This window comes from Kitasatospora gansuensis (genome assembly GCF_014203705.1).
Lineage (GTDB): Bacteria > Actinomycetota > Actinomycetes > Streptomycetales > Streptomycetaceae > Kitasatospora > Kitasatospora gansuensis.
In genome coordinates, this window is the sequence record NZ_JACHJR010000001.1 from 7,413,149 (window position 1) to 8,212,083 (window position 798,935).

Consider the following 798,935-nt stretch of genomic DNA (forward strand, 5'->3'; position numbering starts at 1 on the left):
TCGGCGAGGACGACGGCGGCGGAGTCGTACGGGTGGTCGAGGGCGGCGACCAGATAGCCGTGGCTGGCCAACTCCTCGGCCCAGGCGGTGTTCTGGGTACGTACGCCACCCGACCCGGGAGAGAACAGCACGACCGGGAACCGTTCGCCCCCACCGGCCACCGGGGCGTCGAAGACCGACCGGCTGCGGGCGTGCGGGACACCGTCGACCAGGAAACCCGGCAGGCCGACCGCGCGGGCGAGGGCCGTGGAAACGGTCCGCGCCTCCTGCTCCGTGCGCCCGAGGTACTGGGCCCGCGGCGCGCCGGCGGGGCTCTGCTGCGCGGGGTACCAGAGCTGGACCACCACCGTGCGCCGGTCGTTCGGATCGGCGGTGAAGCTCTCCGGGCGGAGCGGGTCGGTCCACTGCATCACTCGGGTGCCGACCGCGAACTCGCCTGTGGGCCGGGGGAATTCGGGCACCGGAAAGGCCCAGGCGACCACCGGGCCGGTGGCGATCGAGCCGACGCAGACCAGTGTTCCCGGCAGTGCCAGCCACCAGCGGGCCCGCCACGCCGTCCGGCCGGTGAAGCGGCGCAGCACGGGGGAGAGGGCGAACGGCGTCGCGAGGGCGGCGCCCGCCAGTACCGGCAGCAGCTGCCAGCGGATCCCCGCCACGCTCAGCGCGATCGCGGACGGCACGAGGACCGCCATCGCCGCGATCGTGACGCGTGGTCGGAGGACGGGAGGAAGCCAGCGGGCCGGCACCAGCGTGACGGCACTCAGCAGGACAAGGATTTCCAGGGGGGACATGTACAGCCCCGTGATGATCTCGGTCACCCGGCCATCCTCGGCGTCGGGTACGCGCTGCCGCATCGATCCCGGGTCGCGGTTCGAGACAGGTGCCGATCCGACCGGGGTGGCAGGTGAGCAGGCCGGATCAGCGGCCGCCTTGCGACCACGGTAGGTACGGAGTCTCCTCCTCCGGTCGTACCCCGGTACGGTTCCCTCGGCCGGTGGGCTCATGTGCTCCGCGCGCCGACCGCCTAGCGTGACAGGGCCGCGGTACGTGCCGGGTGCACCATGATGCCGATCGACAGGAACGTGTGATGACCGAGGCGGCCCCCGGACGAGTGGCGCGACTGCTGGGGTTCGTCCGGCGTTGGGGGCTCCGACTGCCGCCCGTGGTGCGGGACTTGCTGTTGCCGGCGCTGCTCCTGCTCCACATCCTGACCACCGGCGCGCCGCCGCGGGAGCTCCTGGTGGGTGTGGCCCTCACCGCCGGCCTCGCGCTGCCGCTGCTGTGGCGGCGCCGGGCCCCGCGGGCGGTCTTCGGAGCCGTGGCGGCCGCGGCCTTCGTCCAGTGGCTGATGGACGTTCAACTACCGGCAGACGTAGCCTTGTTGGTCGCTCTCTACACAGTGGCCGCGAGCTCGGGCCGGCGCGCCACGCTGGTCGCCGGTGCCGTCGCGGAGGGCGGCGCGTTGCTGGCCTGCCTGCGCTGGACGACCGAGGGCGCCTTCCTGGCCCCCTTCGTCGCGGTGACCGCCACGGTCGTCGCCGCCGCCGTGCTGGGTGTGAACGTGCGGACCACGCGCGCCTACCTGGCGGCCCTGGAGGAACGGGCCGCGCGTCTGGAGCAACAGCAGGACCAGCAGGCACGGTTGGCCGTCACCGAGGAGCGGACGCGGATCACCCGGGAGATGCACGACATCGTCACCCACAACCTGTCCGTCATGGTCGCGCTCACCGACGCCGCCGTCTACGCGCAGCACCGGTCACCCGACAAGGCCACCACCGCGATGCTCCGGATCTCCGAGACGGGCCGCCAGGCCCTGACCGACATGCGGCGCTCGTTGGGCATCCTGCGGACCGACGAACCGGACGGGGAACGCCACCCGTTGCCCGGCATCGCCCAACTGGCGGCCCTCGCGGGCCAGATGTGCGCTGCCGGACTGCCGACCCGGGTCGAGGTCGAGGGCGGCCACACCCACCTGCCCGCCACCGCACAACTGACCGTCTACCGCCTGGTCCAGGAGGCTCTGACCAACACCCTCAAGCACACACCCGCCGGCACCCGGGCGAGGGTCCGGATCCGGTGCTCGACCGAGACCGTCACCGTGGACGTCACCGACACCGGCCCCTGCCCGCCACGTCCCGGTGCCGCACCGTCGGGCCACGGCATCCCCGGCATGCGCGAGCGCTCCGCCGCCTACGGCGGGACGTTGCGGTCCGGGCCGCTTCCGGGCGGTGGCTGGGGAGTTCACACCCGCCTCTTCCTCGACAGCGGCGGAACGGCGTCCGCGTGACGATCCGCGTCCTGATCGCCGACGACGAAGCGCTGCTCCGGATGGCGTTCGGCATGGTCCTGGAGGCCCAGCCCGACATGGCGCCGGTCGGCGAAGCCGCGGACGGTGCCCAAGCCGTCGACCTCGCCCGGGAGTTGCGCCCCGACGTGGTCCTGATGGACGTCCGGATGCCCGGGACCGACGGGATCGAGGCGACCCGGCAGGTCGTCCGGGCCTCCCCGCGAAGCAGGGTGCTGATCCTCACCACCTTCGACCTGGACGAGTACGCCTTCGCCGGACTCAGCGCCGGGGCTTCGGGCTTCCTCCTGAAGAACACCAGGCCCGAGGAGCTGCTCACCGCGATCCGCAACGTGGCCGCGGGCGACGCGGTGGTCTCGCCCCGGATCACCCGCCGCCTGCTGGAGTCCTTCCGCCCGCACATCCCCGACGGCGGCAGCGCCGCCCGCGACCGTGCCGAGCGGCTGAACCGGCTCAGCACCCGTGAGCGCGAAGTGCTGGTCCAGGTGGGCTGCGGCCTGTCCAACACCGAGATCGCGGCCACCCTCCACCTCGCGGAGGCGACCGTGAAGTCCCACCTGGGGCGAATCCTGCACAAGCTCGACCTCCGCGACCGGGTACAGGCCGTGATCTTCGCCTACGAGAGCCGCCTCATCCACCCGGCCTGACGATAATCGGTTGCCCACGCATGGCGCTGTGGCGCAGAGTTGGCGCATCAGCCCGCACCGCCCGAAGAGAGGAACGCAGTCGTGAGCAGCAGCCGGTCGTATCAGCGTTCCTCGAGCTCACAGCAGAGCCAGGGACATCCCACCGGACGGTAGAACGGCTGAAACGCCGGGCCGCCCACGGGACTTCCCGTCCGGGCGGCCTTTCTCGTGCCGCCCCGCAGTGCCGGATGGTGCAACTGGCAGCACGCCTGATTCTGGATCAGGAGACTCGGGGTTCGAATCCTCGTCCGGCAGCCAAGGGCGAGCTGGGCATTGGAGAGCCCAAGGGTCTGTAACACCCCCGCTTCTGCTGTGCCGGTTCGACTCCGGCCTCGCCCACATAGACCGACGGCACGTCAGGCGACCCGACCCCTGCGCCGGTTCCGGCGCAGGAGCGCCGCCCGTTCGTCCTCGGTGAGCCCGCCCCACACGCCGTACGGCTCGCGGACCGTCAGCGCGTGGGCGAGGCACGCGGAACGGACCGGGCAGCGGACGCAGACCCGCTTCGCCGCGGTGTCCCGGTCGTCGTGGGCCTGGCCGCGCTCTCCCGCCGGGTGGAAGAACAGGGCGGCGTCCTGGCCGCGGCAGGCGGCGCGCTGCTGCCAGTCCCAGTGCTGGTCGAGGGCGCCGGGCAGGCGCGAGATGTCGGTCATCGGTTCCCTCCTCCGAGTGGAAGTCCGGTGGAGTCCAGTCGTCCCTGCCTCCACCGGGTCGGCGGCGCGGCCGAGCGCCGCACGCACGTTCCGGTCCTCCGTCTCACCCCGTTCCGCCCGGCCAAACCCCCGGGCTCCGCGACCACCACCGGAGCGGGTGGCATGAAGTCCTGGGGCGGGGGCAGCCGGAGGTGCAGGACGCGCCCGGCGGGAAGGGCCCGCAACGGCGCACGAGGAGAGGAAGCCCGCATGAGCGGCGTCGAGATCTGGAAGTTCCGCTCCACCTCCGGCCACGTCTCCGGTCACGATCTGATCGGCTATCACGTCGAGGCCACCGACGGCCGGATCGGCAAGGTCGACAAGCACTCGGACGAGACGGACTCCGCCTACCTCGTGGTCGACACCGGCCCCTGGATCTTCGGCAAGCACGTCCTGCTCCCGGCCGGCACCGTCCTGCGCGTCGACCAGGCCGAACAGGTGGTCCACGTCGACCGCAGCAAGGACGAGATCAAGAACGGCCCCGCGTTCAACCCGTACGAGCACGAGATCGACCGGGGCTACCGGGAGGCGTACGGCGCCTACTACGGCCCGTTCTACCGCGGCCCGTTCGCCTGACCGGAGGTCAGGTCCCGGTGGCCGGGGCCGGGGCTGGTGCGCCGGGTGGGTGCCGCGATCGCGGGCTACCACCCGGCGGGCCGCCAGCCTAAGGTCGTGACGGGAAGCACCGCTCCGCCACAGCTGTCGTGCACCGAACGGACCCGGAAGGCCTGACCGCATTGAGTACCGACAGAACCGGCCCGCAGGCCGCTGCCCTCACCGTGACGTCCCGGACCGAACCGGACGGTTCGATCGTCTGCCGGCTCTGCGGCGAGCTGGATCTCGATTCGCTGTCCGCCGCCAAGGTGGTCTTCGCACAGCACCTCGAGGCCCGGCCCGCACGGCTGCTGGTGGACCTGGAGGAGCTGACCTTCTGTGACTCCTCCGGCCTGAACCTGCTGATCAAGACCCGGCAGGCGGCCCAGGAGGTGGGCGTCGACCTGCGGCTCGGAACGCTCTCCGCCCAGGTCGAACGGCTGCTGGCGATCACCGGAGCGGGCGAGGTCTTCACCGCCCACCCCGCCGACGCCGCGGCCCGGCCCACCACCCCCGATGAGACCTTGGACTGACCCGATGACCACTGACGGGGCACCGCCGCCCATCAGCACGCCCATCCGGCCCCAGCTGCCGGCCGCGGGCCAGCGCAGACGCCTGGTGCTCAAGGGCATGCGCCGACAGGTGGCGGCCGGACGCGACTTCGGGCGGCAGGCACTCCTCGACTGGTACGCCGTCACCGGCGGCGACGAGCTGGAGGACACTCCGGCGGACGACGTGCTGCTGCTGGTCAGCGAGCTGCTGGCCAACGCGGTGATGCACGCGGGCGGCGCGCACCACCTCCTGCTGCACGGCACGGCCGACACCCTGCGGGTGGAGGTGGCCGACGGCGACCCGACCATGCCCCGCCCCCGCGCGTACCAGCCGGGCACCCCCGGCGGGCACGGGCTGCACATCGTCGGGCGGCTCGCGGACCGGTGGGGCGTGGACCTGCTGGCGGACGGGAAGGTGGTCTGGCTCGAGGTCCGGGCCGAGTGGCTGACCTCGGGTCAGCGGGCGACCTGACCGACCCGGGCGGAGTGCTCGGAACGCCGTGTCTCCCCGGCCGTACCGGCCGGGGAGACGCGGACCGCAGGTGCCGGGTGGTGTCAGTCCTCGTGGGTGAGCTCCGCACGCAGCCCGGCGAGGGTGCGGCTGAGCAGGCGCGAGACCTGCATCTGCGAGACGCCGAGCCGCTCACCGATCTCGGACTGCGTCAGCTCGCCGACGAAGCGCAGCGAGAGCACCAGCCGGTCGCGCTCCGGCAGGGCGGCGATCAGCGGCTTGAGCGACTCGAGGTCGTCGACCCGGCTGATCCGGTTGTCCTCGTAGCCCAGTCGCGCGGCGAGCCTGCTGTCCGGCGAGTCGTCCGCCAGGCGCATCTCCAGCGAGCCGGCGGTGTGGGCGTTGGTGGCGGTCATGCTCTCCACCACGTCCTCCGGGCTCACCTCCATCCGCTCGGCCAGCTCGGCCACCGTCGCCGCGCGGTCCAGCCGCTGCTCCAGCTCGTCCTGGGCCTTCACCAGCGACAGCCGTAGCTCCTGCATCCGCCGGGGCACGTGCACCGCCCAGGTGGTGTCCCGGAAGTGACGCTTGATCTCCCCGATGATCGTCGGCAGCGCGAAGGTCGAGAACTCCAGGCCCCGGTCCGGGTCGAACCGGTCGATGGCCTTGATCAGGCCCACCGTCCCGACCTGCAAGATGTCGTCCATCGGCTCCGACCCGCTGCGGAACCGCCCCGCGGCGTACCGCACCAGCGACAGGTTCAGCTCGACCAGCGTCCCGCGCACGTAGGAGTACGCCGTCGTGCCCTCCTCGAGGTCCGCCAGCCGGACCAGCAACGTCCGGGCCAGTTCCTTGGCATCGCGCGGCGCGACGGCCGAGGGGTCCTCGATCACCGGAAGACCGGCGAGCCCGGGCGGACGGGTCGTGCCTGCCGACACCGTATGCGCGGGAGTCGGCAAAACCTCACTGGACACTGCCATGACACACCTTCCGTCGTCCGGACATCCTGTTCTCCGCCGCCTACCCCCGCCCGTCGGGAGCATGCCGCACTCCCGGAAGTCGGCACCCTATGTCGGTATTTGTCCCTTTTCTCTCAGTGCTGACCCTCGGTCAGCCGGGCCAGCACCTCATCCCAGGAGATCCGCCGCCACTCCGATCCCAGCGGCACCGCCCGGTACGTCGCGGACAGGAAGGCGCGGATGTCCTCGGTCCGGAGCAGCAGCACGGCGCAGGCACCGTCCACCCAGAACTCGATCACCGTCTGCTCCGGGTCGTACGGCCGGACCCGGACGTCCCCCAACCCCGCCGAGGTCGTGACACCGTCGACCAGCAGCTTCCGGGCGAAGACCCAGGCGACCGAACTGCCCCCGAGGGCGCACCCCGCGCCGAAGGCCATGCTCACCGCGTAGGGGTCGTCGACCCGGTACTCCAGACAGGCTTCGACCTCGGGCGCTCCGAGGGCGACCAGTGCGGCCGGCACTCCGTGAGCGATTACCTCGTGCATCGTCGGACTCCTCCGTTGGCGCGAGCAGGTGTGGCACGCGTCTACCCGGAGCCCTCCAACCCATGCCGGTGAACTTCGGTCAGCTGAATGCACTCAATGGGGTGGATACGCGATTGTACGTTTCGACCTGCGCGCCCCGTCGGGTTAGATGGACGTATGAGCTTATCCGCCGTTGCCATCGTCATGGCCTGTGTCATTTCGTCGGTCTTCATCCTGGTCGTCATGGTGCGGTACATTCCGCAGCGCTGGCGCGAAGGGTCCGTTCTAAAGGACGGTATCGAACATTTCTCGACCCTCAACAGGACACTGTTCGCTTTCATCCTGGCCCTCTCGATCGTCTCCGCCGGAGCGAGCCTGAACAGAGCCACCGACGAGGTCAGCAATGAAGGTGCGAGTCTCGTCAATCTGTACTGGGCGACGCGACCCCTCCCGGTCGCCGCACGCACGGAGATCCGTGAAGCGACCCGCCGGTACACGACCACGGTGATCGAGGAGGAGTGGCCGGCGATGGCCGCGGGCGGCTCCAGCGCCCGAGCCCAGCAGCTGTACGACGACCTCCGACGGGTCCTCCAGGACACGACGGGCGAGTCCAAGCAGGAGCAGACCTTCGCGCGGGATTCCCTCGTGGCGCTCCGGGAGGTGGGGGATGCCCGGCGGGCCCGGATGCTCGCGGTGTCCCAGGAGGTGCCGAATTACCTCTGGATCGGATTGATCCTGTCCGCAATCCTGCTGGTGGCCACCTCCGCGCTCCAGATCCAATCCCTGACCTGGCCGGGAATCGTCGGTATCGGCGGATTGGCGCTCCTGGTGTCGGGTGTGCTCACCATGCTGTCCGCGATGAACCATCCGTTCGGGGGTGGGATTCACGTGGAACCCGATGCGCTGAAATTCGCGCTGTCCCGGTTCTCCGTCATCTGACACGGATATTCCTGACCGGAATACGGTGCCCGAGTCCCCGCGATTCCCGGCCGTCCTCCGCCGGGCGACGGTCCGTCAGACGGCGGTGTTCGGGACGAGGGTGTTCTCGTTGCGGCGGCCGGCCTCGAAGTCCTCGATGTTGCGGACGGTGGCGTCGATGACCTGGCCGACCGCGGTGTGGGTGAAGTACGCCTGATGGGATGTCACCAGGACCTGGGGGAAGCTGATCAGCCGGGCCAGTACGTCGTCGCCGATGCCCGGTCCAGGCGTGCTCGGCCGCGGCGTAGGGGGAGTAGTAGGAGACCCGGGCAACGGTGAGGCCGAGGTCGGCGGCGCGGTGTCGGCGTTCAGAAAGACAGCCAGGGTGCGCAGTTGGTGGCTGGTCTCGAAGGCGGCGCGCAGCAGCGGCTGTTCGTCGGCCTGGACTCCGTAGGCGATGATCTCCATCGGGCCTGCGCTCCTCCTGGTCGCGGCATCGAACCTCTCGTACGCCAGCCGCCCGGCGGCTCACGGTCCGTCAGCAACGCGTGGCCTGGGTGCGGGTGTCCTTTCCACGTTCTCACGCGTGCGGACCGAGTTGGTGCAGCCGCCCGCTTGGTCGGGATGACCTTCATCGAATTGCAGCTCCTGACCAGTGAATGGACATATTTTGATGATTCGTTATGCACGGTCTCTTCACGCGGTGACATTGCACCGGCCAGGCTTCGTGATGTTTCGCCGGGACACGCGACCGCGCGCCCGGTTCCATCCGGGGAGGAACACCACACCGTGGCCAACAGGCAACGACGACGGCTGCTCGCCTGCGCCGTCACTCTCACCGCACTCGGACTGACCACCACTCAGGCCATCGCGGCCCCCGCACCCGCACCGCAGCCCTGGCAGGCCCGCCACCTCAAGGACGTCGGCCGCCGGCACGCCCAGAAGCTCGCCGCCGGCAGCAAGGTCAACCCGCTCTTCGCCGCGACGGCGGCCGACGGCGGTGAGGAGGACGAGGCCGAGAACTCCGCCGAAGCCACCGAGCAGTTCACCGAGGCCCGCACCGCCCCCGGCGTCGTCGCGCCCGGTGCGTACGGCGCCGCCTGGGCGCAGCTTCAGTCGATGCCGCACACCTCCGGCTCCTGGGACCACGTCACCAACAAGCCCTACAACTCCGACGACCCGCGCTACCGCGATATCGACTCCAACTCGAGCGGCGGCTCGGGCTACGTCACCGGCCGGATCACGGGCATAGCCGCCGACGACGACGGCTACGTCTATGCGGGCGGCGCCAACGGCGGCGTGTTCCGGTCCCGCACCGGCGGCGGTCACTGGCAGTCCATATCCGACAAGCTGCCCTCGCTGTCCACCGGCGCGCTCGGCCTCGACGGAGGCGGTCGTCTCTGGTACGCCACCGGCGAGTCCAACACCGGCGCCACCAGCTACGTCGGCACCGGCGTGTACGTCCTCGCCGACCCGAAGCGCGGCGAGTTCCAGCCCGGCGGCCGGGTCGGCGGTGCGGAACTCGAGTCCACCACCATCCACGCCCTGCGCTTCGCCGACGACAGGGTGTGGGCGGCCACCAGCCGAGGCGTGTGGAGCCACTCCACTACGACGCTGTCCGGCCCGTGGACGCTGGAGTTCGCGCCGAACCCCAGCCACCTGCCCGGCGGAGCCGACGCGAAGGCACCGAACGCCCCGTACAAGAACATCGCCAACGACATCGCCATCGACCCCAAGGACCCATCGAAGGTGGTCCTCGCCGTCGGGTGGCGCGGCGGCGACACCTACAACGGCTTCTACGCCAAGGCCGCGGACGGCACCTGGCAGCGGGTCACCTCGCTCGGTGACCTGCCGACCGGCGCCGGGGATGTCGGCAACGTGACCTTCGCCCGCTCGAAGGACGGCTCCCGCTACTACGCGATCGACCAGTCTCCGACCAGGACGGCCACCGACCCGGACAGCGGACTGCAGGGCATCTACGTCTCCAAGTCCGGTGACCCGCTGGGCCCGTGGACGCTCATCGCGGACAAGGACAAGCTGAAGAACTCCGGCTCCGCCCTGCAGGACGCGGGCTACCAGCCGGGCATCCAGTCCTGGTACAACCAGTTCCTCCAAGTCGACCCGAACAACGCCGACCACCTCTATGCCGGGCTGGAGGAGGTGCTCGAGACCAAGAACGGCGGCACCGGCTGGACCGTCCCCGGTCCGTACTGGAACTTCGGCTTCCCGTGCTGGTCCATCGACCCCGCCAAGCAGACCGGCGACTGCGCGTCGACCACTCACTCCGACCAGCACGCCGTCGCCATCGGCAGCTACCACGGCCAGAGCTTCGTGTTCGCAGGCAACGACGGCGGCATTTACCGCCGCCCGGTCAACGGCACGGCCGACGCCTCCGGCCACGCCACCGACTGGACCTCCCTCAACGACGGCACCATCGACACCCTCCAGTACTACTCGGTGGGCATCGGCAAGGACCCGGCCGACCGCTCCGGCCGCGGCGTCATCGTCACCGGCGGCCTCCAGGACAACGGCCAGTCCATCCTGCGCGCCCACGACAAGGTGATGGGCTCCAACTTCGGCGGCGACGGCGCGGACACCATCGTCGACCCCGGCAACGGCTGCAACATCGCCGAGGAGTACGTCTACCTCGCCATCCAGATCACCCAGAACTGCGCCGTCAACAACGGGGACTGGACCACCGACCCGGCCAAGGCCACCTCCTACTCCGTCGCCCCGGTGGACAACGAGACCGGCGAGGCCCGGTTCATCGCCCCGATCACCGCCGACACCAAGGACATCAACACCTGGATCGCCGGCGGCCGCCACGTCTGGGTCCAGAACAAGGGCTTCGCGATCCGCAGCGGCGAGGAGTGGACCGCCGCGTACGACCTCGGCGCCGGCCACGTCGCCACCGCCGTCGCCTCCTCCGGTGGCACGGTCTACGCCGGTTGGTGCGGGCCCTGCAACAACCAGGGCTTCACCCGTGGCATCGCCACCGGCAAGGCCGACGGCACCGGCTGGCACCAGCTGAACCTGCCCGTCGACGGCACCCTGCCCAACCGGTACATCTCCTCCTTCGCGGTCGACCCGGCCGACGGCCAGCACGTCTACGTCTCCTTCAGCGGCTTCTCCCGCACGTGGACGGAGGGCCCGGGCGCGGGCGTCGGCCACGTCTTTGAGAGCCGTGACGGCGGCGCGAGCTGGACGGACCTCTCCGGTAACCTGCCCGACGTCCCGGCCGACTCGATCCGCGCCCTGCCGAACGGCGCACTCGCCCTCGGCACCGACCTGGCCGCCTTCCACCGCGCGCCCGGCGCCAAGGACTGGAAGGTCCTCGGCACCGGCCTGCCCACCACCACGGTGATGCAGCTCAGGACCGGCCCCGACGGCAACCTTTACGCCGCCACGCATGGCCGCGGCATCTGGTCCTTCGACCTGAGCCGCCTCGGCCACGGCCACCGCGACGACGAGGACTGACCAAGCCCCGACGCCAGACCGTCGGTGTCCGGTCCGCTCGGACGAGCGGACCGGACACCGACGGCGGGCGATATCCCGGCCCGCCGCCCACCTGGATCCGGGAGCGCCGACCCGGGTGCAACGGCCTGCCACTCGACCCGTACTCCACAGCCCGGCCCTCCTGCCCCACCGGCGACCCCCTGTCGACCTGCAGCACCGCTCCACCACCCCGCCGCTTCACCCGGCCGGCTAGCAGAGATGGTCCGCTGACCGGCCGCTGGCGGCCCGGTCCGTGACGACCGGGAGGGTGAGTGCCGGCTGCTCGCATAGCTGGAACGGGCACGGGCCCTGGTGTCCGGGCGCGGACGGAGGCACGCTGGTAGGGCGGGCCTGTCAGCGGGCCGGAGTCGATCCAGTGGACAGTGCCCGCGGGTGCGGGCCGTGCGAAGGGAGTCACGGTGATCGCGGTAGGGGACATCCGTGAGTGGCGCACCCACGACGTCGTGGACGCAGGCGGTCACAAGATCGGCACGCTGGAAGCGATCTACGTGGACACCAGCGCGGACGAACCGGCGATGGCGACCGTCCAGATCGGCCTGCCCACCCGCCACCGCCTGGTCTTCGTCCCCCTCGACGGCGCGACCGTCGGACCCGGTTACGTCAAGGTCGTCTACGACAAGCCGCTCACTGACGACCTCCTGCCCGCAGAGGACGAGGAAGCGATCCTCCGCCACTACGGCCTGACCTACCAGCCGGGCACCGCCGGGGAGCGCCAACTCGCCCGCGGCTGAACACACCCCGCCCCGTGAAGGAGGCGCGCGATGGTCCTCTTCCTCCTGATCGTCATCGTCGCAATCGTGCTCGGCATCGTCGGTGTCGTAGTCCACGGAATGCTCTACCTGCTCGCCATCGGCGTCCTGCTGGTCATCGCAGACGTGGTCTACCTCATGGTTCGCTCGGCCAGGAACCGGCGCCCCCTGCGCTGACCCGTCCCTGTCAGCTGGCGAACCGACCCCTCAAGGCGAGTTTTCGGCCTGCACGGTCGGATTGGCGGCCGCCGAAGCGAACCCGGACTGGTGCGACCTGGGTCGGCGCAGCCCTGTTCGCCCTGATCTGCTGCTGCTCCTGATCTTCATCCTGGAGAACACCCAGCAGCCGCGACCTGGAGTGACGTGCGCGGCGAAGCCGGGAACGCCGGCATCCGCCGCCGAGATCCGGGCAGCAGCCCCCTGTCCTCCCCGCGCGGCGTCTGTCATGGACATACCGGCTGGTCGGCGCGACAGTGGAGGGGAGTCTTCAATGGAGGTCGTCGTGATCGTCCTCGGAGTCATCCTCCTCGTCATCGGTTTCCTCGCCGGCATATCCATCCTGTGGACCATCGGCATAGCCCTCGTCGTCATCGGACTCGTCCTGTGGGTCCTGGGCGCGGTAGGCCACCAGGTCGGAGGGCGCAAGCACTACTGGTGACAGCCCACTCCTGCGGTGCTGTCGGACATGGCTCTGCCTGTTCTCGGATCCCGGGCGGGCGCCGGGGGTCTCCAAATCTCCGTGACGCCTGCGGCGTAAGACATCCAGGCACCTCAGCCGGGTCCCTACCCGTTGCGGCAGACCCTCTCGGGGTAATGGGCGTGCGGGAGTGGCACCACCGACCGCTTGGGACCTTGTAGGGGTCTGCCGCTGCCGGATCGACCCCTGAGCTCCGAACGGCGCTGGCAAGCTGCGGCCGTCAAGGCGCCGACTCACCGCCCCGGACCTCTGTGTAAGCGGGGACCGGGGCGGCCTTTTCCCGGAGCCATTACTCTCGCGCGCTGGGGACCTTGAGCGGATCGCGCGGGGCTTCGCCCCTGGCCGCTTGCATCTGCTCGCCGAGTTCGGTGAGGCGGTTGCGGCCCATGGCCTTGTGGACCTCGGGGAACCAGTCCTTCTCCTCCTCCTCGACGTGGTGGCGGACGTTCTCCATCAGCACCGTCATCTTGGCGTCGAACCGCTCGTCCCTCGGGTCGAGCCCGGCGAGTTCGGACAGCATCCACAGCACCACGTGGTGCTCCTCGACGCTCTCCAGCACGTGGTCCTTGGTGTCGGGGGCGGCCTCGCGTGCGGCCGGGTAGAAGACCTTCTCTTCGATCCAGGTGTGCACGGTGAGTTCCTCGATCACCTTGTCGGCGATGTCCCGCTTGTGCTTGTGCGCGCCTGCGCCGGCCTTCTCGAACTCCTTGAACAGCTTCTCGACGGTCTTGTGGTCGTCCTTCAGCAGCACGATGGCATCCATCGGGGCCCTTCCGGTTGTGGTGAGAGGGGGACAGGCGGGGTCAGGTGGCGGGGATGGGCCAGGGGCGGCCGGTGAGCGCGGACGCGAGGTGGTGCAGGTTCGCGGCCATCGTGCGGCCGGTCCTGTGGGCCCACTCGTGGCCGCGCTTCTCGTCCAGGTAGTCCGGGCCCGGGCCGGGGCCCAGGTGCCAGTACGTCCAAGCCTGCGCGGGGATGGTGTAGCCGATGTCGACCAGGCCGCCGCAGACTTCACTGATGACGTGGTGGGCGCCGTCCTCGTTGCCCGTGACCACCACCCCGGCCACCCGGCCGTACGCCACGGGCCGGCCGCCGTCGTCGGTCTCGGAGATCATCGCGTCCATCCGTTCCAGCACCCGTTGTGTCACCGAGGACGGGCGGCCCACCCAGGTCGGGGTGGCGACGATCAGGATGTCGGCGGTCAGTAGCTTCTCGTGGAGTCCGGGCCACTCGTCCCCTTCGCCTTGGTCGGTCTTCACACCGGGCAGCAGATTGAGGTCGACCGCGCGCACGGTGGCGACCTCGACCCCGCGCGCGGTCAGCTCCGCACCCACCACGGACGCCAGCGCCTCTGTGTTGGACGGCTCGGGGGACGGCTTCAGAGTGCAGTTGATGATGAGAGCTCGCATACGGGTCCGGCTACCCCGTGAGCCGAGGAATCCACACAGAGACGCGGAACCTTGTCCCAACGGCCCCGCCGTTCCTCCCGGTAGGCCCGGTGGCGGGAGGGTCCGGCCGCACTGGCGTGGCCGGACCTGTCGTCGTGGAAGGCGAGGACGACGGGGGATGGGCATCTCGGCGGGCTGGACATGCGGACAACCTGCCCGGCCTGGGCGGCGTCGCCGGCTCCGACGAACCACCGGCTACTCCGATTGGCCCCGCTCAAGCGGGGCAGGCGCCCGGTGCGGGAGCGGAGAGTGCGCTCCCGGAGCGTCCCGAGGAGGATCAGTGAGCAAGGTCAAGGAATCGATCGACGTCGACGTCCCGCTGCACACCGCCTACAACCAGTGGACGCAGTTCGAGGAGTTCCCGAAGTTCATGGAAGGCGTCGAGGAGGTCCGCCAGATCGACGACCGCCACACCCGCTGGCGCACCAGCATCGCCGGCGCGGAGCGCGAGTTCGACGCCGAGATCGTGGACCAACTGGCGGACGAGCGGGTGTCCTGGCGGACGGTGGGCGGCGAGGTCCAGCAGATGGGCACCGTCACCTTCCATCCCATCGACGCCGACCGCACCAGGGTCAGCCTCGCCATGGACTTCCAGCCGCACGGCATGGCGGAGAAGGTCGGCGACATGCTCGGCATCCTCGACCGCCGCGTCAAGGGCGACCTCAAGCGCTTCAAGGGCTTCATCGAGGAACGCGGCCAGGAGAGCGGCGGCTGGCGGGGCCGGATTCACCCCGCCTGACCGAGCACGCGACCAGCGGTCGAGGCCGGACGGCACCGACCAGGCGGAGGGGGAGCGCCATGCACAGCAGGTCATCGACCACCTGTACGAGGGGGAGCAGTTGCTCAACCAGTCGCTGAACCGGCGCGAGGCAGCGGCGCTCGGCGTGGACGCGATTACCCCAACAACGACTGACGCGGCAGCCCGGCCTCGCTGGCGGTGCGGTCCGAACGGCTCAGTCCGGCGCGCCCATCCCCGCGGGCCAGCCGGTCGGCGCCCGCGCCCACCTGGCCGCCGGGTTCGCTGTCTTCAACACCGGCCTGTGGAACCCCGACCCGCTCCACCCGAGCAGGCCGCTGCGCATCCGACTGCTGGACGGCACCACCGCCGACACCGGCCGGGCCAAGATCGGCGTCGTCTCAGAGACATCGTTCCGATTCGTGTGTCAGGTCGATTTGATCACCTGAAGGGGCTGACGCCCACCAGGGCGCAGCCGTCACGGTGTGGCGGGGCTTCCCAGGGTGAGGCGGAGGATGTGGGTGACCTCGTTCTTGAGTCCGCCCTCCAGGCCGAGCGAGACCGTGCCGTCTTCCTCGAGCGCGAACTGAAGCTCGACCGTGCTGTCCTTCAGCACGAACGGGTCGTCGCCGGTGCCCGCGGCGGTGATCAGGCGGCGCAGTGTCTCGATCGCGTCGACCAGGGCGGTCTCCACCGCGCCGTCTCGGATCTCGTGGCCACTGGCCGCGAGGTCTTCGGGGACGAGCGTCAACTCCAGTGCGTGGGTGTCTCGGTGGGTGACGGTGCCGCTGAACTTCAGCTTCATGCCGATGAAAGGTATGCGGAAGTCGATCCCGCCGCCGGTCTTGGTGGTGGCCACGGTCTGGAGCTTCAGGTAGACCGAGGTGACCCGCAGGTCGCGGTCGGTGTCGGTGTCGGAGATGTCGGCTTCCTTGATGGCCCGCTTGATGGTGGTGACGAGATCGTCGATGGGCAGACCGGTGGTCATGTTCTGACTCCTTGGGGGTTGGTCGGTGGTTCGAGGGTGGCGGTCGGGTTGCCGTACGCGCTGTAGGCCAGCCAGGTGGGGTCGTCGTCGGCGGAGGCCTCGCGGCGGGCGGTGAGAACGGCTTGGCCGAAGGGATTGCCTTCGGCGAGGGAGGTGTAGAAGGAGGTGGCGAAGGAGGTCGCCTTGTCGCCGCGCACTGCCCAGAGGGTGCCGATGAACGCGCCGGCGCCGGCGGCGAGGAACTGCTGCGCCCAGCCCGTCATCTTGGTGAAGTCCGGGACCGCGCCGAGGGTGCGGCAGGCGTTCAGGAATATCAGCGGGTTGTTGCGGGCCAGGCTGCGGCTGACGGCGGCGCTGTTGAGCAGTGCGGGGACCAGTGGGCCGCCGACCAGGTCGATGCTCGATCCGGCGTCCGGGTCGAAGTCGTTGTGGCAGGCGAAGTGGGCCAGTCCCAGGTCGCCCGAGGCGACGGCTGTCAGGACGTCGCTGAGTTGGTCGGTGATGCGGCCGGGGCCGATGATTCGCTCGATGGCGGCGAACTCATCGCGCGCGGTCTTCGGCTGCCGGGTGGAGACGACGAAGGTCTGCTCGCCCCGCCGGAGCGAGCGGGTGAGGCCCTGGCCGCGGGTGCGGCGCAGTACCGGAAAATCTTCGATCAAGAAGCTGTCGCCCCGGCCGTCGCCGGTCAGCGGGTAGAGAAGCTCCCAGGGGATGTCGTCGTCGGTGGCGATGTTGAAGGTGGTGATCTGGTCCCGCAGCCTCCAGAACTCGTGCTTGATCGCCTCGGGCAGCATCTGGTGCCACAGGCCGACGCCGATCTCCTTCATCAGGAGCCGTGCCGTGGCCGGTCCGTACGGGCTCTTGCCGGCCGCCAGTTGCCGCAGCGTCGCCTTGGCCCGCTCGACCGCGGCGTTCGGGCCCGGTGCCGGGACGTCGAGCTGAACGAAGTCGCCCAGGAAGCTCTTGGAGAGAAGCTGGAAGGTGGGTCGGCCGTCAACTGTGCTGATCTGCAGAGTCACCTCGCCTTCCTCGGCGTGGAGCGGTCCGACCTCGGCGGAAAGGGTTATCGCGGGTGCCGCTCCCCGATGCGCGGAGGCGCGGACAGACACCTCGGCGGTGATTTCGCCGAGGAAGGTGCCGCCGACCCAGGCGGTGAGGGACAGTCGGTGGAGGCCGCCGCCGCGGGCACGGAAGGGGAAGCGGACCGGCGCGGTGGAGCGGGCCTGCGGGGTGACGAGCAGGGTGCGCTCCATCCCGTCGAGCGGCACCAGGTCGGCCTGCGGGTGTACGACCACGGTGACGCTGGTGCCGTTGTCCGCGACGGCGAGGGTGACCGGGGTGGTCAGCGTCCCGCTGCCGGGCGACGGTTGTGTGGTGACGATCCGTACGATCACACTGAACTCGTCGTTCACGCGGACGGCACCGGGCACCTCGGCTTCGAGTACCCGGCGCTCCGGTTTCGGCGTGGGCCCCGTCTGTAGCGGTCGGTTCGGGGATGCCGGCCACCGCTTGGGAGGACGCGCAGTGACCCTGTCCTCCCGGCGAGGCGTCCTGGGAGTTCCTTGCAGCCCAAGTGGTGCCCCGTATGACACCGGGGCTGCCTCGTATGGATCCGGGGCAGCCATGGACTCCAGGCGACGTTCTGACCCGGCGCGAGCGGCGGAAAGGTCGTCGAAATTCCGGTGGGCCCGCACCACCGCCCGCACCAGGGTGGAGTCAAATTCTTCCAGGGTGCCGGGGCGGTCCGCCTCACCATCCCTGACGAGCTGGTTGCGCCACTGACGCACCAACCGATCGCCGGGGGCGAGCGTGCTGGGCATCTGCTCGTTGTCCCGAGACTGCTGGTCGCTCTGGCTCCAGGGTTCGATGATGCTCAGGGTGCCGGGATTCCGGCGGACCAACTGTTGCACGGCTTCGGCTCGTTGAGCGTCGAGGAGGGCCCAGCGGTCGACCAGCAGGACGCTCGGCCCGGGGAGCCGGCCGGAGCTTGCGAGCGCCGCGGCAGCCTCCTCGAACTCATGCACAGTGGGCTCGAAACCCAGGCTGCGGGTCAGGTCAGCGGCTCTGTCGGCCAGGGGCTGACTGGGCTGCGGCCGGAAGGGCTGCCAGTCGGTGCGCCGCGCACCGTACCAGGAAGGGTCGCGCGTTGGGGGCAGCTCATCTTGGCGGTAGGAGTAGACGTAGATTCGTAGCTGCTCACGCGGTGCCCTTGGGCCGAAGGCGCTCGGCTGGGCCTGGAAGTCCAGCGGCCGCCCCGGCGGGATCACCGTGCTGGCCGCCACGTCCACGATCCGCTCGGCCAGCCGGTGCACGGCCAGCTCGTACGCCCGGCGGAAGTAGCCGAGCCGCATCAGCGCGTACAGGCCCTCGGCCTCGTAGTCGGGGCCGAAACCCCGGTGGTTGAACTGGAGTTGACGGGCCACCTCGGGCAGCTGATGGTCACTCATCGGGATCCACAGCACCGGCACGATGCCGGTCGGGCGCTCGGTGCTCTGCCGCTCCGGGAAGACCGGGCGCTGGACGAACGAGTGCCACTCCTGGCCGCAGGCCACGCTGGTGAAGTAGCGCGGCGAGTAGAGCGGCACGAAGACCCGGCAGCTGGCCAGCTCCTGGGAGAGCCGCTCGGCCCACAACTGGCCCTGGTGCATGGACTGGTCCATGAAACCGACCGGCGCTCCGCCGCGCAGGTCGGTCAGGTGCAGCACCTCGTCACGGAGATCGTTGAAGAGGCGGTTGACCCACTGGTTGGGATCACCGGCCCCACCGGTGCGGGATCTCGGTACGTGCGCGTAACTGAGAAAGAAGTACGGACGCTCCGCGCTCTCGTCCCACCCGCCAGGGTCGTCGTCGCCGTACACACGCGCCTCCCCCGAGACAGTTCCGACGCGGAAGAGCCTAGTGCGTGGGCGAGGCCAACTGCCAGCACGGGGCCCGGAGTAGTTGGCGGGGTCAACGAGGACGGTACCGACAGGCCGCACCGGTAGTGAGAGACGGATACGGCTGCCGCGTTGAGCTGCTGCTGCGCCCATTGCTGATCTCACGCCGAGGGCGCCGCCCGGCGACTCGCACATGGCTGCGGGGGTGCCGCTGCTCAGGCCCCGAAGTGCTGCTGGCTCTCGGCTGCTTGGTCAAGCCCGACGGGCCCAGGGCCCAACCCCGACGGGGGCGCCGACCGGTCTGGGCGCTGGCCTCGGCGCGGGTATGGAGCAGGGCGAGTGCGGCGTCGGCGTCGAATCGGCCAGGGCTGTACAGGGTCGGATCGGTCGCCGGCTCATCTTGGCCTGGGCGACTACCGGCGCGCCAGGCCCGGGAGACGTGCCGGCTGCGGCCCGGCGGCATGTCGAGGAGCTCGCCGACGGGTAGTTGCCCGGTTCAGGCAGGCCGAGCGGTGCACGGAAGCTGATGGGGTCTCAGTCGGTGGCTTTCGGGACGAGGGTGTTCTCGTTGTGGCGGCCGGCCTCGAAGTCCTCGATGTTGCGGACGGTCGCGTCGATGATCTGGCCGACCGCGGTGTGGGTGAAGTACGCCTGATGGGACGTCACCAGGACCTGCGGGAAGGTGACCAGGCGGGCCAAGGTGTCGTCGTTGATGCCTTCGAGGGAGCGGTCGTAGAAGAAGATGCCGGTCTCCTCCTCGTAGACGTCCAGGCCGACGCCGGAGAGCCTGCCGTGCCGCAGGGTCTCGACCAGGGCGGCGGTGTCGACCAGGCCGCCGCGGCTGGAGTTGATCAGGATGGCGTCGTCCTTCATGAGCGCGAGCGCGGCGCCGTCGATCACGTGGTGGGTGTCGGGGAGGAGAGGGACGTGCAGGCTGATCAGGTCGCTGCGGGCGAGCAGTTCGGCGCGCTCGACGTACGTCATGCCGAGGTCGAGGCAGGCCGGGTTCTCGGCGATGTCCCAGCCGAGCAGGCGGGTGCCGAAGCCGTGCGCGATCCGGGCGAAGCACTCGCCGATCTTGCCGGTGCCGATCACGCCGACCGTCATGCCGTGGATGTCGCGGCCGAGCAGACCGTCGAGCCGGAAGTCGAACTCCCGGGAGCGGGTGGCGGCCCGGGTGAGCCGCCGGTTCACGGCGAGCGCCAGGGCCCAGGCGTGTTCGGCGACCGCGTACGGGCTGTAGTGCGAGACCCGGGCGACGGTGAGGCCGAGTTCGGCGGCGGCCGCCAGGTCGATGTTGTTGAAGCCGGTGGAGCGCTGGGCGATCAGCTCGGTGCCGCCGGCCGCGAGCAGGGCGAGCACCTCGGCGTCGAGTTCGCAGTTGACGCTGGTGCTGACGGCCGGGTAGGCGGCGGCCAGGGGTGCGGTGTCCTGGTTGAGGAAGACGGAGAGCGAGCGCAGCTGGTGGCCGGCGTCGAACGCGGCGTGCAGCAGCGGCTTCTCGTCGGACTGGACCCCGTAGGCGAGGATCTTCATCGGGCTGTCCCTCCTGGCGGTCGCACCGGCACTGTGCACGCTATCCGCCCCGGCGGTGACGGTGGCTCAGCGGCGCGCGGGGTACTGCGTACCGGCCGAGGGCGCGCCCCGCTACGTATCGACGAATAGCCGGACGTGCCGGGTCCGGTTCCGGGAAAGGGGCCGCCGCCCGAGTAGCTTGCATACACACAGTGCATATGCAGTCACTCGGCGGAGGGTTCCCCGTATGAACGACAGTCAGCATCCCGGCACGTCGTCCGACCGTTCGGGGCCGATCCCGCGGCGGTCGGTGCTCAAGACCGCGGGGGTCGGCGGGGCGGTGATGGCGCTCGGTCTCGGGGTGGCGGAGTCGGCCGGGGCCAGGGCCGTGCCGAAGCGTTCGGTTGCTGCCGATGGCCGGGTGGGGGGCAATTCGGTGGATCTGTTCTGCCGGGTGAAGATGGGGGAGTTCGACGACGCGGGCAACGGCACCATGACGGTGACCTGCGGGAACTACGGGCCGGACGACGCCACGGGGCCGGTGTCGCTGAAGTTCATCACGCCGTACTTCATCAACGTGGCCACGCTGCCGAACGTCCCGGGCGGAACGACCAGTTGGCTGTACGAGAACACGGCCCCGGACGTGCCGTCGATGTTCAAGGTCGCCTTCGACGGGATCACGGTGGGTACCACCGTCGATGTCGTGGTGCAGCTGACCCTGCATCCGGAGGCGCCGAACATCCCCGCCTCCGGGCGGGTGATCTTCACGACCGACGAGGGGAACACCGAGGACACGGACGGCGACCTCAGCCACAACGAGTTCCCGGTGATCAGCGTGCGCAAGAGCAAGCAGCACCCGGTCAAGGGCAACAGCAACCTGTACTTCACCACTGAGGGGGCGCCGCTGGTCATCGGCGGCCCCGCGAAGCCGATCGCCTTCCAGTTCTACAACGGGGCCGGACTGCTCCATCCGACGGAGAGCGTTTCGCACTTCACCTTCTCCACCCCGTTCTACGCGCGCGTCCCGGCCGGCGGCCGGCCGCCGGGGCTGACCATGCTGTACGAGAACGACGACCCGGCCGTCCCGTCGATCTACCAGCTGGCGATCCCGCCCGGGATCGGCCTGTTCGGGCCCGTCCCGACGGTGGTGCACATCCCGTTCCAGGCCCAGCCGGGCGGGCCGTTCGGTCACATCGGCGGTCCGGGGATCGTCGTCCCGACCGGGTCGGACTCCCAGGGGGACTACTCCGACAGTCATCACTGGTTCGGCTTCGTGATGGTCAAGGAAGGCGCGGTCTGACGACAGCAGGGGTGGTCCTCCGGCTCGGAGGACCACCCCTGCTGCGGTGCGGGAGCGTCAGATGACGGTCTCGGCCTCGACGTAGCGCTCGGCCGGGACGGTCTTCAGGTCGGCCACCGCGTCGGCGAGCGGGACCAGCTTGATCTCGGTGCCCTGGAGGGCGGTGATGTGGCCGAAGGCGCCCTTGTGGGCGGCCTCGACGGCGTGCCAGCCGAAGCGGGTGGCGAGCACGCGGTCGTACGCGGTGGGGGTGCCGCCGCGCTGGGTGTGGCCGAGGATGACCGGCTTGGCCTCCTTGCCGAGGCGGTGCTCGAGCTCGCGGGAGAGCTGGTTGGCGATGCCGGTGAACCGCTCGTGGCCGTAGATGTCCTTCACACCCTCCTCCCAGTGCATGGAGCCGGGCTCGGGCTTGGCGCCCTCGGCGCAGACCACGATGGCGAACTTCTTGTTCCGGTCGAAGCGCTCGCGGACCACCGCGGTCAGCTTGTCGATGTGGAACGGCCGCTCGGGCACCACGATCGCGTGCGCACCGGCCGCCATGCCGGCGTTCAGGGCGATCCAGCCGGTGTGACGCCCCATCACCTCGACCACCATGACCCGCTGGTGCGACTCGGCGGTGGTCTTCAGCCGGTCGAGCGCGTCGGTGGCGACCGAGACGGCGGTGTCGAAGCCGAAGGTCACGTCGGTGCAGGCGATGTCGTTGTCGATGGTCTTCGGGACGCCGATCACCGGCAGCCCGCCGTCGCTCATCAGCTTGGCGGCCTTCAGGGTGCCCTCGCCGCCGATCGGGATCACCGCGTCGATGCCGAGGTCCGCGCAGTACTGCTTGGCCCGCTCGACGCCGTCCCGCAGGTGGCTCGGCTGCACCCGGGAGGAGCCGAGGATGGTGCCGCCCTGGGCGAGGATGCCGCTCACCGAGTCGAGGGTGAGCGGGCGGTGGACGCCCTCCAGGAGACCGCGCCAGCCGTCCTGGAACCCGATGATCTCGTCGCCGTGGTCGACCACCCCCCGGTGGACCACGGAACGGATCACGGCGTTCAGGCCGGGGCAGTCACCGCCGCTGGTGAGCACTCCAATACGCATTGCTTTGCAACTCCCAAGGGGGCCCCTCCCAGCCGAAGGCTGGGGGAAGTGAGGTCAGCCGGACTTCCACCATACGGCGCCCGGGTCCGACCGGGCAGGCGCCGATGTGGGCCGCGTCACCTTTGACCCGGCCCGCGCGGTACTGCGCCGAACGCCTTAGGAGGGTGTGCGTTCGGCTCTTCTATTGTCGTACGAAACCCGGGGGTTGTTGACCCCCGGCTCAACCCGTGGACAGCTCAGGCGGGCTGACGGGTCGCCGAGATCCGCTCGGCGCGCAGCGCGTCGTACCAGGTGGTGTCGGCCGGCGGCAGCGCGTTCACGTCCAGCGCCAGCTTGATCAGCATGTCGGCGACGGCGGGGTTACGGGCCATCACCGGGCCGTGCAGGTAGGTGCCGAAGATGGTGTCCCGCCAGGCGCCCTCGGTGCCGTCGCCGGTGCCGTTGCCCCGGCCGACCTGGACCTGGGCCAGCGGCTTGACGCCCTGGCCGAGGTGGGTGACGCCCTGGTGGTTCTCGAAGCCGGTGAGCTGAGGGAGGTTCAGCTGAGGGTCCGTCTCCGCCAGCACGTCGCCGACGCAGCGGGCGCCCTCGCCCCGGCCGGTCCAGACGTCCAGCAGGCCCAGGCCCGGCTGGCGCTCGCCCCGGTCGTTCAGGAACTCGTGGCCGAGGATCTGGTACCCGGCGCAGACCGAGAAGATGATCGCGCCGTTCTCGGCCGCCCGGACCAGACCCTGGTCCGCCGCCAGCCGCTCGGCCGCCAGCCGCTGCGGACGGTCCTCACCGCCGCCGATCAGGTAGATGTCACCACTGGTCGGCACCGCCTGGTCCGAACGGACGTCTATCCGCTGGACGTTCAGGCCGCGCTGGCGGGCCCGGCGCTCGACGACCAGGGCATTGCCGCGGTCGCCGTACGTGCTCAGCAGGTCCGGGTAGACCCAGACCAGGCGCAGGCTGCTCTCGCTCATCCTCTGGGACCTTCCGGACTGCGGCCGCACCTGGGGCGGCTCGGTGGGGTACGCGGGCTGCTGCGGCGCGCCGGGGTGGACGGGCTGCTGGTACGGGTTCTCCTGGAACGGGGGAGTCGCCATCAGTTCGCCACCGCCTTGCGCAGCTGCTGGAACGCCGTGTAGTTGGCGATCGCCTCGATCCGCCCGGGCGGGGCCGCCCGGACCGCCTGCTCCAGGGTGTCCACCACCTGGAACTGCAGGCCCGCCACCTCCAGCCGGACCGCCAGGTCCAGCTTGCGCTGGCCCATCACGAAGATCGGGTGGCCGGAGAGCCGCTCGTAGTCCACGTCCCACAGCCAGGAGGTGTCGGTGCCGTCCGCGTCCAGCGCGTTGACCGAGAGGATCACCGGGGCCGGCGGCTGGTCGATCAGCGAGAAGGTCTCCAGCCAGCCGGCCGGGTTCTTCGCCAGCAGCAGCCGGACGTCGCGGCCCAGGTACTGCACCACGTCGTAGCGGCCCGCGACCGCCGTGACGGCCTGCATCCGCTGCAGCGCGACCTGCGGGGCGACGCCGAAGACGGCGGCCACCGCGGCCGAGCTGGTCGCGTTGGCCAGGTTGGCCCGGCCCGGCAGCTGGAGCTGGATCGGCCAGGCGCCGCGCTGCGGGTCGATCACGTGGGTGCCCTGGAGCGCCCAGTGCGGCTGCGGACGGCGGAAGCCGCAGTCCTGGCAGAACCAGTCGTCGCCCGGACGCTGCATCACGCCACCGCAGGACGGGCAGGACCAGGCGTCCTCCTTCCACGCCTGACCGGCGGCCACCCAGACCACCTTGCGGCAGGACGAGGCGGCCCAGGTCACCAGCGGGTCGTCCGCGTTCGCGATGATCACCGCGTCGGTGTCCTGCAGGCCCTCGCGCCACTTCTCGGCCATCATCCGGGTCTCGGCGGCGCGGTCCAGCTGGTCGCGGGAGAGGTTGAGCAGCGCTATGGCCTTCGGCCGGGTGTCGCGGGCGACGCCGGCCAGGTACTTCTCGTCCACCTCGATCACGCCGAAGCGGGCCTCGCTGCCACCCGCGAGGGCGGCGGTGATCCCGGCGGGCATGTTGGCGCCGAGGGCGTTCGAGACCACCGGGCCGGCAGCGCGCAGCGCCTCGGCGATCAGGCGGGTGGTGGTGGTCTTGCCGTTGGTCGCGCTCACCAGCACCACGTCGAGGTGGTCGGAGAGGGTCGCCAGCAGGTCGGGGTCCAGCTTGAGGGCGATCTTGCCACCGATCACCGAGCCACTGCCCCGGCCGGCCTTCTGCGACAGGGCGGCGGCCACACGGCCCGCCGTCACGGCGATCTTGGCACGGGCGGGCAGCGAGGCGTCGCGTACGGCTGCGGCTTCCGAATCGGGGCCTGGCATGCTCTGTGGTCCTCCTTGCTGCGGCGCCGCTTGCGCGGCAGAACGGGGCCAGCCTACCCACTCCGTCCCGCGACACCGCGCAGGGGCACTTCTGACGCTCGCTCAGCCGTGCACTACCAGGGACTCGGGGAACTGCGACGCCGGCCTCAGGAGCGTCAACGTACGTAAAGGGTCAGGCACTTTCGCAGTGATACCCGCCAGCCACGAACCGTCGCCGTTCCCCGAGCCCCTGACCGTAGACGTCCGACCGGCTGCCTATCGGCTGGGCCACGGGGTCGGGAGCTGTTCCGTGGCTTCGGAGAGGTGGGCGGTGATGACCAGGGTGCCGTCCTCGACCTGGTAGTCCAGCGGGGCGGAGAGGCGGCGCATGGTGGAGATCAGGCCGGTGTTGGAGGCGTGGGTGACCGCGTAGATGGTGGGGACGCCGGCTTCCAGGGCCAGGGCGGCCATCCGGCGGAGGAGGTCGACGCCGAGGCCGCGGCGCTGCCAGGCGTCCTCGACCAGGAGGGCGATCTCGGCGCTGTCGTCGTCCCACATCAGGTGGGCGAGTGCGACGATGCGGCCGTCGGAGGTCTCCACCGCGAGGGTCTGGCCGTGGCGGGGGTCGAGCAGGTGGTCGAGGTAGCGGTCGGCGTCCTTGACGGGGCCGTGGTAGCGCTTGCGGAGGGCGTCGGAGGAGCAGCGGCCGTGCATGGCGAGGGCGGCGGCCTTGTCCTCGGGGTCGGCGCGACGGACCGTCAGGTCGGTCCCGGCGGGGAGGGTGAGCCGGGCCTCGACCTTGGGGACGCGGGGGCCGAGCAGCGAGTCCAGCTCGACCAGGGCCTGGGCCCGGGCGAACTCGGTCGGGGTGAAGGGCAGGTGCGGGCGGCTGAGCTCGATCAGGTCGCCGGACGGGACCGGCAGGCGCATCACGTGGCCGTCGGCGCCGGCCACGGCTGCCGCGCCGCCGTTCGGGAACTGCCGGATCGTGCACCGGCCGAACAGCCGGCGCAGCGCGACCGGCAGCTCGGCGGCGTCCAGCGCCGTCCGGGTGGCAAGTGCGAGGACATGGGTCGGCTCGTCCACCAGGTCGTGGGCGTCGGCCTGCTCGGTCCAGATGTCCTGGCCGCCGCCGGAGGCGACGGCCCGGGCCAGGTCGGCCCGGCTGAGCGCCAGCGGGGCGCGGACCAGGAACTCGTCCACCGCGCCGACCGGCAGCGGGTGGGTCTGCATCGAGACGATGCTGACCTGCTGCCCGGCCAGGGCGGTGCAGATCCGGGCCAGGCTGCCGGGGGAGTCGGAGACGGTGGCGCGCAGCCGCCAGAGGGCGGTCTGCTCGAAGTCGCGCAGCGGTCCGGTCACCTCGGCCGCCTCCGCTCCCGGGGGTGCGGCCGGGTCGGGGCCGGGCGGCCCGTGCGGGTGCCGGTGTGCCCACCAGGCGTGGAACACGGCCGTGGCGACCAGTGCGAGCGCCGAGGCGACCAGCAGGACCGGGCCGTCGTGGCCGTGCACCACCGTGTTGGCGACCAGGTCGGCGGCCGCCACCGCGACGAAGACCGCGGCGAGCTCGGTGGTGTCGCGGCGCCAGCGGTGGTTGCGGGCGCTGCGGCGCTGGGCGCGGGAAGGCTGTGAAGTCGTGTCCATGGAAGCATCGTGCTCTTCCGGTGTTTCGCGATCACGAATCCCCCGTGACCTGTTGGTAAATGTCTGCGGATGGCATCCGAACTGCCTCCCCTCAGATCAAGAACCGGTCGGACGCTCCGTCAGTTCCCGTCCTGCGCTGCGGACTTCGGACAACAGCAGGTCCAGGTCGGCTTCGGTGGTGGCGGCGTTCAGCAGACACGCCCGGAGCATTTCGCGGCCCTGGAGGAGCGCGCCCGTAACAAAGGCCCGCCCGCGCAGTTGGACGGCGACCGGCAGTTCGCGGTTCACGGCGTCGGCGAGCGCCGGGTCGGCGGGCAGGTAGCGGAAGGCCACGATCGAGGTGCGGACCGGCGCGAGCAGTTCCAGCTCCGGGTCGGCCTCGACCAGCGCGCCCAGCCGGCGGGCCAGTTCGGTGCAGCGGGCGATGTCGGCGGCCAGCCCGGCGCGGCCGCGGTGGGCGATGGTGGCCCAGACCTTGAGCGAGCGGAACGGGCGGGTCTGCTCCATCCCGTACTCGGAGAACCAGCCGAGCGCCCCGGCCGCCTCGTCGCGCAGGTAGGAGGGGACCAGGCTGAACGTGCCGCGCAGCTCCTCGGTGTCGCGGACCAGGGCGCAGCCGCAGTCCACCGGGACGCCGAGCCACTTGTGCGGGTCGAGGGCGAGCGAGTCGGCCCGGTCCATCCCGGCGTACTGGTCGGCGATGGCCGGGTCCAGGACGCCGAAGGCGCCGTACGCGCCGTCCACGTGCAGCCACAGGCCCTCGGCGGCGCAGACGTCGGCGATCGGGTCGAAGGCGTCCACCACGCCGGTGCCGACCGTGCCGGCGGAGGCGACCGCGAGGAAGGGGAGCAGCCCGGCGGCCCGGTCGGCGGCCACCGCCTCGGCGAGTGCGGCCGGGTCGAGCCGGCCCTCGGCGTCGGTGGCCACGGTGCGCAGGTGCCGGCTGCCCAGGCCGAGCAGTTCGACCGCCTTGCGGACGCAGGAGTGGGTCTCGGCGGTGGCGTACGCGACCAGCGGGGGCAGCCCGGCCAGGCCGTCGGCGCGCAGGTCGTGCCCGGCCCGGCGGGCGGCCCGGTTCCGGGCGGCGGCCAGGCAGAGGATGGTGGCCATCGAGGTGCCGGAGGTGAGGATGCCGCCGCCGGCCGGGTGCGGGAAGCCGACCAGTTCGGCGATCCAGCGGACCACGGCCCGCTCCAGGTGGACGTCGGCGTGGTCGCCGCCGGCCGAGCTGGGGTTCATCGCGGCGGCGGCCAGGGTGGCCAGCACCCCGGCGGGGGCGGGCGCGGAGTTCACCCAGCCGAAGAAGCGCGGGTGGCCGTTGCCCATCGGAGCGGTCATCAGCTGACTGCCGATCACCTCCAGCAGGCCCTCCAGCGGCACGCCGTCGGCGGGCAGCGGCAGGTCGAGCAGGGCCAGTCGGTCGGCCGGGTCCATCGGCTGCCAGACCGTGCGCCCGGGCACCGCGTCGAGGTAGTCGGAGACCAGCTCGGCGGCGGCCCGGGCGGCGGTGCGGAAGTCGTCGGCAGTGTCGCTCATGCTGCTGCTCCATCAGGGGGCATGGAGGCACGGCTTCCTCGGCGTACCCGGTTCACGGATGACCTTAGTCGAGGGTGGTGGCGAGGCCGCCCGCCGTGCGGCAGTAGCCCGCGATCTCCTTGTTGGTGATCTTCGAGCAGAGCCGGGAGCCCGCGCCCGCCTCGGTGTAGTTGACGGTGTAGTAGCTCATCAGGCCCTGGGTGCAGGCCTTGCGCTGCCAGGAGTCGGCGGCGGTGGCGCACTGGTTGGCGGCCCAGTCCTCGCGGTCCAGGTTGTACTTCATGGTCCGGGAGCCGACGCCCCGGCTGCAGTCGTTGGCGCCGCCGCTGGCCTGGCCGTTGAGGCACCACTTGAGTGCGTCGGCGTAGACGTTCTCGTGGTTGGCGTAGTCGTGCGAGCTCAGGTAGAAGGTCGGCGCGTAGAAGAAGCAGGCGGACTGGAACAGCGAGGGCTGGTCCTTGCAGGGGTAGAGCGGGTCCTTGGCCAGCGCGGCGGGGTCGAGGTTGGCCTTGGCCTTCTCGTCCTCCTCGTCGGGGCCGAAGAGCTGCATGAAGAGGCCCTCGGAGCAGGTGATCTTCCGGCTGTCGGTGGGGAACTTGTTGCACAGCGCGCGGGCCTTGGCCACGTCCTGCTTGGCGACGAACATCGTCCCGTGGCCCACGCCGTGGATGCACTTGCCCTGGTTGGCCGGGGCGCAGAGCTTGAGCAGGTCCTCCTCCGGGTTGGCGGAGGCGTTCAGCATCTCCTCGACCGCGCCGTGCAGGTAGCCCGCCGCGCAGGTCTCGTGCGGGAAGGAGATCACCTTCTGGAAGTCCGCGTGGTACCGCTTGACCGCCGTGTGCCCGAGCTCGTGCGCGATCGGGTGGCAGAACCGGACGGTGTAGGGGAGCTTCTTGCTGATCGCGTCCAGCTCGGCCAGCGCGACGCCGGGGTCGGTGGCCTCCATCTTGGCCATCAGCTTGTTGCGCAGGGTGGAGCGGGTCCACACCGCCGGGTCGCCGGTCGGGCTGGGGGAGGCGGCGGGGCCGCTGCTCTGTGCCGCCGGGGCACCCGAGACGCCCGGGGCAGCCGGGGCGCCGGCCTGCACGGCCGCCTGCGGGGTCCACTGGGTGACCGCCACCGCGCCCAGCCCGAGCACGCCGAGCAGGAAGGCGGTGATGATCGCGAAGAGTCGCGGTTGCATGAGCTGTGGTCCCCCGGCGGTTCGCTTCGGACGGTTGCGTCTCCCATCCTGGCGTCAGCCGCGCGAAACGGAACGTTTCTGACGGCCATTCGGGAAGTGTCGGGCCGGCCGTTCCCCGAGCGGCCGACAGGTCAACGAGGAGAGCGCCCCCCGGTCACCAATCCCACACACTCTCACAGGACGACTACGGACCGTCCGCCGGGGGCCGTTCCGAGCCGGATCGGAGCCGAAAGCGGGAACCCCTGCCCGATTTCGGGCAGGATTCTTGGAGTACGCCCGTTCGACGCCTAGGCTCCCCTCTCGTGCCTGTCTCACCACACCCTCACGAAGACCTGCTCGCACACCTGACCCGGACCACCCCACTGGGGCCCGGCGAGGCGGCGCGAGTGGTCGCGGAGGTGCTGGCGTACTTCTCCGAGAGCACCGAGGAGTACGTCCGCCGCCGCCACGGTGAGCTGCAGGCGCGGGGCCTGACCAACGAGAAGATCTTCGACCGGCTGACCGGTGAGCTCACCGCCCGCAGGGTCGCGGCGCCCGAGCTGTCCACCCGTCAGCTGCGCCGGATCGTCTACGGCTGAGCCCGCCCCGCCCGTACCACCCGACGACGTGACAGAGGAGTACCACCATGTGCGGCATCGTGGCCTACATCGGTCCCAAGGACGCCACCGCGTTCCTGCTCGAAGGACTCCAGCGGCTGGAGTACCGGGGCTACGACTCGGCCGGGGTGGCCGTCATCGGGAAGCCCGGCACGCTCAAGGTCTGCAAGACCAAGGGCCGGGTCGCCGACCTCGCCGCCGCCGTACCCGCGCGGTTCAAGGGCACCACCGGCATCGGCCACACCCGCTGGGCCACCCACGGCGTGCCGAGTGACGCCAACGCGCACCCGCACCTGGACAACGCCGAGCGGATCGCGGTCGTCCACAACGGCATCATCGAGAACGCGGACGAGCTGCGCGCCAAGCTGACCGCCGAGGGTGCGGTGTTCCGCTCCGAGACCGACACCGAGGTGCTGGCCCACCTGGTCGCCGCGCACGTCGGCGAGGGCGTCGAGCTGGAGGACGCGGTGCGCGCCGCGCTCGGCCACGTGGTCGGCACCTACGGCATCGCCGTGGTCGACGCCGACCAGCCGGACCGGATCGTGGTGGCCCGCAACGGCAGCCCGATCGTGCTCGGTCTCGGCGAGAAGGAGATGTTCGTCGCCTCGGACGTCGCCGCCCTGGTCCGGTACACCCGCCAGGTGGTGCACCTGGAGGACGGCGAGCTGGCCACCGTGCGCGCCGACGGCTTCCGCACCCTCACCGAGGACGCCCGCACGGTGACCCGTCAGCCGTCCACCGTGGACTGGGAGATCGACTCCTACGACACGGCCGGCTACGAGCACTTCCTGCTCAAGGAGATCCACGAGCAGCCCGCCTCGGTCGAGCGCACCCTGAGCGGCCGGCTCGACGAGCGGTTCGCCACCGCGCACCTGGGCGGCCTCAACCTGGACGCCCGCGAGCTGCGCGAGATCCGCCGGGTGAAGATCCTCGGCTGTGGCTCCGCCTACTACGCCGGCGAGATGGGCGCCCAGCTCATCGAGGAGCTGGCCCGGATCCCCGCGCACAGCGAGCCCGCCTCGGAGTTCCGCTACCGCAACCCGGTGATCGAGGCCGACACCCTCTACGTGGCGGTCAGTCAGTCCGGCGAGACCTACGACACGCTGGCCGCCGTCCAGGAGATCAAGCGCAAGGGCGGCCGGGTGCTGGGTGTGGTGAACACCGTCGGCAGCGCGATCGCCCGCGAGTGCGACGGCGGCATCTACCTGCACGCGGGTCCGGAGATCTCGGTCGCCTCGACCAAGGCCTTCACCTCGACCGTGATCGCCTTCGCGCTGCTGGCGCTGCACTTCGGCCGGATCCACGACCTCTCCCCGGCCGACGGCCGCCGGATCGTCGCGGGCCTGAAGGCGCTGCCGGACCAGATCCGGGAGATCCTGGCCGGCGAGGACAAGATCGCCGAGCTGGCCGCGGAGTACGCCAAGAGCGAGGGCATGATGTTCATCGGCCGGGTCCGGGGCTTCCCGGTCGCCCGTGAGGGTGCGCAGAAGCTGAAGGAGATCAGCTACGTGCACGCCGAGGCGTACCCCGCCAGCGAGCTCAAGCACGGCCCGCTCGCGCTGATCAACCCGGACCTGCCCACGGTGGCGCTGGTCCCGGACGACGAGCTGCTGGACAAGAACCTCACCACCCTCGGCGAGATCAAGGCCCGGGCCGGCCGGGTGCTGGCGATCGCCCACCGCGCCCCCGACGCCAAGCTGGCCGACCACGCCATCCTGGTCCCGCGCAGCGAGCCGGAGCTCGACCCGCTGCTGCTCAACATCCCGCTCCAGCTGCTCGCCTACCACGCGGCGGTGGCCCTCAAGCGGGACGTCGACAAGCCGCGCAACCTGGCCAAGAGCGTGACCGTGGAGTAGTCCGCCCCCGTCGGAGCGCCCGTCCGGGAAGGGCGGGCGCTCCGAGGTGTGGACCCTCCCGGCGGCCTGACCGCGGCTCAGTTAGGGTGTCCGCACAGTCGGTTGAGCACGGGGAGTCACACCATGCGGGTCGGGATCATCGGGACGGGCAACGTCGGGCGGACGCTCGCGGGCAAGCTGGTGTCGCTCGGGCACGAAGTGACCCTCGGCTCGCGCAGCAAGGAGAACGCGGCCGCGCTGGCCTGGGCCGAGCAGGCGGGACCGTACGGGCACAGCGGGACCTTCGCCGAGGCCGCCGCCTTCGGCGAGCTGGTGATCAACGCGACCTCCGGCGTGGTGGCGGTGCAGGCACTCCGGCTCGCCGGGGCCGAGCCGCTGGCGGGCAAGGTGCTGATCGACGTCTCCAACCCGCTGGTCTTCTCGCCGCTGGGCGAGGTGAGCCTGGAGCCGGTGAACACCGACAGCGTCGGCGAGCAGATCCAGCGCGAGTTCCCCGAGGCCCGGGTGGTGAAGGCGCTCAACACCGTCAACTCCGAGGTGATGGTGGACCCGGGCCGGGTGCCGGGCGAGCACAACCTGTTCGTGGCGGGCAACGACCCCGAGGCGAAGGCGGACGTGGTGGCCCTGCTGGCCGAGTTCGGCTGGCCGCAGGGCTCGGTGCTGGACCTGGGGGACATCACGGCGGCCCGGTCGCTGGAGATGCTGATGCCGTTCTGGCTCAAGCTGATGGGGCACTTCGGGCACGCCGACTTCAACTACTCGATCCGCAGCGCGGGCTGACGATCCCTCGGGCTCACCGGCTCCGGCTCCGGCGCTTGCTCCGGAGCCGGAGCCGGTAGCCGATCAGCCCGGCCAGCAGCACGCCGAGCGCCGGCAGCACCAGCACCTGGTAGCGCATCACCTGTTCGTACAGCGGGCCGATGTTGTCGCCGGCCAGGTACCCGGCGCTGCCCCAGACGCCGACCCAGAGCACCGCGCCGAGCACGTTGGCGGGCAGGAACCGCTGCCAGCTCATCCCGGTGGTCCCGGCCACGATGCCGTTGGTCTGCCGCAGCACGTCGACGAACCTGGCCACCGTGACCACCTTGACCCCCTGCCGGGCGAAGAACTCCTCGGCGTGCGCCATCCGGGCCGGGGTGAGCAGCACGTACCGGCCCCAGCGCTCGACCAGCCGGTGGCCGCCGGTGCGGCCGAGCAGGTAGCCGAGACTGTCCCCGGCCACGGCGGCGACCAGCGCGATCGCGAGCACCGCGGCGATGCTGAGCCGGCCGGTGCCCGCGTAGACCGCGGCCAGCACCAGCACGGTCTGGCCGGGGACCGGGATCGCGCAGTTGTCCAGGAACACGAGAACCCCCACTGCCAGGTAGCCGTAGCTGTCCAGCAGTGGGGTGAGGTGTTCGAACGGGCCGGGGAGTGGGGCGGGGGTGTCCACGGGGCTCCGGGGGAGATGGGTTCAGTGGGCGGGCTGCTGACGTTCGATCACGGTGTCGGGGCCGGGGTAGACCAGTCCTTCGTGGCCGTCCTCGAAGCGCACCAGGTACGGGGGCTCACCTTCGGGGCCCCGGACCTCGATGATCTCGCCCTGCCGGTCCGCCATCCCGACCGACCTGCTGTGGGTGTGGAGGTGATCGCCTACCGTCGCTTGCATGGTCTGCTCCTTGTCGGGTGCGGTTGCCGTCCCGATCTCCACTGTGCGGCGGGAACGGGGCGGTCGCAACGCCCGGGCGGTCCGTGCGCTCAGCCACCGGGATCGGTGAGGTAGCGGCGGAGCAGGCGCTTGCACTCGGCGATCAGCGCGGGGTCGCCGGCCGGGTCGGTGCGGAAGGCCAGCTTCAGGACGGCGTCGGCGCTCTCCATCGCCACCCGCAGCGCCAGCGGGTGGCCGGGCCCGTCGAACAGGCCGCCGCTCAGGGCGCGCAGCCGGCGGGCCACCGCGGCGTTGTTGTCCAGCTCCCGGTCGAGCAGGTGCTGGTCGTCGGCGACCCCGGCCGGGAGCTGCTCGACCAGGCCGAAGTCGAGCCGGCCAAAGCCCGGGACGACGCGCTTCATCGCGACGAACTCCTCCACCGCCAGGTCGACGAAGCCCGCCACGTCGGGCGGGGTCTCGGCGTCGAAGCGGCGGGCCAGCCGGTCCAGGTAGCGGTCGAGGTTCCGCTCGGCCAGGGCGGCGAGCAGGTCCTCCTTGCCGGCGAAGAACTGGTACAGGGTGCCGATCGGGACCTCGGCCCGGTGCGCGGTCTCCTTGGTGGTCAGCGCGCTCGCGCCGACCTCGTCCAGCAGGCCCGCGCAGGCGTCGAGCAGGCGCTCATACCGCTCCTGGCTGCGCTGCTGCACGGGGCGGCGCCGGGTGGGGACGGCGGTGCCGAGGTCCGACTTCATGCGCCAACTGTGCCGCATCGGGCGGACGGGGCGCTAATCACTGCCCCGGTTCAGCGCTCATCCCGTGCGCTGCAAGGGAGTTGGGGTCCGGCGTGTTCTTCGGAGCGAGGAGGAGTACGGCGGCCGTGCCGAGGGCGAGCGTGCCGGCCGTGATGATCTGCACCCGGTAGTCGAGGCCGGCCACCATCCCCGTGCCCACCAGCAGGGCGAGTCCGGTGGGCGCGTACAGCAGGGTGCTGGCGGTGGCCGCGACCCGGCCGAGCAGTTCGCCGGGAGTCTCCCGCTGAACGGCGGTGAGGGCGGCGATGAGCGGGTACGGCAGGCCCAGGCCGATCGCCAGGCTGCCGGCCAGCACCAGGGGCAGCGAGGGGGTCGACCGGGCGAGCACGCCGAGGGCGAAGAGCGCGATCCCGGCCGCCGCGAAGGTGCGCTCGGGCATCCGGCGCAGCAGCGCACCGGCCGCCAGGCCGCTGACGACGGAGCCGAGACCCTGGAGCGTGGTGAGCACCGCCGCGAAGGCCGGGGACCGGTGCAGGCCGACATCGAGCATCGCGTACGTGGCCGCGCTGCTCAGGCTGGAGGCCACCATGGCCACCCCGCCGGCGAGGACCAGCGGGCGGAGCACCGGGTGGTGCCACAGGTAGCGGGCGCCTTCCGCGGTCTCGGTGGTCCAGGACCGTTCGGAGCGGGGGGCGGGCCGGGGTTCGCGGACCCGGATCAGGCGGAAGGCGGCTGCGGCCAGTACGAAGGTCACCGCATCCAGCAGGGCCACGGCCGGTCCGCCGAAAGCGGTGAACAGACCGGCTCCGGCCAGTGGGGCGACCAGCTTCATGCTCTCGATCGAGGTGCGGACCAAGCCGTTGAAGTCGCCGCGCAGTTCGCCCGGTACGGCGGCGGCGATCAGTGCGGTCTCGGCCGCGTCCACGAGCACCGTCCCCACGCCCACCAGGGTGAGCACGACGAAGAGCAGCCACACGTCCTCGCGTGAACGCAGGGCCAACGGCGCGGTCAGCACGGCGGCGAGGACGAGATTGGTGCCGACCAGCAGCGGGCGGCGGCGTACCCGGTCGGCCAGGGTGCCGATCGCGGGGCCGACGAAGGCCGGCAGCCACATGCAGAAGCCCACCAGCGCGGCGAGGCTGTCGGAGCCGGTCAGTGTCTTGACCCAGATCCCGGCGGCCAGCGCCATGGCGGAGTCGCCGAACCCGGAGAGGATCACCCCGCCCAGATACAGACCCGCATTGCGGTCCCGCAGGACCCGGACAATTCCCCAGCGCATGCGCCGCCCCCTCGCAGTCTCGATCGCGGCACACCCTACCCCCAATCATTTCATTGGCGGTAGGGGTGGCAGGTGGCCCGATGCGCTTTACTGGCTTGCGTGACCGAGACCGATCCCGTGCTGCGCGCGCTTGCCCACCCCCTGCGGCTCCGGATGCTGAGCCTGATGTGGCCCGGCCCGATGTCGGCCGCGGAGCTCGCCCGCGAACTGGACGTCTCCCATGCGCTGGCCAGCCAGCACCTGCGCCGCCTGGACGCGGTCGGGCTGGTGGAGCTGGCGGAGGAACGCACCCGCCGCGGCGGCCGGGAGCGCCGCTACCGGACGGTCCAGGGGTCGCCGCTGTCGGACCAGCGTCAGGCGACACCGCTGCTGGCCGAGACCCTGGCGCACAGCCTGCGGGAGCGGGCCGCCCGCCGGGTGGAGGGGAGCGAGGGGGTGACGGTCGACGGCGAGCTGTGGGTGGACCCGGAGACCTGGCGGAGCGTCAGCCGGCGGCTCGCCGATCTGGCGGTCGAGCTGCACGACGCCGCGCGGCCGCCGCACACGCCGGGGACCACGCCCGTCGGGATCACCGTGATGGCCTTCCCGCTGCAGGACGCGCAGGGGACCGGCGGCGCCGGGACCGCCTGAAGTCCGGTGCTCCGACCGGCAGTTCGGCGGCAGTTTCACGGCTCGGGCACCGGATCGACGCGGTCCGCACGGCATGCTTCTGCTCACGTCGCTCGCTACCGGTGCCCGGGCTTCCGGGCGCCAGATCAGGAGGTACCCCGTGTCGTCCACCCTGCTCGCCGCCGAGGCCCCGGCCGAGATCACCCTCTCCCTCTCGGCCGCGGACGGCCTCGACCGGATGGCCGCGCCGGTCAAGACCGCCGTCAACCAGGACAACTGCCCGAGCTGCCACTCCGGCTTCGACTGGTCCTTCGGCCGCTCGGCCGAGTTCACCCTGGGCAGCTCCGGCCGGGCCCGCTGACGCGGCGGCCGGGCGGCGCGGGGAGGTCGGTGCGATGCGGCGTCTCGGGGTCGGGCTCACGTATGTCCGGGGCCTGGAGCGGCTGTTGGAGGAGTGCGGCGACCGGCTCGACGTGGTCGAGATCGAACCGCAGACCTTCTGGCGGTCCCGCCCGGACGGCACCGTCGCGACCGACGACGAGGCCCTGCGCCGCCTGGCCGACCTGCCGGGTGCCCGGCTGCTGCACAGCATCGGCAACCCGGTCGGCGGCTCGGTGCTGCCGGACGCCGAACACACCCGTCTGCTGGGGGAGTTGGCCGAGCAGCTGGCCGTGCCCTGGGTGAGCGAGCACCTGGCGTTCAACCGGGTCGGCGGAGCCGAGGGCTTCCGGACCGGCTTCATGCTGCCGCCCCGGCAGACCCCGGCCGGGGTGCGGCGCAGCGTACGGTCGGTCCGGGCGATGGCCGAGGCCCTGCCCGTCCCGTTCGCGGTGGAGCTCGGCACCAACTACCTCCGGCCCCGGGCCGACGAGCTCGGTGACGGCGCCTTCGCCGCCCGGGTGGCCGAACAGGCCGACTGCGGGCTGCTGTTGGACCTGCACAACGTGCTGGCCAACGAGCGCAACGGCCGCTGCACCGTCGACGAGCTGCTCGCCGAGCTCCCGCTGGATCGGGTCTGGGAGGTCCACCTGGCCGGCGGCTTCGAGCACCGCGGCTACTGGCTGGACGCTCACAGCGGCCTGCCCGACGAGGACCTGATCCGGCTCGCCGAGCGCGTCCTGCCCCGGCTGCCCGCGCTCCGGGCCGTGCTCTTCGAGGTGACGGCCTCGGCCGCGCCGGGCCTGGAGGCCGGTGCCGTACGGGAGTTGACGGACCGGCTGCGGGAGCTGTGGCCGGTGGTCACGGCCGCCGCGCCCGTACCGCTCCGTCCGCCGGACCCGGTGGCGGGCGGGGCCGCGCCGGAGGAGTGGGAGGCCGCCCTCGGCGGGCTGGCCGTGGGGCGGGAGCCTCGGACGGCGCTGGAACGGGAGTTGGCGGCCGATCCGGCGATCGACCTGCTGCGCGAACTGATCCTGGAGTTCCGCGCGGGCGCCCTGGCCGGGACGCTCGTGCACACCGTCCGGCTGCTCCTGCTGACCCTGGGCGAGGCCGGGGTACGCGAGCTGATCGCCGGGTACGCCCGGCAGCGGACCCCCGAACTCTTCGCCACCGACGAGGCGTTCGCCTTCGCCGAGCACCTCAGGCGGACCTGCCCCGTGGTGCCGCTGTTGCCGGACGTGCTCGAGCTGGACCTCGGCCTGATGCTGGTCCGGCTGGACGGCGAGCCGCGCACGGTGACCGTCGGCACCGACCCGACCGTCCTGCTGACCGAACTCGGCGCCGGGCGGCTGCCGGTGGCCCCGCCGCGCGGCAGCTACCGGCTGCGGCTGGTGGACGACCGGGTTGTTGCCTGAGCGCTGGGCTGCGCCCACCCGACGAGGACATCCCGCCGCTGGTCGACTTCGTACTCTCGCCGGCCGCCCGACCGCTGGTCACCCACCTGGGGTACGCGGTGAAGGGTTAGGGCGTGGGGCACCGGGGTGATCCGACGGATCCGTGTCGGATCTCTTCCGGCAGACACGGCCTTCATACGCTGCTCGCCCAGGCTCGGCCCTCCACCGTTGCCTCATGACGGACGCGCCGACCCGTACAAGGCTGAGAGCGGCCATGCTGCCCGTTGGCATCACCGCGGGCCTGGGTGCCGCGGCAGCGCTCGGCACCGGTCTCATCCGCCTTGGCGCCGGGGAGTCCCCGCAGGGGCGCGCTTTCACGGGGCTGATGGAGTTCTCGCTGTGGAGTGCGCTGGTCGGCGCGTCGTTCGCCATGTGGGTGGTGGTGGCGGCGATCAGCGGACGGTTGCTGCGGGTGCGCTGGCGCAATGGGTCGGGACGGCCGACAAAGTCGGCACTTACGGGCATGGTCCTGGGGGCACTGGTCCTCCTCGTGGGTGTCTATTTCGCCCTGCTGGTCGTCCTCATGCGGCCCCCTCCAATCCACCGCCGCTGGACGGAAGGTGGCGGCTGCAGGTGCTCCTGGTGGTCGGTATGTTCGCCGCGGTGCCCGGGATCGTCGGACTGTGGGATGTCCAGATCCAGCTGTTCCGGCTCGACCGGAGCCTCCCGGAAAAGCTGCTGGGCACCCTGGACCAGGAGTGGCGGGCAGCCCAGACCTTCCTGACCTCGGGAAGCCTCATCATCTCGTCCGCCATCGTCAACACGGGCGCGTACCGCAACGCGCTCCTCGCCTACGCGCGAAAGACCCCCACCTTCGAAGTCGACTTCCCGCCCTCGTACTTGCTGATGTACGGCGCGTTCTTCAGCGCGGTCTTCGCGTTCGTCTTCATGCCGGTGGCCATGCAGTGGCGCTCGGTCGCGACGCAACTGGTCAACTCGGTCGCGCCGGTCCCCGAGGCGGCGGACCTGGACGACGAGTGGCTGGCCAGGCGCTCGCGTCTCACCACCTTCCTGCGCCTCGACCTCTCCCTCCCCAAGCTGCTCTCCCCGGCTCTGGGCATCCTCGCGCCGCTGGCGACGAGTGCTCTGAGTCTCGTGCTCCCGGGCAGCTAGTGATCTGCCCGTACAGGCCCGGCACCCGGCTCAGGTTCCGGGGAGGACACGGCGCGTTTCGTAGGCCCACATCGCGATCTCGACCCGGTTGCGGGCGCCGAGTTTGGCCATCAGGCTGGCCAGATGCGTCTTCACCGTGCTGAGGCTGATGTGCAGTGCATCGGCGATCTCGGTGTTGGTCAGCCCGCGGGCGACGGCGAGGAGCACCTGCTCCTCGCGGGCGGTGACGGGGGAGACCGGCTGGGCCGCGGGCCGGCCGGCGGGCAGGTCCGCGAATGCCTGGAGCAGACGGACGGTGACGCTGGGCGCGATGAGCGCCTCCCCGCCGGACGCCGACCGTACGGCCTGGGCCAGCAGGTCGGGTCCGGTGTCCTTGAGGAGGAATCCGCGGGCGCCGGCCCGCAGCGCGCCGTAGACGTACTCGTCGAGGTCGAACGTGGTGATGACGACCACGGCCAGCGGGTCGGCGACGCCCGGGCCGGCGAGCAGCCGGGTGGCCTCGAGCCCGTCGAGTACGGGCATGCGGATGTCGAACAGGCAGACGTCGGGGCGCAGTTCGCGGGCCAGCCGTACCGCTTCCCGTCCGTCGGCGGCCTCGCCGACCACCTCGATGCCGGGCTGGGCGTTCAGCATGATCCGCAGCCCGGTGCGGATGATCGTCTGGTCGTCAGCGACGAGGACGCGTATGGACACCGCTCTCGTTCCTCGCTCTCGGCAGCTCGGCTTCGACGTGCCAGCCCCGGTCGGTGCCCGGGCCGGCTCGTAGTGTGCCGCCGATCAGGGTCGCGCGCTCGCGCAGTCCGGTAAGTCCGTATCCGTCGCGACCCCGGCCGGTGCGTCGGCCGTTGTCCCGCACGCTCACCCGTACCGTGTGCCGTTCCGCGGCCACCCGGACGACGACCTCGGTCGCGTCGACCGCGTGGCGCACGGCGTTGGTCACCGACTCCTGCACGATCCGGTAGACGGCGGCGTCCACGGCCGGGGGCAGCGTCTCCAGCTCGCCGTCGAGCCCCAGGTCGACCCTGAGGCGGCCGCCGGGGGTGCGCACCAGGCGCTCCAGATCCGCGACACCGGCAGGCGGCGCCAGCTCGGCGCCGACCCCGCGGTCGCGCAGCGCGGCGACCATGGCGCGCATCTCCTCCAGCGTGCGCGCCCCTTCCTCCTCGATCCCCTCCAGCGCCTCGACCGCGGCGGACGGGTCGGTGCCCGCGACCACCCGGCCCGCCTGGGCGATGATCACCATGGCCGACACGTGGTGGGCCACCGTGTCGTGCAGTTCCCGGGCGAGTTGCTCGCGCTCGCGGGAGCGCACCTGCTCCACCTGCCGCTCGCGAGCGGTCACCCAGAGCCGCACCGCGGCCCCGAGCACGCCGGGCAGCAACCCGAAGACGAAGCCCACGACCTTCTCGACGACCGGGGTCCCGTCCGCGACGACACACAGCGCGAAGGTCGCGACGGTCATCGCGCCGCCCAGCACAATCTCCCGTCCCGATCCCCACCGGGGCAGCGCGTACACCAGCACGAGCACGACCGCGCCGGTGTACAGGCCGACGGGCTCGCGCAGTGCGGCGACCAGCGAGGCCACCTGAAGCAGGATCACCGCGCCGAACGCCAGCATGGCCACCGTCAGCGGGCGGGTCCGGCGCCACAGCGGCAGCAGGCACAGCCATCCGGCGAACACCACCGCCACCGGCCGCCACACGACGTTCTCGCGCAGCGTGGCCTCCAGCACCACACCGCCCAGGCCCGCGGCGAGCAGTGCCCAGTCCCGCCAAACCCGGGCGGGCACGTCGGGCGGCCGGGGTTCGGTCCACAGGGTTCGCAGGTCGTCTCGGAGCACGGTTCTCAGCCTAGGGAATGCTGCGTGCCGCGCATCGGCCGAAAGGACGGGTCGTCACTCCGCCCCGGGGCCGACGGATCCGCGGCCCGCGGGCCGATGCCGGGGAGCGCCGTGGCGACGAGCCTCGGTATCGGCGGCCGTACAAGGACGGCCGACGAGGTGGTTGGAGGACCCGATGCTCTCGAAAGCCCTGCTGCGCCTGGGCGCAAGCTCCGCTCGCCATCCCTGGCGGGTGATCGCGGCATGGCTGGTCGTCGCCACGCTCGCCGTCCTCGCCGCCGTCGCCTTCGGCGGGCGACCCGCGGATTCGATGACCGCCCCGGGACTGGACTCCCAGCGGGCCGCGCAACTGATCGAGCGGGCCGGCACCGGCCAGGAGGGGATGACCGCCCAAGTGGTCGTCACCCCGCTCGACGGCGCTGCGACGTTCTTCGACCACGGCAGTGCGCGCACCGCTCTCACGCGGCTGCAGACCGAGGTGCAGCGGCTGCCGCACGTGGTCGGCACGAGCGACCCGGCGGGGGCACTCGACGCGGGCGGGGACACCGCCGTGCGCGGCGGCCTCGTCTCGGCCGACGGGCGGATCGCGGTCGTCCGGGTGCAGTACCCAGAGCAGAGCCGGCTGTCGGCCGAGGACCTCGACGCCCTCGTCGGTCTCGGCGACCGGCTGCGCGCCGAACTGCCCCTGCGTATCGAGATGGGCGGGAGCCTCTTCTACGCCTTCTCCGACCCCGACGGCGGCGCGAGCGAGTTGATCGGCCTCCTCGCCGCGGCCGCGATCCTGTTCCTGGCGTTCGGTTCGCTGGTCGCCGCCGCGCTGCCGATCGGCATGGCGGTCTTCGGGCTGACCGTCGGGGTCGCCACGATGACCGTACTGGCGGGGGCGACGGACGTCCCGACCTTCGCACCGGTCCTGGGCAGCATGGTCGGGCTCGGAGTGGGCATCGACTACGCGCTGTTCGTGCTCGCCAGGCACCGGGAGTACCTCGCGCGCGGGCTCGAGCCCCGCGAGGCGGCGGGGCGAGCGGTGGCTACGGCGGGGAGGCCCGTGGTCTTCGCCGGCGGCACCGTCGTCGTGTCGATCCTCGGCCTGGCGGTCGCGAACGTACCGTTCATGACGATGGGCGGGCTCGCCGTCTCGATCGTCGTTCTGATCATGGTGGCCGCGTCGGTGACGCTGCTGCCGGCTTTCCTCGGCGCCGCCGGCCCACGCCTGGCCCGGGCCGGCCGGATCGGCCGGGCTCTGCAGACCAGGAAGCGGTGTGACCCGGTGCCGGACGCCGCCCGCGCCGCCGGGTGGCGTCGCTGGATCGGGCACGTCAGCCGGCACCCGGTGCCGTACGCGGTCGGCGCGGCGGGGCTGCTGCTGACCGCGACGCTTCCCGTGCTCGGCCTGCGTGTCGGTCTGCCTGACGATGGCTCACTTCCCCACAGCCGTACCGAGCGCCGGGCCTACGACCTCGTCGCCGAGGGGTTCGGCCCGGGCACCAACGGTCCCCTCGTCATCGCCGCGGACCCCGCCGGTGATCCGGGCGTGCTGGACCGACTCGTCGCAACGGTCGCGGCGGATCCGGGCATCGCGTCCGTCGCGCCGACGCACATCGACCGGGCCACCGGCATCGCGACCCTCGTGGTGTTCCCGACCACCAGCCCTCAGGACAAGGCCACGGCCGACACCATCGCCCGGCTGCGCACCGAGGTGCTGCCCACGGCGATCGGGCCCGGCCCGGCCAGGGCCCACGTCGGTGGCGCCGCCGCGAGCCTGTCCGACGTGGGCCGACGGACCAGCGAACGCCTGCCGTTGCTCGTCGCCGCCGTGCTGGCGATGTCGTTCCTGCTGCTGATGCTGGTGTTCCGCTCGGTACTCGTACCGCTCAAGGCGGTACTGCTGAATCTGCTGAGCATCGGCGCGGCCTACGGCATCATGGTCGCGGTCTTCCAGTGGGGCTGGGGAGGCGCACTCATCGGGCTGGAGGCGACGGTCCCGATCGTGTCGTTCATCCCGATGTTCCTCTTCGCCATCCTGTTCGGTCTGTCGATGGACTACGAGGTGTTCCTCCTCTCCCGGGTACGCGAGGAGTACCTGCGCACCGGCGACAACGGGACGGCGATCGTCGAGGGCGTCTCGGGCACCGCCCGGATCATCACCTCGGCCGCCCTCATCATGGTGGCGGTCTTCCTGTCCTTCGCCGTCGCCGACGACCCCTCCACCAAAATGTTCGGGCTCGGCCTGGCCACCGCGATCTTCATCGACGCCACGGTCGTACGCATGGTGCTGGTACCGGCGACCATGACACTCCTCGGCCGGGCCAACTGGTGGCTGCTGAAGTGGCTGGACCGGATGCTTCCCGGCGGCCCGGTCGGCACCGACGCGGTATCCACAGGTGAGGCCGCGGGTCCGCGGCTGGTCGACCGCTGACTGCCCTTGGCGTCCGGCACCTCGACGCGTCCTCTGCGGTTCGGCGCCCGCGCGCTCCCCTTACCGAGGTGCCGGCTCCGGTTGCGGGGTCGGTAGGCCGGCGACGGGCGACGGGGTGACGCCTCGTGACGGGCGGAGGAGGAGCGCGACGAGGAGCGCTGCGGCGGCCAGGGCGGTGCCCCCGCAGCGCAGTGCCTGGTGCAGGGCGTCGACGAAGGCGGCGTTCGTGGTGCCACCGAGGGTGGCGGTCAGCCGGCTGCTGAGGACGGCCCCCAGGACGGCGACGCCGATGACACCGCCGAGTTCGCGCAGGGTGTTGAGGGTCGCGGAGGCCATGCCGGCCCGTGCCGGGTCGACGCGCTGCATGACCGTGATGGAGACGGGGGCGAACGTCATCCCCATGCCGAGGCCCATGGTGAGCAGCACCCAGACGTACTGCGGATAGCGGGCGTCCGCGCCGTAGAGCGAGAGGGCGCCGAGCCCGGTGGCGCACAGGGCCAGGCCGGTGACCAGGGGGAGGCGGGGGCCGCGGCGTGCGGCGAGCGCGCTCGACAGCGGGGCGGCGACGACGATCATCGCGGTCATCGGCAGGCCCGCCAGGCCCGCGTCCGACGGGGACCAGCCGAGTACGTCCTGCATGAGCAGGGGCAGGAAGAACGCGGCTCCGAACATGCCGAAGCTGATCATGAAGCCGCTCACCGCAGCGCCGGTGAGCACCCGGTCCCGGAAGAAGCGCAGGTCGAGCATGGGGTCGGCGCTGCGGGCCTCGACCGCGACGAAGGCGGGCAGGGCCAGTGCCGCCACGGCGGCGAGGGCGAGCACCCGGGTGTCGGTCCAGCCGCGGGCGGGTCCCTCGATGAGCGCGTACACCAGCGCGCCGAATCCCAGCGCGGAGAGCGCCTGTCCCGGCAGGTCCAGCCGCTTCGTACGGGCCGCGAACTCGGGCAGCACCCGGGCTGCGAGCAGCAGTCCCGCCACCCCGATCGGGACGTTGATCCAGAAGACGGAGGCCCAGCCGAAGGCGTCCACCATCGGCCCGCCCAGGACCGGGCCGACGGCCAGGCCCAGCGCCGATACACCGGACCAGAGGCCGACGGCCCTGGCCCGCTCCTTCTCGTCCGTGAAGACGTGGCGCAGGATGGACAGGCTGCCCGGCGTGAGCAGCGCCGCGCCGAGGCCCTGGAACATCCGGGCGGCGATCAGCGTGCCGGTCGAGCCGGACAGCGCCGCGGCCGCCGAGCCCGCCGTGAAGACGGCCAGGCCGGCGAGGAAGATCCGCCGGCGGCCGTACCGGTCGCCGAGGGTGCCGCCGGTGAGCAACAGGGCCGCGTAGACCAGGCTGTAGCCCTCCACCACCCACTGAAGTCCGCTGACGCCGGAGTGCAGTTGCTGCCCGATGCGGGGCAGCGCGTTGTTGACGATGACGTTGTCGAGCATCGCCATGAACATCGTGGCGCACAGGGTGGCGAGCACGAGCCTCTTGTGTCGGGCGGGCGGCTTCATCGGCACATTCCCTAACAGTGTTAGTCGGTTGTTTCGGTGCGGCTAGACTGCCCCTAACAGTGTTAGATGGCAAGCGGGATTTCCGGTGGAACCCATGGACGGAGGTGGCCGATGGCCGTGGAGGGCAGTACTGATGACGGACCGTCACAGCCCGGACTGACCCGGCAGGCGCTCGCCCAGGCGGCCCTGCGGGTGCTGGAGCGCGAGGGCGTCAACGGCCTGTCGATGCGCAAGGTCGCCGCCGAACTGGGGGTGAAGGCGGCCTCGTTGTACTGGCACGTGCGCAACAAGGAGGAGCTGCTCGACCTGCTCACCGACGAACTCATGGCCGACGCCGAGGCGCCGCCCCGGGAGGGCGACTGGCGCGGGCAGCTGCGCGAGTACTGCCTGCGCTACCGCCGGCACCTGCTCGGCAAGCGCGACGCCGCCAAGGTCGTCGCGGGCCGGCTCGCCCCCGGTCCACACCTGCTGCGCCTGATGGAGGATCAGCTCGGCCGCCTGCGGGAGGCCGGTTTCTCCGACGCCGACGCCGCCATGATCAGCTACCTGCTCGGCGCCTTCGTCCAGGGCTTCGTGCTCCAGGAGCAGGGCCCCATCTCCGCGTCCGAGGCCATGGGCGCCAGCCGCCGCGAGGCCGCCACGACGGTGGGGGAGCAGCTCAGCGGGCTGCCGCAGGACACCTTCCCCAACCTGGTCGCGCTCGCCGGCGACCTGACCGACCCGTCCATGGAGGCCCGCTTCTCGTTCGGCCTCGAACGCCTCCTGGACGGACTGGCCGCCCTGCTGGACCCCGATGTACGCAGTGAAGGGACACCGCCCCATGAGTGAGCGCACCTACCGAGTCATCGTCCGCGGCGTGTTCGCCGACCTCGACGACGCCCAGCGCGCCGGACTGCTGGCCGTCGCCGACCAACACGACATCCTCAAGGCCGCGTTCACGGATGACGGCACCCTGATCTACGACCGGGAGCTGCGCACCTTCACCTTCCGCTGCGTGGTCCGGCAGCCGGCCGACCTCGACGGCGAGACGGCGGGCGGTGCGGCCTGCGACCGCGCGGCCGGGGCCCTCGCCGAACGCGGCATCGGGCACGGCGCGTTGCGTGCCCAGGTCACCAGCGTGGACGACATGAAGGTCCGGCGGCCGCGGCGGGGTTGAGTGCGTGGCGTTGCCGCCGTGAGCACCGCATTCCACCGGAGAACCCACGTGGCCAGCGAGAATGGGCGGATGGACGAACTGGGTGGGGCGCTGGAGCGGGCAGCTGCGGACGGCGATGTGGTGGAGGGTTGGCTCAGCGGGCTGGCGGGCAATCAGGTGTTGCCGGTGGAGGTGCTGGCCCGGCTGTTGGAGTTCGACGAGCTGCCGATGCCGAGCTACTGGCTCAAATACAGGACCTTGGATGCCGCAGCGACGGAGCTGCTGGTGGCGTCGCCGCAGATCCAGCGCCGGTTGGACGTTGTGGAGAACGCGACGGCGGACGTCGACGTACTGGCCCGGCTCGCGCAGGATCCGGAACCCCGGGTCCGGTTGATGTACGCGGTGATGCTCTTCGAGTACAAGCGCCGTGTCCCTGCCGGGGTGCTGGAGCTCCTGGCGGAGGACCCGGAGCCGAAGATCCGGCGGATCGTCAGCGACCGTACGGAGCTGCCGGTCGCGGTGCGGGAGTCGCCGCCGGTGCTGACGGTCCAGCAGCGGGTGGCGCACCCGGATCCGGCGGTCCGGCGGGAGGCGGCCGCTGATCCCGAGGTGCCGACCGCGCTGGCTCTGCGACTGGCGGAGGATCCCGAGAACGACGTCCGGCTCGCAGTGTCGATGCGGGAGGAGCTGACGGAGGATCAGCGCACCGTGATCCCTTGCACGGTGTGGCAGCACTTCTGGTCGCCGCCGTCCTGGATCGCACGGCAGGCGACCGATCCGGAGGCGGCCCGCCGGATCGCGGGGTCGGCGCACGTCGGGCTGCGGCGAGTGCTCGCGGCTCAGCCGCACCTGGCGCCGGACGTGGTGGCCCTGCTGGCGGCGGACGAGGACGAGTGGGTGCGGCGCACGCTGGCCGAGCGGTGCGAGGACGCGCCGCACGAGCTGTTGGTGGAGCTGTACGCCACGGTCCAGGACCGGAACTGGTCGGTGTACCGCTACCACCGCAACTTCGCCCGGCCCGGGCTGGCCCGGTTCGCCGACGACCCCAACCCGCGACTGCGGCACGCCGCGTTGGACGACCCGGAGGCCGGTCCTGAGCTGGTGCTGCGGCTCGCCGACGACCCCGAGGTGGGCGGCTGGGCGGTACGCGATCCCAGGCTGCCGGCCGACGAGCTGCTCCGGCGGCTGACCCTGCCCGCCCAGGCCTCGGCTGCCGCAGGCAATCCTGCACTGCCGGTGGCGGTCATGCACCGGCTGCTGGACCTCGCCCGAGCGCGCTGACCTGCCGGGCGGCGCCCCTATTGATCTGCGGCCGCTTCCTCGACGAACTCCAGGACGCGGTGATCCGCGGCGTCCAGGTGCGACTCGGCTACGTCGACGGCAAGGGCACCGGAACCGAGAGAAGACCAGATGCTGTGCAAGGGGTTCTGCACGGCGTCCGGCTCGGCGGCAACCGGTGCCGAGCCGGACGCCGTCTCTTGTCCGACCGTCTGTCGGAAGAGCTCCCAGCGGCTGTCCCGCGACCGCTGCCGAGCCTGTGGCCAGGTGTTACGTCCGAGATACCAGGGCTCGCCACGATGAAGCCAGGGGTGCCGAGACCGGCGGTCATGCCGTGAGCGGCTGCGACCCCTCAGTTCGTCTGGTGTGTAACGGGAATGGAGCAGGACAGATCATGAGGAAGTTCTTCAAGCGCATCGCCATGAGCGCAGCGGTCACCGCGATGGCGGCGGGCGGTGTCGCGGTCATGCCGAGCGTGGCCGAGGCAGCCAGTTACAACGGCGCATGCGGCAGCGGTTACTCCGTCATCGACACGCTGCCGTTGGCGGAGGGGACCGTATTCCTCACCTACAACAGCTCCAACGGCTACAACTGCGTGGTGACCGTCCGCACCAACCCGAGCTCGTACCTGAAGTCGATGGACGCGGGCATCCGGCTCTCCGGCGGCAGCTGGACAGAGGACGGCGGCTTCTTCACCACCTACGCCGGCCCGGTGCGCCTCTACGCGGCGCACTCGTGCATCGACTGGCGGGGCACCATCAACGGCGAGGTCAACTACCAGTACAACTCGCACTGCGGCTGACCACGCTCGTGACCGCTTGCGGTGGCGGTCCAGGATGTCCTGAGGAGAGGCGGGTCCGGGGATCCGGTTGGTTGGGTGCGGGAAGGGTTCTGTGGGTTCGTCTTGCTGCAGGGGCCGGCTCGCGGCTCCGCCGTCGAGGGGGAGCACCGGGCCGGTATTCAGCGCTGAAGGCCGTAGGTCGGATCGTCGGTGATCCGCACCTGCTGCGGGGCGTTGCGGGGGAACGTCCAGATCTGGCCGGCAGTGCTGGTGGCGGTCACCGAGGTCGCGTCCAGCGTGACCTTGCTGAACGGGTTCGAGGAGCAGGACACCGCCACCCATTCCAGGGTGCTGTCGTCGTCGTCCCGGGTCAGGGCGACCCATCCCATACTTCCGTGGTTCGCGGACTCGCCGCTCAGGGCGCGGCTGCCGAGGTAGGTGCACGAGTCGTGGGTCGAGTCGATGTCCATCCAGTCGTCGGGGGTCCATGCGGTGGCCCGTAGGAGCTCGCGCCACAGGTAGCTGTCCGGACCGTTGTGCGAGGAGAACCTCACCAGCTCCATCACGGTCAGCGACCCGTCGGCGAACATGACGAAATCGCCGCTGGGGGCCTCGCGGGCGCGCCAACGCGCCTGTACCTGACTGGTGTTCGGTATCCCGTCGATGGAAGTCATGCCCGTCATGATGGCAGGGCGCGGTTGGCGAAGATCCGCTTGGACGCCAGCCTCCCGGGCATGGCTTCATCCCCCCACCCTCTGCGGTTCGTCACGCGGCTCGTCGACGGACACATCTGTGCCTACGACCTGACTGCCGATGCCTGGGGCGTGCTGTCGCCCGTCGTGTCCTTTCAGCCGTCTCCCGATGACAGCGTCGTTGACCACGCCGTTTCCTCCGACTTCCAGCACGCCTACTACGCGACCCTCAACGCGGTCGTCTGCGTGTCGGCGGACGGGGCCGAGGTCTGGCGGTCGCCGCTCGACCCGGCGTCGGACCAGCCGTTCGGGCACCGGCCCAACTGCCTGCTGTCGGTGGACGAACGCGTGGTGTGGGTCTACCGCCCTGACGCCATGGCCGAGCGTGACCGACCCGACCAGTGGGCCGCCCTGGACGCCGGGACCGGAACGGTCCTCGCACAGGCGGACCTCCAGACGGTCGGGCACGGCGGTGAGCAGCTACCGCACCCGACGAGCGGTCAGGTCCTTCTCAACGTGGGTGAGGGGCAGGACGGTTCGGTCATCTACCGTGCCTCGCTGACCGGAGCCCGGATCGATCTCACCGAGTACCCCTGGGTCGACCGGTGCCTCATCGCCCTGTCGCCCGACGGGCACCAGTTCATGACCGTCGACCACGGGCAGGCCGACATCGCCCTCCACAGCTACCCCGATGGCGAGGTGGCCTTCTCCCTCACCGTCGACGCCTTCGGACACGACCCGGACGAGGTCTACCTGGAGTGGAGCGGCGGCTACCTGACCCGGGACACCGTCGTCGTCACCCTCCTCGGCGAAACCGAGGACGAGCAGGAGTGGTTCCGCCACTACCGCGTCGATGTGCCCTCGGGCCAGGTCCTCGGCGAGTTCGACGCCCACTCGGAGAACCCGTACGACATCCACCCCCTCGGAGACGGATCCTGGCTCACCGCAGACCCGTCCGGGCACCCGATGCGCTGGACCGACGCACAGGAACCCGAAGGCTCTTGACCCTGACGTGGCGTCAGCTGGAGCGACCAAGCCTGAGACTGCGGTCGTGTTCACCGAAGGCTGTTCAGCCGACGGAGGACGGCCTGCCGGCTCCTGCTCGATCACCTGCCGGAGGAGGTCCATGTCGCGGCGGGCCTCGATCTCCTCACGCACAATCTCGGCCAGGACGTCGGGCAGCAGCGCCTCGGCCTGGGTGGTCGTGCCTGGTGCCCGGCCATGTTCCGCTTCTCCTGATCACACCACCCACGTGCACGCCACGGATACGACCAAGCCTCCCTTCGCTGACCGAGGTCAGTGAAGGGAGGCTTGGTCGTCTGCCGGTACCGACCGTCAGGTCAGATGCTCAGCACCTGGCCGGGCAGGATCAGGTCGATGTCGCCACCGATGACGGCGGCGTTGCTGGTGTAGAGGGTGTTGACGTTCACGCCGTGGTCGGCGGCGATGGCGTTCAGGGTGTCACCGCTCTTGACGGTGTAGCTGCCACCGGTGCTGTTCTGCACGGGAGCGGCCGGAGCGGTCTTCTCGACGGGCTTGCGCTCGGTGCTGCGCGAGGCCGCCGGGGTGTCGTTCTTCGGCGCGGCCTTGGTGGTCTGGTCCGCCGTCTTGGTGGACTTCGCCGGGGCGGCGGCAGCGGAGGTGTCGACCTGGGCCGCGGAGCCGCCCTTGGTCAGGCCGGCCTTGACGGAGCAGACCGGCCAGGCGCCGGGGCCCTGGGAGGCGAGCACCTTCTCGGCGACGGCGATCTGCTGGCCCTTGCTCGCCTGGTCGGCGGAGGCGGCGTACTGGGTGCCGCCGAACGCGGCCCAGGTGCTCGGGGTGAACTGCAGGCCGCCGGAGAACCCGTTGCCCGTGTTGATGTTCCAGTTGCCGGTGCTCTCGCACTGGGCGACGGAGTCCCAGGTCGAGCTGGACGCGGCAGAGGCCGACGTGGCCGTGACGAGGCCCGCCACCGGGAGAGCGGCCACAGCGCCGCCCATCAGGACCATCCGCAGGCGGTTGCGCTTGGCGGAGGTGGTGGCAGCGGTGGTCTCGTTACGGAAGGTCATGCAGATCCTCTCGGAAGCCCCGGACGGACAGCACGAAGCAGCCCCGCACGGGGGTGTACTCCGAGATGTCGCACGTAGCGGGCGGCTGCTCACGTGTCCGACGTGGACTGCCGCCCCGGTCACCTTCACCGCGAGTGCCCGGCCGCCTGGTGGGCGGGGGCCGCGGGTGGTGAACCCGGGTGGTGCGCTGTGCACTGGTTACGAAGCTACGAGCCATCGGGGGCGTCGGGCAAGCATGTCGGTGAAATCGCAGCTCAGGGCGGGGTTACCGAAGGTACGGCCGGGACTGGACCCCCGATTTCAAGGGCCGGCCGGGTCCTCCGGAAGATCGTTCCGGGCCCCACTGTGCCCGCCGTCACCCCACGCGGGTGGTGACGCCGGGCACCTCGTCGACCCAGCGCGAGGACGCGGGCACGGATGGTCGGATTCGGCGGCGCCCGCAGTGGCCGCCCTCACAACCGTCTCCCCGGAGCCCGGCCGGCCCGTCGGCCGGCCATCGCGGGCACGGCAGGAACGCATCGACACCGCACCTCCGGGTACGGCCCACCGACACGGGTGGGGCAGGGCCGACGGCCCTCCCCCACCCGGCCCCGGGAGTGCTGGTATCGGTCCAGGGCGCGTAGTCGGCCAGCGGGCGGTGAGCGTGGACATCGCGGTGCCGGGCTGCCGGTCCGGTTCTCGGGCCGGGTGAGGAGGCCGCGGCCGTAGTCGAGGCGGGCCGCGCCGGCGGCGCAGCGGGGCGAGGGTGCGGTAGGCGGTCGTCCGGGAGGCCTGCTTCGCGCTGGCCGTCTCCCCTGACGAGTTCGACCTCTGCCGGCCCCGGCCGAGCGGTGAGCGGGGGCGGTACCGGAGCACTCCGGTTCCGCCCCCGGTGCCGTTCCCTTGTTGGATGGCTGACGGGCCGTCACCATGGGCTGATGGAAGCCGAGTCGGTCCGATTCGTCGACCGTGCGCCGGTGCGTGGCGCGGCCGCGCTCGTTCTGCTGTTCGCCCTGCCCGCAGCACTGGTCGGCCTCGACCGGGCCGTCGTCGCACTGCACGGTCGCGGTATCGACCCGCTGACGGGCGGAGCGATGATGCTCGCCGTGATCCTGCTGATGGGGCTGATCGGCGGGCTGGTCGCGGTCTGTGTCCCGTTCGGACGCGCAGCCGTGGTCCTGCTGGTCCTGGGATCGCTGCTGCTGTTCGTCGGCATCGGATTCCGGTGGTTCGCCGTCACCGCGGATGCCGACCGGCAGGCCCTGCACGACCGGGGTGTGGTGGCGGCCGCCGTGGTCCGCAGCCACTACCAGGTGGACAGGAGCGGCGGGGGGCTGGATGCGCAGGTGGTCTTCTACAGCGACGTCCAGCTGGCCGACGGCTCGGTGCTCTCCGTCGAGTCGGCCCGCTCCGCCCGTCCGGCCGTGGGCGGGGAGGTCATGGTCACCTACGACCCCCAGGACCGGGCCCCGGCCCGCTTCGGCTCGCGCCCCGGCCCGCCCGACGGCACCGCCGTCACTGTCAACCAGGCGGTGGCCATCGCGGCCGCCCTCGCCCTGGCCGCCGCCCTGCTCGCCCCGCGCGGCACATCCCCCGGCCGCGTCAGACGGTCAGCGCGGTGAGGGTGGCCGAGGCCAGTGCGTACGCGCGGAGCGCGAGGCCGGTGAACGGCCGGGGCGCCGACGGCCCGGTCAGGTAGTCGGCGGCAGCGGCCCCGAGCCAGGCCAGGATCGCGCCGTACAGGACCGTGTCCCATCGGAGGCCGGCGGCCAGCAGAGGGCGGAGACCGCCGACGAGCGCTGCGAGGCGTGTTGGCCGTGCCCGGGGAAGGCCGCGGCCCGCCTGACCAGTACCCGCCCTCGAAGGTGAACCCGGTGCCTGAGCAACCGCAGTCGCCGGAGTGCCGCTCCGGCTGCCGGCCACCCGGGCAGTCGGCGGGCTCCTGGTGGACCGGCACGTAGAGCCCTTCGCCCTGGTCGTCCCAGGTCATGGTCTCCATGACCATCCCGGTGCTGCCGCACCCGCCCGTGCAGAAGGGGTCGTGCGGCTCGTCCGGGTACGGCGCCCCGTCCTCGCCCTGGTCGTAGTGGACTTCGCCGAGGATGTCGGCGGCCCGCTGCAGCAGAGACTCGTCAAACTTCGATGAGACGGGTCACCGGCGCCCGGGTGGGATGTCCAAGCCCTGTCTCAGGCCGGGCGCGGAACGCTCCCACCAGGGGAAAAAGGATGGGACTGTCCTAATCCGTAGTGAAGGCGGTTCCAGATCGCCCTGGTTTGGGGTGCGATCCGGACTGACTTCGGGTGGCGGACACCTTGGACTGTCATGGTCCGCGAGGCCTATCGCTAGAGCGGTGCCGTCACGGCGGTGGGTTTCGCGGTGGTCGCGTGGGTACCGGGCTGATGCCTATGACATCCCCGACCTGCGAGGTCTCAGGAGAGAGGGGTGCTGTCCGGCGCCTTTGGGCCGCCGCGAAACCTGCCGGCGATCGTGTTGTCGTGGTCGTGGTGCGAGCCCGCTCCAGGGATGACCTCTTCTTGATTCCGCGAGCCTTCGAGCTCTGGTGCAGACGGGGGCCCCTGGGGCGCGCTGGTGTCATGAACGGCTACTGAGATGGCGGACCGAAGAGTCCTGGGATTAGGGTGCCGCGTGACCCACATGTGCTCGTGACCTGCGAAAACAGGCAACGTTGGGAGAGTCGGTTGAAGATCTTCTGCGGTATCGACTGGGCCGAATCGCACCACGACGTCGCCCTGGTCGACGACACCGGCGCACTGGTGGCCAAGCGCCGGATCACCGACGACGCGGCCGGCTACCGACTGCTGCTGGACCTGCTCGCCGAGCACGGCGACAGCCCAGAGAGGCCCATTCCGGTGGCGATCGAGACCAGCCACGGCCTGCTCGTCGCCGTCCTGCACACCGGCACCCGGCAGGTCTTCGCGATCAACCCGCTCGCCGCCGCCCGCTACCGCGACCGCCACGGCGTGAGCCGCAAGAAGTCCGACCCGGGCGACGCCCTGGTCCTGGCGAACATCTTGCGCACCGACCTGCCGATGCACCGGCCGCTGCCAGCCGACTCCGACCAGGGCCGGGCCGTCACCGTGCTGGCCCGCGCCCAGCAGGATGCCGTCTGGAACCGCCAGCAGCTCGGTAACCAGATCCGTTCACTCCTGCGCGAGTACTACCCGGCCGCCCTCGAAGCCTTCCAGAGCAAGGCCGGCGGCCTCGCCCGGCCGGACGCCCGGGCCGTGCTCGCCGCCGCGCCGACCCCGGCCCGGGCCGCGAAGCTCTCTCTGACCCAGCTGCGGGCCACGCTCAAGCGCGCCGGCCGCCAACGCGGCATCGACGCCGAGGCCGAACGGCTCCGTGACGTCTTCCGGGCCGAGCACGCCCGCCACCCCGACGCGGTCGAGGACGCCTTCGGCCACCAGTTGGCCGCCCTGCTGAAGCAGTTCGACGCGGCCTGCCAAGCCGGAGACGACCTCGCCGAGGCGGTCGAGGCCGCCTTCCGCGAGCACCCGGACGCGGACATATACCTCAGCTTCCCCGGCCTCGGCGTCCAGCTCGGCGCTCGCCTCCTCGCCGAGATCGGCGATGACCGCACCCGCTTCGCCGACGCCCGCGGCCTCAAGGCCTACGCCGGATCCGCACCCATCACCCGAGCCTCCGGCAAGAAGAGCTACGTCGGCAGACGCATGGTCAAGAACAACCGGCTCATGCACGCCGGATTCCTCTGGGCCTTCTCCTCGCTCCGAGCCTCGCCCGGCGCCGACGCCCACTACCGCCGCCGACGCGAGCACGGAGACTGGCACGCCGGCGCCCAACGCAACCTCCTGAACCGACTGCTCGGCCAGCTCTTCCACTGCCTCCAAAGCCGCCAGCTGTTCGACGAGAACCACGCCTTCACCTCCTCCATTACTTCGTCGATCACGGCCGCTGCTTGATGATGAGGGCGCGGAAAATGGCTCCGCCCGAAGTTCCGTGAAGCCCTGATCATCTACGGTGAACGTTCGACAGGGGACTTGTCGGCGAGGACGTGCAGAATGCGATCATGAGTTACGACCTGGCTGTATGGGAAGGCGAGCGTCCTGACGGCGACGCTGCGGCGCGCGTGGTGTTCACGGACCTCCATGGTGAGTTCATGGGTGGTCGGGGCGTCGAGCCAACAGCGCGTATCAGGACTTTTGTCGAGGCGCTCGTTGCCCGGTGGCCTGACTTGAGCCCGGACGACGAGGACGAGGACGCAAGCCCCTGGTCGGATGGGCCGCTCATCCGGAATGCGAGCGGACCGCTGTTCTACTTCGGGATGGTGTTCAGCAGGTATCAGGAGGCCGCCTCGTATGCCGTCGATGTCGCGCGGTCCTCGGGGCTCATCTGCTTCGATCCGCAGGACGGACGCCTGCTGACCTGAGCCACGTCCGCCAGAGCCAGCAGGCGGAGCCACTTATAACGACCCTCGTCCCCTTGACGACTTAGCTCCCTGAGATGTCTAGCGAAACGGTCGAAACGGGACATGCTGAGACAGGGGTGGGAAAGGTCTGTCCCAGCACGTCGGCCGCTCTGCAGAACGCCATCGATCACGCCGCCGGGGGCGGTCACCCCCGGCGCCAACGGGCGCCACATCTGCTGCATGTGCGCATCGGCCGGGTAGGCGACGGCCTCGATGCCCTCGGGGATGCACAGCATCAGGGGCTTGCCGGGCGGCAGGACGGTGAAGCCGCGCTTCTCGTAGTAGTCGGTGAGGTCGCCCTGCGGCATCATGCCCGCCGCCGCCCGGTGCGGGGCGGGCAGTGCCAGGGGTCCGGTCAGGCGTTGGCGAGGCTGATCTGGTCGTTGAAGACCGCCCAGTGCTGGCCCTGGTCCTTGGGGTCGCAGGGCTTGGTCGAGATGTTCGGCGTGCCCCAGGTGTTGGCCAGGCAGTACGCGGGGGCGAAGGTGAGGGAGATCTGCTGGCCCGTGACCGTCCAGTACTGGCCCTGGTCCTTGGGGTCGCAGGGCTTGGTGGAGACGTCCTGCTTGCCCCAGGTGTTGGCCAGGCAGTAGGCCCGCGCGTTGGTGAGGGAGATCTGCTGGCCCGAGAGGGTCCAGTGCTGGCCCTGGTCCTTGGCGTCGCAGGGCTTCGTGGAGGTGTTCGGAGTGCTCCAGGTGTTGGCCAGGCAGTACAGGCCCGGCGTGCGCAGGGACGGGGCACCGGCGTCCGCGGCCCCCGCCCCGGCGGCCGGCAGGAAGGAGGCGGTCAGAGCCAGTGCGGCAACGGCCAGCGTCTTACGGAATGCGACTGCCATGGAACCCGTCCTTGCGGTAGACGTGCGGCTGCGCGCACGACCAGGAAGCACCCTCCCGGCACGGAAGGGCGCGCAAGGCCATTGGTAGCAGCGAAAGTTGGTTGACGAACAGATCTGCCGGGCCCGTTCACCCCAACGGGCCAGCCAAACAGGATGATCCGACCGGCGCCAGCACCTGCTCCGGGCACAGGCAACCAGGCCGGGGCCGCTCACCGGCCCGAAATTTGGTCTGGCTGGACACGATTCGAGCACCCGACCAGCAGCCGACCGTCGCCTCCGGCGCCGCACTTGACGCCTTGGCTCGCTGAGATGTCTCTCTGCCGTCGACAGTGCGATGAACAGCAACACCCTGCTGCTCACAGCGGATTGCGACGTACTCGTCACGGCCGGGAACAGTCAGGACGTCGTGCATGCCTTCCTGTGCGATGCCCTGTTCGAGCGACTGATGCGTGCCGCCGACGTGCGTCGCAACTGGTACAACCTGACGGACGAGTACGGCAGCGAGCCTTTCAAGCGTCCGCTCCTGCGCGAGGGCTTCCGCGCCACGGTCAGCCCGCCCGATCACGCCGGCTTCCTGGCGCGGCTGCGTTGGATGCTCTGCGAGGCGCACAGCCCCTACGGCCGCCACTACCCGGCGGCGGACGCCGAGCGGCTGGTGTGCGACTTCGCCCGGGAACTCCTCGGCGCGGACGGCCCGGCGTGGTCCTTCGCCGCTGTCAGCCCCGATTTCCTGCGCTCCACCGGCTACCACAGTGGCGAGGAGCCGCTGCGGCCGGTGTACTTCGATGGCTGCGACTCCGACACCGCCACGTTCGTCCACCGGGGCCGCACCTTCCATCTGCCGCTGACGAACGGCTCGCCTTGAGGCGACACCTGAGCTGGTGTCCGGTTCGGGACTGTGACCAGGTGAGTTCGCTGGCGGGCGGCAGCAGGTCCAGCGCACAAAGCCCACGACGGCCTCGACCCCTGGCGCCAACGCCCGCATCGGCAACTGCCCGCATATCAGCGCCCGGGGACAGAAGAGACGTCAACGCCATGGCCGATGTGGCCCGGCGACCAACCATGCGGTCACCAGCTGACGCAGCAACAGAAAGAGCCGGCACCTGGTTTCCCAAGTACCGGCTCTCACAACCGACTTCACAGTCGGGACAATAGGATTTGAACCTGCGACCCCTTGGTCCCCAGATGGTCTGACGAGCCTTCAGCAGGGGATGTCGAGGATTATCCACATCCACCCGAATGCGCTCATCAGCGCTCATGGCGTCTTGTCCCAAGTGTGGTCCCCAGGGTCACTGGCCGCCCGCAGCCACCACCAGCAGACCATGACCTGATGGCGCCTTCAAAAGATCACGCTCACAAGCTTGTTGACCTCTCCGGCCGGTGGCGTCGACCGCGGCTGCCGTCACCCGGGCCTGCCGGCGGGGTGGGTCAGACCTGCGGAGACGGGCCGATCAGGTCGAGGCGGAACGCATTGGCCCCGGCCTGGAACCGGCTTTCGGCGTTGAGTGCGAGGAGGATCGCGGCGATGTGCCGTCGACAGGTACGCAGTGAGACGCCGGTACGGCGGGCGATCGACTCGTCCTTGGCGCCGGCCGCCAACAGTTGCAGGATCTGTAACTTCAGCGGGTCGTCGGCCAGGTTGTCCGGGTCCGTCGAGGAGTCGTCGACGGATTCCTCGGTCCCGAGGGCCTGCGCGGGCGGCGTGGACCGCTCGGCGGGCAGCGCGGTGGACCAGGCGGCCTCGAAGAGGAGTCGGGCGAGCCGGACGGCGGTCGGTTCGCGGAGGATCGCGACTGCCGGTTCGCCTCCCGGCACGGGCTGTGGCACCAAGGCGATCCGATCGTCGACCAGCAGGATCTCCTGCGGGAGGCCGGGGCTGCTCCGCACCTCGGACTCCCCGGTCCACGGGTGGGCCGCCAGCAGCTGGCCAGCGCGGGCGGCGTCGGGTACCGAGTCCAGCAGGGCCCGCACCCGCACCCCGCCGGACAGCTCGGCCAGCCCTCGGCCGAGCAGCGGCGCGAGCACGGACGGCCGTCGGCCGCCGGACCGCAGCCAGCCCACCTCGGACCGGCAGTCGGTGGCCAGGGAGTGGAGCAGCGCCGAGAGCGGTTCGGTGCCGACGGTGCGTTCGGTGGCCGGTCCGTCGAAGGCGGCGGAGACCTGCTTCTGCATCGTCAGCAGGGAGTCCAGCCGGCCCCCCGCCAGGTCGAGCACCGACCGCCAGTAGTTGCTCTCGCTGGCGAGCAAGGCGTGGAGTCCCGACGCAGCCGCTTCGGCCGGGGCCGGCCACCGGGCGGCTGCCCGAACGGCGGCGGGGGTGACGGCGGGTGCCGCGCCGGCCGACCGGCTCCGATCGGGCGCGGATCCAAGCGGGGCGCATCCGAGAGCTGCGTGGCCAAGAGGTGCGGGGCCGTGGGGGGTTGGGCACTGGCAGGTGCTGGGAGTGAACGCAGGTGGTGCCATGTCCGCCGCTGCCGCGCGGATGTGCGTCAAGACTGCTCCTGGATGAGGGGGATGAACGAGGTCCGCAGTCGCCGTTCCTGTGGTGGTGGGGCGGTGACGTCGCCGAATCTAGGGGCGAGGAGATTCGCCGGGCATCCGCAGAACTACCTAACTCATATACGTAGTGATGATCAGTCACCTAAGGTGAGCCATGGTCGGGCACGGTCCCGACGGCTGGGGAGCTCTGCTGGACCGGCGCTGGTGCGAGGTGGGGCGGGGCCTGTGGACTTACCGGACGCTGGTTCGGAGCGGTCGGCCGGGCTGGTCGGCCGGTCTGTCGAACTCGGACAGCTGGCACGCGCGGTCGACCAACTGCTGGGCGGTTCCGGTGGAATCCTGGAGATCGCCGGTGAGCCGGGCGTCGGCAAGACCCGCCTGCTCCTGGAGCTGTCGGCCGACGCCCGCTCGCGCGGCGTCCAGGTCCTGGAGGGCCGGGCGACCGAAGCCGAGAACGCGTTGGGGTTCGGGATCTACCAGGACGCGCTGGGCGACCGGTTCCGTGCCGAGGCCGCCGGACCGCTGCTGCCGACCGGCTTGACCGATCCACTCCAGCCGCTGCTCGGCGACGGCCCGGCAAGCGAGTTCTCTGCCGACCGGCCCGTATCCACCGGCGCCGAGCGGGTGCGGATCCACCAGCGGGTGCGCTCGCTGCTCGGCCGGTGGGCCGAGCAGGCGCCGACCCTGCTGATCCTGGACGATGCCCACTGGGCCGACCCGGGATCGGTCGAGCTCACCGAGCATCTGATCCGCCATCGGGTGCCCGGGCCGCTGCTGCTGGCCATCACCCACCGCCCCCGGCAGACGGCGCTGCGGCTGCTCGACGTGCTCGGCCGGGCCGACCAGAGCGGCCCGGCCGAGCGGGTCGAGGTCGGACCGCTGTCCGCCGCCGAGTCCGCCGCCCTCGCCCGCCTGGCCGGCGGCAGCGGGCAGCCGACCGGGCAGGCCGACGGCCGACCGCAGCACTGGGACGAGATCCACCGGGAGAGCGGCGGCAACCCGCTTCTGCTGCTCGCTCTCGCCGACCTGGCAGGGAGCGGCGAAGCGGGTGACGCCCGCCCGGCCGGGACCGGCGGCCGGACACTCGGCCAACCGGCGGCGGTGCTGCTGGGCGAGCTCGCCCTGGTGCCCGACGACGGTCGGCTGCTCACCGCCGCCGCCGCGGTGCTCGGCGAGCGCTTCCTGGTCGAGGCGATGGCGGAGGTGGCCGAACTCGGTACGGAGCGGGCCCACCGCGCGGCCACCGCCCTGATCCGGCGCGACATCCTGCGCCCGGTCCCGGGCACACCCCAGCTGACGTTTCGTCACCCGGTCCTGCGCCGGCTGGTCTACCAGCACGCCGACCCGGTCTGGCGGGTCGGTGCACACCGTCGCGCGCTCGCCCGGCTGACCCGCGCCGACGCCCCTGCGGTGGAGCGGGCCCGGCACGCCGAACGATGCCTGGTGGACGCCGACCCGCAGGTCGTCCGGATCCTGGAGGAGGCGGCCGAGGCGGCGCTCCGCACCGCCCCGGGCGATGCCGCACGCTGGCTCGGCGTCGCACTGCAGGCCATCCCCGGCACCCCCGCCGAACAGGACCGCCGGCTCCGGCTCGAGATCGCGCGCACCCTCGCGCTGGCCGCCTCGGGGCGGCTCTCGGAGAGCCGCGACCTGTTGCACGAGGTGCTGGCACGGGTGCCGACCGACCCACTGGACCGGCGGCTGGAGACCGCGACGTTGTGCGCCCGTACGGAGCGCATGCTCGGCCACTACTCCGAGGCCGAGGCCCTGCTGCGCGGCGAGCTGCCCAGGATCGAGGGCTGGTCCTCGCCCCAGGCGGTCGGCCTGATGACCGAGTACGGCACGGTGGCCCTGCTCACCGGAGGCTTCGCGGAGGCCGACCCGTTCGTTGGACGGGCGGTCCTGATGGCCCGTGAGCTCGGCGACCCGCCGGCCGAGGCGATGGCCCTCGCCGTCCGCGGACTCGGCAGCATCTGCCTCGGCCGGGTCGACCAGGCCCGCCGGGAGCTGGCGGCCGGGGCCGCGCTGGCCGACCGCCTCTCGGACGCCGACCTCGCCCGGGAGCCGGAGGCACTCGGTCAGCTGGGCTGGGGCGAGCTGTTCGCCGAGCAGTACACCGACGCGGCCCGCCACCACGACCGGGGCCTGCGGCTGACCCGCAGGAACGGCCAGGACCACGTGGTGCCGCACCTGCTGATCGGCATCGGTTTCCGACAGCTCTGGACGGGCGAGCTGGACCGGGCCGTGCGGACCGCCGAGGAGGCCGAGGAGGTCTCCAGGGAACTCGGCAGCCGCGAGCTGATGGCGTTGTCGATGGCGCTCCGCGCGGCGGCGATGGACTCGACCACCCGGCCCGCCGTCGACGGACCGGTGCTGGTGCTCGCCGAGCGGGCCGTCCGGCTGGCCCCGAGCGAGGGCTGGTGGAGCCGGAGCACGGCGGCCGTCCACGCACAGGCCCTGCTGGCGGCCGGTCAGGCCGAACGCTGCGCCCGGGTGCTGCTGGACGCCGGGGGCGGCCCCGAGCTGCCGCGCACCCAGGTGATCCTCCGACCGCTCTGGTACGCCCTGCTGTCGGCTGCCGCGCTGGCCACCGGGGACGTCGCGGAGGCCGACGCCTGGGCCGCGCTCGCGGACACCGTGGCCAACCGCCTCGGACTCCGCGGCCCGCAGGGCTTCGCCCGCCGGGCCGGAGGTCTGGTCGCCGCCGCCCGCGGCGAGCCCTCCCGGGCCGTGGAGTACCTCGCGGCGGCGGCAGGGTGGTTCCAGGAAGCCGGATTCGCCGTCCAGCGCGCGCTGACCCTGGTCATCGGCGCCCCGATCGCGGCCGCCGTCGGGGACCGCCGCCAGGCCGACGCGTGGCTGGACGAGGCCGACCGGCTGGCCGCCGAGACGGGCGCGGGTTCGATCGCCGCGCAGGCCGCCGCCGTCCGCCGCGGCCTGCTCGAACGGTCCGGGACGGCCGGGCAGGCCCCGCCGGACCCCGGACCCGGGCTGGCGCTGCTCACCAAGCGGGAGCGGCAGATCGCCGCGCTCGCGGTCGAGGGCACCCGTACCCGGGAGATCGCCGACCGGCTCTTCCTCAGTCCTCGTACGGTCGACACCCATCTCGCGAAGATCTACCGCAAGCTCGGCGTGACCTCCCGGACGGCACTGGGTGCGCTGCTGGCCGCCGAGGGCGGTCGGCAGGCGCTCGGCGTGGACGGCCCGTAGGGCCCGGTCACGGGCGCAGGTCGAGCATGGGCTCGGCGTACCGGGTCGCGCCGCAGGCCGTCAGGAACACCGGGGACTCCGCCTCGGGCAGGCGCAGCAGGTCGGCGAGCCGGTGCTCGTCGAAGGAGCGCGCGGGGCGGGCGAACAGGCCGTGCGCCGCCGCGCCGAGGGTCAGCCCGTGCGAGACCCAGCCGCACCAGACCTGGAGCAGACCCCAGGCGGCCGGCCCGAGATCCTCGATCAACGCCCGCAGGTCGGTGGAGAAGACCCAGACCGCGGTGGCGTGCCGGACCCCGCAGTCGTTGGCCGGGGTGAGCGGGTAGCCGAAGAGCGCCTCCAGTCGGCGCGGCAGCTCCGGGTCGGCCTCGGCCGGCCGCAGGACGCCGTCGGTGAACCCGTACCGGCCGGTGGGCAGACCGGCCAGCCGCTGCGACACCACGGTGACCCTGACCCGGGCGGCCACCTCGCGCAGCGCGGCCGGTGCCGGGGCCGCCGCCCAGGCCAGCAGGTCCCGCAGGCAGTCCTCGCCACGGGTGACCGGCCGGGCGGAGAACCCGCTCAGCGGGTGCGGCACCCGGCCCGCCGACCTGTTCCACCAGACCCGGGCCCAGTCCTGGTCCGCCTTCTCGGCGCCGGGCCGAGGAAGGTCGGGGAGCGCGCGGCCGGGGCCGGCGGCGGTCGCGGGCGCGGTCAGCCGGGGGGCCACGGCGGCGGCGGTCTCGGCGAGGCTGGGATGGCCGGTCTCCATGTCGAGCAGGGCGTCCAGCTCCGCGTCGAGCGCCCCGCCGCCGACCGGTTCCAGCGGGCCGGCCGGCGGCAGCGGGCCCACCTCGTGCAGCGTGACCAGCACCGGCGCCGACCAGCTCCCCGGGCCGGTCGCGGCCACCAGCGCGGCGGCCTGGGCCACCTCGGGCCCGGACACCTGTACCGACGCCCGCAGCCCGAACAGCTCGGCCGTCGTCAGCAGGCTGCGCAGGTTGATGCCGACCTCCAGGTCCGCCAAGGCGCAGCGCAGTACGCCGTAGGGCGTCGGCAGATCGGTGTGGCGGCCGGCCAGCACCACGGTCAGGTCGTCGGGGGCGGGGCGCGGAGCGGGGGCCCCGGCCGGGTCGAGGTCGACCACGGCGTGCCGGTACGGGTCGAGGTACCCGGCCGGACCCTCGGCCGACACCGTGAAGACGTGCACCGGGAACTTGCTGCGGACGGAGGCCGTCACCCGGTGGTCGTTCGCCGGATTGGACGGCTCACGGCGCAGCGGACCGAAGGCCGCCGCCAGGACGGCGCCGACCCGTTGCCACCCGGTGGCCCCGGCCGGCCCGACCCGGCCGGCCGGGTACGGGGTGGCGGCCAGCAGGTCGTGCGCGTGGACGGGCAGTGGGCGGCCCCGGTCGCCACGGGCCGACCGCGGCGGCAGGCAGGCGGTGGTCGGCACCCGCTCGTCCACGGTGATCGGATCGTGCAGCAGGCCGCGCAGCGGCCCCTGACGCAGCGCGAAGCGGAGCACGTCGGCCGGGTCGGTCACGGTTCCTCCGGGGCTCGGGTGGGAGCGGTGGGCGGGTCGGCCAGCCAGATCAGGCCGCAGGGGAGCGGTACGGGGCCGAGCACCGGGTCGGTGGTGAGCAGGCGGGCGTGGACCGTACGGCCGCGCAGGACCTCCGGGGAGCGGAGCGCGGCGTCGAGGGCGGTGAGTTCGGTCGGGTCGGCCCACTCCAGGGCCCTGGTGCCGACGGTGGCGGCCGCGAGCGGTGCCCGGTCCTGCTGGAGCCCGGCCAGGGCACGGGCCAGGGCGGCCTGGGCGGCGGCTTGGGCGGACGGGCCCCACTGGCGGGCGAGGCGTTCACCGGTGTCCGCGTCGGTGGCCGTGACCAGGGTCCAGTCGGTGCCCGGGAGAGTGCGGCGGCCGAGCAGGACGGGGCGGTCGAAGTACTGCGTGAGGGCCCGGACGAGCGACCGGGCCAGCGGCGTGGCCAGGTCGGACCCGGGCAGCGCCGGGCCGTCGTCGGCTGCCTCGGTGGCCAGGATCCGGAGCAGTCCGTCGAGCAGCCAGCGCCGGGACGACGTCCCGGCGGCGGCCGTGCCCGGCTGGGCGGGATCCTGCCTCGAGTCCTCGGCCGTCGCCCGGAGCAGCCGGAGCAGGGCGTCTCGCCGGGCGTCCTCGGGCTCCGTTCCCCAGCCGACCAGGACGGGCCGCCCCGGCAGCACGATCGCTTCCAACGCCGCCAGGCGGAAAGGGAGTTGGGGAAGATCGAGATCGTCCCGCCACTGTCCGGTGCCGGACCACCGGGAGGTGAGTCGTTCCTCCGGGGTGCGGTCCGCGGAGGAGAGCGGGGGGTCGGCCTCCTCCGGTGCCGGACAGGTGACGGGGGACCAGAGCGGGCCGGCCGGGGGGACGGAGAACGGGTGGGAGGTGGTCCGCAGGGTGCGGCCGTGGACGACGTGCAGGTCGGGGGTGTCGAGGGCGGTCGCGCCGAGCAGGTCGAGAACGCCGCGGGCGGCGAGCGAGCCCGCGAGGGTGGCGGCGTGCAGCGTGGGGGCGCGCCCGGCGGGGTGGCCGTGGGACCAGGCCGCGGCACGCTCGGCGGCGGCCCGGAACGCGTCGGCCTGCGGCACGCCGCGCAGCACCGGGCCGACGATCTGGTGGCCGTCCCCGGCGGGGAGTGGGATGTACGGGGTGTCGGCCGGGAGGCGGGCGGCGAGCTCGGACAGCTCCACGGGCGCCGCGGCGGCCAGGACGGCGGCCGTGGTGCGCGGTGTCGGCCGGTCGGTGACCGTGCCGACGCCCAGGTTCCGCAGTCCACGGGCGGCGCTCCGGGCGGCGGGGCCGTCGCCGAGGACGGCCACCTCGGCCGCGCGCAGGGTGGCGAAGGCGGCGTACGGCTCGGCGCAGTGCTCCTCGTAGTGCGCCAAGGCGTCCCCGTACCGTTCGGCGGTCTCGGGGTCGGGAACCGGCCCGCCGGCCCGGTCGAGGTCGAACAGCAGGCCCTGGTCGAGGAGTGCCGCCAGGACCTGCCGCAGGGCGACCCGCTCGGCCGGCTCGTCGACCGAGCCGAGCAGGTCCGCCGCGTCGGCGCCGTCGGTGAGTTCGCCGAGCCGGTCGTCGAGCAGCCGCTGCAGGGGCGGTGGGGCGGCCAGCACGAAGGTGCGGTCCGCCCGCGCGCAGTAGAGTCCGCGCGCCACCGGCACGAAGTGCGCGCCGGGCCGCAGCTTCACCCGCACGGCCCGGCCCCGTCGTGGAAGCGCCCGCCGGGCGCGCGGTCGTACTCGAGGATCCACTCCAGGGCGTGGGCGCCGTCCTGCACGCCGACCGGGACCTCCTCCAGGTGGCCGCCGGCCGGGAGTTCGCGGACGGTCTCGGCCAGCAGCGCGCTGCCGAGGTCGACGTACCGGGTGCGGTCGGGTGCCGTCGCCGACCGGCCGAGGACGCCGGGGCCGGCCGGGCGTGGCGCGACCAGCAGCAGTTCCTCGGGGACGTCGTGGGCGGCCCGCCAGTCGGCGAGCGCGCAGAGCAGCCCGGGCCCGGTGGCGGTGGGCAGGTCCTCGCCCGGGTACCAGCGGCGGCCCTGGAGGACCACCCGGCCCGCCGTCAGCCTGGGCAGCACGAGTGTTCCGGTGGTGCGGCGCAGGTCGGCAGCGGCGTCGCCGAGCGGGTCGATCCCGAGGCGGCCGGTGCCGTGCAGCCAGAGGGCGATCCGCATCGGCGGCGCGAGCCGGTCGGGCCTGGCCAGGGCAGGGGAGTGCACGACGACCGGCGCACCGTCCCGGTCGAGCAGTTCCAGGGTGTCGGTGCCGGGATCGTGGGCCAGGGTGAGGCCGAGCCAGCCGAGCGGATCGATCCGGTCCTCGAGCAGCGGCGGGCGGTGGTTGCCGTCCAGCCCGTGCAGCCCGCGGTCCTCCAGCAGGACGGCCGGACCCGCGGCGCGGCTCAGCCGATCGGCGAGCCTGGCGTGGGCCCGGCCGCCGAGCATCCGGTCGGTGCCGGTGTACCGCAGCGCGGAACTCCCGCCGCCGGGGTGGTACCCGCGGACCGCGAGCCGGTCGCCGACCGGCCGCACCAGCACCCCGTACGAGGTGTGGGTGCGACGGAACCGCCCGGGAAGTCCGTCGGCGAGGGCGGCCAGTTCCGCCGGGTCGATCCCGACCTCGGCGGGTCCGGACGCGATCCGCTCGCCGAGCGACGTCCGGGCCGCGGCGCGCAGCCGCAGCAGCTCGGTGAGGGAGCCGTCGGCGGGGCCGAAGTCCGCGGCGGTGCCGGGGGTCAGCAGCTGGGACCTGCGGCCGACCACGGCGACCAGGTCGGCGGCGCAGTCGGCCAGCCTGATCCGGGCCCCGGTGCCGAACCGCTCGGTGAAGGCGGCGACCAGCAGCGCTCGGGCCTCGTGCACCGGGTCGGACAGGGCGGCGTACTCCAGCACCAGGGCGAGGTCGTCCAGGGCCGCCCGGTGCGGCGTCGCGGTGATCCCGACCGGCGGCAGCACGTGTTCCTCGGTGACCCGGAGCACGACCGGGTGCGGGAGCAGGGCGTTGAGGCCCTGCTGGTCCCCGGCCAGCCCGGCCAGGGCGTCGGCCGACTGCTGTCCACGGCTCGTGGCAGCGCTGTCCAGTCGCTCCTGCACGTCGGTGAGCAGCCTGGCGGCGCCGGGGTGACGGGTGGTCAGGAAGTCGGCGGCGGCAGCGGCCGGGCGCTCGTCCTGGCCTTCGAACTCCGATCCGCCGACCAGGAGTTGCAGGCGGACCGCCTGGGCGACGAGATCGGCGGCGGCCTCGGGTGTCAGGACGAGCCCGGCAGCCAGCTCCCGGAGCAGCACCTCGGCGGGCAGCGGACCGAGCTCGACCAGGCCGAGCAGCGCCCGGACCTTCCCGGTGACCGCGGTGCTCACCAGCCGGAGCTGCTCGCCGTCACGACGGTAGAAGTGGGCCCGGGCGTTCCGCAGTTGCAGGGTCCAGTTGGCGCGCAGCAGCGGCGGGAGCGGGCCGCCGGCCGCCGGGTCGGGCCCGGCCGACAGTGCGTCGACCGCCATCGCCAGCTGCGGACGGTCCAGCGCCAGAACGGGCCGACCCCGGGCCGGGTCGAGGCCGGGGCGGTCCAACGAGCCGCCGTCCGCGCTCCAGTGGCCCAGGGCGACGGCGGTGTGCGCCGTGGGCGGCCCGATCCGGACCATCGCCCGGGTGAACTGCTCCAGGACGGCGGACTCCAGGGCCGCGGCCTCCTGCTCGGTGGCCTGCTGCTCGCCGGCGGCGAGGTAGCGGCCCACCGGGTCGCCGGGGCGTCCGACGGCGAGCGCCGGGCGGAAGGCGTCCCCGAGCAGGGCCGAGCGGAGCGCGGCGCGTTCCGCTGCCACGGCCGGTCCGTGGGCGGTCGCCACCTGACGTTCGGCCGCCGCCCGGTCCGGGGCGGTGGCCAGCGCGGCCAGGGCGGCCCGCAGGGCGGGCGCGGCGAGGCGGCGGCCGGGGACCCGGCCGAGCAGCGCGACCGGGGTGTCGGCCAGGCCGGTGCCGGCGGGGGCAGGGGCAGGGGCAGGGGCGGGCGCGGTGGTCGCGGGGGCGGTCATGCGGTGGCTCCGGCGGGTTCGGCGGGGGTGGTTCCGGCGGTGAACTGGGGGCGGACCTGCTCGGCGAAGAGCTCCATCGAGCGCATGGCGTCGGTCCCGCCGAAGCCGCCGAAGTCCACCTGCCAGAGGATCCCGTCCGCGCCGACCCGGTCCTGGAAGTGGCCGATCTGGTCGGCGACGTGCTCGGGCGAGCCGACGAAGGCCGTCCCGGTGGCCCGCAGGTCCTTCGCGGTCATGGTGCGGACGACGCTGCCCAGGCCGGTGTACTGCGCGTAGTCGGTGGAGACGGTCTCGTCCCAGGTGTCCAGGGCGGAGGCCCAGACCTTCAGGTACTCGTTCAGGTGCGGGTCGGCGAGCTCGCGGGCCTTCTGGTCGGTCTCGGCGACCACCAGCGGCATGCTCGCCATGACCCGCGGGGTGCCGTCCGGGTGGTGCGCGGCGAACGCCTCGCGGTAGCGGGCGGTCAGCGAGGTGTCGAACTCGCGGCCGGTCGGGGTGATCAGCAGACCGTGGCCGAACCGGCCGATCCGCTCGAAGCTCTCCGGAGTCTGCACCGCGGCGACCCAGAACGGCGGCCGCGGGCTCTGGGTCGGCCGGGGGAGCACGGTGGCGTCCTTGAACGAGAAGTACGGGGTGTCCTCGGTGACCTGCTCCTCGGTCAGCAGCCGGTGCACCGCGTCGATCGTCGCCTCGAAGCGCTGCCGGCTGCCGTCCATCGGCACCTGGAAGGTCTGGAACTCGTGCGGCAGGTAGGCCCGGGCGAAGCCGACCTCCAGGCGTCCGTTGCTGATCGCGTCGACCATGGCGATGTAGGAGGCGAGTTTCACCGGGTGGTGGAAGACCGGCAGGGTGCAGCCGGTGATCAGCCGGATCTGCCGGGTCTGCGCGGCCACCGCGGCCAGGAAGGTCAGCGGGCTCGGGCAGTAGCCGCCGTAGGCGTGCAGGTAGTGCTCGGTCATCTTGACGTAGTCCAGTCCGGACTCGTCCGCCAGCCGGCAGAGGTCGAAGACCTCCCGGTAGTAGTCGACCGGGGACTTGGTCTCGGGTGAGGAGTCGGGGAGGAAGGAGACGCCGAAGCGCATGGTGTTGCTCCTAACGGGGCGTCAGTCGGTGTCGGGATCGGCGGGTGGGCCGAGCAGCACTGCGGTGTACGCGTCGGGACGCAGGTGGTCGGCGGCGGCCGCGCGGACCTCGTCGTCGGGTACGGCGCGCAGCCGGGCCGCGAGGTGGTCGGTCCAGTCGGCGGGGAGGCCGGCCAGCACCGGTCCGTACAGGCTGTCGGCCAGACCCTTCTGGGTGGAGAGAGCGAGTGCCTGGAGTCCGAGTGCGTGGCCCCGGGCCGATGCGATCTCCTCGGTGGTCGGCGGGAGTTCGCCGGAGATCGCGGCGAGTTCGGCGAGGGCTCCGTCGAGGGCCGCTGCGGCGTGCCGCGGCGCGCTGGCGAACTGGACGGTGCCGAGTGCCGAGCCGGTCCGCTGCTCGATCGCGGACTGCCCGGTGTAGATCCGGCCCTCCCGCTCGCGCAGCCGTTGCACCAGGCGCGACGAGAAGTAGCCGCCGAAGACCCGGTCCGCGAGCACCAGCGCGGGGTAACCCGGGTCGGTACGGACCAGCGAGGGCGCGGCCAGCCGGGCCTCGCACTGCCTGGCCCCGGTGACCGGGACGGCCTGCGGCGGTTCTCCCGGATGGGCCGGGGCGGGCAGCGGCGCCATCCGCACCGCCTGGGGCCCGGCCGCCCAGCCGCCCAGTGCGACCGCCAACTCCTCGACGACACGGGCGGGGTGGATGTCTCCGACCAGGACCAGCGCCGAGCCGCGCGGCACCAGTTGGGTCCGGTGCAGTTCGGCGACCTCGTTCCGGTCGACGGCTGCCACCTGGTCCTCGGTGGGGGTCTCCCTGGTGGCCGGATGGTCGCCGAAGCAGCGGCGGAGCAACGCCGCCCTGGCGGCCCTGGCCGGCATCGACCCGGTGAGCCGGATCCGGTGCAGCAGCCGCTCGCGCTCGGCCTCCAGGGTCGTCCCGTCGTACCCGGCGCCGGTGAGGCAGCCCGCGAGCAGGGCCAGCAGCCGGGGCAGTCCCTCGGTGAGCACCTGGCCGGTGATCCGGAGGTCCTCGGGGCCGACCACGGCCCGCAGGCTGCCTCCCACGGCGGCGAGTTCGTCGTCGACGGCGGTACGGCCGGCCCCGCCGCCCCCGGTCAGCAGGGTGCAGGCGAGCAGCTCGGCGGCGGCCGTGTGCCGGGCGGTGGAGCCGCCGAAGGGGACGCCCAGGCGGAGCTGGACCACCGGGACGGTGGCCCGGCGGGCCGCCACCACGCGCAGCCCGGTCGGCAGCGCGGTGTCCACCATCTCCAGCGGCGGTGCGGGCCGCGGTGGGGCGAGCGGGGGCAGTGCGGCCCCGGTGCTGCCGGGGTTCATCGGTCGGCCTTCCGTTCGGGGAGCAGCTGGAGCACGGCCGGGTGACGTCCGGTCAGGTCGGCCGTCACCCGGCGCACGTCCTCGGTGGTGACGGTGGCGAAGCGGCGTGGCGCGTCGAGGACCAGTTCGCCGTCGCCGTGGAGCAGTTCGTAGCCGGCCAGCCGGCGGGCGCGGATCCCGACCGGGTCGGTGTCGGCGAACCAGGCGGTCTGCAACCTCCGTACCGATCGGAGGAGTTCGTCCTCGTCGGGACCCTCGGCGGCCAGTGCGGCGAGCACCTCGTCGACGGCCTCCGCGGTGTGCGGGGCGGAGACTCCGGGCGGGCAGACGGCGTTCACCAGGAAGGCGTCCGGGTCCCGGGAGTCGAAGGGGCCGGAGAGGCCGGCCATCGCCATCACCTGGGTGGCCAGCCGGCGTTCGCGGACCAGCGAGCGGCGCAGCCGGCTCGACTCCCCGTCGCCGAGGACGGCCGCGGCGACCACGGTCGCCAGGTAGTCGGGCGAGTCCGGCGGCGGCATCCGTCGGCCCACGGCGACCGCCGGGAGGGGGGCCAGCGGGTCGGTGCGCCGAACCGTGCGGGGCCCGGCGAGCGGTGGCTCGGCGAGCTCGGGCGGCGGAACGGCCGTACGGGGCGGGATCGCCCAGAAGTGCCGTTCGGCCAACTTGACCACCTCGGCGGGGTCGACGCCGCCGCAGACGGCGAGCACCGCGTTCGCCGGGGCGTAGTGGCGGTCGAAGAAGTCCACGCACTCCTCGACCGTGGCGGCGCCGAGCGACGCGTGATCGCCGTACCCGTCATGGGCGTTGGCGAAGGAGTCGAAGAGCACCTGCGGCAGCTGGAAGGTGGGGAAGCCGCCGTACGGCCGGTTGGTGACCGTGCGGCGGATCTCCTCGGCGACCACCGAGGCCTGGGTGGCGATCGCCTCCGGGGTGATCCGGGGCGCCCGCATCCGGTCGGCCTCCAGGAAGAGGCCGAGCTCCAGGGCCTCGGCCGGCATCGCCTGGAAGTAGCAGGTGTGGTCGCGGTGGGTGGTGCCGTTGAAGAGGCCGCCGTTGGCCTGGATGTGCCGGGCGTGCTCCTGTGCCGCGAGATTGGCGCTGCCCTGGAACATCAGGTGCTCGAAGAGGTGCGCGAAGCCGGACCGGGACTCGGAGCGGTAGCCGACCCCGTAGGCGACGGCCAGGCCGACGGCCGGGCTGCCCGGGTCCGGGATCACCACCAGCCGCAGACCGTTGGCCAACCGGTGCCGGTGCACCTCGGCGACGGCGGGCGGGGCCGCCGCGGTGGGCGCCGTCACGAGCCGCTGCGGATCGCGCGGGAGGCGAACCAGGTGGTGAGTACCGCCAGGCCGGCTGCGACGGCTACCCCGACCAGGGTGTCGCTGCCACCGAACTCGCCTGCGAACAGGGCGCGTTCGGCCGTCACGATATGCGACAGCGGGTTGGCCTCGGCCAGTCCGGAGAGCCAGCCGGGTGCCAGGGCCAGCGGCAGCAGCACCCCGGAGAGCAGCATGATCGGCAGCATCAGGGTGTTGAGCACCTGGCCGTACGCCTCCTCGTTCTTCAGCACCAGCGCGAGCCCGTACGCGAAGCCCGACATCGCCAGGCCGACCACAGTGACCAGGGCGAACGCCGCCAGCACCCCGCCGGCCGGCGCCCGCAGCCCGGCGACCAGCGCGCCCAGGGTGAGCAGCCCGGCCTGCACGGTGAGCACCACGGCGTCCCGGAGCATCCGGCCCAGTAGCAGGCCGAGCTCGCCCGCCGAGGAGATCTTCATCCGGTCCAGCGCGCCGGACCGGACCTCCGAAATGATGCCGAAACCGACGAACACGGCGGAGAAGACGCCCTGTTGGACCAGCAGGCCGGGGACGAAGACCCGCCAGGTGTTGCCCCCGTCGAAGCCGGGCGCCTGGCCGATCCGGTTCAGCAGCGGGCCGAACAGGGCCAGGTAGAGCAGCGGTTGCATCAGGCCGAAGATCACCCAGGAGGGCTTGCGGAGGGTGAAGCGCATCGAGCGCCGGAAGATGATCCAGCTGGTGGCGGCGGTGGTCACGTGGTCACCTCGGTGTTCAGCGGCTCGGTGGCCGACGGGGTCCGGTCCCCGTCGGAGGGTGCGGTCCTGGCCGGCAGGCCCTCTTCGCGCAGGGAACGGCCGGTCAGTCGCAGGAAGACGTCGTCCAGGGTGGGGCGCTTGACGGAGACCGACTCCAGGGCGACGCCGGCGTGGTCGAGTGCCCGCAGCAGCTCGGGCAGCAGCCGCTGGGCGTGCGCGACGTGGAACTGCACGCCGTCCGGAGTGGTGTCCAGGTCACAGCCGGGGACCACCCTGGCGACCACGGTCGCGGCGTCGCTGATCCGGCTGGTCTCCAGGGTGACCACGTCACCGCCGATCCGGCCCTTCAGCGCCTCGGCGGTGTCGGAGGCGATCACCCGGCCACCGTCGATCACGATGATCCGGTCACAGAGCAGGTCGGCCTCGTCCAGGTAGTGCGTGGTGAGGAAGACCGTGGTGCCGTGTTCGGTGCGAAGTCTGCGCAGGTGGTCCCAGAGGTTGGCCCGACTCTGCGGATCCAGGCCGGTGCTCGGCTCGTCCAGGAACAGCACGGCGGGGCGGTGCACCAGCCCCAGCGCGACGTCCACCCGGCGGCGCTGGCCGCCGGAGAGCTTGGCGACCGGCCGTCCACTGAAGCCGCCGAGCTCGAACTGTTCGACCAACTCGGCGGTGCGGGCCGCGGCCTGAGCGGCCGTCATGCCCTGGAGCCGGCCCTGGGTGTGCAGCTCGTCCGCGACCCGGTGCTCGGAGCCGCCGGAGGACTGCCCGACGTAGCCGATCGTCCGTCGGACCGCGGCCCGTTCGCGGACCACGTCGTGGCCGGCCACCGAGGCGGTGCCACCGGTCGGCGTCTGGAGCGTGGTGAGCATGCGCACCGTGGTGGTCTTGCCGGCGCCGTTGGGGCCGAGAAAGGCCACCATCTCACCTGCGGCCACCTCCAGGTCGACCCCCTGGACGGCGTCCACGGTCCCGTTCCGGACGGCTTCGACCGTTCCGAAGCGGGTCCGGTACGAGTAGCTGAGGCCTTGCGCGCTGATCACAGAGTTCCTCCGGTCCTGAATCAAACAGGGCGCCGCGGGGCTGGATTGACGGATGGCGGTCAAGAATTTGCCGCTCATTCGACATCGGGCCGGCGGCGGCCGGGCACTGCGACACTCTCGCCAGTTCCGTGCCGCCGAGTCCAGCTCCGGACCAGGTCGGAGATGCCGTCTGACAGCAACGTGCCAGGGGCGGTGAGGGGGGATCTGCCGGATTGTCCGAACTTGGCGGCAGATTGGCACGCCAGGCTTTTCATGTCCCCGACAAGTGCTTTCGGCAGCGGCATATTGCTGCCGCCGGATTCCCCTTGCCGAGATCTCCCGAAAGGTAGTTGGCTCATGCCCAGTCACCGGCAGACCGCCGGTCGATCCGAAAGGGGAACCGCAATGAGCACCGCTGTGGATTTCGCCGCGTTCGACGTCAACGAGCTGGCCGTCCTGGACGCCAACGACGCCGTCGCACTGCCCGACATGGGCGCCTCGATCGTCTTCGTGTGGAGCTTCACCGAGGACGGCGAGGAGATCCTGACCGAGGACGCGCTCAACAGCACCCCGAGCGCTTCGGCCAGCACCTCTTCCTCCTGCTGCTGACTTTCCGTCAAACCAACCTGAAGGGAACCACCATGAGCACTGCTGTGGATTTCGCCGCGTTCGACGTCAACGAGCTGGCCGTCCTGGACGCCAACGACGCCGTCGCACTGCCCGACATGGGCGCCTCGATCGTCTTCGTGTGGCTGTACACCGAGGACGGCGAGGAGATCCTGACCGAGGACGCGCTCAACACCACCCCGAGCGCCTCGGCCAGCACCTCCTCCTCCTGCTGCTGATTTCCGGCAGCTGACCATTCCCGACTTCTCGTAGTCGGGTGCCGGCAGAGCCGGTGACACCGTGCCGAACGGCCGTCAGCGATCGTGCCGCCGGTTTCACGCCGACCGACCGATTCGTGTATTTCCTGGAGTCGTCATGCGAACTATCGATCCGGGCCTGGCCATACGGGTTTTCGACTACTCGGACAATCCGCGGGAGCTGCTGCGAGAAATCAGCGAGCCTCTGCTGCGCCTGAAAAGCTCGCAGCAGCTTCCCGTGGTCCACGTGCGCCGAGGCTGGCTGCACGGCTCACACCTCCTCCTGACCCTCCGCCCCTACGGCGAACGGTCCGTCGACGCGAGCGAGTTCGTCGCCACCGCGACCGGACTCGCCACCGCCCGCGGCGCGAGCGCCCCGGACCAGGAGACCTACCTGCGCCGCGCGCAGGAGCTCGCCCGCTGGGAGAACGTTCAGGACGAGCTGCTGCCCTGTCACCCGCAGGGCCGGGTGACCACCGAACCGCACCGGCCGCGTGCCGACTCCCCGGCGCTCTCGCAGGCCGTCGACCAGATCATGGGCCGTTTCCTCGAACCGGTGCTCGGCTCACTCGCCGTCCCCGAGGCCGAGCTGCTGCCGCACCTGGCCCAGGTCCTCGCACTGCTCGCCCGCACCCACCCGCGCGGCATCAGCGCCGGCGCGCTGCCGTACCGCTCGCACGCGGAGGGCGTCGCCTCGGCGACCGGCAGGCACACCGACCTCAGGTCCGCTTTCGCGGCGCGCTACGGGAGCGACCGCGAGGTCTTCCTCGACGCCCTCCGGGCACCCGTGCTGACCGACACCCTGCGCGCCTGGGAACGGGCCATGCAGTACGCCTGGGGCGTGGCCGAGGCCCACACCGCCGGCCAGGCCGTCGACGAGCACGTCCTGCAGGACGCGGCCGGCGGCGGGGAGTGGGAGCACCCGCTCGGCGCCCCGGTCCGCAGCGACTTCATCGGCGAGCTCCTGGACGGCGGCATGCTGCGCAAGCCCTCCTACCGCCACATCGCGCACCGGATCGTGCTGAACGTCCTCTACACCAGCCTGACCTGCTTCGGCATCACCCCGATGCAGCGGTACTACCTCTGCTACGGGCTCGGCGAGGGGACCGACGAGTTGACCGGTGAGTCGTCCATCGAGCGGGTACGAGCCTTCAGCAGGGAGCTGGCGTGACCGAGTCCTGGATCCTGGCCGACACACCCATGTACCGGGTGAATCCCACGCCGGGTCTGCGCCTCGGCGGCGAGCGCCTCGGCACCGTCCTGCGGGCCCTGTTCACCGCGCACCGGGAGTGCCGGGCACTGGCCGACGAGGTCTGCGAGGAGCTCTACCGACTCGCCGGCGCCACCACCGGCCGCGAACGCCACCGTCTGCTGCGGCTCAAGCGCGCCGCCTTCAACGACCGCGTCCCGGACGCCGCGGACCTGCGGGACACCTGGCAGACGCCGCTCCCGCCGGCCGTCACCGCCTGGCTGGCCGCCTGCGAACGCAGCCAACTCGCCCGCACCGCACTGGAGGCGGGCCTGCCGGCCTTCCTGGGCGAGGAGCGCGAACGGCTCGCCCAGGCGGTCGGATCCGAGCCCTTCCAGCTCTCACTGGCTCTCAACTCTCCCCAGGTCCTCGACGCGGCCCAGCGCTACCGCACCTCACCGGGGCAGCCGACCGCCCGTCAGCGCAAGTCCGAGCGCGGGCTCGTCCAGCACCTCGCCCGTGCGCTGCTGCGCGTCAGCCCGCTGTCCCGGCTCACCGCCGTCGGATTCGCCGACTGGTCCGAGGACGGCCGCCGCTTCGACGAGGCCGCCTTCGACCGGCGCCGCGCCCACTCCGTGCTCACCCCGGACCGGGCGCTCTTCTCCAGCCTGGTCAACGGCATCGTGGCCCCGCCCCGCCTCGGCGAACTCCCCGTTGTCGTGCAGCGCAACGCCATGCTCAAGCGGGAGGGCACCCACATCCGCTTCCAGCATGTCGTGAACGGCCGACGGCGCACCCTGTCGGCCGAGCTGAACGAACAGCTGACCGGCCTGCTGAAGCTCACCGCTCTCGGCCCGCTGCCGGTCGAGCTGCTGATCGCCGAACTCGCCCGGCGCTTCGCGGTGTCCGAGCCGGACGCCAGGCGACTGGTCACCGCCGCCGTCGACGCGCAGATCCTGGTGACTGCCCCGGTCCTCGACGAGCAGGCGCGCGACCCGCTGCCGGCTGCCGAGAAGCTGCTCGCCGAGCACCACCCCGAGGCAGCCGCCACGGTCGCCGCGATCGCGGCCGACCTCGATCTGATGGCCCGTGACTCCGTCGGTGGCCGCCGGGCCGCCCTCACCAGGATCCGCGCCGCCGAGACCGCGCTCAACGAACTGAGCAGCTGCCCCGCGAAGCTCCAGGTCAACGAGGACTACCTGCTGGAACCCGGCACCGTCTCGCCCGAGGGCTACCGCGCCGCACTGGCCGACCTCGGCCGGGTCACCGCCTTCCAGAGCCTCTTCGACCGGCACCACGAGATCCGCGCCCTGCTCACCCGCGCCTTCACCGACCGGTTCGGCGTCGGTGCGCGGGTCGACCTGCTCGACCACGCCGAGGAACTGGTCACCCTGGTCCGCAGCCGGGAACTCGCGCTCACCCGGGCCGACGCCGAGCAGTGGGGGCCCGCCGACGGTTCGCTGGCCGAGCTGCTCCGCCGTCGCGCGATCGCCACCGCCACCCTCGCCGCCCGGCTCCGCGAGGCCGGCGACGCCGCCGAGGTCTCCGTGGACCCGGGCCTGCTCGGCTCGCTCGCCGACGGCCTGCCCGACCGGTTCAAGCTCACCGCCGCCTCGTACGGACTGCTCGTCCAGCCCGTCGACGGCCGACTGGTGCTGAACGCCTGCTACACCGGGCACGGTCAGCTGGCCACCCGCTTCCTCGGCAGCCAGGCCGAGTTCGGCAGTGACGTCGCCGCCCGGATCGCCCGCCGGATCCAGCACCGGTTCGGCGCCGACGGCGTCCGGCTGGTCGAGGACCACGGGCTGCACCGGGCCAACATCAACCACCGGATCCGGCTGCTGGACGAGACCGTCACCCCGCAGGACTGGGTCGGCGTCACACTGGCCCACGACCCGGCCGGCGACCGGCTCGACCTCCTCGACCGGGACGGACGCCCGATCCGGGTGATGTCCCTGGGCATGAAGTGGATCGAACTCCAGCCCGCGCCGCTCAATCTGGCCGTCTGGCTCTACGACACCGGCCGGGTCGCCTTCGACCCGATCGGCCGGCTGCACTCCCAGCGCACCGACCTCGACGGGACCACCGTCCGCTACCCCCGGCTGGTCGCCGGAGACGTGGTCCTGCAGCGCCGCCGCTGGTACCCCGGGGACGACCTGCCGTCCGTGCCCGGCGGCGAGCCGGCGGACGAGGCCGCCCACCTGATCGCGATGACGCGCTGGCGGGCCACCCACGACATACCCGAGGAGATCGTGATGAAGACCCCGCTCGGCATGCCGGCCGGCGAGGTGATGTCCGGCGACGGCGCTGCCGCGGCGCTCACGCGCTACCTCAGGGCACGCAGCCGGGAGAAGCCCCAGTACCTGGACCTGGGCAGCGCGCTGATGGTGCGGGTGCTGCCGAAGTTCCTGGAGCGCCGGGGGCCCGGCTTCTTCGAGGAGGCACTTCCCGGGGTGCGCAGCGGGGTGACGGCCGGCGAGTGGCTGCTGGAGTACGACCTGACGCACGAGCCGGTGTCCGGCCAGGCGCAGGCCGAGTCCGCCGGGGAGGGCGCGTGAGGGTCAAACTGCGTCCTGGTACGCACTTCGCGCCCGCCCGGCAGGGCGTGTACGTCGCCCGGGGCGGCGAGTCCTTCGTCCTCACCGGACCGACGGCGCTGTACACCGTCCTCGACAGCCGGCTGGAGGAACTCACCCACGGTACGGACGTCGACGCCCTCGTCGCGGCCTTCGGGAACGAGTCCGCCCGCCCGGTCCTCGACCGGATCCTGCGCACCCTCCTGGAGCGGGACGTCCTGCTCGACCTGGACGCGCTGACCACTCCGGCACCCGACCCGGCCACCGCGGAACGCTACGCCGAGACGCTCGCCTACCTGGAAGCCCGCAGTTCGGACCCCTACGGGGACTTCGCGCGGCTACGGGGCGCGCGGGTGCGAGTGGTGGGGGACGGACCCGCCGCGGAGACGGCGGCGCGGTCGCTGCGGCGCCACGGGGTGGGGGACGCGGTGGCCGTCGCGCCCGGCGGGCGGGACCCGGCCGACGCCGAGGCCGCCGAACCGGTGGGGCCGGGCTGGGCGGTGCTGATCGACGATCACGAGTATCCGGCCGCCCGGCGCACCGCGCTGCCGTCCGGTACCCGGGTGGTCGCCGTGCATGCCGGGGAGCACGTGGCCCTGGTGGCCGAGCTGGACGACGTCACCGGCACGGCCGCCTTCGAGGCTGCCGCCCACCGCGCCGCCGCCTGGGCGGCCGGAGACCCCGAGGCCTGTGCGCCGCGTCCACTCAGCGCGGTCCTGGCCGGAGCGTTGGCGGCCCGCGCGGTCCTCGCCGGCCTCACCGACCTCGACCGGTCCCCCCACTCGGCCACCGTGATCCACGGCCGCCACCTCAAGACCGCTCGCGTTCCCCTCCCCGAAGCCGACGGCTCGTCCGGGGGCGACGAGGGGCTCGGTGTCCTGGTGTTGCCCACGGAGGACGTCGATCCCTCGGGGGCCGAGGAGCTGCTGGCGGCCTGGGCTCCGCTGACTACTCGTTGGGTCGGGCCGTTGCGGCGTGGGCGTGACCTGGACGTGGACCAGTTGCCGTTCTCGTTGGAGACCGTCGAGCTGCTCGCCGGGCCTTCCGGGTCCCGGGTCAGCGGGTGGGGGCCGGATCGTGCGGCCGCCGGGGTCAGCGCGCTCCTGGCCGGGGCGCGCCGGATGGCCGGGGTCGACGGCGCCGCCGGGACGACCGAGGGCCGCTGGCTGCTCGACGGTGTGCTTCGGCAGCTCGGCGCCGAGCGGCTGCCCGGTTACCCGGGAGACCGGCTCGGGTGGGACGAACTCGGCACCGAGGGCCGGACGTTGTTCGGCCTCCTGGAGTCCTGGTTCGGCTGCACGGTCGGTCTGACACACCATCGGTTCCCTGCTCTCGGCTGGTCGTTGGTGACGGTCACGGAGCAGGAGGGGAAGGTGGCCGCGGTCGAATGGGGCGAGACCGCGGCCACCGCAAGCCGGGCGGCCCTCGCCGCCGCGGTCGCCCACGCGCAGGCCGACCCCGAGGTGCGCGCGTTGCTCGCCGAACAGCCGGTCGGCACCAGCGTGTTGGAGACCTGTTCGGTCACCGCGGTGCGCCTGGCCCTGAGCCGCGTCGGCACCGAACCGGCCGTCCGGGGCCGTACCGTCCTCGCACGGCGGCTCACCCACGACCCGGTCACCGGGCAACTCCCGCTGCACTGCGGGCCGGTGCGGCTCTCATGACCGAGGACACCACTGTGACAGCCGCCCCCGAACAGCCGTCGGCAGCCGGGCACCGGATCGGCCCGGGCGCGCCGAGCTCCTGGGACTGGCAGACCTGGGCCGAGGACCTGGACGGCTGCCTGCTGACCGCCCATGGCGAGCTGGACCTGGACTGGGAACGCCGTGCGATGGCCGCCGCCCGTGCGGCGGGCCGGGATCTGCTGTCCGTCCGGATCGGCGCCGCCGAGATACAGATCGGACCACGCTGGACCCCGGACGGGCGGCAGGCCTGCCCCGGCTGTGCCGCCGCCGCCGACACCTACCGCCGCTGGGACCCCGAGCACCGTCCCGAACGCGACCGCCGCGAACGCGAGCGGCCGGCCGCCCACGGGAACGAACCGGAGGAGGCGGGCCGCTCGGAAGGACCCGGTCAAGTGACGGCCGTGTCACCGTGGTTGGAGGCGGTGGTCGGTGCGGTGCTCACGGCGGGGGCGGCTCCCCGGCCCGGTGAGCTGGTCGTCGTCTCGCGGACCGGTGTGGTCACCCGGCACCGGGTGATGCGTACCTTCCGGTGCCGCCTGTGCGGTGGTGGCCCGCCGCTGCTGGCCTCGGCCGCCGACGGGCCGCCGCCCCTGCCACGGCCGGAGCCGCGTCCGACTACGGCCGAGGTGCCGACCCGGCAGAGTTCGGCGCCGTTCGGCATGGACCCGGACCGGATGCGGGCCGCGTTCGCGGATCCCCGCTTCGGCCCGGTGGTGCGGATCGCCCGCTTCTCGTCGGGCAGCTTCCCGATGAGCGAGGTCGACGTACTGGCCGGGACGCCGTCCGGTCTCGGCCGGGGGATGCGGTTCCGCGAGGCCGAGGCGGTCGGCATGTACGAGGCGCTGGAGCGCCAGGCCGGCTACCCGCACGCGGCTACCGTCGTCCCCGACGTGACCCACCGGGAGCTCGGCGCTCTCGCCCTCGACCCGGCGACCCTCGGCGGCTACACCGACCGCCAACTCGCCTCCCCGTCGAGCAAGGTGCGGCGGTACACCGAGGACACCCCGCTGGACTGGGTGTGGGCGCGGCCGCTGACCGGCGGCGAACCCCGCCTGGTCCCGGCCGAGATCGGCTTCTACCGCTACGGCTACCGGATCAGGGCGGCGGCGGAGGAGAACCGGCGCGGTTCCTTCCTGGAATCCTCCAGCGGCTGCGCCCTCGGCGGCGGTTTCGAGGAGGCGGCTCTGCACTCGCTGCTCGAACTCGCCGAGCGGGACGCCTTCCTGCAGGCCTGGCACCTCGCCCGCCCGCTGCCCGCCGTCGATCCGGCCACCGTCCGCGACCGCCAGTCGCGACTGCTGCTCAGGCTGGTCGAGAGCCACGGCTACGACGTCCACCTGCTGGTCGCCACCGCCGACATCCCGGTGCCCGCGGTCTGGGCGCTCGCGGTCCGGCGCGACGGTGGTCTGCCGGCCAGCTTCAGTACGGCCGGCTGCCATCCCGACCCCGAGCAGGCGGTGCGCTCGGCGCTGTGGGAGCTGACCCAGCTCGTGACGGCCGGGCTCAACTGGGACCCCGAGCCGCTGGAGCCGCTGATCGACGACCCTTGGCAGGTGGAGGAGTTGGCGCACCACTGGCGCCGCTACACCTTCCCCGAACTGCTGCCCCGGGTCGAACGCGTGCTCGGCGGACCGGTGCGGTCGCTGGCGGACGCGTTCGGCGACTGGCCGCAGCCGTTGATCCGGGCGGCGGGCGGTGACGTGACCGGCGCGCTGGAGTACGTGCTCGACCTCTACCGGGCGGCCGGGCTCGGCACCGTGCTGGCCGTCGACCAGTCCACCCCCGACCACTCCGCGCTCGGCATGTCGGTGGTCAAGTGCGTGGTGCCCGGCATCCTGCCGATGTGCTTCGGCCAGGCACACCAACGCCTGTCCGGCCTCGACCGGTTGCTCTCGCGGCTCGACGTGGATCCGACCGACCTGCCCCTCGACCCCCACCCCTTCCCATGAACGCACCCGCAGCCACCCGTCCCGGTGCCCTGACCCCGGCCGACGTCCGCCGCTTCGCCTTCCGGCAGGGTCCCGGCAAGGCCCACCTCGGCGAGCAGCACCTGGTGGACGACAGCGCCCCGACCACCAGTGCTCTGCCGCCCGGATGGGCCCGCTCGGCCACCGGCGTGCCGCTGTCGCTCGGCACCCACGAGCTGCTGGCCGCCACCCCGTACCCCGGACCCTGCGGGCCCGGGACCGTCGCGGCGCTGGAGCCTCGCGACCTGCTCGGGCATCTCCTGACCACGGCCTTCGGCCTGCAGCGCCGCGAGCCCTCGCACCGCTACGCCGACCACCGTTCGGTCGCCTCGGGGCGGGCGAAGTTCCCGGTGCACGCCTTCCTCGCCCAGGGATCGGCGGTCCGCTATCTCGACGTGTACCGGCACGCGCTGGTGGACGTGACGCCGCCCGGGGGAGTGGCCGCGGTGACGGGTGACGGGACGTCGGTGCTGCTGGCCGCCCGCTACAGCGACCTGCCCGCCGCCTACGGCCGGATGCGGTACGCCGTCACCGAGGTCGAACTCGGGGTCAACCTACGGTCGTTGTGCGTGGCGGCGGACCTGCTCGGGGTGGAGGCCCGGCTCGCCCTGGACGGCGGGAGCACCGCCGAGGCCGAGGCCGTGGTCCGGTCGGCCGGTCCCGGCACCTGGTCCGCCCCGCTGGCCGTCCGGCTCGGCGGCCTCGCCCAGGTCGGCCCGAGCACGCCACTCCCCGGTCCGGACGGGAGCGGGCCGGACAGCCGCGACCCCCTGCTGGAGAGTGACGATCCGTCAATCCGGGACATGGCCGCCGTCAGCGCCCAGCGCCACGGCCTGCCGACTGGCCCGCAGCCACCGGCCCGTGGATTGCCCGAGGGCGGCCCGACCGGCCGGACCGACTGGGCGCAGGTGCTCTGGAACCGCACCGCGGGCCGGATGCCCGACCAGCTGTACGGCTTCGCCCTGCGGCCCGCCGAGGTCTCCGCCGACGCGCTGGCCGACCTGCTGGCCTGGGCCGACCGGCCCCCGCCGGACCGCCTGCTGGCCGAGGTCGCCGGCCGGGTCCGGCTGAGCGTGGCCTTGCAACGGGTCGGCGGTCTGCCGACCGGCGTCCACCGGGTCGAGGGCAGGGAGCTGACGCCCGGTCCGGTCCGGCCCATGATCATGGCCGCGCTCCAGCCCGGATTCGCCCAGCAGCCCTCGCCGAACACCGACTCCGGGATGCGCCACGCGGCGATGGTCTGGGTCCACTCCGTCGACATCGACGCCCTGCTCGACGACTTCGGCCCGTCGGCCCTCGGCCTGCTCCAGCTCGGCCTGGGCTGGAGCGTGCACGGCCTCTGCCTGGCGGCGGCCGCGCACGGACTGGTCGCCCGCCCGGCGCGCTCCTTCGTCGAGTACCACGTGCAGCCCCTGTTCGGCCTACGCCGCGAGGAGACCCCGGTGTTCATGACCGTCTGCGGGACATCCCGCTTCACCGAACCGATGCTGGACCTGCGCACATGAGTACACCCAACCCCGTTGGCCGCTGGCGTAGTTGGCACCTGCACACGGACACGCTGCGACCCGCCGCACTGGAGAGCCTGCTGCTCCGAGCCGTGGCCCCGGTGGTCGGGGAGCACACGGCCGGCCAGGGAGAGGGCGCTCCGCCCCGGCCCTGGTTCTTCGTCCGCTACTGGCAGGGCGGTCCGCACCTGCGACTGCGGATCGCCGACCTGGACGATCCGGCGGCCACCCGGATCACCGCAGAGCTGGTCGCCCGCACGGACGCCGTCAACGCCGAACTGCCGCCCGAGGACCGGCTCACCCCCGCCTCGTACCGGCAGGCCGCCCAGCCGCTCGCCGACCTCGGCGAGGGCGGCCACGCACTCGACCTCGGCGAGCTGCTGCCGCCGGGCGTCCACCCGGCGGTGTACGAGCCGGAGCTCCGGCGCTACGGCGGGCCCGGACAGATGGCGCTCAGCGAGGAGCTGTTCCACGCCTCCAGCGTGGTGGCACTGCGCGCCTGCCGGGCACGTCCGGGACACGGCCGCAACGTCGCCGACGGGTTGGAGGCGATGGCCGCGACCCTGTCGGCCTGGCCCGGCGACCGGCTGGTGCTGCTGAGCGCGGTGCGGGACGGCTGGACGGAGTGGTCCGGCGGATCCGCCGAGGGCTTCGCCCGTACGGCCGCCGACCAGGCCGACCGGCTGCGCGCGAGCGCGGGGGCCTTGGTCGCCCTGGCCGACGGCGCCCCGTCCCGATGGAGTGCCTGGACGACCAGGCTCCGGCCGGCCGCCGAACTGTGGACCGAATCCCACGGCATCCCCGGTGCCGGCCGGATCCTCGGCTCCCAGCTCCACATGACCCAGAACCGGCTGGGCGTCGGCGCGGGCCGCGAGGGCATGATGGCCGCGATCCTGCTGGACCTCTTCCAGCAGCACAGCGGTGTGTCTTGACGCAACGTCAGCCCACCGGGCCTGCGGTGATCGAACTCGTCGGCGTACGCAAGCAGTTCGGCGAGGTCACGGCGGTCAACGGCCTGAACCTGCGGGTCGAGGCCGGTGAGGTGGTCGCCTTCCTGGGACCGAACGGTGCGGGCAAGTCGACCACCATCGACCTGCTGCTGGGCCTGGCCAGGCCCGACTCGGGCACCGTCCGGGTCTGCGGCCGCCCACCCGCGGACGCCGTCCGGCACGGCCTGGTGGCCGCCGTCCTGCAGAGCGGCGGCCTGCTGCGCGACTTCACGGTCGCCGAGACCGTCCGGTACGTCGCCTCCGTGTACCCGACGGCCAGACCGGTCGACCAGGTGATGGAGGTGGCCGGGCTGACGCCGATCGCCGGCCGACGGGTCGGCAAGTGCTCCGGCGGCGAACAGCAGCGGCTCCGCTTCGCCCTGGCCCTGCTGCCGGAGCCGCAGCTGCTGGTCCTCGACGAGCCGACCGCCGGCATGGACGTCGAGGCACGTCAGGACTTCTGGACGGCGGTCCGCCGCGATGCGGAGCGCGGCCGGGCCGTACTGTTCGCCACCCACTACCTCGACGAGGCCGACGCGCACGCCGACCGGATCGTCGTCGTACGGGAAGGCGTCGTGGTGGCCGACGGCCCGGCGGCGAAGATCAAGAACCTGGCGACCGGTCGCCGGATCCGAGTGCTCTGGCCCGAAGCCGAGTTGGCGGCCGTCCGCGCCCTGCCCGGCGTCGACTCGGCGGAGGCGTACGGCGATTCGGTCCTGCTGCACACCCGCGACTCCGACCGGATCGCCCGCCACCTGCTCAACCACACCCTCGCCCGCGACCTGGAGATCACCGCCACCCTGGAGTCGGCCTTCATGGCACTGACCGGTCGCGACTCCGCCCGGCCGCCCGAGCCCGACCCCGAGGAACGCGGATGACCATGGCGCCCGCCCGCCCGCCGTACGGCGGATTCAACACCGTGGCCCTGCGGTTGGAGGTGCGACGGGTGCTGCGCAACCGGCGCACCCTGGTCTTCGCCCTGGTGATGCCCGCGCTGTTCTTCCTCTCCTTCGGCCTGCCGCAGGCCGGCCAGGCCGCCGCCGGGGTGCGCCGACTCACCATGGTCAACATGGCGGTCTACGGTTCGATGCTCGCCGCCACCTCCTGCGGCGCCGCCGTCGCGGTCGAGCGCAGCCTCGGCTGGACCAGGCAGTTGCGCATCACGCCGCTGCTCCCGCTCGCCCACCTCGCGATCAAGGTGCTGACCGCCATGCTGCTCGGGCTGCTGTCGGTGGTGGTGGAGTTCACCCTTGGCGCGGCCTCCGGGGTACGGGCTCCGCTGCGGGTCTGGCTGCTCTCCGGTCTGATCGCCTGGCTCGGCTCTGCGGTCTTCGCTTCCCTCGGTCTGTTCGCAGGATTCGTGCTGCCCTCGGAGAACGTCATGCAGTTCGTCGGCCCCGCACTGGCGCTGCTGGCCCTGTGCGGCGGCCTGTTCGTCCCGCTGCCCTTCCTGCCGGAGCCGGTCCGCTCCTTCGCCGAGTTCACCCCCGGCTACGGAGTCGGCCAACTCGCCCGCCACCCCCTCACCGGCGGCCCGGTAGGCGGGGCACTGGCCAACCTCACGATCTGGGCGACGGTCTTCCTCGCAGGAGCCGCCTGGCTGTACCGCCGCGACCCGGCCCGCTAGCCGGCCGGCCTGGTGGAGCGGCTCTCCGGCCCCCGAGGCGTGTCGGCACGAGTCGGTGATCGTTGTCCCTCGCGAGCGTCCTGACAATCGGCAGGCATTGGGGGCAGCACATGACCACACGAAGGGCCTTCCTCGGCTCCGCCACCGCGGCCGGCGCCGTGAAGCTTCTCGGCACCGCCCCGCCCTCGGCCGACCGGGCGGGCCGACGCGATTCGCCCGTGGACGGGGAGCAGGCGCGGGCCGCGCTCGTCCAGGTCGACACGGACACGCAGAAGTACTACGACGCGCTGCGGGTCGGGGTGGCGGCGCACCTGTCGCCGGTCATCGTGGTCTACAACGACTACGCGGGCGGTCTCTTCACGCTCGTGCACGACGGGGAGCGGATCTCCGAGCACCCGGTCTCGGAAGTGTTCGAGCTGGCGAAGTCGGTCGCGCACGCGCCGCTGGGGATCTATTCGATCCTGGCTCCCTATCTGGACAACCGGGTCCCGAATCTGCCCAACCACGATCACCTGGACGCGCACGACCTGCGGACGGTCGCGTTCAAGGGGCCGCGGTCGACCGAGTGGATCACGCCGCTCAGGGCGTTCGGGGACACGCTCTCGGCTGCTTGCCGCGAGGTCGGGTCCGCGGATCTCGCCCCGGATCTGGAGGCGTCGTGCAGGGTGATCCTCGATGCGGCGCTCCGGTTCATCGACCGGAGCACGGCGGCGGGTTCGTTCGACATGAAGTCGTTCGAGGACTTCTCGGGCAGCGTGTACGAGGACATCGGCACCACCATGGACTGGGCGGCGAAGGTCCAGATCGAAGGCGTCAAGGACGTCATGACGCGGTGGCGGGCCAGGGTCGGGGAGAAGGACTGGGCGGACCTCTACATCGTCGTCATGTCGATCTGGACGACCGCCGCGCTCAACCAGAACAGCATCATCCTCAGGCAGTACCTGAACGCGGCCAAGGTGGACAGCCACCTGATCGACCTGATGATGGCTCAGTTCCCGGCCGACCCGGTGGCCGTGGCCCTGGACAACCTGGCGCGGATCGTGCAGGACAACGTCGCGGCCGAGATGGTCTTTCCGCTGGACCGGAAGCTCGCGGACGCGCTGAAGGGCCAGGAGGACCTGCTGGCTCCCGCGATTCAGAAACAGCTCGCCTGCCCCTTCCAGAGCAAGCAGAAAGCCGCGAAGGCGGCTGCGCGTACGAAGGCGTAGCCCCGCGTTCGCCGACCTGGACGACGCGTGACGCGATCCTGCTGAGCGTTGCCTGCGTCCGCTACGCCGCGGATGCCACCGACGCCGCGAAGGCGAGCGTCGCGGGGATGTGGTGCCCGCCGCCGCCCTCGTGCCCGTTGTAGGTGTAGACGCTGATCTCCTTCGGGCCGAGGTAGTGGTTGTAGGAGGCGAAGACGGTCTCCGGCGGGCAGACCTCGTCCATCAGCGCGACCGAGTACAGCGCCGGGGCCGTGGCGCGGGCGGCGAAGTTGAGGCCGTCGAAGTACGACAGGGTGCCGAAGACGGTTTCCACCTTGTCGCGGTGGACCTTGCAGAAGTCGGCGATCTCCTTGTAGGGGAAGTCGTCGGTGATCTCGGTGGCGCGGCGGATGTGTTGCAGGAACGGGACGTCCGCGATGACGCCGGCCAGGTCCGGTAGCAGGCCCGCGACGGCCAGGGCCAGGCCGCCGCCCTGGCTGCCACCGGCCACCACGACGCGGGCCGGGTCGATGCCGGGATGCGTGCGCACGGCGTCGACCGCGCGCACCGCGTCGGTGTAGAGCCTCCGGTAGTAGTACGAGGCCGGGTCGAGGACGCCGCGGGTCATCGACCCGGGATGGGCCGGACCCGAGCCGGGCGCCTCGTCGGAGGTGTCGCCGACGGACCACCCGCCGCCCTGCCCGCGGGTGTCCATGACCAGGTGCGCGTAGCCCGCGCTGGCCCACAGGAGATGGTCGTGGGGCAGCCCCCGCCCGCCGCCGTACCCGACGTAGGTGACGATCGCCGGCAGCGGGCCCTCGGCGCCGCGCGGGCGTACCAGCCAGCCCCTGATCGCCTGCCCCGCGAAGCCGGGAAAGCTGACGTCCTCAACTGTCACGGTGGTGAGACCGGTGTGGACCGGGAGCGCGTCGAGGCGGGCCGGGACGGCTCTGGCCTCGGCCAGCGTGTCCGCCCAGAAGGCGGCGAAGTCGTCGGGCTCGGTCCGTTCGGGTCGGTACTTCCGCAGATCCGACAGGTCCATGGAGAGGAAGGCCATGGCGGAACAGTAGGGCACGGCACCGCTGCTGCCAATGGGCTTAAGTGCTTAAGTCAGAGAGCCCGGCATCGAGCACGGCAGGTAACGAACTGATCTCGATGCGTACGCGGTTGGTTGACTGAATCCCAGGCCGGCTCCTACGGTTCCCCCGAAACCAGACCAGGTAGTTCCTTTGCGTCCTGCACTTAAACGTATAAGGCCGAGCGAACCCGGGAGTCGGTACATGAAGAAGCGATCGGTGGCCTTGGCGGCCGCGGTGCTGATGTCGATGGCGGCACTCTCGGCCTGCTCCGGCGGAGGCAGCGGAGGCGGCGGCACCGGCGGCACGGCCGTGGCCCCGTCGGACCCGACCAGGGTGAGCGGGGACATCACCGTGCTCACCCACAAGACCGACCATGCCGCCGACGGCACCCTGGCCAGATACGCGGCCGAGTTCAACAAGACCTACCCGAACGTGCACGTCAAGTTCGAAGCGATCGTCAACTACGAGGGCGACGTCAAGATCAGACTGAACAGCAGCAACTACGGCGACGTGCTGATGATCCCGGCCGCCGTCCCGGTCCCCGACTACCCGAAGTTCTTCGCCCCGCTCGGCACCCCGGCCGACCTCGACCAGAAGTACCGCTTCATCGACGGGGGCACCTACAACGGGCAGGTCTACGGCATCGCCATCAACGGCAACGCGACCGGCATGGTCTACAACAAGGCCGTCTGGCAGCAGGCCGGGATCAGCAAATGGCCCACCACGCCGGACGAGTTCCGGGCTGACCTGCAGGCGATCAAGGCCAAGACGCAGGCCACGCCGCTCTACACGATCTACCACGAGGGCTGGCCGATCACGGCCTGGCAGAGCTACCTGGGCCAGGCCGGCTGCGACCCGAAGGCCAACGACAGCCTGGCCGCCGACACCGCGCCGTGGGCCGCCGGCAAGGAGCTCAACGGGATCGACACGCTGCTGTACGACGTGGTGCACGACCAGTTGACGGAGAAGGACCCGACCACCACGACCTGGGACGCGGCCAAGAGCCAGCTCGGCACCGGGAAGATCGGCACGCTGCCGCTTGCCTCCTGGGCGATCTCACAGATGAAGGCGGCCGCCAGGACGGGGGGCGCGGACCCGGCGAACATCGGCTTCATGCCCTTTCCGGCGCAGACGAACGGGCACTTCTGCTCGGTGATCTCCCCGGACTACCGGCAGGCCGTGAGCATCCACTCCGAGCACAAGGAGGCGGCGCGCGCCTGGGTCGACTGGTTCGTCGACAAGAGCACCTACGCCCAGGAGCAGGCGCTGCTGCCGACGTTGAAGGCCGGGGCGATGCCGGATGAGTTCAAGGCGTACCAGGACGCGGGGGTCCAGTTCATCCAGCTGAGCCAGACCAGGAACGCCGACGTCTCGAAGATCGACAACCAGTCCGAGATCGGGCTCAACAAGCCGGACTACCGGCAGCACATCGTCGACCTGGCACGGGGCGCTGGCGGCGGCAGCCTGGACGGCTACTTCGCCGAGCTGAACAAGAAGTGGGCCAACGCGATCAAGACGGTCGGCTGAGGCGCCATGTCCGACCGACAACGCACCGGACGGAGCCTGCTCGCGCGGTCGACGCCGTGGCTGTTCCTCGTGGTGCCGCTGGCCTTCCTGGTGACCTTCACCTACACGCCGGTGCTCAACATGCTGTTCTACAGCCTGACCAGCTGGGACGGGTTCGGCCCGGACATGGAGTTCGTCGGCCAGGCCAACTACACCGAGCTGTTCACCCGGCCGGATCTGTTCCAGGTCTTCTACGTCAGCCTGTTCTACCTGGCGTCCGGCGTGGTGCAGATGGTGCTGGCCCTGTACTTCGCCACGGTGCTGAGCTTCAACGTCCGGTTCCGGAACTTCTTCAAGGGCGTCCTGTTCTTCCCCTACCTCGTCAACGGCGTCGCCATCGGCTTCGTCTTCCTCTACTTCTTCCAGCCCGGCGGCACCCTCGACTCGGTCCTCGGCCTGTTCGGCGCGCGGGACGAGCACCTGTGGCTGGGCGATCCCGACCTCGTCAACTGGTCGCTCGCCTCGGTGTCCCTGTGGCGCTACCTGGGCCTGAACTTCGTGCTGTTCCTCGGCGCGATCCAGTCGATCCCGGGGGAGATCTACGAAGCGGCGGAACTCGACGGCGCCAACCGCTGGCACCAGGTCAGGCACCTCATCCTGCCCGGCATCCGACCGGTCGTCAGCCTGAGTGCGATCCTCGTCGTGTCCGGTTCGCTGTCCGCGTTCGAGATCCCGTACATCATGACCGGCGGTGCCAACGGCAGCACCACGTTCGTCATCCAGACCGTCAAGCTGGCCTTCCAGTTCAACAAGGTCGGCCTGGCCTCGGCCGCCGCTGTGGTGCTGCTCGCCATCGTCCTGCTGGCGACCTGGATCCAGCGGCTTCTCGTGCCCGACGAAGGGGTTGACCTGGTATGACGCGACAAGTACGCGGAGTCGGAGCCCGCTCGGCGGTCGCCGGCAAGTACCTCTCGCTCGTGGTCGCGTCGGTGCTGACGCTGCTTCCCTTGGCGGTCGTCCTGATGGCGGCGCTGAAGACCGAGTCGGAGTCCGCGAACAACGGCCCGCTGAGCGTGCCACACAACTGGTTCAACCTGGAGAACTTCCAGATCGCGTTCACGCAGGGGCACATGCTCCGCGCGTTCGGCAACACGGCCTTCATCCTGGTCTTCTCGGTCACCGGCACGGTCCTCATCGGCTCGATGACCGCGTACGCGATCGACCGGTTCAGGTTCCCGTTCCGCCGTCTGACGATCTCGCTGTTCCTGCTCGCGTCGCTGGTCCCCGGCGTCACCACCCAGGTGGCGACCTTTCAGATCATCAACTCCTTCGGGATGTTCAACAACCGGTGGTCCGCGATCGCGCTGTACACGGGCACCGACATCGTGTCGATCATCATCTTCCTGCAGTTCATGCGGGCCATCCCGATCTCGCTCGACGAGGCGGCCCGGATCGACGGAGCCTCGCCGCTGCGCATCTACCGCACGGTGATCCTCCCGCTGCTCCGGCCGGCGATCGCGACCGTCGTCATCGTCAAGGGAGTGGTCGTCTACAACGACTTCTACATCCCGTTCCTGTACATGCCCTCGCCCGAACTCGGCGTCGTCTCCACGTCGTTGTTCTATTTCAAGGGCCCGTACGGCGCGCACTGGGAGATCATCTGCGCCGGTGCGGTCCTCGTGATCATTCCGACCCTGGTGGTGTTCTTGTTCCTGCAGCGCTTCATCTACAACGGTTTCACCCGGGGGGCGACCAAATGACGGCGACCGGCGTTCACGAGGGCTGGACCGTCCACGCCGTGGGCGGCGAGGTGCCGGCCCACCTGGCCGGGGTCCGGGTGCCGGCGACCGTTCCGGGGTGCGTGCACCTCGATCTGCTGGCCGCCGGGCTCATCCCGGATCCCCACCTCGACGAGAACGAGGGCGAGCTGGCCTGGATCGGCCGGGTGGACTGGCGCTACGAGACCACGATCGACTGGGACGGTCCGGACGCGGACGGTACCGAGGTGGACCTCGTCGCGCTCGGTCTGGACACGGTCGCCACGGTCGAGTTGAACGGAACCGTCCTCGCCCGCACCCGCAACATGCACCGCAGCTACCGGCTTCCCGCCGCGCATCTGCTGCGCTCCGGGAGCAACGTGCTCGCCGTGACGTTCACCGGCGCGCTCACCGCGGCCGAGCAGGCCGATGGCGACCTCGGGGCGCGGCCGCACGTGAACCGGCATCCGTACAACACCGTGCGCAAGATGGCCTGCGACTACGGCTGGGACTGGGGCCCGGAGACGACCACGGTCGGCATCTGGCGGCCGATCCGCCTGGAGACCTGGCGTGGGGCGGGCATCGAGAGCGTCCGGCCGTTGGTGGAAATGGACGGCGACACCGGCGTGGTGCGCCTGCACGTGGAGCTCCGGCAGGCGCGGCAGCCGGCGGGGCCGCTGCGGCTGGACGTGTCGGTCGGCGACCTCCGGACGCGGGCCGAGGTGCCCGCCGGCCAGAGCTCGACCGTGGTGGAGGTACGCGTACCGCACGCCCGGCTGTGGTGGCCGCACGGATACGGCGAGCAGCCCCGGTACGACGTCGGAGTTCAGCTGACGGGCCATCAGAACCACGACGAGGAAGTCAAGTTGGACGACTGGCACGGCCGGATCGGCTTCCGCACCGTCGCGTTGGACACCGCGCCGGACGAGGACGGCACGCCGTTCACACTCCTGGTCAACGGAGAGCGGGTGTTCGCGCGCGGGGTCAACTGGGTCCCGGGCGACAGCTTTCCCGCCCGGGTCGGCCGCGAACTGTACGCCGCGCGGCTGAACCAGGCCCGTGACGCCAACGTGAACCTGGTGCGGGTCTGGGGCGGCGGCATCTACGAGAGCGAGGACTTCTACGAGCTCTGCGACGAGCTGGGCCTGCTGGTGTGGCAGGACTTCCTGTTCGCCTGCGCCTCCTACGCCGAGGAGGAACCGTTGCGCGGCGAGGTCGTCGAGGAAGCCCGGGAGGCGGTGACGCGGCTCAGCCCCCACCCCAGCCTGGTGCTGTGGAACGGCGGCAACGAGAACATCTGGGGGTACCACGACTGGGACTGGCAGGGCGAGTTGGGCGGGCGCAGCTGGGGCTGGCGGTACTACACCGAGATCCTCCCGGCGATCGTGGCGGATCTGGATCCGACCCGGCCCTACCTCCCCGGCTCCCCGTACTCCTTCGACCCGGCCCGGCACCCCAACCTGCCGGACCACGGCACGATGCACATCTGGGACGTGTGGAACCAGCTGGACTACACGGAGTACCGGCGCCATCTGCCCCGCTTCGTGGCCGAGTTCGGATTCCAGGGCCCGCCCACGTGGGCCACGCTGACCCGCGCGGTCCACGACGAACCGATGCGGCCCGAATCGCCCGGCATCCTGGTGCACCAGAAGGCCGAGGACGGCAACGGCAAACTGGCCCGCGGGCTGGCCGGCCACCTGCCGCCGCCCGGGACGTTCGCCGACTGGCACTGGGCCACCTCGCTCAACCAGGCCCGCGCGGTGGCGTTCGGCATCGAACACTTCCGCTCGCTGATGCCGCTGTGCATGGGCGCCGTGGTGTGGCAGCTCAACGACGTGTGGCCGGTCATCTCCTGGTCCGCCGTGGACGGCGACGGACGGTGCAAGCCGCTGTGGTACGCGCTGCGCCGGAGCTTCCGGGACCGGCTGCTGACGATCCAGCCGCGCGAGGACGGACTGTCCGTGGTCGCCGTCAACGACAGCGGCCTGCCCTGGCAGGAAGAGGTCCCCGTCCGCCGGGTCGACTTCGACGGCACCGTGCTGGCTGCCGCGACGATGCGGGTGGACGTGACCGCCCGAAGTGTGGCGACCTGGACGCTGCCGCGGTCGCTGGCGGTGCCGGACGACCCGGCGCGCGAGATCGTCGTGGTCGGGACCGGCGCCGACCGGGCGCTGTGGCAGTTCCGGGAGGACGTCGACGCGAAGCTGCCCGAGCCGCGGATGTCCGCCCGGAGCGAGGTGATCGCGACCGGGTACCGTGTGACGGTGACTGCTCACGCGTACGTCCGCGACCTGGCGCTGCTCGCCGACCGGGTGGCCGGCGACGCGCACGTCGACACGGCGCTCGTGACGCTCCTGCCGGGCGAGAGCGCGACCTTCGACATCCGCACCGGGGCGACGGTCGAGCCGGGGGAGTTCCTCGACCCGCTGGTGCTGCGCAGCGCGAACCAGTTGGTCACCGGTCCTGGGCGGGCCGGAGTCCTGGAAGCCGGAGGGGCGAATTGGTGAAGCGGGTGACGATCGCGGAGATCGCGGAGCGGGCCGGCGTCTCGATCGGCGCCGTGTCGTACGCGCTCAACGGGCGGCCGGGGGTGTCCGAGGAGACCCGAAAACGCATCATGGACATCGCCGACGAGATCGGCTGGCGGCCGAGCCTGGCGGCCAAGTCGCTGTCCGGCTCGCGGTCGCACAGCGTCGGTCTGATCATCGCCCGCCCCGCGGACACGCTCGGCGTCGAGCCGTTCTTCATGCGGTTCATCTCCGGGCTGGAACGCGAGCTGTCGGGACACCGGATCGCGCTCCTGCTCCAGGTCGTCGAGGACCACCGCGCCGCCATCGAGGCCATGCGGCTGTGCTGGGCCGAGCGGCGGATCGACGGCATCGTGGTCACCGACCTGTACGCGGAGGACACCCGGATCCCGGTGATCGAGGAGCTGCGGATCCCGGCCGTGCTGGCCGGCCGGCCCCGAACGGACGCCCGACTGGGCGCGGTCTGGACCGATGACACGGCGGCGGTGGACGCGTCGGTCGACTACCTGGTGGCGCTCGGCCACCGCCGCATCGCCCGCGTCGCCGGCCTGCCCGCCCTCGATCACACCCAGGTGCGCATCGCGGCCTTCCGCGAAGCCATGGCCCGACACGGCCTCAGCGAACCGCAGGTGGTCGAGACCGACTACACCGCGGAGGAAGGCGCGCAGGCGACCCGGGCACTGCTGTCCCGGCGCGACCGGCCGACCGCGATCCTGTTCGACAACGACGTGATGGCCCTCGCCGCGATCAATGTCGCCCAGGAGATGGGCATCGCGGTTCCCGGCGAGCTTTCGATCGTGGCGGGCGACGACTCGCAGCTGTGCGTCCTGGTGCGGCCTGCCCTGACGGCACTGTCCTGGGACATACAGGCGTACGGCCTGCACACCGCGCAGGTGCTGCTGGACATGATCGACGGCCGCCCCCCGCGCACGCACCAGGAGAACACCGCCCGCCTGGTCATCCGGGGGAGTACGGCTGCACCGCCGCCCGCCTGACCGTCGTCGGCCACCGTGTAGTTAAGTGCTTAAGTTGAAGATCGACATTTCTCGCGCGGCAGGTAACGGAAGTATCTCGATGGGTGCGCGATCGGTTGACTAGGTCACAGGCCAGGCTCTAGGTTCCCCGAGACCAGGCCAAGATGCCTCTCTGTGCGCGTCGCACTTAAACGTATAAGGCAAACGCTGGCGCCTTTCCCGACGGAGGTACATCCGTCGGAGTCGACTCGTCATCAGGAGCTTCCTATGCGTCTCGCGTTCCCCAACTTCCGGTCACCACGCACCCGCGCCTCGGCCGGCGCGGCGGCGATGGCACTGGCGGCGGCTTCCCTGGCGGTGCTGCCCGAGGCCGCGCAGGCAGCCGAGACCCGGTGCCAGGCGACGTACTCGGTGCAGAACGACTGGGGCAGCGGATTCCAGAGCAGCGTCACCATCACCAACCTCGGTGCGGCGTGGACCAGTTGGACGCTCGGCTACTCCTATGCCGGCAACCAGGCCCTGTCCTCCGGCTGGAACGGCGCCTGGACCCAGTCCGGCAAGAACGTGACGGTCACCAGCCTGTCCTGGAACGCCGACGTCCCGTCCGGCGGCACCGTCACACCTGCTGCCACCTTCAGCTACAGCGGTACCAACACCGCTCCGACGGTCTTCACGGTCAACGGCGTCGTCTGCGGCGGCTCCAGCCCGACCACCCCGCCGCCCACGACCCCGCCGCCCACGACGCCGCCGCCCGCCAAGGCCGCGCCGGCGCTCCACGTCGACGGCAACCGCCTGGTCACCGCCACCGGTGCCACGTACCGTCTGCTGGGCGTCAACCGGGCCGCCGGCGAGTTCGCGTGCGTCCAGGGCAAGGGGGTGTGGGACGGGCCCGCGGACCAGGCCACGATCGACGGGATGAAGACCTGGAACGTCCACGCCGTGCGCCTCCCGCTGAACGAGCAGTGCTGGCTGGGCACGAGTGACGTTCCCGCGGGCGGGGTCACCGGTGCCGCGTACCAGCAGGCGGTCAAGGACTACGCGAACCTGCTGGTGGCGAACGGCATCAACGTGATCCTGGACCTGCACTGGTCCTACGGCCAGTACACCGGGTCCGGCGCGGGCTGTTCGGACACCACGGCGACCTGCCAGAAGCCCATGCCCGATCTGCAGTACAGCCCGACGTTCTGGACCCAGGTGGCCAACGCGTTCAAGGGCAACAACGCGGTCCTGTTCGACCTGTTCAACGAGCCCTACCCGGACGCCGCCAACGGCTGGACGAACGCCACCGCAGCGTGGACCTGTCTGCGCGACGGCGGCACCTGCACCGGTATCGGCTACCCGGTCGCGGGCATGCAGACGCTGGTCAACGCGGTACGTGCGACCGGCGCCACCAACGTGATCATGACCGGCGGCCTGACCTGGAGCAACGACCTGAGTCAGTGGTCGGCCTACAAGCCGAGCGACTCCACCGGCAACCTGATGGCTTCCTGGCACTCGTACAACTTCAACGGCTGTGTGACCACGGCCTGTTGGAACAGCACGATCGGAGCGGTCGCGGCGCAGGTGCCGGTCCAGGCCGGCGAGATCGGCCAGAACTCGTGCGCCCACGACTACATCGACCAGGTGATGGCCTGGGCCGACGCGAACGGCGTCGGCTACACGGCCTGGACGTGGAACCCGTGGGGCGTGTGCAACAGCAACGGCAACGTCCTGGTCACCGACTGGACCGGCACCCCGACGGCCACCTTCGGCGAGGGATACCGAGCGCACCTGCTGACCCAGCACCCGTAGTCATGGTGCACCGACGTGCCCCCGGAGGGCACGTCGGTACGCCAGCTCGCTCGAGCCGATCGACACCCCGCCGCCGCAACGGCCCGGCTGCACTCGCCGCCACCAAGCCGCTGACCAGGGCACGTGGAGAACTCTCACGGAGTGCTAGGGACGGCGGCCCCTGTGTTGCCGGGGACGTTGATGAGGCTGTGGGCCGGGGCGAGGAGCGGGCTTGCGGAGCGAGGCGCTCGTACGGCCTGCCGGTGGCTTGGAGGTGGCTGGGGCGGGGGAGCGGTCGTGGTCGTCGGGTTCGGCACATGCACGGAGTGCCCGGTGGAGCTCTTCCCAGTCCGCCCTGGAGGCAGGGTCGGCGGGGGCTGGGCCGAGAGGGTTCACGGTGCCGTCGTCGGTGAGGTGGTGGAGCGCCCGCCAGGTGTCGGCGAGAGCTGCCACCTTCTGCCAGCGGGCGTGCCGTTCGGGTCCGTCGGCCGGGCCCGGTGGGGTGCCGAGGTGGCGGGTCCAGGCGGGAGGAGATGCCGCGAGCGCGCTGCCGCGTGCCGTGAGGAGGCGGCTCATCTCGGCGCGACGGTGCAGCAGTTGGTCCCGCCAGGAATCAGGGGTGAACAGGTCGGAGATCGCTTCGGGCGGGCACAACCAAGCCGGTGGAAAGTCCATGTCAGCAGCAGGAGTGTGCCGAGTGCGGCCGACACGCAGCGCCACCGCCAGACGGTGAAGTTCCAAGGCGGACTGACGCTTTTCTTCGCCGGCCGCGTACAACGCACGACGTAGTTGACGGGACGACGGCGCGATATAGAGCCGCTGGACGGCGTTGCGCTGTGCGTCTTCCTGCAGCCGGTCTCGCCGGTCCATGAAGGTGCGCAGTTGCCGCTCGAGCTCAAGGGCGTTGCCGAGCCTCTTGGCAGCTGTCTTGTTGGCAAGTGAGGAGGAACTGTCGGCACGCCTTCCTTGCTGGACGGCGGTGCGGTGGAGCTCGGCAGCCGGGAGACGGCCGTGCGGACGGTGCACCCACGCCGGGTGGGTACGGCCGAGGACGGTGACAGGCACCGGAACGGGGAAGTTGCCGGCCAGCTCCAGGGCGGCTCGGGCCTCGATCTCCCGCGTGCGGGTCAGCGCCTTGAGGACCGCGGCCTGTTCGTCGTTCCACGGTGGTGCAGGGCGCGCCGTGCGGGCGGTGGCGGTCAGCTCGTCGATGCACCGGGCGACTGCGGACGCGTCAGCAGATGGATCTGCGTGGCAGGCGAGCGCGAGGACCTGCCACGGCGGGACGCCTTCCTGATCGGCACGCGCCATTGCGCGGGCCACCACGGGTGGCAAGTCCACGTCGGCTGTCCCTCGGACGAACCGCAGCACAGCGCGGTGGCGCGGGTCCTCGGAACGTCGGGCGACATCGGCGTACTCGGCGGCCAGCCGGAGGATATCCCGGGACCGGCGCTGCTCCGCCTTGAGCGTCTCCAGGGCACTGGGCACCTGGTCGCTGTTGGTCGCGATCCGCAGCAGGGCCAGATCGAGGGACTGGCCCTCGGCACGGGTGACGTAGAGGTGGTTGGTGTCACGCCCGCGTGTGGCGCCGACGTACGCGGCCTCGCGGCCGGTGAACGGAGCGAGCACGGTGTGGGTGGTGTCCACGGTCATGCCCTGGGTGCGGTGGATCGTTGCCGCGTAACCGAGTTCGGTGTGGCGTGCGAGGTAGGCGGAGGGAAGGGTGAGCGTCCCTCGGTGCCGCGTGTGCCGAACGCGGGCCGCGCCCGTGGAGGTGTACCCGAGCACCGTCCAGGTGTCGCCGTTCTTCACGAAGTCGCGCCCGGACAGACAGGTGAGCCGGCGCTGGTTGAGCCGGGTGACGATGGTGTCCCCGACATGGGCACGGGTGCCGTCGTGCAGCCGGGCGTCCCGGGGGCCGACGCTGAGCCGACCGGTGGCCAGGACGGCTTGCTGGGCACGGAGATTGAGAGCTTTGACGAGAGTGCGTGTGGGAGCCGCCAGTATCGTGGAGCGCCCGGCGCCCCGGTCCTGCCACCACGCGGTGAACGCCGCGTCCAGGACGGAGTCCTCGTCGCCGGAGTGGATCCGGCCGTGCTCGCGGTACCACCTGAACGCCTCCTGGGGCGCTCCGTCGCGCAGCAGGAGAGAGGCGTCGGCCTCGCCCGCAGTGGCGAAGCGGTGAACCTGCGTCAGGTGGACCGCGTGCCCTTCGGCTTGGAGCAGACGCAGGATTCCGCCGGCCTCGACGGCTGCGAGCTGCGCGGGGTCACCCACCAGGCGGACATGCGCACCTGCGTCCCTGGCCCGCTTGACGACAGCGGCGAGGTCAAGGGTGGAGGCCATGCCGGCCTCGTCGACGATGATCACATCACCCCGCTGCAATGGCGCGTTGGTGAGGCGGACCCAGCGCTGAATGGTGTCCGCACTCTGCCCGAGCGCCTCGCCGAGGACAGCGGCGGCGCGCGCGGACGGTGCGAGTGCGATCACCCGTCGGCCTTCGGCTCGCACCGCTTTCGCGGCGAGCAGGAGCGCGGACGTCTTGCCGGCACCTGCTGGACCGATGGCCGCGATCAGCTGCCGGGTACCACTGGCGAAGGCCCGGGCGAGGGCCGCCTGGCTGTCGTCGAGCTTCCCCTTGTGGCGGAGACGGTGCTTCTCGAAGTGCTTGACCGGGCACGGTGGAGCCACCGTGGTCCGGGCTGCCTTCAGGATCTGCTTCTCCGCCGCGAGGACGGCGGGGGTGGAGTAGAGCCGCGTCTCCTGGTCGCGGTAGATGCTTGATCCGTCCGGCCGTTGCAAGGGCGCGAACGGTGGACTCGACGCAGGGGCACTGAGTTCCACGCACAGCCTCTCGAGGGCGAAGCGTGTGATGTGCTCGGCCCAGCGCGCCGGATCAGCCCTGCCGTGCGACGTGCGGGTGATCTGCCGGTACACCTCGGCCCGGATGTGCCGCGGCCCGAAGACCGCCCGGTGGGTGCCCACGGCCTTCACCACCGCCGAGGCCACGGCGGGTACCTCCAGCCGTGCTCCCAGACCACCGCGGGCAGCGAGCCGCTGGGTGGCGGCCGACACTTCTGCGAGCAGGCCGTTCACCAGAACACGGCCGAACGCTGCCACCACGCCGGCCCGCCACCGCGCGCGAAGCACCGGCAACGGCCGGGCCGCCTTCTTCGCGGGGCGCGTCTCCAGGGTCGCCTGGCGCCGAAGACGCGTCCGGACCACGGACGACGGCTCACGACCGTGTCGCGCCCGGAACACCTCCAGCAGCCTGACCAACCGCTGACCGATCGCCACCGATCTCCGGGCCGTGAACTCCAGGAGCCGTTCATCGACTCCGTCGATCTCCATGACGGGACGCAGCCCGTCCGCCCGGGGCCGCTCCACCGTCACGGCGTCCAGGCCGACGCAGACCCGGTGCAGGACCTGTGCGTTGTACAACTCCGAAGCGGTCACCATCTGGGCGAGCAGGTGCCGCGCGTCGATCGCCCGCCACTTGCCGTCCGCCCGGAGCACACGGTTGGCGATGAGCACGTGATCGTGCAGACCGGGGTCCCCGGCGCGGGAGTCGAAGTGACGGAATCTCACACCCACCAGACCGGCCGTCACTTGTTCCTGAACGATGCCGTTGCGTCCGCTGCGGGTGGCCAACGCGCTGTCCTCCACCCACGCCAGCGTGTCCGAGACCGCGGCGTCGTGAGCCGCCTCGACGATCGCCCGCACCTTCTCGGAGCCCAACGCCCACAGCAGCGTCACGCTCGGCGGGGGCTGCAGCACGGCATGGAACCCGGCCACCGGCTGCCTCTTCGGCACGGACTCGCTTCGGATGAAGCGCTCCAGCGCACGGCTGTCGGTCGGCCCCCGACCGAACCGCGCACGGAACGCCTCCTCCCCGACCTCCAGCCGGATCCGGTTCCGCTCCACCTCGTCCAGTGCCCTGCCCGACCGAGCCTGCTGCTCTGCCACACGCTCTTCCAGCGAGGCCACGAGGGGAGTGGGCGTGGCGCCGAACCGGTAGAACGCCGTTCCCAACTGCGCTGCTGCCACGGCAGCGTCCGCACTACTTCCGGTGCGGATCTCCTCCGCCGTGATCTCCTCCGCCCGAGGGTGCAGTCCCTCCCCGAACAAGGCACGCAGCTGGGCCTCGGTCACCTCTCCCGCGACCCCCAGGAGCGCGGCGGCACGGCCCACCCAGACACCGGCAGGCAAGCCTGCGCCGAGCTGATACTCACTCAGCGTGCAGCCGGCCGACCGCTTCTGATCTCCCGAAACCGTCTGCGACTCGAAGTACCGGTATCCATCACCTGGGGTCATCGTCTGGACCTGCAGCACCATGCCCACCTCCGTCCTCACCCGAGGATGGAAGAGGTGTTGCCACAACTCACGTCGGAGAGCGGGTACTTCCCGCCCTGCGGGATACGGCCCCGCAGAATCGCCACTCTTTCCGCTGGACGGGAATCCCCCTGAGCCGTGCTCGCCCGTGACCGGTCCTCGGCGGCGTACTGGGTGACGTACGAAGCCTGGCCGCCAACCTGCGGCCGGACCCCTCGAAGGGCATCAGGAAGGTGAACACCATGGCAGCAGCGACTCCACGGCGGGCGGTCAAGATGATCGACGCTCGCAAGCGGGCCCGCGAGCTCAGTGCCGGCATAGCCGAACGCCATCAGCGGCTGCTCGACAGGGCAGAGAGGTTCCTCCTGGCACAGGAGAAGACCGACCAGCAGGTGCGGGCCATCAACGCGCGCATCAAGGACCTGCACGCAGAGGTGGAGGAGGTCCGGCTGGCAGGTCAAGCCGACCTGGCTCGGGTCGCCGCCGAGATGGCTGAACTGGGTTGCTCCCGAAAGGAAATCGCCGAGCGTCTGGGCGTCGATCCGGCCGAGGTTCGACGCCTGCTGGCGGCGGTGAGGAGGAACGACCCGGTGCGGACCTCGGCCGGCCGGGTGTCGAGGTTGCAGTCGGTGGAGCCCGAGGAGGCGAGCACTGAACGACCTCAGCCGGTCACCCTCTTCGACACCACCGGGGACTGATCGACACCGCAGAGCGGGCGTCGTGAGTTGGCCGGGCCGACGAGCGCTCTCCGAGTTGCACGGCGTCGTTACTGTTCAACTCCAGTGGTGAAGGCGGGTACGGCGGTGCGCGCGCTGTCGGCTGTGCACTTCACCACCCGGACCGCCTGGTTGTGGGTGAGGGTGACGGCGTGGCCGCGTCCTGCGGCTGGTACTCCAGCAGAGTTTCGCTGTCTGAGCAGGCTGGGTAGCGAAACGCTGCCGGAGCATCGGGCTGGGGGCCGTTCGGGGCCCTGCGCACCCTGACCGCCGGCACCTACACCGAGCTGCGCCGCACCCAGGAAAGCGTCCGGATAGCCGAGGCGTTCAACCGGGCCGCCCGCCCCTGAACCGCGAGACAGGGTAACGGCCAGCCGCGCCACCTCGTGCGCTGGGCCGGTGGACCGAGACCAGGAATTCCCATAATCTGAAGGCGAGTTGGCACACACCAAGCCGCCTAACGACCTCGTGCATGGTTAGCCGTGGCCTGTGAGCGAGTTGCTCGTTGGACCAGACGTGGTGGGGACTGCGGCACGTGCGTTGATCGTCTCGGAGCGTCGGATCACCGGCCTGTCGCAGGTGGTGATCGCTGACCTGGTGGCCGAGTTGGGGCCGGTGTGGCAGGCCCGGCGTGACGCCGAGTTGTGCGACCGGCCGCGGCGTCGGGCCGTCGGCGCCGGAGCGAAGTACAAGCTGGTCTTCGTCGACCGGCTCCTGGCCACGCTCGTCCACCTGCGACACGGTGTCACCCACGACGTTCTGGCCTGCTGGTTCGGCGTGGACCGCTCCACGATCACCCGCGCGATCGGCGAGATCCGGCCCCTGCTCGCCGGCCGCGGCTGCCGCATCGCACCGGGCCTGCGGCTGCGCACCCTCGCGGACGTGATTGCCCACCTCGGCGCCACCGGGCGGACCGGGATCATCGACGCCACCGAGATCCGGGTCCGCCGACCGGCTGCCCACCGACGCGGCCGCAACCGCTTCGTCTCGGGCAAGAGCCGCACGAACGCGATGAAGGCGCTGGTGGTCACCGATGATCGCGGCAGGCTGCTGTTCTGCGGCGAGGTCCGGGCCGGCTCGGTTGCCGACATCACCCAGGCCCGCGACGCCGGCCTGGTCGACCTGCTCGCCGACACGGTTCACCTGGAGATCCTCGCGGACGCCGGCTACCAGGGACTGGCCGCCCAGACCTGCGGCCAGGTCGTCACCCCGCCCCGAAAACGCCGTGGCAAGAACCTCGAGCAGGTCCAGTGGCTGATGGCCCATCACGAACAGGCCCGCTTCGAACACTCCTCACGCCGCATCCCGGTCGAGCACGGAATCGCCCACCTGAAGAACTGGCGCGCCCTCGCCCGCCATCACGGCCACCGCCACCACCTGCCGGACACCATCCGAGCAGTAGCCGGACTCCTATCAGACCAACAAGCCACCCACAAAAGGCAGTTGGCAGCCCTACCGACAGGCCAAAGCAGGTGATCAGTGACGTCAGACCTCACCCAAACACAGGCCACGGCTAACCATGCACGAGGTCGTTAGTGCTGCAAGGCGGCGGCTAGTCCTTGATCAGTTCCTGGAAATCCGGGCGAGTTCGGGTGGCGGCAGCTCGCCGGACGCCTCCAGGTCCCGCACTTCTACGGCCGCACCCCGGCCGACGAGGCCCACGACGTCCTCGCCTACGAGGACGTGTTCGCCTCCGGCCGCTCCGGACACCTGCTGGGCGACCTGATCGCCCTCGCCGACGAAGACCCGGCCGCCGTCGACGCGGTCGCCGCCCTGATCGACGCGGTCTGCGACGACCTGATCGCCACCGTGGCCGGCAGCGGGCGCACCGCCGCCCTCGCCGAGTGCGTGCCCGGCCTCTACGCTGACCGCATCCGCCCCGCAGGCCGCATCGACACCTGGTGGCTCGACCCCACCCTCACCCTCAGCACCGGCACCGACGCCCTCCCGGCCGTGCGCGACCTCACCCACTGGACCATCACCGCCAACGGCACCCGCCTGCCACTGGACGTACCCGCCGCGATCCGCACCACCCGCACCGCCCTCGACCCGGCCAGCCGCTGGACCACCGCCCTCACCCAAGGCGACCCCACCGAACCCAACATCACCAACACCTCCTCCGGGCCCGGCGCGGTCTGGCTCGACTTCGAATACGCCGGCCGCAACACCATCGCCGGAGAAGCCGCCAACCTCCTCTGGTACCTCCTCGCCCTCGGCGGCTGGCTCGTCCCCCTCCACCAACGCGACACCTACATCCGCACCCTGCGCCTCCACCTGCCCCCGGCCGCGCACCCCACCGTCGAGCACGCCGAACTCTCCACCCGGCACCGCCACCTCGACCTCCGGTACACATGGCCCACCGGCCCCGGACGCCAAGCCGCCCTCCACCGACTCCTCGCCCGACTGCGCACCGACCTCGGCACCGCCGCCGACCTCCCACTCGGCCGCGAACTGGAATCCCTGCGACCGTTCCTGACCGCCCGAATCCTCGGCGTGATCGACCCCCGCCGGCTCGGCGACACCGAACGGCTGCTCCTCCTGGCCAAGATTGCCGAACTCCAAGCGTTCGACGCCCAGTTCGCCCGAACCGACCCGTTGCCTGCCCTCGCCACCGTGGAGCGACCGTGACCATCACCCTCCCCGAACTGCCGCTCGCGGTACGCCCCCTCCAGGGCCGCACCGCCCTGGTGACCGGCGCGGCCACCGGCATCGGCGCTGCCACCGCGAAGGCCCTCGCCGCGGCCGGTGCCGCCGTAGCCGTCGCCCACCACGCCCAGATCGGCCAGGCCCGCACCGTCCTGGAGGCCGTCCGCCGAGCGGGCACCGATGGCATCGAGATCAGCGCCGACCTCACCGACACGGATACCGTCGCCAGGATGGCCGACCAGATCCGCTCGGAGCTCGGCCCGGTGGACATCCTCGTCAACAACGCCGGCGCCTACCCCCGGCTCGCCTGGGCCGACACCGACGAAGCCGCCTGGGCAGCCGCACTGGAGATCAACCTCACCGCCCACTACCGAACCTGCCACGCCTTCACCCCCGGGATGATCGAGCGCGGCTGGGGCCGGATCATCAACGTCTCCTCCGTCAACGCCCGAATCGGCCGGGTCGGCCTGACCGCCTACAGCGCCGCCAAGGCCGGACTCCTCGGCCTAACACCCGCCCTGGCCAGGGAACTTGGCCCGCACGGCATCACGGTGAACACTGTCGTACCGGGAGCGATCCAGGTCGACGCCGAGAACGCCCTCCCGGCGCACCACCGCGCCCGCCCGCAGGAGCAGGTCGCCCGGCAGTGCGTCCCCCGCAGGGGCCAGCCGGAGGACGTCGCCGCCGCCGTCGCCTTCTTCGCCAGCCCGGCCGCATCCTTCATCAGCGGCCAGTCGTTGCACATCGACGGCGGCTGGCTGCCCAACTGACCGCCCGGAACAGCACCATGGAGACCAGCATGAAGCAGCGCGTGCGCGCCATCCTCATCACCCCGAACGGCACCACCCTCCTGATCAAGCGCATCCGGCCCGGCATCGACCCCTACGTCGTCCTCGTCGGCGGCGGCGTCGAAGACACCGACCCCACCCTCGAAGACGCCCTCCTCCGCGAGATCCGGGAGGAGATCGCAGGCGAGGGCCAGATCGAGCGCCCCTTCGCCGAACTCACCAACGACAAGGGCGAGACCGAGCACTTCTTCCTCGTCAGCATCAAGACGTGGAACTTCGCCGACCGCACCGGGCCGGAGTTCTCCCGTGACGACCGCGGCGAGTACCTCCTCGAGGAAGTCCCCCTCACCGCCGAAGCCGTCACGACCCTGAACCTGCTGCCGCACGAGATCAAGACCCGGCTGGCCGACGCCATCAAGGCTGGCGACCTGCTGGCCACCGCGTAGTCGGCCACGGCGTGGAGGGGCGGCAGGACGTGCACGAGGACGAGCCGCTGGAGCGGTGGGCCGCAAGGTGGGCGGCCAAACGCCGTCCGGTCGGGGAGCTGAAGGTGGTCAGGCTGGACGGCAGCGAAGGCGGCGCACACCTTCGCCCGGACGAGCCCCGCCTGATCCTCGGCTGGGACGGCTACCAGTGGCTGCCCGAAGCGGTAGCCCCCGACTACCCGACCACGCAGCGCATCCTCAACAGAATCGAGGGTGACGGCGTGGTGCGAGGCACCGCCCTTCCACCGCCGAAGAAGCCCGGCCAGCACCGCCGCCCCACCTGACCCCCAGCCCCAGCAGGAAGAGCTACGGCCAGGGCCAGGGCGCGCGGCCCGGCCTTGCGCCAGAGCCCCCGCTCACCGCGGCGGCCCCGGGCTCGATCGGGTTCGCATGCTGCTGCGCCTCCAGGCCGCGCCGAATCGCGGCCGTCCCGTACACCAGCAGAGGATGAACGGCGCTGACCGTCCGCGCACCCGCCCACACTCCGTTGGTCGGGACGGAGAACGGCCTGAGCTCGATCCCGCCCTGGCTGAACAGGTCCGGCTCGACGTACCGGGCCCCGCCCGTTCCGCACAGGTACGAGGTGGCGCCCACGGCCCGGCATAGGTCCACGAGCCGGCGAGTACGCCCGTGCCCGGCGCTGAGGCTGCTGCTGCGCAGCACGCGGCCCTTCCAGCCGAGCAGGTCGAGCAGCATCAGCGTCGACGCCTCGGTGATCGCCGCTGTCCGGTCGGTCGTCTCGACCAACTCCAGCACCGGCCGCAGCCGCTCCGCGAGCACCGGCCAGCCCGCACTGGACCGGTACTGCTCCCGCAGGATTCCGCCGATCCGGCGGCGGGCGAGCGCGCCGTCCACCACCCGGGCGTCCCGGATGAGCGTGGCCCTGCCCTGCGGCAGGTGAGTGGGGAGCGTCAGCCACCGCGCCTGGCCGTCACCAGCGAGGCTGCCGATCCGGGCGCGGTGCTGGTAGTCGCGGCGGGCGAACTGGACGTCGTTGAGGACCACCCACACGTCCGCCGCGAGGATCTTGGCCACGGTCGAGAGCCGCGGCAGCAGGTTGGGCTGGTGGATCGCGCACACCAGCCCACGAGCGGCCGGCGGACGCTCAGGTGAGAAGACGGCTGGTGAAGCCGTCGGCATGGAGACGCTCGTAGGCATCGGCTACTCCCTTGGGGACCTCTTGCTCCACGGCGAACCCCAACTCCGGGTACTTCATGACGCGCTGGAGGTCGCCCATCAGGTTGTCGATCACGTGCTTCTCGCCGCCGACCGTCTTCGAGTACTCGTCCAGCGACATCGGCGCCGACGCGCACACCACCTCGACCTCCGGCCACACCTTGCGGCACGTTGCGAACGCCCGGCGCTCCATGTACGGCATGGAGATCAGCATCACCGACCGCACCTCCACCCCGGCCCGCGCCAGCACCTCCCGCGAGAACGCGATGTTCTGGCCCGTGTTCCGAGCCCGGGGCTCCTGGAGCACCGCGCTCCCAGGCACCCCGAGCGCCACCGCGTGCTCGGTGAAGTGCACCGCCTCACCCCGCGGGAACGCCTCCGGCCGGGACGGGTTCGGCCCGCCGCTGAAAACGACCGTGCCGAACAGCCCCCGGTGGAACAGCTCAGCGGTGTACGCCGGCACCCCGAGGTCGTGCGAGCCGAGACCGATCGCCACGTCGCACGGCCGCAGCTCGTGGCCCATCTGGTGGTAGTCCCAGATCAGCGTGGCGTCCGCCCACTGCCGGTCGGTGATCGCCTGGGACTGAGTGCCTTTCACATGTGCTCCTGGTCAGATGCGCTGGAGGGATCTGGCGGGCTGCTCGAAGCCCCGCCGGATGCCCTCGATGCTGCGGAGTTGGTGGCTCATACCGTAGTGCGCCGCCGTGTCCGCAGCCCGGCCCAGCACGGCCAGCCCCTCGTCCGCCGTCCCCGGGTCCGACAGCAGGATGTGCCCTTCGGCCGTGGCCAGCCGAACCTGCTGCATGGGGGACGCCGTCGTGCCGGTACGCCGAGCCACCTCGATCAGCTCGCACGCCTTGGCCAGGTCGCCCGCCCCGCGGTGGGCCAGCGCGAGCTTCTGGTGAGCCACCGACCAGTCCTCCGGCTCGCCCAGCGAGTCGAACAGCCGGACCGCGCCGCTCATGAACCCGGCGGCGGCGGTGTGGTTGCCGGTCTTGTCCAGGGCCGTGCCCACCCAGAGCTGGGCGCGTGCACGGTCCCGGCCGCTGAGCCGAGGATCGGCGGCCAGCTGCTGGTAGCGGTCGGCCGCCTCGGTGTGCCTGCCGGACATCTCGCTGACCACCGCCAGCGACAGGTCGAGCTGGGCGATACGGCGCGGCACGGCCAACTGCTCGAACACCGACCGGGCCTCCAGGTAGGAGCGGGCGGCGGACAGCGGACCCAGCACGGACCCCTGGTCGCGCTGGAGGTCTCCCACCAGCGTCGTCGTCCGGGCGTAGAGGTACAGGCCCTTGTCGTCCAAGTCCCGCGCCGGCCACCGCGACCACCACCGCCCGAGCAAGTCGGAGGCGAACGCGAAGTCCTGGCGGCTGATCGCGGCCACCGCCCGCTCCAGATCGTCCACCCAGGTCTCGTACTCCCACAGGCGCGGGCCCGAGGTGGGCACTCGGGCTGGCCCAGGCCGGCTGGCCGTCTCGGACAGCAGGGTCTCGAAGAGCAGCACGGTGGCGGGGTCGCACCGGGCGAGAGCGGTGTCGAGGATGGCCTGGGTGTCCGGCCGGGGCCGATACGAGGCACCCTTCGCCTCCCAGTTCGAGACGGTCCGCACTGCCACGCCCAGCTCCTGGGCGAAGTCCCTCACACTCCTGCGCCGGGCCGCCCGTAACGCGCGCGCCTCGGCGCCGGTCCACTCGATCACTGCCACCACCGCCACCTCCCAGGCCGGGCTGCCATCGAAGCACCCCGGCAGGCCCCGGTGCGGCGGAACTGCCACGGAAGTGCAACAGCACAGCATTTCGGATTGGCCCAAGACCCGGGAGGCTGAGAGCAGCCGAGCCACCTCGCCGGCCAGACCGAAGGAGCGCAGTGGAGCTCACCGAGCAACGGCCCATCCCGCCGCCGACCGTCATCGGCCTTCTGCGCCTGTCCGCGCTGTCCCCGGGCCGTCGAGCAGCCCTGATTTCGGTACTCGAGGATTTCTGCGTCCGCCGGGAGCTGGATCTCGCCGAGATAGCCACCAACAACGCCATCGACAAGATCACCAGCAGATCGGGGATCTACGGAGTCGTCCTTCCGTCCCTGGCGCACCTGGGGGGCGTTGCTGAACGCGGCGCTCGACGGCGGCAACTGTCCACCGCCGGGCTGCAACTCCTGGTCGTCCGTGGCCCGAAGACTCCCCGTGGGGCCAAGATCGCCTCGCCGCTCAACCTCGGTGGGTCGAGAGCCCGGAACAGGCGTGCCCCGCCTAGATGTCACCCAGGGCGTCGCCCACTCCAGCACGGTGCTTCGGCCGCCAGCCCGAACGGCGGGCAGGTACGAACGGTGCTCGGACCGCGGCGGATGTTCCAGGCCGAAGTGTCAGCGGAGGTAGGTGCGTTGCCATTCGGCGATGGACATGGTCTGCGCGGCGTCAGCCAGTTGGATCGCGGAGGGCAGCTTGAGCTTCGCCCGGGTACTGTCGACCCATTCCTGCGCCTGCGGGTAGCCCTGCTGAAGGTACTCCAGCCCCTGGATCATGCACTCCAACTTGTCGGCGTCGTGGGCGACCTGGACCTCCAGCGAGTCACCGTTCTCGTAGTCGTGGACGATGGCGCTGATCCCCTCGGCGACGGCAGGGTGGGCCTCAGCGACCTGGTCCGCGGTGACCGCCTCGTTGGATGCCGTCGTGATGTATCGGCGACCCACCCAGGGGATGTCACCGACCCGGGTCTCCTGGGTGTCGTGGAAGGTGCACAGGAGCGCAACCCGCGCAGGGTCCGCGCCTTCCATCATCGCGAGAACGGCACCGACCACGGCCGTTCGCCAGCTGTGCTCGGCGATCGTCTCGGGGTCCTTCACACCCGCGATCCACCAGCCGCTGCGCTTCCCGCGCTTCAACGCTCCGGCCTCGAACAGGTAGCTCATCGTGCCCTCGGAGTGCTGCCGGTCGTTCAATGTGGTCGTCCTTCGTGAGTTCAGGTGGTCAGCTTCAGACCGTAGTGCAGGGAGATCAGCTCCTCGCGCGCTTGCGTCGAGATTCCGTCGGCATCGAGCAGCACAGCGACACGAGCCTGGAGAGTCCGACCAAGATCAGGCGCGGGCGCGAGAAGGCCCTTTCGGAGGGCCAGCAACGCCCAGACCGAATGAATGTTCAGGTCGATCGCGGCAATGCCGGGCTTCAACCGATCGGCGAGCCCCCGCAAGAGGGCAAGAGCGTCCCACGACTCGGCGGGTGCAGCAACCATGAACTGATCGTCGGCCTTGGGCAGCGAGTCGATTCCCAGCCAGTACGCCCAGTAGTTCAAGTTGGCGGCCTCACCGACTTCGTCGCCCATGCCGGTGGCCATGAAGGCCGCGAGCGCGTCGTGATCGCCGTGCCGAGTGAGGGACGTCGCCACGGAGCGGTCGTCGGCCCAGTCCGGGGACCAACCTTTCGGCTGGGCTCGTGCCGGCCGACGGCGTATCTCAGCAAGCCAGGCGGCGGTATCGGATGACGTGTCGTATGAGCACAGGTAGAGGGCTTGCCGACGCAGCAGCGCGCCGTCATCGCCGGACCACTGGGCGAGTTCGGCAGCTCGGCGCATCTGGCCGAAGAACGTCCTCAGCACGTCGGGCGGAAGCTGAGGCGAGGCCGGGGTAGGACCGCGGCGAGCGGGCTTCTCGACGGCGGGGAGGGACGCCGGCGCGATGCCGGTCAGGGCCCACGCCAGCATATGGGTGGTGTCCCGGGTGAGTACCCAGCTTGCGAGGGGGTGGTCAGCTGCCCGTTCGATCGTCGGGTCGTCCACCGCGAAGTTGATGATGCTGTCAGCGTCGAGTGCCTGGTCAAGGAGGACAAGGAGCGTGGGGTCCCCGCCGAGGCGGAGAAGGTTCCGCTTGAGTGCACGCAGTGATCCGGCCCGCGAGGAGTTCAGCGATCGGCGACCGGATTCCCAGCCCTGGAGAGTGCTTTTGTCGACCCCGAGCGCCTGCGCAAGCCGCTCTTGGGAGGTTCCCGTTCGCTCCCGGATCTCCTTGAAGAGGTGACCCGAGACCGTTGCGAAGCCCTGGCCGGCGCGAGGGCTGCTGCCAGTCAGCTTTTCCAGGGCGCGATCCCCGCCGTGAGGTGCCACGTCGCTCCCACCCTTGCACGAGAGATACCGAGTTACTCGTACTCGGGGTCAGTCCTTCTGATCCCGTGCGAAGCGTAGCGTTTCCGCCGTGAGACGCACAGTGATCACGCTTGTGGTGGCTCGTCACCGCCCTACGCGTAGTTCCTGCACGAAGACCGACTCCTCGCCCTGCCTCAGACGCCCACCAGGCGGTGCGCCGGACGGCTGGTGGGGTGACGAACTCGGCGCCCAACCCGGCGCCATCGGATTCACCCCCAGCCGCACCTTCCCGCACGGCCCGGAGGATTCGCCATGCCCGTCATCACGTTCAGAGCACCCGTCCAGCACGCCTCCGTCGGCCAGCTCCGCAGGCGCATCCCCAACGAACTCGCCACTCTCGAAGTCGAGCTGACGGACGATGAGCGGTTCGCGGTCTGCATCTGTCTGACGGAGCTGGTCACCAACGCGATCACCCACGGCTACCGAGGGGAGGGCGGCAACGAGTCCGCCGAGCTGACGGTCTCGGTGACTGTCGACCGCGACAGCGGCAGGCTCCGGCTTGCAGCGTTCGACCCCGGACGGGATTTGCCGGTCGAGCGCGACGGCGGCCTGTACGAGTTGAACGGCCGGGGCCTGGCATTGATCCGCGCCTACGCGTCCGCCCTGGGCTGGGAGTCGGTGTTCGGCCCGGTCGGGGAGAGGGTCGGGCAGCAGGTCTGGTGCGAGCTGGAGATCGAGTCGCTCACCGGCCGGGCCACCGCGACCCAAGCGCAGGCGCAGCCGGAACAGCGGCTCGACGTCGGGCTTCAGATCGCGGTGATGGACGCGGTGTCGGCCGTCCGTGCCGCCCGGCCTCGAATCGGGGTCGGCAGTCTTCGTGATCGGCCCCGGGCCCTGGCCGGAACCGACACCGCGGCCTGACCGCCACCCCGTTTACGGGCTTCGGCCAGCCGCTGAAGCCCGCCACCCACCAGTGACCGAAGGAGGTACGCCCATGCTCGCCGCACCCTCGCTCCCGAACTTCCAGCGGGCCTATGGCCAGGCTCTGGAGCACCTGATCACGACGCCGCAGTTCACCAACCGCCCTCGGGGCAACCACAGCCAGGAGTCCCTGGGGCTGAGCTTTACGCTGACCGACCCCCGGGCCAGGAGCTTGTTCCTGGAGTCCCGGCCGGTGAACCCGATCTACCACTTCGCCGAGGCGCTGTGGTACCTCGGCGGCCGGGACGACCTCGCCATGATCGGCTACTACGCCCGGCGCCGGCGGCTGGACTCCAGCGACGGGGTGACCATCGTCGGGTCGGCGTACGGGAAGCGCCTGTTCCCCGCTCCCTTCGACCAGGCCCTCGCGCTGCTGCGATCCGAGCGCGACTCCAAGCGGGCATTCCTGCCGGTGTTCTGGCCGGGCGCCCTCGACGACCCGGCCAGCCCGGATGTGCCGTGCTTGATTGGCCTTCAACTGCTTGCCCGTGAAGGCCGGTTGCACATGGTGGCCTACATGCGGGCGAACGACGCCAACCGCGGGCTGATCGCCGACGTGTTCTCCTTCACCTTCATCCAGGAGTTCGCCGCGCGCCTGCTCGGGCTGGAGCTGGGCACCTACACCCACCACGTCGGCTCGATGCACGTCGCGGTCGCCGAACTCCTACACCTGGCCGACGTGGCTGCCGAGGCGGGACACAGCGTTGGGCAGCCCGCCCGTTTCGCCCCCGAGTCGATGCCGGCGGGGTCCGGCTGGGAGCAGGTCCGGCAACTCCTTGTTCACGAGGAGGTGTTGCGTACCAACCAGATGCAGTACGCACCCGCCGACATCGCGGCCTTGGATCTGTCCCCGTACTGGCAGGAGATCGTCCGTCTCTTCGAGGTGCAGCGCCAGCTGATCCACTGTGCCGCCGACCCGGTCGACGCCGATCTGTTGACCGCCCTCACGCCGGCCCACCGCTGGCAGGTCACCCGCCGCTGGGCCAAGCGGATGCCCGCCGAGGTGACCGCGTGAACGCCCGCCCCACGGCGGCCGGAGCCGTGGTCGACGGAGTCGACTGGGACCGGTTCAGCGTGGTGCTGCTCAAGCCCGACTGTGTCCGGCGGGAGCTGACCGACATCGTCCTCGCCGCCCTGGCGGAGCGCGGTGGCGTCGAGGTGGTCTTCTGGATGCCGGTGACCGTCGCCGCTTGGCAGATCCACGTCCACTACTGGGACATGCTGGTCGACGCCGACTGGTGGCTGCCGTTGAACATCCCGCTCTGCCTGGACCAGGCCTACGTCGGCCAGAGCGTCGTGGTGGCGCTGGTGCGCGGCGCCGGAGGAACCCCGGCACGGCTTCGCGGCCTGCTCGGGCACTTCGACCCCGCCGAGGCCGGACCCGGCACCATCCGAGGCGACTTCGGCACCGACAGCCTCGCCACCGCCCGCCAGGCCGGACGCCTGGTGGAGAACCTGATCCACACCAGCGACGACGAGGCCGCCGTGGCACGGGACTTCGGGACGTGGTTCGGCGCCGACCGCCGCCACCTGCTCCCCCCGACCCATCGCGAGCCCGCGCCTGCCTGACCTTCCCCGTTCCGCCTCCAGCACCAACTGCCGCAAGGAGGAACCACCTTGACCACCATCACGCCCCGCACCCGCCGGCCGCTGCCGCTGCTCACCGCCGACCAGATCGGCTCCCTGAAGCCGGAGCTCGCGGACCCGATCGAGTACCGCAAGTCGGGCCTGTCGCTGAACCACGTCGTCGGCTGCCCCCTCGACTGCGGCTACTGCGTGCGGCACCTGTTCGACAACTTCGAGCTCAAGACGCCGCGCGCGCTGATGAGCGACGAGGACGCCGTCGAACTCCTCACCAGCCACCCGTACTTCCGGCCGCACGTGACGCCCATCCAGCTGTTCAACCGCGCGACCGACCCGATGCTGCCCGTCGTCAAACCCCACACCTTCAAGGTGCTGCGTCTCCTGGACGGCATGGGCCTGCGCAACCACGTGCTGGTGATCACCCGCTGGCGGGTCGACCCGGAGGACTGCGCCGTCCTCAACTCCTTCAAGAACATCAAGCTGACCGTGCTCGTCACCCACTCCGGGATCGACCACCCCGGCATCGAGCCCGTGGACTCCGCGATTGCCGCCGCGAGCCTCAAGACCCTGTACGAGCACGCCGAGAACTACCGCACCATCCTCTACTGGCGGCCGATCGTGCCCGGCCTCAACGACAGCGACGAGGACATCCAACGCGCCTACGAGCTGTCCAAGTTCGCGCACGCCACCGTCTTCACCGGCCTGTTCTTCCGCGACCAGATCGCCGCGTACTACCAGGTCCACGGCCTGCCCGAGCCTTACGAGGACACCGCCCGCCGCAAGATCATGCCTGAGGAGTCCGAGCAGCGGATCCTCGAGGCGTTCCACCGGCCCGAGAACTCCGACGCCCCCTGGGGGCCGCTGTTCCGCAAGACGAGCTGCGCCGTCGCCTACGCCCACGGGGAGGCTGACTACAACGGCCACTACGGCATCCGCGAGCTGTGCGACATCTGCCCTTTGGCGCAGCTCCAGGTCTGCCACCAGGCATGGAACGCCCCGGAGTTGTCCGTGGCCCAGGCCGCCGCGCGGGACCTCGGCGCGGTGGGCGAGGTGGAGGTCACCAAGCGGGCCATCATCGTGGAGGGCCTGGACGAGCTGCCGCGGTACTTCCTCCAGCATGGCTTCGGCTACCAGGTCCACGACCGGAACAAGCCGCACCACCCGCGCCGGCACGGGCGAGCCGACATCGGCTGGCCCGCCCCGGCCTCCTAGGAGACAACCGTGAGCACCAGCCCCACCTGGCCCCGTCTGCTCGTCGTCGACGTCGAAGGCAACGGCCAGCAGCCGCCGGACCTGGTCGAGATCGCCCTCATCCCCGTCGAGGGCGGCCTCGTCCGGCCGGAGGAGGCCAGGAGCACCCTGGTGCGGCCCCCGCAGCCGATCACCCGCTTCGCCACCGGCGTCCACGGCCTCACCAACCAGGACGTGGAAGCCGCCCCGCCCTGGGAGACGATCGCCGACCGGGTGCTGGCCGACCTCCACGGGGCATGGATCGTCGCCCACAACGCCTCGACCGAGTACAACGTCCTCACCCGGCACCTGCCGACCTGGCAGCCCGCCGGTGTCCTCGACACCCTCCGCCTGGCCCGCGCCGTCCACCCGGCCGCCCCCGGGCACGGCCTGGACAAGATCATCCCGCACCTGGGGATCGACCTGTCCGCCGTGCCCGGACAGCGGCACCGCGCAGCCTTCGACGCCCACGCCACCGCCCTGCTGCTGCTCACTCTCGCCGACCGCATGACCTTCGCCGAGCTGATGGCCGCGGCGGTGCCCCCGAACATGCCCGGCGCCCCGGCGGCGCCCGACCCCGACCATGAGGAGCAAACCCTGTGGTGACCACTCCTGTGACGATCGGCCTTGCCGGTACCCACCGCACCGGCAAGACCACCATCGCCCGCCGCATCGAGATGGAACTGCGCGCGCTCGGCCTCACCGTCACCCGCACCTCCGGCCTCGCCCGCCGCGCCGCCGAACTCGGCTTCCCGAAGATGCTCCAGCACACCGCGACCTCCACCGAGTGGATCATCGCCGCCGGTGCGGCTGACGCCCTCGCCGCCGGGCTCAACGCCGACGTGGTCCTCGTGGACCGAACCCCGCACGACGCCCTCGCCTACCTCCTCGCCGCCCTGGAGCGACGCGGCGAGGAGATCGGCGACGACGAAGCGGCGATGCTCAGCGCCCTCGCCGACCTCCACACCCGCCACCACACCCTGCTGATCGCCACCGTCCTCGACCCGGACCTCCCGCTCGGCGAACACCCCCGCAAGGACCCCGCCTACCTCGACCGGGACTTCCGCGCCGGCGTCGACCGGCACCTGCACGACCTCCTCGCCGGAGGGATGCTGGGCGAGCGCCTGTTCACCGCCCCCAACGGTGCCGCCGACGCCGCCGTTCAGGCCGCCGTCGCCGCCGTCAACGACCGTATGGCGGTGCACCGGTGAGCCGCCCCGGCGGCACCCTCAACCTCGCCGGCGTCGAGGTCGCCCGCCTCGGGCTCGGCACGATGCGCCTGACCGGCCCCGGCACCTGGGGCGACCCGGCCGACCCGACCACGGCCGTCCGGCTCGTACGCCACGCCGTCAACGCCGGGATCAACCACATCGACACCGCCGACGCCTATGGCCCCCACACCGTCGAGGACCTGATCCGCTGGGCCCTCCACCCCTACACCGATGACGTGCTGGTGGCCACCAAGGTCGGCATGATCCGCCCCGCCCCCAATGTCTGGAAGCCGCTCGGCCGCCCCGACTACCTGCGCGCCGCCGTCGAAGCCTCGCATCGCCGCCTGGCCGTCGACCGGATCGGTCTGTGCTACCTCCACCGCATCGACCCCACCGTGCCGCTGGCCGAACAGGTCGGCGTCATGGTCGAACTCCAGGTCGAGGGCAAGATCCGGGGCATCGGCCTGTCGAAGGTCACCGTCGACCAGATCGACCAGGCCCGCGCCATCGCCCCGATCGCCGCGGTGCAGAACGTCCTCAATCTGGACGAGCTCCATGACCCCGTCGTTCAGCACTGCGCCGACCTCGGCATCCCCTACGTGCCCTACCGGCCGCTGAACGCCGGACGGCACACCGGGCCCGACGGCACCGGGAAGGCGCTGCGCCACCTCCTCGACCTCGGCCCGCACATCGCCCCGATCCCCGGCACCAGCAACCCCGACCACCTCGACGAGCTGATCGCCGCCGTCACCGAGGGGGCCTGATGCGCCTCGGCTACAGCCACTGGGGATTCCTCGGTGACGGCGTTACCGACACCCCCGACGGAGGCCGGTCCTGGCGGAGCACCATGCTCACCACCCTCGCCGCCGACCACCGCCTCATCCTGCTCCAGCCCAACCGCGACCAGCTCGAAGCCGGCCACGACGTTCCCGGCCCCTACAGCTGGGACAGCGGCCTGCCCGACCTGGACGCCCTGTTCGTGGAGTGGCGCTGGCCGCTGCCCGGCCGAAACGACACCCCCTGCGGCAGCCCCGGCCACACTTGCGACCTCCACCGTCAGCAGGAACTCCTCAACCACTACACCCTGCGCCTCGGAGTCCCCACCCTGCTCTGGGACCTCGACAAGACCCTCGCCGACGACGACCCGCTGCGCACCCACCCGGCCGTCCGGGTCCTCGACCCGGCCACCCACCCGGCACCGGGGGCGCTCACGATGCGCGTCCCGGTCTTCGACGAAGTCCTCGACGGAGCCGACCCGGAGCACCTGGTGGGCGGGTCCCGAATCTGGTCGCTGTGCTACGTCGGCAACCAGTACGGCCGCGACGAGCACTTCGACCGCTTCTTCGCGCCGCCCGCCCGCCGCCATCCCCACCAGGTCATCGGGAAGTGGACCGATACCGCCCGCTGGCCCCACGTCCACTTCGCCGGCCGTCAGGGCTTTGCCGCCTCCCAGCGCCTCCACGCCCGCTCCGTCACCACCGTGTTGCTCGCCCCGCCCCGCTACGCGGCCACCGGCTCGATGTCCCAGCGTCTACCCGAAGCCGTCCTTGCCGGGTGCCTGCCGCTCGGCCCCGCCGACATCGCCGGCATCCGGGACTTCCTCCCGCCCGAGCTGGTCGTCCGCGACGGCAAGGCCGCCGACCTGGTCATCAGCAACCTCGACGCGTTCGGGCAGAACAACCGGGCGGAAGTGCTCGCCCAGTGCCTCGACCGGCTCGGGCCCTTCCGGGCGTCCCGTCAACGCGCCGTCGTGCAAGCCGCGTTCGCCGATATCGCGGGCGGCCGGGCAGCGGATGCCCGGACCGACATCAACGCCATGCACCGCAGCGTCCTGCGCACCCTGTCCGACCTGGCGAGCGACCCGGCCGGCACCGACGCCTCACCGCGGTAGCCGCCCCCTTTCCATCCCACTTTTGCCGCCACTCCACCGATGACTCGAACGGACACCTGACGATGCCCACCCGCCCCCGTGCTCAGACACCCAGCAGTGGGCCGTCCTGGGGCACGGCCTTGCCCATACCCACGCCCACCGGCCCGCACTGCGACCCGGGCAGCGCGCCCGTTCCCGCCCGGACGCGGTCCTATCGGGTCGTGCCCCTCGCGGCGCTCACCAGCGTCGAGCCACCGCAGGGCGACCGCCCAAGCGACCGACCGCACCCGGTGACGGCGCGCCGCGCACCGCTCTACGCCCCGGCCACACCTGTGACGGACACGATCGCGGTCGGCAGCGGCCGCACCGACTGGTTCGCCGGGGCCCGCCTGGCCGGGTACGTGCAGGCTGCCCAGCAGCCGCAGACCCGGCGGGGCCGGCGGAGTCTGGCAGGTCCGGGGGCCCGCAGCGATGATGACGACCCAGGATCTCCCATCGCTGGCAATCCCCGGTCTCGCGGCTTTCGCCCGGGGCGGCTGGCCGGAGACAGCGGAACCCGATGACGGCAACCCGTGGGCGGACGGGGAGTGCTGGCTCTACTGCGGTCGGTGGACCCGAGTGCTGTGGATCGGGCCGGTGACGGTGGCCGCAGCAGTGACCGCTCCCATGCCCGCCTGCGCGGACTGCATGCAGCGCCTGAGCTCGCGGGTGTGGGAGCACGTCCTGCACAAGGACACACAACCCAGTGTGGGCCTGTACCGCGCGTTGCCGACGGCCACGCCCCCAGCCCTGGGCCCGGACCAGGGGACGGACCCGCACCGGATGCTGCCCGGCTCCGAGCCCGGCAGCCGTCGCCGGGCACGTCACCGACGTTCGACGCTGGAGCGACTGAGGCACGGGTGGCGCCGCCGCGTCGTCGAGCGGAGCGCCTGGTGACCGCCGTCCGTGCCGCCGCTCCACCCGAGGAGAGCACCGGTGGTGACTGGCGAACGCTGGCCGGCCTCCCCGAGTCCGTGCCGGTCGCCAGAGCGGTGACCCGCGAAGCCTGCGAGAAGTGGGGGAGGCCCGAACTCGCCGATGCCGCCGCGCTGGTGGTCTCCGAACTCGTCACCAACGCGGTCACACACACCGGGTGCCGCTCGATCGGACTGTCACTCGGCATGGACGCCACCGGCGTCATGATCGAAGTCCGGGACTCGTCCTACGGCATGCCGTGCAGGCTCACCACCGACCCGACCTCGGCGGCAGGACGCGGCCTCATCGTCGTTGCGGCGTGCTCGAAGTCCTGGGGCGCAAGACCCGAGTGGCGAGGCAAGGTCGTCTGGGCACTCCTCCCGCACCCGCCCACCGGCCAGCCCCCGCCCAGCGCCGAGCCGCTCACCGCGCCACGCCGCAGGCCAGTTGTACAGCAAGCAGCCTGATCGCCCCGGCCACTGCGGGCCACCTCCGAGCTCCGTGTGACAGCACTGCCGCAGCTCGCCCTCACCGGCCGCCTGCCCTTGGCCGACCCTGTGGCGGTGCCGGTCCCCCCGTCCCTGCCCGGCTCGCCGGGCCCCACCAAGAAGGAGCCACCCTGTGGCGAACACCCCACAGATTATCGGCCTCGACCAGTAAGAACACCCTCATCAACCAGATTGACGGCCAACTGCGCGCGCAGGGCCTCGCCGTGGCCCGTATCCCCGACCTGAGCCGCCGCCGGACGGCGGCCGGATTCACCGCAGGGGAGCGAACGGTCGCCTCGACCGAGTGGACCATCACCGCCCTGGCCGGGGACACCCTCGCCGCTTCCGCCAGGGCCGACGTCGTCCTCGTGGGCCACACTCCACACGACGCCCTCGCCGACCTCCACACTCGCCACTACTCCCTGCTCCTCGCCATGATCGCGGACCCAGGCATCCCCTACATCCCCGGACCGGGCCTCGATCCCGCGTACGCGGACTCCGCCTTCCGTGCCGGCCTCGACCGACACCTGCACGAGCTGCTGGCCGACGGGCTCTTCGGCGACCTGCGTGTGCAGGTGCCCGCAAACGCCCACGCCGCCGCCGTCCAGCGTGCCGTCGAGTCCGCCACCCACACGCTCGCGGTGCTCGGATGAGCGCCCGGGTGCTCACCGCCGTGGCCTCCGGGATCTACATCCCGCACCCCGACGGCCGGGTTCTGCTCGTGCACCACGCCCGATCCAAGACCTGGGTCCTGCCCGGTGGCAAGGGCGAGCACGAGTCCCCCCGCCAGTGCGCCGCCCGCGAGGGTACCGAGGAGCTGCGCGTACCTGTCGAGATCGGCCCGCTGCTGTCTGTCCATCACCTCACCGGAGCGAAGCCGCTGTTCCCCGGCGCGGAGAACATCCCCGGCGCTTACCCGTGCAACCTGTTCACCTCCACCGCCCACCTCGCCCCCGCTGACTGGGACCGGATCACCCTGCCGGCGGATGAACTCCTCGGCTGGGACCTGTTCGACGTCGACCAGGCGGTCACCACACCCGGGCTGATGGAGCAGGCGAACGCCGCGAACCTGCTGGCCTGCCAGAGCGCCTACCGCACCGGCATCACCGCCTACCTGGAAGACGGCACCGTCACCTGACCCCAACAGCCGCAAGGGCAGACGGCGGTGTCCACCAACTCGCCGACCGGGACACGCTTTTGCTCACATCGAGTGAGCCGGTCCGAGACACGCCCGGCGGGCGGACCGGCCGCTGCCAGGATCAGCGGCGCACCGCGACCCCAGCCCTTCCGGACAGCCCCTCAGGCGCCAGTCCACTACCCCAGCACGCCACGCGCCGGGCCGCAGCACGGCCGCCCGGCGGGGCTGTCCGGGCTGCCCGCGTGCAGCACCACCGTGTCCAACTATCCAGGGAGTATGCGTGGTTGAGCAGCAGCAACAGCAGAACCTGAAGTCCTCCGGAGAGCAGCAGGGCGACGAGGTGGAGGAGGCCCGCTGGTCGTACCGCACCGACCGGATCGTGGAGGCCACCGCCAACCTGTCGGCGTGGGCGATGATGCGGCGCCTGCCGCAGCTGGTGCGCCGCACCCTCAAGCTGACGTGGCGGGTGGACCGGCGGGCCACCGTGATCCTGCTGGCCGGGCAGCTGGTCTCCGGTGTACTGGCGGCCGTGGCCCTGTGGGCGACCACCGGCGCGATCGGCGCCGTGATCTCCCCGCAGGCAGATGGCGCGACGGTCGCCGACCGGCTCCGCGAAGGTGCGGTGCCGGTGACGATCCTGGCGGTGGCCGCGGCGGGCCGGGCGCTGCTCGGCACCGTCAGTGTCGCGATCTCCGAGCGGCTCTCGCCGAGGATCGCCCGGGAAGCAGAGCTGGAGCTGCTGGCCGTGTCGGTGGCGGCCGAGCTGGAGGCGTACGACCAGGTCGGCTACGCCGAGCGGTGGGACGCCGCCGACCGGGGCGCCGACTCCTCGCAGGAACTCCTCGGCGTGGCGCAAGAGATCATCGCCTCTGTCGTCACCCTCGTCGCCGCCGCCGGCGTGCTCGCCGCTCTGCACCCTGCCCTGGTGCCGTTCCTGATCCTGGCGTCGATCCCGCAGGGCGTGGTCGCGGCCCGCTCCGCCCGCATCCGCTACCTGATGGCGATCGAGAGCATGGACGACCGCCGCCTGCTCGGGATGCTGCGGTACTGCCTGTGCCACGACGACAACGCCGACCAGATCCGCTCCGACACCATGGCCGGCTTCCTCACCGCCAAGTACCGCAAGGCCGGCGAACGCCTGGACACCGCCACCGACCGAGCCGCCCACCGAGCCGCCCGCATCTCCTTCCTCGGCTCCCTGGCCACCGGAGCGGCATCCGTCCTGGTCTGGGGCACCCTCATCACCCTGCTGGCCACCGGACACGTCGGCGTCGCCGCCGCCGGAACCGCCGTCTTCGCGCTGCGCACCGCCGCCTCCGGACTGCAGGGCATCGTCGGTGGCGGCACCCGGCTCTACCGGCTCGGCCTGTACCTGCGGGACTTCGACGACTTCGTGGTGGAGGCCGGCGGGCACGCGATGCGTCGCGGGACCGCAGTGCCCGATGCCCCGGCCCAGGTCGCGGCCCGCCAGGTCTCGTACACCTATCCCGGCGCCGACCGGCCCACCCTGGATGGCCTGGACCTGACGATCCGCCAGGGCGAGATCGTCGCGCTGATCGGCGAGAACGGCTCGGGCAAGAGCACCCTGCTGCGGCTGCTCTCCGGCCTGACCCTGCCGAGCGACGGGGTGGTCTGTTGGGACGAGGTGCCAACCCAGGAGATGGACCCGCACGCGCTGTGGAAGCGGGTCGCACTCGTTCCCCAGCAGTTCTCCCGCTGGCCGCTCACCCTGGGCGAGAACATCCACCTGGGTCACGACGGCGGCGGCCAGGACTTGGTGGAGCGCGCCGCCGTGCTGGCGGGCGCCGACGAGATCGCTGTCACCCTCCGCTCTCGCTACAACACCCTGCTGGCCCGCGCATTCTGGGGCGGCGAGTGGCTGTCCGGTGGCCAGTTCCAGCGCGTCGCCGTCGCGCGTGCCTTCTACCGCTCCCTGCGGGCACCGGGCCTGTTGGTGCTGGACGAGCCCACGAGTGACCTCGACCCCCGGGCCGAGCATCGGATCTTCCACAACCTGCGCACCCTGGCGGCCGGACGCGCCACCATCCTCGTCACCCACAACCTCGACAACGCCGTCCTCGCGGACCGCATCGTCGTCATGCGCGGCGGAAGGATCGCCGAAGAGGGCACCTTCGCCGAACTCGCCGACGGCAACGGCCTGTTCCGCGAACTCCTCGACCTGAAACACGACCGCGACCGCAAGCTGCCCGGCCAGCGCGCCCAGTAGCAGGCCCCGCAATCCTTCCGGCCCGGACCGAACAACCGGGACCGGAAACGGCAGGGGCGTCGGCCCGGCTGTGGGGCCCCGGGCCGACGCCCCGTCACACCCAACTCGAGCTACCGAAACAGGAGTTCGGTGAACACCGCACAGCTGCCCGTAGCCCAGGCACACTCGCTGCCGGACCTGGACCCGGAGGGCCGACGCCAGTGAACGGCAACGGGACGGCGAACTCGGTCACCTGCAGCCAGATCGGTATGGCGGTGCAGGCCGGAAGCGTCGGTGCGATCCACGTCCACCAGACGGAGCACTCCGCCGCCGCCACCGCGCCAGTTCCCGTGCGTCAGCGGCCGGTTCACCGACCGCACCGGCGACATCGCCCGGCTGGAGCAGCTGCTCGCCCTCAGCCACCCGGGCTCCTGGTCCCACGAAGAAAGAGCGAGCGCTGGTGGCGCACCACCACGGGACCAGCGGCCGGGCGCGCCCTGCTCCTCCGTCGGTTGGCCCATCTGAGGAGGCCGGTAGGCACGGCGCTCCTGCCGCCAGACAGACAGAGCGTGACCTCACCTCTTGGCTATCGCACGGACCACGAGCAGCGACTGATGACAGTCGAAGCTGGCCGCTGGATCAGCAACAGTCAGTCGCGTGCATGCGAAAGGCGGTCAGGTCACGTCCGGTGATGCTCTTATGGATGTCAAGCAGCGGTGGTGAGCTGCTTGGCGGTGATGTGTGTGGTGCTGGGTGCGGTCAGGACTTGGTAGATCTCGCGGGCGATGAACCGCTTGAGGCAGCGGATGATCTCCTTCTTCGAGAGTCCTTCCGTGGTCCTGCGCTGCATGTACTGCTTGGTGCGTTCGTCCCAGCGCAGGCGGCAGAGGACGACGCGGTAGAGAGCGGCGTTGGCGTCCCGGTCGCCGCCGCGGTTGAGACGGTGGCGGTGGGTGCGGCCGGACGACGCGGGTAGTGGCGCGACGCCGCAGAGCATGGCGAACGCTGCCTCGGAGCGCAGGCGCTCGGGGTTCTCTCCGGCGGTGACCAGCAGTTGTCCGGCGACGTCCGCGCCGACGCCGTTCAGGGCGAGCAGGGCTGGGGCGATCCCGGCGACCAGCGGGGTGATGAGCTCCTCCAGTTCGGCGATCTCCTCACCCAGTCGCTGGTGGCGGCGGGCGAGGGTCCGTAGAGCGAGCCTGGCGGCGACGGCCGGCTCGCCGGCTCTCTTCGCATCCGGACGCGAGGTGGCGCACGCGACGATCAGCTGCCGGTCGCCCAGGTCCCGCAGAACGGTCCGCAGCTCTTCCGGTGCGGTGATGATCAGCATCTTCATCTGCCGTGCCACATCGGCGCGTTGACGCACCGCGCTGCGGCGGGCAACCCGCAGGCTCCGCAGGGCCTCTACTTGGCCGTCGCGCTGCTTGGGTATCCCGGTGCGGCGGGCCGACAGTGCCGCGCGGGCGGCGGCCTCGGCGTCGACCGGGTCGGACTTGCCCTGCCATCGGCGGGCCTTGCGATCCGGGCGGTCGATCTCCACCACGGTCACGGCCCGCTCGTGCAGGTAGCGGGCCAGGCCGGCGCCGTAGGCGCCGGTGCCCTCCACCCCGACCAGCACCAGGTTGCCGAACGAGCGGAGCCAGGCCAGGAGTTCGCGGTAGCCGGCCGCGGTGGCCTCGAACTGCTCGGCGCCCAGCGGCCGTCCGGCCGAGTCGACGGCCGCCGCGGTGTGGGTGTCCTTGTGGGTGTCGACGCCGCCGGTGATCTCGCGGGTCCGCTGTGCGATGGTGGACATCGCCGTCCTCTCCATTGAACCGGTCAGGGCGGCAGCCACCGGTCCGGCGGGCGGACAGGACAGTGATGGGGCCTCTGGCCAGGCTCTTATGAAGTCACGCAGGCCGGGCCGGTGGATGCGCACGAACGCCTCCCGGGCGGGGCCGACAGATCACGTGAAGGACCCGTGGTCAGTCAGGCGGTGGGTCAGACCCCGCCGGGAGACGCTCATGAACATCATCACTGTCAGGCGGGCAAGGGGATCGAACACCTCTGGCATCTTTCGCGCGGCCTTGTGCTCTGAGGGTATGGGGCTGCCAACCGCCGGGTCGTGATCAGGCGTTGGCCATTCGATGTCTGGGTCCCATCAGAACGCGGAAGACCGGACGTCAATGGCCGGTATCGACTGGTGGCCGGTGCCCGAAGAAGTTGCCGACCGGTCAATCGAATCGGGACGAACTACGGCTGTACGCGAGGGATTCTCTTGGCGCCGCCTGCCGGGATCCAGCGCGAGGAACCCCATCGGGTGCAGGTGACCGAACTGCCGGCGAGGTGAACCGGGCTGGGGTGGGGCGACGGCACACCGGGGGCTCTGCAGCACCTGTACTGAGGGCTCGGGCGGTGCGATAGGCGCCGCAGCTGGAGCAGACGCGGGCGGCGCGGTTTTTTGGCCGACCCGCCCGAGCCTCGCCGACCCTGACGGTGATGTGGCTGGCGCTGGTGACCGTCTTCCTGTTCCAGTTCGTCGGCATCTGGAACAACTACCTGCTGCCCTCCCTCATACTCAACTCCGCCTCGCGACTGCCGGTGACGGTCGGTCTGGTGCAGTGGCGGTCGGAGTTCGCCAACGGCGTGCCACCGCTGCTGCCGATCACCGGTGCCTTCCTGTCGCTGATCCCCCTGCTCATCGCCTTCATCAGCCTCCAGCGCTACTGGCGCAAGGGCCTGACCGCCGACGCCGTCAAGTAGCGCGTTCGTGGCCGCCCCCGGCCAGGATGCTGCTGATCGAAGCGGTCCTCGGCTGCCGGGCGCGACTTCCGCGCGAGGAGGAGCAGCGTGCCGGGGACCGCACCCAGTCGGCCGTCTCCCACCAGACCGCCTGGGCCATGCTGCACACCCGCTTTCGTCGTTGGGCCGGTGACGGCACGTTCGAGCGGATGCTGCGGGCCGCACAGACCAGGGCGAACGTGGTCGGCGCCATCGACCGGTTCGTCTCGGTCCGACTCTGTGGTGGCCGATGCCTGGTGCCTTCACTACTGGCGGGCGGACGGGCCGGTTTCCTGAGCGATGCGGAGGTCTGTCTCGTGCTCGTCGGGGCATGGGTGCCCGTCTACCGGGCAGTTGGTGCCCAGCTCGGCCAGGAAGCCGGGACGCATGGCCTCGGCTTGCTCGATGCACATCGTGCAGACGGTTGTGACCGCGAGGTTGATGGTGTCCGAGTCGATGCCGCAGAACGCGGTGCGCCAGGACGGGTCACGACAGCAGACGAGGTGGCCGATGTCGTCAGGGTCGGCGTTCAGGCGCAGGTGCGTGGCGACGATCGGCTCGGTGCTGACGATCTGCTGGCCATGGCTTGGGGTGGGCATTCGGCACAGTTTACCTTCATCCAGTCGTGTCCGAACTGAACGGCGGCCGGGGGTTCGTTGTGATGTCGCCGGACCTCCGGTAAGAGCAAACTCTCTCGAGAAGCGTCCGCGACCGTGACAGCATGAGCCCATGACCGCAAACCGAAAGGCCCATGCCGCGTAGACGGCCGACGCGCATCCGCGTCGATCTCTGCCCCTCCCGGACTCGGGGTTCATGGCCCATGATCGACGGCGTCTCCTCGCGGACACGCTCCGAGATCGCTCACCTCGAGCGCACCCGGAACTACCTGCAGCCAGGGGAAGTCACAGCTGCTGTGCGCCTCTGGAAGGACCACGTTCACCAGACGGAGCGGCAGCTGTGGCGCGACTATGACCGGGGTGGCGTGCACTGGTATTGCTGCGGCAGTCCTTTGGAAGCCCGTGCCCTCATCGCCACAGTGATGCATGCGATGTCACCCCGGGCCGCTCGCGAACTCCGGAAGATCATCCACAAGTTCGACGCTGCGTACAGTCCTCCCCTGCCGTCCCGCGAAGGGGGCGGCAGATAGGGCGCGAGATTGGTCCGGTCGACGCTCGGTGGCCCGCTACGGGGCCAGTTTCGGCATCAACAGCTGAAGATAACGTTTGGAGATTCTCCCGGCTGCTGTGTTCCCATGTCTGTTCCGAACCCCTCGGACGGTGGGGGGAATCAGTGACTGGATATTTCCGAGCATGTACCCCGATCCCCTGACCAATCCGCAGCCGCAGCCCCAGCCCTGGCAGGCCCCGCCGATGGCGTGGTCCGCGCCCTACCGGTCGCCGCGCGCCCTGGGGATCACGGCCTCGGTCCTGCTCGGGGTGGTGGCCCTGTTCGACGTTCTGGACGCCGCTGCCGCACTGGCGGCCCGGGGCCAGTACCAGGAGCTCGTCGGCGAACCGGCGCTGTCGGGTGACGTGGTGGTGAATGCCGAGCTGGTGTCGGTGGTGACGGGGATGCTGGGGATGGCGGCCATGCTGGCCACCGGAGTGGTCTTCATCTGCTGGTTCCTGCGGGTCCGCAAGAACGCCGAGCTGCTGGCGCCGCAGCTGCGGCAGCGCCGGAGCCCGGGGTGGGCGGGCTGGGGCTGGTTCGTCCCGGTGGTCTCGATCTGGTTCCCGTTCCAGATCGCTCAGGACAGCTGGCGGGCCGCTGCTCCGGAGGGCACCCCGAAGGCCTCGGAGAAGCTGCTCGGCTTCTGGTGGGCGGCCTGGCTGCTCTCGCTGACGGTCGGCCGGGTCGACGGGCAGCTCTACGTCAAGGCGGAGACCGCGGAGGCGTACGTCACCAGCTTCGGTGTGACGGCGGTGTCCGACGGGCTGGAGCTGGTCGCGGCGGTGCTGGCAATCCTGGTGGTGCGCCGACTGACGGCGAGGCAGGACGCGGCGGCGGCCCGGCTCGCGGCGGCGCCGTACTGGCCGCAGGTCTGATGGTCAGTCAGCGGGGGCCGGGGATTGCTCCCCGGCCCCCGCTGTCGTGTCAACAGACGACTGTGGTGAACGCCGCCTCGTCCGGACGCGCCGTCCCATCGTTCCGCCCGCGCGGAGTTCGGTTGTCCGCAGCGCGCCGCACCTCGGGCTGGGGCAGGTGCGGATCTCCCAGACTCCGTCCTGGGTCAGCTCACCGGGCGGGAATTCCTGAGATCTTGTCCCACGGTTGCCACTGCCCGGTTGTGTCACGGAACTTGGCCCACGTCCGACCATCGGCTCCCTTCACAAGTACTGCAGTACCGGTTTCGAAGTCCTGGACAACGACGTTGCTCTTGGCGATTCCGCTCAGAGACTGCCAGCCGGTCCACGTCCCACCGATGGTCCAGCGCGTCCACACCGCCTGATCCATACCGACCAGGAACTGTTCCTTCTGGCCGGCCGGGAGCGCGTGGTTCGTCACGCCGTACTCGCAGACGTACAGGGCGCCGCCCCCCGTCTTGCACTGAGCGGCCATCGCCGGAGCGGCGGACACCGCAAGACCCGCCAGCACGGCAGCCGCGACAATCGCGGCTTTCATCTTCTTCACGCCTACACATCCCCATCAGTGAAGCGCCAGCAGCTCGTGATCCGGCAGCCCCCGTACGCACTGGCTACTGTCCGGTAACCAGTCGTGCCGCACCATCGTGGAACACCACGATCTTGACCCGACTCGGCAGACCAAGGCCCCGGACAAGCACACCCCCTGCGCCTTTGCCGCGCTCGTCAGCGCAACCGAAGCGGTTCCGCCGCACTCGACCAGCCCGGTCACGGGCTCAGTGACACGGCGCTATGGTCTGTCCATGGCCAACGAGATCCGCTCTTCCGTGTCGCAGTCGGCCCTGGGGTGGTTGCCGCCCGAGGAGTTCGTCCCGACGTTGTCGCACGGGATCGGCTACGCCGCCCTCCTCTTCCACGACACCGGCGGCCGGCTGCTCGGCCTGCGCTCCGCTCTCGATCCGCCCGTCATGCAGGTTCCCGGCGGTCTGCTTGATGCGGGTGAAGACCTTCTGGGGTGTGCCCGCCGGGAGACGGTCGAGGAGATCGGCTTCCTGCCGGCCTGTGCCGGGCCGGACGCGCCCGAGCCGCAGCTGCTGGTGCTCACCTTCACCGCCCCGAGGCCGCCGTGGCCGTGGAAGGTCGGCGCGTTCTTCGACGGCGGCATCCTCACCGACGAAGAGATCGGCCGCATCACCCTGGATCCGGCCGAGCACACCGCTCACTGCTTCAAATCCGTCGCCGAGTGGGTCGCCATCGCCGACCCGCGCCGCGCCGCGATCCTGGGAGCCGCCACCGAGGCCCGCCGCTCCGGCCGGACCACCTACCTCGCTCCCGACGGTTCCTGACCGGATGTCAGGCAGCGGCCTGGGCCGAGCGCTGCGCCCCCCGAGCAGCGCGACCCGGCGCTTCCCCGTACGAGTTGCCTGTTGGAATGAACCCACGTCCACCAGGTCGGCGACCCGCATCGCGCCTGGCGGCTGAAGCGCTACGCGAAGTGGGTGCCCGCGGTGCCGGGCAGCGGGTCCTCGACTTCGGTCAGGAGCTGGGGGCCGTCGGAGCGCACGTTGTTGACGGTGGTGACCACCGGGCGGACCGTCAGATCGGCGGCCGGGGCGTGGATCAGGTCGCGCAGGTGGCCGGGGTCGGTGGTCTCCGGGTCGAGCCAGGTGTCCAAGGCGTCGGGGTGGAGTGTCACCGGCATCCGGTCGTGGATCCGGCCGGCGGCGTCGACCGCCTCGGTGGTCAGGATGGTGAAGGTAGTCAGCCAGCCGGCCGACCGGCTGCACCTGGTCCTGCTGGAACTGTTGCGGTCGGCAGGGCAGTTGGACTGGTCGCGGGCGGTGATCGACTCCAGCCATGCGCGGGCCGCTCGGCGGGGCCCAAAAGCGGTCCCAGCCCGGTCGACCGCGCACGGCGGGGCAGCAAGCACCACGCAGCTGGCCGGCACCGGAGCCACGGTCGTTCTCGGCAGCCGGGACACGGCGAAAGCCGAGGCCGCGATCGCTTCCATCGGCTCGCGTATCCCCGGCGCCAAGGTGAAGCACCTGCCCCTGGACCTGGCCGACCTCGCTTCGCTCAAGGCATTTGTGGAGGCACTTGGGCTGGACCGCCTCGACGCGGTCGTCCACAACGCCGGTGTGGCGCTCGACCATCCGCCGCGCCGCGAGACCACCGACGGTCACGAGCTGATGTTCGCGACCAACCACCTGGGGCACTTCGCGCTGACGCACCAGCTGGCCCCGCTGCTCATGGCGACGCCGGGGAGCCGGGTCGTCACCACCGGCAGCTTCGCCGCCAAGTCCGAGCGCCTGGACGTCGACGATCTCCAGAGCACCACGACTTCGAGCCCAAGCGCGCCTATGAGCGCTCCAAGCTGGCCCAGATGCTCTTCGCCCTTGAACTCGACCGCCGCCTGCGTGCCGTCGGCAGCACAACGCTGAGCGTGCTCGTCCATCCCGGCGGCGCGCTCGACTCCCTCACCCCTTCGCGCCCGCCGATCCACGTCCGGACCACCGGCGAGCGGCTGAGCCACCTGCCGCTCGGTCTTGTCGTCCAAGGCAAGGACGCTGCCGCATGGCCCGCGGTCCGAGCCGTACTCGACCCGAGCGTCCGCGGCGGCCAGATGCTGAGCCCCGAGCGTTCGGACTGCGCGGTACGCCCAGGATCGAACCCCTCTGGCGTCACCTGGCCGACACCTCGACCGCGGCACGTCTCTGGGCGGCGAGCTGCGAACTGACCGGAAGCGACCCGACGTTCAGCGCACCGGCAGGGTCCGGCGAGACCGATGGCCCGGCGGCCGGGCGCGGCGAATCAGCCTCGACCGGATGAGATCGGTTGTGACCTGCTCCCGAGCCGGACCGAGGGGATCCCGGATGCCGCGCTCGCCCTCCTCGGCGTCGTTCCGGGCAGATCGGGAGTGGTGGGCCAGCGCGACCTGTTCCTGGAGGTGGCCCTGGACGGCAAGGCGATCATGGACGCGCTCGGGCCCGCTGATCGGTGCGGCCACCCGGCACCTTAAGGGGCTGCACCTTCAACTCGGCCCGCTGTCACGGGAGGAGGCCGTGGCCCGGCTGTGGGCTTGGGCCGTGGAGCAGGGTGCGGGTGCTGAGGTCCGGCGGGGCGGTCGGACGGTCCGTCAGCCCGGTGTGGTCAGCCGGTGTGGAGGACGCGGAAGCCGTCGGGGGCGGCCGGATCGCGTTCGGCGACCTGGACCGGCGGCCAGGCCCACTGGTGGACGCCGATTCCCGGCACGCGGGAGAAGCGGATCGTGCCCCGGGTGCCTTCGACCTTGAGCTGCGGCCAGGCCGCGGCGAGGCGGTCGCGGTCCGTGCCGTGGGTGCGGAGTGCCTCGGCCAGGACGGTGACGGTGTCGTGGCCCTCGAAGGCCACGAAAGAGGGGGCGGAGGCCAGTCGATCGCGCAGCTGCGCCTCGACGAGGGCCTGCCGCGGGGTGGGCCGCTTCGGCAGGTAGCGCAGGAACGGGACCGCGTCGCCGTCCGCTCCCAGCAGCTCCGCCCACTCGGCGAACTCGGGCTGCCCGGCCGGGGCACCGATCAACAGCCCCGCGAGGCGGGCGTCGTGACGGAGCGTGCGGACGAGCCCCACCGCCCGGTCGGGGAAGCCGGTCAGGAGCAGGAGCGCGGTCGCACCGCTGTCGGCGAGGGCGGCGGGGTCGAGCTCGGCGGCGGCCCACGCGGTGACGGTGCCGCCGTGGGGCGCGAGGTGGGAGCGGAGGACGGCGATGCCCGAGCTCCAGTAGACGCTGGGGTCGACCGCCACGGCGAGGTGCCGGTGGCCGGCGGCGAGGAGGAAGTCCGCGTAGACGCGCCAACTGTGCGACTGGGCGGGCGCGATGCGGGCGACCAGGTCGGTGGGGTGCTCGGTGAGCGAGTCCAACACGGCCGAGGAGCAGAGGAACGGCACGCCGAGCGCGTCGGCCCGGGCAGTGGCGGCGCGGGCCACGACGCTGTGGTACTCCCCGACCACGGCGGCCACCCCGAGGGCGGCCAACTCCTCGATCGCGGCCTCCGCCCGCTGCGGATCGGCGGCCGTGTCACGGACCGTCAGTTCCAGGGGACGACCGTGGATGCCGCCGGCCGCGTTCACCTCATGGACCGCCAGTTCGATCCCGGTGAGCAGGTGCCGCCCGGCCTCGACCCAGCCGGGGCGGGAGAGCGGGGCGAGGACGCCGATCCCGATGGCTGCGGGCGTGTTCACTTGGGTCTCCTTGGGTGGTTCCGTGGGGGAGGGCGCGGCGCAGGGCGGCGGTGAGGACCCCCGGGGCCTCGACCAGGGAGGGACCGTACCAGGTGAGGTGACGGCCGCTCACCAGAGCGGCGGGCACGCCGGGGAAGGCCTCCGGCCGTCGGTGGCCGTGAAGCGGTAGGGCTCGTTGGGGAGGATCGCCAAGTCGGGGTGATCGGCGCGGAGTTGCTCGCTCGGGAGGGGCGGGGTAGCGCTCGGGGTGGGTGGCGTGGACCGGTTCGACTCTGAGCCGCCGCAGCTCCAGATCGGCCGTCCGTAGTCGGCCAGATCGGTCACGCGGGCCCGTACCCCGGCTGCGCGAAGTGCCGCGAGGTCGACCCGGCGGAGGAGCGCTAGCGCATCTCTTGGTGCTCTCGCCAGGTTCCTGACTCGAGGTCAAGCCGTAGGACCTGAATCTCCCTGGGCGGTGGGTTCCTACGCCGTCTCGCCGAAGTCACAGTCCGTACGACTGCGGCGATCGCTGCCGAAAGCACGATCACAGGGACGGCCACGTAGATGACGAACAGGAGCACCAGTGCAGTCCACCCTGGTCCTTCGTCACTGCCTGCGATCTCCATGAAAGCCATGCACCTCAGGACGCGCGGTGAGAGCCTCCAGTTCCTGACGGATGATCAAACCGATGAGCGGAGGGTGGCGGACGCAGGGTGGCTGAGGAACTGCACCAGGCGCGTCTCCGAACGGCTGATGCGCTCCCGCTCCGTGGGCGGCAGTCCGGCAAGCGCGTCGGCGAGGACCTGCGTTCGCGGGACGCACACCATGGTGGCGGCGTAGGTCCGGCAGGAAGCGCACCAGGTGAGTCCGATGCAGCGCTCGAACAGGGAGGACTCGGGTGGGTGGAAGCGGTACCGGTATGAGCCGACGGGTGTTCGGCAGGCGCTGCAGAGGGGTTCGGGGCCGATGGTGACGGTGGTCAGGGTCGCGGTCTTCGTCCAGTACGGCCGGCCGTCTGCTCTTCAAGTCGTCATGTCGGCATTTTGCCAGCAGTCGGCGGGGGGTGAGGTGCCGTCTTCGGGGCGGCTGAGGTAGCCGTGGCCGTCCCGCGGCGGCCTGACCACTGGCGACACCGAGGTGATCCGCACCCGGCTCCTCGACGAGTACATCCACTGGTCGCCCCGCCTGCGCCAGTTGATCACCGACAACGAAGGCGCCTACATCGACCGTCCGATCCTCGCCCTCCCCGTCCCGCACACCTGGGAACACAACCCGCGATGCTCGACGCCGCCGACCTGGCCCTTGCCCTTGTCGGCTGCACCACCGTCGACGAAGCTGTCCGCAGCTACGAGAAGACCCGCGCTGACGGACGAACGCGACCGACCCGCCCGAGCCCCGCCGACCCAGACGCCGATGTGGCCGGCAAGGCGTCCTGGGTCGCTCGCGTCCTGCGCCCCCGCGATCGGGAGGCGTGGGCCGGGACCGTCTGGAATCCTGGCTGTGAAGCGCCTGCCAGACCCACAGCGAGGAGCCGACATGTCCGGACTGTTCGAGGCCAGCGTCGAGGTCGACCGCCCGGTGGAGGAGGTCTTCGCGTACCTCGCCGACGGTCGCCACGACCCCGAGTTCAGCCCCCGGGTCCTGGAGATCACGAAGACTCCGGACGACGCCCCGACCGCAGTCGGCACGGTCTTCCGCAGCACCGTGAAGGACGCCGGGATGAAGACCTCCCGTGAGTTCCGCATCACCGGTGTGGAGGCGCCGCGCACCATCCGTTGGAGCGAGCAGAGCAAGAACCTCATCACCGCCGAAGGCGGCTACGACCTCGAACCGCTGCCGGACAGCCGTACCCGGGTCCGGATCTTCAACGTGCTCGAAGGCCACGGCCTCGGCAAGGTGCTGCTCGGCCCGGCCGTGCACGCGGCCCGCAAGGACGCTCCCGACTTCGGCCGCCGGATCAAGGCAGCCATCGAGCGGTCCTGACCGCCGCAGACACGGGCAGCCGGCGCCCCGCCGCGTTCGGGAGTGTCAGCCCGAGTTTCGGACCTGCCGGTGCCTAGGCGAGCCGTTTTGACAGTTCGGTGAGCAGCTCGCTGGTGGCTTGTTCGGCGGCGGGGGAGAGTCCGAAGAGGTTGAGGAAGGCGTGGATCACGCCGTCGTAGTTGCGGTAGAACACGTCAACCCCGGCCTGCTGCAGGGCTTCGGCGTAGGCGTGGCCTTCGTCGCGCAGCGGGTCGTACTGTGCGGTTGCGATGATTGCCGGGGCCAGGCCGCTGTGATCGGCCAGCAGCGGGGACACCTGCCAGTTGCGGCGCGTCTGGGGGTCATCGCCCGCGTATCCGGTCCGGAACTCGTGCAGCAGGTCCTTGGTGAGGAAGTACCCCTCGGCGTTCTCGGTGATGGAGGGGTAGTCGCGGGTGAAGTCGGTCGGCGGGTAGGCCAGTAGTTGGGCGGCCAGTGGTCGGCCTTCGTCGCGGAAGGTCAGCGCGACGACGGCGGCTTCGTGGGCGCCCGCGCTGTCCCCGGCCAGGGCCAGGCGTTCGGGCATGGCGCCGTAGTCGTCGATGTGGTCGGCGACGTGGCGGGCCACGGCCAGGCAGTCCTGCATGGCGGCGGGGAAGTGGTCTTCGGGGACACGGCGGTAGTGCACGGCCACGACGACGGCCCGCACGTCGCGGCAGATCCTGCGGCAGACGTCGTCGTGGGTGTCCAGGTCCCCGGTCACCCAGCCACCGCCGTGGAAGAACACCACGGTAGGCGTCGGGCCCGCGTTCGAGGGACGGTAGACCCGGACCGGAACCGCACCGGCCGGGCCAGCCACCGTGGCATCCTGCACCGAGCCGACCTCGATCGGGGACGGCAGTGGGTTGGCCGCCACCATCTGGCGGTTCACCTCACGCATCTCCACGGCGTTGCCGCCGGTGAAGTGCAGGGGACCGCCGACGTTGACCTGTTCCCGGCGGCGATCGGTGGGTCGAGCGGCATGGCAAACCTCCGGAGCCGGCAGTTCGATCTGCCTCGACGCCAGATCCAGCCGGGCCAGGCCGCCCCATGACTGAGCCGTCCGGACGATGAGGGCAACGCGGTGAGCAACCCCTGCCGTACGGCGCCGGTTGCGGTGTTCTGCGGCGCGGTTCGGGGGTAGCCGCATCCTGGGCGATGCGATGACCAGTCGCCGGAACACTGTTGTGGAGGAGCAGATGGACCAGGACGAGTTGCGCAACCGAACCAAGGCCACCGCACTGCAAGCGACAGGACGGCGACTGCACCTGCGATTTGACGCCGCTACGGGCCCCGGTGCCGTCGAGGGAGCGTTGACCGAGGCTCGGTCCCATTTCGACGGCAGCAGGGTGCGGACCTTCATCCCGATCCTGGTCGAGCGCCGAGCCGCCGACACCCTCGAACGCATCGGCGCTGCCCGAGCGGACAGGAAAGGCCGGGGGCCGGGGTAGGCCGGCGGCGGGGGCTGAGCCGGGCTGGGGCTGTCGGCAGCGCACCGCCGCCGAGCTCAGCGATGGCTGGCCCGCCGGTCAGTCGATGCCTTCGATGATGCGGAAGTCGCGCTCGACGCCGTCGGGGAGGGCCACCAGCGCCTTCCGGTACGCCTCGCTCTCGTATGCCGCGACGGCCTGTTCAAAGCTGTCGAACTCGACCAGAACGACGCGTTGCGTGATTCCGGCCTCGTGGGCGACGACTCGACCGCCACGGGACAAGGTGCGCCCACCCGCAGCCCGGACAGCCGGACCGGCCAGCGTGTTGTAGGCAGTCAGCCCGTCAGGGTCGGAAATGGCGGGGTAGACACTGACCCAGTAGCCCTTGGCCATGGAAACCTCCTGTGTTCGGCCGGACACGTCCGACTTCTGATCGACACTCAGATCGATTCCGGCATGCGCAGGCTAGGGCTTGATGTGCGCCTGAGGGAAAGACCGGTTCGGACTAGACTCAGAACGGATCGTTATCAATCGGCCGGGAGGGCACGTGGCGCCGGACACGGTGAGCCTGCGCTACTTCCTGGTGCTCGCACAGGAGTTGAACTTCACCCGCGCGGCCGCACGGATCGGCATCGCACAGCCCGCACTCAGCGCCCGGATCCGCCGACTGGAGGCGGAACTCGGTACGGCCCTGCTGCTCCGCAACACCCGCAGCGTCGAATTGACCACGGCCGGTGCGGCTTTGGCGGAGTCCGCACCACCCGCACTGGCAGCACTGGACCGGGCGTGGGACACCGCCCGGAGCGCGGCAACCGGTGAACTGGGCACGCTGCGCATCGGATACAGCCTCAGCACCGGGGCCGAGACGACACCGGCCCTGGTGGACAGGCTGATTCGCGACAACAACGGACTCGAGGTCAGCGCGGTCCCGATGGCGACACCGGAGATCTCCCCCGCGGTCGCCGACGGCCGCATCGACGCCGGGATCACCCGCGGTGAACAACCGGGCCGTGGCGTACGCCGGTTCCTGCTGCGGCGTACGCGCATCGGGGTCCAACTGGCGCAGCACCATCCGCTCGCCGAACACCCGGAGATCGAGATCGCCGACGCGGCCGCGTATCCGCTGCGACTCCCGGACCGTGCGGCCAACCCCGTGATCCACGATCAGCTGTCCGCGCTGTTCCGAGACGCCCGACCACATCCCCGATTCCACACGCTCGCAGTCTCTTTCGACATGTCTCAGCGCGACCTGCGCGACGGGGTCACCCTCGCCCCGGCCGGAGAAACCGCGGCCACGGCACAACCGGCCGGTCTCACCTGGCGACCGCTGCGAGGCGCGCCCAGCCTGACGTTCCACCTGGTCCTCCCACGCGAGCAGTCGCCACTGCACCGCCGCATCCGCGCCGTCGCCAAAACCCTGGCGCACGAGCTGCACTGGCTGCCGAACTGACACGCAAGAGGTCAAGCGAGACGGACGCCTGCGGTGGCGAGGCCGAAGACCCTGCGCCCGGCGGACTTCGCGGTGATTCGGCACACAGGCCGCCAGGTCCGTCGCCGAGATAGAGGAACCCTGCCCCTCGGTAGGCGCGCAGGGTCTCAGCGGCCATCGGGTCGCGGTGCGGCGGCCAGAGCAGCGCCAGCACCCGGTCCGGGTGCGCGGCGGCGTCCTCCGCGGCCCGGCCCTGGCACACCTCCGTGTACCGGAACCGGTTGGTCCAGCCGTTGTGCTCCGTCGACGCCTCAGCGCCGAGTACCAGAGCAACGGCACCATCTGCGGGTTGTGCACGGCGAACTCGACGTCCTGCGCCGCGTTCGCCCCCGACCCCGGGGAGTCGCCGCCGACGACCGCATGATCCCGCCGGCCGCCCAGCGGCAGATGGCGCAGCGGGCGGGCGCGACCTTCAGCGAGGTCAACGCCAGCCACTCCGGCTACGTCTCCCAGGCGCAGGCCACCGCCGACCTCATCAAGCGGGCCGCCGCGAACGGCCGCTGACCCCCACTCGCTGAATGTCGCAAGCATCCTGCCGCACCGCGAGCCACTGGAGATCAGCGCGCGGGCGGTGAGCTGGCGTTCGCCGGTGAGCACATGCTCACCACTTCGACCTGGGGGGCCGATGGAACTGTCAGCGGCGTCATCACCGCGGGCCGGAGACGAGTGCCGTCACTCTCTCCTCCTGCGCCAGTTGTCCCTTCCTGGTCCACGGGAGGCGTCCGGGCGCCAGATCACGGAGCGCGGAGGTCAGCCAGGCATCGTCGCCGAGCAGCTCGGCGCCGGGGCCGCTGTACGGCAGGACGTTCGAATCGACCGCGCGCTCGGCCCTGCGGCGCGGTGCCGGTGTCAGGAGCCCCAGCGGGAGGCCCGCGCCGCGAGTTCGAGGGCGGTGACGGCGCCGGGCTCGCCGCGCTCGCGGAGGAACTCGCCCGGGAGGGTGTAGCGGGCACCGGCCTGTGGGGAGCGGGCGGCCTGGCGGACGATGTCGTCGACCAGCACGGTGGTCATGTCCAGCCTCGGGTATCGACCGTGGAGTGCCTCGCCCTGGGCGTCGGTGAGGAATTCGGTGCCGAAGCCGAAGTCCATGCCGATGCCCCGGCGGGTGAGGTAGGCCAGTACGCCCCGGCGTTCGGCGATGCCGTCCGAGGTGTGCAGGGCGATCGCCTCCCAGACCGGGTCGGTCCGGTCGGCACCGTAGCCGTGCTCGGTGAGGAAGCGGGCGGCCATGTCGGCGCCTTCGACCTCGAAGCGTGCCCGGCCCGGCGCCGACGGCGAGGCACCGAGATCGTGCAGGACGCAGGAGTGGAAGAGGAGTTCGGCGTCGAAGTCGGTGCCGGCCGCCAGCCCCTCGTGTTCGGCCAGCAGCGTGGCGAACACGTAACTGCGGATGCTGTGGTTGGCGACGGGTTCGCTCTCGCTCGACCGGACGAGCTCGACGGCGGCACGGGCGACGGGAGTTTGCGGGAGCATCGGCAGGATGCGGTCTTCGGTGTCCATGAGGCGACCGTAGGCGCGTATCGGGCCCATCGGGCAGTGGCACCCATGCCATGGAGCGATAGCATCGTGCCATGACGGATCGGGCTGCGGGCGAGGCACACCACGTGGTCGTGGTCGCCCTCGAGAACGTCCTCGCCCTGGACCTCGGGATCCCCTGGCAGATCTTCGGGAGCTGGCCGGACGGCCCGTACACGCTCTCGGTCTGCGCCGAACGGCCCGGCCCCGTCCAGGTGCACGGCGGCCCCGCACTGTCCGTCGCGCATGGTCTGGACCGCCTGACGTCCGCCGACACCGTGATCGTCCCCGGCTACCTGGAGCCGGCCGCGCCCAGCGCCGAGGTGACCGACGCACTGGCGGAGGCAGCGGCCCGCGGCACCCGCATCGCGTCCATCTGCACCGGTGCGTTCGCCCTCGCCGGCGCCGGCCTGCTCGACGGCCGCCGGGCCACCACGCACTGGCTGTACGCACGGGAGCTGGCCAGGCGGTACCCCCGGGTGACGGTCGTGCCCGAGGATCTGTACATCGACGAGGGCCAGGTCCTCACCTCGGGCGGCGTGTCCTCCGGCCTGGACCTGTGCCTCCACCTCATCCGCCGCGACCACGGCCCGCGCCTGGCGAACCGGCAGGCCCGCATGCTGGTGGCCGCCCCGCACCGTACCGGCGGCCAGGCCCAGTTCATCGACCTGCCGGTGCGCCCCGAGCCGTCCGCCATCCCCACCCTGTACGACTGGGCCCTGCGCAACCTCCACCAACCGCTCACCGTCGACCAGTTGGCGCGCCGGGCCGGCCTGTCCCGCCGGACCCTGATCCGCCGCTTCCACACCGACACCGGCCAACCGCCCATGCGCTGGCTGCTCGACGCCCGGCTCGCCCGCGCCCGCGAACTCCTCGCATCCGGCGACCTCACGGTCGAAGCCGTCGCACGCCGCTGCGGACTGGGCACCCCGGCCAACTTCCGGGCCCTGTTCAAGGCGCACGTCGGGGTACCGCCGCGCACGTACCGCGAGACCTTCAACTCCAACGCCGTGAAAGGCCGTTGACCCATCGATCCGGGCGGGCGGCCGCCGGTCGCGAACACACCTCTCCATACCGCGCACTCCCGCGGGGTGGTGCCTGCCACCTGCGGAATGCTGTAGTCGTTGCCAGATCACCGACGATGCCCGCCTGATCCGCCTCGCCGACGGCAGCACCGTGCTGCGCCTGGAGAACCTCGCCACCTCCGAGGGCCCGGATGTCCGCGTCTACCTCTCCACCCGCCCGGCCGCCGAGTCGAAGCTCGACAGCCTCGGCCCCGACGCCGTCGAACTCGGAAGCCTGAAGGGCAACTTGGGCAACCAGAACTACGCCGTTCCGGCCGGCTCGCACTCACCGGCCTCGGATACCCCTGCCGTGCTGGTGTCGGTACTGCCGCCCGCGACTTCGGGGGAGCGGTGGACAGCTGAGCGGTCGCCGCCGGACTGCTGCTCGACTGCGGTGAGGAAGTCGTGGAAGGCGCGGTCGGTGCGGGCGGTGTCTGCGGTGGCATCGAGGTCCATGAGGAGACCGCGGATGACGGCCAGCACGAGGGTCGCCAGCTCCGGTCGGCCGATGCTGCGCAGGCCGTCCTCGAGCGGCCCGAGCCAGTCGGTCGTGGCGGTGCGTCGGAAACCGGGCCACAGTCGTTGGTCCGTACTCTCGCGCAGCTGGCCGAACATCCGCAGGTACGGCCGCCCTTCCAAGCCGGTGATCGAGGTCCAGGCGCGACCCAGGGTGACGGTGTAGGGCTCGTCGGGCCGCACCCGGAGGAGGTCGCCGAACGTGTCGAGCTGGCGTTGCCGCGCGCGTTGGAGGACGGCCCGCAACAGCGCGTCCCGGGTGCCGAAGTGATAGATCAGCATGCGGGCCGAAGTGCCGGTGGCCGTCGCCAGTGGCTCGAGCCGGTCGGGGAGGCCGTGCGCGAGGGCGTAGTCGGTGCAGGCGTCGAGCAGTCTGTCCTTGATGTCCGGTTGCGGTCGTCTGCCCATGGCACCAGCTTTTCGCGTAACGGCGGCTACGTCTACCGTTGGGAACGAGCCGGTCGGGGCGGACGTGGAGGCAGCGATGAGGGTCGTGTTCGTGCACGGGGCGTGCGTTCGGGACGGGTCGTGGTGGTGGCACCGCACCGCCGAACTGCTGCGGGAGCGAGGGGTGCCGAGCGTGACTCCGGCGCTGCCGAGCTGCGGTGAGACGGGACTGCCGGGCGGTGTCGGCGGTCCAGGGCTGACCGAGGATGTCGCCGCAGTGCGGCAGGTGCTGCAGGCCGGCGACGAGCCGACCGTCGTCGTCGCCCACAGCTACGGCGGGATCGTCACGGCTGAAGCCGCCGCGGGAATCGGGGCGGTGCGCCACCTGCTGCTGGTCTCCAGCTACCTGCCCGAGGTCGGGCAGAGCCTGTCCGACTTCGGGGACGGCAGCCCCGCCCCGTTCCTCGACGTCGACCCCGTCGCCGGCACGTTCGGGGTCCGCCCCGAGCTGCTCGTGGACACGTTCCTGCACGACTGCGACCCCGAGGTCCAGGCGCAGGCGGCGGACCACCTCGCCCGGCAGAGCGTGCAGGTGACCGGGCAGCCGGTCGCGGCGGCCGCCTGGCACCAGGTGCCCTCGACGTACCTCGTCTGCGCCCAGGACCGGGGGACCCCGCCGCGCCTGCAGCGCGAGTTCGCCCGCCGGGCCGGCAACGTCGTCGAGCTCGGCGCGGGCCACCACCCGTTCCTCTCCCAGCCGGCCGCGGTCCGGGATCTGCTGCTGAGCCTGTGACGGCAGCGACTCTCGGCGTGCGCCGCACGCGCTTGAGGGACCAGGACGGCCGGGCCGAGTGAACTGGCCGGACTGCACCGCGGGTTCGAGTGGGAAGTGCCGGGAGGAGTCCTGCTGTCAGCGGTGTTCGACGCCGGCTTGCGCGGTCTCGATGTTCTCGTGCAGGTCACCGGTCGCCTCGGCCGTCGCTGCCGCGGATATCAGCAGGCCCACGAGCAGGAGTGTTCCGACGCGCCTGGCCACAGGGCCCGCGACTACGGGCGGGGCGAGCAGGGAAGCCATCCGGCGCGGGACCGGTCCGGCGGTGGCCGCGAACGCCACCGACGGGCGGGTGGCCGTCGGAGCGCTGGACGCAGCCAGCGCGGCCCTGCCCACGGCCCGCGCCACCAGGGACCGGTCTCCCACGGTGGTCGCCGCGACCTCGTCCGCCCACCGCTCCGATTGGTAGGCGAGCGGCTCCCGGAGAGAGCGCAGCGCCGGATGCAGGCAGGCCGCGAGATCTGAGGCGAGCGCCAGAAGGTGGTGGCGGCAGGCGAGATGGGCGCGTTCGTGGGCCAGCAGGACCGTCCGCTCGTCGTGGTCCAGGTTGCCGAGCATGCCCGAGGTGACCACTACCAGCCCCGGCGTGCCAGGCCGGCCCGGCAGGGCGTAGGCGTCCGCACCGTCGTCGGCCAGCACCACCACGTCCCCCGCCCGGGAGTGCGCGGCGGCGAGCAGTTCGCCGTGGAGGTTCCGGGTGCGGTGGCGGCGAGTTACGCGCGCGGCTGCCCACATGATCACGAGGCATGCGGGGACGGCGGCACAGCCGAGCGTGAGCGCGAGGGTGCCGGACGGCAGCAGGGTGGGGGACAGATGACCGAAGGCAGCGACGAACGGCAGGTGGAGCAGTGCGCCGGCGGTGAGCAGTGCCAGCGCGGCACCCGTCAGTGCGGCCGTCACCGCCGAGGTGAGTGCGAGGAGAAGCGCGGCTTGGCGGGGCGGCATGAGCTGGGCCAGGCGCCGGGCGACCGGCGCGACGATCCAGGGGGCGAGCAGGGGCGCCCAGATCGCCCAGGTCACCGCTGCTCCTTCGGCTCGGCGGACGACGCGAGCAGGGCGCGGACGAGGTCCTCGTCGTCGGAACTCAGCCGGGAGATGAACCGTGCGAGGGTGCCGGAGCGGTCGTCGCCGCGGTCCAGTTCGGTGTGCATCCGTTGGGCGGAGAGGGCGGCCGGGTCCTCGACCACCGGGCTGTAGGCGAAGGCCCGCCCCTGTCGGGTGCGCCGGACGGTGCCCTTGTCGTGCAGGCGGGCGAGGATGGTCGCGACGGTGGTCCGGGCGAGGCCGGCGGGCAGGGCCCGCTGCAACTCGGGTGCGGTTAGCGGGCGTTGGGAGGCCCAGAGTGCTGCCAGCACCGCACCTTCCAGTTCGCCCGCCTGGCGCCGTGTCGGGTCGTTCACCGGGTCCTCACTTCCCCCTGCCATGTCCACATGGGTGTAGTTCGAGTTCGGAGTCTACGTCCGCTTCACCCGAGCCTGTTCACGCCGCCGACCGTGCTGTGCCGTGTGGTTTCCGGCTTGGCCTGGAATGGCAGCCTGCCCAGCAACGGGACTGCCAGGGCCAGCCAGATCGCGGCCAGGGCCCAGGCGCCGGTGATGTCGAGCAGCCAGTGCACGCCGAGGTAGACGCGGCTCAGTCCGACGGCGACGGCAGCCGCGCCCAGTGCCACAACGGCCGGCCCGCGCCACGAGTGGCGGCTGCCTCGCAGGAGCGCCCAGATGAGCAGCCCGGCGGCGACAGCGGAGGTGAAGGCGTGACCGGACGGGTAGGAGTAGCCGCTCGGCGAGGCCGCGACCCAGTCCGCCACCGGCGGGCGGGGGCGCGCGAAGGCCTTCATCAACAGGTTGCGCACCAGCTGGCCGACGGCGAGCACCGTCGGCGGGGCGCAGGCCAGGGCGATCCAGGTGCCTCGCTGCCTGGGACGCGGGCACTTGCTCGCCAGCAGCAGTCCGGCGGTACCGGCCGCGAGGTAGGGCGGGATCCCGATCCCCAGGTCGGTGACGACGCCGACAAGAGTGACCGCCCACCGGGGACGGTGGGTCAGCGCCCAGTCGTGCAGCGCCGACTCCACGGGCAGGGGAGTCCAGCCGTGGACGGCGAGCACGACGGTGAGGGCGGCGAACAGCAGGAGCGGCAGCCCGATGGCGAGGGCCGCGGGACGTGCGTTCGGGTGCTGCGGGGTCATGTTCCCACCAGGTTTCGTAGTCGGCCGCTCCGGAGGGCTGTGACAGCGGGACCGGCCTGGTGCGCCGCCCGGGCCAGCAGCAGACCGAGGGCGAGACCCACCACCGCCCCCGCGACGACGTCGTGAGGGTAGTGCACGCCGACGAACACCCGGGAGAGCCCCATCGCCGCGGCGGCCACGGCGGCCACCGCGCCGAGGCGCCGGTCGCACCGCCACAGGACTGCGGTGGCGGCGAAGGCGATCACCGTGTGGTTGCTCGGCAGCGACCAGTCCCCGGCCGCCGGACAGGCTTCAAGGGTGGCTCCGGCCGGGAGGACCTGACAGGGCCTCGGTTCGCGCAACACCGACTTCAAGACGGAGTCGGCAGCGAAGGCCGTCACCACGATGAGCGGCGCCGTGAGCGCGACAGCCATCGTCGGCGCGGGGCCCCGACGAGCTCGCCACCAGGCGGCGAGCATCAGCGCGGCGAACACCACAAGGCCGTACGCCGACCAGGCGGCCACCGCATCGTCGACGGCGGCCGGGGCCCGGTGGGCGAGATCCGTGACGTCCAGGTACAGGGACCCGTCGAGACGGGAGCCGTCCAAGGCGAGCACCGTGCCGGTCATCGGTTCCGGTCCTTCGCGGACTTGCGGGAACGCAGAAGCTCCAGCGCGAGCGGCGTCAGCGAGACGGCCACGATGACGGCGACCATCGGCAGCAGGTAGCGGTCGATGCTGGGGACGGAGGAGCCCAGTGCGTAGCCGGCCAGCACCAGCCCGACCGTCCACAGCAGGCCACCGGCTGTCTGCCAGATCGCGAAGGTGCGGGTGGGAACACCGAGGGCTCCGGCCAGCGGGTTCAGGACAGTGCGCACGATGGGGATGAACCTGGCGAGCACGATGGCCTTGGCGTGGCCGTAGCGGTCCAGCAGCTCCTCGGCGCGCTGCGCGCCCTCGTGCAGCCGCTTGTTGTCGGATCGGGCGAGCAGCGCCCGGCCTCCGCGCCTGCCGATGACGAAGCCGGTCTGCGCGCCCACGAGGGCGCCCGTCACGGCCGCGAGCAGGACCTGGGGGAGTGACAGGTGCACCGCCCCGGTGGCGCCGGGCACGCACAGGAGTCCGGCGGTGAACAGCAGCGAGTCGCCGGGCAGGAAGAAGCCGATGAGCAGACCGGTCTCGGCGAACAGCACGACCGCGATGCCGAGGGCGCCGAAGGCCCCGAGGAGGGAGCCGGCGTCCAGGACGTTCACGGCCATGACTTGTGCTGGGTGGGGCATGGGCAGGCGCCTCTCGTCGGGACGTCTCGGCGCCCACGCTCGTCTACATCAATGTAGACACAACGATGCCGACAGCGCCAGTAACTGCCGGAATCCACGCTCCGCCCACACGCGATGCCCGCTGGTCGCGCTCTCTGTCAGGGTGCGGGTTCGTCGTGCCGAGGGCTGCGGAGCACCGCGGGGGCCGTCCAGCCACGCAGCATGGCGTGGATCGCCGATCGGAATGCGGCCTCTGCCGTGGAAGCGTCGAGGGCCCCGGCGAGTTCGAGCGTCACCAGCCCGTGCAGGGTCACCCAGAGCGAGACGGCGATCGCGGTCGCCTCGCCGTCGAGGACGGACTCTGTCACGGCGCGGTCGATCGCCGTGATGAGCGGACGGACGGGGTCATCGGTACCGACCACCCCCGACGGCTTGAAGGATTGCACTCCACCGAACAGAACCGAGTACAGGTGACTGTGTCCGTGTCCCCATCGTCGGTACGCGGCGGCCAGTGTGTAGATGTCGGCGAGGGGATCCTCGGAGTTCGGCGCCGCCGCAAGGGCCCGGAACAGTCCGGCGACGGCCCTGTCGCGTACCGCTCCGATCAGCCCTTCCTTGTCGCCGAACAGGGAGTACACCGCCGCCGTCGACGACTCGGCGGCCGTGGCCACGGCGCGGACTGTGACCGACTCCTGCGGACGGGTGGCGAGCAGCTCGGTCGCGCACTCCACGAGCCGCGCTCTGACGGTTGCGTCGTTCGTTCTCGGTCTCCCCATGACGAACAGCCTATCCTCTTTGGTAACGTTGTTTTGAAACAGTGTTTTGAAACTTCGGAGGCCCGCCGTGCCCACGTTCGCCTTACGCCTTGCCCGCTTCACCCGACGCCTGCTGCCGGCCCTGGCCGCCGTCGCGGCCCTGGTCGTCGTCTTTCTTGTCACGACCGTCCTCACGGACGGGGCAGGCTCGGGATTCGGCGCATGGCTGACGACCCTGGGAGCCGGGACCGCCGCCGCATCGTGGGGAGGTCGTCGTCGCACCCGCGCCGCGCGGCTCGCGCTGTTCATGCCGGTGGTTGCCGCGGCAGTGTTGACGGCGACGGTCTGCATCCCGACCGTGCCCACGGCCCGGCGGTACCCCACCGCCCTGCCCTTCGTGGCCACGCAGCACTGGAGCCTGGCCACCGGCAGCCGGGTCGCGGTGTATCACTACCCGCCCGCCGGTGCCGGCACCCGACGCCCCATTCCGTTGGTGTACCTCAACGGCGGACCGGTTCGCGGCCTCTCGGTTCTCGACCACCGGTTCCTGCAGCTCTTGGCGCGCCAGGGCTACGACGTCTACGCCTACGAACAGGCCGGCGGCGGACGAAGCGACCTGCTCCCCATGGACCAGTACACGATCTCCAGGTCCGTCCGTGACCTCGACGCTTTCGTCGACCGCCTGGACAGGGGCACGGTCGACATCCTCGGATTCTCCTCAGGCGCGGTCGTACTCACCCGAGCCCTGGCCGACCCGGGCATCGCCGCCCGCCTGCACCGGACGATCATCGCCGAGCCCGGCCCGATGGACGGCCCCACCGCGCAGATCGCCGGACACAAGGGCCAACCATCCGCGCGCGGCCTCGCGCCGGCCATGGCCGGACCGCGGTCGACACACATCCCCCGGTACGCCACCGCATTCGGCCTCATGCGACTCGGACTCCTCACCCCCGACACCGGGCTGATCGGGCAGGCCGAAGGCGACAACGCGTTCACCGCCGCCGATCTCGGCAGCGACACCGCGTCCGGCTACTGCGCGCGCGACGCCCACCGCATCCCGGCTGAGGACACGGCACAGAACTTTTCCTTCAGCCCCGCCGCCAGCCTCCGCGTCCAGCAGACGATCAAGGACTCGCCCTCCGTCGCCCCGCAACTGAGGGACTCACAGACCCCCACGATGCTGATGATCGCCGAGTGCTCCTCCCAGCTCCGTCAATGGGCGACCGGCGTCCTCGCCGACGATCCCGCCATCCAGCGCACGCAGCTCCTGCCCGGGGTCGGACACCACATGTGGAACGGCCTCGACGACAACAACGAACGAGCAGCCGCCGCCATCACCGCATTCCTCCAGGACGAGCCCGCACCCCTGCCGAACTACCCGACCCGCGACGAGATCCCCGCCTTCCTGCGCGACCACAAGTGAAGACCCCGCAACTCGTCTCCGGCCTCGGCGGGCGGGCACAGGTCCTGGTGATCATGGATCATACGACGCTCTGTGATCACCGGGGGACCTGTGCCCGCACGTCCGTGATGGCCAACTGAACCGCCTTGAGGTCGACTCGGCGCTGGGCTCCCGACCGGTCGGCCTGACCTGATTGGCGGTCAGCCCACGCCGGCATCCGTCCTCCACGTGGAGCGGAGCCGTGCGCCGGATCCCAAGCTGCCAGGCCGCTCGGCGCCGAGCCGCAAGCGCGCATCGAGGGGGGAACGGGGCCGATGATCACCACACCCGGTTGGTCCTGATCAGGATCGGTCGCTCCGTGATCGTGACGCCCTCACCGGAGTGGACGGAGCTGGTCGAACCGTCCAGGGTCTCCACTGCGATCGCGTCCCGTGGGACCGTCATTCGAGCCGTGCCCTCATGAGTCCACTGGATCATGAAGACCTTGCCGCCGTCGCCGGTGAACTGGCACTGCCACACGTTGGGTGGAAGGCCAGCTGAAGTGCCCGTCCCGCATCCGGTGATGTTGGCCCCGTGGAGCCAGCGCTGCAGCTCTTCGACGTACAGGGCCGCCTTGGTCGGTGCGTCGCCGGCCGGCTGGAGGACGATCGGGATCTTGCTGCCGCCCCAGTTGTAGAAGTACATCCGCCGAACCTGGGCGTACAGCCCGACCAGGTAGAACCTGACCGCGAAGTCGGCGGCCTTCTCCGCCTCGAGCCGCTCCGCGAGGGGGATGTCGTACGTCGTGCCCGTGCTCCACAGTCGCGGATGCGCACCGGCCCGGTGGAACGCCCGGTCGATCTCGGCGGCCAGCTGCACCATCGTCTCGGGCGGATCGCTCGCCTGCTTCTGGTAGAGCTTCACTCCGCCGGCGTCACAGTGCTGGTATCCGCCCTGCGCGGCGAACTCTCCCAGGAAGGCCTGGCCCTCGGGCTTCCACAGCTCGCCCATCGAGGGGCAGACGACGGTGGCCGCCGGATCCGCAGCCTTGATGATCCGGTTGGCTCGCCGGGTCATCTCCACCAGCGTCGCGACACTGCCGCTGTAGAACCGGCGGTCGTTCGCCAGCACCCAGAGTTCGTAGGCCTCGATGCGGCCGCGGTAGCGCCCGGCCACCTGCCGGACGAAGTCGTCCCAGTCGGCCAGGTCGTCCGGTGCAGCGGAGCGCGAGTCGTCGTCGTACGGCGTCTTGGGGCCGGCCGGGCTCGCCCACCCCGGTGTGCCGCCCATGGTGAACGTCACCGGAAGGCCCTGCTTCCCAGCGCCCGCCACCAGCCGGTCGAGAATCTCCCAGTCGTATTCTCCGCGCCGCGCCTGGATATTGGACCAGCGTGTCCTGCTGTCCCACAAGCGCACCGCGCCGACTCGGAATGTCGGCATCTCCCCGGTGGAGCTGTTTGTGGTCACGCCGAAGAACGACGCAGGAACGGCAACGGGCGCCTGCGACCAGTGGCTCGCGGTAACCGATGGGGAACCGATAGGGGAAGCCTGCGGTCTCGTCACGAGGAACGTCGCGATCAGCGCGGAAGCGCTGATCGCAGCTAGGGGAATCAGCCGGCGCAATTTCCTTCTTGCCACCGGCGTGGGCTCTTCCATAGGGGGCTGCTTTTCGCCCGCGTTGGACCACAGTTGATAAAGTTTATCGACCTCCTCGCGGGTGCCACCGCATACCCGTGCGATGCGTTCGACGATTCCGAATTCCGTCGGCAGGGTCCCGCCGTTGCAGTAACGGTGAACGCTCGACCGGCTGAGGTTCGCCTTCTTTCCGACTCGGTCGTAGCTGAGCCCGCTTCGCACCTTCAGCGTGCTCAGAAGCTCGAAGAACTCCTGTCGTTCCCCTGGTCTGGTCAACCCCGAACTCCCCATCCCGCTGTCAACCGAGCGCGGCAAGTGTGGCACACCATCCCAGCCCTCCCCATCACCGCAGCTCAACGCCTCTTTTTCGTCCCAGTGTCCCATCTTTCTCCCTATCCCTTGCCGGGCAGGGCCAGCACCTGTCAATCTCGCCTCGCGGGGGTCGCTCAGCACTCTGATCAAGCCCCCACGAAACCTTTGCCCGACCCTCCTCCGCCCGAAGCTGATCTCGCCCACGGGCCACCAATATGGGGACTCAATGAAAGCAATAAAACGGTGGCTGACCCTCGCCCTGGCGATGGCCGCCGCGATGATGTCACTGACGATCACCGCCGCTCCTCCCGCTTCCGCAGGAGGATGCCTGCCCGGCCCGCCACCCACGTTCGTCCTGTGTGGCCGGGTTTCCAACCACAGTTCCCGCGACGTAGTGGTAGACCTTGACTGGCGCTCCGGCCACAATCTCACGGTGGCGCCAGGTCAAAACACCAGCGGTCATGGTGACGTGGATGCATTTCAGGTTCCTGTGGACGCCTGCATGGGCGGTAAAGTCGACACGTTGAACTTCATCCTCCTCACCTGGGAACGGGTTTCCTTTGAGGTGTGCGGAAACCAGTCGGGCGAGACATCTCTCTTTCCCTTCGAAGGCGTCTATCCCGCAGAACAGGGCGCCTGGGTGAAGTTCGGCACCCACCAGCGGGTTTACATCGGCTGGATCGGCGGGCCTGGCCAACGTGTGGACATCTGCCACAAATACCCCGAGGAGTGCAAGCCGTACCCGCCGTACCCGCCGGTCCCCAGCCCGCCGCCGGCCACGGATCCCGGGCTCCCGCCGGATACCCAGCCTTCGACGCCGGCGGTGCCGGTTGGCTGGAAGCCCGCATTCTTCAACAACCAGTTGTCGGGCACTCAGGAAGTGGCGGCCGTCGGGACGGACGGCGTGATGTACCACTCCTATATGACCGCGACCGGTGACTGGACCGGGTGGCTGGCCTTCAACAGCAACGTGTGGTTTGTGGGCGCACCGGCAGTGGCGTTCAACCCGCGAGCCAACACGGAAGAGATCGTGGCGCTCGGCATTGACGGGATCGTGTACCACGAGTGGTACACCGTCGCGGGCGGCTGGAGCGGCTGGGCCGCCTACGACAGCAGCGTGCGGTTCAAGGGCAGCCCGGCCTTCACCTTCAACCCGCTGTCGGGGACGCAGGAGGTGGTCGCGGTCGGGACGGACGGCGTGATGTACCACTCTTGGATGACTGCGACCGGTGACTGGAGCGGCTGGCTCGCGTACAACCGCAACGTGACCTTCGCCGGTTCGCCATCGGTGGCGTTCAACACGGTTGCCAACACGTTCGAGATCGTGGCGGTCGGCACCGACGGGATCATGTACCACGCCTGGTACACCGTCGCGGGCGGCTGGAGCGACTGGGTGGCCTTCAACAGCAACGTCAGGTTCACCGGAACTCCAGCGTTCACCTACAACTCGCTGGCCGGCACCCAAGAGGTGACCGCGATCGGGACCGACGGGATCATGTACCACGCCTGGTTCACCACGACGGACGGCTGGAGCGGCTGGGTCAGCCTGGGCAGCAGCTTCAAGTTCGCGGGCAGCCCGGCGATGGCGATCAACTCGCTGGCCAACACGGCCGAAGTGGTGGCGGTCAGCACGGACGGGAACATGTACCACGCGTGGTACACCCCGTCAGGCGGCTGGAGCGGCTGGGTCCCCTTCGACAGCAGCGTCAAGTTCGCGGGCAGTCCCGCCTTCACCCACAACACCCGGGGCAACACCGAGGAGATCATGGCGACCGGGACCAACGGCGTGATGTACCACGCGTGGTACACACCCTCGGGTGGCTGGAGCGGCTGGGTCCCCCTCAGCGCCAACGTCACCCTCGCCACCAGATGACCGGCCAGTAGGCACCCTGGGGGATGTACACCACCAGCGGTGTACATCCCGCAGGCGACAGGCGAGTCCGGCCACATAACCGGCAGGCCCGCATGCTGGTGGCCGCCCCGCACCGTACCGGCGGCCAGGCCCAGTTCATCGACCTGCCGGTGCGCCCCGAGCCGTCCGTCGCCCCCACCCTGTACGACTGGGCCCAAGTGGCAACTATGCTCAGGTGCCGGTGATCTGACGGTGCGCCACCTCTCCTGCGGGGGGCTCAGGCGGCGACGGCTGGGGCCGTGCGCAGTGGTGCGAGCGCGGTGCTCCAGGCGATGATCTGGTCGAGCAGCGTGTTCAGGGCGGGCAGGTTGTAGTCGCCGGGTTTGAAGACGCTGTAGTTCTCGAATTCGGTGATCAGCGACAGTGCGACCTGTTGGCGTACGTCGGCCATCTGGAGCTCGGCGGCGACCGCGCGCAGGTGCTCGACGGCCCGTACTCCGCCGACTCCGCCGTAGGACACGAAGCCGACCGCCTTGTTGTTCCACTCGGTGTAGAGGAAGTCGAGGGCGTTCTTGAGTACGCCGGGGATGCCGTGGTTGTACTCGGGTGTCACGATGACGAACCCGTCGAACGAGGCGATCGTGGCCGCCCACAGCTTGGTGTGCTGGTGCTGGTACCGGCCCAGCGACGGGGGCAGTGGCTCGTCGAGGAGCGGCAGCGGGTGGTCGCGGAGGTCGATGAGCTCGAACGTGGCGTCGTCGCGGCGCGAGGCGATGTCGAGCACCCACTTCGCGACCTGGTCGCCGTTGCGGTTGGGGCGGGTGCTGCCGAGGATGATGCCGATCTTGAGCATGGCGTGTGCCTTCTCATCTGCGGCGCTTCGTGGCGGAAGTGCGTTGTTGGGCAGATCGTACGCTGCGCAGATGATCTGTCCAACAATGAGTGGGTGGGTACCATTCCTGGTATGAGCACCGAGAGCCCGACCGTGCCGGTCGCCGAAGGTGTCGACTCCGCTGGTGACTTCGGCCTCTCCCTCCTCGTCCTGATCCGCGCCTACCGGACTGTCGTCGAGGCGGTCCTCGACGACCTCCCGCAAGGCGCCCGCGGCTATCAGACGCTCGCCGTCGTCGCCCGGGGCGACCAGCACAACCAGCTCGCCCTGGCCACGTACCTGGGGATCGACCGGACGGTGATGACCTACCTGATCGACGACCTCGTCGCGGCCGGCTTGGTGGAGCGCCGCCTCACTCCCGCCGACCGCCGCCAGCGCAGGATCGTGGCCACCGCCCGGGGCGTCGACACCCTCCGCGACCGGCAGCGGTTGGTGCGGGAAGCCGAGGATCGGCTCCTGGAGACGCTCGACGCGAACGAGCGCCAGGTGTTCCGGACCCTGCTCGGCCGGATCGCCTGCGACGTCCGGGACATGGACCTGACCGCTGCCCCCTGCGACGCCACCGGCTGAGCAGTCAGGGTGCTGTGTTCGACCCGATCGCCGCCGGTGTCGAGGAGATCGCCCACGACTGCGGCACGTCGGTAGATCCGACGGCTGGTCGGTCAGGCGGGGGCCCGCTGAGGGAGCAGGGAACCCGATGGCTGGGCGCGGTCACCTTTCGCTGTCGCCGCGTCAGCTCAGTCGCTTGCCGCAGCCGCGGGAGTGAAGTGGACGGGAGCCTCGAAGTTGGCGCGGCGGGCCGCGCGGCGGAAGACGGTGAGGACGGCCGGGCCGACGATCAGTACGCACAGGCCGGTGGTGACGGCGCGTCCGGTGTCCCAGCCGAGCGAGGTGGTGAGGTCGAAGAGCAGGTAGCGGTGCCACTGTTCGGTGAACGGCAGGCCCGGGAGGTAGGCGATCGAGCTGTTCGGGTCGAGGCTGAACGGCCAGAAGGAGAGGTTCAGCAGGAAGCCGAACAGGTAGCCGGAGGCCGCGCCGTAGCCGGCCAGCATCAGCATCTCGGCCTTGCCGCAGAGTTTCGGCAGTAGCCCGGCGAGCAGGCCGACGAAGGCGCAGCCGAACATCTGGTACGGCATCCAGGGCCCGACGCCGCCGGTGAGCAGGGCGGAGGCGAACAGGGAGGTGCAGCCGAGGGTGAAGCCGAAGCCGGGGCCGAACGCCCGGCCTGCGAGGACCAGGATGAAGAAGACGGTCTCCACGCCGGCGGTGCCGGCGCCGAGCGGGCGCAGGCCGGCGTTGACGGCGGACAGGACGCCGAGCATGGCGAGCGCCTTGGCGTCGATGCCGCCTGCCGAGATCTCGGCGATGACGACGGCGAGGACCAGGATCAGCAGCGCGCCGAAGATCAGCGGCGGTGCGTAGGCGGAGCCGAACTTCCCCGGGGCGACGACGAAGGGCCACAGGAAGGCGACCAGGCCGATGAACGCGGCCGGCGCCACGGCGAGGCGGGCCCGGCCGGGGATCCTGACGGCGGTCGTGCGAGCGGCGGTCATCGGGCAGCCTCCGTCGCGGCCAGCGCCGACGCCACCTGAGCGGTGGTCAGGTAGGCGAGCGGAGCGAGGATCTTGGCGGTCTGGGGTGCGAAGGTCGGTGAGGCGACGATCACCTCGGCGGTCGGGCCGTCGGCGACGATCTCCCCTTCGGCCAGCACCACCACCCGGTCGGCGGATGCGGCGACGAACTCGACGTCGTGGGTCGAGACGACCACGGCGCGCCCGTCGGCGGCGAGTTGGTCGACGATGGCGGTCAGCGCCGTCTTGGCCTGGTAGTCCAGCCCTCGGGTGGGCTCGTCCAGCAGCACCACGGCGGGCGCGGCGGCGAGCTGGATCGCCAGCACCAGCGCCAGCTTCTGCCCTTCGGAGAGGTCGCGTGGGTGGCTGTCGTCGGGGATGCCCGGGGCGAGGCGGTCCAGGATCTGACGGGCCGTGAGCCCGGAGTCCTGTGCCGCGTCCCGGTCGGCCTGGGCCAGCTCCTGGGCCACCGATTCCAGGTAGAGCAGGTCGGTCGGGGTCTGCGGGACCAGGCCGACCAGGCGGCGGGCCTCGGCGGCGGAGACCCGCTTGGGGTCGACCGTCTTCTCCCCGGCCGCCCGGGTCACCTTCACGGTGCCGCCCTGGCGCGGGCCGGAGCCCTGCAGGGCCCAGAGCAGCGAGGACTTGCCCGAGCCGTTGCGGCCCATCAGCGCGGTGACCTGACCGGACGTCAGGTCAAGGCCGACCTCCCGGACGGCGACGACGTGGCCGTGCCGGACCAGCACACGATCGGCGGCCAGCACCGGCGCGCCCCCGGTGGCTTCACCGCGGGCGGGCGGGACGGGACGGTCGGCCAGCCGTTCGCGCAGCGGGGCGGCGGCCCGGCGGGCGTCGCGGACGGAGAGTGGCAGCGGCCGCCAGCCGGCCAGGCGTCCGAGCTCCACCACGGGCGGGGCGATGGCGGTGTCGGCGAACACCTCGGACGGCGAGCCGTGCCGTACGGTGCCGTCGCCGGGAAGGTAGACGACCCGGTCGGCGTACTGGACGACGCGCTCCAGCCGGTGTTCGGCGAGCAGGACGGTGACCCCGAGGTCGTGCACCAGCCGGGTGACCGCGGCCAGCACCTCCTCGGCGGCGGTGGGGTCGAGCGCGGAGGTGGGTTCGTCCAGGACCAGCACCCGGGGATGGGCGGTGAGGACCGCGCCGATCGCGACCCGCTGCTGCTGGCCGCCGGAGAGTTCGTGCAGGCCCCGGTGCCGCAGGTCGGCGAGGCCGAGCAGGTCGAGGGTCTCCTCGACGCGCTTGCGCATCACCTCCGGCGCGATGGCCAACTGCTCCATCGCGTAGGCGAGTTCCTCCTCGACGGTGTCGGTGACGAACCCGGCCGGCGGGTCCTGTCCCACCACTCCCACCACGTCGGCCAGTTCGCGCGGCGGGTGGTGGGCGGTGTCCCGTCCGTCGACGGTCACCCGGCCGCTGAGGGTGCCGCCGGTGAAGTGCGGCACCAGTCCGTTCACCGCGCCGAGCAGCGTGGACTTGCCGCTGCCGGTGCGGCCGACCACCAGGCAGAGTTCACCCTCGGGGATGGTGAGGTCGACTCCGTGCAGCACGGGGCGGTCGGCGCCGTCGTAACGGACACCGACCTGGTCGAAGCGGATCACTTGGTCACCTCGGTGGGTGTGCGGTCGGCACGGGGCGCGGCGTCCCGCTGACCGGGGAGGACGACGGGCGCGGGCGGGCGGCCCGGCGGCGGGGCGAGGAAGCCGGCGAGGCCCGCCAGCAGGAGGGCCGCCACCGGGACGGCGGGCAGGCCCGGCCAAGTCAGCGGATAGAGCGACGGGTTGAGGTCGGTGGCGTCGTACCCCACGCTGACGCAGAGCAGGACGGCGGCAGCCACGCCGCAGCCCGCGACGCCCCACTCGGCGGCCCGCCAGGGGTCCGGCCGGTAGGCGGTGCGCCGAACCCGGCGCCCGCCGAGGGCGAGGCCGCCGACACACAGCGCCGAGCCGACTGCCAGCGCGGGCAGGCCGAGCACAGCGGGCGCGGTGCCGTCGAGCAGTCCGTACATCCCGGCGCACAGGCCGGCCATGCCGAGCAGCATCAGTGCACCGGTCGCCCGACGGGAGCCGCGAGTGGCGGTGCCGGAGCGGCCGTAGCCCCGGGAGTCCATCGCGGCGGCCAGGTGCAGGGAGCGTTCCAGCGCGTCCTCCAGCACGGGCACCACGATGCTGCGAAGCGCACGGATGCCCTTGCTCCGGCCGGCCCGCAACCGCCGTGCCCGGACGACGCGTTGGACGCTCTGGACGAGCTGAGGTGCGACGCTGAGCGAGACCGTGACGGCGACGCCGAGCTCGTACAGCGCGCCGGGCAGAACGCGCAGGGCGCGCTTGGGATTGGCGAGGGTGTTGGCCGCGCCGATGCAGCACAGCAGGCAGGCCAGGCGCAGTCCGTCGGTGGCGGCGGAGAGGGTGGCCTCCAGCGAGACGGGGCCGCCGATCTGGATGCCGGCGTACCAGTCGGGGGTGGGGATGTGCGGGAGCGAGAAGAGCAGGTGGTCGTGCGGGGTGATGCCGGTGGCGAAGATGCACCGGAAGGTGACCCGGATGGCCACCACGGTCAGGGCCAGCCAGAGGTAGTACTTGAAGCCACGGGCCCACGGGGCGTCGGTGCGACGGGCGGTGACGACGTAGCCGAGCACGGCGAGCACCAGGAACAGCAGCAGCGGGTTGGTGGTCCGGCTGGCGGCGGTGCCAAGGGCGAGCGCCCAGATCCACCAGGCGACCGGGTGGAGGTCACGCGGGACCCGGCGGCCGGACCCCGGCCCGGGGAACTCGCTTGCAGGTGTGCGGAGTTGTGACACCCGGATCACTCGGCCTGTCGTCGTCGGCGCAGCGCCGTGACCACCGTGGCGACGCCGAGCGCCACCACGATGCCGATGCCGATGACGGCCGGGGCGATCGAGCCCGCCGAGTGCGGGGCGTCGGCGACCGGGGCCGCGTCCACGGGGGTGGTCCCGGGGGACGGTGTCGCTGGGCTCGCCGTGTCGGACGGTGCGGGTGTCGTGGGCGTCGGGTCGGTGGTGGCACTGGGCGAAGGCGCACCGTCGGACGAGGTGGCACCCGGTGGGACGGCGGGGCTCGGAGCGTCGCCGCCGGGCTGCGAAGCACCGGCTCCTCCCGACGTGGTCCCTCCGGAGGTGGACTTGGTGGCGGTGCCGCCGCCGGAAGTCCCGCCCCCCGAACCGCCCGTGGTCCCGCCATCGGCGGGGGGCGTGGGGGCGGGGCTCGGGGCGGTTCCGCCGGGTGTGGTGTTGTGGGCGCGGACGGTGTCGGGCGAGAAGGCCGGCCTGCCTTCGGTGCCTTCGATATTGGTCCCGCCGAAGATCCACAGGTCGACGCTGCCGGGTTTCGGCTTGTAGCTCATGGCACCCAACTGGCTGTAGGACCAGGTGTCCTGGCCCGGATCGGCGTGCCAGTACGACCAGTACGCCGAGGCGGGCGGGGTGAGGACGCACTTGTCCTGGTCGGGGGTCGGGTACTGCTTGCCGCCCTGGTGGCCGCTGTAGCCGATCCGGCAGATGAAGGCCGGGCCGTCGTGGCCGGTGCCGGTGGTCTTCCAACCGCCTTGGCTCAGCAGGGCGTAGCCGGTGGTGGGGATGCTGCCGCAGGAGCGCAGCAGCGGGCCGCCCCAGTGGCCGAAGTCCACCGCGAGCACCACCCCGGAGGTGGTGGTGCACTGGTCGATCGGCAGTGGCGCGGCGGCGGCCGGGGTCGCCCCGGCGCCGAGCCCACCGAGGGCCAGGGCCAGGGTGGCGCCGGCGGCTCCGAGCAGTCGGCTCAGTCGGCGGATCACCGGTGCCGCCCGTTCACGGCCGACCGGCGGCGGGTGGCGACCAGGACTGCGCCGCCCGCAGCTGTCAGCAGCAGGGCGGGGCCGACCAGCCCGAGCACGTCGGTTCCGGTCCAGGCGAGGTCGGGATCCGACGGTCCGGCCGTACCGTCCACGGGGCTGGTGCCGGGCGGCAGTTGGGTGGCGCTGCTGGTGACCGGGACGGAGGCGCTGGTGGATGCCGGGGAGGACGAGGAGAGGGAGGGGGAAGTGGACCCGGACGGGGAGGGCGACGGTGACTGCGAGGCCGACGGGGAGGGCGACGGTGACTGCGAGGCCGACGGGGAGGGCGACGGTGACTGCGAGGGGGAGGGCGACGGTGACTGCGAGGGGGAGGGCGACGGGTTCGGCGGGGTGGTGCCGAGGTCCCGCTTCAGCGTGCCGAAGGAGATCCCGGTGACACCGCCGAGCGCCTGGGTGGAGGCGCGGACGTCCGAGCCCTGCTGGCCGCTGGAGGCGACGTCGAAGCCCCCGTCGGCGTTCTGCCGGTCGGCGAGGAACTCGACGGCCTTGGCGATCTGTGCGGCGTAGGTGGGCTGACGGAGGGTCATTCCCTGGACGGCCAGCGCGGCGGAGTTGGTGGAGTCCCCGGCGGCGCCGGGGAAGCCGCCGTCGGTCTCCTGCTGGCCGGCCAGCCAGGCGAGGCCCTGGTCGACGGCCTGGGCGGCCTCCTCGCCGGGGACCAGGGAGAGCGCCATCACGGCCATCGCGGTGCTGTCCACGTCGGCGTCGCCGGTGGCCGGGATCAGGCTCGGCCAGGAGCCGTTCGACGCCTGGAGGCCGCGCAGGTAGGCGATCGGTGCGGCGGCGTTCGCGGTGTCGCCCGCGCGCAACTGGGCCATCACGCCCAGGGCTTGGGAGAACACCGAGGTGGCCCACGTGTAGTTGCCGGCCGCGTCGCAGCCGAGCGCGTCGTCACGGCGGGCGCAGACGGCCGCGTCGAGGGCGGCGATCAAGTCGTGGCCGCCGAAGTTGCGCGGGTCGCGGCCGACGATCTCGGCGAGCAGCGCCTCCTTGCCGAGGGCGCCGCCGCCCGCGTACTCGGTGCCGATGCCGGTCCAGTCGTTGACGGTGCGGTCGTTGCCGTCCTTGCCCTGCTGGTCGAGGAAGTCGACGATCCTGCGCAGCGCCGCGTCGTCGGTCCCGGTGGCGGCCAGCGCGTACGCGCCGTCCACGGTGAGCCCGAAGTCGGCGAACCCGGAGTCGGGGAAGGCTTCGTAGTAGTGGCCGCCGAGCAGGTGGGCCGGGTCGGTCAGGTAGCTGCTGCCCTTGGTGAGGTCCGGCGACCTGGCGGGCTTCGAGGTGGGCGGGGTGGTGCCGCCGGGATGGTGGGACACGGTCGAGAGGTCGGTGCCGGTGAGGGCCAGGATGGCCTGCTCAGTGCTGGGGACGTCGGAATCCGGGGCCCCCTCGTCGGGGGCGAAGCCGCCGTCCTTGTTCTGACGGGTGCTCAGCCACGCCTTGGCAGTGGCCTGCTTGGCGTCCTGGCCGGTGGCCCTGAGGGCCTGGGCCGCGGCCGCGGTGCTGCCGGTGTCACCGGAGGCACCGACGTAGGGGACGTACGAGCCGTCGGCCTGCTGGCTCGTGCCGAGCTGCTCGGCGGCCCGCTGGACGAACTCGCCGTGTCCGCCGGCCTTGCGCAGGGCGAGCACGGTGAGGGAGGTGCTGGAGGGGTCCGACTCGCAGAAGCCACCCGCGACGATCATGGAACCGGCGATCCCGCCGTCGGCGCACTGGAGCACGTCGAACCGGCTCAGCGCGGCGGCGGGCGGGGTGACGCCGCCGCGCGCCAGGGCGATCACACCGTACGCCTGCACCCACGGCGAGGCCGCGCCGTGGAAGTCGCCCGCCGCCGTGCACTTGCCGTTCTCGCCCTGGGCGGTGCACACGTGGTCGTTCAGGTCGGCCAGCAGATCACGCCCGCCGAACGACCGGGGGTTGCCGCCGGTGCTCTCGGCGACCAGGGCCAGCAGGGCCGCCGCCCGGGAGTCCGGCTCGGTGCCGGGGCCGTCGGGGAAGACGAACCGGTCGGTGTGCGCCTGCAGGAAGGTGACGACCTTGCGCAGCGCCGGGTCCTGGGTCCCCGCGGCGGCGAGCGCCAGGGCGGTGAAGGAGGTCCGGGGGAGATCGGGGCCCTCGAACGCCCCGTTCTCCATGTGGTCACCGCCGACGAGTTGACCGGCCAGCCAGGCCGCCGCTGCGGCCGGGTCCCCGGTGGCCGGGGCCGTGGGGCTCGCGGAGGCAGAGGCGGAAGGACTGGCGGAGGACGAGGGGGAGGGGCCGGCGGTGTTCTTCGCGCGGACGGAGTCCGGGGTGAAGGAGGGTGCGCCGCTGGTGCCGCCGATGTCGGTGCCGCCGTACACCCATGCCTCGACCTCGCCGGGCTTCGGCTGCTGGCTGCCCGCACCGAACTGGCTGTAGGACCAGGTCTGTTGGCCGGGTTCGGCGATCCAGAACGACCAGTAGGCCGTTGCCTGCGGGGTGTTGACGCAGGGCTCCTCGGCCGGCGTCGGGTACTGGACGCCGTTGCCGAAGGTGCTGCTGCCGAGGCGGCAGATGAAGGCGAGGCCGTCGTGCTCGGTTCCGGCGGTGGTGAACCCGGCGTTGTGGAGCAGGTTCAGGCCGGTGGTGGGGTGGGCGTCGCAGCCCCGGACCACGCCGCCGCCCCAGTGGCCGAAGTCGACGGCGACGACGGCTCCGGTGGTGGCGGTGCAGTCCTCGACCGGGTCGGCGGCGGCGCTGCCGGGGTGGCCGAACATCACGGTGGCGCCTGCGCTGACTGCGATGGCGGAGGTGAGCAGCAGGGAGGCCAGGCTCCGGCCTCTGTGCGTGCGACTGTTGCGAATGCTGCTGACCCTCACCGGCGACTCCCTGGTCGGTCGACGCTGGGGGTGACGGCGCAGCCGACAGGTCCCGGCACGAGGGGACTCCTGTGTGGACCGCGTCGTAGTCCGCGACGACGCACGTATTGCTGACAAGCCCCTCGGCGCAGGCATTCCGGCTCACTCGCCTTGGGCGGGTTCACGGTTGCGGGTCAGCGCCGGATTCGAACCGGCTTCCCCTGCTGCTGAGGATGAAAAGCGGTTCATCAGACCATGGGGTCGTTCGGGTCGTCAACGAGGCGTCATATCGCCTTCGACACACCGTGACTGGAGCCGACGTGCGGATTCCTCGGCCACGAGTCTCAGTCCGTGGGCGACCGCCTGGTCCGGATCGAGCCACAGTCCGCTGTCGGAGAACGAGTCAGGAGTGACGTTGAGAACGCCCACGACGCCGCGGCGGCCCCCAGTCCTCCATCCCCGGTAGCAGGAACTTCCGCGAATTCGAGTGGGCAATGCGACGCGCGTCGGCCCCGGAGCTTCCCATCCGCTGATCTCATCTCTCCCGTGCGACTTTCCGCCAGTTCGTATGGACAAGGCTGCCGAATGCCGATGGTAGCCCGATAATCTTTCCATGGCTCTAGGCATCCCCAGCACGAGGGCAGATCGGGCACTGTCCATCCGCGAACTCCTGGCGACAGGGGCCCGCTCGTACTCCTTCGAGTTCATGCCGCCCCGCAGCGCGCAGGCGGAGGTGAGTCTGTGGAATGCGATCCGCAGACTGGAGGTCTTGTCGCCGACCTTCGTCTCGGTGACCTACGGTGCGGGAGGTTCGACCCGCGGCCGCACGGTCAACATGACCGGACGGATCGCCCAGGACACCACCCTCACCCCGGTCGCCCACCTGACGGCGGTGGGCCACAGCATCGCCGAACTGCGCAACATCCTCGGCCACTACGCAGACCAGGGCGTTCGCAACGTCCTTGCGCTGCGCGGCGATCCGCCCGGTGATCCGCTGGGCGACTGGGTGCGTCACCCGCAGGGCGTGCGGTACGCCGCCGAGCTGGTGCGGCTGATCAAGGAGTCAGGGGACTTCTGCGTGGGCGTCGCAGCCTTCCCCGAAATGCACCCCCGTTCGGCCGACTGGGACAGCGACATCCGGCACTTCGTGGAGAAGTGCCGGGCCGGTGCCGACTACGCGATCACCCAGATGTTCTTCGACGTGGACGACTACCTACGTTTCCGCGATCGCGTGGAAAAGGCAGGGTGTGCCGTCCCGATCATTCCCGAGATCATGCCGGTCACCACGATCCGGTCCCTTGAGCGCATTCCGACGCTCAGTACAGCGGTGATTCCGGCAGAGTTCACCGAGCGGATGACCGCTGCCCAGGACCGCCCGGGAGACGTGCGGTCGATCGGTATCGAGCATGCCACCCAAATGTGCCGCCGGCTGATCGCGGAGGACGTTCCCGGGCTCCATTTCATGACCATGAACTTCTCCCCGGTCACGATGGAGATCTATCAGAACCTCGGTCTGCAGAACCGGCCCTGACCCTGGTGCACGGTCGGGGCGGACGCGCGTACCGCGGCCCATCCGCCCCGACCCGCCCGGCTCAGCCGGCCAGCTCCGCGCGGACGAGCTTGGCGGCCTCGACCAGGCTGTCGATCGAGGCCCGGGTCTCGGGCCAGCCGCGGGTCTTCAGGCCGCAGTCCGGGTTGACCCAGAGCCGCTCGGCCGGGATCGCGGCCAGACCCGCGCGGAGCAGAGCGGCCGCCTCCGTGCTGCTCGGTACGCGCGGGGAGTGGATGTCCCAGACCCCGGGTCCGACCTCGCGGGGGTAGCCGGCGCCGGCCAGCTCGTGGGCGACCTCCATGTGCGAGCGGGCCGCCTCCAAGGAGATGACGTCGGCGTCGAGTTCGTCGATCGCGGTCATGATCGCGCCGAACTCGGCGTAGCACATGTGGGTGTGGATCTGGGTGTCGGCGCGGACACCGGAGGTGGAGAGCCGGAACGCCTCGGTGGCCCAGTCCAGGTACGCAGGGCGGTCGGCGGAGCGCAGCGGCAGGGTCTCGCGCAGCGCGGGCTCGTCCACCTGGATCACGGCGGCGCCGGCCGCCTCCAGGTCGGTGACCTCGTCCCGCAGGGCCAGGGCGACCTGGCGGGCGGTGTCGCCGAGCGGTTGGTCGTCTCGGACGAAGGACCAGGCGAGCATGGTGACGGGCCCGGTGAGCAGGCCCTTGACCGGACGGTCGGTGAGGTCCTGGGCGTAGCGGAACCAGTCGACGGTCATCGGCGTGGGCCGCGAGATGTCGCCCGCCAGCACGGGCGGGCGGACGTAGCGGGTGCCGTACGACTGCACCCAGCCGTGCTGGGTGGCGAGGTAGCCGGTGAGCTGTTCGGCGAAGTACTGCACCATGTCGTTGCGTTCGGGCTCGCCGTGCACCAGGACGTCCAGGCCCGCCTTCTCCTGATAGGTGATCACCTCCCGGACCTCGGTCTCCATCCGCTCCCGGTACCCGGCCTGGTCGAGCCGGCCGGCCCGCAAGTCGGCCCTGGCGGTGCGCAGTTCGGTGGTCTGCGGGAACGAGCCGATGGTGGTGGTCGGCAGCAACGGCAGGCCGAGCCGGGCCCGCTGGGCCGCGGCCCGCGCGGGGTAGGCCTGGTCGCGGCGGGCGTCGGCGGCGGTGGTGGCCGTGACCCGGGCCCGGACGGCCGGGTCGCGGGTGATCGCGGAGCCGGCGCGGGAGGCCAGGTCGGCGCGGTTGGCGGCGAGGTCGGCCGCGATGGTGTCGGTGCCCTCGCGCAGCCCCCGGGCGAGCACGGTGATCTCTTCGGTCTTCTGCCGGGCGAAGGCCAGCCAGCGGGAGATCTGCGGGTCCAGATCGCGTTCCCGGTCGGCGTCCAGGGGTACGTGCAGCAGCGAGCAGGACGCGGCGACGTCGACCCGCTCGGCCAGGCCCAGCAGGGTGGCCAGGGTGCCGAGGGACTGCTCGAGGTTGTTGATCCAGATGTTGCGGCCGTCCACCACGCCGGCGATCAGGCGCTTGCCGGGCAGTCCGCCGACGGCGGCGAGGTCGTCCAGGTTGGCGGCGGCGGGGCCGGTGAAGTCCAGTCCGACGCCTTCGACCGGGGCCTTCGCCAGCACCTTCAGTGCCTCGCCCGCCCGGTCGAAGTACGTGGCGACCAGGATGCTGGGCCGGTCGGTGAGAGCACCGAGTTCGCGGAAGATCCTGGTGGCGGAGTTGAGTTCGGCCGGGGTGCGGTCCTGCACGAGCGCGGGTTCGTCCAGCTGGACCCACTCCGCGCCCGCTGCCTTGAGTTCGGCGAGGAGCTGGGCGTAGACCGGCAGCAGGCGGTCGAGCAGGGTGATCGGCTGGAAGTCGGCGGCCACGCCCGGGGCGGGCTTGGCGAGCAGCAGGTAGGTGAGCGGGCCGAGCAGCACGGGGCGGGCCCGGTGGCCGAGTGCGCGCGCCTCGCGCAGCTCGCCGACCGCCTTGGCGGGGTTGGCGGTGAAGACCGTGTCCGGGCCCAACTCGGGGACGAGGTAGTGGTAGTTGGTGTCGAACCACTTGGTCATCTCCAGCGGCGCGACGTCCTGGGTGCCGCGTGCCATGGCGAAGTACCCGGCCAGCGGATCGGCGTCCACGGCGGCCCGGTGGCGCGGCGGGATGGCGCCGACGGCGACGGTGGTGTCCAGCACGTGATCGTAGAACGAGAAGTCCCCGGTGGGGACTTCGGTGATGCCCGCCCCGGCGAGCCGGCGCCAGTTGGTGCACCGCAGTTCGGCGGCGGTGGCGTGCAGGGCGGCGGCACTGACGGTGCCCTTCCAGTAGCCCTCGATCGCCTTCTTCAGTTCCCGGTTCGGTCCCTGCCTCGGGTAGCCGTACACGGTGGCCTGGGCGGTGGTGGAACTTGTGGTCACGGAACTCTCCTTCGCGAGTCGCGCTGCGATCCCGGAGAGAGCACGAGGACGCGAAGGAACGGCAGTGGGGGCGCGGCACCATGATGTGCCCGCCCGCTCCGCCGACCCGCCCTCGAGGTCACCGAGATCACCGTGTGCAGGGTGCACACGGGCAGTGGCAGGTCTTCGGACTCGCGGGCGCATCCGTCCTCGAAAGGCGGACACCTACTGGCCGTCGCTTCCCGGGCCCCTGTTCGGGACCCAGTGCATGTGACGGCGGTCGTTCCCACTCACCGCTGCGGGGCAGTCCCGGATTCACACCGGGTTCCCTCTTACGACGCACCTGTCTGGCTGGCAGGGCGAACCGACTGCGAGGCACAGCCTAGGCCCAACGAGGTGGCTTCGTCGCCGATTGACCGGATGGGGTAGGGGATGAAGGTGCTGGTGTGCTCGTTGACGTCCAGGGGGTGGCCGATGACGGGGGCGGCGCGTTGGGGGCAGGAGGGGCAAGGAGGTCTGCGGTCCGGATGGCCGAGGCCGGCCACGCCACCGCCCAGGACATCGCGCAGTCCATGTACGACGAGTACAAGGAGCCGCTGTACGCGCCACCGCCGCTGCTCGCCCGGATGGTGGAGGCGGGCCTGCTCGGCCGCAAGAGTGGGCGGGGTTTCCATTCGCACAGGGGTGCCTGACCCGGCCTCAACTCGCCGGTGCCCCGGCCTCCTTCGCGAAGGGCCGGGGCACCGGCGTCTGAGCAGGTGTCAGGGAGCGGTGATGCCCGGCTGCGTGCCGGCGCCGAAGGACCAGCCCTCGACGTCGCCGGGGGCCGGGTTGTACGAGGCCGCGCCGAGGTTGCTGTAGGTCCACGGGGTGCCGTGCTGGGCGTGCCAGTACGACCAGTAGGCGGAGCCGGTCGGGTTGGTGCAGGTGGCGGGCAGTGCGTTGATCTTGCAGACGAAGCCGGGGAACCGCGGGTGGAACGCGTACGAGAAGCCCGCTCCGGTCAGCGCCGCCAGGCCGGTGGCGGTGTCGCCCGGCGCGCAGCCGGTCTGGATGCCGCCGCCGACGGCGGTGAAGTCGACCACCACCGTGACGCCGGTGGTCCCGGTGCAGGCGGCCGCCTGGGCGGGGACGGCGGTGACGACGGAGGCGGCCAGCAGGCCGGCGGCCAGTGCGGTGGCGCCGAACGTTCTTCTGGTGAGCATGAGTTGGTACTCCTTCGATCAGCGGCAGGCGAGCGTGGGCGCGTCCGGACGGGCGCCGGCGGCGGAGAGGGCGGTCAGCGGGGTGCCGGCCAGGCCGAGGACGGCCTGCGCGGTGGCCCGGGTGGCGGTGGCGGGGTTGAAGCCGGAGGCGTCGTAGGCCACCGCGCCCCGGTTGGCCGGGGTGGCCGAACAGCCCTGCTGGAGCTTGACCAGGCTGCTCCAGCCCTTCAGGCCGGCGACCAGGCGGCCGCCGGAGAGCAGGGCCTCGGTGGCCAGGCCGGTGCTGTTGGCGTTGGAGACGGTGGCTCCGGCGGCGGTGAAGCCACCGTCGGTGTTCTGATGGGCGGTCAGCCAGCCGAGGCCCGCGTTGGCCTTGGCGGTACGTCCGGTGGCGGCGAGCGCCTGGACGGCCAGGGCGGTGGCGTCCGGGTCGCCGGCGCAGGCGGGCCGGCCGGACGAGACCGGGAAGCCGCCGTCGGCGCACTGGGTGCCGGCCAGGAAGTCGACCGCGGCGGCCGGGGCGCCACCGGGGGTGCGCTTGAGCGCGATCACGGCGAGGGACTGGCCGAAGTTGTTGCTGAAGTCGCCCCACTGGGAGCGGTCCGAGAACCGGCCCGAGGGCGCCTGGAGGCCCCGGAGCCGGGCGGGGAGGTCGACGCCGCCGAAGGCACCCGGGTTCTCGCCGCGGACCTCGGCCGCCAGCAGCAGCTTGGCGGTGGCACCGGCGTACGCCTCGGTCGTGCCGTCCCCGATGTAGCCGGTGAGGATCTCGGGCTTGGCCAGCCAGGCGGTGGCGCGGGCGGCGGCCAGGTCGGAGCTGCGGGAGGCGGCGAAGGCCAGCACGGCGTCGATGGTCAGGCCCTGGTCGGGGTAGGCGGTGCCGTCGAAGACGGATTCGAAGTGGTCGCCGTTCACCAACTGGCGGGCGAGCCAGCCCGCTCCGGCGGCATCGGGGCGGACGGTCGCGGCGGACGCGGGGGTGGCCTGGGCGGCGGTGGCCGTCGGCAGGACGGCGGTGAGGGCGAGCGCTGATATCGCGAGCAGACCCAGCGGGCGGCGGAGAGTGGGCATGGACGGCCTTTCCGGGCCTGGACGCAGGGGCCCGGAGGGCACCCGGAGCGAGACCCGGACAACCCACGAGGCTCCGGCCCGCAGACCACGACGGGAGGAGGGAACACACCTCCGCAGCCGGGTGATCGGGCTCGCCGCCGACTCGGGGGTCGACGGCCTACCGTTGCGGGTCAGCGCCGGATTCGGACCGGCTTCCCCCAACTGCGGAGTCACGATATGACGGCCCATCATGGCGACGGCCGAAAGCCGGGGTCAAGGCCGCGTGCGTCACACTCCGGCCCGGCGGAGCGGATTCCGCCTCGTCCGCATCGGCTATTGGGCCGTCGGCCTGCCCGCCTCCTGGCTCCTCGCCCACCCCCTCGACGGCTAGACCCGCGGCCTGCGGATCGGCCTGCTCATCGGCCTCGCCACCACCGCTGTCCTTCTGCTGCGTCGGTACAGCCAGACCCTCGCCGTCCGTGCCGACATCGCTCCGGTCGCCGTACCCGCGACATGAGCCGTCAGGCGGCCACCAGGCCGGCCTCGTACGCCAGGATCACCAGCCGGACCCGGTCGCGGGCGTCCAGCTTGGCGAGCAGGCGGCCGATGTAGGTCTTGGTGGTGGCGGGGCTGATCACCAGCTGTTCGGAGATCTCCGTGTTGGACAGTCCCCGGCCGACCAGGGTGAGCACCTCCCGCTCCCGTTCGGTGATGCCGGCCAGCTCCCGCCGCGGCCCGGTGGTGTTCGGGCGTTCGGTGAACTCGGTGATCAGGCGGCGGGTGACGCTCGGGGCGAGCAGTGCCTCGCCGCCCGCCACCACCCGGACGGCGGCCAGGATCTCGTCCAGGGCCATGTCCTTGACCAGGAAGCCGGAGGCGCCGGCCCGCAGGGCGCCGTGCACGTTCTCGTCCTCGTCGAAGGTGGTCAGCACGACCACGTGCGGGCCGGCCGGGCCCGAGGTGATCTGCCGGGTTGCCTCGATGCCGTCCAGCACCGGCATCCGAAGGTCCATCACCACCACGTCGGGGCGCAGCTCCCGGGCCAGCGCGACGGCTTCGGCGCCGTTGCCGGCCTCGCCGGCCAGCTCCAGGTCGGGGGCGTCGGTGATCACCATCCGCAGGGCGGCGCGGACCAGCGGCTGGTCATCGGCGAGCAGGACACGGATGGTCATCGGACTCCTGACAATGGGGAAGCGGTGAGTGGAAGGCGGGCGGTGACCCGGAAGCCGCCGCCGGGCAGCGGGCCGGCGTCGAACTCGCCGTGCAGCAGCGCGACCCGCTCGCGCATGCCGGCCAGCCCGAAGCCGGCGGGGGCGCCTCGGCCCGGCCCGGCGCCGTGGTCGGTGACCTCGAGGAGCAGGGCGTCGGTGAGCTGGTCGACCGTCACCAGGCAGTGGTCGGTGCGGGCGTGCTTGATCACGTTGGTCAGCGACTCCTGCACGATCCGGTAGGCGGAGACGTCGATCTCCGGCGGCAGCGGTCCGGTGCCGCCGGTGCGCCGCAGCTCCACCCGGAGCCCGGCGGTGGTGGTGGTCTCGGCCAGCCGGAAGAGGTCGGCCACCCCCAGGTCGGGGGTGAGGCCGTCCTCGGTGCGCAGGGCGACCAGCATCCGGCGAAGCCCGGCCAGGGCCTCCCGCCCGGTGGTCTCGATGGTGCCCAGCGCCTCCTTGGCGGCCTCGGGCTGACGGTCGATCACCCGCTTGGCGGCGCCGGCCTGGAGGGCGATCACGCCCATGCTGTGGGCGACCATGTCGTGCAGCTCGCGGGCGATCCGCAGCCGCTCGGCGGTGACGGCCTGCTCGGTGGCCTGCGCGCGGGACTCCTCGTGGTGCGTCCGGGCCTGCCCGGCGGAGGAGCCGAGCAGCCAGGCGATCACCACCACCAGGGCGACCGGCAGTTCGGTGGAGATGCCGACCGGCCAGCCGCAGAGCATCCGGAGTCCCAGGTACCCGGCGAGGACGGCGAGTGCCGCGCCGAGCGCCCGCCGGGAGCGGGGGCGGGGGAGTGCCAGGGCGAGGAAGTACACCGCGACGTCCACCGCCAGGTACTGCTGGAGCGGAACCTCCATCACAGCGAGCGGGAGGCAGGCGATCACCGCCCCGGTCAGCACCCAGGCCAGCCCGGCCGCCGGACGCGCCGTCAGTTTCCTGGCGCCCAGCACGGTGCAGAGCCCGGCCAGGGCCAGCATGGTGAGGCCGTCCCAGCGCAGGAAGACCACTCCGGGCAGGAGCGCCGGGTCGTTCTCGCCCGGCAGCCTCACCCGGAACAGCGCGGTGAGCACGGTGCCCGCGCACCAGGCGAGCACCGTCCAGGTGGCCGGGGTCAGCCGTTTGAGCGTGGGTATCCGCATGGGGCCGATGTTAGCGATCATGAACGGTCCGGTCATCGGCCCGTGGTCGTACGCCCGTGGAGGACTGCCGTCGCCCCCAGGTGCCACCCCCGGGCCGACGCCCGCCCCCGGGCCCGACCGGCAGGCTGTGGACCATGATCGAGATCAACGAACTGACGAAGCGTTACGGCGGCACCACCGCCGTCCACGGGCTCACCTTCACCGTCCGCCCCGGGCGGGTGACGGGCTTCCTGGGGCCGAACGGCTCGGGCAAGAGCACCACCCTGCGGATGGTCCTGGGCCTGCACGCCCCGAGCAGCGGCTCGGTGCTGATCGACGGCCGCCCGTTCCGGGACCGGCCGCGCGGCCTGCGGCAGGTCGGCGCCCTGCTGGACGCCGGCGAGGTGCACGGCGGCCGCAGCGGCCGGGCCCACCTGACCGCGCTGGCCCGCAGCAACCGCATTCCGCGCTCCCGGGTGGACGAGGTACTGGCCGAGGTCGGCCTGGCGGACGCGGCCAAGCGCCGGATCGGCGGGTACTCGCTGGGCATGCGCCAGCGCCTCGGCATCGCCGGTGCACTGCTCGGCGACCCGCCGGTGCTGCTCTTCGACGAGCCGCTGAACGGTCTCGACCCGGAGGGCGTGCGCTGGGTGCGCGGGCTGTTCCGGCGGCTGGCCGCCGAGGGCCGCACCGTCTTCGTCTCCAGCCACCTGATGACCGAGATGGAGCACACCGCCGACGAGTTGGTGGTGATCGGCCGGGGCGAACTGATCGCGGCCGAGAGCCTGACCGCCTTCGCCGCCCGGGGCGGTGCCACCGTCACCGTCCGCACCCCGGGCCACGCCGCGCTGGCCGCGCTGCTGGCCGAGCGGGGCGCGCAGGTGCGGACCGACGGCGAGGTGCTCACGGTCACCGGGGTGCCCGCCGCCGAGATCGGCGAGCTGGCGCTCCGTCACCAGCTGCCACTGCACGAGCTCAGCCCCCGGACGGCCTCCCTGGAGCAGGCCTTCATGGAACTCACCGCCGCCCACGCTGCCCACCGAAGCACCAACGACCTTGCCCGGAGCGCCCGATGACCACCGCGACCCTTGCCCTTGAACCCCGCGCCCGCCTGACCGATCTGTTCGCCGCCGAGTGGATCAAGCTCTGGTCGCTGCGCTCCACCGCCTGGACCCTGCCGCTGATCGCGCTCGCCGTGCTCGGGCTGAACCTCGGCACCGCCTGGGACCAGGTCCGCTACTGGGACCAGAGGAGCCCGGCCGACCAGGCCGGGTTCATCGCCGACGGCCTGGCCATGATGACGGCCTACACCTCCAACGGGGCCTCGGTGCTGCTGCTCGCGGTCGGCGCCTGGGGTGCGGTCACCGTCACCGGCGAGTACGGCACCGGCCTGATCCGCACCACCTTCGTCGCGGTGCCCGCCCGCAGTTCGGTGATGGTGGCCAAGGCCCTGGTGGTGGCCGCCGTGGCCACCGCCTTCGGCGCCCTGCTCGCGGCGGCCTCGTTCTGGGTGACCCAGGCCCAGTACGCCGAGCACCACGCCGGGGTGACGATCGGTCACCCCGGTGCGCTGCGCCTGGTGGTGGCCTCGGCCCTGCTCGCCCCGGTCGCCGCACTGGCCGGGATGGCCGTGGGCGCGCTGCTGCGCCACGGTGCCTTCTCCGTGGTGGCCGCCACGGTGCTGCTGCTGATCGTGCCGGCCTTCCTGAGCACCCGTCGGCACGGGACGGCCGTCCTCGCCCACGCGATGCCCTTCCGGGCCTGGGAGACGCTGGCCGAGCGTTCCGACCTGGCCGCCCTGGAGCCCTACCCGGCGACCCCCGGCGGCGCCTGGCTGGTGCTCGCCTGCTGGGCGGCCGGTTCGGTCCTGGTCACCGCGCTGGCCGTCCGCCGCCGGGACCAGTGACGGACCGTCAGAACCCCGCTGGGTCCGGGCTGGTGGTCGGGGTCGGGCCACGGGTAGGTTCCCGGTGGTGACTTCGACGGAGACGCAGGGCCTCGTATCGATGACCGACGGAGCGCGGTTGCGTTGGCAGGCGTCGGGGGACACCACTCGGCGGCCGGCCGTGGTCCTGCTCCACGGCGGTCCCGGTCTGCCGGACTACCTGGGTGACCTCGCCCCCATGGTTGCGGATCTTGCGCCCGTGTACCGGTACGACCAGCGTGGTACGGGTCGATCCCCGTGGCAGGGCCGGCATACCTTCGCCCGGCATGTCGAGGATCTCGCCGAGCTCCTCGACGTGTGGGAGGTGCGCGAGGCGGTGCTGATCGGGCACTCCTACGGCACCGATCTGGCGAGTCGGTTCTGTTTGCGGCACTCCGATCGGGTGGCCGCCGTGCTGCTGATGTGCGGGCCGTTCGTCGGTGACTGGCGTACCGGGGACCGGGCGGAACGCGGCCGCCGCACGTCCGTCGCCCAGCAGGAACGGCTCCGCGCGCTGGAGGAGTTGCCGGACCGTACGGAGGAGCAGGAGGTCGAGCTGCTCACGTTGGCCTGGTTCACCGACCACTCCGATCCGGAACGAGGGTGGCGGTGGGCGGCCCGGGCCGCCCGACGGCGTCGGCCGGTCAACTGGTCCATGAACGCCGAACTCGGCAGGGAAGGACGCGCCGATCCGCTCGATGAGCACCTTGCCGAGCTGCGGGCACACCTGCCCGTGCGGACGGAGCTCCTCGGCGGGATCGACGATCCCCGTCCCGTGTCGGCACTTGAATCGCTCTCGCTCCGTCTCGCCCTTCCGCTGACCCGGATCGAGGGCGCAGGACATGAGCCGTGGCTCGAGCAGTCCGACGTCGTGCGTGCGCACCTTCGCCGATTCGTGCAGGACGCCATGGGCACATAGGCCCGCGCAGGATGAGACCGGCTTCGCGCCGTCGCCGCAGTCCCGCCCCGTACCCCCGGGCCCGTCGGCGCCGACCATGTGCGGCTCGGGCAGGTGCGGTCGCCTCAGGCCGACCGGTATCCGGGGTGGGAGATGGAGGACCGGCCCGGTGCCCCCGGGCCGGTCGTCGGGCCCGGGTCAGCCGCAGGAGTGCCAGGAGGTGGTGTAGTCGATGACCGTGTTGCCGTTCGGGTCGTGCATGACGATGCGCTCCCTGATGCACTCGTTCACGGCGTGCACCCAGACCGGGCCCGCGTAGCTGGCGAACATCCCGCTGTTGGTGCTGCCGCCACCGTTGCCGTCGGGGTCCGTGATGAACAGGTACGTCCAGGTCTTGGTGCCCGCGTACGCCGACTTCACGAAGACCGAGCAGTTCGCGTACCCGTCCCAGTAGGTGCGCAGCTCTCCGCCGGTGCCACCGGTGACGGTCGGGATGGACTTGGTGTAGACCAGGTTCGCCGCCACCCCGTCCCGGGTGCAGCCGTAGGCGCCGGCCTGCGCGGCCGGTGCGGTGGCGAGCATGGTGGCCCCGAAACTGGCGGCGAGGGCCAGTGCGGTGACGGTGTTGCGTATGCGCATAAGAGTGTTGCCGTTTCCTCGAACTGATGGACTGTCGCAACCTAGCAGCCGGTCCGCCGCCCTGCCGAGCCGCTGCCGGACGGGCGGCTGCCACAAGCTTTACAAGCGCGGATGCCCTCCTGGGGCATCGTTCCGGCCCCGCGGCGGACCGGCCGACCGAGCCGACGATCGCCCGGCCTGGCACACCGTCAACACCCGTTCACTCGACCGAGTGGACGCATGCTGGTGCCGCGTCGTCTTGATCATCCCGCCCTAGGGTTCTGTTCCGGCGGCCCGTCCGGTACTGCCCGCAGGAGCGCCTGTGGTGTGAGCAGAAGCTCTCGGCTCGATGGCTGCTCGGCACTGCTGTTATCGAGCTGTCGGGCTACTACCGCGGCAGCGCGCAGTACGAAGGCCGCTTCGACGGTGTGACGGACAACAACTCCGCGGGCCCGGGCCAGGACCTGATGAGCTGGGGTACGCCGGGGCGCTTCGACACGATCGTGCTGCCCATCACCGCGATCGTCGGCGACCAGGGCGAGCTGAAGGAGGTGATCAAGCGGTCGGCTGCGGACCTCGGTCGCCGGGCTGACGAGGTGACCCCCGTCGATGCGTGGGGCGCCGTCTCCTCCTACCGCAACGTGGGCTTCGACAGCTGGGCCGGCACCGACGACTCCAAGGAGCTCTTCACCCAGGCCCGGGCCCAGGGCCTGCTCGGTGGCGTACGCAAGCTCATCACCGAGCGCGACCCGGCCCTCAAGGTCGCGCTCGCCGTCGGCGCGTGGAAGACCAGCGAGGCGTTCCACGAGCTGGCCAAGTCCCCGGCCCGGCGCGCGACGTTCATCGACAGCCTCGCCGACATCGTCAAGCGCTTCCCGATGATCACCGCCGTGGTCCTGGACTGGGAGTACCCCGGCAGGCCGGGCAGAGGCAACCCGCACGGCCCGCAGGACGCCGCGAACTACGCACTGCTGATCCGCGAGCTCAAGCAGAAGCTGCCCGCCGTACGGATCAGCGTCACCCTGGGCGCCTCCGTCGAGACCCTGGAGGCCGCGAACGTCCCGGCCCTGGTCGCCGCCGGCGCCGACCAGCTGCACTTGATGGCCTACGACTACTTCGGCACCCCGTGGTCCAAGGCCCTGGGGCACACCGCCAACCTCCGCGTCACCGAGTCCGCGGAGAACTCGGTGGACGCGGCCGTCTCCTTCCCCCTGGATCAGGGAGTCGCCTCCCGCACGATCCACCGGGCGTCAGCACGATCAGCAACAACGCCCGCAACGCACAGATCACCAGCTGGTCCCCGCTGCTCGGCACCTACACCCCGGGCGACGGCACGACGGTCGGCACCTTCGAGTCGGGGCGGACCGAGTGGTTCGACATCCTCACCAACCACCTCGGTCTCGAATACCAGGGCGGCCGCAACGGTTTCGTCCTCTTCACCGACCTGCGGGCCGACGCCGACTACCTCTACAACCCCCAGAGCCAGGTCTTCATCTCCCTGGACACACCCCGCACGGTGCGGGCCAAGGCCCAGTACGCGGCCGAGCGCCAACTCGGCGGCCTGTTCATCGACGCGGCGGACGCCGACAACGGCCTCCTCTCGAACGCCGCCCGCGAAGGCCTCGGCGCCAAGGAGACCGATCAGGTCATCGACATGGCGCCCTACTACTTCACCGGCGAAACCACCGCCCCCTGACCTCTCCCCGTGGGGGGGCCGACGGGATTCCGCCGCTCAGACGCTGTGGCCCCGCCGCTGGCGGGGCCACAGGTGCTCAGGTGTGGGTACCGAAGCGCAAACGCATGAAGTGTCTTCGGCGGATGGCTCGTTGAGGCTGAAGAGCTGAGGGTGGGCGGCCGGGCGGACGCCCCGTCAGGTGGGCTCGGGTGCCGTCTCGGCCACGGTGTTGTCGCGCTGGCCGGGTGTAAGGCCCGTGCTTCGATGGGCACTGGGTCCTGTGGGAACGCACGATTCCGCGCCTGATGGGCACTGATTCTGGCAATGCTGCGTGGGCAATCGGCGCGCTCCAACGATCGGAGCATTCGTCGGAACGGGTGTGGCCGAGTAGGGCGGTAGGTCAGGCTGGGGGCTCGGATGCTCCACGGCGTTTGGATCGCCGGTGGAGGACGGCGGCAGCGGCAAGGGTTGCGGCGATGGCCGCGGCGATCGCGGCTATGACCAGAGCAGCCCCCTGGGAGTGGGCGGTTGGCTCACGTTGGGCGTCGGTTGTGGTGGGGGCGGACGCTTGCGGTGAAGGAGTTGGCGAGGTGATGCCGGCGGAGGCGGTGCTTGCGACGGCGGAGGCGTCTGTTCCCGGCGGGGTGATGCCGGCGGAGGGTGAGGCCGGGGCGGTGGTCGGGCGTGGCGAGGATGGGGCCGCGCCGGACGGAGGGGCGGTGGGGGATGGGGTGGCGGATGGTTTCGCGGGGGTGACTTCGAAGGGTGCGACGGTGTTGTCCTGGCCTGCGTTCAAGGTGCAGGGGACATCGACCTGGCCGGGTGTTGCCAGGTTGCCGTCGGCGTCCTTGGGCACGAGGTGGAGGGTGAAGTTCCCGACGGTCACGCGCCCGGTGCCGGGGTGGGTGAAGGAGAGCCGGGGCGCGTTACCGGTAGCGGGGATCTCGAAGGCACCTGAGGCTGGGACGGCGGTGCGGGTGATGGTGAGGTGGACGGGGACGGCTGTGGCGCCCTGCGGGGCGAGGACGCGGGTCTCGGCGTCGATCGAGCCTTCGATGGTGCGCACACCGAGGACGTAGCGCAGGCCGAGGGTGAAGGAGGCTTCGACGGTGGCGGCCGCCTGGATGGCGAAGGCCGGGCTGGACTCGCCGGCCGGCAGGGTGGCCGGGATGTCCGCGGAGATCCTGGCGGTGATGGCCTGTCCGCCGATGGTCGGGAAGACGCAGGTGTAGTGCAGGGTTAGGGCGGCGGGTCGGGCGGCTGCGGGAGTGGTGGCGAGGGTGCCGACGAGGGCGGTGGCGGTGGCGGCAACGGCCGCACGGCAGGTGCGCCTGCTCGGGCGGCGCGTACGGGATTCGGCGCTCATCGTGCCCCTTCCGTCGAGTGGTCGCGCAGGCGCTGTTCGCTGCCGTGGCGCTGCTGGTGGCTACGGCTCAGGTGGCTCTGGATCCAGGCGTGGCGGAACTGGTAGACCGCCCCGACCTGGCGGAGCACGCCGCGATGGTGGGCGTCCTCCAGGAAAGTGATCAGCGCCCAGGGCAGTTGCCCCGTGAGCGGTAGCCAGATGCGGGCCAGCGCCACCCACTGGCCCCAGGCGGTCAGGCTCAGTCCGTAGCTGAGCCCGGCGCCGAACGCGGCCTCGAGACCGAACACGAGGCCGACCTCGAAGCCGCGCACCGGCCCGTACACGATGCCGTTGAGCAGGCCGACACAGAGGCCGATGACGAGCGCCCAGGTGAGCAGGTGGAAGACGACGTTGCGGCGCTCGATGTGCAGCAGGTCGGCTGGACTGACAACGGATTCGGTGCGGACCGGTGCCTCGAACAGGGCGATCAGGGCGAAGACCAGCCCGGTCGCTAGGGCGATCGGCGGCACGAACAGCAACCCGGCCGTGAGGCCGGCGCCTTGGCCATCGGCGAGGCCGAGCGGGGTGACCAGCCCTTCGTCGACCAGGATCAGCAGCGCCATGCCGGCTGCTCCACAGCCCAGGCCGATCAGGAACCGGGTGAGTGCGTTGCGGCGGGTGCGCAGGGTGCCGGCACTGAGCCTCAGCCGGACGGGGGAGGGTCTGAGGGTGGCGCGGGCGCAGGCGTACCAGTACACAAGGCCGAAAAGCGCCCCGGCGACGGAGCCGTGCAGGAGGCCGACCACGAGGCCGCGGACGACGGCGAACCGGGGGCCGTGCGTGGTGGCGACCAGGTCGACCGGTACGTTGCCGACGGCGGTGGTGACGCCGAAGGCGAGGCCGGCAAGGAAGGCGATGATCAGGGCGCGCGGGGTGCGGCCCATGCTGGTGCCGATCTCCCACCAGGTGAGGTCCTGCTGTTCGCGGCCGACCTGGGTCAGGTGGTCGGCGAGGTGGCCGAGCCAGCGCTCGGCGCGTTCCGCGTCCCACGATCCGGGGCGGCGGTGGGCGGTGTCGAGCCGTTCGGTGGGACGGGGGCGGTAGACGGCGGGGACGAACCCGGCCAGAAGGTGCTCCTCGATCGCGTCGGGGTCGGGGAAGCGGTCGGTGTCCAGGAGCTCGCCTGGTCGCCGTTCGGGGTGGTCGCTGTACATGGTGCGGGCGAGGGCGATCATCAGCGGGGTGCGCAGCGCGGCGGCGAGGTTGGCGCGGCCGGCGCTCTCCGCAGTCCGGGCGGGGTCGAGGACGGCCTCCCAAGTCGCGCCCCGCACGTCGGTGTCGGCGGGCCCGGGGAAGGCCGGGTCGGTCCGGGGCAGGTAGCCGCGCAGGTCGTCGAGGTCGAGGTCGCGCAGTTCCAGGACGACGGCGGCGGCCAGCGGGGCGTGGGCGGTCCGGACGGCGGCGGTGAACTCGGCGTGGCGGCTGGTGAGGACGAGCGGCAGTCGGGAGAGGTTGATTGTTTCGAGGGCAGCGGCGCGCAGGCCTTCGGCGAGTTCGTCGAATCCGTCGAGGACGGGGAGGACGAGGTCGTCGTCGAGCAAGTCCGCGGCCAGTGTCTTGCCGCTGGGGACCCGGCGGGCCAGGTGTGGATAGTCGCGCAGCAGTCGGGCGATCAGCCAGTCGCGCAGGGCCACGGCGGTCGGGTCCCAGGAGCCGAGGCTGAAGATCACTGGCACCCGTTCGTTGCGGGTGCGGGCGTCCAGCAGGTCGAGGGCAAAGCGCACGGCCAGGATCGACTTGCCTGATCCGGCGCTGCCGAGGACCACCAGCCGGCCGGACGGTATGCGCTGGTAGATCTCGGCGACCCGCCGCAAGTCGCCGCTGAGGTCCGGTTCGGAGCGGGCCTCACCAGGGGCCAGCAGGAGGGCGTTCGCCGACTGGTCGGCCGTCCCCGCCGGCACCTGTTGCCAGCGCACCGGCAGTGCGAACGGGTGGTGCACCCGGTGGCGGGCCTCCTCGCGACGCCAGCGCTGCCGGCTCTCGCGGGCCAACTCCTCGGCAGCGTCCGTGAGGGGGCCATGGTCCCGGGGCGGTGGGAGCCGTTCCGGTGGGGGCGCCGGCGCTTCCGGCGCCTCCGGGCCAGTGCCGCCGCCGAGGGCGCTCAACCGTCGGCGGTCCTCGGGGCTGGCGTCGACCGCGTCCGCGATGCGGTTGATCGTGCCGAGCCGGTGGTCGAACGATCGGTCGGTCTCAATCCGGCGGACGGTGCTCTCGCCGAGCCCTGCCCGCTCAGCGAGCTGGAACTGCGTCAGACCGGCCCGCTTCCGTAACTGGCGAACCAGTGCTCCGAGCGTCTCCGCCACGCCCCACCCTTCCCCCGGGAACTCGAAAACAGAGGTGAGCCTACCTCTGACGACCGGTCATATATGACCGGCGCTGTGACCTGTGCACTTGCCTGACGCGACGCCAGCATCGGCGGTGCGGACAGCCGGTTCCGCGGCCCCGTGGCGCACTCCGTTGCGCGGCCCGGGCCGCCCCGTCCGCGACACCAGTTGCGTGAACTTGAGGGAGGCGGTGTTTGCGATGGCGGAGGCGAGGGGCGTCCTGCTGCCGGCATACGTGGTGGCCGACGAGTCGGGCTCGATGGCGCCGTACCAGCGTGAGCTGGGGGACGGGGTGGCGTCGCTGTGCGAGGGGCTGCGGGCGGAGCCGATGGTCGCGGCCAAGCTCCGGCTGGCCGTACTGGGTTTCTCTGACGACGTCCAGGTCCGGCTCGCGGTGGCGGACATGCGCACCGAGACCACGGTGCCCCGGCTGGTGATCCGCGGAGTGACCAACTACCGGGCCGTCTTCGAGGACCTGCTGCGCCGGATCCCCAGCGACGTGAAGTGGCTGCGCGGCGAGGGCTACCGGGTGCACCGCCCGGTGGTCTTCCTGCTCAGCGACGGCCAACCCACCGACGGCACGTCCTGGCACGCGCCGCACGCCGAGCTGACCGACCGAAACCGCACACCGACCGCGCCCAACATCATCGCCTGCGGTCTCGGCGACGCCCGGGCGCAGACCATGGTCGATGTGGCGACCCGCCCCGAGTTCGCCTTCCTCGCCAAGTCCGGCACCGACGTCGGCCAAGCGATCTCGGAGTTCTTCCACTCGCTCACCATGAGCCTGGTGGCCTCCGGGCACGCCCTGAACTCGGCAAACCCGCAGCTGGTGGTGAACCGGCCCGACCAGTTCACCATGGCCATCGACGAGGTCGGCCGGTGACACCCGCACACCGGGACGACCCGGACCCAGCGCCGCCGACGGTGCCTGCGCGGCCCGCCGGGCCACCCGCGACGGGACGGCCGGACCCGGCACCATGGCAGCGGATCACCGTGGACGTGCCGGGCCTGGAGTTCGAGGCCCGGCCGCCCAGCCAGTACGCCTTCGACTTCCCCGACAGCGAATGCGAGGGCTGGTCCACCGACCGGCTCACCCTGAGGTTCGCCTCCGTCCGCGGCGCCAAGCACCGCTACTACCGTCAGCCGCGCCAGGACGCGGCGCGCGCCGCCGTGCACGAGGCCACCGGCAGCATCGTCTTCGCGGTCGCCGACGGCGTGTCCAGCGCCGCCGAGTCCCACCAAGGCGCCGTCGAGGCGTGCCGGGCCGCCATCGAACGCATCCTGCACCTGCTCGACCAGGGCCAGGGGCGGCTCGACGGCTCGGACGTCGCGGCCCACGCCGCGCAGCGGCTGCGGGAACTGGCACGGTGGCGGCTCGGCGTCCCCGCACCGCAGCTGGCCGAGGTGACCCGCCTGTACGCGACCACCCTGGTGGCGGGGGCGGTCCGCGCCACGGGCGATGCCCTGGAGGCCGAACTCTTCCGGATCGGCGACTCCGGGGCGTGGCTCCTCGACCGGGCCGGCGGCAGCTACCACCCGTTGTTCGGTGGCAAGGCCGCACCGGGCGCGCCGCTGGTCAGCAACGAGGTCTCCCCGCTTCCCCTGGTCCCCGAACACCTGGAGACTGCCGTCAGACGTTTGGCCGAGCCATGGACGCTGATCATCGGCACGGACGGCTTCGGCGACCCGCTCGGCGAGGGTGACGGCCGGGTCGGGGAGCTGTTCGCCCGCCAACTCGCTTCGCCGCCACCGCCGTTGTGGCTCGGCCATGTGCTGGACTTCAGCCGGGAGACCTTCGACGACGACCGCACCCTGCTGGCGATCTGGCCCCGCGCCGAGGGGCCGAGGTGAGCGCCGGACCGGCCACTCCGGTGGAGTTCGCCGCGCTGACCCTGGGAGCGGAACTCGGCCGCGGCGGCCAGGGATCGGTCCATCAGGTGCGCAACAAGCGCATCAACGAGTCGGCAGCCGACGGCGGTTGGGAGGTCGTCTACAAGGAGTACGCCCCCGCGGTGCTGCCGCAGGTGGACTCGGCCGCGCTGGCCGCCGCGGCCGCGCTGCCCGGGCGGCTGACCGGCGAACAGGGGCGCTGGCTGTGCGAGAAGACCGCCTGGCCGGCCACAGTGGTCCGGCGCGGCGGGCAGACCTGCGGCTTCCTGATGCGCGCCGTCCCCGACCGCTTCCACTTCACCCTCCGGACCCTGGCGGCCGGCAACCAGGGCTCGCCCAGGCTCGCCACCCTGGAGTACCTCCTCAACGAGGACGCCTACGTCGCCGGGATCGGACTGACCGTCGCCGACCGGGACCGCCTCCTGCTGCTCGCCGACCTCGCGACCACACTCGACCGGCTGCACCGCTTCGGCGTCACCGTCGGCGACCTCTCGCCGAAGAACCTGCTCTTCACCCTCACAACAAAGCCCGAATGCTTCCTCATCGACTGCGACTCGGCCCGCACCGACGGTGCAACCGTGCTGCCGCAGGCCGAGACCCCGGACTGGCACGTCCCCACGGGCGAGGAACGGGCGACCCGGCACAGCGACACGTACAAGCTCGCCCTGCTCGCCGTCCGCCTCTTCGCCCGCGACCAGAACACGACCGACCCGGCCGCGTTGGCGGCGATCGACCCGGCCCTCGGGGCCCTGGCCCGTGCCTCACTCGGGACGGACCCGGCCGCCCGGCCGACGCCCGCCGCCTGGGCGGAGCACCTGGCCTCGGCGTCCGGCAGCCTGAGGCCCGGCAACAGGCCCAGGGCCAGTGGCGGAGCGACGCGAAACCCGTCCGGCGGACCGGCCACCCCGCGACCTTCCGTCGGCAACGGAGGCGCATCGGCTGGGCCGGCAGCCACCGGTGGCACGGGGACGGGCGGTGCTGCGGCGGCCGGGGTCGGCAAGGTACTCGCCGCAGTAGCCGTCGCCGTGGCCTTGCTGCTGTTCGTGGCCCACCGCGACGACTCCGACCGGGCCGACGCCCGCTCGCCCGCAGCCAGTCACCTGCCGACGGCCAGTCAGCCGCCGTACCCGCTCGGCAGTTCCGTCCGGACCGCGCAGCCCGATCCGACGCTCAGCAGCGCCCGCCCGACAACCCCGCCCACCCCGAGTCCGACCGATCCGATCGCCACCGCTGGCGTCGGCGACTGCTTCTTCGACACCGGGACCAGCGGCCAGGCCGATCTCAACCCGACCACCTGCACCAGCGGGGCGTTCAAGGTCGTCCGGATCAACGAGGGCAGCACCGACCTGGGCGGTTGCACCAACGTGCCCGGAAACGACGAGAGCGTCAGCTCCAAGCGCTACTCGCGGGTCTTGTGCCTCAGCTACCAGAGCCCCGGCGGAGACTCCTACCACGCCCAGCAGGGCGACTGCGTCTTCGGGCCGTCCGGCGCCGACCCATGGTCGGTGCTGTCCTGCCGGATCGCCGCCTTCAAGGTCCTCACCGTCTACAGCGGCACCAGCGACCACTCCAAGTGCGACAACTGGCCCCACTACAACCACTGGCGGACCGTCCCCGGCCCCAAGGGTGCCGACCGCGACGTCCTGCAGTGCCTGTCCATGGTCTTCCCCGACGATGCGGGCTACGCCACCGTCCGCCAATGCCTGTCCAAGTCGGGCTCCACCTTCACCAACGTCGGCAGCTGCGAGCGCTCCAACGTCTACGTCACCGGACGCACCGACACGCCCAACAACCCCGCGTTCTGTGGCCAGGACGCCTCCACCTACTGGCGCTCCAACGAGTTCCCCGACCTCGGCTACACCGTCTGCTGGCGCTGGCGCTGACCCCTCGGCCGGCCCACGGCGGCCATCCCGTCACCCCACCAACGAAGTCCGAGGACCTGACATGGCATTCCGCTACCGGTGCGGCGAGTGCGGCTTCAAGACCTCCTGGGGCACCGAGTCCCAGGGCGAGCGGGAACAGATCGCGCACTACGCCGACCGCCACCCCGGCCTGTTCCCTGGCGGAACGGTCGAGGCCAACACCAAGAACCCGGAGGGTGGCAGCGGCTGCCTCGGGGTCCTCGCCGTGCTCTTCCTGCTGTTCGTCCTCGCCGCCTCGTGCCACCGATGAACAGCGCCGACCCGAACACCGACCAGAGGAGGACGTCATGACGGAGCATTACTGGAACCAGGATCCGGCCGCACCGGCACCGCCGACCTGGCAGCAGACGCCACGCGCGGTGCCGCCGCGACTCGGTCACAGCGGCGGTGCCGCGGCATCGGCTCCTGCCGGGGCGCCGGCCGCCCAGCCGGTGCAAGCGCCAGGCCCGGGCACACCGCCGCCCACGTCGGCGGCGGCGCAGCCGCCGCTCGGGTCCGCGCCGCCGCCCGGGGTGCGGGGAACGCGCCGGGGAGCCGGAGTGCTGCGACACTGGCGGCTGCTGGCGGCCGCTGTCCTGCCCAGCCTCGTACTGGCCGGCATCGGGTGGTGGGTGTGGCCGCAGCAGCCTGCGGCGGGTGTGCCGCACATAGCCGCGGGGACGGTCCAGGCGGAACTCCTCAGTGCTGACAGTGTCAGCCGGCTGGCCGGGACGACGGTGGTCGCCGGACCCCGCTCGAACCGACCCCACGCCGCGCTCACCGTGACGCCGGCCGAGTGCGCCGTCGTGGCGGGACCGACCACGCAGGCGGTGTACGGGCAGTCGTGGAAGGCATTCCTGTCGGCGACCTACCAGGACGCGGATGGCACTGGCGCTCACACCGTGAACCAGGTGATCGGAGTGTTCCCGGACGGCGAGAGGGCGAGTGCCGCGTTCCGGACGCTCACCGACGGACTCTCCAAGTGCCCGACCTCGACCGTCACCGACCAGGCCGGTCGTAGCGCGAAGTGGGCCTACGCGACCCACGCTCCCTTCGCGGCCGTCGTGACGTGGCAGGCTGCGCAGGAGGGCGCCGCGAACTGGGCCTGCCACCACCAGGCGCGGGTGACCGGAACCAGCCTGGTACAGGTGACCGTCTGTCAGGGCGGCGACGGTGCGCTCACCACCTCCAAGATCGCCGACGAGCTCGCCGGGCAGGTGGCCGGATGACCGCGTCCCCCGTCAGGACGGCCGCGCACCGCCGACGGACATGGCCGCGCGTCGTCCTCCTGGTACTGATGGCACTGCTGGTGCCGGTCGTCGGTGCGGGGGTGCAGACGATCACTGCCACCAACGCCGTGGCCGTCACGGCACCCTCGGGCACGGCGGTCCCCGTCCGCCTCGCCCTGCCCGGGGGGTTCGAGGCCGCCTTGGCGACCCTCCTGCAAGAGGTCGAGGAGGAGAACAAGCGCGTGGCGGAGCTCGCGCAGCAGGAGAAGGAAGTGGTTGCGGAGGCGGAGCGGATCACCAAGGCGGCTGCCGCTCTCGACAACGACATCCAGGCGAACAACGCGAAGACCACTGCCGCGAACCAGAAGACCAGCAGCCTCAACACGCGCACCCAGGCACTGAACGCCAAGATCGACGCCCACAACGCGAAGCCGAACAAGTTCCAGCTGCCCGCTCAGGCCGCCGCCGCCAATGCGTACCAAGCCGAGGTGAACGAGCTGAGGAGCGAGCAGTCGCAGCTTCAGGCCGAGGCGAGCGGCCTCCAGAGCGAGCGAGCCCAGGTCGAGCAGGAACGGGCCGGGCTCACCTCCAGGAAGTCCGAGCTCACCAGCGCCTCCCGGGCGAATGACTCGAAGGCCTCCACCCTCCGGAACGAGGCGCAGCAACTCCAGAACCAGAACCAGCAGTTGCTCCAACAGATGGCGCAGGCGGTCCAGAGCCTCGTCGAGACTCCGCCGAGCCCGGCGGCGACGATGGACCGGGGCGGTGACGCGCCGGCCCCGCCGCAGCGCAGCGAGCCGTCGCAGGGCCAGGACACGGACACTGCCGACAGCCCGTACCGGCAGCCGCAGATCTCCGCCCTGAAGGCGTACGAGAAGGAGAGCGGCACCAGCGTCGACATGCGTCCGGGCACGGCGTACCTGACGCCCGAGGCCGTCAGCAAGCTTCCTGCTGCACAGGCGGCCGTGCTCGGCAGCCCCTCCATCACCTACGACGGCCTGGCCCGCAAGCCCAACGGGCGCTACACGGCGCTGCGGGTGCGGACGCCGGAGGCTGCCGCGCTTCCGGCGCTGGCGCCGGAGGTCCTCGGCACCGCCGGGCTCGTGGTGCACCAAGCCGGCCGGAAGCGCGTCGTCGACGAGGTCAAGGAGCTCCAGGAGGCTCCGAGCTCCTCGCAGCCGGCCCCGGGGAGCACGCCGACTCCCGAGCCGACTCGCGAGCCGAAGGACTGCCGAAGCGGCTTCGGCGGTGGATGGCGTACGTACCTACCGATCGATCAGTCCGGTCGAGCCCAAGGTGCGGAGGCGTGCCTCGATGAGGCATGGCTCAATACGCACGAGGGCTCGACAACCACGCGCGACATACGACCGCTCGGGTACGAGTGGGCCGGACGATACGGCGCATGGCTCGGAAGCCGTCCACCCAATCTCTGGATCAACAACTGCCACCTGCTTGCCGCCAGCCTGTCCGGAAGCGGCACCGACCTCGCCAATCTCGCCACCTGTTCCCGTGCGGCGAACGCCAGCAAGCAAGCCGTTGACGATCCAGGAATGAATCCCAACATGGCGTCCATCGAGGCCCAGGTAAAGAAGGCCATCGTGGCGGATCATCAAATCGTTCATTACACGGTTGTGGCGCGCTACGAGGGGACGCGTACGGTTCCCTATGAGTTTGACATCACGGCAGTCGGAACCCATGTTGACGGAAGTCCGGGGATCGACGTTCATTCCGCCATCCAGAACAGGATCTTCGGAGTCAATTCCGGCGGATGGTTCAACCTGGGCAGGGCCGACGAGAATAGTGCGCCGGTTCCGACGGGTGCGATGAAATGACCGACTTCGAGGGAGATGCCATGGCTTCCACGTCCGTTGACGGTCTTCGAAGGGTCCTCCGAATCGTTGCCGGAAGTCCGGAAGGTGCCGCTGCCGATGCCGCAGGTCTCGCCGACGTCGAATCCGGCTTGGGCACGGCCCTTCCCCGGGACTACGTCGACTTCATCTCCACCTACGGAGCAGGGAACATCAGCGACTTTGCCTGGATCGCATGTCCTGCCACTCCTGCCCGAAGCAAGGGGGCTCCTCCGAGTGTCAAGAGCGCGACCGATGCTTTCCGAAACTCAGCCGCCGGTGACGACTTCTGGCCCGCGGGCCGCCTTCCCGTGAAGGATTTGATCCAGTGGGGTGGTGACGATGGTGCCAACAACTACCTCTGGCATTCCAACGGGGCGGATCCTGACAAGTGGCCCGTCGTCATTGCACTGCACGGTCTGACCCCGGTGGTGTGCGACTTCGGAATGATCGAATACCTGCGGAGGGCGTGTGAGGACCTCCTGGCAGGCCCGATCCGGGGCCTTCGAATGGGCCCCGACGCCCGTTTCCTCCATTGGCAAGAATACAACCGCCTGTTCGACTTGGGCGTCGACCCCTGGACCGGTGAAAGGCACGAGTACTCATAGATGATGACCCAGCAGCGCGCACGGCCGCGCGTCGCGTTCTGCTGACACCGCGGGCGAGGAGCTGATCGGCACGATGGCCCGCTCGGGCCGCAGCAGCGAGACACGCACCCGGGTCTCGGCCACGCCTGACCTCGCCCCTCGAGAGCGGGCAGCACCTGCCGGGCCGCGTTCCCGATCCGCGTCGCTAACACCTCAGCCGGGCCCCGCGGTTGCGGGCCGGGAGCGCGGCGGGCTCAGGGTCCGGGGGCGGGAATCGGCAGGTGTGTCTGCCGGAAGTGGGGGTAGCCGACCCACCGTCAGATCGAGTTCGTCCGTTGAGGAGGCAGTTGTGAGCAGCGGACTGTGGGGTTACGAGAGCGCCCAGGACTACGCGGCGGGTACCGACCTGACCGGGTACCGGGTGGAGGCCACGGACGGTCACATCGGCAAGGTCGACAAGCACACCGAGGACGTGGACACGGCGCACATCGTGGTCGACACCGGCCCGTGGATCTTCGGTCGTGAGGTCCTGCTGCCGGCCGGCACCATCAGCCGGGTGGACGCGGTGGAGAAGACCGTGTGGGTGAACCGCACCAAGGACGAGATCAAGAACTCGCCCGAGTTCGACAGGGACCAGCACACCGACAACCGCGACTACCGCGACCGGGTCGACGGCTACTACACCGGCGGCACCGCCCTCTGACACCGGAGTGCGACAGCGGCGGGGCCCCGTACCGGCGAGCGGTGCGGGGCCCCGGCGGGGTGCACGAGGTCGGCGACGGCCGTTCCTACCGCCCCCGGGGCGACTGGGCGAAGCAGTTGTAGCGGTGAACCCGCGAACATGGTGCCGGGCAGTAGAAGCAACGGACTTGCGGCGTACCGCGGGCTCTGAACGCGCTCTGGTCCGCGAGTTGGACGCGGAACGGCCATGCCGAGGAACATAGTTACTGCCCGGAGTCATTGCCCGCGGACCCCTGGAATTGCCCACTCAATTGTCCATTCTGTGCAGGCACTGCCCATTTCACCGTGGAACCTACACCGGGCACCTCGGCGGCGAACTGGCCGGCCTGGAGCAGATAGGCGGCCCGGTATCCGCCGTCGGGGTCGGCCATGAGCTCGGAGTGCGTGCCGCTTTCGGACAGGCGGCCCTCGTGCAGGACGTGGATGAGATCGGCGTCGGCCGTCGCTCCGAGGCGGTGGGTGATCAGGATGACGGTGAGGCCCTGGTCGGCGAGTTCGCGGATGCGGGCGAACGCGGCGATCTCGCTCTGGGCATCGAGGGCGGAGGTCGGCTCGTCGGCGATGACCAGGTGGGTGGGGCGTCCGCCGGGTCCGTTGGTGAGGGCCCGGACGTGGGTTCGGGCGGCGCCGACGCGCTGCCACTGGCCGCCGGACAGCTGTACGCCGCCCTGGAAGCCGCGGGCGGCGAGGGTGTCCCAGCCCCTGTCCTGGGCCTCGACGACCGGGTGCAGGTCGGCGTAGTCGGCGGCGCCCTTGAGCAGGGCCGGGTCGTCGCCGTGCTCGGGGCGGCCCACCAGCACGTTGGCGCGCAGGGTGAACGGCCAGCGCTGGAAGTCCTGTTCGAGGACGGCGACGGAGGAGAACAGCTGGTCGCGGTCGGCGCCGGCGGTGTCGGTGCCGTCCCACAGGATGCGGCCGTTGTCCGGGAGGTAGAGGCCGCAGAGGACCTTGACCAGCGTGGACTTGCCGGAGCCGTTGTCGCCGACCAGGGCCACCACTTTTCCGCGCGGGATCTCCAGGGTGATGTCGGTCAGCGCCGGGGTGGTGCGGCCGGGGTAGGTGAAGCCCACGCCCTCCAGGGTGATGGTGTCGGGGCGGTGCGGGAGATCGGTGCCACCGGTGGGGATGGCGCGCCGCCCGGCCTCGCGCTGGAGGCGCTCCAGATCGGCGACGAACAGGGCCTCCTCGTAGAGGCCGTTGGCGGTGCGTACCAGGGAGGTGATGTCGGCGGCTCCGGTGCGGATGCCGACCACGGCGGTGCCGGCGACGGCAAGGGCCATCTGTCCGTCGTGGACGAACCAGCCCAGGACGGCGAAGGTTGCGGCGGCGGCCAGACCGGAGAGGGCGGAGGCGAGCACGGAGGTGGTGGCGGCGGCGCGGGCGAGGCGGTTCTGTTCCTGCTCGGACGCCTCGGCCATCGCGGTGTAGTGGCCGAGGATGAACGGGCCGATGGCGTGGACGCGGACTTCGGGCGCGGAGTGCGGTTGGGTGATCAGCTGGGCGAGGAGGGCGGAGGCCCGGTGGTGCTGGAGCCAGGCCATCATCGAGCCGTACCGGCGGCGGGCCGAACGCACCGCGCCCCAGCCCTTCGGAGCCGCGATCAGAATCAGCATGGGCATCAGCACCGGGTCGAGGGTGAGCAGGACCCCTCCGGCAGCGGCCAGGCCGAGCAGGGCGGTGAGGACGGCGATGCTCTGGCTGATGAGGCGTCGCACCGCCGCGGTGCCGAACCGGGCGGACTCCAGCAACCGGCTGAAGTCCGGGTCCTCCAGGGAGGCCAGCTCCACACGGGCCGCACCTTGCAGGAAGGCAACCGTGGCCGCCCGTTCGGTCTTGGGCTCCAGCCGGCCGCCCGCCCAAGAGGAGGCGATGCCCAGGAGCGCGGAGAGGGCGGAGGCGCCGCCGACGGCGAGCGCGGCGGGCAGGGCCGCGCGCAGCAGCTGGTCGGCGCCGCCGGAGGCGAACAGGGAGGCGAGGGCCCGGCTGGTGGCGAGCAGCCCGAACGCGGCGGCCAGGGCGCGGCCGATCTCGGCGACGGCGATGACCACCAGAGCGGTCCGGTCGGCCTGCCAGGCCAGGCGCAGGGCGGTGCGGAGCAGTCCGGGGATCTGGCGGGCGACCGTGAGAAAGTCGATCTTGAGCATGGTCTGCTCGTGGGAGGTGAAGCCGTAGTCGTAGCGGAGCCGGCCGCCGAACAGGAACTGTTCGCTGTCGGAGACGCTTTCGTCGGTCAGGGGCTCGGTCGGGCGGGTCTTCAAGAGCGCTCCTCAACTGTGCGGACGCTACGGGAGAGGGTCGTCATCGGTCTGCCGGTCGTGACGGCGAGGGCGGTCACCGGATCCACCCGCCGGGGCCGGGGCGCAGGGCCATGAAGCCGTCCAGGGGTTCGAAGCCGAGGGTGCGGTACAGGCTCGCGCCGGCGGCGGTGGCCCGCAGTTCGATGGAGCTGCAGCCGCGGTCCTTGAGCGCCTCGACGAGCGCGGCCGTGACGGCCCGGCCGTGCCCCTGCCGCCGGTGGGCGGGGTCCGTGACCACGGTGTGGATACGGCCCCAGAGACCGGTGGGGAAGGCGGGGCCGAGGTAGCCGCGGTAGACGATGCCGATCGCGCACGCGGCGAGGCCGCCGTCGGTGGGCACCACGAAGGCCAGCAGGTTGGGGTCGGTGCCCAGGCGCTCGCGCATGTCGTCGCGGAAGACGGCGCGCCACTGTTCGGTGAGCGGGCCGCCGTCCAGGACGGCGACGCGTAGGCGCAGCAGCTCGTCGGCGTCCTCGGGGACGGCGGGCCTGGCAGCGGTGGTGGTCATCGGCTGCTCCTCTCCAGGGCGGGGTGAGTGGTCATCAGGCCCCGACCAGGCCGCGCGGGTCCGCGGCCCTGTCCCAGCCGTGGGTGGAGAAGCCCCGGCCGCCGCCGAGATAGGCGGCCAACGCGGCGTGCGAGGTGGCGAACATCGGGGTCGGCAGTCCGGCGGAGTCGATCCACACCACGTCGAGGTGCTTGTCGGGCTCGGTGTTCGTCAGCTCGCCCTGCCAGGCTGAGAGTGGCCACAGATCCTCCGGACACAGGTCGGTACGCGGGCACCCAAAACGCCGGGCCGGCACGTACGGAATCATCAAGTCCATTACACACAAGCCGAGTTGGCGAAATTGCTACGGGTTGGAAGTGTCCGATGATGGTGCTGTTCGACGGCCCTGTTCAAGTGGATTGCCTCCGGGCGAGCCCGGGTCGAACGGGGACGTTTCGAGCACCTTCCCGGCGCGCTCCAGAGCACCGCCAAGGGCGCTTGGAGGGCGGCGAGAACGGCGCCGGAGTCCAGCGCGCAGGCGGCGAGCGCCCGTTCGAGCGCGGTCGCCGTACCGCTGTCGAGGCGACTCCGGATGCCGGGGTGGGCGAGAAGATCACGAGCCGCGTAGCCGTCACCGGATTCACCCGTTCGGCGGGTCAGCTGCTCCATGAGGTTTCGGAGAGACCCGGGTCGCGCTCGGTGCAGTATTCGATTGCACGCACCAAACTTCACGACCTGGCCGCCGCCGGTGGCCCGGCCCCGACCTGGGCCCAGTGCGCCCGCGACACCTGGAGGACCACCGCGTGACCGTCGAGCTCCGCCACCACCGCGATCTGACTCCCGAAGTTCGGCAGGACCTGCTGGAGGCGTACGCGGACGTGCGGGCCCCGCTGCTGCACCTGGCGAACTACCGCGTCGAGGCGTTCGTCGAACGCCTCGACCGGCACGCCACCGAGCCTGGCTTCGAACTCGTCCTCGGCTACGACGGCCAGGTGCCGGTCGGGTACGCCTACGGCAACACCGTCGACGCCGGCGACCGGTACTGGAGGCGCATGTCCGAGCCCCTGCCCGTTGGCTTCACCGACACCCCGGTGCTGGCCATCAAGGAGATCGGCGTCCGCACGCCCTGGCGCGGCACCGGAACCGCCCGCCGCATCCACGACGGCCTGCTGACCCACCGAGGCGAGGACCGCGTCGCCCTGATGGTCAACCCGCTCGCTGGAGACGGCAAGGTCCTGCGGCTCTACGAGGCCTGGGGCTACCAGGCGTTCAACGTCCAGCAGTCGTCAGCGGACTCACCCAGGCTGATCGCGATGGTCCGCCCGCAGCCGCTGTGACGCGGTGTCGCCGCGGTCCCGGTCGGACGACGAACCGTGAGACCGGTATGCCAACACTGCGGAAAGGGACGGGCCGACACTGACCATCCACGGCAGCGGGGTCTACGGGACCGATTGGACCACTGCAAGACGGTCTCCTGGCGATCACGAGCGGGGCACAGGTACTCGCCCCTGGTCAGGCGCTCGGCGGTGCGGCCGGCCTGGCCAGTACCCGGTCCAGGACGTCGGCGAGGAATCGCGCCGGATCCGGGACCGGCGCCGGGGCCCGCATCGCGACGATCGCGTCCGGTCGTACGAGCAGGGCGCCGTCGTCGGACAGCCAAGGTGCGGAGACCCGGTGTGCCGGTAGGCCGACGAGCGTTGCGCCGGCGAGCCAGCGGTCGCCCGCTGCACCCACCAGCAGGGTCCACCGGGACGCGACCAGGTCGAGGGTGGAGACCCCGTCGACCCACGCATGGGGCACCCGTGAACCAGGTGACCCGTCCAGAGCGGCCAACAGGTCGACCGTGGACGGGAGTTCCGGCCGCGGATCGACGACGGCGGCCGAGTCGTACCGCTGGCCGAGGTGCACGACCGGCGCCGCCCACACCCCCGCCGCAGCCCTGGTGGCGTCGGCCTCGGGTCCACGCCCCCAGTGCAGCGCCGGGTCGGCGTACCTGCGCATCGCCTGGTCCAGCGTCGCCGCAGCGACTGGCTCGCGCTCCCGCGCGTAGGTGTCGAGGAGGCCGGCGCCCGCCTCGCCGTGGTGGACGGCGGCCAGCTTCCACGCCAGGTTGTGAGCGTCGGCGACGCCGGTGTTGAGGCCGAACGCACCCAGGGGCGCCACCGTGTGGGCAGCGTCGCCGGCCAGGAACACGCGGCCGACGGCGAAGCGGTCGGCCAGGGCACTCCGGGGCCGCCACGGCAGCACGCTGCGTACCTCGACCTCGAGGTCGGGATCGCCGACCGCCGCGCGGACGACCGCGACGCAGCGCTCGTCCGTGAAGTCCTCGGGGCGCTCGCCGCTGTCCATGTCGCAGGTGACGTGGAAGACCCAGGTGGTCGTTCCGTCCACGGTCACCAGCAGGCCGGGTGCCTCCGGTGTGGTGATCGTGCAGGTGCCGAACGACATCCCCCGCAGGTGGGGTCGGAGGTCGGCGCGGAACAAGATGTTGATCTTCGACTTGCCCAGGTCGCCCGCCCCGGAGGTGCCCACGCCGAGCGCAGTCCGCACGGGGCTGTGGGTACCGTCCGCAGCCACCACACGCCCGGAGCGCAGCGAGTAGTGACCGTCGGGCCCTTCCAGTTCGACGTCGACGCCGTCGGCGTCCTGTGTGATGCCGACCAGACGGGTCGACCAGCGCACATCCGTGCCGCGGTGCGCCAGGTCGGCCGCCACCACGGCGTCGAGGCGGTCCTGTGCACAGACGCCACGCAGCCGAAACGGCGTCGGGTCCAGCTCGGTGGCGGACGGGATCGGCATGGGCACGGTCACGACATCGCCCGCGCCCATCTCGACGACGGTCCGTGCCACCGCCTTGGCCGTGGCACCCCGCAGGTCGACGGCGGCGGTGTCGACGGCGGTGTCCAGTCCGAGTTCACGCAGGATCTCGACCGTGCGGGGCCCGATGCCGGTGGCGCGGGGGTGGGCCGACGGCCCCGAGCGGCGTTCGATGAGCACCGCGGGGACGCCGTGACGGGCGAGCAGTGCGGCGGTGAGCAGCCCGACGCTGCCGCCCCCGACCACGAGGACCGGCACATCCGGATACGCTGTTTCTGTCATGGATACACCGTAGCCAGAAGCTAGAATGCCGGTCAACGAGAAGGGGAAGCACCCGATGACCGAACCCGCTCCCTGGTCGGTGTGGACCAGGCCCCGCCCCGAACCGGCCCGCCGCGCCCCGGGAGTGGACCAGTACGTGGCCGCCGCGCTGGCCGTCGCCGACGCGGAGGGCCTGGCCGCGGTCTCGATGCGCCGCGTCGCCGGCGATCTCGGCTCCGGCACGGCCACCCTCTACCGCTACATCACCAACCGCGACGAGTTGGTGGACCTGATGGTCGACGCGGCCCAGGGCGAAGATCCGCTCCCCGAGCCCACCCCGGACTGGCGCACCGATCTGGCCGCGGTCGCACACGCCCAGCGCGCGACCCTGCTGCGCCACCCGTGGCTGGCGGCCGAACTCGCGGGCAGGCCCTCGCTCGGCCCCAACACGTTGCGGCGGGCCGAATCCGCCCTGCGCGCTGCCGTCGCACTCACACCCGACATCACGCTGGCGTCGCAGGCGCTCAGCGCCGTGCACGCGTACGTGCTGGGCTCGGTGGCCGGCCAGCAGGCCGCCCGGCGTGCCGAGCAACGCACCGGCCTGAGCGAGGAGCAGTGGCAGCGCAGCCTCGGCCCCTACATCAGCGCCGTCCTCGCGGCGGGCGAGCACCCGATGCTCGCCCGCCGCGTCCACGAGGCCGAAGAATCCGACCCCGACGCGGAGTTCGCGTTCGGCCTGGACTGCGTGCTCGACGGCCTCGCAACCCGATTGGGTCGCTGACCGTTCGGTACGGCTGCTTCGGCGGTCGCCGGGCGCAGTGGAGCCCGGCAGGCCGATCGGCGAGGTGGCCGCGCTCAGCGAGTACGGCGGCAACGATCTGACGTCCTCGGTGACAGATGCGCTGGGGCCGGAAGGCCGGCCCGGGGGCCTGGCCCGACGCGCTGGTCAGCCGGACGGCGATCAGGCCGATCCGAGGCTGTCGGGGCACCGGGGCCAGCCGGAGCAGGCCCACGTACCGGCCGGCCTGCACGGCCACCGCGAACTTCGACGGGTCCGGCACGGTGACCCCGTCCGAGAGCGGGATGACCTCGGCCGGCATCGTCTGCCGGCTGACGCCGGCCCCGACCTCCGCGCGGATCACGCGGTCCAGTGCGCGCAGCGGCTCTTCCGCCGCCTGGCCGGCGGGCAGGACGGTCAGGCCCGACGGCGGCCGCAGGGCGTCCAGCCCCGTGCTGTTCGGATCGGTGGGCACGGCGTAGACCTGAAGGACCGTCAGGGGGTGCCCGGTCGGGCCGGGGGTGGGCTGCGTGGTGTTCATGGGTGTCTGCCTCTCGGAGTGCTCTGCTTTCGGGCACTCCGGGCGACGCCCCGCCCAACCCCTTTTCTCAGGCGGGGACCGGTTCGGTCCTGGGATACGGACTGAGCATGGTGTCGAAGTAGCCCTCCGGGGCTCCCTCCAGGAAGGTCGGCAGGTTTTCCAGGAAGGCACGCAGCGGGGGTGTCGCGTTGTGCCGGTCCAGGTCTTCCTGGGAGCGCCAGACCTCGTACAGGAAGAAGCGGCCGTCCTCGTGTTCGTGGAGGTGGTACTGCAGGTTTCCGGGCTCTTGCCGGGTGGGTTCCACGAAGGAGGAGAGGATGCGCCGGACCTCGTCCGCGCGCTCCGGCCTGGGGCGGAGGAAACCGTAGAGGGCGATGGGGTGATCCGTGTTCGTCATGGACCTCACGCTAAGATCTCACATCAATGTGAGATTCAAGAGCTTGTGAGGGGCGTCACATGAAGATCGGCGAGCTCGCCGCCACGACGGACACCTCGGTCCGGCTCCTGCGCTACTACGAGGAGCAGGGCCTCCTGCCGTCCTGCCGTCTCGACAGCGGCCACCGCCGCTATGACGACAGCGCCCCCGCCGCGGTCCGTCGCATTCGCGCACTGCTGGACGCCGGCCTCCCGACCCGGGTCATCCGCGATCTCCTGCCGTGTATTCGCCAGGACGGCACGGTCGCCGAATGCAAGCTGGAGACCCTCCAGGAGCACCTCCAGGGCCTGGACGACCGAATCTCCGCACTGTCGGAAACCCGCACCTCACTGGCGGGGCTCATCTCTGCCACCCGGGCCCACGCGTAGTCCAGGCACTGACTGGTCACGTGGTCGCCAGGCAGGTCCGTCCCAGCTGCCTCTGGTGTTTCGGCGACGGCCGACTAACATGAGGTGTCCTCATGTTTGATGCTCTGTAAGCAGGGAGTCAGGCCGTGCCGAACCGACTCGACCTTCCGGCGGGCTTCCGCTGGGGAGCCTCCACCGCCGCCTACCAGATCGAGGGTGCCGTCGGGGAGGGCGGGCGCGGCCCGTCCGTCTGGGACGTCTTCGCCGCCCGGCCCGGGGCGGTCCGGGACGGGCACACCGGGGCGGTGGCCTGCGACCACTACCACCGGTATCCCGAGGACGTCGCGCTGATGCGCGGCCTCGGCCTGGACGGCTACCGGTTCTCGATCGCCTGGCCCCGCATCCAGCCGACCGGCGCGGGACCGGCCAACCCCGAGGGGCTCGCGTTCTACGACCGACTGGTGGACGAGCTGCTGACGGCCGGGATCACCCCGCTGCCGACCCTCTTCCACTGGGACCTCCCGCAGTCTCTCGAAGAGACCGGCGGCTGGCTGAACCGCGACACCGCGTACCGGTTCGCCGAGTACACGACGGCGGTCGCGGACCGCCTCAGCGACCGCGTACCCGCCTGGATCACGCTCAACGAGCCCTTCGTGCACATGGTGTACGGCTACGCCCTCGGCATCCACGCCCCCGGCCGCGCCCTGATGCTCGACGCCCTGCCCGCCGCCCACCACCAACTGCTGGGCCACGGGCTGGCGGCCGCGGTGCTGCGCGAGCACGGCAAGGAGGTGATGATCGCGAACAACCTCACCCCGGTCCGCGCGGCCACCGCCGACCCCGCCGACCTGGCGGCCGCCGACGCCTACGACGCCCTGCACAACCGGCTGTTCACCGACCCGCTGCTGCTCGGGCAGTACCCCGACCTGTCGGCGTTCGGCGTCACGGAGGACCTCGGCGGCGCCGTCCGCCCCGGCGACCTGAAGCTCATCGCCGGCCCCGGCCTCGACGGACTGGGCGTCAACTACTACAACCCCACCCGCATCGCCGCCCCCACCGACCCCGGCCTCCCCTTCACCGAAGCCCCGATCGACGGCGTCCCCCGCACCGCCTTCGGCTGGCCGGTCGTCCCCGACGGCCTGCGCGAACTCCTGGTCGGCCTCCGCGACCGCTACGGCGCGGCCCTGCCGCCCATCACGATCACCGAGAACGGCTGCTCCTACGGCGAGGAGCTGGACGACCAGGAACGGATCAGCTACCTGGACGGCCACCTGCGCGCGGTGGAGGCGGCCGTCGCGGAGGGGGTCGACGTGCGCGGCTACTTCACCTGGTCGCTGCTGGACAACTTCGAGTGGGCCGAGGGCTACCACCAGCGCTTCGGCCTGGTCCACGTCGACTTCGAGACGCAGAAGCGCACCCCCAAGGCTTCCTACACCTGGTACCGCGACCTGATCGATACTCACCGAACCTGGCATTCACACGGTAGTTGAGCTCCGGTTCGGATGTGGCGCCCGTCAGGCTCGATGCAGCTTCGGCAGTGCGTTGCGAAGCAAGTTCATCGTCACCGTGGTGGGCCTCGCTGCCTGACGCCTCGTCGGCCTCCGCCCTCTCCGGTGGGGCTGACGAGGTGTCAGGCGCATGGCGACCCGTACGGTGGGTAACACGTTCACATGTTCGGGAACTGGCGAGTGCAGCGGGGTGTGCTGCTGATCTGCGCGGCGCTCGGCCTGACCGTGGCCCTGTGCCTCTGGTTCGCGCGCGGCTTACAGGACTTCGGCGAGAGCCTGGCCCTCAACCTCGCCCCCGAGCTCCTCACCACCGTCACCACCCTGCTGGTCATCCAGCCGGTCGTGGCCAGGCTGGAGGAGGACCGAGTCCGCGAACACCTCCGGCTGGACTACGTCTCCTTCTGCGACAAGGTCGCCCAGACCGGCGACATCGTCTGCATCCTCGACACCACCTCGACCATGATCTCGGGCGATACCGCCCAGCGATTCGCCGACGCCGCCGGCGCCGCGATCGGCCGGGGTGCGATCCTGCAGATCATGTTGCTCGATCCGGATTCCCTCGCCGCCCAGCAGCGTTCCCACGAGCTCAGCGCCGACGTACGGCACGAAATCCTCCGCACCATCCGCGACCTGCGCCGGATCGAGACCCGGCTCGCACCCGAGCGCCGCGCCCAACTCCAGGTCCGCGTCTACGACGCCGCGCCCTCCATTCAGCTCTACCGCTGCGGCCAGCGGATGATGGTGAGCTTTTTCCCGGTCGACCGCCGCTCCGGCGACGCCCAGCAGTTGGAGGTCCGCGCCACCACTCCGCTCGGCTCCTTCGTCTCCGAGCGCTTCGCCGAGCTGTGGAACAGCGGACGGCCCATCAACGACCTGCTCAAGAAGCAGGTCGAGCTCCTGGACGACTCCGACGCCGCAGGCGAACCCATCTGGCTGGAGTACGTCCAGAGCAACGGTGACATCTACGTCAGCGACCACCGCCTCCTCGTTGAGCTTGCCCGACGGGGCGGCCGTCCCGTTCGCGCCCTCCTCGACGGCAGTGCCACCCCCGTCTTCCACCTCACCCTCGTCGAGGACAGCGAAGCCCCCCTGTACCGAGCCCTCGCCTCCGCCCACGCCGACAAGTACGGTGCCGACGCCGACGTCTTCATGTGCTTCCGCCCTGCCCCGGCCGCACCGGATTGACTGGTCGTCATGGACATGGCTAACTCATTCGGGGCACCCGACTTGCGGTGGGGGTCGAGTTGTGCGCACCGGACCCCGGCGAGACGATGGATGAAGTCCCCCAATCGGCCCGACAGCCACCATGTCCGTCCTCAACCGCCGGTCACGAACCGGTGGTTGGCAGATCGGAGGCCCCCGTCATGGTGGACACCCAGGCGCCCGCGAGCGGCACCCCGCTGTACTGCACCCTCCAGCCCGCCACTAAGCCCGAGCTTCGCCCCGGACTCGGGCCGAACCGGGTGCGCGCGATACTTCAGATCCGAACCAAGTGGGTCAACGGCACCGTCCTGCACTACCACTTCCTGAACCGGACCGGCGGCGGCCAGGGCCCGGAGCAGCTGGACGAGGTCCGGGCCGCCTTCCACGACTGGAAGGGCCTGGGCATCGGCCTGGACTTCAAGGAGGTGGACGACGCTTCCGAGGCCGAGGTCCGGATCGCCTTCGCCGACGACGGCTCCTGGTCGTATGTCGGCCGGGACGTGCTGACCATCGGCGTCCACGAACCCACCATGAACTTCGGCTGGGACCTCACCACCCCGTGGGGCCGCGCCACCGCCCGGCACGAGACCGGCCACACCCTGGGCCTGCCGCACGAGCACCAGAACCCGTACGCGGGCATCGTCTGGGACGAGGAGGCGGTCTACACCTCGCTCGGCAAGCCGCCGAACAGCTGGACCCGCGAGGAGACCTTCAACAACATCCTGCGCAAGCTCTCCAAGCAGGAGGTCACCGGCTCCACCTGGGACCCGGAGTCGATCATGGAGTACCCCTTCGAGCCCGGCCTGATCAAGGAACCCGAGAAGTACGCCCGGGAGGGGATCGAGGGCCCGCTGTCCCTGTCCGCGATCGACAAGGACCAGGTGCTGCACTGGTACCCGCCGGTCTCGGTCGGCCCGGTGCGGCTGGAGCCCGGCCGGTCCGTCCCGCTGAAGCTGTCCACCGGCGAGCAGGCGGACTTCGAGATCACCCCGGCCGAGACCCGCAAGTACGAAGTCGGCACCTTCGGCCAGAGCGACGTCCTGCTGGTGCTCTTCGAGGACGTGCACGGCGAGCTGCGGTACGTGACCGGCGAGGACGACAGCGGTGCCGACGTGAACGGCCGACTGTCCGTCAGGCTGTTCAAGGGCCGCCGCTACGTGCTGCGGGCCCGGCTCTACTCCAACTACGGTTCCGGCGAGACCACGATCATGTACTGGTGACCCGGTGCCGGTGCGCTCAGAACGGCCGCAGGTCGGGCGGGATCGTGACCACCACCGTCGCCCGCTTCTCGGCAGCGGTGGCACCGGTCCGGACGGCCCACGGCTGTTCCGAGCGCATCCAGTCCGGCAGCCCGAGCGGAAAGTCGGCCGCCGGGACGGGCGTCAGGTCGCCCGCGGTCAGCTCGGGGCCGTAGGGCACCAACTGCCGCGCGTGGTCAGGGTGGGAGACGGCCGGGTGGAGAGCCTCCAGGCCCTCGTTCCAACTGGCCGTCAGCCGGGCCATCGCCGCGGCGTGGTCGCCGGAGCTCTCCGGGAAGGTCGGGTGGATGATCTTGTGGAAGGTGCCGTCGAAGGCCGCTCCGATCGGGCCGGACTCCCGCCACATCCCGAAGGCGGTGCCGGCCAGGCTGCCGAGTGCGATCACCGCCTCCACCTCGTTGTCCGTGACCAGCGCGTCCAGCCAGGAGTTCCGGTACTTCGCGATCTCCGGGTCCTCGGCGTGCGCCTGGCCGCCCTGCTGCCCGAAGACGCTGTAGAGGAAGGTGTTGACCATGACGTAGCTGCGGTCGATGCCCAGCCGGGCCAGGAAGCCCTGGACCCGGCGGTCGGCCGTGCCGACCAGGATCCGCCGGACGATCGCCTCGTGCTGCGCCGGGTCCTGACCGATCACCAGGACCCGAGCCGTCCCGTCCAGCCGCCCGCGGTGGAACACCGGCCCCCACTCGGTGCGGAAGTCGTCGGTCGGATAGACGTCCTCGCCCGGGAAGTCCCGCGCCAGGGACAGGTACGGCTCCCGGACCACGCCCGGATCGAACTCGTGCATCGCCAGCTCCCGCAACCCTCCGAAAGGAGGACGTGCCATGACATCCCGGTACGCCCTGCAGGGCCGCATCGTCACCATGGACCCGCACGACACCGTGATCGAGGACGGCGTCCTCTACGTCGGCGATGGTGTCATCGAAGACGTCCGCCCGGCCGCCGACCCGCCGCCACCGGGCCACGAACTCACCCCCCGTACCGCCAGCGGCGGGAGCGTCTACCCCGGGCTGATCGAACTGCACAACCATCTGGCGTACGACGTGCTGCAGCTCTGGCAGGTCCCCAGGGTCTACACCAACCGGGACCAGTGGGGTGGCACCGGTACGTACCGGCAACTGGTCACCGGACCGATGACGGTGCTCGGTCGCGACGCGGCGCTGATGCCCGCCGTGGCCCGCTACGTCGAGGCCAAGGCACTGATCAACGGCACCACCACCAGCCAGGGCATCGCCCTGTTCAGCAACGCGGGCGCCCGTCGGATGTACCGCGGCGTCCTGCGCAACGTCGAGCAGCCCGAGGACCCGGCGCTGCCCGCCGCCACCTCCCGGATCGCCGACATCGACGCGGCCGACGCCCGGCGCTTCCTCGACCGGCTCAGCCGCTCCCAACGACTGCTGCTCCACCTGGCCGAAGGCACCGACGAGCGCGCCCGGGAGCACTTCCGGGCCCTGGAGTTCGAGCCCGGCAAGTGGGCCGTCACCGAGAACCTGGTCGGGATCCACTGCGCCGCCCTCACCCGGGCCGACTTCGACGTACTCGCCGAGCACGGCGGCGCCATGGTCTGGTCCCCGCTCTCCAACCTGCTGCTCTACGGCCGCACCGCCGATGTAGCCGCCGCGCGGGCCGCGGGCGTGGCCGTCGCCCTGGGCTCGGACTGGTCGATCTCCGGCAGCAAGGGCCTGCTGGGCGAACTCAAGACCGCCCGGCTGGCCGCCGCCGGCACCTTCACCGACCGCGAGCTGGTGGCCATGGCGACCAGGGACGCGGCCCGGATCCTGCGCTGGGACGCCGCCCTCGGCGCCCTGCGGCCCGGCCTGCGGGCCGACCTGCTGGCCGTCGCCACCACCGACCCCGACCCGTACCGGGGGCTGCTGCTCGCCGCCGACACCGACATCCGGCTGGTGGCCGTGAACGGCGTGCCGCGGTACGGCACCACCCGGCTGATGCGCAAGCTCGCCGGTGACGCCGCACCCTCCGACCCCGGACCTGGCGCCCCGGACGGACGGCTCGTCAACCTGCTGGACGCCAACGCCGATCCGCTGGTCGCCGGCCTGACCCTGCCCCAGGCCACCGAGCGGCTCACCGCCGCCCTGGCCACCCTGCCCGCCCGTGCCGAACGCGGCCTCGCCCCGCTCGCCACAGCCCGCCCCGACGAACCGCCCCGCTGGTACCTGGCCCTCGACGAGCTCCAGCCCACCGGCGCAGAGCTCCGCCCCCGCCTCCCGGCCCACTCCGCCGCCACCGGTCCCTCGCTGGCCGCCCCGGCCCCCGCCCCCGCCGACCTCGTCCCCCTCACCCTCGATGCCCTCACCGCCACCCACGACAAGCCCTACCGCACCACCCTCGCCGCCGAGGCCAACCTCCCCCCGACCCTGCGGGCCGCCCTCACCGAGCTCCTGAACCCCGCCTGAACTCAGTCGGTTGGGTGGCCGGGGAGGGCTTCGCTGACGGTCTTTCGGGTGGCGTCCAGTTTCTTGAGGACGTGGGCGACGTGCCGTTCGACGGTGCGGGGGGAGAGGAACAGCGCCTCGGCGATGTCCTGGTTGGTGGCGCCCTGGGCCAGGAGTTCGGCGACCTGGTGTTCGCGGGGCGAGAGCCGGTCGCCGTAGCCGCGGCGTCCGCGGGTGGGCGGTCGGACCAGGCCGAGTCGGTCGAGGGTGTGTCGGCAGCGGGCGGCGTCGGCCGTGGCGCCGAGGCGGGTGAAGGTGTCGAGGGCCTCGGTCAGGTGTGCGGTCGAGGCGTCGGGCCGGGACGCGGCGAGGGCCCGGCCGGAGCATTCGGCGGCGCGGGCGGCCTCGTACGGGCGGCCGATCTCCTGCCACAGGTGCTCGGCCTGCAGGAAGTGCTCGGCGGCCGCGGCGGGTTCGGCGGCGGAGTGGAGCAGGCCCCGGGCGAAGCGGAGCTCGGCGTCGGCGGCGGGTGCGTCGGCGTCGCGCAGTCCCTGTTCGGCGTCGTCGGCGAGTTGTTCGGCGAAGCGGTGATCGCCGCAGGCGAGTGCCGCCTCGATCGCGACCGGGACCACGCCGGTCGCCCGCGCCCAGGCGGCGGCTCTGCGCAGCATGGCCGCGGCGGGGTCGGTGACGGCGCGGGCGTCCTCGGGTGCTCCCTGGGCGAGCCGGACGGCGGCGAGTCCGGAAGCGGCCCGGAGGGCGGCGGTGACCTGCGACTCGTGCTTCCCGTAGTCGGCGGCGAGGGTGAACTGCTCGATGGCGCGGGACCGTTGACCCTTCGCAGTGGCCAACTGGCCGAGTATCAGCGCCTGTTCCGTGCCGGTCATGGCGATGTCGGGGTGGGCGGTGTCGAGGGCGGCGAAATCCTCCTCCAGGCCGTCCCAGTGGCCGGCCAGACCGTTGAGGCGCAGCAGGGCGATCCGGCTGTAGCACTCCAGGTGGGAGGTGCCCGACCGGCGGGCGAGGTCGCGGCTCTCGGTGAGCAGGGTGCGGGCGCGGCGGTCGTGTCCGAGTTCGATGGCGATGTCGCCGACGTTGTAGAGGGCGCGGGCGGTCTGCCGCAGTACCTCGGGTCCGGCGGCGGCGCGGGGCAGTCGATCGAGCTGTGGCCAGACGGCGGGGTCCCCCTGCCGGGCCAGCAGAGTGAGACGGGTGGCGTGTACGGCGGCTTGGATGGCGTCGTCGGCGGAGCCGCGTACGGTCTGCTCGGCCCGGTCCATCCAGTCCCGGGCCTGGTCGGAGGCGCCGTCACGTTCGTACATCGCCATGGCGATCATCGCCCGGGCGGCCCGGTCCGGGCGGGTGGCCAGCTCCTCGACGGAGCGGCGGACCTCCCGGAAACCGGCGCGGTTGCCGCCGTGGTTGACCATGAGCAGGCCGAGGGCCAGCCGGATGTCGCCGCGGGTCGACTCAGACTGCTGCGGGTCGGCGATGAGTCGCCGCAGCAGGGCGATGGTGGCGACGTGGTCGATGCCGTCGACCGCGATCCGGGCGAGTGCCAGGGCGGCGCGGGAGCGGAGGTCGTCCCCGAGGTGCGGTTGTTCGAGGATCCGGCGCAGCAGAGCGGCGGCGGTGCCGGTGTCGCCGAGGGCGACGGCCTGGTCGGCGGCGGCTTCGGCGCGGCGGAACCAGGCTTCCCGGTCGCCGAGGGCGAGCGTGTGGTGGGCGATCTGGACCAAGGGCTGCGGGGAGTGCCGCTCCAGTTCCTCGACGGCCCGCTGGTGGAGGCGGGTGCGCTGGGGCCCGGGCACGTTCCGGTAGGCGACCTGCTGGGCGAGGACGTGCCGGAAGCCGTACCGGCCGTCCTCGTCCTCACGGAGCACGGAGAGCCGCAGGGCCTCGGTGAGGCCCAGTGCGCCCTGCTCGGGATCCAGTCCGGCGACGGCGGTGAGCAGCGGTTCGTCGGCGGGGACGGCGAGGACGGCGGCGGCGTCGACGACCGCCGCGCCGGGCGGGGACAGCCCGGCCAGGCGCTCGGTCACCGCCTCGCGCAGTCCTCGGGGGACCTGGGCCCGTTCGAGGACCGCGACGGCGTCTGCGGTGCCGCCGCGCCGCCCCTGGTCGTCGAGACTGATCAGGTCCTCCTCGGCGACCAGGGGCAGGCCCTCGCTGCGGCCGTACAGGGCGCGGGCGAGGACGGGTGTGGCCCGGGAGCCGAGGGCGCCGGTGGCGAGCTCCGCGACGTCGGCCTCGGTGAGCGGGGCGAGGGTGATCGTCGTTCCGCTGGTGCCGGGCGGGTGGCGGTACGCGGAGCCGAGGACGGGAGTGCGGGGCGGAAGGTCCTCGGCACGGTAGGTGAGCACCAGGCTGAGCTGGTCCGGCAGGTCACGGGCGATCAGCAGGAGGAGTTCGCGGGTGGCGTCGTCGACCCAGTGCATGTCCTCGACGACGAGTACCGCCGGGCCGAGCACGCCCAGCAGCGAGCGCACGGCCCGGACGAGCTGGTGGCGTTCGGCCTGCGGACCGTCGGGCGGCGGCATCGGAGGGGAGGGGAGCCGGTCGGCCAGGTCGGGCAGCAGCGGTGCGAGGGCGCCGGCCGTCGGAGGGACACCGGTGCCGGGCAGCCACGGGCCGGCCTTGGCGAGGGCGTCGAAGACCGGACCGTAAGGAAACGGTTCGCGCAGCGGCTGGCAGTAGCCGGTCAGCACACAGTGGCGCTCGGGGGCCAGGGTGGCGGTGGCTTCGCGCACCAGGCGGGACTTGCCGATTCCGGCCTCGCCCTCGATCAGCACGACGGCGGGCGGGTGCCGGACGGCGGCCAGCAGCAGGCCGAGCTCCCGCCGACGGCCGACGAACGTGAAGCGCCCGCCCGCGGGTACCGGATCCTGGCTGCTCGGCCGTGCCACGCGATCACCTTCCCTGCGTGGCCACGCTAGATCCGGTGCCGGGCTGCGGCAAGCGGCCGACGGGAGCGGTGGGAGTGGCTCAGTACACGTGATCCGGGGTCGGCGTGGCCGATACCTGGGCGAGGGACAGTCCCACCTCCACCCGGGTGCCGGCGACCGTACGCCACAGGGCGCAGCTGTCGGCGTACTCCTCGACCAGTCGCAGGCCCCGGCCGCCGCAGGCCGGATCGTCGACGAGGTCGCGCAGGGCCGGTCGGGGCCGCCAACGGCCGTTGTCCATGACGTGCACGGTGAGTGTGCCGGTGTCGACGGTGAGCAGCAGGGTCACGTCCGGGCCCCCGCTGTGCCGGACCGCGTTGGTGACCAGCTCGGTGACGACGAGCGCCAGCGCCTCGACGGTGTCCACGGCGACATCCCAGTGCCGCGCCGATGTCCGTGCGAAATGCCGCAGGGCGGGCACCGAGGTGGGGACCGCGGGCATCGTGCAGGCGGACGTTCTCCTGCGGCCGACGGCGGCGGTGGGGGCGGTGGTGGTGGCGAGCATCTCAGGCTCCAAGGGTGGGGGTGAGCCTTCCTGCCTCCCAGGCTCACCGCCAGGGCCGCCGGGAACAATGCGGGGCCCTATAGATGCGGGTACGCACAACCGAGTGCCGCTGGGTGCTAGGCCGGACGGCGTCCCCAGGCCGAGATCAGCGGCGCGAGGGTCAGGTCGAGTCCGCCCGCCTGGACGGCGGCCAGGTGCGCGTCGATCTCGGAGTCGTCGGCGAGGCCGGCCGCAAGCAGCTCGCCGCGCACGTGCCGGATGGTCGCCGCCTCCAGCCGGTCGCAGGCGAGCCCGCCGACCGGGAACGTGCCCGCCGCGGCGACGTCCACCAAGCCGGCCTCACGTAGTGCCCGCGGCAGTGTCCGGCCGTAGCGCAGGTCCGCGCCGCGGCGGGTCAGCAGCTCCCGGACCGCAGCACGCAGCCGGTTGGCCCGCTGCTGCGCGGGGCCGCTGTCGTCCAGGCACGCCAGTGGCTGCAGAGCGGTATCGGCGTCCTCGATCAGCAGCCAGCCACCGGGGCGTAGCGCTGCCGCCATCGTGGCCAACGCCCGGGCCCGGTCGGGTACATGGACTAGCACGAGCCGGGCGTGCACCAGATCGAACGTCCCCGGCTCCGGGGGCGGATCAGCGGCGACGTCGTGCCGGCGCACCTCGTACCCGTCGCCTGTCCTCAGCCACGACGGGTCGATGTCCGTGGCCAGCACGTACCCGGTCGGACCGACGGCCGCCGCGAGCGCCTCCGGGATACCGGGGCCACCCGCCCCCACTTCCCAGCAGCGCGAGCCGGCCCCGACCCCCAGTCGATCGAAGTGCCCGCGTGTCACACCGTCGAACAGCTCGGCCAGCCAGACGAATCGCTCACCCGCCTCGGCGCGCGCGTTGTCCAGCAGGTACCCGCGGCCGGGCGCGGTGGTCCCGTCCATCGGATTCGGTCGGCCACCAATGTCGGCCCGGCGGGGCGAAGAGGTCATTCCCACATGGTCAGCCTCCCCAGGGCACCAGCGCCACGACGACGGGAGAGGGGTATCTCACACAGCCGGCCGACCCCCTTCGTGCGGAGGTCATCCGAGCTTCCACTGCTGGTTGCTCTGCCCGTTGCAGGCCCACAACTGGACCGGGGCGCCGTTCGCCGTCGACGCTCCGCTGACGTCCAGACAGAGTCCGGACTGGACGCCGGTGATGGTGCCGTCGGCGTGCCGGGTCCACTGCTGGTTGGGCTGTCCGTTGCAGGACCAGATGATCGCCTTCGTGCCGTTGGCGGTGCCCTTGCCGCTGGCGTCCAGGCACAGCTGGCTGCTGCCGGAGTACACCGTCAGCTGGCCCGCGGACGTGGCGGTCCACGTCTGGTTCGCGGCTCCGGAGCAGGAGTAGATCTGGGTCGTGGTGCCGTTGGTGGTACCGGAGTTGGGAACGTCCAGGCACTTCGCGGCGCCGACGGCGTGCAGCGGGCCGGTGCTGGAGCCGCCGCCGGGGCCGGCGCTGTAGCCGGCTGCCGCGATGTTGGCCTGGACGGCGTTGTCGGTGGCGTCGGACGGGTAGCCGCTGACGACGGCACCTTCGTAGAACGTGCCGAGGCTCTGGTTGGTGTTGCCGGCGCAGCAGTCGCCGCCGCTGCCCAGGATGATGGCGCCCTGCTGCTTCATCGGGCTGTAGCCGGGTGGGAGCGCGCCGTTCCAGAGCGTCGTGAGCCCGCCTGACTGGGCGTCACCGCCCTTGAGCGCGAACTGGGAGGTGCCGTTGTTCTTCAGCATCGCGGTGACGTAGCGGCTGGCGAAGGCCCGCTGGTTCGGGTTCCACGACGAGCTGCCGCCGGAGTACAGGCCGTACTCGAGGTCGGCCTGCACCCACGGACCGGTCCCCGAACAGCCGCCGAACCAGCAACTGGTCCCGAAGTAGATGGCGTTCATGGCGCCCGCACCGTCTGCCTTGCGGTCCGTCTCGCTGTTCCCGTAGTCGAAGCAGCAGCCGCTGTTGACGTGAGTGCCGCTGGTCACCATGTACGCGCCCTGGGGGGCACTGCCGCGCGGCATCCCGGAGGAGGACCCGTCGTGCCAGTAGCTGTTCCCGGGGTTGATGTAGAGCGAGTACGCCTTGGCGCCGCCGAGCGTGAGGGCCTCGCTGGTCGCGCTGGCCGGGGTGTCGCTTCCTCCGGCGCCCCCGGGGCCCTGGTAGGCGAGGTCGTTGCCGTGCCCGGACTGGTCGAAGATCACTGTGACCACACACGAGGTTCCCGCGCAGAAGGCGTCCTGGGTGGCCGCGTTGGCGACGCCCCCGGCACTGACGACGCCGACGTTCTGCGTCCTGCCGTCCGAGCTCCGCCGGACTTGGTAGAGCGCTCCGCCGTACGCCGAGTAGAGCGCACGGGTCGTGGAGTGCGCGGCCACGCAGGAGGTCCCGCCTGCCGCGTAGATGTCACACGGGCCGGCGGTGGCGGCCCGCGCACTGCCGGCGAAGGATCCCGCACCGGCGAGACCGCCGACGACCAACAGGATCGTGGCGGCCACGCGGGTCAGCGTGCCGAGCCGGTGGTGAAGCGAAGCCGCGATCCTCGATCGTCCTGAGCCTTGACTGTCGCGCATCCGAGCTCCCTGCGTCTCATCGGGTGAACCGGGTGTGATGGGCAGCGCAACTGCCGTACTGCTTCAAAGGGTTGGGGAAGCGAGGACGGTACGGCAGTTGCGCCCGGCGACCGCTCAGACGGCCCATTTCTGGTTGGTCTGGCCGTTGCAGGTCCACAGGTCGATCAGGGCGCCGTTGGCGGTGGATTTGGCGGTGACGTCGAGGCAGAGTCCGGACTGGACGCCGGTGATGGTGCCGTCGGCGTTCACCTTCCACTGCTGGTTGGCCTGGCCGTTGCAGGTCCAGATCTCGACCTTGGTGCCGGGCGCGGTCTGGCTGTTGTACGCGTCCAGGCACATCAGGGTGCCGCCCGAGGTGACGGTCAGCTGGCCGGAGGAGGTGCGGGTCCAGGACTGGTTCGGCTGGTTGTTGCAGTCCCAGATCTGCACCTGGGTGCCCGGGGTGGTGGTCGAGTTCGGCACGTCCAGGCACTTGTTCGCACCGACCGCGCGCACCGGGCCGGTCGGGTTCGTTCCGCCGCTGGTGCCGCCCGCGACGCGGAACATGGTGGTGCCGTGCGCCGGGACCGAGGCGCTGATGGTGCCGGTGGTGGTCGAAGTCGCGCCGGACCACAGGTCGGTGAGGTTGTAGCCGGAGGCGCCGGTCTTCCCGATCGCGGCGGCGGTGGTGCTGATGGTCGCGGTCGATCCGGTCTCGTTGAACAGGGCCACCGAGACGTCACCGTTCGCCAGCGGCTTGGCCAGTACGTCGAGACCGCCGACGGAGGACACCAGGGTGCCCTGCTTGCCGAGCGGGTCCTGGTCCACCGCGATCACCCGGGCATTGGTGAGCGTGGCCAGGGTGGCCGGGCCGGCCGAGGCGATGTTGGTGCCGGCGATCAGCGGAGCCGCCATCTCCGCCCACAGGCTGAACTCCGAGCGGGCCTCGGTGTCGGTGAGCGGGCCGTTGCCGACCTCGAGCATGTCCGGGTCGTTCCAGTGACCGGGCCCGGCGTAGGCGGCCAGGTTCACGTTGCTGTGGAAGATCGACAGCATGCTGCCATAGCTGGCATTGATGTCGCCGGTGGTGCGCCAGCTGTTGCCGACGCCGGCGCCCCAGCTCCACACGTTGTCCTCGCCCCAGTTGCACAGGCTGAACAGGATGGGCCGGCCGGTCGCGGCCAGGGCGTCGCGCATCGTGGTGTACCGGGTCTGTGCGGGCGCCTTGCTGCCGTTGGGGCAGGAGTTCAGCCAACAGCCCGGCCCCGCATAGCAGTTGTCGTACTTCAGGTAGTCCACGCCCCAGGCGGCGAAGGTCTGCGCGTCCGTGGTCTCGTGGCCCAGGCTGCCCGGGAAGCCGGCGCAGGTCTGCAGTCCGGCGTCCTCGTAGATGCCCAGCTTCAACCCCAGCGAGTGGACGTAGTCGGCGGTGCCCTTGATCCCGCTCGGGAACTTGTTCGGATCAGGTACCAGGCGCCCGTCGGAGCCTCGGGTGTGGGTCATCCAGCAGTCGTCGATGTTGACGTACTCGTACCCGGCGCTCTGCATGCCGTTGTTGTGCATGGCCAGCGCCGTGCTCTTGATCAGCGATTCGGAGACGTTGCAGCCGTAGGCGTTCCAGTCGTTGAAACCCATCGGCGGCGTGAGCGCCAAACCGTTGCCCAGGGCTGCAGCCGGCTGGGCCGCAGCCGACGGGGTCGCGCCCAGGGCCGCGGCCGGCTGGGCCGCGCTCAGGGAAAGCAGTGGAAGCGCTATGGACAGGAGTAACGCCGAGAGTGCGCAGGCAAGCGTTCTCCGCAGACGTGTGCGCGCCAATGGTCGGGTGACGCGCAGGTTCGCGTGGAGCATGTGGTCGCCTCCTGATGGGAGTGGTGGGGGAGGTGTCTGTTCTTCTCGCGGTCCGGCATCCATCCGAACTCTTTGTGGGCATGACAATCGCGTTTCGGTGGATGACCCCAGCGAGGTTGCCGCATGAAGAAATGAAGAAGTGCGCGCCGAGATCTCCGGTTCGGCCTCGTGGGCGCCGAAAGAAAAGGAAGAATTCGGACTGAATGTTAGCGCTAACAAGTAATCGCAAAAAAAGATCACTCGGTGAATATCACCGGCGATGGCCAAGGGGAGCTTCCAATACCCTGCGCGCGGTGTCAACCCTTCTTGCAACAATGCGCGCCTCTGGTTGCCGGCCCCGGCGTTCGAGCGCCACGATCACCCTCGGTCGGGCGGGCGCGATGCGACGCCGGGTCCGCCGCTACGCGACGTTCCAGGCGGAGAGGACCGGCTGCCCGTGCTCGACCGCCAGGAAACTGAGGCTGCCGGGATGCGGATGCCCGAGCAGGCGGGCGGCGGACGCGTCGAGCCCGAGCCAGCGCACGGCGAGCACACGCGCCAGATGGCCGTGGGCGACCACGGCGACATCGCCCTCGTCCAGCAGCGGCCGGATCCGGGCCAGCGCCGCGTCCGTCCGGGCGGCCACCTGCTGGAGCCGCTCGCCCGGGTGGACGGTGCCGCCGGGGACGACACCGTCCCGCCACAGGTCCCAACCCGGCCGGGTCTCCTGGATCTGTTCGGCGGTCAGCCCCTCGTAGCCGCCGTAGTCCCACTCCAGCAGGTCCGGGTCGGGCTTGACGCCGACCAGGCCCGCGAGTTCGGCCGTCCGCATCGCACGGCTCAGCGGGCTGCTGAACACCGCGGCCGGACGACGTCGGGCCAGCCTCGGAGCGAGTGCCCTGGCCGCGGCCTCACCCGCCTCGGTCAGCGCGACGTCGGTACGGCCGGCGTGCCGGCCCGACAGGCTCCACTTGGTCTGGCCATGACGGACAACTATCAGCTCTCCCATGGCCGTACACGATATCTGATGACCTGTCGGCCCACCTTGGACGTCAATTCAGAGGGTGAAAGCCCGGAGCACCCAGCTCCTCGAACCAGCCCGGTGGTTCGGGCGCGGTGAAGGCGTCGGCCATGGCCTCCAGCCAGGCGGCGAACGTGGGGAAGTCCGGGGCTGAGCGGGTCTCGTCCTCCCACTCGCCGCTCTCGACGTAGCGTGCGCGCCCTTCGTCGTCGTCCTGGTGGTGGTAGTAGACCGGGTATTCGCCGTTCGGGTCCGGCTGGGTGACGTCGAAGCACCAGACCCCCTCGCCGTCCTCGTCGGCGAGGGCGAACCCGACCAGGTGGTTGGTGGACAGCCACCGGCCGTCGCCGCGGTCCACCCGCTCCGGCAGGTGTACGAGATCGGAGTTCAGTTCGGCGATGGCATCGGCACCGACGACGACGGTTGCGACATCCCAGCGCTTGCAGGCGAAGGTGTCGTGCTCGGCGAGGAACGCCCGGTAGCTGGGCGGAGCCGTCCACTTGACGGTGCCGAAGTGGGGTTCCAGCTCCGTCTCGCGGGCGCGGACGGCTTCGGTGGAAGCGGGGCCCGAGGCCGAGATCACGACCGTTCCGGCTTCGGCGGCGCGGCGCAGGGCGGCCAGGCTCTCGTGTATCGACATCGCGTCCCCTGATCTGCTTGACCCTGCGGTGGCATGGGCGTGGCTCGACGGCTGTGCGTGCCCGATTATGGCCGACGGCGGCGATCGGTAGGATCCGCGGACCACATGACTCTTGGCTTCATCAAGGTCCCGCCAGGCAAGGAGCAGCACGCATGACCGGATCGGAGCTGAAGTTCAGACGGCTCGCGGACCGGCTGCGGCAGGAGATCACCGACGGCATCTGGCCGCCGGGCAGTCGACTGCCGACCGAACCCGAACTCGCCCGGGACAACGTCGTCTCGGTGAGCACCGTCCGGCGCGCCGTCACCGACCTGGTCGCCGAGGAGCTGGTCGAACGCCGCCAGGGCTCGGGCACGTTCGTCCTGCCCGGCCGGGCCGCCCGGCGGAGCGCGCCGCTGATCGGGGTCATCGTCCCCGACACCGCCTTCTACTACCCGCGCGTCCTCGGCGGCATCGCGGAGGTGCTCGCGGCAGCGGGCAGCCGCCACCTGATCGCCTGCTCCGGCTACGACCCGGCCCGCGAGCTCACCGAGCTCCGGGAGATGCTCGACGCGGGCGCCGACGGGCTGCTCGTGGTCCCCACGCTGACCGGGCCGCCCGGCGGCCCGGCCGACTACCTGCACCGACTGGCCGAACTGCCCGTCCCGGTCGTGCTGGTGGAGCGCCGGGGGACCACCCTCGGCGACCCCACCGAGAGCGTCTGCACCCACCACGAGGCCGGCGGGTACGACGCCGTCCACCATCTCGCCCGGCTCGGCCACCGGACCGTCGGCCTGGTGCTGAGGGTCCCCAGCCCGACCGCGGAGCCCGTCCGGCGCGGCTTCCACCTGGCCGTCGCCGAACTGGACGGCCACTCCGCCGAGTTCCTGGCCGCCCGGGAGGAGTGGAGCCCGGCCACCGCCGACCGCTGCCTGGCCGGGCTGCGCGCCGAAGGCGTCACCGCGGCGGTCTGCTTCGGGGACCGGCAGGCCGTCCTGCTGCAGTCCGCGGCCCGCCGGGCGGGCCTGTCCGTGCCCGGGGACCTGGCGCTCATCGCGTACGACGACGAGATCGCCGACCTGGCCGACATCCCGCTCAGCGCGGTGGCACCGCCCAAACGCCTGCTGGGCCGGACGGCGGCGACCTTCCTGCTGAACCGGATCGAGCAGCCCGACCTGGCGCTCCGTCAGGTCCTCCTGCGCCCGGCCATCGCGGTCCGGGACTCCTGCGGGTCCGCCCGCACGGCGGCCCTCAACGGGTGAGCACCGCGGCCGCTGCCCCGCTCAGGGGGCCGGCTCGTCCGGTGCCGGCCTGGCCGCGACGTTCTTATGCCGAAGCCCCGCCACCGGGCCGGACCGCTGTGGGGCGGGGTCCGGGTCCGGTGGCGGGGCCCACCGTCGGCGGGTCAGCCGCAGTGGCTCCAGGGGCTCTCGTACGAGCTCTGGTCGTTGTCGCTGAACCAGCCGTTCCACTTGACGCACTTGCCTGCGGCGTAGGCGTAGACCGGGCCGGCGTAGGACCCGTAGTAGCCGGTGTCGGACTTCTGGGGGCTGCCCTCGACGGTGAGGCCGGCCGACATGTGCACCGGGGTGCCCGCGTTCCCGCGGATGGTGACCACGCAGTTGTAGCCGTTGGAGCTGTTGTAGGTCAGGTAGACCCACACGTCGCGGTTGATGAGCTGTTCGGAGTCGACGACCTTGTAGCCGGGGCCGCAGACCGCCGTCGGCGAGGCGGCGAGAGCCGAAGCCTCAGGTGCGGTCATCACGGTGGCGGCTCCGGCCATCGCGAGGGCACCGAGGACGGAGACGAACTTCTTGCGCACGGAAAAACCTCTCTTGCGCCGAACATCCAGTGGTTCGACACGGTCGGAAATGCGGGTCTGCCGGGCTCTGGCCGGTCCGCGGGGGGCCGGAGCAGGAGGTGGCGGCCTGCGCGGTGGGAGACGCGAGGAGGCTGACCCGGGCGAGCAGCGCCACACTGGCGAACACACTGCGAGGACTCGGCGAAGGACGCGCATACGGAACCCTGTCTGCGGCGGATCATCGATGGTCGATCGAACGTCGACCATGCTGGCGCAGCCGCGTAACGCCGCCGTATCGCACAAGAGCGAGTCCTACCGAGCCACAGCTACCTGGGCCTGACCCCTTGACGACACCGCCTAGGCGCGGAGCAGCCCGTCCAGGAAGGCGTTGCCGAAGACCCGGTGCGGGTCGTGGCGGTCCAGGACGGCGATCGCCTCGTCCCAGCCCGGTCCGTTGGCCGTGCGGAGGCTGTCGGGGATGGCGCGGGTGAGGACGTCCTGGTCGGCCCAGGCGGCGGTGTCGGTGTAGGCCCAGCCCTTGGACCACTCGACCCGCAGGCCGGCCCGGGTACCGTCGAAGGTGTGCAGCAGGGCCTGTTCGAGGTCGCGGCTGAAGCGGTGCAGGCCGGGGGTGCCGGGCAGGGTGAGGATGTCGACCCAGACGGCGGTGTCCCACTCGGGCTTGTCGGGCTGCGGCCGCAGGGCGGAGAGCAGCGGTGGCTGGGCGCCGGGGACACCGGAGACGGCCGGGTCGTCGAGGCCGGTGACCCGGATCTCGACGGCGCCGTTCACCGGGTACTCGCCGCGCTGCTGGTACTCCGTCAGCAGGCGCTGGTAGTGCGAGGTGAACTCGCTGACCGCCCACTGGAGATCGGCCCGCCGGGCCAGGATCGCGTACCCGCTGGCGGTGACCCGCAGGGTGGTCGGGCGGACGTACTGGAGCAGTGCCCGGGAGGGGCCCCACAGGTCGGAGCGCAGGCCGTCGGCGAGCAGGTGGGTGAGCAGCTCGCCGGTGAGCAGGCTGCGCAGCAGGCCGCTGGAGAGCAGGACGTCGGTCAGGTCGCCGGTGAGGCCGATCTTGGTGATCAGGAACTGGAGTTGGCCGAAGGTGGGGGCCAACCCCCAGGCTCCTTCGATGAGTTGGCCGGCGAGTTCGGCCACCGGCTTGGGGATGTTGTCGGAGAAGGGGTAGTTGTACGGCTCGGTGACGGTGCGGGCGGCGAACGGGCGGGAGGGGGTGACCCGCCAGGTCTTGAGCCAGGGGTGCGAGGTGAAGGCGTACCAGATCGCCTCGGCCCGGCCGTCGCGGGCGACGAAGTCGGCGAAGGTCCGGTTGCCGGACGTCCCCGGTGCGGCGAAGAGTTCGGTGGCCGGGATGTCGAGGCGGCTGACGCAGCGCAGGTTCCGGTCGGCGCCGACCCGGAGCACCACCTCGGTGAGGAAGGCCCGGCCCAGCTGGACCAGGAAGGCGGCGCTGTCGCTCTCGGCGCGGTCGAACTCCCGGAGCACGTACCGGGATCGGGCGGCGTCCCAGACCACGGCGGTGAGCGAGACGACGTGACTGCTGAGCGAGCCGTAGCCGTGGCCGGCGGGCGCGGTCTCGCCGGTGGCCGGCACGGCGGTGCCGTGGCCGCCGATGGCGAGTACGCCACCGACGGTGAGATCGCCGGGTGCCGGGCAGGCGGTGACGCCCAGGCCGTGACCGGCCAGCAGGGCGAGCAGGTCCTCCATCGAGGCGCCGGTCTGCACCCGGACGGTCGGCGCACCGGCCACCGAACTCCCGGTCAGGGCAATGCTGGTGAGGTGCTGGGTGGTGTCGAGCAGCAGTACCTGGGCCGAGGCCGGGGTGCCAGCGGCGACGGTCAGCGGTGCCCAGCCGTGCCGGTGCCCCTGCGGGCGCAGCCGCCAGCCCGCGGCGCGGGCCCAGTCGGCGAGGTCGGCGACCTGCTGCGGGCTGCCCGGCGCGCAGACCCAGAGCGGGTCGGTACGGACCTCGCCGGCCCAGTTCTCGTACACCCGCTGATAGGGCGTCACCCCGGCCGGGAGCCCGGCGGGGGCGGTGCCGACCGCCTGCGCGCTGTCCGGCCCGACGGTGCCGCGCAGCAGCCAGGCGGCGCCGCCCGCGCCGAGTGCGGCGAGTGCCTTACGCCGGGTCAGTCCACCGCTGCTGTCCTGCTGTTGGTCTGTCACGCGCCGACGTTACCAACGAAGATCATGCCGCGAGCCGGTTTCGGTCCGGACGGCAGGTCAGCCGGTTCACATGAACTGCGGCACCGTGACGAACGAGTAGCCACGGGCGGTCAGTTCGGCGATGACCGTGGGCAGTGCGTCGGCGTCCAGGGTGCTCCCGTCGTTCGGGTGGGATCCGACGTGCATGAGGACGATCTCGCCGGGCCGCAGGTTGGCCAGCACCCGGGAGACGACGGTGGAGACGCTCTGCCCACCGGAGGTGCCCTGCCAACCGAGGGTGTCGACGGTCCAGTTGACCGAGGCGTACCCGAGGCTGTTGACGATGCCGAGGGTCCGTGCGTCGGCCGCCCCGAACGGGAAGCGGAACAGCGGGCGGGCGTCGTAGGTGGCGCCCGCCTGGATGGCGGCCTGGGCGTGCAGGATCTGGTCGCGTACGGCGGCGTCGCCGAGGGTGGTCAGGTCGGGGTGGGAGAAGGAGTGGTTGCCGGTCGGGTAGCGCAGCCCGACCACCCGGGCGTCCTGCGGGAAGTTCTCGGTCCACGCGCCGGTCAGGAAGAAGGTCGCCGGCACGCAGGAGTTCTGCAGGGCACCGAGGATCTTCGGCAGACCGGCGGCGTTGGCCCCGGCGTCGAAGGTCAGCGCGACCACGTTGGCGCCGGTGGGCAGGACGGTCAGGTGCCGTCCCGCGAAGGACGCGGGAAGCGGACGGCCACCACGGTCCCGGATCAGCGTCGACGCGGTCGACAGGCCGAGGTCGCAGGTGTCGCCGAAGCCGAACGACACGTCCGCCACCCCGCTGGCGTTGCTGTTGCGCAGGTACCAGGTGCTGCCCCGGACGATGCCGGGCGTGCTGCTGCCGTTGCCGTCCCAGTCGCCGACCACCGGGCGGTCGCCCGGGTTGCCGTAGTTCAGCGACACGTTCGCCACGCCGCTGGTATTGGAGTTGCGGAGGTACCAGGTGGTGCCGCGGACGATGCCGGGGGTGGTGGTGCCGTTGCCGTCCCAGTCGCCGGTGACGGGTACGTCGCCGGGATCGCCGTAGCTGAGGACGGTGTCGGCGACGCCGGTGGTGTTGCTGTTGCGGAGGTACCAGGTGGTGCCGCGGACGATGCCGGGGGTGGTGGTGCCGTTGCCGTCCCAGTCGCCGGCGACGGGTACGTCGCCGGGATCGCCGTAGCCGAAGGTGGTGTCGGCGACGCCACTGGTGTTGCTGTTGCGCAGGTACCAGATGCCGCCCCGGACCACGCCGGGCGTGCTGCTGCCGTTCCCGTCCCAGTCACCGGACATCGGCAGGTCGCCGGGGGCGCCGTAGCCGAAGGTCGTGGTGGCGGTGCCGGTGGTCAGCGAATCCCGCAGGTACCAGGTGCTGCCCCGGACGATCAGCGGGCGGGTCGGGTCACCCACCTTCGCGGCCGCCTCCGGTGCCGTGCCGAGGCCGACGCCGAGCGCCGTGGGCAGCGCGAGCGCCATCGTCAGCAGAACGGCTCCGACACCTCTGTGAGTCCGCATCCCGACCACCTCCGGGGCACGCGTGCTCGGGTCGACCAGCTATCTCATCGTATGACCGCCACCGCCTTCCGGAGCCGCTCCCGACCCGGAAAAGAAGCGGGGTACTGTGGTGGGCCGGGTGACGAGGGGCAGGCGCTGGTGGGGACAGGAACCGGTACGGCTGAGCGGCGGACGCCGATCGGTGCGCTGCGCGCCCGTCTGCTGGACGAGATCAACGCGACGGTGCACGGGGAGGACCTGCACCTGGAGCGCTACGACCGGCCGCCCGGGGACCCGGGCCTGTTCGGCCCGGACAGTGTGGTGTGGCGGGTGCACGGGCACCCGGCCGGGATGCTGGTGGGCGGTTTCGCCGCCCTGCTGCTGCAGTCCCTGCACCCGCTGGCGATGGCCGCCGTCGCCACGAACTCCGACTTCCGGACCGACCCGACCGGGCGGCTGCACCGGACGGCACGCTTCGTCACCACCACCACGCTCGGCTCGACGGCCGCGGCCGAGCAGGCGATCGCGTCGGTGCGGCGGATCCACCTGCGGATCCGGGGCACCGCGCCGGACGGCCGCCCGTACCGCGCCGACGATCCGGACCTGCTCACCTGGGTGCACGCCGCCGAGGTGCACTGCTTCCTGACCGGGTATCAGCACTTCTCCGCCACGCCGCTGAGCGCTGCCGAGTGCGACCGCTACTACGCCGAGGCGGCGCTCGTCGCCGAACTGCTGGGCGCCACCTCGATACCCCGGTCGCGGGCCGAGATGGCGGAGTACCTGGCCCGGATCCGGCCCGACCTGCGGGTCACACCGCCCGCCCTCGAGGTGCTCCGGCTGCTGCGCGGCTTCGGCCGCAGCCGCCGGGAGCGGCTGGCCGTCCGGCTGCTCACGAACGCCTCGATCGACCTGCTGCCGGGCTGGGCCAGGGCCGAACTCGCCGTCCGCCGCCCCTGGTTGGTGCGGGTCGGCTGGGACCGCCCGCTGGCCCGGGCGGGCGGGCGGATCATGGTCTGGGCCTGCGGCCCGTCCCAGATCCGCGCCGCCGCGCACGCGCGGGCCACCGCACCGACCGCGCAGTAGCGCACGGAGCTGACGGCCGGTCAGAGCGGCAGGGTGAGCCCCAGCCCGCCCGCGTCGGCGGTGCCCAGGGCGAGGGCTTCGGCGACCTCCGCGGGCAGCGGCCGCAGGCCGAGCAGGCCGGCCGTCAGGTCGGCGGCCGCGCGGTGCCAGTCGGCGGAGCGGCGGAGCAGGGCGTGGCCCGAGCCGTGCACCGTGTAGCCGGCCACCCGGGCGCCCGCCTCGCGGGCCCGGGCGGCCAGGTCGCGGGTGGCCTCGGGCTCGGTGACCCGGTCGCGGTCGCCGTGCAGGGTCAGCACGGTGCGGTCCCTGAGCTGGGCCACCGGGTCCTCCGGCGGGCACCACGGGGCCAGCGCGATCACGCCGGTCACGCACGGGTGCCCGGCGGCGCGGAGGGCGGCCCGGCCGCCCATCGAGTGCCCGACCAGGACGGTCGGCACCGGGCCGAGCTCCTCGGCCAGGTCGCAGAGGGCCGCCGTGGCGTCCCGGGCGGCGTCGGCCTGCTCGCCGTTCCAGCCCCGGTAGCGGTAGCGCACCGAGCCGACCGCGACCCTGGTCCCCGCCGTCTCGCGGGCCACCGCGCGGGCGAACCCCTGCATCCGCAGCCCCGGCAGATTGACCGGCCCGGGCCGGCGCTCACTGGCGATCTGCCCCCCGTGCAGCACCAGGACCGCCGCCACGGCCCCCTCGGTCGCCCCGCGCCACGCCAGCGCCCGGTGCCCGGCGACCCGCACTCTGTTCATCTCCACCGACTCCAACTCAGACCACCCACCAAGGGACGGCCACTGTACGCCCGAATGCCCTTGCCCCGGAGGCATCGGCCACCGGGCCCGGTTCGTACAGTGGTGGGTGCCGGAGCAGCCGACTGAGAGGCCGTCACCATGAGCGAGAGCGCCGCCCGTCCCGTCCGCGCCGAGATCGGTGTGATCGGGGGCTCGGGCCTGTACGCGCTGCTGGACGACGTGACCGAGGTGGTGGTGGACACGCCGTACGGGGCGCCCAGCGACGCGGTGTTCGTCGGGGAGGTGGCCGGGCGGTCGGTGGCGTTCCTGCCCCGGCACGGGCGGGGCCACGGGCTGCCGCCGCACCGGATCAACTACCGGGCCAACCTGTGGGCGCTGCACTCGCTGGGCGTGCGGCAGGTGCTCGGGCCGTGCGCGGTGGGCGGGCTGCGGGAGGAGTACGGGCCCGGGACGCTGGTCGTCCCCGACCAGTTCGTCGACCGGACCGACGGCCGGCAGCAGACCTACTACAACGGCCTGCCGCTGCCCGGCGGCGGCCGGCCCGAGGTGGTGCACGTCTCGATGGCCGACCCGTACTGCCCCGACGGGCGGCGGGTCGCGCTGGGCGCGGCCCGGGATTGCGCCTGGGAGCCGGTGGACGGCGGCACCCTGGTGGTGATCGGCGGGCCGCGGTTCTCGACCCGTGCGGAGTCGCGCTGGTTCGCCGCGAACGGCTGGTCGGTGGTCGGCATGACCGGCCACCCGGAGGCCGTGCTGGCCCGCGAACTGGGCCTCTGCTACACCTCGCTGGCCCTGGTCACCGACCTGGACGCCGGGGTGGAGAGCGGCGAGGGCGTCACCCACGCGGAGGTGCTGGAGGTGTTCGGACGGAACGTGGACCGGCTGCGCACCGTGCTGTTCAAGGCACTGGAGAGCCTGCCCGCGACCCGCGACTGCCTCTGCTCGCACGCACTGGACGGCCTGGAGACCGGCCTGCCGGGCGTCTGACCGGGCGTGAGACGGCCTCTGGCCGGAGGCCGTCTCACGCCGAGCGTCCCTGGGTCAGGCGCAGCTGGGGGCCGGCATGTCGACCGAGAGGGGGCTGCCCTCCGGGACCAGGTAGGTGACCAGCAGGACCACCGGCTCGGTGCCGTAGTTGTAGCCGATGTGGGTGTGCTTGTGCCCGGCCGGCTCCACCACGACGCCGCCGGCCGGGGTCACCTCGGTCGCGCAGTCGTCCAGCTTGCGGGTCAGGGTGCCGGACTTGACCACGGCGAGCACCTGGCCCGGGTGGTAGTGCCAGCCGGTGGTGCCGCCGGGGGCGATGGTGATCTCCCGGAAGACCACGTCGGTGCGGCCCTTGGCCTTGAGCGTGATGCTGCCGTCCGAGGTGCCCTTGCCGAGCAGCGTGGCGGTGACGCCGCTGCCCGGGGTCGCGCCCGCGACGGTCGGCAGGAAGCCGAGGAGAAGTGCGCCGAGGACGGCCGTGCCGGTGCGCTTGATGTTCATGTCCACCCCGTGAGCAAGATAAGCAGATGATCTTTGCGGCGAAAACATATCAGGGGCTGATCGCCCGTCAGCCCCCCGCTGCCGGATGATGGACGGGTGCCAGAAGGAGACTCCGTCCACCGCGTCGCCGGGCAGCTGGACCGCGCGCTCACCGGCCGGCCGCTGATCACCGCCGAGCTCCGGGTGCCCGCCCACGCCACCGCCGACCTGACCGGGCGCCGGGTGCTCGGCACCGTCCCGCGCGGCAAGCACCTGCTGACCAGGTTCGACGGCGGACTGACCCTGCACACCCACCTGCGGATGGACGGCCGCTGGGCGCTGTACGGCCCGGGGGAGCGGTGGACCGGCGGGGCCGGGCACCAGATCAGGGCCGTGCTCGGGGTCGAGGGGCGGACGGCCGTCGGGTACCGGCTGCCGGTCGTGCAGCTGCTCCGCACCACCGAGGAACAGACCGTGGTCGGCCACCTCGGCCCCGACCTGCTGGGCCCGGACTGGGACGCCGCCGAGGCCGCCCGCCGACTCGCCGCCGATCCCGAACGGCCGCTCGGCGCCGCCCTGTTGGACCAGCGAAACCTGGCCGGGATCGGCAACATCTACGCCAACGAGCTGTGCTTCCTGGCCGGGCTCACCCCGTGGGCCCCGGTCGCCGACGCCCTCCCCGTCCTGGAGCGGCTGGCGGCCCGGGCCCACCAGCTGCTCGACGCGAACAAGGAACGCCCGGGCCACCCGACCACCCCGGACCCCCGCCCGGGCCGGCAGAACTGGGTCTACGGCCGGGCCCGCCGGCCGTGCCTGCGCTGCGGCACCACCGTGCGCACCGCCCAGCACGACCGCGACCGGCCCGCGTACTGGTGCCCGCACTGCCAGCGCGGCCCTACGCCTCGATGAGGGCGGGGTGCCGGGGGTCGTCGCAGCGGACGGTGAGGTCGGCGAGGGCGATCGGGTCGGTCTCGGCCTGGTAGCGGGCGAAGGCGGGCAGGGTCCACTGCTCCTCGGGCGCGGTCCGGCGGGCCAGGGCGGCCGGGCCGAGGGCGAGGTGCACGGTGAGTTCGAACGGCAGCCAGCGGCCGAGCAGCAGCGGGCCGTCCAGCAACAGGACGCCGCCGGGCGGCAGTTCGACGTACCGGGCCCGGGTGGACCGGTCGGTGGCCGGGTCCCGGAAGGTGGGCAGGATCCGGCCGGTGCCGCCGGGCTCCAGCGGGTCGAGCACCTCGCGCAGCAGCGCGCCGTCGTCCAGCCAGCCGTCGTGGTACGCGTCGGCGTCCTGGTGGCCGTACTCCAGACGGACCGAGGCCGGGCGGAGGAAGTCGGCCGCCGACACCCGCTGGACGGGGCGTCCGCGCAGGCGCAGCGGCTCGACCAACGCGTCCGCGAGCGCGCCGGGACCGGCGGCGGGCGCGCCGTCCAGGGCCACCCGGACCCGGCGGCCGTCGGCGGACAGGTCGGCGATCCGGTCGGCGAGCAGTTCGGCCAGCCGCTCCGGGGAGATGGGGTGTACCCGCACGGGATCGGTCTCCGGCTTCTCTTCGGTGGGTCGGTCGAAGTATGCCCCGGGCTGGTGCGGAGGGGGGGTTCGGGCCGGTGCTATCGTCGCGCCAGACCCGGCGGCCGTCCGGCTGACGGAGCGTCATCTGCCCCTGGGGGAGCGCCCTGTGCCCACGCTGAGCCTTGCCGACGTCGACGCCCTGGCGGCCGAAGCGCACGCCGGACAGTTCGACCTGATCGGCGCGCCGTACATCGGGCACGTCCGGGCGGTGGCGGCGGGCGTCGCGCCGTTCGGGGTCGGGCTGCAGATGGCCGGACTGCTGCACGACGTCCTGGAGGACACCCCGGTGACGGCCGACGACCTGCTGCGCGCGGGCGTGCCGTTCAGCGTGGTGGCGACCGTGCGACGGGTGACCAGGCTGCCCGGGGTGAGCTACCCGGAGATGCTCCGGCAGGTGGTGACCGACCACGCGGCCACCCTGCTGAAGATCTCCGACAACGCGCACAACTCGCACCCCGACCGGGCCGCCGCACTGGCGCCGGCTGACCGCGAGCGGCTGGCCGAGCGCTACCGCTCGGCCCGGGCGGTGCTCTGGCCCGCCGCGGCGGCGGCGGACGTCCGGGCGGTGCTGGAGCTGGTCAACCCCGCGCTGCTGGCGGAGCTGGCCCCGGCGGCGCGATGAGCGCAGGCTGGGAGTAGCTGACCAGTTGGGAGAGCCGTCATGTCGGACATGCAGGAGAAGTTCAGCGACAAGGCCGCGACCGACCGCGAGGACGTCCGCGCCGCCGACCCGGAGGAGGGCATCACCTCCTACCAGGTCGCCCACGCCTGGGAGGAGTCGCAGGCGGAGGGCGACCGTGAGGACGAAGCGAACGAGGACGCCCTGCGCTGACCGGTAGCGGCGGGCAACGCGCGACAATCACGGTATGGGTGACACGGAGAACGACGGCGGGGACGCGGCGTGCTGGCTGGAGCAGGTCTGCCCGGAGTGCGGGCGGCTGCGCGCTTCGTGCGGACACGATGAGGTAGCGGCGCCTTCGCCCAGCGCCGTACGGCGTCCCGGCCGGGACCGCGACGCGGCGGGCCGGGCCCGGAACGGACGTCCGCGCGACGGACTCGGCCGGCCGCTCCCGTACGGCGCGCAGGGCGCCCCGCGCCAGCCGGAGGGCGTGCACCGCTCGCCCGGGCAGACGCTCACCGAGGCCCAGCAACTGCTGGACGCCGGAATGCCGTTCCACGCCCACGAGGTGCTCGAGGACCGCTGGAAGGCCGCCCCCGAACCGGAGCGGCCGCTCTGGCGCGCCCTCGCCCAGTACGCGGTCGGCCTCACCCACGCCGCCCGCGGCAACCCGACCGGCGCGGCCGCCCTGCTGGCCCGCGCGGCGGACGGCCTGGCCCCGTTCGAGGCGGCCCCGCCGTTCGACCTCGACATCGCGGGCATCCGGCGGTGGGCGGGGCAGCCGGCGGCCGTCTCGACGACGGTGCCTGCGCCGGAGGCGCCGGCGCTGCGGCGGCTTCGGTAGGTGCAGCCGACGGCCGGTCAGGCCGGGTGCGGTCGTGACGCCGTGGGCAGCAGCGCGGCCAGGCCCGCCCGGACGGCGGCCGGGTCCACGTCGCCGAACAGGGCCTGCTGGGCGATGAAGCCCTGGGCGGTGGCGATCAGGACGCGGGCGATCTGGGTGGGCTCGGCCTCACGGGGCATCAGGCCGGCCTCCTGGTAGGCCGTGATCAGCTCGGTCCAGAGGCCGAGCAGGGAAGCGAAGCCGGCCCGCAGGGTCTCGGTCAGCTCGGGGCTGCGCAGGGTCTCCGACCAGACCTGGAGGATCAGCCGGGTGAAGATCAGCGGGTCGTCGCCGCCCAGGGTGTGGGTGAAGACCCGGTCGAGCACGGCGGGCAGCAGCACGTCGACCGGGGGCGGGGGAGTGCTGGCGACGGCTTCGGCGTAGGCGCCCCGGACGGTGGTGAAGACCTCCTCGGCGATGGCCGTGATGATCTCCTCCTTGCCGGAGAAGTAACGGTAGACGGCACCGGCGGACAGTCCGCTCTCGCGCAGCACGTCCTGCATGGAGGTGGCGTGGAACCCGTTGCGGGCGAAGCAGCGGGCGGCGCCGTCGAGGATCTGACGGCGGCGGGCGTCTAGGTGTTCCTGGGATACGCGAGCCATGTGGCCACCGTAGAACGAACATTCCTTCTTGACAATCCGCAGCGGGGCGGCAGAGAGTTGGCGACATAAAACGAACGATCCTTCTCTTTAATGGAGACCCGTCCGCCATGACCGCCAACCTGCCGCCGACACCACGTCGGATCGCCGCCGTCTGCCTGGCCGTACCCCTGCTGGTGGCCTTCGCACTCTGGGCCTTCACCTGGCCCGCCGCCCGCCTCGCCCCGCACGACCTGCCGATCGGGGTGGCCGGACCGGCTGCCGCCACCGCCCCGTTCGAGCAGCAACTGGCCTCCCATCAGGGCGCGTTCGAGATCCACCGGTACACCGATGGTGCCGCCGCCCGGGAGGCGGTGGAGAACCGGGAGGTCTACGGCGCAGTGGTGGCGGGCGAGGCCGGGCCGGAGCTGTACACCGCGTCGGCGGCCGGGCCGCTGGTGGCCCAACTGCTCCAGGGGGTCGGCGGAAAGGCGAAGCTGACCGACGTCGTCCCGGCACCGGCCGGGGACCCGCGTGGGGCCGTGTTCGGGGCGGGGCTGCTGCCGTTGGTGCTCGCCGGGATCGCGTCCGGAGCCCTGGTCACGCTGCTCCGGCTGCGCGGCGGCGCGGCCATCGGAGCGCTTCTCGGGGCGGCCGCGCTGACCGGCTTGGTCGCGGCGGCGATCGCCCACAGCTGGCTCGGCGCGCTGACCGGCAACTGGTCCGCCGAGGCGGGCGTCCTCGCCCTCACCACCCTCGCGGTCGGCGCCACCACCGCCGGCCTGGCCGCCCTGATCGGACCGCCCGGCATCGGCCTGACCGCCCTGCTGATGGTCCTGCTTGGCAACTCGTTCTCCGGAGTCACCTCCGCCCCCGAACTCCTGCCCGGCGCCGCCCGCGTGATCGGCGCCCAACTCCCACCGGGAGCAGCCGGCACCCTGCTCCGCTCCGTCGCCTTCTTCGACGGCGCGGCCGCCGCCGCCCCGCTGCTCACCCTCTCCCTCTGGGCGGGCCTCGGCCTCGCAGCAGTCGGCCTGGCCGCCGCCCGCCGCCGGCCGGCACCGGAGGCGGCCGCCCTGGCGGTCGGTGAGCCAGGCCAAGTGACGACGCCCGCCTGACGAGCCGTCAAGCACGGCGGCATCCATGCACCGCAGCGTGGCCCGTCGGACGGCTCTCCTGACTGCCGCAAGCGGAGCACTGTCTCGGCTGCGCCAGGTGAGGACAAAGTGGTTGCGTACGGGACACAACAGGAACCAAGATCTTGACCAGGTCGGGGCGACACCGAGAGGGCGCCTCACACGGAGGTTGGCCGGGTAGGGGCGGATGCCCTCCTGTTGGGAAGGGTTGCATGGCAACGGCGGGGTACGGCCGATACGAAGAGAGCCGGAGCGGCCGGCTCGTAGCAGCAGTCCATGCACGCGACGCCGAGCTGGTGCGTGCGCTGCTGGAAGAGGGAGCGGACCCCGACACGGTCGGCGAGGACGGGCTCCCGGTGTTGTGCGTAGCCGTGGCGGCGTACGACGAACGGGTCGCCGAGGCGTTGGTGGAGGGCGGGGCCGACCAGTACCGATCCTTGCCTGACGGGACGACACCGCTGCTGCGGGCCGTCGATCTCGGCTCGCCGACGATGGTCCTGACGCTCCTGCTCGACGAACCGCAGCTGCGAGTCCCGCAAGGCATGCAGGAGCGACTGCTCGCGTTGGCCAGGCACTGGTACGAGATCGGCGCAGCCGAGGAGTTGCGCCGCAGGACAGGTACACCCGGACCCGCTGCCGTACGCCTCATCCCCGACGGCGAGTACAACCGGATCGAGCAGATCTCCCTGGGTGAGCTCACCGTCCGGGCCGGGCACGGTGGCATCCTCACCTGGCTGGAGCGGGCCTTCCACATTCCGACACCGGTCGACGAGCTGGCGGCTCGTGCGCTCCGGTACCCCGACGAGGAGGACGCGGACTCGCACGGGGACTGGTTCGCGGCCTGCTTCACGCTCGGCGAGCGCCGCGACAAGGAGACCTGGGCGGCCGTGGCGGCCCTGCGCCACCACCCGTCGCCCGCCCACCGCGGGTTCCTGGCGGACGCCCTGGGCGTCGGAGGGGTCAGTGTCGGGACCGCAGGCCAGGACTGGTACCCAGATGCGAGGAACCGGCTGCTCGCCGCCTGGGCGGCCGACGAGACGGACGGCAGGGTCCTCGCCAGGGTCCTCGCCGCCTACCCCGGCTGCAACGAAGGCCCCGACAGCGAGGCGCTCGGGCTCCGCTACGCCGACCACCCGGAGTCCCGCGTACGCAGCGAAGTTCCCTACTACCTCCACACGCACGGCGTCCCCCTGACACCGGCGGCCACCACCGCGCTGCTCGCCCTCGCGCGCGATCCCGAAGCCGAAGTACGCGCTGCCGTGTGCCACGTACTCGGCGGGGGACGTGACCTCACCTCCGAGACCAGGAACGCACTGCTCACCTTGGTCCGAGACCCGGAGGCCGGCGTGCGGGTAACCGCTGCGGTCGCCCTGTCCAGCTCGGGCGACCGGGAGCCCGCTGTCGCGGACGCGTTCGTGCTACTGCTCGACGAGGAGGATCAACTGCTGCGCCTGGAGGGCGCCTACGGTCTTGCCAAGCTGGACGATCCGCGGACCGGGGCAGCGAACGAGCGTGTTGGACCACTCGGCCCTGGCTTCGAGCACGACCACCGGGCGAGCGAGCTCTGGTATTGGACATGGCGCAACCGACCCGACCAGGCTTGACCGATTCGCGCTGCAGATGGGTGTTGCGCCGCGGCTGGGCCCGCGAGGCCGGGTGGCTCGCGGGCCCCGTGCTTGGCCGGTCACTTACATCCAGATACAGATGCCGCTGTCGCGGCTGGTGGCCGCGTGCGCAGGGGTGGCGATGAGCAGCAGGCCGATCGTCAGGGCCATGCCGAGAGCGAGCTTCTTCACGTTGCTGTTCTTCCCTTTCAGGGATGACTTGCGTAGCGCGGACCTGAGTGATTAGATTCAGAGGATGGTCGGACCATCCTCTGATGGATCATCAGGCCGCGACAGTAGCGCGCGAGTTCGGGCGCGGCAAAATCGCTCGAGAGGCTGGGTGAGTGGTGATCAAAAGCGAAAGATCATGTCACTGAATCGGTCGAAGACAAGCGCGAAGATAGTCTGATTCGCCGAGGTCCAATGATGAGCCGAGGGCCACTGCTCGCTGCCACATCGCCTGGGCCTCCGAGGGGCGGCCGAACCGGAGCAGGGCGGCAGCCAGACTGTCGGCAGCTTCGGCCTCCGCGCCGGGAAGCCGGGTCGCGCGGGCCAGGGTCACGGCGGCGCCGAGGTGTTGGGTGGCCTGGCGCAGGTGCCCGAGTGCAGTCTCGGCCCGACCCGCGCCGCGTAGGGCGATGATCTCCTCGTGGACGGCCCCGACCTCGTGGGCGACCTGGGCGGCCTCGGTGAAGCGGTCGACGGCGTCGCGAGGCCGATCGGCGCGCAGGTAGGTGCCACCGAGGATGTTCAGTGTTTTGACGACGTGTTGGCGGTCGTCGAGCTGCCGGAAGGTCTCCAGGCCGGCCTGACACAGTCGGACGGCGGTAAGGAGCTCTTCAGGGAGGGGCAGGGTTTCGGCCAGATTGATGCGGATCATGGCGCGATCGGAATCGGTGCCGGAGATTCTGCTCAGGGTGAGCGACTCCTCGAAGGTCCGCCGGGCCGACTGCTGGTCGCCCATTTCCAGATAGACGTTGCCGATGTTGTTGAGGGCCTGTCCCTCTTTCCGGATATCGCCGCTGCGCCGTGCTTCGGAGAGCGCTTCGAAGAACGCGACGAGCGCCTCCGCCGGCTCGGAGAGATGGAGCAGGATGATGCCGTGCCCGTTGGAGTACCTGATCCGGTTGGCTCGGTTGATCGGCAGGGTCAGGGCCTTCCGCTGCAGATCCAGTGCGGTCTCGTACTCGCCGGTGCGCAGGTGCAGTCGGGCCAGTTGGGTGAGGGCCTCGGCCTCGCCCTCCGGGTCTCTCGCCGCCCGGGTCAGCGCGAGTGCCCGCTCGCCTGCCTCTCCGGCCAGGGAGTTGCGGGAGGTGTTCGAGTAGCTGACGCTCAGGTCGATCCGGCTGCGGCCCTCGGCGCGGCGGTTCCCGACGGTCCGCCAGTGGGCGGACGAGGCGTGGTGCATCTCCGCAGCCGCCACCCAGTGCCCTTCCTGGCGGAGGAACTCGGCCAGGACATGGGAGAGTTGAGCGGCCTCGACCATCAGTCCGGCGCCCCGGGCCTGCAGCTCGGTCGCCACCAGGGCTGCACACGACTCGGTGAGCCAGTGGTGCGGATCCGCCTCATCGGTCCAGTGCGGATCAGTGCCCTCGATGCCGGTGACGGGAAGCCTGGGTCGGCCGGGGTAGAGGATGCGATCGGCCTGGTCGGCGAGCCGGATACAGGTGAGAACCAAGCGGCGGACGGCTGCCTCGCGTTCGCCGGTGGGCTCCTCGCGTTGGGCCAGGGTGCGCGCGTACTCGCCGAGCAGGTCGTGGAAGCGATAGCGCTCGGGGGAGATCTCTTGCAGCAGGTGGCAGTTGAGCAGGCTTTCGATGATCCTCTCGGATTGGCCGCCCGGTCTGCCGATCAGGGCCTCGGCCTCGAAGGAGCCGAAATCCGGCCCCGGGTGCAGGCCGAGACGACGAAATCCCGAGCGCTGATCCCCACTGAGGGCCAGGTACGACATCTCGAACACCCGTGCCACGTCACGGAATTCGTCCCGGATCTCACCCAGGCGGCCGGGCTCGCGGGCCAGTCGGCGGGCCAGGCGCTCCAGGGTCCAGGTCGGTCTGCCCTTGAGGCGGGCGGCCCCGATCGCGAGAGCGAGCGGTAACTGGCCCAAGCGCGCGACGATGTCGCCGACCTGGGCGATGTCGTCGGTTCGCTCCTGGCCGACCAGGTGACGGAACAGGGCGATCGACTCGGCTTCGGGCAGCAGATCGAGGAAATGGGTGTGCGCACCGGAGAGTTCGGTGAGTCGGTGCCGACTGGTCAGCAGGGCTGTCGAGGAGGGCGAGTCGGGCAACAGCGGACGGACCTGCTCCGGGCTGGCGACATCGTCCAGGATCACCACCATGCGGCGGGCGGCGAGTTCGGTCCGCCAGCGCGTACTGAGCTCGGCGGTGTCGGCATGCAGGGAGTCGGCTGGAGCGCCGAGGGTGCGGAGCAGGAAGAGCAGTGCGGAGTGGGTGGGGAGCGGCGGCGACTGGGGTGTGGAATGGCCTTGGAGGCTGAGGTAGATCCGACCGTCGGGGTAGCGGGACTGGAGGCGATCGGCGGCGTGCAGGGCCAGTTCGGTCTTTCCGACCCCGGGCATGCCGGAGAGGACCTGGATCCTTGCCCGCTGCCGGTCGGCCTCGGCGACCTGGGCCAGCACGTCGTCCCGGCCGATCAGGTGGCTCATGCCGGGAAGATTGGAGAGCGCCGTGGACCGGTGCGATGTGCCGCGTGGAGCCGGCTGCCGGTCCGGCAGGAGCTCGGCCACCGGGGCCTGGTTCAGGATGCGGTCGTGGAGGTGGGTGAGCTGGGGGCCCGGGTCGGTGCCGAGCTCGTTGAGGAGATGGTGGCGGACCCGTTGGAAGGTGGTCAGGGCGTCGCCGGGGCGCCCGGCGCCGTAGAGGGCGATCAGCAGGTGGCCGGCCAGCGATTCGTTGCCGGGGTGCTGGTCGAGCTGGCGGGAGAGTTCGGGGACCAGGTCGGTGAAGCGGCCGAGGCGGAGCTCGATCGGGTAGCGGTGCAGGGTGGTCGCGAGCCGCTGCTCGGCCATCCTGGTGCGGGTGGCCTGGGCCCAGAGGCCGGGCAGGCCGGCCAGGGCCTCGCCGTGCCAGAGGGCCTCGGCCTGGTCGAAGGCGGCCAGGGCGGCCCGGTCGTCGCCCGCCTCGGCCAGGGTTCTGGCACGGGCGGCCGCCCGCAGGTAACGGTGCCAGTCGACCGCGGTCCGGTCGGCCTCCAGGGTGTAGGTGCGCGGACCGCTGGTGACCTCCGGGGCGGGGCCGTCCGAGCCGGTCTGCTCGATTGCGTCGCGGAAGGCCCGGCGGAGTCTGGAGACGTAACTGTAGAGCAGGGCCAGGGCGTTGGCGGGTGGCTCGTCGTCCCAGACCCGCTGGGTCAGCACGTCGTGCGAGACCGCCTTGCCGAGGTCGTGGGCGAGCGCCGCGAGCACCGCCCGCTCGCGGTTCGAGCGGAGGGGGACGAGCTGGGCCGCGGCGCGGATCTCCACTGCGCCGAACAGACGAATCGTCAGCATGGGCCCCCCAATGTCTGGTTATCGCTCACATCTTTATGGGAGCATGACACGGGCCGGGAAGTCGAGACATACCACTTGACCACAGGAGGCAGCGGAGTTCCGGAGAATTCGTCAACTGCCGGTGAATCACCTGCTATTCGCGGTAAACGGCCCCGGCCGGTCCGCTTCGGGTGACGGGCAGTGATCGGGGGAGAGGCCAGTGCAGCCACTGACGAACGCGTCACTGACCGCCGCGCTGCGGTCGGCCACCAGCGAGCAGCTCGACCAACTGGAGCCGCTGACAGGCAAGTTGCGCAGGCCGCTGACAGACGACCAGTGTGACGAGATCGCCCGGACGGTGCTGGCGGGAACACCCGGACTGGTGACGGGAATTGCGGTCTGGGTGGCGATGGTGAGTTCGGACGTGAACAACTCGATCTCCGGTTCGGCGCAGTTCACCGGCACCACCGTGCAGGCCCGCGAGATCCACGGCGGAATTCACGTCCGAGTAGAATCACCCGCGCTGCCGACGCCACGTCAACTACTGCCCATTCCCAGCCATTTCACCGGACGGTCGGAGGAGCTGTGCCGGCTGGACCGGATGGCCGACCCCGCCGGACCGGTGCTGGTGGTGGTGACCGGACCGGCCGGCGTGGGCAAGACCGCTCTCGGGTCGTACTGGCTGCGCGGTCTGGCGGCGGAGTACCCGGACGGCCAGCTGTACGCGGATCTGCGCGGACACGCACCGGAGGGGCCGACCGATCCGACCGAGGTGCTCGGTGGTTTCCTGCGGGCGTTCGGGGTCAGCCCTGTGCCGTCCGAGCTGGCCGAACAGGCCGCTCTCTGGCGCTCGTTGACCGCGCGGCGACGGCTGATCCTGATGCTCGACAACGCGGTGAGCGCCGCGCAGGTCCGGCCACTGCGGCCCGGGTCGGACGGTGGCGTGGTGCTGGTGACCAGCCGGCTGCGGCTGACCGGCCTGGCGCTGGACGGCGCGGACTTCCTGCCGCTCGGACTGCTGGCCCCCGAGGCGGGGACCGAACTGCTCCGGAGCCGGATCGGCACCGGACGGATCGAGGCCGAACCGGACTCCGCCCGGCAGGTGGTGGACCGGTGCGGCGGCCTGCCGCTGGCACTCTGTGTGGCTGCCGCCCGGCTGGCGGCCCGGCCGGCCCAGGCCATCTCGGTCACCGCCGCCGCGCTGGGACGGGACACCGACCGGCTGGGCACGCTCAGGATCGGGGACGAGGACGCCGTCCAAGGCGCGCTGGACGCTTCCCGCCGCCTGCTCTCCCCGGCAGCGCGGCGGCTGTACGGGCTCCTCGGCCGGCTGCCGTTCGCCGAGTTCGGCCGGGAACTGGCCACCGCCGTGGGCGGATCGGCAGCCGAGGCGGACGACGCGTTGGAGGAGCTGACGGAGGTTCACCTGCTGGAGGAGACCGGCCGCGAGCGGTTGAAGTTCCACGACCTGGTCCGGCTGCACGCCCGGGGCACCGACCCGGGCGGGGTGGACGCCGTGCGCCGGGCGGTGGACTGGTACCTCGCCGTCGCGACCGCGGCGGAGACACTGATCAGCCCCAACCACCGCTCGATGGCGCGGAGTTACGCGGAGCAGCTGCCCAGGCCGGTGCCGTTCGGCGATGAGCCGGGGGCGCTGGCCTGGCTGGACGCCGAGCAGTTCCAGCTGATGACCGCGCTGCGGACGGCGGCCGAGGCGGACTGGCACCCGACGGTCTGGCAACTGGCCGACGCGATGTGGCCGTTGTTCCTGCGGCTGCGCCCGTACGCGCTCTGGATCGAGGCTCACGAGCGGGGCCTCGCCGCGGCACGCGCCGCCGCTGATCCGGCGGCCGAGGCCCGGATGCTGACCTCCGGCGCGGCGGGGCTGCGCAACGCGGGCCGGCTGGTGGAGGCGGCGGAGTGGTACCGGCAGGCGCTCGCGCTGGCCGAGCGCTCGGGTGACCCGAGGAGCGGGTCGCAGGCGCGGAACGGGCTCGGGCAGCTGGCCCGGCTGGCGGGCCGACCGGCCGAGGCGGTCGGGCACTTCGAGCAGGCCGTGGCGCTGCGGGAGGGGATCGGCCACGACCGGGGCGCAGCCGTTTTCCGGATCTCGCTGGCCGAGGCCAGGCTCGCCCTGGACGAGCACCCGGAGGCCGTCCGGCTGCTCGAACTGGCCCGGGCGCAGCTGCTGGCCGTACCGGACCGGTACGAGGCGGCCAGGGCGCTGGCCCTGCTCGGCCGGGCGAACGGCACGGTGGACCCGGAGCTCGCCGAGCGCCATCTGCGGGCGGCGATCGACGAGTTCCGGGCCTGTGGGTCGCGGCACTGGGAGGCCCGCTGCCACGAACTGCTGGGCGAACTGGCCGGATCGACGGGAGATCCGGCCGAACAGCGGGCGCGCTACGAGCACGCGCTCGAGCTCTACCGGGCGGTGCGGGCGCCGGATGTCGACCGGCTGACCGAGAGGCTCGTGGAACTCTCGGCCCGCAGGGTCAGCGACTGACGCTCCGCCAGCACCACCGAGAGCAGCGCGGGCCGTCCGAGGACCAGCCAGGTGTGCACCAACGACCCGGCCTGCCAGGCTGGTTGGGCGGTCACGGTGATCAGGCCGACCGGGGTCGCGGCCCAGACCGCGCCACCCGGGGCCGGTACCGCGACCACCCGGCAGCCCGGGTGGCGGCGCAGCGTGAGCGCCGCCTCGGCGGCCGGGCGCGGCTCGGTGGCGGTCAGCACGTCCGCCCAGTGCAGCCCGGGGGAGCCGTGGTCGACGGCGAGGCGCAGGTGCTCGTCCACCAGGACGCCGCCGGACATCACCCGGACGATCACCGGTCGGTGAGCGGGCTCGGCAGCGGCAGCGGTTCGGTGACCGGTTCGTACGCGGGTTCGCCCAGCCCGAGCAGACGGTAGATCAGGGCGCGGGCATTGCGGTTGAAGCCGCCGGGCTCGGAGGAGATCCCGGCCGCGATGGCCTCGAACTCGGCGGGGCGGTGGCGCTCTTGGGTGTAGGCGAGCTGGTCGGCGAGGGAGTGGCCGAGCGAGAGCGCGGGCGCGGTCCTGGCCAGCTGGGCGGCGGGCGAGTCGGGGTTGACGTCCTGGAACGGGAAACGGGCGAGCAGCATCGGCGTCCGGGTGAGCGCCCCGTACAGGGTGACCGAGCCGTGGTCGCCGATCAGGTGGTCGGCCGCGATCAGCAGCTGCCGCCAGTCGGTCTCCGGCGGGATCAGCCCGACGCCGCGGCGGGCGTGCGCGTGCAGCCAGGCGTCGATCTGCCAACGCCCGTGCCCGGCGAAGACGTTGGGGTGCACCAGCAGGGCGGTGCGGTAGGTGTCGGTGGGCAGTTCGGCGAGCAGGCGGGGGAGCAGGGCGTCCAACCGGTTGAAGGAGGAGCCCAGGCCCCAGGTGGAGCAGACCAGTACCAGCCGTTCGGCCGGGCGCAGGCCGAGCGCCCGGCGGTAGTCCTCGCGCAGCGGCAGGCTGGCGGCGATCCGGTCGTAGCAGGCGTCGCCGATCACGCTGGCCACCGGCAGCGCCTCCGGGCAGGAGCGGGCCAGGGTGTCGAGGTCGGAGCGGTGGGCGAGCGCGATGGCGCTCGGCACCACCCGGCCCTGCCAGGTGAGGTAGCGCCGGCCGAGGCCGCCCACGGAGCGGTCGGACGTGTCGGCGAGCCGGGAGAGCTTGATGTGACCGGCGCCGTGCGGGAGCCGGAGCAGCGGTCCTCGGAGCTGCTCGACACCCTGCGAACCGGCGGCCAGCACCAGGTCGAAGTCGGTTCTGACGGCCTCCCGCCAGGGCAGCACGATGCCGCCCAGGCGGTGCAGGAACTCGGGTACGCCCGCGTTGAAGGCGTGCGGTGCGACGGTGAAGACGACGTTGATCCGGAGGTCGGCGCGGAGCAGCGGCAGCAGGTCCTGCAGCCGCTGACCGTAGACCAGGGTGTGGATCACGAACAGGACGCGCTTGCAGTCGGGCAGGGTGGCCCACTGACCGGGATTCCGGCGGATCGGGGCGCCGGCTTTCGTCCTGGGTGCTGCGGATGACACGGTGACTCCCCCTTGTGACGACTCGACGGCCGCCGTCGCGGCCGTCGAGGGAGGAGGTGCCCGGCCGGACTGGTGGAAGCCCTGCCACCGGCTTGCCGAAACCTTGCGGGCTCGGATCCAGGCTCAGATCCGGTCGCCGAAGTCGGCTTCCAGGCGGTGGAGTTGGCGGGGCCCAGGGATGCCGTCGGCGTCCGCTCCGGCGTCGCCGATGCTGAGTTGGTACTGCCGGAAGCTCTCGGTGTCGGCCGGGCCCCAGACCGGGCCCGGGCCCTCGGTGTAGTGCGAGCAGCCCGCCGCGACCAGCAGTCGGCCGAGCTTGGTGATGTGCTCGCCGACCGCGCCGGGGCCGTACGGGCGGCCGTCGATCACCACCTGACGGGGGATCAGCGGGCCGGGCAGGTCGGACTCGTCCGCCTGGTGGCCGAAGTACCGGACGCCGGGGCGGTCGCGCCAGGCGGGGTCGGCGGTGACCAGGCCCTCGGGGAAGTCGGGGTAGCCGTACGAGTCGACGTAGCGGGAGCGGCGCTGGTAGCTGCGGCGGTAGACGCCGTCGCCGTTGGCGGAGCCGTCGTCGTTGGTGTTGCCCGCGACGACCGTGATGGTGTCGGTGGTGTAGGCGAGCACCAGGCCGGTGTGCTCGCCGCCGGGGCCGAGCGGGCCCTCGGGCCTGCCGAACAGCACCTGGGCGCCGATCGCGGGGTACGCCGAGAGCCGGCCGCGCCGTTCGAACCAGTCCCGGGCGACCGAGCAGGAGGCGGTGTCGGGGTAGCGGCCCGCGTTGCCGCTCTCCACCGCGACGGCGGCGACGAAGTCGGCGCACCAGCTCTCGGCGGGGCGGCCCATCGCGGCCGAGAAACGGTTCTGGTTGTCCGCGCCCTCGCGGTAGCCGAGATGGCCTCGGGCGGTTTGCAGCATGGCCCTCGCACCGGACATGTCGTCTCCAAACTAAAAAGAAGCCGGGCCCTGCCAACGAGAGTCGGCAGGGCCCGGTTACGAGACGACGGGGCTGATCAGCAGCGGCCGAGCGTCTCGCACTCCTCCCAGCGGGTGGCCGGGACCTCGGCGGGAGCGTCGTGCAGCGCCGGGGCGTTGAAGGACTTCAGCGCGGGAGCGGCGGGCGCGGACGGCGTGACGGCCGGGCCGGTGGCCAGCCGGACGGCGATCGCGTCGAGGACGCTGCGCGGGCGCGCGCCGGGGAAGTTGTTCACCAGGATCGAGAAGGCGAGCCGGCGCCCGTCGGGCGCGGTGGCGTAGCCGACCAGGTTGTCGACGCCGCCCATCGAGCCGCTCTTGGCGTGCACGTTGTTCTCGGCGGCGGTGCCGCGCATCCGGGCGGCCAAGGTGCCGCCGACCATCCGCTCCGGGTTGCCCGCCACCGGGAGGGCGTCGTACCAGGTCTTGAACCACGGCTTGCCCGGGGCGAGCTTGAGCAGGCCGGTCAGCTTGGAGGCGCTGACCAGGTCGTAGCGGGACAGGCCGGAGCCGTCCACCTGGCGGCCAGTCGGCAGCTCCAGGCCGTTCGCCTTGAGGAAACCGTTGACCTGGGTGACGCCGGCGCTCCAGCTGCCCTGGCCGCCCTTGACCTTGCCGATCTCCTTGAGCAGGTGCTCGGCGATGCCGTTGTTGCTGATCTTGAGCATCGGGACCAGCAGCTCGCCGAGCGGGCGGGAGGCGTGGCCGACCAGGGCCTGCGAGGTCTCGGTGCCGGTGGCGGCCTTGGCCGGACGCAGCACCTTGACCCCGTGCCTGGCCAGCGCGCCGGCGAACACGTCGCCGGTGTAGCCGGCCGGGTTCTCCACCGTGGTGAGGAAGTCGACGGGCGCGGAGCCGACGGCCAGACTGCCGGTCAGCGCCAGCTCGTTGACGCCCCGTCGGCGCTCGACGTCGGCGCTGTTGCCGCTGCCGGCCGCGCCGGTGGCGATCTGCCCGGCGAACTTCACCGGCGCCTCGGCCGGGAACAGGGTGACCGTGGCGGGCTGGCCCGCGGTGGCGGCCGGGGTGACGGTCACCTTGACGGTGTCCATCGAGTACTCGGCGTCGGGGGCGACGGTGAGCGCGGAGATCTGCGGGCTGTACGAGTACGCCTCGTCGTCCCAGGCCCAGCCGGGGCCGAGCGGGACGGAGTCGTAGCGGCTGCCGTCGGCGAGCACCCGGCCGGTGACGGTGGTGATGCCGGCCGCGGCCACCTGGGCGGCCAGGTCGTCCAGGTCCTTGGGCTGCAGGCTCGGGTCGCCACCGCCGCGCAGGATCAGGTCACCGTTGAGGACCGAGCTGTAGCGGCTGCCGGTGGTGCGGACCTCGGTGGTGAAGACGTGGTTCTCGCCGAGCAGCTCCAGCGCGGCGGCGGAGGTGACGGTCTTCAGGGTGGAGGCCGGGGTGAGCAGCGCGTCGGCCTGGTGCTGGTAGACCACCTGACCGGTGCTGGTGTCGACCACCTGCACGCCCGCCTGGGCGGTGGCGAGCCGGGGGTCGGCCAGGATGGCGTCCAGGTCGGCGATCAGCTTCGGGTCCGCCGGGGTCGAGGTGTCGGCCTGGGCGACGCCCGCCAGCAGCGAGGCGGCGATGGCGACGGCGGCGAAGGGGAGGACACGGCGGCGGTGGGTGCGCGCGGGCAGCAAGAGTGCTCCTGGCAGTCGGGTACGACGGGAGCACACGGCAAACCCACCGCACCCGGGAGACCGGAGCGGATCGGCCCGGAGCCCCCCGTTTGGCGTACACAGACTACCAGTTGAGTGATCATCATCAGCCCTGCCGGGCCGTCCGCCTCAGCTCGGGACGTGCGCGCCGCCGCCCGCTTTGGTGGCCTCGACCATGGCCTGGTGCAGATTGCGCGCGGCGGTCTCGTCGGTCACCGTGACGGGGCTGCCGACCACGGTGAACCAGTCCTGCGCACCGGTGTACTGGATGGTGATCCGGGCCTCGCCGTCCACCCAGGTGGTGTGCAGGGTGAGGTCTCCGGTGATGGCTCCGAGCTCCTCGGTGAGCACACCGCCGTGCCCGGCCCGGATGCCCTGCGTGGTCCACGTCGCCCAGGTCTCCACTGTGCCTCCCCGCTGCTGTCCGGCCTCGCGGCCGTGCGTGATCATGCGTCAAGAGTTACCCGCCACGGTACCCCGGGACGCCGACCATCACCCCCTGTCACCTGTGAGGGGCGCGTGAGGGGGCAGACTGGAGGCATGTGCCGAAGCATCAAGACTCTGCGCGCCCCTGTTACCCCTGAGGTGACCGAGGACGACATCCACGCGGCCGCGCTCCAGTACGTCCGGAAGGTCTCCGGCTTCCGCGCGCCGGCGGCGCACAACCAGGAGGCGTTCGACCGGGCGGTGGCCGCCGTGACCGAGGCGACCCGGGAGCTGCTGGAGCACCTGGTGGTGCGCGGGGCTCACCAGCACGTGAACGGCCACCAGCACGACCACGACCACAGTCACGAGCACCAGCACCAGCACTGAGCCGGCTGGGGGTCAGCCCAGGAAGCCGCGGAGCAGCGCCGCGGTCGCTTCGAGGTGCTCCTCGGTGGCGCGCCGGGCGCCCTCGACGTCGCCGTCCAGGATGGCCCGCACCATGGCGTGGTGCTGCTCGGAGGCGTGGTCGATGTTGCGGCCGAGCACCGGGATCGCGTTCAGCAGGTCGTTCAGCCGCATCCGGCTCTCGGCCACCCCGGCCGCCAGTGAGTGCGAGCCGGTCAGCTCGGCGATGGCCAGGTGGAAGCGGGAGTCGAGCTGCCGATACTCCTCCGGCCCGGAGTGCTCCAGCTCGTCGAGGCGCTCGGTCAGGTACGCGCGCTGCTCGGGGCTGAGCGCGCGCCGGGCGGCCTGCTCGGAGGCGCCGGTCTCCAGCACCATCCGGAAGGTCAGCGCGTCCTCCAGCTCCGCCCCCATGTCCTGGACGGCGCGCCGGAGTTGGCCGAGATCCGGGTCGGGCGGTGGCAGCCGGTAGGTGACGAAGGTGCCGCCGTAGCGGCCGCGCCGGGACTCCACACAGCCGGCCAGCTGGAGTGAGCGGATCGCCTCGCGCAGGGTCTCCCGGCTGACGTGCAGCCGGGCGGCGAGCTCGCGTTCGGCGGGCAGCCGGTCGCCGTGGGCGAAGACGCCGAGTTTGAGGGCCTCCAGGATGCGCTCGACGGTCTCCTCGAAGGCGTTGCCGGTCCGGACGGGGCGGAAGATCGCGCCGCCCTGCCAGTCCATCAGCCCGCCGTCGTCGTCCACGCGGGAATCGTACCCAGACCCCCTTGACGCGCCCACCACGTGGGGTGAAACATGCTCACCACATCAATGGTCTGGTTTCAGTCCATTGATCTCCACACTGCCGTGGGCGCACGTTTCGGACCTCCCCCAACCGAACCCCCAAGGGGTGCGCATGTCCTCCGAACACACTCTCAGCGACGACGAACACCGCCTCCGCGAACTCGGGTACACCCAGGAACTCGCCCGCTCGATGTCGGGCTTCGGCAACTTCGCCCTCTCGTTCTCGATCGTCTCCATCCTCTCCGGCTGTCTCACCCTCTACGGCTTCGGCCTGAACACCGGCGGCCCGGCCATGATCATGTGGGGCTGGCCACTGGTCGGCCTGATGACCCTGTGCGTCGCGCTCGCGATGGCCGAGATCTGCTCCAGCTACCCGACCGCCGGCGGGCTCTACTACTGGGCCGCCAAACTGGCCAGAACCAAGGGCGCGGCCTGGGCCTGGTTCACCGGTTACTTCAACTTCATGGGCCAGGTCGCGGTCACCGCCGGGGTCGACTTCGGCGCCGCGTTCTTCACCAACGCCTTCCTGGAACTCCAGTGGGGCTACGCCGCCACCCCCGCCCACACCGTGCTGATCTTCGCGGTGATCCTGGTCCTGCACGGGCTGCTGAACACCCGGGGCGTCGGGCTGGTCTCGCTGTTCAACACGGTCAGCGTCTGGTGGCACCTGATCGGCGTCACGGTGATCGTCGGCGCGCTGGTCCTGCTGCCGGCCGAACACGCCTCCGCCTCCTTCGTGTTCACCAAGTTCGTCAACAACACCGGCTTCCAGAACAGCTTCTACGTCGCCATGCTCGGCCTGCTGCTGGCCCAGTACACCCTGACCGGCTACGACGCCTCGGCGCACATGACCGAGGAGACCAAGGACGCGGCCCGGTCCGGACCGAAGGGCATCGTCAACTCAGTGCTGGTCTCGCTGGTGGCGGGCTGGATCCTGCTGTTCGGCCTGACCTTCGCGATCACCGACTACGACGGCGCGCTGGGCAGTTCGACCGGGGTACCGCCCGCGCAGATCTTCATCGACGCGATCGGGGTGGGCGGCGCCAAGCTGCTGCTGCTGATCGTGATCGGCGCCCAGTTCTTCTGCGGGATGGCCTCGGTCACCGCCAACTCCCGGATGATCTACGCCTTCTCGCGGGACGGCGCGCTGCCGGGCTCGCGGATCTGGCACCGGATCAACCCGCGCACCCAGACCCCGACCGCCGCCGTCTGGCTGGCCACCGGCGGCGCGTTCGTGCTCGGCGCGCAGTACCTGTGGAACGCCACCGCGTACGCCGCCGTCACCTCGGTCTCCGTCATCGGGCTGTACATCGCGTACGTCGTCCCGGTGTTCCTGAGACTCCGTCAGGGTGACGCCTTCGAGCGCGGCCCGTGGCATCTGGGCCGCTGGAGCAAGCTGGTCGGTAGCGTGGCGGTCGGCTGGACGGCGCTGATCACGGTGCTGTTCATGCTGCCCACGGTCAGCCCGGTGACCGCCGTCAGCTTCAACTACACACCCGTCGCGGTGGCGGCCGTGCTCGGCTTCGCCGGAGTCTGGTGGCTGGTGTCGGCCCGGCACTGGTTCACCGGCCCGCGAGTCACCGCCGAGGACGAACCGATCACCGTATTGGAGAACCGATGAGCAGCCCCCGCCTCACCCTCGACCGGTTGCGCGAGCTGATCGCGGCCGGTGCCGTGGACACCGTGGTGCTCGCCCTCACCGACATGCAGGGCCGACTGCAGGGCAAGCGGATCGCGGCCGGGCACTTCCTGGACGAGGTGGTCGAGAATGCGGCCGAGGGCTGCGGCTACCTGCTGGCCGTGGACATCGACATGAACACCGTGGACGGCTACGAGGTCTCCTCCTGGGAGACCGGCTACGGCGACTTCGTGCTGAAACCCGACTTCGACACACTGCGGATGGTGCCCTGGCACCCGGCCACCGCGATGGTCCAGTGCGACGTGCTCCAGCACGACGGCACCCCGGTCGCGGTCTCGCCCCGGCAGGTGCTGCGGCGTCAGCTGGAGCGGCTGGCCGGGTACGGCTGGCAGGCGTACGCGGGCACCGAGCTGGAGTTCATCGTCTTCAAGGACAGCTACGAACAGGCCTGGCAGAAGGACTACTTCGGCCTCACCCCGGTCAACCAGTACAACGTCGACTACTCGATCCTGGGCACCGCCAGGATCGAACCGCTGCTGCGCCGGCTGCGCAACGAGATGACCGGGGCCGGGCTGACCGTCGAGTCCGCCAAGGGCGAGTGCAACCTCGGCCAGCACGAGATCGCCTTCAAGTACGGGCCCGCGCTGGCCACCTGTGACGACCACGCGGTCTACAAGACCGGCGCCAAGGAGATCGCCGACCAGGAGGGCTACAGCCTGACCTTCATGGCGAAGTACAACGAGCGCGAGGGCAACTCCTGTCACGTCCACCTGAGTCTGCGCGACGAGCAGGGCCGGCCGGTGTTCGCCGGTGACGGGCCCGGCGGCTTCTCCCGGACCATGGAGCACTTCCTGGCCGGGCAGCTGGCCTGTCTGGCCGAGTTCTCGCTGCTGCTCGCGCCGACCGTCAACTCCTACAAGCGGTACGTGCCGGGCAGCTTCGCGCCCACCGCCGTCGCCTGGGGCCGGGACAACCGGACCTGCGCGCTGCGGGTGGTCGGCCACGGCGCCTCGCTGCGGTTCGAGAACCGGGTGCCCGGCGGGGACGTCAACCCCTACCTGGCGCTGGCCGCGCTGATCGCCGCCGGACTGCACGGGGTCGAACAACAGCTCGCCCTGGAGCCCGAGTTCACCGGCAACGCGTACGCCTCGGACGCGCCCCGGGTGCCCAGCGCGCTGCGCGACGCGGTGGCCGCCTTCGAGGCGAGCGAGGCCGCCGGGCTGGCCTTCGGCAAGGACGTGGTCCGGCACTACGCGCACGCCGGTCGGGTCGAACTCGCCGCCTACGACGCGGCGGTGACCGACTGGGAGCGCCGCCGCGGATTCGAGCGACTGTGACCGGGGCCCTGACGGAGCGTCCGCTGATCGGCGTCAGCAGCTACCGGGACGAGGCCGCCTGGGGCGTCTGGCGTCAGCCCGCCGCGCTGATCCCGCAGAGCTACGTCGAGGCCGTCGAACGGGCCGGCGGCCTGCCCGTCCTGCTCCCGCCGCAGGACCCGGCGGGTGCCGCCCGGGTGCTGGCGCGGCTGGACGGGCTGGTGCTGGCCGGCGGCCCCGACCTCGACCCGGCCGCGTACGGCGCCGAGCCGCATCCGCGCACCGGAGTGCCCCAACCCGACCGGGACGGCTGGGAGTTCGCGCTCGCCCGGGCGGCGCTCGACAGCGGGCTGCCGCTGCTGGGCGTCTGCCGGGGCATGCAGCTGCTGAACGTCGTGCTCGGCGGCGACCTGGTCCAGCACCTCGACCCGCCGGACCACCAGGTCGCCCCGGCCACCTTCCAGTGGCAGGAGGTGGCGACCGCGCCCGGCAGCAGACTGGCCGCGATCCTCGGTAGCCAGGCCAAGGTGCGCTGTTACCACCACCAGGCCGTCGGCCGCCCGGGCGAGGGCCTGGCGGTCACCGCCCGGAGCACCGACGGCACCGTCGAAGGGCTCGAACTGCCAGGCGAGCGCTTCGTGCTGGGCGTGCAGTGGCACCCCGAGACCGACCCGACCGACCCGCGCCTGTTCCAGGCCCTGATCAAGGAGAGCACCCAGTGAGCCGAGCGGAGCCCGACCTCTTCGAGGTGGTCAACCCCGCCACCGAGGAGGTGATCGCCACCGTCCCGATGACCTCGCTCGCCGAGACCGACGCCGCCATCGACCGGGCCGCGGCCGCCTTCGACAGCTGGCGCCGGGTCGCCCCGGCCGACCGGGCCCGGCTGCTGCGCGCCTTCGCCGCCGCCGTGGACGCCGACCGCGAGCACCTGGCACAGCTCGAAGTCGCCAACGCGGGCCACACGGTGGGCAACGCCCGCTGGGAGGCGGGCAACGCCCGGGACGTGATCGAGTACTACGCCGCCGCCCCCGAGCGGCTGTTCGGCCGGCAGATCCCGGTGGCCGGGGGAGTGGACCTGACCTTCCAGGAACCGCTGGGCGTGGTCGGCATCATCGTGCCGTGGAACTTCCCGATGCCGATCGCCGCCTGGGGCTTCGCCCCGGCGCTGGCGGCGGGCAACACGGTGGTCCTCAAGCCCGCCGAGCTCACCCCGATGACCGCGCTGCGGCTGGCCGAACTCGCCCGGCAGGCGGGCCTCCCCGAGGACGTCTTCCAGGTGCTGCCCGGGCGCGGCCCGGTGGTCGGCGAACGCTTCGTCACCCACCCCGCCGTCCGCAAGGTGGTCTTCACCGGCTCGACCGCGGTCGGCAAGGCGGTGGCCGCCGGGTGCGCCGCGCAGGTCAAGCAGGTCACCCTGGAGCTCGGCGGCAAGAGCGCCAACATCGTCTTCGCCGACGCCGACCTGGACAAGGCCGCCGCCAGCGCGCCGGGCGCGGTCTTCGACAACGCCGGGCAGGACTGCTGCGCGCGGTCGCGGATCCTGGTCCAGGCCTCCGTGCTGGACGAGTTCATGGCGCGGTTCGAGACGGCCGTCCGGGCGGTCCGGGTCGGTGACCCGACGGACGAGAAGACCGAGATGGGCCCGCTGATCTCGGCCGCCCACCGCGCCCGGGTCGCCTCGTACGTCAACGAGCCCGCCTTCACCGGAAGTTGCCCGGACGGACCGGGCTTCTGGTACCCGCCGACCGTGCTGACGCCGGGCCGGACCGACGACCGGGCCTTCACCGAGGAGATCTTCGGCCCGGTGGTCAGCGTGGTCCCGTTCCGGGACGAGGCGGACGCGCTGCGGATCGCCAACGCCACCAAGTACGGCCTGTCCGGCTCGATCTGGACCAGGGACATCGGCCGCGCGCTGCGCGTCGCGCGCGGCGTCGAGGCGGGCAACCTCTCGGTCAACTCGCACTCCTCGGTGCGCTATTCGACCCCCTTCGGCGGCTTCAAGCAGTCCGGCCTCGGCCGGGAGCTGGGCCCCGACGCGCTCAACGCCTTCACCGAGACCAAGAACGTCTTCATCGCAACGGAGGAGCAGTCATGACCAAGCGTCTGGACGGCCGGGTGGCCGTCATCACCGGAGCGGGCAGCGGGATCGGTCTGGCGACCGCGAAGCGGTTCGCCGCCGAGGGGGCGAAGGTGGTCTGCGTCGACCTCGACCCGGAGAGCGGGGCCAAGGCCGCCAACGAGGTCGACGGCCTGTTCATCCAGGCCGACGTGACCGACGAGGCGGCGGTGATCGCGATGTACCAGCAGGCGGTGGACCACTACGGCAGTCTGGACATCGCCTTCAACAACGCGGGCATCTCGCCGCCGGAGGACGACTCGATCCTGACCACCGGGCTTGAGGCCTGGAAGCGGGTCCAGGAGGTCAACCTGACGAGTGTGTACCTGTGCTGCAAGTACGCGATCCCGCACATGCAGCGGCAGGGCAAGGGCTCGATCATCAACACCGCCTCGTTTGTCGCGGTGATGGGCGCGGCCACCTCGCAGATCTCCTACTCCGCCTCCAAGGGCGGGGTGCTGGCGATGTCGCGCGAGCTCGGTGTGCAGTTCGCCCGCGAGGGCATCCGGATCAACGCGCTCTGCCCGGGGCCGGTGAACACCCCGCTGCTGCAGGAGCTGTTCGCCAAGGACCCGGAGCGGGCGGCCCGGCGGCTGGTGCACATTCCGCTGGGGCGGTTCGCGGAGCCGTCCGAGATCGCGGCGGCGGTCGCCTTCCTGGCCAGTGACGACTCGTCGTTCATGACGGCGAACACCTTCCTGGTGGACGGTGGGATCTCGGGGGCTTACGTGACACCGGAGTAGGTGCCCTGCGGGCGGCTGGGGGAGAGGTGGGGTGGGGGCGGAGTGGACGGCGGTATCTCGGGGGCGTACGTCACCCCGGAGTAGCCGGAGCAGTCAGTCGGGCAGTTTCGACGGCCACCACATCCGGTGGCGGAGGTCCATGGTCAGGGCCGTGACCAGGACGGAGCGGACCACCAGGGTGTCCAGCAGGACGCCGAGGGCGACCGCGAAGCCGATCTCCGCCAGTCCGACGATCGGCAGGGTGCCCAGGACGGCGAAGGTGGCGGCCAGGATCAGGCCGGCGGAGGTGATCACTCCGCCGGTCGCGGCCAGGCCGGCCACCGCGCCGTCCCGGGTGCCCCGGTGCTGGGCCTCCTCGCGGACCCGGGTCATCAGGAAGATGTTGTAGTCGATGCCCAGCGCGACCAGGAAGACGAAGGCGAACAGCGGGAACGACTGGTCCGAGCCCTCGAAGTCGAAGATGTGCTCGAAGGCCAGCGCGCTCAGCCCGAGCGCGGCCGCGTAGGAGAGCACCACGGTGGCGATCAGCACCAGCGGCGCGGTGATCGCCCGCAGCAGCCCGGCCAGGATCACCAGCACCACGCCCAGCACCAGCGGGATGATCACCTTGTTGTCGTGCGCGGCGGCCCGCCCGGCGTCCAGGATCACGGCGGTGTTGCCGCCCACCTGGGCGTCGGCCCCGGGGACGGCGTGCACGGTGGTGCGCAGCCGGTCGACGGTGTCCTTGGCGGCCTGGCTGTCGGGCGGATCGGTCAGCGTCGCGTAGAACAGCGCGGTGCCCTGACGGACCGTCGGGTCGGTGGCCGCCGAGATGCCGGGGGTGCCGACCGTCGCCGCCTGGACCGGCCCGGCCCGGTCGGCGGCGCTGATCACGGTGAGCGGGGCGCCGGTGCCGCCGGGGAAGTGCTGGTTCAGCACCTGCTGCCCGGTGACCGAGTCCGGCGTGCCGGTGAAACTCCCGGCCTGGCTCAGGCCGTTGGCGTTCAGCGCGAACAGACCGAGGCAGCAGGCGGCCAGCGCGAGCCCGGTACCCACCCAGATCCGGCGCGGCTTACGGGCGATCGCGCCACCGACCCGGGCCCAGCGGCCGTGCGCGGTCGGCTCCGGCGTGCCGTACGCCGGGCGGACCGGCCAGAACACCCAGCGGCCGAACACCACCAGCAGCGCGGGCAGCAGCGTCATCATGGCCAGCAGGGCGACCAGCACACCGATCGCGCAGACCGGGCCGAGACCCCGGGTGGAGTTCATCTCGGCGACCAGCAGGCAGAGCATCGAGGCGACCACGGTAGCCGAGCTGGCGCCGATCGCGGGCCCGGCCCGGTGCAGGGCGAACGCCATCGCCTCGTGCCGGTCCCGGTGCCGTCTCAGCTCCTCCCGGTATCGGGCGGTCAGCAGCAGCGCGTAGTCCGTCCCGGCGCCGAGCACCAGCACGATCAGGATGCCCGCGCTCTGCGCGTTGACGGTCAGTCCGGCGTGCTTGGCGAGCAGGTAGATCACCGCCTGAGCCACCGTCAGGGCGGCCCCGGCCGCCAGCAGTGGCAGCAGCCACAGGACGGGGCTGCGGTACGTGAGCAGGAGCAGGACGACCACCACGCTGACCGTGGCCAGCAGCAGGGTGCTGTCGATCCCGGCGAAGGCCTCCGCCTGGTCGGCGCCGATCCCGGCCGGTCCGGTGACGTGGGTGGTCATGCCCTGGCTGTCCTCGGCGGCGGTGGCCCGCAGGCTGTCCACGGCGGGGCGCAGGTCCTCCCAGCCGCCGGTGCCGATGTCGACCGGCACGATGGTCTGCATCGCCTGCCCGTCCGCCGACGTGACCGGACCGACCACCTGGCCCCGGACGTGCGGGGCGTCCGCGAACGCCATCGCGTCGCGGGCAGCCGCCACCCGGTCGGCCGGGGTGAGCCCGCCGGCCCGTTCGTAGACCACCACGGCCTGGGCGGTGTCGACGGGCTGGAAGGCGCGCTGGGCGATCAGGACCTGGGTCGACTCGGCGGCGCCGGGCAGCCAGCTGGACGCCTCGTTATCCTCGGCGTCGGCCAGCTTGGCGGCCAACGGACCGGTCAGTACCAGCACGGCCAGCCAGATCACCAGCACCACCCACTTGCTGCGCCGTCCGCACGGCAGGGTGCTCAGTCTGCGAAGGGACATGCCGTCCTCCCGGTCCGTTCGGTGAGCGGGCGTCAGCCGGGTGGCGCCTCCAGTTCGTACCAGACGACCTTGCCCTCGTCGGTGGCCCGGCTGCCCCAGCGGTGGGCCAGCTCGTTGACCAGGTACATCCCGCGGCCGCCCTCGTCCGCGTCCTTGGCGTGCCGGAGCCGGGGCGGGCGGCTGTCCACGTCGGCGACCTCGATGGTCAGCAGGCGGTCGCGGAGTATCCGCAGTTCGACCGGTGAGCCCGCGTGCACCAGGGCGTTGGTGATCAGCTCGCTGGTGAGCAGCTCGGCCTGGTCGACCAGGCCGGTCAGGCCCCAGTCGGTCAGGGTGCGCCGGACGAAGCGGCGGGCGTGGCCGACCATCGCGTGGTCGTCGGCCAGCGGCAGCATCGCGAACCGGTCCGGGCCGACCGGGCGGGCCTGCGCCATCAGCACGGCCACGTCGTCCTGTCCGGCGGGCGCGTCCAGCGCGGCCAGCACGGCGTCGCAGGTCTGCTCCAGGGTGGCCCGCCGGTCGGCCACCGTCCGGCGCAGCAGGTCGATGCCCTCTTCCAGGTCCTGCCCGCGGCGCTCCACCAGGCCGTCGGTGTAGAGCACCAGGATGCCGTCCTCGGGCAGCGTGAACCGGTGGCTATCGAACGGCACACCGCCCACGCCCAGCGGTGCGCCGGACGGGAGTTCGATCAGCTCGGCGGTGCCGTCGGGCGAGCCGATCACCGGCGGCAGGTGGCCGGCCGAGGCGGCGGTGCAGGTGCGGTCCAGCGGGTCGAAGAAGACGCAGACGCAGGTGGCGAACTGGTCCTCGCCGACCGCCGCCGCCGCCTCGTCCAGCCGACGCAGCACCCGGGCCGGCTCCAGCTCCAGGGTGGCCAGCGTCCTTGCCACCGTACGGAGTTGGCCCATCGTCGCGGCCGCCCGGATGCCGTGTCCCATCACGTCCCCGACGATCAGCGCGACCCGGCCGCCGGAGAGCGGCACCACGTCGAACCAGTCACCGCCCACCTCGCTGATCACGCTGCTCGGCAGGTAGCGGTGGGCCAGTTCGAGCCCGAGCGTCCGGTGCACCTCCTGCGGCAGCAGGCTGCGCTGCAGGGTGAGCGCGGTCTCCCGCTCCCGCCGGTACAGCCGGGCGTTGTCCATGCAGACCGCCGCCCGGGCCGCCAACTCCTCGGCCAGCGCCACGTCGTCCTCGGTGAACGGCTCCGGGGTGTTGCCGGTCCGGATGAACTCCGCACCGCCCAGCACCACCCCGCGGGCCAGCAGCGGCACCATCAGGTACGAGTGCACGCCCGCCGCCAGGCTCGGGGCCACCCGGTCCGGCGCGGCGACGATCCGGTGCAGCGCGGCCTCGTCCACCTCGGAGACCAGGATCGACCGCCGGGTGCGCAGGCTCTCCGCGTACAGCTTGGCCGACTTGCTCGCCTCGCCCACCGCGTCGGCCGCCCCGGCCATCACCACCGAACCCTGCACCTCACCCACCGCGACGGCGCGCAGCATCGCGGGCCCGTTCTCGGGCGGCGGGGCCGGCTCCTCGCCCTCCAGCACCGACTCCAGCAGGTCGACGGTGACGAAGTCGGCGAACCGGGGCAGCACCACCTCCACCAACTCCCGGGCGGTGCGGTGCAGATCGAGCGTGGTGCCGATCCTGCTGCTGGCCTCGTTCAGCAGCAGCAGGCGCTGCTGGGCGGCATGCGTCTCGTCCAGCGCCTGCTGCCGCAGCCGGGCCGCGTCCCGCTCACGGGTGTAGAGCAGCGCGTTGTCCACCGCGACGGCCGCCCGGGCGGCGAGCTCGGTGGCCAGCGCCAGGTCCTCCTCCTCGTAGCGACGTTCCGTCAGGTTCCGGTAGAACGCCGCCACCCCGACCGCCGCCCCGCGCGCGATCAGCGGCACCACCATCAGGGAGCGGACGCCGTCGGCGCGCATCCGCGCGGTCAGTTCGGGGGTGTCGGCGAACCAGTGCAGCGCGGAGCCCTCGATCGCGGGCAGCAGCACCGGGCGCCGGTGGGTCAGCGCCCAGGCGTACGGCGCGGACGGCGGGTAACGGTGCACGGTGTCCACCGGCGCCAGCGGGGTCATGGCCGAGCCGGGCACGGTGTGGAAGGCCATCCGGCGCAGCACCGCCGAGCGGTCCGCCGGGCTGGGCGGGGCGGCCGACTCGCCCCGGGCCAACGTGTCCAGCACCTCCACCACCACCGTGTCGGCCAGCTCGGGCGTCGCCACCTCGGCCAACTCCTGGGCGGTACGGGCCAGATCGAGGGTGGTGCCGATCCGGGTGCTGGCGTCGTTGAGCAGCGCCAGCCGCTGCTGCGCCCGGGCCGCCTCGGACTCGGCGCGGTACCGCTCGGTGATGTCCACGATGGTCGAACTCACCCCGAGCACCCCGCCCTCGGGGCGTTCCAGCCGGAAGTACGAGGCGGACCAGGCGTGGTCGTGGGTCGGGTCGCCGGGCGTACGGCCGTGCGACCGGGCGTCGATCACCGCCTCGCCGGTCTCGAGCACCCGCCGCATCACCGCCTCGATCTCGGTGCCGTTGATGCCCGGCAGCACCTCGATGACCCGGCGGCCGAGCTGGGCGGCGACCGGCAGGCCGTTGGTGCGGGCCAGCGCTTCGTTCAGCCGGACGAAGCGCAGCTCGGTGTCGTACACCGCCATGCCGACCGGGGACTGGGTGAAGAAGCCGTCCAGCACCGCGAGGTCGGCCCGCAGCCGGTGCACGGCCGTCACGTCCGAGGCGACCGCGAGCACCAGTGGGAGCCCCTCCGGGCCGAGCACGGGGTGGGTGCGGAACTCCAGGTTCACGTGGTGGCCGTTGCGGTGCAGCACCGGGAAGACGCCGGACCAGGCGCGGCCCTCGAGGATGCTCCGGAACAGCTCCTGCACGCCGGGGCGCTGCGCCTCGGTGACCAGCAGCTGGGCGGCCCGGGCGCCGACCGCCTCGTCCGGCGAGTAGCCGAGCAGGGCCTGGGCGTCCGCGCTCCAGTGCAGGATGCGGCCGTCGGCCGCGATCAGCGCCGTGGCGATCGGGACCATCAGCAGGCCGCCCTGGTCCGGCTCGCCTCCCGCGGCGTCGAACGGGAAGGGGCCGGGGCCCGGCTCGTCGGTAGGCATGTAGTCGGTAGGCATGTATTCGGACCACCGCCCGGGGGTCGGACTTCCGTCCTGCCATGGTCCCACGCGGTGGGGTGGCCCGCCGGGGAGTGTTTTCGGCCTGGTCAGGCGGGGTGGTCAGGCGGGGTGGTCGGGGCGCAGCACCAGGTCCAGCAGGCCGGGGAAGCGGGCGTCGAACTCGGCCCGGCGCAGCCGGTTGACCCGCTTGGCGCCCTGGTCGCGCTGCTCGACCAGGCCGGCCGCGCGCAGCACGGTGAAGTGGTGGCTGAGCGCCGCCTTGCCGACCGGGACGTCGAAGCTGCCGCAGCTGCGGGTCCAGTCGGCGTCACCCGCGAGCTCACGGACCAGCTGGATCCGGACCGGGTCGGCGAGGGCCGACAGGGCGGTCTCCACCGGGACCTGGTCCGGGTCGCGGTGGACCGGGGCGGCGCGGTGGCCGCTGCTCGCCGTCTGGTCCGGCATGCCGATATCTCCTCTTGCCTGGTGTTCGATGAAAATCATACACTCCGAGTGTTCGCTTTCGATTGAACACATGCCGAGGGACGGTGCTGTCATGCGCGTGGTGGAGTTCCAGGAGTACGGAGGCCCCGAGGTGCTCCGCCCGGTGCGGGCCGAGGTGCCCCGGCCGGGGCCCGGGCAGGTCACCGTCGACGTGGCCTACGCCGGGGTGAACTTCGCCGACCTCAAGGCCAGGTCGGAGGGCTACCGGGTGCCGACCCTCCCGTACGTGCCCGGTCTCGAGGTGTCGGGCACGGTCCGCGCGGTCGGCGCCGGGGTCACCGGGCTGACGCCGGGTCAGCAGGTGGCCGCGCTCACCGCCGGCGGTGGCTACGCGGAGGTGGCGCTCGCCGAGGCCGGCACCGTCTTCGCCCTCCCGCCGGGGCTGGACCTGCGGACCGCGGCCACCCTGCCCACCGTGCTGCCGACCGCGCACGCCCTGCTGCACGAGGTCGGGCGGCTGCGCGCGGGTGAGAGCGTCCTGGTGCACGGCGCGGCGGGCGGCGTCGGCACGGTGGCCGGGCAGCTGGCCCGGGCCGCCGGGGCCGGTGCGGTCTACGGCGTGGTCTCCTCGGCGGCGAAGGCCGCGTACGCGCGCGGATTCGGCTACCACGACGTGTTCGTGGACTCCGGCGTCGAGGGCTCCGACTTCGCGGAGCAGGTCGGCCGTGCCACCGGCGGCCGGGGCGTCGACCTTTTGCTCGACCCGGTGGGCGGGGCCACCCTGCGGCGCGGCCTGGGAGCGCTGGCGGTGTACGGGCGGCTGGTGTCGTACGGCAACGCGGGTGGCGAACCGCCGTGGCAGCTGGGGCAGTCGGACCTCGCCACGCACGGCCGCTCGGTGGCGGGCTTCTCCATCCTGACGCTGGCCCGGACGGACCCGGGGGCGCTGCGCGCGCTGGCCGAGCGGGCCTTCCGTACCGTCACCGAGGGCGGGGTGGAGCTGCCGGTCACCGCAGAGTTCCCGCTCGACCGGGCGGCCGAGGCCCACGAGCTGATGGGCAGTCGGACCTCGACCGGCAAGCTGCTGCTGCGGGTGGCGCAGTGACCACCCCGAACCGCGACCTTGAAGGGTTCCACTTCTGATAAGGATTCTGATCGTCGGCGCCGGAGCGACCGGTGGCTTCTTCGGTGCCCGGCTCGCCGAGGCCGGACAGGACGTCACCTTCCTGGTCCGCCCGGGCCGGGCAGCAGTGCTGCGGGAGCGCGGGCTGCGGATCATCAGCCCCGAAGGGGAGGACGTGATCACCCCTCAGCTGGTCACCGCCGCCGAACTCGGCTCGCCGTGTCGTCTGTATACACGCCGACAGGGACGAACCGGTTGGAAAGTGGCGGATCGTGCCCGAGTTCTTGGCACACGGTGCCCGTTCGTCCGTCCGGCGGCTGTACCCCGGTGACTTCGCGCGGTGCCGCAGCCGTCGGCGAGCGCGTCTCCGGCCGCGACGACAGCGGGCAGCGGCCTTGAGTGAAGTCACCGGGGTACGGCCGCCGGTCGGCGTGACGATGGCCGAGTCCCGGGCCGGTGAGAGGATCTGCGCCTCGCAGGGCGTACCCCCTGCGGGCGAGCCACGGTCTGCCCCGAGAGCCTCGGGGCAGACCGTGGCTCAGGTTCAGCGGAACAGGCTCCCGTAGGAGGCGACGTAGCCCGGGGCGGGCGTGCCGACGCCGGTGACGTCGTCGTAGCCGCGCACCGCGTGCAGCGAGCTGTCCTTGCCGAGGCTGCGTACCGAGGTGCGCAGGCCGTCGGTGGCGTCCACGGTGTTGGCGAAGTCGACGCGGGCGACCGCGAGTTCACGGTTTGCGCCGAGCGGCCGGTCGGTCACGTCGTGGTAGAGCGGCGAGTCATAGCGGGCGTAGATCCCCGGGTTGGCGAAGCCGATCGGGAGGTGCCGGGCCTGCTGCGCCAGTGCCTGGACACCCGCGATGACCGGGGCGGCCAGCGAGGTGCCGCCGATCCGGTACTCGTCGTAGGAGACGGTGCCGTCGGGCCAGGACTGGGTCTGGCCGACCAGGAAGCCGGTGTTGGGGTCGGCGACCGCGGCGATGTCGGGGATGGTGCGCATCCGGGTCGGGCCGTTGGCCTTCGCCAGCGAGTCGGGCACCACCCCGCGCTGGTAGAAGGGCTGCTTGACGGTGGCACTGGTGCCGCCGCCCGCGCCGCCGGTGTAGGTGCCCGGGAAGTCGGTCCAGCTCTTGCCGTCGGCGGAGAGGGTCGCCTTCTGGGTGCCCCAGCCGGTCTCGAACTGGTACCGGTCACCCTTGCCGACGGCCAGCGAGGTGCCGCCGACGGCGGTCACCCAGGCCGAGCTGGCGGGGATGTCGACCTGCTTTTTGCCGGTGCTGGCGACCTCGTCGCCGTCGTCGCCGGAGGAGAAGTAGAAGCCGATGCCCTCGATCGCGCCCAGTTTGAAGGTGCGGTCGTAGGCGGCCGCGGTGTCCGAGGTCTGGTTGGCCTCGATGTCGCCCCAGGAGTTGGAGACGATGTCGGCGAGCCGGCTGTCGACGATCTTGTTGAGGGCGTCGAGCAGGTCGGGGTCATTGCAGGAGGCACCAGCGACGTACACGATGTTCGCGTCCGGGGCGAGCGCGTGCACCGCCTCGACGTCGAGGGACTCCTCGCCGTACCAGCCGGAGGCGTCGCAGTCCTCCACGCTGTTGTAGGAGGCCGGCAGGACCTCGGTGTACTGGCCCTTGCGGTAGGGCTGGTCACCGTTGCGCTTGGCGTACGCGGCCGCGTCGGCCGCCATGGTCGGCGAGGCGTAAGCGTCGGTGATCGCGACGGTCACGCCCTTGCCGGTGTACTTGCCCGCACCGTAGGCGGCGCGCAACTGCGTGCCGGTGTATCCGTGGACGGCGTACGGGATCTTCGTACCGTACGCGTCCGGCAGCGTGTTGGCGGTGTTCGAGCCGTAGTAGGTGGAGAACGGCCCCGCGTTGCGGAAGCCGGCGCCGGGGCCCGGCAGGGTGTCCTTCGGCTCGGCGCGGTGCGGCGCATTGTCCAGGCCGGTGACGGTGAGCACGGCGTCGGCCAGCTCGCGCGGGGCGGAGGCGGCGTGTGCCGGGGCGTGGAAGGTGTGGCCGTCCTTGCGGTAGTCGTGCAGCGGTGTGGCGAACGCCTTCTGCACGGCCGCGGCGTCGCCGGTGACCGCGAGGTAGTGCCGGCCGTCGCCGGTGACGCTCAGACCGGAGGACCTCAGCCACGCGGTGACCGCTGCGATCTGCTGCGGGCTCGCGCCGAAGCGCTCCTCGGCCTGCTGGGGCGTCAGGTACTTGCCGTACGAGGGCGAGGCCGGGTCCGAGACCGCGGTGGCGTAGGCGGTCAGCCCCTGGGCGTCCCGGCCGGCGAGGTACACGCGGGCACTGACCTGGGTGGATCCGGCAGTGGCCCCGGCGTCGGCGGCGCTTCCGGTCCATTCGGGGGCCGTGCCCTCCAGGGTGGCCCGGCCGTCCGGGACGGTCTCCGCCTGTGCGGACGGAATGCCGACGGCCAGCGTGCCGGCCAGCAGCGATACGGCTGCCATGGCCCGCAGGCCGGTACGCCGATGGATGCGATCGGTGGTCATTGAGCGATCCCCCCTGGGATGTCCTGGCGGATTGTCAGGTGCGGATCGTATCGACCACTTGTCGCATTCCCCAGTGATGGAAGCCAGTTGATCCATCGTCAGGTGAAAGCTTTACCCAGACGTGGGTGACCTCCTGCCGGGGGACAGTCGGCGGGGCAGCGCAGAGGTGACGGACGGCAGCACGACGTCCAGGGGATACGTGACGGGCGAGGCCACCCTGGCGGCCGATACGACGCCGACCGCCGCCAGTGGAGCTCGACCGGATGCTGCGGGTCGGCCTGGGCTCGTACGGCGGCCACTGCCTCCAGCAGGGGCCAGCCGTGGATCTCCACCGCCAGTGGCTCCTGCGGCTGCCACCCGCGGGAGACCGCCGCATCGAGCAGGGCCCGGACGGTGCCCGGTTCGTGCAGGTTCAGGGCGCTGCCGTGGGTGTAGCCCACGTCCCCCGAATCCGGCCTGTGAGGCGCTCGCCCAGCCACCGCCGTCGCCGACCCACAGGCCCCGAGCCTCTCGCGCCGCCGTCCAGGCGTGGTCGCGGGCGTGGTCGGCGGCCAAGGCGCGCAGTAGGGCCCGCAGTTCGCCCGACGTGGCGACCGGCGGCTCGGTGCCCAACGGAGCGGGATCGGCGAGCCCGGCCGGCGGCGCGGCGAGCACGCCGAGCAGTCGGTCGGCCAGACCGGTCCAGCCGGGATCCAGACCGAGGCTCAACAGACCTCGTTGGGACAGGTCACGGGTCGTCAGGCCGGTGGTCGCGGTTCTGGGTCGGAGCTTCCTGTCCGGGTGCTGCCGTGCGTTCTCGCCTCGCTCGTGCCGGGCCGAGAGTGTGGTCAGCGCCAGTGGTGCTGTCCGATCCCGGCCCGGCGCGACTGGCTTGCCCGCTGCGCCCCCGGACTGCCGGTGAGCCGGCCCCGGGCAGAGAGCCGGTCTCCGTCTCTGTCGCTGTCCTGCTTGGCCGTCCGCCCTGCGCAGCCTGGTTGCGCCGAGGCCGTCTGGGGCGATCGTCCAGACCACTGTGCGGCTGCTCCTTGCCATAGCCGGTCGGTTCGCTGCTCAGTGAGCGGCAGCTTCCTCGGCCGCCTGTCCGGCCGCAGTGGCCCGGCCCTGGCAGCTGGACCGTCAGGCTGCCATCCGGCTCCGGCTGTTGGCCCCTGCCACCCGCGTTCGCTCCGGCTGTCATTCGCCCGCCCGCGTTTGTCCCGGCCGGCTGCCCGCCAGGGCCGGCGGCTGGGTCGGCCGCCGGCCCTAGTGGTCGCTGGCCCTAGCTGTGCTGCCGGTCGGTCTCAGGGCTCGAAGAGCGCTGCGGCCACCGCCGCTGCGCCCACCAGGCCCGCGTCGGTGCCCAGTTGGGCGCGGTGGAGGTGGAGGGAGGCGGCGAAGGGGAGGGCGGCGTAGGTGGTGAGGTGGGTGCGGAGTGGGGCCAGCAGGAGGTCGCCGGTCTCGGCGACGCCGCCGCCGATGACCGCGGCGTCGAGCTCCACCAGGGTGGCGGTGGCGGCGATGCCGGCGGCCAGTGCGCGGGCGGCCCGGTCGAAGGCGGCGAGGGCGAGTGGGTCGCCGGTCCGGGCGGAGGCGGCGACTGCGACGGCCGACGCGTCGTCAGCCGGGGGGCGCCAGCCGGTGTCCAGTGCGTACCGGGCGATCGCGGTGCCGCTGGCGTAGCGCTCCAGGCAGCCCCGGCTGCCGCACGGGCAGGGCTCGCCGTCGAAGGCCACCGAGATGTGGCCGATGTGCCCGGCGTTGCCGGTGGTGCCGGTGTGCAGCTCGTTGTTCAGCACCAGCCCGCCGCCGACGCCGGTGGACACCACCAGGCAGAGCGCGTTCCGGTACGGCCGGGCCGCGCCGTAGCGGTGCTCGGCCGCCGCGATCGCGATGCCGTCCCCGGCCAGCGTGACCGGCAGGCCCTTGACGGCCGGGTGCGCGGCGATCCGTTCGACGATCGGGAACCCGCGCCAGCCGGGGATGTTGACCGGGCTGACGGTCCCTCGGGAGATGTCCACAGGACCGGCGCTGCCGATGCCGAGCGCGGCCACCCGCGGCCACAGCGCGGAGTCGGCCAGCTCGGTGAGCGCTTCGGCGGCCGCGGCGAGGACGGCCTCGGCGTCCCGGTCGGCCGGGGTGGGCCGGCGGGTCCTGGCCAGGACGGCGCCGTCGGGGGAGACCAGCGCTGCGGCGATCTTGGTCCCGCCGACGTCCAGGGCGGCGAGCAGGGCGTCCGACACGGTGCTTCTCCTCCCGGCGCGCGATCGGGTGGGGCGCGCCGGTTGGCCATTCTGGCACCTGGTCAGGACCGGACGGATGGTCACGTTCCCGTAACGGCGATGCAGCGAGACCGACAACTGCGGCTCGTAGGCTGCAGGGACCGATATACGAGGAGTACCGTGCCCCAGCCGCCCGCCTGGCTCGCCCACCCGTTCCGCTGGCAGCGGGGCCCGGTGCCCTGGCCCGCGCTGCTCCGGGGTGCGCTCGGGATGGGGCCGGTGCTGGCCGCCGGTCTGGCCACCGGGCACCGTCCGGCGGCGATCGCGGCCGGTCTGGGCGCGATGTTCGCCACCCTCAACGACCGGCCCGGCACCCGTCGGGTGGCCGCCGTCCGGATCGCCGTACCGGCGCTGGCCGGTGCGCTCGGGTTCTTCGGCAGACTGGCGCCCGGCTGGTGGGCGCTGCCGCTGCTCACCCTGGTCGGGCTGCTCTCCGGGGCGGTCAGCGTGGCGGGGCCGGTGTGCGCGGCCGCCGCCGTTCAGCTGCTGGTGCTGACGGCGGTCGGCGCCGGGATGCCGCTCGCGGCGCCGCCGTGGGTGACCGCGCTGTGCTTCCTGGCCGGGGCGCTCTGGCCGCTGCTGCTCCGACTGACCGTCAGCCCGTCCCGGGCGGACGGGGAGCGGCACGCGGTGGCCGCCGTCTTCGACGCCCTCGCCGACGCGCTGGACGCCGTCGGCACCCCCGCCGCCGAGGCCGCCCGGCGCAGGCTGACCGGGGCGCTCGACCAGGCCGACGAGGCGCTGCGGCTGTGGGGTCCGTGGCACCGGATCACGGGGCGGCCGCTGCTCGGACGGTTCGCGGCGGCCGCCGCGCTCTGCGAGGCGAGCGTCGCGCTGCTCTGGGAGGGCACCCCGCTGCCGCCCCGGGTCGCCGAGGGCCCGCGCCTGCTGGCCGCCGCCGTCCGGGCCGGGGCGGCGCCGGGTGCGCTGCCCGCCCCGGTCTCGGACACCGCCGCCCGCAGCGCCTTCGACCGCGCGGTGCTGGATGCCACGCTCGCCTTCGCGGATCCGGTCGTCCCGTCCGTTGTGCCACCGCGCAGCCGCCCAGGCGCGCGTCCGCTCGGTCCGGTGGGGCGGGAGAACGGCCTGCGGGTCGCGGTCTGCGTCGCCGTCAGCACCGCCGCGGCGCTGCTGCTGCGCGCCGACTACTGGTACTGGCTGCCCGTCACCGCCGCGTTCCTGGTCAAGCCCGACGTCGGCCCGCTGTTCTCCCGGGTGGTCAACCGCTGCGCCGGTACCGCGCTCGGAGTGCTGCTGTTCGCCGCGCTGCCGACCCGAGGGGCGGAGCTGGCCGCCGTCACGCTGGCCGGGGCGCTGATCCCGCTGGCGGGCCGTCACTTCGCCGCCCAGACCGCCGTGATCACCGTCACGGTGCTCGCCTTCGTCTCGCTCGGCGGGGACACCCGGGCCTCCGGCACCAGGCTCGCCGACACCGCGCTGGCCTGCGCGATCGTGCTGGTGGTCGGCCACCTGCCCCGGCTGGCGTCGACCCGTACCAGCGTCGGCCACCGGTTCGCGGTCGCGCTGCGGCACGCCAGGCACTACCTGGAGCACGTACTCTCCGGTGCACCCGAGGGCCCCGAGCGGGCCGCGCTGCGCCGGACCGCGTACCGGGCGCTGGCCGAGGCCCGGGCCGCCGCCGAGACCGCCGCCGCCGAACTGCACGCCGACCGGAACTGGCTGCCCGTCACCGCCCGGGCCGAACGGATCGTCGACGCCACCACCGCCTGCGCCGTCCGCCTCGACCACGGCCGCCCCACCCCGGCGGCCCCGACCGCCCACCGGATCACCACCGAACTGGCCGCCCTGGCCGACACCCTGGACGGCCTGACGCCCGACACCCCGGAGGCCGCCACCGCCCCGGCCGACTGCCGCACGCTCAACGACATCGTGGGCGAACTGCACCGGATCCGTACGCTCACCGACGCTCGTTAGACTGGCCCAATCCCACTCGTACGGCGGTCAGCGGCGACCGCCTCCCACCCTTGACCTGGAGTTGAACCCTCATGCCGCTGGCGCTCGTCGCCCTCGCCGTCACCGCCTTCGCCATCGGCACCACCGAGTTCGCCGCGATGGGCCTGCTGCCGCAGATCGCCGGGGACCTGGACGTGTCCATCCCGCAGGCCGGCTGGCTGATCACGATGTACGCGGTCGGGGTGGTGATCGGCGCCCCGCTGCTCACCGGAGCCTGTGCCCGGCTGCCCCGCAAGGGCGTGCTGATCGGCCTGGCCGCGCTGTTCACCGTCGGCAACCTGCTCTGCGCCGTGGCGCCGACCTTCCCGCTGCTCGCCGCCGCCCGGCTGATCACCGGGCTTCCGCACGGCGCGTTCTTCGGCGCCGGAGCGGTGGCCGCCGCTGAACTGGTCGCCCCGCACCTGCGGGCCCGGGCCGTCTCGGTGATGTTCTCCGGTCTGACGGTGGCCAACATCGTCGGCGTGCCGGCCGCCACCCTGCTCGGCCAGCAGCTCGGCTGGCGGGCCGCGATGCTGGTGGTGGTCGGCATCGGCGCGCTCGGCACCCTCGCCATCGCCCGGCTGGTCCCCGCTCTGCCGAGCCACCCCGGCGCCGGGCTGCGCCGTGAGCTCTCCACCTTCCGCAGCGGCCAACTCTGGCTCGCGCTCGGCACGGTGGTGTTCGGCTGCGCCGGACTGTTCGCCTGCTACAGCTACATCACGCCGATCCTGACCGAGGTGGCCGGCTTTTCCGAGGGCTCGGTCACGGTGGTGCTCGCGTTGTTCGGCGTCGGCATGACGCTCGGCAACGTGATCGGCGGGTACGCCGCCGACCGCGCGCTGCGGCCGGCCATCTGCGCGACCTTCCTGCTGATGGCGATCACACTGGCGGTCTTCTCGGTCACCGCCCGGACGGAGTGGTCGGCCGCGGTCACGGTGGTGCTGATCGGACTGTTCGGCTTCGCGACCGTACCGACCGTGCAGACCCTGGTGCTGCAGAAGGCCCGACGCGCCCCGACGCTGGCCTCGGCGACCGTCCAGGGGGCGTTCAACCTGGCCAACGCGCAGGGCGCGTTCTTCGGCGGCCTCGCGCTGAGCGCCGGGTTCGGCTGGGTCTCACCGGCGCTGGTCGGTGCGGGGCTGGCCGCGCTCGGCTTCCTGATCGCCGCCGCCTCCTGGGCCCTGGACCGGCCGGGCGAGCAGCCCGCCCCGGTCGAACCGGGCGTCGGGGCGGTGCCGCAGCACGTCGCCTGAACCGTGCAGCGGCCCGTCCGCACCGGAGCGCGCACGAGAAAGGCAAGGAGGTGAAAACGCTCCTTGCCACTCTCAACTTATAGCGCGCCCCGGGGCTTGCCGCAAGGCCCCGGTGATCATGGAGAATCGTCGGTCGAAGCCGGAACCGGCTGATATCCATGGGGGTTTGTGATGATCGACGTAATCGTGGCCGGCGGCGGGCCGACCGGGCTGATGCTGGCCTCCGAGCTGCGGCTGCACGGTGTGCACGTGGTCGTGCTGGAGAAGCTGGCCGAGCCGACCGACCAGGGCCGGGGGCAGGGTCTGCACGCGCGCAGCGTGGAGTTGATGGACCAACGGGGGCTGCTGGAACGGTTTCTGGCGGTCAGTGAGAAGTTCCAGGTCGGCGGGCTCTTCGGCGGCATCATGAAGGCGTGGCCGGACCGCCTGGACACGGCTCACCCGTACGGCCTCGCCACCCCGCAGCCGGTCACCGAGCGGCTGCTCAACGAGCGCGCCCTCGAACTCGGTGCGGAGATCCGGCGCGGCAGCGAGCTGGTCGGGCTGAGCCAGGACGAGGACGGCGTGACCGTCGAGCTGGCGGACGGCAGCCGGCTGCGCTCGCGCTACGTGGTCGGGTGCGACGGCGGTCGCAGCCTGGTGCGCAAGCTGATCGGGGTCGGCTTCCCGGGCGAGCCCGCCAAGGTCGAGACGCTGCTCGGCGAGCTGGTGCTGACGGAGGATCAGGAGACGATCGCCGCCGTGGTGGCGGAGGTCCAGAAGACCCAGCTGCGGTTCGGCGTCATCCCGCTCGGGGACGGGGTGTACCGGATGGTGGTGCCCGCCGCCGGTGTGGCCGAGGACCGTGCCGTGCCGACCCTGGAGGAGTTCAGGCAGCAGTTGCTGGCCGTCGCGGGCACCGACTTCGGCGCGCACTCGCCGCGCTGGCTGTCCCGGTTCGGCGACGCCACCCGGCAGGCCGAGCGCTACCGGGTCGGCCGGGTGCTGCTGGCCGGTGACGCCGCGCACATCCACCCGCCGACCGGCGGACAGGGCCTCAACCTCGGTGTGCAGGACGCCTTCAACCTCGGGTGGAAGCTGGCCGCCGAGGTGGCCGGCTGGGCACCCGAGGGGCTGTTGGACAGCTACCACACCGAGCGGCACCCGGTGGGCGCCGCCGTACTGGAGAACTGCCGCGCGCAGATCACCCTGCTGGGCACCGACCCGGGAGCGACCGCGCTGCGGGAGCTGTTCTCCAAGCTGATGGACTTCGAGGAGGTCAACCGGTACGTGACCGGGATGATCACCGCGGTCGAGGTCCGCTACGACCTCGGCGAGGGCGACGACCTGCTCGGCCGGCGGCTGCGGGACGTGCAGCTGAAGCAGGGCCGCCTGTACGAGCTGATGCACGGCGGCCGCGGGCTGCTGCTCGACCGGACCGGCCGGCTCTCGGTGGAGGGCTGGGCGGACCGGGTGGACCACGTCGTCGACGTCAGCGAGGAACTGGACGCGCCCGCCGTGCTGTTGCGGCCGGACGGCCACGTGGCGTGGGTCGGCGAGGACCGGGAGGAGCTGCTCGGCGCGCTGTCGAAGTGGTTCGGCGCCCCGGCCGGCTGAGCCCGTCGCCGGGCTGCCGCCGGTCGGCCCCGGGGTTCCGGGGTCCGGGCCCGCGAAGGTGGAGACCGCGCGTGCTGGCGCTGGGGGTGTCAGCACGCGCGGTGACTGTGGGGCGGCCGGCCGGGTCGCGGTGCAGCGTGGTCCCGACCGACCGCCTCGGTGGGGCGAGGTGGTCCGCTCCGCGGCCGCCGGTGAGCACTACCGGAGCCGCGGATACGGGGAGTCCCAGGAACAGCTTCAGGGCACCGGGTCGGGTGTATGGAGCCCGCCCCGGTGGGCACCTGTCCACACGGGGTCTCCGTAGGTCAGCGAACCACCTGCCGCACCGCTCGCCGTCCCGACCGGATGACCGGCTGAAGCACGCCCCCGCGCGCGCCCAGCCGGCTCCTACGGGCCGCCGGGCCCCGGAACTCCGGGGCCGGGATCAGTCTCACCCGGCCGGATTGCAAGAATCTTGCACGGGCCGACGGCACACCCCGCCGGACGGCCCGTCAGGTGGACACTCCGGCGGGCGGGACCGGCCCGGCGGACGGCCACCAGCAGGACCGCCCTCGACCGCGAGGGACCGCGAGGGGCGAAGAACGGGGTGCACGTGCTGGTCAGGCTGCTGGGTCGGGTCGGGGTCGAGACGGCGGACGGTTTCGTCCCGGCCGGGACGGCGAAGCAGAGCGCGGTGCTCGCCGTGCTCGCGATGACGCCGGGACGCCGGGTGGGGGTGGACCACCTGATCGACCGGGTCTGGGAGGAGCACCCACCGCCCACCGCCCGGAGCACCCTGTACGCCTACCTGGCCCGGCTGCGCCGGGTGCTGGTTCCCTGGCCGGAGCTCCAACTGCTCCGGGACGGCGCGGGTTACACGCTGACGGCCGAGCCCGAGCAGATCGACGTGCACCGCCTGCGCCGGCTGGCCGCCGACGCCGAGCGGGCCGAGCGGGACGGCGACCGGCCGCGCTCGGCCGAACTCCTCGGCGCGGCGGCCCGGTTGTGGGACAGCCCGCTCGCGGGAGTGCCCGGAGCCTGGGCGGACCGGATGCGGGAGACCCTGACCAGGGAGTACCTGGAGATCCAGACCAGCCGCTACCGCACCGAACTCGGGCTCGGCCGGCCAGGACCGGTGGCCGCCGAGCTCTCCCCGCTGGTGGCCGAACACCCGCTGGCCGAACCGCTGGTGACGCTCCTGCTGCTGGCGCTCCGGCAGAGCGGCCGGACCGCCGAGGCCCTGGAGCTGTACGAGCGCACCAGGACTCGGCTGCGCGAGGAGCTCGGCTCCGACCCCGGCGCGGCCCTCGCCGACGCCCACCGCCAACTGCTCGCCGGTGACCGGACCGCACCTGCTCCGCCACCGGTCGTGATCCCACGTCAACTCCCGCCGGTGGTACGCGAACTGACCGGCCGCCGGGCCGAGTTGGCGGAGCTGGACGGGCTGCTCCCGGACGGCCTGCCCGCGCTGGTGCTGGTCTCCGGGATGGCGGGCGTCGGCAAGACCGCACTCACCACCTGGTGGGCCCAGCAGGTCCGGAGCCACTTCCCGGACGGTCAGCTCCACCTCAACCTGCGCGGCCACGGCCCCGGCGAACCGATGACGCCGGGTCAGGCCCTGACCCAACTGCTCGGCGCGCTGGGCGTCCAGCCCGAGCAGATCCCCGCCGACGAGCAGCAGGCCGCCGCCCTCTACCGCTCGGTGCTGGCCGAGCGCCGGGTCCTGCTGCTGCTCGACAACGCCCGGACCGCCCAGCAGGTCCGCCCGCTGCTGCCCGCCGGGCCGCTGAGCTGCGTGCTGGTCACCTCCCGGGAGCGGCTCACCGGCCTGATCGCCCGGGACGGCGCCCGGGACCTGCGGCTCGGCCTGCTGACACCCGATCAGGCGGTCACCCTGATCGCCCGCCTGGTCGGTTCCGACCGGGTCGCCCAGGAACCGGAGGCCGCCGCCGAGATCGCCCGGACCTGCGGCCTGCTGCCGCTGGCGATCCGGATCGCCACAGCCGGGCTGGCCGGGGCCGACTACCCGACCCTGGCCGACCGCGCCGCCGCCCTGTCCGGCACCAGCGCACTGGCCGAGCTGGAGGTGCTGGGCGACGAGCAGGCCGCGATCCGGACCGCCTTCGACTACTCGTACCAGGCGCTGACCCCCGATCAGCAGCTGCTGTTCCGCCGCCTCGGCCTGCTGCCGGTCCCCGAGTTCGGCCCCCGGGGAGCGGCCGCGCTGACCGGCTCCACCCCCGAACGGACCGCCCCGCTGCTGCGCCGCCTGCTGGACGCGCACCTGATCACCCAGGTGGCCGCCGACCGCTACACGGTGCACGACCTGCTCCGCCGCTACGCCCAACTGCTGGGCCTGGAGTGCGACCCGGAGGCCGACCGGCTGGCCGCCTCCCGGCGGCTGTACGCGCTCTACCTGCACCTGGCGGACTCGGCCGCGCGGACACTGTTCCCGCAGTTCGTCCGGCTGCCGATCCCGGAGGAATTGCGGCTGCCGGGCGAGCCGTTCACCGACGCGCGGGACGCCGCGGCCTGGATCGCCCAGTACGAGGCCGCGCTGGTGCTGGCGCAGAGCGCGGCGGTGGCGCAGGGCGCGCCCGAGATGGCCTGGCTGCTCTCCGACGCGCTGCGCCCGCACTACACCGCCCGGCGCGGCAACCCGCACTGGCTGCCGGTCGCCCGCACCGCGCTGGCCGCCGCGCTGGCCCGGGACGACCGGGCCGCCGTGATGGCCTCGCTCACCAGCCTGGCGATGGCCCACCACTGCACCGGCGACTACCGGCGCGCGGTCGGCTACAACCGCTGGATCGTCCGGGTGGCCGAGCGGATCACCGACGGCCCGGCCGAGCTGCACCGGTTCCGGGCCTCGGCGCTGGAGCGGATCGGCGTCGCCTGCTCGATCCTCGGCCGGGCCGACCAGGCGGTGGAGTACATGTCGGCGGCGCTGGCGGTCTACCAGCAGCTCGGCCGGCGGACCGGCATCGCGATCAACCACAACAACCTGGGCGCCGACTACCTGATGTCGGGCCGGCTGACCGAGGCCGAGGCCCACCTGACCGAGGCGCTGGAGATCCACCGCTCGGCGGGCGCCCGGCGCGGCGAGGCGGCCGCACTGATCAATCTCGGGGTGCTCCGGCACCGCCGGGGCGATCTCGACGCCGCGGTCCTGGACCTGACCACGGCCCACCTGATCGACCGTGACCTCGGGCACCTGGACGGCGAGGCCGCCGCACTGGTCGAACGGTCGGCCGTGGCGCTCTCCGCCGGACGCCCCGAGGACGCCCTGCACGACGCCCGTACGGCACTCGCCCTGGTGCTGCGGACCGGGGACCCGTTCGCCGAGTGCGGCGCGCTGCTCGCCCTCGGCGGCTACCGGCTGGCGATGGGCCACACCCGCCCCGCCGCCCTGCACCTGCGCCGCGCCCTCCGCCTCGCGGTCACCAGCGGCGTACGGCACCCGGAGCTCCGCGCCACCCTCGGCCTGGCCGAGGTCGAGCTGCTGGAACACCGCCCGGCCGAGGCCGCCCGACTCGCCGGCCAGGTGGTCGACCTCTGCCGCACCGGCGGCTACCGCCCGCTGGAGGCCCGGGCCCTGCTGGTGATCGCCACCGCCCACCTCCACCAGGGCACCCCGGCCGCCGCCGTCCCGCTCGCCGAGCAGGCCGCCGCCATCCAGCGCGCCATCGACCACCGGTCCGACCTGGCCCGCACCGAGGCGCTGCTGGCCCGGGCCCGGAGGGCCTAGTCCAGGTAGTCGCGGAGGACCTGGGAGCGGGACGGGTGGCGGAGCTTGGACATGGTCTTGGACTCGATCTGGCGGATCCGCTCGCGGGTCACGCCGTAGACCTTGCCGATCTCGTCCAGGGTCTTCGGCTGGCCGTCGGTGAGGCCGAAGCGCATCGAGACCACGCCCGCCTCGCGCTCGGCCAGGGTGTCGAGGACGGAGTGCAGCTGCTCCTGAAGCAGGGTGAAGGAGACCGCGTCGGCCGGGACGACCGCCTCGGAGTCCTCGATCAGGTCGCCGAACTCGCTGTCGCCCTCGTCGCCGAGCGGGGTGTGCAGGGAGATCGGCTCGCGGCCGTACTTCTGGACCTCGACCACCTTTTCGGGGGTCATGTCCAGCTCTCTGCCCAGCTCCTCCGGGGTGGGCTCGCGGCCCAGGTCCTGGAGCATCTGGCGCTGCACGCGGGCCAGCTTGTTGATGACCTCGACCATGTGCACCGGGATGCGGATGGTGCGGGCCTGGTCGGCCATCGCGCGGGTGATCGCCTGCCGGATCCACCAGGTGGCGTACGTGGAGAACTTGAAGCCCTTGGTGTAGTCGAACTTCTCGACCGCGCGGATCAGGCCGACGTTGCCCTCCTGGATCAGGTCCAGGAAGAGCATGCCGCGGCCGGTGTAGCGCTTGGCCAGCGAGACCACCAGGCGGAGGTTGGCCTCCAGCAGGTGGTTCTTGGCCCGGCGGCCGTCCTCGGCGAGCAGCTCCAGCTCGCGGCGGAACTGCGGGGTCAGGCTGTCGTCGACGTCGAGCCGGTCCTCGGCGAACAGGCCGGCCTCGATCCGCTTGGCCAGCTCGACCTCCTGCTCGGCGTTGAGCAGCGGGACCTTGCCGATCTGCTTCAGGTAGTCCTTGACCGGGTCGGCGGTGGCACCGGCCGTGGAGACCTGCTGGGCGGGCGCGTCGTCGTCGTCCCGGTCGGACAGGACGAAGGAGCCACCCTCCTGCTCCTCGGGCTCGGCGGCGGCCGGCTCCTTGTCGTCCTCCCAGTCGCCGCCACTGTCCTCCGCGGACGGTGCGGGCTGCGGAGCGGCCACCGCGGCCTTGGCCGCCGCCCGCTTGACGGGACGCTTCTTCTCGGCGACGGAAACCCTGCTGGTCGAGCTGAGCGACACGAGGAGCCTCTCACAAGGGGGAGTGGGACAACGCGGTACGGGAACTCGTCCCGCGCGACAACACCTCCCCGTTCATCGCGGGGCAGGTCGATCCGTTACGGATCGAATTACGTGACGTGGACCACGGTTTTGCGCCCAATGGCCGAAAGGACTCCACCGGCAGCACCGGCGTGGGTGTTAGATCCGCAGTGACATCGAGGCTAGGGTACTGCGCGGAGGTGGCGTAATGACGGAAGCCGGGGCGTTGTTCCAAGCAGTGGACGCGCTGCTCGCGCGAGCGGAGGAGCTGCCTCCCCCCGACGAGCGGGCCCGTCTGCGCAAAGCCGCCCGGCTGACCCAGCAGCAGATCGCGGACGCCCTGCAGGTGAAGCGCGAAACCATCTGGACGTGGGAGAAGGGCCGGGTCGAACCCCGGACACCACAGCGGGAAGCATACGCGCGCCTGCTCCGGGGTCTTGCCGAGCGCTTCCCGGCGCCGGTGGAGGCCGAGGCGCCGGAGCGCTAGGGCCTGTCCGCCTGCACCGCCGCCAGGGCGTCCAGCTGCTCCTTCGACCACGAGAGCCGGCCGGCCCGCAGGTCCTCGACCACCGTGCGCACCCACGCCAGCTCCGCGGCCGTCACGGCCCGCAGGTACTCGGTTTCCAGGCGGGTGATGCGCGGCAGCCCGTGCCCCGCCTCCGCGGCCATGGCCGCTTCCAGCCCGTCGAGCTTCCGCGTGAGGGCGTCGGCCCGCCGCTCCAGCACGTCCGCCATCCCGTCCGACGTGAGCAGCAGAAGGTTCGAGAGGGCGGCCGGGAACTCCGGGAACTCCTCCTTGGGTGTGGTGAGCATCTCCTCCAGCCAGGCCCGGGCGGTCTCGCGTCCCGCGTCGGTGACCTCGTAGACGGTCCGCTCGGGGTACTGCTGATCGCGCTCGGTCTCGCGGACCGCGATCAGCCCGTCGGCGTTGAGCCGCTCGATCGTGCGGTAGAGGCTCGCGCGCTGCCGGACGTTGACGACCTGCTCCTTGCCCCAGTCCTTGACCAGCCGCTGGATGCCGTACGGATGCAGCGGCTTGTGGTGCAGCAGGGCCAGGACGGTCAGGGCGAGGGGGGAGCTGCGGGGGGCGGATGCGGTCATGGGCGGGATTCTAGCTTCGCGGCAACTAGTTGACGTGTAACTAGTTGCAGTGCAACTATCGACTCGTTCACAGGGCACCCCACAGAGAGGACCTCCGAGATGTCTCCCAAAGCCCGCACCGCGCTCGTCATCGGCGGCGGCATCGCCGGCCCGGTCGCCGCGATGGCACTCCGTCAGGCAGGTATCGAGGCCGCCGTCCACGAGGCGTACGACCACACGGCCGACGGGGTCGGCGGCGGTATGACCATCGCCCCGAACGGCCAGAACGCCCTCGACGCGATCGGCGCGGGCGACCTGGTCCGCGCCATCGGCATCCCGGTCAGCGCCCTGGGGCTGCGGAGCTGGACGGGCAAGCACCTCGCGCGGTTCGCGCCGCCCGCCCGCCTCCCGTCCCTGCAGTTCGTCTGGCGCGCCGATCTCTACCGGGCGATCTACGCCGAGGCGGAGCGCCGCTCCGTCCCCATCCACCACGGCAAGCGGCTGACGGGCACGACGGACACCGGCTCCGGCGTCACCGCGCACTTCGCGGACGGCACCCAGGCGAGCGCCGACATCCTGATCGGCGCGGACGGCATCCGCTCCACGGTCCGCTCCCTGATCGACCCCGCCGCACCGCAGCCGAACTACGCCGGCCTGGTGTGCTTCGGGGCGCGGCTGGACCGGTCGGGGCTGCCCTCCACCGAGGGCGTGATGTACATGTGCTTCGGCAAGCGCGCGTTCTTCGGCTACCAGGTCTTCGACGACTCCTCGGCGGTGTGGTTCGTGAACCTGCCGCACCGTGCCCCGATGACGGTGGCCGAGGCCCAGGCGATCGGCGCGGAGGAGTGGATGCGCACCCTGCGGGCCGCCTTCGCGGACGACCGGACCCCTGCGCTGGAAATGATCGGCCGTACCGACCCCGGCCAACTCCTCGTCACCGGACCGATGGAGAACATGCCGAGGGTCGCGAACTGGACCCGCGGCCGGATGGCCCTGATCGGCGACGCGGCCCACGCCGCCTCGTCCAGCTCCGGACAGGGCGCCTCGATCGCCGCCGAGAGCGCCGTCGAACTGGCGCGCTGCCTGCGGGACTTGCCCTACGACCAGGCGTTCGCGGCGTACGAACAGCTGCGCCGCCCCCGGGTCGAACGCATCATCAAGCTCGGCGTCCGCACGAACAGCAACAAGACCGCGGGCCCGGTCGGCCGCGCCCTGCGCGACCTGGTGATGCCGGCGGCCATGAAGCTGGTCAATCCGGAGAAGATGGCCTGGCAGTTCGACCACCGCATCGACTGGGACGCGAAGGCGGCCCCGCTCACCTGAACCCTCCGGTTGGGGTCAGTGGGCGGTGAGCGTGGCCTCCTCGAACTCCAGCACCGAGGTGAAGCCGAGGCGCTCGTAGAGCCGTACGGCGATGGTGTTGTCGGCGCGGACGTTGAGCCCGATGTGGTCGACGGTGCGGGCCAGTTGACGGCAGAGCACGGCCACGCAGGCGGCGGCCGCGCCGCGTCCCCGAGCTGCCGGACGGGTCGTCACATTGCCGATGGCGGCCACCCGGTGGGCGGGGGAGTAGACGTGCACACCGGCGACGGCGACCAGGCTGCCGTCATCGTCCCGGGCGCCGACGTACTGGCCGGTGTCGATCATCCGGTCGTCGAACCAGTTGCCCGGGTAGCTCGCCGCGAACAGCTCGGTCAGCTCCGGCAGTTCGGCCCGGCCCAGCGGCTGCGGCCGCCAGGGGCCGAGCGGGTGCCGGTCGGCGCGGGCGGGGTCGGTGAGGGCCATCCGCCGCAGCGTGCCGTGACGCTTCACCGCGTAGGCGGTGGACAGGACTTGGAGCGAATCCGCCGACAGATGGGCGAGGATTCGGCGTGGCAGCACCGGCAGCAGCGCGTGCGTGAGCGCCCGCCAGTCGGCCGCCTCCTCGGGCCGGCCCAGCCCGAGCAGGGTGGGCGGGTCGCCGACGCCGTACAGCAGGGCCACCGGACCGTCGTCGCCGAGGGTGTACCAGGTGGTGTGCGGCCACAGCAGGTCGTCGAGGTCGCCGAGTTCCAGCTGATGGAGTGCCGGGTCGCGTTCGAAGCGGGCCGCCAGGACGGCCTTGTCGTGCAGGCTGAGCAGGGACATCCGTGCACCCTACCCGGGGCGTTGCCCGGCGGTGCCGACGAGGGGATCATGCCGGGATGACTGCTCATCACCTCCCGCCCGCCCCGGTGCGGCTCGCCCGGTACACGAAGGACGACCAGGCCGAGATCCTCGGCGACACCACCGACGCGTTCGGAGTCGCCTCGCTCGGGCTGACCTGGCTGCCGAAGGAGGAGCACTTCGGCATCCGGCTCGACGGCCGCCTGGTCGCCCATACCGGTCTGCTCCGGCTGCCGATCGCGATCGGTGAGCTGGAGACGGAGGTGATGGGCGTCGGCGGCGTGGCCGTCGCCGCCGATCTGCGCGGTCGAGGGCTGGCCCGGGCCGTCATCGGGGCCGCCCTGGAGTACGCCCGCACGGTGGGTCCGCCGTACGCGCTGCTGTTCTGCCGGCCCCCGATCGCGCCCGTGTACCGGCGGCTCGGCTGGCGGACGGTGGAGGGCGAGGTGGAGGTACGGCAGCCCGGTGGGGTGGTCGTGATGCCGCTGTGCACCCTGTGGACGCCGCTGCGGGAGGGGGTGGAGTGGCCGGGGGGTGCGGTGCGGCTGCTCTCGCTGCCGATGTGAAGGTGATGGGGACCCGGAATCGTTCCCTCCGTATTTGTGGAGGGTGCATGGAGAACTCGTGAGGCCGGTCGGTAGTCTCTCTGTTCTAACGACTCCGGGGGGACTCCAATGCGCCGCGTCAGCTCCACTGCCGTACTGCTGGCCGGTCTGGCCTGCCTCGTCTCGTGCAGTTCCGGTCCGCACCCCACCGGCGGGGACCATGCGGACGGCGGCAAGGCGGACGGGGGCAAGTCCGCCACCGCGCCGAGCAGCCCGGCGGAGCCGTCGAAGGCAGCGGCCGGGGACCCGGCGGCGACCATCACGATCGCTTTCGCGGGCGATGTGCACTTCGAGGGCCGGACCGAGAGCCGGCTCAACGTGAAGGCCCCCGAGCAGGCGCTCGGACCGATCTCCAAGACGCTGGCGGCAGCCGACCTCTCGGTGCTCAACCTGGAGACCGCGATCACCGAACGGGGCGCGCCGGAGCCGAAGACCTACACCTTCAGGACCCCGGCCAGATCGCTCAAGGTGCTCCAGGACTCCGGCGTGGACATCGTCTCGCTCGCCAACAACCACGCCGTCGACTTCGGCCCGGCCGGGCTGGCCGACACCCTGGCGGCGAAGGCGGCTTCGCCGATACCGGTGGTGGGCTTCGGCAAGAACGCCGAGGAGGCGTTCGCGGCCCACGTGGCGGACGTGAAGGGGGTCAAGGTCGCGGTGCTCGGGGCGAGCCAGGTGGTCGACCTGACCAACCAGAAGTGGCGGGCCGGTGCCGACAAGCCCGGCATCGCCTCGGCGCTGGAGGCGGACACCCTGGTCAAGGCGGTGCAGAAGGCCAAGACCCAGGCCCCGGTGGTGATCGTCTACCTGCACTGGGGCGAGGAGGGCGTGGCCTGCCCGACCGGTGCGCAGACCACCCTCGCCAAGCGGCTCGCCGCCGCCGGCGCCTCCGCCGTGGTCGGCACCCACGCGCACACCATGCTCGGCGCGGGCATGCTCGGCGACACCTATGTCGCGTACGGCTTCGGCAACTTCCTCTGGTACGGCACCTCCAGCTACGCCAACTCCAACGAGACCGGCGTCACCACCCTCACCCTGACCGGCGCGGGCAAGGTCACCGGCGAGGTCTTCACCCCGGCCCAGGTCAACTCCCAGGGCATCCCCGCACCGGAGACCGGTGCCGTCGCCACCGCCTCGCTGAAGCGCCGGGACGGGCTGCGCGGCTGCACCGGGCTGGCCCCCGCCCCGAAGTAGTCCCGGCCCAGGTGTGGTGTGCTGGAGGGGGAAGCCGCCAGGAGGTCGCCGTGAGAGTTGCACCCGTCGCCGTTCTGCTGGCCGCCCTGCTGCTGACCGGCTGCGAGGCGGGCGAGCCGGTGGCGGGGAAGACGGTGGAGACCGTGGCGGACGGGTTGGACACACCGTGGGGAGTGGCTCAACTCCCGGACGGGGAGCTGCTGGTGGGGTCGCGGGACCAGGGGCGGATCACCCGGGTGCCGCTGTCGGGCGGCCCAAGGGTGGATCTCGGCGCCGTGCCCGGCGTGCGGCCGGGCGGGGAGGGCGGACTGCTGGGGCTGGCGCTCTCGCCGGGGTTCGCCGAGGACCGGACGGTCTACGCGTACTTCACCGCAGAGCAGGACAACCGGATTGTCCGGCTGCACTACCGGGACGGCCAACTCGCCGACCCGCAACCGGTGTTGACCGGCATCCCGAAGGGCAGCAACCACAACGGCGGCCGGATCGCGTTCGGCCCGGACGGCATGCTGTACGCCGGCACCGGCGAGGCGGGCCGGACCGCACTCTCCCAGGACCGGGCGTCGCTGGGCGGCAAGATCCTCCGGATGACCCCGGACGGCGCACCCGCGCCCGGCAACCCCTTCCCCGGCTCGGTGGTGTTCAGCCTCGGCCACCGCAATGTGCAGGGCCTGGCCTGGGATGCCCAAGGGCGGCTCTGGGCAGCCGAGTTCGGGCAGAACACCTGGGACGAGCTCAACCTGATCGAGCCCGGCGGCAACTACGGCTGGCCGGTGGTGGAGGGCAAGGCGGGGCGGCCGGGGTTCCTTGATCCGTACGCCCAGTGGACCACCGCCGAGGCCTCGCCCTCCGGGATCGCGTACGCCGACGGCGCGGTCTGGATGGCGGCCCTGCGCGGGAGCCGGCTGTGGCAGGTGCCGCTGGACGGCGGCGCGCCGACCGCCCACCTGACCGACCGGTACGGGCGGCTGCGGACCGTGCTCGCCGACCGGGACGGCACGCTGCTGGTGACCACCAGCAACACCGACGGACGCGGCCGCCCCCGGGACGGGGACGACCGCGTCCTGCGGTTCAGCGTCCGCCGTTGACGACGGCGCTGGTGACCGCGCCGCCCTGGACGTTCCACTTGGCCAGCACCTTGTCGTACTCGCCGTTGCGGATCAGCTGGTCCAGGGCCTTGGCCAGGACGTCGCGCAGGGCGGTCCGGTCCTTGCGCACGGTGATCCCGTACGGGCTGGTCTGGAACTGACCGCCCGTCACCTGGAAGGTGCCCTTGCCGCGGCCGGTGCGGGTGTTGTACTCGGCGACGGGGTAGTCGTTCAGGTCGGCCACCGCTGTGCCGGCGGCGAGTTCGGCGAGCGCCTGGTCGTCGGTGTCCAGCCGGTGGATGCGCAGCGGCTTGCCGGTCCTGGTGCAGGCGCCGGTCTGCAGTTCGGCCATCTCGTCCTGGACGGTCCCGCGCTGGAGGGCCACCGTCCGGCCGCACAGGTCGTCGAGCGAGCCGATGCCGAGCGGGTTGCCCTGCTTGACCAGGATCGAGGTGCCGGTGACGAAGTAGTCGACGAAGTCGACGCCCGGGTTGACCTGGTTGCCGGTCTCGTCGGTGCCCAGCTGGCGGCGGCGGGTGTCGATCACGGCGGACATCGCCAGGTCGGCCTTGCCGTTCTGCACGGCCGGGAGCACCTCGGCGAACGGCAGGTCGACGAACTGCACCCGCAGCCCGAGGTAGGTGCCGAGGGCGGCGGCCAGGTCCGGGTCCAGTCCGGTCGCGGTGCCGTCGGCGGCCTTGAAGTCGACGGGCGGGTAGTTGAGGTCGGAGGCGATCTTCAGGACGCCGGCGTCCCGGACGGACTGCGGCAGCCGGGAACGCAGGTCGGTCTTCGAGCCGGGGGCGGCCGAGGTGACGCTGCCGCACGCGGCCAGCGTCAGGCAGCCCACGGCCGCGAGGGCGCGCGTGGGTATGGCGGAGACGTGCATGAGGGTGCAACTTCCAGAGGGAGGGAAGAGGAGAAGACGCGATCACCGCTGCCGGCTGCCGGGGTACGCAGCGGTCGGGCCTGCTCGCATCGCCCCTGATACCGGTGCTGGATGAGCACCCGGCCGGTCGGCTGAGAGGCCCGCCCACGGCTGGCGGGAACGGCCATCCTCGCACCTCACACCCCCGGCACCGGCCGCCACCCCCGGCCGGTGCCGCCTCACCCTGGTGGCGTCAGCTCAGTTCGAGTGCGTCCCGGTACACCCAGGCGCCGTTCTCCCGGACGAACGCGCTGCGCTCGCTCATCACGCCCTCCTCGCCCTGGTGCACGAAGTGCGCCCGGAACGTGACCGTGCCCTCGGAGTGGAACGCCCCGCCCTCGCTGCTCGCCAGCACCTCGAGCCGCTGCCAGCGCAGCTCCAGGTCGAAGTCGACCGACGGCGGCCTGGTCGCGGCGGCCCAGGTGCGCAGCAGGTACGCCTCGTCACCCACCACGAACGCGCTGTAGCGCGAGCGCATCAGCTGCTCTGCGGTACCGGCGGCCAGTTCGCCCCGGTGCAGGCGGCCGCAGCACTCCCGGTAGCTGGCGGGCAGACCGCAGGGGCAGGCGGCGGTGGCGGCGGGGCGCGGCGAGGGCTTGGGGCGTCGTGACATGCCCCTATTCTGCGGCCTCCGGCGGGCCGATCTGCCGGGCTACTGCCCGCGCAGGCGCTCCATGTCCCGACGGTCGCGCTTGGTGGGCCGTCCGGCGCCGCGGTCCCGGATGCCCGCCATCTCGATCTCCGCGCGCGGCGGCGGGGGCGGGGTGTCGTCGCGGTAGCACTCGGCCGCCACCTCGGCGCCCACCCGCTTGCGGATCAGCTTGCGGACCGTGACGATCCGCTCCTGCCCGGCGTGGAACAGCCGGACCACGTCACCTTCGCGGACGGCCTGCGCGGGCTTCACCCGCTCGTCGTTGATCCGTACGTGCCCGGCCCGGCACTCGGCGGCGGCCAGGGACCGGGTCTTGGTGAGACGGACGGACCAGATCCAGGCGTCCACCCGCACGCTCGACTCGTCGGTTGCCATGATCCGACCCTACCGCCCGGGTGCGGGCGAAAACCGCTTGCCCGGTCCGGCGCCGCACGGCACGCTTTCGCAGTCCGCACCGCATGTACTGTACGCACCAGGAAACGAGTAGTCAGCAGATGCCCGCACCTTCGGGATTCGAGTACCAGCAGCGCCCCGACGGAACGGTGGTGATCATCCACCACCGCAGGCCGGCCGGCACCCTGCGCGGCCCCCGGGCCGAGGAGTTCCTCGCCGAGATCGAAGCGGGCGACCCCCAGTTGGTGATGGCCCGTTGGACCGGCCACTACAAGCACGGCAACGAACGCGCGGCCCGACAGCACCCGCGCAACCGGGGCCGCTGAACCGGAGTGCGGGCGCGGAGTTGACCCTGACACGGTGTGAGGGGGTTGACTCCTCTCACCTGCCCGGCGATCCGCGGGCAGGGATCACCGCTGTCTCCGCGAAGGATTCCCGTGCTCGGCTACGTCGGCTCCGGCCCCTACTGCTTCACCAACTCGCTGGCCATGATGCTGGGTCAGGAGGCTCCCTCCACCGCGGTCATCGAGACCCTGACGGGTTCACCGTTCGGCGCCCAACTCATCGCCGGTGCCCTGCCGTTGTTCGATCCGTACGGATGGCACCCCGAGCTCGGCCTCGACGCCGCGATCGCCCAGCTGGGCTGGAGCTGCGAGCGCAGTGACGGAGGCACGTCGGCCGAGGCGCTGGAACGGCTGCGGACCGCCTGCTCGCGGGGGCCGGTCCTGGTCGGTCCGGTGGACATGGGCCTGCTGCTCCACCAGCCCGGCACACCGAACGCCGACGGCGGTGACCACTACGTCGTGGTGATCGCGGTCGACGAGGACACCGTCGAACTCCACGACCCCCACGGCCACCCGTACGCGACGCTGCCGACGCAGGCTTTCCTCGCGGCGTGGGAGGCGAAGTCGATCAGCTACATCGACGCCCCGTACGTGCTGCGGACCGGTTTCGTACGTCAGCGTCGGATCACCCCCGTCGACGCGCTGCGGCAGTCGCTGCCGAGCGCCGAACGCTGGCTGGCCGGCCGCGACGACCTGCCCATGCCGCCCGGTTCCCTGAGCGGAGCCGCCGCCGTCGAGACCCTCGCCGACCTGGTCGACCAGGGCCTGCCGCCCGGCATCCGCATGCTGCTCACCGCGTTCGGTGTGCGCGTGGGCGCACGCCGCCTGAACGACGCGGCGATGTGCCTGGAGGAACTGGGCCTGTCGCACGCAGCCTCGGTGGCACAGCGTCAGGCCAGGCTGCTGGGCAGCCTGCAGTACCCACTGGTACACGGCGACGACCGGACCGCAGCGGCGCAGCTACGTCAACTGGCGCCTACCTACGGGCAGTTGCACGCGGCCATCAGGGCCGGGGGGCGCGCTCCCGGAGTGCGGTGAGCGCGCGCCTGGAAATCTCGTCGGGTGTGCCGACGGCGTCGACCGTGATCAGGAGGCCCTGCCCGGCGTAGTGCTGGGCGATGGGCACCATCATCGCTTCGTGTGACTCGAACCGGAGGCGGACGCCGATCTCGTTGGCGGCCCCTTGGCGGCTGGCCAGGAGGTGGACGTGACGCTCCACGTCCCGCTCGGGAAGCTTCAGGTACAGCACGCTGTCGAGCGGCGTGCCGAGCTCGCGGAGCAACTCGTCCAGCGCGAGCGCCTGGGCGGCGCTGTGCGGGTGTCCGACGAGGAGGAAGTCCGCACGGGCCGACCGATGCAGGTGGTCGCGGATGACCGCGGTGATCATCTCGTCGGGGAACAGGTTGCCGGAGTTGATGATCTCGGCGGCTCGGATCCCCAGCTCGGTGCCCTGGGAGAGGTGAGCGCGCATGAGATCGCCGAGGTGGATCTCCGGCACTGCCAGGGCCTCAGCGAGTGACGCGGCAGGGGATTCCCGCGTGAACACTGGTGATTGGAAGAGAACGACGCGCATCAGCCCATCATCGAGCCTCGTTGCGTGAGATGCGATACCCCCAGGCCCGCGCCTGCGCACGGGAGTTGCGAACGGCCGGAGGCCCGGCTCTGGTTGTGAGGACAGGGTGGCGAGGGTCCACGTGGGCTTCTCCTGAGTGGCGCGCGATGAGCCTTGCGGGGAGGGACACTACTCAGGCTTGTCATGGCATGCAATGTATAGATGAAAACTTTCACGATCTACGTCATGGATATGTTGCAAGCCAGCGGTCTGCGGCGAATAGCCACACCGCCCCGGTCGCCTGGTCGAGGCGGGCTTCACCCGACTGAATCAGGCTGCTGACCTGCTGATGTGCAGTTCCGTCCAGGCCGGCGTCAGCAGTCGGGGACGTGGAGGGCGACAGTCCTGATCCGAGGCACCCGGCCCGCAGGTGAGTGGAAGCGATGCGGTCGACTTGCACGCAACTATTGACACCACGTCACCACCAAGTACTCAATAGGCAACACAGTTCAACTACTTCCAACACAGCGAGCTGCGAAAGGCTCGGACGGCCCGCCCCGATCTCCCCGGCCCCGCCCCCTCCCCGGCCGGAGCGGAGCGGCGCTCCGTCCTGATGTGTGTTCCACACCCCCACCGGGGGCGGTCGAGATCGGCCGTCCCCGAATGAAGCGTGCCCCCACTCGAAAGGATCGATCGCACATGCGTCGTTTTGCCTGTGCACTGTCTGTCGTACTGGCATCAGTCGGCACCGCAATCGTGATTCCCAGCGCCCCCGCAGTGGCGTTGACGGCAGGGCCCTATGTGATCGAAGTCGAGAACATGTCGCTGACCAACTTCGCGACGGACACCGTGAACCACACCTGGAACGGCAACACGGTCGACAACGTCACCTACGCCCGGGGTGTCGCAGGGCAGACGAGCATCGCCCGCACGACCTTCAACGGCGTCGCCGGCACCTACGACCTGATCACGCGCTACAACGGCAAGACCGCCAACGGGGTGACGTACAAGCTCTCCGTGAACTCCGCCCTGGTGGATTCCTGGGCGACCTCCCAGCGGTACGGCCGGGACTACACCGACCCGATGAACATCGACACCCGTACGTCGAGCAAGGTGGCGCTCAAGGCCGGTGACACCGTCGAGTTGACGGCCACCTCCGTCGGCGAGGTGCCGCGGGTCGACCGGATCACGATTCAGGAGCACGTGGGGGCGCCGACCAGCACGCTGTCCATCGCTTCGCCGAACGCGACCCTGAACGACGGCTTCAACTGGGGCAAGAACCGGGCCCTGGGCATGACGTTCTATCCGGGAAACCCGATGATGGGTCACGAACCGGAGTGGTGGCGCCTCAAGGACGCCACGCACACGACGGTGGCGCCCGGCTACTGGGGTGCGTACACCAACCGGGAGTCCTACTACAACCGGGACATCTCCCACCAGTCGGACGGCGCGCACGTGCTCGGCCTGGACGCCGAGACGTTGAACATGCTGAAGACCTTCGCCGGTGACGCCGCAAAGCCGGGGCAGAACGGCTGGCCGCTGTGGGCGCACAGCTCGTCCGGAGCCATGTACTACATCGACGGCACCGGCTTCCGGGAGCTGCCGTCGCCGTTCAACCTGATGACCAAGGCGTACAAGCAGTACCAGTGGACGGGCAACGCGGACTGGATCAACGATCCGACCCTCGCCGCGTACTACGACTCGACGATGGGTCAGTTCCTCACCAACCACGAGGTGACCTGGAACGACGCCAACCCGGCTGCCGAGCAGCCGGTTTCGCGGAAGCAGGCGGGGGAGTACACGGCGACGTTCTTCGAGTTCCCGAACGAGAACCTGGTCTCGGCGGCCGATTCGCTCGGGTACCAGTACCAGTCGATGCTGGCGTACTCGGAGATCCTGAAGGCGAAGGGCGACACCGCCAACAGCACGAAGTGGGCCGACCGGGCCCAGCGGGTGCGCAACAACTTCGAGGCGAACTGGTGGGACGCGGCGAACAACCGGTACGTCCGCGGCAAGGACGCTGCCGGTACGGGCTACAGCAGTTGGGGCCACGAGGCCAGCTTCCTGATGATGCTGACCGGGCTGGGCGACCACGGTGCCAGGACCAACGGCTACCTGGACTTCATCGCCGCCAACGATGACAACCTGAACGTCGAGGCGACCTCGTACCTGCCGGAGATGTACTACCAGTACAACCGGTCCACCGAGGGCTGGGCGTGGCTCAAGAAGCTCATGACCGGCAAGGACAACTACCCGGAGATCTCGTTCCTGGCGGTCAGCAGCGTCGTCGACGGGATGATGGGCGTGCAGCCGGACGCCCCGCACCACAAGGTGTCCACCATCTCGCGGCTGACCTCCGAGACGCCGTGGGTCGAGCTCGACCACCTCAAGGTCGGCGACAACGACCTGAAGCTGAAGCACACCGGCACGACGGCCTCCACGTTGACCAACAACTCGGGTGGCACCGTGAGTTGGGAGGCCGAGTTCTACGGCACCCCCGCCACGATCACCGTGAACGGGGTCGCGCAGACGCCGCAGACCAAGACGCTGTACGGCAAGACGGTGTCCTACGTGACCGTTCCGGTGGCCGTCGGTGCGTCCGTGACCGCGACCGTCGGCACCGCCGGCGGGAACGAGCAGACTGTCGACCTGAGCGATCTCACCTGGAGCAGCGCCCGGAGCGACTTCGGCACGGTCCAGAAGGACCGGAGCGTCGACTCCAGGCCGATCACGCTCAACGGCACGGCTTACCCCAAGGGCCTTGGCACGCACGCCAACGGCGCGATCACGTACGCGCTGAACGGTGCGTACGCGCGGTTCCGTTCGGATGTGGGTGTGGACGACGAGGTCAGTGCGAACGCGACGGTGAAGTTCGAGGTCTGGGGTGACGGCGTCAAGCTGTACGAGAGCCCGGCCGCGATGACGCCGGCCAGTGCGACGCAGTCGATCGACGTCAGCGTCGCGGGCGTCAACTCGCTGGTGCTGAAGGTGACGGACGCGGGTGACGGCATCAACAGCGACCACGCCGACTGGGCCGGAGCCAAGCTCATCGGCAACCCCCAGACGCCGACGGCCCTCAGCGACCTGAACTGGACCGGTACCCCCACCATCGGTTCGGGCACCGTCCGCAAGGACAAGAGTGTCGACGCGAACCCGATCCGGCTGAACGGCACCGCCTACGCCAAAGGCGTAGGTACGCACGCCACCAGCGCCATCACGTACGCGCTGAACGGTGCGTACGCGCGGTTCCGTTCGGATGTGGGTGTGGACGACGAGGTCAGTGCGAACGCGACGGTGAAGTTCGAGGTCTGGGGTGACGGCGTCAAGCTGTACGAGAGCCCGGCCGCGATGACCCCGGCGAGTGCGACGCAGTCGATCGACGTCAGCGTCGCGGGCGTCAACTCGCTGGTGCTGAAGGTGACGGACGCGGGTGACGGCATCAACAGCGACCACGCCGACTGGGCCGGAGCCGAACTGACGCGGTAACAGTTGATCCCCGAGCCGGCGGGAGCCCCCGCCGGCTCGGGGAGTCACGGCGTCGGGTCGGCGGCTTCCGACCAGGCCCGGCGCAGAAACCCGACGAGGGTGAGCAGCCAGACGGCGGTGGCGATCCACAGGAGCGGCCGGCCCAGGGTGGAGAGCTGGTGGACGCCGGTGGCGGGGCCGGCGTTCAGGCAGGCGACGGCGGTCATGCCGAGCGGGAAGACGGTGGCCCAGCGGCGGATGTCGTAGGACAGCCGAGGGCGCGCGAGCTCGGCGGCCGCCAGGACCAGGTACCAGGCCAGGGCGAGGCCGAGCAGGGTGAGCGTCGCGGTACGGAGCACGGTGTGGGCGGTGCCGGTCCACAGCGGGGAGGGCAGGAGCTTGGAGCCCGCCAGCGCGGAGATCGCCATCGCCCCGCCGGCGACCCACTGGTCGCCGGCGCCGCTGACGACCTGTCGCGGATCGAAGTGGAACAGCGCCAGACCGTAGAGCAGCACGCCGAGGCAGAACAGCACGAGCGCGCCCCGGGCCAGCCAGCTGCCGTAGACCGGGGCGAGGACGGCGGCCAGTACCGCGAGCGCCTGGGTGGCGACGCAGACCAGGAACGCCGCCCCGGGCATCCGGCGCCGCCAGTGGCGGATCACGGTGATCAGCAGTCCCGGCCAGGCGAGCGTGGCGACCGCGAGCAGGACGGCGGCCGCCGGGTGCCGGCCGGACAGGGCCAGCCGGGTGCCGAGCACGCAGGTGGCGGCGACGCCGGTGAGGGCGGGCGGGGTGTCGGCCTCGGTGATCCACCGGTCCCGGTCACGCAGCAGCCGCCAGGTGAAGTCGGCGGCCAGGACCACCCACAGCCCGGCGGCCAGCACGAGCAGGACCGCGGACAGCACCTGGCGGCCGGTCAGGTGCAGCCCCACGGAGACGATGCCGGTGGCCATGACCGCGGCTCCGGCGGCGGGGGTCAGGTCGGCCCATCGATGCGGGCGGTGTCTCTCCACCGGTCCATCGCACCGTGTCCGGAGGGGTACCCGCCATCGGTGTGGTCCGCACGGGTCCTCAGGGGCCGGGCGCACCGGTCAGGCGGCGTACACCCGGAGCTCGGAGACCTGCCCGGCCGGCCAGCCCGTGTTGGCGGTGAAGACGAGCAGGACGTACCGGGTGGTCGCGGTGGCGGGCAGGGTCAGGGTGGCGGTGTTCCCGGTGGCCGGGTCGAAGGTGCAGCCCGTGGCGGCCAGCAGCTGCCCGAAGGAGGTGCCGTCGGTGCTGCCCTGGACGGCGACGGTCTGGGTCCGGGTGGCCCAGGCGGTGGCGGGCGGCAGGGTGAGGACGATCCGGCGGACGCCGGTGGCGGCGCCCAGGTCGACCTGGAGCCACTGCGGGAAGGCGTTGTTGGCGCTCTCCCAGTAGCTGTTCGGATCGCCGTCCACGGTGTTGCCGGAGCCGTACGCCTGGGTGTGGCTGCTCTCGGAGGTCGGCCGGTGCAGTGCGAGGTTGACGGGGGGTGAGCTGACTACTGGTGGGGTGGGTCGGACGGCAGTGAGGGCGAGCTGGCCCTTGAGCATCCGGCCGCCGTCGCCGGTCAGCCGCAGGTAGTAGTCGGAGGAGCAGGCGGTGCCGTCCTCGTCGAGCGCGAGGAAGCCCGAGCCGACCGGTACCCAGGTCTGGGACTCGGCGGTCTTGGCGATCTGGTTGCCCTCGTTGTACTCGTCGAACATGGAGATGTAGACGCTCGGCACCCCGGCCCGGCCCATGTTGTAGAACTGCCGCCACATGAAGTCGCCGTGGGCGCGCTGCCGACCGGAGACCCCGCCGGGCAGCACGCACGGCTGGTAGTCGATGCCGCGCGCGGCGCAGTCGGCGAGGTCGGGCACGGTCGCGACGTTGTAGAAGTTGTCGGCGTCCGCGACGCTGCCGATCCGGCCGACCAGCCACGGCGAGAGCATGTCGAACGCGTGGTAGACGCCGGTGAACCCGGGCCGGGAATCCCGGTCGCCGGTCCGCCACCAGGTCGGCACCCCGCCGATCACGTAACAGCCCTGCGCCTTGAACCAGTTCACCACGTCCAGGCAGGCGTCCGGCCCGAACGGCCGCTGCTTGTCGTTGAAGCCGAAGCCCCAGATGCACACCACCGGCTTGCCGTTCTGCCGCGCGTAGGCGGACGAGGAGGTGTGCGCCCCCATCTTGTTCGTCCAGTCGGTCTTGATGTCCGCCTGCATGGTCGTCCAGTCGGAGACGTCGTACATCAGGTAGAACTTGACGCCCTGGGACTCCGCCGCGCTGCGCACCTTGCCCGCCATCGCGTCGCGGGTCGGCCCCTCGCCGCCGGTGGGGTTGAAGCGCTGGAGAGCGGCGGTGTCGATGCCGTACTGCTTCATCCAGCGGAAGTGCACGTCGACGGTCGACTGGTCGTAGGAGGAGAACAGCGAGGCGGGCTGCCCGTTGCCGAGGCTGTCGTAGGCGGTGCGGTAGGTGGTCGGGTAGTCGCGGACGTCGGGCCAGGCGACGACGGCGCTGTTGGCGGGGGACGGCGCCTGGCCCCAGTTCTGGGCCCAGTGCCACCAGCCGTTGACCGGGGCACCGTCCCCGGGGCAGGCGAACCAGCCTTGGTAGCCCACAGTCACCTTGCCGACCACATCGCCGGGCGCGCTCGCCGCTACCGCGGTCTCCCCGAGCCCCGTTGCTCCGGCGATGCCCGCCGCGGCCGCGGCCTGCAGGAACGTCCGACGCGTGACACCCATCTGGATCTCCTCCGACTTGTCGTCAACTCCGTGGCCGGAAACGTTGGTTGAGCAGTGGTGGCAGCGCGGAGTCCGATGCGGAGAGCGTAATGAGATGGGCACGTAAGGGCAATAGATCGCTCGTCTGCTGCAAAAACATGCCAGCAGGGCGCAATAAGACGTCTATGGTGCCAGGATGGGCTGAACGCACGCTCGAGCTGGGAGCCCGCGCAGAGACCCGCCGACTCGTTCAGGGCGCCCCAGGCGTGTACTCAAGTGCCGTACGGGGGAAGGCCGGTAGGGTGCAACGGACGGCAGGGCACACCCGAGGGAGGAGTGGCTATGCGCGGAGGTCGGGTCGCGGTGGTCGGCGGCAGTATCGCGGGCTGCGCGTTCGCGTCGGCGGCGGCCCGGGCGGGGGCCGGCGAGGTGGTGGTGCTGGAGCGGACCAGTGGGCAGTTGGCGGATCGTGGGGTGGGTCTGGCGATCCATGACGACCGGGCCGCCGAGCTGGCGGGTACCGGGGTGCTCGCCCCGGGTATCGCCGCGCACCGGCTGACCCGGCGCAAGTGGCTGGTCCAGGACGGGGATTCCCGGACCGGGCGGGTGATGTGGGATCAGCCCTTCCCGTTCCACTCCTACCACTGGGGCCTGCTCTGGCGCGGGATGCGCGCGGCCACCCCGGCCGGCGTGGACTACCGGCAGGGCGCGGCGGTGGAGAGCGTGCGCGGGTACGCCGACCGGGCCGAAGTACGGCTGGCGGACGGGTCGGTGGAGCGGTTCGACCTGGTGGTGGGTGCGGACGGCTACCGGTCGGTGGTCAGGGAGGCGGTCTGTCCCGGTGCCCGGCCGAGCTACGCCGGGTACATCTGCTGGCGCGGCAGCTACCCCGCCGACCGGCTGGCCGCGCTGGGCACCCCGGCGGACGGCGGCACCGACTGGCCGACCACCGACGCGGTCACCGTCGGTATCCCGGGCGGCAGTTGCGTGATCTACCGGATCCCCGGGCCGGACGGGCCGATGGTGAACTGGGTGTGCTACGCCGTCCCGCCGGAGACCGGCCTGCGGCTGGACGACCCGACCAGCCTCCCGCCGGGCGGGGTGACGGGTGAACTGGCCGCCCACCTGGCCTGGTTGGCGCAGCGCTGGTTCCCGCCGTACTGGGTTGGGGTGATCGGGCTGACCCCGCCGGAGCGTACCTTCGTGCAGCCGATCTACGACCTGGAGACCGAACTCACGGTGGGGGAGCGCCTGTTGCTCGCCGGGGACGCCGCCTCGGTGGTCCGGCCGCACAACACCAGCGGCGCGGCCAAGGCCCTGCAGGACGCCACCGCCTTCGAGGCGGCCTGGCGGCAGGCAGACTCCTGGGACGGTCTGCTCCGCTCCTACCAGGCGGCCCGGGGCGCCACCGGCCGGGAGCTGGTCGCCCTGGCCCGCCGCCTCGGCCTGGCCCAGGCGGAACGTACCCCCGACTGGTCGGCGATGACCGAACCGGCGATGACCGCCTGGTGGCGGCAGCAGCTGGACGGCGTGGCCGACATCGGTGGCCAGGCCCTGCCGCCGACGCGGGAGAGCGTCCCGGAGGCGCCGCGCTGACGGTGGTGTCGGTGGCGGTTTATAGCCTGTCGCAATGATCCGTAGCGTGTTCGAGCAGCGACCGCTGGATGCTGCCGTCGCTGACGCCGGGAGCGCGACGCTGGAGTTCGACCGGGCCGGGGCCTGGTTGCGCTCTGCGCTGGTTGGCGCTGTGGAGCCGTTGGGCGCCGAGGTGTGGGTCCTGGATGCAGCCCTGGAGCAGATCGTGCTGGTCAGGCATCCGTGGCGCGGGCTGGTCCCGCCCGGTGGCAAGGTCGAGCCCGGAGAGTGTCCGCGTGCTGGCGCGGCCCGGGAACTGGCCGAGGAGACCGGGCTGCGGCCACGGTTGTTGGAGCGGCCCGCCGCGGTGGCGGTGCGGTCGTTCGGTCCGGGTTGGTCGGAGACGCTGTCCCTCTCCTATGCCGCGATCGGCGACCCGGAGGAGCCGCTGATCGCGGAGGACGGGCAGCCTGCGGCCTGGATGCGGCTGGACCAGGGCTGGGACAGCTGCTTCCCCGAAGACGTGCTGCGCATCCGGCAGTACGTGAAGCTTCTGAGGTCGGGACCCCCGCCTGGTGCCCCCTAAACGAGCGCCTGCGGAGGGCCACTTCGTCCTCGGCGTCGTTGCCCTCGTGCACGCAGAACCAGTGGTGCAGCGCGGCCTGGCGGAACTCGACGAGCAGCCCGGCGTACGTGCCGTAGGCGGTCAGCCGCTCCTGGCGGAGGCGGTCGGCGCGGGTGTTGTGCTCGGTGCGGCGGGCGGAGCGCTGCTGGAAGGCGTGCGTCACCGTCGATCCAAGGAGGGTGCCGAGGACCGCGATGACGCTGGTGAGTATTGCGTTCATGGGGCACCATGCAAGCAGACCGGCCCGACCCGAGGCGCCCGCTGATCGTGGGTCAGGCCTGCAGGGCCGCGGTGACCGCGTCGCGGATCCCGCGGGCGGTCCGGGGTCGCTGCCCGGCGAGCAGCCGGACCGCGCGGCCGAGCCACTCGCCGTCGCCGAGGCGGTGGACCTCGCCCGAGCTGCCGGTCCGGAGTAGGAGCGCCTCGAAGAGCGCGAGCTCGGTGAAGCCGTACGGGCGGGGGTGGCGGTCGAAGGGCGCGAGCCAGTCCTCGTACGGGTGACGCAGCGTCATGTGCAGGTAGCCGCGGCCGCGTCCCTGCCACGGGCCCCGCCAGCCGCCGAGCAGTGCCAGCATGCCGTACGAGCCCCGGGGGTAGCGGCCGCCGAGGGTGAAGCGGTTCAGGTCCATGATCCTGGCCCAGGGGGTGACCTGCTCCTCGGCGTCCGCCGTGTGCAGGCACAGGCCGTCGGTGCGGAACTCCAGCCAGACGCCGCCGGGCCGCTGGTGGTCGCCCACCAGCCAGCGGCCGTCGACCTGTACCAGCGGGCCGAGGGATGTGTGCGTGGTGCTCATGTCGTCAGTTGATCATATGAGAATGCGTCACGTGGGCGGATTCGAACGTACCGTCAGGCCCGGGCGCGGGCGGCCGGGATCACCAGGGGCTTGCCGGTCTCCGGGTCCTCGATCACCCGGCAGCGGAGCCGGAAGACCTGTTCGACCAGGTCGGCCGTGACGATCCGGGCCGGGTCGCCCTCGGCGAGCACCTCGCCGTCCCGCATGGCGATCAGGTGGGTGGCGTACCTGGCCGCGTGGTTGAGGTCGTGCAGGACGGCGACCAGGGTGCGGCCCTGCTCCTCGTGCAGCCGGGCGCAGAGGTCGAGCACCTCGATCTGGTGGGCGATGTCGAGGTAGGTGGTGGGCTCGTCCAGCAGGAGCAGCGGGGTCTGCTGGGCCAGCGCCATGGCGATCCAGACCCGCTGCCGCTGGCCGCCGGAGAGTTCCTCGACCTGACGGTCCGCCAGCTCCAGGACGCCGGTGGCGGCCATCGACTCGTCGGTGATCCGCTCGTCCTCCCGGGACCACTGCCGCAGCAGCCCCTGGTGCGGGTGGCGGCCCCGGGAGACCAGCTCGGCGACCGTGATGCCGTCGGGGGCGACCGAGCTCTGCGGCAGCAGGCCGAGGGTGCGGGCCACGGTGCGCGGTGCGACGGTCGCGATGTCCCGGCCGTCCAGCAGGACCTGACCGTCCTTGGGCCGGAGCACCCGGGCCAGCGCCCGCAGCAGGGTGGACTTGCCGCAGGCGTTCGGGCCGACGATCACGGTGAACGAGTTGTCCGGGATCGTCACCGTCAAGTCCCGGGCGACGGTGCGCTGTTCGTACGCGAGGGTCAGGCCCTGTCCAGACAGTCGGGGGTTCATGTCCGTGCTCCTCGTCATATCCGTCCCGCCTTGCGTTCGGTGGCCAGCAGCCACACCAGGTAGCCGCCGCCGAGCACGCCGGTGACCACGCCGACCGGCAACTGCCGGTCGGGGACCAGGTGCTGGGCCAGCCAGTCGGCGCCGACCAGCAGTGCTGCGCCGACCGTCATCGAGGCCGCCAGGTTCGGCCCCGGTGCCCGGGTCAGCCGGCGGGCCAGCTGAGGGGCGGTCAGGGCGACGAAGGAGACCGGCCCGGCGGCGGCCGCCGCGAAGGAGGCGAGCAGGACGGCGGCGGCCAGCAGCACCGGCCGGACCAGCCGCACCCGGACGCCGAGCGCGAACGCGGCCTCGTCGCCCATCTCCAGCAGGCGCAGCGAGCGCCCGAAGCCGAACAGCACCACCGGCACCAGCACGGCCAGTGCGGCCAGCAGCGGGACGGCCTGCTCCCAGCCTCGCCCGTCCAGGCTGCCGGTCAGCCAGAGCATTGCCCGGGCGGCGTCGGTGAGTTGGGCCCGGGTGAGCAGGTAGCCGTTGAGGCCGGTGAGGATCGCGGCGATGCCGATGCCGGTCAGTACCAGCCGGCTGCCGTGCACGCCGTGCCGCCAGGCCAGCAGGTGGATCAGGACGCCGGTCAGCACCCCGCCGGCCAGCGCGCCGAGCGACAGGGCGAACGAGCCGCCGCCGAACAGCACGATCGCGGTCAGTGCCCCGGCGGCCGAGCCCTGGGTGAAGCCCAGCACGTCGGGGCTGCCGAGCGGATTGCGCACCAGCGACTGGAACACCGCGCCGGACAGCGCGAGCGCGGCGCCCACCAGCAGGGCGGTGGCCACCCGGGGCAGCCGCAGTTCACGGACGATGAACTCCTGGGCCGGGTCGCCGTTCCCGGCCAGCGCCCGGAGTACCTCGGCCGGGGAGATCGGGAAGTCGCCGCTGCCGATCGCCAGCACCCCGACGGCCAGCGCCGCCAGCAGGCAGGCCAGGCCCACCGTCAGTGCCCGGGGCCGGAGTTGGACGGACAGTCCGCCGGTGGTCCTGAACACCTTCATGCCCGCACCGCCTTCGGCCGCCGGACGAAGTACAGGAAGACCGGCCCGCCGAGCACCGCCGTGACGATGCCCACCTGGAGCTCGCCGGGCCGGCCCAGCACCCGGCCGAGCACGTCCGCGCCGAGCATCAGCACGGGGGCCAGCACCGCGCAGTACGGCAGCAGCCAGCGCAGGTCGGGCCCGGTGAGGGTGCGGACCAGGTGCGGGACCAGCAGGCCGACGAAGACGATCGGTCCGCACGCGGCGGTGGCCGCCCCGCAGAGCAGGCCGACCGCGACCAGTGCGCCGGTCCGGACCCGGCCGGGCCTGGCGCCCAGCGCGGTGGCCGAATCCTCGCCCAGCGCAAGGGCGTTGAGAGGCTGGGCGAGCGCCAGCGCGAGCAGCGAGCCGGCCAGGACGAACGGCAGCAGCTTGACCACGGTGCCCGGCTGCGCGGAGGCGAGCGAGCCGACGGTCCAGAACCGCATCCGCTCCAGGGAGGCCGCGCTGAGCAGCATCACCGCGCTGACGTACGAGTAGAGCGTGGCGTTCAGCGCGGCTCCGGCCAGGGCCAGCCGGGCGGGGGTGGCGCCGCGGCCGCCGCCGACCGCGTACACCGCGGCCGAGACCAGGGCGGCGCCGAGCAGGGCGAACCAGATGTAGCCGGTGAAGCTCGTGACGCCGAGGAAGGTGATCGCTGTGGCGACGGCCGCCGAGGCGCCCGCGTTGATACCGAGCAGGCCGGGGTCGGCCAGCGGATTGCGGGTCAGGGCCTGCATCACGCCGCCCGCGAGGCCGAGGGCGCAGCCGACCAGCAGTCCGAGCAGGGTGCGGGGGAGGCGCATCTCGTGCACGACGGTCCAGCCGGTCGAACCCTCGTCCCAGAGCCCGTGCCAGACCTGGGGCAGCGTCAGCTGGCGGGCGCCGACGGCGAGGCTGAGCGCGCAGACGGCGAGCAGCAGCAGGAGGCAGGTGAACAGTCCGGCGGCCCGGCGGGCCTGACGCCCCGGCAGGCGGAGCGGGCCCGCCACCGAGGGGGGAGCTTTGGAGGACACGTGGCGCGACTTCCGGTGCGACCCGGGGCGAGAGCCCGAGCTGATGGGCAGTAACGAAGGTTAGGCTAACCTAATATTCGACGGGCCGGTTCCGACGGTCCCGGCCGTCCGGCATGCCTGTCCACCGGCGTGCCCGCACCCCTTGCCCAGACGAGAGAAGCCACCGCCATGCCTCACGCCGGTCCCGCCCAGTTCACCCGCCGCGGTCTGCTCGCCGCCACCGGCGCCGTCGGAGCCGGGGCCCTGATCGCCGCCTGCGGCAGCGCGGGCTCGTCCGGGTCGGACGCCACCGGCGCGGCGGCGGGCGGCCCGTGGTCGTTCACCGACGACCGGAAGAAGGAGGTCACCGCGAAGAGCCGGCCGCAGCGGATCGTCGCCTTCACCGGCACCGCCGCCGCGCTGCACGACTTCGGCCTGCACGACCAGCTGGTCGGCGTCTTCGGCGAGACCAAGGGCGCGGACGGGAAGCCCGACCCGCAGGCGGGCGACCTGGACCTGGCCAAGGTGCAGATCGTCGGCAACGCCTGGGGCGAGTTCGGCATCGAGAAGTACGCCGCGCTCCGCCCGGACCTGCTGGTCACCCACATGTACGACCCGGACGCCTACTGGTACGTCCCGGACGAGAGCAAGGACAAGATCCTCGCGCTCGCCCCCGTGGTCACGATCACCACCGGCCGGGTCCCGCTGACCGAGCCGATCCGCCGCTACGCCGAGCTGGCCGCCTCGCTCGGCGCCGACCTGAAGGCCAAGCAGGTGGTCGACGCCAAGGCCAGGTTCGAGGCCGCCGCCGAGACGCTGCGGCAGGCTGCCAAGGCGAGCGGCGGGCTGCGGGTGCTCGCCTGCTCCGGCGCGGCCGACCTGTTCTACGCCTCCAACCCCGGGGTCAGCACCGACCTGATGTACTTCCGCGACCTGGGCGTCGACATCGTCGTCCCGGACAAGCTCGACCAGGGCGGCTACTTCGAGAGCCTGAGCTGGGAGAACGCGGGCAAGTACCGGGCCGACCTGCTGCTGCTCGACCAGCGCAGCACCGCCCTGCAGCCCAAGGACCTGGCGGGCAAGCCGGGTTGGGCCCAGCTGCCCGCCGTGCAGGCCAACCAGATCACCCCCTGGGACGCGGTGCCCCGGTTCTCCTGGGCGGGCGCCGCGCCGCTGCTGGAGAACCTCGCCAAGGCCATCCAGGGCGCCCGCAAGCTCGGCTGACCACCCATCACCCCAGGAGTCCTCGGATGACCGTGCCCTTCGCCTTCTTCGCCGCCCACGTGGTCCGCACCGAGCGGATCAGCCCCGCGTTGCTCCGGGTCACCTTCGGTGGTGAGCAGCTGACCGGCTTCGCCTCGGGTGGCCGGGACCAGAGCTTTTCGCTGTTCCTGCCGCACCCGGGGCAGGACGCCCCGGTGGTCCCGGTGGCGGAGGGCGAGGGCTGGTTCCACGCCTGGCGCGCGCTGCCGGAGGAGGTCCGGGCGGTAATGCGCTCGTACACCGTGCGCGCCGCGCGGCCCGAACTCGGCGAGGTGGACGTGGACTTCGTGCTGCACGGCGACGCCGGCCCGGCCTCGCGCTGGGCCGGGCGGGCCGCGGCGGGCGACCGGGTGCTGCTGATCGGCCCGACCGAGGCGGACAACCCCAGCGTGCAGTTCCGGCCCCCGGCCGGGAATGACTGGGTGCTGCTGACCGCAGACGAGACGGCGTTGTCGGCCGCCGCCGCGATCCTGGAGTGGCTACCGGCCGGCACCCGGGCGCTGGCCTTCCTCGAAGTTCCGGACGGGGCCGACCGGTTGGAGCTGTCGACCGCCGCCGACCTGGAGCTGCACTGGCTGCCGCGCGACGGTGCCAGGCCCGGGGTGGTGCTGGACGCGCTGCGGTCCGCCGCCCTCCCGGAGGGCACCCCGTACGCCTGGGTGGCGGGGGAGGCGGCGGCCGTCCGCTCGGTCCGCCGCCATCTGGTCGGGGAGCGGGGCTTCGACCGACGGGCCGTCACCTTCACCGGTTACTGGCGACTGGGGGCCACCGAGGAGGACCTGCGCGCGGAGGCGGAGGCTGCGGCCTGACGGCCGGTCAGTGGTACTTCGTGCAGGTCAGCGCATCGCTGTTCTGCGGGCCGAGGCAGGCCTGGGCCTGGACGGTGCCGTCCACCATCAGCGTCCAGACGTACGTCTTGGCGCCGTCGGTGTTCCGGACGTACTTGGCGCCCTTCTTGTTGGTCACCAGCACCGCGCCGCCGTTCGGGGCGTTGACGCTGCGGGCCCAGTTGGCCTGGCAGGCGTTGCTGTGGAACAGCTCGACCTTGATGCTCCGGTCGGTCGCCAGCGGCACGCTCTCCACCAGCTTGCCGTCGGGCGCGCAGCCCGCCGTGACCGGGTCCTTGCCGTTGCAGGTGGCGGCCTTGCAGGAGGCGGCCAGGAGCGGCTGCGCGGGCTCGGCGAGGGCGGGGGCGGCGGCCGTGGTACCGAGCAGGACGGCCAGGGTGGCCCCGACCGTGGCCAGGATGCGTGGGGGTGTCATGCGGGTCTCCCGTTCCGGTGGCGAACCTTCGTGCTCGGAGTACCCGTTGGCGCGAACGCCCATGTGGGGTGTGACAGTGGTTCAGCAGTTCGGGTGACGGCCGGTGCCGTTCGAGGTCTGGGCAATGTGGTCCAGACCACCTAGGCTGAGTGGCCGTCAGGTTCGCGCACTGTGGCCCTTGGGGTGCTGGATGGTCTCGCGTCGGTCGGTCCTGGTTCTCGGCGGGGTGGGCGCCGGCGCGCTCGCGCTGCCCGCCGTCGCGGCGGGCGCCGCGTACGCGGATGCGGGTGCGGATGCCCGGGCGATCGAGCTCCCGGCCCCGACCGGCCGCCGACCGGTCGGCACCGTCGACCTGCACCTGGTGGACCCGGACCGGGACGACCCGTTCGCGCCGGACCGCCGCCCCCGCGAGCTGATGGTGCAGCTCTGGTACCCCGCCCTCAGTGCCGCCGGACACCGCCGGGCCCGCTACGCCAGCGCCCTGGTCGCGGCCGATCTGGAGGCGGGGCTGCCCCTGACACCGGGCACCGTGTCGGCGGTCCGGCCGCACGCCCGGATCGGCGCACCCGCCGTCCCCGGCGCGCTGCCGCTGCTCCTGCTCGGCCACGGCCGCCAGGGCGGGCGCGGCAACTGCACCGCGCTGGCCGAGGAGTTGGCCTCGTACGGCTACCTGGTGGCGGCGCCGGACCACACCTACGACGCCGCGCTGGTGGAGTTCCCCGACGGGCGGGTGGTGCGCGGCGTGCTGCCGGACGAGCCGCCCGACTGGGACGTCCAGGAGCGGCTGGAGATCGCTGCCCGGGTGGGCGACCTGCGGTTCCTCGCCACCGTCCTGACCCACCGTCACGGCAGCTGGCCAGTCGGAGACCCTGGACGGATCGGGGTGCTCGGGCACTCGATGGGCGGGTCCGCCGCGGCCGAGGTGCTGCGGGTGGACCCGCGCTTCCGGGCCGCGCTCGGCCTGGACGCCGCGTTCTTCGGCTCGGCCGTCCCCGACCTCGGTCTGGACCGGCCCTACCTGCTGCTCACCGCCCTGGAGGACCACGACACCTGGCGCCGCTGGCGGGACCACCAACGCGGCTGGGCCCGCCAGTTGCGCGCCCGGGGCAGCGGGCACCTGACGTACACCGACCTGCCGCACTTCGCCGCCGAGGGCGGGCTGCCCGCCAGCTGGCCCGCGGACTGGTACGCCGAACTGCTCGGCACGATCGCCCCGGCCCGGTCGACCGGGATCATCCGGACGTACACCCGGGCCTTCTTCGACCGCTTCCTGCTCGGCCGCCCGTCGCCGCTGCTGGACAGCGCCTCGCAGCGGTTCCCCGAGGTGGAGTTCCGCTGGAGCCACGACGGGCGGACGGCGCTCGGGGAGTAGCGCCGCGCGCCGCCGCGCGCCGCCGCGCGCTGGGCTTCACTTCGAGCGCTGCCGTTCACCTGCTGGGTGGTCAGGAGTGCGTGCCGCAGAGTTTGGTCATGGCACCGACGCACCGGATCGTCATCCGGCGAAGGCTGGACTTCCTCGCCCTGACCGTGAGCTGTTACGGGCTGCGGCTGCGTACCGACCCCGCACCGCCCGTGTTGGAGCGCACCGACCAACAGGCGCTGGTGGTACTGGAGTTCCCGCCGCAGGCGCTGCGCGAGCAGTCACTGCCGCCGTGGAACACCGGGCGGCCGGAGACCGCGTTGGCCGAGCCGAGCCGGCTGGTCTTCCGGGTGCCGGACGAGATCAACGAGCTCGCCTACGACCTGCCGACCCTGCTCGGCGTGGTCGGCTTCGAACCGGTGCTGGTGCCCGCCGCCGTCGAGCCGGGCGCGGTGTTCCCGCCGCCGGGACCGGAGCTGCGCGAGCCCACGCCGACCGAGACCGCGCTGGAGCTGCCGCAGCGTCTGCTGCTGTCACCCAGCGACCACGAGGGCTGGTCGCACGCCACCGGGCCGGTGGCGCACGACGGCCGGGTGGAGCTTTGGCACAGCCGGCTCGGCGTACGGGTGCGCACCGAGGACGGTTGGCGGATCGACGAGTACGGCGACCGGCTGCCGACCGTACGCGCCGTCTGGGCCCGGGGCGACGAGCTGCCGGACTTCCTGGCCGACCGGAGCCGGTCGCTGGTGGAGCCGGGCCCACCCTCGCTCCGGCCCGAGTTCCTGCCCGGTGACCGGCAGGGCGCGCAGATCGTGCTGGCCACCGCCGACTGGCAGATGGAAGGGTTCCGCCCGGAGCCGTTCCAGGCCGAGCGTCTGATGCTCAGCGCGTACGGCGGCTGGTTGAGCGGGAAGGTGGTGGTCGACCCGCCGAAGCTCGGCCCGCTGGACCTGGAGCAGTGGACCCACCGGGCCACCATGGGCCGGGACCAGTACGTCCGGATCGTCGAACGCGGCTACCTCTACCCGTGGGGCGTGCCCGCCGCGTTCGTGCAGGTCGCCGAGCGTCGGCCGGTGTCGGCGGACGGCATCCAGGCGGCCGCGCTGGTGCGGGAGGAGTTCGTGGTGGTGCGTCGGCCGCTCACCGACTACGCCGCGCTGCGCGGGCTGTCCGCGCGGTTCGATCACGGGTTCCCGTTCAGCCGGATCCGGGTGAGTACGCTGACCACGCCGCCGCTGCCACCCGGCGGGGCGGCGGTGACCGGGGTGCCCGGTGCGTTCCTGGTGACCTGTCCGGGCGGAGCGCCGTTCGAGTTCTCCGCGCTCGGCACCGACGCGCGCGGCCAGGAGGTGCCGCTCGGACTGCCCGCCGTGTTCGTCCGCAAGTCGGCCGCCGCCCAGCCCGGCAACTGCGCACCGCTCGCCGACTGGTGGAACGCGCAGACCGACCGGACCAGGGTGCGCGGCTTCGGCCGCCGGATCGCCTACACCCCGGACGCCGTCGGGGGGCCCGGCGGCTCGAGCCTGGAGACGCACTTCCTGTCCTTCGCCGTGGAACGGGACCTGCCCCCGGCCGACTTCGAACAGCTGTTGATCAGCGAGACCCCGCCGTGGCTGCCGGTCCTCAGCCAGGCCGTGGTCTCGCTGCCGTCCGCCCAGGGGCTCTCGTCGGCGCCGCTCGGCACCCCGATCATCGAACCGACCAAGGACTTCCTACGGCACGGCATCGAGGGTGTCCCGAACGGCATCTTCGCCCGACTGCCCGTCAAACTGCCGCTGGCCTTCGCCGGAGGGAGCGCGGGCGGGCTGGCGCTGCCCGACTTCGGCATCGACGGGCTCTCCCGCGAGCTCGGCCCGATCGGCAACCAGGCTGGTCTGAGCAGCGGCCGGTTCGACCCGAAGGCGCTCTTCCCGAGCAGCGCCCGGCTGCTCGGCGCGATCGGCCTGGCCGAGATCATCGCCGACGCGACCGGTGCCGACGCGGCGCTGCGCAGCCTGGTACTGACCCGCCGTCAGCTGCCGGACGCGCTGGAGACCCGGTTCAGCTGGGCGCCCGGGCTGACCAAGGACCGCCAGGGCGTGTTCGAGCCCGGCCCGGCCGCCACCTTCACCCTGGACGGGCTACTCCGCGCCCCGCTCGACGGCAGTCCGCCGAGCAGCCGGCTGGACGGCCGGCTCACCGATGTCACGTTGCACTTCTTCGGCGGCGGCGCGGGGAAGTGCGTCTCCATCGCCTTCGAGGAGATCCGCTTCCACGCGGCCACCGGCGAGGCGCCCAGCCTGCACCCGGTGATCCGGGAGGTGACCTTCGGTGGCCCGCTCGCCTTCGTCGACGCGCTGCGGCAGTACCTGTCGTTCGGCGGCTCCGGCCCGTACGTCGAGCTGACGGCGAGTCGGATCACCGCCGGGGTGCTGGTCGCGCTGCCCTCGATCACGGTCGGCGTGTTCACCCTGAAGAACCTGACGCTCCGCACCGAGCTGCAGCTCTCGCTGACCGGCGAGCCGACCAGGCTCAGGTTCGCCGTCAGCGAGCGGGCCCGGCCGTTCCTGCTCACCGTCTCGCTGTTCGGCGGCGGCGGCTTCCTGGCCCTGGCGCTCACCACCGCCGGGCTCGAACTCATCGAAGGGTCACTGGAGTTCGGCGCCTCGGCGGCGATCGACCTCGGGGTGGCGAGCGGCGCCGTCTCGGTGCTGGCCGGCATCTACTTCGCGCTGACCAAGCTCCCGGCGCCCGCGACCGGCACCAGGACCGCGCTGGACGGCTTCCTGCGGCTGCACGGCGAGATGTCGGTGCTCGGGCTGATCAGCCTCTCGCTCGACTTCCACCTGGCCATCGAGTACCGCGACCACGGCGACGGCACCTACAAGGTCAGCGGCCGGGCGACGCTGCACGTCGAGGTCTCGGTCTTCATGTTCTCCACCTCGGTCGAGGTCACCTGCGAACGCAGGTTCGGCGGCACCGCGAACGACCCCGGCTTCACCGACCAGATCGGTCCGGCCGACTGGGACGAGTACTGCGACGCCTTCGCCCCGCTCGTCTGATCACCTCTTGGAGCAAAGCCCGTGCCCACCACGCAGAACCTGCTCTTCACCACCCTCCCGCAGGGCCGGGCCGACGGCCGGCTCCGGCTGTCGGTGTTCGTCTCACCCCGGCTCCGGCCGGACGGCGGCCGCGGCACCCTGGCCGACTTCCCCGACCTGGCCGACTGGCCGGCCACCGTCGCGGCGATGGACTGGCAGGTGGAACTCGACGGCGTGCCGCACCCCACCACGGTCAGCACCCCCGCCGAGGCCGCACCGCAGTCCGGGCTCTGGCGGGGCCTGTTCCCCGCCGGCACCCCGGTGGCCGCCCACACCCCGGCCGACTACGCCGACCGGCAGGTGAGCGGCTACTCCACAGCCGACGCGCTCGGCCAGGTACGGGCGATCTGGCAGGCCGCACTCGCCGCCGGGCCGACCGAACTGCCCGGCGACGAACAGCTGTTGCGCACCGTCGCCGCCGCCACCGGCGTCGACCTGGGCTGGCTCGACCTCGTGCTGGGGCAGATCGCCGACCGCCCGCAGCCACCGGAGGGCGGCCCCGACCCCGCGCCGCCCGGCGACCTGGACGAGCTGCCCGACTTTCAGCCCGGCGACGGCGAGGGCCGGATCATCGAGGCCCGGGGCCAACGCTACCCGCGCGAGGCGGCCTGGCTGCGCGAGCAGGCCGAGCGCGCCGCCGCCTGGCAGGACCACCTGGACGCCGTGGAGACACACCGTCAACTGGTCGCCCGGCTCCGCGGGACCACCGACCCCGGGCAGCTGGACCAGGGCGGCCTGCGCGGCCTGTACGCCGTCCGGGACCACCACCGGCCGGCCGTCCCCACCCCGCCGGAGGCTCCGCACGTCCCGGTCGTGCTGCCCGAGCAGGACCTGCACCGGCTGCTCGCGCTGCTCGGCGGCCACCCGGCCGTACTGCGTCGGCTCGGACTGATCGTCGACCTCGAACTGGACGCCCCGGCCGGGCAGTCGGGCACCGTCCGGGCGGTGCCGCAGTGGACCCCGCAGCTGGCCGGGGCCGGTCCCGACCACTGCCCGGTGACCAGGCTGGACCCGGCCGCCGACACGTTCACGGCCGCCACCGGCCCCGGTGACCTGATCGAGCGCGGTTTCCTGCGGCTGACCGAGCCGGACGGCTCCCCGCGCGCCACCCCGGTGGTGGCCGACCCGGACGGTGCGGCGCTGGCCACGGTGGGCGCCGTCGAGGGCCTGGTCCGGCGCACCCTGTGGCGGGACCCGGACGAGGGGCAGGGCCGGGACGGGCTGCCCGCGCTGCGCACGGCCGGCTTCTCGCTCGCCCTGGACCGCCGCGCCGCCCGGCTGACCGATGCCTTCGGCCGTGCCCGCGACCTGGAGGCGGCCGGTCTCGGCGGGGCGGAACTGACGGCCGAGGACCTGACCCGCGGTTACCGGGTCGACGTACTCGACACCACCACCGGCCGGGACGGCCCCTGGCGCAGTCTGACCTGGCGTCAGCGCCGCTACTCGGCCACCGGGGCGGCGGACTTCACGGTGCTGGAGGAGGGTTACGTCCAGCCGGTCGCGACCGGGAACGGCGACGCGGGCAGTGACCCGGGCGGGCCGCTGCGGATCGGCGAGAGCCTGTTCCTGTGGCAGGGCTGGAACCTGGCGGTGCCCCGGCCCGGCACGCCGATCGACGCGAAGGACCGGGTCGGCGCGGCCGCCCCGGCGGACGGCACCGGGCCGCTCGCCCTGGCGCACGCCTCCCGGGTGGTGCCCGGCACCCTGCCGCCGCTGCGGTTCGGGCGGGCGTACCGGTTCCGGCTGCGCGCGGTGGACCTGGCCGGTGGCGGCCCGGCCCTGGCCGACCCGCTGCCGGACGGTCTGCCCGCGGTCACCGAGGACCTCCGCTACACCCGCTACGACCCGGTCCGCCCACCGGAGTTGCTGGCCCGGGCGGCGCGCGGCCCGGGCGAGACGGTGGAGCGGCTGGTGCTGCGTTCCGACTACGAGCGGCAGCCCGTGCCCGCCGTGACGGACCGTCACGTGGTGCCGCCTCGTGCTGCCCAACTGCTGGCCGAGCAGCACGGGTTGCTGGACCGGGACGGACGGCCCGACCCGGCCGCGTACGCGCTGTTGGCCGAGCTGGAGGGCGGCAGCTACGCCGCTCTGCCGGAGGCCCGGCCCGACCCCGAGTTCCCGGACGTGGTGTACCTGGACGCCGACCGGCTGCCGATGGTCTACCTGCCCGACCCGCTGGCCAAGGCGGCCACCCTGCGTGGGCTGCCCGGGCGGCCGGGCACGCTGCGGATCTCGACGGCGCCGGCCGAGGGCGACTCCTGGCCCCGGCTGCGGCCGTTCCGGCTGGAGCTGCGCGAGGGCCCGAAGGGCGCGCGCTGGTACGCGCACGAGCGGCTGCTGGTGGTCTGGCTGCCCAAGGCCGCCCGGGCCGAGGTCGAGCTCTCCAGCGGTCTGGAGCGGGCCGACCTGGAGCTGCTCGGGGTGTGGCAGTGGGCCCGCGAAGCCGGGCTGGCCACCCCGGCGTTGACCAGGGCGGCGCTGCGCGGCCAGGTCTGGACCCTCACCCCGGTCCGTCGGCTGAGCCTGGTGCACGCGGTGCGGCGGCCGCTGCGGCAGCCCCGGTTCGCCCGGCTGGCGCCGGACCGCCGCGCGGGGGAGTCGTTCTGCCGACTCGTCGGCCGGCTGAACTTCTCGCGGATCTCCACCGGCCGGGTCGACCTGGTGGCCCGCTGGACCGAGCAGGTCGACCCAGGCCAGGGCAACGTCCGGGCGGCGGCCGGTGGCCCGGAGCCGGTGGCCGACCCGTACACCCGCGAGTGCGAGACCACCCTGTCCGTGCCGCTGGACCACGGGCCACAGCACGCCGGGCGGCTGGAGCTGGCCCCCGAGCAGGAGTTCGGCGACACCCGACACCGTCGGATCACCTACCACGCGGTCGCCACCACGGCCTTCCGCGAGTACTTCGACCCCGACGACCCGGGGCCGTACACCCGGCGCTCGCCCGACCTGGTGCTGGACGTCCCGGCGAGCGCCCGGCCGGTGCCGCCGAAGCTGCTGTACGCGGTGCCGACCTTCGGCTGGCGGGAGCACGGGGACCTGGCGGCGGAGAGCCAGGTCGGCAGCACCCGGCGTGGGCTCGGCCTGCGGCTCTACCTGGACCGGCCCTGGTACAGCTCGGGCGACGGTGAGCTGCTGGGCGTGCTGCTGGCTCCGGACGGCCAGCAACTGGACGGTGAGGTCGGGGCGTTCACCAGCCAGTGGGGCACCGACCCGGTGCAGTTCGGCCGGCCGCTGTCGAGCGACCGGCCGGCCGCCGAGCACTTCCGGAGCGCGACCCGGAGGGGCGCCGGGCTGCGGCTGGAGGAGCTCCCCAACCGGCGGATCGCGGTGGCCGGTCACCCGGTGGCCTTCGACCCCGAGCGCAAGCTCTGGTACTGCGACCTGGTGCTCGACCCGGTGCCCGGCGGCCGGCCCGAGGAACAGCCCTACCACCCGTTCCTGCGGCTGGCGTTGGCCCGCTGGCAGCCGTCCGCCGTCCCGCTGTACGAGCTCTCCCGGGCCGTCGTCGCGGACTTCCTCCAGCTGGCGCCGGACCGCTACGCCACCGCGGTGCCGGGCGCCGCCGGCTCCTCGCTGCTGGTCACCCTGGCCGGTGCGGCCCAACGGGAGCCGCAGCAGGCCCAGTTGGTACAGGCCCGGGTGGAGCTGCGGGACCCGCTGGTCCCCGACCCGGACCTCGGCTGGTCACCGGCGGGCGAACCGGTGACCCTGCCGTGGGACGGGCGGGTGTGGACCGGCGAGGTACCGCTGCCGGACGGGTACCGGCCGGGGGCGGCGCGGCTGGTGCTGGAGGAGACCGAGCTCCACCCGCCGTACCGGGAGGGGAGGTTGGTCCACCTGGACATCCTGCCGATCTGAGGTGTGCCGGAGTCGGGTCAGCCGCTGGTGAGGACGACCAGCTGCTGGGTCGCCCGGGTCATCGCGACGTAGCGGTCGACCGCGCCCTCGATGCCCGTGCCGAAGGTCTCCGGGTCGATCAGGACGACCAGGTCGAACTCGAGGCCCTTCGACAGCTCCGGAGTCAGCGACCGGACCCGGGAGGCCGGCCGGAAGGACGGGTCACCGATCACGCAGGCGACCCCCTCGGCGTGCTCGGCGAGCCAGCTGTCGAGGATCGAGTCCAGTTCCGTGACGGAGCCGTGCCGGACGGGGATGCCGCTGCTGCGGATCGAGGTCGGGACGTTGGCGTCCGGGAGCACGGCGCGGATGACCGGCTCGGCCTCCGTCATGACCTCTTCCGGCGTCCGGTAGTTGACGCTCAGTGAGGTCACGTCGATCCGGTCGAGCCCGACCCGCTCCAGCCGCTCCCGCCAGGACTCGGTGAACCCGTGCCTGGCCTGGGCGCGGTCGCCGACGATGGTGAAGCTCTTGGACGGGCAGCGGAGCAGCAGCATCTGCCACTCGGCGTCGGTCAGCTCCTGGGCCTCGTCCACCACGATGTGCGCGAACGGGCCGGCTAGCGGCTCCGGGTCGGTGGTGGGCAGCGCGCTGTCGTCGACCAGCGTGCTCTGCAGGTCCTGGCCGCGCAGCATCGTCACCGCGCCCTCGCCGTCGTCGTCGGCCTGGAGCAGGTGGTCGATGACGTCGTCCATCCGCGCGCGTTCGGCGGCGATCGCGGCCTCGTGCCGCTTCTTCCGGTCGGACGCCTTCGGGTCGCCGAGCCGCTGCCGGGCGGCGTCCAGGAGCGGCAGGTCGGAGACCGTCCAGGCGCCGGCGTCCGCGCGCTGGAGCTTGCGGACCTCCTCAGGGCTGAGCGAGGGAGCGCACTTGCGCAGGTAGGCGGGCACCGACCAGAGGTCCCCGACCAGGTCGGTCGGCTCGATCATCGGCCAGGCGCGGTTGAGGGTGGTGATCAGCTCCCGGTTCTGCAGCAGCGACCGCCGGAGCTGCGCGGGCGGCGCCTCGCCGTCGTCCTTGTCCATCAGGATCGTGAGCAGTTCCTCCAGGACCTGGTCGCGCGCCTCGTTGTGCGGGGTGCCCGGCTCCGGGGCGGCGAACGCCGCGGCCCAGTCGTCGGCACTGAGCCAGAGGTCGGACCAGTGGGTCTCGACCATCAGACCCTTCGTGGGCGGCTCCTCGTAGATGCCGACGGCCGGCTCGATCGCCCGCACCAGCTCCACCGAGGACTTCAGCCGGGCCACCTCCGGGTCGGTCTCGACCGCGGCCTTCGCTCCCTCGGCGACCAGGTCCCGCACGGTGCAGGTCTGCACGCCCTCCTCGCCGAGGCTGGGGAGGACGTCGGCGACGTACGCCAGGTAGGGCTGGTGCGGACCGACGAACAGCACGCCGCCGCGGCGGTGGCCGAGGCGCGGGTCGGAGTACAGCAGGTGGGCGGAGCGGTGCAGGGCGACCACGGTCTTGCCGGTGCCCGGGCCGCCGTCGACCACCAGGGTGCCGCGCGAGCCCGCCCGGATGATGGCGTCCTGGTCGGCCTGGATGGTGGCCAGCACGTCGCGCATCCGGGCCGAGCGGTTGCTGCCCAGGCTGGCGATGAAGGCGGACTGGTCGTCGAGCGCGGCGTGCCCTTCGAGCCCGTCGGCGGTGAAGACCTCGTCCCAGTAGTCGTTGATCCGGCCCCGGGTCCAGCGGTACCTGCGGCGGCTGGTCAGGCCCATGGGGGTGGCGTGGGTCGCCGCGAAGAACGGCTCGGCGGCGGGGGAGCGCCAGTCGAGCAGCAGCCGGCGGCCGGTGCTGTCGGTGAGGCCGAGGCGACCGATGTACACGGGCTCGGGGCTGTCCGCGCCGACGATGTGCCCGAGGCAGAGGTCGAGGCCGAAGCGGCGCAGGGCGCGCAGGCGGCCGGTCAGCCGGTGGATCTCGGAGTCCCGGTCCATCGCCTCGCGGCCGACGCCGCCGGGCGCCCGGCGCTCGGCGTCGAGGCGGTCGGACAGCTCGGCGATGGCCTGCTCGAGGCTCTCCGCGATGGCGGCGAAGTGCTGCTCGTCGCGGGCGATCAGGGCGGGGTCGGCCTTGGCGGCGAGGCGGTCCGGAAGGTCGAACGGTCCGTCAGATGACAACTGCACACGCAATTTCGTGAAACTCCCGATTCCGCAGGTCATTGGCTCAGGCCAGTGATTCTGCGGCACGAGGGGGGCCTTGCGGCAAGGCCCCCCATGCGCTATATCTTGGTTATGGCAAGAGGAGCGGTTTCCCTCTTGCCATTGTTGTTGTCCGGCGCCGTCACGGGTGGCCGGCCGCGCCGACGCAGGCCTCGTTCCCCTCGGGGTCGGCCAGCACCCAGTTCGCCGGGGCGTCGGCATCGTTCACCAGACGGCCGCCGGCCGCGAGCGCCGCGGCGATCCGCGCCTTGGCCTGGTCGTACGGCACCCAGACGTCGACGTGCACCCGGTTGCGCTGCGGGCGCGGTGCGTCCATCTGCTGGAAGTAGAACGGCGCCCCGCGCCGCTGCGGGTCGATCAGGTCCTCGGGGCTGTTCGCCCGGTCCCGGTAGCCGAGCAGGGCCCGCCAGAAGGCCACCACCGCGGGACCGGCCAGGGCGTCGACGGTGACCTGGACGGTCTGTACGGCGGCCGGGTCGGCCGGGATGCCCAGCTCGCCCGCCACCGCCGAGATCTGCCGGGCCAGTTCGAGGTGGCGCTCCGTCAGCCCGTAGTAGTCGTCCGTGACCGTGATCAGCCGTACGGTCACGCCTTCGTGCCGCAGGTCGACATCCGGTTCGCCGTCCCCGAGGCCCGGCAACTCGCCGATGGCCTGTACGAGTTGGGCGCCGATCTGGAACGACCCGGTACGGAAGTACGCGCACGCCCCCTCGCCCAGTACCCGCCAGTCCGCCAGACCCTCGGTCTCGTGGAACTGCTTCGGCCTGATTCGTCCGGTCCTGCTCACTGCATCGCTCATCCGTTCAACGTAGCGTGCGGCTCCGACGATCCCGTGGGACGGGTGGGACAGGGGTGACGCGGCACGTCGGCCCGGGGACGGGTAGGGTGCCCGGTGGTCGGCCGAATCTGACAGGGCGTCAGATTCTCCGGGTTCGAGGGGGATTCCATGGCACACGAAATCGTTGCGCGGGACGTGGACATCGAGGTCGGCGGCGCGCTGCCGATGACCGCCTATCTGGCGCGCCCGGTCGGGGGTGACGGCCGTCCGGCCGTGCTGGTCTGCTCCGAGCTGTGGGGCGTGACCGAGGCGGTCAGGGAGGTCGTGCGGCAGGTGGCCGCGCTTGGTTATGTCGCGATCGCCCCGAACCTGTACCACCGTTCAGGACCGGAGACCGCCGCCGGGCTCGAGGAGAGCGACGCCAACCGGGAGCGCGGCTTCGCGCTGCTGGGCCAACTGACCCGGGAGGGTGTCGAAGCGGACCTGCGGGCCTGCCTCGCCCACGTCCGCGAGAACGAGGCGGCCACCGGGAAGGCCGGGGTGCTCGGCTTCAGTCTCGGCGGGCACATCGCGTGCTTCGCCGCGAGCCGGCTCGACCTCTCGGCGGCCGCGGTCTTCTACCCCGGCTGGCTGACCGTGGCCGGCACCGCGCTGAGCCGTCCGGAACCGCTGCTGGCGGCGGCCGGCGACATCGCCGACCGCGACGTGCGGATGGTGCTGTTTTTCGCGGAGCTCGACCACGTCATCGCCGCGGACGAGCGCAGCGCGATCGGTGACGCGCTGACGGCGGCCGGGGTCCGGCACGAGTCGGTCGTCTACCCGGGGGCGCAGCACGCGTTCTTCTTCCCCGGGCGCGGGCCCTACGACAAGGCGGCCGCCGAGGACTCCTGGCGTCGGGTGGGCGAGCTGTTCGCCGCCGAGCTCGGGCAGTAGTAGCGGGTCGGATGCCCGCCCGTTCGCCGGGCGGGCATCCGACCGACCGTCAGTTCTCGGTCAGCTCCACGATCACCAGCGTGCCCCGGCTGCCGGGGCGGACCCGGTGCGCGGTGCCGGCCGGCACCATGCAGAGCTCGCCCGCGCGGAGCGTGACCGGGGTGCCGTCCAGCTCCAGTTCCAGGTGGCCGTCGAGGACGAGCAGGGACTCGTCGGCGCCGTGGCTCTCCGCCACGACCGGCAGTTCGTCCATCCGCAGTACCTTCACGGTGGCCGTGCCCACCTGGCCCAGTCGCCGGGAGCTCCAGGCCCGCGGCAGGTCGGCGGCGGTCGTCAGCAGGTCGACCACGCTCATGGCACACCCCTTTCGAGGGCCCGGGGGCCCCGTTGCGATCAGTGGATGCCTTGGAAGCTACCCGGGCGGGGGCCCGCAGTGGTCGACCGTTTGGCAAAGACTGTCGGCTACGCGAGCGACCGGGCGACCCGGAAGCCGACGTCGTCGATCCGGAAGGTGGGGTGGCTGCGGCGGCGGACCGAGGCTCGGCAGCTCCAGCGTTCGTCGAACCAGCCGCCGCCGCGCAGCACCCGGTAGGTGCCGTACACCTCGGCGTCGTAGACGTCCCAGCACCACTCCCAGACGTTGCCCAACATGTCGTACAGGCCCCAGGAGTTGGGCTGCCGCCCGCCGACCTGGTGGATCCGTCCGGCCGAGTTGCCCCGGTGCCAGGCGATCTCGTCGAGTTCGCCGTACCGGGCCGCGGTGGTGCCGGCCCGGCAGGCGTGTTCCCACTCGGCCTCGGTCGGCAGCCGGTAGCCGTCGGCGGAGGTGTCCCACTCGACGGTCTCGCCGTCCGGGTGGGTGCGGTAGGCGGGCGTCAGCCCCTCCTGTTCGGACCAGGCGTTGCAGAACCGGACCGCGTCCTGCCACGAGACGCCCTCGACGGGCAGCCGGTCACCCTGCGCGGTGCTCGGCCGCAGGCCGGTGACCCGGGCGTACTGCTCCTGGGTGACCGGGTGCGGCGCCAGCCGGTAGGGCGCGAGCTCGGCCGACCAACTCCGCTGCGTCCGCCGGTCCGACAGCGTCACCTGCCCGGGCGGGACGGCGATCATCTCTGTTGCTTCGTTCGCGTCCATGGGTAGGTGATCGTACCGAGTCACGGTTTCTGACGGTCCGCCAGGTCGGCCGGGCCGTACTCGGGGCTGCAGCACCCTCAGGCCTCCGCTGACGGCTGGTGCCTTCGGCTACCGGCGGTGTATGGGGAGGCAGAGAGTGAAGTGAGCCCCGCGCAGCACCCGGTGCAGGAGCGCCAGCTCGCGGCCGGCGGACCGCTCCGGGAAGACGTCAGCGGCCGTCACGACCACCCCGGTGGTCGTCCGGCCTGGTGAACCGTGTGGCGAACACTCGCAACGGCAGCTGTCCACGCATCTCGGCCCGGGGCACGATCTGGTCGGTGTAGGTCGCTGAGATCTCCAGGACGGCGAACTACCTATCAGCCAGGATCAACCGCACGTCGCCCCCGGTGGACCTGCCGACGGGCGGTGTCGATCCTGCGGAGCGGCCAATCCCGTGCGGGGAACTCACGGAATACCGCCGTGAACAGGGGCGCCAGTGTGGTTGGTGACCAACGGCATCGGCGCGTGAGGGCGCTCGGGGATACGGCCGAGGTGTTCCTCAGCCCGAGCTGCCCACGTGCTGTCGGGGAACCTCTCGAGGAGCTGCTGCCAGACGTCCCGCGCCCGGTTGAGGTCTTCCAGCTTTGTCCGCCGAGCGTTCCTGGTGCCGTTCGCTGCGGACTTGGCCTCCAGGCCGAGCGCGAGGTGCGCCCACTCCAGCGCGTCGCCGCCCGAATAGTCGAGCGCGGCCTCGAAATGGTGAATCGCCTCCCCGAACTTCCCCTCGCGGTAGGCCACCCAGCCGCACGCGTCCTCGCACTCGGCCAAGCGGCTCAATGACAGCCGAGTCTGTCGCGCGCTGTCCAGGGTGCCGTCAGCGAGGAGTTGCGCCTCGTGAAGTGCGATGCCGTGGTCCGCGAGGAACAGCACAAGCCGGGTGGCCAGCATCACCGACTGTTCGCGCAGGATCTGCTCGGCGTCCGTATTCGCACTCTGTGCCAACTCATGTGCGCATGCCGTCCTCGCGTCCTCCAACTCCCGCAGTACCACCTCCGGCCCCTCGCGTTCGGCCAGCAGTTCGGCAAGACGGCCGCGCCGCCGGGCGTCTCCCGGTTGCCTGCCGACGGCGCCGATTCCGGCCCGTAGCGCAACGATCGCGTCACTGGTCCTGCCCATCAGGTGAAGGATCTCCGCCATCTCCTCCTGCACCTCGGCGTCGAAGGCTCGGTGCGGCCAGGGGTCTCTGGTGATGGTGACTAGCTCACTGAGCGCCGTGTCCAGGAGTCTCAGTCGCTCGGCGCCCTCTTTGCTTTCTGCCTGTCGCCGGTAGGTCGCAGCGAGTTCGCGGCGGGCGCGGTCCCGCTCGACACCTGCCTGGAGAAGTTCGATCAGTCTGCGAAGGTGCTGTTCGGACAGCTCGTACTGGGCCAGTTCCCGGTAGAGTCCGGCCAGAGTGAAGCGGGGATAGGCGTACAGCGGGGCGAGCCGCAGGGCGTCATGGCAGTCGGCCACAGCGTCGGCCGCCCCTGGGCTGCGTAGACCTGAGCCCTCCCTGCAAGCGCGCGGGCGAGGATAGGTAGGTGTGGCGGCTCGCCGACCAGCACGGTGGTCATCGCCGGTCCGGGCGTCCTCGGGTTCTGGTGCCTGATGGTCATGGGCAAGGGCGGTCTTCTCAGAGCCTCCGTATAGGTCTCGACCGCCGCTCGGTGAGTCGCCGCCGAAGCTCCCCGCAGGCCCGCCTTCCGCTGCGAATCGCCCAGCGCCGCCTGCGCCTCAGCGCGTTCTACCCTCCACAGTGGCGGTGTCACCAGCCCGCCGGGCAGCGCCGCCCCAACCGCCTCGCCTAGGTAATCGGCGGCCTGGGCCAGGTGAGCTCGCTGGTCATCGGACGAGGGGTGACTGGAGACCAGCTTGAGGTGAAGCAACGCCAGTTGGCGGGATACCAGCCGAAGCTCCGGCAGGTCCTCCGACCACCTGATCCGCAGATCCTCGATCTCGGAGACCGCTGCGCGAAGCTGCTCCTCGTTCGCGGCTTCTTCGGGGGCTCGCGCCAAGGCAGTGGCGAGAGCCCACACCCGGACCCACTGCTCTCTTGGCCTTCTGGTCGAACCAGCGGGAGAAGTCGGCTGGGCGAGCAGGTCGGCCTCTAACAGGTTGGGTAGGAAGCCGTAATACGACGTCCCGGCTACGGCTCGCCGAGGCTGGGACGGAGCACCGTTCGAAGACGCCAGCGCCTGGTAGAGCTCATTCAGGCGTTCATGCAGCCCGTGATCCTGCGGATTGAGCGCTACGGAGATCCCAGCAAAGCCCAAGGCGCCGACGACGTCACCGCGGAACCGCCGGTCGAGGGCAAGCATCAGCCACGGCTCTGGGTCGTCGGGGTCCTGATGCGCAGCGACCGCGAAGACATCGGCCGTGAAGTCGAGGCTTCTGCCGTGCTGAGCGGTGATGCGTCCGGCCGCCTTCAGGGCCTCTTGGTGGCGTGGATCCCATTGCAGGGCGGTGAGGTAGTCGAGCAGTGCCTCCCCCGCCTCCTTCTCACTGTGCCTGCCGCACTCCTCGGTGATCTGCCCGTGCTTGGCATAGATGCTGCCGAGGCCAGGCTCCCAGTCGAGCGCGACCTGGATGTAGCGATGTGCTTTCTTCAGGTGACGGTTGCGACGTTGCCCGGACAGCAGCTTCACGAGTGCGACCTGGCACTCTGCTTGCTCGACCAGGACGCTGGCGATGCGTTCGGTGAGCGGCCGCTCGGCGGACTCGTCACCGCCGGCGACCAGACGGCGGGCCCGCTCGTCACACAGATCGTGCTCAGTACGGCGCAGGTAACGGGACGCCTTCGCCACATCGCGGCGTGCTTGTCGCCTGAGGTGTCTCCCGTCCAACGGCCTGGCGCGAGCTTCACGCAGCAGAGCCATCCCCAACCAGTACCAGGCGAGAGTCTGTTCGTTGGGATGCCCTCCGGTCCGTCGCACGACCGCGCCTCGGGCCGATTGAACGGCCTGCTCCAACAGCTGACTTCTGCTGATTGGGTCGGGCTCGTCCTTCGCCTGATCGAGGTAGGTCCGGGTCAGCTGGAAGCGTGCTGGGGCCAGTCCAGGGTCGAGGTCGACCGCCTGTCGCCACAGCCTCGCTGCGGCGTTCGCGGTGGCTGCGGAGACGGGAAGTCCGATTTCGCGTCGGACGCGGTCCTGCTCGCTCTTGACCGTTCCCAGGTTGTGGTATGCAGCGGCGTAACGCGGGCTGTGCACCAGGGCGTTGCGGAAATGCTGTTCGGCTCTGTCGAGGTACTGAAGGTCGCCTTCGTGCAGGAAATACTGGTAGCACTCAAGCCCGTCCACCAGCATCTCGAAACTGTGGATATCGGCACCGATCGCTGAAGCTTTCGGCTGCTGCAACTGGATGTAGTGGGCGAGCAGGCGGGCAAGTCGGGCACCAGCCCGGCACAGATCGCCCTCGATATCCGTCTCCGCGGTCCAGGTCTGCGTCTTCCCGCCGGACTGGGTGGCGACCGCCACGAGTTTTCCGTCGACCTGGACCAGTGAGCCCTGCATAGCTCGGCCGAGCATGCGTGCCAGCAGGGTGAGGACCGCTCCGACCTGGAGTTTGAAAGGTCCAAGCGCGAGCGTCCCCACTTCCGTGACCTTGACGTCTGTCCCGAGGCCGGTCGCCGCGACGCCCGTCCTGAACGGCACCCTGGACAGGGAAATCTGCACCGTTTCCCCGCGTTCACTAGCTGGGCTGAGCACATCCGCAGGCTGGTGGAACGGCTCCTGGGTCACCAAATCCCTGATCCGCCTGATCTCGCGGTCAAGCAGTTCAGCGAACCCCACTGCGACCTGCTCCAGCTGGTCATGCCCGGTGCCGCCCACGAGGTTCCGAAATGGGAGGATCCGAATGGTTCTGAAGCCCCGGAAGCTGATCGCAAGCAGGAACAGGGCCAGCAGTGCTGGGACCACCCCGCTCCAGTGCAGGGCTTTGTTGATGAGTCCCGTCAGGGAGAGGGCTAGGAGCCCTAGCGCGACCAGAAACAGGATCGTATTGAAGCCGAGGAAAGCTGACCCGATAAGCCTGGCCAGTCGGGAAGGACGGCGGGCACGCAGCGGCGGCCACGCCCGCGCTAAGCGGACCGACTCTCGTCGCAGGTGCTTCGGGGAGGCCATGGCCTACTCCTCTCACCAGCGGAGGTTCTTCCAGGCTCCTCCTGTCACTTCTGGCCGTCAACGGGTTCACCGGAGTGATGGTCACTCAGCCAGGTGCCACGACGAATTACTTGGCTTCGTCTTTCGTATCGATCCGGTCATGGCTGGCGGGGCTAGCGTACAAGGATTGGCGTTGGGTCACGTTTGGCTTTCTCGTGAGTGGAGCGCAGTTTGGACCCTTTCGGGAACGGGCGGGTAGTGCAGGTATTCCAGGTTCACTCTTTCCTTCCCGTGGCGGCATTGGTCTGCTGGACCTCGCAGCGTGGTCCCGGCCGCCGAGGATGCCGACTCACGGCACACCATTCTCCACGAGACCGGGCACTGGCTGCAGTTCAAGCTGCCCGACACTGCTTCCCGGGCGCGCCGAACTGTGAGAACCATCAGTTCGACGCGGCCAGCTCCGAAGGGCTGCGCCTGGACCGAGGGATTCGGCGACGTGGTAGCCGCCCGCACCCTCGGCGACTACCGCTATGTCTAGTCGGACGGCAAGTTCTTCAACCTTCACACCGATCGCAACTTCCCCTGGGACGAGGGTGATTCGGCGCAGGGAAGATCGGCAGCACTCTGGTCGACCTGTGGGCGGCGGACGGCCTCGACGGCGGCAGTTGGGGCAGCGGCATCCGCCAGCTGAGTGAGTATCACAGTGCCGGCTTTCACGAGTGCTTCACCGTCCACCGCCCGAAGGCGAGTCTGCCGACGACGGGTGCTGCCGGGCGCTTGGTCGAGCGTCGCACTCTCGCCCATTGATCAGGTGTCAGTAGTCGATGGTGTGCCGGTGGAGGATGTCGGCGGCGGTCCCGGTGGTGCTCAGTGGCGGGTTGGCGGTGGGCCGGTCCGTCGTGAAGTACTCCCGGAAGTCCTCGCTGGGGTTCGCGGTCATCAGGGCGATGGTGCGGTTCCAGTTGCCGCCGTCGGGGCCGGTGGCCGACCAGAGGTCGAGCAGCGAGCTGCCGACCCGGCCCTGGACGGTGTCGCCGCGGTCCCAGCCGGCCGTGGTGGGGCCGTTGACGAAGCTGTAGGAGCTGCCGTCCTCGAAGACGTAGCGGTAGTCGCCGAGGGTGTAGGCGGCCACCGCGTCGGCGAAGCCCTCGGTCCAGGCGCAGGTGGTGGAGCTGGACCTCTCGATGTAGTGCGGGTTGCAGCCGGTCACGGTCGGGAAGTCGTGGGCGTACAGCTGCCACTGGAACCAGTGGCCCGCCTCGTGCAGGATCAGGTGCTCGGAGTCCGGCATGTCGGTGCCCAGGATGACGTAGTTGGTGCCCTGGTAGTCCCAGTAGCCGGCGTTGGTGCGCTTGGGGTCCCAGACGAAGGTGAGGGTGTCGCAGCCGCCGTCCGCCTGGTGGGCGGTCCAGCAGCCGCTGGTGGGGTTGCCGCGCTTCCAGTAGAGGAGGTTGAGGGTGTCCACGATGTGCCAGGCGCGCTGCATCGTGGCGGGGACCTTCACGGTGCCGAGGTCCTGGGTGGTGGAGACGTTGCTGCGGTGCGCCGAGTCGAAGGTGTACTGGGTCTGGTTGTTGGGGCTCTTGATGACCCGCCACATCGCGGTGCTGGCGGAGTTGAAGCGTACGAACGCCTCGGGCAGCGGGGCGGACGCGGTGTAGCAGGCGTTGAACCGGCCGGTGCCGCTGTCGGTGATGCCGGAGGCGAGCCTGCGGACCGTTCCGGTACTGGAAGTCCGGCCCCACAGCTCCCAGTTGGCGTTCCGGGCGACCTGGGTCAGGACGGGCTTTGCGGTGCCGGACTCGGCGTCCTGGTGGTCGTAGGCGAGGGTGCCGCTGAGGCAGGCCGTGGTGGCGGCATCCGCCCGGCCGACCGCCAGCGGGGTGAACGGGACGAGCAGGCCGACGGCGGCTGCGAGGATTTTCCGGGTGAGGCGGCGGGGACGGCGTTCTGCCATGGTCGGTCTCCTTGGGTGAGGGTCGAGTTCCGAGCGGCATCCTGCGGACCGGCCGGCCGTCGAACATCGGATCGGCCGGTAACTACCGCTGTGCGATGGGCACTTGGGGGAGGCCCGCAGCGGTGAGAGAGGACTATGCCCGATGCGCGGAGACATTGCAACGTAACATTTCACCAGGGTTCGGCTTTGGGTTCGGCTTCGGGTGGCTCAGCCGGTCCAGCGGATCCCGTGGAAGCCGGGGGACAGGTCGTAGTCCACCAGGTGGGCCAACCGGCCGTCGATCAGGCGCAGTTGGGACACGTCCTTGTGCGGCGAGCGACTGTCGAGCCGCCAGATCCGGTAGGCCCGCCGCGCACCGGCCGTGGGTCCGAAGCGGACCGTCAGCTCGAAGTGCTGCCCCGCGGTGCGGAACCAGCGGCCGTGGTGCAGATCCGCCTCGGTGGAGGTCACGGTGTGCTCCAGCGCGAAGGTCTCGCCCCTGGCCAGGGGGCCGAAGAGGAGCTCGGCGGCGATCAGCCCGGCGTCCGGGTCGGTGCGCACCCGCCCCAGCGCGCAGTCGCGTCCGGCCCGGATCTCCGGCAGCGCCTCGGCGCCGACGTGGTAGAGCAGCACGTGTCGGCCGGCCCCGGAGCGGCGGGCCCGGACCACGGACCGGACGGTGGAGACCCAGCCGCGATCCGAGACCGTCACGTCGTCCTGGACCGCGAGGACGTCCAGATCGGGTTCGGCCGGATCGGCCAGCGCGGCCCGCAGGCGGGTGGCGGGCAGCAGCGGAGTGCCCGGGACGAGTGCGGGCCGTCGTCGGCCGCCCCGGTGGGCCGGCTCCGCCAGCAGGCGGCTCAACGAGCCCGCGGCGAGGCCGAGCAGGAGTTCCAGTTCGGCGACCGCGCGCAGGCTCTCCGGGCGCTGCGGCCGGCTCACCCCGCGCTGCCAGTTGCTCAGCGTCGAGACGCTGACCCGCAGGCCGAGGGCGGCCAACCGGTCGCAGAGTCGGTCGAGGCTGAGGCCGCGGGCGGTGATGGCCCAGCGCAAGGCGGTGTGGAACGGCCCGGTGCGCAGCAGGAGCTGGAGGTCGTCGATCGGAGCCTCCCATAAGTTACCGGCGGATACTGGATTTTCACCGCCGCCGGGCCGTTCCCGCAGGCAGCGCCGGTCCGCCCCGGTGGCCGGCTCCCCGGATGTCGGCCCGCACGCTACCGCCTGTGCCCCCGCTGCCTCCACCATGTGCCCGACCTCGGCAGTCGCGAATAGAGGAGCAGTTCATGCCAAGCAGAAGATCCGTGATCACGGCGGTGGTGGCCGCCGTGATCACCCTGGCCGGTACCGGGGCGGCGATGGGCGACGCCACCCCGTTCGCCGCCGCACCGGAGCACACCGCCGCGGCCGTCGCCGCCGTGCCCCGGCCCGACCACGTCGTGGTCGTCACCTTCGAGAACAAGGACTACTCGACGATCATCGGCAGCTCCAGCGCGCCGTACATCAACCAACTCGCCGGGCAGGGTGTGAGCTTCAGTCAGTCGTTCGGCGTCACCCACCCCAGTCAGGGCAACTACGTCGCGATGTTCTCCGGCTCCCAACAGGGCGTCACGGACGACTCCTGTCCGAAGGTCTTCACCGGAAAGGCCAACCTCGGCAGCCAGCTGATCGCGGCGGGGCTCACCTTCAAGGGCTACTCCGAAGGCATGCCCTCGGACGGCTACACCGGTTGCAGCAGCGGCAAGTACGTCCGCAAGCACAATCCCTGGGTCGACTTCGACAACGTCCCGGCCGCGAGCAACGTCCGCTACAGCACTTTCCCCACGGACTACACGCAGCTGCCGACCGTCTCCTTCGTGGTCCCCGACATGTGCAACGACATGCACGACTGCTCGGTCGGCACCGGCGACACCTGGCTGAAGAACAACCTGGACGGGTACGCGCAGTGGGCCAAGACCCACAACAGCCTGCTGATCGTCACCTTCGACGAGGACAACTTCAGCTCCGTCAACCAGATCGCCACCCTGTTCGTCGGCGAGCAGGTCCGCCCCGGCACCTCCGCCGGGCAGATCAACCACTACAACGTGCTGCGGACCCTCGAGGACGCGTACGGCCTCAGCCCGCTCGGCGCGGCGGCCACCGCGACGCCGATCACCGACGTGTGGACGACCTCGTCCCCCAGCCCGAGTCCGAGTCCGAGTCCGAGTCCGAGCCCGAGTCCGACCGGCAGCCCCAGCCCGTCACCGACGCCTCCAGCGGGAATCGTCAACGGCGGTTTCGAGTACGGCACTTTCAACGGCTGGACCCGCACCGGCACCACCGCCGTCGACCCCACCGCGCACTCCGGCGCCTACAGCGGCGCGGCCGGGGCCAGCACCCCGACCGACGGGGACTCCGTGCTAAGCCAGACGTTCACCGCGCCGCCGGGCATCACCAAGCTCACCGTCTGGTGGAAGGGCGACTGCCGGGACACCGTCAAGTACGCCTGGGCCAGCGTCGTCGTCAAGCACAACACCAGCGGCAGCACGGCCACCCCGCTGGCGAAGACCTGTACCAGCGACGGCGTTTGGCGACAGGTGACCGACACCCTCACCCCCGGTCACTCGTACACCGTGCAGCTGGTCAACCACGACGACAACTACCCGGGTGACCCCAGCATCACCTGGTTCGACGACGTGACGCTGAGCTGATGTACCTCTCCAGCGTGCGGGCCGGGGCCACCGTCACGGCGGCCCCGGCCCGGCGGGTGCTCACCGGCAACGTCCTCGCCCTCGGCCTGGTCAGCCTGGTCACCGACGTCTCCGCCGAGATGGTCGGCTCGGTACTGCCCGCCTACCTGGTGCTCGGACTGCATTTGACGGTCAGTCAGTACGGCATGGTGGACGGCCTGTTCACCGGTGCCACCGCCCTCACCCGGCTGGCCGGCGGGTACGCGGCCGACCGGTTCCGGCGCCGCAAGCTGGTCGCCGGGATCGGCTACGGCCTGTCGGCCGCCGCCAAGGCAGGGCTGCTGCTCACCGGCGCCGCCCCGGCCGCGATCGGCGCCCTGCTGGCCGTCGACCGGACCGGCAAGGGGCTGCGCACCGCACCCCGGGACGCCCTGATCACCCTCTCCGTCCCCGAACACCGGCTCGGCCGGGCCTTCGGCGCGCACCGCGCGCTGGACAGCCTGGGCGCGTTCGCCGGACCGCTGGTCGCGGTGGGCGTGCTCGCGCTGGCGGGCTCCGGCCGCTCCTACGACGCGGTGTTCCTCACCAGTCTGTGCTTCGCGCTGCTCGGCGTACTGCTGCTGGCCCTCTTCGTCCGCGACCACACCGGGCCGCTGCCGTCGACCCGGGTCCGGCCCGGAGCCGCCCTCGCGCTGCTGGGCCGTGGACCGTTCCGCGCGCTGTGCATGGCCGCCGCGCTGCTCGGACTGACCACCGTGGGCGACGGGTTCGTCTATCTGCTCCTCCAGCGCCGGGACGACCTCCCGGTCACCGCCTTCCCGCTGCTGGCCGTCGGCTCCGCGCTCGCCTACCTGCTGCTGGCCGCGCCGCTTGGACGGCTCGCCGACCGGGTCGGGCGGCGGCCGGTGGTGCTCGCGGGCTACGGGGCGGTGGTCGCCGTACAGCTGCTGCTGGCCGCCGGGGCGGGCGCCTCCGTCCTGGTCGTACCGGCCGTCCTGTTGCTGCACGGCGCGTTCTACGCCGCCACCGACGGCGTGCTGCCGGCCATCGCCGGGCCGCTGCTCCCGGCCCACCTGCGCACCAGCGGCCTCGCCCTGCTGCAGACCGGGCAGGCCCTGGCCGGGCTGTGCTCCTCGGTGCTGTTCGGCCTGGCCTGGCAGTACTGGGGCACCTCCGTCGCCTGCCTGGCCGCCGCCGGAGCCGCCGCCGCGGCGCTGGCCGTCTCCGTCCCACTGCTCAAAGGACCTTCCACCAGATGAAGTTGCGCATCCTGACGGCCGTGCTCGCGACCGTCCTGCTCGCCGCGGTCGCGATCGGCTACACCGTGCTGCGGGCCGCTCCCGCAGTACCGGACACCGGCCTCACGCTGGGCGGCCCCGGACTGCTGATCCGCGACACCACGACCGGCCGGCTCGCCGTCCGGTACCCCGACGGTCGACGCGTCCAGTCGGACCTGCCCTGTGCCCGGGTGTACGCGGCCGACGGCACCGGGGTGTGCCTGCGGGAGGGCACTGGTTCCTGTCAACTCACCGTCGTTGACCGGGACTTGCACCAGCTGCTGGCCATCCCGCTGAACGGCGTCCCGAGCCGGGCCCGGGTCTCCGGCTCCGGGCGGATGGCGTCCTGGACGGTCTTCGTCACCGGCGACTCCTACAACGGCGGCCGCTTCTCCACCCGGTCCGGCATCCTGGACACCCGCGGCGGCACCCTGGTGGGCAACCTGGAGAGCTTCACCGTGGACGGTCACCCGGCGGCCCCGGACGCCAACTTCTGGGGCGTCACCTTCGCCGCCGACGACAACCGCTTCCACGCGACGATGTCGGCCGACGGCCACCGGTCGCTGGTGGTGGGCGACTTCGCGGCCCGGAGCCTGCGGGTCCTCAAGGACAACGTGGAGTGCCCCTCGCTCTCGCCGGACGGCAGCAGGCTGGCATACAAGAAGGCGCTGCCCGGGGGTGGGTGGCGGCTGACCGTGCTCCGGCTGGCGGATCTCGCCGAGACGCCGCTCGCCGAGACCCGCAGCGTCGACGACCAGCCCGCCTGGCTGGACGACCGCACGGTCGCCTACGGCCTCCCGCACTCCGGCCCGGGCTCCGACGTCTGGACCGTACCGGCCGACGGCAGCGGGAGCCCTGGCCTGCTGGTCCGCGACGCGGAGTCACCGGCCCCCCTGCGCTGACCCGGCGGCCCGGGGGCGATGATGGTCCGTCGTGACCTTGGAACCTCTGCTGTCGAGTTTCGTGCCGATCTGGGCGCTGACCGCCGTCGGCTATCTGATCGGGCGCACCGGGCTGCTGGGGGAGCAGGCCGAGGCGGTGCTCGGCCGGTTCGTCTTCCACGTCGCGATGCCCGCCGCGCTGTTCACCATGCTGGCCGGGGCCCCGCTGGGGACCTTCGCCGACACCTCGATGCTGGCCTTCGCCGCCGGCACCCTGGTGGCCTCGCTGCTCGGCTGGGCCGCCGCCCGCTGGCTGTTCGACCGGCGGCCGGCCGACCGGGCGATCAGCTCGATGGCGGCCGGGTACGTGAACTCCGCCAACCTCGGCATCCCGGTCGCCGTCCAGGTGCTCGGTGACGCCTCGTTCATCGGGCCGGTGCTGCTCTTCCAGGTGCTGCTGGTGACGCCGGTGATCCTGACCGCGCTGGACCTCGCCACCAGCGGCGGGAGAACCGGCGACGGCCCGGGCCGCCCACGGCTCGGCCGTCTGCTGCGGATGCCGCTGCGCAACCCGGTCATCCTGGCCTCGGCACTCGGCGCCACCTGCTCGGCCCTCGGCTGGCAGCTGCCGACGGCGCTTGGGCACTCCTGCGCGCTGCTCGGCGGCGCCGGAGTCCCCACCGCACTGATCGCCCTCGGCCTCTCCCTGCACGGACGCCCGGCGACCACCGGCAGCTCCGGGCGCGCCGAGGTCGGCGTCACCGTGCTCACCAAGAACCTGATACAGCCGCTGGTCGCGCTGTCCGTCGGCCTGCTGCTGCAGTTGAGCGACCGTCAGCTGCTCGCGGTGGTGCTCTGCTCCGCGCTGCCCACCGCCCAGAACGTGTTCGTCTTCGCCCGCGAGTACGGCCTGAGCACTGCCCTGCCACGGAACTCGGTGCTCTGCTCGACCCTGCTGTCGATGCTCACCCTGTCGGCCATCGACTGGGCGCTGCTCCCGGCGGCCGGCCGGTGATCCGCCGGGCCAGCAGCGGGATGTCCACCGGCCGCGTGGTGTCGACGCGGTGCACCGGCCCGAGGCCGAGCGGTTCGGCGGCCCGGCTCCACTCCTCCCACCGCTCGTCGGCGTCCACCTGCTCGTCGAGGTGCACGGGGTGCCGCCCGGCGGCCCGCTCGGCGTAGCGCCGACGCAGGACCGCCAACGGCGCGTCGCACCAGACCTCCTGGACCTGCCGCACCCCGGCCCTGGCCAGCCCGGCCACCGCGAACCGACGGGTACCGGCCAGCCACGGGCTCTCCAGCACGGCACCGCCGGGCGCGTACGCCAGCAGCGTCCACAGCGTCTCGGCGGCGGCGCGGCCGAGGGCGGTGCTCCACTCGCGGGCGTCGTGCGTGGGAGCCACGCCGAGGTTGTCGGCCAGGGTCTCCTTGATCGAGTCCTTGCTGAACAGCGGCAGCCCCAACTCACCCGCCAGCGAGCGGGCGAGAGTGGACTTCCCGGCCGCCGGAAGGCCGTTCACCAGTACGGTCACCATGCGCCGATCGTAGACCGACGGTGCCCCGTGGAGTCGCTCCTGTCGATCAAGGAGTGAGCGCCGCGCGCACGGCGGCGGCGACGGACCGGTCGGTCAGCAGGTCATTGTGCTTGAGGCAGCCGGTCTCCAGGTTGGTGGCCCCGGCGAGGGCGGTGCTGGCGGTGGGGGCGATCTGTTCGTCACAGGAGGAGCGGACGGTGGTGTAGCGGGTGGTGCCCGGGGTCTCGTCGCCCTGGTTGAGGTGGCTGACCACATAGGAGTTGGGCGTCATGTCCCGGCAGCCCTGGTCCCAGAGCGCGCAGAGGTAGCCGAGCGTGGTGCCGTGATTGGGGCCTGCCAGCGAGACCCAGTTGGCCACCGTCCGGCTGCCGTCTCCGTACCTGACGTACCAGCGGGTCGGCAGGCTGCCCAGGCTGTGGGCGACCAGGTCGACCTGCGCGGCCCCGGTCTGCTGCCGCACCTGCTCCACGTACGAGGCGAGTTGGCCGGCCAGCACCTCGTTGGTGGACCGGCCGGTGTCGTACGACCAGGTGAACAGGCGGTCGGCGGGGAAGCCGTGGTCCCGGAAGTCGGCGGTCATCGTGCCCCAGACGCCGGGGCCCGCATTGCGCCCGTGCACGAAGATCACCGGATTCGCCGCGGATCCGGCCGCCTGCGCGGGGGCGGCCGGACCGGCCGCTGCCAAGGCTGACAGCAGGGCCACGGCGACAGGAAGGATGCGACGGTGCATGGGCCAACTCCCGGGTGCTCGGCGGTGGGTGGAGCGGAGCATCCGGAATCCTCCCCAGCCGCGACGGGGCCGGAACGTGGGACACCCGAGCGGGCAGTGCCTTTACTCCTACGGCGGGCCGGCCGAATTCTCCGTCGGCCGGGACTTGTGGCGCCGGATGGGCATGACAGATGATCATGCTGCTCGGAGAAGATCCATCACGAGGGGGAGCACGTTGTCCACGCACGCGGAACGACAGAGTGACGACAGGTCAGCAGGCAACGACGACGCGGTGAAGCGGCCCGGCCGACGGGCCCTGCTCGCCGGGTTCACCGGCGCGGGTGCCATCGCGGGCAGCCTGGCGCTGGGCGGGGGGAGCGCGGCGGCGGCGGTCGCGGCGACGGGGGTCGACAGCTATGTGGTGAACGTCCTGGCGAAGGGCGCCGACCCGACCGGGCGGACGGCCAGCGACACGGCGTTCCGGGCGGCGGCGGCCGAGCTGCTGGCCGGGGAGCAGGTGAGCCCGGTGGGCGGGCCGACGCCGACCAAGGTGCTGCTGATCCCGCCGGGCAACTACCTGCTGACGCAGCCGGATTCGCTGCTGCCGAACGTCAGCGGCGAGACCGCGAAGAAGGTCGTCGACGGCATCACGATCGTCGGGTACGGCAAGCGGCTGTCCCGGATCACGTACGCGCCGACGGTCCAGGACACCGTGCTGTGGACCAACGACCAGCGGTACCGCAACATCCGGATCAGCGGGCTGACCTTCGACAGCCTGGACGAGACCGCGACCTTCAACATCGCCAGGTCCTCGACGACGTACGGCGTCCAGGACACCTGGTACACGGACGTCGAGTGGCGCGGCACCTGGAAGGTCGGCATCGGTCTGGACGGACCGACCGCCGCCAACCTGAACAGCGAGATGGGCTGGGACCACTGCCAGATCAGCGGCTCCTACGCCGACGCCTTCCTGGTGATGGGCATGACGCCCTCGATCTCGCAGCAGGACCAGTTCCTGAACTACTGGTTCCGGGACTGCAAGGTCGAGTTCAAGTCCGGCATCTTCGTCCGGAACGAGCGCGGCGGGTCGATGAACTTCATCGGCGGCTCCTACATCCTCACGGACGCGGCCTCGACCGGGACCATCTTCAAGCTCGGCGCGGAGGCCAACTCCCGGGCCGACTCGGTGATGCGGCTGTTCGTCCAGGGCATCCGATTCGAGCTGCGCGGCGTCGGGCACAAGCTGATCGACTCGGCCTGGTACAAGGGCACGATCACCTTCGTCTCCTGTGACGACACCGCCAACTCGTACCAGCCGTGGGCGCCGACCGCGGTCACCCACGTGTACCGCTTCGACACCGTCAACCCGTCGCGCGGGCCGATGGTGCGCTACCAGGACTGCATCCTGATGGGCTCGCACCAGGTGACCGCGCCGACCGCGATGACCATGGGCAAGCTGCTGTACGACGGCTGTCGCTTCATCAACATGACGGCGGGCACCGGGGATTCGGGCTTCCTCCGGTGGACGGGCGTCACGCCGTGGTACGAGTTCCGGGACTGCCTGCTGAAGAGCGGCCGCCAGGCCGACGTCAAGGCGCCGTAGCCGTACGGGTCGCAGCCCCGTCTCCCGCTCGCGCTAGGCTCGCCGGATGGACATGATCGACATTCCGTTCGGCACCACCGACTGGTCGCAGGTCGCGGCCACCGAGCACCAGGGGGAGACGGGGCTCGCCACCTGGCGGACCAGGGAGTTCGGGGCCGTCCGGGTCCGGATGGTGGAGTACAGCCCGGGCTACCTGGCCGACCACTGGTGCGACCGGGGGCACATCCTGCTGGTCCTGGAAGGCTCGCTCACCACCGAGTTGGGCAACGGCGAGGTGGTCACGCTCACGGCGGGCAGCAGCTACCAGGTCGGCGACGACACCCAGCCGCACCGCTCCAGCACGGTGGAGGGCGCCCGCCTGTTCGTGGTCGACTGATACCGCTGGTGCGAACCTACGGAAGCGGCGGCCGGAGCGCGGGTCGGTTTGGTGGACTCCTGCGATGGTCGGGCTTTCTGACGCACCGTTAGCATCCGGAATCGGGTGTCGCCGGGCGGCTCGCCGCGCCGCGGTTCGAGGCGCGGCCCGCACCTCGGCCTGGCGGAGTGAGGGCGATGGCAGACGGACGTACGGTGGCGGGCAGCGGAGTGTGGCCGGTCCTGGCGGCCGCGGTGCTCTGGGGGACGGTGGGCCCCGCGCAGGTGCTGGCGGACACGGGCGTGGCGCCGGTCGCGCTGGGGGCCTGCCGGATGCTGCTCGGCGGCGCGGTGCTGGCGCTGTTCACCGTACGGCGGACCGGACTTCGGACGCTCTGGCGGCCGGGCGTACGCGGCGCGATGGTGCTCGGCGTGCTGGTGACCGCCGCCTTCCAGGTGTGCTTCCTGGAGGCGGTCGACCGCTCCGGGGCGGCCGTGGCCACGGCGGCGGCGTTCGGTACCGTCCCGGTGGTGGCGGGCCTGGCGGCCCGCCGGTCGACCGGGGAGCCGCTCGGTGCCCGCTGGGCCGGTGGCACCGCCTGCGCGGTGGCCGGGATCGCGCTGCTGCTCCTGCCGGGCCGGACGGACCGGGCCTCGCTGGCGGGCGTGCTGCTCGCGGTCGGCGCCGGCGCCAGCTTCGCCGGCTACATCGCCGTCACCGGCCGACTCGCGGAGCGGGGCGCGGACACCGCGGCGGCGGCGCCGATGAGCGTACTGTGCGCGGGAGTTGTGGTCTCGCCCGGACTGCTGGCGGCGCCGCAGGGGATCGTCGAACCGGACAGCCTGCTGCTGATCGGCTGGCTCGCGCTGGGGACCACCGCCCTCGGCTACCTGCTCTTCACCCGGGGGGTCGGCCGGCTGAGCGCCGCCACCGTCGGCACTCTGAGCCTCACCGAACCGCTGGTCGCGACGCTGCTCGGGCTGGCCCTGTTGGGTGAGCGGCTCGGGGTGGCGGGCGGCTGCGGGGCCGCGCTGCTGCTGGGCGGGCTGGTGCTGGTCTCCTGGCCGGACCGCCGGGTCGCTGCGGTCGGTTGATCGTGCCGCCCGCCCCCGTCGGATGGAACCGGCAGTGGCCCGGACGCCGTCTCCGGTGCAGTAGGACCGAGCGGCATCCGACCACGGGGGGATTACGGCATGCCCGATCAGGACGACCTCGCCCGAGGTGAGGAACTCGCCCGCAGGGGCATGCAGTTGGCCGACGCGGGTGACCAGCACGGCGCCCTTCCGCTGATGCGCGACGCCGTGCAGTGCGTCCGACCGCTCGCGGCGGTGGACCCGGCGGCGGAGATCCGGCTCGCCGTGTTCCTGCACGACCTCGGACTGGTCCTCGCCTGGCTCGGCCGCCCGGCCGAAGCGGTCACCCCGATCGCCGAGGCCGTCGCCGTCTACCGCAGACGGCTCGCGACCGGGGCCGACCCTGCCACGATCCGCTTCCTGCTGGCGAGTTCGCTCGACTCCCTGGGCACCCGGCTGGCCGCACTCGGCCACCACCGGGAGTCGCTCCGGGCCACCGAGGAGTCCGTGGCGCACTACCGGAAGTCGGCCACCGCCAACAGGACCCTGCCCGTGCTGGAGCTGGCCCGGGCCCTGAACAACCTCAGCATCCGCTACGCCGACGTCGAGCAGCACCAGGAGGCGCTCGCCGCCAGCCGCGAATCCGTCGACCTGCTCCGCCGAGTGCCCGTGACGGACCGTCACCACCTGTCGAGCCTCGCCCACGCCACCACCAACCTCGCCCTGCGACTCGCCAAACTCGAGCAGCACGCCGAGGTGCCCGCCGTCATCGACGAGGCCATGAAGCTGATCCGCCGCCTGCCCGAGCCGCATCCGCGCAGTCAACTGGCCGCCCTCGCCGAGTCCTTGACCTGGCTCGCCTGGTACCTCCGGACGGAGGGCCGCGTCCTCCGGGCCCGCTCGGCCCGCCGCGCCGCCGCAGCCCTCCGGCGTCGGCTGGCCACTGAAAGGTGAGCCGGGTCGTCGGCGCGGTGAAGAGCTGCGCGCGGCCACGAAATCTGCTTGCCGAGGCGCGGGCGGGCCTGTCACGGTGCGGGTTTCCGCAACTTCGGCGAGGTTTCCCATGACGATCTACTTCTACGGCGCCGACGAAGTCCCGTACGGGTGCTTCTCGAACTTCTCCGATCATGGCTTCGACCTCGACGGGGTCTGGTGGCCGACCTCGGAGCACTACTTCCAGGCGCAGAAGTTCACGGGCACCCGCCACGCGGATCTCGTCCGGCGTGCGCGCGCGCCGCTGCGGGCAGCGGAGCTGGGCCGGGACGCGTCCAAACCCCTGCGGCGGGACTGGGAGCGGGTGAAGGACGACGTGATGCGCCGTGCGGTGGCGGCCAAGTTCCACGCGCACGGCGATATCCGTGCCGTTCTGCTGTCCACCGGCGACGAGGAGATCGTCGAGGACACGGGCGCCGATCACTACTGGGGCCGAGGCAGGACCGGGACCGGCAAGAACATGCTCGGGCGGATCCTGGTACGCACCCGCAGCCAGTTGCGCGCCCAACTCACCAGCTAGCGCTCCTGGTAGGAGGTCATCGCCTCGTTCACCCGGGCGGAGAAGAACAGCGGGCCGATCGCGTCGGCCCAGGCCATCCCCTCCGGCGTGAGCAGCAGCAACTCCTCGCCACCGGTGGCGAGCCAGCCCCGTTCGGCGAGCGCGGCGAACTCGGCGGGGAAGTCGGCCTGCGGACGGGTGCCGAACCGGCGGCGGTAGACGTCGGTGCGCAGCCCGGTCGACTCCAGCAGCGCCTGCAGGACGAACATCCGGCGGCGCTCGTCGTGGTCCATCCGGAACGCCCACTGGGCGCGCCGGAACTCCTCGGTGGGGGTGGCGATGTAGTCGTCGATGATCCGGCGCACCTCCGGCACGGCGACCGCGTAGTCGGTGGTGTAGTGCAGGTCGGTGGTGAACGAGCGGGCGCCGACGCCGAGTCCGACCATGCCGGCCTGCTGGTTGTACTCGCTGATCCCGGCATGGTCGGAGAGCTCCACGGCAGCGGTACCGATCCGCTGGAACACCCGCATCGAGGTCTGCCGATAGCCGGCCGCGAGCAGGTGGTCGCGGCCGTAGCGGTAGAGCCGCAGGCGCTGTTCGTCCCAGAGCTTCCCGTCCTTGTCGTGACGGGCCATCAGGCCGGTCAACGGGCGGACGTACAGCGGGTAGAGGTAGATCTCCTCCGGCTCCCAGCTCAGCGCGGCGTCCAGCGAGACCCGGAAGGACTGCTCGGTCTGGCCGTCGATGCCGTAGATCAGGTCGATGTTGAGGATCGGGAAGGCCGACTCCTTCAGCCGGGACAGCGCCTCGTCCACCTCCTGGCGCTTCTGCGGCCGGACGGCGGCCCTGGCCTCCTCGTCGATGAAGCTCTGCACGCCGATGCTCAGCCGGGTGGCCCCGCGCTCGGCCAGTACGGCCAGCCGGTCGGCGGTGGCGGTGGCCGGCGAGGTCTCCACCGACCAGGGCAGCACCTTGAGATCGGCGCCCATCACGTGCTCGCAGATGTCGCAGAGCCGGGCGAGTTCGTCGGCGGTGAGGTAAGTGGGGGTGCCGCCGCCGAAGGCCGCCAGGGTGAAGCGGACCGGATCGCCCTTCGCCTCCAACGCCTCCCGGGTGGCGGTGGCCTGCCGCTCCAGGGTGCCGAGGAAGGCCCGGGTCACGTCCTCGGGAGCGCCGGTGCGGGTGAAGAGGTTGCAGAAGCCGCAGCGCATCTCGCAGAACGGGATGTGCACGTACAGCGAGAGCGCGTCCAGCCGCTCCTTCGCCCAGACGTCCCGCAGCAGCGGTCGGTCCGTCAGCAGCCGGTACGCCTTCTGGTGCGGGTAGGCGTACACGTACTGCTTGTACGGGGTGGCCGGTTCCTCCGGCACGGATGCGGACAGCTGGACGGGCACTGGTGCGGCCATGGACCGGCGTCTCCTCTTGTCGTGGGACAGGGCGTGCGGAACTGTCGATCGCGCCTGCCACTCAAGGTATTGACGATGCGTCAGTTGTGTTCATGGGGTGAACATCAGAAGCGGGGGGTCATCGGGGCGGCGCAGTTGGAAGGTTCCGGGCCTTGTGGCCCCGGTGGCCTGCTGTTATCGCCCGGTCCAGGACTTGGAGTTGTGCTCGCAGGTGGGGTAACTCTGGTGCGCATGAAGCGACTTCTGATCGCCGCCGGCGGTGGCGGCGACGCCATCGCGACCTCGATGGTGCACGCCGCGCTGTACGGCGCGGACACCCCCGCCCTGGTGCTGACCTACGCCTGGGAGCGGCTGGTGGTCGATCCCGTCCCCGGCCCCCGGCGGCCCGCCGACTTCACCGGTACCGTCGCGGCCGGGCCGGGGCTGTGGCTGGTCACGTCGCAGTCCGCGCCCAGGGCACCGGCGGGTTCGCTGCTGCCCCGCCTGGCTGGCGAACTCCGGCCGGAGCTGGGCCTGTTGGACCCGTACGAGGGCGCGGTCGGCCTGGCCCGGCAGATCCGGGCAGCGGCGCTCCACTGCGGCGCGGACCGGGTGGACGTGGTCGACGTGGGCGGTGACGTGGTCGCCGACGGCACCGAACCGACGCTGCGCAGCCCGCTCGGGGACGCGCTCGCGCTGGCCGCCTGCGCGGCGGCGGGGTTGCCGACCACCGTGCACGTGGCCGGGCCGGGGTTGGACTCCGAGGTGCCGGAGGGTGTGCTGCTGCCCCGGTTGGGCGCTCCGGCCTTTGCCTTGACGAGTTGTCATGCTCTCGCTGTCGACCGGGTCTTCGACTGGCATCCGTCCGAGGCGAGCGCGTTGCTGGTGGCGGCGGCGCGCGGAGTACGCGGAGTCTGCGGCACGCGCGACGCACCGCAGCCGGTGCTGCTGGGCCCGGCGAGCGCCGAGGTCTACTCGCTGTCGCTGGCCCGCGCCCTCGAACTCAACCCACTGGCCCGGGCGTTGGCGGGCACCACCGACCTGGCGCAGGCGGAGGCGGCCAGTACGGCGGTCTGCGGCTTCTCCGAGATCGCCCGCGAACGGGCCAGGGCGCTGACCCCGGAGCCGCCCGCCGCCCGGCCCGCCGGTGGCGACCCGGCAGAGCGCTTCGGCACCTGGGCGGCCCGCACGGCGGCCATGGGCATCGAGTACGTCACCACCCGCCGGATCACCGAGGAACTCGCCCTGACCGCGGGCGAATCCGTCCTGCTCCAGGCCCACCTGCGGTCGGCCGGTCGGCAGGTGGCCCCGCTCTGGCGGTTGGGGAGCGCGTAGGTTCCGTCCGGCGGTACCGAGAGCGGCCGCCGTGGCGTCCGGCGCAACTGGTACCTGGTCGAAGCGCGTCCGGATATGTGGCGACGTCAGAAGCCGTTGCCCACAGTGGCCGTACGAGAAGCGTGTGGCCGGGAGGATCAGGAGCCGCTCCATGTCGGACGAGATCACCGTGCACCCCGCCCCCTGGCCACCTGCCCCGATCAGGACCGAGCGCCTCGTGCTCCGCGAGCCCGAGGTCCGGGACCGTGCGGCGTTCATCGAGCTGCTGGCCTCGCCGGCGGTGAACACCTACCTCGGTGGCCCCCGGCCGCAGGACGAGATCGAGCGCGCGATACCCGGGCCGCCCCGCCGGCGCCCCGGCCTCTTCACCGTCGATCTCGACGGAGCGATGATCGGCCAGATCATGCTCTACAAGGAGACGGGGCACGTTCGTCGGGCTGCCGGGTCCGTCGAGCTCGGCTACCTGTTCCTGCCGGAGGCGTGGGGACGCGGGTACGCCGCCGAGGCGTGTGGAGCGGCACTGGAGTGGTTCGCGGGGGCGGTCCCAGGCGAGCCGGTGGTGCTCGTGACCCAGACCGCCAACGTCCGCTCGATGCGCCTCGCGGCGAAGCTGGGGTTCATCGAGGTGGAGCGGTTCGAGGCCTACGGCGCTGAGCAGTGGTTCGGCGCGCGGTCCGCAGGGCCGGGGCGGGACTGATCAGCGTCCTGGCCAGCCTCTTCGACCCCGGTAGGAAATCCACCGGCGCCGGACGACCCGGCGGCGGTACTGTCCACCCACACCAGCTTCGGAGGACGCCATGGCATCCGCACCCCCTGCTTCACGGCCCCGCTGGGACGATCTGCCTGCCGCTGTCCGGGCGGCCGTGCAGAGCCGACAGGGAGCCGCGCCGGTCGGCATCGACTACCCGAGTGGTGGCTTCACCCCGGGGATCGCGGCCCGGGTCGACTTCACGGACGGCAGCAGGGTGTTCGTGAAAGGCATCGCGCTGAACGACCGCACGGCCCGCCACTACGAGGCGGAAGCTGCAGTTGGGCCCTACCTGCCACCGTCAGTGGCCCCCGAGCTGTTGTGGTCGATCCGGGCAGGGGGCTGGCTGCTGAACGCGTACGAGGACATTGCCGGCACCATCCCCGATCTCTCACCGACCTCGCCGGACCTGACGCCGGCCCTGTCGGTTATCGGGCTGCTGCGGGACGAACTGACGCCGTGTCCGGCGCCGGGGATCCCGCCGGTGAGCACCATCCTGGCCGAACTCACCGGCGGCTGGGCCACCCTCGCCGACAAGCACCCCGAGGCGCTGGACCCGTGGGAGCGACGCCACTTGGCCGCACTCCTGTCCAGCGACGACAGCGACCTCCTCACACAGACCTCCGCCGGGGCGACCCTGCTGCACTGCGACCTGCGGCCGGACAACCTGCTCATCGGCGGACACCGGGTGCGGGTCATCGACTGGTCCTGGGCCACCCGAGGTGCCGCCTGGGTGGACGCCGCCTTCCTCGTGCCGCAGCTGATCCTCGCCGGGCACACCCCTGAGCAAGCAGAGGACGCGCTCGCCGCCCACGTACCGGCGTGGAAGGCGGCGCCCCCGGCCGCGCTGACCTCCTTCGCGATCGCCGTCACCGGGTACTGGCGGCGCCACCACGTGAACGGCCCCGGCGGCGCGCTGGGCGACTACCGCCGCCGCGCCGCCGAAGCCGGACAGCACTGGATCACCCACCGCACGGGCTGGGCATAGAGCCCTGGCACGCTTCCAACCTGGTCGGCCGGTGCCGGCCGGAGAGGTACCGGCACCGTGACCGGACGGCTTGCGCCCGCTGAGTACTACGCGTTGCTGCCACATCGCCGGGCCGGCGTCGGGTTACTGATGCGCCGCGGGGACGGCCGGGTCCTGTGCGGGCTGGCTAGTCGCCATTGAACAGAAGCACGTGGTGAGGCTTGCTCTGCATCTGCTCTGTCAGGGCGAGCAGCTCGCGTGCCGCTTCGGCCTCACCTGTTGGGGCTTCCTGAGCCAGTCGGATCAGTTCGGGGATGAGCAAGCGGAGTTGGAGCCGGTTAAAGACCGTGTTGTCCTCTGGATCGACATGGCCCAGGCCTGGTAGCCCTAGGTTGTGTGCCCGGAGGCAGAGGGCGTTGATCGAGGGGTGGCTGCAGATGGCCAAGGTCTCGCCCGTGTAGGTCCGCAGGTGCACGCTGATTGGCATAGCCGGACTTTAGGGCTCTCCCCTTGGCCGCCGCGCCGGGGTTCACCGGACATCTCGGCATGTCTCGTCCGCGCGGGGGCTCGGACAGGTGAGGGCCTCTTCGACCAGTGCTCGGAGTTCTTGGTCATCGAGGATCATCGGGTATCCGCCGTCCGCCGACAGGCGGCGGTCCGACTGCTGAACCGTCAGCAGCGCGGCCCGGGTGGTGTGGCTGATCTCGCCGATGCGGATCAGGGCTTCGAGCGCATGCCGAAACGTCCTGAAGCCGTCGCCGCCGTCCGCGATCGGCAGCACGAACTCTTCCAGGACCTGCCTGCTCGGTTCGGCCCGGCCCGTGATCGACCAGAGCGTGATTGCCGCACCGAGGCGTGGCCAGCCGGTGTTGTTCTCCATGACGAGCCGGACGCGGTCCCCGTAGGGTGCCGCCGCCAGGCCGAAATCGTTCAAGGCGCCGATCGGCCCGCCCCAGGGATCTTCCGTCGTCATGACCGCGTCGCCGAAGAACCGCAGCGCCGCCTCGCGTTCCGTGCTGATGTGGGCGGCCAGCTGAGCCAAGTGACCATCGTTGTATGGGGATTCCAGCAGCTGGACGGTAGCCAGGGCCGGCTCGGCAGACGCGGCGGCCGGACCCATCGCCTGAAGCACCCCGATCACACTGTTCGAGGTCCAGGTGTCCGCGAGCAGCGGCAGGAGGTCGGGCAGAGCCGGTAGGGCGTCCTCGCCCCAGGACTGCAGTACCTCGAGGAACGCCCGGGTCGCACCGCCTCGTACTCCACCCTGCCGGATCGCCTCGCGTATGGCGGGCAGCAGGACGTCAGCGTGCGCCCGCAGGGGGGTCAGCACGTCCTTCGCATCCGGGCGTCTCGGATCGCCGATGACGTAGCCGCGCCACTGCTCCTCCCGTACGCGGAGCTGGTCAACCAGGCCGGGCAGCGCCCGCGGGTCGCCGATGCGGGTCAGTGCCCAGCGGGCGAATTCCCCGACCGTCCCGTCGAGTCCTTCGAGTGGGCCCTCGCTTTCTTCGGCACTGTCGTCGTCGAGGAGTTCGGCGAGCTGGTCGGCGTACGGGGCCGACACCGGGCCGAGTGCGGCGAGGATGTTCGCCGCCCGCAGCCGAACGGTCCCGTCAGGAAAGCCCAGCAAGCCGCCCGCCAGCGGCAGCAGCACAGCCTCCACCGACCGCCGCTCGGTCAGGAAGCGCCACGCCAGGTCCAGCGCCGCCCGGCACAGCGCGGCATCCCCGGTGCGCTGCGCGGACTCGGTCAGCCGGACGGCGAAGGAGAGTTCGGCGTCCGGGTCGTGCGCCAGGAGCCACCCTGTCGTCAGGATCAGCTCCTCACGGGTCCAGGCACATTCGTAGGCCGGGGTGTACCAGACCTCCTCGAAGCGCGGGCGCAGTTGGAGATCGGAGAACACCTCGCTCAAACGGTCCAACTGCCGGACGAGCAGTCCCGGGTCGAGTTTCGCCGAGGCATGCACAGCCGCCACCCACAGGATCGGATCGTCGCCGTCCAGTACAGCACCCAGCACCGCACGCGCCGCCACGGTCGCATCGGTCTCGGGGCCCGCCGCCACGGCGTCGCCGAGTGCGAGCAGCAGCGCGGGACGTACCGTCGGGTCGGTCTCCACACGCCATCGCTCCAGAAGCAGCAGGGGCCGATCACTGGCGAGCAGGATCGCCGCCCGCCGCACCATCGGTTCCGGATCCGCGAGTAGGGCCAAGGCTCCCGTCCAGTCCTCGCCGTCCAGGGCCGGCGCCCGCATGTCCGCCAGCAACTGGATCAGGGTGGTCCGCGCACCCATGGCCGGGTCTGTGGCGAGCGCGATGATGAACGGCAAGGCGGCCGCCGCGGCCGACGGCGTGCGGTCCTCCTCGATCGTGGCGAGACAGTAGAGCCGACTGCAGTCCTCCTCCGTCGCCTTCGCTCCCGCGAGGGCGAGCTGACGAAGCGTCAGGCGCACGTTGTCCGCCGGTTCGCCGAGGCGGTCCTTCCCCAGCTCGTCCCACGCCACCGCGTCCAGCGCCGCCAGCGAAATTCCCGTCACCGTCATCCCATCCACCACCACGTCGTCCTGCTCGTCACCGGTCGTCATCGTCCAGGAAGCCGGCCGTCCTGTCGCTCGAAATTCGCTCCACCTGATGCACGAGGCACAGCTCAGCCCGGAGAGCCCGGCGAGGCATGCCATGGCTGCCCGGTGCCGCCGCTGCCGAGACCGGGGCACCGCATGTGGGCGCCGGTGCGGGCGAGGGCTGGGTACAGGCCTCGCCGTTGCCATCCCGTCACGCTGCTCCAGCAACTGATGACCGCTCGACTCAACGCTCTTGGCCCTCGAACGTCGGCGTTACCACTCGGCGCACCCCACTGATTGGGCGTCGGCGAATTCCGCCACCTGATTGCCTCTCAGCTCCCTCTGGCACCGTGAGGTTAGGCTGCTGTTTCCAATAGGCGGAGGAGAGCAGCATGCCGCGTGGGACCCACCTGAACGATGCCCTCCCGCTCTTGCGTCGAGAGGTGGAGAGCGGGCCGTCGCCGGTTGCCGAGTTGACCGCCCAGGATGCCTGGTTGGCCTTCCTGCGCTTCGGGCGTCAGCGCTTTGACACAGCAGTCACGCCGGGGTCTGACGGGTTGCTCTTTCAATACGGCACGTACGCCTTCAGCGGGCCACCGATGTTCACAGTCGACTTCACCCGACAGTTCGACATCAACGATGACGACGGCGAGCACTGCCACTACGTTCAGGTCCACTGCGAGCTCCGGTACCCGCCGGATCCGGCTCTTCGGGACCTGGGAAGCTTCAACTCCTGGTTCTTCCACGACACCGGCGAGGAACTCGAACAGTGGGCCGAGGAACTGGGTGGCCGCCTGGATCCGCTCCGCAACCGGAGGCCTGCCGGGATCCATCTCTACGAAGGACCGGTATAGGCGGCTCCGAAGGTGGTTCTTCCTCATCTGGCAGCCGTGGCAGTTGAGTTGGTCGAGCGGACGGCTGCCGGGGTGAGGTTCCCCTGCCCGCGTGGCGGCCACTGCGGCGGTGTGTCGTCCCGGGTGCATGGCTGATACGTGCGGCGGCTGGCCGATGCCGCGATCGGCGGAGCTCGGGCGGTGATCGAGTTGATGGTGCGCCGGTTCCGCTGCGAGAACTCGGCCTGCCCTGCTGTCACGTTCGTCGAGCAGGTCAGCGGGCTGACGACGCCTCATGCCCGGCGCCCGCTTGGCTGCCGCGCTGGGCATCACGCCGCCATCCCGGTCGTCCCGCACGCCCCGGTGAACCCGCCCGGCAGGAGTTCGAGTACCAGCGTCACGGCACCGCGTCCCTCGCCGCCGCCGAGCGCATCTTGGAACGCCTCCAGGTCACTCGCGAGACCGTGCTGGAGCCGGCGGCCGAGGATGGTGCCCCGCTGCCGCGACGTCCTCGCCGCCTTCGAGCAGGCCGGGCGAGGCTTGCGGGCCAGGGATGTCTGTCAGGCCCTCGGCATCGGCCTGGAACCACGGCACACCGAGGGCACCGCAGTGCTGTGGTCGATGACGATGCTCATCAGCCGCCGGCCGGCCCGGTGGCGAGCGTGAACCGTCCCGGGGTGGGTTCGGGCCTTCGCCCGTGAAGGCCCGGACCCACGGTCGAGGGCGTCATACAGCATGCGATGCCCACGTGGCGTCCCGGCTCTCCCCGGACACATATGCGCCGAATACAGAGGTGTCGAGATCCTTGAGGGACTCCAGTACCAGAGTGGCAATCGCAAAGCGAGGATCGCAGCGATCAGCGGCCTCGGGAACGGCGACGACCGTCATCTGGGCTGACACGCCGGCGAGGACGCCGTTGAGCGAGTCCTCGATCACAATGCATTCGTCGGGTGACGCGCCGAGGGCGGCGGCTGCGCGGAGATAGGCGCCCGGGTGGGGTTTGCCGTGTTCGTCGTCTTCGGCGGAAAACACGGCATCGAAAGATCGGTCAAGGCCGGTGCTCGCGAGCGCAGCCCGAATCACCGACTCCGGCGAAGATGACACGACGGCCATCGCCCTCGATGCACGCGCGCACGCCGCGACGGCGTGTTCGGCGCCGGGTTTCAGCGCCACTCCCTCCAGCCCACGGCACACGGCGGCCACGATCTGCTGCTCGACGTCGTCGGGGTCGGCTTGAATGGTGGCCCGGTCGAACCAGTAGGCCACCATGTCCCTTTGCCGCAGCCCGCGCGTCGCCGCCTGCATCTCCGTTGTGAGGTGCAGGCCAAGCGGACCGAACACTTCACGCTTTGCCGCGTCCCAGATCGGCTCGGAGTCGATCAAAAGGCCGTCCAGGTCGAAGAGGACAATCGGTTGCATCGGTTGCTCTTTCGTTGGCGATCACGCGAGGACGAGACCGAGTCGCTGCCCCGCCGTGCATGAGCAGATGGCGCTGTGGTCGATGACGATACCCATGAGCCGCCGGCCGGCCCGGCGGCGAGCGTGAACCGTCCCGGGGTGGGCTCGCCGGCCCAGCCCCGGTCGGCCGGCCGCTTCATCTTCGACCGAACGGCGGATACTCAGCTACGGAGGGTGGGCGGCATCAGGCGATGCCCGCACCGCCCTCGAGCTGGCCCGCAGCCGCTATGCGGCCGGTGGCTCCAGTGGTGGGCGGGAGTCCGAGGTGAGCTCGGGGGCGTAGAGGGTGGCCAGCGGTTCGGGTCCCGCGTAGCGGCGGCAGGTGCACTGGGCAGCCGTCGCGCCCTTTGTCGTCCCCTCGCCGTCGCTGCCTCCGGTGCCTTTGCGCTTGACCTCCGCATAGCAGCGCCCGTCGTGGAGGTCGTGGTAGGCCAGGTGGTGGCCGCAACCGCAGACGGGCTCGGGACCCCGCAAGGCCTTCTCCTGCGCCCCGCGACGCTCGTTGCGCATGCGCCGGACCCGGTCCAGTGTTCCGTTGACGGCGTAGCCGCCCGCCATGAGCACCACCGCGATACTGATCGCGTCCACGTTCCCCCGATTCCCGGCTTCCCTCCGCGGCGAGCCGTCCGGAACGAGGATCCTACGGAAGCGGACGCGCCCGCCAGCTGTTTGGACGCGCATGCGAAACATTCCGAGCGTTTCGCACCACCTTCGTAGAGAGGCGGGCGTGGGGTCGTGGTCAGGCGGACGTCGGCTGGACGGACGGTTGGGGCTGGCATCCGTTACTCGTCGGACAGAACCTCGCCAACGCGCTGCCGGGCGATCAGCCACTCGTGCCAGGCCGTCTCCGCTTCGGCGAGCTCAGCGGGTACCCGGTCCGCCATCTCCCGAAGCGACTGGTGTACCGCGGCATCCTCACCGTACCCGGCCTGTTCGCCCTGCCCCAGCCGACGTCGCCGGCACCCGACACCGGCTCAAACGGAAACTGATGACCCATCACAGAACACCCTGCTCAAACACATATCGTTGCCGTAGAAGGCTGATCACCACTACGGTCGCCATCGAAGGTTGGGTCACCAACGTGGAATGGCGGGGGCGCAGTGCTCGATACGCTGGTGACAACTGCGGCCGGGGCTCTCTCCGCCACGGTGGGCGTCGTGGTCGGGGGCATCGTCACGCGGCGTGCGCAGGACCGGCAGTGGCTCCGCGGCCAGCAACTGGCCGCCTACCAGGAGCTGTTCAGCCACTACGCGAAGTTCACGATGGAGATCGGGCGGGCGCATGCCGACCGTCGAGGCTGGGATCACGACTGGGGGGAGTGGAGTGCGGTCCTGATACGCGTGAGCCTGGTAGCCCCCAACGATGTGGCGACAGCCATTGACGAGTTCGGCCACGCCGTCGATGGCTTCCTGGAGCAAGTAGCAAGGCAGACCGATCCACTGACGAATCCGTTGAGCCCGGAGGAGTTCCGCGCGGCCAAACAAGAACCGGCCCAGGCACAGATACGACTCGTCAACGCCATCCGACGGTCGCTGGGCAACGATCGCCGACTGCCCTTCCAAATCGGCGGGTGAACCCTGAGCCAAGGCGTCCTGCCCGGCCAACGCAATCTGCTGGCCGAAACGGCCATAAACTCACAGACCGCCCTCTCAGTGGGCGTTTTGGCATCCATCGTTCGGTATTCGGCTCTTGTCCTTGTCCTACTTCACGGTATTTGCCAGGTAGGTCGGGACTGGGGTCAAGCGGCCGATGAGGACAGCTGCCCGTCTCATCCGCTTCTGCGTCTGGAAGTCCGTCTGGTTTGAAGAAGTCATAGAACCGCCTAAGTAGCAGCGGAATCTGATCCTCCGCCACGTTCCTGCTGACGCTGTGCCGTGAGCCAGCGGAAGCCGTATCCCAGCGACCTGTCCGACGCCCGATGGGCCCTGATCGAGCCGAAACTGACAGCCTGGAGGAAGGCCCGGCTCGACCGCAGGCCTACCGGCAAGCCGGCCAAGGTCGAACTGCGCGACGTGTCCAACGCGATCCTCTACGTCAACCGCACGGGAATCCCCTGGAAGTACCTTCCGCATGACTTCCCGAACCACGGCACCGTCTACGCCTACTGCGCAGCCTGGCGCGACGAGGGAATCTTCGCCCAGCTCAACTACGACCTGACCGGACTGGCCCGCGTGAAGGAGGGACGCAACCCCGAACCGACAGCATCCGTGATCGACACCCAGAGCGTGAAGACCTCCACCAACGTGCCTCTGAGCAGCCAGGGGACGGACGCCGCGAAGAAAATCGTCGGCCGGAAGCGCGGCATCCTCACCGACACCATCGGCCTGGTCCTCGCCGTGACCGTCACCGCCGCGAGCCTGTCCGAGAACGCCCTGGGAATCCAACTCCTCAACCAGGTAAAGAAGACCTACCCGAGCATCTCCAAGAGCTGGGTCGACACCGGCTTCAAGAACGCCGTGATCGAGCACGGAGCCAGCCTAGGAATCGACGTCGAAGTCGTCCACCGGAAATCCGATGTCCGCAGCTTCCACGTCGTCAAAAGGCGCTGGGTGGTCGAACGAAGCCTGGGGTGGATCATGTTGCGCCGCCGTCTCGCTCGCGACTACGAGACCCTACCGGCCAGCTCCGAAGCCATGATCCACATCGCCTCGATCGACAACCTCGCCAAGCGCATAACGGACGAGAGCACACCAACCTGGCGAGGCACTTACTAGGGCATAAAGGGCAATCCGCCTAAATCAAACGCCCTCTGAGACCGCTTGTGACCTGGCTGCCCGGCCTTGCCGCGGGTCGAAGGCTTCCGTGGTCGTGTCGACGAAAGCACAAAGTCGCTGCATGCTCTGCTGGCAGGCATGCGGGTTGAGGGCTGCCACGCCCCGGGCTTCGAGCCACTGGTCCCAGGCGCCGCCCAGGACGATGAACCGCGATGCGGACTCGGAGCCGAGCAGTCCATCGAGGTACAGGAGCGTCCCGAGGACGATGGGCTGGTCGTAGTCGAGGTCGGGACGCGACAAGTAGTGATCAAGGTAGGCGGCGAGCAGTTCGGCGTCCGCGGCAGTACCGAACTTCGCGAGGGCGACGCAGTACGCCGCGCCCGCATACGGCCCCCCGCTGGCCAGCAGAAGCCGGCCGATGTGGTCGCGAAACTCGGTCCGGTGGGCCACGGCGACCAGCCAGGCGGCGGTCTTGCGCTCGCGCCAGCCAGCCTCGAAGAGGATGCCGAGCTCCGCCGGGGTGATCTCGTGGGCAGTCTGAGCCAGATCCCGCACGAACGTGGAACGCTCGACCTCGCTCAGCCGGTGAAGACTCCCGCCCAACCGCAGGTATCGCCGATCAGGCGTGACGAACCGTCGAACCAGCTCCTGCAGCTCGGGATCGCTCCGGACATCACGCATAGCCGCATCCTGGCCTGGGACGGTACGCATGCGCCACAGGTTTGCCCACAGCCTCGGCGGAAGGTGCGCCAGAACCGAAGGCTCTTGACCTGCGCAGCCGGCTTACGCCGATCTACACGCACCCTGTGATGTTCGGGTGCGGTGTCAGCTCCGGATGGGCTCCGGGGTCCGCCAGGTCGATCAAGCCCCCACCCACACGCACTGGGCAGGGCAGGGCAACAGGAGGTAAGTCTGGCCGGCCGGTCCCAACCGCTGACCCAGCGCCTGTACCAACGCCTGTCCCAAACCCTGGGCAAACAGCGGGCCGCCGAGGCGGGCTGACGGGCCCCAGACAGCCTGGGCGCTGCGCTGGGCTTCTTCTTCGCGTCCGCCGGTGGCGGTCGCGCGGTGGTGGTGCGGGCCGGGGCGGCCGCTGGAGCGGGCGGGAAACCGGCCGACCGGGGACCAGGGCGCCCGGGTCCGCCTCGACGTCGCACTGCTCCTGGTCGTCCAGGAGTTCCTGGACCTGGCCGTCCTGCTCGGCCGGTCCGCCCCGGTCCCGGCCGCTGCTGCGCCCGGAATTTGGCTGGGTGGTTATGGACGGTTCCCATCTGATAGCCGGGCCCTTTCCACGGGTGGGGCTGATACCGGATCAGAGGCCGCCGTCGGTGAGCCGGATCGGCACGGTGAGAAGCAGGAGCAGGCCACGGCTGACTGGTGGTCTGCATGTGAGTGTCAGTGATCGAGCGTCATTTTGATGTCAGTGCGGCGTGGATGCTGAGCTGGAGTGACGCTCTGACGTTTCTTGCCGATCGCTGGTGGCACTCGTGACGAATGCCCATGTCAGCTTTATGCAGACCTACACCTCGCTGACGGTGGCCGGTGCGAGGATCTCAGAACGGCGACACGAGGAGATCGGCATGGGCACCTGGGGCATCGGCCCTTTCGAGGACGACACGGCGGCGGATTTCGCCGACACCCTCGACGAGACGGCCCTGGACGAACGCGAGAACCTCATCCGCAGCACACTGAACCGCACCGTCCAGGCCCAGGACTATCTCGACTTTTCCGAGGCCGTGGAGGCCGTCGCTGCCGCCGCCCTCATCGCAGCGCAATGCCCGGACGGCGAGCCGGTCACAACCAGCTTCGGCCCCGACGAGGCTCTGCCACTCCTCGCCACCGACCTTCGGACACTTGCCGCCGAGGCACTCGACCGAGTCCTCGCCGAGGAATCCGAGCTCGCCGAACTCTGGGACGACACCGACGACGGCCCACGATGGCGCCAGAGCATCAGTCGCCTCCGGGGAATCCTTGATCCCCGGACCAAGCCTCAAGAAGACTCGCTGTTCGAAATCTGACTTGCTGACTCAGCGTCACCGATCACAGAAGTTGAGCCAGAACCGAATCTCGTGAACAAAGCCAGCCGGAGATGGACTCCGCGCCAAGGGCGTCTGCCAGGCGCTCGGTCTCGGCACCGAGCCGCGGCGCACCCGAAGGCACCCGCGCGAAGCTGAAACGCCTGGTGACCCGCGGCATCCTCGCCGAAGCCGATCCCGGAGTGTTCAGACTGCTCCGGACGTGACAGGGCCAAGTCCAAGAAGAGAAGGCGCAGCCGTCGGCACTGCGTCCTCGGCCGTCGTCGCCTCGACGACGACAGCGTCACCCAGGCGTTCGGGTCTCGCAGGCACTGTCCAATATCTCGGCGACACGCCCAACGAAGCGCTTCATCAACTCGAACGGGACTGTTTGCTCGGGATCGAAGCGAACATAGGGCGGTTTCTCGACATCCGGGTCATGGGCCACCACGGCGACCATCATGGTGCCAGGCATGACGGCGTTCTCGTGCGGTGTCCCGGACCAGGAAGCCGGCGCTCGACGCCCCTCGCTCAGCTCGAAGATCCAAGCTTCCTCGGACTCCACATGCGCCCACTGGAAGTGGTAGGGCTCACCCTCGTCTTCCCAGACCTCTGATGCCATGCGACGCATGATCCCACGCTCCTCTACCGGACTCCGGACGACCATTCATGCCGTGATCATCCCTGCCGATCCGAAGAAACGCGCTAACCCGACCCCCGCCTCGAAGCGGACAATTATTCGCGAATCACCCTCTCACAGATGGTCATTTGTGAGGGGTGGAGCGTCATGGGCGGTGAGAGAGGTTGTGGTCGAATCCGGACTGGCCGCGGGTGGCTCGACCTTCGCGCGACCGCCCACAGAGGTCGCTCCGATGTCCTCGGGCTGAAGGAGCCCGGTGAGTACGCGGGTGAGGATGCGATCGAAGAGCGCTTCCGATGAGTCCTCGGCTTCGGGCGCCTGCCCGGTCAGGGCGGTGGCGAGGTGCGGGTGATGGCCCGCCAGGGCGACCTGGGTGAGATATTCCGCTTGGGCCTGCTGCCACTGCGGGACGGTCTGCCCGGCGAGACGCTGGAGCACCTCGGCGCGGGTCAGAGTGGAGACGACGGCATTGAGGATGGCGATGGCCTCCAGCTTGGTCCGGGGACTGACGTCGACGTCGGCTAGCGCGGCCAGGGCGTGCTCCAGGTAGGTGACCGCGTGCGGCCCCACCGGGGTCCTCGCCGCGGTCGCGTCCAGCAGCCATGGGTGAGCGAGGTAGACGCTCCTGCTCTGCTGGGCCAAGGCGAGTAGGTCGTCGAGCCAGTATTCGGAGCCGAGTGCGTCGTAGGAGATCTCGCCGTTGACCTGGTCGATCATCAGTTCCAGCAGTTCGTCGCGGGTAGCCACATAGCGGTAGAGGGATGCCGGCCCTGCCCCGAGAGCGACCGCCACGGCCCGCATGGTGACGGCGGGCAGGCCGTCCGCGTCGGCCAGGGCGATACCGGCGGCGGCGATGCGGTCGCGGTCGAACGTGGGCGTCGGGCCGCGTCCGGCGCGTTCGGGGCGCAGCCAGATGCTGTGGGTGGACGGCTCGGTCATGACCCCTCCTTTTCTGCGAACGGTGTATGCAGTATCTTAGGCCGTATGAACTGCGAACATGGATCGCAGTTGGTGAAGGAGAGTCGACATGCCCCAAATGCAGCCGCAGCAGGAGTGGACGCCGACCCGGTATGCGCACAACGGCGACGTGCAGGTGGCCTTCGACCAACTGAAGGGCTCCGAGGGCGAACCGCTGCTGCTGATCATGGGGTTGGCCACCGCCCGGTTCTGGTGGCCGGCCGGACTGTGCCAGGCTTTCGCCGACGCCGGGTTCGCGGTGGCCCGCTACGACCAGCGCGACGCCGGCCAGTCGACCCGGATGCCGGACACCGCCACCACCAACCCCTTCAAGGCCCTGTTCGCCAAGCGCGGGGACGCTTACACCTCCGAGGACATGACCGACGACGCCATCGCTGTGATGGACGAACTCGGCTGGGAGCGAGCCCATGTCTTCGGCCATTCCCTGGGCGGCGCGATCGCCCAGCGGATCGCACTGCGGCACCCTGAACGGGTGCTCAGCGTCACCTCCTCGGCGGCCCTGCCCAGCGATGTCTCCGGGCTGGGGGTCCTGCGCTATCTGCGGTTCGGCCTGCTCGCCAAGCTCGCCCGGACCAAGTTCCCCGAGGGCCGCGAGGGCGACATTGAGGCCGCCCTCACCGTCTGGCGCGGCATCGCCTCCCCCGGCTACCCCTTCGACGAGGCTGCGGCCCGCGCCTGGGTCGAGGCCGACGTGGACAGTGGCCCGCGCGACAACAAGGCGCAGAGCCGCCAGATCGGCGCCCAGTGGCACGGATCCAGGCTCAAGGAGCTACGCCGACCCACCCTGGTCCTGCACGGCGAGCAGGACCCGATCCTGCGTGTCAGCGCGGGCCGCGCCACCGCCCGGGCGATCGACGGCGCCCGCCTGGTGACCTACCCGGGCGTCGGCCACGACCTCCCCGCCGTCCTGTGGACCGACATCGCCCGCCAGGTCGGCGACATGGCGGTCCGTCAGTTGCGGTCAGGCGGTGCGGGCGTGATCGGACAGCCGCTGGGCGAGTAACGGCCGGGTGCACTCCGGCGGCGCGGGCATGGTGGCCGTCTTGCCGGATCGTTGGCGCGCCGGACGCGGCAGGTTGCCACCCGTCGTGATCCACTTCCCCCGATCGGCCCGCCTGTCATGCCTGTTGCACCGGCCGTCGTACCGGGCCCGCGTACTCCGCTGCTTGATGCCCCGGCTCATGGGGGTCAACGGCTCCAGACAGCCAATTTCGAAACCGTCGGCTATTACGACCGCGTGACCTCGCCCGTGTCGTCGCGCCCCACCCAGACCGGGTAGACGCCGTCTCCGCTCAACGGGAAGGTGACCAGGCCCGCATGTAGCGGCGGCCCAGTTCGGTTCTGGCGGTGGAGTCGCCGAAGCCGACGTACTGGCCGTCACGCAGCAGCCTCACGTCCTTGCCCGGCGGGATTGCCATCGTCCAGCCGGCGGTCGGCTTCTCGCTCACGGGCAGGCGCACGGCGTACGTGTCACGGGCGGTGAAGCGGTCGCCGAACATTTCGTTCTCATAGCCGGCGCCGGTCTCCTGCACCGGGTAGACACCGGGCGGAACTCCGATCACCAGCGGGTCGCCCTCCGTGCCGTCGGGCAGGTAGGAGGGGTCACATACGGCCAGTTGCCCAGCGGGGAGGGCGATCTCGGTGACCGTTCGGACCGGCTCGATGGTGACCGGCTCCGACCGGTCCCGGTGCGTGAACCTGAACCCGGGCAGCCACCACAGGTCGCGCGGCAGGTCGACCAGGGTACGCGTCGAGCCGCCGAGCCGGCCGCGTGGGTACAGGCCCTGGCTGTTCTTCCCGTCGGGGTACAGATCGACGGTCCGCTTCCAGGCTTCGTCCGAGCGGTCGGGGAGATCCTGTTGCTCGTATCGCCACTCGGCCAGGTGCCGCAGAATCGTGTGGCCACCGCTCTTCACGGCTGGTCTCGGTTGGCTCACCCGCATCGCCTTCGATCGGACGCTCGGGCGCGGGCTCGCCTCCGTCTGACCGAACTTCCAGATGGGTGCTGGTCGTTGCACCTTCTACCAGGGGCAGCAGCACGACCGCCGCCAGGGACATGCTCAGGCTGAGAGCACGTCCCCGACATCAGCGTTTCAGGCCGCCCTGGCACCGGAACCGGACGTCACACCTGGCGCCGCAGCTGCGCCGAGAGGTGGTGCTGAAGAGGCTGGCCGACTGCCGCGAGGTCGTGGACGAAGGTGAGGGTGCCGTCGTCGGCGAGGGTGTAGCGCCGGCGGGTGGCGTTGACCTCCTTGGCCGTGGGTGCGAGTGCCACCTCGTGGGTGGCGAGGTCGACCGTGGTGCCGTCGGCCCGGCCGACCAGGATCTCCGCGATGCCGGTGGGCTGGGTGATCAGTGCCTCCACCCGGCCGTCGGGCTGGAGCCGCCACCAGCCGCTCTCCCGGGCCGACGGGCGCAGCGGTGCGTCGTCGGCGTCGAGGAGCCAGGCCCGGGTCTCGTAGTGGAGGAAGGGCCGGCCGTCGTGGCTGAAGGTGACCTCCTGTGCGTACGTGAAGTCGCCGGCGAGCGTCGGGTACTCGCCGCGTCCCCGGCCGCGCCAGGTTCCCAGGAGCCCGAGCACCGGGCCCAGCAGCGCGTGCGGCGCGGGCGCCTCGTCCGGTCGGTGGGCGTCGGGGTACGGGTACTCCGGTGCGGGGTCGAACACGGTGCGCGCTCCTCAAGTGGGATCTGAAGTCGGGTCAGCCGACGGTCCGGGTGACTCGGGAAGCCTACGGCGCCCGCCCGCACCCCGGGCGGATCAGACAGTTCGCTCCGCGCCGTAGTAGCCGTGATTCAGCCGGTATCGCATGCTGTCGGTGCCGTCCGACTGGATGTGTCCGATCAGCATCGAACGTTGCGGCTCGGGCAGCTGTCGGCCGTGGGCTTTGGTCCATTCGAGAGTGCTGAACAGCTGGGCCGCCCCGTCGAGTTGGGCCGGGCTCGGGGGGTGTGCGGCGAGTGCGGCGAGGACGAGGTCGGCCGGTTCGTCGTGGAGCAGGCGTAGTACGGCCATGTCGTACCACGTCGAGCCACTGGTGGGCTCTCGGGTGGGGACTCCTGCCCATGCCAGCAGGGTGCGGATCCGCTCGATCGGGTCGGGGTAGTGCTGGTGGACGAGGGCGGTGAGCCGGTCCTCGGCGTCGTCCAGCTGCTGTGACCAGGCCAGGTCGTCGTCGCCCGAAGGCTGGGACACCTCTGCGGCCACCTCGGCCAGCCCGGCCGGTGCGGCCTGGAGCCAGCGCATCCGGCGTCGCTCGGACTCGGCGTCCTGCTCGGCGAGTCGCTCCTGGACCTCTTGTGATCCGGTCAGACCGCGCTGCGCCAGCCAGGCGGTGAGGGCCGGGCCGTCACGGAGGTCGGCATCGCAGTTGCCGGCCCCGCGCAGCCCGGTCTGGTGGTGGAGTGTCCAACAGGCCGTCAGTTCACCGTCCGGTCCGTGGACCGTGATGGTCGGCCAGCCGCGGCACCGGCAGTGGTCGCCGGTCCCACCGTCCACGATGGCCAGGTGTCGGGCCAGGTCGGCGATCTCGTCACCGGTCAGCACCAGCCGTGGCACGTCGGCGGCGTCGACCGCGTCGGCCGGTCCCTCGACGATCACCACGCGTGTGGCCCGGAGCAGTACGTCGTGCACCCGGGCTGTTGTCGGAACGTCCTCGATCATCCGCACCCTCTCTCTGTCGGTCACCTCGGGGAGGATAGCGGCGGCCCGGCCGTCGGTCGGATGATTATCTGTCGGACAGCGGGCTGGGGCTCAGGTCACCTGGGTGGGTCCACCCGGACCAGGCCCGACTGGTAGGCGATGGCGACGAGTTGGGCGCGGTGGCGGGCGCCGAGTTTGGTCATGGTGCGCTGGACGTGGGTGCGGACGGTCAGCGGGCTGACGAACATCCGCTCGGCGATCTCGTCGTTCGACAGGCCCTCGGCGACCTGGACCATCACCTCGCGTTCGCGGGCGGTGAGGACGTCGAGGGCCGGGGGCGGGGTGGCCGGGTCGGTCTCGGGATGGGCGAGGAAGCGGGTCACCAGGGCCCGGGTGGCGGTGGGGGAGAGCAGGGTGTCGCCGGCCGCCACCGTCCGGATGCCGCCGAGGAGTTCCTCGGGGCCGACGCCCTTGCCGAGGAAGCCGCTGGCACCCGCGCGGAGGGCCCTGGCCACGTACTCGTCGATCTCGAAGGTGGTGAGGATCAGGACCCGGGTGTCGACCAGCGCAGGGTCGCGGCAGATCTCCTCGGTGGCGGCCAGCCCGTCCAGTACCGGCATCCGGATGTCCATCACCACCACGTCGGGCCTGGTGGTGCGGGCCAGTTCGACCGCGGCCCGGCCGTCGCCCGCGACGCCGACCACCTCCATGTCCTCGCAGGACTCGATCAGCAGCCGGAAGGTCCCGGCCAGCAGGGCCTGGTCGTCGGCCAGCAGTACCCGGATGGTCACCGCGCGCTCCTCTCCTCGTCGTCCCGGTCGGGCTCGGATTCGCCGGTCTCCAGCGGCAGTTCGGTGGTGACCTGGAAGCCGCCGTCCGAGCCGCGGCCGGCCAGCAGGCGCCCGCCGACCGACTGGGCCCGTTCGCGCATGCCGATCAGGCCGTAGCCCGGTGGGCCGGCCGGAGCCGCCGGGGGGCCATCGTCGGAGACGGTCACGGTCAGCAGGCGTCGGGTGTAGGCCAGCCGGACCGAGGCGGTCGCGGTGCCCGCGTGCTTGGTCACGTTGGTCAGTGCCTCCTGGACGATCCGGTAGGCGGTCAGGTCCACGCCGGGGGAGAGCGGCCTCGGCTCGCCGGAGATCTGCACCGAGACGGTCAGGCCCGCGCCCTCGAACGCGGCCAGCAGATCCGGGAGTTGGGCCAGACCAGGGGCGGGTTCGAGCGGTGCCTCGGGGTCGTCCGAGCGGCGCAGCAGGCCCACCGTGGCCTGGAGTTCGCGCAGCGCGGCGGAGGTGGTGCCGGCCAGGCCGTCCAGCATCTGCTGGGCCTGCTCGGGCTTGCTGCGCAGCAGGTACGCGGCGGTGGCGGCCTGGGCGTGGGCGAGGGCGATGTGGTGCGCGACGATGTCGTGCAGCTCGCGGGCGATCCGCAGCCGCTCCTCGCCCACCCGCCGCTGGGCCTCGTCCTCGCGGGTGCGTTCGGCGAGTTCGGCCCGGGCCTCGACGGCGGCCACGTAGTCACGACGGCTGCGGACCGAGTCGGCGAGGGCGCCGGAGAGCAGGATCCAGGCGATCAGCCCGATCCGGTTGGCGGTCAGGATCGAGCCGGAGGCCGAGAGCACGGTGGCGGCGAACAGGATGCCCGCGACCGCCACGGTGTGCAGCATGGCCGTCCGGCGGTCGGTCCGCATGGCCATCGAGTAGAGCGCGGCCAGCGCGGCGCCCGCGGTGAACGGCGAGGGCTGGAAGCCGTCCTGCTCGGCGAGCGCGCTGATGCCGGCTCCGCACATCGTGGTCACGGCCACCACGGTGCGCGGGTGGGTGCGGTGCCAGAGCAGGGCGACCGAGGCGGCCGCGGCGATCAGGGCGACGGCGGGGGACGGGGCTCGGATGATCCGGGGGTCGGTGGCCGACATGCTGCTGGCCAGTACCGCCAGGCCCCAGAGCACCACGGCCAGCGTCACGTCGACGGCCCGGGGGTGTCGGCGGAGCCACGGGCGGATGGTGATGATCATGCTGGTTCTCTCCCTGTCAGCTCCGACCATGGTCGATCAGCTCCGACCATGATCGCCGACCGGCGGGTCGGGGTCGGACCGCCACATCGGGGGGCCGCTGCCGGTTTCGACAGCGGCCCCCCGACAGTCCACGGACCGTCAGACGTGAACGGCCGGACGTTCCGTCAGTTCCCGGTCGGCGGGGACGGGGACGGCGGAGCTCAGCGACTCGCCCTCGACGTCCACCTTGGGGATGATCCGGTCCAGCCACTTCGGCAGCCACCAGGCCCGGTCGCCGAGCAGCGCGAGCACCGCCGGGACGATGGTCATCCGGACCACGAAGGCGTCCAGGAAGACGGCCGAGGCCAGGCCGAGCCCCATCATCTTGATCATCGACTCGCTCATCCCGATGAACCCGGAGAACACCGCGATCATGATGACGGCCGCGGCCACCACCACCCGGGCGCTGTGCCGGAAGCCGGTGACGATCGCCTGGCCGGGCCGCTCCCCGTGCACGTACGCTTCGCGCATCCGGGTCACCAGGAAGACCTCGTAGTCCATCGCCAGGCCGAACACCACGCCGATCAGGAAGATCGGCATCATGCTCATCACCGGCCCGGTCTGCTCGACGCCCAGCAGGCCGGCGAACCAGCCCCACTGGAAGACCGCGACGATCACGCCGAAGGCCGCCGCGACCGAGAGCAGGAAGCCGAGCGCCGCCTTGAGCGGGACCAGGACGGAGCGGAACACCACCATCAGCAGCAGGATGGCCAGGCCGACCACCAGCGCGAGGTAGGGGAGCAGCGCGTCGGAGACCTTCTGCGAGATGTCGATGTTCACCGCGGTGGTGCCGGTGACCAGTACGGTCGCGCCGGTCTCGGAGCGCAGCCCGGCCGCCTCGCCGCGGATGGTGTGCACCAGGTCCTTGGTCTCGGCGGTACTCGGGCCGGTGGCGGGCACGGCGGTGAGCAGCGCGGTGTCACCGGCCGGGTTGAAGGCGGCGGGCGAGACGGACACCACGCCCTCGGTGGCGGTGAGCCGGGCGGCGGCGGTGGCGACGGCGGCCTTCGGGTCGGCGGCGCCCTTGGCGTCCACCACCACGGTGAGCGGCCCGTTGAAGCCGGGGCCGAAGCCGTCGGCGAGGGCGTCGTAGGCCCGGCGCTGGGTGGACGAGGTGGGCTGCGACTCGGCGCCCGGCATCCCGAGGTCGAGGCTGAGCGCCGGTACGGCCAGCACACCGAGGCCGAGCACGCCGAAGACCAGGACGGCGACCGGACGGCGGGTCACGAAGCGGGCCCAGCGGGTGCCGCCGTTCGGCCGGCCGGCGGTGGCGCGCGGTGCTGTCCGACGGCGGGAGGCCCGGGGCAGGACGGCCCGCTGGAAGAAGCCGAGCAGCGCGGGCAGCAGGGTCAGCGCGATCACCACCGCGACCAGGACGGTGCCCGCCGCGGCGAGTCCCATGCTGGTGAGGGTGGGGATGCCGACCACCGAGAGCCCGGCCAGCGCGATGAAGACGGTCAGTCCGGCGAAGACCACGGCGGAGCCGGCCGTACCGACCGCCCGGCCGACGGCTTCCTCGGGTGCGTGGCCCTCGGCCCGTTCGGTCCGGTAGCGGGAGACGATGAAGAGCGCGTAGTCGATGCCGACCGCGAGCCCCAGCATCAGCGCCAGCGTGGTGGTCGTACTGGACATGCCGATCGCGACGATCGCGGTCACACCGACCCCGATGCCGATCAGCGCGGTGAGCAGCGGCAGCCCGGCGGCCGCGAGTGAGCCGAAGGTGATCAGCAGGACGACCGCGGCGGCGGCGATGCCGACCAGTTCGGTCGCTCCGCCGGACTCGGGCTCGGCCTGGAGCGCCGTACCGCCGAGCTCCACGGTCAGGCCCGCGTCCTGGCCGCCCTTGACCGCGTCCTTGAGGGTCGCCTTGGTCTGCTCGGTGAGCGCGGTGCTCTTCGCGTCGTACGAGACGGTGGCGTAGGCGGTGCTGCCGTCCTTGCTGACGGCGTGGGTGACGAACGGGTCGAGCACACTCTTGACCTGCGGGCTGCCGGTCAGATCACCGACCACCTGGTCGACCGCGGCCTTGTTGGCGGTCGCGGTGATCTGCTGGCCCTGCGGTGCGACGAACACGATCCGGGCGTCCGCGCCGTCCGAACTCGCGCCCGGGAAACGCTCGTTGAGGAGGTCGAAGGCCTGCTGGGACTGGGTGCCCGGCATCGCGAACCCGTCGTCCTCGGCGGCCGGTGCCTTGGCCGCGGCGAACGCGCAGGCGGCCAGCAGCGCCACCCAGAGCAGCACGACGTACCGCCGCTGCCGGAACGAGAACCGGCCGAGCCGGTAGAGGAAGGTGGCCACGGAGAAGGGCGCTCCAGTCGGGATCGGCGGTGGGCGGCGGGGGTGCCGCAGGATGTCTCAATCCTTCGTGGCGCAGGGGGGCGGCGTCGTCGTCCGGCTGCAGGCAGTTCGGCGTACTGCCGATGCAGTACGTGCCCGGCGGCCTACCGCGTACGCCCTACGGGCCTTTCCAGCGGATGTCGGCAACCGGCATCCGCTGGGAGCGCGTCCGGATGTGTGGTGACCTCAGAAGTCGTTGCCGCCATGGCCGTACGGGATTCGCCGGTGCGGGCGAGAGAATCGGGAGCCGTTGCGTGTCGGACGAGATCACGGTGCATCCTGTCCCCTGGCTGGCTGCCCCGATCGGCACCGGGCGGCTCGTGCTGCGCGAGTCCGAGGCCCGGGACCGTGCCGCGTTCGTCGACCTGTTCGCCTCGCCGGAGGTGTACCGCTACCTCGGTGGCGCTCGCCCCCGTGACGAGCTCGAGCGCGAGATGCCCGAGGTGCCCGGTCGGCGCCCCGGTGTTTTCGTCGTGGAGTTCGGCGGGGTGATGATCGGCGTCATCATGCTCGACCGGCGCGCCGCGGAGCGTCCCGGTCACGTCCGTCCGGAGGCCGGGGAGAGCGAGCTCAGCTACCTGCTTCTGCCGGCGGCGTGGGGAAACGGGTACGCCGCCGAGGCGTGTGCGGCGGCACTCGACTGGTGCGCCGACGCGCGGCCGGGCGAGCCGGTGGTGCTCTGCACCCAGAGCGCCAACACCCGCTCGATGCGCCTCGCGGCCAAGCTGGGGTTCACCGAGGTGGATCGGTTCGAGGAGTTCGGCGCCGAGCAGTGGTTCGGCGTGTGGTCGCCGGTCACGCCGTCCGGTTGAGCTCGTCGAGGAGGACCTCCGCGAGCTGCTCGGCCGCCCACTGCGCGCGGCTCGGGGAGAGCCGGCCGTAGCCGATCACCAGGGCGGGCGGTTGGCGCCGGATGGCGTAGCCGGAGAGGGCGACGGTGGCGATGCCGCGGCCTGCGAGGTGTTCGGCGATCACGTGGTCCCGGAGTCCGCGGGGCAACGGGACCAGCAGGTGCAGGCCGGCGGCGATGCCGAGGACCGGGCCGCAGTCGCGGATGATGGCGTGGCTGTTCAGCGCGGTCACGAGAGCGTCGCGGCGGGCTCGGTACGCCTTGCGTACGCGGCGCAGGTGCCGGTCGTAGCCGCCGGTGTCGGCGAAGCCGGCGAAGGTGAGCTGGTCCAGGGTGCTCGGGCCGGCGGCCCCGGTGTCGAGGGCGTCGAGCAGCGGTTGGCGCAGGTCCGGTGGTGGGACCAGCCAGCCCAGCCGCAGTCCGGGATGCAGGGTCTTGCTGACCGAACCCAGGTAGACCACGCGGCTGCGGTCGAGGCCGGCCAGCGCGCCGACAGGTCTGCGGTCGTAGCGGAACTCGGCGTCGTAGTCGTCCTCGACGATCACGGCGGAGCGCTCCGTGGCCCAAGCGAGCAGCGCCCTTCGGCGGGTGGGCGACAGGGCCGTGCCGGTGGGGAACTGATGGGCCGGCGCGCACAACACCGCCCGGGCGTCCGTCTGCCGCAGCGCCTCGACGTCGAGGCCCTCGGCATCCACGGCTACCGGCTCCGGGACCAGGCCGGCGGCGGCCGCGACCTGGTGCAGCCGGGACCAGCCGGGATCCTCGACGGCCAGGTTCGGGACCCCGCGGGCAGCCAGTACCCGCGCCACGAGCGACACCCCGTGGGAGGTACCGCAGGTGATCAATACCTCGTCGTTCTCGACGCTCAGTCCGCGTACCCGGCTCAGGTAGGCGGCGACGACCTCCCGCAACCGCCACGCTCCTGCCGCCGACGGGAACACCGACCGTTCCCAGTCGGCGGTGGCGAGGACGTGCTGCAGGGACCGGGTCCACCCGGGCGCGGGGAAGGCGGCCACGTCCGGTGCGCCCGGCCGAAGGTCGGCCACCACCGGCGGGACGGTAGGGGCTGGACGGGGCGCCGGTGCGCGGTCGACGGGACTGGGCGTGGCGGGTTGGGCCGTGACGCGCGTGCCGGAGCCCTGCCGGGTCTGCAGGCGTCCCTCGGCGGCGAGTTGGGTGTACGCCTCGTTGACGACCCATCGGGAGCAGCCGAGTTCGGCGGCCAGCGCGCGGCTCGGGGGCAGCAGGTGGCCCGGCGCCAGCCGCCCCTCTGCGATGGCGGCCCTGATTCCACTCGTCAGGCGCTCGTACAGCGACCCGCCGTCCTCGGGCAGTTCGATGAGCAGGCCGGTTGCTCGATTGGTTCGGTCATTCCCCATGAAAGAGGACTGTATAGCCGGACCACTTACCTCTAGCGTCGTCCTCCGTAGCTGGTGGCAACAGGCCGCCGCACCAAGAACAGGAACACCCGCTCAGATGACGAACACCGAATCCCCCGCACTGACAGTCGTCGCCCAGCTGCGCGCCAAGCCCGGCAAGGAGCAGGCCCTGCGCCAGGCACTCACCGCACTCGTGGCGCCCACCACGCGCGAGCCGGGCTGCGTCACCTACGACCTGCACGTGGACGTGAACGACCCCGCCTCGTTCTGCTTCTACGAGATCTGGCGCAGCCCCGCCGAGCACGCCGCCAACCTCCAGAGCGCCCACCTGCAGGCCTTCGCCGTCCGAATCGACGACCTCCTCGACGGCGAGCTTCGCGTCAGCCTGCTGCGCCACATCGCCTGACGTCTGCTCCGGGTCAACCGGTCGAACCGCCAGGTCCGTTCGGCCCGTCAGTACGCGATGCGCTCGACCTCGAAAAGCTGGGCAGCACCGATCCTGCTCTCCTCCAGGGAGAGCAGCCAGGGCAGCAGCTCCGGTGTGGCGTCGAGCTCGTTGTAGAAGCCGAACCGGAGATCCGCGAGCCGCCGCTCGAAGAGCCAGTGGTCGAGCGCGTCGCTCAGGTGGCGGTCCGCCGCCTCCGTCCGGGTTTCGGCCCACACGGCCAGCCACGGTGTGAGGCTCCCGGTGCTGACGGAGATCGTCTCGAGTACCCCGGTGACACGTTCGCTGCCGGGGTACTCGTGCAGGGCTGACCGCCACCACGCGTGCCAGACGCGTTCCAACGTCTCCTGCTCCGGCGCCGTCCAGGCCCGCCAGTCGGCGGCGAGCAGCCGGGAGGCGACCAGCCCGTGGTCGACGTGCACCCGGCCGGTGGCCAGGAGACGGACGATGCGCGGTGTCATCCGGCGGTACAGGGCAGGGAAGTCGTCCCAGTGGTCGGTCGCCTCGGCCGCGACGGCGGAGATCAGGTCCGCCGGTACCTGGTCCGCGGGCCCGGCGAGCACCTCAAGGTCGGTGTCGCTGTAGCAGTAGGTGCAGCCGCCTACGGTGAACGGTTGCTCGGAGTGCGGCGCGAAGGCGGCGTCGAGCGCATCGAGAGCGTTCAGGAGCTGCTGGGAAGGGTCGGTCATGGGCACCTGCTGGGGACCTCATCCGGCCTACCGGGGAGGGATCGACGCTATCACGCGGCCCACGACCGCAGGAATGACCCCGACACAAGGCGGTCACCTGGTCCGCCGGACGGCACCTAGTCCGGGCGGGGTGCGGCGGTGCTCTCCCGGACGGTCAGGCGGGGGGTGGGGTTCTTGAGGTCGTGCACCGCGTCGGGGTCGGCGATGGCGGCGAGCATCGTGCGGGCGACCTGCTCGCCGAGGGCGAAGGTGTCGCGGGAGAGGGCGGTGAGCGGGGGGTGGACGATCCGGGTGAGGGTCGAGTCGTCGAAGGAGACGATCGACAGGTCGCCGGGCACCGCCACGCCCATCTCCATCGCGACACCGAGCCCGGCCACCGCCATCACGTCGCTGTCGTAGATGATCGCGGTGGGCCGCCGGGTGCGGGTCAGCAGGGTGCGGGTGGCGGCGGCGCCCTCGGCGTCGCTGAAATCGGTGGGCACCGAGAGGGCCTCGGTCAGGCCGAGCCGCTTCGCGCTGTCGCGCAGGGCGCGGATCCGGCGCTGGGTGTGCTGGAAGGCGGGCAGGCCCGCCAGGTGGGCGATCCGCCGATGGCCCAGAGCGGCAAGGTAGTTGACGGTGGAGATCATCGCCTCCCGGTCGTCGGCCCAGACGCTCGGCAGGGAGCCGTGCCGGCCGGGGCCGCCGAGCACCAGGGCGGGTACGCCGAGCTGCTCCAGCACCGCGACCCGGGGGTCGCGGACCTGGAGGTCGACCACCACGAAGCCGTCCACCCGGTGTTCGGAGGCCCAGCGCCGGTAGACCTCGATCTCGGCGGCGGTGTCCTCGACCACCATCAGCTGCAGGGCGGTGGAGTGAGCGGACAGGCCGGCCTGGAGGCCGGAGAGCAGCTGGGCGAAGAACGGCTCGACGCCGATGGTGCGGGCCGGTCGGGCCAGTACCAGGCCGACCGCTCCGGCCTTGGCGCCGCCGAGCGCGCGGGCTGCGCTGTGCGGCCGCCAGTTCATCTCCTCGGCGATCTGCAGGATCCGCCGGCGGGTCTCCTCGCTGACCCCGGGCCGCCCGTTGAGGGCGAACGAGACGGCGCCCTTGGACACTCCGGCCTGCCGGGCGATGTCCGCGATGGTCGGTCTGGCCATGGGGCGTCCCCCCTCTCTCACGACCCGTCGAAAACCTGGTCGGAGCATAGTGCACACCTCATCGACCGGTTTACTGATCCCGCTGGTCAGAACACTTGCTGAGAGCACGTCAGATGGGACTCGGCGGCGGTCGCCGGAATGGTCTATTGACACCCCAACTATAGCGGTTTAGGTTCGCCGTGCCATGGGCTCGATCAGGGCAGGATCAGCAGGAGGAGACCCCGTGCCGGTCACCGTCACCGCCGTCGAGAACACCGACCTGTTCACCGGTAGCGAGGCCGATCCCCGCCAGGTCCTGCGGGTCGTTCTGGACGGGCCACGGGCGACAATCACCGTCACCGGCCCGGGAGTTCGGGGTACGGCTGACGGCACCGGCGCGGTCGAGGTCCCGTTGCGGATCACCGACCCGGTCCCCGGGGAGCGGCGGCCGGTCACCGTCAGCGCGGGCCGGGACGAGGCGACGGTCGAGGTGGCGGCCGAGCTGCTGGTCGCCGAGCCCGGCTGGACGATGTACCTGGTTTCGCACTTCCACTACGACCCGGTCTGGTGGAACACCCAGGCCGCGTACACCTCGCCCTGGGAGCTGCTCTCCGGCGACGCCACCACCCGGCCGCTCTGGGAGCGGAACGGCTTCGCGCTGGTGGACGCCCACCTGGAGCTGGCCCTGCGCGATCCGGTGTACCGGTTCGTGCTGGCCGAGATCGACTATCTCAAGCCCTACTTCGACCAACACCCGGAGCGGCGCGCCCAGTTGCGGAGGCTGCTGGAGCGCGGCCAGGTCGAGCTGGTCGGCGGCACCTACAACGAGCCGAACACCAACCTGACCGGCGCCGAGACCACCATCCGCAACATCGTCTACGGGATCGGCTACCAGCGCGACATCCTCGGCGGTGACCCGCAGACCGCCTGGCAGCTGGACGTGTTCGGTCACGACCCGCAGTTCCCCGGCTACCTGGCCGACGCCGGGCTGACCGGCAGCGCGTGGGCGCGCGGGCCCTTCCACCAGTGGGGGCCGATCCAGAAGAACTTCCGGGCGGCCAAGGACGACGCCACGGTGATGCAGTTCCCCAGCGAGTTCGAGTGGATCTCGCCCTCGGGCCGGGGCGTGCTGACCCACTTCATGCCGCACCACTACTCGGCCGGCTGGTGGATGGACTCCGCCGCCGACCTGGCCGCCGCCGAGCAGGCGGTGTACGAGCTGTACCGCAAGCTCAAGCCGGTCGGCGCGACCAGGAACCTGCTGCTGCCGGTCGGTACCGACTACACCCCGCCGAACAAGTGGGTCACCGAGATCCACCGGTCCTGGGCCGCCAAGTACGTCTGGCCCCGGTTCGTCTGCGGCACCCCGCAGGACTTCCTCACCGCCGTCCGGGCCGAGTCCGCCGCCACCGGCCGCCGGCCCAGCCCGCAGACCCGGGACATGAACCCGGTCTACACCGGCAAGGACGTCTCGTACATCGACACCAAGCAGGCCCAACGGGCGGGCGAGGCCGCGGCGTTGGACGCCGAGAAGCTCGCCACCCTGGCCGCCCTGCAGGGGCTGGGCCGCTACCCCGAGGCCGCACTCGACAAGGTCTGGCGCCAACTCGCCTACGGCGCACACCACGACGCGATCACCGGCTCCGAGTCCGACCAGGTGTACCTCGACCTGCTCGGCGGCTGGCGGGAGGCGCACGACCTGGCCGCCGAGGTCCGCGACCGGTCCCTGGCCGCCCTGGTCGGCACCGTCGACACCCGGGGGCCCGGCACCGCCCTGGTGGTCACCAACACGCTCTCCTTCGAGCGCTCCGGCACGGTCGCCGTCCGGCTCCCCGAAGGCTCCCCGGCGGCGGTCCTGGTCGTCGACGACGCCGGCGCGCCGGTGCCGTGCGCCGTGGACCGGGGCACCCTGTACTTCCACGCGGACGCCGTCCCCGCGCTCGGCTGGCGCAGCTGGCGGGCCGTGGACGGCACCCCCGACGCGCTCTGGACCGCCGCCGAGGGGACGACCATCGGCAACCAGCGCTACCGGGTCACCGCCGACCCCACCCGGGGCAGCGCCCTGACGAGCATTCAGGACCTGCTGACCGGACGTCAGCTGCTCCAGCCCGGCCGACTCGGCAACGAGCTCCGGGTGTACGAGGAGTACCCGCAGCACCCCGACTTCGGCGAGGGCCCCTGGCACCTGCTCCCCAAGGGCCCGGTGCTCGGCTCGGGCGACACCACGGCCGTCACCCGGCGCGAGGTCGGCCCGCTCGGCGAACGCCTGGTCGGCGAAGGCACCGTGGACGGCATCCGGTACGAACAGACCGTCACCCTGTGGCACGGCACGGACCGGATCGACTGCCGGACCAGGGTGCTCGACCACGGCTCCGCCGACCGGCTGCTGCGCCTGCGGTTCGCCCTGGACCTGCCCGGCACCCTGCCGGTCAGCGAGGTCGCGGACGCCGTGGTCGGCCGGGGCTTCGCGCTGCCCGACGTCGACGTGGCGGAGACGCCCTGGACGCTCGACAACCCCGCCAACACCTGGTTCGGCCTCGGCTCCACCGCCCGGGTCACCCTCACCCGACCGGACGGCAGCGCGCTCGGCGACCGGGCGCTGGGCGTGGCCGAGGTGGTCGTCCCCGACCTCGACCGGGCGGCCGACGCCCGCGAGCTGGTGGTGGCGCTGGCCCGGGTCGGCGTCACCGCGACCACCGCGAGCGCCGACTGGTCCCGCTACGGCTGGCTCGACGTCGACTCCAACCTGCCGGACTTCCGGGTGCTGCTCGGCGGGCCCGAAGTCAACGACGCCACCCGGCAGTTGCTGGCGGAGGCGGGGGAGGAGTACGCCGCCGCGCTGAAGGCGTACGGCCGGGTCTGGGTCCCCGCGGAGCGTCCGCTGCGCGAGGTCTGGCGGCCGGACGCCGACCTGCGCGGGCTGCGTACCCTGCCCGCGCTGGTGGTCACCGACCCCGCGGCGCTGACCGAGGACCTGGCGGACGCCCGGGTCACCGCCGTCTGCCCCGGTGAGCCGCCCGCGAGCGAGCGGCTCACCGACCACACCGCCGCCCTGCTCACCTACGGCCTGCCCGGCTTCGCCGTGGACCCGGGCGGAGCCCTCCACCTCTCGCTGCTGCGGTCCTGCACCGGCTGGCCCTCGGGCGTCTGGATCGACCCGCCCCGGCGCACCGCCCCCGACGGTTCGTCCTTCCAACTCCAGCACTGGACCCACGACTTCTGCTACGCCCTGGTCAGCGGCGACGGCGACTGGCGGGCACTGGCGCTGCCCTCTCAGGGGCAGGAGTTCAACCATCCGCTGCTCGCCAGGCTCGCCCCCGCGCAGGACGGCCCGCTGCCCGCCCGGCACTCCTGGCTGCGCGTCAGCCCCGAGCGCGAGGTCCGGCTCAGCACCCTCAAGCCGACCGGCAACCCGATCGCGCACGGCTCGGCCGCCGCCACCGACCCCGGCGCCGGGATCACCGTGCGGCTGGTGGAGTCCACCGGCCTGGGCCGGACCGCCGAGCTGGACGGCGCGCTGCGGCTCACCGCCCTGCACCGGGCCGACCTGCTGGAACGTCCGCTCGAATGTCCGCCGGAGCCGACGAGTGCCCGGGTCGGCCTGGACGGTTCGCAGATCGTCACGCTGGCCGCCCGCCCGGTGGAGGCCAGGTCGGGCGGCGCACCGCTCGGACCGGTCGCCGAGGCGGCCCAGCCCGTGCACGCCCGCTACTGGCTGCACAACCGGGGCCCCGCGCCGATGGGTTACCTGCCGGTGTCGGTGGGCCTCGCCCCCGGCCTGCTCCGCACCGACGGCGCGCCGGTCGAGCTGTCCGCCGTGCTCGCCTCGCACCTGGTGGACGCCGACCTGGAGGGGACCGCCGAGATCCTGCCGCCCGACGGCTGGCAGGCCGGCCCGCGCCGCCGCCCGTACCGGCTGGCGGCCGGCGGGCACCTCCGGTTCCCCGTCACGCTCACCCCGCCCGCCGACGCCGGGCCCGGGCTGTACTTCGTCGCGGTCCGGACCGAGTACCTCGGCCAGCAGATCGAGGACGTGGCCACCGTCGCGCTCGGCGAGCTGCCCGCGCTGCTCCCGGTGCCGGGCCCGATCCCGGACGGCTGGCCGCAGGCCCAGGGCACCAAGGCCGGCACCGGCCGGCAGACCGGCCTCACCGTGGAGACGGACACCACCACCGTCCGGGTCGCGCCCGGCGGCCGGGCCCGGCTGACGCTGTTGCTCGGCAACCGGACCATGGGGGAGATCCGTGGCGAGCTGCAGGCCGTGTCCCCATGGGGCAGTTGGGAGATCGTCCGGGAGCCGGTACGCGGCTTCCGGGTGGCGGCGGGCGCGACGGAGCAGGTTGTCTTCGAGCTGACGCCGCCCGCCGATCTCGACCCGGGGAGGTACTGGGTGGTGGCCAAGGTGATGTGGTTCGGCCGCTGTCAGTACGCGCCGACCGTCGAGCTGGTGGTCGCGCCATGACGGACCGTCAGGCGGTGCTTGGCCTGTTGGACGGACGCCCGCTGCCGCGGGCCGAGCTCGACCGCAGGCTGGCTGTGTTGCGTGACGGACCGCGCGCCTCGGCGTTGCCCCGGCCGGGCAGCGCCGAGGACCGTCAACTCACCCGCTGGGTGGCGCAGGTGGTGCTGACCGAGGAGCTGTGCGCCGCCGAGGCGGTGGCCCGTGGCCTGGACCCTGGTGCAGTGGCGCCGGTACGGCTGGACCAGCGGGCCGCCGTCGAGCTGGGGTCGATCGCGGCGGCCGCGTTCGAGGGCAGCGCGGCCGTCCGGGCGGTGTTCGAGGCGGTCACGGCGGAGGTGGTGGCCAGCCCCGGTCCCGCCCTCGACCACGAGACCATGGAAATCTGGCAACTGAGCACCCCGGACGGCGACTTCGACGCCGACCCGGCCACCCTGCCGACCGTGCTGGCCCAGGATCTGCTGGCCGCCGGACCCGGCCGGCCGGTCACGGTCGGCCCCTGGACGGCGACCCTGACCGGGCGCAAGCCCGCACCGGCACCACCTGACCGGAGCACCGAACTACTGGACTGCGCCCGCCGGATCGCTTTCGTCCGCTGGCTCGACCGGGCCCGGGCCGAACGCCTGACCCTGGTCCCCGGCCTGGAACACCCGGGCGACCCGGCCCAGCCCGACAACCACCACCGGCACTAGGCGATCAGCCGCGTGGCACCCGCTGCGGGGGCAGCAGCTCGCTGGGCTGCACGATCACGTAGCCCTTCCCGGTGAAGGACAGCTCCCAGCCCTCGGTGGCGGTGCCGCGGCGGCGCCAGGCCTCGGTGTTGCTGGTCTGCGCGAGCAGCTGCACCTCCAGCCCGGAGGACCAGCCGACCACCGCGTCGGCGTCGCCGTAGACGTACTGGCCGGGCTCGACCGGCAGGACCAGTGGGCGGCCCGAGGTCATCAGGACCAGGCTTCCGGTGCCGGTGAACTCCAGTGCGTGCGAACCGATTCCGGCGATCCGGTCGCCGTTCTCGATGGACACCGTCTGCCACTGCAGGGTGGCGTCGAGCGCGAGGACGTAGGTGTTGGTGATCACCATGGGCTCGCCGTTCAGCGGCAGCACGTGCAGGTGCTGGGCCAGGTTGGCGAGGTAGGCGGTGCCGGTGCCGGAACAGCGCATCAGGTCGAGGACGTCGGCGGCCTGCCGACGTTCCCGGCGCTGTCGGCTGTTGCCGGGCGTCCAGGGGGTGAAGTCGACCTTGCCGACGTGTGCGACCATCGCGCCGGTGCGGGCCAGCACGTCGGAACTGCCGTCCAGCACCACCCGCAGCAGCTGCGGGTTCTGCAGACCGAAGCGGTCGGTGCCGGTGCCGGCGGTGTGCGCCAGGAGGGGGCTCTGCACGGAGGGGCTCCTCGAACTCGGTTCTCAGCCGCGGATCTTGAGACGGTCGGCGGTGTCCTCGCTGGGCTGGACGACGACGAAGCCGGTGCCCTTGAAGCCGAGCTGCATGGCCTCGCCGCTGCCGCGGCCGACCAGCGAGCCGAGCTTCATGGACCGGCGGGCGCGCACTTCGAGACCGGTCGTCCAGGCGACCAGCGCGTCCGGGTCGACGTAGGTCTCGGCCTCGGCGCAGTTGAGCACCACCGGGACGCCGCGCGAGGTGACGGAGACCCAGCCGGTGCCGGAGACCTGCACGTTGTAGAGGCCGGTGCCGGCCATCATGGCCACGCCCTTCACCTTCTCCACCGCGCACTCCAGGGTGGCGTCCAGGGCGAGCAGGTGCGAACCGTTGATCGACAGCTTCTCGTTGTCGAGGTGCAGGTTCAGCACGTCCGCGCCCATGTCGGCGAGGTAGAGCGCGCCGTCGCCGGACCAGCGCAGCAGCGGGCTCCGCTCGCCGGACGCCCACTCACCGAGCGCCCGGCGGAAGGTCTGTGACACCGCCTCGTACTGGAGGAAGCCGTCGTACGCGACCATCGCGCCGGCCTTGGCGTAGACGTCCGTCTGGGCGGTGACCGCGACCCGGCAGATCGCCTTGCCGTGATTGCTCATCCGCGCCGCGGTGTCGGCGGGCCGGTGGGTGCCGAGCCCGCCGCCCGCGAGGAACTGTGCCTGCATGACTCCCCCTCGGTCCTCAGACCTCGAACGGCTGGACGACGACGAAGTTCCCCGGTGCGCCGCGGAACTGGAGACTGTGCGACTGCGCCGTGTGCCCGGCGTACGAGGAACGGCGGATCCGGACCGGAGCGGTGGTGATCACCTGGGCGCCCTTGGACCAGGCGACCAGCGCCTGGATGTCGACGAAGGTCTCCGGGACGGGCGTGACCGGCAGCAGCACCGGGATGCCGTTGGTCTTCACCACGAGCGTGCCGTGCCCGCTGAGTTGGAGGGTGAAGTAGCCGCCGTTCGGCAGGCCCTCGCCCTCGATCCGGCGCACCTCGTACTCGAGGTTCGCGTCGAAGGCCAGCAGCCGGTCCGAGCCGACGCAGAAGGAGTCGCCCTCCAGCTTGACCAGGTGCAGGTCGCAGGCCTCGTCGGCGAGGAAGACCTGACCCTCGCCGGAGACCCGCATCAGCTTGAGCGGCTGGCCGGTCAGGTTGCCGACCAGCTTGCGCAGCATGCCGGAGGCCTCGTACGCGAAGTCGGCCTTGCCCTGGTAGGCGACCATGCTGCCCTGGAGCGCGAGCACGTCCTGACCCTTGGTCAGGGTGGCCCGCACCAGGTTGTCGTTCTGCTGCACCCAGCCGGGGCTCTCCGGGAGTTCGGTGTACTTGGTCAGCGAGACCCGCACGCCGACCGGGACCGGCTCGGTGGGCTGGGCGGGGACGGCGACCAGCGTTGCGTCGGGAGCCGGGGATTGGGCAGGAATGGCTGCGACCGGGGCGTCCTCCTCAAGGGCCTCGCCGCCGAAGTTCTCCAGCAGCGCCTGCAGGCCCCCGTCGAAGCCCTGGCCCACGGCGGCGAACCGCCACTCGCCGGCCCGCCGGTAGACGTCGGCGAGCATCACGGCCCGCTCGGTGGAGAACTCCGTCCCGGTGAAGCTGTACCGGCCGACCTCGGTGCCGTCCGCCACGATCCGGACGTAGCCCGAGGCCACCTGGGACATCTGGCCGTCGCCGTCGATGGTCGCGGTCAGCGCCAACTTGTGGACGGTGTCCGGAACGTGCGGCAGCGCCACCGCGAAGGACTCGGAGTCGCCCTGCTGTGCGCCGAGCAGCCTGATCGACTGCTCGGGGCTGTTCGGCTGGTTGAAGAAGACGAAGTACCGGTCGTCGCTCAGCCGTTCCTCGGCGTCGAGCCCGAAGCAGCTGATGTCGAAGGTGAGTCCGGGCCCGGCGATGTGCACACCGAGGTAGAGGTCGGTGCTCGAAGTGAGCTCACTGACCCGTACCCGGGACGCCTTGGCGAGTTCTCTGGACATGGCGCGGACCGGCCCCCTTCCGGACGACATACTTGATCTCCGGACCTTATCCCAGCCACGTGGCCGAGAGCAGCCCCCGGGCACCTGACACCGCCTCAGCCCGCGCGTCGGCCGACCCCTTGGCGCCTCCGGTGCCGCACGGTAACTTGCGGGCCATGGACAAGATCACCTTCAACACCGGAGTCCCGGCCACCCGTCCGCTGGACGTCCGGTGGATCCACGGTTCGGCCTCGGCCAAGCACAACACCGACCCGGACATCCAGGTGTACTCCTACGACGAGCACACCCTGATCCTCCGTCAGAACATGGCGGTCAACTACGAGGCGCCGTTCCTCTACCTGCTCTTCGGCGCGGACCGGGCCGTTCTGATCGACACCGGCGCGACCGCCTCCGCCGAGTACTTCCCGCTCCGCGCCACCGTCGACGCCCTGGTCGAGCAGTGGCTGGCCACCCACCCGCGCGCGGCCTACCAGCTGGTGGTGCTGCACTCGCACGGCCACGGTGACCACACCGCCGGGGACGGCCAGTTCGCCGACCGGCCGGACACCGTCGTGGTCCCCGCCGACCGGGAGAGCGCCTGGGGCTACCTCGGCCTGGCCGAGGACCCGTCCCGGATCGTCCCGTTCGACCTCGGCGGCCGGGCCCTGGAGTGCATCGCCACCCCCGGCCACCACCGGGCCGCGGTCACCTACTATGACCCGCACACCGGCTTCCTGCTCACCGGCGATACCGTCTACCCGGGCCGGCTGTACGTCGAGGACTGGGAGGCCTTCACCCGCTCGATCGACCGCCTGGTCTCCTTCACCGAGACCCGCCCGGTCAGCCATGTCCTCGGCTGCCACATCGAGATGACCACCACCCCGGGTGACGACTACCCCATCCTGATGACGTACCAGCCCGAGGAGCACGTCCTCGAGCTGACGGCCGATCACCTCCGACAGATCCGCGCCGCCATCGAGGAGATCGGCGACAAGCCCGGGCAGCACCCCTACCCGGACTTCGTCATCTACCGATGACCTGTGGTCCCGGCACCGGGGGTGCCGGGACCTTCGGTCCCTCCGACGTTCGAATTCCGCATGTCCGCCCTTCGGCGGGAAGTCGCTGCACGTTCACCGGGGCTGCCAAGGGTGATCACGAAAAGCGTCTTCGGGGGAAGCAGGTACGTCGTGCGGTCAGCCGCGAACTGGTGGCGTTCGCCGGGCACGGTCGCGTTGGCGACCGCCCTGGTCTGTCTGGTGGTCGACGGTGCGTCACCGGCGGCGGCGGCCGGTGCCCGGGTGTCCGGTGCCGGATCGACCACCGCGTACAACCAGCTCGACTCCTGGATTTATGCGATCCGGCCCGCCGGGGTGACGGTCGACTACGACCCGCAGGGCGCCACCTACGGGCGGGCGAACTTCCGGAGCGGTACGACGGACTTCGCCGTCTCGGAACTCCCGTACGGCATCGTCGACCAGGGCGTGACCGACCCGCCGCCGGCCCGGCCGTTCGCCTATCTGCCGGTCACCGCGGGGGCCGTGGCGTTCCCGTACAACCTGGTGGTCAACGGGCGGCGGGTCACCGATCTGCGGCTGTCCAGTGCCGCGGTCGCGGGGATCTTCACCCGGTCCGTCACCCGGTGGAACGACCCCGTCATCGTCGCCGACAACCCCGGCCTGGCCCTGCCCGACCTGCCGATCCGCCCGGCCGTCCGGTCCGACGGCAACGCCACCAGCTTCGAACTGACTCGCTGGCTCGCCGCCGAGCAGCCCGCCGCCTGGGACGCGCACTGCTCGGCCGTCCGTGGTGCCCCCTGCGGTGGCACGGCCTACTTCCCGGCCGCTCCGGGCACCGTGACAGCACTCGGCTCCGCGTTGTCGGTCGCGGCCTTCGTCGCGAACCAGGCGAACAACGGCTCGATCGGGTACACGAACGCGAGTTATGCCGCGGAGGCCCGGGTGCCGACCGCCCGGGTGCTGAACGGTGCCGGCTACTACACGGCGCCCACCCCGGGCGCGGTGGCCGTCGGCCTGACCGCCGCGACCGTCACGCCCGGCGAGCCGGTCAACCTCTCCGGCGTCCGCACCGGCCCGGACCCGCGCGCCTACCCGTTGCCGGTGGTCAGCCACTTGATCGTGCCGACCTCCGAGGTCGGCAACTTCACCGCCGCCAAGGGCGAGTCGCTCGGCGTTCTCGCCAGGTACGGGCTGTGCCACCAGGGGGCGGCAGTTGCCTCGGGCGATGCGCCGCTGGCCCCCGGGCTGATCGCGGCCGGGCTCCAGGTCCTGCCGCGCATCCCCGGGGTTCCGGCCGCGGGCCCGGACCCGTCGGCCTGCGCCGCGCCGTCCGCCGCCGTCATCGGGAACACGCCGCCGCCGCTGCCGTGCGACCGGCTCGGCGCTCCGGCCTGCGCCACGGACGCTCCGTCAGGGGTGGTGCAGCGGATCACCGTGGACCTGGCCCCCGGTGCCCTGGTGGTGTCCGTGGCCGGGCCGCCCCGGGTGGTCCTGCCGCAGGCGGCGCTCGACCCCGCCGGTGACTGGTTCCGCACCGGTGGCCCGATCACCCCGGTCACCGTCACCGACACCCGCCCCGGCAACCTCGCCTGGTCCCTCTCCGGTCAGGCGAGCGACTTCGCCGGCCCGACCGCCTCCGCCGTCATCGCAGCCCGCCACCTCGGCTGGGCCCCGGCTGTCCTCGACCGGGGCACCATCCGCTCCGTCACCCCGGGCCCGCCGGTCCCACCCGGCACCGGCCTCGACACCCCACGCACCCTCAGCACCGGTACCGGCCCGGGCACCACCCGGGCCGGCGCGGACCTCACCCTGGAGATCCCGACCAGCACCCCGCCGGGCACGTACACGTCGGTGCTCACGCTCACGGCGATCTGAGCCTGACGGCCGGTCAGCCGGTCTCGACGCTCCGGCCGTCAGGATCGGTGAGCTGGTGCCGGGTCAGGAGCCCCAGGCCTCGAACTCGTAGATGCGGGTGGCGGGGTCGGTGGTCTGGGTGGGCTTGGTGACCACCAGGCGGACGTAGCGGGCGGTCAGGCCGACCGGGTGGTTGGTGACGGCGGCGGTGTTGCCGGTGACGGTGGTGGCGGTGGTCCAGGGGTCGGTGGTGGCGTTGCGGACCTGGACGGTGAAGTCGCGGGTGTTCCAGGACGCGCTCTCGCCGCCCGCCGCCGCGTGCTTGACGGTGAAGCGGGTGAGCGGCCGGACCGAGCCGAGGTCGACCTCCAGTGACGGACTCGCGGTCAGCGCGCACCACTTGTCGCTGTTGCCGCCCGAGACGCTGCCGTTGACGGCCTTGGCCGCGCCCTCGTTGGTGTTGCACTGGCTGGAGGCGGTGGCAGGCCGGTTCAGCGCGAGGTTGGACTCGGTGACGGTGGACCAGCCGACCGCCGTGCTGGTGGCGGTGGAGCGGCCGAGTTCGGTGGAGACGGCCTCGACGTCCAGCGTGGTGGCGGCCTCGGTGCCGACCCGGTCGAGCTGTTGGACGAAGTAGGCGTCGTTCGGGGTGGCGCCGAGGAAGGTCCGGGTGCCGTCGGCGTTCCGGCGGTAGACCTCGTAGTGGTGGACCGAGCCGGCGGCGGAGGCCGTCCAGGCCAGCCGCAGGGACTTGCGGGTCGCGGAGACGTCGGTGCTGCCCAGTACGGTCAGTGCGGTGGGTGCGGCGGCGGTGTCCACCAGGCCGTCGTAGACCCGGAGTTGACCGATCTTCAGATCGAAGGAGGGCATGCTGCCGACGGTCTGCAGGCCGATCTGGGCGATCGTCTTTCCCGCGTAGGCGGACAGGTCCAGCGTCCGGGTCTCCCAGCCGGAGCCGGTGGTCGAGCCCAGGTCGAGGGTGGTGAAGCTGGTCGGGGCGTCGGTGAAGGCCACCGCCGCCCGGAGGTTGGTGGCGCGTGCCGTCGGGGTCTTGAGGGTCACCGACAGTTTGGTGTCGGCGGCCACCGGCAGCTGGGTCTGGTAGAGCCGGACGGTGTTGGTGGCGTCCAGGGTGCCGGTCAGCCGGAGCGAGGAGCCGCCCTCGTAGGCGTCGGTGAAGTCGATGGAGGGCGTGAGCCTGCTGCCCGTCGAGCTGACCGACCAGTGGTAGGTGGGCGGCACGTCCTGCAGCGAGAGGTTGTTCCAGCCGGTCGAACCGACCCGTACGCCACCGGAGTTGTAGAAGTCGCCCTGGCCGGTGCCGAAGGAGGTGACGAACGGTTTGGCGGTGATCGGGGAGGACTCGGCGACGTAGTTGGCCAGGCCCTTCCAGGACGAGGAGGTGGTGGTGTTGGCCGGGTCGGCGTTGGCGCCGACCCAGTACCGGGAGTCCTTGGCGTAGAAGTCGGCGCGGTCGGTGGCGGACTTCCAGGTCCACTCGGGCCGGTAGAGGCCGAGCGAGGTGGTGTGCGGCTGGCCGGCCGGGAAGAGGGCGCCCCAGGAGACCGAGGTGTTGTAGCCGTTGGCCTCGGTGTCGATGCCGGAGTACAGCTCGTACTCGCTGCGGCCCAGTGAACGGGCCAGGGTCCGGGAGGAGTTCAGGCCGGAGCTGCTCCAGCCGAAGTTGACGAACATCGAGTCGGAGGTCCGCTTGGCCGACTCCTGCAGGAAGGCGTCGTTGGCCGAGGTCAGCGCGTTCTGCCAACTCACCGATCCCGACTCGGTCATGGCGTCGTACCACATGAACTCGACCGGGCCGAGCGAGCGGGCGTAGCGCATCTCGTTGCGCAGCTCGGTGGCCAGCGCCGCGTCGCCACCGTCCGTCTCCTGGTTGATGAACCAGCCGTCGAAGCCGTAGTACTGGGCGGCCTGGGCGAGTTTGTCGGCGACCGGGTAGGTCGTGCCGGACTTCTGGGTGAAGTCGCGGACCCACTGGAGCTGGCCGCCGTACGCGGTGGGCGGGAAGAACACCGTCCCGTAGACCTTCACGCCGTTGCGGTGGGCGGCGTCGATCACGGTCGGGTTGGGGGCGAGGATCAGGCCCTCGCCGGCCGAACCGCCCCAGAACACCAGCTTGTCGACGTACTGCCAGTACCCGAAGGCGTAGTAGTTCGGGTCGGCCGAGCCCTGCGATGGGTTGTTGGAGGTCGGGCCGAAGGAGACCAGGGAGGCGATCTTCCCCTCCCCGGCGCGGGCGTTGGTGTTGGCCTTGAGGGCTGGGTCGGAGACCCGGGGCCGGAGCGGGACCCGGGAGCGGTTGAACCGGGCGTCCGGGTCGGTGGCCGGGTCCCAGTTCAGGATGCTGCTCGGGTACCAGTAGGAGGCGAACGGCTGGGTGCCGGCGGCCGCGGTGACCGCGGTCCCTTCGGTGGCGTGCGAGGTGGGGGCGATGCCGAGGACGGCCGCGGTGAGCGCCGTGGTCAGCAGGAGGGGGACGTGTCGTCTCATCCGATGCTCCGGTCCAAGCGAAGTGGGTGGAGTTGCGCTCGGGGCTGGCATGCCGCCCCGGAGGCTAAATTGCTTTAGCTGACGCCGTCAAGAGGGCGGGTACCCCTCGGGCGGATTGAGTGCCTTGTGAGTCAGCAGAGTTGGGCTGGCACGCCGCTGCGCGCACCCTTGACGGCGGATCGGATCGGGGGCATAGTCCCCGATCACTAGAGCGGTTTAGTCAGGCCCACCCTCGTCTGAACACACCAGGAGACCCCTCTGATGCGAAGAAGCCACCGGGTACGGTTGACCGTCACCGCGCTCGCCCTGTCGACCCTGGCGGGCTGCGGCCTCGGCGACAACTCCGGTACCGCCACCGACAGCGCGGCTGTCACGGGCGAGGTGAAGGGCAAGGTCTCGATCCAGACCTGGGCCCTGAAGCCGAAGTTCACCACCTACATGGACGGCGTGATCGCCGCCTTCGAGAAGAAGTACCCGGGCACCGAGGTCGAATGGCTCGACCAGCCCGGCGACGGCTACTCCGACAAGGTGCTCAGCCAGGCGGCCGGCGGCTCGCTGCCCGACGTGGTCAACCTCCCGCCGGACTTCGCACTGCCGCTGGCCAAGCAGAACATGCTGCTGGACGTGGCCGGGGCGGACCCGAAGCTGACCGAGGACTACGTCAAGGGCGGCATCGACGCCTACCGCTTCGCCGGACGCACCGGGGCGTACGGCTACCCCTGGTACCTCAACACCGATGTGAACTACTGGAACTCGGAGCTGCTCACCAAATACGGCCTGGACCCGAAGAAGGTGCCGGCCGGCCTGGACGAGCTGATCGCGCAGGCCAGGACGGTCAAGGAGAAGTCGGGCGGCGCGGCCTACCTGATGAGCCGTAAGCCCGGCCTCGGCGACCTGGCCAACGCGGGCGTGAAGATCATGGCCGAGGACGGGAAGAGCTTCACCTACAACACCCCCGAGGCCGCCGCCCTGCTCGACAAGTACGTGGCCGCCTTCAAGGAGGGCCTGCTCCCCAAGGACGTGCTGACCGAGACCTACGCCGGGAACGCCAAGCTGTTCAACGCCGGTACGGTCGCCTGGACCACGGGCGGCGGCAACTACATCACCAGCCTCGCCACCGACAACCCGACCCTCGCCCCGAAGGTGGTCCCGTCCGCCGCGATGGGCACGCCGCCGCTCTACGTCCAGGGCCTCTCGGTCGCGAAGGGCAGCAAGAACCCGGCCACCGCCGTCGCGCTGGCCCGCTGGGTGACCAACGCCGAGAACCAGGCCGCCTTCGCCCACCTGACCAGCATCTTCCCCTCCACCAAGGCCTCGGCCGGGGACGCCTTCTTCAGCAAGAGCGACGGCAGCAACGCCGGGGACGCCAAGGTGATCGCCTTCAACTCGCTGGCCAAGGCGCAGATGCTGCAGCCGGTGCAGGTCAACGACGCGATGAGCACGATCGTCAACCAGCAGATCGCCCTCGCGATCAGCGGTCAGTCCGGCTCCAAGCAGGCGCTGGACACGGCGGTCGAGCGCTGCAACCAGCTGCTCAAGGACTGAGACCGACCGGCAATTGGTGGGCGGCGTCGCGACGCCGGGGCACGCGCCCTCCTTGCCCGGTATCGGGCAGGAGGGGCCCTTCGCCGGCTTCTCGTCGGTCGCCGATGCTCCGCATGGACTTCCTCCTCGGCGCCGCCGAGGCACGCACCCCAACGCCGCTTCTTCACCCGCCCCCCAAGTGCCGGTCGGTCTGAGACCCGCCGGCAACCGGAAAGGTGCACGATGACCCACCGCCGCTGGTTCACCCCGTGGCTGCTGGCCGCCCCGGCCGTGGTCTGGCTGGCCGTCTTCAACCTGTGGCCCGCGCTCAACACGGTGGTGCTGTCGTTCACCAACGCCAAGCCGCTCGGCGGCGGCCGCTTCACCGGCCTGGCCAACTACGAACGCGCGTTCAGTGACGAGCAGTTGGCCGACGCGCTGCTGAACAGCATCGTCTACCTGCTGATCTGCCTGCCGCTGCTCACCCTGCTCCCGCTGCTGCTGGCCCTGCTGGTGGAGAAGCGGCTGCCCGGCATCACCTTCTTCCGGACCGCCTTCTACACCCCGGTGATCGCCTCGGCCGTGGTGGTCGCGCTGATCTGGGGCTGGGTGCTGGACGACCGGGGCCTGGTGAACGGCGTGCTTGGCCAACTCGGCCTGGCCGAGCAGCCGGTGTCCTTCCTTACCGACCGCTGGCTGCTGCTGTTCAGCGCGATCGGACTGACGGTCTGGAAGGGCCTCGGGTACTACATGGTGATCTACCTGTCGGCGCTCGGGAACGTCGGCCGCGAGCTGCACGAGGCGGCCGCGGCCGACGGGGCGTCAGCTCTGCGCCGGTTCTGGCACGTCACCCTGCCCGGGGTGCGGCCCACCATGCTGCTGATCTCGGTGCTGATCTCGGTCTCCGCCCTGCGGGTGTTCTCCGAGCTGTACGTGCTCTCGCACGGCACCGGCGGACCGGGCGGGCGCGACATGTCGGTGGTGATGCTGATCCAGATGTACAGCCGGGGCTTCACCGGGCACATCGGCTACGCCTCGGCGCTCAGCCTGCTGCTCTTCCTGATCACCATCGGCCCGATGCTGCTGCTGGCACGGCTGAACCGAAAGGCGGGATGAGCATGGCCCGGGCGAGTTTCAACACTCCGTCAGCCGCCGAGCGGACGGTGCGTTACCTGCTGCTGGCGCTGGTGCTGCTGATCACCATCGGCCCGTTCCTGTGGCAGCTGTCCACCTCGCTCAAGGGCCCGGGGGAGGACGTCTGGTCCCGCACCCCGGGCTTCTGGCCGCAGGAGCCGACCCTCGCCAACTACGGCAAGGTGGCCGACACCATCCCGGTCTGGACGTACGCCGCCAACTCGCTGGTGGTGGCCGCGATCGCGGTGATCGGCAACGCGGTGGGCGCCACCCTGGCCGGGTTCGCGCTGGCCCGGCTGCGGTTCCGGGGCGCCCGGCTGGTGCTCGGCCTGTTCCTGGCCACCCTGGTGCTGCCCGGCGAGGTGACCATCGTCTCTCAGTACGTGACGGTGCGCAGCCTCGGCCTGACCGACACGCTGGCCGGGGTGGCGCTGCCCGGGGCGGTCGCGATGCTGAACGTGCTGCTGATGCGCACCGCCTTCCAGGCCGTCCCGCCCGATCTGGACGCGGCGGCCTTGGTGGACGGCGCCAACGTCTGGCAGCGCCTGGTGCACGTCGGCCTGCCGAACGTCCGGGGGATGCTCAGCGTGGTGGTCATCTTCACTTTCATCGGCGCCTGGGACGATTTCCTCTGGCCGCTGATCGTGCTGAACGACCCGGACAAGTACACCCTGACCGTCGGACTGCAGTACCTGAACGGCACGTTCAGCGCCAACCCCCGGCTGATCGCGGCCGGCACGATGATCGCCTTCCTGCCGGTCGTCGTGGTCTTCGCCACCCTCCAGCGCTTCTTCTTCAAGGGCGTCGAGGAAGGCGCGGTCAAAGGCTGACCGCGCGTACTCCGCAGAAGGAGGGCCGTTCCCGGTATGACCACCAGCACTCCCCGTTTCGGCGTCAACTACACGCCGAGCCAAGGCTGGTTCCACCACTGGCTGGACTTCGACCCGGACCAGATCCGGGCCGACCTGGACTCGATCGCCGCGCTCGGCCTCGACCACCTCCGGGTCTTCCCGCTCTGGCCGCTGTTCCAGCCGAACCGGACGCTGATCCGGCCCCGGGCGGTCGAGCAGCTGGTGCAACTGGTCGACCTCGCGGGCGAACGCGGGCTCGACGTCGCGGTGGACGGGCTGCAGGGCCACCTGTCCAGCTTCGACTTCCTGCCCGCCTGGACCGCGACCTGGCACCGGCGGAACATCTTTACCGACCCCGAGGTGCTGGACGGTCAGACCCGCTACCTGCACACCCTGGCCTCGGCGTTGGCGGAGCGGCCCAACTTCCTCGGGATGACCGTCGGCAACGAGATCAACCAGTTCTCCGGCGACCCGCACCCCGACCCGGACCGGATCACCCCCGAGCAGGCGGATGCCTGGCTGCGCCGGATGATCGACGCCTGCGAGCGGGGCGCGCCGGGACGGCTGCACCTGCACGCCGAGTACGACGCGTGCTGGTACCAGGACGACCACCCCTTCACCCCCGCGCAGGCCGCCAGGATCGGCGCGGCGACGGCGGTGCACTCCTGGGTGTTCAACGGCACCGCCCAGCGCCACGGCGCCGGTTCGGTCGCGGTCGGGCAGCACGCGGCCTACCTGATCGAGCTCTCCAAAGCCTGGGCCCAAGACCCGGCCCGGCCGGTCTGGCTCCAGGAGGTCGGCGCCCCGGAACCGCACATCCCACCGGACGGGGCGGCCGACTTCGTCCGGACCACGGTGGCCGGCGCCCTCGACTGCCCGGAGCTGTGGGGCATCACCTGGTGGTGCTCGCACGACGTGTCCCGATCGCTCGCCGACTTCCCCGAACTGGAGTACAGCCTCGGGCTGTTGACCAACGACCGACGGGTCAAACCGGCCGGCCGGGCGATCGCGCGCGCGGTCGAGGAGGTCCGTACGGGCTGGCGGTCCCCGGCGCCGCGCAGCACCGCCCTGGTGCTGGACCTGCCGGAGGCGGCGGCCAAGCGTTCGACCTGCGCCCCCGGCGGCGCGTTCTTCGAGGCGTTCATGCGGCTGACCGCGGCGGGCGCCAGACCGGCCGTGGTGCTGGCCGGGCAGGCCACCGACCCCGCGCACCTCGCGGCGCGCGGCATCACCGCGCTGGTCGCGGTCGAGGATGTCGAGCAGAGCTGAAGTTCCCTCCGTCACCGAGTAGTTCATGGAGTGTCTGTCATGCATGATGACCGGAGTCTGGTCGAGTCCCGGCTCAAGCGGGTGCTCGCGGAGCGGATCCGCCCGGCGATGTACCCCGAGTCGGTGCCGCTGGAGGTCGGGATCTGGACCGCGCCGGACGAACCGGTGCCGGTGGCGGAGGGAATCGCCGCCCCGCGCACCCCGATCGCGGCCGGCGCGCGCTGGGGCGCGCCCTGGGGCACCAGCTGGCTGACCGTCAGCGGGACGGTGCCGCAGGCGTGGGCGGGCCGGACGGTGGAGGCGCTGATCGACCTCGGGTTCGACGCCAACATGCCCGGCTTTCAGTGCGAGGGCCTGGTCTACCGGCCCGACGGCACACCGGTGAAGGGGCTCAACCCACGCAACCAGTGGGTGCGGATCGCCGCCCCGGCGGCCGGCGGCGAACAGGTGCTGCTGCACGTCGAGGCCGCGTCCAACCCGGTGATCCTGGACTACCACCCCTTCCTGCCCACCGCGTTGGGGGAGAAGGAGACCGCCGGGAGCGAGCCGCAGTACCGGCTGGAGCGGGTCGACCTGGCGGTGCTCGACGAGAACGTGTGGCAGCTGGTGATCGACCTGGAGGTGCTGGGCGAGCTGATGGCCGAGCTGCCGGTCGAGGGCGCGCGCCGCTGGGACATCCTGCGCGCCGTCGAGCGGGCGCTCGACGCGGTCGACCTGCAGGACGTCAACGGCACGGCGGCCGCAGCCCGTTCGGAGCTGGCCGGGGTGCTGGCCTCGCCCGCCGAGCCGTCCGCGCACCGGATCAGCGCGGTCGGCCACGCGCACATCGACTCGGCCTGGCTGTGGCCGCTGCGCGAGACGGTCCGCAAGGTGGCCAGGACCACCGCCAACATGACCGCGCTGCTGGAGGACGAGCCGGACTTCGTCTACACCATGTCGCAGGCGCAGCAGTACGCCTGGATCAAGGAGCACCGCCCCGAGGTGTACGCCCGGGTGAAGAAGGCGGTGGCGGACGGCCGGTTCGTACCGGCCGGCGGGATGTGGGTGGAGTCGGACACCAACATGCCGGGCTCCGAGGCGATGGCCCGTCAGTTCGTCCACGGCAAGCGGTTCTTCCTGGACGAGTTCGGGATCGAGAACGAGGAGGCCTGGCTGCCGGACACCTTCGGCTTCGCGGGCGGGCTGCCGCAGATCATCAAGGCCGCGGGCTCCAAGTGGCTGCTCACCCAGAAGATCTCCTGGAGCCAGGTGAACAAGTTCCCGCACCACACCTTCTGGTGGGAGGGCATCGACGGCACCAGGATCTTCACCCACTTCCCGCCGGTGGACACCTACAACTGCTCGATGGACGGGCGCGAAATCGCCCACGCCGCCCGCAACTTCAAGGACAAGGGGGTGGCCAGGCACTCCATCGCGCCGACCGGCTGGGGCGACGGCGGCGGGGGCACCACGCGCGAGATGATCGCCAAGGCGGCCCGGCTGCGCGACCTGGAGGGCTCGGCCCGGGTGCGCTGGGAGCGGCCCGCCGAGTTCTTCGCCAAGGCGCAGGCCGAGTACCCGAACCCGCCGGTCTGGGTCGGCGAACTGTACCTGGAGCTGCACCGGGCGACGCTGACCAGCCAGGCCAGGACCAAGCAGGGCAACCGGGCGGCGGAGAACCTGCTCCGGGAGGCCGAGCTGTGGGCCGCCACGGCGGCGGTGCGGGCCCAGCTCCCGTACCCGTACCCGGAGTTGGACCGGATCTGGAAGACCGTCCTGCTGCACCAGTTCCACGACATCCTGCCCGGCTCCTCGATCGCCTGGGTGCACCGCGAGGCCGAGCGGACGTACGCCGCGGTGGCCGCCGAGCTGACCGGGATCATCGAGCGGGCGCAGCAGGCGCTGGCCGGGGACCCGGCGGCCGGGGGAGAGGTGGTCTTCAACGCCGCGCCGCACCCGCGCGGGGGAGTGCCCGCCGGTGGCGGCCGGGTGGTCGGGGCCGGGGCGGGCGACTGCACCGTGACGGCCCGGCCGGACGGCGGGTTCCGGCTCGGCAACGGGCTGCTCCGGGTGGAGGTGGACGGCCGGGGTCTGGTGGTGTCGGTGCTCGACCTGGCCGAGGGACGGGAGACGGTCGCCCCCGGGGCGGCAGCCAACCTGCTCCAGATCCACCCGGACTTCCCGAACATGTGGGACGCCTGGGACGTGGACCAGTTCTACCGGAACACCGTCACCGACCTGATCGGGGTGGACGGGATCACCGTGTCGGCGGACTCGCCGCAGGGTGTGCAGGTCCGGGTGTCGCGTTCGTTCGGGGCGTCCACGGCGGTGCAGACGATCGGTCTGACGGCGGGCGCCAAGCGGGTGGAGCTCGGCACCGAGGTGGACTGGCACGAGACCGAGAAGTTCCTCAAGGCCGCCTTCCCGCTCGACCTGCACACCGACCGGTACGCCGCCGAGACCCAGTTCGGCCACCTGTACCGGCCCACCCACACCAACACCAGCTGGGAGGCGGCCCGGTTCGAGTCCTGCAACCACCGCTTCGTCCACCTGGCCGAACCCGGCTGGGGCGTCGCCCTGGTGACCGCCTCCACCTACGGACACGACGTCACCAGGACGGTCCGGGAGGATCAGGGGACGACCACCACGGTCCGGTTCTCGCTGCTGAGAGCACCTCGTTTCCCCGACCCGCACACCGACCAGGGCCCGCACAGCTTCCGGCACGCGCTGGTGCCGGGCGCGGGCATCGGCGACGCCGTCCGGGAGGGCTACCTGATCAACCTGCCCGAGCGCCGGGTGACCGGCGACGCGGAGGTCCGGCCGCTGGTCGGGCTCGACAACGCGGCGGTGACGGTCAGCGCGGTCAAGCTCGCCGACGACGGGAGCGGAGACGTGGTGGTGCGCCTGTACGAGAGCACGGGCGGCCGGGCCTCGGCGGTGCTCACGGCCGGGTTCGACTTCGCCGAGGTGCTGGTGTGTGACCTGCTGGAGCGTCAGCTGGCGGGGCGTCAGGCGGAGGTGGCGGAGGGCGGGGTGCGGCTGCGGTTGCGGCCGTTCGAGCTGGTCACGCTGCGGTTCGTCCGCGGCTGACGGCGTACGGGCCGGGGCAGCGTCAGCCGGGTCGGAAGGCGACCCGGACGGTCGGGTCGGCGGGGACGATCAGGACGCTGCCCTGGTCGGCCCGCCACCCGTCCGGGATCACGAACATCCGGTTGCCGGACTGCGCCAGCAGGCGCAGTCCCTGGTAGCGGAACCGGAAGCGCTGTTCGGGGCCGGCCACCGGGAGCCGCTCCTCGGTCACGTCCGGGTGCTGGAAGTACAGGCGCTCGGCGGTGTCCAGGGTGATCGCCGGTCGGAGCCAGAGCCGGTCGGCCAGGTAGCGGGCGTCGGCGCGGCCGTGCTGGTGGGCGTAGGCGTTCGCCGCCCAGAAGGCGGAGAGCGAGATCAGGGCGGCGACCAGGGCCAGCGCGGGCAGTTCGCGGCCGACCGGGTAGTCCTGCCCCTGTGCCTTGACCCGCAGTAGCCGCCCGTACAGCACCAGCAGCAGGCCGCCGCCCAGCAGCAGGGGCGTGTCGAGCGCACGGGCCGGCCAGACCCGGAAGCCGCCGAGCAGGCCGAGGAGGAACAGCAGCAGCCCACACACCGTCAGGCCGATGGCGGCGCCGCGCAGGTAGGGCAGCAGGGGTGACCCGGCCCGGCCGGCAGCGGTCACGCCGTGGTAGCCGAGCACGCCGAGCAGGCCGGCCAGCAGGGCCGTCCCGACCGGGAGGTAGAGCGCTCCGGCGCTGCGCAGCAGGTAGTCCTGGGTGGAGAAGCCCAGGGTGGCCGCGTCGACGCCGAAGCGCTCGTACAGCGCGTCGGTGTAGGCGAAGCCGAAGTAGAGCAGCAGGGCCGTCAGCACGGTGGTGGGCGCGAGCAGCCCGGCGAGGGTCTTGACCCAGTTGCCCCAGGGCGGTCGGGTCGGGCTCTGTTCCTCCACCACGGCGCACCTCGCGGTCGGTTCGGCTGCTGACCTGCTGTCAGCTTTCGGGTGAGGACTGGGACGGGGAGCGGGACGCCGACGGGGAGGGGGAGCGGGATGGCGGGGACGCGGTGGTGGAGAAGGTCCACGGCTCGGAGCGGCCGGTCAGATGGGCGCAGATGGTGTGCTGGGAGACGAACGGCGCCGTCTCATCCGGGGTGAAGTCGACGTCGAACTCGTCGGTGGCGCCCGGGCGGAGGTTCACGGGCAAGCTCTTCGGCGACACGGTCGGCCAGCGGCCCTTGCCTGCCGTGCAGTCGGTCAGGTTCACGGTGCCGGTGTAGGTCTCCGTCGTCGACGGGTTGTGCAGCGAGAAGTGGACGTGGCCGCCGTTCCCGGTGAAGTCGCCCGAGATCCGGCCGGCCGTGTCGAAGCCGCCGTCGTCCTGTTTCCGCTTGGTGGTGGCGGTGCCGGTCGGCCGGGTCGAACTCTCGGCGGCCGAGGAGGACGCGGTCGTGGGGCCTGGCTCAGAGCCGCCGTCGGAGGAGCACCCGGCCAGCAGGGCGGCGGACACGATGCTCACCAGCAGTGCGGCTTGCCTCGGGGTTTCCGTAGCCATCCGCTCTCCCGGCTCTCGTCCGACTGTGGCATGCGCGGGCCCGTTGTTCGCAGCGCGGCGGGCCGTGCTCGGACGCTAACAGCGACTCGCACGGTTCGTGTGCACGCCATGCGGTCCGGCCGGGTGAAGCTCCGTCAACCGGATCAGGAGGCCGGCTGCGGTGCGCGTTCCTGCCGCTCGGTGCGGTAGCGGCCCGGGGTGGTGCCGAACTCGCGGTTGAACGCGTGCGAGAAGGCGTAGGGACCGGCGTAGCCGACCCGGTGGGCGATGGTGGCCAGTGGGTCGGCGGTGTCGCGGAGCAGGGTGGCGGCGTAGGTGAGGCGCCACCAGGTGAGGTAGGCCATCGGGGGCCGGCCGACCTGGGTGGTGAAGCGGCGGGCCAGGGTGGGGCGGGAGACGCCGGCCTCGGCGGCCAGCCGGTCGTTGGTCCACGGCGCGGCCGGGTCGGTGTGCAGGGCGCGCAGGGCGGCGGCGGTGACCGGGTCGCCCAGCGCGGTGGACCAGGCCCCGGTGCTCGCCCCGGCCAGCCAGGCCCGGACCAGGTAGATCAGCAGGAGATCGAGCAGGCTGGGCACGGCCAGGCAGGAGCCGGGCCGGGCCGACTCCAGTTCGCTGCCCAACAGGTCGATGGCGGCCCGGAGTTCGGGATGGTGGCCGATCCGGTTCGGCAGGTGGACGACGTCCGGGAGTTCGGCCAGCAGCGGGTGCACCCGGCTGCGGTCCAGCCGGTACTTGCCGCAGAGCAGCTCGACCCCGCCGACCGTGGCGGGCCGGGGCGCCCCGCCGTCGTACTGCTCGAACGGCACCGCCCGTGCCACGGTGGCCGGGTCGGCGGGCGAGTCGGCGATCACATGGCCGGTGCCGTGCGGGAGCAGCACCGCGTCGCCCGCACCGAGCGAGACCGGGTCGCCACCGCCGTCGGGCAGCAGCCAGCAGCCGCCCGTCAGCACGACGTGGAACCCCGCGCCGTCGTACGGGGCCAGCCGGGTGCACCAACTCCCGCCGACCCGGAGCCGGTTGGAGGAGGGGCGGCCGAGCCGGACGGCGGAGATCGCGTCGCTCACTACATCCATCGCTCCAGCATACGGAGGTCCTCACCGGTGAGACGCACGCGTATTCGCTTGAGCACGACAGGCATTGAGCCGCTCACCGGATGTTCTCTAGGGTCGTGGTCATGGAGAACGAGAGCGTGCAGCGCATGATGCTGGGAGACGTCGAGGTCATCCGACTGGTGGAGTGGCGGGGGACCTTCCTGCCGGCCCGGGACTTCGTCCCGGAAGCCGGGGCCGAGGTGTGGCGGGAGAACGAGGACTGGCTGGCGCCGGACCACTGGGAGCCGGACGGCGACCGGGCGGCGGCCGCCCTGCAGACCTGGGTGCTGCGCAGCGGCGGCCGTACGGTCGTGGTCGACACCGGGGTGGGCAACGGGCGCGAGCGGCCGGGATCGCCGCAGTTCCACCACTGGCAGGGCGACTTCATGGGCCTGCTGGACCGGGCCGGGATCAAGCCGGCGGAGGTCGACGTGGTGGTCAACACCCACCTGCACGTCGACCACGTGGGCTGGAACACCACGGCGGTGGACGGGAGTTGGGAGCCGACCTTCCCGAACGCCCGGTACCTGCTGCCGGCCGCCGACGACGCGTACTACGGCCCCGGCAACGACTACGCCAACGGCCACCGGGCGGACGACCGGCTGCTCTACGAGGACAGCATCGCCCCCGTCCACCGGGCCGGGCAGGCCGTGCTGTGGGACGGCGCCCACCGGATCGACGAGCACCTCACGCTGGAGTCCGCGCCCGGCCACACGCCCGGCTCCGCCGTCCTGCGGCTCGCCTCCGGCGGCGACCGGGCGGTCTTCGTCGGGGATCTGCTGCACAGCCCGGTGCAGATCCTCCGTCCTGGCTGCAGCAGCTGCTTCTGCCTGGACCCGGCGCAGGCGGTGACCAGCCGCCGCCGGATCCTCGAACGGGCGGCGGACGAACGGGAGTTGGTGATCCCGGCGCACTTCGGCGGGGCGGGGGCGGCAGAGGTCAGGAAGGCGGGCGACGGCTTCGCCGTCGACCGCTGGGCGGCCTACAGCTGACGCAGCGCCAGCGTCCAGGTGTGGACGGTGTAGCGGCTGTGCTTCTCGGGGTGCTGCTCGGCGAGGGTCACGGTGAGGCCGTCGGCGGTGCGCTCCAGGGTGCCCAGGTAGCGGTGCAGCTCGTCCGGCGCGACGGGCAGCAGCTCGGCCAGCACGGTCTCCTCCAGGCCGCGCCCGACCGCGCGCAGCACCCCGGCGTCCAGGAGCAGGATGGTGCCGTCCGGCAGGACCAGTGGTTCGGAGGCGGTCAGGCCGGTGAGCCGCGGCCCGCGTTCGATCACGCCGCCGGGCCGCAGCCGGACCACCCGGCTGCCCTCCGCCAGGCCGCGGTCGGACTCCACCACCCGGATGCCGCTGCCCGCCACGAAGTGGCCGCAACTGCGCCAGGCGTCCACCTGGTTGCCGTCGCGGTCGTACTCCCAGGTGTCGAAGAAGTCGTAGCCCGCGAGCCCGAGGAAGAAGCGGCCGCCGCGCAGGACGGCGCCGCGCTCGCCCCGGAGTTCGGCGATCAGGGTCCCGTCCGCCAGGTCGAGCAGCAGGGCCGGGCCGAGGAAGCCCCAGGGCGTGTACTCCTGGGAGTCGGTGGTGACCAGGACCCGGCCGCTGGAGATGTGGGCGGCGTTGGGGATGCCGGTGCAGGGGCTGACCCAGCGGATCCGGCCGTCGCCGTCGACGCAGTTGACCCCGCCGACCTGGGCGTGGATGCGCAGGTCGCCCCGCCGGGCGAGCGGCTGCCCTTTGGCGATCGGTGTGTAGTACGGCGGCTGTCCGGTGCGGCGCTTCTGCGTCAGGACGGTGACGCGCCAACCGGGCGAGGTCGCGTCCTCGGATATCGGCATGACCGGGATGCTAACGCAGGCGGCGCGGCTGGAGTCGGCCGCACCGCCTGAGCATCCGTCAGTGGCCGCGGGCCGGCCAGTCCGCCAGCTGCGGGGCTTCTCCGCCGATGGTGGTGGAGTCGCCGTGGCCGGTGCGGACCACGGTCTCCGGCGGGAGGGTGAGCAGGCGGTCGGTGATCGAGCGGACGATGGTGGGGAAGTCGGAGAAGGACCGGCCGGTGGCGCCCGGACCGCCCGCGAACAGGGTGTCGCCGGTGAAGACCGTGCCCAGCGCGGGGGCGTACAGGCAGACCGCGCCGGGGGCGTGGCCCGGGGTGTGCAGGACCGTCAGTTCGGTGCCCGCCACGGTCAGCCGGTGGCCGTCGGGCAGCGGGCCGTCCGGGGCGCGGTCGGGGTGGGTGCGGTCCCAGAGCGGGCGGTCGGCCTCGTTCAGCAGGATCGGCGCGCCGGTCCGGTCGGCCAGGGCGGGGGCCGCGTTGACGTGGTCGTCGTGGGCGTGGGTGCAGACGATCGCGACCACCCGGCGGTCGCCGATCAGCGCCGCCACGGCGTCGGCGTCGTGGGCCGGGTCGATGACGAGCACCTCGTGGTCGTCGCCGACCAGCCAGACGTTGTTGTCGACCTCCCAGGTGCCGCCGTCCAGCGAGAAGGTGCCGGAGGTGACCAGGTGTTCGATCCGGGTCGGGAGTTGAGCGGTCATCAGAAGACCACCACCGAGCGCAGGACGTCGCCGCCGTGCATCCGGGCGAAGGCCTGCTCGACGCCGTCCAGCGGGATGGTCTCGGTGACGAAGGCGTCCAGGTCCAGCCGCCCCTGCCGGTAGAGGTCGATCAGCAGCGGGAAGTCCCGGCTGGGCAGGCAGTCCCCGTACCAGCTCGACTTGAGCGCGCCGCCCCGGCCGAAGACGTCCAGCAGCGGCAGTTCGAGCTGCATCTCCGGGGTCGGCACGCCGACCAGGACGACGGTGCCCGCCAGGTCGCGGGCGTAGAACGCCTGCCGGTAGGTCTCCGGGCGGCCCACGGCGTCGATCACCACGTCCGCGCCGAAGCCGTCGGTCAGCTCGCGGATCGCCTCGACGGCGTCCGCCTGGCGGGAGTTGACGGTGTGGGTGGCGCCGAGGCCGCGGGCCAGCTCGAGCTTGCGGTCGTCGATGTCCACCGCGATGATCCGGCCCGCTCCGGCCAGCCGGGAGCCCGCGATCGCCGCGCCGCCGACTCCGCCGCAGCCGATCACGGCCACGCTGTCGCCCCGGCCGACCGCGCCGGTGTTGATCGCCGCGCCCAGACCGGCCATCACGCCGCAGCCGAGCAGTCCGGCAGCGGCGGGGGAGGCCGCCGGGTCGACCTTGGTGCACTGGCCGGCCGCGACCAGGGTCTTCTCGGCGAACGCGCCGATGCCCAGCGCGGGGGAGAGCTCGGTGCCGTCCAGCAGGGTCATCCGCTGCTTGGCGTTGTGGGTGGCGAAGCAGTACCACGGCCGTCCGCGCCGACAGGCCCGGCACTGGCCGCACACCGCACGCCAGTTGAGGATCACGAAGTCACCCGGGGCGACCTCGGTGACGCCCTCGCCGACCGACTCCACCACCCCGGCCGCCTCGTGGCCGAGCAGGAACGGGAACTCGTCGTTGATGCCGCCCTCGCGGTAGTGCAGATCGGTGTGGCAGACCCCGCAGGCCTGCACCTTGACCACCGCCTCGCCCGGCCCCGGGTCGGGCACCACGATGGTCTCCACCCGGACGGGCTCGCCCTTCGCACGGGCGATGACGCCCTGGACCTGCTGGGACATGGCTGGAAACCCCTTCGTCGGACCGGCCGGGGAACCCACGGCTCCCTCCCGTCGGCAAGGTTACGCAACGGGCTCCCGTCCGGCCCCGCCTGCGAGGTGTGTCCCCGATTCCGGGTGCGATCCCCCTTGTGCGGGAGCCGTCACCCCTGCAAGATGCCTGGCAGCTGTCTCCGAGGAGGGCAAGTGGCCGCACGGCGGTACTGGTTCGTGCTCGTGCTGTTCGGCGTGCTGCTGGCCCTTTCGCTGCCGCTGTACCGGCTGCCCGGCACCCGCTGCGGCCGGGCGGCCGACGGAATCTGCGCGGTGCCGATCCGGGCGACCGGCGGCATTCTCGGCCCCGAGGCGCTGGACCGTCCCGGTTGGCTGGCCGCCTACTGGGCCGTCGCGCTGCTGCTCGCGCTCTGGCTGACCGCCCGGCGGTACCGCCGGGCCGGGCGGCTGCGGCGGGCGCTGCCCGCGCTGTTCGTGATGGTGCTGCTCGGCGGCGCGGCGACCGCCCTGACGCTGACGCACTGGCACGGCTTCCGCTCGCCCTCGGCCGTACTCGGCTCGGCCCAGCTGCTGATCTTCAACGGCGCCACCCCGCTGCTGGTCTCGGCGGCCGCCCTGATCCTGCTGGCGGCGGCCGAACGCAGCAGCTGGCTGCTGCTGTTCGCCTTCGGGTATGCCGCGTTGGCGTACGCGCTGGCCACTTACGACGCGTTCCACCTGCTGGAGCTGGTCCGGCTGCCGGTGGACGAGTCCGCCGACCGGTGGGGCGTACGGCAGTGCCTGGCGCTCGCGGTCCCGGCCGGGCTGCTGCTGGTGGCCGGGGTGGTGGCGGCGGTGGCGGGCCGCAGTCCGCGGCAGGTCGGCCGGCACGCGCGTGGGGCGGTGCCGGCGGTGGCCCGGCGCGGGTAGCGGAGCGCGGCTGCTGACCCGGCGGGGGAGCGGGCTCGGCTGCTGACACGGCGTCAACAGAATTCCGGCGGGGCACGCTGCGAGAAGTCCGGGCGGGCCCGGCAGACCCAGGATGGCTGTGGTGCCTGCCCGGACCCCGGGCCGGACGTGATCGCCGCTGCTTGGAGTTCTCATGCTGGTATGCGTGACGGGGGGCACCGGCTTCGTCGGGGCCCATTCGGTCGCGGCCGTCCTGCGCGCGGGGTGCCGGGTCCGGCTGCTGGTTCGCGACCCGGCCGCCGTCGGGCGGGCGTTGCTGCCGCTGGGCGTCGACCCGGACGGGCTGGAGCTGGTGGTCGGTGACGTCACCGACCAGGGCGCGGTGACGAAGGCGGTGGACGGGGCGGAGGTGGTGCTGCACGCCGCCTCGGTGTACTCCTTCGACAGCCGCCGCCGGAGCGAGATGCTGCGCACCAACGTGCGCGGGACCGAACTCGTGCTGGCCGCCGGGCGGGAGAGCGGGGCCAGGGCCGTGATCCACGTGTCGAGCGTCGGGGCGCTGTTCCCGGCCGCCGGGCCGACGGTCCGGACCGACTCGCCGGTGGGCCGGCCCCGGGAGGCGTACCTGGCGACCAAGGCGGCCGCCGAGGCGGTGGCCCGCCGCCACCAGCAGGACGGCGCCCCGGTGGTGATCAGCTACCCGCCCGCGCTGCTCGGCCCGGACGACCCGTACCTGGGTGACCAGAACGCCCGGCTGCGCAACGAGTTACGCGGGCTGATGCCGCTCTGGCCGGGCGGCGGACTCCCGGTTGGGGACGTCCGCGACACGGCGGCGATGCACGCCGGGCTGGTCACCGGGACGGCCGAGGGACCGGCCCGGCACTTCGGCCCGCAGCACTTCCTGACCACCCGCCAGTACGTCCAGGCGGTCCGGGAGGCCACCGGGCGGCGGCTGCCCGCGGCGTACCTGCCGGCCAGGGCGATGCTGCCGTTCGGCCTGCTGACCGGGGCGGTGCAGCACGTCTGGCCCTGGCACATCCCGGCCGAGTACGGCGCCGTCTACACCTGCGCGGTGGCCGCGCCGGCCGAGGGCGGTGCCGAACACGGCGTCGGGCCCCGGCCGTTGGCGGAGACGATGGCCGACACCATCGCCTGGCTGCACGCCCGGGGGCACCTGACCCGGGCTCAGGCGGGCCGGGCGGCCGGTAGTACGGCCGGGGTGCGCGGATGACCGCCGCAGGGGCCGCCCCGGGCGGCTGGGAGCGGCTGCCGCCCCGCCTCGGCTACGACCGGGTCAGGGAGAACGTCACCCGATTGGTCAGCGGCAGACCGGAGTTGGCGGAGGTCGCGATCCCCGCCTGTCACGGGTGGACGGTGCGCGACCTGGTCGCCCATCTGGTGGACGTCTGCCGGCAGGTCACCGAAGGGATCCAGGTACTGCCGCTGCGGGACCCCGACCCGGACAACGAGGCCGGGGTGGCCGAGCTGCTGGAGCGGTGGGCGGAGCTGGTCGAGCTGCTGCCGCCGCTCACCGAGGGGCTGTACGGCCACATCATGACCATGGACGCGCTGACCCACGAACTCGACCTGCGGCGGGCGCTCGGCGAGCCGGTACCCGTCGACCACCCCGCCTACCCGGCCTCGCTGGACCTGTTGGCGCTCGGCATGGGCCTCACGGTGGCCGAACTCGGCCTGCCCGCCCTGCGGGTGCGGTCGGACGGGCAGGAGTGGCTGGTCGGCCCGGGGGAGCCCGGGGTGACGGTGAGCGGGCACCACCACGACGTGTTCCGCTCGCTCAGCGGGCGGCGCACCCTCGACCAGATCGCCGCGCTGTCCTGGAGCGGGCCCGCCGCCCGCTGGCTGCCGGCCTTCACCTGGTGGCCGTTCAGGCCGCCCGCGGAGCCGACCGAGCAGGCCGTCCGCGAGCGGTGAACGCCGCTGGTTCACAGAACGGGCACGTCAGGAGAAGTCCGGCAGGCCGCGGACGCTGAGTATCTGTAGGGCCGTCCTGAAGCAGTCGGCGCCGAGCACAGCTGACGAGGGAGAGCCTCATGGGTGACGCGGGCACGGAAAGGTCCGGCCTCGGCCGGCGGGCGGTCCGGATCGGATCGGTGACGCTACGGCACACCGCCTCCGCGCTGGGCGGGGCGGTGTTCCGGCGGGGCCGGGGAGGGTCGGTGTCCGCGCGGCTGGCGAAGCGGGCACCGGCGATGCTGACCGAGCTGGGTCCGTTCTACGTGAAGGTGGGTCAACTGCTCAGCACCCGCCGGGACTTGCTGCCGGAGCGGTGGTGCGACGAGCTGGGGCGGCTGACCGACACGGTGCCGCCGCCGTCGCGGGAGCAGCTCGAGGCGGTGCTGGCCGAGGAGTTCGGGCCCGCGGCGGACCGGCCGTTCGCCGAGTTCGACTGGGAGCCGGTGGGCAGCGGCAGCATCGCGACCGTGCACCGCGCGGTGCTGACCGACGGCCGGGTGGTGGCGGTCAAGATCCGCCGGCCCGGCATCGTGCCGCTGATGAGCAGCGACTTCCGGCTGGCCGGGGCGCTCGCCCGGGCGACTGGCCGGCTGCCCGGCCTGCGCCGGCTGCCGGCCGAGGAGATGCTCGGGCAGATCGGGACGGCCGTGCTGGCGCAGGCCGATCTGGCGGCGGAGCGGGACGCGTTGACCCAGCTGCGGGCCAACCTGGCCGCGGTGAAGGGCGTCCGGCTGCCCGAGCCGGTCGAGGGGTTCGGCGGCGACCAGGTGCTGGTGATGGAATTCCTGGACGACCTGCGGGAGTTCAGGCCCGAGCCGTACCGCCCGGAGGAGCGCAGGGACGCGATGCGGCGGGTGCTGCGGGCGGTCTACCAGATGCTCTTCCTGGACGGGCTGGTGCACTGCGACCTGCACCCGGGGAACCTGCGGCTGGACGCGGCGGGGGAGGTGGTCCTGCTGGACGCCGGGTTCGTGGTCCGGCTGCCGGACCAAGTGCGCAGGCACTTCGGCGAGTTCTTCCTCAGGATGGCGCTCGGGGAGGGCCGCCGGTGCGCGGACATCGTGATCGAGAGCGCGGCGCGGGTGCCGGCCGACTGCGATCTGGAGGCGTTCAGGACCGAGGTGGAGCAGCTGGTCGGGGACGCGTCGGCAGTGGTGGCGGCCGAGTTCAACCTGGCGGCGTTCGCACCGCGGCTGTTCAAGCTGCAGCGGCGGTTCGGGATCTTCGCGGCCGCGGAGTTCGCGTTCCCGCTGCTGTCCCTGCTGGTACTGGAGGGCATGATCCACAGCTTCGACCCCGGGGTGGACTTCCAGGGGGAGGCCGTTCCGGTGCTGATGCAGGCGTTGTCCGGGGGCTGAGCCAACGGCGGGCGGTGCGCGCCGACGCCGTTCGCTGAGCTGGGGCGGTCCTGGGGGGCCGTCCCGGTGGTCCGGCAGCTTCGCTAGCCGGAGCGGCTGATGCCCGGACTTCGGGCGAGCCGGACGACCCGCTGGGCCGGGAGCCCGACCTCCAGCGGCTTCCTGCCGTCGAGTTCGGGCAGGGCCAGCAGGATCGGGATGTCCAGCTTGCTGAGCGGACGGGTCATCACATCGGCCTCGACCGTCCCGCCGGCCGAGATCACCACCGGCCGGTGCGAGGAGCCGACGAAGAGCGGCTGCCGCACCCAGGGGCGGGGCTCGACCGGCACCCGGGAGACCACCGCGGCCCGGACGAACCACTGGCCGTCCGGCAGCCCGGTGAGCCGGTAGGGCCCGGTCTTGTCGAGGATGTCGCAGGCCTTCGGCTGGCCCTCGGGGATCGACTCCTTGAAGGCGGCCACGTAGATCCGGATCGGCAGATCGGTCTCGGGGACGTACAGCTCGCCCTCGACGGTGCCAGTGTGCCCGGTCGGACCACCCCCGCGCAGTGCGCTCGGCGTGGCGGCCATGCCGAGCTCGGACATCATCCGGAACCTGGCCGGCGGGACCCCGACGCTGCGGGTGAACCGGCTGGTGAAAGTGCCGAGGCTGTTGTACCCGACCATGAAGGAGATGTCGGTGACACTGGCCGACGTCTCCAACAGTAACTTTTTTGCCATACAGAGGCGGATAGCCGCCAGAAATCTACTGGGCGAGGTGCCGGTGAGTGTGCGGAATACCCTTGAGAAGTAGAACTTGCTCAATATCGCGCTGTCCGCGATATCGTTCAGGGTCAGTGGCTCGTCAAAGCGTTCCCACATCGTCGCGATGGCCCGTTCGACAGCGTCATGCAAGGAATCTCTCCATTCCCGATGGGTGGATGTCCTATTTGTGCTGCTGCATTGGGGGCCGAGCCTAGCGATGTGGTGTCATGTCCGCAATGGTGTCTTCCGGTCCCGGCCGGGCTCACAGTTGAGAATTCGCCACCCACTGCGCGTGAAATCCGTGCGGCACCCGGACGGGCAGCGGGACGACGGCGACCGGCGGGCCGGTGAAGCGGGCGGAGTCGAGGACGATCAGTTCGCTCCGGTCGGTGGCGGCGTCGTGCACCAGGCTGAGCAGCCAGCCGTCGCCCTCGGGGGCGTACGCCCCGCGCGGTACGAAGACCGCCTCGCCGGCCTCCCGGCCGGGACCGACCCGGTGCACCTCGGTGTGCCCGGTGAGCAGGTCGTGGCGCAGCAGTTCGGGGCCGGCCAGCGCGCCGCCCTGGTCCGGCCGCAGGCCGACGGTGACGGCGTAGCGGTACGGCGATCCGGCGTAGCGGTCGTCGATCCGGGGGAACTCCTGGGCGCGGCCGTCGAGTCGGCGCTCCAGCACGGTGCCGTGCCGGTGGTCGACGGTCCACCGCCACAGGGCCGGAGTCGACTCGCTCGGGTGCAGCGGGTCGCGGTCGAAGACCCGCTCGTGCCGGATCACGTCGATCACCGTACGGTCGCCCTGCTCGTAGGCGTTCACCGGGTGGAAGACGAAGCAGGGGTCGATCTCCAGCCAGCGGACGTCCGCGTCGCGGCCGCCGCGCGGCAGCAGGCCGAGCCGGGCGCCGTGGCCCTCGTCCCAGGTGTAGGGGACCCGGGAGCCGGCCGCGGCCGCGCTCGGGTCGAAGGTGACCGGCAGGTCGTAGATGACGGCGTGCCGGTCGGTCAGCGAGAAGGCGTGCACCATCGGGGCGCCCTTGACGGTGACCGGCTCGGCCCGGCTGACCCGGCCGTCCGCGCCCACGGTCAGGTAGCTCAGCTGCGGCTGGCCGAACTGGTGGGTCACGGCGTGCAGTTCGCCGGTGAGCGGGTCGGCGATCGGGTGGGCGGCGAAGCCGGCCGGGAGGGTGCCGTCGAAGTCGTGCCGGGCCAGTGTCTCCAGCCGGTCGCCCAGCCGGAACGGGAGCGCGCCGCCGTCGCCGAGGGCCAGGGTGCGGCCCGCGTGCCGGACCAGGCCGGCGTTGGTGTTGTCGCACAGCCCCGACTGCGGCCCGGGGGTGGGCAGTTCGCCCAGTGCGCGGGTGACCCGGTCGGTGCGCAGCCAGCGGTTGCGGTACCACTCGGCGCGGCCGTCGCGCAGGCGCAGCCCGTGCACCATCGCGTCGCCCGCGAAGGCGTGGTCGCGGGCGGGGTCGACGGGGCCGAGCGGGTTGCCGCCGATCCGCAGCAGCGTGCCGTCGAGCCCGGCCGGGAGCTGCCCGCGCACCGGCAGGCCGTACTCGGTGACCTCTTCGGTGACCGGGCGGTAGCCGCTGGTCAGCAGGTGCGACGTGCCGTGGGTGCGACGGGTGGTCATCTGGCGTCCCCTTGCATATCGGCGTTATATAACTCTGTTCTATGAAGGTTCCTGCTGTCGTGAGAGGATGTCAAGAGTGAGCCCCCGTCAGATCGACCCGACCCTTGCCCCCCAACTTCTGCGGGCCGCAGCCAAGTTGCTCGCCGAGGAGGGGCCCAAGGCGCTGTCGACGCGTCGGCTGGCGGCCGAGGTGGGCACCTCGACGATGGCCGTCTACACGCACTTCGGCGGCAAGGGCGACCTGGTCAGGGCGATGGTGCGGGAGGGCTTCAGCTACCTCAACCGCAGCCTCACCGAGGTCGCCGAGACGGCCGACCCGGTGGCCGACATCGGGGCGCTCGGCTGGGCGTACCGGCACAACGCGCAGGAACACTGGCATCTCTACAGCGTGATGTTCGGCGGCTCGGTGCTCAGTGGCTTCTCGCTCACCGACGACGACCGGCAGCACGGGCGGTACACCCTGGAGACCCTGGTCGGCGCCGTCGCCCGGTGCATGGCGGCCGACCGCCTGTCGCCCGGCGACCCGCAGGCGGTGGCGCACCAGCTGTGGATCGCCCTGCACGGCCTGGTCACCCTGGAGTTCGGCGGCTACCTGGTGCCGCCGTACGACGCGGACGCCTGCTTCGAGGCCCAGGTGACCGGCCTGCTGATGGGCGCCGGCGGCGACCCGGCCGGCACCCTCGCCTCGATGGCGCAGGCACGCGAACGGCGGGCCTGAGGCGTTGTCGCCCCGGGCCCGCCGTCTGATGGTGGGTCAGTTGTTCCAGGGCGCCGTGGGCCACCAGATGTAGTCGAGCCGGCCGAGGATCCGCACGTCCCAGTAGACCATCGTGAAGACACCGGCCACGATGAACGCCGCCGCCGTCACGGCCGCCACCCGGCCAGGCGAGGCGCTCAGCCAGCGTTGCAGCGGGCGGCCCAGGCCGAAGGTCAGCGCGAGCACCAGGACCGCCATCACCACGATGTTGCCGATCGACTGGAGGGTGAAGGCGGCCGCGCCGTACAGCGGGTTGTGGGTGGTCGCGGCGTGCCGGAACAGGTCCCGGAACAGCGGGTAGGGGCGCCCGATCAGGAAGCCGCCGACCAGCGCGCCGAGCACCAGCATCGGCGCGTTCGGGAAGCGCCGGGAGATCGGGCCCAGCGGGTCCTTCAGCAGACCGGCGGCGGCCAGGCCGAGCACGGTCATCGCGAGCCCGATCAGGCCGAACGTGACCATGGACTGGATGCTGCGCGCCGACAGCGTGCCCGCCGGGCTCGACGCCGTGGAGAACTGCGGCATCCGGGTCCCGACGAAACCGACCAGCGCCCCGTACGCGGCGGAGACCGGAATCATGCCCGCGGCCATCCAGCCCAGCGGCCTGACGGTCTGCAGGAACCGGTCCCGACGGGTGGTCAGCTCACCCATCATCGGGCCGACCGCGCCGAAGACCGCGATGTTGCAGGCCGTGAACGAGCCGGCCAGGCCGGTGACGAAGGCGAACACCACCCCGGCCGCGATCCCGGCGATCGGCGTCTTGTGGGCGTCGTGGCCGAGCAGCGCGTTGGCCGTGGTGGTGCCGATCTCGGTGTCGACGAACTTCGCGGACCAGGCGTAGGAGAGGAAGAGGGCGAAGCCGACGCTGAGGAGTACCAGCAGTCCCCGGCGGCGCGGGAAGTTGCCGTTGACGAAGAGTGAGGTTCGGGAGGTTCCTGTGGCGGGTGTCAGAACGGCGCTCAGATCGCTCACGTCTGCTGCTCCTCCGGTGGGGCGTTCAGGACAGGACGGCTTGATTCTGGGTGTCCCCGCAGCGGCCGACTTCTTCGCACGTGCCCTCCGCAGGGCACGTTCGGAGTAGGCGCCGAACGGGGAAAGCGGACAGGATTTCGGTTGGACAGCTGCGCCCATTCGGCAGCCCGATTCTCCGGAGGGAACCATGGCGGGTTCTTGGCGTGCGCTCAGGCGCAGAATTCTGACCCCAGATCATTCGGAAACGAAGCTCTCAAAGCGGGGATTCCACGAGAAGAGTGTGGAATCCCGGGAACTGCTGGAGACGGTCGGTGCGAGCTTTCTCACCGGCTACGCGTACGTGATGGAGGCGCGCACGATCACCGAGGCCGAACTCCGGCTGGAGGGCGTGCCCGACCCGTTCCGCGGTTTCGCCTACGAGGGTGCCGCGATGGGCGCCGCGATGCTGGACGGGCTTCCGTTCGGCAACGGCCGCAAGGTGGCCGAGTTGCTGGCGGGCCGCGGCCGGCAGCACAGCTACATGGCGTACGTCGGCGTCGGCTGGGCGATGGCCCGGCTGCCCCGGTTCCGCTGGGCCGCGATCACCCCGCCGGACCCGCTGCTGCGCTGGCTGGTGCTGGACGGCTACGGCTTCCACCAGGCGTACTTCCACACCAAGAAGTACGTCCACGAGCACTACCAGGAGCCGAACTTCCCGTGGCCGGTGGACGGCCCGGCCGACTACCGGAACCGGGCGATCGACCAGGGCATCGGCCGGGCCACCTGGTTCGTCGCGGGCACCGCGCCGGACGTGGTGGCCGACCTGCTCGACCGCTTCCCCGCGCACCGGCGGCCCGACCTCTACAGCGGCGCCGGGCTGGCCGCCACCTACGCGGGCGGCGGGGACCAGGCCGAGCTCCAGCTGTTCTGGGACCGGGCGGCCGAGTACCGACCGCAGGTCGCGCAGGCGTCCGCCTTCGCGGCCACCGCGCGGGTGGAGGCGGGGCTGGTCACGCCGCACACCGAGCTGGCGGCCCGGTTCTTCTGCGATCTGACGCCCCAGGAGGCGGCCGCGCTGTGCGACAAGGCGCGCCCCGCCACCGGCCCGGACGGCGCGGTGCCCGCCTACGAGCTCTGGCGGCAGCGGATCGCCGAGCAGCTGGCCGAGCAGCGCGACGTGACCGCGTGAGCGCGCCCGCGAGTGCCCGGCGGCTCCCGCCGGGCCCGCCCGCCACCCGGACCGTCGGCCTGCTGGCCAGGATGGCCAGGGACCGGCTCTCGGTGATGACCTCGGCCGCGCTGAGCTACGGCGACGCCGTCCGGCTGCCGCTGGGGCCGAAGACGTTGTTCTTCTTCAACCACCCGGACCACGCCAAGCGGGTGTTGGCGGACAACGCCGCCAACTACCACAAGGGCATCGGCCTGGTGCACGCCCGGCGGGCACTCGGGGACGGGCTGCTCACCAGCGAGGGCGAGCTCTGGAAGGCCCAGCGCAAGGTGATCCAGCCGGTCTTCCAGCCGAAGCGGATCTCCCGGCAGACCGGGGTGATCGCCGAGGAGGCGGCCAAGCTGGTGGCCCGGCTGCGGTCCCGGGCGGGCACCGGTCCGGTGGACATCCGGGAGGAGATGACCGAGCTGACCCTCGGCATCCTCGGCCGGACCCTGCTGGACGCCGACCTCGGGGTGTACGACACGATTGGCGAGTCCTTCGAGGTGGTCCAGGACCAGGCGATCTTCGAGATGATGTCGCTCAGCGCCGTCCCGTCCTGGCTGCCGCTGCCGCAGCAGCGCCGGTTCCGGCGGGCCCGGGCGGACCTGGAGCGGATCACCGGCCGGCTGGCCGCCGAGCGGGCCGCGCACCCGAGCGCCGACGGCGACGACGTGCTGTCCCGGCTGATCGAGGCGACCGCAGGCGAGCCGGACGAGGCGGTCCGGCGGCAGCGGATGCGGGACGAGCTGGTCACCCTGCTGCTGGCCGGGCACGAGACCACCGCCTCCACCCTGAGCTGGACCTTCCTGCTGCTCGACCAGCACCCGCTGGTCCTGGAGAAGGTCCGCGCCGAGGTGCTCGAGGTGCTCGGAGACAGCCAGCCGACCCCCGAGAACCTGCACCGACTCGCCTACACCTCCCGGGTGTTGGAGGAGGTGATGCGGCTCTACCCGCCGGTCTGGATCCTGCCGCGGAAGGCCCAGCAGGAGGACGAGATCGGCGGCTTCCACGTCCCGGCCGGCGCCGAGGTGCTGATCTGCCCGTACACCCTGCACCGGCACCCCGAGTTCTGGGACGCGCCGGACCGCTTCGACCCGGAGCGCTTCGCCCCGGGCCGGGCGGACAAGCGGCACCGCTACAGCTACATCCCGTTCGGGGCCGGACCGCGCTACTGCGTCGGCAGCAGCCTCGGCACGCTGGAGGCGCTCGTGGTGCTCGCCACGGTGGTGCGGGAGCTCAACCTGGTGAAGGCCCCGGGCTACGTACCGAAGCCGGAGCCGATGCTCACCCTGCGGGTGCAGGGCGGGCTGCCGATGACGGTCCACCCGATCGACTGAGCCGTACGCAGCACACGATGCCCGGCCGGGAACTCCCGGCCGGGCCTTGTGCGGTGCGTACGGCGGACGCGTGGAAACGCCGGAAGCCGGTGCCTCCCCGAGGGGAGACACCGGCTTCCGGCTTCCTGCTGACAGTCGGTCAGTCGACCAGGCGGTGGAAGCCGCCGGCGAAGTACAGCAGCGGGTCGTCCGCCACCGAGCGCCCGAGGTCCACGACCGAGCCGAGGAAGATCGAGTGGTCGCCGCCGTCGTACTCGGCGGTCAGCTCGCACTCCAGCCAGGCCTGCGCACCCACCAGGACGGGAGCCCCGGTGTGCCGCCCCGGGGTGGTCTCGACGGCGTCGAACTCCAGGGCGCCGCGCGGCCGGTGGCGGTCGGCGAAGTGCCGGGCCGCCTTCTCCTGCGGCCCCGCCAGCACCGACACCGCGAAGGCCCGCTCGGCCAGGATGGTCTCGTGCACGGCCGCGGTGCGGAGCACGCAGACCAGGATCACCGCCGGATCGAGCGAGACCGAGGTGAAGGAGTTCGCCGTCATCCCCCGGGGCTCCGCCCGGCCGGCCGTCACCACGGTCACGCCGGTGGCGAACCGGCCGAGCACGCCCCGGAGTTCGGTCCGGTCCCGGGTGGGCCGGTCTAGTGGCAGTCTGTCGGTGGACGTCATCGGCTACCCCTCGCTCGGGACGAGGACGGACCGGGCGGCCCGTCCGGCGGAGCCGCTCGGCGCGACCGCGTACGGTTCGAGTGCCTTGCGCAGCGCCTCCGGCACCCGGGTCGGCCGGGTGTCGTTGTTCGGGCCGCGCATGCACGCCACCCGCTGCCGCCCCCGGGCGACCAGCAACTCGCCGCCCTCCTCGGGGAGTTTGACGTAGTCGAAGGTGAAGCCGACCTGAGTCTGGGTCAGGTCCTCCAGCCGCATCCGGATCGACAGCTCGTCGAAGGCGGTGATCTCGGCCACGAACTCGCAGTCCACCTTGAGGGTGAACAGCTTCAGGTCGGCGCGGATGTCCTCCAGCACCTCCGGGGCCATCTCCCGCAGGAACATCTCCCGGCAACGGCCCTGCCAGCGCAGGTAGTTGACGTAGTAGACGTTCCCCACCAGGTTGGTCTCCTCGAAGCCGACCAGGTGACGGTACTCGTAGAACGGCTGCATGGTCACACCTCGGTTTCCGTCGACAGGGCGAACATCACCGGCAGGTCGACGCCGTGCAGGGCGGTCGGGAAGGTCGCCACCAGGGCGGCGCCGGAGCGCAGCACCACCCAGCGGTCCGGGGTGTCCGGCACCTCGGCCAGGGTCAGCGCGACCTGGGCCCGGCCGGTCTTGCGCAGGCACTCGGTGGCGCCCCAGACCCGGGCCGCCGCCTGGGACAGCGGCTCGCCGAGCTCGCCGGCCACCAGCTCCGCCAGGGTGAACCCGTCCGGGCCGAGCAACGCGGCCCAGTCGGCCGGGGCGCGGTCCGCCACCGGCTCCACGTCGCAGCCCACCGGCCGGTCGCCGAGCACCGCGAAGGTGACCCCGCCGCCGTGCGAGGAGCTGACCCGCAGGCCGCCGTCGATCTCCGGCCGGCCGTCCGGGCGGTAGCGCACCGCCGTCTCCCGGCCGAGGGCCCAGCCGACCGCCTTGGCGGTCCGCTCCCGGCGCATCGCCACGCCCCGCACGGCCAGTTCGCCGTCGGGCAGCACGATGCCGCGTACGGGGGAGCCCAGCATCAGCTCGGCCCGCCGCTCCAGGTAGCCGCCGAGCAGCGCGGGCTGCCACGGCCCGGTGCCGTCCAGCTTGCGCACGGCCTGCAGCTTCAGCCCCTCCCAGCGCTCGACCAGCACACCGTCCTGGTCGCGCACGTCGAGGTCGTACAGGTAGGTGTCGCCGACCTTGGAGCGCTCGACGGCGTGCAGGGTGACCTGCTTCTCGCCCCGGACGGTCGCCGGGTCGGCCAGGTGCAGCCGCTCGACACTGACCGGGAGCAGGGTGGCGTCCGGCACGCAGCACTGGATCGAGTGCATCATCGCGTCCCGGGTGCCGGGGTCGGCGAGCACCAGCTCGTGCGGCAGGTAGCCGGCGAACCAGCCGGCCGCACCGGCGTTGGAGATCTCCGCGACGCAGCCCTTGGCTGCCAACTCCCGGTAGCCGAGCAGACGTTGGAAGCGTCCGCCCTGGAAGAGCACCGGGCCGTAGAGATCCCGGGCCGGATCCAGCGGGACCCGCGGGGCGTCCTCGGCCACCGGTCGGGGCGCGCCGTCCACCGGGGCCGGCAGGCCGTACCGCAGGGTGGCCCGGAAGTGGTCCGCCTGGAAGCCGGTCTCGCTGCTGCGGATCACCGCCTGCACGGTGTCGGCGTCCTTGGCGAGCACCGCGACCCGGACGGTGACGGTGCCCGTGACCGGGACGACGATCGGCCGGAGGAACTCCATGTCCTCCAAGGTGGGCGCGCCGGGCTGCCCGGTGACCGCCGCGGCGGCCTGCGCCATCGCCTCCATGCCCAGCACGGCGGGGTAGAGCAGGTCCCCGTCGAGCAGGTGGTCGGCCAGGTAGGGGTCACCGGCGGCGGACAGGTCCGCGTCGGCGACCAGTTCGATGCCCGGGTAGTACGCCTGCGGCCGCTCCAGGAAGCGCAGCAGCGGCAGTTCGCCCCGGCCCACGTCCAGGGTCGGCAGCCCGCCGGCCCGGCCCATCACGACCAGCGCCGTCGGCGCCGAGGGGTCGGCCACCAGCTGCTTGAGCAGGGCCACCCCCTGCTCGGTCGGGATCGGCTCGATGCCTTCGCGGATCAGCGACTCCAGTACGCCGAGCCGCTCGCCCATCCCGGCCCCGGACCAGACCGACCACTCCAGCGCCAGGCAGCGGCAGTCGGGGTTCTCCTGCTGGACTTGCAGGGTCAGGTCGGTCAGCCAGTCGTTGGCGGTGGCGTAGTCCGCCTCGCCGCGCAGACCGGCCCGGCCGATGATCGAGCCGAAGGTGACGAGCAGCCGGAGCGCCGAGGGGTCCACGGCGGCCAGCACGGTCTCCAGGCCGGTGATCTTCGTGGCCAGGGTGCGCCGGAACGAGGACTCGTCCAGGTTGGCCAGCGCGTGCGGCTCGTTGCGGCCCGCGCCGTGCAGGACGGCGCTGACCGGGCCGAGCGCGGTCCGGATCTCCTCCACCGCGTCCTTGACCTGGTCGGCCGAGGTGACGTCGGCCCGGGCGTAGTGGAAGGTCACGCCCGCCGCGGTCATCCGGGCCAGGTTCGCGGCCAACTCCGGGTCCTGGGCCGGGTCCGAGCGGCCCAGCAGGCCGATCGCGGCTCCGGTCTCCAGGGCCAGTTCGAGCGCGCACTCGGCGGTGATGCCCTTGCCGCCGCCGGTGACCAGCAGCACGTCCGCGCCGTCCAGAGCCGGGCGGGCGGCCACCGGGTCGGCGGTCGGACGGGGCCGGAGCACCGGCACCCGGCGGACGCCGTCGGGGCTGTAGCTCACCTCGGCGAAGCCCACCGTGCCGGCCACGTCGGCCGTGATCAGCGCGGCGAACTCGGCCGCCCGGTCCGCCGACAGGTCGTCAGGCAGCGGCAGGGTGACCAGGGTTGTGGTGATCCCGGGGGCCTCCAGGTGCAGCGTCTTGGTCAGCCCGGCGGCGCCGCGCCGGTCGCCGACCGCGACGAACCGGCCGGTGCCGGCGCCCGCCTCGGTGAGCGCCGCGCGGGCGGCGGCCAGCATCAGCGCCGCGTGGTCGGCCCCGCAGTCCCTCGGCAGGCAGAGCAGCACGCCGCCGCCGAGACCGGCCGCGCTCAGCGCCTGGTGCAGCGCGTCCGCGAGCGGGTGCCGGTCGGAGGCGAAGAGCTGCCAGCTGCCGTCGGTGTCGGGGCACGCGGAGGCGGGTGACGGGGTCGGGACCAGCTCGACCTCGAACGCCCGGACCCAGGGCGCGACGCCCGGGGCGATCCGGCCCAGCTCGTCGCCGTCCCCGCCGGTCTCCGCCAACTCGTCCAGCAGCGCGGCCAGTTCGGCCAGCGTGGAGGTGGCGAAGGCGGAGGTGACCAGCGGAGCGGTGAACCCGAGCTCCTGGGCCGCCTGGTTCATGATCTGACCCACCGTGATCGAGCTCAGGTGCAGCTCGTCCAGCGGGTTCATGTCCGGGCCGACCGCCGCGAGCGGCAGCTCGGCCCGGTCGGCGGCCAGCCGCAGCAGCACCTCCAGGCTGTTCCCGGCCGGCTCGGCACCCGCGGCGGCAGCCGCGACCGGCGTCGCCGGGGTGACGGCCACGGGAGCCACCACGGGCCGCTCCGCCGGGACGGCCGCGAGCACGAACTCGCCCTCGGCGGAAAGCTCGGTGGGGCTGGCGAAGAAGCTGAACTCCTTGTCCAGCGGCAGCGGCCGGGTGAACCGGTCGCGGAACAGCTCCGCGTGCCGGACCGGCGCGCCGAGCGTGAACGCCGCCGCCACGGCCGCGAACAGCCCGGCCAGCGAGGCGCTGTCGGACTCCAGCGACACGGCCGGCACGGTCGGGGCGATCTCGGCCGCCAGGCCGCGCAGCACCCGTCCTGGACCGACCTCGACCAGCAGGTCGACCTCGGCCGCCAGCTCGCGGACCGCCTCGTCGAACCGGACCGGGTCCAGCACCTGACGGGTCAGCAGCTCCACCACGTCCACGTCGGCCGGGAGTTCGGCCGCGGTGACGGTGGAGAACATCCGCTCGGTCAGCGGCGCGAAGGTCTCGGTCGCCAGGTGCGCCCGCAGGCCCTCGGCCGCCGGGGCCACCGCCGCCGAGTGGAAGGCGTGCGAGACGTTGATCCTGGCAGTGCCCAGACCGGCGGCCGCAGCCTTGGCGCAGACCCGCTCGACCGCGTCCACCGGGCCCGAAACCACGGTCTGCGCCGGGCTGTTGTACCCGGCGATCACCACCGGCTCGCCCGCCAGCAGCGGTTCGACCAGCGCGGCCTCGGCCGCGATGCCCGCCATCGTCCCGTTGCCGTCACTGGCGTCCGCCATGATCCGGCCGCGCGCGGCGGCGACCCGCAGCAGCGTGGTCTCGTCCATCGCCCCGGCCCAGTGCAGCGCGGTGACCTCACCGAGGCTGTGACCGGCCGCGCCGACGGCGCCGATGCCGAGCGCGGAGAGCACCCGCAGCCCCGCCACCGAGGCGGTGACGATCCTCGGCTGGGCCACCGCGGTGGCGACCAGGTCGCCGTCGGTGGGCTGGACGTGCGTCCGGTAGAGCTCGTCCACCGAGGCGAACCGGCGCCGCACCGCGCCGCCGTCGCCGCGCCGCCCGGCGCCCTGGCCGGGGAAGAGGAAACCGATCCGCGGGGTGAGGGCCGAATTGCCAAGGTACACACCGCCGTTCGGGTCCAGCACCGAGCGGGCGCCGGAGTCCAGCAGGGTCAGCAGCTTGCCGAAGCGCTGCTCGGCCTGCTCCGGACCGGCCGCGACCACCGCGGCGCGGATCGGCCGGTCGGCCAGCTCCTGCTGCAGGGTGGCGGCCAGGTCGCCGAGCTCGGCGAAGGACAACCGGGGGGTGAGGGCGGCCAGTTGGGCCACCCGGCCGCGCAGCTCGGCCATGCTGCCGGCGTCGATCAGCAGCAGCTCGACGTCCTGCCGGGAGGCGACCAGGCGGCGGGTGGTGCGGCCGACGTCGGTCTTCCGGACGCCGTCGGCGTGCTCCACCACCACGTGCGCGTTGATGCCGCCGAAGCCCATCGAGGAGACCCCGGCCCGGACCGGCGCGCCGGCCGGCCAGAGCTCCGCGCTGTCCGGCACCCGCAGGGCCGGGCGCTCGCCGGTCAGCTCCGGGTGCGGGTCGTGGTGGCTGGTGGCGGGCGGGATGATCTGGTGCCGGACCGCGAGGACGGCCTTGAGCAGCCCGGCCACCCCGGCCGCGGCCTTGGTGTGCCCGAAGTTGCCCTTGACCGTGCTGATCGCGGCGGGCGGGGCGGTCGGGTCGGCCGCCCGGCGGGCCTCGGAGAAGGCCCGCAGCTCGGTGGCGTCGCCGACCGCGGTGCCGGTGCCGTGGCCCTCGAAGTACGACACCGTCTCGATGCCGAACCCGGCCGTGGCGTAGGCGCGGTCGAGCGCGAGCCGGTGGCCGCTGGCCTCCGGGCGGGTGATACCGCCCTTGCCGTCCGAGGAGTAGCCCCAGCCGGCGATCGAGGCGTACCTGAACCGCTGCTCGGCCTGCGCGTCCTGATCGCGCATCAGGACCATCATCCCGCAGCCCTCGCCCGGCCAGAAGCCGTTCGAGCCCTTGTCGTAGACCTTCATCTCGCCGGTGGCCAGCGCGCCGGTCTTGGCGAAGCCGATCACCTCGAACGGGTCGATGGAGAGGTCCACACCGCCGACCACGGCCACGTCCAGGCGCCCGTCGACCAGCGCGTCGCAGGCGGTGGCGACCGAGAGCAGCGAGGAGGAGCAGGCACCGTCGACGGTGAACCCGCCGCCCTTGAAGTCGAAGTGGTTGCAGATCCGGCCGGCGATGGTGTTGGCCAGACCACCGGCCAGGGTGTCCTCGCCGATCGGCGGGAAGGGGCTCTTGTAGCGCTCCTCCAGGCTCGCCAGGAAACCGGCCAACGCCGCGTCGTCCCAGCCCTGTTCGCGCAGTGCGGCACCGACCGTGCGGCGCACGTACGGCCAGCGCAGGCGCATCAGGTTGGCCCGGCTGAACTCGCCGGTGAGGGTGTTGCCGATGATGACACCGGTGTTGGAGTCGGCGAGCCCGGCGCCGAGCGGGAAGCCGGCGTCCTCCAGGGCCCGCGCGGCGGTGTCCAGGGCCAGCCAGTGCGTCATGTCGGTGGCCCGGTAGGTGGAGCCGGCCACCCGGTACTTGACCCGGTCGAACTCGAAGCCCTCGATCACCGCGGCCTTGGACGAGTAGAACTTGTCCGGCGCCGACGGGTCGGGGTCGTAGTAGTCCTCGGCCCGCATCCGTTCGTCCGGCAGTCTCCGGAAGGCCCGGCGGCCGGTGAGCACGTTCTGCCAGAGCTGACCCGGCGAGTCCGCGTCGGGGTAGCGGCAGGCGATGCCCACCACCGCGATCTTGGCAGGGTTGTCGGGATTGGAGGTCATGCGGCCACCGCCTCGGAGCCGGACTTCTTGCCCAGCTCGGCGGCGATGCTGTCGCCGAGCCCGTTGCCGGCGGAGGACTCCGGGGCCCGGTAACGCTTGATCAGATGTGCCACCCACCAGCCGGCCCCGCGCAGTCCACAGACCACGGTGACCGCGAAGAAGAGCGTGTAGACCACGTTGAACACCATCAGTACGCCGTAGGTCATGGCGACCCAGGAGCCGAACATGAACTGGTTCTTGGCCTTGGAGGGCGTGGTGCCCGGGTCGCTGATCATGTAGTTGGTGAACAGCACGAACGCGACGCCGCTCATCGGGCCGAGCGCGTTGAAGATCGCCACGTCCCAGATCCAGTGCCGCAGCAGGGCCTGGATCACGAAGCCGCCGAGCCAGCCGACGATCAGCGCGACCTTCTTGGTCAGCATCGCGTTGATCACGGTGCCGGAGGTGACGATGATCAGCGGGATGGCCACCCGGAAGAAGGTGTTGGCGTTCTCGGTGAACTCGTACGGCGGCGCGATGCTGACCCAGGAGCCGAAGCAGACCAGGCTCATGGTGATGCCGAAGTTGGACGGGTTCATGAAGTGCCGCATCCGGCCGGCCACCGGGGCCTGCAGGGCGTGCTTGCCGGCCACCCCGACCACCGTGCCGAAGATCACCGGCAGGATCTGGTCGTTGGCGTAGAGCAGCATGTTCACCGCGAGCGCGGTGATGTGCGAGGGCAGCAGGAACTCGTACAGGCCGCGCATCCCGTTGCCGCGGAAGCGCGAAGTGCGCTTCTGCGCCCAGGCGCTGAGCACCTCGAAGGAGAGCTCGGTGGTGTACGCGGTGCCCACCGCGATGAACGGCCAGAGCCAGGGCTGCTCGAAGCCGAGCAGGGTGTAGCCGAAGGCGTTGAAGATCGAGATCGAGATGGCGAAGTTCCGCAGCGCGAGGTAGCGCGGGTCCTTCGCGGCCGGGGCGGCGGGGGTCGGCAGGGCGACGGTACTCATCGGCTCGGAACCTCCTGGACGTCACTGGTCAGCTGGAGCGAGTGCGTTCCGGGCTTCAACTGCAGGTCCTTCATCTGCAGTTGACCGGAGGCGTCCCGCCAGCAGAGCTCCACGTCGACCGGGCCCTGGTAGTCGGCGAGACCGAAGTGCACCTCGAAGCTGCGGAAGCCGCCGTGGCCGCTGCCGCCGTCGAGCTGGGAGATCTGGGTGCCCCGGGGCGTGGTGACCTTGACGGTGGCGTTGTAGGCCGGGCTGCCGGTGTTGACCAGACCCTGGCCCGCACCCTCGGTGCCGGTCGGCCGGTACAGCCGCAGGTCGAGGTGATTGCCGGGCCGCGGCGCCTGGTTGGCGTAGAACGCGGGCGGGCCCCACTGGCGGGCGACCGCGAAGTCCAGCAGGCCGCTGCCGGTGGTGTCACCGGTCGCGATGGCGCGGGTGGGGGTGGGCACCGCGAGCCCGAGCTCCTTGCTGATGTTGGCGTAGGTGCCGCTCGGGGTCTTGGCGTAGAAGGCCAGCACGTCGTCGCCGGCCAGGTCGTCCCCGGGCTGGACGTTGGGCCACATCCGGGGGTTGGAGAGCAGGTCGTCGTTGGTCATGGCCATCTCCTGCAGCCACGGCCACCGGTCGATGTTGCCCTTCACGAAGCCGTCGGCCTGCAGGATCGCCAGGTCGCCGTCGTTGCGGAAGTCGGCCATCTTGGTGTCCCAGCCCCAACCGGTCCAGGCCACCCCGTGCTCGCGCGCCTCCTGGGTGAACGGCGCGATGTCCTGCTCCAGCTTCTCCTTCATCTCGTCGTTGTTCTTCGCCTGGTTGATCCAGAGGAAGTTGGACTCCTCCAGGCCCCAGGCGGCGGTGATGTTGCTGACCATGATGTCGAAGCTGCCGTTGTGGTTGACGTCGGCGAAGTCGACGCCCATGCCCTTGAACGAACCCTTGCCCAGGACGAAGGACTTGGGCGTGGTCGCGTCCCGGCGGCCGGTGGCCTCGGTGAACGCGATCCGACCCGGCACGGAGCGGTTGTACAGCAGGTGCGCGTGGCCGAAGTCGTTGGCGATGTACAGGTCCGGCAGGCCCTTGCCGGTCAGGTCGGCGCCGGCGATGGCCAGCGTCCAGCCGGTGGCGGCGTCGAACGGGATGGCGGTCCGCTCCTCGACGAAGAAGGCGTCAGGATCGGTCCCGGTGGTGGACTTGACCCAGCGCAGCACGTGGTCGCCGCCGGCGTTGCGGGCGCTGGAGAGCGAGTCGTTCATCTGCACGTTGTTGAGGCCGCGCGGGTCCAGCACGTCGGAGTCGGGGAAGTAGTTCCCGATCACGATGTCCGGGTGGCCGTCGCCGTCCAGGTCGCCCACGTAGGCCGCGTCGGTGTTCCAGCGCGGGCCGTGGTACTTGCCGTCCAGCGACTGCGAGGGCACCACCTCGCGCGGCGTGTAGCTGTCCGCGGCGGGACCGGTGGCGTCGGAGTTCGCCAGGAAGAGGACCGGGGTGCGCCCCCAGTAGGTGGCCAGCAGGTCCATCCGGCCGTCGGCGTTGAAGTCGCCGGGAGTGCAGCCGGTCGGGGCCATCGCGGCGTCCATCGGCAGCGGGGCGGCGTTCAGCACGAACGGCGTGAACTTGTCGGCCGGCCGGGCGGTGGGCGTGTACGTCACCACGATCTGGTCGGTCCTGGTGTCGACGATGCACATGCCGTCGGCCAGGCCGTGCCCGGTGAGGTCGTTGATGGCGATGCCGGCGCCGACCGAGGAGACCCAGGAGCGGATTTTCTCGTACGAGGGGTTCACCGTACGGACCGTGTTCATCTTCTGGGACTCGTACCCGGGCGGGAAGGCGATCGGCATCTCCTGGAACTTGTACTGCGTGGCGACCTCGTCGCCCCCGGCCACGGCGACCGAGCTCCGGACGGCGATGAACAGTGATGCGGTCACCACCACCGTCACCACTCCCGGAATGAGTCTACGAATTCGCTCGCGATACAAGACGTTCCCCTCTCCGTGCAGGTATCCGCACAGTAATAACAATGTGATGGATGGTCGGCTGGAGTTTGCTGGTCAACCCCTTTTGTAGGCGGCTTGGTTTTTGAGCATGGGTCACCTTTTGCGGTCCCGCTTCTCTCATGTTGCCCACCGCCCCGAGCGGGTAGGCGGGAGGGCACGTTCGGAGAAGACAGCAGGACGGGGCGGCTGTGAAGCTCTGGAAGAGAAGACCTCCCCTATCGGATTCCGCGACCCCGAGGATGTTCCATGACAGAGGTTTATGACGACGTCGTTGTCGGATCGGGCTCGGCCGGCGCGGCGATCGCCGCCCGGCTCAGTGAGGACCCCTCGCGCCGGGTGCTGCTGCTGGAGGCGGGGCCGGACTTTGCCGACGTGGGCGCCCTCCCGGACGACATCCGGGACGGCAGCGCGATGTCGCTGAGCGCGCACGACTGGAAGTTCCGGGCGGAGATCAGTGACGGCCGGCGGATCCTCTTTCCCCGTGGAAAGGTCTCCGGCGGATCATCTTCGGTCGGCGCCACCATCGCCCTGCGGGGCGTTCCGGAGAATTTCGAGGAATGGGCCGGTGCGGGCAATTCCGAATGGTCCTGGTCGGACGTCCTGCCGTATTACCGGAAGCTGGAGGACGACCTCGACCTCGGGGGCGACGAGATTCACGGGAAGGGTGGTCCGGTACCGGTACGGCGCTGGCGCCCGGAGGAGCTGACGGAGGTTCAGAAGTCCTTCGTGGACGCCAGCCTGGCGGCGGGCTTTCCCGAGGTGACCGACCACAACAACCCCACGGCCACCGGAATCGGCCCGATTCCGTCCAACCGCAGGGACACCGAGGTCCGGATCAGCGCCTCGCTGGCGTACCTGACCCCGGAGGTCCGCGACCGGGCCAACCTGACCGTGCGGGCCGGCGTGCTGGTGCACCGGGTGCTGTTCGAGGGGACCCGCGCGGTGGGTCTCGAGGTGTCCGCGGGCGGGGCGGCCGAGCAGGTCCGGGCGCACCGGGTGATCCTGTCCGCCGGGGCGGTCAACTCGCCCACCATCCTGATGCGTTCGGGCATCGGCCCGGCCGAGGACCTGCGGCGGCTCGGCATCGACGTCCTGCTGGACAGCCCGGGTGTCGGCGAGAACCTGATCGACCACCCGCGCACCGGCATCTTCATGAAGCCGGCCCCCGGGGCGATCGAGCGCACCGACCCGTTCCTGCAGACCATGGTGCGGACCACCGCGAAGGGCTCCACCCACTTCAACGACCTGCAGTACTACATGGTCAACCACTTCGACCTGACCATGTTCCCCGACCTGCAGATGCTGGCCGGTGGCAACGTGATCCTCGGCGTCATGGTGGTGGACCAGAAGCCGGAGTCCCGCGGCCGGCTGCGGCTGAACTCCACCGACCCGGCGGCCGGGCCCGACATCGACCTGAACTTCCTGGCCACCGAGCGCGACCTGCAGAAGCTGGTCGACGCGGTGCGGACCTGCTGGGAGCTGGTCAGCCACCCGGGGATCGCCGGCCGGGGCGACGGCTTCATCGTGCTGAACGACCAGCTGATCGACAACGACGACATGGTCCGCCAGTACGTCCGGCTGAGCCTGGACAGCGCCTACCACCCGGTCGGCACGGCCCGGATGGGGTCGGCCTCGGACGAGGGCGCGGTGGTCGACCAGTACCTGCGGGTGCACGGCACCGAGGGCCTCTACCTGGCCGACGCCTCGGTGATGCCGAGCATCGTCAACTGCAACACCAATCTGACCTCGACCATGATCGGCGAGCGACTCGCCGACTGGCTACGCGCCGGCTGAGACCGGTTCAACTGTCCTACAAGTCAGGAGACCGAGCTGATGGACCTGCCCATGCCCAGGGTCGCCACCCGCGAGGAGTGGCTCCAAGCACGCAAGGAACTGCTGGAGAAGGAGAAGCAGCTCACCCGGCTGCACGACGAGGTGGTCGCCGCCCGTCCCGAGCTGCCGATGGTCAAGGTGGACAAGGAGTACGTCTTCCACGGCCCGCAGGGTGAGCTCTCGCTGCCGGACCTGTTCGAGGGGCGGCGGCAGCTGATCGTCCGTCACTTCATGTTCGGCCCGGACCAGGAGGAGGGGTGCATCGGCTGCTCGATGCAGGCGGACTCGGTCGGCCACCTCTCCCACATCAACGCCCGCGACACCACGTTCGTGATGGTGTCGCGGGGACAACTGCCCAAACTGGAGGCGTTCAAGGCCCGGATGGGCTGGACCATCCCGTGGTACTCCTCCTTCGGTTCGGACTTCAACGTGGACTACCACGTCACCACCGACCAGGGTGAACTGCCGGGCGTGAGCGTCTTCATGACCGACGGGACGGACGTCTTCCACACCTACTCGATCTACGACCGGGGAGGTGACATCTTCAAGAACTTCTACAACTACCTCGACCTGACCCCGCTCGGCCGGCAGGAGGCCCAGCTGGAGCAGCCGTGGGACTGGTGGCGGCACCACGACAAGTACGGCGACGAGAACGCCGCGACCGCCGGGGTGAACTGGTGGAACCGCACCGACAAGTTCGCCACCTGATGACCCGCCACCTCTGGCTGGTCCAGCCACCGGCCCTGGCCGGCGCCGCGCTGCTGGTGCTGGCCGGGGGCGGGATCGGCTGGCGGGCGCACCAGGCGACGGGCGCGGGGGTGGGGGTGCTGGCCGGGATGGTGGCGGCCGGGGCGCTCGCCGTGCTGGTGGAGCGGGTGCGGGGGTAGCGGCGGGCCGGGGCCCGGGTGTCGTGGGGACGGCACCCGGGCTTCGGCATGTCCGGGTCCGGTGAACCGCTGTGCGGCGGTGCGATTCCTTCTGCGGCCGGCCGGGGTCTGTACCCGTACAGCATCGCCGTCGCAGAACGAGGAGCAGTCAATGTCCAACCAGCAGCTGGCCGGTAGCACCGCCATCGTGACCGGCGCCAGCCGGGGGTTCGGCCGGGCCACCGCGACCGCGCTCGTCAAGGCCGGGGTCGAGGTGGTCGGGGTGTCCAGGGACGGTGCCGCGCTGGAGGAGCTCCGCGCCGAGCTCGGCGACGGCTTCGTGCCGGTGGTGGCCGGGGTCACCGACCAGGCGCTGGTGGACCGGCTGATCTACACCTACCGGCCGCGCACCCTGGTGCTGAACGCCGGCGCGACCCCGGTGATGGCCCCGATCCAGGAGCAGACCTGGGACAGCTTCCAGGGGAACTGGGAGGTGGACGTCCAGCAGACCTTCCGCTGGGTGCGGGCGGCGCTGCTGCTGCCGCTGGAGAGCGGCAGTACGGTGATCTCGCTCTCCAGCGGCGCCGTGGTCAACGGCTCGCCGCTGAGCGGCGGTTACGCGGGCGCCAAGGCGACGGTCCGGTACATCTCCGCGTACGCGGCGGAGGAGTCGGCCCGGCAGGCGCTGGGCATCCGGTTCGTCTCGGTGCTGCCCAGGCTGACGCCGGAGACCGGCCTCGGGGCGGGCGCGGTGCGGGCGTACGCCGACCGGCAGGGGGTGGACGTGCCGACCTTCCTGGACGCGTTCGGGCCGACCCTGAGCCCGGAGTCGGTGGGCGCGACCCTGCTGGAGCTGGCGGCCGATGACGGTCTGCGGCACCCCGGGTACCTGCTCGGGCCGCAGGGGCTGAAGCAACTCTGAGTCCGGGCGCGGGAGTTGTCAGTGGACGGCGGCCTCCTGCGGGTCATGGACGGGCTCCAGCCCGAAGGGCCGGAACAGCGTCGGGTCCAGGAAACCGGAGATCCGCGCGATCCGGTTCCCGGCCAGGGTGAGCACGGTGACCGAGTGGGCGTGGTGGCGGCCGTCCGGGCCGAGCCGGTAGAGGCCGAAGGCGGGCTGGCCGTTGGCCCGGGTGGGCGTCAGCCGGTACTGACCGGGGGTGGTGAGCACCTGACTCGCGAAGAACCGGGCCACCGTCTCCCGGCCGCGGAACCAGGTCGGGTACGGCGGCATCTCGGCCACCGCGTCGTCGGTCAGCAACGCCAGCAGGGCCTTGATGTCGGCGTTCTCGAACGCGTGCAGATAGCCGTCCAGCAGCTCGCGCTGGTCCGGGGCCACGGCGTCGGTGACCTCGTCCTCGGCGGGCGCGAGCCGCTCCAGCTGGCCCCGGGCCCGCTGGAGCGCGCTCTTGACCGCGGGGACGCTGGTGCCGAGCAGGTCGGCGACCTCCCCGGCGGGCATCGCGAGCACGTCGCGCAGGATCAGCACGGCCCGCTGACGGGGCGGCAGACACTGGAGCGCGGCGATCAGCGCGAGCCGGAGGCTGCCCCGGGCGGCGACGATGGCGGCCGGGTCGGCGGGCGGCGCGCCCCGCAGCGCGTCGGGCGCGGGCTGCAGCCAGGGGAACTCCGGCAGCGCGGGAGCCAGCGGGGTCCGCGGCCGTTCGTTCGGGCCCGCGAGGCCGGACGGCAGCTGCCGGCGGTCGCGGCGCTCCAGCGCGGTCAGGCAGGTGTTGGTGGCGATCCGGTAGAGCCAGGTGCGCAGCGAGGACCGGCCCTCGAACGCGTGGTACGAGCGCCAGGCCCGCAGATAGGTCTCCTGCACCAGATCCTCGGCGTCGTGGATCGAGCCGACCATCCGGTAGCAGTGCGCCAGCAGTTCCGTCCGGTACTGGTCGGAGATCTGCTCGAAGTCCTCAACGATCATGCCGTTCAACATACTTGAGAGCGGGGCCGCGGTATGCCGGTTTCGCCACCCCACTGGCATATGCCCACTCTTGGGGCCGGTCAAATCGCGGTGGGCGGATGGGTTTTGACGGGCGTTCGGTCCGCTCGAAGAGAGCAATTTAGGAGACAGCGGCCCTGCGTGGCCCTGGCAGCATCGGGTTGCTCGGGAATGTCCGTCCATGGCGAAGGAGTCACTTCCATGACCGAACAGCAGGTTCCGGCGGCGCGCGTTCCGCTGATCGACGAGGCCGATGCGACCGGAAGGACCGCGGAACTCTACGACCTGATCAAGAGCAGGACGGGCCTTCCATTCGTGCCCGATATGTTTCGGCTGGTCTCCACCCGGCCGGATCTGATGGAGGTTCTCATCACCGGCTACACCGGGGTATTCAGCGACGGAGTGCTGCCCCGGGCCACCCGAGAGATGATCTCGGCCTGGAGTTCGAAGGTGAACGGCTGCCCGTACTGCGTGGGAACCCACAACTGGTTCCTCTCGCAGTTCGGCGGCAGCGAGGAACTCACCCACGCGATCGCCACCGCCGACAAGCCGGGCGAACTCCCGCTGGACGAGAAGCACCTGGCGCTGATGGAGCTGGTCACCCAGGTCTGCACCGGTGCGTACCGGATCACCGACGAGGAGTGGGACCGGGTCGCGGCGGCGGGCTGGAACAACGACGAGATGCTGGAAGCGGTCTTCACCGCCGGGCTGTTCGCCTTCATCAACCGCCTGGTGGACGGCTACGGTCTGGGCAGCTCGATGACCCGCAGCCGGGTCGCCAGCCAGTCCGACTCCGGCGCGGACGGGACGGCCGGCTGATGGCCGCGTCCCGGGCGGTGCTGCTGACCGGCGCCTCCTCCGGTACCGGGATGTCCTCCGGCACCGGCCAGGCCGCCGCGCTCCGGCTGCACCGGGCGGGCTGGCCGGTGTACGCGACCGGGCGCAACCTGGAGGCGCTGGCGCCGCTGGCCGCCGAGGGGATCCAGGTGCTGTACCTCGACGTGACGGACGAACAGTCCATGGTCGAGGCCGTCGACAAGATCACCGCCGAGCACGGCGCGGTGGGCACGCTGATCAACAACGCGGCCTACAGCCTGAACGGCACGATCGGTGAGACGCCGGTGGAGGAGGTGCGCCGGCAGTTCGAGACCAATGTCTTCGGGCTGTCCCGGCTGACCCAGCTGGTGCTGCCCGGGATGCGCGCCCAGGGCACCGGCCGGGTGGTCATGATGTCCTCGATCTTCGGTCAGTTCGCCACCCCGGGCCGGGGTTACTACCAGGCCACCAAACACGCGCTGGAGGCGATCGGCGACTCGCTCCGGCACGAGGTCTCGCGGTTCGGCATCAAGGTGGTGCTGATCGAGCCCTCGCCGGTGCTCGGTGGATTCGTGCCGATGTCGGTCGCGGACCTCGGGATGTCCGGACAGGAACGCGACGGCCTTTACGACGAGTTCTGGGAGTACTTCGTCGACTGGCACGGCGCGTACCGGGAGACTGACAAGCCGACCGGTCGCGGTCGAATGGCCGTTCGGGCCGAGACCGTCGCGAAGGTCATCGAGCAGGCGGTGAGCAGTGCCAACCCGAAGATCCGGTACCGGATCGGGGTGCCCTCTCGATTGCTGCCCCGGATGCGCTGGACAATCGGCGATCGCATGTTCGAGAAGTTCGTGCGCGCTTTCTTCCCGATCCCCTGAGAGAAAAGCTCATTTCCCGAGACCATGTCCCGATCTGAGACTCCCCGAAGGAATGGCGTGACCGAAGAGTTCGAAACCCCCGGTCTGGCCCGGGCCATGGACTACCTGCTGGGCGGCGAGGCGCACGGCCCCGCCGACCGGGAAGCCGCCGACCGGGCCTGCGCGGCCTGGCCGACCGGCGACCTGCGGGCCGAACTGCGGTCCGCCCGGGCCACGTTGGGCCGGATGGTGGCCCATCTGGTCGGCGAGGCGGGCCTGGGGCAGCTGCTGCACATCGGGGCCGGCCTCCCCACCATGCGCAACACCCACCAGGTCGCCCAGCGGATGGCTCCGGCCACCCGGGTGGTCTACGTCAGCCGGGACCCGGGCGTGGTGGCGCACGCCCGGCACCTGCTCCGGCAGCAGCCGAGAAGCCCAACCGCTTATGTGCACGGCGAGTTGGGCGACCCGGATCGGATTCTCCGGGACGCTGCCGGGGTACTGGACCTGTCACGCCCGATCGGGCTGGTGCTCTTCGGCGGACTGCACTTCGTGCCCGGCGCGGACGACCCGGCCGGGCTGGTGCAGTTGCTGGTGGACGCGGTCCCCTCGGGCAGCTGGGTGGCCTTCGGACACCTGGCCACCCACGAACGGGACCACCTGATGGACGCCGCGATGGAACGGATCGTGCCGGACTGGAGCGGTCAGATCGTCCGCCGGAACCGGGCGGAGGCGATGGCCCTGCTGGACCGGAGCCTCGAACTGGAGGACCCGGGCATGGTGCTGTCCACCGAGTGGCGCCCCGAGTCATCGGCCGCCCCGACCGGGTCACCGGCCATGTGGTGCGCGGTCGCCCGCAAACCGTGAAACCGAAGCGCAGACCGACGGATTGAGGAGCCACCGTGCACAGAAGGATGGTCCAGTCCTCGTTGCGGGGGCTCTCGCTGCTCCAGGTACGCCACGTCAAGCCGGTCGGGTTCGATGCGGCCCGCGACGGCGTGGCCCAGGTGTACCGCGAACTGGAGCGGGACTTCGGCGTGTTGGCCCCGCCCATCGCGCTGCACTCGCCCGCGTTCGGCCCGCTTGCGGCGAGCTGGCTGATGCTCAGGGAGCCCATGCTGGTGGCCGGGGTGGCGGCGCGGACCACCAAGGAGGCGGTGGCCGCGGCGGTCTCGGTCGCCAACGAGTGCCCGTTCTGCATCCGGATGCACAGCGCCATGCTGCACAGCCTGGCGCCCGGGAAGGACAGTGCGGCGATCCGGGAGGGCCGGCTCGACCAGGTCGCCGACCCGGCGGTCCGCGCGGTGGCCGACTGGGTCCGGGACGGTGCCGTCCGCGACACCGCCGCGAAGACCAGGTTCCCGTTCGCCGCCGAGCAGGTGCCGGAGCTGCTCGGATCGGTGGTGATCATGCACTACCTGAACCGCATGGTGAACGTCTTCCTGGGCGCCATGCCGCTGCCGCCCGGCGCACCGGAGAGCTCGCTGCGGCCGGTCATGAAGGTGCTCACCTGGCTGCTCCGTTCGGCGGCCCGGGCCGAGCCGAAGGCAGGCGGCACACTGGGCCTGCTGCCGGCCGCGGCGCTGCCCGCGGACCTGGCCTGGGCGGCGTCCAACCCGCAGATCGCGGCAGCCTTCGCCCGAGCCGCGGCCGCCGTGGAGCTGGCAGGACGGGCCGCGCTGCCGGACGGCGTACGGGAGTTGGTGCTGGACACCGTGGACGCCTGGGACGGGCGCCCGCCCGGCCTCGGCCGGGGCTGGGCCGACGCGGCGGTGGAGACCCGCCCCGCCGAGGAGCGCCCGGCCGCCCGGCTGGCCCTGCTGACCGCGCTCGCCGCCTACACGGTGGACGAGACGGTGGTCGACGCCGCCCGCGCGGCGGGTGCCGACGACGAAGCGCTGATCGGCATCACGGCCTGGGCGAGCCTGACCGCCGCCCGTGCGGTGGGTGCCTGGATGTACCAGCCCGAGTGACCTGAACTGCCGCCCGGCACCATCCAGTTCGATTCGGATTCCCCCGGACCCGTACCGAAGGAGAGATGTCTTGCAAGCCGCAGTCGAGCGTGCGATCGCGACGATGTGGGACCGCTACGAGGAACCACTCTCGTTGGACGACATCGCGGACACCGCCATTCTGAGCAAGTTCTATTTCTCCCGGGTGTTCCGGACCCTCACGGGGACGTCACCGGGGCGGTTCCTGTCCGCGATTCGGCTGCTGAAGGCGAAGCACCTGTTGCTCAGGACCGAACTGAGCGTCACCGACATCTCCTACCAGGTGGGTTACAACAGCCTCGGCACCTTCACCAGCCGGTTCACCCGCAGCGTCGGGCTCTCCCCGGGGCGGTACCGGACGCTGGCCAGGACCGGGATGCCGGTCGCCCCCCGGGCGTTCCGGTCGGCGGCGGCCCGGCGGACCTGCGAGGTGCGTGGCTCGGTGGGCTCGCCCGAGGTCGGCTTACCGACCCGCATCTACGTCGCGGCGTTCACCGATCCGATCGTGCAGGGCGAGCCGGTGGCCTGCGACATCCTCGAGGGCCCGGGCGAGTTCGTGCTGTCCGGGATCCAGGAGGGCGTGTGGCACCTGCGGGCGGCGGTGGTCTCGGTGTACGACGTCGAGCCGCAGCCGTGGAAGCGCAGCCCGCTGTTCATCGGCTCCAGCCGGCCGCTGACGGTGCGGGCGGACCACCCGATCGAGGTCGATCTGGAGACCCGCGAGTTCTGCCCGTTCGACCTGCCGATCCTGCTGGCGCTGCCCGAGCTCGACTGCTGGCAGCTGCCGCAGCCGGAGCTGGCGGCCGGGGCGATCGGTCTCACTCGGGGCTGAACTGGCCTACTTTATAGGATAGTTGGCGTATCTTGACGGCACGTGGCAGCTGACGGGCAGTGAGGTCAGGTAATGTATAACGATGTTATGGCCCGGGCGGAGGCGTCCGGGTCCACCACGTGACACGGAGGCTGATCCTCATGCCACACATCGCGTTGCCGGCCCCGATCCCGGGCATCCGGGGCCTGATGGAGACCAAGCCCGCGTCCGGCCGCCGGCTCAGCGAGTTGGCGGAGCAGTTGCTGCGGGGCGAGTCCCCGCTGAGCGTGGGCGAGCGCGAGCTGATCGCCGCCTACGTCTCCGCCCGGAACGGGACCAGGTTCTGCACCGGCGCGCACGGCGCCGCGGCCGCGCACGCCCTCGGCGGCGACTTCGCACTGGTGGAGGCGGTCCGGCAGGACGTGACCACCGCGCCGGTCGACGAGCGGCTGCGCGCCCTGCTGATGCTGGCCGGCCAGGTGCAGACCGGCGGCCTGGCGGTCACCCCGGCCGACATCGAGCGGGCCAGGGCGGCCGGCGCCGACGACGAGAGCATCCACGACACGGTGCTGATCGCGGCGGCCTTCTGCATGTACAACCGCTACGTCGACGGCCTGGGCGCGATCACGCCCGAGGACCCGGCGCTGTACGACGAGATGGGCGAGGCCCTGGTGGCCAAGGGCTACCTCGGCTGACCGCGCCGCTGCCACGGCTGAGGCCCGTACCCGACCGGGTACGGGCCTCAGCCGTGTCGACGATCCGTCAGCCGAGCTTCTTCAGCCCGGCGCCGGTCAGCAGGTAGCCGGGGGCCACCGTGGCGGCGTCCGCCTGCACCAGCTCGATCACCGCGGCACCGGCCTGCTCCGGGGAGAGCAGCGGGCCCAGCTGCTGGACGTACTCCTCCTCGGAGCGGTTGTCGCGGGCCGCGTACGCCCGGGCCGCCGCCTGGCCGAGGCCGGTCAGCGGGGTGATCCGGGGGAGCACCGTGGTGAAGCTGATGTCCAGCCCCGCCCGGTCCGCCTCGTCCTGGGCGTAGGCCGTGATGAAGCGCTGGGTGGCCTTGGCGCCCGCGTAGCCGCCGCTGAGCGGCGAGCCGGCCAGTGCGGCCCCGCTGCTGAACACCACCACCCGGCTGCCGGGCCGGAGCGGGGTGAGCAGTGCCTCGCGCAGCCAGTGGAACGAGATCCGTACGTCGCTCTCCCAGTTGGCCGAGAAGGTCTCCCAGGTCTGCTGCTGCAGCGGCCGCATGTGCGGGGTGGCGCCGGCCACCAGGACGACGGTCTGCGGCTGGTGGCGGTCGATCAGATCGGCGACCACCGTGGGGTCACCGGCGTCGGCGGTCTCCGCCTGGATGCCGCCCGCGCCGTTGGCCGGCTCGGGGAAGACGGTCGCGGTACGGGACACCGCGACCACCGGGGCGCCGGCCTCGGCGAAGGCGGTGGCGATCCCGTGCCCCAGACCGCGGCTGGCACCGACGACGATGGTGGTCCGGCCGGACAGGTCGCTCATGAGGTCCTCCAAGTGGTGGGAATCTGCTCGGTCATGACGGTACGTCAGAGAAGTCCGCACCTCGGGCCCCGACCCGCACAGGGGGTCGGGGCCCGAGGGGCTACCGGGTGGTGCAGCCCCACTCTTTGAGGGCCCGGCGCTGGATCTTGCCGACCGGTGTGCGGGGGATCTGTTCGATGAACTCGACCTGACGGATCTTCTTGTACGGGGCGACCCGGTCGGCGACGAAGGCCATGATCTCCTCGGGCGTGGCCGGCTCCCGGGTGACCACGAAGCCCTTCGGGATCTCGCTGGCCTCCTCGTCCGGCACCCCGATCACGGCGGCGTCGGCGATCTTCGGATGCGTCATCAGGACCGCCTCCAGCTCGACCGGGGAGACCTGCTGGCCCTTGTACTTGATCAGCTCCTTGATCCGGTCGACGATGAACAGCTCGCCGTTCCGGTCCACGTAGCCGAGGTCGCCGGTGTGCAGGAAGCCGTCCGGTTCGAGCACCTGCCGGGTGGCCTCCTCGGCGTTCAGGTAACCCTTCATCACGTGCGGGCCCCGGATCAGGATCTCGCCGTTCTGGTCGCGCCCCAGCTCCTCGCCGGTGCCGATGTCGACGATCTTGCACTCGATGTTCGGCGAGTTCCGGCCGACCGAGCCGGGGGCCTCCGAGTGGTCGAGCTGCATGAACGACACCAGCGCCTCGGTGAGGCCGTACCCCTGGCCGATCCGGCAGCCGAGCCGCTCGCGGCAGAGCCTGGCCGTCTCCGGGTCCAGCGCGGCGCCGCCGGAGACGATCTCGCGGACCGAGGAGAGGTCGTAGCGGTCCACCAGCGGGCTCTTGGCCAGCAGGACGGCGATCGTCGGCACCACGTACAGCCGGGTGATCCGGTGCTCCTCGATCGCCCGCAGGTACGTCTCGGGGTCGAAGCGCGGCATGGTCACCAGGGTGGCGCCCTGGAGCAGGCTGGCGTTCATCACCATGATCAGGCCGAAGGCGTGGTGGAAGGGCGGTACGGCAAGCACCTTCTCGTCCGCGTCGAGCGGTGCGACCAGACTGGTCTGGAGCACGTTGGCGATCATGTTCCGGTGCGTCAGCATCACCCCCTTGGGGTGACCGGTGCTGCCGCTGGAGTGCAGCAGGGCCACGGTGTCCGCGGCCGGGTCCACCGTCACCTCGGGCGGCGGGCCGTCGGTCAGCAGCGCGGCGAAGGGCGTGGCGCCGTCCGCCTTGCCCAGCACGATGATCTCCTCGACCGGGGTGCCGAGCAGCAGCTGCTGCGCCTTGTCCAGCTCGGTCGGCGAGATGACCAGCAGCCGGGCGCCGGCCTCGTTCAGGTGGGCGGCGAGGTCGTCCACCGTGTCGAGCGGGTTGAGCAGCACCACGGAGCCGCCCGCCAGCGCCGCCGCGTGGAAGGCGATCGGGTAGTCGGGCAGGTTCGGCGCCAGCATGGCCAGCACGTCGCCGGTCCGGAAGCCGCGGGCGCGCAGCCCGTCGGCGGCGCGCCCGATGGCGTCGGCGAGCTCCCCGTAGGTGTAAGCGTTCGCGCCCGTGACGTCCACGGTCGCCACCGTGTCGGCGTGCTGCTCGGCCCGTTGCAGGATGAAGGAGGTGAACGAGGTCTCGGGCACGTGCACCGGCGGGTGCGGGCCGGTGAAGATCATGAGGCCACTTCCGCCCGACTGTACGTGCTCAGGCCGGGCTGGTAGCTGCGCTTCTCGAACTGCTTCAGCGCGACGTTGATCCACTCGTTCCCGGTCAGCCGGGAGAGCTCCCAGAGCTTGGCCTGGTCGTAGTCGATCGCGGCCGGCAGGTCCACGGTCCGGTTGTGCTCGTAGACCTGCTTGGCCAGCGCCAGGGTGACCGGGTTCTTCTTGACCAGCTTGCGGACCAGTTTGTCGGTCGCGGCGTCCAACTGGTCAGCCGGTACCGCCTTGTTGACCAGCCCGTACTTCTCCGCCTCCGCTCCGGTCAGGGTGTCGCCGGTCAGGATGTAGTAGAGCGCCTGCTTACGGGAGAAGTTGTGCGCGGCGGCCCAACTGGCGCCGCCGGCCGGGAAGATGCCGAAGTTGATCTCGGAGAGACCGAACAGCGCGGTCTCGGAGGCGATCGCCAGGTCGCAGATCCCGGTGACCAGGACGCCGCCGCCGAACGAGAAGCCGTTCACCTTGGCGATGGTCACGGCCGGGAAAGCCTTGAGCCGCTTGAACCAGTTCAGCGCCACCAGGTTGGTCCGGTAGAACAACTGGGGGTCCTCGTACGGCTTGAGGAAGCACTCCTCCAGGTCCATGCCGGAGCTGAAGCTGTCACCGTTGCCGGTCACCACGACGACCTTGACGTCCCCGGCCTCCTCGATCGCGTCCAGGGCCTGGTTCATGTCCTGGTGCATCTGGGGGTTCATGGCGTTCTTCTTGTCCGGCCGGTTCAGGTAAATCGTGGCGGTGGGTCCGTCGATCTCCAGGTTGATCGTGTCCAGCTCGATCATGTTCTGGCCCTCTTTCCTCTGCCGCCCGGGCGGCGCATTTTCACTGGATGCCGGTTTTACATCGTGAGTATGCGGGGAATGCGGGCCGGTGCTACTACTCCTGAATTGCCCAGCAGCCGAAGGGAGTTGACTACCAGCAGCGCACCGATAAAACCGTCGTGGGCCGGCCGCCGAAATGAGGAGTGGGGAATAGCGGCGACGGACAGCTCCCCAGCATGACCCGCCCGGCCCGCAGCAGTACACCGCACGATGGAAGTAGTCGGCCGCCGAGGGCGGTTCGGACACTGAGGGGGCGTGGGTGGGTGTCCCATGTCCGGCCCTGTCCCTCAGTCGGCCGCCGGTCCCGGTCGAGGAGGCCGCATGCACAAGACTTCGGACGAGCGGTGACCAGCGCGGGTGAGCCGTCCCGGCACGAGAACGCCGGACCGCTGCTCTACCGGTGGCTGCGGGAGAACGACTCGCGCAGCCACACCGAGGCGGCGCAGGCCCTGGGTCTGGACGCCCGGGAGGCGGCGGTGGCCTGGGCCGAGCTGCGCGCGCTGCGGCTGGTCAGGCCCGGATCGGCGATCGGCGAGACCGACCTGGTGGAGCCGGACACCGCGCTGCTCGGCCTGCTCGGCACCCTGCGGCAGAAGCGGGCCGTCCTCAGCTCGCACTGCCAGGAGTTGACCTCGATCGTGAGCGCCACCGAATCCCTGCTGGAGCGCTACCGGCCGGCCGCGGCCCGGCTGACCGAGCGGATCGAGGTGGAGGTGGTGACCGGCCTCCGCAACCAGCAGCGGGTGCTGCGGGACTTCGCCGAGCTGCCCCGGACACAGAGCCGCACCCTGCACGCCGACACGGTGCCGTCGAAGACGATGAGTCAGACCCTGAGCAGCTTCCTGACCGAGAAGGGCCGGATGGTCCGACGCGGGGTCACGGTCCGGGCGATCTACCCGCAGGGCTTCAACTCGGCGCGCTGGCAGTGCAAGTACCTGGCCGAGGTGCGGCGGGTCGGGGTGGAGCTGCGGCTCGCCCCGCAGGTCCCGTGCAGCCTGGTGATCGGCGATCTGGACGTCGCCCTGCTGCCGCCGCGGCCCGGCCGGCTCGAGGACCCGCTGGTCGTGATCCGCGGCGCGGCGCTGGTGCGGACGTACGCCGCGCTCTACGACGACCACTGGCTGCGGGCCTTCCCGTACCCCGGGCCCGCCGAGGTGGCCGCCGGCTCGCCGGGCGACTGGCTGACCGAGCAGCACCGCACCTCGCTCCGGCTGCTCGCCAACGGGCTGACGGACGAACGGATCGCCCGGTCGATGGGCGTCTCCGTCCGTACCGTCAGCCGCCTGGTGTCCGAGGTGACCCGGCACCTGGGCGCGCACAGCCGCTTCCAGGCCGGGGTGCTGGCCTGCGCCCGCGGGCTGGTCTGACGCTCGCTCTGACTCGGTGTCAGTGCTGGAGCGCCAGCCGGATGCCGAAGGCGATCAGCAGTGCCCCGGTGGACCGTTCGATCCGCTGCCGGACGGCCGGGCGGCGCAGGAAGGCGCCGAACCGGTCCACCGTCACGGTGTAGAGGGTGAACCAGAGCAGGTAGAGCAGCACGAACACGGCGGACAGCTGCAGCGCGCTGGCCAGCGTGTGCCGGGTGTCGGGCAGGAACTGCGGCAGGAAGGTGACGAAGAACAGCGCCACCTTGGGGTTGAGCGCGTTCGACAGGAACCCCTGCCGCAGGCACTGCGCCCGGGGGAGCGAACGGTCGCCTTCGGAGCCGTCGCCGTCCTGAACCCGCTTGCGGGCGCTGCGCAGGGTGGCGATCCCCATCCACACCAGGTACACCGTGCCGATCACCTTGAGCACGGTGAAGGCGGTGACCGAGGCGAGCAGCAGGGCCGAGATGCCCAGCGAGGCTGCGCTCACGTGGACGCTCAGACCCAGCATGCCGCCGGTCATGGTGAGCAGCCCGGCGGACCGGCCGCCGACCAGGGCGTTGCGGGTGATCAACGCCTGGTCGGGGCCCGGGATCATGATCAGCAGCAGCGCCGCGACCGCGAACGTCAGCACGCGGCCGCCTCCACCGTCCGCAGCACAGCGGCCCGTTGCCGCTCGCGGAAGTAGAAGTGCCCACCGGGGAAGGTCCGTTGCTGCACCGGCTGCACGGTGGTGTGCTCGGCCCAGGCCGCCAACTGCTCGGCGGACACCACGTCCTGCTGGCCGCCGAGCACGGTGATCGGCACCGGCAGCGGTGACCGGGGTTGCCAGCGGTAGGTCTCCACGATCCGATAGTCGGCCCGGACACAGACCGCCGTCAACCGGCGCAACTCGGCGTTGGCGAGCACCTCCTCGGGGATGCCGCCGTGCCGCCTGGCCACCTCGGCCAGCAGCTCGTCGTCGGGCAGCCGGTGCAGCTGGGTGCGCTCCCGGGGCAGGTGCGGCGCCGGATGGCTGGACAGGATCAGCCGCTCGGGCAGCGGCCGCCCGGCGCCGCGCAGCGCCTGGGTCAGCTCGTACGCGACCAGGGCGCCGAGGCTGTGCCCGAAGAACACGTACGGCGGGGTCAGGTCGAGCCCGGCCAGCAGGGTGCGGACCAGTTCGGACATCGAGGTGTGCGGCGGCTCCGCCAGCCGGGAGCCCCGGCCCGGCAGCTGGACCGCGCAGACCGCGACCTTGCGCAGGTCCCGGGCCCACCGGACGTACTCGGCGGCCGAACCGCCGCCGTGCGGAAGGCAGTAGAGCGTCCGGGCGGCTTGGTCGGCGCCCGGCGCGCGGATCGCCCAGCGGGGTACGGAGGGTGCGTCCATCCCGCTCACCCCGCCGCGACCGGGTCGGTGGAGCCGGTGAGCCGGGCCGCCAGCCGTTCGACGGTCGGGTGGTCGAAGATCTCCCCGGGCCGGACCTCCCGTCCGGTGTGCGCGGTCAGGTCGGCGCTCAGCACCAGGGTGGTGGCCGAGTCGACCCCGAGCTGCTCCAGCGGGATGTCCGTGCCGATCTGCTCGGGGGCGACGTCGAGCAGGTCCGCCAGGTACTCCCGTAGCCAGTCGGTCAGTTGCTGCCGGGTCATGCCGTCTCCTCGCTTCCGGCGGTGCCGGTCTCCGGCTGGTCGTCCAGGGGCGTGGCCGGGCCGAGCAGCGGCTCCAGCCAGCTGTCGAGCGCCGCCACGGTGGGGTGCTGCAGGATGACGCCGACCGGGACCTCGGTGCCGAAGGCGCGGTGCAGCGCCGCCGAGATCCGGGCGGCGAGCAGCGAGTCGCCGCCGGCCTCCAGGAAGTCGTCCGCGAGGTCCACCTGGCTCAGGCCGAGCACCGCGCGGTAGATCTCGACGATCTTCAACTGACGGTCCGTCCGGGGCGGTTGGGCGGCCCGGCTGCGGCCGGTCCGGCGCGCCCCGGCCTTGGCCAGGGTGCCCCGGTCGACCTTGCCGGTGCGGCTGAGCGGCAGCCGGTCCAGCGCGAGCAGCCGGGTCGGGACCATGTGCTTGGGCAGCCGCTCGGCGGTGTACTCCCGCAGCGCCTCCCGGTCGAACCGACGGGTGGTCAGCGGCCCCTGGGCGGCGATCACGTCGAAGCCGACCGAGGCCGGGCCGTCCTCGGGCCTGGTCAGCGCCGTGCTGTCGGCGAAGCCGGTGGCGGTGAGCAGCTCCGCCCACTGGCCGCGGTCGAGCAACGGGTGTCCCCAGCCGCGCAGTTCGGTGTCCTCGTACCCGTCGAAGCCCTGCTGGAGGCCCATGGTGAGGTCGAACCACGGGTGGAAGGCGGTCTGTTCGACCATCAGCAGGGTGCCGCCGGGCGCCAGCACCGACCGCAGGGTGTCCAGTCCCGGGCCGATCCGGCGGATGTCGTGCAGCACGCTCGCCGCGATCACCAGATCGGCCTCCAGGCCCTCGTGGCCCTGGAGTTCGGGCGCCTGGTCGAGGTTGAACAGGCCCGGGCGGAGGAACCCGTACTCGCCGAAGACCTCGCGGGCCCGGTCGGTGAAGTACGGCGAGATGTCGGTGAACAGGTACTCCGTGCGGTCGGCCGGCAGCAGCGGCAGCAGGTGACGGGTCAGCGTGCCGTAGCCGCCGCCGACCTCCAGGACGCGCAGCGGGCGGTCCGCGGGCCAGTCGGCGACCAGGCGGGCGACGGCCTCGGTGGCCACGGCGTAGGCGGGCCCGAACAGCCGGGCGTAGACCTCGGGGGTGCGGTCGGAGGCGTACAGCTCGGCGGAGTGCAGGGACTGGGTGAGGATGTCCGCCAGGCCGTCGGCCAGCGAGAGCATCCAGTCGATCAGGTCGTCCGGGACCTCCAGGGTGGTCCGCAGCGCCTCCCGGGCGCCCGCCGCGACCTGATCGGTGATCAGCGACGGGAAGGTCCCGGCCACCTCCAGCCCTTCGGGCGTCCGGCGCAGCAGCCCGTGCTCGCAGAGCACGCCGACGGCGCGGGCCAGCCAGCGTTCGTAGCGCGGGGCCACCCCGGCGGCCAGCGCGGCAGCCGGGTCGAAGCGCTCGCCCGGGGTGTGCGGCAGCCCGAGGGCCCGGAAGGCGGTGGCCGCCGCGGCCACGTACACCTGGTCCAACGCGCCCCAGGCGGTGCGCAGTTCGGCACTGTCCGGTCCGGGTGCGGGCAGCTCGGCGGTCGCCCGCAGGGCGCGGCGACATCGGTCGGTCTCGGCCGGGTCGGCCGTACCGGTCACCAGCAGCGAGCCGTCCGCGCGGTCGGGCACCACGAAGCCGAGCAGCTTGGCGCCGCCGCCCTCGTCGGCGGACTTCACCACCACGGCGGACTCCACGCCGGGGTGCCGGCCGAGCACCGCCTCGATCTCGCCGCACTCGATCCGGTGCCCGCCGATCTTGACCTGGCCGTCCCGGCGGCCGAGGAACTGCAGGACCCCGTCCGGGAGATAGCGGCCGAAGTCGCCGGTCCGGTACAGCCGCGCGCCGGTGACGGGGTGCCGGACGAAGCTCGCGGCGGTCCGCTCCGGATCGCGCCAGTAGCCCCGGGCCAGGCCGGTTCCCTCGATGTACAGCTCGCCCGGCACCCAGACCGGGCAGTCCCGCAGCTCGGCGTCGAGGACGTGGAAGGCCTGGTTCCGCAGCGGCCTGCCGTACGGGATGCTCGGGGCGTCCGGGTCCACCTGATCGGCGGGGTGCCAGTTCGACCAGATCGACGCCTCGGTGGCGCCGCCGAGACCGATCACCTGGGCGTCCGGCCAGAGCGCCAGGATCCGGTCGGGCAGGTCGAGCGGGATCCAGTCGCCGCTGAGCAGCACCAGTCGCAGTGCGGCCGGGATCCGGTCGGCCTGCTCCAGGTGCTCGACCAGCATCTGCATCTGGGCGGGCACCGAGTTCCAGACGGTGACCCCGTGACGGTCCATCAGCTCGGCCCAGTGGGCGGGTTCACGGCGCTGGTCCTCGTCGGGGAGGACGAGGGCGGCGCCGGCCGCCGTGCTGCCGAAGAGATCGTAGACCGAGAGGTCGAAGCCGAGGTCGGCCAGCCCGAACAGCCGGTCGTCCGGGCCGACCTGGAACCGTTCGTTGATGTCCAGGACGGTGTTCAGTGCGGCGTGGTGCTCGATCATCACGCCCTTGGGGCGGCCGGTGGAGCCGGAGGTGTAGAGCACGTACGCGAGGTCGGTGGGCTCGGCCCGGTCCGTGGTGACCCCGGTGGCGGCGGGGAGCAGTCGGGGAAGACCGGCCGGCCACTCCAGGCTCTGATCGAGCGTCGGGTCGGTGACCACGGCGAGCGCCTCGCCGCTCTCGAACAGCTCGGCCCGGCGGCGGGCCGGCAGGGTGGGTCCGACCGGCAGGTAGGCGGCCGAGGCCAGCAGCACGCCGTGGGCGGCGGCGACCTGGTCCGGGCCCTTGGGCAGGGTGACGGCGACCAGCCGGTCGCGCAGCGGCCCGGCGCCGAGCCCGGCGATGCCCTCCGCCACGGCGGCCGCCTGCTCGGCGAGTTCGCGGTAGCTGACCGAGCCCGCGCCGTGCAGGACGGCGGGCCGATCGGGGTGCGCGGCGGCGCCCCGGAACAGGGCCTCGTGCAGCAGACCGCCCGGCGCCTCGCCCGCGGTGTCGTTGGCGCGCTCGCGGACCGCCAGCTGATGGGCCGGCAGCGGGACGGCGAGACCCTCGTCCCAGGCGGCCGGCTCGGCCAACCGCCGCACCAGCGCGCAGTACACGGCGAACATGTCGTCGAGCACGCCCTCGGGGAACAGCTCCTCGACGGCGTCCCAGGTCAGATCGAGCGAACCGGTGACGTCGAGCACCTGGTGGTCCAGCCAGATCTGCGGGGTCTGGCTCAGCCGGTAGCTGATGTCACCGAAGTACTCCATCGGCCCCGAGGCGTCAGAAACGGTGCCGAGCCCGCTGGTGAACACCACCGGCATGCCCTCGAAGCCGGTCTGCAGCCCGCGCCGGCGCCGCTCCCGCAGGGTGTGCAGAGCACTCACGTAACGGTGCCTCAGGTCCTGCTGCAGCTGGGTCTGGGTACGGGCGGCCAGCTCGGCCAGCGGCAGGTCGCCGGTGGTGTCCATCTCCAGCAGGCAGATCGAGGTGAAGTCGCCCACCACGCGCCGCAGATGGGGATGGACGGTGCGGTGGCCGCGCTCGTTCTCGGCGAGCAGCAGCGGCAGCCGGTTGAAGACGGTGAGGTTCAGGCTGAACCTCGGGGTGCCGCTCCAGGCCGCCAGCACCTCGGCGAACACGGTGGCCAGCACGGCGGTCGGGGTGAGCCCGCGCTGCTCGGCGAGCTGCTGGAAGCGCTGCCACTCGGCCGGCGGCAGGTGGTACTCGCGGTGCGTGAAGCGGGGCTTGTGGATCTGCACCGGCGGTTTGGCGAGCGGGAGTTCGGGCGGCGGGGCGAGCGTCTCGGCCCGGGAGGCCCAGTAGTCCAGCGAGCGCTTGTAGCGCGGGGCGTCGGTGCCGTCCTCCAGGGCCAGCACGTAGTCCCGGAAGGTCACGTCGATCGGCGGCAGTTGCACCCCCTCGTCCTGGCAGAGCGCGCTCCACTCGGTGAACAGCAGCGTGATGCTGGCCAGGTCGACCATCAGCAGGTCCAGGCTGACGTGCAGCCGGTCGTGCTCGGCGAGCCGGCTCACCTTGATGTCGAACAGCGGCCAGACGGCCGGGTCGTAGACCCGCTCGGACATCTCGGCCCGGGTCGCGGCCAACCGCTCGGCCAGCACGGCGGGTTCGGCCGCCGACAGGTCCTCGAAGCCGACCTCGAACGGCGGCGCCTCGGGCAGCACCCGCTGGCGGCCCTCCTTGTCGACCACGGCTCTGAGCATCGGGTGCCGCTCCAGCAGGCGGCGCCAGCCGCGGGAGAGCAGGGCCGGGTCGAGCCGCCGGCCCTCCAGCTCGAAGTAGGCGTGCGGTGCGACGTTCCCGAGTACGAAGTTGGGGCCGCGGCCCACCCAGTACGCGTACTGGATCTCCGTCAGGGGGAAGGCCGCGTGAGCGTCGTTGGCCATGGGTACGCGCCTCCAGGGCGGTTCGGGTCGGGGAGGGGACCAGTCAAACAACCCGGAGATGGCGCAACAACGGATCGAGCCTGCCGGAACGCGCCATGTCCCAATCACGCCAACCGAACGCGCCGCCCACGCGGCCCGGGCCTAGCATCGTTGGTATGGGAGAGCGACAGTTCGCGCCCTTCGCGCCGCAGCTTGTACTGGAGACGGACGGCGACTCGCAGGTGATGAGCCCGAGCCGCACGTACCACGTCGGACGGGACCCCACGGGCGAGATCGTGCTGACCGACCCCCGGGTCTCCTGGCACCATGCCGTCCTGCACGCCGACGGCGACCACTGGACGCTGGACGACACCGGGTCCACCAACGGCACCTGGGCGTACGGCCGCCGGGTCAGCCACCTCGACCTCGCCCCGGGCAGCACCGTCCGGTTCGGCAGCGCCGAGGACGGCCCGTACGCGACCCTCAGCGCGCTGCCCGAGGCCCCCGCCACCGCGCAGGCGCCCTCAGCGCTGACCGCCATCACCGGCTCCTACCGGCCGCCCACCCGGGTTCGCCCGCTGCCCGCCAAGGTGACCCGGATCGGCCGGGCCACCGACAACGACCTGGTGCTGGCCGACCTCTCGGTCTCCCGCCACCACGCCGAACTCCGGGCCCGCCCGGACGGCCGGTACGAGATCACCGACCTGGACAGCCACAACGGCACGTACCTGAACGGCAGCCCGGTCAGCACCGCCCTGGTGGAGCCCGAGGACCTGGTCGGCATCGGCCACTCGATGCTCTGCCTGGTCGGCGACCAGCTGCAGGAGTTCGTCGACACCGGCGACATCGACCTGAACGTCGAGGGCCTGGTGGTCGAGGTCGGCGAGGGCAAGGTGCTGCTCGACCAGGTCACCTTCCCGGTCGGCCAGAAGTGCCTGCTGGCCGTCGCGGGCCCGAGCGGGGCCGGAAAGTCCACCCTGCTGAACGCCCTGACCGGCCTGCGCCCCGCCGACCACGGCACGGTGCGCTACGACGGCCGCGACCTCTACCGCGACTACGCCGAGCTGCGCCGACGGATCGGCCTGGTGCCGCAGGACGACATCCTGCACACCCAGCTCACCGTCCGCCGCGCGCTGCGCTACGCCGCGGAACTGCGCTTCCCCGGCGACACCGAGCCCGCCGAACGGGCCGCCCGGGTCGAAGAGGTGATCACCGAACTCGGCCTGGAACAGCGCGCCGACCAGGTGATCTCCAGCCTCTCCGGCGGCCAGCGCAAGCGGGTCAGCGTCGCCCTGGAGCTGCTCACCAAACCCTCGCTGCTCTTCCTGGACGAGCCCACCTCCGGCCTGGACCCCGGGATGGACCGCTCGGTCATGCACATGCTGCGCGACCTGGCCGACGACGGACGCACCGTCATCGTGGTCACCCACAGCGTGCTCAGCCTCGACCTCTGCGACCGGCTGCTGCTGCTCGCCCCCGGCGGGAAGATCGCGTTCTACGGACCACCCGGCGAGACCCTCGACTTCGTCGGCTTCGGCCAGTGGCCGGAGGCCTTCGAGGCGTTCGAGAACGACCGGGCCCGGGACTGGGCCGGCCAGTACCACGACTCGGACGCGCACCGCCGGTACATCGCCGACGCGATGGCCCGCCCGGCCCGCCCCGGGGCGGCCGCCGCACCCCCGGCGCCGGTCCGGCCGCCGCAGGGCTGGTGGTCCCAACTGGGCACCCTGGTCCGCCGCTACGCCACCGCACTGACCGCCGACCGGACCTTCCTGGCCGTCATGATCGCGCTGCCGTTCGTGATGGGCGCGATGGCCAGGGCGCTGGCCGGCAGCAAGCTGACCCAGGAGACCGCGCTCAACGGCCTGCTGATCCTGTGCGTCGGCGGCGTGCTCACCGGCGCCGCCAACGCCGTCCGGGAGCTGGTCAAGGAACGCACCATCTACCAGCGCGAGAGAGCCGTCGGCCTGTCCAGATCCGCCTACCTCTGGTCGAAGATCGTCGTCCTCGGCACCGTCACGGTCGCCCAGGCGGTGGTGCTCACCATGGTCGGCCTGGCCGGGGTGAAGCTCAGACCGCAGGGCGGCGGCGGGGTGGTGCTGCCACCGCTGCTGGAGATCACCATCGCGGTCGCGATGCTGTCCTTCACCGCGATGATGCTCGGCCTGCTGATCTCCGCCCTGGTGAAGAAGGAGGAGGTCACCATGCCGCTGCTGGTGCTGCTCGCCATCGTCCAGGTGGTGTTCTGCGGCGCGCTGCTCCAGCTGAACGGCGTCCCGGTGCTCAACCAGCTCTCCTATCTGATCCCGTCCCGCTGGGCCCTGGCGGCGATGGCCGCCAGCATCGACCTGCGCCAGGTGGTGCCCGGCAAGCTCACCCAGGACCCGCTGTTCGAGCACAGCCTCGGCGTCTGGCTGCTCGACCTCGGCATGCTCGCGGCGCTCTCGCTGCTGTTCGGCCTGCTGGTCGCCCGGCTGCTGCGCCGGCACGAGCCGGCCGTGATGCGCGGGTAGCGGCGATGACCAGCCCGTACGAGTTCCGGCCCACGCACGTCGTGCCCGAGAGCGGGCTGCCGACCTGGGAGAGCCCCGACCCGGCCCGGCAGTCCGCCCGGCTGGACCCGCTGCTGCCGGTGATGCTGACCGAGACCAGCGGCGACTGGGCCCGGGTGGTCTGCTCCAACGCCTGGTCCGCCTGGGTGGACGGCCGGCTGCTGATCACCCTGCCGCACCGCCCGCCCGGCACCGCCCAGCCGCTGGCCACCACCACCGACCCGCGCGCGCTGCTCGCCGCGCTGGAGTCCGCGCTCGGCGCCTACCGGCAGCTGGTCGAGCAGTACGCCGACGGGCGGCTCGACCTGGAGGCGTTCCGCAGCCGCAGCGCGGGCCTGCGGATCGGCGCGGTGATCGACGGCCCGGCCGCCTGGCTGCTCGACCTCGACCGGGGCCGCTGGTACTACTGTGAAGGCGCCCAGCTGCAGACCTACGCCACGGTCGAGCCCGCCGACACCGGGCGGGGCCCGACGTGAACTCCACCGCACCGTCCGACCTGACCGGGCGTCAGCTCGGCGGCTACCTGCTGGGCAAGGTGATCGGGCGCGGCGGGATGGCCGTGGTGCACCAGGCGGAGGACCTGCGGCTGGGCCGGATCGTCGCGGTCAAGCTGCTCGCCCCCGAGTTGGCCCGCAACGACGTCTTCCGGCAGCGGTTCGCCCGCGAGTCCAAGATCGCCGCCGCGATCGACCACCCGCACATCGTCCCGGTCTACGAGGCCGGGGAGGCCGAGGGCGTGCTCTACATCGCGATGCGCTACGTCCAGGGCCGGGACCTGCGCGCCCTGCTCGACCGGCAGGGCCCGCTGACCGTCCGCCAGACCGTCCGGATCACCGCCCAGGTGGCCTCCGCGCTGGACGCCGCGCACGCCCACGACCTGGTCCACCGGGACGTCAAACCCGGCAACATCCTGGTCGCCGAGGGCACCGACAGCGACCACCCCGAGCACGTCTACCTGACCGACTTCGGCCTGACCAAGAAGTCGCTCTCGCTGACCGGCCTGACCACCGTCGGCCAGTTCGTCGGCACCCTCGACTACGTCGCCCCCGAGCAGATCTCCGGCAAACCGGTGGACGGCCGCTGCGACGTCTACAGCCTCGCCTGCGTGGTGTACGAGGAACTCACCGGCGCACCCCCCTTCCGCCGCGACGACGACCTGGCGCTGCTCTGGGCCCACCTGAACGACCCGGTGCCACCCGTCACCGCGCTGCGCCCCGACCTGCCCGGCGCCGTCGACGAGGTGCTGGCCAAGGCACTCGCCAAGACCCCGGAACAGCGCTTCGACAGCTGCCTGGCACTGGTGGCCGCCCTGCGCGCGGCGGGCGAGGACGCGGCCGGGTCCCCGGCGGCCGTGCCGACCCCGACCGAGGTGGTCCCGGTGGTGTCGCTGCCCGAACCGGTGCCCGCGCCGCCCGCCTGGGCCTGGCCGGTCTTCGAGGCGGGCGGGCGCTGACCGAGCCTCACTGTGGCGCTGCCGCGAGGGCCGCCAGGTAGTCGGCCAGGGCGGTTGCGGTACCGGCGAGCGGGAAGCGGGCGCCGAGTTGCCCGTCCGGCCGGATGACCAGGCCGGTCGGGCCGTCGGGGCGGTAGAGCCGGGCGAACTCCCCGGCGGCGTCGCGGTAGTGGGGGACGGGCAGGGCCCCGGGCACGAGCGGTGCGGCCTCCCGGGCGAGGACGGCGACGGCCGGTGCACGGGCGCCGGAATCCGGCATCCCGACGACCGCTTCGGCGGCCTCGGCCAGGCCGTCGGCGTCGGCCGCGTACAGGAGCACCAGGTGCCCCGGGCGGCCGCGCAGGATGTCCAGCAGGCGCAGCGGGTACGCGGCCGGCGGAGTGGTCAGGCCGGCGCAGTCCGGGGCCCGGTCGCCGGGCTGGGGTGCGTCGGCGGGGCCGTGCGGGCGGCCGGCGAGCGGGCCGTCCCGGTAACTGACGAGGAGTTGGGCCTCGCGGAGCAGCAGGGTCCGTGGGTCGGCGCGGTCGGCGTCGAGGCCCTGGGTGGCGTGGCGCACGGTCCGGCCCACCACCTCCTCGCCGACGGGGCGACGCTCGGCTTCGTAGCTGCTGAGCAGCGCGGGCCCGGCCTGCCCGTGGACCACCAAGGCGAGCTTCCAGGCCAGGTTGCAGGCGTCCTGGATGCCGGTGTTCATGCCCTGGGCACCGGTGGGCGGGTGGATGTGGGCGGCGTCGCCCGCGACGAAGACTCGGCCGTCGCCGTAGCGGCCGACGATCCGGTGGCTGATCCGGAAGACCGAGGACCACCGCAGTCGGGACAGGACCGCCGGGCGGGGCGCGAGCCGGTCCACCACGGTCTGGATGTCGGCCAGCTCCGGCACGCGGCCGCCCTCCAGGCCGTGCGCCACACCGTCCGTCCGGTCCGCGCCGGACGTGGAGAGTCCGGGCGGGACCAGCATCGACATCCGGTAGCGGCCCGCGCCGGGCAGCGGGATGCAGACCAGCAGGTCGTCGGTGGAGCCGTCCTCGGCGCGATGGCTGGACCGGACGCCGTACCCGGGCGGCAGGTCCCAGTCGGCCTCGACGTCGGCCAGCATGTACTCCTCGGGGAAGGCCGCGCCCTCGAAGGTGAGGCCCAGCCCCTTGCGGACGGTGCTGTGGGCCCCGTCGCAGCCGATCAGATAGCCGACCCGGACCTCCTCCTCCGCCCCGGCGGCGGTGCGCAGCACCGCGGTGACCCCGTCGTCGTCCTGAGTGAAGGTCAGCAGCTCGGTGCCGCGTTCGACGGCCGTACCGAGGCCCGCGACGTGATCCTCGAGCAGGCGCTCGGTCTCGTACTGCGGCAGCGCGGCGAATCCGTACGGCACCTCGGGCGGCAGCGTGAGTTCGAGCCGCCCCTGCTCCCGGCCGTTGACGAAACCCAGCTGGCCACGCAGCGGGACGGCGGCCTCCAGGACTGCTCCGGCCAGACCCATCCGGTCCCAGATCTCCAGGGTGCGCGGCTGGATGCCGACCGCCTTCGCGTACGGGAGCCGGGCCGGCAGCCGGTCCACGAGACGGCAGCGCACGCCTCGGCGCCGGAGCTCGGCGGCCGCGCTCAGTCCGACCGGACCGGCGCCCACGATCAACACGTCCGGCCTGCGGGTGTGCGCCACGGGTACCTCCTCGGGCTTCCCCCGACTCCATCCTCTGCGCTGCCGCCCGGTCCGGCCTCCGGCCGGCGCGATCATGGCGGGCGGTCGAGGGCGTGGCGCAGCGCTTCGATGCGGGTGAGGAGGGGGCGGGTGCCCATCCGGCGGCAGGCGTCGGCGGCCTCGTCGAGGAGGGAGGCGGCGGCGGTGCGGTCGCCGGAGGCCGCCAGGGCCTCGGCGAGCGGGAGGGCGGCGAGGACCGAGACCACGGTGTGGCGGGAGCGGCGGCCCAGGTCGGCGGCTGCTCGCAGGTGGTCCAAGGCCACCGTCCGGTCGCCCCGGGCGAGGGCGATCCGGCCGAGGCCGATCCGGGCGCCGCTCTGGCCGGCCAGGTCGTCGGTGGCGGCGGTGTGGGCCAGCACCTCGGCGAAGCCGGCTTCGGCCTCAGCCGGCCGGCCCAGCGAGTGGTGGGCCTCGGCGATCCAGCGGACCAGGCAGATCCGGGGCCACTGCGCCCCGGTCCGTCCCGCCACCGCGAGGGCCTCCCGCAGGACGGCCAGCGCCTGCTCGGTCCGGCCCTCGGCGAGCAGCAGCTGCCCGATCCCGCGCAGCGACTGGGCCTCCCCGTAGGCGTCGCCAGCGGTGCGGAAGGCGGCGGCGTCCCGGCGGCAGCGCCGTAGGGCCTCGGCGGGCCGGCCCTGCATCCGGTCCAGGTAGGAGAGCACCCAGGAGGCGTACGCCGCGCCGTGCGGGTCACCGAGCTCGTCGAAGATCCGTTCGGCCAGGTCCAGGGAGTCGCGGGCCCGCTGCCACTGCTCGTGGGTGGCGAGCTGCCGGCCCAGGCCGACCAGCAGGACGGCCTCGCCGGTACGGTCGCCGTGCGCCCGGGCGGTGGCCAGCGCGAGTTCCTGGACCGCGCGCCAGCCGTCCAGGTCGCTGCGCAGGTCGAAGACGTACTCGCCGGTGGCGGCCAGCTCCCAGCAGGCGGCCGCTGCCCCGGCCGGCCGCTCGGGGCCCGGCCGGGCGGCCTGCCGGACGGTGGCGACCAGGGCCTCCTGCTCGGATCGCAGCCAGCCGACCGGATCGCGGCGGACGGGCCCGGCGAGGGCGTCGTCCGGCAGCCAGTCGGGGGTCCGGTGCGGCAGGCCGGGGTAGTCGACGCCCTGGTGGGCGCGGCGGCCGGTGCGGGCCAGGGTGACCCAGCTGCGCAGCACCCGGCCGAGGACGGCGGCCCGCATTTCGGGCGGGTCCTCGACGGCGGCCCGCTCCCGGGCGAAGGCGCGGACCAGATCGTGCAGCCGGTAGCGGGCCTGGCCGGCGAGGTCGCGCCCGGCCGGTTCGAGCAAGTGGTCGGCGACCAGCAGATCGAGCAGCCGGTCGGTGGCCCCGCCCGGCAGGCCGAGTACGGCGGCGGCGGTCCAGGCGGCGCTCACCGGGGCGTCCAGCAGGGCGAGGCCGCGCAGCAGCGCCCGGGCGGGGGCGGGCAGCGCCCGGTAGGAGAGCGAGAGCCCGGCCCGGACGCCGACGCCGCCGTGGCTCAGCTCCTCCAGGCGGTCCCGCTCGTCGGTGAGCCGGGCCACCAGGTCGGCGAGGCTGCGGTCCGGATGGGCGGCGAGCTTGGCCGCCGTCACCCGCAGGGCCAGCGGCAGGTGCCCGCAGAGCCCGGCCAGGCGCCGGGCGTCCTGCGGGGCCCCGGTGACCCGGGGGCTCCCGGCGACCCGGGCCAGCAGGTCCAGCGCGGCGGGCTCGTCCAGGACGGCCAGCGGCAGCACCAGGCGGTGGTCGTGGCCGGTCAGCCGACGGCGGCTGGTGACCAGTACGGCGCAGCCCGGGGTGCCCGGCAGCAGCGGGGCGAGCTGGGCCTCGTCGGCGGCGTTGTCGAGCACCACCAGCACCCGCCGCCCGGCCAGCAGCGTCCGGTACGCGGCCGCGCGCTCCGCCGTCCCGGAGGGCAGCGACCGGCCGTCGACCCCCAGCGCCCGCAGGAAGCCGCCCAGCACCTCGCCGGGGCGGGCCGGACGGGACCCCGCGCCGCGCAGGTCGGCGAACAGCCGGCCGTCGGGGAAGCGGGCGGTCAGCCGGTGTGCGGCGTGCAGGGCGAGCGCGGTCTTGCCGACCCCGGCCTGACCGGTCACCAGAGCGCTGGGCACCGTCGCGGACGGGCTGCCCAAGGCCCGTACCAGCTCCGCCAGTTCGGCCGAGCGGTCGACGAACACGGCGGAGGCGGGCGGCAGTTGGGAGGGCACCGGCGGATCCACCGAAGGTGGCTGCCGGGGCAACGCCACGACGGTGCCGGGCAGCAGGGCGGGATCGTCCGCCAGCACCGCCCGGTGCAGCCGGACCAGGCCGGGCCCCGGGTCGAGTCCGGCCTGCTCGGCGAGGGCCTGCCGGGCCCGGGTGAAGACCGCCAGCGCCTCCGGCCTCCGGCCGGCACGGTAGAGGGCGAGCAGGTGCAGCTCGGCGAAGCGTTCCCGGAGCGGGTGCTCGACGGCCAGCCGGGCCAACTCGCCGCCCAGGGCGTCGTGCAGGCCGAGTGCCGACTCCGCCTCGGCGAGCTGTTCCAGGCAGTCCAGCCGCTGTTCCTCCAGGGCCGCCGCCTCGGGGCGGAACACCGGCCCGTCCAGCCCGCCGAGGGCCGGGCCGCGCCAGAGGGCGAGCGCCTCGCGCAGGTGGTCCGCGGCGGCCCGGTGGCGGCGGGCGGCGGACTCCTGTCCGGCCTTCGCCTGCAGGGCCGTGAACCGCGCCCGGTCCAGCCGCCCCGGTCCCACCGACAGTTGCAGCCCGGAATCCTGACGGACCATCAGCACCGAGCCGTCGACCGCGAAGGTGCGGCGCAGCCCGGCCGCCACGTTGAGCAGCTGCTCCCGCGCGGTGGCGGGCGGGTCCGCCCAGACGGCCGCCGCCAGCCGGGCCAGCCCGACCGTGCGTCCCTCCGCCAGCAGGAGCGCCATCAGCACCCGGCGGTCCCTGGGCCCGCCCACCGGCACCGGAGCGCCCAGGGCGTCCCGTACCAGCAGCGGACCGAGGATCCCGAACTCCACCCCGCCACCTCCTCCCCGGGACACCCCCGTCCACCCGGTGGCCGACCGATGGGGAACCGGTGGGCGGTGATCGTAGCGTGAATGCCGACCGCCGGGCAGGGCCCCCACCGGCCCGTTCCGGTACGGCCGTTGACTGCCCGGCGGCCCCCACTCACCCTCGTCCGACAGGAGACACCCCCATGCGCACCGCTGCCACCAGAGGCGCCGCGCTGCTCACCGGCGCGCTGCTCACCCTCGCCGCCGCAGTCGGCGGATCCGTGCCCGCAGTCGCCGCACCGCTGCCCGCCGCCGCGCTCGCCCCGCCGACCGGACCGACCGTCGCGGTCGCCCTCGGCGACAGCTTCATCTCCGGGGAAGGCGGCCGCTGGCTCGGCAACAGCGCCCGCTACCAGACCGACCGCAACGGCACCGACCGGGCCTGGACCGGCAGCGGCTACGACCCGTCGCGGGTCTACGGCAGCACCGCCGCCGTCGAGGGCTGCCACCGTTCGGACGTCTCCGAACTCGCCACCGCCGCCCTGCCGGTGGCCGAACGGGTCAACCTGGCCTGCTCCGGCGCCGAGACCAGGCACGTACTGAGCACCGCCGCCGGTGGTGAACAACTCAACGGCGAGGCACCGCAGTTGGACCGGCTCGGGCAGATCGCCCGGACCAAGCGGGTCTCGCTGGTGGTGCTCTCGCTCGGCGGCAACGACATCGGGTTCGGCGGGATCATCGGGGAGTGCGCCTACGACTGGGCGTTCAGCCGGCTCTGCTCCCGGGAACAGGGGGCGATCGTCGACCGGAAGCTGCCCCAGGTGCGGGCCGCGATCAGCGCGGTGGTGGACGATCTGCGGGCCACCATGACCGCGGCCGGGTACCGGACCGGCGACTACCGGCTGGTCCTGCAGTCCTATCCCTCGCCGATCCCCGGCGGTGAGGAGTTCCGGCTGCGCGAGGGCGACTCCAATCGGCTCAACCGGGACGGCTGCCCGTTCAACAACCGGGACGCCGACTGGGCCCGCTACACCCTCGTCCCCCAACTCTCCGAGCTGGTCGGGTCGGTGGCCGCCGCCAAGGGTGCCGACTTCCTCGATCTGCAGGACATGCTGGCCGGCCACGAGGTCTGCTCGCTCGGCACCGCCCAGGTCGGCCAGGCCGGGCCCGACCCCCGCAAGCACGAGTGGGCGCGCTTCCTGGACTACGCCAACACCCAGGGCACCCTGGAGGAGTCCATGCACCCCAACGCGTACGGCCAGCGGGCGCTCGGCACCTGCCTGGGCCTGATCACCGCCCGCCCCGGCCGGTGGAGCTGCGTCTCCGACTATCTCGGGGACGACACCCCGACCGCGATGCGGCTGGTCCCCACCACCGGGTGAGCCGACGGGCCGTCACCCGCCGTCCTGTCATGTCATCATGGGCATGACAGGACGGCGGGCCGTACCACCCGGCCCGCCCACGCCACAGGCTGGGGGGCTTGGGCATGAGTACGTCGTGGGGACGGTCGGCCGACGGCGGGGTCTGGGAGCTGGCGATCCGTCAGCCGACCGTCGCGTTACGGGGGCAGGTCCTGGAGTACCGGGGCTACCGGATGGACCTGCGCCATCCGCGCAGAAGGCTGGAGGTGCCGGCCCCCGTGGTCACCATGGTGCTCGGGTTCGACGGCCCGATCCGGCTCACCGACGCCGTCACCCCGGAGTTGCGCTCCTCGTACACCTCGCTGGTCGCCGGGATGCGCCGGGCCGGGACCATCGGCGAGCACGACGGCCGACTGCACGGCATCGCCGTCTCGATGACGCCCCGCACCGCCTTCGGTGTCTTCGGCCCCGCGCTCGGCGACCTCACCAACCAGTGGGTCCACCTGCCCGACGCCCTCGGCGAGCGCGTCACCGACCGGCTGCTCGACCAGCTCTTCGAGGCGCCGAGCTGGGACGCCCGGGCCCGGGTGCTCGACGCCTTCCTGCTCGGCCGGCTGGCCGACAGCCGCCCGTGGGCCCCCGCCGTCGACTGGGCCTGGCAGGAACTGAACCGCAGCACCGGCCAGGTGGCCGTCCAGGAGCTCGCCGACACCGCCGGGTGGAGCCGCCGCCGACTGGAGACCATGTTCCGCGAACAGGTCGGCCTGCCACCCAAGGGCTGCGCCCGGATCCTCCGGCTGCAGCGCGCGCTGCGCGAGTACCGGGACAACCAGGACCGGGACGGCGCCCGGATCGCGCTGCGCTGCGGATACTTCGACCAGGCCCACCTGGTCCGCGAGTTCCGGGCCACCCTGGGCTGCTCCCCGTCCCAGTTCTTCGCCCACCGGAAGACCCAGACCGGCGCCGAACCGGCCGACCGCCTGACCGGCGAGGTCACCACCGCGATCCTCCCGAACGCCGACCGGGTGCTCACCGAATGATCGTCATGTCCCGTGCGGGCAACGACTGTTCGCATTTTTACAAGCCGACGCCGACGCCCCGGGGAGAGGCTTTCCCCGGGAGCCCCGACGGCTCCCGAACCACCTCCGCACGGAGAAACGGACAGTCATGCGCCTGAGGAACCTCGCGGCCGCCGCCCTGCTCGCCGCCGCTGCCACCGCCACCGGCGTCGGGGCGGGCACCGCCTCCGCCGACTCGGACTGCCCCACCGAGTACGCCTGTATGTACAGCGACGCCGGGTACGAAGGCTTCAAGCGGGTCGACTTCTACTCCCAGAAGAGCTGGCGGAACGTCACCTATGACGGCACCGGCATCCCGCTCTACCGGGGTGACGGCGTGCCGACCAACGTCAGCAGCATGCAGAACCGGGACACGGCCAAGTACGTCGCGGTCTACTACAACTCCAACCAGACCGGCCCTTGCTTCTCGATCGCCTCGTTCGCCGGGGTCTACGACTTCAGCTGGATCGGGCTCTCCAACGGCCTGGCCGCCAACGACAACATGAACTCGTACCTCTTCACGTACAAGTCCTGTGGCACGGTCTACACCGACTGGTAAATCCGTGCGACCTCGTTGACAGCGCCCGGGGCGGGGCACGGGCAAGGTGCCCCGCCCCGGGTCGGCCCGACCGTACCGGACGAAGGACCCCCGCATGCGTGCCCGCGCCGCTCTCCCGATCCTGCTGCTGTTCGCCGCCGCCTGTACCCCGGCGGCCTCCGCTCCGGCCCCACCCGCGCCACCGGCCGTGGCCGAGGTGCGGTCCGGCGCCGACATCAAACTGCCTTTCGACCACTACCTCCTGACGCCGGATCAGCAGCGCACCGTCGCGCTGGCCGAGCAGCGGCTCGCCCGCAGCTGCATGAGCCGGTTCGGCTTCGACTGGCCGGCTCCCGAGCTCCCGCCCGTCCCCACCACCCCGGCCAACGCCCGCCGCTACGGCGTGATCGACGCCGCCGAGGTGGCCCGGCTCGGGTACCACCCGCCGGCGGACCCGACCGCCGTCCTCGCCTCACCCAGCGCCTCGCCCGAGATGGTGATGGTCTACGGCGGCAAGGGCGGAGCCTCCGAACTGCGCGGCCAGCCCGTCCCCGACGGCGGCTGCCTCGGCGAGGCCCGGCGCGAGCTCGGCGTCGGCGCGGCCGCTCTCGGCGGCCCGGAGCTCAACCGGATCGCCACCGATTCCTTCACCCAGGCCCAGCAGGACCCGCGCCTCGCCGATGCGAACGCCGCGTGGAGCGCCTGCATGAAGCAGTCCGGCTACGCCTACACCGACATCTGGCGGGCCAACAACGACCCGCGCTGGTCCGGCCCAGAGCCCTCCGCGTTGGAGCTCGCCACCGCCCGGGCCGACGTCGCCTGCAAGCTCGGTACCCGCCTGCCGACCATCCTGCTCACCATCGAGACCGAGCTCCAGACCGTCGCCATCCACCGCCACGCCACCGCCCTCGACCGGGCCGGTACCCACCGGGCCGAGACGGTGACCCGCGCGGCCGCCGTGCTGGCCCGGCCGCCCGCCTGATCCGTCAGGTGCGGGTGGCTGAGGTGTCGCGCCGGAGGCGGCGGGCGGCGAGTTCGCCGAGCAGGCCCGCCAGGGCGCCCCAGCCGGCCGCCAGGGGGACGGCGAGCAGCAGGCGTGGGTCCAGGCGTACGCCGCCGCCCGCCGCGTCGAAGCCGAGCAGGGAGAGGCCGACCTCGGCCGAGATCCGGGTCCCCAGGCCGATCAGCAGCATGGCGAACGCCAGCGCGCCCGCCAGCTGCGCCGCGTACCGCCACAGCGGGAGGCCGGGCGGGGAGTGCAGCGCCGCGCCCAGGCCGGTGAGCAGCAGCAGGAGGCCGACCAGGACGGCCAGCAGCCAGGCCCGGCCGTCCTGGGCGGTCAGTGCGCCGAGGTCCAGCGTGACGTCCCGGCCGTCCGAGGTGCGCAGGACGTCGGTCAGCAACTGGGGCATCGGCAGGCCGAGGTCGCCCCCGGCCGAGCCGTGCCAGGACGCGCCGAAGCCCAGCCCGAGGGCCAGCCAGGCCAGGTTCGGCAGGGCGAGCAGGACGACCGCGAGGGTCTCGCGCGGATGGCCGTCCATGGTGGCCGACACCAGCCCGGCCAGCAGGCCGAGCGCCACCGCGCAGAGCAGCAGGGTGAGCACCGCGTGCGCGGCGGGCCGGACGGCCGCCCGGTACCGGAGCAGGGTCGGCGGGAGCGGTGCGCCGCGGGCGGTCACCAGGGTGAGCAGCAGGACCACGGCGAGCCAGAGCAGGCCCAGGCCGACGGTCGGCAGCAGACCGGTCCGGAAGCCGACGGTCGGTGCCGCGTCGAAGGCCGAACCCAGGCTGTCGGCCAGCGGGTCGCCGGTGCTGATGGTGAAGCTGCGGTGGGCGGGCACCCGGAGCAGGAGCAGCAGGGCGAGCCAGAGCACCGCCGTCCGGGCCGCCCGGCCGGCCAGTTCGCCGGGCCTCGCCACCGCGCGCAGCCGCAGCGGGCGCAGGAACAGCCGGGCCAGGGTCAGCGCGCCGAGCAGGGTCACCGAGAGCGGCAGGGCGGAGAGCCCGCCGTGTGCCTCGGCCAGGAAGGCGGCGCCGCCGGTGAGTTGGACCGGGACACCGACCGCCATCAGCACGGTGGCCGCGACGACGGCGGGCAGGGCGGACCCGGGCAGGTCGCCCGCACCGGCCAGCCAGAGGCCGAGCGCGGCGAGCGCGGTCATCACCAGCAGGGTGACGACGGTGGCGAGCAGGGCGTCCACCCAGGGGCCGAGGGCGGTGGCCGTCCGGCCGGGCCCGACGGCGTTTTCGGTCGGCAGCATGGCGCCTCCTGGCGGACGTGCGGTGCCGTGATCCCGTCACTTCAGCTTGGGCCACCCGGCGGTCTCCGGCGAGCCGCCGGGGGCGGGCGTCGGCACACTGGGGCAGCGGGGGAGTACCAGTCGTGGAGGCAGACCGTGAGTTCCCAACCGCCGTCCGAACCGCCGCCCGAGCGGCCGTCCCAGCCGCCGTCCGGCCCGCCGACGGTGCCGCCGAGCGGCCCGGGCTCCGAGCCGGGCCAGGGCGCCCACCAGCCGACCTCGGGCGGGAGCGTGTCCGGGCCACCGTCCGGTCCGCTCTCCGGGCCTTCGGCGGCGGGGCCGCCCGCGGGCGAGGAGCCGGGCGCTGGGGCCACCAGGGCCGCAGGGGCCGCCGGGACCGGTGCGGGCGCGAGCTCGGCAGGCGGTTCGGGTGGGCTTTCGGCGGGCGGGGGAGCGCAGCCGCCCGACGGGGGCGGCCGGACCCTGGTGACGGCCTCCGGTGGACGGCCGCCCCGGCCCTGGTGGCGCAGGCCCCCGCTGATCGCGCTGGTGACCGGCGTGGCGGTGGCGGCGGTCGTACTGGCCGTGGTGCTGACGAACCGTGATTCCGGCACCAAGACCGAGGCCGCCCCGCAGATCGCCCTGCAACCGGTTGCGGCCACCGGCCCCGACCCGTTCACCGGTTCGGTCGCGGTCGAGTCGATGGCCTCGTCCGCCGCCGCTTCGGTGACCGTCACCGCCTCGGCCACGAGCACCGGCAGTCGTACCGTGCAGGGATCGGACCCCGGCCTGTACGGGGGCAGTCGGCAGACCGCCAGCTGTGACGTGGCGCGGCTGATCGAGTTCCTGAACGCCAACCCGGACAAGGCCAGGGCCTGGGCGGCCGTGGAGGGGATCGACCCGGCGGCGATCGGCGACTACCTCCGCTCGCTCACCTCGGTGGTGCTGCGCGCCGACACCCGGGTCACCAACCACGGCTTCGCCAACGGCGTCGCCACGCCGTACCAGGCCGTGCTGCAGGCCGGAACCGCCGTGCTGATCGACGGCCGGGGCCTGCCCCGGGTGCGCTGCGCCTGCGGGAACCCGCTGCTGCCGCCGGTGGTGTCGGTGACCCCGCCGGCCTTCTCGGGGACGCCGTGGCCGGCGTTCAAGGAGCAGGACGTGGTGGCGGTGAGCCCGGCTCCGTCGCCGTTGAAGGACGTGGTGGTGGTCGACCCGTCGAGTGGGCAGACGTACTCGCACCAGGTCAGCGGGTCGCCCTCGGCGCCGGTGTCGGCCTCGGCCTCCGGCTCCAAGTCCGGCGCGGGCTCCGGGGGTACCTCGGGCTCGGCTTCGGGCTCGGCCTCCGGCTCCGCGCCGGCCTCCGGTTCGGCGTCCGCCAGTAAGGGCACGTCGTCGGCGCCGTCGTCCGCCGCGCCCCGGAGCGTGGGGGCGAGCCGCTCGGCCGGGGCGGTGACGTCGGGTCAGCAGAGCGTGGGTTCGGCGAGTGGCGGTTCGGCCGGGTAGGGCGCGGAGAGCGTGCTGCGCCCGGCGATGGGGAACGCCGGGCGCAGCACGGGATCAGTGACGCGGGGTCAGCTGGTGGTGATCGAGGTGTCGTCGATCAGGAAGCTGGTGGCGAGGGAGGAGTCCTCGACGCCGTTGAACTTCAGGGTGACGCTCTGGCCGGCGTAGGCCGAGAGGTCGAAGGTGCGCAGGGTGTAGCTGCCGATCGCGTCGACGTTGGAGTAGGTCTTCAGCGCGGTGCCGTTGACCGTCACGGTGAGCTTGTCGTAGGCGGTGGTGCCGGTCTCGGCGGTGTCGATCCGCAGGTAGAACCCGAGGGTCGCCTTGCAGTTGGCCGGGATGGAGACGGTCTGGGTGGCGCTGTCGGTGTGGGCGGAGCCGTAACCGTTCAGCCAGGCCTTGTAGGAGCCGGTGCGGGCGGGCTTGCTGGTGCCGTTGTCGATCACGCCGGAGGTGGTGGTCCAGGTGGTCGCGCCGGACTCGAAGCCCGCGTTGCCGAGCAGCTGCGCCGGGGTGCAGGTGCCGCCCCCGCCGGTGACCGTCCAGGTGAAGGAGGCGCTGCCGGTCTTGTTGGCGGCGTCCTTGGCGGTCACGGTCACGTTGTAGCTGCCGGTGGCCGTCGCGGTGCCGGTGATCTTGCCGGTGGAGCTGATGGAGAGTCCGGTCGGCAGGCCGGTGGCGGTGAAGGTCAGCGGGGCGGTGCCGCCGCTGGCGCTGATCTGCAGGTTGGCCGAGCCGTTCAGGACGGTGCTCTGGCTGCCCGGGTTGGTCACCGAGACGTTGGTGCCAGCCGGCTTGGTGAGCAGGCAGCCGCTGACGTTCAGGTCGATGGCGCGGTTGGTGCCGAGGCAGGTGGTGAACCAGTAGGTCTCCTCACCGTAGCTCTGGCCCTTGGTGACGGTGGTGGTGCCGTCGGCCGCCACCTCGCACGGGTTGTTGAGCGTGCACATCGCGCCGTCGTCGTTACCGGTGTTGTTGATGCCGACGACCCGCTTGCTGGTCGCGTCGACGATCGGCGAGCCCGAGGTGCCGTGGGTGGTGTTGCAGCCGGCGCTGTAGCGGATCGAGTCGCGCCAGGTCCACTGGTCCTCGCGCAGGGTGTCGACGAAGCCGTTGATGGAGCAGTTCCAGGTCTGCTTCCAGTACCCCGAAGGTATGAACATCGACGAGCCGTCGACCGGGTGGGTGTCGCTGATGGTCAGCGCGGTGGCGCCGAACTTGCTGGTGATCGACGCGAAGGTGTCGGTCAGCTGGTAGAGCGCGACGTCGGTGCCGGTCATGGTCGCGTACAGCACCTTGTCCGCGTTCACGGTGCCCAGCGAGGAGCCGGAGGCGCTGAGCAGGGTGCCGGAGCGGCTGGCGGTGGTGTTCTGGATGACCTGGCCGGCGCTCGGCATGGTCGGCAGACAGTGTCCGTTGGTGAGCATCAGGGCCCGGTCGGTGTCGACCGAGGAGGGGTAACGCACCAGGGATGCCGAGCAGTTGCTCAACGCGATGGTGGAGGTCAGGTCGCCTGCCTGGACGGCCTGGGCGGGTGAGACGGCTGACGTCAGCAGGCCCGCGACGACTGCGGCGGTGCCGAGTGCAGCGGTAAGTCCCTTGAGCATGGGTCTCCTTGTGGGGGATCGCCGGGCGCGCCACCGGTTGGGAACGCCCAGGCCGGAGAAAGCTGCCATGCCCGCATCAAGGAGGTCAACTGTTCGGACCGAATTGGCTGTTGAGCCGGGCCCGGCGGCCGGACGGCCGCCGGAGGTGCCCGGCCGGTGGATCGTTGACGTACGGGTGGAACGGGGCACCGGGTGCCACGGCCCGGAGCTGACCGTGCGTCAGGGGATGTGCTGCTCAGCTGTGCTGCCGGGGTCGCCGGTCGGCCGGGCGGCTCGGCGGTATCGGGGCGGCGGGGAAGTCGCGGGGTCCGGTCCAGAGCGCGGGTACGGCGTCGGTGCGGCGGGCGAGTTCGTGGGCCAGGGACTCGTAGTTGACCCGCCAGCCCCGGAAGTGCGGCCAGGCCTCGGGCGCCGTCCGTTCGCCGTCGATGCCGCCCGCGGTGACCAGGGCGACGGCCGCGTCGAACTCCTCGTAGGTCAGCCGGATCGGACCGTCCGGGTGCGGGTCGGGGTCGAAGACGATCCGCTGGGTCCTGGCGATGTCGCGCAGCGCGGTGAAGCCGGCCCGCAGCACCAGCCGGGCCTCGGGCGGGGCGGACTTCGGGCAGATGGCGAGTTGCAGGGCGGCCGCGTCCATCACCGCGATCAGGCCGACCACCCAGCTGCGGTGCGGCTGGGGGGAGCGGAAGGAGAGCAGCACCGGGTAGTTGGAGTGGCCCTCGCCGATGTCGGCGGCCAGCCGCTCCCAGTCGCGGTAGAGCTGGGGCAGCGCGGTCTCGGTGTCCACCAGCGACTGACGGGCCAGCAGTTCGGGACCCCAGGCGGGCTCCCCGGCCCGGGACTGCAGCAGGGTGACCTCCACCTCGCGCCGGTTGTACGCCCCGTACAGGGTTGGCAGGTAGCCGATCAGCAGGGCGATCACCAGCGGTCCGGTGGCGGCGGCCAGGAAGTCCAGGGCGGACAGGTGCAGGCGCTCGCCGCTCGCGAAGCCGAGGGTGAACAGGCTCGAGCCGGCCTCCCGGAACGAGACCGACCACTCCAGCTCGGAGAGGCCGTGCAGGAGGAGGGTGTAGGCGACCAGCATCCCGGCCAGCCAGGTGGTCAGCATGCCGAGCAGGATCAGTGGGGCCAGCCAGGTCTGTACCCGGTCCTGCACCTGGTAGCCGCCGAACGGGGAGAGCGCGCGGAGTGTCGCCCGCAGCACCGACCAGAGCCGGTTGACGAGTGCGGAGTAGAGGCCGCGCGGCACCACCAGGGTGCGCAGGATGCTGGCGACGGTGAACAGCAGGACCAGCACCCCGGCCAGGGCGTAGATCATTCTCATGTCGCTCATTGTGGCGGCGAGGTGATGCTCCGATACAGCGCGTGGTGAAGATCGTCCGCTGGCTGAAACGTTATCGACGACTTCCCCGCCCTGAGCTGCGGTTATCGTCGTCCGGCCGGTGTCCGGCGCGGCGGTCGCGGCGGGCGGGCGAAGTCGGAGCAGTGAAGCTGCATCGAAGGTTTCATCGGCTGTTTGCCATGGATTCATCTCTGGTGGCCGGGTTGCGGTAGGGGAATCTCCGGCGACCGGGATCACTGTTGGTGACGGGTTCGGGGGAATACCCGCTGGTCGGCAACGAATTCCGAAGCACAACTGCCGTTGACGGAGCGCTTTCGGCCCGCTTCCATGGCGACCCGGGAGCGACACCATCGATCGCCGAACTCAGCCTTCTGGAGGAGATACCGCTCCCGGTGAACACCGCCCTACCGCGCGCTCCGTCGCGCCGAGCCGATCGGAACCCCCATGACCGACACGCTTGACCCCGCTCGCCCGGTGTCGGCAGTGGCGCCCCAGGCGCCCGCAGACGTGCCGAAGAAGCTCTCCCGCTCGCTCGGGGTAGTGGGCGGCACGCTGCTCACGCTGTCGTGCGTGACGCCCGCGTCGTCCCTGTTCGTGATCGTGCCGGAGCTGTTCAGCTCGCTGGGCACCTACACCGCGATGGCGATCGGGATCGGCTCGCTGATCTGCATCGCCGTGGCGTTCTGTTACTCGGAGCTCGGCACCCTGATCCCCAGCGCCGGTGGCGAGTACGCGATGGTCGGCACGCTGGCGGGCCGGTTCGCCGGCTGGCTGGTGTTCATCCAGTCGCTGATCGTCGTGATGATCGTGCCCTCGCTGATCGCGATCGGGACCTCCGAGTACCTGGCGCCGATCGTGAACGTCGATCCCCGGATCGCCGGTGCCGCCGTGATGATCGCGGCCACCGTGGCGGGCCTGCTGGACCTGCGCGCCAACGCCTGGCTGACCGGCATCTTCCTGGTACTCGAGGTGATCGCCTGCGCGGTGGTCTCCTTCCTCGGCTTCTCGCACAGCGAGCGGGGCGCGAGCAGCCTGCTGCACGGCGTGGTCGGCGACGGCAGCGGGGCCACCAGTACGGTCGCCATGGGGGCGATCCTGGCTGCGATGGGTACCGCACTGTTCGTCACCCAGGGCTTCTCCACCGCGATCTACCTCTCCGAGGAGCTGGAGAACCCCCGGCGCAACGTGGCCCGCACCGTGCTGTGGACGCTGGGTCTCTCCGTGGTGGTCATCCTGGTCCCGGTGATCGCGATCACCATGGGCGCGCCGGACCTGGACGCGCTGTCCGCCGGGAACATCTCCGAGCTGGTGGCCGGCTGGTCCGGCTCGGCGGTCGGCACCTTCGTCAGCCTGTGCATCGCGCTGGCGATCATCAACGCCGGTATCGTCATGGTGATCCAGAACTCCCGGGTGCTGTTCGCCTCCGGGCGTGACCGGGCCTGGCCGGAGCCCGCCAACAAGGCGTTCGGCACGCTCAACCGCTTCAGCGCCCCGTGGATCTCCACCCTCGCGGTCGGCATCCCCGGCGCGGTGCTCTGCTTCGTCCCGCAGGACCTGCTGACCAACATCACCGGTGTCGCCGTCGCGGCCCTGTACCTGCTGGTCGCCGTCGCCTCGCTGTTCTCCCGCAGCAAGCACCACAAGAACGCCCCGGCCTGGCGGCAGCCGCTCTGGCCGGTGCTGCCGATCGTCCTGATCCTGGTGCTCGGCTACGTGCTGACCCAGCTCGACCACACCGCGCTGGCCTGGACCGCCGGGATCACCGCCGTCGCCAGCCTGTACTGGGTGTTCTACCTGCGGCCGCGTCAGGACAGCCGCTGGATCATCACCCTGCCGGAGGACCAGCAGAGCTGACGTCCCGTCCGGTACGGCACCGGGCCCGGCCCCCGTTCGCGGGGGCCGGGCCCACCGTCGTCAGTGGTCGGCCCCGGACGGGAAGCGGGCCAGGCACTGGTGGCAGTACAGCACCTGCGCCAACTCGGCGGATCTCGCGGCGAACTGGGCCCGGAGGGCGAGCGCCCCGGCCGCCAGGCCGCAGCCGAGCAGGGCGGTGCCGAGCGGGAGGTTCCCGCTCTCCAGCAGCGCCACGCCGTACAGCCCGACGGCCGTCGCGGCCAGCAGCGGCAACGGGTTGGCCGAGCGCCGCACCGGCCTGCGGTGCTCCTCGAAGAGGCTCAGCCGGGTGGACTCCTCGCAGCGCGGGCAGACCGGTCCGTGGTCCGGGTCCGCCTCCGTCGCGAACCGGTCCGTGTTCGTCATCCATCGCTCCATGGTCGGCACGTGGGCCGGCGCCCCGGCACGGCCGGGATCGAACCTAGCGGCTGTCTCCCGATTCCCGCCAGGCTCGCGGTGTTGGAGCACGCACCTCGCCGGCTTCTCGTCGGTCGCCGATGCGCTGCATCAGGCTCCCTCCTCGGCGCCGCCGATGCACGCACTCCAACACCGCGAGCTGATCTGACGCGAATCGGGAGACACCCCCTAGCCGTTCGAGGGGCGAAGGTCGATGGTGGGCGGACGGTTCCGGTTCGGACCGGGCGTCAGCCCAGGTAGGCGGGGGCGACCGCGGCGGTGAGGAGTTGGCGCGGGGCGCCGGTGCCGTCGGCGGGGGTCGACCAGAGGTCGGCGCCGAAGTCGCCCGGCAGCGAGTACAGCAGGGTCCCGTCGTCGGCCCACAGCGCCTGGTCGTCGATGTTGCGCTGCTCGGCGGTGCGGGTCTCGGTCATGGTGCGCAGATCCAGCACGTACAGCCGCCAGGGCGCGTCGGCGCTGGCCTCGGGGGCGCGCTTCTTGTAGGCGATCCGGGTGCCGTCGGGGGAGAGCGAGGGGCACTCGACGTTCTGGTGCAGGGTGGTGAGGGTGCGTCCGGTGACGTCGCCCTGGACCAGGTAGGTCTGGCCGCCGGTGGCCAACGTGGCGTAGAACCGGGTGTCGTCGGCGAAGGTGACGCCCCAGATGTTGGTGTCGTGTGCCTGGTACGGGTGGCCGTCCTTGACGATCGCGTAGGTCTCCAGGTTGTCGTCCAGCGCCCAGGTCCGGGTGTCCACGATCGCGGTCCTGGTGGAGAAGTCGGTGCCCGCGTAGGAGTCGCCGCTGACGAAGACCGTCCAGGCGGCCAGGTGGCCGGAGGGCGAGACCCGGGCGCGAGTGGGGATGCCGGCGGCGGGGAAGACGTGCCGCTCGTGCAGCTCGGCGTCCAGCAGGACGGTGCGGTAGCTGTCATCGAGCGCGCCGTGGACGGCCTGCAGGCAGATGCCGGTGCCCGAAGCGGCGTGGAACCGCAGGCACTTGAGGCCGGAGGCGGTCCGCTCGCCGTCCAGCTGTCCGGCCGGGACGGTGGCGATCTCGTCCCGGTGCGGGCCCCAGGCCAGGTTGCGGAAGACCAGCTGCCGGCCGGGCGCCCGGAGGGACACCGAGCCGGACCGGACGGCCGGGCCGCCGGCCTGCTCCTGGTCGCGCCGGTCGGCCCGGTCGGCGGCGTACAGCACCGCTCCGGTGCCGATCCCGCCGAGCAGGACGACGGCCAGCAGCAGGACCAGCAGGCGGGTGGAGTTCTTCATACGGCGACCTCGTCGGCGGAGCTGCGGAGCAGGAAGTAGGTGGTAACAGCCGTGCAGGCCAAGGCGGTTGCCGTGACGGCGAGGGCGGTGTGACCGCCCCAGGCGCTCCAGGCGGCGCCGAAGCCGAGCGAGCAGACGAACCGGGCCAGCGCCTGCCCGGTGCCGACCAGGGCGAGCGCGGAGCCCTGCCGGTCGTCCGGCGCGGCGTTGGCGGCGGCCGCGGCGAGTACGCCGTCGGTGGCCGCGTAGAAGCCGCCGTGCAGGACCAGCACCAGCAGGACGGCCGAGCTGTGGCCGAGCACCAACGCGTAGGCGAGCAGCAGCAGGACGTGCCCGGCCAGGAACAGCCGACGGCGGCCGATCCGGTCGGCGAGGGCGCCGAGCGGGACGGCGAGCAGCAGGAAGGCGGCGGCGGTGCCGAGCGGCAGCAGCGGGAACAGGTGGGTGGCGAGCCCGAGTTGACGCTGCAGCAGCAGGTAGAGGAAGGAGTCGCTGACGGTGGTCAGGCCGAGCAGCGCGGCGCAGACCGCGAGCCGGCGCAGCCCCGGCAGCCGGAGCAGGGCGAGCGAGTCGCGCAGCGCGGGCTTGGGGGCCGGGTCAACTGCCGTACGGCGGGCGGACGGTACGAAGAGCAGCAGGACCAGTACGCCGAGCGCGGCGACGCAGCCGCTGACCGCGAAGACCGCGTCGTACCCGTCCACGGTGGCCCGCAGCACGGCGAAGGCGACCAGCGGCCCGAGCAGCGCGCCGGTGGTGTCCATCGCCCGGTGCACGCCGAACGCCCGCCCCCGGTGCTCGGGTGCGGTGGCCAGCGAGATCATCGCGTCCCGGGGTGCGGTCCGCAGGCCCTTGCCGGTGCGGTCCACGGCCAGCACCGTGCCGATCAGCGGGACGGTGTGCGCCAGCAGGAGCAGCGGTTTGCAGAGCGCGGAGAGCCCGTAGCCCACCGCGGCCACCGTCTTGGGCCCACGTCCGCCCCGGTCGGCGAGGTGCCCGCCGAGCAGTCGGACCAGGGCGCCGACGCCGTTGTTGATGCCGTCCAGCAGCCCGAAGCCGAGCGGCGAGAGCCCCAGCCCGGCCACCACGTACAACGGCAGTACGGCGCTGACCATTTCGGAGGACACGTCGGTGACCAGGCTGACCGCGCCGAGCGCGATCACGGTGCCGGGCACGGCGGCCACCCGCCGTCCCGGACGCTGGTCCGGGACGGCGGGGGCCTTCGTGTCGCGGGAGTCCGCGAGGTACACGGGCGTCAGTTCCAGATGCCGGTGATGTCGGCGGCGGTGGCCGCGTTGCCCGCGTGGGCGGAGAGACCGGCCAGGTCCTCCAGGGTGCGCAGCACGTTGTAGTGGTTGTAGGTGGTGGAGGAGCTGCTGCCGGGCGTCACGTGCTCGCCGTAGAACACGGTCGCGATCTTGTTGCCGGAGAGCCGGTTGTCCTCGTCGAAGGTGACGACCAGGATGCTGTTGTGGGTCTTGGCCCAAGTGGCGTACGCGCCCAGCTTGTTCTTGATCCAGGTGTCACCGGTGCCGACCGAGCAGTCGTGCATGTCGTTGCACAGGTCGGGCACCACGAAGGAGACCTTCGGCAGGGTGGTGTAGTCGGTCGGGAACTGCGTCATGGTGAACGCGGTGTTGGTCGGCACGTTGCTGAAGCCGAACCAGGGGTTGTGCTTCTGGGCGTACTTGCCGCTGCTGCAGACGGTCGAACCCTGGCTGGGCAGGCCCTCGTTGTAGCTGCCCCAGGTCTTGCCGGCCGCGATCAGCTCGGAGCCCAGGTTGGGCTGGCCGATGGAGCCGACACCCACACAACTGTCGTCGGTGCGGCCCTGGTTGCTGCCGGAGAACAGCTGGTAGTAGTTGGGCTCGCTCGGGTGGGTGAGGCCGAAGGAGGCGGTGAGGTTGGCGCCGCCCGCCTTCAGGGTGTTGTTGATGTACGGCGCGCTGGAGCTGCCGATGATCTGCGAGTAGGAGTGGTTCTCCATCACCACGACCACCACGTGGTCGGGGGAGGGCAGGCCGACCACGGCCTGGGCGCTGCCGCCGGTGGCGGCCCACAGGCCGAGCGAACCGGCGGCCAGCGCGGTGGACGCGGCGATGGCGGTGAGCTTGCGGCGGGGACGGGCGGGGGTCGACGGAGCGGACTGAGTCGTCGTCATGGTGGATGTCCTCCGGGCGAGTCGGCGAGGGCAGAGGGGGTCTCCGAGCGCCGTAACCCTAGGAGCGCGGTGGTGGACACGGCCGCGCTTCTCAGGTGAAGAACAGGCGAACGGTGCCTGCCGTTTTGACAGTGTCCTGGCAAGGGGAGCCAGGTGTCCAGAGGTGCGCCCGGGCCGCCCGCGCCGCCCGGTGCCGACGCGCCGTCAGTGGCCGGTCAGGCCGGGTCCAGGTGCAGCCAGGAGGAGTGCCAGAGCAGCGCGCACTGCCGGTCGCAGCCGGTCAGCGGCAGCGGCTCGCCGCCGCAGCGCAGGCTGTCCAGCACGTACCAGTCCCCGCCGACCGGTCGCTGCCAGCGGGCCAGTGACCGGTGCCGGACCGGCGTCGCGCCGTGGCTGGTGCCGGCGAAGAGCGCCATGCCCGGCTGGAACGGCACACCGTGCAGCCGGCCGTCGGCGTCCAGGGTGGCCCGGATCTCGTCCAGGCTGCGCACCGTCACGAACCGAACGGGCGTCAGCGGATCGGCGGCCGCCTCGGTGGAGGGCTCCAGCCACTCGTCCCGGAACAGCAGCGCACAGGCCAGCCCGCAGCCCTCGGACCGGTCCGCCCCGAGGCAGGTCGCCCCCCTGAGGCTGGTGGTGGCGGAGAGCCGGCGCATCCGGTAGTGGTCGTCGACCATCCGCCGCACGACGTGCTCGACCTGGTAGGTGCGGCCGCAGTACGACCACTGACTGGCCGTGAACCACAGGCCGCGGTGCCGGTCCCGGCCGTCCAGGGTGGCGCGGACGGCGTCGGCGTCCTTGACCCGCACCCAGTCCCCGGCCGAGAAGGCGGAGGCCCGTCCGGGCGCCGGAACCCCGGAGCGCCGCTCGCGGGAGTCCTCGAGCGCCAGCCGGGCCTGCCGGACCATGCCCAGCGGGGGCAGGTCCCGCAGCGGCAGGCTCTTGTACTGACATCGGGCGGCCGGTCCGGTGAATACGGGGCCCACGGAAAAGGTCGGCCGGGAGTCCTTGACGGTCACGCGTGAATCCCATCTTCGCTGATCGGACGCTGCTCGCAGCAGATTACCGTCGGTCCCGCCGACTGACGTGGTCGCCGGGCGCGGTGAGCCGGGCCGAATAGGGTGGCGGGGGCCGGGCGGCCGATGTTCCCGGATTGGTTTGACGGCGCGGCGTGGCGTGCCCGGAAATCCCGGTGGCACGGTCTAGGTTGGTGAATCGAATCGCCCGGTGGAGTGGCCGAGAGGCGAGGCAGCGGCTTGCAAAGCCGTGTACATGGGTTCGATTCCTGTCTCCACCTCCATGACCGTCGAATTCGGCGACCCTTCTGCGGCGCCGGATTCGACGATTCCGCGGCATTGTTGCGCACATTCGTTCTGGAATGGCGCGACGGCCGTTGACCGGGGGGCGAAAATGTCTGTGGTGACCGATGAGTTGTCGACGCCGTTCTCATTCCGCGCACGGTCGCCATCGCGGAGTCGTACCAGGCGCTGCTGGCGGCCGATCACGAGCGCCTCGCCGGGTCGGGGTGACGACCGACCCCCGGCCGCGTGCGCCACGGGTGGCGTGAGAGCGTAGGGCGCCCCCTACGACATACAGCCCCCGGAGCGGGAGGAGAGCCGATGACCGCCGGTCGGGTCCTGGTGGTGGACGACGATGCGGCCATCCGCCGGTCGCTGGAGCGCGGGCTGCGGCTCAGCGGCTTCACCGTCCGGACGGCCGAGAGCGGCGCGGAGGCGTTGCGGTTGCTGGCCGAGGCGGCGGCGGACGTGCTGGTGCTGGACGTCTCGATGCCCGGCCGGTCCGGCACCGAGGTCTGTCGCGGCCTGCGGGAGCAGGGGGACGAGACGCCGGTGCTGATGCTCTCCGCGCTGGACGAGCTCGCGGACCGGGTGACCGGCCTGCAGGCCGGGGCGGACGACTACCTGGTGAAGCCGTTCGCCCTGGAGGAGCTGGTGCTGCGGCTGCGGGCGCTGCTCCGGCGCAGGCCCGCGCCGCCGGCCGGCACGCTCCGGGCGGGGCCGCTGGTGCTCAGTGAGGAGACCCGGCAGGTGCACCAGGACGGCGTCGAACTCAGCCTCACCCGCCGGGAGTTCGAGCTGCTGGCCGAGCTGGTCAGGAACGCCGGGATCGTGCTGAGCCGGGACACCCTGCTGGACCGGGTCTGGGGCTACGACTTCGAGGTGCGCACCGACGCGGTCGACACCTTCGTCAGCTACCTGCGGCGCAAGCTGGAGGAGGGCGGGCGGCCGCGGCTGATCCACACCGTGCGCGGCGTCGGCTTCGTCCTGCGGCTGCCCGCCGGTGGCTCCGGCAGTGGCTCCGGCGCGGGGGAGGGCTCGTGAAGCTCTCCAGCAGGATCGCGCTGTCGGTCACGGTGGTGGTGCCCCTGCTGGTGCTCGGCGCGGGCGCCCTGCTGCTCGGCCTGGTCAACCGGGACCTGCGCGGCCAGCAGGACGCCAGGCTGCACGACCGGGCCGCCGCTGTGCTGCCCGCCACCCGCGCGCTGCTGACCGCCGACCGGGGCGGCCGGCCCAAGGTCGAGCAGAACCAGAGCCGCCGGATCCTCGGCGACGCGCTCGACTCCGGGGTGCGGGTGGCCGCGGCGGACGGTGTTGTGGTGCTGGCCGGCGGCCCGGCACCGGCCGACCCGGCCCGGCTGCCCACCGTGCCCGGCGGGCCGGTGACCGTACGCGAACACGGAGCCGCCTGGCGGGTGTTGACCGTACGGGTGGACGGCGCGGCGCCGGGCACGCTGTGGCTGATCGCGCCGACCGCCGCCGACGGGCCGCAGCTCGCCGCCGTACGCCGCCGGGTGCTGCTGGTCTCGGTGCTGGCCGCGCCGGTCTCCGGACTGGTCGCGCTCGGGCTGGCCCGGCGGGCCACCCTGTCGATCCGGCGGCTCAGCCGCCGGGCCGCCGAGCTCGACCCGCAGGCCGGGGCCGCCGCCTTCGCCGAGACCTTCGCGGCATTCGCGCCCGGCCGGATCCGGATCACCGAGGTCGACGAACTGGCCACCGCCATCGGCGTGTTGCTGGCCCGCTACGACGAGCAGGCGGCCCGGACCGCGCAGGCGCTGGACACCGCCCGCTCGTTCTCCTCCGCCGCCTCGCACGAGCTCCGCACCCCGCTGACCAGCATGCGCACCGACCTCGACGTGCTCGCGGCGCACCCCGACCTGCCCGCCGGGGAGCGCGCCGAGGTGGTCCGGGACCTGCGCGCGGACCACGGCCGACTGGAGGAACTGCTCACCGCGCTGCGGACCTTGGCGCAGGGCGACCTGGTCGAGGTCTCGGCGTTCGCCCCGATCGACCTGGCCGAGCTGGTCGAGGACGCGACCGGCGAGACCCGGCGGCGGCACCCCGAGGTCCGGCTGTCCGCCGAAACCCCGGCCGAGGTCAGGGTGTTCGGCTGGGAGGGCGGACTACGGATCCTGCTCGCCAACCTGCTCGGCAACGCCGTGGTGCACGGCCACCAGCCGGGCCGACCGGCCACCGTCACCGTGCGGCTGGGCACCGAGGGCGAGTGCGCGGTGCTCACCGTGGACGACTGCGGCCCTGGCATCGAACCCGAGGCGCGGCAGGCGGTCTTCACCCGGTTCCACCGCCGCCCGGACAGCCCCGGCTCCGGGCTCGGGCTGACCCTGGTGGCCCAGCAGGCCGCCCTGCACCGGGGCACCGTCACGGTCGGCCCCCGGCCCGAGGGCCCGGGCAGCCGGTTCGAGGTCCGGCTGCCGCTGCTGCGGCCCGACGCCCCGACGCTGGAGCTGCCCGTACAGCTCTCGATGCGCCGGGACTGGCTGGCCGACGACCGGTCCTGACGGCCTGGCAGCCGGACCCTGTGGTGCTCACAAGGATTCCACAAGAAACGGCGCTACCCTCCTGCCGGTCGGCCCGGTCACGGGCCCAACGCACCTGTCGTCGAAGGAGATCAGCCATGCTCAGCAACCGCAAGGCCGTCGTCACCGGAGCACTCGCGCTGGCCGGCACGCTGCTGGTGGCCGTGCCCGCGCAGGCCGAGACCAAGCCCGCGGCCGCACCGAAGGGCGACGGCGCCAAGTCCGTCTGCAAGCGGCTGCCCAAGACCGAGCAGCGCATCACCGCCTCGCTGACCCGGCTGAAGGGCGACGCGACCGTGGTCGGCTCGGTGGCCCGGATGGAGCAGCGGGTGGCCAACGCGAAGGCCGCCGGACACACCGAGATCCAGACCCTGCTGAGCGGTCGGCTGACCTTCCGCAAGAGCATGGTGCCCACCCTGGAGACCCGGCAGAACGACCTCAAGGCCGTCGCCACCTGGTGCGCGGCCCAGGGCCACACCCAGGCGCCCGCCAAGTGACCCGCCGTCAGGCCGTTCTCGGCGCAGCGGCCCTCGCGGCCTTCGCCGCCCTGACCCTGACCGGCTGCGGGCCGACCGGCGGGAGCCAGGGCACGCCGGACCGGGCGGGCCAGTCGGCGGGGGCCGACGACGCGCAGGTCCAGGACATGCAGCAGAAGGTCGACGCCGCCGAGAGCGCGGCGGCGCAGGCGGAGTCCGACAGCACCGAGGACAGCTGAAGTTGTAGGGGCGGCAGCCCGGAACCGTCCGTCCGGCCCACTGGGCCGGCGGTCCGGTTCCGGGCTGCGCCGTTGTCCGGCGGCGGGGTGTGCTGGCGTTGACGTCAGGGTCAAGGTCTACCGTCGTTCCAGGCGGTGCGGAGAGGCACCCCGGAAGGAGCGGGCGATGCGGATCGGTGAGCTGGCCGAGCGGGCGGGCACGACCACCCGGACGCTGCGGTACTACGAGCAGTTGGGCCTGCTGCCCGCCCGGCGGTCCGGCAACGGGTACCGGGCGTACAGCCAGGAGGACCTGCGCCTGCTGCAGCAGATCCGGACCCTCCAGGACTTCGGGTTCGGCCTGGAGGAGACCCGGCCGTTCGTCGAGTGCCTGCAGGCGGGGCACCCGGAGGGTGACTCCTGCCCGGCCTCGCTGGAGGTCTACGAGCGCAAGCTCGCCGAACTGGACGCGTGCATCGCCCGGCTGCACGAGGTGCGCGAGCAGGTCGGTGCCCAGCTGGTCCGGGCCCGCGAGTCGCGGGACGCGCTGGCGACCGCCGCCGACCAGCCGCCGCTCTGCGAACTGGCGACCGGGCTTCCGGGCGGACTGCCGACCGTTGGACCGGAAACCGAGTAGACGAGCAAAGGGGACAACAGTGCAGATCACCGGGGTGGCCGCGGTCACCGACGAGACCTTCGCGGAGCAGGTGCTGGCGGCCGAGGGGCCGGTGCTGGTGGAGTTCACCGCCGACTGGTGCCCGCCGTGCCGGATGATGGCGCCGATCCTGGCGGACATCGCCCGCGAGGAGGCGCACCGGCTCACGGTGGTGCAGCTGGACGTGGACCGCAATCCGGAGACCCAGGCCGCGTACGCGGTGCTCTCGATGCCGACGATGATGCTCTTCCGGGGCGGCGAACCGGTCAGGTCGGTGGTCGGCGCGCGGGCCAAGGCGCGGCTGCTGCGGGAGTTCGACGACGTGCTCTGACCGTCCGTCGGCCAGGCGCTGCTCGGTCGACGGGGTGGGAGAAGGTGCTCCCCCGATCGGGGGAGGCTGCTGCTGAGCTGCTGGGCAATACTGGCGATCATGATCAGGGGAATCCGGCCGCTGCTACGCGGCTCCACGTATTCGGGTGTGCTCTTCGCTTACTGCGGCGCGATGGCGAGCCTTCCGCTGTTGCCGTTCGCCATGCTGCCGCTGGTGGCGTCGCGGTCCGCTCCCTTCTGGGTGCAGGCCGTGCTGTGCCTGCTGGCCTGGGCGGCGGCGGTCGGTGTGTTCGGGCTGGCCCGCACCACCCGGCGGGTGCTGGTCGGGTCCGCCCGGCGGATGCTGAAGGTGCCGCTGCCGGATCCGGTGGCGGGCCGACGGCCCGCCGGCGCGGACCGTTGGCGGACTCCGCTCTGGCTGGTGCTGCACGTGGCACTGGGGTGGACGGGCGCGCTGGTGAGCGGTCTGCTGTTCGCCATGGCCGTGTCCCTGCCCGGGGGTTGGACCGGTGCGGATGCGCGGGTGCAGCTGTTCGCCTGGTCGGTGGACGGGAAGGGCGGCTGGAGCTGGCCGCTGGCAGTCGCCTGCCTGCTGCTGGCGCTGGTGGTGTGCGTGCCGGTGACGAGCGCTCTGCGTTGGCTGGCGCCAAGGCTGTTGGGGCCGTCCGCGGCCGAGCGGCTGGCGCTGGCCAGCGAACGGGAACTGCTGCTGGCCGAACGCAACCGGTTGGCCCACGAGTTGCACGACTCGATCGGACACACGCTGACCGCGGCCACGATCCAGGCGGCCGTGGCGGGCGAGGTGCTGTCCGCCGACCCGGCGGCCGCACGGGCCGCCCTGCGCAGCATCGAGGAGTCCACCCGGGCCGCGCTGGAGGACCTGGACTACGTACTGGGCGTCCTGCGCGAGGAGCAGGCGGGTACGGCGCCGACCCGGACCCTGGCCGACCTGCCCGAACTGCTCGACCGGTTGCGGCACGCGGGCGCGGTGGTGCAGCCGGAGCTGTCGGGCGAGCTGACGCAGGTACAGGGGACGCTCTCCCGGGCGGCGTACCGAATCCTGCAGGAGGGACTGACGAACGCCCTGCGGCACGGGGCGGGCGGCCCGATCGAGGTCCGGGTGACGGCCGCGCCGGACGTCCTGGAGCTCAGCGTGGTCAACCGGACCGGCGCGGGGACGCGTACCGGCGCGGGCGCCTTCCCCACCTCCGGGCACGGCCTGCCCGGGCTGGCCGAGCGGGTGCGGCTGCTGCACGGCGAGTTCGAGGCAGGACCGGCCGGGCCGCAGCACTGGCGGCTGGCGGTCCGGCTGCCGGTACGGTTGTCGGCATGACCGGCTCCGACGCCGGTACGGCCGCCACCTCCCCCGTCACGCTCCTGATCGCGGACGACGACGAGGTGACCCGCAGCGGCCTGCGCACACTGCTCGCGGCCCAGCCGGGGATCACGGTGGTCGGCGAGGCCGCCGACGGCGTCGAGGCGGTCGAGCAGGCGCAACGGCTGTGTCCCGACGTGGTCCTGATGGACGTCCGGATGCCGCGTCGGAACGGGATCGACGCCACCCGCCACCTGCTGGCCGAGTCGGCCGACCCGCCGAAGGTCGTGGTGATCACCACCTTCGAGAACGACGACTACGTCACCGCCGCACTCAGCGCCGGGGCCAGCGGTTTCGTGCTCAAGCGGCTGCCGGTCCGACAGATCGCGGAGGCGGTACGGGTGGTGGCGGCGGGCGAGGCGATCCTCTTCCCGTCCGCCCTCCGCCGGATGGTCACCGCCCGCCCGCTGGCCTCCGCCGAGGCACTGCCGCGGGCAGCCCTGACGGGCCGTGAGGAGGAGGCGCTCCGCCTGATGGCCACCGGCCTCTCCAACCCGGAGATCGCGGAGACCCTGAGGGTCAGCCTGGAGACGGCCAAGACCCACGTCGGCAACGTCCTCACCAAGCTCGGCGCCCAGAACCGCACCCACGCCGTGGTGATCGCCTACGAGTCGGGCCTGGTGGTCCCGGCCTTCACCGGCTGACCCGGCCTCAGCGGTGGTAAGGCCGGTTTGGAAGGCTGTGGGTATGGAAACGTTCGCCGACCGCATCGACGGTGCGTGGGAGTGGTGGTCCGCTGCGATCGAAGAGTCGCAGGAAGGGCGCTGGGTCCGGGATGCCGTGGAACGGCAGGTGCTGGCAGACATCGTCGCCGCCACCAACGCGCTGCACGGCGGGCGGCCGGCTCCGTTCACCGAGGACCCGTGGCAGGTGCGGATCGGTCGGATCGCCAACTGGGCCGGGGTGCTGAGGCTGGCTGCGCGGGCAGGCGGATGGGCACTCCAGCCGGTGGTCGGGCGCAGCCCGGCGCAGCGGGCGGGCATGGCCGAGCTGCTGTCCGGCATTTACGCGGTCGGAGAGCAGGGGGAGTTGTGGATGAAGCAGCTCCTGAATGGTGTGCTGCCGCCCGAAGGTGACGTTGCGAAGGCAGAGGGCTTTCTGACGGGACCGGGGTCCATCGAGGATCTGGAGCTGTTCTTCTACGACTGAGCTTGTTCTTCAAGGCCAGACCTCGAACGATGCCTCGAACGGGCACCATCGGTCAGATCGCGGTGGGTAGGTAGCGTGTTACCGCGAGCTTGGCCAGCGTCCGAAGTTTCGCGAAGTAGGAGGCGCAGTACTCCGAGTTGATCAGGGGCACGATCTTGTCGAGGTCGGCGATGCACGCCCAGAGGGTGGCGATGCCACTGTCGTCGAGCCCACCGTCATCTCTCGCTGGACGAGAGCGGCGACGTCGGCGTCCAGGAGGATGAGCTCGACACTCTCAACGTCGATGCCGCGGAAGCTGTCGGGGTACGGTGCGCGCCGGTGTTCCTCCCACAGCCGGGCGAGTCGGTCTTGAGGCTGTTCCCCGCTCAGGTCGACAGTTGGCGCCTCTGCTGCGGATGGTGCGCGAAGAAGCAGGGAAACAGCGTCGAAGACGGCACGCACCATGGCGATGGCTCTGGCCGGGCCGAGGGCGGCACTTGTCGCCGTGCCCTGCGTGAGCCGGTCGCGCAGTAGCCGGCTGCGGTCGAGCTCGGCGGCGAGTTCGGCCGGGATGAGTCCGGTGTCGCCGGCCCGCTCGATGAGGTCCTGGAGCGGGTCGGGGATGGCCAGGCGCTCGGCCAGGACGTGCTCCAGGGCGAACAGGGAATGCGTGACGGCGACGGTGGCGAACTCGTACCGGTAGTAGGAGTGCCTGATGAGTTCGCGGGACGTTTCCATCGCGCTCATGACGTACATCGACGCCTCGCCGGGCAGAACCAGCTGGGCCACCAAAGCGTCCATGTCCGCATAGTCGAGAACGACGTCGCGGACACGCGGGTCCGGTGCCGGCAGAGGGAGCGGGCCGGGCAACGGCGGCAGGGGGTTCACCAGTGCAGTCTTGTCATCGGAAGGCTCTCGGCGCCAACGAATTTGCTCGGGGCGGTTGGCGACCCGGTGCCGCCCGCGCAACGGGGTATCGGTGAGGTGCTAGAAATCCCTGGTGAACGATCATCCCGAGTCCTTGACCCGCCGCGTCTTCGTGGCGCTGGCCCCGCCCGACGACGCCAAGGACGAACTGGCCCGGGCCCTGGAGCCGGCCTACGCCGCGTACCCGCAGTTGCGGTGGAACCGGATCGAGGACTGGCACATCACCCTGGCGTTCCTCGGTGAACTCCCCTCCGCAGCAGTCCCGTTGCTGCAGCCGGCGCTCGCCGGACTGGCGGCCTCGCACCCCGCTCTGCGGCTGGGCCTGCGGGGCGGTGGCCACTTCGACCAGCGGCTGCTGTGGAGCGGGATCGACGGGGACCTGGACGGACTGCAGCTGCTGGCCGCCGACGTCCGGGACGTGGTCAGGGCCTGCGGGATCGACTTCAAGGACCGCCCGCTGCGCCCCCATCTGACCCTGGCGCGGGCTCGCCGCGACGATCCCAGCAGCGTGCCGCAGGCCGCGGCCGGACTCACCGCGTTCGTGGGCCGACCGTGGCGGACCGAACGTCTCCACCTGGTCGGCAGCAACATCGGCCGGGGGCCCGGGCCGATCCACTACCGCGACATCGAGGCCTGGCGACTCGGCAGCGACTCCACCGGGCCGTAGCCGCCCACCGGTTGGCACACGGCCGATATTCGCTTGCGCACCCTCGTCACCTGGGTCAATGTCGCGTGACACCTGACGAAGGCAGAGAAGATGACCACGCAGACCCACCACGTCGACCACGAGCTCATCGAGGCCGCGGCGGAGGTCGCGCGCACGCGCTGCCGGGGCGACAACCACACCATGGCGGCCGCGGCCCGTGCCCGGGACGGCCGGATCGTCACCGCGGTGAACGCCTACCACTTCACGGGCGGCCCCTGCGCCGAGCTGGTCCTGATCGGTACGGCAGCAGCCCAGGGCGCCTACGAGCTGGACACGATCGTCGCCGTGGGCGACCGCGACCGGGGAGTCGTTCCTCCGTGCGGCCGGTGCCGGCAGGTCCTGCTCGACTACTTCCCCGCCCTCAAGGTCATCGTCGGCACAGGCGACCGCGTCCGGACCGTCCGCATCACCGACCTGCTACCCGAAAGCTACGTCTGGGCCGACCACCAGCTCGACGCCGAGTAAAGCCGAGCAAAGAGGAGCCCGACGATGATCCATCAGTTCCTGGTCGACGTGGCCACCAGCGGTGGTGTGCTGGGTGCGGGGCTTGAGCTGTCGCCCGAGGAGTGGTCGGCGCGGCTGGGTGCCGCGCCGCTGTGGGCGGGGGAGACGGCGCTGGGACTGGTTCAGGACTACGGGCTGGTCGAGGTGCACCACCTGCGCGCCGAGGAGGAGGGCGGGTGGCGGCCCTTCGGGTTCGTCGTCCGCCTGGACCGTGGGGAGCCGACCCCCGCTGACGTGCCGTCATGTCTCGGCGAGGTGTACGGGACGTTGTCAGGTCCGGCCGTGTTCGAACCGGTGCGAGCCGGTATCGAAGCGGCAGGGCACGTCCTCGAGCCGTACGTCGAGTACGACAGCGACCCGGCGGCCGGGATCCTTCGGTTCCGCGTGCCGGAGACGCAGGTCGGGATCACGGTGATCGATCGGGCCGATGGCCGGCCGGGCTGGTCGGACGGGCAGATCTCCCGGGTCAGCCTGTTCCGCGCCGGTGGTCAGGCCATCCAGAAGAAGACGGCGGTCATCCGCTTCTCCGGCAGGGTGCTGCCCCAGTAGGAGGTGGCGGTGTGCATCATGTTGGCGGTGTAGAGGAGCAGGCGGTTGTAGCGGTGCGGGACGGCGACGTCCTCGGTGAAGGAGTCGGCGGGGACGTAGCGGGTGCCGAGGGCGTCGACCAGGTTGTTGTGCGGGGCGGTGACCAGGTTGCCGCCGAGGCGGCCGCCCGGGAAGCTCTGGCGGTAGAAGCTGGTGCCGCACTGCTTGGGGACGTCGGGGTTGAGGTAGAGCACGGCGGCGTACCGGCAGAGGGCGCGGGAGTCGGTGTGCGGGCGGGGTTCGCACTCGCCCTCGCCGACCACCTGGACGCAGTTGTGGTTGAAGGTGCCGCCCTCGGCCTCGGAGCGGGCCCAGATCCGGGGTGCGCCGGTGGCCTTCCGGACCAGGCCCTCGACGTGGGCGAGTTCGGCGGGCAGCAGTCCGGGCATGGTGCGCAGGCCCGGCCAGGCCTCGGGCTTGTGCGGGTAGCCCTCGTCCCACTGCTCGACCGCCAGGCAGCGGGCCCGGATCTCGTCGATGTTGGGCAGGACGTCGTCGAGGACCCAGTAGTCACGGCCTCGGGTGGGCTTGCGGTACGGCAGAACGGGGAGGGTGGCGTTCGGCCGACGGAGCTGTGGGGGCATGCGGTCGACCATAGGAGGGCGGGGCCCCACGACTCGCCCGCGAAATGGTCAACATTCGGTCATGATGACGGCGTTCAGCCAACAGCCGAGACGGGTGACGGCGGGCGTTTCCGCTGGCCCGGACGGGCGTGTTCGATTCGTACGGGTGTTCCGCTGTCTCTATGCTGGTGCGCGATGACTGCTGACCGTCGCTCTGTCCTGCGCACCGCCGCCCGGCTCGCCGCCGTGACCGCGGTCGGTGCGCTGTCCGCGTGCGCGCCGGGCCCGACCCGGGCCACGGGTGACCTGGGGCCGATCGACCCGCCGGAAGGTCCGGCCGGGTACTCGCCCCTGATCACCCGTAACCCGGCCGGGACGCCCGCCGCAACGGCCGCGCCCACGCCGGTGCCGTCGCCGCCCGCCGCCGTGGTCCCGGTGACCGCGCCGCTCGCGCCGGGGACGCCGGTCGAGGTGGTGAACGGGCCGCGCGGGCGGGCCGAGGTCGCGCTGACCTTCCACGGCGAGGGCGACCCCGCCCAGGCGACGGCGCTGCTGGAGCGGGCCGAGCAGCACGGGGTACGGCTGACGGTGCTGGCGGTGGGCCGCTGGCTGGACCAGCAGCCGCAGATGGCGGAACGCATCCTGCGCGGTGGCCACGAACTCGGCAACCACACCCAGAACCACCTCGACATCAACGCCATGACCCCCGATCAGGCGCACGCGGAGATAGCCGAGTGCGCCGAACGGCTGCGCAGGCTGACCGGCTCGATCGGACGCTGGTTCCGGCCGTCGGCGACCCAGTACGCCAACGCGATGGTGCGGGAGCAGGCCCGGTTGGTGGGGTACGAGCACTGCCTGTCCTTCGACGTGGACCCGCGTGACTACAGCGATCCGGGTGCGGACCTGCTGCAACGGCGGCTGCTCCGTTCGGTGCAGGGCGGCTCGGTGGTGGCGCTGCACATGGGCCATCAGGGCACCGTGGACGCGCTGCCCGCCGTGCTGGACGGGCTGCAGCGGCTCGGGCTGCGGCCGGTGACCGCCAGTCAGCTCTGCACCTGACCGGTCCGTGCGGAAGGGTCGGACGCCGCGAGGTGATCCATTGACACAATGTCAGCGACGCCGTTCCTCTACTGTGGTGAGCATGACGAGCGGGGGCCCTGACAGCCCGTTACCACGGTTCGAGGCCCCGCCCGGGTGCGCCGGGACGGCCGATTCGCCGACGGTCGGTGCCGCGCCCCGGTACGAGGCGATGCGGCTGCCGCCCGACGACCTGGGCCGCGAGGCGTGGGCGGTGGTGGACCGGCAGACCGGGCGGTGGGTGCAGGCGGGCGGGGAAATGGACGTGTACACCGCCGAGTTCGGGGCCCGGGCGTGCATCCGGCGGCTGCGGTACCTGGACGAGCTCGGCGCCCACCACGACTGACCGGGTGACGTCGCCGCCGCTACGGCCGTCGCCCGTTCGGGTGAGTGACGGGTTGGGAGGTGACCATTGGTGGGAGGGCCTGGATGTGACTTCTTCCTCCCCGGCGCAGATGCGCCGCCACCGGGCCCGGCTTTCGGCGGCCACCACTTCGAGCCGGGCCGCTGCCCCGAGCAACGGCCAACCTGGCGCGGGTCCGGCTCCGGTCCGCGCGGCCGCCAGGCGTGACACCCCACCGGTACGGCCGGGATGCTGCCGGACCTGGAGCAGCGAGCGTCGGTTGCTCGGCGGCGCCGTGGTGCGCACCAGGTGGCACCAGCCGGTCTGCCCGGACTGGGCGGCGCGCTGACGCCGCGTCCGGTCAGGGCAGGAGCTGTGCCGCGAGCTGCCGCCACTGCCGGGTGGGCGGCGTGCCGGGCGTGGCGGTGAGCAGGTGGAGGCTGACGTGGTCGGCCCCGGCGTCGAGGTGTTCGTGGACGCGGCGGGCGATGTCCTCGGCGGTGCCGTGCGCCACGATCGCGTCGACCAGCCGGTCCTCGGGCGGGTCGATGGCCTCGTAACCCAGAGCGCGTAGCAGGGTACGGCGGTTCGGCAGGGCCGCCGCCGCGGTGTCGCGAGCCGGTGCGGCGGTGTGCGAGCGGTTTGGGCCCAGGACGCACAGTTGGGTGACGGCGAGCATCGCGGTGGGTCCCAGGATGGCCCTGGCGGTGTGGGTGTGTGCGACCGGCATGCCCAACACGTGGGCGCCCCAGGCGCGTTCGGCCGCGAGCGCGAGCATGCCGGGGTCCTGGGCCGCCAGTACACGATGTGGTGAGGGCGCGGTGCCGGGCGGTCCGAAGGGTGCGGCGTCGAGAGCGTCCAGGTAGGCGCGCATGGTGGGCAGTGGCGGACCGAAGCGGTGGCCGCGGACCTGTTCGGCCAGGCTGGGGTGACTGTCCCAGAGCCCGAGCAGGAAGCGCCCGGGGAACGCCTCCTCAAGAGTGCGCTGAGCGGCGGCAGTTGTCACGGCATCGCGCGCGTAGATGTCCGTGCTGCCGGCCGCCACCACGATCCGCCGGGTTTGTGAGAGCAGCATCGCGGCCTGCGCCATCGCCTCGCGTCCGGCGGTCTCGGGGAACCACAGGGTGCCAAAGCCGAGGTCCTCGACGGTGGCGACGGCCTCGCGGAGGCCGGCGGCCGTGCAGTCGTCGAGTTCGCCCGCCCAGATGCCGATGCGTCCGAGTTCGGGGTGCTGGTGGTTCGTTGGTGTCACGGTCTCTCCCGGGGTTCGCGGGCATGGGGGGAGAAGTGGGGTGCCCCTCCGTTTGGCTGTCGATACAATATGGAGGACCACCCCGGTTAGCAAGCCGTCAGGAGCCCCCGTGCGAACGTCGAAGCGCCCGCTGCGCGCGGACGCGCAGCGCAACTACGACCGGATCCTGGCCGCCGCCGGAGCCGCCGTCGCCGCGCACGGCACCGACGCCTCCCTGGAGGAGATCGCCCGGGAGGCCGGTGTCGGATCGGCCACCCTCCACCGGCACTTCCCGTCCCGGCAGGCGCTGCTGGAAGCCGTCTTCAGGGACCGGGTGGAGACCCTCTGCGCCAAGGCCGCCGACCTGGCCATCGCCCCAGATCCGGGTGCGGCGCTGGTCAGTTGGCTGCACGCGGTCGTCGAACACGCCGCGACCAACAGGGGTCTCGGGGCGTCCCTGATGCCCGATACCGGCGAGGGCGACCCGGCGTTGGGAGAGACCTGCCACGCGATGATCGTGCAGGCCGGCGGCGAGCTGCTCGCCCGTGCGCACGACGCGCACGCGGTGCGCGCCGAGGTCACCGTCCGCGACCTGCTCCGGCTGGTCGGTGCCATCGCGCTGGCCACCGAGCACGATCCGGACGGTGCGGCCGAAGCGGGTCGGCTGCTGGCGATCGTCGTCGACGGGGTGCGCGGGAGCGGCACGGCGGAGGGCTGATCCGTCCGGCCGTCGCTTCCAGCACCGCTCCATGAGGGAGGATCAGATCGTGACCGAAACGCCGCAGGACCCCACGGCCACGGAGCCCGGATTCGTGGTCCAGGCGGGTGTGCACACCCTGCGTGTCACGACCCGCGCGATCGCCGACGAGATCACCGCGCTGTGGAACTCCCAGATCGGCGAGGACGCGCTCGAACGCGACTACGCCCGCGTCGTCGAACGGGACGAACAGTGGACCGGTCCCCGGTCGGTCTGGGACCACGTCCCGGACTGCCGGACCGTCTACTACCAACTGGCCGCCGTCGAGCAGGACGGTTCGCTCAGTGGGGAGTGGGCCGGGCAACGGCTGCGCTGGGAGTTCGAGTCCGGCTCGTACACCGCGCTGCCCTGCCGGATCCGGATCGAGAAGCAGCCCCGCGGCTGTACCGAGGTCGAGGCCCAGGGCACCGACCCGGTGGAGGTGGCGGCGGGCTTCGCCTCAGCGCTCGGTCAGGCGCGCGAGCAGCTGTCCTGACCGAAGTCACCGGTGGTGCAGCGCAGTTGCCCGGCGGTGCCTGATGTTGACGGCCGATGCCTTGGCCACTGCCACGGGGTTGAGGAAGCGCAGTGGACCGATCAGCCGGGATCCGAACATGTGCATGTGGCGCGCCAGCGACTGATCGCGGGCTGCCGCCGAGAACATCAGCCGCTCCAAGGGGTTGAACGGGCGGGCCTTGGCGAAGTCGGCGGCCAGCTGCTGGTGACCGCGCAGCCGGCGCTGGTGGGTGCGGGCGTACAGTGCGAGCGACTTGTCGAGGTCGCCCCGACCGGTTGCGGCCGTGGCGACCGCCGTTGTCAGCCAGTGCGCGGACTGCAGGGCCCATCCGCAGCCCACGCCCCACAGGGGGTCGCCGGTCAGGGCGGCGTCGCCGATGAGCGCGACGCCCGGTGCGGTCGGCCTGCGGCTGTGCAGGGGGTAGTCGAGAAAGCCGGTGATCTTCGAGATGCGCTCGGCGGAGTCGATCGGCGGCGCCTCGGGCAGGGCGCGGACGAAGGCGAGGAAGCTGCCCTCCAGGTCCTCCCGGAAGTCCGGCAATCGCTTCTTGTCCGGGAGCACCGCGACGACCGTCACCCCGTCGTCGTTGGGGAACGCGTACGCCATGTCGGGCTCGAGGAACCAGGTGTGGGCGATCCCGCCGTGCAGCGGAAGGTTGCGGAAGTGCGCGAAGTAGGCGAACCGGGTGTTCTCGTGCAGCCGAGCGGGCACCTCGGCGAGCTTCGCCACGGCCGAGTCCCTGCCGTCGGCACCGACCACCAGGCGGGCCCGGATCTCGCGCTCGCCCTGCGGTGTCGTCACCCGCACCCCCGCGGTACGCCCGGCTTCCCGGAGCAGCCCGGTGACCTGGTGGCCGAGGAGCAGTTCGACGCCGGGGGTCTCCGCCGCTCGGGCCCTGATCAGCGGGTCGAGGGTGCTGCGCCGCACGTTGTACGCGTACGGCAGCTCGGCGCCCTTCGGCTCGATCCATCCCCAACGGGTGTACCAGCGCGCCTCGTTGCGGACGGCCCCCGCCTGCTCGAGCGCGGGGACGAGGCCGAGTTCGTCCAGCACCGGGTAGGCGTTGGCCGTGAGGGAGTGGGTGCAGAGCACCTTGTACGCCTCGGGATCCGAGCGGCGTTCCAGCAGTGCGACGCGGGCACCGCGGCGGGCGAGCAGGATCGCCGCGGTGCTGCCGGCGAGACTGGCTCCGCTGATGACGACGTCGTAGTCGTACTGCGCGCTCTCAGGCTCGGTCATGTACGGAACGGTACTGGCACCTACTCGCGGGTATCAATGGCTGGATCGTACCGCCGAGCGTCGGAAGTCCTTTCCGGGGCGGGGTTTCTGACGGATGTCGACCTCCCGAACGGTGCCGAGCTGCGGATCGCCAAGCTGAGCCTGATCGGTGGGGTCGGGCCGCTCGCGGAGGTCGGAGGAGGTGGTGGGGCAGGAGTTGCCCCACCACCGGGGGCCGGAGGGTCAGGCGGCCGTGCAGGTGAGCGTCGGGGCCGCGTTGCTGCCCGTCCAGGTGCCCTGCAGGCCGAAGCTGGTCGAACTGCCGGGTGCGAGCGTGCCGTTGTAGGACAGGCTGGTCGCGGTGACCGTGCCTGCCGCCTGCTGGACGGTGGCGTTCCAGGAGCTGGTGAGCTGCTGGCCGTTCGGCCAAGTCCAGCGCACCGTCCAGGAGTTGGTGGCGGCGGTGGCGGTCACCGTGACGCTGGCGGTGAAGCCGGGGGTCCACTGGTTGTCCAGGTGCCAGCCGGCCGTGCAGCCCGCGCTGCCGCCGCCGCTGCCGCTGGTGGTGGCGTTCACGGCGGTGGAGGACGCCGAGACGTTGCCCGCCGCGTCCCTGGCCCGCACCGTGTACGCGTACGCGGTGGCGGCGGTCAGCCCGGAGTCGGTGTACGTGGTGCCGGTGGCCGGGCCGGCCAGGGTGGTGCCGCGGTAGACGTCGTACCCGGTGACGCCGACGTTGTCGGTCGAGGCGGTCCAGGAGAGCGAGACGGAGTTCGCGGTGCTGCCGGTCACGGTGAGGCCGGTGGGTACGGACGGCGCCTGCACGTCACCGCCCCCGCCGCCGACCGGGCCGAAGCCGGGCGCCTTGACGTCCGCCAGGTAGGCGTCCTTGGTGGTGTTGACGGTGGTCCAGTCGTCGTTCAGGATCCCTCCGGTGTCACCGGAGTTGGGGTTCCAGGACCAGAACGTCCAGCTGATGCTGTCGGCCCCGTACTGGGCCGTCGGCCGCATGTACTGCACCAGCGCCTTCAGCCACTTCTGATCGACCGTCGACTGCAGGGTGGTGCCGAACTCGCCGACCCAGACCGGCGCGATGTTCTGCTGGAACAGGTAACCCCAGTTGCGGTCCCAGACGCCCGGCATGTTGGCCGGGAACGACGGGTCGCTGAACCAGCTCTGCTGGGCCACGCTGGTCGCGTAGTCGTGCACGGAGTAGACCAGCCGGTTGGCCACGTTCAGCCGGACCGGGTACTGGGCGGCGCCCTGGAGGTTGCCGCCCCACCAGTACGAGCTGCCGTTGAAGGTCTGGTTGCCCTCGACGAAGACCAGCAGCTGCGGGTTGGCGGCCAGCACCGCGTTGCCGGCCCGCTCGGCGGCCAGCCGCCAGTCCAGCGCGGGGTCACCGCAGCCCCAACAGGCCGGGTCGTGCGGCTCGTTGTGCAGGTCGATGCCGATCACGGCCGGCTTGCCCACGTACCGGGAGGCCAGGCTGCTGAGGTGGCTGATCCAGGTCGACTCGGGCACGGCGGCGGTGTACCAGAGCGCCGACTGCCCGTTGGAGTCCGGACGGTGGCGGTCGAGGATCACCTTGAGCCCAGCGGTCCCGGCCTGGTCGACGATCTTGTCCATCACCTGGAGTGAGTTCAGGCCTTGAAGATCGGCGTTCATGCCGCCCGAGGTGTTGAGGCTGACCGGTGAGGTGCCCTTGAAGAGGTCGTCGCTGTAGGGCAGCCGGATGGTGTTGTACCCGAGGGACTTGATCTGGTCGATCATGCTCTTGTAGTCCCGGGACCAGAGCCCGTGCGGGACGTAGTTGGCGGTCTCGAAGCCGAACCAGTTGAGGCCGGCGATCCGGACGGGGTGGTTGCCCTCGTCGAGCAGCTGGCGGCCGCTGGTGTGCCAGTAGCCGGAGCCGATGGCAGTGGTAGCGGCGCCGGCTGCGGGCGCGGCGGCCTGGGCGGTGGTGGTGGGGGCGATGAGCGCGGTTGACGCGAGGGCGATGGTCAGCAGGGCATCGCGCAGGCGGCGTACGGGGTGGAGCACGTCGCGGGTCCTCTCTGGTACGGGCCCGGCAGGGGGTGGCGGCCAGCCATGGGAGCGCTCCCATGATGGGGAAGGACTGGACGCCGTGCGGTGCTGCCGGGGTGGGGGACGGCGGCCCGTAGGGTGGGGGCGGGCATGCCGGGTGTGGCGGGGTCCAGTGAATCCATGGAGCGTCGAGGCGTCAAGAGGCCGTTCAGTATTCGCCAGTTGAACGCGGAGCGGCTGCGGCCGGACAGGAGTGCAGGGTGAGCGGGCAGCAGGGCGGGGCGGCTTGGGTGGTGCGTACGGGCGAACGTCCCGGCACCGCGGGGAAGTTGACCGAGGATCACGTCGTCGTGCTGCCGGACGCGGTGATCGTCCTCGACGGGGTGTCCACGGTGAGCGGCGACGAACCCCGGGGTGGCTGGTACGCCCGTACCCTCGGTGCGTGGCTGGCCCGCGAACTCGACGGCGGCGGGGACCCGGACCTGCGGGTGGTGCTGGCCGAGGCGATACGCGCGGTCGCCGCCGAGCACCGGCTGCTCCCGGGCCGGAGCCCGGCCGCCACCGTGGCGGTGCTGCGCCGCGCCGGCGACCGGCTGGACGCGGCGGTGCTCGGCGACAGCCCCGTCGTGGCGTACGGCCGAGACGGCTCGGTGCACGAGCTGCGGGACGACCGCCTCGCCGACCTGGTCGCACCCCGGCCGCAGCTGGCCGAGTACCGAAGCCGGCTGGCCGCCGGGTCCGGCTTCGACGCCCGTCATCGCGAACTCATGCTGGAGCTCCGGGAGTTCCAGTACACGGTGATCAACCGCGAGGGCGGCTACTGGATCGCGGAGGCGGATCCGGCGGCCGGGCTGCACGCCCGGACCGCGTCCTGGCCGCTGGCCGAACTCGGTGACCTGGTGCTGGCCACCGACGGGGTCAGCTCACTGGTGGACGACTACCGGCTGGCCGACTGGACCACCCTGCTGGAGGACTGCCGGCGGGCGGGCCCGCAGTGGCTGGTCGACGCGGTGCACGAGGCCGAGGCGGGGGACCGGGGCGCGGTGAAGTGGCCGCGCGGGAAGATCCACGACGACAAGGCACTGGCCCACGTCAGGCTCAACGAGCTGACTGAACAGCACATTTGACGGTGAATCAGCTCTCGGCGGGAATGTCGTACACGTGCTCCGGGGTGACGATCGAGGTGACCGCCTTGGCGAAGAGCGTGCTGGGCTCGGAACCGGCGTGCAGGACATCGGTGTTGAGCAGGATCACCATGGTGGCGTCCTGCTCCGGGAGGTACATCGTCACGCTCTCGTAGCCCGGCAGCGAGCCGTTGTGCCCGACCCAGCCGTGGTTCCGGAACAGGCCGAGGCCGTACCCGGAGTCGTCGAACCCGGGCACCGGGATGAACTTCTCCCGCTCCGCCTGGGTGGCGGGGGAGAGCAGGGTGCCGGTGGCGAGCACCTTGGCCCAGCGGTGCAGGTCGTCCAGGTCGGAGATCATCGCGCCCGCGGCCCAGCCCCAGCTCGGGTTCCAGTCCGTGGCGTCGGCGATCCGGCCGGACAGCGTCTGGTTGGTGTACCCATGCGCGTGCGGCTCCGGGAACTCGGCGCCCTGCGGGAACAGCGTGTGCGGCAGGTGGGCCGGGCCGGTCACGTTCCGGTGGATGAACTCGGCCAGCGGCAGGCCGCAGAGCTTCTCCACCAGCAGCCCGAGCAGGACGGTGTTGGTGTTGGAGTACTGGAACTTCGAGCCGGGGGCGAAGACGTTCGGGTGGTGGAAGGCGTAGGTCAGCAGCTCCGGCGGGGTGAACGGGCGGGTCGGGTCGCTGAGCAGGTCGTGGACGAAGTCGTCGTCGGCGGTGTACGAGAACAGACCGCTGCGCATCTCAGCCAGCTGACGGATAGTGATGTGTTCCCCGTCGGGTACGCCGTCGAGGTGGGCGGAGATCGGGTCGTCGAGGCCGACCAGCCCCCGGTCGACGAGTTCCAGCACGGCGGTGACGGTGAAGGTCTTGGTCTCGCTGCCGATCCGCATCCGGAGGTCGGGCGTCATCGGCTGCCCGGTCGCGGTGTCGGCCACCCCGGCGGTGTGCAGGTAGGTGCCCCGGCCGGGCAGCCGGAGACCGACGATCACGCCGGGGGTGCCGGTCTCCTGGAGGGTCTGTTCGATCGCCTGGTCGAGGCGCGCCGCGAGGGCGGGGTCGAGCCCATCGGGCGGGCAGTCGTCGGCGTACGCGTCACCGGTGAAGACGGCTGCCGACGGTGGCACGGCCTGGGCGGTGGGTGCGGCGAGGGTCAGCGGGACCAGGGCGGAGAGGGCGAGCAGGGCGGTGGCGAGTCGGCCGGCGGTCGGACGGCGCATGGCGGGACATCCCTTCCGGGGGTGGGGAGGACCTTGCTCGGTCAAGGTCACCACCCCGCCCGGCCCCGGGCCGCCGGGCCCGCCGCACCGCTCGGCGAGTCCACCCGTACGGTCCCGGCCCGCCGCCGGGTGGCGCTGCCGCGCCGAGCGGTTCGGCCCGGCGCACCCTGGAGGGAGGGAAGGCCCGGCCGGGCCGGGCCGTCACGGACGGACTCCGGAGGTGTTGGGACCATGGCGAAGTTCATGGATGTGCACCAGAACATGGTGGGGATCACGGCGGAGGAGCTCCGCGCGGCCCACATGGCGGATCTCGCCATCGAGGGCGACGAGAGCGTGCACTTCGAGCAGGCGTGGGCGGACCCGGAGGCGGGCGTCGTGTACTGCCTGTCCGAGGCGCCGTCCAGGGAAGCGGTCCAGCGGATCCACGAGCGGACCGGGCACCCGGCCGACGAGATTCACCCGGTGCCGCTGATCGTCTGAGTGCGTGAGACGGTCGGGCCGTCAGGCCACGGGCTTCGGGCTGAGCATCACGATCTCGGCCGGGCCCGCGCGGAACGCCTTGTTGGCGGCGTCCGCCGCGACCATGTGGGCCGAGGCGTCGTGCTGCCGCAGGGCCTCCGCCGACGCCCACTCCTCGAGCAGGACGAAGCGGTCCGGGTCGTCGTTCACGGTGTGCAGGTCGTACTGCAGGCAACCCGGTTCGGCCCGAACCACCGGTGCCAGCGCGGTGAATGCGGCGATCTGCTCGGCACCCCGGCCGGGCTGGGTGGTGATGTGGACGATGACGCGCAGGCTGTTCGACATGCGGTGAACCTAGCAAGTACGCACCGGGCCCGGGCCACAGGGCCCGGGCTGTCGGCGGTCGATCGGTCAGTCGGTCGGGTTCAGCTGGGGGACTCGGCGCCGCGGCGGGCGTAGTACCACCAGGCGACCGCGATGCAGCTGAGGTAGAAGGCGACGAATCCCCACATCGCGCTGGTGACGGCGAAGTTGGCGAACATGGCCGGGATGAAGAAGAACCCGTAGGCGGCGATCGCGGCGGTGAAGCCGGTGACGGCCCCGGACTCCATCTCGGCCTGCTTGAGGGCCTGGTCGTGCGCGGCCGTGCCCTCGGTGAGGCCCTTCAGGTGCTGGGCCCGGAAGATCACCGGGATCTGCCGGAAGGTCGAGCCGTTGCCGATGCCGGAGAAGAAGAACGCGGCCAGGAAGCAGGCGAAGAAGCCGTAGAACGAGCCTTCGTTGCCGCCGGTGGGCAGGAAGTTGATGACCCCGACGATGGACGCGGCCATCCCGACGAAGGACAGTACGGTGACCCGCGCGCCGCCGAGCTTGTCGGCGATCCAGCCGCCGGCCCACCGGGCGAGGGCGCCGAGGGCGGGGCCCATCCAGGCGTAGGTGGCGACCGAGTAGGCCGGGAAGGTGGTCTTGATCAGCAGGGGCAGCGCGGCGGCGAAGCCGATGAAGGAACCGAAGGTGCCGACGTAGAGCCAGGTCATCAGCCAGGTGTGCTTGCGCCGGAAGATGACGCGCTGCCGGCTGAAGGGGGTGGAGGCGACCTTGAGGTCGTTCTGGCCGAACCAGCTCACCAGCGCGAGGACGATCAGCACCGGGATCCACACGAAGGCGGCGTTCTGCAGGTAGACCGGTGTGCCGTCGGCCTTGTGCTGGGCCGAGCCGATGGCGAGCATCGAGGAGGTGATCAGCACCGGGGTGAGCAGCTGGACGACCGAGACGCCGAGGTTGCCGAGGCCGCCGTTGATGCCGGTCGCGTTGCCCTTCTCCCGCTTCGGGAAGAAGAACCCGATGTTGGCGAGCGAGGAGGAGAAGTTCGCGCCGCCGAAGCCGCAGAGGGCGGCGATCACGGCCAGTACGCCGAACGGGGTCGAGGTGTCCTGGATGGCGATGCCGAGCCAGAGCAGCGGGAGGACCAGGACGGCGGTGGAGATCGCGGTGAAGCGGCGCTGGCCGATCCTGGGGCCGAGGAAGGTGTAGAAGATCCGGGCCGTGCCGCCGGTGAGACCGGGGATGGCGGTCAGCCAGAACAGCTGCGAGGTGGAGATGTCGAAGCCGACGTCCTTGAGGTTGGTCGCGGTGACCGACCAGACCTGCCAGACCACGAAGGCCACCAGCAGGGCCGGTACCGCGATCCACAGGTTCCGGGTGGCGACGCGTCTGCCGACCGACTTCCAGAAGACCTCGTCCTCCGGCTCCCACACCGTGACGGTGCGGCCGGGCCGGTAGTCCTCCGGGTCGGATACGGAGCCGCCTGCGGGCGGCTGCGAGGCGCGCTGGAGCGTGGAACTCATGGTGCTTCCCCTGCTGTTGAGACGGAGCGCCTGCCGGCCGGGCGGAGGACGCCCGCGCAGGTCCCGATGTCTCCACAGTGCTCCTTTAACCAGGGCTTACCGAGAGTCCAACGCCACCTCCGGGCCGGCCGAAAGTCCCGCCGGACGGCCGCCCCGGAGCGAGGGAGCGGCGTAGCGGTCGGCGCCTGAGCGGAATGTGAGCCTCCGTAAGTTCCGTTCCGGATGCGGAAGTTACTGACTCGCAGGTATTTTATGGATGATCATCGGGTGCGAGGATGCGGATGATCACATACCCGGCGCCGGAATCGCCGGTACGGCGGCGGCGTACTGGCCGCACCGGCACGGCTTCGAGCCGACCGTGGTGGAGCGGGCGGGCGGGATCCGGGAGGGCGACTACAAGGTCGACATCCGCGGCGCCGCCCTGGACGTGGTGACCCGGATGGGGCTGCGGGAGCAGATCCGCGCGCAGCGCACCGCCGTACGCACCGGCTCGATCGTCGACGCCGCCGGGAAGCGGGTGGCCGCGATCGACGGGGACACCTTCGGCGGCCGACAGGCGCAGGACGCCGGGCTGGCCGGGTACGAGCGGGAGCTGCGCCCGTTCGTCGCGGTGAACCAGAAGCTCGGCTCGGCCAACATCAAGCGGATGGTGCTGCGCAGCGCGGGCCAGGTCCGGATGTCGATGACGATGCTGCGGCTGATCAACCGCCTGCCCGGCAAGGACCGGCTGATGGCGAAGACGATGGAGCCCATCCACAAGGCTGCCGCCGCCATCGTGCTCAAGGAGTACTGAGCGCTGCTCAGCGCGAGTGGGCGTGGGCGGGCTGCTCCTGCCGGGGTGCCCAGAGGGGCGTGCCGAGCTGGGTCTCCATCTCGTCCAGCGCCTGCCGCACCGCGGTGATCCGCAGCCGCAGCTCGTCGGTCGGGTCCGTGACGGCGACCTCGACCGCCGGGCGGGCGGCTTCGGCGGCCTGGGCGGCCTCGATCTCGCGCGCCTCGTCGAGGGCGTTCAGCACCACCCCGATCAGCACGTTGACCAGGACGAAGGAGCCGAACAGTACGTAGGAGGCGTAGAACACGATGCTGAACGGCGAGATCTCGAGCCCGGCCCGGACGGACTCGCCGAGCCCGTCCAGCGTCATCAGCAGAAACAGCGTCAGCGAGGCCCGGCCCAGCGAACCGTAGTGCTCCGGGTCGTACGGGGCGAAGCAGATCCAGCCGACCATCGAGTACACGTACAGCACGAGCGCCCCGACCACCAGGAAGCTCGCCGTCCCCGGCAGGCTGCGGCCGACCGCCACCAGCAGGACGCGCAGCTGCGGCATGAAGCGCGCCGTGCGCAGTACCCGGGCCAGCCGGAGCAGCCGCAGCAGGGTGGTGTTCTCACGTAGGAACGGGATGAACGCGGACGAGACCACCAGCAGGTCGAAGACGTTCCACGGGTCGCGGAAGAAGGCCGCGGGCCGGTCCAGGTGGGCGCCCAGTCGGACCAGCATTTCCAGCGTGAACACCACCAGACAGGCGAACTCGGCCCCGTCGAGGGCCCGGCTGTACGTGCTTGACAGCCCGGGGTAGGTCTCCACGCCGAGCAGGACGGCGTTCAGCAGGATCACCGTGAGCACGGTGAACGCGAACACGGGTGCCTCGTTCACCGTCCGGCAGCGGGTGGCCAGCTTGCCGATACCGTTCTGCACTGTGGTCAGGTCTGTCATCGCTGTTCCCCTTGTACCGACCGCCGGGCGGGACGGTGATCGCCATTCCGCACGCCCAACGCCTGACTCTCCATCAGGGCACGCGGCCGGCCCGAACCTCACCCGAACGTGGACGGCCCGAGGGACGGTGCGGCGGTGGAGTGACGGACCCTCAACTCGGTCGCCAGCTCCACCCGGGAGCTCACCGGCGGCCGGCCGTCCAGCATCTGGAAGAGCATCCGGGCGGCGACCCGGCCCATCTCCTCGAGCGGCTGGCGGACGGTGGTCAGCGGGGGTGACAACCAGTCACACATCGGGAGGTCGTCGAAGCCGACGATGCTGAGGTCCTGGGGGATGCGGAGCCCGGCCTGCCGGGCGGCCTCGTAGGCGCCCATGGCCTGCACGTCACTGCCGGCGAAGATCGCGGTGGGCCGGTCGGGCAGCGCCAGCAGGTCGACCGCGTTGCGGAAGCCGCCCTCGTGCTGGAAGTCGCCGAAGCGGATCAGGTCGCGGTCGACCTCGATCCCGGCGCGTTCCAGCGCGGCCCGGTAGCCGTCGATGCGGGCCTGACTGCACAGCAGTTCCTTGCGGCCGCCGATGACCCCGATCCGCCGGTGCCCGAGCGACAGCAGGTGCTCGGTGGCCGCCAGGCCGCCCGCCCAGTTCGTCGCGCCGACGCTCGGCACGTTCTGGCCCGGCAGGTGCACCGGGTCGATGACGACCAGTTCGACACCGGCGGCCCGGACCTTCCTGATCTGCTGCTCCGTCACGTCGGAGGTCACCAGGATGACGCCCTCGCTGTGGTGCAGCACCGGCAGGTCGGTCCAGCTCGGCGGGACGGCCTCGTCCGACCGGACGATGGAGACCACCGTGCCGACGCCGTGGTCGGCGCACTCGGCTTCGACGCCGCGCAGGATCTCCACCGCCCAGGCGCTGTCGAGCCCGCTGATCACGAGGTCGACCAGGCCGGACCGGCGGGCCCGGGTGTGCCGTCCGGGCGGCAGGTAGTTGTGGGCGCTCAGGATCCCCTCGACGCGTTCGCGGGTGCCGGGGGCGACGTCGCTCCGACCGTTGACCACCTTGGAGACCGTGGCCTGGGAGACGCCGGCCTCTGCGGCGATGACCGCCAGGGTCGGGCGCTGCTCGCTCAACTCTCTCAACTCCTCCGTGCGATGCGTCGAATTTATCGCAAATATTTCGAAGCCTCCAGAGCCGTGCAGTTCCTAGATTTTCCCGCTCCAGACCTTGACCGAGACCGGCTCGGTTTCTAGGTTATGGCGTCGGCGCTCCGAGATGATTTCGAAATATTTCGAAGTCGTCGTCGCCCGCCAGCTCAGAACCTGCACCTCCACCCGACAGCAGGAGATGAATCATGTCCAGATCTGTCACGTCCGCCCTCAGAGCGGGAGCGGCCTGCGCCCTGGCGCTCGGCCTGTTCTCGGCCGTCGCGCCGCCCGCGGCAGCCGCCCCGACCACCCTCAAGGAAGCCGCCCAGGCCAAGGGCCGCTACTTCGGCGGGATCATGAGCTCGAACTCCCTGAACAACCCCACGGCCACCTCCCTGGCCGCCCGGGAGTTCGGCGTGATCACCCCCGAGAACGAGATGAAGTGGGACACCAGCGAGCCCAGCCCGGGCAACTTCAACTACGGCCCCGGTGACCGGATCCAGGAATGGGCCGCCGGCAAGGGAATGAAGGTCCGCGGCCACACCCTGGTCTGGTACAACCCCGACGTCGAGAGCCAGCTGCCGGCCTGGGTCAAGCAGCTCCCGCTGCAGCAGGTGCGCGGGGCGATGGAGAACCACGTCACCCAGCTGGTGAAGCACTACAAGGGCAAACTGCTCGCCTGGGACGTGGTCAACGAGCCGTTCAACGACGACGGAAGCTACCGCAACAGCGTCTTCTACCAGGCGATGGGCAAGGACTACATCGCCATCGCGCTGCGCGCCGCCCGGGCCGCCGACCCCGACGTCAAGCTGTACCTCAACGACTACAACACCGAGGGCGACAACTCGCCCAAGAGCAACGCCATGTACAACCTGGCGAAGCAGCTCAAAGCCGACGGGGTGCCGCTCGACGGCATCGGCCTGGAGAGCCACTTCGAGGTCGGCACGGTGCCGTCCACCATCCAGTCGAACATGCAGCGCCTGACCGGCCTCGGGCTCGACGTCGCGGTCACCGAGTACGACAACCGGATGCAGGTCAAGGAGAAGCAGAACCAGACGCCGGTCAATCCGGGCGACCTGAACACCCAGGCCACCGAGACCAAGAACCTCGTCACCGCCTGCCTCAACGTCGCCCGCTGCGTCGGGATGTCCCAGTGGGCGGTCGGCGACGCCGACAACTGGGTGCCGCTGTTCTTCCCCGGCAGCTGGGGATCGGCGACCCTGTTCGACGTCAACTACCAGCCGAAGCCCGCCTATTACGCCGCGCTGAACGCCTTCGGCGGCGGCTCGGGCGGCGGCCAGGGTTCCACCTCGCTCGGCGCCTACGTGTGGCTCGTCGGCGCCAAGTCCGGCAGGTGCCTGGACGTCCCGGCGGGCGGGGACGGCACGCAACTACAGCTGTGGGACTGCACCGGCTCGTCCAGCCAGTCGTTCCTGCTGCACGCCGACGGCTCGGTCCGGGGCGGGGGCAAGTGCCTGGACGCCCCGAACGGCGCGGCCCCCGGCTGGAACCTCCAGGTGTGGAGCTGCTCGGGTGCCGCCAACCAGAAGTGGACGCTGACCACGGACGGAAACCTGCGGAGCAACTCCTCGGGCCTGTGCGCCGATCCGTGGGGCGGCGCCACCGGCAACGGCACGAAGCTCGTCCTGTGGAACTGCTACGTCGGCGCCAACCAGCAGTGGTCCTTCAGCTCCCGGCCCCTGATCGGCGACAACTCCGGGCGCTGCCTCGACGTGCCGCTGAACGGCGCCAACGGGTCGCTCGGACAGCTGTGGGACTGCTGGGCCAGCCCCAACCAGACCTTCACGCTCACGTACGACGGCAGCCTCCGCGTCCAGGGCAAGTGCCTGGACTTCCCGACCGGCGGGGCGCCCGGCACGAACCTGCAGATCTGGGACTGCGGGGGAACGGCCAACCAGAAGTGGACCCTGACGAGCGCCGGCACGATCGTCAACCTCGCCTCGGGCCTGTGCCTTGACACCTCTTACGGGGCCACCGGCAACGGCGCTCGGGCGATCCTCTGGACCTGCCACGGCGGGGCCAGTCAGAAGTGGCACATGTAGGACGCACGCACCGGGGGAGGGCCCTGTTGGCCAGGGGTCCTCCCCTTCCCACCCTGACCGCGAGCGCTGTGGGAGCGCTCCCGGCATCCTTTCCTCGAGGAGTTCAGACGTGAAACGACGCAGCACCACCCTGCTGTCCCTGGCGGCCCTGCTGGCGGCGGGGCTCACCGCACTCCCCGCCGTACCGGCTGCCGCGGCGGAGTCCGAGCAGCTCAAGAACGGCACCTTCGACAGCACCACCGACCCCTGGTGGGTGAGCGCCAACGTCACCGCCGGCCTGTCCGGCGGACGGCTCTGCGCGAACGTGCCCGGCGGCACCACCAACGCCTGGGACGCCGGCATCGGCCAGAACGACATCGCCCTGGTGAAGGGGGAGTCGTACCGGTTCTCGTTCTACGCCGACACCGCGCCCGACGGGCACAAGGTACGGGCGATCGTCGGCCTGTCGGCGGCACCGTACGACACCTACTTCGAGGTGGCGCCGCAACTGAGCGTCTCCGGCAACTCGTATGCGTACACCTTCACTTCGCCCGTCGACACCCCGCAGGGCCAGGTCGCCTTCCAGCTCGGCGGCAGTGCGGACGCCTGGCGCTTCTGCCTGGACGACGCCTCGCTGATCGGCGGTGTACCGCCGGAGGTGTACAAGCCGGACACCGGGCCGCGGGTGCGCGTCAACCAGGTCGCGTATCTGCCCGCCGGGCCGAAGAACGCCACGCTCGTCACCGACAAGACGACGAAGCTGCGCTGGCAGCTGAACAACGCCAACGGCACGGTGGCCGCCCGGGGTTGGACGGTTCCCAAGGGGATAGACCCCTCGTCCGGACAGAACGTCCACACCATCGACTTCGGGTCCCAGCACAGGCCGGGGCAGGGCTTCACCCTGATCGCCGACGGGGAGCGCAGCCGTCCGTTCGACATCGGCACGGCCGCCTACGACAAGCTGCGCCTGGACGCCGCGAAGTACTACTACACGCAGCGCAGCGGCATCGCGATCCGCGCGGACCTGCGGCCCGGCTACGCCCGCCCCGCCGGGCACCTGGGCACCGCACCCACCGGGGACGGGGCCGTGCCCTGCCAGCCGGGGGTCTGCGACTACACCCTCGACGTCACCGGCGGTTGGTACGACGCGGGCGACCACGGCAAGTACGTGGTCAACGGCGGTATCGCCACCTGGGAGTTGCTGAGCACCTACGAGCGCTCCCTGCACGCCCGCACCGGCCGGCCCGCCGCGCTCGGCGACGGCACACTCGCCATTCCGGAGAGCGGCAACGGGGTGCCGGACATCCTCGACGAGGCCCGCTGGGAGCTGGACTTCCTGCTGAAGATGCAGGTGCCCGAGGGGCATCCGCTGGCCGGAATGGCCCACCACAAGATCCATGACGAGAAGTGGACGGGCCTGCCGCTGCTGCCGAGCGACGACCCGCAGAAGCGCGAGCTGCACCCGCCGTCCACCGCGGCGACCCTGAACCTGGCGGCGACGGCCGCGCAGGCGGCCCGCCTGTACCGTCCGTACGACCCGGCCTTCGCCGCCAAGGCCCTGCAGGCCGCCCGCACGGCCTGGACCGCAGCGCTCGCCCACCCCGACCTGTACGCCTCCGCGAACGACGGCACGGGCGGCGGCGCCTACGCCGACGACAACGTGACCGACGAGTTCTACTGGGCGGCCGCCGAGCTGTACCTGACCACGGGGGAGAAGGCGTTCGAGACCTACGTCCTCAACTCCCCGGTCCACCAGGCCGACATCTTCGGCCCGCTCGGCTACGACTGGGCCAGGACGGCGGCCGCGGCCCGGCTGGACCTGGCGACCGTGCCGAGCGGGCTGCGCGACCGGCGCGAGGTGCGCCGTTCGATCGTCAGCGGCGCCGACCGCTATCTGGCCACGCTCAAGGCCCACCCGTACGGCATCCCGTACGCCCCCGACGGCAACCTCTACGACTGGGGCTCCAACCACCAGATCCTGCACAACGCCGTCGTCATCGCCACCGCCTATGACCTCACCGGCGACGGCAAGTACCGGGACGGCGCCGTGCAGAGCATGGACTACCTGCTCGGTCGCAACGCGCTGAACATGTCGTACGTGACCGGCTACGGCGAGGTCAACTCTCATAACCAGCACGCACGTTGGTACGCCCACCAGCTCGACCCCAAGCTGCCGAGCCCGCCCGCCGGCACCCTGGCCGGCGGCCCGAACTCGAGCATCCAGGACCCCTTCGCGCAGGGCAAACTGCAGGGCTGCAAGGGCCAGTTCTGCTACATCGACGACATCCAGTCCTGGTCGACGAACGAACACACCGTCAACTGGAACTCAGCCCTGGCCCGGCTGGCGTCGTTCGTGGCGGACCAGAGCTGAGGCTGTGACAGGGATGTTGCGGGAGGTGTGGCCCGGGTCATAGCCCGTCAGGGGCCAGGGCTGATCGACTCGGTGGATGCGTAGCTCCTGGTGTGCTCTCCCCGTTGCCCTGGCCGGCGCCTTGGTGCTCACCGCGTGTGGGTCTGAGGCGGCCGGCCCGGGGAGCGGGGGTGGGGTGGTGTCGGCCGAACCGCTGCCCGGGGCGCCCTCCTGCGGTCCGGTGCCTTCGAAGGGGGCGGCGACGCCGACGTTGCTCGGTGATCCCGCCGATCTGCGGAGGGACGGGGTGCGGATCACCGCCTTCCGGGGCAGCTGCGCCGACTTCGAGGTCACCAATCACGAGGCCGGGCCACTCTCCTACTCGATCGCCTTCACCTTCCGGTCGGCTTCCGGGGAGGCGTTGGTGACGGCTGATCAGACCGTCCCGGCGGTCGGGCCCGGCGAGACCGTGAAGGGCACGGCGGTCGCCGAGCTCGCCCGGCGGCTGGACGGTGGCGCCCCGCGAAGTGTCCGGATCGCCAAGGTGCGGAGCGTGCCGGGCGCCGAGGCGTCGGCCGAGACCGGGCCCTGCCCGCCGTCCGGGGTGCGGGTCTTCGCGGACCAGGGCGCTGCCGCGCTGGGGCTCCGGGCGGTGGGGCTGTTCCTGGAGAACTGCGGTGCGGGCACCGTTCGGTTGAACGGCTACCCGCAGCTCCAACTCCTCGACGAGCAGCACCGGGTGGTGGACGGCGTTCAGGTCCTGCAGGGCGGCAGCGCCATCGCCACCGGAGCCGACGGCACGCCGGAGCCGCTGGCCCTGGGCCCGGGCGAGCGCGCCCGCGCCACGGTGGTGTGGCGCAACACGGTCGACGTCGGCGTCGGCGAGGCCGTGCACGCGCCGTACCTGCGGGTGCGGGCGAAGGCGGACTCCGACCCCGTGATGGTGATCCCGGAACTCGACCTGGGCACCACCGGCCGGCTCGGCGTCGGCCCGTGGACGCGGGACGAGACGAAGGGGCCGGTCACCGGTACGACGCGTGGATAGCCCGGGGCTTACTTGACTTTGGTGCAGCCGGTCTCGTCCGCCTGGTGCACCGCTACGTCGCTCGGCACGGCGGTGGGTACCGGCGCGGCAGTCGGGGAGGTGGCGGTGGGGCGGTAGTCGGCGCCGAGGGTGACCACCACACCGGTGCCCGGGCCGCCCGCCACGACGGCGGACTCGGGGAGGCCGAGAGCGCGTGCGATGGCGAGGGCGGCGTCCTTCTGGTCGGCCCGCGCGTGCCGGACGGTGCTGGTGGTCACGTTCTTCGGAGCGCCGGTGCCGGCTTCGGCCTTGTACTTGAGCCTGGCCAGGGTCTCGGCCGTGCTGGTGGCCAGGCCCTTCTGGGCGGTGCTGTTGAGGACGGTGACGCTGACCGTGGCCGGATCCACCACCGGCGGCGCGGGAGCGCTCGGGGCCGGGGCGGTGGGCTGCCCTCCGCTGTGGTCCTCGCCGCCGCTGAGCGGCTTGTCCAGCCGGATCAGCGTGAAGAGGTCGCGGGCCCCGGGGTTGACCAGCTTGTTCTTCTCCTTGTAGTTCGGGTTCGGGTCGTCGTGGGTGAACGCGGTGGGCGGCTGGACGAACTCGACCTCGGACGGCTTGACGTTCTTCAGGTCGGTGGCCAGCGAGACCAGCTTCGTGGTGCCGGCGATGTTCTCGGAGACGGTGAGCGACTTGGTGGCGGCCTCGATCACCGGGAACGCCTTGGTCGGGTCGAGCAGGGTGCCCTTGTCGGTGAGCTTGCGCAGCAGGGAGGAGAGGTACGCGCGCTGCATCGAGAACCGGCCGATCGCGGTGCCGTCCCCGACGGCGTGGCGGGTGCGGACGAACTGGAGGCCCTGTTCACCCGTCAGTTTGACCGGTCCGGCCGGGATGTCGAGGTGCGAGCCCGAGTCGTCGACCGGGGAGCACAGGTTGACGTCGACACCGCCGACGGCGTCGGTGAGGTCCTTGACGCCCTGGAAGTTGACCAGGACCCAGGAATCGATCTTCAGGCCGGTCAGGGCCTGGACGGTGTCCTGTACGCAGCCGGGGCCGCCCCGGCTCATCGCGTCGTTGAGCGGCACGTGGGTCACCGCCGGGGAGACCTTGCCGTCCTTGGAGGTGCACTTCGGGATGTCGATCAGAGAGTCCCGGGGCAGGTCCAGGGCGACCGCCGCGCGCTTGTCGGGGTAGACGTGCAGCACGATGTTGACGTCGTTGTTGCCGAGGCCGATGTTCTGCCGGTCGCCGTAGCCGCCGCCGAGGCCCTTCCGGCTGTCGGTGCCGATGATCAGGATGTTCATCGCGACCCGGCCGTTGGCGTCGGCCTGGCCGGGCGGCGGCGGGGCGTTGCCCGCGCCGAGCCGGTCGGACTGGATGTTGGAGTCCAGGTGCCGCAGGTAGAGGAACGCACCCCCGCAGCCCGCGAGCAGCACCGCCCCGGCGGTCAGCAGGGTCGGCACCACCCAGCGGGGTCGGGTCTTCGGCCGGCGCTGGCCGCGCTTCTTGGCGGCCTGCCGGGCGGCCGCCCGTCCGCCGGGAGTCGGCTCGTCGTTCGGCATGGCGCGTCCCCCGGTTCTCGCGGTCGGGCCCCCGTCGGGCACCTGTACGAACCTATCGGAGATCACGCGCCAGGATTGAGATCTGTTACGGAATCAGAACGCTTCGGTGAACAGAGGTTTGATGTCCTGCCCATCGATACCGGTCAGGTCCGGTCGCCGAGGCAGAGGATGAAGGTCCTGCTGGTCCGCTTTTCGGTGTAGGTGGCGACGACTCCGGGCTCGGTGTCGCACTGCTTCTCGTCGGCGCCGTTGACCACCTTGAGGACCTTGAGGTCGGTGCCCGCGGCCGCCGAGCAGTCGACGATCGTCACGTCGGGGTCGCTGTCGCTGCCGGCGTTGTGGACGCAGTCGCCGGCCTTCGCGGCCCTCGGGTCGTCCTTGTAGAAGTAGGTGGCGGCGGTCAGGGCGAGTGCCGCCCCGACGGCCACGACGAGCGCCGCCCGGACGCCCGGGCCGAACCAGCGCCTGCGCGGTGCGGCGTTCTCCTCCGGGAGCGGCGGGGCTTCGGTGGCGTCGGGGAGCTCGGGAGCGGGGCTGGTCAAGGTCGTCCTCTGGTCGGGCGCGGCAGGGTGTCGCCAGAGAGTAGGGCATGTCATGCCAAGCGATCGAGCGGAAAAGCGAATTGTCCGACCTGGGGTGGGTTCGGCTCGATCGGGCAAAGTTCACATGGATCTACCAGAGCGAACATCCGTATGTTAGAAATGCGTCATGACTACCGCGAACCGCCTCGACGTCACCTTGCGCCTGGTCCAGGGCGCCGAGCAGATGGGTGTCGGCGAACTGGCCCGGCGGCTCGGCGTGTCCGAGATGACGGTGCGGCGGGATCTGGACGAGCTGGAGCGCCAGGGGATGGTGGAGCGGGTGCGTGGCGGTGCCCGGGCGACCGGGACGCGGGAGCGGGGGGTGGGGTTCGCGGCGCGGGAGCCGTGGCAGGCCGCCACCAAGAACCGGCTTGGCGCCGCGGTGGCGGAGTTGGTGGAGCCGGGACAGACGGTGCTGCTGGACGCCGGCACCACCACCGTGCACGTCGCGGCGCAGCTGATCGCGCGGGCGCCGCTGACGGTGGCGGTGCTCAGCCTGCAGGCGGCCGTCCGGCTGGCGGACCAGCCCGGGATCCGGCTGCTGGTGCTGGGGGGAGAGGCGCGGCCGAACGAGCAGTCGCTGATCGGGCCGCTCGCGCTGCGGGCGGTGGACGCGCTGGCCTTCGACTGCTTCGTGATGTCGATCGGCGGGGTGCACGCCGACCACGGGTGGTCGGAGTTCTCGCTCGACGACTGCGCGGTCAAGCAGACGGCGCTGGCCCGGGCGGCCAGGACCGTCGCGGTGGCGGACGCCACCAAGCTCGGGGTGCAGGCGTTCAGCCGGGTCGCCCCGCTGTCCGCCGTGGACGTCTTCGTCACCGACGCCACCGGGGCCGACCCGGACACCCACCCCAGCGGTCCGCACACCCTCACCGCCCTGCGCGAGGCCGGGGTCGACACCCGCCTGATCTGACCGTTCACCCCGCCCGAACCACCGACGAAAGGCCCCCCGATGCCCGGCAGCCCCCGCCCCCTGATGATCCTGGTCGCCGGTCCGTACCGGTCGGGCACCGGAGACGACCCGGCCAAGCTGGCCGCGAACGTCGAGGCGATGAACCGGGCCGCCCTCACCCTCTTCCGGGCGGGCCACCTGCCCGTCACCGGCGAGGCGCTGGCCCTGCCGCTGATCGAGACGGCCGGCTCCGCGAAGGTCGGCGACCCGGCCTTCGACGAGATCTTCCACCCCGTCGCCGAACGCCTGCTGGCCCGCTGCGACGCGGTCTGGCGGATCGGCGGCCCCTCCGCGGGAGCCGATCTGATGACCGCTCAGGCCGCCGACCAGGGCAAGCGGGTCTTCCACCGCCTCGACGAGATCCCGGCCGCACGGTGACGGCCGGCCTCGACACCCCCGACCGACGCGGCCGCACCCACCTCGACCGGGCCGGCCGCGACCTCACCGGCAACCCCCGGGTCAAGGTCCGCGACGTCACCCTGCTGTCCTGCCACTGGTACGTGCTGCGCACCACCACCTTCGACTACCGGCACCGCGACGGGCGGTGGAGCACCGAGCAGCGCGAGACGTACGACCGGGGCAACGGCGCCACCGTCCTGCTGTACGACACCGAACGTGGGACGGTGCTGCTCACCCGGCAGTTCCGCTACCCCGCGTACGTCAACGGCCACCCGGACGGCATGCTGCTGGAGACGGCGGCCGGGCTGCTGGACCAGGACGACCCGGAGACCGCGATCCGCCGGGAGGCCGCCGAGGAGACCGGGCACACCATCGGGGAGGTGCAGCACGTGTTCGACGTCTACATGAGCCCCGGTTCGGTCACCGAACGCCTGCACTTCTACGCGGCCCCCTACAGCCAGGGCACCCGTACCGGGGCGGGCGGCGGGGTGGCCGAGGAGGGGGAGGACATCGAGGTGCTGGAGCTGCCCTTCACCGAAGCGCTGGACTTGGTGCGCACCGGTGCGATCGCCGACGCGAAGACCATCATGTTGCTCCAATGGGCGGCGCTGGACGGCCCGTTCGGAAAATAAGTGGATATTCCGATGAGTGTGCTGTGGTGACCGCCGACACGTCGGCGGGATCCGCTGGGGTCATTTCCCCCGGAGTCGGCGCGGTTCTGTTACAGTTACGGAAGTTGCAGTTTTGGTTCCCATGACTTTTGTGTGCGCCTGCTGGTTTGAACGCAGGCGCGTTTTTGTTTCCCGGCTTCGACCGGATGGGTAATCCTCGCGGCGACGCGGCTCCCGCACAGGGCGGGCGCTGGTCAGCCTCTTGAAGGAGATTTTCTTATGGCTAACGGCACTGTGAAGTGGTTCAACGCGGAAAAGGGCTTCGGCTTCATCGAGCAGGAGGGTGGCGGCCCGGACGTCTTCGCCCACTACTCGAACATCAACGCCAACGGCTTCCGCGAGCTGCTCGAGGGCCAGAAGGTCGAGTTCGACGTCACGCAGGGTCAGAAGGGCCCGCAGGCCGAGAACATTCGCCCGCTGTAGTTTTCACTGCGCAGGCACCTGCCACGCAGGAGAGGCCCGCACCGCGCATCATGCACGGTGCGGGCCTCTCGGCATTTCTGCCGAAACCGGATGTTCACGGTTCGAGATTTCGGCCTCGTGGCATGCCGCTCCGAGGAAGGTCTTAATCCATGAACCGTTCCAGCCGTTCGTCGTACCAGAATGCCAACTCCCGTTCCGCACAGGGTTCGCGCTCCGGCGGCTCGCGCTCGTCCGGCCCGTCGAACCGTCAGCGCTCCGCCCCCCAGGGCGAGTTCGCGCTGCCCGTCACCACGACTCCGGCGCTCCCCGCCGTCGAGTCCTTCGCCGAGCTGGACATGCCGCACGCGCTGCTGACCACGCTCACCCGCCAGGGCGTCACCGCGCCGTTCCCGATCCAGGCGGCCACGCTGCCGAACACCCTGGTCGGCCGGGACGTGCTGGGCCGTGGCCGGACCGGCTCCGGCAAGACCCTCGCGTTCGGCCTCGCGCTGCTCGCCCGGACCGCCGGCCGCCGCGCCGAGCCCCGCCGTCCGCTGGCCCTGGTGCTGGTGCCGACCCGCGAGCTCGCGCAGCAGGTCACCGAGGCGCTCACCCCGTACGCCCAGTCGCTCCGGCTCCGGATGGTGACCGTGGTCGGCGGTATGTCGATCGGCCGTCAGGCGATGGCGGTGCACCGTGGGGCCGAGGTCGTCGTCGCCACCCCGGGCCGGCTCAAGGACCTGATCCAGCGCGGTGACTGCCTGCTCGACCAGGTCGGCGTGACCGTCCTCGACGAGGCCGACCAGATGGCCGACATGGGCTTCATGCCGCAGGTCACCGAGCTGCTGACGCAGGTCGAGGAGGGCGGCCAGACGATGCTGTTCTCCGCCACGCTGGACCGCAACGTCGACAAGCTGGTCCGCCGCTTCCTCAGCGACCCGGTGGTCCACTCGGTCGACCCGACGGCCGCCACGGTCAGCACGATGGAGCACCACCTCCTGCACGTGCAGGGCCACGACAAGAACGCCGTGGTGGCCCGGATCGCCTCCCGTGACGGCGGGGTCATCATGTTCACCGACACCAAGCACGGCGCGGACCGGCTGGTGGAGAACCTGCTGGCCGTCGGCGTCCGGGCGGCCGCCCTGCACGGCGGCAAGTCCCAGCCGCAGCGCACCCGGACCCTGGACCAGTTCCGCTCGGGTGCGGTGACCGCGCTGATCGCCACCAACGTGGCCGCCCGCGGCATCCACGTGGACGGTCTTGACCTGGTGGTCAACATCGACCCGCCGACCGACCACAAGGACTACCTGCACCGCGGCGGCCGGACCGCCCGCGCGGGGGAGTCCGGCACCGTGGTCACCCTCGTGCTGCCCAACCAACGCCGCGAGATGGCCCGGATGATGACCGCCGCCGCCCTCGTCCCCGGCTCCGTCAAGGTGCACTCCACGGACGAGGAACTGGCCCGGATCACCGGCGCCCGGGTCCCGACCGGGGAGCCCGTCGTGGTGGCCGACCCGGTGCGGGAGCGGCCGCGCCGCAGCCCCTCGGCCGGCGGCCGGGGCCGGGCCCGTGACCGCCGTGGCGGCGGCTCGGGTTCGGGCACCCGCAGCGGTGGTACCGGTTCGGGCAGCCGCGGCGGTTCCACCGGCCGTTCGGGCCGCTCGGGCGGGCGGGTCGGCCTCGCCGCGTAGCCGTACGGCCGCCGCCGGAACTCACCAGGCGTCACTTCAGCGAAGAGCTGTCGGATCACCACCACAAGAGGGAACCGAATGAAGCAGCTCAGCCTCGGCGTACTTGCGCAGTCCCGCAAGGAGAACGAGTTCCGGCGGCCCATCCACCCCGCGCACTTCGACCGGATCGACCCCGAGTTGCGCAGCGACATCTTCCTCGAACACGGCTACGGCGAGCGCTTCGGGTTCACGGACGAATCGTTGAAGTCACTGGTCGGAGGCTTCCGTTCGCGCGATGAGCTGATCGCCGAGTGCGACGTCATCCTGCTCGCCAAGCCCTTGGCGGCGGACCTCGCGGACCTGCGCGACGGCCAGGTCCTGTGGGGCTGGCCGCACTGCGTGCAGGACCGGGAGCTCACCCAGCTGGCCATCGACCGGAAGCTGACGGTCATCGCCTTCGAGGCGATGAACCACTGGACCAACGACGGCTCGTTCAACCTGCACGTCTTCCACAAGAACAACGAACTGGCCGGCTACTCCTCCGTCCTGCACGCCTTGCAGATCAACGGGTCGACCGGTGACTACGGCCGCCGGCTGCGCGCCGCCGTGATCGGTTTCGGCGCGACGGCCCGAGGCGCGGTCACCGCCCTGGCCGCCCTCGGCGTGCACGACGTCGACGTGCTCACCCAACGGGGCGTCACCGCCGTCAGTTCGCCCATCCACTCGGCGCGGATCGTCCAGTTCGACCGGGACGCCGCCGAACCGCGCCCGATCCACGCCCTCACCGAGGACGGCCGGATCCCGCTGGCGGGCTTCCTCGCCGAGCACGACATCATCGTGAACTGCGTCCTGCAGGACACCGCCGCGCCGCTGGTCTTCCTCGACGAGGAGGACCTCGGCCTGCTCGCGCCGGGCACCCTGGTCATCGACGTCTCCTGCGACGAGGGCATGGGCTTCAGCTGGGCGCGTCCCACCACGTTCACCGAGCCGACCTTCGTGGTGGGCGACAACGTCCGCTACTACGGTGTCGACCACAGCCCGTCCTACCTGTGGAACTCCGCGACCTGGGAGAACAGTGAAGCGCTGCTGCCCTTCCTGGGCGCGGTCCTCACCGGATCCGCGGCCTGGGACACCAGCGAGACGATCCGCCGCGCCACCGAGATCCGCGACGGCGTCATCCAGAACCCCGCCATCCTCGCCTTCCAGGACCGCGCCCCGGAGCACCCGCACCACTGAGCCGGGTGCGCCCGGGTGCGCTCCTACTTGCCGTAGCGGCGGTCGCGTTCGGCGTAGGAGCGCAGGGCCCGGAGGAAGTCCACCCGGCGGAACGCGGGCCAGTACACGTCCACGAAGTGGAACTCGGAGTACGCGGACTGCCAGAGCAGGAAGCCGGACATCCGCTGCTCGCCGCTGGTGCGGATGACCAGGTCGGTGGCGTCGGCGCCGGCGGCGGAGTACAGGTTCGCGCTGATGTCCTCGATGTCGATGCGGTCGGCGAACTCAGCGGGGTCGCCGCCCGCGTCGATGTGCTGGCGGAACGCCGTCCGGACCGCGTCCACGATCTCGCGGCGGCCCCCGTACCCGATCGCGACGTCCACCTGCGGGCCCGTGCGGCCGGCGGTCGCGGCGGCGGCCTCCTTCAGGGCGGCGGCGTGCTCGCCCGGTAGCAGGTCGAGGGAGCCGATCACGTTGACGCGCCACGGCTTTCCGGGGGCGGCCAGGCCGGTGACAGTGTCCTCGATGATGCGCAGCAGCGGGACGAGTTCGTGCTCGGGGCGGCCGGACACGTTGTCGTCGGAGAGCATGAACAGGCTGACGTGGCCGATGTCCGCCGCCGCGCACCAGGTCAGGAACTCCTCGGCCTTGGCCCCGCCGACGCGGTAGCCTTCGGCGACGTCCGTGTGGCCCATCTGGCGGGCCCAGCGGCGGTTGCCGTCCAGCATGATCCCGACGTGCCGGGGCCGGGGGAGACCGGCCAGGCCCTTCATGACGCGCTGCTCGTAGATCGGCATCGCGGCGTTGCGCATCCACGCGGGCAGAAGTGCCATGGGCCCTCCAGGGACAAATCCGGATCAACTGGACGACGAACGTACCAGGCGGAGCGTCAATCCCCCTATTCGGGCTGGTACTTGACGGAGTGAATGCCGCCCTGCCGGTCGGCGCGGTAGCCGAGGGTGGCTGCCGCTGCGGCGGCCAGGACCAGGAGGGCGACCAGGCGGAGGCCGAGGGCCATGGCCGGGACGAATTCCGCCGCCCCGGTGGGGTGGCCGCCGGAGTGGGCGGCGAGGACCGTGCCGACCGCCGCGACACCGAGGGCGGCGCCGATCTCGCGGGCTGCGGTGTTCAGGCCGGCGCCCAATCCGGCCTGGCCGGGCGGGAGTTCGGAGACGACGCCGAAGGCGAGTGCGGGTGCGGAGAGGCCCATGCCGCAGGAGAGCACCAGCAGGTAGGCGGCGTACAGCGGGTAGGGCGTGCCCGCGTCGGCGGTGGAGACGCAGAGCAGGCCGAGGCCGATCAGCAGCAGGCCGCCGCCGATCAGCGGGCGCGGGCCGTAGCGGGCCTGGAGGCGGACGGCGGCCTTGGGGGCCAGGGTCATGCCGACGGTGAGGGGCACGATGGCCAGGCCGGTGAGCGCGGCCGAGAAGCCCTTGACGTACTGCAGGTACTGGGAGTTGACGTAGAACAGCGCGAACAGGCCGAAGAAGCTCGCGGCCGAGCCGAGGGCGGCGGCCCGCAGGCGCCGGTTGCGGAACAGTCGGGGGTCGACGAGCGGGTGGGTGGCCCGGAGCGCGTGGCCGGTGAAGAGCGCGAGGAGCAGCGCGCCGACGGCGAAGCCGGTCAGGACCCGGACCGCTGCCCAGCCCTGCGAGGGGCCCTCGATGATGCCGTAGAGCACGGCGGCCAGACCGCTGATCAGCAGCAGGGAGCCGAGGCCGTCGGTGGCGGCGGGGTGCCGGGGCGAGTCGGGCACGGTGCGGGCGACGGCGCAGGCGAGGACGGCGGCCAGCGGGAGCATCGACCAGAACAGCGCCTGCCAGGGCAGGAATTGGGCGACCAGTCCGCCGCCGACGTTGCCCGCGAGACCGCCGAGGCCGAGGGCGAGCGTCCAGGAGGCCAGCGCGCGGGCCCGGCCTTCGGGGCCGGCCAGCTGGACCAGGATCGACATGGTGGCGGGCATGATCAGTGCCGCCCCGGCGCCCGAACCGGCCCGCCCCGCGATCAGCAGCACCGGCCCGGTGGCCAGGGCACTGACCGCCGCGCCGAGTGCGAACAGGCCGAGCCCGGCCAGCAGCGCGCGCCGACGGCCGTACCGGTCGCCGAGCGCCCCGGCGGGGATCAGCAGGCCGGCGAACACGATCACGTAGGCGTCGACCGCCCAGACCAGCTGACTGGAGCTCAAGTCGAGCCCGGAGTCGGCGAGTTGCGGAATCATCAGGTTGATCGCGGCGACCATGCTCTGGGCGACCAGCACGCAGGCGCAGACGGCGAACACCACCAGTCGGCCGGGTGGGGTGGTGGCGGCGGCGGGTGCCGGGACGGGCGTTCGGGCAGGCGTGGACAAGGCTCCCCCTGGAGCTGGCGTGGTTGACGGTGTGTCTGTCACCGTAGGGCGACCGGCTCCTGTCTTCCAGTGCATGTTTCACAAGGGATGAATGCGTGTGACGCAATCCAGTCTGGACCTCAACCTGCTGATCGCCCTCGACCTGCTGCTGGAGGAGGGCAGCGTCTCCGGGGCGGCCCGGCGGATGCACCTCTCGGAGCCCGCGATGAGCCGCACGCTGGGCCGGATCCGCAAGGCGCTCGGCGATCCGGTGCTGGTCCGGGCCGGACGCGGCATGGTGCCGACCCCGCACGCGCTCTCGCTGCGGGCGGAGGTGCGGGCGGTGGTCGAGCGGGCCCAGGCGCTGTTCACCCCCACCGGGCAGGTGGATCTCGGCACGCTGTCGCGCACCTTCACCGTGCTCGCCCACGACGCGTTCGCCGCCTCGTACGGGGCGGCCCTGCTGGCCCGGGCGGCGGCCGAGGCGCCCGGGGTGCGGCTGCGGTTCCTGGCCGAGAGCCACCTGGACGCGCCGACGCTGCGCGAGGGCGGCGCCGATCTGGAGGTCGGGGTGATCGACACCACCGCGCCCGAGGTACGGGTCGAGCACCTCTTCGACGACCGGATGGTCGCGGTGGTCCGCCCCGGGCACCCGCTGCTGACCGGCGGTCCGGTCACCCCGGAGCGGTTCGCCGCCGCCCCGCAGCTGAGCGTCTCCCGGCGCGGTCTGCTGCACGGCCCGATCGACACCGCGCTGGCCGAACTCGGCCTGTCCCGGCGGGTGTTGGGCAGTGCGCCGACCTACCCCGCCGCGCTGTTCATGCTGCTCGACAGTGATCTGGTGGGCCTGGCCGCCAGCCGGTCGCGCGGCCTGGCCGACGCGCTCGGCCTGGCCGTCTTCGAGATCCCGCTGACGCTGCCCCCGCTGCCGTTCGCCCTCGCCTGGCACCCCCGGCACGACGCCGACCCCGCGCACGCGTGGCTGCGTGAGCGGGTCAGAGAGCTGATGACCGCGCCGGTCGGCTGAGCCTCAGTCAAGTGGTTGGGCGAGCCGGGCCGCCCGTATCGTCAGGTGGTGGCGCTCCGGAAGGCTGGCGGTGTGCCGGGCGGCGGCGCGGTACTGCTCGGCGGCGCCGGCCCGGTCGCCGGAGAGCTCCAGCAGGTAGCCGCGGACCACGGCGGGCCGGTGACGGCCGGTCAGGCGCCCGTCGTCCCGCAGGGCGTCCAGTTCGGCCAGGCCGACGGCCGGGCCGTGCACCATGGCGGTGGCGACGACCCGGTTGAGGGCGACCACCGGGCTGGGGGCGAGCCGCTCCAACACCCCGTACAGCGCGAGGATCTGTGGCCAGTCGGTCTCCTCGGCGGTCGCGGCCTCGTCGTGGACGGCGGCGATCGCCGCCTGCACCTGGTACGGGCCGACCGGGCCGCGCGGGAGGGCGGCGGTGATCAGCGCGATGCCCTCGGCGATCGCTTCGGTGTCCCAGCGGCTGCGGTCCTGCTCGGCGAGCGGGACCAGTTCGCCCAGGCCGTCGGTGCGGGCCCGGCTGCGGGCGTGGTTGAGCAGCATGAGCGCGAGCAGACCGGTGACCTCGCTGTGCTCGGGCAGCGCGCTGTGCAGGGCGCGGGTCAGCCGGATCGCCTCGCGGGAGAGTTCGACCCGCTGGAGGTCGGGGCCCGCGCTGCTGGCGTAGCCCTCGTTGAAGATCAGGTAGAGCACGTGCAGCACCGAGGCGAGCCGGGCCGGCCGGTCCTCGGGCGCGGGCATCCGGAACGGGATCCCGGAGCTCCTGATCCGCTGTTTGGCCCGGCTGATCCGCTGCCCCATGGTCGCCTCGGGGACCAGGAAGGCGTCCGCGATCTGACCGGTGGTCAGGCCGCCGACCGACCGCAGCGTGAGGGCGATCGCGGCGGCGGGCGACAGCGCGGGGTGGCAGCACAGGAACAGCAGGAGCAGGGTGTCGTCCCGCCCGGCGGCGTCCTCGGCGTCGGCGGGCGGCGCCGCCCAGTGGTCGGCGGGCAGCTGCCCGGCGACCCGGTCCTCCCGGCGGCGCCGGGCCTGTTCGCTGCGGACCTCCTCGGTCATCCGCCGTTGGGCGACCTGGATCAGCCAGCCGCGGGGACGGTCGGGCAGACCCTCGGCGGGCCACTGGAGGGCGGCGGCGAGCAGCGCCTCCTGGACGGCGTCCTCGGCGGCGGCGAAGTCGCCGAACCTGCGCGTGAGCACGCCGAGGACCTGCGGCGCCAGTTCGCGCAGCAGGTCCTCGGCGGCCGGGTCGAGTCCGGTCAGGGGTTCACAGCTCCTCGGTCGGCGCCGACATCACCTGGCGCACCTCGATCGGCATGTTCAGCGGCTTCCCGCCCGGGCCGGGCGCGGCCGACACCCGGGCGGCGATCTCCACCGCGCGCTCGGGGCTCTCGCAGTCGACGATCCACCAGCCCGCCACCCACTCCTTGGTCTCCGCGAACGGGCCCTCGGTGACCACCGGCGCGCCGTTCGCCCCGGAGCGGACGATCTTCGCGGTGTCGGGCATCGCCAGCCCCTGGGCGTCGACGAACTCGCCGTCGGCGGCCAGCTTGCGGTTGGTCTCGCCCATGAAGCCGATGTGGGCCCGGAGCTCCTCCGGCGTCCAGGTGTCGATGGTCGGGAAGTCGACGGTCGCCGCGCTGAACTGCATCAACAGCATGTACTTCATGACCTGCTCCTCGGTGTCCTCGGCGCCCTCGGCGGGCGCCCGCACCAACAGGTAGAGGCACGCGCCGGGATTTCGACATCTCTGGCGATGATTTCGCAGAAAACTTCTCCGGAGGTGGTGGACGCGGCCCCCGGACAGAGGATCAGAGCGGGAGCACGGGCCGGGTGGAGAGGCCGTCGGTGAGGTCCGAGCCGTCCGGCCCGTACACCAGCTCGGCCAGGGACGGGTTGCGGTTGGCGGTGGCCAGCGGCAGCCAGCCCAGCAGGGCGCCGTAGGCACCGCAGGCCGACTCCCCGCCGTCGCCGCCGTGCACCGAGCTGAGGTCGCTGGTGATCTCGGTGCGGTAGGTGTCGTAGGCGATGCGCAGGCCGAAGGCGTTCCGCTGGAACTGCGGCCCCTCGTCGTCGTACGGGATCCGGTCGAGGGGACATTCGTTGCCCCAGCGGAAGAGGGTGTCCGCCCCGGCTCCGCAGGCGTGCTCCCACTCGTCGGCGCTCGGCAGTCGCAGGCCGCGGGCGGCCAGGGCGGCCGGCATGTCGGCGGGCGGCTCGGCCAGTGGCTCGTCCTGAACTGCCATCAGGACCGTGGCCAGGGTGACGTTCCGGCGCGGACTGAGCAGCTCCGCGAGGTGCGTCCGCAGATCGGGACCGCAGCTGAAGCCCTCCTCCACGCTCTCGGCGTAGTCGGCCGCCTGCTCCGGGCTCGGCTGCCAGGCGTCGAGGTCGAACCCGAGCGTCAGCCGGCCGCCGGGGATCAGGGCGAACGCCCGGCCGTCCCGCTCGATCCTGACCCGGTGCAGCGGAGCACCGAGGTGTTCGACGGTCTCGACGGCGGTCAGTCGACCGCCGACCAGCCCGGCGGCGGTGTCGGCGACTGTCCGTGCGGTCGGCAGGTCGAACGACCGCCACTGGGTGAGGCTGAGATCGGCGAGAGACATGGACCGCAGTGTTCCAGGAGCGTCCGACAGCGAGCCCCTCGGGATCAGGCGTCCACGGGCTGCTGGAGCGGGCCGTCACGGTCCCGTAGATCAGGCGGGCTGCCGCGCACCCGCCCGGCGGACGGGGAGCATGGTCGGGATCGGATCGTGCCCCAGGAAGTCGAGGATGATCCGGTTGGTCTCGGCGGGCTTCTCCAGTGGCAGCGCGTGGGAGGCGCCGGGCACGACGGCCAGTTCGGAGTGCGGAATCGTGCGGTAGAGCTCGACGGTGTGCTCGAGCGTCATCATGTCGTCGTCGCCGACCAGGACGAGGGTCGGCGCGCCGATCCCGGCCAGCTCCGCGAGGGAGATGGTCGGCTGGGTGGCGAACATCCGGAACATCTTGTCGGCCACCACCGGCCAGTGCTCGGCGCCGTCGGGTGAGACGGCGGCGTACATCTCGCGGAACGGCGCCAGCTCGGGACCGTCGGGCGTGAGATGGTCCAGCATGGCCGGGGCGGCCACGACCTCCGGGGTCGGGCGGAAGTTGGCCCCGATCGCCACGACCTTCCGGACCAGGTCGGGGCGGGCGATCGCGACGAGCAGGGCGACGATCCCGCCGTCGCTCCAACCGACCAGGTGGGCGGGACCGCGCACCACCGACTCGAGAAAGCGGACGGTGTCGTCGGCCATGTCCCGGTAGGAGAGCGGGCCCGCGACGTCGGGGGTACGCCCGTGGGCGCGACGCTCCGGGAGGAACACGCGGTACTCGGCCGCGAGGGCGGGGCGCTGGGCGTCCCAGGTCTCGTTGGTGCAGAGGCCGCCGTGCAGCAGGAGCAGCGGATCACCGTCGCCCTCGGCCTCGTACCAGGTCCTGATGCCGGAGAGCTCCACGTAGTCGCCCATGGTCACGGTCCTCTCTGGAGTGCCCTTTCCAGTCTCCGCCGGCCCTCCGCCCCGTGCCCGGTGCCGGTCAGACGGCGGTCAGTACGTGCTCGTGCGCGCCGTCGAGGACGAACCCGTTGTCGAAGCGGACCCGGACCGTCACGCTGATCCCCCGCTCCTGGAAGGCGGACCACTCGGACTGCAGGGCGTCGATCTGCGATTCGAGCCGCTTCCGGCTCTCCGTGGGCATGGTGTGGCCGTAGTCGTCGAGCAGCGCCTTGAGCCGCCGGTACTCGCGGACCTCCTCGGGCTCGGGCAGCAGCCCGTCCACCCGTTCCACGGTGCCCTCGGTGCCCGCCGCCAGGGAGAGGAATCCGACCACGGCACCCGTCGTCCCCGTCACCGCGTCGGCCAGCCCGATGTCCGCCGCGAGCCTGACCCGCCGGCCCTTCGTCAAGGTCATTGCTCTGCTGTCCCTCGGTTCGATTTCGGTTCGGTACGGGCCGCACACGGAGGCGTCCGGCGTGGCCATTATCCGCAGTGCGAGGGCTCAGACGCGTTCGAGGGGCCGGTGGGGCCCGTCCGGGAGCTCGACCGTGATGGGGTCGCCGGGGCGGACCGGGCCGCCGCTGAGGACGACGCTCATGATGCCGGCCTTGCGGACGACGTTGCCCGCCTCGTCACGGCCGACGACCCGCTTCAGCAGCCCGTCCTGGAAGTTGTCGATCTGCCGGCAGGGATTGCGCAGGCCGGTGACCTCGACGACCGCCTCGGCGCCGATCCGCAGCAGCGCTCCGACGGGCAGGCCGAGCAGGTCGATCCCGCTGGTGGTGATGTTCTCGCCGAGCTGACCGGGGGTCACCTCGAAGCCCTCCGAGCCGACCTCGGCGAAGAGCTCCTGGTGGATCAGGTGGACCTGACGGAGGTTCGGCTGGGTGGGGTCCTGGGCGACCCGCGAGCGGTGCTTGACCGTCACGCCGGCGTGTATGTCGCCCTCCACGCCGAGCCCGGCCAGCAGCGTGATGGCGGCGCGGTTGGGCTTGGTGAAGGAGTACGCCTCGTTGCTGCTGACTGCGGTGACCGTGCCGTTCATCCTGCGAACTCCCTTGACCGGTGACGATGATCCGCCGAGAGCCTAACCTGCGGCCGCGCACCAGGGCGGGCCGGTGCCGGGAGCCGCAGGCATGCTCAATCTTGCTCGGTCGGGCTGATGTTCAATCAACTATTGACATGGACAAGCGAGTTGCGCTGCACTTGTGCGCAGTTCACCACCGGCTGGAGGCCGTCATGCGCATCCGCCCCGCCCTCACTGCCGCCCTGTGCGCGCTGACCTGCGCCCTCGGCATCGCCGCGCCCGCCCGGGCCGCGGACGCCACCTTCTACGTGGACTGCGCCGCGGGCAGCGACGCCGCGGCCGGTACCTCACCCGCCACCGCGTGGCGTTCGCTCGCCAAGGTGAGTGCCACCGTCTTCGGGCCGGGTGACCGGATCCTGCTCAAGCGGGGGACGGCCTGCGCCGGGACGCTCGCTCCGGAGGGATCCGGCGCCCCCGGCCGGCCGATCACCGTCGACGCCTACGGCAGCGGCGCCGCCCCGCTGGTCGCGGGCGGCGGGGCGCCGCGTGCGGTCCTGCTGCGGAACCAGCAGCAGTGGGAGATCCGTAACCTGGAGATCACCAACACCGGTGCGAGCAAGGGCAATCGGCGCGGTGTCTCGGTCGAACTGGCCGACTACGGCACCGCGAGCCACTTCGTGCTGGAGAACCTCGACATCCACGACGTCAACGGTGCCGACACCAAGGACCTCGGCGGCAGCGGCGGCATCTACCTGACGGTCGGCGGCACCGCCGTCCAGACCCGGTTCGACGACGTGGCGATCCGCGGCAACAGCGTCCGCACCGTGGACCGGGAGGGGATCTTCTTCGTCTCCAGCTGGAACCGCTCCGGCTTCGAGACCCCGAGCGCGGGCACCTTCGTGCCCTGGACCGGGGTGGTGGTCAGCGGCAACCGGCTGAGCGACCTCGGCGGCGACGGCATCGTGGCCGGGAACACCACCGGCGTCCTGGTGGAGCACAACACCGTCGCCGGGTTCCAGCGACGCTCGGCCGGCTACAACGCGGGCATCTGGGCGTACGACTCCGACCAGGCCCTGTTCCAGTACAACGAGGCGAGCGGCGGCATCTCCACCCGGGACGGCATGGCGTACGACATCGACCAGGGGAGCGTCGGCACGGTCTTCCAGTACAACTACAGCCACGACAACGCGGGCGGCTTCTTCCTGCTGTGCAACGCCACCGGCATCCTGCGCGGGGCCGTGGTGCGCTACAACATCAGCCAGAACGACGCCTACCGAGGCTTCGAGAACTGCTCGGGCCCGATCGAGTCCGCGGACGTCCACAACAACACGATCTACGTCGGGCCCGGCATCGGCCAGTCCGTGATCCAGGAGAACAACACCACCGCGCGGCAGGTCAGGTTCCGCAACAACCTGGTGGTGAAGGCCGGTTCGGGCACCGCCTCGATGACCCTGCGCGGCGGTGGCTACCAGCTCGACCACAACCAGCTGGTCAACGTCACCGGCGCCCCCGCCGGTGCGGGCAGCACCGCCGACCCGCTCCTGCGGGCCGCCGGCACCGCCACCGACCGCGCGCACGCCGACGGTTACCGGCTCTGCACCGGGTCGTCGGCCCTGGCGGCCGGGGTGGTGGTCCCCGGCAACGGCGGGTACGACTACTTCGGCGCGCCGGTTTCCGCAGCCGCCGCACCGGCGATCGGCGCGTCCGAAGGACCGGGTGTGGACTGCGCCGGGCCGGTCAACTCCGGTGCCACGTACCGGATCGGGCGCACCGGCACCGCTCAGGTGGTGGACGTGCCCGGGGCCGTCGGCACGGGTGGTACCCAGCTGATCCAGTGGACCTGGCACGGCGGCGACAACCAGCGCTGGACGTTCACCGCCAACGCCGACGGCAGCTGGACGGCCCGCAACGCCCGGTCCGGGCTGTGCATGGACGTCAACGCCGGTTCCACCAGCGCCGGAGCGGCCGTCATCCAGTGGACCTGCTCCGGCAACGACAACCAGCGCTGGCGGATCACCCCGGCCACCGGTGGCGGCCACACCCTGGCCTCCGTCCGCAGCGGCCTGCTGCTCACCGCCGCGGACGGCACCGACGGCGCCCGGCTCACCCAGCAGCCCAACTCCGGTACCGCCGCCCAGAACTGGACCTTCACCCTCAGCTGACCCCCTCGGGAGCCCCCATGCGACTGCTCAGACTGCTCATCGCCGCACTCTGCACCGTGGCCGCACTCGCCCTGCCGGGCCTGGCAGGCAGTCCGGCACAGGCCGCCGCCGGGCCCCCGCAGACCGTACCGGCGCTGCGCCAGTGGACCGCCGGCGCCGGCTCGTTCACCTTTACCGCCACCGGCCGAATAGCCGTCGACCCGGCGTACAGTGCCCAACTCGCCGACGAGGCGAGCACGTTCGCCGATGATCTGCGGGACCTGACCGGTCGGACCGTCCCGGTGGTCACCGGCAGCCCGGCGGCCGGGGACATCGCGCTGACGCTTGGCGACGCCGCCCTGCCCGCCGAGGGCTACCGGATGACGGTCGGTCAGGGCATCACCCTCCAAGGTGCCACCGACACCGGGGTGTTCAACGGTACCCGTAGCGTGCTGCAACTCCTGCATCAGTCGGCCACCGTCCCGGCCGGCACCGCCGTGGACTGGCCGACCAAGGCCGAACGCGGGCTGATGATCGACCAGGGACGGAAGTTCTTCACCGTGCCGTGGGTGAAGCAGCACATCAAGGAACTGGCCTACCTCAAGCTGAACTACTTCCACTTCCACCTGTCGGACACCTACGGCTTCCGGCTGGAGAGTTCCACCCACCCGGAGATCGTCTCCACCGACCACTACAGCAAGCAGGACATCGCCGACCTGGTGGCACTGGGCCAGAAGTACCACGTCACGATCGTCCCGGAGATCGACACCCCCGGGCACATGAACGCGGTCCTGGCCGCCCACCCCGAACTCAAGCTCAAGAACAACTCCGGCACCGCCAGCCCGGACTTCATCGACCTCTCGCTACCCGGCACGTACACCCTGGTCAAAGACCTGATCGAGGAGTACCTGCCGCTCTTCCCGGCCCCCTACTGGCACATCGGCGCGGACGAGTACGTCACCGACTACAGCAAGTACCCCCAGCTGCTCAGCTACGCCCGCGCCCACTACGGGGCAACCGCCACCGCCAAGGACACCTACTACGGCTTCGTCAACTGGTCCAACGCGCTGGTGCGGGCCGCCGGGAAGACCACCAGGATGTGGAACGACGGCATCAAGTCCGGTGACGGCACGATCCAGCCGGACCGGAACATCCTGGTCGAGTACTGGTACAGCTACGGCCTGACGCCCCAGCAACTCGCCGACAGGGGCCACGTGGTGGCCAACGAGTCGTGGACCCCGACGTACTACGTGCTCGGCGGCGCGAAGCCGGACACCCGCTGGATGTACGAGAGTTGGCAGCCCGACCTGTTCCAGGGCAACACCACGCTCGCCGACCCGTCCCGCAACCCCGGCTCGCTGATCCACGTCTGGTGCGACAACCCCACCGCCGAGACCGAGACCCAGATCGCCGCCGGCATCATGTACCCGCTCCGGGTGCTGGCCCAGCAGACCTGGGGCTCCCCGAAGCCGGCCGCCACGTACGCCGCGTTCACCCCGGTCGTCGCCGCCGTCGGCCACCACCCCGGCTGGCCCTCCACCGCCCAGCCCGGCGACCTCGCGCACAACCGCCCGACCACCGCCTCCAGCACCGAGACCCCCAACTTCCCCGCCCCCTTCGCCACCGACGGCGACCCCGGCTCCCGCTGGGCCAGCGCCTACGCCGACCCGCAGTGGATCCAGGTCGACCTCGGCTCCACCCAGACGGTCAACCGGGTGGTGCTCCGCTGGGAGGCCGCGTACGGCAAGTCCTTCCAGATCCAGCTCTCCGACGACGCGGTGACCTGGCGCACCATCCACTCCACCACCACCGGCACCGGGGGCGTCCAGGACCTCACCGGGCTCACCGGATCCGGCCGCTACATCCGGATGTACGGCACCCAGCGCGGCACCAGCTACGGCTACTCGCTGTACGAATTCGAGGTCTACGGCAGCCAGTTGAGCGGCACCCGGACGCTCACCGCGAACGGCAAGGCACTCGACGACCCGGCCTCCTCGACGGCCTCCGGCACCCAGCTGATCACCTGGAAGCCGCACGGCGGCCCCAACCAGCAGTGGCAGCTCACCGCCAACGCCGACGGCAGCCACACCATGGTCAACGGCGCCTCCGGGCTCTGCGCCGACGTGACCGCCACTACCGCGAACGCGCCCGTCGTCCAGGCCACCTGCACCGGCGGCGACAGCCAGCGCTGGCTGATCACCGCCACCGGCAGCGGCTACACCGTCGCCAACAAGAAGAGCACCCTGCTGCTGACCACCGCCTCCGGGGCGGACGGCGCCCTGGTCACCCAGCAGGCGCCCGGTGGCTCGGCGCTGCAGCTCTGGCAGATCAGCTGACGGTACGTCACAAGTCGGGAGAAGGCCGTTGGCCCGGGAGTGATCCCGGGTCGGCGGCCTTCTCCCGGTGGAGGACCGGACCGGCCCTAGAGTCCTTCCTGTGGCGGATCATCAGGAGGAGACCAGGGCGGCCTACGACGGGGTCGTCGAGCTGTACGCGTCGCTGTTCGCGAACCGGCTGGAGAGCCAGCCGTTCGCCCGCGCCATGATCGGCACCTTCGCCGAACTGGTCCGCGCGACGGGCAACCCACGGGCAGCGGACATCGGGTGCGGGCCGGGCCATCTGACGGCCATGCTGCGCGAACTGGGCCTGGACGCCCTCGGGTTCGACCTCTCACCGGGCATGGTTGACCACGCTCGGCGGGCCCATCCGGCGCTGCGCTTCCAGGGGGCGCGGATGGAGTCCCTGCCGGTCGAGGACGGCGCGCTCGGCGGCGTACTGGCCCACTACTCGATGATCCACACCCCACCGGCGGAGCTGCCGGAGCTGCTCGCCGAGCAGGTACGCGTCCTGGCGCCGGGCGGCCTGCTCCTGGTCTCCTTCTTCGGGACCGACGGACCGGAGCCGGTGCGCTTCGACCACAAGGTGACGCCCGCCTACAGCTGGCCGGCGGACCGCCTCGCCGACCTGCTGGCCGACGCCGGGCTGGTGCCCTTCGCCCGACTGCTGCACGACCCGGCCTCCGAACGGGGCTTCCTCGACGCCCACTTGCTGGCCCGCCGTTCGTAGGGCCCGCGTCGGCCGGTGCACATTCTTACCCCCGCAGACGAACGACCAGCGGATCCGGTCGATGATTCGGTCACCGACCTCCCTTTGTGGGTCGGCGAACGTCGCCTATCCATCCAATCCTTGATCTAACGGACCGTCAGAGTAAGCGCTTTACTCTACCGGCTGGAACCGATGCGACCCATGCTGTCGGAGTGAACGCGTGGGGGTGATAGTTCTCCGACGACCTTGATCCGAACGCATTCCGTCGTCGCGATCTCCCACCGCGCCCACCGTGCCCGTCGTCCCCGCGGCCAAGGCCGCGGCCCCGACAAGACGGCCGCAGAGGCACGCCCCGTAGCAGATCAACGTATCCCGCCGAACCGGAGGAACCCATGGACGGCGACACCCAGTCCTATGTGGTCGTACTCAACGACGAGGAGCAGTACTCAATCTGGCCCGCCGACCGTGACCTGCCGCTGGGCTGGCGCGGCGACGGCGTCAGCGGTTCCAAGGCGGAATGCCTGTCCCACATCGGCGAGGTCTGGACGGACATGCGCCCGTCGAGCCTTCGCCGGTCCGTGGAGCAAGCCGGTTAGCCACCCCCACTCTCAGCAGTGAAGGAATCGTGCGAGATGGTCCTCAATGAATTCCACGCCCGGGTGGCCGAGGCACCGGATGCCGTCGCGGTGCAGGACGGTGACCTGAGACTGACCTACCGGAGCCTTGCCGTGCACGCGTCCGCGCTGGCAACCGAGCTCACCGAGCGGGGGGTGGGCCAGGACAGCGTCGTGGCCGTCTACGCCGACCGGTCGGCGGAACTGGTGGTCGGCGAGCTGGCCGTCCTGCTGGCGGGCGCGGCCTACCTGCCGCTGGACCCGGCCCACCCGTCCGCCCGGATCCGCCAACTGCTGGAGGTCTCCGGCGCCGCCGCGGTCCTCAGCACCGCGCCGCTGGTGTCCGGTGGGGCACCGCTCGGCGACGACGTCCTGGTGATCGACCTGACCAAGGAACCGTCCGACGCGACCGTCCTGGCACCGCCCCGGCTGCACGGCGCCGCGCTGGCGTACGTGATCTACACCTCGGGTTCCACCGGTCAGCCCAAGGGCGTCGCGGTGTCCCACGCGAGCCTGGCCAACCTGATGCACTGGCACCACAAGACCTACGGGACGCGGCCGGAGGACCGGTCGACCCTGCTGGCCAGTCCCGGGTTCGACGTGTCCGTCCAGGACATCTGGTTCACCATCACCGCCGGCGCCACGCTGGTGATTCCGCCCGCCGAGGTACGCACCTCGCCGCCCGCGCTCGCCGCCTGGCTGGCCGACGAGCAGATCACCGTGACCTTCCTGCCGACCCCGCTGGCCGAGGCCGTCCTCGACGAGACCTGGCCCGCCCACACGGCGCTCCGGTACCTGCACACCGGCGGCTCGGCGATGCAGCGCGGCGTGCCGGACGGGCTGCCGTTCACGGTGATCAACCTCTACGGGCCGACCGAAGGCACGGTGAAGGTGACGGCCGGCGAGGTGGTGCCGGGCGGACCCGTGCCGCCCCCGATCGGGGAGCCCGTCGGCGGCGTGCGCTGCTACGTGCTCGACGGGCTCGACCCGGTGCCCGACGGCGAGGCCGGTGAGCTGTACCTGGCCGGCGCGTGCGTGGCACGCGGATACCTGAACGACCCGGCGGCCACCGCGGCGGCGTTCGTGCCGGACATCGGCGCCCCCGGGCAGCGGATGTACCGGACCGGCGACAAGGTCCGCCGCCGCCCGGACGGGGTCTTCGAGTACATCGGCCGGTACGACGACCAGGCCAAGATCCGCGGGTTCCGGATCGAACCCGGCGAGGTCGCCACGGTGCTCAAGCAGCACCCCGGCGTCCGGGACGCCTTCGTGGCGGTCGAACACTCGGGCCGCCCGGACGCACGCCTGGTCGGCTACGTGGTCACCGAGGTCCCGACGGCCGAGCTGGTCGAGTTCGTCGCGGGCCGACTGCCCAGCTACATGGTGCCGGCGGCGATGGTCGTGCTGCCCGTGCTGCCGCTGACACCCAACGGCAAGGTCGACCGCGCCGCGCTGCCCGCTCCCGACCGGACCGCGGCCGGCTTGGCCGACGCCGTGGCGCCCCGTACCCCGACCGAGGAGGCGCTGGCGAGGATCGTGGCCTCGCTGCTCGGCGGCGCGGAGGTCGGCGTGTACGACGACTTCTTCGCGCTGGGCGGGAACTCCTTGCTGGTCGCGGCGCTGGCGGGCCGGATCGCGGCGGAACTGCACGTCGGGGTGGGCATCCCCGAGGTGTTCTGCACGCCCACCGTCGCCGGTCTCGCGGAGATCATCGACGAGCGGGCCGCCGGGACGGACGGCGAAGCCGTCGCCCAGGCGATCGCACCGATCGCGCCGCCGGTACGCCGGGCCGACCGGAACCGACCGATCCCGCTGTCCCTGCCGCAGGAACGGGTCTGGTTCTTCGAGCAGCTGTCGCCCGGCAACCTGGCCTACAACTTCCAGGCCACCGTGTCCCTGCAGGGCGACGTGAACGTCGACGCCATGCGCGCGACGCTGGACGAGATCGTCCGCAGGCACGAGATCCTGCGGACCGCCTTCGTCTCGGTCGACGGCGTGGGGTACCAGCGTCCGCTGGCGGAGGCCAAGGCCTCGCTGAAGGTCATCGACGTCCCGGCCGCGCAGGCCGACGAGGTGGTCGCCGCGCAGCTGCGCGAGCCCTTCGACCTGACCGCGCCGCCCCTGGCCCGCTGGGTCCTGCTGCGGCACGAGGACGGGCAGAACACCTTCCTGCACGTGGAGCACCACTTCGTCCACGACGGCTGGTCGCTCTCGGTGTTCCTGTCCGAGTTCCGCGCCCTCTACCCGGCCTTCGCCGCCGGGCAGCCCTCACCCCTGCCCGACCTGGCCGTCCAGTACGCGGACTACGCGATCTGGCAGCGGGACTGGATGCGCGGCGAGGTGCTGCAGGCCCACGTCGACCACTGGACCGGCCTGCTGGCCGGCGCCCCGGACACCCTGGAACTGCCCGCCGACCGGCCGCGGCCGCCGGTGATGACCTTCCGGGGCAGGGCACCGCGCATCCTCATCCCGGCCGAGCTGGCCCGCAAGCTGCGAGCCTTCAGCCGCGAGAACCGGGTGTCGCTGTTCTCCACCATGTACGCCGGCTTCACGGCGCTGCTGCACCGCTACACCGGACAGCACGACATGCTGATCGGGACCGGCGCGGCGAACCGCAACATCCCCGAGCTGGAGCCGCTGCTCGGCATGCTCGTCAACACCCTGGTCATGCGCACCAAGGTGTCCGCCGACCAGCCGTTCACCGATCTGCTGGCGCAGGTACGGGAGAGCGTCGCCGAGACGCTGGCCTGGTCGGACACCCCGGTGGACGCGGTGATCGACGCGCTCGACCCGGCCCGTGACCCGTCGCGCACCCCGCTGTTCCAGGTGATGTTCAGCTTCCACGACTCCGGGATACCCGACATCGACTTCGGCGGGCTCACCGGCCGGGTCACCGAACGCTCGAACGCCTCGGCCAAGGCCGACCTCAACGTGATCGTGATCCCGCGGGCCGAGCAGCGCCTCGGCCGGGCCCCCCGGCCCGAGGACGACGACCTCGCCATGATCTGGGAGCACTCGGCCGACCTGTTCGACGAAGCCACCATGGCACGGATGATCACGCACTACCTGACCCTGCTCGAGGACGCGGTGGCCAGGCCGGCAGCGCCGGTGGGGACACTGCGCCTGCTCCCCGAGGCGGAGGCGGAGCAGCTCGACCGCTGGTCCCACGGGCCCGCCGCGGTCGAAAGCCGACCGGTGACCGAGCTGATCGCGCGTCAGGTGCAGACCCGGCCGGACGCCGTCGCGGTGCGTTGGCCGGACGGGCAGCTCAGCTACGCAGAGCTGTGGCAGCGCGCCGGCGGACTGGCCCACCGGCTGCGCGAGTCCGGCATCACCGCCGAGGAACCGGTGGCGGTGGTCGCCGACCGTTCCGTCGAGCTGGTGGTCGGCGAGCTCGCGGTGCTGATGGCCGGCGGGTGCTACCTGCCCGTGGACCCGAGCTACCCGGCCGAGCGGATCGCCTTCATCCTGCAGGACGCCGGGGTGAAGAAGACTCTGGTCACGCCCGAGACGCGGCCGCAGCTGCCGGCGTCCACGGCGAGCCTGCAGGTGTTCGAGCTGGACTCCGCCGGCCCGGACGAGCCGGTCCACGCGGACCAGGTCGCCCCGGAGCGGCTGGCGTACCTCATCTACACCTCGGGATCGACCGGCCGGCCCAAGGGGGTGGCCCTGGAGCACGGGGGGCTCGCCAACCTGGTCGCCTGGCACCTGGCCGAGTACGCGCTCGAGCCGACGGACCGGACCACGCTGTTCGCGAGCCCCGGGTTCGACGCGTCGACGTGGGAGATCTGGTCCACCCTCGCGGCGGGCGCCACCCTGAACGTCGTCCCGCCGCAGCTGCGGGCCGCGCCCGCGGAACTGGTGCGCTGGCTCGGCGCCGAGAAGATCACCGCGGCGTTCCTGCCGACCCCGATCGCCGCGGCCGTCCTGACCGAGCCGTGGCCGGCCGACACCGCGCTGCGTGCGCTGCTGACCGGTGGCGACGCGCTGCCGGCCGCGCCCGCCGAGGGCTTGCCGTTCCGGTTGTTCAACCACTACGGACCGACGGAGAACACCGTCGTGGCGACGGCGGGCCTGGTCCCGCCGGACCCGGCGGGACTGCGCCCGGCCATCGGCAGGCCGATCAGCGGGATCCAGGCCCACGTGCTGGACGCCGAAGGGCAGCCCGTGCCCACCGGCGTGCGTGGCGAGCTGTTCCTCGGCGGTACGCAGGTGGCCCGCGGCTACGTGAACCGCTCGACGCTCACCGCGGAGAGCTTTCGCTCCGATCCGTTCGCCGGCCAGCCCGGCGCACGCCTGTACCGGACCGGTGACCTGGTCCGCTGGCGTCCCGACGGGCAGCTGGAGTTCCTCGGCCGCGCGGACGAGCAGGTGAAGATCCGGGGATTCCGGATCGAGCCCGGAGAGGTCGCGGCAACGCTCCGGGAGCACCCGGACGTACGGGACGCCGTGGTCGTCGTCCGCACGGCCGCAGAAGGCGCCTCGCTGGTGGCGTACGCCTGTGCGGACGGCCCGAGCGAGAACCTCCCCGAGGAGAAGCTGCTGGCGTTCCTGGGGGACCGGCTGCCCGCGTACATGCTGCCGGACAAGGTCCTGGTGCTGGCCGCCCTGCCACTCACCGCGCACGGCAAGGTGGACCACGCCGCGCTGGCCGCCCTGACGCCGAGCACCCAGGCCGAACCCGAGGCCGACCAGGCGCCGCGGACACCGACGGAGGAGCGCGTCGCGCAGCTCGCCTCGGCGTTGCTGCACGACCAGCCGGTGGGGCGCGCGGACGACTTCTTCCGCGCCGGTGGCCACTCCCTGTTGGCAGCCCGGCTGGTGGCCCAGGTGAACGAGGCCTTCGGCGTCCAGGTGCCGATGGCGACGTTCCTCCAGCGGCCCACCGTGGCGAGCCTGGCGGACGCCGTGACCCTCGCGACGACAGGAGCGACGGCAGGGCCCGGTCCGATCAGGCCGCGTACCCGCCGTGCGGCCGTGCGGCCGCTCGATCAGTCCAGTGAGGTGCAGCAGTGAGTGGAGCGATCGAACCAGAGGTCGGGGACGAGGACAGTTCGGCTCCGCTGTCGTACGCGCAGCAGCGGCTGTGGTTCCTCGACCAGCTGCAGCCGGGCAGCTCGGTCTACAACGTCCCGCTCGGCTACGACATCACCGGCCCGTTGGACCCCACGGCGCTCGAACGGGCGCTGACCGAGGTCGTGCGGCGCCACGAGATCCTGCGGACCGCCTTCCGGTCGACCGGTGGGACGCCGCACCAGGTGGTCCTGCCGCCCGCCCCAGTGTCCATCCCCGTCGTCGACCTGACCGCACCCGGTCGCTCGGCGGACGAGGTGGCGCGGCTCACGGACGAGGAAGCCGGTGTCCCGTTCGACCTGGTGGCCGGCCGGGTCATCCGGGCCCGTCTGCTGCGCCTCGGTGAGCAGCAGCACCGGCTGCTGCTCACCGTGCACCACCTCGCCTGTGACGGCGCGTCGGTCGGGACGCTCGGCCGGGAGCTCGAGGTCCAGTACCTGGCCGCGCTGCGCGGCCAGGACCGGCCCGAGCCCGAACTGCCCATGCAGTACGCCGACTTCGCCGACTGGCAGCAGAACACCCTGGCCGGGCCCGAGCTCGACCGGCTGCTGGCGTACTGGACGGACAGCCTGGCCGGCCTGCCCGCCCAGCAGCTGCCCACCGACCACGCCCGCCCGCCGGTGCAGAGCTACCGTGGCGCCGCGCTCACGTTCGAGCTGCCGTCGGCCTCGGTCCAGCAGCTGGAGGAGCTGGGCAGGTCGGAAGGCGTCACGCTCTACAGCGTCCTGCTCGCCGCCTTCTCGGTGCTGCTACGGGCGCACGTCGGCCAGGACGAGGTCGTGGTCGGAACCCCGGTGTCCGGGCGGGAGCGGCCCGAACTGGCCGGTCTCATCGGGTTCTTCACCAACACCCTGGTGCTCCGCTGCGACCTCGGGTCAGGCCCGACGTTCCGTCAGCTGATCCAGCGGCTGTGGACGGAGGTCAAGGGAGCGCTGGCCCACCAGGACCTGCCGTTCGAGAAGCTGGTCGAAGAGCTGCACCCCGACCGTGACCTGGCCCAGAACCCGTTGTTCCAGGTGCTGTTCAGCTACCGGTACGAAGAAGAGGGAGCGGGCCTCCGCCTCGACGGCTGCCAGGTGCAGCCGGTGCTGGGCGACACCGGGGCGGCGCGGTTCGACCTGACGCTGAGTCTGACCCGGACCCCGGCCGGGGTGCGAGGCCGGCTCGAGTACAACACGGACCTGTTCGAGGGCACGACCGCCGAGCGGATCGCCGAGCGGTACGTCCAGGTGGTGACCGCCGCCGCGCAGGCCCCGGACCGGCCCGTCGACGAGCTGGCCGTGCTGCCGGCCGGCGAACTCGCCACCTTGGCCGACTGGCAGACCGGTGCCGAGGCCGGGACCGACGACGCCTTGGTGCACCAGCTGTTCGCGCAGCGGGTGGCCGCGACACCCGACGCGGTCGCCGTGGTCGCCGCCGACACCACCTTGACCTATCGCGAACTCGACCGGCTCGCCGACCGGTTCGCGGGTCAGCTGCGGCAGCTCGGGGTGGCGCCCGACGAGCCGGTCGGCGTCCACCTCGGCCGCACCTCCCTGCTGATGGTCACCCTGCTGGGGATCCTCAAGGCGGGCGCGGCATATCTCCCGCTGGACCCCGGCTACCCGCGCGATCGACTGGCGTTCATGGTCGGCGACGCCGGCGTGCGGCTGGTCGTGGCGGACTCCAGGTCCGCCGCGGCCGCCGGCCGGCTCGGCGCCGGTCAGGTCGTGGTGCCCGACCTGGCTGGGGAGCCGGACGCTTCGCCGTCGGCGGTCACCGCCGACAACCTGGCGTACGTGATCTACACGTCCGGGTCCACCGGACTGCCCAAGGGCGTCATGGTCACCCACCGGAACGTGGTCAACCTGTTCGCCGGGATGGACGACGTCTTCGGTGCCGACGAGCCCAGCACCTGGCTCGCGGTGACCAGCGTCTCCTTCGACATCTCCGTGGTCGAGCTGCTGTGGGCGCTGATGCACGGTCACCGGATCGTGCTGCGCGGCGAACCGCCGCTGCCGTCGGCCTCGGCCGCCGCGGAGTCGGCGGCGGTGGCCGAGGCGCGTGCCCGCCCCATCGACTTCAGCCTGCTCTACTTCGGCAGCGACGCGGAAGCCAGCTCCGAGGACCGCTACCGGCTGCTGCTCGACGGCGCGAAGTTCGCCGACCGCAACGGCTTCACGGCCGTGTGGACTCCCGAGCGGCACTTCCACCAGTTCGGCGGGCTGTACCCGAACCCCTCGGTGATGGCGGCGGCCGTCGCGGCCGTCACCGAGCGGGTCCAGGTGCGCGCGGGCAGCGTGGTGCTGCCGTTGCACGACCCGCTGCGGGTGGCCGAGGAGTGGTCCGTGGTGGACAACATCTCGGCCGGCCGGGCCGGCATCTCCCTCGCGTCCGGGTGGCACGCCAACGACTTCGCGCTCGCACCGGACCGGTACGAGAAGCGCAAGCAGCTGATGATGGACGGCCTCGCGGAGGTCCGGAAGCTGTGGCGCGGCGAGAAGGTGTCGCGGCGCAACGGCGTCGGCGCCGAGGTCGAGGTCGGGGTGTTCCCCCGTCCCGTCCAGCCGGAGCTGCCGGTGTGGCTGACCAGCGCCAAGCATCCGGAGACCTTCCGGATGGCGGGCGAGGCCGGCACCGGGGTGCTCACCCACCTCCTCGGGCACAGCCTGGAGGAGCTGGCGGAGAAGATCGCGCTGTACCGCAGGACCTGGCGCGAGCACGGGCACGGACCCGGGGACGGCCACGTGGCGGTGATGGTCCACACCTTCGTCGGTCAGGATCTCGACGAGGTGCGGGAACTGGTCCGGGAGCCGATGAGCCGGTACCTGGAGACCTCCTTCGACCTGATCGCCTCGCTCGGCGCCACCACCGGCAGCGCCGAGGACTTCAGGGCGTTGCCGCCCGGGGAACTGCGGGAGTTGGTGGACCGGGCGTTCGAGCGGTTCTTCGCCACCGCGAGCCTGCTCGGCACGCCGCAGGTCTGCGCCGACATGGTGGACCGGATGAAGGCCGCCGGCGTCGACGAGGTCGCCTGCCTGATCGACTTCGGGGTCGAGGAGAAGGCGGCACTGGACGCCCTGACCCACCTGACCACCGTTCGGGAGATCAGCGCCGAGCGCAGGGAAGCCGTACTGGCCAAGGCCGAGGAGCCGATCGCCGAACAGCTGCGGGCGCACGCCGTGACGCACCTGCAGTGCACGCCGTCACTGGCCCGCGCACTGCTGGCGGACCAGGACGCGCGGGCCGAACTGCCGCGGCTCAGCCGGTTGTTGGTGGGCGGTGAGGCGTTCCCCGCCGACCTGGCCCGCGAGCTAGCCGACGCCGTCGGCGGCACGGTGCACAACATGTACGGGCCGACCGAGGCCGCGGTCTGGGCGACCACCTCGCAGATCGCGCCCGGTGGCGGCCCGGTGTCCATCGGGCGGCCGTTGGCGAACGTACGGGCCTACGTGGTCGACCGCGATGCGCGGCTCTGCCCGACGGGCGTACCCGGAGAGCTGTGGCTCGGCGGGGGCGGCGTGGTCCGCGGCTACCTCAACCGCACCGAGGTGACCGCCGAACGCTTCCAGCCCGACCCGTTCGCCGACCGGCCGGGAGCCAGGGTCTACCGTACGGGCGACCTGGCCCGCTGGGGGACCGGCGGCGCACTCGAGTTCCTCGGCCGCATCGACGACCAGGTGAAGCTGCACGGTCACCGGATCGAGCTCGGCGAGATCGAGACGGCGCTCGCCGAACACGCGGGCGTCCGGTCGGCGGTCGCGGTCATCCGGGGCACCGGCGCGGAACAGCGGATCATCGGCCACTACGTGCCGGCGACCGACCGGGCGACCACCGGTGCCGAGCTGCGCGCCTTCCTCGCCACGCGGTTGCCCGGCTACATGGTGCCCAGCGCCGTGCACCCGATCGACGCGCTGCCGTTGACCCCGAACGGCAAGGTCGACCGCAGGGCGCTGCCCGACCGGTCGGAGGCGCGGCCCGAGGGCACGACGGCGTACGCGCCGCCGACGAACGCGACCGAGCGGCTGGTCACCGAGGTGTGGCGAGAGGTCCTCGGCGTCGACCGGGTGGGCCTGGACGACAGCTTCTTCGACCTCGGCGGGAACTCGCTGCTGGTGGTGGTGGCCAGGGCCCGGCTGATCGAACACCGCGACAGCGGGCTCTCGTTGGTGGACATGTTCCGCTATCCGTCCGCACGGGCCCTGGCCGAGGCGATGGACCGCAAGCCGGACGAAGGGCCCGACGAGGCGGTCGGCGCGGGTGCCGCACGGGGCGCCGCTCGGCGCGTCGCCGGACAGGCTGCCGCACGGCGTGCGGGCAGGACAGGGGTGTGAGCGTGCCAGCGAACCATTCGACACGGCATCGAACCATGGGGGGTCTTGGGTGAGTACCGAGATGGAAGACGGGACGGAGCTGATCGCGGTCGTCGGGATCGCCGGGCGGCTGCCGGGAGCCCCGACCATCGAGGCGTTCTGGCGCAACCAGCGCGACGGCGTCGAGTCGGTCTCCAGGTTCAGTACCCAGCAGCTGGTCGAGGCCGGGTGGCCGGCGGAGATGCTGTCCCACCCCGACTACGTGCCCGCCGCCGCGGTCATCGAGGACGCCGACCACTTCGACCGGGAGTTCTTCGGGTACACCGAGGAACAGGCGGAGATCAGCGACCCGCAGCAGCGGATCTTCGCCGAGACCGTCTGGCACGCGCTGGAGGACACCGGGCACGACCCGGCGCGGTTCGACGGCGCCGTCGGTGTCTACGCGGGCCAATTCGCCAACAAGTACCTGCCGTTGAACCTCCTGGCGAACGCGAAGTTCCGGGGATCGATGGCGGCCTTCTCCGCTCGCCCGTACAACGACAAGGACTTCCTCGCGACCAGGGCGGCGTACCTGTGCGACCTGCGGGGTCCCGCGATCACCGTGCAGGCGGCATGTTCCACGTCGCTCGTCGCCATCCACCTCGCCTGCCAGGCGCTGCTGGGTCACGAGTGCGACATGGCGCTGGCGGGGGGAGTGGCGCTGCCCGTCCCGTTGATCGGCGGCTACCCGGTGGTCGCGGGCGGCATCTTCGCGCGGGACGGCCACTGCCGGCCGTTCGACGTCGCGTCCAGCGGAACCGTGCCCGGATACGGCGTCACGGTCGTGGCGCTCCGCAGGCTGAGCGACGCGATCGCGGACGGCGACAACATTCGCGCCGTGATCCTCGGCAGCGCGGTCAACAACGACGGTTCGGCGAAGTTCGGGTTCAACGCGCCGAGCATGCAGGCCCAGGCCGAGGTGATCGCCACCGCGCACGCGGTCGCCGGCGTGCGGTCGGAGAGCATCGGCTACATCGAGGCGCACGGCACCGGCACCCCGCTCGGCGACCCGATCGAGGTGGGCGGGCTCACCAAGGCCTTCAACACCAGTGAGCGCGGCTTCTGCGCGATCGGTTCGGCGAAGGCCAACATCGGTCACCTGGACGCCGCCGCAGGGGCGGCGGGCTTCGCCCGGGCGGTGCTGGCGCTCGAACACGGCGAGATCCCGCCGAGTATCAACTACGAAGCGCCCAATCCGGCGCTGCTGCTGGACCGCACGCCGTTCTACGTGCCGACCACCGTCCGACCCTGGCCGCGTGGCGCGACGCCGCGACGGGCCGGTGTCAGCGCCTTCGCGGTCGGCGGCACCAACGCGCACGTGGTGCTCCAGGAGGCGCCGGCACCGCGAGCCAGCGCGCCGCACGTACGTGACCGGCAGCTGCTCGTGCTGTCCGCACGGACCGGCAAGGCCCTGGCGGACGCGGCGAACAATCTCGCCGACCGCCTGGACCGGCAGGACGACCTCGACCTCGCCGACGTCGCGCACACCCTGCAGGTCGGCCGGCGCAGGTTCCCGCTCCGCCGGCATCTGGTGTGCGGCGACCGGACCGAGGCGATCGCCGCGCTCCGGGCGTTGGCCCGGCCGGGGACCGTGGACACCACCGGTGAGGTGGAGGCCCAGCAGGTGGTCTTCATGTTCCCCGGCAGCGCCTCGTACCGGCCCGACGCCGCCTCGACGATTTACCGCAGCGAACCGGTCTTCGCCCAGGAGGTGGACCGCTGCGCCGAACTGGCGCGACCACTGCTGGGGTACGACCTGCGTGCGCTGCTCTCGCCGTCCACCTGGGACGGACCGCAGGTGGGACACGACGACCCGCGCGGCGTGGCCGCCGCGGCCTTCGGCCTGCAGTGGGCCCTCGCCCGGCTGTGGCAGTCGTGGGGGGTGCACCCCGCCGCGATGATCGGCGACGGCGACGGCGAGTACGTGGCAGCCTGCCTGGCCGGCGTGATCGACCTGGCGGACGCCATCGACGTCACGATCGCCGGGGCCGGCGCCGGGGCGGACGAGTTCGCCGCCAAGGTGGCGCGCTACGAACTCAAGCCGCCGCAGGTGCCGTACATCTCCGGAGCGACCGGGACCTGGATCGGTCCGGAGGAGGCCGTGGAGCCGGCCCACTGGGCCCGCCACCTCCGCGAGCCGTCCCGGTTCACCGACGGTCTGCGGGAACTGGCCGGCGAGCCCGGCCGGATCCTGCTGGAGGTGGGGCCGGGCAGCACGCTCACCGAGGCTGTCGCACGGCAGGAGCAGCACCTGGTGGCGCTGCCCTCGCTGGCACTCGCGGACGGGAACCGATCCGACCTCGGGGCCCTGCTCGACGCCGTCGGCAGGCTGTGGCAGCAGTCCACCGTGGAGATCGACTGGGACGCGTTCCGCGCCACGTCGCGACCGCGGCGGGTGTCGCTGCCGGGCTACCCGTTCCAGCGGAGCCGGTACTGGATCGGGCCCGACTCCGGCAGTTACGAACCACTGGGTATGGAGGAGGCGTCATGGACGAGCCGCTAGTCGCCATTGTGGGCGCGGGGGTCATGGGCACCGGGATCTCGACGCTCGTCGTCGGGCACGGACTGCCGGTCGTACTGGTGGACATCGACGAGGGCGTGCTGGACCGCGCCACCGCGGCGTCCGCCAACGGCCTGCGGCACGCGCAGTTGGCGGGTGCGCTGCCGGCCGGGGTCACCCCCGGGAAGCTGCGCACCACGCTCTCGCTGAACGACGTCGCCGACGCGACGGTGGTCATCGAGGCGGTCACCGAGCTGCCCGAGCAGAAGGCGGACGTGCTGGCCGGGGTATCGGCCCTGGTCCGGCCCGGAACCCCCTTGATCTCCAACACGTCCGGCATCCCCATCGACGAGATGGCCGCGTGGGTGAAGCACCCCGGTGACCTCATCGGCACGCACTTCATGAATCCCGCGTACCTGATCAAGATGGTCGAGGTGATCCGCGGCCCGCAGACCACGGACGAGACCGTCGAGGCGGTGCTCTCGCTGCTGACCCGGATCGGTCGGCGGGCGGTGGTGGTCCGTGACGCGCCCGGCTTCGTGACCAGCCGGCTCCTGCACCCGATGATCAACGACGCCGCCGAGGTGGTCCGGGCCGGCACTTCCACCGTCGAGGACGTGGACACCCTGATGCAGGGCTGCCTCGGTCATCCGACGGGCCCGCTGCGCACCGCGGACCTGATCGGCATCGACAACCTCGTCGACGCTCTGGAGGCGCTGTACGCCCGGACCGGAGACGAGCGGTGCCGCCCCAGTGAGCTTCTTCTCGAAAAGGTTCGGCGAGGCGAGCTCGGCCGAAAGAGCGGCCGTGGCTTCTACAACTACAGTGAGGCACAGTCATGACGGAACAGCAGACCGCAAAGGCGCCCTTCGACGTGGACGCCGTCATCGACGAGATCACGAAGTTCGTGGCCGGGCAGACCCGGACCACCCCCGAGGCGGATCAGGACCTCTTCGCCACCGGGGTCGCCAACTCCATGATCGCCATGCAGCTGGTCGTGTTCCTGGAGCAGACCTACGCCGTGACGGTCTCCGGCCCTGACCTGCAGCTGTCCAACTTCTTCACGGTCAAGAGCATGGCCGCGCTGGTCGGCCGACTCCAGGCAGAGTCTGCCGCCGACAGCGATGTCTGACGGCATCTCCCCAGGGCACGAGGACATCTGGCGTTCCGTCGGGGAGAACGCCGGCGGATGGGACATCGCCGGCGAGATCCCACGGACCGTCCTGACCGAACTCGGCGCGGCCGGCCTGCTCTGTGCCGAAGTGGGCAAGCAGTACGGCGGCCTCGGCCTGGGCAGCCAGGAGAGCGGGCAGCTGACCGCGTACGTCGGGAGCCTGTGCAGCTCGGTCCGCAGTGTGATGACCTCGCAGGGCATGGCGGCCTGGACGATCCAACGCCTCGGCACCCGTGAGCAGCGGGACGTGTTCCTGCCGCAGCTGACCGGCGGCCGCCTCGCGGCCGTCGCCTTCAGCGAGCCGGAGGCCGGCAGCGACCTCGGGGCGATGACCACCGAGCTGCGTCTCGACGGTGACACGGTGATCGTGGACGGCAGCAAGACCTGGATCACGGCCGCTGCCTATGCCGACGTGATCGTCGTGATCGGAAAGCTGGGCGACGACGCGGCGGCGGTCGTGGTGCCGACGGACGCCGAGGGGGTCCGGATCGAGAAGATCCCGCACCCGATGGGCTGCCGGGCGGCCGGGCACGCGCAGGTGCGGCTGGACGGCGTACGACTGCCGGCCGCGAACGTCCTCGGCGGCACCGGGCTGCCGCTGCCGTTCCTGGTGACGACGGCCCTGGCCTACGGCCGGATGTCGGTGGCCTGGGGCTGCGTCGGGATCCTGCGCGGCTGTCTCGACGCGGTGACCGAACACGCGAGATCGCGGCGGCAGTTCGGCAAGCCGATCGGGGAGCACCAGCTGGTCTCCCGCAGGGTCGCCGAGCTCTACGCCGCGGAGCAGGTCGCCACCGCGGTGTGCCGACAGGCCGCCGAGAGCTGGGAGTCGGGTTCGCCGGAGCTCGTGATCGCCACGGTGCTCGCGAAGCACGTGAGCGCGACCGAGGCCGTGCGGGGAACCGCGTCGGCCATGCAGATCATGGCCTCGGCGGGCGCGTCGGACGGCCACGTGGTCGCCCGGGCGTACCGGGACGCGAAGTTGATGGAGATCATCGAGGGCAGCAGCGAGATCTGCCAGCTCGAACTCGCCAGACACGCCCTGGCGACCGGGAACAGCACCGTCCGGCAGAAGGAGGCGCAGTGAGCGGACCAGTGCCATCGAGCGAACCGATCACCACGGTCAAGTGTGTCGTCTGGGACCTGGACAACACGCTGTGGAAAGGCACCCTGCTCGAGGGTGACGACGTGGTCATCGACGACCAGGTCCACCGCACCATCGTGGAGCTCGACTCCCGCGGCATCCTGCAGGCCGTGGCCAGCAAGAACGACCACGGCCCCGCCTGGCAGCGCCTCGAGGACCTCGGCGTCGCCGAGTACTTCGTGCTCGCCAGGATCGGGTGGGGCCCGAAGTCGGCGTCGGTACGCGAGATCGCCGACGAACTGAAGTTCGCCCACCACACGATCGCCTTCGTCGACGACCAGCCGGCCGAACGCGCGGAGGTGGAGTTCCACCTGCCGGAGGTGCGCTGCTATCCGGCCGAGTCGGTGACCGAGCTGCTGACGCTGCCCGAGTTCATCCCGGCGACGGTGACGGCCGACTCGGGCCGGCGCCGCCAGATGTACCAGGCGAACGCGCGGCGCCAGGCCGAGCAGGAGTCGTTCACCGGGCCGTCGGAGGAGTTCCTGCGCTCGTTGGAGCTCGAGATGGAGATCGGCCGGGCCACGGCCGACGACCTGTCCCGGGTGGAGGAACTGACCCTGCGGACCAGCCAGATGAACGCCACCGGTGTCCACTACTCCGACGCCGACCTGCGGGTGCTCCTGGACGACGCGCGCCACGAGGTCCTCACGATGACGATGAGCGACCGTTTCGGGTCGCACGGCGCGGTCGGTGTCGCGCTGGTGGAGACCGGATCTGCGGTGTGGCACCTGAAGCTGCTGGCGACCTCGTGCCGGGTGGTCTCGTTCGGTGCCGGCGCCACCGTGCTGAACTGGCTGGTCAACGAGGCGGCGACGGCCGGCGTCCATCTGGTCGCGGACTTCCGGCCGACCAGCCGGAACCGGATCATGGAAGTCGCGTACCGGTTCGCCGGGTTCACCGACGAGCCCTGTGCCTGTCTGGCCGAACTGCCGTCGTCGGAGTCGGACGGCGGGGAGACGCAACGACTGCACATCGCACCGGCACCGAGGCCGGCGCCCGGCACGCTGCGCCTCACCGCGGTCCGACTGGCCACGGCCTGACGACACGTCATACGTCATACCGAAACGCTCGCCGCCCCGCTCGTCTGCGGGGCGGCGAGCGTTTGGCGTCGCGTCACCGACACACGCACGCCGTAGGGCGGGGAGACGCAAGGTGCGTCTCCCCGCCCTACGGGATGGGTCACTTCTTCCGGGCGAGAGTGATCCCGTCGGCCATCGTGAGCATCGAGACGTCCACGCGCGGGTCGTCGCGCAGTGACGCGTTGAGCGCCCGGATCGCGGTGGTGTCCGGGTCCTGGCGGTCCGGGTCGATCACGCGGCCGAAGAAGAGCGTGTTGTCGATGACGATCAGCCCTTCCGGACGCGTGAGTTTGAGCGCGGCCTCGTAGTACGTCCCGTAGTTGGCCTTGTCCGCGTCGATGAAGACGAGGTCGAAGGTCTCGCTGCCCCGCTCGTCCGCGAGGGCGGCGAGGCTCTGCGTCGCGTCACCGAGGCGAACGTCGATGCGTTCGCGGACTCCGGCGCGCTGCCAGTAGTCGGCGCCGATCGCCGGCCACCGGCCGTCGAGGTCCAGGGTGACGAGCGTGCCGTCCGCCGGCAGGGCACGCGCCATGCACAGCGTGCTGTAGCCGGTGAAGGTGCCGATCTCCAGCACCGATCTGGCACCCGTCAGGCCGACGAGCAGCGCCAGCAGCTGGCCCTCCTCGGCCATCACCTGCATGGCCGAGCCGGCCGGCAACCCCGCGGTCTGGGCCCGGAGTTCGGCCAGGATCGGGTCCTCCCGCAGGGACACGGCGCGGACGTAGTCGCGGATCTCCGCCGTCGCCACGATCTGATCTGCCACGGCGCGGCCTACTTCTTCCTGGCGACGCAGGCGAAGGACAGCGGGATCGGGTCACCCGGAATCCGCCAGTTGTGGTCGCCGTCCGGCACCATCAGCGGGAGCCGCTGCCGCGCGTCGTACGGAGCCTCGCGGACGCGCTCGATGGTCAGGCCGGCGCCTATCAGCGCGTTGACCACCTCTTCCACGGTCCACCGCCAGCCGTAGATGCTGTGCGTCTCCACCTCCACCTCGTCGGCGATCCGGTCGGCGTAGCTCGTGGACATCTCGTGGTGCACATGCTTGGACTGGAACAGCGAGCGGGCCACCCGCAGTTCCCCGTCGACGTCGCCCATGAGCGTGAGCATCGGGTGGATCTCCACCACCGTGAGGGTGCCACCCGGCTTGACGTACTGCGCCGCCACCTGGGCCCAGCCGGCGATGTCGGGCAGGAAGGACAGGGTGCCGTATCCGGTGAACACCATGTCGAACTGGCCGTCGAGCACCTTCGGCAGGTCGTAGAGGTTCGCCTGGACGAAACTCGCGTCGAGGTCGAGGTCCGCGGCGAGCTCGCGGGCGATGTCGATCGCCTCGTCCGAGATGTCGGTGCCGGTCACCTTCGCGCCCAGGCGGGCGAGCGAGAGCGAGTTGACGCCGATGTGGCACTGGAGTTCGAGCAGGGTCCGGCCGCGGACGTCGCCCAGCTCCTCCTGCTCCAGCTTGCGCAGCATGTTGTGGCCCTGCTTGAAGCGCTCTACGTCGTAGTACGAGGACTGCATATGCGCTCGTGCTCGCAGGTTGAAGCCTTCTCGGTTGGCCGAGATTTTGTCGAGGTCGCTCATGGAGGTCATCGTTGATTCCCTTCGGCATGGACGGGTGGGTTATGGACGGCTGGTCATGGACGGTCGCCGACGACCAGCGGGGCCAGATCGCGGCGGCTGGTCACCCCGAGCTTCTGGTAGGTGCGGCCCAGGGTGTTGTCGACGGTGCGGGCGGACAGCCCCAGCCGGTGCCCGATGGCGGGGCTGGTGAATCCGTTGGCGGCCAGCAGCGCCACGTCCCGCTCACGGCCGGTGAGTTCGGCCAGCGGGGCGGTGAGCTGCAACAGCGGGGTGGTCGCGTTTCGGCACGCGATGGCGCTGGGGGGCGTGGAAGTGTGTCGCAGCGCGGCCGCGACGGTGGCGGTCTCCGCGGCGAGCAGCTCCATCCCGAGTTCGGTGAACTCCGCCGTGGCGACGTCCAGGGCTCCGGGATCGGAGCGGGCCAACGCGGCCGCGGCGCCGGCCATGGCCGGTACGACCGGCCCCGGCACCAGGTCGGCCAGCGCGGCGAGGCGATGCCGTACGGCGTTGGGATTGCCGAGGCGGGCCACGTCGTAGCTGGCCGTGGCCTCGACGGCGTACTGGCCCAGGGCCATGGCGATGTCGGCCGCGGCGAGGGCCTGTCTGGCGGCGAGCGTGGTGTCCCCACCGGCCGCCGTGGTCCACGCCTGGCTCAGGGTCGACCACGGGAGGAACTGGCGACTCTCGGGTGCCCGGTCGGCGAGCTGCCGGGTGCCGGCCTGATCGCCGAACACGGCGAGCTCGGCCAGTCGCGGGGCCAGTCTGAGGCACGAGTTGCCGCCGCCGAACAGCAGCGAGGCGGTCTCCGCCTCGGCGATGGCGTTGGCCACGCTGGCGACCTGGCCGCGCAGGGCCAACCAGCTGCCGGCCACCGCGATGTTTCCGGCGGCCACTTCGTCCCGGTACCCGTTCTCGGCTATCCGGCACGCGTGCCGCACCTGACCGGCCATCAGCAACGCGAAACAGTGCGCGTAGCCGATCTCGGCGAACCAGGGCTGGCCCGGGTCGGGCCGGTCAACGGCCGCCGACGCCTGGTCCGGCCAGCCGGCCGGTCGGGCCGCGACCACCACGGTGGTCACCGCCGGCCGGATCGCCCCGTCGGGCACCTGCCGGTCCCGTAACTCTCCCTGGCGTGCGGCCGGTGCCGCGTGGGTACAGCCGTCCAGCAGCAGTAGGCCGGCCCAGGGTGCCTCGGTCACCGGACCGCCGAATTCGGCCGGCCCCCGGTGCGGTATCGCCGCCGCGGTCACTGCCCAGTGGGTGCAGCGTGCTGTCGGGGCGGTACCTAATCGGTGTAAGGCCGATTCGTTCGTCGGCCTTTTCTCGGCAATTAACTGCACGACAATTAACCCCCCTCTGCGTCGTAGAATGAGACCCTTCGTGCTGAGCCCACGGTCCGGTTCGGACCGTGGGTGAGTAAATTGACGTCACCAACTACAGGCAATGGTGATCCACGGGAAACGCCCTAGGCGTCGATCGCCTTTTCGATGGGGGTCCCGCCGCCGACCACCACGTAGATGCGGCCGGCGGTTTCGGGCCGGTCGATCAGCGCCACGAGCACGGCGGCGACGTCTTCCCTGGCGACCTGGTCGAACCTGGCGTGCCGGGGCGCGACCCTGTTCCCGACGGTGAGTTCGACGGTGCCGTCGCCGGCTCCGTCGGTGAGCACGCCGGGCCGCAGGACCGTCCAGTCGAGCTGGGTCCGGGCGAAGATGTGCTGTTCGGCGGCGTGCTTGGCCCGCAGGTAGACGGCGTACCCGTCACCGATGCCGCGCTCCTCGGCACAGCCCACGTTGATGGAGCTGACGTGCAAGAACCGTTGCACACCGGCCTGTTCGGCCGCGTCCATGACGAGCACGACGGCGGCCCGGTCCATCTTGTCCCGGCGTGCGGAGGTGGCGCTGTTGCCCGAGCCGGCCGAGAAGACGACGGCGTCCGCGCCGACCACGGCCGCGGCCACCTGATCGACCGTCGCGTGCTCGAGGTCGAGCACGACGGCCTCACCACCCGCCGCCCTGATGTCGTCGACGTGGCGGGGGTTGCGCACGATGCCCACGACGGAGTCGCCACGCTTGGCGAGTTGCCGGGTCAACCGCAGGGCGATCTTGCCGTGGCCGCCGGCGATGACAATCTTCATTCGATACCCTTTTCCCGAATTCGGTGCTGAGGGCGTGTAGCGCTGCCCCCGCCAAGCCTGCGCCGTGCCGAATGATCAGTGCCGGCAACTAGGCCCAGCCCGTTCATTGACGTACAAGTTCGGACAAGCAACTCATGACATCGTCATGCTGGCCGCCATGGGCGACCTCAGGCGCGTCATCCGAATGTTTCACGAGTCAAGCATCGGTCGGACCAATTGGTCAATCGTGCCAGGAGCACTGTGGCGACCACAGGTTCGTCACCCGAATGTTTACGAGTCAAGCATCGGTCACACCTATCGGTCAATCGTGCCAGGAGCACTCTCCCGGGGGTCCGGGTCGAGCGGGGGCCGTGCCGCGAGTGACCACAGGTAGCTCAGCGGCTCGCCGTCGGGCTCGTCGGTGTACTCGGCGATCAGGTCCTCGATCCGGCGGTGGAGCGACTCCACGGACTCGGGCCGCAGCCGCAGGACGCCGCGCTTGGCGCCACGGCCGGAGTCCTTGCCGGCGGCGATCAGTTCGGTGCGGTGGGCGCCGAGCACGGCCAGGTCGACCTGCTGGGCCAGGCCGGCGTCGTCGAGCGGGATGGTCAGGCCCCGGGTGCGTGCGGTGGCCCGATAGGGCCGCTGCAGTGCGCCGTGCTCACCGGTGTTGACGGGTTCGGCGACCAGGAAGTCCGTCTTCACCAGGGCGCGGACGTGACGCAGGGTGGTCGCCGGGGCGAGGTCGAGCTCGACCGACAGCTCCTTGTTGGTGAACGCACGGTCCAGGCACAGCCGCAGGATGCGCCAGCGGATCGGGTGCCCGAGTGCTTTGAGATCTTCGATCGTCGCTTCCACAACCGTGACTGTACCTTGCCAAGTCGTCACCGGTTTGGTTGAATACCATCGATTTCATATTGTGCAATCGATTGGGGGGCCTGTGATCGAGCAGCTCAGGGGCTGGGTTGGCGCCCATGACCTGGACCGCGAGCTGGCGGACTGGGTCTCCCGGCCGAGCGTGAGCCGGACCGGCGAGGGCATGGTCGAGGCCGCAGCCCACGGTCTTCGGCTGTTACGTGCCTCGGGTCTGGAGGCGCGCGAAGTCGAGACCGGTGGCTGGCCCGCGCTGGTGGGGACGGCGGACGGGCCCGGGCTGCACGTGCTGATCTACGGTCACTACGACGTGCAGCCGGCCGGGCCGCTCGAGCTGTGGACCACGCCACCGTTCGTACCGTCGATCCGTGACGGCCGGATGTACGGGCGTGGTACGGGCGACAACAAGGGGCAACATCTCGCGCAACTGCTCGGGTTACGTGCCCTGCGGGACCTGACCGGCGGATTTCCCTGCCGGGTCACGGTGTTGCTCGACGGCGAGGAAGAGATCGGCAGCCCCAACCTGGCGGTGGCGTTACGCCAGGTCGGTCAGCCCGATCTGGTGATCTGGAGCGACGGGCCGGTGCACGACTCGGGCCGGGCGACCGTGGTCCTCGGGGTACGCGGAATCCTGATGTTCGAACTGCGTGCGCGCGGCGCGAACCGGCCGCTGCACTCGGGGAACTGGGGCGGAGTCGCACCGAATCCGGCGTGGACGCTGGTCCAGCTGCTGGCCACCATGCGGTCGGCGGACGGCACCGTGACCGTGCCCGGATTCGCCGACGACGTCCCGCCGTTGACCGATGGTCAGCGGGCCGCGCTGGCGGATCTTCCGGTGGACGTGGCCGGGACGCTCGAAGCGATCGGGGCGGCCGGCCTGGAGCCGCCGATCGGGCTGGGATTCCACGAACGCCTGGCCCTGCCCACGCTGACCGTGAACTCGTTGAGCTGCGAGGACTCCGGCGACCACCGCGCGGTGATCCCCGACGTCGCCATCGCCAGATGCGAGGCGCGGCTGGTCGACGGTCAGACGCCGGACCAGGTCGCGGACGCCATCCGGCGGCACGTCGCGAAGTACGCGCCCGAGGTCGAGTTCGTGCCCGGCGCGGCGATGTCACCGTCCGTGACGTTACCCGAGACCCCTTATACGGCCACGATTTTCCGGGCGGTGGAGGAAGTACTCGGCCACCGGCCGCTGCTGGTTCCCTCGCTGGGCGGAAGCCTGCCGATCGCCGCGCTCAGCGAGGTGTTCTCCTGCCCCTGTTACGGCGTGCCGCTGGCGAACGTCGACGAGGCCAACCACGCGGCCGACGAGAACCTCGACCTCGACCTGTTCCGCCGTGGAGTCGTCGCCGCGGCGACGATCCAGCTCGCACTGGCGGCGCTCTCATGACCGTTTGGGGCGCCTGGCCCGCGAAGGAGGGCTTCGCGTACGTCAGCGACGAGTCCGGCCGGCCGCAGCCCTGGTTCCAGACCTGGGCGGGGGAGCGCCGGATGTTCCCGGTCGACGGCGCGGTCACCCGGCTGGCGTGGCGGCCCGACGAGAGCCGCCTCCTGGTGGTGGTGGACGTGACCGGCGTCCAGGACTACCGGCTGGCCGAACTCGACCCGGTCACCGGCGAGTTGGAGTGGTTGGCGGCGGAGCCCGGGGTCAGGCGCGAGATCGGCGTGCCGTACTCGAGCGCGAGCCAGCCGTACAGCCCGGACGGCCGCCTGCTCGCGTACGCGACCAGCGCGCGCGACGTCACCTGCCTCGACGTCTACGTGCGGGACCTGACGACCGGCGCGTCCAGGATGGTCCTGCAGGGCGACGACCGGTACCTGCCGATATGTTTCTCACCGGACTCCAGGTACCTGCTCGTGCTGAAGTTCCATCAGAACACCGACCAGGACCTGTTCGCCTGTGATCTCTCCACCGGCCGGACGCTGCACCTCACCCCGCACGAGGGCCCGGCGAAGTACCAGCCGGGCGGGTGGACCGAGGACGGGATCTACCTGTGCACCACCGAGGGCCGTGACTTCCTCGGTGTCGCCCTGCTCGTCCCCGGCCGGCCGTTGCAGTGGATCGCCACGCCGGACACCGACGTGGAGAACGTGATGGTGGGTCCGCAGGTCGTCTGGGCCGTGCCCGAGGACCAGCGCACGCTGCTGTGCACGTCGGAGACCACGGTCGAACTGCCCGGATTCGCCTCCCAGCCGTTCGGCTACGACGGCTTCGTGCCGCGGTTCGCCGGGGACCGGCTGCTGGCCCAGGTCGGCGCCGGCGACCGGGCGGTCGAGTTCTTCCTGGTGGACCCGGTATCCGGCGACTTAGAGCAACTCACCGACTTCAGCGCCGAGTTGCCGGACGACCTGGTCGCGCCGGAAACGGTCTGGTTCACCGGTGCGGACGGGCTGGAGATATCCGGCCTGCTGTACCGCCCGCGTTCCACGGCCGGTTCGGTCCCCGCGGTGCTGACCATCCACGGTGGTCCGGAGTGGGCCGCGCTGCCGGTCCACGACCCGGTGATCCAGCGGATGGTGCGAGCCGGAATGGCCGTGCTGGCACCGAACGTGCGCGGGTCGACCGGGCGAGGGCTGGCCTACCAGCGGCTGATCTACCGCGACTGGGGACGCGGTGACCTGGCCGACTTCGAAGCCGCCGCACGGTTCCTGCGCAGCCTGGACTGGGTGGACGGCGACCGGCTCGGTGTCCACGGGATGTCCTACGGCGGGTTCGCGGCGCTCAGTTGCCTGACGAGGCTGCCGGACCACTGGCGGGCCGGGGTCGCGATCTGCGGGCCGGTGGACCTCGAAGCGGACGTCCGGGCCCTGCCGCCGACCTGGAGCCGACGGGTCGTGGAGTGGATCGGCGACGTGGACAACCCGGCGGACCTGGCGCGGCTGAGGGCGGCGAGTCCGCTGACCCACGCGGCGGACATCCAGGCGCCGCTGCTGCTGGCCCATGCGGAAGGTGACGCCACGGTGGTCATCGGCGGCACCGAGCAGCTGTACCGGACGCTGACCGAACTGGGCAAGACCGTGCGGTTCATCCGCCTCTCCCGCGGTCATCTTCCGGACGACCGGGACGAGCGGGACGAGCTCGACGCCGCCGTCGTGCAGTGGTTCTGCGACTACCTCAAGCCGTGAGCGGCTCCCGGCTTGTTTCCCGATTCCCCTTACCGAAGGCATCCCTATGAGACCCGACCCAAGCGTCGAACCCCTGCGTTACTGACAAGTACTCGAAAAACCCGGAAGGGACAGGCACAGATAATGCCTTCTGCAGTCGCCGGCGCGGAAGCGCCACCCCGCCGACGCCTCGGCTTGATCCTGGCACTGCTGGCTTTCGCCCAGTGCATCTACGCAGTTGACTACAGCATCGTTTTCGTCGCATTGCCCGAGATCCGTACCGGTCTCGGCTTCTCCGCCCAGACCCTCCAGTGGGTCGTCAGCGGCTATGCCGTCGCGTTCGGCGGCTTCCTGCTGCTCGGCGGCCGTGCGGCCGACCTGTTCGGACGCCGCCGGATGTTCACCTTTGGCCTGTTCCTGTACGCGGTCTCCTCGCTTGCCGGAGCGCTCGCGGGTGACCCGACGACCTTGATCATCGCGCGTGCGGTGCAGGGTATCGGTGGCGCCTTCCTCGCCCCCGCAACGCTTTCACTGGTCACCACGACCTTCGCCGAAGGCCCTGAGCGCAACCGTGCGCTGGCGATCTGGGGCGGTGCCGGCGGTAGCGGCATGATCCTCGGCTCGCTGCTCGGTGGCGTGCTGACGGGTGCGTTCGGCTGGGCGTCGATCTTCTTCGCCAACGTCCCGCTCGCCGGTGGCGCCATGCTGCTCGCGTTCGCCGTCATCCCGAAGGACACCGAACTGGGGGCCTCCGGGCGCAAGTTCGACCTGCCCGGCGCGCTGACTGCGACCGTGGGTTCGACGCTGCTGGTGTTCACCCTGGTCCAGGCCCCGGTGTCGGGTTGGACTTCGCCGACGATCCTGATCACCGCGGCCATCGCGGTGGCCACGCTCGCCGCGTTCCTCACCATCGAGGGCCGCGGCCGTGACCCGCTGCTGCCGCTCCGGCTGTTCCGCAACCGCAACCTGAGCACCGGTACCGTCGTCACCTTCGTCTTCATGGGGACGTTCGGCGCGCTGCCGTACTTCTTCACCGTCTACTTCCAGACCGTGCACGGCTACTCCGCGACGAAGAGCGGTCTCGCCTTCCTGCTGCCGTGTGTCGGGGTGCTCATCGGCAACCTGTCCGGCGGGAAGCTGGCCACCCGCTTCGGGGTGCGTGCCACGTTGATCGGCGCGCTCCTGATGGGTCTCGTCGGTACCATCGCCTTCGCCTTCTCCGTCTCGGAGAGCGGTTCGTACCTGCAGCTGGTGCCGGGCGTGCTCATCCTCAGCCTCGGTCAGGGCACCATCTTCACCGCGATGTACGCGGCGGCGACCACCGGGGTCGCGGCCGAGGACCAGGGCATCGCCTCGGGTGTCGCGGCGACCGGCCAGCAGGTCGGTGCCGCGGTCGGCCTCGCCGTCCTGGTGGCGGTCGCCAACTCCGGTCACGAAGGACTGACCGGTGAGGCGTTGCGCGTCGCCACCGCCGATGGTGTGCGCTCCGCGATGTGGGCCACCGTGGCCGGCATCGTGCTGATCGTGCTGGTGGTGCTGAACTTCAGGCGGAGCGCAGCCGTTCCGGTTGTCGAGGCGTCGGAGGAGTCCGAGGAGCAGGACGGCGTGAAGTCTGCTGTCTGAGCTTCTGATCTGAATGAATAAAAGGTGATTCCACCTCGTGTTCAGCGCGCGCGGGTGGAATCACCTTTTGTTCATGTGGAGTCGATTGCACCGCTGTCACGCACACACCCGCAGGTCCCCGACACAGAAGGAGGCGCAATCCCAGTGCACCAGATCGTGAAGGTGGTCGGTGTCGGCGGTTCGAGCCGGGCCGGATCAAGCGCCGAGCAGGCCCTGCGGGTGGTACTGGACGCGGCGCAACGACGCGGCGCGTCCGTGCAGTTGATAGGGGGCCCCGAACTGGCCATGCCGCTGTACGACCCCCGGAACGGCGCCAGCACACCGCAGGCCCGACAGTTGCTGTCCGCCATAGCCGGCGCCGACGGCCTCGTGCTCGCCAGCCCCGCCTACCACGGCGGGATCTCCGGCCTGGTGAAGAACGCCCTGGACTATGTCGAGGAACTCAACAAGGACATCCGGCCCTACTTCAGCGAACGGCCGGTCGGCTGCGTGGCGGTCGCCGACGGTTGGCAGGGCGCCGTTTCCACCCTGGCCGCACTCCGCGACGTGACCCATGCACTGCGCGGCTGGCCCACATCGCTGGGCGCCGCGATCAACACGTCAGCGGCACGCTTCTCACCCGCCGGAGTATGCGAGGACACCCGTGTCCAAGGACAGCTGGAGGAAATAGCGGCGCAGGTCGTCGAGTTCGCCAGGATGCGCGTCGCGGCTGCTGCAGCTTCTCGGTGAGGTGAGGGTGCGGTGAGGTGTGGCGCTTGCCGACACCGTCACCTTCCCCCACCGATCCCTCCTCGACCGTCTGAGCGCTCCGCTCTGGATAGTCTGTCGGCATGACGGAGCACCCCGGGTTCGGCGCGATGCTGACGTGGTTGCTGGACCACGGAGAGCTCAGCGCACAGGAGTTGGCCGACCAGGCCGGGTCGACCGCAGACGAGGTCCGAGCGGTACTCGTGGGGGAGCGCCCCGGCGAGATGCTGCTCCGACGGCTTGCGCCCGCGCTGGGTTTCCGTGCTGTCGATCTGTTCGTCCTCGCGGGGCGGAAGGTCCCGGACGACCTGGCGCCGGTGGACGCCACGGCCGTGCGGTGGGTGGCGAGCACGGTGACGGATGCGGTGCGCCTCCCCGGAGCGGGACGCCGTGAACTTCTGCAGGTGATTCGCGCACTGCCGCAGGAGGAACGGCGTTCCAGCCTCGCCCCGAAGCTGCCCGTACCCCTCGCCGACGGCCCGGGCGCTCGGGTCATCCGCATGCTCCAGAACCGCAACCTGAACTGGATGGGCATGGCGAAGGTGCTTGGGTCTGTGACGCCCACCTACCTGTCGGCAGCGACCTACGGCGTGATCGGCTCCGGTCGCCAGGAACTGACCCCACGTCTGGTGACGGACTTCGCCGCCCTGTTGGGGATCGACGCCCGCGAACTGGCCGCGCTGACGGGCGTCTTCCTGCGCGAGGAGCCGCCCCCTCCCTCCCCGGAGGCCGTGGACGCCGCAGCTCTGCTGTGGGAGATGCGACGGCTGTCCGCTGTCCAAGCGCAGAACGTCTCCGAGCTCGGACGCTCGCTGCGCGAGGACTTCCACAATGGGCGGCGATCGGTCAGGGGAGCCGGCCGCGTTCGTACCTGTTGACCACCTCGTCGGTCGGGCCGTCCATGACGAGTTCGCCGGACTCCATCCAGAGGGTCCGCTCGCAGGTGGTGCGGATCGTGTTGCTGTTGTGGCTGACCAGGAACACCGTGCCTGCTGCCGCGCACAGTTGGCGGATCCGGGCCTTGCTGCGCCGGCGGAACGCCTGGTCGCCGGTGGCCAGTGCCTCGTCGATCAGCAGTACCTCGTGGGTCCGGGCGGCCGCGATGGCGAAGCGGAGTCGGGCGGCCATGCCGGAGGAGTAGGTGCGCATGGGGAGGCTGATGAAGTCGCCCTTGTCGTTGATGCCGGAGAAGTCGACGATGCCCTGGTAGGCGGACCTGGCCTGGGCCGGTGTCATCCCCATGGCCAGGCAGCCGAGGACCACGTTGCGTTCGCCGGTCAGGTTGGCCATCAGGACCGATTTCACCCCGAGCAGCGTGGGCCGGCCGCCGGTGTAGATCGCGCCGCGTGCGGTCGGGAGCAGCCCGGCGACGGCGGCCAGGAGGCTCGACTTGCCCGAGCCGTTGGAGCCGATCAGGCCGATGGAGTCACCCTTGTACGCGGTGAAACTGACGCCCCGTACGGCGTGCACCTCGGCGGTGGTCGGCGTCAGCCGGCCGGTGAGCAGCCGGTTGAGCGCCGAGGCCGCGCCGCTGCCCGCCTTCGCCGCCCGGGGTGTCCGGTAGACGACGTGGACGTCGTCGACCACCACGGTGGGCAGCCGGGTCGGCGCGGCGGCCCGAGCAGCCGTGCCGCGTTCCTGCCGAGCGTGGATCTTCTGCACCTGGCCATCCTGGCGCCCCGGGGGCGGTCGGTGGCTCAGGCGCGCGCGGCCGTTCGTGCACCACCACCAGTGCAGGCCCGGCGAAACGACGTCGAACGTGTGACGTTCCCTCAGTCCCGGCCGGTTCACCCTATGGTGCACCGCATGCCGACCATTGACCTCCAGACCCGATCCGACGAGCCGCCCGGAAGCGGCAGGGAGATCAGCACGGCCGAGCTCCGCGCACTCGTCTGCAAACGGCACGACGCGTGGTGGACGGTGCTGTTGGTGGATCCGTTGGCGCTGAGGCTGGTCCGCTGGACGGACCGGCACACCGAGGTCACCCCCGACCAGGTGACCGCGGCCGCCCTGGCCCTCGGGCTGGGCGCGGCCGGCTGCTTCGTCCAGGGCGCACCGGGCTGGGTGCTGGCCGGTTCGCTGCTGTACCACCTGAGCTTCGTCCTGGACTGCGTGGACGGGAAGTTGGCCCGGCTCCAGGAGCGCGACACGCTGTTCGGCGGCTGGGTCGACTTCGCCCTCGACCGGGCCCGGGTGGCCTACTGCGCGGTGGCACTGATGACCGGTCAGTGGCTGCACCAGGGAGACCCGTGGTACCTGGTGCTCGCCGTGGGGGTGATCTTCCTGGACATGTTCCGTTCCCTCAACGTGCTGAAGATCGATCAGATCCGGCCCGCCATGCGGGAACAGATCACCAACCACCCGGGCTCCCGCCTCGCCGGACCTCCGGTCGTCCTCGCGCAGTTGACGCACCAGGACGTGGCCCGCGCAGCCGACTGCGGCGGCACGGTCGACCTGCACCGGGGATTCCGGCACCGCTTCCCCTGGTACACCGGCTTCCGCGACCGGATGATCAAGCGCCGGATCCGCCTGCACCTGGTCAGCGGGATCGAGTTCCAGATGGCCGTGTTCATCGTCGGCCCGCTGCTGGGGCAGATCGTCGGCGTGACCCTGGCCGCCGGTGCGGCGCTGGTCGCGTTCGAGGCCGCGGTGATCTACAAACTCGTGCTCTCCTTCCGCGACTTCGACCAGGCGATGACCCGCCTGTCAGCAACGGCGCGGGCGCTGCCCGCACCGCCGGCATACGGCAGGCCGCCGCACGACACGACTTCGATCGTGTGAGGCTCCCGGAACTCCGCGCCACGGCACCTAAGGTCCTTCGCATGACGACCGCTGACCGTGCGATCCGGTCCAACGAACCACCCGGTACCTGCGAGAACATCACGGTGGCGGAGCTCAGAGAACTCGTCTGCAAGGGACGTGACTCGTGGTGGACGGTGCTCCTGGTGGACCCGGTGGCCCTGCGGCTGGTCCGCTGGACCGATCGGCACACCGAGGTCACCCCCGACCAGGTCACCTGGGCCGCCCTGGCGCTCGGGCTGGGCGCGGCCGGCTGCTTCACCCAGGGCACACCGGGCTGGCTGCTGGCCGGGGCACTGCTGTACCACCTGAGCTTCGTCCTGGACTGCGTGGACGGGAAGTTGGCCCGGCTGCAGGACCGGCGCTCGCTGTTCGGCGGCTGGCTCGACTTCGTCCTGGACCGGGTCAGGGTGGCCTGCTGCGCGCTCGCGCTGATGGGCGGTCAGTGGCTGCTCGGCGGTGACCCCGGCTATCTGGTGCTCGCCGCGCTGGTGGTCTTCCTCGACATGTTCCGCTACCTCAACGGGCTGAAGGTCGCCCAGATCCGCGCGGTGATGCGCAAGCAGATCACCGAGTACGAGGCCGCCCAGCAGGGCGATTCCCCGTTGCCTGTCGTCGAGTTGACGGAGCGTCAGCTGCCTTCGGTCGAGGCGGTCGACGTCCACCAGGGGTTCCGGCACCGCTTCCCCTGGTACGCGGAGTACCGCACGCGCCTGGTGGACCTGCGGATCCGCCCGCACCTGGTCGGTGGCATCGAGTTCCAGATGGCCGTGTTCATCGTCGGCCCGGTGCTGGGGCAGATCGTGGGCGTGACCCTGGTCACCGGTGCCGCGCTGGTGGCGTTCGAGCTGGCGCTGATCTACAAACTGCTGCTCTCCACCCGCGACTTCGACCTGACGGTGGGTCGGCTCGTCCCGGCGGGCGCCGTGCTGCCCGCACCGGCCGGCGCACCCGTCACGGAGTCCGGCGGGTGGCGAACTCCCGTCCCGGAGTGACCGGAGTGACCGGAGTGACCGGAGCGACCAGTGCCAGGCCGTTCGGCACCGGCCGCTCCTGGTGGCCGCTCGGGACGTTGACGGTCCGCAGGGCCGCCGGGCCGGTGCGCGCCATCATCTGGGTGGATCCGCCGCCGTCCAGCATGACGGCGTTGGCGGCGCCCAGGCGCTTGAGCAGCCGGGCGGTGCCGGCGACGGTCAGTCCGGCCGCGTGGGAGGACCGGCCGTCGACGGTCAGCAGCCACAGCCGACGGCCGGTACCGTCCCAGCCGAGCGCGGTGCGGGGCTCGCGGGTCTCGTACCAGTGGGTGCCAGGGAAGCGCGGGATCTCGCCCTTGCGCAGCAGCGTTCCCCGGTAGCCCAGCGCCAGCTCCCACGGCGAGCCGCCGCCTGCCTGCCCGGCCTTGAAGGAGGCGGGCGCCCCGGCCCGGACGGCGGCCAGCGCCGTCGCGGCGGGGCCGACCGCGACCAGCACGAACCCGTCCTCGGGGACCGAGCTGTTGTCCGCCCGATCGCGGACGTCCACCACGCGGCCCGCCGAGACGGTCAGTTGGCGCACCGGTCCGGGGGAGCGTACGGGGCGCGGCGCGCTGCCCCAGTCGGGGGTGTAGACCGCGAAACCCGGCTTCAGGGAGCGGCAGTTGAGGCAGTCGAGCCGGTGGGGAGTCCCGGCGACCGCGACCGCCCCGCCGAGCCGTACCCGCCCTTGGCGCAGGCGTCCCCGCGGGTCGGTGCCGACGGCCTTCACCGGTACGGCGGAGGCTTTGAGCACCTGCCCGTCACGGATGACCGGCCCCAGCGGCACCCCGCTGCCGACGATGTCGAAGAAGTCACCGTTCACCGCGGCCAGCACGCCGGGACCGCCGACCGCGGCCAGTGCCGACAGCGGCTGCCGAGCGGTCAACCTGCCGCCGAGCGGGGTGAGTTCGGCCCTAGCCACCGTCGTCTCCAGGACCCGGTAGCTCAGCCGCTGACGCGGGACCTCCGCCACCGTCAGCTGGATCCCCGAGCCCAGTGCGTACCGTTGGACGGTGGCCTGAGCCGCACCGTCCGGCAGTGCCGTGGTCAGGGCCAGCACCGTGCAGAGCAGCATCGCGCCCAGCAGGACGGGCGCGGACGGCAGCTTGCGCATGGACACGAGCCGAATGCTAGGCGATTCGGCCCACCGGTTCAGGTAGCCCATGCGGTTGGCACACGTCTGGCGGTACAGCCGGTTCGAGCCCGCTCCCCAGGGTGGGGAGCGGGCTCGGAGAGTGGTTGCCTGGTGTCAGGAGGCGGCTTCGGCCTCGACGGGCACCGGGGAGGTCGGCTTGGGCGCGGTGCCGCCGGATCCGCTCAGGAAGAACATCAGGGTCGGGACCAGGTAGACCGCCCAGGCGGTCAGCTGAAGGATCGTCGGGTCGGGCTGGAAGTTGAACACGCCCTTCAGCAGCGTGCCGTACCAGCTGTCCTTCGGGACGACCGAGGAGATGTCGAACGCCAGGTCGTTCATCCCGCCGAGCCAGCCGGCCTCCTGCAGGTCGTGGACGCCGTACGCGAGGACCCCGGCCGCGACGACGACCAGCATCGCGCCGGTCCAGGTGAAGAACTTCGCCAGGTTGATCTTCAGCGCGCCGCGGTAGAACAGCCAGCCGAGCACCACCGAGGTGAGCAGGCCGAGGATCGCGCCGGTCAGCGGGTCCCAGCCGTCGCCGGTGGCCTGGACGGCGGTCCAGATGAACAGCGCGGTCTCCAGGCCCTCCCGGCCGACGGCGAGGAACGCGGTGGCGACCAGGGCGAAGGTGCCCATGGCGAGCGCGGCGTCGAGCTTGCCGTGCAGCTCTGCCTTCAGGTGCCGGGCGGTGCGGCGCATCCAGAAGACCATCCAGGTGACCAGGCCGACGGCGATGATCGACAGCGAGCCGCCGAGCGCCTCCTGCGCCTCGAAGGTGAGCTGGGACGATCCGAACTGCAGGATCGCGCCGAACGCCATGCTGAGCACGACGGCGGCGGCGATGCCGGCCCACACCGGGGTGAGCCGGTCGCGCCGGCCGGTCTTGACCAGGTAGGCGATCAGGATGCAGACGACCAGGCTGGCTTCGAGGCCCTCGCGCAGGCCGATCAGGTAGTTGCCGAACACGGCATTCTCCTCAGGAGTCGGTGCTGCGCGGTCAGTTGACGGTGAAGGTGGCGGTCATGCCCTTGTCGGCGTGCGCGCCGATGCCGCACTTGAGGGTGTAGGTGCCGGGCACGGTGAGGGAGACGACCGCCTTGCCCTTCTGGCCGGGCTTGACCGGGGCGACCTCGCCGATCACCTTGCCGTCCGGGCCGAACAGCTCCAGCTCGTGTTCGACCGAGCCCTTGTTCTCCAGCGTGAACTCGATCCGCTCGCCGACCTTGGCGGTGAGCTTGTCCATGCCTTCGAACTCGAGCTCGTACTCCTTGGCCTCGACCTCGATCTCCCGGTCGGGCGCGCCGGTCGGCGAGGGGCTCGGCTGCGCGGTCTCGGTCACCGTGGCGGAGGCGCTCGGGGAGGCCGGGGCCGCGCTCGGGCTCGGGCTCGCCGCGTCGCCCTGGACGGTGATCCGCTTGCGGATGCCGTCGCCGGTCTGGCCCGGCTTGCAGGCGATCTCGTACGTGCCGGGGGTCAGCTTGACCGGCATGTCGCGGGACGTGCCGGGGCCGATGTTCTCGACCTCGGTGACCACCTTGGTGAAGGTGCCCTTCTGCTCGCCGTAGACGTAGACCTCGGTGGTGCGCCGGCCCTTGTTGTGGAGGGCGAAGGTGACGTCGCCGGGCTGGAAGTCGGTCTTGGCTATGTCGCAGGCGCTGTCGGTCGCGGTGATCGCGACCTTTCCGCTGTCCGCGGAAGCGGAGGAGTTCTCGGTGCCGCTGCCACAGGCCGCGACGAGCGGGAGGGCGAGCAGAGCGGCACCGAGGACGGCGAGGGTGCGGTGGGAGCGCAAGGGTTCTCCAGGCAATGGCAGGTGAGGATGCACAGCAGGAGCCACCGGTGGGCGGCCGGTGACGGTATGTCCGGCGCGGACTCTAGGGGAGATTAGCCTTGCCTAACAAGTTACTGAGCGTTAGATTTGCCCCCCGTTTGCCCAGGGCCCGGATCCGTCCCGCGCATCGCCTGTCGCCGCCGGTCCCGCCGGTCACCGGTCGTCGAAGCTGGCGAAGTACGCGGCGGCCATGTCCTCGTCGCCGTGCCCCTGGGCCGCGGCGCGGGCGAAGCGTTCGGCGCCGGCGGCGGCCAGGTCGAGGCGGACGCCGTGCTGTTGGCCGGCCTGGACGATCAGCTGGGCGTCCTTCGCGGCCGTGGTCACCGCGAAGCTCGCGGGCAACAGTCGGTCCTCCAGGACCAGGGCGGCCTTCGCGTGCAGGTAGCCCATGTCGAGCGGGCCGCCCGCGATGAGGTCGAAGAAGTCCTGCGGGTCCACGCCGAGGCCCTTGGAGAGGGCCAGCACCTCGCCCGTCGCGTTGGTGGCGGCGAGGACCCAGCTGTTGGCGACCAGCTTGAGGCGGGTGGCGCTGCCGGCCGCGCCGTCCTCGCCGGTCCACAGCGTGCGGGCGCCGACGGCGTCGAGAACCGGTGCCACGGCTGCCCGGCTCGCGGCCGGCCCGGCGGCGAGCACGGTCAGCCGACCGGCCTCGGCGGGCTCGCGGGTGCCGAGGACGGGTGCGTCGAAGAAGACCAGCCGGTGCTGCCGGGCGAAGTCGGCCAGTTCGCCAACTGCCGTCACCCCGACGGTGGTTGACTGCATCCATGCGGCACAGGGCCGCAGGGCGGGTGCGGCCTCCTGGATGACCTGGAGGGCGGCGGCGCCGTCGTGCAGCATCGTGAGGACGACGTCCGCGTCCCGTACGGCTTCGGCCGGGGTGTCGGCGATCAGGGCGCCGTCGGCGGCCAGCGGTTCGGCCTTGGCCCGGGTGCGGTTCCACGCGTGGACGGTGTGTCCGGCCCGGAGGAGGTTGCGGGCCATCGCGGCCCCCATGATGCCGGTACCGAGGACGCCGACGGTGATGGTGTCTGTCATGATCGACTCCTTCCCAGCGCTGCGCGGACCATGCCACCTGGCGGCCAGGCGGGCGGCAGGCGGGTCGGCGCGGGGGAAGCGTGGGTGATCAGGCAGACTCGGGTGCAGCACCCACGACCGAGAGGATCACGCATGATCACGTTGAAGAAGGAAGACGGCCCGGCGGACCTCGACGGGGTGACCCACCTGTCCATCGGCGTCTCCTGGGACCCGACGGTCGGGAGCAGCGGTGGGCTGATCGGCAAGCTCCGGCAGAAGGCCGGCACCGACCTCGACCTGATCGCCATCGCGATGCAGGGCGCGGAACCCGTACGGCTGGCGGGGCTGGACTCCCTGGACCCGCTGGGCAACGGCGGGTTGATACACAGTGGGGACAACCAGACCGGGCACGGCGACGGTGACGACGAGACGGTGACCGTCGACTTCTCGCGGGTCCCGGAGAACATCACGTCCATCGTGTTCATCGCCGCCGCCTACAAGAAGCGCAGCGCCTTCCAGAACGCGCGGAACATCAGCTTCAAGGTGTACGACGCGACGGGCGGCAGCTCGCAGCAGGTCGCCGACATCTGGCCCAGCATGCTGACCAACGACAACGGCTGCGCCGTGGCGAAGGCGATGCGGGTCGGCGGGAGCTGGAAGCTGCAGGTGATCAACGAGACGGGGAAGATCAAGCAGGGGGACGAGAAGGACCTGATGCGCTTCGCGGTGAGCAAGTAACCTACGCGCCCGGCGCGGGCCCCGGCGTCCCGACGGTCTTGCCGTCGGCGCCGGGCCGCGCGACACCGTCGACCGAGGTGCAGATGCCGAAGACGCGGTCGTGACCGGTCCAACCGTTGACGCGGCCACGGTTGTTGCTGATCTGCACCCGCCTCCTGGCCGGGTCCACGGCGGACACCAGGTGCAGGTACACCGTCCCGGCGACCCGCGCGAGGACGATGTCCCCGGCCTGCAGCTTCGACGGGTCGGCGGGGGTGACGACCACCTGCTGTCGGCTGCGGATCAGCGGGACCATCGAGGAGCCGGTGGGCCGGAACTCGACGGTGGCGCCGTCTGCCAGTCTGCTTGCTATTGCGTCCAACATGCCCATCCGGGGATGGTGGCAGAGGCGACCCCGGCGCCGCTCGGAATTTTCCGAGCGCGCCCGCAGGCCGGCCCTGAACTCCCGTGTGCGCTACGCCGGTTCGAGCAGCACGGCCGGCAGCACGCCGTTCACGATCAGCTCCTTCGGCAGCGAGAGCCCGAAGCGCCGTTCGACGACCCCCAGCGCGGTGCGGTGCACCTGTCGGCGGTCCAGATCGGGGGCCGGGAGACCGGCGGCGGTCAGCAGCTCCTGCAGGGGAGCGGCCGTCGCGGGGTCGCCGGTGACGCCGTCGTAGCCCCAGGAGGCGTCCAGGTGCAGATTGCAGGCAGCCAGCAGGCGGCCGTCGTGGAGGTAGGCGAAGTCGGGTGGGACCGGCTTGCCGTTCTCCTCGTCGTACTCCAGCAGGCAGAGGTGCACGCCACCCTGCGAGAGCGGTAGCAACGAGCCGAACTCGCCCGGCCAGCCGCCGTAGGCGACCGCGTACGTCCAGTCCCCGGCGCGGCCGAGGCGCAGCCCGATGCCCTCCCAGGAGCCGTCGAAGGCCTCGTCCATGAGCTCCAGCAGGTCCTCGCCGCTCTGGCGCCCGACGCCCACCGCGACGTGCTCCGGACCGTGCACGGCCGCCGCGAGGCCATCGGCGAGCCCCTGCATGTCGAGCCCGCGGGCCAGCACCACGAGGTGGCCGCCGAAGGTGATGGATCGGGGCTCGGCGAGCCAGCTGATTCCGTCTGTCATGGCAGCCATCCTGACCGGCGGCACTGACAACCGGGTGCGCGCCCGCTCGGCCAGGGTGTGCCGAGCCGGTAATGCGGTGTCGTTCCGGGGTGGCGCCCTGTCAGAATCCGGCGCATGGCAGTTCGATACCCGCGCCCCTTGCGCCCCGGTGACCGTGTCGGCATCACCTCTCCCTCCAGTGGAGTGGCGATCGGGTTGCGCGAGCGCGTCGAGGTGGCGATCCGTCAGGTGGAGGCGCGCGGGTACGAGGTGGTGGTCGGCCGGTGCATGGACGGCAGCGGCCATGTGAGCGCACCTGCGGCGGCCCGGGCGGGTGAGCTGATGTCGATGCTGACGGAGCCCGGGACCGGGGCCGTGGTGCCGCCGTGGGGCGGGGAGACGGCGATCGATCTGCTGCCCCTGCTGGACTGGGACCGCCTGCGGGAGGCCGAGCCGACCTGGCTGGTGGGCTACTCCGACCTCTCCACCCTCATGACGCCGCTGACCATCCTCACGGGTGTCGCGACCGTGCACGGCAACAACCTGATGGACACGCCCTACCGGGTGCCCGAAGGGCTGCTCTCCTGGCTCGACATCACCGCCGCGCCGTCCGGGCACCGGTTCACCCAGACCCCGCCCGAACGTCACCGCACCTCCGGCTGGGACGACTTCCAGGCCCGGCCGGAGGTGAGCGAGTTGATCCTCGACACCCCCGGCCGGTGGACCCGGCTGGACGGTGACGGCGACGTGGACGTGACCGGACGCCTCATCGGGGGCTGCATCGAGACGCTGTGCAACCTGGCCGGGACCCCCTACGGCGACACCACGGCCTTCGCCCGCGCGCACGCCCCGGAAGGGCTGCTGGTGTACGTCGAAGCAGCGGAGGACAACGCCTACACGATCTGCCGGAACCTGCACGGGATGCGGCTGGCGGGTTTCTTCGACCGGGCCAACGCGGTGATCGTCGGCCGGACCTCCGCGCCCGACGGCCGTTCGCTGACCCAGCATCAGGCCGTGCTGGACGCGCTCGGCCCGCTGGGCGTCCCGATCGTCGCCGACGTCGAGTGCGGGCACGTCCCGCCGTTCATGCCCATCGTCAACGGGGCGCGCGGCCGGCTCGTGCACACCTCGACCCGCAGCGAGCTCACCCAGACGCTGGACTGACCCGACGGTGGGTCAGGCGTCCGCTGCGGGCGGCCGGGGCGGGCTGTTGTCCAGGCGCTGGACGAGCTCGCGCAGGGCGCGGAGTTCGCGTTCCAGGGCCTGGGCGCCCTGGGAGGTGAGCAGCACCCAGGTGCGGGGGCGGCGTCCGGCGTAGCCCTTCTCGACGCTGATGAGACCGGAGTCCTCGAGGACCTTCACGTGCCGCGACAGGTTGCCGTCGGTGACCGCGAGCTGGGCCTTGAGGAAACCGAAGTCGACCCGGTCGGCCTCGCGGGCGATGGTCAGGATCCCGAGCCGCACCCGCTGGTGGACGGTGTCGTCGAGGGTGTTGGTCGGATGCAGCTCGTCCTCGTGCTGCGGGTCTGCGTCCCCGGTGGTCATGGGGCGACCGTACTCGATGCGGCGGGCGCGTCGAGCCGTCGGTCGGCCGTCCGCCGGGCGAACGCGGCGGCCAGCAGGACCGCCGCCAGCAGCAGCGCCTTGACCTGCGGGCCGTCGGCCCAGCCGGGCTGCGGCTCGTGCACCCAGGGCAGCAAGCCGGTCCCCGGGTCCGCCGCCACGTACGCGGCGAGCAGTGCGCTGTGCGCGACGCCGGCCGCGGCGGTGATCCAGCTGCGTTCGACCAGCCCGAGTGCCAGGAGCCCGACGCCGACCAGGTACCAGGGCGAGGCGTAGCCGTTCTCCAGGATGTCCATGACGCGGTGCTGGTTGCGGACCAGCAGCAGCCCGGCGAGGGCGGCGAGGACCACGACGGTGGCGCCGCCGACGGCGAACAGCCAGGTGGTGCGGCGCGGCACGATCCCGCGGGACTCCCCGCGCAGGCGGTACCAGCGGGCCGCGGCGGCCCAGGCCAGCGGGAGGACGGCGAACCAGATCCCCCAGTAGACGAACTTGAGGACCGAGCCGTCGAACTCCTGGGAGCTGCACGGAGCTTCCGGCGCGTGCGTGACGCACAGTTCGGTCAACTCGGCGTAGGCGAAGACCGGGTAGACCGAGACGTCGCGTCCGTCGGCACCGAAGTTGAACGCGTGGCGGGCGATGGGCACCGCCGCGAGCGCGAGCAGTCCGAACCCGAGCAGGACCGCCCAGGCGCCGCCGGTCCGGGCGCGGACCCGGGTGCGGAGTTCGTCGGTCCTGGCCAGTAGCTGTTCGGCTGCCGCCCGGTCGTTGTCGGTCACTGCAGGTGCCCCCATGGTGTGCCCCTCCGTTGTGTGCTTCCTGATGCAATGTACTTTGCATCGCAAAGTTCATTGCCGTCAAGAGCTTCTGACGGACCGTGAGATCAGCCGTGCGTCGGCTACGTGGCGGACGGCCCGGCGGTCGCCGCCCGTGCGGCGGCCGCCGCCTCCAACAGGGACCTGTACGGCCGAACTCGCCGCCCGCTACCCCGGCATCGGGGTGGAGACCGAGCCGATCTTCGTGCGGGACGGCCGGTTGCTCCCGACGCGGATCTCGGGGTCGAGGCGCTCGCCCGGCGGGCCGGGCGCTCCCCGCGCCACTTCACCCGCGCCCTCACCGCCGAGACCGGCACGCCGCCCGGCCGCTTCGTCGACCGGACCCGGCTGGAGACCGCGCGGCGGCTGCCGGAGGACACCCGGGACAGCGTCGAGCACGTCGCCGCCCGGTCCGGCTACCCCTCCCAGGAGGCGATGCGCCGCGCGTTCCAGCGGGCGACGGGCCTGTCGCCGGTGCAGTACCGCAACCGGTTCTGAACTGCCTGCCTGCTGATGGACCATCAGACAGAGCGCGCCGTACTCACCGTTTGACGATCAGATCCAGCACCTCCGCAAGACGGCCCTTGACCGCCTCGCGGTGGGGGAGGGCCCGCGGGGCCGACGCGGCGCTCGGCCGTACGCCCCGGTCGGCGAGGACGTAGAGCAGGCGCAGCGTCCGCAGGCAGTTGGAGAGGTGGGCGGGCACCGGGACGCCGATCCGGCCGGTGCCGGTGCCGAAGCGGGTCCCGATCGCGGTCAGCCAGGCCGTCGCGTCGTGCTCGGACAGGTCGGGCCGGGTGAGGATCCGGGCGATCGCCCGGGCCAGCCGGTCGTCCTCCAGCTGGTCGAAGACGTGGTCGGTGGGCGCCGTCAGCCGCGCGGCGGCGAGGTCCAGCATGCGTACCGGTGACACCTTGCGGTGGCGGCCGAACCGGTCCAGCAGGTCCGCGCCGTGCGCGACCGCGTGGAGCCAGCCGAGCTGCTCGTCGTGGCCGCGCAGGTCCTGCTCGGTCGGGTACCACCGCTCGAAGGAGTCCACCCAGCCGGGCCGGAAGTCACCCTTCTCCACCAGCATGTCGAGCACGAGGGGGGCGAACGTGCGGGCCTGGATCTCCGGGTCGAGGAAGCGGGCGGCCATCTCGTCACCCAGCGCCAGCCGCCGGGGTGCGTCGATCACCCCGCGGGCTATCCAGGTGGCGAGCACGGAGTAGGCCGCACCGTCCCGGACCAGCGGATCGGGGTCGGCCAAGGCGCGCGAGAGAGCCCGGGTCAGTTCTTCCAGGGGGCGGTCGGTGGGTACGGCACAGTCTGCGGCTTCGATCCTGCTCCAGTCGATCACGGCGGCAGGATAGACCGCCGGTGCGGCGGCACGCCGTGCATTTGGGTCCGGGGAACTGCGGCTGACCGTCCGTCAGCCCGGCCGGGCCACCGGACGCCGGGTCAGGTCCGGTAGCGGCCCGAGGATGTCGTCGAAGTCGGGCGAGTGGGTCTCCAGGCGCAGGAAGCGCGCGAAACGTTCGTGGGTCAGGTGCCGCAGCCGTTCGATGGCTTGGTGGCGGGTGCAGCCGTGCTGGTCCTCCAGGATGAGGAGGAGGTTGTTGGCCCGGTCGCCGCGGGCCGCTTCCTTGCGGAGGGCACAGGAACACACCGTGTGCCGACCTCTATCCTGACTGCCGACTCCGCGCGCGCCGGGCGTACGGTGGGCGGTTCACCCGCGCGGGTCGGCGTGGGTGGTGGTGCCGGGGACGGTACGGGTGGTCAACTCGGGTGCGGGCGAAGCGGAGTAGCCCCATCCGGAGGAGTACCTGTGATCCGTCGCGCGTCGACCCTCACGCTGGCCGTGGCCCTCAGCGGTGCCGCACTGTTCGCCGGGAGCGCTCCGGCCACGGCGGCAGGCGGCACCGTCACCTGTGACGTCGCCGCCATGGGCGCGCAAGCCGCCCACCTGCGGGCGCAGGGGCGGTACTCCGAGGCGCAGGCCGTCGAGCGGCGGATCCGGGCCTGCGAGGACGCGGAGAACAACAACAGCGGTCCGCTCTGGCACTGAGACGGCGGCCGGTGTTCAACTCGCCACCCGCCCACCGAGGTTGGTGCGAGAGCTCAACGGGTGACCCCGCCGACGCGGACCGGCGTCGGCGGGGTCACCCTCGGGCGGGTCAGGCGGTCATGCCGCCGTCGACGGTCCAGTCGCTGCCGGTGACGTAGCGGGCAGCCGGGGAGGAAAGGAAGACGACGGTCGCGGCTATGTCGTCGGGGGTCCCGTAGTGGCCGAGGGCGGTCAGGGGGGTGACGACGTCGGCGAACTCGCCGTCGGCGGGGTTCATGTCGGTGTCGACGGGGCCGGGCAGGACGTTGTTGACGGTGATGCCGCGTGGGCCGAGCTCTCGGGCCAGGGCGCGGGTGAGCCCGGACACGGCGGCCTTGGAGGCCGCGTAGATCGACAGGCCCGGGAAAGGGGAGACGTCTCCGTTGACGCTGCCGATGTTGATGATCCGGGAGCCCTTGGTGAGGTGGGGTTCGGCGGCCTTGACGGCGGCGAAGATCCCCCGGACGTTGACCGAGAACATGTCGTCGAAGTCGTCGAGGGTCAATTCGGACAGCGGCGCGAAGCGGCCGACCCCGGCGTTGTTGACGAGGATGTCGAGCGAGCCGAAGGTCTCGACGGTGGCGGCCACGGCCGCCGCCAGGGCGTCGGCGTCGGAGCTGTCGGCGGGCAGTGCGACGACTTGCGGGCCGAGCTCACCGGCGAGGGCCTCCGCCTTCTCCTTCGAGGAGCTGTAGGTGAAGGCGACGGCCGCACCGGCCGCCGCCAGCTGACGGACGATCGCCGCTCCGATACCCCGAGAGCCGCCGGTGACCAGGGCCGTCTTCCCCGCGAGCTGCTGAGTCATGGTCTGCTCCTCAATCGAACCGAACTGTTCGGTTACGTAGTCTGAGTGGCCACAACTCCGGCTGCTCGCGGCTCTATTCCGAGAGTCATCGAACAACATGTGACGACATACCGCCGTCACAAACCGATGCTAACGGTCGGTCAGCGGGAGTGCCGGGAAGACGTGGTCCTGCCACAGCAGCCTGGAGGTCTCCTCCGGGTAGGCGGTGACCGTTGACGGTGTGTCGAGGAGCTGGACCAGGCGCCGTTCGAGGTCGTACGCGGGCCAGCCGGGGTCACCGTCGGCCGCGAACGCCGTCCACGCGGCGCGGATCCGCCCGGACAGCGCCTCCGCCTCCGGGAAGGGGGGTTCCCCGATCAGCATGGCAGGCTGACCGCTGGTCAGGTTGCCGAAGACGAGCGGCACGTCGAGGCCGTGGCAGGCGCCGAGCGCGCCGTCCATGGCCGGGGCGGGCCAGGTCAGCTCGTAGACGTGGGTCCGGCCGCCGGCGGCGGTGTGCGCGTGCGCGAGGTGGAGGGTCGGCATCCGGAACAGCCAGTCGGCGTTGACCAGTTCGTACAGCTGCTCCGGGCCCGCGGCCGGGAAGCCCGTACGGTACCGCTGCGCGCCGTCCGGGCCGGGGGCGAGTTCGCGCAGGGCGGTCTCGGCCTGATCCTGCGTCACCTGGCCGAGTACGCCGTCGATCAGGCTGAACAGCCGGTGCTCGTCGCGGACATGGCCGACCAGGAGCTCGGTGTCCCGGCCGGCGCCGTCGGCCAGCGCCCGCCAGGGCGTGGTCGGCAGGACCTCACCGTCGACGACGGGGGCGAACGGGATCGGGCGGTGGGTGATCCGCCCCCAGCGCTCCCGCCACCGGCTGATCTTCGCGGCGACCGCGTCACCGGCGGCGGGCAGCCGGGACGGGGCCACCGTGGACAGGTCGGCCACCGTGGGCCGCAGCCCCAGTTCGGCGGCGCAGGCGGCGGCGATGTCGGCGGCCAGCTCGGGCGAGAAGAAGGTACCCGGCATGCTCTGCACGACGGCCCGGCGGACGAGCCCGGCCGCGCTCGGCATGGCCAGCAGCGCGGCGACCGAACCGCCGCCCGCCGACTGGCCGAAGACCGTGACCCGGTCGGGATCGCCGCCGAACGCCCGGATGTTGTCGCGCACCCACCGCAGGGCGGCGACCTGGTCGAGCAGGCCCCGGTTGGCGGGGGCGCCGTCGAGCTGCGCGAACCCCTCGATACCCAGCCGGTAGTTGAGCGTTACGACGACCGCGCCGCCCGCGGCCAGGCGGCCGCCGTCGAACTCCGGAAGGCTGGAAGTGCCGATCACGTAGGCGCCGCCGGGGATCCACACCAGGACGGGCAGACCCGCGCCCGGGGCCGGGTCGGGTGACCAGACGTTGACGGTCAGCCAGTCGTCACCGGCCGTCCCCGCCGCCGGCGCGTCCATGCCGAACACCCCGGCCTGCGGGGGCGGCGGGCCGTACGACACGGCCGCCCGTACCCCGTCCCAGCTGCGTACCGGCTGCGGTGCGGCGAACCGGAGCGCACCGACCGGCGGTTCGGCGAACGGGATGCCGCGGAAGACCGTCAGACCCGCCTCCCGGCTGCCCCGCAGGGCTCCGGCCGTCGTACGGACTTCGGGACCGGGCTCGGACGGCTTGGACGCGGTGACGGTCACGGCGGCTTCCTCTCCAGCGGGTCGCGCGTGGTCGGACGACCACTCCGGCCGGGGCGCGGTACCGCTGCACGGGCACGGGTGGCCCCCGGCCCCGCGGATCCTTTCACCGCGTCGGGACGAGGGCCAACCGTTTTCACCGGGAGGGGTGACGGACCGTCAGATGTGCGTCCTGCAGGCGGAGATCAGCCGATGGCGGCCAGGGTGGCGGTGGCCATGGACTGCTCGCCGGCGGCGTTGGGGTGGAAGGCGGCCGCGCCGCTGGCGAAGAGCGGCTCGAGCCAGCGGGTGCCGGTGGGCTTGCAGGCGTCGTGGCCGATGGAGGGTGTGTAGGTGTCGACGTAGCGGGCGCCGTGGCCGGCGGCCTGGGCGGCGATCACCGCGTTGAGGTGCTTCTCGGTGTCGCGCAGCCAGGGGGCGTCGCCCTTGGCGATGGAGACGGTGGAGAAGCAGTTGGTGCCGTTGTCGGGAAGGATCGCCGGGTAGCCGGTGACCAGGACGGTGGCCCGGGGCGAGCGTTGGCGGATGCCGTCCAGGGTGGCGGCGATCTTGCTGGCCGTCGCGTCGATCTTCGCGGACAGTTGGTCGACGCCGGACTTGGTGTAACTCGACTTGCAGGGCGCGCCGTTGGCGGAGAACAGCCCGAGGGTGGCGCAGCGCACGATGATGTCGGCGAAGCCGATGTCGTTGCCGCCGATGGTGAGGGTGACCAGGTCGGTGTCGGCGTTGAGGGCGTCGAACTGCGGGCCGCCGGAGCCGCTTTGGGTGGTGGTCATGTGGGCGGTGGTGGCCCCGCCGCAGGTGACGTCGGCCCGGGCGGCCGGGGCCAGCGCGGCGTTCACCAACGACGGGTAGTTGCGGCTGGAGCGGGCGCACGCGGTGTCGATCTGGTCCGGCACGCCGGCGGCGGAGGCGTACGAGTCGCCGAGCGCGACGTAGCGCGCGTAGGAGGTCTGGGCGGCGGCCGGGCTCGCGGCGGTCACCGCGGCACCGGTGAGCGCGGCGGTCAGCGCGAGGGCGGTGAGGGTGGTGCGGGCAGGTGTGGTTCCGGTCGACGGCATGGGGGTGCCTCCGGGAAGGGGTGGGTGGGGGAGAGGTGCTCGCCGGGTGGGCGTGGGGGCGCCGGCGGGAGGCGACTCGCTCTCCCGCCGTTGTTACCAGGCGGTTCTACCGTGCGGTAAGGATGTGGGCCGAGTGACGGGCTGTCAATAAGTTCGACGGTGCGTGGTGGGGAAAGATCTTGCTCGGCGCCGGGGGCGGGCGTCACTATGATCCAGATCTTCGACCGACCGACCGGGGGACACGATGAACATCTTTCGCCGCAGAGAGCGCCGTGACGGCGCGGACGTCCCGCGTGACCAGGCGCTCACGCTGCTGTCCGAGGGGGAGGCCACCCGGCTGCGCGGCTACGTTCGGGAGGCTTTCGCGGCACGTGGCCTGGAGGTGACGGTCGAGGCGGGCCGGGTCACCACGACGCTGGGCTGGGGATGCGGCCTGGGCAATCTCGAGGCGAGGTGCCACGGCGACAACCGCGGCCCCCGGTCCTGGCGGGCGTTGGTGGACGAGCACGTCGATCTGATCGTCCGTTCGGTCGAGCGGCCGAAGGCGGTCCGGTCCCTGCCGCGTGACCAGGCGCTCGCTCAGCTGTACCCGCGCTTCATCCCGAGCGAGCCCGCGAGCCTGAAGGCCTTCGGGTACGGGCCCGCGTCGGTCCCGGAGCTGCTGGAGGTGCTGGCGCTCGACCTGCCGGAGAGCGTCGACATGCTGGGCGCCGACGACCTCGCCGAGCTGGGAGACCCGGCGGAGCTCCGCGAACACGCGCTGCGGAACCTGCGCGCCGTCCGGATCGACCGGCACGAGGTGGTCCGGGGCGACGACGGCAGTCACTTCGACGTCCTGATGGGCGAGTCGTACTTCATCCCGAGCCTCGCCCTGGTCCTGGACGAGGTCGTGGGCCGCTACCAGGACGCCGCGTCACCGCACGGCGTCCTGGTCGCGCTGCCGCACCGGCACCAGCTCGCCTTCCATGTCGTCCGCGACCTGAGCGTGGTCACCTCGTTGCACGCGATGGCCCAGTTCGCCCGGGCCTGCTTCAGCACGGAGCCGGGCGCGGTGAGCCCGTCGGTGTACTGGTGGCACGAGGGCCGCTTCGTCCGGGTCGCCACGCAGGACGGCGCCGGGCTGCCCGTCAAGCTCACCGAGGAGGGCACGGCGGTGCTGGGGCTCGTGGGCGGGTAATGGCGGCGGGGGTCCGCTCATGGTCCGGTGGACCCCGGCGCGGCGCGGCGCAGGGTGCGGATCGCCGGGATCGCGAGCAGTGCCACGCAGCCCGTCAGGCAGGTGCCCGCCGAGACCAGCAGCAGTCGATCGGGGGAGGCCAGCGTGGTGGCCGGTCCCGCCAGGATCTGGCCGAGCGCGATCCCGGACACCGAGCCGGCCAGCTCGTACGCGGTGACCCGGTTGAGCACCGCGGGCGGGGTGTGGGTCTGCACGCTGGTCGCCCACATCACCGACCAGAACGCCCAGGCGCCGCCGCCGAGGACGTGGCACGCCAGCAGCACCGGCAGTCCGGCGCCGAGCGCCACGCAGAGCGGCAGCACGGTGAACAGCGCCATCGCCACCGCACCGGCGGCCAGCGGCCGGGCCGGGCGGAGGCGCAGTGCCAGCAGGCCGCCGAGCACCGTGCCGACGCCGAGGGAGGAGACCGCCAGGCCGTAGGCGTTCGGGCCGAGCCGGGCGCCGACCAGCGCCGAGCTGAGCGGCACCAGCGGGCCGAACAGCAGCACGCCGTAGCCCACCCAGATCAGGATCACCGCCCACATCCAGGTGCGGGAGCGGAACTCGTGCCAGCCCTGGCGCAGCTCGCGGCGGAGTGAACTCCCGTGGGTGCCAGGTGAGATGGGGTCCGCAGGGGCGGGGCGGACGAGTGCCAGGCAGAGGGCGCTGAGCACGAAGGTGGCGCCGTCGATCGCGTACACCGTCCCGGCGCCGGTCAGCGTGATCAGCAGTCCGGCCAGCGCCGGCCCGAGCAGTTGGGCGAGCGCGTCGGCCACCTTGAGGGTGGCGTTGGCCCGTTGGGGCTCGCGGGCGACCAGCGGGACCATCCCGTTCACGCCCGGCTGGAACATCGCGGCGGCCGCACCGGCCAGACCCGCCATGGTCACCAGCAGCCAGAACGGCGGCGGTCCGGCGAAGAACGCGGCCGCCAGCACACCCTGGGTGAGCACCCGGGCAAGGTCCGCGCCGACCATCATCCGGCGCGCGCCGAACCGGTCGGCGAACACCCCGCCGAACAGGACCAGGAGGACGAACGTCCCGGTCCAGGTGCCGAGGACGAAGCCGACCCCGGAGATCCCGTAAAGCGCGCCGACCGCGAGTGCGGCGGCCACCGGCATCATCGCGTCGCCGATCAGCGAGACCGTGCGGGCGGTGAAGTAGAGCGTGAAGTGTCGCTCCCACAAGGTGAGTTGGGTGGTCGGGGAGGTCTGGAGCTGAGTCTGTACGGTGGTCACAAGGTCGATAGTGGTCTGCACCAATCGGTCATCCCAGTGTCCGGAACGACATGATGGGGTACTTTCGCGCCATGACGCCTCGTTCGCTCCCGAAGTCCCGTGCGCCGCACCGGGTCGTGGCACTGCTGCAGCCCCCGCAGTCCACCTTCCCGCTGGCCTGCGCGGCCGAGGTGTTCGGGGACCACAGCCCGGCGAACCCCGTCCGCTACGCCTTCGAGGTCTGCACCGAACACCCCGGCCCGGTGCGCACCCAGGCCGGTTACGACCTGCTGGTGACGGCGGGTCTGGACGCGTTGGAGCACGCGGACACCGTGCTGGTCCCCGGCTGGCAGCAGGCGGCCGGGACCGAGGTTCCGGCGGCGGTGCTCGCGGCGGTCGGCCGGGCGCACCGGCGCGGCGCGCGGATCGTCGGCATCTGCTCGGGCGCCTTCGTGCTCGCCGCCGCCGGGTTGCTGGACGGCCGGCGGGCCGCCACCCACTGGGCCCAGGCCGCCGAACTGGCCGCCCGGTTCCCGCAGGTCCGGGTCGACCCCGCGGTGCTCTACGTGGACCACGGCGACGTCGCCACCAGTGCCGGTTCGGCGGCGGGCGTGGACCTCTGCCTGCACCTGGTGAGCGCCGACCAGGGCGCCGCGTACGCGATGCGGATCGCCCGGCAGATGGTGATGCCGCCGCACCGCGAGGGCTGCCAGCTGCAGTACGCCGAACTGCCCACCTCCGGACCGGTCCCCGACTCGCTGGCCCCGCTGCTGGAGTGGCTGGCCGGGCGGCTGGACCAGCCGGTCAGCGTCGCCGAGATGGCGGTCCGCTCCCAGGTCTCGGCCCGTACGCTGACCCGGCGCTTCACCGAGCAGCTGGGCATCAGCCCCGGCCGCTGGCTGCTGGACCGGCGGATCGCCGCCACCCGAGCCCTGCTGGAGGAGACCGACCTGCCCGTGGAGACCATCGCCCGCCGGGTCGGTCTCTCCTCGGCCGTCAACCTGCGCCGACGCTTCCACGAGGCCCTGCGCACCACGCCCGCCGCGTACCGGCGCGCCTTCCGCGTGAACGAGGCCGGGTAGGGAGCGTCGCGGGTATTCTCCTCCGTGAACGAACAGCCATGAGATTGTTCGTCATCAATCCCATTGTCGGAAAAGGGGTTTGACCATGGCTCAGAAAGTGACCCGGCGGGGATTTCTGGGCAGCGCGGGAGCCGTGGCCTCCACCCTCGGCGGTCTGGCGACCGGCACGCCCGGTGCGGCGGCGGCCACCGACCCGCCGCCCGCGCCGATCGTCCGCGGTGACGGACGGTACGAGACGCTGAGCCAGGGATTCAACCAGCGCTGGACGAGCGACCCGAGCTACATCCAGCTGATCACCGGCGACACGGACGCACTGACCGCCGTCGGCGAGGCGCTGGAGCGCCGGCTGCGCCCCACCGTCCGCAGCGGCGGGCACTGTTACGAGGACTTCGTCGCCAACGACGGTGGCGCCATCCTCGACATCAGCCCGATGAACGGCGTCCGGAAGGGGACCGACAAGTACGGCAACACCGCCTACTGCGTCGAGGCGGGCGCCACCAACTGGGACATGTACACCACGCTGTTCCGCCGGTACGACGTCACCGTCCCCGGCGGCTCCTGCTACTCGGTGGGCGCGGGCGGCCACATCGTCGGCGGGGGCTACGGGCTGCTCTCCCGGCGGCACGGTCTGACGGTGGACCACCTGGTGCAGGTGGACGTCGTCACGCTCCGGAACGGCGGTCCCGAGGTGACCTCGGCGCACCGCGACGATCCGGCGGGGTCGGACACCGCCGAGCTGTTCTGGGCGCACACGGGGGCGGGCGGCGGGAACTTCGGCGTCATCCTGCGCTACTGGTTCGCCGCGGACCTGCCCAAGCCGCCGCCCCGGGTCTGGCTGAGCAGCGTCGCCTGGAAGTGGTCCGAGCTCCGGCAGCGACCCGAGGACCTGACCAGACTCCTGCGGAACTACGGCGAGTTCTTCGCCGCGCACAGTGCCGCCGACGAGCCGACGTACCAGGGCCTGTTCACCCTGCTGAAGCTCACCCACCACAGCAACGACAACGTCGTCCTGCTCGCGCAGTGGGACGGCGAGGAGGTCGGGCCGCTCGACCGCTTCCTCGGTGCGGTCGAGGCCGGGATGCGGACCCGGGCCACCGTGCAGACCGGCAGCGTCGGCGGCCTGTTCCTGCCCTACCCCGACAAACGGCGCCAACTGCCGTGGTTCCAGGCCACCATGACGCTGAACGGATCCGGCGACAACCAGCGCGGCAAGTACAAGTCCGCGTACCACCGCAGGCCGTTCACCGAGCACCAGATCACCGCGATCTGTCACTGGCTGACCCACGACGTACCGGACGTGGACCTGTCGCAGACCCTGCTGCAGGTCGACTCGTACGGCTGCCGGATCAACGCCGTCGCCCCGGCCGACACCGCCGTCCCGCAGCGTGACTCGATCCTCAAGCTCCAGTACCAGACGTACTGGACCAACCCGGCCGACGACCCGGCCCACCTGGGCTTTCTACAGGACTTCTACCGGGACGTGTACCGCGACGCCGGGGGCGTCCCGGGGCTCGACGGTGACACCGACGGCGCGTACGTCAACTACCCCGACACCGATCTCGGCGTCGCCACCGACCCCGACCCGGACTACCCGCGCCTCTACTACAAGGCCGGCTACCCGCGACTCCAGGCGGCCAAGAAGACCTGGGACCCGGAGAACGTCTTCCACCACAAGCAGTCGATCGTTCCGCCCGGGTAGTGGCCCGGCTGACGGTGTGTCGGTTCGCGGACGGGCCCGTATCGGAACCGTGACGTCCGGTTGGCAGCATGGGCCGGATGACCGAGATCACGTTTCCCTGGGCGCGCCGACTGCTGCTGATGGCAGTGCTGGTGGGGGCCCGGTACGTGGCCGTCGACGGCGACCCGGCCGGGCGTCAGGTGGTCAAGCTGTCCATGGCCCGGACCTACTACTACGAGGGGCCGCGCCGTTACCTGATGGACTGATCGCCCGTGGTCAGCCGGGTGTGCAACGCACCGTCGGTGGGGCCGAGTTGACGGGTGGCCAGCCAGGCGGCCGCGCCCGCGGTGTTGCCCGCGTGGGTGAGCGGGGCGTCGGGCCAGCGGCCGGCGATGCGGGCGCGCACTTCGGCGCTGAGCGGGGAGTCCGGTGCGAGCACACCGCCCGCCAGCACCACCGGGAGCTCGGAGTGCGGTGCGCGGACGGTGGCGAGCGAGTCGAGCAGGTGGTCGGCCGCGCGTTCGACCAGCCGGCGGGCCTGCGGGTCGCCTGCGGTGGCCGCCGTCAGGACGAGCGGGGCGAGCCGGGCCAGCCGGACGGGGGCGTCGGCGTGTGCGGCGGCGATGACGGCGGAGCGGGCCCGGGGGCCGGGCGGGTGCGGGCCGGCCAGGGTGCGGACCACCTGGGCGGCGAGGCCGTCGAGTTCGCCCCGGTCGTTGGCGGCGAGGGCGGTCTCGACGGCCGCGCGGCCGAGCCAGTAGCCGGAGCCCCGGTCGCCGAGCAGCCAGCCGTGGCCGTCGGCGGTCCGGACGGGCCGGAAGTCGCGGCAGTGGGCCGCCGCCGCGCCGGTGCCGCTGAGCAGGACCGACCCGGCCGGGCCGAAGGTGCCTGCGGCGTAGGCGAGTTCGAGATCGCTGACCAGGCGCGGGGTGATCAGGAGTCCGGCAGCCGACCAGACCCGGTCGAGGGCGGTGGCGACGATCAGCCCGCCGGCCAGGCCGATCACGCCGGCCGTGACCCTGGCCGGATCGACCTCGGCCAGGGCGGCCCGCAGGGTGTCCAGGATGCGCTGGGCGGCGGCGGTCTCGCCGTGCGCGACCGGGTTGCCGCCCGCACCCTCCGCACCGGCGAGGACCCGGCCGTCCAGGTCGGCGAGCAGCACCCGGGTGGTGGAGCCGCCGACGTCCAGGCCGAGCACCAGCGGCGCGCCGGTCACGCGGTACGGCGGATGCGGCCGGCGTAGCGTGCCTCCAGCACCCGGTTGTGTTCGTCACCGCCGGGAATGTTGGCCGACAGGTAGACGGGCGGGACGCCGCCGGCGGCCTCGATCCGCGCGATCACCTCGGCGACGATCTGCTGGGCGAGCAGGGCGGCGGTGATCGAGGAGATGCCGCAGGCCCGGCCGCCGCCGCTCATCGGCAGCACGGCGTCGCCGTAGGGCGCCCCGTTGTCCAGCGCGACGTCGGCCAGGTCGCGCAGCCGCAGGCCGGACGGGTGCTTGGGCTCGACGCGGGCGGTGTGCTCGGCGGAGGTGATGGCGATCAGCGGGTGGCCGTTCTCCTTGGCCAGCCGGGCGAGTTCGACCACGCAGCCGTTCACGCCGGAGTTCGAGGCGAGCACGAAGACGTCGGCCGGGTGCGGCGCCGCGAGCTCGTACAGCAGGGCGGCGGAGTCGGTGCCGCGCTCCAACTCGGGCCCCGCCAGGGCCTCCAGCGGCCGCCCGCCGTAGAGCACCACGTCGCGCAGGGCGATCCGGTTGCTGGGGACCAGCCCGCCGGCCCGGCCCGCGATCTCCATGGCGAGCGCCTCGGAGTGACCGGTGCCGAACGCCTGCACGATGCCGTCGGCGGCCAGCGCCGCGACGATCAACTCGGCGGCCCCGACCACCCCTTCGGCCTGTTCCTTGCTGACGCGGTCGATGGCGGCGTGGGCCGCGGCCGCGAACTCCGCCGCTGACGGTGTGGGCACCTGGACCTCCTCGTTGGGCGATGTGCTCGGTGTGCTGCCCAACTATGGGGCCGGGTACACCTGCTGCCAACGAGTGGACTAGACCATCCGGGGCTTCGTGGGAGTGGATCCGGTACCAGGAGTCGGGCCCGTCGGCGGACCTGTCACACTGATCGACATGACCCCCGACCGTCGCAGCCTCGGGCTGCCCGCATTCTCCGAGCCCGCCACCGACGCGCCCGTCCCGGCGCCGAGCAGTGGCCACCGGTTGCCCCCCGTCGAGCAGGGCGCCGACTTCCGGCAGCCGCCCGGCGAGGAGGCCGTCGTGCCACGTCCGGCCCGCCGACCGCTCGCCGTGGGCGGCCTGACCTTCTCCGACCCGGACTCCGGTACCGCGAGCTGACCGTACGGTCGCCCAGGGCCGCCGTAGGGCCGCCCTCGGGCCGTCAGCTGGGCGACCGCCGGGCCCGCAGGTACTCGCGGCCCAGCAGTCGGAGCGCGGCGAACTTGCCAGGACTCGCCGGCCGGCGCAGCAGAGCCGCGCCGGCGGAGCGCGCGGCGGCGCTGGTGAGCTCGTCCACGCGGACCAGGCACCGGACCATCGGCCGGTGGGCGGCCGGTACGAGGCCGATGACTGCCCGGCCCGCCGTCAGGGTGCGGTCCACCCGGTCCAGTTGGTCGGTCAACAGCGCCAGCACGGCCGGCCCGGTCCTGGCCTGCTCCAGATCGGTCCGGGTGACGCCGTGCTCGGCCAAGGTCTGCGCCGGGAGGGTCAGCCGGCCGTCCGCCAGGTCCTCGGCGAGGTCGTTGACGAAGTCCAGCCGCTGGCCGGCGTCGATGAACGTCCGGCAGGCCGCCCGGTAGGCGGTCTGGTCACCGTCCGGGCCGAGCAGGGTGGCCACGACCATGAAGGCGGGCAGCGAGTACCCGTCCACGTAGCGCTGGTAGTCGTCCTCGGTGGCGAACCCGGCGAACTCGAGATCCGCGGTCGCGGCGGCGAGGTAGTCCACGACACGGTCTCGCAGCCCGGGGTGCGCCTCGACGCTGTGCAGCAGCGGCCGGATCTCCGGGTTGTCGGAACGCCCGGCGGCGAGACTCTCGGAGACCTTCCGCTCCCAGCGGGCGGACGCCGCCCGGCGGTCGGCCGCGGGGCCGCTGTCGAGCAGGGTGTCGGTGCGGTGCATGAACGCCGCAGCCGCGATCACGTGCGGGACCAGCGCGGCGGGCAGCAGCAGGCCGGTGGCCACCGCGACCTCCCGCTTGTACGCGGCGACCTGCTGCCGCTGCCGTCCGTAGTCCGCCCGCAGTCCGGGGTCGTGCACCCCGGCCGCGTCCAGCGCCCGTTCCCACCTGCCCACTCGGTCCACCGATCCTCTCGCCCGAGGCACCGAGCCTAATCCGCGGCTGCTGGACGACCTGCTCCCGGGGGCATGCCGTCCGAGGACTGACGGTTCGTCGGAGGTGTTCATTCGGACGGGTGAAACCGTGGGCGGGTCCCCCATCTCCCCTGACCGGAGCGGGAGATCATCGACTGCCGTGGCCCCGTCACCCGGGGCTCGGTCGGCGCGCCCACGCGTGCGCCGTGGCACGAGCCGGAGGACTGGCAACGATGGCAACAGGCACTGTGAAGTGGTTCAACGCGGAGAAGGGCTACGGCTTCGCCAGCCAGGACGACGGAGGCCCGGACGTGTTCGTGCACTTCTCGGCGATCCAGAGCGGTGGATACCGGAGCCTGGAGGAGAACCAGCGGGTGGAGTTCGAGATCACCCAGGGCCCGAAGGGCCCGCAGGCGGAAATGCTCCGGGTCCTGGAGGACTGAACCCTCCCCACGCGAGCGGCAGCCGGCCGCCCGCACCTCGTCGCGTGCCCCGCCCGGTGCGGGGCCCGGCCTTTCTCAGCAGGTCGCGCGGGGACACGCTGTCGGCCTGTCTGGGCGACGGCGCCCGGCTGTTCGTCGTTCCGTCAACGGTGCTGATCCTGGTGTTCGCGATCCTCGACTACCCCACGGGTACAGGGGATAGTTGCTCAGCGGGTGCGACGACGCGCGAGGACGACTGTGCCGGTGCCGAGCAGTACCGCGCCGGTGCCGAGGGCCGTGAGCAGCGGGGTGTCGTCGGAGGAACCCGTGCTGGCCAACCGACCGGCGACCGGAAGCGAGACCCGGTCCGGTGCCGGGACGGGAGAAGCGGAGGCGCTGGGATGGGTTGCCGGCACCGGACGGGGCGAACTCCCGCCCGAGACCGGCGGGGTTCCTGCGGGTACGACCTTGAAGTCCCACCGGTAAGCGGCGCCGTGGCCGCACTTGCCCTCCACACCCAGCGAGTAGCCGACGGTGAAGAAATAGGCGCTCGCGGCGGGCGCCCCGTTCTCGACCCGGATCCGCATCCGGGCGTCCACGTACTCACCGGCCCGCAGATCCCTCGCCCCGGCGAACAGACCGTAGTTGGCGATCTCCTTGGGAGCCTTCTTCCACGTCTGGTCGGCGACGTCGAACCACTGGAGGGTCAGCAGGAGTTGGTCAACGTCTGTGACGCCGTCGCTGCGCACCACACCCAGATCGATGTTCAGGTCGACCTGAGCCAGCGTCCGGTCGGAGATGTTGGTGGCCCGGTAGCCGAACTCGTGCCAGCCCGAGCCCGCGACGATGGTGCCGGGAAGGCCGCGCAGCTCGGACCGGACGGAGTTCTCCCCGAACGGGTACTCCCGGCACTCCTTGCCCGGCGACGGCCGGGGCAGGTCGCCCACCGCGCCCGGAGTGTGCGACGGCTCCGGCGAAGCGCTCGGCGAAGTGGAAGTGCCAGCGGACGCGCTCGGCAGGGCAGAAGTACTCGCCGACGCGCTCGGGGCGGACGATGCGGCCGCCTCTCCTGCCGCGTCCGTACTCGCCGAGGCGGAGGCGCTCGCCGAGGCGCCCGTAGCACTGTCACCGTCCACGGCCTGGGCCTGCGTGCCGCCCACAAGGGCCACCGAGCCGAGCGCGGCCGCGACCACCGCGGTCGCCCTCATCCGACGAAGCTTCATCTGCACTGTTCCCCCAAGAGTTACAGGTTCCCAGGATGAGAGCCCACGGCAGCCCGATCACCTCGCGACCGGGCTGTACCGAGGGAGAGTGTAGGCACCCGAACTGAACACTCCCGACACCGGGGCTCGGGTATCGTCCCTGGCCAGAGGTGGTGAGGCCGAGCCATCGCAGGACAACGCCGTCCAGCATCCGAGGAATCGCCAGCCTGGCGACCTCCGTACCTGAATTGGTTTGCAGCCGTCCCGCAGTCCGCGTTGATACTTCGGCATGAGCAGAATCGCGCAGGTGATCGTGCTGGCCCAGTACGCGGACAAGGTGATGGACCCGCTGACCCGACCGGACGACTCACGCAGCTGGGAAGGTCAGTTCGAGCAGCTCGCCATGTTCGCGGACGGGTGGATGATCGAGTTCACCCGGGTTCGCCCGAGGTCGGGCTTGCTGCGGCACTTGGAGTCCCTGGAGTGGCCGCATCCGGCGAGCGTGCAGGTGCTGATCCATGACGAGGAGGACGACTGCTTCGGATTGTGGATGATGCGGGACGGGGTGCTGGTCGAGGTGCCGCTCCCTGGCCACCGGCGTCTGCATCCTCCAGCGCCGGCAACGGATGAGTTCCCGCCCCAGCCCGGCCTGCTGTGGCGGACGGAAACGACCGTGCCATCCGGATTCTCGACGGAGCGTCAGGACCAGCGCCCCGCCTGGTAGAGCTCGTTCAGCTACTAAGAGGTCGCGCGGATAGGCGGCATGCAGGTCGGCCGACAGAGAGAGCAGGCACAGGTTCCGTGATCACAGAGTTGTGACGCTCTGTGACTCATCAAGGAGCCTTGTGCCTGCGCTGCCATGGTTCATGAGGCGCACAGGAATCGCGAGGTGATCCGCCCCGGATGGTGAACCGCCGAAACTCGGATGCGGGCGCCGCTCTTGCCTGCCATTCTCGGGCCCATGCGTACGTTCGAAGAGCTCGTGGAGGAAGGCGAGGCCGTCCCCACTGCGGGGTGGGACTTCTCCTGGTTCGCCGGTCGCGCCAGCGAGCAGCGGCCGTCCTGGGGGTACGCGAGGCTGCTTGCCGAGCGGATGGCGAAGGCCGCGGCCGGACTCGACATCCAGACGGGCGGCGGCGAGGTGCTGGCCTCGATCCCCATCGCCCCGCCGCTGCTGGCGGCGACGGAGTCCTGGCCCCCGAACGTCGAGATCGCCCGCCGCACCCTGGCGAAGTTCGACGCGACCGTCGTCGAGACCGAGGACGCGGCCGACCTGCCCTTCGCGGAGGAGTCGTTCGACCTGGTGGTCAGTCGGCATCCCGTGGTGACCCGCTGGGACGAGGTGCGAAGGGTGCTGCGTCCGAACGGCGTGTACCTGGCCCAACAGGTCGGCTCCGGCTCGGTGCGCGAACTGACCGAGTTTATGATGGGACCTCAGCCGCTAATGTCGCGGCCTATGCCGGTGACCACCACCTACGCCGGTACGAGCCCGATCGCGGCGGTGGCCGCCGCGGAGGCGGTGGGTCTGGACGTCGTCGACGTGCGCCAGGAAGCCCTCCGGATGGAGTTCCATGACATCGCGGCGGTGGTCCACTTCCTACGCAAGGTGATCTGGATCGTCCCCGGCTTCACGGTGGACGCCTACCGTGACCGCCTGGCGGAGCTCCACTCCTTCATTGAGCGCCATGGTCCGTTCGTGGCTTACTCGCAGCGCTTCCTTATCGAGGCGCACTGGCGGAGGTAGCGAGAGCGTCCGGACCGGTTGCTCGAGGTCCGCGGCTGTGCTGGTCGCCCGTACCCACACGGGAGGTCACGTCAAGAAGCGGTTTGCGATCCCTGACCGGCTGATTAGCCGTTAAGCAGCCACTCGGACAGGGGGCTGCTCATGGTCGGCGTCGGGGGCGTGTGTCCCAGCGGTGGGTGGTCCAGGCCCGGCGGATCAGGCTACGGACGGTGATGATCGTGTCGGCGAGGTCGAAGAAGGCTTCGATGACGCTGGTGCGGCGTTCGTAGCAGCGGGCGAGGCGGTGGAAGGCGTTCTGCCAGGCGTGGGTGCGCTCGACGTGCCACCGCTGGCTTGCCTGGATGGGCGCCTTCTTGCCCTTGTGCGCGATGCGGCCGTGCAGGTGGCGGGCGGCGAGTTCGGTGCGGGTCTTGTCCGAGTCGTAACCGGCGTCCAGGTGCACGGTGACGTCGTCGGGCAGCGGCCCGAGGTCGTCCAGCAGGTCCAGGGTCGGGGCGAGCAGTGGGGAGTCGTGTCGGTTCGTTCCGGCCAGGACCCTGCCCAGCGGAATGCCGTAACCATCCGTCATGCCCGAGCGTTTCAATCCCTGTTTGCCGCGGTCGACGGGTGAGCGCCCGGCGACCTCGCCGCCGCCGGGGGCCTTGGTGATGGAGCCGTCGACGGCGATCTGGTCGAGCACGAGTCCGACGATCCGGTCGTAGGACTCCAGCGCGATCTGCTTGAGCCGGGCGAAGATGCCGAGCCGGATCCACTCATCGCGGCGGTTGCGGATCGTGGTCGCGGAACAGGTGGTGTCGGCGATCGCCTGGTAGGAGCAGCCGAAGCGCAGCAGTTGCAGCAGCTTGTCGAAGACGATCCGGTTGCTGATGCGGGGGCGGTGGCAGCCCAGCGGATGGGCGGGATCGACCGTCGGGTGCTCGGGCAGCAGCGCCGCGAATTGGTCCCAGAGCGGGTCGGTCAGCCATGATGGCAGGACGGGCACAGGTCCCCCAGTGGTCACAGAGCGTCGTAACTCCATGATCACCGGGGCCTGTGCCCGCCTTGCTGCCGGCGTCCAGGGCACCGCCTATCTGCGCGAGCTCTAAGACGCCAGTTCTTTTGGTCGGACGCCTCCGAGTCAGCGGTCGTTCGCGGGCTCAGTGCACTCTTTCAGGATGGCGGCGAAGGTGATGCTGGCGGACTCGGCTGGGAAGACCCGAGGGGCCATGGGCGCCGTCCGGTGACGTGATCACGTAGTGGTGAGCGACGTAGGAGAGACCTCCCCAGCGTTCTCGGTTGTGGGCGCGCATCAGGACCTGGCTGCATCTCGTGCAGGCGATCCACGGGACGAGGACGACGCCGACCGGGTCCTGGCCGAACCCACCCGCCGGCTTCTCGATACCGCCGCCGTGTTCAAGTACCTTCAGATGGGCTGGCAGGTTATCTCCACAGCATTGGAGGATCCGGGGCGTAAGTGTCTCCCCCTCGCCCCATATTTCCGCGAGTACGGAGATCTGCGCCCTGACCGTCTCGCTGATCGGTACTTGATGGGCGAGGATCCCGGAGACGAGCAGGCCGAGCCCCGCCTCCTGCTCCCCGATGCTCCAGCAGTCCCGGACCTCTTGGGCCTCGGCCTCCGGTAGCAGGGCGGTGAGCTGGTTCCAGACAACGACGTCATCGGTCACCCGTCCGACGCTACCGGCTGATGCTGACGCCCAGACGCCGGAGGCAGATGAGCCATCAGGGAGACGGTCACCGCGACATCTGATGGGCTGACCATCAGCGCGGACGCAACGATCGACGACGACAAGCCAGAACTGGCCCAAGGCAACCAGGCGTACCTGCTGGAGCTGCCAGACGCCGTCGCTACGACCGTACCGGCATTTCGACGCTTGGCGACTACGTCCAACAGCTCGTGAAGGCCGCCCCCCGGGCTGGTGGCCGACGCTGTCGCACAATCCCGCGCCGGACGTTAACGACACGCTGAGCACCGGGAGTTGGTGCGGGCCGCCGAGGCTCAGAAGAAGCGGCCGAGGGTGTCCTGCCAGAGAGCCAGGGTCTGGGCGAGCTGGGTGGAGGCGCCGGCCGCGCCGGTGATGGCGGCCATGGCCAGGCGGGCCCGGCTGAGTGCGCGGGGACGGTCCGGTTCGGCGGCTGCCTCGGCGACGTCGGCGACGTGGTCGAGGAGTTCGGCGCGCCGCTCCGCGAGTGCGGGGTCCTGCTGGATGGCCTGGGTGAGTTCCTGGATGGCGGTCGCGGTCTCGCCCTGTCCGTCACGGTCGAGGGTGCCGATGGTCACGCCGATGCTCCGGATCGTCTCGGCCACCGCGAAACTGCTGTTCGTCACCTGACTGTTGATGGCGCCCACGTTGCCGTAGACGGTGACCGGTGCCCGTTGCGGGCCCTGGCCCGACGCTTCGATGTGGTCCGGCATCTGCTGCTCCACTTTCTCGAGATACTCCAGGCCGAGCGTCAGACAGGCGTCGGCCAGCGCCGTCGGGTGGGGTACGACCCGCCCCTCGCAGAACCGGAGCCCCCCGGTCACCAGTCGCAGGCGATCGCCTACCTCATCATTCGTCAGGCCGCGATCGAGGACCGCAGCAGTCGCCGCGACCCACGCCCGGATGGCGGGCACGACCTGCTCCCCGGCAGCCGCTGCGCTCCGGAGCGCCTGCCCGGCCGTGAGCTGTTCCGCGATCTCCTCGCACAGCGCGCGGCCGACTATGCCGTCCCTGAGACGTCCGTGCCGGGGCGGGTCCCGTTCCTCGGGCACGTCGATGAGCGGTCGCACGATCGTCAGCCCGGAGTACAACGCGGCCATCCACTGGGCACGCTGGAGAGCGGTGGTCAGCGCGGTGTCGAAGTACCGGCGGGAGGTGACGACACCGTCCTCCACCCACCGGAGGCGCTGCTGGTCCACGGCCGACAGGGCAAAGAGCCACGCCTCTGGCGGCGAGCCCTGGTACGTGTACGTGACCCCGGCGTTGGGGAGGGGTGACTGGCTGCCGAGCGCCCACCGGCAGGCTCGCCGGAGCGCGTTCAGGGCGTCCGGCTTCGGTCTGCCCAGCAGGTTGGTGCCGTTCTCACGCCACGGGCCGAGGTACTCGACGACTTCCCTGGCCTCACGCCCGAGGTCCGCCAGCTGCTCGTACGACCGCCGACAGGCCAGCTCGTCGTTCTGCTCGATGACCCGCCTGGCCGCTTCCCTCGCCCCCGCCTCCATGCCCGCCATGGTCCACTGCTTCGCCTGCGGCTGACAATAGCGCCGCGCTGATTCGGAGCTGAACTCGTGGTCGGTAGGCGAGACTTCGCTCTCCCCACGACTGACTGACGTCCCGTCAGCGGCGGAGCACCGTGAACCCCTCGGCGGTGTAGGCCAGGTGGAAGTCGGTCGCCGTGGCCAGTACGGCCGCCGGGGCCCGGCCGGACGAGATGGTCGACCTGGCGGGGCTGGCGTTCGACCTGGTCGAGGAGTACCGCCACCTGCCCCGGACGGCTGGGCTGCGGATCACCTCGGAGGGTGAGGGTCGGGTCGAAGTTGCGGGCAGCGCCCTACAGTTGGAGCGACTGCTGCGGAACCTGCTGGACAACACCTGCCGCCACGCGCACGGCGCGGTGCTGGTTCGGGTGACGGCGGGGAGCGGGAGCGGGTCTTCGAGCGTTATCTGGACAACTTTGAGTTGCGTGGCAGTCAGTTCCTTCGATCAGGTGTCACCCTTCCGAGGACGGTCTCATCGGCGCTTTGCCGTGCAATGCTCGGTGCTCTCATCGGCGAAGACACAGAACTGGCCGATGCTCTCCCGGTAGCTGTCCGGCGTGTGGTGGTGCTCCTTGCGGGGTGGCCCGTCAATCCACTGGTGCCACAGGCCGTCTGGAGCCAGGAACCGAGCTGCTCGATCGGCACCGAGCCTGGTGTCGAGGTGCAGGAGTGCGCCGATGGCGGCTGTCTGGTCGTAGTAGAGGTCGGGGCGTCGCAGGTAGCGATCGAGGTAGGCGGCCAACAGGTCTGCGTCGGCAGAAGTTCCGAAGGTAGCGAGGGCGACGGAGTAGGCCGAGCCTGCGAAGCAGACCTCGCTGGCAAGCAGCAGTTCGCCGAGGCGTTCGCGGAACTCGGTTCTGCGGGCGACGGCGATGAACCAGGCTGCGGTCTTACGCTCGCGCCACCCGCCCTCAAGCAGGACGGTCAGCTCACGTGGGGTGATGTCGGCGGCAGCCTCGCCGAGCGCCCGTGCGAACTTGGCACGTTCAGGCCCGGTCATGCGACCGAGGCTGCCGCCGAGTTTGAGGTAGCGCCGGTCGGGCGTGACGTAGCGGTGGACGAGAGCTTGCAGCTCAGGATCCTCGTGGACGTAGCGCATGGCCGCATCCTGCCCTGTGCAAAGCTCTCTGACCAGTGCATTTCTCGGCTGCCCCGTTCACTCGGCGGGCTCGTCGTGCGGTTCGCCGAGGTGGTCGATCTGTGGGAGGGGCGGGCACTGGCGGCACTGAACGCCTACGTGATGACCGTCTCGTTTGCAGACCGCCACCCGGCGCTGTCCATAAGAGATGTCCTCCAGTTGCAGCCCCAGCACTTCGCCTGGACGAAGCCCGCCCTCCCACATCAACTCCAGCAATGCCAGGTCTCGACGGGTCCGCAGCTCGTCGACGAGCGCTCGGTAGACGCCTGCCGGCATCGGCCGCGGGACCGGTTCCACCGTCTTGACTCGCAGGACACGGCGTACCGGCTGCTGTCGTCGCGCATTCGCCAGCGGCGGCCGGTACCGGTCCGGTACTCGTGCCGCGGCCTGGTCGACCTTCTTGACGACCGGGTTGTCCCGGCCGGTGTACCGCTCACTGGCGATCAGGAACTCGTAGAACGGCGACACCGCGGCGAGTACCCGGTTGACGTCTTCGGCGACAGCAGCCGGCCCCCGCTCCTCGCGACGCCAAGCTCGAGGCGCTGCGCGCGCCGAGACGACGACACCAGCCGCAGCCACTCCAGAAACTCCATCGCCCTCGCCGGCGTGAACTCGGCTGCTGTGATACCGCGTTCCTCGCAGAACAGGTACAGCTTCAGGAGGTCGTACGCGTAGGCGCGGACAGTGTCCCTCGAGTACGCCCGCACGGCCAATAACCGCAGGAAGTCATCGACTTCGACCACCGGCTCACCAGCTGTATCCATCAGCCGCACCTGCGGCTGACCGGCCGCAGCGTCGGGCACCTTCATTACTCGCACGGCCGGAACCATACGCACCCCGTGCGGCCGGCACCGTCGCTGAATCAGGTGATCTGTCCAGATAACTTCGTGTTCACCCGCCTCGACGACGCCCGCACCCGCGCGGTCGGCGGCTCCGGGCTTGGCCTGGCCATAGCGCGGGAGATCGCCACCGCCCACGGCGGAGCCCTGGCGGTCGAGCCGAGCGATGCCAGTGCGCTGCTCACCGCCCGTATTCCGTCCGGGAGTTGAGCAGCGCACCGGCATCGCCCTGGTGGACGGGGTCAGATCTTGCCGGCTTCGTGGACCTGGTGGAGGTGGATGAGCATGTCGTACGCCTGGCCGATGGCCAGCGTGGGGAGCGGGTCGTTCTTGAAGGAGGAACCGGCCTCGTAGACGGGGCGGGGCGTGTCGAGCCACGTACGCCCGGCGGCCGGCAGCGTGCGCAGGTCGAGGTAGTAGTCGCGGTGGCGGACCCGGTCGAGGGTGTACTCCTGCATGCCGGGGGCGGCCGGGGAAACGGTGACCTTGCCCCAGGGCCCGCCGAGGGTGGTGGCGGTCAGGAACGATCCCCCGTTGAAGGTGAAGCCGATGGCGGCGTAGCTGCGGCCGAGGGCGTTGCGCAGGAACGTGCCTTGCGTCGTGGGGTACATCACGGGGTTGGTGGAGAGGTAGCCCACATGCCCGTTGTGCGCCGACAGCAGCATCTTGTCGCCGGTACGGCGGTGCCACCAGGTGGTGTTGTCGGCCATGACCCGGTCACGCAGGTGCTCCGCGGCGGACACCGACTCCGGGTCGGACAGGTCGAGTGAGGCGAACGCGAAGGTGTCGGCGATGCTGCGGGCGTGTTGCTCCGCCCATTCGTAGGCTTCGCCGCCGGTGCCCTTGTGCGCGGTGACCAGGTCGAGTGCGAGCTGGGCGGTGGTGGCGTTGCGGCGTCGCTCGACAAGGGGCCTGCCCAGGTAGGAGAAGACGTCGTCGAGGGGGCGCAGACCCGCATACAGTTCCTCGAGCCGTGTGAGATCCCGGGGATGGCTCGCGCGGACATGGGAGGTGACCCGTTCGAAGACGGCGTCGCCGAGCTTGGGCGCGCCGACGTCGTTGCCCATGAGGTGGACCTTCCGCCCGGGGTGCCGGTCGTTGTGCCGCCGCATCCAGGCGATGAGGCTGACGAACTCCTCGCGTTCCCAAGGGGATCCGGCGAGGGTCTCCTTGGCGATCTGCCGGGCGTCGCCGCTGCCGCCCTGGAGGTACTCGTCGATCCGCAGTCCGGCCGTCCAGCTCATCTCCAGCGCGAAGGTGGTGAAGCCCTTCTCCTCGACGAGGTGGCGGAAGACGCGTTCCTTCATGGCGAAGAACTCGTGCGAGCCGTGGGTGGCTTCGCCCAGCCCGACCACCTTGGCGTCACCGATCATGGTGCCCAGCGCCCGGAGGTCGGTGGTGCGGCCGCCGGGTTCCGTCGATCGCAGGGGGTGGGCGGCCCGCTCGATCGCGCGGAGCGCGGCGGCTTGCCGGTCGTTGGTCGTGGTGGCGGATGTCGCGGAGGCCGCCGGGGCGAGCAGGGCGGTGGCCACCAGACCGGCCGTCGCGGCGAGCAGTCCCCGGCGGCCGAATGAATGCTTGTACGTCGTCATGCTGATCGTTCCTCGGTTCGGTGTCCCATGGAAGGACGACTACGGATCAGACGCCGGCGCTGATGGTCCGTCGGATCCAGTCCGCGTACGCGGGCACGTTGCTGTACAGGCCCGGTCCGGCCGAGCAGGCCAGGCCCGGGGCGCCCGGGCCGGACGTGGTGCCGACCAACTCCCAGCGCCCGCCCCGGCCGCGCTGGATCTGCGGTCCGCCGGAGTCGCCGAAGCACGCCATCGCATCCGGCACGCGGCTGACCGTGCAGAGCCGGGTCGGGCCGGCCCAGCCGGGGGCGCACTCGGCGTCGGCGCCCCGTCGGGCGTCGAGTTCCTGCAGCCGGTCGGCGAACCGCGCGTCACCGAGCTCGGTGATGTCGACGACGGTGCCGAAGCCCAGCAGACGGGTCGGGGTGCCGGGTCGTCCGGGCCGTTCCGCGATCCTGACGGGCTGCTGGGCGACCGGCCGGTCCAGGCGGATCAGGGCGATGTCGTCCCGGTTGGCGGCCCGGCCCTCGCCGTTCAGGTAGCCCGGGTGGACCACCGTCCGGTCGATGGTCCGGACGGTGCCGCCGGAATGCCGCTGTGTGCTGCCGATCCGGACGGTGCCGTCCAGCACGGCCGCCTTCTCCGCCACGCAGTGAGCCGCCGTCAGCACCCACTGCCGATCGATCAGTGACGCCCCGCAGACCCCGTCGTCCAGGACACCCGGGACGGTCATCGGGATCGACGCCATGAACGGGTAACGCCCGCTGGAGTCCGCCCCGTTGACGATCGCTTCGGCGCTGCCGGTCAGCAGGGTGGCGCACGACGCGGCGGCGAGAGCGGCGACGGCGGTGGCGCGCACGGCACGACGGTGCATCAAGTTCAAGCTGAACAAGGGGAGTTCCTTTCCTCGAACATCCGGACGTGTTCAGCCTGCTGGCTCAAGATCCACCGATCCACCCGGCTGACTGTCTCCTGGAGAGTGGGGACAGCCCCCGGCGGGTGGTGTAGCCCGCTACACCTCGAAGTCGCCGTTGGCGAGCAGGGCGTGGAAGTTCAGGACGGCTTCGGCGCCGACGCTCCGCCCGGCCGTCGACGCGTTCGTCCGACAAATTCGCTACCGGGCGGCTGCAGCGCCGTGATACACAACCGACGTGAAAAAAGTCTTGGAGTTCCCCGAGGTCCTGCGGCTGATCGAAGACCGCTCGGCCGCGTTCCGCGCCGCGATCGCGTCCGCCCCCGACCTTGACGTCCAGGTCCCGACCTGCCCGGACTGGACGCTGCGCGAACTGGCGCAGCACCTCGGCGACGGCCGCCGCCGCCAGGCCGCCATCGTCGCGGCGGGCCCGGGCGCCGAGCCCCCGGCGAGGACGGACCCGAAGGGCGCCCCGACCGCACCCCGCGACCGCGAAGCCCTGGACGCCTGGCTCGCCGAGGCGACCGAGCTCATGCTCGACGCGATGCGCGAGGCCGGCCCGGACCGCGGCTGCTGGACCTGGTGGGGCCGCTCGCAGGCCCCGGAGACCAGCGGAGCCGTGGCCCGGCACCAGATCCAGGAGTTCGCCGTCCACACCTACGACGCCCTGCTCACCCAGGGGGCCGCGCAGCCGCTGCCGACGGACGTCGCGGTCGAGGGCGTCGACGAGTTCCTGACGACCGTCTCGGCGACGAACGTCCCCTGGCCGTTCAAGCCCGCGACCATCGACCTGCACGCGACCGAGGGCGGCTCCTGGCGCCTGACCCTCAACGCCGACGGCGTCCGCTGCGACGACCTCGCCGCCGACGCGGAGCCGGGCGACCTGACGGTGCGAGGCACAGCGAGCGAACTGGTCCTCTACTTCTACGCGCGCATCCCGTTCGACGGCCTGGAGACCACCGGCGACACCGAGTCGATGGAGCAGCTCGCGGAGTGGGACCCGAACGAGTAACAAGAGGGTCGACGCCGGCTGTCGGACGATGACCTGATCCCCCATGCGCGGGCCCGGGAGGACGCCGCCCAGGCGGCATGCCAAGGTTCGGAAACGATGAAATGGCCCCCGCATCAACCCCGAGAAGGGGAGGGTATGGGGGCCGTTGCCCCCGCCTGGGCGGGGCAGTCCCAGATATCGGATTCGCCGTCCGGTCGGGTACGGTGATGGCGATCCGCGCGCACGGCGAGAGCCCTAACTCCCGGATGTAGGACGCCAGTTGGGATCGCTAGTGCGCAGCGATGGTAGCGGTGCCACTCTTCACGGTGGAGTAATTGTCAAGAGTTGTGGGTTGAGTGACGTGCGATCAGCTGCAGTGGTCGTGGGACGCTCGATCAAGCGGCGGTTATCCGACCTGGCGGCGGGGCGGACGGGCGACCAGCAGTGATGTGAAGCGGTTCGCTTGGGGTCCCCCGCGCGGGGGACCCGATGCCCATCGTGGAGATGACCACCGAATCCGTCTTGAGCCGGATCCCGGGCGTTCACCGGGCAACGAAGCTCGACTCATGAGAATCAAGACGCTTCATCCTTCCCCACCGGTCGGTGACACCGCGCGGCCCGGCCCAAGGTGGGCCATCCACTGCGCCCAGCTCATACCCCTCGTCGTCCTCCCGTCGTGCCTGTGGCGTCTACCGTTCGCATTCGACTACGAGATGGGCCAGGTCTACGCGGTCCACCAGACCTGGCACTGGTGGGTGATCCTGTATGTCTTCGGACTCAGCCTTCTCTCCGAGGGACTGGCCTATCTCTCCTTCGGCCTGGTGGCCCGGTGGGGCGAAGTGGCACCCTCATGGCTCCCGGTCATCGGCGGCAAGCGCATTCCACCGTTCGCTGCGATCGTCCCGGCCGCTCTGGGCGGTCTGGCGCTGATCGCGCTGTGGGATCCCCTGCCTCTCGCCTTCCTCCACATCGGCGGGGTGCCCCTTGTCGAGTACTCCAGCGGATGGTGGAAGGCGCTTGCAGCAGTGGCCACTCTCCCGCTGACTCTGTGGGGTCCACTTCTCCTGGCCGTGACGTACGCGTACTACACGCGCCGTCGCGGAGAAGCAGTCGCTTGATACGCGCCGATGCCCAAGCGCGCCCGCGAGGCGCTGACCGTCGCGCGATACCGGTGCGCTGCTCACCGCCCGGCTGCCAGCCGGGAGTTGAGACGTGCGTAAGGCCTGGAGGGGGAAGTCCGGCAGGGATCCGAACGGGTGAAGACCGACCGGACGGGCTGCGCCGCTGTTGTCGGCTGATCGATGATCAGTCCGTCCCGTGCGCGGCCCGCGCGCACCCGGAGGAAGGCACTGCCATGACCGACGTCGAGTTCGTCTATGAGGCACCGGACATCTCCGAGGACGGCGGAGCCGTCACCTGGCGCTGGAGCGTGGTCAACAACACCGGCTCTCCCGTGACGCAGGTCGTGCTGACCCACCGGATGAGTCCGCCACTGCCGATCACCCGCGTGAGCGGACCGTCCGAGGTTCTGGGTGAAGCGGTCAAGAGCCGGTGGGAGACGCTGGCAGCCGATGAGCAGGCCGAGGGCGAGATCGTGGCCACCATGCCCGACGACCTGGACGGTACCGTGCAGATCAGCGGCCGGGTCACCTGGCAGCGGACCTGAGATCGCTGCCTCCACCCGACACCCAACCTTTTCCGGCTCCTGCCGCGTCGGGAGAGGGACAGGGGGAGGTGGCGTGCGTGGTGGACCAGGAGCGTCCGGGGTTTGCCGATGGACGGAGGCCCGACAGCACCGGTTGCTGCGGGTGGCCTTTCTGCTCACCGGTGACCTGCGGCTGGCCGGGGACCTGCTCCAGGAGGCGCTGATCAAGGTGTGCCTCAACTGCGCGATCTGGCGGGGGGGGGTGTGCGCTCTGGTTCGGCATCGACGACGGGCGGTACAAGGGCTGCTGCCAGGTGCTCGGTCGGCTGGACCGCAGCACCGTACTGGTCGGCACCAACGGCACCGCCCGCCGCATCCTGGCCTGGGACGTCGACCTGGGCACCCTGCACCGGGTGACCGAGCTCCCCGAGTCCATGTCGCTCTCCCTCGGCCCGGTCGGCCGGGCCTGACGGTGGGTCAGTCCCGGCCCCCGAAGCACGTGGTCAGAGGGGCTGGATCCGGGTGTGCAGGAGGCAGAATTCGTTGCCTTCCGGGTCGGCCAGGACGTGCCAGCTCTCGGTGCCGGTCTGGCCCACATCGGCGGGCTTGGCACCGAGGGCGAGCAGCCGCTCCAGCTCGGCGTCCTGGTCGCGGTCGGTGGCGCTGACGTCGATGTGCAGACGGAGCCTCGCGGGGCGCGGATTGCTGCTGAGGCTGAGGAGGAGGATGGGTTGCGGGCCGCCGAAACCAGTGTCGGGCGGCCCGATCGCGATGCTTCCGTCCTCCTCCCGGTCGAGTTCGACGTAGCCGAGGACCTCGCTCCAGAACGCGGCCAGCTGCTCGGGGTCGGTGCAGTCGAGGATCAGCTCACTGATGCGGCATGCCATGCCGATCAGTGTAGGCAGCGGCGACGGCGGGGCGACAGGCCCGCACCGTCGACGTACCGGTGCCCCGGCTCGGTCGCTAGTGGACGCAGAACTCGTTGCCCTCCGGGTCCGTCATGACCACCCACTCGCCGGCCGGTTCCTTGACGTGGCGGAAGATGTTGGCACCGAGGGCGGTGAGGCGCTCAACTTCCTTGTCCCGCTGGCCCGCAGGGCCGTGCAGGTCGATGTGCAGGCGGTTCTTGACGATCTTCTTCTCGGACTCCGGCACGCGGTTGAAGAGGATCCGGCGCCCCAGCCCGGTGCCGCTTTCCGGGTCGAACGGTTCGTCGGGGTGGCGTACCGCCGCCGCATCCCGCCAGGCGCGGCGGCCGTGGTGGTCGATCACGAGCTCGGGCGGGATGGCGCCCAGGTCGAGGAGCTTGCCGATGAGGGGGCTGTGGTCCTCGACCTGGTAGTGGAGTGCGGCGGCCCAGAAGTCGGCCTGGGTGTGGGGGTCGTGGGTGTCGACAACGAGCTTCCAGTGCATCGGGGTTGAGGTCATGATCGGCATCCTAGGGACGCATGCCGACAACGGGGGTTCCGCCGCGCCCAGCGGGTTCAGGGGTCGACCGACGCTGCGTCAGGCCTTTGGGCTTCGGAGCATCTGGGTAGGCTCCGAGCGCGAGTAGTTCGGGCTGATGGTCCGTCGCTCGTCCGACGCTTGCGGGGGGACCATGAAGCGGCGATCACTCGGAGGAAGACTCGGCCGTCTCGCTGTGGCCGGGGTGGCGATGGCGTGCCTGGGGTCATGTACCAGTACTGCTCCCGGGCCGGAGACCGGCACCGCTTCGGCGTCGAGCTCCGGCGTAGCCCAGGTCGACATCCAGCAGCAGCTGATGCGCTCCGCCGCCGCGGACGGTCACGCCCCGCGCGGCAGCCTGACCGTCATCTACCGACGCGATGAAATGACGAACTACTTCTGGCAGACGACCGATCCGGGCTTCTGCCAGGGAGACGGCACCACGCGGGGCCATAGCTGGGCCTGCGTCTGGGGGCCGTCGCTGTTGCCGGCCGGACCGACGCCCACTCTGAAGACGGTGATGGGCCCCGACAACATGGAGGGAGACGACTGGCTCACCGTGCTGGTCGCGCTCGGTGAGGAGGCCCGCAGCCTGACCTGCGGTGGCGTCCGCATCGAGCTGACGCTGGTGGGAACGGTCAGCGCCGCCGACGGCGAACGCCTCGCCGTCTACACCTATCTGGCGCCCTGGCACGCGAAAGGGCTGCTGGAAGCAGAGGTGGTACGGGCGGACGGAGCGACCACGGAGCGGATCACTCTGAACGGGCCGGTGCACAGGGGCAGCCTCTGGGGTCCGGAGAAGGACTGCGACCAGGTGGGCACCGCCCGCAGGAGAGAATGACGGTGCCTCAGGGGGAGGCGAGCGCGTCCGCCGGGGACAGGCGGGCGGCTCGCACGGCCGGGTACAGCCCCGCGACCGCGCCGATCACGAGCGTCGCCCCCACGCCGCCGGCCGCCGCCCTGCCCGCCCTCTTCGAACCGTTCCGCCGGCGGCCTCGACATGACCGTCACCCTGCCGGCTGCGGGGCAGCCGGCAGGGTGACGGTCGTTCAGCAGCGCTCGGCTACAGGACCACGAGCAGCTTGGTGCCGGGCACCAACTTCCGGTTGACGGAGGTCGATTGGACGAAGACGGTGTACGCCGGATTGTCGCCCGGCTTCACCGTGGCCTCGGCCTGCGGCAGGCCGAGGAGCCGCCGGGCCGCCGGGCCGGAGAAGACCCGGCCCGTCATCCGGCCGGTGGCCGGGTCCTTCTCCGCCACGGCGAGCTGCTTGCTGCCCTGGATCTTCTCGCGCTTGGACAGCTCGTAGAAGGCGCAGCCGGTCTTGTACGGGTGCCCGGCGGTGGTGACGAACTCGCGGATCGGCGTCGGCTGGTCGACCGGCACAAGGATGTACGTGCCGGCGTCCAGGGCGTCGAGGCTCGCCTTCACGTCGGCGGTGCTCAGATCCTGGCCCATCGCGAACAGGTTCTTGGTGCCGCGCACACCCTGCTCGCGGCCACGCAGGAAGCTCGTGGCAGCCGTCCGGACGGTGCCGATGGCCTCCTCGACACCCTTGCTGGAGTCCGCGTCCCAGATCGCGATGTTGCCCGCCGGGAAGCCGTACTCCTGGGCGGTGCGCTTGGCCAGCGAATTCGGCACCAGGATTGCCGACGTCCAGTGGTCGGGCAGGTCGTCCATGGCGCTCTGAATGCGGCCGCGCCACTTGCTCAGAACGCCGGCGCCCTTTCCGCCGCCCATCCGGATGTGCATCTGGCCGGTCTCCGAGAAACCCGAGGCATTCTCCTCGCCGTCGGTGACGACGACCTGGAGGAAGGAGTGCTCGCCGTACCCTTCCCAGATGTTCTTCAGGTCGTCGACGGATTTCACGGCCGCCTCGATCAGCGCCGTCGCGCCGTTGTTCACCTGGTAGAGGCCCCGCAGGGACGGAAGGTGCTTGACGTCCATGTCCCACACGAGGTTTTCCACCTCGTGGTCGAAAGCGTAGAGGCTGATACGGGTTTCGTGACCGAGCCGGTCGGACTCCTCCTGAAGGCCCTTCACGAACTCGTCCACCACGCGAACAAGCTGCGCCTCGTGCTTGCGCATCGAGCCGGAATTGTCGACCACGAGGGAGACGTGGTTGACCTTGTGCTTGATCCTGTTAGCAGACACGGTGATACCCCTTTTTCAACGCTCTTCCGACGCCTTTCCGGCGTCCCCTCCGACGTTGATTACAGACTACGGTGGGGCACTGACAATTCCCGTTAGCGGGAGAGCCAGGCGCCGGTGAAGGCGAGGACGGCGGAGCCGTCGAGGTCGGCGAGCTTGGTGGCGGTGAACTGGCGGGCCGCGTCGGAGGTCTGCACGCGGAAGGCCGGGCGGTCCGTGGTGAGGGCCGCGACGATCGCGGCGGCGGCCTGGTCGGAGGTCTGGGCGTTGTCGAAGGCCTTCGTGGTGCGCTCGATGTAGGCGTGCAGAGCCGGTGCGTACGGACCCGCCTGGGCCACCAGAGTGTCGCGGCCACCGAGGTTGCTGACGAACTCGCTGGCCACCGCGCCCGGTTCGACCACGGTGACGGTCACGCCGGTGGTCGCCGCGACCGGGGCGAGCGACTCCATGAAGCCTTCGACCGCGAACTTGGCCGCGCAGTACGCCTCGTTGAACGGCTGGCCGATCACGCCGCCGACGCTGGTCACCGTCAGCACGCGTCCCTTGCTTGCGCGAAGCATCGGCAGGGCCGCCTTGGTGACATGCAGGACGCCGAAGAAGTTGACCTCCATGACGGCGCGTACGTCCTCGACGCTCACCTGCTCCAGCGTGCCGACGTGGCCGGCGCCGGCGTTGTTGACGAGCGCGTCGAGTCGGTCGAGACCGGCCAGGCAGGCCGCGACGGAGGCCGGGTCGGTCACGTCCAGCGCGCGGACGTCGACGCTCACCCCGGCTGCCTGGGCCGCCGCCAGCAGAGCCCCCGCCTTGGTGGTGTCGCGCATGGTGGCGACGACGTGCCAGCCGCTCTGCGCGGCGGCGACGGCGGTGGCCAGGCCGATGCCGGAGGAGGTGCCGGTGATCAGGACGGTCTTGGTGCTCATCTCGCGATGCCCCTTACTTATGGATCATAACTACTATCGCTCATAACTATGGGGCGGAACATTTCACTCTGTCAAGCACCTCGCTAGACTGACCCCATGCCCACACCACCGGACGAGCTGACCAGAGAGGTCGTCGGCCTCTTCGCGGCCATCAACCGCCGCTACCTCCAGGAGTCCGAGACCGCCGCCGCCGCCCACGAGCTGACCCCGCTCCAGGCCAAGGCACTGCTCGCCACCGAGACCCCGGTCCCGATGCGCCGGATCGCCGACCGCCTGCACGCGGAGCCCTCCAACGTCACCGCGATCATCGACCGCCTGGCCGCCCGCGGCCTGGTCGAGCGACAGGCCGACCCGGCAGACCGCCGCGTCAAACTCGTCGCCGCCACCGAGGCCGGCCGCACCGTCGCCGCCGACCTCCGCACCCGGATGCCGTTCGCCGACGCGCCTCTGGACCGGCTCAGCACCGAGCAGCGCGAGTCCCTGCGCGAGCTGCTACAACTGATCGTCGAGACCTGACGGCGGCCACCGCGCTTCGCCCGTACCGAGCGTGATGACGACCCGTACCCGCATCGGCCGGTCTCCCCGGCGGGACAGGACGACGAGCTCCGTGACCCGGGCGGGCATGCTGCCCAGGAGGGCGGCCAATTCGGGGGCAAGGGTGCGCGGATGCTTGCTCCGGCCCAGTGAGAGGTGCGGGGTGAACCCGTCGGCCCGGCTCCGGCAACGGGGGAAACGCTCCTGCAGCGCGTCGTGAAGTCTCTGCCAGGGGGCCGGGTCGGCCGCTGCCGGGTCGAGCCACAGCGTGGCGTCGTGACGGTGGCTGAAACTGCGTACCCCGCTGAGCCGAGCGGTGAACGGCTCGACCTCGGCCGCCGCGTCGGACAGCAGCGGGACCGCTCGGCCGAAGTCCGTCTCCGGTACGAAGCCGAAGAGCAGGTTCACGTGTGGCGGCCAGCGGCGGATCTGCCGGTCGTGCACCTCGCGGATGCGCTGGACGGCGGGCCACAGCTCCACCGGCGGGAGCCACGCCACCGCCGTGCGAGGCGTCGGCGGGCTGCCGAGCACACCCGGAGACTCGGCACCGTCGTTGGGTGAGAAGTCCGCGTCCACCTCACCATCGTCCGGCACCACCGGTGCCGGGCGCTCGCGGACGGGTGGCGCGGCTCAGCCGCAGTGCGTCCAGCCGCTGGTCCAGGTGGAGTCCTGGTAGGAACCGCCCCACTGCACACAGGTGTTGGCGGCGCGCTTGGTAACCGGGCCCGCGTAGGAGGCGAAGCTGCCGGGGTTGCTCGCCGAGCCGCCGTCCTTGACCGCGAGGGTGGCGTTCATCGGGACCGGGCCGGCCGGGTTGTTCACGATCGTGGTGACGCAGTTGTCGCCGGTGGCGCCCTTGTAGAGCAAGTACACGGTGGCGCCGCCGAGGCTGTGCGAGTCGATGACGTTGAATCCGCTGCCGCACACCTGGACCGGCGTGTACGACTTGCCGACGGGCGGCGGCGAGGTCTGCGCGTTGCCCGGGGTGGGCGTGGCGGCGGGCTGGGAGACGGGCGGCCGCGCGGGCGCCGAGGTACCGGCCGGCGGCGGTGCGTTCGTCACGGGGGTGGCCGGGCGGGAGACACCGGCGGAAGGAAGCGCGGAGGCGGAAGCGGAGGGGGAGGCCGAAGCAGTGGCGGAGGCCGAAGGGGCGGCCGACTCCCCGGCGGAGGACGATGGGCTGTCGTCGGGCTGGGCGGAGGCGCTGTTGTCGGGTGCGGCCGCGGCGCGGGCGGGATCGCGTCCCGAGTCGCCGGGGAGGACCGCGACCACCATGCCGGTGATGGCGGCGGTCGCCGCGACACCGGCGGCCACGGCGCGGATGTGCTTCCGGCGCCGCTGCTGCTCCCCGTGACGCTCCGCCAGGGCCGCCCAGTCGGGCTCCTGACCCCTGGTCACCAGCGGTCCGTCGCCCCAGGCCGGCCCTGATCCGCGTATCTCCGTCATGGCCCGTGATCATAGATCACCCGTCAGTTCGTCCTGGTCCCGGGCTGATGGGAAGCCTCGGCCGTGCGCTCGCAGCGAGCCGGTAGCGTGGTCGGCGGCTGTCGCGAGTCTCCCGCTGCCACACGTGTGGGTGAACCTGGCAGCAGCGGCAGCTCGGGACGGCCGCCCGATGGGCCGTCAGTGATATCCAGGAAACGGCAGTGCCCACCGCGCGGCCCCTGAACTGTGCGTCCGTGGAGGAGAGATCGTGCGCCCCAGTGCCGAGAAGAGTCGGCCCGAACCGACGGCGGCGGCCGGTCCGGACGCCGAACTCCTGGTGCGGGCCTCGGTCCTGCTCGCCGAGGCCGCGCTGGAAGTGCGCCGGGCCGGGGCCGGACTGACCGCGGGGGTCACCGGGTGGCGGTTCGCGCTGGACGCGCTGCGTGAGCCGGTGCCCGCCGCGGTGGCGGCCGCCTCGGTGGCGCGGGCTCTGTTCAACCCGGCCGGGCTCGGGTTCGGGCCGGTCGGCGGGCCGGTGGGCGAGGCCATGCGCTGGGCCGGGGCGGTGACCCGCCGGAGGTCGGCCGCGGTGGGGATGGCGGCGGACGCGTTCGACCTGCGGGTCCGGGCGGCGGCGGCCGGGCATCCCAACCTGGAGTCGCCAATGGTGGCCCGGCTGGTCGAGGCGGTGGCGGCGGGGGAGCGGTTGGAGACCGCGCGGGCCTGGTGCGCACTGGTCGAACGGCTGGGCGTGACAAGGGCGTTGACCACGATCGGCCCGGTGGCGCAGGAACTGCTGGCCTGGGCCGGGCTGTTCGACGAGAACCCGTTCAACGACGATGCCGCCTGGGCGATTCTGCACGGCGAACTGCCGCCGACAGACCCGGTGTTGGGCCTGCCGTCCGGCTGGATCTCCTACCTGGAGCGCGGCCCGGGGAACGCCGAGGCGGTCGACCCCGACCCGCTGCTGGCCCGGACGATGGCCCACTCGGCCAACGACATCACCAGCTACCTGGACAACATGGCCGCGCTGGGCAACCACGGCGCCGCCCTGCTCCGCCGGATCCACTGCACCGACGGCGAGACCCGCTACGTCCTGCTGCTGCCCGGACTCTCCTTCGCCAAGCTCAGCAACAACACCCCCGCGGACCTGGCCGGCGGGATCGACAACACGGTGAACACCGACACCACGTACACCCGGGCGGCCCGGCGGGCCCTGGAGTCCGCGGGCGTTCCGGTCGGCGCCGAGCTGATGATCATCGGACACAGCCTCGGCGGGATGGCCGCGATGAACCTGGCCGCCGACCTGGAGTTCGTCACCACCTACCGGCTCACCCACGTCATCCCGACCGGCTCCGCGATCGACGACAAGCGCCCGGCCGACCCGGACACCAAGGTGATCAGCCTGGTCAACGGCTACGACCTGATCACCGGCATGGACGGCCGCGGCCCGGCCGCCCCGCACGACCTGCCGCCCGGCTGGACCGAACTGGCCTGGCTGGACGCGACGTTCGACTACCCGCTCAGCCACTCACCGCAGGCGTACGCGATCTCGCTGCGCGGCCTCGCCGCACCGCAGCGGGACACCGCCAACGAGCTGCTGAGCCGCTACGACGGCGAAATCGTCGGCAACCAGCTCTACCTGCTGCGCGACCGCTGACCCCCGGAAGGCTCAACCAAGTGACCACCGAAGCCGAGAAGCCCGTCCGCCCGCCGAGGCCGCCGGCCCTCTGGTCCTACGAGGGCGCCGTGCTCGGCGCCCTGCTGACCGCACGTCAACTCCCGTGGCTGGACGCACCGGCCCGCGCCCTCGGCGTCCGGTCGCTCACCCTGGACGGCCTCACCGAGCTGCTCGCCGGGCACCTGAACCGGATCCACGCCGGGCACCCGCTCCGACTGCCGACACCGCTCGGCACCTACCTGGTACCGGTCACCCGGCCGGACGCGAGCGACCTGCTCGAGGCCGCCCGGGCCGCGGGCGCGATCGGCCCGGGCGACGGGCTGGACCACGCGGGCCGCCCCCGGCGGCAACTCGCCTGCGCGGCCGTGCCCTACCCCGCCCGGGCGCTGGGCCGGACCGCCGCCGCGGTCGCCGCCCAGGAGATCGGCCGACTGCCGGCGCACCGGGACACCGACGACCTGATCACCCCTCAGCAGTGGACCGAGGCGGCCAGGCGGATCGCCCGGCGGCTGGTGGCGGGGGACGCGGCGGCGGACGACACCGTACTGAGCCGAGTCCTCGCGGCCGCCGTGGACGCGGCCGGGACCCGCCGGGAGGCGGACTGGGCCGACGCGTTGCGCCGCCGTCTCGACCCCTACCTGCGCGGCCCGGCCCGGGGCGGTCTGGCCGGGTACCTGGCACGGCGGGCCGAGCACCCGGACCCGGCACCCGCCCTCGAACACACCCTGGCCGTGGTCACCGACGCGCTCTGCCACACCGTCCCGCAGGCGATCGCGCTGACGAGTACCGATGGCGGTCCGGACAGCGCCGAGGACGCCGTCCGGACCGCGCTCGACCTGTGGCCGCCGATCGCCGCCACCACGTACCGGACCGGGGCGGCCTTCGCCTGGCACGGCGACCGGATCCCGGCCGGATCCAGGATCCTGTGCGCCTCCGCCGTGCTGAACGCGCTGGCCCGGCAGGACTCGGACCAGCCCACTTCCTCGGACGGGCTGCCCTCGCCGCTGTGCAGCTCACCCGAGCCGTGCCCGGCCACCCGGCTGGCCGTCCTGGTGGCCGAGACCGTGGTCCGGGCCGCTCTCGAGGCCACCCGCCCCGCGCTGCTCTCCCCGGCGCTCGACCCGCACCGGCTGCCGGGAGTCCTCGACCCCGGCGCGCTGCGGCTGGCGTTCCACGACCGGGCCGACGCGCCGCCCCGCAGCCGGGTGTCGCCGAACCGGGCCGGCACCTCCCGCGACCTCACCCCGCAGGGTGAACCGACCACCCACTACGCCCAGTTGGCGACGGCCGGGGCGACCCGGCTGACCCGGCACGCCGAGAGCCTGGCCAACTGCGCCGAGGACGCCCGGTGGACCGGGCCGGTCGGCGAACGGTTCCGGATGGCCCTGCTGCGCCACGCCCGCCGCTGCGCGGTCACGGCGGCGGACCTCCGGCACGCCGCCGACCGGCTCGGCCGACTGCCCGGCGGGCCGGGCGGGTTGGGCGGCCCGGGCCGGTCGTGACCGTCAGGCGAAGCCGCCGTTGCGGCGGCGGCCGACCCACGCGTCCAGCGTGGTCTGGATCTCGGAGCGGACCTGCTCGGCGAGGGCCCCGGCCTGCGCCCGCAGGGTCGCCGCGTCGGCCGTCGGCCCGGTCGGGATCGGTGCGCCGAAGACCAGCGTCACCTTGGCCGGCAGCGGCAGCAGCCCGGCGAGACCGAACAGCGGCAGGGTGGGCGTGACGGGCGCGTACGGCAGGTCGAGGAGGCGGGCCAGCGGCTTGCAGTTGGCCAGCACCGGGTACGCCTCCTCGGTGCCGATCACCGCGACCGGGACGATCGGCACGCCGGTGGCCATCGCCACGGCGGCGAACCCGCCACGGCCGAAGTCCCGCAGCCGGTACCGCTCGGCATAGCCCTTCCCCAGCCCCCGGGCCCCTTCGGGGTACGTCAGCACCAGCTGACCCTCGTTCAGCAGGCGTCTGGTGCAGGCCGGATCGGTGGCCCAGACCTGGCCGGAGCGGCGGGCCTGCTCGCCCAACACCGGTACCTTGAACAGAAGTTCGTCGGCGATCGCGTGCGCGGTCCGGGCCGCCGGGTGCTCGTGCCGGAGGGCGGAGACGATCAGCACCGAGTCGAGCGGGATCATCCCGGCGTGGTTGGCGGCCAGCAGCGCTCCGCCCTGGTCCGGCACGTTCTCCAGTCCGACCAGCTCGACCCGGAAGTAGTGCCGGGAGAGGAACCGGACCGCGGCGTCGATCAGTTGCCACGTGGAGTGCTGGGTGGTGCTGTGCATGTGCGGGAACTCCTGGTGCGGCGTCAGGGCGAGGTGAAGGCGAGGACCGCGTTGTGCCCGGCGAAGCCCAGCGACTGACTGAGCGCCAGGCCGATCCGCTGCGGCCGGGCCGTACCGGCCACCACGTCGAGATCGATCTCGGGGTCCAGCCGCCGGAGGTTGGCCGTGGGCGGGACCAGGCCGTCGCGGATGCTCAGGACGGTGCAGGCGGCCTCGATCGCCCCGGCCGCGCCGAGCGGGTGTCCGGTGACGCCCTTGACCGAGGTGACGCTCGGTCCTGACCCGAGGGCGGCCCGGATCGCCCGGGCCTCGGTGACGTCGTTCAGCCGGGTGCCGGTGCCGTGCGCGTTGACGTGGTCGACCTCGTGCGCCGACGCCCCGGCATCGGCCAGCGCCCGCCGGATCGCGGCGGCCGCCATCGCCCCGGTCGGCTCCGGCGCGGCCGCGTGGTACGCGTCGTTGGTCGCGCCGTACCCGGCGACGCCGGCCAGCGGCCGCGCGCCCCGGCTCCGCGCGAACCCGGCGGACTCCAGCACCAGGACGGCGGCCCCCTCGCCCAGCACGAAGCCGTCGCGGTCGGCGTCGAACGGGCGGGACGCCCCGGCCGGGTCGTCGGTCCGTCGGGAGAGCGCCTTCATCCGGGCGAAACCGGTGCTGATCAACGGGGTGAGCGAGGCTTCGCAGCCACCGGCCAGCACCACGTCGCAGGCGCCGGTGGCGATCAGCTGCCGGGCCTGGCCGATCGCGCTGGTGCCCGAGGCGCAGGCCGTGCAGACCACATGGGTCGGCCCGTGCACACCGAACTCGATGGCGATCGGCGCGACCGGCCCGGTCGGCAGCGCCATCGGCAGGAAGTACGGGCTGACCTTGGCCTGCCCCTGCTCCAGCAGCCGATGGTGCTGCGTCTCCAGGGTGGTCGCCCCCCAGCCGCCGATGCCCAGCACCAGGCCGACCCGGGTGCCGTCCCAGCCGCGGTGGTCCAGCCCGGCCTGGGCGACCGCCTCGCGGACCGCGGTGAGGGCGAACTGCGAGACCCGGTCCAGCCGGTGGGCCGGCCCGGCGCCGAGCCGGGCCACCGGGTCGAAGTCCGGCACCCGGCAGGAGATGCCGACGGGGGAGTCTCCCAGCCCCGGATCGGCTGCCGCGACCGGGCGGCCCGCGCAGATCGCGGCCCAGCTGGGTTCCGTCCCCACCCCGGCGGGCGTCACCATGCCGATGCCGGTCACGACGGTGCGGATCAACCGGACACCCGCAGGCCGGCCGCGGAACCGGTACCGTCCAGCCGCGCGGCGAGCTCCGCCAGCGGCACCCCGGACAGCTCGTACGGTGCGGAGCCGTCGGTGCCGAACTCCTCGGCGGCCAGCAGGACGAACTCCTCGGCCGCCAGCGAGTCCAACTGCAGCTCGGCGAGGGTGGCTTCGGGCGAGATCAGCGCGAAGTCGACCTCCAGCGGGCCGATCAGGATGCGGACCAGCCGGGTGTAGGGGTCGTTCGGGTCGGTCATCGGAGTCCTCCGTGCGGGGTTGAGTGGACGTCAGAAACCATGGGTGGCGGGCCGCGCGGCCGAGACCGGCAGGCCGACCGGCTCGGTGAAGCTCGGCCCGGCGCGGCGGACCAGCCGCCCGCTGCGCCGGACGGCCGGGAGGTGTGGGGCGAAGCTCTCCAGGAACGCCGCCGCCTGGGCCCGGGCCAACGCCGCGCCGGGGCAGAAGTGGCCGCCCTGGCCGAACGGGAAGCCGGGCCGGTGGTCGCGTCCCGGATCGAAGTGGTCCGGGTCCGGGTAGCGGGCCGGGTCGCGGTGCGCGGCGCCGATCATGAGGTGCAGCACGGTCCCCGCCGGGACCGGCCGGCCGCCGACCACCGTGGGGCGGTCGGCCCGACGGGTCGCCAGTTTCACCGGTGGGTCCCAGCGCAGCGTCTCCTCGATCAGCCCCGCCCGGTGCTCCGGGGCGGTGACCGACCGCTGCTGCTCCGGGGGCATCCGGAGCAGCCGGTCGCCCAGGTTGCCGAGCAGGTGCGTGGTGGTGATCAGCCCCGCCACCACCAGGGCGAACAGCTGGTCGACGGAGAACGTCACGTCGCCCAGGGCCGGTCCGTTCGCGGAGCGGTCCCGTTGGTGGGTGAACTGCTCCAGGTAGCACAGCAGTTGACCGGCCACCTGGTCGGCGGCCAGCAGCTCGTCGAGCGGCCGCCGGATCTCGCCCCCGGTCGAGATCACGGAGGCCAGCCCGGCCAGCAGACCGGCATCACGCCCGGGGAACCCGACCAGCCGGCACAGCACCGCGGCGGGCAGCGGCTTGCACAGGTCATCGATCAGGTCCGCCGCCCGGTCCTGACGCAGGGTCAGGACGAACTGCTCGACCGCGACCCGGACCTGAGCCCGGATCATCCCGTCCAGGGCCGTCACCGAGCGGAGGGTGAGCGCCGCCACCACGGGGCGCCGGTTGACCGGGTGCTCCGGTGGGTTCTGCATCAGCAGCGAATCGCACAGCGCGGACGTGGCCGGACTGGCGCGCCAACCGGGCGTCCGCTCGTCCCGCCAGGCCGCGTCCAGCATCACCAGCGCCGGATCGACCAGCGCCCGCCGCACGTCCTGGTAGCCCGGCACCAGGAACGCGCCCCACGGCGCGCGGACCAGTGGCCCCGCCGCCCGCAGCTCGGCGTACACCGCGCCGAGGTCCTCCGGATCCGGGGTCCGCAGCCAGCTCCGGACCAACTCCCGGGCCGGGGCAGGGGGCATCGTTTCTTCGGTCAGCGTGCTCATCGCGCCGTCGGCTCCCCTTCCGGTCTGGTATCCGCCCACAGCTCTTCCCCAACGAGGGGAGACGCTGCCCGGCACCGCACCGAAAGTCCAAATCACCCTCACCGGATCCGACTGGTCGTTGGAATCCTGGCGAATGGGTGACCGATTGGAGTCGGCGGTCACCTGATCGGCCCTGCCGTGTTGCCCGTGCCGGGGTGACAGGGAAGCGTGGGCCGAATCGCCTGAAGTCGGAGGAACCTGATGCTGGGTAAGCCCACGCCGTCGGACGTGTCGTCAGGTCTGGTGACCGGGCTGTTCTCCATCCCCGAAGGCATGGCGTACGCGGCGATCGCCGGGTTCAACCCGGTCGCCGGTCTGTTCTCGGGTGTCGTCCCCGCGATCGTCGGCTCGGTCACCGCCCGCACGGTGCTGATGGTCACCACCCTCACCAGCGCCATCTCGCTCACCGCGCAGAGCGTGCTGGCCGACGCCGGGCTGGACGCTTCGAGCGCGGGCAACATCGCGATGCTCGCCGTGATGACCGGCCTGGTGATGCTGCTGATGAGCGTCCTGCGGCTCGGGGTGGTGCTCTCCTTCGTCTCCAACGCGGTGATGACCGGCTTCTCCGTCGGCATCGCGGTGCAGATCATCACCGGTGTCCTGAAGGACGCCACCGGCTACCAGCCGCACGGCCACAACAAGCTGGTGCAGCTGGGCGACTGGGCGGTCCACCTCGGCTCGTGGCAGCTCGCCGCCACCCTGGTCGCCGCTGCGACCGTCGGGGTCTGGGCGCTCGCGCACGCGGTGAAGCGGCTTCGTACGGTGGCGCTGCTGATCGCGATGGTGGTCGTCAGCGTCGCCGTCGCCGCGCTCGGCACGGACGTGGAGCTGGTCAAGGGCATCGCCGACATCCCGTCCGCGCTGCCGCACTTCACCGCCCCGGACTGGTCCGCCTTCCCGCACCTGCTCGGCGGGGCGGTCTCGATCGCGCTGGTCGGCCTCGCCCAGGCGGCCGGCATCGCGCCGACCGTCCCCAACCCCGACGGCACCCGCTCCTCCGTCAACGGCGACTTCGCCGCCCAGGGCCTGGCCAACGTGGCCGGCGGGCTGTTCCAGTCGCTGCCGGTCGGCGGCTCGCTGTCCCGTACCGGCGTCGCCGTCTCCGCCGGTGCCCGGACCCGCTGGGCCGGGATCTTCTCCGGGCTGTGGCTCGCCGCGATCGTCCTCACCCTCGCGCCGCTCGCCGAGCACATCCCGATGCCGGTCATCGGCGGCCTGATCATCGTCGTCGGCGCCGAGCTCGTCACTGGGAAGATCCCCGACATCCGGCTGGTCCTGAAGACCTCGCCGCTGTCGGCGGCCGCGATGGCGCTGACCTTCCTCGGCACCACCCAGCTCCCGCTCCAGCAGGCGATCATCCTGGGCGCGGTGCTGTCCCTGCTGCTGTACTGCGCGCAGGCCGCCCGCCAGTCCCGCCTGCTGGCCCTGGAGCCCGCGGGCGACGGGCACTGGCGATCGGCCGCTGCACCCGCCGCACTGAATCCCGGTCAGGTCACCGTCCTGGACTACAACGGCGTCAGCCTGTTCGCCGAACTGCCCCGGATCGAGCAGGACTGGCCCGCCCCCGCCCGGGACGCCGTCCTGATCCTGGTGGTCCGCAACCTCCCTGACGTGCCGTCGTCGGCCATGGTCAAGCTCCTGCGCCGGAAGGCCGACGAACTCCACCGGGCCGGTGGCCGGCTGGTCCTCGCCGGAGTCCAGTCCCCGCTGGCGAAGATCGCCACCGACACCGGACTGGCCGACCACCTCGGCCCCGGCGGCATCGTGCCCGCCACCGGCGTCCTCTTCGGGCCGCTGGAGACCGCCCTCGACGAGGCCGAGAGCTGGATCGCCGCCCGGGTGCCGACCGCGCCGTGACGAACCCGGCAGCCCGCTGACGGCGGGTCAGTCCGCCTGCTGAGCGGTCGAGTTCGTGGCCGTACGGAGTGGACGCGGGGCAGGATCTTGACTACGTTCTGGTGACAAACCTAATTTCCGGACAATCGCCACAACGGGTGAGTCCACCAGGAAGAAGGAGCACCCCCTTGGCCTCCCACCGCCGTCCCAAGCAGCCGAGCCGCGCACGGGCTTCCGTGCTCACCGCTGCCGCCGCGACCGCGGTCGCCCTGTCGGCCCAGGTGAGCGCGCACGCAGCGCCCGCCCAGCCGAGCAAGGACGAGGTGAAGGTGCAGGTCGACAAGCTGGCCGAGGAGCAGGAGCAGGCGGCCGAGCGGTACAACGGCGCCAAGGAGCGGGCCGAGCAGCTGCGTAAGCAGGCCGGCCAGTTGCAGGACCAGCTCGCCCGCGGCCAGGAGCAGATGACCAGGCTGACCGCCGGGCTGGCCGCCGCGGCGGGCGAGCAGTACCGCCAGGGTGGTGTGGACCCGTCGGTGCAGCTGATGCTCTCCGCCGACCCGGAGGGGTACCTGTCGCAGGCCGCCGCCGTCGACCAGGCCACCAGTACCCAGGCCGACGCCCTGAAGTCGCTGCACGACCAGCAGCGCCGCCTGGACCAGCAGAAGGAGGAGGCGGCGGCCGTCCTGGCCGAACTCGACCGCTCCACCCAGACGCTGAACACGGCCAAGAACGAGGTGCAGCAGAAGCTCCAGGAGGCGCAGAAGCTGCTCAACAAACTCAGCGCCGCGGACCGCGCCGCGATCCTGACCGGCTCCGAGGGCACCGCCTCGCGCGGTTCCGCCCGGATCGACCCCGCCACCCTGCCCCCGGCCAGCGGCAACGCCGCGATCGCGGTGCGGGTCGCGCTCGAGCAGCAGGGCGACCCGTACAAGTGGGGCGCCACCGGACCGGACACCTTCGACTGCTCCGGCCTGATGGTCTACGCGTACGGGAAGGCGGGCGTCTCCCTGCCGCGCACCTCGCAGTCGCAGGGCGACGTGGGCACCAACGTGGGGACCGACTGGCACAACGCCCAGCCGGGCGACCTGGTGATCTACCACGGCGACCGGCGGCACGTCGGCATGTACATCGGCAACGGCCTGGTGGTGCACGCCCCGCGCGCCGGTGACGTGGTGAAGACGATGAAGGCCGACGCGATGCAGATCTCCACCATCCGCCGGGTCTGAGGCAGGCCGTCTTCACAGGCCGTCTTCACCGGTACGGCGTAGTCCGGTCGGTAGGCGGTGGCCGAGTCGAGGTCGGCAGGGTGCGATGGCAGCAGCCCCGTGCCCGGCCGATGCGAGGGCACGCTCCTCGCCCGGCCACCCGAGGAAGGACCGACGGATGTTCGACGAACGACGGGCCCGCCGCCAGGCCAACAACGCCTTCGACGACGGCGACGGCGTCACCCGCTACCGCATGCAGCAGAAGATGTTCTCCATCGGCGACGACTACTGGATCGACAACGAAGCGGGCGACCACGTCTACAAGGTCAACGGCAAGGCCCTGCGCCTGCGCCGGACCTACGCCATCGAGGACCCGGACGGACACCGGGTCGCGAGCGTGCAGAGCCGGCCGATGCGGATCAAGGACTCGATGGAGATCGAGGACGCCGACGGCCACCGGCTCGCGCTGGTCAAGAAGGCCCTGATCGGGCCGGTCCGGGACCGCTGGCGGATCAAGCAGGAGGACGGCGCGGACCTGACCGTCCACGGCAACATCGTCGACCACGAGTACACCATCGAGCGGGACGGCTACAAGGTCGCCGAAGTCTCCAAGAAGTGGTTCCGGCTGCGCGACACCTACGGCCTCGACATCGGGCCCGACACCGACCACGCCACCGTCCTGGCCGCCGCGATCGCCATCGACGCGATGGCCCACCCCGGCGACTGACGCAGACCGACTCAGGCCGGTACGGCCCGCAGGGCGCCGGGGTGACGGCCGGTCAGGCGGTCGAGTGCGGCGGCGGTGGCCGGGTCGGCGGGCAGCTGGACGATCAGGCGCTGGTCGTCGTCGGCGGGCAGGTGGAGGGTCTCGTACGACAGCCGCAGCTCGCCGGCCTCCGGGTGCAGCAGCCGGTCGGTCCCGGTGGCGTCCGGCAGCCCGGGCAGGGTGTCCAGCCGGGTGCTGAACTCGGCTCCCGCGGCGACCGTCAGTTCGTCCATCAGCGCCGCCACTTGCCGGTCCGCCCGGCCCGGCCCCTGCTTGAGGGCGGCCACCTGCTGGTCGGCCACCCGCTCCCAGTCGGGGTAGGCGGTCCGGGCCCGGGGATCGGTGAAGACGTAGCGGACCAGGCTCGGCTGCGCGCCGTCCAGCAGGCCGACCGGCTCGGCCAACCGCCGGTAGGCGGTGGTGCAGGCCAGGATCTCGCCGAGGCGGTTGAGCAGCAGGGCGGGGGCGGGTTCGAGGTGATCGAGCAGGGCCTGCACGGTGGGCCGGACGATCCGGTTAGGCGCCGCGCCGCCCATGCAGCTGAACGCGCCGCCCGCCGCCTTGCTCAGCCGGTGCAGGTGGACGAGTTCGCTCGCGGTCAGCCGCAGCGCCTCGGCCAGGGCGGAGAGCACCTGCACGGACGGGTGGCGGTCGCGCCCCTGCTCCAGCCGGGTCACGTACTCGACGCTGACCCCGGCGAGGGTCGCCAGTTCGGCCCGGCGCAGGCCGGGGGTCCGGCGGCGCGGGCCGACGGCCAGCCCCGCCTCGGCCGGGGTGACGGCCTCACGGCGGGTACGCAGGAACAGTCCCAACTCGTTGTCGCTCACCCGTCGAACCTAACAGCCGGGCCCGCACCGGATCGTGGCCCCGCCACTACCAGTCTCCGCTCGGCCTCCCTCGTTCCGGCCACACCCGGCAGGTTGGAGCCGTGACCCGCTCGGGGTCACCCTCCCGACCCCCAGGAGCACGGCCATGACCAGTCAGCCGCTCAACCAGCCGCTCAACCTCGCAGTGATCATCGGCAGCGTCCGCGAAGGCCGGTTCGGACCGGTGGTGGCCCGCTGGTTCGCCCGCCAGGCCGAGCTGCACGGCCGCTTCACGGTGGACGTGATCGACCTCGCCGACACCCCCGTCCCGCTCGAACTCCCGGCCGTGCCACCGGCCTTGCAGCCCGACCTGCCCCGCCCCGCCGCGATGACCGATCTCACCCGCCGCCTCGCGGCAGCCGACGCCATCGTGGTCGTGACACCCGACTACAACCACAGCTTCCCCGCCTCCCTGAAGTCCGCCATCGACTGGCACTACACCGAGTGGCGCGCCAAGCCGATCGGCTTCGTCGGCTACAGCGGCGCCAGCGGCGGCCTGCTCGCCATCGAACAACTCCGCCAGGTCTTCAACGAGTTGCAGGCGCACACCGTGCGGGAGTACGTCTCCTTCCCCCGCTACTACCTGCTGTTCGGCCAGGACGGGACCCTGCTGGAGCCCGAAGGCCCGGACGCCGCAGCCAAGGTGATGCTCGACCAGCTGGACTGGTGGGGCTCGGTCCTGCACGACGCCCGCCGCGACCGCCCGTACGCTGCCGCCTGACACCCCCTCACCGGGCCGGCCGGCCGGGCGAACCGCCCGGCGGCCGGCCCGGGGCCGGGATTCTCCCAACTCCGCTGCGCAGGACGTTCCGTGCTGCGAGCACCGGTGTCACGCAGACCCCGTCGGCACCCGTCCCGGACCGCCCCTGGCGCGAGTTGCTCCAGGAGGGCACCGGTCCCGTCCAGCAGGGTTTCCTCGACCTGGCCGCCCGTACGCACGGATACGCCGGGTGAGCAGGTCTGTCCCACGACAGCGCTGCCGGCTTGCGTCCTCACACGGCGGATAGACCGTCGCGGCGGAGGACCCGCTGGAGCACCTGGTCGACGTCCTCGGTGATCGCGTCCAGGAGCTCGCTGCCGAAGACGCAGAGGGAGTGTTCCCAGGGGTGTCCGAAGGTGCCGAAGCGGAGGTCGTCGGCGAGGAAGATGTAGTAGTCGCCGTCCGGGTAGGGGCTGCGCGGCCAGCCCTCCCGCGAACGGCCTTCGAGGACCCGGGGAAGGAACATGTCGGTCGGTGGAAGATCCGGGCGGAGCCGGTAGCAGGTGTGCTGCCAGTCCAGGATCCAGAGCGACTCCCCCGGGTTGCTGCACTTGGCGAGCCCGTCCTGCACCAGGTCGACCAGGTGGTCGAGCTTCCGGTCCCCTGGGTCGTCGTTCAGTGCGTCAAGGCTCCACGTGATCGATGGCACGGGCTCCGTGATACCGGGGAAGTCGTGCATGCTGGCTCGGAAGTCGAACTTCGCGTCGAAGCGGTCCCAGATTTCGGTGTACTCGATGCTGGTCAATCGGTGCAGGGCTTCGGCCGTCATGAGACGAACCTATCGTCGCCGACGTCGCGTCAGATGCCGGGGGTGGCCGTGATGTCGCCGGTGGTGATGGCTGTGGTGAGGGTGGCGTGGTCGGCGGTGGTGCGGTCGGCGTAGTGGAGGGCGAAGTCGGCGATCGCGTGGTCGAAGGTGTCGGCGTTGCCGAGGTAAGCCGCGATGGCGAGGCGGTCGCCGGAGCGGGCGTGGGCGCGGGCCAGGGCGGTGCCGCACAGGTGGGCGTACTGGCGGAGGGCGACCGGGGGCATGGTGTCGACGGCGGCCGAGCCCTTCATGTCGCGGAGTTGGCGGCCGTAGAAGTGGCGTCCGTTCGGGCCGGTCATCCAGCCGAGGAAGATGTCGCTCGCGGCCTGCGTCAGCCGTTGCCCCGCGACCACCCGGTGGCCGTGGTGGTCGTGGGTGTCGGCGGGCAGGTGGTCCTCCAGGACGGATCGGCCGGCTTCCTTGATCTGGAGGAAGAGCGGGTCCTGCTCGTCGCGGCCGGTCAGCAGGAGGATGAAGCAGCGGGTGCCGACGCTGCCCACGCCGACCACCTTCCGGGCCGCGTCGACGAGGCGGTAGCGGTCCAGCAGGAGGCGGCGTTCCTCGGGGAGCGTGCTGCGGTACTCGCTGAAGATCTTGCCGACGGACCGCAGTTCGGTGCCGCTGACGGCTTCCAGCAGCGGCGGGTCGTGCAGGATGCGGCGTCGGCCGTCCCGGACCTCGGTGAGCTTGTCGAGCGCCTGCAGGCTGGTACGCCGTCGGGCGTGCCCGAGGTTGGCCTCGGCCCGGCGCCGCCGCTCGGGGTCACGGATCAGGGCGAGCACCGCGTCGGCGTCGATCCGCTCGTACCAGACGGTGAGTTCGCCCAGTCCGGCCAGCCGCCGGACCGAGAGCCGGTAGGCCCGGGCGGCGGCTCGTGCGGCCCGCCGGGCGCGCTCGTCGCCGTGCCCGTTCTCGCGGGCGGCCACCGCGACGCTGGCGGCGAGCCGCTTGACGTCCCATTCGAACGGCCCCGGCAGGGTCTCGTCGAAGTCGTTGAGGTCGAACAGCAGCGCCCGTTCGGGGGAGGCGAAGACACCGAAGTTCAGCAGGTGCGCGTCACCGCAGAGCTGGACGGTCAGCCCGGTGTTCGGCACGGCGGCCAGGTCGGCGGTCATCACCGAAGCCGCGCCGCGCAGGAACGCGAACGGGGAGGCCGCCATCCGGCCGTAGCGGATCGGCAGCAGCTCGGCCACCCGGTCGACGGCCTGCCGCTCCAGCACGCCGAGCGGGTCGGGCCGGTCCGCGGCGACGATCCACCGGCCGTGGGCAGCCCGGCTGACGGTCTTTCGGGCCGCGCGGCCGCGGCGTGCTCGCTCGGCTGGACTGGTCATGGCCCGTTCCCTGTCGTCCGTCGCTCCCGGTGCGCTCCTGGTTCGCTCCCCAAGCCTGAGTGTGCCCGGGCCGCCGCGCACGTCGGCCGACCGTGCCGGGTGGGCGTGTTGCGGGCACTGTGCCGCCAACCGGCTGACACCGGTGGTGGGTCGAAGGGCCAACCCCCGGGGCGGTTGGGACGATGCCTGCATGGCACCCGGGCGCGGCACCTCCGAAGGCGCGACGTCGGCGGGACTCGTCCTGTCGACGCTGGCGGCCGGACAGTTCCTGATGGCGCTCGACAGCTCGGTCATGAACGTCTCGATCGCGACGGTGGCCGACGACGTGGGCACGGCCGTGACCGGCATTCAGGGCGCGATCACCGCCTACACGCTGGTCATGGCGATGTTCATGATCCCCGGTGGCAAGGTCGGGGTGCTGATCGGCCGCAAGCGGGCGTTCATGATCGGCTGCGGCATCTACGGCTGCGGCTCCCTGACGACCGCGCTGGCCCCGAACCTGCCCGTGCTCCTGTTCGGCTGGTCCTTCCTCGAAGGCATCGGGGCGGCGCTGATCCTGCCCGCGATCGTGGCGCTCGTCGCCGGGAACTTCGCCGCCGAACGCCGGCCCGCCGCCTACGGACTCGTCGCGGCCGCGGGCGCCGCGGCGATCGCGGTCGGACCGCTCATCGGCGGCGTGGCGACGACGTACTTCTCCTGGCGCTGGGTCTTCGCCGGCGAGGTCGTCGGCGTGCTTGCCATCCTCGTGCTCGCCCGCCGTATCGCCGACGCCCCGACCGGCGACCGCCCCCGGATCGATCTCGTCGGCGCCCTGCTCTCCGCCCTCGGCCTCGGCACCTTCGTCTACGGCATCCTGCGCTCGAGCGAATGGGGCTGGTTCCTGCCCAAACCCGGCGCGCCGGGCTGGCTCGGGATCTCGCTGGTGGTGTGGCTGATGCTGGGCGGCCTGCTGCTGATCCGGCTCTTCCTCCGTTGGGAGACCCACCTCGTGGAGCGGGGCGGGGAGCCGCTGGTGGACCCGTCCCTGCTGCGGAACCCGCAGCTCGTCGGCGGCCTGACGATGCTCTTCTTCCAGTACCTCGTGCAGATGGGCGTGTTCTTCGTCGTACCGCTCTACCTGTCGGTCGCGCTCGGCCAGTCCGCGCTCGCGACCGGCGCGCACATCCTGCCGCTCTCGCTGACGCTGCTGGCCGCCGCGGTCCTGATCCCGCGGTTCCTGCCGGAGGTCTCGCCACGACGAGTGGTCCGGCTCGGTGTCCTCGCGCTGCTCGCGGGCGCCGTGGCCCTGCTGGCCGCCCTCGACGCGCACGCCGGTGCCGAGATCGTCACCGTCCCGCTGCTGCTGATCGGGCTCGGGATGGGGGCGCTGGCGTCCCAGCTCGGCGCGGTCACCGTGTCCGCCGTGCCGGACCGGCAGAGCGCGGAGGTCGGTGGTGTCCAGAACGCCGTCACCAACCTCGGCGCCTCGATCGGGACGGCGCTGGCCGGGTCGATCCTGATCGCCACCATGACGGCTTCGTTCCTGACCGGCATCGAGCAGAATCCGGCGATCCCGCCGGAGGTCACGGCCCAGGCCACCGTCCAACTCGAAAGCGGCGTACCTTTTCTGTCGGATCATCAGCTCAAGGACGCTTTCGCGCAGGCCGGCACGAGCCCGGAGGTGGCCGACGCCGCCCTCGAGGCGAACAGCGCGGCGCGGCTCGACGGCCTGCGCGGCGCGCTCGCCGTGCTTGCCGTCACCGCCCTGCTCGCACTGTTCTTCACCCGCCGGATCCCGGCCACACAGCCCGGAAGCGGAAGCGGCGAGGCGGCGGCGTAGACCTGCCGGTTCACTGCTCCAGTCGGGACCGGTCGGGTGCACGATCGCCCGCGGGCTCCGGCAGGACGTCGGTGATCGACCGCACCTGCTCGGCGGAGAGCGGGACGGTCAGGGCGCCGGCGTTCTCCTCGAGGTGGCGGCGCCTGCGGACGCCGGGGATCGGGATCACCGTCTCGCCCTGGGCCAGCACCCAGGCGAGCGCCAACTGTGCCGGTGTGCAGCCGAGTTCGGCAGCCTTGGCCCGGAGGCGGTCGACCAGGGCGAGGTTGGTCCCGAGGTTGTCGGCTCGGAAGCGCGGGTACCGGCGTCGGATGTCGTCGGCGTCCAGCGCGTCGGTTGAGGACATGGTGCCGGTGAGGAGGCCCCGGCCGAGCGGCGCGTACGGGACCAGTGCGACGCCGAACTCCCTTGCCACGGGCAGGATGTGGCGCTCCAGACCGCGGGTGAACAGCGAGTACTCGCTCTGCAGCGCCGCGATCGGTGCGGTCACGCACGCCCTGCGCAGCGTTTCGGCGCCCACCTCCGACAGACCGAGGCTGCGGACCTTGCCCTCGGTCACCAACTCGGCCATGGCGCCGACGGTTTCCTCGATCGGGACGTCGGGGTCACGGCGGTGGAGGTAGTACAGGTCGACGTGGTCCACCCCCAGGCGCCGCAGCGACGCCTCGCAGGCCCGCTTGGCGTGCTCCGGGGTGGAGTCGATCCGCCGCTCCCTCGGGTCCGCGGTGCGGACGACGCCGAACTTGGTGGCGAGGAAGACCTCTTCGCGCCGGTGCGCGACGGCCCGTCCCACCAACTGCTCGTTGGTGTAAGGGCCGTACATGTCCGCGGTGTCGAGGAAGGTGATCCCCAGGTCGAGCGCGCGCTCGATCGTCGCGACGCACTCCGCCTCGTCCGAGGCGCCGTAGAACTCGGACATCCCCATGCAGCCGAGGCCCATCGCCGACACCAGCGGGCCACCCCTGCCCAGCCTCCTGCGCTCCACCGGCCCTCCCGTTCCGACGAGGACGTCAGCGTACGGCGTGGGGTCCTTGCAGTAGAAGAAGGCGGTCTTCCCCGGCCCACGGTCCGCCCCTATGGTCGGCCCGGGAGCGTCTTCGGACCCGGGCGGGCCGGTGCGGCCGCCCCGTGACGGAAAGGCAGGCTGCTCGTGCGCTTTGACGATGCGTCCAGTGGCTGGACCAGGGCATCCTTCGCCTCGCCCAGGGACTGGCAGCTGCCCTACACGGAGGATCACGACGCCCTCGCGGCCCGCACGCTGGAGCGGCTGGCCGACGGCCCCGGCTTCGCGGTCGTGACCGGGGCTCCGGTGGCCGCGATGACCACCGACGAGGTCCGGAGCTTCAGCGAGTCGATGCTCGGCCATCTCGGCCGCCCGCTCCCGCAGGGCCGCGGCCGGGAGACGGCGCTGGCCTGGCTGGTCCGCGACGAAGGCGCGTCGGCCCACACGGACGAGCGACGGTTCCACGAGGTGGCCTACACCTCGAAGTCGCGGGGCTCGCTGCACTTGCACAACGACCAGGCCGTCCAACCCTTCGGCCACGCACCGGACTACCTCGCCCTGCTCACCCACCGCAAGGCCAGGATCGGCGGCGAGTCCCTGCTACTGGACGCCTGGACCGCGTACCGGGTGCTGCGGCGCGAGTTCCCCCGCGAACTCGACCGGTTGCGGCGGCCGTTCGCCATCGACCGGCGTCATGTGACGCCCGACGGGCAGAACCCGGTGGTGCGGTCGCCGGTGTTCGAGCCGAGCGAGGACGGCCTGCGCGTACGGTGCAACGTCAAGCGGATCGAGACCGCCTACCCGCTGACCGGCCGCACCCCGCCCCCGGCGGACCTGGCGGCGCTCGACGCCCTGCGGCGGGTGCTCGGGCGCACCGACCTACGCCTGACCCTGGCTCTGGAGGAAGGCGACTGTCTGGTCGTCGACGACCGCCGGATCCTGCACGGACGCACCGGTTACCAGGATCACGACGAGCCGGACCGGCGCCGCTGCCTGGTCCGCGTGATGCTCGGGCGGCACCCCGTCGGACCACCCACGCTGCCTCAGGCGTCGGTGTCCAGCACCTCCGAGACCGGCAGCCGGGGTGTCGGAGTGCCCTCCGGTCCGTAGCCGAGCCGGATCAGCATCTGTACGTGCTCGGGGCCCTGCGCGGGATCCCGGGCTTCCCAGCGCAGTTGGGGCCATTCCATGGCCTGGTGCAGCATCGAGGCGCGGACCTGGTGCACGGTCGCGGCGAGCAGGACGTGCTCCAGGGCCAGCCCGGCGCGCAGCCAGTCGGCGGGCCGGTCGTGCGCGGTGGTCAGGACGGCGATGCACGGCTCGGCCTCGAACCCGGCGGGCGGCAGGTGCTCGGCGGGGCGGATCGCCGCGAAGTCCCGCATCGGGAGATGGCCGGACGCGTCCTGCGGCCCGAGCGCGGTGACCGGGATGCCGTAGGGCGGGGAGCCCGGCCCCTGGATCCAGGCGCGGCTCTCGTCACGGTGCGCGGGATCGGTGGTGTTGCGGCGCTCGGCCTCGGCCGTGAGCGCGAGCAGCCGCTCGGTCTCCTGCCGGTCCGGCAGGTGGAGCAGCGCGCCCTCGGCCTGGGCGGCCAGCACCAGCTCGTCGAGGACGGCGTGCGGCACGGTCTCCCCGGTGAACGGTGTGCGGATGGTGTGCCGGTGCCGGATCGCCTCGAACAGCTCGGCGGTCCGCAGGGGTTCGGGCCGGGCGGACCGTGACAGTGCGACGGTGGCCAGCAGGTCGGGCGCGGCGGGATCGGGCAGCAGCCGCACCTCGGCGGCCCAGCCGTGGTGGCGGGCGGCGGTCCGGAGGTTGAGCACGGCGGCGCCGACGGAGATGTGCAGGGCCCGCCCCTCCGGGTCGGCGGCCGGCAGCGCGCGCTCGGACCTGGCCCGTACCTCCAGCGTCGAGGTCTCCGGCCGCAGGCGGAACCGCCAGGGCTGGCTGTTGTGGACGGACGGCGCGGCGACGGCTGCCGAGAGCAGCTGCTCCAGCGCCGCCGCGTCGAGCGTGTGGGTGACGTCCATCGCTGCACTCCTGAAACCGGTGCTCCTTGCCTCGATTCTCCGCGCGGCGGACGCCCGCCGCAGGCGGGGCGGCGGTGCCCGCCCCGCGAGCCGGTCCGCCCTGGCCCGAGGCCGCGGGCGGGACCAGAATTGAGGTCCGTACGGTCGCGACCCCGGACCGCAGCGCACTCCGGGCGAGCTTCGGAAAGGACCGGTCCCGCCATGACCACCCAAGCCGATCAGGCCCGCACCACCAAGCGGTGGGCCCTGCGCCTCGACCTCTTCGAGGAGGGCGATGTCACCAAGGTGCACGCCGTCCTCGACACCGGCGACAAAACCCTGGAGAGCCGCACCACCGCCCAGCGCAGCCCGCACGACGCACCGGTACCGGAGATCGGTGACGAGTTCGCCGCAGGGCGGGCCCTGATCGATCTCGGACACCGGCTGCTCCGCGCGGGGACGACCGACGCGGCCGCCAACGACCCGTCCGTGCACGGCTGACCGTCGGCCGGGGCGCCTCGAGGAGGAGGATCCCGTGGACGCACCGATCGTGGTCGGGTTCGACGGATCGCCCGAGAGCGTGGCCGCCGCCGACTGGGCCGCCGGTGAGGCGCTGCGTCGGCGGTGGCGGGTGGAGCTGGTCCAGGCCTGGCCGTGGTCCGGTGACCACGTGCTGGGCAGCGAGGAGGCGATGCGGTGGGCCAGGCAGCGGCTGGCCGAGGAGGCCGCCGAGCTGGGAGATCGGCTCGGCGGGGTCGAGGTGACCGCCACGCACGTCCAGGGCGACCCGGTCGGCGTCCTGTGGGCGGCAGGTCGGGGCGCCGCGCTGCTGGTGCTCGGTTCGCGGGCGATGGGTGCGCTGCGGGGCTTCCTGACCGGCTCGGTGAGCCGGCAGGTGCTCGGCCGGGCGGACTGCCCCGTGGTCCTGGTCCGGACGGACGACGGAGCCCCCGCCGGGCGGGACGTGGTGGTCGGCCTGAGCATGCGTCACACCTCGGACCGGCCGATGGAGTTCGCCTGCGAGGCCGCCGCCGCGCGGTCGGCCCCGTTGCGGGCGGTCCATGCCTGGAGCCCGCCGAGCGGGAACGACTACCTCGCGTTCGCGGCCATCGGCAACCCGGAGAAGAAGCTCGCGAAGGTCGAGCAGCAGCTGGTCGAGGACGCCCTGGACCCTTGGCGGAGCAGGTACCCGCAGCTCGCGATCACCGCACAGGCACTGCTGGGCACCGCCGCGCTGACCCTGCTGGACGCCGCCGCCGGGGCGGACCTGCTCGTGATCGGCCGCCACGGCCGACGACTCCCCGTCGGCACCCAGCTCGGCTCGGTCGCCCAGGCCGCCGTCCACCACGCGCCCTGCCCCGTCGCGGTCGTTCCGGCGGATCAGCCGCGCAGCCCGTCGAACCAGCGCACCACCTGGGGCGCGGACCGCTTCGCCGTACCGAAGTGGTCGACGCCGGGGCCCTGGTCCACCAGCTCGGCGTGCACCCCGTGCCGGGCCAGGCTCGCGGCGCAGGCCGTGGCGTTGCCGATCGGTACGTCACGGTCGCCCGCGGCCGCGTAGATGCGCACGGGTACGGCGGGCTGCCACTCGCAGGTGTCACTGTTGGCCAGGGCGGCCGTGTAGAGGGCTCCGCTCGGGTGGCGGACGTTCTCCAGCCACTCCGGGGTGAGCGCTTCCTGTGGCGAGGCCGGGAGCGAGAGCGCGATCTCGCCCTCCTGGTGGGTGCCGTCGAAAAGCCCTTCGACGAGCTGGGCATAGGGCTGGCTGAACACCTCGGCCGGGTCCCGGTAGAGCGGGCGCAGCCGGTTCTGGGCGGTCAGGAAGTACGAGAGGTAGAAGACGGCGGTGTGCGGTTCGATCCGGCCGTCCGTGACCCCGGGCAGCTCGGAGCCGAGCAGGTCGTACGGGCCTGCCATCGGAGCCAGTGCGCGCAGCCTGAACCCGTCGTGGCCGCGGGAGAGTTCACGGCCCAGCGCCATCGCGACCTGGCCGCCCTGGGAGAAGCCGGTGGCGTAGACGTCCCGGGTGACGGACCGGCCCAGCCGGGCCCCGGCCGTCCGGGCGGCCCGGAGCATGTCGACGGTGGCGGTGACCGCGGAGGGGGTGTCCATGTACGGGTGCGAGCCGGGGCCGGCGCCGAGGCCGAGGTAGTCGGGGGCCGCCACCGCGCGGCCTGCGGCGGCGTGCAGATAGGGCGTCAGACGGTTGTCGCCCGGGGCGCCGCTCGGCGCGCTGTCCCGGTGGGCGACGGTGCCGTGCGTGTCGGAGACCAGGTCGAGGCGGGGCGCGCCGCCGCGCGGCAGGACGAGCAGCCCGGTCGCGGTGGTGGGGCGGCCCCGGGGATCGACGGTGGCGTACACGAGCCGGTGGGCGGTGACGCCGTGGCGGACGGTCCCGGTGTCGATCCCGGCCGCGGCGAGCGTGGCGGCGACCTCGCTCCGGCTGAGGACGTCGAGCGGGATGATCGAGATCAGGGTGCCCCGGGCGGTGGCCTGCTGCGTCCCGGTGACGGGCGCGGCGAGGGCCACCGGCGCGGCGGCGGCGCCGAGCACGGCGGTGAGGACCATCGCGGCTGCCCCGCGCCGCAACCACTGCTTGTTCTGGTTCTTCGTCATGAGCCAGACGCTATTTCGCCGTTCGGCGCGCCGATATCCCGCTGGCCACCGTGCCGTACGGGGGCTGTCCCCAGCTGACCTGCCGTCAGTCCTGCGGGCAGACGGCCCGCAGGTCCGCCGCCCGGACGAGGGACATGGCCCGGCCGTCCCGCAGGACCACCGCGAACTGCCTTTCCTGCACGGTGAGTTCGGCGAGCGCGGTGGCGGCGGACTCGCCGTGGCCGAAGTGTGGCAATGGCGGGCCGGGGTGGCTGCCGAGCGGGTCGGACGGTGCGGCCCGGCCGTCCAGGAGGGCGGATTCCAGGTCGGGCAGGGTCACCGATCCGGTGAGCTCGGGGGCGGTGGGGCGGCGGCCGTCGGGGCAGGGGCCGGTGGGCAGTTCGGCCGGGGCGCCGGCGTCCGCCCGGGCGCGCAGGGCGGTGAGGGCGTCCCCGACGGTGCAGTGCGAGTTGAGGTAGGGCAGCGGGGGAGCGTCATCGCCGGTGGGGGCGGCGTCCGCGACCCGGGAGCGGTCGGGGTCGCCGTCGAGGAAGCCCAGCCGGAGCATCCAGGTGTCGTCGAAGTACTTGGAGAGGTACTGCCGTCCGGAGTCCGGCAGGATCACCACGACGAGGGCGCCCGGTCCGGCCTCGGCGGCGACCCGGCGGGCTGCGGCCAGCGCCGTACCGGAGGAGCCGCCGACCAACAGACCTTGCTCACGGGCAACTTGGCGGAGAGTCAGCAGGGCGTCGCGGTCGGTGACGGGCAGCACGCGGTCGACGACGTCCTGGTGGTAGGACTTGGGCCAGGTGTCCGCCAGGGTGTCCGGGTGGCGGAAGTGCCCGGCGGCCTCGATGAAGTACGGGCTGCCGTCGCCGCCCCCGTACACCGAGGAGGCCGGGTCCGCGCCGATCACCTGGACGCTGCCGCCGCTGGCCTCCTTGAGGTAGCGGCCGGTGCCGCTGATGGTGCCGCCGGTGCCGATGCAGGAGACCAGGTGGGTGACCCGGCCGTCGGTCTGCCGCCAGATCTCGGGGCCGGTGCTCAGGTAGTGCGCCTCGGGGTTGGCGGGATTGTCGTACTGATCGGCCAGCCAGGCGCCCGGTGTCGTGGCGGCGAGGCGGGCCGCCGTGTTCACCGGATGGTCCGGGTGCTCGCGGGGGAGTCCGGCGGGCCGGATCACCACCTCCGCGCCCAGTGCCCGCAGGGTGGCGGTCTTCTCGCCGCTCACCCGGTCGGAGACCACGACGACGGAGCGGTACCCCTGCTCGGCCGCCACCAGGGCCAGCCCGATCCCGGTGTTGCCCGAGGTGGCCTCGACGATCGTCCCGCCGGGGCGCAGCAGCCCGTCGGCCTCCGCCCGCCGCACCATGTGCGCGGCGATCCGGTCCTTCACGCTGCCGCCCACGCTCAGGTACTCGAGCTTGGCGTAGACGGCCGCACCCGCGTCGCCGTCGGGCATCCGCACGCGCACCAGCGGGGTACGGCCGATCAGGTCGAGCACAGACTCGTGAGCATCCATGCCGGCAACCTTGCCAGCCGGTGATCGGGACAAACCCGCCGGCTGCCTGGTGGCGGTGAGGTGACGGGCGGATCACAAGGTGATCAATGTGATGATTTGGTGATAGCCATAGGCGGTGAACGTGAACATCGCCCGGCTCTCCGGCCGTCTCCTCCCCGCTGCCCTGGCGGCCGCCCTGCTCGCCGGGTGCTCCGGCACCACCGCCTCTCCCGAGGCGGCCGCGCCGAGCGTGCCGTCCGCGAGTCCGAGCCCGACCGCCACGCCCACCGGTGAGGCGGACCCGGCGCTGAAGCCGTTCTACGGTCAGCAACTCGCCTGGGCCGCCTGCCCGGACGACCCGAAGACCAAGAAGCAGGACGAGTCCGCCCTCCAGTGCGCCCGCCTGCGCGTCCCGCTGGACTACACCGCCCCGGGCGGCGAGACCGTCGAACTCGCGCTGGCCCGGCGGCAGAGCGCCAAGGCCGACCAGCGGCTCGGTTCGCTGCTGCTCAACCCGGGCGGCCCCGGCGGCTCCGGCGTCGAGTTCGTCCAGGGCGCCGCCGAGCTGGGCAAGAACGGGCTGCGCGACCGCTACGACCTGGTCGGCTTCGACCCGCGCGGGGTCGGCGCGAGCACCGCCGTGCACTGCCTGGACGACAAGGCCCGGGACGCCTGGGACACCACCGACACCCGCGACGGCAGCCGGGGCACCACCCTGGCCCAAGCCTGCGCGGCCAACTCCGGCAAGCTGCTGGCCCACGTCGGCACCCGGGACGCCGCCCGCGACCTGGACGTGCTGCGCGGCGCCCTCGGCGACCCGAAGCTCAACTACCTCGGCTTCTCCTACGGCACCTACCTTGGCACCCGCTACGCCGAGCAGTTCCCGGCCAAGGTCGGCCGGGTGGTGCTCGACGGCGCCGTGGACCCGACGCTCAGTCAGCTCGACCACTCGGTGCAGCAGAACATCAGCTTCGAGAAGTCGCTGCGCGCCTTCGCGGCCGACTGCGTGCAGCAGGCGCAGTGCAGCCTCGGCAAGGACCCGGAGAAGGCGGCCGAGAAGCTGGCCAAGTTCCTGGACGGCCTCAAGGCCGAACCGCTCGACGTGCCCGGCGGCCGGAAGCTGACCGCCTCCGCCGCCTGGACCGGCACCCTGAGCATGCTCTACGCCGACAAGTCGGGCTGGGAGTACCTGCGCAACGCGCTCGGCTGGGCGATGGTCCGCGAAAAGGGCGACTACCTGATGGCGCTGGCCGACGACTACTACGGCCGGAGCGAGGACGGCGGCCACAACAACATGTTCGACGCCTACACCGCCATCCACTGCGCCGACCCGGGCTCGGGCGCCCCGAGTGACGCTCAACTGGCGGCCGCCAAGCAGCAGTTGCACGAGCAGGCGCCGCTGATCTCGGCCCGCTACACCGACGAGGACCTGTTCGATCCGGACTGCCGCAGCTGGCCGTACCGGACCACCGAGCAGCCAGGACCGGTCAAGGCGGCCGGCGCCGCCCCGATCCTGGTGGTCGGCTCCACCGGCGACCCGGCCACCCCCTACGCCTGGGCCGAGAAGCTGGCCACGGGCCTGGGCAACGCCACCCTGCTGACCCGCGAGGGCGAGGGCCACACCGGCTACGGCAAGAACGAGTGCACCACCGCCGCAGTGGACGCCTTCCTCAACACCGGCACCCTGCCCGCGCCGGGGACCCGCTGCCAGTAGCCGACGGAGCGGCGCCCGCCCGGCGCGCTGCGCGGAGAAGTCGATGGTTTCTCGGGCGTCGGCCCGGCGATACTGGTCCGCTATGACAGGTGACGAGTACTCGACCGGTCCGGCGCTGCGCCGGGTGCTGGCCCGGGCAGGCGGACCGGAACTGCTGGAGCTGCTGGCCAGGGGGCTGACCGGGGCGGATCTGACCACGCTGCTGCTGGAGGTTTTTCGGCGCCGCGCCGATCGGCTCACCCCGGCCGAGGTGATGCGGCGCTATCGCACCGACCGGTTCGTTGCCCCGGCCCCGACGGGCTTCGCCCAGCTGCGACGAGCCGAGGACCTCCTGCTCTCGGCGCTGCCCGACGACTTCCAGATGCTCACGCTGGCCCCGCTCGTCCCGCTGGCGGCGCACACGGCGGTCGCGACGGTCGACCCGCGCAAGGTCGTCGCCACCATCCGTGGCAGCGAGGTCGCAGCCGACCCGACCAACGCCCTGGCCCTGGAAGCAGCCGAGCGCAGATCCCAGGCGCTGGCCGCCGATCCCCGTTCGGCCGTGCCGGTCCGGCTGGCTGCCAGTCAACGCGTCGTGCGTGCCCAGCACTTCGGCGCGCCCGGCATGCTCGCCCACTTCCAACTGTTCGCCCTGGTGACCGCCGGCCGGGACACCGGCAGCCGGACCTTCGAGCAGCAGCACCTGGCCGAGCACCTGCGGTTCGCCGTCCGGGCGATGGCACGCGCCGGGGTGGGCCGGACCGAGATCCGCCTCACCTGCCTCGACGAGTCCGCCGCTCCGATCCTGGCGCGCACGCGGACCGAGCTGGCCGGAACGCCGGGCATCGACATCATCGACGATCCCGACCGGGTGACCGGGCGCGGCTACTACACCGACCTGTGCTTCAAGATCTACGCCACGCTCCACGGCCAACGACTGGAGATCGCGGACGGCGGCTTCGTCGACTGGACCCAGCACCTCACCGGGAACCGCAAGGAACGCCTCCTGATCAGCGGCTTCGGTGTCGACCGACTCGCCACAGCGCTGTGACGCGGCGTCAGGGGGGTACAGCGCAGTCAGGCCACCGTCAGATGGCCCGCCGTGGGCGGAGGCCGTCCAGGAGGACGGTGAGGTAGGCGTCGGCGAGTTCGGGGGACGGGGGCTGGGTTCGGGCGATCGCGTAGGCGGTGCGGCCGATCAGGGTGGTGGTGAGGGTGGGGTCGAGGTCGGTGCGGAGGGTGCCGTTGTGCTGGGCGCCGGTGATCATCTCCTGGACGGCCTGGACCAGTTGGGCGCGTAGGGCGGTGGTGGCGGGCAGGGTGAGGCCGTCGAGTTGGTCGTTGATGGCGTGGTGTGCGGACTGAAAGGTGATCAGTTCGGCGAGGAAGGTGCGCAGGGCCTGGTCGGGGGTGGTCTCCGCGAGCAGCTGTCCGGCGCGGTGGACCACCGGTTCGAGCAGGCCGGACACGGCGGTGTCCAGCAGGGCGTCCTTGCCGCCGAAGGCGCGGACCACGGTGGCCGCTCCGAGTCCGGCGCGCTTGGCGATGGCCTCGACGGTCAGGGGGGTGCCCGGTTCGGCCAGCAGTGCGGTGGCTGCCTGGAGGGCGAGTTGACGGTTGCGTACGGCGTCGGCTCGGCGTCCGCCTCCGGGTCCGGGTCCGGTGGGCATTGACATCTGGAACGGCCCTTCCACATACTCCAACTGGAACGTGCGTTTCAGTTATCGTAGCGCGAGGGGGCCCATGAACGAGCGGATTCTGATCTCCGGGGCGAGCGTGGCCGGGCTGACGCTGGCGTACTGGCTGGCCCGGTACGGCTTCCGGCCCACGGTGGTCGAGCGGGCGCCGGGCATGCGGGCAGGTGGCAACGGCGTGGACGTGAGCGGCCTGGCCGTGGACGTGGTCGAGCGGATGGGGATCATGCCGTCGGTCAGGGCGGCGGCCACCGATGTGCGGGGGATGAAGTTCGTCGACGCCGACGACCGCACCCGCGCGCGGATCGCCCTCCAGGGTGCGAGCTCGGTCGAGCTCATGCGCGGCGACCTGGTGGCACTGCTGTACGACAGCGCCCGCGACGGTGTCGAGTACCTCTTCGGAGACTCCGTCAGCAGGCTGGAGCAGGACGAGGACGGAGTGACCGTCACCTTCGAGCGGGCCGGCGCCCGCCGCTTCGACCTGGTCGTCGGTGCCGACGGCCTGCACTCCACCACCCGCCGCCTGGCCTTCGGCCCCGAGGCGCGCCATCTCCACCACGGGGGCCACTACTTCGCGTTCGCCGATGCCGACGCGGGGCTCGGCGAGGACCGCTGGGTGACGATGTTCAACCAGCCGGGCCGGATGGCCGGGATCTACCGCTCCGGCCGGCACACCCAGGCCAAGGCGTACTTCATCTTCCGTTCGGGCCCGCTGGCCTACGACCACCGCGACACTGCCCAGCAGAAGGAGCTGGTGCGCCGGGCCTTCGCGGACGGATCGCCGTGGCGGATAGGGGAGTTGCTGGCCGGAGCGCTGGCGGACCCGGAGTTCTACTTCGACGCGCTGGCCCAGGTCCGGATGGACTCCTGGTCAACCGGCCGGGTGGCGTTGGTCGGTGACGCCGCGTGGTGTGCCTCCCCGGCGTCCGGGGCGGGGGCCGAACTGGCCCTGGTCGGCGCCTACCGGCTGGCCGGGGAGCTGGCGGCGGCCGGCGGCGACCACCGCCTCGCGTTCTCCCGGTACCACGCCGGGCACCGGGGCTTGGTGCGGGCGAAGCAGCAGATCGGCTTCAACGTCCGTCTGATGGTGCCGAGGACCACGTTCGGCAGGCGGGTCCGTGACACCGTCGCCCGGCTGCCGCTGTTCCCGGCCCTCGGTGCAGTTGAGCGCCTCCTGCAAACCGGGAACCGTCGGACGCTGCCCGATTACCAGGTCTGAACGAGCGTGGCCGGGGCCGCGCGCCCGGGTGGGTGCGCGGCCCCGACGGTGGGTCAGGCGGTGAGGTCGGGGCGCTGGGTGACCCGGATCGCGTTGAGCAGGGTCTTGCCGTCGGAGGCGACGAAGCGGACGTCGAGGCGGCCGTCCGTCACGGTGACGGTGAAGGTCTGGGTGAGGGCCTTGCGGATGCCCGCCTTGAGGGCGATGTCGAGGTCGGGGATCACCTCCTTGTCCTCGATCAGGACGTCGAAGACCCGGGTGTCGGGCGACCTGCGGTCGAGTTCGGCGAAGTCCAGCTCGACCGTGTAGACGCCGTTGGGCACCCGGTCGAAGGCGTAGCCGTACATGCCCTCGCGGGCGGTCTGGAAGCGCTTCGGGTCGGTGGTGCCGGTGATGGTCTCCCGGGTGTCCTTGGCCGAGGAGCGGCCCTGGTAGCCGTAGCCGCCGGTGGCGTACTCGCGGTCCCGGGTCCAGCTGTCGCCGAGCGAGTCGGTGAAGGTACCGGTGGCGCCGGCGTCCAGGGCGACCTGGTAGCCGGGGACCACCACCGTGACGGGGACGGTGAGTTGGGGTGCCCGGCCGCTCGCGGAGCGGATCAGCAGCTGGGCGGTGAGGACGGTGCCGGGCGCGCTGCCGACGGTGTCGAGAGAGAGTTTGACCGTCTGCCGCGCGCCGGTGCCGAGGTCGCCGCCCGCCGGTTCGACCTTCAGCCAGGCGGCGTCGACCGCCTCGGTGACGGTGTAGGCGGTCGGGGCACCGGAGTTGGCGAGCTCGAAGGTGCGGGTACGGGTCTGCCCGGCGGGGACGACGGCGGTCAGGGTGGGCACGGAGGTGGTGACCCGGCCGGTGGCGAGCGCCGTGACGGGCCGTTGGACCGCGCCCGCCGTGACGGTGACCGGGCCGGTGGCGGTGGTGTAGTCGGCCGCGCCGGTCTCCAACCGGTAGTCACCGGCGGCGGGTTGCAGCAGGTAGCCGCCGTCCTCGCCGCTGGTGGCGGTACCGGCTGTCGCTCCGGTGCCGGTCAGCAGCTTGACGGCGGCGCCGGCGAGGGGCTTCCCGTCGTTGGCGTCGGTCACGGTGCCGCGCACCAGGCCGGTCCTGACGGGCCGGAAGGTGACGGCCAGTCCGTTGCTCAGCACGGCGGTGTTCAGCGAGTACTGGAGGGCGTCGGTGCCGGTGGCGTTCTCCAAGCCGATGGTGGCACCCGATCCGGCGGCCAGGCCGGCGGGGGCGGTGTCCTTGTAGCGGTAGGTGAAGCTGCCGTCCTCACCGATCGTCACCGAGAAGGAGAGCCGCTGGGTGCGGTCGGAGTAGAACGCGACGTTGCGCCACTCGACCACGAAGGCCCGGTTCGGGGCGGCGCCAGTGGAGGCGGTGTAGACACCGGAGTTGGCGTCCAGGTAGAGGTCGTCCCAGAGCGGGTAGAGCGCGCCGTTCGGCAGACCGGGGGAGGGGATGGCGCCGTTGCTGTAGACAGTGGAGGCGGCCGGGAAGGACAGCACGCCGTCGGTGCTGACGTACCCGACGGTGTGCACGCCACCGTACAGCGGGACGGCGAACGGCAGCCGGACCTGCTCGGCGGCGGTGTCACCGGTGAGGGCCAGCTTGGTGCTGCCGCCGACCCACTCGCCGGTGCCGGCCGCGCAGCTGTAGCCGAACGTGTCGGTGCGCACCGGCAGTTCGATGTCGGCGGTGGTGTCACCGGTGAGCGACAGGTGCCGCAGGGCCTGGTCGGCGCAGCGGTACGGGGAGCTCGCGGTCACGTCGTACTCGCCGAGCGGCAGCGTGAACCGGTACTGGCCGACCGCGTCGGTGGTAGCACTGACCGGGGTGCCGGCGACGGTGACCACGGAGCCGGCCGCGGGGGTGCCGCCGCTGCGGACGGTGCCGGTGACGGTGGCGGAGGGAGCCTGCTCGACCGCGAAGTCCTGGCTGACGGTCTGGTCGGCGACCACGGTCACGGCCGAAGTCGCGGGCTGGTAACCGTACTTGGTGACCGTGACGGTGTAGCTGCCCTCGGCCAGGTTGGCCAGGCTGTACGAGCCGTCGGCGGCGGTGACGGCGGTGCGGTCGATCGCGCCGTCGGCGAGCACGGTGGCACCGGCCAGACCGGTGCCGCCCGAGGTGACCCGGCCGGTCAGGGTGCCGACCGGGCCGTGCGAGGCGGCGGAGACGGCCGCGTAGGCGTCGAGCTTGCCCTCGCCGAAGATGTTGTTCTTCTCGGCGGTGCCGCCGCAGGCGGTGGCGTCGGTGTTGACGGCGGTGCGGTCGAGCAGCGCCCGGGTCTCGGCCACGTTGCCGCGCAGGGACGGTGAGTAGGCCCAGATCAGGGCCACCGTGGCGGCGGTGTGCGGGGAGGCCATCGAGGTGCCGCTGAACGCGGCGTAGCCGGCGCCGGGCACGCTGGAGCGGACGTTCTCGCCGGGTGCGGCAAGGTCGGGCTTGACCCGCCCGCTCTCACCGGGACCGCGGGAGGAGAAACTGGAGATGGCGCCGGCGCTGTTGAAGGAGCCGGAGGAGTAGCCGTTGGTGTAACCGCCCGGGTAGCCGTTGGTGTTGCAGCCGGGGCCGCTGTTGCCGTTGGAGAAGGCGGGGAAGATGCCCGCGTCCACCCACGCCTGCACAGTCAGCCGGTACCAGTCGTCGTAGAGCGTGCCGCCCCAGGAGTTGTTCACCACGTCGGGGGCGAGGTCGGGCCGTGGGTTGTTGCCGCTGCGGTCGGTGGGGGCGATCACCCACTGGCCGGCGGCGAGCAGCGAGGCGTCGGAGCAGCTGTTGGTCTCGCAGCCCTTGGCTGCGATCCAGCGGGCGCCGGGGGCGACGCCGATCCGGTCGGCGCCGGCCGAGCCGACCATGGTGCCCATGGTGTGGGTGCCGTGGTCGTTGTTGTCGCAGGGCGCGGCGGCGGGGCAGACGTTCGCCGGGTCGAACCAGTTGTAGTCGTGGCTGTAGACCCCGTCCGAACTGCGGCCCCGGTACTGGGCGTTGACCGCCGGATGGGTGTAGTCCACACCGGAGTCGATGTTGGCGACGACGATGCCCTCGCCGCGGTCTCCCAGCTCGTCCCAGACCCGTGGGGCACCGATCCGGTCGATGTTCCACTCGACCGCGTCCTGAGCCTTGGGCTCGGCGGTGCCGGGGACGATCTCGTCCAGCTTGACGGTCTGCTCGGCGCGGATCGAGGCCACCTCGGGCTGTTCGGCGATCCGGTCCAGCAGTTTGCGGTCGCCGGTGACCCGGATGGCGTTGACGATCCAGTACGACCGGTAGTCGGCCCGGACGGCGTCGAGCAGACCGCGCAGGTTCGCCTGGGTGGCGTCCGCGTGGGCGGTCTTGGACCGGAACAGTGCCTCGGCCTTGGCGGCCTTGGTGGTGGCGCGCTGCGCATCGACCGTGACGGCCTGGGAGTTGAGCTGGACCCAGTACACCGCCTTGTCGTCGTCGGCGAGTTGCTCCAGCACCTTCGCCTCGATCTTGGCGGTGGGCGCGGGCGGGGTGACCGGTGCGGCGAAGGCCGGTGCGGCGAGGGTGACCGTCGGGAGGGCGAGGGCGGCGAGCAGGCCGGTCAGGGCCGTTCGCCAGCGGCGGGTCGGTTGTGCCACGGATTCTCCTTCACGCGGTGGCGACGGCAGGGAGCCGTCGCGCGGACGGGTGAGAACAGTGGTGCGGTCGCCATCCCTGCCCGGACGGAAGCGGGCGGGAAACCGGATTCTGGTGGCAGGAACATGCCATGGCTGTCAAGTGACGCTGCTGATATTGTTTCTGACGTATGGTCAGAAAGTATCGGGGCATGTGCGGGGCCCACCGCCGGGAAACCCACTGGCGAGCCCGGGCCCGGCGGACGAACATGGCGCGCATGAGTGATCAACCCGCGCGATGGACCCAGGCAACCGTCTACCCCGACATGTGGGCGAACCCGGACGACGACCCCCGCAACACCGAAGGCCCCAGCCCGGACGGCGAACTGGCCACGCTGCAGGACTTCCTGGCGAACTACCGGCTGACCCTGCGAATGAAGTGCGAGGGCCTGGACGCGGAGCAGCTGGCCCGCCGTTCGGTGCCACCGTCGACGATGTCGCTGCTCGGCCTGCTCCGGCACCTCGCCGAGGTGGAACGCGACTGGCGTAACTGGATCAGCGACGGCGACCCGCTGCCGAAGCTGTACGGCAAGCGCGACGCGGACTTCGACGGAGCGGTCGCCGACCAGGCCGTGGTGGACGCGGCGTACGCCGACCTGGCCCGCGAGCAGGCGGAGACCGACGCCGCGCTGGCCGAGCACCCGGATCTGGGCGTGCGGCTGGGGAAGGACGGGACCGCCGTGCGGGAGCTGCTGGTGCACCGGATCGACGAGTACGCCCGCCACTGCGGGCACGCCGATCTGCTGCGCGAGTGCGTCGACGGTCGGGTCGGGCAGTGAGGGTTTCGCCCTGAATGCCCTGGATCCGGAGCTACGCGACTGGTCCTCGGCATCTCCCTCTTCGAAGGGATGCCGAGGACCGGTCGGTTCGGGTCGAGCGGGCCTACGCGGTGATCCGGGCCAGCAGCAGGTTCGGGTCCTGCAGGGTGAAGAAGGCGGCGCTGGTGACGTAGACGGTGTCGCCGCAGACCGCCACGGAGGTGGGGTTCGACAGCCCGTCCTGCTGGGTGAGCACCACGGTGGGGGCACCGCCGGGGGTCACGTACACGATCTCGTTGGCGGTGTTGCGGGCGGCGAGCAGGTTGTCGCCCTGGCCGGTGAAGCCGAAGTCGTCGATCCCGTCGAGCCCGGTGGCCCGGGTCTCGATCGGGCCGGCGGAGCCGTCCGGGCAGATCGGGATGCGCAGGATGGTCCCGCGGTCGGTGTTGGACACCCAGATGGCGCCGTGGTGCTTGCGGAGGCCGTTCGCGCCGATGAAGCCGGCCGGCTGGAGTTCGGTGCCGGTGGCCCAGGCGGTGCGGGTCCCGTCCTGGAGCGAGACCCGCCAGACGGTGCCCAGCACCGAGTCGGCGACGTAGAGGTCGCCGTGCTGCTGATCGAGGGCCAGGCCGTTGGGCAGCCCGTTCGCCGGGAGCGCCGCGATCCGTTCGGGCACACCGCCCGGGCTGAGCCGCCAGACACCGGTCAGGTCCTCGGTGCCGGTGGCGTAGTTGACGTACAGGGTGCCGTCGTCCGCCCGGGCGATCCCGGTGACGGCGGCGAACCCGACCAGAGGGGTGGCCGGCACCGCCGGGGCCGGCAGCGTGGCCAGGACCTGGGTGTGACCGTCGAGACCGATCCGGGCGATCTGCCGGGCACCGATGAACGTCACGTCGGCCGAGCCGTCGGGCTCCAGGACGATGTTCTCCGGCGCCTGCCCGGCGGCCAGGTCGAGATGCGCGAGCACGTGAGCGTCCGACAGCGGCGGCGCCACGGACACGGCCGGGGCGGCCGAGAACAGGGTCAGCGCGAGCGAGGCGGCAGCGAGGCCGGCCGGGCGGGCGAAGCGGGTCAGGCGAAGCAAGGGGGGCTCCTTCGTGACGGGCTTTCAGCTCAGCACGCCGAAGGGGGCCGGGCACGGCGGGATACTCCCTCAGGGGGCCGGTTTGCCGGGCGTCGGTCGTGCGGTAGGAGCCGGGCGGCCTACTGGATGCTCCAGCGGTGCGGATGCCGGGGATCGGTGGGGCAGACGAAGATGTTGAGCTCGCCGAACCGGCCGACGACGACCCCGGTGGGGGTGGCGTACCGGTGGGTGGGCAGGTCGCGGTCCTCCAGCGGCTTCCAGCTGCCGCTGCCGCCGTCCCACTCGGAGCTGTCGATGGTCAGCAGCAGGTCCATCGGCGTCCTGCAGGCCCGGCAGTTCATGGGGGACGGGTCGGTCACGTGCCAGGAGGCGAAGCCGCCGACCCGCCAGCCGGGCGGGATGGACAGGTCGTACTGGTAGCCGATCGGTTCTGCCGCGTCGTCAGCCGACTGTTCGGCTTCTTCCTCGAGGGCTTCCTCCCAGGCATCGATCCGGGCGCACAGACTCTCGGGCAGCAGCCCGGCGAACGGGTGGGTGACCACCTGCTCGGGGTGCAGGACACAGGGCTCGGGCACGAACCCGTCGAACCCCACGACCTGCGGCTGCGGCGGCTCGGCCAGCACCTCGCCGACCTCCCACGACCGCCGCCAGCGCAGGTGCAGTTCCAGGTCGTAGCGGCCCGGACCGTGCGCGTCGAAGGGGCACCAGAACACCTGGAGCAGGTCGCAGCCGTCCGGCCCCGGCGGCAGGTCGGGAACATCGCGCCGGTACAGCTGCGCCAGGGCGATCAGCGGCAGTGGATCCATCTCGGTCAGTCCGGGAATCCGGTGTTCGAGGTGCAGCTCCGCCAGCAGCTCGCGCTCCTCGTCGGTGGGGCCCGGATCCTGTTCGCGGGCCCACGCGGAGCTGACGATCCGTCGCCACCGGTGGATGTCGGCCGGTCGCCGCCCGTACCCACGGGCGTGGGCCTCGCCGCACTCCGGCCACGGCTCGTCGGCCGGCCACAGCATCGGACCGCCCACGGAGCTGGTCGAAACGTCCGGGCTGCCCGGCCGGGGGTGCAGCCGGGTGGTCGTACCCCGGTGTCCGGCCAGTTCCGGGAAGAGCACCTCGACATCGAGCGGGCGCGGGGGCGTGGTCCTCGTCATGGACGCGACCTTAGAGCGTCTTCCGTCCTTGCCTGAGGAGGTGTCACTCGGGCCTGGCCCCAGCTCTCGTGCGTTCACCGCCCGAGGAGTTCAGCGAAGCGGTCCAACGCCAGATCGGTGCGGTGGCGATCGCCGGTGGTTGTGAGATCGAACAGCAGACCCCGGACAACGGCCATGACCAACGTGGGCGTGACGATGTCCTCAGGGCCGGTGGAGACATCGCGGAAGGTGGCACCGAGAGTGTCGAACCAGTCGGTGATCGCCTCGCCCTGGTCGGGGTAGTTCTCGGGGTGGACCAGGCCGTCGGCGTGCACCTCGAAGAACAGCCGGACGAACGGCGCACGCTCGTCCGCGCTCATCCATGTCCAGATGCCACGCAGTCGCTCCTGCACGGATCCGGTCGCCGCCGGACGGTGCCCCGCCAGGCGTACCGCGCCGCGGCGACGGGCCTCGGCGAGGACCGCCGCAACCAGCTCCTGTTTGCTGCCGAAGTCGTAGAGCAGCATCCGTGGGCTGGTGTCGAGGGCCGCCGCCAGTGGTCGCAGGCTCAGCCCGGCCAGGCCGTGCGCCAGCACGTAGTCGGTCGCCCGTGCCAGCGTGCGCTCGCGCCGGGCGGGATCGGCGGGTCGCCCCATGGTGGATCTCCTCTCGGCAAACCGCAGTTGAAACAGCATGAGCGAGTATATGGTACGACTGTTTCAATAACGAGGGGAGACCGCTGTGCACACCTTCGACCGAGCACTCGTCCTGGGTCCTGGAAGTCACGTCGGCACCGCCTGGACGGCAGGGCTGGCCTACGGATTGCGCCGCGACGGCGTAGATCTGGGCGAAGCCGACCTGATCGTCGGGACGTCAGCCGGCGCGATCATCGGGGCGCTGCTCGCCACCGGGCAGGATCCTGGGCGGCTGGCGACGTCGGCTCGCCGGTCGGCTCACCGGGTCAAGGCGGACCCCGCGCGGATGGGCGCGGTGTTCGCCGTGCTCGGCGACCGCAGCCAGGAACCGGGCGAGGTCAGGCGCCGCGTCGGCCGGCTCGCGCTCGACAGCACCGACCCCCAGGCCGAGGAGGCACTGATCGCGGGGCGCGCCGCTTTGATCGGCGTGGCGGCGTGGCCGCAGCGGCGCCTGCTGATCACAGCCGTGGACGCAACCACCGGTGAGCCCGTGGTGTGGGACCGCGACAGTGGCGTGCCGTTGGTGCACGCGGTGGCGGCGAGCAGCGCCTTCCCCGGGGCCGCGCCGCCCGTTGCCATCGACGGCCGGCGGTACATGGACGGCGCGCTGCGGTCGGGCACCAACGCCGACCTCGCGGCCGGAGCCCGCACGCTGGTCGTGGTCGAGCCGATGGCGCACCTGTTTCCCCGCGAGCCACTCAACCAGCAGCTGGAGGCCGTGGGGGCGGACGCCGTGGTGACCATCGGCCCCGATCCCGCCTCGGTGCGCGCTTTCGGCTCGGACCCGGGCGACCTGTCAGCTTGGGAACCTGCCTATGAAGCGGGTGTTCGCCAGGCCGGCGACGTCGGCGCACAGCTCCGCTCCGCATGGAGGACGGAAGCCGACGCGGGCTGACCGCCGATCAGGCCAAGCCGGCCGCTCGCGCGTGTCCGCGCGAGCTCATGGACGAGTGGGACGAGGGTGCGTACCTCAGTGATCCCGCGGGGGTGGGCCCGAACCTGTCCTTCCTGAAGGTGCCCGAGTCGAAGGTGGTGAAGAACCGGGTGCACCTGGACGTACAGGCCGGAGGCGGCCGTGAGACGCCCTGGGAGGTGCGGTGGCCGCGCGTGGTCGAGGCGGTGGCGCGGCTGACGGGGGCAGGCGCGACCGTGCTGCGTGAGGAGCACTTGGAGGGTCGGCCCGATCACGTGGTGATGGCCGATCCGGAGGGCAACGAGTTCTGCGTGCTCTGACGGCGGAGTCCGCTTTCGGTGGCCTTTGTGTGCCATGGCGCCACATGTGATGCCATGAATGTGCCATGATGGCGCCATGGGGAGTGCGGCGAGTCGTCAAAGGGGTCGGATCATGGAGACAGCACAGGGCCGGCAGCAGGCGGCACCCGGTGCCTTCGCCGCCTTCGCCCGCTTCGTGCTCTGCGGTGGCGGAGTGGGCCTCGCGGCCAGCTTCGCCGTGGCGGCCCTCGCCTCCCGGATCCCCTGGGTCCTGGCCAACGCCCTGGTCACCGTGCTCTCCACGCTCCTCGCCACCGAGCTGCACGCCCGTTTCACCTTCGGCGCGGGCGGCCGTGCGACCTGGCGCCAGCACGCGCAGTCGGCCGGGTCCGCGGCGGCCGGGTACGCGCTGACCTGCGGCGCGATGCTCGTCCTGCACCAGCTGATGGCGGCGCCCGGTGCGGTGCTGGAACAGGCCGTCTACCTGTCGGCCTCCGCGCTCGCCGGTGTCGCGCGGTTCGCGGTGCTGCGCCTCGTGGTCTTCGCGCGGAACCGGGCGCAGGCCGCAGCCGGCGTCCGTCCCGTGCACACGGCCGCGGCCGGCCCTGCGGTGTTCTGCCGCGCCGCCTGACGGTCAGTCACGTCGGTGCAGCCCGAAACCCGTGCGGCCCGTGGGCTCCAGCCCTTCCTTCAGGTGCAGCGAGGGGATCTCGTAGTCACCGAAGTTCTGCCGCCGGAACGCGATCGGCTCGGTCGACTCCAGGGTGAGCAGGCGCTGCTCCCAGGCCTTGGCGACGTCCGGGTAGTCCTCGGCGGTCATCCGGTCGGCGCCGTACAGCACGAACGGCGGCAGCGGCTCGATGCCCGGGTAGTAGAGGATGCCGTGCTGGATCGGGAACAGCAGATCGTCGATGGGGCCGTTGATCCCGCGTGCGGCGTAGTGCGACTCCGGGCCGCCGACGGTCACCGACAGCAGGGCCTTCCGCCCCGCGAGGGTGCCCTCGCCGAACCGCTCGCCGTACTTGGTGGCGCTGTGCTCGCCGACCCCGTACGCGAAGCGGTAGGTGAACACCCGGTCCACCCAGCCCTTGAGGATCGCGGGCATGGTGTACCACCACAGCGGGAACTGGAAGACGATCGTGTCGGCCCACAGCAGCTTCTCCTGCTCGGCCAGGACGTCCGGGGTGAGTGTCCCGGCGTCGAAGGCCCGGCCCGAGTCGCGGGCGACCTTCAGTGGACTCGAGGCGTCGGGGCCGTAGTCGGCGGCGTCCACGACGGCCTTCCAGTTCATCGCGTACAGGTCGCTCACCCGTACCTCGTGACCGGCGGCCTCCAAGGTGGACACCGCGAGGTCCTTCAGCGAGCCGTTGAGCGACTCCGGCTCGGGGTGGGCGTAGACGATCAGCGTCTTCACGGGAACTCCTTCGGATCGGATGCCCTTGATCCTGGGCGCTGCGGCGTACGGCGTTCAGGGGCGCCGCTTCCGTCGGACGGGACTTCCTGGTATCGGCAGGGCCACCTTCGCGGGCGCCCGGCGAGGCCATACTGAGGGGCATGGACGATCTTGCGGGCTTCCTGCGGACCCGGCGTTCCCGGGTCGACCCGGCGGCCGCCGGCATCCCCACCGACAGTCGCCGCCGGGTCGAAGGGCTGCGCCGGGAGGAGGTCGCGCACCTGTCCGGCGTCAGCGTCGACTACTACGTACGCCTGGAGCAGGGCCGCGCGACCCAGCCCTCCGAGCAGGTCCTCGACGCGCTCGCCCGCGTCCTCGGCCTCGACGAGACCGAACGCGGTCACCTCTACCGGCTCGCCCGGCAGCGCCGCCACCGCGCGAAGGCGCCCGGCGGTCGGCTTCGGCCGGAGCTGCTGCGCGTCCTCGACCTGGTCGCCGGCGCACCCGCGCTGATCATGGACCACCGCCTGGACGTACTCGCCGGGAACCGCCTCGCCGGGCTGCTCCACGGCCGCCCGATGCCGGGCCTGAACACCGCCCGGCACATCTTCCTCGAGGAGGCCGAGCGCGGCCTCTACGCGGACTGGGAGGGGTGCACCCTCGACGTGGTCGGCCACCTGCGCCTGGCCGCCGGCAGGTACCCCGACGACCCCCGCCTCGCCTCCCTCATCGGCGAGTTGGCGATGGGCAGCGAGCGCTTCCGCCGCCTCTGGGCCCGCGCGGACGTCCGCGCCCGCACCCACGGCCGCAAGGCGTACCGGCACCCGCTGGTCGGACTGCTCGAACTGCACCAGGAGAACTTCGCCCTGCCCGGCGAATCGGGCATGGAGCTGTTGGTGCTGTCCGCCGCCCCCGGCAGCCCCGCCGAGGACGGGCTGCGCCTGCTCGCGGGCCTGGGCGCGGACAACGGTGACGTGCATCCGTCGGTGAACGCCCAGGCCCGCGAGTAACAGGATCAGCAGACGGCGGTGCGCGCGTACGTGTACGGGGCGTAGTTCACCCGAAGCGTGGCCCCGGAAGCCATCGCGAAACACGGGCTCTCGGAGCCGTTCGTGAAGACGACGGTCACGCGCATCGTCTTGCCACAAACGTTGCCCAGGTAGACGGCCTTCACCGACGTATCGACACTACGGCTCACGCACGAAGGCGCCGTCCCACCCGCAGCCTGGGCCGTACCCGCGAGCACCAGCGGCGACGCGATGGCAACTGCCGCCAGGGCGGAGACCGCCGCACTCTTGGCCTTCAAGCTCTTCAGCATGTCGAATTCCCCTCGTTTGCCCGTCATCCGACTTCCTTGACGAGATGACGTCAACCTAAGGAGCCGGCCGTGCCGAAACCTTGGCGAAAGCTTGCTGGGCAGGTCGGACCACCGAATCCCCGTCTGTCGCCGAGCATGATTTTCTGCTGACAGACAGCTCCGACTGCGTGATCAGTGCTCGTGCGTTCAACAGTCTGGGGGCGGACGCTGACGCTGAGGCGCCGGCCCTGAGCGACATGGTCACCGCGCAGAACAGCGTGATCGCCGCCTGGGATCGTGCCCTGTAGGTCCTCGCTCGCAACTCGCAGGCCGTGGAGGAGGGGCAGTTGGCGCACGAGGTGGTTATGCGCTCTGCCCACCGGTACGAGAGCCGGACCGCGGCCAAGGGCGATGTCCTGGCGCAGCGTCAGGCCGCTGTGTACCGCACCACCGAGTTCCTTCTCACCCGGCGCCTGGGCAGGGTCGCGGCACTGCGCCAGGCAGGTCAGCCGGTGCCGCCCGCGGCGCTCAGGCGCACGCGCCAATTTCGTTTGACCTGTTCTGACCTTCAGTCACGTCAGTCACCGAGAGAGGAATCGCGCCGAGGGCGGCGGCGCGCGGGGCGAGCGGCCCTGCCCGTACGCGGTGCTGCGGGCAGTCGGCCCTACGTCGATCGCCGTAGGGACCGTTCGCGCGAACTGATGGATTTCTGGCCATTCGGCGGGCCGTACGTAGGCGCATCCGGGACACTCGCATTGCCCAACCTGCAAGGGGACCCCCGTAGTTGCCAGCGCCGGCAAGCACTGGCCGGGGGTCCCGGGTGAGATACCCGCCTGACGTCAACCAAGGAGCACTCACCATGAAATCTACCCGAGGCCCGGGCGCCATGCAGGCCGTTCAGGGCTTGCCCCGGCTGTTCCTGCCCAGGATGCTGCTGCGGCGGGCGCTGCTCGGTGCCGCGTACTCGGCGGGAATGCTGCCGGTCACCTTGATCAGTCAGTGGCTGATCAACAGGTAGCCCAAGGGGTCGCCGTGGCGGCCTTCAACTCCTCCATCTGACGGTCGCCGCGCAGCCGACGCCCCGTCATGTCCCGTCCCCCCGCGCCGTTCTCGCAGTTCGTCCTCAAGGTGCACAGCCGCTGTGACCTGTCCTGTGATCACTGCTACGTGTACGAGCACGCCGACACCAGTTGGCGTGGCAAGCCGCGCACCGTCTCGGAGCGCGTGCTCGCGGCGACCGCCGACCGCATCGCGGAGCATGCCCTGGCCCACCGGCTGACGGCCGTCCACGTGGTGCTGCACGGCGGGGAGCCGCTGCTCGCGGGCCCCGCCGTGCTGGCCGCCGTCGAGCTGCTCCGCCGCCCCGCCTACCGGCACCTGTACGCCGGGCTGCTCTGCACCATCGACGTCGAGAACGACCCGGTCGCCGTCTACGACGCGCTGGTCGAACTCGCCCCGCCCCGGATCGACTTCCTGCTCCCGCACGCCACCTGGGACGATCCGCCGAAACGTCCCTCCGGTGCGGGGCCCGCCCCGTACGCCGACTGGCTGCTGGCCATCCACCGGCGCTGGACGGCGCAGGGCCGCCCGGTGCCGGTCCGGATCTTCGACTCGGTGCACCGCACCCTGCGCGGCCGCTCCAGCCTGACCGAGTCGCTCGGGCTCGACCCGGCCGACCTGGTGGTGGTGGAGACCGACGGCACGCTGGAGCAGGCGGACAGCCTCAAGACGGCGTACGACGGCGCACCCGAGACCGGCTTCGACGTCTCCGGCATAGCGTTTGTTCTTAATTCATTGCAACGAACGCAATGGGAGCCGTTGCTTTAGATTCAAAACCAGTGCAACGATTTCCCTGCTCTGGCCTGCGGTGATGCCGTTTCTGCGCAACGAATGTGTTGCCAGATCTATGAACGCAACGTAGCTTTTCGTTCATCAGAAACGGCGCGCCGAAGAAAGCGCGACGACACGAAAGCAGGAGAGCACCGTGCAGAAGTACGACACCACCGCCCCGATCACCACCACCCTCGACATCCCCGCAGGCCGCATCCACCTCATCGCCGCCGACCGCACCGACACCACCGTCGAGATCCGCCCCGCCGACGCCACCAAGAGCAGCGACCTGAAGGCCGCCGAGCAGACCACCGCCGACTACCGCGACGGCATCCTGCACATCACCACCGCACCGGCCAAGAACCGCATCCTCGGCAACACCGGCGCCATCGAGGTGACCGTCCAACTGCCCACCGGCTCCCGCATCGAGGCAAAGGCCGCCACCGCCGAACTCCGCGGCGTCGGCCGCCTCGGCCCCGTCACCTTCGACGCCGCCCACGGCACCGTCAAGCTCGACGAAACCGCCACCGCCCACCTCACCCTCCTGGCCGGCGACATCACCCTCGGCCGCCTCAACGGCCCCGCCCAGATCACCACCCACAAGGGCGACATCCACATCACCGAAGCCACCACCGGCACCGTCACCCTGCGCACCGAGGCCGGCAACCTCACCGTCGGCGCCGCCCGCGGCGTCAGCGCCACCCTCGACGCCGGCACCACCCACGGCCGCATCCACAACGCGCTCCAGAACACCGACGGCACCGCCGCCCTCACCATCCACGCCACCACCGCCTACGGCGACATCACCGCCCGCAGCCTCTGACCACCCCGCCACGGAACGGATCCGACGGTGCGTCAGGCGAGCGAGTCGATCCAGCGTTCCAGTCGGCGACCTTCGGCGGCCATCAGCTCGGGGGCGCGGAAGGTGTTGGTGAGCAGGGAGATCCCCTGGTAGGCGGCGACCAGGGCGACCGCGAGCTCCCGGGAGTCGTCGTCGCGCCCCATGGCCCGGAACTGTTGCGCTGCCCAGTCGATGAGGTGCTGCATGACCTTGGCGACGGACTCGTCGAGGCCGTCGGCCCGCTTGTCGAGTTCCGAGGCGAGGCTGCCGGTGGGGCAGCCGTACCGGGCGGTGAGTTCGCGCTGATCGACCCAGTTGTTCAGGAGGGCTTTCAGTCGGTCCTGGGGGGTGGGGAGTGCGTCGAGCACCTCGATCGCGGCCCGGAGGCCCTGCAGGTGGGCATCGATGGCCGCCTCGACCAGCTCGTTCTTGGTCTTGAAGTAGTAGTACACGTTGCCGACCGGGACGTCCGCCGCGCGGGCGATGTCGGCGAGCGTGGTCTGTTCGACGCCCTTCTCGTGCAGCACCTGGGCTGCTGCGGCTGCCAGTCGTTCGCGCTTGCCGGGTGATCGCCGAGTGCTCTTTGAGTCAGTCACCTGACTGACTATAGACGCGTGACGGGGTGTCAGCTAGGGTCCTTCTAAGTCAGCCAACTAACTCACAAGTGGGGTCTCTCATGATTGTTGTGACGGGTGCGACCGGGAACGTCGGCCGGGAGCTGGTGCGGATCCTGGTCGAAGCCGGCGAGAAGGTGACGGCGGTCTCCCGGAACTCGGCTCAACTGCCCGACGGTGTACGACACTTCCAGGCGGACCTGGCCGACCCGCCGAGTCTGCGGGCCGCCCTCGACGGGGCCGAGGCGCTGTTCCTGCTGGTCGCCGGTGAGGATCCGGAAGGCATCCTCGAGCTCGCCCGGGCGGGTGGGGTGCGGCGCGTGGTCCTGCTCTCCTCGCAGGGTGCCGGGACGCGACCCGAGGTGTACCGCCATCCCGTGGCGTTCGAGCGGGCCGTGCGCGGTTCGGGCCTCGAGTGGACGATCCTGCGGTCCGGCGGGCTGAACTCCAACGCCTTCGCGTGGGCCGAGACGATCCGTACGCGGCGGACGGCCGCCGCGCCGTTCGGCGATGTCGGCCTGCCGACCGTCGACCCGGCGGACGTCGCCGAGGTCGCGGCCGCGGTGCTGCGCGAGAGCGGCCACGCGGGCAGCACGTACGACCTGACCGGCCCCGCGCCGGTCACCCCGCGCGAGCGGGCCGCGGCGATCGGGGCGGCGCTGGGTACTCCGGTGCGCTTCGTCGAGCAGACGCGGGCCGAGGCCCGTACGCAGATGCTGGCGTTCATGCCGGAGCCGGTGGTGGAGGGCACCCTCGCCATCCTCGGCGAGCCGCTGCCCGCCGAGCAGGCGACCAGCCCCGCCGTCGGCACCATCCTCGGCCGGGCGCCGCGCACCTTCGCGGACTGGGCCGCACGCACCGCCCCCGCCTTCCGGTAGACGCCGGATCCTTCAGCCCATCGACAGGAGCAACTGCCTTGCCCGTTCAGCCTGTTCTCGACTCGACCATCTTCCACCGGGAGCGCGGTGCCGGTGCGCCGACCGTCTTCCTGCACGGCAACCCGACCTCCTCCCACCTGTGGCGGCACGTCCTGCCCGCCGTCGGCGGAGCGGGCCGGCTACTGGCCCCCGACCTGATCGGTATGGGGGAGTCGGGGAAGCCCGACATCGCCTACACCTTTGCCGATCAGGCCCGTTACCTGGACGCCTGGTTCGACGCGCTCGACCTGGAGGAGGTGGTGCTGGTCGGACATGACTGGGGCGGTGCGCTCGCCTTCGACTGGGCCGCCCGGCATCCCGGGCGGGTGCGCGGCATCGCGTTCACCGAGACCATCGTCAAGCCGATGAGCTGGGAGGAGTTCCCCGAGGGCGGCCGCCCGCTGTTCCGGGCGATCAAGACACCCCAGGTCGGCGAGGGCATGATCCTGGACGACAACGCCTTCATCGAGCAGGCGCTGCCCGGCACCGTCGCCACCCCGCTCGATCCGGCCGACCTGGCCGCCTACCGGCGCCCGTACCCCACCCGGGAGAGCCGCCGTCCGCTGCTGCAGTGGGCACGTTCCATGCCGCTGGGCGGTGAGCCCGCCGAGGTGGTGGCCAGGATCGAGGCGTACGACCGGTGGCTGGCGAGCAGTGCGAACGTGCCCAAGCTGCTCCTCACCTTCGCGCCCGGCCCGGGCGCCATGATGGGCCCCGCGATCGTCGACTGGTGTGCGGAGAACATGGCTGCTCTTGAGATCGAACACCATGACGCGGTCGCAGGACACCACACTCCGGAGGATCACCCCCTGGTGATCGCCGACGCCCTCACCGACTGGGCGGCCCGGCACAAGCTCCGCTGAGGCGGACGGACTCCAACGACGAACCTCAACGACGAACGGAAGGCATCGACATGACCACCAAAGGCGACCCGACCAGCTACTTCCCCTCCATCGAGCAGAAATACGGCCGCCCCATCGAGGAGTGGAAGGACCTGATCCGTGCCTCCCCGCTGACCCGGCACATGGAACTCGTCGGCTGGCTCAAGACCGAGCACGGACTCGGCCACGGCCACGCCAACGCACTCGTCGCGCACACGCTGGCAGAGCAGGCCGAAGGCTGACCAGGACTTCTCAGTCGAACGCTCGCATCGGCGCCCGGCCGAGGACCAGGACCACGGAACGCGAACCGACGTCGAGGACCCGGGCGACCGGGTCGGTGAGCCCGGCTGCCGCGGCCAGCCGACGCCCGTCCTCGGCAGTCTCGGGCAGCTGCAGGTCGGGCGCGACCAGTTGGGCGAACGCGCCGCTGGGGCGGAACTGGGAGGCCACCGGGAGGGTGAAGCCCACCCGGCCGCCCGGGCGGAGTGCGCGCAGCCAGTCGGTCAGGGCTCGCGCGCCCAGGAAGTGCAGCGAGGACGCGCAGAGGATCACGTCCAGACTGCCGTCGGGCACCGGCAGCGGTACGGCGGGGGCCACCCGCCAGTCGATCGTCGCCGCCAGGCCGGCCCGTTCGGCTCGGAGCTGACCGGCCGTCACCATCCCGGCGGACAGGTCGATCGCGAGCAGGTGGCCGCCGCCACCCGTACCGTTCTTGCGTCCGGCGGCGACGGCCAGGGCCACCGCGCCCGTCCCGCAGGCGACATCGGCCACCGACTCGGCGGGGGTCGGGGCGGCCCACGCGGTCAGGGATCGGGCGATCTCGTCGTGGTGCGCGTCGTCGTAATCGCCTGACAGGGCGTCGAAGGCCCGCGCCATACTCCTGATTGTCTCCGTCACGGCTGGCAGCTTAGAGTCCTTCCTCCGGATCTCAACCGGGCTGCCGGTGACGGTGGGTCAGCTGACCTGTTCGCCGTCGTCGGCCACCCGGACCTCGGGCGAGGCGGGTGTGTCGGCCTGACGGTGTGCCAGGTGGCCACCGAAGGCGGCGGTCAGGCTCACCACGGCGGTGCCGGCCAGGCCGAGCAGGATGCCGCTCCTGGTGCGGCCGTGCCGGCGGGCCCGGTAGGAGCCGATCTGGAGGACGGTCGCGGTGACCGCCGACGCCGCGTGCACCAGGCCGGTGCGGCGGCGCTCCGCCGACAGTTCGGACCAGTCCACCCAGCCGGCCCAGAGGGTCGGGGGGACGGCCGCCAGGCCGAGGGCGGTGAGGCGGCGGGCGGCCGGCGGGGAGGTGCAGGTGAGGTCCAGAGCGGCGGCCGAGAGCCAGCACCCGATCGGGAGTTGGGCCAGTGCCGGGTGCAGCGGGTGGCCGAGCCAGGCCCCGTGCAGGACATCTCGTACGGGGCCCAGTGGCAGGCCGGTGACCAGCCGCTGGAGGCGGTCGGACGTCGGGTCGAGACCGGTCCAGCCGACGGGCGCGTCCAGCCAGCCGGGCAGGGGGGAGGCGGTGAATCTGTCCATACCGTGCGTCTGGCCCGCCGGGCCGGGCTCAAACGGGGCTCGCCAGGGGCTCATTGCATGAGATCGGCCGAAACGGGCAGACGGTCGGTTCGGAGGTGGGATGTCATGGCTTTGGTGATTGTTGTTCTGCTGATCGCCCTGATCCTGGGAGGTGCCGGCTTCGCCTGGCACGTCCTCTGGTGGATCGCACTGGCGGTGCTGGTCCTCTGGCTGTTGGGCTTCGTCTTCGGCGGTGGCGCTGGGGCCGGTGGCCGACGGCGGTGGTACCGCTGGTGAGGGCGTAACCCACCGTGCAGGGCCTGCCGCCCGGGTCGTTCCGGAGGGCAGGCCCTGTGGCGTCACCGGCGTCCGTGTCCGAGCGGTGGCGTCCGAGGGGTCACAGGGACAGCGGCTCGCCCGGGGTGAGGATGTGTACGGCGGTGTCGGGTGCCAGGTCGGCGGCGGCGTCCCGGTAGAGGTCGGGGCGGTTGCGGGTCAGCTTGAGGACGGTCGCGTCGCGGAGCCTGCCCGCTGTGAAGGCGTAGTGGATCGGGACGGCCAGCCGGGGACGGAGCGCGCGGGTCAGCTCGGCCGCCTGGACGGCGTCCATGACCACCTGCCGGTTGAACGCGGGCCGGATCCGCAGGCCGTTGATGGGCAGCAGGGCCAGGTCGAGGTCGGGGAAGCGCCGGGCCACCTCGTCGAGGGCGGGGATGCGCAGGGTGTCGGCCCCGAAGAACACCGAGCTCCGGTCGTGCTGCAGGACGAAGGTGACCTCCGGGACCCCGTGCTGGGCGGGAGTGGCGGTGACCCGCACGGGCCCGAGGCGGGTGCTCTGCCATGGGTCGAGTTCGGTGACGTCGGTGAAGCCGACGGCGCGGACGCGTCCGGCGAGCCCGCGGACCACGGCGAAGGGCACGGTCTTGTCGGGGTAGCCCGCGAGGGCGTCCAGGTCGCAGTGGTCGTAGTGGCCGTGGCTGATGACGATCCCGGCGAGCGGCGGGAGTTCGGCCGCCGATTGGACCGAGCGCGGTTCGCCCTGGTGGTAGCCCTTCCGTTCGGACAGCCAGGGATCGGTGAGGATCCGGGCGCCGCCGAAGTCGATCAGAACGCTGGCGTGCACGACGCGCTGCACGGTGGTGGTCACGGTTCCCCCCGGGAGAAAGTAAGAAGACAGCTGTCCACTGACGGTCATGAGTAGACGCCCGTCCACTAGAGTTGTCAACATGAGCACCGACCGACGACGCCCCAACCCCCGTGGCGAGGGCAGCCGACTGCGCATCGACCTGGTGAACGCCGCGAGCCACCTGCTGGAGGAGGGCGGAGGCGAGCAGACCCTGTCCCTGCGGGCGGTGGCCCGGCAGGCCGGCGTCGCCCCGCAGAGCGTCTACCTGCACTTCGCCGACCGGAAGGCGCTGCTCGTCGCGGTGTACGAGGCGCGGTTCGGCGAGCTGCTCGACGTGCTGGCCGCCGCCGCCGGGCCCGACGCCCGCGGCCGGCTTCGGGCGGTGTGCCTCGCCTACTGCCGCTATGCGGAGCGGCACCCCGGCCACTACCAGGTGCTGTTCGGCACCGCGGGCTCGCCGGGCTGGGAGCCGGACGAGATGGCGGGGCTGCCCGCGCTGCATCTGCTCGACTCGGCGGTCCGGGCCTGCACGGGCGATCCCGCGCCCGGCATCGCCCCCGCCACGCTGTGCCTGTGGGCCGCCCTGCACGGGCTGACCGTCCTGCGCCGGGACCGGCCGAGCTTCCCGTGGCCGGACCTCGATGGCCTCGTCGACGCACTCCTCACCGCCCATGCCGGAGCGGCGCGCACCTGAGGGGGACGGCACCGTCCAGAGTTCGCCGGAGCGCCAGCCGGCACGGCCGCACTGGCGGTCCGTCAGGTCTGGCAGGCCGCCTCCGGGACGGCCCGGGAGTGAGCAGCACGGCGAAACCCAGCGGGAGAAGGTACGGCCGGGGGCCCGGCTCCGTTGCTTCCGCACCGGAGCAGCCGGAGCAGCCGGAGCCGGGCGCGGGTGAGTTCCCGCAGGGCTCAGATCCGCCCGGTGAGGGTGAACCCGGCCTCGTCGACCGCGTCGCGGATCCGCTGCTCGTCGAGCGCCTGCCCGAACTCGAACGAGACGGTGACCCGGCCGGTCGGGGCATCGGCCAGCACATCCGTGACGCCGGGTACGGCCGCCAGTTGGGCGCTGACCGACCGCTCGCAGTGGCCGCAGCTCATGCCTTCGACGGCGAAGACGGCGGTGGTGGACATGGTGGTACCTCCAGGGTGAAGCCGTGGACGGGGCTGCCGTGCCCACCGGGGCACGGCTGGTCGGTGACGGTAGCAAGGGGAGTGCGCGTCACCACGGGGGCGCACGGGGGCACGGGTCAGGGTGCCCCGATCGAGTGGCTTCCGACGGTGCGTCAGCGGCCGGGCTCAGCCCGCGACACCCACGGTCCGCGGATCAGAAGTAGGACGCGGTCCGGCGCGGAGCGTCCAGGACGCGGCTGATCACCTGCACCGTGGTCGGCGGCTGGGGGCTGGTGTCCTGGGTGCCCTGGACCATGTAGTAGACCTGCTCGATCGACGGCGGCTCGCCGGACGCGGCTGTGCAACCCCGCGCCGGTGGTGTGCTGGAACAGCGACGAGCGCTACCTGCTGGACCTGGCCGGACGCGGCGTCGCCGTGGTGCCCACGCGCTTCCTCGAACCGGACGGGCCGTGCGGTGAGGAGGACTTCCGGGCGGCCGACGCCCTGCGGCACGCCCGGATGCTGCTGGACCAGGGCCGGTCGGTGATGGTCCAGCCGTACCAGCGGCTGGTGGAGGAGGGCGAGCGCGCCCTGGTCTTCGTCGCGGGCACGTTCAGCCACGCGATCCGGAAGGGACCCGTACTGACCCAGCCGGGGGTGATCGACAACGACCGCGTACCGCACCCCGATGTGACCCCGTACCGGCCGACCGAGGAGGAGATCGCCACGGCATTGGCCGCTCTGGCGGCGGTGCCGTCGTCCGGGTCCCCGCTGTTCGCCAGGGTGGACCTGGCCTTTGACGACGCCAGGAAGCCGGTGGTCATGGAACTGGAACTGATCGAGCCGAACCTGTTCCTCGGTCACCACCCGCAGGCGCTGGGGCGATCGGTCGAGGCAACGGCGGCCGAGGCGCGGCGGGCGGCGTCGTAGTGAGGGCGGTGCGTCAGGCCGCGGGCCCGGAGGGCGCGGCCTCGCTCCCGTCGGCGTCGGCCGTCGGGAGGGTGACGGACCACTGGCCGACCTTTCGGTAGGCCGAGTCGTAGACGTCCTCGCCGCTGCCGGGCTCCAGGGAGTAGTGCTTCAGGTTGCCGGCCCAGTAGCGCAGGATCCGGCCGAGCTCGGCGGCGTCGTCAGGGGAGGCAGGGTCGTTCAGGTCGACCTCGAGAAGGAATTTCATGTCGAGAGTCTTCCACCGTCCGCGGGTGGCCGGAGGCATCGAACCGTGAGCCGGGCCGCCCGCCCGCGCAGGTGCGGGGCGGACGGCCCGTCAGGTGGGGTCGGCTAGAAGCCGGTGTCGTACGTGTAGCGGGTGGTGTGGTCGAGCATGTCCGCCGGGGTGACGTCGTTCCAGGGCTTCATGGTGTCGTTGAGGTCGACCACGTTGGCGGTGCCGGCCGTGGGGAGGTAGCCGGCGGCGGGGTGGCGCTTCTGCCACTCGGCCCAGAGCTTGTCGATGAAACAGTGGTGGAGCCAGAAGACCGGGTCGTTGGGCGACATGCCGGTGCTCATCATGCCGCCGACCCAGACGTGCACCCGGTTGTGCAGGTTGACGCCGCGCCAGCCCTCCAGGTTGTTGCGGAAACCCGCCGAGGTGCTGTTCCACGGTGCGGCGTCGTACTCGGCTATCGCGAGCACGCCGTCCGTCTCGGTGCGGCTGGGCAGTTGGGCCACCCCGGTGCCGAGCGAGCGCCGCAGGTAGTTGCGGCTGTCGGGCCGGACGGTGAGGGTCCAGTTGCCGGAGGAGTAGGCGAACGGTCCGGTGGTCACCTGGCCATCGCTGCTGCGGCCGTTGCCGCCCATGAAGTCGGCGCCCCAGATGGTGGCGCCGGTGGTGCGGTCGGCGGTCCAGTCCCAGTAGGGCAGGGTGACGGTCGGGTCGATCGCCTGGAGCGCCTGCTCGAACTGGAGCAGGAACCTGCGGTGCCAGGGCAGGAAGGACGGCGAACGGTGGCCGACCCGCTCGCCGTTGTCGGTGTCGCCGACGATGAACGAGTTGTGGGTGCTGACGAACGCGTCGTAGCCGCCGTTGCGCTTGAGCGCGAGCACGGCGTTGACGAAGGCGCGCTTCTCCTGAGCCGTCAGGGTCGCCTGGTTCTTGCGGACTGCCATGAGTCCCCCCTTGTACGTGTGGTGCGAGCGGTGCGGGTGGTGGTGCGAGCGGCGTGGGCCGGATCAGGCGACGGCGACCGGGACGAGCGCTGCGCCCTGCAGGTCGGTGACGGCGGCTCGGGCGAGCGCGCGAGGCGTCTGGAAGGTCTGGTAGTGGTTCACGACGCTGATCCAGGTGCCGTCGGCGTTGCGCATCATGTGCAGCTCCTCGCCGTCGATGTGCACGGCGTAACCGGTGCCCCCGGCGCCGGTGGTGCCGTGGTGGTGGCCGCCCCCGTCGGCCACCGGGCGGCCCTGGATGCGGCGGCCGTGAAAGAGCTCGTCGAAGGTGTCGGACGCGCCCGGGTCGGCCGCCGTCGCGGACTTGCCGGTCGGGCCGACGACGCCGAGGACGACGGTGCCGGCGGCGGCGGTCAGTGCGACGGCCGCCCCCTGCAGCATCCGACGGCGGGTCAGTTCCGAGGCATGGGTGACTTCGGACATCGGTGGTACCCCCTTGGCGCCCCCGCGATGTTGGGGCGCCGTTCATGAAGCAGTACAGAAACGTTAATCCGAGGGGATTTTATGATCACCCTCGCTGTTTCGATGCTTTCAATCCGGGATGACCTACGGAACTGCCGATCGGCGGGGGTACGAAGGGTTGTGGCCGGATCCGGCCATCCGCCGGCCGACCGCGCCTCGGACCGGTCGGTAAGATCTTCACGATCTTCACTGAACGGTCATCAAAAAGGCGATGATCTTCACTCTGTGCAGTCGGCCCGCCGAAGATCCTCTTCCGGGACGCCCCGACGGGCCGGTCGTAGTGACCGGGCTCACCGCGCAAAGTTGGCGCGAAGCGAGTGCTGCGTTCAGCGGATGGTGAAACCGTCGTGGTCGCTGGTGGCGGGGCCCCAGTGCTCGGTCACCGTGTCCACCCGGCCCGGGGTGTCACCGGTCCGCAGCCAGTCCAGCAGCTGCGCGCACTCCTCCCGGGCCCCCTCGGCCACCACCTCGACCCGGCCGTCGGCCAGGTTCCGCGCATGGCCGGTCACCGTGCCGAGGTCCGCCGCCCGGGCCCTGACGGACCATCGGAAGCCGACGCCCTGGACGTAGCCGTCGATCACTGCGGTCAGCCGGGCGCTCTCGGTCATGGGGAAACGGTACTGAACGCCCGGGCGGGCCGCTGCGGTGCTGCTCCGACCGGTGGACGGGGGCGGTCCGGGCGCAGAGCCGAACTGATGAAATGTCAGATGAGTGCGCGTGGGGTGCTTGGCCGAACGGCATCGGCGCCCGAGGGTGTGGGCCCTGGCACACACCCACCACACCTGGAGTACCTGACGTGACCCGCACGAGTCATCCGGTTCATCTCGCCCGCGCCGCAAGCTTGTTGGCGGCGGGCGCCACCGTCGCCCTGCTCGCCGTCGGGACCGCACCGGCGGCCTTCGCCGCGCCCGGCGACAACGGCGACATCAAGGTGCACGAGAGCACCACGCCGCCCGACGACCAGAACGACGAGCCCAAGGTCTGTACCTTCCACCTCGCCGCGTTCAACTTCGACACCGTGCAGAAGGTCACCTGGAACATCGAGAAGCAGCCGGGCGATCAGCAGGTGGCCGCAGGGGCCATCACCCTGGAGAGCGGCAACGGCCGGACGGCCGACATGAACCTCCCGAACGGGATGTACAAGGTCACCTGGACCTTCGAGGGCGAGCAGGGCAGCGCCAAGCACAAGGTCTTCAAGGTCGACTGTCCCCCGGGTGGTCCCGGGAGTGGCGGCCCTGGTGGCGGTGGGCCGGGCAGTGGTGGCGGCCCGGGTGGTGCGGGTGGTGCGGGCGGTGGCGGTCTGCACGGCGGCCTGAACACCGGTGGCGGCGGAACCGCGCAGGATCTCAACGCCGTTGAGGTCGGCGCCGGTTCGGCGTTGCTGGTGCTCGCCGCGGGCCTCGGCATCCGCGCCGTTCGCCGCCGCGCTGCCCGCAATGCCGCTTCCTGACGCTCGGACCCGGGGCCTGAGCGGTCGCGACCGTGGGCGGCTCACCGCCGCGGTCGTGACGCTCGCCCTCGTCCTCGGTGTCTGGCTGATCCACGACGGCGCCCCCGGCGACGGCCCGCCCCCCGTCGGGGCGGCCGTCGTACGGGCCTCGGACACCCCGGCCGGAACCGGGCAGAGCAGTGGCGGCCAGGCATCGCCCAGCCCCGAGAGCAAGCCGGGCAACCCTCCTCCCCAGCCCTTGCCGCCGTCCGCGCCGACCCGCGTCAGAATCCCCGCGATCAAGGTCAACGCGCCACTGGCCGGACTCGACCTGGACCCCGCCGGCCACCTCGACACCCCGCCGGTCGGCCGGCCCAACCAGGCCGGCTGGTACCGGAACGGGCCCGCCCCGGGCGCGCCCGGCAACGCCGTGCTGGCCGGTCATGCGGACACCCGGTCCGGACCGGCGGTCTTCTACCGGCTCGGACTGCTGCGCCTCGGCGACCAGATCGAGGTGGTCCGGGAGGACCGGCGGACGGCGGTCTTCACCATCGACGCGGTCCGGACCTACCCCCGCGCGGCCTTCCCCGACGCCGAGGTCTACGGCCCGACCGAGCGCCCCGAACTACGCGTGATCACCTGCGGCGGCACGTACGACAAGAAGTCCGGCTACTCGAACAACGTGGTGGTCTTCGCTCACCTCACCTCGAGCCGATGACCCACCGCGCCGGTCACGGCCACTGGACCGGGGAGCTCTCCACCGGGCCACCGGCCGGGGCGAGTTGGGACCGGCGCTCGGCCCAGCCGGTGAGGGCGGTGCGGCAGGCGTGGTCGAGGTGACGCAGGCCGGTCAGGTCGAGCTGGACCGGGCGGTCGGCGGGCAGGGTCTCCAGTGCCTCCAGCAACCGGGGCAGCCGGAGGAAGGTGGCATGGCCGGACAGCCGTACCAGCACGCTGCCGTCGGGCCGTTCGGTGCGCTCCAGGTGCACGTGCGAGGTCTCCCAGGCGGCCTTCAGGACGGCGAGCAGCAGGCCCGCGAGCACGCCCTCGAACATGTTGGTGGCCACGATGGCGACCGCCGTGACGCAGAGCACCACGGCCTCGCCCCGGTACGAACGCCACAGCGGCAGCAGGGACTTGACGGGCAGCAGCTTCGCCCCGGCGTGCACCAGCACACCCGCCAGCGCGGCCAGCGGAATGACCGACAGGGCGGCCGGCAGCAGCGCCGCGAAGAGCAGCAGCCACACCCCGTGCAGCACCCGGGAGGCCTTGGTCCGGGCGCCCGCCTGGACGTTGGCGGCGCTGCGGACGATCACGGCGGTCATCGGCAGTGCGCCGAGCAGTCCGCAGACCGTGTTGCCCGCGCCCTGGGCGACCAACTCCTTGTCGTAGTGCGTGCGCGGGCCGTTGTGCAGCCGGTCCACCGCCGCCGCGCTGAACAGGCTCTCGGCGGAACCGATCAGCGCGAAGGCCAGCACCGTGCCGAGCGCACCCGCCTGGGCCAGCACGGCGAAGTCCGAGGCGCCGGGCAGCCGGACCGCCTCCAGCAAGCCGGAGACCTCGACCTTGGCGACCTTGAGGTCGAGCCCGGCGACGACCGCCGTGGCCACCGCGACGGCGACCAGCGGAGCCGGTACCAGCCTGATCCGGGCGGGCAGTTGCTGCCAGCCGATCAGGAGCAGGACGGTGCCGACGCCGACGGCGGCGGCCGTCAGCGCGGCCGGATCGGCGGCGGTGCCGGTGAACAGGCGTGGCAGGCCGGCGAGTTTGGCGAGGCCGGAGCCGGGGGCGGTGCGGTCGGCCATCGCGTACAGCTGACCGGCGATCAGCACCAGCCCGATCCCGGCCAGCATCCCGTGCACCACGGCGACCGAGATGGCCCGGAACCACCGGCCCAATCGGAAGGCCCCCATGGCCAGTTGCAGCAGACCGGCGGCCAGCGTGATGACGCCGAGGGCGGACGGGCCGTGCTGCTGCACCGCCTCGTAGACGAGCACGGTCAGCCCGGCGGCGGGCCCGGACACCTGAAGGCTGCTCCCCGGCAGCAGCCCGGCCAGCAGGCCGCCGACGATACCGGTGATCAGACCGAGCTCGGCCGGCACCCCGGAGGCGACGGCCACACCGACGCAGAGCGGGAGGGCGACCAGGAAGACGACGACGGAGGCAGCAAGGTCTCGTTGCAGATGGGCAGCACGAATCATCAGGTCCTCAGGGGAGAGCTGGGTTCGAACTGCCAGATTAGCGTGCTGAGTTGAGGCTATATCAAGAATCAGTAAAACAAGGTTGTGTGATGACTAAAGGGAATGGGGAATCCCGGAACGGAAAGTCCGATCATCGCAATTAATCAGCTCTTCGGTATCGCCGTCACGAAGGCGGCCAGTTCGGCATTCTGTGCGCCGTCGAGGCCGCGCTTGAGCACCGCCGTGAGCGTGACCTGGTTGACGTACAGCAGGAGGAACTCCGGGGTGTCGACCACCTTGTGGTACTGCTGCCAGGCGATTTCGGTGTACACGCCCGGCCGTCGGATCGTGACCGCCTCGTCGGTCAACTCCACCTGGATCGTCCCGGTGGCCTTGGACAGCGACCTGCGGACGGCCCGGCGGGTCCCCAAGGTCAGCCAGTACAGCAGGAGGGCACCCGTCGCCAGCCCGGCGGCCGCCACGGGGTAGTTCCCGAGCGGGAGAAGCAGTGCGCCGTCGGCGGGCAGCGCGATCGCACACACCCACAGGGCCCGCCTGCGCCGCCGAAGGCCGAGCTTGGAGGCCCGGAGCAGTTCCTCGAACGACATCCGGTACGACGTGCTGATGTTCAAAGCTTCCCCTGGAGTCCTCGGCAACAAGATCAGGACTCTAGGTGGTGATCGTTCCGGCGTCCAGGTGATCATCCGTCAGGCTGGGCCGCGAGGTCGACGAACAGGGCGGCGGACCAGCCGAAGCCGGAGGTCGCGTGGGTGGCCCGGGTGCCGGTGAGGGGGTTCCAGTACTCGTAGAGGCCGCCCGCGTCGCGGACCATGGCCAGGGTGCGTCGGCGGAGTTCGGTGGCGGTGGTGGTGAAGCCGGAGCGGTGCAGGCCCTCGATGAGGAGGTAGTTGACGTTCAGCCAGACCGGGCCGCGCCACATGGCGTCCGGATCGAAGGCGGGATCGTCGAACGGCACGGTGGGGAGCGGGTGTTCGCCCCAGTAGTGGGAAGAGCGGAGCTCCTGCTCCAGGGCGGCGGCCACCGCCCTGGGCAGGCGTCCGGTGATCAGCGGCATCAGGTCGAGCACGGTCCGGACGGGTACGGGCGAGCCACCCGCCAGGGTGCGGAAGCGGGTGCCGTCCCACCGTTTCGCCAGCAGGAGTTCGGTGTGGGCGGCGGCGCGAGCGCGCCACTCGGCGGCGTCGGCCGGCCGGCCCAGGGCGTCCGCGATGTCGGCCAGGCGGTCGGCCTGGAGGATCAGGTAGGAGTTGAGGTCGGGGGGTTCGGCGCGCGGGCCGTAGTCCCAGACCGGGCTGTCGTCCAGGCCGGAGGAGTACGGGTGCAGGTACTCGGGGAGCCCGTCGCCGTCCGGGTCGGAGGCGGTGAACCACCAGGTGTGCGCGCGGACCAGCTTCGGGTAGACCGAGGCGAGGAAGGGGAGGTCAGGGTCGCTCCGGTGGATCTTCCAGACCGCCCAGGCGGCCAGCGGCGGTTTGGTGACCGGCACCGCCGAAGGGGAGAGTGCGGTCCCGTTCGCCCGGCCGACGTGTTCGGTCAGCCGGGCGAGGTCCGAGCGGGGCAGGTCGGTGGTCTCGGCCAGCACGCCCTGATCGTGGACCACGTCGGGGAGTTGGCCGTCCGGGAGCTGGTGGTCGAGGAGCAGCAGGACCTGGTCGCGGGCGAGTGCGGGCGAGGCGTGGCGCAGAGCGACGGCGTGGAAGAGCGCGTCCCAGTTCCAGACGCCCACGTACCCGTACTTGGACGGGACGAGCCCTTCGCGCCCGCCGATCGGCAGCAGGTTGACGGCCAGCGTCCACCAGGCCATCCGGGCCCGCTCCGCCAGGTCGGGGCGGACGGCCGGCATTTGGGCGAACCACCGCTCCCAGCGGGCCTCGGCCGCCGTCCGGACGGCCTGCTCCGACCAGCCCCCCGGTGGGCCGACCAGGACGTGGCAGCCGTTGAGGGCGAGCGCCTGCGCCGTTCCGTCGGACAGTCGCCAGGAGGCGTGCGCGTGCTGTCCCGCGATCACCAGCGTGGAAGGGTCGGCGAACATCAGCGAGACGCCGTTGGCGAAGGCCAGTTCGGACGGCGTCGTCGAGGCGACGGGGACAAGCCGCCCGGCGGGGTCGTGGACCACCAGCGCGGTGAGCTCCGTGGTTGCGTCGAGCGGGGTCTCGTACTCCGCGCGGGCCACCCGGAGCCCGTCCGGGGCGGCCGTGACCAGCAGCCGGGAGCCGCGTTCGGTGAACGGCCGCTCCACCAGGTCGAGTTCAACGGTGGGCATCAGCGTCCTCCAAGGCCCGAGGAGGCCATGCTGTTGAGGATCTTGCGCTGCCCGATGAGGAAGGCGATCAGCATCGGCACCACGGTCATCGCGGACAGGGCAGCGGTCAACCCGTAATCCACGCCGCCGCGTTGGGAGTGGAAGGAGTCAAGCAGCAGCGGGATGGTGAACAGGTCCGGGGTGTTCAGGAACACCAGCGGGAAGAAGTAGCTGTTCCAGCTGGCCAGGAAGACGATGATGCCGAGCGTCCACAGGCCGGGCCGGATGTTGGGCAGGATGATCCGCCAGAAGATGGTCCAGCGGCCGGCCCCGTCGATCCGCGCAGCGTCCTCCAGCTCGACCGGGACGGCCCGGATGAACTGGCGCAGCAGGAACACCGCGAACGGGTTGGCGATCGCGGGCAGGATCAACGCCAGGTGGGAGTCGATGAGTTGGAGCTCGGCCAGCATGATGTACAGCGGCACGACGGTGACCTGGGCCGGGACCATCTGGGTGGCCAGGAACAGGCCGAACAGCGGCCCCGAACCGCGGAACGGGATCCGGGCGAAGGCGTACGCGGCCATCGCGCCGGTGAACAGGGTGGCGGCGACCGTGACGGCCGCGATGTACATGCTGTTCCAGTACGCCTGCCCGAGCGGCACCTCGGCGAGCACGTCCGGGTAGTTCCGCGGGCGCCAGGGGACGGGCAGCCAGGCGAGCGGATCGTTGATCATCTGGCCGACGCCCTTGAAGGAGGTGAGCAGCATCCAGATGAACGGGAACAGCATGAGCAGGCCGCCGAGGGTGAGGACGGCGTGCAGGAGGATCTGTTTCCGGTGGGTCATGCCGGGCCTCACGACTCGTAGTGGACGAAGCGCTTCTGCGCCTTGAACTGGACCGCCGTGACGGCCAGCGTCAGCAGCAGGAGGATCAGCGCGGCGGCGCTCGACAGGCCGAACTGGAACTCCCGGAAGCCCTGTTGGTAGACCTTGTAGACGATGGTCTGGGCGCCCTCGTTGTGGTCGGGGTTGACCAGGACGTAGATCAGGTCGAAGGCCTGGAAGGAGCTGATCACCGACACCACCAGGGTGAAGAAGACGGTCGGTGACAGCATCGGCAGGATGACCGAGCGGAGCAGCTGCCACGGCCCCGCGCCGTCGATCCTGGCGGCCTCCAGCAGGCTCGGCGGGATGGTGGCCAGCCCGGCCAGGAAGATCACCACGTTGAGGCCGAGCGAGGACCAGACGGTCACCACGGCGATGGCCGGGACGACCCAGGTCGGATCCTCCAGCCAGCTCGGCAGCGTGACACCGAACAGCTCCTGCACGGTCCCGTTCAGGATGCCGTCGGTGCCGCCGCCGAGGATCATCTGCCAGATCACCGACACCGCGACCGAACTGGTCACCACCGGCAGGAAGTAGATGACCCGGTAGGCCGTCCGGCCCCGGACCCCGTGCAGGGCGAGCGCCAGCAGCAGGGCCAGTACCAGGCCGCCCGGCACGGTGATCAGGCCGATCTTGACGGTGTTCCAGACCGCGCGGCCGAAGTACGGGTCGGTCAGCTGGGTCCGGAAGTTCTCCAGCCCCACCCAGGTCGCGTCGCCGAGCCCGTCCCAGCGCATGAAGGAGAGCACGACGGCGAAGCCGAGCGGTCCGACCAGGAACACCAGCAGGCCGAGCAGTTGAGGGGCCAGGAAGACCGCGCCCCACCAGCGGTCCCGCCGCCGCCAGCGCGGCTCACGCACGCGCTCGACGGGCCGGGACCGCTCGCGGGCCGGCGCCTCGGCGACGGCACTCAACTCTGCCGGCCCTTCATGCCGTCGACCAGGGTCTGCAACTGGGTCATGCCCTCGTCGAAGCCGAGCTTGCCCTCCCAGATCTTCATCAGGTGGTCGTTGACCGCCTTGGTCAGGCCCGGCACGGCCACCTCGTCGGGGAAGTTGGCGAAGCCCTTGTCGCGTACGTCGAGGAAGGTCTGCGCGTGCGCGGGGTAGCCGTCGCCGGTCACCAGGCTCTCGGCGCCCTTGACGGAGGGGACGGCGCTGCCGCCCTTGAGCCGGAGCTGCTGGCCCTCCTTGCTGACGAACTCGGTCAGGAAGGTGAAGGCCTCCTTCTTGTGCTTGCCGTCCTTGTTGAGGGTCAGGTAGGACGCGGCGACCGCACCCTGGACCGGCTGCCCGGACTCGGACGGGAACGGCACGATGTCGTAGTTCGGCAGATCGCCGCCCTTCCGGATGGTCTCGACGACCCAGCGGCCACCGGCGTAGAAGCCCGCCTTGTGCTTGATGAACTGGGTGGACGCGCTGTTGCCCTCGGGCAGCAGGTCGGCGGAGGCGAAGGTCTTGTCCCGGTAGCCGTCGGCGAGCACCTTGAGCGCCTGACGGGACTTCGGGTCCGTGGTCGCGACGTACTTGCCGTTCTCCCAGACCTTGCCGCCGAAGCCGTTCACCAGGCTGTAGTTGGCGCCGTACCAGTTCCAGAAGATCGAGCCGTACTTGTCGGCGGCCTTCAGCTTGGCGTTCATCTCCAGGTAGGTGGCCATGGTCCAGCGACCGGCCTCGTTCAGCGCCGCCGGGTCCTCGGTGATCCCGGCCTCGGCCAGCGCCTTCTTGTCGAACCAGAGCACCTCCGGGTTGGTGTCGTTCGGGACGCCGTAGGTGACGCCGCTCTTCTTGGCGCCGCCGTAGATTCCCTCGAAGAAGTCCGCGGGCCTGCTCTTGCTGTCCGGTCCGGCCAACTGCTCGTCGAGCGGGGCGAGTACGCCGTCGGCGACCAGCTTGCCGATGTAGTCGTCACCGACGTAGAAGACGTCGGGGGCGGTCCTGGAGGTGAGCTGGGTGAGCAGCTTGGGGTGGTAGTCCTCGTAGGAGGCGACCGGTTCGAGCTTCAGCGTGATGTTCGGGTGCTTCTTGGTGAACTCGTCGGTGAAGGCCTTGAAGACCGCCATGTCCTCGGCCGAACCCCAGGTCGACCAGCGCAGCGTGACCTTGCCGTCCTTGGCGTCGCCGCCGCCGTTGGTCCCGCTGCAGGCGGACGCGGAGAGGGCGATCGCGAGGGTGAGCAAGGCTGTTCTCTTCCGGAAAGTGGACACGGGTACCTCCGAAGGTGGTGGGTGGGGTGGGTGACGCAGGGTCAGGCGAGGCCGCCGCCGTCGACGACCAGGGCGGAGCCGGTGACGAAGCTGCTCGCGTCGCCGGCCAGGAACAGCACCGCGGCGGCGATCTCCTCCGGTGAGCCCGCGCGGCCCATCGGCCGGTCGGCGGCGTCCTTCTCGAAGGCGGCCCAGTCCTCGGCGAGTTGGCGCGCCTCGTCGCGAAGCATCGGGGTCATGGTGTCGCCGGGGTTGACCGAGTTGACCCGGATGCCCGCGGCGGCGTGGTCGATGGCCAGCGCGCGCGTCATGTTGACGACCGCGGCCTTGGAGGCGCAGTAGGAGAGCGCGTTGCCGCCGCCCTTCAGGCCCCAGCCCGAGCCGGTGTTGACGATCGAGCCGCCCTCGGTCATCGCCGGGACGGCGAACCGGCACATCAGGTAGACCGACCGGACGTTGACGGCCATCACGAGATCCCACTCGTCGACGGAGATATCCAGCGCGGTCTTGCGGCGGATGATCCCGGCGTTGTTGAACAGGACGTGCAGGCCGCCGAAGGTCTCGACGGCGGTCCGGACGATCCGCTCGCAGTCGGTCTCCGACGAGACGTCGGCCGCCACGGCCACGGCCCGTCCGCCGTCCGCCTCGATCTCCCGGACGACCTCGCCGGCGTCCGCCAGGTCGGCGATCACCACGGCGGCGCCCTCGGCGGCGAACAGCCGGGCGGTGGCGCGGCCGATGCCCGAGGCTCCGCCGGTGACGATGGCGACCTTGTTCTGCAGGGTGTTCATAGGTCCTCACTTGCTGACTGGATGCGGTAGACCACTGATTCGCGGTGCCCGGTGACCACCCGGACGGTTCCGCTGAGCGCGGCGTCGGTCGCGGCGTCGCCGCTGTCCACCAGCAGCGGACGGCCGCCGAGCGCGGCGAGCTTCTGTTGGGTGGCGAGCACGGTGATCCCGGCCAGCCGGTCCAGCACCCGGGGGCTGAACTGCTGGTTGCCCCGGCCGAGTACGAACCCCTGGCCGCCGAGGACGGAGAGAATGGCATGCGTGACCTGTGACATGGCAAGGGTGAGCAAGGTCTGCTCGGTGACGTCCGAGGCGAGCAAGGCGCCGTCCCGGACTACGTCCACGCCCAACGGGCTGAGCTCCAGGCCGAGTTCACGTCCGACGGCCAGGGTGGTGGCACCCGGACCGAGGGCGTAGGCCGTGCCGGGGAGCATGGCCGCCACCACCGCGCGCGCGATCGACTCCACCGAGCCGGGAGCGGCCGAGGACGACCCGGTCTTGCGGCCGCTCAGCCGGGCCCGGGCCGCCGGCACCCGCAGGGTCCCGTACAACCGGGCGCCGACCCGGCCCGCGCGGTACGCGTCCTCGTCCAGGTCGACGACCTCCGCGTCGAGCGTCGTCCCGTCGAACCCGGCGGCGATCGTCCCCGCCGCGAACGGGCTGATCGCGAAGCACCCGGAGTACACCTTCACCCCGGCCGGCACCCCGAGCACCGCGCCCGTCGGTCCGGCGTCCAGCACATCGCGCGCGGTCCCGTCCCCGCCGGCGAACAGCAGCAGGTCCACCCCGCCGAGCGCCGCCACCGCCGACCGGGTGTCTGCCGCGCCGGTGACCGGTGGTGGGCGGTGGCGGATCTCGTACGGGACCCCGGCCGCGATCGCGCTGTCCTCGCCCATCGGGCCCGCGACGGTGCGGACCCGAAGCTCCGGGCGCCGCGCGTGCAGGGCCGTGAGCGTGGCGGCCGCCCGGGTGGCCGCCCGGGGGACGGAGCCCAGGGCGAGCGCTCTGGCCTGGGTCTCCGCGCCGTCGCTGCCCTTGAGGGCGACCGGACCGCCCAGTCCCGCGACGGGGTTGACGACCAGTCCGATGATCACTGACGGTGCTTCCGGCAGTAGGCCCGCCAGGTGGGCGACCACTGCGCCGGATCGTCCAGCGAGGTGGCGTCGATCCGGTGGACGGTCTGGTTGTAGGGCGCGTTCCGGACGAACTCGGGGTTTTCGCGGGCCTCGGCGGCGACCTGGGCCAGGATCGCGGCGTACTCGTCCAGGTCCTCACGGGAGTAGGACTCGGTCGGCTCCAGGGTGAAGGGCTCGGGGACCACGTACGGGTGGTGGCTGGTCCAGTAGTGCACGCCGAAGTCGGCGGCCCGGATGCCGATCTCCTCCGAGTGCACGCCGGTCTCCTCGGCCAGCTCCTGCCAGGAGTAGCGGACCTGCTCGACCCGTCGCTTGTCCGCCCACGGGACGGACGCGCCGGGGATCCGCAGCACCTTGTGCATCAGGTAGTTGTTGTTGAGGACCGCCGTCTCCGCGACCTCGCGCAGGCCCTCCGCGCCGAGCGCCATCACCCAGGCGTAGGCGCGCACGACGTTGGGCGTGACCCCGAGGAACGGCCGGATCTTCCCGACCGAACCCGTCGGGGAGTTCAGCGTGTACGACTCGCCCTCGCGGTCGACCAGCGGGCCCGGCAGGAACGGGACCAGCGCCTCGGAGACCCCGCACGCGCCGGCCGCCGGACCGCCGCAGGCGTGCGGCGTCGAGAAGGTCTTGTGCAGGTTGAAGTGGCACAGGTCGAATCCGGCGTCGCGGGCCCGGGTGATGCCGAGGATGCCGTTCGCGTTGGCCTGGTCGTAGCAGGCCAACCCGCCTGCGGCGTGGACCAGTTCGACGAACTCCCGGATCCTCGGGTTGAAGATTCCGGTGTCCTCCGGGTTGGTGATCAGCAGGGCGGCGGTGCGCGGCCCGACCGCGGCGCGGAGCGCGTCGAGGTCGGGGTAGCCGTCGGCGTCCGGCAGCAGGGTGATCACCTCGTACCCGGCCACCTTGGCGCAGGCCGCGTTCGAGGGGTGCGAGAACATCGTGGTGATCACCTGGTCGCGCTGCCCGGCCTCGCCCCGGGCGGCGTGGTAGGCGCGGATCATCGAGAGGTTGGCGTAGATCGCCGCCGAACCGGCGCCGGGCTGCAGCGAGACCCGGGCCATGCCGGAGATCTCCTTGAGGATCTGCTCCAGCCGCCAGTAGATCTCCAGCACGCCCTGCACCGAGTCCTCGGGCTGCAGCGGGTGCAGCTCGGCGATCCGCGGGTCGCGGACGAAGGTGTCGTTCACCTTCGGGCTGTACTTCATGGTGCAAGTGCCTTGGCCGACATCGATGTTGAGGTCGGCACCAAGGGTCTCCTGGGAGAGCCGGAGGTAGTGCCGGACCACCTGGTTCTGCGACAGCTCGGGCAGTGCCGGGGGAGTGCTGCGGCCGACGCCGGCCGGCAGCTCGACCAGCGGTGCGTCCGGGGCGGGTACGCCGATGCCGCGCCGGCCGGGCCGGGAGAGCTCGAAAACGATCTGCTCGTCCCAGCGGGCCTGGTGGAAGCGGCGCAGGGCGGGCTTGGGCGCGACCGGCAGGGAGGCGAACGCTTCACCGTGTGAACTCATGTGCGGTCTCCGGAAGTTGACAGGGCGTCCTTGACGGCCGCGGCGAGCGTGTCGATGTCGGCGATCGAGTGCCGCTCGGTGACGCAGACCAGCACCCGCCAGGGCGAGATCCGGACGCCGCCGAAGATGCCCTCGGCCCGCAGCGCCGCGAGCAGGGCGTCGGCGTCCGGCACCTCGAGGACGAACTCCCGGAAGTGGAGCGACTCCTGATGGAGCACCACGGCGCCGGAGGAGGCGAGGGCCCGCATGGCGTACCTGGTCCGGGCGAGGATGGTCTCGCCGATCTCCCGCATCCCTTGCGGGCCCATCAGCGCGAGGTAGACGCCGGCGGTGATGCCCCACAGGGCGGCCGCGGTGCCGACCCACTCCTTGCCCTCCTCGCGCAGGGCGAAGGAGGTCCGGTCGTAGAACACGTCGCCGAAGCCGTACTCGCCCTCGACCGCGGTCGGGGCGATGCCGAACAGGCGGGACGGGAACTCCGCGACCAGCCGCTCCTCGTCCCGGCTCGCGATGAAACCCGCCTGGCCGCCGCCGTACTGCTGGTGCATGCCGAGCGACTGGATGTCCCCGCACACCAGGTCGGCCCCGTAGGAGGCGGGCGGTGCGAGCACGCCGAGCGAGATCGGGTCCGTCCCGACCACCAGCAGGGCGCCCACGGAGTGGGCCAGGTCGGCCAGTTGGCGTCCGCGGGTCTCGATCACGCCGTGCACGTTGGGCGTCTCCAGGTAGAGGGCGGCGAAGGTGTCGTCGAGGCCGACCTCGCCGATCTCTCCGGACTCGGCCACCGGGGCGAGCAGGACCTCGATGTCCGGGGCGAGGTAGCCCCGGATCGTGCCGAGCTTGTCGGGGGCGACCGCGCCGCTGACCAGCACCTTTCGGCGGCCGGTGTAGCGCGCGGCCATCCGCAGCGCCGTCCCCGCCGCCTGGAAGCCGTCGTAGGTGGGGACGTTGACGACGTCCATCTCCAGCAGCTCGCCCATCATCGAGACGTACTCGAAGAGCGCCTGGAACCGGCCGTGGTCCTCGTACGGCTCGCCCGCGTAGGCGGTCAGGAACTCGCCGCGCCCGTTGACCTCGTCGCACACCGCCGGGACGTGGTGCGGGTAGCAGCCGTGGCCGAGGAAGCTCAGCGCCTCGGTGGTGTCGGTGTTCCTGGCCAGCAGGCCGCGCAGGTGCCGGACCAGGCCCTGTTCGTCGGCGAAGGGGGCGGGCAGGTCGAGCGGGCGGGCCAGCCGGAGATCGGCGGGGATGTCGCCGTAGAACTCCTCGACGCTCGAGGCGCCGATCTCGGCGAGCATCGCCGCGCGGGCGGCGGGCCCCGCGTTGGGTATGTAGGGGTGGGTCACGGTTCTCCTCAGGGCTTCGGGAGCGCGCCGGGCTTCAGGACCACGGCGTCGCGCGGAGCGATGGCCACGGAGCCGTGCAGCTGACGGCCGGTCAGCAGGTCGGTCCCGGCGATGGGCAGGGAGACGGTGGCCGTCGCGGCCCCGTAGTTGAGCAGGAACAGGAAGTCGCCGCGCCGACAGGCTTCGACGCCCGCCGGCAGGTCGGTCCCGGTGAGGCCGGCGGCGGCGAGCACTTCGTCCAGTACGGGCGTCAGGTCGTCGGGCAGGCAGCTGAGATAGGTTGCGGTCCCGCGCCGGGTGACGGCCGGGCGGCCGTCCAACGGGCCGCCGAGGTAGCGGGCGAGGACCTGCGCGTCGTCGACCGCCAGCCACTCGCTCCAGGTACGCGCGGTGAGCCGGGTGCCGTCCGCGGTCACCACCTGCTGGGTGCCGCCGTCGGGGATCGGCCAGAACTCCTCGACCCGCAGCCCGAGATGCTCTCGCAGCGGCCCGGGTGCCCCGCCGTCGTGGACCTGATCGGCGGCGTCCACCACCCCGCTGAACGGGCCGACCACGAGTTGGCCCGGGAAGGCGGCGAGGTTGGCGGCCTGCTCCGCCGTGCAGAGGTAGAGGTTCGGGGCGATGACGACCCGGTAGGCGGAGAGGTCGCGCCCCGGCGGAGTCAGGTCGACGGCGATTCCCCGGGCGTGCAGCGGCGCGTACCAGGAGAGCAGCAGCCGGTGCAGCCGCAGCCGGTCGGACGGCAGCGACTCGGGCGCTTCGAGGCCCCACCAGCTCTCCCAGTCCAGGACGAGCGCGACCTCGGCCCGGGTGCCGCTCCCCGCCACCTCGGCCAGCCGGCGCAAGTCCGCGCCGAGGGCGAGCGTCTCGCGCCACTGACGGGTGTCCGTCCCGCCGTGCGGGAGCATCGCGGAGTGGAACTTCTCCGGGCCGTACCTGGCCTGGCGCCACTGGAAGAACATCACGCCGTCCGAGCCGTGGGCCAGCGCCTGCAGGCTGTGCAGCCGCATGACGCCCGGCTCTTTCGGGACGTTCACCTCGCGCCAGCTCACCGCGCCGGGCGCCGACTCCAGCAGCAGCCAAGGCTGTTGCTTCAGCGAGCGCATCAGGTCGTAGCTGAGCGCGGCCTTCACGTGCGCCGTCGGGTCGGCCGGGTCGGGGTAGGCGTCGTCGCTGACGAAGTCCTCGGCGGCGGCCCACCTCCAGTAGTCGAGGTGGTGCAGGATGCTCATGAAGTTGGTGGTCACCGGGATGTCCGGGGTGACCTCCTTGAGCACCTCGCGCTCGGCCTCGAAGCAGGCGAGCAGCGCGTCGCTGCAGAACCGGCGCCAGTCCAGCACCTGGGTCGGGTTGACCGGCCCCGGAGCCTTCCGGGGCGGGCTGAGCTGCGTCCAGTCGGTGTAGTGCTGGCCCCAGCAGGACGTCCCCCAGGCGGAGTTGAGACCGTCCAGGCTGCCGTAGCGGTCTTCCAGCCAGCGGCGGAAGTGCCGCGCCGACTCCTCGCAGAGGCACTCGACCGTGTGGTCGGCGTACTCGTTGCCGACGTGCCACATGACCAGCGCGGGATGGTCCCCGTACCGCTCGGCCATCGCGCGGGCCAGCCGGACGGTGCCGTCCCGGAACACGGGGGAGGAGGGGCAGTAGCCCTGGCGGGAGCCGAACTCCAGGCGGGTGCCGTTGGCGTCGACCGGCCGGACCTCGGGGTGCCGCCGGATCAGCCAGGGCGGCGGTGTGGCCGTCGCCGTCGCGAGGTCGGCGGCGATCCCGTGCTCGTGCAGCAGGTCGAGGACCCGGTCGAGCCAGCCGAACTCGTAGACGCCGGGCGCGGGTTCGAGCCGGGACCAGGAGAAGACCGCGACGGTCGCGATGTTCACCCCCGCCTCGGCCATCAGCCGGACGTCCTCCTGCCACACCTGCTCGGGCCACTGTTCGGGGTTGTAGTCGCCGCCGAACAGCAGCCCCGGCACCCGGGTCAGGCCCATGGAATCGTCTCCCCTTCGCCCCATCGGCATTTTGTATTCAGAATACTTAGTGCAGTACTCTACGTTCGGTCAAGAGCTGTGCTGGGACCGGAGATTGGGGGGCCTGATGGTGATCGAGCGTCGGCCACTGCGCGAGCAGATCCGCGACGAACTGATGGAGCGACTGACCCGCGGCGAGTTCGCCGCCGGTACCGACGTCAACGAGGCTGTGCTGGCAGCCGAGTTGGGCGTCAGCCGGACCCCGCTGCGGGAGGCGCTGATCACGCTCGCGGGCGAGGGGGTGCTGGAGAGCAACCAGGGCCGCGGCTTCCGCTTCGCGCCCGTCAGTCGCAAGGAGTTCCGCGAACTGGTCGCGATAGTCGCGGCGTTGGAGTCCCTGGCACTGGAGTCCTCCGACCCCGTGCACCTGCGGAGGATCGCCCCGGAGCTGCTGCGGCTGGCCCAGGGCTTCCCCGACGCGGTGGCCGAGCACGCCGTGGTCGACCGCCGCGACGACGAATGGCACGGCCTGCTGCTCAGCGGCTGCCCGAACGCCCGCCTGCTCGGCCTGCTGACCGGCGTCAAGGCCGGGATGCGGCGCTACGAGAACCTGGTGGTCGCCGAGGACGAACCGGTGGCCCGCGAGTCCGAGGAACACTGCGAGATCGCCCGCCGGCTGCTCGACGACGACCTGCCCGGCGCGATCGAGGCGCTCAAGGCCAACTGGGTGGGCGGCATGGAGCGGATGCTCGCCCACATCCCGGCGGACTAGCGGGACGGGCAGGCGACCCGGATGGCAGACAGAGGTGCGCGCCGCGCGGCGCTGCCGGAAGGTCGGCAGATATAAGGGGTTCAGCAGCTGGGCGCCGGTGTCCGGCCGCGTCGGGCTGAGGCTCCGTCAGCCGGCTGCGGTCCGCCCGGTGCCGATCCACGGCGAAAGGAACGGCGATGCCCCTGACCCGGCCGGCCCCGGTACGGCGCGGTGCGGGTGCGTCCGCAGGTCTGGACACCGTGTCGCGGGTCTGCCTGCTGCTGACGCTCGTCGCCTCGGCGGCGGTCACCTGGTACACGCTCGGCCGGCCGGCCGACCGGCAGCGGCTCACCGCCCTCACCTCGGGGCGGGGGACTCCCGTGCCGGGGCTGGTCCTGGACCTGCTGGGTGCGGGGACGTCGTTCGTAGGCCGGCTCGTGCTGACCCTGGCGGCGCTCGTCGCCGTCGCCGTGGCCGGCGTCCTGGTGGCCCGGAGCGTGCCCTCGGACGCGCCCGTACTGGCGCCGGCCGCCCCCGTGGCCGCCGGCGCCGTGCTGATCGGTGCCGAGCTGCGCGGTTCGGCGGTCGACGCGGTCCTTGGTGTGGGGTGTCTGGCGCTCGTGCTGACGGAGCTGCTCGCCACGGGGCAGGGGCGGGGGCGAGGCGGCGGAGTGGCGCTCGGCTGCGCGATGACGGTTCAGCCCGCGCTGGTCCTCTTCGTGGTGCTGCTGTGGTGCACCCGCGCCAGGCGGCGTGCGCTGATCGCGATCGCCGTCACCGTCGGGCTGGAGGCGGTGGCGTGGGCGGTCCGCCCCGGCGGGACCGTCCAGTACTGGCAGCACCTCGCCGACCGGGTCGAGTACCTCGGCAATCAGTCGGCGCTCGGCGTGCTGTCACGGCTCGGCCTGCACGGCCTGCCGCTGCTGAGCGCCTGGTTGGTGGTGGCACTCGCGGTCGGCGTCCTCGCGCTCCGGCGCGGGACGGCCTTCGCCGCGGACGGCCAGCGACTGCTGAGCGCCGGGCTGGTCGGCTGCGCGGCCGTGGTGGTGACCCCCGTCGCCCTGCCCGCCGACCTCGGCTGGCTGCTGCTCGCGGCGACCGGCCGGGTGGGGCGCCGCCCCGAGGACCGGGCGCTGTGGCCGATCGTCGCGGCGTCCGCCGCCCTGCTGCCCAGCCACGCGTTCAACCCGGGAATCGAGCCGGTCACCGGCTTCCTGCTGCTCAACGCGCCGGCGCTCACCCTGGTGGTGACCGCCGCCGTCCTGCCGTTCCGGCGCCGCGCCGACCCGCTGTGGCGGAGGCGCCGGACCGCCGGCCCGACCCCGCGCCACCCCTGGGGCCGCCCGTACCTGCCGCTGCTGCCGGCGCGGCTGCGCCCGGTCTCCCGGCCCAACCTGCTGCTGGAACTGCTGCTGATCCAGGTCGGTTACGGCAGCTACACCCGGATCCGCAACGCCGCGCCGGACCGGGTGGCCTTCGCGGTCGAGCACGCCCGGGAGACCTACCGCCTGGAGCAGGCGCTCCACCTGGACGTCGAACGGGCCGTCAACACCTGGGCCCTGCGGCACGACTGGCTGATGGACGCGGTGCAGCACTACTACAAGATCATGCACTTCGCGGTGGTGCTGGGCGTCCTGGCGTGGCTGTACGTCCGCCACCCGCCGCGCTACCGCACGGCCCGGACCGTCCTGTTCGCCACCACCGGGCTGGCCCTGCTCGGCTTCTGGGGCCTCCCGCTCGCCCCGCCCAGGCTCACCCCGGGCCTCGGCCTGTGGGACGGACCGGAGAACAGCCCCGACTCCGCCCCGCTCGGAGCGTTCACCGCCCTCACCAACCAGTACGCCGCGATGCCCTCGTTGCACATCGCCTGGGCCCTCTGGTGTGCGCTGGCCGTCGTCACCACCACGCGCAGTCCGTGGGTCCGGATCCCCGCCGTGCTGTACCCGATGGTCACCCTCCTCGTCGTGCTCGCCGGCGCCAACCACTGGCTCCTCGACGCCGTGGGCGGAGTCCTGGTGCTCGCCGCCGGCTGCCTGGTCCAGTACCTGCTCACCGGCCGCCGGCTGACCGACCGTGAGGGCTGCCCTGCCGAGCCCGGAAGGTGACAATGGAATGAGGTCCGGCCGGGCTCGCCCGGCGGCGAATCGTCAGCTCGAACGGGGACGTTCCGATGGGACAGGCAGCCATCAACGTGGTCGGTCTCAGCAAGCGGTTCGGGACGGTGACCGCCCTGGACGGAGTGGACTTCGAGGTCCAGCCGGGGAGCGTCTTCGGCCTGCTCGGGCCCAACGGCGCGGGGAAGACCACGGCGATCCGGATCCTGACCACCATCCTGCGCCCGAGCGGCGGGCACGCCGCCGTCCTCGGGCACGACGTGGTCCGGGAAGCGGCCGTGGTCCGGCGGCTTCGACCTCGCCGACGCGGGCGACCGCCCCGTCCGGACCTACTCGGGCGGGATGCGGCGGCGGCTCGACGTCGCCGCGGCCCTCGTACCGGAGCCACCCGTGCTCTTCCTCGACGAGCCGACCACGGGCCTGGACCCGCAGAGCCGCACCGTCCTGTGGGAGTTGATCCGCGAGCTGGTGCGCGACGGCACGACCGTGCTGCTCACCACCCAGTACCTGGAGGAGGCGGACCGGCTCGCCACCCGGGTGGTGGTCGTGAACGAGGGCCGGATCATCGCCGACGACACCCCGGCCGTCCTCAAGACGCGGCTCGGGAACACCGTGATCGAGCTGGGGATGGGCGACGAGGCCCGGGCGGTCCGGGCGGCCACCGTCCTCGGCGGGCAGCTCGCCGAACCGCCCGAACGGGAGGGCGCGCTGCTCAGGCTGGCCTCCCGGGACGGGTCACGGCTGCTGCTCGACGTCCTGCACTCACTGGACACCAGCGGGCTCGTCCCGAGCACGGTCACCGTCCGCGAATCGAGCCTCGACGACGTCTTCCTGGCCCTGACCGGGCACCGTACCAGGACCGGCTCCGACGGCCCGGCATCCTCCGGAGGCACCTCATGACCGCGATCGACGCCGGACAGCTCGGCACGCGGATCGCCGCACCGGTCCGGGACGGCCTCGCGGTGGCCTGGCGCAACCTGATCGCGCTGCGCCGGGTGCCGCGGCTGCTGATCTTCTCCACCGTCCAGCCGCTGGTCTTCGTGCTGATGCTCCGTTACGTCTTCGGCGGGGTGGTCGGCCCCGCGCTGCCGCCCGGGGTCAGCTACGTCGACTTCCTGATCCCGGGCATCTTCGTGCAGACCGCCGTCTTCGGCTCGATGAACACCGCCATCGGTCTGGCCACCGACATGCAGACCGGTCTGATGGAGCGGTTCCGCTCGCTGCCGATGGCGAGGTCGGCCGTGCTGTCCGGCCGCACCACGGCGGACCTCGCGCGGAACGTGTTCGTGGTGAGCCTGATGGCCGCGGTCGGCTTCGCCCTCGGATTCCGGATCCACGCGGGTGTCCCCGCGTTCCTCGGCGGCGTCCTGCTGGTGCTGGCCTTCGGCTTCGCGATGTCGTGGATCTTCGCGGTGGTCGGCATGGCGGTCGGCGACCCGGAGACCGCGATGGCCGCCTCCTTCCCGGTCCTCGCGCCGCTGGTCTTCGCGTCCTCGGCCTTCGTCCCGGTCTACACCATGTCGGGGTGGCTACAGGCCTTCGCCAACCACCAGCCGGTCTCCCAGACCGCCGAGGCGGTCCGCGTCCTGGTGCTCGGCGGCCCGGCCACCAGCGCGATCTGGGAGGCACTCGCCTGGGACGCCGGGATCGTCGCGGTCTTCGCGCCCCTGGGCGTCTGGCTCTACCGCAGGGCGGTCTAGGCCGTGGGCACGTCGTCCGGGGGTTAGCTGAAGTCGGGGATCGGGTGCTCCGGGGCGAGCGCGGCGGCGATGCGCTGGGTGATCTGCTGGGCGGTGTGGCCCTCCGGGGTACCGCGGCCCTTGGTGGTGGAGACCGCGATGGTCAGGTGCTCGCACGGCAGGTAGGCCTGGGCGGCGGTGTAGCCGAAGAACAGCGGGTGCTGGGACACCCAGTCGCCCAGCACGAGCAGGCCCATCCCGTAGTGGGTGGCTTCGGTGTTCGGGAGGCAGACCTTCTCCGGGCAGGTCTTGGTCGGCCGGCCCAGGCCCACCGTGCCCGGGTTCAGCAGCTCCTGGTAGGAGGCGGGGGAGAGCAGTTCGCCGGATCCGATCGCGGCGGCCGAGCGGGCCAGGTCGCAGATGTCGGTGGTCTGCACCGCGCCGGGGGCGGTGGTCCAGGAGGGGTTCCAGAAGCTGGACTCCTCGTACGTACCGCGGTCGGCGGTGAAGGCGTGCAGGACGGGTGTCGGGATGTCGGGGGTGAAGCTGTTGCGGGTCTCGTCCAGCCCGAGCGGGCCCATGATCTGCTGCTGGAGCAGGACGTCCAGCGGGGTCTGGGTGATCTTCTCCAGGGCGGCGCCGAGGAGGACGAAGTTGGCGTGCGAGTAGCTCCAGTTGGTCCCCGGCTCGTACCACTCGTCCTGACCGGTGGAGATGGCCACCAGCTCCGCCGCCGTCCACTGGCGGAACGGGTCCGCGACGACCTGGTCGCCGAAGCCCGGGGTGGTGACGTAGTCGACCAGACCGGTGGTGGAGTCGGCGAGCATGCGCAGGGTGATCCGGTCCCCGTGCCGCAGGTCGGGCAGCCAGCGCGCGACGGGTTCGTCCAGGCCGACCACGCCCTGGTCGACCAGCCGGAGGAGCGCCGTCCCCATGTAGCTGATCGCCACGTTGCCGTTCCGGAAGTGCATGGCGGGCTCGGCCGGGACACCCGTCATCGACTCGCCGAGCGCGGTCGTGATCACCTCGCGACCGTCGACCGTGACCCGCAGGATCACCGACTTGAGGTCGAGCTCGGCCTTGGCCTGTTCGGCGATCCGCAGGATGTCGAGAGCCGGGCCGCCCTCCGGCGGCCGGGAACTGACGCAGGGTCGGCGGCCGTCGACCGCCGCGGCCTCGGTGGCCGTGACCGGGGTGCCGAGGGCGACAAGCGCGGTGGCGGCGGTGACCGCGGCGAGGCGCAGCAGGGACGTCGAACGGGTGGGTCGCATGCCCGCAGTATCAGCCGGGGGTGCCCGCACGTCGGCGCGGCGACCCGCCGACCCGCGCGAACATCACCCATCGGGCCCCCGGGCCCCGGCGCGGGATCGGCCGGGGTTTGGGGGCGTGCGGGGTGGGGCGTGCGCCGGGGTCAGCGGGTGCTGGCGGCCGGCGGGGGTGCGGGGCAGGTGGCCGGGGTGGGGGCGGTGTCGTGCTGGCCGGCCAGCCAGAAGCCGACCAGCAGGCCGGTGACGGCGAGGACCTTGTGGCGGTTGCTCTTCCACCACGACGGCGAACCGGCCGCCATGAAGCGCAGTTGGGTATAGTCCGGATGCTCCCGGGGCGGTGCGTCCTTGAAGAGTCCCATGGTGTGGTGAACCTCCTTCCACCTTCAGGGGGTTCATGACCATACGCCCTGCTCTGTCTTGATCGCAGGTCTTTAATCCCGTTCCGGGCAGCCACGCTGACGCATCGTCGGTTCCACCGGGGTCAGCGGTTACCGTGAGGCATGCCCACCGCCCTGCCACCCGGGTGGCTCCCGCCCGAGCAGTTCGTGTCGACACTGCCGCACGGCCTGGCCTGCGCCGGTCTGCTGTTCACCGACGCCGCCGGGCGGATACTCGCGCTCCGCTCCGTCCGGGGCCCCGGCCAGTACGTGCTGCCGGGCGGGTTCCTGGAGCCCGGCGAGGACCTGCTGGGCTGCGCCCGCCGGGAGACCGTCGAGGAGCTCGGCTTCCTGCCCGCCGCAGCCCGGACCGGAGACCCCCGGCTGCTCGTCCTGGCCTTCTCCGCCCCCGAGCCACCCTGGCCCTGGAGGCTCGGCGCATTCTTCGACGGCGGCACCCTCACCGAGCACGAGATCGGCCGGATCACCCTCGACCCCGTCGAGCACGACGCCTTCACCCTACGGACGGTGGAGGAACTGACCGCCCTCGCCGACGAACGCCGCGGCCTGGTCCTGCGCGCCGCCGCCGAGGCCCACCGCACGGGCCGTACCGGGTATCTGACCCTGCCCGCGAGCTGATCTGACGTCAGTTCGCCCGGAACAGTGGCCCCGTGGGAGCGGTCGGTGAATAACCCCGTGCGGCGGGTGGGGTGGGGTGCCTAGACTCGCGGCAGATCGAGCGCCGTCCGACCGGACGGTGCCCACCGTGGCGAGTGAGGGGGGACCGGCCGTGCGCTACCGCACCGCTGTTGTCGTCCTGCCGTCGCGGTACGAGGTGATCCTGGTGTCTCGGTCCGCCCGGTGCCCGCTGCGCGCCCGGCACCGGATGTTCGCGACGACCGTCTGACCCGTTCCTGCCGCGCTCTGCCCGGCCTGCTGCCGTGGTGGTTCCGTGCGGGCCCGGGTCTGTCGTCCGCAGATCGCGCCGCCCTTCTCCGGATCACCCCGAAAGGCCAACGGCCGTGCGTACCAAGCCGCACCTGCAGCACACCGACCCGCTCGCCACCGTCCGCAACCTGGGCATCCTCGCTCACGTGGACGCCGGCAAGACCACCGTGACCGAGCGGATCCTCTACCTCACCGGCGCCGTCCACAAGCGCGGCGAGGTCCACGACGGCACCACCGTCACCGACTTCGACCCGCAGGAACGGGACCGGGGCATCACCATCTTCGCGGCCGCCGTCAGCTGCGTCTGGGACGGTCATCGGATCAACCTGATCGACACCCCGGGCCATGTCGACTTCGCCGACGAGGTGGAGCGCTCGCTCCGGGTGCTCGACGGCGCGATCGCGGTGTTCGACGCGGTGGCCGGCGTCGAGCCGCAGAGCGAGTCGGTCTGGCGGCAGGCCGACCGGCACGGCGTGCCCCGGATCGCCTTCGTCAACAAGCTGGACCGGGTCGGGGCGGACCTGGACGCCGCCGTCGAGTCGATCCGGCAGCGGCTGCACACCGTGCCGCTGGTGGTGCAGCTGCCGGTCGGCCGCGAGGAGCGGTTCGCCGGTGTGGTCGACCTGCTGACGATGCGTGCGCTGCTCTGGGACGAGGGCCGGGACGACTGCCGGGAGGCCGACGTACCGGAGGAGTTGCGGGACGAGGCGCGGCACCGGCGTCGTCTGCTGGAGGAGGCGGTGGCCGAGCTGCACCCGGCCGCGCTGGAGGAGTTCTGCGCGACCTCGGCCCTCTCCGCGCCGACGCTGGCCGCCGCGCTGCGCGACCTCACCCGGACGGGGGAGGCCGTCGTGGTGCTGTGCGGATCGGCGTACCGGAACCGGGGGATCGAGCCGCTGCTGCACGCGGTGACGGCGTATCTGCCGTCGCCGCTGGACGTACCGCCGGTGCGCGGCACGCTGGGCGACACGGCGCAGGAACGGCCGGCGGATCCCGAAGTGCCGTTCGCCGGGCTGGTGTTCAAGGTGAGTGCGGCCGCCACCGGGCGGCTGGCGTATCTGCGGATCTACTCCGGGACGATCGGGAAGGGGACGACCGTGCTGGACGCGGGCACGGGCCGGACCGAGCGGATCGGCCGCATCCTGCGGGTACAGGCCGACCGGCACGCGGACGTGGACCGGGCGGTGGCCGGGGACATCGTGGCCGTCATCGGACTCAAGGCGGCCCGGGCGGGCAGCACGCTGTGCGCGCCCACGGCACCTCTGGTGCTCGAACCGCCGAGCACCGCCGAGCCGGTGGTCTCGGTGGCGGTGGAGGCCAGGACCGCCGGCGACACCGACCGGCTCGGCGCGGCGCTGGCCCGACTGACCGAGGAGGACCCGTCGTTGCTGGTCCGCACCGACCCCGAGACCGGGCAGACGGTGCTGTCCGGGATGGGCGAACTGCACCTGGAGGTGGCGGTGGAGAAGATCCGGCGCGCCCACGGGCTGGACGTCCAGGTCGGCCGGCCGCAGGTGGCGTACCGCGAGACGGTGGTCCGAGGCGTGACCGGACTGGTCTTCCGGCACGTCAAACAGGACGGCGGGGCCGGGCAGTTCGCCCAGGTGGTGATCGACACGGCTCCGTTCGAGGGTCTGGGCTTCGAGTTCCGCTCGACCGTCACCGGCGGCCGGGTGCCGGCCGAGTTCGTCCGGGCGGTCGAGGCGGGCTGCCGGGACGCGCTCGCCGAGGGCCCGCTCGGCGGCCACCCGGTGGTCGGCCTCCGGGTCACCCTGACCGACGGGGCCACCCACACCAAGGACTCGTCCGAGCTCGCCTTCCGCACCGCCGGACGGCTCGCGCTCCGGGCCGCCCTGCGGGCCGGCACTATGGCGCTGCTGGAACCGGTGGTCGAGCTCACGGCCACCGTGCCCGACGACGCCGCCGGCGGCGTGCTCGGTGACCTCGCCGCCCGACGCGGCCGGGTCTCCGGCTCGACCGCCCGGGCCGGTACGGCGGCGCTCACCGCGACCGTCCCGCTGGCCGAACTGTTCGGCTACGCAACCCAGTTGCGCAGCCGCACCCAGGGCCGGGGCACCTTCACCACCCGGCCCACGGGCTACGCCCCGGCACCGGTCCGCTAGCCAGACCGACCACCCCGACCGGACTGTCCGGCCGGGGTGGCCGGCCCGGCCGCTCACCCGCGCGTTGCGGAACCGCCCGCGCCCCGTGCCGGTCATGGCTACGATCCGATCGGCACTGCCGCTGGTCGCGGCAGAGGTCTTGGTGGACGTCGTCGCACGGCGCTCCCGATCTGGCGAGGCGGGACTATGTTTTCGATGTCGCGCATTCAGCGGTAGGTCGCGGCGGTCCACGAACGCCTCAGTCTGAACTCCCCACTCCGCTTAGGCTTCCGTGTCGATCTGCTTCGACAGGTGGCGCTTCGGGCCTTCGCCCTGGCACCCGACGATCACCTCACCGATGCGGTACATGTCACGGTCTCGTACCTCAACGCGGTAACCCAGTGTGTACCTCCTTCTTCGTACCTAACATGGTGGGTGTCCTGCTCGGCCAACGGCCGGATTGATCAACGGACTTGGCGAAGCCGGATGGCTCCGTAGGCGCTTCGGGGGATCGTCATGGATAGCGGCGACAAGGTTCGCACGTGGGTCGCTGTTGCCGGCCTGGCTATCAGCGTGCTGGCGTTCCTCGGCGTCACCAACCTCAAGCAAATCGGGGAAGCGATCAGCCCGTCAGCCAAACCCACTCACCAGGCTGGTCCCGCCTTGCCGGCTTTCACCGAGTCAGTCGTCACGCCGAAGGTCCAGGCGCCTGCGGTGAGCGAGACACCGTCAGCGTCGAAGTCGCCGACTCCCGACCCTGGCTGCGAGGCAGCAAACTCAACGATCGACGCGTACGACGGCCTCATCACCATGGACAACCAGGAGGCTGCGGCTGCCTCCTTCAACCGTCGAGCGTCGGCACTCGAAGCCGATGCAAAAACGGCGACTACCGCGAAGGTCCGGGCGGCGATCAATGCAATGGCCGTCGCCTCAAGAGCAGAGGCCGATGCGCTTCCAACGAGGACCCAGGCCGATTCAGACAGGTACAAGGCTGCTAGGGAACGTGTGAATCGCGCCTTCGACGCTATGGAAGAAGCTTGCAAGGTGCTGTCATGACGCACCGGGGCGACCACGTTTCTCAGTAGGAGTTGTAGCGGAGCCGGAACGTCAGCTGGACGGACGGATTTCCGCTGCCCGCGACGACATCGACGCGGACGGCCGAATGCCCCGGGGGCAGGTTTGGTTTCGTATTCGACTCCACCTACTGGCGTCGGAGGACGCCCGGACTGCTCTGTGCCGGCGCCGGAGGCGAGCGCTGTCGGACCGAGGTTGAACGGTTCCGGGCCGGTCCTACGCCCGCTGCTGCGATGTCACCCGTTAGGCCCACGCTCACGCCGGTCTGCGTAGCTGATTCCTGCGGATCATGCCAGCGTGTGGGCAAGGATCAGTTCGAGGGCAGGGGAGTGGTGTGGGCAAGCTGGCTGATGACCTGCGGACGCTAAGCCGTGAGGCGTACTTCTACCTGTATCCGCTGGTGACGATGGACATCTCCCGGCAGCAGGCAGCCGCGTTGCCCGCAGGGGTCAAGCCGGGGTTCGGGCCGCCGAACCAGTACCAGCATCTGCGGGAGTTCCCCGCGGCCGACTTCCGCGCCGTGGTCCGGCCGAACTTCGACACCCTGTACTCCAACGCGTGGCTGGACCTGACCGCCGGACCGGTCCGCCTGTCCGTGGCCGACACCGGGGACCGGTACTTCCTGCTGCCGATGCTGGACATGTGGACGGACGTCTTCGCGGTGCCCGGCAAACGCACCACCGGCACCGGGCCGCAGGAGTACACAATCGTGGGACCCGGCTGGAACGGTGAGATCCCGACGGGAACGGAAGCGATTCACGCGCCGACACCGTACGTGTGGATCATCGGCCGGACCCAGACCAACGGCACCGCCGACTACCCCGCCGTCCACGCGATCCAGAACGGCTTCCGCCTGACCGAGCTGAACCCCGTCGAGCACCTCCCCGACCCCGCGGTGGACACCGACACCGAGGCCCTGACCTTGGCCAACCGCCTCACCGGCGTCGACTTCCTCGCCCGCGCCGCCCAGGCCCTGCACGTCATCGCGCCGCACGCCACGGACTTCTCGGTCCTGACCCGCATCGCCGCTCTCGGCATCATCCCCGGCAAGCCGTTCGAAGCCGCCCGTTTCACCCCGGACGAGCAGGCCGAGATCGAAGCCGGCACCAAGGAAGCTCTCCAGCAGATGCTCGCTGCCCAGTCCAGTCTCGGCACCCGCGTGAACGGCTGGTCCTCGTTCCTGGACACCATCGGTGTCTACGGCAACGCCTACTTCCAGCGAGCGGTCGTCGCGCTCATCGGGCTGGGCGCCAACCCGCCGGAAGAAGCCGTCTACCCGTTCCTCAACGCCGACGCCGACGGCGACCCCCTGTTCGGCGAGCACGACTACGTCCTGCACTTCGACGCGGACGCCCTGCCCCCGGTCTCCGCGTTCTGGTCCGTCACCATGTACGACGCCGAAGGCTTCCAAGCCCCCAACGAACTGAGCCGCTTCGCCCTCGGCGACCGCGACCCCCTCACCTACAACCCCGACGGCTCCCTGGACATCCACATCAGCCACACCAACCCCGGCCCCGACCGTGAACCCAACTGGCTCCCCGCCCCAGTCGGCCCACTCGGTATCACCCTGCGCCTCTACGCGCCCCGCCCCGACGTTCTCGACGGCAGTTGGGCCCCACCCCCGGTCCGCAAGACCAAGGGCTGAGCCCAGGGGCCCGATCGGGGCGGGGCGGCGGCCATCTGTTCGGCCCGCGCCCGGGTGGCGGCCAGGCGGTAGGAGTCGGTGCCGGTCTCGATAATGTTGCCGCCGAACGTCAAACGGTCGACGATGGCCGCGCAGAGCCTTGGATCGGTGAACGTTTTGGCGACCCTCCAAAGGATTCGTTGGAAGCTATCGCCATGGAGTTAGCGGAGCGTGCCCCGTTTCCCGGCCCTGGGCGCCCTCCTTGGTCTGATCGAGTGATCCAGGCCAAAGGGGCGGGCGTGCGACAAGAGTGGTCGCCAGAGGATCTGTTGGCGAGCTGGACGCTGGTAGACGGCGACTGGGACCTGGTGGCGAACAAGAGCGGGACGACCCGGCTCGGCTTCATCCTGTTGCTGAAGTTCTTCGAACTGGAAGGCCGGTTCCCCGATGTGCTGGGAGAGATCCCGTCGCTCGCGGTGGAGTACGTCGCCGATCTGGTGAAGGTCCCGGCCACTGACTTCGCGAAGTACACGCTGGTCGGCCGGACTGCCGAGTACCACCGCAAGCAGATTCGTGAGGCACTCGGGGTTCCGGCCGGCGACGCTCGCGGACGAGGAGGCGCTCACCGGGTGGCTGGCTGCGGAGGTGTGCCCGGTCGAACTGGTGGAGGCCTGGCAGCGCGACGCTCTGCTGGTCGAGTACCGGGCGCGGAAGATCGAGCCGCCGGGCCGGACCCGCGTCGAGAAGATCCTGGTCGCCGCCCGGGGCCGATGGGAGTTGGCATTCTGCGCCCACGTCATCGAGCGCCTGGGCGAGGCGGGGAGGGACCGGCTGCTGTCCCTGGTGGCAGAGGACAACGAGACAGGCACCGCCCTGCTGGCCGCGCTCAAGCGCGACCCGGGCGCGGTCGGCCTGGACTCCCCGCTCACCGAGATCACCAAGCTCAACGACGTCCGCAGACTGGGCTTGCCCGAGGCGCTGTTCGCGGACTGCTCGGAGAAGCTGGTGGCCGCGTGGCGGGCGCGGGCGATCAAGATGTACCCCTCGGACTTCCGCGACACCAGCGCGGACGTGCGGATCACGCTGCTCGCGGCACTGTGCTGGTCCCGGCAGGCTGAGATCACCGACGCCCTGGTCGAGCTGCTGGTAGCCCTGGTCCACAAGATCAACACTCGTGCCGAGCGGCGGGTGGAGAAGCAGCTCACCGCCGAGCTGAAGAAGGTCCGGGGCAAGGAGGGCATCCTCTTCAAGCTGGCGACGACCGCCGTCGACAAGCCCGACGAGGTCGTACGCCGAGCCCTGTTCCCGGTGGTGGGTGAGAGGACGCTTCGTGAGCTGGTGGCCGAGGCGAAGGCGAACGAGAAGGTGTTCAAGGCCAAGGTCCGCACCACCCTGCGCTCCTCCTACGGCTCGTACTACCGTCGCACCTGCTCCAGTCCGCGCTCGTACATATCAATACTCTGCTGGTGCAGCAGGTCCTGGCCGAACCGGCTTGGGCGAAAATGCTCAGCGGCGAGGACCGGCGCCGCCTGACCGCGCTGTTCTGGTCGAACGTCAACCCGTACGGCACCTTCCGCCTGGACATGGACAAGCGCCTGGACCTGGGGTCGGCTGCTGTCCTGCCCCGCCCCCGCCCCCGAACCGCGGCGGCCGCCGCCCGGTCCGGCACGGAGACGTGATGAGGCGACGTCATCGCCCAGCTCCCAGCGCTGCCTGGCTGGCCTGAGGCCAGCCAGTGTCCGAGGGGGCGCGGCCAGCGTTCACCTGGCGGCCGCGTCCGGGCCAGGGGCTCGCGGCGGGCGCTCGCTCCGCGGCAGACCGTCGACGACCAGGTCGTAGGAGTGCTCGACCGCATCGTTGATCAGCCGCTTCGTGATGCCCCGCCCGGGCCCCAGAGAGATCCAGTGTCTCTTGTCGAGGTAGCGGCCTGGGGTGATCGAGGCGTAGCCGCGCTCCAGTGCCCGCGCGTGCTCAGGTTCGCACTTGACCGTGATGATCTGTTCGTCCGGGTCGTCGGTGACGATCAGGAACACCTTGTCCGCGACCTTGTACACGTCGAGTCCGAGGGTGAAGGGGCGGCCGTGGCTGACGTCGGGGAGGGCGAGGGCCGCCTTGCGGGCGGTGTCCTGGAGGCGGTCACCGGCCGCGCTCACCGGGCCGCCTGCGTGCTGGTGCCGTAGGTGCGCGGGTCGACGGGCTGCTCGGCCTTGGGAAGGTGGGAGACGACGGCCAGGTAGGAGTCGGTGACGAGTTCCCTGACGAGCTTCTTGTCGACGCGTGTCCCTCCCTCCAGCGTGATCCAGTGTTTCTTGTTCATGTGGTAGCCGGGGGTGATGTGGCTGTTGTGTTCCCGGAGGGCGCGGGCCTCGCCGGGATCCGCCTTGAGGATCACGACGGGGCGCCCGGGGACCTCGGTCATCAGCATGAATATCTTGCCTCGTACCTTGAAGACCTCCCAGTCCGGGCCGAACGGATGCTCCAGCTGGGCTCCGGGAAGGGTCTCCGCGCACCCGGCGGCAAACGTCTGCAGGGTCGATCCATTCATGACTGTGTCCTTCCTCGGTGGTGGCTGGCAGCGGCTCCGGCCAAGGACGCGGACTGCACGCCCCACCCTTTCCCCGAAGCGGGCATAACGGGCGGTAAACTGCGGACACATGATGGTCGACAAGCGACACTCCAGGCGCTCTCCACGCATCGGACCCGGCGGGCAGGCCGTGCAGGACGCGGTTCCGCTGTACGGTTTCCAGCCCCCGGTCGGCACTCCGTACGGCCTTGAGGTGAGCACCGTCGAGGACTTTTTCGCCGAGCACGACGACTGGCCGTGGAATCCGCCCCGTCCTGGCCGCGCCACCTTCCACTACCTGATCCTCGTGACCGAGGGTGAGCTGCTCCACGATGTCGACCACGTCACGCGGACCGTTGCCTGCGGCCAGTGGCTGTGGGTGCGTCCCGGGCACGCGCAGTGCTGGCATCCGCCGGGCGCCGCCCGCGGCTTGTTCATCCTGTTCGAGCCGGACGTGCTGACGTCCGACGCCGCCCGCCTGCTGGCCCCGCTCACCGCGCACGAGGCCCCTGCCGTACTGAGCCCGCACCCCGATGACGCGGCCTGGCTGCGGCAGACGGCGCTCCAGCTCCTGGATGAGCACCGTGCACTGGGGCGCCGCCGGCTCGATGTCCACCACGCCCTGCGGCGCAGCCTGCTCGAATCGCTGCTGCTGCGCCTCGCCAATTCCCCGGATGTCACCTCCGCCAGCGCGTTGGCGGGCGGAACGGGCCGCAGGGACACGTACGCACGGTTCGTGGACGCCCTGGAGCTGCACTTCCGGGAACTTCACCGGGCTGCGGACTACGCCGGGCTGCTCGACTGTTCGGTTCGCACCCTCAGCCGCGCGGCCCGGGACGCCACCGGCAAGGGGGTGCGTGAGGTCATCGACGAGCGGCGGCTGCTCGAAGCCAGGCGCCTGTTGGGAGGTGCCGGTTGGGATGCCCGGGCTGTGGCCGTCCATCTCGGGTTCACCGATCCCGCGAACTTCGGCCGCTTCTTCCGTGACCACACCGGTCTCACCCCGGCCGCCTTCGCGGCCCGCGAAGCCAAGGCCGGCATGTGAGGCGGGCGCGGCACCAGCCCGCATCCCCACGGCCGGCCCGCCCCTCGGGCCACAGCGGGCCGTCACGGACCGCCCGGCCTCACCAGGGCGCGGACCTTCTTGCCGCGTTTGAGGAGTTCGTCGACGACCTTGCTCCCCAGGGAGCTGGTCGCCCCGACGACGAGGACCGGGAGGGTGGTGGGGTCGGTGGCAGGCATGGGGGTCTCACTTTCCGTCAGGCTGACGGGCGGTGGCTGCAGACGGACGCGCCTGCCATGGGGATCATGGTGGCGGGCCGTGGGGGCGGATCCGCGGTGCGCCTCGCCGCCACGTGCCGCGTGAGAAGGCAGCCGGGACGGGGTGGGTGCTATGGCCAGCCTGGAGGTGGTCGTGCCGCATGCGGGACGGTGTGCACCGCAGTCCGCGTGCCCCTTTTCACGTGTGGTGTGGCGTACGCGGGCATGGGGTGCACACCGGGGAGTCACGCGGACTCTTCCTGCGGCAGCGCGCGGCTGCCGATCGCCTCGGTGATGGCGTAGGCGGTCTCGACGAAGGACTCCGCCTGCTGCTCCGACAGATTCCGGGCGGAGGTCTCCTCCAGGGCCTGCCACAGGGCTGCGATGGGTTCGCGCATGGCACGGCCCTTGTCGGTGAGGTGGACCACCATGACGCGCCGGTCATGTGCGGCCGGCTCGCGGACGACCAGGCCGGCGTCCTGCATGCGGCGTAGCGCCTTGGAGATGGTGGAGTGGTCCACGCCGAGGCATTCGAGCAGCTCGGACTGGGTCTGGCCGTCCCGGTCGAAGAGCTGCATCAGCAGCAGTTCCTGTCCGGGATGCAGGTCCATCGCGCGCAGCAGGGTGGCGGCGTGGGCGCGGTGGGCGCGGGCGAGTTGGAAGATCGCGTAGCTCATCGGTCCTGCGCCGGCCGTCGTGGGGATGCGGGGTTCGGGGGTGGGCATGGTTCGGTTCCTCAGCCGGTGTGGGCCGGGTAGTCGGTGTAGCCGGCCGCTCCGCCGCCGTAGAAGGTCGCCGGGTCGGGGGTGTTCAGCGGCGCGCCGACGCGGAGCCGCTCGACCAGGTCGGGGTTGGCGAGTGCGAGGGCGCCGACGGAGACGAGGTCGGCCGTGCCGTTGTCGATGTCCTTGGCGCGGGCGGGCAGGTCGGTGCCGCCCCGGTTGAGGATCAGCGTGGTCGGCCACAGCGCGCGCAGGGTGCCCAGCAGTTCCTCGTCGCCGGCGTGCATCACGTGGAGGTAGGCCAGGTCCAGGGGGCGCAGGGCGTCCAAGAGCGCCGGATACAGCTCGGCGGTGTCGGACTCGGCGATGTCGTTGTAGGGGTTTGCGGGGGAGATGCGGATACCGGTGCGCTCGGCGCCGATCTCGTCGGCCACCGCAGCGGCGACCTCGACGGCGAAGCGGATGCGGCCCTCGATCGAGCCGCCGTAGCCGTCGGTGCGCTGATTGGTGTTGTCGGACAGGAACTGGTGCACCAGGTAGCCGTTGGCGCCGTGGATCTCCACGCCGTCGGCGCCTGCCGCGACGGCGGCCGCTGCGGCGCTGCGGAAGTCGTCGACGGTTGCCGCGACCTCCTGCGTCGACAGGGCACGGGGCTCGGGCATCTCCTGGGGCCCGGACGCGGTGAACATCGTGCCCTGGGGGCGGATCGCCGACGGGGCGACCGGCCGGCGCCCGTGGGGGGTGTTGTCGGGGTGGGCGATGCGTCCGGTGTGCATCAGCTGGATGACGATGCGGCCCTCGGCCGCGTGCACGGCGTTGGTGACCTTGCGCCACCCGGCGATCTGCACGTCGTTGTGGATGCCGGGGGTCAGGAGGTAGCCCTGGCCGTCGGCCGAGGGCTGGGTCCCCTCGGTGATGATCAGCGCGTGCGAGGCCCGCTGGGCGTAGTACTCGGTGTTCAGCTCGGTCGGCACGCCCTCCGGCGTAGAGCGGTCACGGGTCATGGGGGCCATGACCAGGCGGTGCGGCAGAGAAATGCCGCCAAGAGTGGTCGGCGTCCACAGGGAATCCAGCATGAGGGGGTCCTTCGATAGGGCGGTGACCGGCCGGTCACCGTAAAGGCAGCGGGTGGTCGTGGGGAGGCGGTGGGAGGGCGTGCTCAGTCGACGGTCAGGACGAGCTTGCCCCGCACGTGCCCGGCGTCGCTGACCTGCTGGGCCGTGGCCGCCTGGTCGATCGGGTAGGCGGTGACGGTGGTGACGAGCTTGCCGGCCGCGGCGTCCTGGGCCAGGGCAGCCAGGCGGGCGGTCGAGCGTTCCTGGGCCCCCTGGGAGAAGGTGATGCCCAGCTGCCGTGCACCGAAGTCGGCGATGGTGACGATGCGCTCGGTGCCGCCCCGCAGGGTGATGGAGTCCTCCAGGGCTCCCTTCCCTGCCAGATCGAACACCGCGTCCACGCCGTCGGGGGCCAGCGCTCGCACCCGCTCGACCAGACCGTCGCCGTACACGGTCGCGGTGGCGCCGAGCGAGGTGAGGTAGTCCTGGTTGGAGGGGCCCGCGGTGGCGATCACGCGTGCCCCGCGGGCCGTGGCGAGCTGGACCGCCAGGGTTCCCACCGCTCCGGACGCGCCGTGCATCAGCACGGTCTCCCCGGCGGTCACCCCCAGCAGGTTCAGGACCCGCTCGGCCGTCTCACTGGCCACCGGCAGCGCGACCGCGTCCCGCCAGCCGAGGCCGGCGGGCTTGGGGGCCACGGTGGTGGCCAGCGCGTACTGGGCGTACGAGCCGGTGTCCGACCAGCCCAGCACCTCATCGCCGACCTGCACGTCGCTCACGCCCTCACCCAGGGCGTCCACCACACCGGCGAGCTCACCACCGGGGACGGCGGGGAAGGTCGTCGGGCGGACGGCCTCCAGCATCCCGGCGCGGATCTTGCCGTCCAGCGCGTTCAGCCCGGCGGCCTTCACGCGGACCCGGACCTGGCCGGGGCCGGGCTGCGGGACCTCGATGTCCGCCTCGTGCAGCACGTCCGGGTCGCCGAACCGGTCGAAAACGATTGCTTTCATGATCACTCCATTCCTCCGGCCACCGAAAGTGTGGCTGGCCACATAATTAAGGTAACAGCAATCATGTGGCTAGCCAAGTAATGCCGACGTGGGGGCGGAGGCAGCCACCCCGGCCCGCTTCGGGGGGCGCCGACCACTTACATGGCCGACCGCGTGAACGAACGCGGCGACCGCAAGGGTGCGAGCAAGGGTCGGACCCCTCGGCGTCACGGTGTACCGCATCCTCGCCAACGGCGGTGCCCCGTGGCGCTCATCGGCCTGGTCCGCGTCAGCACCGACAAACAGAAGACCCGGCGCCAGCACGACGCCCTCGGCCCGATCTGCCTCAAGGTCTTCGAGGAGAAGATCAGCGGCAAGCTTGCCGTCGACGACCGGCCCGGACTGACCGCCGCCCTCGACTACCTCCGCGACGGCGACATGCTCACCGTCCAGGAAGTCGACCGCCTCGGCCGCAACCTCCTCGAAGGACTGATCGTCCTCAACGACCTCTTCCAGCGCGGAATCGCGGTCAAGGTGCTGGACGGCATCGCAACCGGCGAGCACACCGAACGCTCACTCATCCTCGACCTGGCCCTCGCCCATGCCGAAGACCGGCGCCGCGACATCGTGAAGAAAACGAAGAACGGCCTGGAATCCGCCCGCGCACGCGGTCGCGTCGGCGGCCGACGCCCCGTCGTGGACGACGACAAGCGCCGCGTGATCCTCGCCCGCCGGGCCGAGGGCCAGTCAATCCGCGAGATCGCCGTCGGCGTCAAGGTGTCGGTCGGCGTCGTACACAAGACCCTCAACCCAGCAGCGGCACCCGGCGACAGTTGACCCCAGAGGCGGATCGCTACTTTGCGGCTGGTGTCTGAGCTAGGACACCGGGGCCGACATGGCCCTCCAGGAAGGCCTCCTGCCCGCACGAGGCGAAGACCTTGTGGGCGCTCTTGCCGCTGAACGAGAGCCGCAGCGAGAACAGGTACACCTTGGTGGACACGCCGTTCAGCTGGATCCACACGTCACCGAAGTCGACCTCGGCCTCGTCCCCGGGGCGGTGGGTCTGGGGGATGAACGCCTGCGGTGGCCCGCGGCCCTCCTCGACCCGGATCTCCGGGCCGCGCCCGGCGATGTAGGCGCGGACCATCGCGTAGGACACGCCCTGGGCCCGGTGCTCGTCGATCAGCCGATCGAAGACCCGCTTGGCGGTGTGCCGCTGCTTGCGCGGCGCGTCCAGGTCCTCCCGCAGGATCTGGTCGATGACCACCTTGTACGGGTCCAGGCGAGATGCCCGGGCCGGAAGCTCCTTGCGCGCGGCCGGCCAGACCGACTCCAGCGCCATCGCCACCGTCCTGCGGCCAACCCCGTACTTGGCCGACAGAGCCCTGCTGGACAGCCCTTCGACCTTCGCGTCACGGCGGATGGCCGCATACAACTCGACCTTCGAAAGCGGCACTTGAGCCACCCAAGGGCTACTTACTGCAAGCGGCATCCTCCCACCGCAAGGCCCGCAGTGGAGTCAGAACTCACCTACCACTGGTCTCAAGACTCGGTTCTGGCACAGATCTTGGGGAGCGGTCGCGGAGAGTCATCGCGGTGTTCGAGGACGGGGGTGTCCTATCTCGTCCGATGGAGGCGTCTACTCAGCGAATCCAGTTGCTTGGCTGGCCGCAGCCCGTCGTTCAGGCGTCCGAATGTTCGCGGCGCAGGTACTCCGAGCGGGACTGGAGGATGTCCAGGGCCTCGTGGATCGAGCAGCCGAGGTGGTCTCGGAACAGCTTGATGGCCTTGATGGTCATGCCGCTGAGGATCTCCTTGTCCGCGAAGGAGAGCGGGCCGGCTGTCCAAGGGGCAGACGCGGGATCTCCACCGGGCCAGACGAAGTCGGTCAGGGTGACCAGCAGGCGGCCGTCCGAAAGCGCCACCGCCAGGTCCATGCCGCGGGCCGCCTTCTCGGTGAAGGCAACGGGTGCGGTGTGGTCCAGGAGGAAGACGAAGTGCTGGGCTATACGCTGCCGCCACTCATCGAGCTCGCCATCGCCGTCCAGCCTCAGGTTGGAGTTCCAGGCTGCCTGGGCGAGAACCGATACGAACAGCCCGAGGAAGTCCGACTTCAACAGGTCGTCCGCGTGCTCGATCAGAATCGCGAGGTCCTGGTTCCCTTGGCCGGGACCGTGCCAGTCGTGGAGGCAGTCCACGAGCGCATCCCAGTTGTGGCCGAAGTAGCCGAGGAGCGACAGATCTCGGGCGAAGGTGCGGAAGACGGACGCCGGATCCCGCATTTCCCGGCCGTCCAGCCGCAGGACCAGACCGTTTCGCTGCATGAGCGCGGCCGTTTCCGACGCCAGCCATGGGTCGGCAGGGGAGGTGAACACGACCCATGGGGAGCGGTGTTCCGTCAGAGTGGGCTTGGTCATCATGGGTGAGATCCTTGCACGGCCTTTGCTCGGAGCCCGAGCGATTAAAGGAGGGTAGATCGTGCTCAATGAGCACCGTCCGCCCAGGTCAGGAGGCTGTCTATGACCGTCTTCAATGCGAACGGACAGCGGGAGGGTTGAGCTCCGGCGCGGCTACTGCAGCAGGATCATCTTCCGCAGCAGGTGGAAGCCGGCTCGTCCGTAGAGCTGCCTTTTGATCTTCTTGATGCGGTTGACGGCGCCTTCGATGCTGCCGGAGCTCCAGTGGAGGGTGAGTCCGGCTGTCACGGCGTCGAGGTCTCGGAGCAGATGCAGTGCGAAGCCGGTGAGGCCGGGCAGTTGGCTTGCGTCGACTGCGTCGATCCAGGCAGGGAGCCTGGCACCGAGGCGGTCGGTGAGTATTTCGCCGAAGTCGCGGACATGCCCGGCGGCGGTGTCCAGTTCGGGGCAGCGTGCCAGGACATCCTTCAGATCGGCGCGGTCGTCCTCGCTCAGCGCGGTGGGGTGTCGGATGAGCCAGCCGGTCACCTGCCGCACCGTCGGAGGCCGCGGCGGCGCGCCAGCCGGAGCCCCACGGAGGGTGGCGATGTAGCTGCGGACTATCTGGTAGGTGACGGGCGCATTGTTGGCGACGAGTTCGCTGTGAAGGTGGGTGACGCTGGTGCATCCCTCGGCGAATCGACGCTCCAGGTAGGGCTTGTAGGGGTCCAGCCTGCTGGGTCGGGGCCGGTTTTCGCGGATGGTGTCCTGCCAGTGTGCGGCGTTCGCGTATCTGAGCACGGTGTTGAGGCCCCAGCTCAGGTGCCGGGCGATCGCCCGGCGTGAGTGACCTTGGGCGAGGAGCTCGTGGACCAGGGCGTGCGCGGCCTTCTTGCGCTCAGCCCGCCGGCCGATGGGCGCCGGGTCGTCCTGCGGTCGGCCGGAAGTCAGTCGGGTGGCCTCTGGCAACATGCTGCTGGGCGAAGGGTCGCGCAGGCAGTCGCGGTGGCTGGCGACGCAGGTTTCCACGGCTCGGCCGAGGCCCTGTCACAGGTGGAACCTGTCGGCGACCTGCAGAGCGTCGGGGGCACCGCGTCGTGCTCCCTCGGCGTAGGCGCCGGCTCGGTCCCGGCAGATGATCTCCACGCCGGGGTGGCGGATCAGCCAGGCGGCCAGCGGCCCGGCCTCGCGGGTCGGGAGTACGTCGACCACGCGATGCTCTTCGACGCTGGTCAAGACGGTGGAGTAGGTCTGGCCGCGGCGGATCGCGAAGTCGTCCACGCCCAGCACGCGCGGAGTACCGAACTGCGGATCGGGCAATGCCATGACCCTCCGTAACAAGGTCATCCGGCCGGCTCCGAAGCCCAGCTGGGCCGCCAGCCGGGCGCCGGCCCGCCCGGCCAGCGCGAGCCCCACTCGCTCCAGGGCGTGGTTGAGCCGCGTGGTGAACCGTGCGTGCGGGGCAGCCAGCTGCGAGAACGGCTCGGCGAACGTCCGGCGCGGGCAGTCCGCCGACCCGCAGATGAAGCGCCGGACCGTCAGCCGGATCACGAAGCCCTGCTCAGCGAGCGGAAGATCCTTCAGCCTGCGCTGATATCGGTCGTGGACCCGGTCCGAGAAACGGCCGCAGTCCGGACATGCAGAGCCAGCCGCGCGGCCTCTCGCCGCCACCTCGACCGTGCCGAACGCGGCTGTGACCACCTCAACATCCACATCGTCGATTCCGTCGAACACCAGCGAGTCCCAGAATGGTGCATCGGTCGGTCTGCATAACCAGCACCATCACTGGCCACAACCGGCTGCATCAGCGAGCGGCAGGGACCTGAGGGAGCGTCAATTCCGATCGCTGGACTACAAGGCGTACGCGGTCTCACGCGAACCCGTCTCCTCGCAATCGAACAACAGGGTAACGCTCCGCGACGACTCCCCAAGATCTGTGCCAGAACCCAAGACTCACGTACAAAGCCACAGGTTGAACAGCTGCGGATTTACCGCCAGGACGGGAGTCGATCGTCAGGGTTCGTCCGGCCTCGATGACCGGAGCCCCGGACTGGACAGCCGGGATGCCGAACGACTGGACCGAACCGCTGTGTTCGGCGGGAACAGTGCTGATGCTGAACGACTTTACGGGCCCGGTGATTTTCCATACGGGCCATGCCTCGACGTCCCCCGCGTTGTCGATCGGCAGATCCGTGACGTACTCGATACCCTCGCTGAGGGTCAGCGGCAGGAACGGGGAGCGCAGGAACGGCAGCACCTTGCCGAAGTCCAAGTCCCAGCTCTCGGAGCGGACTTCGTCCGAGTAGAACCACGGGTCGAAGCAGGTCAACTTGATGCCGTACTTCACCCAGCGGAACCCGGACCTGTCCTCGGACTCGGTGAACCGCAGCAGCGCGTACCCGCGACGGGGGTTGAGCGCGGCCACGAGGCGCCGGTTGGTCTCCTCACGCGTCACGGCGCGGGTGCCCCGGAAGATCCCGCCGTCCAGTTTGGGATTGTCGTGGGCGTGCAGCTCGAAGGGCGGGACGCCTATTTCAAGCGTTGCCTTGCAGCTGTCCTCAGCCCCCGTGGCGTCTACCGGTCAGATCCCGTAGGAGACTTCCATCTGCTGAGTTCCTGTAGGTAGCCCGAGCCGTCCACTGGTTGTCGGCCGGCCAGCGGTCAACCTACGAGGTTGCAGGTACCCCCCGAAGCCCGTTGGCCTCACCCTTGCGGCGGGGGTGGATCAGCCGCCCGCTCGGATGACCAGGGGGACAGAAACATGTCGATCCGCAGGAAGATCGCTTCGACGGTGGCCGCCGGATTCATGGCACTGGGTGGAGGGGTCATTGCGGCAGCTCCGGCGCACGCGGCCTCCTTTGCCTTCGGCTGCCAGCCCGGCTACGTGTGCATCTACGCCGACAGCACTCTCAACGCTCTCCAAAACGGGAACATCATCGCCCGTTTCGACCGGTACGGCGCCAACAACCTGGACAACATCAACGGTAACCACTGGGTGGTCAACAATCAGACCGGCGGCAGCAATGCCACCGCAGTCATGTGCTACAACTACTGGGGCGGCAACTGCTCCGGCAGGGTCGTTGACGTCCAGCCGGACGGCTGGAACACCGCGGTGGTAGTGGATCTGACGCCGATCAACTCGATCTGGCTGAACCGGCCGTAGTAGCTTTGGGCTCTGGTCAACTCGGTTGCCATTGAGCCGTAACGCTGATCTGCTTCAGCGGAGGGAACGCCCCGGCAGTCGCCGGGGCGTTCCTGTTTGCTGGTCGGATTCCGTACATGACCTCAATCTGCTGAAGTGCGCGGAGAATGGCCTGAGTTGTGCCTCGTGCTCGGCCTCGTAGCGGCGCTCCTGGAACATTTCGGCTGTGGTGCTCGCGTTGTGCACGTGCTCACCGCTCCGGAGGTCCACGAGTTCGGGACCGCGCTGCCGACCAGGGCCAGGTCCGGTGACGCGCTGTTGGTCCCGGTCCGGTAACCCCGGGTGCCCGAGAGGGCGTTGGGCCGGCCGGCCCCGTCGTGGGACGCGGCGTAGTTGAGACCGGCGTAGATGTTGGCCAAGGGATCGGTGATTCCGTGCGAAGCGCCGGAACCGCTGTTGAGCATCCCGCCGAGCGGGTTGGGCGCGGAGTCGAAGCTGCCGTACTCGCTGCAGCCGGGGGCCTCGGGGGTGTTCCAGTGCCTGGCGATGTTCGTCGAACCGGGTGGCCTGGGCGTGGTGAGACCCGGAAGGCCTGACGGTAGGTCAGATTTGAGCTTTCCCCGGCGTCTGAATATGTGCCCTGACCTGGCCTTATGTCGAGATTGAGTGAGCATTTCAAGATGGTTGGTTCCGATACCCAGCAGTAGAAGTTAGGTTGCCTCGCAATGCGCGGATCTGTCCCCCTCCCTTCGGCACAGCAGGCCGAAGGGGCCAGCCGCGCGGGAAAGGTACAGGCACCCTCACCCATGAGTGCGAACACCACGACCCAGGCCGCCTCGCCCCCGGAGACCCCGGGCCAGGGCGGGCCGGACGGCGGCAGCGGCCAGCTGAAGGCCGGGCTGAAGAACCGTCATCTGTCCATGATCGCCATCGGCGGCGTGATCGGCGCCGGCCTGTTCGTCGGCTCCGGCGCGGGCATCGCCTCCACCGGGCCCGGCATCCTGCTCTCGTACGCGCTGGCCGGTGTGCTGGTCGTGATGGTGATGCGGATGCTCGGCGAGATGGCCGCCGCCGATCCGCAGAGCGGGTCGTTCTCCGCGTACGCGGACCGGGCGCTCGGCCGGTGGGCCGGGTTCAGCATCGGCTGGCTGTACTGGTTCTTCTGGGTCGTGGTGCTGGCGGTGGAGGCCACCGCGGGTGCCAAGATCCTGAACAGCTGGATGCCCGGCGTGCCGCAGTGGGCGTTCGCGCTGGTGGTGATGGCCGTGCTGACGGCGACCAACCTGTTCTCGGTCGCCTCGTACGGGGAGTTCGAGTTCTGGTTCGCGGGCATCAAGGTGGTGGCGATCGCCGCGTTCATCGTGGTCGGCGGCCTGGCCGTGTTCGGCCTGCTGCCCGGCACCGAGGCGGTCGGGACGACCAACCTGACCGGCAACGGCGGCTTCCTGCCGCACGGTGTGGGCGCGGTGTTCACCGGCATGCTGACCGTGGTCTTCGCCTTCATGGGCAGCGAGATCGTCACGCTCGCGGCCGGCGAGTCCGCCGACCCGGAGAAGGCCGTCAGCAAGGCCACCAACAGCGTGATCTGGCGGATCGGGGTGTTCTACCTCGGCTCGATCGCGATCGTGGTCACCCTGCTCCCGTGGAACGACACCTCGGTGAAGGGCAGCCCGTACGTCGCGGTGCTGGAGCACGTCGGCATCCCCGGCGCGGGCCGGGTGATGGACGTGATCGTGCTGACGGCGGTGCTCTCCTGCCTCAACTCGGGCCTGTACACGGCCTCCCGGATGGCCTTCTCGCTCGGCCAGCGCGGCGACGCACCGCGGGCGTTCGCCCGGGTGAGCGCGGACGGGGTGCCCCGTACGGCGATCCTGTCCTCGGTGGTCTTCGGCTTCGTCGCGGTGTTCTTCAACTACACCTCGCCGGACACCATCTTCAAGTTCCTGATCAACTCCTCGGGCGCGGTGGCGCTGTTCGTCTGGCTGGTGATCTGCTTCTCGCAGCTGCGGATGCGGCGGATCATCGAGCGGGAGACGCCCGAGCGGCTCACCGTCCGGATGTGGCTGTACCCCTACCTGACCTGGGCGACGATCGGGCTGATCGGGTTCGTCATGGTCTACATGTTCACGGACGCCGACGGGCGCACCCAGATGTACCTGTCGCTGGTGGCCGCGGCGATCGTGCTGGGCGCGTCCGCCGTGGTGGACCGCCGCCGGAAGGCCGCCCTGCAGGGCTGACGGCGAGCCGGGGGCTCGGGGCACCGAGCCCCCGGCGTTTTCGTGGTCAGCGCCGGTACTGGCGCCGGTAGGCCGAGGGGCTGACGCCCATCGTCTCGCGGAAGTGGTGGCGGAACCCCGCGACGGTCAGGCCCACCCGGCCGGCGATCGCGTCGATCGAGTCGTCCGCGGACTCGAGCAGAGCGGCGCCGGCCCGGATCCGCTGCCGGGTGATCCAGCGGCCCGGGGGCAGTCCGGTCGCGTCGGCGAAGCGGCGTTCGAACTGACGGACCGACAGATGGGCGACCCCGGCCAGTTCGTCGACGGTGAGCCGCCGCTGCAGGCCGTCCAGCGCGTACCGGACGGCGGCGCCGATCGGGTCGTCGGACGGCGCCCGGCCCACCGGATACTCGGCGAACTGGGCCTGGCCGCCCTCGCGGTGGGAGGCCACGACCATCCGGCGGGCCACCCGGGCGGCGACCTCGGTGCCGTGGTCCCGGCGGACCAGGTGCAGGCAGACGTCGATGCCGGCGGTGGTGCCGGCGCCGGTGACGACCGATCCGCTGTCGACGTAGAGCACCGACGCGTTGACCGTCACCGCAGGGTGGCGTTCCTGGAGCAGCGCGGCGTACCGCCAGTGGGTGGTGGCCTCCCGGCCGTCCAGCAGTCCGGCGGCGGCCAGCGCGAACGCGCCGCTGCAGATGGACACCACCCGCGCGCCCCGGGCGTACGCGTCCCGCAGCGCGTCCAGGACGACCGGGGAGACGGCGCGGCGCACGTCCGGGACGCCCGGAACGATGACGGTGTCGGCGGACCGGAGCCGGTCCAGGCCGTGGTGCACCACGATGTCGAAGCCGCCCACCGCCCGGTGCGGCCCGGGTGTCTCGGCGCACAGCTCGAAGCGGTACCACCAGTCCACGTCCAGCTCGGGCCGGGGGACCGCGAACACCTCGGCGACCGTGGCGAGTTCGAACGGGGCCAGTCCGTCGAAGGCGAGGCAGACGATTCGGTGGGGGCGCATGACGGAATCCTAGCGATGTGTGCCGTTTCCGACACTGTCGGGCGACACCCGGCAGGCCCGAGCCTTGGGGCATGACATCTGCACGACTCACATTCGGGATGCTGGTCTTCGACGAGGTCGAGGTCCTCGACCTGGGAGGCCCCTTCGAGGTCTTCAGCACCGCAGGCCGGCTGGCCCGCACCGCAGACGACGAGCCCCTGCTGCGCGTCCTGACGGTCGCGCCGACCGACCGGGTCGTCCGTGCGCGCGGCGGGCTGAAGGTGACGGCGGATCACACTCTCGACGAGGACCCGCCCTTCGATGTACTGGTGATCCCCGGCGGCGTCACCACGGCGGTCGAGACGGACCCGGCCGTGATCGACTGGCTGGCCCGGCGCCGGCAGACCTCGCTGCTGACGTTCAGCATCTGCACCGGGGCCTTCCTGCTGGCCGCGACCGGTGCCCTGAACGGCCGCCCGGCCACGACCCACTGGGAGGACCAGGAGGAACTGGCCAGGCGCTGGCCGGAGATCGAGGTGCGCACCGACGTCCGATGGGTCGACGACGGCGACCTCGTCACCTCGGCGGGGATCAGCGCGGGCATCGACGCCAGCCTGCACATCGTGGGCCGGATCTTCGGCGAACAGCTCGCCCGCCGCACGGCTCGCCAGATGGAGTACGGCCGGTCGTGAGGTCGGGGCCTGTTTCACCCGGCTGCCGTGAACGCTCCGTCGGTGAGGATCGGGACGATGTCGCAGACGTCCGGCTCGGTCGCGATCGCCACATCGTCGGCGAAGCCGCCGACCGTGAGTTCCTGCCCGGACGCGCAGGCTGCGACGGTGGCCGCGACATCCGGCGTCGCCTCGAAGCAGGCGGCTGCGGCGGCCGCCTCGGGTGACAGGACGGCATCGCCCTGCCGCCGCAGCGCGGAGAGCACCGCACCCGCGCCGAGCAGGTCCTCCAGCGCGGGGCGCAGGCTGCCGTCCGGCCACCGCTCGCCCGAGGCGATCACGGCCACCGGACGGTCGGGCGTGCCGTAGCCGTGCCGCGCGAGCCAACGGCCCACCGCCGTCGCGTTCCGCAGACAGCCCGCGACGACCGTCGAATCCCCGGCCGCGGCGGCAATGGACGAACCGTTGGGGGAGGGCAGGACCAGGCGCGGAGTGAACGGAGCACTCCGCAGCGCGGCCGGCGACAGCGACCACGGCGAGTCCCGCGTGGCCGCGCGCCGCCCGACGGCCAGCCGCGCGTCCAGCTTCTCGGCGAAGGCCGCTGCGGACTCGTCGCGCCACGGGTAGGGGAAGACCCGTGTCCCGGCCTCCACCGCCACCGTCACCGAGGTGGTGAACGACAACACGTCGACCACCACCAGGCACGCGACGTCCAGCGCGAGCCGCTGCGCGCCGACGGGGCCCCAGTCGAACCGCGCCCCGCTGCCTGTCTGCAGAAACCACTCGTCCATGGGTGACGACAATGCCACGGTCAGGCTGGGGTGGGTGAACGGCGTTCGAGGTCGCGCGCGATCCGCTGTTCGAGCTGCTCCCGGCAGTCCGGCCACTCCGCGGCGGTGATCGAGAAGATCGCGGAGTCACGGAGCCGGCCCTCCTCGCCCGGCGCCCACGAGGTGGACCAGTTCCGCAGCACGCCCTCGAAGCGGGCGCCGACCCGTTCGATCGCCGCCCGCGAACGGCCGTTGCGCGCGTCCGTCTTCAGGTCGAGGCGGGCGACCTCCCAGTTCTCGAACGCGTGCCGGAACATCAGGTACTTGGCCTCGGTGTTCACCCCCGTGCCCTGCGCCGACGCCGCGAGCCAGGTGAACCCCACCTCGACCGCGAACAGACCGTCACCGGCCGGCCACCAGCGCGGATCCCAGAAGGCCGTGACCCCGACCGCCCGCCCCGAGGCCCGGTCCACCTGCGCATACGGAGCCAACGTCCCGGCGGCGGCGCGGCCAAGCTGAGCCTCGACATACCCCTCGACCTCGGCCGCCGTGGGCACCCAGGTGAACCCGTAGGAGTCCCGCTCCTCCTCCACCGCGACGGCCAGATCCGCCACGTGGCGGCGATCCAGCGGCTCCAGGCGCACGAGCGTGCCTTCCAGAACCGGTCCCTCGAACCTGAAGCCCAATGCGCTCACCAATCCACTGCCCCCACCGGGGAGTTCGTCTTTGGGGCCCAGCGTTCCAGAGGGAGCCGTGTGTGTCGCGTGATTTCGGCGCGCCAGGAGGGCTGTGCGGCGCCGGGCAACCGAGGATCGGCCCCGGCACGCCCTACTCGAGCTCTCGCGCCGACGGCAGAGGCGAACGTCCCAGGGCCCCGGGCGAGTACGTGGCTCTGGGATCGGGTGAGGCCAAGTGTCCACATCACTGCCGCTTCGTCTGAGTTCCCCTCAGAACGCCGGGCGCTGCCACCACTCAGAGGGGAGCGGGCACCATCGTGGCGCCTCGCCGCAGGCCGCCTGCCGCTGGGGTCGTAGACGCCGGGCAGCGGCCCGGCCAGCATCTCCAGGACCAGGCCGTGGGCGGGGCCGGCGGCGGGGTGCCGGGCCGCCAGGGCAGGCCGGGGCCGCGGTCGACCGGGGTCGGCACTCGCAGCAGCTTGGCGAGCCGGGCTGGACCGGACAGTCATGGCGCTCGACGTCGTCGGCGTCGCTTCCGAAGGTGTTCTGATGGTCCGTCATGCCAGACCTTCGCCTGGATCCGCCGCCGGCCGATGCCATATAGTCGGTTCCTACTATTAGGGAGCGGCGATATAGATGGCGAAGCGGAAGATCTCCAACACACTGGCGCTCGCCGTGCTGGGCCTGCTGCAAGAACAGCCGATGCACCCGTACGAGATGGCGTCCACCTTGCGGGAGCGGCACAAGGACGGCAGCTTCAAGGTCAACTCCGGGTCGCTGTACGACACGGTGGAGGCGCTGGTCCGGCACGGCTGGATCGAGCCGGTGGAGACGGAGCGCGACGGCAGGCGGCCGGAGCGAACCGTGTACGTGGCAACCGAGCTCGGCCAGAGCGAGTTCGTGCACTGGATCGATGAACTCCTCCGCACGCCCGTCGCGGAGTACCCGAAGTTCATGGCCGCGGTGTCCTATCTCGGCGCACTCGGTCCGAACAGGGCGACGGAGGCACTGGTCGAACGGGCGGGGCATCTGGCCCAGCGGATCGAGGAGACGAGCGCGGTGCTGGCCGACACGGTCGGCTCCGGCAAGGTCCCCCGGCTGTTCATGATCGAAACCGAGTGCGCATTGCACGCCTGGGAGGCCGAGTTGGCCTGGACGCGGCGGACCATCGCCGAAATCCGCGACGGCAGCCTGTTCTGGCCCCAGGTCGAGCGAACCGAACAAGGGTGGACCTGGTCCGCCCCCACCAACCGGGAAGGAAGCACCCGATGACCGAGGTGTTAATCGTGGGAGCCGGTCCGGCCGGGCTGCTGCTGGCCGGCGAGCTCCGGCTCGCCGGCGTCGACACGGTCGTGGTCGAACGCCACGCACAGCGGCCGGGCTATTGCCGGGGATTCAACCTCAACGCCCGCGCCCTGGACCTGCTGGCGCGACGCGGCCTCGCCGAGAGGCTCATCGCCGAGGGCCGGCAAGTGCCACACGCCGCGTTCTCCGGCCTGCCCGTGACGCTCACCCTCGCGGGCACACACACCGACCACCCGTACTCGCTGGGCATCCCGCAGACCCGGGTCGAGGAAATCCTCGAAGCGCACGCCCTCGACCTGGGAGCCGACATCCGGCGCGGACACGAACTGCGCACCCTGGAACAGGACTCCGAATCCGTCACCGCCACCGTCACCACCGGCGACGGTGAGTACCGCGTCCGGGCCGCGTACCTGGTCGGTTGCGACGGCGGCCGCAGCACCGTCCGCAAACAGGCCGGCATCGACTTCCCCGGTACCGAGGCGACCCGCTTTTTCCTGCTCGGCGACGTCGAGCTCGCAGACCCCGAGGCATTGCCGTTCGGCGCGACCACCGGCCCTGGCGGGAGCGTGTTCGTCATCCCCCGCCCCGGCTACGTCAGGGTCATCACCTCCGACCGGCAACCCCCCGCGGACAAGGACACCCCGGTCACCCTGGACCTGCTCCAAACCGCCGTGGACGACGCGCTCGGCCGCCACATCGAGCTGCGCGCCGCGCGCTGGCTGACCCGGTACGGCAACGCCGCCCGGCAGGCGGCCCAGTACGTCCGGGGCAGGGTCATCCTGGCCGGGGACGCCGCGCACATCCACCCGCCGGCCGGGGCGATCGGCGTCAACGTCGCCCTGGACGACGCGTTCAACCTGGGCTGGAAACTCGCCGCCACCGTGCACGGCACCGCGCCGGCCCACCTGCTCGACAGCTACCACACCGAACGCCACACCGCTGGTGCGCGTGTGCTGGCCAACACCCGGGCCCAGGTGCTGCTCGGCGACGCCGACGATCGGCTCGGGCCGATCGCCGACCTGCTCACCCGCGTCGCCGGCCACCCTGAGGGAAACCGCGCCTTCGCCGAGACCATCACCGGACTGGACACCCGCTACGAGATGCGCCCCGACTCCGACCACCCCTGGCTGGGCCGCCTGGCGCCCGACCTCGCCCTGACCACGGGCGACGGCCCCACGCGCCTGGCCGGGTTGCTCTCCTCGGGACGCGGCCTACTCCTCGACCTGACCGCAGGCAGCGCCATCCGCGAGTCGGCCGCAGGATGGGCGGACCGCGTGGACATCGTCACCGCGACATGCCCCGACCACCCCGAACTCCACGCCGTCCTCCTGCGGCCGGACGGACACACCGCCTGGCTGCGCGCCGCCGGTCACGAGCACGCCGACGGGCTCCACCAGGCGCTGCAACACTGGCACGGTCCGGCAGCACCGTCTGACGTCCCGTAGTCACCGATGAGGGTCCGGTAGACCACGACGGCGCAGTGCCCGGCCTCACCGAACCATTCAGGGGCCGGCCGGGCTTCACCCACGGTGAACCGGCACATGGCCTCCAATGCGCAGACAGGTGGACGGGGCTCGGCCGCGTTCGTGGCCGGGCCCCAGAACTGAGGTGATGTCAGCCGCTGATGATCGAGAAGCCGATCGTCACGCCCGCCGTGACAGTGATCTTGCCCGGGGCGAGGTCGCCCTCGCTTCCGGAACCGCCGCCCTGGCCGTGGCCGCGGTGGGAGTTCTGCAACTGCTCGGAGTCCACGTCCTTGATGTGGATGATGGGACCGAGCCGGACGCCGGCGGCTTCTGCGTACAGGGCCGCCTTCTCACGTGCAGCGGCCACCGCGGCCGCACGGGCCTGGGCGCGGAGTTCCTTCTTGGTGCTCACGTCGAACTCGACACCGTCGACCTGGTTCGCTCCGGCGTCGACGACGTCGACGAGAACGGTCTCCAGGAGGTCCAGCTCGCGCAGCTCGATCACGAACGAGGCCGTGCACTCGTACCCGAGGAACTTGCGCGGACTGCCGTAGTTCCAGGAGGACTTCAGGTCGAGGCGCGAGGTGGACACGGCCGTGTCGGGAATGCCGTGGCCGCGCAGCACCTCGCGGATCCGGTTGACGCTGCTCCGGGTGACCTCGAACGCCTCGCCCGGCTTCGGCCTGGTCTGGTGGATCGCCACGCGAAGGCGTGCCACATCCGGCGTGGCGTCCACGCTCGCCGCGCCGAATACGGATACACCCCATGGGGCGTCTATGGACTGCGTACCGTTCATGCCGCTCATCCAACCAGGTCGGCGATCAGCGAGGTACGGCTTTCGAGGCCGTTCGAAGGTGCCCTAACCGACGGGGCGGACCAGTTCCCAGGTGTCGACGGCGAAGTCCAGGGCCATGCCGTGGCGTTCGTAGAGTGCCAGTGCGCCGGTGCTGTTGTCGGTGTCGACGCCAAGGCCGACGCGGTCGCGGCCGAGTGCCGCGAAGGTGCCGAAGAAGTGGCGCAGCAGGTAGCTGCCGAGGCCCTGGCCGCGGGCGGGGGCGAGCACGCCGATGTTGGCCGCCCAGCCCATCGTGGTGCGGTCGTTGCGGGTGCGGAGTACGGCCACGTCGCCGACGTCCGCGAGGGTGGCGATCCAGATCAGCGACCAGTCGGCGCTCTCGCCGTCGATGTCGTGCAGCCACTGCTCGTAGCTGCGCGGCTGGAAGTCGAAGTGTCCGGCGAAGGACTCCTGGAGCAGCCGGTGGGCGGTCCGGCGGTCGTCCTCCGTACGGCAGCTGCGGAGCGTCACGCCAGCGGGCGGCTCGGGCAGCAGGTCGTCGGCCGAACTCACCGGGCGGGCCAGCACGTTGTACCGGCGGACCGGCTGCCATCCCCTGGCCCGGAGTGCGTCGGTGTCGACGGTGGGCGCGATGTTGAGGTGCATGTGGACCACGGCCCGCGAGGCGCCGTTGCCGGCGGCCCGCTCGGCAGCTCGGGCCTCCATCAGGTCGAACAGGTGCAGCGCGCCCGCCCGTTGGTCCGGCAGGACGTACTGGTCCATGTCGATCCGCTCGGCGCCGGAGTCGTCCCAGAGCAGGCCGTAGCCGACCAGTCGGGTGCCGTCGTACAGCAGCCAGGAGTCGTGGGCGAGTTCGACCTCGGGATGCTTGAGGTCGGCCTCGATCTCGTGCAGTTCGGTCTCGGCGCGGCCGATCTCGATCAGGTCGATCTCGTTGAGCAGTGCGCAGATGGCCTCGGCGTCGCCGAGAGTCGCCGGACGAACGGTCAGGCCGGCGGGCGGCATAGCAGTCGTGGTCATAGCGGTCACCTTGGCATCGGCCGGTCGGCTTCGCGAGCGAATTTCCAGGTCGCGGCGTCGGCGGGTCGCGGAGCAGGGATCCGCGCTGTCGTTCAAGGGCTGTCAACGACGGTAATTGCCAGGTGAGTTGAGCCTTGATCAGGCGCGATGCGGCTGCGCGGTCCGTGAGCGGTCGAGGCGGCCGTTGTATGCGAGAACGTCACAGAATGGCTTTCTCCCGGTTACACGGGCGACGCCCGGAACATGTCATGCTCCCGTTGACAAAAAAGTCAACACGCGTAGATCGTGGCATCCCTGAGCAGGTGTCACGTTCCGGCGCGTGCCGGTCCCCGGGAAAGGGCACCCCCATGTCCGTTGCGCAGACAGGTAGATGGAAGGTCCTGGCGGCAACCGTTTCCGCCGTCCTCGTCAGCCTCACCCTTCCGACGGTCGCCGCGACTCCGGCGAGCGCCACGACCACCGCGTACGACACCACGTACTACAAGAATGCGATCGGCAAGACCGGCACCAGCCTGAAGGCCTCGCTGCACACGATCATCAGCAGCCAGACCAAGATCTCCTACGACGCGGTCTGGAACGCGCTCAAGGTCACCGACCAGGACCCGAACAACAGCAACAACGTGATCCTGCTGTACAGCGGCACCTCGCGCAGCAAGAGCCTCAACGGCGGCAACGTCGGCGACTGGAACCGCGAGCACGTGTGGGCCCAGTCCCACGGCAACTTCGGCACCTCGGCCGGCCCCGGCACCGACCTGCACCACCTGCGCGCCGCCGACGTCCAGGTCAACAGCATCCGCGGCAACAAGGACTTCGACAAGGGCGGCAGCCCGGTCAGCGGCGCCCCCGGCAGCCTCACGGACTCCGATTCCTTCGAGCCGCGCGACGCGGACAAGGGCGACGTGGCCCGCATGATCCTCTACATGGCCGTCCGCTACGAGGGGGACGACGCCTTCGCCGACCTGGAGCCCAACGAGACCGTCCCAAACGGCAGCGTCCGCTTCATGGGCCGTCTCTCGGTGCTCAAGCAGTGGAACGAGCAGGACCCGCCGAGCGCCTTCGAGGAGAAGCGTAACCAGGTCATCTTCGACACGTACCAGAAGAACCGCAATCCGTTCATCGACCACCCGGAGTGGGTCGAGGCGATCTGGTAGGCCGGATCTGACGGTCCCTGAACTCCGGTCTGTGAGACGGGAGTTCAGGGCATCGTTACGACCGGAGGTCAGTGGCGGTTGCGGCCGGCGAACCAGGCGAGCGACCAGGCCGCCAGAGCCGCCACGACAAGGCCGAGTACGGAGAGCCACTCGGTCCCGTAGTGGCTGCCCCACCAGGTCTTGGCCGGGAAGAACGGATCGGCCTTCAGCAGGAATTCGACGGCATGCGCCCCGCCGCGCTCGGCGACGACGAGCGGTACGGAGTTGGCGAAGCCGAAGAACGCGCCGAGCGGCGCGATGACGGCCGCGCCGATCCGGGCACCGTTGCTGCGACGGCCCACCAGGCCCGCGAGAAGGCCGACGGCAGCGCCGTTGAGCAGGGCGTGCACCAGATAGAGCGCGTGCCGCGTGCTCTCGGACTGGTGCCGGTAGGTGGCGAAAATGATGCCGGTGTAGATCGCCGAGACGATGAACGAGACGATCAGTCCGAGCGCGACCGCGCCGACCGGGTTGCCGCGCCTCGGCTGTTGCGTCAACGGCGGTGCGGGGTAAGCCGGGTACGGCTGGCCGGGCGGCATCGGCGGCCGGCCCGGGTAGGCGGGCGGGGGACCGAATCCGGACGGCGGTTCGGGTATCAGGGCCTGGTTGTACGGGTTGAACTGCGGTGGCTGGGCCTGCGGTTGGCTCATCGATCCCCCGGGCGGTGAAGTCTGCTGGAGGGGCGAGGGTATCAACGCCGTAGGCGGGGCGTTGCTTGCTGCCATGCGGGAGCCCGGCCGAGCACCGGTAGGTCCTACTCCTCCGGCTCCCAGGCGCGGAGTACGTCGATCAGACCGGCGTCGCCGTCGATCCGCAGGGAGTCCGCCGGGAGGCGGTCGTACATGAAGAGGACCAGCTCACTGGCCGTGCCGTGGACGGCGGCGCCGACTGCGTCCAGGTCGTCGTCGGCTGTGGTGGCGGGCGCGGGGAGACGGGTGAAACGTGCGCCGGCGCCGTCGACCGTGAGGCGCCAGGAGCGGCCCTCGGTGGCGTGGAAGTCGAAGGCGGTGGGCTTGTGCGGCCAGGCGCTCGGCGTTGCGCAGCAGGTGGAGAGGAACTCCTCGGCACCGTCGAGTGCCACCTCGGTCGGCAGTGGTTGCGCGGCACCCACGGTGACCTGAGCGTCGTAGGTGTGCATCGCGATCTCGTGGAGCTGGTGCCGGGCGACGGCACCGCAGGTCTGCGGCGACTGCGACATGTCCCACCAGGTCCAGCAACCCCGATCCGGGCCGGCCGCCCGCAGGGCGTCCAGCATCTCCTGAGCTGACTCGGCCAACCAGCTCAGCTGGGCCTCGCGCTCCGCGGGCATGGTCGGTGCGGCCTCCGGTGTGGCCTTGGTGGTGGCGGCAGGTCCTGCGGCGACGGTGGCGGCCCAGGCGCGGCGTCCCTCGCCCAGGTGCCGCACCAGATCGAGCAACGTCCAGTCGGGGCAGGTCGGCACCTGCACGTCGAGGCTGGGCGCGGAGGCGACCGCGGCGCGGAAGGCGGTCGACCGTTCGTCGATCAGGCGCAGCAGGTCAGGGAAGTTCAGAGTCTGTTCCACGTGGGGTTTCTATCACCGGGCTTCGGCGATCGCATGCGATTTACCCGGCCGGTGCGAGGGGTACGCGGCACGGGCGGTCGCTGACAGGGCGTCAGGTCCAGTTGCACTGGTGGAAGGGGGCGGTGAGCGGATTGAGGGCGTAGTCCCAGGGCAAGTTCGCGGCCGCCGTCACCCTGTGAGCTGGAACACAGTTGAGGTTGACCTTGGGTCAGGCTGGAAGCTCGTCGCAACGGCCCGACGCCGACGCGGGCAGCAGATCTGAAGGAGCAACATGTCCATCAACCTTCCCGGTCGGAAGCAGGATCGCCCGGAGCTGCAGAAGGCGATCGAGGAGGTCGTCGAGGGCGGCGTTCTCGGGGTGCAGTTGCGGGTGAACGACGAGCAGGGTGAGTGGGTCGGCAGCGCCGGGGCACGCGAACTCGGCCGGAGCGCCGAGCCGCTGACCGACGGACACTTCCGCATCGGCAGCAGCACCAAGAGCTTCGTCGCGACATCGGTGCTCATGCTGGTGGCCGAGGGCAGGATCGGCCTGGACGCCCCGGCCGGTGACTATCTGCCAGGGTTCGGGCTGGACCGGCGGATCACGGTGCGGATGCTGCTGCAGCACACCAGCGGGATCTTCAGTCACACCGGCGAGCTTCACGAGGACGGGACGGTCGTTCCGGGCGTCCCCTGGCGGGGCAAGGAGTGGGTGGACAGGCGATTCCACACCTACCTGCCCGAGGAGCTGGTGCGGCTGTCGCTGTCCAAGCCGGCGCGGTTCGCGCCGGGGTCGGGCTGGAGCTACTCCAACACCAACTACGTGCTGGCCCGGCTGGTGATCGAGAGCGTCACCGGCCGGTCGTTCGCCGAGGAGCTGCAGAGGCTGATCCTGGGGCCGTTGGGGCTGACCGGCACCGTGGCGCCGGGCACCTCGCCGGAGGTGCCCGCGCCGCACAACCACGGCTACTACCGCTACCAGGACACCGAGCAGGAGAAGACGATCGACGTCACCCGCCACAACCCCTCCTGGGTCGCGGCCGGTGGCGACATGATCTCGACCACCCAGGACCTGCACACGTACTTCTCCGCGCTGATGGGCGGCAGGCTCCTGCCGGCCGGACTGCTGGCCGAGATGCGTACCCCGGAGGCGACGATCGGCTACGGCCTGGGGGTGTTCGCCCAGGACCTGGGTTCGGGCGGCGGCACCGTGTTCCACCACAACGGCGCCACCATCGGCTCGGCGGCGCTGATGTACGGCACGCCCGACGGGCGCACGACCATGACCGCCGGGCTGACCTACGTGGACGATGCCGACATGTCCATAGCGTCGGCATTCCAGACCGCCCAACAGCGGCTCGTCAGCGAGGTGTTCGGCGGTGGGCAGGCCGATCCGGCGCGGCCGACGGGCTGAACGCCCGGGGCCCGTACGCTTCGACGGCCGACCCCCATCCGGTCGTGGGTCGGACAGAACGCGAACCGGGGCCGCGCCGGCCGGACGGGCTCGGCGCGGCCCCTTCCCCTGCTCGGCCACGCTGTGCGTCGTGGCCGAGCCCGAGCACGAGGCAGGCTGAGCGGATGACGAGCGGGGTCACGATCGGACAGGCGGCGGCGTTCGTCGGCGTCACGGTGAAGACGGTGCGGCACTACCACCAGCACGGGCTGGTCGACGAGCCGCGGCGCGACGCCTCCGGCTACCGGCGGTACGGATCGGAGCAGCTGCTGCGGCTGGTGCAGGTCCGGACGCTGGCCGCCGCCGGGGTGCCGCTGGCCGGGATCGGCCCGATGCTCGACGCCGACGCGGGCCAGTTCGCCAACGCCCTCGCCGACGTCGCGCAGCAGCTCACCGAACGGATCGCGGACCTGACCGCGCGCCTCGACCTCCTGCACCGGCTCGCCGAAGGCGACCGGGCCCTGCTGCCCGAGCGCGCCTGCGCGATCCTGGACCGGATGCCCGGCCTCGGCTTCGGCCCCGACTACGTGGCCGCGCAGCGCGAGGCGCTGGTACTGGCCAGGGTGCTGGTGCCGGAGGGCTTCGACGGCTTCCTGTCCCAGCTCGAACACCGGCTGGAGGACCCCGAGTACATCGATCTGGCCAAGCGCGGCCAAGAGGCCGAGACCTGGGAACCGGACGACCCGAGGATCGAAGAACTCGCGACCGCCATGGCCGACCACTACCTCGCCAACCCCGCACTGCTGGGAAACCCCACCAGCCAGCGGGCCTGGAACAAGGCCTCCACCCAATACCGGCTGATCAACAACCACCGCGGGGACCAGGCCCCGGTCTCAGCCCGCCTGACCGCGCTCACCGAGGCCAGACTCCGCTCCGCAGGCGTACCCATCCCACGCCAATGACGGAAGCCTTGCGATGCGGGGTCCGGGCCGGGCCGGGTGGACGTAGCGAAACCCGCTGGTAGGTGGGCATGGCAGGCCCGTAGAATCCCGTGCTCGTGACCGAGATCAGTACCGTCCCGAGCAACATACCCGCCGCGCCCGACCGTTCGCCGCCGGCTGCGGACGCCGAACTGATCGGCGCCGCCGTGGCCGCTGCGGGCCGGGGCCTGGTCGACCGGGAGACGGTGGCCGAGGTGGTGATGCTCTGCGCGGTCGCGGGGGAGCACCTGTTGGTGGTCGGTGCGCCTGGCACCGGGAAGTCCGAGGCCGTGCGCCGGATGGCCGGGCAGCTCGGGGGGCGCTACTTCGAGTACCTGCTCGGCCGGTTCACCGAGCCGAACGAGCTGTTCGGGCCGGTGGACCTGCGCGGGCTGCGGGAGGGGCGGGTCGAGTTCGAGACGGCCGGGATGCTCCCGGAGGCCGAGATCGCCTTCCTGGACGAGGTCTTCCTCGGTTCCACGGCGGTGCTGAACACCCTGCTCGGACTGCTCAACGAACGGGTTTTCCGCCGGGGCAGGACCGTCCTCGCCAGCCCGTTGCGGATCTGCGTGGGTGCCGCCAACCACCTGCCCGAGGACCCGGCGCTGGCCGCCTTCGCGGACCGCTTCCTGGCCCGGGTCTTCGTCGAGCCGGTGGCCGACGCCCGGTTGGAGGAGCTGCTGGAGGCCGGCCGTCGCCCCGCCGCCGGGCCCGCGGCCCACGGCGCCCCCGGAGAGATCCTTGCCGCCGTGGACCGGCTGGCCGCCGCCGCCCGCGCCTGCGACCTCGACGAGGTCACCCCGCTGGTCGGGACGGCGCTGCGCCGACTGCGCGGCGCCGGGGTGCCGGTCAGCGACCGCCGGGCGGTGCGTTCGCAGAAACTCGTCGCCGCCGCTGCCGTGCTGGACGGCCGGACGGTCGCCTCCGCGCGCGACCTCTGGGTGCTGCCGCTGGTCGCCCCGACCGCCGACACCCAGGCGCTGGCCCGGGACACCCTCGCCGATCTGGTGGAGAAGTCCGCCAACCGCAGCCTGGTGCACGCCGCCGAGGAGCTCTCCCGCAGCACGGCCGCCCGCGCCGAGCGGCTGGCCCACACCGGCACCGCGCTGCTCGCCGAGCACCAGGGCCTCCCCGAGGGGCGGGACTCGCGGCTGCGGCTGGAGGCCGCCCTGCGCGAGATCGACGCGGGCTTCGACCCGGCCGACCTGCCGGCCGCGCTGGCCGGGATACGGGCCGAGCTGGTCGCGGCGGTCACTCCCTCGTGACCCTCGCCCAGCCGTCCCCGCACACGCCCGGCCCACACTCGCCCGGCCCGTCCTTCCCGCTCCGCTGGGAGCGCCGCGAGCCGCCGCTGCCGGCCGTCGCCGTCCTGGCGGTCGGCGCCGCGGTGCCCGGCCTGGCCCTCGCGGCCCGGGAACGGGTCCGTGCCGGGGCCCGCCTCGCCGTGCTCGCCGAGGACGGTCCGGGCCTGCCCGTCGCCGACCGGGTGCTGCTCGTCCTCGGCGCGGAGCAGGACCTGCCGTGGGCGGACGGTGCCCGCTACCTGGGCCGCGACGCGGGCCTGCTGACGCCCACCATCGCCCGCCCCGAGCCCGCCACCGCGCTCTGGCGCCGGGCGCTCGGCGCGGCGGAGGGCCAGCTGTGCGTGCTCGTCCCCGGCCGTGCGCTGGTCGCCGACCCGCCGGTGCCGCTCACCTCCGGAGAGGCGCTGGATCCGTTCGTTCAGCCGACGGGCGCCGCTCCCGACGGCGGAGCGGACGGCACGTCATGACCCGGACGAAGCTGTATTTCACCGCACAACTCCGGCCCAGCAACGTGCACTTGGTGAGTGACTCCCGCTGGAGGGCGAGCCGGTGACGACCTCCCGCCTGCCCGCCGCCCTCGCCCCGTGGGCCGGCACCCTCTCGGTGATCTCGCCCGAACTCGCCGTCGCCCTGGGCCCGTTGCTGCGCCGCCTGGACGCCCTGATCGGCGATCGCGAGCCGGTGGCGGACGTCCACGGTGACCCTGACGGTCTCGGCGGGCTCGCCCGCTCGGGGCGGCCGGACCAGCTGCTGCCGTCCGAGTGGCTGCTCGCGGACGAGTACCCCGAGGAGTTCCTGCGCCGCCTGGTGGACGGTGAACTGCTGCACCTGGCACCGGAGTTCAGTACGCCGACGGTGCGCGGCCGGCTGGTCGCGCTGGTCGACGCGGGCCCCGCCCAGGCAGGTGCCGGGCGGCTGGTCCAGCTCGCCGCGCTGCTCGTCCTGCACCGCCGGGCGGCCGCGCGCGGCACCGAACTGGTCGTCGGCGTGCTCGGCGACCCGTCGGGGCACCCGCTGACCGGTGACCTGGCCGAGCTGCTGCCGGCCTGGCTGGCCGCCCGTCGGCCCGTCGACCCGACGCCCGCGGACGTGGAACGCGCTCTGGCGGACCTGGACGCCGCCGACCGGGCCTGGCTGCTGACCTCGCCCCGGCTGGCCGAACGGATCCCGCCCCGCCCCGGGGTCCTGACCAGCGAGCCCGCCCGCTGGTCCGCCGACGGCGCGGGCCACGTGCTGGTCAGGCTCGACGGCGCTACGGCCGAACTCCCGCTGCCCGCAAGCCCGATCGCGGTCCGGACCCTGCGCGGCGCGGAGTTCCGCCGGGGCGCCCCGGTCGCTGTCGCCGCACCGGCCGAGGACGCCCGGGAAGCGGAGCACCCGACCCTGCCCGCCTTCACCAGCGACGCCCGGACCCTGCTGGCCCGGGGCGCGCAGCCCGCCACCCTGCTCGCCGTCAACCTGCCGAACCCCGACGGCAACCGCACCAGCGTCCTGCGGATGCGCCGCCACGACCTGCCCGGGCCGGTGCTCGCCGCCGGTCGGACCGGCCGCCGCCTGATCGCCCTGTGCGTCGAGGGCGACCGGCTCACCGCCCAGGTGATCGGCCGTCAGATCGGTGACCCCGGCGCGTACTCCGCCGAGCTCGCGGCCTTCGGCGTCGAACCCGCCCAGCTGGAAGAGCTGTTGGCCGGTCCGGTGCTGCCGCTGCTGCGCCGGAGCGAGGACCTGGAGCTCCCGCTGGCCGGCCGCTGGTGGCGGATCCGACCGGACGGCAGCGTCGCCGACGACGGCCCGGTCGGCTGGGGGACGCGCGACCGTACGCCCTTCAACCGGCTCCGCGAGCCGCGGCTGTTCGACGGCCGGGTGCACGAGGAGGCGCGCGGCGTCCACCACTTCCTGCACAGCGGCGGCTCGCAGGCCTGGTCGCGCGACGGCCGGACCTGGGAGGTGCGCACCGCGCAGGGCTCCGCGAGTCGCATCGCCTTCCGCGAGCAGGCCGAGGTGATCGGCCTCGTCCACGGGCAGCAACTCGCGCTGATCACCGTCAGCCGCAGCGGCCAGCTGGTCCGTAGCCTGCGTGCCGACGGCACGCGGACGCTGACCCGCTTCTCCGGCGGCACGGGCCCGCCCGCCGTGCACCCCAGCAGGCCGCTGATCGCCGCCGAGACCCGGCCGGGCCGGATCGTGGTCGGCGACGCGAACACCGGCCGCATCCAGTTCCTGATCGGGGGCACCGAGTGAGCACCACCCCGGACGCGGCGTTCCGCGCCGCCGTCACCGCCACCGGGTTCGTCCTCGACGTACCCGTGATCGGTGCGGCCGAGGCCGCCGAGCGTGTGGTCGAGTCCTGGCAGGACGGCGCCGAGCTGCGCCGACTGCCGGACGGCCGCTGGCTGTTCACCCTGGCGGCCGCCGTGCGGATCCGGACCGACCGGGCGCCCGGGCTCCCCGTGGTGCGCACGGCCACGGGAGGGTCGGCCGCCCTGGGGGCCGACGCCCCCCTGGTGACGGCCGGTCAACTCGCGCTCGCCTCAGGCGGCTTGACGACCGTTCAGCCGATCGCGGGGCTGGCGGAGGTGGACCCGTCCGGCTGGCTCGACCTCTCCGGGCTCACGGTGCACCGCCCACGGCCGGTCGGCGCCGCCGCGCCCGAGGCCGCTCCGGTGGTCGAGGCCCTGCCGGAGCAGCCGCGCCCCGACCTGCGCGCGGCGGCCGGCATCGCGCCCCCGTCGGAGCGGGCCCGGCAGCTCAGCGAGGACGCCCCGGCGGCCTCCCGTCGTGGGTGGCACCGGTTCCGGCCGCGACTGCCCCGGCCTGTACCGGTCGGGCCGCTCGCGGTCTGCGCCGGTGTGCTCCTGGTGTGCGTCCTGGTGGTGACCACCTGGAACACCCGGCTGGTCCCCGGGCTCGACCTCCCGGGCTGGGGGCTCGGGCTGGTGATCGCCGCCGCCGTGGCGGCAGCCCGCGCCCGCAAGCACGTCGAGACCACCGAGGCCGCTCGGGCTGCGGCCGGCTCCGTCGGGGCGCCGGGCCGCCGCGCGCAAATCCGCCGGCGGTCGTTCGGTTCCCTGCGGGCCCGGCTGACGAGGCGTAGGACAGGCGACCCGGTCCAGGGCGCCGCCGCCGGAGCGTCCAGCCGTCCGAAGACCCGTCGGCCGCTGTTCGCCCCGCTGCTGGCCCGCCTGACGATGCGTACGGCGGGCAACCTGGTCCGCGGCCGGCACGCGCGCTACCTGCGTGAGCTGACCAGGGCGTTCGAGCAGCGCCAGTGGGAGGACGCGCTGCGGGACGCGATCCGGCTGGCGGGCGAGCGGCCGGCCGACCAGGAGTCCTGGCTCACCCTCGGCCTGCCCCGCCGCCACACCGGCGAGCTGCGCGCCACGCCCCGGGCCGGCGACTCGGCTGCCTCGTCCCCGCTCTCCGGCCCGAGCGTGCACCAGCACCTCGCCGCGCTCTACCGCAGCGCCGCCGAGGACCTGGAGCGCGCGGGCCGGATCGACGAGGCCGCCTTCGTCCTCGCCGACCTGCTGGACGCCCCGGCCGAGGCGGTCGCGCTGCTGGCCCGGCACGGCCGGTCCGCAGCGGCGGCCGAGCTGGCGGAGGGCCGAGAGCTGGCCGCCGACCTGGTGGTCCGGCTCTGGTGGCAGGCGGGCGAGCGCGAGCGCGCCGTCCGGACGGCACACCGCCGGGGTGCCTTCGCCCTGGCTGTCGAACGCCTCTCGGCCGAAGACCCGGACGCCGCACGCGAGTTGCGTACCGCCTGGGCCGCGCACCGAAGGGAGTCCGGTGACCGGCTGGGCGCTGCCGAGGTCCTCTGGCCGGACGTGTCGCTGCGTCGCTCGGCGGCCGCCGACCTGCGGGACGCGGTCGCCCTCGGCGGGGCGACCCGCAGCCGCGCGCTGCCGTACCTGCTGGCGCTCGGCGCGGGGGACGCGACCCGCGGGCTCGCCCTGGCCCTCCTCGACAGCGAGGGCGACCCGGCCGTCACCGGACGGTCGGTGCTGGCCGCCGGGCTGGCCCGACTCCCCGCCGCCGACCCGGCCGCGGACCGCGAACTCGCCACGGCGGCGGCCCGCGCGGTGGTCCGGGACGGCGGCTTCGGCGGCGACCTCACCGAGCGGGACGGGCGCTCCGCCCACCAGAAGCTGCTGGGCCGGGCCGACCCGCTGGTGGCGGCCGACCTCGCCAAGCCACGCCCGCCGACCCGGAGCGGTGTGCGCGCCACCCCCGTGCACAGCGCCACCGACCGCCCCGGCACGCTGCCGGTGCTGGACGCGGCGGTGCTCGGCTCCGGCGCCGTCCTGGTCGCCTGCGGCCAGGCGGGCGTCCGCCTGCTGACCTCCGACGGCCGCACCAAGGCCCAATGGGACGTGCCCGCCGACCAGTTGGTGCTCGCCGACCACGGCGGCTCCGCACTCCTGGTGGCGGGCTACGGACAGACCAAGGAGATCACCCGGCTGGATCTCGCCACCCGCACCGTCCGCCCCTGGACGACGCTGCGCACCCAGCAGATCGCCGGCTCCTACGACGGCCGTCACCTGATCACGGGCGACGGCGAGGGCATCGTGGTGCTGGACACCCTCGCCGCCGGGCCCACCGTGGTCTGGCGCGAACTCGGCGGCCGCGAGCGGCTGGTGGGCACCGTCGCCCGCGCGGCCGACCGCTGTGCGGCCGTCGTGGTCTCGCCGCTGCCCGACGGCTCACCGATGTTCGAGCTCTGGCGCTGGGACCTGCCCGGCTGGGAGCTGCGCTCCCGGATGCGGCTGGACGCGTTCCACCCCGACCACTCCGTGGCGCTCACGGGTGGGCTGCTCGCCGCCGTACCGCAGGCGGCTGACGGGGCGTCCGGGGCTGACGGCGCGTCCGGAGCTGACGAGGTGTCGACCCGGATCACCCTGGACCTGGTCACCGGGCGCCCGACCGTGCCCGAGCACGGGGTCGCGGGCCTCGCGCCGTCGGGCCCGGTCGGCGACGGCGAGCACTGGGCGCTCCCGGTGCCCGACCCGGCCGGTACCGGGTTCCTGCTGCACACGGGCAGCGGAGCGAGCCCGGTCCCGACGGCCATCGTCCTGTTCCCGGGGGCCGATCTCCGCCACGCCCCGGGCCTGCGGCGGCACGCCCACGCGGTCACCTACCGGCACCGCTCCGGCCGCGTCCTCGCCACCACTCCGGACGGCGCCACCGTGCTCGCCAACCTGCGCGTCACCGGCAGCCGCTGACCGGGCCGCCCGGTCAGACGGCGGAGGGCGCGATCCGAGAGGCCGGCAGGAGCGAGGCGGCCGTGCCCGTACCGGAAAGGGTGTCGGCGTCGCCGATGGGCAGGACCCCGGTGACGCTGTCGACCGTGGTGGCGCCGACCGGCTCTGTGGTCTCGGCGGTGGCGTGGGCATGGGCCGCATGGGGTGCGGTCAGGGAGAGGGCGACGCCGGTGGCGAGGGATGCGGCGGCGAGCAGGCTGCGCTTCTTCATACCCGGTTCAACGCCTGAGCGCCGCGGGGGGCACGGGTGATTCGGCAGTGCGTACGTCAGGGCAGACGAACGCCCGCTCTGCCCGTCCTCCCACGGGCAGAGCGGGCGGCCGGCCCCGGTCAGGCGCCGACGTACGCCGCGAGGTGTTCGCCGGTGAGGGTGGAGCGGGCGGCGACCAGGTCGGCCGGGGTGCCCTCGAAGACGATCCGGCCGCCGTCGTGGCCGGCGCCGGGGCCGAGGTCGATGATCCAGTCGGCGTGGGCCATGACCGCCTGGTGGTGCTCGATGACGATGACCGACCTGCCGGAGTCGACCATCCGGTCGAGCAGGCCGAGCAGGTGCTCGACGTCGGCGAGGTGGAGGCCGGTGGTCGGTTCGTCGAGGACGTAGACCACGCCCTTCTCGGCCATGTGGGTGGCCAGCTTGACCCGTTGCCGCTCGCCGCCGGAGAGGGTGGGGAGCGGCTGGCCGAGGGTGAGGTAGCCGAGTCCGACGTCCACGAGCCGCTGGAGGATGGCGTGCGCGGCCGGCGTCCGCGCCTCGCCGCTGCCGAAGAACTCCTCGGCCTCGGTCACCGACATCGCGAGCACCTCGCTGATGTCGCGCCCACCGAGGCGGTGCTCCAGCACCGAGGCGTCGAACCGCTTGCCCTCGCACTCCTCGCAGGTGGTCGCGACGCCCGCCATCATCCCCAGGTCGGTGTAGATGACACCGGCGCCGTTGCAGTTGGGGCAGGCGCCCTCGGAGTTGGCGCTGAACAGCGCCGGCTTCACCCCGTTGGCCTTCGCGAACGCCTTGCGGATCGGCTCCAGCAGCCCGGTGTACGTGGCCGGGTTGCTCCGTCGCGAGCCGCGGATCGCACCCTGGTCGATCGACACCACGCCCGCGCCCTTGGGGATCGAGCCGTGCACGAGTGAGCTCTTGCCGGAGCCCGCCACGCCGGTGATGACGGTCAGCACCCCGAGCGGGATGTCGACGTCGACCTCGTGCAGGTTGTTCGCCGTCGCGCCGCGGATCTCCAGCGCGCCGGTGGGCTTGCGCACCGTCTCCTTGACGGCGGCCCGGTCGTCGAGGTGACGGCCGGTCAGGGTACCGGCCGAGCGCAGCTCCTCGACGGTGCCCTCGAAGCAGACGGTGCCGCCCGCCGTACCGGCGCCGGGGCCGAGGTCGACCACGTGGTCGGCGATCGCGATCGCCTCCGGCTTGTGCTCCACGACCAGCACCGTGTTGCCCTTGTCCCGAAGCCGCAGCAGCAGGTCGTTCATCCGCTGGATGTCGTGCGGGTGCAGACCGATGGTGGGCTCGTCGAAGACGTAGGTGGTGTCGGTGAGCGAGGAGCCGAGGTGACGGATCATCTTGACGCGCTGCGCCTCGCCGCCCGACAGCGTGCCGGCCGGCCGGTCGAGCGAGAGGTAGCCGAGGCCGATCTCGACGAAGGAGTCGAGGGTCTGCCGGAGCGCGAGGAGCAGCGGCGCCACTGACGGATCGTCGAGGCCGCTGACCCACTTCGCCAGGTCGCTGATCTGCATCCGGCAGGCGTCGGCGATGCTGATCCGCTGGATCTTCGAGGACCGGGCGCCCGCGCTGAGCCGGGTGCCCTCGCAGTCGGGGCAGGTGGTGAAGGTGACCGCCCGGTCCACGAACTCCCGGATGTGCGGCTGCATCCCCTCCCGGTCCTTGGCCAGGAAGGACTTCTGGATCCGCGGGATCAGCCCCTCGTAGGTCATGTTGATGCCCGCGATCTTCATCTTGGTCGGCTCGCGGTGCAGGAAGTCCTGCAGTTCCTTCTTGGTGAACTTGCGGATCGGCTTGTCGGAGGCGAAGAAGCCCGACTCGCTGTAGAGCCGGTAGTTCCAGCCGCCGGCCTTGTAGCCGGGGATGGTCAGCGCGCCCTCGTCGAGCGACTTGGAGTCGTCGTACAGCTGGGTGAGGTCGACGTCGGAGACCGAGCCTCGGCCTTCGCAGCGCGGGCACATGCCGCCGGTGACGGTGAAGCTGCGGCGCTCCTTGACGGTCTGTCCGGCGCGCTCGGTGGTGATCGCGCCCGCTCCGCTGACCGAGGCGACGTTGAAGGAGAACGCCTGGGGCGAGCCGATGTGCGGCTTCCCGAGCCGGCTGAACAGGATGCGCAGCATCGCGTTGGCGTCGGTGGCGGTGCCGACCGTGGAGCGGGGGTCCGCGCCCAGCCGCTCCTGGTCGACGATGATCGCGGTGGTCAGCCCTTCGAGCACGTCCACGTCGGGCCGGGCCAGGGTCGGCATGAAGTTCTGCACGAAGGCGCTGTAGGTCTCGTTGATCAGCCGCTGCGACTCGGCGGCGATGGTGCCGAACACCAGGGAGCTCTTGCCCGAGCCCGAGACCCCGGTGAACACCGTGAGCCGGCGCTTGGGGATCTCGATGCTGACGTCCTTGAGATTGTTCACGCGCGCGCCGTGCACGCGGATCAGATCGTGGCTGTCGGCGACGTGCGGTGCGGACGCCTGCGGGTCCGTCCGCTTGGCCCTGCTCATGGTGTCTCCATCCGTCTCAGGCGGGACCGCCCCCGCGGTCTCCGTCACTGTCGCGCTCGGCGCGGTGACCAAGGTATCCAAGCCGGTCCGGCCCGGGGTGGCAGCGGCTCGCGCGGCGGACCCCGGCCGAGGAGTCGGGCCGGGGTCCGCCGCGGGATGCCGGGGGCTGCTGGTCGGGGCTGCTACTTGCGGGGCTGACTGAACCGCAGCATGTTGCCGGCCGGGTCGCGGAAGGCGCAGTCGCGGACGCCGTAGTGCTGGTCGATCGGCTCCTGGAGCACCTCGCCGCCGGCGGCGCGGATGCGTTCGAAGGTGGCGTCGCAGTCCTCGGTGGCGAAGATGACGCCGCGCAGCAGGCCCTTCGCCAGCAGCTCGGCCACGGCCTCCCGGTCGGCGTCGGAGGCGTTCGGGTCGGCCAGCGGCGGTTCCAGCACGATGTCCACGTCCGGCTGCGACGGTGCCCCGAGGGTCACCCAGCGCATGCCCCCGTACCCGACGTCGTTGCGCACCTCCAGGCCGAGCACGTCCCGGTAGAAGGGGACCGCCTTGTCGTGGTCGTCGACCGCGATGAAGCACTGTGAAAGCTTGATGTCCATGCGTTTCACGCTACTTGCGGGCCGTGGCTTCTGCTTCTCCATTCCTGACCGGTCGCGTGTGGATCTTGGCGACACAGGCCGGGACGGCGGAGCCCTCGTCGTGGTCGCGGGCCCGGTACGCGCTGGGGCTCTCGCCGACCAGCTCGGTGAACCGCGAGCTGAACGACCCGAGCGAGGTACAGCCGACCTCGAAGCAGACCTCCGTCACCGACAGGTCGCCCCGCCGCAGCAGCGCCTTGGCCCGCTCGATCCGACGGGTCATCAGGTAGCTGTACGGCGTCTCCCCGAAGGCCGCGCGGAAGCTGCGGGAGAAGTGGCCCGCCGACATCAGGGCGGTGCGCGCCAGGGCCGGTACGTCGAGCGGCTCCGCGTAGTCGCGGTCCACCTGGTCGCGGGCCCGGCGCAGCCGGACGAGGTCCTCCAAGGTCATGTCTCCACCTTCCCACAGCGCCCGGCGGGTATGGCCCTTGCGAAGGAGGAGGGTTACCCCGGATCGGTTGGGTCGTTCTTTCGGTGTGCGTACTGTTACCGAGGCCAGCGACTTGGCCGTTGATGAAACGTTTCTCCGCCAAGTTCCGATCTTTGCTCACCTCGCCGCGCTCTGGGCGGCCCGTGGCTGGACGGTCCCCGGGCGGAGCGATCCGGAGTGGGAACGGCTGGTCCGGCCGCCCTGGAGCTCCCGGCCGGAACCGGACGCGGTGGGGAACCACACGTCGCCGGCGGGGTGGTGACGGTGCGTCGTCTGTCCAGGGTGCCCGTCCAGGGGCCCGGCGCTCCGACCGTCGCCACCTCGCTCGACCTGCAGCTCGTGGTGGCCCCGGGGGCCGACGTCCCGGTGGCCGCCTGTCTGCGCTACGACGTGCGGGACCCGTACGCGGTGTTCCTGGACATCCACGTCGGGCTGGACGCGCCGATCGTCTGGACCTTCGCCCGGGAGCTGCTCGCGACGGGGGTGCGGGAGTGGGCGGGCGTGGGCGATGTGACGGTCCATCCGGGGCCTGGCGGGGCGCAGCACGTCTACGTCGCGCTGCGCGGCGAGAGCGGCGGGGCCGTGCTGCGGGCCAGGAGCAGCGACATCGGGGGATTCCTGTGGCGCACCGAACGGCTCGTCCCGATCGGGTCGGAGCGGAAGCACTTCGATCTCGATCTGCTGCTGTGCCGCCTGCTCAGGCACCCCGCCCCGAGCCGGGCGGAGGGCTGCGACTGCCGCCCGCGCGGGAGCTCCGCCGAGTGACGAACCGGCCCCCGGCCCGGCGGTGGGTCGGGGGCGAAAAGTTTTTCGGGCGAGTGTGTAACGTCCTTCCGGTGTCGTGGCGTGGGTGCTGTGACAACCGAGAACGGAAGGACTGTCTGGTGGGGGAAGCACCCGCGGACTTCATGGAGTTCGCACACGCCTGCAGCGGGCAGCTGTTCCGCACGGCGTGCCTGCTGACCGGTGACTGGCACCTGGCGGAGGACCTGGTCCAGGAGACACTGGCGAAGATGTACCGGTCCTGGCGGCGGATCGACCGCACCGAGGCTCCGGTGGCGTACGCGCACACGGTGCTGACCCGGACGTTCATCTCGCAGCGCAGGCTCCGGCGCTCGGGTGAGCGGCCGACGGGCGAGCTGCCCGAGCCGGTCGGCCACCTGGAGGACCCGGCGCTGCGGATCGCGCTGCTGGGGGCGCTTGCCCAGCTCTCGGTGAAGGACCGCACCGTCCTCGTCCTGCGCTACTGGGAGGACCGCTCGGCGGAGGAGACCGCGCAGCTGACCGGCATGTCCGTCGGCTCGGTGCGGGTGCGCAGCCTCCGGGCGCGCGAGCGGCTGAGACAGGTCCTCGGCCACGACTTCGCAGAGCTGAGCCGGGCATGACGTCACCGCACCCGCAGCCCACGCCCCCCGACGGACCGGAGAGCACCGTGATCCACGAGCAGCAGTCCGACCACGAGCTGCACGACGCCTTCGACCTCACTGTGCGGGGATTCTCCCCGCACAGCCCCGATCTGATCCACCGGGCCGCCGTCCGAGGCCGGCGGCTGCGCCGGATCCGGCAGGCCCAGCTGTCGGTCGCCGCGGTGCTGGTGGTCGGGACGACCGGGCTGGGCCTGAGCCTGCTGGGGTCGGCCGCCGCCCCCGGGCCGCTCCCGCCGGCCGCGGTGAGCACCTCGCCCGGCCCGGTGCCGAGCAGCACGGCGCCCGTGCCGCCGACCGACTCGGCGCAGCTGCTGGAGCTGCTGCGGGGGAAGCTTCCGTCCGGCCTGAAGCTCGGTGCACCGTGGCGGGTGGACCCGGGCGGGCAGTGGCCCTCGGGTCAGCCTTCCCGGGTCCTGGCCGCCGGCTTCGCCGTCACCAAGGGCAGCGACCGGGGCGGTGTCGGGATCACTTTCTCCCGAACCTCCCTGCTCTCCTCCGCCAACTGCGCGGCGCCCGTCTGCACCGCGACCCGGCAGCCGGACGGCACGAAGCTGACGGTCCGGCAGCTGACGGGCCCTTCAGGGGACCAGAACCGGAGCGCGGTGCTGGAGTGGCCGGACGGGTCGCAGGTGATGGTGGCTGCGAGCAATGATCCCGGCAAGGAGGAGGCGGACGGGACGCGGTCCTACACCAACGCTCCGCTGCTGAGCCTGCCCGAGCTGTCCGCGATCGCCCTCGATCCGGCCTGGCGGCAGGTGGTGGCGGGTCTGCCCGCCAAGTGACTGGCTCGGCTCACAGATTTTTCTCTTCACGTACGGATTAGCGGGGGATTTCGAGATGCAGAACGGTGCCAAGATCGGTATCGCGGCAGTGACGGCGGCCATGTTCGCGGGCGGCGGCTATGCGGCGTACGCCTTGGTGAGCGATGTCGCCGGGGGTTCGGCCCCGAAGGGCCCGAAGGCCGAGAAGGTTCTCGCGGTGGTCGCCGAGGCGCCGTCGGCGGAGGTCGCGGCGCAGGGTGCCTCGGCGTTCCTGGCCGCCTGGGCGAAGGGCGACTACGAGGAGGCCGGGCGGCACACCGACAAGCCGGAGGCGGCGATCGTCGCGCTGACGAAGTTCCGGGACACCTTGAAGCCGACCCTGGTGGGGCTGACCCCGGGCGGCCCGGCCGCCTCCGGTACGTCGGCGGGCACCGCCGTGCCGCTGTCCTTCCACGCGAAGGTGGAGCTCACCGGCGCGGCCAGCGCCTGGCAGTACGACGGCACGGTCGCGATGGTGAAGCTGAACGACGGCCGGGCCGTCGTGCACTGGGAGCCGAGCGTCGTGCACCCCAAGCTGGACGGTACGAAGGTGCTGGCCGTGCAGCCGATCTCGGCGGCGCCGTCGCAGGTGGTGGACCGCAAGGGTCGTCCGCTGACGGAATTCCCTTCGGTGCAGGCCGTGTTGGGGCAGATCCGGTTCGAGAGCGAGGGTACGCCGGGGAGCGGCGGCACCGGTGTGGTGGTCACCCAGCCGGGCGGTTCGGGTGCGGCCGAGCGGCTGTTCGTCATCACCGAGCCGAAGGGCGGCACGCAGCAGAAGCTCACCCTGGACGCCGACCTCCAGCGGGCCGCCGAGGCGGCGGTGAAGGAGCAGTCCGGTGCCGCCTCGATCGTGGCGATCGAGCCGAGCACCGGGCAGGTCCTGGCGCTGGCCAACAACCCCACGCAGGGGCAGAACCGGGCGTTCGGCGGCGCCACCGCGCCCGGCTCCACCATGAAGGTGCTCACCGCCGCCGCGCTGCTGGAGGCCGGTATGACCCCGGACACTCCGCTGGCCTGCCCGAAGACCACCAACGTGGCCGGTCGCGCGGTGCCGAACGACTTCCCGGACGAGCGGCTCGGCAACACGCTCAAGGACGACTTCGCGCAGTCCTGCAACACCGCCTTCCTGGACGCCGGTCAGGCCAGGCTCAAGGCCGGCACGCTGCCGACCCTGGCCAAGGAGGTCTTCGGTCTCGGCCTGGTCTGGCAGACCGGCCTCTCCGCCTTCGACACCAAGGTGCCGCTGGAGTCCGACCCCGCGCAGACCGCCATGGCCTACATCGGGCAGGGCCGGATCCAGACCAACGCCCTGGCGATGGCCTCGGTCGCGGCGACCGTGCAGAGCGGTACGTTCCGGCAGCCGATCCTGGTCCCCGGCCTGGCCCAGCCCAAGGCGGCCCGCTCGCTGAACGGCACGGTGCTCGGCCAGCTGCAGTCGATGATGCGGCGCACCGTGCAGAGCGGCACCGCGCAGGGAGCCATGGGCGGCATCCCCGGCGCGGGCGCGAAGACCGGCACCGCCGAGGTCAACGGCCAGACCGCGGCGAACAGTTGGGTCACCGCGTACGCGGGCGACCTGGCGGTGGCCGCCGAGGTCCAGAACGGCGGCCACGGCGCGGCCGCCGCCGCACCCGCCGCCGCCAGGCTGCTCAAGCTCGGCAACAAGGGCTGATCACGGGCGGTCTGCGGCGAGCGGCACTGCCATCCCGGAGGGCGGCTGGCAACCTGCAGAAATGCAGGTACCGCGCGCCGTCGCAGTGTTCGATCATGAGGGCCGACACCTGCTCGACCAGGAGCCGGTAGCGGGCACCCGGGCCGGGTCCTTCCGTCACGGGGGTGCGGAGGGCCTCGGCCCGGGCCGGGTCAGCCGGCTGCGGCCGGGGTCGGGGAGACGGGGGCCGGGGAGGTGGCCGAGGCCGGGCAGACCGGGGCCTGCGGGTCGTCCCGGGTACGGACGGCCGGGAGCCAGGCGTAGTGCTCGGGGATCGAGTCGAGCCAGACCCGGTACCAGCGGGGGGTGCCGATGCCGTTCTCGTCCTCGACCCGGTCGCCGTCGTTGATCACGCAGTCGGTGAGCAGGACGTCGTCGTGCCAGACCCGGTGCGAGACCACGTTGCCGGCGGCGTACTTGCGGTGCGGGTCGCGGGCCAGCCCGAGACTGCAGGCGGGCACCCGTTCGGTCAGGTCCTTGCAGTTGCCGTCCATGTTGTAGACCCGGATCGGCTTGGTGGCGGCCACGGTCGGCCCGGTCCCGGCGTCGCCGGATGGCCAGGCGATCCAGGCCGCGGTGACGGCGCCCGCGAGGAGTACGGCGCCGAGGACCGTCCACGGCCCCCGGCGCAGCACCCGGCGGGGGGCCGGGGCGGTCTCGGCCGCCGCGGCGCGGATCCGGGGGAGCAGGGTGTCCATGGTGTGCCGGGCCCGCTCGGCCGGGTCGGCGGCCAGGCAGTCGATCAGCACGGCGTGCCAGGCGGGCGGGAGTTCGGCGGCCAGCCGGAGCCGGCCGCGCCCGGTGCCGTACTCGTGCACGGCGGCAGCCCGGGCGGCCGGGGTGCCGCCGCCGAACGGCAGGGCGCCACCGGTGAGGAGCTGGTGGGCGGTGATCCCGAAGGCCCAGATGTCGGTGCCGGGGCGGGTCATGACGCCCCGTTCGCTGAGCTGCTCGGTCCGGCGCTCCGGGGGGAGGTAGTCGGGGGAGCCGAGCGGCGGCGCGTAACCGTGGGTGCCCTCGATCCGGGCGGCGAGCCCGAAGTCGGCGAGCCGGGCGGTGCCGTCGGCCATCAGCAGGATGTTCGCGGGTTTGAGGTCGCCGTGGACCCAGCCGGAGGCGTGCAGGTGGGCGAGCGCCTCGGCGATCTGGATCAGCAGCGGGCCGGCCTCCGGCAGCCCGGGCTCCGGGTCCTCGCCGTCCTGGCTCAGTACGTCGTCCGGTACGCCGTCCCGGCCCGGCTGGTCGCTCCGGCCGAGCGCGTCGAGCAGGCTGCGCTCGGCGAGCTCCATGATCAGCGCGATCGCGCCGTCCAGCGACGGGGTGTCCGGGTCGGAGACGATCTCGGTGCCCAGCACCCGGATCAGGTGCGGATGGTCGGTGGCCCGGCTGAACGCGACCTCGCGGTCGGCGGTCTCGGCCAGTGCCCTGGCCTGGCGCGGGGCGAGCCCGGTGGTGGAGAGGAACTTGACGGCGGCCTCGGCCGGTTCGCCGTCGGGGACGGGGCCGACCCGCCGGGCCAGGTGGACGCTGCCCCAGCCGCCCGCGCCGAGGAAGCCGGTGACCTCCCAGTCACCGACCCGGTAGCCGGGCGGGACGGCCACCGCGCCGTCGGGCAGCGGCCGGCCGGCAGCGGGTACGGGACAGTCGTTCATGAGTTCTCCAGGCGGGTCGCCGGACGGGCGGGGAGCAGTGCGAGGTGGTCCTCCCGGACCAGCCCGAACCTGAGCGCGAGCGAGACGACGGCCTCGCGTTTGCCGTCCATCCGCCGCCCGCCGCTCTCCGGCTGACGGACCCGCAGTTTGTTGCGGGCCAGGTAGTCGATGTGAAAACTGACGGTGGGTTCGGAGATCCCCGGGCAGGTGTCGTGCGTCCGCAGCCGCTCGACCACCTGGCGGGTGGTGGGCACCGCCGAGGCCGACATGTCACGCAGCCGGGGTTCGCAGAGGGCCACCAGCACGAGGAAGTAGGTGGCCGACTCGTCCAGCGGGAAGGCCATCAGGGTGGCTGGACCGGCGGACTGCGGGAGCGGGGGCGCGTCGTAGTAGGTGTGCGCCGGTGCGTACACCTGGAAGCTCTGCGTGGCGCCCTGGGTGGGCAGCACCACCCGGGCGAACTCGAACGGCACGGGTGCGCCGATCCGGCGGGGCGCGATCCGGATGTACTCGCCGGCGCCCTCCGGGTTCTCCACCACGTAGCTGAGCGAGGTGCTGAAGTTGCTCAGCTGCCAGTGGTCCTCCGAGGCCCGGATCTCACCGGCCAGCCGGGGCACGGCCGGGTCGGGCAGCGTGATCTCGACCGGACGGTCCGCGCTGCCCCGGCCGAACCGGGCCACGTCGCCCGGGCCGAGCTCAAGGCTGACGGCGGTGCCGTCGGCCGCGGCCACGTGCACCAGGACGCTCCCCATCCCCCCACCTCTCCCGCCCACGGGTACGCGTGTCGGCCCATCAGCCGGGCGAAGACCTGTCAGGGCGCAATCAGAATCGACGCTGTGTCGAAATTAATCAACATGATGCACACCACAGGTTTGGCGGCGTCCCGTCAGGGTCCTCGCTGTCAGGCGGGCGTGGCGGCGTAGACGGCCCGTTGGACGACCGTCTCCAGCAGTTCGACCACCGCGGCCTCCGCCTCGTCCCCCGGCGCGCCGAGCGGTGAGGTGGCCAGCACCGCGAAGGTCAGCTGGTTCAGCGCCCGGGCCAGGGTCTCGGCCGGCGGCGGACCGGCCGGAGCCCTCCCGGCCGCCCGCTCACGGCGGATCAGGGCGGCGGTGAGGTCGATGCAGTCGCCGAGCATCCGGGCCCGGAGCGGGGCGAGCACCGGGTCCGGCGCGGGGTCCAGCAGGACCTGCCGGAGCAGGTCGCGGTGCTCGCGCCAGACGCCGACGCTCCTGCGCAGCGCGGCCCGCAGCGGTTCGGGGCCGGGACCGCCGCCCTCGCTCCAGGACACCAGCGCCTGGCTCAGCTCGGCGGCGACCGGCGCCAGCAGCCGGGCCACCACCTCGGACTTGGAGCCGAAGTAGAAGTAGAAGGACGAGCGGGAGATCCCGGCCGCCGCCGCGAGACTGTCGATGCTGATCTGGGCGATCGGCTGTTCGGCGACCATGGCGGCGGCCACCCGCAGGATGGTCTGCTCCCTCAGGTCACCCTTGCTCGGCCCGCGCCTGCGCCCACCAGTCATCGGCCAATCGTACGAGTGCGTGCCACCGTCCGGAACGGTGCCTTCCGGAGTGGCCCACTTCGGCCGGTCAGCACGCCGAGCCCGCCCCCGGAGGACGGGAGCGGGCTCGGCGGGACGGTTCGACGGTGGGTCAGGCGTCAGGGCCTGGGCTCCAGGCGGTTGACCGTCAGCGTGTCGCAGTCCGGCACGTTCGGCAGCCAGGCGGGGCCTTCGACGTAGATGTTGGTGATCCAGCCGTTCAGGGCGGGCAGGTAGGACCAGGCGTCGTTGGTGGTCCCCTCCGCCGACACCGTCTGCGCGTGCGACTGGCAGCCGACGAAGACGGTGCTGCCACCCGCCACGGTCCCGACCACACTGCTCGAAGTCGACGGCTGCGAACGGACGTTGGCGCCGCCGCCCCAGGTCCGCTGGTTACCGCCGCTCGGGCCGCCGAGGGAGCCGGCGCACTCGGGGACCCCCGGGATCCAGGCCGGTCCCTCGAGGTAGATGTTGGTGATCCAACCGCCCCGGTCGGGCAGGTACGACCAGGCGTCGTTCACGGTGCCCTCGGCCGAGACCGACTGCCCGTGCTTCTGGCACTGGACGTTCACACTGCTGCCGCCCGGCAGCGTGCTGAGCACGTTGCTCGCGGTGCTGGGCTGGGACCGGACGTTGGTCCCGCTGCCCCAGGTGCGGACCGCGCCGCCACCGGTGCCGGTGCCGCCGGCGCACTCGGGTACGCCCGGGATCCAGGCCGGTCCCTCGACGTAGATGTTGGTGATCCAACCGCCGAGGTCGGGCAGGTAGGACCAGGCGTCATTGGTGGTCCCCTCGGCGGTGACCGCCTGGGCGTGCTTCTGGCACTGGATGTTCAGCGTGGTCCCGCCGGGCAGCGACTTCAGCACGGCACCCGAGGAGCCGGGCAGGGAACGGACGTTGACGGTGTCCCAGGTCCGGTACAGGGTGCCCGTGGTGCCGCCCATCCCCGGTGGGCAGAGGGGGATGCCGGGGAGCACGGCCGGCCCGTACAGATAGATGTTGGTGATCCAGCCCCGGTACTCCGGCAGGAAGGACCAGACGTCGTTGCTGGTGCCCTCGGCCGAGACCAGCTGCGCGTGGCGCTGGCACTGGACCTTGACGACGGCGTCGTGCTGGAGGGTGTTCAGGACGGTGCCGTTGGTGCCGGGTGCGGAGCGGACGTTGGCGCTCTGGCCCCACATCAGGAAGCTGCCGCCGGACGGTACGACCGGTCCGGTCTCCGGGCCGAGGCCGGACGCGGAACCCGGCGCGGGGTGAGCGGCGTAGCCCTTGCCGCGCATCCACACCCCGACGTCGTCGGTGGCGGCGGTCCACTCCTTCTCGGTCTGCGCCCAGTCGTCGCGCAGGCCGCCGCCGGCGCCCGCGGCGCTGTCGACCACCCGGAGCCGGCGGCCGAAGTCGAAGTACCCGACCACAGTGACGTAGTGGTACACCTCGCGGTTCGGCCAGTTCGGCGGGTGCGAGCCCGGCAGACCGACCAGGTTCACCACGACCGGGTAGCCGTGGTCGATGTTGTAGACGACGTCGTTGCGCCAGGCTTGCGACTGGGTGGCCGTCATCGGTGAGTTGACCGTCATGGCGTGGTACCAGTCGGTGTTCCCGTAGGTGTTGAGACCCCACATGATCTGACGGACCGAATCGGTGCCGCCGGTGTTGGTGGTCAGGGTCGCGGCGATCTGGTTCTGGCCGGGCGGGACGGCCTTGAGCCGGCGCTGCAGCGCGGTCTGGACCGCGGCCGGACCGCAGTAGTACGGCTTCTCCTCGCCGAACCAGTCGCCCGCGATGTAAGCGCTGGCGTTGCCGCTGTCCTCGGCCGCGGCACGGGTGGCAGGCACGGCCGCGAACAGGGCGGCGAGCAGGAGGATGAGTACCAGGTAGGGGTCTCTGGTGAGGGCAGGTCGGTGCATGGACGGTCTCCGGGGGGTTGTCATCGGAGACATGTCTACGGGCGGCGGGGCGGCTCGGGAAGCTACGACCTTGTAGGGCCGACCTGGTCAGGGGCCTCGGGATGACCGTGATCTGGCGGCGGTCCGGGGAGCGGGAGCGGCCGGGCTCACCACTCCTTGATGGCGTCGCCCGGGGCCAGGCGGGCGGCGCGGTGGGCCGGGTGCCAGGCGCCGAGCAGGGTGATGGCCAGGAGGAGTGCGGTGAGGGCGGCGAGCAGGCCGGTGGTGGGGAGGGGGAGGTGGTGGGGCAGGTAGGGCGCGAGTGAGGGGTCGTGGCGGAGGGCGGTGGCGGCGGCGGTCGCCCCGGTGAGGCCGAGGGTGATGCCGGCGGCGGCCGAGAGGGCGGTGACCAGGGCGGTCTCGGCCAGGAGCATGGTCAGGACGTGCCGGGTGCCGAAGCCGACCGCCTTGAGGATGCCGACCTCGCGGGTCCGCTGCCGGGCCAGCGCGCCGGTCAGGACGACCGTGCCGAGCAGGGCGAGGACGGCCAGGACGGCCAGCAGGGCGCGCCCGGCCAGCCGGATCAGGTCGAGGGCGGCGGGCAGTTCGGTGAGTTCCTGCTGGGTGGAGACGGCGGCGTAGCCGGCGGTCTGGACGGCGTGCAGCAGGGCCGGGACGTCCTGGGCGGTGCGGGCGACGACCGTGATCCGGCCGTAGCCGACGGTGTCGAGGTAGTCGGTCTCGGGGACCCCGGCCCTGGCGGCGGCCCAGCGCAGCACGGTGGAGTCGTTCGTGTAGGCGGCGTCGGGGCCGTCGAGCTGCCACCCGGGGTCGAACAGGCCGACGACGGTGACGGTCGCGCTGTCGCCGGTGCCTTCCCCGTCGCCGGTCTGGCGGGTGGTGGTGACGGTGAGGGTCCGGCCGAGCAGGGGAGAGAGGTCGCTGCCCTGGCTGCGCCGGGGCAGGACGATCTCGCCGTCGGCGAGCGGGAACAGCGCGGCGCGGGTCGAGGCCAGCACCGGCGGCGGCTGGGAGGCGCGGGCGGTGGTGGCGTACAGCAGGACCCCGGCGACGGTGTCGTCCTTGTAGCCGAAGGAGACCTGGGCGCGCGGCTCGACGGATTCGGCGGCGGGCAGGGCGGCGAGCGTCCGTACGGTGGCGGCGCTCAGGGGCTTGGCGTCGGCGCGGTCAGGCAGCCGGTCGACGACCACGCTGCGGTTGGCGGTGGCCTCGCGGACCCGGTCGCGGGCGGTGGTCTCGGCCTGGTGGGTGATGCCGAAGGCGGTGACGCACAGGGCGGTGGTGACGGTGAGCAGCAGGGCGAGGCCGAGGAAGCGCCGCCACAGGGCGAGCACGTTGGCGGCGGCGAGGGCGAGGACGTTCACCGGGCGGTCCCCTTCCGGGCGGAGCGGCCGGCCGACTTCGGGGGCCTGGCGGGCTGGGCCCGGCGGGCGGAGCGGGTCCGGCGCGGCGCGCGGTCGGTCATGGTCAGCACCTCGTCGGCGACGGCGGCCACCGCGGCGCTGTGGGTGACCAGGAGGACGGAGCGGCCCTCGTCGGCGACCTCGCGCAGCAGGGCGAGCATCCGGCGCTCACTGGCGGTGTCGAGGTTGCCGGTCGGCTCGTCCGCCAGGACGGTGCCGGGGTTGTTGATCAGCGCGCGGGCCAGGGCGACCCGCTGCTGCTCACCGGCGGAGAGCTCGCCGGGGCGGTGGCCGGTCCGGTCGGCCAGGCCGACCCGGTCGAGCAGCTCGACGGCGCGGCGGCGGCCGTCCGCGGGGGCACCCGCCCAGGGCAGGGCGGCATTGCGCAGCGCGGTGTGCTGGGGCAGCAGGTTGAAGGAGTGGAACACGAAACCGAGGGCCGAGCGCCGGAGCCCGGTCCGGGCGCGGTCGGAGAGCGACCAGGCGTCCTGGCCGTCGATCCGGACGCTGCCGCGGTCCGGCGGCAGCAGGAGCCCGGCGATCTGCAGCAGGGTGGTCTTGCCGGAGCCGGAGTGCCCGACCAGGGCGGTGATCCGACCGGGCGTCAGCTCCAGCGTCGCGTCGTCGAGGACCGGGACGCGCTGCCCGTTGAGGGTGTACGACTTGGAGAGTCCGCGCGCGCTCAGGTGCGCGGTGGGTGCGCTGGGTGCAGTGGGTGCGGTGGTCATTGACGGGTGCTCATTTCCTGCCGGTGGCGGGGGTGTCGAAGGGCGGGAGGGGACTGCCCAGCTGGATCCGGAGCTTCCAGGCGGCCCAGGTCGCCTTGAGGTCGCACCCCGGCTCGGTGGTGTCCGCGCGGTAGAGGTCCGGTAGTTGGGCGCAGCCCCGGTACGCCTCCGCGCCGTGGCCGACGGCCGCCCGGAGCCGGTCGTCGGTGCTGCCCCCGGCGAGCAGGTAGGCGCGGGCCACGGTGGCGTACCCGCCGACGGAGGTGAACCGTTCGGGGGCGGTCGCCCAGGGCTGTAGTGCCGCGGCGGTGACCCAGGCCGCGGCGGGGGAGTGGCGGGTGTCGGTGGTCGCGTCGTGGATGTCGGCGAGCGTGGTCACCAACGTGGCGGCGGCCGTGGCCCGTTCCGGGGTGTCCAGCGCCCACGGGGTGACGGCCGGGTCCGCGGGCACGGCGTCGAGTTCGGCGCAGGCCAGGGCCGCGCGGGACCACGGTTCGGCGGTCTCGGGGGTGACCTCGCCGGGCACGGCCCGGCCGTCGCCGCACAGCGCGCGGGTGGCGGCCGTCGCCTGGTCCGGGCCCGCGAACTTGAGGGCGGCCGCGACGGAGAGCCGGACGGCGGGCGAGGCCATCTTCTGCGGGTCGGCCGCCACCTCACGCAGCGCCTTGGCCTGGGCGGCGTCCTCGGTGGGCTCACCGGCCAGCGCCCGCAGCCGCAGCCCCCACAGCGCCGCCTCGGGGCTGCCGGTGTACGCGCTCGGGTCGCGCACCGTCCCGTCGGGCAGGGTGTCGCGGTCCAGCCGCGCCGCGACCGCCCCGAGTGCGGCCGGAGTGGCGCCCGCAGCCCGTGCGACGGCGGTGGCGAGGTAGAGGTCGCGGTAGCCGAGCGAGTCGGCGTTGCGCCGCAGCACCTCGGCCCACACCCCGGCGTCGAGGCCGGACGGGCGGCCGGTGGCTTCGGCCAGCCGGGTGCCGGCATAGCTGTCCAGCAGCACCTGGTAGCGCTGACCCTCCGCCACGGTGGTGGGATCGGTGGCCGGGGCGGGCCGGACGGCGGTGAGCGGCGGCGGGAGCCGTTCGCCGAACAGGCGCAGGGCGTGCGCCAGTTCGGCGGCTTCGGCCGGGGAGGGGGCGGCGCGGGCGGCGTCCAGCAGCCAGGGCAGGGTGGCGGTCCGGTCGGCGGCGGTGAGCCCGTCGGCGGCCCGGATCGCGTCCAGGGCCGCGGCGGTGGCGGCGGCCCGGCGCAGGGTGTCCTGCCCGGTTGGGGACAATTCCTGCTCCGGGCCCGGGTCCTCGGCCGGCTCCGGCTCCGGGTCGGCGAACCAGCCGCCGGGGGTGCGCAGGGCCCGCAGTTCGACCGCGTCCTGCGGGGTGAGCAGACCGCCGGCCCCGGCGGTGGCCAGTGGGGCCAGCCAGGAGCGGCCCCACAGCGGGGAGACGGCCAGCGCGTCCGAGCGGAGGAACGCGGCGGACTTCTCACTGAGCGTCAGACTGGTTTTGCCGCCGAGCAGTTGGCGGATCCTGACGGCGTACGAGTTGTCCTCCGCGCCGCTCGGCTCGTCGCGCAGGAACGGCGGGTAGTACAGGCCGTTGGCGGAGCTGGTCAGCCGGGCCAGCTCCCGGGTGACCGGCCCCTGGCCGGCGGACGGGTCGGACGTACCGCAGCCGGCGGCGAGCAGGCAGCCCGCGAGGGCGAGCAGCGGCCCGCGCCACCTGCGGGTGAGGGGGTGTCTGGTCATGGCAGTGCCCAACTCCAGGGACGGGGACAGAGAAAGGGCCGGGGGCGGACGCCGCCCCCGGCCGGGGCACTGCTAGAAGGCGCCAGCGTAGACGCACTTCTCCGAGACGTTGATCGAGGAGGTCACCTGGCCGGAGCCGCAGCTGCGCACGGAGACGTACGAGGTGATCCCGCCCGGGTGCATCGAGCCACTGGTGTCGGAGATCCAGGTGTTGGTGTTGCGCCAGCGGACCTCGCCGAGCGAGCGGCTCTTCATGGTCAGGGTCGCGCTGGGGGCCTTGGAGATCTTGATGCTGGCGCGGATGCCGTGCGCCTCGAGCTCGGCGCGGTTCTGGATCGACTTGGCGCGGGCCGGGCTGTTGCCGAGCAGCTTCGTCGAGGCGGACCAGCTGCAGTCGCTCTGGTAGACGCCGCAGTGCCAGGCGTTCACCTGCCACCGGTCGCCGCCGGGCAGGTTCCAGGTCCCCGAGCCGGTGGTGGCACTGGCCGGGGTGGCCGCGAAGGCCAGGCCGAACAGGGCGACGACCGCGGTCAGGAGCTGGGCCGCGCGGATGGTTATACGCATGAGGTGTTCCTCCATCAGATGTGGTGGTGCGTGGATGTGCGGATCGGGACGTGCGGGCCCCAGGCGGGCGGCCCACGGGCGGACGGTGTTGCCGGGGAGTGCCGACGGACGGTCATCGGCGGCTCTGCGCGGCGGTTGTGGCCGGGGTCGTGCAGTGCGTGGCCGGTGCCGAGCCCGGGCCCAGCACCAGCAGGCAGCCCGGCGAGACGTACTGGGCGTCGGTCGCACCGGGGTACCGGCCGAGCTCGGCGCCGGCGGTGTCCAGCACCAGCACCCCGGCGTCGGTCGGCAGCGCGACGGCCGTGCCGGCCGGGTCGAGTTCGGCGGCGTGGATTCCGGCGGTGGTCCGGGTCCACCGGAGCCGAGCTGTGGCGTCCCACAGTTCGGTGACGGTCTGCTCGCCCTCGCCCTCGCCCTCGCCGCCGGTGAACCGCTGCACGAGCAGCTGGTCGCCCGCCGCCGCGCAGTGCCCCACCTCGCCCACCGGTACGGTGAGTTCGCCGCCGCCCGCCGCGCTGCTCCGGCGTACGTCGGTCGGCCCGTACCGGACCGCCTGGTCGCCGGAGGGGGTGAGGCAGGCGCCGCGGATCCCGCCGGTGGCGGCCTCCGAGACCTCCCACCGCTCGGCCGTACGACGGACCGTCAGTTCGCTCGACCGATCGGGCCCGGCCGAGAGGACGAGCAGTCCGTGCCGGCGGTCCGCCGCCCGGTACAGGTGCGGATCACCGCCGTCCACCACCCGGACCTCGACGCTCCCGGGGGCCCGGGCCTCGATCCGGGTCCGGCCCGTACCGGTGTCCGAGGCCGTCAGGAGGTGCTCGGGGTCGCCGGCCCAGAGCACCACCCCGCCGACCGAGGGGTCGGCCGCGGACCGGTCGCCGACCTGCCAGACGGCCGGGGCCGCGGCGGTCCCCGGGCTCGCGCCGGAGCCCACGGCATCGGGGCAGGCGGCCAGGCAGGAGACGTACAGGCGGTCGGCCAACTCCCGGTTGCGCCAGCGGATTTCGCCGTCCGCGCCGTAACCGACCACCTCACCCGCTCCCTCATCGAGCACCAGCGAGCCGTGTTCGTCGGCGTCCAGCACGACCGGGCGCGGGCCGGCTGCCGGGGCCGGGCCGCCCTCGCCCGGCGGCCGGGACAGGGCGAGCGCCGTACCGGCGGCGAGGACCGTGGCGACCGTCAGCAGCAGGACTGCCGACCGTCGTCCGGGCGGTTTCATCGGAGCACTCCTTTCCGGTGCCGGGACGCGGTGCGTCGGCCTACCAGCCGAGGCGGGCGACCGCCGTGCAACTGGCCGACGACCTTCCCGGGACGGGGAAGGTGCCCTTCGACTGCACGGTCGGCCGCTGGGCGAGCGGGACGGAACGGGCCGGTACGTGCACGCGGTAGACCCCGTAGCTGGGGACGTGGGCGGCGGACCAGGACCAGAGCGTGGTGCCGCTGCCGGTGCGCTCGGCGAAGGACACCGAGTTGTTGGTGCCGGCCCGGCCGGAGATCCAGTAGGTCAGCGGACCGCCGATGGTGACCTGTCCGTGCGACGGCACCGCGTAGGTCCATTTGCTGTGCAGCACGGAGCCGGCGACGGCGCAGTCGACCGGTTTCTCGGCCGCCTGGGCCGTGGCCGGTACCGCGATCAGTACCCCCACCGTCGCGGCGGCTGTCGCCGCGACAGCGGCGAGCCGGTGCATGCGTGTCCTCATCGCGTCCTCCTCGTGGTTGCGTCCCGTCCGCTGCGGACGGGATCACCGGCGGCCCCAATCCGTCCGGGGCGGCCTCGATGTGACCAAGCGTCAGCTCGGCGCGGCAGGGTTGGGTAGAGTCGAACGGACAAGCGGGACGGGGCGGGACGGGCACTGCCCTGACCTGCGGGGACGCCCGTCCCAGCGGGACGCGAGCGGGACGGAGAACGTCCATGGGACAGTGGCAGGCGCTGCCGCCGGGCACCACACCCGAACTGCGCCACCTGGTGCTGCGGTTGCGCGACCTCAAGGACCGCAGCGGCCTCGGCCTGGCGGCGCTCGCGACCAAGACCGCATGCAGCAAGTCGGCATGGAGCCGCTACCTCAACGGGCAGGCCTTTCCGCCGCGCGAGGTGGTCGCGGCGCTCGGCGCCGTGGTCGGAGCCGAGCGGGAGCGGCTGATCGCCGCCTGGGAGTTGGCGGACCGGGCGCGGAGCGAAGCGGCGCCGCCCGCCGTCGGGACGGCGACCGTGGAACCCGCGCCGGCGCCGGCAGGGCGGGACGCGGGGGAGAGTGCGGCGCTCCCGGCCGGGGACTCGGCGGCGGGGCGGTCGGGTCGGGGCCTTGTGGTCGGGGCGGTGTTGGCGGTGGTCGGAGCGGTGTTCGCCGGGGTCGCGTTGGCCGGTGTCCTGAACGGCCCGGGAGCGTCGGAGGCCCGGGACGGCGTCCCGCAGGCCGCGTCGGCCGAGGGCGGGACGGCCGGGCCGTGCCACGCCGAGTCCTGCGCGGGGCGGGACCCGGTGGCGAGCGGATGCGATCTGGACGCGGTCACCACCGGCGCGGCCCAGGTGGCCGCGGCCCGGGTGGTGCTCCGCTTCAGCGCCTCCTGCCAGTCCGAGTGGGGCGAACTGACGAGCGCCGCGCTGTACGACCGGATCACCGTCACCGACGCGCAGGGCCGGACCGCCGACGCCAAGGTCCGGTCCGGAGCGGCCGTGGCCACGCCGATGCTCGCCGCCACGACCGGGCAGCACGCCGTCGCCTGCGGACACCTGTCGGCCAGTCACGGCGCGGAGGGCTGCACCTCCGCACCGACGGTTCACTGACGGACCGACAGCGGCGGCTACTGCTTCAGCACCTTGGTCCAGGTGACGGTCTTGCCGAAGACGTAGAGCGTGGTGGCGATGCCGATGGTGCCGGCCAGCAGGAGGACGGGGCCCCAGTTCGAGGGGTTGTAGCCGCAGAACGTCCGGAGCGGAGTGCCCGGCAGGGAGAGCGCCCAGATCAGGAACGCCACCGATCCGGCGAGCACCTCCACCCAGGGAAACATGAACGGGATGGCCGGGGTGGCCTCCACCTGCTTGCGGTAGCTCAGCCCGATGGTCAGCGCGACGGTGGCCAGGAAGAGCCCGAGCAGCCACCACCACCGGGCCGAGAAGTCGGCCTGGCAGGCGAGCCCGCCGGCCGGTGCCTTGGCCTCGCCCAGCGCGGTGTCGACCGCCACGTACAGGGCCAGCGTCTCGGTCGGCACGAAGCTCACCAGCTGGGTCAGCGCACTGGGGCCCACGCTGGACGGAGCCTCGGCCGCAGCGGCCGCTGCTGCGGCGGCTTCGGTGCCCGCGGCGACGGCTGCCTCCGTGCCCGCCGCGACCGCGGCTTCCTTGTCCTTGCCGGCCTTGGACGCGTCCACGGCGGCGGCCGCCGCCGTCTCGACCGCCGAGGAGAGGCCGGGCACCGCCTCTGGTGTGGTCGGGGTGGGCGCCAGTCGGAGGGCGCTGGACTCTGCGAGGGAGGAAACACTCATGTCCGGCTCCAGTGAGTCGTGCTCGACGGCGCGGACTTCCAGGCTGGGCCGACGGGCCGTCAGTTCCCGGGCGGCGGGGCCGCAGGGTCACCCGGACGGCCGCGGATCCTGGCAGGCGGGTTCCTCGCGTGGAGAACCGGAGCCGAACCGTGACCTCCGGGCGCGACCTTTTCGGCCCGATGGAGCGTGTAAAGATCTGAGAGGTCGATCATGAGTGGATCGGTCTGCCGGGTGGAGTGTTGGGGGAGTGGCGAAAGTGAAGTCGATGCGCAGGGGCCTCGCGGTGGGGGCGCTCGGTGGCGCGCTGGTGCTGATGGCCACGGCCACGGGGTGCAGCGAGGGCAAGAGTGCGGCCGCGCCCGCCGCGGGCAACGCCGCGGCGGCCCTGCCGAGCGCCCCGCCGGCCAAGCCGACCGGGTCGGCCGCCGTGGTCTCGATCGAGCCGGCCAACGGCGCCAAGGACGTCAAGCCGGCCGGTGCGCTGAAGGTGTCGGCGACGGGCGGCAAGCTGACCACCGTCAAGGTGACCGGCCAGGACGGCAAGGAGGTGCCCGGCGCGGTCACCGCGGACGGCCTCGGCTGGGCCCCGACGGCCGGCCACCTGGAGGTCTCCTCGACCTACACGGTGAGCGCCCGGGCCGCCGACGCCTCGGGCGTGACCGCCACGGCGGAGAGCAGCTTCAGCACGCTCACCCCGACCAAGGACGCGGGCACGAGCGACAACATCAACGACGGCCAGTCCTACGGCGTCGGGATGATCGTCTCGGTGAGCTTCGACAAGGCGGTCAAGGAGAAGGACGCGGTCCTCAAGGGCATCACCGTCGAAGCCTCGGACGGCACCGTGGTCAAGGGCCACTGGTTCGGCGACAACCGGCTGGACTTCCGGCCGGAGAAGTACTGGACCCCGGGCACCAAGGTGACCGTCCACCGCCGCCTGAAGAGCGTCGAGACCGCACCCGGCGTGTACGGCGGGGCCGACAAGGACGAGCCGTTCACCATCGGCCGCTCCCAGATATCCACCGTGGACCTGAACTCGCACCGGATGACCGTGGAACGGGACGGCCAGGTCACCGACACCGTCCCGATCACCGGCGGCAAGTCGGGCTTCGACACCTGGGGCGGCGTCATGGTCGCCGAGGCGATGGAGGGCACCACCCGGATGACCTCGAACGGCGTCACCCGCGCGGGCTCCGGCGACGAGTACGACCTGGTGGTCCCGCACGCGATCCGGCTCACCGACTCCGGCACCTACGTGCACGGCAACTACTGGAGCGGCTCGATCGGTTCGGCCAACGGCAGCCACGGCTGCATAGGCGTCCAGGACGTCGAGGGCGGCAGCGACGGCTCGCGGGCCGGCAAGTTCTACAACTCGACGATCGTCGGCGACGTGGTCAAGGTGGTCAACTCCAAGGGCGACACGGTCTCCCCGGAGAACGGCCTCAGCGGCTGGAACGTCCCGTGGGGTTCCTGGTAGCAGCTGTAGCTTTTAGGGCGGCCCCGCAGGTCGGGGCCGCCCGTTTCCGCTGACCGGGTGTCAGCTCAGCGCTTCGCACCCGTGGTGTCGGGGGTGATCCCCAGCTGGGGCAACCACTGGCTGCAGTTGTCGCACGGGGTCCGCTTGACCCAGTACCGGCCCGAGCGTCCCTCGGCGTCCATCGCGCCGATCACCGCGCCGGTGACGTTGCCCGGTGCGCGGGTGAACGCGTGCCGGATCTGGTCCGCGGTGGTCAGGTTCCGGCTCCGGGCGTAGACGTCCAGCGCGTGCACCTCGGCGCAGCCGGAGACGGTCCACTTCTCCAGCCTGGTCACCAGCTCCTCGAGCAGGTCCTTGGTCGCGTCGGACACCGTGCGGCCGTCGTTGTCCCCCCGGTAGAGGACGCCGCCGATCACCAGGTAGGCCCGAACCGTCGGCTCGGTCCCGGCGGGCGCGGGCCGGCCGATCACCCGGCCCAACTGCTCGGTGAGCACCTGCTGATCGGTCGGCGGCACCTTCGGGGCGGGCGGCTTCGGCAGCAGGGCGGCCGCCTCGGCGTCCAGCACGGCGAGCTGGGTGGCCAGCCGCCAGCGCAGGTCCTCGAAGGCCTCGCGGACGTCGCTCTCGGCCTGCAGCCAGGCACCCACGGCCGCACGCGCCTTCCGGCCCGGCAGCCGCTCGTGCCCCGTCGACACCCGGCGGATCTCCTGGACCAGCTTCTCCAGGCTCACCCGCAGGTAGTCCGGAGTGCTGTCCTCGTTCAGCGCCTTGTCGTACCGCAACTCGGTGACGGCCCGTTGGGCGATCCCCTCCACCAGCTCGAGGTCGGCCAGACTCTGAGCATCGTCGAGCACGGGCGCCGGCCCCCCGACCGGGCGCCGCAGGTAGATCTTGTGCAGCTCGGACAGGCCGGCGAGCACGGCCTTGACGTTCTTGGTGATCAGGGCGGCCCTGTCGATCCTCGGCTCCTGGTACATCTGTGTCCTCCCCTGGCGACTCCGAGCCAGCGACGATAGTCCGGCCGGCTGGCCCGCGAGGGGAGGGCCGCTCAACTCCGTGCTGTCAATCGGCCGTTGTGGCCAGGCGGCGGAGACAGTCGGCGACTGGCCGCCCCGTGGCGGATCAACCGGCCGCTGGAGCGGGAGAGTTCACCGGCCCATCGACATAAGGGCGGTCGCCGACAGCACAGTGGTAGCAGCGCGGCGCATCCACGCGCGCCACCGGTACCGGCCAGTTCGAGTCATCCGCCGAGGCTATCGCGCCGTCGCGCGCGGGGGCCCGGCCACCCAGGGCGAAGGTGCCGAGAAAAAGCTTTTCTTGATCATCTTCGGGTGCCGATTCACCGTTCGCCACTTTGCATTCTTCTCATTCATGGGTGGCATTAGTGCAGCAAATTCAGCGTCCAGCCAAGTTGGCCGAAACCCAGACGGGCCGTACGTGCACAGGCCACCATGTCCGGAGCACGTGCCATGCAAGATCATGCAAGCGATGTGCCAGGAGGGACAGCGATGGCGCTACGGTTCGTGGGAATCGACCCCAACACGGGCAAGGATCAGAGTCCGACCGTCTGGGTGGACGAAGACCAGGGCGATGTGATCGTGCAGACGTACTTGGCCGACCAGGAGTTGATCGACCAGGTCCTGGCCGCCGGGCACGGGCCCGACCACGACAACAACATCCCCGCCCACGAGGCGGTGTTCCGTATCCCGGCCCACATGTGGCCGATTCTCAGGAAGGCGTGCGATGCCGCAGAGCGTGCCCAGCTTCTATGAACTGTTGGGTGCTGCCCAGCACTCGGCAGTCCACCTGGAGATGCGGGATCAGTACGGCATCATGGAGGAGTCGGAGGAGATCGTCCGGTGGCGACGTGGTGAGGCAGTCGATGTCGACCCTTACTCGGAGTACTGGAGCGACTGGACCGAGGCCATCCAGGGGGCTGTCGCGCGCGGTGTCACCGTTCGGCGGGCCCGGATCATCTCCGAGCCGGTCTCGGAGTACATCCGCTACGAGCACCACATCACTCAGGTGAACGTTGCGGCCGGTGAGTTGGTGCGCTGGCTGCCGCGAAGCCAGGCGTCGGACATCCCGCTTCCCGGTAACGATTTCTGGCTGTTCGACGGGAAGCTCGTGCGCTTCAACCTCTTCGACGGCAACGGCGCCGGCCTCGGCCCGCAGCACACCGAGGAGCCCGCGGTAGTCCAGCTCTGCACAACTGCCTTCGAGTCCGTGTGGGCTCGGGGCATCGACCACGAGAAGTACTCCGTCTGATCGACTGACGGACCACCAGGCCATGCCCCTTTCACCATCGTCCAGTGCCCAGAGCGCCCGCGAAGCCGTTGCAACCCGGCTCAAGGAGGTGCAGAAAGATGCTGATCTGACGGGGCATGGCCTGGCGCTGCGCTTGGGCTGGAGCGAGTCCAAGGTCTCCCGGATCGCCAATGCCCGGACCCCACCCTCCGACGCGGACATCCGCGCGTGGTGCGACGCCTGCGGAGTCCCTGAGCAGGCGGCTGACATCGTCGCCGCCAACCGCCAGGCCGGCGAGATGTACGTGGAGTGGAAGCGCCTTCACCGCTCCGGGATGAAGCACGCTCAGGAGTCAGTCCTCCCCGTGATCAAGGGCAGCCGGCACATCGGGGTGTACTGCTCGAACGTGACTCCGGGGATGCTGCAACGGCACGCGTACGCCCATGCGCTCATGTCCACGATTACCGAGTTCCAGCAGACTCCGGACGACGTTGACGATGCCGTGGAGAGCCGCCTCAAGCGCAGCCGCTATCTGTTCGAGGGGACTCGCACCTTCGCCTTCGTGCTGGAGGAGACCGTCCTCCGGTACCGCGTCGGCGATCGGGCTGCGATGGAGGATCAACTCCAGTACCTCCTTGAGGTGATTGGCGCAGCCCGCGTCAGCTTCGGGATCATCCCCTTCGGGGCGCAGCGCAAGATGTGGCCTCTCGAAGCCTTCTCCCTCTTCGATGACCGGCAGGTCAATGCCGAGCTGCTGTCCGCCGCCGTCACCATCACGGCGCCGGGCGAGATCGCTGCTTACCTCAAGGCGTTCAAGATCCTGTCGTCCATGGCCGTCTACGGGGCGCAGGCCAAAGCCCTGATCCGGGCTGCGCTGTCCTCGCTCGAATGAACCTGTGCAAGACCGTGCAAGATTGTGGAGCGTGACTTACCGCTACTCCTAACGTCTGTGCTGTCACCAAACGCCCAGCGACGGAGGCCCGATGACCCGCGCCACCCTCCCCCGGCCCATGGCTCCTGCGGTTCCGATCGTCTTCCGGGAACCCATCCCCGAGGCCGACCCCGCAGCGTGGCGGCCGGCCGTGGGCGCGCTCATGTCGGATCTTCGAGGCCCGACGCCGTACCGCACGCCGCTCCAGGTGCTCGAAGTTGGGCACTACGCCTGCACGTTGGTGATGTGGTCCGGCGTCAGCAGCCGCCGAATCACCCGACTGTACGTGGAGCTCGAACCGTACGGATACGGCGACAGGGAGCTGTTCGGCTACCCCGCCGAGGAGGAGAGCGACGATGCCGACCACCGCGGACAGCTCACGGATCTCGATCAAGGTGTACAGCGTGCGGCCTGACGGTCCGCCGATCGTCCGCTCCAACCGGCAGTTCTTCGAGGACGGCTACTCGCTCAGTGGCATGAAGGAGTACCCGCCGTGCGAGTGCCCGCAAGCCCCGGCCTGCCGCCCCGTGCAGAACAACGTCCACTAGACGAGTAGATCCGAAGTTCGGTCCCGCCAAAGGGTTGAGGGCGTCCAAGATCAGTTTGTGACGACCGACCTGAACACCCTCTTGACCGCACTTTACGTGAAGATCGACGACGAGATCGGAGGAACGCGATGGCTGGGCCGCCCGCCCCTGCTCAGCGACTCTGAACTCGTCTGCCTCGCGGTGGCCCAGGCCCTGCTCGGGTACCACTCCGAGGCCCGCTGGCTGCGCTACGCGCACAAGCGCCTGTCCGGCATGTTCCCGTACCTTCCCCAGCGCGCGGGCTACAACAAGCGACTCCGTTCGGCACTGCCGCTGGTAAAGCGCGTGATCCGGGAACTGGCCCGGGATAGCGACTTCTGGACGGACACGGTGTGGATCACCGACTCCACGCCGGTGCCGTGCGGCATGTCGCGCCCGACCGTCCAGCGTTCGAACATGGCGGGCTGGGCCGGCTACGGCTACTGCGCCTCTCACTCCCGCTTTTTCTGGGGCCTTCGTCTGTATCTCGTGTGCACGCCGGCCGGCATGCCAATCCTGTGGGCGCTGGCGAACCCGAAGCTGGATGAGCGGGAGGTGCTGGCCGCGATGCTCGAAGTCGATGCGGAGCTGGTCGCCCGCCGCGAGGGCATGGTGCTCATCTCGGACAAGGGCTTCGCCTCGAAGACATTCGAGCGTGAACTCGCCGAGCTCGGCGTCGAGTTGCTGCGGCCCTCGTTCAAACGCGAGAAGAAGCGGTTCGGCGAGCCGATGCTCAAGAAGGTCCGCCAGCTGATCGAGTCGGTCAACGACACCCTCAAAGGGCAGCTCGACCTGGAACAACACGGCGGGCGGACCTTCGAGGGCGTCGCGATCCGGGTGGCCCAGCGAGTCCTGGCGATGGCCACCGCCATCTGGCACAACAACCGGACCGGCGCACCCGTCACGCGCTCGCTGATCGCGTTCGACCACTGACGGCATCCGGCAGTGACCGCAGGCAGGCTCTCGCCGAGTCAGAGGACCTCGGCCTGCTCTGGGGTCACGCAGTATTCGTGGTCGCCAACCTGCACGATGTAGCCCTTCGGTGGCTCCAAGGACGTCGTCCACCAGACCCCGGCGACCTCCCCGACAGCTTCCGTCGTCTCGCTCGGTGAGTCCGACTCAGTGCGGATTCGGACGCGGGTTCCGTCGGGCAGGTCGCTGCGATAGCGGGGCGGCATGTCGGGATGGAGTCGTCCCCTGGGGATCAGGAACTCCGGCCGTAGCCCCCAGGGACTGCCGTCCTCGGTCTCCACCGAGTAGATCGGCCCGACGTGGCCGTCGCGCTCGTCCTGCTTGATGACACACCCAACGACCACACCACGGCTGCCCACGATCTCCGGCCCGAGCCAACCCAGACTCGGAACTGGCGGATGCGGCGTCGTCAGTTCCACCAACTCGCCGTAAGCCAGGGTGGCCTGCTCTGGCCAGGGAGTCTCGTCCAGCAGCCACTGTTGCTCGACCGTCATGAGCCCCTCCATTTCATGACCTCGGTGGACCCACCAAACCATAACCGCGAGGTGATTGGCCTGATCGGTCTGGCCGGTCCTTCAACCGCGCGATCATGAGACTTCGGCCACCGTCACATCGGATCTACTCGTCTAGTGGATGACGACCAGAACAGGCGCCGGCTCGAAGCCTGCTACTACATCGTGCTTGGTCTCGGCGGTCTCGGCCTGATGCTCGGCATACTCCTCCGCCAACCCCAACTCTCCGGCCTCCGTGGGCATCCCCCGGCTCGCGGCCGTCGGCGTCGTACTGGCCGGCCGGGGCGGGGCCCGGATGCTCAGCATCCTCAACATCACGCTCTCGCGGTTCACGGTGCTCGCCCAGCTGATGCTGGCGCCGCTGCCGCCGCTGGTCACGCGAACAGCTGAGCCGGTGGCTGCGAGAGCATCCCGGTGTCGAGGTCGCCTGCCGCGACGGATCGCTCTCCTACCGGCAGGGATCGCCGACGGCGCCCCGGTAGGTATCGCACGGGGCTAGCGCGTCAAGCTGACGGGGCGAGGCCGCTGTTGGCGATGCGGGTCCAGAGGGTGTGGTGCCAGTCGTTGGCGTCGGGAGCGGGCTTGGCGGTCAGGACCGGGTTCGGGCCGGTCTCGATGAGGTGCAGCAGGGTCCAGGCGACGCCGTAGCAGTCGTCCGGTCCGAAGCAGGCGACCAGTGCTTGGGCCTCTTCGCCGGTGACGGGCTTGGCGATGGCTTCGAGCTGCTCGACTCGCCGGTCGATCTCCTCCTCGTCGGCGTCCCAGTCGGGGAGCGGGCCGTCGGCTGCGAAGGTCTGCACTTCTGGTCTCATCCGCGAATGATCGACCGTTGCGGCTCGCTGGGGCAAGGTGTTCTGGCGGGTCACGCGGCAACTGCCTCTGCCAGCGGGGCGGCCGTGGGGAAGGCGGTGTGCTCGTCGAACCGGTCGTGGTGCGCGCTGGCCGACGCCGGCCGTTCTCACAGCTCCGTGGCCTCGGCCTTGGCCGCCGCACGGTGGGGAAGGACGTCCGGGCCCGCACCTGGCAGGAGGTCGTGCGGCGGCGCCGCGACGCCCGTCCACCCTCAACCCCTACCTCGACCACCTGCGTCAGCGCTGGGACGAAGGCGAGCGCAACGCGATGATTCTTCATCAGGAACTCGTGGGCAAAGGTTTCCTGGGGCACTGTCAGCGCGTGAAGATCGCCCTCGCACCGCTCAGGCGCGGCCGGCCTCTGGACGAGCCCCGTGAACGCCCGGAACTCAAGCTCGCCACGACGCGGTCGCCCAGTGAATCACCACCAGCTACAACTTCGGAGTCAACGAGGGCCAGATCACTGACGTAAAACTCCAGAAACGCATCGTGGGAGGCCGCGCTGGCGACCCACTCTTCCGCCAACGAGTCGTACTGATCGCCCGCCTACGCCGCCGATACGTCGGCCTGCCAGCCACCGACCCGGGATGATCTCCGGCTACGAAAGTCTTGCCAGAGCCACTTTCAGCTGTACGCCGACACCCCGGGGCCGTATGCCTCCTCCAGCTGCGTCACGACGCCGTCGGCATCGCGGACGACGGCTTTCAGCCCTGCTTCGATCGCCGTACTCGCATCAGCCAAGCTGCCCGGTCGGCCGCATGGTGATCTGGTTGATGTCCACGCCCGCAGGCTGGTTGAGAGCGAAGGCGATTGTGGACGCGATCTGCTCGGGGGTCATCGCCTCCTCAGGGGTGCCGCCGCGCTCGGCCCAGAATGCGGTGTCCACCACTCCGGGGGCGATGACGGTCACGCCGACTCCGTCCTTGGCGACCAGCAGCCGGGTGTTCTCGGCCAGCGCGTGCGCGGCCCACTTGGTGACCGAGTACAGGTTGCCGGGAGTGTTGCGCACCCCGGCGACGGAACCGATGAACACGATCCGGCCCTTGGACGCCCTCAACTGCGGCAGGGTCTCGCGCACCAGCAGGGCCGGGCCCAGGACGTTGGTGAGGACCATGGCGCGCATGTCCTCGGGGGCGTGGCTCTCCAGGTTGCCGGGCAGCGAGAAACCGGCGTTGGCAATGACGTTGTCCAGTCGGCCCCACGCCTGAACCACGCGGCTCACGGCGGCGGCGACGTCCTCCGCCTCGGCGGCGTCGCCAGTGATCGTCAGCAGCCGCTCACCCGCTCCGGCCGAAGCGGCGAAGGCGGCCAGCTTGCCCGCGTCACGTCCGGTGACCGCCACACGGTGGCCCTGCTCGAGGAGGGTGCGGGCAGTGGCGGCACCGATTCCGGTCGATCCACCAGTGATCAGCGTGACGGGCTCCATGCAACGGCCTCCTCGGCGGCGTGGTCATCAGTTCCCCAAAACGCCTGCACTATACGTGGGGTGAGCTGCTGCCAGGGCTGCCACGCGGTACCGCAGCCCAGGCCCGCTCGACCGCCGTCAGTGCGAGCTCACACGGGTACTTGGTCCGGTCGCTCTCCTGGCCAGCGCCAGGAGGAAATGATCTCCGGCTACGAAAGTCGGACTCCGCCTCAGGGCCGGGCGCGGATGCCGTCGGGAGGGCGAAGTGGTGTCCTGGCATAGGGAAGAAGTGCGCCGTCACCGCGGCGGTGCTGCCCTGTACGAGGAGGGTCCGGTCATGGCTGTTCTCATCCACGCGGTGATCCCGGGGGTTACCACCGATCAGTACGACGCCCTGAACGCTCGGCTCCAGGAGACGCCCGAGATCTTTGCCGGATGCCTGTCCCACGTCTGCGTGCCGACCGGTGAGGGGCTGGAGGTCTTCGACGTCTGGGCGAGCGAGCAGCAGATGATGGCGTTCGCGGACAAGATGATGCCGTTGGCGGTGGAAGAGGGATGGCCTGCCGGGCCCGGGCAGCCCGAGATCCTTCCGGTGCACAACTACTGGGTGCCGGGAGCTTAGGGGTCGGCTCCGGCTCGACGAAGTGGGCAGTGGCTCATTCGTGGCCGGCGAGGGCTTCCGCGAGCGGGGCGAAGAGCAGCGTCCAGTTGCCGGGCAGGAGCTTCGCGGACGTGAGGTAGCAGCGGACGACCGCCCGCTCGTCCGGGCGGCCGTCCGCCCCGTCCTCCAGGATGGCCTGCAGGCAGGCGCCGATGCCCTTGGCGAGGGCGTTCTCGTCGAACCCCAGGCGTGCGTAAGCCTGCTGAGCATCCGGTGGCAGGGCGAACGAGCCGTCCCACTCGCTGACCGCGTCCAGCAGGTAGAGCAGGTGACTCCCGAGCTTCGGCAGGTCGGCGCGCAGACCTCTCGTGGTGAACTCCCGGTCTGCCTCCTCCCAGACCAACTCCGACGTCGCGGCTGCGTCGGCGACGAGGTCCGCCCAGTAGGCCTCGCCGTGTCTACCGTCGGTCTGCCGCAGGTGCTCGGCTGCGAATGCCGCCATCGCGGCCGGGGCATCGATCAGCGGTGAGACCACGAGGTCGCTCGTGAAGTCGAAGCCGAAGTAGTAGCGGCGCCCGTCGAGTGTGAGCGACTCGATGCCGGCCACGTGGCCGACCCGTCCGGGCAGCGGATCGAAGCGCTTGGCCAGTTCCTGTTCCATGCGGGAGACGGTAGCCGTGGTCACGGACACTCAAGCGGCTATCCGGAGGACGCTCTTGCCGAGGGTGGTGCCCTCGGCGAGGTGCTGTACGGCGACGGGGAGGTCGGCCAGGTCGTACTCGGCGGTGATGTCCACGCGTACCCGGCCGCCGGCGACGAGGTCGCGTGCGTGGCGGAGGCCGGCGGCGAGCCGTTCGGGGTGGGTGCGGCTGAGCAGGTTGCTGTTGTAGGTCACCAGGGACCGGCCCTGCATCAGCAGGTCGTTGGTGTCGGCGAGGACGGGGTCGAAGGTGTCGAGGTTGCCGTACGCCACCAGGCGCCCGTGCGGGGCGAGTTGGCCGAGGCCGGTGCGGCGGGTCGGGCCGCCGACCGGGTCGAGGATGACGTCGAACTGTTCGTCGCCGAGCTTGGCCGGGTACTCGTCGCGCAGCAGGACCTGGGTGCAGCCGAACCGGGCGGCGTACGCGGCCCGGGCCTCGGTGCCGGCCACGCCGACGATCCGGGCGGCCCCGGCGAGGCGGGCGAACTGGGTGGCGAGGGTGCCGACGGATCCGGCGGCGGCGTGGATCAACACGCGCTCGCCCGGGCGTACTTGGGCGGCGGTGTTGATGAGGTCGTACGCGGTCGGGGCGCCCCAGCCGAGGCCCGCCGCGGTGCGCAGGGACAGGTCGCCGATGCCCACCGCGAGGACGGCGGGTGCCAGGACCACCTCGGCGAAGGCGCCCGACGGGGTGAGAGCGGTGACGGGCTCGCCGACCCGGCCCGGGTCGACGCCCTCGCCGACCGCGGTGATGTGCCCGGAGGCTTCGAAGCCCGGGACGAAGGGACGCGGTACGGGGAACTGGCCGTCCCGGACCATCGTGTCGCCCCACTGGATCCCCGCGTACGCGACGCGGATCGCCACCTGGCCGGGGCCGGGGACGGGCTCGTCGAGTTCGGTGACGCGGTAGCGGTCGTCGGTGTCGAGCAGGGCAGCCTTCATGGTCACAGCTCCTTGTGCTGACTCAGGATCCTTATAGTTGAGGACTCTATGGATGTAAGATCCCTGAGTCAACACATGAATGTGTCAAAGAGGCTGGAGCACACGGTGGACGCCCCGATCGACGATGACCTCTGTCCCAGGATCCGCCGGTCGGAGCAGGCGCTGATGGCCCATCACGAGGCCGTGCTGCGCGCCTACGGACTGACCATGACGCAGTACCTGGTGCTGTTGACCCTGGCGCGCGAAGGCGGCCTGTCCGGCGCCCAGTTGGCCCGCGCCTGTGGGGTGACGCAGCAGAGCATGAGCAGTGTGCTGGCCAACATGGAAACCAAGGGGCTCATCGGCCGCGAGACGTCCCCGGTGCACGCCAAGGTGCAGATCGCCGGTCTCACCGAGGAGGGGCAGGCGCTGCTGGACCGCGCCTACCAGGAGGTGATCATCCTCGAGCGCGCGCTCAGCGACGCGTTCACGCCCTCCGAACACGCCATGCTCTGCGAGCTGCTGGAGCGCGCCACCACCGTCCTCGTCCAGCAGACGCGCCGCGCCGCCGACGGCTGATCAGTGGTGGAACCCGGCGCGGTCGGCGTCCGCGGGTGTGCCGCGGGTCAGGCGGTGGAGGGCGCGGCGGAGGTCGGCGGCGAGCAGGGCGATCTCGTCGCGGCCGACGCCGTGGCGGATCAGGACGCGTTGGATGACGGTGTCCTGCTGGTCGGCGGGCAGGGGATAGGCGGGGACCTGCCAGCCGCGCATCCGCAGCTGGTCGGAGAGGTCGTAGAGGCTGAAGCCGGCGCCGGCCGGGTCGGTGAGCTTGTAGGAGACGGCGGGCAGTGCGCCGTTGCCGTCGTAGAGCAGGGTGAACGGGCCCATGGCGGCGACCTGCTCCGCCAGGTACCGGGCGGTGTCGGCGCAGGCCTGCTGGACCCGGCGGTAACCGCCGCGGCCGAGGCGCAGGAAGGTGTAGTACTGGGCGATGATCTCGCCGCCGGGGCGGGAGAAGTTCAGGGCGAAGGTGGGGATGTCGCCGCCGAGGTAGTTGACCCGGAACACCAGGTCCTCGGGGAGCAGGTCGGCGGTGCGCCAGATCGCCCAGCCCACGCCGAGCGGCGCGAGGCCGTACTTGTGGCCGGAGGCGTTGATGGAGGCGACCCGGGGCAGACGGAAGTCCCAGACCAGGTCGGGGTGGAGAAAGGGCGCGATGAACCCGCCGCTGGCGGCGTCGACGTGGATCGGGACGTCCCAGCCGGTCTCGGCCTGGATCCGGTCGAGTTCGGCGGCGAACTCGGCGACCGGCTCGTAGTCGCAGGTGAAGGTGACGCCGAGGATCGCCACCACGCCGATGGTGTTCTCGTCGACGTAGTCCTTCAGCTGGTGCGCCCGCAGTCCGGTGGCGCCGGGCTCCAGCGGGACCTGGCGCAGCTCGACGTCGAAGTACCGGGCGAACTTGTCCCAGCAGATCTGCACCGGCCCGCAGACCAGGTTGGGCCGCTCGGTGGACTTGCCCTCGCTGCGCCGCCGCTCGCGCCAGCGCCACTTGAGCGCCAGTCCGCCCAGCATCGCGGCCTCGCTGGAGCCGGTGGTCGAGCAGCCCATCGCGTTGGGCGCGTCGTCGCCGGTGGACGGCGCGTTCCACAGGTCCGCGAGGATGTTGACGCACCGTGACTCGATCTCGGCGGTCTGCGGGTACTCGTCCTTGTCGATCATGTTCTTGTCGAGGCACTCGTTCATCAGGCGGTGCACCTCGTCGTCCGACCAGGTGGTGCAGAACGTCGCCAGGTTCTGCGCCGCGTTGCCGTCCAGCAGCAGTTCGTTGTGGATCAGCGCGTAGACCACCTCGGGCCGGGAGGGCTCCGCCGGCATCCGGTGCTTCGGCAGGACGTCCTCGCTGAGCGGTGACGCGAACAGGTCGGTGGCCGCGTCGCCGAGGCGAGGGTCCTTGGCTTCGTGCAGGGCCACTGGATTCTCCTCGGGCGAGCGGAAAGGGGGCTACAGAATGCAGATATACCGGACATTCGGTGCGCTCGCACTCGGCGTGTGAGGGCTTGTCACATTCGGCGGGCGGGATCCGTCGGTGGAGTGTTGGCAGGTTGATCCTGACGAACCCTCCGAAAGGCAGTCCGACCATGAGCACCGTTTCGACCCCCACCACCCAGGCCGCCCCGCAGCTGTCCTCGCGGATGACCGACCCGACGGAGCTGATCCCGGAGCTGAAGGAGGTGTCCGCGGCGCTGTTCAAGGCGACCGGCAACCGCTCGGTGCCGCGCACCACCATCGGCCTGGTCCAGCTGCGCGCCGGGCAGATCGTCGGCAACACCTACCTGACCGTCCTGAACACCGGCCTGCTGCGCAAGGCCGGCGAGACCGACCAGCGGCTCACCGCGCTGCCGTCCTGGCGGGACGCGACGTACTTCACCGACGCCGAACGGGCGGCCCTCGCGCTGGTCGAGGCCGTCCTGCTGCCCAACCCGCACGGCGAGCGGGTCTCGGACGAGCTCTACGCCGAGGCGGCCCGGCACTACGACCCGAAGGCGCTGGCCACCCTCACCGTGGCGATCGGCCAGGTCAACTTCTTCATCCCGCTCGCGCTGATCGGCAAGCCGCTGCCGGTGGACAACTTCAGCACCGAGCAGTGGACCTGACCTCTCGTGCGGTGGCCGCCGCAGGTGCCGGGCACCTGCGGCGGCCACGGCCCCACGGACAGTTGGGCAACCGTTCACAGGAGGACCACCCGCCGGGGGTGGCCCATTCGGTCGGGTCCGGGACCCTCGTCCCGCCCTGACGCAACAAAACCTGGGACGGACATCGTGATCGAATCGCCCGCACACCGGTGGCACCGCAGTCTCCCGCTCCTGCTCGTGGCCGGACTGGCGCTGGCCGCCGGCACCCTGACGGTGGGTCCGGCCCACGCGGCCCCGGCGGACGACATCCGGATCAACGAGGTGGTGACCACCGGGACCGTCAACGACTCGGTGGAGCTGTACAACAAGGGCACCGCGACGATCGACATATCGGGCTGGATCCTCAAGGACGACAACAACAGCTCGTCGTACAAGGTCGCCGCCGGCACCAGCCTGGCCCCCGGCGCGTTCCGCGCCTTCGACGTGCACGGCTCCTTCGGCCTGGGCTCCGCCGACAAGGCGCGGCTGTACCTGGCGGACGGCAGCACCCTGGTCGACAGCTTCAGCTGGACCTCGCACTCCGCCCCGTCCTGGTCGCGCTGCGCCGACGGCACCGGCGCGTTCAAGGCGACCGCCCTCACGCTCGGCGCCGCGAACTCCTGCGGCGGCAGCGGCGGCGGCACGCCCGTGGCCTGGCCGGGCAGTGGCTCGGTGACCACCGCCGACGCCGCCAACGTCTTCGGCCAGGACCTCAGCGGCCTCTACCAGGAAGGCGCCGTGATGTGGGGCGCCCAGAACTCCGGGAAGCTCTGGCGGCTGGTCGGCAACGGCTCCGGCGGGTGGCAGCCGGACACCGCGAACGGGTGGTCGGCGGGCAAGACGCTGCGCTTCCCGGGCGGCTCGGGCACCGCGGACAGCGAGGGCGTCACGCTCACCGGCGCGGGCGCCGCGGGCGGGGTGTTCGTCGCCAGCGAGCGCAACGGCGACGTCTCCGGCACCAGCCGGCTGTCCGTTCTCCGCTACGACGTCAGCGGGACCGGCTCCACGCTGACCGCCACCCGGGAGTGGAACCTCACCTCCGACCTGCCGGCCGTCGGCTCCAACGCCGGCTTCGAGGCCATCACCTGGGTCCCCGACAGCTACCTGACCGGCGCGGGCTTCAAGGACGCCACGACCGGCGCCGCCTACGACCCGGCCGGCTACGGCGCGCACACCGGCGGGGTGTTCTTCGTCGGCGTCGAGGGCACCGGCGCGGTCCACGGCTACGTCCTGCTGGACACCGGCGGCTACACCCGGATCGCCACCGTCGGCAGCGGCATGACCGGCGTCATGGAGCTCCAGTGGGAGCCGCAGGCCAACCGCCTCTGGGTGGTCTGCGACGACACCTGCAACGGCCAGCACCGCACCCTGCAGGTCGACACCTCCGGCGTCTTCGCCACCACCGCCGTGTACAACCGCCCCAGCGGCATGGCCAACCTGAACAACGAGGGCTTCTCGGTGGCCGGCGCCGCTGAGTGCGTCAGCGGTTCGAAGCCGGTCTACTGGTCCGACGACAGCAACACCGGCGGCCACGCGCTGCGCAAGGGCAGCATCACCTGCTGACCACCCGTCACCCCACCGCGGCCCCGCCCCCACCAGAGCGGGGCCGCGGTGCTGTGCGGGCGGACCGGTGTGTCGCTCGGGTTCACCCGGCTGCGCCGCGATGTCGCCCGTTCGGCCGCTGACGCTGCGTCATCACCGCTGGCAGCATGGTGGCGCCACGCAGGAGCGGCCCGGTGGGACGCATGCGGACCGGAGGGTGTTGCATGGACGAGCTGCCAGGGCGGGTCGAGGCGCCGGAGGGCGCGGGCGGCTCCTACGCGGGCCACCGCGTCCTGCTGACGTACCGCAGGTCCGTACCGCTGGCCGCCGCCGGGGACGGTCGGCCGGTCGAGGCGTTCGAGCTGGCGGACGCCGCCTCCGCCCCGCTCGCCGAGGACGGGCGGTTCCGGCTGACAGTGGCCGACCTCGCCGGGATCCGTCCGCCGCTGGAGATCGCGGTGCTCGCGCCCTCCGGTGCGGTGGTGCACCAACAGGAGCTGGACGCGGGCGAGTTGACCGAGCCGCTGGTGCTGGTGGCGGCGCCCGCCCAGCCCTTCGTGGTACGGCCGTCGGACGATCCCGCGCTGGGGCGCCCCGGCCGGATCACCGGACGGGTGATCGGCAAGGACGGGCGGCCCGCCCCCGCCGACCTGCCCGTGGTGTTCTGGGGGCTGACCGGCGAGGCCGGTGCCGCGCCCCGCGCGCTGCTGACCACCCGCACCCAGGTCGGCGGGTACTTCAGTGCCGCCTGGCCGCCGGACACCCTGGTCGCCGCCTACGCCGAGGCCGGTGGCGGCGGGGGCCGGGCGCCGGTCACCCTGGAGGACGGGCGCCTGCCGCACCGGGTCGTGCTCGTGGTCGAGCTGCCCGAGCCGGCGGAGGACTGCTCCTGCGCCCCGGCCCCGCCCCGGGCGCCGGACCAGCAGGACCTGACGGCCAATCCGGCGGCCTTCTCACAGGACCTCGGCACCGGCTGCGTCCGGCTGACCATGCCCAACCGGGTGGTCGAGGAGTACTCGTACTTCACCGTGGTCCGGGTCACCGAGCCCGAGGTCCGGGCGATGGGCACCCAGCCGCCGGTGCGGATCAACCCGGCCCTGCTCGGCCGCCTGACGGAGCTGACGGCCGAGCACTGGCAGCCGACGGAACGAGACGCGCTCCACGCCGCCGTCGGTGCCGGGAAGGAGAAGCCCGCGCTGCTCTCCGCGCTCGACGCCCGGCAGGCCCGGGAACTGCTCGGCCGCGCGGAGCCCTTCACCACCGAGGAGCTCGGCCGGAGCGCGCTCAAGGCGGAGGCCGCGGACCTCGGCCGGCTGGTCGACCTGCTGGGCGCCCGGCCCACCCGGACCGACCTGAACGGCAGTCACCCCATCGACTGGGACGACGCCCCCACCATCTACGAGGCGACCACCGTCGCCCTCGGCCATGTGCTGCACTACCGTCAGGTCTGGCGCGCCGACGGGTACTCACTGGGCGACCTGCTCTACTCCCTCCCGCTGGCGCCCGGTCAGAAGCGCCTGGTCAGCATGGTGGACTGGACCCGGCGCAGTACGTCGGCGCGGAACGAGACGCTGGAGTCCGAGGAGCAGCTGGACGCGCTGGCCGAACGCGACCGGGACATCTCGGAGATCGTCGGCAGCCACCTGGACGAGCGGATCGACGGCGGATCGAGGACCTCCACCTCGGCCGGCGGCGGAGGCATCGGCGCGGGTTTCATCGGCACCGGCTTCGGGGTGCTGGCCGGGGTGGCCGGCGGCGCGAGCAGCTCCTCGTCCTCGTCCTGGCAGGACTCCTCCCGGAGCCTGTCCGCCAACGCGCTGCAGCAGCTGCGGGACCGTACCGTGCAGCGGGCCTCGGCGGTGCGCAGCATCCGCTCCACCGTGGTGCAGACGGTGAGCCAGGGCGAGAGCGTCCGGGCCGAGACCGAGGTGGTGGCCAATCACAACCACTGCCACGCGCTGACGGTCGAATACTTCGAGGTGCTCCGGCACTTCCAGGTCGGCCAGGAGCTCGCCCAGGTCACCGAGTGCCTGTTCGTCCCGCTGCCGATGTACCCCTTCGACCGGGCCAAGGCACGCCGCTGGCGGTCCACCCTGCTCGCCTGGCTGCGACGGCCCGAACTCGCCCCCGGCTTCGACGCGATCGAGCGGATCGCGACCGCCTGGGAGGGCTGGGACTACCCCGAGCACCGCTTCTCCGAGGAGGCCCCGGAGGAGCTGGACGGGGAGCTGCGGATCAGCTTCGTCATCCCGCGGCCCCGGGACGACGAGGACGGCAAGTACCAGGTGGACCGGTGGAGTTGGCTGGCGCCGTTCCTGCCGAGCGCGCCGTTCGGGATCTTCAACGAGATGGCCGACCACGTCAACCACCTGTTCCGGGACGTCAACCGGCAGCTCACCGCCGAGTTCGCCACCCAGATCCAGCGCGCCAGGGACGCCTACTTCGCCCGCGAGATCGCGCCCCGGGTCGCCGAGCGGATCGTGCACCGGATGCGTTTCGCCTACGTCGACCGCAGCGGGACGCGGGTCGCGCTGCCGATGGACGCCACCCTGATCTCCCGCTTCGCCGAGGGCGTGCCGCTCTACGTCGGGATCCGCGCCTCCGGCGATCTCCCTTCGCTGCCACGGGAGTTCATCGCACGGTTCGCGATCCACCTGGACGACAGCGTCCTCGGGCAGCTGCTGGACGGGGTGCCGGCCGACGCCCGGATCATCGTGCACTCGGGCAAGGCCCGCTACCGGAGCCCGCACCTGAGCCACCTGCTCTTCGACGAGCCCCGGATCGACAACGACCTCGGGAACGGCGACCACGTGGTGGTCGCCACCCCGACCAGCCAACAGGAGCGCACCGACCCACGGGCCGAGGACCGCAGGCTCGCCGACGAACTCGTCAAACACCTCAACGAACACCTGGAGTTCTACCACCAGGCGATCTGGCTCAGCCTGGACCCGCAGCGCCGCTACCTCCTGCTGGACGGCGTGATCGCCCCCGGCTCGGGCGGCCGGAGCGTGGCCGGAGTGGTGGAGAACCGGCTGATCGGCGTGGTCGGCAACAGCCTGGTGCTGCCGGTGACTTCGGGCATCCACCTCGATCCGACCCTGGCCGCCGACCCGCAGACGGGCGAACGGGTGGACCTGGTGCACGCGTACGCCGCCGAACCGCCGCCGCCGCTGCGGATCAGCGTGCCGACCCGGGGCGTCTACGCCGAGGCGGTCAACGGCGAGTGCAACGCCTGCGAGCGGAAGGACGACACCCGGTTCTGGCACTGGGAGGAGTCGCCGCTGCCGGACGAGCCGACCCCGATCGAGGCGATCTCCACCGACTCGCGGCAGGCCCCGGAGACCGCCGCGACGCCCACGCCGCTGCCCCGACCGATCGTCAACATCCAGGCGGCGGCCGCCCTTCCGGACCCGCTCGGGCTGGGCCAGGCCCTGGAGATCCTGGGCCGGGCGGACGTCTTCCGCGAGGCCAGCGGCCTGGCCGGCACCCAGCGGAACGCGCTGGCCGCGTTCCAGGGCGTGATGGACACCGCCCAGGCCTTCGGCGGCATGGCCGCCAAGCTGGCCCAGCAGCAGGAGACGGGCCGCACCGTGGACCGCACCATGGAGCAGATCAAGAACGGCCGGCAGAGCGGCATGCTCAGCCAGCAGCAGGCCCAGGATCTCGCCCACGCGGCCCTGCAGGCGCTGGCCGGGCAGCAGGGCGAGGAGCAGCAGAACCCGGTGCACGACCCGGCGGTGAGCGAGGCGATCGAGAAGGCCACCGAGGCCGAGACGGGATCGGTCACCGTCACCTCGCCGGGCGAGACGGTCCACGCCGACTTCGACGGTCCGGCCACCGGCGGCGTGATCGGGGCGGTGCCCGTCCCGGAGAGCAAGGTGTTCGAGGACCGCTGGGTGTCGCTCGCGCTGGTCAAGGACGACCAGCAGCAGACCGGCGGATTCTGGAAGTACGACGCCTCGGTGATCCTCGACGACCTGGCGAAGCTGCGGAGCCGCCTGCTCCAGCTGAACCCCGGCACGGGGATCGTGGAGGACGCGTGGCCGGCCCTGGAGGCGGGCGGCTGGGTCCGGCAGGACCCGGCCGACGCGACCAAGTTCCAGGTCCGGGTCCGGATGCAGGTCACGTACCCCACCCGGAAGGGCAAGCCGGGCAAGGTCGCGCCGGGCGGCAAGCTCCCGGTGGTCGTCCTGACGCACGGTCAGCACGACGTCTGGGCCAGTGTCGCGCTCAAGGCGACGCCGAGCAGCACGCTCACCGTGAAGAGCGGCGGAACGTCGACCACGTTCCCCGTGCACGACGTCGTGGGGAACGGGGTGCAGGCGAGCTACCAGGGCTACACCTACCTGCAGGAGGAGTTGGCCCGGCAGGGCATCATCTCCGTCTCGGTGGACGCCTCCCTGCCGAATCACCTGGACCTGCTCATCGATACCCGGGCCGAGCTGGTGGTCGCGGCGCTCGACTACCTCGCGGACGAGGCGAAGGACCCCGCGAGCATCCTGCTCGGGCGGGTCGACCTGGACCGCGTCGGCCTGCTGGGCCACTCCCGCGGCGGCGACGCGGTGGCCCGCGCCGCGCTGCGGATCGCGGCGCCCATCTCACCGAAGTACAAGGTCGAGGCCGTCTGCCTGCTGGCGCCGACCGACAACACGGGCAGTGACGCGCCGTCCGACCGGATGGTCCTCGACACCAAGCAGGCGGGCTTCGCGCTGGTCGTCTACGGCGCGCTGGACGGCGACGTCAAGGGGCTCCAGGGGCCGTTCGGGCAGTTCGGCACCGGGTTCCGCCACTACGACCGGGCGCGCTGCCCCAAGGCGATGGTCTTCCTGGAGCGGGGCTGCCACAACTCCTTCAACTCCGTCTGGCACGCCGGCGGCGTGGACACCTCGGACAGCCGCACGCTGGGTGAGAGCGAGCACCGGAAGCTCGCCGTCGAGTACATCGGGGAGTTCTTCCGGTGGCGGCTCAAGAAGGAGGCACTGGCCGCACGCTTCGACGGGCGGCTGCAGAACTCGCTGAAGACCCCGGCCTCGCTGCAGTGGATGTTCGGCTCGCTGCTCAAGCGGGTCGACGACTTCGAGCAGTCGGCCAACCTGCTCGGCGGGGCGCGGAACGTCGGGGTGCCCCTGCTGATGGCGGGGCGGGCGGCCGTCCTGGACACGACGCAGCTGACCCAGGGCACGCCCGCCACGCCGGTGGGCCGTCACATGCCACACCGGACCAGCCTGTTGCAGCTCGACCTGGAGAGCGTGAACGCGGCCGGCGTCCAGGTCTGCGCCCTCGACGTGCCGCCCGGGACGGCGCAGGACTGGTTCGGGTTCGACGTCCTGCTGATCAGCCTCGCCGGGTTCTTCGACCCGACCAGCGAGGCCACGGTCGCGGCCGGACCGCTGCCGCGCGTGCGGGTCGTCCTGAGCTCCGGGATGGCGTCCGCGGTGGTCGACTTCAAGGGCTACGGCAGCACGGTGCCCAGCCGTCCGACCTGGACGAAGAAGAACGGGCAACTCAGCACGCTGATGCGGCTGGAGACCGTACCGATCGCCCTCAGCGCGTTCACCGGGATCAACCGGCACCAGGTCGACCGGCTCGTCCTCGAACTGGAGCCGACCAGCTCCGCGACCGTCTACGTGGACAACATCCACCTCGTCAAGCGATAGGACCCGGGTCATGTTCGAGACGCCCACCGCCACCGGCGCGTTCTTCGAGGAGTTGGAGGGCGAGCCCTGGCCGCTGCGGGTGCACGTCTCCGGTACGGGGTACGTCCGGCGGGCGGTCCAGGTGGCGGCCGTGGTCGGCGAGGTGGTGGTCGAGCAGATCATCCCGGCGGCGGGCGGCGACGGCTTCACCGGGATGCTGGCCGCCGTACCGGCCGAGGGCGACGTGCTGAAGGTCGGCTGGGCCGACGACGAGCTGGTCGACACACCGGTGGTCTTCCACGCCGCCGGCAACGGCTGAGAGGGACGGCAACCATGACCACCCTGACCGGGTCGCTGCACGCGCCCGCCCCGACGGACTTCACCGGCTACCGGGTCACCGCCCGGTACGACCGCACCGTCCTGGTGGACGAGGCCACCGAGGCCGATCTGACGGTCCGGCAGTCCACCGCCGCCGGGCCGGACGGCCGGTGGCGGATCGACCTCGACGCCGAGCCGGTCGGCGCGCTCACGCTTGCCGTCCGGGCGGCCAACGGAGTCGAGGTCGGCTCCCTGACCATCACCGAACCGGGCCCCGGGCCGTTCACGGTCGAGCTCACGGACACCGCCGTACCCGTGCTGATCGAGCCCGGCGAGGACCCGGCGCTGGGCCGCCCGAGCCGCCTCACCGGCCGGGCCCTGCAGCCCGGTGGCGCCGGAGTCCCGGCCGAGCTCCCGGTGGTGCTCTGGGGCCGGGTGGCCGAGGGCAGCCCACTGCCGCTGCTGGTCGCCGCGACCACCGACGGCGGCTACTTCGCCGGCGACTGGCCGGGCAACCGGCTGGACGAGGCCTGGGGGACGGTGGCCGGCGGCGCGCCCGTCCCGGTCCGGCTGGAGGACGGGCGGCTGCCCCGGGTGGTGCTGCTGGTCCTGACCGCGGAGACCCGGCCGCCGCAGCACGCCGAGGAGGAGGCCGACGGCTGCGGCTGCCACGCCACCGCCACCCCTCGCACGCCGGGCCAGGCGGACCTGGCCGCCGACCCGGCGGCGTACTCCGCCGACCTCGGCACCGGACAGTGCGTCAGCCTGACCACCCCCAACCGCACCATCGAGGAGGTGGTGCTGCACGCGGTGGTGCGCACCACCGAGCCCGAGATCAAGGGCACCACCCTGGGCGCGCCGACGCTGGTGCCCAAGAGCATCGCCGACCGGCTCGCCCAGCTCGGCGCGCTCACCGTCGAGGAAGCCCCCGTGGAGGCCAGGGCCGCCCGTCGGACGCTGCGGCTGGACGCCGGTGTGACGGCCGATCAGCTGCGCACCGGGGAGCCGGGCGCCGCCCTCCAACCGGCCGAGCTGGCCCGGGCCGGCCGGCTCACCGAGGTGCGGGAACTGCGCGGGCTGCTCGGCCTGTTCGGCGGCACCGAGCCCGGACGGGTCACCCTCGACGCCCACCACCAGGTGGACTGGGACGAGGACCCGACGGTCTATCAGGCCACCACCATCGCGCTCGGGCACCTGCTGACGCTCAAGCAGGTCTGGCGCGCCGACGGCTACTCGCTCGGGGACCTGCTCTACTCGCTGCCGCTCGCCCCGGGCCAGAAGAAGCAGATCGCGATCGTCGACTGGGAGCGCCGGGAGGCCACCGCCCGCCGCTCCACCCGGACCGAGACCGAGCAGCTGACCGCCGCGCTCGCCCACGACCGGGACATCAGCGAGATCATGAACTCGGCGCTCGCCGAGCACTCCCGGGGCAGCTCCAGCGCGCGGGTGTCGGCCTTCGGCGGCGGTATCGGCGGTTTCGTCGGCCCGATCGTGTTCGGCGGCGGTGGCGGCACCTCCAGCGCGGGTTCCACCGCGCACTCGCACAACTGGCGCGACGTCAGCGCCGACGTGCTCAACCAGGCCAGGGACCGCACCCAGCAGTCCGCGAGCCTGGTCCGCGGCCAGCGGGCGACCACCGTCCAGACCACCACCCAGGGCGAGTCGCTGCGGGCCCAGACCGAGGTGGTGGCCAACTACAACCACTGCCACGCGCTGAGCATGGAGTACTTCGAGGTGCTGCGGCACTTCCAGGTCTCCACCGAGCTGGCCGACGTCGCCGAATGCCTGTTCATCCCCTTCGAGTTGACCCCTTTCACGCCCAACAAGGCACTGCGCTGGCGCGAGCCGCTGAGCCGCGCGCTGCACCGCCGCGACCTGGCCGGCGGGTTCGCCGCGCTGGAGCGGATCCGGACCGGGTGGGCCACGGCGGACGTGCCGGCCGCCCGCTACGCGGACGAGCCGGTGGTCCTGCTGGACGGCGATCTCGAGCTGGTGCTGAGCCTGCCCCGGCCCGCCGACGACGACAACGACCACTACATGGCCGCCAACTGGCAGCCCTGGGCGGCCCTGCTCCAGCCGCACGCCCCGCAGGACGTCTGGACGCGCTACCTGGGCACCGCCCTGCCCGCGCAGCGGGACCGGATCTGGGACGAGCGGCTCGCCCCGACGATCGCCGCCGCCCTGGTCAACAGCCTCCGGGTGGAACTCCGGCTGGACGGCGGCAGCAGTACCGTCCCGGTGCCGCTGGACCCGACCCTGGTCTCGCCGTTCCGGCAGGACCAGGTGCTGCGGGTGAGCCTGCAGCCCGAGCTGACCACCACCTCGGTGGTCCGGGACCGGATCAGCGCGGTCCGGCTGTCGCTGTCCGCCGCCGTGCCCTTCCAGGCCAAGGTGGTCGCCCGGACCGGCTCGGTCCGCTACCGCACCGAGCACCTCTCGCACCACCTGTTCGCCGGCTACCGGATCGACCACGAGCTCTCCTCGGGGCTGACCGCCGACATCGGTGTCCACCTGGACCGCACCGAGCGGCGCAACCCGCGCAAGGAGGACACCCTGCTGGGCGCCCGCCTGGTGGCGCACCTGAACGAGCGGCTGGAGTACCACCACCAGGCCGTCTGGCGGGCGATGGACGCCAACCGCCGCTTCCTGCTGCTGGACGGCTTCCTGGCCCCGGGCGCCCAGGGCCGCAGCGTGGCGAGCGTGGTGGAGAACCGGCTCGTCGCCATCGTCGGCAACTGCCTGGTGATGCCGGTGGTCCCCGGGCTCCACCTGGACCCGGGCTACCGGACCGACCCGGAGCGCAAGGCCACCCTGCTCGACCTGTACGCCACCGACGCCCCGCCACCGGTACGGATCAGCGTGCCCACCAAGGGCGTCTTCGCCGAGGCCGTGCTGGGCGCCTGCAACAGCTGCGAGAAGAAGGACGACACCCGGTTCTGGCGCTGGGAGGAGTCGCCCGTCCCGGAGCAGCCGATGGCGATCTCCACCGTGTCCACCGCCAGTCGGCGCGGCGCACCGCCCGAGCTCGGCCCGGACGCCTTCCCCGACCCGGTGGTCGGCTACCAGCAGGTGCCGGGCAGCCCCGACCCGACCGGCCTGGCCGCGGCGCTGAAGCTGATCGGCACGCCCAACGTGTTCCGCGACCTGACCGGCCTCGACCTCAACCAGCAGGCGTCCGCGGCGGCCTTCTCGAAGGCGCTGGAGACCGCGCAGTTCTTCGGCACCCAGGCCGGGAACCTGGCCCAACAGCGGTACGCCAACCGGGAGATGGACCGCAACCTGCAACGCGTCCGGGCCGCCGTCGACGACAAGCTGATCACCCCCGAGCAGGGCCGGGAGCTCACCGAGACGTTCATCCGCTCGGGTACGGGCAAGGGCGCCGACAGCAAGCCCGCGCCCAGCGCCACCCCGGCCGTCCGCAAGGCCATCGAGCGGGCCGCCGATTCCGGCCGGATCCGGGTGAGCCGCCCCAGCGGCTCGGTGGACATCAGCTCCGGTGACCGGGCCACCGGCGCCGTCGACTTCGACGTGGACCCGCCGGTCGGCCCGGTCACCCAGACCTCGCCCAGCACCTGCTGGGCGGCGGCCGGCGCGATGCTGCTGGGCTGGTGGCGTCGACAGAGCCTGTCCGCCGAGAGCGCGGCCGACGAACTGGGCGCCGGCTGGCGGGCCAAGCTCGACGGCGACCAGGCGCTCACCGCCTCCGAGATGACCGGCTACGCGGCGGCGCTCGGCCTGGCCGCCGAGAGCCCGATGTGCTACCTGCCCCGGGGCCTGCTGCGACTGCTGGAAGCCCACGGGCCGCTCTGGGTGATCGGGGACGACGCGATCGACGGGGACGCCCTGGTGCACGTCCGGATCGTCACCGGCATCCACGGTGACGGCAGCCCCGACGGCACTCGGGTCAGCTACCTGGACCCGGCCGACGGCCAGGCCCACGAGGAGCCGTTCGCCGTCTTCGCCCAGCACCTGGAGGCCGGTGACGCCGCTGCCCTCAACCTCGGCATCCACCACTACTGACGCCCGTTCACCTCCCGTACCCATCGGTCCCAGCCGCCTGGGGCGACCCCGCCGTGCGGGATTGTCCGAGCGAGCCGCTAGCTTTTCCGCATCACCGCACGGAGTGTCCGTTTCCCTCCGTCTCTGCGGTGGTTCTTGGCGACTTGTGACGAGGTGGGGACCGATGGGCTGGCTGGCGGCGGGCGAAGGGTACGAAGTTGCCCTGGTGGAGGGCCGGGTGACGGCGCGTTCGACGGGCGGGCGCACCGAGGGCCGGCAGTTGAAGACGCTGCCGAAGGCGGTCCGCGAGCACCCCGAGACGGACCGGCTGCGCCGCTTCGCCGAGTGGCTGGACCGGCACGCCGCGTCCTGCGTCGCCCAGGCCGACGCCTGGATGGTGTCCTCGCTGCCCGTCCCGACCGGGCTGCTGGCCCGGGTCTGGCCCGACGAGGCGTGGCAGGCCGCGCTGCGCGACCTGGTGGTGGTCGGCGCGGACGAGGACGAGGCCGGTCTCCTGCGGGACGTCACCGCCGACGGCGAACTCCGGCTGGTCGACCTGGACGGCGAGACCGTCCGGATCTCGCCCGCCACGGTGACCTTCCCGCACCCGGTGCTGCTGCCCGACCTCGACGACCTGCGCGAGTTCGCGGCCGAACTCGGCGTCGTCCAGGGCGTCGAGCAGATCCACCGGGCGACCTGGCTGCGGCCCGCCGAGTTCGGTGAGAACAGCACCGAGGTGAAGGACTTCGCCGGCGGCCGGTACCCCTCGCGGTTCGGCCTGGCCGCCCGCGCCTCCGCGCTCGGCTACCGGGTCTCCGGCGGCTACGCCACCTCCCGGGTGCGCGACGGCGGACGCACCGTCGAGGCGCACGTGTGGATCGGCGAACCGTACTACGACGGTGACTCCGAGACCGGCGGGCTGAGCTGGCACGACCAGGACGGCCGGGTGATCGCCCTGCCCGAGGTCGGGGCGGTCGCCTGGTCGGAGGGGATGCGGATGGCCGCGGCACTGTACGCCGGCCGCACGGTCGAGGAGGGCAAGGGCGCATGAGCGACGACACCAAGGGAGACGCGGCGGCGATGACGGAGCTTCAGGCGGCCGAACTGCTGCTGGCGGGCGCGGTGCTGCCGCCCGGCACCGAGGGCGCGGGCGAGCGCGCGGTGGCGCTCACCGCCCGGACGTACCGTCACCCCGCCCTGGACGACCGGGTCGTGGTGCGGCTGGTACCCGGTGAGCTCGGCGCGGCCGAGGACCTCGCCGTCGGCTACCTGGGCCTGCAGCCGGACGGCGAGCCGGCCGAGGTCGGTCTCGGGCTGCGCCAGTCGCTCGGCTTCCCCGAATGGGTGCTCGTGCACCACCCGGAGGACGGCCACCACGCGCTCGGCGTGATGCCCGAGCTGGAGCGGATCGCCCGGCAGGCCAAGTCCAAGCCGAAGGCCGCCCTGGACGCCTACCAGGAGCTGGCCGGGCGGCTCGCCGCCGCGGTGCCGCACTTCCTGCCGACCTTCTACGAGCAGGCGGGCCGGGTCTTCCTCGGCGTGGAGAACGCCACCTACGCGGCGCAGCTGTTCGCCAAGGCCCGCCGCGCCGAGGCGCAGCACGGCCTGCTGGTCGACGAGGACCGCCTGGACGCGGTGTTCCTGGAGTTCGCGCTGGCCGGCGCACTGCCCGTCAAGGTGCTGACCGGGTACGGCAAGGAGCTCGCCGCCCGGGTGTCCGCGCAGGAGGCGTTCGACCGGTTCCGGCTGCTGTGCGTGCGCCGCACCGCCGGCGGGCTCCAGCCGTCCGCCCAGATGGCGACCGACCTGCGGAAGCTGGCCCGCGCCGCGGGCACCGACCCGGACGCCGCCGAGGGCGCGTACCTGGCCGAACTGCTCACCCTGCCCGCCACCCTGCGGGCGACGGGCGGCTGGTGGAAGAGCCACCGGGCCGCGCTGGTCGCGCTGGCCCGGCGCGACGCCGCCGTACGGGGGCAGCTGCTCGACCTGATGCCGACCGGTGAGGGCCGCGAACTCCCCGGCCTGTGGGTGGAGATCCTCACCGAGTCCGGTGCGGACGCCGGCCTGGTCGATGCCTCGCTGCCCGCCGCGGAGCGGCCGGCCGACGGCAGCGCCGGCTGGTTCGGCCGGTTCAGCGCGTTCCGGGACCGGGGCTGGTGGCGCCCGTCGCGGATCCCGGCGCTGTACCCGCTGGTGGAGCGGATGGCGGAGCAGCTGCGGGCCGAACTCGCCGCCTCCGGCGCGGCGTTGCCGATCGTCGAGAGCGACCTCGACGTGCTCGACCAGCTGCTCACCCTGGGTCTGCCGGTCGCCGACCCGGAGGAGAACGCCGTGCTCGGCCTGACTGGCTGGGCGCAGGACGCGGAGGGACGCCGCGACCTGCTCGCGGTCGAGGCCGATCCGCGGTTCCGGCCGGCCTTCCGGCGCGGCATGTACCGGATCCACGACAACCACGAGGGACGGATCGCGCTCGGTGTGCTGGTCCGCTCCCCGGGCGGCCGCCCGATGCTCGCCGAGTGGATGGCCGAGGTCGCCGCCTCGTCGGCGGCAGCCGGTCTGCCCGGTCTGCCCGCCGCGCTGTCCTGGCTGCGCTGGCTGCCCGGGGAGGTGCTGGTGCTCGCCGAGGAGGCGGTCCGCGCGGCCGCCGGCTTCGATCTGTCACAGACCCTCGCCCGGACGCTGCGCGGCGGCATCCTGGACGAGCTCGGCTGGCCCGCCTGGGACGAGGCGGTGTCAACTCTGGTACCCCGCAAGAACGTCGACGAGATCGTGGTCGCCGACGCCTGGCCGCACCTGATCGCGGCGGGCCCCGCGCAGGCCCGGGTGATCGGCGCCGAGGGCACCGTCCTCACCCACGACCTGCGGATCCCGGCCGGCGACCGGGACGGCATGGAGCTCGGCTTCCTGTATGTCGACGGCTCGCTGCTGGTCCAGTGGAAGTCGCGCGCCACCCAGCACCGGACCGCCGGCTACTGGCACACCGCCGCCGACCGGACGTTCACCATGCCGGAGTCCACCCGCATCCGCGGCATGCGCACCACCTGGCTGGGCACGCTGCGCAGCTTCGGCCTGCCGCTGGCGGGCGGCGGCCGCACCACCGGCGAGGGCATCGTGCACCCCGGCGACACCGCGCTGCCCGGCGACTCGCAGGTGATCAGCGACGGTACGTCGTTCTGGGTCTGGGCCGACCCGGGCGGCCAGGACCCGTACACCTGGATGGAGTACGACCCGGCGACCGGCGCCCGCGGCCGGGCCTCGCTGCCCGCCTTCCTCACCGACGCGCTGCGCGGCGCCCCGGCGGGGAGCACCTTCGAGACCGGCTGGATGATGCCCGCCCCGGACGCCGTCACCTCGCCCGCCGGGGCGCCGGTCGACGGCCTGCTCGGCTGGCGCACCGTCAAACTGCCCGACGGCACCCGCCGGGGTGAGGACCTGGCCGGGAACAGCGTCACCGTGCCGGCCGACGCCGACGTCCCCAGCCGGCTGGTGCTCTTCCCCGGCGCGGACCGCCCGACGGCCGTCGTCCGGAGCAGCTACCGGGTGCGCCTGTACGACGCCGACGGCACCCTGACCGCCGAGGCCCGCACCGACGACACCCCCGGCCTGTTCGCCGAGGGCACCCCGATCCTGCCGCCGATGCGGTACTGGCACTGCCTGCGCCCGCGCGACCTGACGGGCTCGCTCGCGCTGCGCCGCCTGGACGACGGTACTGCTGCCGCCCTGCTCAAGGCCGGCGTCGAGTCCACCGCCTCCACCGAGCAGTCGGACGGGCTGCCCGCCGCCGTCGCCGCCCTGCTCCCCGAGGTCCGCGACGAGGCACTACTGAAGGGCGTCACCGGCGTGCTGCGGTACGCCGCCGCCCAGCAGGCGGTGCTCGACGCGGTCGCGGCCCGCCTCGCCGAGGAGCTCGCGGGCGGCCCGGCCGTCGCGGCACCGACCGGCCCGGGCGACCAAGGGCTGCACGTCGGGCTCAGCGGCCTCGGCGTCCTCAGGTACCGGTGGGGCACCTTGACCACCCATCAGATCGCCGAGCAGCTCGCCTTCCTCGCCACCGTGGCCAGGCCCGACGCACCGGCCACCCCGGCGGGTCGCCTGCACCCGGACGGGCAGCCGCTTCCGTACATCGGGATCGGCTGGGAGAACCTGGGCGGACTGGTCGAGCCGGCCGCGCTGCGCGCCGTCTCCGGCACCGTGCCGGCGGAAGAGCGGGAGACGCTGGCCTGGCTCGCGCAGACCCTCGACGGGCTCGGCCTCGGTGCCGGTTCCCCGCACTGGCGGCCGGCCGTGCTGAAGCTGGCGGGCCATCACCTGCTGGGCCCGGACGGCAAGCACCGCGACGGCGAGCGGAACACCGTGCTGGCACTCGGTGACGGGGCGTTCCTGCTCTTCATGGACTCCGACCAGGCGGACGACGGTGACACCGTGTCGGCCGTGCTGTTCCACGACCCGTCAGGCCGCTTCGAGGTGCCCGCGCCGTACACGGTGCAGCAGATCGGGACCCTCGCCGCCGAGGGCACCGAGGGCCAGGCCGCCGCCGTGCTCGCCGAGGCCGCCGTGCGCGGCCCGGCGCCCTGGCGGCCCGAGGCGGCCGAGCGGTTCGCCGAACTCACCGGCGTCACGCCCACGATGGCCGTGCTGGTCGCCGCCGGGATGCCGCACCTGGAGGTCCACGAGCGGAACTTCCTGCCCACCGAGACCCGGGCCGCCCTCGGCCTGAAGGTCGCGGAGGCCGACGTCGCCCGCGACGAGCTGCGCGCGCTGCCCAGCGAGACCCGCAAGCGCGTGGTGGCCGCCCTGCTGCCGGCCGACCCGGCCGCCCTGTGGGAGCAGGGACCTGACGTCGCCTCGGCCGCCGAGGTGTGGAACGCGACCGTCGGCCGACGCGCCGCCGTACCGGAGGCCCTGCTCGGCGACGCCAACCGGACGCTGCGCACCTCCTGGACGGCGAGCAAGGCCATCGCGGCCGTACTCGACCCGGCGCAGTCGGCCGAGCTCAGCCGGGACCTCGACTGGACGGTGCGCGGGGACCGCTGCGTGCCCCTGGACGGCAAGGAGACCGGCTTCACCGCCATCACCCTCACCGGCGCCGTCGCCACCGCCGCCTGGCTGGCCCACCGGCTCCCGGCCGGCGACCCGCTGCGCGCCGCGCTCCCGGCGGCCCTGGCGGCCGTCCGGGCCCGGCTGGCCAACCCCGGGCTGATCCTCGACCTGGGCCGCTTCGTCAACCTGCCGGCCTTCCGGAAGGCCGCCGGCGCCCCCACCGAGACCGGTGAGGGCTACGAGCGGTACGGCGCCGTCCTGATGGCCACCCACGACGACCAGCCCGCGCCCGGCATCCGCACCAGCCTGCTGGACGCGGCCGGCCAGGACCCGTACCTGGCGGCGCTCCGCTCGAACGACGACGAGCCGTTCCCGGCCGAGGCCGCCCTGCGGGTCGCCGCGTCGGAGGTCTTCGCCGAGCTGCTCACCGACCCGGGCGAGCCGGTGGCGGGGGAGCGGGACAAGGACGGCACCTGGTGGCCGCAGGACGCGTCCCGGTCGGTGCCCGACCTGGTCGCCGAGGTGTCGGCGGCGCACGGCCTCGGGGCGGACGCCGCCACGCTGTACCTGATGCTGCTGGCGCTGCCCGACCCGACCGACCGCAACACCGCCCGCTGGACGGGCTGGCGGCCGGCCCGCCTCAAGGCGGCGCGGGCCGAACTCGCCGACAGCGAGCTGGTGGTGACGGCTGCTCGCACCAGGGCCGGGCGCTCGCTGTTCCTGCCCGGCGGCTGGACGGAGCTCCGCTCACCGCACGTGCCGCTGGAGACCTGGAAGCTGCCGCTGCTCGGCGAGTTCGGCGCCGCCGGCACCCCGCTGGGCACCGTGGTCCCGGCCGAGCCGGCCGCCGCGCTCCTCCGGCGCGCCTGGCAGCGGGTGCTGGACGGCGACCCGCCGCGCTTCGAGCAGCTCAAGGTCAAGCGCACCCGGCGTCGCTGACCCTCCGTCAGCCGGGGTGCGGCAGCCGCCGCACCCCGGCCCCGATCTCCCGAGGAATCCCCATGACCACCACCACCTCCGCACCGGCCAGGCAGGTCCTGCCCGCCGAGGAGCGGTACGCCGCCGAACTCGCCTTCCTGGCCGCCCACGACGACGGCCCCCGCCCGCCCGGCTGGGCGCTCACCCCGAGCGCCGTCGTCACCTTCGTCTGCGGCAGCGCCGACACACTGACCCTGTCGCCGGCCCGCCGCCAGGACGGCGCGTTGCCCGCCAAGCTCGTCATCGCGCCCAAGTTCGTCGGCGAGCGAGCCCTGGTCGAGCGCTGCGTGGTCACGCTGGCCGGTGAGCGCGGCCTGCTGCTGGTCGGCGAGCCCGGCACCGCCAAGTCGATGCTCTCCGAACTGCTGGCCGCCGCCGTCAGCGGCACCAGCGAACTCACCGTGCAGGGCACCGCGGGCACCACCGAGGACGCCTTCCGGTACGGCTGGAACTACGCGCTGCTGCTCGCCCAGGGCCCGACCCCGCAGGCGCTGGTCGCCTCGCCGGTGCTCACCGCGATGCGCAGCGGCCGGGTGGCCCGGATCGAGGAGGTCACCCGCTGCCTGCCCGAGGTGCAGGACGCGCTGGTGTCGATCCTCTCCGACCGCCGGGTCAGCATCCCCGAGCTGGCCGGCACCCCGGACGCGACCGCGCCCGCCGCACCCGGCTTCACCGTCATCGCCACCGCGAACCTGCGCGACCGGGGCGTCTCGGAGATGTCCGCCGCGCTCAAGCGGCGGTTCAACTTCGAGACCGTCCACCCGATCGCCGACGCCGCCGCCGAGACCGAGCTGGTCCGCGGTCAGGCGACCGCCGCCGTCCAGCGGGCGGGCGCCGCGTTCGGGGTCGACGACGCCGTCCTGGACGCCCTGGTGACGGTCTTCCGCGACCTGCGCACGGGCCGCTCCGCCGAGGGCTGGGACGTCGAGCGGCCCGGCACGGTGATGTCCACCGCCGAGGCCGTGCACGTCGCCGCCTCGCTCGGGCTGGCCCGCGCCTACCTGGCCGGCGGCGACGCCCTCGACCTGATGCCGGGTCACCTGCTGGGCGCCGTCCGCAAGGACGACCCGGCCGACCACGGCCGCCTGCTCGGCTACTGGGACGGCCCGGTGCGGCGCCGCGCCGAGGACGGCTCCGCCCTGTGGCGCCGCCTCTGGGACCTGCGGGAGAACCTGCGGTGACTCGGATCCACCCCCGCGACGCCCTGGCGGAGCTTGCCGACCCGGCCGGCCCGTACCTGATCGGCGTCCGGCACCACAGCCCCGCGCTGGCCGCGGTCGTCCCGGCCCTGCTGGCGGCGGCCGACCCGCAGGTGCTCTGCGTCGAGCTGCCGGGCGACTTCCAGCACTGGCTGCCCCACCTCGCCGACCCCGGCACCCGGGCGCCCGTGGCGCTCGCCGGGGCCGACGCCGACGGGCGGCTCGGCTTCTACCCGTTCGCGGACTTCTCCCCGGAGCTCGCCGCGATCCGCTGGGCCCGCGAGCACGGCGTCGAGGTGCTCTGCTGCGACCTGCCGATGGGCGCTCCGGGACGGGCTGTTGACGACACGTCGGTCGCGACCACGGGCCCCGCCCGGTACGCGGACGGACTCGCCGCCGCCGGCACCGGCCGGGACGGTGACGACCTGTGGGACCGCACCGTCGAGGTCCGCGCGCCCGGCAGCACCCCGGAGGCCGTCCGGCGAGCGGCGCTCGCCGTCGGCTGGGCGCTGCGCCGGGACGCCGTCGAGCGCGGCGGCGTCCCGGCCGAGGACCTCGCCCGGGAGGCGCACATGCGCCGGGTGATCGCCCGGGCCGGGGCCGGCGGGCGGCGGGTCGCCGTCCTGGTCGGCGCCTTCCACGGGCCCGCCCTGTCGGCGGCTGCCGACGGTCCCGAAGCGGAGCCGGACCCGGGCGTCGTCACCTCGCTGGTGCCCTACACCTTCGGGCTGCTGGACGCCCGGTCCGGCTACCCGGCCGGCATCCGCGACCCGCGCTGGCAGCAGGCCGTCCTGGCCGCGGGCGGCGACCCCGAGCTGGTGCAGGCGGCCGCCGCCCGCGCGATCACCGACGTCTGCCGCGAGCTGCGCGCCGCCGGCCACCCCGCCGGCACCGGCGAGGCCGCCGAGACCCTGCGGCTGGCCGGCGACCTGGCCCGGCTGCGCGGCCTGCCCGCGCCGGGCCGGGGCGAACTGCTGGAGGCCGTCACGACCGTGCTCGGCCAGGGCGAACCGCTCGGCCGGGGACGGGCGTTGGCCCGCGCGCTGGAGACGGTGCTGGTCGGCACCGAACGCGGCCGCACCGCCCCCGGCACCCCGCGCTCCGGGCTCGGCCCCGCTGTCGAGGCCGAGCTCGCCGAGCTGCGCCTGCCCGCCCCCGACGACCCGGACTCCCGCGAGCTGCGGCTCGACCCGCTGCGCTCCCCGCTGGACCGCCGCCGCGAGACCCTGCTGCAACGCCTCGCGGTGTGCGGCGTCGGCTACGGCGAGCCCGTCCAGGTGGCCGGCACCGGCGACGCGTCCGCGCTCACCACCCGCTGGCGGGTCTCCTGGACGCCGTCGGCGGCGGCCCGCCTCGACCTGGCAGGCGTCCGGGGCGTGACCGCCGAGCTGGCCGCCGCCGGGACGCTGCGCGAACGCACCCGGCAGGAGACCGCCGACGGCGGCCCGAGCTGCGCCCAGCTGCTGGACGGGCTGCGCGCCGCCGCGGCCTGCGACCTGCCCGCCCTGGTCGGCGAACGGCTCGGCGACGCCGCCGAGTTGCTGCCCGCCACCGCCACCCTGCCCGAACTGCTCGGCGCCCTGGACCTGTTGGAGGCCCTGCGCCGGGGCCACCTGCCCGGCACCACCGAGGCGTCCAGGGAGCAGGCGGCCGAGCTGGCCGTGCTGCTGCTCGACGCGGCCGTCCGCGGTCTGCCCGGGCTGTCCGGCAGTGAGGACCCCGGCGACGCGGCGGCCCTGGTCGCCCTCGCCACCCGGGCCGGCGAACACCGCCTCGGCCTGCGGATGGACGCCGCGCTCACCGAACTCGCCCGCACCGGCTCGCCGTTGGTGCAGGGCGCGGCCCTGGCCGCCCGGGTGCTGCTCGACCTGGACGAACCCGACCGACTCGGCACCCGCGCCGCCGGCTGGGTCGACACCGCCACCCATCCCGACGCCCGGCGCCGGCTGGCCCGGCACCTGACCGGCCTGCTGACGGCCGGCGGCCCGCTGCTGCAGTACGCGCCGACCGCGCTCGGCCCGCTGCTGGAACGGATCGACGGGCTGCCCGACCAGGGCTTCCTGGACCGGCTGCCCGCGCTTCGGGCCGGCTTCGACGCGCTCAGCCCGGCCGGGCGCGGGCGCCTGCTGGAGACCGTCACCGAACAGCTCGGCGAACGGCCCGACCTCACCCTGACCGCGTCGCCCGAGCTGCTCGCCCTCTGGACGGCCGCCGATTCGGCCGCGGCCGCCGCCCTCACCGCGCTCGGGCTCGGCTCCCGGGTACTCCCGGAAGTTGACGCCACGACAGCACCGCAGGCCCGCCCGAAGCCCCCGGAGACCGCCTTGCTCGCACCCGCCGACCGCTGGCGGCTGCTGCTCGGCCGGGAGCCCGAGCGGCTGCCCGAGAGCGCCCGCCGCTACGCACACGCCCTGGACGAGCTCTACGGCGTCGGCCGGGGCGAGGGCGCCGCCGACTTCCCCGGCGGGCCCGGCGGCGGACAGCAGGCGTCCTTCCCCACCGCGCGCGACTGGGCCGAGGGGCTGGAGGCGCTGTTCGGTACGGAGCTCCGCGAGGAGGTGCTCGGCCGCGCCGCCGAAGCCGGCCGCGCCGACGTCCTGGCCGAGCTGGACCCGGCCACCGTCCGGCCGTCGGTGGAACTGCTGACCTCGGTGCTCAACCTGGCCGGCGGCCTGCCCGAGCAGCGGCTCGCCGCGCTCCGGCCGCTGGTCCGCCGCCTGGTCGAGGAGCTCGCCCGCGAGCTCGCCACCCGGCTGCGCCCCGCGCTCAGCGGCCTCGCCACCCCACGGCCCACCCGCCGCCCCGGCGGCCGGCTCGACCTGCCGCGCACACTGCGCGCCAACCTGGCGCACACCCGGCGGCTGGCGGACGGCCGGACGGTCGTGGTGCCCGAACGCCCCGTCTTCAGCACCCGCGCCCGCAAGGAGGCCGACTGGCGGCTGGTGCTGGTGGTCGACGTGTCGGGATCGATGGAGGCCTCGGTCATCTGGTCCGCCCTCACGGCGGCCGTCCTCGGCGGCGTACCGACGCTGTCGACGCATTTCCTGGCCTTCTCCACCGAGATCGCCGACCTGACCGACAAGGTCGACGACCCGCTGTCGCTGCTGCTGGAGGTCCGGGTCGGCGGTGGCACCCACATCGCCAAGGCGCTCGCCCACGCCCGCTCCCTGGTCACCGTGCCGAGCCGGACCCTGGTGGTCGTGGTCAGCGACTTCGAGGAGGGCGCCCCGCTCGGCGGCCTGCTCGCCGAGGTCCGGGCCCTCGCCTCGTCCGGCGTGCACCTGATGGGCTGCGCGGCCCTGGACGACACCGGGAACCCGCGCTACTCGGTGCCCGTCGCCAAGCAGCTCGTCACGGCCGGCATGCCCGTGGCCGCGCTCAGCCCCCTCGCCCTCGCCCGCTGGGTCGGCGACCGACTCCGCGGAGAGAACCGATGACCCCCGACACCGGAGCGGCCACCCTGCCGCCCGTCGTCCCCGAGCTGCTCGCGGCCGCCGTGGAGTCCCTGACCTCCCGGCTGCGCAAGAAGCTGGACGCCGCCGTCGAGCAGTACGCGGCGCTGCCCGTGGCAGCGGCCGACGGCGGGCTGACCGTCCGCTGCGGCGAGGACGCCGTGGTCACCCTGACCCCGGGCGCGGACGGCGTGATCGCCGAGGACGGGCACGCGCGGTGCAGCTGCCTGCTCGCGCCGCGCTGCCTGCACCGGGCCGCGCTGCTGCACTGCTGCCCGTTCGCCGACCCCGCGTCGGCTGCGGTCGTGACAACTGACGTTCAGGTCAGTGAGGTCGAGCCTCGGACTGCGGCAACCGACCGACAGATCAAGGCAGCTGACGCCCTGTGGACAGCCGCCGCAGCGGTGCTGGCCGCCGGGCTGCCCGCCGCCGGAGCCGTCCCGCAGGCCGAGCTGCTCCGGGCCGCGCACACCGCCCGGCTCGCCGACCTGCACCGGGCCGAGGCGGCCGCCCTGCGGGTGGTCCGAGGGCTGCGCAGCGCCCGGGCCCGGCGGGACGGTCACCGGCTCGCCGACCTGACCGCCGCCCTGCGCGAACTCCTGCTCACCACCGCGCTGGTGCGGACCGGACACGGCGACGCCGCGCTGCTGGGCACCGCCCGGCGCGCCTACCGGGCGGGCGGTGCGCTGCGCGTGCACGGCGTGTTCCGGGAGCCGGTGCTGACCGCCACCGGGTACGCGGGCGTGGTCACCCACCTGCTCGACCAGGACGGCCGGTGGTTCTCCGTCGCCGATGTCCGCCCGGGCGGCCCGGCCCGGGCCCGAGGGGCGGGCAGCGCGCCGGTCGCGGTCGGGGCCGCCGCTCTCGACCACGCCCAGCTCTCCCGCGGCGGGCTGCTGATCTCCGGCGCGACCGCCTCGGCGGACGGCCGGCTCGGCTCCGGACGCGGCGTGAAGGCCAACCCGGTGCCCGGGCTCGACTGGACGTCCGGGGCACCGGCCGCGCTGTTCGCCTGCCCGCTGGCGCAGGCCGCCGCCGAACGGCTCGGCGACGGCCCGCTCGCCGACCCCGAGGACGACGGCCTGCTGCGGCAGCCCGTCGGCTGCGACCTGGTGGTGCTCGGGGCAGCCGGGGACACCGTGCTGGCGCGGGAGGCCGACGGCTCCGGCCCGGTGATCCGGCTGGCCGCCGCGCACCCGCACCCGGAGCTGGCCCACACCGCCAACCTCGGCCGACTGGCCGCCCACCCGGGCACCCTGATCCGCGTCCTGGGCCGGATCGACCCCGACCGGGCGGCGACCCTGCGGGTGCTCGCGGTCGGCCCGGTCCCCGGTTCGGACGCGACGCTGCGACTGCCCGAAGCCTGGCAGGGCCGGGCGGACCTGGGCTACGACCTGCTGCTCGGGGCGCACTTCCCGCCGGTCGGCGAGCAGCCCTCGTCGGCCTCCGTCGCCGACCCGCTGGCGGACTCGCCGCTGTGGCGGGTCCGACGGCTGGTCGAGCTCGGGGTGGCGGGCGGCCGCCGCGCCGTCGCGGAGTCCGCCCGCACCGGCGGAGCCCGTACCGACGCCGCCGCCCTGGCCCGCACCGGCTTCCACGGCGCGGCCGCCCTCACCACCGCGCTGGCCGCCGACGCGGACCGACGCGGCCGGGACGTCTTCGGCCGGCTGGCCGACCACGGCGGCACCGACCCCTACGCCCACAGCTGGCTCGCCGCCGCCCTCCACCTGACCGCAGCCGAACGCGAGTTGGTCCGCGCCACCTGGCGCGACCGGGAGCAGGAGGAGACCGCCTGACCGCGGCGCGCCGCTCCCCGGCGCGGGGCGCCGCGAAGAGGACCGGAAAAAGTCGAACATCCTTGGCAACCTTTCCGGTGGCTCGCGCGTGTGACCCCCGTGAGTCAAGAATCCGAGGACGCCGCGTACGCGGCATTCGTCGAGGCTGCCTGGCACCGGCACCTGCGCACGGCGACACTGATCACCGGCGACCGCCACCGGGCGGAGGAGCTGCTCCAGGACTGCCTGGTCAAGCTCTATGTGCGCTGGGGGCGGATGTCGGCCGACGAGCCGCACGCGTACCTGCGGCGGATGCTGGTGAACGGTCACGTCAGCTGGTGGCGTCGGCTGCGTCGGGAGCTGCTCACCGAGGACCTGCCGGAGATCGGGCAGCACCACGCGGACCCGCTCGGGGACCGGTTCGACGACAGTGAGGCGCTCCGGCGGGCGCTGCGCACCCTGCCCGAGCGGCAGCGGGCCGTGGTCGTCCTGCGCCATGTCGAGGACCTGTCGGAGAGGGAGACCGCCGCCGCCCTGGGCTGCTCGCTCGGCACGGTGAAGAGCCAGAACGCCCGGGCCATGGTCCGCCTGCGCGCCGCGCTGCGAGAGAACGAAGAGGTCGCACGATGACGCGGGACGACGAGCGGACGGTGCACGCCCTGCGGGGTCTGGCGGACCGTCAGGAGGTCCGGGGGCCGGTCCCGGTGGCCGAGCTGCTGCACCGGGGCCGACGGGCCCGGCGGCTGCGTACCGTAACCCGGGCCGTGGCCGGGGCGGGGTGCCTGGTGCTGGCCGTCGGGGTGCTGCTCACCGTCCGTCCGGGCGGTCCGGAGTCGCTGCCCGTACCGCCGGCCGGTCCGACGCAGTCCGCCGTCCCCACGCCGGTGTCGGACGAGGTGCTGCTGACGGTCCTGAAGACGGTCCTGCCCGCCGGCTCGTTCAGCGAGGTCCCCGGGGCGGGCGGCGCCACAGCGGGCCGGCGGCTCGCGGTCCGCTTCGACGACGGCACGGGCGCCGGTCTGGTGTCGGTCCTGCTGCAGCGAAGGGCCGGGCAACTGTCGCCGGAGGCGCCCGAACTCAGCTGCCCGGATCCGAAAATCGACCCGTACGACGCCTGCCGTACCAGTACGCTCACGGACGGTTCGGTGCTGAGGACGCTTCGGACCCCGCTCTACGGCATGGGCCGGGACGGCTACACGGAGGCGTCCGTGGTGATCTCGCGGAAGGACGGCCGGCTGATCACCCTCAAGGCGTCGAACGCCACGGTGGCCAAGGACGTCCCGCTGACCCGCACCACACCGCCGCTGACGACCGATCAGCTGACGGCGGCGGCGACGGCGGACGGGTGGGACGCGGCGATGGCCGGGGTGCCGGTCAGCGCCGGGCAGTCCCGCAGGTCCGGGATTCCGGGCCGGCAGATCGTTGACACCGCCGCCGGGCTGCTCCCGGCCGGACTGGTCCCGGCCGATCCCGGTACCGCCGATCCCGGCACGGGTGACCTCGGCTACGCCAACTTCACCGTCCGGGACGGTCAGGGCCCGAGCCTGGTGGAGATCGTCCTCCAGGACCGCCGCGGAGACCTGGCGAACGGCTTCACCGCCGACGGCGGCTGGCAGACGCTGCCGGACGGCACCCGGGTCCGGGACCACCGGGAGGCGGCCGAACCCGATGGCTGGGTGGCCGAGGCGCTCCGGCCGGACGGCCTGTGGGTGATGGTGGTGGCCTACAACAGCGACCGGCTCAAGCAGCCGGCCACGCGTCAGAAACCGGTACTGACCACCGAGCAGATGAGGGCCCTCGCGGCCAGCCCGGCGTGGCGGCTGCCGGGCTGAACCGTCCGGCGCAGGAACAGAGTTCACGAGTCCCAGGGGGGAACAGCAGTGCACAAGGGAGTCAAGGCAGGCATAGCCGTGGTCACGGCGGTGATGTTCACCGGGGGTGGCGTCGCCGCGTACAACCTGTGGAACGGGGTGACCGGCGGCAACGTGGCATCGACCGCGCGGCCGTCCGGGCCGGCGGCGGAAGCGCCGTCGGCCGAACGGCTCGCGGCGGAGGCGCCGACGGCCGAGCTGGCGACGGAGGGAGCGAAGGCCTTCCTGGCCGCCTGGGCCAAGGGCGACTACCAGGAGGCGGGGCGGTACACCGACCGGCCGGCGGACGCGGTCGCGGCGCTGACGGCGTTCCGGGACACGCTGCACCCGACCGCGCTCGCCCTGACCCCGGCCGACGTCAAGCCCGGTGCCGTACCGACCAACTCCGCGTCGGGGACGCAGTCCGTCCCGGTCACCTTCCACGCCGAGGTGGGTGTACCGGGGGCGGCCGGGCCGTGGGCCTACGACGGGGTGGCGCCGATGGTGCGGACGGCCGGGGGCCGGGCGGTGGTGCACTGGGACCCGGTGGTGGTCCACCCGATGCTCAAGCCGGGCCGGACGCTGGCCGTGCGGCCGGTCGCCTCCTCGGCCGCGCAGATCCTGGACCGCAAGGGCCGCCCGCTGGCCGAGTTCCCCTCGGTGGCAGCGGTGGCGGGACAGATCAAGTTCGGCGCCGGGGAGCCCAAGTCGCAGGCCGGACAGGGTGTGGTGGTGACGGACAAGGGCAACCCCGCCGTGGCCGAGGCCCTGTTCACCATCACCGAGCCCACCGGCGGGGAGCGCAGGCTCACCCTGGACGCGGACCTTCAGCGGGCGGCCGAAACCGCCGTCAGGGCACGGTCCGGACCGTCCTCGATCGTGGCGATCGAGCCCAGCACCGGCCACATCCTGGCCTTCGCCAACAACCCGACGCACGGTCAGAACCGGGCGTTCGGCGCCACGATCGCGCCCGGCTCCACCCTGAAGGTGGTCACCGCCGCCGCGCTGCTGGAGTCGGGGCTGACCCTGGACGCCCCACTGTCCTGCCCGGTCGGCGCCGACGTGGGCGGCCGGACGGTGCAGAACGACTTCTCCGAGCCCCATCCCGAGTACACCTTCAAGGACGACTTCGCGAAGTCCTGCAACACCGCCTTCCTCGCGGCGGGCAAGGCCAGACTGCAGGCCGGCACGCTGTCCGCCACGGCCAAGGACGTGTTCGGCCTCGGCGCGGTCTGGGACACCGGTCTCTCCAGCTTCGACACCAAGATCCCGGTCGAGACCAACCAGGAGCAGATCCTGATGGCGTACATCGGGCAGGGCCGGGTCCAGACCAACGCGCTGGCGATGGCCTCGGTCTCGGCGACCGTGCAGAGCGGAGTCTTCCGCCAGCCGATCCTGGTCCCGGGCCTGGCCCAGCCGAAGGCCGGTCGGGTCCTGAGCGGCGCGGTGCTGGGGGACCTGCGGACGATGATGCGGCGCACCGCCCAGAGCGGGACGGCGGCGCAGGCTCTGGCCGGCATCGCGGGCGCCGCCGGCAAGACCGGCACCGCCGAGGTCGGCGGTCAGACCCTTCCCAACAGCTGGTTCACCGGCTACCGGGGCGACCTCGCGGTGGCCGCCGAGGTGGAGGCCGGCGGCCACGGTGCGGCGGCCGCTACACCCGCCGCCGCCGGGCTGCTCGCGATCGGGAACGTCAAGTGACGGGAACGTCAGGTGACGGGAACGTCGGGTGACGGGAACGTCGGGTGACCGGGAGTTTCGGGTGAGGGCGCCCCGGCCGGTCAGGGGGCGTCGGGGCCCACATCGGCCGGGGTGAGCGGACGCCGGACCGGCGTCAGGGTGGTGTACTCGTCGGCGCCGATGTCACGGCTGCTGCCGCGCGGGTGCCCGTCGAGGTCCTGGGTCACGGCCGGGTCGGTCAGGGTCGCCGCGTTGATCGCGGGGCTGCCCGCCGACAGCCGGTACACCCCGTCGGACTCCTGTCGCAGCAGCGGGTCCACCCGGCGGTAACCGCCGGACGGGATGGTGCCGTTGGCCGCCGCACCCCACAGGATGTTGCTCCGCCAGCTGAAGCCGGAGGTCGCCCCCAGCGCGACCAGGGTGCCGGATCCTGCGACCAGGATGTTGTCCGAGACGACCACATCCCGGGGCTCGTACGTCCGGGTCTCGCCCGAGATCGCGCCCGCGTTGCCGACCAGGGTGTTGAACGCGATCACGGCGCGGTCGCACGCGTCGTTGCCGCGCCGCTCCTCGGTGCTCTCGCCGTCGTGGTGGTCCCGGGTGGTGCCGCTGCCGATCACCAGGGCGCGGCCCGACAGGCCGGCCAGGTAGTTGTTGACCACCAGGTGGTCGTTGCCGTACAGCCGCAGACCGTCGGTGCCGCCGAGCAGGTGGTTGCCCTCCACCGTGGTGCCGTTGCCGTGCCGCAGCACGATGGCGCCACGGCTGTCGCGCACGGTGTTGTACCGGACGGTGTTGCCCGAGGACTTCACCGAGATGGCCTCCGGGTCCCCGTCGCACCGCTCGAACAGGTTGTACTCCACCGTCGCGTCGGCGACGGACAGCGCCCGGCTGCTGACACCGAGCCGGAGCGGCTCGCCGCCGTTGGCGCCCGAGTAGCTGTGGTCGGCGAAGTGGTTCCGGAGGATCTGGGTGCGCTGCGCCATGACGGTCGAGCCGGGGCCGTCGACGACCAGGAAGATGCCCTCGGTGGTCCGGTCGTGGAAGCGGTTGCGGTCGATCTTGGCGTCGTCGCCCCGGACGACCACCCAGTCGAGCCCGCTGACGTCGGCGAGCCGGAAGTCGTTGCGGGTCAGCCGGATCCGCAGGCAGTCCGCCGGGATCTCCAGGGTGCTGCGCTGCCGGAAGGCGAACCCGCTGACGGTGATGTTGCTCGAGTCGCCGAAGACGAAGCCGCGCTCGCCCTGCAGCACCGCACCGCCGCGCGACTGCGAGCTGATGGTGATCGGCGCGGAGGCGGTGCCGTTCCGGCCGGAGACCCGGATCGAGCCCCCCGACGGGACGGTGTACGTGCCGTCGGCCAGCACGATGCGGTCGCCGGGGACCGCCCGGTCGATGGCCTTCTGAAGGTCGGTCAGGGAACCGACCGGCACCGTGCCCGCCGCGCCGGCCGACTGGGCGAGCGGTACGGCGGCTGCCGCCGCGCCGAGCAGCGTGCCGGTGATGAACGTGCGTCGTCGCACCATGCCTCCAGAGCGGATACGGCCTGAACCGACACCAAGGGGAATGGACGGCGACTCCCGCCGACCGTCCGTCACTCATTCCAGCATCGCCGTCCGGCCGTGCGGAAGGCAGCTGCGGGGCACCGACCGCTGCCCGATCGGGCAGCTGACGGGGGCTCAGGCCGTCCGGCGGTAGGAGGTGAGGACGATTCTGACGGGGCCGCTGTCGTCCGGGGCAGCTTGGAGGGTGCGCACGATGGCGAGGTCCGTGCCGCCCGGGCTGCGGACACAGAAGCCGGCACCGGAGCTGAGGGGCAGGGTGGAGACGGGCCGGGTCTCGATGCCCTTGACGCAGTCGTCGAGGGTGAGCCGGTCGGCCGGTGCGAGGTAGGCGGCGCTGCCGTCAGGCAGGTAGAACTCGCCCGCGTGCCGGCCCAGGTACCAGGTCGAGGCGTCCTGCGGGGCGACCTTCCCGGCGCCGAGGTCGAACTCGTAGGAGGAGTCGGGCGAGGTGAGTTCGAGGTCGCTGTGGACCGTCGCGTAGCCGGGCCGGGCGACCGGGGAGGGCGGGGGAGTGGGCGTGGCCGACGGGGACTCGGACCGGACGGCGGAGACCGGAGCGAGGGGTTCGTCGAGGTCGAGCAGGACCAACGCGCCGCCCGCGCCCACCAGCAGCGCGGCGGTCACCAGGAGCGCGGTACGGACCGGTCGGCGCCGGGGCGGTGGGCCGTAGTCCGGCGGGAGGCGGCGGGTGGGTGGAGCGGGGGTGGCCGGTGTGGTCGGGAGCTCGGTGTGGCCGAGGATCGTGGTGCTGACCTGCCGGGGCAGCCAGCCGTCGGCGAAACGGAGCTCGCCGCCGGTGGCCGGGTGGCTGCGGACCCACTCGATCAGCTGGGCGGTGGTCGGGCGGTGCCCGGGGTCCTTGGCCAGGCAGCTGCGGACCACCTGGTGCAGGTCGGCGGGGAGGCCGGTGAGGTCGGGCTCCTCGTGGACCGCCCGGTAGAGCGCGGCCGGTCCGGGCCCGGCTCCGAACGGCGGGGTGCCGGAGGCGACCCAGGAGAGCAGTGCGCCCAGGGCGAAGACGTCGGTGGCGGGGGCGGCCGGGAGCCCGAGGGCCTGCTCCGGGGCCATGAAGCCGGGGGAGCCGGCCCGCAGGCCGGTGGCGGTGAGCGAACCGGCGTCGGCGGCGCGGGCGATGCCGAAGTCGATCACCCGGGGGCCGTCGGCGGCGATCAGGACGTTGCCGGGCTTGAGGTCGCGGTGCACCACGCCGGCCAGGTGAATGGCCTGCAGGGCCTCGGCGATCCCGGCGAGCAGCAGCAGGGCGGTCCGTTCGGGGAGCGGACCGTGACGGTCGATCACCTGGTGGAGCGAGGGCCCGGGGACGTAGGTGGTGGCCAGCCAGGGGGTGGCGGCGTCGGTGCCGGCGTCGACCACCTGCGCGGTGTAGAGGCCGTGGATCCGCCGGGCGCTGGCGACCTCCTGGGCGAACCGCCTCCGGAACTCCGGGTCCTCGGCCAGCTCGGGCCGGACCACCTTGAGGGCGACGGGCCGCCCGCCCGGCGTGTAGGCGAGGTAGACCCGGCCCATGCCGCCCGCACCGAGCCGGGCGCAGAGGCGGTAGCCGCCGACCTCGCGGGGGTCGTCCGGGGACAGCGCCTGGAATGCCGTGGGTGACGGGGCGCCGAAGGGCTCTGCGGTCATGCGGACTCCCAGCGGGGTGGAGCGGGTGAGGGTGGTGCGGATCCTATCCTGACCAGAATTTCAGTCAGCACCACCCTGTCGATCGGCCCACGCCCCCCGGGTAGGGTGATCCCTTGTGGCTGACCGTCGAACCTTGATCATGGAAGCGGCCGCGCGGGTGATCGCCCGGCGCGGTGTCCGAGGGCTGCGCGTGGAAGAGCTGGCCGCCGAGGCCGGCGTGTCCACGGCGCTGATCTACTACCACTTCAAGGACCGCGCGGGGATCCTCCGGTCGACCCTGGAGTTCATCAACGACCGGGCCGAGCGCTACACCACGGCCCGCGCCGCGGACGCGCCGCCGCTGGACGCCCGGGGCGAGCTGGAGCAGACCCTGCTGCTGGAGTTCCAGGACATCCCCGAGGTGCGGGAGAACAGCACCGCCTGGGGCGAACTGCGGGCGAGCGCGGTCTTCGATCCCGACCTCCGGGAGGACGTGGCCCGGGCCACCCTGGTCTGGGTGCAGGAGGTGGCCGAACTGCTCGGCCGGGCCCGCCCGATGAACGGCGCCGCCGCCCTGGCCGCCTCCGCCGAGCGGCTGACCGCGCTGGTGGAGGGACTGAGCGTCCGCTGGCTCAGCGGCAGTCTGCCGGTGGAGCACGCGCGCGAGCTGATGGCCGGCGCGATCGACGGTGAGCTGGAGCGGTTGCGCGGGTAGCGCCGCTGAGACGGGCCCCGGACCGCTGGTCCGGGGCTTTCTTGCGTCTGTGGTGACCTCCGCGGTGACCTGCCCGTCTGATCTTGACTGAAATTTCAGTCAGTGCGAGAGTGAGGGCGCGGACCTCGTCGACGCGAGCGGCATCCGCAGGTGCCATCCTTGATCTGGAGACCCGCATGAGCGACCCCCGCGTGGAGCCCGACGACGTTCCACACGCCCGTACCTGGATGTCGTGGCCGTCCCGCAAGTTGATCTGGGGCCGCCAACTGGCGGGCGTGCAGGAGGACATCGCGCTGATCGCGCGGACGATCGCCCGCTTCGAGCCGGTGACCGTGTGCGCCCCGGACAGCTACAGCGTCAGCGAGGCCCGGTCCCGCTGCGGCCCCGCCGTCACCGTGACCGAGGCCGTCCCCACCGACGACCTGTGGATGCGGGACACCGCCCCGGTGTTTCGGCGGGACGGCCAGGGACAGCGGGACGCCGTCGGGCTCAACTTCAACGGCTGGGGCCGCAAGCAGACCCACCACGACGACGCGGAGGTGGCCCGGGGTATCGCCGAACTGCTCCGACTCCCGTTCGGCTACGCCGACTTCGTTGGCGAGGGCGGATCGATCGAGACGGACGGCGACGGCACCGTGCTGGCCACCGAGAGCAGCCTGGTCAACAAGAACCGCAACCGGGGCATGAGCCGGGACCAGATCGAGGAGGCCGTCCTCGACGTGTACGGCGCGCAGAAGATGATCTGGGTCCCCGGGGTCAAGGGCCGGGACATCACCGACAACCACATCGACGTCACCTCACGGTTCGTCAGCCCCGGCACGGTGCTGGTCCAACTGCCCCCGGCGGACCGACGCGACGTCTGGGCCCGGGACGCCCGGGAGCAGTTCGACATCCTCTCCCGGGCCACCGACGCCAGGGGCCGGCGGCTCCGGGTGATCCGGGTGGACGGCCCCGACTCCGTCCGCTCGCGGGACTCGAAGTTCGTCGACTCGTACCTCAACTTCCACGTCGTCAACGGGGCGGTGATCGCCGCCCAGTTCGGCGACCGGGTCAAGGACGAGGCCGCCCGGCGCACCCTCGCGGCGGCCTTCCCGGGCCGCGAGGTCGTCCAGCTCGACGTCGACCGCCTGATGGCCGGGGGCGGCGGCATCCACTGCGCCACGATGCAGGAACCGCTGCCGTAGCCGTTTTTCCCCCGCACCCTCACTCACCCTCATTCACCGGAGTGACTCCGTGTCAGACCCGACCATGCCCTTTTCCGCCTCCCGCCGGACGGTGCTGCGCGCTGCGGCCGGCGCCGGGCTGCTCACCCTGGGGGCCGCCGCCTGCGCCCCGCTGAACGACGGCGACGAGCAGCCGGGCCTCGCCGAACCGTCCGCACCGAGTGCAGGCCAGGGGGCGACGCCCGGCCGCAGGTTCGGTGCGGAGTGGGAGAGCCACGCCAGGACCTTCATGTCCTGGCCCGCCTCCACCGGCATCTGGGGTGACCAACTGCCGGACGTCCGGGCGGACATCGCGCGGCTGGCCCGGGCCGTCGCGGGGTACGAGGCAGTGCAGATGTTCGCCCGCCCCGGGCAGCTGGAGGCGGCGCAGAACGCGTGCGGCAACGCCGTCGAGGTCGTCCCGCTGCCGGTCGACGACCTGTGGGCCCGGGACACCCTGCCGGTCTTCGTCGAGGACTCGGGCACGCTCAAGGGCGTCGACTTCAACTTCAACGGCTGGGGCGAGAAGCAGCAGGAGCACGGCAACGACACGGCGCTGGCCGCCGCCGTGCTCGGGAAGTACGGCATCGAGCGGGTCCGGACGCCGCTGGTCGCCGAGGGCGGCTCGTTCGAGACCGACGGCCAGGGGACGCTGCTGGTCACCGAGAGTTCGGTGGTCAACCAGCGCCGCAACCCGGGGAAGAGCCGGGACGAGATCGAGGCGGAGCTCAAGCGGGCCCTCGGGGTGACCAAGGTGATCTGGTTCGCCGGCGTACGCGACCAGGACATCACCGACGCGCACGTGGACTGCCTGGTGCGGTTCGCGGCGCCGGGGGTCGTACTGCTCGACCAGCCGTTCCCGGGTGCGCCCGCCGACGTCTGGTCGCGCTCGGCCGCGCAGGCGCGCGAGGTGCTGAAGGGCGCCACCGACACGCACGGCAGGCAGCTCAAGGTGATCGACCTGCCGCAGCCCGACCCGGACCGGATCACCGGGCGCGGCGACGCGTTCGTCTCCTCGTACATCAACTTCTACGTCGCCAACAAGGCGCTGTTCCTGCCGAAGTTCGGGGACGCCAAGGCCGACGACCGGGCCCAGCAGATCCTGCGGGACCACTTCCCCGGCCGGGACATCGTGCCGGTGGCCATCGACGCCATCGCCTCCGGTGGCGGTGGGATCCACTGCTCCACCCACGACCAGCCCGGCACACCGAAGGAGTAGGAGACGTCGTGCGACTGACACCGACCGAGCGGGACCGGCTGCTGATCTTCACGGCGGCCGAACTGGCCCGGGCCCGCCGGGCCCGGGGCGTGAAACTGAACATCCCCGAGGCGCACGCGCTGATCGCGGACACCGTGTGCGAGGCGGCCCGGGACGGCCGGCGGCTGGCCGAGGCGATCGAGGCCGGGCGCTCGGTGCTCTGTGCCGAGGACGTACTGCCCGGGGTCGCCGGCGTGGTGACGACCCTTCAGGTGGAGGCGGTCTTCGAGGACGGGACGCGGCTCTGCGTCATCGACGACCCGTTCCGGGCCCAGGGCTCGCTGGGGGACGAGGCGCCCGGCGCGGCCCTCCCCGGGGACGGCGCGGGCTACCGGCCGGCCGGGCCGGAGCTGCGGCTGCGCGTGCGCAACACCTCGGCGGTGCCGGTCTCGGTCACCTCGCACTTCCACTTCTTCGAGGTCAACCCCCGGCTGGCCTTCGACCGTTCCGCCGCGTACGGGCACCGGCTCGCCGCTCCGGCGGGTTCCTCGGTGCGGTTCGACCCCGGTGCCGTGGTGGAGGTCGGCCTGGTGCCGATCGGCGGGGCGCGGGTGGCGATCGGCTTCGCGGGCCTGGTGGACGGCCCGCTGGACGCACCCGGGGCGAAGGAATCCGCGCTGGCAAAGGCCCGCGCGACCGGCTATCTGACGGATTTTCAGGAGCAGTCATGAGTGGCAGCGTCTTCGACTCCGCAGGCTGTCACGGCCGCCCGGGCGGCGTGGCCGGCGGCGGCATCGACCCGGCGGACTACATCGCGGTGCACGGCCCCCGGACGGGTGACCGGATCAGGCTTGGTGACAGCGGTCTGATCATCCGGGTCGAGTCCGACTCCCAGGAGCCGGGGGACGAGTTCCTGGCGGGGTTCGGCAAGACGGCGCGGGACGGGATGCTGCTGAAAGCGGCCGCCGTCCGGGACACCTGTGACGTGGTGATCAGCAACGTGCTGGTGATCGACGCGGTGCTGGGCATCCGGAAGACCTCGATCGGTCTGATCGACGGCCGGATCGCCTCCATCGGACGGGCCGGCAACCCCGACACCCTGCACGGTGTGGACGTCGTGGTCGGGACGGGGACGGCGATCGTCTCGGGGGAGGGGCTGATCGCCACCGCAGGTGCGATCGACACCCACGTGCACCTGTTGTCGCCCCGGATCATGGAAGCCTCGCTGGCGTCGGGGGTGACGACCATCATCGGCCAGGAGTTCGGCCCGGCGTGGGGGGTGGGGGTGAACTCGCCGTGGGCGTTGCGGCACGCGTTCAACTCCTTCGACGCCTGGCCGGTCAACATCGGGTTCCTGGGCCGGGGTTCGTCCTCCGACCCGGCCCCGCTGATCGAAGCCCTCGCCGAAGGCGGCGCCTCCGGCTTCAAGGTCCACGAGGACATGGGCGCCCACACCCGCGCCCTCGACACCGCCCTGCGCGTCGCCGAGGAGTACGACGTCCAGGTCGCCCTGCACACCGACGGCCTCAACGAATGCCTCTCCGTCGAAGACACCCTGCGCGTGCTCGAAGGCCGCACCATCCACGCCTTCCACATCGAGGGCTGCGGCGGCGGACACGTCCCCAACGTCCTGAAGATGGCCGGCGTCGAGAACGTCATCGGCTCCTCCACCAACCCCACCCTCCCCTTCGGCCGCGACGCCCTCGGCGAACACTTCGGCATGATCGTCTCCGCCCACGACCTCAAGGTCGACCTCCCCGGCGACGCCGCCATGGCCCGCGACCGCATCCGCGCCGGCACCATGGGCGCCGAAGACGTCCTGCACGACCTCGGCGTCATCGGCATCACCTCCTCCGACGCCCAAGGCATGGGCCGCGCCGGCGAAACCGTCCGCCGCACCTTCGCCATGGCCGGCAAAATGAAACACGAACTCGGCCCCCTGAACGGTGGGTTCGGCACCGCCGAGAGCGGCGACGACAACGAACGCGTCCTGCGCTACATCGCCAAACTCACCATCAACCCCGCCATCGCCCACGGCCTCGCCCACGAAGTCGGCTCCATCGAAGTCGGCAAACTCGCCGACATCGTCCTGTGGCGCCCCGACCACTTCGGCGCCAAACCCCAGCTCATCCTCAAAGCCGGCTTCCCCGCCTACGGCGTGGTCGGCGACCCCAACGCCTCCACCGACCGCTGCGAACCCCTCGTCCTCGGCCCCCAGTTCGGCGCCCACGGCGCCACCGCCGCCGACATCTCCGTCGCCTTCGTCGCCCAAGCAGCGGTGGACAACGGGGACTTGATGCCGACCAGGCGACGCCGGGTCGCGGTACGGGGCACCCGGGGCATCGGTCCCCGCAACATGGTCAGGAACGCCCGGATCGGGCAGGTCGACGTACAGGCCCGGAGCGGCCTGGTGTCGCTCGACGGCGAGCCGCTCTGCTCCGAGCCCGCCGACTCCGTCTCGCTCAACCGGCTGTACTTCCTCTGACCGTCCGCCGGATGCTGACCGGTCTTTCAGTCCGAGCGGCCCTACCGGAGGATCCGGAGCTCCGCCTCGATCGCCTCGCCGAGCAGTCGCCGCGCGTGGTCGAGGGGGAGTGAGCCGCTGAGCCAGCGGACGCTGAGCCCTTCGAGCAGGGCGGTGAGGCGTTCGGCGGACGCGGCGTGGGCCGGCGCCGTCCCGCTCGGGTGCGCGCGGCCAAGCAGGTACGCGATCTCGTGCACCCAGGTGTGGGTGGCCCTCGCCAGGTCCTCCCTGAGGTCCGCGTCGAAGACCGCACTGGCTCTCAACTCGCCCCAGGCGGTGCTGTTCTCGCGTACCTCGACGGTGTCCTGCAGCTCCAGCAGCAGGATCTGCGACAGCTCCGCGCGGGGGTCGTCCGTGGTGCCGGGGGCGGCCTCCGCGGTGTACCGGTCGGCCCGTTCGCCGATGAACTCCAGGGTCTCGCGGAGGATCCCGGCCCGGTCGGTGAAGTGGTAGTAGATCAAGGAGGCCGACACCCCGGCCTCGGCCGCCAGCTCGGCCACGCGCAGCCCACGCACGCCGCGTCGGCTGATGAGGCGTGTGGCGGCCCTGAGTATTTCTGTTCGACGGTCTGACACGGGCGTTCACTCTACCCGCACGCGCCGGTTCCTGACGAGATGTTCAGTGAATGTCTCCGCAAGGGACCGCTGGTCGGTGCGGGTATGTCGCTGATCATCGCGGTTCCGCCGCTGGAAAACCGCCCTGAATCGGGCCCGTCGTTCTCCTTGACTGAATTTTCAGTTCGGAGCAGGATGTGGGTCACCCCACACCTCCCGACCCCTCTAGGGAGTCCTTATGAACACGCCCGTCCCCACCCGGCGCAGCCTGCTCAAGCTCGGCGCGGCCGCCCTGCCACTGGCCGCCCTGGGCGCCACCTTCCCCGGCTCGGCGGCCCACGCCGCTACGGCGCCCTCGGGCGCCACCCTGCGGATGCCGGCCGAGACCGACCGGCACACCCGGACGTACATGGCCTGGCCGGCCCTGCAGTCGGTCTGGGACTACCAGCTCTCGGCGGTGCGCCGGGACATCGCGAACGTCGCGTACGAGATATCCCGCTACGAGCCGGTCGTCCTGCTGGCCCGCCCCGAGCAGGCCGCCGACGCCCGGTACACCTGCGGCTCGGGCGCCTACCACCCGATCGACGTCGAGGAGATCGCCAACGACGACCTCTGGATCCGCGACTTCGGCCCCACCTTCGTGGTCGCACCGGGCGCGATCGCCGGTGTGGACACCAACTTCAACGGCTGGGGCAAGACCGGCACCTCGTACTACCAGCCGTTCCGCAACGACGCGGCCGCCGCGGCGACCCTGCTGAGCCGGTACGGGCTGGACCGGATCCGGGCCTCCTTCGTCGGTGAGGGCGGCTCGCTGGAGACCGACGGCGAGGGCACCCTGCTGGCCACGGTGAGTTCGCTGGTCAACCCCAACCGCAACCCGGGGAAGTCCCAGGCCCAGGTGGAGTCGGCACTGAAGGCGGACCTGGGCATCGACAAGGTGATCTGGGTGCCGGGTCTGGCCGGCCAGGACATCACCGACTGCCACATCGACTGCCTGGCCCGCTTCACCGCTCCCGGCCAGGTCCTGCTCGACCAGCCGGGCCCGGGCACCGACGCCCGCTGGGTGGCGGTCTACGAGGAGGCGAGGCGGGTGCTGCAGAACGCCACCGACGCCAAGGGCCGCCGCCTGCGGATCACCGAACTGCCCGGCCCCGACCGCCGGTTGATCCGGGGGCGCGGTAAGGACTTCCTGTCCAGCTACAGCAACTACTACACCGTCAACAGGGCGGTCATCGCGCCGCAGTTCGGCGACCGCTACGCGGACGGGGTGGCCTACGCGGTGCTGCAGGCCGCATACCCGGACCGCAGGGTCGTCCAGCTGAACATCGACGCGATCGCGAGCGGGGGCGGCGGCATCCACTGCGCCACCCAGTCCGAGCCGGCCGTGCCGTCCGCCTACTGAGCACCGTCCTCACCGATCCCTGATACGAGAAGAGTTGTCATGACGTTCCGCATGCCCGCCGAGTGGACCGAGCACGAGGCGTGCCTGATGGCCTGGCCGACCCGGGCCGACCTCTGGGGGGAGACCTTCGAGGAGGCCAAGCGGGAGTACTCCCAAGTGGCCCGCGCGATCGCTGAGTTCGAGCCGGTGACGATGGTCGCCCGGCCGGGTCAGGGCGAGGAGGCGCGGGCCCTGTGCGGAGAGGGCGTCGAGGTGGTCGAACTGCCCCTGGACGACTCGTGGTTCCGCGACTCGGGGCCGATCTTCGTGCTCGGCCCTGACGGCCAGCGGGCCGGGGTGGACTTCCGGTTCAACTCCTGGGGCGAGAAGCACTTTCCCTGGGACACCGACGACAAGATCGCCGCCCGCCTGCTGGAGCGCCTGGGCGTCGAGCGGATCGACTCCCGGATGATCCTCGAGGGCGGCGCCATCACGGTCGACGGCGAGGGCACGCTGATCACCACCGAGCAGTGCCTGCTCCACCCGAACCGCAACCCGGGCATGAGCAAGCAGGAGATCGAGGCCGAACTCCGCTCCAAGCTCGGTGTCAGCACGGTGATCTGGCTGCCCTTCGGCGGGCTGCTGGACACCGAGACCGACGGCCACGTGGACGGCGTCTGCGCCTTCGTGGCCCCCGGCAAGGTGGTGGTCCAGCTCCCGAGCGACCCGGCGCACCCCGACTACGAGCGGATGCGGGCCAACCGGGCGGTGCTGGAGGCCGCCGTGGACGCGCGGGGCCGAAAGCTGGAGATCGTCGACCTGCCGCAGAGCGCCTTCCTGGAGGTGGGCGGCAAGCACACCGAGGTGGGCTACCTCAACTTCTACATCGCCAACGGCGGCGTGGTGGTCCCGGTGGCCGGCCTCCCCGAGGACGAGGGCGCGCTCGCGGTGATCGCGTCCGCACTGCCTGGCCGCAAGGTCGTCGGCGTGCGCTCCCGGGTGATCGCCTTCGGCGGCGGCGGTGTCCACTGCATCACCCAGCAGGTCCCGTCGGCGAGTTGACCCGAACCCACCCCGCACGGAAGAGAGCCCCCGCATGACAGACCCGCAGAGAACCCCGCGCCGCCGGACCGCCCTCGCGGCCGCGGCCGCCCTGCTCGCCCTCACCGCCGCCTGTTCGGGCCCGCCGAAGAGCGGCACCGCCGACGGTGACGGGTACCGGCTCTCGGCCGGCACCCCCGCCGGGCAGACCGGCCTGGACTCCTTCACCTGGGCCGTCTACGCCGAACCACCCACGCTGGACTACATCTCCGCGTTCGACTACCCGCAGAACACCGTGCTCTCCAACGTCTGCGAGAGCCTGATGCGGTGGACCCCGCAGCTGACCCTGACCCCCGGACTGGCGGAGCAGGTCAGCAACCCCGCCCCCACCACCTGGGTCTACGACCTGCGCCCGAACGTGCACTTCCACGACGGCGGCGTGATGACCGCCGACGACGTGGTGTACAGCCTCGGCCGGCAGATGAACCCGGAGAACGCGGCCGCCTGGGCCCAGCAGTTCCAGAACGTCAGCAGCATCACGAAGACCGGCCCGCTCCAGGTCACCGTCCAACTCACCCAGCCCGACTCGCAGTTCAACCAGTACATGGCCGCCGCCGCCGGGGTGGTGGCCTCCCGGGCCGGGGTCGAGGCGGCCGGCCAGGACTACGGCACCGGCGGCAGCCTGGCCTGCACCGGACCGTTCAAGCTGGGCACCTGGACCAAGGGCCAGTCGGTCGAGCTGCAGCGCTTCGACGAGTACTGGGGCACCAAGGCCAAGTCCGCCAAGGCGGTCTTCCGCTTCCTCACCGACCCCTCGGCCCGGGTCAACGCGATGCTCAGCGGCGAGGCGGACGGCGGCTACCTGATCCCGACCGAGAGCTACGAGCGGCTGCGCGGCAGCGGCGTGGGCACGCTGTACTTCGGCGAGGGCCTCAGCACCGTCAACGTCAACGTCACCAAAATGGCGGGCGTGCTCGGCGACGTCCGGGTGCGCAAGGCGCTCTCGCTCGCCCTGGACCGCTCCGGCTTCGTGAAGACCGGCCTCGGCGGTGCGGGCCGGGTCACCGGTTCGCTGACCAGTCAGGCCGCCTGGGCCGCCGCGCCCGAGCAGGTCCGCAAGGAGGCCTTCGAGGGGCTCACCCCCACCGCCCCCGATCTCGAGCAAGCCAAGGCGCTGATCAAGGAGGCCGGTGCGAGCGGCAAGAGCATCACCGTCGCCACCAGCCCGATCGGCCAGGACGTCTCGGTGCTGGCCACCGCTGTCCAGGCCGCCGGGGCGAAGATCGGCCTCGACGTCAAGCTCCGGACCATCGCGCCGAACGCCTTCACCGCCCTGTTCACCGACCCGAAGGCGCGCGAGGGCATCGACCTCTTCCCGGAGACGTACTACGACTCGATCACCGACCCGCTCGACCTGCTGGCCAACTTCAAGACCGGCGCGTACCAGAACTTCGCCTCGTTCAGCGACCCCGGCTACGACGAGCTGGTGAAGAAGGCGGTCACCGCGACCGACCCGGCCGAGCGGTTCGCCGTCACCGCCAAGCTCCAGCGGACCGCCTCCGAGCAGCTGCTCTGGATCCCGGTCGCGGAGTGGCCCACCGCGGTGTTCCTGAACAAGCGGATCACCGGCGCCCCCACCACCATCTCCTACCTCTACTACCCGTGGGCGGCCGACGTGGGGGCGGCCAAGTGAGTTTCCTGAGATTCGCGGCCCGGCGGCTGGCCGAGATGGCGGCCACCCTGGCCGGCGCCTCGTTCGTGATCTTCGGCGCGATGTACCTGGCACCCGGCAGTCCGGCGAGCTTCCTGCTCGCCGGGCGGTCGGCCTCCCCGGAGGCCCTGCAGGCGGTCAACGCCCAGTACCACCTGGACGAACCGTTCCTGCTCCAGTACGCGCGCTGGGCCGGCCAGATCCTGCACGGCGACTTCGGACGGTCCATCACCTACCGCACCGACGTCTCCCGGCTGCTCGCCGACCGGCTGCCCGCCACCCTGCTGCTGGTGGGGATGGCGCTGGTGCTGGTGCTCGCCGTCGGTCTGCTGCTCGGCTGGATCGGCGCGGTCCGGGGCGGCGCGGCCGACTCGACCGTGCTGGTCACCACCACGGTCGCGGTCGGCACCCCGTCGTTCGTCGCGGCCGTGCTGCTCCAGGGCCTGTTCGCGGTCCAGCTGGGCTGGTTCCCCACCGGCGGTACGGGGGAGGGGTTCGGGTCGATGCTCTGGCACCTGGTGCTGCCCGCCGTGGCCCTGGCCCTCTACCTGACCGGCATGCTGGCCCGGGTCACCCGGGCCGCGATGCTCGACGTGCTCGGCCAGGAGCACGTCACCGTCGCCCGCAGCCGAGGAGTGACGGAGCATCAGGTGATCCGCCGTCACGTCTTCCGCAACGCGCTCGGCACCGTGCTGACCACCGGCGGCCTGATCGTCTCCACCCTGCTGGTCTGCACCGTGCTGGTGGAGACCGCGTTCAGCGTCGGCGGGATCGGCCAGCTGCTCGAACTGTCCACCACCACCAAGGACTTCCCCACCGTGCAGGCCATCTCCCTGATCATGGTCGGCCTGTTCATGGCCGTGAACCTGATCGTCGACCTGCTCCACCCGCTCGTCGACCCACGCGTCACGCTCGGCCCGAGAAGGGCCGCCGGATGACCGCCACCCTGCTGCACCGGCCCGGCCTCGCCCGGATCCGCACCGCCCGCGCCCCGCTCCAGCTGCTCTGCCTGGGCTTCGTCGCCCTGGTCGTGCTCACCGCGCTGCTGGCCCCCTGGCTCGCCCCCGAGGACCCGAACGCCGTCGACCTTGGCAACGCCCTGGCCGGGCCGTCCGCCGAGCACCTGCTCGGGGTGGACGCCTCCGGCCGGGACACCTTCTCCCGCCTGGTCACCGGCGCCCGCACCTCGCTGCTCGGACCGCTCGGCGTGGTCGCCTTCTCGACCCTCGCCGGGGTCGCGATCGGCGTCACCGCCGCCTGGCGGGGCGGCTGGCTGGACTCGGTGCTCTCCCGGAGCACCGAACTGGTCTTCGCCTTCCCCGGCATGCTGCTGGCGATCCTGATCGTCTCGGTCTACGGCGAGGGCCTGCTCGCCCCCGTCATCGCCCTGGCCATCGCCTACCTGCCGTACGTCAGCCGGCTCACCCGCTCGCTGGTGCTGGCCGAACGGGCCCGCCCGTACGTCGAGGCGTACCAGGTGCAGGGCCACTCCGGCCCGCAGATCTGCCTGCGGCACGTCATCCCCGGCATCGCCCCCGTCGTGCTCGCCCAGTCCACCATCAACTTCGGCTACGCCCTGATCGACCTGGCCGGCCTCTCCTTCCTCGGGCTCGGCGTCCCCGCGCTGACCCCCGACTGGGGCCGGATGGTCTTCGACGGCCAGTCCGCCGTCCAGCACGGCTACCCGCTGTCCGCGATCCTGCCCTGCGCCGCGATCGTGCTGACCGTGGTCGCCTTCAACGTGGTCGGCGAACGCTGGGCCGACCAGGTCGCCAGGAGGGACCGATGACCACCCTCGACATCCAGGCCTACCGCCTGCGCCTGCCGAACACCGCCCGCCCCGTACTCGCCGGGGTCGACCTCACCGTCGACACCCGCGAGACGGTCGCCCTGGTCGGCGAATCCGGCTCCGGCAAGAGCCTCACCTCGCGCAGCGCCCTCGGCCTGCTCCCCACCGGCGCCACCACCGAGGGCACCGTCCGGGTCAACGGCGCGGACGTGCTCACCATGACGGACGATCAGCTCCGCGGGCTGCGCACCGGCACCGCCGCGATGATCTTCCAGGACCCCCGGGCCGCCATCAACCCGCTGCGCCGGCTCGGCGACTTCCTCACCGAGAGCGTCCGGCTGAGCGGCCGTCTGGCGCCCGCGGCCGCCACCGAACGGGCCGCCGAGATGCTGGACGCGGTCGGGCTGCCGGCCTCGGTGCTCGGCCGCTACCCGGGGCAAGTCTCCGGCGGCATGCTCCAGCGGGTGATGATCGCGGCCGCCCTGATGGGTGACCCCGCGCTGATCCTCGCCGACGAGCCCACCACCGCACTGGACGTGAGTTCGCAGGCCGAGGTGGTGGCCCTGCTCGGGGACCTCCGGGACCGCTTCGGCACCGGGCTGCTGTTCGTCACCCACGACCTGGGCCTGGCCGCCGCGATCAGCGACCGGGTGTACGTGATGTACGCCGGCCGGATCGTCGAGACCGGCCCCGCCGAGGCCCTGTTCAGCCGGCCGCGCCACCCGTACACGGCCGCGCTGCTCGCCTCGACCCCGCGCCCGGACGCCCCCGGCGGCCGGCTCGCCGCCATCGAGGGCCGGCCGCCGAGCCTGCGCGAGGAACTGACGGGCTGTCCGTTCGCACCGCGCTGCCCGCTGGCCACCTTCCTCTGCACCCAGCAGGAACCGCCGCTGCTGCCGGTCGAGGCCTCGGCCGTGCGCCGGGCCGCCTGTCACCACAGCGACCGGACGGGGGCGTCGGATGCCTAGTGATGTGAAGGGAGCACCGCCGATGCGGAAGACCGTTCTGGAGGTCGTCGGCCTGCAGCGTACCTACGGCGAGGTGCGGGCGGTGGACCAGGTCTCGTTCACGCTGGCCGAGGGCGGCTCGCTCGGGATCGTCGGCGAGTCGGGCTCCGGCAAGACCACCACCGCCCGGATCGTGGTCGGGCTGGAACGGGCGGACGCCGGGCGGGTCCTGGTGCACGGCCGCGACCGTACCGAGCACCGGCGTGGCCGGGCCCACCGGCTGGCCAAGGCCCGCCAGGTCCAGATGGTCTTCCAGGACCCGTACCTCTCGCTCGACCCGCGCACCCCGGTCGGCGCCGTGCTGCGGGAGACCCTCCGGCTGCACTTCCCCGATGCGGACCACCCCCGCCGGATCGCCGAACTGCTCGACCAGGTCGGCCTCGGCCCGCGCGAGGCCGGTGCGCTGCCCCGGCAGCTCTCCGGCGGCCAGCGCCAACGCGTCGCGATCGCACGGGCGTTGGCGGTCGAACCGGCGGTCCTGGTGCTGGACGAGGCGGTGGCCGCGCTGGACGTCTCCGTGCAGGCCCAGATCCTGAACCTGCTCGCGGACATCCGCGAGCAGACCGGGATCGGGTACCTCTTCATCACCCACGACCTCGGCGTGGTGCGGTGCGTCACCGAGGACGTGATCGTGATGCGGCAGGGGAGGATCGTCGAGTCCGGCCGGACGGCCGAGGTGCTGGCCGCGCCCCGGCACCCGTACACCCGGCTGCTGCTGGACTCCGTGCCCAGGCCGGGCTGGGACCCGAAGGCGATCGCGGCGGCGCGGCGGAGCTTGTGACGTTCCGTCGGTTCACTGATTCGCCCGATCGGCGGCGCGCGGCCTCACCGGTGGGCTCGCCGCTCGCCCCTACTGTCGGATAGCACCTGATTCCTTGATGCGCCGCTGGGGGAAGTCGCCGTGAGAGAACCCGCCCTGTCCCGCCGGGCCGTCCTGCGGACGGGGTCGGTGCTGGCCGCGCTCGCGCTGCTGGACGGCTGTTCCTCCGACGCCGAGCCCTCGGAGGAACAGCCATCCCCGGTCGGTACCACTGCGGCGGGCAGCCCGTCCGCCGCACCCTCGCCGGTCGCGTTCGCCATGCCGGCCGAGTCGCACCACCACACCAGGACCTTCATGGCCTGGCCCGCGCTGGAGGAGGTGTGGGGCAGTCAACTGCCCGCCGTCCGGGAGGACATCGCGCGGGTGGCGCAGGCCGTCGCCCGGTTCGAGCCGGTGGTGCTGATGGCCCGTCCGGAGCAGAGCGGGCAGGCCCGGCAACTGTGCGGGTCGAGCGTGGAGGTGATCGACCTCGCGGTGGACGACCTGTGGGCCCGGGACACCGGGCCGACCTTCGTCACCGCCCCGGGCGCGCTCGCGGGTGTGGACCTCAACTTCAACGGCTGGGGGAACAAGCAGACCCACGCCAACGACAGCCAGGTCGCCCGTACGCTGCTCGACCGCTACACGATCCGGCGGATCCAGGCTCCGGTCACCGGTGAGGGCGGCGGGATCGAGGTCGACGGCGAGGGCACCCTGATGGCCACCGAGAGCTCGTGGGTGAACGGGAACCGCAACCCGGGCAGGAGCCGCGACCAGATCGAGGCCGCGCTGAAGGAGCTGTTCGGGGTCCGGAAGGTGATCTGGTTCGCCGGAGTGGCCGGGCAGGACATCACCGACTGCCACGTCGACGCGCTGGCCCGGTTCACCGAGCCGGGTGTGGTGGTGATCCACCGCCCCGGCCCGGACGCGCCGCCGGACATCTGGTCCCGTGCCTCCGACCAGGCACTCCAGGTGCTGCGCGACGCCACCGACGCCCAGGGCCGCAAGCTGCGGGTGGTCGAGCTGGTTGAACCCGACCTCAGTCAACTCCCGGATCCCGGAAAGGACTTCCTGGCCACCTACCTCAACTACTACGTGGTCAACGGCGGGGTGATCATGCCGAAGTTCGGCGACCGGGCGTCGGACGACCGGGCGGCCAAGGTGCTGGGGGAGCTGCACCCCGGCCGCCAGGTGGTGCCGGTGAGCATCAACGCCATCGCCGGCGGTGGAGGCGGCATCCACTGCTCCACCCAGCAGCAGCCCGAGGCGCCCGCCGCCGCCGGGCCGCCGGCCCGATGAGCCCTCTCGGGGCCGAGGCGAGGGCGCGCGGCCGCCGACGGCTGCTGGTCGTCCTGCTGCTGCTGGCGGCGCTGGTCGCGGGCGGCATCGCGCTCTACGTCAACGAGCGGGACAGCCGCCAGCAGCCCCGGCAGCTCGGGGCCGAAATCGTCGGCGACGGCGTCGAGTTGGAGATCACCGCCCAGGAGGTGGACCCGGCCGCCCAGGAGGTCACCCTCTACACCGTGCTGGTGCCGCACGGCAGCCTGGCCGCCGCACCCGGTTCGCTGGCCTTCAGCCGGGCGGTGGAGGTGACGGTCAGTTCGCTGGCCAGCAGCACCCTGAAGACGGTAGCGGGTCAGGTGGCCACGCCGCAGCCGATCACCGTCGGCCTGTACGGCGGCACACCGACGGACTACCCGTTCGACCGGTACCGGATCGCGGCCGGCTGGTCCGCCACCGACCGGGGCGCGCCCGTACCCGTGGGGATCACCTTCACCGACGCCGACCCGTTCTTCACCGCCCGGGCCGCCGACGCGTCCGAGAGCGAGGACGAGGCCCGGCTGGAGGTGACGTTCGTCCGGTCGCGCAGCACGTTCATCCTGGCCTGGTTCATGATCGCGGCGATGTGGGCGCTCGCGCTGGCGGTGCTCGGCGGAGCGGAGGTGCTGATCCGCAAGCGCCGACCGCTGGTCTGGCCGGCCCTGGGCTGGATGGCCGCCACGCTGTTCGCGCTGGTCGGGCTGCGCAACGCCGCGCCCGGCAGCCCGCCGATCGGGTCGGTCATCGACTACGTGGCGTTCTTCTGGGCGGAGGGGATCATCGCGGCGAGCCTGGCCTGCACGGTCGCTTTCGGGCTCCGGGTCGAGCACCGCACGGCGGACGACTGACGGTCCGTCAGGGTGCAGTGGCACCTGCGGCGAGTCCGAGGATCAGCGCGCGCACGACTGGTGCCGGGTCGATGTTCGCGTCCAGCGACTGGATCGCGGCCAGGCCGTCGGTACCGGCCGCCGCCGCCTCGCCGAGCGCCCGCGGGTCGAACCCGCCGCCCCGCTCGTCCGCCAGCACCTGGAACAGCGCGACGAAGCACTCCCGCCAGCGCAGGTACTCCGCCGCCAGGCTCTCCCGCACCCGCTCGTCGTTGAGGGCGAACCAGTGCAGCGCCGAGTGCAGCCGGTCCAGGTCCCCGGCCTCCGGCTGGACCAGCAACCCGACCACGCGCTCGGCCCGTTCGGCGAAGCTCCCGGGCTGCGCGACCGCCTCCTCCAGAGGCGTGATCCACTCCGGCCGGATGGCCTCCACCACTGCCACGATCAGATCGGTCCGGGTCTGGAAGTGGTAGTGGCACATCCCATGGGTTACCCCGCCCAGGGCGGCGACATTGCGCGTGGTGAACGGCACCTCGCCGTCCCCCGCGAGCAGCGCCCGCGCGGCGGCGAGGAGGCGGGCCCGGGTCTGCTCGCCCTTGGCCGACACCCGCGGCTTCCGGGCGCCGGAGGGCTGGGAGTCTTCGTCGCGGATCACCATCCGGGCACTCTAGACCCCGCGGCGCCGCCCTGGGGGTGGGTGCTCAGTCGAGGCAGAACTCGTTGCCCTCGACGTCCTGCATCGAGATGCACGACTCGTTCTCCTCGTCGGCGAGCAGCACCTGCACCACCGACGCTCCGAGCGCGACCAGACGGTCGCTCTCGGCCTGCAGCGTGGCCAGGCGCTCCGCCCCGACCAGCCCGGTGCCCGCCCGGACGTCCAGATGCACCCGGTTCTTGGCGACCTTGCCCTCGGGAACCCGCTGGAAGTACAGCCGCGGGCCCGCCCCCGTGGGATCGCTGGCGACGAACCACTTGTCCCGGTCCTCGGGCGGGAGAGTCCCGTTGTACTCGTCCCAGTCCGCAAACCCCTCGGGCGGCGCCACCGGGACGTACCCCAGCGCCTCGCACCAGAAGCGCGCCACGCGCTCGGGCGACGCACAGTCGAAGGTGACCTGGACCTGCTTGATCGATGACATCCGGCCACCCTAGTGAAGAGGTGACGACGCCTCAAAGGGGTTTTGGCCCTCGTGCGCCACGCAATGCCGTCATCTCGGGTGCGGGCTCAGGCCATGGGTGTCGACCGCGACGTGCCGCTTCCGGCGCTCGAGCTTTGCCCGGCGCGGAAAGTAACCTGCCCTGGTGAGCTTCAACAACTTCGCCCGCAAGGTTCGCGATCCAGCCCTCCCCTTGGGGCTGCGGGTGTCGATACTGCGCTCGTGCGTGCAGCTCTACCGACCGATCGGCTTCCATGCCACCTTGAGCTTTCTCGCGTCCCAGGCCGGTGACTTCAACGGGGACGAGGTCGCCCTCCTGCGTGCCCTTGATGTGCTGGAAGCCAGTCGAGACGCGCGGACGGAGGGACTTCGGATCTATGGTGCGATGCGTCGTCAGGAAAAGGTCCGCGGGCGGCGCATACCGAGGGTGCGTGAACCGAACCCCAACACCAGTACAGGTCAGTGGCACAGGGCTCCCCAGGAGGCCGCGCTGCACGCTGTCGGCTTCTTGAGCGGTAAGCCAGACCTGCTGTCGCCCGACGACCTGGTCGCTGTTCGAGTTGGACAGTGCGTCACCGCTTCCCTGGCCAGTGGCGGTCTGCTGGAACCGGTACAGCTGGAAATCCTGGAAGAGTGTGTCACTGCGCTCAGGGACCGTCGAACTGCTGGTGCCTACCAGGCCGATGCGGTGCAGTACTTCAAGGACCGGGACCTCCTCACTCTTGCACTCCACGTCCGGACCGCGGCTGCACCCCATGACACCGCCGCTGTAGTCCCGACCGGCGCTCCTGGCACCTCACCGGGCAGGTAGACGGACAGCGCCATTACACGGGGCACGCTCAGGCTTCTGTGTACTGCCAGTCGGTGGGGGAGAGGCGCAGTGCGGCGTCGGCGATCTGTCGGGCAGCGGCAGTGGTGAGGGCCGTGCGACACCGGTCGATCTTGCCCTGGACCGCTGGAACGCCGCCGGCCCGGTATTCCAGGGCGCGCAGCAGGCAGTCGAGTTTGTCGGCGTCCCGGGCGCAGCGTGCTTCCGGGGTCGTGCCGTCCTCGAACTCGGCGATGGCGTCGGCGAAGAGTCTCTGGACAGCCGGGTGGGCGCCCGCGGTCTGATCGGCGATCACCTTTCGGGGATCGATGGCGGTGACGTACCGCGAGAGCGGCAAGGGCCACGCCGATGACGGCGGTGCGGTGGCTGTGTTCGGCCACGGTCTCTGTGATGGACAGGGGGATGCCGTCCTGGCGCCACCCCGTACGTGACAGTCCGCGCAGTGAGCCGGTCTCGAACATCAGGCGGGCGATGGCTGTCGCTTCCGCATCGACGAGCTGGTGCTCCACGCGATCCTCCTGAGTAGCCGTCAGTTCACCCTCCGACGGCAGTGCACCTGAACCTCTGACCGTGGTCCCCGGCGGCGAGCTGCTGGGGACCATCCTTCACGCCGCGACGCCGAGCTCCTTGCGGGTCCGCTGGAGGTACTCCACGACCTGGGGTTCGCGCCGCCACGGGCTGAGCGCGGTGTTGAACTCGCGGACGTAGTCCAGGGCCCGGCTGGAACGGACGCGCGCGAGGATGTCGACGGCCTGGTTGCCGAGCTCAAGGCCGTGGTCGAGGTCGCGGCCCTGGAGGTGGGCCGTTCCCACGATGGCCAGTCGCATCCCCACCGAGCGGGTGAACACCCCGGACGGCATGGCGGTCGCCTGAGCGTTCCAGGAGAGCGCCGCCTTGGGGTTCTTCAGGTCGCGGAAGATCTCGGTGGCATCCGCGGAGAGCCGGGCATGGTGATAGAAGTCGATCCACGCCGGTTCCTCGCCGCCGTCGCGGGCCTGGCCGAGCAGGGTCTCGGAGGCCGCGAGCGCGGCGGAGGCCGCCTTGGCATCGCCGTCGCGGGCATGGGCCCGGGCCTCGATGAGCTTGGTGAACGCCAGCACTCTGGGGGCCGCCTCGCGCTTGGCGCGCTGGAAGGCGCCCTGGGTCATGTCGATGGCCTCGCTGGCGAAGCCCCGCAGCAGGGTCTGCATCGCCATCGTGGTGAGGACATAGCAGCCGAGCTGGACATCGCCGCCGGCCCTGGCCATGCGGAGGGCCTGGATGAAGTGCCGCTGGGCGGCGTCGTGCTGGCCCACGTCGAAGGCGGTCCAGCCGGCCAGCCGGGACAGCTCGGCGGTCACCGAGAACAGCTCACGGCCGACACCGTCGCTGAACGAGCCGTTCAGCAGTGGGACCGCCCGCTCCTGCAAGCAGGCGGTCACCGAGTTGGCCCGCCAGCTCCCGCCTCCGTACTTCGAGTCCCAGCGCCGGGCGTCATCGGCGGCATCCCGCAGTTCGGTGAGGTCGGCGGCACCGACCCGGCCGCGGCCGCGGTGGGCGGCGGTCTCATCGGCGGGGGTGACCAGCCAGCGGGTCACCGGGGTGGCGAACGCGGAGACGGCGAAGCCGGATCCGGTGAGGAAGTCGCGGCGGTTCACAGTGCTCCAGAACGAAGTGGCGACGCGCACGGCGTCAGCGGGGTCCCGCCGGAAATCCAACCCCACATCCGCGTCCGGTGTCTCAGCGTCCGCCATACCGATCTCGGCGAGTCCCACGGGCCGGCCGAGCCGCTCGCCGACCGCCTGGGCCAGGAGCCTGGGCACGGGCCAGTCCGGGACCATGCCCCGGCGGCACCAGTTCGCGACCGAGGTATGCGTGTAGCTGGTGGCCAGCCCGGCTTCGTGGGCGAGCTGGTTCACGCGGTGAGCCAGCGACTTGTGGCTGGCTCCGTCACACTGGTCGATCATCCGGGTCAGGTCCGTGTTCGGCGGCCTGGTCCGGCGGGTGGTCGACGCCACAGCGTCCCCCTCAGGAGTCCCGCCGCTCCGCGGCGGTTTCGTACGCGACTGGGCACGAGAAGTCGCACGTCCGGCATCTGACGCCGGATCACCGAGGGTATTGCCTCGGCAGCTCGGGTGAACCGCCGTCGCGAGTTGTGAGCCCCCCTGCGAGCCCTGCCACCGTCCTCCGTCACACGGTTGCCTGGTATTCCGGCCCGCCTGACCCCCCGATGGGGATGGGGCGGGCTGCCTTCCCCGCTCCACCCCCACCGGAGGACCAACCGTGAAGATCAGCGTCATCGGCACCGGCTACCTCGGCGCGACCCACGCCGCCGCGATGGCCGAGCTCGGCCACCAGGTGCTCGGCATGGACACCGACACCCACAAGGTCGAGGCCCTGAACAAGGGTCAGGCCCCGTTCGTCGAGCGCGGTCTGGACGACCTGCTCGCCAAGCACACCACCGCGAGAACCCTGCGCTTCACCGCCTCCTACGCGGAGGCCGCCGAGTTCGCCGACGTCCACTTCCTCGGCATCGGTACCCCGCAGCAGGCCGGCAGCGGTGCCTACGACCTCACCCACCTCCAGGCGGCCGTCCGGCGCCTGGCGCCGCAGCTTCGCGACCACGCGCTGATCGTCGGCAAGTCCACCGTCCCGGTCGGCACCACCGCGCAGCTTCGGCAGATCCTGACCGAGCACGCCCGGCCCGGCTCGAACATCCACCTGGCCTGGTCGCCGGAATTCCTGCGTGAGTCCCTCGCCGTCGAGGACACCCTTCGCCCGGACCGCATCGTGCTCGGCATCGAGAACGGCGACACCACCAGCGAGGCGGTCTTCCGGGCTGTCTACGCGGAGATCCTGGGCGCCGGCTCCCCACTGATCGTCACCAGCCTGTCCACCGCCGAGCTGATCAAGGGTGCCGCGAACGCCTTCCTGGCCACCAAGATCTCCTTCATCAACGCGATGGCCGAGCTCTGCGAGCTGACCGGCGCCGACGTCCAGCAGCTCGCCCTCGGCCTGGGCTACGACCAGCGGATCGGCTTCCAGGGGATGCGGCCCGGTCTGGGCTTCGGCGGTGGTTGCCTGCCCAAGGACCTCCTCGGCTTCACCCACCGGGCCGAAGAGCTCGGCGCCGACCAAGCCGTGAGCTTCCTCCGTCAGGTCGACGCGATCAACCGCCGCCGCCGGGAGCGCACCGTTGAGCTCGCGCGGGAGATGCTCGGCGGCACCGTGGTCGGCAAGCGGATCGCCGTCTGGGGAGCCGCGTTCAAGCCCGGCACCGACGACATCCGCGACTCGCCCGCCCTCGCGGTCGCCGGGGCCCTGCACCGGATCGGGGCCGAGGTGACCGTCCACGACCCCGCCGCATTGGAGAACGCCCGCCGGGCCTGCCCGTCACTCGATTACGCCGACGACCCGGTCTCCGCGGTCACCGGCGCCGCCCTGCTGCTGCACCTCACCGACTGGCCCCAGTACGCCGAGACGGACCCGGCCGAGGTGCGGCAGCACATCGCCGCCCCCAGGGTCATCGACGCCCGAAGCGCCCTCGACACCGACCGCTGGCGCCGGGCGGGCTGGACCTTCCGGGCTCTCGGCTGCCCCTGACCGGCGCCGGGCCGGGGTTGATGGGCTCGGTCATGTCGCCGCCTCCGGGTCTCGGTTTCGCTCGGCGAGGGTCGTGACGAGGCGTCATAGGTCGGCCCGTGCCGAGAGGTCGCGGGCGAACCGGTGGTGCAAAGTATTGACCGAGCGCTTGGTCAGTTTTACCGTCAGGGCCATGTCGCGGACGGACCGCGGCATGCAGACGGGAGGGCATGAGATGAACGATCACAGCGAACCGCACGTCTCGACCGGAAGAGCACACGCACCCCTCGGACGCCGGAACTTCCTCGCCGCAGCGGGCCTGGCGGCCGCCGGCGCCGGACTGGCGGCGGTGGCCACCCCCGCCACGGCGAAGGCGACGGCGGTGAGCGCCGCGGGCACCTTCACGGTGCCGGTCGACACCGTCCAGCACACCCGCACCTGGATGGCCTGGCCGGACGACCCCACCATCTGGACCGGCCGCCGGGGAGGCCGCCGCGGCGGTCAGACGCCCTCGCTCAGCCAGATCCAGGCCAACATCGCGCTGGTTGCCAACACCATCGCCAAGTACGAGCCCGTGTACCTGTGCGCCAACCCGGCCGCCGCCGCGGCCGCCCGCCGGGCCTGCCCGGGCGCCAACGTCACGGTGATCACCACCGTCCCCGTCAACGACTGCTGGATGCGCGACAGCGGCCCGGTCTTCCGTACCGACGGGCTCGGCGGCCTGGACGCGATCGGCCTCAACTTCAACGGCTGGGGCGGCAACCAGACCTACACCAACGACGGCAAGGTCGCCGAGCGGGTCGCCGCCCTGCTCGGCGTGCCGTTCACGGCGGCGGGTCTGGTGGGGGAGGGCGGCGCCGTCGAGACCGACGGCGCGGGCACCCTGATGGCCACCAGGAGCAGCATCCTGGTCTCCAACCGCAACCCCGGGATGAGCCAGACCCAGGTCGAGAACGCGATGAAGGCCGCGTACGGCGCGAGCAAGGTGATCTGGTTCGCCGGCGTCGCGGGCCAGGACATCACCGGCGACCACGTCGACGCGACCTCGCGCTTCCTGGCCCCCGGCAAGGCGCTGGTCCAGCAGCCGAACGCCACTGACGACCCGTCGGATGCCTGGACCAAGGACGAGATCAACCAGTACAACGTGCTCTCCACCGCCACCGACGCCCGCGGCGTCCGGATCCAGGCCACCAAGCTCGGCGGCCCCGACTACTACACGATCCGGCAGAGCGACCCCGCCTTCGTCGGGTCCTACGCCAACTACTACGTCTGCAACGGCGCCGTGATCGCCTCCCAGTTCGGCGACTCCCGGGCCGACGCGGCCGCCAAGTCGAAGCTCCAGTCGCTCTTCCCGGGCCGGGTCGTCGTCCAGCTGAACGTCGACTGGATCGGCCTCGGGGGCGGCGGCATCCACTGCGTCACCCAGCAGCAGCCGGTCCCGTAACGGCAGGCCCCGGGCCCCGGCCTCGGCCGGAGCCCGGACGGGCGGGCAGCTGTCGGTGGTGGCTGCGAGGATTCCGGTCATGAGCGACCTCGCCACCGCGATTGCCAACTACTGGAACGCTGCCGCCTCGTCCTTCGATGACGAACCCGACCACGGACTGAGGGCTGAACACACACGTGCCGCGTGGGCGCGACGGCTGGAGACGTGGCTGCCGTCCGGCCCGGTCGACGTGCTCGACATCGGATGTGGAACCGGCTCGCTGTCCCTGCTGGTGGCCGAGGCAGGGCATCGGGTGACCGGCGTCGACCTGGCGCCGCGCATGGTCGAACAGGCCCGGGAGAAGCTGGCTGCCGCCGATCTGACGGGCCGTTTCCTGGTCGGTGACGCGGCCATGCCGCCGACCGGCGATGAGCGATTCGACGTCGTGCTGTCGCGCCATCTGGTGTGGACGCTGCCCGATCCGGAAGCCGCGTTGCGGGAGTGGGTCGAACGCCTTCGGCCGGGTGGCCGGCTGGTGCTGGTGGAGGGCCGGTGGCGTGAGGCCGGGCAGAGCGGCGCACCGTACGTCGCGGGGGCGGAACTGCTGCCGTGGAGCGGTGGTGTCGGCGCGGATGTTCTGAAGGCCGTGGTCGGACCGCTCGTCGCCGAACTGCGGATCGAACCGCTCGAGGGCGACGCTGACCTGTGGGGCGGTCCGGTGAACGACGAGCGCTATGCCCTGATCGCCCGGGTCTGAGGCGGAGCCAGGTGGGCGCCCTGGTGATAGCGCCCACCCAGGAGGTGTTGAGCTCGGCAGCGTGGCAGAACTGACGCCCAGTGTGCCGGGCGGCCGGCCGGAACTCTGCGCCGAGGCCGCAGAGTTCTCGCTCGGCCCCAGGTCGTGCGGCGGTCCGGGCGGCGTGGCATGCTGTGCGGCTGTTGATCGAATACGGGGGGACGGGCGTTGCTGCTCATCATTGGACTGATCTTCACGGTGGTGCCAGGGATCCTGTGGGCCATGACGGTGCGGACCCACCGCGTCGGCTGGCCGATCGCTGCGGTGCTGGCCGTCTGCGCGGGGGGCAAGCTCCTGCTGCAGACCCACCTGCTCACCGTCGACCGGGGCCGGGACGACTTGGTGGGGCTTGCCCTGCTGGTGCCGATCCCAGTCCTGGTCACGGGCTGGCTGCTGGAGCGTTGGACGGCCGGGCCGCGCAAGGTGGCGCCACTGCAGGACCGTTCACAGGCGGCGATCGCGTGCCTGGTCTTCTACACCCTGCTGGCCGGCGGGGTGACCGGGTGGATGTACCACGACGGGGGCAAGGAGAACGTCCCCTCGGCCGCCCAGGTACTGCCGCTGCCGGCCGAGTTGGTCTCGCACGAACGCGAAGGCCTGACCTGCAGCGCCGACCGGTGCGGCGTCGGCTTCACCGTCACGAGCAACACGGGCCTGACGCCGCAACAGGTGGAGCAGCGGGTCCGCGACCACCTCGAAAACACCCACGGCTGGCACCTCGACAGCACCGGCCGAGCCTGCTGCCCGGCCGGCTGGATCCTCGACCGGTCGCAGACCTGCCTCCGGGTCAGGGTCGTACCGATGAGCCGTCAGGTCTCGGTCGATCTGACGAACGACAGCACGGAGCGGTCCTGACCCGTCGGGAGCGGCTGTCCCGGAGGGCTGAGCACGTGTCATCCCGTGCCCCGACGCCGGCGGTCAGCCGTCGATCCCGCGGAGGAAGTCGAGGACCCGGCGGGTGAGCAGCTCGGTCGCCGCCCGGTCGTAGGACGGCAGCGAGGAGTCCGCGAACAGGTGCTCCTTGCCGGGGTAGACGAAGAGTTCGGCGCCCTCGGTGGAGTCGGCCAGCGCGCGGGCCGCGTCGAGGTCACCGTCCTCGGCGAAGAACGGGTCGTCCACCATGCCGTGCACCTGGACGGGAACGCCCTCCGGCCAGGCGTCGCCGAACTCCGACACGGGGAAGCAGGAGTAGATCAGCAGGGCACCCCGGGCACCGGCCCGGGTCTGGGCCAGTCGCTGCGCCGGCATGACGCCGAGTGAGAAGCCCGCGTAGACCAGCGCCTCGTCGAGCCCCTCGACTGCGGCGACGCCACGGTCCATGAGCGTGTCGAAGCCGGTCTGCCGAGCGTACGCAATACCGTCCTCGAGGGTGGCGAAGGTGTGTCCCTCGTAGAGGTCGGGCAGGTGGACGGTGTGCCCCGCCGCGCGCAGCTCGGCCGCGAAGGCCGCCACTCCCTCGGTCAGCCCCTGGGCGTGGTGGTACAGGACGATCTCGGCCATGGTCGGGCTCCTTGAAAATCTAATGATCCGAAAAATTGGAACGTTCGGCGATGTTAGACTAGTCCAACCATGTCGAGCAATGATCCAACCCCGGACTACGACCTCGATGACACGATCGAGCTCACCACCGCCGAGCAGGTGCGGGCGATCAGTGACCCGCTGCGCACCACGATCCTCGGCCTGCTGCACGAGCGCGCCGCGACCGTGACGGAGCTGGCCGGTGCGGTCAAGCGTCCGAAGAGCACGGTCGCGCACCACGTCGGCGTCCTGGTCCGAGCGGGCCTGCTGCACGTCGTACGCACCCGGCGGGTCCGGGCGATAGAGGAGCGCTACTACGGCCGTACCGCGCGGATGTTCTACGTGGGTCTCGGCCGGCAGGTGGACGGCGTGGCGCTGCCGCTCGACTTCAACGACTTCGAGGTGGCGGCCAAGGAGTCCAGCTCGGCGTACGAGATCGGCCGGCTGCGGGGGTACCTCCGGCACGCCCGGATCCCGGAGCAGCGGGCGGCGGAGTTCTGGGAGCGGATCGACCAGGTGGTCCAGGAGTTCGACCGGCTGCCGCGCTCGGGCGACGAGGTATACGGGTTCGCCGTGGGCCTGTACCCCATGCTTGACTACCCGACCCTGCCCGACCGCGAGGACTGACCGGCGAGGGCGGCGCCGAGGAGGACGCGGAGGTGGTCGGCCTCGGGGATCAGGGCGGCCTCGATCTCGTCGTCGGCGCGGCCGGCCAGGGTGAGTTCCTGGATCCGGCGGAACAGCAGGCGGTCCGCCGCGCAGATGAGAGCGGCGGCGGCCCGGGGTGCGATGGCCGGGGCGGTGTGGGGGGCGTCGGCGGTGAGTGCCGCGGCGAGTGCCTGCTCCCGCAGGTCGTGCAGTTCGCGCATCCGGGCGGTGAGGGTGGGGCTGTCGTCGACCATGCGGGCGAACGCCGCGCCGGTGAAGCCGACGACGGGGCTGTGGTCGAGCAGGGCTGCGCGGAACGTCCGGGCCAGGGCCTCGAACGGCTCCTCGCCGGGCGCGCGCTCGGACACCGCCCGGGCGAGGCCCTGGGTGAAGGCCTCGTGGTGGTCGAGGGCCAGGTCCTCCTTGCGGGGGAAGTAGTTGGTCACCGTTTTCTTGGCCACGCGGGCGGCGGTGGCGATCTCGGCGATGGTGGTCTGCTCGAAGCCCTGCTCGATGAAGAGCCCGGTCGCGCAGTCGGAGATCAGCTGTCGGGTCTCCTGCTTCTTGGACTCTCGGAGTCCCAACTCGGTTGCCATGAGGGGAATCTTACCTCCGTCGTAAAAATAGCCTTGATCGATCGGAGGGTCGAGGCTAAAGTTACGTCCGTCGTAAAGTTCGCCTCAGTGAATGGACCTGGATGCGCAAGCTCACCTACTTCGTCGGCACCACCATCGACGGCTTCATCGCCGCCCCCGACGGTGACTTCGACTTCTTCGCCCCGTGCCTCACCGGGGACTACCTCCCGCAGCTGGCCGCCGAGTACCCGGAGACCCTCCCCACCATGGGCCGAGCGGCCTTCGGTGTCGCGGACGCGCCCAACTCCCGCTTCGACACCGTGCTCATGGGCCGCGGCACGTACGGCCCTGGCCTGGCCGTCGGCCTCGACAACCCGTACGCCCACCTGCGGCAGGTCGTGTTCTCCCGCTCGCTGACCGCCGGTCAGGACCAGGCCGTCGAGATCACCGCCGAGGATCCGGCCGTCGTGGTGCGCAAGCTCAAGCAGGAGGACGGGCTCGGCATCTGGCTCTGCGGCGGAGCCGACCTGGCAGGCCAACTGCTCCCCGAGATCGACGAACTGATCATCAAGCAGTACCCGATCGTGGCCGGCGGCGGCATCCCGCTGTTCCGCGCCGACTTCTCGCCGCGCGCCTTCCGGCTCACGGACAGCCGCGTCGTCGCGAACGGCAACCTCATCACGACCTACGCGAAGGCCGCCGCTCAGTGAGCCGGTCCGGTCGCTCCGCGCGGGTTCGTCGAATTCTTCTCGACGGGCCCGCGCGGACCGGCTAGCCTGCCGTACGCATGATCATCTCGGCAGGCGGCAGCGTCCCCCGGCGTTCGCGGCCCGGTCTGCCGTTGCGGGCCGGAGCGGCACCAACTCAACACCGCCACCCTCGCGTTGGAGACCCGGCCGAGTCGTCCCGCGATGATCCACCCCTCGTACGCTTCCCGAACCACGGAGACAGCTTGTCCGCGCGCATCACCGCCCTGACCGACCCCGACGAGAAGTCCGGCCGCCGCCTGGCGTGGCTGGCCTCCGGCCCCGACGGCCGGCCGCTCGGTTCCGCCTTCCTGCGCCTGTTCGTCAAGCAGGAACAGCGCCACCTGGCCGAACTGGACGTTCAGGTCCACCCGGCCGAGCAGCGCCGGGGGACGGGTTCGCTGCTGGTCGAGGCGACTGTCGCCGCAGCCCGCCAGGACGGCCGACGGGCCGTCATATCCCAGGCCGAGGAGGGCTCTTCCGGCGCGGGCTTCCTGGTCGCCAAGGGTTTCCACGCGGCGCTCGCCCTGATCTACACCCGGCTGGCGCTGGCCGACGCGGACTTCCCCGCGCTCGCCGAGACCGTGCAGAAGCCGCACGCCGGCTACCGGTTGGCGGCCTGGGAGGGGATGGTGCCCGACGAGCTCGCCGACACCTTCGTCGCCTCGCGGCGCGCGATGAACGACGTGCCCATGGGCGCCGTCGACTACGGCATCGTGGTCTGGGACTTCGACCGGGTACGGGCGGCGGTCGCGGCCGTCGCCGAACGCGGGGACATCCTGCACACCGTGGCGGCCGTCGACGAGTCGGACGGTTCCATCGTCGGCTTCACCGAACTGGTGGTCCCGGGCAGCGGGACGGGCGACGCCCAGCACTACGGCACGGCGGTACTGCCCGAGCACCGCGGCCACGGCCTCGCCCGCTGGATGAAGGCCGCCTCGATCGTCCAGGCCCGCGAACGCCACCCCGAGCTCGACGGCCTGCTGACCGACACCGCGGACAACAACCCGTACATGCGGCGCGTCAACGACGAGCTCGGCTACCTGCCGACGCACATCTCCCACGAGTACCAACTCGACCTGTAGGCACACCCGTTCGGTGGTGCCGGCTGCTCGGCCGAACGGCCCGGCAGGGCACCGCCGACCTGATGCGGGAGGAAGCCCCCCGGCCGCCCTGGGGCTTCACCCGTGCGGCCGATCAGCCGATGTACTCCTCAGGACGTGCCGCCGGACAGGTGCGGCACGTCCGAAGGACGAGGAGGAACGCGGTGACCCAGCAGACATTCGTGGTCGGGACGGCCCCCGGTGGAGTGCCCGGGGTCGGGCACGCCTGGCAGATGATGCGCAGCCCCGTCCGGTTCATGACCTCCCTGGCGGCCCACGGCGACCTGGTGCAGATCAGGATCGGCCCGTCCACCGCGTACGTGCCCTGCCACCCCGAGTTGCTGCGCCGGGTGCTGGCCGGCGATCAGGTGTACGACAAGGGTGGGGTCTTCTACGACCGGGCCCGCGACGTGGCCGGGAACGGCCTGGTGACCTGCCCCTACCGGGACCACCGCCGGCAGCGGCGGCTGATGCAGGGCGCCTTCACCCGCCCGCAGCTGCGGCACTACGCCGGGGCCATGCACGCCGAGATCGAGGCCACCACCCGGCAGTGGCGGGACGGCCAAGTGATCGACGCCTTCCCCGAGTTCTACGGGCTGGCGCTGCGGGTGGTAGCCCGCACGCTCTGGTCCACCGCACTCGACGCGGAGCTCACCCGGGGCGTGGAGCGGGCCTTCGACACGGTGCTGAACGGGCTGTTCCGCCAGATGTTCCTGCCCCGGCCGCTGCGCCGCCTGCCGACTCCGGCGAACCGCCGCTACCGCGCCGCGCTGCGCCACCTGCACGAGGTGACGCAGTGTCTGATCGCCGGGTACGAGGGCCAACCGGACGCTGCGGCAGGGGAGTTGGACCTGCTCGGTGCCCTGCTGGCGGCCCGGGACGAGGACGGCGGGCGGCTGACCGAGGCCGAGGTGCACGACCAGGTGATCACCGTGATGGCGGCCGGCACCGAGACGGTGGCCGCCACCCTGGTCTGGGTCTTCCACCGACTGGCCCAACATCCTTCGGTGGCCGAGGAGTTGTACCGGGAGATCGACACCGTGCTGGCCGGCCGCCCGGCGGTCTGGGAGGACCTGCCGGCCCTCGCGCTGACCGACCGGGTGATCACCGAGACCCTCCGGCTCCATCCGCCCGGCTGGCTCTTCACCCGCCTCACCGGCACCGACGCCGAGTTGGCGGGCGTGCCGCTGCCTGCCGGGTCCACCCTCGTCTTCAGCCCCGCCGCAGTGTCCCGCGACCCCGAGGCCTTCCCGCGGCCGGACGAGTTCCGCCCCGACCGCTGGCTCCCCGAGGACGAATCCCCGCTCGCCCGCCAGGCGTTCACCGCCTTCGGCGCCGGGGCCCGCAAGTGCCTCGGCGACCTCTACGCCCGCACCGAGGCCACCCTCGCCCTGGCCACCATGCTCAGCCACTGGCGGCTCACCCCCGAGCAGGACACCGACATCCGCGCCGTCCCGCTCGCCACCGTCTACCGGCCACGACGGCTCCGGCTGCGCCTGACCTCCCGTACGGCGCCCGCGGTCGCAGCTCCCGTCGAGGAGCCGGAGCACGAGAGCGTGGAAGAGGCGCGCGGGATCAGCTGACCGGCCTCCGTCTCGGTGGCCGGGGGCGCGGTCTACGACCATGGCGATCGGTCGTGTTTCGGATGTCCGCCGGACGGGTCCGACCGTGGCTGCGAGGATGCAGGCATGGAGCAGATATTGAGTCGGCGGGAAGCGTCGGAGGCTGTCCACGACTACGGCTGGCGCTTCTTGCTGGGCACTTTGCGAACGTCGGTGCCGGTCGGATCGTTGGCTCAGGCGATCGGCGTGGCGGCGGACGCCGTCGCGGTCTGCGGCAGCGACGCCGACCGGCACCTTCTGGTCGATGTCCGCCCCCAGCGCGTCGTGTTCACTCTGCAGTCGCTGGACCACGCAGCGGTGACCACCCGGGACGTCGAACTCGCGCGTCGGATCTCCGCCGCCGTCAACGAGACCGGGTCGCTGACGACGGATCCCGAGATCGGAACGGGGGTACCGCGGTCGGTCCAAGTTGTGGAGATCGGGATCGATGCGCTGGGAATCGCCGAGATCCGGCCGTTCTGGAAGGCAGTGCTGGGTTATGCCGACGAGGCGGGCGCCGCAGGACCGGAGGATCCACTTGTCGACCCTGTCGGGCAGGGCCCGGCGATCTGGTTCCAGCAGATGGACCGGGCGCGCCCGCAGCGCAATCGCATCCACTTCGACATCTGCGTTCCCCATGACGAGGCACTCCGGCGGATCGAGGCCGCGCTGGCGGCAGGGGGCCGCCTCGTCTCCGCGACCCGTGCCCCCGCATTCTGGGTGCTCGCCGACGCGGAGGGGAACGAGGCCTGCGTGACCACGTGGCAGGGCCGAGACGACTGAGGTGCGCGGTGGCGTTCAGGCCGGGAGTGGACGCGTGACTTCAACCCGGACTGGAGGTGGTGGGCGGGGGATCAGGCGAGGTGAGTGATCGTCATGATGCGGATGATGCCGACCGGGTGATCGAGGACCAGGAGGGCGGCGACGACCGAGGGCAGGTGGAGGATGCGCATGACGTGCTGTTCGTCGTCGGCGTCGTCGTACGGCTCGGTGGTGGCGATGGGGTCTTCGCAGACCCGTGCGAGCGCGAGGGTGAGCTCTTCTCCGAGCGCAGGGGGCAGGGCGTCCCAGATCTTCTGGACGTCGGGTGCTGCTCGGAGCCGGTAGGTCATGGGGGCAGCGTAGTTGAACGCCCGTCGGCGAGCCCGGCCGATCCGGTCGGCTCAGGCCGCGCGGGTGCGGAGCCGTTCGGCGCGGGTGAGAACCTGGTCGGTGATGTCGACGGACTCGTCGGCGAGCAGGGCGGACGGTCCGTCGGCGAGCAGTGTACGGGCCTGGTCCGCCGCCGCCTCGAGGTCCTGGGCGACCGCTTTCCAGCGGGCGAAGGCGGCGGCGAGGGAGCCCTCCGGCGTGCGGTTGAGCTCGCTGAGGAAGCGGTTGCGAAGGGCGGGGGAGCGGAGCCCTTCGGCGATCCGGTCGATGGTCCAGTCGCTGTCGTCGGCCACGGCCGGCCTCCATCCTGGTGCGCACCCTGCGTACTGCGGCAGTTCAACTTATCGCGCCGGCGGGCGATGTGAGGCCGGTTCGGCTTCGAGTCGGGCGTTGGGCCGAAGTACCGGGAGGGGCGGCACCGGGCCGTTTACGCCTCCTTCGGCTGATTGGTGGGGCGGGCCGCGAGCGTACGCAGGTGCTCGCGGAAGAACCACTCGGGGTCGCCGCCCATCCGGGCCAGCAGCACCATGCCGGTGACGATCACGTCGCAGGCCTCCGATCTGACGTCGTCCCAGCTGTGCGAGAAGCCCTTGCGGGGGTTTTCGCCGAGTGCGCCGATGGCCGCCTCGGCGACTTCTCCGCACTCCTCCTGGAGCTTCACCACCTGTACGAGCCACTGCTGTTCGATGGGCAGCTGAGAGCGGGAACTCAAGTTAGAGGCAAGGGAGTTGATGGTCTTCCAAGTGTCGGTCACGGGCTCAATGATGGTGTTGTTCGATTCGTTCGTTCAACCCGGGCGGTTCAGGGCGAGCCTGACCCGAACGGTGGCTTTTCGAGCAGGCGCGCCCGGGTCGGGAGCCGACCTTCCGCCCACGTCCCCGACCGTGCGCTCGGGGCGCTTCGAGGGCGTCCAGGTGATGTGGATCACTCTTCGGCCGCTTCGGGTCGGGCGTGCGCGATCATGATCGGTATGGACGCTCGTTTCGTTGGTATCCCTGAGCTGGTCGAGGCCCCGTCCGTGGCGGTCGTGGTCGACGTCATGCGTGCATTCACCGTGGCTGCCTGGGCCTTTGCCCAGGGGGCGGAGAAGATCGTTCTTGCCGAGTCGCTGGACGACGCGCTGGCGCTCAAGGCTCGCCACCCCGATTGGCTGGCGCTCAAGGACGGGCCGGCCGCGCCCGGGTTCGACCTGGTCAACTCGCCTGGCCTGCTGCAGTCTGCCGACCTCGGCGGACGGACCCTTGTGCAGAAAACCACCGCAGGGACGGTCGGCGTCCTCGCGGTCAAGGAGGCGTCGCTGGTGCTGTGCGCCAGTTTCGTGGTGGCGGAGGCGACGGCCCGGCTCCTGCGGGCGCGCAAGAATGACGGTGTGACGTTCGTGGTCACCGGCGAGGACGGGCAGGCCGACGAAGATCTGGCGTGTGCTCAGTACATCGCCGGGAGGACCACCGAGGCCGGTACGGATGCCGCCGGGTTCCTGCGCCGCGCTGCCGAGTCGCGCGCGGCCGCCGAGCTGACGGAGGGGGTGCGTCAAGGGGTCCATCCTGATGACGTTGCGCTCTGTCTTGAGCTCGACCGGTTTCCCTTTGCGATGGTGGCGACCTTGGAGGACTCGCTCATGGTTCTGCGTCCGTTTCGCTCGTAGGGTGAACCTCGGGGCGTGATCGACAGGAGACCGACGTGGCCGGGACGAAGCCGAGCGGGACGACGGTCGCCGAGGTGATGGCCGAGCCGGCCGGGCTCGAGGACCCAAGGGCGCGCGAGGTGAACGAGCGAGCGGCCGATGCCCACCAGGCCGCTCTTGGCTGACGTTCTCGGGCCGATGCGTACCTTCGAAGAGTTCGTGGAGGAAGGCGAGGTCGGGCCCGAACGAGTGTGCTGGACCGTTGCCGACCGGCCTGGGGCGCGTCACCATGGGAGCCGCCCGGTGGGCGAGGGGGTCGTTCGGCGGAGCGTGGGGGTGGGGCGGGGTGAGCGCGTTATCGGTGGGGTGCGCCGTGCTGGTGTTCGCCGTTGCGGTGTACCGGTTGGGGTTCCAGTACTGGGCCGAGCATCCCCGGGTCACCGTCCCGCGGCCGGAGGGTGCTCCGCTGACGGTCTATGAGGTGGCGGCCCTGTACGCGCGGGAGCTGCACCCCGATCACCTGGCGAGGACCGTGCTGTCGGGGATGGTCCTCAGTGGTGCGTTGCAGCCCGACGGTTCGGGCCGGCTGCGGGTCGGGCCCGGTGCGAAGAACGTGGACGCGGTTCAGGCAGCTGTACTCGCCGTCCTGGATCCCGCGATCGGTCACCGGCCCTCGGAGCTGTGCGACCGGGTGGCGGAGCTGGAGGAAGTCCGGGCCGTGGACCGGGAGTTGGGTGCGGCGGGCCTGGTCACCCGTAGCGAGAGCGAAGCCCCGGTGAACGTGTCCATCGGAGTCATGGTGATCATCGGGCCGCTGGGCGCCCTCACCTTGATGGCGACCCATTCGCCCCACGCTGTCGGGGTCTACGCCGGGCTGCTGGCCGTGGGCGGCGGGGTCGCGCTGGCCGCCCCGGAACGGTACGACCGGGCCTCGCGGCGCGGCCGTCGGCTGCTGGCCGAGGTGGGCACCGAGCCCGGCCGCCGGCCGATCCTGGCGCCGGGACTGGTCCTGGACGACGCCTCGCACGCGGCGCTGGCCCGGATGGCGCTGCACTACACGCCGGTGACCGGGCTCTCGGTCGACGCCTTCTCCGGCTCCGGTGGTCACGGCAAGGGCGACGGGAACGGACCGGTCATCGGTGAGGGCCCCGGTCTGGGTGGGCTGTGAACGCGCGGCCGGCCCGTCAGCCTGTACGGCATTCGGCCGATCTCCCACCCTCGGAAGGGTCGAATCCACCGACCCCGCCAGGCCGCCGGCGCACACTCACGCGCGGGTCGAGCCGACCCCCCGCTACGGTCGTCAGCGAGAGCGGCAGGGGCGAGACCTGCCCCCGAAGTCGCGAGGTCAGCTGCCATGAGCCTGAGCATCCGCAACCAGATCCCCGGTACGGTCACCGAGATCGCCGCGGGGCCGGCCATGGCGGCCGTGAAGGTGTCCGTCGACGGTGGTGTGCTGACCGCCGCCATCACCCAGGACGCGGTCGCCGATCTCGGCCTCGCCGTCGGTTCGGCCGTCGTGGCGCTGATCAAGTCCACCGAGCTCTCGCTCGCCACGGCCTGACGGCGGCGGCACGCGCAGGGGGGCGCGACGCTCACACCTGCGGTGGGCAGGCTGTGCGATCGGGTTAACTCCCGGCGGCCGCGCGCTGTGATCGACCGTTAATGCGGCCTTTCTAGGGTGACGACCGTGGGAGCTTCCCACCGCCCGCCGCACCCACGTCCCGCGGGTGTCCGGCGGGGACTGCGATCCCTGGGGAGGGAGTCTCGGTGACGATGCCTGGCTCGGACGCGGACAGCGTGCGGACGGTCTGCTCGTACTGCGGCGTCGGCTGCGGCATCGTGCTCGACATCGGCCGGGACGCCGGCACCGGCCGACGGACCGTCAGGAAGACCTCCGGGGACAAGGAGCACCCGGCGAACTTCGGCCGGCTCTGCACCAAGGGATCGACCAGCGCCGACATGATGGCCGCCCCCGGACGGGCCACCAAGGCGCTGATCCGTACCGAGCGCGGCGCCGAACCCGCCGAGGTGGACGTGGACGCGGCGGTCACCGCGGTGGCCGGGCGGCTGCGCGCGATCCTGGACGAACACGGCCCGGACGCGCTGTCCTTCTACGTCTCCGGGCAGATGTCGCTGGAGGCGCAGTACCTGGCCAACAAGCTGGCGAAGGGCTTCGTGCGGACCAACCAGATCGAGTCCAACTCCCGGCTGTGCATGGCCAGTGCGGGCACCGGCTACAAGCTGTCGCTGGGCGCGGACGGCCCGCCCGGCTCGTACCAGGACTTCGACCGCGCGGACGCCTTCTTCGTGATCGGCGCGAACATGGCCGACTGCCACCCGATCCTGTTCCTGCGGATGATGGACCGGGTCAGGTCGGCCGGGGCGAAGCTGATCGTCGTCGACCCGCGGCGCAACGCCACCGCCGCGAAGGCGGACCTGTTCCTGCAGATCAGGCCGGGTACGGACCTGGCGCTGCTGAACGGCCTGCTGCACCTGCTGGTGATGAACGGTCACACCGATGAGGCGTTCATCGCGGAGTTCACCGAGGGCTGGGAGGCGATGCCCGCCTTCCTGGCGGACTACCCGCCGGAGCGGGTCGCCGAGATCACCGGGATACCCGAGGCGGACATCCGGCTGGCGGCCCGGTGGATCGGCGAGGCGGGGGAGTGGACGAGCTGCTGGACGATGGGGCTCAACCAGTCCACGCACGGCACCTGGAATACCAACGCCCTGGTCAACCTGCACCTCGCCACCGGGGCGATCTGCCGCCCCGGATCCGGCCCGTTCTCGCTCACCGGGCAGCCCAACGCGATGGGCGGACGCGAGATGGGGTACATGGGTCCGGGCCTGCCCGGGCAGCGTTCCGTTCTGGTGGACGCCGAGCGAGCCTTCGTCGAGGAGCTCTGGGGGGTCGAGGCGGGCACGCTGCGGACGGAGGTGGGCCGGGGCACGGTGGAGATGTTCGAGCAGCTGGCCGCCGGTGCGATCAAGGCGTGCTGGATCATCTGCACCAACCCGGTCGCCTCGGTCGCCAACCGTAGGACCGTCATCGCCGGGCTGGAGGCGGCCGAACTGGTCATCACCCAGGACGTGTTCACCGAGACCGAGACCAACGCGTACGCCGACGTGGTGCTGCCCGCGACGCTGTGGGCGGAGTCCGACGGCGTGATGATCAACTCGGAGCGGAACCTCACCCTGGTCCAGGGCGTGGTCGACCCGCCCGGACAGGCATTGCCGGACTGGCAGTTGATCGCCCGGGTCGCCTGCGAGATGGGCTTCGCCGACGCCTTCGGCTACGCGAGCGCCGAAGAGGTCTTCGAGGAGCTCAAGCGGGCCTGGAACCCGAAGACCGGCTGGGACCTGCGCGGCGTCGACTACCGGCGACTGCGGGAGGGTTCGGTGCAGTGGCCGGCGCCGTCGCCGGAGGGCGGCGACCGCAACCCGATCCGCTACCTCAACGACGGTGTCAGCCAGAGCCTGCTGGAGCGCACGGACGGGACCAGGCCCCGGCTGGCCTTCCCGACCGCCACCGGCCGCGCCCAGTTCTTCGGCCGTCCGCACCTGCCGGCGGCCGAACTCCCGGACGACGACTACCCGTTCGTCCTCAACACCGGCCGCCTCCAGCACCAGTGGCACACCCTCACCAAGACCGGCAAGGTCGCCAAACTCAACAAGCTGAACCCCGGGCCGTTCGTCGAACTGCACCCGGACGACGCCGCCGCGATCGGTGCCGGGGACGGTGACCGCATCGAGGTGGCCTCCCGCCGGGGGCGCGCCGTGCTGCCCGCGGTGGTCACCGACCGGGTGCGGCCCGGTAGTTGTTTCGCACCGTTCCACTGGAACGACCTGTTCGGGGAGTACTTGAGCATCAACGCGGTCACCAGTGACGCCGTCGATCCGGTGTCGTACCAGCCGGAGTTCAAGGCGTGCGCGGTGGCGCTGCGGGTGGTGGCCGGCGCGGTGCCCGTTCCGGCGCAGGCCGCGGCTGCTCCCCAACTGGACGGACTGGCAGGGATGTTGGGCATCACGGAGCTCGCGCCTCCGGTGTTCAGCGAGCCGGAGCGCCGGTACCTGGCCGGGTACCTCTCCGGCGTCGCGCTGGCGGCGCCGGGCGGGGTCCCGGTGCTGCCCGTAGGTGCGCCGTTCAGTCGGGAGGCGGCCTTGTGGGTGGACGGGCTGCTGGCGGGGGCGTTCTCGCGAGGTGCTGCTCCGGGTACGCCCGCACTGCCGGGGCAGGCTGCCGGTGGCGCCCAAGGTAGCGTCCCGGCCCGGGAGTTGATCGTGCTGTGGGCCTCGCAGACCGGTAACGCCGAGGAGTTCGCCGCCACCGTCGGGGCCCGGCTGGCGGAGACGGGCAGGGCGCCGTCGGTCCGCAGCATGGCCGACTGTCAGGCGGGCAGCCTCCCGGCCGACGCCGACGTGCTGGTCATCTCCAGCACCTTCGGTGACGGTGACGCCCCCGACAACGGTGCCGGTTTCTGGCAGGGCCTCACCGCCACGGACGCCGCGCGGATGGAGGGCGTGCGGTACTCGGTGCTGGCCTTCGGCGACTCCGGCTACGAGGACTTCTGCGGCCACGGCCGCCGCCTGGACGAGCGCTTCGCGGAGCTCGGTGCCACCCGGCTGCTGCCGCGGACCGACTGCGACGCCGACTACGACGACACCGCCGGGCGGTGGCTGGAGCAGGTTGCCGAGGCCCTGACCGCCGTCGTGCCGGCGCCGGCTCCGGTCGCCGGGACGGTCGCGCCGACGGGCTACTCGAAGGCGTCCCCGTTCGCGACGCTGCTGATCGGCAACCGGCTGCTCAGCCTCCCCGGTTCGCAGAAGGAGGTGCGGCAGTTCGCGTTCGACACGCGGGGCGGCGAACTCGCCTACGAGGCGGGCGACGCGCTCGGCGTGTGGCCGGCCAACGGCGGCGAACTGGTCGCCGAATGGCTGGCCCTGACCGGACTCGACCCCGAGGAGAGCGTCACCCTGCCCGACCTCGGCGCCGTCGCGCTCGGCGAGGCGCTGCGGACCCGACTCGACATCGCCCGGATCACTCCGGACCTGCTCAGGTTCGTCGCCGAACGTACGGGCGACCGCGACCTCAAGAGGCTGCTACGGCCGGACAACAAGGGCGAGTTGGCGAAGTGGAGCTGGGGCCGACAGGCCGCCGACGTGATCGGCGCCGCCCCCGTCCGGGCATCGGCGGCCGAGTGGGCCGGGGTGCTGAAGCGGCTGCAGCCGCGGCTGTACTCGATATCGTCCAGCCCGCTGGCGCACCCCGGTGAGATCCGTCTGACCGCCTCGGTAGTCCGCTACACCAACGACCTCGGCCGGGAGCGGAAGGGCGTCTGCTCCACGTACCTGGCGGACTGCGCGGACGACGGCCCGGTGCAGGTGTTCGTCCAGCGCTCGCCGCACTTCCGTCCGCCCGTCGACCCCACCACCCCGATGATCATGGTCGGCCCCGGCACCGGCGTCGCACCGTTCGTCGGCTTCCTGGAGGACCGTCAGGCCCGCGGCCACACCGGCCCCAACTGGCTGTTCTTCGGCGAGCAGCGCGAGGCCACCGACTTCTACTACCGCCAGGAACTGGAAGCCTTCCGCGCCTCCGGCCACCTGGCCCGCCTCGACGTCGCGTTCTCCCGCGACCAGCGCAACAAGATCTACGTCCAGGACCGGATGCGCGAGCACGGCCCCCGCCTGTGGCGATGGCTCCAGGACGGCGCCCACTTCTACGTCTGCGGCGACGCCGGCCGGATGGCCAGGGACGTGGACCAGGCCCTGCGCGAGATCGTCGCCACCCACGGCGGCCTGGACGAGGCGTCAGCCGCGGCGTACGTACGGCAGCTGACGAGCGATCAGCGGTACGTTCGGGACGTGTACTGAGCCGTCGCGGCTGCCGTGCTGTCGGCCCGGGGTGGTTACGCGGTGACGACGGCCAGGGCCTGGCGGGCGCGGTGGGTGGCGCGTTCGGCGCGGGCCTTGAGTCGGAGTGCGCGAGCGATGCGGTGGCTCTCGGCGTCCCGCAGGCGGGTGTCGATGGTCGCGCGGGCGGCTTCGAGGTGGTAGCTCATGGTGGTTCCCCCTTGTTGACGGGTGGTCCGGTGGCGTCACGGTGACACCAGGGCTTCGGATCACCCTCTGCGCTTCAGATTCTACACCCAAACCTGAGTCAGAACCTTGCATTTTCCGGTCTGTTCAGACATTGGCCTACTGATCGAAGGGAAAGTGCCGGTCAGGCCCCGGTTGCTGCGAGGTGTTCGGTTGAACGTCGCGGGCGCGGGCGGGGGTCGCGCGGTGGTGGTCCGGTCGCGGCTTCTAGGCTGTGCGGGTTTGCTGTGGCCGGACTGGTGAGGGGGAGCTGTGGGGTTCGCTGTGGTCTCGGGGGGCGGTTCGGGGATCGGCAGGGCGATCGCCGGGGAACTGGCGGTGGCCGGGCACCGGGTGGCGGTGCTGGGCCGCCGAGTGGAGGCGCTGGAACGGGTGCGGGAGGAGATCGAGGCGGAGGTGCCCGGCGCACGGGTCGATCCCGTCCCGGTCGACCTGACGGACCCCGAGCAGGTCGGCGCCGCCGCTGAACTGATGGCTCCTCAAGGGCCGGTCGACATCCTGGTCAACAACGCGGGCGCGGTCATCACACCGCCGTCCGACGGCTCGCTGGCGGCACTCGCCGAATCCTGGCGCCGCGACGTGGACACCAACCTGCTCAGCGCGGTGCTGCTCACCACCGCGCTGAGCGGCCGGCTGCGCCGCCCGGGCGGCCGACTGGTCGTGATCAGTTCGGCGGCGGCCCAGCGTGGTGGTGCGGGGTCGCATTCGGCGGGCTCCTATGCCGCGGCGAAGGCGGGTCTGCACGGCTGGGCGTTCGGCCTGGCCCGCCAGTTGGGCCCCGCCGGCATCACGGTGAACATCGTGGCCCCCGGCTACGTGGCCGACACGGAGATCTTCGGCGAGGGGTGGAGCGAGGAGTTCCACGCGGAGAAGATCGCCGACACCCTGGTCGGGCGGGCCGGGACCCCCGACGATGTGGCGGCAATGGTCGGCTTCCTCGCCTCTCCCCGCTCCGGCTACCTCACGGGCCAGGTGATCGGGCTCAACGGCGGTGCCGTGCTGGGGCGTTGACAGGGGCTCCGGCGGGCGGGCGGCGCAGGGGCGCCCCGGCGCCGTGCTCCAGGCCGTTGGCGGTCAGGCCGCGGAGGACTGCTGAGGAGAGGGTCTGAACGGGAGTCAGCGGCCGGACCATGGCGGTGAACTCGTTGATCCGGCTGTCCGTGTGCCTCACCGACCGAATACGGGTCGCAGCACCAGGCTTCGACAGCTCCGCCGCAGTGAGTCGACCATTCCCAGCCGCAAGCCCACCGGCCGTAGCGGACCGCGAGGAGCACGGTGGCCTCGTCCACGAAACGGGTGCGCTCCGTCCAGTCGGCGCCGAGCGGAGGCACCATCGGGACGACCAGTGCCGTCAGCCGGGCCTCCTCGCCCTCGTCCCAGTCGAAAGCGTTCCTGCCGGGGTCAGCGGCGGACCAAGGCAGCGACCAGGGTCGTTCGCGATGGATGGACGTGGTGTACCCCCGAAGTCGGATGTGGCAGAACAACTGACCGATCATGCCCACCAGGTCGAGATCTGGCACCCCAATTTGTTGACCCTGCCACCCGGCTGCCCTCATCCGCCCGAGCACGTTCACGTGGACCTGGCTGGGCACTTACCCCCGTGTACGCCAACAGGAGCTGCGGGTACTGCTCCACCACTGTCGTCGGCTGGCGTCGTTCTTGTTGCTGTCGGGCTGTTGTCTGTCGGTGGTGGTGACCGGGGTGCCGCTCGCTGGGTGGTGGTGGGCACGGGAGGAGTAGTGGGGGGTGGGGTGGTGGTGCGAGGGTTTTGGCGGACCCGATTCGCATATTCAGAGGGGAGTGGTGTGCCGTGAGTGACGTGCAGGTGGTGCCGGGCGGTGGTGTGGTGGGCGGGGTTGGTCACCGGTTTGTGGAGGCCAATGGGATCCGGTTGCATATTGCGGAGCAGGGTGAGGGGCCGTTGGTGGTGTTGCTGCACGGTTTCCCGGAGACGTGGTATTCGTGGCGGCATCAGTTCGGGGTTTTGGCGGCGGCGGGGTATCGGGTGGTGGCTCCTGATCTGCGGGGTTTTGGGCGCAGTGATCGGCCGGCGGCGGTGGAGCGGTATTCGCAGTTGCATCTGGTAGGTGATGTGACGGGGTTGTTGGATGCGCTCGGTGAGGAGCGGGCGGTTTTGGTGGGTCATGACTGGGGGTCGCCGTTGGCGTGGAATACGGCGTTGTTGCGGCCTGAGCGGGTGCGGGGTGTGGTGGCGTTGGGTCTGCCGTATCTGCCGCGTGGTGGGGTGAGTGCGCTGGCGGGGATGACGCAGGCGTTGGGTGCGGGTTTCTACATGAATTATCTGCAGCGGCTGGGTGTGGCGGATGCGGAGTTGGCGGGGGATGTGCGGGGGTCTTTGTCGCGTATTTTCCGGTGGGGGTTCGGGGATTCGCCGCAGGCGTCGGCGGCGGTTTTGCCGGTGGTGCCGGAGGGTGGCACGCTGCTGGATCTGCTGCCGGAGGCGGGTGAGCTGCCGGGCTGGCTGACGGAGGCGGACCTCGATGTCTACGCGGAGGATTTCGCGCGGACGGGTTTCTCGGGTGGTCTGAACTGGTGGCGGACGATGGAGCTGAGCTGGGAGCTGACGGCGCCGTGGCAGGGTGCGCCGATGTCGGCTCCGGCGTTGTACATGTACGGGGAGCGGGATGGCAGTGTGCAGCTTCCGGGGCTGGACCAGTTGATCGCGAATCTGCGTCATCTGGTGCCGAATCTGACGCGTACGGTGGCGTTGCCGGGGGTGGGGCACTGGACGCAGCAGGAGCGTCCGGAGGAGGTCAACGCGGAGCTGCTGAAGTTCCTGGCCGGCCTGTAGAACTCGCCGGGCTGGGGTGATTTCGTCGATCGCCGCGCCGTGGCACCGTGCGTATCGGTGATGTCCGCAATGCACTGAAAGCGCCGCCGAGAAGACCCCGGCGGCGTTTTTGGTGCATTTGTGGTGTCCGGTTTCGGATTTCCCGTGGAAAAGGGGGCTGTGGGGTGGTTTTGCGGGAGGTCGGCAACTTGGGAGAAGTGGGGGTGTGGGGGGTGCTGGGAGTGTTGTTGGCGGCCGACGGTGGGTCGCTGCCCGGTCGGGCGGTGCGGGATCCCGTGCGGAGTCCGCCGTGTGTGGCGGAGGTTTCACTTCTCTGTCCCTGTCATCGTATTGAGGAGAACTGATGGCGATCAATGAGGCGGCATCGCAGGCTGAGCTTGTCGGCCGGGCGTCGGATCTGGTGGAGGTGATCCGCAAGCATGTTCCGTGGCAGGAGGAGAACCGGGTTCTCCATGAGGAGGTGCTGCGGGCGGTCACCGATGCCGGGATCATGAAGATGCGGGTGCCGGTGCGTTACGGCGGCGCGGAGTCGGATGTGCGGACGGTGTCGGCGGTGATCGCGGAGCTGGCGCGCGGGGACGGCGCGGTCGGGTGGACGATCAGCACGTACACGATGGGGTCGTGGCTGGCGGGGCTGTTTCCCGATGAGGTGCAGGACGAGATCTTCGCGGATCCGAGTGTGCGGATCTGCGGCGGGGTGAACCCGTCGGGTGTCGCCACGCCGGTGGACGGCGGGGTGGTCCTCAACGGGCGGTGGCATTTCGTCTCGGGTGCGCCGCACAGTCAGTGGGACATGCACTCGGTGCTGCTGGCCGATGGTGCGGGCGGGTTCGAGCCGGCGACGATCGCGGTGCCGATGTCGGATCTGACGATCGTGGACGACTGGCACACCGCGGGTCTGCGGGCAACGGGAAGTGTGACGACGATCGCGCAGGACCTGTTCGTGCCGCAGGCGCGGGTGCTGCCGATGATCCCGGTGATGATGCACGGGCAGCACGCCTCGAAGCTGAACGCGGATTCCCTGACGTGGAAGCTCCCGTTCGTGCCGCACGCCACCGCGGTGACGAGTTCGTCGGCGGTGGGGATGGCGAAGGCGGCGCGGGAGGCGTTCTTCGAGAAGCTGCCGAGCCGGAAGATCGCCTACACGCACTACGAGCGGCAGGCGGAGGCGCCGCTGACGCACCTTCAGGTCGCGCAGGCGGCGATGAAGATCGACGAGGCGGAGTTCCACGTGCGCCGCGCGGCGGAGCGCCTGGACGCCAAGGTGCGTGCCGGTGAGCTGTGGTCGCTGGAGGAGCGGGCGCTGTCGAAGATGGACGCGGCCACGGCCTGCCTGCGGGCCAAGGAGGCGGTGGATGTCCTGAACACCGCCAGCGGCGGCTCCTCCATCTACTCCGACCAGCCGATGCAGCGCATCGAACGCGACATCCAGGCCCTCAACCTCAACGGCGTCCTGCACCCCAACACCGTCGCCGAGACGTACGGCCGCATCCTGTGCGGCCTGGAACCCAACACCGACCTCCTGTAGAGCCCGGCACGGGCGGCCGTCCGGCCGTGAGGTGGTGGGGTGCTGTCCGGTGAGGAAGGATGCCCAGGAGGCGGTGGACTGGTTGGTGGACCGTTTTTCCCGGTTGGTGCCCGGGCTGCCGGTGACTGCCGGTATTGAGGAGGGTGGCGGCCAGTTTCTCCTGGTCCTGTCCGCCGGCCGCCGCTGACCGGGGATCACCACCGGGCTACAGCACGTGGAGCACCGCTGCCAGCTGCTTGGCCTGCTCGGCTGGCTGCGGCATGCGCAGGGGTGTGGCGGAGGTCTTGAGGCTCTGTTTGGCGTGGCTGATGCGCTGGGGCGTGGTTGCCTTGGGGGCGAGGAAGGCGGCGGCGATTTGGGAGGTGCTCAGGCCGCCGACTGCGCGCAGGGTCAGGGCGGTGCGGCTGGGTTCGGACAGTGCCGGGTGGCGGCACGGGAACAGCAGCGCCAGGGAGTCGTCGCGGTCCTGGTGCGGGTCGGCGTCGGCGGCGTGGCTCAGCTGTTCGGCCTGCGGGGTGGCCAGGGCGGTCCTCTCCTCGCGTCGGCGGCGTGCCTGCTCGCTGCGGACCTGGTCCACCAGCCGGTGGGAGGCGATGGTGACCAGCCATCCGCGGGGGTTGTCCGGCGTCCCTTGGGTGGGCCGCTGGAGGGCGGTGGCCGGCAGTGCTTCCTGGATGGCGTCCTGGCAGGTGTCGAAGACGCCGTAGCGGCGGATGAGGGCGCCGAGGACCTGTGGCGCCAGTTCGCGCAGCGGGTCCTCGGCGCCGGGGGGTCCGGTCGCAGGTCCGTCGCGGTGTCGTGCGGCACGGGCCGCAGGTCGACCGGGTCGGTGTCGGCGAAGGGCATGTCGGCGGCGGTCTCCTGTGCGGGCTCCGGGCAGTGGCAGTCCAGCAGGTGGAAGCTGGCGATGTACTCCTTGGTCTCCAGGTGCGGCCCGTCGGTGACCGCCGGGGCGTCGTCCTTGCGGCGCACCAGCTGCGCGTTGGCCGCGTCCGCCAGGCCGTAGGCGTCCAGCAGTTCACCGCTGTCGCGGTACTTCTTGTTGAACGCGTCCTGCCGGGCGATCGCCTCGGGCCAGGCGTCGGCGGGGAAGGGGTCCCGCTTGGCCTGGTTGCCGTGGATCATCGCGACGTACTTCATCAGGTGTCCGCATTTTTTGTGTCCCGCGCGCCCGTTCGGCGCGCTCGCACCCTTTGGTCGGAGCCGGGCGCGGGTTCTCGACATCGGGCGCGAAAGGGATTCCTTCGGCTTTTCCTGCGAGCCGTGGTGGGCGGGGGCGGGGCCGCCCGGACGGCACGGATGATCAACTTGCCCGGTGCGCTGCGCCCGGGGGCGGCCACCCGCGGTGGTGCGCGTTCGCGCGGACCCGGCTGTGCGGATCGACGATCCGTACGCCGGCACCGTGGCAGGCCCGAGGGCGCCGCTCAGGCTGGTTTGGTGGGGGCTCGTTCGGGGCGTGGTCGTCGGTGCTCTCGCTCATTACGTTTGCGTCTCCGTCGGTGCAGGGGCTGTGTGGTGCGGTCGGACGTTCGGGGGGTGTGCCGCCCCCGCCGCTGGGCGGGGATGTAAGCGGTCAATTTGCGACATATGTGGTTCTGATGGGGTGTCAGTGTTGCGAGGGGGTCAAGCTTCGACCACGGGCGCCTCGTCGGTTGGGCGGGTGGCCGGCGGCGGATGGCCGAGCATGGAGATGCTGCTGCCGGACATGGCGAGGGGCGGGGCGCCGGCCCTGCCGGGGGATGTGTCCCGCGCAGCACCGTCCCGGTCGGTGGCACCGCGTCCGGCAGTCTCGGGGGTGCCGCCGAATCGCACCGCCGCCGGCCGGGACGGCAGCAGGGCGGCGCTGCCGTGGCAGTGCCGCCTTCCTGCTTTTTCTCGGGGTGCTGTCGCGGTGTGGCCGTGCGGGGTCCGGCCCGTGGCGGCCGCCCGGGGTTCGGCCGCTGCCACGGTCGGGTCGGCCACCGGGTCGTTGATCTCGGCGGAGGTGCCGGGGCTGGTGACGGCCGGTGGGAGGAGCCGCTTGGAGTGGGCGTGGGCGGGGATCGTCTGGGGGTGGGCGTGGAACCGGTTCCGGAACAGCGGCGCGAGACGTTCGTTCGGTGAACCGGGGAGCCGGGCGTGCGGGTTGACGTCCGGGGCCGGCCGGCTGCTGCGTTGCCGGAACCGCTTCGGCCGGCGGGCAAGGTCGTCGTCCTGTCCGGCGGGCACGTGGTCCTGGTGGTGGGGCAGGGGAGTGAATCCCCGCTCTGGGAGCGGGAGTTCGAAGATCCGGTCGGCTTCGGTCAGGTCTGCCACGCTCACCTGGATGTGTCGAGGACCGCCGTGGCGGCCGTTCCCGGGACGGCGGTGCTGCCGATGTGCTCGACGTGCACCGCGGAGGGTTCGAGCGCGGCTCGCAGTTGCTCGCAGAGGCCCGTCCCTGCCGTCTCCCACAGCGGATCCGGGTCGGTGAGGGTGAGGGGTTTCGTGGTCTCGGCCATGCGCCGGGGTCCGGCTTCGCTGCCCGTGCCGGGAGTCTGCGCGCCCGCGTCGCGGTGTGGGTCCGGAGCGGCGGATCTCCCCGCGCGCAGCCGGCCTGGAGCGGCCGCCCGTGTGTTGGGTGCCACCGGGAGCCGGTCGTGGCGGGCCGGGGGAGTGGTCAGTGGGTGGGGCGGTCGGTCCGGTAGATGAAGTGCAGGCGGTCGTCGGCGGGGTTGTCGGGCTCCAGGGATGCCTCGGCGCAGCGGTGGAGTCCGGCTTTCTCCAGCATCCGCCAGGAGGCCCGGTTGGCGCGGTGGACGGGGATGACGATGCTCTGCGCGTCGGGGTGGTCGGTCCAGGTGGCCGTGATGATCGCCTCGATGATGCGGGTGCCGAGTCCTTGGCCGGTCAGCCGGGGGTCGCCGATGAGGTAGTCGAGGGTGATCGCCTGGTCGGGGATCTCGGTCTGGGAGGCGAGTTCGCCGAGGTACTGGGGGTAGTCGGCGAGCCGGCACCGCTGGACCAGGGCGACCGGGGCTCCGTCGAGGGCGACGAGGAAGTCCTCCGAGGGCTCCTCGCCCCGGACGGCCGGTGCGAAGTGGCGGGCGATCGCCTCGGGTGAGGTGTCGTGGTTCCACCAGCGGGCGACATGGGGCTGCAGGAGCCACTGCCTCAGTTGCGGGAAGTCCGGTTCGCCGACTCTGCGCCAGGTGATCGTCACGGGAGGCCTCACGGGATCGGGCGGGTGTGTGGGGCCTTTATCCCAGACGCACCGCCGCCGCGTCACCGGGATTCCCGCCCGCCCCGCGCCGGTGGACCGCCGCTCCGCCGCTCCGCCGGACCGCCGCTCCGCCGGACCGCCGCTCCGCCGGAGCGCTGCGTCACCTGATGCCGCGTCACCGGGATTCCCGCCCGCCCGGCGCCGGTGGACCGCCGCGGCCGCGCGCCGCCGGACCGCCGCTCCGCCGGACCGCTGCGCCGGCGGACCGCTGCGCCGGCGGACCGCTGTGTCATCTGATGCCGCGTCGTCTGGTCCTGTGTCGGTCCTGCCCGGTGTGGCCGGCGGCCGGGCTCTTGGGTGGGACCGGCCATCAATGGCCGGTGCCCGTGGCCTGGTGCTGTGGGTGGTGGGGTGGCCATCATCGCGGCGGCGGCCCGTCGGAGCCCGCGCCGGCGAGGCGTCCGGGGCCGTGTCCGCGAAACCCTTCCCCTTCTGCCGAACGTGAGACAGACATGCTGACTGTGCTGCCCGGCGGGCTGCTCGTGCCTGCGGCGACCGTGCCGGGGGTGGCGTGGTGAAGGCGCTCCAGGACGGTGATCCGCGGCGGGTGGGCCCGTACGAGCTGCTCGGTGTGCTCGGGGCGGGCGGTATGGGGCGGGTCTACCTCGGGCGGCTGGGTGAGGTTCTGGTCGCGGTGAAGGTGATCAATGAGGAGTTGACGCAGAACGGTGACTTCATCGCCCGGTTCCGGCGGGAGGTGACCGCGACGCGGGCGATGTCGGGGCCGTACTTCGCGGCGATCGTGGACCATGACGTGGACGCCGAGCAGCCGTGGCTGGCGACCGAGTACGTGCCGGGTCCGACGCTGAACGCGGTCATCGCCGAGCACGGGCCTCTGGACGTCGTGTCGGTGCGGGCGCTGGGGGTGCGCCTGGCCCAGGCGCTGGGTGCGATCCACGCGGCGGGGCTGGTGCACCGGGACGTCAAGCCCGGCAACATCCTGCTGGGGGCGGACGGGCCGAGGCTGATCGACTTCGGGATCGCGCGGGGTGCGGCGGTGACCACTCTGACGCAGACGGGGGTGGTGCTGGGCACGCCCCAGTTCATGGCGCCGGAGCAGCTGCAGGTGCGGGGGCGGGTCACGGCGGCGGCCGACGTGTTCGCGCTGGGGCTGGTGCTGGCCTTCGCGGCGACGGGGGAGCATCCGTTCGGGCAGACGGACTCCTTCGCGTTCGGGTTCCGGATCGTGCACGAGGAGCCGGACCTCGAGCAGGTCCCGGCGGACCTGGCCGGTGCGGTCCGCCGCTGTCTGGCCAAGGACCCGGGTGAGCGGCCGACCCCCGGGCAGCTGGGCGCGATGCTGGGCCTGGGGGAGGAGACCCTGGACCGCAGCGGCCTGGCGGTGCTGATCCGGCACGCGGGCGACACCGAGATTCCGTCCCCGCCGCGTACCCCGACGGAGCGCAACCACGTCGAACGCCCGCCCCGGCGGCGCCGGGCGCCGATCGCGCTGGCAGCCGTCGTCGCCGTTGCCGTCGGCACGGCCGTCACCGTCGCGCTGGCCCCGGGCGGCGGCACCCCGCAGGGCCTGGGCCCGACGGGCACAAGCCCCACCGGCTCGGCGGTGTCGGTGACGCCCACCGCACCGACGGCGTCCGCCGACCCGGGCAGCCCCACGGCCACCACGCCGCCGCCCCCGTCGCCGGCGCCCCAGGCGTCGGGCAGCGCGCCCGTCACCGAGCCGCCGCCGACGGGCGGCACCGACGGGTCGTCGGGCGGCGCGGCCGGCGGCACAACCGGCGGCGGCAAGAGCACCGGCAGCACGTCAGGAAGCGCCGGGGGCACCGGAAACGCCGCGGGCGGCGGTGGCGGTACGCCGGGCGGGAACACCGCGGCGCCGGCGCCCGCGCCCAGGACCACGCCGGCCCCCACGCCGACCCCCACACCTCCGCCCCCGCCCCAGGGTTCGCCGCCTGCGGCGATGCCGGGCTACAACGCGACCTTCGACCACGGCTGCGTCGGGGCCTGCGACATGCCGCTCACCATGACGTGGTCCGCGCAGCCGGACGCGACCCGCTACGACGTCCGGTACGACAACCAGACCAGGAAGGTGAACACCGTCTACTCGACCTCGGGCACCAGCTACCACCTCACCGGCCCGTACTCCGGCGACCACGTCTGCATCGCGCTGCGGGCGGCCAACCAGTACGGGGCGTCCGCGTGGACGGAGACCTACTGCTTCGACACCCCGTACTGACGGGCCGTCACGGTGGCGGGTACACGGCGTCCAGGAGGCCGCGGACGAACCGGTCGGGGTCATCGAGGCCGGCGTGGGCCAGGGTGGCGGGGCCGCCGGTGAGCAGGTGGGGGATGGCGGCGTGCAGGGCGAGGGTGACGGCGGCGGCCCGCTGCACGGTGACGGGCAGCCCCGCCAGGCGCTGGGCGTGTTCGAAGCCCGTGAAGTCCGCGGCCGCGATCGGGTCGAGGACGGCGGCGAGTTCGCTGCGGCGGGCCGCCTCGTTCTGCAGTTCCAGGTAGGCGAGCATGCGGGGGCGGCCGGGGCCCGCGACGTCGCGCAGCAGTGCGCCGAGCAGGGCCGCCAGGCCCTCACGATCCGTGGGTCCGGCCCGGCCGGCCGTCAGTTCCGCGGTCACCCGGCGGTACTGCTCGACGCAGCGCTCGGCCGCGGCGCGCAGCAGGGCGTCCCGGGTGGGGAAGTAGTTCTTCGCGGTGCCCGGCGGCACGGCGGCGGCCGCGTCCACGGCCCGGTGCGTCAGTCCTCGTCCGCCCGCGGCGGCCAGGACCTCGATCGCGGCGTCGCGCAGCAGATCCCGGCGGTTCCCAGTCACCGTCAACTTCCTTCTTTCGTCGGTTCGTTGACCACGATACCCCAGCCGTGGTACCACATCTGTGGTGGTCCGCTGCTGGGCGGACCCGGCGACCGGGGGCGTGTGATGACGGGTACGGCCGTTGTGGTGGGCGCGGGAGTGGGCGGGCTGGCGACGGCGATCGGGCTGCGCCGGGCGGGCTGGCGGGTGACGGTGCGCGAGCGCCGCACCGAAGTGGAGTGCTACGGCACCGCGTTCGCTCTCCACCCCGGTGCGCAGGACGCCCTGGAGCGGCTCGGCGTGGGCGAGGCGGTGCGCGCCCGCGCGGTGCCCTACCGATCCGCGCAGGTCCGCACCCCAGGCGGGCGGGTGCTGGCCCAGCTCCCGCTGGAGCGCCTCGAACGCAAGGCGGGCCGCCCCGAACTGCTGATCTCCCGGCCCTACCTGATCGACGCGCTGCTGGCCCGGCTGGACGCCCTGGGCGAGGTCACCGTCCGCCTCGGCGAGAACGTCACCGACCCGGCCGCGCTGGCGGACGGGTACGACCTGGTCGTCGGCGCCGACGGCATCAACAGCGCGGTGCGGGAGGCGTGGTTCGGCAGCGGAAGCGGCCCGCGGAAGGTGGGCTCGGTCGCCTGGATCGGCATCGCCGACCTCGACAGCGCCGTGCACGGCGAGACCTGGGGCCGGGGCCGCTTCTTCGGCCTGACCCCCATCGAGGCGGGCCGCACCAACTGGTACGCCGCCGTCCCCGAGGGCACCGACGCGGCCGGCCTGCGCGCCCTCTTCGAGGGCTGGCACGACCCCATCCCCCGCATCCTGGAGCGCGGCGACCCCGCGACGTGGCTGCGTTACGAGATGCGCCACCTCTTCCCCGCCCTGCCCACCTTCGTCCACGCCGGCCAGGCCGGCAAGGTCGCCCTGGTCGGCGATGCGGCCCACGCCATGACCCCCAACCTCGGCCAGGGCGCCTGCACCGCCCTCCTCGACGCCGAAGCCCTCACCCGCGCCGTCACCCACCACGGCCGCTTGGCCCTCCCGGCCGCCCTGCGCGCCTACGACCGCGAACGCCGCCGCACCGCCCAGCGCACCGCCCTCGCCTCCCGCACCCTGCACCGCATCGTCTCCACCGAACGCACCTGGCTCCGCGACACCGCGGCCCGCCTCCTGCCGGGCTGACCCGCCCCGGGGGCCCCGACAGCAGCAGCTCGACCGCTGCCCACCGTCCAGGCCGCTCCGCGCCTGCCCGGAAATCCATCTCCGGAAGGCCGGCTGAGGAGCGGTCAGTCGGCGCTTCCGGGCCAGGGGTTCTGCCCGGGTTGGACGTATTCCATTTTCAGGGAGACACCGGCGGGGTTGGACCATGGCTGCAGTTGCACACAGAGCAGGGTGCGGTCCGTGATCCACTCGGTGGGGTGGCAGTCCCGCCCGTGTGAGTCGAGGTCCCAGCCGTGGTCGAGGTGTGAGCGCAACTGCGCGTAGACCGCGCTGAGATCCGGTTCGGCCGGGCTGGAGACGTAGTAGGTGGCTCTGCAGAGTCCCGTTGCGCAGCTCTGGGATCCGTCTTCGGTGGAGAGCCCGGCGGGGAGGGACAGCTGCTCGATGCCAGGGATCTGCTCGGCCCGGCTTCCGGTCCAGTACAAGGCACCCGCCCACAGGCACGCGATCATCGGGTAGAGGGTGAACACGACGACGCTCGCCGTCCCGATCACCGGCGGTTCACGGTGCCCGGCCTTCGCGTGCCGTGCATCCATCACCAAGCCGGTCAGCACCAGCGGGACCGGCAGCAGGATTGCTGCCAAAAGGACGTCGTGCTGCCCTTGCCGGAGCTGCAGGACGCGGCTCGCCAGGCACCCGGCCGTGACCGCGCACACGAGCAGCAGGGCGGCAACCGTCTCTCGTAGGCCCCGCCGCCGGACCGAGGGCCACCAAGCCGCCAACGGGCACAGCACAACGAGCGTCACCATGGCCACAAGCATTCGGTGCCCCTCCGTTGACCGCGCCCCCGGCGGACAGACGCCGCCCCGGGGAGCGCGGTTCCACGGCGCGGCCGCCGGCCCTGCGCCGTCCGCGGCCTGTGGGTGTTCAGGTTCCCGAGTGGGTGGTGTGGCCGGGCAGGGGCCCGTAGGCGGTGCAGAACTCGCAGCCGCAGCTGGTGAGGGAGTTGGCCTGGCAGTGGGCGGTGGGCCAGTACCGGGAGGCGCACGGGCCGGGGCCGACGGGGGTTTCGTCGTCGGGCAGGGTACGCCGGCACCAGTCGCACCGGACGGCGGCGGGCACGCCGGCCTGGCGCAGCCGCCGGGCGGCTGCCTCGGCGTCGGCGAAGGGGATGTCCTCGCGTGCGGTGACGGGCGCACGGTCCAGCAGTTGTCGGCTGTGCCACAGGCTCAGGTTGGTGACCGCGACGACCGCTCGCAGGGCCGCTGGCCCGCCGGCCGAGGCGTCGGTCAGCAGGACAGCGAACTGAGGGTCCTCCACAGCTCTCCTCCGGACCGGTCGATGCGGGTGCCGCCCCCAGTCAACCGTTTGGAAGACAGCGAGTCCAAGGGGAAACCGTGCCGCTGCTCCCTCGCCCCGGAACACCGGCCTCGGGCAGGCTGCGCCGGTGACTTCCCACCTGCAGCGATACCTGCACGGTGATCACGAGGGCGCCTGGGCCGACCTGCGGCGCCTGGGCCCGATGCCCTGGCGGAGGACTGTGCCGCCGTCGCGGCCGAGACCATGCGAAGGGTCTCTCGGCACGTCGCCCGCCTCGCCGACGCCCTCACCGCTCTCGGCCCGCGACCCCCCACCCCGGGCTGCCCGCCAAGTACCGGCCGCCCCCGGGCATTTCGCGGCCCGGCCCGCTGCGATGATGACCGGATGAACGAGGACCCAGCCGCGCCGATGCCCGTCATCCTCGGCATCGACGACCTCCGGCCGCTCCCCAGAGCCACCCGGATCGCCCGCACGAGCCGCGACGGCATCCAGCTCCTCCGGGAGCACCGCGACGGCTACATCGACGAACTCTGGCTCGACCACGATCTCGGCGGCGACGACAACATCCTGCCCGTGGTGACCCTCCTGGAGGAAGCCGCCTTCCACGGACAGCCCTTCGACATCGGAACGGTCTTCGTCCACAGCGCCAACCCCACCGGCGCGGCAACCGTCGTCCAGGCACTGACGCGCTGGAACTACCGGGTCCGCCGGGCAACGGCCTAGCGAAGCAGGCCAAGGCCCGGGTGCCGAAGCCGTGCCCCCAGGGTGAACCGGGCAACTCGGCCTCACCGCACGGACGTTGACACCACTGCCGCCGAACGACCGCCCCGCTGCGCCGTACGGGACGGCACGGCGCGGTCCGTTCAGTGGAGGCGGGAGCGTTCCCGGGTCCGGGAGGGGCCGGCCGTGGAGCGGCGGGTCCTGGCGGGCCGGGTCGGCCGCGGGTTTGCGGCGGGGGTTTCGGCGCGGGCGGCCTGCGCCGCGAGGGCGGCCTGCAGTGCCTGCCGGGCGGCCGCCAGTGCGATCGCCGCGGCCGGCTGCGGCTCGGCGATCTTGTGGCGGGCCATCAGTTCCTGGCAGGGGCTGCACCACACGGGGCTGGCCGGCGAGCCGTCGCCGTAGCGCAGGTCCTCCGGCGGCAGGTAGTGGGTGCCGCACTCGAGGCATTCGAAGAGCAGGCGCATCAGGCCCACGTCCCTGATCCGCCGCACCGTTCGCACGCCGAGGTGTGGTGTTCGACCCGCTGGGTCAGGGTGCCGGTGCCGGGGTCGATGTCGTGGGTGTGCCGGGTCTTGTCCGTCACCCGGCGGCCGCCGCACGCCGGGCAGAGCCGCGGCTGTGGCGCGCCGCCCGGTCCCGCGTCCTGTCCGCTCATGGACTCCGCCCTTCCCGCGATTCACATGTGCCGTCACCGTAGCGGAACGACCGCACTGCGTCAGCACCATGGCCGCAGGCACACACTTCCGGCACATGCCCGCCCGGCCGGCGTCGTACGCCCGCACGAGAGCCGAACGGCAACCGCACCCGGGAACAACGGTTGCGGAAGTTCCTAGCCGAGTGCCGTGACCCCCAGCAGCAGGACGCGCAGGCCGTTGTCGATCGCCGCGTCCCGTTCGGCGGCCGAGAGGCCGGGCTGGAGGTTGACGAGGATGGTGGCCAGCCCGTGCACGGTGGCCCAGCTGGCCGTCACCGCCGCGCCGGTCTCCTGCGGCGGCAGGATTCCCGCCCCGGTCAGCCGCTCGAGCGCCGCCAGGAGGATCGCGTCGGGCTGCGGCTGCCCCTGGGCGTCGGGGGCCGGCTGGTGGCCGGCCGATCCCGGGGTGCCGACCCCCGAGGGGTTGCCGTCCATGGCGGTCCGGAACAGTCCCGGCTCCTCGAGCGCGAACCGCACGTACGCGCGGCCGACTTCGCCCAGGTGGAACACGGCCGCCGCGCGCGGCCCAGGGGGCTCGGGGACGGCCGCGACATGGGCCGCCATGGCCGCTCCCAGCTCGCACAGGGCCTGTTTGGCCACCGCCGCCTTCAGTGCGGCCAGGGTCTTGAAGTGGCCGTACGCGGAGTTGGGGGCGACCCCGACGAGGCGGGTGACCTCGCGCAGGACCACCGCCTCCGGCCCGCCGGTGCGGGCCAGTTCGATGCCCGCTGTGATCAGTGCCGCCCGCAGGTCGCCGTGGTGGTAGGTGGTGCGGGTGCGGCGGGTGGGCTGGGTCATGTACGGATCCTGGCACGGACGGATCCGGGGCGGCCACCCGCTCCCGCGGCCCTTGCGGTGGGCGGCCACGGGCTACGGCGTGACGAAGCGCAGGCCCGGGAGGCCGCGGCGGCGGATCATCAGTTCGGCGACGACGATGTTGGGCAGCCAGCACAGGAACGGGACCGCGGCGTAGGCCTGGGCGACCATGTGGTCCACGTCGCCCCCGGCGGCCCGCCCCGCCAGCACCTGGAGCAGGATCAGCACGCCGAACCAGAGCCGCAGGGTCGGCGCCGCGAAGGTCAGGGCGAAGCTGCGGATCATCCAGGCTTGGTGCGCGGCGAAGTCGCCCTGGCGGGCGGCCCGGTAGCCGCGGTAGGTGGTCCACCCCCAGAGCACGGCGAGGCTGCCGAAGCCGAAGAACCCGGCGAACGCCACGGAGTTGAAGAACGACATCACCAGCGCCGCCACCGAGCCCAGCCCGACGGCGGCCACGTAGGCGCGCCCGATCCAGCGGTGCACGCGGGGCAGGCGGCGCCGGATCGCGCGGACGAACTGGAACGGGCCCACGGCCAGGGCCGCCCCGGCGGTGACGATGTGGACGTAGAAGGCCACCTGGACCGCGAGGGGCCGCTGCGCGTAGGTCGGCGCGAGGCCGACCCGGCCGGCGGCGAGGTCCTGCAGGCTGCCGGCCGCGTACTGGCCGACGGAGTAGCCGGTGATCGCCACCGACAGCAGCAGCATCACGGTCCAGCCGGAACGGGAGCCGCGCCGGGGCCGGCCGGTGGCCGTGGGCGGGCGGGAGGTCACTACGGGTGCGGACATGGCGAAGGGGCCCTCTTTCGGGGCGAGGCGAAGCGCGGGAGGGGCGGCACCAGCTCAATCTGTACAGTGTGAGTTTTAGTGCCCGTCCAGCACACGTGTCAACAGCTCCCGACAGCGGCGCAGGCCAAGGAACCCAAGGGAAGATGACGCCGGCTCAGCTCACACCCGGCCCCCGGCCCGGGCGGCCGACCGCCGTTCCCCGGGCACGGATTTCGTGTCAGCGGCGGTGAAAGGAGACACTGCGGGGGAGTGCGGTGCCGATCAGGCCGCAACGCCGACGCGGGCCCGCGCGCCCGCCGACGCACGGCGGTACCGGCCGGCGTCCCACCGCCCGTACCGCACCGAAGGAGACCCCGCAGTGCCCTGGAAGTCCCACCTCACCTGGACCGGCCACACCGCCGGCAACGCCACCACCGTCCACCAGGGCCGCACCTGGCACCTGTCCAAGCACCTCAGCCCCCCGGACGCCCAGGGCCGCTACAGCCCCTACGAACGCTGGTACCTCCACGCCGACGACGGCCACGGCCAACCCCACCCCGACCTCGCCAGCGCCTCACTCGGCCGCAACCGCGTCAACGCCCAACGCCTGGCCGAACTGACCATCACCGGCTGGGAGAACAGCCACCAGCTGCGCCCCGGCGACGGCGTCCAGCTGTGGCGGCGCACCGACGGCGACGGCACCCTGGTCCCGCTGGACGAACTCCTCGCCGGACGGCACCGCTGACGCCGACCGCGGCCTCCGGGCCCCGCGCCGAGGCCTGACGGGCAGCGTCGGGTTTTCCGTCTGCGGGACAGGCCCGACCGGCTCCGACGGAGATGCCCCGGCGGTGCGCCGGATCAGGAGAGCGGCGGCCAGGGCCCGGCGAGCAGACGGGCGGCCTCGGCGACGATCCTCGTGGCGATGACCTCCTCCGGGTCGGCGAAGGCGGGGCTCCAGTTCCCGTACTCGGCGCCGTCGCTGACGATCGACTGCAGCGCGTCGGGACAGCCGAGCCGCGACCACGCCTCGACAGGGGGAAACCGGAGGGCCACCTGCGCCGTCGAACGGCCCCGCTGAGCCGGCCCCGGACCGGTCCGATGCCCGTCACGGGCCGGTGCCGCCCACCGTTCCGCTGCTCCGGTCCGGCTCTGCCACCCGGCTGTCCTGCCCGGCCGTCCGGCACGCGGTGCCCGGGCTCGCCCGGGCTGCCCCGGCCCTCCTGGCGTACTGCGCGGGGGTCAGGGCCATGGCAGCCGGCTGGACTGCCGGTAGTTGTCGGCGTCCGGGGAGTACGGCCCGCCCTTCGGCTTGCGGAACAGCCGGGCGAAAGCGACCAGCTTCGCCCCCAGTCGTCCAACCGGACTCCTCATACCGCTGTCCTCCCCGTACGGTGCCGCCCGATGGCACAGCCCTCCCCGCAGGCTAGGCCCAGCCGGGCTTCAAGGAGCCTGTGTTGAGCGAGACTTGAGGACGAACAGCGCATTGCCGTCACCTGGGCGGGCGTCGCGGTGCCGTTCGTACTGCCGGTCAGCGCACTCAGCTGGGCCGCGGTCGGGCCGGACCGGCCCGAGGGCCGGCGCGACCGGCTCTGGTTCGACCTGCGCGTGGACGCCAACTGGGCTGAGGAGCAACTGAGTTCGCGCATCCACCAGGTCGGCGAGGCCGGAGCGCGACGACCGGCCCACCGGAGCGCTCCGGCCGGGCAGCGTGCGGCGGGGCTCGGGCAGAGCGGTTCCGACCGCGGCCGGGACCAAGGCTGCGGCCTCCTCCCCGAGGAGGAGAGCGCGGCGACCGATCGGCCGAAACCCCGGACCGGAAGGCCGATCCGGCGGCCGGCGGCCGTCCGCCAGGCTTCGAGACATGACAGACCACCACCGCACCCAGTCAAACTCCAGCCCCCACCGGCATTCTGACGCTCCGTCGGCACATTCCCCGGGCGGCCCCGGACGCCGCGCCGTACTCGCCGGCGCGGCCGGCCTGCTCGGCGCGGCAGGACTGGCCGCCGCACCCACCGCCGCCGCGTCCGGGGCACGTACCGTGCCGCGAGGACGTTTCGCGGGGAAGGTGGTGGCCATCACCGGGGCCACCTCGGGGATCGGCCGCGCCACCGCGCTGGCCTTCGCCGCCCAGGGCGCCGCGGTCGGCTTCTGCGGGCGGCGGGCCGAGCTCGGGGCCCAGGTGGAGCGCGAGATCCGCCGGGCGGGCGGCACCGCCCGCTACGTCCGGGCGGACGTCCGGGTCGAGAAGGACGTGGAGAACTTCGTCCGGCAGACCGTCGACTCGTTCGGCGGCCTGGACATCGCCTTCAACAACGCGGGCATCAGCCGCACCGCCCGGCTGCACGAACTGGGCACCGACACCTTCGACGACGTGATGGCGACCAACGCGCGGGGCGTGTTCCTGTCGATGAAGTACCAGATCCCCCACCTGCTGGCGCGCGGTGGCGGGGTGGTGATCGTGACCTCGTCCTCCGCCGTCGAGGTGGCCCGGCCGCAGGGCGCGGCGTACTCGGCGGGCAAGCGCGCGGTCCAGGGCCTGGTGCAGGCCGCCGCGCTCGACTACGGCCGCGACGGCATCCGGGTCAACGCGATCATGCCGGGCACCACGGACACCGCGCTGGTACGGCCGCCGGGGATGGACGACGCGACCTGGACCGCCGCGAGGGCGTGGCTGGGCGAGCAGAACGTCGACGGGCTGCACCGCATCGCCTCACCCGAGGACATCGCCCAGGCGGTCCTGGGCCTGGCGGCGGACGACTTCGCCTACATGACCGGAGCCGGCGTCTTCGTCGACGGCGGCGCCAGCGCCGGCCGCCGCCTGCTTGTCCCGCCCCGGCCCTGACCGGAGAACACCCGGGCCGGCCGGGGGCCTTGACTACCTGGTGGCCCGGGGGTCGCGCGCGCCCAGACGGTACCTGCTGACGAGCCGTCCGAGGAAGGCGGCGTTGACGAGGGCGGCCGACACGGTGGCGGTGAGGAAGAGGACGGGGTGGCCGGGCCTGAGTAGAACTGCTCATTCCGTCCTGCGCATGTCCCGGTGTCGCCGCCGGGCCCTGGCCGCTGCCGGGGCGGGCCCGGCGAACTGACGGACTCGTCCGACGATGCCGTCGGCACCCGGGCCGCCGGGAGCCCGCGGCCGGGGCGCCGGCAGGGGCCGTGAGCCGGAATAGTTCGGCGGAACCACGTTGTTGATCGGGCAACCAGCGATTGACGAGGGGTCAGCCATGTCTGTGAACGGGACGGTCGCCGAGGGGTTCGAGGGCGTCCGGGAGGAGTTCGAGGCCTTCCTCGCCGAGGAGCCGGCCGAGCCGGGCGCGCAGCTCGCCGCGTACCTGGACGGGCGGCTGGTGGTCGACCTGTGGTCCCAGGGCGTCGAACGGGAGAGCCTGACCGGCGTCTACTCGGTGACCAAGGGCGCCGCACACCTGCTGGTCGCCCTGCTGGTGCAGGACGGCGTGCTCGAACTGGACCGCGAAGTGGCCTCGTACTGGCCGGAGTTCGCCGCCGAGGGCAAGGGCCGGCTGACCCTGCGCGAGCTGCTGGCGCACCGGGCCGGGGCGATCTCGGTGGAGGGCGGGTTCACGGCGCAGGAACTGGCGGACGACCGGCTGGTCGCCGGGCGGCTGGCCGCGCACAAGCCCTACTGGGAGCCCGGCACCGCGCACGGCTACCACGCCACCGTGATCGGCGCGCTGACCGGCGAGGTGGTGCTGCGGGCCACCGGGCGCACCCTGCAGGAGCTGTACGAGGAGCGGATCCGCGCGCCGTACGGCCTGGACCTGTTCCTCGGGCTGCCCGAGGAGTTGGAGCCGCGCTTCGTCAGCCTGCAGCGGGCCGAGCCGACACCGGATCAGCTGGCCGCCTTCGCGGCGCAGCCGCTGCCCGGCAAGGACGGCCTGTTCGCGACCTCCTTCAACCTGCGCACCGACCTGGTGGACTTCGTCAACCGGCGGGAGACCCGGGCCAAGGGCCCGGCCTCGGCCGGCGGCGTGGGCAGCGCCCGCGGTGTCGCCGGGATGTACGCGGCGGCGATCAGCGGCCTCGGCGGCCTGGGCCCGCTGCTGAAGCCGGAGACCGTCACCGAGTTCACCACCCTGCACTACCCGGGCACCGACCTGGTGACCGGCTCGGTGGACAACTTCGCGCTGGGCTTCGAGACTTCGGGCCTGCGCTACCCGTTCCTCGGCGCGAACGCCTTCGGCCACCCCGGGGTGGCCGGCGCACAGGGCTTCGCCGACCCGGCGAGCGGCGTGGCGTACGGCTACACCCGGCGGCGGTTCACCTTCCCGCCCTCCGGCGGCGCACCGGAGAACGACCAGCTGGCCGCGGCCGTGGTGGCGGCCGCCCGAACGGCGCGCTGACGCCGGTGAGGGGCCGGGGCGGCCGGCCCCTCACCGCCCGCGCGCTCTCCGGCCGACTGCGGATCAGTATCGGACGGTCCGTCAGGATCGTTCCCAGGCCGGGCTGTTGGGTCCTGGCGCTGTGTCCGCGAAGGTTCAGCGGGGTGGGCCGGGGTCTTCCCTCTGCCGCAGATCAGCGCGATGCTGCCCGCAGGGAGGGCGACATGAGCTGGATGGGACCGAGCACCGCTCGCGAGGTGACGGTTCCCGACACCGTCGGGCTGACCGTGACCGATGCCCGCACAGTCGCGTCGGAAGCCGGCGTGGCCCTCGCCGCCGCCGATCCGGACGGCCCACCGGTCGGGGCACTGACCTGGCCCGGAGTCTGGGTGGTCACCGCCCAGACTCCCGCCCCCGGCACCAGGATGCG

General features: G+C 71.9%; 717 protein-coding genes, 3 tRNA genes, 22 pseudogenes and 3 riboswitches (1 of these 745 cut by a window edge). Of the genes and pseudogenes, 390 read left to right on the forward strand and 352 right to left on the reverse strand.

Going from position 1 to position 798,935, the window contains the following annotated elements; all coding sequences use genetic code 11:
* Positions 1–854, reverse strand: partial view of an alpha/beta hydrolase family protein gene (locus F4556_RS33425; RefSeq protein WP_184922862.1) — the 5' portion only. Its footprint begins 625 nt before the window's first position; 854 of the gene's 1,479 nt are visible here — the first part of the coding sequence; it begins with the start codon at positions 852–854; its stop codon lies off the left edge, out of view.
* Positions 855–1,087: 233 nt separating this feature from the next.
* Here F4556_RS33425 and F4556_RS33430 point away from each other — a divergent pair, with 233 nt between their 5' ends.
* The 4 genes from F4556_RS33430 to F4556_RS33445 all read left to right on the forward strand — a co-directional run bounded on the left by F4556_RS33430 (position 1,088) and on the right by F4556_RS33445 (position 3,330).
* Positions 1,088–2,287 (forward strand): sensor histidine kinase, encoded by a 1,200-nt coding sequence (locus F4556_RS33430; RefSeq protein WP_184922863.1) that lies wholly within the window; start codon positions 1,088–1,090, stop codon positions 2,285–2,287.
* Positions 2,284–2,952, forward strand: a complete 669-nt coding sequence (locus tag F4556_RS33435) for a response regulator (protein ID WP_184922865.1) — start codon at positions 2,284–2,286, stop codon at positions 2,950–2,952. Before F4556_RS33430 ends, F4556_RS33435 begins: the two co-directional genes overlap by 4 nt.
* Positions 2,953–3,173: 221 nt before the next feature.
* Positions 3,174–3,249, forward strand: a tRNA-Gln gene (locus F4556_RS33440).
* A 1-nt stretch (position 3,250) separates the two neighbouring features.
* Positions 3,251–3,330 (forward strand) — tRNA-Tyr (locus F4556_RS33445).
* 17 nt (positions 3,331–3,347) lie between these two features.
* On the opposite strand, the gene F4556_RS33450 is transcribed toward F4556_RS33445, so the two are convergent.
* A complete protein-coding gene (locus tag F4556_RS33450; protein ID WP_184922867.1) occupies positions 3,348–3,644 on the reverse strand; it encodes a WhiB family transcriptional regulator in 297 nt (98 codons plus the stop codon).
* A 249-nt stretch (positions 3,645–3,893) separates the two neighbouring features.
* On the opposite strand from F4556_RS33450, the gene F4556_RS33455 reads away from it, so the two are divergent.
* From F4556_RS33455 to F4556_RS33465, 3 genes are all read left to right on the forward strand, one after another.
* A complete protein-coding gene (locus F4556_RS33455) occupies positions 3,894–4,259 on the forward strand; it encodes a PRC-barrel domain-containing protein (RefSeq protein ID WP_184922869.1) in 366 nt (121 codons plus the stop codon).
* 161 nt (positions 4,260–4,420) lie between these two features.
* Complete coding sequence (locus F4556_RS33460) at positions 4,421–4,810, forward strand: STAS domain-containing protein (RefSeq protein WP_184922871.1); 390 nt, start codon at positions 4,421–4,423, stop codon at positions 4,808–4,810.
* A gap of 4 nt (positions 4,811–4,814) precedes the next feature.
* Entirely contained in the window at positions 4,815–5,300 is a 486-nt protein-coding gene (locus tag F4556_RS33465) for an ATP-binding protein (protein ID WP_184922873.1), read from the forward strand.
* 83 nt (positions 5,301–5,383) lie between these two features.
* Here the strand turns inward: F4556_RS33465 and F4556_RS33470 are convergent, their stop codons facing one another.
* Together F4556_RS33470 and F4556_RS33475 are read right to left on the reverse strand one after the other, a co-directional pair.
* Positions 5,384–6,259 carry a SigB/SigF/SigG family RNA polymerase sigma factor gene (locus tag F4556_RS33470; RefSeq protein ID WP_184922875.1) on the reverse strand — a complete coding sequence of 292 codons (876 nt, stop codon included), beginning with the start codon at positions 6,257–6,259 and terminating at the stop codon, positions 5,384–5,386.
* A 113-nt stretch (positions 6,260–6,372) separates the two neighbouring features.
* A complete protein-coding gene (locus F4556_RS33475) occupies positions 6,373–6,783 on the reverse strand; it encodes an SsgA family sporulation/cell division regulator (RefSeq protein ID WP_184922877.1) in 411 nt (136 codons plus the stop codon).
* Between the two features lie 156 nt (positions 6,784–6,939).
* On the opposite strand from F4556_RS33475, the gene F4556_RS33480 reads away from it, so the two are divergent.
* Complete coding sequence (locus F4556_RS33480) at positions 6,940–7,701, forward strand: bestrophin-like domain (RefSeq protein ID WP_184922879.1); 762 nt, start codon at positions 6,940–6,942, stop codon at positions 7,699–7,701.
* A gap of 75 nt (positions 7,702–7,776) precedes the next feature.
* Here the strand turns inward: F4556_RS33480 and F4556_RS39825 are convergent.
* Positions 7,777–7,959, reverse strand: a pseudogene (locus F4556_RS39825) (2-hydroxyacid dehydrogenase); the annotation flags it as partial.
* A 510-nt stretch (positions 7,960–8,469) separates the two neighbouring features.
* On the opposite strand from F4556_RS39825, the gene F4556_RS33490 reads away from it, so the two are divergent.
* The 4 genes from F4556_RS33490 (at position 8,470) to F4556_RS33505 (ending at position 12,603) form a co-directional block, all read left to right on the forward strand.
* Complete coding sequence (locus F4556_RS33490; protein ID WP_184922881.1) at positions 8,470–11,157, forward strand: beta propeller repeat protein; 2,688 nt, start codon at positions 8,470–8,472, stop codon at positions 11,155–11,157.
* A 437-nt stretch (positions 11,158–11,594) separates the two neighbouring features.
* Positions 11,595–11,927, forward strand: a complete 333-nt coding sequence (locus F4556_RS33495) for a PRC-barrel domain-containing protein (RefSeq protein ID WP_184922882.1) — start codon at positions 11,595–11,597, stop codon at positions 11,925–11,927.
* Between the two features lie 30 nt (positions 11,928–11,957).
* Positions 11,958–12,122: a hypothetical protein gene (locus tag F4556_RS33500; protein WP_184922884.1), complete on the forward strand. Its 165-nt coding sequence runs from the start codon at positions 11,958–11,960 to the stop codon at positions 12,120–12,122.
* Between the two features lie 325 nt (positions 12,123–12,447).
* Positions 12,448–12,603, forward strand: coding sequence for a DUF6131 family protein (locus tag F4556_RS33505; RefSeq protein ID WP_313069288.1), 156 nt, complete (start codon positions 12,448–12,450; stop codon positions 12,601–12,603).
* 328 nt (positions 12,604–12,931) lie between these two features.
* On the opposite strand, the gene F4556_RS33510 is transcribed toward F4556_RS33505, so the two are convergent.
* Together F4556_RS33510 and F4556_RS33515 are read right to left on the reverse strand one after the other, a co-directional pair.
* A complete protein-coding gene (locus F4556_RS33510; protein ID WP_184922886.1) occupies positions 12,932–13,405 on the reverse strand; it encodes a hemerythrin domain-containing protein in 474 nt (157 codons plus the stop codon).
* Between the two features lie 40 nt (positions 13,406–13,445).
* Entirely contained in the window at positions 13,446–14,051 is a 606-nt protein-coding gene (locus F4556_RS33515; protein ID WP_184922888.1) for a flavodoxin family protein, read from the reverse strand.
* A gap of 319 nt (positions 14,052–14,370) precedes the next feature.
* Between F4556_RS33515 and F4556_RS33520 the strand changes: the two genes are divergently transcribed.
* Positions 14,371–14,829 carry an SRPBCC family protein gene (locus F4556_RS33520; protein WP_184922890.1) on the forward strand — a complete coding sequence of 153 codons (459 nt, stop codon included), beginning with the start codon at positions 14,371–14,373 and terminating at the stop codon, positions 14,827–14,829.
* A gap of 475 nt (positions 14,830–15,304) precedes the next feature.
* Here F4556_RS33520 and F4556_RS33525 read toward each other — a convergent pair whose 3' ends face one another.
* The 3 genes from F4556_RS33525 to F4556_RS33535 all read right to left on the reverse strand — a co-directional run bounded on the left by F4556_RS33525 (position 15,305) and on the right by F4556_RS33535 (position 20,226).
* Positions 15,305–15,814: a trypco2 family protein gene (locus F4556_RS33525; protein ID WP_184922892.1), complete on the reverse strand. Its 510-nt coding sequence runs from the start codon at positions 15,812–15,814 to the stop codon at positions 15,305–15,307.
* Entirely contained in the window at positions 15,811–18,672 is a 2,862-nt protein-coding gene (locus tag F4556_RS33530; RefSeq protein ID WP_184922894.1) for a TIR-like protein FxsC, read from the reverse strand. The genes F4556_RS33525 and F4556_RS33530 overlap by 4 nt, the downstream gene beginning before the upstream one ends.
* A 552-nt stretch (positions 18,673–19,224) precedes the next feature.
* A complete protein-coding gene (locus F4556_RS33535) occupies positions 19,225–20,226 on the reverse strand; it encodes a 2-hydroxyacid dehydrogenase (RefSeq protein ID WP_184922896.1) in 1,002 nt (333 codons plus the stop codon).
* 226 nt (positions 20,227–20,452) lie between these two features.
* Between F4556_RS33535 and F4556_RS33540 the strand changes: the two genes are divergently transcribed.
* On the forward strand, positions 20,453–21,505 hold the full coding sequence (locus F4556_RS33540) for a hypothetical protein (RefSeq protein WP_184922898.1): 1,053 nt from the start codon (positions 20,453–20,455) through the stop codon (positions 21,503–21,505).
* Between the two features lie 57 nt (positions 21,506–21,562).
* On the opposite strand, the gene F4556_RS33545 is transcribed toward F4556_RS33540, so the two are convergent.
* From F4556_RS33545 to F4556_RS33570, 6 genes are all read right to left on the reverse strand, one after another.
* Positions 21,563–22,588 (reverse strand): 6-phosphofructokinase, encoded by a 1,026-nt coding sequence (locus F4556_RS33545; protein ID WP_184922900.1) that lies wholly within the window; start codon positions 22,586–22,588, stop codon positions 21,563–21,565.
* Positions 22,589–22,824: 236 nt separating this feature from the next.
* Positions 22,825–23,553 carry a type 1 glutamine amidotransferase gene (locus tag F4556_RS33550; RefSeq protein ID WP_184925616.1) on the reverse strand — a complete coding sequence of 243 codons (729 nt, stop codon included), beginning with the start codon at positions 23,551–23,553 and terminating at the stop codon, positions 22,825–22,827.
* A gap of 122 nt (positions 23,554–23,675) precedes the next feature.
* Positions 23,676–24,938: a MurT ligase domain-containing protein gene (locus F4556_RS33555; protein ID WP_184922902.1), complete on the reverse strand. Its 1,263-nt coding sequence runs from the start codon at positions 24,936–24,938 to the stop codon at positions 23,676–23,678.
* Positions 24,939–25,193: 255 nt separating this feature from the next.
* A complete protein-coding gene (locus F4556_RS33560; protein WP_184922904.1) occupies positions 25,194–26,561 on the reverse strand; it encodes a GNAT family N-acetyltransferase in 1,368 nt (455 codons plus the stop codon).
* 96 nt (positions 26,562–26,657) lie between these two features.
* Positions 26,658–28,097 (reverse strand): pyridoxal phosphate-dependent decarboxylase family protein, encoded by a 1,440-nt coding sequence (locus F4556_RS33565; RefSeq protein ID WP_184922906.1) that lies wholly within the window; start codon positions 28,095–28,097, stop codon positions 26,658–26,660.
* A 64-nt stretch (positions 28,098–28,161) separates the two neighbouring features.
* Positions 28,162–29,280: a hypothetical protein gene (locus F4556_RS33570; RefSeq protein WP_184922908.1), complete on the reverse strand. Its 1,119-nt coding sequence runs from the start codon at positions 29,278–29,280 to the stop codon at positions 28,162–28,164.
* A gap of 302 nt (positions 29,281–29,582) precedes the next feature.
* Here F4556_RS33570 and F4556_RS33575 point away from each other — a divergent pair, with 302 nt between their 5' ends.
* The 3 genes from F4556_RS33575 to F4556_RS33585 all read left to right on the forward strand — a co-directional run bounded on the left by F4556_RS33575 (position 29,583) and on the right by F4556_RS33585 (position 32,512).
* Positions 29,583–29,858, forward strand: a complete 276-nt coding sequence (locus F4556_RS33575; protein WP_184922910.1) for a hypothetical protein — start codon at positions 29,583–29,585, stop codon at positions 29,856–29,858.
* 47 nt (positions 29,859–29,905) lie between these two features.
* Entirely contained in the window at positions 29,906–31,732 is a 1,827-nt protein-coding gene (glmS, locus tag F4556_RS33580) for a glutamine--fructose-6-phosphate transaminase (isomerizing) (protein ID WP_184922912.1), read from the forward strand.
* A 123-nt stretch (positions 31,733–31,855) separates the two neighbouring features.
* The gene (locus F4556_RS33585; RefSeq protein WP_184922914.1) at positions 31,856–32,512 is read left to right on the forward strand and encodes an NADPH-dependent F420 reductase; all 657 of its coding nucleotides are present in this window, start codon (positions 31,856–31,858) and stop codon (positions 32,510–32,512) included.
* A 13-nt stretch (positions 32,513–32,525) separates the two neighbouring features.
* Here the strand turns inward: F4556_RS33585 and F4556_RS33590 are convergent, their stop codons facing one another.
* From F4556_RS33590 to F4556_RS33605, 4 genes are all read right to left on the reverse strand, one after another.
* The gene (locus F4556_RS33590; protein WP_184922916.1) at positions 32,526–33,164 is read right to left on the reverse strand and encodes a DedA family protein; all 639 of its coding nucleotides are present in this window, start codon (positions 33,162–33,164) and stop codon (positions 32,526–32,528) included.
* A 21-nt stretch (positions 33,165–33,185) separates the two neighbouring features.
* Positions 33,186–33,380 carry a DUF1918 domain-containing protein gene (locus tag F4556_RS33595; protein ID WP_184922918.1) on the reverse strand — a complete coding sequence of 65 codons (195 nt, stop codon included), beginning with the start codon at positions 33,378–33,380 and terminating at the stop codon, positions 33,186–33,188.
* Between the two features lie 89 nt (positions 33,381–33,469).
* Complete coding sequence (locus tag F4556_RS33600; protein ID WP_184922920.1) at positions 33,470–34,111, reverse strand: TetR/AcrR family transcriptional regulator; 642 nt, start codon at positions 34,109–34,111, stop codon at positions 33,470–33,472.
* A gap of 37 nt (positions 34,112–34,148) precedes the next feature.
* The gene (locus F4556_RS33605) at positions 34,149–35,390 is read right to left on the reverse strand and encodes an MFS transporter (protein ID WP_184922922.1); all 1,242 of its coding nucleotides are present in this window, start codon (positions 35,388–35,390) and stop codon (positions 34,149–34,151) included.
* Positions 35,391–35,489: 99 nt separating this feature from the next.
* Here F4556_RS33605 and F4556_RS33610 point away from each other — a divergent pair, with 99 nt between their 5' ends.
* The 4 genes from F4556_RS33610 to F4556_RS33625 all read left to right on the forward strand — a co-directional run bounded on the left by F4556_RS33610 (position 35,490) and on the right by F4556_RS33625 (position 38,944).
* Entirely contained in the window at positions 35,490–36,020 is a 531-nt protein-coding gene (locus F4556_RS33610) for an ArsR/SmtB family transcription factor (RefSeq protein ID WP_184922924.1), read from the forward strand.
* Between the two features lie 139 nt (positions 36,021–36,159).
* Positions 36,160–36,360: a hypothetical protein gene (locus tag F4556_RS33615; RefSeq protein ID WP_184922926.1), complete on the forward strand. Its 201-nt coding sequence runs from the start codon at positions 36,160–36,162 to the stop codon at positions 36,358–36,360.
* A gap of 34 nt (positions 36,361–36,394) precedes the next feature.
* A complete protein-coding gene (locus F4556_RS33620; protein ID WP_184922928.1) occupies positions 36,395–37,792 on the forward strand; it encodes an MbnB/TglH/ChrH family RiPP precursor modification enzyme in 1,398 nt (465 codons plus the stop codon).
* A 612-nt stretch (positions 37,793–38,404) separates the two neighbouring features.
* Positions 38,405–38,944 (forward strand): hypothetical protein, encoded by a 540-nt coding sequence (locus F4556_RS33625; RefSeq protein WP_184922930.1) that lies wholly within the window; start codon positions 38,405–38,407, stop codon positions 38,942–38,944.
* A 30-nt stretch (positions 38,945–38,974) separates the two neighbouring features.
* Here the strand turns inward: F4556_RS33625 and F4556_RS33630 are convergent, their stop codons facing one another.
* Both F4556_RS33630 and F4556_RS33635 read right to left on the reverse strand, forming a co-directional pair.
* Entirely contained in the window at positions 38,975–39,637 is a 663-nt protein-coding gene (locus F4556_RS33630; RefSeq protein ID WP_184922932.1) for a response regulator, read from the reverse strand.
* Positions 39,612–40,784, reverse strand: coding sequence for a sensor histidine kinase (locus F4556_RS33635; protein WP_184922934.1), 1,173 nt, complete (start codon positions 40,782–40,784; stop codon positions 39,612–39,614). The genes F4556_RS33630 and F4556_RS33635 overlap by 26 nt, the downstream gene beginning before the upstream one ends.
* A gap of 175 nt (positions 40,785–40,959) precedes the next feature.
* On the opposite strand from F4556_RS33635, the gene F4556_RS33640 reads away from it, so the two are divergent.
* Positions 40,960–43,203 carry an MMPL family transporter gene (locus F4556_RS33640; RefSeq protein WP_184922936.1) on the forward strand — a complete coding sequence of 748 codons (2,244 nt, stop codon included), beginning with the start codon at positions 40,960–40,962 and terminating at the stop codon, positions 43,201–43,203.
* A gap of 60 nt (positions 43,204–43,263) precedes the next feature.
* Here F4556_RS33640 and F4556_RS33645 read toward each other — a convergent pair whose 3' ends face one another.
* Positions 43,264–44,706 carry an MFS transporter gene (locus tag F4556_RS33645; protein WP_184922938.1) on the reverse strand — a complete coding sequence of 481 codons (1,443 nt, stop codon included), beginning with the start codon at positions 44,704–44,706 and terminating at the stop codon, positions 43,264–43,266.
* A gap of 111 nt (positions 44,707–44,817) precedes the next feature.
* On the opposite strand from F4556_RS33645, the gene F4556_RS33650 reads away from it, so the two are divergent.
* The 4 genes from F4556_RS33650 (at position 44,818) to F4556_RS33665 (ending at position 47,921) form a co-directional block, all read left to right on the forward strand.
* Positions 44,818–45,534 (forward strand): TetR/AcrR family transcriptional regulator, encoded by a 717-nt coding sequence (locus F4556_RS33650; RefSeq protein ID WP_184922940.1) that lies wholly within the window; start codon positions 44,818–44,820, stop codon positions 45,532–45,534.
* Positions 45,527–45,862 carry a DUF6204 family protein gene (locus F4556_RS33655; RefSeq protein WP_184922942.1) on the forward strand — a complete coding sequence of 112 codons (336 nt, stop codon included), beginning with the start codon at positions 45,527–45,529 and terminating at the stop codon, positions 45,860–45,862. The genes F4556_RS33650 and F4556_RS33655 overlap by 8 nt, the downstream gene beginning before the upstream one ends.
* Before the next feature lie 69 nt (positions 45,863–45,931).
* On the forward strand, positions 45,932–47,122 hold the full coding sequence (locus F4556_RS33660) for a hypothetical protein (protein ID WP_184922944.1): 1,191 nt from the start codon (positions 45,932–45,934) through the stop codon (positions 47,120–47,122).
* Positions 47,123–47,513: 391 nt separating this feature from the next.
* Positions 47,514–47,921: a spore-associated protein A gene (locus tag F4556_RS33665; protein ID WP_184922946.1), complete on the forward strand. Its 408-nt coding sequence runs from the start codon at positions 47,514–47,516 to the stop codon at positions 47,919–47,921.
* Between the two features lie 158 nt (positions 47,922–48,079).
* Here the strand turns inward: F4556_RS33665 and F4556_RS33670 are convergent, their stop codons facing one another.
* Entirely contained in the window at positions 48,080–48,574 is a 495-nt protein-coding gene (locus tag F4556_RS33670; protein ID WP_184922948.1) for a hypothetical protein, read from the reverse strand.
* A 24-nt stretch (positions 48,575–48,598) separates the two neighbouring features.
* Here F4556_RS33670 and F4556_RS33675 point away from each other — a divergent pair, with 24 nt between their 5' ends.
* On the forward strand, positions 48,599–49,597 hold the full coding sequence (locus F4556_RS33675) for a hypothetical protein (RefSeq protein WP_246511157.1): 999 nt from the start codon (positions 48,599–48,601) through the stop codon (positions 49,595–49,597).
* Positions 49,598–49,932: 335 nt separating this feature from the next.
* Here F4556_RS33675 and F4556_RS39245 read toward each other — a convergent pair whose 3' ends face one another.
* Positions 49,933–50,643, reverse strand: coding sequence for a transglycosylase family protein (locus F4556_RS39245; RefSeq protein ID WP_184922950.1), 711 nt, complete (start codon positions 50,641–50,643; stop codon positions 49,933–49,935).
* Positions 50,644–51,560: 917 nt separating this feature from the next.
* On the opposite strand from F4556_RS39245, the gene F4556_RS33685 reads away from it, so the two are divergent.
* The 3 genes from F4556_RS33685 to F4556_RS33695 all read left to right on the forward strand — a co-directional run bounded on the left by F4556_RS33685 (position 51,561) and on the right by F4556_RS33695 (position 55,031).
* Positions 51,561–52,244, forward strand: coding sequence for a DUF3592 domain-containing protein (locus F4556_RS33685; RefSeq protein ID WP_184922952.1), 684 nt, complete (start codon positions 51,561–51,563; stop codon positions 52,242–52,244).
* A gap of 1,078 nt (positions 52,245–53,322) precedes the next feature.
* A complete protein-coding gene (locus tag F4556_RS33690) occupies positions 53,323–54,564 on the forward strand; it encodes an IS110 family RNA-guided transposase (RefSeq protein WP_221503758.1) in 1,242 nt (413 codons plus the stop codon).
* A gap of 107 nt (positions 54,565–54,671) precedes the next feature.
* On the forward strand, positions 54,672–55,031 hold the full coding sequence (locus F4556_RS33695; protein ID WP_184922956.1) for a hypothetical protein: 360 nt from the start codon (positions 54,672–54,674) through the stop codon (positions 55,029–55,031).
* A 394-nt stretch (positions 55,032–55,425) separates the two neighbouring features.
* On the opposite strand, the gene F4556_RS33700 is transcribed toward F4556_RS33695, so the two are convergent.
* The gene (locus F4556_RS33700) at positions 55,426–55,905 is read right to left on the reverse strand and encodes a ricin-type beta-trefoil lectin domain protein (RefSeq protein WP_184922959.1); all 480 of its coding nucleotides are present in this window, start codon (positions 55,903–55,905) and stop codon (positions 55,426–55,428) included.
* 334 nt (positions 55,906–56,239) lie between these two features.
* On the opposite strand from F4556_RS33700, the gene F4556_RS33705 reads away from it, so the two are divergent.
* Positions 56,240–56,770, forward strand: coding sequence for a hypothetical protein (locus F4556_RS33705; protein ID WP_184922961.1), 531 nt, complete (start codon positions 56,240–56,242; stop codon positions 56,768–56,770).
* A gap of 563 nt (positions 56,771–57,333) precedes the next feature.
* Here the strand turns inward: F4556_RS33705 and F4556_RS33710 are convergent.
* Complete coding sequence (locus F4556_RS33710; protein ID WP_246511158.1) at positions 57,334–58,152, reverse strand: helix-turn-helix transcriptional regulator; 819 nt, start codon at positions 58,150–58,152, stop codon at positions 57,334–57,336.
* A 477-nt stretch (positions 58,153–58,629) separates the two neighbouring features.
* On the opposite strand from F4556_RS33710, the gene F4556_RS33715 reads away from it, so the two are divergent.
* Positions 58,630–61,614 (forward strand): AAA family ATPase, encoded by a 2,985-nt coding sequence (locus tag F4556_RS33715; protein ID WP_184922963.1) that lies wholly within the window; start codon positions 58,630–58,632, stop codon positions 61,612–61,614.
* Between the two features lie 7 nt (positions 61,615–61,621).
* Here the strand turns inward: F4556_RS33715 and F4556_RS33720 are convergent, their stop codons facing one another.
* The 8 genes from F4556_RS33720 to F4556_RS38735 are packed head-to-tail and all read right to left on the reverse strand — an operon-like array spanning position 61,622 to position 72,673.
* Positions 61,622–63,136, reverse strand: coding sequence for a hypothetical protein (locus tag F4556_RS33720; protein ID WP_184922965.1), 1,515 nt, complete (start codon positions 63,134–63,136; stop codon positions 61,622–61,624).
* Positions 63,133–64,830 carry a hypothetical protein gene (locus tag F4556_RS33725; RefSeq protein ID WP_184922967.1) on the reverse strand — a complete coding sequence of 566 codons (1,698 nt, stop codon included), beginning with the start codon at positions 64,828–64,830 and terminating at the stop codon, positions 63,133–63,135. Before F4556_RS33725 ends, F4556_RS33720 begins: the two co-directional genes overlap by 4 nt.
* Positions 64,821–67,163 carry a hypothetical protein gene (locus tag F4556_RS33730; RefSeq protein ID WP_184922969.1) on the reverse strand — a complete coding sequence of 781 codons (2,343 nt, stop codon included), beginning with the start codon at positions 67,161–67,163 and terminating at the stop codon, positions 64,821–64,823. Before F4556_RS33730 ends, F4556_RS33725 begins: the two co-directional genes overlap by 10 nt.
* Complete coding sequence (locus F4556_RS33735; RefSeq protein WP_184922971.1) at positions 67,160–68,245, reverse strand: LLM class flavin-dependent oxidoreductase; 1,086 nt, start codon at positions 68,243–68,245, stop codon at positions 67,160–67,162. The genes F4556_RS33730 and F4556_RS33735 overlap by 4 nt, the downstream gene beginning before the upstream one ends.
* 21 nt (positions 68,246–68,266) lie before the next feature.
* Positions 68,267–69,580 (reverse strand): M16 family metallopeptidase, encoded by a 1,314-nt coding sequence (locus tag F4556_RS33740; protein ID WP_184922973.1) that lies wholly within the window; start codon positions 69,578–69,580, stop codon positions 68,267–68,269.
* Positions 69,577–70,878 (reverse strand): M16 family metallopeptidase, encoded by a 1,302-nt coding sequence (locus F4556_RS33745; RefSeq protein ID WP_221503759.1) that lies wholly within the window; start codon positions 70,876–70,878, stop codon positions 69,577–69,579. Before F4556_RS33745 ends, F4556_RS33740 begins: the two co-directional genes overlap by 4 nt.
* A complete protein-coding gene (locus F4556_RS33750; protein WP_184922975.1) occupies positions 70,875–71,633 on the reverse strand; it encodes an ABC transporter permease in 759 nt (252 codons plus the stop codon). Before F4556_RS33750 ends, F4556_RS33745 begins: the two co-directional genes overlap by 4 nt.
* Positions 71,630–72,673 (reverse strand): ATP-binding cassette domain-containing protein, encoded by a 1,044-nt coding sequence (locus F4556_RS38735; protein WP_313069009.1) that lies wholly within the window; start codon positions 72,671–72,673, stop codon positions 71,630–71,632. Before F4556_RS38735 ends, F4556_RS33750 begins: the two co-directional genes overlap by 4 nt.
* A 384-nt stretch (positions 72,674–73,057) precedes the next feature.
* Between F4556_RS38735 and F4556_RS33760 the strand changes: the two genes are divergently transcribed.
* The 11 genes from F4556_RS33760 (at position 73,058) to F4556_RS33810 (ending at position 86,258) form a co-directional block, all read left to right on the forward strand.
* On the forward strand, positions 73,058–73,261 hold the full coding sequence (locus F4556_RS33760) for a thiopeptide-type bacteriocin (protein ID WP_184922979.1): 204 nt from the start codon (positions 73,058–73,060) through the stop codon (positions 73,259–73,261).
* A 32-nt stretch (positions 73,262–73,293) separates the two neighbouring features.
* Positions 73,294–73,497: a thiopeptide-type bacteriocin gene (locus tag F4556_RS33765; protein ID WP_184922981.1), complete on the forward strand. Its 204-nt coding sequence runs from the start codon at positions 73,294–73,296 to the stop codon at positions 73,495–73,497.
* Positions 73,498–73,762: 265 nt separating this feature from the next.
* Entirely contained in the window at positions 73,763–74,686 is a 924-nt protein-coding gene (locus tag F4556_RS33770; RefSeq protein ID WP_184922983.1) for a hypothetical protein, read from the forward strand.
* Positions 74,683–77,262, forward strand: a complete 2,580-nt coding sequence (locus tag F4556_RS33775) for a lantibiotic dehydratase family protein (protein ID WP_184922985.1) — start codon at positions 74,683–74,685, stop codon at positions 77,260–77,262. The genes F4556_RS33770 and F4556_RS33775 overlap by 4 nt, the downstream gene beginning before the upstream one ends.
* Complete coding sequence (locus F4556_RS33780; RefSeq protein ID WP_184922987.1) at positions 77,259–78,941, forward strand: hypothetical protein; 1,683 nt, start codon at positions 77,259–77,261, stop codon at positions 78,939–78,941. Before F4556_RS33775 ends, F4556_RS33780 begins: the two co-directional genes overlap by 4 nt.
* On the forward strand, positions 78,938–80,911 hold the full coding sequence (locus tag F4556_RS33785) for a SagD/YcaO family ATP-dependent cyclodehydratase (RefSeq protein ID WP_184922989.1): 1,974 nt from the start codon (positions 78,938–78,940) through the stop codon (positions 80,909–80,911). Before F4556_RS33780 ends, F4556_RS33785 begins: the two co-directional genes overlap by 4 nt.
* Positions 80,908–82,434, forward strand: a complete 1,527-nt coding sequence (locus F4556_RS33790) for a hypothetical protein (protein ID WP_184922991.1) — start codon at positions 80,908–80,910, stop codon at positions 82,432–82,434. Before F4556_RS33785 ends, F4556_RS33790 begins: the two co-directional genes overlap by 4 nt.
* Positions 82,431–83,366, forward strand: a complete 936-nt coding sequence (locus F4556_RS33795) for a thiopeptide-type bacteriocin biosynthesis protein (protein ID WP_184922993.1) — start codon at positions 82,431–82,433, stop codon at positions 83,364–83,366. Before F4556_RS33790 ends, F4556_RS33795 begins: the two co-directional genes overlap by 4 nt.
* On the forward strand, positions 83,363–84,301 hold the full coding sequence (locus tag F4556_RS33800) for an ABC transporter ATP-binding protein (protein WP_184922995.1): 939 nt from the start codon (positions 83,363–83,365) through the stop codon (positions 84,299–84,301). Before F4556_RS33795 ends, F4556_RS33800 begins: the two co-directional genes overlap by 4 nt.
* Positions 84,298–85,050 (forward strand): ABC transporter permease, encoded by a 753-nt coding sequence (locus tag F4556_RS33805; protein ID WP_184922997.1) that lies wholly within the window; start codon positions 84,298–84,300, stop codon positions 85,048–85,050. Before F4556_RS33800 ends, F4556_RS33805 begins: the two co-directional genes overlap by 4 nt.
* Positions 85,051–85,112: 62 nt before the next feature.
* Positions 85,113–86,258 (forward strand): hypothetical protein, encoded by a 1,146-nt coding sequence (locus F4556_RS33810; protein WP_246511160.1) that lies wholly within the window; start codon positions 85,113–85,115, stop codon positions 86,256–86,258.
* Between the two features lie 61 nt (positions 86,259–86,319).
* Here the strand turns inward: F4556_RS33810 and F4556_RS33815 are convergent, their stop codons facing one another.
* Entirely contained in the window at positions 86,320–87,294 is a 975-nt protein-coding gene (locus F4556_RS33815) for an acetylxylan esterase (protein WP_184922999.1), read from the reverse strand.
* A gap of 223 nt (positions 87,295–87,517) precedes the next feature.
* On the opposite strand from F4556_RS33815, the gene F4556_RS33820 reads away from it, so the two are divergent.
* The 6 genes from F4556_RS33820 (at position 87,518) to F4556_RS33845 (ending at position 95,872) form a co-directional block, all read left to right on the forward strand.
* Positions 87,518–88,843 carry an ABC transporter substrate-binding protein gene (locus F4556_RS33820; protein ID WP_184923001.1) on the forward strand — a complete coding sequence of 442 codons (1,326 nt, stop codon included), beginning with the start codon at positions 87,518–87,520 and terminating at the stop codon, positions 88,841–88,843.
* Between the two features lie 6 nt (positions 88,844–88,849).
* Positions 88,850–89,740 (forward strand): carbohydrate ABC transporter permease, encoded by an 891-nt coding sequence (locus F4556_RS33825; protein ID WP_184923003.1) that lies wholly within the window; start codon positions 88,850–88,852, stop codon positions 89,738–89,740.
* Positions 89,737–90,582 carry a carbohydrate ABC transporter permease gene (locus tag F4556_RS33830; protein ID WP_184923005.1) on the forward strand — a complete coding sequence of 282 codons (846 nt, stop codon included), beginning with the start codon at positions 89,737–89,739 and terminating at the stop codon, positions 90,580–90,582. Before F4556_RS33825 ends, F4556_RS33830 begins: the two co-directional genes overlap by 4 nt.
* Complete coding sequence (locus F4556_RS33835; protein WP_184923007.1) at positions 90,579–93,086, forward strand: glycoside hydrolase family 2 protein; 2,508 nt, start codon at positions 90,579–90,581, stop codon at positions 93,084–93,086. Before F4556_RS33830 ends, F4556_RS33835 begins: the two co-directional genes overlap by 4 nt.
* Positions 93,083–94,102, forward strand: coding sequence for a LacI family DNA-binding transcriptional regulator (locus F4556_RS33840; protein ID WP_184923009.1), 1,020 nt, complete (start codon positions 93,083–93,085; stop codon positions 94,100–94,102). Before F4556_RS33835 ends, F4556_RS33840 begins: the two co-directional genes overlap by 4 nt.
* A 246-nt stretch (positions 94,103–94,348) precedes the next feature.
* Complete coding sequence (locus F4556_RS33845) at positions 94,349–95,872, forward strand: cellulase family glycosylhydrolase (protein WP_184923011.1); 1,524 nt, start codon at positions 94,349–94,351, stop codon at positions 95,870–95,872.
* A gap of 144 nt (positions 95,873–96,016) precedes the next feature.
* On the opposite strand, the gene mobF is transcribed toward F4556_RS33845, so the two are convergent.
* Complete coding sequence (gene mobF, locus F4556_RS33850) at positions 96,017–100,186, reverse strand: MobF family relaxase (RefSeq protein WP_184923013.1); 4,170 nt, start codon at positions 100,184–100,186, stop codon at positions 96,017–96,019.
* A gap of 239 nt (positions 100,187–100,425) precedes the next feature.
* Between mobF and F4556_RS33855 the strand changes: the two genes are divergently transcribed.
* The 6 genes from F4556_RS33855 (at position 100,426) to F4556_RS33875 (ending at position 105,102) form a co-directional block, all read left to right on the forward strand.
* Positions 100,426–100,881, forward strand: a complete 456-nt coding sequence (locus tag F4556_RS33855; RefSeq protein WP_184923016.1) for a beta/alpha barrel domain-containing protein — start codon at positions 100,426–100,428, stop codon at positions 100,879–100,881.
* Positions 100,882–101,415: 534 nt separating this feature from the next.
* Complete coding sequence (locus F4556_RS33860) at positions 101,416–102,375, forward strand: transposase family protein (RefSeq protein WP_184923018.1); 960 nt, start codon at positions 101,416–101,418, stop codon at positions 102,373–102,375.
* A gap of 207 nt (positions 102,376–102,582) precedes the next feature.
* Positions 102,583–103,527, forward strand: a complete 945-nt coding sequence (locus F4556_RS38740; protein WP_246511161.1) for a hypothetical protein — start codon at positions 102,583–102,585, stop codon at positions 103,525–103,527.
* Positions 103,524–104,315, forward strand: coding sequence for an SDR family NAD(P)-dependent oxidoreductase (locus F4556_RS33865; protein WP_313069012.1), 792 nt, complete (start codon positions 103,524–103,526; stop codon positions 104,313–104,315). The genes F4556_RS38740 and F4556_RS33865 overlap by 4 nt, the downstream gene beginning before the upstream one ends.
* 29 nt (positions 104,316–104,344) lie before the next feature.
* Positions 104,345–104,779, forward strand: a complete 435-nt coding sequence (locus F4556_RS33870) for an NUDIX domain-containing protein (RefSeq protein WP_184923022.1) — start codon at positions 104,345–104,347, stop codon at positions 104,777–104,779.
* A 29-nt stretch (positions 104,780–104,808) separates the two neighbouring features.
* Complete coding sequence (locus tag F4556_RS33875; protein WP_184923024.1) at positions 104,809–105,102, forward strand: DUF6087 family protein; 294 nt, start codon at positions 104,809–104,811, stop codon at positions 105,100–105,102.
* A 22-nt stretch (positions 105,103–105,124) separates the two neighbouring features.
* On the opposite strand, the gene F4556_RS33880 is transcribed toward F4556_RS33875, so the two are convergent.
* The 5 genes from F4556_RS33880 to F4556_RS33900 form a co-directional block, all read right to left on the reverse strand.
* On the reverse strand, positions 105,125–105,898 hold the full coding sequence (locus tag F4556_RS33880) for a WbqC family protein (protein WP_184923026.1): 774 nt from the start codon (positions 105,896–105,898) through the stop codon (positions 105,125–105,127).
* Positions 105,899–105,923: 25 nt separating this feature from the next.
* Complete coding sequence (locus F4556_RS33885) at positions 105,924–106,592, reverse strand: YdcF family protein (protein WP_313069013.1); 669 nt, start codon at positions 106,590–106,592, stop codon at positions 105,924–105,926.
* A 12-nt stretch (positions 106,593–106,604) separates the two neighbouring features.
* On the reverse strand, positions 106,605–107,702 hold the full coding sequence (locus F4556_RS33890) for a hypothetical protein (protein WP_184923028.1): 1,098 nt from the start codon (positions 107,700–107,702) through the stop codon (positions 106,605–106,607).
* A gap of 650 nt (positions 107,703–108,352) precedes the next feature.
* Complete coding sequence (locus tag F4556_RS33895) at positions 108,353–108,928, reverse strand: HD domain-containing protein (RefSeq protein ID WP_376775765.1); 576 nt, start codon at positions 108,926–108,928, stop codon at positions 108,353–108,355.
* Between the two features lie 20 nt (positions 108,929–108,948).
* Positions 108,949–110,085 (reverse strand): helix-turn-helix domain-containing protein, encoded by a 1,137-nt coding sequence (locus tag F4556_RS33900; RefSeq protein ID WP_184923030.1) that lies wholly within the window; start codon positions 110,083–110,085, stop codon positions 108,949–108,951.
* A gap of 291 nt (positions 110,086–110,376) precedes the next feature.
* Between F4556_RS33900 and F4556_RS33905 the strand changes: the two genes are divergently transcribed.
* From F4556_RS33905 to F4556_RS33960, 12 genes are all read left to right on the forward strand, one after another.
* Entirely contained in the window at positions 110,377–110,985 is a 609-nt protein-coding gene (locus F4556_RS33905) for an ATP-binding protein (RefSeq protein ID WP_184923032.1), read from the forward strand.
* A 73-nt stretch (positions 110,986–111,058) separates the two neighbouring features.
* Positions 111,059–112,060 carry a thymidylate synthase gene (locus tag F4556_RS33910; RefSeq protein WP_184923034.1) on the forward strand — a complete coding sequence of 334 codons (1,002 nt, stop codon included), beginning with the start codon at positions 111,059–111,061 and terminating at the stop codon, positions 112,058–112,060.
* Positions 112,057–112,614: a nucleoside-diphosphate kinase gene (locus F4556_RS33915; protein ID WP_184923036.1), complete on the forward strand. Its 558-nt coding sequence runs from the start codon at positions 112,057–112,059 to the stop codon at positions 112,612–112,614. Before F4556_RS33910 ends, F4556_RS33915 begins: the two co-directional genes overlap by 4 nt.
* Before the next feature lie 48 nt (positions 112,615–112,662).
* On the forward strand, positions 112,663–113,841 hold the full coding sequence (locus F4556_RS33920; protein WP_246511162.1) for a radical SAM protein: 1,179 nt from the start codon (positions 112,663–112,665) through the stop codon (positions 113,839–113,841).
* A gap of 9 nt (positions 113,842–113,850) precedes the next feature.
* Positions 113,851–114,465 carry a 3'-5' exonuclease gene (locus tag F4556_RS33925; protein WP_184923038.1) on the forward strand — a complete coding sequence of 205 codons (615 nt, stop codon included), beginning with the start codon at positions 113,851–113,853 and terminating at the stop codon, positions 114,463–114,465.
* Entirely contained in the window at positions 114,462–115,070 is a 609-nt protein-coding gene (locus F4556_RS33930) for a hypothetical protein (protein ID WP_184923040.1), read from the forward strand. Before F4556_RS33925 ends, F4556_RS33930 begins: the two co-directional genes overlap by 4 nt.
* Positions 115,067–115,834 carry an aldo/keto reductase gene (locus F4556_RS33935; RefSeq protein WP_184923042.1) on the forward strand — a complete coding sequence of 256 codons (768 nt, stop codon included), beginning with the start codon at positions 115,067–115,069 and terminating at the stop codon, positions 115,832–115,834. Before F4556_RS33930 ends, F4556_RS33935 begins: the two co-directional genes overlap by 4 nt.
* Entirely contained in the window at positions 115,834–116,961 is a 1,128-nt protein-coding gene (locus F4556_RS33940) for a hypothetical protein (RefSeq protein WP_221503761.1), read from the forward strand. Before F4556_RS33935 ends, F4556_RS33940 begins: the two co-directional genes overlap by 1 nt.
* A gap of 911 nt (positions 116,962–117,872) precedes the next feature.
* Entirely contained in the window at positions 117,873–118,361 is a 489-nt protein-coding gene (locus F4556_RS33945) for an ATP-binding protein (RefSeq protein ID WP_184923044.1), read from the forward strand.
* A 245-nt stretch (positions 118,362–118,606) separates the two neighbouring features.
* Positions 118,607–119,035 (forward strand): hypothetical protein, encoded by a 429-nt coding sequence (locus tag F4556_RS33950; RefSeq protein WP_184923046.1) that lies wholly within the window; start codon positions 118,607–118,609, stop codon positions 119,033–119,035.
* Positions 119,032–119,520, forward strand: a complete 489-nt coding sequence (locus F4556_RS33955) for an NUDIX domain-containing protein (RefSeq protein WP_184923048.1) — start codon at positions 119,032–119,034, stop codon at positions 119,518–119,520. The genes F4556_RS33950 and F4556_RS33955 overlap by 4 nt, the downstream gene beginning before the upstream one ends.
* Positions 119,521–119,800: 280 nt before the next feature.
* Positions 119,801–121,747 carry an ATP-binding cassette domain-containing protein gene (locus tag F4556_RS33960; protein WP_313069018.1) on the forward strand — a complete coding sequence of 649 codons (1,947 nt, stop codon included), beginning with the start codon at positions 119,801–119,803 and terminating at the stop codon, positions 121,745–121,747.
* Between the two features lie 685 nt (positions 121,748–122,432).
* On the opposite strand, the gene F4556_RS33965 is transcribed toward F4556_RS33960, so the two are convergent.
* Entirely contained in the window at positions 122,433–123,521 is a 1,089-nt protein-coding gene (locus F4556_RS33965) for an IS110 family RNA-guided transposase (protein WP_184923050.1), read from the reverse strand.
* Positions 123,522–124,204: 683 nt separating this feature from the next.
* Between F4556_RS33965 and F4556_RS33970 the strand changes: the two genes are divergently transcribed.
* The 3 genes from F4556_RS33970 to F4556_RS33980 all read left to right on the forward strand — a co-directional run bounded on the left by F4556_RS33970 (position 124,205) and on the right by F4556_RS33980 (position 126,531).
* Positions 124,205–124,468: an ABC transporter permease family protein gene (locus F4556_RS33970; RefSeq protein WP_246511163.1), complete on the forward strand. Its 264-nt coding sequence runs from the start codon at positions 124,205–124,207 to the stop codon at positions 124,466–124,468.
* 26 nt (positions 124,469–124,494) lie between these two features.
* Positions 124,495–125,124 (forward strand): hypothetical protein, encoded by a 630-nt coding sequence (locus F4556_RS33975; RefSeq protein ID WP_184923052.1) that lies wholly within the window; start codon positions 124,495–124,497, stop codon positions 125,122–125,124.
* Positions 125,125–125,796: 672 nt separating this feature from the next.
* Positions 125,797–126,531 (forward strand): DUF4328 domain-containing protein, encoded by a 735-nt coding sequence (locus F4556_RS33980; protein WP_184923054.1) that lies wholly within the window; start codon positions 125,797–125,799, stop codon positions 126,529–126,531.
* Between the two features lie 190 nt (positions 126,532–126,721).
* Here the strand turns inward: F4556_RS33980 and F4556_RS33985 are convergent, their stop codons facing one another.
* On the reverse strand, positions 126,722–127,108 hold the full coding sequence (locus tag F4556_RS33985; RefSeq protein ID WP_376775810.1) for a DUF8189 domain-containing protein: 387 nt from the start codon (positions 127,106–127,108) through the stop codon (positions 126,722–126,724).
* A 106-nt stretch (positions 127,109–127,214) separates the two neighbouring features.
* Between F4556_RS33985 and F4556_RS33990 the strand changes: the two genes are divergently transcribed.
* Entirely contained in the window at positions 127,215–127,913 is a 699-nt protein-coding gene (locus F4556_RS33990; RefSeq protein WP_184923058.1) for an NUDIX domain-containing protein, read from the forward strand.
* Positions 127,914–128,053: 140 nt separating this feature from the next.
* Here F4556_RS33990 and F4556_RS33995 read toward each other — a convergent pair whose 3' ends face one another.
* Positions 128,054–128,524: an SOS response-associated peptidase family protein gene (locus F4556_RS33995; RefSeq protein WP_376775766.1), complete on the reverse strand. Its 471-nt coding sequence runs from the start codon at positions 128,522–128,524 to the stop codon at positions 128,054–128,056.
* On the opposite strand from F4556_RS33995, the pseudogene F4556_RS34000 reads away from it, so the two are divergent.
* Positions 128,409–129,396 (forward strand): annotated as a pseudogene (locus F4556_RS34000) (SDR family NAD(P)-dependent oxidoreductase). The gene F4556_RS33995 and the pseudogene F4556_RS34000 sit on opposite strands and share 116 nt — an antisense overlap.
* 321 nt (positions 129,397–129,717) lie before the next feature.
* Here F4556_RS34000 and F4556_RS34005 read toward each other — a convergent pair.
* Together F4556_RS34005 and F4556_RS39250 are read right to left on the reverse strand one after the other, a co-directional pair.
* Positions 129,718–130,785 carry an ABC transporter substrate-binding protein gene (locus tag F4556_RS34005; protein WP_313069019.1) on the reverse strand — a complete coding sequence of 356 codons (1,068 nt, stop codon included), beginning with the start codon at positions 130,783–130,785 and terminating at the stop codon, positions 129,718–129,720.
* A gap of 28 nt (positions 130,786–130,813) precedes the next feature.
* Positions 130,814–131,098 (reverse strand): annotated as a pseudogene (locus tag F4556_RS39250) (helical backbone metal receptor); the annotation flags it as partial.
* A gap of 764 nt (positions 131,099–131,862) precedes the next feature.
* On the opposite strand from F4556_RS39250, the pseudogene F4556_RS38755 reads away from it, so the two are divergent.
* Positions 131,863–132,122: pseudogene (locus F4556_RS38755) on the forward strand (FAD-dependent monooxygenase); the annotation flags it as partial.
* Between the two features lie 178 nt (positions 132,123–132,300).
* Positions 132,301–132,747 carry an SRPBCC family protein gene (locus F4556_RS34010; protein ID WP_184923060.1) on the forward strand — a complete coding sequence of 149 codons (447 nt, stop codon included), beginning with the start codon at positions 132,301–132,303 and terminating at the stop codon, positions 132,745–132,747.
* Positions 132,748–132,820: 73 nt separating this feature from the next.
* Here the strand turns inward: F4556_RS34010 and F4556_RS34015 are convergent, their stop codons facing one another.
* Positions 132,821–133,657: an alpha/beta hydrolase gene (locus F4556_RS34015; protein ID WP_184923062.1), complete on the reverse strand. Its 837-nt coding sequence runs from the start codon at positions 133,655–133,657 to the stop codon at positions 132,821–132,823.
* Between the two features lie 307 nt (positions 133,658–133,964).
* On the opposite strand from F4556_RS34015, the gene F4556_RS34020 reads away from it, so the two are divergent.
* The gene (locus tag F4556_RS34020; RefSeq protein WP_184923065.1) at positions 133,965–134,216 is read left to right on the forward strand and encodes a three-helix bundle dimerization domain-containing protein; all 252 of its coding nucleotides are present in this window, start codon (positions 133,965–133,967) and stop codon (positions 134,214–134,216) included.
* Between the two features lie 78 nt (positions 134,217–134,294).
* On the opposite strand, the gene F4556_RS34025 is transcribed toward F4556_RS34020, so the two are convergent.
* Positions 134,295–134,588, reverse strand: coding sequence for a DUF1330 domain-containing protein (locus F4556_RS34025; RefSeq protein ID WP_184923067.1), 294 nt, complete (start codon positions 134,586–134,588; stop codon positions 134,295–134,297).
* Between the two features lie 154 nt (positions 134,589–134,742).
* On the opposite strand from F4556_RS34025, the gene F4556_RS34030 reads away from it, so the two are divergent.
* Both F4556_RS34030 and F4556_RS34035 read left to right on the forward strand, forming a co-directional pair.
* Positions 134,743–135,645, forward strand: a complete 903-nt coding sequence (locus F4556_RS34030) for a LysR family transcriptional regulator (protein ID WP_184923069.1) — start codon at positions 134,743–134,745, stop codon at positions 135,643–135,645.
* Between the two features lie 330 nt (positions 135,646–135,975).
* The gene (locus F4556_RS34035) at positions 135,976–136,188 is read left to right on the forward strand and encodes an alpha/beta fold hydrolase family protein (protein WP_221503762.1); all 213 of its coding nucleotides are present in this window, start codon (positions 135,976–135,978) and stop codon (positions 136,186–136,188) included.
* Between the two features lie 345 nt (positions 136,189–136,533).
* Here F4556_RS34035 and F4556_RS34040 read toward each other — a convergent pair whose 3' ends face one another.
* Entirely contained in the window at positions 136,534–137,184 is a 651-nt protein-coding gene (locus tag F4556_RS34040; RefSeq protein WP_184923071.1) for an HD domain-containing protein, read from the reverse strand.
* Between the two features lie 71 nt (positions 137,185–137,255).
* On the opposite strand from F4556_RS34040, the gene F4556_RS34045 reads away from it, so the two are divergent.
* Both F4556_RS34045 and F4556_RS38760 read left to right on the forward strand, forming a co-directional pair.
* Positions 137,256–138,224, forward strand: coding sequence for a GlxA family transcriptional regulator (locus F4556_RS34045; protein WP_184923073.1), 969 nt, complete (start codon positions 137,256–137,258; stop codon positions 138,222–138,224).
* A 151-nt stretch (positions 138,225–138,375) separates the two neighbouring features.
* Positions 138,376–138,486, forward strand: a pseudogene (locus tag F4556_RS38760) (hypothetical protein); the annotation flags it as partial.
* A 38-nt stretch (positions 138,487–138,524) separates the two neighbouring features.
* Here F4556_RS38760 and F4556_RS34055 read toward each other — a convergent pair.
* Entirely contained in the window at positions 138,525–139,187 is a 663-nt protein-coding gene (locus tag F4556_RS34055; RefSeq protein WP_184923075.1) for a TetR/AcrR family transcriptional regulator, read from the reverse strand.
* Positions 139,188–139,263: 76 nt separating this feature from the next.
* On the opposite strand from F4556_RS34055, the gene F4556_RS34060 reads away from it, so the two are divergent.
* On the forward strand, positions 139,264–139,959 hold the full coding sequence (locus tag F4556_RS34060) for an alpha/beta fold hydrolase (RefSeq protein WP_184923077.1): 696 nt from the start codon (positions 139,264–139,266) through the stop codon (positions 139,957–139,959).
* 117 nt (positions 139,960–140,076) lie between these two features.
* Here the strand turns inward: F4556_RS34060 and F4556_RS34065 are convergent, their stop codons facing one another.
* From F4556_RS34065 to F4556_RS34090, 6 genes are all read right to left on the reverse strand, one after another.
* Positions 140,077–141,018, reverse strand: coding sequence for a M56 family metallopeptidase (locus F4556_RS34065; protein WP_184923079.1), 942 nt, complete (start codon positions 141,016–141,018; stop codon positions 140,077–140,079).
* A complete protein-coding gene (locus tag F4556_RS34070; protein ID WP_184923081.1) occupies positions 141,015–141,422 on the reverse strand; it encodes a BlaI/MecI/CopY family transcriptional regulator in 408 nt (135 codons plus the stop codon). Before F4556_RS34070 ends, F4556_RS34065 begins: the two co-directional genes overlap by 4 nt.
* A 41-nt stretch (positions 141,423–141,463) precedes the next feature.
* Positions 141,464–142,183, reverse strand: a complete 720-nt coding sequence (locus tag F4556_RS34075) for a phosphatase PAP2 family protein (protein WP_184923084.1) — start codon at positions 142,181–142,183, stop codon at positions 141,464–141,466.
* A complete protein-coding gene (locus F4556_RS34080) occupies positions 142,180–142,791 on the reverse strand; it encodes a phosphatase PAP2 family protein (RefSeq protein ID WP_184923086.1) in 612 nt (203 codons plus the stop codon). Before F4556_RS34080 ends, F4556_RS34075 begins: the two co-directional genes overlap by 4 nt.
* The gene (locus F4556_RS34085; RefSeq protein WP_246511164.1) at positions 142,788–143,420 is read right to left on the reverse strand and encodes a DedA family protein; all 633 of its coding nucleotides are present in this window, start codon (positions 143,418–143,420) and stop codon (positions 142,788–142,790) included. Before F4556_RS34085 ends, F4556_RS34080 begins: the two co-directional genes overlap by 4 nt.
* Before the next feature lie 158 nt (positions 143,421–143,578).
* Positions 143,579–144,196 (reverse strand): TetR-like C-terminal domain-containing protein, encoded by a 618-nt coding sequence (locus F4556_RS34090; protein ID WP_184925647.1) that lies wholly within the window; start codon positions 144,194–144,196, stop codon positions 143,579–143,581.
* A gap of 67 nt (positions 144,197–144,263) precedes the next feature.
* On the opposite strand from F4556_RS34090, the gene F4556_RS34095 reads away from it, so the two are divergent.
* Positions 144,264–145,598, forward strand: a complete 1,335-nt coding sequence (locus tag F4556_RS34095; RefSeq protein WP_184923090.1) for an alpha/beta fold hydrolase — start codon at positions 144,264–144,266, stop codon at positions 145,596–145,598.
* Positions 145,599–145,895: 297 nt separating this feature from the next.
* Here the strand turns inward: F4556_RS34095 and F4556_RS34100 are convergent, their stop codons facing one another.
* The gene (locus F4556_RS34100) at positions 145,896–147,575 is read right to left on the reverse strand and encodes a helix-turn-helix domain-containing protein (RefSeq protein WP_246511165.1); all 1,680 of its coding nucleotides are present in this window, start codon (positions 147,573–147,575) and stop codon (positions 145,896–145,898) included.
* Between the two features lie 193 nt (positions 147,576–147,768).
* Here F4556_RS34100 and F4556_RS34105 point away from each other — a divergent pair, with 193 nt between their 5' ends.
* Both F4556_RS34105 and F4556_RS39255 read left to right on the forward strand, forming a co-directional pair.
* Entirely contained in the window at positions 147,769–149,376 is a 1,608-nt protein-coding gene (locus tag F4556_RS34105; protein WP_184923092.1) for a PLL family lectin, read from the forward strand.
* A gap of 92 nt (positions 149,377–149,468) precedes the next feature.
* The gene (locus F4556_RS39255; protein ID WP_281403678.1) at positions 149,469–149,600 is read left to right on the forward strand and encodes a hypothetical protein; all 132 of its coding nucleotides are present in this window, start codon (positions 149,469–149,471) and stop codon (positions 149,598–149,600) included.
* 32 nt (positions 149,601–149,632) lie between these two features.
* On the opposite strand, the gene F4556_RS34110 is transcribed toward F4556_RS39255, so the two are convergent.
* Positions 149,633–150,208, reverse strand: a complete 576-nt coding sequence (locus F4556_RS34110; protein WP_184923094.1) for an NADPH-dependent FMN reductase — start codon at positions 150,206–150,208, stop codon at positions 149,633–149,635.
* 111 nt (positions 150,209–150,319) lie between these two features.
* On the opposite strand from F4556_RS34110, the gene F4556_RS34115 reads away from it, so the two are divergent.
* Complete coding sequence (locus tag F4556_RS34115) at positions 150,320–150,817, forward strand: MarR family winged helix-turn-helix transcriptional regulator (RefSeq protein ID WP_184923096.1); 498 nt, start codon at positions 150,320–150,322, stop codon at positions 150,815–150,817.
* A gap of 167 nt (positions 150,818–150,984) precedes the next feature.
* Here F4556_RS34115 and F4556_RS34120 read toward each other — a convergent pair whose 3' ends face one another.
* The 6 genes and pseudogenes from F4556_RS34120 to F4556_RS39880 form a co-directional block, all read right to left on the reverse strand.
* Complete coding sequence (locus F4556_RS34120) at positions 150,985–151,800, reverse strand: ECF transporter S component (protein ID WP_184923098.1); 816 nt, start codon at positions 151,798–151,800, stop codon at positions 150,985–150,987.
* Positions 151,797–153,440, reverse strand: a complete 1,644-nt coding sequence (locus tag F4556_RS34125) for an ABC transporter ATP-binding protein (RefSeq protein WP_184923100.1) — start codon at positions 153,438–153,440, stop codon at positions 151,797–151,799. The genes F4556_RS34120 and F4556_RS34125 overlap by 4 nt, the downstream gene beginning before the upstream one ends.
* Complete coding sequence (locus F4556_RS34130; protein WP_184923102.1) at positions 153,437–154,639, reverse strand: energy-coupling factor transporter transmembrane component T; 1,203 nt, start codon at positions 154,637–154,639, stop codon at positions 153,437–153,439. The genes F4556_RS34125 and F4556_RS34130 overlap by 4 nt, the downstream gene beginning before the upstream one ends.
* Before the next feature lie 5 nt (positions 154,640–154,644).
* The gene (locus tag F4556_RS34135; RefSeq protein ID WP_184923104.1) at positions 154,645–155,631 is read right to left on the reverse strand and encodes a hypothetical protein; all 987 of its coding nucleotides are present in this window, start codon (positions 155,629–155,631) and stop codon (positions 154,645–154,647) included.
* A complete protein-coding gene (locus F4556_RS39875) occupies positions 155,628–158,528 on the reverse strand; it encodes a prenyltransferase/squalene oxidase repeat-containing protein (RefSeq protein WP_184923106.1) in 2,901 nt (966 codons plus the stop codon). Before F4556_RS39875 ends, F4556_RS34135 begins: the two co-directional genes overlap by 4 nt.
* Positions 158,529–158,634: 106 nt before the next feature.
* Positions 158,635–158,780, reverse strand: a riboswitch (cobalamin riboswitch).
* A 57-nt stretch (positions 158,781–158,837) separates the two neighbouring features.
* Positions 158,838–158,990: pseudogene (locus F4556_RS39880) on the reverse strand (dihydropteroate synthase); the annotation flags it as partial.
* 130 nt (positions 158,991–159,120) lie between these two features.
* On the opposite strand from F4556_RS39880, the gene metF reads away from it, so the two are divergent.
* Positions 159,121–160,038, forward strand: coding sequence for a methylenetetrahydrofolate reductase [NAD(P)H] (gene metF, locus F4556_RS34145; protein ID WP_184923108.1), 918 nt, complete (start codon positions 159,121–159,123; stop codon positions 160,036–160,038).
* A gap of 61 nt (positions 160,039–160,099) precedes the next feature.
* On the opposite strand, the gene metE is transcribed toward metF, so the two are convergent.
* Positions 160,100–162,409 (reverse strand): 5-methyltetrahydropteroyltriglutamate--homocysteine S-methyltransferase, encoded by a 2,310-nt coding sequence (gene metE, locus F4556_RS34150; RefSeq protein WP_184923110.1) that lies wholly within the window; start codon positions 162,407–162,409, stop codon positions 160,100–160,102.
* A 139-nt stretch (positions 162,410–162,548) separates the two neighbouring features.
* A riboswitch (cobalamin riboswitch) is annotated at positions 162,549–162,773 on the reverse strand.
* A 130-nt stretch (positions 162,774–162,903) separates the two neighbouring features.
* Between metE and F4556_RS34155 the strand changes: the two are divergent.
* A pseudogene (locus tag F4556_RS34155) lies at positions 162,904–163,080 on the forward strand (3-hydroxyacyl-CoA dehydrogenase family protein); the annotation flags it as partial.
* Between the two features lie 69 nt (positions 163,081–163,149).
* On the opposite strand, the gene F4556_RS34160 reads toward F4556_RS34155, so the two are convergent.
* From F4556_RS34160 to F4556_RS34175, 4 genes are all read right to left on the reverse strand, one after another.
* Entirely contained in the window at positions 163,150–163,593 is a 444-nt protein-coding gene (locus F4556_RS34160) for an SCO2322-related protein (protein WP_184923112.1), read from the reverse strand.
* 18 nt (positions 163,594–163,611) lie between these two features.
* Positions 163,612–164,664 carry a prenyltransferase/squalene oxidase repeat-containing protein gene (locus tag F4556_RS34165; RefSeq protein WP_221503765.1) on the reverse strand — a complete coding sequence of 351 codons (1,053 nt, stop codon included), beginning with the start codon at positions 164,662–164,664 and terminating at the stop codon, positions 163,612–163,614.
* Between the two features lie 99 nt (positions 164,665–164,763).
* Positions 164,764–164,884, reverse strand: a riboswitch (cobalamin riboswitch).
* Between the two features lie 280 nt (positions 164,885–165,164).
* The gene (locus F4556_RS34170; RefSeq protein ID WP_184923114.1) at positions 165,165–165,815 is read right to left on the reverse strand and encodes a response regulator; all 651 of its coding nucleotides are present in this window, start codon (positions 165,813–165,815) and stop codon (positions 165,165–165,167) included.
* Positions 165,812–166,993 (reverse strand): sensor histidine kinase, encoded by a 1,182-nt coding sequence (locus tag F4556_RS34175; protein WP_246511166.1) that lies wholly within the window; start codon positions 166,991–166,993, stop codon positions 165,812–165,814. The genes F4556_RS34170 and F4556_RS34175 overlap by 4 nt, the downstream gene beginning before the upstream one ends.
* A gap of 134 nt (positions 166,994–167,127) precedes the next feature.
* Between F4556_RS34175 and F4556_RS34180 the strand changes: the two genes are divergently transcribed.
* The 3 genes from F4556_RS34180 (at position 167,128) to F4556_RS34190 (ending at position 169,815) form a co-directional block, all read left to right on the forward strand.
* Entirely contained in the window at positions 167,128–168,048 is a 921-nt protein-coding gene (locus F4556_RS34180) for an ABC transporter ATP-binding protein (RefSeq protein ID WP_184923118.1), read from the forward strand.
* The gene (locus F4556_RS34185) at positions 168,045–168,878 is read left to right on the forward strand and encodes an ABC transporter permease (protein WP_184923120.1); all 834 of its coding nucleotides are present in this window, start codon (positions 168,045–168,047) and stop codon (positions 168,876–168,878) included. The genes F4556_RS34180 and F4556_RS34185 overlap by 4 nt, the downstream gene beginning before the upstream one ends.
* 67 nt (positions 168,879–168,945) lie before the next feature.
* Complete coding sequence (locus F4556_RS34190; protein ID WP_313069023.1) at positions 168,946–169,815, forward strand: alpha/beta fold hydrolase; 870 nt, start codon at positions 168,946–168,948, stop codon at positions 169,813–169,815.
* Between the two features lie 177 nt (positions 169,816–169,992).
* On the opposite strand, the gene F4556_RS34195 is transcribed toward F4556_RS34190, so the two are convergent.
* A complete protein-coding gene (locus F4556_RS34195; protein ID WP_184923122.1) occupies positions 169,993–170,433 on the reverse strand; it encodes a hypothetical protein in 441 nt (146 codons plus the stop codon).
* A 446-nt stretch (positions 170,434–170,879) separates the two neighbouring features.
* Here F4556_RS34195 and F4556_RS39835 point away from each other — a divergent pair, with 446 nt between their 5' ends.
* Positions 170,880–172,256 carry a glycosyl hydrolase family 18 protein gene (locus F4556_RS39835; protein ID WP_376775812.1) on the forward strand — a complete coding sequence of 459 codons (1,377 nt, stop codon included), beginning with the start codon at positions 170,880–170,882 and terminating at the stop codon, positions 172,254–172,256.
* Between the two features lie 231 nt (positions 172,257–172,487).
* On the opposite strand, the gene F4556_RS39260 is transcribed toward F4556_RS39835, so the two are convergent.
* Positions 172,488–173,453: a DUF6801 domain-containing protein gene (locus F4556_RS39260; RefSeq protein ID WP_184923125.1), complete on the reverse strand. Its 966-nt coding sequence runs from the start codon at positions 173,451–173,453 to the stop codon at positions 172,488–172,490.
* Positions 173,450–175,795, reverse strand: coding sequence for a helix-turn-helix domain-containing protein (locus F4556_RS34215; RefSeq protein WP_184923127.1), 2,346 nt, complete (start codon positions 175,793–175,795; stop codon positions 173,450–173,452). Before F4556_RS34215 ends, F4556_RS39260 begins: the two co-directional genes overlap by 4 nt.
* 220 nt (positions 175,796–176,015) lie before the next feature.
* Here F4556_RS34215 and F4556_RS34220 point away from each other — a divergent pair, with 220 nt between their 5' ends.
* The 8 genes from F4556_RS34220 (at position 176,016) to F4556_RS34255 (ending at position 183,973) form a co-directional block, all read left to right on the forward strand.
* Positions 176,016–176,699 carry a vWA domain-containing protein gene (locus tag F4556_RS34220; protein ID WP_184923129.1) on the forward strand — a complete coding sequence of 228 codons (684 nt, stop codon included), beginning with the start codon at positions 176,016–176,018 and terminating at the stop codon, positions 176,697–176,699.
* Positions 176,700–176,809: 110 nt separating this feature from the next.
* Entirely contained in the window at positions 176,810–177,667 is an 858-nt protein-coding gene (locus F4556_RS34225) for a protein phosphatase 2C domain-containing protein (RefSeq protein ID WP_184923131.1), read from the forward strand.
* Complete coding sequence (locus tag F4556_RS34230; RefSeq protein ID WP_184923133.1) at positions 177,664–179,589, forward strand: LppU/SCO3897 family protein; 1,926 nt, start codon at positions 177,664–177,666, stop codon at positions 179,587–179,589. Before F4556_RS34225 ends, F4556_RS34230 begins: the two co-directional genes overlap by 4 nt.
* A gap of 61 nt (positions 179,590–179,650) precedes the next feature.
* On the forward strand, positions 179,651–179,878 hold the full coding sequence (locus F4556_RS34235) for a hypothetical protein (protein WP_184923135.1): 228 nt from the start codon (positions 179,651–179,653) through the stop codon (positions 179,876–179,878).
* 289 nt (positions 179,879–180,167) lie between these two features.
* Entirely contained in the window at positions 180,168–180,836 is a 669-nt protein-coding gene (locus F4556_RS34240) for a sensor domain-containing protein (protein WP_184923137.1), read from the forward strand.
* A gap of 68 nt (positions 180,837–180,904) precedes the next feature.
* Positions 180,905–182,668 (forward strand): DNA/RNA non-specific endonuclease, encoded by a 1,764-nt coding sequence (locus F4556_RS34245; protein WP_184923139.1) that lies wholly within the window; start codon positions 180,905–180,907, stop codon positions 182,666–182,668.
* Positions 182,665–183,291, forward strand: coding sequence for a hypothetical protein (locus tag F4556_RS34250; protein WP_184923141.1), 627 nt, complete (start codon positions 182,665–182,667; stop codon positions 183,289–183,291). The genes F4556_RS34245 and F4556_RS34250 overlap by 4 nt, the downstream gene beginning before the upstream one ends.
* Before the next feature lie 328 nt (positions 183,292–183,619).
* Positions 183,620–183,973: a PRC-barrel domain-containing protein gene (locus F4556_RS34255; protein WP_184923143.1), complete on the forward strand. Its 354-nt coding sequence runs from the start codon at positions 183,620–183,622 to the stop codon at positions 183,971–183,973.
* Between the two features lie 241 nt (positions 183,974–184,214).
* On the opposite strand, the gene F4556_RS34260 is transcribed toward F4556_RS34255, so the two are convergent.
* The 3 genes from F4556_RS34260 to F4556_RS34270 all read right to left on the reverse strand — a co-directional run bounded on the left by F4556_RS34260 (position 184,215) and on the right by F4556_RS34270 (position 187,123).
* Positions 184,215–186,269 carry an ATP-binding cassette domain-containing protein gene (locus F4556_RS34260; protein WP_246511167.1) on the reverse strand — a complete coding sequence of 685 codons (2,055 nt, stop codon included), beginning with the start codon at positions 186,267–186,269 and terminating at the stop codon, positions 184,215–184,217.
* Positions 186,270–186,342: 73 nt separating this feature from the next.
* Positions 186,343–186,816 (reverse strand): GNAT family N-acetyltransferase, encoded by a 474-nt coding sequence (locus F4556_RS34265; RefSeq protein WP_184923145.1) that lies wholly within the window; start codon positions 186,814–186,816, stop codon positions 186,343–186,345.
* Between the two features lie 34 nt (positions 186,817–186,850).
* Positions 186,851–187,123 (reverse strand): NUDIX hydrolase, encoded by a 273-nt coding sequence (locus F4556_RS34270; protein WP_184923147.1) that lies wholly within the window; start codon positions 187,121–187,123, stop codon positions 186,851–186,853.
* Positions 187,124–187,598: 475 nt separating this feature from the next.
* Here F4556_RS34270 and F4556_RS34275 point away from each other — a divergent pair, with 475 nt between their 5' ends.
* A complete protein-coding gene (locus tag F4556_RS34275; RefSeq protein ID WP_184923149.1) occupies positions 187,599–188,132 on the forward strand; it encodes a GNAT family N-acetyltransferase in 534 nt (177 codons plus the stop codon).
* Between the two features lie 175 nt (positions 188,133–188,307).
* Here F4556_RS34275 and F4556_RS34280 read toward each other — a convergent pair whose 3' ends face one another.
* Positions 188,308–189,894 (reverse strand): FAD-dependent monooxygenase, encoded by a 1,587-nt coding sequence (locus F4556_RS34280; RefSeq protein ID WP_184923152.1) that lies wholly within the window; start codon positions 189,892–189,894, stop codon positions 188,308–188,310.
* A 55-nt stretch (positions 189,895–189,949) separates the two neighbouring features.
* On the opposite strand from F4556_RS34280, the gene F4556_RS34285 reads away from it, so the two are divergent.
* A complete protein-coding gene (locus F4556_RS34285; protein WP_221503766.1) occupies positions 189,950–190,654 on the forward strand; it encodes a TetR/AcrR family transcriptional regulator C-terminal domain-containing protein in 705 nt (234 codons plus the stop codon).
* A gap of 169 nt (positions 190,655–190,823) precedes the next feature.
* Here F4556_RS34285 and F4556_RS38785 read toward each other — a convergent pair.
* A pseudogene (locus tag F4556_RS38785) lies at positions 190,824–191,132 on the reverse strand (GNAT family N-acetyltransferase); the annotation flags it as partial.
* A 127-nt stretch (positions 191,133–191,259) separates the two neighbouring features.
* Positions 191,260–191,589: a putative quinol monooxygenase gene (locus F4556_RS34290; protein ID WP_184923154.1), complete on the reverse strand. Its 330-nt coding sequence runs from the start codon at positions 191,587–191,589 to the stop codon at positions 191,260–191,262.
* 59 nt (positions 191,590–191,648) lie between these two features.
* Between F4556_RS34290 and F4556_RS34295 the strand changes: the two genes are divergently transcribed.
* The 4 genes from F4556_RS34295 to F4556_RS34310 all read left to right on the forward strand — a co-directional run bounded on the left by F4556_RS34295 (position 191,649) and on the right by F4556_RS34310 (position 195,906).
* Positions 191,649–191,996: a MerR family transcriptional regulator gene (locus F4556_RS34295; protein WP_184923156.1), complete on the forward strand. Its 348-nt coding sequence runs from the start codon at positions 191,649–191,651 to the stop codon at positions 191,994–191,996.
* A gap of 125 nt (positions 191,997–192,121) precedes the next feature.
* Positions 192,122–193,465, forward strand: coding sequence for a GH1 family beta-glucosidase (locus F4556_RS34300; protein ID WP_184923158.1), 1,344 nt, complete (start codon positions 192,122–192,124; stop codon positions 193,463–193,465).
* 180 nt (positions 193,466–193,645) lie between these two features.
* Complete coding sequence (locus F4556_RS34305; protein WP_184923160.1) at positions 193,646–194,668, forward strand: hypothetical protein; 1,023 nt, start codon at positions 193,646–193,648, stop codon at positions 194,666–194,668.
* 179 nt (positions 194,669–194,847) lie between these two features.
* The gene (locus F4556_RS34310) at positions 194,848–195,906 is read left to right on the forward strand and encodes a M12 family metallopeptidase (RefSeq protein WP_184923162.1); all 1,059 of its coding nucleotides are present in this window, start codon (positions 194,848–194,850) and stop codon (positions 195,904–195,906) included.
* A gap of 16 nt (positions 195,907–195,922) precedes the next feature.
* Here the strand turns inward: F4556_RS34310 and F4556_RS34315 are convergent, their stop codons facing one another.
* On the reverse strand, positions 195,923–196,729 hold the full coding sequence (locus tag F4556_RS34315; RefSeq protein ID WP_184923164.1) for a uracil-DNA glycosylase family protein: 807 nt from the start codon (positions 196,727–196,729) through the stop codon (positions 195,923–195,925).
* Between the two features lie 37 nt (positions 196,730–196,766).
* Between F4556_RS34315 and F4556_RS34320 the strand changes: the two genes are divergently transcribed.
* Complete coding sequence (locus F4556_RS34320) at positions 196,767–198,356, forward strand: amidohydrolase family protein (protein WP_184923166.1); 1,590 nt, start codon at positions 196,767–196,769, stop codon at positions 198,354–198,356.
* A gap of 2 nt (positions 198,357–198,358) precedes the next feature.
* On the opposite strand, the gene F4556_RS39615 is transcribed toward F4556_RS34320, so the two are convergent.
* The 7 genes from F4556_RS39615 to F4556_RS34355 form a co-directional block, all read right to left on the reverse strand.
* The gene (locus F4556_RS39615; RefSeq protein WP_184923168.1) at positions 198,359–201,241 is read right to left on the reverse strand and encodes an ATP-binding protein; all 2,883 of its coding nucleotides are present in this window, start codon (positions 201,239–201,241) and stop codon (positions 198,359–198,361) included.
* Positions 201,242–201,320: 79 nt separating this feature from the next.
* Complete coding sequence (locus F4556_RS34330; protein WP_184923170.1) at positions 201,321–201,785, reverse strand: ATP-binding protein; 465 nt, start codon at positions 201,783–201,785, stop codon at positions 201,321–201,323.
* Positions 201,786–201,901: 116 nt separating this feature from the next.
* Complete coding sequence (locus F4556_RS34335) at positions 201,902–202,708, reverse strand: methyltransferase domain-containing protein (protein WP_184925667.1); 807 nt, start codon at positions 202,706–202,708, stop codon at positions 201,902–201,904.
* A gap of 138 nt (positions 202,709–202,846) precedes the next feature.
* Positions 202,847–204,364 carry an arabinofuranosidase catalytic domain-containing protein gene (locus tag F4556_RS34340; protein ID WP_184923172.1) on the reverse strand — a complete coding sequence of 506 codons (1,518 nt, stop codon included), beginning with the start codon at positions 204,362–204,364 and terminating at the stop codon, positions 202,847–202,849.
* 114 nt (positions 204,365–204,478) lie between these two features.
* Positions 204,479–206,191 carry a glycoside hydrolase family 27 protein gene (locus F4556_RS34345; RefSeq protein ID WP_184923174.1) on the reverse strand — a complete coding sequence of 571 codons (1,713 nt, stop codon included), beginning with the start codon at positions 206,189–206,191 and terminating at the stop codon, positions 204,479–204,481.
* Between the two features lie 400 nt (positions 206,192–206,591).
* Entirely contained in the window at positions 206,592–207,179 is a 588-nt protein-coding gene (locus tag F4556_RS34350; protein WP_184923176.1) for a histidine phosphatase family protein, read from the reverse strand.
* A 43-nt stretch (positions 207,180–207,222) separates the two neighbouring features.
* Positions 207,223–207,831, reverse strand: a complete 609-nt coding sequence (locus tag F4556_RS34355; RefSeq protein WP_184923178.1) for an SMI1/KNR4 family protein — start codon at positions 207,829–207,831, stop codon at positions 207,223–207,225.
* A gap of 152 nt (positions 207,832–207,983) precedes the next feature.
* On the opposite strand from F4556_RS34355, the gene F4556_RS34360 reads away from it, so the two are divergent.
* Complete coding sequence (locus F4556_RS34360; RefSeq protein ID WP_184923180.1) at positions 207,984–209,072, forward strand: GntR family transcriptional regulator; 1,089 nt, start codon at positions 207,984–207,986, stop codon at positions 209,070–209,072.
* 143 nt (positions 209,073–209,215) lie between these two features.
* On the opposite strand, the gene F4556_RS34365 is transcribed toward F4556_RS34360, so the two are convergent.
* The 3 genes from F4556_RS34365 to F4556_RS34375 all read right to left on the reverse strand — a co-directional run bounded on the left by F4556_RS34365 (position 209,216) and on the right by F4556_RS34375 (position 213,310).
* On the reverse strand, positions 209,216–209,632 hold the full coding sequence (locus F4556_RS34365) for an acetyltransferase (protein WP_221503767.1): 417 nt from the start codon (positions 209,630–209,632) through the stop codon (positions 209,216–209,218).
* A gap of 336 nt (positions 209,633–209,968) precedes the next feature.
* A complete protein-coding gene (locus F4556_RS34370) occupies positions 209,969–211,801 on the reverse strand; it encodes a cholesterol oxidase substrate-binding domain-containing protein (protein WP_313069028.1) in 1,833 nt (610 codons plus the stop codon).
* Between the two features lie 66 nt (positions 211,802–211,867).
* Entirely contained in the window at positions 211,868–213,310 is a 1,443-nt protein-coding gene (locus tag F4556_RS34375; RefSeq protein ID WP_184923182.1) for a polysaccharide deacetylase family protein, read from the reverse strand.
* A 138-nt stretch (positions 213,311–213,448) separates the two neighbouring features.
* On the opposite strand from F4556_RS34375, the gene F4556_RS34380 reads away from it, so the two are divergent.
* On the forward strand, positions 213,449–214,372 hold the full coding sequence (locus F4556_RS34380) for an oxygenase MpaB family protein (RefSeq protein ID WP_313069029.1): 924 nt from the start codon (positions 213,449–213,451) through the stop codon (positions 214,370–214,372).
* Between the two features lie 20 nt (positions 214,373–214,392).
* Here F4556_RS34380 and F4556_RS34385 read toward each other — a convergent pair whose 3' ends face one another.
* Entirely contained in the window at positions 214,393–215,112 is a 720-nt protein-coding gene (locus tag F4556_RS34385; protein ID WP_184923186.1) for an alpha/beta fold hydrolase, read from the reverse strand.
* Between the two features lie 138 nt (positions 215,113–215,250).
* Between F4556_RS34385 and F4556_RS34390 the strand changes: the two genes are divergently transcribed.
* Complete coding sequence (locus tag F4556_RS34390; protein ID WP_184923188.1) at positions 215,251–216,099, forward strand: S-methyl-5'-thioadenosine phosphorylase; 849 nt, start codon at positions 215,251–215,253, stop codon at positions 216,097–216,099.
* A 54-nt stretch (positions 216,100–216,153) separates the two neighbouring features.
* Here F4556_RS34390 and F4556_RS34395 read toward each other — a convergent pair whose 3' ends face one another.
* Positions 216,154–216,600 (reverse strand): cupin domain-containing protein, encoded by a 447-nt coding sequence (locus F4556_RS34395; RefSeq protein WP_184923190.1) that lies wholly within the window; start codon positions 216,598–216,600, stop codon positions 216,154–216,156.
* Between the two features lie 96 nt (positions 216,601–216,696).
* On the opposite strand from F4556_RS34395, the gene F4556_RS34400 reads away from it, so the two are divergent.
* A complete protein-coding gene (locus F4556_RS34400) occupies positions 216,697–217,488 on the forward strand; it encodes a DNA-formamidopyrimidine glycosylase family protein (RefSeq protein ID WP_184923192.1) in 792 nt (263 codons plus the stop codon).
* Here F4556_RS34400 and F4556_RS34405 read toward each other — a convergent pair.
* Positions 217,475–218,104, reverse strand: coding sequence for a nucleoside/nucleotide kinase family protein (locus F4556_RS34405; protein ID WP_184923194.1), 630 nt, complete (start codon positions 218,102–218,104; stop codon positions 217,475–217,477). The two genes, F4556_RS34400 and F4556_RS34405, sit on opposite strands and share 14 nt — an antisense overlap.
* Before the next feature lie 148 nt (positions 218,105–218,252).
* Here F4556_RS34405 and F4556_RS34410 point away from each other — a divergent pair, with 148 nt between their 5' ends.
* From F4556_RS34410 to F4556_RS34420, 3 genes are read left to right on the forward strand one after another with little or no spacing between them, the layout of a single operon-like run.
* The gene (locus F4556_RS34410; protein ID WP_184923196.1) at positions 218,253–218,768 is read left to right on the forward strand and encodes a phosphohydrolase; all 516 of its coding nucleotides are present in this window, start codon (positions 218,253–218,255) and stop codon (positions 218,766–218,768) included.
* 39 nt (positions 218,769–218,807) lie between these two features.
* The gene (locus F4556_RS34415; protein ID WP_184923198.1) at positions 218,808–218,978 is read left to right on the forward strand and encodes a hypothetical protein; all 171 of its coding nucleotides are present in this window, start codon (positions 218,808–218,810) and stop codon (positions 218,976–218,978) included.
* 34 nt (positions 218,979–219,012) lie between these two features.
* Complete coding sequence (locus F4556_RS34420; RefSeq protein WP_184923200.1) at positions 219,013–219,609, forward strand: DUF309 domain-containing protein; 597 nt, start codon at positions 219,013–219,015, stop codon at positions 219,607–219,609.
* Positions 219,610–219,626: 17 nt separating this feature from the next.
* Here F4556_RS34420 and F4556_RS34425 read toward each other — a convergent pair whose 3' ends face one another.
* Positions 219,627–220,250, reverse strand: a complete 624-nt coding sequence (locus F4556_RS34425; protein ID WP_184923202.1) for a TetR/AcrR family transcriptional regulator — start codon at positions 220,248–220,250, stop codon at positions 219,627–219,629.
* Positions 220,251–220,357: 107 nt separating this feature from the next.
* On the opposite strand from F4556_RS34425, the gene F4556_RS34430 reads away from it, so the two are divergent.
* Both F4556_RS34430 and F4556_RS34435 read left to right on the forward strand, forming a co-directional pair.
* Positions 220,358–221,344, forward strand: a complete 987-nt coding sequence (locus F4556_RS34430; RefSeq protein WP_246511168.1) for an ABC transporter permease family protein — start codon at positions 220,358–220,360, stop codon at positions 221,342–221,344.
* A gap of 230 nt (positions 221,345–221,574) precedes the next feature.
* The gene (locus tag F4556_RS34435; protein WP_184923203.1) at positions 221,575–222,966 is read left to right on the forward strand and encodes a HEAT repeat domain-containing protein; all 1,392 of its coding nucleotides are present in this window, start codon (positions 221,575–221,577) and stop codon (positions 222,964–222,966) included.
* A 370-nt stretch (positions 222,967–223,336) separates the two neighbouring features.
* Here F4556_RS34435 and F4556_RS34440 read toward each other — a convergent pair whose 3' ends face one another.
* Positions 223,337–226,477 (reverse strand): AfsR/SARP family transcriptional regulator, encoded by a 3,141-nt coding sequence (locus tag F4556_RS34440; protein WP_184923205.1) that lies wholly within the window; start codon positions 226,475–226,477, stop codon positions 223,337–223,339.
* A gap of 199 nt (positions 226,478–226,676) precedes the next feature.
* Here F4556_RS34440 and F4556_RS34445 point away from each other — a divergent pair, with 199 nt between their 5' ends.
* Positions 226,677–228,959 (forward strand): tetratricopeptide repeat protein, encoded by a 2,283-nt coding sequence (locus tag F4556_RS34445; protein ID WP_184923207.1) that lies wholly within the window; start codon positions 226,677–226,679, stop codon positions 228,957–228,959.
* Here F4556_RS34445 and F4556_RS34450 read toward each other — a convergent pair.
* From F4556_RS34450 to F4556_RS34470, 5 genes are all read right to left on the reverse strand, one after another.
* Positions 228,878–229,267: a hypothetical protein gene (locus F4556_RS34450; RefSeq protein ID WP_184923209.1), complete on the reverse strand. Its 390-nt coding sequence runs from the start codon at positions 229,265–229,267 to the stop codon at positions 228,878–228,880. The genes F4556_RS34445 and F4556_RS34450 overlap by 82 nt on opposite strands.
* 11 nt (positions 229,268–229,278) lie before the next feature.
* Positions 229,279–230,496, reverse strand: coding sequence for a CDP-glycerol glycerophosphotransferase family protein (locus tag F4556_RS34455; RefSeq protein ID WP_313069031.1), 1,218 nt, complete (start codon positions 230,494–230,496; stop codon positions 229,279–229,281).
* 123 nt (positions 230,497–230,619) lie between these two features.
* Entirely contained in the window at positions 230,620–231,411 is a 792-nt protein-coding gene (locus tag F4556_RS38790; RefSeq protein ID WP_246511169.1) for a peptidoglycan-binding protein, read from the reverse strand.
* A gap of 95 nt (positions 231,412–231,506) precedes the next feature.
* Positions 231,507–233,114 (reverse strand): D-alanyl-D-alanine carboxypeptidase/D-alanyl-D-alanine endopeptidase, encoded by a 1,608-nt coding sequence (gene dacB / locus F4556_RS34465; RefSeq protein ID WP_184923213.1) that lies wholly within the window; start codon positions 233,112–233,114, stop codon positions 231,507–231,509.
* Between the two features lie 147 nt (positions 233,115–233,261).
* Entirely contained in the window at positions 233,262–233,582 is a 321-nt protein-coding gene (locus F4556_RS34470; protein ID WP_184923215.1) for a hypothetical protein, read from the reverse strand.
* A gap of 90 nt (positions 233,583–233,672) precedes the next feature.
* Between F4556_RS34470 and F4556_RS34475 the strand changes: the two genes are divergently transcribed.
* On the forward strand, positions 233,673–233,945 hold the full coding sequence (locus tag F4556_RS34475) for a DUF2277 domain-containing protein (protein ID WP_184923217.1): 273 nt from the start codon (positions 233,673–233,675) through the stop codon (positions 233,943–233,945).
* A 12-nt stretch (positions 233,946–233,957) separates the two neighbouring features.
* Here F4556_RS34475 and F4556_RS34480 read toward each other — a convergent pair whose 3' ends face one another.
* Positions 233,958–234,701, reverse strand: coding sequence for a FadR/GntR family transcriptional regulator (locus F4556_RS34480; protein WP_313069033.1), 744 nt, complete (start codon positions 234,699–234,701; stop codon positions 233,958–233,960).
* Between the two features lie 151 nt (positions 234,702–234,852).
* Between F4556_RS34480 and F4556_RS34485 the strand changes: the two genes are divergently transcribed.
* From F4556_RS34485 to F4556_RS34505, 5 genes are read left to right on the forward strand one after another with little or no spacing between them, the layout of a single operon-like run.
* On the forward strand, positions 234,853–236,361 hold the full coding sequence (locus F4556_RS34485; protein ID WP_184923219.1) for an amino acid permease: 1,509 nt from the start codon (positions 234,853–234,855) through the stop codon (positions 236,359–236,361).
* Positions 236,358–237,716 (forward strand): glutamine synthetase family protein, encoded by a 1,359-nt coding sequence (locus tag F4556_RS34490; protein ID WP_184923221.1) that lies wholly within the window; start codon positions 236,358–236,360, stop codon positions 237,714–237,716. Before F4556_RS34485 ends, F4556_RS34490 begins: the two co-directional genes overlap by 4 nt.
* Positions 237,713–238,417: a gamma-glutamyl-gamma-aminobutyrate hydrolase family protein gene (locus tag F4556_RS34495; protein ID WP_184923223.1), complete on the forward strand. Its 705-nt coding sequence runs from the start codon at positions 237,713–237,715 to the stop codon at positions 238,415–238,417. Before F4556_RS34490 ends, F4556_RS34495 begins: the two co-directional genes overlap by 4 nt.
* The gene (locus F4556_RS34500; RefSeq protein ID WP_184923224.1) at positions 238,414–239,790 is read left to right on the forward strand and encodes an aldehyde dehydrogenase family protein; all 1,377 of its coding nucleotides are present in this window, start codon (positions 238,414–238,416) and stop codon (positions 239,788–239,790) included. The genes F4556_RS34495 and F4556_RS34500 overlap by 4 nt, the downstream gene beginning before the upstream one ends.
* Positions 239,787–240,554, forward strand: coding sequence for a 3-oxoacyl-ACP reductase (locus tag F4556_RS34505; RefSeq protein WP_184923226.1), 768 nt, complete (start codon positions 239,787–239,789; stop codon positions 240,552–240,554). The genes F4556_RS34500 and F4556_RS34505 overlap by 4 nt, the downstream gene beginning before the upstream one ends.
* Before the next feature lie 93 nt (positions 240,555–240,647).
* On the opposite strand, the gene F4556_RS34510 is transcribed toward F4556_RS34505, so the two are convergent.
* The 3 genes from F4556_RS34510 to F4556_RS34520 form a co-directional block, all read right to left on the reverse strand.
* Positions 240,648–242,702 (reverse strand): MMPL family transporter, encoded by a 2,055-nt coding sequence (locus tag F4556_RS34510; RefSeq protein ID WP_184923228.1) that lies wholly within the window; start codon positions 242,700–242,702, stop codon positions 240,648–240,650.
* Between the two features lie 32 nt (positions 242,703–242,734).
* Positions 242,735–245,830, reverse strand: a complete 3,096-nt coding sequence (locus F4556_RS34515; RefSeq protein ID WP_246511170.1) for a SpoIIE family protein phosphatase — start codon at positions 245,828–245,830, stop codon at positions 242,735–242,737.
* Positions 245,831–245,932: 102 nt separating this feature from the next.
* Entirely contained in the window at positions 245,933–246,277 is a 345-nt protein-coding gene (locus F4556_RS34520; protein ID WP_184923230.1) for an ArsR/SmtB family transcription factor, read from the reverse strand.
* 91 nt (positions 246,278–246,368) lie between these two features.
* On the opposite strand from F4556_RS34520, the gene F4556_RS34525 reads away from it, so the two are divergent.
* Both F4556_RS34525 and F4556_RS34530 read left to right on the forward strand, forming a co-directional pair.
* Positions 246,369–247,361 carry a quinone oxidoreductase family protein gene (locus F4556_RS34525; RefSeq protein ID WP_184923232.1) on the forward strand — a complete coding sequence of 331 codons (993 nt, stop codon included), beginning with the start codon at positions 246,369–246,371 and terminating at the stop codon, positions 247,359–247,361.
* Between the two features lie 49 nt (positions 247,362–247,410).
* Positions 247,411–247,710 carry a 2-dehydropantoate 2-reductase N-terminal domain-containing protein gene (locus tag F4556_RS34530; RefSeq protein ID WP_313069291.1) on the forward strand — a complete coding sequence of 100 codons (300 nt, stop codon included), beginning with the start codon at positions 247,411–247,413 and terminating at the stop codon, positions 247,708–247,710.
* Positions 247,711–247,923: 213 nt separating this feature from the next.
* Here the strand turns inward: F4556_RS34530 and F4556_RS34535 are convergent, their stop codons facing one another.
* Entirely contained in the window at positions 247,924–249,876 is a 1,953-nt protein-coding gene (locus F4556_RS34535) for a S53 family peptidase (RefSeq protein ID WP_184923234.1), read from the reverse strand.
* A 1,280-nt stretch (positions 249,877–251,156) separates the two neighbouring features.
* On the reverse strand, positions 251,157–252,095 hold the full coding sequence (locus F4556_RS34540) for an ROK family protein (protein WP_184923236.1): 939 nt from the start codon (positions 252,093–252,095) through the stop codon (positions 251,157–251,159).
* 159 nt (positions 252,096–252,254) lie between these two features.
* On the opposite strand from F4556_RS34540, the gene F4556_RS34545 reads away from it, so the two are divergent.
* The 4 genes from F4556_RS34545 to F4556_RS34560 all read left to right on the forward strand — a co-directional run bounded on the left by F4556_RS34545 (position 252,255) and on the right by F4556_RS34560 (position 260,660).
* Entirely contained in the window at positions 252,255–254,069 is a 1,815-nt protein-coding gene (locus tag F4556_RS34545) for an FUSC family protein (protein WP_313069036.1), read from the forward strand.
* A gap of 71 nt (positions 254,070–254,140) precedes the next feature.
* Positions 254,141–255,340, forward strand: coding sequence for an MFS transporter (locus F4556_RS34550; protein WP_184923240.1), 1,200 nt, complete (start codon positions 254,141–254,143; stop codon positions 255,338–255,340).
* Between the two features lie 171 nt (positions 255,341–255,511).
* Positions 255,512–256,936 (forward strand): rifampin monooxygenase, encoded by a 1,425-nt coding sequence (gene rox / locus F4556_RS34555; RefSeq protein WP_184923242.1) that lies wholly within the window; start codon positions 255,512–255,514, stop codon positions 256,934–256,936.
* 586 nt (positions 256,937–257,522) lie between these two features.
* Positions 257,523–260,660, forward strand: a complete 3,138-nt coding sequence (locus F4556_RS34560; protein ID WP_184923244.1) for an AfsR/SARP family transcriptional regulator — start codon at positions 257,523–257,525, stop codon at positions 260,658–260,660.
* Here the strand turns inward: F4556_RS34560 and F4556_RS34565 are convergent.
* Positions 260,657–261,754: pseudogene (locus F4556_RS34565) on the reverse strand (RNA polymerase sigma factor); the annotation flags it as partial. The gene F4556_RS34560 and the pseudogene F4556_RS34565 overlap by 4 nt on opposite strands.
* 298 nt (positions 261,755–262,052) lie before the next feature.
* Here F4556_RS34565 and F4556_RS34570 point away from each other — a divergent pair.
* On the forward strand, positions 262,053–262,313 hold the full coding sequence (locus F4556_RS34570) for a helix-turn-helix transcriptional regulator (protein ID WP_246511171.1): 261 nt from the start codon (positions 262,053–262,055) through the stop codon (positions 262,311–262,313).
* Here F4556_RS34570 and F4556_RS34575 read toward each other — a convergent pair.
* On the reverse strand, positions 262,310–262,927 hold the full coding sequence (locus F4556_RS34575) for a PadR family transcriptional regulator (protein WP_184923248.1): 618 nt from the start codon (positions 262,925–262,927) through the stop codon (positions 262,310–262,312). The genes F4556_RS34570 and F4556_RS34575 overlap by 4 nt on opposite strands.
* Before the next feature lie 99 nt (positions 262,928–263,026).
* On the opposite strand from F4556_RS34575, the gene F4556_RS34580 reads away from it, so the two are divergent.
* Positions 263,027–264,229, forward strand: coding sequence for an FAD-dependent oxidoreductase (locus F4556_RS34580; protein WP_184923250.1), 1,203 nt, complete (start codon positions 263,027–263,029; stop codon positions 264,227–264,229).
* A gap of 15 nt (positions 264,230–264,244) precedes the next feature.
* Here F4556_RS34580 and F4556_RS34585 read toward each other — a convergent pair whose 3' ends face one another.
* The gene (locus F4556_RS34585) at positions 264,245–265,033 is read right to left on the reverse strand and encodes a GNAT family N-acetyltransferase (RefSeq protein ID WP_184923252.1); all 789 of its coding nucleotides are present in this window, start codon (positions 265,031–265,033) and stop codon (positions 264,245–264,247) included.
* Between the two features lie 56 nt (positions 265,034–265,089).
* Here F4556_RS34585 and F4556_RS34590 point away from each other — a divergent pair, with 56 nt between their 5' ends.
* The 3 genes from F4556_RS34590 (at position 265,090) to F4556_RS34600 (ending at position 267,935) form a co-directional block, all read left to right on the forward strand.
* Positions 265,090–265,617 (forward strand): GNAT family N-acetyltransferase, encoded by a 528-nt coding sequence (locus F4556_RS34590; protein ID WP_184923254.1) that lies wholly within the window; start codon positions 265,090–265,092, stop codon positions 265,615–265,617.
* A gap of 108 nt (positions 265,618–265,725) precedes the next feature.
* Positions 265,726–266,850 (forward strand): CapA family protein, encoded by a 1,125-nt coding sequence (locus tag F4556_RS34595; RefSeq protein ID WP_184923256.1) that lies wholly within the window; start codon positions 265,726–265,728, stop codon positions 266,848–266,850.
* Between the two features lie 50 nt (positions 266,851–266,900).
* Positions 266,901–267,935, forward strand: a complete 1,035-nt coding sequence (locus F4556_RS34600) for a PQQ-dependent sugar dehydrogenase (protein WP_376775767.1) — start codon at positions 266,901–266,903, stop codon at positions 267,933–267,935.
* On the opposite strand, the gene F4556_RS34605 is transcribed toward F4556_RS34600, so the two are convergent.
* From F4556_RS34605 to F4556_RS34615, 3 genes are all read right to left on the reverse strand, one after another.
* The gene (locus F4556_RS34605; RefSeq protein WP_184923259.1) at positions 267,919–268,824 is read right to left on the reverse strand and encodes an ABC transporter substrate-binding protein; all 906 of its coding nucleotides are present in this window, start codon (positions 268,822–268,824) and stop codon (positions 267,919–267,921) included. The genes F4556_RS34600 and F4556_RS34605 overlap by 17 nt on opposite strands.
* Positions 268,825–269,056: 232 nt before the next feature.
* Positions 269,057–269,476: a YchJ family protein gene (locus tag F4556_RS34610; protein ID WP_184923262.1), complete on the reverse strand. Its 420-nt coding sequence runs from the start codon at positions 269,474–269,476 to the stop codon at positions 269,057–269,059.
* 39 nt (positions 269,477–269,515) lie between these two features.
* On the reverse strand, positions 269,516–269,890 hold the full coding sequence (locus F4556_RS34615; protein WP_184923263.1) for an Hsp15 family ribosome-associated heat shock protein: 375 nt from the start codon (positions 269,888–269,890) through the stop codon (positions 269,516–269,518).
* A gap of 119 nt (positions 269,891–270,009) precedes the next feature.
* Here F4556_RS34615 and F4556_RS34620 point away from each other — a divergent pair, with 119 nt between their 5' ends.
* Entirely contained in the window at positions 270,010–270,234 is a 225-nt protein-coding gene (locus F4556_RS34620) for a hypothetical protein (RefSeq protein ID WP_184923265.1), read from the forward strand.
* A gap of 111 nt (positions 270,235–270,345) precedes the next feature.
* The gene (locus F4556_RS34625; protein ID WP_184923267.1) at positions 270,346–271,290 is read left to right on the forward strand and encodes a YobF C-terminal domain-containing protein; all 945 of its coding nucleotides are present in this window, start codon (positions 270,346–270,348) and stop codon (positions 271,288–271,290) included.
* Here F4556_RS34625 and F4556_RS34630 read toward each other — a convergent pair.
* Entirely contained in the window at positions 271,256–271,825 is a 570-nt protein-coding gene (locus tag F4556_RS34630) for an adenylate kinase family protein (RefSeq protein WP_184923269.1), read from the reverse strand. The two genes, F4556_RS34625 and F4556_RS34630, sit on opposite strands and share 35 nt — an antisense overlap.
* Before the next feature lie 780 nt (positions 271,826–272,605).
* On the opposite strand from F4556_RS34630, the gene F4556_RS39620 reads away from it, so the two are divergent.
* On the forward strand, positions 272,606–275,290 hold the full coding sequence (locus tag F4556_RS39620; RefSeq protein ID WP_184923271.1) for an NPCBM/NEW2 domain-containing protein: 2,685 nt from the start codon (positions 272,606–272,608) through the stop codon (positions 275,288–275,290).
* 44 nt (positions 275,291–275,334) lie between these two features.
* Here F4556_RS39620 and F4556_RS34640 read toward each other — a convergent pair whose 3' ends face one another.
* Entirely contained in the window at positions 275,335–276,282 is a 948-nt protein-coding gene (locus F4556_RS34640; protein ID WP_313069040.1) for a tellurite resistance/C4-dicarboxylate transporter family protein, read from the reverse strand.
* Positions 276,283–276,360: 78 nt separating this feature from the next.
* The gene (locus tag F4556_RS34645) at positions 276,361–278,022 is read right to left on the reverse strand and encodes a glycoside hydrolase family 99 protein (RefSeq protein ID WP_184923275.1); all 1,662 of its coding nucleotides are present in this window, start codon (positions 278,020–278,022) and stop codon (positions 276,361–276,363) included.
* A gap of 321 nt (positions 278,023–278,343) precedes the next feature.
* Between F4556_RS34645 and F4556_RS34650 the strand changes: the two genes are divergently transcribed.
* Both F4556_RS34650 and F4556_RS34655 read left to right on the forward strand, forming a co-directional pair.
* Positions 278,344–279,597, forward strand: coding sequence for a Rossmann-fold NAD(P)-binding domain-containing protein (locus F4556_RS34650; protein WP_246511172.1), 1,254 nt, complete (start codon positions 278,344–278,346; stop codon positions 279,595–279,597).
* A gap of 34 nt (positions 279,598–279,631) precedes the next feature.
* A complete protein-coding gene (locus F4556_RS34655) occupies positions 279,632–280,162 on the forward strand; it encodes an NUDIX hydrolase (RefSeq protein ID WP_184923277.1) in 531 nt (176 codons plus the stop codon).
* A 55-nt stretch (positions 280,163–280,217) separates the two neighbouring features.
* On the opposite strand, the pseudogene F4556_RS39905 reads toward F4556_RS34655, so the two are convergent.
* The 5 genes and pseudogenes from F4556_RS39905 to F4556_RS34675 form a co-directional block, all read right to left on the reverse strand.
* Positions 280,218–280,421 (reverse strand): annotated as a pseudogene (locus F4556_RS39905) (hypothetical protein); the annotation flags it as partial.
* A 52-nt stretch (positions 280,422–280,473) separates the two neighbouring features.
* Positions 280,474–280,995 carry a hypothetical protein gene (locus F4556_RS34660; RefSeq protein ID WP_221503768.1) on the reverse strand — a complete coding sequence of 174 codons (522 nt, stop codon included), beginning with the start codon at positions 280,993–280,995 and terminating at the stop codon, positions 280,474–280,476.
* Between the two features lie 53 nt (positions 280,996–281,048).
* Complete coding sequence (locus F4556_RS34665) at positions 281,049–281,840, reverse strand: ABC transporter ATP-binding protein (protein WP_184923279.1); 792 nt, start codon at positions 281,838–281,840, stop codon at positions 281,049–281,051.
* Between the two features lie 14 nt (positions 281,841–281,854).
* Positions 281,855–282,886 (reverse strand): FecCD family ABC transporter permease, encoded by a 1,032-nt coding sequence (locus tag F4556_RS34670; protein WP_184923281.1) that lies wholly within the window; start codon positions 282,884–282,886, stop codon positions 281,855–281,857.
* On the reverse strand, positions 282,883–283,920 hold the full coding sequence (locus F4556_RS34675; RefSeq protein WP_313069043.1) for a FecCD family ABC transporter permease: 1,038 nt from the start codon (positions 283,918–283,920) through the stop codon (positions 282,883–282,885). The genes F4556_RS34670 and F4556_RS34675 overlap by 4 nt, the downstream gene beginning before the upstream one ends.
* 168 nt (positions 283,921–284,088) lie before the next feature.
* On the opposite strand from F4556_RS34675, the gene F4556_RS34680 reads away from it, so the two are divergent.
* On the forward strand, positions 284,089–285,123 hold the full coding sequence (locus F4556_RS34680) for an ABC transporter substrate-binding protein (RefSeq protein ID WP_184923283.1): 1,035 nt from the start codon (positions 284,089–284,091) through the stop codon (positions 285,121–285,123).
* A 26-nt stretch (positions 285,124–285,149) separates the two neighbouring features.
* Positions 285,150–285,971, forward strand: coding sequence for a siderophore-interacting protein (locus F4556_RS34685; protein WP_184923285.1), 822 nt, complete (start codon positions 285,150–285,152; stop codon positions 285,969–285,971).
* 7 nt (positions 285,972–285,978) lie between these two features.
* On the opposite strand, the gene F4556_RS34690 is transcribed toward F4556_RS34685, so the two are convergent.
* Entirely contained in the window at positions 285,979–286,425 is a 447-nt protein-coding gene (locus F4556_RS34690) for a DUF2690 domain-containing protein (protein WP_184923287.1), read from the reverse strand.
* Positions 286,426–286,615: 190 nt separating this feature from the next.
* Here F4556_RS34690 and F4556_RS34695 point away from each other — a divergent pair, with 190 nt between their 5' ends.
* From F4556_RS34695 to F4556_RS34705, 3 genes are all read left to right on the forward strand, one after another.
* Complete coding sequence (locus tag F4556_RS34695) at positions 286,616–287,797, forward strand: alpha/beta hydrolase (RefSeq protein ID WP_184923288.1); 1,182 nt, start codon at positions 286,616–286,618, stop codon at positions 287,795–287,797.
* 98 nt (positions 287,798–287,895) lie between these two features.
* On the forward strand, positions 287,896–290,826 hold the full coding sequence (locus tag F4556_RS34700) for a hypothetical protein (protein ID WP_184923290.1): 2,931 nt from the start codon (positions 287,896–287,898) through the stop codon (positions 290,824–290,826).
* Between the two features lie 21 nt (positions 290,827–290,847).
* Positions 290,848–294,723, forward strand: a complete 3,876-nt coding sequence (locus F4556_RS34705) for a hypothetical protein (RefSeq protein ID WP_184923292.1) — start codon at positions 290,848–290,850, stop codon at positions 294,721–294,723.
* Positions 294,724–294,740: 17 nt separating this feature from the next.
* Here F4556_RS34705 and helR read toward each other — a convergent pair whose 3' ends face one another.
* Both helR and F4556_RS34715 read right to left on the reverse strand, forming a co-directional pair.
* Entirely contained in the window at positions 294,741–296,882 is a 2,142-nt protein-coding gene (gene helR / locus F4556_RS34710; RefSeq protein ID WP_376775768.1) for an RNA polymerase recycling motor ATPase HelR, read from the reverse strand.
* Positions 296,883–297,045: 163 nt separating this feature from the next.
* Positions 297,046–297,723 carry a 4a-hydroxytetrahydrobiopterin dehydratase gene (locus tag F4556_RS34715; protein WP_184923295.1) on the reverse strand — a complete coding sequence of 226 codons (678 nt, stop codon included), beginning with the start codon at positions 297,721–297,723 and terminating at the stop codon, positions 297,046–297,048.
* Positions 297,724–297,870: 147 nt separating this feature from the next.
* Here F4556_RS34715 and F4556_RS34720 point away from each other — a divergent pair, with 147 nt between their 5' ends.
* The gene (locus tag F4556_RS34720) at positions 297,871–298,635 is read left to right on the forward strand and encodes a dienelactone hydrolase family protein (protein WP_184923296.1); all 765 of its coding nucleotides are present in this window, start codon (positions 297,871–297,873) and stop codon (positions 298,633–298,635) included.
* A 49-nt stretch (positions 298,636–298,684) separates the two neighbouring features.
* Here F4556_RS34720 and F4556_RS34725 read toward each other — a convergent pair whose 3' ends face one another.
* From F4556_RS34725 to F4556_RS34735, 3 genes are all read right to left on the reverse strand, one after another.
* On the reverse strand, positions 298,685–298,990 hold the full coding sequence (locus F4556_RS34725; protein WP_184923298.1) for a cupin domain-containing protein: 306 nt from the start codon (positions 298,988–298,990) through the stop codon (positions 298,685–298,687).
* A 107-nt stretch (positions 298,991–299,097) separates the two neighbouring features.
* Positions 299,098–299,769, reverse strand: coding sequence for a formylglycine-generating enzyme family protein (locus F4556_RS34730; RefSeq protein WP_184923306.1), 672 nt, complete (start codon positions 299,767–299,769; stop codon positions 299,098–299,100).
* 1,367 nt (positions 299,770–301,136) lie between these two features.
* Entirely contained in the window at positions 301,137–303,908 is a 2,772-nt protein-coding gene (locus F4556_RS34735; RefSeq protein ID WP_184923308.1) for a tetratricopeptide repeat protein, read from the reverse strand.
* A gap of 298 nt (positions 303,909–304,206) precedes the next feature.
* Here F4556_RS34735 and F4556_RS39910 point away from each other — a divergent pair.
* Together F4556_RS39910 and F4556_RS39915 are read left to right on the forward strand one after the other, a co-directional pair.
* Positions 304,207–304,425 (forward strand): annotated as a pseudogene (locus F4556_RS39910) (metalloprotease); the annotation flags it as partial.
* A gap of 74 nt (positions 304,426–304,499) precedes the next feature.
* Complete coding sequence (locus F4556_RS39915; protein ID WP_512699295.1) at positions 304,500–304,694, forward strand: hypothetical protein; 195 nt, start codon at positions 304,500–304,502, stop codon at positions 304,692–304,694.
* 7 nt (positions 304,695–304,701) lie between these two features.
* On the opposite strand, the gene F4556_RS34740 is transcribed toward F4556_RS39915, so the two are convergent.
* A complete protein-coding gene (locus tag F4556_RS34740) occupies positions 304,702–305,844 on the reverse strand; it encodes a metalloprotease (RefSeq protein WP_246511173.1) in 1,143 nt (380 codons plus the stop codon).
* A gap of 207 nt (positions 305,845–306,051) precedes the next feature.
* Positions 306,052–306,876 carry a hypothetical protein gene (locus F4556_RS34745; protein WP_184923310.1) on the reverse strand — a complete coding sequence of 275 codons (825 nt, stop codon included), beginning with the start codon at positions 306,874–306,876 and terminating at the stop codon, positions 306,052–306,054.
* Between the two features lie 230 nt (positions 306,877–307,106).
* Here F4556_RS34745 and F4556_RS39625 point away from each other — a divergent pair, with 230 nt between their 5' ends.
* Genes F4556_RS39625 through F4556_RS34765 form a run of 4 tightly spaced genes read left to right on the forward strand, consistent with a single transcriptional unit; the run spans position 307,107 to position 311,662 of the window.
* Positions 307,107–308,510 (forward strand): alkaline phosphatase family protein, encoded by a 1,404-nt coding sequence (locus F4556_RS39625; protein ID WP_221503770.1) that lies wholly within the window; start codon positions 307,107–307,109, stop codon positions 308,508–308,510.
* On the forward strand, positions 308,510–309,748 hold the full coding sequence (locus F4556_RS34755) for an MFS transporter (RefSeq protein ID WP_184923312.1): 1,239 nt from the start codon (positions 308,510–308,512) through the stop codon (positions 309,746–309,748). Before F4556_RS39625 ends, F4556_RS34755 begins: the two co-directional genes overlap by 1 nt.
* A complete protein-coding gene (locus F4556_RS34760; protein ID WP_184923314.1) occupies positions 309,745–310,668 on the forward strand; it encodes a TolB family protein in 924 nt (307 codons plus the stop codon). The genes F4556_RS34755 and F4556_RS34760 overlap by 4 nt, the downstream gene beginning before the upstream one ends.
* A gap of 31 nt (positions 310,669–310,699) precedes the next feature.
* Entirely contained in the window at positions 310,700–311,662 is a 963-nt protein-coding gene (locus F4556_RS34765) for an AEC family transporter (protein ID WP_184923316.1), read from the forward strand.
* Here F4556_RS34765 and F4556_RS34770 read toward each other — a convergent pair.
* Positions 311,613–312,182: a P-loop nucleotide/nucleoside kinase family protein gene (locus tag F4556_RS34770; RefSeq protein WP_184923318.1), complete on the reverse strand. Its 570-nt coding sequence runs from the start codon at positions 312,180–312,182 to the stop codon at positions 311,613–311,615. The genes F4556_RS34765 and F4556_RS34770 overlap by 50 nt on opposite strands.
* Before the next feature lie 46 nt (positions 312,183–312,228).
* Entirely contained in the window at positions 312,229–312,912 is a 684-nt protein-coding gene (locus F4556_RS34775) for an esterase/lipase family protein (RefSeq protein WP_184923320.1), read from the reverse strand.
* Positions 312,913–313,126: 214 nt separating this feature from the next.
* Between F4556_RS34775 and F4556_RS34780 the strand changes: the two genes are divergently transcribed.
* The 5 genes from F4556_RS34780 (at position 313,127) to ybiA (ending at position 317,435) form a co-directional block, all read left to right on the forward strand.
* Positions 313,127–314,494, forward strand: a complete 1,368-nt coding sequence (locus tag F4556_RS34780; RefSeq protein WP_246511174.1) for a hypothetical protein — start codon at positions 313,127–313,129, stop codon at positions 314,492–314,494.
* Between the two features lie 46 nt (positions 314,495–314,540).
* Positions 314,541–314,870, forward strand: a complete 330-nt coding sequence (locus tag F4556_RS34785; RefSeq protein WP_184923322.1) for a DHCW motif cupin fold protein — start codon at positions 314,541–314,543, stop codon at positions 314,868–314,870.
* A 176-nt stretch (positions 314,871–315,046) separates the two neighbouring features.
* Positions 315,047–315,943 carry a DMT family transporter gene (locus F4556_RS34790; protein WP_184923324.1) on the forward strand — a complete coding sequence of 299 codons (897 nt, stop codon included), beginning with the start codon at positions 315,047–315,049 and terminating at the stop codon, positions 315,941–315,943.
* Between the two features lie 99 nt (positions 315,944–316,042).
* Positions 316,043–316,876 carry a tetratricopeptide repeat protein gene (locus F4556_RS34795; RefSeq protein ID WP_184923326.1) on the forward strand — a complete coding sequence of 278 codons (834 nt, stop codon included), beginning with the start codon at positions 316,043–316,045 and terminating at the stop codon, positions 316,874–316,876.
* A gap of 109 nt (positions 316,877–316,985) precedes the next feature.
* The gene (gene ybiA / locus F4556_RS34800; protein WP_184923328.1) at positions 316,986–317,435 is read left to right on the forward strand and encodes a riboflavin biosynthesis intermediates N-glycosidase; all 450 of its coding nucleotides are present in this window, start codon (positions 316,986–316,988) and stop codon (positions 317,433–317,435) included.
* Here the strand turns inward: ybiA and F4556_RS34805 are convergent.
* Positions 317,432–318,820, reverse strand: a complete 1,389-nt coding sequence (locus F4556_RS34805) for an STM4012 family radical SAM protein (protein ID WP_184923331.1) — start codon at positions 318,818–318,820, stop codon at positions 317,432–317,434. The two genes, ybiA and F4556_RS34805, sit on opposite strands and share 4 nt — an antisense overlap.
* A gap of 231 nt (positions 318,821–319,051) precedes the next feature.
* On the opposite strand from F4556_RS34805, the gene F4556_RS34810 reads away from it, so the two are divergent.
* The 3 genes from F4556_RS34810 (at position 319,052) to F4556_RS34820 (ending at position 321,870) form a co-directional block, all read left to right on the forward strand.
* A complete protein-coding gene (locus F4556_RS34810; RefSeq protein ID WP_184923333.1) occupies positions 319,052–320,134 on the forward strand; it encodes a DUF1152 domain-containing protein in 1,083 nt (360 codons plus the stop codon).
* Between the two features lie 151 nt (positions 320,135–320,285).
* Positions 320,286–320,831, forward strand: a complete 546-nt coding sequence (locus tag F4556_RS34815) for a GNAT family N-acetyltransferase (RefSeq protein WP_184923335.1) — start codon at positions 320,286–320,288, stop codon at positions 320,829–320,831.
* A gap of 100 nt (positions 320,832–320,931) precedes the next feature.
* Entirely contained in the window at positions 320,932–321,870 is a 939-nt protein-coding gene (locus tag F4556_RS34820; protein WP_184923337.1) for a phosphotransferase, read from the forward strand.
* A gap of 166 nt (positions 321,871–322,036) precedes the next feature.
* On the opposite strand, the gene F4556_RS34825 is transcribed toward F4556_RS34820, so the two are convergent.
* On the reverse strand, positions 322,037–322,336 hold the full coding sequence (locus F4556_RS34825; protein ID WP_184923339.1) for a hypothetical protein: 300 nt from the start codon (positions 322,334–322,336) through the stop codon (positions 322,037–322,039).
* A 42-nt stretch (positions 322,337–322,378) separates the two neighbouring features.
* On the reverse strand, positions 322,379–324,430 hold the full coding sequence (locus F4556_RS34830) for a HEAT repeat domain-containing protein (protein ID WP_184923341.1): 2,052 nt from the start codon (positions 324,428–324,430) through the stop codon (positions 322,379–322,381).
* Positions 324,431–324,798: 368 nt separating this feature from the next.
* Between F4556_RS34830 and F4556_RS34835 the strand changes: the two genes are divergently transcribed.
* A complete protein-coding gene (locus tag F4556_RS34835; protein ID WP_184923343.1) occupies positions 324,799–325,260 on the forward strand; it encodes a hypothetical protein in 462 nt (153 codons plus the stop codon).
* 705 nt (positions 325,261–325,965) lie between these two features.
* Here F4556_RS34835 and F4556_RS34840 read toward each other — a convergent pair.
* Both F4556_RS34840 and F4556_RS34845 read right to left on the reverse strand, forming a co-directional pair.
* Positions 325,966–326,658 carry an HAD family hydrolase gene (locus F4556_RS34840; protein WP_184923345.1) on the reverse strand — a complete coding sequence of 231 codons (693 nt, stop codon included), beginning with the start codon at positions 326,656–326,658 and terminating at the stop codon, positions 325,966–325,968.
* Between the two features lie 264 nt (positions 326,659–326,922).
* A complete protein-coding gene (locus tag F4556_RS34845; protein ID WP_184923347.1) occupies positions 326,923–327,285 on the reverse strand; it encodes a hypothetical protein in 363 nt (120 codons plus the stop codon).
* 512 nt (positions 327,286–327,797) lie between these two features.
* Here F4556_RS34845 and F4556_RS34850 point away from each other — a divergent pair.
* Both F4556_RS34850 and F4556_RS34855 read left to right on the forward strand, forming a co-directional pair.
* A complete protein-coding gene (locus F4556_RS34850; RefSeq protein ID WP_184923349.1) occupies positions 327,798–328,271 on the forward strand; it encodes a hypothetical protein in 474 nt (157 codons plus the stop codon).
* A gap of 300 nt (positions 328,272–328,571) precedes the next feature.
* Positions 328,572–329,411: an IS5 family transposase gene (locus F4556_RS34855; RefSeq protein ID WP_184923351.1), complete on the forward strand. Its 840-nt coding sequence runs from the start codon at positions 328,572–328,574 to the stop codon at positions 329,409–329,411.
* Between the two features lie 24 nt (positions 329,412–329,435).
* Here the strand turns inward: F4556_RS34855 and F4556_RS34860 are convergent, their stop codons facing one another.
* Positions 329,436–330,092 (reverse strand): DUF6000 family protein, encoded by a 657-nt coding sequence (locus F4556_RS34860; RefSeq protein ID WP_184923353.1) that lies wholly within the window; start codon positions 330,090–330,092, stop codon positions 329,436–329,438.
* 797 nt (positions 330,093–330,889) lie between these two features.
* Here F4556_RS34860 and F4556_RS34865 point away from each other — a divergent pair.
* Positions 330,890–331,429 (forward strand): DUF4259 domain-containing protein, encoded by a 540-nt coding sequence (locus F4556_RS34865; protein ID WP_313069049.1) that lies wholly within the window; start codon positions 330,890–330,892, stop codon positions 331,427–331,429.
* Between the two features lie 301 nt (positions 331,430–331,730).
* Here the strand turns inward: F4556_RS34865 and F4556_RS34870 are convergent, their stop codons facing one another.
* On the reverse strand, positions 331,731–332,048 hold the full coding sequence (locus F4556_RS34870; RefSeq protein ID WP_184923355.1) for a hypothetical protein: 318 nt from the start codon (positions 332,046–332,048) through the stop codon (positions 331,731–331,733).
* A gap of 132 nt (positions 332,049–332,180) precedes the next feature.
* On the reverse strand, positions 332,181–333,005 hold the full coding sequence (locus tag F4556_RS34875) for a TetR/AcrR family transcriptional regulator C-terminal domain-containing protein (RefSeq protein WP_184923357.1): 825 nt from the start codon (positions 333,003–333,005) through the stop codon (positions 332,181–332,183).
* An 88-nt stretch (positions 333,006–333,093) separates the two neighbouring features.
* Between F4556_RS34875 and F4556_RS34880 the strand changes: the two genes are divergently transcribed.
* The gene (locus F4556_RS34880) at positions 333,094–334,047 is read left to right on the forward strand and encodes an alpha/beta fold hydrolase (protein ID WP_246511175.1); all 954 of its coding nucleotides are present in this window, start codon (positions 333,094–333,096) and stop codon (positions 334,045–334,047) included.
* Between the two features lie 289 nt (positions 334,048–334,336).
* Here F4556_RS34880 and F4556_RS34885 read toward each other — a convergent pair whose 3' ends face one another.
* From F4556_RS34885 to F4556_RS34910, 6 genes are all read right to left on the reverse strand, one after another.
* Positions 334,337–334,981: a DUF4241 domain-containing protein gene (locus tag F4556_RS34885; RefSeq protein ID WP_184923359.1), complete on the reverse strand. Its 645-nt coding sequence runs from the start codon at positions 334,979–334,981 to the stop codon at positions 334,337–334,339.
* A gap of 185 nt (positions 334,982–335,166) precedes the next feature.
* Positions 335,167–335,709 (reverse strand): nitrobindin family protein, encoded by a 543-nt coding sequence (locus F4556_RS34890; protein WP_184923361.1) that lies wholly within the window; start codon positions 335,707–335,709, stop codon positions 335,167–335,169.
* 93 nt (positions 335,710–335,802) lie between these two features.
* On the reverse strand, positions 335,803–336,729 hold the full coding sequence (locus F4556_RS34895; RefSeq protein WP_184923362.1) for a hypothetical protein: 927 nt from the start codon (positions 336,727–336,729) through the stop codon (positions 335,803–335,805).
* 71 nt (positions 336,730–336,800) lie between these two features.
* Positions 336,801–337,475 carry a response regulator transcription factor gene (locus F4556_RS34900; RefSeq protein WP_184923364.1) on the reverse strand — a complete coding sequence of 225 codons (675 nt, stop codon included), beginning with the start codon at positions 337,473–337,475 and terminating at the stop codon, positions 336,801–336,803.
* Positions 337,472–338,698 carry a sensor histidine kinase gene (locus F4556_RS34905; protein ID WP_184923366.1) on the reverse strand — a complete coding sequence of 409 codons (1,227 nt, stop codon included), beginning with the start codon at positions 338,696–338,698 and terminating at the stop codon, positions 337,472–337,474. Before F4556_RS34905 ends, F4556_RS34900 begins: the two co-directional genes overlap by 4 nt.
* 138 nt (positions 338,699–338,836) lie before the next feature.
* The gene (locus tag F4556_RS34910; protein WP_184923368.1) at positions 338,837–341,035 is read right to left on the reverse strand and encodes an MMPL family transporter; all 2,199 of its coding nucleotides are present in this window, start codon (positions 341,033–341,035) and stop codon (positions 338,837–338,839) included.
* A 293-nt stretch (positions 341,036–341,328) separates the two neighbouring features.
* Between F4556_RS34910 and F4556_RS34915 the strand changes: the two genes are divergently transcribed.
* Positions 341,329–341,886, forward strand: coding sequence for a GNAT family N-acetyltransferase (locus F4556_RS34915; protein ID WP_313069051.1), 558 nt, complete (start codon positions 341,329–341,331; stop codon positions 341,884–341,886).
* Here the strand turns inward: F4556_RS34915 and pdxR are convergent.
* Positions 341,870–343,303, reverse strand: a complete 1,434-nt coding sequence (gene pdxR / locus F4556_RS34920; protein ID WP_184923370.1) for a MocR-like pyridoxine biosynthesis transcription factor PdxR — start codon at positions 343,301–343,303, stop codon at positions 341,870–341,872. The genes F4556_RS34915 and pdxR overlap by 17 nt on opposite strands.
* Positions 343,304–343,400: 97 nt before the next feature.
* Here pdxR and F4556_RS34925 point away from each other — a divergent pair, with 97 nt between their 5' ends.
* Positions 343,401–343,709: a putative quinol monooxygenase gene (locus F4556_RS34925; protein ID WP_184923372.1), complete on the forward strand. Its 309-nt coding sequence runs from the start codon at positions 343,401–343,403 to the stop codon at positions 343,707–343,709.
* Between the two features lie 47 nt (positions 343,710–343,756).
* Here F4556_RS34925 and F4556_RS34930 read toward each other — a convergent pair whose 3' ends face one another.
* Positions 343,757–344,437 carry a hypothetical protein gene (locus tag F4556_RS34930; RefSeq protein WP_184923374.1) on the reverse strand — a complete coding sequence of 227 codons (681 nt, stop codon included), beginning with the start codon at positions 344,435–344,437 and terminating at the stop codon, positions 343,757–343,759.
* A 116-nt stretch (positions 344,438–344,553) separates the two neighbouring features.
* Entirely contained in the window at positions 344,554–345,576 is a 1,023-nt protein-coding gene (locus tag F4556_RS34935) for a LacI family DNA-binding transcriptional regulator (protein WP_184923376.1), read from the reverse strand.
* 223 nt (positions 345,577–345,799) lie between these two features.
* On the opposite strand from F4556_RS34935, the gene F4556_RS34940 reads away from it, so the two are divergent.
* Positions 345,800–350,017, forward strand: a complete 4,218-nt coding sequence (locus F4556_RS34940) for a glycoside hydrolase family 38 N-terminal domain-containing protein (protein ID WP_184923378.1) — start codon at positions 345,800–345,802, stop codon at positions 350,015–350,017.
* Positions 350,014–350,706 (forward strand): DUF7158 domain-containing protein, encoded by a 693-nt coding sequence (locus tag F4556_RS38805; RefSeq protein ID WP_246511177.1) that lies wholly within the window; start codon positions 350,014–350,016, stop codon positions 350,704–350,706. Before F4556_RS34940 ends, F4556_RS38805 begins: the two co-directional genes overlap by 4 nt.
* A gap of 4 nt (positions 350,707–350,710) precedes the next feature.
* Here the strand turns inward: F4556_RS38805 and F4556_RS34945 are convergent, their stop codons facing one another.
* The 3 genes from F4556_RS34945 to F4556_RS34955 are packed head-to-tail and all read right to left on the reverse strand — an operon-like array spanning position 350,711 to position 353,417.
* A complete protein-coding gene (locus F4556_RS34945) occupies positions 350,711–351,397 on the reverse strand; it encodes an AIM24 family protein (protein ID WP_313069053.1) in 687 nt (228 codons plus the stop codon).
* A gap of 24 nt (positions 351,398–351,421) precedes the next feature.
* Positions 351,422–352,114 carry an AIM24 family protein gene (locus F4556_RS34950; RefSeq protein WP_184923380.1) on the reverse strand — a complete coding sequence of 231 codons (693 nt, stop codon included), beginning with the start codon at positions 352,112–352,114 and terminating at the stop codon, positions 351,422–351,424.
* A 16-nt stretch (positions 352,115–352,130) separates the two neighbouring features.
* Positions 352,131–353,417: a TerD family protein gene (locus F4556_RS34955; protein WP_184923382.1), complete on the reverse strand. Its 1,287-nt coding sequence runs from the start codon at positions 353,415–353,417 to the stop codon at positions 352,131–352,133.
* A gap of 155 nt (positions 353,418–353,572) precedes the next feature.
* Between F4556_RS34955 and F4556_RS34960 the strand changes: the two genes are divergently transcribed.
* Together F4556_RS34960 and F4556_RS34965 are read left to right on the forward strand one after the other, a co-directional pair.
* The gene (locus F4556_RS34960; protein ID WP_184923384.1) at positions 353,573–354,433 is read left to right on the forward strand and encodes an MBL fold metallo-hydrolase; all 861 of its coding nucleotides are present in this window, start codon (positions 353,573–353,575) and stop codon (positions 354,431–354,433) included.
* Between the two features lie 150 nt (positions 354,434–354,583).
* On the forward strand, positions 354,584–356,287 hold the full coding sequence (locus F4556_RS34965) for a substrate-binding domain-containing protein (RefSeq protein WP_184923386.1): 1,704 nt from the start codon (positions 354,584–354,586) through the stop codon (positions 356,285–356,287).
* Between the two features lie 63 nt (positions 356,288–356,350).
* Here F4556_RS34965 and F4556_RS34970 read toward each other — a convergent pair whose 3' ends face one another.
* The gene (locus F4556_RS34970) at positions 356,351–358,774 is read right to left on the reverse strand and encodes an endo-beta-N-acetylglucosaminidase (RefSeq protein ID WP_184923388.1); all 2,424 of its coding nucleotides are present in this window, start codon (positions 358,772–358,774) and stop codon (positions 356,351–356,353) included.
* Between the two features lie 261 nt (positions 358,775–359,035).
* On the opposite strand from F4556_RS34970, the gene F4556_RS34975 reads away from it, so the two are divergent.
* From F4556_RS34975 to F4556_RS34995, 5 genes are all read left to right on the forward strand, one after another.
* The gene (locus tag F4556_RS34975) at positions 359,036–360,319 is read left to right on the forward strand and encodes an ABC transporter substrate-binding protein (protein WP_184923390.1); all 1,284 of its coding nucleotides are present in this window, start codon (positions 359,036–359,038) and stop codon (positions 360,317–360,319) included.
* A 222-nt stretch (positions 360,320–360,541) separates the two neighbouring features.
* Positions 360,542–361,414 carry a carbohydrate ABC transporter permease gene (locus tag F4556_RS34980; protein WP_184923392.1) on the forward strand — a complete coding sequence of 291 codons (873 nt, stop codon included), beginning with the start codon at positions 360,542–360,544 and terminating at the stop codon, positions 361,412–361,414.
* Between the two features lie 2 nt (positions 361,415–361,416).
* Positions 361,417–362,262 (forward strand): carbohydrate ABC transporter permease, encoded by an 846-nt coding sequence (locus F4556_RS34985; protein ID WP_246511179.1) that lies wholly within the window; start codon positions 361,417–361,419, stop codon positions 362,260–362,262.
* Between the two features lie 36 nt (positions 362,263–362,298).
* Entirely contained in the window at positions 362,299–363,552 is a 1,254-nt protein-coding gene (locus F4556_RS34990) for a glycoside hydrolase 5 family protein (protein WP_184923396.1), read from the forward strand.
* Positions 363,553–363,591: 39 nt separating this feature from the next.
* Positions 363,592–366,621: an alpha-mannosidase gene (locus F4556_RS34995; RefSeq protein WP_184923398.1), complete on the forward strand. Its 3,030-nt coding sequence runs from the start codon at positions 363,592–363,594 to the stop codon at positions 366,619–366,621.
* A 22-nt stretch (positions 366,622–366,643) separates the two neighbouring features.
* Here F4556_RS34995 and F4556_RS35000 read toward each other — a convergent pair whose 3' ends face one another.
* From F4556_RS35000 to F4556_RS35010, 3 genes are all read right to left on the reverse strand, one after another.
* Positions 366,644–367,510 (reverse strand): hypothetical protein, encoded by an 867-nt coding sequence (locus F4556_RS35000; protein ID WP_184923400.1) that lies wholly within the window; start codon positions 367,508–367,510, stop codon positions 366,644–366,646.
* 40 nt (positions 367,511–367,550) lie between these two features.
* Positions 367,551–368,111 (reverse strand): hypothetical protein, encoded by a 561-nt coding sequence (locus F4556_RS35005; RefSeq protein WP_184923402.1) that lies wholly within the window; start codon positions 368,109–368,111, stop codon positions 367,551–367,553.
* 143 nt (positions 368,112–368,254) lie between these two features.
* On the reverse strand, positions 368,255–369,184 hold the full coding sequence (locus tag F4556_RS35010) for an AraC family transcriptional regulator (protein WP_184923404.1): 930 nt from the start codon (positions 369,182–369,184) through the stop codon (positions 368,255–368,257).
* Between the two features lie 101 nt (positions 369,185–369,285).
* On the opposite strand from F4556_RS35010, the gene F4556_RS35015 reads away from it, so the two are divergent.
* Positions 369,286–370,194, forward strand: a complete 909-nt coding sequence (locus F4556_RS35015; protein WP_184923406.1) for an MBL fold metallo-hydrolase — start codon at positions 369,286–369,288, stop codon at positions 370,192–370,194.
* Here F4556_RS35015 and F4556_RS35020 read toward each other — a convergent pair.
* From F4556_RS35020 to F4556_RS35030, 3 genes are read right to left on the reverse strand one after another with little or no spacing between them, the layout of a single operon-like run.
* The gene (locus F4556_RS35020; RefSeq protein WP_184923408.1) at positions 370,185–371,033 is read right to left on the reverse strand and encodes a hypothetical protein; all 849 of its coding nucleotides are present in this window, start codon (positions 371,031–371,033) and stop codon (positions 370,185–370,187) included. The two genes, F4556_RS35015 and F4556_RS35020, sit on opposite strands and share 10 nt — an antisense overlap.
* A 58-nt stretch (positions 371,034–371,091) precedes the next feature.
* Complete coding sequence (locus tag F4556_RS35025; RefSeq protein WP_184923410.1) at positions 371,092–371,733, reverse strand: MBL fold metallo-hydrolase; 642 nt, start codon at positions 371,731–371,733, stop codon at positions 371,092–371,094.
* A complete protein-coding gene (locus F4556_RS35030; protein ID WP_184923412.1) occupies positions 371,733–372,818 on the reverse strand; it encodes an S-(hydroxymethyl)mycothiol dehydrogenase in 1,086 nt (361 codons plus the stop codon). The genes F4556_RS35025 and F4556_RS35030 overlap by 1 nt, the downstream gene beginning before the upstream one ends.
* Before the next feature lie 183 nt (positions 372,819–373,001).
* On the opposite strand from F4556_RS35030, the gene F4556_RS35035 reads away from it, so the two are divergent.
* The 4 genes from F4556_RS35035 to F4556_RS35050 all read left to right on the forward strand — a co-directional run bounded on the left by F4556_RS35035 (position 373,002) and on the right by F4556_RS35050 (position 377,029).
* The gene (locus tag F4556_RS35035; protein WP_184923414.1) at positions 373,002–373,718 is read left to right on the forward strand and encodes a hypothetical protein; all 717 of its coding nucleotides are present in this window, start codon (positions 373,002–373,004) and stop codon (positions 373,716–373,718) included.
* A gap of 184 nt (positions 373,719–373,902) precedes the next feature.
* Positions 373,903–374,928, forward strand: a complete 1,026-nt coding sequence (locus F4556_RS35040) for an NAD-dependent epimerase/dehydratase family protein (RefSeq protein ID WP_313069057.1) — start codon at positions 373,903–373,905, stop codon at positions 374,926–374,928.
* Positions 374,925–375,629 (forward strand): maleylpyruvate isomerase family mycothiol-dependent enzyme, encoded by a 705-nt coding sequence (locus F4556_RS35045; protein ID WP_184923418.1) that lies wholly within the window; start codon positions 374,925–374,927, stop codon positions 375,627–375,629. The genes F4556_RS35040 and F4556_RS35045 overlap by 4 nt, the downstream gene beginning before the upstream one ends.
* A 119-nt stretch (positions 375,630–375,748) precedes the next feature.
* Positions 375,749–377,029, forward strand: coding sequence for an ABC1 kinase family protein (locus tag F4556_RS35050; protein WP_184923420.1), 1,281 nt, complete (start codon positions 375,749–375,751; stop codon positions 377,027–377,029).
* A gap of 83 nt (positions 377,030–377,112) precedes the next feature.
* Here the strand turns inward: F4556_RS35050 and F4556_RS35055 are convergent, their stop codons facing one another.
* A complete protein-coding gene (locus F4556_RS35055; protein ID WP_246511992.1) occupies positions 377,113–377,889 on the reverse strand; it encodes a helix-turn-helix transcriptional regulator in 777 nt (258 codons plus the stop codon).
* Between the two features lie 145 nt (positions 377,890–378,034).
* Entirely contained in the window at positions 378,035–379,399 is a 1,365-nt protein-coding gene (locus tag F4556_RS35060; protein ID WP_184923424.1) for a carotenoid oxygenase family protein, read from the reverse strand.
* 76 nt (positions 379,400–379,475) lie between these two features.
* Between F4556_RS35060 and F4556_RS35065 the strand changes: the two genes are divergently transcribed.
* Positions 379,476–380,117: a TetR/AcrR family transcriptional regulator gene (locus tag F4556_RS35065; protein WP_184923426.1), complete on the forward strand. Its 642-nt coding sequence runs from the start codon at positions 379,476–379,478 to the stop codon at positions 380,115–380,117.
* Between the two features lie 36 nt (positions 380,118–380,153).
* Here F4556_RS35065 and F4556_RS35070 read toward each other — a convergent pair whose 3' ends face one another.
* Positions 380,154–381,125: a hypothetical protein gene (locus tag F4556_RS35070; RefSeq protein WP_313069059.1), complete on the reverse strand. Its 972-nt coding sequence runs from the start codon at positions 381,123–381,125 to the stop codon at positions 380,154–380,156.
* Positions 381,126–381,312: 187 nt separating this feature from the next.
* On the opposite strand from F4556_RS35070, the gene F4556_RS35075 reads away from it, so the two are divergent.
* The gene (locus F4556_RS35075; RefSeq protein WP_184923428.1) at positions 381,313–382,293 is read left to right on the forward strand and encodes a DUF1702 family protein; all 981 of its coding nucleotides are present in this window, start codon (positions 381,313–381,315) and stop codon (positions 382,291–382,293) included.
* Positions 382,290–383,651, forward strand: coding sequence for a cytochrome P450 (locus F4556_RS35080; protein WP_184923430.1), 1,362 nt, complete (start codon positions 382,290–382,292; stop codon positions 383,649–383,651). The genes F4556_RS35075 and F4556_RS35080 overlap by 4 nt, the downstream gene beginning before the upstream one ends.
* 139 nt (positions 383,652–383,790) lie before the next feature.
* Here the strand turns inward: F4556_RS35080 and F4556_RS35085 are convergent, their stop codons facing one another.
* Genes F4556_RS35085 through F4556_RS35105 form a run of 5 tightly spaced genes read right to left on the reverse strand, consistent with a single transcriptional unit; the run spans position 383,791 to position 393,591 of the window.
* Complete coding sequence (locus F4556_RS35085; protein ID WP_184923432.1) at positions 383,791–384,312, reverse strand: flavin reductase family protein; 522 nt, start codon at positions 384,310–384,312, stop codon at positions 383,791–383,793.
* 3 nt (positions 384,313–384,315) lie between these two features.
* Positions 384,316–384,801 (reverse strand): acyl-CoA thioesterase, encoded by a 486-nt coding sequence (locus F4556_RS35090; protein WP_184923434.1) that lies wholly within the window; start codon positions 384,799–384,801, stop codon positions 384,316–384,318.
* A 2-nt stretch (positions 384,802–384,803) separates the two neighbouring features.
* Entirely contained in the window at positions 384,804–390,680 is a 5,877-nt protein-coding gene (locus F4556_RS35095; RefSeq protein ID WP_184923436.1) for a type I polyketide synthase, read from the reverse strand.
* Complete coding sequence (locus tag F4556_RS35100; RefSeq protein ID WP_184923438.1) at positions 390,677–391,669, reverse strand: enediyne biosynthesis protein; 993 nt, start codon at positions 391,667–391,669, stop codon at positions 390,677–390,679. Before F4556_RS35100 ends, F4556_RS35095 begins: the two co-directional genes overlap by 4 nt.
* Positions 391,666–393,591 carry a CRTAC1 family protein gene (locus F4556_RS35105; protein ID WP_313069062.1) on the reverse strand — a complete coding sequence of 642 codons (1,926 nt, stop codon included), beginning with the start codon at positions 393,589–393,591 and terminating at the stop codon, positions 391,666–391,668. Before F4556_RS35105 ends, F4556_RS35100 begins: the two co-directional genes overlap by 4 nt.
* 315 nt (positions 393,592–393,906) lie before the next feature.
* Between F4556_RS35105 and F4556_RS35110 the strand changes: the two genes are divergently transcribed.
* The 4 genes from F4556_RS35110 (at position 393,907) to F4556_RS35125 (ending at position 397,281) form a co-directional block, all read left to right on the forward strand.
* The gene (locus F4556_RS35110) at positions 393,907–395,454 is read left to right on the forward strand and encodes a GMC family oxidoreductase (protein WP_184923442.1); all 1,548 of its coding nucleotides are present in this window, start codon (positions 393,907–393,909) and stop codon (positions 395,452–395,454) included.
* A gap of 39 nt (positions 395,455–395,493) precedes the next feature.
* On the forward strand, positions 395,494–396,201 hold the full coding sequence (locus tag F4556_RS35115; RefSeq protein WP_246511180.1) for a DUF899 domain-containing protein: 708 nt from the start codon (positions 395,494–395,496) through the stop codon (positions 396,199–396,201).
* Positions 396,201–396,380, forward strand: coding sequence for a hypothetical protein (locus F4556_RS35120; protein ID WP_184923444.1), 180 nt, complete (start codon positions 396,201–396,203; stop codon positions 396,378–396,380). Before F4556_RS35115 ends, F4556_RS35120 begins: the two co-directional genes overlap by 1 nt.
* A gap of 151 nt (positions 396,381–396,531) precedes the next feature.
* The gene (locus F4556_RS35125) at positions 396,532–397,281 is read left to right on the forward strand and encodes an SDR family oxidoreductase (RefSeq protein ID WP_184923446.1); all 750 of its coding nucleotides are present in this window, start codon (positions 396,532–396,534) and stop codon (positions 397,279–397,281) included.
* A gap of 18 nt (positions 397,282–397,299) precedes the next feature.
* On the opposite strand, the gene F4556_RS35130 is transcribed toward F4556_RS35125, so the two are convergent.
* Positions 397,300–398,286 carry a sigma-70 family RNA polymerase sigma factor gene (locus tag F4556_RS35130; protein ID WP_246511181.1) on the reverse strand — a complete coding sequence of 329 codons (987 nt, stop codon included), beginning with the start codon at positions 398,284–398,286 and terminating at the stop codon, positions 397,300–397,302.
* A 219-nt stretch (positions 398,287–398,505) separates the two neighbouring features.
* Here F4556_RS35130 and F4556_RS35135 point away from each other — a divergent pair, with 219 nt between their 5' ends.
* The 6 genes from F4556_RS35135 (at position 398,506) to F4556_RS35160 (ending at position 403,474) form a co-directional block, all read left to right on the forward strand.
* Positions 398,506–399,123, forward strand: a complete 618-nt coding sequence (locus tag F4556_RS35135) for a carboxymuconolactone decarboxylase family protein (protein ID WP_184923450.1) — start codon at positions 398,506–398,508, stop codon at positions 399,121–399,123.
* Positions 399,123–399,998 (forward strand): SDR family NAD(P)-dependent oxidoreductase, encoded by an 876-nt coding sequence (locus tag F4556_RS35140; protein ID WP_184923452.1) that lies wholly within the window; start codon positions 399,123–399,125, stop codon positions 399,996–399,998. The genes F4556_RS35135 and F4556_RS35140 overlap by 1 nt, the downstream gene beginning before the upstream one ends.
* Positions 399,999–400,055: 57 nt before the next feature.
* Positions 400,056–400,844: an SAM-dependent methyltransferase gene (locus F4556_RS35145; protein ID WP_184923454.1), complete on the forward strand. Its 789-nt coding sequence runs from the start codon at positions 400,056–400,058 to the stop codon at positions 400,842–400,844.
* 35 nt (positions 400,845–400,879) lie between these two features.
* Positions 400,880–401,950 carry a carboxymuconolactone decarboxylase family protein gene (locus tag F4556_RS35150; protein ID WP_313069065.1) on the forward strand — a complete coding sequence of 357 codons (1,071 nt, stop codon included), beginning with the start codon at positions 400,880–400,882 and terminating at the stop codon, positions 401,948–401,950.
* A gap of 70 nt (positions 401,951–402,020) precedes the next feature.
* The gene (locus F4556_RS35155) at positions 402,021–402,800 is read left to right on the forward strand and encodes a helix-turn-helix transcriptional regulator (protein ID WP_184923456.1); all 780 of its coding nucleotides are present in this window, start codon (positions 402,021–402,023) and stop codon (positions 402,798–402,800) included.
* Positions 402,801–402,940: 140 nt separating this feature from the next.
* On the forward strand, positions 402,941–403,474 hold the full coding sequence (locus tag F4556_RS35160; protein ID WP_184923458.1) for a carboxymuconolactone decarboxylase family protein: 534 nt from the start codon (positions 402,941–402,943) through the stop codon (positions 403,472–403,474).
* A 67-nt stretch (positions 403,475–403,541) separates the two neighbouring features.
* Here the strand turns inward: F4556_RS35160 and F4556_RS35165 are convergent, their stop codons facing one another.
* From F4556_RS35165 to F4556_RS35175, 3 genes are all read right to left on the reverse strand, one after another.
* A complete protein-coding gene (locus F4556_RS35165) occupies positions 403,542–404,288 on the reverse strand; it encodes an SDR family NAD(P)-dependent oxidoreductase (protein WP_184923460.1) in 747 nt (248 codons plus the stop codon).
* A 100-nt stretch (positions 404,289–404,388) separates the two neighbouring features.
* Positions 404,389–405,939 carry an AMP-binding protein gene (locus F4556_RS35170; RefSeq protein ID WP_184923462.1) on the reverse strand — a complete coding sequence of 517 codons (1,551 nt, stop codon included), beginning with the start codon at positions 405,937–405,939 and terminating at the stop codon, positions 404,389–404,391.
* Complete coding sequence (locus F4556_RS35175) at positions 405,936–406,760, reverse strand: p-hydroxycinnamoyl CoA hydratase/lyase (RefSeq protein ID WP_184923464.1); 825 nt, start codon at positions 406,758–406,760, stop codon at positions 405,936–405,938. The genes F4556_RS35170 and F4556_RS35175 overlap by 4 nt, the downstream gene beginning before the upstream one ends.
* Positions 406,761–407,143: 383 nt before the next feature.
* Between F4556_RS35175 and F4556_RS39630 the strand changes: the two genes are divergently transcribed.
* Positions 407,144–408,166: a helix-turn-helix transcriptional regulator gene (locus F4556_RS39630; protein ID WP_184923466.1), complete on the forward strand. Its 1,023-nt coding sequence runs from the start codon at positions 407,144–407,146 to the stop codon at positions 408,164–408,166.
* Between the two features lie 19 nt (positions 408,167–408,185).
* Here F4556_RS39630 and F4556_RS35185 read toward each other — a convergent pair whose 3' ends face one another.
* Genes F4556_RS35185 through F4556_RS35200 form a run of 4 tightly spaced genes read right to left on the reverse strand, consistent with a single transcriptional unit; the run spans position 408,186 to position 414,176 of the window.
* Positions 408,186–408,797, reverse strand: a complete 612-nt coding sequence (locus tag F4556_RS35185; RefSeq protein ID WP_221503775.1) for a LysE family translocator — start codon at positions 408,795–408,797, stop codon at positions 408,186–408,188.
* The gene (locus F4556_RS35190) at positions 408,791–409,534 is read right to left on the reverse strand and encodes a thioesterase II family protein (protein ID WP_184923468.1); all 744 of its coding nucleotides are present in this window, start codon (positions 409,532–409,534) and stop codon (positions 408,791–408,793) included. Before F4556_RS35190 ends, F4556_RS35185 begins: the two co-directional genes overlap by 7 nt.
* A gap of 5 nt (positions 409,535–409,539) precedes the next feature.
* A complete protein-coding gene (locus tag F4556_RS35195) occupies positions 409,540–409,794 on the reverse strand; it encodes an acyl carrier protein (RefSeq protein ID WP_184923470.1) in 255 nt (84 codons plus the stop codon).
* Positions 409,791–414,176, reverse strand: coding sequence for a non-ribosomal peptide synthetase (locus tag F4556_RS35200; protein ID WP_184923472.1), 4,386 nt, complete (start codon positions 414,174–414,176; stop codon positions 409,791–409,793). The genes F4556_RS35195 and F4556_RS35200 overlap by 4 nt, the downstream gene beginning before the upstream one ends.
* 155 nt (positions 414,177–414,331) lie before the next feature.
* Between F4556_RS35200 and F4556_RS35205 the strand changes: the two genes are divergently transcribed.
* Genes F4556_RS35205 through F4556_RS35215 form a run of 3 tightly spaced genes read left to right on the forward strand, consistent with a single transcriptional unit; the run spans position 414,332 to position 418,160 of the window.
* Positions 414,332–416,668, forward strand: a complete 2,337-nt coding sequence (locus F4556_RS35205; protein WP_184923474.1) for an FHA domain-containing protein — start codon at positions 414,332–414,334, stop codon at positions 416,666–416,668.
* Positions 416,669–416,673: 5 nt separating this feature from the next.
* Positions 416,674–417,183, forward strand: coding sequence for a hypothetical protein (locus F4556_RS35210; protein ID WP_184923476.1), 510 nt, complete (start codon positions 416,674–416,676; stop codon positions 417,181–417,183).
* Positions 417,180–418,160 carry a serine/threonine-protein kinase gene (locus F4556_RS35215; RefSeq protein ID WP_184923477.1) on the forward strand — a complete coding sequence of 327 codons (981 nt, stop codon included), beginning with the start codon at positions 417,180–417,182 and terminating at the stop codon, positions 418,158–418,160. Before F4556_RS35210 ends, F4556_RS35215 begins: the two co-directional genes overlap by 4 nt.
* Positions 418,161–418,167: 7 nt before the next feature.
* Here the strand turns inward: F4556_RS35215 and F4556_RS35220 are convergent, their stop codons facing one another.
* The gene (locus F4556_RS35220) at positions 418,168–419,814 is read right to left on the reverse strand and encodes an FAD-dependent monooxygenase (RefSeq protein ID WP_313069068.1); all 1,647 of its coding nucleotides are present in this window, start codon (positions 419,812–419,814) and stop codon (positions 418,168–418,170) included.
* 71 nt (positions 419,815–419,885) lie between these two features.
* Positions 419,886–422,831 carry an AfsR/SARP family transcriptional regulator gene (locus F4556_RS35225; protein WP_184923481.1) on the reverse strand — a complete coding sequence of 982 codons (2,946 nt, stop codon included), beginning with the start codon at positions 422,829–422,831 and terminating at the stop codon, positions 419,886–419,888.
* 179 nt (positions 422,832–423,010) lie between these two features.
* On the opposite strand from F4556_RS35225, the gene F4556_RS35230 reads away from it, so the two are divergent.
* The 4 genes from F4556_RS35230 (at position 423,011) to F4556_RS35245 (ending at position 426,746) form a co-directional block, all read left to right on the forward strand.
* On the forward strand, positions 423,011–424,189 hold the full coding sequence (locus F4556_RS35230; RefSeq protein ID WP_184923483.1) for a GDSL-type esterase/lipase family protein: 1,179 nt from the start codon (positions 423,011–423,013) through the stop codon (positions 424,187–424,189).
* A 104-nt stretch (positions 424,190–424,293) separates the two neighbouring features.
* Positions 424,294–425,208: a helix-turn-helix domain-containing protein gene (locus tag F4556_RS35235; RefSeq protein WP_184923485.1), complete on the forward strand. Its 915-nt coding sequence runs from the start codon at positions 424,294–424,296 to the stop codon at positions 425,206–425,208.
* Positions 425,209–425,335: 127 nt separating this feature from the next.
* Entirely contained in the window at positions 425,336–425,785 is a 450-nt protein-coding gene (locus F4556_RS35240) for a peptidase inhibitor family I36 protein (protein WP_184923487.1), read from the forward strand.
* A 94-nt stretch (positions 425,786–425,879) separates the two neighbouring features.
* Complete coding sequence (locus F4556_RS35245; protein ID WP_184923489.1) at positions 425,880–426,746, forward strand: hypothetical protein; 867 nt, start codon at positions 425,880–425,882, stop codon at positions 426,744–426,746.
* A 4-nt stretch (positions 426,747–426,750) separates the two neighbouring features.
* On the opposite strand, the gene F4556_RS35250 is transcribed toward F4556_RS35245, so the two are convergent.
* Positions 426,751–428,025 (reverse strand): streptophobe family protein, encoded by a 1,275-nt coding sequence (locus tag F4556_RS35250; protein ID WP_184923491.1) that lies wholly within the window; start codon positions 428,023–428,025, stop codon positions 426,751–426,753.
* 135 nt (positions 428,026–428,160) lie between these two features.
* On the opposite strand from F4556_RS35250, the gene F4556_RS35255 reads away from it, so the two are divergent.
* Positions 428,161–429,510, forward strand: coding sequence for a DUF6777 domain-containing protein (locus F4556_RS35255; protein ID WP_184923493.1), 1,350 nt, complete (start codon positions 428,161–428,163; stop codon positions 429,508–429,510).
* Positions 429,511–429,578: 68 nt separating this feature from the next.
* On the opposite strand, the gene F4556_RS39635 is transcribed toward F4556_RS35255, so the two are convergent.
* Positions 429,579–431,117 carry a putative Ig domain-containing protein gene (locus tag F4556_RS39635; protein ID WP_184923494.1) on the reverse strand — a complete coding sequence of 513 codons (1,539 nt, stop codon included), beginning with the start codon at positions 431,115–431,117 and terminating at the stop codon, positions 429,579–429,581.
* A 235-nt stretch (positions 431,118–431,352) separates the two neighbouring features.
* Positions 431,353–432,441: a hypothetical protein gene (locus tag F4556_RS35265; RefSeq protein ID WP_184923496.1), complete on the reverse strand. Its 1,089-nt coding sequence runs from the start codon at positions 432,439–432,441 to the stop codon at positions 431,353–431,355.
* A 462-nt stretch (positions 432,442–432,903) separates the two neighbouring features.
* Between F4556_RS35265 and F4556_RS35270 the strand changes: the two genes are divergently transcribed.
* Positions 432,904–434,313, forward strand: a complete 1,410-nt coding sequence (locus tag F4556_RS35270) for an APC family permease (RefSeq protein ID WP_184923498.1) — start codon at positions 432,904–432,906, stop codon at positions 434,311–434,313.
* 60 nt (positions 434,314–434,373) lie between these two features.
* On the opposite strand, the gene F4556_RS35275 is transcribed toward F4556_RS35270, so the two are convergent.
* The 5 genes from F4556_RS35275 to F4556_RS35295 form a co-directional block, all read right to left on the reverse strand.
* Complete coding sequence (locus tag F4556_RS35275; protein ID WP_184923500.1) at positions 434,374–434,718, reverse strand: hypothetical protein; 345 nt, start codon at positions 434,716–434,718, stop codon at positions 434,374–434,376.
* A 278-nt stretch (positions 434,719–434,996) separates the two neighbouring features.
* Positions 434,997–436,016 (reverse strand): TolB-like translocation protein, encoded by a 1,020-nt coding sequence (locus tag F4556_RS35280; protein ID WP_184923502.1) that lies wholly within the window; start codon positions 436,014–436,016, stop codon positions 434,997–434,999.
* Complete coding sequence (locus F4556_RS35285) at positions 436,013–437,263, reverse strand: MFS transporter (protein ID WP_184923504.1); 1,251 nt, start codon at positions 437,261–437,263, stop codon at positions 436,013–436,015. Before F4556_RS35285 ends, F4556_RS35280 begins: the two co-directional genes overlap by 4 nt.
* Before the next feature lie 5 nt (positions 437,264–437,268).
* Complete coding sequence (locus F4556_RS35290) at positions 437,269–438,174, reverse strand: alkaline phosphatase family protein (protein ID WP_184923506.1); 906 nt, start codon at positions 438,172–438,174, stop codon at positions 437,269–437,271.
* A gap of 215 nt (positions 438,175–438,389) precedes the next feature.
* Positions 438,390–439,160 carry a hypothetical protein gene (locus F4556_RS35295; protein ID WP_184923508.1) on the reverse strand — a complete coding sequence of 257 codons (771 nt, stop codon included), beginning with the start codon at positions 439,158–439,160 and terminating at the stop codon, positions 438,390–438,392.
* Between the two features lie 240 nt (positions 439,161–439,400).
* Between F4556_RS35295 and F4556_RS35300 the strand changes: the two genes are divergently transcribed.
* The 10 genes from F4556_RS35300 to F4556_RS35345 all read left to right on the forward strand — a co-directional run bounded on the left by F4556_RS35300 (position 439,401) and on the right by F4556_RS35345 (position 446,212).
* Positions 439,401–439,474 (forward strand) — tRNA-Cys (locus tag F4556_RS35300).
* Between the two features lie 319 nt (positions 439,475–439,793).
* On the forward strand, positions 439,794–440,516 hold the full coding sequence (locus F4556_RS35305; protein WP_184923510.1) for a response regulator transcription factor: 723 nt from the start codon (positions 439,794–439,796) through the stop codon (positions 440,514–440,516).
* Entirely contained in the window at positions 440,513–441,991 is a 1,479-nt protein-coding gene (locus F4556_RS35310; protein WP_184923512.1) for a sensor histidine kinase, read from the forward strand. The genes F4556_RS35305 and F4556_RS35310 overlap by 4 nt, the downstream gene beginning before the upstream one ends.
* Positions 441,992–442,107: 116 nt before the next feature.
* The gene (locus tag F4556_RS35315; protein WP_184923514.1) at positions 442,108–442,506 is read left to right on the forward strand and encodes a hypothetical protein; all 399 of its coding nucleotides are present in this window, start codon (positions 442,108–442,110) and stop codon (positions 442,504–442,506) included.
* Positions 442,503–442,724: a hypothetical protein gene (locus tag F4556_RS35320; protein ID WP_184923516.1), complete on the forward strand. Its 222-nt coding sequence runs from the start codon at positions 442,503–442,505 to the stop codon at positions 442,722–442,724. The genes F4556_RS35315 and F4556_RS35320 overlap by 4 nt, the downstream gene beginning before the upstream one ends.
* 166 nt (positions 442,725–442,890) lie before the next feature.
* On the forward strand, positions 442,891–443,340 hold the full coding sequence (locus F4556_RS35325) for a MerR family transcriptional regulator (protein WP_184923518.1): 450 nt from the start codon (positions 442,891–442,893) through the stop codon (positions 443,338–443,340).
* Between the two features lie 19 nt (positions 443,341–443,359).
* On the forward strand, positions 443,360–443,689 hold the full coding sequence (trxA, locus tag F4556_RS35330; protein WP_313069073.1) for a thioredoxin: 330 nt from the start codon (positions 443,360–443,362) through the stop codon (positions 443,687–443,689).
* Between the two features lie 99 nt (positions 443,690–443,788).
* The gene (locus tag F4556_RS35335) at positions 443,789–445,021 is read left to right on the forward strand and encodes a sensor histidine kinase (RefSeq protein WP_184923520.1); all 1,233 of its coding nucleotides are present in this window, start codon (positions 443,789–443,791) and stop codon (positions 445,019–445,021) included.
* Positions 445,018–445,707: a response regulator transcription factor gene (locus F4556_RS35340; protein ID WP_184923522.1), complete on the forward strand. Its 690-nt coding sequence runs from the start codon at positions 445,018–445,020 to the stop codon at positions 445,705–445,707. Before F4556_RS35335 ends, F4556_RS35340 begins: the two co-directional genes overlap by 4 nt.
* Before the next feature lie 43 nt (positions 445,708–445,750).
* Positions 445,751–446,212 (forward strand): hypothetical protein, encoded by a 462-nt coding sequence (locus tag F4556_RS35345; protein ID WP_184923525.1) that lies wholly within the window; start codon positions 445,751–445,753, stop codon positions 446,210–446,212.
* Positions 446,213–446,353: 141 nt separating this feature from the next.
* Here F4556_RS35345 and F4556_RS35350 read toward each other — a convergent pair whose 3' ends face one another.
* The gene (locus F4556_RS35350) at positions 446,354–447,079 is read right to left on the reverse strand and encodes a hypothetical protein (protein WP_246511182.1); all 726 of its coding nucleotides are present in this window, start codon (positions 447,077–447,079) and stop codon (positions 446,354–446,356) included.
* A 112-nt stretch (positions 447,080–447,191) separates the two neighbouring features.
* Here F4556_RS35350 and thpR point away from each other — a divergent pair, with 112 nt between their 5' ends.
* The 3 genes from thpR to F4556_RS35365 all read left to right on the forward strand — a co-directional run bounded on the left by thpR (position 447,192) and on the right by F4556_RS35365 (position 448,877).
* Positions 447,192–447,785, forward strand: a complete 594-nt coding sequence (gene thpR / locus F4556_RS35355; RefSeq protein WP_184923527.1) for an RNA 2',3'-cyclic phosphodiesterase — start codon at positions 447,192–447,194, stop codon at positions 447,783–447,785.
* Positions 447,786–447,875: 90 nt separating this feature from the next.
* Positions 447,876–448,289, forward strand: coding sequence for a cytidine/deoxycytidylate deaminase family protein (locus F4556_RS35360; protein ID WP_184923529.1), 414 nt, complete (start codon positions 447,876–447,878; stop codon positions 448,287–448,289).
* Positions 448,290–448,313: 24 nt separating this feature from the next.
* Entirely contained in the window at positions 448,314–448,877 is a 564-nt protein-coding gene (locus tag F4556_RS35365; RefSeq protein ID WP_184923531.1) for a hypothetical protein, read from the forward strand.
* Here the strand turns inward: F4556_RS35365 and F4556_RS35370 are convergent.
* On the reverse strand, positions 448,817–449,500 hold the full coding sequence (locus tag F4556_RS35370) for a DUF6445 family protein (protein ID WP_184923533.1): 684 nt from the start codon (positions 449,498–449,500) through the stop codon (positions 448,817–448,819). The two genes, F4556_RS35365 and F4556_RS35370, sit on opposite strands and share 61 nt — an antisense overlap.
* A gap of 174 nt (positions 449,501–449,674) precedes the next feature.
* On the opposite strand from F4556_RS35370, the gene F4556_RS35375 reads away from it, so the two are divergent.
* Together F4556_RS35375 and F4556_RS35380 are read left to right on the forward strand one after the other, a co-directional pair.
* On the forward strand, positions 449,675–450,538 hold the full coding sequence (locus tag F4556_RS35375) for a polysaccharide deacetylase family protein (protein ID WP_184923535.1): 864 nt from the start codon (positions 449,675–449,677) through the stop codon (positions 450,536–450,538).
* Between the two features lie 190 nt (positions 450,539–450,728).
* Positions 450,729–450,902, forward strand: a complete 174-nt coding sequence (locus tag F4556_RS35380) for a hypothetical protein (RefSeq protein WP_184923537.1) — start codon at positions 450,729–450,731, stop codon at positions 450,900–450,902.
* 358 nt (positions 450,903–451,260) lie between these two features.
* On the opposite strand, the gene F4556_RS35385 is transcribed toward F4556_RS35380, so the two are convergent.
* The gene (locus F4556_RS35385) at positions 451,261–452,151 is read right to left on the reverse strand and encodes a TIGR03620 family F420-dependent LLM class oxidoreductase (protein WP_184923539.1); all 891 of its coding nucleotides are present in this window, start codon (positions 452,149–452,151) and stop codon (positions 451,261–451,263) included.
* A 109-nt stretch (positions 452,152–452,260) separates the two neighbouring features.
* On the opposite strand from F4556_RS35385, the gene F4556_RS35390 reads away from it, so the two are divergent.
* Both F4556_RS35390 and F4556_RS35395 read left to right on the forward strand, forming a co-directional pair.
* Positions 452,261–452,848, forward strand: coding sequence for a TetR/AcrR family transcriptional regulator (locus F4556_RS35390; RefSeq protein WP_313069076.1), 588 nt, complete (start codon positions 452,261–452,263; stop codon positions 452,846–452,848).
* A 49-nt stretch (positions 452,849–452,897) separates the two neighbouring features.
* Positions 452,898–453,362 (forward strand): hypothetical protein, encoded by a 465-nt coding sequence (locus F4556_RS35395; RefSeq protein ID WP_184923541.1) that lies wholly within the window; start codon positions 452,898–452,900, stop codon positions 453,360–453,362.
* Positions 453,363–453,368: 6 nt separating this feature from the next.
* On the opposite strand, the gene F4556_RS35400 is transcribed toward F4556_RS35395, so the two are convergent.
* On the reverse strand, positions 453,369–454,622 hold the full coding sequence (locus F4556_RS35400) for an NAD(P)/FAD-dependent oxidoreductase (protein ID WP_184923544.1): 1,254 nt from the start codon (positions 454,620–454,622) through the stop codon (positions 453,369–453,371).
* A 222-nt stretch (positions 454,623–454,844) separates the two neighbouring features.
* Positions 454,845–456,644 carry a cellulase family glycosylhydrolase gene (locus tag F4556_RS35405; protein ID WP_184923546.1) on the reverse strand — a complete coding sequence of 600 codons (1,800 nt, stop codon included), beginning with the start codon at positions 456,642–456,644 and terminating at the stop codon, positions 454,845–454,847.
* A gap of 245 nt (positions 456,645–456,889) precedes the next feature.
* Here F4556_RS35405 and F4556_RS35410 point away from each other — a divergent pair, with 245 nt between their 5' ends.
* A complete protein-coding gene (locus F4556_RS35410) occupies positions 456,890–457,756 on the forward strand; it encodes a protein phosphatase 2C domain-containing protein (RefSeq protein WP_221503777.1) in 867 nt (288 codons plus the stop codon).
* 7 nt (positions 457,757–457,763) lie between these two features.
* On the opposite strand, the gene F4556_RS35415 is transcribed toward F4556_RS35410, so the two are convergent.
* Positions 457,764–458,975 carry a serine hydrolase domain-containing protein gene (locus F4556_RS35415; RefSeq protein WP_184923548.1) on the reverse strand — a complete coding sequence of 404 codons (1,212 nt, stop codon included), beginning with the start codon at positions 458,973–458,975 and terminating at the stop codon, positions 457,764–457,766.
* A gap of 231 nt (positions 458,976–459,206) precedes the next feature.
* Here F4556_RS35415 and F4556_RS35420 point away from each other — a divergent pair, with 231 nt between their 5' ends.
* Positions 459,207–459,455 carry an SCO4226 family nickel-binding protein gene (locus F4556_RS35420; RefSeq protein WP_184923550.1) on the forward strand — a complete coding sequence of 83 codons (249 nt, stop codon included), beginning with the start codon at positions 459,207–459,209 and terminating at the stop codon, positions 459,453–459,455.
* Between the two features lie 21 nt (positions 459,456–459,476).
* On the opposite strand, the gene F4556_RS35425 is transcribed toward F4556_RS35420, so the two are convergent.
* Both F4556_RS35425 and F4556_RS35430 read right to left on the reverse strand, forming a co-directional pair.
* On the reverse strand, positions 459,477–459,779 hold the full coding sequence (locus F4556_RS35425; protein WP_184923552.1) for a putative quinol monooxygenase: 303 nt from the start codon (positions 459,777–459,779) through the stop codon (positions 459,477–459,479).
* Positions 459,780–459,859: 80 nt separating this feature from the next.
* The gene (locus F4556_RS35430; protein ID WP_184923554.1) at positions 459,860–461,281 is read right to left on the reverse strand and encodes a NarK family nitrate/nitrite MFS transporter; all 1,422 of its coding nucleotides are present in this window, start codon (positions 461,279–461,281) and stop codon (positions 459,860–459,862) included.
* A 256-nt stretch (positions 461,282–461,537) separates the two neighbouring features.
* Here F4556_RS35430 and F4556_RS35435 point away from each other — a divergent pair, with 256 nt between their 5' ends.
* Complete coding sequence (locus F4556_RS35435; RefSeq protein ID WP_184923556.1) at positions 461,538–462,074, forward strand: hypothetical protein; 537 nt, start codon at positions 461,538–461,540, stop codon at positions 462,072–462,074.
* A gap of 7 nt (positions 462,075–462,081) precedes the next feature.
* Here the strand turns inward: F4556_RS35435 and F4556_RS35440 are convergent, their stop codons facing one another.
* Together F4556_RS35440 and F4556_RS35445 are read right to left on the reverse strand one after the other, a co-directional pair.
* The gene (locus F4556_RS35440) at positions 462,082–462,993 is read right to left on the reverse strand and encodes an ion transporter (protein WP_184923558.1); all 912 of its coding nucleotides are present in this window, start codon (positions 462,991–462,993) and stop codon (positions 462,082–462,084) included.
* A gap of 98 nt (positions 462,994–463,091) precedes the next feature.
* Positions 463,092–464,123: a LacI family DNA-binding transcriptional regulator gene (locus F4556_RS35445; RefSeq protein ID WP_184923560.1), complete on the reverse strand. Its 1,032-nt coding sequence runs from the start codon at positions 464,121–464,123 to the stop codon at positions 463,092–463,094.
* A 221-nt stretch (positions 464,124–464,344) separates the two neighbouring features.
* On the opposite strand from F4556_RS35445, the gene F4556_RS35450 reads away from it, so the two are divergent.
* From F4556_RS35450 to F4556_RS35460, 3 genes are all read left to right on the forward strand, one after another.
* Positions 464,345–466,201, forward strand: a complete 1,857-nt coding sequence (locus F4556_RS35450; RefSeq protein WP_184923562.1) for an endo-1,4-beta-xylanase — start codon at positions 464,345–464,347, stop codon at positions 466,199–466,201.
* 109 nt (positions 466,202–466,310) lie between these two features.
* The gene (locus F4556_RS35455; protein ID WP_184923564.1) at positions 466,311–468,551 is read left to right on the forward strand and encodes a glycoside hydrolase family 9 protein; all 2,241 of its coding nucleotides are present in this window, start codon (positions 466,311–466,313) and stop codon (positions 468,549–468,551) included.
* A gap of 286 nt (positions 468,552–468,837) precedes the next feature.
* Complete coding sequence (locus F4556_RS35460) at positions 468,838–469,575, forward strand: DUF4232 domain-containing protein (protein ID WP_313069078.1); 738 nt, start codon at positions 468,838–468,840, stop codon at positions 469,573–469,575.
* Positions 469,576–469,583: 8 nt separating this feature from the next.
* On the opposite strand, the gene F4556_RS35465 is transcribed toward F4556_RS35460, so the two are convergent.
* Together F4556_RS35465 and F4556_RS35470 are read right to left on the reverse strand one after the other, a co-directional pair.
* Entirely contained in the window at positions 469,584–471,113 is a 1,530-nt protein-coding gene (locus F4556_RS35465; protein ID WP_184923568.1) for an LCP family protein, read from the reverse strand.
* A gap of 143 nt (positions 471,114–471,256) precedes the next feature.
* Complete coding sequence (locus F4556_RS35470) at positions 471,257–471,655, reverse strand: LppU/SCO3897 family protein (RefSeq protein WP_184923570.1); 399 nt, start codon at positions 471,653–471,655, stop codon at positions 471,257–471,259.
* A gap of 166 nt (positions 471,656–471,821) precedes the next feature.
* Here F4556_RS35470 and F4556_RS35475 point away from each other — a divergent pair, with 166 nt between their 5' ends.
* From F4556_RS35475 to F4556_RS35500, 6 genes are all read left to right on the forward strand, one after another.
* Positions 471,822–472,607, forward strand: coding sequence for a DeoR/GlpR family DNA-binding transcription regulator (locus F4556_RS35475; RefSeq protein ID WP_184923572.1), 786 nt, complete (start codon positions 471,822–471,824; stop codon positions 472,605–472,607).
* 39 nt (positions 472,608–472,646) lie between these two features.
* Entirely contained in the window at positions 472,647–473,024 is a 378-nt protein-coding gene (locus tag F4556_RS35480; protein WP_184923574.1) for a DUF4406 domain-containing protein, read from the forward strand.
* On the forward strand, positions 473,021–473,677 hold the full coding sequence (locus F4556_RS35485) for an NUDIX domain-containing protein (RefSeq protein WP_184923576.1): 657 nt from the start codon (positions 473,021–473,023) through the stop codon (positions 473,675–473,677). Before F4556_RS35480 ends, F4556_RS35485 begins: the two co-directional genes overlap by 4 nt.
* Before the next feature lie 258 nt (positions 473,678–473,935).
* On the forward strand, positions 473,936–474,139 hold the full coding sequence (locus F4556_RS35490; RefSeq protein ID WP_030918248.1) for a cold-shock protein: 204 nt from the start codon (positions 473,936–473,938) through the stop codon (positions 474,137–474,139).
* Positions 474,140–474,288: 149 nt separating this feature from the next.
* Positions 474,289–475,809: a DEAD/DEAH box helicase gene (locus F4556_RS35495; RefSeq protein ID WP_184923578.1), complete on the forward strand. Its 1,521-nt coding sequence runs from the start codon at positions 474,289–474,291 to the stop codon at positions 475,807–475,809.
* 78 nt (positions 475,810–475,887) lie between these two features.
* Positions 475,888–477,024 carry a N(5)-(carboxyethyl)ornithine synthase gene (locus F4556_RS35500; RefSeq protein ID WP_184923580.1) on the forward strand — a complete coding sequence of 379 codons (1,137 nt, stop codon included), beginning with the start codon at positions 475,888–475,890 and terminating at the stop codon, positions 477,022–477,024.
* Positions 477,025–477,047: 23 nt separating this feature from the next.
* Here F4556_RS35500 and F4556_RS35505 read toward each other — a convergent pair whose 3' ends face one another.
* Complete coding sequence (locus F4556_RS35505) at positions 477,048–477,827, reverse strand: isoprenyl transferase (RefSeq protein WP_376775813.1); 780 nt, start codon at positions 477,825–477,827, stop codon at positions 477,048–477,050.
* 74 nt (positions 477,828–477,901) lie between these two features.
* The gene (locus F4556_RS35510; RefSeq protein ID WP_376775769.1) at positions 477,902–479,350 is read right to left on the reverse strand and encodes an MFS transporter; all 1,449 of its coding nucleotides are present in this window, start codon (positions 479,348–479,350) and stop codon (positions 477,902–477,904) included.
* Positions 479,351–479,441: 91 nt separating this feature from the next.
* Between F4556_RS35510 and F4556_RS35515 the strand changes: the two genes are divergently transcribed.
* Complete coding sequence (locus tag F4556_RS35515; protein ID WP_184923585.1) at positions 479,442–480,356, forward strand: LysR family transcriptional regulator; 915 nt, start codon at positions 479,442–479,444, stop codon at positions 480,354–480,356.
* Between the two features lie 3 nt (positions 480,357–480,359).
* Here F4556_RS35515 and F4556_RS35520 read toward each other — a convergent pair whose 3' ends face one another.
* The 6 genes from F4556_RS35520 to F4556_RS35545 form a co-directional block, all read right to left on the reverse strand.
* Positions 480,360–481,616 carry an RNA polymerase sigma factor gene (locus tag F4556_RS35520; RefSeq protein ID WP_184925724.1) on the reverse strand — a complete coding sequence of 419 codons (1,257 nt, stop codon included), beginning with the start codon at positions 481,614–481,616 and terminating at the stop codon, positions 480,360–480,362.
* Between the two features lie 4 nt (positions 481,617–481,620).
* Positions 481,621–482,022, reverse strand: a complete 402-nt coding sequence (locus F4556_RS35525; RefSeq protein ID WP_184923587.1) for a YciI family protein — start codon at positions 482,020–482,022, stop codon at positions 481,621–481,623.
* Between the two features lie 142 nt (positions 482,023–482,164).
* Entirely contained in the window at positions 482,165–482,959 is a 795-nt protein-coding gene (locus F4556_RS35530; RefSeq protein ID WP_184923589.1) for a hypothetical protein, read from the reverse strand.
* A gap of 90 nt (positions 482,960–483,049) precedes the next feature.
* Complete coding sequence (locus F4556_RS35535; protein ID WP_184923591.1) at positions 483,050–483,844, reverse strand: alpha/beta fold hydrolase; 795 nt, start codon at positions 483,842–483,844, stop codon at positions 483,050–483,052.
* Between the two features lie 67 nt (positions 483,845–483,911).
* Positions 483,912–484,286 (reverse strand): hypothetical protein, encoded by a 375-nt coding sequence (locus tag F4556_RS35540; RefSeq protein ID WP_184923593.1) that lies wholly within the window; start codon positions 484,284–484,286, stop codon positions 483,912–483,914.
* A gap of 87 nt (positions 484,287–484,373) precedes the next feature.
* The gene (locus tag F4556_RS35545) at positions 484,374–484,916 is read right to left on the reverse strand and encodes an MOSC domain-containing protein (protein WP_184923595.1); all 543 of its coding nucleotides are present in this window, start codon (positions 484,914–484,916) and stop codon (positions 484,374–484,376) included.
* A gap of 194 nt (positions 484,917–485,110) precedes the next feature.
* Between F4556_RS35545 and F4556_RS35550 the strand changes: the two genes are divergently transcribed.
* The 11 genes from F4556_RS35550 (at position 485,111) to F4556_RS35600 (ending at position 505,960) form a co-directional block, all read left to right on the forward strand.
* Entirely contained in the window at positions 485,111–487,060 is a 1,950-nt protein-coding gene (locus tag F4556_RS35550) for an RICIN domain-containing protein (protein WP_184923597.1), read from the forward strand.
* 17 nt (positions 487,061–487,077) lie between these two features.
* Positions 487,078–489,375 (forward strand): family 20 glycosylhydrolase, encoded by a 2,298-nt coding sequence (locus F4556_RS35555; RefSeq protein WP_184923600.1) that lies wholly within the window; start codon positions 487,078–487,080, stop codon positions 489,373–489,375.
* Positions 489,376–489,475: 100 nt separating this feature from the next.
* Positions 489,476–490,105: a class I SAM-dependent methyltransferase gene (locus tag F4556_RS35560; protein ID WP_184923602.1), complete on the forward strand. Its 630-nt coding sequence runs from the start codon at positions 489,476–489,478 to the stop codon at positions 490,103–490,105.
* A 371-nt stretch (positions 490,106–490,476) separates the two neighbouring features.
* Positions 490,477–490,680 (forward strand): MbtH family protein, encoded by a 204-nt coding sequence (locus F4556_RS35565; RefSeq protein ID WP_184923604.1) that lies wholly within the window; start codon positions 490,477–490,479, stop codon positions 490,678–490,680.
* Positions 490,681–490,716: 36 nt separating this feature from the next.
* Positions 490,717–495,714, forward strand: a complete 4,998-nt coding sequence (locus F4556_RS35570; protein ID WP_184923606.1) for a non-ribosomal peptide synthetase — start codon at positions 490,717–490,719, stop codon at positions 495,712–495,714.
* Positions 495,711–500,084 (forward strand): MupA/Atu3671 family FMN-dependent luciferase-like monooxygenase, encoded by a 4,374-nt coding sequence (locus F4556_RS35575; protein WP_184923609.1) that lies wholly within the window; start codon positions 495,711–495,713, stop codon positions 500,082–500,084. Before F4556_RS35570 ends, F4556_RS35575 begins: the two co-directional genes overlap by 4 nt.
* A gap of 49 nt (positions 500,085–500,133) precedes the next feature.
* Positions 500,134–502,605 (forward strand): type I polyketide synthase, encoded by a 2,472-nt coding sequence (locus tag F4556_RS35580; RefSeq protein WP_184923611.1) that lies wholly within the window; start codon positions 500,134–500,136, stop codon positions 502,603–502,605.
* Entirely contained in the window at positions 502,590–503,444 is an 855-nt protein-coding gene (locus F4556_RS35585) for a 3-hydroxyacyl-CoA dehydrogenase family protein (protein ID WP_184923612.1), read from the forward strand. The genes F4556_RS35580 and F4556_RS35585 overlap by 16 nt, the downstream gene beginning before the upstream one ends.
* Positions 503,441–503,734: an acyl carrier protein gene (locus tag F4556_RS35590; protein ID WP_184923614.1), complete on the forward strand. Its 294-nt coding sequence runs from the start codon at positions 503,441–503,443 to the stop codon at positions 503,732–503,734. The genes F4556_RS35585 and F4556_RS35590 overlap by 4 nt, the downstream gene beginning before the upstream one ends.
* The gene (locus F4556_RS35595; RefSeq protein WP_184923616.1) at positions 503,727–504,863 is read left to right on the forward strand and encodes an acyl-CoA dehydrogenase family protein; all 1,137 of its coding nucleotides are present in this window, start codon (positions 503,727–503,729) and stop codon (positions 504,861–504,863) included. Before F4556_RS35590 ends, F4556_RS35595 begins: the two co-directional genes overlap by 8 nt.
* Positions 504,860–505,960 carry an HAD-IIIC family phosphatase gene (locus tag F4556_RS35600; protein ID WP_313069081.1) on the forward strand — a complete coding sequence of 367 codons (1,101 nt, stop codon included), beginning with the start codon at positions 504,860–504,862 and terminating at the stop codon, positions 505,958–505,960. Before F4556_RS35595 ends, F4556_RS35600 begins: the two co-directional genes overlap by 4 nt.
* A gap of 139 nt (positions 505,961–506,099) precedes the next feature.
* Here F4556_RS35600 and F4556_RS35605 read toward each other — a convergent pair whose 3' ends face one another.
* From F4556_RS35605 to F4556_RS35625, 5 genes are all read right to left on the reverse strand, one after another.
* The gene (locus F4556_RS35605) at positions 506,100–506,762 is read right to left on the reverse strand and encodes an O-methyltransferase (RefSeq protein ID WP_184923618.1); all 663 of its coding nucleotides are present in this window, start codon (positions 506,760–506,762) and stop codon (positions 506,100–506,102) included.
* A gap of 8 nt (positions 506,763–506,770) precedes the next feature.
* Positions 506,771–507,580, reverse strand: coding sequence for a class I SAM-dependent methyltransferase (locus F4556_RS35610; RefSeq protein WP_221503778.1), 810 nt, complete (start codon positions 507,578–507,580; stop codon positions 506,771–506,773).
* Between the two features lie 53 nt (positions 507,581–507,633).
* On the reverse strand, positions 507,634–508,779 hold the full coding sequence (locus F4556_RS39640) for a helix-turn-helix transcriptional regulator (protein ID WP_184923620.1): 1,146 nt from the start codon (positions 508,777–508,779) through the stop codon (positions 507,634–507,636).
* 266 nt (positions 508,780–509,045) lie between these two features.
* Positions 509,046–509,717: an NAD(P)H-binding protein gene (locus F4556_RS35620; RefSeq protein WP_184923622.1), complete on the reverse strand. Its 672-nt coding sequence runs from the start codon at positions 509,715–509,717 to the stop codon at positions 509,046–509,048.
* A gap of 294 nt (positions 509,718–510,011) precedes the next feature.
* A complete protein-coding gene (locus F4556_RS35625) occupies positions 510,012–510,554 on the reverse strand; it encodes a winged helix-turn-helix domain-containing protein (RefSeq protein WP_221503779.1) in 543 nt (180 codons plus the stop codon).
* A gap of 4 nt (positions 510,555–510,558) precedes the next feature.
* Between F4556_RS35625 and F4556_RS35630 the strand changes: the two genes are divergently transcribed.
* The 5 genes from F4556_RS35630 (at position 510,559) to F4556_RS35650 (ending at position 516,925) form a co-directional block, all read left to right on the forward strand.
* A complete protein-coding gene (locus tag F4556_RS35630) occupies positions 510,559–511,962 on the forward strand; it encodes a M20/M25/M40 family metallo-hydrolase (protein WP_221503780.1) in 1,404 nt (467 codons plus the stop codon).
* Positions 511,959–513,698 carry a S9 family peptidase gene (locus tag F4556_RS35635; protein ID WP_184923627.1) on the forward strand — a complete coding sequence of 580 codons (1,740 nt, stop codon included), beginning with the start codon at positions 511,959–511,961 and terminating at the stop codon, positions 513,696–513,698. The genes F4556_RS35630 and F4556_RS35635 overlap by 4 nt, the downstream gene beginning before the upstream one ends.
* A 12-nt stretch (positions 513,699–513,710) precedes the next feature.
* Positions 513,711–515,300: an MFS transporter gene (locus F4556_RS35640; protein ID WP_246511184.1), complete on the forward strand. Its 1,590-nt coding sequence runs from the start codon at positions 513,711–513,713 to the stop codon at positions 515,298–515,300.
* Positions 515,301–515,444: 144 nt separating this feature from the next.
* A complete protein-coding gene (locus tag F4556_RS35645) occupies positions 515,445–516,029 on the forward strand; it encodes an NADPH-dependent FMN reductase (RefSeq protein WP_184923629.1) in 585 nt (194 codons plus the stop codon).
* Between the two features lie 101 nt (positions 516,030–516,130).
* Positions 516,131–516,925 carry a hypothetical protein gene (locus tag F4556_RS35650; protein WP_184923631.1) on the forward strand — a complete coding sequence of 265 codons (795 nt, stop codon included), beginning with the start codon at positions 516,131–516,133 and terminating at the stop codon, positions 516,923–516,925.
* Here the strand turns inward: F4556_RS35650 and F4556_RS35655 are convergent.
* The gene (locus tag F4556_RS35655) at positions 516,894–517,700 is read right to left on the reverse strand and encodes an ABC transporter ATP-binding protein (RefSeq protein ID WP_184925738.1); all 807 of its coding nucleotides are present in this window, start codon (positions 517,698–517,700) and stop codon (positions 516,894–516,896) included. The genes F4556_RS35650 and F4556_RS35655 overlap by 32 nt on opposite strands.
* 153 nt (positions 517,701–517,853) lie before the next feature.
* On the opposite strand from F4556_RS35655, the gene F4556_RS35660 reads away from it, so the two are divergent.
* Both F4556_RS35660 and F4556_RS35665 read left to right on the forward strand, forming a co-directional pair.
* Positions 517,854–518,828 (forward strand): CDP-alcohol phosphatidyltransferase family protein, encoded by a 975-nt coding sequence (locus tag F4556_RS35660; RefSeq protein ID WP_184923633.1) that lies wholly within the window; start codon positions 517,854–517,856, stop codon positions 518,826–518,828.
* 41 nt (positions 518,829–518,869) lie between these two features.
* Positions 518,870–519,841, forward strand: coding sequence for a CDP-alcohol phosphatidyltransferase family protein (locus F4556_RS35665; RefSeq protein ID WP_184923635.1), 972 nt, complete (start codon positions 518,870–518,872; stop codon positions 519,839–519,841).
* On the opposite strand, the gene F4556_RS35670 is transcribed toward F4556_RS35665, so the two are convergent.
* The 4 genes from F4556_RS35670 to F4556_RS35685 all read right to left on the reverse strand — a co-directional run bounded on the left by F4556_RS35670 (position 519,801) and on the right by F4556_RS35685 (position 523,860).
* Positions 519,801–520,973, reverse strand: a complete 1,173-nt coding sequence (locus F4556_RS35670; RefSeq protein ID WP_246512013.1) for a phosphodiester glycosidase family protein — start codon at positions 520,971–520,973, stop codon at positions 519,801–519,803. The two genes, F4556_RS35665 and F4556_RS35670, sit on opposite strands and share 41 nt — an antisense overlap.
* Before the next feature lie 135 nt (positions 520,974–521,108).
* Entirely contained in the window at positions 521,109–521,960 is an 852-nt protein-coding gene (gene efeU / locus F4556_RS35675; RefSeq protein WP_184923640.1) for an iron uptake transporter permease EfeU, read from the reverse strand.
* A 31-nt stretch (positions 521,961–521,991) separates the two neighbouring features.
* Positions 521,992–522,786: a cupredoxin domain-containing protein gene (locus tag F4556_RS35680; RefSeq protein ID WP_184923642.1), complete on the reverse strand. Its 795-nt coding sequence runs from the start codon at positions 522,784–522,786 to the stop codon at positions 521,992–521,994.
* A 192-nt stretch (positions 522,787–522,978) separates the two neighbouring features.
* Positions 522,979–523,860 (reverse strand): NAD(P)-dependent oxidoreductase, encoded by an 882-nt coding sequence (locus tag F4556_RS35685; RefSeq protein ID WP_184923644.1) that lies wholly within the window; start codon positions 523,858–523,860, stop codon positions 522,979–522,981.
* A 132-nt stretch (positions 523,861–523,992) separates the two neighbouring features.
* Here F4556_RS35685 and F4556_RS35690 point away from each other — a divergent pair, with 132 nt between their 5' ends.
* Complete coding sequence (locus F4556_RS35690; protein ID WP_184923645.1) at positions 523,993–524,577, forward strand: TerD family protein; 585 nt, start codon at positions 523,993–523,995, stop codon at positions 524,575–524,577.
* Between the two features lies 1 nt (position 524,578).
* Here F4556_RS35690 and F4556_RS35695 read toward each other — a convergent pair whose 3' ends face one another.
* A complete protein-coding gene (locus F4556_RS35695) occupies positions 524,579–524,947 on the reverse strand; it encodes a S24/S26 family peptidase (protein WP_184923647.1) in 369 nt (122 codons plus the stop codon).
* Positions 524,948–525,031: 84 nt separating this feature from the next.
* Positions 525,032–525,676, reverse strand: a complete 645-nt coding sequence (locus F4556_RS35700; RefSeq protein WP_184923650.1) for a hypothetical protein — start codon at positions 525,674–525,676, stop codon at positions 525,032–525,034.
* Positions 525,677–525,790: 114 nt separating this feature from the next.
* Here F4556_RS35700 and F4556_RS35705 point away from each other — a divergent pair, with 114 nt between their 5' ends.
* The gene (locus tag F4556_RS35705; protein ID WP_184923652.1) at positions 525,791–526,819 is read left to right on the forward strand and encodes a S66 family peptidase; all 1,029 of its coding nucleotides are present in this window, start codon (positions 525,791–525,793) and stop codon (positions 526,817–526,819) included.
* A 12-nt stretch (positions 526,820–526,831) separates the two neighbouring features.
* Here the strand turns inward: F4556_RS35705 and F4556_RS35710 are convergent, their stop codons facing one another.
* Both F4556_RS35710 and F4556_RS35715 read right to left on the reverse strand, forming a co-directional pair.
* Entirely contained in the window at positions 526,832–527,200 is a 369-nt protein-coding gene (locus tag F4556_RS35710; RefSeq protein WP_184923654.1) for a winged helix-turn-helix domain-containing protein, read from the reverse strand.
* On the reverse strand, positions 527,197–528,012 hold the full coding sequence (locus tag F4556_RS35715; protein ID WP_246511185.1) for a hypothetical protein: 816 nt from the start codon (positions 528,010–528,012) through the stop codon (positions 527,197–527,199). Before F4556_RS35715 ends, F4556_RS35710 begins: the two co-directional genes overlap by 4 nt.
* Positions 528,013–528,258: 246 nt before the next feature.
* Here F4556_RS35715 and F4556_RS35720 point away from each other — a divergent pair.
* Positions 528,259–528,531, forward strand: a pseudogene (locus tag F4556_RS35720) (helix-turn-helix domain-containing protein); the annotation flags it as partial.
* Between the two features lie 43 nt (positions 528,532–528,574).
* On the opposite strand, the gene F4556_RS35725 reads toward F4556_RS35720, so the two are convergent.
* Both F4556_RS35725 and F4556_RS35730 read right to left on the reverse strand, forming a co-directional pair.
* The gene (locus tag F4556_RS35725; protein ID WP_184923657.1) at positions 528,575–529,372 is read right to left on the reverse strand and encodes a DUF2785 domain-containing protein; all 798 of its coding nucleotides are present in this window, start codon (positions 529,370–529,372) and stop codon (positions 528,575–528,577) included.
* 72 nt (positions 529,373–529,444) lie between these two features.
* Complete coding sequence (locus tag F4556_RS35730) at positions 529,445–529,681, reverse strand: terpene synthase family protein (RefSeq protein WP_184923659.1); 237 nt, start codon at positions 529,679–529,681, stop codon at positions 529,445–529,447.
* A gap of 159 nt (positions 529,682–529,840) precedes the next feature.
* On the opposite strand from F4556_RS35730, the gene F4556_RS35735 reads away from it, so the two are divergent.
* On the forward strand, positions 529,841–530,080 hold the full coding sequence (locus F4556_RS35735) for a hypothetical protein (protein WP_184923661.1): 240 nt from the start codon (positions 529,841–529,843) through the stop codon (positions 530,078–530,080).
* Between the two features lie 109 nt (positions 530,081–530,189).
* Here F4556_RS35735 and F4556_RS35740 read toward each other — a convergent pair whose 3' ends face one another.
* The 3 genes from F4556_RS35740 to F4556_RS35750 all read right to left on the reverse strand — a co-directional run bounded on the left by F4556_RS35740 (position 530,190) and on the right by F4556_RS35750 (position 533,647).
* Positions 530,190–530,924, reverse strand: coding sequence for a 3-oxoacyl-ACP reductase family protein (locus F4556_RS35740; RefSeq protein WP_184923663.1), 735 nt, complete (start codon positions 530,922–530,924; stop codon positions 530,190–530,192).
* Positions 530,925–531,053: 129 nt separating this feature from the next.
* On the reverse strand, positions 531,054–532,589 hold the full coding sequence (locus F4556_RS35745; protein WP_184923665.1) for a carboxylesterase/lipase family protein: 1,536 nt from the start codon (positions 532,587–532,589) through the stop codon (positions 531,054–531,056).
* A gap of 182 nt (positions 532,590–532,771) precedes the next feature.
* Complete coding sequence (locus F4556_RS35750) at positions 532,772–533,647, reverse strand: SGNH/GDSL hydrolase family protein (RefSeq protein WP_184923667.1); 876 nt, start codon at positions 533,645–533,647, stop codon at positions 532,772–532,774.
* Between the two features lie 244 nt (positions 533,648–533,891).
* Here F4556_RS35750 and F4556_RS35755 point away from each other — a divergent pair, with 244 nt between their 5' ends.
* Positions 533,892–534,824: a DUF1444 domain-containing protein gene (locus F4556_RS35755; RefSeq protein WP_184923669.1), complete on the forward strand. Its 933-nt coding sequence runs from the start codon at positions 533,892–533,894 to the stop codon at positions 534,822–534,824.
* Positions 534,825–534,841: 17 nt separating this feature from the next.
* On the opposite strand, the gene F4556_RS35760 is transcribed toward F4556_RS35755, so the two are convergent.
* Complete coding sequence (locus F4556_RS35760) at positions 534,842–536,098, reverse strand: MFS transporter (RefSeq protein ID WP_313069092.1); 1,257 nt, start codon at positions 536,096–536,098, stop codon at positions 534,842–534,844.
* Positions 536,099–536,169: 71 nt separating this feature from the next.
* Between F4556_RS35760 and F4556_RS35765 the strand changes: the two genes are divergently transcribed.
* From F4556_RS35765 to F4556_RS35775, 3 genes are all read left to right on the forward strand, one after another.
* A complete protein-coding gene (locus F4556_RS35765; RefSeq protein ID WP_184923673.1) occupies positions 536,170–537,159 on the forward strand; it encodes a GlxA family transcriptional regulator in 990 nt (329 codons plus the stop codon).
* 85 nt (positions 537,160–537,244) lie between these two features.
* The gene (locus tag F4556_RS35770; RefSeq protein ID WP_184923675.1) at positions 537,245–538,858 is read left to right on the forward strand and encodes an FAD-binding oxidoreductase; all 1,614 of its coding nucleotides are present in this window, start codon (positions 537,245–537,247) and stop codon (positions 538,856–538,858) included.
* A 77-nt stretch (positions 538,859–538,935) separates the two neighbouring features.
* Entirely contained in the window at positions 538,936–539,103 is a 168-nt protein-coding gene (locus F4556_RS35775) for a hypothetical protein (RefSeq protein WP_184923677.1), read from the forward strand.
* Here F4556_RS35775 and F4556_RS35780 read toward each other — a convergent pair.
* The gene (locus tag F4556_RS35780; RefSeq protein ID WP_221503781.1) at positions 539,088–540,053 is read right to left on the reverse strand and encodes an N-acetylglucosamine kinase; all 966 of its coding nucleotides are present in this window, start codon (positions 540,051–540,053) and stop codon (positions 539,088–539,090) included. The two genes, F4556_RS35775 and F4556_RS35780, sit on opposite strands and share 16 nt — an antisense overlap.
* Entirely contained in the window at positions 540,050–540,805 is a 756-nt protein-coding gene (locus tag F4556_RS35785; protein WP_184923679.1) for a sugar isomerase domain-containing protein, read from the reverse strand. Before F4556_RS35785 ends, F4556_RS35780 begins: the two co-directional genes overlap by 4 nt.
* A gap of 157 nt (positions 540,806–540,962) precedes the next feature.
* Here F4556_RS35785 and F4556_RS35790 point away from each other — a divergent pair, with 157 nt between their 5' ends.
* Positions 540,963–541,187 (forward strand): hypothetical protein, encoded by a 225-nt coding sequence (locus F4556_RS35790; protein ID WP_184923681.1) that lies wholly within the window; start codon positions 540,963–540,965, stop codon positions 541,185–541,187.
* A 43-nt stretch (positions 541,188–541,230) separates the two neighbouring features.
* Here the strand turns inward: F4556_RS35790 and F4556_RS35795 are convergent, their stop codons facing one another.
* Positions 541,231–542,142 (reverse strand): phytoene/squalene synthase family protein, encoded by a 912-nt coding sequence (locus tag F4556_RS35795; RefSeq protein WP_313069094.1) that lies wholly within the window; start codon positions 542,140–542,142, stop codon positions 541,231–541,233.
* A 251-nt stretch (positions 542,143–542,393) separates the two neighbouring features.
* Between F4556_RS35795 and F4556_RS35800 the strand changes: the two genes are divergently transcribed.
* The gene (locus F4556_RS35800; RefSeq protein ID WP_184923685.1) at positions 542,394–542,603 is read left to right on the forward strand and encodes a cold-shock protein; all 210 of its coding nucleotides are present in this window, start codon (positions 542,394–542,396) and stop codon (positions 542,601–542,603) included.
* Positions 542,604–542,809: 206 nt separating this feature from the next.
* Here the strand turns inward: F4556_RS35800 and F4556_RS35805 are convergent, their stop codons facing one another.
* Positions 542,810–543,790 carry an LPXTG cell wall anchor domain-containing protein gene (locus tag F4556_RS35805; protein WP_184923687.1) on the reverse strand — a complete coding sequence of 327 codons (981 nt, stop codon included), beginning with the start codon at positions 543,788–543,790 and terminating at the stop codon, positions 542,810–542,812.
* A gap of 283 nt (positions 543,791–544,073) precedes the next feature.
* Here F4556_RS35805 and F4556_RS35810 point away from each other — a divergent pair, with 283 nt between their 5' ends.
* Positions 544,074–544,508, forward strand: a complete 435-nt coding sequence (locus tag F4556_RS35810; protein ID WP_184923689.1) for a hypothetical protein — start codon at positions 544,074–544,076, stop codon at positions 544,506–544,508.
* Between the two features lie 237 nt (positions 544,509–544,745).
* Positions 544,746–545,528, forward strand: coding sequence for a class I SAM-dependent methyltransferase (locus F4556_RS35815; RefSeq protein ID WP_184923691.1), 783 nt, complete (start codon positions 544,746–544,748; stop codon positions 545,526–545,528).
* A gap of 139 nt (positions 545,529–545,667) precedes the next feature.
* Here the strand turns inward: F4556_RS35815 and F4556_RS35820 are convergent, their stop codons facing one another.
* From F4556_RS35820 to F4556_RS35850, 7 genes are all read right to left on the reverse strand, one after another.
* The gene (locus tag F4556_RS35820) at positions 545,668–546,510 is read right to left on the reverse strand and encodes an IS5 family transposase (RefSeq protein WP_184923693.1); all 843 of its coding nucleotides are present in this window, start codon (positions 546,508–546,510) and stop codon (positions 545,668–545,670) included.
* A gap of 154 nt (positions 546,511–546,664) precedes the next feature.
* The gene (locus F4556_RS35825; RefSeq protein ID WP_184923695.1) at positions 546,665–547,192 is read right to left on the reverse strand and encodes a hypothetical protein; all 528 of its coding nucleotides are present in this window, start codon (positions 547,190–547,192) and stop codon (positions 546,665–546,667) included.
* Positions 547,193–547,524: 332 nt separating this feature from the next.
* On the reverse strand, positions 547,525–548,739 hold the full coding sequence (locus F4556_RS35830; RefSeq protein WP_184923697.1) for a hypothetical protein: 1,215 nt from the start codon (positions 548,737–548,739) through the stop codon (positions 547,525–547,527).
* 106 nt (positions 548,740–548,845) lie between these two features.
* Entirely contained in the window at positions 548,846–549,019 is a 174-nt protein-coding gene (locus tag F4556_RS35835; protein WP_184923699.1) for a hypothetical protein, read from the reverse strand.
* Positions 549,020–549,238: 219 nt separating this feature from the next.
* The gene (locus tag F4556_RS35840) at positions 549,239–549,865 is read right to left on the reverse strand and encodes a DUF6000 family protein (RefSeq protein WP_184923701.1); all 627 of its coding nucleotides are present in this window, start codon (positions 549,863–549,865) and stop codon (positions 549,239–549,241) included.
* Between the two features lie 57 nt (positions 549,866–549,922).
* Entirely contained in the window at positions 549,923–550,372 is a 450-nt protein-coding gene (locus F4556_RS35845) for a site-specific integrase (protein WP_184923703.1), read from the reverse strand.
* Positions 550,348–550,713 (reverse strand): site-specific integrase, encoded by a 366-nt coding sequence (locus tag F4556_RS35850; RefSeq protein WP_246512017.1) that lies wholly within the window; start codon positions 550,711–550,713, stop codon positions 550,348–550,350. The genes F4556_RS35845 and F4556_RS35850 overlap by 25 nt, the downstream gene beginning before the upstream one ends.
* A gap of 78 nt (positions 550,714–550,791) precedes the next feature.
* Between F4556_RS35850 and F4556_RS35855 the strand changes: the two genes are divergently transcribed.
* Positions 550,792–550,953 (forward strand): ATP-binding protein, encoded by a 162-nt coding sequence (locus F4556_RS35855; protein WP_281403680.1) that lies wholly within the window; start codon positions 550,792–550,794, stop codon positions 550,951–550,953.
* A 32-nt stretch (positions 550,954–550,985) separates the two neighbouring features.
* On the opposite strand, the gene F4556_RS35860 is transcribed toward F4556_RS35855, so the two are convergent.
* Together F4556_RS35860 and F4556_RS35865 are read right to left on the reverse strand one after the other, a co-directional pair.
* A complete protein-coding gene (locus tag F4556_RS35860; protein WP_184923707.1) occupies positions 550,986–552,335 on the reverse strand; it encodes an erythromycin esterase family protein in 1,350 nt (449 codons plus the stop codon).
* A 46-nt stretch (positions 552,336–552,381) separates the two neighbouring features.
* Positions 552,382–553,188: a S1 family peptidase gene (locus tag F4556_RS35865; protein WP_184923708.1), complete on the reverse strand. Its 807-nt coding sequence runs from the start codon at positions 553,186–553,188 to the stop codon at positions 552,382–552,384.
* A gap of 277 nt (positions 553,189–553,465) precedes the next feature.
* Between F4556_RS35865 and F4556_RS35870 the strand changes: the two genes are divergently transcribed.
* The 4 genes from F4556_RS35870 (at position 553,466) to F4556_RS35885 (ending at position 556,333) form a co-directional block, all read left to right on the forward strand.
* A complete protein-coding gene (locus F4556_RS35870; protein ID WP_184923710.1) occupies positions 553,466–554,239 on the forward strand; it encodes a maleylpyruvate isomerase family mycothiol-dependent enzyme in 774 nt (257 codons plus the stop codon).
* Between the two features lie 545 nt (positions 554,240–554,784).
* Positions 554,785–555,336 carry a hypothetical protein gene (locus F4556_RS35875; RefSeq protein WP_184923712.1) on the forward strand — a complete coding sequence of 184 codons (552 nt, stop codon included), beginning with the start codon at positions 554,785–554,787 and terminating at the stop codon, positions 555,334–555,336.
* Between the two features lie 236 nt (positions 555,337–555,572).
* Complete coding sequence (locus F4556_RS35880; protein ID WP_184923713.1) at positions 555,573–555,884, forward strand: hypothetical protein; 312 nt, start codon at positions 555,573–555,575, stop codon at positions 555,882–555,884.
* 293 nt (positions 555,885–556,177) lie between these two features.
* A complete protein-coding gene (locus tag F4556_RS35885; protein WP_184923715.1) occupies positions 556,178–556,333 on the forward strand; it encodes a hypothetical protein in 156 nt (51 codons plus the stop codon).
* Positions 556,334–556,366: 33 nt separating this feature from the next.
* Here F4556_RS35885 and F4556_RS35890 read toward each other — a convergent pair whose 3' ends face one another.
* Positions 556,367–556,750, reverse strand: a complete 384-nt coding sequence (locus F4556_RS35890; RefSeq protein WP_184923716.1) for a VOC family protein — start codon at positions 556,748–556,750, stop codon at positions 556,367–556,369.
* Between the two features lie 76 nt (positions 556,751–556,826).
* On the reverse strand, positions 556,827–557,291 hold the full coding sequence (locus F4556_RS35895; protein ID WP_184923718.1) for a VOC family protein: 465 nt from the start codon (positions 557,289–557,291) through the stop codon (positions 556,827–556,829).
* 334 nt (positions 557,292–557,625) lie between these two features.
* On the opposite strand from F4556_RS35895, the gene F4556_RS35900 reads away from it, so the two are divergent.
* Positions 557,626–558,150 (forward strand): hypothetical protein, encoded by a 525-nt coding sequence (locus tag F4556_RS35900; RefSeq protein WP_184923720.1) that lies wholly within the window; start codon positions 557,626–557,628, stop codon positions 558,148–558,150.
* A gap of 222 nt (positions 558,151–558,372) precedes the next feature.
* On the opposite strand, the gene F4556_RS35905 is transcribed toward F4556_RS35900, so the two are convergent.
* Both F4556_RS35905 and F4556_RS35910 read right to left on the reverse strand, forming a co-directional pair.
* A complete protein-coding gene (locus F4556_RS35905; RefSeq protein ID WP_184923722.1) occupies positions 558,373–559,464 on the reverse strand; it encodes a vWA domain-containing protein in 1,092 nt (363 codons plus the stop codon).
* Positions 559,465–559,556: 92 nt separating this feature from the next.
* Entirely contained in the window at positions 559,557–560,381 is an 825-nt protein-coding gene (locus F4556_RS35910; RefSeq protein WP_184923724.1) for an SDR family NAD(P)-dependent oxidoreductase, read from the reverse strand.
* A 96-nt stretch (positions 560,382–560,477) separates the two neighbouring features.
* Between F4556_RS35910 and F4556_RS35915 the strand changes: the two genes are divergently transcribed.
* Positions 560,478–560,897, forward strand: coding sequence for a MarR family winged helix-turn-helix transcriptional regulator (locus tag F4556_RS35915; RefSeq protein WP_184923726.1), 420 nt, complete (start codon positions 560,478–560,480; stop codon positions 560,895–560,897).
* On the opposite strand, the gene F4556_RS35920 is transcribed toward F4556_RS35915, so the two are convergent.
* Complete coding sequence (locus F4556_RS35920) at positions 560,874–561,491, reverse strand: 2'-5' RNA ligase family protein (RefSeq protein ID WP_184923728.1); 618 nt, start codon at positions 561,489–561,491, stop codon at positions 560,874–560,876. The two genes, F4556_RS35915 and F4556_RS35920, sit on opposite strands and share 24 nt — an antisense overlap.
* Before the next feature lie 54 nt (positions 561,492–561,545).
* Entirely contained in the window at positions 561,546–562,361 is an 816-nt protein-coding gene (locus F4556_RS35925; protein ID WP_184923730.1) for a hypothetical protein, read from the reverse strand.
* Positions 562,362–562,608: 247 nt separating this feature from the next.
* On the opposite strand from F4556_RS35925, the gene F4556_RS35930 reads away from it, so the two are divergent.
* Together F4556_RS35930 and F4556_RS35935 are read left to right on the forward strand one after the other, a co-directional pair.
* The gene (locus tag F4556_RS35930; protein ID WP_184923732.1) at positions 562,609–564,000 is read left to right on the forward strand and encodes an alpha/beta hydrolase family protein; all 1,392 of its coding nucleotides are present in this window, start codon (positions 562,609–562,611) and stop codon (positions 563,998–564,000) included.
* Positions 564,001–564,020: 20 nt separating this feature from the next.
* Positions 564,021–565,523 (forward strand): cytochrome P450 family protein, encoded by a 1,503-nt coding sequence (locus F4556_RS35935; RefSeq protein WP_184923734.1) that lies wholly within the window; start codon positions 564,021–564,023, stop codon positions 565,521–565,523.
* A gap of 3 nt (positions 565,524–565,526) precedes the next feature.
* On the opposite strand, the gene F4556_RS35940 is transcribed toward F4556_RS35935, so the two are convergent.
* Genes F4556_RS35940 through F4556_RS35955 form a run of 4 tightly spaced genes read right to left on the reverse strand, consistent with a single transcriptional unit; the run spans position 565,527 to position 569,058 of the window.
* The gene (locus tag F4556_RS35940) at positions 565,527–566,294 is read right to left on the reverse strand and encodes a lysophospholipid acyltransferase family protein (RefSeq protein WP_184923735.1); all 768 of its coding nucleotides are present in this window, start codon (positions 566,292–566,294) and stop codon (positions 565,527–565,529) included.
* 23 nt (positions 566,295–566,317) lie between these two features.
* Positions 566,318–567,535 (reverse strand): beta-ketoacyl-[acyl-carrier-protein] synthase family protein, encoded by a 1,218-nt coding sequence (locus F4556_RS35945; RefSeq protein ID WP_281403681.1) that lies wholly within the window; start codon positions 567,533–567,535, stop codon positions 566,318–566,320.
* A complete protein-coding gene (locus tag F4556_RS35950) occupies positions 567,532–567,798 on the reverse strand; it encodes a hypothetical protein (RefSeq protein WP_184923737.1) in 267 nt (88 codons plus the stop codon). The genes F4556_RS35945 and F4556_RS35950 overlap by 4 nt, the downstream gene beginning before the upstream one ends.
* A 30-nt stretch (positions 567,799–567,828) precedes the next feature.
* Positions 567,829–569,058, reverse strand: a complete 1,230-nt coding sequence (locus F4556_RS35955) for a cytochrome P450 (RefSeq protein ID WP_184923739.1) — start codon at positions 569,056–569,058, stop codon at positions 567,829–567,831.
* 240 nt (positions 569,059–569,298) lie between these two features.
* On the opposite strand from F4556_RS35955, the gene F4556_RS35960 reads away from it, so the two are divergent.
* The 3 genes from F4556_RS35960 to F4556_RS35970 all read left to right on the forward strand — a co-directional run bounded on the left by F4556_RS35960 (position 569,299) and on the right by F4556_RS35970 (position 572,865).
* Positions 569,299–570,954, forward strand: coding sequence for a SulP family inorganic anion transporter (locus F4556_RS35960; protein WP_184923740.1), 1,656 nt, complete (start codon positions 569,299–569,301; stop codon positions 570,952–570,954).
* A 167-nt stretch (positions 570,955–571,121) separates the two neighbouring features.
* A complete protein-coding gene (locus F4556_RS35965; protein WP_184923742.1) occupies positions 571,122–572,159 on the forward strand; it encodes a C40 family peptidase in 1,038 nt (345 codons plus the stop codon).
* A gap of 157 nt (positions 572,160–572,316) precedes the next feature.
* Positions 572,317–572,865, forward strand: coding sequence for an LURP-one-related/scramblase family protein (locus F4556_RS35970; RefSeq protein ID WP_184923744.1), 549 nt, complete (start codon positions 572,317–572,319; stop codon positions 572,863–572,865).
* Between the two features lie 11 nt (positions 572,866–572,876).
* Here the strand turns inward: F4556_RS35970 and F4556_RS35975 are convergent, their stop codons facing one another.
* The gene (locus F4556_RS35975; protein WP_184923746.1) at positions 572,877–573,731 is read right to left on the reverse strand and encodes a helix-turn-helix domain-containing protein; all 855 of its coding nucleotides are present in this window, start codon (positions 573,729–573,731) and stop codon (positions 572,877–572,879) included.
* 145 nt (positions 573,732–573,876) lie between these two features.
* Between F4556_RS35975 and F4556_RS35980 the strand changes: the two genes are divergently transcribed.
* Positions 573,877–574,491, forward strand: a complete 615-nt coding sequence (locus F4556_RS35980) for an NADPH-dependent FMN reductase (RefSeq protein WP_184923748.1) — start codon at positions 573,877–573,879, stop codon at positions 574,489–574,491.
* A gap of 271 nt (positions 574,492–574,762) precedes the next feature.
* Here the strand turns inward: F4556_RS35980 and F4556_RS35985 are convergent, their stop codons facing one another.
* Both F4556_RS35985 and F4556_RS35990 read right to left on the reverse strand, forming a co-directional pair.
* Entirely contained in the window at positions 574,763–575,299 is a 537-nt protein-coding gene (locus F4556_RS35985; RefSeq protein ID WP_184923750.1) for a DUF2716 domain-containing protein, read from the reverse strand.
* Between the two features lie 29 nt (positions 575,300–575,328).
* A complete protein-coding gene (locus tag F4556_RS35990) occupies positions 575,329–576,669 on the reverse strand; it encodes a DUF2252 domain-containing protein (RefSeq protein WP_184923751.1) in 1,341 nt (446 codons plus the stop codon).
* Between the two features lie 190 nt (positions 576,670–576,859).
* Here F4556_RS35990 and F4556_RS35995 point away from each other — a divergent pair, with 190 nt between their 5' ends.
* Entirely contained in the window at positions 576,860–578,488 is a 1,629-nt protein-coding gene (locus tag F4556_RS35995; RefSeq protein ID WP_184923753.1) for an MFS transporter, read from the forward strand.
* 10 nt (positions 578,489–578,498) lie between these two features.
* Here the strand turns inward: F4556_RS35995 and F4556_RS36000 are convergent, their stop codons facing one another.
* Positions 578,499–579,473: an aldo/keto reductase gene (locus F4556_RS36000; RefSeq protein WP_313069106.1), complete on the reverse strand. Its 975-nt coding sequence runs from the start codon at positions 579,471–579,473 to the stop codon at positions 578,499–578,501.
* 165 nt (positions 579,474–579,638) lie between these two features.
* Between F4556_RS36000 and F4556_RS36005 the strand changes: the two genes are divergently transcribed.
* Positions 579,639–580,601, forward strand: a complete 963-nt coding sequence (locus tag F4556_RS36005; RefSeq protein WP_184923755.1) for a TauD/TfdA family dioxygenase — start codon at positions 579,639–579,641, stop codon at positions 580,599–580,601.
* On the opposite strand, the gene F4556_RS36010 is transcribed toward F4556_RS36005, so the two are convergent.
* Positions 580,535–581,521 carry an Acg family FMN-binding oxidoreductase gene (locus tag F4556_RS36010; RefSeq protein ID WP_184923757.1) on the reverse strand — a complete coding sequence of 329 codons (987 nt, stop codon included), beginning with the start codon at positions 581,519–581,521 and terminating at the stop codon, positions 580,535–580,537. The genes F4556_RS36005 and F4556_RS36010 overlap by 67 nt on opposite strands.
* A gap of 201 nt (positions 581,522–581,722) precedes the next feature.
* Between F4556_RS36010 and F4556_RS36015 the strand changes: the two genes are divergently transcribed.
* Both F4556_RS36015 and F4556_RS36020 read left to right on the forward strand, forming a co-directional pair.
* Entirely contained in the window at positions 581,723–582,001 is a 279-nt protein-coding gene (locus F4556_RS36015) for a dsRBD fold-containing protein (protein ID WP_184923759.1), read from the forward strand.
* Between the two features lie 49 nt (positions 582,002–582,050).
* Positions 582,051–582,863, forward strand: a pseudogene (locus F4556_RS36020) (universal stress protein); the annotation flags it as partial.
* A 17-nt stretch (positions 582,864–582,880) separates the two neighbouring features.
* Here F4556_RS36020 and F4556_RS38835 read toward each other — a convergent pair.
* Positions 582,881–584,116, reverse strand: a complete 1,236-nt coding sequence (locus tag F4556_RS38835; protein ID WP_246511187.1) for an alpha/beta hydrolase — start codon at positions 584,114–584,116, stop codon at positions 582,881–582,883.
* A gap of 85 nt (positions 584,117–584,201) precedes the next feature.
* The gene (locus tag F4556_RS36025) at positions 584,202–585,617 is read right to left on the reverse strand and encodes a pyridoxal-phosphate dependent enzyme (protein ID WP_184923763.1); all 1,416 of its coding nucleotides are present in this window, start codon (positions 585,615–585,617) and stop codon (positions 584,202–584,204) included.
* Positions 585,618–585,732: 115 nt separating this feature from the next.
* On the opposite strand from F4556_RS36025, the gene F4556_RS36030 reads away from it, so the two are divergent.
* A complete protein-coding gene (locus F4556_RS36030) occupies positions 585,733–587,310 on the forward strand; it encodes an alpha/beta hydrolase (protein WP_184923765.1) in 1,578 nt (525 codons plus the stop codon).
* Between the two features lie 82 nt (positions 587,311–587,392).
* A complete protein-coding gene (locus F4556_RS36035) occupies positions 587,393–588,340 on the forward strand; it encodes a hypothetical protein (protein ID WP_221503784.1) in 948 nt (315 codons plus the stop codon).
* Between the two features lie 37 nt (positions 588,341–588,377).
* Here the strand turns inward: F4556_RS36035 and F4556_RS36040 are convergent, their stop codons facing one another.
* Positions 588,378–588,965, reverse strand: coding sequence for a TetR/AcrR family transcriptional regulator (locus F4556_RS36040; RefSeq protein ID WP_184923766.1), 588 nt, complete (start codon positions 588,963–588,965; stop codon positions 588,378–588,380).
* 67 nt (positions 588,966–589,032) lie between these two features.
* On the opposite strand from F4556_RS36040, the gene F4556_RS36045 reads away from it, so the two are divergent.
* Positions 589,033–590,202: an FAD-dependent monooxygenase gene (locus F4556_RS36045; RefSeq protein WP_184923768.1), complete on the forward strand. Its 1,170-nt coding sequence runs from the start codon at positions 589,033–589,035 to the stop codon at positions 590,200–590,202.
* Between the two features lie 53 nt (positions 590,203–590,255).
* On the opposite strand, the gene F4556_RS39275 is transcribed toward F4556_RS36045, so the two are convergent.
* Positions 590,256–593,804 carry a S8 family serine peptidase gene (locus tag F4556_RS39275; protein ID WP_184923770.1) on the reverse strand — a complete coding sequence of 1,183 codons (3,549 nt, stop codon included), beginning with the start codon at positions 593,802–593,804 and terminating at the stop codon, positions 590,256–590,258.
* Between the two features lie 245 nt (positions 593,805–594,049).
* On the opposite strand from F4556_RS39275, the gene F4556_RS36055 reads away from it, so the two are divergent.
* Positions 594,050–594,619 (forward strand): DinB family protein, encoded by a 570-nt coding sequence (locus F4556_RS36055; RefSeq protein ID WP_184923772.1) that lies wholly within the window; start codon positions 594,050–594,052, stop codon positions 594,617–594,619.
* A 103-nt stretch (positions 594,620–594,722) separates the two neighbouring features.
* Here the strand turns inward: F4556_RS36055 and F4556_RS36060 are convergent, their stop codons facing one another.
* The 3 genes from F4556_RS36060 to F4556_RS36070 form a co-directional block, all read right to left on the reverse strand.
* Entirely contained in the window at positions 594,723–595,673 is a 951-nt protein-coding gene (locus tag F4556_RS36060) for an SMP-30/gluconolactonase/LRE family protein (RefSeq protein WP_184925754.1), read from the reverse strand.
* A 128-nt stretch (positions 595,674–595,801) separates the two neighbouring features.
* Positions 595,802–596,830, reverse strand: a complete 1,029-nt coding sequence (locus F4556_RS36065; RefSeq protein WP_184923774.1) for a hypothetical protein — start codon at positions 596,828–596,830, stop codon at positions 595,802–595,804.
* Between the two features lie 74 nt (positions 596,831–596,904).
* A complete protein-coding gene (locus F4556_RS36070; protein ID WP_184923777.1) occupies positions 596,905–597,504 on the reverse strand; it encodes a TetR family transcriptional regulator in 600 nt (199 codons plus the stop codon).
* Between the two features lie 46 nt (positions 597,505–597,550).
* Between F4556_RS36070 and F4556_RS36075 the strand changes: the two genes are divergently transcribed.
* From F4556_RS36075 to F4556_RS36085, 3 genes are all read left to right on the forward strand, one after another.
* Positions 597,551–598,399: a patatin-like phospholipase family protein gene (locus tag F4556_RS36075; RefSeq protein WP_184923779.1), complete on the forward strand. Its 849-nt coding sequence runs from the start codon at positions 597,551–597,553 to the stop codon at positions 598,397–598,399.
* A complete protein-coding gene (locus tag F4556_RS36080) occupies positions 598,372–598,737 on the forward strand; it encodes a VOC family protein (RefSeq protein WP_184923780.1) in 366 nt (121 codons plus the stop codon). The genes F4556_RS36075 and F4556_RS36080 overlap by 28 nt, the downstream gene beginning before the upstream one ends.
* Positions 598,738–598,849: 112 nt before the next feature.
* Positions 598,850–599,347 (forward strand): GtrA family protein, encoded by a 498-nt coding sequence (locus F4556_RS36085; RefSeq protein ID WP_184923782.1) that lies wholly within the window; start codon positions 598,850–598,852, stop codon positions 599,345–599,347.
* A 3-nt stretch (positions 599,348–599,350) separates the two neighbouring features.
* Here the strand turns inward: F4556_RS36085 and F4556_RS36090 are convergent, their stop codons facing one another.
* Entirely contained in the window at positions 599,351–600,130 is a 780-nt protein-coding gene (locus tag F4556_RS36090) for an NAD(P)H-dependent oxidoreductase (protein WP_184923784.1), read from the reverse strand.
* A 140-nt stretch (positions 600,131–600,270) separates the two neighbouring features.
* On the opposite strand from F4556_RS36090, the gene F4556_RS36095 reads away from it, so the two are divergent.
* Entirely contained in the window at positions 600,271–601,119 is an 849-nt protein-coding gene (locus F4556_RS36095) for a helix-turn-helix transcriptional regulator (protein WP_184923786.1), read from the forward strand.
* A gap of 5 nt (positions 601,120–601,124) precedes the next feature.
* On the opposite strand, the gene F4556_RS36100 is transcribed toward F4556_RS36095, so the two are convergent.
* Positions 601,125–601,454 carry an alpha-amylase inhibitor gene (locus F4556_RS36100; RefSeq protein ID WP_184923788.1) on the reverse strand — a complete coding sequence of 110 codons (330 nt, stop codon included), beginning with the start codon at positions 601,452–601,454 and terminating at the stop codon, positions 601,125–601,127.
* 811 nt (positions 601,455–602,265) lie between these two features.
* Between F4556_RS36100 and F4556_RS36105 the strand changes: the two genes are divergently transcribed.
* The 3 genes and pseudogenes from F4556_RS36105 (at position 602,266) to F4556_RS36115 (ending at position 604,059) form a co-directional block, all read left to right on the forward strand.
* A complete protein-coding gene (locus tag F4556_RS36105; protein ID WP_184923790.1) occupies positions 602,266–602,424 on the forward strand; it encodes a hypothetical protein in 159 nt (52 codons plus the stop codon).
* Between the two features lie 68 nt (positions 602,425–602,492).
* Positions 602,493–603,173, forward strand: a pseudogene (locus F4556_RS36110) (radical SAM protein); the annotation flags it as partial.
* Positions 603,174–603,390: 217 nt separating this feature from the next.
* Positions 603,391–604,059, forward strand: a complete 669-nt coding sequence (locus F4556_RS36115) for a DUF4097 family beta strand repeat-containing protein (RefSeq protein WP_184923792.1) — start codon at positions 603,391–603,393, stop codon at positions 604,057–604,059.
* 32 nt (positions 604,060–604,091) lie between these two features.
* Here the strand turns inward: F4556_RS36115 and F4556_RS36120 are convergent, their stop codons facing one another.
* Complete coding sequence (locus tag F4556_RS36120) at positions 604,092–604,673, reverse strand: TetR/AcrR family transcriptional regulator (RefSeq protein ID WP_184923795.1); 582 nt, start codon at positions 604,671–604,673, stop codon at positions 604,092–604,094.
* A gap of 80 nt (positions 604,674–604,753) precedes the next feature.
* On the opposite strand from F4556_RS36120, the gene F4556_RS36125 reads away from it, so the two are divergent.
* Genes F4556_RS36125 through F4556_RS36135 form a run of 3 tightly spaced genes read left to right on the forward strand, consistent with a single transcriptional unit; the run spans position 604,754 to position 606,731 of the window.
* Entirely contained in the window at positions 604,754–605,569 is an 816-nt protein-coding gene (locus F4556_RS36125) for an SDR family oxidoreductase (RefSeq protein ID WP_184923797.1), read from the forward strand.
* Between the two features lie 38 nt (positions 605,570–605,607).
* Positions 605,608–606,471 carry a haloalkane dehalogenase gene (locus F4556_RS36130; RefSeq protein ID WP_184923799.1) on the forward strand — a complete coding sequence of 288 codons (864 nt, stop codon included), beginning with the start codon at positions 605,608–605,610 and terminating at the stop codon, positions 606,469–606,471.
* A gap of 50 nt (positions 606,472–606,521) precedes the next feature.
* Complete coding sequence (locus tag F4556_RS36135) at positions 606,522–606,731, forward strand: DUF4287 domain-containing protein (protein ID WP_184923801.1); 210 nt, start codon at positions 606,522–606,524, stop codon at positions 606,729–606,731.
* Positions 606,732–606,741: 10 nt separating this feature from the next.
* Here F4556_RS36135 and F4556_RS36140 read toward each other — a convergent pair whose 3' ends face one another.
* Entirely contained in the window at positions 606,742–607,386 is a 645-nt protein-coding gene (locus F4556_RS36140) for a class I SAM-dependent methyltransferase (protein ID WP_184923803.1), read from the reverse strand.
* Positions 607,387–607,443: 57 nt separating this feature from the next.
* The gene (locus F4556_RS36145) at positions 607,444–608,010 is read right to left on the reverse strand and encodes a DUF2231 domain-containing protein (protein WP_184923805.1); all 567 of its coding nucleotides are present in this window, start codon (positions 608,008–608,010) and stop codon (positions 607,444–607,446) included.
* 105 nt (positions 608,011–608,115) lie between these two features.
* Here F4556_RS36145 and F4556_RS36150 point away from each other — a divergent pair, with 105 nt between their 5' ends.
* Positions 608,116–608,286 carry a hydrophobic protein gene (locus F4556_RS36150; RefSeq protein ID WP_184923807.1) on the forward strand — a complete coding sequence of 57 codons (171 nt, stop codon included), beginning with the start codon at positions 608,116–608,118 and terminating at the stop codon, positions 608,284–608,286.
* Positions 608,287–608,386: 100 nt separating this feature from the next.
* Here the strand turns inward: F4556_RS36150 and F4556_RS36155 are convergent, their stop codons facing one another.
* The gene (locus tag F4556_RS36155) at positions 608,387–609,136 is read right to left on the reverse strand and encodes an MBL fold metallo-hydrolase (RefSeq protein WP_313069111.1); all 750 of its coding nucleotides are present in this window, start codon (positions 609,134–609,136) and stop codon (positions 608,387–608,389) included.
* Between the two features lie 79 nt (positions 609,137–609,215).
* Here F4556_RS36155 and F4556_RS36160 point away from each other — a divergent pair, with 79 nt between their 5' ends.
* On the forward strand, positions 609,216–609,809 hold the full coding sequence (locus F4556_RS36160) for a TetR/AcrR family transcriptional regulator (RefSeq protein ID WP_184923812.1): 594 nt from the start codon (positions 609,216–609,218) through the stop codon (positions 609,807–609,809).
* Positions 609,810–610,024: 215 nt separating this feature from the next.
* On the opposite strand, the gene F4556_RS36165 is transcribed toward F4556_RS36160, so the two are convergent.
* Positions 610,025–610,246, reverse strand: coding sequence for a heavy-metal-associated domain-containing protein (locus F4556_RS36165; RefSeq protein ID WP_184923814.1), 222 nt, complete (start codon positions 610,244–610,246; stop codon positions 610,025–610,027).
* A gap of 354 nt (positions 610,247–610,600) precedes the next feature.
* Here F4556_RS36165 and F4556_RS36170 point away from each other — a divergent pair, with 354 nt between their 5' ends.
* The gene (locus F4556_RS36170) at positions 610,601–611,155 is read left to right on the forward strand and encodes a hypothetical protein (RefSeq protein WP_184923815.1); all 555 of its coding nucleotides are present in this window, start codon (positions 610,601–610,603) and stop codon (positions 611,153–611,155) included.
* Positions 611,156–611,168: 13 nt separating this feature from the next.
* Here F4556_RS36170 and F4556_RS36175 read toward each other — a convergent pair whose 3' ends face one another.
* The 4 genes from F4556_RS36175 to F4556_RS36190 all read right to left on the reverse strand — a co-directional run bounded on the left by F4556_RS36175 (position 611,169) and on the right by F4556_RS36190 (position 613,464).
* Positions 611,169–611,402 (reverse strand): hypothetical protein, encoded by a 234-nt coding sequence (locus tag F4556_RS36175; RefSeq protein ID WP_184923817.1) that lies wholly within the window; start codon positions 611,400–611,402, stop codon positions 611,169–611,171.
* A gap of 104 nt (positions 611,403–611,506) precedes the next feature.
* Positions 611,507–612,334, reverse strand: coding sequence for a tyrosinase MelC2 (gene melC2 / locus F4556_RS36180; protein WP_184923819.1), 828 nt, complete (start codon positions 612,332–612,334; stop codon positions 611,507–611,509).
* 63 nt (positions 612,335–612,397) lie between these two features.
* Entirely contained in the window at positions 612,398–612,817 is a 420-nt protein-coding gene (gene melC1 / locus F4556_RS36185) for an apotyrosinase chaperone MelC1 (protein WP_246511188.1), read from the reverse strand.
* A gap of 365 nt (positions 612,818–613,182) precedes the next feature.
* Positions 613,183–613,464, reverse strand: a complete 282-nt coding sequence (locus F4556_RS36190; RefSeq protein ID WP_184923820.1) for an acylphosphatase — start codon at positions 613,462–613,464, stop codon at positions 613,183–613,185.
* A 188-nt stretch (positions 613,465–613,652) separates the two neighbouring features.
* On the opposite strand from F4556_RS36190, the gene F4556_RS36195 reads away from it, so the two are divergent.
* Together F4556_RS36195 and F4556_RS36200 are read left to right on the forward strand one after the other, a co-directional pair.
* The gene (locus tag F4556_RS36195) at positions 613,653–614,306 is read left to right on the forward strand and encodes a hypothetical protein (protein WP_184923823.1); all 654 of its coding nucleotides are present in this window, start codon (positions 613,653–613,655) and stop codon (positions 614,304–614,306) included.
* Positions 614,293–615,003 (forward strand): class F sortase, encoded by a 711-nt coding sequence (locus F4556_RS36200; protein WP_184923825.1) that lies wholly within the window; start codon positions 614,293–614,295, stop codon positions 615,001–615,003. The genes F4556_RS36195 and F4556_RS36200 overlap by 14 nt, the downstream gene beginning before the upstream one ends.
* A 13-nt stretch (positions 615,004–615,016) precedes the next feature.
* Here the strand turns inward: F4556_RS36200 and F4556_RS36205 are convergent, their stop codons facing one another.
* The 11 genes from F4556_RS36205 to F4556_RS36255 form a co-directional block, all read right to left on the reverse strand.
* A complete protein-coding gene (locus F4556_RS36205) occupies positions 615,017–616,486 on the reverse strand; it encodes a SulP family inorganic anion transporter (RefSeq protein WP_184923827.1) in 1,470 nt (489 codons plus the stop codon).
* Positions 616,487–616,629: 143 nt separating this feature from the next.
* Positions 616,630–617,097 (reverse strand): YcxB family protein, encoded by a 468-nt coding sequence (locus F4556_RS36210; RefSeq protein ID WP_184923829.1) that lies wholly within the window; start codon positions 617,095–617,097, stop codon positions 616,630–616,632.
* A 68-nt stretch (positions 617,098–617,165) separates the two neighbouring features.
* Positions 617,166–618,749: an amylo-alpha-1,6-glucosidase gene (locus tag F4556_RS36215; protein WP_184923831.1), complete on the reverse strand. Its 1,584-nt coding sequence runs from the start codon at positions 618,747–618,749 to the stop codon at positions 617,166–617,168.
* Positions 618,749–619,573: a carbohydrate ABC transporter permease gene (locus tag F4556_RS36220; RefSeq protein WP_184923833.1), complete on the reverse strand. Its 825-nt coding sequence runs from the start codon at positions 619,571–619,573 to the stop codon at positions 618,749–618,751. The genes F4556_RS36215 and F4556_RS36220 overlap by 1 nt, the downstream gene beginning before the upstream one ends.
* An 8-nt stretch (positions 619,574–619,581) precedes the next feature.
* Positions 619,582–620,526, reverse strand: coding sequence for a carbohydrate ABC transporter permease (locus tag F4556_RS36225; protein ID WP_221503785.1), 945 nt, complete (start codon positions 620,524–620,526; stop codon positions 619,582–619,584).
* Positions 620,523–621,791, reverse strand: a complete 1,269-nt coding sequence (locus F4556_RS36230; RefSeq protein ID WP_184923835.1) for an ABC transporter substrate-binding protein — start codon at positions 621,789–621,791, stop codon at positions 620,523–620,525. The genes F4556_RS36225 and F4556_RS36230 overlap by 4 nt, the downstream gene beginning before the upstream one ends.
* 68 nt (positions 621,792–621,859) lie before the next feature.
* Positions 621,860–622,609 (reverse strand): SDR family NAD(P)-dependent oxidoreductase, encoded by a 750-nt coding sequence (locus F4556_RS36235; RefSeq protein WP_184923837.1) that lies wholly within the window; start codon positions 622,607–622,609, stop codon positions 621,860–621,862.
* Positions 622,606–623,703, reverse strand: a complete 1,098-nt coding sequence (locus F4556_RS36240; RefSeq protein WP_313069116.1) for an ATP-NAD kinase family protein — start codon at positions 623,701–623,703, stop codon at positions 622,606–622,608. Before F4556_RS36240 ends, F4556_RS36235 begins: the two co-directional genes overlap by 4 nt.
* On the reverse strand, positions 623,700–625,256 hold the full coding sequence (gene gcvPB / locus F4556_RS36245; RefSeq protein WP_184923841.1) for an aminomethyl-transferring glycine dehydrogenase subunit GcvPB: 1,557 nt from the start codon (positions 625,254–625,256) through the stop codon (positions 623,700–623,702). The genes F4556_RS36240 and gcvPB overlap by 4 nt, the downstream gene beginning before the upstream one ends.
* Positions 625,253–626,602, reverse strand: a complete 1,350-nt coding sequence (gcvPA, locus tag F4556_RS36250) for an aminomethyl-transferring glycine dehydrogenase subunit GcvPA (RefSeq protein ID WP_184923843.1) — start codon at positions 626,600–626,602, stop codon at positions 625,253–625,255. Before gcvPA ends, gcvPB begins: the two co-directional genes overlap by 4 nt.
* Before the next feature lie 8 nt (positions 626,603–626,610).
* Entirely contained in the window at positions 626,611–628,584 is a 1,974-nt protein-coding gene (locus F4556_RS36255) for a beta-galactosidase (RefSeq protein ID WP_184923845.1), read from the reverse strand.
* A 106-nt stretch (positions 628,585–628,690) separates the two neighbouring features.
* Between F4556_RS36255 and F4556_RS36260 the strand changes: the two genes are divergently transcribed.
* The 5 genes and pseudogenes from F4556_RS36260 to F4556_RS39925 all read left to right on the forward strand — a co-directional run bounded on the left by F4556_RS36260 (position 628,691) and on the right by F4556_RS39925 (position 633,128).
* Positions 628,691–629,335: a GntR family transcriptional regulator gene (locus F4556_RS36260; RefSeq protein ID WP_184923847.1), complete on the forward strand. Its 645-nt coding sequence runs from the start codon at positions 628,691–628,693 to the stop codon at positions 629,333–629,335.
* Positions 629,336–629,511: 176 nt separating this feature from the next.
* The gene (locus F4556_RS36265) at positions 629,512–631,419 is read left to right on the forward strand and encodes a bifunctional glycosyltransferase 87/phosphatase PAP2 family protein (protein WP_184923849.1); all 1,908 of its coding nucleotides are present in this window, start codon (positions 629,512–629,514) and stop codon (positions 631,417–631,419) included.
* 65 nt (positions 631,420–631,484) lie between these two features.
* Positions 631,485–631,637 (forward strand): annotated as a pseudogene (locus F4556_RS39280) (ATP-binding cassette domain-containing protein); the annotation flags it as partial.
* 133 nt (positions 631,638–631,770) lie between these two features.
* Positions 631,771–631,869, forward strand: a pseudogene (locus tag F4556_RS39920) (hypothetical protein); the annotation flags it as partial.
* Positions 631,870–631,874: 5 nt separating this feature from the next.
* Positions 631,875–633,128, forward strand: coding sequence for an ABC transporter permease (locus F4556_RS39925; protein ID WP_512699296.1), 1,254 nt, complete (start codon positions 631,875–631,877; stop codon positions 633,126–633,128).
* Positions 633,129–633,151: 23 nt separating this feature from the next.
* Here the strand turns inward: F4556_RS39925 and F4556_RS36280 are convergent, their stop codons facing one another.
* Complete coding sequence (locus F4556_RS36280; RefSeq protein ID WP_184923854.1) at positions 633,152–634,378, reverse strand: serine hydrolase domain-containing protein; 1,227 nt, start codon at positions 634,376–634,378, stop codon at positions 633,152–633,154.
* A 140-nt stretch (positions 634,379–634,518) separates the two neighbouring features.
* Entirely contained in the window at positions 634,519–634,734 is a 216-nt protein-coding gene (locus F4556_RS36285; protein ID WP_184923856.1) for a hypothetical protein, read from the reverse strand.
* Between the two features lie 141 nt (positions 634,735–634,875).
* Between F4556_RS36285 and F4556_RS36290 the strand changes: the two genes are divergently transcribed.
* The 4 genes from F4556_RS36290 to F4556_RS36305 all read left to right on the forward strand — a co-directional run bounded on the left by F4556_RS36290 (position 634,876) and on the right by F4556_RS36305 (position 640,521).
* Entirely contained in the window at positions 634,876–635,391 is a 516-nt protein-coding gene (locus tag F4556_RS36290; protein ID WP_184923858.1) for an NUDIX domain-containing protein, read from the forward strand.
* A gap of 383 nt (positions 635,392–635,774) precedes the next feature.
* Positions 635,775–637,823 (forward strand): elongation factor G, encoded by a 2,049-nt coding sequence (fusA, locus tag F4556_RS36295; RefSeq protein ID WP_184923860.1) that lies wholly within the window; start codon positions 635,775–635,777, stop codon positions 637,821–637,823.
* 495 nt (positions 637,824–638,318) lie between these two features.
* Positions 638,319–638,858: a hypothetical protein gene (locus F4556_RS36300; RefSeq protein ID WP_184923862.1), complete on the forward strand. Its 540-nt coding sequence runs from the start codon at positions 638,319–638,321 to the stop codon at positions 638,856–638,858.
* 352 nt (positions 638,859–639,210) lie between these two features.
* Positions 639,211–640,521, forward strand: a complete 1,311-nt coding sequence (locus F4556_RS36305) for a DUF1254 domain-containing protein (RefSeq protein WP_184923864.1) — start codon at positions 639,211–639,213, stop codon at positions 640,519–640,521.
* 23 nt (positions 640,522–640,544) lie between these two features.
* On the opposite strand, the pseudogene F4556_RS37695 reads toward F4556_RS36305, so the two are convergent.
* Positions 640,545–640,723: pseudogene (locus F4556_RS37695) on the reverse strand (ATP-binding protein); the annotation flags it as partial.
* Between F4556_RS37695 and F4556_RS39645 the strand changes: the two are divergent.
* The 3 genes and pseudogenes from F4556_RS39645 to F4556_RS36320 form a co-directional block, all read left to right on the forward strand.
* Positions 640,716–641,030: pseudogene (locus tag F4556_RS39645) on the forward strand (DUF4158 domain-containing protein); the annotation flags it as partial. The pseudogenes F4556_RS37695 and F4556_RS39645 sit on opposite strands and share 8 nt — an antisense overlap.
* 43 nt (positions 641,031–641,073) lie before the next feature.
* Complete coding sequence (locus F4556_RS39650; protein WP_313069119.1) at positions 641,074–642,033, forward strand: hypothetical protein; 960 nt, start codon at positions 641,074–641,076, stop codon at positions 642,031–642,033.
* Positions 641,967–642,179, forward strand: coding sequence for a hypothetical protein (locus F4556_RS36320; protein WP_313069120.1), 213 nt, complete (start codon positions 641,967–641,969; stop codon positions 642,177–642,179). Before F4556_RS39650 ends, F4556_RS36320 begins: the two co-directional genes overlap by 67 nt.
* Before the next feature lie 81 nt (positions 642,180–642,260).
* On the opposite strand, the gene F4556_RS36325 is transcribed toward F4556_RS36320, so the two are convergent.
* Both F4556_RS36325 and F4556_RS36330 read right to left on the reverse strand, forming a co-directional pair.
* Positions 642,261–642,653 carry an MmcQ/YjbR family DNA-binding protein gene (locus F4556_RS36325; protein WP_184923870.1) on the reverse strand — a complete coding sequence of 131 codons (393 nt, stop codon included), beginning with the start codon at positions 642,651–642,653 and terminating at the stop codon, positions 642,261–642,263.
* Positions 642,650–643,045, reverse strand: coding sequence for an MmcQ/YjbR family DNA-binding protein (locus tag F4556_RS36330; protein WP_184923872.1), 396 nt, complete (start codon positions 643,043–643,045; stop codon positions 642,650–642,652). The genes F4556_RS36325 and F4556_RS36330 overlap by 4 nt, the downstream gene beginning before the upstream one ends.
* A gap of 109 nt (positions 643,046–643,154) precedes the next feature.
* Between F4556_RS36330 and F4556_RS36335 the strand changes: the two genes are divergently transcribed.
* Complete coding sequence (locus tag F4556_RS36335) at positions 643,155–644,108, forward strand: helix-turn-helix domain-containing protein (protein ID WP_184923874.1); 954 nt, start codon at positions 643,155–643,157, stop codon at positions 644,106–644,108.
* A gap of 62 nt (positions 644,109–644,170) precedes the next feature.
* Here F4556_RS36335 and F4556_RS36340 read toward each other — a convergent pair whose 3' ends face one another.
* The 4 genes from F4556_RS36340 to F4556_RS36355 all read right to left on the reverse strand — a co-directional run bounded on the left by F4556_RS36340 (position 644,171) and on the right by F4556_RS36355 (position 647,110).
* Positions 644,171–644,305, reverse strand: coding sequence for an NmrA family NAD(P)-binding protein (locus F4556_RS36340; RefSeq protein ID WP_221503786.1), 135 nt, complete (start codon positions 644,303–644,305; stop codon positions 644,171–644,173).
* A gap of 263 nt (positions 644,306–644,568) precedes the next feature.
* Positions 644,569–645,048: a MarR family winged helix-turn-helix transcriptional regulator gene (locus F4556_RS36345; protein ID WP_184923876.1), complete on the reverse strand. Its 480-nt coding sequence runs from the start codon at positions 645,046–645,048 to the stop codon at positions 644,569–644,571.
* Positions 645,049–645,059: 11 nt separating this feature from the next.
* Positions 645,060–646,121, reverse strand: a complete 1,062-nt coding sequence (locus F4556_RS36350; protein ID WP_184923878.1) for an alkene reductase — start codon at positions 646,119–646,121, stop codon at positions 645,060–645,062.
* Between the two features lie 83 nt (positions 646,122–646,204).
* Positions 646,205–647,110: an NADP-dependent oxidoreductase gene (locus F4556_RS36355; protein ID WP_184923880.1), complete on the reverse strand. Its 906-nt coding sequence runs from the start codon at positions 647,108–647,110 to the stop codon at positions 646,205–646,207.
* Between the two features lie 243 nt (positions 647,111–647,353).
* Between F4556_RS36355 and F4556_RS36360 the strand changes: the two genes are divergently transcribed.
* Complete coding sequence (locus tag F4556_RS36360; protein ID WP_184923882.1) at positions 647,354–647,926, forward strand: recombinase family protein; 573 nt, start codon at positions 647,354–647,356, stop codon at positions 647,924–647,926.
* A gap of 16 nt (positions 647,927–647,942) precedes the next feature.
* Here the strand turns inward: F4556_RS36360 and F4556_RS36365 are convergent, their stop codons facing one another.
* The 5 genes from F4556_RS36365 to F4556_RS36380 all read right to left on the reverse strand — a co-directional run bounded on the left by F4556_RS36365 (position 647,943) and on the right by F4556_RS36380 (position 651,940).
* Positions 647,943–648,545, reverse strand: coding sequence for a hypothetical protein (locus tag F4556_RS36365; RefSeq protein ID WP_184923884.1), 603 nt, complete (start codon positions 648,543–648,545; stop codon positions 647,943–647,945).
* A gap of 226 nt (positions 648,546–648,771) precedes the next feature.
* Positions 648,772–649,509, reverse strand: a complete 738-nt coding sequence (locus tag F4556_RS36370; RefSeq protein WP_184923886.1) for a barstar family protein — start codon at positions 649,507–649,509, stop codon at positions 648,772–648,774.
* A gap of 150 nt (positions 649,510–649,659) precedes the next feature.
* Entirely contained in the window at positions 649,660–650,514 is an 855-nt protein-coding gene (locus F4556_RS38855) for a transposase (RefSeq protein WP_313069124.1), read from the reverse strand.
* 18 nt (positions 650,515–650,532) lie between these two features.
* A complete protein-coding gene (locus F4556_RS38860; RefSeq protein WP_313069126.1) occupies positions 650,533–651,219 on the reverse strand; it encodes an ISL3 family transposase in 687 nt (228 codons plus the stop codon).
* 136 nt (positions 651,220–651,355) lie between these two features.
* Positions 651,356–651,940: a phage tail family protein gene (locus F4556_RS36380; RefSeq protein WP_184923888.1), complete on the reverse strand. Its 585-nt coding sequence runs from the start codon at positions 651,938–651,940 to the stop codon at positions 651,356–651,358.
* A 306-nt stretch (positions 651,941–652,246) separates the two neighbouring features.
* On the opposite strand from F4556_RS36380, the gene F4556_RS36385 reads away from it, so the two are divergent.
* Both F4556_RS36385 and F4556_RS36390 read left to right on the forward strand, forming a co-directional pair.
* Positions 652,247–652,648 carry a hypothetical protein gene (locus F4556_RS36385; RefSeq protein ID WP_221503788.1) on the forward strand — a complete coding sequence of 134 codons (402 nt, stop codon included), beginning with the start codon at positions 652,247–652,249 and terminating at the stop codon, positions 652,646–652,648.
* Positions 652,649–653,433: 785 nt separating this feature from the next.
* A complete protein-coding gene (locus F4556_RS36390; RefSeq protein ID WP_184923889.1) occupies positions 653,434–654,864 on the forward strand; it encodes an amino acid permease in 1,431 nt (476 codons plus the stop codon).
* A 46-nt stretch (positions 654,865–654,910) separates the two neighbouring features.
* Here F4556_RS36390 and F4556_RS36395 read toward each other — a convergent pair whose 3' ends face one another.
* A complete protein-coding gene (locus F4556_RS36395) occupies positions 654,911–655,864 on the reverse strand; it encodes a helix-turn-helix domain-containing protein (protein WP_184923891.1) in 954 nt (317 codons plus the stop codon).
* Between the two features lie 71 nt (positions 655,865–655,935).
* Between F4556_RS36395 and F4556_RS36400 the strand changes: the two genes are divergently transcribed.
* On the forward strand, positions 655,936–656,535 hold the full coding sequence (locus F4556_RS36400; RefSeq protein WP_184923893.1) for a DJ-1/PfpI family protein: 600 nt from the start codon (positions 655,936–655,938) through the stop codon (positions 656,533–656,535).
* 14 nt (positions 656,536–656,549) lie between these two features.
* On the opposite strand, the gene F4556_RS36405 is transcribed toward F4556_RS36400, so the two are convergent.
* Positions 656,550–657,305, reverse strand: a complete 756-nt coding sequence (locus F4556_RS36405) for a 2-phosphosulfolactate phosphatase (RefSeq protein WP_184923895.1) — start codon at positions 657,303–657,305, stop codon at positions 656,550–656,552.
* Between the two features lie 20 nt (positions 657,306–657,325).
* Positions 657,326–657,970: a GNAT family N-acetyltransferase gene (locus F4556_RS36410; protein WP_184923897.1), complete on the reverse strand. Its 645-nt coding sequence runs from the start codon at positions 657,968–657,970 to the stop codon at positions 657,326–657,328.
* A 627-nt stretch (positions 657,971–658,597) separates the two neighbouring features.
* Here F4556_RS36410 and F4556_RS36415 point away from each other — a divergent pair.
* A complete protein-coding gene (locus F4556_RS36415) occupies positions 658,598–659,233 on the forward strand; it encodes a PadR family transcriptional regulator (protein WP_184923899.1) in 636 nt (211 codons plus the stop codon).
* A complete protein-coding gene (locus F4556_RS36420) occupies positions 659,230–660,711 on the forward strand; it encodes an FAD-dependent monooxygenase (protein ID WP_184923901.1) in 1,482 nt (493 codons plus the stop codon). The genes F4556_RS36415 and F4556_RS36420 overlap by 4 nt, the downstream gene beginning before the upstream one ends.
* A 169-nt stretch (positions 660,712–660,880) precedes the next feature.
* Here F4556_RS36420 and F4556_RS36425 read toward each other — a convergent pair whose 3' ends face one another.
* Together F4556_RS36425 and F4556_RS36430 are read right to left on the reverse strand one after the other, a co-directional pair.
* Positions 660,881–661,528, reverse strand: coding sequence for an SIMPL domain-containing protein (locus tag F4556_RS36425; RefSeq protein WP_184923903.1), 648 nt, complete (start codon positions 661,526–661,528; stop codon positions 660,881–660,883).
* A 63-nt stretch (positions 661,529–661,591) separates the two neighbouring features.
* The gene (locus F4556_RS36430) at positions 661,592–662,548 is read right to left on the reverse strand and encodes a GNAT family N-acetyltransferase (protein ID WP_184923905.1); all 957 of its coding nucleotides are present in this window, start codon (positions 662,546–662,548) and stop codon (positions 661,592–661,594) included.
* A gap of 347 nt (positions 662,549–662,895) precedes the next feature.
* On the opposite strand from F4556_RS36430, the gene F4556_RS36435 reads away from it, so the two are divergent.
* Positions 662,896–663,699 carry an endonuclease I family protein gene (locus tag F4556_RS36435; RefSeq protein ID WP_184923907.1) on the forward strand — a complete coding sequence of 268 codons (804 nt, stop codon included), beginning with the start codon at positions 662,896–662,898 and terminating at the stop codon, positions 663,697–663,699.
* A 68-nt stretch (positions 663,700–663,767) separates the two neighbouring features.
* Here the strand turns inward: F4556_RS36435 and F4556_RS36440 are convergent, their stop codons facing one another.
* Entirely contained in the window at positions 663,768–664,388 is a 621-nt protein-coding gene (locus F4556_RS36440; RefSeq protein WP_184923909.1) for an OmpA family protein, read from the reverse strand.
* A gap of 104 nt (positions 664,389–664,492) precedes the next feature.
* Positions 664,493–665,281, reverse strand: a complete 789-nt coding sequence (locus tag F4556_RS36445) for a maleylpyruvate isomerase family mycothiol-dependent enzyme (protein WP_184923911.1) — start codon at positions 665,279–665,281, stop codon at positions 664,493–664,495.
* Positions 665,282–665,552: 271 nt separating this feature from the next.
* Here F4556_RS36445 and F4556_RS36450 point away from each other — a divergent pair, with 271 nt between their 5' ends.
* From F4556_RS36450 to F4556_RS36475, 6 genes are all read left to right on the forward strand, one after another.
* A complete protein-coding gene (locus F4556_RS36450) occupies positions 665,553–666,674 on the forward strand; it encodes a serine hydrolase domain-containing protein (protein ID WP_184923913.1) in 1,122 nt (373 codons plus the stop codon).
* A 164-nt stretch (positions 666,675–666,838) separates the two neighbouring features.
* A complete protein-coding gene (locus tag F4556_RS36455) occupies positions 666,839–667,615 on the forward strand; it encodes a MerR family transcriptional regulator (RefSeq protein WP_184923915.1) in 777 nt (258 codons plus the stop codon).
* Between the two features lie 95 nt (positions 667,616–667,710).
* Positions 667,711–668,898: an AAA family ATPase gene (locus F4556_RS36460; RefSeq protein WP_313069128.1), complete on the forward strand. Its 1,188-nt coding sequence runs from the start codon at positions 667,711–667,713 to the stop codon at positions 668,896–668,898.
* The gene (locus F4556_RS36465) at positions 668,895–669,404 is read left to right on the forward strand and encodes a bpX5 domain-containing protein (RefSeq protein WP_184923917.1); all 510 of its coding nucleotides are present in this window, start codon (positions 668,895–668,897) and stop codon (positions 669,402–669,404) included. Before F4556_RS36460 ends, F4556_RS36465 begins: the two co-directional genes overlap by 4 nt.
* A gap of 82 nt (positions 669,405–669,486) precedes the next feature.
* A complete protein-coding gene (locus F4556_RS36470) occupies positions 669,487–671,178 on the forward strand; it encodes a hypothetical protein (RefSeq protein ID WP_184923919.1) in 1,692 nt (563 codons plus the stop codon).
* Positions 671,175–674,156, forward strand: a complete 2,982-nt coding sequence (locus tag F4556_RS36475; RefSeq protein ID WP_184923921.1) for a bpX6 domain-containing protein — start codon at positions 671,175–671,177, stop codon at positions 674,154–674,156. Before F4556_RS36470 ends, F4556_RS36475 begins: the two co-directional genes overlap by 4 nt.
* 13 nt (positions 674,157–674,169) lie before the next feature.
* Here the strand turns inward: F4556_RS36475 and F4556_RS36480 are convergent, their stop codons facing one another.
* From F4556_RS36480 to F4556_RS36495, 4 genes are all read right to left on the reverse strand, one after another.
* Positions 674,170–674,406, reverse strand: a complete 237-nt coding sequence (locus F4556_RS36480) for a hypothetical protein (protein WP_184923923.1) — start codon at positions 674,404–674,406, stop codon at positions 674,170–674,172.
* Between the two features lie 119 nt (positions 674,407–674,525).
* Complete coding sequence (locus F4556_RS36485) at positions 674,526–676,916, reverse strand: ATP-binding cassette domain-containing protein (protein ID WP_184923925.1); 2,391 nt, start codon at positions 676,914–676,916, stop codon at positions 674,526–674,528.
* Between the two features lie 182 nt (positions 676,917–677,098).
* Complete coding sequence (locus F4556_RS36490; protein ID WP_184923927.1) at positions 677,099–677,512, reverse strand: VOC family protein; 414 nt, start codon at positions 677,510–677,512, stop codon at positions 677,099–677,101.
* A gap of 10 nt (positions 677,513–677,522) precedes the next feature.
* Complete coding sequence (locus F4556_RS36495; protein WP_184923929.1) at positions 677,523–677,942, reverse strand: helix-turn-helix transcriptional regulator; 420 nt, start codon at positions 677,940–677,942, stop codon at positions 677,523–677,525.
* Between the two features lie 303 nt (positions 677,943–678,245).
* Here F4556_RS36495 and F4556_RS36500 point away from each other — a divergent pair, with 303 nt between their 5' ends.
* The 4 genes from F4556_RS36500 to F4556_RS36515 all read left to right on the forward strand — a co-directional run bounded on the left by F4556_RS36500 (position 678,246) and on the right by F4556_RS36515 (position 681,883).
* Positions 678,246–678,746 (forward strand): SsgA family sporulation/cell division regulator, encoded by a 501-nt coding sequence (locus F4556_RS36500; protein WP_184923931.1) that lies wholly within the window; start codon positions 678,246–678,248, stop codon positions 678,744–678,746.
* Between the two features lie 119 nt (positions 678,747–678,865).
* Positions 678,866–679,366: a SigE family RNA polymerase sigma factor gene (locus F4556_RS36505; RefSeq protein ID WP_313069130.1), complete on the forward strand. Its 501-nt coding sequence runs from the start codon at positions 678,866–678,868 to the stop codon at positions 679,364–679,366.
* The gene (locus F4556_RS36510; RefSeq protein ID WP_184923933.1) at positions 679,363–680,190 is read left to right on the forward strand and encodes a hypothetical protein; all 828 of its coding nucleotides are present in this window, start codon (positions 679,363–679,365) and stop codon (positions 680,188–680,190) included. The genes F4556_RS36505 and F4556_RS36510 overlap by 4 nt, the downstream gene beginning before the upstream one ends.
* A gap of 55 nt (positions 680,191–680,245) precedes the next feature.
* Positions 680,246–681,883: a penicillin-binding transpeptidase domain-containing protein gene (locus F4556_RS36515; protein ID WP_184923935.1), complete on the forward strand. Its 1,638-nt coding sequence runs from the start codon at positions 680,246–680,248 to the stop codon at positions 681,881–681,883.
* A 191-nt stretch (positions 681,884–682,074) separates the two neighbouring features.
* Here F4556_RS36515 and F4556_RS36520 read toward each other — a convergent pair whose 3' ends face one another.
* The 10 genes from F4556_RS36520 to F4556_RS36565 form a co-directional block, all read right to left on the reverse strand.
* Positions 682,075–683,574: a serine/threonine-protein kinase gene (locus F4556_RS36520; protein WP_184923937.1), complete on the reverse strand. Its 1,500-nt coding sequence runs from the start codon at positions 683,572–683,574 to the stop codon at positions 682,075–682,077.
* On the reverse strand, positions 683,571–684,326 hold the full coding sequence (locus F4556_RS36525) for a serine/threonine protein kinase (protein WP_184923939.1): 756 nt from the start codon (positions 684,324–684,326) through the stop codon (positions 683,571–683,573). The genes F4556_RS36520 and F4556_RS36525 overlap by 4 nt, the downstream gene beginning before the upstream one ends.
* A 149-nt stretch (positions 684,327–684,475) precedes the next feature.
* The gene (locus F4556_RS36530; RefSeq protein WP_184923941.1) at positions 684,476–685,096 is read right to left on the reverse strand and encodes a TetR/AcrR family transcriptional regulator; all 621 of its coding nucleotides are present in this window, start codon (positions 685,094–685,096) and stop codon (positions 684,476–684,478) included.
* Between the two features lie 137 nt (positions 685,097–685,233).
* On the reverse strand, positions 685,234–687,021 hold the full coding sequence (locus F4556_RS36535; RefSeq protein WP_184923943.1) for a C39 family peptidase: 1,788 nt from the start codon (positions 687,019–687,021) through the stop codon (positions 685,234–685,236).
* Between the two features lie 146 nt (positions 687,022–687,167).
* Positions 687,168–688,385: an FtsX-like permease family protein gene (locus F4556_RS36540; RefSeq protein ID WP_184923945.1), complete on the reverse strand. Its 1,218-nt coding sequence runs from the start codon at positions 688,383–688,385 to the stop codon at positions 687,168–687,170.
* Positions 688,382–689,152 (reverse strand): ABC transporter ATP-binding protein, encoded by a 771-nt coding sequence (locus F4556_RS36545; RefSeq protein WP_184923946.1) that lies wholly within the window; start codon positions 689,150–689,152, stop codon positions 688,382–688,384. The genes F4556_RS36540 and F4556_RS36545 overlap by 4 nt, the downstream gene beginning before the upstream one ends.
* A 10-nt stretch (positions 689,153–689,162) precedes the next feature.
* Positions 689,163–690,890, reverse strand: coding sequence for a hypothetical protein (locus F4556_RS36550; RefSeq protein ID WP_184923948.1), 1,728 nt, complete (start codon positions 690,888–690,890; stop codon positions 689,163–689,165).
* Between the two features lie 72 nt (positions 690,891–690,962).
* Positions 690,963–691,454 (reverse strand): hypothetical protein, encoded by a 492-nt coding sequence (locus F4556_RS36555; protein ID WP_184923950.1) that lies wholly within the window; start codon positions 691,452–691,454, stop codon positions 690,963–690,965.
* A gap of 112 nt (positions 691,455–691,566) precedes the next feature.
* The gene (locus F4556_RS36560; RefSeq protein ID WP_184923952.1) at positions 691,567–692,673 is read right to left on the reverse strand and encodes a hypothetical protein; all 1,107 of its coding nucleotides are present in this window, start codon (positions 692,671–692,673) and stop codon (positions 691,567–691,569) included.
* 40 nt (positions 692,674–692,713) lie between these two features.
* Positions 692,714–693,154, reverse strand: coding sequence for a hypothetical protein (locus tag F4556_RS36565; RefSeq protein WP_184923954.1), 441 nt, complete (start codon positions 693,152–693,154; stop codon positions 692,714–692,716).
* Between the two features lie 212 nt (positions 693,155–693,366).
* On the opposite strand from F4556_RS36565, the gene F4556_RS36570 reads away from it, so the two are divergent.
* Positions 693,367–694,239, forward strand: coding sequence for a helix-turn-helix domain-containing protein (locus F4556_RS36570; RefSeq protein WP_184923956.1), 873 nt, complete (start codon positions 693,367–693,369; stop codon positions 694,237–694,239).
* Between the two features lie 17 nt (positions 694,240–694,256).
* Here F4556_RS36570 and F4556_RS36575 read toward each other — a convergent pair whose 3' ends face one another.
* Positions 694,257–694,937 (reverse strand): hypothetical protein, encoded by a 681-nt coding sequence (locus tag F4556_RS36575; protein WP_184923958.1) that lies wholly within the window; start codon positions 694,935–694,937, stop codon positions 694,257–694,259.
* 265 nt (positions 694,938–695,202) lie between these two features.
* Between F4556_RS36575 and F4556_RS36580 the strand changes: the two genes are divergently transcribed.
* Entirely contained in the window at positions 695,203–696,411 is a 1,209-nt protein-coding gene (locus F4556_RS36580) for a L,D-transpeptidase (RefSeq protein WP_221503789.1), read from the forward strand.
* Between the two features lie 65 nt (positions 696,412–696,476).
* Here the strand turns inward: F4556_RS36580 and F4556_RS36585 are convergent, their stop codons facing one another.
* Positions 696,477–697,388: a hypothetical protein gene (locus tag F4556_RS36585; RefSeq protein ID WP_184923962.1), complete on the reverse strand. Its 912-nt coding sequence runs from the start codon at positions 697,386–697,388 to the stop codon at positions 696,477–696,479.
* 531 nt (positions 697,389–697,919) lie between these two features.
* On the opposite strand from F4556_RS36585, the gene F4556_RS36590 reads away from it, so the two are divergent.
* The 6 genes from F4556_RS36590 (at position 697,920) to F4556_RS36615 (ending at position 701,088) form a co-directional block, all read left to right on the forward strand.
* Positions 697,920–698,183 (forward strand): hypothetical protein, encoded by a 264-nt coding sequence (locus F4556_RS36590; RefSeq protein ID WP_184923964.1) that lies wholly within the window; start codon positions 697,920–697,922, stop codon positions 698,181–698,183.
* Positions 698,155–698,679, forward strand: coding sequence for a DUF6879 family protein (locus F4556_RS36595; RefSeq protein ID WP_184923966.1), 525 nt, complete (start codon positions 698,155–698,157; stop codon positions 698,677–698,679). Before F4556_RS36590 ends, F4556_RS36595 begins: the two co-directional genes overlap by 29 nt.
* A gap of 22 nt (positions 698,680–698,701) precedes the next feature.
* Positions 698,702–699,550: a helix-turn-helix domain-containing protein gene (locus tag F4556_RS36600; protein ID WP_184923968.1), complete on the forward strand. Its 849-nt coding sequence runs from the start codon at positions 698,702–698,704 to the stop codon at positions 699,548–699,550.
* Positions 699,551–699,641: 91 nt separating this feature from the next.
* Positions 699,642–700,004 (forward strand): hypothetical protein, encoded by a 363-nt coding sequence (locus F4556_RS36605; protein WP_184923970.1) that lies wholly within the window; start codon positions 699,642–699,644, stop codon positions 700,002–700,004.
* Complete coding sequence (locus F4556_RS36610) at positions 699,994–700,137, forward strand: hypothetical protein (RefSeq protein ID WP_184923972.1); 144 nt, start codon at positions 699,994–699,996, stop codon at positions 700,135–700,137. Before F4556_RS36605 ends, F4556_RS36610 begins: the two co-directional genes overlap by 11 nt.
* A gap of 57 nt (positions 700,138–700,194) precedes the next feature.
* Positions 700,195–701,088, forward strand: a complete 894-nt coding sequence (locus F4556_RS36615; protein WP_184910699.1) for an IS982 family transposase — start codon at positions 700,195–700,197, stop codon at positions 701,086–701,088.
* 38 nt (positions 701,089–701,126) lie between these two features.
* Here F4556_RS36615 and F4556_RS38865 read toward each other — a convergent pair whose 3' ends face one another.
* The 4 genes from F4556_RS38865 to F4556_RS36635 all read right to left on the reverse strand — a co-directional run bounded on the left by F4556_RS38865 (position 701,127) and on the right by F4556_RS36635 (position 703,916).
* Positions 701,127–701,621: a hypothetical protein gene (locus F4556_RS38865; protein WP_184925799.1), complete on the reverse strand. Its 495-nt coding sequence runs from the start codon at positions 701,619–701,621 to the stop codon at positions 701,127–701,129.
* Positions 701,622–701,753: 132 nt separating this feature from the next.
* Positions 701,754–702,017, reverse strand: a complete 264-nt coding sequence (locus F4556_RS36625) for a hypothetical protein (RefSeq protein ID WP_184923974.1) — start codon at positions 702,015–702,017, stop codon at positions 701,754–701,756.
* A 125-nt stretch (positions 702,018–702,142) separates the two neighbouring features.
* The gene (locus tag F4556_RS36630; protein WP_184923976.1) at positions 702,143–702,451 is read right to left on the reverse strand and encodes a hypothetical protein; all 309 of its coding nucleotides are present in this window, start codon (positions 702,449–702,451) and stop codon (positions 702,143–702,145) included.
* Between the two features lie 772 nt (positions 702,452–703,223).
* A complete protein-coding gene (locus tag F4556_RS36635; protein ID WP_184923978.1) occupies positions 703,224–703,916 on the reverse strand; it encodes an SDR family oxidoreductase in 693 nt (230 codons plus the stop codon).
* 316 nt (positions 703,917–704,232) lie between these two features.
* On the opposite strand from F4556_RS36635, the gene F4556_RS36640 reads away from it, so the two are divergent.
* Positions 704,233–704,517, forward strand: coding sequence for a hypothetical protein (locus F4556_RS36640; RefSeq protein WP_184923980.1), 285 nt, complete (start codon positions 704,233–704,235; stop codon positions 704,515–704,517).
* A 34-nt stretch (positions 704,518–704,551) separates the two neighbouring features.
* Here F4556_RS36640 and F4556_RS36645 read toward each other — a convergent pair whose 3' ends face one another.
* Both F4556_RS36645 and F4556_RS36650 read right to left on the reverse strand, forming a co-directional pair.
* A complete protein-coding gene (locus F4556_RS36645) occupies positions 704,552–705,157 on the reverse strand; it encodes a hypothetical protein (protein WP_184923982.1) in 606 nt (201 codons plus the stop codon).
* A 30-nt stretch (positions 705,158–705,187) separates the two neighbouring features.
* Positions 705,188–706,138 carry a quinone oxidoreductase family protein gene (locus F4556_RS36650; protein ID WP_184923984.1) on the reverse strand — a complete coding sequence of 317 codons (951 nt, stop codon included), beginning with the start codon at positions 706,136–706,138 and terminating at the stop codon, positions 705,188–705,190.
* A gap of 105 nt (positions 706,139–706,243) precedes the next feature.
* On the opposite strand from F4556_RS36650, the gene F4556_RS36655 reads away from it, so the two are divergent.
* Entirely contained in the window at positions 706,244–706,696 is a 453-nt protein-coding gene (locus F4556_RS36655; protein WP_313069133.1) for a MarR family winged helix-turn-helix transcriptional regulator, read from the forward strand.
* On the opposite strand, the gene gad is transcribed toward F4556_RS36655, so the two are convergent.
* Entirely contained in the window at positions 706,697–708,091 is a 1,395-nt protein-coding gene (gad, locus tag F4556_RS36660) for a glutamate decarboxylase (protein WP_376775770.1), read from the reverse strand. It abuts the gene before it with no gap.
* Between the two features lie 167 nt (positions 708,092–708,258).
* Between gad and F4556_RS36665 the strand changes: the two genes are divergently transcribed.
* The 13 genes from F4556_RS36665 to F4556_RS36725 all read left to right on the forward strand — a co-directional run bounded on the left by F4556_RS36665 (position 708,259) and on the right by F4556_RS36725 (position 736,282).
* Positions 708,259–708,774 (forward strand): carboxymuconolactone decarboxylase family protein, encoded by a 516-nt coding sequence (locus F4556_RS36665; RefSeq protein WP_184923988.1) that lies wholly within the window; start codon positions 708,259–708,261, stop codon positions 708,772–708,774.
* Between the two features lie 165 nt (positions 708,775–708,939).
* Positions 708,940–710,355 (forward strand): lamin tail domain-containing protein, encoded by a 1,416-nt coding sequence (locus F4556_RS36670; RefSeq protein ID WP_313069134.1) that lies wholly within the window; start codon positions 708,940–708,942, stop codon positions 710,353–710,355.
* A 203-nt stretch (positions 710,356–710,558) separates the two neighbouring features.
* Positions 710,559–715,991 (forward strand): poly(ethylene terephthalate) hydrolase family protein, encoded by a 5,433-nt coding sequence (locus F4556_RS36675; protein WP_184923990.1) that lies wholly within the window; start codon positions 710,559–710,561, stop codon positions 715,989–715,991.
* 10 nt (positions 715,992–716,001) lie between these two features.
* Positions 716,002–716,289 carry a hypothetical protein gene (locus tag F4556_RS36680; RefSeq protein WP_184923992.1) on the forward strand — a complete coding sequence of 96 codons (288 nt, stop codon included), beginning with the start codon at positions 716,002–716,004 and terminating at the stop codon, positions 716,287–716,289.
* A gap of 14 nt (positions 716,290–716,303) precedes the next feature.
* A complete protein-coding gene (locus F4556_RS36685; RefSeq protein WP_184923994.1) occupies positions 716,304–720,308 on the forward strand; it encodes a papain-like cysteine protease family protein in 4,005 nt (1,334 codons plus the stop codon).
* Positions 720,309–720,471: 163 nt separating this feature from the next.
* Entirely contained in the window at positions 720,472–721,338 is an 867-nt protein-coding gene (locus tag F4556_RS36690) for a DUF4132 domain-containing protein (protein WP_184923996.1), read from the forward strand.
* A complete protein-coding gene (locus tag F4556_RS36695) occupies positions 721,335–726,266 on the forward strand; it encodes a DNA-binding protein (RefSeq protein WP_184923998.1) in 4,932 nt (1,643 codons plus the stop codon). The genes F4556_RS36690 and F4556_RS36695 overlap by 4 nt, the downstream gene beginning before the upstream one ends.
* A gap of 62 nt (positions 726,267–726,328) precedes the next feature.
* Complete coding sequence (locus F4556_RS36700; protein WP_184924000.1) at positions 726,329–727,486, forward strand: ATP-binding protein; 1,158 nt, start codon at positions 726,329–726,331, stop codon at positions 727,484–727,486.
* Entirely contained in the window at positions 727,483–730,941 is a 3,459-nt protein-coding gene (locus tag F4556_RS36705) for a vWA domain-containing protein (RefSeq protein ID WP_184924002.1), read from the forward strand. The genes F4556_RS36700 and F4556_RS36705 overlap by 4 nt, the downstream gene beginning before the upstream one ends.
* Positions 730,938–732,752: a hypothetical protein gene (locus F4556_RS36710; protein ID WP_184924004.1), complete on the forward strand. Its 1,815-nt coding sequence runs from the start codon at positions 730,938–730,940 to the stop codon at positions 732,750–732,752. The genes F4556_RS36705 and F4556_RS36710 overlap by 4 nt, the downstream gene beginning before the upstream one ends.
* A gap of 99 nt (positions 732,753–732,851) precedes the next feature.
* The gene (locus F4556_RS36715) at positions 732,852–733,361 is read left to right on the forward strand and encodes a SigE family RNA polymerase sigma factor (RefSeq protein ID WP_184924007.1); all 510 of its coding nucleotides are present in this window, start codon (positions 732,852–732,854) and stop codon (positions 733,359–733,361) included.
* Positions 733,358–734,563, forward strand: coding sequence for a hypothetical protein (locus F4556_RS36720; protein ID WP_184924010.1), 1,206 nt, complete (start codon positions 733,358–733,360; stop codon positions 734,561–734,563). Before F4556_RS36715 ends, F4556_RS36720 begins: the two co-directional genes overlap by 4 nt.
* Before the next feature lie 48 nt (positions 734,564–734,611).
* Positions 734,612–736,282 (forward strand): penicillin-binding transpeptidase domain-containing protein, encoded by a 1,671-nt coding sequence (locus tag F4556_RS36725; RefSeq protein WP_184924012.1) that lies wholly within the window; start codon positions 734,612–734,614, stop codon positions 736,280–736,282.
* Positions 736,283–736,362: 80 nt separating this feature from the next.
* Here the strand turns inward: F4556_RS36725 and F4556_RS36730 are convergent, their stop codons facing one another.
* Together F4556_RS36730 and F4556_RS36735 are read right to left on the reverse strand one after the other, a co-directional pair.
* Positions 736,363–737,787, reverse strand: coding sequence for a polysaccharide lyase 6 family protein (locus F4556_RS36730; protein WP_221503790.1), 1,425 nt, complete (start codon positions 737,785–737,787; stop codon positions 736,363–736,365).
* Positions 737,788–737,940: 153 nt separating this feature from the next.
* Positions 737,941–739,467, reverse strand: coding sequence for a serine/threonine-protein kinase (locus tag F4556_RS36735; protein WP_184924016.1), 1,527 nt, complete (start codon positions 739,465–739,467; stop codon positions 737,941–737,943).
* A gap of 139 nt (positions 739,468–739,606) precedes the next feature.
* Between F4556_RS36735 and F4556_RS36740 the strand changes: the two genes are divergently transcribed.
* The 5 genes from F4556_RS36740 to F4556_RS36760 all read left to right on the forward strand — a co-directional run bounded on the left by F4556_RS36740 (position 739,607) and on the right by F4556_RS36760 (position 745,046).
* On the forward strand, positions 739,607–740,161 hold the full coding sequence (locus tag F4556_RS36740) for a TetR/AcrR family transcriptional regulator (RefSeq protein WP_184925775.1): 555 nt from the start codon (positions 739,607–739,609) through the stop codon (positions 740,159–740,161).
* 176 nt (positions 740,162–740,337) lie between these two features.
* Entirely contained in the window at positions 740,338–741,345 is a 1,008-nt protein-coding gene (locus tag F4556_RS36745) for an agmatine deiminase family protein (RefSeq protein ID WP_184924018.1), read from the forward strand.
* 64 nt (positions 741,346–741,409) lie between these two features.
* Positions 741,410–742,582, forward strand: coding sequence for an agmatine deiminase family protein (locus F4556_RS36750; RefSeq protein ID WP_184924020.1), 1,173 nt, complete (start codon positions 741,410–741,412; stop codon positions 742,580–742,582).
* Positions 742,583–742,590: 8 nt separating this feature from the next.
* Positions 742,591–743,292, forward strand: coding sequence for an urease subunit gamma (ureA, locus tag F4556_RS36755; RefSeq protein ID WP_184924021.1), 702 nt, complete (start codon positions 742,591–742,593; stop codon positions 743,290–743,292).
* On the forward strand, positions 743,289–745,046 hold the full coding sequence (locus tag F4556_RS36760) for an urease subunit alpha (RefSeq protein ID WP_246511189.1): 1,758 nt from the start codon (positions 743,289–743,291) through the stop codon (positions 745,044–745,046). Before ureA ends, F4556_RS36760 begins: the two co-directional genes overlap by 4 nt.
* A 41-nt stretch (positions 745,047–745,087) precedes the next feature.
* Here the strand turns inward: F4556_RS36760 and F4556_RS36765 are convergent, their stop codons facing one another.
* Positions 745,088–745,660 carry a TetR/AcrR family transcriptional regulator gene (locus F4556_RS36765; RefSeq protein ID WP_184924023.1) on the reverse strand — a complete coding sequence of 191 codons (573 nt, stop codon included), beginning with the start codon at positions 745,658–745,660 and terminating at the stop codon, positions 745,088–745,090.
* A gap of 217 nt (positions 745,661–745,877) precedes the next feature.
* Between F4556_RS36765 and F4556_RS36770 the strand changes: the two genes are divergently transcribed.
* The 9 genes from F4556_RS36770 (at position 745,878) to F4556_RS36810 (ending at position 755,535) form a co-directional block, all read left to right on the forward strand.
* Positions 745,878–747,041 (forward strand): agmatine deiminase family protein, encoded by a 1,164-nt coding sequence (locus F4556_RS36770; RefSeq protein ID WP_184924025.1) that lies wholly within the window; start codon positions 745,878–745,880, stop codon positions 747,039–747,041.
* Positions 747,042–747,080: 39 nt separating this feature from the next.
* Positions 747,081–748,082: an agmatine deiminase family protein gene (locus F4556_RS36775; protein WP_221503791.1), complete on the forward strand. Its 1,002-nt coding sequence runs from the start codon at positions 747,081–747,083 to the stop codon at positions 748,080–748,082.
* A gap of 34 nt (positions 748,083–748,116) precedes the next feature.
* Positions 748,117–749,754 (forward strand): ABC transporter substrate-binding protein, encoded by a 1,638-nt coding sequence (locus F4556_RS36780; protein WP_184924027.1) that lies wholly within the window; start codon positions 748,117–748,119, stop codon positions 749,752–749,754.
* Positions 749,751–750,710, forward strand: a complete 960-nt coding sequence (locus tag F4556_RS36785) for an ABC transporter permease (protein WP_184924029.1) — start codon at positions 749,751–749,753, stop codon at positions 750,708–750,710. Before F4556_RS36780 ends, F4556_RS36785 begins: the two co-directional genes overlap by 4 nt.
* Entirely contained in the window at positions 750,707–751,561 is an 855-nt protein-coding gene (locus F4556_RS36790; protein ID WP_184924031.1) for an ABC transporter permease, read from the forward strand. The genes F4556_RS36785 and F4556_RS36790 overlap by 4 nt, the downstream gene beginning before the upstream one ends.
* Positions 751,558–752,529 carry an ABC transporter ATP-binding protein gene (locus F4556_RS36795; protein WP_184924033.1) on the forward strand — a complete coding sequence of 324 codons (972 nt, stop codon included), beginning with the start codon at positions 751,558–751,560 and terminating at the stop codon, positions 752,527–752,529. The genes F4556_RS36790 and F4556_RS36795 overlap by 4 nt, the downstream gene beginning before the upstream one ends.
* A 22-nt stretch (positions 752,530–752,551) precedes the next feature.
* Complete coding sequence (locus F4556_RS36800; protein WP_184924035.1) at positions 752,552–753,349, forward strand: ABC transporter ATP-binding protein; 798 nt, start codon at positions 752,552–752,554, stop codon at positions 753,347–753,349.
* Positions 753,350–753,469: 120 nt separating this feature from the next.
* Complete coding sequence (locus tag F4556_RS36805; RefSeq protein WP_184924036.1) at positions 753,470–754,666, forward strand: agmatine deiminase family protein; 1,197 nt, start codon at positions 753,470–753,472, stop codon at positions 754,664–754,666.
* On the forward strand, positions 754,663–755,535 hold the full coding sequence (locus F4556_RS36810) for a DUF4436 family protein (RefSeq protein ID WP_184924039.1): 873 nt from the start codon (positions 754,663–754,665) through the stop codon (positions 755,533–755,535). Before F4556_RS36805 ends, F4556_RS36810 begins: the two co-directional genes overlap by 4 nt.
* 7 nt (positions 755,536–755,542) lie before the next feature.
* Here the strand turns inward: F4556_RS36810 and F4556_RS36815 are convergent, their stop codons facing one another.
* Both F4556_RS36815 and F4556_RS36820 read right to left on the reverse strand, forming a co-directional pair.
* Complete coding sequence (locus F4556_RS36815) at positions 755,543–756,172, reverse strand: TetR/AcrR family transcriptional regulator (protein ID WP_184924041.1); 630 nt, start codon at positions 756,170–756,172, stop codon at positions 755,543–755,545.
* Between the two features lie 43 nt (positions 756,173–756,215).
* The gene (locus tag F4556_RS36820) at positions 756,216–756,650 is read right to left on the reverse strand and encodes a VOC family protein (RefSeq protein WP_184924042.1); all 435 of its coding nucleotides are present in this window, start codon (positions 756,648–756,650) and stop codon (positions 756,216–756,218) included.
* 163 nt (positions 756,651–756,813) lie between these two features.
* Between F4556_RS36820 and F4556_RS36825 the strand changes: the two genes are divergently transcribed.
* Complete coding sequence (locus tag F4556_RS36825) at positions 756,814–757,479, forward strand: hypothetical protein (protein WP_184924044.1); 666 nt, start codon at positions 756,814–756,816, stop codon at positions 757,477–757,479.
* Positions 757,480–757,507: 28 nt separating this feature from the next.
* Here the strand turns inward: F4556_RS36825 and F4556_RS37705 are convergent, their stop codons facing one another.
* Both F4556_RS37705 and F4556_RS36835 read right to left on the reverse strand, forming a co-directional pair.
* Complete coding sequence (locus F4556_RS37705; protein WP_221503792.1) at positions 757,508–757,792, reverse strand: HD domain-containing protein; 285 nt, start codon at positions 757,790–757,792, stop codon at positions 757,508–757,510.
* Between the two features lie 310 nt (positions 757,793–758,102).
* Entirely contained in the window at positions 758,103–759,494 is a 1,392-nt protein-coding gene (locus F4556_RS36835; RefSeq protein WP_184924046.1) for an NsdA family TPR-like regulatory protein, read from the reverse strand.
* A 265-nt stretch (positions 759,495–759,759) separates the two neighbouring features.
* Between F4556_RS36835 and F4556_RS36840 the strand changes: the two genes are divergently transcribed.
* The 4 genes from F4556_RS36840 (at position 759,760) to F4556_RS36855 (ending at position 764,132) form a co-directional block, all read left to right on the forward strand.
* Complete coding sequence (locus F4556_RS36840; RefSeq protein ID WP_184924048.1) at positions 759,760–761,079, forward strand: UDP-glucose dehydrogenase family protein; 1,320 nt, start codon at positions 759,760–759,762, stop codon at positions 761,077–761,079.
* A gap of 214 nt (positions 761,080–761,293) precedes the next feature.
* Entirely contained in the window at positions 761,294–762,502 is a 1,209-nt protein-coding gene (locus F4556_RS36845) for an agmatine deiminase family protein (protein WP_184924050.1), read from the forward strand.
* A gap of 79 nt (positions 762,503–762,581) precedes the next feature.
* A complete protein-coding gene (locus F4556_RS36850) occupies positions 762,582–763,238 on the forward strand; it encodes a class I SAM-dependent methyltransferase (RefSeq protein ID WP_184924052.1) in 657 nt (218 codons plus the stop codon).
* Between the two features lie 261 nt (positions 763,239–763,499).
* Positions 763,500–764,132: a hypothetical protein gene (locus F4556_RS36855; RefSeq protein WP_184924054.1), complete on the forward strand. Its 633-nt coding sequence runs from the start codon at positions 763,500–763,502 to the stop codon at positions 764,130–764,132.
* A gap of 63 nt (positions 764,133–764,195) precedes the next feature.
* Here the strand turns inward: F4556_RS36855 and F4556_RS36860 are convergent, their stop codons facing one another.
* Positions 764,196–764,777, reverse strand: a complete 582-nt coding sequence (locus F4556_RS36860; RefSeq protein WP_184924056.1) for a dienelactone hydrolase family protein — start codon at positions 764,775–764,777, stop codon at positions 764,196–764,198.
* Between the two features lie 69 nt (positions 764,778–764,846).
* Between F4556_RS36860 and F4556_RS36865 the strand changes: the two genes are divergently transcribed.
* Positions 764,847–765,422: an ArsR/SmtB family transcription factor gene (locus F4556_RS36865; RefSeq protein WP_184924058.1), complete on the forward strand. Its 576-nt coding sequence runs from the start codon at positions 764,847–764,849 to the stop codon at positions 765,420–765,422.
* On the opposite strand, the gene F4556_RS36870 is transcribed toward F4556_RS36865, so the two are convergent.
* Positions 765,392–766,039, reverse strand: coding sequence for a TetR/AcrR family transcriptional regulator (locus tag F4556_RS36870; protein WP_184924060.1), 648 nt, complete (start codon positions 766,037–766,039; stop codon positions 765,392–765,394). The two genes, F4556_RS36865 and F4556_RS36870, sit on opposite strands and share 31 nt — an antisense overlap.
* Positions 766,040–766,140: 101 nt before the next feature.
* Between F4556_RS36870 and F4556_RS36875 the strand changes: the two genes are divergently transcribed.
* From F4556_RS36875 to F4556_RS36890, 4 genes are all read left to right on the forward strand, one after another.
* Positions 766,141–766,728, forward strand: coding sequence for a dihydrofolate reductase family protein (locus tag F4556_RS36875; protein ID WP_184924062.1), 588 nt, complete (start codon positions 766,141–766,143; stop codon positions 766,726–766,728).
* Positions 766,729–766,970: 242 nt separating this feature from the next.
* Positions 766,971–767,849: a GNAT family N-acetyltransferase gene (locus F4556_RS36880; protein WP_184924064.1), complete on the forward strand. Its 879-nt coding sequence runs from the start codon at positions 766,971–766,973 to the stop codon at positions 767,847–767,849.
* A gap of 182 nt (positions 767,850–768,031) precedes the next feature.
* Positions 768,032–769,450 (forward strand): pentalenene oxygenase, encoded by a 1,419-nt coding sequence (gene ptlI / locus F4556_RS36885; protein ID WP_313069137.1) that lies wholly within the window; start codon positions 768,032–768,034, stop codon positions 769,448–769,450.
* A gap of 105 nt (positions 769,451–769,555) precedes the next feature.
* Positions 769,556–770,251 (forward strand): 4a-hydroxytetrahydrobiopterin dehydratase family protein, encoded by a 696-nt coding sequence (locus F4556_RS36890; RefSeq protein WP_184924066.1) that lies wholly within the window; start codon positions 769,556–769,558, stop codon positions 770,249–770,251.
* A gap of 71 nt (positions 770,252–770,322) precedes the next feature.
* Here F4556_RS36890 and F4556_RS36895 read toward each other — a convergent pair whose 3' ends face one another.
* From F4556_RS36895 to F4556_RS36905, 3 genes are all read right to left on the reverse strand, one after another.
* On the reverse strand, positions 770,323–770,580 hold the full coding sequence (locus tag F4556_RS36895) for a hypothetical protein (protein WP_184924068.1): 258 nt from the start codon (positions 770,578–770,580) through the stop codon (positions 770,323–770,325).
* A gap of 51 nt (positions 770,581–770,631) precedes the next feature.
* Positions 770,632–770,913: a hypothetical protein gene (locus F4556_RS36900; RefSeq protein WP_184924070.1), complete on the reverse strand. Its 282-nt coding sequence runs from the start codon at positions 770,911–770,913 to the stop codon at positions 770,632–770,634.
* Between the two features lie 134 nt (positions 770,914–771,047).
* Entirely contained in the window at positions 771,048–771,374 is a 327-nt protein-coding gene (locus F4556_RS36905; protein WP_184924072.1) for a MazG-like family protein, read from the reverse strand.
* A gap of 216 nt (positions 771,375–771,590) precedes the next feature.
* Here F4556_RS36905 and F4556_RS36910 point away from each other — a divergent pair, with 216 nt between their 5' ends.
* The 5 genes and pseudogenes from F4556_RS36910 to F4556_RS36930 all read left to right on the forward strand — a co-directional run bounded on the left by F4556_RS36910 (position 771,591) and on the right by F4556_RS36930 (position 778,118).
* A complete protein-coding gene (locus tag F4556_RS36910; protein ID WP_313069140.1) occupies positions 771,591–772,265 on the forward strand; it encodes a 2-phosphosulfolactate phosphatase in 675 nt (224 codons plus the stop codon).
* Between the two features lie 35 nt (positions 772,266–772,300).
* Positions 772,301–772,429 carry a hypothetical protein gene (locus F4556_RS38870; RefSeq protein WP_376775771.1) on the forward strand — a complete coding sequence of 43 codons (129 nt, stop codon included), beginning with the start codon at positions 772,301–772,303 and terminating at the stop codon, positions 772,427–772,429.
* Between the two features lie 161 nt (positions 772,430–772,590).
* The gene (locus tag F4556_RS36920; RefSeq protein ID WP_184924076.1) at positions 772,591–773,412 is read left to right on the forward strand and encodes a DUF2207 domain-containing protein; all 822 of its coding nucleotides are present in this window, start codon (positions 772,591–772,593) and stop codon (positions 773,410–773,412) included.
* A gap of 189 nt (positions 773,413–773,601) precedes the next feature.
* Positions 773,602–773,805 (forward strand): annotated as a pseudogene (locus F4556_RS36925) (TOBE domain-containing protein); the annotation flags it as partial.
* A 212-nt stretch (positions 773,806–774,017) separates the two neighbouring features.
* On the forward strand, positions 774,018–778,118 hold the full coding sequence (locus F4556_RS36930; protein ID WP_184925785.1) for a bifunctional nitrate reductase/sulfite reductase flavoprotein subunit alpha: 4,101 nt from the start codon (positions 774,018–774,020) through the stop codon (positions 778,116–778,118).
* 35 nt (positions 778,119–778,153) lie between these two features.
* On the opposite strand, the pseudogene F4556_RS36935 reads toward F4556_RS36930, so the two are convergent.
* Positions 778,154–778,315: pseudogene (locus F4556_RS36935) on the reverse strand (hypothetical protein); the annotation flags it as partial.
* Positions 778,316–778,595: 280 nt separating this feature from the next.
* Between F4556_RS36935 and F4556_RS36940 the strand changes: the two are divergent.
* From F4556_RS36940 to F4556_RS36955, 4 genes are all read left to right on the forward strand, one after another.
* On the forward strand, positions 778,596–779,354 hold the full coding sequence (locus tag F4556_RS36940; RefSeq protein WP_184924082.1) for an SDR family NAD(P)-dependent oxidoreductase: 759 nt from the start codon (positions 778,596–778,598) through the stop codon (positions 779,352–779,354).
* A gap of 799 nt (positions 779,355–780,153) precedes the next feature.
* Positions 780,154–781,155 carry an alpha/beta fold hydrolase gene (locus F4556_RS36945; protein WP_313069142.1) on the forward strand — a complete coding sequence of 334 codons (1,002 nt, stop codon included), beginning with the start codon at positions 780,154–780,156 and terminating at the stop codon, positions 781,153–781,155.
* Positions 781,156–781,498: 343 nt separating this feature from the next.
* Positions 781,499–782,683: an acyl-CoA dehydrogenase family protein gene (locus F4556_RS36950; protein ID WP_184924084.1), complete on the forward strand. Its 1,185-nt coding sequence runs from the start codon at positions 781,499–781,501 to the stop codon at positions 782,681–782,683.
* Positions 782,684–782,732: 49 nt separating this feature from the next.
* On the forward strand, positions 782,733–782,870 hold the full coding sequence (locus F4556_RS36955; RefSeq protein ID WP_184924086.1) for a hypothetical protein: 138 nt from the start codon (positions 782,733–782,735) through the stop codon (positions 782,868–782,870).
* Positions 782,871–782,888: 18 nt separating this feature from the next.
* Here the strand turns inward: F4556_RS36955 and F4556_RS36960 are convergent, their stop codons facing one another.
* The 6 genes and pseudogenes from F4556_RS36960 to F4556_RS38875 all read right to left on the reverse strand — a co-directional run bounded on the left by F4556_RS36960 (position 782,889) and on the right by F4556_RS38875 (position 785,864).
* Complete coding sequence (locus F4556_RS36960) at positions 782,889–783,260, reverse strand: sigma factor-like helix-turn-helix DNA-binding protein (protein WP_313069144.1); 372 nt, start codon at positions 783,258–783,260, stop codon at positions 782,889–782,891.
* Positions 783,261–783,296: 36 nt separating this feature from the next.
* A pseudogene (locus F4556_RS39655) lies at positions 783,297–783,569 on the reverse strand (hypothetical protein); the annotation flags it as partial.
* A pseudogene (locus tag F4556_RS36965) lies at positions 783,500–783,907 on the reverse strand (YciI family protein); the annotation flags it as partial. The pseudogenes F4556_RS39655 and F4556_RS36965, both read right to left, overlap by 70 nt.
* A 399-nt stretch (positions 783,908–784,306) precedes the next feature.
* Positions 784,307–784,978, reverse strand: coding sequence for a dephospho-CoA kinase (locus F4556_RS36970; protein ID WP_184910477.1), 672 nt, complete (start codon positions 784,976–784,978; stop codon positions 784,307–784,309).
* Positions 784,979–784,980: 2 nt separating this feature from the next.
* A complete protein-coding gene (locus F4556_RS36975; protein ID WP_184910475.1) occupies positions 784,981–785,163 on the reverse strand; it encodes a GrpB family protein in 183 nt (60 codons plus the stop codon).
* A 158-nt stretch (positions 785,164–785,321) separates the two neighbouring features.
* A complete protein-coding gene (locus tag F4556_RS38875; protein ID WP_184910473.1) occupies positions 785,322–785,864 on the reverse strand; it encodes a GNAT family N-acetyltransferase in 543 nt (180 codons plus the stop codon).
* A gap of 574 nt (positions 785,865–786,438) precedes the next feature.
* On the opposite strand from F4556_RS38875, the gene F4556_RS36985 reads away from it, so the two are divergent.
* Positions 786,439–788,121, forward strand: coding sequence for a serine/threonine-protein kinase (locus F4556_RS36985; RefSeq protein WP_184924088.1), 1,683 nt, complete (start codon positions 786,439–786,441; stop codon positions 788,119–788,121).
* Positions 788,122–788,128: 7 nt separating this feature from the next.
* Here the strand turns inward: F4556_RS36985 and F4556_RS36990 are convergent, their stop codons facing one another.
* On the reverse strand, positions 788,129–788,713 hold the full coding sequence (locus tag F4556_RS36990) for a TetR/AcrR family transcriptional regulator (RefSeq protein ID WP_184910467.1): 585 nt from the start codon (positions 788,711–788,713) through the stop codon (positions 788,129–788,131).
* A 105-nt stretch (positions 788,714–788,818) separates the two neighbouring features.
* Between F4556_RS36990 and F4556_RS36995 the strand changes: the two genes are divergently transcribed.
* On the forward strand, positions 788,819–789,871 hold the full coding sequence (locus F4556_RS36995; RefSeq protein WP_184925794.1) for an FAD-dependent oxidoreductase: 1,053 nt from the start codon (positions 788,819–788,821) through the stop codon (positions 789,869–789,871).
* 104 nt (positions 789,872–789,975) lie between these two features.
* Here F4556_RS36995 and F4556_RS37000 read toward each other — a convergent pair whose 3' ends face one another.
* Positions 789,976–790,659 (reverse strand): hypothetical protein, encoded by a 684-nt coding sequence (locus tag F4556_RS37000; protein WP_184924090.1) that lies wholly within the window; start codon positions 790,657–790,659, stop codon positions 789,976–789,978.
* Between the two features lie 118 nt (positions 790,660–790,777).
* Entirely contained in the window at positions 790,778–791,170 is a 393-nt protein-coding gene (locus F4556_RS37005; RefSeq protein ID WP_184910461.1) for a ribosomal protein L7/L12, read from the reverse strand.
* A gap of 384 nt (positions 791,171–791,554) precedes the next feature.
* Between F4556_RS37005 and F4556_RS37010 the strand changes: the two genes are divergently transcribed.
* Entirely contained in the window at positions 791,555–791,893 is a 339-nt protein-coding gene (locus tag F4556_RS37010) for a cyclic-phosphate processing receiver domain-containing protein (protein ID WP_184924092.1), read from the forward strand.
* A 140-nt stretch (positions 791,894–792,033) separates the two neighbouring features.
* Here the strand turns inward: F4556_RS37010 and F4556_RS37015 are convergent, their stop codons facing one another.
* From F4556_RS37015 to F4556_RS37030, 4 genes are all read right to left on the reverse strand, one after another.
* On the reverse strand, positions 792,034–792,354 hold the full coding sequence (locus tag F4556_RS37015; protein ID WP_184924094.1) for a hypothetical protein: 321 nt from the start codon (positions 792,352–792,354) through the stop codon (positions 792,034–792,036).
* Positions 792,354–792,545, reverse strand: a complete 192-nt coding sequence (locus tag F4556_RS37020; protein ID WP_184910459.1) for a hypothetical protein — start codon at positions 792,543–792,545, stop codon at positions 792,354–792,356. The genes F4556_RS37015 and F4556_RS37020 overlap by 1 nt, the downstream gene beginning before the upstream one ends.
* A gap of 174 nt (positions 792,546–792,719) precedes the next feature.
* The gene (locus F4556_RS37025; RefSeq protein ID WP_184910457.1) at positions 792,720–793,382 is read right to left on the reverse strand and encodes a TetR/AcrR family transcriptional regulator; all 663 of its coding nucleotides are present in this window, start codon (positions 793,380–793,382) and stop codon (positions 792,720–792,722) included.
* A gap of 72 nt (positions 793,383–793,454) precedes the next feature.
* Positions 793,455–794,186, reverse strand: coding sequence for a DUF2306 domain-containing protein (locus tag F4556_RS37030; protein WP_184924096.1), 732 nt, complete (start codon positions 794,184–794,186; stop codon positions 793,455–793,457).
* Between the two features lie 358 nt (positions 794,187–794,544).
* Here F4556_RS37030 and F4556_RS37035 point away from each other — a divergent pair, with 358 nt between their 5' ends.
* On the forward strand, positions 794,545–794,910 hold the full coding sequence (locus F4556_RS37035) for a hypothetical protein (RefSeq protein WP_184910455.1): 366 nt from the start codon (positions 794,545–794,547) through the stop codon (positions 794,908–794,910).
* 113 nt (positions 794,911–795,023) lie between these two features.
* Here the strand turns inward: F4556_RS37035 and F4556_RS37040 are convergent, their stop codons facing one another.
* The gene (locus tag F4556_RS37040) at positions 795,024–795,218 is read right to left on the reverse strand and encodes a hypothetical protein (protein ID WP_184910453.1); all 195 of its coding nucleotides are present in this window, start codon (positions 795,216–795,218) and stop codon (positions 795,024–795,026) included.
* A gap of 186 nt (positions 795,219–795,404) precedes the next feature.
* Positions 795,405–795,536 (reverse strand): hypothetical protein, encoded by a 132-nt coding sequence (locus tag F4556_RS39285; RefSeq protein ID WP_281403623.1) that lies wholly within the window; start codon positions 795,534–795,536, stop codon positions 795,405–795,407.
* A gap of 667 nt (positions 795,537–796,203) precedes the next feature.
* On the opposite strand from F4556_RS39285, the gene F4556_RS37045 reads away from it, so the two are divergent.
* The 3 genes from F4556_RS37045 to F4556_RS37055 all read left to right on the forward strand — a co-directional run.
* On the forward strand, positions 796,204–797,007 hold the full coding sequence (locus tag F4556_RS37045) for an SDR family NAD(P)-dependent oxidoreductase (RefSeq protein WP_313068080.1): 804 nt from the start codon (positions 796,204–796,206) through the stop codon (positions 797,005–797,007).
* A 382-nt stretch (positions 797,008–797,389) separates the two neighbouring features.
* Positions 797,390–798,526, forward strand: coding sequence for a serine hydrolase domain-containing protein (locus F4556_RS37050; RefSeq protein ID WP_184910451.1), 1,137 nt, complete (start codon positions 797,390–797,392; stop codon positions 798,524–798,526).
* Between the two features lie 203 nt (positions 798,527–798,729).
* Positions 798,730–798,935: PASTA domain-containing protein (locus F4556_RS37055; protein ID WP_184910449.1), on the forward strand; the 206-nt coding region annotated here is incomplete at its 3' end.

Coding starts and splice junctions, on each gene's coding strand:
- F4556_RS36650 (WP_184923984.1), bottom strand. CDS start 706,138: ATGAAGGCTGCCCTGCTCGACACCGACGACCGCTACCGCGTCACCGAA.
- F4556_RS35020 (WP_184923408.1), bottom strand. CDS start 371,033: ATGCCGATATCCGAGGACGCGACCTCGCCCGGTTGGCGCGTCACCGTC.
- F4556_RS34100 (WP_246511165.1), bottom strand. CDS start 147,575: ATGGGACACTGGGACGAAAAAGAGGCGTTGAGCTGCGGTGATGGGGAG.
- F4556_RS36590 (WP_184923964.1), top strand. CDS start 697,920: ATGGCGCTACGGTTCGTGGGAATCGACCCCAACACGGGCAAGGATCAG.
- F4556_RS35030 (WP_184923412.1), bottom strand. CDS start 372,818: ATGTCCCAGCAGGTCCAGGGCGTCATCGCCCGTGCGAAGGGCGAGCCC.
- F4556_RS37015 (WP_184924094.1), bottom strand. CDS start 792,354: ATGCGCCTGCTCTTCGAATGCCTCGAGTGCGGCACCCACTACCTGCCG.
- F4556_RS33985 (WP_376775810.1), bottom strand. CDS start 127,108: ATGAAAGCCGCGATTGTCGCGGCTGCCGTGCTGGCGGGTCTTGCGGTG.
- F4556_RS38835 (WP_246511187.1), bottom strand. CDS start 584,116: ATGACGAAGAACCAGAACAAGCAGTGGTTGCGGCGCGGGGCAGCCGCG.
- F4556_RS34085 (WP_246511164.1), bottom strand. CDS start 143,420: ATGGCCGTGAACGTCCTGGACGCCGGCTCCCTCCTCGGGGCCTTCGGC.
- F4556_RS35075 (WP_184923428.1), top strand. CDS start 381,313: ATGGCGGGTTCTTGGCGTGCGCTCAGGCGCAGAATTCTGACCCCAGAT.
- F4556_RS34105 (WP_184923092.1), top strand. CDS start 147,769: ATGGCCGCCGCGATGATGTCACTGACGATCACCGCCGCTCCTCCCGCT.
- F4556_RS34090 (WP_184925647.1), bottom strand. CDS start 144,196: ATGGGGAGACCGAGAACGAACGACGCAACCGTCAGAGCGCGGCTCGTG.
- F4556_RS36150 (WP_184923807.1), top strand. CDS start 608,116: ATGGCTTTGGTGATTGTTGTTCTGCTGATCGCCCTGATCCTGGGAGGT.
- F4556_RS36070 (WP_184923777.1), bottom strand. CDS start 597,504: ATGCTGTTTCAACTGCGGTTTGCCGAGAGGAGATCCACCATGGGGCGA.
- F4556_RS35810 (WP_184923689.1), top strand. CDS start 544,074: ATGAGCAGAATCGCGCAGGTGATCGTGCTGGCCCAGTACGCGGACAAG.
- F4556_RS36700 (WP_184924000.1), top strand. CDS start 726,329: ATGACCACCACCACCTCCGCACCGGCCAGGCAGGTCCTGCCCGCCGAG.
- F4556_RS34195 (WP_184923122.1), bottom strand. CDS start 170,433: ATGCGCATACGCAACACCGTCACCGCACTGGCCCTCGCCGCCAGTTTC.
- F4556_RS35190 (WP_184923468.1), bottom strand. CDS start 409,534: ATGGACGCACCCTCCGTACCCCGCTGGGCGATCCGCGCGCCGGGCGCC.
- F4556_RS36760 (WP_246511189.1), top strand. CDS start 743,289: ATGAGTGGCAGCGTCTTCGACTCCGCAGGCTGTCACGGCCGCCCGGGC.
- F4556_RS35050 (WP_184923420.1), top strand. CDS start 375,749: ATGGGTGACGCGGGCACGGAAAGGTCCGGCCTCGGCCGGCGGGCGGTC.
- F4556_RS36260 (WP_184923847.1), top strand. CDS start 628,691: ATGGTGATCGAGCGTCGGCCACTGCGCGAGCAGATCCGCGACGAACTG.
- F4556_RS36015 (WP_184923759.1), top strand. CDS start 581,723: ATGACCACCCAAGCCGATCAGGCCCGCACCACCAAGCGGTGGGCCCTG.
- F4556_RS36950 (WP_184924084.1), top strand. CDS start 781,499: ATGGCGATCAATGAGGCGGCATCGCAGGCTGAGCTTGTCGGCCGGGCG.
- F4556_RS36820 (WP_184924042.1), bottom strand. CDS start 756,650: ATGTCATCGATCAAGCAGGTCCAGGTCACCTTCGACTGTGCGTCGCCC.
- F4556_RS34795 (WP_184923326.1), top strand. CDS start 316,043: ATGCCCGATCAGGACGACCTCGCCCGAGGTGAGGAACTCGCCCGCAGG.
- F4556_RS33475 (WP_184922877.1), bottom strand. CDS start 6,783: ATGCACGAGGTAATCGCTCACGGAGTGCCGGCCGCACTGGTCGCCCTC.
- F4556_RS36490 (WP_184923927.1), bottom strand. CDS start 677,512: ATGGACATCAAGCTTTCACAGTGCTTCATCGCGGTCGACGACCACGAC.
- F4556_RS36190 (WP_184923820.1), bottom strand. CDS start 613,464: ATGACCGAGAGCGCCCGGCTGACCGCAGTGATCGACGGCTACGTCCAG.
- F4556_RS35055 (WP_246511992.1), bottom strand. CDS start 377,889: ATGTGGGAACGCTTTGACGAGCCACTGACCCTGAACGATATCGCGGAC.
- F4556_RS36085 (WP_184923782.1), top strand. CDS start 598,850: ATGGAGACAGCACAGGGCCGGCAGCAGGCGGCACCCGGTGCCTTCGCC.
- F4556_RS36845 (WP_184924050.1), top strand. CDS start 761,294: ATGAACGATCACAGCGAACCGCACGTCTCGACCGGAAGAGCACACGCA.
- F4556_RS34510 (WP_184923228.1), bottom strand. CDS start 242,702: ATGTCCCTTCGCAGACTGAGCACCCTGCCGTGCGGACGGCGCAGCAAG.
- F4556_RS35770 (WP_184923675.1), top strand. CDS start 537,245: ATGGCTCAGAAAGTGACCCGGCGGGGATTTCTGGGCAGCGCGGGAGCC.
- F4556_RS36175 (WP_184923817.1), bottom strand. CDS start 611,402: ATGAAATTCCTTCTCGAGGTCGACCTGAACGACCCTGCCTCCCCTGAC.
- F4556_RS36040 (WP_184923766.1), bottom strand. CDS start 588,965: ATGTCAATGCCCACCGGACCCGGACCCGGAGGCGGACGCCGAGCCGAC.
- F4556_RS35440 (WP_184923558.1), bottom strand. CDS start 462,993: ATGACAGACCTGACCACAGTGCAGAACGGTATCGGCAAGCTGGCCACC.
- F4556_RS35595 (WP_184923616.1), top strand. CDS start 503,727: ATGTCTGACGGCATCTCCCCAGGGCACGAGGACATCTGGCGTTCCGTC.
- F4556_RS33600 (WP_184922920.1), bottom strand. CDS start 34,111: ATGAAGTCGGACCTCGGCACCGCCGTCCCCACCCGGCGCCGCCCCGTG.
- F4556_RS35790 (WP_184923681.1), top strand. CDS start 540,963: ATGACCCCCGACCGTCGCAGCCTCGGGCTGCCCGCATTCTCCGAGCCC.
- F4556_RS33905 (WP_184923032.1), top strand. CDS start 110,377: ATGCCCGTCATCACGTTCAGAGCACCCGTCCAGCACGCCTCCGTCGGC.
- F4556_RS35550 (WP_184923597.1), top strand. CDS start 485,111: ATGCGCATCCGCCCCGCCCTCACTGCCGCCCTGTGCGCGCTGACCTGC.
- F4556_RS34440 (WP_184923205.1), bottom strand. CDS start 226,477: ATGCTGACGATTCGTCTGTTCGGCGCAGTGGAGATCCGCGCCGCGGCC.
- F4556_RS36485 (WP_184923925.1), bottom strand. CDS start 676,916: ATGAGCAGGGCCAAGCGGACGGACCCGCAGGCGTCCGCACCGCACGTC.
- F4556_RS33955 (WP_184923048.1), top strand. CDS start 119,032: ATGAGCGCCCGGGTGCTCACCGCCGTGGCCTCCGGGATCTACATCCCG.
- F4556_RS36455 (WP_184923915.1), top strand. CDS start 666,839: ATGACGAGCGGGGTCACGATCGGACAGGCGGCGGCGTTCGTCGGCGTC.
- F4556_RS35100 (WP_184923438.1), bottom strand. CDS start 391,669: ATGAGTACCGTCGCCCTGCCGACCCCCGCCGCCCCGGCCGCGAAGGAC.
- F4556_RS35700 (WP_184923650.1), bottom strand. CDS start 525,676: ATGACAGACGGAATCAGCTGGCTCGCCGAGCCCCGATCCATCACCTTC.
- F4556_RS36975 (WP_184910475.1), bottom strand. CDS start 785,163: ATGGCCGAGACCACGAAACCCCTCACCCTCACCGACCCGGATCCGCTG.
- F4556_RS35890 (WP_184923716.1), bottom strand. CDS start 556,750: ATGGCATGCCGCATCAGTGAGCTGATCCTCGACTGCACCGACCCCGAG.
- F4556_RS34645 (WP_184923275.1), bottom strand. CDS start 278,022: ATGGGTGTCACGCGTCGGACGTTCCTGCAGGCCGCGGCCGCGGCGGGC.
- F4556_RS34610 (WP_184923262.1), bottom strand. CDS start 269,476: ATGTCACGACGCCCCAAGCCCTCGCCGCGCCCCGCCGCCACCGCCGCC.
- F4556_RS36430 (WP_184923905.1), bottom strand. CDS start 662,548: ATGACCACGACTGCTATGCCGCCCGCCGGCCTGACCGTTCGTCCGGCG.
- F4556_RS37000 (WP_184924090.1), bottom strand. CDS start 790,659: ATGGTGACGCTCGTTGTGCTGTGCCCGTTGGCGGCTTGGTGGCCCTCG.
- F4556_RS33845 (WP_184923011.1), top strand. CDS start 94,349: ATGCGTCTCGCGTTCCCCAACTTCCGGTCACCACGCACCCGCGCCTCG.
- F4556_RS34290 (WP_184923154.1), bottom strand. CDS start 191,589: ATGACGAACACGGATCACCCCATCGCCCTCTACGGTTTCCTCCGCCCC.
- mobF (WP_184923013.1), bottom strand. CDS start 100,186: ATGGTGCTGCAGGTCCAGACGATGACCCCAGGTGATGGATACCGGTAC.
- F4556_RS36695 (WP_184923998.1), top strand. CDS start 721,335: ATGAGCGACGACACCAAGGGAGACGCGGCGGCGATGACGGAGCTTCAG.
- F4556_RS35540 (WP_184923593.1), bottom strand. CDS start 484,286: ATGACCTTGACGAAGGGCCGGCGGGTCAGGCTCGCGGCGGACATCGGG.
- F4556_RS34315 (WP_184923164.1), bottom strand. CDS start 196,729: ATGCACGAGTTCGATCCGGGCGTGGTCCGGGAGCCGTACCTGTCCCTG.
- F4556_RS36450 (WP_184923913.1), top strand. CDS start 665,553: ATGTCCATCAACCTTCCCGGTCGGAAGCAGGATCGCCCGGAGCTGCAG.
- F4556_RS36875 (WP_184924062.1), top strand. CDS start 766,141: ATGCGCAAGCTCACCTACTTCGTCGGCACCACCATCGACGGCTTCATC.
- F4556_RS34970 (WP_184923388.1), bottom strand. CDS start 358,774: ATGAGACGACACGTCCCCCTCCTGCTGACCACGGCGCTCACCGCGGCC.
- F4556_RS36215 (WP_184923831.1), bottom strand. CDS start 618,749: ATGCCCACCGTTGAACTCGACCTGGTGGAGCGGCCGTTCACCGAACGC.
- F4556_RS34115 (WP_184923096.1), top strand. CDS start 150,320: ATGAGCACCGAGAGCCCGACCGTGCCGGTCGCCGAAGGTGTCGACTCC.
- F4556_RS36735 (WP_184924016.1), bottom strand. CDS start 739,467: ATGACCGCAGAGCCCTTCGGCGCCCCGTCACCCACGGCATTCCAGGCG.
- F4556_RS33965 (WP_184923050.1), bottom strand. CDS start 123,521: ATGTCCACCATCGCACAGCGGACCCGCGAGATCACCGGCGGCGTCGAC.
- F4556_RS35210 (WP_184923476.1), top strand. CDS start 416,674: ATGACCAGCCCGTACGAGTTCCGGCCCACGCACGTCGTGCCCGAGAGC.
- F4556_RS36890 (WP_184924066.1), top strand. CDS start 769,556: ATGGAGCAGATATTGAGTCGGCGGGAAGCGTCGGAGGCTGTCCACGAC.
- F4556_RS35850 (WP_246512017.1), bottom strand. CDS start 550,713: ATGAAGGTGCCCGACGCTGCGGCCGGTCAGCCGCAGGTGCGGCTGATG.
- F4556_RS36125 (WP_184923797.1), top strand. CDS start 604,754: ATGATTGTTGTGACGGGTGCGACCGGGAACGTCGGCCGGGAGCTGGTG.
- F4556_RS33815 (WP_184922999.1), bottom strand. CDS start 87,294: ATGGCCTTCCTCTCCATGGACCTGTCGGATCTGCGGAAGTACCGACCC.
- F4556_RS35200 (WP_184923472.1), bottom strand. CDS start 414,176: ATGGCCAACGACGCTCACGCGGCCTTCCCCCTGACGGAGATCCAGTAC.
- F4556_RS34310 (WP_184923162.1), top strand. CDS start 194,848: ATGGTGGACACCCAGGCGCCCGCGAGCGGCACCCCGCTGTACTGCACC.
- F4556_RS36720 (WP_184924010.1), top strand. CDS start 733,358: ATGACGCGGGACGACGAGCGGACGGTGCACGCCCTGCGGGGTCTGGCG.
- F4556_RS35435 (WP_184923556.1), top strand. CDS start 461,538: ATGATCATCGGGTGCGAGGATGCGGATGATCACATACCCGGCGCCGGA.
- F4556_RS35005 (WP_184923402.1), bottom strand. CDS start 368,111: ATGGCTACGGAAACCCCGAGGCAAGCCGCACTGCTGGTGAGCATCGTG.
- F4556_RS35545 (WP_184923595.1), bottom strand. CDS start 484,916: ATGAACGGCACGGTCACCGCAGTCAGCAGCAACGAGGCGTACTCCTTC.
- F4556_RS35415 (WP_184923548.1), bottom strand. CDS start 458,975: ATGCGCCGTCCGACCGCCGGCCGACTCGCCACCGCCCTGCTCGCCCTC.
- F4556_RS34170 (WP_184923114.1), bottom strand. CDS start 165,815: ATGACCATCCGTGTCCTGCTCGCCGATGACCAGCCGCTGGTCCGCGCC.
- F4556_RS36930 (WP_184925785.1), top strand. CDS start 774,018: ATGCCTGGCTCGGACGCGGACAGCGTGCGGACGGTCTGCTCGTACTGC.
- F4556_RS33855 (WP_184923016.1), top strand. CDS start 100,426: ATGGCAGCAGCGACTCCACGGCGGGCGGTCAAGATGATCGACGCTCGC.
- F4556_RS35380 (WP_184923537.1), top strand. CDS start 450,729: ATGCGGCTGCCGCCCGACGACCTGGGCCGCGAGGCGTGGGCGGTGGTG.
- F4556_RS35250 (WP_184923491.1), bottom strand. CDS start 428,025: ATGCTGCCGACCGAAAACGCCGTCGGGCCCGGCCGGACGGCCACCGCC.
- F4556_RS36010 (WP_184923757.1), bottom strand. CDS start 581,521: ATGGACGTCACCCACACGCTCGACGCGGCGGCGCTGGAGCAGCTGCTC.
- F4556_RS36045 (WP_184923768.1), top strand. CDS start 589,033: ATGAACGAGCGGATTCTGATCTCCGGGGCGAGCGTGGCCGGGCTGACG.
- F4556_RS34040 (WP_184923071.1), bottom strand. CDS start 137,184: ATGGACACCGAAGACCGCATCCTGCCGATGCTCCCGCAAACTCCCGTC.
- F4556_RS35465 (WP_184923568.1), bottom strand. CDS start 471,113: ATGCCGAACGACGAGCCGACTCCCGGCGGACGGGCGGCCGCCCGGCAG.
- F4556_RS36515 (WP_184923935.1), top strand. CDS start 680,246: ATGCAGAACGGTGCCAAGATCGGTATCGCGGCAGTGACGGCGGCCATG.
- F4556_RS35340 (WP_184923522.1), top strand. CDS start 445,018: ATGACCGGCTCCGACGCCGGTACGGCCGCCACCTCCCCCGTCACGCTC.
- F4556_RS34585 (WP_184923252.1), bottom strand. CDS start 265,033: ATGTCCCTGCTCAGCCTGCACGACAAGGCCGTCCTGGCGGCCCGCTTC.
- F4556_RS35800 (WP_184923685.1), top strand. CDS start 542,394: ATGGCAACAGGCACTGTGAAGTGGTTCAACGCGGAGAAGGGCTACGGC.
- F4556_RS35325 (WP_184923518.1), top strand. CDS start 442,891: ATGCGGATCGGTGAGCTGGCCGAGCGGGCGGGCACGACCACCCGGACG.
- F4556_RS33665 (WP_184922946.1), top strand. CDS start 47,514: ATGAGGAAGTTCTTCAAGCGCATCGCCATGAGCGCAGCGGTCACCGCG.
- F4556_RS34320 (WP_184923166.1), top strand. CDS start 196,767: ATGACATCCCGGTACGCCCTGCAGGGCCGCATCGTCACCATGGACCCG.
- F4556_RS33510 (WP_184922886.1), bottom strand. CDS start 13,405: ATGGATGCCATCGTGCTGCTGAAGGACGACCACAAGACCGTCGAGAAG.
- F4556_RS35555 (WP_184923600.1), top strand. CDS start 487,078: ATGCGACTGCTCAGACTGCTCATCGCCGCACTCTGCACCGTGGCCGCA.
- F4556_RS34175 (WP_246511166.1), bottom strand. CDS start 166,993: ATGCGGATACCCACGCTCAAACGGCTGACCCCGGCCACCTGGACGGTG.
- F4556_RS33465 (WP_184922873.1), top strand. CDS start 4,815: ATGACCACTGACGGGGCACCGCCGCCCATCAGCACGCCCATCCGGCCC.
- F4556_RS35425 (WP_184923552.1), bottom strand. CDS start 459,779: ATGTCGAACAGCCTGCGCGTCATCGTCCACATCACCACCCAGCCCGGC.
- F4556_RS36690 (WP_184923996.1), top strand. CDS start 720,472: ATGGGCTGGCTGGCGGCGGGCGAAGGGTACGAAGTTGCCCTGGTGGAG.
- F4556_RS36165 (WP_184923814.1), bottom strand. CDS start 610,246: ATGTCCACCACCGCCGTCTTCGCCGTCGAAGGCATGAGCTGCGGCCAC.
- F4556_RS34725 (WP_184923298.1), bottom strand. CDS start 298,990: ATGAGCGTGGTCGACCTGCTGACGACCGCCGCCGACCTGCCGCGGGCC.
- F4556_RS35710 (WP_184923654.1), bottom strand. CDS start 527,200: ATGACCACCGGGGACGCAGACCCGCAGCACGAGGACGAGCTGCATCCG.
- F4556_RS36730 (WP_221503790.1), bottom strand. CDS start 737,787: ATGGTGCGACGACGCACGTTCATCACCGGCACGCTGCTCGGCGCGGCG.
- F4556_RS34515 (WP_246511170.1), bottom strand. CDS start 245,830: ATGCCTACCGACTACATGCCTACCGACGAGCCGGGCCCCGGCCCCTTC.
- F4556_RS34390 (WP_184923188.1), top strand. CDS start 215,251: ATGAGCGAGAGCGCCGCCCGTCCCGTCCGCGCCGAGATCGGTGTGATC.
- F4556_RS34720 (WP_184923296.1), top strand. CDS start 297,871: ATGGCACACGAAATCGTTGCGCGGGACGTGGACATCGAGGTCGGCGGC.
- F4556_RS34505 (WP_184923226.1), top strand. CDS start 239,787: ATGACCAAGCGTCTGGACGGCCGGGTGGCCGTCATCACCGGAGCGGGC.
- F4556_RS34525 (WP_184923232.1), top strand. CDS start 246,369: ATGCGCGTGGTGGAGTTCCAGGAGTACGGAGGCCCCGAGGTGCTCCGC.
- F4556_RS33535 (WP_184922896.1), bottom strand. CDS start 20,226: ATGAAGATCCTCGCCTACGGGGTCCAGTCCGACGAGAAGCCGCTGCTG.
- F4556_RS34395 (WP_184923190.1), bottom strand. CDS start 216,600: ATGAACATCAAGCGCACCGGCACGGCCGTCCTCGGCGCACTTCTCCTC.
- F4556_RS33830 (WP_184923005.1), top strand. CDS start 89,737: ATGACGCGACAAGTACGCGGAGTCGGAGCCCGCTCGGCGGTCGCCGGC.
- melC2 (WP_184923819.1), bottom strand. CDS start 612,334: ATGGCAGTCCGCAAGAACCAGGCGACCCTGACGGCTCAGGAGAAGCGC.
- F4556_RS33500 (WP_184922884.1), top strand. CDS start 11,958: ATGGTCCTCTTCCTCCTGATCGTCATCGTCGCAATCGTGCTCGGCATC.
- F4556_RS35135 (WP_184923450.1), top strand. CDS start 398,506: ATGACCGAACAGCAGGTTCCGGCGGCGCGCGTTCCGCTGATCGACGAG.
- F4556_RS35840 (WP_184923701.1), bottom strand. CDS start 549,865: ATGCGCTACGTCCACGAGGATCCTGAGCTGCAAGCTCTCGTCCACCGC.
- F4556_RS35360 (WP_184923529.1), top strand. CDS start 447,876: ATGACCACGCAGACCCACCACGTCGACCACGAGCTCATCGAGGCCGCG.
- F4556_RS35525 (WP_184923587.1), bottom strand. CDS start 482,022: ATGAAGTACATGCTGTTGATGCAGTTCAGCGCGGCGACCGTCGACTTC.
- F4556_RS34025 (WP_184923067.1), bottom strand. CDS start 134,588: ATGGCCAAGGGCTACTGGGTCAGTGTCTACCCCGCCATTTCCGACCCT.
- F4556_RS35110 (WP_184923442.1), top strand. CDS start 393,907: ATGACAGAGGTTTATGACGACGTCGTTGTCGGATCGGGCTCGGCCGGC.
- F4556_RS35925 (WP_184923730.1), bottom strand. CDS start 562,361: ATGACGGAGATACGCGGATCAGGGCCGGCCTGGGGCGACGGACCGCTG.
- F4556_RS34430 (WP_246511168.1), top strand. CDS start 220,358: ATGACCGCCAACCTGCCGCCGACACCACGTCGGATCGCCGCCGTCTGC.
- F4556_RS34830 (WP_184923341.1), bottom strand. CDS start 324,430: ATGACGACCGGTGACGAGCAGGACGACGTGGTGGTGGATGGGATGACG.
- F4556_RS34450 (WP_184923209.1), bottom strand. CDS start 229,267: ATGTCCGGCGGCGTCCTGGTGGACGAGCACCTGCGCCTCGCCGTCGAC.
- F4556_RS34070 (WP_184923081.1), bottom strand. CDS start 141,422: ATGGCAGGGGGAAGTGAGGACCCGGTGAACGACCCGACACGGCGCCAG.
- F4556_RS34045 (WP_184923073.1), top strand. CDS start 137,256: ATGACGGATCGGGCTGCGGGCGAGGCACACCACGTGGTCGTGGTCGCC.
- F4556_RS36800 (WP_184924035.1), top strand. CDS start 752,552: ATGCGGAAGACCGTTCTGGAGGTCGTCGGCCTGCAGCGTACCTACGGC.
- F4556_RS33820 (WP_184923001.1), top strand. CDS start 87,518: ATGAAGAAGCGATCGGTGGCCTTGGCGGCCGCGGTGCTGATGTCGATG.
- F4556_RS39635 (WP_184923494.1), bottom strand. CDS start 431,117: ATGCTCAAGGGACTTACCGCTGCACTCGGCACCGCCGCAGTCGTCGCG.
- F4556_RS36390 (WP_184923889.1), top strand. CDS start 653,434: ATGAGTGCGAACACCACGACCCAGGCCGCCTCGCCCCCGGAGACCCCG.
- F4556_RS33585 (WP_184922914.1), top strand. CDS start 31,856: ATGCGGGTCGGGATCATCGGGACGGGCAACGTCGGGCGGACGCTCGCG.
- F4556_RS33620 (WP_184922928.1), top strand. CDS start 36,395: ATGCGGCGTCTCGGGGTCGGGCTCACGTATGTCCGGGGCCTGGAGCGG.
- F4556_RS35650 (WP_184923631.1), top strand. CDS start 516,131: ATGACGGAGCACCCCGGGTTCGGCGCGATGCTGACGTGGTTGCTGGAC.
- F4556_RS33645 (WP_184922938.1), bottom strand. CDS start 44,706: ATGAAGCCGCCCGCCCGACACAAGAGGCTCGTGCTCGCCACCCTGTGC.
- F4556_RS35115 (WP_246511180.1), top strand. CDS start 395,494: ATGGACCTGCCCATGCCCAGGGTCGCCACCCGCGAGGAGTGGCTCCAA.
- F4556_RS35430 (WP_184923554.1), bottom strand. CDS start 461,281: ATGAGTTCCACGCTCCAGCGCGCCTCGCAGCCGCCCGCAGGCGGCTCC.
- F4556_RS35860 (WP_184923707.1), bottom strand. CDS start 552,335: ATGACGACGTACAAGCATTCATTCGGCCGCCGGGGACTGCTCGCCGCG.
- F4556_RS33910 (WP_184923034.1), top strand. CDS start 111,059: ATGCTCGCCGCACCCTCGCTCCCGAACTTCCAGCGGGCCTATGGCCAG.
- F4556_RS35515 (WP_184923585.1), top strand. CDS start 479,442: ATGCGTGTGACGCAATCCAGTCTGGACCTCAACCTGCTGATCGCCCTC.
- F4556_RS36870 (WP_184924060.1), bottom strand. CDS start 766,039: ATGGCAACCGAGTTGGGACTCCGAGAGTCCAAGAAGCAGGAGACCCGA.
- F4556_RS34690 (WP_184923287.1), bottom strand. CDS start 286,425: ATGACACCCCCACGCATCCTGGCCACGGTCGGGGCCACCCTGGCCGTC.
- F4556_RS35315 (WP_184923514.1), top strand. CDS start 442,108: ATGCTCAGCAACCGCAAGGCCGTCGTCACCGGAGCACTCGCGCTGGCC.
- F4556_RS34875 (WP_184923357.1), bottom strand. CDS start 333,005: ATGACCGAGCCGTCCACCCACAGCATCTGGCTGCGCCCCGAACGCGCC.
- F4556_RS35895 (WP_184923718.1), bottom strand. CDS start 557,291: ATGACCTCAACCCCGATGCACTGGAAGCTCGTTGTCGACACCCACGAC.
- F4556_RS38790 (WP_246511169.1), bottom strand. CDS start 231,411: ATGCTGCAAACCGCCCGAGGCCATCTCGGCTACCGCGAGGGCGCGGAC.
- F4556_RS36680 (WP_184923992.1), top strand. CDS start 716,002: ATGTTCGAGACGCCCACCGCCACCGGCGCGTTCTTCGAGGAGTTGGAG.
- F4556_RS37020 (WP_184910459.1), bottom strand. CDS start 792,545: ATGAGCGGACAGGACGCGGGACCGGGCGGCGCGCCACAGCCGCGGCTC.
- F4556_RS34435 (WP_184923203.1), top strand. CDS start 221,575: ATGGCAACGGCGGGGTACGGCCGATACGAAGAGAGCCGGAGCGGCCGG.
- F4556_RS35570 (WP_184923606.1), top strand. CDS start 490,717: ATGGTCCTCAATGAATTCCACGCCCGGGTGGCCGAGGCACCGGATGCC.
- F4556_RS35665 (WP_184923635.1), top strand. CDS start 518,870: ATGACGACCGCTGACCGTGCGATCCGGTCCAACGAACCACCCGGTACC.
- F4556_RS35025 (WP_184923410.1), bottom strand. CDS start 371,733: ATGACCGCTCAACTCCCGACCCGGATCGAACACCTGGTCACCTCCGGC.
- F4556_RS35480 (WP_184923574.1), top strand. CDS start 472,647: ATGCCCGGCAGCCCCCGCCCCCTGATGATCCTGGTCGCCGGTCCGTAC.
- F4556_RS34650 (WP_246511172.1), top strand. CDS start 278,344: ATGCGCGGAGGTCGGGTCGCGGTGGTCGGCGGCAGTATCGCGGGCTGC.
- F4556_RS35995 (WP_184923753.1), top strand. CDS start 576,860: ATGGCACCCGGGCGCGGCACCTCCGAAGGCGCGACGTCGGCGGGACTC.
- F4556_RS36435 (WP_184923907.1), top strand. CDS start 662,896: ATGTCCGTTGCGCAGACAGGTAGATGGAAGGTCCTGGCGGCAACCGTT.
- F4556_RS34270 (WP_184923147.1), bottom strand. CDS start 187,123: ATGATTCCGTACGTGCCGGCCCGGCGTTTTGGGTGCCCGCGTACCGAC.
- F4556_RS39285 (WP_281403623.1), bottom strand. CDS start 795,536: ATGAGGAGTCCGGTTGGACGACTGGGGGCGAAGCTGGTCGCTTTCGCC.
- melC1 (WP_246511188.1), bottom strand. CDS start 612,817: ATGTCCGAAGTCACCCATGCCTCGGAACTGACCCGCCGTCGGATGCTG.
- F4556_RS35535 (WP_184923591.1), bottom strand. CDS start 483,844: ATGGGCGACTACGTGGAGCTCTCCGGCATCAGGACCTGGTACGAGGCC.
- F4556_RS36105 (WP_184923790.1), top strand. CDS start 602,266: ATGAAATCTACCCGAGGCCCGGGCGCCATGCAGGCCGTTCAGGGCTTG.
- F4556_RS36775 (WP_221503791.1), top strand. CDS start 747,081: ATGACGTTCCGCATGCCCGCCGAGTGGACCGAGCACGAGGCGTGCCTG.
- F4556_RS35290 (WP_184923506.1), bottom strand. CDS start 438,174: ATGACGACGACTCAGTCCGCTCCGTCGACCCCCGCCCGTCCCCGCCGC.
- F4556_RS33555 (WP_184922902.1), bottom strand. CDS start 24,938: ATGCCAGGCCCCGATTCGGAAGCCGCAGCCGTACGCGACGCCTCGCTG.
- F4556_RS35240 (WP_184923487.1), top strand. CDS start 425,336: ATGCGCCTGAGGAACCTCGCGGCCGCCGCCCTGCTCGCCGCCGCTGCC.
- F4556_RS35335 (WP_184923520.1), top strand. CDS start 443,789: ATGATCAGGGGAATCCGGCCGCTGCTACGCGGCTCCACGTATTCGGGT.
- F4556_RS34535 (WP_184923234.1), bottom strand. CDS start 249,876: ATGACCACCGATCGCATCCATCGGCGTACCGGCCTGCGGGCCATGGCA.
- F4556_RS34285 (WP_221503766.1), top strand. CDS start 189,950: ATGACCGAACCCGCTCCCTGGTCGGTGTGGACCAGGCCCCGCCCCGAA.
- F4556_RS36600 (WP_184923968.1), top strand. CDS start 698,702: ATGCCCCTTTCACCATCGTCCAGTGCCCAGAGCGCCCGCGAAGCCGTT.
- F4556_RS35755 (WP_184923669.1), top strand. CDS start 533,892: ATGAACATCTTTCGCCGCAGAGAGCGCCGTGACGGCGCGGACGTCCCG.
- F4556_RS36645 (WP_184923982.1), bottom strand. CDS start 705,157: ATGGAACAGGAACTGGCCAAGCGCTTCGATCCGCTGCCCGGACGGGTC.
- F4556_RS34670 (WP_184923281.1), bottom strand. CDS start 282,886: ATGAAGGTGTTCAGGACCACCGGCGGACTGTCCGTCCAACTCCGGCCC.
- F4556_RS34485 (WP_184923219.1), top strand. CDS start 234,853: ATGTCCTCCGAACACACTCTCAGCGACGACGAACACCGCCTCCGCGAA.
- F4556_RS35500 (WP_184923580.1), top strand. CDS start 475,888: ATGAAGCAGCTCAGCCTCGGCGTACTTGCGCAGTCCCGCAAGGAGAAC.
- F4556_RS36290 (WP_184923858.1), top strand. CDS start 634,876: ATGCCCACCGCCCTGCCACCCGGGTGGCTCCCGCCCGAGCAGTTCGTG.
- F4556_RS36095 (WP_184923786.1), top strand. CDS start 600,271: ATGGACGATCTTGCGGGCTTCCTGCGGACCCGGCGTTCCCGGGTCGAC.
- F4556_RS36640 (WP_184923980.1), top strand. CDS start 704,233: ATGGCTGTTCTCATCCACGCGGTGATCCCGGGGGTTACCACCGATCAG.
- F4556_RS36560 (WP_184923952.1), bottom strand. CDS start 692,673: ATGAAACCGCCCGGACGACGGTCGGCAGTCCTGCTGCTGACGGTCGCC.
- F4556_RS34470 (WP_184923215.1), bottom strand. CDS start 233,582: ATGATCACGCACGGCCGCGAGGCCGGACAGCAGCGGGGAGGCACAGTG.
- F4556_RS35365 (WP_184923531.1), top strand. CDS start 448,314: ATGATCCATCAGTTCCTGGTCGACGTGGCCACCAGCGGTGGTGTGCTG.
- F4556_RS36425 (WP_184923903.1), bottom strand. CDS start 661,528: ATGAACGGTACGCAGTCCATAGACGCCCCATGGGGTGTATCCGTATTC.
- F4556_RS36400 (WP_184923893.1), top strand. CDS start 655,936: ATGACATCTGCACGACTCACATTCGGGATGCTGGTCTTCGACGAGGTC.
- F4556_RS34880 (WP_246511175.1), top strand. CDS start 333,094: ATGCCCCAAATGCAGCCGCAGCAGGAGTGGACGCCGACCCGGTATGCG.
- F4556_RS34660 (WP_221503768.1), bottom strand. CDS start 280,995: ATGAGCACCACGCACACATCCCTCGGCCCGCTGGTACAGGTCGACGGC.
- F4556_RS34655 (WP_184923277.1), top strand. CDS start 279,632: ATGATCCGTAGCGTGTTCGAGCAGCGACCGCTGGATGCTGCCGTCGCT.
- F4556_RS34730 (WP_184923306.1), bottom strand. CDS start 299,769: ATGGACGCGAACGAAGCAACAGAGATGATCGCCGTCCCGCCCGGGCAG.
- F4556_RS35775 (WP_184923677.1), top strand. CDS start 538,936: ATGACCGAGATCACGTTTCCCTGGGCGCGCCGACTGCTGCTGATGGCA.
- F4556_RS34955 (WP_184923382.1), bottom strand. CDS start 353,417: ATGTCCAGAGAACTCGCCAAGGCGTCCCGGGTACGGGTCAGTGAGCTC.
- F4556_RS36995 (WP_184925794.1), top strand. CDS start 788,819: ATGACGGGTACGGCCGTTGTGGTGGGCGCGGGAGTGGGCGGGCTGGCG.
- F4556_RS35950 (WP_184923737.1), bottom strand. CDS start 567,798: ATGACCGACCCGAACGACCCCTACACCCGGCTGGTCCGCATCCTGATC.
- gcvPB (WP_184923841.1), bottom strand. CDS start 625,256: ATGAGTTCACACGGTGAAGCGTTCGCCTCCCTGCCGGTCGCGCCCAAG.
- F4556_RS34060 (WP_184923077.1), top strand. CDS start 139,264: ATGAGGGTCGTGTTCGTGCACGGGGCGTGCGTTCGGGACGGGTCGTGG.
- F4556_RS33795 (WP_184922993.1), top strand. CDS start 82,431: ATGAGTACACCCAACCCCGTTGGCCGCTGGCGTAGTTGGCACCTGCAC.
- F4556_RS36535 (WP_184923943.1), bottom strand. CDS start 687,021: ATGCACCGACCTGCCCTCACCAGAGACCCCTACCTGGTACTCATCCTC.
- F4556_RS34165 (WP_221503765.1), bottom strand. CDS start 164,664: ATGCCCACTCTCCGCCGCCCGCTGGGTCTGCTCGCGATATCAGCGCTC.
- F4556_RS35490 (WP_030918248.1), top strand. CDS start 473,936: ATGGCTAACGGCACTGTGAAGTGGTTCAACGCGGAAAAGGGCTTCGGC.
- F4556_RS36420 (WP_184923901.1), top strand. CDS start 659,230: ATGACCGAGGTGTTAATCGTGGGAGCCGGTCCGGCCGGGCTGCTGCTG.
- F4556_RS36255 (WP_184923845.1), bottom strand. CDS start 628,584: ATGGGCCTGACCCGGGTGCCGGGGCTGCTGTTCGGCGGCGACTACAAC.
- F4556_RS33455 (WP_184922869.1), top strand. CDS start 3,894: ATGAGCGGCGTCGAGATCTGGAAGTTCCGCTCCACCTCCGGCCACGTC.
- F4556_RS34250 (WP_184923141.1), top strand. CDS start 182,665: ATGACCGACTTCGAGGGAGATGCCATGGCTTCCACGTCCGTTGACGGT.
- F4556_RS36605 (WP_184923970.1), top strand. CDS start 699,642: ATGACCCGCGCCACCCTCCCCCGGCCCATGGCTCCTGCGGTTCCGATC.
- F4556_RS38805 (WP_246511177.1), top strand. CDS start 350,014: ATGACGGACCGTCAGGCGGTGCTTGGCCTGTTGGACGGACGCCCGCTG.
- F4556_RS36265 (WP_184923849.1), top strand. CDS start 629,512: ATGCCCCTGACCCGGCCGGCCCCGGTACGGCGCGGTGCGGGTGCGTCC.
- F4556_RS36385 (WP_221503788.1), top strand. CDS start 652,247: ATGTCGATCCGCAGGAAGATCGCTTCGACGGTGGCCGCCGGATTCATG.
- F4556_RS36710 (WP_184924004.1), top strand. CDS start 730,938: ATGACCCCCGACACCGGAGCGGCCACCCTGCCGCCCGTCGTCCCCGAG.
- F4556_RS36860 (WP_184924056.1), bottom strand. CDS start 764,777: ATGGCCGAGATCGTCCTGTACCACCACGCCCAGGGGCTGACCGAGGGA.
- F4556_RS35670 (WP_246512013.1), bottom strand. CDS start 520,973: ATGCGCAAGCTGCCGTCCGCGCCCGTCCTGCTGGGCGCGATGCTGCTC.
- ybiA (WP_184923328.1), top strand. CDS start 316,986: ATGACGATCTACTTCTACGGCGCCGACGAAGTCCCGTACGGGTGCTTC.
- F4556_RS34120 (WP_184923098.1), bottom strand. CDS start 151,800: ATGACCGCCGCTCGCACGACCGCCGTCAGGATCCCCGGCCGGGCCCGC.
- F4556_RS34835 (WP_184923343.1), top strand. CDS start 324,799: ATGCCGCGTGGGACCCACCTGAACGATGCCCTCCCGCTCTTGCGTCGA.
- F4556_RS33835 (WP_184923007.1), top strand. CDS start 90,579: ATGACGGCGACCGGCGTTCACGAGGGCTGGACCGTCCACGCCGTGGGC.
- F4556_RS36395 (WP_184923891.1), bottom strand. CDS start 655,864: ATGCGCCCCCACCGAATCGTCTGCCTCGCCTTCGACGGACTGGCCCCG.
- F4556_RS36810 (WP_184924039.1), top strand. CDS start 754,663: ATGAGCCCTCTCGGGGCCGAGGCGAGGGCGCGCGGCCGCCGACGGCTG.
- F4556_RS35865 (WP_184923708.1), bottom strand. CDS start 553,188: ATGCACCGTCGTGCCGTGCGCGCCACCGCCGTCGCCGCTCTCGCCGCC.
- F4556_RS36200 (WP_184923825.1), top strand. CDS start 614,293: ATGCCGCTTCCTGACGCTCGGACCCGGGGCCTGAGCGGTCGCGACCGT.
- F4556_RS34755 (WP_184923312.1), top strand. CDS start 308,510: ATGTACCTCTCCAGCGTGCGGGCCGGGGCCACCGTCACGGCGGCCCCG.
- F4556_RS35095 (WP_184923436.1), bottom strand. CDS start 390,680: ATGACCTCCAATCCCGACAACCCTGCCAAGATCGCGGTGGTGGGCATC.
- F4556_RS34870 (WP_184923355.1), bottom strand. CDS start 332,048: ATGGCATCAGAGGTCTGGGAAGACGAGGGTGAGCCCTACCACTTCCAG.
- F4556_RS36740 (WP_184925775.1), top strand. CDS start 739,607: ATGGAAGCGGCCGCGCGGGTGATCGCCCGGCGCGGTGTCCGAGGGCTG.
- F4556_RS34860 (WP_184923353.1), bottom strand. CDS start 330,092: ATGCGTGATGTCCGGAGCGATCCCGAGCTGCAGGAGCTGGTTCGACGG.
- F4556_RS36585 (WP_184923962.1), bottom strand. CDS start 697,388: ATGTACCAGGAGCCGAGGATCGACAGGGCCGCCCTGATCACCAAGAAC.
- F4556_RS35815 (WP_184923691.1), top strand. CDS start 544,746: ATGCGTACGTTCGAAGAGCTCGTGGAGGAAGGCGAGGCCGTCCCCACT.
- F4556_RS34420 (WP_184923200.1), top strand. CDS start 219,013: ATGGGTGACACGGAGAACGACGGCGGGGACGCGGCGTGCTGGCTGGAG.
- F4556_RS34350 (WP_184923176.1), bottom strand. CDS start 207,179: ATGGGAGAGCTGATAGTTGTCCGTCATGGCCAGACCAAGTGGAGCCTG.
- F4556_RS35610 (WP_221503778.1), bottom strand. CDS start 507,580: ATGAGCGACCTCGACAAAATCTCGGCCAACCGAGAAGGCTTCAACCTG.
- F4556_RS35265 (WP_184923496.1), bottom strand. CDS start 432,441: ATGAGAATGATCTACGCCCTGGCCGGGGTGCTGGTCCTGCTGTTCACC.
- F4556_RS33670 (WP_184922948.1), bottom strand. CDS start 48,574: ATGACTTCCATCGACGGGATACCGAACACCAGTCAGGTACAGGCGCGT.
- F4556_RS35280 (WP_184923502.1), bottom strand. CDS start 436,016: ATGAAGAACTCCACCCGCCTGCTGGTCCTGCTGCTGGCCGTCGTCCTG.
- F4556_RS35695 (WP_184923647.1), bottom strand. CDS start 524,947: ATGGGCATGTTGGACGCAATAGCAAGCAGACTGGCAGACGGCGCCACC.
- F4556_RS34785 (WP_184923322.1), top strand. CDS start 314,541: ATGGACATGATCGACATTCCGTTCGGCACCACCGACTGGTCGCAGGTC.
- F4556_RS35660 (WP_184923633.1), top strand. CDS start 517,854: ATGCCGACCATTGACCTCCAGACCCGATCCGACGAGCCGCCCGGAAGC.
- F4556_RS36205 (WP_184923827.1), bottom strand. CDS start 616,486: ATGATTCGTGCTGCCCATCTGCAACGAGACCTTGCTGCCTCCGTCGTC.
- F4556_RS36530 (WP_184923941.1), bottom strand. CDS start 685,096: ATGACTGGTGGGCGCAGGCGCGGGCCGAGCAAGGGTGACCTGAGGGAG.
- F4556_RS34615 (WP_184923263.1), bottom strand. CDS start 269,890: ATGGCAACCGACGAGTCGAGCGTGCGGGTGGACGCCTGGATCTGGTCC.
- F4556_RS34740 (WP_246511173.1), bottom strand. CDS start 305,844: ATGGCAGAACGCCGTCCCCGCCGCCTCACCCGGAAAATCCTCGCAGCC.
- F4556_RS37030 (WP_184924096.1), bottom strand. CDS start 794,186: ATGTCCGCACCCGTAGTGACCTCCCGCCCGCCCACGGCCACCGGCCGG.
- F4556_RS39835 (WP_376775812.1), top strand. CDS start 170,880: ATGAGCTGGGGTACGCCGGGGCGCTTCGACACGATCGTGCTGCCCATC.
- F4556_RS36575 (WP_184923958.1), bottom strand. CDS start 694,937: ATGAGTGTTTCCTCCCTCGCAGAGTCCAGCGCCCTCCGACTGGCGCCC.
- F4556_RS34020 (WP_184923065.1), top strand. CDS start 133,965: ATGGACCAGGACGAGTTGCGCAACCGAACCAAGGCCACCGCACTGCAA.
- F4556_RS35475 (WP_184923572.1), top strand. CDS start 471,822: ATGACTACCGCGAACCGCCTCGACGTCACCTTGCGCCTGGTCCAGGGC.
- F4556_RS35205 (WP_184923474.1), top strand. CDS start 414,332: ATGGGAGAGCGACAGTTCGCGCCCTTCGCGCCGCAGCTTGTACTGGAG.
- F4556_RS35140 (WP_184923452.1), top strand. CDS start 399,123: ATGGCCGCGTCCCGGGCGGTGCTGCTGACCGGCGCCTCCTCCGGTACC.
- F4556_RS35305 (WP_184923510.1), top strand. CDS start 439,794: ATGACCGCCGGTCGGGTCCTGGTGGTGGACGACGATGCGGCCATCCGC.
- F4556_RS35235 (WP_184923485.1), top strand. CDS start 424,294: ATGAGTACGTCGTGGGGACGGTCGGCCGACGGCGGGGTCTGGGAGCTG.
- F4556_RS36025 (WP_184923763.1), bottom strand. CDS start 585,617: ATGGATGCTCACGAGTCTGTGCTCGACCTGATCGGCCGTACCCCGCTG.
- F4556_RS34360 (WP_184923180.1), top strand. CDS start 207,984: ATGACCGGATCGGAGCTGAAGTTCAGACGGCTCGCGGACCGGCTGCGG.
- F4556_RS34990 (WP_184923396.1), top strand. CDS start 362,299: ATGACCACCAGCACTCCCCGTTTCGGCGTCAACTACACGCCGAGCCAA.
- F4556_RS34490 (WP_184923221.1), top strand. CDS start 236,358: ATGAGCAGCCCCCGCCTCACCCTCGACCGGTTGCGCGAGCTGATCGCG.
- F4556_RS35530 (WP_184923589.1), bottom strand. CDS start 482,959: ATGTCTCTCGCCGATCTCAGCCTCACCCAGTGGCGGTCGTTCGACCTG.
- F4556_RS33730 (WP_184922969.1), bottom strand. CDS start 67,163: ATGACCGCCCCCGCGACCACCGCGCCCGCCCCTGCCCCTGCCCCTGCC.
- F4556_RS36330 (WP_184923872.1), bottom strand. CDS start 643,045: ATGAATGGATCGACCCTGCAGACGTTTGCCGCCGGGTGCGCGGAGACC.
- F4556_RS35690 (WP_184923645.1), top strand. CDS start 523,993: ATGATCACGTTGAAGAAGGAAGACGGCCCGGCGGACCTCGACGGGGTG.
- F4556_RS34280 (WP_184923152.1), bottom strand. CDS start 189,894: ATGACAGAAACAGCGTATCCGGATGTGCCGGTCCTCGTGGTCGGGGGC.
- F4556_RS34595 (WP_184923256.1), top strand. CDS start 265,726: ATGCGCCGCGTCAGCTCCACTGCCGTACTGCTGGCCGGTCTGGCCTGC.
- F4556_RS34685 (WP_184923285.1), top strand. CDS start 285,150: ATGACCGTGCCCTTCGCCTTCTTCGCCGCCCACGTGGTCCGCACCGAG.
- F4556_RS36675 (WP_184923990.1), top strand. CDS start 710,559: ATGGACGAGCTGCCAGGGCGGGTCGAGGCGCCGGAGGGCGCGGGCGGC.
- F4556_RS34355 (WP_184923178.1), bottom strand. CDS start 207,831: ATGTCGATACACGAGAGCCTGGCCGCCCTGCGCCGCGCCGCCGAAGCC.
- F4556_RS33470 (WP_184922875.1), bottom strand. CDS start 6,259: ATGGCAGTGTCCAGTGAGGTTTTGCCGACTCCCGCGCATACGGTGTCG.
- F4556_RS35990 (WP_184923751.1), bottom strand. CDS start 576,669: ATGACCAGTCCAGCCGAGCGAGCACGCCGCGGCCGCGCGGCCCGAAAG.
- F4556_RS34805 (WP_184923331.1), bottom strand. CDS start 318,820: ATGGCCGCACCAGTGCCCGTCCAGCTGTCCGCATCCGTGCCGGAGGAA.
- F4556_RS35230 (WP_184923483.1), top strand. CDS start 423,011: ATGCGCACCGCTGCCACCAGAGGCGCCGCGCTGCTCACCGGCGCGCTG.
- F4556_RS34330 (WP_184923170.1), bottom strand. CDS start 201,785: ATGCTCGCCACCACCACCGCCCCCACCGCCGCCGTCGGCCGCAGGAGA.
- F4556_RS36910 (WP_313069140.1), top strand. CDS start 771,591: ATGGACGCTCGTTTCGTTGGTATCCCTGAGCTGGTCGAGGCCCCGTCC.
- F4556_RS35955 (WP_184923739.1), bottom strand. CDS start 569,058: ATGAGCACGCTGACCGAAGAAACGATGCCCCCTGCCCCGGCCCGGGAG.
- F4556_RS34840 (WP_184923345.1), bottom strand. CDS start 326,658: ATGCAACCGATTGTCCTCTTCGACCTGGACGGCCTTTTGATCGACTCC.
- F4556_RS36135 (WP_184923801.1), top strand. CDS start 606,522: ATGACCACCAAAGGCGACCCGACCAGCTACTTCCCCTCCATCGAGCAG.
- F4556_RS36480 (WP_184923923.1), bottom strand. CDS start 674,406: ATGAAGAAGCGCAGCCTGCTCGCCGCCGCATCCCTCGCCACCGGCGTC.
- F4556_RS33430 (WP_184922863.1), top strand. CDS start 1,088: ATGACCGAGGCGGCCCCCGGACGAGTGGCGCGACTGCTGGGGTTCGTC.
- F4556_RS36280 (WP_184923854.1), bottom strand. CDS start 634,378: ATGCGACCCACCCGTTCGACGTCCCTGCTGCGCCTCGCCGCGGTCACC.
- F4556_RS34220 (WP_184923129.1), top strand. CDS start 176,016: ATGGCGGAGGCGAGGGGCGTCCTGCTGCCGGCATACGTGGTGGCCGAC.
- F4556_RS34160 (WP_184923112.1), bottom strand. CDS start 163,593: ATGCTCACCAGAAGAACGTTCGGCGCCACCGCACTGGCCGCCGGCCTG.
- F4556_RS35900 (WP_184923720.1), top strand. CDS start 557,626: ATGCGCTCCGCCGCCGCGGACGGTCACGCCCCGCGCGGCAGCCTGACC.
- F4556_RS36160 (WP_184923812.1), top strand. CDS start 609,216: ATGAGCACCGACCGACGACGCCCCAACCCCCGTGGCGAGGGCAGCCGA.
- F4556_RS36635 (WP_184923978.1), bottom strand. CDS start 703,916: ATGGAGCCCGTCACGCTGATCACTGGTGGATCGACCGGAATCGGTGCC.
- F4556_RS36080 (WP_184923780.1), top strand. CDS start 598,372: ATGGAGGACGGAAGCCGACGCGGGCTGACCGCCGATCAGGCCAAGCCG.
- F4556_RS36895 (WP_184924068.1), bottom strand. CDS start 770,580: ATGACCTACCGGCTCCGAGCAGCACCCGACGTCCAGAAGATCTGGGAC.
- F4556_RS33685 (WP_184922952.1), top strand. CDS start 51,561: ATGGAAGCCGAGTCGGTCCGATTCGTCGACCGTGCGCCGGTGCGTGGC.
- F4556_RS36745 (WP_184924018.1), top strand. CDS start 740,338: ATGAGCGACCCCCGCGTGGAGCCCGACGACGTTCCACACGCCCGTACC.
- F4556_RS33760 (WP_184922979.1), top strand. CDS start 73,058: ATGAGCACCGCTGTGGATTTCGCCGCGTTCGACGTCAACGAGCTGGCC.
- F4556_RS36415 (WP_184923899.1), top strand. CDS start 658,598: ATGGCGAAGCGGAAGATCTCCAACACACTGGCGCTCGCCGTGCTGGGC.
- F4556_RS34680 (WP_184923283.1), top strand. CDS start 284,089: ATGCCTCACGCCGGTCCCGCCCAGTTCACCCGCCGCGGTCTGCTCGCC.
- F4556_RS39260 (WP_184923125.1), bottom strand. CDS start 173,453: ATGAGCGCCGAATCCCGTACGCGCCGCCCGAGCAGGCGCACCTGCCGT.
- F4556_RS34305 (WP_184923160.1), top strand. CDS start 193,646: ATGTTCGGGAACTGGCGAGTGCAGCGGGGTGTGCTGCTGATCTGCGCG.
- F4556_RS34425 (WP_184923202.1), bottom strand. CDS start 220,250: ATGGCTCGCGTATCCCAGGAACACCTAGACGCCCGCCGCCGTCAGATC.
- F4556_RS34075 (WP_184923084.1), bottom strand. CDS start 142,183: ATGACCCCGCAGCACCCGAACGCACGTCCCGCGGCCCTCGCCATCGGG.
- F4556_RS37050 (WP_184910451.1), top strand. CDS start 797,390: ATGTCTGTGAACGGGACGGTCGCCGAGGGGTTCGAGGGCGTCCGGGAG.
- F4556_RS34415 (WP_184923198.1), top strand. CDS start 218,808: ATGTCGGACATGCAGGAGAAGTTCAGCGACAAGGCCGCGACCGACCGC.
- F4556_RS34760 (WP_184923314.1), top strand. CDS start 309,745: ATGAAGTTGCGCATCCTGACGGCCGTGCTCGCGACCGTCCTGCTCGCC.
- F4556_RS36100 (WP_184923788.1), bottom strand. CDS start 601,454: ATGACGGGCAAACGAGGGGAATTCGACATGCTGAAGAGCTTGAAGGCC.
- F4556_RS35960 (WP_184923740.1), top strand. CDS start 569,299: ATGCTGGGTAAGCCCACGCCGTCGGACGTGTCGTCAGGTCTGGTGACC.
- F4556_RS35705 (WP_184923652.1), top strand. CDS start 525,791: ATGGCAGTTCGATACCCGCGCCCCTTGCGCCCCGGTGACCGTGTCGGC.
- F4556_RS33740 (WP_184922973.1), bottom strand. CDS start 69,580: ATGAACCCCGGCAGCACCGGGGCCGCACTGCCCCCGCTCGCCCCACCG.
- F4556_RS35985 (WP_184923750.1), bottom strand. CDS start 575,299: ATGACGGCCGAAGCCCTGCACCGATTGACCAGCATCGAGTACACCGAA.
- F4556_RS36525 (WP_184923939.1), bottom strand. CDS start 684,326: ATGGGGAGCGTCCTGGTGCACGTGGCCGCGGCCGACGGCACCGCCGTC.
- F4556_RS33655 (WP_184922942.1), top strand. CDS start 45,527: ATGAGTGAGCGCACCTACCGAGTCATCGTCCGCGGCGTGTTCGCCGAC.
- F4556_RS34335 (WP_184925667.1), bottom strand. CDS start 202,708: ATGGACGGGACCACCGCGCCCGGCCGCGGGTACCTGCTGGACAACGCG.
- F4556_RS36850 (WP_184924052.1), top strand. CDS start 762,582: ATGAGCGACCTCGCCACCGCGATTGCCAACTACTGGAACGCTGCCGCC.
- F4556_RS35565 (WP_184923604.1), top strand. CDS start 490,477: ATGGACGGCGACACCCAGTCCTATGTGGTCGTACTCAACGACGAGGAG.
- F4556_RS33550 (WP_184925616.1), bottom strand. CDS start 23,553: ATGAGCGAGAGCAGCCTGCGCCTGGTCTGGGTCTACCCGGACCTGCTG.
- F4556_RS35015 (WP_184923406.1), top strand. CDS start 369,286: ATGGAGAACGAGAGCGTGCAGCGCATGATGCTGGGAGACGTCGAGGTC.
- F4556_RS34180 (WP_184923118.1), top strand. CDS start 167,128: ATGATCGAGATCAACGAACTGACGAAGCGTTACGGCGGCACCACCGCC.
- F4556_RS35750 (WP_184923667.1), bottom strand. CDS start 533,647: ATGCCGTCGACCGGAACCACACCTGCCCGCACCACCCTCACCGCCCTC.
- F4556_RS35270 (WP_184923498.1), top strand. CDS start 432,904: ATGACCGACACGCTTGACCCCGCTCGCCCGGTGTCGGCAGTGGCGCCC.
- F4556_RS35450 (WP_184923562.1), top strand. CDS start 464,345: ATGTCCAGATCTGTCACGTCCGCCCTCAGAGCGGGAGCGGCCTGCGCC.
- F4556_RS36780 (WP_184924027.1), top strand. CDS start 748,117: ATGACAGACCCGCAGAGAACCCCGCGCCGCCGGACCGCCCTCGCGGCC.
- F4556_RS33450 (WP_184922867.1), bottom strand. CDS start 3,644: ATGACCGACATCTCGCGCCTGCCCGGCGCCCTCGACCAGCACTGGGAC.
- F4556_RS34770 (WP_184923318.1), bottom strand. CDS start 312,182: ATGGTGACCGTACTGGTGAACGGCCTTCCGGCGGCCGGGAAGTCCACT.
- F4556_RS35130 (WP_246511181.1), bottom strand. CDS start 398,286: ATGATCGTTGAGGACTTCGAGCAGATCTCCGACCAGTACCGGACGGAA.
- F4556_RS34340 (WP_184923172.1), bottom strand. CDS start 204,364: ATGCGCGACAGTCAAGGCTCAGGACGATCGAGGATCGCGGCTTCGCTT.
- F4556_RS35160 (WP_184923458.1), top strand. CDS start 402,941: ATGCCACACATCGCGTTGCCGGCCCCGATCCCGGGCATCCGGGGCCTG.
- F4556_RS34905 (WP_184923366.1), bottom strand. CDS start 338,698: ATGATCATCACCATCCGCCCGTGGCTCCGCCGACACCCCCGGGCCGTC.
- F4556_RS34550 (WP_184923240.1), top strand. CDS start 254,141: ATGCCGCTGGCGCTCGTCGCCCTCGCCGTCACCGCCTTCGCCATCGGC.
- F4556_RS33660 (WP_184922944.1), top strand. CDS start 45,932: ATGGACGAACTGGGTGGGGCGCTGGAGCGGGCAGCTGCGGACGGCGAT.
- F4556_RS36630 (WP_184923976.1), bottom strand. CDS start 702,451: ATGAGACCAGAAGTGCAGACCTTCGCAGCCGACGGCCCGCTCCCCGAC.
- F4556_RS34815 (WP_184923335.1), top strand. CDS start 320,286: ATGTCGGACGAGATCACCGTGCACCCCGCCCCCTGGCCACCTGCCCCG.
- F4556_RS34245 (WP_184923139.1), top strand. CDS start 180,905: ATGGCACTGCTGGTGCCGGTCGTCGGTGCGGGGGTGCAGACGATCACT.
- F4556_RS34630 (WP_184923269.1), bottom strand. CDS start 271,825: ATGCGCGTCGTTCTCTTCCAATCACCAGTGTTCACGCGGGAATCCCCT.
- F4556_RS36750 (WP_184924020.1), top strand. CDS start 741,410: ATGCCCTTTTCCGCCTCCCGCCGGACGGTGCTGCGCGCTGCGGCCGGC.
- F4556_RS36335 (WP_184923874.1), top strand. CDS start 643,155: ATGATGGTCGACAAGCGACACTCCAGGCGCTCTCCACGCATCGGACCC.
- rox (WP_184923242.1), top strand. CDS start 255,512: ATGATCGACGTAATCGTGGCCGGCGGCGGGCCGACCGGGCTGATGCTG.
- F4556_RS36145 (WP_184923805.1), bottom strand. CDS start 608,010: ATGGACAGATTCACCGCCTCCCCCCTGCCCGGCTGGCTGGACGCGCCC.
- F4556_RS36865 (WP_184924058.1), top strand. CDS start 764,847: ATGTCGAGCAATGATCCAACCCCGGACTACGACCTCGATGACACGATC.
- F4556_RS38865 (WP_184925799.1), bottom strand. CDS start 701,621: ATGACGGTCGAGCAACAGTGGCTGCTGGACGAGACTCCCTGGCCAGAG.
- F4556_RS33735 (WP_184922971.1), bottom strand. CDS start 68,245: ATGCGCTTCGGCGTCTCCTTCCTCCCCGACTCCTCACCCGAGACCAAG.
- F4556_RS36550 (WP_184923948.1), bottom strand. CDS start 690,890: ATGACCAGACACCCCCTCACCCGCAGGTGGCGCGGGCCGCTGCTCGCC.
- F4556_RS36565 (WP_184923954.1), bottom strand. CDS start 693,154: ATGAGGACACGCATGCACCGGCTCGCCGCTGTCGCGGCGACAGCCGCC.
- F4556_RS34960 (WP_184923384.1), top strand. CDS start 353,573: ATGGACAAGATCACCTTCAACACCGGAGTCCCGGCCACCCGTCCGCTG.
- F4556_RS35830 (WP_184923697.1), bottom strand. CDS start 548,739: ATGGCGGGCATGGAGGCGGGGGCGAGGGAAGCGGCCAGGCGGGTCATC.
- F4556_RS33545 (WP_184922900.1), bottom strand. CDS start 22,588: ATGCGTATTGGAGTGCTCACCAGCGGCGGTGACTGCCCCGGCCTGAAC.
- F4556_RS36685 (WP_184923994.1), top strand. CDS start 716,304: ATGACCACCCTGACCGGGTCGCTGCACGCGCCCGCCCCGACGGACTTC.
- F4556_RS35175 (WP_184923464.1), bottom strand. CDS start 406,760: ATGATCGAGCTGGACACGATCAACCTGGAGATCGACGGACCCACCGCC.
- F4556_RS33700 (WP_184922959.1), bottom strand. CDS start 55,905: ATGGCAGTCGCATTCCGTAAGACGCTGGCCGTTGCCGCACTGGCTCTG.
- F4556_RS33650 (WP_184922940.1), top strand. CDS start 44,818: ATGGCCGTGGAGGGCAGTACTGATGACGGACCGTCACAGCCCGGACTG.
- F4556_RS34980 (WP_184923392.1), top strand. CDS start 360,542: ATGACCCACCGCCGCTGGTTCACCCCGTGGCTGCTGGCCGCCCCGGCC.
- F4556_RS35420 (WP_184923550.1), top strand. CDS start 459,207: ATGGCGAAGTTCATGGATGTGCACCAGAACATGGTGGGGATCACGGCG.
- F4556_RS39255 (WP_281403678.1), top strand. CDS start 149,469: ATGCTGGTGGCCGCCCCGCACCGTACCGGCGGCCAGGCCCAGTTCATC.
- F4556_RS34930 (WP_184923374.1), bottom strand. CDS start 344,437: ATGACCGACCCTTCCCAGCAGCTCCTGAACGCTCTCGATGCGCTCGAC.
- F4556_RS36770 (WP_184924025.1), top strand. CDS start 745,878: ATGAACACGCCCGTCCCCACCCGGCGCAGCCTGCTCAAGCTCGGCGCG.
- F4556_RS35125 (WP_184923446.1), top strand. CDS start 396,532: ATGTCCAACCAGCAGCTGGCCGGTAGCACCGCCATCGTGACCGGCGCC.
- F4556_RS34820 (WP_184923337.1), top strand. CDS start 320,932: ATGGCATCCGCACCCCCTGCTTCACGGCCCCGCTGGGACGATCTGCCT.
- F4556_RS33975 (WP_184923052.1), top strand. CDS start 124,495: ATGCTGCTGATCGAAGCGGTCCTCGGCTGCCGGGCGCGACTTCCGCGC.
- F4556_RS36350 (WP_184923878.1), bottom strand. CDS start 646,121: ATGCTGGATTCCCTGTGGACGCCGACCACTCTTGGCGGCATTTCTCTG.
- F4556_RS37025 (WP_184910457.1), bottom strand. CDS start 793,382: ATGACCCAGCCCACCCGCCGCACCCGCACCACCTACCACCACGGCGAC.
- F4556_RS35085 (WP_184923432.1), bottom strand. CDS start 384,312: ATGACGTCCACCGACAGACTGCCACTAGACCGGCCCACCCGGGACCGG.
- F4556_RS35170 (WP_184923462.1), bottom strand. CDS start 405,939: ATGATCTTCACCGGCCCGCACCCGCCGGTGCACGTGCCCGAGACCTCG.
- F4556_RS35875 (WP_184923712.1), top strand. CDS start 554,785: ATGAGAATCAAGACGCTTCATCCTTCCCCACCGGTCGGTGACACCGCG.
- F4556_RS36495 (WP_184923929.1), bottom strand. CDS start 677,942: ATGACCTTGGAGGACCTCGTCCGGCTGCGCCGGGCCCGCGACCAGGTG.
- F4556_RS36510 (WP_184923933.1), top strand. CDS start 679,363: ATGACGTCACCGCACCCGCAGCCCACGCCCCCCGACGGACCGGAGAGC.
- F4556_RS35060 (WP_184923424.1), bottom strand. CDS start 379,399: ATGACCACCCGTCGCACCCACGGCACGTCGCACCTGCTGACCAGCGGC.
- F4556_RS33825 (WP_184923003.1), top strand. CDS start 88,850: ATGTCCGACCGACAACGCACCGGACGGAGCCTGCTCGCGCGGTCGACG.
- F4556_RS36795 (WP_184924033.1), top strand. CDS start 751,558: ATGACCACCCTCGACATCCAGGCCTACCGCCTGCGCCTGCCGAACACC.
- F4556_RS35980 (WP_184923748.1), top strand. CDS start 573,877: ATGACCAGTCAGCCGCTCAACCAGCCGCTCAACCTCGCAGTGATCATC.
- F4556_RS36520 (WP_184923937.1), bottom strand. CDS start 683,574: ATGAACGACTGTCCCGTACCCGCTGCCGGCCGGCCGCTGCCCGACGGC.
- F4556_RS36545 (WP_184923946.1), bottom strand. CDS start 689,152: ATGACCACCGCACCCACTGCACCCAGCGCACCCACCGCGCACCTGAGC.
- F4556_RS33695 (WP_184922956.1), top strand. CDS start 54,672: ATGAGTTACGACCTGGCTGTATGGGAAGGCGAGCGTCCTGACGGCGAC.
- F4556_RS35620 (WP_184923622.1), bottom strand. CDS start 509,717: ATGAAGATTGTCATCGCCGGCGGCCACGGCAAGATCGCCCTGCGGTTG.
- F4556_RS36340 (WP_221503786.1), bottom strand. CDS start 644,305: ATGCCTGCCACCGACCCCACCACCCTCCCGGTCCTCGTCGTCGGGGCG.
- F4556_RS34110 (WP_184923094.1), bottom strand. CDS start 150,208: ATGCTCAAGATCGGCATCATCCTCGGCAGCACCCGCCCCAACCGCAAC.
- F4556_RS36355 (WP_184923880.1), bottom strand. CDS start 647,110: ATGAAAGCAATCGTTTTCGACCGGTTCGGCGACCCGGACGTGCTGCAC.
- F4556_RS35010 (WP_184923404.1), bottom strand. CDS start 369,184: ATGGATGTAGTGAGCGACGCGATCTCCGCCGTCCGGCTCGGCCGCCCC.
- F4556_RS35970 (WP_184923744.1), top strand. CDS start 572,317: ATGTTCGACGAACGACGGGCCCGCCGCCAGGCCAACAACGCCTTCGAC.
- F4556_RS36055 (WP_184923772.1), top strand. CDS start 594,050: ATGGCGCGCATGAGTGATCAACCCGCGCGATGGACCCAGGCAACCGTC.
- F4556_RS36035 (WP_221503784.1), top strand. CDS start 587,393: ATGACAGGTGACGAGTACTCGACCGGTCCGGCGCTGCGCCGGGTGCTG.
- F4556_RS35585 (WP_184923612.1), top strand. CDS start 502,590: ATGGACGAGCCGCTAGTCGCCATTGTGGGCGCGGGGGTCATGGGCACC.
- F4556_RS34385 (WP_184923186.1), bottom strand. CDS start 215,112: ATGAACAGAGTGCGGGTCGCCGGGCACCGGGCGCTGGCGTGGCGCGGG.
- F4556_RS34695 (WP_184923288.1), top strand. CDS start 286,616: ATGGTCTCGCGTCGGTCGGTCCTGGTTCTCGGCGGGGTGGGCGCCGGC.
- F4556_RS36580 (WP_221503789.1), top strand. CDS start 695,203: ATGCGCAGGGGCCTCGCGGTGGGGGCGCTCGGTGGCGCGCTGGTGCTG.
- glmS (WP_184922912.1), top strand. CDS start 29,906: ATGTGCGGCATCGTGGCCTACATCGGTCCCAAGGACGCCACCGCGTTC.
- F4556_RS33790 (WP_184922991.1), top strand. CDS start 80,908: ATGAACGCACCCGCAGCCACCCGTCCCGGTGCCCTGACCCCGGCCGAC.
- F4556_RS34700 (WP_184923290.1), top strand. CDS start 287,896: ATGGCACCGACGCACCGGATCGTCATCCGGCGAAGGCTGGACTTCCTC.
- F4556_RS36815 (WP_184924041.1), bottom strand. CDS start 756,172: ATGGTGATCCGCGACGAAGACTCCCAGCCCTCCGGCGCCCGGAAGCCG.
- F4556_RS35400 (WP_184923544.1), bottom strand. CDS start 454,622: ATGACCGAGCCTGAGAGCGCGCAGTACGACTACGACGTCGTCATCAGC.
- F4556_RS34620 (WP_184923265.1), top strand. CDS start 270,010: ATGCCCGCACCTTCGGGATTCGAGTACCAGCAGCGCCCCGACGGAACG.
- F4556_RS34295 (WP_184923156.1), top strand. CDS start 191,649: ATGAAGATCGGCGAGCTCGCCGCCACGACGGACACCTCGGTCCGGCTC.
- F4556_RS36855 (WP_184924054.1), top strand. CDS start 763,500: ATGACGGTGCGGACCCACCGCGTCGGCTGGCCGATCGCTGCGGTGCTG.
- F4556_RS33570 (WP_184922908.1), bottom strand. CDS start 29,280: ATGCAACCGCGACTCTTCGCGATCATCACCGCCTTCCTGCTCGGCGTG.
- F4556_RS36555 (WP_184923950.1), bottom strand. CDS start 691,454: ATGCGTATAACCATCCGCGCGGCCCAGCTCCTGACCGCGGTCGTCGCC.
- F4556_RS35120 (WP_184923444.1), top strand. CDS start 396,201: ATGACCCGCCACCTCTGGCTGGTCCAGCCACCGGCCCTGGCCGGCGCC.
- F4556_RS36405 (WP_184923895.1), bottom strand. CDS start 657,305: ATGGACGAGTGGTTTCTGCAGACAGGCAGCGGGGCGCGGTTCGACTGG.
- F4556_RS34590 (WP_184923254.1), top strand. CDS start 265,090: ATGACTGCTCATCACCTCCCGCCCGCCCCGGTGCGGCTCGCCCGGTAC.
- F4556_RS34810 (WP_184923333.1), top strand. CDS start 319,052: ATGAAGCGACTTCTGATCGCCGCCGGCGGTGGCGGCGACGCCATCGCG.
- F4556_RS35090 (WP_184923434.1), bottom strand. CDS start 384,801: ATGCAGCCGTTCTACGAGTACCGTCACCTGGTCGGCTTCGAGGAGACC.
- F4556_RS33640 (WP_184922936.1), top strand. CDS start 40,960: ATGCTCTCGAAAGCCCTGCTGCGCCTGGGCGCAAGCTCCGCTCGCCAT.
- F4556_RS36065 (WP_184923774.1), bottom strand. CDS start 596,830: ATGACGAGGACCACGCCCCCGCGCCCGCTCGATGTCGAGGTGCTCTTC.
- F4556_RS36345 (WP_184923876.1), bottom strand. CDS start 645,048: ATGCCCACCCCCGAACCCCGCATCCCCACGACGGCCGGCGCAGGACCG.
- F4556_RS34925 (WP_184923372.1), top strand. CDS start 343,401: ATGACGAACACCGAATCCCCCGCACTGACAGTCGTCGCCCAGCTGCGC.
- F4556_RS33705 (WP_184922961.1), top strand. CDS start 56,240: ATGAACAGCAACACCCTGCTGCTCACAGCGGATTGCGACGTACTCGTC.
- F4556_RS35715 (WP_246511185.1), bottom strand. CDS start 528,012: ATGGGGGCACCTGCAGTGACCGACAACGACCGGGCGGCAGCCGAACAG.
- F4556_RS34235 (WP_184923135.1), top strand. CDS start 179,651: ATGGCATTCCGCTACCGGTGCGGCGAGTGCGGCTTCAAGACCTCCTGG.
- F4556_RS33970 (WP_246511163.1), top strand. CDS start 124,205: ATGTGGCTGGCGCTGGTGACCGTCTTCCTGTTCCAGTTCGTCGGCATC.
- F4556_RS34605 (WP_184923259.1), bottom strand. CDS start 268,824: ATGCACGTCTCCGCCATACCCACGCGCGCCCTCGCGGCCGTGGGCTGC.
- metF (WP_184923108.1), top strand. CDS start 159,121: ATGGCTCTAGGCATCCCCAGCACGAGGGCAGATCGGGCACTGTCCATC.
- F4556_RS33540 (WP_184922898.1), top strand. CDS start 20,453: ATGAACGACAGTCAGCATCCCGGCACGTCGTCCGACCGTTCGGGGCCG.
- F4556_RS36595 (WP_184923966.1), top strand. CDS start 698,155: ATGCCGCAGAGCGTGCCCAGCTTCTATGAACTGTTGGGTGCTGCCCAG.
- F4556_RS35495 (WP_184923578.1), top strand. CDS start 474,289: ATGAACCGTTCCAGCCGTTCGTCGTACCAGAATGCCAACTCCCGTTCC.
- F4556_RS36220 (WP_184923833.1), bottom strand. CDS start 619,573: ATGACCCACCGGAAACAGATCCTCCTGCACGCCGTCCTCACCCTCGGC.
- F4556_RS33595 (WP_184922918.1), bottom strand. CDS start 33,380: ATGCAAGCGACGGTAGGCGATCACCTCCACACCCACAGCAGGTCGGTC.
- F4556_RS36440 (WP_184923909.1), bottom strand. CDS start 664,388: ATGAGCCAACCGCAGGCCCAGCCACCGCAGTTCAACCCGTACAACCAG.
- F4556_RS34055 (WP_184923075.1), bottom strand. CDS start 139,187: ATGGGCAGACGACCGCAACCGGACATCAAGGACAGACTGCTCGACGCC.
- F4556_RS33765 (WP_184922981.1), top strand. CDS start 73,294: ATGAGCACTGCTGTGGATTTCGCCGCGTTCGACGTCAACGAGCTGGCC.
- F4556_RS35375 (WP_184923535.1), top strand. CDS start 449,675: ATGACTGCTGACCGTCGCTCTGTCCTGCGCACCGCCGCCCGGCTCGCC.
- F4556_RS34345 (WP_184923174.1), bottom strand. CDS start 206,191: ATGCTCCACGCGAACCTGCGCGTCACCCGACCATTGGCGCGCACACGT.
- F4556_RS34375 (WP_184923182.1), bottom strand. CDS start 213,310: ATGCGGACTCACAGAGGTGTCGGAGCCGTTCTGCTGACGATGGCGCTC.
- F4556_RS35590 (WP_184923614.1), top strand. CDS start 503,441: ATGACGGAACAGCAGACCGCAAAGGCGCCCTTCGACGTGGACGCCGTC.
- F4556_RS35275 (WP_184923500.1), bottom strand. CDS start 434,718: ATGACGAACACGGACCGGTTCGCGACGGAGGCGGACCCGGACCACGGA.
- F4556_RS34475 (WP_184923217.1), top strand. CDS start 233,673: ATGTGCCGAAGCATCAAGACTCTGCGCGCCCCTGTTACCCCTGAGGTG.
- F4556_RS33785 (WP_184922989.1), top strand. CDS start 78,938: ATGACCGAGGACACCACTGTGACAGCCGCCCCCGAACAGCCGTCGGCA.
- F4556_RS35195 (WP_184923470.1), bottom strand. CDS start 409,794: ATGACCCGGCAGCAACTGACCGACTGGCTACGGGAGTACCTGGCGGAC.
- F4556_RS36370 (WP_184923886.1), bottom strand. CDS start 649,509: ATGATGACCAAGCCCACTCTGACGGAACACCGCTCCCCATGGGTCGTG.
- F4556_RS34735 (WP_184923308.1), bottom strand. CDS start 303,908: ATGGCCTCCCCGAAGCACCTGCGACGAGAGTCGGTCCGCTTAGCGCGG.
- pdxR (WP_184923370.1), bottom strand. CDS start 343,303: ATGGGGAATGACCGAACCAATCGAGCAACCGGCCTGCTCATCGAACTG.
- F4556_RS36790 (WP_184924031.1), top strand. CDS start 750,707: ATGACCGCCACCCTGCTGCACCGGCCCGGCCTCGCCCGGATCCGCACC.
- F4556_RS33980 (WP_184923054.1), top strand. CDS start 125,797: ATGTACCCCGATCCCCTGACCAATCCGCAGCCGCAGCCCCAGCCCTGG.
- F4556_RS33940 (WP_221503761.1), top strand. CDS start 115,834: ATGCGCCTCGGCTACAGCCACTGGGGATTCCTCGGTGACGGCGTTACC.
- F4556_RS35245 (WP_184923489.1), top strand. CDS start 425,880: ATGCGTGCCCGCGCCGCTCTCCCGATCCTGCTGCTGTTCGCCGCCGCC.
- F4556_RS34790 (WP_184923324.1), top strand. CDS start 315,047: ATGGCAGACGGACGTACGGTGGCGGGCAGCGGAGTGTGGCCGGTCCTG.
- F4556_RS36285 (WP_184923856.1), bottom strand. CDS start 634,734: ATGGGACTCTTCAAGGACGCACCGCCCCGGGAGCATCCGGACTATACC.
- F4556_RS34010 (WP_184923060.1), top strand. CDS start 132,301: ATGTCCGGACTGTTCGAGGCCAGCGTCGAGGTCGACCGCCCGGTGGAG.
- F4556_RS34080 (WP_184923086.1), bottom strand. CDS start 142,791: ATGACCGGCACGGTGCTCGCCTTGGACGGCTCCCGTCTCGACGGGTCC.
- F4556_RS36235 (WP_184923837.1), bottom strand. CDS start 622,609: ATGAACACCCTGCAGAACAAGGTCGCCATCGTCACCGGCGGAGCCTCG.
- F4556_RS33605 (WP_184922922.1), bottom strand. CDS start 35,390: ATGCGCTGGGGAATTGTCCGGGTCCTGCGGGACCGCAATGCGGGTCTG.
- F4556_RS33870 (WP_184923022.1), top strand. CDS start 104,345: ATGAAGCAGCGCGTGCGCGCCATCCTCATCACCCCGAACGGCACCACC.
- F4556_RS39245 (WP_184922950.1), bottom strand. CDS start 50,643: ATGACCTTCCGTAACGAGACCACCGCTGCCACCACCTCCGCCAAGCGC.
- F4556_RS34950 (WP_184923380.1), bottom strand. CDS start 352,114: ATGCAGGCACAGTTCCTCGCGGGCGGCGGGCTCGGCACCCACCGGCCC.
- F4556_RS35345 (WP_184923525.1), top strand. CDS start 445,751: ATGGAAACGTTCGCCGACCGCATCGACGGTGCGTGGGAGTGGTGGTCC.
- F4556_RS39625 (WP_221503770.1), top strand. CDS start 307,107: ATGCCAAGCAGAAGATCCGTGATCACGGCGGTGGTGGCCGCCGTGATC.
- F4556_RS35165 (WP_184923460.1), bottom strand. CDS start 404,288: ATGAGCGACCTGTCCGGCCGGACCACCATCGTCGTCGGTGCCAGCCGC.
- F4556_RS36570 (WP_184923956.1), top strand. CDS start 693,367: ATGGGACAGTGGCAGGCGCTGCCGCCGGGCACCACACCCGAACTGCGC.
- F4556_RS35635 (WP_184923627.1), top strand. CDS start 511,959: ATGACCGTTTGGGGCGCCTGGCCCGCGAAGGAGGGCTTCGCGTACGTC.
- F4556_RS33525 (WP_184922892.1), bottom strand. CDS start 15,814: ATGACCACCGGTCTGCCCATCGACGATCTCGTCACCACCATCAAGCGG.
- F4556_RS35915 (WP_184923726.1), top strand. CDS start 560,478: ATGCCCACACCACCGGACGAGCTGACCAGAGAGGTCGTCGGCCTCTTC.
- F4556_RS33805 (WP_184922997.1), top strand. CDS start 84,298: ATGACCATGGCGCCCGCCCGCCCGCCGTACGGCGGATTCAACACCGTG.
- F4556_RS33515 (WP_184922888.1), bottom strand. CDS start 14,051: ATGCGAGCTCTCATCATCAACTGCACTCTGAAGCCGTCCCCCGAGCCG.
- F4556_RS34265 (WP_184923145.1), bottom strand. CDS start 186,816: ATGACCACCACCGCTGCCAGGCCCGCCGTCCCCGAGGACGCCGACGAG.
- F4556_RS34825 (WP_184923339.1), bottom strand. CDS start 322,336: ATGCCAATCAGCGTGCACCTGCGGACCTACACGGGCGAGACCTTGGCC.
- F4556_RS35740 (WP_184923663.1), bottom strand. CDS start 530,924: ATGACTCAGCAGCTCGCGGGGAAGACGGCCCTGGTCACCGGCGGCTCT.
- F4556_RS34975 (WP_184923390.1), top strand. CDS start 359,036: ATGCGAAGAAGCCACCGGGTACGGTTGACCGTCACCGCGCTCGCCCTG.
- F4556_RS35045 (WP_184923418.1), top strand. CDS start 374,925: ATGACCGCCGCAGGGGCCGCCCCGGGCGGCTGGGAGCGGCTGCCGCCC.
- F4556_RS34575 (WP_184923248.1), bottom strand. CDS start 262,927: ATGACCGCATCCGCCCCCCGCAGCTCCCCCCTCGCCCTGACCGTCCTG.
- F4556_RS34715 (WP_184923295.1), bottom strand. CDS start 297,723: ATGAGCGATGCAGTGAGCAGGACCGGACGAATCAGGCCGAAGCAGTTC.
- F4556_RS34985 (WP_246511179.1), top strand. CDS start 361,417: ATGGCCCGGGCGAGTTTCAACACTCCGTCAGCCGCCGAGCGGACGGTG.
- F4556_RS37010 (WP_184924092.1), top strand. CDS start 791,555: ATGAACGAGGACCCAGCCGCGCCGATGCCCGTCATCCTCGGCATCGAC.
- F4556_RS34580 (WP_184923250.1), top strand. CDS start 263,027: ATGTCTCCCAAAGCCCGCACCGCGCTCGTCATCGGCGGCGGCATCGCC.
- F4556_RS35765 (WP_184923673.1), top strand. CDS start 536,170: ATGACGCCTCGTTCGCTCCCGAAGTCCCGTGCGCCGCACCGGGTCGTG.
- F4556_RS34935 (WP_184923376.1), bottom strand. CDS start 345,576: ATGGCCAGACCGACCATCGCGGACATCGCCCGGCAGGCCGGAGTGTCC.
- F4556_RS35910 (WP_184923724.1), bottom strand. CDS start 560,381: ATGAGCACCAAGACCGTCCTGATCACCGGCACCTCCTCCGGCATCGGC.
- F4556_RS35940 (WP_184923735.1), bottom strand. CDS start 566,294: ATGCACAGCACCACCCAGCACTCCACGTGGCAACTGATCGACGCCGCG.
- F4556_RS35880 (WP_184923713.1), top strand. CDS start 555,573: ATGACCGACGTCGAGTTCGTCTATGAGGCACCGGACATCTCCGAGGAC.
- F4556_RS35805 (WP_184923687.1), bottom strand. CDS start 543,790: ATGAGGGCGACCGCGGTGGTCGCGGCCGCGCTCGGCTCGGTGGCCCTT.
- F4556_RS33560 (WP_184922904.1), bottom strand. CDS start 26,561: ATGGACACGACTTCACAGCCTTCCCGCGCCCAGCGCCGCAGCGCCCGC.
- F4556_RS35370 (WP_184923533.1), bottom strand. CDS start 449,500: ATGCCCCCACAGCTCCGTCGGCCGAACGCCACCCTCCCCGTTCTGCCG.
- F4556_RS36300 (WP_184923862.1), top strand. CDS start 638,319: ATGGATAGCGGCGACAAGGTTCGCACGTGGGTCGCTGTTGCCGGCCTG.
- F4556_RS34775 (WP_184923320.1), bottom strand. CDS start 312,912: ATGCACCGTCGCATCCTTCCTGTCGCCGTGGCCCTGCTGTCAGCCTTG.
- F4556_RS34665 (WP_184923279.1), bottom strand. CDS start 281,840: ATGAACCCCCGACTGTCTGGACAGGGCCTGACCCTCGCGTACGAACAG.
- F4556_RS33480 (WP_184922879.1), top strand. CDS start 6,940: ATGAGCTTATCCGCCGTTGCCATCGTCATGGCCTGTGTCATTTCGTCG.
- F4556_RS34520 (WP_184923230.1), bottom strand. CDS start 246,277: ATGCCGGACCAGACGGCGAGCAGCGGCCACCGCGCCGCCCCGGTCCAC.
- F4556_RS36665 (WP_184923988.1), top strand. CDS start 708,259: ATGAGCACCGTTTCGACCCCCACCACCCAGGCCGCCCCGCAGCTGTCC.
- F4556_RS34995 (WP_184923398.1), top strand. CDS start 363,592: ATGCATGATGACCGGAGTCTGGTCGAGTCCCGGCTCAAGCGGGTGCTC.
- F4556_RS34185 (WP_184923120.1), top strand. CDS start 168,045: ATGACCACCGCGACCCTTGCCCTTGAACCCCGCGCCCGCCTGACCGAT.
- F4556_RS33565 (WP_184922906.1), bottom strand. CDS start 28,097: ATGAGCGACACTGCCGACGACTTCCGCACCGCCGCCCGGGCCGCCGCC.
- F4556_RS35685 (WP_184923644.1), bottom strand. CDS start 523,860: ATGACAGACACCATCACCGTCGGCGTCCTCGGTACCGGCATCATGGGG.